Origin of the sequence: Oceanipulchritudo coccoides (genome assembly GCF_010500615.1) — a bacterium.
GTDB lineage: Bacteria > Verrucomicrobiota > Verrucomicrobiia > Opitutales > Oceanipulchritudinaceae > Oceanipulchritudo > Oceanipulchritudo coccoides.
Genome location: NZ_JAAGNX010000001.1, coordinates 1 through 697,495, shown reverse-complemented (window position 1 = coordinate 697,495; position 697,495 = coordinate 1). Strand labels below are relative to the sequence as shown.

At 54.4% G+C, this 697,495-nt stretch carries 543 protein-coding genes, 9 tRNA genes, 1 other RNA gene, 1 pseudogene and 1 riboswitch; of the genes and pseudogenes, 235 read left to right on the top strand and 319 right to left on the bottom strand.

Translation table 11 applies throughout. The features are described 5' to 3' along the window. Nucleotides 1-24: 24 nt before the first annotated feature. Entirely contained in the window at nucleotides 25-819 is a 795-nt protein-coding gene (locus G0Q06_RS02770; RefSeq protein WP_163962236.1) for a lysophospholipid acyltransferase family protein, read from the bottom strand. A 95-nt stretch (nucleotides 820-914) separates the two neighbouring features. Here G0Q06_RS02770 and G0Q06_RS02765 point away from each other — a divergent pair, with 95 nt between their 5' ends. Together G0Q06_RS02765 and G0Q06_RS02760 are read left to right on the top strand one after the other, a co-directional pair. Then, nucleotides 915-1,844 carry a lysophospholipid acyltransferase family protein gene (locus G0Q06_RS02765; protein ID WP_163962234.1) on the top strand — a complete coding sequence of 310 codons (930 nt, stop codon included), beginning with the start codon at nucleotides 915-917 and terminating at the stop codon, nucleotides 1,842-1,844. A 45-nt stretch (nucleotides 1,845-1,889) separates the two neighbouring features. Continuing rightward, nucleotides 1,890-3,650, top strand: coding sequence for an ABC transporter ATP-binding protein (locus G0Q06_RS02760; protein WP_163962232.1), 1,761 nt, complete (start codon nucleotides 1,890-1,892; stop codon nucleotides 3,648-3,650). Here the strand turns inward: G0Q06_RS02760 and G0Q06_RS02755 are convergent. The 5 genes from G0Q06_RS02755 to G0Q06_RS02730 all read right to left on the bottom strand — a co-directional run bounded on the left by G0Q06_RS02755 (nucleotide 3,614) and on the right by G0Q06_RS02730 (nucleotide 7,807). Continuing rightward, nucleotides 3,614-4,663: an agmatinase family protein gene (locus G0Q06_RS02755; RefSeq protein WP_163962231.1), complete on the bottom strand. Its 1,050-nt coding sequence runs from the start codon at nucleotides 4,661-4,663 to the stop codon at nucleotides 3,614-3,616. The two genes, G0Q06_RS02760 and G0Q06_RS02755, sit on opposite strands and share 37 nt — an antisense overlap. A 46-nt stretch (nucleotides 4,664-4,709) precedes the next feature. Then, the gene (locus G0Q06_RS14745; protein ID WP_343203181.1) at nucleotides 4,710-4,805 is read right to left on the bottom strand and encodes a hypothetical protein; all 96 of its coding nucleotides are present in this window, start codon (nucleotides 4,803-4,805) and stop codon (nucleotides 4,710-4,712) included. A gap of 227 nt (nucleotides 4,806-5,032) precedes the next feature. Further along, nucleotides 5,033-5,109: transfer RNA gene (locus tag G0Q06_RS02740), tRNA-Arg, on the bottom strand. Nucleotides 5,110-5,282: 173 nt separating this feature from the next. Then, a complete protein-coding gene (locus tag G0Q06_RS02735) occupies nucleotides 5,283-6,443 on the bottom strand; it encodes an ATP-binding protein (RefSeq protein ID WP_163962227.1) in 1,161 nt (386 codons plus the stop codon). Between the two features lie 269 nt (nucleotides 6,444-6,712). After that, on the bottom strand, nucleotides 6,713-7,807 hold the full coding sequence (locus tag G0Q06_RS02730; protein ID WP_163962225.1) for a TolB family protein: 1,095 nt from the start codon (nucleotides 7,805-7,807) through the stop codon (nucleotides 6,713-6,715). Between the two features lie 68 nt (nucleotides 7,808-7,875). Here G0Q06_RS02730 and G0Q06_RS02725 point away from each other — a divergent pair, with 68 nt between their 5' ends. Together G0Q06_RS02725 and G0Q06_RS02720 are read left to right on the top strand one after the other, a co-directional pair. Next, nucleotides 7,876-8,745, top strand: coding sequence for a hypothetical protein (locus G0Q06_RS02725; protein ID WP_163962223.1), 870 nt, complete (start codon nucleotides 7,876-7,878; stop codon nucleotides 8,743-8,745). A gap of 59 nt (nucleotides 8,746-8,804) precedes the next feature. Further along, nucleotides 8,805-9,728 (top strand): acetamidase/formamidase family protein, encoded by a 924-nt coding sequence (locus G0Q06_RS02720; RefSeq protein WP_163962221.1) that lies wholly within the window; start codon nucleotides 8,805-8,807, stop codon nucleotides 9,726-9,728. A gap of 68 nt (nucleotides 9,729-9,796) precedes the next feature. Here the strand turns inward: G0Q06_RS02720 and G0Q06_RS02715 are convergent, their stop codons facing one another. From G0Q06_RS02715 to G0Q06_RS02705, 3 genes are all read right to left on the bottom strand, one after another. Further along, nucleotides 9,797-12,286 carry a chondroitinase-B domain-containing protein gene (locus G0Q06_RS02715; protein WP_163962219.1) on the bottom strand — a complete coding sequence of 830 codons (2,490 nt, stop codon included), beginning with the start codon at nucleotides 12,284-12,286 and terminating at the stop codon, nucleotides 9,797-9,799. A 52-nt stretch (nucleotides 12,287-12,338) separates the two neighbouring features. Continuing rightward, nucleotides 12,339-13,265, bottom strand: a complete 927-nt coding sequence (locus tag G0Q06_RS02710) for a cation diffusion facilitator family transporter (RefSeq protein ID WP_163962217.1) — start codon at nucleotides 13,263-13,265, stop codon at nucleotides 12,339-12,341. Nucleotides 13,266-13,351: 86 nt separating this feature from the next. Next, the gene (locus G0Q06_RS02705; protein ID WP_163962216.1) at nucleotides 13,352-14,887 is read right to left on the bottom strand and encodes a phospholipase D-like domain-containing protein; all 1,536 of its coding nucleotides are present in this window, start codon (nucleotides 14,885-14,887) and stop codon (nucleotides 13,352-13,354) included. 204 nt (nucleotides 14,888-15,091) lie between these two features. Between G0Q06_RS02705 and G0Q06_RS02700 the strand changes: the two genes are divergently transcribed. The 7 genes from G0Q06_RS02700 (at nucleotide 15,092) to G0Q06_RS14430 (ending at nucleotide 23,405) form a co-directional block, all read left to right on the top strand. Then, nucleotides 15,092-16,216 carry a porin gene (locus G0Q06_RS02700; protein WP_163962213.1) on the top strand — a complete coding sequence of 375 codons (1,125 nt, stop codon included), beginning with the start codon at nucleotides 15,092-15,094 and terminating at the stop codon, nucleotides 16,214-16,216. A 22-nt stretch (nucleotides 16,217-16,238) separates the two neighbouring features. Continuing rightward, nucleotides 16,239-17,201, top strand: coding sequence for a PstS family phosphate ABC transporter substrate-binding protein (locus G0Q06_RS02695; protein ID WP_163962211.1), 963 nt, complete (start codon nucleotides 16,239-16,241; stop codon nucleotides 17,199-17,201). A gap of 62 nt (nucleotides 17,202-17,263) precedes the next feature. Then, on the top strand, nucleotides 17,264-19,573 hold the full coding sequence (locus tag G0Q06_RS02690; RefSeq protein ID WP_163962209.1) for an ABC transporter permease subunit: 2,310 nt from the start codon (nucleotides 17,264-17,266) through the stop codon (nucleotides 19,571-19,573). A 2-nt stretch (nucleotides 19,574-19,575) separates the two neighbouring features. Beyond that, entirely contained in the window at nucleotides 19,576-21,246 is a 1,671-nt protein-coding gene (gene pstA / locus G0Q06_RS02685; RefSeq protein WP_163962207.1) for a phosphate ABC transporter permease PstA, read from the top strand. A 33-nt stretch (nucleotides 21,247-21,279) separates the two neighbouring features. After that, on the top strand, nucleotides 21,280-22,095 hold the full coding sequence (gene pstB, locus G0Q06_RS02680) for a phosphate ABC transporter ATP-binding protein PstB (protein ID WP_163962205.1): 816 nt from the start codon (nucleotides 21,280-21,282) through the stop codon (nucleotides 22,093-22,095). Nucleotides 22,096-22,134: 39 nt separating this feature from the next. Then, nucleotides 22,135-22,794: a phosphate signaling complex protein PhoU gene (gene phoU, locus G0Q06_RS02675; RefSeq protein ID WP_163962203.1), complete on the top strand. Its 660-nt coding sequence runs from the start codon at nucleotides 22,135-22,137 to the stop codon at nucleotides 22,792-22,794. A gap of 107 nt (nucleotides 22,795-22,901) precedes the next feature. Beyond that, a complete protein-coding gene (locus G0Q06_RS14430; RefSeq protein ID WP_238710220.1) occupies nucleotides 22,902-23,405 on the top strand; it encodes a hypothetical protein in 504 nt (167 codons plus the stop codon). Between the two features lie 30 nt (nucleotides 23,406-23,435). Here G0Q06_RS14430 and G0Q06_RS02665 read toward each other — a convergent pair whose 3' ends face one another. After that, entirely contained in the window at nucleotides 23,436-24,125 is a 690-nt protein-coding gene (locus tag G0Q06_RS02665; protein WP_163962201.1) for a lysophospholipid acyltransferase family protein, read from the bottom strand. A gap of 23 nt (nucleotides 24,126-24,148) precedes the next feature. Here G0Q06_RS02665 and G0Q06_RS02660 point away from each other — a divergent pair, with 23 nt between their 5' ends. After that, nucleotides 24,149-24,784, top strand: coding sequence for a hypothetical protein (locus tag G0Q06_RS02660; RefSeq protein WP_163962199.1), 636 nt, complete (start codon nucleotides 24,149-24,151; stop codon nucleotides 24,782-24,784). On the opposite strand, the gene G0Q06_RS02655 is transcribed toward G0Q06_RS02660, so the two are convergent. The 4 genes from G0Q06_RS02655 to G0Q06_RS02640 all read right to left on the bottom strand — a co-directional run bounded on the left by G0Q06_RS02655 (nucleotide 24,715) and on the right by G0Q06_RS02640 (nucleotide 28,221). Further along, nucleotides 24,715-25,905: a S1C family serine protease gene (locus G0Q06_RS02655; protein WP_163962197.1), complete on the bottom strand. Its 1,191-nt coding sequence runs from the start codon at nucleotides 25,903-25,905 to the stop codon at nucleotides 24,715-24,717. The two genes, G0Q06_RS02660 and G0Q06_RS02655, sit on opposite strands and share 70 nt — an antisense overlap. A gap of 10 nt (nucleotides 25,906-25,915) precedes the next feature. Next, on the bottom strand, nucleotides 25,916-26,485 hold the full coding sequence (locus G0Q06_RS02650; RefSeq protein WP_163962195.1) for a hypothetical protein: 570 nt from the start codon (nucleotides 26,483-26,485) through the stop codon (nucleotides 25,916-25,918). Between the two features lie 10 nt (nucleotides 26,486-26,495). Continuing rightward, on the bottom strand, nucleotides 26,496-27,131 hold the full coding sequence (locus tag G0Q06_RS02645; RefSeq protein WP_163962193.1) for a sigma-70 family RNA polymerase sigma factor: 636 nt from the start codon (nucleotides 27,129-27,131) through the stop codon (nucleotides 26,496-26,498). A 64-nt stretch (nucleotides 27,132-27,195) separates the two neighbouring features. Further along, nucleotides 27,196-28,221 (bottom strand): polyprenyl synthetase family protein, encoded by a 1,026-nt coding sequence (locus G0Q06_RS02640; RefSeq protein ID WP_163962191.1) that lies wholly within the window; start codon nucleotides 28,219-28,221, stop codon nucleotides 27,196-27,198. 108 nt (nucleotides 28,222-28,329) lie between these two features. Here G0Q06_RS02640 and G0Q06_RS02635 point away from each other — a divergent pair, with 108 nt between their 5' ends. Beyond that, nucleotides 28,330-28,956, top strand: a complete 627-nt coding sequence (locus G0Q06_RS02635; protein ID WP_163962189.1) for a CPBP family intramembrane glutamic endopeptidase — start codon at nucleotides 28,330-28,332, stop codon at nucleotides 28,954-28,956. Between the two features lie 65 nt (nucleotides 28,957-29,021). On the opposite strand, the gene tsf is transcribed toward G0Q06_RS02635, so the two are convergent. The 7 genes from tsf to G0Q06_RS14425 all read right to left on the bottom strand — a co-directional run bounded on the left by tsf (nucleotide 29,022) and on the right by G0Q06_RS14425 (nucleotide 35,072). After that, on the bottom strand, nucleotides 29,022-29,624 hold the full coding sequence (tsf, locus tag G0Q06_RS02630; protein ID WP_338045111.1) for a translation elongation factor Ts: 603 nt from the start codon (nucleotides 29,622-29,624) through the stop codon (nucleotides 29,022-29,024). Between the two features lie 12 nt (nucleotides 29,625-29,636). After that, nucleotides 29,637-30,476, bottom strand: coding sequence for a 30S ribosomal protein S2 (gene rpsB / locus G0Q06_RS02625; RefSeq protein WP_163962185.1), 840 nt, complete (start codon nucleotides 30,474-30,476; stop codon nucleotides 29,637-29,639). 206 nt (nucleotides 30,477-30,682) lie between these two features. After that, nucleotides 30,683-31,282: a crossover junction endodeoxyribonuclease RuvC gene (gene ruvC, locus G0Q06_RS02620; protein ID WP_163962183.1), complete on the bottom strand. Its 600-nt coding sequence runs from the start codon at nucleotides 31,280-31,282 to the stop codon at nucleotides 30,683-30,685. Nucleotides 31,283-31,287: 5 nt separating this feature from the next. Further along, nucleotides 31,288-32,043, bottom strand: a complete 756-nt coding sequence (locus tag G0Q06_RS02615) for a sulfite exporter TauE/SafE family protein (protein WP_163962181.1) — start codon at nucleotides 32,041-32,043, stop codon at nucleotides 31,288-31,290. Beyond that, nucleotides 32,040-33,134, bottom strand: a complete 1,095-nt coding sequence (gene recF, locus G0Q06_RS02610; RefSeq protein WP_163962179.1) for a DNA replication/repair protein RecF — start codon at nucleotides 33,132-33,134, stop codon at nucleotides 32,040-32,042. Before recF ends, G0Q06_RS02615 begins: the two co-directional genes overlap by 4 nt. A 4-nt stretch (nucleotides 33,135-33,138) precedes the next feature. Beyond that, nucleotides 33,139-34,299 (bottom strand): cysteine desulfurase family protein, encoded by a 1,161-nt coding sequence (locus G0Q06_RS02605; protein WP_163962177.1) that lies wholly within the window; start codon nucleotides 34,297-34,299, stop codon nucleotides 33,139-33,141. Next, nucleotides 34,299-35,072 (bottom strand): LysM peptidoglycan-binding domain-containing protein, encoded by a 774-nt coding sequence (locus G0Q06_RS14425; protein ID WP_338045102.1) that lies wholly within the window; start codon nucleotides 35,070-35,072, stop codon nucleotides 34,299-34,301. Before G0Q06_RS14425 ends, G0Q06_RS02605 begins: the two co-directional genes overlap by 1 nt. Before the next feature lie 91 nt (nucleotides 35,073-35,163). On the opposite strand from G0Q06_RS14425, the gene G0Q06_RS02595 reads away from it, so the two are divergent. The 4 genes from G0Q06_RS02595 (at nucleotide 35,164) to G0Q06_RS02580 (ending at nucleotide 40,071) form a co-directional block, all read left to right on the top strand. Continuing rightward, nucleotides 35,164-36,153, top strand: coding sequence for a KpsF/GutQ family sugar-phosphate isomerase (locus tag G0Q06_RS02595; protein ID WP_163962175.1), 990 nt, complete (start codon nucleotides 35,164-35,166; stop codon nucleotides 36,151-36,153). 52 nt (nucleotides 36,154-36,205) lie between these two features. After that, a complete protein-coding gene (locus tag G0Q06_RS02590; RefSeq protein ID WP_163962173.1) occupies nucleotides 36,206-36,685 on the top strand; it encodes a Dps family protein in 480 nt (159 codons plus the stop codon). A gap of 121 nt (nucleotides 36,686-36,806) precedes the next feature. After that, a complete protein-coding gene (locus G0Q06_RS02585; RefSeq protein WP_163962171.1) occupies nucleotides 36,807-37,601 on the top strand; it encodes an ABC transporter ATP-binding protein in 795 nt (264 codons plus the stop codon). Between the two features lies 1 nt (nucleotide 37,602). Further along, on the top strand, nucleotides 37,603-40,071 hold the full coding sequence (locus G0Q06_RS02580; RefSeq protein ID WP_163962169.1) for a DEAD/DEAH box helicase: 2,469 nt from the start codon (nucleotides 37,603-37,605) through the stop codon (nucleotides 40,069-40,071). Between the two features lie 13 nt (nucleotides 40,072-40,084). On the opposite strand, the gene G0Q06_RS02575 is transcribed toward G0Q06_RS02580, so the two are convergent. Then, complete coding sequence (locus G0Q06_RS02575; RefSeq protein WP_163962167.1) at nucleotides 40,085-41,575, bottom strand: glutamate synthase subunit beta; 1,491 nt, start codon at nucleotides 41,573-41,575, stop codon at nucleotides 40,085-40,087. Nucleotides 41,576-41,600: 25 nt separating this feature from the next. Beyond that, nucleotides 41,601-46,271 (bottom strand): glutamate synthase large subunit, encoded by a 4,671-nt coding sequence (gltB, locus tag G0Q06_RS02570; protein WP_163962166.1) that lies wholly within the window; start codon nucleotides 46,269-46,271, stop codon nucleotides 41,601-41,603. A gap of 183 nt (nucleotides 46,272-46,454) precedes the next feature. On the opposite strand from gltB, the gene G0Q06_RS02565 reads away from it, so the two are divergent. Continuing rightward, nucleotides 46,455-47,198 (top strand): hypothetical protein, encoded by a 744-nt coding sequence (locus tag G0Q06_RS02565; protein WP_163962164.1) that lies wholly within the window; start codon nucleotides 46,455-46,457, stop codon nucleotides 47,196-47,198. A 4-nt stretch (nucleotides 47,199-47,202) separates the two neighbouring features. On the opposite strand, the gene G0Q06_RS02560 is transcribed toward G0Q06_RS02565, so the two are convergent. The 6 genes from G0Q06_RS02560 to obgE are packed head-to-tail and all read right to left on the bottom strand — an operon-like array spanning nucleotide 47,203 to nucleotide 54,691. Further along, on the bottom strand, nucleotides 47,203-48,636 hold the full coding sequence (locus tag G0Q06_RS02560) for a UDP-N-acetylmuramoyl-L-alanyl-D-glutamate--2,6-diaminopimelate ligase (protein ID WP_238710218.1): 1,434 nt from the start codon (nucleotides 48,634-48,636) through the stop codon (nucleotides 47,203-47,205). Nucleotides 48,637-48,677: 41 nt separating this feature from the next. Further along, complete coding sequence (locus G0Q06_RS02555; RefSeq protein WP_163962162.1) at nucleotides 48,678-50,489, bottom strand: GspE/PulE family protein; 1,812 nt, start codon at nucleotides 50,487-50,489, stop codon at nucleotides 48,678-48,680. Nucleotides 50,490-50,492: 3 nt separating this feature from the next. Next, nucleotides 50,493-51,083: a GspE/PulE family protein gene (locus G0Q06_RS02550; protein WP_163962160.1), complete on the bottom strand. Its 591-nt coding sequence runs from the start codon at nucleotides 51,081-51,083 to the stop codon at nucleotides 50,493-50,495. A gap of 9 nt (nucleotides 51,084-51,092) precedes the next feature. After that, the gene (locus G0Q06_RS02545) at nucleotides 51,093-52,445 is read right to left on the bottom strand and encodes a response regulator (RefSeq protein WP_163962158.1); all 1,353 of its coding nucleotides are present in this window, start codon (nucleotides 52,443-52,445) and stop codon (nucleotides 51,093-51,095) included. Between the two features lie 22 nt (nucleotides 52,446-52,467). After that, nucleotides 52,468-53,670: a response regulator gene (locus G0Q06_RS02540; RefSeq protein WP_163962156.1), complete on the bottom strand. Its 1,203-nt coding sequence runs from the start codon at nucleotides 53,668-53,670 to the stop codon at nucleotides 52,468-52,470. Nucleotides 53,671-53,686: 16 nt separating this feature from the next. Beyond that, a complete protein-coding gene (obgE, locus tag G0Q06_RS02535) occupies nucleotides 53,687-54,691 on the bottom strand; it encodes a GTPase ObgE (protein ID WP_163962154.1) in 1,005 nt (334 codons plus the stop codon). Nucleotides 54,692-54,778: 87 nt separating this feature from the next. On the opposite strand from obgE, the gene G0Q06_RS02530 reads away from it, so the two are divergent. Together G0Q06_RS02530 and G0Q06_RS02525 are read left to right on the top strand one after the other, a co-directional pair. Next, entirely contained in the window at nucleotides 54,779-55,450 is a 672-nt protein-coding gene (locus G0Q06_RS02530; protein WP_163962152.1) for a response regulator, read from the top strand. Between the two features lie 54 nt (nucleotides 55,451-55,504). Continuing rightward, complete coding sequence (locus G0Q06_RS02525; protein ID WP_163962150.1) at nucleotides 55,505-56,095, top strand: OmpA family protein; 591 nt, start codon at nucleotides 55,505-55,507, stop codon at nucleotides 56,093-56,095. A 15-nt stretch (nucleotides 56,096-56,110) separates the two neighbouring features. On the opposite strand, the gene G0Q06_RS02520 is transcribed toward G0Q06_RS02525, so the two are convergent. The 5 genes from G0Q06_RS02520 to G0Q06_RS02500 form a co-directional block, all read right to left on the bottom strand. Further along, nucleotides 56,111-57,838 (bottom strand): sugar phosphorylase, encoded by a 1,728-nt coding sequence (locus G0Q06_RS02520; protein WP_163962148.1) that lies wholly within the window; start codon nucleotides 57,836-57,838, stop codon nucleotides 56,111-56,113. A 1-nt stretch (nucleotide 57,839) separates the two neighbouring features. Then, nucleotides 57,840-59,126, bottom strand: coding sequence for a glycosyltransferase family 4 protein (locus tag G0Q06_RS02515; protein WP_163962146.1), 1,287 nt, complete (start codon nucleotides 59,124-59,126; stop codon nucleotides 57,840-57,842). A gap of 113 nt (nucleotides 59,127-59,239) precedes the next feature. Next, complete coding sequence (locus tag G0Q06_RS02510) at nucleotides 59,240-59,683, bottom strand: thioredoxin family protein (protein WP_163962144.1); 444 nt, start codon at nucleotides 59,681-59,683, stop codon at nucleotides 59,240-59,242. A 73-nt stretch (nucleotides 59,684-59,756) separates the two neighbouring features. Then, nucleotides 59,757-60,317: a YqgE/AlgH family protein gene (locus tag G0Q06_RS02505; protein ID WP_163962142.1), complete on the bottom strand. Its 561-nt coding sequence runs from the start codon at nucleotides 60,315-60,317 to the stop codon at nucleotides 59,757-59,759. A gap of 27 nt (nucleotides 60,318-60,344) precedes the next feature. Beyond that, a complete protein-coding gene (locus G0Q06_RS02500) occupies nucleotides 60,345-60,848 on the bottom strand; it encodes a deoxycytidylate deaminase (protein WP_163962141.1) in 504 nt (167 codons plus the stop codon). Nucleotides 60,849-60,949: 101 nt separating this feature from the next. Between G0Q06_RS02500 and G0Q06_RS02495 the strand changes: the two genes are divergently transcribed. Then, complete coding sequence (locus G0Q06_RS02495) at nucleotides 60,950-61,534, top strand: rhomboid family intramembrane serine protease (RefSeq protein WP_163962139.1); 585 nt, start codon at nucleotides 60,950-60,952, stop codon at nucleotides 61,532-61,534. On the opposite strand, the gene G0Q06_RS02490 is transcribed toward G0Q06_RS02495, so the two are convergent. Further along, on the bottom strand, nucleotides 61,535-62,284 hold the full coding sequence (locus G0Q06_RS02490) for an HAD family hydrolase (protein ID WP_163962137.1): 750 nt from the start codon (nucleotides 62,282-62,284) through the stop codon (nucleotides 61,535-61,537). Between the two features lie 21 nt (nucleotides 62,285-62,305). After that, nucleotides 62,306-62,427: riboswitch (TPP riboswitch) on the top strand. Between the two features lie 50 nt (nucleotides 62,428-62,477). Between G0Q06_RS02490 and G0Q06_RS02485 the strand changes: the two genes are divergently transcribed. Further along, nucleotides 62,478-64,574: a TonB-dependent receptor gene (locus tag G0Q06_RS02485; RefSeq protein WP_163962135.1), complete on the top strand. Its 2,097-nt coding sequence runs from the start codon at nucleotides 62,478-62,480 to the stop codon at nucleotides 64,572-64,574. Here the strand turns inward: G0Q06_RS02485 and G0Q06_RS02480 are convergent. Continuing rightward, entirely contained in the window at nucleotides 64,571-65,959 is a 1,389-nt protein-coding gene (locus tag G0Q06_RS02480; protein ID WP_163962132.1) for a sodium:solute symporter family protein, read from the bottom strand. The genes G0Q06_RS02485 and G0Q06_RS02480 overlap by 4 nt on opposite strands. A gap of 117 nt (nucleotides 65,960-66,076) precedes the next feature. Here G0Q06_RS02480 and G0Q06_RS02475 point away from each other — a divergent pair, with 117 nt between their 5' ends. After that, nucleotides 66,077-66,700 carry a thiamine diphosphokinase gene (locus tag G0Q06_RS02475; RefSeq protein ID WP_163962130.1) on the top strand — a complete coding sequence of 208 codons (624 nt, stop codon included), beginning with the start codon at nucleotides 66,077-66,079 and terminating at the stop codon, nucleotides 66,698-66,700. A gap of 7 nt (nucleotides 66,701-66,707) precedes the next feature. Here the strand turns inward: G0Q06_RS02475 and G0Q06_RS02470 are convergent, their stop codons facing one another. After that, nucleotides 66,708-67,898, bottom strand: a complete 1,191-nt coding sequence (locus G0Q06_RS02470) for a KamA family radical SAM protein (protein ID WP_163962128.1) — start codon at nucleotides 67,896-67,898, stop codon at nucleotides 66,708-66,710. A 120-nt stretch (nucleotides 67,899-68,018) separates the two neighbouring features. Here G0Q06_RS02470 and G0Q06_RS02465 point away from each other — a divergent pair, with 120 nt between their 5' ends. From G0Q06_RS02465 to G0Q06_RS02450, 4 genes are all read left to right on the top strand, one after another. Continuing rightward, the gene (locus tag G0Q06_RS02465; RefSeq protein WP_163962126.1) at nucleotides 68,019-68,324 is read left to right on the top strand and encodes an ArsR/SmtB family transcription factor; all 306 of its coding nucleotides are present in this window, start codon (nucleotides 68,019-68,021) and stop codon (nucleotides 68,322-68,324) included. Between the two features lie 131 nt (nucleotides 68,325-68,455). Then, nucleotides 68,456-70,882, top strand: coding sequence for a cellulase family glycosylhydrolase (locus G0Q06_RS02460; RefSeq protein WP_163962124.1), 2,427 nt, complete (start codon nucleotides 68,456-68,458; stop codon nucleotides 70,880-70,882). 103 nt (nucleotides 70,883-70,985) lie between these two features. Further along, nucleotides 70,986-72,140, top strand: coding sequence for a glutamine-hydrolyzing carbamoyl-phosphate synthase small subunit (gene carA, locus G0Q06_RS02455; RefSeq protein WP_163962121.1), 1,155 nt, complete (start codon nucleotides 70,986-70,988; stop codon nucleotides 72,138-72,140). Between the two features lie 131 nt (nucleotides 72,141-72,271). Then, a complete protein-coding gene (locus G0Q06_RS02450) occupies nucleotides 72,272-73,261 on the top strand; it encodes a malate dehydrogenase (RefSeq protein WP_163962119.1) in 990 nt (329 codons plus the stop codon). Between the two features lie 84 nt (nucleotides 73,262-73,345). Here the strand turns inward: G0Q06_RS02450 and G0Q06_RS02445 are convergent, their stop codons facing one another. After that, complete coding sequence (locus G0Q06_RS02445) at nucleotides 73,346-75,502, bottom strand: O-antigen ligase family protein (protein WP_163962117.1); 2,157 nt, start codon at nucleotides 75,500-75,502, stop codon at nucleotides 73,346-73,348. A gap of 166 nt (nucleotides 75,503-75,668) precedes the next feature. On the opposite strand from G0Q06_RS02445, the gene G0Q06_RS02440 reads away from it, so the two are divergent. The 16 genes from G0Q06_RS02440 to G0Q06_RS02365 all read left to right on the top strand — a co-directional run bounded on the left by G0Q06_RS02440 (nucleotide 75,669) and on the right by G0Q06_RS02365 (nucleotide 93,310). Beyond that, complete coding sequence (locus G0Q06_RS02440; RefSeq protein WP_163962115.1) at nucleotides 75,669-76,667, top strand: AAA family ATPase; 999 nt, start codon at nucleotides 75,669-75,671, stop codon at nucleotides 76,665-76,667. 38 nt (nucleotides 76,668-76,705) lie between these two features. Further along, complete coding sequence (locus G0Q06_RS02435) at nucleotides 76,706-77,638, top strand: DUF58 domain-containing protein (protein ID WP_163962113.1); 933 nt, start codon at nucleotides 76,706-76,708, stop codon at nucleotides 77,636-77,638. Continuing rightward, nucleotides 77,638-78,180 (top strand): DUF4381 family protein, encoded by a 543-nt coding sequence (locus tag G0Q06_RS02430; protein WP_163962111.1) that lies wholly within the window; start codon nucleotides 77,638-77,640, stop codon nucleotides 78,178-78,180. The genes G0Q06_RS02435 and G0Q06_RS02430 overlap by 1 nt, the downstream gene beginning before the upstream one ends. Beyond that, nucleotides 78,177-79,205: a vWA domain-containing protein gene (locus G0Q06_RS02425; protein WP_163962109.1), complete on the top strand. Its 1,029-nt coding sequence runs from the start codon at nucleotides 78,177-78,179 to the stop codon at nucleotides 79,203-79,205. The genes G0Q06_RS02430 and G0Q06_RS02425 overlap by 4 nt, the downstream gene beginning before the upstream one ends. Further along, nucleotides 79,205-81,961, top strand: coding sequence for an InlB B-repeat-containing protein (locus tag G0Q06_RS02420; protein ID WP_163962107.1), 2,757 nt, complete (start codon nucleotides 79,205-79,207; stop codon nucleotides 81,959-81,961). The genes G0Q06_RS02425 and G0Q06_RS02420 overlap by 1 nt, the downstream gene beginning before the upstream one ends. Beyond that, on the top strand, nucleotides 81,962-83,740 hold the full coding sequence (locus G0Q06_RS02415) for a BatD family protein (protein ID WP_163962105.1): 1,779 nt from the start codon (nucleotides 81,962-81,964) through the stop codon (nucleotides 83,738-83,740). It abuts the gene before it with no gap. Continuing rightward, nucleotides 83,737-84,483, top strand: coding sequence for a tetratricopeptide repeat protein (locus tag G0Q06_RS02410; protein WP_163962103.1), 747 nt, complete (start codon nucleotides 83,737-83,739; stop codon nucleotides 84,481-84,483). The genes G0Q06_RS02415 and G0Q06_RS02410 overlap by 4 nt, the downstream gene beginning before the upstream one ends. Before the next feature lie 34 nt (nucleotides 84,484-84,517). Then, nucleotides 84,518-84,832 carry a phasin family protein gene (locus tag G0Q06_RS02405; protein ID WP_163962101.1) on the top strand — a complete coding sequence of 105 codons (315 nt, stop codon included), beginning with the start codon at nucleotides 84,518-84,520 and terminating at the stop codon, nucleotides 84,830-84,832. 7 nt (nucleotides 84,833-84,839) lie between these two features. Continuing rightward, a complete protein-coding gene (locus G0Q06_RS02400) occupies nucleotides 84,840-86,510 on the top strand; it encodes an AarF/UbiB family protein (RefSeq protein ID WP_163962099.1) in 1,671 nt (556 codons plus the stop codon). A 191-nt stretch (nucleotides 86,511-86,701) separates the two neighbouring features. Next, the gene (locus G0Q06_RS02395) at nucleotides 86,702-87,478 is read left to right on the top strand and encodes a DUF3450 family protein (RefSeq protein WP_163962097.1); all 777 of its coding nucleotides are present in this window, start codon (nucleotides 86,702-86,704) and stop codon (nucleotides 87,476-87,478) included. Between the two features lie 22 nt (nucleotides 87,479-87,500). Then, nucleotides 87,501-88,901: a MotA/TolQ/ExbB proton channel family protein gene (locus G0Q06_RS02390; RefSeq protein ID WP_163962095.1), complete on the top strand. Its 1,401-nt coding sequence runs from the start codon at nucleotides 87,501-87,503 to the stop codon at nucleotides 88,899-88,901. A gap of 46 nt (nucleotides 88,902-88,947) precedes the next feature. Next, nucleotides 88,948-89,610, top strand: a complete 663-nt coding sequence (locus G0Q06_RS02385; protein WP_163962093.1) for a MotA/TolQ/ExbB proton channel family protein — start codon at nucleotides 88,948-88,950, stop codon at nucleotides 89,608-89,610. Then, a complete protein-coding gene (locus tag G0Q06_RS02380) occupies nucleotides 89,607-90,020 on the top strand; it encodes an ExbD/TolR family protein (RefSeq protein WP_163962091.1) in 414 nt (137 codons plus the stop codon). The genes G0Q06_RS02385 and G0Q06_RS02380 overlap by 4 nt, the downstream gene beginning before the upstream one ends. Before the next feature lie 12 nt (nucleotides 90,021-90,032). Beyond that, complete coding sequence (locus tag G0Q06_RS02375) at nucleotides 90,033-90,689, top strand: energy transducer TonB (RefSeq protein WP_163962089.1); 657 nt, start codon at nucleotides 90,033-90,035, stop codon at nucleotides 90,687-90,689. 26 nt (nucleotides 90,690-90,715) lie between these two features. Next, nucleotides 90,716-92,221 carry a tetratricopeptide repeat protein gene (locus G0Q06_RS02370; RefSeq protein WP_163962087.1) on the top strand — a complete coding sequence of 502 codons (1,506 nt, stop codon included), beginning with the start codon at nucleotides 90,716-90,718 and terminating at the stop codon, nucleotides 92,219-92,221. A 75-nt stretch (nucleotides 92,222-92,296) separates the two neighbouring features. Next, nucleotides 92,297-93,310 (top strand): ABC transporter substrate-binding protein, encoded by a 1,014-nt coding sequence (locus tag G0Q06_RS02365; RefSeq protein WP_163962085.1) that lies wholly within the window; start codon nucleotides 92,297-92,299, stop codon nucleotides 93,308-93,310. On the opposite strand, the gene G0Q06_RS02360 is transcribed toward G0Q06_RS02365, so the two are convergent. The 9 genes from G0Q06_RS02360 to infA form a co-directional block, all read right to left on the bottom strand. Continuing rightward, nucleotides 93,307-94,242 (bottom strand): tyrosine-type recombinase/integrase, encoded by a 936-nt coding sequence (locus G0Q06_RS02360; protein ID WP_163962083.1) that lies wholly within the window; start codon nucleotides 94,240-94,242, stop codon nucleotides 93,307-93,309. The genes G0Q06_RS02365 and G0Q06_RS02360 overlap by 4 nt on opposite strands. A gap of 8 nt (nucleotides 94,243-94,250) precedes the next feature. Beyond that, the gene (locus tag G0Q06_RS02355) at nucleotides 94,251-94,808 is read right to left on the bottom strand and encodes an iron-sulfur cluster assembly protein (protein WP_163962081.1); all 558 of its coding nucleotides are present in this window, start codon (nucleotides 94,806-94,808) and stop codon (nucleotides 94,251-94,253) included. 21 nt (nucleotides 94,809-94,829) lie between these two features. Beyond that, the gene (gene sppA / locus G0Q06_RS02350; RefSeq protein WP_163962079.1) at nucleotides 94,830-96,653 is read right to left on the bottom strand and encodes a signal peptide peptidase SppA; all 1,824 of its coding nucleotides are present in this window, start codon (nucleotides 96,651-96,653) and stop codon (nucleotides 94,830-94,832) included. Between the two features lie 27 nt (nucleotides 96,654-96,680). After that, complete coding sequence (locus G0Q06_RS02345) at nucleotides 96,681-97,580, bottom strand: DMT family transporter (RefSeq protein WP_163962077.1); 900 nt, start codon at nucleotides 97,578-97,580, stop codon at nucleotides 96,681-96,683. A 16-nt stretch (nucleotides 97,581-97,596) separates the two neighbouring features. Next, a complete protein-coding gene (locus G0Q06_RS02340; protein WP_163962075.1) occupies nucleotides 97,597-98,943 on the bottom strand; it encodes a TIGR01777 family oxidoreductase in 1,347 nt (448 codons plus the stop codon). Between the two features lie 29 nt (nucleotides 98,944-98,972). Then, complete coding sequence (locus tag G0Q06_RS02335; protein WP_163962073.1) at nucleotides 98,973-100,520, bottom strand: cryptochrome/photolyase family protein; 1,548 nt, start codon at nucleotides 100,518-100,520, stop codon at nucleotides 98,973-98,975. Between the two features lie 14 nt (nucleotides 100,521-100,534). After that, nucleotides 100,535-101,959, bottom strand: coding sequence for an FAD-binding domain-containing protein (locus G0Q06_RS14665; RefSeq protein ID WP_163962071.1), 1,425 nt, complete (start codon nucleotides 101,957-101,959; stop codon nucleotides 100,535-100,537). Between the two features lie 107 nt (nucleotides 101,960-102,066). Next, complete coding sequence (gene cysK / locus G0Q06_RS02325) at nucleotides 102,067-103,035, bottom strand: cysteine synthase A (protein WP_163962069.1); 969 nt, start codon at nucleotides 103,033-103,035, stop codon at nucleotides 102,067-102,069. A gap of 139 nt (nucleotides 103,036-103,174) precedes the next feature. Beyond that, on the bottom strand, nucleotides 103,175-103,447 hold the full coding sequence (gene infA, locus G0Q06_RS02320) for a translation initiation factor IF-1 (RefSeq protein ID WP_163962068.1): 273 nt from the start codon (nucleotides 103,445-103,447) through the stop codon (nucleotides 103,175-103,177). A 173-nt stretch (nucleotides 103,448-103,620) separates the two neighbouring features. On the opposite strand from infA, the gene G0Q06_RS02315 reads away from it, so the two are divergent. Continuing rightward, the gene (locus G0Q06_RS02315; RefSeq protein WP_163962067.1) at nucleotides 103,621-104,136 is read left to right on the top strand and encodes a nucleoside deaminase; all 516 of its coding nucleotides are present in this window, start codon (nucleotides 103,621-103,623) and stop codon (nucleotides 104,134-104,136) included. 57 nt (nucleotides 104,137-104,193) lie between these two features. Continuing rightward, on the top strand, nucleotides 104,194-104,826 hold the full coding sequence (locus tag G0Q06_RS02310; RefSeq protein ID WP_163962065.1) for a superoxide dismutase: 633 nt from the start codon (nucleotides 104,194-104,196) through the stop codon (nucleotides 104,824-104,826). A 228-nt stretch (nucleotides 104,827-105,054) separates the two neighbouring features. On the opposite strand, the gene groL is transcribed toward G0Q06_RS02310, so the two are convergent. The 3 genes from groL to dnaK all read right to left on the bottom strand — a co-directional run bounded on the left by groL (nucleotide 105,055) and on the right by dnaK (nucleotide 109,109). Continuing rightward, nucleotides 105,055-106,710: a chaperonin GroEL gene (gene groL / locus G0Q06_RS02305; RefSeq protein WP_163963302.1), complete on the bottom strand. Its 1,656-nt coding sequence runs from the start codon at nucleotides 106,708-106,710 to the stop codon at nucleotides 105,055-105,057. Between the two features lie 46 nt (nucleotides 106,711-106,756). Then, nucleotides 106,757-107,053 (bottom strand): co-chaperone GroES, encoded by a 297-nt coding sequence (locus G0Q06_RS02300; RefSeq protein ID WP_163962063.1) that lies wholly within the window; start codon nucleotides 107,051-107,053, stop codon nucleotides 106,757-106,759. Nucleotides 107,054-107,150: 97 nt separating this feature from the next. After that, the gene (dnaK, locus tag G0Q06_RS02295) at nucleotides 107,151-109,109 is read right to left on the bottom strand and encodes a molecular chaperone DnaK (RefSeq protein ID WP_163962061.1); all 1,959 of its coding nucleotides are present in this window, start codon (nucleotides 109,107-109,109) and stop codon (nucleotides 107,151-107,153) included. 244 nt (nucleotides 109,110-109,353) lie between these two features. On the opposite strand from dnaK, the gene G0Q06_RS02290 reads away from it, so the two are divergent. The 5 genes and pseudogenes from G0Q06_RS02290 to G0Q06_RS02270 all read left to right on the top strand — a co-directional run bounded on the left by G0Q06_RS02290 (nucleotide 109,354) and on the right by G0Q06_RS02270 (nucleotide 112,653). Continuing rightward, complete coding sequence (locus G0Q06_RS02290) at nucleotides 109,354-109,686, top strand: helix-hairpin-helix domain-containing protein (protein ID WP_238710212.1); 333 nt, start codon at nucleotides 109,354-109,356, stop codon at nucleotides 109,684-109,686. A gap of 34 nt (nucleotides 109,687-109,720) precedes the next feature. After that, a complete protein-coding gene (locus G0Q06_RS02285; RefSeq protein ID WP_163962057.1) occupies nucleotides 109,721-110,410 on the top strand; it encodes an LON peptidase substrate-binding domain-containing protein in 690 nt (229 codons plus the stop codon). Nucleotides 110,411-110,484: 74 nt separating this feature from the next. Next, nucleotides 110,485-110,590, top strand: a pseudogene (locus G0Q06_RS14895) (type IV pilin protein); the annotation flags it as partial. Between the two features lie 396 nt (nucleotides 110,591-110,986). Beyond that, nucleotides 110,987-111,808 carry an Hsp33 family molecular chaperone HslO gene (locus G0Q06_RS02275; RefSeq protein WP_163962053.1) on the top strand — a complete coding sequence of 274 codons (822 nt, stop codon included), beginning with the start codon at nucleotides 110,987-110,989 and terminating at the stop codon, nucleotides 111,806-111,808. Between the two features lie 80 nt (nucleotides 111,809-111,888). Next, a complete protein-coding gene (locus tag G0Q06_RS02270) occupies nucleotides 111,889-112,653 on the top strand; it encodes a hypothetical protein (RefSeq protein WP_163962051.1) in 765 nt (254 codons plus the stop codon). A 328-nt stretch (nucleotides 112,654-112,981) separates the two neighbouring features. Here G0Q06_RS02270 and mtaB read toward each other — a convergent pair whose 3' ends face one another. Beyond that, nucleotides 112,982-114,307, bottom strand: a complete 1,326-nt coding sequence (gene mtaB / locus G0Q06_RS02265) for a tRNA (N(6)-L-threonylcarbamoyladenosine(37)-C(2))-methylthiotransferase MtaB (protein WP_238710211.1) — start codon at nucleotides 114,305-114,307, stop codon at nucleotides 112,982-112,984. Nucleotides 114,308-114,357: 50 nt separating this feature from the next. Here mtaB and G0Q06_RS02260 point away from each other — a divergent pair, with 50 nt between their 5' ends. After that, complete coding sequence (locus G0Q06_RS02260; protein WP_163962049.1) at nucleotides 114,358-115,422, top strand: hypothetical protein; 1,065 nt, start codon at nucleotides 114,358-114,360, stop codon at nucleotides 115,420-115,422. On the opposite strand, the gene G0Q06_RS02255 is transcribed toward G0Q06_RS02260, so the two are convergent. The 6 genes from G0Q06_RS02255 to G0Q06_RS02230 form a co-directional block, all read right to left on the bottom strand. Beyond that, entirely contained in the window at nucleotides 115,416-116,996 is a 1,581-nt protein-coding gene (locus G0Q06_RS02255; RefSeq protein ID WP_163962047.1) for a sialate O-acetylesterase, read from the bottom strand. The two genes, G0Q06_RS02260 and G0Q06_RS02255, sit on opposite strands and share 7 nt — an antisense overlap. Nucleotides 116,997-117,107: 111 nt before the next feature. Continuing rightward, the gene (locus G0Q06_RS02250) at nucleotides 117,108-117,536 is read right to left on the bottom strand and encodes an RrF2 family transcriptional regulator (protein ID WP_163962044.1); all 429 of its coding nucleotides are present in this window, start codon (nucleotides 117,534-117,536) and stop codon (nucleotides 117,108-117,110) included. An 89-nt stretch (nucleotides 117,537-117,625) separates the two neighbouring features. Further along, nucleotides 117,626-119,260, bottom strand: a complete 1,635-nt coding sequence (locus G0Q06_RS02245; protein WP_163962043.1) for an ammonia-forming cytochrome c nitrite reductase subunit c552 — start codon at nucleotides 119,258-119,260, stop codon at nucleotides 117,626-117,628. Nucleotides 119,261-119,312: 52 nt separating this feature from the next. Further along, on the bottom strand, nucleotides 119,313-119,825 hold the full coding sequence (gene nrfH, locus G0Q06_RS02240; protein ID WP_163962041.1) for a cytochrome c nitrite reductase small subunit: 513 nt from the start codon (nucleotides 119,823-119,825) through the stop codon (nucleotides 119,313-119,315). Nucleotides 119,826-119,831: 6 nt separating this feature from the next. Next, nucleotides 119,832-121,043 (bottom strand): alginate export family protein, encoded by a 1,212-nt coding sequence (locus G0Q06_RS02235; RefSeq protein ID WP_163962039.1) that lies wholly within the window; start codon nucleotides 121,041-121,043, stop codon nucleotides 119,832-119,834. A 17-nt stretch (nucleotides 121,044-121,060) separates the two neighbouring features. Continuing rightward, entirely contained in the window at nucleotides 121,061-121,318 is a 258-nt protein-coding gene (locus tag G0Q06_RS02230; protein ID WP_163962037.1) for a YecH family metal-binding protein, read from the bottom strand. A gap of 116 nt (nucleotides 121,319-121,434) precedes the next feature. On the opposite strand from G0Q06_RS02230, the gene G0Q06_RS02225 reads away from it, so the two are divergent. Both G0Q06_RS02225 and G0Q06_RS02220 read left to right on the top strand, forming a co-directional pair. After that, nucleotides 121,435-122,439, top strand: a complete 1,005-nt coding sequence (locus G0Q06_RS02225; protein WP_163962036.1) for a 2-hydroxyacid dehydrogenase — start codon at nucleotides 121,435-121,437, stop codon at nucleotides 122,437-122,439. Between the two features lie 115 nt (nucleotides 122,440-122,554). After that, nucleotides 122,555-122,631 (top strand) — tRNA-Met (locus G0Q06_RS02220). Between the two features lie 755 nt (nucleotides 122,632-123,386). Here the strand turns inward: G0Q06_RS02220 and G0Q06_RS02215 are convergent. The 9 genes from G0Q06_RS02215 to G0Q06_RS02175 form a co-directional block, all read right to left on the bottom strand. Further along, nucleotides 123,387-123,782, bottom strand: coding sequence for a phage terminase small subunit P27 family (locus tag G0Q06_RS02215; RefSeq protein WP_275106688.1), 396 nt, complete (start codon nucleotides 123,780-123,782; stop codon nucleotides 123,387-123,389). A gap of 2 nt (nucleotides 123,783-123,784) precedes the next feature. Beyond that, nucleotides 123,785-124,105 carry a hypothetical protein gene (locus G0Q06_RS02210; protein WP_163962032.1) on the bottom strand — a complete coding sequence of 107 codons (321 nt, stop codon included), beginning with the start codon at nucleotides 124,103-124,105 and terminating at the stop codon, nucleotides 123,785-123,787. Nucleotides 124,106-124,108: 3 nt separating this feature from the next. Further along, nucleotides 124,109-124,441: a hypothetical protein gene (locus tag G0Q06_RS02205; RefSeq protein WP_163962030.1), complete on the bottom strand. Its 333-nt coding sequence runs from the start codon at nucleotides 124,439-124,441 to the stop codon at nucleotides 124,109-124,111. Nucleotides 124,442-124,447: 6 nt separating this feature from the next. Beyond that, nucleotides 124,448-125,050, bottom strand: a complete 603-nt coding sequence (locus tag G0Q06_RS02200) for a hypothetical protein (protein ID WP_163962028.1) — start codon at nucleotides 125,048-125,050, stop codon at nucleotides 124,448-124,450. Between the two features lie 19 nt (nucleotides 125,051-125,069). Then, entirely contained in the window at nucleotides 125,070-126,167 is a 1,098-nt protein-coding gene (locus G0Q06_RS02195; RefSeq protein WP_163962026.1) for a hypothetical protein, read from the bottom strand. Between the two features lie 146 nt (nucleotides 126,168-126,313). Next, nucleotides 126,314-127,405, bottom strand: coding sequence for an AAA family ATPase (locus tag G0Q06_RS02190; protein WP_163962024.1), 1,092 nt, complete (start codon nucleotides 127,403-127,405; stop codon nucleotides 126,314-126,316). A gap of 114 nt (nucleotides 127,406-127,519) precedes the next feature. Next, entirely contained in the window at nucleotides 127,520-127,795 is a 276-nt protein-coding gene (locus tag G0Q06_RS02185; RefSeq protein WP_163962022.1) for a hypothetical protein, read from the bottom strand. A 54-nt stretch (nucleotides 127,796-127,849) separates the two neighbouring features. Continuing rightward, nucleotides 127,850-128,410: a hypothetical protein gene (locus G0Q06_RS02180; protein WP_163962020.1), complete on the bottom strand. Its 561-nt coding sequence runs from the start codon at nucleotides 128,408-128,410 to the stop codon at nucleotides 127,850-127,852. Nucleotides 128,411-128,413: 3 nt separating this feature from the next. Continuing rightward, complete coding sequence (locus G0Q06_RS02175; RefSeq protein WP_163962018.1) at nucleotides 128,414-129,352, bottom strand: tyrosine-type recombinase/integrase; 939 nt, start codon at nucleotides 129,350-129,352, stop codon at nucleotides 128,414-128,416. Between the two features lie 18 nt (nucleotides 129,353-129,370). Between G0Q06_RS02175 and G0Q06_RS02170 the strand changes: the two genes are divergently transcribed. Next, nucleotides 129,371-129,616, top strand: a complete 246-nt coding sequence (locus G0Q06_RS02170) for a hypothetical protein (RefSeq protein WP_163962016.1) — start codon at nucleotides 129,371-129,373, stop codon at nucleotides 129,614-129,616. A gap of 330 nt (nucleotides 129,617-129,946) precedes the next feature. On the opposite strand, the gene G0Q06_RS02165 is transcribed toward G0Q06_RS02170, so the two are convergent. Continuing rightward, nucleotides 129,947-131,131 (bottom strand): ATP-binding protein, encoded by a 1,185-nt coding sequence (locus G0Q06_RS02165; protein WP_163962014.1) that lies wholly within the window; start codon nucleotides 131,129-131,131, stop codon nucleotides 129,947-129,949. 258 nt (nucleotides 131,132-131,389) lie between these two features. Here G0Q06_RS02165 and G0Q06_RS02160 point away from each other — a divergent pair, with 258 nt between their 5' ends. From G0Q06_RS02160 to G0Q06_RS02145, 4 genes are all read left to right on the top strand, one after another. Then, nucleotides 131,390-131,602, top strand: coding sequence for a hypothetical protein (locus G0Q06_RS02160; protein WP_163962012.1), 213 nt, complete (start codon nucleotides 131,390-131,392; stop codon nucleotides 131,600-131,602). 21 nt (nucleotides 131,603-131,623) lie between these two features. Then, entirely contained in the window at nucleotides 131,624-131,875 is a 252-nt protein-coding gene (locus G0Q06_RS02155) for a hypothetical protein (RefSeq protein WP_163962010.1), read from the top strand. Between the two features lie 229 nt (nucleotides 131,876-132,104). After that, nucleotides 132,105-133,382, top strand: coding sequence for a hypothetical protein (locus G0Q06_RS02150; protein ID WP_163962008.1), 1,278 nt, complete (start codon nucleotides 132,105-132,107; stop codon nucleotides 133,380-133,382). Beyond that, entirely contained in the window at nucleotides 133,364-136,864 is a 3,501-nt protein-coding gene (locus tag G0Q06_RS02145) for an IPT/TIG domain-containing protein (RefSeq protein ID WP_163962006.1), read from the top strand. Before G0Q06_RS02150 ends, G0Q06_RS02145 begins: the two co-directional genes overlap by 19 nt. A gap of 61 nt (nucleotides 136,865-136,925) precedes the next feature. Here the strand turns inward: G0Q06_RS02145 and G0Q06_RS02140 are convergent, their stop codons facing one another. After that, nucleotides 136,926-138,257: a purple acid phosphatase family protein gene (locus G0Q06_RS02140; RefSeq protein ID WP_163962005.1), complete on the bottom strand. Its 1,332-nt coding sequence runs from the start codon at nucleotides 138,255-138,257 to the stop codon at nucleotides 136,926-136,928. Between the two features lie 146 nt (nucleotides 138,258-138,403). Here G0Q06_RS02140 and G0Q06_RS02135 point away from each other — a divergent pair, with 146 nt between their 5' ends. Continuing rightward, nucleotides 138,404-140,164 carry an Ig-like domain-containing protein gene (locus G0Q06_RS02135; RefSeq protein WP_163962003.1) on the top strand — a complete coding sequence of 587 codons (1,761 nt, stop codon included), beginning with the start codon at nucleotides 138,404-138,406 and terminating at the stop codon, nucleotides 140,162-140,164. A 97-nt stretch (nucleotides 140,165-140,261) separates the two neighbouring features. On the opposite strand, the gene G0Q06_RS02130 is transcribed toward G0Q06_RS02135, so the two are convergent. The 7 genes from G0Q06_RS02130 to G0Q06_RS02100 form a co-directional block, all read right to left on the bottom strand. After that, nucleotides 140,262-141,797: an MFS transporter gene (locus G0Q06_RS02130; protein ID WP_163962001.1), complete on the bottom strand. Its 1,536-nt coding sequence runs from the start codon at nucleotides 141,795-141,797 to the stop codon at nucleotides 140,262-140,264. A gap of 11 nt (nucleotides 141,798-141,808) precedes the next feature. Continuing rightward, nucleotides 141,809-143,863 carry a beta-galactosidase gene (locus tag G0Q06_RS02125; protein ID WP_163961999.1) on the bottom strand — a complete coding sequence of 685 codons (2,055 nt, stop codon included), beginning with the start codon at nucleotides 143,861-143,863 and terminating at the stop codon, nucleotides 141,809-141,811. Between the two features lie 52 nt (nucleotides 143,864-143,915). Beyond that, on the bottom strand, nucleotides 143,916-145,301 hold the full coding sequence (locus tag G0Q06_RS02120) for a sulfatase-like hydrolase/transferase (RefSeq protein ID WP_163961997.1): 1,386 nt from the start codon (nucleotides 145,299-145,301) through the stop codon (nucleotides 143,916-143,918). Nucleotides 145,302-145,319: 18 nt separating this feature from the next. After that, the gene (locus G0Q06_RS02115) at nucleotides 145,320-145,784 is read right to left on the bottom strand and encodes an energy transducer TonB (protein WP_163961994.1); all 465 of its coding nucleotides are present in this window, start codon (nucleotides 145,782-145,784) and stop codon (nucleotides 145,320-145,322) included. Nucleotides 145,785-145,853: 69 nt separating this feature from the next. After that, nucleotides 145,854-146,738 carry a hypothetical protein gene (locus G0Q06_RS02110; RefSeq protein WP_163961992.1) on the bottom strand — a complete coding sequence of 295 codons (885 nt, stop codon included), beginning with the start codon at nucleotides 146,736-146,738 and terminating at the stop codon, nucleotides 145,854-145,856. A gap of 154 nt (nucleotides 146,739-146,892) precedes the next feature. Continuing rightward, complete coding sequence (locus G0Q06_RS02105; protein ID WP_163961990.1) at nucleotides 146,893-147,924, bottom strand: glycoside hydrolase family 16 protein; 1,032 nt, start codon at nucleotides 147,922-147,924, stop codon at nucleotides 146,893-146,895. 132 nt (nucleotides 147,925-148,056) lie between these two features. Beyond that, nucleotides 148,057-152,025 (bottom strand): ATP-binding protein, encoded by a 3,969-nt coding sequence (locus G0Q06_RS02100; RefSeq protein WP_163961988.1) that lies wholly within the window; start codon nucleotides 152,023-152,025, stop codon nucleotides 148,057-148,059. Between the two features lie 318 nt (nucleotides 152,026-152,343). Between G0Q06_RS02100 and G0Q06_RS02095 the strand changes: the two genes are divergently transcribed. Together G0Q06_RS02095 and G0Q06_RS02090 are read left to right on the top strand one after the other, a co-directional pair. Beyond that, nucleotides 152,344-155,181 carry a sulfatase-like hydrolase/transferase gene (locus G0Q06_RS02095; protein ID WP_163961986.1) on the top strand — a complete coding sequence of 946 codons (2,838 nt, stop codon included), beginning with the start codon at nucleotides 152,344-152,346 and terminating at the stop codon, nucleotides 155,179-155,181. A 13-nt stretch (nucleotides 155,182-155,194) separates the two neighbouring features. Continuing rightward, the gene (locus G0Q06_RS02090) at nucleotides 155,195-156,556 is read left to right on the top strand and encodes a recombinase family protein (RefSeq protein ID WP_163961984.1); all 1,362 of its coding nucleotides are present in this window, start codon (nucleotides 155,195-155,197) and stop codon (nucleotides 156,554-156,556) included. Between the two features lie 86 nt (nucleotides 156,557-156,642). On the opposite strand, the gene G0Q06_RS02085 is transcribed toward G0Q06_RS02090, so the two are convergent. Next, complete coding sequence (locus tag G0Q06_RS02085; protein ID WP_163961981.1) at nucleotides 156,643-157,182, bottom strand: PH domain-containing protein; 540 nt, start codon at nucleotides 157,180-157,182, stop codon at nucleotides 156,643-156,645. 52 nt (nucleotides 157,183-157,234) lie between these two features. Between G0Q06_RS02085 and mtnA the strand changes: the two genes are divergently transcribed. Then, nucleotides 157,235-158,350: an S-methyl-5-thioribose-1-phosphate isomerase gene (gene mtnA / locus G0Q06_RS02080; RefSeq protein WP_163961979.1), complete on the top strand. Its 1,116-nt coding sequence runs from the start codon at nucleotides 157,235-157,237 to the stop codon at nucleotides 158,348-158,350. An 11-nt stretch (nucleotides 158,351-158,361) separates the two neighbouring features. Here mtnA and G0Q06_RS02075 read toward each other — a convergent pair whose 3' ends face one another. Continuing rightward, nucleotides 158,362-160,806, bottom strand: a complete 2,445-nt coding sequence (locus G0Q06_RS02075; protein ID WP_163961977.1) for an ABC transporter permease — start codon at nucleotides 160,804-160,806, stop codon at nucleotides 158,362-158,364. Nucleotides 160,807-160,942: 136 nt separating this feature from the next. On the opposite strand from G0Q06_RS02075, the gene G0Q06_RS02070 reads away from it, so the two are divergent. The 3 genes from G0Q06_RS02070 to G0Q06_RS02060 are packed head-to-tail and all read left to right on the top strand — an operon-like array spanning nucleotide 160,943 to nucleotide 164,086. Beyond that, nucleotides 160,943-161,983 (top strand): Gfo/Idh/MocA family protein, encoded by a 1,041-nt coding sequence (locus G0Q06_RS02070; protein WP_163961975.1) that lies wholly within the window; start codon nucleotides 160,943-160,945, stop codon nucleotides 161,981-161,983. Between the two features lie 41 nt (nucleotides 161,984-162,024). Further along, nucleotides 162,025-162,270, top strand: coding sequence for a DUF6868 family protein (locus G0Q06_RS02065; RefSeq protein WP_238710208.1), 246 nt, complete (start codon nucleotides 162,025-162,027; stop codon nucleotides 162,268-162,270). A 31-nt stretch (nucleotides 162,271-162,301) separates the two neighbouring features. Further along, nucleotides 162,302-164,086, top strand: coding sequence for a phospholipase D family protein (locus G0Q06_RS02060; protein WP_163961974.1), 1,785 nt, complete (start codon nucleotides 162,302-162,304; stop codon nucleotides 164,084-164,086). Nucleotides 164,087-164,103: 17 nt separating this feature from the next. Here G0Q06_RS02060 and G0Q06_RS02055 read toward each other — a convergent pair whose 3' ends face one another. Continuing rightward, nucleotides 164,104-164,763, bottom strand: coding sequence for a GOLPH3/VPS74 family protein (locus G0Q06_RS02055; protein WP_163961971.1), 660 nt, complete (start codon nucleotides 164,761-164,763; stop codon nucleotides 164,104-164,106). A gap of 17 nt (nucleotides 164,764-164,780) precedes the next feature. Further along, nucleotides 164,781-167,171, bottom strand: coding sequence for a cation:proton antiporter (locus G0Q06_RS02050; RefSeq protein ID WP_163961970.1), 2,391 nt, complete (start codon nucleotides 167,169-167,171; stop codon nucleotides 164,781-164,783). 172 nt (nucleotides 167,172-167,343) lie between these two features. On the opposite strand from G0Q06_RS02050, the gene G0Q06_RS02045 reads away from it, so the two are divergent. From G0Q06_RS02045 to mrdA, 4 genes are read left to right on the top strand one after another with little or no spacing between them, the layout of a single operon-like run. Continuing rightward, nucleotides 167,344-168,363 carry a rod shape-determining protein gene (locus G0Q06_RS02045; RefSeq protein WP_163961968.1) on the top strand — a complete coding sequence of 340 codons (1,020 nt, stop codon included), beginning with the start codon at nucleotides 167,344-167,346 and terminating at the stop codon, nucleotides 168,361-168,363. A gap of 4 nt (nucleotides 168,364-168,367) precedes the next feature. Further along, on the top strand, nucleotides 168,368-169,213 hold the full coding sequence (mreC, locus tag G0Q06_RS02040; protein WP_163961966.1) for a rod shape-determining protein MreC: 846 nt from the start codon (nucleotides 168,368-168,370) through the stop codon (nucleotides 169,211-169,213). After that, nucleotides 169,210-169,737, top strand: a complete 528-nt coding sequence (locus G0Q06_RS02035) for a hypothetical protein (RefSeq protein WP_163961964.1) — start codon at nucleotides 169,210-169,212, stop codon at nucleotides 169,735-169,737. The genes mreC and G0Q06_RS02035 overlap by 4 nt, the downstream gene beginning before the upstream one ends. A 12-nt stretch (nucleotides 169,738-169,749) precedes the next feature. After that, on the top strand, nucleotides 169,750-171,636 hold the full coding sequence (mrdA, locus tag G0Q06_RS02030; protein ID WP_163961962.1) for a penicillin-binding protein 2: 1,887 nt from the start codon (nucleotides 169,750-169,752) through the stop codon (nucleotides 171,634-171,636). Here the strand turns inward: mrdA and dnaE are convergent. Then, nucleotides 171,617-174,757, bottom strand: coding sequence for a DNA polymerase III subunit alpha (gene dnaE / locus G0Q06_RS02025; protein WP_163961960.1), 3,141 nt, complete (start codon nucleotides 174,755-174,757; stop codon nucleotides 171,617-171,619). The two genes, mrdA and dnaE, sit on opposite strands and share 20 nt — an antisense overlap. Nucleotides 174,758-174,831: 74 nt before the next feature. Then, complete coding sequence (gene nadB / locus G0Q06_RS02020; RefSeq protein ID WP_163961958.1) at nucleotides 174,832-176,427, bottom strand: L-aspartate oxidase; 1,596 nt, start codon at nucleotides 176,425-176,427, stop codon at nucleotides 174,832-174,834. A 163-nt stretch (nucleotides 176,428-176,590) separates the two neighbouring features. On the opposite strand from nadB, the gene G0Q06_RS02015 reads away from it, so the two are divergent. Together G0Q06_RS02015 and G0Q06_RS02010 are read left to right on the top strand one after the other, a co-directional pair. Further along, a complete protein-coding gene (locus G0Q06_RS02015) occupies nucleotides 176,591-176,833 on the top strand; it encodes a hypothetical protein (RefSeq protein ID WP_163961956.1) in 243 nt (80 codons plus the stop codon). 3 nt (nucleotides 176,834-176,836) lie between these two features. Beyond that, nucleotides 176,837-177,508 carry a methyltransferase domain-containing protein gene (locus G0Q06_RS02010; protein ID WP_163961955.1) on the top strand — a complete coding sequence of 224 codons (672 nt, stop codon included), beginning with the start codon at nucleotides 176,837-176,839 and terminating at the stop codon, nucleotides 177,506-177,508. Nucleotides 177,509-177,719: 211 nt separating this feature from the next. Here the strand turns inward: G0Q06_RS02010 and G0Q06_RS02005 are convergent, their stop codons facing one another. Together G0Q06_RS02005 and G0Q06_RS02000 are read right to left on the bottom strand one after the other, a co-directional pair. Further along, entirely contained in the window at nucleotides 177,720-179,462 is a 1,743-nt protein-coding gene (locus G0Q06_RS02005) for an Rne/Rng family ribonuclease (RefSeq protein WP_163961953.1), read from the bottom strand. 105 nt (nucleotides 179,463-179,567) lie between these two features. Then, nucleotides 179,568-180,785, bottom strand: coding sequence for an FtsW/RodA/SpoVE family cell cycle protein (locus tag G0Q06_RS02000; RefSeq protein WP_238710205.1), 1,218 nt, complete (start codon nucleotides 180,783-180,785; stop codon nucleotides 179,568-179,570). A 125-nt stretch (nucleotides 180,786-180,910) separates the two neighbouring features. Between G0Q06_RS02000 and G0Q06_RS01995 the strand changes: the two genes are divergently transcribed. The 8 genes from G0Q06_RS01995 (at nucleotide 180,911) to G0Q06_RS01960 (ending at nucleotide 192,338) form a co-directional block, all read left to right on the top strand. Next, nucleotides 180,911-181,630, top strand: a complete 720-nt coding sequence (locus G0Q06_RS01995) for a uracil-DNA glycosylase family protein (RefSeq protein WP_163961951.1) — start codon at nucleotides 180,911-180,913, stop codon at nucleotides 181,628-181,630. A 107-nt stretch (nucleotides 181,631-181,737) separates the two neighbouring features. Continuing rightward, nucleotides 181,738-183,210: an alkaline phosphatase D family protein gene (locus G0Q06_RS01990; RefSeq protein WP_163961949.1), complete on the top strand. Its 1,473-nt coding sequence runs from the start codon at nucleotides 181,738-181,740 to the stop codon at nucleotides 183,208-183,210. A 12-nt stretch (nucleotides 183,211-183,222) separates the two neighbouring features. Then, nucleotides 183,223-184,425 (top strand): glycerate kinase, encoded by a 1,203-nt coding sequence (locus G0Q06_RS01985; RefSeq protein WP_163961947.1) that lies wholly within the window; start codon nucleotides 183,223-183,225, stop codon nucleotides 184,423-184,425. Then, entirely contained in the window at nucleotides 184,422-185,096 is a 675-nt protein-coding gene (locus tag G0Q06_RS01980; protein WP_163961945.1) for a DUF2062 domain-containing protein, read from the top strand. Before G0Q06_RS01985 ends, G0Q06_RS01980 begins: the two co-directional genes overlap by 4 nt. Continuing rightward, complete coding sequence (locus G0Q06_RS01975; RefSeq protein WP_238710202.1) at nucleotides 185,096-186,385, top strand: DUF1343 domain-containing protein; 1,290 nt, start codon at nucleotides 185,096-185,098, stop codon at nucleotides 186,383-186,385. The genes G0Q06_RS01980 and G0Q06_RS01975 overlap by 1 nt, the downstream gene beginning before the upstream one ends. 73 nt (nucleotides 186,386-186,458) lie before the next feature. After that, nucleotides 186,459-187,454 (top strand): glycoside hydrolase family 16 protein, encoded by a 996-nt coding sequence (locus G0Q06_RS01970; RefSeq protein WP_163961943.1) that lies wholly within the window; start codon nucleotides 186,459-186,461, stop codon nucleotides 187,452-187,454. 20 nt (nucleotides 187,455-187,474) lie between these two features. Beyond that, complete coding sequence (locus tag G0Q06_RS01965; RefSeq protein WP_238710200.1) at nucleotides 187,475-188,908, top strand: family 16 glycosylhydrolase; 1,434 nt, start codon at nucleotides 187,475-187,477, stop codon at nucleotides 188,906-188,908. A gap of 58 nt (nucleotides 188,909-188,966) precedes the next feature. Beyond that, nucleotides 188,967-192,338, top strand: a complete 3,372-nt coding sequence (locus G0Q06_RS01960) for a DUF7507 domain-containing protein (protein WP_163961939.1) — start codon at nucleotides 188,967-188,969, stop codon at nucleotides 192,336-192,338. On the opposite strand, the gene G0Q06_RS14740 is transcribed toward G0Q06_RS01960, so the two are convergent. From G0Q06_RS14740 to typA, 3 genes are all read right to left on the bottom strand, one after another. Then, on the bottom strand, nucleotides 192,335-192,604 hold the full coding sequence (locus G0Q06_RS14740; protein WP_343203180.1) for a type II toxin-antitoxin system HicA family toxin: 270 nt from the start codon (nucleotides 192,602-192,604) through the stop codon (nucleotides 192,335-192,337). The genes G0Q06_RS01960 and G0Q06_RS14740 overlap by 4 nt on opposite strands. Beyond that, on the bottom strand, nucleotides 192,579-192,806 hold the full coding sequence (locus G0Q06_RS01950; RefSeq protein ID WP_163961937.1) for a type II toxin-antitoxin system HicB family antitoxin: 228 nt from the start codon (nucleotides 192,804-192,806) through the stop codon (nucleotides 192,579-192,581). Before G0Q06_RS01950 ends, G0Q06_RS14740 begins: the two co-directional genes overlap by 26 nt. Nucleotides 192,807-192,901: 95 nt before the next feature. Beyond that, nucleotides 192,902-194,716, bottom strand: coding sequence for a translational GTPase TypA (gene typA / locus G0Q06_RS01945; protein ID WP_163961935.1), 1,815 nt, complete (start codon nucleotides 194,714-194,716; stop codon nucleotides 192,902-192,904). A 195-nt stretch (nucleotides 194,717-194,911) separates the two neighbouring features. On the opposite strand from typA, the gene G0Q06_RS01940 reads away from it, so the two are divergent. Next, nucleotides 194,912-195,814: a pseudouridine-5'-phosphate glycosidase gene (locus G0Q06_RS01940; protein ID WP_163961933.1), complete on the top strand. Its 903-nt coding sequence runs from the start codon at nucleotides 194,912-194,914 to the stop codon at nucleotides 195,812-195,814. Between the two features lie 6 nt (nucleotides 195,815-195,820). On the opposite strand, the gene G0Q06_RS01935 is transcribed toward G0Q06_RS01940, so the two are convergent. Beyond that, on the bottom strand, nucleotides 195,821-199,561 hold the full coding sequence (locus G0Q06_RS01935) for a phosphoribosylformylglycinamidine synthase (protein ID WP_163961931.1): 3,741 nt from the start codon (nucleotides 199,559-199,561) through the stop codon (nucleotides 195,821-195,823). A 119-nt stretch (nucleotides 199,562-199,680) separates the two neighbouring features. On the opposite strand from G0Q06_RS01935, the gene G0Q06_RS01930 reads away from it, so the two are divergent. Genes G0Q06_RS01930 through G0Q06_RS01920 form a run of 3 tightly spaced genes read left to right on the top strand, consistent with a single transcriptional unit; the run spans nucleotide 199,681 to nucleotide 203,422 of the window. After that, nucleotides 199,681-201,603 carry an amidophosphoribosyltransferase gene (locus G0Q06_RS01930; protein WP_163961929.1) on the top strand — a complete coding sequence of 641 codons (1,923 nt, stop codon included), beginning with the start codon at nucleotides 199,681-199,683 and terminating at the stop codon, nucleotides 201,601-201,603. Continuing rightward, a complete protein-coding gene (purM, locus tag G0Q06_RS01925) occupies nucleotides 201,596-202,678 on the top strand; it encodes a phosphoribosylformylglycinamidine cyclo-ligase (RefSeq protein WP_163961927.1) in 1,083 nt (360 codons plus the stop codon). Before G0Q06_RS01930 ends, purM begins: the two co-directional genes overlap by 8 nt. 12 nt (nucleotides 202,679-202,690) lie before the next feature. Beyond that, nucleotides 202,691-203,422 carry a TrmH family RNA methyltransferase gene (locus G0Q06_RS01920; RefSeq protein ID WP_163961925.1) on the top strand — a complete coding sequence of 244 codons (732 nt, stop codon included), beginning with the start codon at nucleotides 202,691-202,693 and terminating at the stop codon, nucleotides 203,420-203,422. On the opposite strand, the gene hrpA is transcribed toward G0Q06_RS01920, so the two are convergent. From hrpA to G0Q06_RS01880, 8 genes are all read right to left on the bottom strand, one after another. Further along, nucleotides 203,401-207,168: an ATP-dependent RNA helicase HrpA gene (hrpA, locus tag G0Q06_RS01915; protein ID WP_163961923.1), complete on the bottom strand. Its 3,768-nt coding sequence runs from the start codon at nucleotides 207,166-207,168 to the stop codon at nucleotides 203,401-203,403. The genes G0Q06_RS01920 and hrpA overlap by 22 nt on opposite strands. Then, nucleotides 207,168-209,369, bottom strand: a complete 2,202-nt coding sequence (locus tag G0Q06_RS01910) for a transglutaminase TgpA family protein (RefSeq protein ID WP_163961921.1) — start codon at nucleotides 209,367-209,369, stop codon at nucleotides 207,168-207,170. Before G0Q06_RS01910 ends, hrpA begins: the two co-directional genes overlap by 1 nt. After that, entirely contained in the window at nucleotides 209,353-210,507 is a 1,155-nt protein-coding gene (locus G0Q06_RS01905) for a DUF58 domain-containing protein (RefSeq protein ID WP_163961920.1), read from the bottom strand. The genes G0Q06_RS01910 and G0Q06_RS01905 overlap by 17 nt, the downstream gene beginning before the upstream one ends. Next, entirely contained in the window at nucleotides 210,458-210,904 is a 447-nt protein-coding gene (locus G0Q06_RS01900) for a phosphoribosyl-AMP cyclohydrolase (protein WP_163961918.1), read from the bottom strand. The genes G0Q06_RS01905 and G0Q06_RS01900 overlap by 50 nt, the downstream gene beginning before the upstream one ends. Nucleotides 210,905-210,935: 31 nt before the next feature. Next, on the bottom strand, nucleotides 210,936-211,958 hold the full coding sequence (tsaD, locus tag G0Q06_RS01895; RefSeq protein WP_163961916.1) for a tRNA (adenosine(37)-N6)-threonylcarbamoyltransferase complex transferase subunit TsaD: 1,023 nt from the start codon (nucleotides 211,956-211,958) through the stop codon (nucleotides 210,936-210,938). After that, nucleotides 211,955-212,194 carry a hypothetical protein gene (locus tag G0Q06_RS01890; RefSeq protein ID WP_163961914.1) on the bottom strand — a complete coding sequence of 80 codons (240 nt, stop codon included), beginning with the start codon at nucleotides 212,192-212,194 and terminating at the stop codon, nucleotides 211,955-211,957. Before G0Q06_RS01890 ends, tsaD begins: the two co-directional genes overlap by 4 nt. Nucleotides 212,195-212,284: 90 nt before the next feature. Continuing rightward, the gene (locus tag G0Q06_RS14890) at nucleotides 212,285-212,425 is read right to left on the bottom strand and encodes an ORF6N domain-containing protein (protein WP_425496118.1); all 141 of its coding nucleotides are present in this window, start codon (nucleotides 212,423-212,425) and stop codon (nucleotides 212,285-212,287) included. An 89-nt stretch (nucleotides 212,426-212,514) separates the two neighbouring features. Then, entirely contained in the window at nucleotides 212,515-213,306 is a 792-nt protein-coding gene (locus G0Q06_RS01880; RefSeq protein ID WP_163961909.1) for an alpha/beta fold hydrolase, read from the bottom strand. 189 nt (nucleotides 213,307-213,495) lie between these two features. Here G0Q06_RS01880 and G0Q06_RS01875 point away from each other — a divergent pair, with 189 nt between their 5' ends. The 5 genes from G0Q06_RS01875 to G0Q06_RS01855 all read left to right on the top strand — a co-directional run bounded on the left by G0Q06_RS01875 (nucleotide 213,496) and on the right by G0Q06_RS01855 (nucleotide 221,973). Then, on the top strand, nucleotides 213,496-214,023 hold the full coding sequence (locus tag G0Q06_RS01875) for an ORF6N domain-containing protein (protein WP_163961907.1): 528 nt from the start codon (nucleotides 213,496-213,498) through the stop codon (nucleotides 214,021-214,023). A gap of 76 nt (nucleotides 214,024-214,099) precedes the next feature. Next, the gene (gene mutS / locus G0Q06_RS01870; protein WP_163961906.1) at nucleotides 214,100-216,655 is read left to right on the top strand and encodes a DNA mismatch repair protein MutS; all 2,556 of its coding nucleotides are present in this window, start codon (nucleotides 214,100-214,102) and stop codon (nucleotides 216,653-216,655) included. A 63-nt stretch (nucleotides 216,656-216,718) separates the two neighbouring features. Then, complete coding sequence (locus tag G0Q06_RS01865) at nucleotides 216,719-217,159, top strand: Minf_1886 family protein (RefSeq protein WP_163961904.1); 441 nt, start codon at nucleotides 216,719-216,721, stop codon at nucleotides 217,157-217,159. A gap of 1 nt (nucleotide 217,160) precedes the next feature. After that, nucleotides 217,161-219,725, top strand: a complete 2,565-nt coding sequence (locus tag G0Q06_RS01860; protein ID WP_163961902.1) for a M16 family metallopeptidase — start codon at nucleotides 217,161-217,163, stop codon at nucleotides 219,723-219,725. Nucleotides 219,726-219,774: 49 nt separating this feature from the next. Next, nucleotides 219,775-221,973, top strand: coding sequence for a hypothetical protein (locus G0Q06_RS01855; protein WP_163961900.1), 2,199 nt, complete (start codon nucleotides 219,775-219,777; stop codon nucleotides 221,971-221,973). Here G0Q06_RS01855 and dinB read toward each other — a convergent pair. Together dinB and G0Q06_RS01845 are read right to left on the bottom strand one after the other, a co-directional pair. Beyond that, nucleotides 221,966-223,009 (bottom strand): DNA polymerase IV, encoded by a 1,044-nt coding sequence (dinB, locus tag G0Q06_RS01850; RefSeq protein ID WP_238710198.1) that lies wholly within the window; start codon nucleotides 223,007-223,009, stop codon nucleotides 221,966-221,968. The genes G0Q06_RS01855 and dinB overlap by 8 nt on opposite strands. Nucleotides 223,010-223,038: 29 nt before the next feature. After that, the gene (locus G0Q06_RS01845) at nucleotides 223,039-224,319 is read right to left on the bottom strand and encodes a glucose-1-phosphate adenylyltransferase (protein ID WP_163961896.1); all 1,281 of its coding nucleotides are present in this window, start codon (nucleotides 224,317-224,319) and stop codon (nucleotides 223,039-223,041) included. 76 nt (nucleotides 224,320-224,395) lie between these two features. On the opposite strand from G0Q06_RS01845, the gene glmS reads away from it, so the two are divergent. Both glmS and trpE read left to right on the top strand, forming a co-directional pair. Continuing rightward, nucleotides 224,396-226,255, top strand: coding sequence for a glutamine--fructose-6-phosphate transaminase (isomerizing) (glmS, locus tag G0Q06_RS01840; RefSeq protein WP_163961888.1), 1,860 nt, complete (start codon nucleotides 224,396-224,398; stop codon nucleotides 226,253-226,255). Nucleotides 226,256-226,272: 17 nt separating this feature from the next. After that, nucleotides 226,273-227,766 carry an anthranilate synthase component I gene (trpE, locus tag G0Q06_RS01835; protein WP_163961885.1) on the top strand — a complete coding sequence of 498 codons (1,494 nt, stop codon included), beginning with the start codon at nucleotides 226,273-226,275 and terminating at the stop codon, nucleotides 227,764-227,766. Between the two features lie 52 nt (nucleotides 227,767-227,818). Here trpE and G0Q06_RS01830 read toward each other — a convergent pair whose 3' ends face one another. Continuing rightward, nucleotides 227,819-229,159 carry a thymidine phosphorylase gene (locus G0Q06_RS01830; RefSeq protein ID WP_163961883.1) on the bottom strand — a complete coding sequence of 447 codons (1,341 nt, stop codon included), beginning with the start codon at nucleotides 229,157-229,159 and terminating at the stop codon, nucleotides 227,819-227,821. 103 nt (nucleotides 229,160-229,262) lie between these two features. Here G0Q06_RS01830 and G0Q06_RS01825 point away from each other — a divergent pair, with 103 nt between their 5' ends. From G0Q06_RS01825 to G0Q06_RS01795, 7 genes are all read left to right on the top strand, one after another. Further along, nucleotides 229,263-230,066 (top strand): fumarylacetoacetate hydrolase family protein, encoded by an 804-nt coding sequence (locus G0Q06_RS01825; RefSeq protein ID WP_163961881.1) that lies wholly within the window; start codon nucleotides 229,263-229,265, stop codon nucleotides 230,064-230,066. Nucleotides 230,067-230,179: 113 nt separating this feature from the next. Beyond that, nucleotides 230,180-232,249 (top strand): elongation factor G, encoded by a 2,070-nt coding sequence (fusA, locus tag G0Q06_RS01820; protein ID WP_163961878.1) that lies wholly within the window; start codon nucleotides 230,180-230,182, stop codon nucleotides 232,247-232,249. Between the two features lie 124 nt (nucleotides 232,250-232,373). Next, on the top strand, nucleotides 232,374-234,941 hold the full coding sequence (locus G0Q06_RS01815; RefSeq protein ID WP_163961876.1) for a circularly permuted type 2 ATP-grasp protein: 2,568 nt from the start codon (nucleotides 232,374-232,376) through the stop codon (nucleotides 234,939-234,941). Then, nucleotides 234,941-235,813, top strand: a complete 873-nt coding sequence (locus G0Q06_RS01810) for a transglutaminase family protein (protein WP_163961875.1) — start codon at nucleotides 234,941-234,943, stop codon at nucleotides 235,811-235,813. The genes G0Q06_RS01815 and G0Q06_RS01810 overlap by 1 nt, the downstream gene beginning before the upstream one ends. 46 nt (nucleotides 235,814-235,859) lie before the next feature. Further along, nucleotides 235,860-236,762 (top strand): transglutaminase family protein, encoded by a 903-nt coding sequence (locus tag G0Q06_RS01805; protein ID WP_163961873.1) that lies wholly within the window; start codon nucleotides 235,860-235,862, stop codon nucleotides 236,760-236,762. A gap of 105 nt (nucleotides 236,763-236,867) precedes the next feature. Continuing rightward, on the top strand, nucleotides 236,868-238,265 hold the full coding sequence (locus G0Q06_RS01800) for a circularly permuted type 2 ATP-grasp protein (protein ID WP_163963292.1): 1,398 nt from the start codon (nucleotides 236,868-236,870) through the stop codon (nucleotides 238,263-238,265). 25 nt (nucleotides 238,266-238,290) lie between these two features. Then, complete coding sequence (locus G0Q06_RS01795; protein ID WP_163961871.1) at nucleotides 238,291-239,298, top strand: alpha-E domain-containing protein; 1,008 nt, start codon at nucleotides 238,291-238,293, stop codon at nucleotides 239,296-239,298. A gap of 142 nt (nucleotides 239,299-239,440) precedes the next feature. On the opposite strand, the gene G0Q06_RS01790 is transcribed toward G0Q06_RS01795, so the two are convergent. From G0Q06_RS01790 to G0Q06_RS01725, 14 genes are all read right to left on the bottom strand, one after another. Continuing rightward, nucleotides 239,441-239,860: a hypothetical protein gene (locus G0Q06_RS01790; protein ID WP_163961869.1), complete on the bottom strand. Its 420-nt coding sequence runs from the start codon at nucleotides 239,858-239,860 to the stop codon at nucleotides 239,441-239,443. A 74-nt stretch (nucleotides 239,861-239,934) separates the two neighbouring features. Then, entirely contained in the window at nucleotides 239,935-242,424 is a 2,490-nt protein-coding gene (locus G0Q06_RS01785; RefSeq protein WP_163961867.1) for an AAA family ATPase, read from the bottom strand. 1 nt (nucleotide 242,425) lies between these two features. Continuing rightward, a complete protein-coding gene (locus G0Q06_RS01780; protein ID WP_163961865.1) occupies nucleotides 242,426-243,532 on the bottom strand; it encodes a protein arginine kinase in 1,107 nt (368 codons plus the stop codon). Between the two features lie 4 nt (nucleotides 243,533-243,536). Continuing rightward, nucleotides 243,537-244,031: a UvrB/UvrC motif-containing protein gene (locus tag G0Q06_RS01775; RefSeq protein WP_163961863.1), complete on the bottom strand. Its 495-nt coding sequence runs from the start codon at nucleotides 244,029-244,031 to the stop codon at nucleotides 243,537-243,539. 49 nt (nucleotides 244,032-244,080) lie between these two features. Further along, complete coding sequence (gene ilvE / locus G0Q06_RS01770; protein ID WP_163961861.1) at nucleotides 244,081-244,950, bottom strand: branched-chain-amino-acid transaminase; 870 nt, start codon at nucleotides 244,948-244,950, stop codon at nucleotides 244,081-244,083. A 55-nt stretch (nucleotides 244,951-245,005) separates the two neighbouring features. Beyond that, complete coding sequence (locus G0Q06_RS01765; protein ID WP_163961859.1) at nucleotides 245,006-245,800, bottom strand: inositol monophosphatase family protein; 795 nt, start codon at nucleotides 245,798-245,800, stop codon at nucleotides 245,006-245,008. Between the two features lie 5 nt (nucleotides 245,801-245,805). Then, on the bottom strand, nucleotides 245,806-247,008 hold the full coding sequence (locus tag G0Q06_RS01760) for a hypothetical protein (protein WP_163961857.1): 1,203 nt from the start codon (nucleotides 247,006-247,008) through the stop codon (nucleotides 245,806-245,808). 56 nt (nucleotides 247,009-247,064) lie between these two features. Then, nucleotides 247,065-248,066, bottom strand: a complete 1,002-nt coding sequence (ribF, locus tag G0Q06_RS01755) for a riboflavin biosynthesis protein RibF (protein ID WP_163961855.1) — start codon at nucleotides 248,064-248,066, stop codon at nucleotides 247,065-247,067. Between the two features lies 1 nt (nucleotide 248,067). Then, nucleotides 248,068-248,790 carry a tRNA pseudouridine(55) synthase TruB gene (gene truB / locus G0Q06_RS01750; protein ID WP_163961853.1) on the bottom strand — a complete coding sequence of 241 codons (723 nt, stop codon included), beginning with the start codon at nucleotides 248,788-248,790 and terminating at the stop codon, nucleotides 248,068-248,070. Continuing rightward, nucleotides 248,787-249,788 (bottom strand): DHH family phosphoesterase, encoded by a 1,002-nt coding sequence (locus G0Q06_RS01745; protein ID WP_163961851.1) that lies wholly within the window; start codon nucleotides 249,786-249,788, stop codon nucleotides 248,787-248,789. Before G0Q06_RS01745 ends, truB begins: the two co-directional genes overlap by 4 nt. A gap of 16 nt (nucleotides 249,789-249,804) precedes the next feature. Next, nucleotides 249,805-250,170: a 30S ribosome-binding factor RbfA gene (rbfA, locus tag G0Q06_RS01740; protein ID WP_163961849.1), complete on the bottom strand. Its 366-nt coding sequence runs from the start codon at nucleotides 250,168-250,170 to the stop codon at nucleotides 249,805-249,807. 7 nt (nucleotides 250,171-250,177) lie between these two features. Further along, nucleotides 250,178-252,658 carry a translation initiation factor IF-2 gene (gene infB, locus G0Q06_RS01735; protein WP_163961848.1) on the bottom strand — a complete coding sequence of 827 codons (2,481 nt, stop codon included), beginning with the start codon at nucleotides 252,656-252,658 and terminating at the stop codon, nucleotides 250,178-250,180. 54 nt (nucleotides 252,659-252,712) lie between these two features. Continuing rightward, nucleotides 252,713-253,975, bottom strand: coding sequence for a transcription termination factor NusA (gene nusA, locus G0Q06_RS01730; RefSeq protein WP_163961845.1), 1,263 nt, complete (start codon nucleotides 253,973-253,975; stop codon nucleotides 252,713-252,715). A gap of 108 nt (nucleotides 253,976-254,083) precedes the next feature. Then, nucleotides 254,084-255,364, bottom strand: a complete 1,281-nt coding sequence (locus G0Q06_RS01725; protein WP_163961843.1) for a DUF2851 family protein — start codon at nucleotides 255,362-255,364, stop codon at nucleotides 254,084-254,086. A gap of 155 nt (nucleotides 255,365-255,519) precedes the next feature. On the opposite strand from G0Q06_RS01725, the gene G0Q06_RS01720 reads away from it, so the two are divergent. From G0Q06_RS01720 to G0Q06_RS01695, 6 genes are all read left to right on the top strand, one after another. Then, on the top strand, nucleotides 255,520-257,196 hold the full coding sequence (locus G0Q06_RS01720; RefSeq protein WP_163961841.1) for a putative manganese-dependent inorganic diphosphatase: 1,677 nt from the start codon (nucleotides 255,520-255,522) through the stop codon (nucleotides 257,194-257,196). Nucleotides 257,197-257,200: 4 nt separating this feature from the next. After that, nucleotides 257,201-259,462: a ribonuclease R family protein gene (locus tag G0Q06_RS01715; protein ID WP_163961839.1), complete on the top strand. Its 2,262-nt coding sequence runs from the start codon at nucleotides 257,201-257,203 to the stop codon at nucleotides 259,460-259,462. Nucleotides 259,463-259,615: 153 nt separating this feature from the next. Further along, the gene (locus G0Q06_RS01710) at nucleotides 259,616-262,357 is read left to right on the top strand and encodes a 2-oxoglutarate dehydrogenase E1 component (protein WP_163961837.1); all 2,742 of its coding nucleotides are present in this window, start codon (nucleotides 259,616-259,618) and stop codon (nucleotides 262,355-262,357) included. A 15-nt stretch (nucleotides 262,358-262,372) separates the two neighbouring features. After that, on the top strand, nucleotides 262,373-263,605 hold the full coding sequence (odhB, locus tag G0Q06_RS01705; RefSeq protein WP_163961835.1) for a 2-oxoglutarate dehydrogenase complex dihydrolipoyllysine-residue succinyltransferase: 1,233 nt from the start codon (nucleotides 262,373-262,375) through the stop codon (nucleotides 263,603-263,605). A gap of 9 nt (nucleotides 263,606-263,614) precedes the next feature. Continuing rightward, the gene (gene lpdA, locus G0Q06_RS01700; protein ID WP_163961834.1) at nucleotides 263,615-265,015 is read left to right on the top strand and encodes a dihydrolipoyl dehydrogenase; all 1,401 of its coding nucleotides are present in this window, start codon (nucleotides 263,615-263,617) and stop codon (nucleotides 265,013-265,015) included. Nucleotides 265,016-265,024: 9 nt separating this feature from the next. Beyond that, a complete protein-coding gene (locus G0Q06_RS01695) occupies nucleotides 265,025-265,402 on the top strand; it encodes a DciA family protein (protein WP_163961832.1) in 378 nt (125 codons plus the stop codon). Between the two features lie 7 nt (nucleotides 265,403-265,409). Here G0Q06_RS01695 and G0Q06_RS01690 read toward each other — a convergent pair whose 3' ends face one another. From G0Q06_RS01690 to G0Q06_RS01670, 5 genes are read right to left on the bottom strand one after another with little or no spacing between them, the layout of a single operon-like run. Beyond that, nucleotides 265,410-266,147, bottom strand: a complete 738-nt coding sequence (locus tag G0Q06_RS01690; RefSeq protein WP_238710196.1) for an MBL fold metallo-hydrolase — start codon at nucleotides 266,145-266,147, stop codon at nucleotides 265,410-265,412. Between the two features lie 53 nt (nucleotides 266,148-266,200). Beyond that, a complete protein-coding gene (lpxK, locus tag G0Q06_RS01685) occupies nucleotides 266,201-267,448 on the bottom strand; it encodes a tetraacyldisaccharide 4'-kinase (protein WP_163961828.1) in 1,248 nt (415 codons plus the stop codon). Between the two features lie 43 nt (nucleotides 267,449-267,491). Further along, nucleotides 267,492-269,228: an ATPase, T2SS/T4P/T4SS family gene (locus G0Q06_RS01680; protein ID WP_163961826.1), complete on the bottom strand. Its 1,737-nt coding sequence runs from the start codon at nucleotides 269,226-269,228 to the stop codon at nucleotides 267,492-267,494. Next, nucleotides 269,209-269,409 carry a hypothetical protein gene (locus G0Q06_RS01675; protein ID WP_163961824.1) on the bottom strand — a complete coding sequence of 67 codons (201 nt, stop codon included), beginning with the start codon at nucleotides 269,407-269,409 and terminating at the stop codon, nucleotides 269,209-269,211. Before G0Q06_RS01675 ends, G0Q06_RS01680 begins: the two co-directional genes overlap by 20 nt. Before the next feature lie 3 nt (nucleotides 269,410-269,412). Continuing rightward, nucleotides 269,413-269,799 carry a response regulator transcription factor gene (locus tag G0Q06_RS01670; RefSeq protein WP_163961822.1) on the bottom strand — a complete coding sequence of 129 codons (387 nt, stop codon included), beginning with the start codon at nucleotides 269,797-269,799 and terminating at the stop codon, nucleotides 269,413-269,415. 170 nt (nucleotides 269,800-269,969) lie between these two features. Here G0Q06_RS01670 and G0Q06_RS01665 point away from each other — a divergent pair, with 170 nt between their 5' ends. Next, nucleotides 269,970-270,128 carry a small basic protein gene (locus G0Q06_RS01665; protein WP_163961820.1) on the top strand — a complete coding sequence of 53 codons (159 nt, stop codon included), beginning with the start codon at nucleotides 269,970-269,972 and terminating at the stop codon, nucleotides 270,126-270,128. Between the two features lie 98 nt (nucleotides 270,129-270,226). Here G0Q06_RS01665 and G0Q06_RS01660 read toward each other — a convergent pair whose 3' ends face one another. The 7 genes from G0Q06_RS01660 to G0Q06_RS01630 form a co-directional block, all read right to left on the bottom strand. After that, nucleotides 270,227-270,613 carry an Hpt domain-containing protein gene (locus tag G0Q06_RS01660; protein WP_163961818.1) on the bottom strand — a complete coding sequence of 129 codons (387 nt, stop codon included), beginning with the start codon at nucleotides 270,611-270,613 and terminating at the stop codon, nucleotides 270,227-270,229. A gap of 36 nt (nucleotides 270,614-270,649) precedes the next feature. Continuing rightward, complete coding sequence (locus G0Q06_RS01655) at nucleotides 270,650-271,744, bottom strand: S1C family serine protease (protein WP_163961816.1); 1,095 nt, start codon at nucleotides 271,742-271,744, stop codon at nucleotides 270,650-270,652. A 43-nt stretch (nucleotides 271,745-271,787) separates the two neighbouring features. Further along, nucleotides 271,788-272,297, bottom strand: a complete 510-nt coding sequence (locus G0Q06_RS01650; protein ID WP_163961814.1) for a hypothetical protein — start codon at nucleotides 272,295-272,297, stop codon at nucleotides 271,788-271,790. Then, nucleotides 272,294-272,794: an RNA polymerase sigma factor gene (locus G0Q06_RS01645; RefSeq protein WP_238710195.1), complete on the bottom strand. Its 501-nt coding sequence runs from the start codon at nucleotides 272,792-272,794 to the stop codon at nucleotides 272,294-272,296. The genes G0Q06_RS01650 and G0Q06_RS01645 overlap by 4 nt, the downstream gene beginning before the upstream one ends. An 85-nt stretch (nucleotides 272,795-272,879) precedes the next feature. Continuing rightward, complete coding sequence (locus G0Q06_RS01640) at nucleotides 272,880-275,147, bottom strand: GumC family protein (RefSeq protein WP_163961811.1); 2,268 nt, start codon at nucleotides 275,145-275,147, stop codon at nucleotides 272,880-272,882. Between the two features lie 33 nt (nucleotides 275,148-275,180). Then, complete coding sequence (locus tag G0Q06_RS01635) at nucleotides 275,181-275,807, bottom strand: polysaccharide biosynthesis/export family protein (protein ID WP_163961809.1); 627 nt, start codon at nucleotides 275,805-275,807, stop codon at nucleotides 275,181-275,183. A gap of 86 nt (nucleotides 275,808-275,893) precedes the next feature. Then, a complete protein-coding gene (locus G0Q06_RS01630; protein ID WP_163961807.1) occupies nucleotides 275,894-276,955 on the bottom strand; it encodes an outer membrane beta-barrel protein in 1,062 nt (353 codons plus the stop codon). A 229-nt stretch (nucleotides 276,956-277,184) separates the two neighbouring features. Between G0Q06_RS01630 and G0Q06_RS01625 the strand changes: the two genes are divergently transcribed. After that, nucleotides 277,185-278,882 (top strand): tetratricopeptide repeat protein, encoded by a 1,698-nt coding sequence (locus tag G0Q06_RS01625; protein ID WP_163961805.1) that lies wholly within the window; start codon nucleotides 277,185-277,187, stop codon nucleotides 278,880-278,882. A gap of 3 nt (nucleotides 278,883-278,885) precedes the next feature. Here the strand turns inward: G0Q06_RS01625 and G0Q06_RS01620 are convergent, their stop codons facing one another. Beyond that, on the bottom strand, nucleotides 278,886-280,232 hold the full coding sequence (locus G0Q06_RS01620; RefSeq protein WP_163961804.1) for a transporter associated domain-containing protein: 1,347 nt from the start codon (nucleotides 280,230-280,232) through the stop codon (nucleotides 278,886-278,888). A gap of 30 nt (nucleotides 280,233-280,262) precedes the next feature. After that, nucleotides 280,263-281,354, bottom strand: a complete 1,092-nt coding sequence (gene hisC / locus G0Q06_RS01615) for a histidinol-phosphate transaminase (RefSeq protein WP_163961802.1) — start codon at nucleotides 281,352-281,354, stop codon at nucleotides 280,263-280,265. A gap of 49 nt (nucleotides 281,355-281,403) precedes the next feature. Here hisC and G0Q06_RS01610 point away from each other — a divergent pair, with 49 nt between their 5' ends. Then, nucleotides 281,404-282,114: a lipoate--protein ligase family protein gene (locus G0Q06_RS01610; RefSeq protein ID WP_163961800.1), complete on the top strand. Its 711-nt coding sequence runs from the start codon at nucleotides 281,404-281,406 to the stop codon at nucleotides 282,112-282,114. Here G0Q06_RS01610 and G0Q06_RS01605 read toward each other — a convergent pair. Beyond that, a complete protein-coding gene (locus tag G0Q06_RS01605; RefSeq protein ID WP_163961798.1) occupies nucleotides 282,104-283,336 on the bottom strand; it encodes a class I SAM-dependent RNA methyltransferase in 1,233 nt (410 codons plus the stop codon). The two genes, G0Q06_RS01610 and G0Q06_RS01605, sit on opposite strands and share 11 nt — an antisense overlap. A gap of 97 nt (nucleotides 283,337-283,433) precedes the next feature. Here G0Q06_RS01605 and G0Q06_RS01600 point away from each other — a divergent pair, with 97 nt between their 5' ends. Next, nucleotides 283,434-284,237: a TrmH family RNA methyltransferase gene (locus G0Q06_RS01600; protein WP_163961796.1), complete on the top strand. Its 804-nt coding sequence runs from the start codon at nucleotides 283,434-283,436 to the stop codon at nucleotides 284,235-284,237. Here the strand turns inward: G0Q06_RS01600 and G0Q06_RS01595 are convergent. Beyond that, nucleotides 284,228-285,868, bottom strand: coding sequence for an AMP-binding protein (locus tag G0Q06_RS01595; RefSeq protein ID WP_338045100.1), 1,641 nt, complete (start codon nucleotides 285,866-285,868; stop codon nucleotides 284,228-284,230). The genes G0Q06_RS01600 and G0Q06_RS01595 overlap by 10 nt on opposite strands. Before the next feature lie 83 nt (nucleotides 285,869-285,951). After that, complete coding sequence (locus G0Q06_RS01590; RefSeq protein WP_163961794.1) at nucleotides 285,952-287,010, bottom strand: DUF481 domain-containing protein; 1,059 nt, start codon at nucleotides 287,008-287,010, stop codon at nucleotides 285,952-285,954. Nucleotides 287,011-287,054: 44 nt separating this feature from the next. Between G0Q06_RS01590 and G0Q06_RS01585 the strand changes: the two genes are divergently transcribed. Beyond that, nucleotides 287,055-288,251: an amino acid aminotransferase gene (locus tag G0Q06_RS01585; protein ID WP_163961792.1), complete on the top strand. Its 1,197-nt coding sequence runs from the start codon at nucleotides 287,055-287,057 to the stop codon at nucleotides 288,249-288,251. Between the two features lie 12 nt (nucleotides 288,252-288,263). Here G0Q06_RS01585 and G0Q06_RS01580 read toward each other — a convergent pair whose 3' ends face one another. Continuing rightward, nucleotides 288,264-289,502: a cysteine desulfurase gene (locus G0Q06_RS01580; RefSeq protein WP_238710194.1), complete on the bottom strand. Its 1,239-nt coding sequence runs from the start codon at nucleotides 289,500-289,502 to the stop codon at nucleotides 288,264-288,266. An 83-nt stretch (nucleotides 289,503-289,585) separates the two neighbouring features. On the opposite strand from G0Q06_RS01580, the gene G0Q06_RS01575 reads away from it, so the two are divergent. Further along, on the top strand, nucleotides 289,586-290,854 hold the full coding sequence (locus G0Q06_RS01575) for a hypothetical protein (RefSeq protein ID WP_163961788.1): 1,269 nt from the start codon (nucleotides 289,586-289,588) through the stop codon (nucleotides 290,852-290,854). Here the strand turns inward: G0Q06_RS01575 and G0Q06_RS01570 are convergent. Then, the gene (locus G0Q06_RS01570; RefSeq protein ID WP_163961786.1) at nucleotides 290,840-292,645 is read right to left on the bottom strand and encodes a chloride channel protein; all 1,806 of its coding nucleotides are present in this window, start codon (nucleotides 292,643-292,645) and stop codon (nucleotides 290,840-290,842) included. The genes G0Q06_RS01575 and G0Q06_RS01570 overlap by 15 nt on opposite strands. Before the next feature lie 117 nt (nucleotides 292,646-292,762). Between G0Q06_RS01570 and G0Q06_RS01565 the strand changes: the two genes are divergently transcribed. After that, complete coding sequence (locus G0Q06_RS01565) at nucleotides 292,763-293,539, top strand: hypothetical protein (RefSeq protein ID WP_163961783.1); 777 nt, start codon at nucleotides 292,763-292,765, stop codon at nucleotides 293,537-293,539. 42 nt (nucleotides 293,540-293,581) lie between these two features. Beyond that, nucleotides 293,582-295,588, top strand: a complete 2,007-nt coding sequence (locus tag G0Q06_RS01560; protein ID WP_163961781.1) for a sodium-translocating pyrophosphatase — start codon at nucleotides 293,582-293,584, stop codon at nucleotides 295,586-295,588. Nucleotide 295,589: 1 nt separating this feature from the next. Here the strand turns inward: G0Q06_RS01560 and G0Q06_RS01555 are convergent, their stop codons facing one another. Genes G0Q06_RS01555 through G0Q06_RS01540 form a run of 4 tightly spaced genes read right to left on the bottom strand, consistent with a single transcriptional unit; the run spans nucleotide 295,590 to nucleotide 299,035 of the window. Then, nucleotides 295,590-296,465 (bottom strand): ABC transporter permease, encoded by an 876-nt coding sequence (locus tag G0Q06_RS01555; protein ID WP_238710192.1) that lies wholly within the window; start codon nucleotides 296,463-296,465, stop codon nucleotides 295,590-295,592. Beyond that, complete coding sequence (locus G0Q06_RS01550; RefSeq protein ID WP_163961779.1) at nucleotides 296,458-297,444, bottom strand: ABC transporter ATP-binding protein; 987 nt, start codon at nucleotides 297,442-297,444, stop codon at nucleotides 296,458-296,460. The genes G0Q06_RS01555 and G0Q06_RS01550 overlap by 8 nt, the downstream gene beginning before the upstream one ends. 41 nt (nucleotides 297,445-297,485) lie before the next feature. Continuing rightward, nucleotides 297,486-298,613 carry a THUMP domain-containing class I SAM-dependent RNA methyltransferase gene (locus tag G0Q06_RS01545; RefSeq protein ID WP_238710189.1) on the bottom strand — a complete coding sequence of 376 codons (1,128 nt, stop codon included), beginning with the start codon at nucleotides 298,611-298,613 and terminating at the stop codon, nucleotides 297,486-297,488. A 20-nt stretch (nucleotides 298,614-298,633) separates the two neighbouring features. Continuing rightward, nucleotides 298,634-299,035 (bottom strand): DUF3127 domain-containing protein, encoded by a 402-nt coding sequence (locus tag G0Q06_RS01540; RefSeq protein WP_238710188.1) that lies wholly within the window; start codon nucleotides 299,033-299,035, stop codon nucleotides 298,634-298,636. Nucleotides 299,036-299,169: 134 nt separating this feature from the next. Between G0Q06_RS01540 and G0Q06_RS01535 the strand changes: the two genes are divergently transcribed. Beyond that, nucleotides 299,170-300,939, top strand: a complete 1,770-nt coding sequence (locus G0Q06_RS01535) for a PAS domain-containing hybrid sensor histidine kinase/response regulator (protein WP_163961776.1) — start codon at nucleotides 299,170-299,172, stop codon at nucleotides 300,937-300,939. A 69-nt stretch (nucleotides 300,940-301,008) separates the two neighbouring features. On the opposite strand, the gene G0Q06_RS01530 is transcribed toward G0Q06_RS01535, so the two are convergent. Both G0Q06_RS01530 and G0Q06_RS01525 read right to left on the bottom strand, forming a co-directional pair. Next, nucleotides 301,009-301,728 carry a hypothetical protein gene (locus tag G0Q06_RS01530; protein ID WP_163961774.1) on the bottom strand — a complete coding sequence of 240 codons (720 nt, stop codon included), beginning with the start codon at nucleotides 301,726-301,728 and terminating at the stop codon, nucleotides 301,009-301,011. A gap of 333 nt (nucleotides 301,729-302,061) precedes the next feature. Next, the gene (locus G0Q06_RS01525) at nucleotides 302,062-302,598 is read right to left on the bottom strand and encodes a BPSL1445 family SYLF domain-containing lipoprotein (RefSeq protein WP_163961772.1); all 537 of its coding nucleotides are present in this window, start codon (nucleotides 302,596-302,598) and stop codon (nucleotides 302,062-302,064) included. 129 nt (nucleotides 302,599-302,727) lie between these two features. On the opposite strand from G0Q06_RS01525, the gene G0Q06_RS01520 reads away from it, so the two are divergent. Continuing rightward, nucleotides 302,728-303,663, top strand: a complete 936-nt coding sequence (locus G0Q06_RS01520; protein ID WP_163961771.1) for an aldo/keto reductase — start codon at nucleotides 302,728-302,730, stop codon at nucleotides 303,661-303,663. 205 nt (nucleotides 303,664-303,868) lie between these two features. Further along, nucleotides 303,869-305,302 (top strand): alpha/beta hydrolase-fold protein, encoded by a 1,434-nt coding sequence (locus G0Q06_RS01515; protein ID WP_163961769.1) that lies wholly within the window; start codon nucleotides 303,869-303,871, stop codon nucleotides 305,300-305,302. A gap of 193 nt (nucleotides 305,303-305,495) precedes the next feature. Here G0Q06_RS01515 and G0Q06_RS01510 read toward each other — a convergent pair whose 3' ends face one another. The 6 genes from G0Q06_RS01510 to G0Q06_RS01485 all read right to left on the bottom strand — a co-directional run bounded on the left by G0Q06_RS01510 (nucleotide 305,496) and on the right by G0Q06_RS01485 (nucleotide 310,814). After that, nucleotides 305,496-305,771: a helix-turn-helix domain-containing protein gene (locus G0Q06_RS01510; protein ID WP_163961767.1), complete on the bottom strand. Its 276-nt coding sequence runs from the start codon at nucleotides 305,769-305,771 to the stop codon at nucleotides 305,496-305,498. Continuing rightward, on the bottom strand, nucleotides 305,768-306,118 hold the full coding sequence (locus G0Q06_RS01505; RefSeq protein ID WP_163961765.1) for a type II toxin-antitoxin system RelE/ParE family toxin: 351 nt from the start codon (nucleotides 306,116-306,118) through the stop codon (nucleotides 305,768-305,770). The genes G0Q06_RS01510 and G0Q06_RS01505 overlap by 4 nt, the downstream gene beginning before the upstream one ends. Before the next feature lie 492 nt (nucleotides 306,119-306,610). After that, entirely contained in the window at nucleotides 306,611-307,705 is a 1,095-nt protein-coding gene (locus G0Q06_RS01500) for a Fic family protein (RefSeq protein WP_163961763.1), read from the bottom strand. Nucleotides 307,706-308,299: 594 nt separating this feature from the next. Further along, nucleotides 308,300-308,617 carry an antitoxin Xre/MbcA/ParS toxin-binding domain-containing protein gene (locus G0Q06_RS01495; protein WP_163961761.1) on the bottom strand — a complete coding sequence of 106 codons (318 nt, stop codon included), beginning with the start codon at nucleotides 308,615-308,617 and terminating at the stop codon, nucleotides 308,300-308,302. A 126-nt stretch (nucleotides 308,618-308,743) separates the two neighbouring features. Then, entirely contained in the window at nucleotides 308,744-309,358 is a 615-nt protein-coding gene (locus tag G0Q06_RS01490; protein ID WP_163961758.1) for an RES family NAD+ phosphorylase, read from the bottom strand. 451 nt (nucleotides 309,359-309,809) lie between these two features. Beyond that, nucleotides 309,810-310,814 carry a transposase gene (locus G0Q06_RS01485; protein ID WP_163961757.1) on the bottom strand — a complete coding sequence of 335 codons (1,005 nt, stop codon included), beginning with the start codon at nucleotides 310,812-310,814 and terminating at the stop codon, nucleotides 309,810-309,812. 215 nt (nucleotides 310,815-311,029) lie between these two features. Here G0Q06_RS01485 and G0Q06_RS01480 point away from each other — a divergent pair, with 215 nt between their 5' ends. Beyond that, a complete protein-coding gene (locus G0Q06_RS01480; RefSeq protein ID WP_163961755.1) occupies nucleotides 311,030-313,723 on the top strand; it encodes a glycosyl hydrolase family 28 protein in 2,694 nt (897 codons plus the stop codon). A 189-nt stretch (nucleotides 313,724-313,912) separates the two neighbouring features. Here G0Q06_RS01480 and G0Q06_RS01475 read toward each other — a convergent pair whose 3' ends face one another. Beyond that, complete coding sequence (locus tag G0Q06_RS01475; RefSeq protein WP_163961753.1) at nucleotides 313,913-314,164, bottom strand: hypothetical protein; 252 nt, start codon at nucleotides 314,162-314,164, stop codon at nucleotides 313,913-313,915. Between the two features lie 151 nt (nucleotides 314,165-314,315). Here G0Q06_RS01475 and G0Q06_RS01470 point away from each other — a divergent pair, with 151 nt between their 5' ends. Next, a complete protein-coding gene (locus tag G0Q06_RS01470; RefSeq protein ID WP_163961751.1) occupies nucleotides 314,316-314,738 on the top strand; it encodes a GxxExxY protein in 423 nt (140 codons plus the stop codon). Nucleotides 314,739-315,101: 363 nt separating this feature from the next. On the opposite strand, the gene G0Q06_RS01465 is transcribed toward G0Q06_RS01470, so the two are convergent. From G0Q06_RS01465 to G0Q06_RS01440, 6 genes are all read right to left on the bottom strand, one after another. After that, entirely contained in the window at nucleotides 315,102-315,899 is a 798-nt protein-coding gene (locus G0Q06_RS01465; RefSeq protein WP_163961749.1) for a hypothetical protein, read from the bottom strand. Continuing rightward, nucleotides 315,892-316,593, bottom strand: a complete 702-nt coding sequence (locus tag G0Q06_RS01460) for an ABC transporter ATP-binding protein (RefSeq protein ID WP_163961747.1) — start codon at nucleotides 316,591-316,593, stop codon at nucleotides 315,892-315,894. Before G0Q06_RS01460 ends, G0Q06_RS01465 begins: the two co-directional genes overlap by 8 nt. Continuing rightward, entirely contained in the window at nucleotides 316,586-317,830 is a 1,245-nt protein-coding gene (locus G0Q06_RS01455) for a NosD domain-containing protein (protein WP_163961745.1), read from the bottom strand. Before G0Q06_RS01455 ends, G0Q06_RS01460 begins: the two co-directional genes overlap by 8 nt. A gap of 50 nt (nucleotides 317,831-317,880) precedes the next feature. Then, nucleotides 317,881-318,534: a hypothetical protein gene (locus G0Q06_RS01450; protein WP_163961743.1), complete on the bottom strand. Its 654-nt coding sequence runs from the start codon at nucleotides 318,532-318,534 to the stop codon at nucleotides 317,881-317,883. 90 nt (nucleotides 318,535-318,624) lie between these two features. Then, a complete protein-coding gene (nosZ, locus tag G0Q06_RS01445; protein ID WP_163961741.1) occupies nucleotides 318,625-320,514 on the bottom strand; it encodes a Sec-dependent nitrous-oxide reductase in 1,890 nt (629 codons plus the stop codon). Between the two features lie 18 nt (nucleotides 320,515-320,532). Continuing rightward, nucleotides 320,533-321,045, bottom strand: a complete 513-nt coding sequence (locus G0Q06_RS01440; RefSeq protein WP_163961739.1) for a plastocyanin/azurin family copper-binding protein — start codon at nucleotides 321,043-321,045, stop codon at nucleotides 320,533-320,535. 103 nt (nucleotides 321,046-321,148) lie between these two features. On the opposite strand from G0Q06_RS01440, the gene G0Q06_RS01435 reads away from it, so the two are divergent. Then, complete coding sequence (locus G0Q06_RS01435) at nucleotides 321,149-321,724, top strand: SCO family protein (protein WP_163961737.1); 576 nt, start codon at nucleotides 321,149-321,151, stop codon at nucleotides 321,722-321,724. A 62-nt stretch (nucleotides 321,725-321,786) separates the two neighbouring features. Here G0Q06_RS01435 and G0Q06_RS01430 read toward each other — a convergent pair whose 3' ends face one another. Genes G0Q06_RS01430 through G0Q06_RS01420 form a run of 3 tightly spaced genes read right to left on the bottom strand, consistent with a single transcriptional unit; the run spans nucleotide 321,787 to nucleotide 323,848 of the window. Next, nucleotides 321,787-322,086, bottom strand: a complete 300-nt coding sequence (locus G0Q06_RS01430) for a metal-sulfur cluster assembly factor (protein ID WP_163961735.1) — start codon at nucleotides 322,084-322,086, stop codon at nucleotides 321,787-321,789. Next, entirely contained in the window at nucleotides 322,083-323,390 is a 1,308-nt protein-coding gene (locus tag G0Q06_RS01425; protein ID WP_163961733.1) for a hypothetical protein, read from the bottom strand. The genes G0Q06_RS01430 and G0Q06_RS01425 overlap by 4 nt, the downstream gene beginning before the upstream one ends. Further along, entirely contained in the window at nucleotides 323,387-323,848 is a 462-nt protein-coding gene (locus G0Q06_RS01420; protein ID WP_163961731.1) for a DUF2249 domain-containing protein, read from the bottom strand. Before G0Q06_RS01420 ends, G0Q06_RS01425 begins: the two co-directional genes overlap by 4 nt. A gap of 87 nt (nucleotides 323,849-323,935) precedes the next feature. Between G0Q06_RS01420 and G0Q06_RS01415 the strand changes: the two genes are divergently transcribed. The 13 genes from G0Q06_RS01415 (at nucleotide 323,936) to G0Q06_RS01355 (ending at nucleotide 334,964) form a co-directional block, all read left to right on the top strand. Then, nucleotides 323,936-324,634 carry a Crp/Fnr family transcriptional regulator gene (locus tag G0Q06_RS01415; protein WP_238710187.1) on the top strand — a complete coding sequence of 233 codons (699 nt, stop codon included), beginning with the start codon at nucleotides 323,936-323,938 and terminating at the stop codon, nucleotides 324,632-324,634. A gap of 62 nt (nucleotides 324,635-324,696) precedes the next feature. Beyond that, a complete protein-coding gene (locus G0Q06_RS01410; protein WP_163961727.1) occupies nucleotides 324,697-325,896 on the top strand; it encodes an NnrS family protein in 1,200 nt (399 codons plus the stop codon). 89 nt (nucleotides 325,897-325,985) lie between these two features. Then, nucleotides 325,986-326,483, top strand: a complete 498-nt coding sequence (locus tag G0Q06_RS01405; RefSeq protein ID WP_163961725.1) for a hypothetical protein — start codon at nucleotides 325,986-325,988, stop codon at nucleotides 326,481-326,483. A gap of 1,013 nt (nucleotides 326,484-327,496) precedes the next feature. After that, nucleotides 327,497-328,648, top strand: a complete 1,152-nt coding sequence (locus tag G0Q06_RS01400; protein WP_163961723.1) for a hypothetical protein — start codon at nucleotides 327,497-327,499, stop codon at nucleotides 328,646-328,648. Between the two features lie 304 nt (nucleotides 328,649-328,952). Then, complete coding sequence (locus G0Q06_RS01395) at nucleotides 328,953-329,465, top strand: hypothetical protein (RefSeq protein ID WP_163961721.1); 513 nt, start codon at nucleotides 328,953-328,955, stop codon at nucleotides 329,463-329,465. Continuing rightward, entirely contained in the window at nucleotides 329,465-330,283 is an 819-nt protein-coding gene (locus tag G0Q06_RS01390) for a RecB family exonuclease (protein WP_163961719.1), read from the top strand. The genes G0Q06_RS01395 and G0Q06_RS01390 overlap by 1 nt, the downstream gene beginning before the upstream one ends. A gap of 3 nt (nucleotides 330,284-330,286) precedes the next feature. Next, entirely contained in the window at nucleotides 330,287-330,721 is a 435-nt protein-coding gene (locus G0Q06_RS01385; protein ID WP_163961717.1) for a C39 family peptidase, read from the top strand. A 308-nt stretch (nucleotides 330,722-331,029) separates the two neighbouring features. Next, complete coding sequence (locus G0Q06_RS01380) at nucleotides 331,030-331,233, top strand: hypothetical protein (RefSeq protein ID WP_163961715.1); 204 nt, start codon at nucleotides 331,030-331,032, stop codon at nucleotides 331,231-331,233. Then, a complete protein-coding gene (locus G0Q06_RS01375; protein ID WP_163961713.1) occupies nucleotides 331,230-331,430 on the top strand; it encodes a hypothetical protein in 201 nt (66 codons plus the stop codon). The genes G0Q06_RS01380 and G0Q06_RS01375 overlap by 4 nt, the downstream gene beginning before the upstream one ends. Beyond that, nucleotides 331,418-331,879 (top strand): JAB domain-containing protein, encoded by a 462-nt coding sequence (locus tag G0Q06_RS01370; protein ID WP_163961711.1) that lies wholly within the window; start codon nucleotides 331,418-331,420, stop codon nucleotides 331,877-331,879. Before G0Q06_RS01375 ends, G0Q06_RS01370 begins: the two co-directional genes overlap by 13 nt. Nucleotides 331,880-331,975: 96 nt before the next feature. Next, the gene (locus G0Q06_RS01365) at nucleotides 331,976-333,376 is read left to right on the top strand and encodes a beta clamp domain-containing protein (RefSeq protein ID WP_163961709.1); all 1,401 of its coding nucleotides are present in this window, start codon (nucleotides 331,976-331,978) and stop codon (nucleotides 333,374-333,376) included. Nucleotides 333,377-333,395: 19 nt separating this feature from the next. After that, nucleotides 333,396-334,181 carry a DUF932 domain-containing protein gene (locus G0Q06_RS01360; protein WP_163961707.1) on the top strand — a complete coding sequence of 262 codons (786 nt, stop codon included), beginning with the start codon at nucleotides 333,396-333,398 and terminating at the stop codon, nucleotides 334,179-334,181. Between the two features lie 336 nt (nucleotides 334,182-334,517). After that, complete coding sequence (locus tag G0Q06_RS01355) at nucleotides 334,518-334,964, top strand: hypothetical protein (protein WP_163961706.1); 447 nt, start codon at nucleotides 334,518-334,520, stop codon at nucleotides 334,962-334,964. 213 nt (nucleotides 334,965-335,177) lie between these two features. Here the strand turns inward: G0Q06_RS01355 and G0Q06_RS01350 are convergent, their stop codons facing one another. The 7 genes from G0Q06_RS01350 to G0Q06_RS01320 all read right to left on the bottom strand — a co-directional run bounded on the left by G0Q06_RS01350 (nucleotide 335,178) and on the right by G0Q06_RS01320 (nucleotide 344,928). Continuing rightward, nucleotides 335,178-336,311, bottom strand: a complete 1,134-nt coding sequence (locus G0Q06_RS01350) for a hypothetical protein (RefSeq protein WP_163961704.1) — start codon at nucleotides 336,309-336,311, stop codon at nucleotides 335,178-335,180. Then, nucleotides 336,268-337,299: a hypothetical protein gene (locus tag G0Q06_RS01345; protein WP_163961701.1), complete on the bottom strand. Its 1,032-nt coding sequence runs from the start codon at nucleotides 337,297-337,299 to the stop codon at nucleotides 336,268-336,270. Before G0Q06_RS01345 ends, G0Q06_RS01350 begins: the two co-directional genes overlap by 44 nt. Nucleotides 337,300-337,613: 314 nt before the next feature. Then, entirely contained in the window at nucleotides 337,614-338,357 is a 744-nt protein-coding gene (locus tag G0Q06_RS01340) for a M48 family metallopeptidase (RefSeq protein WP_163961699.1), read from the bottom strand. Then, on the bottom strand, nucleotides 338,347-341,544 hold the full coding sequence (locus G0Q06_RS01335) for a type I restriction endonuclease subunit R (protein ID WP_163961697.1): 3,198 nt from the start codon (nucleotides 341,542-341,544) through the stop codon (nucleotides 338,347-338,349). Before G0Q06_RS01335 ends, G0Q06_RS01340 begins: the two co-directional genes overlap by 11 nt. Before the next feature lie 13 nt (nucleotides 341,545-341,557). Next, nucleotides 341,558-342,826: a restriction endonuclease subunit S gene (locus G0Q06_RS01330; protein ID WP_163961695.1), complete on the bottom strand. Its 1,269-nt coding sequence runs from the start codon at nucleotides 342,824-342,826 to the stop codon at nucleotides 341,558-341,560. Continuing rightward, complete coding sequence (locus tag G0Q06_RS01325; RefSeq protein ID WP_163961693.1) at nucleotides 342,823-344,331, bottom strand: type I restriction-modification system subunit M; 1,509 nt, start codon at nucleotides 344,329-344,331, stop codon at nucleotides 342,823-342,825. Before G0Q06_RS01325 ends, G0Q06_RS01330 begins: the two co-directional genes overlap by 4 nt. A 21-nt stretch (nucleotides 344,332-344,352) precedes the next feature. After that, the gene (locus tag G0Q06_RS01320; RefSeq protein WP_163961691.1) at nucleotides 344,353-344,928 is read right to left on the bottom strand and encodes a restriction endonuclease subunit S; all 576 of its coding nucleotides are present in this window, start codon (nucleotides 344,926-344,928) and stop codon (nucleotides 344,353-344,355) included. Between the two features lie 93 nt (nucleotides 344,929-345,021). Here G0Q06_RS01320 and G0Q06_RS01315 point away from each other — a divergent pair, with 93 nt between their 5' ends. Together G0Q06_RS01315 and G0Q06_RS01310 are read left to right on the top strand one after the other, a co-directional pair. Continuing rightward, nucleotides 345,022-346,242: an HNH endonuclease gene (locus tag G0Q06_RS01315; RefSeq protein ID WP_163961689.1), complete on the top strand. Its 1,221-nt coding sequence runs from the start codon at nucleotides 345,022-345,024 to the stop codon at nucleotides 346,240-346,242. A gap of 4 nt (nucleotides 346,243-346,246) precedes the next feature. Next, nucleotides 346,247-347,407 (top strand): nucleotidyltransferase domain-containing protein, encoded by a 1,161-nt coding sequence (locus G0Q06_RS01310; protein ID WP_163961687.1) that lies wholly within the window; start codon nucleotides 346,247-346,249, stop codon nucleotides 347,405-347,407. 883 nt (nucleotides 347,408-348,290) lie between these two features. Here the strand turns inward: G0Q06_RS01310 and G0Q06_RS01305 are convergent. From G0Q06_RS01305 to G0Q06_RS01295, 3 genes are all read right to left on the bottom strand, one after another. Continuing rightward, nucleotides 348,291-351,089 carry an SUMF1/EgtB/PvdO family nonheme iron enzyme gene (locus tag G0Q06_RS01305; protein WP_163961685.1) on the bottom strand — a complete coding sequence of 933 codons (2,799 nt, stop codon included), beginning with the start codon at nucleotides 351,087-351,089 and terminating at the stop codon, nucleotides 348,291-348,293. A 102-nt stretch (nucleotides 351,090-351,191) separates the two neighbouring features. Further along, nucleotides 351,192-353,543: a leucine-rich repeat protein gene (locus G0Q06_RS01300; protein ID WP_163961684.1), complete on the bottom strand. Its 2,352-nt coding sequence runs from the start codon at nucleotides 353,541-353,543 to the stop codon at nucleotides 351,192-351,194. Nucleotides 353,544-353,580: 37 nt separating this feature from the next. Further along, nucleotides 353,581-357,675 (bottom strand): SUMF1/EgtB/PvdO family nonheme iron enzyme, encoded by a 4,095-nt coding sequence (locus G0Q06_RS01295; RefSeq protein WP_163961682.1) that lies wholly within the window; start codon nucleotides 357,673-357,675, stop codon nucleotides 353,581-353,583. Nucleotides 357,676-357,935: 260 nt separating this feature from the next. On the opposite strand from G0Q06_RS01295, the gene G0Q06_RS14885 reads away from it, so the two are divergent. Then, on the top strand, nucleotides 357,936-358,070 hold the full coding sequence (locus G0Q06_RS14885; protein ID WP_163961673.1) for an HNH endonuclease: 135 nt from the start codon (nucleotides 357,936-357,938) through the stop codon (nucleotides 358,068-358,070). A gap of 19 nt (nucleotides 358,071-358,089) precedes the next feature. Here the strand turns inward: G0Q06_RS14885 and G0Q06_RS01285 are convergent, their stop codons facing one another. The 6 genes from G0Q06_RS01285 to G0Q06_RS01260 all read right to left on the bottom strand — a co-directional run bounded on the left by G0Q06_RS01285 (nucleotide 358,090) and on the right by G0Q06_RS01260 (nucleotide 363,719). After that, nucleotides 358,090-359,451 carry a hypothetical protein gene (locus G0Q06_RS01285; RefSeq protein ID WP_163961671.1) on the bottom strand — a complete coding sequence of 454 codons (1,362 nt, stop codon included), beginning with the start codon at nucleotides 359,449-359,451 and terminating at the stop codon, nucleotides 358,090-358,092. Between the two features lie 161 nt (nucleotides 359,452-359,612). Beyond that, nucleotides 359,613-361,049: a formylglycine-generating enzyme family protein gene (locus G0Q06_RS01280; protein WP_163961669.1), complete on the bottom strand. Its 1,437-nt coding sequence runs from the start codon at nucleotides 361,047-361,049 to the stop codon at nucleotides 359,613-359,615. Nucleotides 361,050-361,094: 45 nt separating this feature from the next. Beyond that, on the bottom strand, nucleotides 361,095-361,703 hold the full coding sequence (locus G0Q06_RS01275) for a hypothetical protein (RefSeq protein ID WP_163961667.1): 609 nt from the start codon (nucleotides 361,701-361,703) through the stop codon (nucleotides 361,095-361,097). Between the two features lie 191 nt (nucleotides 361,704-361,894). Beyond that, nucleotides 361,895-362,347 carry a hypothetical protein gene (locus G0Q06_RS01270; protein WP_163961666.1) on the bottom strand — a complete coding sequence of 151 codons (453 nt, stop codon included), beginning with the start codon at nucleotides 362,345-362,347 and terminating at the stop codon, nucleotides 361,895-361,897. Then, complete coding sequence (locus G0Q06_RS01265; RefSeq protein WP_163961664.1) at nucleotides 362,344-363,477, bottom strand: tyrosine-type recombinase/integrase; 1,134 nt, start codon at nucleotides 363,475-363,477, stop codon at nucleotides 362,344-362,346. Before G0Q06_RS01265 ends, G0Q06_RS01270 begins: the two co-directional genes overlap by 4 nt. 151 nt (nucleotides 363,478-363,628) lie before the next feature. Continuing rightward, a tRNA-Ser gene (locus G0Q06_RS01260) sits at nucleotides 363,629-363,719 on the bottom strand. Between the two features lie 319 nt (nucleotides 363,720-364,038). Between G0Q06_RS01260 and G0Q06_RS01255 the strand changes: the two genes are divergently transcribed. Beyond that, the gene (locus G0Q06_RS01255; protein ID WP_163961661.1) at nucleotides 364,039-364,893 is read left to right on the top strand and encodes a PIG-L deacetylase family protein; all 855 of its coding nucleotides are present in this window, start codon (nucleotides 364,039-364,041) and stop codon (nucleotides 364,891-364,893) included. 132 nt (nucleotides 364,894-365,025) lie between these two features. On the opposite strand, the gene G0Q06_RS01250 is transcribed toward G0Q06_RS01255, so the two are convergent. From G0Q06_RS01250 to nadD, 3 genes are all read right to left on the bottom strand, one after another. After that, nucleotides 365,026-368,346, bottom strand: a complete 3,321-nt coding sequence (locus G0Q06_RS01250) for a response regulator (RefSeq protein ID WP_163961659.1) — start codon at nucleotides 368,344-368,346, stop codon at nucleotides 365,026-365,028. Between the two features lie 94 nt (nucleotides 368,347-368,440). Then, nucleotides 368,441-368,821: a ribosome silencing factor gene (gene rsfS / locus G0Q06_RS01245; protein WP_163961657.1), complete on the bottom strand. Its 381-nt coding sequence runs from the start codon at nucleotides 368,819-368,821 to the stop codon at nucleotides 368,441-368,443. A 59-nt stretch (nucleotides 368,822-368,880) separates the two neighbouring features. Then, complete coding sequence (gene nadD / locus G0Q06_RS01240; RefSeq protein WP_163961655.1) at nucleotides 368,881-369,477, bottom strand: nicotinate (nicotinamide) nucleotide adenylyltransferase; 597 nt, start codon at nucleotides 369,475-369,477, stop codon at nucleotides 368,881-368,883. 89 nt (nucleotides 369,478-369,566) lie between these two features. On the opposite strand from nadD, the gene G0Q06_RS01235 reads away from it, so the two are divergent. Continuing rightward, nucleotides 369,567-370,196 carry an exopolysaccharide biosynthesis protein gene (locus tag G0Q06_RS01235; RefSeq protein WP_163961653.1) on the top strand — a complete coding sequence of 210 codons (630 nt, stop codon included), beginning with the start codon at nucleotides 369,567-369,569 and terminating at the stop codon, nucleotides 370,194-370,196. Nucleotides 370,197-370,204: 8 nt separating this feature from the next. Here G0Q06_RS01235 and G0Q06_RS01230 read toward each other — a convergent pair whose 3' ends face one another. Continuing rightward, nucleotides 370,205-372,631, bottom strand: coding sequence for an alpha-amylase family glycosyl hydrolase (locus tag G0Q06_RS01230; RefSeq protein WP_163961651.1), 2,427 nt, complete (start codon nucleotides 372,629-372,631; stop codon nucleotides 370,205-370,207). Nucleotides 372,632-372,743: 112 nt separating this feature from the next. Between G0Q06_RS01230 and mnmA the strand changes: the two genes are divergently transcribed. Beyond that, nucleotides 372,744-373,832, top strand: a complete 1,089-nt coding sequence (gene mnmA / locus G0Q06_RS01225; RefSeq protein WP_163961650.1) for a tRNA 2-thiouridine(34) synthase MnmA — start codon at nucleotides 372,744-372,746, stop codon at nucleotides 373,830-373,832. Here mnmA and nusG read toward each other — a convergent pair. Then, nucleotides 373,829-374,383 carry a transcription termination/antitermination protein NusG gene (gene nusG / locus G0Q06_RS01220; protein ID WP_163961647.1) on the bottom strand — a complete coding sequence of 185 codons (555 nt, stop codon included), beginning with the start codon at nucleotides 374,381-374,383 and terminating at the stop codon, nucleotides 373,829-373,831. The two genes, mnmA and nusG, sit on opposite strands and share 4 nt — an antisense overlap. Before the next feature lie 16 nt (nucleotides 374,384-374,399). Beyond that, on the bottom strand, nucleotides 374,400-375,791 hold the full coding sequence (locus G0Q06_RS01215; RefSeq protein WP_163961646.1) for a PDZ domain-containing protein: 1,392 nt from the start codon (nucleotides 375,789-375,791) through the stop codon (nucleotides 374,400-374,402). Between the two features lie 75 nt (nucleotides 375,792-375,866). Here G0Q06_RS01215 and G0Q06_RS01210 point away from each other — a divergent pair, with 75 nt between their 5' ends. The 3 genes from G0Q06_RS01210 to hemG are packed head-to-tail and all read left to right on the top strand — an operon-like array spanning nucleotide 375,867 to nucleotide 379,366. Then, the gene (locus tag G0Q06_RS01210; protein ID WP_163961643.1) at nucleotides 375,867-376,604 is read left to right on the top strand and encodes a ZIP family metal transporter; all 738 of its coding nucleotides are present in this window, start codon (nucleotides 375,867-375,869) and stop codon (nucleotides 376,602-376,604) included. A 12-nt stretch (nucleotides 376,605-376,616) separates the two neighbouring features. Continuing rightward, nucleotides 376,617-377,978 (top strand): oxygen-independent coproporphyrinogen III oxidase, encoded by a 1,362-nt coding sequence (gene hemN, locus G0Q06_RS01205; RefSeq protein ID WP_163961642.1) that lies wholly within the window; start codon nucleotides 376,617-376,619, stop codon nucleotides 377,976-377,978. Nucleotides 377,979-377,983: 5 nt separating this feature from the next. Beyond that, on the top strand, nucleotides 377,984-379,366 hold the full coding sequence (gene hemG / locus G0Q06_RS01200) for a protoporphyrinogen oxidase (protein ID WP_163961638.1): 1,383 nt from the start codon (nucleotides 377,984-377,986) through the stop codon (nucleotides 379,364-379,366). A gap of 50 nt (nucleotides 379,367-379,416) precedes the next feature. On the opposite strand, the gene hemW is transcribed toward hemG, so the two are convergent. Then, nucleotides 379,417-380,577, bottom strand: a complete 1,161-nt coding sequence (hemW, locus tag G0Q06_RS01195) for a radical SAM family heme chaperone HemW (RefSeq protein ID WP_163961635.1) — start codon at nucleotides 380,575-380,577, stop codon at nucleotides 379,417-379,419. 30 nt (nucleotides 380,578-380,607) lie between these two features. Between hemW and G0Q06_RS01190 the strand changes: the two genes are divergently transcribed. After that, complete coding sequence (locus G0Q06_RS01190; protein WP_163961633.1) at nucleotides 380,608-381,522, top strand: IPT/TIG domain-containing protein; 915 nt, start codon at nucleotides 380,608-380,610, stop codon at nucleotides 381,520-381,522. An 18-nt stretch (nucleotides 381,523-381,540) separates the two neighbouring features. On the opposite strand, the gene G0Q06_RS01185 is transcribed toward G0Q06_RS01190, so the two are convergent. Genes G0Q06_RS01185 through G0Q06_RS01175 form a run of 3 tightly spaced genes read right to left on the bottom strand, consistent with a single transcriptional unit; the run spans nucleotide 381,541 to nucleotide 394,104 of the window. Beyond that, nucleotides 381,541-385,197: a thrombospondin type 3 repeat-containing protein gene (locus G0Q06_RS01185; protein ID WP_163961632.1), complete on the bottom strand. Its 3,657-nt coding sequence runs from the start codon at nucleotides 385,195-385,197 to the stop codon at nucleotides 381,541-381,543. A gap of 32 nt (nucleotides 385,198-385,229) precedes the next feature. After that, nucleotides 385,230-388,523, bottom strand: a complete 3,294-nt coding sequence (locus G0Q06_RS01180) for a hypothetical protein (protein WP_163961630.1) — start codon at nucleotides 388,521-388,523, stop codon at nucleotides 385,230-385,232. 34 nt (nucleotides 388,524-388,557) lie between these two features. Beyond that, nucleotides 388,558-394,104, bottom strand: coding sequence for a hypothetical protein (locus G0Q06_RS01175; RefSeq protein ID WP_163961628.1), 5,547 nt, complete (start codon nucleotides 394,102-394,104; stop codon nucleotides 388,558-388,560). 268 nt (nucleotides 394,105-394,372) lie between these two features. Between G0Q06_RS01175 and G0Q06_RS01170 the strand changes: the two genes are divergently transcribed. From G0Q06_RS01170 to G0Q06_RS01130, 9 genes are all read left to right on the top strand, one after another. Next, nucleotides 394,373-394,588, top strand: coding sequence for a DNA-directed RNA polymerase subunit omega (locus tag G0Q06_RS01170; RefSeq protein ID WP_163961626.1), 216 nt, complete (start codon nucleotides 394,373-394,375; stop codon nucleotides 394,586-394,588). 72 nt (nucleotides 394,589-394,660) lie between these two features. Continuing rightward, nucleotides 394,661-395,131, top strand: coding sequence for an SsrA-binding protein SmpB (smpB, locus tag G0Q06_RS01165; RefSeq protein WP_163961624.1), 471 nt, complete (start codon nucleotides 394,661-394,663; stop codon nucleotides 395,129-395,131). Nucleotides 395,132-395,137: 6 nt separating this feature from the next. Further along, nucleotides 395,138-395,620: a tRNA (cytidine(34)-2'-O)-methyltransferase gene (locus G0Q06_RS01160; RefSeq protein WP_163961622.1), complete on the top strand. Its 483-nt coding sequence runs from the start codon at nucleotides 395,138-395,140 to the stop codon at nucleotides 395,618-395,620. A 51-nt stretch (nucleotides 395,621-395,671) separates the two neighbouring features. Further along, the gene (nrdR, locus tag G0Q06_RS01155) at nucleotides 395,672-396,127 is read left to right on the top strand and encodes a transcriptional regulator NrdR (protein WP_163961620.1); all 456 of its coding nucleotides are present in this window, start codon (nucleotides 395,672-395,674) and stop codon (nucleotides 396,125-396,127) included. Further along, a complete protein-coding gene (locus tag G0Q06_RS01150) occupies nucleotides 396,084-396,602 on the top strand; it encodes a hypothetical protein (RefSeq protein WP_163961618.1) in 519 nt (172 codons plus the stop codon). The genes nrdR and G0Q06_RS01150 overlap by 44 nt, the downstream gene beginning before the upstream one ends. 57 nt (nucleotides 396,603-396,659) lie before the next feature. After that, nucleotides 396,660-397,151 (top strand): Fur family transcriptional regulator, encoded by a 492-nt coding sequence (locus G0Q06_RS01145; protein WP_163961616.1) that lies wholly within the window; start codon nucleotides 396,660-396,662, stop codon nucleotides 397,149-397,151. Nucleotides 397,152-397,261: 110 nt separating this feature from the next. Next, entirely contained in the window at nucleotides 397,262-397,624 is a 363-nt protein-coding gene (locus G0Q06_RS01140) for a TPR end-of-group domain-containing protein (RefSeq protein ID WP_163961614.1), read from the top strand. Nucleotides 397,625-397,643: 19 nt separating this feature from the next. Beyond that, a complete protein-coding gene (nadA, locus tag G0Q06_RS01135; protein WP_163961612.1) occupies nucleotides 397,644-398,630 on the top strand; it encodes a quinolinate synthase NadA in 987 nt (328 codons plus the stop codon). Beyond that, the gene (locus G0Q06_RS01130) at nucleotides 398,615-399,874 is read left to right on the top strand and encodes an MFS transporter (RefSeq protein WP_163961610.1); all 1,260 of its coding nucleotides are present in this window, start codon (nucleotides 398,615-398,617) and stop codon (nucleotides 399,872-399,874) included. The genes nadA and G0Q06_RS01130 overlap by 16 nt, the downstream gene beginning before the upstream one ends. On the opposite strand, the gene G0Q06_RS01125 is transcribed toward G0Q06_RS01130, so the two are convergent. From G0Q06_RS01125 to G0Q06_RS01110, 4 genes are read right to left on the bottom strand one after another with little or no spacing between them, the layout of a single operon-like run. Further along, nucleotides 399,861-400,886, bottom strand: coding sequence for a M23 family metallopeptidase (locus G0Q06_RS01125; RefSeq protein ID WP_163961608.1), 1,026 nt, complete (start codon nucleotides 400,884-400,886; stop codon nucleotides 399,861-399,863). The genes G0Q06_RS01130 and G0Q06_RS01125 overlap by 14 nt on opposite strands. Before the next feature lies 1 nt (nucleotide 400,887). Next, complete coding sequence (locus tag G0Q06_RS01120; protein ID WP_163961607.1) at nucleotides 400,888-401,751, bottom strand: prepilin peptidase; 864 nt, start codon at nucleotides 401,749-401,751, stop codon at nucleotides 400,888-400,890. Next, a complete protein-coding gene (locus G0Q06_RS01115) occupies nucleotides 401,744-402,658 on the bottom strand; it encodes a shikimate dehydrogenase family protein (protein ID WP_163961605.1) in 915 nt (304 codons plus the stop codon). Before G0Q06_RS01115 ends, G0Q06_RS01120 begins: the two co-directional genes overlap by 8 nt. A gap of 9 nt (nucleotides 402,659-402,667) precedes the next feature. Continuing rightward, nucleotides 402,668-403,537, bottom strand: a complete 870-nt coding sequence (locus G0Q06_RS01110; RefSeq protein WP_163961603.1) for a transglutaminase-like domain-containing protein — start codon at nucleotides 403,535-403,537, stop codon at nucleotides 402,668-402,670. 137 nt (nucleotides 403,538-403,674) lie between these two features. On the opposite strand from G0Q06_RS01110, the gene rplU reads away from it, so the two are divergent. Together rplU and rpmA are read left to right on the top strand one after the other, a co-directional pair. Next, nucleotides 403,675-403,989 (top strand): 50S ribosomal protein L21, encoded by a 315-nt coding sequence (gene rplU, locus G0Q06_RS01105; RefSeq protein WP_163961601.1) that lies wholly within the window; start codon nucleotides 403,675-403,677, stop codon nucleotides 403,987-403,989. A 20-nt stretch (nucleotides 403,990-404,009) separates the two neighbouring features. Then, nucleotides 404,010-404,258 (top strand): 50S ribosomal protein L27, encoded by a 249-nt coding sequence (gene rpmA, locus G0Q06_RS01100; RefSeq protein WP_163961599.1) that lies wholly within the window; start codon nucleotides 404,010-404,012, stop codon nucleotides 404,256-404,258. Nucleotides 404,259-404,323: 65 nt separating this feature from the next. On the opposite strand, the gene G0Q06_RS01095 is transcribed toward rpmA, so the two are convergent. Next, on the bottom strand, nucleotides 404,324-407,359 hold the full coding sequence (locus tag G0Q06_RS01095) for an ATP-binding protein (protein WP_163961598.1): 3,036 nt from the start codon (nucleotides 407,357-407,359) through the stop codon (nucleotides 404,324-404,326). 80 nt (nucleotides 407,360-407,439) lie between these two features. On the opposite strand from G0Q06_RS01095, the gene G0Q06_RS01090 reads away from it, so the two are divergent. Then, the gene (locus G0Q06_RS01090; protein ID WP_163961596.1) at nucleotides 407,440-407,742 is read left to right on the top strand and encodes an FmdB family zinc ribbon protein; all 303 of its coding nucleotides are present in this window, start codon (nucleotides 407,440-407,442) and stop codon (nucleotides 407,740-407,742) included. A 13-nt stretch (nucleotides 407,743-407,755) separates the two neighbouring features. On the opposite strand, the gene G0Q06_RS01085 is transcribed toward G0Q06_RS01090, so the two are convergent. Genes G0Q06_RS01085 through G0Q06_RS01070 form a run of 4 tightly spaced genes read right to left on the bottom strand, consistent with a single transcriptional unit; the run spans nucleotide 407,756 to nucleotide 411,525 of the window. Further along, complete coding sequence (locus G0Q06_RS01085) at nucleotides 407,756-408,136, bottom strand: YdbL family probable chaperone protein (protein ID WP_163961593.1); 381 nt, start codon at nucleotides 408,134-408,136, stop codon at nucleotides 407,756-407,758. Nucleotides 408,137-408,142: 6 nt separating this feature from the next. Beyond that, the gene (locus G0Q06_RS01080) at nucleotides 408,143-408,373 is read right to left on the bottom strand and encodes a hypothetical protein (protein WP_163961592.1); all 231 of its coding nucleotides are present in this window, start codon (nucleotides 408,371-408,373) and stop codon (nucleotides 408,143-408,145) included. A 45-nt stretch (nucleotides 408,374-408,418) separates the two neighbouring features. Then, nucleotides 408,419-410,731, bottom strand: a complete 2,313-nt coding sequence (locus tag G0Q06_RS01075; protein ID WP_163961590.1) for an intermembrane phospholipid transport protein YdbH family protein — start codon at nucleotides 410,729-410,731, stop codon at nucleotides 408,419-408,421. Between the two features lie 20 nt (nucleotides 410,732-410,751). Next, nucleotides 410,752-411,525, bottom strand: a complete 774-nt coding sequence (locus G0Q06_RS01070; RefSeq protein ID WP_163961588.1) for a hypothetical protein — start codon at nucleotides 411,523-411,525, stop codon at nucleotides 410,752-410,754. A gap of 82 nt (nucleotides 411,526-411,607) precedes the next feature. Here G0Q06_RS01070 and aroC point away from each other — a divergent pair, with 82 nt between their 5' ends. The 8 genes from aroC to rpe all read left to right on the top strand — a co-directional run bounded on the left by aroC (nucleotide 411,608) and on the right by rpe (nucleotide 418,282). Continuing rightward, on the top strand, nucleotides 411,608-412,720 hold the full coding sequence (gene aroC / locus G0Q06_RS01065; RefSeq protein WP_163961586.1) for a chorismate synthase: 1,113 nt from the start codon (nucleotides 411,608-411,610) through the stop codon (nucleotides 412,718-412,720). After that, complete coding sequence (locus G0Q06_RS01060; protein WP_163961584.1) at nucleotides 412,717-413,454, top strand: hypothetical protein; 738 nt, start codon at nucleotides 412,717-412,719, stop codon at nucleotides 413,452-413,454. The genes aroC and G0Q06_RS01060 overlap by 4 nt, the downstream gene beginning before the upstream one ends. Before the next feature lie 108 nt (nucleotides 413,455-413,562). After that, nucleotides 413,563-413,742 carry a 50S ribosomal protein L32 gene (gene rpmF, locus G0Q06_RS01055; RefSeq protein ID WP_163961582.1) on the top strand — a complete coding sequence of 60 codons (180 nt, stop codon included), beginning with the start codon at nucleotides 413,563-413,565 and terminating at the stop codon, nucleotides 413,740-413,742. 66 nt (nucleotides 413,743-413,808) lie between these two features. After that, nucleotides 413,809-414,870: a phosphate acyltransferase PlsX gene (plsX, locus tag G0Q06_RS01050; protein WP_163961580.1), complete on the top strand. Its 1,062-nt coding sequence runs from the start codon at nucleotides 413,809-413,811 to the stop codon at nucleotides 414,868-414,870. Between the two features lie 96 nt (nucleotides 414,871-414,966). Continuing rightward, nucleotides 414,967-415,968, top strand: coding sequence for a beta-ketoacyl-ACP synthase III (locus G0Q06_RS01045; RefSeq protein WP_163961578.1), 1,002 nt, complete (start codon nucleotides 414,967-414,969; stop codon nucleotides 415,966-415,968). 76 nt (nucleotides 415,969-416,044) lie between these two features. Beyond that, nucleotides 416,045-417,079: a tetratricopeptide repeat protein gene (locus tag G0Q06_RS01040; protein WP_163961576.1), complete on the top strand. Its 1,035-nt coding sequence runs from the start codon at nucleotides 416,045-416,047 to the stop codon at nucleotides 417,077-417,079. 40 nt (nucleotides 417,080-417,119) lie between these two features. Continuing rightward, nucleotides 417,120-417,605 (top strand): LPS assembly lipoprotein LptE, encoded by a 486-nt coding sequence (locus G0Q06_RS01035; protein ID WP_163961574.1) that lies wholly within the window; start codon nucleotides 417,120-417,122, stop codon nucleotides 417,603-417,605. Further along, nucleotides 417,605-418,282: a ribulose-phosphate 3-epimerase gene (rpe, locus tag G0Q06_RS01030; RefSeq protein WP_163961572.1), complete on the top strand. Its 678-nt coding sequence runs from the start codon at nucleotides 417,605-417,607 to the stop codon at nucleotides 418,280-418,282. Before G0Q06_RS01035 ends, rpe begins: the two co-directional genes overlap by 1 nt. A 2-nt stretch (nucleotides 418,283-418,284) precedes the next feature. Here rpe and G0Q06_RS01025 read toward each other — a convergent pair whose 3' ends face one another. Next, nucleotides 418,285-419,079 carry a TIGR00282 family metallophosphoesterase gene (locus G0Q06_RS01025; RefSeq protein WP_163961570.1) on the bottom strand — a complete coding sequence of 265 codons (795 nt, stop codon included), beginning with the start codon at nucleotides 419,077-419,079 and terminating at the stop codon, nucleotides 418,285-418,287. A gap of 285 nt (nucleotides 419,080-419,364) precedes the next feature. Here G0Q06_RS01025 and ilvB point away from each other — a divergent pair, with 285 nt between their 5' ends. Continuing rightward, complete coding sequence (gene ilvB / locus G0Q06_RS01020) at nucleotides 419,365-421,173, top strand: biosynthetic-type acetolactate synthase large subunit (protein WP_163961568.1); 1,809 nt, start codon at nucleotides 419,365-419,367, stop codon at nucleotides 421,171-421,173. A 2-nt stretch (nucleotides 421,174-421,175) separates the two neighbouring features. On the opposite strand, the gene G0Q06_RS01015 is transcribed toward ilvB, so the two are convergent. Then, nucleotides 421,176-421,913: an energy transducer TonB gene (locus G0Q06_RS01015; RefSeq protein WP_163961566.1), complete on the bottom strand. Its 738-nt coding sequence runs from the start codon at nucleotides 421,911-421,913 to the stop codon at nucleotides 421,176-421,178. Nucleotides 421,914-422,028: 115 nt separating this feature from the next. Here G0Q06_RS01015 and G0Q06_RS01010 point away from each other — a divergent pair. Continuing rightward, nucleotides 422,029-422,115, top strand: a tRNA-Leu gene (locus tag G0Q06_RS01010). 111 nt (nucleotides 422,116-422,226) lie between these two features. Here G0Q06_RS01010 and G0Q06_RS01005 read toward each other — a convergent pair. From G0Q06_RS01005 to G0Q06_RS00835, 35 genes are all read right to left on the bottom strand, one after another. Further along, complete coding sequence (locus G0Q06_RS01005; RefSeq protein ID WP_163961564.1) at nucleotides 422,227-425,739, bottom strand: right-handed parallel beta-helix repeat-containing protein; 3,513 nt, start codon at nucleotides 425,737-425,739, stop codon at nucleotides 422,227-422,229. 696 nt (nucleotides 425,740-426,435) lie between these two features. Next, nucleotides 426,436-429,963 (bottom strand): hypothetical protein, encoded by a 3,528-nt coding sequence (locus G0Q06_RS01000; RefSeq protein WP_163961562.1) that lies wholly within the window; start codon nucleotides 429,961-429,963, stop codon nucleotides 426,436-426,438. Nucleotides 429,964-430,082: 119 nt separating this feature from the next. Further along, nucleotides 430,083-431,642, bottom strand: coding sequence for a sulfatase family protein (locus G0Q06_RS00995; RefSeq protein WP_163961560.1), 1,560 nt, complete (start codon nucleotides 431,640-431,642; stop codon nucleotides 430,083-430,085). Between the two features lie 11 nt (nucleotides 431,643-431,653). Continuing rightward, the gene (locus G0Q06_RS00990; protein WP_238710186.1) at nucleotides 431,654-432,799 is read right to left on the bottom strand and encodes an aldose epimerase family protein; all 1,146 of its coding nucleotides are present in this window, start codon (nucleotides 432,797-432,799) and stop codon (nucleotides 431,654-431,656) included. 16 nt (nucleotides 432,800-432,815) lie between these two features. Further along, nucleotides 432,816-434,357: a sulfatase family protein gene (locus G0Q06_RS00985; protein WP_238710185.1), complete on the bottom strand. Its 1,542-nt coding sequence runs from the start codon at nucleotides 434,355-434,357 to the stop codon at nucleotides 432,816-432,818. A 25-nt stretch (nucleotides 434,358-434,382) separates the two neighbouring features. Continuing rightward, nucleotides 434,383-435,927: an arylsulfatase gene (locus tag G0Q06_RS00980; RefSeq protein ID WP_238710184.1), complete on the bottom strand. Its 1,545-nt coding sequence runs from the start codon at nucleotides 435,925-435,927 to the stop codon at nucleotides 434,383-434,385. A gap of 80 nt (nucleotides 435,928-436,007) precedes the next feature. Continuing rightward, nucleotides 436,008-437,870, bottom strand: coding sequence for a glycoside hydrolase family 36 protein (locus G0Q06_RS00975; protein WP_163961556.1), 1,863 nt, complete (start codon nucleotides 437,868-437,870; stop codon nucleotides 436,008-436,010). Then, nucleotides 437,860-439,305, bottom strand: a complete 1,446-nt coding sequence (locus G0Q06_RS00970; protein WP_163961554.1) for an arylsulfatase — start codon at nucleotides 439,303-439,305, stop codon at nucleotides 437,860-437,862. The genes G0Q06_RS00975 and G0Q06_RS00970 overlap by 11 nt, the downstream gene beginning before the upstream one ends. A gap of 17 nt (nucleotides 439,306-439,322) precedes the next feature. Further along, nucleotides 439,323-440,912 (bottom strand): sulfatase, encoded by a 1,590-nt coding sequence (locus G0Q06_RS00965; RefSeq protein ID WP_238710182.1) that lies wholly within the window; start codon nucleotides 440,910-440,912, stop codon nucleotides 439,323-439,325. Between the two features lie 216 nt (nucleotides 440,913-441,128). After that, a complete protein-coding gene (locus tag G0Q06_RS00960; protein WP_163961551.1) occupies nucleotides 441,129-444,191 on the bottom strand; it encodes an InlB B-repeat-containing protein in 3,063 nt (1,020 codons plus the stop codon). Then, the gene (locus tag G0Q06_RS00955) at nucleotides 444,188-445,201 is read right to left on the bottom strand and encodes a carboxylesterase family protein (RefSeq protein WP_163961549.1); all 1,014 of its coding nucleotides are present in this window, start codon (nucleotides 445,199-445,201) and stop codon (nucleotides 444,188-444,190) included. The genes G0Q06_RS00960 and G0Q06_RS00955 overlap by 4 nt, the downstream gene beginning before the upstream one ends. A 16-nt stretch (nucleotides 445,202-445,217) precedes the next feature. Beyond that, a complete protein-coding gene (locus G0Q06_RS00950; RefSeq protein WP_163961547.1) occupies nucleotides 445,218-448,304 on the bottom strand; it encodes an InlB B-repeat-containing protein in 3,087 nt (1,028 codons plus the stop codon). A 9-nt stretch (nucleotides 448,305-448,313) separates the two neighbouring features. Further along, a complete protein-coding gene (locus tag G0Q06_RS00945) occupies nucleotides 448,314-450,437 on the bottom strand; it encodes an InlB B-repeat-containing protein (protein ID WP_163961545.1) in 2,124 nt (707 codons plus the stop codon). 2 nt (nucleotides 450,438-450,439) lie between these two features. Continuing rightward, nucleotides 450,440-451,417, bottom strand: a complete 978-nt coding sequence (locus G0Q06_RS00940) for a hypothetical protein (protein ID WP_163961543.1) — start codon at nucleotides 451,415-451,417, stop codon at nucleotides 450,440-450,442. Between the two features lie 269 nt (nucleotides 451,418-451,686). Continuing rightward, nucleotides 451,687-452,685, bottom strand: coding sequence for a hypothetical protein (locus tag G0Q06_RS00935; RefSeq protein ID WP_163961541.1), 999 nt, complete (start codon nucleotides 452,683-452,685; stop codon nucleotides 451,687-451,689). Nucleotides 452,686-452,879: 194 nt separating this feature from the next. Further along, nucleotides 452,880-453,755 carry a PEP-CTERM sorting domain-containing protein gene (locus tag G0Q06_RS00930; protein ID WP_163961539.1) on the bottom strand — a complete coding sequence of 292 codons (876 nt, stop codon included), beginning with the start codon at nucleotides 453,753-453,755 and terminating at the stop codon, nucleotides 452,880-452,882. Nucleotides 453,756-453,934: 179 nt separating this feature from the next. Further along, nucleotides 453,935-455,395 (bottom strand): arylsulfatase, encoded by a 1,461-nt coding sequence (locus G0Q06_RS00925; protein ID WP_163961537.1) that lies wholly within the window; start codon nucleotides 455,393-455,395, stop codon nucleotides 453,935-453,937. A gap of 76 nt (nucleotides 455,396-455,471) precedes the next feature. Further along, nucleotides 455,472-455,780, bottom strand: a complete 309-nt coding sequence (locus G0Q06_RS00920) for an EF-hand domain-containing protein (RefSeq protein WP_163961535.1) — start codon at nucleotides 455,778-455,780, stop codon at nucleotides 455,472-455,474. 154 nt (nucleotides 455,781-455,934) lie between these two features. Continuing rightward, nucleotides 455,935-458,352, bottom strand: a complete 2,418-nt coding sequence (locus tag G0Q06_RS00915; RefSeq protein ID WP_163961533.1) for a hypothetical protein — start codon at nucleotides 458,350-458,352, stop codon at nucleotides 455,935-455,937. Between the two features lie 30 nt (nucleotides 458,353-458,382). Next, a complete protein-coding gene (locus G0Q06_RS00910; protein ID WP_163961531.1) occupies nucleotides 458,383-460,248 on the bottom strand; it encodes a sulfatase-like hydrolase/transferase in 1,866 nt (621 codons plus the stop codon). A 17-nt stretch (nucleotides 460,249-460,265) separates the two neighbouring features. Beyond that, nucleotides 460,266-461,531 (bottom strand): MGH1-like glycoside hydrolase domain-containing protein, encoded by a 1,266-nt coding sequence (locus G0Q06_RS00905; RefSeq protein ID WP_163961529.1) that lies wholly within the window; start codon nucleotides 461,529-461,531, stop codon nucleotides 460,266-460,268. 143 nt (nucleotides 461,532-461,674) lie between these two features. Further along, nucleotides 461,675-463,129: a sulfatase family protein gene (locus tag G0Q06_RS00900; protein WP_238710180.1), complete on the bottom strand. Its 1,455-nt coding sequence runs from the start codon at nucleotides 463,127-463,129 to the stop codon at nucleotides 461,675-461,677. Between the two features lie 76 nt (nucleotides 463,130-463,205). Further along, nucleotides 463,206-464,630, bottom strand: a complete 1,425-nt coding sequence (locus tag G0Q06_RS00895; protein WP_163961525.1) for a glycoside hydrolase family 27 protein — start codon at nucleotides 464,628-464,630, stop codon at nucleotides 463,206-463,208. Between the two features lie 63 nt (nucleotides 464,631-464,693). Then, complete coding sequence (locus G0Q06_RS00890) at nucleotides 464,694-466,412, bottom strand: beta-galactosidase (protein ID WP_163961523.1); 1,719 nt, start codon at nucleotides 466,410-466,412, stop codon at nucleotides 464,694-464,696. Between the two features lie 34 nt (nucleotides 466,413-466,446). Beyond that, nucleotides 466,447-467,934, bottom strand: a complete 1,488-nt coding sequence (locus G0Q06_RS00885) for a sulfatase family protein (protein WP_163961520.1) — start codon at nucleotides 467,932-467,934, stop codon at nucleotides 466,447-466,449. A gap of 7 nt (nucleotides 467,935-467,941) precedes the next feature. Further along, nucleotides 467,942-471,358 (bottom strand): sulfatase-like hydrolase/transferase, encoded by a 3,417-nt coding sequence (locus tag G0Q06_RS00880; RefSeq protein ID WP_163961519.1) that lies wholly within the window; start codon nucleotides 471,356-471,358, stop codon nucleotides 467,942-467,944. Further along, a complete protein-coding gene (locus G0Q06_RS00875; RefSeq protein WP_163961517.1) occupies nucleotides 471,327-474,809 on the bottom strand; it encodes a glycoside hydrolase family protein in 3,483 nt (1,160 codons plus the stop codon). The genes G0Q06_RS00880 and G0Q06_RS00875 overlap by 32 nt, the downstream gene beginning before the upstream one ends. 34 nt (nucleotides 474,810-474,843) lie before the next feature. After that, nucleotides 474,844-476,304: an MGH1-like glycoside hydrolase domain-containing protein gene (locus G0Q06_RS00870; protein ID WP_163961515.1), complete on the bottom strand. Its 1,461-nt coding sequence runs from the start codon at nucleotides 476,302-476,304 to the stop codon at nucleotides 474,844-474,846. An 89-nt stretch (nucleotides 476,305-476,393) separates the two neighbouring features. Continuing rightward, on the bottom strand, nucleotides 476,394-478,475 hold the full coding sequence (locus G0Q06_RS00865; RefSeq protein ID WP_163961513.1) for an alpha-galactosidase: 2,082 nt from the start codon (nucleotides 478,473-478,475) through the stop codon (nucleotides 476,394-476,396). Nucleotides 478,476-478,489: 14 nt separating this feature from the next. Further along, a complete protein-coding gene (locus G0Q06_RS00860) occupies nucleotides 478,490-481,285 on the bottom strand; it encodes a sulfatase-like hydrolase/transferase (RefSeq protein WP_163961511.1) in 2,796 nt (931 codons plus the stop codon). A 32-nt stretch (nucleotides 481,286-481,317) separates the two neighbouring features. Beyond that, on the bottom strand, nucleotides 481,318-481,986 hold the full coding sequence (locus tag G0Q06_RS00855; RefSeq protein ID WP_163961509.1) for a carboxylesterase family protein: 669 nt from the start codon (nucleotides 481,984-481,986) through the stop codon (nucleotides 481,318-481,320). Between the two features lie 217 nt (nucleotides 481,987-482,203). Then, complete coding sequence (locus G0Q06_RS00850) at nucleotides 482,204-486,121, bottom strand: hybrid sensor histidine kinase/response regulator transcription factor (RefSeq protein WP_163961508.1); 3,918 nt, start codon at nucleotides 486,119-486,121, stop codon at nucleotides 482,204-482,206. A 49-nt stretch (nucleotides 486,122-486,170) separates the two neighbouring features. Beyond that, nucleotides 486,171-487,907, bottom strand: a complete 1,737-nt coding sequence (locus G0Q06_RS00845; RefSeq protein ID WP_163961506.1) for a sodium:solute symporter family transporter — start codon at nucleotides 487,905-487,907, stop codon at nucleotides 486,171-486,173. Nucleotides 487,908-488,112: 205 nt separating this feature from the next. Continuing rightward, a complete protein-coding gene (locus tag G0Q06_RS00840; protein WP_163961504.1) occupies nucleotides 488,113-489,192 on the bottom strand; it encodes an alpha/beta hydrolase in 1,080 nt (359 codons plus the stop codon). Nucleotides 489,193-489,255: 63 nt separating this feature from the next. Beyond that, nucleotides 489,256-490,140: a hypothetical protein gene (locus tag G0Q06_RS00835; RefSeq protein ID WP_163961502.1), complete on the bottom strand. Its 885-nt coding sequence runs from the start codon at nucleotides 490,138-490,140 to the stop codon at nucleotides 489,256-489,258. 187 nt (nucleotides 490,141-490,327) lie between these two features. On the opposite strand from G0Q06_RS00835, the gene G0Q06_RS00830 reads away from it, so the two are divergent. Next, on the top strand, nucleotides 490,328-491,155 hold the full coding sequence (locus tag G0Q06_RS00830) for a hypothetical protein (RefSeq protein WP_238710178.1): 828 nt from the start codon (nucleotides 490,328-490,330) through the stop codon (nucleotides 491,153-491,155). Here the strand turns inward: G0Q06_RS00830 and G0Q06_RS00825 are convergent. The 4 genes from G0Q06_RS00825 to G0Q06_RS00810 all read right to left on the bottom strand — a co-directional run bounded on the left by G0Q06_RS00825 (nucleotide 491,119) and on the right by G0Q06_RS00810 (nucleotide 497,411). Next, a complete protein-coding gene (locus G0Q06_RS00825) occupies nucleotides 491,119-492,693 on the bottom strand; it encodes a PQQ-dependent sugar dehydrogenase (RefSeq protein WP_163961498.1) in 1,575 nt (524 codons plus the stop codon). The two genes, G0Q06_RS00830 and G0Q06_RS00825, sit on opposite strands and share 37 nt — an antisense overlap. Before the next feature lie 104 nt (nucleotides 492,694-492,797). Further along, nucleotides 492,798-494,276 carry a DEAD/DEAH box helicase gene (locus G0Q06_RS00820; protein ID WP_163961496.1) on the bottom strand — a complete coding sequence of 493 codons (1,479 nt, stop codon included), beginning with the start codon at nucleotides 494,274-494,276 and terminating at the stop codon, nucleotides 492,798-492,800. 56 nt (nucleotides 494,277-494,332) lie between these two features. Next, complete coding sequence (locus G0Q06_RS00815; RefSeq protein WP_163961494.1) at nucleotides 494,333-495,949, bottom strand: ABC-F family ATP-binding cassette domain-containing protein; 1,617 nt, start codon at nucleotides 495,947-495,949, stop codon at nucleotides 494,333-494,335. A gap of 52 nt (nucleotides 495,950-496,001) precedes the next feature. Further along, a complete protein-coding gene (locus G0Q06_RS00810; protein WP_163961492.1) occupies nucleotides 496,002-497,411 on the bottom strand; it encodes an MFS transporter in 1,410 nt (469 codons plus the stop codon). Nucleotides 497,412-497,470: 59 nt separating this feature from the next. On the opposite strand from G0Q06_RS00810, the gene G0Q06_RS00805 reads away from it, so the two are divergent. Then, a complete protein-coding gene (locus G0Q06_RS00805; protein ID WP_163961490.1) occupies nucleotides 497,471-497,791 on the top strand; it encodes a hypothetical protein in 321 nt (106 codons plus the stop codon). A gap of 9 nt (nucleotides 497,792-497,800) precedes the next feature. Here the strand turns inward: G0Q06_RS00805 and G0Q06_RS00800 are convergent, their stop codons facing one another. After that, nucleotides 497,801-499,144: an MATE family efflux transporter gene (locus G0Q06_RS00800; protein ID WP_163961488.1), complete on the bottom strand. Its 1,344-nt coding sequence runs from the start codon at nucleotides 499,142-499,144 to the stop codon at nucleotides 497,801-497,803. 87 nt (nucleotides 499,145-499,231) lie between these two features. Between G0Q06_RS00800 and sixA the strand changes: the two genes are divergently transcribed. After that, nucleotides 499,232-499,708: a phosphohistidine phosphatase SixA gene (gene sixA / locus G0Q06_RS00795; RefSeq protein ID WP_163961486.1), complete on the top strand. Its 477-nt coding sequence runs from the start codon at nucleotides 499,232-499,234 to the stop codon at nucleotides 499,706-499,708. Here the strand turns inward: sixA and G0Q06_RS00790 are convergent. After that, complete coding sequence (locus tag G0Q06_RS00790) at nucleotides 499,678-500,265, bottom strand: NUDIX hydrolase (protein WP_163961484.1); 588 nt, start codon at nucleotides 500,263-500,265, stop codon at nucleotides 499,678-499,680. The two genes, sixA and G0Q06_RS00790, sit on opposite strands and share 31 nt — an antisense overlap. Nucleotides 500,266-500,291: 26 nt before the next feature. Further along, nucleotides 500,292-500,924 carry a LysM peptidoglycan-binding domain-containing protein gene (locus G0Q06_RS00785; protein ID WP_163961482.1) on the bottom strand — a complete coding sequence of 211 codons (633 nt, stop codon included), beginning with the start codon at nucleotides 500,922-500,924 and terminating at the stop codon, nucleotides 500,292-500,294. Nucleotides 500,925-501,071: 147 nt separating this feature from the next. Here G0Q06_RS00785 and G0Q06_RS00780 point away from each other — a divergent pair. The 4 genes from G0Q06_RS00780 (at nucleotide 501,072) to G0Q06_RS00765 (ending at nucleotide 502,995) form a co-directional block, all read left to right on the top strand. Beyond that, nucleotides 501,072-501,147: transfer RNA gene (locus tag G0Q06_RS00780), tRNA-Lys, on the top strand. 3 nt (nucleotides 501,148-501,150) lie between these two features. Then, nucleotides 501,151-501,226: transfer RNA gene (locus G0Q06_RS00775), tRNA-Thr, on the top strand. A 219-nt stretch (nucleotides 501,227-501,445) separates the two neighbouring features. Continuing rightward, nucleotides 501,446-502,222, top strand: coding sequence for a TIGR04255 family protein (locus G0Q06_RS00770; RefSeq protein ID WP_163961479.1), 777 nt, complete (start codon nucleotides 501,446-501,448; stop codon nucleotides 502,220-502,222). A gap of 167 nt (nucleotides 502,223-502,389) precedes the next feature. Next, nucleotides 502,390-502,995: a hypothetical protein gene (locus tag G0Q06_RS00765; protein WP_163961477.1), complete on the top strand. Its 606-nt coding sequence runs from the start codon at nucleotides 502,390-502,392 to the stop codon at nucleotides 502,993-502,995. 51 nt (nucleotides 502,996-503,046) lie between these two features. Here the strand turns inward: G0Q06_RS00765 and G0Q06_RS00760 are convergent, their stop codons facing one another. From G0Q06_RS00760 to G0Q06_RS00730, 7 genes are all read right to left on the bottom strand, one after another. After that, nucleotides 503,047-504,768, bottom strand: coding sequence for a hypothetical protein (locus G0Q06_RS00760; RefSeq protein WP_163961475.1), 1,722 nt, complete (start codon nucleotides 504,766-504,768; stop codon nucleotides 503,047-503,049). A gap of 119 nt (nucleotides 504,769-504,887) precedes the next feature. Next, a complete protein-coding gene (locus tag G0Q06_RS00755; protein WP_163961473.1) occupies nucleotides 504,888-505,700 on the bottom strand; it encodes a hypothetical protein in 813 nt (270 codons plus the stop codon). Between the two features lie 2 nt (nucleotides 505,701-505,702). Beyond that, the gene (locus G0Q06_RS00750; RefSeq protein WP_163961471.1) at nucleotides 505,703-506,134 is read right to left on the bottom strand and encodes a hypothetical protein; all 432 of its coding nucleotides are present in this window, start codon (nucleotides 506,132-506,134) and stop codon (nucleotides 505,703-505,705) included. Nucleotides 506,135-506,353: 219 nt separating this feature from the next. Continuing rightward, entirely contained in the window at nucleotides 506,354-506,569 is a 216-nt protein-coding gene (locus G0Q06_RS00745; RefSeq protein WP_163961469.1) for a helix-turn-helix domain-containing protein, read from the bottom strand. A 398-nt stretch (nucleotides 506,570-506,967) separates the two neighbouring features. Beyond that, complete coding sequence (locus G0Q06_RS00740; protein WP_163961467.1) at nucleotides 506,968-507,783, bottom strand: DNA adenine methylase; 816 nt, start codon at nucleotides 507,781-507,783, stop codon at nucleotides 506,968-506,970. After that, nucleotides 507,776-510,103 carry a DGQHR domain-containing protein gene (locus G0Q06_RS00735; protein ID WP_163961466.1) on the bottom strand — a complete coding sequence of 776 codons (2,328 nt, stop codon included), beginning with the start codon at nucleotides 510,101-510,103 and terminating at the stop codon, nucleotides 507,776-507,778. The genes G0Q06_RS00740 and G0Q06_RS00735 overlap by 8 nt, the downstream gene beginning before the upstream one ends. A gap of 144 nt (nucleotides 510,104-510,247) precedes the next feature. Then, a complete protein-coding gene (locus tag G0Q06_RS00730; protein WP_163961463.1) occupies nucleotides 510,248-511,690 on the bottom strand; it encodes a tyrosine-type recombinase/integrase in 1,443 nt (480 codons plus the stop codon). A 263-nt stretch (nucleotides 511,691-511,953) separates the two neighbouring features. Between G0Q06_RS00730 and G0Q06_RS00725 the strand changes: the two genes are divergently transcribed. After that, a complete protein-coding gene (locus tag G0Q06_RS00725) occupies nucleotides 511,954-515,775 on the top strand; it encodes an FG-GAP-like repeat-containing protein (RefSeq protein WP_163961461.1) in 3,822 nt (1,273 codons plus the stop codon). Between the two features lies 1 nt (nucleotide 515,776). Here the strand turns inward: G0Q06_RS00725 and G0Q06_RS00720 are convergent, their stop codons facing one another. After that, entirely contained in the window at nucleotides 515,777-517,798 is a 2,022-nt protein-coding gene (locus tag G0Q06_RS00720; protein ID WP_163961459.1) for a S8 family serine peptidase, read from the bottom strand. A 92-nt stretch (nucleotides 517,799-517,890) separates the two neighbouring features. Here G0Q06_RS00720 and G0Q06_RS00715 point away from each other — a divergent pair. Further along, nucleotides 517,891-517,967: transfer RNA gene (locus G0Q06_RS00715), tRNA-Pro, on the top strand. A 123-nt stretch (nucleotides 517,968-518,090) separates the two neighbouring features. Further along, on the top strand, nucleotides 518,091-519,230 hold the full coding sequence (locus tag G0Q06_RS00710) for a 6-phosphofructokinase (protein WP_163961457.1): 1,140 nt from the start codon (nucleotides 518,091-518,093) through the stop codon (nucleotides 519,228-519,230). 146 nt (nucleotides 519,231-519,376) lie between these two features. Here G0Q06_RS00710 and G0Q06_RS00705 read toward each other — a convergent pair whose 3' ends face one another. The 3 genes from G0Q06_RS00705 to G0Q06_RS00695 all read right to left on the bottom strand — a co-directional run bounded on the left by G0Q06_RS00705 (nucleotide 519,377) and on the right by G0Q06_RS00695 (nucleotide 527,316). Next, nucleotides 519,377-524,047, bottom strand: coding sequence for an RCC1 domain-containing protein (locus tag G0Q06_RS00705; protein WP_163961455.1), 4,671 nt, complete (start codon nucleotides 524,045-524,047; stop codon nucleotides 519,377-519,379). 43 nt (nucleotides 524,048-524,090) lie between these two features. Continuing rightward, nucleotides 524,091-526,046 (bottom strand): hypothetical protein, encoded by a 1,956-nt coding sequence (locus tag G0Q06_RS00700; RefSeq protein WP_163961453.1) that lies wholly within the window; start codon nucleotides 526,044-526,046, stop codon nucleotides 524,091-524,093. 262 nt (nucleotides 526,047-526,308) lie between these two features. Next, entirely contained in the window at nucleotides 526,309-527,316 is a 1,008-nt protein-coding gene (locus G0Q06_RS00695; protein ID WP_163961451.1) for an aspartate-semialdehyde dehydrogenase, read from the bottom strand. A gap of 5 nt (nucleotides 527,317-527,321) precedes the next feature. Between G0Q06_RS00695 and G0Q06_RS00690 the strand changes: the two genes are divergently transcribed. Both G0Q06_RS00690 and G0Q06_RS00685 read left to right on the top strand, forming a co-directional pair. Next, nucleotides 527,322-527,861, top strand: a complete 540-nt coding sequence (locus G0Q06_RS00690) for a L,D-transpeptidase family protein (RefSeq protein WP_163961449.1) — start codon at nucleotides 527,322-527,324, stop codon at nucleotides 527,859-527,861. Nucleotides 527,862-527,879: 18 nt separating this feature from the next. Next, complete coding sequence (locus tag G0Q06_RS00685) at nucleotides 527,880-529,241, top strand: L-serine ammonia-lyase (protein WP_163961447.1); 1,362 nt, start codon at nucleotides 527,880-527,882, stop codon at nucleotides 529,239-529,241. A 148-nt stretch (nucleotides 529,242-529,389) separates the two neighbouring features. Here G0Q06_RS00685 and G0Q06_RS00680 read toward each other — a convergent pair whose 3' ends face one another. The 5 genes from G0Q06_RS00680 to G0Q06_RS00660 form a co-directional block, all read right to left on the bottom strand. Beyond that, on the bottom strand, nucleotides 529,390-531,954 hold the full coding sequence (locus tag G0Q06_RS00680; protein WP_163961445.1) for a TonB-dependent siderophore receptor: 2,565 nt from the start codon (nucleotides 531,952-531,954) through the stop codon (nucleotides 529,390-529,392). 84 nt (nucleotides 531,955-532,038) lie between these two features. Then, nucleotides 532,039-533,067, bottom strand: coding sequence for an SAM-dependent methyltransferase (locus tag G0Q06_RS00675; protein WP_163961443.1), 1,029 nt, complete (start codon nucleotides 533,065-533,067; stop codon nucleotides 532,039-532,041). 14 nt (nucleotides 533,068-533,081) lie between these two features. Next, complete coding sequence (locus tag G0Q06_RS00670) at nucleotides 533,082-533,882, bottom strand: DUF1295 domain-containing protein (RefSeq protein ID WP_238710177.1); 801 nt, start codon at nucleotides 533,880-533,882, stop codon at nucleotides 533,082-533,084. Continuing rightward, nucleotides 533,879-535,267, bottom strand: a complete 1,389-nt coding sequence (locus tag G0Q06_RS00665; RefSeq protein ID WP_163961441.1) for an MFS transporter — start codon at nucleotides 535,265-535,267, stop codon at nucleotides 533,879-533,881. Before G0Q06_RS00665 ends, G0Q06_RS00670 begins: the two co-directional genes overlap by 4 nt. 1 nt (nucleotide 535,268) lies before the next feature. Continuing rightward, entirely contained in the window at nucleotides 535,269-536,030 is a 762-nt protein-coding gene (locus G0Q06_RS00660) for an SDR family NAD(P)-dependent oxidoreductase (RefSeq protein WP_163961439.1), read from the bottom strand. An 87-nt stretch (nucleotides 536,031-536,117) separates the two neighbouring features. Here G0Q06_RS00660 and G0Q06_RS00655 point away from each other — a divergent pair, with 87 nt between their 5' ends. Genes G0Q06_RS00655 through G0Q06_RS00640 form a run of 4 tightly spaced genes read left to right on the top strand, consistent with a single transcriptional unit; the run spans nucleotide 536,118 to nucleotide 539,740 of the window. Beyond that, nucleotides 536,118-536,660: a chalcone isomerase family protein gene (locus G0Q06_RS00655; protein ID WP_163961437.1), complete on the top strand. Its 543-nt coding sequence runs from the start codon at nucleotides 536,118-536,120 to the stop codon at nucleotides 536,658-536,660. Nucleotides 536,661-536,711: 51 nt separating this feature from the next. Continuing rightward, complete coding sequence (locus tag G0Q06_RS00650; RefSeq protein ID WP_163961435.1) at nucleotides 536,712-538,652, top strand: ABC-F family ATP-binding cassette domain-containing protein; 1,941 nt, start codon at nucleotides 536,712-536,714, stop codon at nucleotides 538,650-538,652. Between the two features lie 48 nt (nucleotides 538,653-538,700). Next, nucleotides 538,701-539,393 (top strand): cytidylate kinase-like family protein, encoded by a 693-nt coding sequence (locus G0Q06_RS00645; RefSeq protein ID WP_163961432.1) that lies wholly within the window; start codon nucleotides 538,701-538,703, stop codon nucleotides 539,391-539,393. Nucleotides 539,394-539,428: 35 nt separating this feature from the next. Then, nucleotides 539,429-539,740, top strand: coding sequence for a gamma-butyrobetaine hydroxylase-like domain-containing protein (locus G0Q06_RS00640; RefSeq protein ID WP_163961430.1), 312 nt, complete (start codon nucleotides 539,429-539,431; stop codon nucleotides 539,738-539,740). A gap of 57 nt (nucleotides 539,741-539,797) precedes the next feature. Here the strand turns inward: G0Q06_RS00640 and G0Q06_RS00635 are convergent, their stop codons facing one another. The 5 genes from G0Q06_RS00635 to G0Q06_RS00615 are packed head-to-tail and all read right to left on the bottom strand — an operon-like array spanning nucleotide 539,798 to nucleotide 545,259. After that, complete coding sequence (locus tag G0Q06_RS00635; protein WP_163961429.1) at nucleotides 539,798-540,769, bottom strand: ABC transporter ATP-binding protein; 972 nt, start codon at nucleotides 540,767-540,769, stop codon at nucleotides 539,798-539,800. Next, nucleotides 540,759-541,760, bottom strand: coding sequence for an ABC transporter ATP-binding protein (locus G0Q06_RS00630; protein WP_163961427.1), 1,002 nt, complete (start codon nucleotides 541,758-541,760; stop codon nucleotides 540,759-540,761). The genes G0Q06_RS00635 and G0Q06_RS00630 overlap by 11 nt, the downstream gene beginning before the upstream one ends. Before the next feature lie 8 nt (nucleotides 541,761-541,768). Then, a complete protein-coding gene (locus tag G0Q06_RS00625; protein ID WP_163961425.1) occupies nucleotides 541,769-542,686 on the bottom strand; it encodes an ABC transporter permease in 918 nt (305 codons plus the stop codon). 5 nt (nucleotides 542,687-542,691) lie between these two features. Next, on the bottom strand, nucleotides 542,692-543,612 hold the full coding sequence (locus tag G0Q06_RS00620; RefSeq protein ID WP_163961423.1) for an ABC transporter permease: 921 nt from the start codon (nucleotides 543,610-543,612) through the stop codon (nucleotides 542,692-542,694). A gap of 6 nt (nucleotides 543,613-543,618) precedes the next feature. Then, complete coding sequence (locus G0Q06_RS00615; protein ID WP_163961420.1) at nucleotides 543,619-545,259, bottom strand: peptide ABC transporter substrate-binding protein; 1,641 nt, start codon at nucleotides 545,257-545,259, stop codon at nucleotides 543,619-543,621. Between the two features lie 103 nt (nucleotides 545,260-545,362). Here G0Q06_RS00615 and G0Q06_RS00610 point away from each other — a divergent pair, with 103 nt between their 5' ends. The 6 genes from G0Q06_RS00610 (at nucleotide 545,363) to G0Q06_RS00585 (ending at nucleotide 552,363) form a co-directional block, all read left to right on the top strand. Next, on the top strand, nucleotides 545,363-546,196 hold the full coding sequence (locus G0Q06_RS00610; protein WP_163961418.1) for a histidinol-phosphatase: 834 nt from the start codon (nucleotides 545,363-545,365) through the stop codon (nucleotides 546,194-546,196). A gap of 57 nt (nucleotides 546,197-546,253) precedes the next feature. Further along, nucleotides 546,254-548,017 carry an SLC5/6 family protein gene (locus tag G0Q06_RS00605; RefSeq protein WP_163961416.1) on the top strand — a complete coding sequence of 588 codons (1,764 nt, stop codon included), beginning with the start codon at nucleotides 546,254-546,256 and terminating at the stop codon, nucleotides 548,015-548,017. Continuing rightward, nucleotides 548,014-548,178, top strand: coding sequence for a hypothetical protein (locus G0Q06_RS00600; RefSeq protein WP_163961198.1), 165 nt, complete (start codon nucleotides 548,014-548,016; stop codon nucleotides 548,176-548,178). The genes G0Q06_RS00605 and G0Q06_RS00600 overlap by 4 nt, the downstream gene beginning before the upstream one ends. Nucleotides 548,179-548,242: 64 nt before the next feature. Further along, nucleotides 548,243-549,268 carry a transporter substrate-binding domain-containing protein gene (locus G0Q06_RS00595; RefSeq protein ID WP_163961414.1) on the top strand — a complete coding sequence of 342 codons (1,026 nt, stop codon included), beginning with the start codon at nucleotides 548,243-548,245 and terminating at the stop codon, nucleotides 549,266-549,268. A gap of 63 nt (nucleotides 549,269-549,331) precedes the next feature. After that, nucleotides 549,332-550,831 carry a carboxypeptidase M32 gene (locus G0Q06_RS00590; RefSeq protein ID WP_163961412.1) on the top strand — a complete coding sequence of 500 codons (1,500 nt, stop codon included), beginning with the start codon at nucleotides 549,332-549,334 and terminating at the stop codon, nucleotides 550,829-550,831. A gap of 26 nt (nucleotides 550,832-550,857) precedes the next feature. Beyond that, on the top strand, nucleotides 550,858-552,363 hold the full coding sequence (locus G0Q06_RS00585) for a peptidylprolyl isomerase (protein WP_163961411.1): 1,506 nt from the start codon (nucleotides 550,858-550,860) through the stop codon (nucleotides 552,361-552,363). A gap of 256 nt (nucleotides 552,364-552,619) precedes the next feature. Here the strand turns inward: G0Q06_RS00585 and G0Q06_RS00580 are convergent, their stop codons facing one another. The 6 genes from G0Q06_RS00580 to G0Q06_RS00555 all read right to left on the bottom strand — a co-directional run bounded on the left by G0Q06_RS00580 (nucleotide 552,620) and on the right by G0Q06_RS00555 (nucleotide 556,321). After that, nucleotides 552,620-552,931, bottom strand: a complete 312-nt coding sequence (locus tag G0Q06_RS00580) for a hypothetical protein (protein WP_163961409.1) — start codon at nucleotides 552,929-552,931, stop codon at nucleotides 552,620-552,622. 20 nt (nucleotides 552,932-552,951) lie between these two features. Beyond that, a complete protein-coding gene (gene dnaX, locus G0Q06_RS00575; RefSeq protein WP_163961407.1) occupies nucleotides 552,952-554,085 on the bottom strand; it encodes a DNA polymerase III subunit gamma/tau in 1,134 nt (377 codons plus the stop codon). Between the two features lie 42 nt (nucleotides 554,086-554,127). Beyond that, nucleotides 554,128-554,226, bottom strand: an RNA gene (gene ffs / locus G0Q06_RS00570) — signal recognition particle sRNA small type. Between the two features lie 33 nt (nucleotides 554,227-554,259). Continuing rightward, nucleotides 554,260-554,790 (bottom strand): glycine cleavage system transcriptional repressor, encoded by a 531-nt coding sequence (locus tag G0Q06_RS00565; protein WP_163961405.1) that lies wholly within the window; start codon nucleotides 554,788-554,790, stop codon nucleotides 554,260-554,262. 99 nt (nucleotides 554,791-554,889) lie between these two features. Then, nucleotides 554,890-554,966 (bottom strand) — tRNA-Val (locus G0Q06_RS00560). A 140-nt stretch (nucleotides 554,967-555,106) separates the two neighbouring features. Next, entirely contained in the window at nucleotides 555,107-556,321 is a 1,215-nt protein-coding gene (locus G0Q06_RS00555) for an aldo/keto reductase (protein ID WP_163961403.1), read from the bottom strand. 146 nt (nucleotides 556,322-556,467) lie between these two features. Here G0Q06_RS00555 and recN point away from each other — a divergent pair, with 146 nt between their 5' ends. Next, nucleotides 556,468-558,135, top strand: coding sequence for a DNA repair protein RecN (recN, locus tag G0Q06_RS00550; protein WP_163961401.1), 1,668 nt, complete (start codon nucleotides 556,468-556,470; stop codon nucleotides 558,133-558,135). On the opposite strand, the gene G0Q06_RS00545 is transcribed toward recN, so the two are convergent. Further along, nucleotides 558,123-559,658 carry an ABC transporter substrate-binding protein gene (locus G0Q06_RS00545; RefSeq protein ID WP_163961399.1) on the bottom strand — a complete coding sequence of 512 codons (1,536 nt, stop codon included), beginning with the start codon at nucleotides 559,656-559,658 and terminating at the stop codon, nucleotides 558,123-558,125. The genes recN and G0Q06_RS00545 overlap by 13 nt on opposite strands. A 10-nt stretch (nucleotides 559,659-559,668) precedes the next feature. On the opposite strand from G0Q06_RS00545, the gene lipB reads away from it, so the two are divergent. Both lipB and lipA read left to right on the top strand, forming a co-directional pair. After that, complete coding sequence (gene lipB / locus G0Q06_RS00540; RefSeq protein WP_238710176.1) at nucleotides 559,669-560,499, top strand: lipoyl(octanoyl) transferase LipB; 831 nt, start codon at nucleotides 559,669-559,671, stop codon at nucleotides 560,497-560,499. Nucleotides 560,500-560,501: 2 nt separating this feature from the next. Then, a complete protein-coding gene (gene lipA / locus G0Q06_RS00535; protein WP_163961397.1) occupies nucleotides 560,502-561,383 on the top strand; it encodes a lipoyl synthase in 882 nt (293 codons plus the stop codon). Nucleotides 561,384-561,399: 16 nt separating this feature from the next. On the opposite strand, the gene corA is transcribed toward lipA, so the two are convergent. After that, on the bottom strand, nucleotides 561,400-562,647 hold the full coding sequence (gene corA / locus G0Q06_RS00530) for a magnesium/cobalt transporter CorA (RefSeq protein ID WP_163961395.1): 1,248 nt from the start codon (nucleotides 562,645-562,647) through the stop codon (nucleotides 561,400-561,402). 123 nt (nucleotides 562,648-562,770) lie between these two features. Between corA and G0Q06_RS00525 the strand changes: the two genes are divergently transcribed. Next, nucleotides 562,771-563,829, top strand: a complete 1,059-nt coding sequence (locus G0Q06_RS00525) for a Gfo/Idh/MocA family protein (protein WP_163961393.1) — start codon at nucleotides 562,771-562,773, stop codon at nucleotides 563,827-563,829. A gap of 44 nt (nucleotides 563,830-563,873) precedes the next feature. Here the strand turns inward: G0Q06_RS00525 and G0Q06_RS00520 are convergent, their stop codons facing one another. Both G0Q06_RS00520 and G0Q06_RS00515 read right to left on the bottom strand, forming a co-directional pair. Next, nucleotides 563,874-565,190: an ammonium transporter gene (locus tag G0Q06_RS00520; RefSeq protein WP_163961391.1), complete on the bottom strand. Its 1,317-nt coding sequence runs from the start codon at nucleotides 565,188-565,190 to the stop codon at nucleotides 563,874-563,876. A 70-nt stretch (nucleotides 565,191-565,260) separates the two neighbouring features. Beyond that, entirely contained in the window at nucleotides 565,261-566,247 is a 987-nt protein-coding gene (locus G0Q06_RS00515) for a beta/alpha barrel domain-containing protein (protein WP_163961389.1), read from the bottom strand. Between the two features lie 97 nt (nucleotides 566,248-566,344). Between G0Q06_RS00515 and G0Q06_RS00510 the strand changes: the two genes are divergently transcribed. Together G0Q06_RS00510 and G0Q06_RS00505 are read left to right on the top strand one after the other, a co-directional pair. After that, complete coding sequence (locus tag G0Q06_RS00510; RefSeq protein ID WP_163961388.1) at nucleotides 566,345-566,743, top strand: acyl-CoA thioesterase; 399 nt, start codon at nucleotides 566,345-566,347, stop codon at nucleotides 566,741-566,743. 177 nt (nucleotides 566,744-566,920) lie between these two features. Next, nucleotides 566,921-567,562 (top strand): hypothetical protein, encoded by a 642-nt coding sequence (locus G0Q06_RS00505; RefSeq protein ID WP_163961386.1) that lies wholly within the window; start codon nucleotides 566,921-566,923, stop codon nucleotides 567,560-567,562. 20 nt (nucleotides 567,563-567,582) lie between these two features. On the opposite strand, the gene G0Q06_RS00500 is transcribed toward G0Q06_RS00505, so the two are convergent. Further along, complete coding sequence (locus G0Q06_RS00500; RefSeq protein ID WP_163961383.1) at nucleotides 567,583-568,107, bottom strand: hypothetical protein; 525 nt, start codon at nucleotides 568,105-568,107, stop codon at nucleotides 567,583-567,585. A 151-nt stretch (nucleotides 568,108-568,258) separates the two neighbouring features. Between G0Q06_RS00500 and G0Q06_RS00495 the strand changes: the two genes are divergently transcribed. Then, nucleotides 568,259-569,026 (top strand): hypothetical protein, encoded by a 768-nt coding sequence (locus G0Q06_RS00495; protein WP_163961381.1) that lies wholly within the window; start codon nucleotides 568,259-568,261, stop codon nucleotides 569,024-569,026. Nucleotides 569,027-569,065: 39 nt separating this feature from the next. Here the strand turns inward: G0Q06_RS00495 and G0Q06_RS00490 are convergent, their stop codons facing one another. After that, on the bottom strand, nucleotides 569,066-569,413 hold the full coding sequence (locus G0Q06_RS00490; protein ID WP_163961379.1) for a hypothetical protein: 348 nt from the start codon (nucleotides 569,411-569,413) through the stop codon (nucleotides 569,066-569,068). A 71-nt stretch (nucleotides 569,414-569,484) separates the two neighbouring features. Further along, a complete protein-coding gene (locus G0Q06_RS00485; RefSeq protein ID WP_163961378.1) occupies nucleotides 569,485-570,618 on the bottom strand; it encodes a helix-turn-helix transcriptional regulator in 1,134 nt (377 codons plus the stop codon). A 139-nt stretch (nucleotides 570,619-570,757) separates the two neighbouring features. Here G0Q06_RS00485 and G0Q06_RS00480 point away from each other — a divergent pair, with 139 nt between their 5' ends. The 5 genes from G0Q06_RS00480 to sufT are packed head-to-tail and all read left to right on the top strand — an operon-like array spanning nucleotide 570,758 to nucleotide 575,383. Further along, complete coding sequence (locus G0Q06_RS00480; protein ID WP_163961376.1) at nucleotides 570,758-571,198, top strand: Fur family transcriptional regulator; 441 nt, start codon at nucleotides 570,758-570,760, stop codon at nucleotides 571,196-571,198. Nucleotides 571,199-571,246: 48 nt separating this feature from the next. Beyond that, nucleotides 571,247-572,005 (top strand): Fe-S cluster assembly ATPase SufC, encoded by a 759-nt coding sequence (gene sufC, locus G0Q06_RS00475; protein ID WP_163961374.1) that lies wholly within the window; start codon nucleotides 571,247-571,249, stop codon nucleotides 572,003-572,005. A 25-nt stretch (nucleotides 572,006-572,030) separates the two neighbouring features. After that, a complete protein-coding gene (sufB, locus tag G0Q06_RS00470; protein ID WP_163961372.1) occupies nucleotides 572,031-573,437 on the top strand; it encodes a Fe-S cluster assembly protein SufB in 1,407 nt (468 codons plus the stop codon). Nucleotides 573,438-573,488: 51 nt separating this feature from the next. Then, a complete protein-coding gene (gene sufD, locus G0Q06_RS00465; RefSeq protein WP_163961370.1) occupies nucleotides 573,489-574,799 on the top strand; it encodes a Fe-S cluster assembly protein SufD in 1,311 nt (436 codons plus the stop codon). Nucleotides 574,800-574,828: 29 nt separating this feature from the next. Then, the gene (sufT, locus tag G0Q06_RS00460) at nucleotides 574,829-575,383 is read left to right on the top strand and encodes a putative Fe-S cluster assembly protein SufT (protein WP_163961368.1); all 555 of its coding nucleotides are present in this window, start codon (nucleotides 574,829-574,831) and stop codon (nucleotides 575,381-575,383) included. Here sufT and G0Q06_RS00455 read toward each other — a convergent pair. The 3 genes from G0Q06_RS00455 to ppdK all read right to left on the bottom strand — a co-directional run bounded on the left by G0Q06_RS00455 (nucleotide 575,380) and on the right by ppdK (nucleotide 579,738). Continuing rightward, nucleotides 575,380-575,610 (bottom strand): ferredoxin, encoded by a 231-nt coding sequence (locus tag G0Q06_RS00455; protein WP_163961366.1) that lies wholly within the window; start codon nucleotides 575,608-575,610, stop codon nucleotides 575,380-575,382. The genes sufT and G0Q06_RS00455 overlap by 4 nt on opposite strands. Next, on the bottom strand, nucleotides 575,607-576,881 hold the full coding sequence (locus tag G0Q06_RS00450) for a peptidase U32 family protein (RefSeq protein ID WP_163961364.1): 1,275 nt from the start codon (nucleotides 576,879-576,881) through the stop codon (nucleotides 575,607-575,609). Before G0Q06_RS00450 ends, G0Q06_RS00455 begins: the two co-directional genes overlap by 4 nt. 106 nt (nucleotides 576,882-576,987) lie before the next feature. After that, nucleotides 576,988-579,738: a pyruvate, phosphate dikinase gene (gene ppdK / locus G0Q06_RS00445; protein ID WP_163961362.1), complete on the bottom strand. Its 2,751-nt coding sequence runs from the start codon at nucleotides 579,736-579,738 to the stop codon at nucleotides 576,988-576,990. 112 nt (nucleotides 579,739-579,850) lie between these two features. On the opposite strand from ppdK, the gene tatC reads away from it, so the two are divergent. Next, nucleotides 579,851-580,696 (top strand): twin-arginine translocase subunit TatC, encoded by an 846-nt coding sequence (gene tatC, locus G0Q06_RS00440; RefSeq protein ID WP_163961360.1) that lies wholly within the window; start codon nucleotides 579,851-579,853, stop codon nucleotides 580,694-580,696. Nucleotides 580,697-580,763: 67 nt separating this feature from the next. Here tatC and G0Q06_RS00435 read toward each other — a convergent pair whose 3' ends face one another. Beyond that, a complete protein-coding gene (locus G0Q06_RS00435) occupies nucleotides 580,764-580,928 on the bottom strand; it encodes a YqaE/Pmp3 family membrane protein (protein WP_163961358.1) in 165 nt (54 codons plus the stop codon). Nucleotides 580,929-581,063: 135 nt separating this feature from the next. After that, nucleotides 581,064-582,599 (bottom strand): class I tRNA ligase family protein, encoded by a 1,536-nt coding sequence (locus tag G0Q06_RS00430; RefSeq protein WP_163961356.1) that lies wholly within the window; start codon nucleotides 582,597-582,599, stop codon nucleotides 581,064-581,066. A 179-nt stretch (nucleotides 582,600-582,778) separates the two neighbouring features. Between G0Q06_RS00430 and argH the strand changes: the two genes are divergently transcribed. Then, complete coding sequence (gene argH, locus G0Q06_RS00425; protein WP_163961354.1) at nucleotides 582,779-584,182, top strand: argininosuccinate lyase; 1,404 nt, start codon at nucleotides 582,779-582,781, stop codon at nucleotides 584,180-584,182. Nucleotides 584,183-584,204: 22 nt separating this feature from the next. After that, nucleotides 584,205-585,605, top strand: a complete 1,401-nt coding sequence (locus tag G0Q06_RS00420) for an MFS transporter (RefSeq protein WP_163961352.1) — start codon at nucleotides 584,205-584,207, stop codon at nucleotides 585,603-585,605. Between the two features lie 25 nt (nucleotides 585,606-585,630). Here the strand turns inward: G0Q06_RS00420 and gndA are convergent, their stop codons facing one another. The 4 genes from gndA to G0Q06_RS00400 all read right to left on the bottom strand — a co-directional run bounded on the left by gndA (nucleotide 585,631) and on the right by G0Q06_RS00400 (nucleotide 593,025). After that, nucleotides 585,631-587,139 (bottom strand): NADP-dependent phosphogluconate dehydrogenase, encoded by a 1,509-nt coding sequence (gene gndA, locus G0Q06_RS00415; RefSeq protein WP_163961350.1) that lies wholly within the window; start codon nucleotides 587,137-587,139, stop codon nucleotides 585,631-585,633. A 68-nt stretch (nucleotides 587,140-587,207) separates the two neighbouring features. Next, a complete protein-coding gene (locus tag G0Q06_RS00410) occupies nucleotides 587,208-590,348 on the bottom strand; it encodes an efflux RND transporter permease subunit (protein WP_163961349.1) in 3,141 nt (1,046 codons plus the stop codon). Nucleotides 590,349-590,369: 21 nt separating this feature from the next. After that, nucleotides 590,370-591,608: an efflux RND transporter periplasmic adaptor subunit gene (locus tag G0Q06_RS00405; RefSeq protein ID WP_163961347.1), complete on the bottom strand. Its 1,239-nt coding sequence runs from the start codon at nucleotides 591,606-591,608 to the stop codon at nucleotides 590,370-590,372. Between the two features lie 37 nt (nucleotides 591,609-591,645). Beyond that, nucleotides 591,646-593,025 carry an efflux transporter outer membrane subunit gene (locus G0Q06_RS00400; protein WP_163961345.1) on the bottom strand — a complete coding sequence of 460 codons (1,380 nt, stop codon included), beginning with the start codon at nucleotides 593,023-593,025 and terminating at the stop codon, nucleotides 591,646-591,648. 251 nt (nucleotides 593,026-593,276) lie between these two features. On the opposite strand from G0Q06_RS00400, the gene G0Q06_RS00395 reads away from it, so the two are divergent. The 3 genes from G0Q06_RS00395 to G0Q06_RS00385 all read left to right on the top strand — a co-directional run bounded on the left by G0Q06_RS00395 (nucleotide 593,277) and on the right by G0Q06_RS00385 (nucleotide 594,311). Then, nucleotides 593,277-593,349, top strand: a tRNA-Ala gene (locus tag G0Q06_RS00395). Nucleotides 593,350-593,389: 40 nt separating this feature from the next. Continuing rightward, complete coding sequence (locus G0Q06_RS14735; RefSeq protein ID WP_343203179.1) at nucleotides 593,390-593,797, top strand: GIY-YIG nuclease family protein; 408 nt, start codon at nucleotides 593,390-593,392, stop codon at nucleotides 593,795-593,797. Nucleotides 593,798-593,960: 163 nt separating this feature from the next. After that, entirely contained in the window at nucleotides 593,961-594,311 is a 351-nt protein-coding gene (locus tag G0Q06_RS00385; protein WP_163961343.1) for a DUF4870 domain-containing protein, read from the top strand. 52 nt (nucleotides 594,312-594,363) lie between these two features. Here the strand turns inward: G0Q06_RS00385 and G0Q06_RS00380 are convergent, their stop codons facing one another. Then, nucleotides 594,364-622,794, bottom strand: a complete 28,431-nt coding sequence (locus G0Q06_RS00380) for an LEPR-XLL domain-containing protein (protein ID WP_163961341.1) — start codon at nucleotides 622,792-622,794, stop codon at nucleotides 594,364-594,366. A gap of 311 nt (nucleotides 622,795-623,105) precedes the next feature. On the opposite strand from G0Q06_RS00380, the gene G0Q06_RS00375 reads away from it, so the two are divergent. Then, the gene (locus tag G0Q06_RS00375) at nucleotides 623,106-626,042 is read left to right on the top strand and encodes a sulfatase-like hydrolase/transferase (RefSeq protein WP_163961339.1); all 2,937 of its coding nucleotides are present in this window, start codon (nucleotides 623,106-623,108) and stop codon (nucleotides 626,040-626,042) included. 93 nt (nucleotides 626,043-626,135) lie between these two features. On the opposite strand, the gene G0Q06_RS00370 is transcribed toward G0Q06_RS00375, so the two are convergent. Further along, on the bottom strand, nucleotides 626,136-627,281 hold the full coding sequence (locus G0Q06_RS00370) for a formylglycine-generating enzyme family protein (RefSeq protein WP_163961337.1): 1,146 nt from the start codon (nucleotides 627,279-627,281) through the stop codon (nucleotides 626,136-626,138). Nucleotides 627,282-627,538: 257 nt separating this feature from the next. On the opposite strand from G0Q06_RS00370, the gene G0Q06_RS00365 reads away from it, so the two are divergent. The 4 genes from G0Q06_RS00365 to G0Q06_RS00350 all read left to right on the top strand — a co-directional run bounded on the left by G0Q06_RS00365 (nucleotide 627,539) and on the right by G0Q06_RS00350 (nucleotide 631,010). After that, on the top strand, nucleotides 627,539-627,826 hold the full coding sequence (locus G0Q06_RS00365; RefSeq protein ID WP_163961335.1) for a PIN domain-containing protein: 288 nt from the start codon (nucleotides 627,539-627,541) through the stop codon (nucleotides 627,824-627,826). Nucleotides 627,827-627,961: 135 nt separating this feature from the next. Continuing rightward, the gene (locus tag G0Q06_RS00360; protein ID WP_163961333.1) at nucleotides 627,962-629,503 is read left to right on the top strand and encodes a YifB family Mg chelatase-like AAA ATPase; all 1,542 of its coding nucleotides are present in this window, start codon (nucleotides 627,962-627,964) and stop codon (nucleotides 629,501-629,503) included. After that, entirely contained in the window at nucleotides 629,427-630,182 is a 756-nt protein-coding gene (gene pyrE / locus G0Q06_RS00355; RefSeq protein WP_238710175.1) for an orotate phosphoribosyltransferase, read from the top strand. The genes G0Q06_RS00360 and pyrE overlap by 77 nt, the downstream gene beginning before the upstream one ends. Nucleotides 630,183-630,335: 153 nt before the next feature. Continuing rightward, the gene (locus G0Q06_RS00350; protein ID WP_163961329.1) at nucleotides 630,336-631,010 is read left to right on the top strand and encodes a zinc metallopeptidase; all 675 of its coding nucleotides are present in this window, start codon (nucleotides 630,336-630,338) and stop codon (nucleotides 631,008-631,010) included. Between the two features lie 48 nt (nucleotides 631,011-631,058). Here G0Q06_RS00350 and G0Q06_RS00345 read toward each other — a convergent pair whose 3' ends face one another. The 13 genes from G0Q06_RS00345 to G0Q06_RS00285 form a co-directional block, all read right to left on the bottom strand. Further along, on the bottom strand, nucleotides 631,059-631,871 hold the full coding sequence (locus tag G0Q06_RS00345; protein WP_163961327.1) for a c-type cytochrome: 813 nt from the start codon (nucleotides 631,869-631,871) through the stop codon (nucleotides 631,059-631,061). Nucleotides 631,872-631,883: 12 nt separating this feature from the next. Continuing rightward, nucleotides 631,884-632,585: a cbb3-type cytochrome c oxidase subunit II gene (locus tag G0Q06_RS00340; protein WP_163961325.1), complete on the bottom strand. Its 702-nt coding sequence runs from the start codon at nucleotides 632,583-632,585 to the stop codon at nucleotides 631,884-631,886. Between the two features lie 4 nt (nucleotides 632,586-632,589). After that, nucleotides 632,590-634,077: a cbb3-type cytochrome c oxidase subunit I gene (locus tag G0Q06_RS00335; RefSeq protein ID WP_163961323.1), complete on the bottom strand. Its 1,488-nt coding sequence runs from the start codon at nucleotides 634,075-634,077 to the stop codon at nucleotides 632,590-632,592. A gap of 21 nt (nucleotides 634,078-634,098) precedes the next feature. Continuing rightward, complete coding sequence (locus tag G0Q06_RS00330; protein WP_163961321.1) at nucleotides 634,099-634,308, bottom strand: hypothetical protein; 210 nt, start codon at nucleotides 634,306-634,308, stop codon at nucleotides 634,099-634,101. Next, a complete protein-coding gene (locus tag G0Q06_RS00325; protein ID WP_163961320.1) occupies nucleotides 634,308-634,634 on the bottom strand; it encodes a hypothetical protein in 327 nt (108 codons plus the stop codon). The genes G0Q06_RS00330 and G0Q06_RS00325 overlap by 1 nt, the downstream gene beginning before the upstream one ends. Beyond that, on the bottom strand, nucleotides 634,627-635,931 hold the full coding sequence (locus tag G0Q06_RS00320; protein WP_163961318.1) for a hypothetical protein: 1,305 nt from the start codon (nucleotides 635,929-635,931) through the stop codon (nucleotides 634,627-634,629). The genes G0Q06_RS00325 and G0Q06_RS00320 overlap by 8 nt, the downstream gene beginning before the upstream one ends. Then, nucleotides 635,928-636,587: a c-type cytochrome gene (locus G0Q06_RS00315; RefSeq protein WP_163961316.1), complete on the bottom strand. Its 660-nt coding sequence runs from the start codon at nucleotides 636,585-636,587 to the stop codon at nucleotides 635,928-635,930. The genes G0Q06_RS00320 and G0Q06_RS00315 overlap by 4 nt, the downstream gene beginning before the upstream one ends. A gap of 2 nt (nucleotides 636,588-636,589) precedes the next feature. After that, nucleotides 636,590-637,132: a DUF3341 domain-containing protein gene (locus G0Q06_RS00310; protein ID WP_163961314.1), complete on the bottom strand. Its 543-nt coding sequence runs from the start codon at nucleotides 637,130-637,132 to the stop codon at nucleotides 636,590-636,592. An 18-nt stretch (nucleotides 637,133-637,150) separates the two neighbouring features. Further along, nucleotides 637,151-638,605 (bottom strand): NrfD/PsrC family molybdoenzyme membrane anchor subunit, encoded by a 1,455-nt coding sequence (nrfD, locus tag G0Q06_RS00305; protein ID WP_163961312.1) that lies wholly within the window; start codon nucleotides 638,603-638,605, stop codon nucleotides 637,151-637,153. 75 nt (nucleotides 638,606-638,680) lie between these two features. Then, nucleotides 638,681-642,064, bottom strand: a complete 3,384-nt coding sequence (locus G0Q06_RS00300) for a TAT-variant-translocated molybdopterin oxidoreductase (RefSeq protein ID WP_238710174.1) — start codon at nucleotides 642,062-642,064, stop codon at nucleotides 638,681-638,683. Then, nucleotides 642,061-642,714: a cytochrome c3 family protein gene (locus tag G0Q06_RS00295; protein WP_163961309.1), complete on the bottom strand. Its 654-nt coding sequence runs from the start codon at nucleotides 642,712-642,714 to the stop codon at nucleotides 642,061-642,063. The genes G0Q06_RS00300 and G0Q06_RS00295 overlap by 4 nt, the downstream gene beginning before the upstream one ends. 24 nt (nucleotides 642,715-642,738) lie before the next feature. Then, nucleotides 642,739-642,924 (bottom strand): hypothetical protein, encoded by a 186-nt coding sequence (locus tag G0Q06_RS00290; RefSeq protein WP_163961308.1) that lies wholly within the window; start codon nucleotides 642,922-642,924, stop codon nucleotides 642,739-642,741. Nucleotides 642,925-643,106: 182 nt separating this feature from the next. Further along, the gene (locus G0Q06_RS00285; RefSeq protein WP_163961306.1) at nucleotides 643,107-645,053 is read right to left on the bottom strand and encodes a heavy metal translocating P-type ATPase; all 1,947 of its coding nucleotides are present in this window, start codon (nucleotides 645,051-645,053) and stop codon (nucleotides 643,107-643,109) included. Between the two features lie 72 nt (nucleotides 645,054-645,125). Here G0Q06_RS00285 and G0Q06_RS00280 point away from each other — a divergent pair, with 72 nt between their 5' ends. Beyond that, nucleotides 645,126-645,569: a hypothetical protein gene (locus G0Q06_RS00280; RefSeq protein ID WP_163961304.1), complete on the top strand. Its 444-nt coding sequence runs from the start codon at nucleotides 645,126-645,128 to the stop codon at nucleotides 645,567-645,569. A 37-nt stretch (nucleotides 645,570-645,606) separates the two neighbouring features. On the opposite strand, the gene G0Q06_RS00275 is transcribed toward G0Q06_RS00280, so the two are convergent. Beyond that, nucleotides 645,607-646,044, bottom strand: coding sequence for a DoxX family protein (locus tag G0Q06_RS00275; RefSeq protein ID WP_163961302.1), 438 nt, complete (start codon nucleotides 646,042-646,044; stop codon nucleotides 645,607-645,609). 51 nt (nucleotides 646,045-646,095) lie between these two features. Between G0Q06_RS00275 and G0Q06_RS00270 the strand changes: the two genes are divergently transcribed. Then, nucleotides 646,096-647,154 (top strand): NAD(P)/FAD-dependent oxidoreductase, encoded by a 1,059-nt coding sequence (locus tag G0Q06_RS00270; RefSeq protein WP_163961300.1) that lies wholly within the window; start codon nucleotides 646,096-646,098, stop codon nucleotides 647,152-647,154. Between the two features lie 2 nt (nucleotides 647,155-647,156). Here the strand turns inward: G0Q06_RS00270 and G0Q06_RS00265 are convergent, their stop codons facing one another. Both G0Q06_RS00265 and pyrF read right to left on the bottom strand, forming a co-directional pair. Beyond that, a complete protein-coding gene (locus G0Q06_RS00265) occupies nucleotides 647,157-647,408 on the bottom strand; it encodes a hypothetical protein (RefSeq protein WP_163961297.1) in 252 nt (83 codons plus the stop codon). After that, a complete protein-coding gene (gene pyrF / locus G0Q06_RS00260; RefSeq protein ID WP_163961296.1) occupies nucleotides 647,405-648,247 on the bottom strand; it encodes an orotidine-5'-phosphate decarboxylase in 843 nt (280 codons plus the stop codon). Before pyrF ends, G0Q06_RS00265 begins: the two co-directional genes overlap by 4 nt. 126 nt (nucleotides 648,248-648,373) lie before the next feature. Here pyrF and G0Q06_RS00255 point away from each other — a divergent pair, with 126 nt between their 5' ends. Continuing rightward, nucleotides 648,374-649,681, top strand: coding sequence for a TolC family protein (locus G0Q06_RS00255; protein WP_163961294.1), 1,308 nt, complete (start codon nucleotides 648,374-648,376; stop codon nucleotides 649,679-649,681). A 74-nt stretch (nucleotides 649,682-649,755) separates the two neighbouring features. Then, on the top strand, nucleotides 649,756-651,396 hold the full coding sequence (locus G0Q06_RS00250) for an NAD+ synthase (protein WP_163961292.1): 1,641 nt from the start codon (nucleotides 649,756-649,758) through the stop codon (nucleotides 651,394-651,396). On the opposite strand, the gene G0Q06_RS00245 is transcribed toward G0Q06_RS00250, so the two are convergent. The 6 genes from G0Q06_RS00245 to coaE all read right to left on the bottom strand — a co-directional run bounded on the left by G0Q06_RS00245 (nucleotide 651,393) and on the right by coaE (nucleotide 658,502). After that, on the bottom strand, nucleotides 651,393-652,787 hold the full coding sequence (locus G0Q06_RS00245) for an OmpP1/FadL family transporter (protein WP_163961290.1): 1,395 nt from the start codon (nucleotides 652,785-652,787) through the stop codon (nucleotides 651,393-651,395). The two genes, G0Q06_RS00250 and G0Q06_RS00245, sit on opposite strands and share 4 nt — an antisense overlap. Before the next feature lie 118 nt (nucleotides 652,788-652,905). Continuing rightward, nucleotides 652,906-653,523, bottom strand: coding sequence for a uracil phosphoribosyltransferase (gene upp, locus G0Q06_RS00240; RefSeq protein WP_163961288.1), 618 nt, complete (start codon nucleotides 653,521-653,523; stop codon nucleotides 652,906-652,908). A 5-nt stretch (nucleotides 653,524-653,528) separates the two neighbouring features. Beyond that, nucleotides 653,529-654,371 (bottom strand): purine-nucleoside phosphorylase, encoded by an 843-nt coding sequence (locus G0Q06_RS00235; RefSeq protein WP_163961286.1) that lies wholly within the window; start codon nucleotides 654,369-654,371, stop codon nucleotides 653,529-653,531. Between the two features lie 4 nt (nucleotides 654,372-654,375). Then, on the bottom strand, nucleotides 654,376-655,686 hold the full coding sequence (locus tag G0Q06_RS00230; RefSeq protein WP_163961284.1) for a thymidine phosphorylase: 1,311 nt from the start codon (nucleotides 655,684-655,686) through the stop codon (nucleotides 654,376-654,378). A 117-nt stretch (nucleotides 655,687-655,803) separates the two neighbouring features. Then, entirely contained in the window at nucleotides 655,804-657,891 is a 2,088-nt protein-coding gene (rho, locus tag G0Q06_RS00225; RefSeq protein ID WP_163961282.1) for a transcription termination factor Rho, read from the bottom strand. A 32-nt stretch (nucleotides 657,892-657,923) separates the two neighbouring features. Then, nucleotides 657,924-658,502 (bottom strand): dephospho-CoA kinase, encoded by a 579-nt coding sequence (gene coaE, locus G0Q06_RS00220; RefSeq protein WP_163961280.1) that lies wholly within the window; start codon nucleotides 658,500-658,502, stop codon nucleotides 657,924-657,926. Here coaE and G0Q06_RS14405 point away from each other — a divergent pair. The 19 genes from G0Q06_RS14405 (at nucleotide 658,501) to G0Q06_RS00130 (ending at nucleotide 675,710) form a co-directional block, all read left to right on the top strand. Then, complete coding sequence (locus G0Q06_RS14405; protein WP_238710173.1) at nucleotides 658,501-658,653, top strand: hypothetical protein; 153 nt, start codon at nucleotides 658,501-658,503, stop codon at nucleotides 658,651-658,653. The genes coaE and G0Q06_RS14405 overlap by 2 nt on opposite strands. Continuing rightward, nucleotides 658,650-659,513, top strand: coding sequence for an HD domain-containing protein (locus G0Q06_RS00215; RefSeq protein ID WP_163961278.1), 864 nt, complete (start codon nucleotides 658,650-658,652; stop codon nucleotides 659,511-659,513). The genes G0Q06_RS14405 and G0Q06_RS00215 overlap by 4 nt, the downstream gene beginning before the upstream one ends. Nucleotides 659,514-659,519: 6 nt before the next feature. Next, a complete protein-coding gene (locus G0Q06_RS00210) occupies nucleotides 659,520-660,272 on the top strand; it encodes a M48 family metallopeptidase (RefSeq protein ID WP_163961276.1) in 753 nt (250 codons plus the stop codon). Nucleotides 660,273-660,351: 79 nt separating this feature from the next. Next, entirely contained in the window at nucleotides 660,352-660,507 is a 156-nt protein-coding gene (locus G0Q06_RS00205; protein WP_163961275.1) for a hypothetical protein, read from the top strand. A 17-nt stretch (nucleotides 660,508-660,524) separates the two neighbouring features. Beyond that, the gene (ccoN, locus tag G0Q06_RS00200) at nucleotides 660,525-662,858 is read left to right on the top strand and encodes a cytochrome-c oxidase, cbb3-type subunit I (protein WP_163961273.1); all 2,334 of its coding nucleotides are present in this window, start codon (nucleotides 660,525-660,527) and stop codon (nucleotides 662,856-662,858) included. A gap of 19 nt (nucleotides 662,859-662,877) precedes the next feature. Further along, a complete protein-coding gene (locus G0Q06_RS00195) occupies nucleotides 662,878-663,084 on the top strand; it encodes a hypothetical protein (protein WP_163961271.1) in 207 nt (68 codons plus the stop codon). Beyond that, nucleotides 663,053-663,628 (top strand): cbb3-type cytochrome c oxidase N-terminal domain-containing protein, encoded by a 576-nt coding sequence (locus G0Q06_RS00190; protein ID WP_163961269.1) that lies wholly within the window; start codon nucleotides 663,053-663,055, stop codon nucleotides 663,626-663,628. The genes G0Q06_RS00195 and G0Q06_RS00190 overlap by 32 nt, the downstream gene beginning before the upstream one ends. A gap of 7 nt (nucleotides 663,629-663,635) precedes the next feature. Further along, a complete protein-coding gene (gene ccoG, locus G0Q06_RS00185) occupies nucleotides 663,636-665,051 on the top strand; it encodes a cytochrome c oxidase accessory protein CcoG (protein WP_163961267.1) in 1,416 nt (471 codons plus the stop codon). A gap of 16 nt (nucleotides 665,052-665,067) precedes the next feature. Beyond that, nucleotides 665,068-665,217, top strand: a complete 150-nt coding sequence (locus tag G0Q06_RS00180) for a hypothetical protein (protein ID WP_163961265.1) — start codon at nucleotides 665,068-665,070, stop codon at nucleotides 665,215-665,217. A gap of 15 nt (nucleotides 665,218-665,232) precedes the next feature. Further along, nucleotides 665,233-665,565, top strand: coding sequence for a hypothetical protein (locus tag G0Q06_RS00175; protein WP_163961263.1), 333 nt, complete (start codon nucleotides 665,233-665,235; stop codon nucleotides 665,563-665,565). Beyond that, a complete protein-coding gene (locus tag G0Q06_RS00170) occupies nucleotides 665,562-666,266 on the top strand; it encodes a sulfite exporter TauE/SafE family protein (RefSeq protein WP_238710172.1) in 705 nt (234 codons plus the stop codon). The genes G0Q06_RS00175 and G0Q06_RS00170 overlap by 4 nt, the downstream gene beginning before the upstream one ends. Continuing rightward, nucleotides 666,263-668,650 (top strand): heavy metal translocating P-type ATPase metal-binding domain-containing protein, encoded by a 2,388-nt coding sequence (locus G0Q06_RS00165; RefSeq protein WP_163961262.1) that lies wholly within the window; start codon nucleotides 666,263-666,265, stop codon nucleotides 668,648-668,650. The genes G0Q06_RS00170 and G0Q06_RS00165 overlap by 4 nt, the downstream gene beginning before the upstream one ends. Before the next feature lie 33 nt (nucleotides 668,651-668,683). Beyond that, nucleotides 668,684-670,225, top strand: coding sequence for an O-antigen ligase family protein (locus G0Q06_RS14660; RefSeq protein WP_163961259.1), 1,542 nt, complete (start codon nucleotides 668,684-668,686; stop codon nucleotides 670,223-670,225). 6 nt (nucleotides 670,226-670,231) lie between these two features. Further along, entirely contained in the window at nucleotides 670,232-672,265 is a 2,034-nt protein-coding gene (locus G0Q06_RS00155) for an ATP-dependent helicase (RefSeq protein WP_163961257.1), read from the top strand. 46 nt (nucleotides 672,266-672,311) lie between these two features. Next, nucleotides 672,312-672,776 (top strand): hypothetical protein, encoded by a 465-nt coding sequence (locus G0Q06_RS00150; RefSeq protein ID WP_163961255.1) that lies wholly within the window; start codon nucleotides 672,312-672,314, stop codon nucleotides 672,774-672,776. Further along, nucleotides 672,746-673,636 carry a DNA-3-methyladenine glycosylase family protein gene (locus G0Q06_RS00145; protein WP_163961254.1) on the top strand — a complete coding sequence of 297 codons (891 nt, stop codon included), beginning with the start codon at nucleotides 672,746-672,748 and terminating at the stop codon, nucleotides 673,634-673,636. Before G0Q06_RS00150 ends, G0Q06_RS00145 begins: the two co-directional genes overlap by 31 nt. An 86-nt stretch (nucleotides 673,637-673,722) precedes the next feature. Further along, nucleotides 673,723-674,352: an SGNH/GDSL hydrolase family protein gene (locus G0Q06_RS00140; protein WP_163961252.1), complete on the top strand. Its 630-nt coding sequence runs from the start codon at nucleotides 673,723-673,725 to the stop codon at nucleotides 674,350-674,352. A 71-nt stretch (nucleotides 674,353-674,423) separates the two neighbouring features. Then, nucleotides 674,424-674,675: a hypothetical protein gene (locus G0Q06_RS00135; protein WP_163961250.1), complete on the top strand. Its 252-nt coding sequence runs from the start codon at nucleotides 674,424-674,426 to the stop codon at nucleotides 674,673-674,675. Between the two features lie 78 nt (nucleotides 674,676-674,753). Continuing rightward, nucleotides 674,754-675,710: a nucleotidyl cyclase domain-containing protein gene (locus G0Q06_RS00130; RefSeq protein WP_163961248.1), complete on the top strand. Its 957-nt coding sequence runs from the start codon at nucleotides 674,754-674,756 to the stop codon at nucleotides 675,708-675,710. 26 nt (nucleotides 675,711-675,736) lie between these two features. On the opposite strand, the gene G0Q06_RS00125 is transcribed toward G0Q06_RS00130, so the two are convergent. The 6 genes from G0Q06_RS00125 to G0Q06_RS00100 all read right to left on the bottom strand — a co-directional run bounded on the left by G0Q06_RS00125 (nucleotide 675,737) and on the right by G0Q06_RS00100 (nucleotide 682,317). Beyond that, nucleotides 675,737-677,245, bottom strand: a complete 1,509-nt coding sequence (locus tag G0Q06_RS00125) for a pyruvate carboxylase subunit B (RefSeq protein WP_163961246.1) — start codon at nucleotides 677,243-677,245, stop codon at nucleotides 675,737-675,739. A 103-nt stretch (nucleotides 677,246-677,348) separates the two neighbouring features. After that, a complete protein-coding gene (locus tag G0Q06_RS00120) occupies nucleotides 677,349-678,077 on the bottom strand; it encodes an RsmE family RNA methyltransferase (protein ID WP_163961244.1) in 729 nt (242 codons plus the stop codon). Between the two features lie 259 nt (nucleotides 678,078-678,336). Next, nucleotides 678,337-679,320 carry an MlaD family protein gene (locus tag G0Q06_RS00115; RefSeq protein WP_163961242.1) on the bottom strand — a complete coding sequence of 328 codons (984 nt, stop codon included), beginning with the start codon at nucleotides 679,318-679,320 and terminating at the stop codon, nucleotides 678,337-678,339. A gap of 2 nt (nucleotides 679,321-679,322) precedes the next feature. Then, complete coding sequence (locus G0Q06_RS00110) at nucleotides 679,323-680,102, bottom strand: ABC transporter ATP-binding protein (protein ID WP_163961240.1); 780 nt, start codon at nucleotides 680,100-680,102, stop codon at nucleotides 679,323-679,325. Between the two features lie 7 nt (nucleotides 680,103-680,109). Continuing rightward, complete coding sequence (locus G0Q06_RS00105; protein WP_163961238.1) at nucleotides 680,110-680,862, bottom strand: MlaE family ABC transporter permease; 753 nt, start codon at nucleotides 680,860-680,862, stop codon at nucleotides 680,110-680,112. Between the two features lie 51 nt (nucleotides 680,863-680,913). Next, nucleotides 680,914-682,317, bottom strand: a complete 1,404-nt coding sequence (locus G0Q06_RS00100) for a hypothetical protein (RefSeq protein WP_163961237.1) — start codon at nucleotides 682,315-682,317, stop codon at nucleotides 680,914-680,916. Nucleotides 682,318-682,442: 125 nt separating this feature from the next. Here G0Q06_RS00100 and G0Q06_RS00095 point away from each other — a divergent pair, with 125 nt between their 5' ends. Beyond that, entirely contained in the window at nucleotides 682,443-683,009 is a 567-nt protein-coding gene (locus G0Q06_RS00095) for an RsmD family RNA methyltransferase (RefSeq protein ID WP_163961235.1), read from the top strand. A gap of 30 nt (nucleotides 683,010-683,039) precedes the next feature. On the opposite strand, the gene G0Q06_RS00090 is transcribed toward G0Q06_RS00095, so the two are convergent. From G0Q06_RS00090 to G0Q06_RS00075, 4 genes are all read right to left on the bottom strand, one after another. Continuing rightward, a complete protein-coding gene (locus G0Q06_RS00090; RefSeq protein ID WP_163961233.1) occupies nucleotides 683,040-683,264 on the bottom strand; it encodes a type II toxin-antitoxin system HicA family toxin in 225 nt (74 codons plus the stop codon). A gap of 7 nt (nucleotides 683,265-683,271) precedes the next feature. Further along, nucleotides 683,272-683,478: a type II toxin-antitoxin system HicB family antitoxin gene (locus tag G0Q06_RS00085; protein WP_163961231.1), complete on the bottom strand. Its 207-nt coding sequence runs from the start codon at nucleotides 683,476-683,478 to the stop codon at nucleotides 683,272-683,274. 99 nt (nucleotides 683,479-683,577) lie between these two features. Further along, on the bottom strand, nucleotides 683,578-684,297 hold the full coding sequence (locus G0Q06_RS00080; protein ID WP_163961229.1) for a 16S rRNA (uracil(1498)-N(3))-methyltransferase: 720 nt from the start codon (nucleotides 684,295-684,297) through the stop codon (nucleotides 683,578-683,580). Nucleotides 684,298-684,323: 26 nt separating this feature from the next. After that, nucleotides 684,324-684,578 (bottom strand): 2Fe-2S iron-sulfur cluster-binding protein, encoded by a 255-nt coding sequence (locus G0Q06_RS00075; protein ID WP_163961226.1) that lies wholly within the window; start codon nucleotides 684,576-684,578, stop codon nucleotides 684,324-684,326. A gap of 124 nt (nucleotides 684,579-684,702) precedes the next feature. On the opposite strand from G0Q06_RS00075, the gene G0Q06_RS00070 reads away from it, so the two are divergent. Beyond that, nucleotides 684,703-685,188 (top strand): low molecular weight protein-tyrosine-phosphatase, encoded by a 486-nt coding sequence (locus G0Q06_RS00070; RefSeq protein ID WP_163961224.1) that lies wholly within the window; start codon nucleotides 684,703-684,705, stop codon nucleotides 685,186-685,188. A gap of 6 nt (nucleotides 685,189-685,194) precedes the next feature. Here the strand turns inward: G0Q06_RS00070 and G0Q06_RS00065 are convergent, their stop codons facing one another. Next, nucleotides 685,195-686,676 carry an endonuclease/exonuclease/phosphatase family protein gene (locus tag G0Q06_RS00065; protein WP_163961222.1) on the bottom strand — a complete coding sequence of 494 codons (1,482 nt, stop codon included), beginning with the start codon at nucleotides 686,674-686,676 and terminating at the stop codon, nucleotides 685,195-685,197. Nucleotides 686,677-686,736: 60 nt separating this feature from the next. Between G0Q06_RS00065 and G0Q06_RS00060 the strand changes: the two genes are divergently transcribed. Further along, nucleotides 686,737-687,609, top strand: coding sequence for a fructosamine kinase family protein (locus G0Q06_RS00060; RefSeq protein WP_163961220.1), 873 nt, complete (start codon nucleotides 686,737-686,739; stop codon nucleotides 687,607-687,609). 86 nt (nucleotides 687,610-687,695) lie between these two features. Here the strand turns inward: G0Q06_RS00060 and G0Q06_RS00055 are convergent, their stop codons facing one another. From G0Q06_RS00055 to ribH, 5 genes are all read right to left on the bottom strand, one after another. Continuing rightward, nucleotides 687,696-687,836 carry a hypothetical protein gene (locus tag G0Q06_RS00055; RefSeq protein ID WP_163961218.1) on the bottom strand — a complete coding sequence of 47 codons (141 nt, stop codon included), beginning with the start codon at nucleotides 687,834-687,836 and terminating at the stop codon, nucleotides 687,696-687,698. Nucleotides 687,837-688,055: 219 nt separating this feature from the next. Next, the gene (gene aroB / locus G0Q06_RS00050) at nucleotides 688,056-689,150 is read right to left on the bottom strand and encodes a 3-dehydroquinate synthase (protein WP_238710170.1); all 1,095 of its coding nucleotides are present in this window, start codon (nucleotides 689,148-689,150) and stop codon (nucleotides 688,056-688,058) included. A 2-nt stretch (nucleotides 689,151-689,152) separates the two neighbouring features. Further along, the gene (gene ftsY / locus G0Q06_RS00045) at nucleotides 689,153-690,082 is read right to left on the bottom strand and encodes a signal recognition particle-docking protein FtsY (protein WP_163961216.1); all 930 of its coding nucleotides are present in this window, start codon (nucleotides 690,080-690,082) and stop codon (nucleotides 689,153-689,155) included. Next, nucleotides 690,082-690,516 carry a transcription antitermination factor NusB gene (gene nusB, locus G0Q06_RS00040; protein WP_163961214.1) on the bottom strand — a complete coding sequence of 145 codons (435 nt, stop codon included), beginning with the start codon at nucleotides 690,514-690,516 and terminating at the stop codon, nucleotides 690,082-690,084. The genes ftsY and nusB overlap by 1 nt, the downstream gene beginning before the upstream one ends. Further along, nucleotides 690,513-691,091, bottom strand: a complete 579-nt coding sequence (gene ribH / locus G0Q06_RS00035) for a 6,7-dimethyl-8-ribityllumazine synthase (RefSeq protein ID WP_163961212.1) — start codon at nucleotides 691,089-691,091, stop codon at nucleotides 690,513-690,515. The genes nusB and ribH overlap by 4 nt, the downstream gene beginning before the upstream one ends. A 114-nt stretch (nucleotides 691,092-691,205) precedes the next feature. Here ribH and G0Q06_RS00030 point away from each other — a divergent pair, with 114 nt between their 5' ends. Next, entirely contained in the window at nucleotides 691,206-692,195 is a 990-nt protein-coding gene (locus G0Q06_RS00030; RefSeq protein ID WP_163961210.1) for a metallophosphoesterase, read from the top strand. Between the two features lie 9 nt (nucleotides 692,196-692,204). Here G0Q06_RS00030 and G0Q06_RS00025 read toward each other — a convergent pair whose 3' ends face one another. The 4 genes from G0Q06_RS00025 to G0Q06_RS00010 form a co-directional block, all read right to left on the bottom strand. After that, nucleotides 692,205-692,990, bottom strand: a complete 786-nt coding sequence (locus tag G0Q06_RS00025) for an ABC transporter permease (RefSeq protein ID WP_163961208.1) — start codon at nucleotides 692,988-692,990, stop codon at nucleotides 692,205-692,207. Then, entirely contained in the window at nucleotides 692,987-694,042 is a 1,056-nt protein-coding gene (locus tag G0Q06_RS00020; protein WP_163961206.1) for an ABC transporter permease, read from the bottom strand. The genes G0Q06_RS00025 and G0Q06_RS00020 overlap by 4 nt, the downstream gene beginning before the upstream one ends. After that, nucleotides 694,039-695,652, bottom strand: a complete 1,614-nt coding sequence (locus tag G0Q06_RS00015; RefSeq protein ID WP_163961204.1) for an ABC transporter substrate-binding protein — start codon at nucleotides 695,650-695,652, stop codon at nucleotides 694,039-694,041. Before G0Q06_RS00015 ends, G0Q06_RS00020 begins: the two co-directional genes overlap by 4 nt. Before the next feature lie 65 nt (nucleotides 695,653-695,717). Next, nucleotides 695,718-697,040: an integron integrase gene (locus tag G0Q06_RS00010; RefSeq protein WP_163961202.1), complete on the bottom strand. Its 1,323-nt coding sequence runs from the start codon at nucleotides 697,038-697,040 to the stop codon at nucleotides 695,718-695,720. A 190-nt stretch (nucleotides 697,041-697,230) separates the two neighbouring features. Here G0Q06_RS00010 and G0Q06_RS00005 point away from each other — a divergent pair, with 190 nt between their 5' ends. Next, nucleotides 697,231-697,467, top strand: coding sequence for a hypothetical protein (locus tag G0Q06_RS00005; protein ID WP_163961200.1), 237 nt, complete (start codon nucleotides 697,231-697,233; stop codon nucleotides 697,465-697,467). Nucleotides 697,468-697,495: the final 28 nt, after the last annotated feature.

Sequence of the window (697,495 nt, the reverse complement as noted above, 5' to 3'; positions counted from 1 at the left end):
GAAGCGCCGACTCATTAAGGCCGATCAGGCGCTATTCCATTGTTTGAGACGGACTTGAATGAAATCAATCACCGCTTCATGGACCTCACGGTCGTTGTTTTCAACGGGCAAGGGAGCCCCGAATTCCAGATGGACCGGACGATCGGGATAGAACCTGCCATAATCCTTGAGCCGCTTCCCATTGGTCCAGGCATCTGTCTTCAGGGCAAGCGGGATCACGGGAACCCCGGCCCGCTTGGCCAGCTTGACCCCGATCGTGTTGAAGGAGGCCGGGTCAAAAATGGGTGACCTCGTCCGCTGGGGAAAGATGACCAGGGAGATGTTGTTGGCCAACCGTTCCTTGCCTCCGTCTAAGACCGCTTTCAGATCCTCGCGGGCGTTCACCCGGCCGACAACGATTGGATCACGCGAACGCATCACATGCTTGAAGATCGGGTATTCCACCAGTCCCTGTTTGACGACAAAGGTGACACGGCGAAATGGAGTGATAATGGCCGGGAGGAGAAATGTCTCCGCTGTACTCATATGGTTGCCGATGATCACGCATGGACTATCCAACTTCGCCAGATGCTCTGTCCCCTTGATGGAAACCTGCGTTCCGGCTTTCTCAAAGGCTTTGTGCACCATCATGCTGGAGCGATACCACTCAAAATCATCATAAACCCCTTTGCGGGCCATCCAGCTCGCCTTGAGCACTGTCCGGGCAACGCGGGTGTAGAAAGTGGCCGTCGGGAATGACTTGGAAAAGAAGCCCGGTTTGAAGGGCCCGATTTCGCAATCACCATACGGGGGGGATTCTGGCTTGGGAATTGTGTTCATGGGCAAATTCGACAATCATCAGTGGAGCAGGTCCGTTCTTGATCTCACTTCAAGCAGCGTCAATACTTCACCACTTTAATTTACACAGCCAAGGCATGCCCCACAACACTTCAACCTCGCTCTGGCGGCCGGGAAACCTGCTTGCCGCGTTCGGTGTCCTTCTGATGAAGGGCAGCGCACGCCTGCCTTTGTCGTGGAGCCGGGGCATCGGCAAATTCATCGGAAGCGTGGTGGCGATCATTTTTCCCTACCGTCGGCATGTTGCCCTGACAAATCTGCGCTTGTGCCTCCCGGAGCTGACCGAAAAGGAGCGGAAAGACCTGCTATTCCGGCATTATCAGTCGATGGGAATAGGACTTTTCGAGTTGGCCGCAGCCTGGTACAAACCGGTGGAAAAGCTCGAGGAATGGTCCACCGTGACCGGATTGGAGCACTTGGAGGCGGTGGCCGAGTCCGGACGAGGGGCCCTGCTCCTGACTGCTCATTTTACAACGCTCGAAATTAGCGGGAGGCTCCTGCTCAACAAACGCCCGTTCAGCTGCCTTTACCGGAGGCCTGATCAGCCGGTAATCGCCAAGGCGATGACCGAGGCGCGCAAAAGCCGCATGAACCGGGTCATCCACTGGAATGAAACCAACGACCTGATCCGGGCCTTGCGAGACGGGGAATTCATCTGGTATGCGCCCGATCAGGGCAAGCGCATGAAATACAGTGCCATTCTGCCATTCTTCGGCGTACCGGCAGTGACAAATACGGCCACTGGACGGCTGGCCCGGCTCGGGAAGGCGGCGATTGTGCCTTTCCTAGGCTATCGCGACGCGAAGGGCCATTACCACGTGGAGATCTATCCGGAATTAAAAGACATCCCTTCCGAGGATCCGGATGCCGATGCGGTGAAGATTAATCAATTGATCGAATCCTTTATCCGAAAGGCCCCCGACCAGTATTTCTGGCTACACAGGCGTTTCAAGAAGCGCGGGGCGGGATTTGAGGACGTGTACGCCAAGTCAGGCCGCGGAAAATGAAGATTTGTCAAATACCGGCCACCACGCCTTAATCCGTGACATCCAATGCAGTATTCACGCTACTTTGCCATCGCCCGTAATCATCGGCGGCTCCTCGTCATCGGACTCTGTGCAGGACTTGTCGCGGGTATTGCCAGCGGTTTCGGAGTCCCGTTCTTTGTCCAGCGAGTCTTCAAGAACATCTTTGAGGATGTGGAAACAACCTACTCCCTGGGATACCTGATTTTTGTCTCCAGCTTGTTACCCGGCGTCTTTCTCGTGCGTGGGATTGCCGGTTACATCAACCAGTACTTTCTCCAGTGGACGGTCCAGAATGTCCTTCTTGAAGTGCGTCAGAAGCTTTTTGAGAAGCTGCAAATTCTCCCTATCGCCTACTTTGAGCGGCGCCAGTCGGGTGATCTCATGGCTAAACTGGTCGGTGATACGCTGCAGGTACAGCACGCGATTCTGCTGGTTGCGCGGGATGCCTTTGTCCAGCCGTTCACCTTTCTCGCAGGTCTGGGGTATCTTGTATACCTGGCCTTTGAGCAAAAGCAGATGGGGTTCCTCATCGCCATGGTGGTGGTGGCACCGCTCATGGTGGCACCGGTAAGTTATGTCGGCCGCAAGCTGCGCAGGCGTTCCCGTTCCCTCCAGAACACGCTCGGCGAGCTCACCGACGTGATGGCGGAAAATCTACGCGGCGTTGTCGAGGTAAGGTCGTTCAATCTTCAGGAGCGGGAACGGACTCGCTTCACGGAGAAGCTGAAAGACTACAACCGCTTTGCCATGAAGATGGCCAAGTACTATCACATGACGCAGCCGTTCATGGAATTGCTGGCGGTCTGCATGGTCTCGATCGCCTTTATTTATTCCTATCAGAAAGGAATTGGATTCTCGTCCTTCGCGGCCATGGGTGCCGCCCTGTTCTTCACCGTGGACGCCATCAAGCGCGTCATCAAGATGCTGAACGGCCTGCAGAAAACGAGCGGGTCCTTCAGTCGTATCGAGACAGTCCTTGCCGAGGAGGAAACGGTACGCGATGTCGAGGAACCGACAGATCTGCTCAACCCGGTCGGCAACCTGCAGTTCGAAAACGTGCACTTCAGTTATCACGACTCGGCCGAATCCCCGGACTTGCACATTGATCAACTGGAGATTCCCCACGGCACGATCTGCGCCCTTGTCGGGCCAAGCGGCGCCGGCAAGTCGACCTTTGCCAAGTTGATCCCACGCTTTTACGACCCGCAGTCCGGACATATCCGCTTTGACGGGACGGACATCCGGACACTGCGCAAGCAGGACTTGAGAAGCTGTATCGCCTTTGTGCCCCAGGCGCCCGTCCTTTTCAACGGAACTGTACGCGACAATATCCATCTCGCGCGGCCATCGGCCACTGCTGATGAGGTCGTCGATGCCGCCCGGCAAGCCCATGCGGAAGAATTCATTTTGTCATTACCAAATGGATACGATTCTGTTGTGGGGGAAAACGCGGTTCGCCTCAGCGGTGGACAACGGCAAAGGCTCGCACTGGCCCGCGCTTTCCTGAAGAATGCCCCGGTCCTCATTCTAGACGAGGCCACCTCGGCCCTCGACGCGGAAAGCGAGATCAAGATTCAGGACGCCCTGAAGAAATTGGCCAAGAACCGGACCATCCTGATCATTGCCCATCGCTTTGCCACGATCAGCCTTGCCGATACCGTGTTGCTGTTCGAAAAAGGAAAGATCCGTTGTAGGGGCGATTTCGATACAGTCATGAAGGATGACCTGTTCCGCCGGCTCTACGAGATTCAGCTCGGCGATCCCGCCCAGCAGGCAAGCCGGTAAAGGGCGCGCGCTCCGACGTTGCCGTCCCACTCGTCCTGCCCGGGGCCGACTTCGCACAGGTCAAAACCGATTATTTTCCTGCCGCTTTTCACAACCTGTTTGATCAGGTAAAGCGCTTCCTCCAATTCAAATCCACCGGCGACCGGCGTTCCCGTATGCGGGCACAATTTCGGATCGAGCCCGTCAATATCAAAACTGACGTAGACCTTGTCGGGAAGCGCCTCGATAATCCTTGCGCACTGGTCATGCCAGGTTGCTCCAGCAAATTGCTCTTCCTTCAGGGCTTGATCGTGAAAGGAGACAATACGCCCGCCGGAGTTGACGACCTTTCCGTGCTCCGCTTCACAATAATCCCGCACGCCCACCTGCACGAGGCGTTGGACCTGCGGCAATTCCAGCGCGTTGGTCATGATCGAGGCATGCGAGTAGCGAAAGCCTTCATAGGCCTCCCGCAGATCCGCATGCGCGTCGATCTGCAAGATGCCAAACTCCTGATGGCGCACAGCCAAGGCACTCATCAGCCCCAGCGGTGTGCTGTGGTCGCCGCCGAGAACGCCGACCACCTTGCCGGCATCCAAATACTTGCCAGATTGGTGGGCCAGCCAATCACGCAGCTGCTCACTGGCCAGCTCCACTTCATTCAGCATCGCGGCATGCTCCTTCGCCAGCTCAGCCGTATCCGCCCCCGCCTCCAGCGCTTCAATATAAGGTTCCACCTTGTCGCGTAGCATGGCCCCACGTTCCGCCCACGAGGTCGAGATGTCCTCCATCGCGATTCCAATCTTCCACGCCTCCGCAATATCGGGTAAAAAGTAATCAATCTGCGGGCTAGCCTCCAGTACCCCCATCGGCCCACCGGCCGTGCCAGCCGCATAGGAGACCGTCACGTCCCACGGCACCGGAATGATGACCACTTCCGCCGTCTCAGGAGTGAACGGCAGACCAAAGAGGGATCCCTGCCGCCCTACCCCGTTGGGATCAAACTGCTCAATTTGCTCTTCTTTTGAAGACATGGGAAACAGACTACGCCTTTGATACGACCCGACAAGCGCCATCTAATCAGTGCTGTCCATGCCAGCGCCGGGCTCTACGGATGCGGTACAACCGCTCCGTGAAGCCTCCTTCATCCAGAAAGGCCTTCGCCTGTGCAAGCACCTGCCGGTCCAGCAGGCTGCAGGCGACCCCCAACAAAACAAGGACGGCATTGGCGGCATCGCTCAGTGCGGTTAACCCTCTAAAATAAAAGAACAGGCCAAAGGCCTGTTACACATCATGAACCATCAAAATAATACGCACTCCCCACTTTTTGTTGTAGACCCGCTTCGCTACGCTTCGCAGGGTGCCCATTCTGCCAAGCCCCTCGCTTCGCTCGCGGGGCAGAATGGCAGGGGCGGCGGGATTCGAACCCACGACCTACGGTTTAGAAGACCGTTGCTCTATCCGACTGAGCTACGCCCCCGAATGTTGTTAATCAATAACTTATGATAAAATCCGAGGTGCCCAAAAATCATTTTCGTAACCCATTTCTTGTAACTGGATGGCCAAAATTCTCTCTGAAACACCTGGAAATACATTGATGAGATTGCTGGCGAATCGATTCTTCGCAAGGCGGAAAAAACATCCCTGACAGCTTCATAATATGGATTCGACCGAGGTGAAGTGGACGGCGGATATGTTGTCACTGAGCGAATGGGCATCACCCGTGTAGATTAGGTAGCTGGATTCGACCTTGTCCGTAATCGAGTTGAAACGCCGGATCCCGCGAAGTTGGTTCATGGAAAATGTTGAAGCAGACTTGATCTCGATCGCCTTGAGGGCCCTCCCGGACTGTGCCACCAAATCCACTTCGTTGCCTTTGTTGTCGCGGAAGAAATACAGATCAGGCAAGGTCCCTTTGTTGTATCGGGATTTTAAGCACTCGATGACAACCAGGTTTTCAAAGATCTGGCCGACCAATGGATCCCGACTGATTTGATCGCTCTCACGAATGCCCAGAAGAAAACACAATAAGCCAACATCGGTAAAATAATACTTTGGACTCTTGATAACCCGCTTCCCGAAATTTTCAAAATAGGGAGATAATTTAAACACAATGAAGGATGCCTCGAGGATCGATATCCAGTGCCTTACCGTCTTGGCGTCTACTCCGACATCGTTAGCCAGGGAACTGTAATCCAACACCTGGCCGGTCCTTCCAGCCAATAGCTTGATCAATTTCTCGAACAAGCTGGCATCCTTCAATTGAATCAACTGGCGGACATCCCGTTCTATATAAGTCTGGTAATAGTTTGAATACGCTGTTGTCGGTCTTTGGCTTTCTTCATAGATCCTCGGAAGAAATCCGGTGAAACAATAATCCTCAAACCGGTCGAATTGGATGTCCGCGGCTTTGAGTTCGCTTATGCTGAAGGGAAGCAGGTTCAGAATCGCGGTCCGACCGGCAAGGGATTGGGAAATCGCTTCCCGCAGGCTCAGCTGATGGGATCCTGTCAGAACATATTGCCCATTTCCTTTCACCTCGTCCACCCTTACCTGGATGTGACTGAGTAATTCCGGTACACGCTGCACCTCATCCACAACCACCCTGTCTCCATGCCGGGCAAGAAATGCCTTGGGATCCTCTTGCGCGATTTCCCGTGTCTCCGGATCCTCCAGGTTGGCATAGCTATACTCCTTCAACGACTCTTTTGCCAATGTCGTCTTCCCCGCCTGCCGGGGCCCCAGAATCGTCACCACCGGGTACTCCTTCAACAGTTCTTGCAGTTCAGCTCCTATGGCCCTCCTTATAAACATATCACCACATTAATGGTGCAATTCAGGAGTTCAAGTCTTTAATTGCACTATAAATAACGATAGAATCAGGTGTTTGAACCCCTCGCTTGGTCCTGCATGGGATGCATACCGTTGCTCGCTTGCGTAACCCATTTGTGCAACCCGGCCGAATAATTTGAGCCCACTCCAGCTCACTCCAGCCAATCATCGAACTCCCCGAATCGCGCATTGTAAGGTGCCTTGCCTACTCCAGCCCACTACCCACGGAGTATGCTGGGAAATCAAGGACGTTACTCAGCCTTTGGATCGGCGGGTGACTGAGGCAATACACCGACCTCGATGCCGCCGGCAGCGAAGTCGAAGAGGTAGATGCCGAAGCCTGCCCCGGGCTGATCGTTGGTGTTGGAGCGTCCCTCACCGAAGAGCATATACTTTCCGTCTTCGCTGATCACGCCCTGGTTGGCTTTGAAGGTGACGTCGCTTCCCGGCATTTTGTAGTCTCCAAAGTGGGTCAGGCGGAGCATATCCCTACCCGATCCATCAATCTTCATCCGATAGAGATCGAGAATCTGGGCGTGCTGGCTGACCGGCAGGAACATGTCGCACTCCACAAGCGTGTATTCGCCATCGGGAAAGATGCCCTCCGGTTCATCGTAGTAGGCATGGCGATTGGACAGGTTGGTAACCGCATCGGTGTCCATATTCCACATCCACGTCTCGCTCGAATAGTGGCCGGTTGTCGAGGTACCATAACGACTGAAGATGAGCTCCCGGTCATGGGGAGGACGCCAGTTCTGGGGTTCGTGATAGTCGAGGTAGACGGTGGCCCCGGCGCCTTCTCCAGGGATGGACTCATCCCGGGTCTTGAGCTCGTCGACGTTGAGGATGACGCGCTGCTTTTCCAAGGTCGGAACATTTCCGTCTCCGTAAATCAATTCACCATAGTAAATATTTGGGCCGTCCGACCAAGCCAGTTGGAAGCTGTGGCGGGAGACTGCGACGCCTTCATGGGCAACGACTCCCATGTCCCAGGCGGGCGTTTCGAGACCCTTATCGACAATGTGAATCGTCGCCTGGTCGCGAGCAGGTCCGATCGTCATCAGGTAGTCGCGATTGGGCAAGTAATAGGCACGCCACACTCGGCAGTTGTCACAGTCGGGAGGGAGGATCGAACGCAGCTCACCAGTGATCCGGTTTTTCTCAAACGGCTTGCCCCCGGGCGCATCGAGAAAGATGTAGGTATCGCTTCCGGTCGGGGCCCAGTCGGGCCGTTCGCCATGGGGAAGGTCGAGGGTAATGTGGGGCGGTAATGCCTCGAGCGGAAACTCGGCGGCGACGAGGCTAAGGGGAAGGGCGATGAAGGGCAGAATGCTGAACAGTTTCATGGGGTATTCCGTGATCGGGATTGGGGAAAGTCTCGACCGCGAGACCATACCATGCAAGAAGGTTGGCAGTGAGACAAAGATATTTTCCCCCTTTCCTCGAAAGCGCTGCGCTGCTCTCTCTGCTGGTTTTGTTGGTGGGCTGTCAATCGGGCACACCCGCGCCCGCCCCACAATCGCTGGGACGCTTTAACGTCGAGAAAGACCTTTTCCTCGCTCAATTCGATAGCAAGACCGACGTCGATGACATCCAGTCGGTCGCTGCGGTCGCTACAATGCTGGCCGATCCCCGCTTCTCCAGAGTCCGGTATCACGCGGTAGCGGGTGCCTATGGAATTCAGGATGGGCTCTATGTGCCCGCGAACGAACTTTTCGAACTGGCCTTCGGTTCGAATTGGTCGGACGCCCATACTGATTACGAGCGTGCGTTGGGCGAAGTGAGCGCGCTGGTCACCGAGACGTTGAAGAAGGGCGGCACCGTCTGGATCGCGGACGCAGGGCAGTCCGACTTCACGGCGGACATTGTCCGGCAGATGGAGAAAAATCTGCAGGGAATCGACCTGAAAGAGCGGATTCATGTGGTCCAACACGCTGACTGGAATGAAAAAGTCACGGCTCCGGAGAAACTGGCATACGTGAAGGTAGCCGCATCCTACCATAAGATTCCGGACGGCAACGCGGTGGGCAATGGCACGCCCGGTTTTAGGACCGACGAGCCCGTCGCCTGGCGCGAGTACGTAACAAGTTCAAAGGGACAACAGATTTGGGAACTGGCCATCACGATCGCCAACCGCTACAACGCGAAGGACGGTCGCTATGACAACACCGCGATTGGTGGAGGCGGCATGGATTTCTCCGATGTCTCGGAAACTTGCTGGATCTTCGGATTTGCCGGTTTGACGGATGCCGAAGCATTTTTTCGGGAATTTGCGACCCGCTGAAGTGCAGAACCCGACAGGCAAGATTTAAACCGTATAAAACCACTGAAGAAAGCATATCAATGAAAGAACATTTTCTGGACGACAGCATTACCCAGCCCTTCTGGGACAATTCAATAGCGCCGCGATTGGAAATAAATTTGGGTGATGTAGTCACTTTTGAGTGTCCTGAACCAACCGGACAGGTAACACCAGAATGGACGGCAGACAACCTGAAGCAGTGGGATCCCTCCTTGGCGCATGCGCTGATAGGCAGCGTTTACGTGAAGGGAGCAGAGCCTGGCGATGCACTGGAAGTGGAGGTTCTCGATTTTCAACATAAAGGATGGGGCTGGAGCGGCCATATTCCGGAGTTCGGATTGCTGTCTGAAGATTTTGATTACCCATACATACACCATTGGCGCCTTGAAGGGGATACCTGCCATTTTGGTGTCCAGGGGATTACCCTGCCGTTTCAGCCTTTCTGCGGCGTGATGGGCGTGGCCCCAGCCGAAAAGGGCCGATTGGATACGATTCCCCCGCGGTCCAACGGCGGCAATATTGATATCCGGCATCTCGGGCGCGGTGCTAAAGTATGGCTTCCAACCATGGTTCCCGGTGCTCTGTTTGCTTGTGGTGACTGCCACGGTGCCCAAGGGGACGGAGAGGTCTGCGGAACCGCCGTTGAATCACCGATGACAGTAACGCTGCGTTTCAATGTGCGCAAAGGAGCAAATATCCCGGAGCTACAGTTTGAAACGCCTGCTCCCCTCGATAAGCTCGCAGGGAGATATTTCGCCACCACTGCGCACGGACCCGATCTAATGGAAAACGCGAAGAATGCCGGGCGCTACATGATTGACTGGTTAGTCAAAACCAAAGGGCTGACGCCAAGTCAGGCCTATGTTTTGTGCAGCACTGCAGTTGACTTGAAGATCAGTGAAGTTGTGGACCTACCAAACTTTATTGTCTCCGCCTATTTACCGTTGCAGATTTTTGCAGATTAGAGGTCTAAATCTTAGAATCTACAGATTCGGAATTTCCCTTCTCTCCTGCAACGCGAGGCCCGCAAACCTCACTTCATCAGTTTGGACAATAGTGCGTCATGCGGGGCAGGAATGCATTCGAGAATTCGATCATAGCGGGAATCCTGGAAAAACCCGCTCAAAATCGAAGTGGTGGCGTAGAGATATTCTGTTTGCCACTCGGTGACCTGTTCATGGGGCCAACTAACAGCGGGGTCACAAGCGTGGGATGCCAGAAAATCAAAAGCGGTGAGCAAGCTGGCTCCTTCGGCGGACTTGTAGGCAAAAAGGTTTTCCCCGTAGTTTCGCCCAATGGCCGCAATCCGCGCAAAATGCTCAAGGTTCTCGGTGCAGTAACTCCAGGAGCGGCTGCGCTGGAGCTCAAGCGGTTGCAACCCTTCCATGGTGATCTGATTGGGAATTCTCTTCTCCTTGACGCGCTTCAGGATGTTTGCACTGAGATTTGATTTACCAAGAAAGTGGGCAATTGCCAATTGTTGAAGATCGTAGGCCGTCCCATGGTTGTTTTTTGCGTTACGCTCGGCAATCCCGTTCGGATGATAGCTCAACCATTCCAGAAACGTCCCAAACCATTCGCGAATCTGCGTCTGCCCGGAGAGCGTCCCCGTGCAAGACAATTCGAGCAACTTGATGGCATCGACGAGTTCCACAAAGACGAGCGTGTCGATAATTCCTGTGCCCCGGCCATCAGTCACTCCCGGGATTGCTTGCGCATGATTCAAATCAGGAAGCATTCCCGTTTTCGTATCCAAAAACCAGATACGGAGCAGTTTCTGAGCGTAAAGGGCATACGGCTCCTCGCCCGTGGCAAGGTAGGCGATAACCAAATTCCAAACGTCGTCGACCATCGCATGCAAGGCCGGGCGATCCGAGACGATGTCCCGCTCAGGATTAAACTCCCCGTCTCTCCTCACATAAGGAAGCCCGTCCGCTGTGTCTGGATTACGCCACCAATACGGTCCCGTGCTGTAGTAGGAGCGAATGTCCCCACTCGGAGGAATCCGTTCATTCGAAGTCACCGTGTATGAGCGCTGCTCCTTGAGAATTAAACTCGCCTTGTTAATTACGGCTTCAACAAGTCCATCGCCCTCATTAAAATCCCCACGGATGAGCCGGCCGACTTGATCAGCATTGAGGGCTCCCAATACTGGAAGAGCCACATGCCATGACGGACCCACTTCGCTCCGTTTCAAGAGGCGTGGATTGTCACCATTCCATGCAAAGACAGGTTTACCAGCTTCATTATTCGGCTGGAGCAATCCATGTGTGTCCCGGGGAATTGTTAACCTCATTTTCTCAAGGCCTTGAAAATCACTCCGCCCCGCCTCATTCCCCGAGGACAGGACATTATCGGAAAACTCAACATCAGGCAGGGATCCAACAATCTGGGCACTCCCATTCTTGCCCAGATCAATCAAATTTCCGGTAATAGTCACTCCGCTTGGAAGTATACTTCTCCCACGTTCGCCGTATCCACCATTCAAATACAATCCGATTCCCCCACAATCAACAATCAGGTTGTTCTTGATCGTCGCCCGGTCAGCCGCGAAATAGCCATTCAGGGGCGAACCGGGGATTCCGGAGTACAATACGATCACTCCCCCGGTCAGTCCGGAAAGGCCCTCAAAGTAATTATTCCGCACAGTGTGGCCGCTCCCAATCACCCGGACCCCTCCAGTACGGTGTTTCCCCTTCCCGATGAAAATATTTTCTTCAACAAGGCACTTGTCCCCGTGCCGCAGAGTCAGGCTTCCTGATGATTCAAGGAAGACATTCGATCGAAAGGTATTCGAATCCGTCTTGCTTGAGATAATCTCGGTCTCTCCATCACAGCGCTCAAATAAGTTTGAATCGACCAGGCAATTCCCTGCCTTTTCAGAATCCTGACTCTGCCCGATCTGGATGCATTCAAACCCGTTTCCATCACCCTGTTCACGATCCAAAAAATGATTATGGTCGATGCGGTGCCGGGCGTCAGCCAACTTCATCCTTACCTGAACCGTAACCCCGCTATGCTTTTGATTCGAAAACAGATTGTGATCCACGCGGTTCTCTTGCCCATAGAGGCGAACCCAGGCATATCGCCGCTCCGGATCATCCGGGTTACAGGAATCAAAGATGCAATTGCTCAAGCGACTCCCATAGGCCATCGACTTTTCCGAGTCTCGAAAAGAGACAATCGCCTCAGCTCCCTCAGGTGGCTCAACTCCCTCAAAGCGCAAATCACTCACTGTGATATGACTCCCTCCAATCTCAATCGATGAGCGGCCCGTGATAATCGTGCTTCCATCCTCAGCCCCTTTCAGGACAATTGGGGCATCAGGTGTTCCGGACACATCAAGGGTCAGTTCGAGGGAATCCCACACCCCCGAATCAAGCTGCAGGATATCTCCGGCCTCGAGGCTCCCCAAGGTGGCCGTCAACTCAGCTGGTGTCCTCACTAACTGGATATCTGCACCATTACCTGCTGTCAGCAGGTTAAGCGATGTGACTAAAAATAGGATTCGGAGGGTTATCATCAAACTCATCCTTCGTTGAATATCGAAAGTCCCGCAATTGGCCGCTTTGTCTCTAGGCTTGTCCAACAGGAGGCTTCGCTCTTGCTTCAGCTTCGATAAAGACTCGTTGCACTGCGGGAAGCGACTGCTTCAGCTCACGATCAATGGCGGAAATGACTCGTTCAATATCTCCTGCGGGAATGCCGTTCACAAAATCCACACTCAAGTTGACGAGAATATCCTCCGGACCCATGTGCATCGTGAGGACCTTGTTGACGTGCTCCACTTCCGAATGGCGTCCAACAATTTTGCGAATCTTGGCGACGGCTTCTGAGCCAGCGCTCTCCCCCATCAGGAGGCTCTTGGTCTCAAAGGCAAGCCAGGCGGCAGTCACACCGAGAATCAGGCCAATGACGATTGAGGCCGCACCGTCGAAGTACGGAATGCCCGTTATGTCGGTGAGGAGAATACCGACGAAGGCCACGAAAAGGCCCAGCATGGCGGCTGAGTCTTCAAACAGGACAACAAACATGGTAGGATCCTTGCCCTCGTGCACGGCTTGGAAGTAGCCCTTCTTCCCCCGGTGGACATTGAAAGCCTTGAACGCGAAAAGCCAGGCCGCTCCCTCGAAGATCATGGCCAACCCGAGAACAATGTAATTCACGTGGGGGCTTCCGATTTCCTTCGGATGAATAAGATGCCGAATGCCCTCATATGTGGAAACCCCGGCCCCGACGGCAAAGATCAGGATGGCCACGACAAAGCTCCAAAAATAAAGTTCCTGGCCATGGCCGAAGGGGAAGCGCGGATCCGCCGGGCGCTTGGACCGCTTGAGGCCATAAAGGAGGAGGACCTGGTTGCCGGTATCGACCAGCGAGTGGATAGCCTCGGAAAGCATTGCCGAGCTCAGGGTGATCCCCGCGGCAATAAACTTGGTGATGGCGATCAGGCCATTCCCGATCAGTGCCGCGACGATAACTTTTTTCGATGAACCAGCCATACATCCTACTTTAATAAAAGCAGAGATTCGGATGGCCAGTTTAAAGCCTCATGCCCTGCAGCATAAGGCCCTACCTTGCGACAAGGTTACATTTCCCCTTCAATCGGGAGGAGACCGAGAAACCAATCTTCCAAGGCCTGCAAGGTTGATCCAGAAGGCTGCTTCTCAAGCTTTACATCATCGGACACCCAGTGAATGGAACCATCATCCTGCTCCTGCAAGTGCCATGCGTTTCGCAAATGAAAATCCACCTGAATGAGCTCCCGAAGCTTCTGGTTGAGCTCCTTGCTTCGAATCAGCAGGGCCATCTCGGTATTGAGACGGAGGGACCGGGGATCGAGATTAGCGCTTCCAATCATCGAAAGATAATCGTCGATCAGGATGAATTTGGCATGCAGTCCAAGGTGCTTGGTGTCCACGGGCATCTGCATGTACACATGCCGATCCTTCGCGAGCGCGCGGACCTCATGCAAATCGGCACCATGCTGAATCAGCCGGTGGATATGCTTCCGGTAGACACTGTGTGCCGCGAGATGGTTATTGGATCGGATAGAGTTGGTGAGGATCCGGACCTGTACCCCGCGCTTCTCAGCTCGTTCAATGGCCGCTTCCATTTCCTGCGTGGGGACAAAGTATGCGGATATGAGGATAAGTTCCTCCCTGGCCTGATCGAATAGCTTCATCAATTCCGTGGATAATTGCACGGGAAGCTCGTCTGCCAACTTCGGATTATCGGGCGCAGGTTCATCTGCCAGAAGCACGACCTCCCCAGTGAAAGCGTTCTCCGCGATTTCCCTCCAGGCGAGGATGCGCTGACCGGCGTCCTCATCCAATATCCGCTTCGCAGTCACCTTGACCCATTGGGCGTATTCGTCAGGTGAAAGGCCGCCGCGCCGTTCCTCGATCAACAAGTCTTCCGGGAAGCTCCAATTGTTGTTCCAGAAATTGTCAAAAGTGTCACTCAGGGTGGTCACATGAGGTCCCCCGAGAAGCAGCTCCAAATCCCTGAAATTGGCCTTCTCATGCGCCCCGAAATACTCGTTGGCCAGATTGCGCCCTCCCATGATAGCAACGCGGTTGTCTACAATGAGGGCCTTGTTGTGCATGCGGTGATCAAGGCGGCCAAACTCGCCCAGATTCATGAGCTGGCGCACAACGACGCTGTCGTAACGACGCCGAAAGGGATTATAAATGCGATATTCAATATTTGGATGATGATCGATATTCCAGATTTCCTCCGCATGCGAGCTCGTGAATGTATCGTCGAGCAAAAGGCGCACCCGCACACCCCGGTCAGCCGCATCAAACAGATGCCGCAGGACAGACAATCCAACCGAATCGTCATCCCACAGGAATGTTTGGAGATCAATCGACTCCATCGCGCTATCAATTGCCCGCAACCGCCACTCGATTGCCTCATCCCCTTCATTTAACAAGTGAATCCAGTCATCGGCACGGATTTGCTCAATGGACGTCCACAAAGCGGCACTGGAAGGTGGTGTTGCATAGGATTCAGGCAATTCCACTGGTTTCAGCGTAGCACAACCGGCGAGAAACAGGCTGAGAAAGGTCCCTGTAGAAATACGGAGAGAGGCACGGCATTTCTTGGTTTGAGCAGGCATGATGAACCGTTGGATAGAGAATGTTAAGGAAAAGGCAAAGCCGAATGTTACAGCCAGGTTACGATTATGGCGGACTCGTTAAATGTGCCCGGGGAATGGATATTGCGGTTGCCTTGATTCCGTTCAGCCGGATTTTGGGCGGCGATTGATCTAAACCCGGGACTGCACTCGAACTCCTGACTTTCAAACCAAATGAATACACACATGCTCAAACTGACATCAACCCTGCTCGCGGCCAGCTTCCTCAGCCTGTCGCTCAACGCCGCGGAAGAAACTTCCGCTTCCAGTATGGAAGAAACCTACGATAACATTTGGGGCTATTCCAAACTGTACTCAAACGAGGACAATGAGTTCATTCAGAAGATCGCCTTCACAGGCCGTCTGCAGTATGATTACGCCTATTATGACGAGGATGATACAGGCTCCTGGGACGATACGGTGTGGCGCCGCGCCCGGGCCGGCTTCAAGGCAACGGTCCTGAACAACTTTACGGTACATGTCGAAGGCAACTTTGACTTGGAAAACACAGACCCTGCCTACGATGGCCTGACCGACGCCTACCTCGGCTTCAAACTGCCGAACGGCTTGTCGATCAAGCTGGGCAAGCAGAGTGCAGGATTCACGATGGATGGCGCCACCTCCTCGAAGCGGTTGATCACCACCGAGCGCAGCGGCCTCAGCAACAACCTGTGGTTCACCCGTGAATACTTCGTAGGCGCCAGCCTCTCCGGAAAAAAGGACAAGTTGTCCTACAAGGCCGGGGTCTTCTCCAACGATGCCAGCAAGGAATTCGAGAACTTCGCCGAGGAACGATTCTTCCTCCTCTTTTCGATCGGATATGATTTCGGGGATAAGCTGGATGTGGATACTGCCCTGCTGCGGTTGGATTACGTCTACAATGACGAATCGGACAGCGTTGGCACAAAGTCCCTCAAGCAGGTCATCTCGCTGAATGGCCAATACGACAACGGTCGCTATCACATGCGGGCAGACATGACCAACGGCAAGGACTTTAACGGCAACAGCATCTGGGGCTTCCAGATCATGCCTTTCGTCGATCTGAACGACACCTTCCAGGTCGTCGCAAGCTACAATTATCTCTCCAGCACAAACGATAATGGACTTTCCTTGAACCGCTACGAGAAGAAGCTTGTGGGCGGCAAAGCCGACCGGATCAAGGAGTTCTACCTCGGCTTGAATACCTACTTCTACGGGCACAAGCTCAAGTGGCAGAACGGTATCCAATTCACAGACGCCGAAGACGGCGCAAATGATGGCGGCGAATACAGCGGCATCGGATTTACATCGGCCATCCGCATCTCCTGGTAACCAACCTGAACGAAGCAAAAATATGAAAAATACAAAACGCCTTCTTGCCCTGTCCATTGCCAGCATTGGGTTGCTGACCACGGCCAAGGCCGACCTCGATCCCAATCTGCCGGTCTACCAACCTGTTTCAGGCGTATCCGGCAACCTGAACTCAATCGGTTCGGACACCCTGAACAACTTGATGACTCTCTGGGCGGAATCCTTCCAAGCCATCTATCCGAATGTGCATATTCAGATCGAGGGAAAGGGCTCCTCTACCGCCCCACCCGCCCTGATTGAAGGAACGGGACAGCTAGGCCCGATGAGCCGCGCCATGAAGCAGACTGAAATCGACAAGTTCGAGGCTCGCTTTGGCTACAAGCCATTCCAGATCGGGGTTTCCCTGGACGCCCTCGCGGTCTACGTCCACAAGGACAACCCGATCAAGGGCATGAGCCTGAAGCAACTGGACTCGATCTTCTCAAGCACCCTCAAGTTCGGCGGCGATCCGATCGAGACATGGGGCCAGCTTGGAATGGAAGACTCATGGGCACCGCGGAGTATCTCCATTTATGGCCGTAACAGCGCCTCCGGCACTTATGGGTTTTTCAAGTCAGTCGCGCTCGGAAAGGGCGATTTCAAGTCCAGTGTCAAGGAACAGCCCGGCTCATCAGCCGTTGTCCAAGGCGTCTCCAGCGATATCTACGGGATCGGCTACTCGGGAATCGGATACCGGACTTCCGGGGTACGCGTCCTTCCCATTTCCTCGGATGACGGAGATCTCTATGAACCCACCGCGGAAAATTGTATTTCGGGCGACTATCCTCTGGCCCGTCTGCTCTACATCTACATCAATCGCAACCCGGTGGAGGATCTGGACACCCTGACGAAGGAATTCCTTAAGTTTGTCCTTTCCAAGCAGGGACAGGAAATCGTCGTCAAGGACGGCTACTACCCGCTTCCGGCGGAGATTGCCGAGCAATATATTGACGCGCTGGAAAATTAAGGTCTCCCTTTTGCCCATCGGCAGACAAACCTGCCAGCTTTTCGACTGATTCATTGATTTCAATGGGCAAGGAACTCTCAAACACTTCACACGGCCGGTCCCGGGCTCCAGACCCGGGCCGGTTTCGTGTCTCCAAGGCGACCCTTCGTCTGGACAGCTTTATGACCCGGTTCATCTTCTTCGGCGGATTATCGGTCATTTTCGCGATCTTCGGGATTTTCTTCTTCATCCTCGCGGAAATTATCCCGCTCTTCAAAGGCGCAGAGGTCGAGGCCGAACGGGAAATCTCCACCGGTGTCGAAAACGTCATCCTCGCAGGAATGGATGAATGGGCCGAGCTACCCTTTGTCGCGGATGCCAGCGGAAACCTGACCTTCATCGACACCACCGGCGCCGGACGCTCCAAGACTGCAGAGGCGGAGCTTCCCGAGGATGTGTCTATCACCAGCTCGGTCTACCAGCAGTCCCTGCAAAGCATCGCTTTCGGCCTGTCCAACGGCCAATACGTCCTTGCCGACATCAAGTACCGGCCGCAATTTGCCGATGACGGAAGCCGCACAATTGCCGCCTCTGTTGAATGGGACAAGCCCCAGAAACTGGGAGACAGCGATGGCAGCATCATCGACTTGGATGTTTTTCTCAGTGAAACCCGAAAAACAATTGCCGGGATTGTTCAGTCAAAAGATGGGTCATTGGAAGTATCTGTCGTCTCCCTGAAGCAGAAGCGCAGTCTTTTCGGGGCATCCGGATTCAAACTCGACAAGAAATCCAGCCTTGCCGCGGAAATCCCCGGCACGCCCGTTCAAATCCTTGTTGGCGCTGGTGCCGAATCGCTCGTCGTCCGCACGGCTGAGGACGGCATTCATTATTTGAAGGCAAACGGCAGCCAATGGGAACTCCGGCAGAGCTTTTCCCCCTTTCAATCGTCCGGGGCCCGGATCCGCTCCATGGATTACATCCAGGGCAAGGTATCCCTGTCCTTTACTTCGAAAAACGGGGATCACTTGATTTACAGCCTCTATCGTTCCGCTGACACCGGAGAGCGCCTCTACGCGCAGACCAAGGAATTCGAACCCTTCCCCGGTGGCGCCTCCGAATACGCCGCCAGCATGCGTAACAAGGCTTTCCTGATCGGGAATAATACCCGGCTCTCCCTTCGCTATTCCACGACGGAGGAAATCCGTTGGGAAGCCGAGCTTGAGCAACCCCTGAAGCATGTGCTGATCGGGAGTAAATTCGACAAAATCGTTGGGGTGGATCCACAGGGAACGCTCCACTTTTACACGCTTTCCGATCCACACCCTGAAGCTGGGTTCAAGGCCTTCTTCGGGAAAATCTGGTATGAAGGACAAGACGAGCCACAATACATCTGGCAATCCACCGGCGGTACTGACGATTTTGAACCAAAGCTTTCCCTGATTCCCCTCATTGTCGGTTCTTTGAAGGGCACCTTTTATGCGATGATCTTCGCGATTCCCATCGCCATCCTCGCCGCCATTTACACCTCCCAGTTTCTCAATCCGGGCCTCAAGCGCGTTATCAAGCCGAGTATTGAAATCATGGCCTCCCTCCCCTCCGTGGTCTTGGGCTTCCTTGCCGCTCTCTGGCTCGCCCCACTGATCGAGGATCGAGTTCCTTCGGTCTTACTGATCATGAGCCTGATTCCACTTTCAGCGGTCTTGGTCGGATACGTGTGGAATCTCTTCCCCATCCGGATTCGTGTTCTTATTCCCATGGGCTGGGAGTTTGTCATTTTCGTTCCCCTGATTGTCATCGTTGGCGTTCTTGCCTGGCACTTGGGGCCCTTGTTTGAATCTCTCGCCTTCCGTTACACCGATCCGGCCACCGGCCAGACCGTGGGTGACTTCCGCCTCTGGTGGGAGGCTTGGACCGGCAACCAGTTCCAGCAGCGCAATTCCCTCGTCGTCGGCTTCATCATGGGATTTGCCGTCATTCCGATCATTTACACGATTGCTGAAGACGCCATATCGGCCGTGCCGCCTTCCCTCGTCTCGGGATCCCTTGCCCTCGGGGCCAGCCGCTGGCAGACCACCGCACGAATCATCCTCCCAACCGCCTCGGCCGGTATTTTCTCCGCGTTCATGATCGGCCTCGGCCGCGCCGTCGGGGAAACCATGATTGTTGTCATGGCCACCGGAAACACCCCCATCCTCGACTTTGATATCTTCTCCGGGATGCGCACCCTTTCCGCCAACATCGCTGTCGAGCTACCCGAGGCACCCCACGGTGGCACCCTTTATCGCACCCTTTTTCTTGGAGCTTTCGTGCTCTTTATCCTGACCTTTGCCGTTAACACAATCGCCGAGATCATGCGGACGCGTCTGCGCAACCGCTACAAGGTCATCAGCTAACCATGGAAGAGACAAATCCAGCAAAGACTCGCCCGGTCGACGACCGGCCCAAGGGGGAGGCCCTGGTCTGGCTCAGCTCGGCTGGCCTGGCGATGGGTGTCCTCATGGTCGTCTGCCTGATGGGGCTTATTTTCTGGGAGGGGATCACCGTCTTCTGGCCGAAAAAAGTAGCGGAAATTACACTACGTGAGGATTCTGCGTTCCGCATTGGCGACTCGAACAAGATTGCCGGGCCCATCATCAAGAAGCAGACCAGCCTGAAACGCGAGGTGGAGGAATGGCAGCTCTTCACGGGCAACAAGGATGTCTACGGTGGCATGTTCAAGTATATTGACGCGGGGGATATTGAAAAGATCGAGTATCCCGCCTCTGTCGTCGTTGCTGAGCGCATGGAATACGGCAATGCCATCTTTTATCCAGTCGCCCTGAAAACGGTTGCAGGCGAAGAGATCCGGGCCGATGAGGACATCTTCTGGCAGGCATTCGAAATGGAAATTTCCAATGTGCGGGAACGATTCAAGGAAATCAATCAGCTGGAAAAGAAGGAAATTGGTAGCATCAACCAGAAGGTAAACCGCCTGAAACTGCAGCGCCGGCACCTTGAGCGCCAGGAGGCGGATGGAGGCGATGTTGATCCAGCTCAATATTCTAAGATCGAAACCCAGCTGAAAACCCTGGAAGAGGAATTCCAGGTACTCGCCGCTGAGGCCCGCGAGCTGCGCAACCTGCAGGAAGCCGGGCAAGTGGAGTACCGGTTGCCAACGGGACAACTCCGATCGCAAGCCATTGGCAATATCCTCGGGGCTTACCGGCCCAACGAAATGACTTTCGCGGCAAAGGTCTCCTACTTCTTTAAACATATCTGGGCCTTCCTCAGTGAACGCCCCCGCGAGGCAAATACCGAGGGCGGGATTTTTCCCGCCATCTTCGGAACCTTTGTCATGACTGTGCTCATGAGCGCGGCTGTCATGCCCTTCGGCGTCATTGCCGCCATTTACCTGCGGGAGTATGCCAAGCAGGGCCCATTTGTTCAAAGCGTGCGCATCGCCGTCAACAACCTCGCCGGTGTTCCTTCCATCGTCTATGGCGTCTTCGGGCTTGGGTTCTTCGTATATTTTGTCGGCGGATCCATAGATCAGCTTTTCTTCTCGGATCGGCTCCCAACCGCAACCTTCGGCACCGGTGGAATCCTCTGGGCCTCCCTCACCCTTGCCCTGATGACCGTGCCGGTCGTGGTTGTCTCCACCGAGGAAGCCCTTGCTGCGGTGCCGCGGGGAGCCCGTGAGGCCAGCCTCGCCTGCGGGGCCTCAAAATGGCAGACGATCCAACGGATTGTTCTTCCGGCCTCCGCCCCGGGAATCCTGACAGGCCTGATCCTCGCCATGGCGCGTGGTGCCGGTGAGGTCGCCCCGCTGATGATTGTCGGCGTCGTAAAGCTCGCTCCCAGTCTCCCCATCGACGGGCAATTCCCGTTCTTCCACTTTGAACGAAAATTCATGCACCTCGGGTTTCACATATACGATCTCGGTTTCCAATCGCCCGACTCTGAAGCCGCAAGGCCCATGGTCTTCGCCACCACCTTCCTTTTGATCCTTCTCGTGATCGTCCTTAACCTCGGTGCAGTCCTGATTCGCAACCACTTGCGCAAAAAATTCAAGACGAGCACCTTTTAATCTTCCAGCAATTCAACCTGACAGAATTTGCCCATGAGCACAGCACCAGCAGTCGATTCCCCCAAAGCCAACCAGGCGAACGGAGCATTAGCAGACGAATCCTACATTCAGATTCGGGACTTTAACTTTTTCTACGGAGCAAGCCAGGCCCTGCACAATCTGCAGTTTGATATCCCGAAGGAACAGGTCACGGCCTTCATTGGTCCTTCCGGTTGCGGGAAATCCACCTTGCTGCGGAGCATCAACCGTATGAATGACCTCATCGATGGTGTCCGCCATGAGGGCGATATCCTGGTCAATGGACACAGCGTTTTCGATCCCCTCACGGAAGTCATTTCCCTGCGCAAGCGCATCGGTATGGTCTTCCAGAAATCCAATCCGTTCCCAAAATCCATTTACGAGAATGTGATCTACAGCCTCCGGGTTTCGGGAAGAAACAAAAAGTCCGAGCTGGATGAAATTGTCGAGACTAGCCTCAAGGGAGCGGCCCTGTGGGATGAGGTGAAGGACAGGCTCAATGAAAGCGCCCTCGGTCTCTCAGGCGGCCAGATGCAACGGCTCTGTATCGCCCGGGCCATTGCCAACCAGCCCGAGGTCATCCTCATGGATGAACCGTGTTCCGCTCTCGACCCGATTGCCACCGGGAAAATCGAGGAACTCATTAACGAGTTAAAAAATCACTACACAATTGTTATCGTGACCCATAACATGCAGCAAGCCGCCCGTGTCTCGGACAATACGGCCTTCTTCTATCTTGGGAAGTTGATTGAGTACGGCACCACTGAAGACATTTTCTTCAAACCTAAGAATTCCCAGACCGAGGCCTACATCACCGGACGATTCGGTTAATATCGTGACAATTCATCACTCAGATCATTCAATATCATTATGAAGAGGTTCTTTCACAGCGAATTGGAAACAATGAGGTCCCATCTCCTCCTGATGGGCGAGAAGGCAAATGCCGCCCTGGAGAAAGGGGTCCAGTCTCTCACCGAGAAGGACCTCGAACTGGCCAAAACGGTCATCCGCGAAGATGATGACATCGATGCCCTCGAGATCGAGATTGATCACGAGGCGACACGGTACCTGACTCTCCGTTCTCCCGTTGCCTCAGACTTGCGGCTCATTACGGTCGCCATCAAGGCCAGCCATGACCTCGAGAGGGTCGGCGATGAAGCCCGCAACATCGCCAAGCGATCGAAAAAGCTCATGACCAAGGGTGCTGTTGTTTCCGATCTTCTCAACATCCCCGACATGGCCCAAATGGCCGGGGGCATGCTGCAGGATGCCCTCCAATGCTTCATCGCCGAGGACCCTGAGAAGGCCTACGCGGTGTTGGCAAAGGACAGCGAGGTCGATGCCCTCAACAAGGAAAATTTCAAGGGCCTGATCAAACAGGCCAAGCTCGATCCAGAGGAAATTAACAAATACCTGGACCTGATTTTCATCTCAAAATCACTCGAGCGGATTGCCGATCATGCCACCAACCTGGCCGAGGAAGTCATCTTCCTCACGACCGGTAAGGAAACCCGCCATCAGGGCTTATAGAGTTCCTTCCTCAGGGAGTAATTTTGCTATTGTGGTTTGGCATTAAACATGCATTCCAAACTGTGCTTTTTAAATAAAGCATCTGATCTATAAACCTGAAAATAAACATGGCAAAAGCACCAACCAAGAAAACGGCCCGCAAGACAACCAAGTCTGCCACCGTTAAGAAAACCGCCGTCAAGAAGACAGCCGCCAAAAAGGCTGTGAAAAAGGCTGCGGCTCCAAAGAAAACCGCCACAAAGAAAGTGGCTCCAAAGAAAACCGCCGTCAAGAAGACCGCCGTCAAGAAGGTAGTCGCCAAGAAGGCACCCGCCAAGAAGGCCGTACGGAAAAAGGCTCCTGTGAAGCGTAAGCCCGTCGTTACCACCGTCATCGCGAAATTCGATGCCGGATACGGCAATGAGCTCTACATTCGTGGGGGTAGCTCCGGACTGACCTGGACCGCCGGTGAAGTGATGACGAACAAGGGCGCCGACGAGTGGGTATGGAAGAGCACTTCCGTGACCAACGAAATCGAGTTCAAAGTCCTCATCAACGACGAGATCTGGAGCGAAGGCTCAAACGGAGTTGTCTTCCCAGGCGCTACCGTGGTCTTCGAACCGGTATTCTAATCCCCCCGGTTTTCTGGAGTTAAACGCCGGTCAGGCGTTCCGGTGAAGATCACTGGTCAGCCCTGACAGCTGTTTCTGAATTAATTGCTGGATCACTTTGCGTTGTTCTTTTCCCGTTTCGCGGGAATCCAGCGCGAGGTGGTCCATTTTTATTTTCACGCGGCTGAAAGGGCGCGGAATGATGAAGCGATCCCAGCTGCGAAGGCTGCGGCAGGATTCGCATTCAGCCCCGAGGAGCACGACAGGAGCACCTGTCAGCTGCACCAGCAACGAGGCCCCCAGCTGCGCCTCGTAGCAGGGCCCTCTTGGCCCGTCTATCGTGATGGCGATGTGATGACCCTTGTTCAGGACCTTAAGCAGCTCACGGGCGGCTACAGCTCCTCGCCGACTGCTGCTGCCACGGATCGGCTTCACCCCGATGCTTTCCATGAAATAGCTCAACTGGCCGCCATCGCGGCTGGCACTGACCAGTCCGTGGAATTCCCGTCCCTCAACACCGACGCGAACAAGGGCTGACATCAACGGAAAGAGCCGGTTGTGCCAGAGCAGGAAAATCGTGCCAGTCGGGGCTTTATTGACCACCCGGTTCAGGGAAACGAGGTCTTCAAATTCCAGGGTCTTCATCCATTTCCGCAGACACCAGGCAAAGGCGGCAAGGAGGACACGCTGAAGCCCGCTGACTGAATGGATTTTCGGGGATGAATTTGCAGTTTCACTCATTTAAAGCCTATTGAATGTGTAGCATGGCTGATCCAACCTCAACGGAAAAGAATCCCGCAAGAGCGACACCTCCCTGCCCGCTACTCCCTGCCCCGGAAGAAAAAATGTCCTTTCGCAATCTTCGGGTTGAGCACGAGACCGGGGAGCATCGTGAAAAAGCTGTGTTTCAGGCTGCCTGTACCTATGCGAATTATCTCTGGACGATCAAGTTGCCAGCCCGGGCAATTCTGGCGCTCTGCCGGGCCATTTATCTGGATCCGGACAAACTCGGCGAACCTTTCCGACAGCCATACCGCGCTCTTGCCTGGTTTTTGCGTCATTACGCAGGCGACGGATTTCTCGGCAACCCCCGGGTCAGTTTTATTCATCAAGCCACTCGAATGCCTTGCGACCAATTCTTGGAGCGCCAACGAGCATGGGCCATGTGGTACATCAGCAAGACAGCAATTCCTTCCCTTCCGCCGGATCCAATGGTTGCAGAAAATCCGCCCGAACGGAATGCGCTGCGCATCTACCTCGATCAATACGGCTTGCCTGAAGAGGGACGGGAATGGGAGGCCGCCATGGAGCTTGCCCGGCCTACAATCGATCAGGAAGCGGGCTCGGGATTCCCGGAAACAGAATCTTCCGCACCAGCAGATTCCTCTTCAGGGGATTGATTAAAATCCTTTTCGAACGGCATGGGCTGTTCATTCGCTGATTCAGGTTTTTCCTTCAAGGGATCAACTGCCGGATCCATTTCCACGGATTCAATGATTTCCATCGGCTCATCCTTGGGACGCGCGTCCATTTTAACGCTCATCCGTCTCGGTTCACCATCACGCACGATGCGGATGTCCACATATTGGCCAACGCGTGTGTAGAACATCGCATTTCTCAAGTCATCAAGAGAATGAATCTGGTAGTCACCGATCTGCTCAAGAATATCTCCCTCGATCAACCCTGCTTTCATGGCTGGGGAATCCTCGAAAATCTCGTTCAGGACAATTTGTTTTCCGTTCTCGATGCTGGTTTCGATATCCACCTCAAATCCGATCCACCCGTAAGTGACCTGTCCGGAAAACAGGATATCATCGCGTATGCGAAGGGCCGCCCGGGCAGGGAGAATATAACTGGAAGCAACATCCGGGAGCGAGCCAACCTGGATTCCGAGAAGCCGTCCAGTGAGGTCGACATAGGCCGAACCGCCATCTCCAGGACCAGCGGGAATTGTCGTCCGTACGTAAGTACACGGAAAAAAGCGCTCTCCAAACCGACTCTCAAATCCGGAAACCATCCCAAAGCTTGGACTGGCGGAAAACTCGAGCGGCATGCTCAGACGAAGGATAAAACTTCCCACAGGTGGCAAGTCAGGCCGATCCGTCAGATGAAAAAAGCTGAAGTTGCTTGGCAAGGAGTGCGTTCGCAGAAATGCAATATTGGTTCGCTCATCCACTCCAAGGACCTCTGCACTGTAGGCAATCTGGTCATGCTCGATCCAGACACGTAGCGGTTGATAAACAATGCTGGCGTTCGTGATGATCAGTCCTTCGCGGCTGATGAAAAAGCCCGTCCCAATCACCACTTGGGGAACTTCCTCGCCCTCCGCTTTGTTCTTCGACGGATAGACAGCCTTCACCCGGACCATGGCTGACTGGTTTTCGGCAAAGAGGGAGACAAGTCTTTCCTCCAGCCCACGCAGTTCATCGTTTCCAAGTAGCGGTGTTCCAAGACTTCCAACCAGGAAAATGAATGGAAGTAGAAAACGGCCAAACCGAGATCCGGATAAAGCTCGCAACATGACCGGGTTACTAGAAGTTGCGACCGAGTTTCAGGTCCGCTGTGGTCACACCATAATTGCGGGTAGAGAAACTGTCCCGGACATAGGATGATCCAGTCGGAGCTGACAAATGCAAAGCAGGCGTGTAGAGCACCTTCTGGAAATTAACACGACGTGAGGAATTGGTTTCAATTGCATCAACAACAAATTGACTGGAAACCTTGTCGCTCTCCAATGGAAGTGCTGTATCCGCAAATCCAACCGGGCTAATGTCATTTTGACTCACCGTCAGGGAATTGACCTGCAGGGGCTCCACTTGCTCCTCAGTGACACCCTGCCCAAAGGTAAAGCGATCGTTGCTCTGCACCCATGAAACGCTGACAGCAATTATCAGGAGAGCCGGGAGGCCAAACATCGCAGCCTTCAAGGACGGATTCCAAAATGAATGCCGCAAAGTGTCCCGCTCGAGGAGGGCATGGAGACGTCGACGCTCGAAATCGTTCTCAAAATCGTTCCAGAAGTCTTCCGACGGACGTTCGTCGCGCTTGATTCGCAAGAGCGCTTCTACGGTAACTGTATCTTTGTTTTTATTTTTCCCCATGGGATTCCAATCAATCAAGGAAATGCTTTAAATCCGCTTGCAGTTGCTGCTTTGCATAGTGCAGGCGGGACCGGACGGTTCCAACTGAGCAACCGACAACATCCGCAATTTCCTGATGACTCAGGCCCTCTATTTCAAAAAGCACCACAACTGTCCTATGCTTAGGAGACAACTTTTGCATCGCTTCGTTCAATTTTTCCTGAAGCTCGCTTAACAAAGCGCCCTTCTCGGATTTGTGCTTCGCGGCAAGAGTTTCCAAAACCTGGGCGTGGCTGCCTTCCTCTTGGATCGTCTCCAAACTGAAAAAGCGTCTGAACCGGTTTCGTTTAAGATGGCTTAAAGCTGTATTGACCCCGATCCGGTAAAGCCAGGTAAAGAAGGCGGATTTTCCCTTGAACCGGTTGATCGAACTGAACGCCTTAATGAAGGCTTCCTGTGTCAGGTCAGCCGCGTCTTCGCGATTTGAAGTCAAATTATAGATAATGCCGTAGAGCCGTTCGCGGTATTTACGCACCAGCACGTCAAAGGCCGCCACATCACCTTCCTGAACCCGGCTGACCAATAGCTGGTCGGCATTGGCTGCAGACTCAGGTGCAGAATCCGCTTCCACTGGGAGCGAACCGTCAACTGACTTGGACAAAGACATCTATTAGCAATCTAGTTGGGTTTGATATGGATTCAAGGATTATCTGGAGCACTGGAAATAGGAATCACCGGATGGAGAATTTATTCCAAGCGGACTCAACAAAATCGATCAGGTTGAGCAAAACCCCTTTCCGATACTCGCCCGGGATCTTTCCAGCCATCGTTTTAGCGAGATTCAGCTGCTCGCGGAAGGCTGCCTCGACCATCTCCAGCACGCCTTCCCCGAGAAGCGAAGCCTGGTCAGCCCCTTTTGCTGCGCTTTCCTGCAGGGATTTCAATGCAGATGACCGTTCATCTTCCGGCAACGATTCCAGCCAGACCAGAACCGGCAGAGTGAGTTTGCCGGTGGCGAGATCGGTCCCAAGTGTCTTCCCCGCCTGGGATTCCCGCCCAAAGATATCTGCCGCGTCGTCGTAGATCTGGTAGGCAATGCCCAAATGCCGGGCAAATTGGCTTGCGGACTCACTGGTGGTTTCCGGAAGCCCCGAAAGAAAACTCCCAAGGTAAGCCGAAACGGCGAAAAGCTCAGCGGTCTTCAAGTCGATCATCCGGTAATAAGCTGAGAGGCTCGGTGCCTCTCCACCGCGGGAAAAGGTTTGCGCGATCTCCCCCGAACAGACCTGCCGAGTCGCCATGGACACGGCACGGCAGACTTCCACGTCTGGAAATGTAGCGGCGAGGTGCAAAGCATGGGAAAAAAGGGCATCCCCGAGGAGAACCGCAATGTGTGCCCCATAACGGGAAACGACAGTTTCTGTCCGGTGGCGAATGTCCGCCTCGTCCAGGATGTCGTCGTGGACCAGCGTAGCCAAATGGACCAGCTCGACAATTGCCGCCGCCTTGATAACGGATTCCCGGGGAAATTCATCCGCTGAATCCATGGCTGTTGAGAACACAAGAATCGGCCGAAGCTTCTTCCCGCTATGTCCAAAACAATATTCAACGAGCGGTTGGACTTCCGGCTCAAAAGACATGACCTGCCCCGAAAGAAATGCTTCCAGCTCGTCAAAGGCGGGTTGCAGCGGTCCCAAGATCGCCTGAAAGCGGTCTGAGTTGGAAATCGATGGGACAGATGATGCCGGAGGTTCCATAAAACATCGGAAGATATGAGCAGGATTCATCAAAATCAAGCCAGCCAAGCCTAAACCTGTGGGAAATTTGCTTGCCGCGAATCATAGAACAGCCACTTAAAAGGGGAAATGACCGATTCTCCCCTTATCATTTTAATCCTTTTTGTTGGAGCTGCTTATCTCTTCAAATTGTGGCGTGATGACATGCTGGCATGGAAAGCCGGTAAACCCCATGAAAAGGGGATTCCCGGTGCAACCAGCGCGCCTGGGGCCGCCCTGTGGATTGGCGCGATTGGTGCCCTTGCCCTGGTCGGGCTTGAGACCGGAGGGGAAATTGCTCTGGGTGTCTCCTCTGAACAGACCGACATTACGGTGATTTTCCTTTTGGCCATGATCGGGGCAGGCGTCCTTGAGGAGGTTCTTTTCCGGGGCTATTTTGTTATTCAGAATAAAGGACGGAACATTCTCATCCTGAGCATCGTCGGGTTTTCCCTGCTTTTTGCGCTGGCTCACTACCAATATTACACCGAAATCCCGGAAGAAGGCACCTGGCGTGACCTCAGCTTTGTCATCGATCCGAAGTCAGGCTGGTCGCTGCTTCTGCTCTTTCTGAATTCGCTCTGGTTCTACTGGATGCGCTTCAGCAAATGGAATCCCCACCATTCGCTCCTGCCCTGCTTTGTGGCGCATATTGCCAGCAATATGGGCGTGTTCGCCGTCAAACTTCTGCAAGGCCACGTGCACGGCCTCTATTGACTAAAAAAAAAACGGCCCCGGAGTGAACCGGGACCGCTTGATTAAAAATCTCGATCAGACTGGATTTAAGCACCGATCTGGAAACGCGCGAAGCGGTTCACGACGATGTTTTCACCCATCTTTGTAATCTGCGCCTTGAGAAGGTCCTGAATGGTGACATCCGGATTCTTCACGAAAGGTTGCTCAAGCAGGACAATCTCCTGGTAGACCTTTTCCAGCTTACCGCTGACGATCTTCTCGACAATGTTCTCGGGCTTGCCCTGAACCTGACCAGCGGCAATTTCCTTCTCCTTCTCGATGACCTCGGCAGGAACGTCCTCCCGGTTCACGCAAGTCGGGCTCGCGGCAGCGATGTGCATCGCAATATCGCGGACAAGGGCTTTGAAATCGTCGGTCTTGGCAACGAAGTCCGTTTCACAATTAACCTCAACCATCACACCGATCTTGCCACCCATGTGGATGTAGCAGTCGACGAGACCATCGGAGGCATCGCGGTCGGCCTTCTTGGCGGCACTGGCGATCCCCTTCTTCCGAAGGAGATCAATTGCTTCGTCTTCGTTTCCGTTGGTTTCCTTGAGAGCCTTTTTGCAGTCCATCAGACCGGCACCTGTCTTGGCGCGAAGCTCTCCTACCATTTTTGCTGTAATTTCACTCATTGCTTTGGTGATCTCTTTTAAAAATTAACTTTCTTTGGATTCGTCGTCCGTGCTGAAGGATTCCGGCACAACATCTGATTCCTCATCATCGGAACGGACTGCTGTGACAGGCACTTGGTCCTCCACCGCAGGAGCGGCAATCGCCGGCTTGACCGTACGGGTTGGGATCGCATCGGGCTGGGCACGACGGGCAAGACCTGCCTGGATCGCGTCCATGATGACTTCCACGATGATCCGAATCGCCTTGATCGAATCGTCATTGCCGGGGATCGGGTAAGCGAGTTTTGACGGATCGCTGTTGGTGTCGACCAAAGCAACCACCGGAATCTTCAGGCGATTGGCCTCTGCAACGGCAATGTCTTCTGTCCGGGTATCCACCACAAAGAGGGCACCAGGCATTTTTTCGAGATCGACGATCCCTTCAAAGTTGCGGTTCATCCGGGACATTTCACGACGGATGGCAGCACTTTCCTTGTTGTGCATCTTTTCCAGCGTTCCGTCTCCGTCCCACTGCATGTACTGCTTGTACTTTTCGATGGAGCGACGAACCGTGACAAAATTCGTCATGGTTCCACCAAGCCAGCGGGAAGTGGCGTACGGCATATTGGTCGCAATAGCTGCTTCCTTGAGCAGATCGCGCGACTGGCGCTTGGTCCCGACGAGGAGAATATCTTTCCCGCTCGCGACGGTTTCCTCGACAAATTTCGCGGCCTCTTCAAGGCGGGCGAAGGTCTTTTCAAGATCGATGACGCTGATGCCGTGACGATTGGCAAAAACGAACTTTTTCGACTTCGGGTTAAAACGGCGAAGCTGGTGGCCAAAATGGACACCGGCATCAAGGAGATCCTTAATCGTAATATTCATAATCTGATTTTGTGCGGCATCCCGATCTCTCGGAACAAACTGGCTGGCCGCACCGCCAGCTTTCATTAGCTTTTGGAATTAATCCGTTGCCAGCTTCGTGCTGACAATTGAACGGAAAGAGAAGGAACAAAGCGTCCTGAGAAGCCAGTGCAAGCCTATTCCGCGATTGGTATGAAATCCGTAGCGCGCGGGTTTAACCCGCGGTTTCACGTCCCCCCGCCCGACCGGCCCTTCGTGAAAGCGTGGCACAGGGCGGCGGCAGCGGCATCGGCCTCATCAAAGGGAAGGATCCGGTCAAGTTTGAGGAGCCCGGAAACCTGCCGGGTCACCTGTTCCTTGCTGGCCCGGCCATAGCCGACAACCGCCTGTTTGATCCGCAGGGGTGGATACTCGAAAACCGGAATGCCCAGCAGGGCGGCTTGGCCAATCGCCGCGCCCCTTGCCGCTCCAAGCTTCTGCGCAGTCTGGAAATTCTGCACGTAAATCGTTTCCTCAACGGCGACGGCAACCGGGGAATGTTCCTTGATGAGTCGGGCCACCGCATTGGCAATTTCACCGAGACAATCGGGAAAGCTTGCCTTTCGCAGGGGAGAGACAGTTTCGCTGGCGATGTAAGACCCTGTGTCTGGAGGTGTGAAACGGACGACGGCCAGGCCCGTCCCGCGCAGACTCGGATCGATTCCAAGGATGATTCCCTTGAACGGTGTCATGACCGCGGAACGAACCTCAGGGGCCATCTTCTGCTTTCCGACGGTCCCGGCTTTGATTTGGGCGGCCCACTGGGCTCTGGCAGATTGCTTTGGCATATCGATCAGAAAAACATCAACTTGCCACCAGCAAGGACAATGAAAAACCAGACGGCAAAGGTAAAGAGCTGCTGTGGGATGAACTGGACCACTCGGGGAGCCACCCAGGCGCCGAGCATTGCCACCGGGGCAAGGGTGAGGCTGATCTGGAGCGAGTCCATGTTTATGATGCCAAGATGCGCCTGCAAGGGCACTTTGACCACGTTGACGATGAAGAAACACCACGCTGCTGTACCGATAAATACCATCTTGGGGAGGCCGACACTGATGAAGTACAACTGCCCGACCGGGCCAGCCGCATTGGCCACCATGGTCGCAAATCCACCGAGCACACCGAGGATCGAGCGAAATCCAAGGGAGTGTGGGAGGTTTTCTGCAAAATCCGCTTTGCCAAACCGTTTTGCCAGAAGGCGGGCAATCTGGATCAGCGTCATCGCAAGGACAATCCCTCCGATGAAGCGCTTGACGACCAAGTCGCTGAGGACGCCAAACAGGAAATAACCGATCAGGATTCCAATCCCCATCCAGGGAAGCAGGCGCCATAAATAGCCCCAGTGGGCATGCCGCCGATAGACGGTGATGGCCACAATATCCGCGGCAATGAGAACGGGAAGCAAAAGCCCGACAGAGGCCTTGGCGGGAAAAACCATGGCAAACAATATCACTGTGAGATTACCAACACCGACCAGTCCGCCCTTTCCGAGCCCCACCAAAAGAGCGCCTGTGCAGATCAGCATCCAATCAAGTGGACTCAGGCTCATGCATCCCTTTCTTCCCGATACACCCGCGCATCGTCCATCTTCCAATGTGTCCAGCTATGAAATTCATCCTCGCGAGGAAAATGCGTCCCCGTGGCGATAAGCTGGCTTTCAGAACCGAGCATTCTCCAGAAACCCTTGCGTCGGGTGGCATCCAGCTCCCCGACAATATCATCAGCCAGAATCACGGGTCTTGTTCCACCGCGTTTGCGATACCAGTCCACCAGCCCCATGCGCAGGGCAAGCACCAACCCGCGCTGCTGGCCTTCGCTGGCAAACTCCTTGGCGGTGTGTCCTTGAAGGGTTATTTTCAAATCATCCCGGTGCGGACCACGGTTGCTCGTCCCCGTATCCACATCCCGTTGCAGGATGGAAAAGAACTGCTCCTTGTAGCCCTCCTCACAGGATGCTTCAAGCGAAGCCTCATAGAACAAATCGGGTTGTTCCTCGACTCCGCTAATCCCCGCATAGGCTGTCTGAAAATGCGGACGAAACTCGTTCAGCAGTTGGCCACGCTGCCGGTAGAGCTCCCATCCGGAACGGATTACCAGTTCCTCGAACGGGGCTCGCTGGGAAGCCGGGGCACGTTGCTTCAACAAGGCATTGCGCGACTTCAGGCTCTTGAAATAGCGGGTCAGGTGGTCGAAATATCCGGGATCCATGACGACAAACATCATGTCCATCAGGCGGCGCCGGAGCGACGGGGCCCCACGCAGAATCTGGATGTCGTGGGAGGAAAAAGTAATTGTTGGGAACCTTCCAAGGATATCGCCCATTCGTCGCACGGGTTCCCCGTCCATCAGGACCTGCTTGGAGCCGGGCTTTAAGACCAGCTCAAGAGTCGTCTCGCCCATCTGGTCATGGTGCATCTCATAGACAAGGGTCGTTTCCCGTGGCCGGGCCTCCCAACGTATTAGCGCGGGAATTTCCGTAGTCCGGAACGAGCGCAGACTGGTCACCAGGCCGAGGGCCTCCAAAAGATTGGTTTTGCCCTGTCCATTGGCCCCACAGATGAATTGAGCCCCGTCCGGAAAGCCGACTTCCAAATGCGGGAAATTCCTGAAATCCCGGACTCTGACTTCCCTGAACCGCATTGCTTCAAATCTCGATAACGGTCCCCGGACCGCTGGATGCGGGCTCAGAATCAAGAACCAGTCGCACTTGCTTGATCGCTTCCAGAAGCTCATTCCAATCTGCACAGCTTGTTTCCCAGCCACTACTGATCCGGACCGTGCGGGCCGCAGCTTCCTCCTCGACGCCCATCACCTCAAGAATCGACGAGGGCCCCGATTTACTGGAAGAGCAGGCTGATCCTGATGAAATCTCCATGTCAAACCGGTCCAACTGGGCAATCCAGCGATTGGCCCGATGGCTGGGCAGGCTGATAAAGGAGGTGTTCCAAAGACGGTCGGCCTTCTTTCCATGAATGCAGAATTCCCCACCCCATTCAGCTTCCAGAGCGGCTTCGAAGGTGTCGCGCGCATTCAGTTGCTCCGCTGGCAAAGGGGAATTCAACCGTGCTTTCAGAGCGGCCACCATGCCAAGGATGGATGGTATATTTTCCGTTCCCGCACGTGAACCCATCTCTTGGGCACCTCCGGTCTGAACTTTTAAACCCGTCCACTCTTCCCCGAGGATCAGGCAACCGATTCCCTTGGGCCCGCCAAACTTGTGCCCGCTTAAACTAATTGCGGCGCAGCCCTGCCCCATCGGTGCGGCATATTTCCCGATCCACTGGACGGCATCGCAGTGAAAGGGAATACCCGCCTCCCGGCACAAACCGCGGATTTGTGGCCAGGGCTGGATGACCCCTGTTTCGTTGTTGGCCGCCATTACCGAAACCAACCCTGGAGCGGAAATCTGGAGCTGATCTTCAAACCAATCCAGATCAACTTGGCCATTTGCATCAACAGGAATGCGGCGGGCCCGGCTCTGGCCGGCGAGGCCGAGCGCCGCCTCCCGGATCGAAGGGTGTTCCACCGAGGAAATCCAAATTTCCTTCTCTGGAGACACGCGGGCAATTTCACGAATTACGGCATTGTTTGCCTCGGTAGCCCCTGAGGTAAAAACAACCTGCTCGGGCCGGAAGCCCAGCATTTGTGCCATCTCCTCGCGGGCTTCATCCAACCGGGACCGGGCGCGCACGCCACTGCGATAAGCGGTGGAGGGGTTTGCCCATGCGGTTTCAGACGCCTCCAACCATGCCTCTCGGGCGAGGGGATGAAGGGGCGCGGTGGCGTTCCAGTCAAAATAGGGCATCAGGGAATCCTCAGGACTTGTCCCGGTTTCAAGGCATTGGGACTTGGAAGCTGGTCGCGGTTTGCTTGAAAAATATCCATCCATCGTCCGGATTCACCGTAAACCCTTGAGCTGATCCGACTCAGTGTGTCGCCGGCCTGGACAGTGTAGGTGGTCGGTGTGGAATCCGCAGTGGAATCCTGTGGCTGTGCCGGGGCAATGACAATGGGGGCCACTTGCCTACCCTCACCACCAGCCTGCTGTTGTTGATTCAAAGCCTCACGGTACCGGAGAATCTCGCTTTCCTGTTCGGTCATGTCCCGCTGGAATTGCAGGATCTGCTCCTTCAATCCCTGGTTTTCCGCCTGCAAGGTCTTCACCGTTTCCATGAGGTTGACTCGCTCAACAGTCTCCCCAAAGGGATTTCCCGGAAGCGTTTTGGCAAAATCCTTCTGCGCCGTGAGAATCAGCTCCTTGACAAAGTCCGCGTATTCACCCTCCGGGCTTGCCGCCAGATAGCCACGGAAATGATAAATGGCGGCCAACGGATCCTTGATATGGTTTAGATAAATCAATCCGGCCTCCAAATGCGACTCGCCGGCATCCGCCCGTGTGCTCACAACCGATAAAAAGGCCTGCAGGGCCTCTTCATTACGGCCTTCGCGGAGAAGGCTCTTCCCCCGACGGTAGGCACGCTCATCCGTCTCCTTTGTCACCGTGTCCGTACCGCTGCAGCCAATCATGCCAACCGCCAGCACCATCACGGCAAGAATCGAACAAATCAGGCGCTTCACGCTTTTAACTTTTCTCCCAGTCTCCATATGTTATCCAGATATAGGGTTTTACAGAGGAACCCTGTTCAAACCCAATCTTTAATTTTATCCAATGACACTTTCTTCTGAAAATATACTCTCCAGCGCGCAGAATTGCCTGCGGCTTGAACAGGCGGCCATTGAGGCAACCAGCAATAAACTGGACGAGTCTTTTGTCCAGTCTGTCCATTTGATCGAGAAAACCATTCTTGATGGCAAAAAACTGGTCTTTACCGGGGTGGGAAAAAATGTGCCGATCTGCCTCAAACTGGCAGGTACCTTTAACTCCACAGGCGTCCCGACGACTTTCCTCGATCCCAACCAGGCCCTTCACGGGGATCTCGGTCTCTGCCAGAAAGGCGACCTCTGCGTCCTCTTCAGCAACAGCGGGGAAACAGAAGACCTGCTCCGTTTGCTCCCTTCGTTGAAACGATTGGGCCTGACCACCATCGCCGTCACGGCAATCGCCGATTCCTCGCTTTCGAAATTTTCAGACCATCTGTTACTCTACCATTACGATCAGGAAGCATGTCCCCTCAACCTTGCCCCGACCGCCAGTACCACCGCAGCGCTCGCTATCGGGGATGCCCTCGCCATGGTCTACCTGGAAATTCGCGGCTTTTCCAAGGAGGATTTTGCCCGGTATCATCCAGCCGGCAGCCTCGGCAAGGCACTGCTTCTTAAAGTCGACGAGATCATGCGGACCGGAGATCGCTTTGCCAGTGCGCCGGACACGATCACCGTTCAAGAGGCAATCCTCTGTATCACCAAGGCACGGTGTGGTTCAATCGCCCTGGTCGATGCACAATCAGGTGCCCTCACGGGGGTCTTCAGCGACGGGGATTTCCGTCGTGCCGCACTGGACGATAAGGATATCCTCTTGAAGCCTGTTTCGGAGCACATGACGCGCAATCCCAAAACCATCCCTTCGGGTTCCCTCGCAGGCACTGCCCTCCGCATTTTTGAAGCAGTATCCATCGATGACCTTGTTGTCGTTGATGAAGCAGGAAAACCCCTCGGTCTGATCGATGGGCAGGACATGCCAAAGCTGCGCATTGTTTGATCTTCCTGGTACGCGACTTTACAATTACGGCTGATCGGGTTATCTTGGGAGCATGGCCAAGATTAAAAAAACAACAAAGAAAACCACACGAGACGGCTCCAAGGTCGTCGCCGCATTACGACAAGTTCTTGCCGATAGTTATGCCTTGATGGGGCAGACCCATATCTGTCACTGGAATGTTGAAGGACCCACCTTCTTCGCCCTGCACACGGCATTCGAAAATCAGTACACGGAGCTCTTCACCGCAGTTGATGAACTAGCCGAGCGAATTCGTGCCTTGGATGCATATGCGCCCGGTGGCCTTGCCAACCTCGCCAAGCTCGCAGCAATGAAGGAAATTCCGGAAAAAACGTCCTCCGCGACGATGGTGAAGCATCTGGCAGGGCTTCACGCAAAACTGATCAAGGACGCTGTCGCGGCAAGGGACACAGCCGCTGAGGCAAATGACAAGGAAACCGAGGACATGATGATAGCTCGCATCGAGGTACACCAGAAGACGGTCTGGATGCTGAAGGCTTACCTGAAGGGCTGATTTATAAACGATCCGTCTACTGGCGGACACATTCAAATTTCCAATGGCGGGTTCCAGTGACCCGCCATTTTTCTTTTACGGGCTTGCGGGAAATCCGTTCAGGGATTCCCCTTTATAACAGATGTTTGAGAATATACCGGAGGTTAAAGACGGCGAAGTGCGTCCTCTTTTGGAATGCCAGGAAATACAACTGGGTTATTCCACTCCTTCGGGCTGGAAGCCTGTTGTCAATCGGGTTGATTTTGAAGTTCGTAAAGGCGAGACGGTCGCCCTTGTCGGTGAAAGCGGATCGGGCAAGAGCACCATTGCCAAAGCACTCGTCAAACTCATCCCGCTCAGGGGTGGGTCCATCCGCTTCGATGGTAAAGAAGTGGGGAATCTAAGCCCCGTTGAATTCCAGCCTTACCGAAAGAAAATCCAGATGATTTTCCAGGACCCGTTAAAGGCCCTCAACCCGCGCCTCAAGGTTTCCCAATTAATCGAAGAGCCTCTCCGGCTGCATTTTCCAAAGCTCGACCGTGCCAAGCGTGTCGATGAGCTACTGCAAGCGGTGCAGCTCCCTGTCTCCAGCAAGGACCGTTTCCCCTCAGAGTTCAGTGGTGGCCAGCGTCAACGAATCCTCATTGCCCGCGCACTCGCTGTGGAACCGGAACTGCTTGTTTGCGATGAACCTGTGAGCGCCCTTGATGTCACCATTCAGGCAAGGCTGTTGGAGTTGCTCGAAAGTTTGAAGTCATCCCATGGGCTGACCCTCCTCTTCATCTCGCATGACCTTGCTGTTGTGCAACAGATCGCCGACCGCGTCCTCGTGCTTCAAAACGGGCGCCGTGTTGAATGGAAGGAAACCGGTCAATTATTCAAAAACCCCGAGCATCCGTACACCCGGATGCTCATCGACGCGTGCCCGACCTGGTAAGATGGACAGTCTGGAAACCCAGTTAAAGATCCCCGACCTCTGGCAGCAAAAGGCCATCCGCGCATTGCAGGGTGGCAAGGATGTCATCGTGGCTTCGCCGACAGGCGCGGGCAAGACCTACATTTTCGAGCTCCTGATGGAAACCGGATTTCAGGGGAAAGCCGTCTACACGGTCCCGACCCGGGCCCTGGCCAACGACAAGCGTCTCGAGTGGAAGCGGCGTGGCTGGGATGTCGGGATCACTACCGGCGACAGGAATGAGAATCCTGATGCCCGGGTTGTTGTAGCGACTTTGGAAACACAAAAGGGACGCCTCGTGCGTGGAGAAGGACCCGACCTGCTCGTGGTTGATGAATACCAGATGCTTGGAGATGAACAAAGGGGTCTCAATTACGAGCTTTCAATCGCAAGCGCACCGGCGAAAACGCAACTGCTCCTACTGAGCGGTTCTGTCGGAAACCCGAAAAATGTAGCGGATTGGTTGATACGGCTGGGGCGTAAGGTTGAGCTGGTTCAACATTCCAAACGACCCGTACCGCTCGAGGAAATCCAGATTGAAGGGCTCCCAAACCGAATCCCAACCAGCGTTCGCGGACTCTGGCCAAGGGCGATTGCCAAGGTGCTGAAAGCGGGCATGGCCCCCCTGCTTGCCTTCGCTCCAAGGAGAAAGGCAGCCGAGGATCTCGCCTTTGAGATTGCCCGCATGCTTCCCGAGGAAGATCCGATCGTCCTGACCCCTGAGCAGGAGCGCCTCGCTGGGGACGGCCTGAAGGGCCTCCTTCGGGCACGGGTGGCTTTTCATCACAGCGGATTGGATTATGCCCAGCGTGCCGGCTTGATTGAACCACTTGCCAAAGCCGGGCAACTGCGGGTGGTGGTGGCCACAATGGGACTGGCGGCCGGCATTAATTTTTCCATGCGTTCCGTCCTCGTCACCGACAGGGAATACCGGTCCGGTGACCGGGTTCATGAAGTACGGCCCGATGAACTTTTGCAGATGTTTGGGCGGGCGGGGCGCAGGGGGATGGATAAGGTCGGTTATATCGCGGTTGCGCCCGGCAAACCGAGGTTGCAGGAAGCCCGTCCCCTTCGTTTGAAGCGTTCCAACCAGATTGACTGGCCCAGCATCACTGGCCTGATGCAGACCGCCATCGAAAAGAACCAGAACCCGATGGAAGCCGCGCATCAGTTGACGCGACGCCTTTTCAGCGTCCAACGCATTCCCCTGGGACTGGCTGACTTCCATGCAGGCGGGCCAAGTGCTTCGCCGGTCCAGCAAAATATTGTGACCCAGACAGTGACCGAGTTTCAGACTCCGGACAATGACTGGGAGCGCAAAAGAGCACCGCGAAGAGCCGAGCTTGGAATTGCCCTTTATTGGTTCAAGGACGAATGGCGCCCTGCCCTTTCGGTTCCGGAAATGCTCACCAGCTTACCCTTGGGCACGCTTTGCCGGTTGAATTCCCAAAAGCCCCCGGAATATGGCCGACAGGTCCCCATCGCCCGTTTTGGCACCTCTGACACGGAGGGAGAACTTGTCCTGAATCGTTGGATACTTCGGGCCATCCGGGAGCAACCCAATTCAAAGGGCCGGAAGCATCATTGGCGACGCATGCGCTGGACCCTCGACCGGATTGAGAAGCAGATCATTCCCCTCCTTCCTGCGATCACCATGGGCGGCACCTTCGTCGACTGGCGCGAGAGCAAGGGCATGTTGTATGCACGCCTTCACTACAGGAAGGCAATCACTCACGCGCAGGTCGACTCAGCAAACCGCCCCCTGATCAGTCCGCCAGAGAGGTTGGTCAGCCACGAGACGGATTTGACCCTGCCCGGAGATGAGGGAACCGGTTCTTCAGGCAAAACCCGCACCGCCGCGGATATTTGGTTCAGTCTCGGGCTGATTGACAAATACGGTGCGCCGACACAACGCGGCATACTCTTCAGCTTTTTCAATTATGGCGAGGGGTTAGCTATCGCCGCCGCCCTCGAGGACCGCTCCTACGCCCTTGAGGATCTCATGTACGACCTTGCCAACCTTCGCGCAGGACATCGCTTCAGCTTCCACGAGGCAGGTTCTGGAAGGCTGGGAGCCGCCTGCCGTGCGGCCTACGGTCTGGTCTCACACACCGGGTACCTGATCCGGGGTTTGCCGACCACTTATGGTGAGGGTGCCTCGGAAGTCCTATTTCAGCCGGGCGCTTTACATGCTCTCAACAAGGGCGACATGGAATTGCGTACCGGGGATATCGAGCGAGCGCGCCTTGAGTGGAAAAGTATCCTTCGGCACATCGCCCATTGTCCAAAACTGAATTGGGACCGATGGCTCGATTTGCGTGCACTCGCAAAAAGCACAGTCAAGAATTTCCCGAAGGAAGCCACGCTTGAATCACTCCCCGGGCTGACGTCAAAACAACAACAGCGCCACAAGAGCTTTCTCACTTTCGAGCACAGTCCTCTTCAGGACTAGGAAACCGGATGTCTCAAGGAAGCTGGGTCACACCCATGAGGTAACGATCCACTTCGCGCGCGGCACCGCGACCCTCATTAATCGCCCAGACGACGAGGCTTTGCCCACGACGGCAGTCACCGGCAGCAAAGACACCTTCAACGTTGGTCGTGTACTTCTCATGCTCGGCCTTGATATTGGAGCGTGGATCCGTTTCGAGGGAAAGCTCTTCGACAACCTCCTGGTCCGGGCCCAGAAAGCCCATCGCCAAAGTCACCAACTGTGCCGGAATCGTCCGACGGGTATCTTCCTTCTTGTTCGGAACAAAGCGGCCCTGCTCATCCTTGCCCCACTCGATCTCAATGATTTCCAAACCGGTCAGGTTTCCATTTCCATCATCAAGAAAGCGTTCGGTCATGACGAGATATTGGCGGGGATCTTCACCCTGCAAGGCGGCCGCCTCTTCCTGCCCGTAATCCATACGGTAGATCTTGGGCCATTCCGGCCACGGGTTGCCCTCTTCGCGACTGGCAGGAGGGCGAGGAAGGATTTCCAGCTGGGTCACGCTCTTGCAACCCTGCCGGATCGAAGTGCCAACGCAGTCCGTTCCGGTGTCACCACCGCCGATGACCACGACATCCTTGCCCTTGGCATTGAGCTCAGGGAGAGATCCGTCGAATTCCGTATCCAGTACATGACGCGTGTTGGTCGTCAGGAAATCCATCGCGAAGTGTACCCCGTTCAACTCACGGCCCGGAATTGGCAGGTCACGCGGTTTGGTCGCACCCGTGCAAAAGACGACTGCATCAAACTCGTCCTTGAGCTCGCTAGCCGTCGTATCTTTTCCAATTTCGCATCCGGTGACAAACTTGATCCCCTCAGCCTCCATCAGGTCAACACGACGCTGGACGACTTTGCCTTTATCCAGCTTCATGTTTGGAATCCCGTACATCAGGAGACCGCCAATGCGGTCAGCCCGCTCGTAAACAGTGACGAGATGCCCGGCCTGGTTCAACTGGTCAGCACAGGAAAGCCCGGCCGGACCGGAACCGATCACGGCAACTTTCTTGCCGGTCCGCTCAGTCGGTGGCTGAGGCTTCACCCAGCCTTCATCCCATCCGCGGTCGATGATTGAGCATTCGATGTTCTTGATCGTCACCGGCGGCTCAATTACGCCCAGCACACAGGAACCTTCGCAGGGAGCAGGACATACACGCCCTGTGAACTCGGGGAAGTTATTCGTCTTGTGCAGACGTTCCAAGGCTTCCTTCCAGCGACCACGGTAGACCAGGTCGTTGAACTCCGGGATAAGATTGTTGATAGGGCACCCGCTTGCCATGCCGGAGACCATGTGGCCCGTGTGGCAGAACGGTGTCCCGCAGTCCATACAGCGGGAACCCTGGTTCTTCAGGTGCTCCTCCTTGGGATGAACCTTGAACTCGTTCCAGCCCTTGATCCGCTCCTTAGGATCCATCTCACCGATGGTCTTTCTATCAACTTCAAGAAATCCGGTTGCTTTACCCATAATATTCAGTCTTTCGCAATTGTAATTAGTTTCCAGCTACACGAGCCAGGTCTTTCTGGTTATCCTCGAAGGCAGCCATTGCCGCCTCGTCGCCGGTCAAGCCCTGCTCTTCAACCTTCTTGAAGGCATTCAGCATGCGCTCGTAGTCGCGCGGCAGGACCTTGACGAATTTGGGCAACATTTCATCCCAGTTATCAAGCACTTCCTGACCCCGTTCAGACCCGGTGTACTTGACATGTTCGGCAACGCGCTGGCGCACATTCTCCATTTCCTCCTCATCGCATTCGATAAGGCGGTAAACATTGACCATGTCAGCATTGAGGCGCGTCTGGAATTTTCCATCCAAATCCAGAATATACGCGACTCCACCCGACATCCCGGCAGCAAAGTTGCGCCCGGTCAAACCAAGGACAATCACCTCTCCACCGGTCATGTATTCACAGCCGTGGTCTCCAACGCCCTCGACAACAGTTCGCACCCCGGAATTGCGGACGCAGAAACGTTCGCCGGCGATTCCGTTGATAAAGGCATTGCCCAGGGTCGCTCCGTAAAAGGCCACATTCCCGATAAGGGTCTGCTCATGCGCCTTGAACTTGGAACCACGGGGAGGATAGACCACCAACTTGGCTCCGGAAAGGCCTTTGCCAAAATAATCGTTGGCATCGCCTTCCAGCTCGAAACTCATTCCCGGAGGCGTGAAAGCCCCGAAGGACTGGCCCGCACTTCCTGTGAACTTCAGTTGTACCGTGTCCTCGGGAAGGCCCTTCCCGCCATGCCGGCGTGTCAGTTCACTCCCGGTGATGGTTCCCACCACGCGGTTCACATTGACGATGGGCAACTCCACCTTGACAGGCTCCCCTCGCTCGATCGCAGGCTTGCACAGCTTGAGCAGGTGCGTGACATCGAGGGATTCCTCGAGGCCATGGTCCTGCAGCTTCTGGCAATAAGTTCCAACTTCGTCTCCAACGTCCGGCTTGTGGAAAATACTGGTCAGGTCGACCCCACTGGCCTTCCAATGGTTGATCGCCTCGATCGTGTCGAGCTCCTCAACGTGGCCCACCATTTCGTTAATCGTCCGGAAGCCCAGCTCGGCCATGATCTCACGCATTTCCATGGCGATGAAGCGCATGAAATTGACCACGTGCTCGGGTTCACCTGTGAAGTTCTTCCGGAGGCGCGGATCCTGTGTGGCCACACCAACCGGGCAGGTGTTCTTCTGGCAGACACGCATCATCAGGCAGCCCATCGTGACCAGCGGTGCGGTTGCAAATCCGTATTCCTCGGCACCAAGGAGCGTTGCGATGGCAACGTCCCGACCGGTCTTCAATTGTCCGTCTGTTTCCAGAACCACACGGCTGCGCAAGTCGTTCAGGAGAAGGATCTGGTTTGTTTCGGCCAGTCCAAGTTCCCATGGAGCCCCTGCGTTGTAGATCGAGGAAGACGGCGACGCGCCGGTTCCTCCATCGTGTCCGGAGATAAGAATCACATCGGCGTGACCCTTTGCGACCCCGGCGGCAATTGTCCCGACCCCGACTTCCGCGACCAGCTTCACGTTGACGCGGGCATGGCGATTGGCGTTCTTCAGGTCATGGATCAATTCCGCCAGATCCTCGATTGAGTAGATGTCGTGGTGCGGGGGAGGAGAAACCAGTCCCACTCCAGGAGTTGAATGCCGGACCTTGGCCACCCACGGATAGACCTTGGAACCGGGCAATTCACCGCCCTCGCCGGGCTTGGCGCCTTGGGAAATCTTAATCTGGATCTCGTCCGAGTTGACAAGGTATTCGCTCGTCACTCCGAAACGGCCCGATGCCACCTGCTTGATGGCTGAGCGCTTGCTGTCGCCATTGGGCATTGGAGTAAACCGCTCTGGATCTTCCCCTCCCTCACCCGTGTTGGACTTGCCCCCAACGCGGTTCATGGCGATGGCTAGCGTCTCGTGCGCCTCCTTTGAAATGGAACCGTAAGACATGGCGCCCGTCTTGAAGCGCTTCATGATCGCCTCGATTGGCTCGACTTCGTCGATATCGAGTGCCTTGCGCTTGTGCTTGAAGCGCATCAAGCCACGAAGGGTACAAAAACTTTCGCTGTGGTCGTTGACCATGGCGGAATACTCCTTGTAAGCCCCGTAGTCCCCGGTACGGACCGCCTTCTGGAGCAGGTGGATCGTCTTGGGGTTGAAGAGGTGATATTCCCCGTTGCGACGCCACTGGTACATGCCGCCGGGCTCAAGGGCCGCCTCTTCGTCGGAAATCCGGCGCTCGGCAAAGGCCTTGTTGTGTCGCAGGAGGCTCTCCTCCGCGATCTGCTTGAGCCCAACACCTTCGACACGACCTGCGGTCCCGGTGAAGTACTTGTTCACCACGCGGGTGCTCAAGCCAATTGCTTCAAAGATCTGGGCCCCGCGATAGGAAGCCACCGTCGAAATCCCCATCTTGGCCATCGTCTTCACAACGCCCTTGATGGAGCCCTTCAGGTAATTGTAGACCGCCGTCTGCAGATCCATTCCAAGCATCTGTTCGGTGATCATTTCCTGAAGCGTCTCAAAGGCCATGTACGGATTGATGGCATCCGCCCCATAGCCGATGAGCACCGCAAAATGATGCACTTCGCGGGCCTCGCCTGTCTCAAGGACAATGGAGACGCGTGTCCGCGTTCCGGCACGGACAAGATGATGGTGCAGGCCGCCCATGGCGAGAAGTGTCGGAATGGCCGCCTTGTCGGCACTCAAAGCCTTGTCGGAAATGATCAGAATATTCACTCCGTCAGCGATTGCCTTGTCGGCAGCGGCAAAGAGGTCGTCCAGGGCATTTTGCAATCCCTTTTCAGTATCAGAGACTGGAAAGAGTGCATCCAATGTGGCGGACTTGAACCCGTCTATCTCGATTTCACGAAACTGGGCCAGCTGGCGATTATCAATCAGCGGACTGTCCAAGCGGATCATCCGGCAACTTTCCGGATTTGGGTCGAGGAGATTGCCCTCGGAGCCGATGAAGGTCTCCGTTCCTGTCACAAGTTCCTCCCGGATACAGTCCAGGGCGGGATTTGTGACCTGTGCGAAGATCTGCTTGAAGTACTGGTAAAGGTGCTTCGATTTATTCGATAAAACCGCCAATGGCGTATCATTGCCCATCGAGGCAATCGGCTGGACACCTTTCTCCGCCGTTGGGCCGAGCAGGAAGCGCAAGTCCTCGTAAGTGTAACCAAAGGCAATCTGACGTTCCTTGAGCTGGCTTATGGGTCCCTCGGGCAAGTTCTTTGGATCCGGAAGATCCTTCGATGCGAGGCGACGATCCTGAAGCCACTTTTCATAAGGTTGAGCAGAATAGATGCGCTCTTTCACCTCTTCATCCGGAATGATACGACCCTCGTTCATATCGACGAGGAACATCCGGCCGGGCTTGAGGCGGCCTTTTTCGATGACCGTCAGGGGATCAAGATCGGGGACAACACCAACCTCGGAAGCCATGATGACCAAGTCATCCTCAGTCACGTAATAGCGGCTTGGGCGCAGGCCATTACGGTCAAGAACGGCGCCGATCTGGTAGCCGTCGGAGAATGTGATCGAGGCAGGACCGTCCCACGGTTCCATCATGCAGGCATGGAACTCATAAAAGGCCCGCTTCTGGGCGTTCATGGATTCGTGACGTTCCCAAGGCTCGGGAATCATCATCATGACGGCATGGGTCAGGTCGTATCCTCCCAGATGCAGGAATTCGAGGACATTGTCGAAACGGGCTGAGTCCGAACCATCCTCATTGATGACCGGGGAAATCTTCTCAATATCGGAACCGAAGGTATCCGACTGGCACAGGGACTCCCGCGCCTTCATGAAATTCTCATTTCCCATCACGGTATTGATCTCGCCATTGTGGGCGATGAACCGGTTCGGGTGCGCACGCGGCCAGCTCGGGAAGGTGTTCGTCGAGAAACGCGTGTGCATCAAGGCCAGCGCAGATTCGAAATCCGGATCGTGGAAATCCGGGAAGTATTCCGCCAACTGGCAGGGGGTGAGCATTCCCTTGTAGATCATCGTGCGGGCGGAAAGGCCGGTCACATAGAAATATTCTCCACCTGGGAACGTGTTCTTGGCTGTACGGTGAACATCGTAGAACTGGGAAGGCACCTCATTGAAGCGGACCGCGTTGACCATCCGCTTGCGGATGACATACAGTTTGCGCTCAAAATCCATGATATCGGTGAGGTCCGAGGCACGCTCGATGAACACCTGCTTGATAACAGGTTCATACTGGCCGGAAGTCTTGCCGAGGATTTCACTCTTCACCGGAACCGTGCGCCATCCGAGGAACTTCTGTCCCTCCTCGCGGATGACATGTTCGAATAACTGCATGCAAGCTTCGCGTTCACTCTGGTTGGGCGACATGAAGACCAGACCGGCCCCATATTGGCCCTCAGGCGGCAGATCAACGCCCTTGTCGAGCATGACCTTGCGGAGAAACTTGTCCGGTGTCTGGATAAAGATACCTGCTCCGTCGCCCGTGTCAGGATCCGACCCGCTGGCCCCGCGGTGAATCATCTGGGTATTCATCGTGAGGGTTTTCTGGATAATGGCATGGGAGCGCTTCCCCTTCAGGTGGGCAATAAATCCCACACCGCAGGAATCCTTCTCGCGGGAAGGTTCCCAAAGCCCTTGGGCTTCTGGCCATCCGATTGGAGTCTTCTTCTTATCTGGCATATGCAAAGTTATGTTTGATGTTCACGGAAATTGTTCCGGACAAGAAGATGCTGGGGGCAAATCCCTATCCGTTGCGGGGATATTTAGGAAGCTTTCGAGGTATTCAAGAACCAAAATTCAATGAATTTAAAAAGAGAACTTTCAATTGATCCGTTGAAGCCAGCCACCTAGGTTACAAAAAGCATGTCAACGCGCCGATTCAAGTCCGAGGGTCCAGTCCTCTACAACCGCTACCAGTTTGGCTATTGCGAGTGGCTGGAGTCCACTACCGGTCAAAATCTGAAGGAAGCCTACGAGGGCGGCTTTCTCCCCTATTCTGCTGACTTGAGCGATCCGAGGCACCTGTTTTACATGGCCCGCAGCCTCCGGGTCGACCTGGGCGAATTCAAGGTCGAGAAGAATCGACGCTACGACCACCGCGAATGGCAGGCCTGCCATCTGGTGCGGAAACATGTTCCCAAGGACCAATTCCTTGCTCAATACGGCGATCATGCCGTGCAAAAGGCCGGGCTCTGGATGGAGCAGCGCTTCGGAAAGCCCTATTTATCAGAGAACCGGCTCGAATACATCCTGCGAAAACCCTTTCTGAGAGATATCCTGACATGGGAGGACGGGACCGGGCTTCGGGCATTCGCTTTGATAGTCCTTGAGGATTGGGGGGCTCATTACTGGTACATCTTTTACGCCAACGACGCTGGAAAGAACGATCCCCCCGGCCAAGGTTATCTCGTCGATTTTCTCAATTGGGCCTCCGGGAAACAACTTCCGTGCGCCTACCTTGGAACCGCCTATGGACAGAAAAGTCTCTATAAATCACGGGGCATCCAGGGAATTGAGTTCTGGGACGGGAACGAGTGGTCATCTGACAAGGGCAAGCTCATGCGCTATCAGGAAGCGGATGAACAGTCCCAGGATCAGCCTTGCTAATTCCCTAACTGAAGGACCGTAGAATCGCCTGGTCTGAAAAGGGATGCTTTGTCAGCCCAATGATCTGGTAATCCTCATGTCCCTTGCCTGCGACAACCAACAAATCGCCCTCTTTTGTATGGTTGTAGGCTGTGCGTAGCGCTTCTTCCCGGTCAGGCACCTGATGGACTTCAGGGCTGCCGGAGGCCAAACTTAAGGAGGACTGTACTCCCTCCATAATATCATTGATAATCGCTTCCGGATCCTCCGTGCGGGGATTGTCCGAAGTGACCCAGCAAACATCCGCCAGCTCAGCCGCGATACTACCCATGATCGACCGTTTGCCGCGGTCACGATCTCCACCACACCCGAAGGCCACATGAAGCTTACGCTCACAAAAAGGCCGGCAAGCTTTCAATACATGCTGCAATCCGTCTGGATTATGGGCGTAATCGACAATCGCGGTACACCCGTTTGGAAGAAAAATCTGTTCCATGCGACCGCACACGGGCGGGAAGTCCTTCAAGGCATCTGCAAGAGCCTCAAGGGAATGCCCCATGGCGTGCATGAGGGCCACCGCAGCAGCCACATTTTCAACCTGAAAATCTCCCACAAGGTGGCTTTCAAAGGGACAGGTTTCATTGCCTACTGCCATGCTGAAACGCGACCTTTGGGGAGTCAGGATCAGGTTGCGAACTTCATAATCCGCCCCGCTATTTTCCATTCCAAAACTCACCACCCTGCCACCCGCGGCCTCGGCAAATTGATTATAGAACGCGGAGGCGCGATTAAGCACGGATACCCCACCCGGTTTGAGCAGGTTAAAGAGGCCCTGCTTGGCCATGGCATAAGCCTCCTGGGTCCCGTGGAAATCCAGATGGTCCCGTTCCACATTTGTGAGGACAGCTCCGTCGAAGAGAAGTCCTTCCACTCGATCGAGGGTAAGCGCATGGGATGAAACTTCCATCGAAACAGCCCGGGCCCCGGATTCGCGAAAAGTGAGGAGATGGCGGTAGAGCTCGGGGGAAAGTGGAGTTGTGTAGGTTCCCGCCGCATTGAGGCTGTCTCCCAGGGCAATTCCAAGCGTCCCGATGCTGCCACAGGGAATGCCCAGCTTGTTGTTCAGGTGAGCCAACAGACGGGTTGTTGTGGTTTTGCCATTGGTCCCGGTCACTCCAAGAAATTGCACGCCCTCATCGGGATTGCCCAGGAAAAGGCGTGCGGCCTGTCCCAATGCTTTACGCGGAAAGGGGGTGATCAACTGGGGAACGCTCAATCCTTCAACCGGACTGGGAGAAACCACTCCTGCCAGCTCCATGGAGGGGAGCTTTTCCAGAAATGCTCTCCAGGTAAACCAACGATTGTACTCAAGGTACTCGTCCATGCAGACAAAGAGATAGCCGGGTCCCTGTACCTCGTCTGGATGGCAGGCCACACCCCGGATTTCCGTATCGATCAATCCGAGGACATTGGCCGGCTGAACCGCTTCAATGACGTCCTTTAGTCTGATTGGTCAACCCCCATCAAGGGCCCCTTCGTCAAATCCATCAATGCCTGCTCAAGGGTTGGGGCCTCCTTGATCGCCCTCAGGTCCTCCATGTCCGGCGGGACATTGGCAATCGCTTCCTCGATGGTCGTGGTCCCATCCTGGACTTTGAGCATACTATCCTGGTGGAGCGTTCTCATGCGATTGCGGACGGCAATCCGCTTCAATTTTGCCACATCCATGCCGGCATTGATGCCTTTTATCAATTCGTTGCTCGTCGGCATGAGTTCATGAATACCCACCCGTCCCTTGTATCCAATTCCTCCACATGCCGGACAGCCGCCTTCCTTGTGATGGGGGATATCTCCCGACCAGTCGATGGCTCTTTCCAGGATATCCCGTTCCCGGTTCTCTGCCTCCGAGACAATGCCACATGTCTTGCACACCCGGCGCAGAAGCCGCTGGGCACAAACGCAGACCAGGGATGCTGAAATCATGAATGGCTCAATCTTCATCTCCGTTAATCGGCTGATTGTGCTTGGTGCATCATTCGTATGAAGCGTGCTGAAAAGCATGTGCCCGGTCAACGCAGCCTCGACCGCGATCTGAGCCGTTTCCTGGTCACGGATTTCCCCGACTAGAATGATGTCCGGATCCTGTCGCAGGAAAGCCCGAAGCGCCTTGGCAAAGGTCAACCCGATCTGCCGGTGCATCTGCATCTGCAAAAGTCCATTCAGGGTATATTCAATGGGATCCTCGGCAGTCCGGATACACTTGCCGGGATCATTGATCTCGTTCAGCGCACTGTACAGTGTCATCGATTTACCGGAACCGGTCGGCCCGCAGTGCAGGACCATCCCATAGGGCCTGGTGATCAAGTCCTTGTACATGGACAGATTGTCCTCGCTGAAGCCAAGAGCAGTCAGCGGCAAAGTGGACTTCTGCTTGTCAAGCAATCGCATGACAGCCCCTTCGCCATGGTTAAGTGGCGCTGTGGCCACACGCAGGTCGACATCAATGCCCTTCCGGTTGAACTGCTTGTAGATAATTCGCCCGTCTTGGGGAAGGCGCTTCTCGGCAATATCCAGATTGGCCATGATCTTCAAGCGGGCCATCAGGGAGATCGCCGCCTTGGCCGGTATGCGCAATTTGTCCTGGCAAACCCCGTCCACGCGAACACGGATCCGGGCTTCGTTCTCGAACGGCTCGACGTGAATATCAGAACCTCCGGAAAAATACGCATCCTCAATGATCCGGCTGGCCAGCTGGACAATCGGGGAATTCTCATTTTCGAGATCCTCCTCACTGATGTCACCATCCTCATTGACCTCGTCAAAATCGATATTGAGGGACTCCATGACATCCCCGAATCCTTCAGGGCGCTGGACCTCATTTTCCTTCTGCAGGAACTGGAGAATTTCCTCCTCCAGACCGAGCATCGGATAAACCGAGCAACGTTGCTGGTTCTGCATTGTCTCGAGGAGCTCCGTGTTGAACGGGTCCGCAATGACAACGACAAGATTTGTCCCGAATGTGCCGATGGGCAAAACCTTGTTCTCGCGGCAGAAATCCTTGTCAAGGCGCTCAAATGTGCGCTCGTTGACCGTGAAATTTTTCGCGTTGAAGGGGGGGATGGAAAATGCAGAAGCCTGCGCAAGGAGAATGCTGAATGCAGGTACTTCGTATTTCTCGTGAAGAATGGTCTCCAACTCGTCACCGGAAAGGTCCTCGTTTTCGGAGGTGATCTCCTGGACGGCATCCTTGTCTAATTTCTTGTCAAGGACCAGCTCACGCAAGACCGACCGCAATACTCTGGGAATCGCCATTTATTATTCCTCCAACAAACTGGGTTTATCCTCAACCATCAAGGCAGGGCCGCCTCCCTCATCGATTACGGATTCAGGTTCGGGCTCGGGCTCGGGTTCGGGCTCAGGAGCTTGCTTTGCTTCAAGTTCGTTAAAGGTTGTTTCAAATTGATTCAACGTGCTCACATACCAGGAAATCCGCCCATTTAACCGTTCCTCCCAGAACTTCCTCACTGTGTCACTGAGGTAATACGCTGACGCGACAAACCAACGGTCATTGACAAAATCGATTGGCATGGTCCACGAAGCCCGCATGAATTCAAGAGGTTGTTGCAGGAGCAGAACCTCATCGATATTGTAATTCTCCAACATGACTGCGCCCACAGGGTGATGCTCAATCTGGTAATCCAGAAGGCTCTCCTCCTTCAGCGTCTGCTTGTCGAATATCAGGATGCGCAGCAGGCTGGCTCGCTTGATATCCTTTTCACGGGCCAGGCTGATGAATTGCTCATTGGCCGCGTCCATGTCCTCAAGGGTTGTCAGGCCTGCCTCCACAAGACGAGTCCCCAGAACTCGGTTTGATTTTATGAGAAGGCTACTGGTTTCTCGCTCCATGGTGTTTTCCTATTCGGCTGATTGATTGACAATTTCCGGATAAATCAAGGCTTCGTCAGCAAGGATTGCATCCGGATCGACTGGGCTATCCCCAATGCCCAACCGCAACAGGGTGTCTTTGAGATCCTCTCCCGGTTGGCGATGCAAAGTAAGGTATTCGCGCTGACGTCGCTTCAGGTATGCCTCAAGGTCGCTTGGGCCTTTCAACTGGGAAGGATCCTCCAACCCTTCTTCAATGACGGCATTGAACGAATCAACGGAAAGTTGCCCTTCCGATTCGATAAGACTTCTCAACTTGCCAAGAAACGGGAGCAACTCGGCGTATCCCCCCGGCCAAGGGTAATGAAGGAGTCGGGTCAGGTTCTCCAATCCGGCAAGGCCCCGTTCCTCATCTGAAAAATATCGCTTGATGTAGAAAGCGGTATCAGGAACCCGCTCCCTTAATGACAGCATGACCGGACATTCCGTGGCCAGAAGGTTCTTGACGTCCTTCGGGACGATGAGCGAATCCGGGTCAAAATTGGCCCCGATGGGGAGGACGTACAGGAGCCTTGAGCTGGACAGGTTTTTTCCCGACGACTCGACAAAGGAAATCCAGTCAGAGAGGATTTGAACGGCTTCCCCGTCCCATTCACAATCCCTTATGTCCACCACGAGAACTCCGGGAAATGGCTCGTTCTCAAGTACCCAGCTCCGCGTGAAGTCGGTCTTTGTATCGACAAGATCAATACGGACTACCTCTTCCTCCGGATCCTGCTCGGTCCAATACATGACCTCCTTCGCGACAAGGCGGATTTCAGCCCCTCGCTGGGCAAAAAACGGCAAATGGCGGCTGGTGCTCGCGTTGTTCCAGAAGGTTTCCAGGAAGCGCTTGTTTTCCCGGCTGGAATCCGAAAGATACTTTGCCGGCGAGGGATAGGAGACGGATATACTGCCTTCGTTGAAATCGATTTCGGAGGCCTCCATGTCCATTGCTTCGACAGTTGAGGCATCCTCCGCGCTGATCCCGACAAAACGGGAAACATGTTCAAGGAGTTCTTCCGTCTTGAAGGGTTTTTCCAGGACCAGTGTTACCCCGATATTGGCCACTTTGATGAGCTCCGGCATGTTCATCAGGCCGGAAATCATGATAACGGGCAAATCAGGATTGATTTTCCGGGCCTCTACCAGGAATTCGGCGCCGTCCATTTGGGGCATCTTGTAGTCAGTAATGACAAGATCGAAGTCCTCCTGACGCATGCGCTGGACAGCTTCCTCGGGATTGAGGGAAAACTCCGCCTCAAACCCATTCAGCCGGAGAAGCTCCTTCAGCATCTCGGCAAATTTTTCTTCGTCGTCTATAATTAAAATCGGTTTAGCCATGGGAAATTAACGGGATTGAAATTCAGGCATCGCCAATAATATTCAGTGCAGTCTGGTACTTCTTGCTCTCTTGAACAAGAAAACGCTCCAACGAAGACCGGGAATCATTAAGCCTGTCGGTTCCCTTGTCAGAATTCAAGGCCGCCGCAAAATGTTTCAACTGGGGCGGGCGCGGCTGGGACAGGCTGATCGCCTTGACGATGGTTGCGCGCAATTCCAACATATTATCCGGCCAGGCATAATCCAGAAGGAAGGAGCGAAGCTTGGCATCAAAAGGGGCCTCCTCGGATCGCTCGGAAATTTCCTGTTTGGCAATCGCCAGAAGATCTTCCGGCATATCCTTGATCGCCGGCACGACCAGTTCGTTCGTACCAAGGAAAAGATACATCTCATCATCAATTTTCTCAGCATCGTAGAGTTCCTCGACCGATCGGCTGAGACAGAAAATCATTCTCAAGCTGCTTGAAGCGCCGCCCCGCGCGTCCACAAGATCCATCAACAAAGTGCCTTCCTCCGCAGAGAGTTGCTCAGCATCAAGAATAACCATCGTAATTGGCTGGTCCGCATTGTCGCCGCCAAACGGTTTCTCCAGGCTTTCCTTTGTCACTTCACCCGGTTTGAAGGCGATACAGCGTTCACCGGAGCTACTGATATTAACAATGTCCCGGCTGATTTCCTCAAAAAGGGTACCTTGAGGACCAATAAGGAGAAGATTGCGCTTGAATGCGGATGCGGCAATGGCCCGGCTGAGAAATTGTTTACCCTTCTCGGAATGACCTTGAATATGGCCGATTGACCGCCCTCCTGCAGCCGCCTCACTCTCACTTGAGTTATCTACATCCGATCCGGACCGCTTGTTCTGGGACTCCAGAATCTGGGAAGCTTTCTTAAGCAGGGAAAAGATATTCAGTGGTTTGATAAAAACGCCGTCCACCCCGTCTGCGATAAGGTCCCGGATGGCACCGTCATTTAAATAGCCTGAAACCATGATCACGGGGACCTTACGATCCAACTCCCGCAACTTGTGAATCAAGTCGCTTCCGGACATCTCGGTGGGCAAACGTTCATCCGTGACAATTAACTCAATTGGCTCCTTCTGCAGAAGCTCAAACCCATGGTCTGCCGTGTCTGCCGTGTGGACAGTGTATCCAGCCTGCTCAAAGATCCCTCTCAAGAGGGAACTGAACTCGTGGTCATCGTCGACAATAAGTACGCATTTATTCATGAAATCCTGTTTTTGCCTAGGGCTGTGTCATTTCGTTGGCGAACGAAAAAAGAGCCTTCCGGAGTTCCGGAAGCCCTTCACCCAGCAAACAGGATACGGGAACGGGCTTTGTTCCAGTTTTTTTCTGAAATGTCTCGAGATGATCCGCTGCTGCTGGTTCGTCCACTTTATTTACCACAATGATTCGAGGCTTGGCGGCAAGCCCTTGTCCATAGTAATCCAATTCTTTCAAAAGATTTTGATAATCAGCCCATGGTTCTCGCCCGTCCACGCCGGAAAGATCAATTAATATAACAAGCCCTTTACATCGTTCGATATGCCGCAGAAAGGCGTGGCCAAGTCCCTTGTTGGAGTGAGCGCCCTCAATAAGGCCCGGAATATCGGCCAACTGGATGCGGATTCCACCCGGCTCCTCCGGCTCCATCACGCCGACCACCGGGTTCAGGGTGGTAAAGGGATAGCTGGCTGTCTTCGGATTGGCAGCTGTCATGGCAGCGATCAGGGTCGATTTGCCGGCATTTGGATATCCGACCAGCCCGATGTCAGCAATGGTCTTCAGGACAAAACGATAGGTGCCATGCTGGCCCGGCGTTCCCTCCTTGAATTGACGGGGAGCCTGATTGACCGAACTCTTGAAGTGGATATTACCCCAACCGCCGCTCCCCCCTTTCAGAAGGACATGGCGTTCGCCCGATTCCAGCAATTCAAGGACAACCTCTCCAGTTGAAGCGTCATGAACGACCGTCCCCGGGGGGACTTTCAGGACACAATCCGCGCCGCCGCGGCCATTTCGGGTGCTACCCATTCCCGGGGCGCCGTTTTTGGCATTCCAATGGGGTTTGAAATAGTACTGGCGCAAATCCGCTGAATTTACATCCGCCTCGAGGATGACGTTGCCCCCGTTGCCCCCGTCTCCCCCGTCGGGTCCGCCCTTCGGAACAAATTTTTCCCTACGAAAACTGGCACAACCGTTCCCACCATCGCCCGCTCGTAGCTTGACTTCCACCTCATCGACAAACATTAAGATTACTAGGGTTGTTCACACTTGCCTTGGCAAAGGAAAAATGAGCAACATGACTCTCATTCATACCACTCTGACTTTACCAAAATGAAAAAGGTAGCCATAATTGAAGATCATACGGCGGTACGGGACATGATCGCCCAAATTGTCCACACCATGGAGGACTGGGAAATTGTCACCTCCTCTGGCGACGGGCGGAAGGCCCTCGACGAATGCCTCGAGACCAAGCCTGATTTTATCATCCTGGACATCATGCTCCCGGGTTTGAACGGGGCCGAGATCCTGCGCCGCCTTAAAAGACAGCTGCCGGATGTCCACGTCCTCGTCTTTTCCGGCTATCAGGATGCAATGTTGCTGCGTGAGCTGGTGGAAGCCGGTGCCCACGGCTTCATCGGGAAGACCGCGCCGCTCGTCGAGTTGCAGAAGGGCCTCGAAATTGTTGCCACTGGGGGAACTTACTTCAGCCCGGAAGTGGCGGAAATCCTGCGACATTCCATGTTTAATCCCGCTTTCAGTGGAACTCCTCCCCTGCAACGCCTGACCGCGCGGGAACGCGAGATCCTGCAACTGATTGCCGAAAGCAACAGCACCAAGGAAATTGCCAACATCCTCAGTATCAGCGTAAAAACAGCTGAAAACCACCGTACCAACCTGATGCGCAAACTCGACCTCCATGATGTCGCCAGCCTGACCCGCTTCGCCATTGAACACCGGATAATCGAACCGCCCACACGCCCCCAAAGCGAGGGTGATTCCTGACCCTCAATTTCTACCTGCCAGAGTTTTTCCTTGATTCACTCAATTCCCGCTAAAATGCTTTCATACAAGATGCTCAAATCCGCACACACCTTCCGCTTTGGTTTTATTCTCCTGGCCCTCCTCACCGGCCTTGTCTTTGCCGGATGCCGTGGCCCGCAAACCCCGGATCCTTCCATGACAGCCGTTCGCGGACAGGGAACCGGAACCGGTCCTGGTTCCGCTGACTGGATCAGCCCAGAGGATATCGCCCGGGCTGGCGCGCTGGGCCTGGAAACCCGCGACCCGGATATGATGGACGACGGTAATCGCCTCGAAAACCTCTTTTCTCCCATCTACTTTGAATTCGACCAGTCCTTCATTCGTCCCGCGGACCGGGCAACGCTACAGGAAGCGGCCCAGTATCTGGAAACGAATCCAAATGCCAAACTCCTTGCTGAAGGGCATTGCGACTGGCGCGGAACGACTGAATACAATATGGCCCTCGGCGATCGCCGGGCGGGCAGTGTAGTCGCCTATCTGGAACAGGTGGGGATTTCCCCTGACCGACTGGAAACCGTCTCCAAGGGAGATTTGGATGCCATTACCGAGGGATCCGACGACCAGATGCGTATGGACCGCCGTGCGGACCTGATCATTATTCCCTGAGAAATAGAGACTCGCTCAAGCCTTGACCATCAGCCAGGAGGCATGGAACGGCGGCAAGGTGATTTTGCCCTTTTTTGCTCCGACCCGCTTGTTGGACAGTAACTCGCGCACCTGATCCCGGGGTTTGATTCCCGGAAAACAATCGGCCCAGAAGACCTCGCGGGGCTTGGATGTCATGTTAAACAGGCAGAGAATCTTTTCCGCCTTGGTACGGGAAGTCCGCAAAAAGGCAAAAATGCCGGCATCCAGGTCAAGAACCTGCATCTGGCTTCCCGGATGAAAGGCCGGATGCTGGTTCCTCACGGCCAACCACTGGGCCAACTTCCGGAATACGAGGGCGTTAGGTGAATCCGGATCATCGAGAAGCTCATCCAATTCATCAGCATCCCACTTTTTCCGGTTGATGGAACGGTTTTCACCGGTTGCCTCCATTCCCTCGTAATCGTTGCCGGAGCCCAACAGGCTGTGGATGTAGAGGGCGGGCACACCTTTGAAGGCGAGGACAATTGCCTGCGACAGGAGAAAACGGGTCAGGCTGAGCGCATGGTCATCAATCACCCTCAGTGCTTCCATGTAGCTGATATTCAGCTCGTAGGGGCTCTGGGAACCGTCGCTGTTGGCCTTCATCGAAACACGACCGCCCCGCTTTACCACCTCGTCGGCCAGCCATTGGATGTCCTTGTCTGGAATGATCCCCTGAAGCGGACGTACCCCGATACCATCATGGGAAGCGGTGAAATTGAAGAAGGTTTGTCCGGGCGAGAGCTGAGGAAGCAACTTCGCCCAATTGCTCAAGACAGTTCCGTCCTCCATGAGGAGCGCGTGCAAAATCAGCGGTGGCAGGCTGAAATTGTAGACCATGTGAGCCTCATCATTGTCGCCGAAGTATGAGATATTCTCCTCGTGGGGAACATTCGTTTCAGTGAGCAGGATTGCGTCGGGAGCAACCAGATCGAGGACATCACGGAAGAATTTCACGATCTCATGCGTCTCGGGCAGATGCAGGCAATTCGTCCCCACCTGTTTCCAAATGAAGGCGACTGCATCCAGCCGGAAGATCCGGCAACCTTTGGAGAGGTAGAGGAACAGAATATCAAGAAACTCAAAAAGGACATCCGGATTCTGCCAGTTCAGGTCAACTTGATCGGCACTAAAGGTGGTCCAAACATGGGCCGGGCCATCCCGGGTGGCAGTCTTTGTGAGCAGGGGCCAGGGACGCGGACGGACCACTGACGAGAGGTCGGTTTTCGGATCCATGGGCAGGAAATACCAACGGGCCGGGGCAATTCCAGTGACATAATCCCTGAACCACTGGCTCTTTCGAGAACAGTGATTGAGGACGAGGTCGAACATCAGCTCAAAATCACTCCCCAACTGCTCCACATCGTCCCATTTTCCGTAGTCTTTTTGTACCTCCCGAAAATCAATTACAGAAAATCCGTCGTCCGAGCTCCATGGAAAAAAGGGAAGGATATGAATTGTTGAAAGCGTTCCCTTGAGGCGGGTCTTGCAGAATGCGTGCAGGGTCTGCAACGGACGCTCTCCCTGTCGGCGAATGGAGTCTGCATAGGTGATGACAACCGCCGTCCGGTGATCCCAGAACTCCGTCTGGAGAGGCGGATCCAGTCCCACGCCGTAACGTCCGAGCAGTGCTTCAAAACGCCTGATCAGCTGGGATGCGCGATCGCCGTAAAGCCGGTGCAGGCGCTTGTGCAAGTGGTGCTTCTGTGTTCGCGATAACATGCTACCGTCCGTTTGACCGCGAGACTGAAGGTCCCCACCCGGTCAGTGAATTGATCATCATGCGCAAGTGGCGGCGCAAAGTGGCATAGCTGTAGTAGCGGCGAGCGACCACGAAATTGTGGTCCACGACACTTTTTAAATAATCCGGTTCATTCAGGAGTCGTTGTACTTTCCTGACTGCCTCCCGTGTTATGAATCCATCGATGACAGCCAAGTCAAAGCCCTTGGGCTCGATATCCTCAATGAAAATATTGTAGCGGTTAATCACGACAGGTTTCTTGAAGTAAATCGCCTCGAGGAGGGCATTCCCAAATCCCTCATAAGTGCTCGGGTAAGTCACAATATCGGCATACGGATACAGGTCCCACAGCGTGTAGAGCTTCCGGCCCTCGGCGTCGAGCTGACGCACTTCCGAGACTCGGTCCCCGATAAAGCGGATATCGACTTCTTCCTCCCGGGCCAACTCCTCGATCATGTGCTTGTACTCATACCCCTCGTCACCCGCATCATGCGAAATGACCAGTTTGCAACGCGGGTTGCGCAGCATGCTGACCAGCTTCACGGCATGCTCTATCCCCTTGCGGGGAACAATCCTCGTTGGCTGCAATATGAAGATGTCATCCGGCTCGAGGCCAATCTCTTCACGGACATCCGCCGCATATTTATCAGGCTCGGGAGCGCTTTTTTCAAAATCAAAGACATTGGGAATAAGGAGGCTTCCGACTCCCTTCCGGAGAGATAATTGCTCCTGGGCGGCGGCGTTGATGACGGCATGGGCCATATGTGGCAGACGCGGAGGAAAAGCCATGTCGAGATAGTCCTGAACCGCATTGATGGAAAAACGCACCCGTTCCCAATAGAAATCGTGATGATGGGCGATTGCCGGCATCCCGCTTTCAATGAGGAATTCCGTAATGGCGACGGCAAGCGGGACGTGCATCGGTATGGTCAGGGCGTTCTCAGGCACCAGCACATCGAGTTGGTAGCGATCCGCAAACTCGTACAAGGTCTCCTTCAGGTAAGCTGCCATTTCGCGGATACGCCTTGATACCAGCGGGTCGCGATGCCTTTGGCCCCAGATCCGCTTGTTGATCCACTGGACCTCCGGGTGACCAAAATAGGCCTCGGGCACACACAGGGAGGATCCCGGATCCCGGTCACTCAATCCACTATACCAGAAGCTTGTGTGACGATCGTTCCAGAGCACGTGGGCCCACTTGGCACTCTCAAGCGAGACGCCATCCGTTCCCGCAAAGCGAGTGGAGACAAATCCAAATCGTTTTCCCATGAAAAATTCCTAAACCCTAAACCTAGCAGAGACCATGCCTGCTTTACAAAAAGAAAAAGCCGATGGAAAGAATCCACCGGCTTTTGCGTGAAAATGGTTAAAGAAGCGGGTAATCAACCGGCCTTGGCCTTGATGAATGAAAGGAAGCCATCGAGACCGCCCTTTGGAAAGCCAACCATCTTGTCGAGAACCTCTCCCTCGGTACTGATCAGGAGCACCGTTGGGAAGTATTGTACACCGTACTTTTTGGCCAGTGCATCATTATGAGCTTGCTGAGCTTCCGGCAACTTGGACTTGCGCGGGAAATCCGCGTCGACAAGGACGAGCGAATCGTCTGCCAGGTCCTTGAAAGCCTTCGTACTCAGGACTTCGTTATTGAGCTTGATACAGGGAGGGCACCAATCGGATCCATGAAATTCCACAAGGATGACTTTATTTTTTTCCTTGGCCTGTGACATCGCCTTGTCGAAGTCGGTAAGCCAGCCCTCGCCAGAGGCGTGGACAGTAATGGCGGCCAGTAGAAGGCCAATAAGCGGGAGGATTGATTTGATTTTCATATGATTCATAGAGTTGTGTTGTGAAATTAGGATAGCCCAGACAGGAATTTATTCCAGAAAACCGATGAATTATTCAATTCACGGACGGATCATCCGGAAAGTCGGCGAGGACTCCCCACTCCGGGCGGATCTTTTCGAGAAGCTGGCGCCAGAGATTCTGGGGCGGCATTTTGCCGAATGGATGGACGAACGGGCTGATAGCCCAGTCAAAACGACTCACCTCCGTCTCAAGCTGGCCGGCGCTCCAACCGGAATAGCCGAGAAAGGCTCGCGCCTCAATGGTCGGATCCGCATCAACCAACTCCTGCAGCTTGTCCGGTTCAAGACCGAAGAAGAGACGAAAGTGCTGGCGGGAAAGATTCCATTTCCATGCGACAAGGAGTATCTCCTCCGGCGAAACGGGACCCCCTTCGTACACGGGAAGATTCTCCAGCAAGGGCGTATTCATGTCTTCACGCAGTGCACCAAGACTTTTCCCCGTGGGCCGGTTGATGATCACGCCGAGGGCCCCATCCTCGTTTGAATGAGCCGAGAGCAGGACAACGCTCCGATTAAAATTCGGGTCAATCAAGTTGGGATGGGCTCCGAGCAGAAACCCCGCGAGGCTCTGGACCGGTGTGGGTGTTTCATCCATTGGAATATTTCCTTTCAAGTGGCTTCATTAATATTGTTCGATCGCGATTCCAACTTCATCCAGCAATTCGCTGACTAAAGGGTCGTTATTGTAGTCCCAATGGTATTTTATGGCAACAACCCCTGAGGAGGCCAGCATTTTGGCGCAATTAATACAGGGAAAGTGCGAGATATAGGCTGTTGAGTCCTGTAGGGAAACACCTCGCCGGGCGGCATCTGCGATGGCATTCTGCTCCGCATGGACCGTTGCCATCTCATGACCTTCCCGGATATGACTTGAATGCGGTGCTCCAGGTAAAAACCCGTTGTAGCCAGCCGCCACAATCCGATTGCTCTGCTTGCCTCCGGAGACGAGCACGCAGCCCACATGGAGGCGTTCACAGGCTGAGCGCAGGCTGAACAGCAGCGCCGCACTCATGAAGTATTCGTCCCAGCTTGGCCGCTCCTCACGCCCTTCAACCAAAGCCGCCACCCGTTGCAACAGCTCACTACGGGGATTGCCATCAGGATTTAAATCTTTGGAAGCGGTCATTCGAGGAGCTAAAGGCAAACTACACTTCCGGTGCAATACAACAATACCCCCAGCCCCAAAGCTTTCTTGCATGAGGACAACCGGGCCTCTAGAAAAGCTCCATGAAAAGCCGGCTGAAGATTGATTACAATGCGCCTTACTGCCTGTCCTTTGCTATTCTGGCAATGGTCGTTTACGTGGCCAACACATTGAGCGGGGGTTGGGCGCTCGGGCATTGGTTCTCCATTCCGGGCTCAGCCAGCCTGGGCGATTGGACGACCTATCCGCGTTTATTCCTCCACGTCCTTGGTCACGGTTCCGCCCAGCACTTGTTCTCAAACATAATTGTTTTCCTTTTGGTGGGCCCGATGCTTGAGGAAATGTACGGGCCCACGATGCTCATTGTCCTCAGCCTGATCACCGCACTCATCACCGGCCTGATCATGATATTCTTCTTTTCAGGAGCCCTCGCCGGGGCCAGTGGCATTGTCTTTGCCCTGATCATTCTTTCGAGCTTTGCCAATGCCAAATCGGGGACGATCCCGCTCACCTTTGTATTGATCTCCCTGATCTTTCTGGGGGGTGAAGTTATCCGTGCCCTCAGCGGAGTCGACCAGATTGCCCAGTTTGCACATATCGCCGGTGGCGTGCTGGGTGGATTTGCCGGATTCCTGATTGCCAAACGCGTCGAGACGCCAAGATGGTGATCAGGAAAGGACCTGTATTTCGCCCCGCTCCAAAGCGGCCTTAACATCGTCCAGACTCCTGAAGACACAATCCGTCCGGACCTGCCAATCCAGTGAAACCGGGCCGATGTCCGGGATATGCGCCACCTGGCAACCCGCCGAGAGAGCTGCACGAATGCCGTTTTCACTATCTTCCAGGACAAGCAGGCTGGATGGCACTTCGCCAATCCGTGAAGCTGCCTCCAGATAAATATCCGGGGCAGGTTTGCTGTGCTTCACATCATCCCCGCAGACTCGCAAAGGAATCAGGGATGCAAGTCCAGTGGAAGCCAGTTTCTGTTCGCACAATTCGCGGTGCGTCGATGTGGCCAGGCATCGCGGCACATTCATCTGACAAAGATACTCAAGGAAATCAACCGTACCCGGCTTGAGTGGGATCGGCGCATCCTTTAATAAAGACCTGTATATGCGCTCAGCGACTTTCAGGAACGCCTCCACATCACACCGGGGATCCATGACCTGCCGAAGCCGGGTACCGATGGCCACCATGGATTGACCAATCAAGCTCCCATGAAATCCGGCGGGCATTTGGAAACCCGTCTCCTGTTCGGCCTCCAGCCATGAACGGTGGGAAACCTTCTCCGTATCGAGAAGCAACCCGTCCATATCGAGCAGGAATCCCCTGATCTGCAAAATCGCATCCATGAAGGGGCAAGCAATTGGCTGATTGACGAGAGCGCAAACGCAAAGATCGATTTCCTCTTGACTCATCTGCACATCGGGGAATCTTCGCCCTTGTCCTGGGGGTGACTTGAATGAGTCTGAGACATGGCCCTCCGCTTCGGCGGATTAGCGGTGAACCCTTAGAACCTGATCCGGCTCATACCGGCGTAGGAAAGGAAGTCTGTGTCACTCGCAAACCGGCTCCGCTCCAGCGTTGGAAGCCTCAAACAAAGCAGTGACCATGACTTCCAAAAACTTATTTCCACACTTACTGGCCATGACGGGCTTGTTTCTAAGTCCCGCCTTGTACGCGCAGGACGACACCATCCATGAACTGGAACCGGTCATCGTCCGGGGCGACCTTCTTCAAAGCCCGATTGAACGGCTTCCCGCCAGCGTGACTATCCTCAGCTCGGCAGAAGCCAGCTCCAATGGTGCGGCCCATCTGGAAAACCTCCTCGGGCAAATTCCTAACCTGAACTGGGCCGGTGGAACAGCACGACCCCGCTTCTTCCAGATCCGGGGTGTCGGGGAAAACAGCCAGTTCGGCAATGAGCTGCCCGCCTCCTCAGTCGGCTTCATCATCGATGGGATAGACTTCACTGGAATCGGATCCGTGGCTGGCCTGTTTGATGTCGAGCAGGTTGAGGTTCTCCGTGGCCCACAGGCCGCCGCCTTCGGGGCCAATGCGCTGGCAGGAATGATCCTCATCGAAACGGTTTCCCCAACCAGCTTCCAGGAAGGAAGCATTGAGGCGACAGTCGGTGAATATGACCTGTTTTCCTTCGGCTTTGCTGCCGGAGGCCCGGTTGGAAACCAGGATTCAAGTGAGGCAGCCTACCGGATCTCCTTTCACAAGTATCAAGACAATGGATACAGGGAAAACCGGTTCCTCGGCAAGGACAGCACAAACGCCCGGGACGAGACGAGCGCACGCCTTAAGCTGGCATGGAATCCCGCACGAAACCTCGATATCTCGATGACCTTCCTGTATTTCGACTTTGACAACGGGTACGACGCCTGGTCGCTCACCAACAACAGCTTCATCACGACAACCGACGAGCCGGGCCGTGACGAACAGGAAACCGTGGCCGCGGGATTCAAGGCCGTCATGCATGTCAACGAAGGAATGGACATTACCTACCAGGTCTCGGGTTCTGACACCGATATCCTGTACAGTTACGACTGGGATTGGAGCAACCCGGATGAGCTTGAATCCATCTACGGCCCGGAAGTCTACGGGGGAACAGATGTGACGGACCGCGACCGCAGGGTGCTCACCAATGACCTGCGTGCTTCCTCGCCCACGGGCCAGTCCGGTGAGAACGCCTGGATTGCCGGTCTCTACCATCGCGACTTCAAGGAGGAACAACTCTACTTTGGAACCGAGAGCACCTACCGGTCGGAAACGGCGGCCATCTACGGGCAGGCCCGCCTTAGGATGGGAAAAACCCTTTTGTTGACCCTCGCCGGGCGCATTGAGGATGTCCGTATAGAATATTCCGATACACTTGGAATCGACCTCGGGAACAGTGAGACACCATGGGGTGGAAAGCTCGCCCTTGAGTTCAAACCGTCCGAAGATAATGTCCTTTATGCCTCAATTGACCGGGGCTTCAAGGCTGGCGGGGTGAACCTCGACAACGACATTCCAGCCGAATCCCGGGTCTACGACTCGGAAACGATGTGGAACTATGAATTGGGATGGCGCGCCATCTTCCTTGAAAACCGCCTTCGCCTGCACGTCACCGCCTTTTACATGGACCGCAAGGACATTCAGGTCGATTCCTCCATCCAGCTGGGTGATGGAAATACGTTTGCCCTGTTCAAGGACAATGCGGCATCCGGGCACAACTACGGACTGGAGTTGGAACTGGATTGGCAGGCAGCGGAGTGGATTCGCTTTTTTGCCAGCACCGGGCTCCTCAATGCCGCTTTTGATTCATATCAATACATCGATCCGAATGACGGGTTTACGCAAGTAGTCCTTGATGACCGTGAGCAGGGTTACTCACCTGACTACACGTATTCCGCAGGTGCTGCCCTTGAATTTAACTCGGGCTTTTTTGCCGAAGCTTCAGTAGAAGGGAAAGACGGGTACACGTTCGACGTAGCCAACCAGCAATCCCTGGCCGCCTACACGCTTGTCAGCCTGAGTGCCGGTTGGCGCACGGATACATGGAGCCTCACCCTCTGGGCCAACAACCTCCTTGATGAGCGCTACGATACCCGTGGTTTCTACTTCGCCAACGAACCACCGGCCTATGACAATCCGCGCAAGTGGGTCAGCCAGGGATCACCCAGACAGCTTGGTCTCTCCTTCAAGAAAACCTTTTAAGCTTTGCCTGAACGGCCCACCAGCAAACCGGCTGACCAAATCAGGATACTGGCGGCACATCCCGGATAAAAGGCTTCTATGGCCGGGAGGGTGTCCGGAATGGCCCGGCCGGCAATATACCAAGTCGCCGCAACCAGCGGCACGACAACCAGATGGGCCACCGCAAAACGCGGAGGAACACTTGGAAAAGCGCCCGCACTGCTGAGCACCGGCAAGAGCAGGCCCGGGACAGCAAGGGTCCCAATCGTGTAGTAGATATCCACGACACTTGGGACGAAGATCGCAAACCCTATGGAAACAAGGGCTACCAGCGCCATTCCAATCCGCGTCAGAACACTTTTGCGCAGGCGCTTGACACCCGGCATCCGTCCAAGAATATCCGGGCCCAAGGTCACCCCCGAGACGAACAGCTCACTGTCAAGAGTCGACATCACGACGCTCAATATCCCGGTTATGAACAATCCATAGGCTCCGATTGGCAAAATTGCCTCGCCGAGGGCAAGGTGCGAGATGCGGGGATCCGACAGGTCCGGAAGATGGACGAAGGCATAGAGGCCGACAAAGGTAGTCAGAAAATCGAACACGGTCCACATGAGCACCGCGAAGACAATCCCCCGCCGGGCATTGCGTTCATCCTTCAATGCGTAGACGCGCTGGTGAAACATTGGCGAGACCAGTGTCCAGCTTGCCATGAAGAACCAGACAAGGATGTAGGAGACGGGGCTTCCCCCTGTCACGGAAACATGATCCGGCGAGCGTTCGCGCACTGCCTCCCAAAGCTGGACCGGACTTTCCCATGTCCACCAGGCAAAGAGAAAGAGAACGATGTAGCCACCGTACATGAGGATGCATTGGAACAAGTCCGTCCGGACAACGACAGCCAACCCGTCGCGGTACACATAGATAAACGAAAATAGTGCCCCGGCAATAATCCCCGGGACCAAGGGTACGCCAAAGAGAAAATGCAGCAGCACGCCAATCGTCAAAACGTAAGGGGCAGGCGTGGCCAGGATCAGGACAAGAATTCCGGACAGCACGCGTCCGGCCGGACCGTAATTCTCACCGATCAGGTGTGGAATGGAAACGACATACTTCCTTCGGGCCCGTCGGGCGAGGACAATGGCGAAGAGGATGGCGAAGACATAGTAAGGGACCCCGAAGACAATCCAGTTGCTGAAACCGTATGAGTAAGAGTATTCGCTCGATCCAAGAATGCCGCCATACCAGGTCGAGACGAGGGAGAGCAAAAACCCCGGCAAGGTGAGTTGCCGACCCATCAGAAGATAATCCTCATCCTTGGGCTGGGCCTTCTTGATCCAGCCAAGCACAACCACTACCACAAAATAAGCGGCGACTATCGCAAAATCTAATGGATGGAAGGACATGGAAAGGCTTTGAGCACGTTACCGTGATGAAGAATTTTTCGAATCCTTGCCAAGCCACCGATCAAGGCAATAGGATTTCCGTATTAACCCTTCCAGCCGGTTTCCCGGCATTCCTCAATGAGAACCTTGATCTTTCTGGGTGGCGAAAAGCCGTCTCCCCCACTCTCCCGCGCAGCCGCCGGACGGGCTGACTTTATCATCGCCGCGGACAGCGGTTACTTGCCAGCTCTGGAATGCGGCATCACGCCCGATATTGTCACCGGGGATTTTGATTCCATAGGCGAACCCCCAAGCAATGAATCGATTAAGGTGATTCCCGCTCCGGAGCAGGATGCCACCGATTTCCAGAAGGCTCTCCGCCATATTCCAGCCGGCAGCTCAATAGTCGAGATTCTCGGCGGCACGGGCCTCCGGTCCGATCATTTCCTGACAAATCTCCTCATTGCCGCAGGGCTTCCCGCAGGGCAATTTGTGATTTTTGAGGATGATACCCAGACTATTTTCCGGGTGACACCGGAATGCCCGCTGAGCGCATCTTTGCAGGAAGAAAGCGTGGTCAGCCTGATTCCTTTCACAGACTGTTCGGGCGTCACCACTCAGGGACTACACTGGAATCTTCAGTCATCACGAATGGGTCCCCGGCATCAACTGGGACAAAGCAATCGCGTGACGGACTCCACCGTCAAAATCCAACTCGAGGAGGGAATTCTCTACGTCGTGGTCAACGATACCGTAGCCTGATTGCCAACTAAACGAGGACTTCTTCCTGCTGGGGAAGGCCTTCCCCTACCGGAGCGAGCAAGTTCCCGTCCTGGAGCGGATAGCGGAATTCTTTCCCCTCGAAGTTCCGCATCACGATTTCATTCTCGTTCATCTCCGTCACGTACTCCGGATTGATCGGGATCTTCCCCCCGCCTCCAGGGGCGTCGATTACAAATTGAGGCACGGCGTAGCCGGTCGAGTGTCCGCGCAGGGCCTTGATGATCTCAATCCCCTTGCTCACGTCGGCCCGCAAATGGCGGCTACCCGTAATCAGATCGCACTGGTACAAGTAGTAGGGCCGCACGCGCATCATCAGGAGTCGATGAACGAGCGATGTCATCGTATCCACATCGTCATTCACGCCCTTCAGAAGCACACTCTGGTTACCAAGCGGAACGCCCGCCATGGTCAGCTTTTCAGTAGCCTCATACAATTCCTCAGTACATTCACGAGGGTGATTCACATGAATACTCATCCACACCGGACCATGCTTGCGGAAGATATCCTGCAGCTCAGGTGTCACCCGCTGCGGCATGAAAACCGGTATCCGTGAGCCAATCCGGATAAACTCAACGTGCTTGATCGCCCGCAGTCGCCCAAGCAGGAAATCCAGCTTCTTGTCCGAAAGCAGCAGCGGATCTCCACCACTCAACAGGACATCACGGATCTCCGTGTGTTCCTCAATGTACTTCAGCGCGTTTTCAAAATTCGGATGAAAATCGTAGCCCTGCGCGTTCGAGACCAGCCGGCTCCGTGTGCAATAACGGCAATACGCCGCGCACACGTTTGTCACCAGAAAGAGACACCGGTCCGGATACCGGTGCACCAATCCGTCCACCCCCATCGAGCTTTCCTCGCCAACCGGGTCCAGCAGTTCCTCAGGCGAAACCTGCATCTCCTCACTGCGCGGTACAATCTGGCGCCGGATCGGACAGCCCGGATCCTCCAGATTCATCAAATTGAAAAAATATGGCGTGATCGCCAGCGAAAGCTTGCTCCGCGCAAAGAGACATCCTTCGCGCTCCTCAGGCGTCAGCTCCATCCGCTCCTCCAGCTCCTCCAGCCGCGTGATCCGGTTCCTCATCTGCCAGCGCCAGTCCCCCCACTGCTCTGCCGGTACCCCGGACCAGTGCCCCTGTCCCCTAAACCATCGTTCTCTACTGTCTTCCGGATACATCGTTCTAAAATTCCCTCTCTCCCAGACGGACTCCCCCAGCCCGCTTTTCCTTAAAATATTGTTGCCTTTATAAGTACATATATTGAAATCTGTCAATATAAGAGCGGATTTAAGGCACGGATGGAACATTTAACGATAGACGAGGAGGATTTGGCGCGTTGCCTGTGGACGATCGGGGACGTGACCCGGCTTCGCATCCTCGAGCTGCTGCCGGGCAGTCCGGACTGCAGCGAGGGAAAGAACGTCTCCCAGATTGCCGATGAGCTGGATTTGAAGCAATCGACGGTCTCAAATCACCTGGCCCGGATGCGGACGCTGGGAATCGTGAGGCATACGAAGCAATGCCGGGACGTGTACTACTGGATCGACCCCGAGCGGGCTGAGCAGATCGAGGCGCAACTGCGCAAGGCGCTGAAGCTGGGCTAATGCCATTGAATGCAATTCCTTATTGACCACCCGTCCGAAACGGGGTCATTTAAATCATCCACCCAATCATTTAAAGGCTTGAAAGGGGCATCTTGCCTGCCCTTGGCCTCATACAAAACTAAGGAAACTCCATGTCTGCCAAATCTCTTCTTCCGATTCTGTTAATCGCTGCGCCTTTCGCCCTCCAGGCTGTTCAAGTCCCCGTCCCGAATGCCTCCTTTGAGCAACCCGCCATTGCCGAAGCGCAGGCAACTGGCTGGACATCCAACGGTGGTTCCATCTCCGGGGGAGTAAACAGTTACAGTCTTGGCGGTACCTTCAGCACCCCGGCCTACGGTGAATGGTTTCATTACTTGAATCTGCCGGGCTTTCTGGGTCCAAATCCGAGCGTTACGGAGAGCAACAGCGGCTTGATCGGGTCAGCAGCCACAGGCACGTACACACTGACCGTGGCCGGCGGAAACCGAATCAACGGGGCCACAACCGATGGCAGCTACAAGATTGAATTGCTGGCTGGAGGGAACGTGATTGCGTCACAAACCCTTAACAACCCGAAAGCGAACATTCCTGTGGACTCGTGGCAGGATATCACGGCAGTCGGGACCGTGGAGCTGGGCGATCCGACAGACGGTCAGGACCTCACCATTCGCCTGAGTGCCTTCGAGGGCACGGGAGGCATCGCCAGCCAGGGTCAATTCGACAATGTACGGCTGGATTACGAGCCGGGGAATGTATTCACGGTTTCCGGACGCCAAATCCTGCTCGACGGTACACCATTTGAAGTGGAGGGAATTTGCTACCAGCCGGCAGCAATCGGCGAGAACCCCTCGGCTGGATACCCATTCGGAGATTATTACTGGATCAGCTCCGATTACCAGGCTCGTTGGGCACGGGACTTCGAGAATTTCCGCAAGATGGGGATTAACGTCATTCGAATCTACGGATGGGATCCCGCTCGAAATCACGATGCTTTTCTCCAACTGGCTGCTGACAACGGCATCTATGTATTGATTAATCGTTACGTGAATCCTCTCTCGGATTTCAGCAATACCATAGTGGTCAACGACCTCATTGATGAGTGGACAAGTATTGCCACCCCGCTTGCTGATAATCCGGCCGTGATGGGCTTCCTGATTGGCAATGAGGCTAACCCCGGACAGGGGATAACCTTCTGGAATGCCATGAACACAGTTGCCGGCGCGGTAAAAGCCGCTGCACCCAAAAAGCTGGTCTCTGTGGCGATCACAAACGATTTGGGCCAGGTCAACACATGGAATGCCTCCATGACGAATTTTGATTTCTGGGCGGTCCAGGTCTACAACGGATTCAGCTTTGGCAGCTTTCTCTCAGATTATGCGGTCCGCTCCAGCAAGCCATTGATCATAACCGAGTTCGGATATGATGCGCTGGATGGAAGAGTCGATACGGAATGGCCAAACAATGTGGAATTGCCGGCCAACGCCCTGGAAAACCTCTGGAACGAGCTTCGGGCAGATGAGGCCGGAGCAGACATTGCTTCCGGAGGTTGCGTCTTCGAGTACGCCGACGAGTGGTGGAAGGACAGCGGAGGAATCAGCGCATTCACTCAAGACTTTGGACCACGTTGGTCAGGACCGTTTGAAGACGGACAAGGCAATGAGGAATGGTGGGGAATTTTCAGGACCATTGATAACGGTTCGAGCATCGACAACCTGGACCCACGTGCAGCATTCTACCGGCTTGCGGCCATGTGGAATGAGCCGTTCGAGTCAATTCTTCAGGCCAGTGCAATTGGCCAGGACTTGCAGGTCGACTTTAGCTTCCCGGCCCACCTTCGTGAACAAAGTATGATCGTGGAATCATCCAATGATCTGCTCAACTGGACGCTGGTAGCGACAAATAACGGGGGCTCATCGGAGCTTTCCTCCACCGCGGGCTCGCTCACGGTCACCAGCAGCGAAACCAGCGAGGAAGTGAATATCACTCTAACCCACGATGCGGACGCACCATCAGCCCTCCAGAATCTATTGATAAACGGCGATTTCGAAACAGGAGATGCTTCCGGATGGATTACTGACAGGGGCACCACGGATTCGGTCGCACAGTCGGGAACCTATTCACTGGAGCTGACGGCGACTGGAACATTCACCGTCCCGACCGCATTCCAGTCCCGACCAGCCTCTCCAGGTGATGAATTCTATCTGAGCGGATACCTGCGCACACCAGCCGCACTGCCAGCGGACATCACTAATGGCCTACTGAAAATTGTTTATCTCAACTCCAGCGGTACGCCCCTGACTCCCACCCTGTCGGGTCCCGGAGTGATTATTACCGGAGAGTTCGCTGGTGCCGAGTCGCAACCCTACCTCGATGATTCACAGCCAGCCAACACATGGATTCTGTCTGAAGTTCAGGCTATTGCTCCGGCAGGCACTGCTGAAGTCCAATTCTTTGCCATTAATGTGGACCAATCGGCCAACACAATGTACTTCGATGCCATCGAGGCCCAGGATGTGAACGCAGACCCGGTACCCTTTGGACCGAACATCTTTTTCCGCGTCACCAACAACGGGCGCTGAGTCGGCATTCAGCAGCACTTGAAAAGCTTCAGCGTAATTTTCCGAAGAAAGTTTCGAAAGGAATTGATTTCCCCCGAACGGACCCGTTAATTCCCTGCCTTTAATGGTTGAGTCTATTAAATCGGGAGTATTGGCCTTGGAGGACGGATCGGTTTTCCGCGGGGTTGGATTTGGAGCAAATAAAACAGTGGTCGGCGAGGCGGTTTTCAATACCTCGATGACCGGGTATCAGGAGATCCTCACGGATCCCAGCTACTTCGGGCAGATTGTCACCATGACGACCCCACAAATCGGGAACTATGGGGTCACCAAGGAGGACGAGGAATCCGATGGGCCGAAGGTTCAAGGCTTCGTCGTCCGGGACATCAGCCCGGTTGTTTCCAACTGGCGCAGCCAGCAAAGCCTGCCGGATTATTTGCGTGAAAACGACATCCCTGGCCTGAGCGGGATCGATACCCGGGCCCTGACCAAGAAAATCCGGGTCCATGGCGCCCTCAAGGCCTGCTTGAGTACCGAGGACATAACCGATGAGGAAGCGGTCCAGCGCGCACGCGACTGGAAGGGGCTCGTCGGGGTGGATTACGTCAAGGAAGTGACGACCAAGGAAGTTTTTGAATGGAAGGACGGGCCCGAGCCGTTCACGGTTCCGGGCACCAACCTTCACCCGCCTGCCCTGAAGCGGAAGCGGTACAAGGTCGTTGCCTTCGATATGGGAGCCAAGCGCAACATCTTTCGCAAGCTGACCCTCCACGGCTTTGATGTTACCGTTGTTCCGGCTGACACGGATGCGCAGACCGTGCGTGACCTGAATCCGGCGGGTGTCTTCGTCTCCAACGGACCCGGAGATCCAGCCGCTGTCACCTACGCACACGAGACAATCCGGGAATTGATTCCGGAGTACCCGATGTTCGGCATTTGCATGGGCCACCAGATCATCGCCCACGCGATGGGTGCTTCCACCATGAAGTTGAAGTTTGGACACCGCGGTGGTAACCAGCCGGTCAAGAACATCGAAACGGGTGTCGTCTCCATCACCGCCCAGAACCATGGCTTTGCCGCCACCAAGGAAAACCTCGAAGCCTGTGGCGCCGTTGTCACCGAATACAACCTGAACGATCAGACGGTCGCCGGCCTGCGCCACAAGGACCTCCCGGTCTTCAGCGTCCAGTACCACCCGGAGGCGGCCCCAGGCCCGCATGACAGCGATCCGTTGTTTGATCATTTCTATGATCTGGTCGCCCAAAAAGCAGCCGAATAGGCGTGCCATTTTTAGCGCTCCACCATATACTGTATCATAATTGATTCAGTCTGGTCGTTTGGACTTGCCAAGCACCGGAAGCCTATTAGCAATCGTTTTATAAAACATTAACCCAAATTAGAAAAATTAATATGAAAAACCCAATACGCGTCGCCGTAACCGGGGCTGCCGGCCACATTGGCTACAGCCTTCTCTTCCGCATTGCCTCCGGGGCAATGTTCGGACCCGACCAACCCGTGGCTCTTAACCTGATTGAGATCGAGCCTGCCATGAAAGCCCTCAAGGGAGTCTGCATGGAGCTGGATGATTGCGCTTTTCCCCTGCTGAAGGACATTGTCGCGACAAGTGACCTCGAAGAAGGATTCAAAGACGTCAACTGGGCCCTCCTCGTCGGTTCAGTCCCGCGCAAGGCGGGCATGGAACGGGCGGACCTGCTCGGAATCAACGGCAAGATCTTTGTCGGCCAAGGTAAAGCCATCGCGGCCAACGCCGCACCGGACGTGCGCGTCCTGGTGGTAGGCAACCCCTGCAACACGAATTGCCTGATCGCCATGAAGAGTGCTCCAGAGCTTCCGGCCAACCGCTGGTTTGCGATGACCCGGCTCGACGAAAACCGCGCCAAGACACAGCTCGCACAAAAGGCTGGTGTCGATGTCACGGAGGTCAGTAACGTAGCCATCTGGGGAAACCATTCCCCCACCATGTTCCCCGATTTCTACAATGCCAAAATTGGTGGCAAAGCGGCCAATAAAGTCATTGCCGATGAAGCTTGGCTGAAGGAAACCTTTGTCCCGACTGTGGGCAAGCGCGGGGCGGCGATTATTGAAGCACGCGGAGCATCATCCGCCGCCAGCGCGGCCAATGCCGTCGTGGATACCGTTGTTTCCCTGACCAACCCCACGGCTGACGGTGATTGGTACAGCGTCTGTATCCCGAGCCAGGGTGAGTATGGAACTGAAGCTGGCATCATGTGCAGCTTCCCGATCCGTACCAAGGCCGATGGAAGCTATGAAGTCGTGCAAGGCCTTGAGCTCAACGATTACAGCAAGGGCATGGTCCAGAAGAGTGTTGATGAGCTCGTTGGAGAGCGCTCCACGGTTCAGGAACTCAATATTATCTGAGCGACCAGCATTTGATTTATGCAAAGCCCTTCGCAATAACGGCGGAGGGCTTTTTCTATCTTTAAAAATGATCCCGCCTGACAACTACTCTTCAGGTGTTGTGAGGATTTCCGCCGGTGCGGGCATGATGCCCGCCCCAAGTATGCGTTCAGGTCCCGGATCCCTGAGGACAAAAGACTCGGCGAGAAGGGCTTCGCTGAGCGCCCCGGACTGACTCTGGCGACCTTCCCCCGCCTGCATGCTCCCCATCCGACGATAGGCCTTAACCGCGGGCTCGTACAAAGGATCCATCTCGAGGGCAACCTCAAGGAGCCGTAGACCCTCCGCCGGATCCGATCCGCGGAGCAGGAACAAAGTCCCAAGAAATGCGGGAGCCTCCGGGCGGCGGGGAGCAAGACGATAAGCGCTTTGCAAGTGCCCGTCGATTTGATCCGTGTTCTCTCCGAGAATGGCAAGAGAGCGGGCCATTTGAAAGTGGGCCTCCCAGAGGTCCGGGGATATTGAAAGCGCATTTACCAAGGATTCCCTTGCCTGCGCCGCGAGCTCCTCCGAGGGCCAAACATCTGCATAAATCCGCGCCAGCTGGGCCCGGCCAAGACCCAACCAGGCAAGGGCGTTACGAGGATTCAACTCCACTGCTTCCTTGTAGGACCCCGCAACAAATGTGAGGGATCCCGGATCCAGGAATATCCTGTCAGGATCGGACAAAAGATAAGCCAATTCCTCGTCGGCTGTATAAACCGAGTATTGGCTGTAGAACTTGGGCGCCCCGAAGGCAAGAGCCCATGCGGACAAGAGAACCGGAATCAAGCCGGTTGCAATGCCAACGCGGGAGGAGACGGTATTGCGATGCCCCCGGCGAGAAAGGGCGGCAAGAATGGCCACAATCGAGACAAATAAAAATAACAAGATTGGTAAATTCAGGGAGTAGTCCCAACCCATGGAGAGAAGAAAAGCGAAAATGCCCAGCAAGAGACCTCCAAGAATAACTTTCACTGAAGGCGTGCGCCCATTCGCCCGCTCCAGTTTGGCTCGAGCCGGATGGTTTTTCGGATATCGAGCCATCCGGCTTTGCGTATCCTTGTTCACAGTGAGGAATGAAATCGCCTTCCAGAACCCTGCGGCGCGATAGAGCAGAAGGAGAACAGGGGCTCCAGCCAGTAAAGCCCCAACAAGTCCCAGCTCAGCCAGAAAGCCGGCGTAGCCGGAAACGGAATACAGGGAGGAACCGGCAAGACCCACCGGACGAGTCAACTCCCAGAAGAAAGCAAAACTTCCAAGGCCGCAGCCAAAAACAGGATTCTGCAGGAACAGTTGCCAAGCTGAGGAAATCCCCGCCTCCGTCAGGAGATTTGAAGGAACTTCCAGCAGGTAAACAATTCTCGACTGAAGCATATCGGTGCCAAACCAGAACAGCGGAAGACAGGCAATCAGGAGCATGGATCCAATCATCCATATCTTGCGACGAACCGCCCAGAATTTGCTCATGAAAAACGGGAGCAAAGCGCAGATCAGGAGCATGATCCACAATCCTTGACGCTCTGTGGTCAGGAGGATGCCCACAAACATGGCCAGCGCATAAAAGCCGTTGAGCATTCTTACCGGACCGGAAAACCGCTGTGCCCAGGCCATCAAGACACAGACTGGCCAGAACATAAGAAGCAGGCTGGCCATGTTGGCCGGTTCCATCAGGAATCCGCCTGCACCGTGCAGGTAGGCTGGATTGCGATCCCGCGCCAGGGAGACCATCCAATCGGGAAAAAGGTAGTACTGGAAAAACGCACCCATCAAGGCCGCTACCGCGACCAACTGGCAAATGGTGAAAATCCACATGCCGGAACGTGTTCCCCGTATGCTGTTGAAGATGACAAAGTAGAGCGCGTACGCCTGCACATAGACCGTAAGAAAAAGGGCTGAGCTCCAAGGTGCCGGACTGAGGAACTGATAGCTCAGCAAGGCGTATAGGATGAACGGCAATGGCAGAAGGAGCTCCCAATCCAGACCCTTTTTCTCACGTCTCAGGGTCGTAATGATGGCGTGCAGGGCTGTCAGGATAAACAGACCGAGGGAAACCCCGCTCATCGGTTCACCATAGGCAAGAAATCCGCCAAATCCTATCAGGGTCATTATCAGTATCCAACCAAGGAGCAAATGCTGCACCGCCTCCAACATCCTCAGAGGGGATTCGGTAGCCTTGTGCAGCCAGCGCTTAATGGGATTCCGATGTCTATGGGATGGCATAACAAGCGGGAGTTTTCCGCCATATCGATGGGTCGCAATCACAAAATCAGGCCGGGAAACTGAGGAATCCGGGCTTGAGACTTGATGTATTCCCAATCACTGGCCAAATTTTGAATCTTTGTGAACTTAGGAAGTCTCATACCTGATCCTTTAAAAGAACTAAAACATGTCTGAAGAATTCAATCTTGAAGAAATCAATACCAAGGTCCGCGCACAGGCCGAATGGATAACCGCCTTGCGGGCCGAAATGGCCAAGGTGATTGTGGGCCAGCAATATCTGATCGACCGCCTCCTCGTAGGCCTTCTGGCCAACGGGCACGTCCTCCTGGAAGGGGTTCCCGGATTGGCCAAAACGCTTTCGGTGAGGACCCTGGCCGACTCCATTCACGCTGATTTTGCCCGTGTGCAATTCACCCCGGACCTGCTCCCTGCCGATATCATCGGTACACTGATTTACAACCCCAAGTCCGGTGAATTCTCGACCAAGAAGGGACCCGTCTTTGCCAATATCGTTCTGGCGGATGAAATCAACCGTGCACCGGCAAAGGTCCAGAGTGCCCTGCTCGAAGCGATGCAGGAAGGCCAAGTGACAATCGGGGACAATACCTTCGAGTTGCCCCACCCTTTCCTTGTCCTGGCAACAGAGAACCCGATCGACCAGGAAGGCACCTACCCGTTGCCTGAGGCACAGGTCGACCGCTTCATGCTGAAATTGCAGATTGGATATCCATCCAAGTCAGAGGAAATGAAAATCCTCGAGAGCATGGCTACTACAGGTGCGAAACCAAAAGCTTCGGCGGTCGTGACCCCGGAGCAAATTCTTTCGGCAAGAAAAACGGTCAACGAGATCTACCTGGATGCCAAGATCCGGGACTACATCATCGAGCTGGTCTTCTGCACCCGCGAACCGGAAGCGCACGGCCTTGAGGACCTCAAGCCGATGATCCAGTTTGGCGGGAGCCCTCGGGCGACGATTTCCCTCACCCTCGCCGCCAAGGCATGGGCATTCATTTCGGGGCGTGGCTATGTCACGCCGCAGGATGTGAAGTCAATCGCTGCGGACATCCTTCGGCACCGGATTATCCTCACCTACGAGGCCGAAGCCGAGGAATTGTCGACGGAAGCAGTCATTAAACGCATTCTTGAAACAGTCCCTGTTCCTTGATCGGGGATTGAAGAAAACGCATGGATTCTTCAGGGAGCATGTCCCCATCTGAGCGCACTCGCGAAATCCTGCGCAAGGTCCGCCAAGTCGAGATCCGCAGCAGGAAGTTTGTCGATGAGTCCCTTGTCGGCGCTTACCACAGCGTGTTCAAAGGACAGGGAATGGATTTTGCCGAGGTGCGCGAATACCAACCCGGCGACGATGTCCGCTCCATTGACTGGAATGTGACCGCCAAGATGGACCGGCCCTTCATCAAGGTCTACGAGGAGGAACGTGAGCTGACCATCATGCTGATGGTTGACATCTCCGCTTCCGGGGATTTTGGCAGCGTCAAGCAGACCAAGCGCGAGCTGGCTGCAGAGCTGGCCAGTGTCCTCGCATTCAGTGCCACGCGCAACAACGACAAGGTCGGCTTGATCCTGTTTTCCGACACGGTCGAAAAAATTATCATGCCTAAAAAGGGACGATCCCATGTCCTCCGGGTCATTCGGGAAATCCTCTTTTATGAGCCGCAGCACAAGGGCACCAACCTGAGCGAGGCCATGAAAACCCTGAACCACCTGATTCGGCGCAAGGCTGTGTGTTTTCTTGTCAGCGACTTTCTGACTGAGGAATCGCAGGCATGGCTCCGCCCGTCGACAAAGGAGAAACCGGGAGAGCTTCAAAAAATGCTGACCTTGACCGGAAAGCGACACGACTTGATCTGCATTCACCTGCATGACCCTCGGGAAACACAGCTTCCTTCTGTCGGTTGGATCGTTCTTGAAGATGCTGAGACCGGACATCAGGTGGAGGTCAATACCTCGGATGCGCGCCTGCAGGGCATGTATCAGCATCAGAACCGGCAGCGTCTGGAGCGGATTGAAGACACATTCAAGCGATCGGGAATCGACCATTTTCAAGTACAAACCCAGGAACCGTACATAACCGCCTTGAGGGCATTTTTCAAAAAGCGGGGGAAGCGTCGGTGATGGAACAGTTCGCAGACATAGAAGGTCCTCTTCCCATTGGACTGTGGCCGGCCATCTTACTGATTGCCGGGAGCATCCTCCTAATCCTCCTCTCCGTGATCTTTATTTACTGGTTGCTCAAGCGTCCGAGAAAAGAAAATACAGCCAGTCTTGAGCCGACACGCAGCCCGCTCGAGATTGCCCTTGAGCGGTTGCAAAAGTTGCGCTCCGGGAAGTCGCAAATCCAACCCGAACCTTTCACGGTGGAGGTCTCAGACATCGTCCGGGATTATCTTGAGGAGGCGCTGGCCGTCCCCGCCCGTGAGCAGACTTCCGAGGAATTTCTCAACACCCTTGCGACAAGGGACGGTCTCCCGGAAATCCTTCACCGGCAAATGCCCGCCTTCCTCGAGTCTTGTGACATGGTGAAGTTCGCCCGGCAAAGCCTCGATATGGAGCAGCAGGATGCCCTCCTCGAAACGGCAAAGGGAGTTGTCGAATCCACCGATAAAGAACTCGCGGCCCGCCACCCTGACGGGGAAAACCTTGCCCAAGCCATATGATTTTCCAATTTGCAGAAGCCCATTGGCTGTTTTTGTTGATTGCCGTTCCCCTCTTGCTCTGGCTCCAGGGACGCGTTGGGCGATCCGCCTCAATCCGCTTTCCCTCAACCCTGCTCGCCTCCCAGGTGGCCGCCTTTGTCAGGCAGCGTCCGGGACGCTGGCGGGCCGCCTTGCGCTGGCTGGCGATCGTCTTCTTCATTGTCGCCCTCGCCCGACCACAGACCGGCGAAGAATTGACCAGCTCGGAAAGCAGCGGAGTGGACCTCGTCATCGCGGTTGACCTGTCGACCTCCATGTGGGCCCACGACTTTGAGATTAGTGGTGTCCGGCAAGACCGCCTGACTGTCGTTCGCTCAGTAATCGAAGACTTCATCGAGGCCCGCAAAAGTGATCGAATCGGCCTGATTGCCTTTGCCGCGCAACCGTATCTGGTAAGCCCGCTGACCTTGAACCATGATTGGCTCAAACGCCGTCTGGCACAATTGAGAATCGGCCAGGTAGAGGACGGGACCGCTATCGGATCGGCCATCGGATCGGCGACCAATCGCCTGCGGGATGTGCCTGCTGAGTCAAAGAGCATCATCCTGGTTACTGATGGGGCCAACAACCGGGGTCAACTTGAGCCGTCGGCCGCCGCTGAAGCAGCCAAGGCCTATGGGATTAAAATTTATACGATCGGGGTCGGCAAACCGGGAATGGTGCCCTTCCCCGCTCGCTTCGACCGCGATGGTCAGCCAGCGAGGACACGCGACGGGCGCATCTTCCTTCGAGAAGCCCGTTCCGACATCGATTTGGAAACATTACAAGCAGTCGCGGAAACCACCAATGGGCGCTACTTTCACGCCACGAATTCAGAAGCTTTGCGCGATATTTATGAGGAGATTGATCGCATGGAAAAACGCGAGGTGGAGATCAATGTTCGCCGTCTCTTTACCGAAGTCTACGCCATCCCCCTTTACATTGGACTAGCCCTGCTTGCTATTGATGTCCTCTTGAAACAAACCCGCCACAGGAGGCTGCCCTGATGATGCCACAATTTGCTGAACCGATCTGGCTCCTTGCCGGAATGGCCGCTGTTCTGGTCCTGTTCCTTCTCTTCCTGCTCTCGGAACGGAGGGCCTGGCGGCGGTTGCGGGAATTCGCCGCTCCCAGCCTCTTGGAACCATTGACGGCATCGCACAGCCGGACCCGGTTGTGGGTCAAGAACGGATTGCTTCTGCTCTGTATCCTCCTCCTTTGTTTCAGCCTTGCCCGGCCGCAGTGGGGAGCCAATTGGGAAAAGGCCGAGACCCGCGGGATCGACGTCATGATCGCCCTCGATACATCACGCAGCATGATGGCAGAGGACATCAAACCCAACCGGTTGGAACGCTCCAAGCTGGCCATCCTCGATTTGCTTGAAACCGTCAAGGGAGACCGCGTCGGCTTGATCGCCTTTGCTGGAAATGCTTTCCTGCAGTGCCCCCTGACTCTGGATTACCAAGCCTTCCGGCAGACCCTCTTTTCCATTTCCACCGAGACAATCCCAGTCGGCGGAACCGATGTCGCCACAGCCATCGACGAAGCGGAGGCATACTTCGAGGAAACGGGAAATGAACGTATTCTAATTCTCATTACAGATGGAGAGGACCTCGAGGCCAGCGGTATCCAAAAGGCCCGCGATGCCGGGCAAAACGGAACCCGCATCCTCGCCGTAGGCGTAGGTTCCACTTCGGGTGAATTGATCCCGATAAGCACTCCCGGAGGGCAACAGGATTTTCTCAGGGATGCTTCTGGCAAGCCGGTTTCGACCGCCCTTGATGAAGGTACGCTGCGACGGATTGCTGAGGTTAGCAACGGCCTTTACGCACCGCTTGGCCCAACCGGGGAAGGCCTCAGGCGGGTCTATGAATTCAGTCTGGCACAGTCGGAAAGCACCGAACAGGAGGAAATGCTCCAGCGTATCCCAATTGAACGGTTCCAGTGGCCGCTGGCTGGTGCCATCTTTGTTATAATCCTGGAGAGCCTCCTCTCAACCCGCCGCCGCAATAAGGGAAACGGCCAAGGCCCGGGATTGGGACTTGCCGTTCTTTTTCTCGGTTCACTTGTAGTCGCACCGGGTGAATCCGTGGCAGGCACGGCCAAGGATGCCGAGAAGGCGTATCAGGATGGTCGCTACGAGGAGTCCCTCACCTTGTACAAGGATGCCTTGCTGGATGAGCCGGATGAGCCGAAGTTGATCTACAACACGGGTGTTTCAGCGTATCGATCGGGTGAATACGAAGAGGCGATCACGCGCTTTGAACAAACGCTCAAGGAAGGTTCTCCCAAGCTCCAGACGAAGGCCTTTTACAACACCGGGAACAGCCGTGTTGCCTACGGATTTGACCAGCTTGAGGACCAGCCTGCCCTGGCCCGCGACCAATGGCAGTTTGCGCTCAAGGATTACGAGAGCGCCCTCGCCCTGGATCCCGGGCACTCGGCCTCGCAGCAAAACATTGAAGCGCTCCGGGAAACCATCGCCAACCACACTTATTCCCTTGATGTCCAAGCTGAACCAGCCGATGCAGGATCGGTTTCCCCCGGTGGTGAAGTCTTTCACAAGGTGCCCGTACCCCTCGAGGCGAAGGCCAATGAGGGCTGGCTCTTTACTGAATGGACCGGCGAGGACATTGAAGATTCGACTAAAGCCCGCACAACGATACGCCCGACAGAGAACCGTTCGGTCATTGCGCGGTTCGTCAAGACCTGGCAGCTGGAAGTGGCGACAGAAGACCCCTCAATGGGTTCTGCGGGTGAGTCCGGAACATACCGCGAAGATGAACCCGTCACCATCAAGGCGGAAGGGGAAGACTATTTTGCCTTTTCAAAATGGATCCCGGAAGGCTGCGAGGTGGCAAACGAAGCCGCACCGGAAACAGAAGTTACTTTAACCGCGGATGCGAAAGTCACCGCTACTTTTGTCCCGGCCTTCAAACTCTCCGTCAATCTGGATCCTGAAATCGGCGGCAAGGCCGGACCATCCGGTTTCTTCGAGGAATATTCTGTGGTTCCGATCAAGGCGGAGCCACGGCCGGGCTTCGAATGGGTTGGTTGGGTCGGTGATGGGATCAAGGATCCAAATGCACCAGAATCTTCCATCAGCCTGACCGCGGACCGCATTGCCATCGCGGAAATGAAGCGGATATGGAATCTGGTCATCATCCCGACTCCCGAGGAGGGGGGAACCGTAGAAGGGGCCGGCAACCATCCAATCGGCAGCACCGTCGAAATTTCAGCAACACCGGCGGAAGGCTTTAAATTTGACGGGTGGGAAGGTCCCGGCGTCGAGGATCCAGAGGCTCCCTCCACACGCGTCACTGTTCAGTCCACAGAACATAATCTCTTTGCACGCTTCTCCCAGGATGACAGCGATCAGGACCAGGAAGATCAAGATCAGCAAGACCAGGAGCAAGAGGATCAACAAGACCAACAGCAGGATCAGCAGGATCAGCAGGACCAACAGGAAGAAGATTCCCAATCTGACCAGCAGGAGGAGCAGGACAACGAGGACCAGCAAGAGGACACCGGGGAGCCCGAGGACAACGAGGGGGAAGAGCAGGAGGAGCAGCCATCTGAGCAAGAGTCGCCCGGAGAGCCGCAACAGGAAGATAGCGGGGAGCCTGTCCCAATGGAAATGTCCCGCGAGGAAGCACGACAACTGCTCAACGCACTGAGCGAAGACGAAAGATTTTTACCTGCCAGCGAGTTGTCGCAGGAAAAGGAATCCGACCAAAGTCAACCCAGCGGGAGAGACTGGTAAATGGAATATTTTGATATAAAAAATCACTACAAATTCGTCCCGTTGTTATTCGGGATGCTCACTTGCCTGTTGGCGAACGCACAGGAAATTTCCGTCCGCGCGGAGGTAAGCCCGTCGGTCGTCATGGTCGGCGAAAGGGCGGAATATACGCTGCGCTTTATCAACACGACACAGATCCCGAACATGGGCACCCCTCGTGTCGACGGATTGGCCTTCTCGAGTGGCATGAGTACTTCCTCCTTCAGGCAGATCATAAATGGGGCGGTCACAGTGGAGACGCGAGGGAGCTGGTCATTCACCGCGACCCGTACCGGCACATTCATCATACCGGGTCGAACTACCCGAATCAGTGGACAGACAGTCGAGATCCAGCCCGTCACCTTCGAGGTTGTTCCGATGGACGAGGCAACCCGCAGCCGGGCCTTCCTCCAACTTGAATTACCCGACGGGCCCTATTATGTCGGACAAGCCCTGACCGCCAAGCTCGGTCTCTTTGTCCGGGATGATCTCACCCTCTCCAATATCGCCTTCCCGGAGCGCGAGGGGGAAGGTTTCCTTAATACGGAATTCGATGATAATCCAAACCGCACAAGGACTCGCGTGAGTGGGCGGATCTACGAGGCCTTTGTCTGGGAATTCATCCTGACGCCAATCAAGTCCGGACCTACCAGCCTGCGCTTCATTCAAAACATCGCCATTCAGGAATCCTCTTCTGACAACCGCTTCCCGAGATTCTTTAACCTGGATAGAACCCAGACCAAGCCGCTGGCACTCTTTACCGATACGCTGGAAGTCGATGTGCTTCCTCTGCCGGAAGACAACCGGCCCGCTTCATTCAGCGACGCCGTTGGTGAATTTAACCTGACGGCGACACTCTCCACGCGCGAACTGGTTGTCGGCGAGCCCATCACTCTGACACTGACCCTGTCCGGCACCGGCAATTTTGACCGGATTGCCCCACCCCGGATTCCTGAATGGGAGAACTGGCGGCTCTATCCCCCAAAGGTTGAATTTAAACCGGGGGGAGACTTGGGAATTTCAGGCTCAAAAAGCTTCGAGTACATCCTGATCCCACAATCTGAGACAATCGAGGAAGTCCCGTCCCTGGAATACGCCTATTTCAACCCTGAAAACAGTGATTACACTACTGTTCAAATTGATGCCCAGCCCGTGACTGTCGCGCCGTCCAGCAAGCCGGTAGACTCCGGAGTATTCCTCGGGTCGGATTTCAATGAACAGGAAGAAGAGGAGCGAATCCCCGAGGCCCTTCTGCCAATCCGGCCAGAAACCGGCGCACTCATCCAAACAGGCCCTCCGTGGGAGAATTACCGGTTCTGGATGGTGAATGGATCATTCGCTATCATCCTGCTGGGAGTAGCCCTTGTCCTGCATCGCAAACGGCGTTTGCGGGATGACAACCAGTTGGCCAGACGCCATGCCGGTAGCCGAAAAGTCCGCAAATCCCTTCAACGGGCAGGTAAGGCGGCCAGCTCGGAGGATGCAGAGGCCTTTTTCATTGAAGCACGCAGTGCTATCCAGGAACGGGTGAGCCATTTGTCAAAAACCCCACTGGAAGCCAAAACGCTTGTCACCTCCGACTGCCTTGACATATTGAAAGATTCCGATTTACCGGATTCAGTTGTTCAAAAATGCTCACAAATCCTTCACGCGGCGGATGCCTCCCAATTCGCCGGATCCCCTGCATCCACCAAGAATCTTCTTTCCCACGCGGATGAACTCAGAGAATTGATCTCCGACTTAAACCGTTTTCAGAAATGATACGCCCTAAACCACACACTCTGCTCTTCGTCCTGACCCTCTGGATGGTCTTGATAAGCTCTCTTTCAGCGGAACAGAGCGCCAACGAACTTTTCATAAGCGGTAACATTGCCTACGGAAACGGTTCATTTGTGGAAGCGGAGCAGGCCTACCGCCAGGTTCTCGAAGTCGGTCGCTCCGCGGAAGTGCATTTCAATCTCGGCAACGCCCTTGCCCAGCAGGGAAAGTGGAGCGAGGCGTCATTTCACTACATGAAGGCCTATTCGCTGAACCCGAATTTTGAGCCGGCCAGAGCCAACCTCCTGCTAGCCGCATCCAAAATGAACCTGGCAAATGAGTTTCCCCAGCTTTCCAACCCGGCAAGGTTATTGTCACAGTCCGGCTGGACCTTGGTGGCGGCAATTGCTTTCTGGGCCGCCTTGATCTTGTTCTTCTACCGCGATTTTGTCTCCTTCACCATTCCCCTTGCCCGCTCCATCGGGGTTATCAGCCTAATTTGCCTGCTGGTTTCGGCCGTTGCCATCGTTCAGCACCAGCTCTTCAAGGACTGGTCGGTCGTTTCCTCCCCGATAGTTTCCCTCCGCGTAGCCCCAACCGATGCCAGTCCGGGAGATTCTATCCTGATTGAGGGCGATCCGATCCGGGTCCTTGGCGAACAGGCAGGCTTCTACCATGTCATGACTTCCGCCGGTGACGAAGGATATATTCTCCTCGATGAGATTCATCCGATCGGCAATGATTGATTTTTTATAAATCCTTTCGTAGTATGACAATACTATGCTGGATGCACTAAAACACACACTCTATGCCGGACTCGGGGCAACCGTGGTCACGGTCGAGAAAATTGAAGCCGGTCTTCAGGACCTTGTCTCACGGGGAAAGATCTCTGCCGATGAGGCTCGCGAAACCGCCCGGAAGATATCCGAGGAGAGCAAAAAGGAATTCACAGAGGCTCGTAGCTCCTTGGAATCCATGTTCGAGGACTTGCTTAAAAAGGCGCCCGTCGCCCGCAGCAAGGATGTCGAGGAGATCAACAAGCGGCTCGATTCAATCCAGAAGGAATTGAAAAAGCTAAAATCCTCCGATTCCTGATTAGCGAGTGAACCTCCACTTGATAAGGGACGCTGTCCGGGCAAAGGAAATCGTCACCATCCTCCTGCGGTATCGCTTTGACCAGATACTCGAGAAGACCGATACCCCGGCCAGCTGGCTGACAAAGATTGTTCCCCCGGTTAACGAAAACCTCCCCATTTGGAGGCGTGTCCGCTTGGCCATTGAGGAACTCGGTCCGACTTTTATCAAGATCGGGCAAGTCCTGAGCACACGCCCGGATATCCTGCCGCGGGAACTCATCGAGGAACTGGAGGAATTGCAGGATCGGATCACCCCGCTCGGATTTGAAAAAATCCGCCCGGTCCTTGAAAAGGAGCTTGGCACCTCCATCAAAGAGGTTTTTTCGGAATTTGATGAGCAGCCAAAGGCCTCTGCATCGCTTGGACAAATCTACAAGGCGCAACTGCGGGACTCCGGCCAGGAGGTGGCTGTCAAAATCCAGAAACCGGGCCTTCGGAAGCCCATCAACACGGATCTGGAAATTCTCACTTGGCTGGTCAACCAAATCCACGAAAACGTCCCCACACTACAGCCTTTTGATCTGCCCCTGGTCCTTGAGGAGTTGAAAACAGGCCTGCTCAATGAACTGGATTTCACCGTGGAAGCCCGAAACGCCTCCGTTTTCAACTCGCTAAACCAGTTTCCTGAAAAGGTCTTCGCTCCGGACGTCCTCGAGGCATACTCAACTTCGCGACTCCTGGTCTGCGAGTGGATCGAGGGCGAAGCCCCCTCCCGGGCACAATTGAATGACGAGGAACGGCGCCAGATCGCCGAGACCGGGGGTCACTCCTTCTTTTCACAAATTGTCCTGACTGGTTTTTTCCACGGTGATCCCCATCCGGGCAATATTCTTGTTACCCCCGGGAAGCGCCTCTGCCTGCTTGACTGGGGTCTGGCAGGACAACTGACAACACGGATGCGATACGCTCTCATCGATCTGTTTTCAGCTTGCGGGAAACGGGATGCGGCCATGGTCACCCGGATCGCCCTGCGATTGGGCCGTCCTCCACGACGCATGCAGAGAACGCAGCTGGAAAAGGCTATCACAACTATTCTTTTCAAATATGATGCGGACCTGAAGCAGATGGAGAATATCGGCAAGGTCATCTTTGAGCTGATCTTTGTGTTTGGATCACACGGAATTCATGTGGCCCGCGATTACACCCTTCTCGCCAAGGCCATCATCTCCATCGAGCGCACCTCCACCGAGCTGGATCCGGACTTCAGCCTGGCCACGGTCGGGGAGCCCTACATCCGGAAATTGAATTGGGAACGATGGAATCCCAAGAACCTTTCCCGCCACCTCATCGGTGAATGGCGCGAAAAACTGACCCAGCTCAGCGAATTGCCACAGGACCTGCAGCGGATCCTTCACCAAGTCGAGGACGGGGATTTGGTCATTCCGTTGGAACACAAAGGCGTCAACCGGGCCACAAACACCATCCACCACGCTTTTAGCCGGCTTTCCCTCGCCGTCATTATCGGTTCCCTGATCATCGGGAGCTCCTTGGTCATCAATACCGGAACAAAGCCCCTCCTCTGGGGATATCCGGCTATCGGTATTGTCGGATACCTGCTCTCCGCGGCCATTGGGGCCTATGTGGCCTTTGATATCCTCCGAAGTGGAAGAAAGCATAAGCCTCATCACAATGAGTGAATTGGGTGCAATTATCAGTTCAGATTCAGTCTGGTGTTGACACCCAATTGCCCTAGTCTTCAAAACTTTAAGTGCATCCCATAAAAACCCTAAGTTACATTATTTGCCCCCAGAGATAGGAAAATTATCCCTCATCCGCCTATACTGTGACTTCGTCCTCATTTTAAATTAATATCTACCCAGAGAATCTCATGAACAAAAAAATCCTCTATGGACTGGCTGCCCTGGTATTGGGCTCCCCCCTGCAGGCACAGGACGAATCGGCTGTGCAGAAGGAAATCGAGAAAACACGGGAGGTTATTTCCCAGTATGTGAAGACACGTCAGGAAATAGCTCGCGTCAAAAACGAGTGGAAGTCCTACCAGGAGCTCACTCAGCGACGCATTGACCTCTACGAGCGCGAAATCCGCCAACTGACCGAAACGATTGACGCTGCGGAAAGCCAGACCACCCAGGCAGAGCGCGCGATCGCTGAAATCAAGGATGAAATCGCCACTTTGCGGGAAGCCAATGACATTGTCGGCAAGTCCCTTCCTGGTCTGGAAGACAAGATGCGTGAACTCTATCAATATTTTCCCCGGCCCTTGAAGAGCAAGGTCCAGCCGCTCGTGCAGCGCCTCGGCAAAAGCCGTCAGGCCTCAGACGGGATGGCAATCGTCATCGGCATCCTCAATGAGGTCGATAAGTTCAACTCGGAATTCAATTTTGATACCGACGAGAAGTCGCTCGACGGCGAAACCAAGCTTGTCGATGTCATCTACATCGGTTTGGCACAGGCCTACTACGCCGACAAGGAAGGCAAAATCGGAGGAATTGGTGTTCCTGCCGAGGGCGATTGGAAATGGACCGAGCGCAATGACTTGGCTCCACAAATCCGCAAGTCAGTCCAGTTTTACAACGGGGACATCAAGCCCGCCGAGCTGGTCGACCTCCCGGTCGAAATCCAAAAACTGACCATTGGTAACTAATTCCTCGAAGGAGACTTTAAAAATGAAAAAGATTGTAACACTTCTTTTGGTATTGGGTTCCTTGGGCCTCAATGCACAAAACACCCAGTCCTTCACCGCCGCCGCCAACGAGGCTGAGCAGCGCTTGGAAAAGGCTCTTGCTGAACTCGACCTGATCCAGGAGGAAATCAACACCACGCGCCCGAAACTGGGAGCTAAACTGGATGACGTGGAGTCAGAGGCTCTTCGCCTGCGCAGTGAGGCATCCAATGTGGCCCGTATCAAGGCAGGTTTTGACGTTGAAGTGAGCCAGCTCGGAAACGAACGGCAAAGTGTCATTGATAATAACAATTATATTCAATCGACTTTGCTCAATGAGTACATACGGCGCCTCGAGCTGACTATTGATCCATCCGAAATCCCACAGTACTCGGATGTCATCCGCCAGACACTGGCATTTCTGGAAACGGAAGAAGAGGTCGACGACACGACAATTTTCAAGAATCAACTCGAGATTGTCAGCATGTCCCTCGATCGCGTGGAAGACATCATCGGTGGAAACACATTTGAAGGGAACGCCATCGTCGATGGCACCCTCAAGGATGGTCAGTTTGCCCTCCTCGGCCCGGTATCCTACTTCACCGACGGAGCCGGCACGGTTGGAATCACCAATGGAATGATTGAGAACAAGGCCAACATCTATACCCTTAAGGGATATGGTGACAGCATTTCCGGTACAATCAGCAGTGGTTCCGGCAACCTCCCAATCGACACGACTGACGGTGAGGCCCTGGAAGGTATCACTCACGATATTACCCTCCTGCAGGAATTTGCCCTGGGCGGTTTTGTCATGTTCCCGATTCTCGGTCTCTTTATCCTCGCTATCCTGATCGCCATTTTCAAAGCCATTGAACTCTTCCGGGTCAAGGCAGCCAAGGCCAAGGATATCGATGTCATCCTTGACCATCTGCGAGCCGACAACTCCGATGCAGCCCTTGCCCACGCAAAGTCAGTGGGTGGTCCTGTTGGAGAAATGCTTTGTACAGCTGTTGAGAATGCTTCCGAAGACCGCGAGGTCATTGAGGAAGTCCTCTACGAAACGATCATCAAAACCCAGCCAAAACTGGAACGCTTGCTGGCTTTCATCGCCGTGGTAGCTGCCACAGCCCCTCTTTTGGGTCTGCTCGGTACGGTTACCGGTATGATCAAGACCTTCAAGTTGATCACGATTGTCGGCACGGGTGATGCGAGGAATCTCTCCTCCGGTATTTCCGAAGCCCTGATCACCACCAAATGGGGTCTGATCGTGGCTATCCCGACTCTTATCATGCACGCCCTCCTCAACCGCAAGGCGAAGGGTGTTGTTGGGAGCATGGAGCAATCCGCTGTCGGATTCATCAATGGCGTAGTCGAGATTCGTGGAGAATCCAAGGAGCAGGCCTAAGGAGTTTCCAATTGGATATAATCCAACCTAACCCGGAAACACTCTGATGGAAGATACCGCAACACTGGAACAGGCCGCTGCCGCCACACAAGGCGGTGGTATGTCAATCGGCGAGTTTATCTCATTCGTCTGGCAAACATGGGTCGAAGGAGGATGGCTGATGGTCCCTCTGGCGGGCCTTGCCCTGCTGATTTATTTCGAAGCAATGTCCCTCATTCTCCGTTTGGGCAAGGCGAAGGTCAAAAAGACCCCCCGCTCAATCTGGTCGGAGTGGTTGGATGATCCCTCCAAGGGATCCGGACATATTGGTGAAGTCATCCGCTTCGTTGTGGGTGATGGCATCGGATCGAGCAATGCCCTACTCAGGGTTGAAGCGGTCAAGTCCAAGCTTCTCCCGGATGTCAATTCCCGGATTGTCGTACTCAGTATCCTCGTCACCATCGCCCCCCTCATGGGTCTGCTGGGGACCGTCATCGGGATGCTGACCACTTTCCGTGGTCTTGCCACGGCCTCGGGACAAGCGGTTGATCTTGTGGCGGAGGGCATTCGTGTCGCTCTGATCACGACTCAGACCGGCCTCATGATTGCCATCCCAGGCTACATTTTTATCTCCATGGTGATTCGCAGCCGAAACACTTACCTGGCATTTCTGGCTGAGCTGGAAACAACAGTCGTGCAGCGCATCCACAAACTGGAGGACGCCAAATGAGTAAACGAGGAAGCATTCTTTCCGATGAAGCGGAAATGAGCGATATCAACATCTCCCCGATGATTGATATGGTCTTCATTCTCCTGATTTTCTTCATCGTGACCACGGTCTTTGTCCAGGAACCGGGTGTGGAGGTCCAACGCGAGTTTGCCATGTCCGCCCTCGATCTGGAAAAGAACTCTATCCTTATCGCAATCACCGATGATGGCGAAGTGGTCTATGGTGGATCGACAATCGGTATTGTTGGGGTTCGAGGCGTGGTAAAGCGTCTCACGGCCGACAACGAATCAATGCCCGTCATTCTTCAGGTAGACCGCGCCGCTCCAGCCGGAACAGTGATCAGAGTCATCGACGAAGCCAAATTGGCAAACCCTCCTTCCGTGGTCAGTATTTCCACTGAAGGCCAATAAGATTTCCCCAGCATGTCAGACAAAAAGAATAACCAGCCCCCGGATCTCAAGCAGGAGTTTCCTCGCTCTTTCCTGGTCGGCTTTCTCTTTATGGCTGCGGTCTTGCTAGCGCTTCCCATTAGTCAGCTCATTACAGAGTTCTCCTCGGGAAACCGCACTGAGATCAATGTCATCGACTACAAGCCGCCGCCCGTCATGGAGGAGCAGCAACCGCCGGATGACGATCAGGAGGAAGAGGAAATTGAAGAGATTGAACAAAACCGTGAGCCTCCGACCCTCGAACAGCTTGAGCTCTCCATGAGTGCCGATTTGTCCGGGTTCACCAGTTCGGACTTCACGGTTCCGACAATCAATATCGGTGACCAGCTGAGCGACATTATTTACGAGCTTGAAGACTTGACCCGCGCTCCGCGGCCAATCTCCCAGCGCGCCCCGACCTACCCGCCAGAGCTTCGGCGAGCTGGTATTTCCGGCACGGTCGTCCTCATGTTTATTGTGCGTGATGACGGCTCAACGAGTAACATCTCCGTCGAGCGCTCAGATAACCCCGCCTTTGAGGAGCCGGCCGTACGGGCCGTCCGCAAATGGCGTTTTGAACCTGGAGAAAAGGACGGAAAAGCTGTGAACACACGCGTCCGTATCCCCATTCCATTTAAATTTAACCGCTAAACCCTGGCATCAACCATCATTTGCCCATGAAACGAATCATCACACTTATCACCCTTGCAGCAGCGAGCCTTCCGGCAACTGCTCAGCAGCAAGTCATTTCAGTCGACACATCCCCGGCGAAGGCCTTTTACGCCACTGACGCCTGGAACAAGGCCTTTATGGGCTATTATGGCGTCGATTCCGGCACCGAACCCGGTGTCACCGAAGACACCGATGAACGGGAAGTCCTCGGTCAGATCCGTGAATTCCTGCAGAGTGGCTCCGATTCCGGTATCCGTTCGGCCACACAGGCCATCGCTACGCTAGTTCAGCAACAGCAGGCAAAGGGCGTCGCAACAAGCCCCATGATGCTGCAGATCGCCGGCACGCTGGAAATGCGCAATGCTGAAATTACAAATAATTACACCGAGAAGGCTCAGATCCTGCGCCGCTCGGAGGATTACCTGAGACGCGCAATCGAGGCCTTTCCAAATTTCCTCCGTGCGCACAAGAATCTCGCTAATCTCCTGTTCCGGAATGACCGCGCCGCTGAAGCGAAGAAGCACTTCATTAAGGCAGTTGAACTGGGCGACAAGGACGCCGTCACATACGGCTTGCTGGGCGCGATCTTCATGGAGGAGGGGAAGCTAATTTCCTCAGAGACAAGTCTGCGCAACAGCCTCATGATCAATCCGACCATTCTTGAGTTCAAGCAGTTGCTCGGAAATGTGCTTCTCCAGCAGGAGCGCTATGGCGAGGCCAAGGAAGTCTTTGCAGAACTGCTCCTGAAGCGCCCCAACGAAGTCAACTTCTGGATGGCGCAGTCCAATTGTTATATCGCTCTTGACCAGATTGATGAAGCAACGCGGAACTTGGAAATCGTCCGGTTCATGGGCAAGGCCAATGTGCCGTCCCTCATGCTGCTGGGTGATGTCTACATCAATAAGGAAATGATTGATGAAGCCACGGAAGTGTACCTCGAGGCGATCGCCCTTGATCCATCAGATGCAAACTTGAGCAATTTTATCCGCGCCTCCGAAACCCTTGGCAATTTTGCCGCCTACAGCCAGGCCATGTCGGTCATCACCAAGATCGACGGTAATTACAAGGATCGCCTTAGTGATGAGCAGGAAATCGAACTCCTGTCCCTGAAGTCGGAGATCAATATTTCCCTCGGCAAGGGCAAGGAAGCCGCAGGCAATCTTGAGGCCCTCCTCAAGAAGGATCCTTTCAATGCGCGGGCGCTCCTCAGCCTTGCTCGCTACTACAGCGACGCAGATATTGATGAAAGTCTCGAGGTTGAGCAACAGGACCTGCAACGGTCGCGCTACCAGCAGCAGGCGATTATCTACTATGAACGTGCGCAAAACCTTGACGACCAGACCTCTCAGGTCCGGGCCTTCATCGGTGAAGCCCAATTGCGGGTTCAACGCGATGAGCTCGAACTGGCCGCCGATCTGCTGGCTGATGCGCAGTCTATCCAATACCAGGACAACGTTCAGGCCTATCTGGACCAGATCCGCGCAGCACTTAAAAATCGCCGTCGTAGTTAATACGCGGACAAGCTTTTTTCAATCAGGCCGGATGGGGACTTCCCCATCCGGTCTTTTTTTGCCTGAATAAGCACAATGAAACTGCCCGCATACAGATGCAGTCGAATCCGCCTGCCGATAAGGGTTCTGCTGCTGGTTGCTGTCCTCATCTCGAGTGGATGCGGGCGAAAGGATGTGAAGACCGACGATGAGCCAGCCTTGACGGAGGTAATCCTGCAAACGGACTGGTTTCCCCAACCTGAGCACGGAGGCTTCTATCAGGCATTGGCCAAGGGATTCTATCTCGAGGAAGGTCTGGACGTGACGATTCTCCCAGGCGGCCCGAATGCCATGTCCACACAAAAGGTCCTCAAGGGAGATGCGCACTTTGCAATGAACCGGGCGGATACGATCTACAGCCTCGCCGCACGGGATGTCCCTGTTCTCATGGTCATGGCGACTCTGCAGCATGACCCGCAGGCACTCCTCATGCACGCCAGCAATCCAATCAATTCCTTTCATGACCTCAACGGCCGGCAGGTCATGGCAATCCCCGGGCTGACGTGGGTCAATTGGATCGAGGCAAAGTACGATATCAAGCTGGATATTATTCCGCATGATTTCGGGCTGGAGCGCTTCCTCAATGACGAGGAATTTGTCCAGCAGTGCCTCCTCACAAACGAACCGTACTACGTCAGGCGCGCTGGTGCGGAAGTGAAGGTCATGCCACTTAGGGAATCAGGGTTTGATCCCTATCATGGCATTTACTGCCTGCAGGCACTTGCCAAATCCCAGCCAGACTTGGTGAGACGATTTGTCCGTGCCTCCATTCGGGGCTGGGAAGATTACATTCTCAACGATCCTTCACCGGCCTTTGCCCTGATTTCCCGAAAAAACCCGAAAATGACACCAGACTTCATGGCTTATAGCTATACCACAATGAAGGAGCAGAATTTGGTCACGGGGACGGAATCTGACCCATTCACGATCGGGCAACTCGATCCCCTGCGCTTAAAGAGCCTTGCCGATGAGCTGGTCAGACTGGGTGTTATCGACCCGGAGAAGCGCTTGAAGACTGAAGACTGGGTAACCACCCGGTTTCTTCGCTAAGCCCGCGGATGCGCCTGCTGGTGGGCTTCCTTGAGACGTTTGAGCCCAACGTGTGTGTAGATCTGGGTTGTCGAAAGGCTGGCATGCCCAAGAAGTTCCTGGACCACCCGCATATCCGCGCCTGCATTCAGAAGATGAGTGGCAAAAGAATGCCGGATCTTATGCGGTGTGAGGTCGTCCGGTAACTCGGCATGCCGCAAGTACACCTTCATTCGCTTCTGAATCCAGTAGGCCGAGAGGCGCTGCCCGGCCAGATTGTGCAGGAGTGGATCAGCCCTGCCTTTCACGACCGCATGGGTTGTCTTGAATTCCTGCAGGAGCTTGGCCGCGTGCTCACCAATCGGGCAAATCCGCTCCTTGTTGCCTTTGCCAAGGACCTTGAGGCATTGGGATCGGCTGTCATAATTGCCCCAATTGGCCTGCACAGCCTCGCTGATGCGCAAGCCTGCACCGTAGAACAGTTCAAAAATCAAGGTGTCTCGATGGGCCGAAAAGGCATCTGTCTCGCCGGCCTTGAGCAAGGCCATTGGGCTATCAAGGAACCGGGCCATTTCCGTCTCAGTAAGAAACTTGGGGAGCGGTCGCCTGTACTTGGGAACGCTGATCCCGGCAACCGGGTTATGCTCGATTTCCCCGTGTTTGCGAAGATACCGAAAAAATGACCGGAAAGCCGACACGCGTAGGTGCAGGGTCCGCTTGGACGCACCGGACCGCTGGGCTTCAATAATGTAGGACCGCAGGGTCAGGGGGCCAACCAGCTGAAAAACATCCTTGGTCGCGTTTCCACTCGAACAAATGTAATGCAGAAGGCCCTCAAGAGCCTGCCGGTAGTTGCGGATCGTATAAAGGGAGTACCGGCGCTCTGACTCGAGAAATCTCAGAAAGCGATCAATCAGTGCCCTCTCGGCCTTTGGCAACTCCCCGGCTTCCACACGCGTTCCTAATCCAGCCCGAGAATCTTCCGACCCTCATCTGAAATCATATGGGGCGTCCACTGGGGGTCCCAGACAATATCAACTGTAGCTGATTCAACTGCCCCGAGAGCTTGGATTTTTGACTGTGCATCGGCGGCAATTGTCGGCCCCATCCCACACCCGGTGGCGGTAAGGGTCATCTTCACATCAATGTGGTAGCTCCCCGATTCGAGTTCATTCAGCTGTAGATCGTAAATGAGACCCAGGTCGACAATGTTGACCGGAATTTCCGGATCAAAACACTGGCGAAGGGCATCCCAGACGAGCTCTTCGGAAAAGGGGCCGTCGGTGTCACTCGGCGTTGCCTCCTTGAGAATATCGGAAACGAGTTCCGCCCCAAGGGCCTCGACATCTTCAAGGCCGATCCGGTAAAGGCCACCAGAATCCCTGAGGGTGACACTTCCACCAAGGGCCTGGCTAATAGTGTACGATTCACCAGCCAAGAGGTTGATCGGCTCCCCCGAAGGGATCCGGGTTGCCGGACAATCCCTCTCAAGGACAATTTCAGTTCCGTGTAATGCCATGGTTAAAGATGTAGCGATGGGTTAGTGAATTTTCAAGGAGTAAGGAAGAATGGCATACTGTCCGTAGGGATCATTCAGATTGCTCAGGTTCTGGACCTCGGTCTCGACATCGCGCCAGAGTGATTGCAGCGTGCCCGGTTTAGGGGCAACCGCCTTGGCCATCCCCGATTCCATCAATAACTCGGTGATTTTTTCTTCAAGCGTCAGCGCACGGGGACGCTCAATCACGGTGAAATCATCCCCGATACCGGCAAGGTCAGCGGCACGCTGGACAGCCGTTGTCAGGCCACCCAAATCATCGATAAGCCCGAGATCAATAGCTTGGGCTCCGGACCAGACACGCCCCTTGGCACGGGAGCGGACGTCCTCAACACTCATCTCCCGTCCGTTGGCGACGACATTGAGGAAATCCGTGTAGAAGCCTTTCGAAAGAGCACGAACTTGCCGCATTTCCTCCTCAGTCTTGGCACGACCAAGGGAGTAGGTCCCGGCGAAGGGATGAGTCTCAACTCCTTCAAAATTGACGGATAGCTTTTCTGCAAGCCCCTCGATATTCGGCAGCATGGTCACAACGCCGATTGAGCCAGTTATGGTTGAGGGAGAGGCATAAATATGCTCGCAGGGCGCCGAGATCATATAACCGGCGCTCGTCGCGATTCCACCCATTGAGGCCACAACCGGCTTCTTGTCATTTGTCAGCTCAATCTCCCGGACGAGTTTAAAGGAGGCCGTAGCGCTTCCTCCCGGGCTATTAACCCGCAGGACAACCGCCCTGACCGACTCGTCTTTCCGGACCTCCCTGAGATAGCGGATGAGCGGCTCCACGCCGAGCATTCCCTGGACACCTTCCCCGTCGACGAGGATTCCCTCGGCATAAATCACAGCGACCTTGTTTCCCGAGCCCATGATCAGGTCAAGATCCGGCAATGCCGATTGCGTATTTCTGATGTAATCCGTAAAAGCAAATTGGCGGAATGACTCCCGCTTCTTGTCGTAGGCGCTTTTTCCGGAAAGGTAATCAATAAATTCGTCTGAGCTCATCTGCTCATCGGCCAACCCGGAGGCGGGAATTTCCGGCCCAAAGAGAAGCAATTCACTCGAGACCAGATTATTGATAGCTTTCAATTCAAGTCCCCGGGATTCAGCAATATCTCCCGCGATAACAGTCCAGATATCATCAATCAATTCGCCCAGCTGTTCACGCTCAATATCCGACATTTCTCCCCGCTGAAAAGATTCAGCTGCCGACTTGTATTCCTCGAAGGCAACGACCTGAAGCCCGATCCCCAATCGCTCAAAGGCGTCGCCGAGATAAAGCCGCTCCGCACGCAAACCTCTGAAATCAAGCCCTCCGTAAGGGTTGCTGAAAATCTCAGTGGCCACCGACTTGATGTAGATGTCGCGCAAGGAATCCGTATTCAGGTAAGCCCAGACAGGCTTTTTGGAGGCAAAGGCCTGGATGGCCTGACGCAGCTCCCGCAAAGCAGCAAAACTGCCTCCATATCCATCACTGATGACATTGCCTTTGAGCAGGAGGCCGGAGATATCCGGATCATTCTGGGCGGTCTTCAATCCGTCCAACGCCTTGCGCAGGGAAATGCTGTGCAGGAGATCTCCCTCAATCGCTGCCCGGAGAATCTCTCCCGGATCCTCGTCCCTTGGCTTGTCGGTCAGGTTGAATCCGAGATCGAGGACAAGGACAGAATCTGCCTCGACAACTTTCGGGGCTGGCTGGAAGGCCACCCCGAGGATAGCAATGATCAGGAAAAGACCAAGGAACAGGATAAAGTAAGCGGTGACCAAGGCGGCCAGCCACTTCAAGACGCGTATGATGAAATCTGCCATAATGAAATAATTTCAGGACTAAAGTAATCAGAGAGAACCCACATTTTCAAATACGACGAGACAAATGGCAGCAAAAAGGAGAATAGCTCCAAGACTTCTGCGCCACAGGACCGGCCAGCCATGCCCGCGCTCCTGGTTTCCAAAATAGGGCCCGACCACAAGGACCAGGAAAACAGACCAGATTCCCCGGGAACTGTAGAAAATATTAATGGCAGTCGGATCCTTATATGTCGAAATGGTCCAGTTCAGGATATAAAACTGCACCACGATGAGCAGACTGCCGGCAATTAACCAGGGCCAGCAACGGCTCGACATCTTGAATAGGGAGTCCTTGAAGAATGGAATCAGGCCCATGCTGAGTCCGAATGTAATCACCTGCTGGAGCACGACAAAGCGTTGAAAACCAAAACGCTGCCCCCATCCGGCAATCAGGATATCCATCATCGCAAAGCTGGCGACGCTGAGTACGGAGAGGAAAATGGTCAGTCCAAGACGGTTTGTCGTTTTTCCCATGCCTGGATTCTGGCCCAGAAAAAAGACGCCGGTCCCGGCAAGGATTGCTCCGATCCACCACGTGAACGGGAGGACATTTCCCAGGATCAAGGTGGAAAAGAGGGCCACAAAAAGAACTTTACCCCCGAGAAGAGGAGTCGCGACCGAGACATCCCCCACCTTCAGGGCAGTCATTTGAAAGAGCCCGCCAAGAAATGCCACAACCCCTGCCGCGGCTGGCGCCCAGAGCAGGGAACGCTCAATGGGGGATGGGAAGAACCACCAAAGCGGCAACAAGGCGAAGAAGAAACAGGCGTTTGTGACGAAAGCGCTTCGCGTGATACCCGCTCCCTCGACTAGCCCACGCTTCAAGGATAGGCTGGCCAAGGCAAAGATAAAGGCGCAGATGAGAGGATTAAGATAATGAAATGGCATTTATGTTGCCCGGTTTTCAGCTGGTTGTCTTCCCGAGCATGAAGGATAAGGCATCCTCAAGGCCTTTAAATCGGAAATTGTGCCCAAGGTCCATCAGCTTTGTCGGCTGTACGGTCAAGTCAGCGAGCAGGGTCTCCTCCCCCATCTGGCCAAAGAGCGCCTTGACCACGATTGCAGGGAGAGGGAAAACGGTTGGGCGATGAAGAACAGATCCCAGGACCTTCCTGAATTGTCGCTGGCTCACTTGCTGCGGATGAACCGCGTTGACCCGGCCCTCCAATTGAGGATCCCGTAATGCCGCTGCGTACAAATCGAGCAGATCATCCATGGCAATCCATGAAAATCCCTGTGTCCCGTCTCCTACGGGGCCGCCCAATCCAATTTGAAATGCGGGTAGCATCTTTCCCAACGCACCGCCAAGCGGATCAAGGACAATGCCAGTCCGCATGCAAACGACGCGAATACCAGTAGTCTGGGCCTTAAGAGCTTCGGACTCCCACGCTTCGCAGACTTCCGAAAGAAAACCGTCGCCCCGGGAAGAATCCTCGGAGCGGGCCGAAGAACCAGTCTTGTAGTAATTGATACCCGATGCGGAAACCAGCACGGAAGGGGGATCGGAACAGGCAGCCATCCCTTCAACAAGGGTCCGTGTGCCATCAATCCGACTCTGGAGGATTCTTTCGCGTCTCTCCTTGGTCCAGCGTCCTCCAGCAATGTTTTCTCCCGCAAGATGAATGACTGCATGGCACCCTTCGAGCGCCTTTGGATCCACAAATCCCGCCGAGGGATCCCAACGAAAATTTCCCTCCCCTTCCGGGGTCCGGCTCAACCCACGGACTGTGTAGCCAAGCGTGCGAAGAAAGGGAACCAATCGCCTGCCAATCAATCCGCTGCTACCCGTCACAAGGACGACTTTCCCGCATCCTGGCAGCTCGTCCGGAAAGCGTTCGAGATCCTCACACATGCGTCGATGGCGGAATTTGAAAAGTTTCACGAGCTCGCCCCGGGCTAGATTGCGGAAAACCGGTATTGAACCAAGACCGAACGGAAGAGAATACGTCACATCGTCAACGAGCGTGGAAGCCCCGGGGCCGGACTCTTCAATACGGTGCTCATGTTGCCAATAAGCGAAGGGACCCGTTTCCTGTGTATCGACAAATCGATACGGCGGATCCACAGGGCCAAGCCGCGCAACCCATTTTAGCTTAATAAGACCTGCCTTCAGGAAAAACTCCGCCTTGGCCCCGTCCCGTGGTGAATCAGGAATGCCCACCGGGATAAGGTTTTGCCACGCTGGTGCCAGCCGTTCAAAAGCTCCCGGGGACATATGCCAGTCCCAGAGGCGCTGGCAGGATACGGACACGCTTACGGACTTTTTAAATTGTAGCTTCCTCACGAGAATAGCCCCTTTCCGGATGGATCTGCACGGACTTCTTTGGCCCGCTTGGAAATAGCGGCCTTCTTGCCTGAATTGAGCCGGTCCGCATTCCTGAATTGTAAGGAAAGGCGACGATTATCACCGAGGGACTCGCGTTTTTGTATCAGGAAATCCCAATACAAAGTCGTGAAGGGACATGCGCACTGGCCTGTCGATTCTGAGGGGTTGGCCGGGCAACTGTCACAGTAGTTGCTCATTCGCTGGATATACTTTCCCGAAGCGATATAGGGTTTTGAAGCCATGATGCCGCCGTCCCCATATTGAGACATGCCAAGTGTGTTCGGCAATTCAACCCATTCTACGGCATCCACGTAGGCGGCCAGATACCATTCATGCATGGCCTTCGGTTGCACACCGAGCAACAAGCCGTACAAGCCAGTCACCATCAATCGCTGGATATGGTGGGCATATCCAAATTCAAGTGTCTGCCCGATACTTTCCCTGAGGCAGGTGTAGGGTGTTTCAGCGGTCCAATAGAATTCGGGAAGGGACTCACCCGCTGCAAGGCCGTTCAATTCAAGATACTCGGGCATTTTCCACCAGTAAACTCCGCGTACATATTCACGCCATCCGAGGACTTGACGCACAAATCCCTCAACCGCATTCAATGGAGCCGCACCCGTTTCATAGGCTTTGACCGCTGCCCCGACAACTTCTCGTGGATTGAGCAGCTTGACGTTCAGGGAGGAGGAAATCAGCGAATGGTAAAGAAAGGGCTCGCCTGTCCACATTGCATCCTGAAACTTGCCGAACAGGGGAAGGCGATCCGAAATGAAGTCCTGCAGGACCTTGCGGGCATCCCGCGCTGTGACAGGCCAGGCAAATGAATCGAGCTTGCCCGGGTGCCTTGGAAAACGCTTTTCTACCAATTCCAAAACTCCCTGGGTGGTCTTGTCGGGCGGAAAACTCGTTGGGCCCGGCCGTTCCGGATCGGGCCCTGCCTTACCGAAGGCACCCCGGTTCTCCTTGTCGAAATTCCACTCTCCGCCGATCGGTTTTAAATCATCTGTCACCAGAATGCCATGACGCTTGCGCAACTCACGGTAATAATACTCAAGACGAATTGATTTCTTCCCTTCCGCCCATTCGCGAAAATTCTCAGGCGAGTCGAGAAAGTGACGGTCCTTGCGCACGTCAAGAGGGACGTCGGCCCTGTCACAGGTTTGCCGCAGCTCTTCAAGAATTCTCCATTCACCAGGTAATGTGCAAACCACTGCCTCAGGCGAAAGGCTTTCCAAATCCTTCGCCAGAAGACCGGCAAGGGATTCATCATCTTTCCCCAATTCATGGTAGATGAGGTTCCTCCCGGAGGCCTTTAAATCCTCAGAAAAGTGGCGCATTGAGGCAAAGAAAAAGGCGATCCGGTTCTTGTTCGACCAGACATGGCTGGCTTCCTTGAATGACTCAGCCATCCATACCCGGTCCTTCTTCGCATCAAAGCCATCAAAGGCCGAGGCGTCATGGTCCAGCTGGTCTCCAAAAACGACGACAAGATTTCTCACTGATTTTCCGGAGCTCAAGAATCCGCCTCTTTCAATTTTTGCAATGCCTCAAGAGCCCGCTCGCGCCCAGCCTTGTGATCAATGACCGGTGCCGGATAATCCTGTCCAATACGGCAATTGGCACGGATCTGTTCACCCTCCGACATCTCCCATGGACAATTGATATACTTGTCGGAGACCTGCGCTAACTCAGGAACATACTCGCGAATAAAATCCCCTTCCCCGTCAAATTTCTCCCCTTGGGTAATTGGATTGAAAATCCTGAAGTAGGGAGCAGCATCTGCTCCACATCCTCCGGCCCATTGCCAGCCAAGGGTGTTGCTGGCAAGATCCGCATCCACGAGTGTGTCCCAGAACCATTCTGCACCGTGCTCCCATGAGTGCAGCAGATGCTTCACAAGGAGTGAACCAACAATCATCCGCACCCGGTTATGCATCCAGCCAACTTTCCAGAGTTGTCGCATGCCAGCATCCACAATTGGATATCCCGTCATTCCTTTTTGCCATGCCTCCAGATGTGCCGGCTCATCAACCCAGGGAAATCGTTTATACTTGGGCTGCAAGGGTTTCTCCGGTGTATCAGGAAAATGATACAGAACATGATACGCAAATTCCCGCCAGATTAATTCCCTGTAGAAGGTCTTGAGCCCGGAACTCTCGGTCTGCTTGCGTACCGTCGCGGCAACTTCCCGCGGGCCGATTTGCCCGAAATGCAAATAAGGGGAAAGACGTGACGTACCGTCTTCGGAAGGGAAATCCCTGCCGGTATCGTAATGCTTCACAGGTGCCTTCAGGAAGGCCCCGAGTCTCCCCATCCCGCCTTTGCGGGTGGGATTCCAGAATTCATGGAAGCCTTTATCCCATGAAATCTCAGGAAGAAGTGAAAGGTCCTCAAGGCTCACTCCCTTGGGCCAGTCCTTTGGCACTTTCGGGCTCTTGGTGGTGCTCAAGGGTTCATGGTCAGGCATTTTGGCACAGGTCCGGGAGTACGGTGTGTAGACCTTGTAGGGATTGCCGGTCTGCGTCGAAACTTCCCATGGTTCCCGCAAGAGGCTCGCATTGCCGCTCCAGACCTCACAACCCTCTTCCTTCAAGCGACTCTTGATGCGGCCATCAATGCGCATCCTGTGTGGCTCGTAACAACGATTCCACAGAACCGATCTGGATCCAGTCTCCTTGAGCAACGCAAATAGTTCCGCTTCACTCTCACCCTGACGGTAGATCATACGCAAGCCGAACCGGGCCAACTGCTTTTCAACATCCTTCAACGCGTGGTGTAACCACCATTTTGAAGCGGCTCCAAGGCTCCACTTGCCAGCTTCTTTTTGCGCATGAATGTAGACAGGAATCACACCCTTTCCACTCTCCACAGCCCGAATCCAAGCAGGATTGTCTTCCAGGCGCAAATCCTGCCGGAACCATGCAATTACCTTTTCCACTCGAAAACTCTACCCGCACAGAGGCTTCACGACAAGTGCGGGATAAAAAAAGACCGCCTGCAGGTTACAGGCGGTCTCTCCAGATTCTTTGCGGTTAAATTTCCGCCTTAAAGGGGGCTGGTCTCCAGCTTGGCCGCCTTTTCCCGTGAAACCTCGGCCAGCGGTGTGCTCAGATAGCGCTCACTCGGACTTGCCGCCATGACGACAATCGTCTTCCCCTTGTTCTCCGGGCGCTTTCCTACTTGAATCGCCGCCCAGATAGTTGCTCCTGAGGAAATGCCCAGTGGAAGACCATCTGACAAAGAAACCGACCGCGCTGTCTCAAAAGCGTCCTCGTTCGACACTTGGATCACTTCGTCTATGATTTCCGTGTTTAAATTCTTTGGAATGAAGCCTGCCCCAATCCCCTGGATCTTGTGTGGGCCTGGCTTGCCCCCGCTGATTACAGGACTTGCCTCCGGCTCAATGGCAATCGAGACCAATTCAGGTTTGTGCTTCTTGAGTGATTCCGAAACGCCCGTGATCGTTCCTCCAGTCCCGACTCCGGCCATGAAAATGTCCACTGCCCCTTCCGTCGCTTCCCAGATTTCCGGTCCGGTCGTCTGGCGATGCACTTCCGGATTGGCCGGATTTTCAAACTGCCCCGGTCCATAGGCGGCCTCGCCGTGCTCAGCCATCAACTCCTGCGCCTTCGCAATTGCCCCCGGCATCCCCTTCGGACCGGGTGTCAGAACCAGCTCGGCTCCGAGCAGGTCCAACAGCACGCGTCGTTCCATCGACATCGTCTCAGGCATGGTTAAAATACAACGGTAGCCCTTCGAACGGCAGACAAAGGCCAGCCCAATCCCCGTGTTCCCGCTCGTCGGCTCAATCACGACTCCACCGGGCTTCAACGCACCCGATGCTTCGCCCGCCTCGATCATCGATTTCGCAATGCGGTCCTTCACACTCGAAAGCGGATTGAACCACTCGCACTTGACGTAAATGTCCGCCACACACCCTTCGGCTGACGCGTTTAACTTGATCAGCGGGGTCCCCCCGATCGTTCCCAATACCGATTCTGCTCTAATACTCATAGTCTTTTCCTTCTACAGATGTTTTTTAAATTATACTCAGCAACCTAGCATACATTTTTGATGCCTTCCAGAGTAAATTGGGAAAAAAACCAAAGATACCGGTGGGGGAGACCGAAAATCCCCGTAATCCGGGACAATATCAGCGTCTACGAGGACCGAAACTGCGAATCGGGGCGTTCCGGTTTACATTCGCGTTGCGAAGCCGGTAAATAATGCGGGCCTTGTCGATGTCCTTCGGGGTCATTTCCATCTTCACGGTGTCTCCCACAGTGATCTTGATGAAATGCTTCCGGAGCTTGCCGGAAATATGGGCAAGGACTTGGTGGCCATTCTTGAGTTCAACCCGGAACATGGTACCGGGAAGGACCGCGGCCACTTTCCCCTCAACTTCTACAACTTCAGATTCGGTCATATATTCGTGTGTGTGTCTATTTCGTTAAACGAAAGGGCATTCACGCTCAGTAACGGCCTTTAAGTCAAGAGTTAAAGGGCTCACGAATCGGGCATAAAAGGGGAATTCACTTGCCTGTAACCGAAAACCGGAATCCTAATCAAAACGACCGACTGGAACCGCACCCAACCGAGATGAAATCGACTGAACCGCCGCCCTGCCCCTTCGAGCCAATCCGGCCTTCTGAGCTCAACCGGGATGCCACATATTACATGGCGCACGCTTATAATGAGGCCTTGAAAGCATGGAAGGCCAATGAAGTTCCGGTCGGGGCCATTATTGAATTTGAAGGAGCCATCATCGCGCGGGCCTACAACCAGGTTGAATCGCTCAATGATCCGACCGCTCACGCCGAGGTCTTGGCAATCACCCAAGCCACCCAAATCATCAGTGACTGGAGGCTGAACGGCGCGACTTTGTATGTCACCAAGGAACCATGCCCGATGTGCTCGGGGGCGACAATCATGGCGCGCCTGTCCAAAGTGGTCTTCGCCGTTCCAGACCCCAAAATGGGATGCATGGGCGGGGCAGCTTCCGTCCATGAGCTGCCAAGGCTGAATCATCAGGTTGAGGTCAGCAGCGGAATCCTTGAAGCCGAGTGTAAAGCCGTTCTCCAAGCTTATTTTCAAAGAAAACGTTCGGGCAGTTGACGATGTTGTTGTGCTGGGGTTACTTAATTCTCATACTAATCTCAACCACAACACATTATGGCATACACATTACCTGAACTGGAATACGCTTACAACGCGCTTGAGCCGCACATTGATGCGCGGACGATGGAAATCCATCACTCAAAGCACCACAACGCCTACATCACAAATGTGAACAAGGCCCTGGCAGATGCGGGAATTGACGCACCGGAGTGCATTTCCGACCTGATCAGCAATATTGGCAAGCTCCCCGAGGCAGTGCAGACAGCCGTGCGCAACAATGGCGGAGGCCACGCTAACCACAGCCTCTTCTGGACGGTCATTTCACCAAACGGTGGCGGGGATCCTACAGGTGCCCTTAAGGACAAGATCGAATCAACCTTTGGTAGCTTCGATGAGTTCAAGAAGGCATTCGCTGCAGCAGCCGCGACCCGTTTCGGTTCAGGCTGGGCTTGGCTCATTGCCTATCCTGACGGTAGCCTGAAAGTGGCCAGCACGCCAAACCAGGACAACCCGGAAATGGGTGAAATCTACGGCTACTGCGGTGGAACACCCATCCTCGGACTGGACGTCTGGGAACACGCCTACTACTTGAATTACCAGAACCGTCGCCCAGACTACATCTCCGCTTTCTGGAATGTCGTCAACTGGGACAAGGTAAGTGATTACTACGGAAAAGTCACTGCCTGAGCAGAGCATCCCTGAGCTTTAGATACGAAAGCGCCCGTCCTCAATGGCCGGGCGCTTTTTTGTGTCACAGGCCTCTGGCCTGTTAATCATATCCTCAGCTGATTCGAGAGCTAACCACAGGCCGGAGGCCTGTGACACAAAAAAAGCCCCGGTACCGTTTTCACGATACCGGGGCTTGCCTTAAATCAGTCTAGTCTGGTTTGGTAAAGAGACCTGGACAGGCAAAGATTACATCATGCCGCCCATGCCGCCCATGCCACCCATACCGCCCATGCCACCCATGTCAGGGGCACCACCGCCGGACTTTTCTTCCGGCAGGTCGGTAATGATTGCTTCCGTGGTGAGCAGGAGACCGGAAATTGAGGCCGCGTACTGAAGCGCACTGCGGGTCACCTTGGCCGGATCAACAACGCCAGCCTTGATGAGGTCTTCGTACTTCTCGGTCGCGACGTTGTAGCCCATGTTACCCTTTAGATCGAGCACGTGCTGGACAACGAGGCTGCCTTCAACACCAGCATTCTGGCACAGCTGACGCAGCGGGTACTCAAGCGACTTGAAGACGATGGAAGCACCAATTGCTTCGTCACCTTCGAGCTTGAGGTCTTCCACGATGCTGCGGATCCGGAGTAGCGCAACGCCACCTCCAGGAACAATTCCTTCTTCCACGGCGGCGCGGGTCGCATGCAAAGCGTCTTCCACACGAGCCTTCTTTTCCTTCATTTCCGGCTCGGTTGAGGCACCGACATTGATCACGGCAACACCACCAGCCAACTTGGCGAGGCGCTCCTGCAGCTTTTCGCGGTCGTAATCGGAAGAAGTCTCTTCGATCTGACGGCGAATCTGCTTAACGCGGCCCTGAATATCGGAAGCAGTACCAGCACCTTCGACGATGGTGGTGTTCTCCTTGTCAACAGTCACGCGCTTGGCACGGCCGAGATCGGTCAACTCAAGGTTTTCAAGCTTGATTCCAAGATCATCAGTGATGCAACGGCCACCAGTCAGGACGGCAATGTCTTCCAACATGGCCTTGCGACGGTCACCGAATCCGGGAGCCTTCACAGCACACACGTTCAACATGCCACGGAGCTTGTTGACCACGAGGGTCGCCAGCGCTTCACCTTCTACATCCTCAGCGATAAGGAGGAAAGGCTTGCCGCTCTGGGCAATCTTCTGGAGAAGCGGGAGAAGGTCATTCAAATTGGTGATCTTCTTCTCATGAATAAGGATGTAGGCATCCTCGAGAATGGCTTCCATTGCTTCCTGGTCGGTCGCGAAGTAAGGGCTGAGGTAGCCCTTGTCGAACTGCATACCTTCGACAACGTCGAGGGTTGTTTCGATGCCCTTGGCTTCCTCGACGGTGATTGTTCCGTCCTTGCCGACCTTGTCCATCGCGTCTGCGATAATGGAACCAATTTCCTCTTCCCAGTTGGCGGATACAGTCGCCACGTTCTTGACCGCTTCACGGTCGGTCACAGGAATACTCATCGCACCAATGGCCTTCACGGCGGCAGCGACAGCCTTGTCGATACCGCGCTTCAGGTAAACCGGATTGGCTCCGGCGGAAACGTTCTTCAAGCCTTCGCGGTAGATCGCTTCAGCCAGGACTGTGGCAGTCGTCGTGCCATCACCAGCGATGTCGCTGGTCTTGGTGGCGACTTCCTTCACCATCTGGGCACCCATGTTTTCATAGGGATCAGGAAGCTCGATTTCCTTGGCCACGGACACACCGTCCTTGGTCACGGTCGGGCTACCGAACTTCTTGTCGATAACCACATTGCGGCCCTTGGGGCCGAGTGTTACTTTAACGGCGCGGGCAAGTGTTTCCACTCCCTTGAGGAGCTTTCTGCGCGCGGCTTCGTCGAATAGGATTTGTTTAGCCATAATAATTAAATTGTTGAATCGTTAATAATTGAATGAGACGGCAACCGCCTTAGGCAATGACTCCGAGGATATCATCTTCACGCAGGATGGTGTATTCCACATCGTCATACTTGACCTGTGTCCCGCCGTACTTGCTGATGATGACCGTGTCACCTACTTTGACGGAGAATTCGTACTTCTCGCCATCCTTCTTCCCGTTACCCAGGGCAAGGACTTCGGCCGTGGTCGGCTTTTCCTTGGCTGAATCAGGGATGATGATCCCGCCTTTGACTTCTTCCTCAACGGAAACGGTCTTTACAAGAACGCGATCTCCGAGAGGTGTGATTTTGACTTTGTTTTTTGCCATTTTGTATCGATTTTTTGATGTTTAAATAAGAGTCAGTTTGTTCACATAAACAATCCGGACACCTGCACTGGAGCGCGAGTGGACGGATCGAAAGAGTTTATTTTTTGCCGTCCTCGACATCCTCAACTTCAGCATCAACGACATTGTCGTCGCTTGCCGGGGAAGAAGCCTCCGAAGAAGAGCCCGCGTCAGCTCCCGGCTGAGGACCCGCCGCTCCGGCATCAGCACCACCGGCTGCGGCCTGCTCCTGGTAGAGCTTGGCAACCGCCTGCTGCATTTCCTCACTGTTGTTGATTTTATCCAAGGCAGCTTTCATGCGTTCGGCCTCACCAGACTCGAGTGCTTTCTTGCCCTCATCAACAAGCTCCTGGATCAGTTTCTTGTCGCTGTCGGCAAACTTGTCACCACTTTCCTTGATGAGTTTCTCCGTTGAGAAGACAACGGTATCGAGCTGGTTACGCGTCTCCGCGATTTCCTTGGCCTTGCGATCCGTCTCGGCATTCTTCTCAGCATCCTCCTTCATCTTGTTGACCTCATCTTCACTGAGGCCGGAAGCGTTTGTAATGGAAATCTTCTGCTCCTTGCCAGTCCCCTTGTCGGTTGCCGAGACGTGAAGGATGCCGTTGGCATCAATATCGAAGGTCACCTCGATTTGCGGAACGCCACGAGGTGCCCCGGGAATACCATCAAGCCGGAAATTACCAAGCAGCTTGTTGTCATTGGCCATCGGGCGCTCGCCTTGGAGCACCTTGATGTCAACAGCCGTCTGCTGGTCGGCGTAAGTTGAAAAGATCTGCGACTTTTTGGTCGGGATGGTCGTGTTACGCTCAATCATCGCCGTGGCCACCCCGCCTGCAGTTTCAATGGCAAGGGTCAGCGGCGTCACATCAAGGAGGAGAACATCCTTCACGTCGCCAGCGAGCACCGCTCCCTGAATGGCCGCGCCAATGGCAACCACCTCATCCGGGTTCACACCCTTGTTGGGTTCCTTGCCGGCGAGTGTGCGAGAGGTCTCGATGACCTTCGGCATACGGGTCATGCCACCGACCAGAACCAGATTATTGATATCACCAGCACTCAGGCCTGCATCCTTCAAACAAGCTTTGAAGGGTCCGACAGTACGCTCGAACAAGTGATCGGTGATCTGCTCGATCTTGCTCCGGGTCAGCTGCACGTTCAGGTGCTTTGGACCGGAGGAGTCAGCTGTGATAAAGGGAAGATTAATATCAGTCGACTGGGAGGAGCTGAGGGCAATCTTAGCCTTTTCCGCTTCTTCCTTCAGGCGCTGCAGGGCCATTTTATCCTGACGCAGGTCAACTCCGTTCTCCTTCGCGAAATCGTCAACCAACCACTGAATGATGGCGTTGTCCCAATTGTCTCCACCAAGATGGGTGTCACCGTTGGTCGCCTTGACCTCAAAAACCCCATCACCAATTTCAAGAATGGAAATATCAAATGTACCACCACCGAGGTCATACACAGCAATTGTTTCCTCATTCTTCTTGTCCAAGCCGAAAGCCAAAGATGCGGCAGTCGGCTCATTGATGATTCGAAGCACTTCCAGACCGGCAATTGTTCCGGCGTCCTTGGTTGCCTGGCGCTCGGAGTCATTAAAATAAGCAGGAACAGTAATTACCGCCTGGGTCACCGGCTCTCCAAGGTACGCTTCCGCGTCAGCCTTGAGCTTAGCGAGCACCATCGAGCTGATCTGCTCGGGCGGGTAAGACTTTTTCTCACCACCTTCAATAACCTCGATCCACGCGTCCCCGTTCTTTCCTTCGATCACTTTAAACGGCATGTTCGCCGCTTCTTCTGATATCTCAGTAAACTTACGCCCAATCAGACGCTTAGCCGAGAAAATCGTGTTTTCCGGATTGGTGACTGCCTGCCGTTTAGCGGCTTGCCCCACGAGGCGCTCACCATTCTTGGCGAAAGCCACCACAGAGGGAGTTGTCCGGGCTCCTTCACTGTTTGGGATCACCGTTGGCTCACCGCCCTCCATGATCGCCATGCAGGAGTTTGTCGTTCCTAAATCAATTCCTAAAATTTTACCCATATCGGCTAACCCAATCGCACCTATTGTGCCAGATCTGTTATTTAAACCCTAACCATCTATTTATCAGTATTTTATGGATTATTAGGTACATTTTAGAGATGCACTCCAGCCCGTATCCTGTCCCGCCTTGTCACACCTTCTGTCACACTTTGGGCTTCCGATGTCCCACCTGTGACAGGCATCCGGAGCCCCGCCCGGCACACCTGAATTTAAGGTGCCTGCCGACTTGCCAAGCTGGCGACCCTTGCCTTCCTTGAAGCTCATGGAGGACAACATTTTCCCGAGGAAGAAAAAGAAAAAGGTCGATATGGAAGCCCTGAATTCGCCCCTCAAGCGGATTCCGGGGATGGACCTGCCCAGTGTGCGTGACCTCCTTGATCTCGGTATACAGGAAATAGAGGAGCTCAACGGGCGTTCCCCGGAGGCTCTTTTCGAGGACATCCTGAACCTCCGTGAGCAAACCCCTGCCGACCGCCTCCATTATTTACGTCTGGCGGTCTATTTCGCTGAATCGGACGATCCCGATCCGAAGCTGTTACAAGCATGGAAATGGGCCGACGAAGGTTCCATACTCTAGTTGCACGATCCACAATCGTCGTTTAAACTGCCGCATGGAGCTTTCCGAAGACATCGATATTCCCGAAATCATTCCGGTCATGACCCTGCGTGACACGGTTTTGTTTCCGCACGCCGTCATGCCACTCTTCATTTTTGAACAGCGCTACCGGGAGATGATTGCCGATATCCTGAAGTCGCACCGTCTCTTCGCGATATTCAATGAAGACACCGACTCCGAGACCGAAGGACAGGAAGAGCCACCTGCAAAAATGGGAACCGTGGGAGTCGTCCGGGCGGCACACCAAAATCCGGACGGCACCTCAAACCTGGCCCTTCAGGGCATCATCCGGGTCCGGCTACTGGAAGTCGTGCAGGAGTCTCCTTACCGGTTGGTCCGGATTGAAACCTGCCCATGCGAGGAAAGCGACGAAGACAATGATTCCTATTCCATAAACAGGAACCAGATCCTTTCACATCTTGAAAAGCAACCGGAGCTGACACGCGGACTTCCCGAGGAGTATGTCCAGTTTCTTCAGTCACTGGAACAAACGGGGCCGTTTATCGATGTCGCTATACACTCGATCTGCCATGATCCTGCAATCAAGCAGCGACTTCTGGAGACCCTTTCCCTCGGCCATCGGTATGAAATTTTTGAACAGTTCCTCATCAAGGAGGAAGCTCGCCTCGACCTCTTTGACAAGCTTCAGGGATCGACGCGGGACGACGAGATTGAGCTGAATTAATGGCCGGATTTTAGCAATTTCTTCATCAAGTGGAAAATTGACTCACTCGAATCCGTTAGCTAGATTTTGTGTTCATGGTAAGGACCAGAGAGCGAGTTCGGGGCTTCACCCTTGTCGAGATTATGATTGTCGTGACCATTATCGGTCTACTGGCGGCCATCGCCATCCCGGCATTTCTTTCCTACCAGACCCGATCGCAGGCCACTTCGCTGGCCAACAACTACCGGATTTATGCGGCCGCTTTCGAGATGTATGCCACGGAACACGGGCATTGGCCGGAAGATGTCAATGAGGGATTGATTCCTCCGGAAATGAAGGGACGTCTGCCAAGATTTCGCGACCTGAGTGTGGTTGGCGGAAAATGGGACTGGGAAAAGGAAATTTTGGGCGTTACCGCAGGGATCAGCCTTGTCGGGTCGGACGGCACGGAAGCCGTATTTCAAAAGGTCGACGAAATTCTTGATGACGGGAACCTGACAACCGGGCTGTTTTTTGGAAATAACGATCGTTACACTTACGCCCTGCAACCTTGAGCTGAGTACTTGATTTCTGCCAGATCCATGGCACCGTGCAGGCATGTCATCCGAAAAAGGAAACCAGCCCGCCTCTGAACCAGAAGGGTGCCTGATCGAAAACCGCTTTGTCCGCGGCCGCAACGTGCTTGTCGCCAGCGCTGACTTCAGCGGGCTCTTTGTTGATTACTTTCTTCATCTGCAACACCACGGCATCCAGGTGACCCGTGAAAACGCCGAGTACTTCAAGGACTTCTTTGCCGGTTTTACATTGCACGCAGCTTCCCATCCACGAAACGAGGTGCTCGCCTGGACAGTCCATTTTCAAGATCCACATCTTAATATCTTCCTCGCCGGAGACACCGAGTTGTCGACCGTCACCGGTCGGATTTTTACCGATGGGCTGAAGGAAGAAGAAACAAACATGTTTTATCAGGACCTTGTTGTCCGGGGAAAACCGCCACACCGGAGCATCGTCCCGTTTGAGGGGGCAGATCCCAAGGCGACCATTGAGTTCTATTACAGCCAGTCGGAGCAGCGACCGGGACGCTTTTTTCATCTGGGAGAGGATCGCTATGCCCTCGTCACGGCCCACCCGGACTGGGATGAAAGCTGGTTTAAGAATCTTGACCAGAAAACTGTCCAGTCCCTTCAGGACACGGAAACGGTGAGTCTGCTCGAGACGCGGCGCTACGGCTGGTCCTGCGGATGCAATTACGACAGGATCCTGGAGATTTTAAAGTCCCCGATGCAGGCTGATCCAGAGGGGCTCTTCGGGGAAGAGGAAGCTATCACTATTAATTGTCCGCGCTGTGCAGGCCGTTACCGGATCAGCAGGGAGGCAATGGAGGCTTATCTTGCGGACACAAGTGAAAAGACTACCTGAATTCCGGCAAATCATTCGGTTCATAATGTCTATAAAGTGAATTTGCATGCGGATACGGACGGCCAAAAGCTGTCCGTGTAATGAAAAAACAACTTCACTTAAAAAAACTTCAGCTAATTCCAATCGCCCTTCCGCTATGCCTTCTATGCACCCGGAACATTGAGGCGAGCGTCCTGATGTTCGAGACCTTCGAGACAGAAGGACTCGGGACACGATTTCTCGCCACCAACAGTTTCTCGGATGGGGCCGATGACTACTTCATTCGCACGGATGGGAATGCGGGGGCGACCGGAATTCCAGAGTACACCCACTACGGGGACACTTGGTACTGGGCAGCGGAAGACATTGATTCAACCGATAACCCTTCCGGGGAGGCCATCCTGGACTTTGCCAATATCGACCTTACAGGATTTGATAGCTTCACGATCTCCATCGACATCGGAGCTGGATCGATCGTCACCTTCGACAGCGTGGACGACTTTGTTTTTGTCCAATACCGTATTGATGCAGGCAGCTGGCAGACTGCCCTCGCCTTCCAGAATGACGGTCAGACATTCAATTCCAACATGCGTCAGGATCTGAATTTCGATGGGATTGGCGAAGGCACCATGCTCGGGTTCGCCATGCAAACCTTCACCTCGGCCGCATTCCCCATTACCGGCAGCCTGCTCGATGTACGAATCGACACGGTGGTCAATGGAGGTGGCGAGGCGGTGGCCTTTGATAATATTCAAGTAGTGGGAGTTCCTGAACCGGCGGCCATGGCTCTTGTCTTCGGCCTGGTCGCCGGGCTCTTCACTTTCAAACGCTTTCTCCCGCAGAGGGAGATTGAGAGCCGAGCCTAAAACGTATCCCCGAAATACGTGCCCGCGATCCCACTGCCGAAACGGGGTCGCGGGCTAACTATTTCCTCTGGTACCAATTGTCGTTAGCCAACAGGAGGGCCAAGGGCCCGCAGATATACCAGCCCCGCCCAAAGGGCGGGGTTAATTGATACCCAATCGTAAAGGGCTGAAAGCTGGTCACATGTTTGTGCACGATCTGGCCTTCAGCCCTTAATTTGTTTTCACTCTATTTACCCCGCCCGTTGGGCGGGGCTGGTATGTAATCCGGCCTTCGGCCGTTAGCAGGGTACAAGGTAAACGGACTCGAAAGGAGCTTCTTGTATTCTTGCTAATTGATAAATTCAAGAATCTCCGCCTCCATCCAGTCGGCCCGAATCTTCCCAAGACGCACCCGCACAAGTTGATTCCGGATGTCATGCCCGGGGTTGCCCACCCGGACACGGATGTAATTGGCAGTATAGCCGGGAAATCCACCATCACGGGGGTCTTCCAGTAGCACGAGCGCTTCTTTGCCTGAATGCGCCTCCATGAAATCATGTCGCTTCATCGAGCTTAATCGACGCAACCGCGTGCACCGACGGCTCCGCTCCTCCATTGGTACCCATCCGTCCTCCCGCTTCATGACGAGCGTTCCCTCGCGCTCGGAAAAGGGAAACACGTGGGTGTAGGCGAAAGGCAGCTCAAGGAACTGTTTGCAGGTCTCTTCAAAGTCGGCCTCGGACTCTCCTGTGAAACCCACCATGATGTCAGTTCCAAGGCACAATCCTGGAACACGACGAATTGCCTCTTCAACAAAGGCCTTGTATTCATTCATTGAATACTTTCTTCGCATAAGGGCAAGGACAGGATCACTCCCTGACTGGAGCGGCAGGTGCAGGAAAGGCAAAAGGTTGTGCTTGGGATCGGCCATCCGGTCGAGCAGATCAATCGGCACGGTTGTCGGCTCAATACTGGAAATACGGACATGCAGAAGACCCGGGATATCATTCAGGGCATCCACGAGGTCGACAATTCCGTGGCCAGAATTGTTGTAGGTGCCGACATTGACTCCGGTCAGGACAAGTTCCTTGATACCGCGGGCGACAGCCGTCCGTGCCTCATCCAGCGTATTCTCCCATTCACGGGAACGCGCCTGCCCGCGGGCAAATGGAATGATACAGAAGCTGCACATGAAATCACAGCCGTCCTGGACTTTCAGGTTGGCTCGCTTGTCGAAGGGAATGTCCCCGACATGGCTCAGGGTGAAGTCCGCCCGGCTGATGCGTTCGCGTAATATGACCGGCCGCTCGTTCTTCCCCTGGTCAATATGCTCAAGCACAGCAAACTTGTCCTGGTTTCCGACAATCAAATCGACCCCGGGGATCCCGGCAATTTCCGCTGTCCCCATCTGCGAATAGCAGCCAATCACGGCCGTGTAGGCCTCAGGGTTCTGGGCAATGAACTGGCGAATGGACTTCCGGCATTTTGAATCCGCTTCCCGCGTGACTGTGCAGGTGTTGATGATGCCAAGGTCGGCAGGCTGGCCAAAAGGAACCACGAGATAGCCCGCCGAGGCCAGACGATCCCGCAGCATCTGCGATTCAGACTGGTTCAGCCGGCACCCGAGGGTATGCACCATGGCCCGCTTCGGCGGGGACTGACCGTTGGAAACCATGGCAATATTCACAAAAGTGACAGGCTGCTCGTCAATAGGATTGTCGAATCATGTCAGTATGTTTAAACACTGGCATGGTTTATAAGCTGCGGCATGGATTATTGGATTGGGGCCCCATTCTGGCCTTGTCCGTGTGTTTTCTCTCAGTCTCCCCCGCAAGGGCCGTGAGCGAGAGTCCGGAGCGGGATGTGGATGAAAAGCGAATTTTCAAGAGGGGGATTTCCTCGCGGGCCTACGATGAGGTCTTTGATACCGAACTGCCTGTCCGATACCAGGAAGGAGCATGGAGCCTCCATTTCAAGCCGAGGTTGGGCGGATGGCTGGATGACGATTATATGCGGCTCCTTGTGGGAGCCAGATACATCTTTAGCCGGCACTTTGACGCCTACACAAATCTCGGAAGCTATTTTCCGAATCCGATAAATGATGGTGACGAGGCGGGGCTTTACATCTGGGAGCTGGGGGCACGCTACAGTTGGCTGGAAAGAAAGGAAGGCCGGCTCAGCTTTGCCGCAGGGCTCAAAGCCAAAATGCCGATTTTTGATGCTCCGTACGAGCTGATCGATGGGTATGCCCGCTACTCCCCGTATGTGACTGTCAGCCACAAACTCAGGGGCAAACCAAACTGGCTCTATTACCTCAATGCCAGTTTTGAGTTTGTCGATGACTCCCCTTTCCAGGACCACCCGATTGATCCGCAACCCAAGGATCGCTTTTTCCTCCGACCCGGACTGGTGTATTACGCAGGGGGGCCGTTTCGCTATTCAGTTGAACTGGAATACATCACCAATGCGCTGGATTTCCGGGATGTGGAGCCTCCGCTTCCCGATGGCGTCAACGAGCCGCCACCCACCCTCCGCCGGAGTAATTGGATACTCGCTCACCGGGATGTGCATGAGCTGCTGGTCTATCCAGCTATTACCTGGTTTCCTTCAAGACAAACACGGGACAAGGTCGGCATCCCGGGAAACTGGGACCTCGGGCTTCGTGTCAAGATCCCAGTGGTTGAGGAAACCGGCCGGGATTTTGGCCTTACCGTCCGCTTCCGCTGGTACTTCGACCACCGGAAATTCATCCAGGATAATTTGCCGGCAATCCTGAAGGGGGATTACTGAGAGCGATCCGTGATCCAGGGGAAGTCGTCCGTGCGGAAGGGCGTGACCGGTAGGCCGTCAGTCGAGATAAGGTTACAGACAGGATTATCCGCCCAGGCGTAACGAACCGCCACCGGCTCGGGCACGGCCTCGCTCGAGACCTCGACCGTATCCTTCCCAGTAAGACGGGCATCCGCCCAGTGCCAGACGCGATCTTCGCCACAGATGGCAAAGCCTTTCAGCTCATTCAGGTCATATAGCTTCAAGGCACTGCCGAAGGTGTTGAATTTGATCGTCACCGTCGCCCCTTCAACAGTCATTCCGGCATACTCCGGGCTGCGGTAAGGAAGCTTGAACCCGTAATCCTTGACCAGGGCCCACCGGGCCAACCGTGAGGCCACATCGTACTTGTTGCGCGGGTGGATATCGTTGCCTTCACCAATGTCGATAATGACCGCCTGCCCTGTGTTGGGCAGCGATAGCGTTGAAGTCTGGGCAGCTCGCAGCTCTGCCCAACCACTTTCGCCCGGCATTTCCTGTTCGTTTTTGAAGTCAGCCAACTGGACCCAGTAGAACGGAAAGTCGCCTTGCCCCCACTCCGACCGCCAATGCTTGATCATAAAGGGGAACAGCTCACGATACTCATGAGAGCGACCAGAGTTGCCTTCTCCCTGATACCAGATCACTCCCTTGATTCCGTATCCAATTGTTGGATACAGGACGCCGGCATACAGGTTGCCCGCGCGATGCTGTCCGCTCAGCCACCGCCATGGCTCCCTCGGCTTGGGCATCCAATTGCCCCCGGCAGCCTGGTTTTGTTTCCAGGTTTCCAACCTCCTCTCATATTGTTCCCATGCGTCTGCAGCCTGCATCCATTCCTCGTTCCCCCTTGTCAGTTCCATTGCAGCCGTGAAGCGTGGATCGTTTTCAAGCAAATCACGGCGCACCCATGCATCCGCATTCGACCCGCCCCAAGCGTTGTCGATGAGGCCCACCGGGACCCCGAGGATTTGGTGCAGGTAACGGCCAAAGTAAAAGCCGACCGCACTGAAATCAGCGGCTGTTTCCGGACTGGATACGCTCCACTCGCCGACGAAATTATCCTGCAACTCCTGCGTACCGACCTGAGGGACAGAGATCAGGCGCAACCCCGTAAGATTGGCGGCCAGTCCATTCAAATCGCCCGTCCAGTCCTTCTGCAGCGGCCATTGCATGTTGGATTGCCCGGAACAAATCCATACCTCGCCAACGAGGACGTCCAGAACCTCGACCGTGCTCGTCCCTTCAACTGCCAGCACTTCTGGCTCTGAATTTACCGGGCTTGAGTCCAGAAAGAGGCTCCACTTACCGTCCTCACCCGCCTGGGCCGAATAGGACTTACCGCCAAATGATACCGTAACCTCTGTTCCTGGTTCATCCCAGCCCCAGACCTTGTTTGGTTGGTCACGCTGCAGGACCATGTGGTCGGTGAACAAAGAGGGCAGTTCAAGGGCGGCCTGTGCAGCGGTGGCAACAACCAGTACTGAAAGCACCGAGAAAAACCACCCGAGGGGCAAATGTAGAGAATTACGGCTGGATCGGATTTTGAATAGCATAAGACCGTAAGAACTAACGGCCTTGGTTCACAAAATGAAGTCTTTTTCTTTCAAGATGAGTTATTTTCCTCTGATGGCTTTGGCTGACCGGCGGCAAATCAGCCATGCTCCTCAAACTAGATCTGACGATTTATTCTTCACAAAGACCTCAAGGCTGGTCTCATCGAGAAACGTTCTCCCCGACTCCCGCAAGGCGACAATCTGGTCGTGCAACGGGCAGGGATCATTGTGACCACACCAATGCGGTCCAAAAGGACAGCGATCTGCCTCTTCCGTCTTTTCAAAAAGCCGCACAATATCGATCAGGAAAATCTCACTGGCGGGTTTTGCCAGATAATATCCCCCGCCCGGTCCGGGAGCACCCCCGACTAGACCGGCCTGAGAGAGTATCGTAAGGACCTTTGCAACCAAGGGTTTCGAAATATTCCGCCCTTTGGAAATCGAAACTGAACTAGCCCGGAAATAAGGGTCGCCAGAGCCCTCAGCGAGATAGCTCATCGCCGCCACCGCATTTGATGCCGTTTTGCCGTAAGGAAACATGATCCTTTGAGTTAGGAATGAAAAGAGTTGGGTTTCAACTATTCCCGAAAGATTTCTATATCCTCAATCTGAAAAATTCTCCAGGGTACTCAACGGCTAGGGGTGACGCCCTTGACGGGCTCGCGCGGAAGCCCGGAAATATCTTCTGGTGGTGGTGCGCGAAGGTTGAGAGCGGCTGCTTGGGCCTTGCGCGAATAATCAATGGACTCACCAAGGATCCGGGCTGACTCCTGATCTGCGTGAAATCCACGGGAATTTTCGCTGCTGATGAAATCAAGACGCCACATCGCAGCACGCTGCAGGCTGTAAATTTCCTCGAGCTCTTCGTCTGTCTTCCCTGCAGCCTTTGCCGCGAGAATCGCATCCAGCATATCCGTCATCGCCACTGCTGCCCGTTGCTTGAGTCCCTCAGTCCGTTCTTGGATATGGAGGACCCGGTTTCGCAGTTCCTGCTCGGGAACCTTATGACAGGTCTGGCAGGCATTGTTGATATTTTCCATCGGGCTGCGGACATTGTGGTTGCTGAGTTTCATTGCTCCAGTCCTCTCGTAGGCCATGTGGCAATCAGCACAACTCACGCCGGAGCGGGCATGAATTCCCTGACTCCACAGTTCAAACTCGGGATGCTGGGCCTTGAACAATTTGGCTCCTGTCTCCCCGTGTTTGTAATCATAAAAATCCGACCCGTCGGGAAATTGACGATTCTCCCAATCCGCCTCGAGGTCTTCAGCTCTCAGACCCTGTGTCCAGGGAAATGTAAGGGTATCCTTGCTGGCACAGTAATATTCAACGTGACACTGGGCACACGAAAAGCTGCGCATTTCCTGCCGGCTTGCCAATTGATTTGGGTCGTAACTCTCGGACCGGTCTCCCTTGCGCCATTTCTCGATACTGGGAAAAATACTAGCCTCGCCTTTGCTCTCCGCAAAATCGGCAATTCCGAGCAGGAATCCCGGACGGGAAATTCGCAGGGCCATGGTCTTCGGATCGTGGCAGTCGATACAGCTGACTGGATGGACCTCACCGAGGGAGAAATGCCCTTCCGGAATTTCCTTCCCACTGAATCCACCTAAAGGCGGGTCTTCAAACGCCTTTTGAGTGGTGTCGGGGTTGCCATCAGGCACCTCGGCAAGCATTGCAAGGACCTTGTGGTATGGTTCCCGGCTCAGTTGCTTGAATCCTTCGATGATTGCCTCTTGGTTGAATTCCGCGGCAAGGGTTTCATCGTCAGAAGGAAGGCCCATCGCTTCAAGTCCCACCTTCCGGTAAAGCACGTTTGGCGAGGAATGGCAGTGCAGGCAGGCCCCGGACTGCTGCCGCTGATTGACCCGCTCGGTAACTACCTGATCGTAGAGCATGTAGGCGTGGCCGCGGGCCTCCCGGTAATCAAGACTAAATGCATAGCCCGAATAAAGCCGCTTCAGCCAGGGATCCGTTTCAAGTTTACTCGCCGGCATGGCACTGCTGCCTCCGTAAAATTTATCACCTGCCGTTTCCAGGTATTGATCGTGATGGACAGGCCAGTTTTGGCCCCAGAGTGCCGGATCAACACTGGCTTCATCCAGCTCGACAATCCGCAAATACGGACTGCGGGCTTCCGTCTTGTGCTCGAGAATGGTCATCAGGATGTATACCACCAAAATTGTTGCGACCGCTGTGATCCCAGTGAGAAGGCCCAGCAGGACTGGACGGGATAAGAATCCGGACTTGGTATTGTATTTCATAACAGGATGTGTTCTTGGCTTATGATGATTCGTTGGTTCGTTGAATGTCTGTTTATCGTTGGGCATGTCCGACGGCCGTGTGGCAGTGGGCACAATCCAGCATGTCCCCGTCTTTCTTCACCGGGAGCATGGCATGGACAAAATCTGAATGGCACTTCAAGCAGGCAGTCTGAGTGACTTTTTGATTACGCGGTTTGATCCGGATGGGGTCCGGATAATTCCCTGTCGTGAAGGCAAGTGAGTGAAAGAATCCGTTGTCCGCCTTCGTCATCCACTTTCCAACCGGATGAGGGCTCAAGTGGCAATCGTTGCAGGTCGCCACTGCGTGATGACTCGAATTCTGCCATGAATTGTAGTGATCGTTCATGACATGACAGTTGGCACAGGAAGCCGGGTCATTGCTCAGATAGGATGCCCCTTTCCCATAACCGAAGGTAAAGACTCCCAGCCCCGAGAATATTCCGAGAAGAACCGCCGTCAGGAGATAGGCTCCTCCCACGGACAGCAGTTGCTGCCGTTTTCCCACAGCCCCCAGAATTTTCGGATTTTTCCCGTTTGCTTGCATGAAGTCTTAATATACAAAATTCAGTTCCACAGTGAGCAGGGTCTTGTCGCTTCCTCCCACGCCACCCGATCCGCCATCACTATTGTAATCACCATATTTACCAAGGACCGAGAAGCGCTCGTTGATCTGGTAACTGGCGACAAGGTCGAGTTCCTCACCATAGTCACCTGATCCTGTCCATGGCTTGAACCAATGATGGATCAAACGTGTCTTGATGCCGTTCCCGACCCTGAAGGTATAACCGGCATACAGCTGGTAATCCTCAAGTCCGTTCACGAGTCCGCCCGATCCGCTTGCCCCAAGGAAGACATCCGCGAAGCCGTTGAACTTGTGCAGGGTCGCCAGAGGCGTACTGAATCCGTGAATACCATTTCCTCCCAGCAATTCCACGCCGCCGCCAATTGTCACCCCTTCTAAATCAACCGAAAGGTCAGCCGAGAGGTAGTCGTGTCCGAAATCAACTCCCGGGAACCCCGAGTTCTCCCACTGACGGGCTGCTGACAACGCATAGGCCCATGTCAGTTCGTTTTGTATTAACTTCCCGGTCAACCGTACTCCAAGGGTGTCGCTTGAGGAGCCAGCCGCATCGGGGCTTCCGTCAATTGCGTAATAAAACAGAACCAGGTCGGCATTCTGGTTTAGGGCATATCCCGCATTCAAGCCGAACGCCTCAATGTCATTGTGCATGTCCGTCACGGTGTTCACGGCATCAATGAAAAAGGCCTTCAAGCTCAAACCCTCGATCAGGTCGATGGATCCTGTTACTGCGTCAAAGGTCTGGATATTCTGGCGCCACCCGACATGTCCGACAAAGCGATGGTCATCCAGCGTGTAGAGCTGACGGCCCAACTTGACTGAACCAAGGTCCTCGTTGCGGTAAGCCAGCCAGAGCTGGTTCAGATCCGTTCCGTCCCCGGCATTGTCCGCCGGATGCAGGTCACGTCCATGGCCCCATGCATACAGGGTCTCGCCCTCGATCATCCCTTGGAATCCGCCGGACTCCGGCGTTGTGTAACCAACCCGGATCCGGTGCGATACCCCGTCCACATCCAATCCGCCCGCCTGGTCGAAAACTTCATACCGTAGGCGGCTCTCCAGATTAAAATTCCCAGGCACTTCATCCAGCCTGCTTTCCATGTCTTCCGCGATTGTTCCAAGAGCGGTTGTCGCTACGACCAGCCCAAGGGTCATCCGTTTGCATAGTTGCGCGGTCTTCATGAGATTCTCTTCCCCTCTTAATGGCCCGAACACATCCGACCGTGGTCGAAAACAAAGTCATCCTCCGGACCGCTGAACTTTCCCTTCCCGTCCAGAAATTCAATCAGCTCAGTCGCACTCATCCCGTCTGCTGAACAGGCATAGAATTTTGTCCCCTCGCCAAACTTTCCGTCGATCGCTGCCAGCAGGCTCCCGCGGCTCCATCGCTTCCCGCTGCTCACCATCATTTCCATCACTTCATGCGCATGCACTTCTTCCGTCTGTGTCTCGTTCATATTCCATAAAAAAAGACCCTTTATTCCTTAAATCAAGAATAAAGTACTGTTTATTCTTTATTTATGGGCGGGTCTATCCGGTTGCGAAGGGACCATGGCTCGCGTATAGTGGAATCATGAGAATCGCATTTTTCAATACGAAGGCGTATGACCGGCGCTCCTTTGAGGAAGTGAACAAGGCATTCGGGGCGACGATTGAATTCCTCGAACCTCGGCTCGACCGGAGGACGACCGCCCTGGCGCAGGGATTTGAGGCGGTCTGTGTCTTCGTGAACGACACTGTGGATGAGGCGGTGCTGGAAGAGCTCTCCAAGATAGGGGTAAGGCTTGTGGCCCTGCGTTGTGCGGGCTTCAACAATGTCGACCTGAAAGCGGCCGAGCGCTTGGGGATCACCATCGTCCGGGTCCCGGCTTATTCACCGCATGCCGTGGCGGAGCATACGGTGGCTCTGATCCTTGCCCTGAACCGCAAGGTCCACCGGGCCTACACACGGGTCCGCGAAAACAACTTCAGCATCGACGGACTGCTCGGCTTCGACATCCACGGGCTGACAGCGGGGATTGTCGGGACCGGGAAGATCGGGCTCAATGTCATCCGGATTATGCGCGGATTCGGGTGCGATGTACTTGCCCACGACCCCTATCCAAATCCAGAGGCGGAGGCCCTCGGTGCCCGTTACGTGGATAAGGATGAACTGTTCTCCTCCTCCGACATCATCAGCCTGCATTGCCCGCTGACTCCGGAAAGCCATCACTTGATTGATGAGATAGCGCTTAATAAAATGAAGGATGGTGTGATGATCATCAACACCAGCCGCGGGGCCCTAGTCGACACGCGCGCGGTTATCAACGGCCTTAAGAAGGGAAAAATCGGTTATCTCGGGCTGGATGTTTACGAGGAAGAGGGGGATCTTTTCTTTGAAGACCTCTCCGACAAGGTCATGCAGGATGACGTCTTTGCCCGTCTCACGACCTTCCCGAATGTGATGGTCACGGGCCACCAGGCCTTCTTCACAAGGAATGCCCTGGAAGCCATTGCCCGCACGACCCTCAACAGCATCACCGAGTTCCAGAAATCCGGCTCCTGCCTCAATGCGGTCCCCTGCAAACCCGCCTCCTGAGAGGCCTGCCCAATTTTTTCTAAGAAAATCCTTGATCCATCCAATTTCCCGTCCATCTTAACCAACTTTCCTCCTCACAGAGGATGGAGGCCCACCACCTCCCATTTAACTTTATTGCAGGGTGGAGCAGCCCGGTAGCTCGTCAGGCTCATAACCTGAAGGTCGGAGGTTCAAATCCTTCCCCTGCACCCAATTTAAACCCCTAAGAATCAACACCTTAGGGGTTTTTTGTTGCCTGAATTTTTCCTACCTTATTCCCCGATAGGAAGCCCAATATACGCTCAAAATGAACCAAAATGAACGGAATTGGATAGGAAACGGATAGGAAACTTAGCTGGCGGTTCAATGCTCCCGCCTGTCAACAACTCTATTGCCCTATTTCTGGGTGTTTTCCTACCTTGTTCCTACCCCTTCCCCTGCCAGCCTCGGCCCCTATGGTGCGCCTGTATCCAACGCCTGAAGGCATTTGCGTCGAAAGTTCAAAAGGGGTGCAGCTGTTCCCGTCTGACGCGTGGGAAGTTGCCCAGAAGGTTGCCCTGCGCCTGCTGAGGGAAGAGACAAGGGCGGCAGCCATAAAAAAGCCCCGGCGGCTAAATGGCGGGGCTGGGGATAAAAACGCGGCTGGCTAAACTGCCCGCCTTAGCTTTTCGCACAATTCCAGGATAACGGCCTGCGCAAATTCTTCGCGGGTTTGCCCTGTTATTCTGGCTGCCGCGTCTATCTGCCTGAGTTCTGCGGCGCTAAAACTTGCGCTTAGGGTTTTGGTTTTGGGTTTCGTGTCTTTCATGGCCTGCCAGCATTAGGAAGCGCGGTCAAAACTTCAAGCCCTTTTTGTAGTTAATTTTTCGTTACACTTTTTATTTACTTTGTGACACTATGACGAAAAACAGAAGGGGCCGCCCCACGCGCAAGGAAGACGGCCCCTCGTGTGTTTAACCCGCAGGAAATTACAAGTCTGGAATCTGCGCGTTAATCTCTTCGTCTGTCAGGAAGCGCCAGCCGTCGTCAATTCCAATGCGTTTGCGGGCGCGTGGGTCCAGCCCCAGCCTTTCGCTAGCCTTCTGCATTCGGCCTGCTGCGGTTGTTTGTCCGGCGTGAAGCGGATTCATATAAAATCCCCCGCGTTCAGACTTCAGAACTGCTGGCGCGCTGGTTGCCTTGATTTCCTCAGTCAAGGCGGCGAAGTCGGCCCATGCTGTGCAATAGTCACAGAGGCAGCCAACGTCTAGGGCCGTCAGGGTTTCGGTGAGGATTTCGCCAACGCGAACGTATTCTAGCTGTGCCATGTCGGGCAACCAGTCAGGCGCAGGCGGCAACGGATATTTGCGTTCTTCAATTTCCATTGTTAAGCCCCCGCCCCTGAATTGGTTCTGCGCGTAAGCCCACCTACGATGACGTGTGCGCGGCGGGTTGGGGACTTCACTTTGCCCCCCCCTATCTTGGCGGCCCACAAGTCGCGCTTGGGTGCGTTGCCTGTGCTGCGCTTCCTCATTCCAAGACGGGCCGCCCATGCTTCACGCTTTGCAGCCTTTTCGGTTGTAGTCATTCGGCCCCTGTTAAAGCGAACAATCTTGCCCGCTTTCAGGTGCGGCAATGCCAGCGCAAAATGTTCTTCTGCGGTGTTGGCGCTGCGTTTGTTGTTTCTGTTCTTGTCGGTAGTTTCCATTTGTTACCTTGTTTCGTATGGCTGCTTTAGTGCGGCCTTTGGTTTGGTTTGAATCCGTGGCCCTGGCGCTTCGTATACTTCGCGAACGGCAACGGGCGTTGAGAATGTTATCAAGCCTGCAGGAACAACCTTGCCCCTGAAGGTTTCGGGCTGGGTTGAAACAGTAACCAGATTGCAACCGGCAACCAATTCCTTTAAGGTTTCCCATTCAGAACCGTTCAACTTTTCCAGCGTTGCTGTCTGGCCTTCTGTAATTCCGTCAACGGTTATTATTTCGCCACCGGAAAAAGAGAAGGTTTCCGTCAGGCCCGTTTCGCTATCAGTCTGGAATTGCATTATTCCTTAAACGGTTGCGCCAACGCGTTGCGCGCGTTCGTCGAGCATTTCAGCAAATTCCAAAGCGCGTTTGGCCCATGCCAGAATTTCGCCTGTTCCTGTTCCCTGCCTCAGCGCCTGAACGCTTCCCTTGCGTTCAAACACGAAAGACAGCGTTGGCGGGTTCTGCCCTGTCCAAAATTCCCGAATAGCCCGCACCTCTGGCACAAATCGGGAAATGAAGTTGCCCGCGTCAGTCAGGGTTGCGCCAAAAGCCTCATTGAATTTAGCAATGGCCCCGCCTTCAGCTTGCGCCAGTTCCTGTTCCCGAATATCGCGGGCGCGGTTTGATAGCTTTTCAATAATGCCAAGGGCAATGCGGCCTGTTTCAAATCGCAGGGCTTCACGCTCGCGCTGAATTTGTTCACTGCTCAATTCAAAGTCGCGCTTCCACTTTTCCCAAGCAAACTTTTCTGGGGAATAGTCGGCTGCTTCCTTGAATATGGGTTCAAGTTCAGGCTCTTTTTTATTTAACGCAATGCGCTCGCGTTCCTTGTCGTGCAGGCGTTCGGCTGCGGCTTTCAGGCTGAGGATATTCTGCACCTCGGTTGTGTCTAGTGTTGGTTTCATGTTTCCTTTTCGTTTGTCGTTAATCGCCTGCCCTTCGTGGGCCGTGGCAAAAGTCTTCGTGGTTTGCGGGCCAGGTTTCGGGCCAGCCTTTGAAAGTGTGCTTGCAAGTCGGGCCGCCAACGGGTGCGACAACGGAACGCAACCAGCACAAGGGGCAAAGCCCTTCAGGTGTATTCGGAAAGCCTGCCAGAAGTTCTAAGGCCATGCCCCGCGTCCAACCTTCAGCAACGGCGTCTGCGGCGTCCCAGCCCTGCGGCAATCCAAAGGGCAACGCTATAACCTTAACGAATTTCGCGCCCAGCCCCAGCAAGTGTTCCTGAACGTCTGCGGCAACTGTCTGTCCGGGCCTGTCATTGTCGGGCCAGAAGATAACGGCCCGCCCCTTCAATGGCTGCCAGTCTGTTTTATGCCATGCTTTGCAACCGCCTGCCCAAGTTGCAGCAACGCCTTCGGGAAATAACCCCTGCGCGGCGTCGGCTGCCTTTTCCCCTTCGGCAATAATGACAACGGCCTGAGGTTTATTCAGAACGCGCGGCAAGTTGTATAGCGGTCGCGGTTCTGGCATTGCTCGCCATTCCCATTTTTCGCCCGTCCATGAAAAGGGCAGAACCTGTTTCCCGTTTTCGTCTTCGTATCGGCAAGCGTATCCCGTCGCCTGGCCTGCTTCGTTTCGATATTCCCATGCAAAAGCGGGAGCGCCTAATTTGTAGTGCCTAATTTCGGGCGCGGGCTTGGGTTCTGTTTTCGCTTTCAAGGGTGCTGTGTGGGCCTGTGGGGCGTTTTGTTTTGCGGGTTGATACTTGGGCCGCCTTTCCCGTTTTCGTATCGGGTTTGTCATTCTCAATTCGTCGGCAACGGCCCTTGCAGCCTGTCCCTGTTCGCAGTCATTCAGGAAGGCATAAAGGGCAATTAAGTCGCCCCCTCCTTCCCCTGTGGCAAAGTCTGCCCAGACGCCAGAATGCAGGTTGACTGAAAAAGAGCCTGCGCGGTTGTCGGCTCGCTTCGGGTTGCGGCAAACCCATTCGCGCCCGTTGCGTTTTCCGTCTGGCAACCAGTTCTGTAATATGCCTTCAGCGTTTCCAAGGGCAGCGGCGTTTATTCCTTCAAAGTCTATCATTTCAAAAGTTCCCCTGTGGTGAAAATTGACGGTGGGGAAGTTGGGGAAGGGAATTACCGTTTATATATACGGTAATTTCCCTTTTCCCCTGCCTATTCCCCGCAAGGGAAGTTTCCCCTAAGTTTCCCTTAAAGTTCCCCTGTTCCCTATTCACAGTTTCCCCCTTTTGTATAAAACCCGGTTGCGGGAACAATTTGCAGAAAGCCTTCCTTCCTCATTGTGCTAATTCGCTTTTTGGCGGCGTCCGTTTTAATGTGTTCCAGTTCGGCAATACGGGCCGTTAATTCTGTGTGCGATAGGCTGCAGTCATTCCGCAGGGCGTCTTTAACTAACTGCGCCCGTTCAACGGTTTTCTGTTCGCTTTGAATTTTCCCTTTGTTGGCAACCGACAGAAACATTTTGGCGTCTTCGTCCCATGCAAAGCGGGAACCTTCCCGTTCAGGAATAGGGCGGCCCCGCGTCTTCGTTGCGTAAACGGTTACGGCGTCGGCATTGTCACGCTTCAGGGCAAGAACTGTCTGCGCCTTGCGTTCAAGTTCGCTTCCAAAATGCCCCCGCATTTTAATTCCGTCAGCCTGGGCGTTGTAATGCTGAACGCCGAAAATGCCCGTTGCGTGTTTGCGGGCCAGCGCCATTAGCCAGCGAACGGTTTCCTTGCTTTCCGTTTCGTCATTCGGGCCGTTGCGTAGCAAGTCGGCATACCCGTCCAACAAAGCAAGCTGAACGCCTGCGCCCTTCATTCCGTAGAAGTCTGTCAGGTCTTGAATGGCCGCCTTTATGGCTTCGGGTTCTTCGCCCGTCATATTGTAGGCGTGTAGCCATTCGGGAAGTTTTCGCGCGCCTGCCCGTCGCATTGCATTATCAAGCAATGAATGGAAGTCTTCTTCAGACTGTTCCGCGTCGATATATAAAACCAGTTTGCCTTCAGGGTTTCGGCAATGCCAGCCAAGGAAGTCGCCCTTGCTGGGATCCTCGGCCATTGTGCAGGCCATTATCGCTGCCAGTTGGTGCGACTTTGCTGTGCCTGCCTGCCCGCCTTCGCCACAAATGTTCCCTTCGGTTAAAACCTTGTGTCCATTTAGGGTTAGAATGGCTGGCTTTGGTTTCGGCGGTTTGTTCGGGTCGAACCGTTTTTCTTTTAACAGTTCAAGTCTGCTCTCAATTTCCTGCAGGCGCTTGCTTTCTGCTGTTTCGCCAGTTGCGGCAAGGGCTTCGAGTGTGAGTTCAGCGGCATTCATGCTTCACCCCCTTTGCCCGCAACTGTAACTGGCGACGTTTCGACGTTTTCACTTCGCGCCCTTCGGCAATGCGGTCAATAAGGCGCTGTGTTGACTTTGGCAGCTGGCTGCGCTTCATGCGTCTGCCTCCCAGCGAGCGTTCACGCGCATTCTGTCGTTCAATGCTTCCTGCGCTTCGGCTACGTCGAAATAGACAAGGCGGCCAATTTTATAGAACGGTATCAGTCGCCTAGCTTGAAGACTGCGCAAAAACCGCAGCGTCGGGCGGCTGGCCTCGTCGGGGAACAGAATTTCCAGAAGGCGTTGCCCTGATACTTTTCCCCACTTGTCGGGAACGGTTTCCAGCTGGGGCAAACTCGCCCCGTTAGGTTCGCGGTTTTTGACTTTCATGCACCCTAAAATAACGGGGTGCATTTAGACGTAAATTTTATGACTTTTGCATTTTCAACTGTCAGAAAGGCTTTCCCAGTCTCCAGTTTCCCTAGCGTCGTCCAGCTTTAAACCAAGCTGTTCAATTGCCTTCCTTCTGAAATGTGCAACCGGGTCGCGGCCCCTGTATTCAGGGTTTACCAATATCAATTCCTTCGTGGTTAAAACTGTGGGGTTCGGTTCAATTTCCAGTCCTTGCCTTGCCAGTTCGTCAAAGGGAAATTGGAAGTCTTCGGCAATGTCTTTCAGTATGGCTAAAGACGCGTCGTCGCCCTTCGCCAACAATTCCTTACAGGCTGCGTAAACGAGTATTCGCTTGTCCTGCTCTTTAACCTTCTGCTTCGCGTTTTGTCCTTCTCTATCGAATGCCTCAACGGCTTTCCAGGCGTTAAACTCTTTGTGTGACTTAGCGGCGGCTATTGCTGCGCTTCCTATCGCTTCAAGGGTTTCTTTTGACGGTTCGTCTGTTCTAACTGAGTTTGCCAACAGGTTCTGGAAGATAAGCATTTCCTCGTTTAGTTCGGGCTGCCCTTTAGCCCGCATTTCGTTAAGTTTATCAATTGGTTTCTTCTTCATGGCTTAGTTTCCTGCTGCTTGTTTGAAGTCAACAACCTTGTTCTCTACGGCTGGCGGCTCAATCTTGAAGAAGGCCAACCCCTGCCGCTTGGAAACGTGTTCAAGGTAGTGTTTTTTGATAATGTGTTCCGTGTTTCCAGACTCAAGGGCAGTTCGGCCTACGCTTCCAAATTTGGCGACGTGGTGACTAATGAACGTATGCCGCAGAATATCCCGCCCCCTTGCGTTGTTTATATCAAACTTTTCCCGAATGGTTGAAATGTCCCTGTCTGCGTTGACTGGAAGAATGGGGAACGGGTAAGCCTTCAGCCACTTTGCCAAGACGGGCTGAATGGTTATTTTCCTCTGGCTGTTCGTCTTGGAAATTTCGGGCGTGACAAGAATTTTCTTCGTTCGGTGGTTTATCAGGCTGCCAAGGTTCGGGTGATTGGCCAGCTTCACAATTTCGTCACCCGTCCTAATGCCAGTAAACAGCGCAAGGGCAAAGTATGGGACAAGACGCCCTTCCTTAAACTCGGCAACATACTTCATTAAGTCTGCGGCCTGTTTAGCGGTTATGGTTTCGGGCGTATTATTCTTTTTAATTATGAACCGCTTTATGTTTTCGCAGGGGTTCGCCATTATCCAGCGCTTCTTCAGGTTGTCTTCGTCGTGCTTGTCCGTTCCCCCAGACTCGCAGCAATAGTCGAAAAACTGGTTTAGGTCGGAATGGTAGTTGTTCCACGTCTTCTTCGTGGCTGCTGTTGTTCCGTCTTTGGCCTTTAATGACTTCAGGAAGGCTTCCACGTCTGGCGTTCCAATTTCGGAAAGGTTCGGGTTTTGCGGGAAGTATGCCTTAAACAGTCCCAAAGTTGACTTAATTTGCTTCAGGGTTCTTGGCCTAACGCTTCCGTCCTGCTCCCTTATCTCCGTATAGCGGAAAACGGCCTCGTTCAGCGGCATTTCCTTGTCGGCTTTCCTGTGAAACTTCAAGAAGTAGTCCACGGCTTCCGTCAGGGTGTATGCCTTCCCCAGCCTGTTGAATGCGTCCTGCGCTTCCTGAACCTGCGCCTTCGTCAATTCTGTCACGATATTTCGCAGGCGAACGTCCTTGTTCTTGGCATTGATAACCTCAAGGTCGGCAAAGTCCTTCGCCTCTTTCTCGGTCTTGAACTGGCGCAGCTTCTTGCGGCCCTTCTTGTCTTCATAGCGCACGCGCCAGGCTGAATACTTGGTTCCGTTTTTTGTGTAGCTGAACTGGTAGGTTTGGGGTTTGAATGCTTCCTGTGACATGGCAAAGAAGCATAGTGAATTAAGGTGAACGGGCAAGCTCAAAAGGTAGGAAACGTATAGGAACGCCTATATACCGCTATTTATAAGCATTCCTATCAGGCTCATAACCTGAAGGTCGGAGGTTCAAATCCTTCCCCTGCACCCAATTTATTAGACTCCGGTCCTGCAAGGCCGGGGTCTTTCTGTTCAGGCTTACACGCTCGCAGGAAAGGGTTGGCACGCTTTGAAATATCGCTACAAATGTGCGGGTCGAATCCCTGGCGATTAACGGTTCTCTTCCAGTTCTCTGATCTCCTGCACCATCATGCCCAGAGGAATTACCGTCCCGCCTGTTCGGCGCTGGCCCTGTTTGCCTCCGTAAACGATCAAACCGGGAGGACCCTTGTCGGTGCGTACTTTCCTGAAGGTCTTCAATCCCCGGAGCCAGTCCTGGCTCACGGTCTGTCCGGCCTTGATCTCCACCGGAAGGAAATCAGGTCCGAGAGGATACAGCAGATCCACTTCATTGCCCGTGCTGTCCCGGAAAAAGCAGAGCCGGTTGTCCCGCCCACGATTAAACCGCTGCTTAAGCAGATCGGCGATCACCATGTTTTCAAACAGGTTTCCGCGCAAGGGGTGGTTTTTTAGATGTCGGGCTTCCTCGATCCCACATAAAAAGGCAGCAAGGCCCACGTCGTGGAAGTAGAGTTTGGGAGACTTGATCAGCCGCTTGCTGATGTTCGCATGGTACGGCATCAATCTGAACAGGATAAAACTCGTTTCCAGCAACCCTATCCAGTCCCGCGCAGTTGTCGGTGAAATGCCTGCGTCATTGGCCAGTGAGGTCAAATTCAGCAACTGCCCCACCCTGCCCGCACACAATCGCACGAAGGTCTCAAATGTCTGCAAATCGTGCACCCGCAAGAGGCTTCGCACATCGCGTTCCACATAGGTTTGAAAATAATCCCGTAAAACCGGATACGGGTCCAGTTGCTGTTCATGTAGCCGGGGATAAAAACCCCGTTGAATCACTCCGTCCAGATTCTCCAGACCGGAATCTTCCTGAATCTCGCCCAGACTTAGCGGCAGCAGCGACAGGATTGCTGTCCTCCCGGCGAGGGATTGTGATACATCCCGCATCATCAGGAAATGTTGCGAGCCTGTCAGAACAAACCGGCCCGCCCGACGATCCGTATCCACCATCTCCTGCAGATATGACAACAGGTCTGGGACCCGTTGCACCTCGTCCAGAATCGCTCCCTCCTTGTGTTCCGCCAGAAATCCACGCGGGTCCTCAACCGCGTAAGCCCGAATATCCGGATTCTCCAGGGAAACATAGGCCTTCTCCGCAAATACCGCACGTACCAAGGTGGTCTTGCCCGATTGACGCGGCCCCACCACACTCACCACCGGATACATCCCTGCCGCCTTCCGCAGCTCGCCTTCCAATTCGCGCTTGATCTGCTTCATACAGCGCACTCTAGGCAACTTATTTGCAAATCCAAGATAATTTATTGGATATGCAAATTATTTGCCGCCTTCTCATCGGACGGATTATCCGGGAAGCCGACATCTAGTCCCACTTTCGCACAAATTGTCCCACCTCAAAGACTTCCTTAAATTTCGCTACCCTAATTTCCCTAACCCCTTCCCTCACAACACATAACTCATTCCTCCCGTCCCCCTCATAACCTGAAGGTCGAGGTTCTACCGAGCCCGAAAGGCGACATGACCACAAGAGCCCAATCCTTCCCCTGCACCCATCTTCACTTCCTTCGGAAGCTACGCTGGGCACGGCCCACTTTCTCGAAGCTCCGCTTCGCAAGAAATTGGAGTGTCCCGTCGAAGCTCGCAGAACGAAGCGGGGCAACCATCTTCGCCTTCTTTCCGGAGCATCGCCCCTCTCTTAAATCCCTTGAAGAGCTTGGGCTGCGCCGCTAAATTTATCCCATGGCCAAAATAATGAGCAGCGCCGATCTGGATCTGGTCCCGAAAGAGACACCTGACGCTATGCTTGGGGAGCGTTTGTCCAATACATTGTCTGCAAACCATTTACTATTCATCCCGTCCCAGACCATCTCGATGACTGTGGCCGTCGAATTCCAGTCGGTGGTCACCCATATCTATCCGCTCGCGGAAATTGTCGAAGCCTTCAACGAACGGGATGCCAGCCCCGCAGACAGTATCCATATCCTGATTGACTGCAGCAAATGACAAGTTGCCGTGCGGTCGATCGCCTTAGTTCCTGCAGGCACAAACGCCTTCAACTCACTAGAACGCACGGATAGCCCACTCCGAGGCTTTTCAGGTCAAAGTCGTGATCACGCCTTGACCATTAAAATTCAGCTGCTTAAACGAAGCGGTGATGACCGGGATTACGGCATGTGTCGTTGTGAATCGTGGTCGCGATCCAGTTTAACCAAGGCCCTAAATCGAGCGACCAATGAGATTAAAGTTACTTCTTGTATGCCTTTTGACAGTGCCCGGCGGCCAGTTCCTCTCAGCTGCAGAGTGGCGGACCCTGCCGGAAACAGAGGCAGCCCAGTCAGTTGATCTTGTCTTTGACAGGGCTGGCAATCCCAGGTTGGCGTATCGCGCCGGCCTCGTCAACGGGGTCCTTCGCGAGGCAAGGTGGACCGGTTCCAAGTGGCAGATGACAACGGTTGATGCCACGCCGGATACCGGGGAATATGCTTCGATCGTCGTGGATGATTCCAACAATTCACGAATCGCCTATTTTGACTGGACCCAGACCGGACTCCGCATGGCCGTTGAGGAATCCGGCAACTGGAACCTTCAGGATGTCGCTATCTGGAATTATAACGGCGAATACGCCCACCAGTTGCAGGACAGCTCCGGGAAGTCTCATTTGTTCTGGTTTGATCGCTACAATGAGATGCTTGCCTATGCGAAAAAGAGCAACCTCAGCTGGCAGAATGAGCCGGTTGATTTCAGCCGTGTTAACGGGATCTACATTGCCGCGGTCGAGACCCCTGATGGGAAGCCAACGGTTCTCTATTCCGCCCCCTCAGCCGGAGAGATTCGACTCGCCAAGCCGGGGACCGGGGACTGGGTTATCGAAACAATTGCGGAATCCGGCCGATTTATTCAACTGGGGATTGATAGTGCAGGAACACTTAAAGCGGCATGGATTTCTTCGGAAACCGGTCGTGTCCGCATTGCGCAAAAGACTCACGCTGGCTGGGAGATCGAGGACCTTCCACAATCGCCGGCAGTATCGGGCTCGCTTGCCATGCTCGTTAGGCCAGATGGCTTCCGCGTTTTAATCGTTCAGGATCTGGAGACTGCCGCCTTTCACGTATTCCGGGAGGAGTCAGCCGGGTGGATATCCGAGACGCTTTTCCAGGGAGATCCACAACCACGGCATTTTCCAGCAATCGAGCTGGCACCGAATGGTGAGGAAGCAATGGCCATTATCACTCATCAGGGGCTACGATATTTTGGAAACCTGGGTGCAGGCGGATTCTGGGAAGAAGCGAAAGAGATTTCGGATGGCTGGAAGGCACACCCTACGATCGGCATCATTCATGCGGAACCGGAGAACCGCACCTACTCGGAAAGGCTGGGATGGCAGTTCCTCTTCCCCTTTGAAGAGGGGACATGGTTTTATGATCCCAACGGGACATGGTGGTGGACCCGTTCCGACATCTTTCCCCACATCTACAGCATGGAGATTGAAGGATGGAAACAATTCGATTAATTACACTTTGCACGGCCCTGACCATCGGCCATGCGGCCTTCCCGGCAGGCCCTGAGCTCAGCCACGGCGGGAACTTGGACTTCGGGCTCTCAGCCTCGGGTAGCACACGGATGACACGTTACCCGATCACAAACACAGGGGATGCGCTTCTAAAGGTCGAGAACGTGACCATGGGCGGAACCAATCCGTGGGATTTCCAATTTATCCTTCGTGATGAGGATAAGTGGATTCTTCCCAGGGAAACTGTCTATGCAACGGTCACATCCACAGTGTATGGGGCGGCCAACTACAATGCTTCAGTCCTGTTTGAATCCAATGCGGTCAACTCCCCGCCAGCTATTTCCCTGCACAGCAGCACTTCCTGGAATGGACAAAATTTTCCCTCAGTCAGCTTTGCTTATCCGGAATTGGTTGAGGCGGGAGGAATACTGTCCCTCTCCGGATTTGGATTTGGGGAAGACTCGGCCAGCACACTGATCTCCTACTGGGATGGAGCAAACTTCGAAAATCTGGAACCACTCTCCGTCAGCGAAACAAACATCCGGGCCCCCGCTCCAGAGGCATGGCCTAGCTGGGATACGGAAATTGAGTTAACTCTTACTGTACGGGTAAATGGCAATGATTCAAATGAAGTGGATCTCATCCTGACAAACAATCCACCCATGCAGCCGGTCATAACGTTTATTGACAACACATCGGGGAGCCCTGGAGATCTCCTCAAAATCTGGGGAGACGGCTTTGCCCCCAACCCGAGCCAGAACATGGTATTCTTTGGTGGTGGTTCACAGTTGGCTCAGTCCTACACATTCAACGGTGGCGACCACGGCGGGATCATTGAAGTAGTGGTCCCGCAGGGTACTGGTACAGAGACGCTCTCGGTCAGACGGACGGACGGTCAGCCAGGTTCTTCAGTCCCGGTCAATTTCCAGCGGAGGCCCGCTTCAGTCATGACCTTATCGGCAGGTGACGAATCCGGCGGGATTCGGATTTCGGGACCGGGAGGGGACGCTCATGATCATTGGGTACTGTCCGGCACTGGATTCGATCAATTCCGACTACGGCCCTACTCCGGGTTTGATCCAGGCATCATTGAACTTGAGGTTACAGGTCCTGATGACGTCTGGCCGGCGCCTCTTAAGGCTGTCATGCTCGATGACGGGCGCTTGATGGTCAACCTATACTCGCCGTGGCCCAACGATCTTCCGCCGGATCACTCCGAGGGCATTAATTTTCTCCGAGACGGCGATACAGTTTCCGTACGGGCAATGGGCTACGAGCTCGACAATGATTATATCCGCTGGAGCGAACCGCTCATTCTCACCGCCCGGGAGATCGCGGCAGGTTCGCAAACGAATATAACACTCTGGGACGATGGCTCAAATAGCATACCTATCTCCCGCAATACCTGGCTGAATATCTCAGGATATGGACACTACACTGCTCCCGGTTTGTGGACAGGCAGCCTTCACCTCAACCCCGAATGGTTCGATGAATCTAAAAAGCCTCGCACGGCCTACGGATTTCCTGCCTTCCAGATTCCCGGACCGGATTCCGGGATCTTTACCATTCAAAACCAGGATACTGGGGATCAGTTTGAGCTGGTTGTTGTTCCTTCCGGAGTGCCAGGGCTTGTCACGGGCACCTTCCCCGAAGCGGTGACAAAGGGCGCGGAAATTCATGCCGGCGGGGCCCGGTTGATCATTCCGCCAAACGCATTACCCTACTACAATGGATCAGAGCAGTCCTACACGATCCAACTTGCCCATATGCAAGTGGACGAAAGCGAGGAGCTGTTTGACTCCGCGGAAACAAGCTTCGGCAGGCAATTTCAAGTCCAGTTTGATCCGGAACCGGACGAGCTTCGCCGTACCATCCAACTGATCATTCCATATGATCCAAACGATTACGAGAGCAGTCCGGAATTCGGTATCCGGGATCCTGAATCACATATCTTCCAACGCTTTCCGATGGATGTGAATGCCTCCGATGGAACCATGATCCTGAACATACCCGCGGGACCATATGGAGAAGCAGCCGCTGCCAGTGGCGGCTTCCGTCAATTGTCTTATATTCCCGACGCCGTGAGCAATTGGTTTTCTGACAAGAAAGCCAGTCTCAATGTAGCGTTCCAGTATGTGGCCCCGGTTTCCTGGGCAAATACAATGGGGGAAAAGAAAAACGCGGAAAAGGGAATTTACCTTAAATATGTTTCGGGTTCAGGAAGCAGCCATACAATACCCGATTCATATGCCAATACAGCCTTTGCGACAGCTGAATCCACATACGACTATCTGGTCGGCGCCGGTTGGGATAAGCCCAGCGGATTGAATCTTCACTTCCGCAGCCTTGGCGCGGACATCGATGGCTCAACAACCAAAGGGGTCTTTGGCAACCCCTGGGTCTTCATTGCCACCGGCTTGGAGAGTGGAAAATTGAATACAACCGTAAGCCATGAGATTGGACATGCTTTCCAGCGTGAATACACCACCAATTTATCAACATACTGGATCGACGAGGCCACCGCGAACTGGATCGCCTGGCGCATGCACGGGATGACCTCCGACCTGCAGGAGGTATTTGAAGCAGGGTCCGATTTTCCAACTGTCAGCTTTCCCGCCTCACGCAATTCTGGATTTACTCAGGAGCAGCAATACGCAGCAGCGGTATTTTTCATATGGCTGAGCCAAACCTACGGGGACGCTGTCATTCAACAACTGTACAACAACCTGTGGCTCAGTCCATCCTACTGGTTGAACATGCGAACACTGATTTCCGACTCCGCCTCAAGCGGCAGCTTCAAGAGCCTTGTGCAGCAGTTTGCCGATGATTACTGGAGCAGGAACTTCGTACCAGTCGACAGTATGTCTCTACCATATGCCGGTAGCCCGATTTTTGGCTCCGGCGAAGTGCGCAGGACAATAACCGTCCCGGCTTATGCCAGCAAGGCCCATCGTTTCACACACAAGGTGGCCAGCCAACCTGAGCATGAGGGTGTCCCCGTTGTCATCCGGGCAAGTGGAATCGGGACCGATCAGCATGTTACTGTCTATGCTTCATCCGATCCTAGTGCGACTCCCTCATGGACCCGTATTGGTCGACTCACGACAAGCAAGACGGGTATCGACGGCGGAATTTATGCAAGTCCCAACCGCTCATGGATGGGGGTCGTCAATAATTATTCTGAAGAGGAGTGCACAGTTGAACTTGTCTGGGGATTTCCTCAGATACAGGCACTCTCCGGCAGCTCCTTTCCTCAAAGCGGCGGCCTCAACCTCGGGATCACCGGATTGTCCTTCGGCGATCAGACCGGAAAGGTTTATGTCGGCGGATATGAGGCAGAAATCGATTCATGGAATGACTCCTACATCAGCGTCTTGACTCCCCAATTTGCCTCCGGGAACTTTTCTGCCTCTGTAACCGCTGAGACAGCTGAAGGCGTGGAGATAGATAGCGGTTTCTCTGTCTGGATTTCAGGTGATTAAGCAATCCATCCAGAACCGCTGAGAATGTCATTCGTCAGTGAATGCGTGGGTAGTGCGCAAACTACCTGCCCGTCGAAGGAAGCCGCTCCTCAAGGAGATTAGGGGCACCGTCGCGCTTGTGCAGCTTGAAGCTGTCGAACAATTGATTGTCTGCTGAGCGGGCTTCGTAAATCAGGGTATCCCCTTCAATCCGGATGACCTGGTAAAGCTGGGTATCCTGGATGGAGCGCACCATCCAGTCGGCCTCTCCAACCTTGTACATCTTTGGGCCGCTGACCGAGACGACATAGACCGTTCCATTTTCCACATCCTGAGTTGCGGGATACCCAACGGGGACATTCTCAATACCGCTACGGGCATAGGTGTGATCATGCCCGGTAAGGACCAGATCCACATTGAATTCATCCAGGATCGGCTTCCATAAAATCTGGCGGCGGTTGGCCCTTTGGCCCTCGTTCTTGAGTCGGTTTTTTGAAGGATAAAACACGGGATGATGAAAGGCGAGCAGGGTCCACTTCTGCGGATCTACGGAAAGTACCTCCCGCAACCATTCCGCTTGTTTCTCAAGCTGTTCATTCGAGTTCAAGATGACGAAACGGGCACCTTGATAATCAAAATAGTAGGAGGATTCTTCAAGTCCCTCTGGACCGTTTTCGGGGAAGGCAAACTGCGGTTGCCAATGGCGGCTCAACAGGCGGACTTTATTTCCGGCTTCATCAATCCGGGTCTCTGCGTTGTACTCGTGATTTCCCGGCGTCGCCACAACAGGAATGGATGCGTTGACCCATCCCGGGGCGGCAAACCATTCCCCCCACTGGATATCGTTGTTGGCGTTGTTGACCAGATCACCCGCATGCAGCGTGAAGGCCGCCCGCGGTGCTTCGCGAATGGCCTCACGGATCAGGCGGGACCAATGTTTCCGGATATTGTTCTGCGCATCCCCGACGTATATGAATGAAAAAGGCTTCGCTTCGGAGCTGGCGGTCTTGAAGTGATGCCACTCGCTCCAGTTGATCCCGTCGCCGACACGGTAAGCATACAGGGTGTCCGCGCTCAGTCCGGCAAACTCAACGGTGTGATAGTCCGATTTTCCCGTCTCCGCCTCAAGGCTCCGGGTCGTCGCAGGGATCCTGTCCTTCACATCAGGCAGAGGACCTGGTGTCGCTTCCTGGATTTGTGCAACAGCCTTGCGTTCCATTGGCGCGCTCCGCCAGGTCACGGCCTGAGTGGTCGCAGGGTCTCCCGTCCACGTCAGTACGATCCGGTCCGGTATAGGGGTCGGCGCATAAGCCAGAACGCCGGGATAGGGCTGGTTAACTTCAACCGGTGAGGGTGAATGCCCAAACAAACAAACAACCGGCAAAAATGGGAGCAGGGTAATGAAACTCTTCATAACGGGAAGATCCAGAATCTCTGCCTACTGTCCGAGGAGTCAATGATCTATCGATATAACCTCAACTCCCTCCCCGCGAGGAATTGTAAAAATCCGGGCGTCTGCAAGAATTGACAGGTAACTTGAATCTATCCCATAATTGGCGCATGAGCGCTCTACTCCGTAATCTTTTCGCGTGTGTTGCAATTGGCGGATTGGCAAGCACCGGGCTCTGGGCCCAACTGACCGTCGATGATTTTGAGGATAACCTGAAGGACCCGGCCCTGTGGGGAACTGACGAAGGGAGCGGATCCGCCCAATTGACCGAAACCAATGGACGGCTGGAATTCACTAATTCTGATTTCATTGGAGAGGTTGAGGTCAGCCGACCCTCCCAATTGGCTCTGCCCGTGGACAGTGGCTGGATTGTCACGGTGGAGGTGGCGAATTTTGTCGTGACCGCCTTCAATCCGCAAATAGCCTCGCTGGGGATTGCTGTATTCCCCGCCGGTGATCAGGTCCGGGAAGTCTGGATCGAGCTCTACTCCAGCTGGACTGCAGGCGGGGATGCGGTCTGGGGATACAACACCCAACTGGTCAAAGCCAGTGATCCGGATGGCTACTACGGGGCGGATAGCGGAAACCAGATTCCGGTAAGTGAGGGCCAGCTGCGTCTGATCTACGATTCTGCGACGCGAATCATCACGGCCGAATTCTGGCCCAATGGCGAGCCGGGCTGGATCGAACTGGCGACATTCGGTGTCAGTGGCAGCGGAGGCAATGAGGGCAACAGCAACTGGGGCCTGGGAGCCGCAGATACCTTCGACCTCACCCTTTGGGGGTATGCCGATGCCAAATCCGTGTCTGCTGGGAGCATCTATTTTGAAAGCTTCTCCGTTGAAGGGACTGGCTCAGGAGGACCCGAACTGGTGGCAAACAACGACACCGCGACGATCCAGAAGAACACCGAGGCTTATGAAATTCACGCTAAGGTAAATGACCGGAGCCTCGCCTCTGCACTGGAGTCGGTAACGATCACGGGGGTAAGTGACTCAAACGTTGGATCAGCCGTTTCCACCAATGGACAAGTTGTTCTCTACACCCCTCCGGCTGAATTTCTCGGAACCGACAACCTGACATACACTATCGAGGACGGCGCAGGAAATACAGATTCGGCGGAAATTGAAGTGCGTGTGGTGGACGTTGCCTACCCGGGTTCGGATTCAGATTCGGGCCTGATCTCCGCTATGGAGCTGGCAGCGCTTCGGTATCCGGAATGGGCACCTTACCTCGCTCTCTACGAAAGGCACATCGCCGAAATCCTTTCCCTCACTTTGGCTTCGGACAGCTTCTCGAGCGCGAAAGGCATTGTGGAAAAATCGGGCGGTTTCCCGGTTCAAACTCGTAGTGGAAATTCAAGTACACAGGCGCAACTTGAGACAGTGTTCCAGCTGCTGGCCGAACCTGCTGTGGCTATCTTGACCGGGGAGACGGAAGACGTCCTGGTTTCACAGGAACTTGTGGATGAAATCATCAACCTGCGGGTCTACCTTCAGGACGTCGGCAGTGACAGCCTCAAGGCGGACTTACAGGACCTCGTGGATGGCGCGGAGGACCGGAATGCCATAATTGGTCGCACCGTTGCCGAACAGGCCGTCGTTGCACCCGGTTCCAGCCTTCTCGAAGCAGTTGATCCCACCCTGCTCCCTGGCGCCTTTTTCGCGGTCTCCAGCCAGAATGTCACAGGGCTTATTCTCAACCTCTGGCGCTATAATCTTGAAACTTCGGATGGCTGGGTCCAGCTGCCCACCACGGTTCGCGATCCAAACGGTGAGAAGGTGGTTCTCAGGGACCCGGATCCGGTTAGTGATCCGGTCCTTTACCACGTGCGCGGAGAGCGGGATTCGTCAGGTGCATTGTCGAGGTGAAATCGAGGATGCCTTTAGCCCGATGGAAGTACCGGTTCCTTCATCCAAGCGCTTTTTCCGGTCGGAGTATTAAATGAAGTAAACTTCCTGCGGACGCTCACACCTCTCCCCGCAGGGAAATGAGGCGTCTTCGGTTTTCCTCGGACTTCTCCTTGGTCAGGGGATAAAGCGCGAGAAGGACAAAGCAGAGAAGTGCCGGAGTTGCTGCTCCAAGGCACATGGCAACCCGCATGTTGAAATAGGTGCTTTCGGTTTGGGCAGGGAGGCTCGGATCAAATCCAATAAAACTCAGGAAGAAACCAACCATGACAAAGCTCACCGCAAAGGAAGCTTTCGTGGCCCAACCGAAGATGGCCCCGAAGATGGCCTCACGGCGGCTGCCGTTTTTCAGTTCATCATCATCGCACACATCAGCAATCATTGACTGCATGAGGACGCCGACCCCAATCCAGAACAGGCCCCCGGTCATCGGGTCGAGCCAGATCAGCGACTGGAAGACCGCTCCGAGGGAGCCCATGATTTCAGCTAAACCTGTCCACTGGAGAGGATCATCAAAGCGTCCAGGCCGGTAGACAATCCAACGCAACACTGCGTTGAGCATCATCATCCCATAAATGAACCGAAGCCCCTGGATCTTGCTCATCTTGCCTGTCAGCCAGACAATAAGCGGTATCCCAATGATGCCTGTGGTGGCATACCCGATGGTCACAATCAGTTTCCATTGCGTCCCGAGGGCGATGTCACCGTCAGACAGGTAATAAATGAGCAGATACCAATCCATGTTGCTGGCGAAGACACCCGCGACGATGGTACAAACGGAGAGGATGCAAAGCAGGCGGCAAGCCTTGTTCTGAAGGGCGGACTTAGCCGTCTGCCAGAAGCGCGGGCGGGGGCCCTTCGCCTCCTTGAGATTTAATTGATAATTGCGCTCCTTGCCGATCAGGGCGGGCACCATTCCGAAGAGCGTCATGCCAATGCCGCCGTACACCGCGGCAGAAATACGGATCCCTTCCATCTTCTCGGCAATCGTCAAGTCAGTGGTTGTTTCGTATCCATATTTCCATGCAATAAAGACAAGGGAAAGCGGGATAAGCCCCATGTAGGACATCTCACCCAGCCTGTTCCAGAAAGTGACATAGCCCTGCACAGCCGTGCGCTCGTCATAATCCGGCGTCATCTCATAAGTCAGTCCGATGAACGGAACCGAGAAGATTGTGTAGGACGTATAAAAGCAGAGACTGGTGATGAGAAACCATGCCAGCTTTCCGCCATCGCTCCATCCGAGCGGGATCATCCAAATGCTGGCGAAGGTCAGCCCCATCAAGATCGCCCCGCCAAAGATGAAGGGCCGGCGGCGGCCGTACTTGGAACGAAAATTGTCGGAAATGTGCCCCATGATGGGGTCCGTGATGGCATCCCATAAAAGTGGAATTGCGAGCACCAGACCGACCCATTTGGCATTGATCCCAAGGATCATGTTCAAAACGCCCATGCCCGTGGTTCGCACGCTCTGGTTGCCAAGCGAAACTGTCAGGCCGCCTGTACCGACGCCCAGCTTCTCAGCGAGCGGAAGGCGGTCATGCCGTGGTGTTGATGTCTCCGTTGTCCCCTTGTTCTCGCTCTCTGCGTCCATAGTGTTCCCTGTTAATCCGCCTTGTCGTACATTTCACGAGCAAACCCGGCAGCTGCCCGGATCAAATCTGCTTTGGGCAAATCTGTCACATCAAAAAAGCCTACATCATAATTTTCACCATCGTACCGCCCGCCGATATTCTGGTCGCGCCATTGGAACCAGTGGACACCGATTATTTCCGGATGATTCACGGCCTCCCCAAGATAGGATTTCAAGAGGCGTGCCTGTTGCGTCCGATCCTGCGCGCTTCTTAAGCCGCTTCCGAGGTTGTTGCCGGAAAGGTTCCCGAAGTGGAATTCGCTGATCAGCACAGGCTTGTCACGACCACCATAGTTTAATGGCGAGGCCGTGAACTGGTAGATGTTCGCGCTGATGACATCGGCATGGCGGGCAATCGCGTCGACGACTTCCTTCCCGCCGGAATTGCAGCGTGAGCCAAGAAACAGCACTCCCGGGGCGAAACGCTCCAGTTCCTCATCCACCATTCGGTAGAAAGCGTCGGCCAAGAGTGTTGCGAGTGCCGAGCAATCCGCCTCATCAGCCTTCTTAAAAGAATCCTCTGGCACACCGTCCAACAAATCCGACCAGTTCGTGAGATTCATTCCCCAGGCTGTATTGAAGCTATCCACGGAATCATACCGGTCCTGCAGCCAATTCTTGAAGACCTCCTTGGCCGAGGTGGACTTCTTTCCATAACTAAAAACGGCGGCCACAAGGCGGCGGGCATCATTTTTCCAGTGGAGCTCATTATTCACGAATGCGCCCAGACAGCGGGGATCATCCTGAAAGGGCACCGGGTATGCTTCCAAAGCTTTCCGGACCCCCTCGCGGGTCTCTGGGTTGAACGGGTCCGGCAGCTTCTTTGCCGCAAACTCGTATTCGTAATGAAGCATCACCGTGTACGGGATGTCGGTATTGAGAACGACTTCATTATCCGACCAGGCCCCCACAGTATTGAGACCAACATAATGCAAACGCTCCAGTTCCTGCTCAAGGGCCTTTTCCCTCCACTCATCACCATATTTCAGGTACAAGTTTGCCCGGGTAAAATCGTAGTGTGGGGCGTCCTCGCGCAGGACATAATTGTCCTCAACATCGATCTTGGTGTGGAACTGGCCAAACTCCGGATCATCCGCCACCGGCAGATTCCTGAAGACCGCTGGATTGCGTTCGGTGGAAACCTGCCCTGCATACTCAAACCCGACACAGGTCACCCCGAATGACCAGAACAAGTAGCCATCCGGATCGACAAACCACCAGCGTCCCTTGTGTTGCGTGACACGGAAATGACCCGTTCCATCAAGCTGGGGTCCTGCTTTCCAGCCACCGTAGCGTCCCCACTCAGGGGGAGTGCCAAGTTCGCTGATCAAGTCTGTTTCCAATTGAATACCGGCCTGCAGATCCTCGATCGAATGAACTTTCCCGGGCCAGTCATTGAAAATGTACTGTCCGAATTCATCGATGAAGGGAAATTTTCCCATCCGCTCCGGCATGAGCTTTTGCAGCGGGTAGAGTGCTCCCAACTCAAAGGCGTGTTCGCCCACGGCAGATCCCTGGATTTCGAGGTGGCTGACTCGGTCGGGCTGGATATGATGCCAGTGGCGGAACGTTCCATCCGGACGACCGGACATACGGCTGTAATCCGGATGCGTGACAGTCCGGTCCCCCTTCCTGGGCAAACCGACAGCGAGCGGGATTGTCTCACCCGGTTGGACAATTGTCCGTCCGACAAAGGAATTGGACCAAGCCGTGGCATTCCGGTTGCACAACATCAGGTCGAGTACCAGCTCGGACGGTCCGGTGTTCTTGAACTCGACTCCAAGCGTCCTGACGCTTTCCATGTTCCACAGGTCTCCGGACGCCGGCAGGAGCTTGACACGGAAATTTCCAGTGCCCATTCCAGCGTGACCAAAGTTGCTGGCTTCAAGCGAAGTTCCGGAGACAGTCCCGACTTTGTATGGGAACACACCGTCGTTCGGTGATGTGATTGTCTCCATTTTTTCATTACCTCGCACTGTCAGGAATTGACCGAGGATGAGAAGAGTCACGAGGATTTTGTATTTCATTCTAACAGGCATTTTTTGCGGTTATAAGATGATGCGAAAGACCCATTCAGCATCAGTTCTTCTTCTTTTCCATCTGCTTCTTCCACCATTCACTGTGGATAAGTCCAAGGAATTGGGGCTCCATCAATTCGGCATCCCATTGCAGGCGCAACTGATCAAGCTCCTCAAGTTTCCTGGCGTTCCAGTCGGCAATGTTCTTCTTTTCACCAATGTCCTTGCTCAGGTTAAACAAGCGGGTCGGAATTTCCGGATCGGGAATCACCAGTTTGAAATCACCTTTGCGCACCGCATAGCGCTTCTGGTCAAACTTCCTCAGGTAAATAACCTCGTGCGGACTGCCAGACTGCTCACCCTTCAGGAATGGGATGAGGTTAACCCCGTCAAGCGGGCGTTCCTCAGCTATGGGAACACCGGTCAGGCCAGCCATCGTGCCAAGGATATCCATCGAGGAGACTGGCTCATCAAACTCTGAGCCCGGCTCAACTTCACCGGTCCAGCGCAGGACAAACGGTACCCGCCATCCGCCTTCCCAGACGTCGCTCTTGGCTCCGCGTAAAGGCTTGTTATTGGATCCGTTGGCGTAAATCGGGCCGCCATTGTCAGAAAGGAAGAAGACAAGTGTTTCCTTGTCCAGATCCAGCTCCTTCAGCTTGTCCATGACTTGTCCAACGCCCCTGTCGACGATGCTGACCATCGCTGCATAAGTCCGGCGTTTTGGATCCTTGATCTCCACAAAGCGGGCAATTTCCTCCTCCGGGGCCTGCATGGGTGTATGGGGCGCATTATACGAAAGGAAGAGGAAAAATGGATCATCCTTGTGCCGTTCAATGAAAGTAACCGCCTCGTCGGAAAACACATCGGTGAGGTACTTATCGATCTTGACCGGTTCGTGGTTGCGCAAAATCCAGGTCTTGTAGCTTTCCCCTTCGTCCTTCGCATCCTCGCGAATGGGCAGCAATTCCTGAAAATAATTATGACCACCACCCAAGTGCCCATAAAAGTAATCAAAGCCGCGCTCAAGCGGATGCAGCGTCTCATGCGCACCCAAATGCCACTTGCCGATAATGCCCGACGTATAACCTGCTTTGCCGAGGATTGTCGCAATAGTCTCCTCGCTGCGCGGAAGGCCCATGTTCGGATCTCCCGACTTGTACTGCGGGTTGCGCTCAAAGCCGAATCGCTGCTGGTAGCGCCCAGTTATAAAACCCGCCCGGCTTGGACCGCAAACGGGATAGGTCACGTAGGCGTTGGTGAAATTAGCCCCTTCCTGCGCAAGTGTGTCGATGTTCGGAGTCGGGATGTCCTTGCATCCGTTGAATCCGACATCCGCATACCCGAGATCATCCGCCATGATGACGATGACATTAGGCTTTTCTGCATGGAGTGCCAGCGCCGCAAGGCCCAGCCCAACGGATAGAAGCAGTTTCAATTGTGACATGATGCGATCCCCCAGCGTCTACTTTTTTCCAAAGTCAGGATCTTCTGAACACTTCAGCTTGATCTTCTGGCTCAAGTAAACGGGTTCCCCGTTGATTTTCGGAACCTGGAAACGGAGACCGGCAACGTGCAGAATCGCTGGGATTGCCAATTCCTTGTTTTGGAGGTCTTCAATCTTCGGATTAATCGCATTCCCTTCAGGGGTAATAATCAGCCTGACAGTTACCATCTCGCTGATCCCGGTTCCTTTCAAGCTCTCCGGGTAAGACATTCTCAGGGGATCCTTCCCACGGGCAGGATACCACTTTTTCACGTCCTTCCACGTGTGTATCTTGCCTGGAATATCAGCAGGGTCTACGTAGAGCTTGCGCCCAACCATCTCATTCAACTTCTCTGTCATCGAAGTTTCACCCGCGAAGGCAGAGGATGGGTTGAGCAAAGCCAAAGTCAGCAAAAAGAGGGATATCGTTCGTATAAGTTTCATGATATAGGATTCCTGGGTAGCCAGAGTGTACCGGCAGGTTAATTGAGGTTTAAACTGAGGGGAGAGGGGTTAGCGCGGTACGTATGCCCATGAGCCCACCTGGGGATCAACAATCTCCTCGGGGAGAAACAGGAAACTATCCAGGTCGTATGAAAAGACCCAGTCTCCGAAAGTGCCTTCACCAACATTGAGCCAGCCAAGGAAGTCTCCCGTGTCAACAAGGCCCCCTTCGGCAATATCGTATCCAGCCCAGGTCGGTGATGAACCACCTTCTGAAGTTATGCTCATGTCGCCACCAATTGTGAAACCAACTTGGGCAAATTCACCGGCGGAATCCCTTTTGCGGCCCCAAATGTGAATGACGACATCGCCAGAGCCCGAATACTCAAAGGTAAAGGAGAAGGCATCCCATTGCTTGTTAACGACATCGCCTCCTTCAAGATCCCTTTTGTGAATTTTGCGGCCTTTTAATGCAATGGTTGATGTCCCATTTGAAGTGACCGATAAATCCGTGTAGGCGGGCCCTGCATTATTGATGTTATAGCTGTTTTCCACTTCGGCGCCACCAGTTGCTTCCCAAATGCTCACTGACAAGTCTGTGGGTGTATAAATGGCCCAGATCTCATAATTGAAGGTGTAGGTTCCAGCTCCGGAAAAGAACGAGCTATCCAGAACATAGCTTGTTCCTCGTGAGGCGCCATTTGTCTGTTCCTGGAAAATCCCACCTTTGCCTGAAGAGGCGATATTCGGGTTTACAGCGCCATTGGAATTATACCACGCATCGGTGCCGCCAGCGACATCTGCCGGGGTATTCGCGGTGGCTTCGAAATAGTAGTCCGTGTTAAAGTCCGCGACACCTTGGACGGTCGCCCAGTTGGCTGCCCAGTGGGTCGTTTGTGCAGTCGCAGTGGCAACAAGGCCGAGAAGGGGTACAATAAACAATAATTTTTTCATGGGGATAACTTTATTTTAATTAGAGGTTAGAATAAGTAGACTATGCGAAATACGTCCGCTTTAAAAGAGAAGAATTTAGAATAAATCAGGAAATACTGTTAGAACACATGTAACCAACCCGTGTGCTAATTTGATCAAAACCCCTAACTTCATGTTATTGGCTGGTTCCGGCCGTTTCACTCCGCCAGACCCGCACATAATCGACATAGGCATAGGACGGGTAAGTGCCATTCTGGAAATCCCCATCCCCGAAACTGGCTCCCACGGATAGCCAAAGCCATTCACGGACCTGAGGGATCCCCACCCCTTCATAACGCCACTTGAATACGCCATCGTAAAAAATATCGATGAACGACTCCGTCCAATGCATCGAAAAAGTGTGATATCCAGTATGGAGCCCGGGCGCTGACCAGCGGTTGGTCTTTGATTTCTTGTTCGCTCCATAGCCGTCCCAGTGAATGACCGTCTGCCCGCGTTCATCCGCCCAGGGCGTTTCCACAATGTCGACTTCTGCCCCGTCAGCCCCGCTGTTATCCACATTATTCATATTTTGGCCCTGCGTCCAAAACGCGGTATGGATGGCGTTGACCACGGGCGCGATCTGGATACGCGCCTCCATGAATCCATACAGCGGCTCATAAATTCCCCGCGAATCGACGGATCCGCAATACATGGTTGTGCTATTTGGCTTGGTCACCTTGAAGACGAGCTCGCCGTTCTCAACGGAGACGTTCTCCTCCTTCCAGAACCACCTTTGGATCCCTTTGTCCCATCGGGGGCTGCGCGTTTTCGTACTGACCGTCACATTCCACTTGGAGGGATCCAGGAAGTTGAATTCATCACTGAACTCGAGAACCCAATCATCGCCCGTCGGAACATTCAGGACTGGCTGGGCATCGGCCGGTGTGGCCGGATCGACAAAGGCATCCTCAAGGACCCGGTAAAAGACAGGAAAGGAGGATTCCTCAGGAAGTGACCTTTCAAGAGAAGCACTTTCCGCCAGGATTCCGCTTTCCAGAAGCGTCCACGCCTGAAGATCATGCGTCTTTTCAACAGCGTAATAAAGACCGGGCGTACTATTCCAGTGGATATTCCAACCGGGAGCCGAAGGGTCCCAGGCCAGGCCGGTGTTTATCTGCGCACCAACGCTGGGAACAAGTGAAAAAAGCAGACAAAGGCTTTTCAAGAGGAGAACTTTTACAATGGAGGATTGCATTAGATTGAAAAAACAAGAATAGCGGAAATGCTTCCATGCAGGTAGTCAAGGAATCCCAATTCCATGGCAGAATGGTAACAATAGCACGATCTGTAAGGGAATTCACTCCTCAGAGGTTATTTTCTCCTCGGTTGTCACAGAACCTGCACTGTAGCGCTCAATATACTGCGTGGGGGTACAACCATATTCCTTTTTGAAGGATCTTGAAAAATGGCTCATGTCGAGAAAGCCAACCTTTTCAATGACCTGGCTTACCATCCAGGATCCAGTCTCCAGATACTGCGCGGCCTTCTTCAAGCGGACGGTCCGGATGATGTTACCCGGGGACTCCCCGGTGAGAGCCTTCACCTTCCGGTACAGGGTCATCCGGCTCATGAACATCAGTTTGGCGAGACCCTCCACATCAAAGGTTTCGCTGGTCAGGTTTTCCTCGATCGTCTCCATGAATTTGACCATGAACTCCTGGTCAATCTTGTTGACCGGCAATTCATCCTTATTGATCGCGATGGATCGGGTGTGGCTACTGATAAATTCCCGGACCTTGCGGCGGTTCAGGAGGATGTTTTCCAAGCGCCTGCCCATGAGGGCCAGATTGACCGGCTTGGTGATATAATCATCAGCACCGGTTTCCAGACCCGCCAGCTCGTTGACCTCGGATTTCTGAGCCGTGAGCAGAATTACCGGAATATGCGAAGTAAGGGGATCCGCCTTCAAATTCCGGCAGAGGTCGCGCCCGTTCATAATCGGCATGAGGACATCCGAGACAATCAGGTCCGGGATACGCTCCCGGGCAATTTCGAGGCCCTCCTTCCCGTTTGGCGCAAGGATGACATTGTATGTCTCGCTCAACTCGCTTTCCAGAAACTCACGTATGTCATCATTATCCTCGACGATGAGCATGAGCGGTTTCTTCTCGGTCGAATAGGTCGCTTCGTCCGAATCCGTGTCTTCTTCGTCTGCGAGCGGAGGTTGCGCTTTCGAAACCGGTGTCGATTCCGCCTGCAAGGCAAGTTTCAACTCAACAACAAAGCGCGTCCCGGGACTATCCACAGAAGCCGGATTGACAGGGCTCTCGGCATAAATACGCCCACCGATTGCTTCAATAAGGCTCTTTGTATGGGCAAGGCCAATCCCCGTGCTGTGGGTCTTCTGGTAATCTTCACCACCAATCTGGTAGAAAGGATCGAAGACCTTGTCCAATTCCTTTCGCGGAATTCCAGGACCCGTGTCGACAACCTGTATTTTCACAGTGGCCTGCCCCTCTTCCTCACGGACAAGATCCAGGTGAACGCCGATTTTTCCGCCACGTGGCGTGTATTTGATGGCGTTTGTCAGTAGGTTATCCAGGACAATCTCCACGTGCTTTGGATCAAATGCCACGGACAAGTGATCGCTTGATGGGTGGAAGCCCAACTGTTGCCCTTTTTGATCAGCCAGGGGTTGCAACGTATCCATTTCCTGCCGGACAAATACCACAAGATCCAAGGTCTGCGGATTGGACATGATCTTGCCCAGCTCGGCCTTCCGAAAGTCCAGGAGACGGTCAAGAAGACCGACTAGTTTGCGCGCGTTGCGCTGTGCAATGAGAAGATGCTTTTTCCCTTTTTCGTCGACATGCTTGAAGAGGCTTTCAAGTGGTCCGAGAATCACCATCAGTGGCGTCCGCAGCTCATGCGAAATATTGGTGAAGAACTGCATTTTGTATTCTTCAAGGGCCAGGAGGTGATGGATGCGCTGGCGGACAATGATCACAACAAGGATGACCAGAACGCACACAACAAGAAGCATGGTTAGAATGAACCACGGCTGTTTCCAGAGAACAGGAATAACCTCAAATTCAATACGCGCCGGAGTCGGATCAATCAATCCGTAGGGAGTCCGGGCGCGTACCTCAAAAGTGTGCGCTCCATTGGACTGAGTCTCCAAAACCACTTCAGTGCGCTTGGAAAAGGGCGTCCACTCACCGTCGTCAATCCGGTAGGAGTAATACAAATCATTTGTCTGGGCAAGTGACCAGTGCGTGCTACCCGTCCACTCGAAGTGACTCAGGCCCGGCTCGTAGACCCTCGCCTCAAATTCAACGATCCGGGTATCAGGAACAATATCATAGCGCTTGAAGGATGTTGTCTTGAAGGATGCCTCGAAGCGCTCGCTTCCCGGCATGATGCCGGTATCCCTGAAATGCCAGTTGCGACTGGATGCATTGAGCCAGATAGCCCCATCGGCGGATTGGAAAAGCGTCCCTCCCTCACGGAGAATCTTCAGGTCAGCATTGAGGGGTTCGTTCACCCAATTGTGGGTGTCGAGATTGAAAAGTCCCTCGGAAGTAGCGGCCCACATCTGGCCCGGAAAATAGCGATCCTCGTGTAAGGCAACGAGGCCCCTAGTCAGGGACGGGTTGAATTCCCCTGAGTAAAACCAGTTGTCGCCCTCATTGATGAGCAGGCCTACTCCCCACTGGGCAATCCACAAATCGCCCGTTTCGGACACGATGAAATCGTCCACCCAACTGTTGCCGAATTCCCCGAGGGAATCCAGCGGGATTGCCTTGAAGTCATCCAGACGGCTCAGGCGCATTCCACCCGTCCAGATGGTCCCGTCCGGCCCTTCCTCAATCCCGACAACGCGAAAGGGCACCCTCGGCGGAGCGTAGTGCGTGACCGTAAACTGGTCCCCATTGACCTCGTATTTCAATATGCCCCCCTGTCCGGGCGTCATCTCCGGATCCGTATCACCACTGCCGAAAAGGACAGCCCCGTCACGAGTTTCAAGGACTGATTGATGGCTGATCCGCCTTCCCAGCTCCGGGTGCACGCGGAGGGTCCACTCGCCATTGCTGAAAATACTGATGGCCGCATCATTATCATGCCGTCCAGCCGCCCAGACCTTCCCGTCCCGTGTGCTGATGAGCGTCAATGGCGTATTGATGACACCTTCGTAACTATCATGAATTGTCCATTCGTCGGTCCCCGTATTGCGTGATACAACCGCACCATCGTAGGTAATGAACCATTGCCGGTCTTCCTTGTCCGTGCAAAAATAATTCAATCCCCTGAAACTTTGCCACCAGTTCGTGGAGCAATCGACAAGGTAGATAGTCTCGCGCATGCCCCCAATGATCATTGATCCCGAACTCAGGGTGGCTGCGAAGGGTGAACTCAGGGGGAACCGGAAATTCTCGATGGTCAGTTGTTCGGTCTTCCCGTTCTTGTTGAGAAGGATCCGTTTGTCTCCAAAGATAACAGAAGTCCCATCCGGGGAAACAAGGATTCGCTTGTGGACCAGTTCCTCGGCCCCGGAATCAATGAGTGTGGGATACCATTCGTTTGAGCCTGCATCAAACGCGTAGATGCCAATTGTCGGATTATCATTGGCACACCAAATCGTCCCGTCAGGAAGCTCGGCCAACGTCAAATGCGCGCCAACATCCGGCATGATGCGAAAGGATTCCCAAGTTGTGTCATCGAGCGGACCATCAGTGGAAAGCCCTTGATACCGCAGGACAACCCCGGTGTTCACCTGGTTCGTCCAAAGGTCCCCGCGACTATCAATGAGGAGGAAAGAAGCTCGCCGATTGCGCTGTGAAACAATTCGGGCCTCGCCATCCTTGATTGAAACAATTCCCTCGGGTGTACCGAACAGTGCAGTGTCATCCTGAGTCAGTACTGCACTTCCAAAGAGCATGTCGTATCGACCCTCGTAGGTAAAAACATCACGGTAATTGCCATTTTTGAATTCCACGATTTGCCCCGGAAGAAGCATGTAAATAATCCCCTGCCTTGTGAATACTCCAGCACGATACGGCATCAGGGAAAGATCCTTTGGTGCCGGATACCGGCGAATCTCGGCCCCGTCGTAATTGATCAAACCGGTGTCGGAAACAAACCAGACCGAGCCGTCGTCCCCCTCGAAACAGCCGAGGAGCGTCAGACCCTCAAGGGCCTCCTGGGCGTGCCAGCGCCAACTCTCGGACAGGGGCGACGGGCGCTCAGGCTGGTACGGAAAGGATGCTTCAGATTGCAGGCAAAGACCACCAAGGATGAAAACAAGAAGACAGGGATAAAGTCTCATTAAAGCCAAACTACGATGCGGAATGACCAGCGCAAATATTATTCATGGATAACGCTCCTGCGAAGAAAGAAGCGGGCCAGACCCCCTTTTTGTATCAATGAAAAGGTCCTGTATGGGAGAAACGTCCCAAAGTCCTGTGCAAAACATCTCAATGGCTGGATTAGGATTGATCGCGATGTCCGCATCAACTGTATGTTAGAATATAGTAGCTCTTCGCCACCAGCTGGAAACAGCCCTACCCCACAATCCATGAATCGATTGCCTCAAATCAGCAGAAAACTTTTCTCAATAGCGTGCCTCCTAATTGGGATCTTTCATTTGGTAGACGCCCAAACGCATGACAAGAAACCGCCAAACTTGATTGTCATTGTCGTGGACGACCTCGGATGGGCTGACCTGGGCTGCTATGGAAGCAATTTTTACGACACCCCAGCTTTGGATGCGATGGCCTTGGAAGGAATTCGCTTTGATAACGCCTATGCCGCCTCTCCGGTTTGCTCGCCGACGCGAGCCGCCCTAATGACCGGGCGCCATCCCGTCCGGGTCGATATCACTGACTGGATTCGCGGATATGAACAAAAAAATCCCCTGCTCCAGACACCTGAGGACCGGGATAATCTTCCCCTGGAGGAGGTCACCCTCGCTGAGGTGCTCAAGGAGCATGGTTACTCCACCGGTTACTTCGGTAAATGGCACCTCGGGGAAACCCCGGAATTCTGGCCGGAAAACCAAGGCTTTGATGTCAATAAAGGTGGCTTCAGCAAAGGCTCCCCTCCCGGCGGCTATTACAGTCCCTATAAAAATCCCCGACTTGATGACGGGCCGGAGGCTGAATACCTGACCGACCGCCTCACCGATGAAGCCATTGCCTACGTGCGGGAAAATAAGGACGACCCGTTCATGGTGTATCTGGCTTATTACTCAGTACACACGCCCATCCAAGGGGCCAAAGACTGGGATGACCACTACAAGGCCAAACGGGACGCTCTTGATCTTGAGGACCCGGACGCATTCGCGGTTGAGGGTAAGGCCAAAACGCGCCTCCATCAATCGAATCCAAAATACGCAGCCATGGTCCGTTCTGTGGACGAAAATGTCGGGCGCTTGCTCGATGAGCTCGATGCGCTTGGCTTGGAAGAGGAGACCGTAATCGTTTTCACTTCTGACAACGGCGGCCTGTCAACCCAGGGAGGCGGCCTCGCCCCGACTGCCAACCTTCCCCTGCGTTCCGGCAAGGGTTGGTGCTACGAAGGTGGAATTCGCGTCCCTCTCATTGTCCGCGCCCCAGACAAGACCAAACCGGGCTCGGTCTCAAGTCAGGCCGCCATTAGCATGGATTTGATGCCTACGGTTCTCGATCTTCTCGATCTCCCGGCCCGCCCCGATCTGCATTTGGACGGTATTTCCCTGGCCCCGGCAATTTCAGAACCGGCACAATCCACTCCCCGCACACTCGTCTGGCACTACCCGCATTATCATGGATCCACCTGGGCTCCCGGCTCGGCCATCCGGTCAGGCGACTGGAAATTGATCCAGCATTACGAAACCGGAACCCGCGAGTTGTACAATCTTGCTGAGGACTTGGGCGAGTCGAGCGACTTGTCAGAATGTAATCCGGAAAAGTTTGAAGAAATGGTCGCGGCCCAGGAGGGATGGCTCAACCGCATGGGTGCCAAGCTCCCGATCCCGAAGGCCCCAAAAGCAAAGAAGCCGAACTTCATCATCATTTATGCGGACGACCTTGGATACGGGGACCTCAACAGCTATGGAGCCACGGGCATACTCACCCCGAATCTCGACCAGATGGCTGCCGAGGGCATCCGCTTCACTTCAGCCTATGCCACTGCGGCAACGTGTACACCTTCCCGCTACAGCCTGCTCACTGGTTCCTATCCGTGGCGCAACAAGGATGCCAAAATCCTTTCAGGGAATGCCGGGATGATTATCGGGGAGGATGAGCGAACCGTCCCATCCACCTTGAAGGAAGCCGGATACACGACCGGCGTTGTCGGCAAATGGCACATTGGTCTTGGAAACGGGAAGGTTGACTGGAACGGCGAGATCCGCCCCACCCCTTTGGATGTCGGTTTTGACCACTCCTATATCATGGCCGCCACCAATGACCGCGTTCCCTGCGTTTATGTGGATGGCCGCCGCGTGGAGAATCTGGATCCCGATGACCCGATCACAGTTGTGTATGGTGGAGACAATCCCTTCCCGGAAATCCCCACAGGAAAGGAGCATCCGGAGCTCCTGAGAATGACACACAGCGACACGCAACACTGGGATACCATCGTCGATGGCGTGGGACGCATCGGATTCTCTAAAGGCGGCAAAAATGCCGAATGGGATGATGAAACCATGGCCGAGAACTTTCTCAATAAAGCGAAAGCCTTCATTTCAGAAAACAAGGATGAGCCGTTTTTCCTCTACTACGCATTGCACCAGCCACATGTACCGCGTCTGCCAAGCCCGCGCTTCGCCGGAGCCACGGACCACGGCCCACGGGGGGACGTCATTGTCGAGCTTGATTGGTGCGTGGGTGAGTTCATGGACCATCTCAAAAAGGAAGGAATCGACGAAGATACCATTGTTGTCTTTTCCAGCGATAATGGACCCATCCTTGATGACGGGTATCTTGATGAATCCCCCGAACGAATCGGCAATCACAAGCCGGCCGGGCCGCTTCGCGGCGGAAAATACAGCCAGTTTGATGGCGGTTCACGTGTCCCGATGATCTTGCGCGCACCCGGTCGGGCCACCCCGGGTGTCAGCGACGCACTGTTAAGTCACGCCGACTTCCTCGCCAGCTTCGCCAAAATTGCCGGGGTCTGCATCCCCGAGGCGGAAATGGCAGACAGCGTGGACATGACGGCAGCTCTTCTCGGAGCAACCCGCTCGGGACGCGATCAGCTCGTCGCTGAAGGCTTTGGAGCCAGGATGGTCCTCCGCTCGGGCGATTGGGTTTTAATCCCGCCGTACGAAGGCCCACGGCTCTTTTATGACAAGGATATCGAGACCGGAAATTCCAAACAGCCACAGTTGTACAATTTAAATCAGGACATTGGCCAGCGAGACAACCTGGCCGGCAAGTATCCGGAGAAGGTTGCTGAAATGATGGCAATTCTCGACTCCATCCAGCACAAAGGATCCTGACAGGTAAACCACCATGCGATCTTTTTATCACCAGTTCCTCATTGGAATGGCGGTAATCCTACCCATCAGTGCTTCAGGGAAGGATTCATCCGCGATTGATCCAAACATCATCGAGCTGCAACCCTTTGTCGTGTATTCCGGGATTATTGATGTCGTGGATGGATTTACCGGTAAGCCATACCACGAAAGCAATCCGGTCGTAGATGGATTCCGCGAGGAATTTAATGATATCCTTCTGGGATACCATCGCAGAATCTTGAAGGAAGAATATTCCTATATGCTGGTTCAGGCCAAATTCGGAACGGAGTTTGTCCAGGAACTGAACACGCTCGCGCAGGCCTTCGGAATTGGGACAATCGGCATTTACCGGGATCGCTTTCTGAATATCGAGAGACAGATTTTGCGAAGGCTTATTGACGATCCGTTTTTCCGGATTGATGCACTCGTCGTATGGGATCTGGATCGTCTCGAACGCACCAAGAGGCGGCCCAAATCAAAATACGGAAGGGATATCCGCTACAACGAGGAGTCCGGCAGATGGGAACGTCGCGTGACGACCAGTTGGAAGGTTGACTTTTCGATACCGCACAAGGACGGGTGGCGTCAATACATCGATATTCTCAAGGAACAAGGCCTCAACCTGGAGACAAACAAGGGATACCACTTCATCAACCGTGGACTGACCCAACACGTTCTTCCGGGCGACTTTGAGCACGTCAGACTGACCTATCCCATCTTTATCAGTTCAAAACAGCCCGCGCAGGAACAAGTTCAGGAGCTCAAGGAAAAATTTCTCGAAAACCTCACCCACATCTACGATCCGTTCAGTTGGGCATGGCGGCGTAACCAGCGGTTCCGGGCCGAGACCGTCTTCATGCCGCGATTCCGGCGGCAGGTGAAGTTGGTGCGGTTTCCAGTGGTCGACACCGACTGGTTTGAGCCCGTGATCATGCGTTTTCTCTTCGACGTCGCGATCATCAAGGTTCAGGGAGTCGATGAAATCTATCAATGGGAAATGTTGAGAAAGGTCCCCGTAAACAGGAATATGCTCGGATACGGGCTCGACCTCCTCAACTGGAATGAGGATGAAGATCGTTCGGTTCCCTATGACCCGAAACATCAGGATGGCGTCAATGTGAATTTCGACAACCCTCAGGGGGCCCGTTTTATCCTTCTGGACGCCTACCGGCGCTACACGGACACCTTCTTTGACGCCTTGCAGGCAAAATTGGCAACGGCTAAAAAGAAGTCCTCCGGCAAGGAACTGATCAAGGAAGTCATCGAGGAAGTCAGTGGATTGGAGGCAGAGGCCTACATCAAGAAAGCATCGGAAATCCAAAAAGCCGAATTGGAAAAATACAGGTTCAAGCTGTAAGGCCGCTCGGGACTTAATGATTCTTCCGAGCCTCCAAAAAGGATTTTTGCTGTAGCGGTGTTATCGCTACGCTGGCAGATTGCTGGTCAATCCTGCTTTTCGAGCAGTTTTTCAATCCGGACCAGTGTCGCACTGATATCCCGGAGAAGCCCTGAATCACCCTGTACGGACTGCTCAGGAGGGGAGACGGATGGCCCTGGCTTATCGCGAATCCGGTCACGCTGATTCAGGACTGCCTCCCGGAAGTCCTCGACATCAACAATCCCAGTTAGTGAAACCAATGAACCCTCCAATGATTGCCCGGCAGTTTCGACACTCAGCCGGTGAATACCAAAATACCGCATGAGAGGCCCTTGAACCATCCCCATGTCAGTGATTTTTTCCAAAGGAATGGTCTTCTCGACGCGAACAAAGAGGCCCTTGTTCACCTTGAGATCGCGCTCTGTCAGGATGCACTCCATCCGGTCAAGATACCGCTTTGTGAAGTATAAACTGAGGGGTATCCAGAGAAGGAGAAATGGAATCCCGACAACAATCACGGTCAGAACAATTGTGAAACTCAAAATCCAATAAGTGCAGACCTTGGGATTGAAAGTAGCCCTACGAATAATATTTTCAGAACTCATAAAATACCTTAAACCGAATCACACCACGTTTTCAACACAAAGCGCGACCACGATGAAAGTAAACGGCAAACCAACACGAACAATCTGGATTCATTCGGAATGTCCGGAAATCGTTCAGATAATCGATCAGCGTTGGCTGCCCCACCAGTATATCGTGGAAGACATCGGCACAGTTGAATCGATGGCTATCGCCATCCGTGATATGCATGTTCGGGGAGCCGGGTTGATTGGAGCGGCCGCCGGTTACGGAATGTACCTTGCCGCCCTGGAGGCCAAAGCCGCCACAGACTTTGATTCGCATCTGGATTCCTGTTATGCCTTGCTCGAGTCAACCCGCCCGACGGCAGTCAACCTCGCATGGGCACTCGACCGGCAATTACAGGCAATTTCCAAGGGTCGAGAAGCAGATGAAAAGATCCGGATTGCGATGAATACCGCTTGCGCCATCGCCGACGAGGATGCGGACTTCTGCCGGCGCATTGGCCAACATGGATTATCAATCATTCGTGAAATCAGCACCGCCAAGAACGGGGATACGGTCAACATCCTCACTCACTGCAATGCGGGATGGCTGGCCTTTGTCGATTATGGTTCCGCAACCGCTCCAATCTATGCAGCGCATGATGCGGGGATTATGGTACATGTCTACGTCGATGAAACGCGCCCGCGCAATCAAGGGGCCGCCCTCACCGCATGGGAGCTTGGTCAGCACGGTGTCCCGCACACGCTCATTGTAGATAACGCCGGGGGCCACCTCATGCAGCATGGTATGATTGATTTAGTCATTACAGGAACCGACAGGACAACCGTCACAGGCGATGTCGCCAACAAAATCGGCACCTATCTCAAGGCACTCGCCGCAAAGGATAACACTATCCCGTTTTATGTCGCCCTGCCCTCTTCCACTTTCGATTGGAAAATGAAGAACGGCCTATCTGAAATTCCTATCGAGCAAAGAAATCCCGAGGAGATTACCCACGTGGAGGGATTGTGTGATGGCAAAATCAAATCTGTCCGCATTTCCCCCACTGGTTCACCTGCCGCCAACTACGCATTTGATGTCACTCCTGCCCGGTTGGTGACCGGCTTGATCACCGAACGTGGAATCTGCCGGGCTGATCGTGAGTCGATCCTCCAACTGTTCCCTGAGGGCAGGCACAAAACTTAAGACTCATCGGGTCACTGAGTCCTGAGTGCTGACATGGCATCAAGGCGCGCTGCCCGGCGGGCGGGAATGCTGTTGGCCACAAGGGCAACCATCAGAAGGATGAAAATCGCCGCCCCGAGGCTGAGGTACTCGACTTCGAGTCCCTGGAAGGCAATCATAAGCCCCTTTGTCAGGAAAAACGAGAGAATTGTCCCGACAAACAACCCGATGACGGCATTGACCATGCCCTTTCGGATAATCATCCACTTGATGTCGGATGGTTTTGCCCCAATGGCCATGCGGATTCCAATTTCGGTCACACGCTGGTTCACGGAGAACTGGATGATCCCGTAAATGCCTGCGGAACACAGGACCAGTGCCATCGCGCCAAAGGTGGAAAACAGCCCGATGAAAAATCGAAAATAGAAGAAAGTGTCATGGACATGGTTCTCAAAGGTCTTGGCCTGAGTCAGCGCGATATTCGGGTCAAGCGTGTTGATGGCACGCTGGATTTGAGGAATCAAGGAGCCGGGTTCCATCTCACTGCGGACAAAGATCTTTTGGTCGCCCCAGAGGGACTGACCTTGCGACCGGTAGAAGCCCGCGCCGTCATCCTCTTCGTTGAAAAGTCCATCCATCTTCAGATCCGGGGCAACCCCGATGACGCGATGCGCCCGGTTTGCTTCATCCAGAATTGAACTTCCCTGCACATAGAAGATCTTTCCAAGCGGGCTTTCATCCGGCCAGAATTTCTCCGCCATGACCGTATTGACGATGGCGACGGGTTCATTGCCACGCTTGTCAGCTTCTTCGAAATCCCGTCCTTGAAGCAGGGATACACCGAGTGTCTCAAAGTATCCAGGAGTCACTACATTAAAACGGACAAATGGGTAATCGTCCTCACTGGCATAGGATTCCCCTTCAATGCGAATCGGATCGGTCATCCCAAAAACAGCAGGCATGTTGAAGCCGATACTGACGCTGCTGGCCCCCGGAATCGTTTTTAGGTTCCGGTGCAATTCTTCCCAGAACTTCACCTGGTCTTCGTCCTCGGGATACGTCTGGCTGTCGACTGAAAGGCTTCCGACAAGCAGGTTCTTGCCATCAAACGGATACTCGATGGTACCCGCTTCAATGATGGCCACAATCAGGCGACCGGCCGCCACCAGGAGGGCCAGCGACATGGCCAGTTGTGTGATCGTGCTCAATGAACTGAAGCGGCTCAGGCGTAGACTGGATCCGGTGCGGGTACTGTCATTAAGCAGCACCCCAATGTTCGGTCGTGAAGCCCGCAGGGCCGGAAAGAAACCAGCAAAGAAAACAGCGACTATCATGAGCCCGACAGCGACAAGTACGGAAACCGGGTCCATGCGGAACTCCATGAAGGATGGCGGGGAAAAAACCTGTTGGGAAACAAAGTTCCAGAGAAACCGGAGGGCAAAGAACGAACAAACAAGACCGATACACGTGCCTATCAAGGCCCAGACGAAGGTCTCCCCGAGAACTTGTGAAATGATCCGCTTGCGGTTCGCTCCAAGTGCGCTGCGGATCGCCAGTTCATTGGTCCGCGCCACAAGCCTTGCCTGGAGAAGACTGGAAACATTCGAACAGGCGATCAAAAGGACAAGAAAAGTCGCACCGAACATCGTCCACATCAGGATCTTCACTTCCTTCCCTATAAATAACTCGTTCATCGGGCGCAAATTCGGGACAACATGAGCCTGGTCTGTCTCTCCCTTCATTTCGTCAATTTGGAGAAAGAGCACATCCGCCTCCGACCGGGCATCCTCGAGTGAACGATCTTCATTCAAGCGCCCGATCAGCGTCACGGTATTGATCCATCCAGTCTGGGCAACCAGGGTTTCGGGAATGAGAGGCATCCAGACTTCCGTGCCTCCAAACGGATAATCATATTCCGGCGGAAGGACCCCGACAATTGTGTAGGGCTGGCCTTCGCAAACGCACGCCTTGCCAATGATATCTGGCGCGGCGGCAAACTGGTCCCGCCAGACCCGGTCACTCAAGATAAGGACGGACTCAGCTGAGGGCATTCCGTCCTCTGGGGAAAAAAGGCGGCCCATGGCAGCCTGCGTTGGCAGCACTTCAAAAAAGTTAGGTGTGACATAGGCGGCGCTGCGAAAACGGGGGTGTCCGGCCAAGCCCACAGTTATGCCGTCCGGGGCGATGGCAGTGAGGTTTTCAAAACTGGTCTGGTGTTCTCTTAGATACCGGAAGTCATCGAGGTAAATCGGTGTGGTAGGGGAAGATTGCTGCGTGATGTCCCGTCTCATCACATGGATGATCCGTTCCTGATCTTCAAACGGGAGGCCGCGCCCAATGATCGAATAGGTCAGGCTGAACATCGCCGTGCTCAGCCCGATCCCGGCTGATAGGCAGAAAATGGCCACGGCTGCCACGTAGGGTCGACGCCGGATTAAGCGGATACCAAAGAGAAAATCGTCAAGAAGTGATTGCATAAGATCGCATTAAATTAGGCGGCAGGCTTTTCGACAGCGAGATTAAAAAATGCATAATCTCTGCATAGAGATCGCATCAACTCTACTTCTAATTCAAATGACTGGCTTATTCAGATCATTAACAATTAAATAGCCGATGATGAAACAACTCCGATGGGGAATCCTTGGCACCGGGGCAATTGCAGAAGCCTTTGCCTTTGGATTGGAAGCATCCGAAACAGGCAAGCTGGTCGCTGTCGGTTCACGCACCATGGAAAGTGCGCAGAAATTTGCCAAACCACGCGGAGTGGATGCCTGCCATGGAAGCTATGAGGACCTGCTGGCGGACAAATCCGTCGAGATAGTCTACATTGCCAACCCACATCCCTTTCATGCTGAATGGGCAATCAAGGCGGCACTAGCGGGCAAGCATGTCCTGTGTGAAAAGCCACTTGCCATGACAACAGGACAAGGAAGTACAATGATCGAAGCCGCCCGGGCAAACCATGTCTATCTCTCAGAGGCATTCATGTACCGGTTCCATCCACAAATCGCCAAACTGGTTGAATTAATCCGGGATGAAGTCATCGGCGAAATTCGCATGATCCAGGCACATTTTGGGTTTAACGTGGGAGACGGATTCAATCCTCAAAACCGGCTGTTCAACAAGGAGCTCGGAGGGGGCAGCATTATGGATGTTGGTTGCTACGCCGTTTCCGCAGTCCGCCTGGTTGCCGGGGCAGCTATCGGGAAACCGTTTGATAACCCTGCAAGCATTGTTGGTTCCGGACATGTCGGGGAGACCGGTGTCGACGAATGGGCAGCCGCCATTCTCCAGTTCCACTCGGGTATCACGGCACAGGTCTCGGCAGCAAGCCGGGTTGGATTGGGCGATTTGCTGGAAGTCCAGGGTTCCCGCGGAAAAATTTCCCTGCCAAATCCCTTTGCATACAATCGAACCCGTTCCGACACTGGTAAGATTGTCGTGAAAACTCACGACAGTGAAATCATTTACGAGATTCCCGCTTCCTCAACCAGCTTCACCCTTGAAGCAGACGGAGTCGCTAGAGCCATCACATCATCAAGGCAAGAACCAGACCCGCCCGCCATGACGTGGGCCGACTCGATGGGCAATCTGGCTGTCCTCGAAGAGTGGCGCCGCCAAGTCGGAGTGGCTTACAAGGAAGACGAACAATAATTTAATTGGCTAAGTATTAACCTCAAGAATCAGGAAAAAAAATGATGACACTAGAAATTATCCGGGACGCACTGGGTTGGTGCACTTTGATCAACTTTGCCGTTCTGCTGGCATGGGGACTCGGTTTCCTTCTGGCACACGACTGGATTTTCCGCATTCATTCAAAGCTGTTCAAGCTCTCGGTCGGCCAGTTTGATGCGATACATTATGCGGGAATGGCGTTATTCAAACTGTTTCTGCTAACATTCAATCTCGTCCCCTACCTCGCCCTGCGCATAGTGGGTTAACGTGAACAAGAAGTTTCGATTTTATAGTCCGATGCTCCTGTGTTCAGCAGGAGTACTCACTTTACTCGTTATTAGCGGGTGCTTTCTCCCTCCCGATATCGTACAAAGCTACGAACCGGGTCCGGGTCCATCAGTCTTGCGTGATGAGAGCCTCTCGGGCAATAAGCCGATCGAATCAGGTTTCCTCTCCCGTGCGGCAGCTTCCCCCACCCACGAGGCGATCCTCCTTGAACGCGGAGATGACGCTCTTCTTGCGAGGATACACCTGATCCGTGCGGCAAGAAAATCCATCGATATCCAGACCTTCATCTATGTCTTTGATGACACGGGTCTCTGGGTGTTCAAGGAGCTTCTTGAAGCGGCCCGTAGAGGGGTCAAAGTCCGCCTGTTGATTGACCAGTTTGTCTCACCCAAAATAGATGCAGCCGAGTATGCCGCCATTGTTACGGCACACAGCAATTTTGAGGTAAGACTTTTTCGACCCCTTGCAAACAAGGCCATCAACTCTCCATGGATAGTCACCCAGAACACCTTCTCCCGGTTCACGACATTGAATCGACGAATGCACAACAAGGTCTTTCTCGTTGATGGAACCGCTGCCATTGTCGGTGGGCGCAATTACCAGAATGCCTACTACGATCGGGATCCTGAGCTGTGCTTTCGCGATCGGGATATTCTGGTTTCCGGACCGGTCACAGGAGAGATTCAATCCTATTTCAAAGATTTCTGGGATGATCCGGAATCAATTGAAGCGAGCCGGATGGATGACTTGAAATCTGCGATCCTGTCCGGGAACGCATCAATGCCTGATTATTTAGCGAATCCCGTTTCTCAGATTTTCGAAGAACTGGATAAACTGGCTGACCTAACAGAACTGTCTTCAGCAAGGCCCGTACTGAAGAGCTGGTTTATCCGAAATATCAGGTTTTTTTCGGATGGTCCCGGACAAGTCAAAAGGACAAGCCACCACTGGAGCCAAAGTCCGTTTGCCCCGCTCATGGAACTCCTTCATGAAACACAGTCAGAATTACTGATAGAGACCCCCTACCCCATTCTAGGAAAACGAAGTGCCCGTCTGGCCAAGGATATCAAGAAGAAAAACCCCAACGTGCGCATACGGGTTTCCACCAATAGCCTGGGATCCGCAGACCATGCGGCGGTCAGTGGCATCGCCTTTAAGCAACGCCGAATGCAAATCCAGGAACTCAAACTTGAAATACATATTGCCCGCCCTGTGCCAGCGGACATTTATGAGATGGTTCCTCGCTATAACTTGCTCCTTGAACAGCCTGAGACCTACTCCGGCCCGAATTGGGAAAAGGATTCCGATGTGATCCATCTGGATCTTGAAGGTCCACGCTTTTGCGTCCATGCAAAGAGCCTCGTTGTCGACAGGAGGGTGGCCTTCATTGGCTCCCACAATTTTGATCCGCGATCCTTCAACCTCAACACCGAATGCGGCTTGCTCATCGAGGATGAGGCCTTCTCCGTGCATCTTGCCTCCCTGATCGAGCGTTCCATGCACCCGCGCAACAGTTGGGTACTTGCCAAACGCAGGCTTCCCTTGGGCGTGAAGGAGGTCAATACGCTCATTTCCGGCATCTCCTCAAAACTGCCTGTTTTCGATGTCTGGCCACTGGAAAATGTCGCAGCATACAAATTAAGGGAAGGTTGCCGGCCACTTTCCCCTTACCATCCCGACTTTCACGAGAACCACGTCAGCGCAGGCATATTCCCCGGCATCGACCTCGAACTGACCGGAGTCAAAGTTCAATTGATCAAGGCCTTTGGTGGGATTACAACTCCACTGATGTAGTGGTTTCCCAATACTTTCTACATTCCCGAGTAGGTCCGGATCTCAAGAATGGCTTTCTGGATTTCCTCGAGGCATTCCATCACGGCGTGTCCGATCCGGTCATGCTTTGAGATGTCCTGAATCCGGTCAGCATACGTCTTCCGCTCATCCTCGGAAAAGAGAAGAAACTCGAGCTGGCAGACATGAACAAGAGATATGAGGACATGATCCTTCTCATTCATCGGAATGTCCTTCATCCGGATACGATTCCGAAGGCGTTGCTTGACCGCGTTTTCAGACGTTGGATCAGCCAACGGATAACGGCTCAAATGGAAGACCCAGAGGAACTCCTTGTTTTCTTCGCGGAGCACGCCTTTTTCTACCAATTGCTCTGTCAGCCGCATTCGCAATCCGTGGGCATCCCCTGCAAGATGGGTCAGAGCGCCCCGAAGGTTGGATACGTCCGCCTGGATCAAGTCGAGCAAACCGAAATCTTCCGGTTTGGATTCCACGGGAGTCGTATCGGAAATCTCAATATTGTCGCGGGAGACGCTGACCCGGCCGACACGTGTCAAGTCAGCGAGTACTGCGCCTGCAAGAGCGTAATCCAACGCCCGGTCAGGAAGCGGGAGCAGCTTTCCCGTTTCATCATCGAGTGCGAGTAGTAATAACTGTTCTGCTAAGGTTAATGGTACCATGCCTGTATTATGAGCGCTCAGTCCGCTTCTGGCAATGGTTTTTCACAGCAACTCTCGGCAAACGCTTCGATCTTATCGGGTAGCCCGGCAATCATGAGAACATCACCCGCGTCCAGGAGAAAGTCCGGTGGCGGATTAGTGATGCGTTCGTCTTCCCGCTGAATTCCAATCACCGTGACGCCGAAGCGTTGCCGTACTCGGGCCCCGGCAAGGGTCTCTCCGTCCAGCTCGGTATTCGGAGCCACATAGACCTGCTGCAGGCGAAACTGCGATGGTCCGGGTGCGGGCCGGTCCTCCGGCTTGACTTGGGCCTGCATCTCCACGCGAACCCGTTCAAGGTTGTCACGCGACCCTGTCAGGACAAGGCGATCCCCGGAAAAAACAGCGGCCTCCGGAGCCGGATCATAAACAACCGAGTAGCCACGCCCGAGAGCGAGCACATTCACCCCGTAAGTCGGTCTCAGGGCAAGATCCTTGATCCGCTTGCCAGCCCAGGCTGCATGCTGCGGCAAGGTCAGGTCGACAATTTCGACCGGCCACGGCGCCTGGTTTTTGATCATACTCAGGATTTCCTCGCGGCGTTGCTCTTCCTTGCTCTCCACCTCAGCCTTGAATGACTCGATGAAGAGAACCTCCATTTGTGAATTCACAAGGATAAGCCGACTCCGCAGAATGACCACGACTGCCGTGACAATCAGGAAGGCAACCCCGGCAACAGCTGTGTTCGGCAAGTAAGGCGCCGCGACAATCAGGAAGACCAAACCCACAAAAAACAGGAACAGGCCGAGGATGGCCGCACTCATCATTTGCCGGATACGGTTCTGGTAAATTGGACGGCTCGACCGCCCGTTGAAAAGCGCATCGGACAGGATAAAAGCCATTGCGTTGAGATTGCGGATAACCGCAATCAGGAATGGCGACACAAGGAGCGCCACGACAACCCAGTAAATGAACTTCCAGGCCCATTCAATCGGCCAGTTCATGGAGAGCTCAAAGAAGTACCTTGAGCCGAAGGAGGCGGATATAAAAATACCGTTGATGACAAAAAAGTACGTCGTGATCTGGATGACCGGACGGCGGACCAGTTTTAAAATGATGCTGCGGCCCATACCATGACTCAGGCCTTCCATGAATTTCTGGTAGGTATCGAAGAATGTTTGCACACTTTCCGGGATCAATCGCAGAAAGACCTTGTAGACACCGCCCGAGGAGGCGGTCCCGAGGGGCGTCAGGAGAATGGTCACCAAGGCAACCCCGAAGGCGATGCCTGTCAGTTGTGGATCCATGACACCAAGGCTGCTCCCAAGGCCCGCGATAATAAAACTGAATTCCCCGATCTGCGCCTTCGGGACAGCCGCATCAAAGGAGGTCTTCCCACTCTGCCCGGACAGGCAGAGTCCAAGCCAACAGGCAGAAACTTTCCCGAGGATGACCAAAACGGAGATAAGGGCGATCCACGGAAGGTTTTCCAACAGAAGGATTGGATCCATCTGCAGTCCCACTGAGACAAAGAAAACGGCGGAAAAGACATCGTGAAGACTCCGGTTGATATGCTCGACCTTGCGGGCCACCTGAGTCTGTGACAGCAAAGTCCCGGCAATGAAAGCTCCCAGAGCGGGTGAGAAATTCAGTTTCAAGGCGAGCATACTGACACCCATGACCAAGCCGACACTGACCAGCGTGATCACTTCCGGGTCGGAATCATCCCCCGAAACGGCCAACAGGAATCGTGGTACAAGGGCGCGCCCGATGACGAAGACCATCACGACAAAAATCCCCATCAGGAATGTCACCAGCCAGGCAGCATCCCAGTCAAATGACTGTGTCAGGGCCACACCAGTCAGGATGACGAGGAGGATGACCGCCAGGACATCCTCAAGAATCAGGATCCCGACAGTAAACTGGGCACTGGCATCCTGCAAGCGGTTGGAGGTCCTGAGAACGCGTACCGTGACCATGGACGAGCTGATCGCCAGCAAACTGCCAAAGAAGACCGTGCTGGTAGGATTCCATCCAAGGAACGAGGCCAGCATCTGGGCCAGATAAAGCATGAAGACGGTCTGCAACAGAAGCGCCACAAAGGCCGGGCCCAGAACGCGTTGCAAGCGCTTCAAATCAAACTCCATTCCAATGAAGAAGAGCAGAAAAATCACGCCCAGCTCACTGATTTGCTGGATGGCGGCGGCATCCTGAACCAAGGGAGACTTGAAAAGGTTCGGGCCGATCAGCACTCCGGCCAGAATATACCCGAAAATGACAGGAAGCCGTAAGCGGTAAAAAATAGCCACAGCCACCCCGGCGGCAGCAAGGACGATCCCGAAATCATCAATCCATCCAGCTTCTCCATGCCCGGCTGCCGCCAAAGCATGAAGATCGATCTGACCAAAGACTGACTGCATCCACCCCATCTACAAATTTCCTACTCAATATCACTCCCGGGTCAAGGATCGCCCTGAAGTTGGCCCAAATGCATAAAGTAATCCTCCAATTCCCGTCAGCTAGCCCTTTTCCGTTTTGACATCTCCTTAATTATCACAAAATTACGAGTGATTAGATCACGCCCAAAAAGAAAGCGCTTACATGTTTGGCAAGGCACTAGGAATTTTTTCAAATGATATCGGTATCGACCTCGGGACCGCCAATACCTTGGTGTATGTCCGGGACAAGGGGGTGGTTCTCCAGGAACCCTCCGTCGTGGCCATCAATAATGAGACCCGCGAAGTGGTTGCTGTGGGTTCGGAAGCCAAGCGTATGCTTGGCCGTACCCCAATGAATATCAACGCCTTACGGCCAATGAAGGATGGGGTTATCGCCGATTTTGAAATTACCGAGGCCATGCTTCGCTACTTCATTCAAAAGGTGAATAACTCAATGCGCTTTGTCCCGCCGCGGGTCGTTGTCGCCGTTCCCTCGGGTATCACTGAGGTGGAGCGACGCGCCGTCAAGGAAAGCGCCATCCATGCTGGTGCCCGCGAGGTGCGGCTTCTCCAGGAACCGGTGGCTGCGGCTATTGGCGTGGGCCTCCCAATTGACGAGCCCACTTCGAATATGATTGTCGATATCGGTGGCGGAACCACGGAAGTCGCCATTATTTCCCTTTCAGGAGTCGTCTTTTCCAAATCCATCCGCGTCGGTGGGGATGAGCTCGACGCCGCCATAGTCAATTACATGAAACGGGCCTACAACCTCATGATCGGTGAGAGAACCGCTGAAGAGATCAAGGTGCGGATCGGGTCGGCAGCGCCGCTTGATGAAGAGTTGACCATGGAGGTCAAGGGCCGTGACTCGGTGGCCGGACTTCCGAAAACACTACATATTTCCTCCCAGGAAATTCGCGAAGCCCTCGCGGATACCGTTAATTCCATTACTGAGCTAGTCCGCAACGCCTTGGAGCGCTGCCCGCCCGAGCTTTCAGCTGATCTCGTCGACCGGGGCTTCATCCTCGCCGGCGGCGGTGCGATGATCCGCGATCTAGACCGGCTATTGAGCGATGCCACCGGCCTGCCGGTTTTTGTCGCCGATGATCCCCTTTCCGCCGTAGCCAACGGAACCGGTGTTGTCCTCCAGAACCTGCATTGGCTCATGAAGACTCGCGCCTAAGGGAATGCCGCGTAACCTCACTTATCAGGCAAAATCCCTCCTGCTGGCCCTCCTGGTCCTCCTGCTATGGTGGTTTACGCCCGCACTTTTCAAGCGCTGGACGGGTGTTATCTTTCAGGAATTTCAAGCCCCCGCCTGGACAGCCTTGAGCTATCTGGGTGATCTTCAATCCTACTGGGCGGCACGCTCACGCAGCAAAAGCGAGCTGATTGAAGCGGGTGTCGACCTCTCCCGGCTTAACGCCGCCTATGCTCTGCGTAACCAGCGAGCCGATACATTTGAGCGAGAGGTCCGCCGTATGGAGTCTTTCTTCAATTTGCCTTCGTATACAGATTATCGCTACGAAGTGGCCCGCGTCGTCAAGCGCGACTTGACCGGTTGGTGGCAGAACCTTGTCATCCGAAAAGGCCTGAACTACGACATTGAACCGGGTCAGGCGGTCGTTTTCTCCGGCGGGGTTGTTGGCCGCGTATCCTCCGTCAGCGCCTATACGGCCACCGTCGAATTGATCAGCAGTCCGCGCTTTCGCTCGGCCGCGCACATCGAGGGGGATGATCGCCCGGTGGAATTCCGGGGAGGCATAAACCCCGGCCTGATGGCTGCCTCAGGCAGCGTAGCCACTGTCCCGGCGGACATGGTCGCCACTTTGAAAAACCCTCTCCGGCTGACCTCCTCGCGACTGGGGGGAGTCTTTCCCGACGGGCTCACACTGGGTTGGGTATACCGCCTGGACCCCTCTCCTGACGGGCTGTTCCAAAGCGGTGTGGTCCGATTGGATCCGCGCCTGCAAACGCTCCGTGAAGTAGCCGTGATGATTCCTTTACGTGCACGAGAGGAGGAAGAGCAATGAGTGACAACGGCCGCATCAGCCTGCTCTTTCTCATCAATATCCTCCTCTACTTTTTCATCGGGATGATCAACAACATGGCGAGTGGATTCTCCATCCACCTGCATTTGGATGTTCTCCTGCTGATCTTTTCAGGCCTCTACCTGACAAGGCTTTCCGGGCTCTTCCTCGCCGCGCTGCTTGGATTGCTGGCCGATGCGGCGAATCCCGTGCCAACAGGCACTTTCCTTGTCGGCTATCTCGCAATCTGGCTTTTCTTCGTCTGGTGCCAGCGCCGGATCAGACGGCAGAACAAAATCCATGTCAGGACTGTCGCCGTGGTCGCACAATTGAGCTGGATTATCTTTCTCGGTCTTTTCCTCGGGAAAGGCGCCCTCAGTGAGTGGCCCTATTGGCAACGCATCCTCAGCGATGTGCTGGTGAGTTGTGTTTGCCTGTACCTGGTCGTCTGGCCTTGGTGCCGCACTCAAAACAGTCTTCTATATTCACTTGGCTGGGATCTTGAAGCCCAGATTTCGCACCGGTAGACCCACAGGATTATGCGCCCATCGATCCGGAAAACATCCGAGGCTCCCAATCCGCAGGTCAATCCCCGCCTCTACCTGCTGTATCTCGTAATCGTGATTTGCATGCTCATGCTCATGGGCGGCCTCGGGTATCGACAGCTCGTGCAGGAGGAGGCTTTTTCTGCCGCCGCTGAACGGCAGAATTACCGCCGGATCTTGATGCCCGGTCCACGGGGGATCATCTACGACCGTCATGGTCGTGTCCTCGTCGGCAACCGGCCGCTCTTTTCTGCAGTTGTTTACCTGAATGAGCTCCGGCGCGAATTCCGTGCGGAATATTACAATCTTGTTCGCTGGAACCGTGAACGCGGACTCAATCCCGACCGCTTCCAGCTCAATACGGAAGCGCGCAGGCGCGTTGTCCAGCGCTACATGAGCCGGATCAATTCTCTCATCGGGACCGACAAGGATGTGGACTCCAAGGATATCGAAAGACACTTCTCCCAATCGTTGCTTCTCCCCTTTCCCCTGATCAAGGATCTGCCCTCAGAGGCTTATGCGAAGCTGATCGAGCAGATCTCCATCGATTCACCCATCCAGATTATTTCCGGCACCGCACGTTGGTATCCATATGGCGAGGCGGCCGCCCATTCGCTCGGTTTTGTTTCTGACAGTACCGAGTTCCCCGAGGGAACACTCCCGGGCGACACGCTTCTGACATTCCGAAATGAGGGTCAAATCGGGCGCAGTGGCCTGGAAAAACAATTTAATAGCGAATTGCAGGGACTCACCGGCGGGGAAATCTGGACGGTCGATCCAAGCGGGTTTCAATACGAGCGCGTCGTGCATGAACAGCCCCGCAAGGGCACGGACTTGACGACTTCCCTCGATATAGATGTCCAACTGGCTGCGGAAGCGGCGCTTGGCGACAAGACCGGGGCCGTTGTCGCCATTGAAATCGAGACGGGCGAGGTTCTTGCCATTGTGAGCAAGCCGGCCTACGACCTGAACGATCTCTCTCCCTTCATCAGCTTTAAAGTCGACAAGGAAATCCGTGAGAAAGGCGCATGGCTGAACCGGGCCACTCAGGGCCTCTACCCGCCCGGTTCAACTTTCAAGTTGATCACTGCGATAGCTGGATTGCGGACCGGTACCATCAACCCCGAAACGGTTATTGACTGCCAGGGATTCCACATGGTCGGGAGACGGATTTTCCATTGCCACCGGCGATCCGGTCATGGCGAGGAAAGCCTTGTCGAGGCAATCCGTGACAGCTGCAATGTCTTCTTCTACAATCGCGGGACTGAAACAGGCATCTGGGGCATTGCCAACGAGGCAAGGCGGTTTCATCTCGATCAGCGAACCGGGATTGAGCTGCCCGGCGAGACCGGTCGCATGCTGGTCCCTGACCCGGAATGGAAAGCGGCCCGTTTTTATGGCGAAGGTTGGTTTGAAGGTGATACCGCCAATGTCTCTATCGGACAGGGATTCCTGCTCCTCACCCCCATGCAGATGGCAACTTTCGCCGCATCCCTCGCCCGGGAGACCACTTTCCTGCACCCGACCCTTCTCCATGCAAAGCGGGAGGCCATCACTGATGGCCCCATTGGCCTTCCCGCCGACCGCTTGGCACTGATCAAGGAAGGCATGCGTCAGGCCGGGGAACGCGGGACCGCCCGCCTCGCTGGAAATCCCATGCTTCCCGTCGCAGGCAAGACCGGCACAGCCCAGGTTCGCAAGGATGGAAAGCCGACCACCTTGGCATGGTTCGTCGGGTATGCGCCCGTCCAGAATCCGCGCATCGCTGTGGCTGTCCTCGTCGAGGGTGTTCCCAACCAGGAGACGGAATACGGCGGAGGCTCAACCGCCGCCCCTATTGCCAAGGAAGTTTTCCAACAGTTCATTCACGAGGGCCAGTAAGCGCTTCCGTGACGGTCAGGCTCAAGCCACTGCCGGTCTCATCCCGTTCGATATTCACACGCAGGCGAGCTGCGTGGGAATGCGATAATGGCCAGCCGAATTCCCGGTAGACATCGGGAAAGAGAACCGTTTCCGCAATGCCGCTCTCATCCGCAAGGGAGACAAACTTCATCAGCTCGCCCTTGAGCGTCCGGTGCAGACGGTGACAAACCTGAATACCTGCGATTTCCATCTCCCGGCCAACATAATTCTCCAACTCGCAAATCGGGATTGTCCCGTTTCTCTCCAGATCCTCCATCCAGAACTCAAACGGATCCATACTGACCGGATACCCCAGCAGTTCGACCTCGGCGATTGCCCGGTCCCGCCGGCTCATTTCCTCAAGCGCCTCCGTCGATACCTCCGGAACAACCGTAAAGAGGTCATCACCTGCCGGCACTGCCCGGCCGCGGTGGCTCTGCCTCCGGATTTGGCCCGCCTTCCAGAAGGCTTCATGGCGGTTCTTGAAAAAACCGCGCAGGGCTCCTGTCCGCGCAAGCAACCCGGCGTCAGCCGGCTCAGGCTGGATACGCCTTGCGAAATCTTCCCAATCCGCAAAAGGGCCCTTTTTGCGTTCCCTGGTCCATTTATCCAGAAACCGCTCACCCAATCCCTTTATCTGCCAGAGCGGTATTTGTACCCATTCATCCACTACACAATAGGCATTCCCCGGATCCTGCACATCGGGCAAGCGGAAGCGGCCCTTGTGTCGCAGGATTTCCATGACATACACGAGGGGACGATAAAACCCGCGCTGGTTATTCAGGACTGCCGAGAGGAAATGAACCGGATAACTGAGCTTGAGCCAACATCCCTGAAAAGCCTCCACCGCATAAGCTGCACCGTGCGCCTTGTTGAACATGAATCCGGAAAAGTCCCGCAGTTCCTTCCAGACTGTGGTGATCTCGTTCTCGCTACGCCCCTTGTGCAGGGCGGAGCTCCTGAAAACGGATTCCAGCTCTTCCATCGACTTGCTGTCCGACTTCTTGATCAGGATACGCCTGAGCAAATCCGCTGTTCCAAGGTCCATCCCGGCGAAGCGGTTGGCCACGAGGAGAATGTGCTCCTCGTAGATCATGAGCCCGTAGCTGTCGCCAAGCACCTCTTCAAGCACCGGGTGCGCGTAGACCGGCTCCTCCATTCCAAGATAGCGCCGGGCAAACTTTGACTTCTTGTCTTCATTGGCCGCTCCGGGCCGGATGACTGAGACCGTGGCCACAAGGCAATCAATATCCGCACACCGGCACAGTTTCAGGAGACTTGTCATCGCCGGTGACTCAATATGGAAGACCCCCCTCGCCTCCCCGTCGCGTATCATTTCATAGATTCGCTCATCCGCGTAATCAATCCTCTCAAAGATATCGATCGTCTCCCCGGTGTTCTCCAGGCAATCCCGGATCACACTCAAGCCCGCCTGCCCGAGGAGGTCCATCTTCAGAAGGCCCAGGTCTTCAATCGGGTCCATCGACATCTGGGTCATGGAAAAGCCCTTGGCACTGCCTCCAACCGGGGTGAAATCCGTCAATGGACGATCAGCGATCACCATTCCACAGGGATGCATCATGGGATGGCGCGGTAAGTCATGCAGATCAACCGCGCGAGCCACCGCCTCCTGAAAGCGCTGGTCCGCCCACGCCCCCTTGGCCTCCACGTAGCCCTCCCGATCATCAAGAAACTTGCGCAGGGATCCGTGGGGCAGGCGCTTGCTCCACGCGTGGGCATCATGCGCCGGTACGCCCATCGCCTTGGCCACTTCCGCGACCGAGGCGCGGCCCTTGAAATGAGCAAAGCCGCCGATCATGGCTACTTTCTCGACCCCATGCCGCTCATACAACCAAGTCATGATCTCCTCCCGTCGGTCCCATGGCAGGTCAAGGTCGATATCCGGCAACTTGCTGTGCCGCATCCGTTCGCGATTGAGGAAGCGTTCGAAGCAAAGCCCAAAACGGAAAGGACAGACATTGGCCACACCAAGGGCATAGCAGATCAGGCTCCCGGCGGCACTTCCCCGCGCCAGCAATGGAATTCCCCGGCGGCCGCACTCGTCCACCACTTCTGCAAAAATAAGGAAATAACCCGCATAACCGGTTTCCGAGACCACGCCAAGTTCCCGTCGCAAACGCTCCAGAAGCTCCGGCCTTCCCGGTTTGTCCCGCCAGGGATAAGCCGACCCGTAGCGCTGCACGATTCCCCGGAGGCAGCGCCAGGCCAACACGCGATCCTGCCGGGTCCGGCCCGAGGAAACCTCCGTCGCATCCGCCCCGGTACGGATCAACGGGTTTGGCAGATGCATGCGACCAAAACGAAAATCAAAGGTACAGGCATCCGCAAATACCTGTGTTTGCCGCAGGACCTGAGGGACTTTGGCAAAGCGCCGGCGAATCTCTCCAGCCGGAAGAAGCCCGTACTCAGCCCGGACCAGCTTGTCTGGATGAGCCTGCCCGATCCGCGTCAGGGTCCCCATCGATTGCATCAATTCAAGCAACTCACTACCCACGGGGCTTCCATCATGCCGCGCCCCGGAAACGAGGACCCAGCGATCCCAGCCGAGCCGGCTCCACTCACTGAAGACCCGTCTCTGCAACAGCCGCCCGGCCGCACTTTGCCAGCCCAGCTCCAGCCAGAGGTTGTCCCAGCCATATTCAGCGAGGGATTCCCACGCGCTCCGCCAGCGCGGGTAATCCCCGATACGGGTCCGGTAGACATGCTCCACCCGGATTGGACAGGAAATCCAAATATGCCCGGAGGCTTCCGCCTGCAGGCGCTCCAAGGCTTCCCAATCCGTCTCTCCCGCGTGGTTTTCGCTCAACAAACGGCACGTTGCCGCATAACCCGTCTGGTCCCGCACCGTCACCTGCAACCAGCCGGGAACAAAATCGCGAATCCGCAATCGACAACCAAGAATCATCCGCAAGCCCGCGCGGTCACAGGCCTGCGAAAATTCAACTGCCCCGTGGAAACCGCTCATATCGGCCAGCCCCGCGCCGGTGTAGCCGGAAGCCCGGATCCGCTCAACCAGCGTTTCCACTGTCCATGCGGCCCCGTAAAAGCTGTAGGCGCTGAAATTTCCCAGGCTTATCATTATTGGCTCATTAATGTGAACGCATGTTCACCTTAATAGCAACTGGTAAGCTTGGAGAAAACGGAAAACAGGACCTAGACCCGCGTCTCGGTGGCCGTAGGATTTTTGTCCGGGAAATCGAGGGTGAAATGAAGGCCACGGCTCTCCTGGCGCTGGAGGGCGCACTGGATAATCATCTCGGCCACTTCAACAAGATTGCGGAGCTCCAGCAAGCCCGGCTCCACCTTGAAGTTCCAATAGTAATCGTGGATTTCCCGCTTGAGATTCTGGATGCGTGTACGGGCGCGTTCAAGGCGCTTGGTCGTACGGACAATGCCAACATAGTCCCAGAGTGTGCGCTTCAACTCATCAAGATTGTGGCTGAGGATCACGCGCTCGTCACTATCCTGAAGGTCACCGTCAAGCCAGTCCGGCAGTCGCAAATCAGGATACTTCTGTGTAGCGATAAACTCATGCACAGCCAATGCACCGCGATGGGCCATGACAACCGCCTCCAGCAGGCTGTTACTGGCAAGGCGGTTTGCCCCGTGCAGGCCCGTGCAAGCCACCTCGCCACAGGCATAGAGTCCGGTCACGCCTGTTTCAGCATGGAGGTTTGTTTTCACTCCCCCACAAAGATAGTGCATGGCAGGCACGACGGGGATGGCTTCCCGGGCCATATCGATCCCGTATTCAAGGCAATGGGCATGAATGTGCGGAAAGCGTTCCTTGAGGAAGTCTTCGGATTGATGGCTGATATCCAGCCAGACATGACGCGCTCCCGACTTTTTCATTTCACTGTCGATGGCCCGGGCGACAATATCCCTCGGAGCCAGTTCGCGCCGCTCATCATAACGCGGCATGAATTCTTCCCCACGAAGATTGCGCAGGATGCCACCTTCCCCACGAACCGCCTCACTGATAAGAAAGCGGTCATCTGCTTTGGCATAGAAAGCTGTCGGATGAAACTGAATACATTCCATGTTGCGGATTTCCGCACCGGCCCGGTACGCCATGGCAATCCCGTCACCCGTGGCAATTCCCGGGTTTGTCGTGTATAAATAGACCTGCCCCACACCGCCCGTGCAAAGCATCACCACCGGGGCCGAATAGGTTGCCACCTTCCCCTGACGGGTATCGTATCCATACAGCCCGAGGACCCGGTTCTCCTTGGCATCCACAGGATGGTCCGGTTGAGCCAGTTTCTGCCTCGTGATCAAGTCGATCGCATGGACATGCTCCAGCAATGTGATGCGTTCATGTGTCTCAACAGCGTGCAATAGCGCATCCTCAATCGCCTTTCCCGTCAGGTCCTTGACGTGAAGAATGCGGCGCTTGGAATGCCCACCCTCGCGATGCAGGGAGACCCGGCCATCCTCCAGTTGGGAGAATTTGACCCCGAGATCGACCAGTTCCTGTATTCGCTCCGGCGCTTCTCGGACAATCGTCCGCACGACTTGCTCGTCGCACAGGCCATCCCCCGCCGTCAGGGTGTCCTGGATGTGCAGCTCAAAATCATCGCTGTCGGAGGTTACAGCGGCAATCCCCCCCTGGGCATAGTTGGTATTGCTCTCAGCGCGCTCCTTCTTGGTCAGGATACAGACACGGCTGCCAAGGTCCGCGACTTTCCGTGCAAAGCTTAATCCGGCAATGCCACTCCCCACGATGATCACGTCAAATGAACGCTCCATGTTCGAAAGCTACGCAAGGAGCTGTTTCCCCACAATCAAAAAGCGGAGGCGTAATCTTCCACGGGAATTAGTCTTGATTAAACTGAATCCAGAGGTCTACTTCATTGGCTCAGCTGGATTCTGGCTGAAACAACCCTACAACCTAACAACCTGATTATTCTTCATGAGTCCTTTCGGCGTCGCTAAATCCATTTTCGATGCAGCCCTCCTTGTCCTTTCGATTTTCTTCGCCTTCCGGCTGCTCTTTGCACACGAGGCGCGGCGAGACGAATGGCGCTCGGTCGTCAAAAGGCGTGTCTACATCGGGCGGCCCAATTTCAAGCGCTTGTCCATTCTTTTGGGTTGGATCTTTCTTTTTATTGCCATTTTCCTTACCTACCGGCAGATTGACAAGCTGGTCGGGTAAAGGATGACGAGCATCAAGGACAACTGGCAAAAGGGGCTTCCAAAGGAATTGGAAATCTGGGGCGACTGGCTTTCCGGGGAAACCGGGGATGCCGAGGATCGTGCCTTGCGCCTGAGTAGCAACCGTCCCTTTCCGTGGTGGGCAAAACCGCTGATCCCGGGACAACCCGGACGAATCCGTGTTCTCGATGTTGGTGCCGGACCCCTGACAGTCCTTGGTAATGTCTGGGATGACAAGACTGTGACAATCGTCCCGATTGATCCCCTCGCAACGGAATATGACGAGCTCCTCCGCAAGAACGGGCTCACACCCCCGGTAAGAACAATTTATGGCATGGCGGAAAGCCTGAGTGAACAGTTTGAGGCCGCCTCATTTGATTTTGCGTATGCCGGTAACTGCCTCGACCAGACGATCGATCCAATTGCTGCACACCGTGAGATTTTCAAGGTTTTGAGACCCAACAGTTCCCTCATTTCAATCCACCTGGCCAACCAGGGGGAGGAGGAAAACTACGAGGGCGTCTACCAGTGGAATTTCAGCCTCAAGGAAAGCCGTCTGATTGTTTGGAATCACAGCGCACAATACGACCTCCTCGATGAATGTCCGGAAATCGGACACCATCATTTCGAAAAGGACGGCCAATACATCAAAATGACGCTGACCAAGGGGGCCTGACGAACCGAAGTGAGTCGGCGCTTCAGCGCCGGTACAACCCTCGGACCAACCGGACCTGACGAACCGAAACGAGTCGGCGCTTCAGCGCCGGTACACCCTCGGACCAACCGGGCATGACGAACCAAAGTGAGTCGGCGCTTCAGCGCCGGTACACCCTCGGACCAACCGGGCATGGAAGGCCCGACTCATTGCCTTAGCAGGATCGGATCTCCTAGCGCAATTCCTGGCCTGTCCGGGCGTCGATTATCTTGAAATTCTCAACGTGGTATGCCGGATCCGCGCGGAAACTGAGCTTCACGTTATAGGATTCCTCGATCTCCAACAGGATGCGCTCGTCCTCATGACGCAAACGCTCAAGGGCATGCGGATGACAGAAGACGCGCAACCAGATATCCTCGCCTTCATCGTCCAGATGCGTCCGGAGACGCCGGATCACATTGGTCAAGCGGCGCTGGATTTCCACGCTCATGGTCCGCGCACTCTTGACGGTCCCACGGCCAGTGCAATATGGGCAGGTACTGTAGAGTCCGCTGGAGACAGATTCCTTGTGGCGCTGGCGGGTCATCTGCATGATCCCGAGCTGGGAAATCTGGAGGACATGGCATTTCGCCTTATCCTTTTCCATCTCCGTCTTCATCTTCTTGTAGACAGCCATCCGGTCTTTCCGGTTCTTCATGTCAATGAAGTCGAGAATGATCAGGCCACCGATATTGCGCAGCCGGATCTGACGGGCGGCCTCCAGGGCAGCCTCCAGATTCACCTGAAGGATAAAATTGTTGTTGTTGTCTTTCTGCTGCTTGTGGGAACCGGTGTTCACATCGATTGCGACAAGCGCTTCGGTTTCCTCAATGACGATCTCGCCTCCACTCGAAAGGGGAACCCTCCGCAGGAATGTCTGCTCGATCTGCTTCTCAATGTTGAAACGCTCGAAGATGGGAATGTTTTCTTCAAAGACGGCAATTTTCCCCGCACTGCGCTTACTCACCCGGCTGACCAGGTCAAGGATGCGCTGCCCGTCGTCCTTGTTGTCAATCAGAACGCGGTCGACATTTTCCGTCAGGAAATCGCGGACAGTCCGCTCAAGAATGTCCGGTTCCTTGTAGAGGCAGGTGGGCTGTTTAGCCGCATCAAGGCGTGCCTGAATCTCATTCCATTGGTTTAGCAGGATGGACAGGTCACGGACGAAATAGGTCCAGCGCTTGCCTTCACCGGCAGTCCGGATGATGACACCCATTCCTTCCGGGATTGATAACCTGCGAAGGATTTCCTTCAGGCGTTTGCGCTCCTTGTCGGATTCAATCTTGCGTGAGACTCCGCACTGACCCCCGAACGGCATCAAGACGAGGAACCGTCCCGGCAGCGCGATATTCGTGGTGGTACGAGGCCCTTTCGAGCCGATCGTACTCTTCGTGATCTGGACGAGAATCTCGGCACCAATCGGAAACAGTCCCGGGATGTCCTTGACCGTGATTTTATCCTTTTTCTGCCTCTGCGCATCGGTGCGTGTGTCACGCACAACCTCCACCGAGCTATCTGCCTGAGGCAGGATATCCCAATAGTGGAGAAAAGCGTTCTTGGGCATGCCAATGTCGACAAAGGCGGCCTTCAAGCCCGGCTCCAGATTCTGGATCTTTCCCTTGAAAATGGCCCCGACAAGGCGATCATCGCCTGCCCGTTCCAATTCGAACTTTTCCAGAATCCCTTCACTCATCACCGCGACCCGCTTTTCGAGGGACTCGGAGTTGATGATGATTTCCCGGTAGGGCGCGTCTTCCTTGCGGATTTTGGCGGCGATTTTCTGCAGAATTGGCCGCTGGCGGGCCCGTTCCTCAACATCTTCCTTGAGCTTTTCCGGATCAACGGGTTCAACCGCTTCTTCCACCGGGGGATGCTTTAATTCAGATTCTTGTTCTGCTGATAATTTTTGTTCTTCAATAGCGTCTGATGGTTTCATGTTGTCTTGTGGACTCCTTTGCTGGGTGCGTTTTGGGCTCGTTCTTGAGGGGTCCGCAAGACTGATACATTAGCCAAATTGAACAAAGATTACGGGTTCGGGGGCTCATGAAAAGGCCCTCCTGTAACGGTAAACGCTTTGTACGATTCCTTGTAGAATGCAACAGCTCAAAATGAACGAGCCACCATAACTGAGAAATGGGAGTGGAAGCCCGGTGATCGGTGTTAGACCGATTGTCATGCCGATATTGATGAATACGTGAATGATAAAGATCACGGTAACACCAACTGAAAGCAACATGCCAAAACGATCCCTCGCCATTCCTGCAATGCGGACCCCGTTTGCAAGTAGTAGCGAGAAGAGCCCGATCACGAGCAGTCCCCCTATGAATCCTTTTTCCTCTGCCAGAACGGCAAAGATAAAATCATTATGCGCAACCGAACGCGGCAGGTATCCCAGGCGGGCCTGCAAGCCGGATTGCCATCCCTTGCCCGTCAGGCCGCCGGTACCGACAGCCTGCTGGGCCTGGTTGGAATTCCAGGCTGACCCCGTTCCCCGGGGATCCACCACTTCCGGTGCGATAAAAGTCATTATACGTTCCCGCTGATAATCCCGCAGCGGGACCCAAGACTGCTTCTGGTAAGCGCCACGCGCCTCATGGGCAGTCAGGTTGTTCTCCTCGAGAAACCCGGAATACTTGTACAGATCAACGCTGATCAATGTTCCAAGGCACAGCACCAGGCCGAAAACGGCTAGGAAGAATCGCTGTGAGAGCTTGGAAACGTAGAGTAATGCGAGCATCGTTGGAGGGATTATGAGGCAAGAGCCTAGATCAGGTTGAGCAAAAATCAAGATCATTGGTATGGCCGTGACAAGGAACACTTTAGACAATGTCCAAACGCTCTGACGAATAGTCCCGACTTCCGACCGGGCAAGGATGCTGGCCATCATGATGGCGCTGCAGACCTTGGCCGCCTCGGCGGGCTGGTAGGCCATGAACTTGAAGTCCAGCCAGCGCCGGGCCCCCTCCCTTTCAACTCCGAGAGGGGTATAGATCAAGAGCAACAGCAGGACCGCGGCGGCATAAAACCAAAAGGCATTCTCCAGATAGAACTTATAATCAATCCGGGAAACAACGAAGTAGACCCCGCTACCAAGGACAATCCAGACCATCTGCCTGATCCAATAGCCTCCCCCGACAAAGGCCTGGGCGCTGTATATGAAAAATATCCCGATGATCGAGAGAAGCAACATGCAGACCGGGCTGATCCAGTCGGTTCGTGTCGAATCTGCATTCGAAATCAACCGCCGGGTCGTGTACAAAACTCGATGTGTGTCCAGCTGCTTCAATGAACCGGTACTGTGTGGGCGAGGCCCCTCTCAAGGCAATCACTTTGTCGGGCAAGTCGGGCTTGTCAGACGAGTCAATCGGGTCAGTCTCATAATCGATGAAACAACAAGCCCTTTTGGATGCAGCGCGGGAGCTCTCCACGACCCTCTCGCGGCTCAGTTTTTCGGCCCCGGTCTCCATGGTCTACAATGCCTACGACTATGCCTGGGCAGGGCATGAGGCCTACATCAAACGATTTGGCGGAGGTGGCCGGAAACGAGTCGTCTACCTGGGCATGAATCCCGGCCCTTGGGGCATGGCCCAGACCGGTGTTCCTTTTGGCGAGATAGCCGCGGTTCGGGACTGGCTGGGAATCGAGGTGCCCATTGCCAAACCAGCCCATGAGCATCCCAAACGCCCCATAGAGGGATTTGCCTGTTCCCGGTCCGAAGTCAGCGGGAGGAGGCTCTGGGGACTGTTCGCGGAACTGTACGAATCAGCGGACGAGTTTTTTCAGGAGGCCTTCATTCTCAATTACTGCCCCCTCTCCTTCCTGAGTGAAAGTGGCGCCAACATCACTCCGGACAAAATAGCGGTTGCGGAAAGGAAGCCCCTTGAGGCCGCCTGCGATCAACACCTCCGGACCGTGATTGAATTGCTCCAGCCGGAAATCGCTGTTGGTGTTGGCGGGTTTGCGACGAAATGCCTGCAACGGCTTTCCCTGAAAGGTCCGCGGATTGGAACCCTCCTGCACCCCAGCCCCGCCAGCCCGATCGCCAATCGCGAGTGGCCTGGGCGGCCCCGTCATCAATTGCGAGAGCTCGGAATCGTCGGCTGATCAAGAGGAGTGCGTGCTACGGGCTCTCTTCCCAAAACGCGTCCTGACGCAACAACCGCCCTGCAAGGATTGACCCCATCCGAATTAGGCACATCCTCAATAAGGTTATGTCACGGTTGTTTCTAGTCGTTGCGATGTGTTGTCAGGTGCCCTTTCTCAGCGCTGCAAAGCTGCAGAGTGGACCCATGATCGGATATGCCACAATGGCCGAGGTCCTGGTCTGGGTGCAGACTGATGCCGCAGCGGAGGTCAAGGTGGCTTACTGGCCGGAAGATGACCCGGATAGTATCCGTTTTACGGATACAATCCAGACCCGGAAGCAGGACGGATTCATTGCAAAGTGTATCGCCGACACAGTCGCGGAAGGAACTCAATATGGATATGCCCTCTACATAGACGGGGATAAGGTTGAGCCCCGGTTCCGCGAGGAATACCGCGAGGGAACCATCCCTCTGACATTTTCCACCCCGCCCAACTGGCGCTTCCGGAAGGATGGCCACACTCCTTTTGACTTCACCATCGGATTTGGCAGTTGTGCCTACATCAATGAGCGTGAAGGCGGCTACGACCGCATGAATTCCAAACCGTACGGGGATGGCTACGAGATCTTTGAATCAATCTATGAAGTAAATCCGGACGCCTTCGTCTGGCTGGGTGACAACATCTATTATCGTGAACCCGACTGGACATCCCGGACCGGAATGATTCACCGCTGGACTCACGACCGTTCGATTCCGCACCTCCGGCCAATGCTGGCGACCATCCCCCAGTACGCCACATGGGACGACCACGATTATGGACCCAATGATGCCGGTCGTGAATTCTGGAACAAGGGCATGGCGAAGGAAATCTTCAGCTTGTTTAACGGCAATCCGAGCGCCGGGGTTCCCGGCATTCCCGGTATTTTCACCTACTTCGCCTGGGGAGACGTTCATTTCTATCTTCTCGACAACCGCACCCACCGGACCACCCCCGGACTGGCTCTCGGGCAATTTGGATATCCTCCGCAGCAACTCGGCAAGGCTCAGATTGATTGGCTCATTGAATCGATGAAATATAACCGGATGCAGTCCCGCAGCAGCTACCCCTCAACCTTCAATATTATCGGCATCGGCTCGCAGATTTTCTCGCCTCATTCAAAAGACGGCCTGCAGCGTTATCCGGAAGAATGGCAATACCTCATCGATCGCCTCATTGCAGAGGAGCTCCATAACACGATCTTCATTTCAGGAGACGTCCACTTTTCCGAGGCAAGTCGGCTGGTTGTCGAGGAAAGCAATTTCACTGTGACCGAATTCACCTCTTCGCCACTGACCGCCGGTCCATGGCCGGGGTCGCCCGCGAAAAACAATCCCTACCGGCTTGATATCTTTCCCGGGGAAGCCGACCGCTACGGCGAAAGGAACTTTGCCACCCTCACCTTCGAGGGCCCGCTATGGGAGCGGCGAGTCGTTGTCCGCTATTACGATACAAACGGGGAGCTCATCAACCAGGACCCGGACAAGGCACCCGGTGAACCGACCGGGGAAAGCATTATTGAAGTCCATAATCCAAACCTGGATCCGCGCTTGCGCCGCTGATTCACCATTTCCATGAACACACTGATAGCATTCGATAAATACAAAGGGGCCCTTGATGCCCGGTCTGCCTGTGAACTGGCTCGCGAAGCGCTCTCTGTCAAATTGCCAAAGGCCAAGATCCATTCTGCTCCGCTCACGGATGGAGGGGAAGGGTTTGCCAGCATTCTTGCCGAAGCACTCGGTGGGGAGCTACGGACAGTCGCCGTTCCGGGGCCGCTCTTTGAACCAGTTGATGCCCATTTTGCCCTTGTTGAGGCAGAATCCCTGCCCAAATCAGCGTGGCAACGGCTCAACCTGCCGGACGAATTGATTAATGGAAAAATCGGCATCGTCGAGATGGCTTCAGCCAGCGGCTTTGAATGCCTGTCCGATGATCAGCGCAATCCATGGCAGACAACGACCTACGGAACCGGTCTCCTGATGAAGGAAGCTATCCGGGCTGGTGCGGAGGCTTTGATTCTGGGAATCGGCGGCAGCGCCACCAACGACTGCGGGGCAGGCGCGCTTGAAGCCCTCGGGGTTTGCTACTACGACCGGGAATTGCAACCCGTTACCAAAGTCGTCCCGGGCACCTTTCGCCAGATTAACACGTTGGGCTCCACATCCCATTTACTGGACAAGTTTCCTCCGGTCAGGATTGCCTGCGATGTCACGAATCCACTTCTCGGGGAGAATGGCGCGACGCGGGTATTCGGCCCGCAAAAGGGGCTCCTGCCCGAGGATGCCGACCGCATGGAGCGGACTATCCAGAAAATGGGCCGTCGGGTTCTTGGCCTGTTTGGCAAGCATCCGACGGATTGGGACAAGCTGATGACCGAACCGGGATCTGGTGCCGCGGGAGGAATCGGTTTTGCCCTCAGGCATGCCTTGCCAGACAGCGAGTTTGTGGAAGGATTTCCACTTGTTGCCGACCTTCTGGACCTGCCCCACAAGGTGAAGGAATCCGGATTGATTATCTCAGGTGAGGGCCGGCTGGATCAAAGCTCCCTCGCGGGAAAAGGACCTGTAGCCCTTCTGAGGCTCGCAGGGCCGGCGCAAAAGGTTGTCCTGCTAGTCGGTAGTGCCGATGCCACTACAGTGAAGCAGCTCGCTTCCGCGCATCCAAATCTTGAGACCCTCGTCTTGTCGGATCCGGATTGGCCCATTGAAAAGGCCCTATCCGAAACACCCGCATCCCTGCGCAACGCTTTGGAAAAGGTGGCCCTTCCCGGATGACGCAAGAAGAGCATCGCCTCAACAGGCGCCGCCTTGAGCGGATTGCCCGAGTGAAGCGTGTCCTGCGCTGGATGCCACGGCGTGCCAATGTGCACCGCTATCCCGTCCTGAGGTGGTTTGCCTCCGCTACCCGGAAGCGGTCTTACCTGTGGTGTTTTCGAGTCAAGAATGCGATCCCGGCCCTCTACGCGGGTTGCATTCTCGCCCTTCTCCCACTTTACGGGATACAGCTGCCGATTGCCGTTGGCCTCGCCTTCCTGCTCCGCGCCAACCTGCCCATTCTCACCAGCACGATCTTCATCACCAATCCGTTCACAATCCTGCCCGCTTACTTCGCCTGTTTTCAAATTGGGCGCGTTCTCCTGAATATCTTTGGCGTCGACACTCCCCAGATCAACATGGCGGAAATGAAGTTGCTCATTGACGCCCTGCAAAGTGGCAACTGGGCCATGAACCTGCTTTATCTGGCCAACATCTGGTGGGTGACCGCACTCGGCGGAATAATTCTTGGAACATCCCTCGCGACCATTGCCGCAGGCATTTACAAGCTCGCAGCCTACGAGGTGATGGTCTCCGTCAAGCGCCTCAAGGAATTGCAGAAAAAGCGTCAGGAGCAGGTTGCACAACCTCCTGAACAGTCTCCCAATCCCAAACAAGCAGAAACTCCCTGATGGAAAGCCTTCCCGCATTAATCAATCGTCGCCGCTTCCTCTCACGCCTCACAATGGCCACGACCAGTTGGGCCTTTCTTGGGAACTCCGCAGTCGAAGCCGCCCAACCCAGCCAGTTCCTTCTCGGAATCGATGTGCTCGCGCGGGGCGGTTTCCGCGAGCTGCGTGGCAAACGGATCGGGCTGCTCACGCACCCGGCCGGCGTCAACCGGGCAGGACAATCCACGATCCATGTACTCAAGCAGGCACCCGAAGTGCGTCTTGTCGCGCTCTTTGGTCCGGAGCATGGTATCTACGGTGATGAAAAGGCCAATGTTCCGGTTGATGACAAAATTGATGCCCGAACCGGCCTCCCGGTATTTTCCCTCTACGGCAAATTCCGACGCCCGACTCCCGAAATGCTGGCCCGCATCGACACGATGGTCATCGACCTCCAGGACATCGGGTCACGCAGCTACACTTATGTCAGTTGCATGCGGTATGTCATTGAGGAATGCTTCAAGGCCGGCAAGGAAGTGATTGTGCTCGACCGCCCCAACCCGCTCGGCGGGCTGAAAGTGGATGGGCCCCCTCTGGAGGAAAAGTGGATGAGCTATGTCGGGGCGTTCCAGGTCCCCTACGTTCACGGTCTCACAATCGGGGAGCTTGCCAATATGGCCCTTAAAAAACCAGGTGTGCTCAAAATCCCGGATGCCGTGCGTCGCCGGGGCCGCCTCAAGATCATTTCCATGCAGGGATGGAGGCGCTCCATGATGTGGACGCAGACCGGGCTCAAGTGGATTCCCACATCACCCGCCATTCCGGATCTGTCCGCCGTCCTCGGTTACCCCATGACCGGACTTGGCGCACAACTTGGCAGTTTCTCGCACGGCTACGGCACACATCTCCCGTTCCGACTCATTCAATTCACCGGTACTCCGCCCGAGACGATTTCAAAAGCCCTCACCTCCCGTGGAATCCGCGGCCTCTCATTCCCCGTCATTCCCTTCGAGGTCAAGGGCAAGCTGCGCCGCGCCACCTACGCCCAGGTCACCAACTGGAACGCCCTCCGGCCGACTGAGCTCAGCCTTCACATGATGGCCCTTGCCTGCGAGTGGAGCTCCCAAAACCCCTTCGCAACCGCCTCCTCTTCAAGACAGGGCCTCTTTAACAAACATGTCGGCGATGAACGGGTCCTCAATTTCCTCATCGAAAAAGGTAGCGCTCTTCCCGTCCGCACCCTCCTCGCCGATTGGGAGAACTACTGCCGCCAATTCGCTGCCCAGTCGCGGGCCTATCACCTCTATTGATCCGTCCAGGGTCCCAGATATTTTTGATTTTGGGTTGCGGAAGGCAATTGGTGAAATATGGTGCAATTATATTATGAAACAGATCCCCTCTGCCCTCCTTTCAGTAAAGAAGCTTCCCGCCTTGCTGAGCCTGTTAACCCTGATTCCTCTCTCTGCATTCGCACAATACTCCCTTGTCTGGTCAGATGAGTTTGACCAGCCAGACGGTAGCGCACCCGACCCGGCCAATTGGGGCTACGACATCGGTGGTGGCGGATGGGGTAACTCAGAGCTTCAATGGTACACCGACCGCAGGGATAATTCCCGGATTGAGAATGGCGAATTGGTTATTGAGGCCAAGGAGGAAGCCTTCGAATGGCGGGACTACACCTCAGCCCGCCTTCTCACCAAGGGAAAGCAGGAGTTCCTCTACGGGCGTATTGAAGCCCGCATTAAAGTGCCAGCGGGCCCGGCAGGATTTTGGCCGGCATTCTGGACTCTCGGAGCCGACATTGATACCGTCGGATGGCCACAATGCGGGGAAATCGACATCATGGAATATGTCAGCCGGGAGCCCAACGAGATTTTCGGGACCATTCATGGCCCACTCTACAATGCCGGGGCATCTATAGGGGATATCTATACCTTCGATGAACTTGTATCGGATAATTACCACACCTTCACGGTGGACTGGCAGCCCAACCTGATTCGCTGGTATGTTGACGGAATTCTCTATCACACAGCCACGCCAGACACGATCGGTTCAACACGGGGCGGGCCAAAGGAATGGGTCTTCGATAAACCGCATTTCCTCATCCTGAATGTCGCCATTGGTGGGACATTCGGCGGTGAACTCGATCCCACGCTGGAATTTCCCCTTGAGATGCAGGTCGATTATGTACGGGTCTACGAATTTGATTACGGAATCTTCAATGGGTACCCGCAGGACGGTGACTGGATCAACACCGGAGCCTTCATGGGCTTGGTAAATATTGCCGCATACCCGTGGGTCTACGTGGATTCCCTCGGGGACTACATTTACGCCGCCCCTTCTGACTCGAATAGCGGTTGGGCCTATCTACCTAAGTGATCACTTCCGAAGCCCTCCTCATGAAAAAGTCCTCTTCCCCCTATCGGGTGCTCCTGCGCCTGCTGTCACTGCTTGCCCTTGTTCAGGCACCCCTTGCCGCCCCGGCTGAATACCTCCTCGTATGGAGCGATGAATTCAATCTGCCTGACGGCAGCGCACCCGACCCGGCCAACTGGAACTACGACATCGGTGGCTGGGGCTGGGGAAACCAGGAATCGCAATACTACACGACCAGTACCGACAATGCCCGGATCGAGAACGGGGAGCTGGTCATCGAACTGCGCGATGATACCGGCCTCAACGGGGCTCCGGATCTGTATCCGAATAATGACTATACGTCCGCGCGGCTGCTGACAAAGGATAAGCACGACTGGAGATATGGGCGCATTGAAGCGCGGATCAAAGTTCCTGATGGTGGAGCTGGCCTCTGGCCCGCTTTCTGGATGCTCGGCAATGATATCGATGCCGTTGGCTGGCCCCAATGCGGCGAAATCGACATCATGGAGTATGTCAGCCGTTTACCGGATGAAATTTTCGGGACAATTCATGGTCCCGGCTATTCGGGGGGAGCAGCCTACGGAAACATTTACTACTTTGGTCAACCCGTCGCAAACGATTACCACACCTATGCTGTTGAATGGGAGCCCAACCAGATCCGCTGGTATGTGGACGACATTCTATACCACATCGCCAGCCCGGCTGATATCGCCCCGAACCAGTGGGTCTTCGATCACAACCACTTCATCATCCTCAATGTGGCCATTGGGGGGACTTTTGGCGGAGGAATAGCCCGCAACATCACCTTTCCTCAAAGGATGCTGGTTGATTATGTCCGTGTTTACCAGAATGATGAAATCGCCCTCCCGACCGTGGATATTCCGGGAGTTGTCCAGGCTGAGGATTACTCAAACCAGTCCGGGGCCCGGTTTGAAACCACAACCGACTCAGGGGGCGGCCTCAACGCCGGCTTCCTCGCCGATGGCGATTACCTTGAATACCTGCTCAACTCGCCCGTCGCCGGCACTTACTCCCTCGAGGCCCGGGTCGCCAGTGGGACAGATGTCACGGGCCGACTCATCTTCTCCACGGAGAGCGATTCAGTCTCCTCTCCCGATATCACCAATACCGGCGGCTGGCAGGCCTGGTCCACCCTCGCTGTCGGAGAAATTGACCTTCCAGCTGGCCTCGTCACCCTCCGTATGACCGTAGAGTCTCCCGGACCCGGCATTGATGCCATGAACATCAATTGGATGGATGTCCAATTGGTCAACATCTCCACCGACTATGGCATGTTCAACGGCTTTGACTGGGTCAATGGCTGGGTCGACACCGGCGCCTTCATGGGCTGGGTCAATCTCGAAAACTACCCGTGGACTTACGTCGAGGATCTCGATTCCTACATCTACGCAGCCCCTTCCACCAGTCCCGGGGGATGGATCTATCTGCCCAAATAGCTGGCTAATCCCTTTTTTCTTGCAGAGGGGCGAATTGTGCAATTTGGTGCAATTCCATATGAAGGCACCCCCCCCCTCCCTCTTCTTCAGGCTACTCGCTGGTCTGGGACTGTTCCTTATCGCCCAATCGCCCCTGATGGTCTCGGCCGGCTGGACCCTCGTCTGGCAAGATGAGTTCACGCAAGCTAACGGGAGTCCACCTGACCCCTCCAAGTGGGGATACGACATCGGCGGCTGGGGCTGGGGAAACGGGGAAGAGCAATACTATACCGACAGCACAGATAATGCCCGAATCGAGAATAACCAGCTGGTCATCGAAATGCGTGATGATACCGGCACCAATGGCAACCCGGATGATTACTTCGGCAATGACTATACTTCGGCCCGCTTGCTGACCAAAGGTAAGTTTGACCAGCTGTATGGGAAATTTGAGGCGCGAATAAAGGTTCCAGAGGGGGGAGATGGTCTTTGGCCAGCTTTCTGGATGCTCGGGGCGGACTTTCCTAACACCGCTTGGCCATTTTGCGGGGAGATTGACATCATGGAATACGTCAGCCGCCAACCGAATGAAATTTTTGGAACAATCCACGGCCCCGGCTACTCGGGTGGATCGGCCTATGGGCAAATCGTTAACATCGGTGAAGCGGTAGTGAACGACTATCACATTTTCGCTGTTGAGTGGGAACCCGACGAGATTCGCTGGTATTTTGATGGGGTTCTCTATCACACCGCCAATCCTGCTGATGTGGCACCGAACGATTGGGTCTTCAATGAGTCTAACCCGCCCCAGGCGACCGATGGATTCTTCATGATTCTGAATATGGCCATCGGTGGCAATTTCGGAGGAGCAATTGATGCGAACAACATTAATTTTCCGACCCAGATGCTCGTCGATTATGTCCGGGTATACGAACAGACGGTCACCAATCCACAGTTGGTCTTGACCAAGACCGGCACCTTCAATGACGAGAGCGGCGACGGCTTCGCCGATCCGGGCGAGACCATCGACTATACTTTCACGATTGAAAATACAGGTGATGTGGAGTTGACCAATGTGACGGTTACCGACCCGCTGGTGACGGTCTCTGGAGGAACCGCCCCTTCGCCAAACCTGCTGCTCAATCCAGGCTTCGAAGTTACTCAAGCCGGCTCAGGTCTGAACCTTTGGGATATGGTTCCAAGTGGCGGAAATGTTGTCGTTACGGATGCCTATGCCTACCCGAACACCGGCCTCAAGTCTCTCCTGATTGACAGCACTGGTGCGGGCGACTGGGCCTCCCCGAATGCTTCCCAATCCTTCACAGCAACCGCCGGCGAGGAGTTTAATTTCAAGGGCTACATGTATTCACACACCGGCGTTTCAGGCGCATCCTTCGGCCTTCTCAAGATCGAATTCAGGAATAGCCTGGGTGATCTTCTCGATCCCGGAGTCAGCGGAGTTTCCATTGGATCAGCGGCTGCCAGCCCCTTCTTTGGCGCAGAATCGAATGTCTTCCTCAACAATGCCTCCCCCGCCGCAACATGGATCTTGACCGAAGTCCAGGCTGTGGCCCCTCCAGGAACCGCCACGGTCGGCTTTTACCTGCTGAATGTGAATGAGCCCGGAGCGACCCAACTCATGTATTTCGATGACATCAAGGCCACAGACGTGACTGCTGGAACAGGGCCTACCCTTCCAGTAGGCGCAACGGACAGCAGCACCTACACGGCGACCTACACGATCACTCAGGCCGACATCGACGCTGGCCAGTTTGTCAATACAGCCACCGCCAACAGTGCGGAAGGCGCATCCGACGATGACACCGAGACAACGATCTTGCCCACTGTGCCACCATTGCAGGAACTCACCCTCACCAAGACCGGTACCTTCAATGACGAGAGTGGCGACGGTTTTGCCGATCCTGGCGAGACCATCAGTTATGCCTTCAGTATCGAGAATACCGGCAGCGTGCCCCTGACCAACATCGTCGTCACCGATCCATTGGTGACTGTTCTCGGTACCCCGACTGGCCCGACCAACCTCCTGACAAACGGAAGTTTTAATACGGCCATTGGTGCTGAATGGACTCAGAACCTGAGCGGCGGATCAGCCGGAAATTCCTCTGCTTACGTAAGAACCGGTGCGAATTCCCTGGTCATTGACAGTACTGGTGCAGGTGATTGGGCGTCCCCGAATTTGTCCCAGACCTTTCCAGCAAGCCCCGGACAGGAATTCAATCTCCAAGGTTATATGTTAGCGCCCGCAGGCAGCATTCCCGGGACGTCATTCGGCCTGCTTAAGATAGAATTCACAAATGCCCTTGGTGAGGCTCTCGATCCAGCCTCTGTTTCGATTGGTGGAAGCGCCGACGCCCCGTTCTTCGGAGCTGAATCGACTCCTTTCCTGAACAGCGTTTCAGCTATTGGGGACTGGATCCCTACTGAGACCCAGGCGGTTGCTCCAGCTGGTACGGTATCGGTCAGGTTCGTCGCTCTGAATGTCAACCAACCGGGTAATCCTGGGCCAATGTACTTCGATGACATTGTGGCCACTGACGTAGCCGCCGGCGGCGGTCAGGTTGATCTGCTTGTTGGTGCAACAGACAGCACGACATACACCGGAACCTACACCATCACCCAGGCCGATATTGATGCAGGGGGGGTCACCAACACTGCCACCGCAAGCAGTGATGAGGGCGTGTCTGATGATGACGTTGAAGTCACCCTGCTTCCCCAGAATTTCCAGTTCACAATCTCAACCACTCCGGTCTTCAACGACGAAAGTGGGGATGGATTTGCAGAAGTGGGAGAAACTGTCAGCTATCCTTTCACCGTGGAGAACACAGGGAACGTAACCCTGAACGACTTCGAGATTGTCATGATATCACTCACCGGTGGCCCGACAACGCTTGATGTCGGGGAAGTGGATACAACTACCTTCGAGGGGACCTACAGTCTTACTGAAAGTGACATTCAGGCGGGCGCAGTCGCAGGCCTGACCGCAATCGGCTATGGTTCCAACGTGGGAACAATGGAGCAGCCTTTGCCCTCAGTTCCCCTTACCGAGGACCCCAACGGCGACTTCGATGGCGATGGTATCCTGAACATTTTAGAACGGGCTTTTGTCCTGAATATGTTCAGCCCGGACCCGATCGCATTACCTGCTGTGGGCACTTATGATGAAGACGGCCAGAAATACATGACCATCAGCTACACGCGCCAGAATATTACAGTTATCGGTGACAGCAATGGAACCTTCACCTCATCGGATTTCATTTACACTGTGGAGGTGAGCGACGATTTGACCACATGGAACTCGGATATTCCAGAGCTGGAGCTTGTTAACGAATTTGATTCCGGAGTCAGTGAATCAGCCATCGTCCGCTCCACGGATCCAATGGTCCCCGGGACGACAAAATTCATGCGCCTGAAGGTGGAACCGAGGCCCTAGGCTTCACCACCCTCAGGCCTTCCCGGCTTTCTCTGCCCGCTTGCCAGAAAGCGGCCTCGGCCGCTCTGGCGAATGATCGATGCCAACGTACCGGGCTTTAAATCCTTGTGCAATGGGATAGGGATTGTCCGTGAGCCATCTGGAGTGGTTTTGCGCATAATCCTGTGACTGCCTTTCTGCCGGACGGGGATGAATCCGTGCAGTTCTAAAAGTCTACAAATTTGTGCCCCGGAGAATCGCCTACGCGGGGGCGTAATCTGCCTCAAACTGGGTGATCCAGGATTCCTCGGAGAGCCGACCCTGAACCTCCTGAGGGGAAGCAGTTTCAAGAAAAAGGGTCACCGCCTCGCGCAGATTTTCCACGGCTTCCTTTTGGGAAGAGCCTTGACTGGCGATGTCCAGTTCCGGGGAAAAGGCAACATACTGGTCCTCTTCCCGACGGACGATGGCAGTGAACTTTGCTTTCATCTGCCTGAATATAGATGATGGAGGATTCATACCGCAAGCGTGCAGTCAGTTCCTGAATCCGGGAACAAGGAAAACCAGTCAAATTCAGGCAGTCTTTAAGCCTTCCCGGCCTTTTCCGCCCGCTTGCGCAAGTTTGGATCAAGGATCCGCTTGCGCATGCGGAGGACCTTCGGGGTCGCCTCGACATACTCGTCGGATTCAATGTATTCAAGCGCCCGCTCGAGGGAATGCTTGATCGGCGGAGCCAGCTGGATGTTCTTGTCGCTACCTGAGGCGCGGACATTCGTCAGCTGCTTGCCCTTGGTCGGGTTGACCGGGAGGTCGATCCGTTTCGGGGATTCGCCGACAATCATACCGACATAGACTTCGTCACCCGGTGCCACGAAGAGCTTACCGCGTTCCTCAAGGGCCATCAGCGTATAACCGGTTGCGGCACCCTGCTCCATGGAAACAAGCGTACCGGTCTGGCGACTGACAATCTCGCCCGCCCAGGGCTTGTAGGCATCAAAAATATGGCTCATCACCCCATGACCGCTGGTCATGTTGACGAGGTCGGACTCAAAGCCGATGAGGCCTCGGGTAGGGATATTGGCTTCAATGGTCGTCCGTCCCATGTGGGCGTGCATGCCAGTCATCTTCCCCTTGCGCCCGGCAAGGTTCTTCATGATGCCACCGACGGCGTCTTCCGGCACGTCAATCCAGACATTCTCAAAGGGTTCGCAACGCTTGCCATCCACTTCCTGAGTGATCACCTGCGGACGGGAAACGAGTACCTCGAATCCCTCGCGGCGCATGGTCTCGACAAGAACTGCAATCTGCATCGCTCCGCGTGCGGAAACCATGAACCGGGCACCATCAGCGGCCTCATCCATCTGGATGGAAATGTTGGATTTCATCTCGCGGACAAGGCGCTCGCGGATCTGCCGGGAAGTGACCTTCTTGCCATCCTTACCAGCGAAGGGACCGTCGTTGACGGCAAATTCCATCTGGATTGTCGGCGGGTCGATCTCCATGAAGGTCAGGGGTTCCTGTTCGGATTTGGCAACAATCGTCTCCCCGATATCCAATTCCTCAAACCCGGCGACGCCGATGATGTTACCGGCAACGCCCAGATGGGAATCTGAGGTCTGCATTCCGGAATATTCAAAGAGCTTGGTAATCTTGGCCGTCTCGCGTTTGCCGTCCTTGTGAATGATCTGCATCCGGTCACCATCCTTGACTTCCCCACTCAGGATACGCCCGATCGCAACACGACCCACATAGTCATTCCAGTCGATGTTGCTGACGAGCATCCGGAAGTCACCCTCCTCTACCACGGGTGGATCAATGTGCTTCATGATGGTCTCGAAGAGCGCGGACATGTCCTTGCGCGGACCATCCAGATCAAAATCTGCCCAGCCATTCTTTGCGCTGGCATAAACAAACGGGGCATTGAATTGCTCATCCGTTGCCTCAAGGTCAAGAAACAGCTCGAGGACCTTATCATGCACCGCAACCGGGTTGGCATGCTCACGGTCCACCTTGTTGATCACGACGATCGGTTTCAGGTTGTGCTTGAGGGCCTTCATCAGGACAAAGCGGGTTTGCGCCTGCGGGCCGTCGTGTGCGTCCACCAGCAGCAACACGCCATCGACCATTTTCATTACACGCTCCACTTCAGCGCCAAAATCGGCGTGTCCGGGGGTGTCAACGATGTTGATCAAATCGTCCTTCCAGTGGACGGAGGTGTTCTTCGCCTTGATGGTGATCCCCTTCTCCCGTTCGAGGTCCATGGAGTCCATCATGCGGTCGGCGACCACCTGATTCTCACGGAAAAGCCCACCAGCCTTGAGCATTTCATCGACAAGGGTGGTCTTGCCGTGGTCGACGTGCGCGATAATCGCGATATTACGGATGTTCTTCGGGTTCATTGGAAAAACCGGACACAGAATCGGGTTTTCCCCTGCATTGCACGATTATTCGGCGAAATACTTCACTCTGGAGGCAAATATTGGCTGCCGTCTTTTTCACCATGGCTATCTGCCGGGCAGGGTTCCCACGGGTAAGCTCGGGCAACCTGAACTTGAGTGTCCTTGCTGAATCTGCTGTGGTCGTGGCCAATGCCTATGACCTCATCCTTACATATCCGGCCAGACATCAAGGAAGCCCTCCGTGAAGGTCGGGCCGTCGTTGCTCTAGAGTCGACTGTCATCACTCACGGGCTGCCCTATCCTGACAACCTTGAAACAGCCATGGCCATGGAATCCGCAGTGCGTGAATCCGGGGCCCTGCCAGCAACCATCGGGATCGTGGACGGCCGGGTCACGGTCGGGTTAACCGGGGAGGAAATTGAGCTCCTGGCAAAACAAGCTCCCGGGACCGTGCGCAAGTGCAGCCGGCGGGATTTTGCGATTGCCATAGCGGCCAAGGAGCATGCCGGGACGACCGTTGCGGGCACCATGCTCGTCGCATACCGGGCAGGGATCCGCGTATTCGCAACCGGTGGGATCGGCGGCGTCCATCGGGGTCATCCTTACGATGTGTCGGCTGACCTCGAGGAGCTGGGGCGGACACCGGTTGCCGTGGTCTGCTCCGGGGCAAAGGCCATTCTGGATCTTCCCCTGACCATTGAATACCTTGAGACCAAGGGTGTCCCTGTCATCGGATTGGGGACGGAGGCCTTTCCGGCTTTTTATTATTCCGACAGTGGATTGGGCGTCGATCATTGTGTCGCCGACGCGCAAGAGGCTGCTCGCATCATCAAGGCGTCGCTGGAATTTGAAACAGGAGGGGGAATGCTCGTCACGGTGCCTGTCCCCGCTGCTGCGGAATTGCCGCGTGAACAATGTGAGGAAGCCATCGAACTAGCGCTTGCTGAAGCCGAGGCCAAGGGCATCCGCGGGAAGGACATCACGCCCTTTATGCTGGCCCGCATCTCGGAGCTGACCGAGGGAAAATCCCGCGATGCGAATCTCGCCCTGCTGATCAACAATGCCTCGGAAGCGGGCCGGATCGCGGTGCAGCTTTAGGCACGATCAGCCGCTGAAGTACTTCACCCCGGAGGCAAATATCGGTTGCACCTTGTTTCCCGGAATGTTGATCCCGACGTAAGAGCCCACCCGCTCGCTGTGTCCCATCTTGCCAAAAATCCGGCCGCAGGGACTGGTGATGCCTTCAATGGCTTCCATGGAGCCGTTTGGATTATCCGGTAGCTGCAGGGTCGGTTTGCCATTTGCATCGACATACTGTGTCGCCACCTGGTCATTGCGGAAGAGTGAGGCCAGGACTTCCGAGGAGCCGACAAAGCGCCCCTCGCCGTGCGAAACCGGTGTCAAGGTCTCCTGACCAAGCGGACATTCCGAGAGCCAAGGCGATAGCCGCGAAACGACCTTTGTGCGAACGTAGCAGGAAACGTGGCGCCCGAGATGGTTCACCGTGAGGCTCGGATGGTCCGCCGCCATGGGTTGGATTTTGCCGTACGGCAAAAGCCCGAGTTTCACCAGCGCCTGAAATCCATTGCAAATTCCGAGAATCAGCCCGTCCCGCTCCTTGTAAAGGCGGCGTGTCGCCTCCGCGACGCGCTCATTGCGGAAAACCGAGGCAATGAACTTGCCCGACCCGCCGGGCTCGTCGCCCGCACTGAACCCTCCGGAAAGCATGAGAATCTGGGCCTGGTCGATCTTCTTTTCGAGGGCTTGCAGGCTTTCCTCGATCTCAGAATGCGTCCGGTTGCGGATAACAAGGATTTCCGCCTCGGCCCCGGCGGCCTCGAAGGCCCGCGCAGAATCATATTCACAGTTTGTCCCTGGGAAAACCGGGATCAGGACGCGTGGCCGGGCGGCCCTGGATTTGGAGCCACGGATACTGTGCGGCTCAAACATCTGCAGATTGACGGATTTCTTCTCCACCTCCACATGTGTCGGGAAAACGCTCTCGAGGGGCGCTTCCCAGACCTTGCGGAGTCGATCAAGCGAAAGTGATTCGCCATTCACTGTAATGAAAGGTTCACTACAAGTCCTTCCGACATATTCCCCGTTCAGGGAGGAGGCTTCCACGCCAGGCTTCAGCTCAAGCAGGATTGCTCCAAAGTCGCGCCCGAAGAGCTCGGAGCGGCTCACTTCCCCTTCAAAATTCATCCCGATCTTGTTGCCGAATGACATCTTGCTCACCGCCGCGGCCATGCCGCCTTCACGGACAACCGAAGCCGAGAGGACATCCCCGCGGGCAATGGCATTCGTTATTGATTCGTAGTTACGTTTCAGTACATCCCAATCGGGCATCCCGGAACCGTCGTTCGGGATACTCACCCGGGCAACAGGATGGTCCGCACCCTTGAACTCCGGCGATATGACCCGGGAGACTTCAACCGGGCAGACAGCAAAGGAGACCAGCGTTGGCGGCACGTCCATGTCCTTGAATGAACCGGACATGGAATCCTTTCCGCCGATGGCGGCAATCCCCAGCTCCTTCTGGACGAGCCATGCCCCAAGCAGTGCGGCAAACGGCTTGCCCCAGCGCGCTGGATCATTGCGAAGCTTTTCGAAGTATTCCTGAAAGGTCAGGTAGGTGTCCTCAAGACGACCTCCTGTTGCAACCAGGCGCGAAACCGACTCGATAACCGCATAAAGCGCCCCGTGGAAGGGACTCCAGGCAGCAACTTCCGGATGGAAGCCGAAACTCATAAGAGTGCCCATCCGTGTGTCACCTTCAAGGAGAGGAATTTTGGCCGCCATGGCCTCAGTCGGAGTGATGCGTTCAGCCCCGCCAAACGGGTGAAGGACCGAGCCCGCCCCGATTGTGCTGTCAAAGCGCTCGACGAGGCCCTTTTGCGAACAGACATTCAGTTCGGAAAGCCTTTCCTCCCACTGCGTCTTCAGCGGGATCGTTTCTTCCTCAAGGAGCAAGGGATTTTGGCCCGTTGGATGGGTGACCTTAACCGCCGCCTGCTGACGCACTCCGTTGGTATCTAGGAACTTACGCGAGATGTCGACGATAGTCTGCCCCCGCCAGGTCATCTTCAGTCTGGCTTCTTCCGTCACATCAGCCACCTTGACCGCTTGCAGGTTTTCAGCAGCGGAATGATCCAGAAATGCTTGAAGATCCTTCGGATCGAGCACCACGGCCATGCGCTCCTGTGATTCGGAAAGGGCGATTTCTGTTCCATCGAGCCCGTCGTATTTCAACGGGACAGCATCCAGATCAATTTCAAGCCCATCGGCCAGCTCGCCAATGGCGACGGAAACGCCTCCCGCGCCAAAGTCATTGCAGCGCTTGATCATACCGCTGACCTCCGGATCACGAAAGAGCCGCTGCAACTTGCGCTCCATGGGCGGATCGCCCTTCTGGACTTCCGCCGCATTCTCAAGGGCGGTATCGGTGTGCTCCTTTGAGGATCCCGTTGCCCCGCCAATGCCGTCCCGGCCCGTGCTGCCCCCCACCAGGACAATGACATCTCCCGGCTCAGGGGTCCCGCGGACCACCTGCGAGCGCGGGGCGGCTGCGATGACCGCCCCGATTTCCATTCGCTTGGCCACGTAACCCGGATGATACACTTCATTCACCATCCCGGTTGCCAGACCGATCTGGTTACCGTAGCTGCTATAGCCATGCGCCGCTTCCAAAGTAATTTTCTTTTGCGGCAGTTTCCCGGGCAGGGTCTGAGAGACTTCCTGACGTGGATCGGCACAGCCGGTCACCCGCATTGCCTGGTAAACATAACTCCGGCCCGACAGGGGATCGCGGATGGCCCCGCCAAGGCAGGTCGCCGCACCACCGAAAGGCTCGATCTCAGTCGGGTGGTTGTGTGTCTCGTTCTTGAACATGACCAGCCATTCCTCCGTCGCGCCATCGCGCTCAACAGGAACAACAATACTGGCTGCGTTGACTTCTTCCGAGACTTCCAGCTCCGGCAGCTTTCCTGCCTTACGGAGTGATTTCATCCCCATCAGGGCGATATCCATCAGGCAGACAGGTCGACCTGAAGGATCCTTCCCATACACGTCCTCGCGGGCGGCCTTGTAACTTGCCCATGCCGACTCAATGCCTCCGCTCAGGGGACCGGACTCGATTTCCACTGAGGTAATCTCCGTGAGAAAAGTTGTGTGGCGGCAATGATCCGACCAGTAGGTGTCGAGGAGCTTGATTTCGGTCAGGCTGGGATCGCGCCCCGCCTCTTCCTTGAACCACTGCTGGCAGAAGGCCAGATCCTCCAGTGACATGGCCAGCCCGAGCTCCTTGTGCAGGGCATTGAGGAAAAAGCTGTCACCCGAACGGAAGCCCTCCAATGTCGCCACCGATTCCGGCTCAGGAACAGGATGACGCAAGGTTTCCGGACGCTCAAGCGCCGCCTCCCGGGAATCGACCGGATTGATCCGGTAGGCCTTGATGCGGGCAACCTCCTCATCCGGGAGCTGGCCTTCGAGAATATATACCTCGGCGCAGCGCACCACCGGATCGCAATCTGCCAGAATTTTCAGGCATTGCTGGGCGGAATCAGCGCGCTGGTCAAATTGGCCCGGCAGGTATTCCACGGCGAAGACCGTCGAATCGGGTTCCCAGGGAGCCTTTTCGAAAATGACCTCGATTGCCGGCTCTGAGAAGAGCGATTGCTTGCTGGTCTCCCACACCTCTTCAGAAATCCCCTCGACATCGTAGCGAAGGAGATGCCTGACCGCGCCGAGCCCCTCTATTCTCAGGTCGCGACAGATGTCGTCGCGCAGGGCCCTGGCTTCTTGACGGAATTCCTCCCGCTTTTCCACGTAAACTCGCCTGATCATGCAATTTGAGATGACCCAGCATTCGGTGAACTGCAACCCTCAATCCCGACTAAAAGCCGACAAAAGATTTGCCCTATGAGAATGAGTCCTACACCGTGCAGTCGATTTTCCGGCACCCGATGAGTGAACTGATAAAACACGAATGTGGAATCGCCCTGATACGGCTTAAAAAGCCTCTAGGCTATTACCAGGAAAAGTACGGATCACCCCTGTACGGATTCAGCAAGCTGTTCCTCCTCATGGAGAAACAACATAACCGTGGCCAGGACGGGGCAGGAATCGGCTGCGTGAAGCTCAACATGCCCCACGGGCAAAGCTACATGCACCGTGAACGGGTCCTGAAGGAAAACTCACTCGGGAGGCTCTTTAAAAAACCGCTCAAAAAGTATGACAAACTGGTCCGGAAAGGAATTATTCTCCCGGAATATACCGATTCGGTGAAGGCGCATTTTGACTTCGGCGGCGAAGTGCTGGTCGGGCACTTGCGGTACGGGACTTCCGGGAATTTCACGGAGAGCTCCTGTCACCCGTATTTCCGGCGCAGCAATTGGCCCACCCGTAACCTGATGGTCTGCGGGAACTTCAACATGACCAATACGGCCGAGCTCAACCGGATTCTCATCAATCGCGGCCAGCATCCGATTTTCGACACGGATACGCAAACCATCCTCGAGGAAATCGGGTTCCATCTCGATGAGGCCCACGATGCCATCTACCACAAGATGCGGGATAACTCGAATTTGCCGGGTTCAAAGATCCCGGAGGTCATTTCCGATGAGCTGGACCTTGTTCGGATTCTCCGCAAAAGCGCCAGCGTCTGGGATGGCGGATACGCGCTGGCTGGCCTGGTTGGCAACGGAGATGCCTTTGTCATGCGGGATCCACACGGGATTCGCCCGGTCCATTATTTTGAGGATGACGAGGTGATCGCATTCGCCTCTGAGCGCGTGCCACTCATGACTGCCTTTGACAAGGAAAAGGATGCCATCCAGGAAGTCCCGCCGGGCCACGTTGTTTCCATGAAGAATGATGGGGAGGTACGCGTCGATTCCTTCGCTAATCCCGCACCACGGAGCTCATGCACTTTCGAACGGATCTATTTTTCCCGCGGAAATGACCCTGATATCTACACTGAACGGAAACGCCTTGGCGGCGCCCTCTGTCCACAGATTCTGGAGGAGATTGATTACAATCTTGAGGACGCGGTATTCTCCTATATCCCGAATACGGCGGAAACGGCAAGTTATGGCCTGCTTCATGCCCTGCGCATGTATCGCCGCACAACCGTGAAGGAAAAAATCCTCGAGGCTCACGCCGATGGTTCCCTGGACGAGTCCATGCTTGACGATTTAATCCTCAATAATTGGCCGAGGGCGGAAAAAATCGCTCATAAGGATATTAAATTGCGGACCTTTATCTCGCAGGAAAAGGGCCGGAGCAAGATGGTCTCACACGTTTACGATATCACCTATGATGTTGTGGAGCCCAAGGACAACCTGGTCGTTCTGGATGATTCTATCGTTCGCGGGACAACCCTGCGCCAGTCCATTATCAAGATTCTTTCCCGGACAAATCCCAAAGCAATCATTGTCGCTTCCACTGCTCCCCAGATCCGTTATCCCGATTGTTACGGGATCGACATGAGCGAGCTGGGTAAATTCATCGCCTTCCAAGCCGCAATTGCCCTTTTGAAAGACCGGGGGGCCGGTAAGCGCATTGAAGAAGTCTACCAGGCCTGTCTCGAGGAGTTGAAGAAACCGAAGGAGGAACAGGTAAACCGGGTGAAGGAAATCTACGCTTCCTTTTCCCCTGAGGATATCTCCACCAAGATCGCGGAACTGCTTTACCCACAGGATATCCCGTGGAAGGGACGGTTGGTCATTCTCTACCAGACGATTGAGAACCTGCACGCTTCCACACCCGGAAACACGGGAGACTGGTACTTCTCCGGCAATTACCCGACGGCCGGCGGCATCCAGATCGCCAATCAAGCCTTCATTCAATACTACGAAAACCGCTCCGGTCGCAGTTACGATGTCTAAGAAACAGAGCAAAAAGAAAGCCTACGCCGAGGCCGGCGTGGACATCGCATTGGCTGACAAACTCCTGGGAAGCGTCAAACCATGGCTCAAGCAAGCAAGCCGTCCGGAGTCCTTGGGTTCCATCGGGGGCTTTGGTGGGTTTTTTGATATTTCGAAGACGCGTTGCAAGCACCCTGTGTTGGTCAGCAGCACGGACAGCGTTGGCACGAAAGTGACCGCGGCCCGGATTGTCGGCAACTACAGCAACCTCGGCGCGGACATCGTCAACCATTGCGCCAACGACATTGCCGTGTGTGGCGCGGAACCCCTTTACTTTCTCGATTACTACGCCACCGGCCAGCTTGACAGGAATTATGTCACCCTGATGAAGGGATTGGCCAAGGCCTGCAAGGCTTCCAACATTGCCCTCGTGGGGGGAGAAACCGCCGAGCTGCCGGGCGTCTACAACAACGGTGAGTGCGACCTCGTCGGGACCATTGTTGGTGTCGTTGACAAGCCGAGGATCCTCACCGGCAAGGCAATCCGCCCGGGAGACGTGCTCGTCGGCCTTGCCTCCAGCGGCCTGCACACAAACGGCTTTTCCCTTGCCCGGAAAATCCTCTTCAAGGACATGAAGCTGAAGCCGGAGGATACCTTGCCCGGTTTTCGCTCGAAAGTGGGCAATGCCTTGATGCAGGCCCATGTCAATTACAGTGGCTTCCTGTTGGAGGCGTTCAAGAAGTACAACAAGGGATCACAGGCCTCGAAAAGGCGTGGTAACGCCATTTTCGGCGCGGCTCACATCACCGGTGGAGGCTTCACGGGAAATGTCCCGCGGATTCTCCCGGAAAATTGTAGTGCCATTATCAATACCAAATCATGGAAGCCCTTACCGGTTTTCCAGACCATGGTTTCCGGGGGGAAAGTCGATTTTGAGGAAGCCTACGAGGTTTTCAACATGGGCATCGGCATGGTGCTGGCGGTTTCGCCGGATGTCGCGGCAAACATTGTCAAGCTGGCCGGTAAGCACAAACACAAGGCTGTGATCGTTGGGGAAGTCATCAAGGGTGATGGTTCCGTTGAATTGAACCGCTAATTGAAAGAAGCTGTGCAAAAATCCTCCTCGACTGAATATCTCTACGGCCTGAATCCGGCCTTTGAATGCCTGCGCGCCGGACGGCGCAAAGTACACGAGGCCTTCATCAATGAGCTAACGGCCAATAGCGCGAGGCTGAAGACACTGCGTCGGCTACTGGATGAGCGGGACATTCGCGTCAACCTGACCGACAAGGGCCGGCTACACCAGTTGAGTGCTTCCACCGAACACCAGAACGTGGTCATGAAAGTGGATCGCTATCCGTACGTGACCCACACGGAATGTCTGGCAGCGGAGCGCGTCCTTCTCCTGGATAATGTTGAAGACCCCCACAATGTGGGTGCCATCCTCCGGTCAGCAGAAGTCTTTGGGTTCCATCACATTCTTCTACCCACAAAAGGTGTTCCCGAGGTTTATCCATCCGTGGCCAAGGTCTCGGCGGGTTCAGTTGAATTCCTGAACATTGCCCGGGACTGCAATTCGGTCACTTACGTCCAGAAGGCACTTGATGCCGGTTACTGCGTGGCTGCTTTGGATGCAAAAGGCTCCGTTCAGCTGGAGGAGTTTGCCAAGGATACGCACAATCCCCTGCTGGTGGTGATCGGCGGCGAAGATAAGGGCGTCGGCCAGTTCATCCTCAACCATGCAACGGCAACGCTGGCCATTCCCCAGAGCGGGAAGATCAATTCCCTCAATGCGTCGGTCGCGGCGTCAATTACCCTCTACGCCTTGCGCCCCGCCTGATCCTCGAGAGCCCGAAATGCGCTCTCGATAATCTTGCTTGAGACCTTGTCGGATGTCCCAAGCTCCTGGGCGAAAACCTGTACCTTGAATTCCTCAAGAAGCCAACGCAGGTGGCGTTTCTCCAACGCTGGAGCCTTCAAGGTTTGATAACGCTGGATAAAGCGGATCAGGGGCTTGGCTTTTTCCGCATCCTTGGCGGGATTCTGGCGGGCCCGTTGAATCCTCAGCGTAAGCGCTTCCAGATAGCGCGGGTACTGATGTAGCCGAGCCAGATTGAGTTCACGGAGAAACTTTGGATGAACAAGCGCATTCAGTTCAATTTCCCACGGTGAAGACGTCTGCAATAGCCGGAGAACCTTATCGCGCTTCCCGATTATGGTTTCGAGCAAATCGACATATCGCGGGACGAGACCCTTCATCTTTCCACGGGCCTGGGCAATGACTCTTTCAACCTTGTCCCGTTGCAGGGGAAGCGGCTCGGCAAAGGCCAGCAAGTCCCGGGTAATCAATGACAAGGAATCGGCAGCGAGGGCTTTTGAATCCATCAGGAAAGAAAAGCCAAGGGCGACACGTTTGACCTCCTTTTGCAAATCACGCTCCAGCCAGCCAAGGTCGCGGCCAAGTCCTTCAGCACATAATTCCGGAAATCCCTTTCGAGTTGCTCGTGATGCTGTAGCCAAATCCGGATACAGTTTCAGGGCCACTCCGTTCTTTCCGGATTCAAGCCCGGGAAAGGCTTTCACCGGCAGCCCGGCAATGTCCCCAAGAACAATTTCCAGCGGCAAGTCGGGGAACGAATCAGGATGAACGCGATCTGCTTCAAATTTTGCCTGACCGTCTTTCCATATCTGGAGCTGCTCCCTTCCCTCGCCTTTTTCAAAACTGCTGCGGACAGCCTGCTCGTATTGCTGGCTCACTTCCTGCCAGTTGCGTCCGGAAGCAACAGTTTTCTTCTTCCTGTCAATCACCTCAACGCGCGGCCGCAGGTATTCTGGCACAGCCTCATCCGACCAATCATCCTTGCGGACACGGACTTTCCGGGACTCCCACAACAACTCCGTCAACTGCTCCACGAGCGATCCCTTCTCCGCGGAAACCTTCAGGGCCAGCTCCTGAGACACGTCCGCCATCGGGAATAGCTGCTTCCGCATTTCTTTTGGAAGGCTGCGCAAAAGGTATTCAACCCGCTTGCAGATGTATCCGGGAACCGCCCAGTCAATCAGGCCCGGTTCGACCGATTCAAATTCCTCCACGGGGATCTTGAGAGTTGCCCCGTCCTCGTCTTCACCGGGTTTGTAGGCGTATTCCAGATCAAGACGAAGCCCCTTCAAGTCCGCTACATCCGGAAACGCATTCAATTCCTTCTCCAGTTCACTTTCCTGAAGAAGATCATTCTCGGTAATCCGCAACGCGTCATCTTTCCCGCCATGCTGATCGCGTAAAAAGGCCCTCAGGTCTCCATACGATCCAACCCGCTCCAATCGACGGGCATAGAACTCATACAATTTCTCATCAAGGGCCCAACCGGTTCCTTTCCGCAGGCGCGTTTGCTGATCCCGAACAGATTCGAGCAGGCGCTGATTTGCTTCATGGAAGGGAACCTTGGACAAAAGACGCCCTTCAACAAGGGCTTCCCTGATGAAGATCTCCGTCGCGGCCCGCGCATCCACCTGCAGGTAGGCGGTCTTCTTCGTTGCCACCTCCAGTCCATACAAGAGGATTCGCTCACGGACGAGGACGCGTTCGTTCTTTTCCTCGTAGAATGGTTCCGTGTATTTGTGAGTCAGTACATGTGATCCAATTCGTAGAATCCAATTGGGGTCGATGCGGGCCACCGTCCGCGCATAGAGACGGTTTGTTTCCATGAACTCCGCGCAGAGAATCCACTTGAACGAAATCTTCTTTTCCTCCGCAGCATCAGGCTTCTTCTTTTTGGCAGACTTGCGGGCAGTCTTCTTGAAAAGTCCTGAGCCCGGGAAAATCATGACCTTCCGGTTTCTTGTGGCACGGTAATGATTGGCTTCCTCAAGTTGCCCGATCCCGGACAATAGGCCACTCAACAAAGCGCGGTGAATCTGGTCATACTCGGCAGGCTCCGCGTTTTCACGGAATGATCGGACCTCCTTCAAGGTCCGTTCCAGTTGATGATGTATGTCCCGCCATTCGCGCATCCGCAAATAGGACAGAAAATGCGATTTGCAGAATTTGCGCAGCTGGTTCTGGCTCAGGCGATCCATCTCCTCGTGGTAACTGTTCCAGATATTCAAGAGAGTCAGGAAATCAGATTCTGGATGCTGGAACTTCCTGTGCATGGCGTCTGCATCCTTGGCAAGGTCCATAGGTCGTTCCCGTGGATCCTGGATACTCAGCCCGGCCGCAATGACAAGCAGCTCACTGACACAGCCCTCCCTGTTTGCCTCCAAGAGCATTCTCCCAACAGTTGGATCTGCGGGGAGATGAGCCAACTTGCGACCGAGCGGAGTCAGCTGATGTTCCTTGTCCAGGGCGCCCAGCTGCACGAGCAATTCGAAGCCCGAGCGTATGGACCGCTCCGCCGGCGGTTCAATGAACGGAAATGTCCTGATATCTCCAATACGAAAGGCGATCATCCGGAGTATGACATCGGCAAGGTTACTTCGCAGGATTTCCGGGGTTCCAAATTCAGGACGGGACAGGAAATCCTGTTCACTGTACAGGCGCAGGCAAACCCCTTCACTGAGACGGCCGGCCCGCCCCTTCCGCTGGTTGGCCGAACTCTGGGCAACCTTCTCGATTGGAAGGCGACGCGTATGCGTATGCGTGCTGTAACGGCTCACCCGGGCGAGACCGCTGTCCACTACAAAACGGATTCCCGGAATGGTGATGGAAGTTTCGGCAATGTTAGTGGATAGAATGACTTTGCGAAAACGGGAACTCTTGAAAATCCTGTCCTGATCCTGACCAGACAGGCGACCAAACAAGGGCAAAATCTCAAGGTGGTTAAAGCCGCGTTTCTCAAGCATGTCCCGCACTTCTCGAATGTCCTTTTCCCCGGGAAGGAAGACGAGGACATCCCCGGGCCGGTTCCAGTCGAGTATCAATTCAATTCCCCGGACAACCCCGTCGACATAAGTCATCTCCCCCGCTTCTTCCAGCAACTCATCGATTGGGGCATAGATTGTCTCGACGGGATACAAGCGCCCGCTGACTTCGAGGATCGGTGCACCGTCAAACGCCTCCGAGAAGGCCTTGGTATCAATTGTCGCCGAGGTGATCACGATCTTCAAGTCCCGCCGACGCTTCAACAGTTCCTTCAGGTAACCGAGCAGGAAATCAATGTTCAGGCTGCGCTCGTGTGCCTCATCGACAATGATCACGCTGTATTCGCGCAAATCGGAATCGCCCTGAATTTCCGTCAGGAGCATCCCGTCGGTCATGACTTTAATTAGCGTGTCCCGCCGGGTCTTGTCAGTGAAACGGATTTTTGCTCCGACTTCGGCACCCCAATCGACACCCAGTTCCTCGGCAATTCGTCGGGAGATGGACAAGGCGGCAACGCGACGCGGCTGTGTACAGGCAATTTTACCCTTCTCAGCCAAGCCGGCATCAAGGCACATCTTGGGAATCTGCGTTGTCTTGCCGGATCCGGTCTCGCCGGCTATGACAACCACCTGGTTCGATTGAATCAGCTCGATGATCTCCTTCCGGTGAATCGCAATCGGAAGTTCCTCGGGATACCGAACCTGCAATGGAGGGCGCCCTTTCATCAAGGATTGCTCACCCCGGTAAACCGTTTGGGATGACGGCCAAGCTGTTTCAAATAGCTTTCCGTGTTATCCGGCCATGCATCAACCGGGCCGTAGCGAATGACCAGAAGGCTTTGATACCCTTGAGTTGAGGGTGTAAGAATCCCGGAAAGCGATCCAAGCAATCTCCCTGCTTTTTTCCGCATGAAGGTCTCGTAGTGATCGCGCTTCCGGATTTGTCGTATCAGAAATACAAATACAAGAATTATCACGACCACCCCCGTCGGCATGGAAAGGTCCCGGACCAGCGCTGACCATTTTCCACTCCGTATCCCCTGCTGCCAATCCCTGTTCAGACTTGAGCGCAAGGCTTTTGCTTTTTCCTTCAACCAGTCAAAGCTCACCAACCCGACCCCCTTGACAGAGTCGGCCATCTCCAACTGATCCGTGCTGTCGAATTGAATGACCCTTCTGAACCAGAGCACCTTCAGACTGTCCAGATAAGCCCTCCAGGTGTCGTCAAGGCGCAAACCGCCAACAGCCAGGGCATTGTCGACAGAACCCGGGTCAACAAGGTATCCAGGCGTCGGGTCGACGCGGATCCAACCTTTTGTTGAATCGAAGACTTCCACCCATGCATGCGCATTACGGTGCCTGACCATGAAATAATTTTCATAACCGTTCCAATCCCCGCCGGCGTACCCAGTCACGAGGCGGGCCGGAACTCCCGCGTAGCGGGAAATCAGGACAAATGCACCTGCATAAAGTTCGCAATGACCATCAATGCCCGAATCCACCCAGCGCAGGACACTTTCAGCATCCCCCGACGGGATTTTCGTATCGAGGCTGTATCCGCGACCACTTTGGAGATACGCCACAACTCGATTGGAAAATTCCTCCACGCTCCGGTTTCCCAATCTTCCTGTCTTTCTTAAAGCAGCGTTAAGAATGCTTAAATTCTCCCTTCCAGATGGGACTACCAGTGTTGTGGCAGGATAGGAAATATCCTTCAGATAAGTGGGATCCGAGGTGTCGAGCAGGATTGGTTTCAATCCCGTCAGCTCGAGATCGCTTTTATCGATGGGAAGTGTTCCCCCGAAATCCAAGCCCTCGTAGCGCAGGGAAAGAGTCGTAGCATTGGTCTCGTTGGTTTTCAGGACCCGCGTCAGGTCGTGCACCTGAAGCTCGATCCGATTCTTGAATCGCAGCGTATTAAAGCTGTCTCCTGCCGGAAGATAGGCACTGATGCCGCCTTCCAGGTAAAGGGTCCAGATCGCATTTTCGTCTGTCCCGCTTGTAGAATTATCAAAATCAAAGCGATAATTATTAAGGGTACGCCTTTCCCGGGCAACTTTGGGGGAGACCATGAAGCCGCCGTCATAATAGGCATCCAGTGTCACCATCCTCCAATAGGGACGTGCCGGGATGGACTCCATTTCCACATCCACACGCATGGCGATGGCATCATCATTCAAGATATCGACCACATCCCCATATTTAACATGATCCGAAAAACCGGTCAGGCTTTGTGCTGTTTGAAGCCGTGGGAAGGGTAAGGCCGCCCCAATATCAAACCGTGGCATGAACAGAAATAGCGCCAGGGCCATCGAGGTCGTGAGAAAAAACAATCCCGTGCCCGCAAGAAGAGTGCGTCGATCCACGCGAATCAAGAGGCGCCTGAACAGGGTAATCCATCCGTCACAATAGAACACCTGCAATGCCTCCTTTTGGATTCCGGCCATGTTCCTGGAATGGGATAAGTTTGCCGTGAAGAGCAGCCCCATCGCCAACGGGGCGTAGATCAGCATCTGCAGGCCAAAGGTAATTTCGAGACTGAGCACCCCTGTGATCAGAATCAGGAACAGCGTCAAAAGAAGCAGTTGCATATCCTCGCGCGGGGAGCGGGCCTGGATAGCCCGGTAAAGCGTGAGGATCACGATCATCCGGAAAAGCGGTGGCAGGACATCGCCTCGGCTCATGACAAAATCCGCCACAATCAACGCAAGAAGACCCACCGGGGCGATCCGCCAGAATAGGGCTGGAAGAAGTGGGATAAGTCGCGGAAAGGCCAATACGAAGAGAATGGCGACAATCGCGGCTGACAAAAGCCCGGAGGCCCCAAGGTCAATGGAGAAGGCACCAACAAGGCTTACCAGGGCCATTGTCTGGCCAATGATCCAGCGGATCCCGGACAACTCATATATGTCAAGCCTGCCCGACATGCTGTCCCTCCATGTTAGCGTTTACGGTTTTATCCGGACCGGGTGTAAAGGTGACGGCATCCGGGGGAGCCGCAGCGGGTTCGTCACCCGGATTGTGGGATTCCCTTTGAAGAGTGGATAACGTATCCAGAAATAAGTACAAATCATCAATTGAGCCAATCTTCTGACGGGACCCCGCCACCTGGACGCTCCTAAGCTGATCGTGCTGAAAGAGGTCTTCAGCAAGGCTGGCCGCAAAGGAACACATGGTCTCAAACTGTGCCGGATCCGTCCAGAGATGGGGAGAGGGATCCACAAACAGGGCAAAGGCCTGATGATGTTCCTGTTCGGTCTCGCGCACCTGCAGGGAGCCCAGCTTGGCCGATGCCTTCCAGTGGATTCGACGCAAGGGATCGCCACTCCTGTAGCCACGGACATGGATCAGTTCAACGCCCTCCCCTTTTTGCCTGTGGTGGCCATAAAGCCAGCGCCGGCCAGCTTTGCTTGCCGAGAACTGGTAGGGAATACGGGCCGGCCAGACAGTAACCTTCCTCTCATAGCTGTCCCGGATGGTCTTTTTCAGGAAGCCAAACGGGTACCGTGAAAGCAGTCCCTCAAGGCGGATCGTTTCCTCGCCGCGTTGACGAGGGACAAACTCCCACAGGAGACGCGTTTTCTCATGGCTATCCAAACGGCTGTTAAGAAAGAGCTCCTGTTTAACCTGACTGAGAACTGCCGAAAGGGTAAACATCAGGTCGTAGGATGGAAGCCAGCGCTTGGTATTCTCGATTTCCAGATAAACCGGGCTCTCTTCGTCGACCCGGTAATGGCGGCCTGCTTCCACACGCCAACGACAGCCTTTGAAATTAATCCAACTGAGAAGACCACTGACCAACAAAGTGCTGAGCATCATCGAGAGTCCCAGATAGAGAATGTTCTGCCCGGTATTGAAGGCAGCCGTCCCCACCCCGATCGTGATAACAATGAGCATTGTCCCCGTTTTGGTGGGAACAGTCCGGTGACCACGCGGCGGGCTGATCAGTTGGACCAGCACGCGCACGGTATTGCCGACAACGGAGGACCCGGCGAAATATCCGGGATCCGCCCAATCAACCTTGGGTGCTGTCGTGTCCCTGCCAGATTGGCTGATAAGGGGCATGTCTCAATTCTCCTTCATCGATGACCCGGTAGTAACAACTGATGCGGCTAATTCCGTCGGGTGACTGCGTGTGGCAAGCGCCCTCCCCTTTTGGACGCACCAGATAGAGGATTGAATTCTGTTCGCAATTCACCCGGGCCTCAATCAATTCAAGCGTGTCACCACTCGTTGCCCCTTTGATCCAAAGTTCGTCGCGACTGGTGCTCCAGAAGACAGCAACTTTCTTTTCAAGCGCTGTTCGCAAGGCCTGCTCATTCACATAACCAACCATCAGGACAAGACCCGTTTCAATATCCTGTGCAACGGCGGGAATGACCCCCGGCACAGATTCCGCAACCTTCCCGATCTTGGTGAAATCAAGCTTCAACGGTGTCCCTTCTTCAATTTCGCGCGACATGACTAACAAAATGAATATGCAGAAGCGCCGATCAAGCAAGTTCCCATGACGGATCGAAAGTGGATGGCTCTTCCTGGCATCCCGCCCGGTCAGCAAAGGCCGCGAAGGCAATCATGGCAGCATTGTCCCCGGTATGTGCCGGATCGGCGATCAATACCGGCAATTTTTGCTGGTTACCCACTTTCTGGATTGCTTCACGAAGGTCCTGGTTATTGGCGACACCGCCGGAAAGTCCGAGGCTTCTGAATTCTCCAGCTTCCAAAAACTGGCGGGTCTTGCGCTGCAAGGCATCCACGACTGCCGCCTGGTAACTTGCACAAAGATCGGCCATGCCCGCCTCCAAATCGGCATCGCTCATTTTCTCAAGCTGGTATCGCAGGCTTGTCTTGAGCCCTGAAAAGGAGAACCGCGGCACATCCGCTTGGGGAAAGGCCCGCGGAAATGAATAAGCCTTGGAGTTTCCATTAGCGGCCTGCTTTTCAATCAACGGTCCACCCGGGTACGGCATGCCCAGCAACTTGGCTCCCTTGTCCAGCGCCTCGCCCGCCGCATCGTCCACTGTGTTGGCCAGCACCTCAAGGTTGCCATTCAGGTCGATGCGAAAGAGGATCGTGTTACCGCCAGAGACAATTAAGCCCAGATGTGGCAAACAGTCGCGAAACTGCCCGGAAAACCCATCCGGATCCTTTTCATGCAACTGAATAAAAGGAGAAAAAGCATGCCCGCGCAGATGATTCACCCCGACAAGGGGAAGTTTGGATGCGAGCGAAAGCGCATGGCCCACGGCCATCCCCAGCGCAAGGCACCCCGCCAAGCCCGGCCCGGTGGTGACGGCAATCAGGTCGCCAGCCACGGGCCTATGCGCCGCGAGGACTTCCTTCAACAGCGGCGGAAAATTGTCGAGATGCTCCCGGCTGGCCAGATCCGGAACAATCCCCCCATACGCTTGATGCTTTAAAATCTGCGAATGCACCCATTCCCCGCGCAGGCCCTTCCCCGGATCGAAGAGCGCCATCGCTGACTCGTCACATGAACTCTCAATGCCGATGATCATGGGTGGAAACCTGCCCGACGCCTTGATAGAGACGGCGGCGGGGCCAACAACGGTTGAAGTTCCTGCCAGATAAAATTCAAGGCCTCATCGTGCTTCAACAGTTTGGCATCAACTTCAGCAAGCCTCTTGAAGATATGGGCGTTGGCCATCAGCAATTCCCGCTGTTTGATAAATGCCCGGACAACATAAACGCTCATCTTCTCAGCCTTTTCACTCCTCAGAATATTAGCAATCATTATAGCTCCGTGCTCGGTAAAAGCGTATGGCAAGGTTCGGCGACCACCATGAAGTCTTGAGGTCACAGTTTGTGACTTCAAGTCATCCCATTAGTTCCTGCTCAATTTAATCAGGAAATCTTTCGGGAACTTTTTGATATTCCTTTTCAACGCTTGGTTAAGGACCTTCGTTTGAACGCCGTACAATTCAGCGAGATCCGAATCAAGAACCACCCTGAATCCACGGACCATGAAAATGACGGATTCAATGGGATCATGAATATTTCTAACAGCTGATTTTGGCATACTCAAAACTGCCTCAAGGAAACTTTGAAAGTCAATTACCTAACGTCACTTAAATTATCCACAACCACTTTGATAAATCGCTCCGTTTGGTCAAAGTGCACGTTGTGGCCAGCACCATCGACCGTCACCAATTGGGCCCGTGGAAAGAAGCCCTTGATCATCTGCAGATCGGAATCCGCGACAAACTTGGACTCGCCGCCACGGAGAAACAGGACCGGACCATCGTAGCCCTGACCCGGTTCGGGAATCTGTCGAAACAAGTTTGGCAAGGCGCTCTCGAGAATTCCCAGATTCACGATCCAGCGAAAGCCACCCGAGGGATCACGCTCAAGATTGCTTACAAGGAATTTCCGGAAGGCCCAATCACTGATGTCCTTTTCAAGCCATTCCTCCGCCTCCTGGCGCTTCGTGAAGTGATGAACCGGCATGCGCCGCATTGTGGCAAACTCTCGCTCCCATCTGGGCGGATAGGCACGCGGAGCAATATCGACCACTGTCAGCGACTGAATCCGTTCCGGGTAGCGACAAGTCAGATACATCGCCACCTTACCGCCCATGCTGTGCCCGAGCACGTGCAGACGCTTCAACCCCTTCCGGTCCATCCAGGCAAGGACATCGGCTGCCATTGTCGGGTAATCCATATGCGGATCATGCGGGCTACTGCCATGATTACGCAGGTCCAGTGCGAACACCTTGAAGGACTCGGACAACTTCTTCCCCGCAGTCTGCCAATTGCGTGAAGATCCCAGCAGACCGTGCAGCAACAACAGCGCTGGAGCGTCTTCCGCTCCGCCATATGCCCGTTCTGCAAGGTCCAACGTCTCCATAACGGTATTCCGCATCAGCTCGGGGAAATGCTCAAACAAAAAGCAGCATTCCAAGGGTATAATCCAGGTGAGCTGACTACCTGATCATGACTGTTCTACCTACTTGTAGAGACTGTTCCCGAAGCAAAAGGTAAACTCAGAATATGTGACCCTGCTCAGTTGTGACCTGAATATCCCTGCCCAAAAAACATGAACAAACCCATCCCGATCTTTTTGCTTCGTGGACGCCCGGTAATCCTGGATACTGACCTCGCGACCCTTTACGGAGTGACTACCAAGCGACTAAACGAACAGGTCCGGCGCAATCAGGAACGCTTTCCTGATGATTTTGTATTTATCTTAACCAAAGAAGAAACTGGATTTTTGAAGTCGCAATTTGCGACTTCAAAAATCAACTCATTATTTATCAAGGACTTACAATCCACAGGAAGTGGCGGACGCCGTAATTTGCCCTACGCCTTCACCGAGCATGGAGCCCTGATGGCAGCGAATGTTTTAAAAAGCCCGGAAGCGGTAAAAATGAGCGTGTTCATCATCCGGGCATTTGTGAAACAGCGGGTGGCTCTGAGCGCGAACGAGGCAATCCTCAAGCGCCTCGCGGAAATCGATAAATCCCTGCTGGTCCACGATACCGCATTGCGCGACCTGTATCAAAAGCTGCTTCCGCTATTGGAACCACCACCGACCAAGCCAAAACGTCCCCTAGGATTTGGATAGGAGATCAAAGGATCCAAATTCAGTCAGGAAAATGGATTGATTCCCCTTCGTCATCCTGAACACTCGTGTATTCCGAATGACGAGTCCTGCCAAAAAGTTGACCCCGATGATGCAGCAGTATCTTGAGGTGAAGTCCAAGCTTCCTCCAAACACGCTGCTCCTTTTTCGTCTGGGCGACTTTTATGAGATGTTTGATGATGATGCCCGCGTTGGGGCGGATGTCCTCGGGATCACACTCACCCAGCGCAACGGCCAGCCAATGGCCGGAATCCCCTACCACGCCGCCGACGGCTACATCCAGAAAACCCTCAAGGCGGGCATGAAGGTGGCCATTTGCGAGCAAATGGAAACCCCGAAACCCGGGCAGCTCGTCAAACGTTCCCTGAGCCGAATACTGACACCGGGGACAACCCTTGAGGACCAGCACCTCGATGCCGGACGCAACCAATACCTCCTGGCCTGTAACTGGACCAAGCGCGGCCTTTCTGCAGCATGGCTTGACCTGACAACAGGCGATTTCCAGATTGCCGCCAGTCCAGCCATCAACGGGCTCATCAATGTATTTCACGCCCTGGATCCGCGGGAAATCATCCTCCCTGAGGAAGCACTGGAAAAGTGGCGCGCCGAGGACGATACCGCGGAATGGTCCGAGGAAATTGAACGGCTTCTGCAGGGGCGGACTGATTCCACCATGATGCCGTGGCAATTTGATCCACGCGACGGAGCCCGTTTGGTCATGGAAACCCTCGGTGTGATGAACCTCGATGGCTTCGGGATTGCCCTCGATCATCCCGGGCTGGGCCCAGCTGGTGCCTTGCTCGCCTATGCTGCCGAAAACCTTTGTTCAAAGCCCGAAAACATCCGGCGTATCCGTGAATATCGTTCAAGCGACACGCTGCAGATGGATCCCTCCACTCTGCGCAACCTCGAGATTTTCCGCGCCAGCCAAGGCACCCGCAAGGGTTCCCTGATCGAGGCCATGGATGCCACAACGACAGCCCCCGGGGCACGCCTGCTTGAGCAAGTGCTCATGGAACCGCCTCTGGACATCGCTGAACTCAAACGCCGCCAAAGCTGTGTCGGCGAATTCCTGAGCGCTCCGGGACTCGCTTCCGAGTTGCAGGAATATCTGCGTGGAGTGCGGGACCTGCCGCGCATCGTCGGGCGCCTGCGAAATGGCCTGCGCAACCCACGCGAACCGGGTGCCATCCGGCAGACCCTGCACCAGCTGCCCCACATCAAGGCAGTCATCGAACAATTTGACAGCCCGGAACTGACCAAGCTCGCAGCTGACCTGAACCTCTTTCCCGAACTGCTCGAGCTGCTCGACAGCGCCCTCAATGACTCCCTTCCCAACCAGATTCAGGATGGCGGATTTATCGCGGACGGGTTCGATGCCGAGCTGGACCGGCTCCGCGACCTCAACCGCAACTCTCGCCAATGGATTGCCGATTTCGAAGCAGCCGAAATCAAGCGCACGGGCATCAAGTCCCTGAAGGTCAAATTCAACAATGCCTTCGGATACTTCATCGAAGTGCGGAAGAGCAATCTTGAGCTAGTCCCGGACGATTATATCCGCAAGCAAACCGTCACCAACGCCGAGCGCTTCTACACGCCCGACCTGAAGGAAAAGGAACGCGAGATTCTCCATGCCGATGAAAAGGCCATTGCCCGGGAGGAATCGCTCTTTGCCGATATCTTGGCCGCTGTCCTGGAAAATGCCGATTCCCTCGAGCAAACCGCCCACTGCCTCTCGGAAATCGACCTCTTTGTCGGCTGGGCGCAGATCGCCCGCGAATGGAACTACAGCCGTCCTGAAATTGATGAATCAAGCGCCACCGAAATCGAGGGTGGACGCCATCCCGTCGTCGAGCAGATGATGCGCGAGCAGAGGCAAAAAGGGATTCCGGGCGAGCACGACTTTGTTCCGAACGACACCTTTCTCAGTGCGGACGAGGCACAGATCTCCATTATCACCGGGCCAAACATGGCCGGAAAGAGTACCTACATCCGCCAGGTCGCCCTGATCACCCTGATGGCGCAGGTCGGTTCATGGGTCCCTGCTGCCCAATGCCGCATCGGGCTGGTCGACCGGATTTTTTCGCGCGTAGGCGCCAGCGATGAGCTTTCACAGGGCAATTCCACCTTTATGGTCGAGATGAACGAGACGGCCAACATCCTCAACAACGCCACCGACCGAAGCCTGATCATTCTCGACGAAATCGGACGCGGCACCAGCACGTATGACGGCCTCAGTATTGCCTGGGCCGTTGTCGAGCATCTCCATGGCCACGGCGCCCAGGGCCCACGCACGCTCTTTGCCACCCATTACCACGAACTGACCCAGATCGAGGGAGAACTTGTGCGCACCCGTAACTACTGCGTCGCCGTCAAGGAATGGAACGACCAGATCATTTTTGTCCGCCAAGTCCAGCGCGGGGCCGCCGACCGCAGCTACGGAATCCAGGTCGCCCGGCTCGCGGGCCTGCCCGATACTGTCATCAACCGCGCCAAGGTCATCCTTAGCCGCCTGGAGGACGATGATTCCTCCCACAACATCCTCCGCAAGCGCATGCGGGCCCGCAAGGATGGAACCCCTGAAAAGGATATTCCGCAACTGGAGTTGTTTTGAACTGAAATAGCGGATTGGACGATCAGTTTGCATCTTTTTTGGTTCCGATATTCATTATTCTCAATGCTCTCCAAGAATTTTCATGAAATCATTCAGCTGATCCAGAAGGATGACACGCGCTACGCATCGGGCGCGTATACCTTCATGCGGCAGGCACTGGATTTTACACTGGCCCGCATCCGCGAGGAGGAAAAAGAAACCCAGCATCGGCATGTGACCGGTCAGGAGCTTTGCCACGGTATCCGAGATTACGCCATCGAACAATATGGCCCAATGGCCATGACCCTCCTTGAGCACTGGGGAATCCATCGCACGGAAGACTTCGGACAAATTGTTTTCAATCTCGTTGAGTTTGGAATTTTCGGCAAAACAGAGACAGACTGCCTGGAGGACTTCAATCACGTGTACGACTTCAAGACCGCTTTTGTTGAGCCTTTTCAGCCCTCCAAGGCTTTTCTGGAGGACCATATGCCGTCCATGAGTAAGCCATCCCTCCAAAAGTGACATGAACCCCTCCGACGCCTCTGAGCTTCCCAAGTCTCTCGAAACCCTCTTTCAGGATCACCCCGAGTTCATTATTCTCGAAAACGGGCTGTCGGTCATTTTCCAGCAAAACCCCTCCCACCCGCTGATCAGCGTGCAAGCGTGGATCAAGACGGGCAGCATTCACGAAGGGGAACACCTTGGTTCCGGACTGTCCCACTTCCTTGAGCACATGCTCTTCAAGGGGACAGAGCGCCGGGGTCCCGGGGAGATTGCCAGCGCTGTGCAGGAATTCGGCGGGCAGATCAATGCCTACACAGCCTTTGACCGGACCGTCTATTACATTGATGGACCTGCCGAGGCTCTGGACGAGACCCTCGACCTGCTCTGCGACATGACGCTCCACTCGACGCTGCCGCATCCGGAGGTCCAGAAGGAGAAGGAGGTGATCCTCAGGGAGATTGACATGACCCTTGATGACCCGGACCGCATTGTCGCTCGAGCCATGTTCTCGACCACTTTCCGCGAACATCCCTTTCGCTACCCCGTGATCGGGTTGCGACCACTGTTTGAGAAAGTCGACCGGACAATCCTCGAGTCTTACTATCGCGATCGGTACCAGCCCAATAACATGGTCCTCTCGATTGTCGGGGATTTCAAGCGGAGCAGTCTTCTGAAAGCCATTGAAAAGACTTTCGGAAGCGTCTCCCGCGGAACGCTGAAACCTGTCCTTGTCCCGGGTGAGCCCAAGCAGCTCGCGATGCGGGAAACTCGTCTGAGTGGCGACTATCAAACCGCTCGGGGACTGGTTGCCTATAAGATCCCTTCAATGCGTCATCCGGATGCACCGACATTGGACATCCTGGCCTCCATTATCGGTTCCGGATACAGCGGCCGCCTACGCCAGAAGCTGCGGGAGGAGATGAATCTCGTTCACAGCATCGGCGCCTCCACATGGAATCCCGGCAACCCGGGTTTGTTTTATGTGCAATATCAATGTGCTCCGGAGAAGGCCGCAAAAGTGGAGGAGGCCATCCGCTCCGAAATGGAGCAGCTCGCAAAAACAGGATTCACCGAGCAGGAAATCGAGAAGGCCCGGCGATTCGCCATGGTCAGCGAGGTCCAATCGCGCCAGACCACATCAGGTCTTGCCTCGCGGCTCGGTTTGGTCACCGCCCTCGTCGGCGATGTCCATTACCCGCGGCGCTACTTTCAGAAAATCCATGCCCTCGGGCCGGATGACTTGGGGGAATTGGCGGAAAAAACCTTCATCGACGACCACCTGTCCCTGACAAGCCTTCTACCGACTTCAACGGAGGCGCAGGTTCGTCCGGACTGCGCGCCCAAAAAACTTGAACCCTTCAAGGAAAAAGTCCTTCCAAATGGCGCGCGGATTCTATGGCAATGCGATCCCCGCCTGCCACGCACCTTCATGCGCTTTGCCGGCCTCGGTGGTCCGCTTTATGAAGACGATGGCCAACAGGGCGCCACTTCGCTGCTCACCACGGTGATGGCCCGCGATACCGGGGAGCGCTCAGCCCGTGAGGTCGCCATTGAACTGGAATCAAACGGAGGCTTTCTTACCGATTCCTCAGGGAACAATACTTTTGCCCTCGCTGTGGAGGTGATTCCAGAATTTGCCGGGCAGGGCTTTCAGGCGTTGTCCGACGCCGTGCTCAAACCGGCATTCAAGGCCGCAACGATAAAGCGCGAAAGGGAGGCACAGCTTGCCCACATCCGCATGTCGGATGATGAAATTCTTGACCGGGGCAGGAACGCCATGCGCCGGGAATTTTTCGGAACACATCCATTTGCTTCTGATCCCTGCGGAAACCTCGACTCTGTCGCCAACCTGGACGAGTCCTCTTTAAAAGAGCTCTATGAACGTCTGATTGTGGCCAAGAATGCCGTCCTTGTCCTGACCGGCAACTTCGACGCTGGGACGCTCCTTCCAATGGCCGAGGAATTTCTGGCTAAGCTCCCAGACCAGCCCTTTGAAGTCCGTAGCCTACCCTTCAAGGAACCCGCCCGGACTGGCGAGCTTTCGGAAATTTTTCCGCGGGAACAAGCCGTTGTCTTCGACGCATTTCCCGATGTCGGATTCCAACCAGAAACGGAAATTATCGGGGAGGTGCTCGACGAGCTGCTCTCAGACATGTCGGGACCGCTTTTCCGCTCTGTCCGGGAAGATCAATCCCTTGCCTATTACGTGGGTGCCTCACGCTTGCTGGGCTACGACTACGGATCTTTCTATCTCTATGCCGGAACGCATCCCTCCTCGACACAGGCGGTCTTCAATTGTTTTGACATCGAGCTTGAGCGCATCCGCAGCGGTAATCTCACCGAGAAGGAACTGGCGGATGCACGAACCCGCCTGAAGGTCCATAACCGGTTTTCCCTGCAAAGTCCGGCAACCCGGGCTGCGCGGGCCGCCCTCAACGCCCTGTATCGCAAGCCAATCATGGATTGGAAAAACTACGAGCAGCGCCTGGATGCGTTGACCCTGAGGCATTTGACCGATTTTGCCGGGGAACACCTTGTGCCGGAGAAGCGCCTGCGGTTTACCATAGGCCCTAAAAATGACTAGACGCAGGGCTTGATCCCACCGCTGTTGCCAGCGGAAGCTTTGCCGTGTCATGCGACGCCTAAGCCAGTCTGGGTTCATATTGCCCCAAGCCCTTCTGTTCGCTGCCAGCATTCTTGTCATTGCAACTTTCCAGTTGAAAGAGGAGATCCGCTTTTCAGAGCTAGGACAAATCCGCGCCTTGCATGATCGTGCGGCCCTGACTCTCCGGCTGAATGCCAATAGCCTTGTTCCAAAGCTTGAAAGGGACCTGCTCGAAGCTCCAGTGGCCAGCGCCTTGCTCGGTCACAAATCGGGCCCGGAGGAGGTCTTTGAAGCAGTCAGGATTCTCAACAATCCAAAAAATATCCTCCCCCTTCACAGCCCCGTTGGGGCTGGCGAACCCACAGTGAGATTTCAGGCCGGCTCCAATCCCTCAAGGCACTTGGTCGCAGGATGGATGAAGCTCTCCGAAGCAGATTCCCCGGTCGCGTTGTCCCTGGCATGGGCCGCTGAGGATTGCTCCCTTGTCTCTGGAGATTCAAAACCGCCGAAATCCTGGCCTCTTCCATCATGGGAACTGACTCCCTACTCCGCGGATCAGTCCCTCCACGGTTTCCTGGACCAGAAAACACACGGTAACTGGATCGCTGGACCGTGGATTCCCGCCTCAGATCCAATCCCGTTCCTTCCGGAAGCCAGTCCCGCCTTTGTTCCAGTTGTCAAACGGATGTCCCTCAAATTCGGCATCTTTGCCAGCGGTCCGCTCAGGAATCGGGAGAAAACCGTCCGTCTCCGTTTCTATGTCGAAGGTGAGCTCTGGAATCCCTACAACCGGCCCCTGCAATTTCATGGCGGCACCGGCGACAGGGCCGTTTTTCAAGTGCTCTTTTTTAACCTGCCAGTGGTACGCCTGATAAATCAGTCAAACGGATTTTCCTCCGGATGGATAAGCCTGGATGAGGCAAGGAACTCCGCCTCAGGTAAGGATGGGCTCTCCGCATGGATTGAATTGCCCAATTCCCTTCAACCAGGTGAACACCATCCTTTCTTTGAGCCCGATCCGTCATGGCAACCGGAAGGATTGGCCAGAACACTCCACCCCGGATTCCTCATCGGGCCCGGAGACCGGGTCAGGATTGAATTCAAACCATCGGAGGGAGGCGTTCATGCCGCTTGCATGTCAACGAACAGCGACACCAGTCCCGAAGCGGCCCTTGCCGGAGAAGGTTGGTTCCGTCTGGAAGCCATGTCAGCAGATTGGCCCGTGCTGGAATTTGACCGGGCCGATTCAGGCGAGCGCCCGTTCTTCCTTGAGGAGGGAAGCCTCTCGTTCCAACCGGAAAACACCCACCTCAAAGTCGAAGCCGCTTTAAGAGCCGAAACCTTGACCCTTCTGGACCCACGGCGGCGGCGGATTCAACTTGATCAGGAATATCCGCTCGGCAATGGAAACGGGCTCATGGGGCACGAGTGGTTTAATTACGAGGTAATGCCCCTTGTCGGGGACTTACCAGCGCCTTCTGTCGCTTCTGATCCACCCGATGCCCAGGCACTCTTCTCCTGGCCAGTTGAGGAACCGGGAACCCTGCTGGAGGCCTCAGATTTGCCGCAATGGCCAAACGGGTACCTGCTGGGGAGCCCGGGAGCATCAGAAATAAATGCCGTGCTGGATCGTTTTTGGATAGACGGGCCAGACTCCAGGGAAGATCTCGTTGAATTAGCGCTGGTTGACGGGACCGTCCAAAAGTACCACAACACCTTCCATATCAATCAATTAGGCTCAAAATCCTGGTCGCATTCGATTGCCTTGGAGGGGACGGCAAGCGCTGTGCGAGGCGCTCTTGCCTATCCGGCCTTTGCAACCCCGAATCCGAATTGGGAGGGTGACCAAATTGTGCTGGAAGAGGCGACCCTTGAGGAAGCGGCTGACAAACTGGTCATCGATATCAAGAAGAATCCCTATGGATCCATTTCCGAGTTCTTCAACCGTGGCAGACTGGTGGAGCTTCTTCAAATGGAGGGAAATAACTCCATTTTCCCATCCCTTTTGGCCCTACGGGCATGGCTGAGGAAGGCACCGCCCCCAAGCCCACGCGGATCCGCCTGGATCCTGCACCTTGCTATCCGTGCAAGGCAGGAGCAAAAAAGTATCCTGAAAACAGCTCGACTCTGGCTACTGGAAGTCCAGCCGGAAGCTGGGAACCCCGGATTTGAGATAATCCGCTTCGAGTGGACCAACCCGGATTCGGTGGTTGCTGAATTCAGGTGAAGGAGAGCTCCAGCTGGCTGCCATCATCCGGCTCGGGAAAACGAACCCCGACCCCAATCAGCCGGACGGCATGCGGGCTCCTTTCAAAGGCCTCTTCCATCAACTCCTGAAAGGCCTCCGAATCGAGAGATATGCCAGCCCGTTCGCGAGTGGTTTGTTGGAAATTTGAGAACTTCAACTTTACAAAAATCTTGTTGAAGGGGCGAGGTGACTTCTGCCGCGTGAGATCCCCCTCAAGTTCCTCTAAAAGGACGGGAAGTTGCTGAAAACAGCCATCCAGCGTTGGAATATCCTGCGAATAAGTCCGCTCAACACTGGTGCTCTTTCTATCCCGATGCGGCTCCACTGGGCGGTTGTCCTGCCCCCGGCAGCGCCCATATAGCTCGGCGGCCCGACTGGGTCCCAGCCACTTTTCCAACTCATTGATGGCGATTTCCTGTAGCTGTCCGCACGTATCAATCCCCTTCTGATGGAATAGCTCCTCCGCGCGTGGTCCAACACCGGGAATCCGGCGCACCGGAAGATCTTGCATGAAGGCCTCCACCTGCTCAGGCAACACAGCAAACTGCCCGTTGGGCTTGCGCCAGTCGCTGGCGATCTTGGCCAGCATTTTGTTGGGCGCAATTCCCGCGCTGGCGGTGAGTCTTGTTTCCCTGAAAATCTCCTCCCGGATTGTCCGGGCCAGATCATAGGCGTAGCCCTTCCGGTGGCTGACATCCAGATAGGCCTCATCAAGTGAAAGCGGCTCGATCAGGTCAGTGTAACGCGCAAATATTGCCCGGATTTTGCGTGACTCACGCCGGTAAACATCAAATCGGACTGGTTTAATGACCAAGTGCGGGCAAAGCTCCAGAGCCTTGAAGACGGGCATCGCTGAACGACAACCAAACTTCCGGGCGACATAATTGCAGGTTGTCAGGACACCGCGATTCGATCGCCCGCCAACTCCGACCGGCTTATCCGCCACAGCCGGGTCGTCACGGCACTCAATGGCCGCGTAAAAGCAGTCCATGTCGATGTGGATAATCTTCCTCATCACGGCTGCCATCAGCCCGAGTGGATCAACTAGATAACCGTTCCGTCGGGAACCACACCATTCTTGACAACCAGAAGCACGCCATCACGGACAATCACATCCCCTTTTTCAAACATGTCAGGCTTCCCTTCGGGACTTAGCCTGACGTTGTTTCCAATGCGGGCCCCCTTGTCGATAATGGCATTTTCAATGTGGCAATTCTCACCCACGCCAACGTTTGGCCGCTGCAGGTCAATGTTCGCCTTGCGGTCTTCATCATCCTCAAACTCATCGGCCCCCATCATGACAACGTTGCGGAAGGTTGTGCCCTTGTTGACGACTGAGCGCACGCCGACGACTACCCGGTCGAAGCTGCAATTGCTGATGATGCATCCGCCAGCCAGAATTCCCTGCTTCATATCCAAGCCATTGATCTTGGAGGCCGGGAGGAACCGCGCACGCGTGTAGACTCCTTTGTTCTTGTCGAAGAAATTGAAGGGAGGCACGTGGTTAGTGAGGCTGAGATTGGCCTCAAAAAAGGAATGCACCGTCCCGATATCTTCCCAATATCCCTCAAAGACAAAGCCCATCAGGTTTACCTTCCCCAACAAATGGGGAATGACTTCCTTGCCAAAGTCCGTGTAGGAATTGTCCAGGCTTTCCCGGAGGACGCGCATGTCAAAGCAGTAGATTCCCATGTTTGCCAGAACGTACTTCTCGCCCTTTTCACCAGCCAACTGGCCCGTCACGGCATCGCTGAGGGCAAGACTTTCAATGACTTTCGGATCCGTCGGCTTTTCGACAAATTCCTGGATGGAAAGGTCGTCCTGCACGCGCATCAGCCCCAGTCCAAGAACCTCCGTCGTCCGCATGGCTTTGGCGGCAATCGTGACAGCCGCTTCAGAGCGCCGATGCTGCTCAATGAGCGCGTCAAAATCCATCTGGTAAAGTTGGTCTCCGGAAAGGATCAAGACCAGGTCGTCATCTGCGACATCGAGATGGTGCAGGTTCTGGCGAACCGCATCTGCAGTTCCTTGATACCAAGTATCGCCTTTCTGGGTCTGCTCAGCCGAGAGAATATCCACAAAGCCACCCCCGAACGGGTCAAATTTATAGGATTCCTGGATATGCCGGTGCAAGGATGCCGTGTTGAACTGTGTCAGCACAAAAATCTGGTTCAGGCCGGAATTCAGGCAATTGCTGATCGGGATATCTACCAACCGGTACTTGCCGGCAAGGGGCACAGCCGGCTTGCAGCGTTCAGAGGTGAGAGGGTGTAGACGGGTGCCGCGACCACCGCCCATAATGACACATACAACTTTAGATTTCATGGATAAATACTCGCGTTGGAGGTTAAGGTTCTGTGCTTGCTATATGACCCTCCTCCTCTTGTGATGCAAACCAATTATGTGTGGTATAGTAGGCTATATTGGCAAACAGGACGCGGCTCCCATCCTCCTCGATGGACTCCGCCGCCTTGAATATCGTGGCTATGATTCGGCCGGCATTTCCATTCGAAACGCCGAAGGATTCAAGACAACCAAACGCACCGGGCGGGTCGAAAATCTGCGCAAGGCAGTGCTAGGCTCGGATCATGGGGGCGACATCGGAATTTCCCATACCCGTTGGGCCACCCACGGTGGAGTCAACGACATGAATGCCCATCCACATGTCTCGTGGAATGGCAAAATGACGATGGTCCACAACGGGGTGATTGAGAATTTCGCCTTCATTCGCCGTGAGCTTGAGGCAAAGGGCATCGATTTCAGCAGCGAGACTGACTCTGAGGTGCTCGTGAACCTGATCGCTTTTCTCTACGAAGCTGAACGGGACTCAAACGGAACCAGTGATCTGGAAGCCCTCATGAAGTCGCTCCGCGGGGCCTTGTCGCAGGTTGAAGGAACCTACGGCATCGTCCTCCTATGTTCGGATCTTCCAGACACCATGCTCGGGGCACGCAAGGGAAGTCCCCTGCTCATCGGTGTCGGCAACGGGGAGAATTTCCTCGCCTCCGACGTGACCGCATTTGCCGGGCGCACACAGAACGTGGTCTATCTGGACGACGGCCAGATCGCCACCGTGGCCCGTGGAGACTTTTCCATCACGACGATGGATGAAGTCGCGATTTCCCCGATCATCAACACGATCAGCTGGGATATTGAAGACTCGGAGATCGGGAACTACCCGCACTTCATGCTCAAGGAAATCTTTGAGCAGCCAATGGCAGTAGAAAATGCCATGCGGGGCCGCTTTTCACAGGACAACAGTACAGCCCAGTTTGGCGGTTTGAATATTGAGCCGCGCGAGCTTCGCCAGATCGACCGTATCCTTTTCCTTGGATGTGGCACCGCGTGGCACGCCTGTCTGGTTGCTGAGTACCTCATTGAGAAGTACGCCCGCATCCCCGTCGAGGTGGAATACGCGAGCGAGTTTCGCTACCGCAATGCGCCGTTGGATAAAAACACCCTCGTCTTTACAATCAGCCAGAGCGGTGAGACGATCGATACACTCGAAGCACAGCGGGAGGCCCAGAGAAAAGGTTACCGCGTTCTGGGGATCAACAATGTCGTCGGCTCGACGATCGCCCGCGAAAATGATGGCGGGATTTATCAGCACAGCGGACCGGAAATCGGTGTGGCCTCGACGAAGGCCTTCACCTCGCAATGTCACATTGTCGCCATGCTCAGCCTCTACTTTGGCCGCATGCGTGACATGAGCTTTTCCGAGGGAACGGAAATCGCCAAGGCGCTGAAGAAGGCACCTGGCTTGATTGCCCAGGCACTCAACCATGCCGGGGAAATTGAGTCCATCGCCAAAAAGTATGCCCACCACAACGACTTCCTCTTCCTCGGACGACAACTGATGTTCCCCATTTCATTAGAGGGAGCACTGAAGCTAAAGGAGATCTCCTACATTCATGCCGAAGGTTATCCCGCCGCAGAAATGAAGCACGGCCCGATCGCCCTTGTCAGTCCGGATTGCCCGACCGTGGCAATCGCCTTGAAGGGGGAGATCTACAAGAAGTCCCTCGCCAATATTCAGGAAATCAAGGCCCGTAACGGACCAGTCATCGCGATCACTGATGCTGGCAAGGAATTCCCTGAAGGTCTCGCAGACGATGTCATCCATCTTCCGGAAACACACGAGATCAACCACGCCACCCTGATGTCGATCCCGATGCAGCTGCTTTCCTACTACATCGCGGTGGAGCGCGGGTGCGATGTCGACAAGCCACGCAACCTGGCCAAGAGCGTCACGGTCGAGTAATCCATTTCCATCGGACCATGCAGATATTCCCCAGTCGTTCGGAATTCCAGAAACATGCCGGCAAGGGCAATTTGATTCCGGTGTATTGTGACCTTATGGCCGACTTTGAGACGCCGGTCTCCGTCTATTCAAAGCTCAAGGCCTCCGGCGGTCCAGCCTACCTTCTCGAATCGATTGAAGGCGGCGCCACCCTGAACCGGTATTCGTTTATCGGATTCCAGCCACGGAAAACCTTTGAAATGCACCTCGGCGGCGAGGTAAAGGTCCGTTACCGCGATGGAAAAGAGGAGTCCTTTCCCTGTCCGGATGATCCGCTTTCCGTCATTGAAGAGGAGATGGCTCAGTACAATCCGGTTCGGCTCCCCGATATGCCGCGCTTCATTGGCGGAGCAGTTGGATATCTAAGTTATGAATACATCCATTGCGTGGAAGCATCTGTTCCAATCGCTGATAAGGATGTCCTGAAAATGCCCGTGGCCCACTTTCTGGTCACCGATACACTTGTTATTTTTGATCGGGCCAGGCAAACGATTCGCCTGCTCGTGAATGCCCACGTGAGCTCACCCGAAGAGGCGGAAGCCAGTTATGATAAAGCCGTGGAGGCCCTTCAGGAGCTTGCTGACCTGCTCCGGAAAGGCCGGGCCATCCCTACCCTGCCAGTTCCCTCGAGCGGCACAGTCGAAGTGCCCGATGGCAACTTCACGAAGGATCGCTTTGAGTCCATGGTGGAAACCTGCAAAGAATACATCCGATCTGGAGACGTTATTCAAGTTGTTGGCAGCCAACGCTTTGAAAAAAGGTATACCAAGAGCCCGCTCGATCTTTACCGGGTCCTCAGGATCGTTAATCCATCCCCCTACATGGTCCTGTTTGATGCCGGCCCGTATGCGCTTGTGGGTGCCTCCCCGGAGGTTCATGTCCGCCTGACTGATGGGTTGGCAGAAGTCCGCCCGATCGCTGGGACGCGGCCCCGCGGCAAGAATACTGAAACGGATATTGCTTACGAAAAGGAATTGCTCGCCGACGAAAAGGAACGGGCTGAGCACCTCATGCTGGTCGACCTTGCCCGCAATGATCTCGGCCGGGTCTGCGAATACGGATCGGTCAAGGTTCCCGAATACATGGTGGTCGAGCGCTACTCACACGTCATGCACATCGTCTCGCAAGTGGAAGGGGACATTGCCGGCAACCGTAATGCCTACGACCTGATGCGCGCCACCTTTCCTGCGGGAACAGTCAGCGGAGCACCAAAAATCCGCGCCATGCAAATCATTGCTGAGCAGGAAAAGGAACAGCGCGGTCCCTACGCCGGGGCAGTCTGCTATTTTTCCTATGACGGAAATCTTGATTCCTGCATTGCCATCCGCACGGCCACCATCAAGGACGAAACGATCTACGTCCAGAGTGGTGCCGGCTTGGTCGCTGACTCAAAACCCGATGCCGAATACCAGGAAACCGTCAATAAGGCATCCGGTATGCTCAAGGCCATCGACCTGGCAGAAAAACTGTAGGGCCTGGCAAGACAGCAACGGTTTGCCGCAGTTGCCGCACGCCGAAATAGCTTTACGCTACCCGCTCGACGATCAGGTCAGGCGTGTTCGGGCGCTTCGGAGCAAGACGATAGGCCGCCTTGAGATACTCGAGGGCACTCTCCATTTTTGATTCATCATTGTAATGAATCATCATGAGGGGCTCACCCTGCTTGACCTGCGTACCGACCTTCTTGATTTCAGACACGCCGATTGCCGGGTCGAGTTTCTTGCTCTTGCCTGATCCAAGCGCCAGCATCTGAACACCACGGGCAATCATCCCAGCGTTGATCGTATGCACGTACCCACGTTTTGGAGCAGGCAACTTGCGGACGTATTTCGCTTTCGGGAATTTCTCCGGGTCATCCAAGTAGGCGGTCTTGCCACCCTGGGCTTCAACCATTTCCTTGAATTTTTCAAAGGCTGTCCCCTCCTTGAGGGCGCGCTGCACGGTTTGCTTGGCGGAAAGGGTCGATCCTGCCACACCCGCCAACCGGACAATTTCCATCCCCAGCTTGAGCACGAGCTCCTGCAAATCTTCCGGGCCTTCGCCCTTCAGGAGCTGAATCGCTTCCTGGATCTCAAGCCCCGTCCCAACGGTGTCACCGAGCGGCTGATTCATGTCTGTCACGAGAGCCACACAGCGGCGTTTCATCGAACGGCCGACCCGGGTGATCGAGCGGGCAAGCTGACGAGCTTGCTCCACATCCTTGATGAAGGAACCATTGCCCCATTTGACGTCCACAACAAGCCCTTCGGCTCCCTGTGCCAGTTTGCGGCTCAGGACGGATCCGGTGATCAGCGGCAGGCTCGGGATTGTCGCCGTTTGCTGGCGCATCTCGTAGATGATCTCATCGACCGGGGCGATTTCCGAGGACTGCTCGGAAATTACACAGCCGACGTCGCTCAATTGCTTGATAAATGCCTTCAAGTCCATTTTCGGGTTGAATCCCGGAATCGAACTGAGCTTGTCCAGATTGCTGATCACAAACTCCTCATCAACTCCGTTCATGGAGGGCATGACTACCCCGCAGGCTGCTGCAAGCGGGATCAGGACGAGGGAAGTCTTGTCGCCAACCCCACCTGTGGAATACTTGCCAATTTTCGGGCGGGTGATCTTCGAAAGGTCAACTACTTCCCCGGAGAGCATCATCTCCTCGGAGAGAACAGCCGTCTCCTGGGCACTCATTCCCTGGAAATAAATGACTGAACAAAGAGCCGCCAGCTGGTGCGAGGGCATTTCCTTATCGATTATAGAGTCAACAATGTAGCGGATTTCGTCCTGGCTGAATTCCCCACCGTCCCGTTTCTTCTCGATCAGGTAGGCAAAGGATGGCTTGACGAATTTCCGTGGTGATATGATTTTTTTTCTCATGCGTTAAGATAAAGTGGTCCGGGACTTTGTTTTGTCCGTAAACCGCTACGCAATAGATCATTATAAATTTAATTGTCGAGGACATTTTACAACTCTTTACCTCATGAAGATCCTGAGAACACGCAATGAATCCGGCTGCATCGTCTATTTAAAGGAGATCAGCCCAACTGAGGGATTCCTGATTGAAGGGGATATTTTCGGTTCTTTTTCGGTGAGTGAGCAGAGGCTTCCAATCCGGGAGAGGTTGGCCCCGGTCCACCCGCCGCTGATTATTGGAATTGCCCAGAATTACCGTGCCCATGCCCTCGAAATGGGGGGAGACCTTCCCCGGAAGCCGGTTTTCTTCCTCAAGATGCCCCACTCCCTGCAGGATCCGGGTAAACCGATCCTCCTCCCGAGAAATCTCCGGAGCGACAAGGTTGATTTTGAATCTGAGCTCGCCGTCATTATCGGGAAAACCTGCCGGAACGTTTCCGAACCGGAAGCCCTTGAGCATGTGCTCGGCTACGCGGCGGCCAATGACGTCAGTGCACGAGACTGGCAAAAGGAATGGGGTGGCGGCCAATTCTGCCGGGGGAAGGGCTTTGATACATTTTGTCCAATTGGCCCACACATCGTTACCCGGGAGGACATTCCCGACCCCGGAAAACTCGCGATCCGGGGCTACCTCAATGACGAATTGATGCAGGATGGGCACACTTCTGACCTGATTTTTTCCGTTCCCCAATTGATCGCCTTCCTGAGCGGAAGCACCACCCTGCCAGCGGGGACTGTGATCCTCACCGGGACGCCATCAGGCGTCGGAGCGGCCCGCACGCCTCCGCTCTACCTCAAGGCAGGTGACCGGTACACGGTGGAGATTGAAAGCATTGGGAAACTGGAGAATCCAGTCGCTGAAGAGGCATGACTTTAAAGTTCTTGGCTTCACCCAGTTTTGAACTTGGCAACGGCATTCCCGTTCCTATGGTTCGCACCAATGCCAGACACGTTGGCTGCATGCTCTTTAAAAAATAGTTTAAAATGAAAACATATACCCCCGAAAACATAAGGAACTTTGCTGTTGTCGGCCATCAGGCCTCAGGCAAAACAATGTTAACGGAAGCCATGTTGCGGTGCGCGGGCGCCATTCAACGACTTGGCTCAGTCGAGGCCGGAACGACCGTTTCCGACTATCACGATAGCGAGAAAGAACGGCAGATTTCAGTTCATGCCTCCCTGCTCCATTGTGACTGGACGGACAAGAAGTTCAATATCATCGATACTCCCGGATACCTCGACTTCATCAGTGAGGGCCTTGGGGCGCTGCGAGTCGGGGATTTTGCCCTTGTTGTTGCAAATGCCGCCAACGGGGCCGAGCTGGGCACAGATCAGGTCTGGGAATACGCCACTGGATACGGTATTCCGAAAATGATCGTCGTGAACGGCGCGGATCGAGAAAACATTGATTTTGATGCCATCCTTGAAGACCTGCGCGCGCACTTTGGGAGCAATGTCTTCCCAATGACCCTCCCCATCAATCCAGGACCGGGATTCAATCAGGTGCTCGATGTCATGCGTAGTGAGGAAATCGACTATGCAACCGATGCCAGCGGCGCTTACACGGAAAAAAAGGCGGAAGGCCAATGGGCTGATCGCGTAAAGGAATTGCACCGCGAGCTGATTGAATTTGTGGCTGAAGCGGATGATAGCCTGCTGGAGATCTTCTTCGAGCAAGGAAGTCTGAGCGAGGAACAATTTCGCAAGGGCGTCCATGCAGCGATCCAGGCACAGAGCTTTATTCCCGTATTCGTCACATCCGCGACCCACAATGTCGGTGTCGCCCGCTTGATGGACTTCATCGCGAAGTATGGAAGCAGCCCGCTGGACCGAAAAACGGTCCCTGCCATGAATGAGAATGATGAACCGCTTGAGATTTCTCTCAGCGACAAGGAAGCGGCCTGCTATATCTTCAAGACAATCAGTGAGGCCCATGTGGGTGAGTTGTCATTCTGTCGCCTGTATTCCGGAGAAATACGCCAAGGCATGGAGATGTTCAACACTGACAGGAACTGCACCGAGAAAATCGGGCAGATCTACACCTTGATGGGACATAACCGCGAGAATATCGACAGGATTGGCCCGGGCGACATCGGGGTGATGGTCAAGCTCAAGGACACCCACACTGGCAACACGCTCAGCAGCCCCGGAAGGAAGGTTAAACTTCCCGCGGTCGAGTATCCCAAGCCCAATATCCACGGCGCTCTTGAGGTCGCGGTCAAGGGCGATGAAGACAAACTGGCCGAAGGTCTTGCCACACTCCACGAAGAGGACCCAACCTTCCTGTACGTGAACAACAAGGAAACGGCGGAATTGGTCCTCTCCGGGCAGGGAGAGCTGCATCTGGAAGTCATCAAGGGTCGCCTCAAGCGCCGCTTCAATGTGGAGATTCTCCTCAAAGAGCCGAAGGTGCCATTTCGTGAAACCATCCGCAAAAAAGCTGAATCAAAGTACCGCCACAAGAAACAAAGTGGTGGCGCTGGCCAGTTTGCCGAGGTCTGGATGCGAATTGAGCCGCTCAGTCGCGATGCGGGAATTGATTTTGGACACTCACTGGTTGGGCAGAACGTGGATCGCGTGTTTGTCCCTTCGGTCGAGAAAGGGGTCCAGTCCGCCTGTCAGGAGGGCATTCTGGCTCATTGCCATGTGAGCGACATCAAGATTGATTTCTACGATGGTAAGATGCACCCGGTTGACTCAAAGGACATCGCCTTCCAGATCGCTGGAAAAGAAGCATTCAAGCAGGCTTTCAAGGAAGCCTCACCCTGTCTCCTTGAGCCCATCATGAATGTCCAGATCAAGATTCCGGAAGATTTCATGGGGGACGTCATGGGGGACATCTCAAGCCGGCGAGGACGTATCCAGGGAATGGATACAGATGGCAAATTCCAAGTCATCAACGCCAGCGTCCCGATGATGGAACTGTATCGCTACAGCACCTCACTGCGCTCCCTGACCGGTGGTCGCGGCTTCCATTCGGAATCCTTCTCACACTACGAGGAGATGCCAAGGGATCTCGAAAAGAAGACCATCGAACGTCTGAATGCAGACTAAGGGACACCCCGGTTTTCAAGACCTTATTGAATCCAGTCGGGCCCTGCCTTTCATCAAGAGAGGCAGGGCCCTTTATATTGACGGACCGGGAAAAAGGCCCTGATATCAAACAGAATTATGCGCCATGGGGAAGAATGACAGGACAATAGCCGGATCGGTTTTTGATCACCTGCCCTCCGCTGGCAACGAGGTCTTTTCACCAGCCGGGCGAAAGGAGTCGCATTACCGGAAATGTCTGGATGGGCTTGCCCGTCTCTCGGACGAACAACTTCTGGACCGCCAAAGATTTGCCGACCGGGCGACCAACGAATTGGGACTCCATGCGGACCGCATGAGGGAGGGGCGGCAAACCCTTGGCGCCTTCCAAATGGATATTTTTCCAAGAATTCTCCGACCCCGTGAGTGGAAGCAGATCGAGGCAGGTGTTTTACAGCGTGTCAGTGCCTTCGGAAGTTTTATCTCTGACATCCATGCCGAAAAGAAAATCCTGATTGACGGAATCATTCCTCCCGAGTTGGTCTTCGAGGACCCCTCTTTTCACCCGGAGTTACATAACATCCCGGTAGACGAGAATTGCCCGATTACGGTGGGCGCCATGGATCTTCTGCGAACGCCTTCGGGTGAGTGGAAAGTTCTGGAAAACCGCTTTTCCACACCCACTGGCATTTCCTATGTCATTCAGGCCCGGCGCATCCAGGCACAGGCCCTGCCCGAGCTCTTTGAAGCATTGCCCGTCTACCCGGTTGCTTCCTTTGCAACAAGACTGTCGGAAGCCCTTGCCGAAATGGCCGGCCCGGTGGAAAACGGCCAAGCCCTTGCTGTGCTTCTCTCTGAGGGTGAAAAAGGCAGACATTTCTTCGAGGAAAGTTTTCTGGCCCGGCATATGGGAATTCCCCTCACTCTGCCTGAAGACATGGTTGTCCGCGATGGCTATGTATTTCTGAAAACCATCAATGGCCTTATGCGGGTGCATTGTATATACCGCAGGTTGGAACCCCGATCGATTGATCCAGTCGCATTTGCCTCAACCAATGAAAGTGGCATCCCGGGACTGGTCCAATGTGTCAGGAAAGGATCCATCAAGATCCTCAACGCCCTCGGATGTGCCGTCGCTGATAACCGCAGCCTGCTCAGGCACTCCAATGACATCATCCGATACTACACGGGAAAACAGGCTATCCTGCAGACTGTCCCCACCTTTCATGGCTATGACCCTGACCAAGTGGAATGGATTCGGGATAACCTTGACCAGGTGAGCCTTAAAACCGTGAGCCATCCGGAAACCCTTGTCCGGACCAGGCCCGAAACCCGGGAACTAGTCCTTAATGGAAAACTGAAAGAACTGCTCATGATGGACCCACGACTTGTCGTGGCCCAGCAACTACCGGAATCGAGTAAGTTACCCGTCTACCGTGAAGGAAAGGTAACCCTTGAGGAGACGGTCCTTCGCGTCTTTTTCATTACTGGAAAACGCCCATATGTCCTGCCGGGCGGATTGACCCGGTTGGCAAGACCCGGCAGCGAATTACTGGCCTCGGGGGAGAAACACCACTCCCTGAAGGACACATGGGCCCTGCAGCCTGAAAAGAATGTTTCAACAAGGCCGGGCACCCGCCTTGAAAGAGGGATAGGCGGGACAGAATATCCCCTGCCTAGCCGGGCAGCAGAGGCCTTCTACTGGATGGGCCGCTATCTTGAGAGGGCAAGCTCTACAGCGCGGATGCTCAAGACCCTTGAGGAGCTCAGGTGGAGCGAGCTCACGCCCAAGGAACGGGAATTGTATGCGCCACTCTGGAAAGGGATCATCGAGGCCACGGGCGCGGAAAAATCCCGCAGAAAAATGGGATCCATCAATTCGGACAATCTGGTCGAGCAGCTCCTGACCGATGAAAGGAACCCAGCCTCAGCGAAATCGTGCATGCTTTCCGTCCATCTGAATGCCAGCCGGATTCGTTCTTTGATTACTCCTGAAGTTTGGAATGGCATCAGGAATACCTGCGACTTGTTTTCCAATGCCGAGGATGATTCATCCGGTAATTTCCATCTTGGCGAACTGATGCAGTCCGTCGTCGATTCCGGGGACATCATCCATGGAGCGGCCAGTCGTACACTCTTGCGTGATGCCGGCTGGTACTTTCTGGAAAGCGGTATGCTCATTGAAAGAGGTTTGAACAACACCGTGATTCTTTCGGTTGTCCTTCCATACATCGCCAAGCGGCAATGGGAGCATTTGCGCGATGATACCGACCTGACCGCCCTTCTTCGCTTGCTGGGCGCACTGGATGCCTATCACCGGAAGTATCGCTCCCGGGCTTATCTTGACCGGGTTGTGGCTCTTTTATGGAGGGCACGGGACTTTACCGGTTCCGCTAAATTCACAACAAGCACCCTGAGGGATAACCTTTCCCGGATCAGGCACTATGTTTCCAGTGACCAGACGCAGGATGCGCTTGATTCACAGACAGAGGTCTTCCTCAGTTGGCTGGACGGACTCTCCCTTGAGGAAATGTTTCCGGCCAGAACACTTGAACTGGACAAGGGATTGACTCGAACAAATCTCCCTACCGACAAAACAATCGATCTGGCACGTAAGTCCCTGAAGAAAATGATGAAGTTCTATGAATCATTTCACATGGGCCTTGAGGATCGCTATTTTTCACATCACCTGCCAGGCAAGGCAGACCCACGCTGATGCGATTCCTGATTTCACACGAAACCATTTACGCATACGCAAATCCCGCTTCTGAATCGGTTGGGGAATTGCGTATTTGTCCAGTGGATACAAAATTCCAGAAAATCCAGAACCGGAAACTGATCCTTGAACCAGACATTCCGGTGGAAAGCTATCAAGACTATTTTGGAAATACGGTCGAGTGCTTCGCCGTGCCTTTTCGACACAAGCAATTGCGAGTCCGGATGGAGGCGGAAGTCACAACAATACCGCGACCGGCCCCGGCTTCTATTGCCGAAATTCCCTTCGGTCAGGCCAGACGATTATCAAGAAACGCCCGGATAAGCCTCTATCTTTACAGGTTGCCCACACCTGCTGTTCCTCTCGGAGTGGCACCTGCAGAACTGGGCAAACGGTTCTTTCGTGAATCCAAACCGCTTCGCGATTGCCTGCTCGATCTCAACAGCTGGATTTACAATGAGTTTGAGTATTGCCCGGGGGTCACTGATGTGAGCACTCCCTTGGAAACCATCATTCAGGATAGTCGAGGCGTATGCCAGGACTTTGCCCATCTCATGCTGAGCATTCTAAGGACCAATGGACTGGTCGCCCGCTATGTGAGTGGATATATTGAGCCAACGGATCCCACCATACAGGATGGCGCAGAGCTCATTGGAGCAGCAGCCTCACACGCATGGGTTGAGGTCCATCTTGCAGATGGCACCTGGTGGGGGCTGGATCCGACAAACAACCAGTCAGTCGGGGAGCGCCATGTAAAGATATCCGTTGGGCGCGACTATCATGATGTGGCCCCTCTACGCGGTTCCTACAAGGGCGCGACCAGCCAGAAACTCCAGGTCATTGTCTCCATGCAGCGTACCGGGAGATCTTGAAGTGCCCCTTGATCTTTGGTTCAAGTTCGCACATTGTGGGAATTGAATGATATTATCGATCAAGCATCGGACCTGCTACCGCTACCCGGAAGCAGTCCAATTCACCCCTCACCGCATTTTATTGCGCCCCCGCGAAAAACACCATTTGAGGATTGAATCCTTTGAATTGCACATCCAACCGGAGGCAAACCTGCGCTGGATGGTCGACTCATACGAAAACCACCTCGCGGTCGCCCATTTCTCTGAACCATCCGATGAGATCCGTGTTGAGGCGGTCCTGACAGTCCATCTGCAAACCCAAAACCCGTTTGACTTCATTATTGAGTCCTACGCCGAAAGATACCCCTTTTCCTATAATCCACATGAGAGAAAGGCCCTTCTCCCCTATCTCGAAGTTGGGTCACCGTCAAACTGCGCAAATGTGCTGCCGTGGATATGGAAGGAATTTCCAGTTATGCCAAATTCCACTCTTGAAATCCTGACTCAAATTAATCGCAGGTTCCGGGAGCGGTTTCAATATGTGCGCCGCGAAGAGGAGGGCGTGCAGACTCCTGACCAGACACTTGCCCAAGGTTCGGGCTCCTGCCGCGACTTCAGTGTGCTGTTTATTGAAATTTGCCGGCAGCTTGGGTTTGCGGCGCGTTTTGTCAGTGGCTATCTGTATGATCCACCGTCCGGCGCAGACCATATTGAGAACGTTGCACAGGGGTCAATGCATGCCTGGACGCAGGTTTATATCCCTGGAGCAGGCTGGAAGGGCTTTGACCCCACCAATGGTGTTCTTGAAAACACGTGTTTCATACCCTGTGCCGTGGCGAATGAACCCAAGTTGACAAGCCCCATTCAAGGATCGTATTCCCACGTACATACCGGAATTTCTTCGACAATGGAAGTGGAATTGGAAATCAACAGGCTCGATGCTGTGCCACCAAAGCCTCAAGCTTCTTAATTGGGAACACAACCTGCTGTAAAACCTGCAATCACTTTACTCACACCCATCTGAAAGGAGACTACCTTGTTCGAAAATTACCAAACGGAGGGATTTTACGATGAAATGTTCGAAGCCCCGGGAAAGCCCAGACCGCATTACCAACGGTTGATGGAGCGCTTCCTGCAGCTGAACCCGGAGGAATTTGAACGCAAGCGGACTGCAGTTGATTTTTCTTTCATGCGTCAGGGAATCACCTTCACGGTGTATGATGACAACCAGGGAACCGAGCGAATTTTCCCATTTGACCTCATGCCACGCATTATTCCCCAGTCGGAGTGGCAGTTCCTTGTCAAGGGTCTCGAGCAGCGGATCACTGCGCTCAACCTATTCCTGAAGGACATCTACGGAGAGCAACGAATTCTCAAGGAGGGAGTGATCCCGGCACCCTATATTCTCGGAGCTAAACACTTCCGGAGGGAATTCATGGGCTCGAAGGTGCCAAAAGACATTTACATACACATTTGCGGCACTGACTTGATCCGGGGAAAGAACGGTGAATACCTTGTCCTTGAGGACAATGCCCGCTGCCCTTCTGGCGTTTCCTATATGCTGGAAAACCGACAGGCACTCAAACGGGCCTTTCCGAACTTTTTCTCACGAATGGGGGTGCTTCCTGTGAAGGACTATTCCAGTGAGCTTCTTAAAGTATTGCGCCACATTGCTCCGGAGGGAAAAGAAAAACCAACTGTCGCGATTCTGACACCCGGCGTATTCAACAGCGCATACTTTGAACACTGCTTCCTCGCGCGTCAGATGGGTGTGGAAATTGTCGAGGGCCGCGACCTGATAGTCCGCGACTCGAAGGTGTTCATGCGGACTACCAAGGGCCTTCATCAGGTGGATGTCATCTATCGCCGCATTGATGACGATTTTCTCGATCCAAGTGTGTTCCGCCCGGACTCACTTCTCGGGGTGCCCGGCATTGTCAATGCCTACAAGGCTGGCAACCTCAGTCTTGCCAACTCCATCGGGACCGGCATCGCCGACGACAAGGTGATCTATTATTTTGTTCCGCGGATGATTAAATTCTACCTCGATCAGGAACCAATCCTCAATAATGTGGAAACCTACCTTGCCTCAGAGGAAGCGGATATGACTTACATCATGGAAAACCTCGAGAAGCTGGTCGTGAAGTCTGCCAACGAGGCCGGTGGCTATGGCATGTTAATCGGTCCGTCCGCCACAAAGGAAGAGATTGAAAAATTCAGGGGTATGATCCGGGAGGATCCGCGCAATTTCATTGCCCAACCAACAATCAGCCTTTCGCGTCATCCCACTTGGGCTGGAGAAGCCTTTGAGGGAAGGCACATCGACTTCCGTCCTTATGTCTTGTACGGGGAGAAGATCTCCATTGTCCCTGGTGGGCTGACCCGGGTCGCCCTGCGCAAGGGATCTCTTGTTGTCAATTCCTCCCAGGGCGGAGGAAGCAAGGACACATGGGTTCTTGCCGGAGACGAGTAAAAGAACATCAAACCGGAATCTATTTATGCTATCAAGAGTCGCCGATTCACTTTACTGGATGAGCCGCTATGTAGAGCGCGCCGAAAACATTTCCCGCCTTCTCGATGTAAACCTGCAACTCATGCTGGATTTTGAGGGCCTTGATGATGAGTCCCTCACTGGTCACTGGGAACCAATCCTCAGCAGCAGCGGGGAAACAGAGCAGTTTCAAAAACTTTACACTTCGGCAAACAGCCGTGCCGTTACCGAATTTCTGACCTTCAACCCGGAAAACCCCAATTCCATCCTCTCCTGCATCATAGGCGCTCGCGAAAATGCCCGCATGGTGCGGGACCAAATCTCCGCTGAAATGTGGGAAGTCATCAACGACATCTATCACAAGCTGAGGAAACGAAACGCCGAAAGTATCTGGGAACAAGGGGCATATGAATTCTACGAGGAATTAAAAAGCGATTCACTGCTATTCCAGGGATTGACCGACGCCACCTTCACTCACGATCAGGGATACAAATTCATACAGGTTGGAAAATACATTGAACGTGCTGACCAGACCTCCCGTATAATCGATATAAAATACAACATGCTCCTTCCGGAAAACGACTCGATAGGAGGAACCGTCGATATTGCCCAATGGATGGCTGTCCTCCGGGCTTGCAGCGCCTTTGAGGCATATCATCACCGGTATGTTGATGAAGTGCAGCCATGGAATGTCGCGGAATTCTTGATACTTTCCCCTAACTTTCCCCGTTCCATCCGCTTTTGCTTGAGCACGCTTGATTACCACATGCGGAGCATCTCCCTGACAGCGGAAAGCCAGTTTTCAAACCAGGCTGAGCAACTCAGTGGCAGGCTCCGGTCAGAAATGATCTACACAAGTATCGAGGAAATCATTTCGGAGGGTCTTCACGAGTATATCGACCGTGTCCAGAGCAGGCTGATCGATCTTCACAAGGCGATTCTTGAATGCTATGTCTACCAGCCCGAGATTGATATCGGGAAGGAAATTGAACAGCAGCAACAGCAACAGCAATAAGCCCGCAGCTCCCCCTACTTCGAGGTTAAAACAATTTTGAGGGCAGTCCAAAAAGAGGAGCAAATGCCTGCAAGAAAGGCCGGTTGTTTAAGCCGGCCTGTTTGCATATAAAAGAGCACCGGACGAGCGGCGCTGATTCCTCTCAGGCATACTCTGGGACAAACTCGCTCAGGGCGATCAACGCCTTGGCATCGTTTGTCGTATGCATCACGATCAGGCAATCAGTATCCTTGTCACTGACAGATGCGTAAAGTCGACGAATATCCACTCCTTCCGCACCCAACCTGTTTGCCAGTTTCTTGAGCATCCCCGGCTTGTGAAGGACATCCATCAGGACGACAGATTCCTCCACCGGTTTATAGGCATGCTCATGCAGAATATCGCACGTTCTCAAGTTGTCATCCGTAACAATTCGCAACGTGCAAATGCCTTCCTCAACTGACCCCGCGACAGCCTTAACGCTAATACCGCGCTCAGAAACAAGCCTGCAGACTTCACCAAGAATACCGATATCATTTGTGACACGGAGAACGACCTCCTTGCCATGTGTGACACTGTGCATACAAACCTCCTTTCCTCCGTCAATGGTAGGAAAAGAGGCTCTAAAAGGCAATCCAATTCAAGTTTGTGGGAGACCTAGACCCCTGCAGCAGGTGACTTTTGCGTAAAATGCAGATCCTTGCCCGTCTCCGAGACAGAGACGTAAACCGTCTCGCCTTCCTTGAGTTCCCCGCGCAACAGTGATTCAGCCAGCGGATCCTCAAGGAATTGCTCCACAGCGCGGCGCAGCGGGCGGGCCCCGAACTTCTCATCGTATCCTTGTTCAATCAGAAAATCCTTCGCGTCGTCTGAAATGACCATCGGGAGATTGCGGTCATTCAAACGCCCTATGATTCCGCGTGTCTCAATATCGACAATTTTGCGCAGATGCGGGCGAAGAAGCTGATGGAAAACGATGATCGAATTGATCCGGTTAAGGAACTCCGGTTTGAAGACGCGCTTTGCCTCTTCCATGATCTTGGATTTTGTCTTCTCAAAGTTATCTTCAACATCATCCATTCCGAAGCCAAGGCCTTGGTTTTTCTGGAGGATATGGGCCCCGACATTGGAAGTCATGATGATGATCGTATTCCGGAAATCGACAGTGCGTCCCAGGCTGTCAGTCAGACGGCCCTCCTCAAGGACTTGGAGGAGAATCTGTACGACATCCGGATGGGCCTTTTCAATCTCGTCAAAAAGGACGACGCAATAAGGCTTCCGACGAACTGTTTCCGTGAGCTGCCCGCCTTCATCATATCCGACATATCCCGGTGGCGATCCAATCAGGCGGCTGACCGAAAACTTCTCCATGTATTCGGACATGTCGATTTGCACGATCGCATCCTGATCACCGAAGATTGATTCTGCCAGTGTCTTGGCCAGATGGGTTTTTCCGACACCTGTTGGCCCCATAAAGAGGAACGAGCCGATCGGGCGCCGCGGGTCCTTCAAGTCGGCACGGCTTCGGCGCAGGGCCTTGGCAATGGCCACCGTTGCCTCGTCTTGCCCAACGACAATCTTCTGCAGTTCCTTTTCCAGATTGAGAAGCTTTTCAGATTCCTTTTGTTCCATGCGCCGGAGAGGAATGCCGGTCCAGTCACTGACAACCTGGAGCATATCTTCCGCATCAACAGTGATTTTGGTCTCCGCACGGGATTTTTTCCACTCGTCGATCATTTCCTCACGCTGATTTCTCAGCTGCTTCTCCTGATCGCGGAACTTAGCGGCATCTTCAAATTGCTGCTTGCTGATCGACTCTTCCTTAAGCGCGCAGACTTCCTCCACCTTTTTGGCCATCTCCTCAATTTCGGGAGGCCGGTTGAGCGAATTAATCCGGGCTCTGGCACCCGATTCGTCAAGGACATCAATCGCCTTGTCAGGTAGAAACCGCGACGTGATGTAGCGTTCAGAAAGGTGCACGGCTGAATCAAGTGCCTCATCGGTGTATTCAACCTTGTGGTGCTCCTCATACTTGGGAGCAATCCCCTTCAATATCGCCAACGAGTCCTCGATGCTTGGCGCATCTACCATGACGCTCTGGAAACGCCTATCGAGAGCGCTATCCTTTTCGATGTATTTCCTGTACTCGGCCAGAGTCGTCGCCCCGATGCACTGCAACTCGCCGCGACTGAGAGACGGCTTGAAAATATTGGAAGCATCCATTGCTCCCTCGGCTGCGCCCGCACCGACAATGGTATGCAACTCGTCGATGAAAATGATCACATTCTTGGCCCGGCGAATCTCGTCCATGACGGCCTTGATCCGTTCCTCAAACTGCCCACGGTACTTTGTTCCTGCAACCATCAGGGCAAGATCCAGCGTGATAAGGCGCTTTTCAGCCAGAATTTCCGGCACGATGCCATTTGCAATCTCAAGGGCGAGGCCCTCGACAATGGCTGTCTTGCCAACTCCCGCCTCACCGATGAGGACAGGATTATTCTTCGTCCGACGGCAAAGGACCTGCACAACTCGGCGAATTTCCTTCTTTCGCCCGATAACAGGATCCAGATCACCGTTGCGGGCCAGTTCCGTTAAATCACGGCCAAAAGCCTTCAGAGCAGGTGTTTTAAGCTCCCGTTTGTCCTCGGGACCGCCCGGAATGGCCGGGCCCGCAGCCGATGGCTCGCCAGGCTCACCAGAAAAATTGGGATCCAGCTCGCTGAGGATTTCGTCACGGCAGCGCTCAATGTCGATTTCCAGGCTTTTCAGGACTCTGGCCGCTACGCCGTCCCCTTCCCGCAGGAGGCCGAGAAGAATATGCTCGGTTCCTACATAGCTGTGATTCAAGGACTTCGCTTCCTTGCCTGCGAGGGCCAGGACCTTTTTGACACGCGGTGTGTAAGAAATATTGCCAATCGGCTTGGCCGCTGGGCCCTTGCCAACCTGCTTTTCGACGGCAGTCCTGACTGTGTCGAGATCCAAGCCCATCTTCTGCAAAACATTAACAGCGACGCCTTGGCCCAGATTGATCAGGCCGAGAAGCAGGTGTTCGGTGCCGACATAGTTATGATGAAAGCGGTCAGCTTCCTTCCGTGCGAGCGCCAGCACTTGCTGGGCTCTTGGTGTAAAATTGTTCATGGGTTCCATGTTAATCCTCTTGATTCAGGTTGGGGGATATTTGAATCCTACTAAAGTCCAGAGTCGGGAAAGACGCAAATTGTTCCCTAATTCTTGTTGCCCGAATTTGATCCCGTAATTCCGGCTCAATGTCGGCATTGGCCGAACACTGCACATGACCGGGCTGAATTTCCATTGAAAGGCGATCGATGTGTGCGCGTTTTTCTTCTGGAAAAATGCCCAAATCGACAGCCAGACGCATTAAACTCAACAAATTCACCGCTTCCTGGGAGCTTAAAAGGTGCCCATTTCGCAAAATCCCGTAGGCTCGGCCAATCTTGTCCATCAGCATGGTCGATTGATTCTCCAACAAGACCCCTCTGGCATTGGTTTCCTGCTCAATGATCGCATGCAGGATCGTGATCAGGCGCTTGATGATCTGATCTTCCGATTCGCCAAGGGTCTGCTGATTGCTGATCTGGAAAATGCTCCCTGTCGCCTCGCTTCCCTCCCCGAGGCTGCCCCGCACAGCAAGGCCCAGTTGATTGACCATCCGAACCACTTTTTCCATGTGCTGACACATCACCAGACCGGGCAAATGCAACATGGCGGAAGCCCGCAAACCCGTCCCGACATTGGTCGGGCAGGCGGTCAGGTACCCGTACTCATCGGAAAACGCATAATCGAGTTGGTCCTCCATTTCCGAGTCGGTGGCGTCGGCCTCCTCCCAAGCCTTTCGGAAGTTGAAACCGCTGCGCATGCACTGCAACCGGAGGTGATCCTCCTCGTTGATCATGACTGCCAGTTGCTGGCTCGGAGCGATAAAAACTCCTGTGGCGTCCTCCGACTCAATCAGCTCGCGGCTCACCAGGTGGCGCTCCACGAGCACCTGCTTTTCGAGCTCGGTAAGGTCGGAAATTTGCAGAAAGGTTCCATCCTTGAAGGCGGGCAAGCGTGACAATTTGTCCAGACACCGTTCCAAAATGTCCACCCGCTGAGACGAATCGCCCCAACCGGGAAAAGCTTCCCCGGAAAGATTACGGGCCAACCGGATACGCGTGGACAGAACGATCGGCTCAGGGGCCAATCCTCCATCGGTCAATTCCGCTTTGGCTTCGATTAAGGGGGTGATAAGCATGGCTTCAGGTAGTTTCCAGGGCTGTACGGGCCTCGGCAATGAGGTCTCTCAGCCGCGCTGAATCCTCGTAGTTCTCCGACTTGATGGATTCCTCAAGATCGCGCTCAAGTTGATCCAGGCGCCGCTTGCGGCTCATCCGGGCAAGGGCGCGCTCCGGCACCTTGCCGCGATGAACGACGTCCTTGTGCATGTTTGATAACATCGGCTCAAGGATCTCGTGGAAAGTATCATAGCACTGAGGGCATCCAAAACGACCAGTCTTCTTGAAATCGGCCGGACTGAATCCGCAGGCCTCACACTTGAGGGATTTGTCCGAAATCAGGGAGGCTGGTGACTGGACAAGAAAATCGGCCAGCGAAAAGCCCTCCGGATCCGTTACCCCTTTCTTGAAAGGACAATCCTCACACAAGTCCACTTTGTGGATTTTGTTGTTGATGATCTGGGTCAGGTGAATGGTTGCCGGTTTTGTACAGTTACCGCACTGCTCAGGTTTAGCCATATATATAAGATAGGGTGGATTCGTCGAAATTTCCAGTCGAATAAGGGGTTCAACGAATCATTACACCATCTTTACTGACAAGGTCATGAAAGGCTTCCAGAAGCTGATGGGTCTGCTTTCCGGGAATCCCTTCCCCGATTGTCCGGCTATCCACCTCGACAACCGGAATCACTTCCGCGGCTGTGCCGGTGAGAAACATCTCGTCTGCGGTCCAGATATCGTAACGGGTCAGATTCATCTCTTCACAGGAATACCCCAGCTTTTCCATTATTTCCAAGACGGCACCGCGGGTAATTCCCTTGAGGGCGCCTGCGGCTGTCGGCGGGGTGAACCATTTGTCTTTATGGCGGATGAAAATATTGTCTCCGGTGCACTCTGCAACATAGCCCTGGTCGTTCAACATGATTGCCTCAAGACAACCCGCCTGGTTGGCATCGGCCTTGGCGAGAATATTGTTCAGGTAGTTAAGTGACTTCACCATTGGTGCGAGGGCGGCCGGATTGATGCGGCGCGTGGGGGATGTGATGATTTTCAGCCCCTGCGTATAATGCTCCTCCGGATAAAGAGTGATCTTGTCGGCAATGATGATCAGCTGCGGATCCTTGCAGCTCAAGTGGCTCAGGCCCAGCGAGCCCACTCCACGGGTCACCACCAGGCGGATGTATCCGTCCTCCAGATTGTTCACCCGGCAGGATTCACAAACGGCCTCCGCCAACTGTTCACGGCTCCACGGCATCCTCAGGAGGATTGCCTTGGCTGATTTTTCCAGCCTGTCCAGATGTTCGTCCAGCTTGAAGACACATCCCTTGTAAAGGCGGATACCTTCAAAAATGCCATCTCCATAAAGGAGACCATGGTCAAACACTGAAACCGTGGCTTCAGCGGAATCTACGAATTGTCCATTTAAATATACCTTCATAATAAAACCTCTCCTGTTCAGAAATTGATGCTCCCAGCGTGGCAGGGTCCGCCAATCAGCCAAGCCAATTTTGCACGGCTGTCAAAAAGCCCTCGCTCCCAGCTGCGTAGCGGATGAAAGCGCCGTTTGATTCAAACGCTTTCATGGGAAACGGATTCTCATCCATGTAGATAATTTTTCGCCCACTGGCCTCAATTAGTGCGCAAGCGGCAGCGACGTCCCAAATCCTGACCCGTTCATCAATAACCCCGTCAATGCGTCCCAGGGCGACATATGCCAGATGGAGCGAGGCACTGCCGAGGCTGCGGACCCGATAGGTCTCAAGAAGAGCTTCGAATTGGCGCGGACGGCCGGCCGGGAGCGGGAAATGGAGGGCAATGATGCTGGTCCGCTTCTCAAAAGGCCGGTTTGCCGGGGTAAATTTCTTACCATCAACAAGGATTGGCCTGCCCGAGCCTCCTTCCAGTAATTCTCCGGTACTCCCATCGTAGATCAATCCATAGACCGGATGGCCCTGTTTCATAAGGGCCAGGGAAATAGCACAAGCGGACATGCCCAAGGCGTAGTTGTTGGTTCCGTCGATCGGATCAAGCACCCATGAATATCGTGATTCCACTGGAACGACCTCATCCAGCAAACCGGATTCCTCGGACAGGAACTGGTCATCCGGGAAGGAGCGACGCAGCTCTTCACAGATCTTCTCAGAAATGGCAAAATCAGCAAAAGTGACCCGGGTTTCATCGGGCTTCCATTCAGAGGAAACACGCCCTCTCTGTTGATTGAAAAAACCGGTCTGATTGCGAATCGCGACCCGTGCCGCATTCACTCGATGTCTGAAGGCCGTATCCATGGCCGTTAGCGGAATTTCCGCGGTCCAAATCGTGACCGGCGCTCGCTTTCCCGTGGAGGCTTGGTGGTTGGGGGAAGAGATGTCTCCACGGGTTCTGTCGGCATGACAACCGGTTTTTCAATCACCATCGGCTGCTCATAAACGGTGATGGTTCCTGTTCCTGTGCCTTCTGGCGACTGAATCTCTCCCTGCATTGCTTCAGCTGAGGGATCCGGGGCCTTGCTCGCCAGCTCCAGATCTTCCAGCTGAGCCAAAAGGCGCCTGCGTTCCCGTTCAGACTCACCCAGAGTCTCTGCAAGGGCCAGATTACGATCCTGCAAATCCTCAAGATTTTGTTCTGCCAGTGCCTTTTCGGCTGTCAGGTTGGCCAACTTTTCCTCAATCTCCGCATTATCCGGCTGGGCCTTTTCCGCGAGTAGCGCGTTTTCCTTCTGCAGGCTTGCGCGCTCTTCAACGAGCAGATCCACCATTCTCCGGAGACTGTCCAACCTTGCCCGGGTCTCTTCCAACTCATTTTGCAGGCCCTCAATACGGGCATCCCGTTTTACCAGTTGGTTGCCAAGGTCGGCGACAATGGTATCCCAGAGTTTCTCTTCTTCGTCGTCTTCCAATGCCGTTTCGGGAGAGAAAAATTCCAGACTTCCTTCAACAAAAGCCTCTTCTCCATCCTCGTTTACAAGGATCAACCGAAACCAACTGCCTCGCCATTGAAATCCTGCTGGAGGAATGGGGGGCGGTGTCGTCCTGATCATTTTACCTTCTGAATCAAGAAGCCAGATCTGCAGCCAGCGGAGCGACCAGTCGGTTTCCTTCAAATTCCCGCGCATGGGGAAAAACCATCCGATCAAGTCTCTTCCATTTTCTTCGGGATCGTCGTTTTGATAATCAAATCCGGCAATGCCCGGCACCTGCAACCCCTGAAAGTGTACTTGGTAATATAAATCTATTGTCAGCTCAGCATTGGAAACCCCTTCAGTGAGGCGCCCCGCACGCTCAGTTGCGAGAGCCGTATCTTCCTCCATGGCAAGCGGATCCAGGAGAAAACTTCCGGAAAGAACCCAGCCGCTCTTCAGGTCAGGTGCAAGGACTGGATCCGCTTTTGTCACCAATCCTTCAAAGATCCAGGTGACCTCCTCGCCCATCATCACCGGGGAAACCCCGATCAGGGCAAGTGCCAGAGAGGCCATGGACTGGAAGGATCTGAACATGGGTCTATTGAGCCAAAAATGCCTTTCCACCGCAACGAGAATCAAGCGTTTCCCGATCATCCGGGGTTTGTGTCGGCGTCCTTTGCCTTGACCGCCTCAACATCCCGCCGGATCTGTTCCTGGAGGGCTTCCATTGAGGAAAATTTCATCTCCGGACGGATAAATTCGAGAAGAGAAACCTCGAGTTTGTCTCCAGTTGTCGGAAATTCCGATCCATCCAGGAAGTGCACCTCAAGCAAAGGCGATGCGGCCTCGGACACAGTCGGGTGCAAGCCATAGTTGGCGATGCCACAAAACTTATCCCCGGATGCCATATCTGAAGCCTCCACCCGATAGACGCCCAAACGTGGAAGGGCCTCCGGATTCCATGAAATATTAACGGTCGGAAAACCAAGCCCGCGTCCAACCTTCTTGCCTGCAATAATGGTGCCACTGATCCTGTAGGGAGATCCGAGCATGGAATTTACAGCTGACATTTCCCCTTGGGCAAGGGATGCGCGAATGGCACTGCTGCTAATCGGCTCACCTTGATAGCTTTTGCGTCTTAGCACACCCACCCGTATGTCCAACGGGCCAGCTGTTTCAGTAAGCGTATCGACATTTCCACTACGCATTGCTCCAAAGCGGAAGTTTTCGCCAACATAGAGACTTTTCAGCATGGGAAACCATGACCGAAGGGTCGGAACAAACTCTGAAGCTTCCCCCGCGGCAAACTCACGCGTGAAAGGAAAAACAAACACTTTGTCGATCCCCACTTCAAGCATCCGCTCGACACGTTGTTCAAGCGGCATCAACAAGGCGGTTGCTTGATCGGGGCGCAGAACCTGGCTCGGATGGGGATCAAAGGTCAAAACACCCGACAAGGAACCCGGTTGAGCCTGCGAGGCCTTAATGGCTTCATGAATGACTGCCTGATGCCCGACATGAACTCCGTCGAACATGCCGATGGCCAGATGGACTGGTTGTTCAAGTGTTCCACCTTCCAGAATTCGTTTCCCCAGGTAAGCGGTCAATCCCGGGGACCGGTCCTTCTCGGAACTGGAGGAGTGAGTGGACACACTAAATGGCGTTGCTGGGAACAGCCTGGTAGGAAGGAATGAGCCAACCTTTAATTTCCTCAACAGGGAGGTCCTGGAATGTCTCAAGCTCAATGGAGTCCTCGATATGGAAGCGCTCGATGTCTGTTCGGCGAAGCTCCTTCAAATAGCCGCCACAACCGAGTTTCTCGCCCAAATCGTTGGCCACTGTACGAACATAGGTCCCCTTGCTGCAAGAGAGGGTGAATTCCATGTCCGGAGTTTCCCATTTATCCAAAGTAAAGGAGGAAATATGGATGAATCTTGGCTCACGCTCAACCGTCTTGCCTTTGCGGGCCAGTTTATAGAGGGCCACCCCATCGATTTTCTTCGCTGAGAACATGGGGGGCGTCTGGTACTGGTCACCGACGAACGTTTGCATCGCCTCCTTGAGTTGGTCTTCACTCAACTCCGGAACGGGCTGCTCGGAGACAACCTCCCCTTCCACATCCTGAGTCGTCGTCGCGACGCCGAATGTAATGACCCCCTCGTAGGTCTTGTCCAGCCCCATGAGGAACTGGGAAAGCTTGGTGGCCTTCCCGACAAGAATGATCAACAAACCGGTAGCGTTCGGATCAAGCGTCCCGGCATGTCCGACACGTTTCATCTTAAGTTTATGGCGAACCTTGTCGACGACGTCATGGGACGTCATTCCATCGGGCTTATCGATCAACAAAACGCCTTCATATGAATTGGCTGAACTCATTGGGATGTCTCCTTCAGTGAAGCAAAATGGGTTTCAAGGGCGTCAACAAGACGCGGGTAAAATTCATCAAGTGTGGACTCCGGATTAAAGCCGGCAGCGCAGGCATGCCCGCCGCCATTGAACTGTATCGCCAATTGGTCCACGCGGTGTACGGGATCCTTGGCACGGAAACTCCCTTTCATTGTGCCATCCATTTCCTCCAGAAGCACACCAATTTCAACACCTTCGATAGACCGGGCGTAATCGACCAACCCTTCTGTATCTTCCTTGGTCGCTCCAGTGGCTGCCCATGCTTCCTTGTCGATGATTCCAACGCAGGCACGCCCGTCGCAGAGGTAGCGGAAACTGGCAAGAAAACGCTGCAGCAAGGCCAGTTTGGCCGGGCTTTCACGCTCGTAGAGTTCCATGGCAGCAGCAGCCGGATCGGCTCCCCGCTCCATCAGATGACAGCAGATCTCGAAAGTGTCCCGTGTTGTCGAGGCAAACCGGAACTGCCCTGTGTCTGTAGCGATTCCTACATACAATGCCTGCGCCGTTACCTCGTCGACGGTCAGATCATTATCTAGAAAAATCCCGCCAAGAATTTCGCCCGTGGCGGAAGCTGTTCCCTCAATGATATTATGCTCTGCATAGAGGGAATTGGAAATGTGGTGGTCAATGTTCAGGTAGACTTCAGGGTACGCTTCCTGCAATACTGGCCCGAGCCGCTTGCGGTCTGCACAGTCCACGGAGATGGCCACACGGGAAGAATCAACACCGTCCTCATCAACAAAGAACGGTGTATCCCCGACAAAGGAGGCGCAGTTTGAAGGAACCCTGTGATGGTTGTAACAAACTGCATCAAATCCCAGCTCGCGAAGAACACGGGCGACTGCGACCTGCGACCCGATGCAGTCCCCGTCAGGCCGGACATGGCCCAGAACGGCAACCGGACGTCCCCGGATTGCCTCTATCGCCTTTGTGAATGCGGCGGAATGTTTTGGAAAATATAGTGCCATAAAAGTTCAGGTTTTTTTAATCCTCAGGCTCGGGGAAGGTCTCTCCCTCAAGTCCAAGATCATCCAGTAATTGATTCAATTTCTCCCCGTAATCCGCCCCCTTGTCATAAATGAATTCAAGGTGCGGGAGGAATTTCAAGGTAACTGCCTTGGCCATCTCCCGGCGGATTGATTCATGATGGCGTGAGAAAAACCGCTCTGCGCGTTCGCGAATGGCAGGGTCACCATGTGTAGCGAAAAACACCTTCGCCGAACGCAGGTTCGGAGACACATCAACGGAGAGAATCGAAACCTCCACAGTCTCCGCCTGATAGCGGGTGTGGAGAATGTGGCTAATCTCCCGTTTGAGCAATTCGTTGACTCGAACAACGCGCTGACCCATCCGTCTCCTATAAGTCCGGTTTGATTTTCAGGATTTCAAAGACTTCGATGATGTCTTTCTCCTCATAGGCATTGTATCCATCAATCTGGATACCACACTCGTAGCCCGCGCGCACTTCAGTGACGTCATCCTTGAAGCGCTTGAGGGTTGAAATCTTCGATTCCGCAACAACTTCTCCACCGCGCACAAGGCGAGCAATGGAGTCCCGCTGGATCCGGCCTTCAGTGACCATACAACCAGCGACGACGCCTTTCCCGACCGGGAAGACCTGACGGATTTCAGCTGCACCAATCTTGTTCTCTCGCAGCTCGGGATCAAGCATGTCAGTCATTGCGTCCTTAACCTGCGTGATCAGCTCATAAATGATATTGTGCTGGATCAGGTTCACCCCGTGGTGCTTTGCCACACTGGTCACGCCATTTTCAATGCCGACATTGAAGCCGATGATTGTGGCCTTCGCAGCGCTCGACATGAGGACATCGTTACGCGTGATATCGCCAACGCCCATATCAACAACTTCGAGGTCGATCTTTTCGCTCTTGATACTCTGCAGGCTTGTCGCCAAAGCTTCCGCGGTTCCGTAGACATCCGCTTTCACTAGTACAGTAAAACTCTTCTTCTGGGTCTTTTCAATAGCCGCAAAAAGATCATCCACTGATGTCGATCCACGCTCCTGCAATTGAGTTGCCTCAAGTTTCTTGCGATCCAGTTCGTTTGCTTCGGCATGCTTCTTCGCTTCGCGCTCATTTTTGACAACCTTGAAGAAGTCACCGGCATCCGGAGGACCCGACCAGCCGACAATCTTCACTGGCGAAGAAGGCCCCGCCTCCTTGATTTGCTCGCCCTTGTCATTTATCAACTGGCGAACGCGACAGTAGTTTTCACCACAAACAAGCGCCATGCCAGGCTTCAAAGTTCCCTGCTGGATAATGGCAGAAGCGGTGGACCCGCGGCCGAGCTCTTTTTGAGCCTCAACGATGACCCCTTCGACTTCCCCCTTTGGATCCGCGACGATTGTCTCGGTCACATCCGCCTGGAGCACAATTGCTTCAAGAATATCCTCGATCCCCTCGCCCTTGAGCGCGGAGACCTTTGCGTAAAGCGTTTCTCCGCCCCAATCCTCAGGTGCAAGATCACGTTCCTGCATCTGGCGCAGAACCTTGTCCACATTGGCACCCGGGGCATCCATCTTGTTAATGGCGACGACCACTGGAACTTTGGAGACACGGGCATGCCCGAGAGCTTCATCAGTCTGTGGCATAAAGCCGTCATCAGCCGCAACGACAAGGACCGCAATATCGGTCGTTCTGGCTCCACGGGCACGCATGTTGCTGAATGCCGCGTGTCCGGGTGTATCGATAAAAGTGATTAACTTGTCTTTGTGCGTGACTTGATAAGCACCGATATGCTGGGTAATTCCACCTGCCTCGGAAGAGACAACATTGGCCTTCCGAATCGTGTCCAGGAGAGTGGTTTTTCCATGGTCAACGTGTCCCAGGATACAAACGACTGGCGGGCGCGGAACCATTTCCCGTGCCGGCTTCTTCTCCTCCACAACCTTTTCAGCCTCGCCTGCTGCACCGCCTTCACCGCGGTGGCGAACCTCAAGGGCAAATCCGTGGATCTTGGCCAGGCGCTGGGCAACGTCTTCCTCAATGGAGGAATTCATGGAGGCAAAAATGCTCATTTCCATGAGCTCGGAAATCAGCTGGAAGGGCTTGCGGCCAATTTGCAGTGCGAAGTCCCTTACGACAATGGGCGAGCGCACCTGAAGTGGTATCAAATTGTCAGCCGGTTCAGATTCAACCTCCTCGACCGGTGCTTCCTCGGAGGGAGTTTCATCGACCGCAGCTTCGGGCTCTGGCTTGGAGAAACTTGGCGGGGCAATCGGCGGGGGTCCCTTTTTAGCTGGAGGGACAATAGGAGGAGGGCTTTTCGTGGTAGGTGCCGAGGCGGCAATAGTGGGTTTTTCCTCCGCAACTTCCTTTGCCGAAACCTCTTGCTTTGGCAAATCCGTACGCAAAATAGGAGCCTTGGGGGCAACCTTCGGAGTCGTTCCACCGCTTAGCGGCGAAGGGGTCACGGTGCGTCGGATGACGCCAGGAGAACGCGGCAATGGCGGCGGGGTTTTTCCGGGGTTCGGAGCCGGCACGGGTGGCGCAGGAGCTTCAGCCTTGCGCTTGGCCTCTTCCTCTTCCTCCCGTTCGCGACGCTCACGCTCAATGTCTTCCTTGGAGCGGACAATGGCACCGGAGGGAGGGACAATCTTGACCTCCACAGGAGGCGCTTCCGCTTTCTCCTCTTCAGGCGCTGCGCCCTCAGATTCTTCCGGCTTGGGCCCAAACTCCTCGCGAAGGCTTTCCGCGGAAATATTGTCAACGGTACTGGAGGCGCTTTTTACCTCGTAACCCCGCTCTTTCAAAAGCGCGATTAGCTCGGCATTCTCCATCCCGATTTCCTTAGATAGCTGATATATCCGAACACTCATAAATTACTAAATCTCCTGTTTGCCTGCCTCGCTGCCAAAACCGATGGATGATCCTCAACCAGCCTCACTGCTGGAGGCACTTCGATGCGCATCAACCAACTTGACAACCTGACCGGCATCTTCTTCCGAGAACCCGAGTTTGACAAGGTCCTTTGCCTCGACCCCCTCAAAGGCCTCAGGACTGACCAGACCATGCTGAACAAGGAATGCCGCCAGTTCGTCAGAAATACCCTGGACACCTTCCCAACCCTTGATGGCGTTCTTCATCCGCTCATCAAAGCCGACTTCAGTCACCTCTTCCTTCGAAATGTCCAACTTCCAGCCGAGAAGGCGGGATGTCAGGCGGGCATTCTGGCCGCGACGCCCAATGGCAATGCTCAGGTTATCCTCACTGACTTCAAAATAAATGCGCTTATTGAGCTCGTCCACCTTGATATTGAGCGGAACGGCTGGCTTGATCGCTTCGTGAAGGAGTTCCAGCGGATCGCTGCTGAACTTCACAATATCAATCTTCTCACCCCCAAGCTCGCGGACAATACTCTTCACACGGGCACCGCGGGCACCCACGCAGGCACCGACTGGATCCACTTTGGGGTCCTTGCTGCTGACAGCGATCTTTGTCCGGTACCCGGGCTCACGGGCAATTGCCTCGATGATAACCGTACCGTCCTGGATTTCCGCCACTTCCAACTCAAAAAGGCGACGAACAAAACGAACCGCTGCACGGGAAAGAATCAATTCCGGACCACGGTTTGTCGGCTCGATTGCCAGAAGCAGGCAGCGCATGCGCTCCCCCGGGGAATAGTCTTCTCCGGGAACGCGCTCGCGCGGCGGAAGCATTGCCTCAGCCTTGCCAAGATCGACAATCAGGTCACCCCGTTCACGGCGACGCACAATACCGGTCACAATATCGCCGACATTGTCCTTGTAGTCGTCATAAATGCGTTCCTTCTCGAACTGCCGCAAGCGCTGCATGATTGTCTGCCGGGCAGTCTGAGCGGCAATTCGGCCAAGCCTCTCGGGATCAACTTCCTTCTCGATGAAGAGCCCAACTTCCGCTTCAGGATTCAATTGCCGGGCCTTCTCAATATGGATTTGAGTACGCGGATCTCCCACAGAATCAACAACTTCCAGAATTGACCAAGCTTTCAGCGCCCCACTTTTGGGGTTGATCTCAATGCGCAGCTCCTGGCCTGCGTTGACACCTTTCGTGGCAGCACTCCGGATAGCATTGGAGATCGCGGATATCATGTCTTCCCGCGGAATCCCCTTTTCCTTTTCCATGAATTCAAGAACGGATAAAATTTCCTGGCTCATCGTAGTATATAATGTCGTTGCGATTGTCCTAAGACAAAAAAGAGCGGGTAGGACACCCACTCTTCTGCCTTTAGAAGAATTAAAAAGGAAGAACCTGATCCTGCCTTCTCAGCTTGTCAAGCACCGCTTAGCAGGCACCGTTTCTCCGATTGAGCTACGAATCCGCTCAAGGCGTAACTGGTCATCTGCCCAGACAAGACCCTGCAACCAGCCGTTGCAGAGCGGGTAGCCTGAGCTGAGCTGAATTCCAGCTAACTTGAGCAAGGATCTGTATGAATCCGGGAACATTCCCGGGCGGGCGTGAAACCAAAACCCGCCCCCAGCAGCGCTTGAAATATGGCCGTTTGCAACCTGCATCGGCAGGCAGACATCGACCAGAAGTCGATCGACCAGGCTTTGGCTGAAAAGGCCACCGAATACCCCGTCTCTGAGCCATGCGCCGTATTCGCGCAGTTTCCAATGCTTCCGAATCCATCCAGTTGGCCAATCGGCCACCGCCGCCTCCGGCTGGAATTCAGACCCCGGCTGAAATTCCAGTGGGAGGCGGGACAGCCTGTTGAACCAGTCCGGAACCGACTGATTCAGGGCCATATACGCCTCCAGGCGGCCCAGAGCGCGATTTGCCGGACGTCCGACATTCCAACGAACTTCAGTCTCCCATTCCCTTTGCAGGACTTCAGTCAACCCGGGTTCGCGCCAACACTCCGGCGGCAAGGCTTCACCCATGGCGTAGAATGCGCGCCGATTGAATGGATATCCCAGATAGAACAAGGTCATGAGATGAAGTCCTTTGGTCCAGCCATGTTCCCGGATCAGGCAGCGGGCCATGGATTCCTTGTCCTGCCAGCGACGGTCTGCACCAATACCAAGGCGGTTCCGGATCTGTTGCGGAGTTTCGGATTCAATCCACTCACGCAACTCCGGAGCCAGTTCCCCGTACAATCCGGGCTCACCGCCAGCAACTGACTCAAGGTCTTCCCGCAGCCAGGGACCCATGACCCATTCCTCCAACAGCTTTCCGGAGGATGTCCGGATATCGCGATCCAGCCCACCGGCAAAGAGAACCGCATGCAATACCACCGTGTCATAAGCCGGGTCCAAATGATGGCCATGCCTCCACCAGTCCTCTCGATACAGATGAAATTCAACATCCCCAACCCGTCTCTCCCCATCCAGTTCAATGACAGCTTCCAGAAAGTCCGGCCCTGCCCCATGGTTCCACTTGCCCGGATGGCAAACCTTCAACCGGGCGCCGGATCGTGTCTGCCATGCCCCACGCTGGATCTGCTGAAGGGCCCAGATTTGCTGAACCTTGCCTTCCAGAATCTGCAGGGGTCCATACAAACCTTGGATTTCCGAAACTGAGGATTGACCAGGGATTGTTTTCATTCCCAAAACCTAACGGTTTTTAAATTATCCCTCAAGAAATTTCCTGTGGAAGATCATTGTGTTAAAAGATGGGGACCAGCTTGTAAAATAGTAGACTTGCCGAAAGATAGGTGCTTGCTTGTGGGAAAAGTGAACAGGGAAAAATTATCAAAGCCATGAGAGAAACGACCTATGTAATTGGGCACCGGAACCCGGATGCAGATGCGATCTGCTCGGCTATCGGCTACGCGGCATTCAAGTCCTCTGTGGCTGAGGGAAATTTCCAACCTGCGCGTTGTGGAAATTCAAATGCGCGGATCGAGACCATCCTGAGCACGATGAACGTACCATTGCCGGAATTCGTTGGCGATGTGACCCCGCGCGTGCGGGACATCATGGTGACCGAAGTGATCCAAGTCGATCCGGAGGCCATATGCGCAAAAGCGCTGGACCTGATTGACCAGCATGATGTGCGCGTCCTCCCTGTCGTGGGGAAGGACGGACGACTTGAGGGCAGTATTTCCATTTTTGACCTGGGCGACCACTTTGTTCCAAAGCCCCGGGAAGAACGGAAGATGCGGCACGTGTTCGCCAGCCTTGAGGACATAACCGGCGCCCTTGGCGCGGACCCCATACACATTGTTGATCCCGGGAAGATCGAGGACCTCTTTGTCCGCATTGGCGCAATGGATATTCGTTCCTTCGGACGCTACTACAAGGAGGATGAGAGCCTGGCCAAATCTAGCATAATTATTGTTGGAGATCGCTACGACATCCAGCAGAGATCGATCCATTCGGGTGTGCGAATGCTGGTCATCAGCGGAGGCCTTCCGGTTGAACCGGATGTCGTGGAATTGGCCAAGGAACGTGGCGTGAGTATCATTGTCAGCCCGCATGATTCAGCGACCACCTCATGGATCATTCGTAGCGCCGGCAGGATCGACAGCCTTGTCCGCAAGCAGACGATCAAATTTGGACCGGACGAGAAACTTTCAGCGGTACGACGCAAACTGAGCTCCAAAAACGCGGCGGCTTATATGGTAACTGATGAGGAAGACCGTTTGATCGGGGTTTTCACGAAAACAGACTTATTGAAGCCTGTCCGGAAAAACCTGATCCTTGTTGACCACAATGAATTGAGCCAGGCAGTGCCGGGAGCGGAGCAGGTCGATATTCTTGAAGTGGTGGACCATCACCGGCTTGGAAATCCCCCTACCCAGCAACCAATCACCTTCATTAATCTCCCAGTCGGTTCGACTTCAACAATTGTGGCCGACCTCTTCCGCAAGCATCAGCTTGAACCGGAGGCAAAAATCGCCGGAGTACTGATGGGCGGAATTGTCTCCGACACCTTGAATCTAAAGGGGCCGACAACCACGCAGACCGACCGGGACATGCTGACCTGGCTGGAAGGTATTTCGGGTGTCAAGGCAGAGGTATTGGCTGAAGCTATTTTCAATGCCGGTTCCATCATCAAGTCGGAAACGCCGGAAAATGTCATCCGCTCGGACATGAAGATTTACGATGAGGGTAATTTCCGTTTCTCGGTCTCCCAGGTCGAGGAGCTCGGTTTTGACAATTTATGGAGCTGTCGGGAAGAATTGGATCAAACCCTCGACAAAATACAACGGGCTGAGGGACTCCTCTTTGCAGCCCTCCTGGTCACCGACGTAAACTCGCAAAATTCACTTCTCCTGATTCGAGGGGAAGATGTGGTGATCGAAAACATCACTTATCCACATCAGGCAGCTAACGACACCTTCGAGCTCAACGGCATCGTCAGCCGGAAAAAACAATTGATCCCCTACCTGACAACAATTGTTCGCCAGGTAGCTCCGGAATTGATTCATTAAGAATATGTACCTGCCTCAACTCCTGGAGATCCTCAAGGATCCCGAATATATTCCCCTCTCGATTGACCGATTGGCGGCCAAAATGGAGGTCAGTGAGGCGGATTTCACCGGGTTCAAACGGGAAGTCTCGCAACACCTTCGCCAGGGCACCTTGGTCAAGCTCAAGAAAAACCGTGTCTGCCTACCGCGGGACGCTGATCTGATCACGGGCAAAATCCGCTTTCGTCAAAGCGGCTCAGCCACTCTCTTCCCCGACCTTGTCGAAGGAAGTGAGACCAGGCAGCCTTATCATATCAATGCAGAGGATACCGCCGTTTCGATGCACGGCGACCGCGTTGTTTGCCGGATTCACCATGACCGGCGCCAGTTCAGAAGTCGCCCGAAGAACAAGAAAGTCCCCGGCGCCAATCAACCGGAAACGGTCCGGGTAATCCGTATTCTGGAACGCAAGAACCAGACCCTCACCGGGACGCTTAAACGGAGCAAAATGTTTTACTATGTGATCCCGGATGATCCGCGGATCATTCAGGATATTCTGGTCCCGGATCCTAAGAAGCAGTCGCACAAGCCGAAGCCGCGAGTGGACGACAAGGTTATTGTAAAACTGGCAGTCTGGGAACAGCGGCACTTGAATCCGGAGGGGACCATTATCAAAGTGTTGGGCAAGACCCACACACCCGGCGCTGAATACGAGGCCCTGCTCCATCAATATGACCTCAATCCAGAGTTTCCCAATGCGGTTCTCAAGGAGGTCGAGAACTATTCCGAAAAGGTCCAGAAAAAGGATCTGGAGGACCGCGAGGACCTGCGGGATCAGTACACCCTCACCATCGATCCACAAGATGCAAAGGACTTTGACGATGCACTGACTTTTGAACAGGTGGATGACGACAACTTCGAAGTGGGCGTCCACATCGCCGATGTCAGCCACTATGTCCGCCCGGGTACTGCCCTTGATCGGGAAGCCCGTAAACGCGGTAATTCAACTTACCTTGTCGGCACGGTCATCCCGATGCTGCCGCACGCCCTGTCCAATGGGCTCTGCAGTCTGGTCGAGGATGAGGACCGGCTGACAAAGTCGGCCTTCATCACTTACAACTCAGCTGGGAAAGTCATCAAGAGCCGTTTTGCCAATACCGTCATTCGAAGCAACAAGCGCCTCACCTACGAGCAGGCCTATGCCTTCCTTTTCGAGGACAACATTGACAAGATTGTCGCGCGTCCTGATCCCCCGGCCCACCAGACGGGAAGCACCGGCAGGTCACTGAAGGAGTTGAAAAGAAAGGAGCTGGGGCAAATCCAGGAATCCATCCGCCAACTTTGGAAACTGGCCAAAACAGTCCGTCAGAAGCGCATGGCCACCGGTAGTCTTGAGCTCGATATGCCCGAGACAAAAATCTACGTCAACAAGGAGGGCTACGCGGACACCATCGTTAAGGTGGAACAGGACGAAAGTCATCAGCTGATCGAGGAATTCATGCTCGCTGCCAATGAAGCGGTCGCCCGGTCGCTCAACCACCGCAACTTGCCAGGAATTCATCGGGTCCATGATGACCCTGATCCGGACAAGCTGGATGAGTTTGGCGAATACCTCGACACTTTTGGAATCAAGACGGGAGATCTCAGCAATCGCAACAATCTCAATCGGATCCTTCGTAAGGTGAAGAACCATCCACAAGGACACACCATGCGCATCAGCTTTCTGAGAAGTCTGAAGCAGGCATGCTATCGCGCCTCTGCTGATGGGCATTTCGGTCTTGCGAAGCAACATTACACACATTTCACCTCACCTATCCGGCGTTATTCGGATCTCGTCATTCACCGGATCTTTTCCCGGCATCTCGTTCCGGGTGGGGCCAAGTTCTACAAGAAGAAGTACAGCTTTTCGGAGTTGGCGACAATCGCGCAGCATCTCTCCCTCACGGAGCAAAACAGCACCGAGGCCGAGCGGGAATCCGTCAAGATCAAGCTGCTGGAGTTCTTTGAACGTGAATTGACAAAAACAAAAAAGAGCTCATTCGAAGCGATTATCATGGATGTCCGGAACCATGGCATGTTCGTCGAGCTGACTGAGTCCATGGCCTACGGGCTGGTCCACATCTCCACCTTGCGGGACGACCTGTACAAGATTGATCAAACCCACACAGCCCTGGTGGGCCGCAAACGCCGGAATCGGTATGCCATCGGGGACAAGATCCAGATCGAGGTGGCTCGGGTCGATCGTTTCAAGCGACAGATTGACTTCGCCGTTGCTGGCAGCTCTTGAGTTCCACTGGTAACATGCCTTCAGTTCATCTAATGATTACAGCGTTCCGGATTCGATTGATTAATGACCTCTCGAAGAAGGATGCATCTAATTGTCAAGTCCTTGAAAATGCGTAAATTACGCCACTTTGAGATAATGAGTATCTGAAGAAAGATGAATCATCCCACATTTGCCAACCGCTGGAATGCGGACCTGATTGATGAGAAGTACGCCCAATGGCGCGATGCTCCTGATTCATTGGAACCTGCATGGAGGGCTTTCTTCGAAGGCTTTGAACTGGGGAGCGACTCCTCCACGGGAGGAACCGCCCCAACAGGTGACGATGACGCCTTGATCAAACAGGCTAATTTCACCGGTACAATTTACGCTTACCGTTCAATCGGTCATACCGAGGCGGAAGTGAATCCCCTCCTGAAGGCTGCCCCAAGTAATCCCCGCCTGTCATTGGACAGACTCGGTTTTTCAGAGGAAGACTTGGATAAGGTTTTCTGGAGTGGAAATTTTCTTGGTAACCGGAAGATGAGCGTCCGGGAACTCATCGACCGCCTACGCCAAATTTATTGTGGCACCATTGGCGTTGAATATCTGCACATTCAGGAAACCCCTCAACGCCGCTGGCTCCAATCCAGAATCGAGCCGCAGGAGGAAGAAAAGCCATACTCCCGGGACCGGAAACACCGGATCCTCGACCGCCTTATCAAGGCGGAGGAGTTTGAGCACTTTCTGCACAAAAATTATGTCGGACAGAAGCGTTTCGGACTAGAGGGAGCGGAGACCTTGATCCCGGCCATCGATACCCTGATCGAAAACGGCCCGTCGCTTGGTGTGCAGGAGATTGTCATGGGAATGGCCCATCGCGGCCGGCTCAATGTCCTGGCCAATGTATTCCGAAAAAGCTACGACTACATCTTTCACGAGTTTTCTGAAAACTATCTTCCCGACACCCTTCACGGTGACGGGGATGTGAAATACCATCTTGGATTTGAAGCAACCGTCGAAAATACACGCAAGGAGCCCATGCGGGTTTTTCTCGCGGCCAATCCGAGCCATCTGGAGGCCGTTAATCCGGTTGTCGAAGGAAGGACACGGGCACGACAAAGAATCCTTGGCGATACCGAGGAGCGAAAGAAAGTAGTCCCAGTCCTTATTCATGGGGATGCGGCATTCGCCGGGCAGGGAATCGTCGCCGAGGTGCTTAACTTCTCGCAGCTACCCGGGTACCAGACGGGCGGGACCATCCATTTTGTCATCAACAACCAGATCGGCTTTACCACGGATCCCTCAGAGGCTCGCTCGACACTTTATTGTACGGATGTCGCGAAGATGATCGAGGCACCCATCTTCCATGTTAATGGTGACGATCCGGAAGCTGTTGTGAGGGTCATGGACCTGGCCCTTGCGTACAGGCAGGAATTCGGGAAAGACATTGTCATCGACATGTACTGTTACCGCAGGCTTGGGCACAACGAGTCTGACGAACCAGCTTTCACCCAGCCGACTTTGTATCAAAAAATCAAGGACCACCCAACTGTCACGGAAATCTACAGCAAAAGACTCCTCGACTCGAAGGTTCTGAACAAGGAAGAGGTAAAGAAAATCCGCGACCTGCGCCGTGGGGATCTGGAACACTTCTACGAAAAGCAAAAGAGGGAGGCCAATAGCGGAAAAAAGAGGAAACAGCCCGAAGTGGATGAAGCCGTCCGTGAATACCAGCCAAGTTATGCCTTCAAGGATGTTAACACAGAAGTACCGGGTGACCGGCTGGAAACTGTAGCCAAAGCCCTCACCCGCTTCCCCGATTCCTTCAACCTCAACAGTAAGATTCGTCGCCAGTTACAGACCAAGCTTCGGAATTTCAAGGAGGACAAAGGTATCGACTGGGCATTTGCTGAATCACTTGCTTGGGGAACACTCATGATGGAGGGATACCATGTCCGTCTTTCCGGACAGGACAGCGTGCGGGGAACTTTCTCACAACGTCATGCCATTTTCTTCGATTCGGAAACCAAGGAAAAGTATATCCCACTGATGGAAATGGACCACCGGGAAGGAATGCTTTGCGTCCACAACTCTCTTCTCAGCGAAGCTGCTGTACTTGGATTTGACTACGGTTACTCACTTGATTTCCAGGGCATGCTCTGCATGTGGGAAGCGCAGTTCGGCGATTTCGTGAACGGGGCGCAGGTCATCATTGATCAATTCATCTCCAGCTCGGAATCGAAGTGGCAACGGGTTTCGGGACTGGTCATGTTGCTTCCACACGGCTACGAGGGACAAGGCCCCGAACACTCCTCGGCCCGTCTGGAAAGATTTCTTCAACTCTGTGCCGAAGACAATATCCAAGTCGCCAACCTGACTACGCCAGCACAGTATTTCCACATTCTGCGACGCCAGATGCACCGTTCGTTCAGGAAGCCACTTATTATCATGGCTCCGAAAAGCCTTCTTCGGCACAAGGAAGCCGTTTCCTCGGTTGCAGACTTCACCGACAAGTGTTTCCATTCAATCCTGCCAGATGAGGACAAGGCCATTAAAAAGCCTGTGCGCGTCATCCTTTGCTCGGGTAAAGTCTATTACGATCTCTTGAGCTACCGGAGGGAAAACGATATCAAGGACACAGCTATCGTACGGATTGAACAATACTACCCGTTTAATTATGATCGTCTTTCAAGAATCCTGAAAGAACTTGGCAAATTCAAGACGCTCGTCTGGTGCCAGGAAGAACCTGAAAATATGGGGGCATGGCGATTTATAGAACCCCGTATTGAGGAAGCTACAGGAATAAGGCCCCAATACGCCGGACGCGACAGCGCAGCCAGCACGGCCGTGGGTTCGCTTGTCCTGCATAAAATGGAACAGGCAAACCTGGTCGAAAAGGCATTCAACCTCAAATAGGATCGTATAGAACTTATGGCTACAGAAGTTATTATCCCCGCACTGGGCGAATCAATCTCCAGCGGAATTCTCGCAACGTGGCATGTCAAGACCGGTGACTATGTCGAGGAAGGTCAGGCCATCTTTGAGCTGGAAACCGACAAGATCACCTCGGAAGGAATGGCTGAGACCTCTGGCACAATTGACCTGAAGGTTTCGGAGGGAGATGAAGTTGAGGTGGGGAGTGTCATTGCCATTATTGATGAAAGCGCAAAGGCTGAGACAACGGAGCAGGAACCTGATAGCAGTTCACAGGAAGACTCCAGCGAGGAGGAGGAAGGCGAAGCCGAATCTGCCAATGCTAAACCAAAAGGGCAGCACCCCGCCTCTGTCCGCCGCATTGCTGAAGAATCCGGCATTGATCCGGACTCGGTGGATGGAACGGGGAAAGCCGGGCGAGTAACGAAAGCCGACATGCTGGCAGCAGTCGAAAAGGCTGATCCGGTTGATCCGGCTGGCTCTACTCCCGAGTCTGAACCGGCAAAGCCGGCACAAACTGTCCAGGCTACAGGTCGAGTCACGCGGAAAAAGATGACCCCGCTCAGGAGGACAATTGCCAAGCGTCTTGTGCAGGCCCAGCAAACGACCGCCATGCTCACGACTTTCAACGAGGTCGACATGAGTGCGGTCATGGCCTGCAGGAAATCACATCAGGAAGCATTTGTTAAAAAACATGGAGTCAAACTTGGATTCATGAGCTTCTTCACAAAAGCCGTTGTACATGCGCTGAAGGAATATCCCGCCGTGAATGCGCAGATTGATGAAGATGAAATTGTCACCAATAATTACTACGATGTCGGCATTGCTGTGAGTACCCCGAAGGGCCTGATGGTCCCGGTGGTCCGCGATTGTGAGTCCAAATCCTTCGCTGAGATTGAGCAGGACATAATCGCCTACGCCAACAAGGCAAAGGAAGGGAAGATCTCGATTGAGGATTTGCAGGGTGGCGTTTTCACCATAACGAATGGTGGCATTTTTGGCTCAATGCTCTCCACGCCCATCTTGAACGCACCACAATCCGCCATATTGGGCATGCATACCATCCAGGACCGCCCTGTCGCATTGGATGGGGAAGTCGTCATTCGTCCAATCATGTATCTCGCCCTAAGCTATGATCACCGGCTTGTCGACGGACGGGAAGCCGTGGGGTTCCTCGTCAGCATTAAGAAAGCGCTCGAGGATCCAATGCGTTTGATGTTTGAAATTTGAAGAATACCCATGAGTAAAAATTCATTTGATGTTGTCATAGTCGGGTCGGGACCGGGCGGATATGTTTGCGCCATTCGCTGTGCACAGTTGGGCCTTTCCACGGCCATTGTTGAAAAAGATCCACACTTGGGTGGGACCTGCCTGAATGTGGGATGCATTCCAAGCAAGGCACTCCTCCATTCAACGGAGCTTTATCATCAGGCCGCACACGGGGAAGCCCACGGACTTGTCATTGATAAATTGGCGATCAATGTCGCTAAGCTGATGGAGCGGAAAGGGAAGGTTGTCGATCAGCTCCGCAAGGGCGTGGAAACACTCGTCAAGAAGCGGGAGATAACTGTTCACAAAGGGACGGGGTCATTTGTCTCGAAGAACGAAATCAATGTACATCCAGACGACGGAACGCCCACCCGGGTCATGGGAAAGAACATCGTCATCGCCACAGGCTCAGTCCCCGTTAGCCTGCCATTCATGCAGCCCGACGGTAAGCAGATAGTGACCAGTACGGAAGCCATTGCCTTTGAGTCCGTACCAAAATCTTTGCTGGTCATTGGTGCTGGAGCCATCGGTCTTGAACTGGGTTCAGTGTGGTCAAGGCTCGGGTCCGAGGTCACTTTTCTGGAATTCCTTCCAACTATAGCTGCCGGCTCCGATACCGATATCAGCAAACTTGCTGAGCGGGCTTTCAAGAAGCAGGGTATGAAATTTCATACGGGCACCAAGGTGACCGGTTGCAAGCAACTCAAAACCAAGGTTGTTGTCACGGCTGAGAAAAAGGGGAAGGAGATCAAGTTCGAGGCGGAAAAAGTCCTCCTTTCCGTCGGGCGAAAACCTCACACGCAGGGACTCGGTTTGGAAAAAATCGGGCTTTCAACCGATGAAAAGGGCCGCATCCCAGTGGATTCGTTCCGGACAGGGATCAACAACATTTGGGCCATCGGTGATGTCATCGAAGGACCCATGTTGGCTCACAAGGCCGAGGAAGACGGTGTTGCCGTCGCAGAGGCAATTGCGGGAAGAAAAGCCCATGTGGATTATTCCCGCGTCCCAAACGTGATCTACACTGAGCCCGAAGTTGCCTCAGTCGGGCTAACCGAACAGCAGGCCAGTGACAGAGGGATTGATTTCAAGACCGGTAAGTTCCCTCTTCTCGCGAATGGCCGCGCGATTGCACAGGATGCGACAGACGGAGTTGCGAAAATCATCACCGATGCCAAAACTGACCGCATCATTGGTGCGGCAATCATGGCTTCCGGGGCTTCAGAAATAATAGCCTCCATTGTTGCCCACATGGAGTACGGGGGAAGCGCCGAGGATCTGGCTGGAACCGTGCATGCACATCCGACAATCAGTGAATCATTGAAAGAAGCGGCGCTTGCGGTTCAAGGGCGAGCTATCCATTCTCTATGAGGGCAAGTGATGGTCAGGAAATTCAGTCCGCGTGAAGAACGATTGATTGCCAACTTCCGGAATGTACCGGAAGACACAACCTTGCCGGCTGACTATCGCTCGACCTCATTCGGAAGCCTCATCGAGACTTTGACGGAGAAGTACCACATCGGGAAAAGCACTCCGGAGGAAGCAATCCTGAAAAACTGGCCCCGTATCGTTGGCCCGGCCTTCGCAAAGCGGTGTCGCCCGGAGCGTATTGATTATTCCGGAGCCCTGATCGTCCAGGTTCCCAATGCCACAGTCCGTCGGGAATTGATTTTTGCAGAGGGGCGAATCCTGACCGCTCTTGGGAGTATCCCTGGCTGTAGTCATATAAACCGGGTCGTCCTCAAGGCAGGACAATAACAGGCGCTCACACCTGAACAGAGAGGCCGTCGTGAGCAAATGCCATTCCCTTGGGAAGACGCCGGCTATCGCGAGCGTGATCAATCATGTAGGTCATATGGGTGAAGTAAGTTTCCCGCGCGCCCAGCTCTTCAGCGGCCTCAATTGCCTCATGCAATGTCATGTGAGTGGGATGCGGCATTGGCCTTAGGGCATCGAGCACGACAACATCCGCACCTTGTGCGAGTTCCTTTGCTTTCGGGGTCAGCCGCTTGCAGTCCGTGTAATAAGCAAGCTTCTTTCCCGTCTCGGCTTCTTCAAACACAAGCCCCATGACCTCCACCCGGCCGTGCGGCAGATACGTCATGGAAACGGTTCCAGCAGAAGTGGTCAACTGCTCCGGCATCAATTCCAATGCGAAAGCTGGATATCCCTTGAACTCAGGCTTAGGTCGAATGGCATAGGGAAATACTTCTGATACTCGTTTCAATCCTTCCGGTGTGCTGTAAACCGGCAGAGCCTCCCCTCCCCTCAAGTCGATAAATCGACGGAGGTCATCCATTCCCATGACATGATCGGAGTGACCATGAGTGAGGAGGAAAATATCAATCCACTCGATCTTGTTCTCGATACACTGCAATCGGAATTCAGGGGCCGCATCAATTTGAAAAGCCATCCCGCCCATACGGACATGTGCGCTTGTCCGGCTGCGCCAATTGCGCTTGTCACCAAGATCGCAGGAATCTTTTGCGTTGTGTGCGATCATGGGAACTCCTTGGGACGTTCCCGTTCCTAGAAAGGTGATATCCATCTTGAAGATTACTTTGGAAAAAGTGGCTGTGTCTGCCCGCTCTTCCAGCGGTCAGCATCCGCGGACTCTCTGGGAAAACAGATTCGGCGGACAGCTTCTTCGAAATTTGAGGTTCCGGCGAGCATGTGAATCTCAACCCGTAAAAAATAAAAGGGAATGGGTGGCATAAAATCAGGCTTGATCCGGACAGCATCCTTCTCGGTCGTCACCAACAGTTGCAAATCATTCTCCTCAATCTCCCTCGTGATGCGATCCAGTTCGTGATGCGTGAAACGGTGGTGGTCAAGAAAACGGAAAGGAACAATCTCCACCGCACCGAGATCCATTATAAACTGCTCGAAGCTTTCCGGCATGGCGATGCCACTCAAGGCACCGACACGTTTGCCTTCAAGCCAATTGAGCGGGCGTTGCTCATCTCCAAAGACGGACTGCAGATACTGGGGCCGATGGGTGCACTCGATCCATTCCCGCTCAGGGCGGTGCTTTTCCAATGTGTCAACAAGTGCCTCATCCGGTTGCTTCTCCGACTTTGTAAGGAATATATACGAAGCGCGTCGCATCTGCGAAATGGGCTCGCGTAATATTCCCCGCGGAAGGAGGTTGCCGTTGCCAAACGGGTTGGTCTTGTCCACGAGAAGCAATTGCAAGTGATCCTGCAGCTGGTAATACTGGAATCCGTCATCCAGAATCAAGGTGTCCACACCGTATTTCCGTATGGCAAACAGCCCCGCCTTGACCCGGTCCTTATCCGTCACGACAACGACTCCCGGAAGATTCCTGGCAAGCATGTATGGCTCATCACCCGCAACTTCCGAATCAAAGAAAATCGTTTCCCCGTCACTTACCACACGGGGTGGAACTGGTGGCTGGTGGAGTATCCAGCGTATCCATTTTTTATATACCGGTTCTTTCTTGCTCTTGTATCCCCGACTGAGGATTGCCACTTTTCTGCCCTTTGCATGAAGTGTTTTGGCAAGCCTTTCCACTACAGGTGTCTTGCCAGTCCCGCCAACTGTCAGGTTCCCAACAACCACGACAAGGCAGCCGAGATGCTGGGCACGAAGAATTCGATGCTTGTACAGCTGAAACCGGACAAAAACAACACCCCGGTAAATAATACTGAGCCCAAAAAGAAACAGGGCCCATAGACGGGCGCAACGCCCCGTCTCGCGCCCGTAAATCACATTTACCGTGAAAGTTGCAAAGTCGGACGAATGACGCCGGATACGATCAATGACTTTTTCCACTCCTTTCATCCCAAAAAGAGTGCCTGTTCTGTTTCCCTTCTTCCGGTAAAAATCAGGAACCAGCTTGTTCCTCCAATTCAGGACCCCACTCAAGTACCGTATGCTTTTCGATCTCCTCGATAGTTGTCAGTCCCAGTAAAACCTTTTTCATCCCATCGTATCGCAGACTGCGGTATCCCAACTTTGTCGCGTACCGCAGAAGCTCGTCCTGACCGACCCGTTGTCCGATCATACTGCGCATGACATCGTCGACGAGAAGGAGCTCGTGGAAGGCAATTCTCCCGGAATAACCGGTCTGCCGACAATTGGTGCACCCGACTCCCTGCGAAAAGGCAATCTCCTCTCCCTCAGGAATATCATAGAAGTAGCGATCAAGGACTTCCCGTCCCGGAAAATAGGCCCGCTTACAGCTTTCGCATATTCTTGCCCCGAGTCGCTGACCAAGAACACCCATGATGGAAGGAGCAACCATGTAAGGTTCGATCCCAATCTCCATCATTCGCAAAATTGCCTGGATGGCATTGTTCGTGTGAAGGGTACTCAAGACCATGTGTCCGGTCAGGGCTGCTTCTGTAGCAATCTTGGCCGTGTCATAATCCCGGATTTCCCCGACGAGGATAATGTCCGGGTCTTGGCGTAGAATAGACCGCAAAAGCAAGCTGAAGCTGAGGTCGATATGGGAATTAACCTGGCTCTGGGTGACGCCCGGAATCTGGACTTCAACCGGATCCTCAATCGTCGTGATATTGACGTCAGCTGAATTCAACTCCTCCAAGGAGGCATACAAAGTGGTTGTCTTACCACTTCCGGTGGGTCCGGTAACAAATACAATCCCGTTGGGAGACTTGATGACCCGCCTGAAGGATTCAAGGATCGGGGTCGATATCATCATCTGGTCAAGGCCAATCACCCCTCTGCGGTTGACTCCCGGCAGAATCCGGAGAACCGCCTTCATTCCGTGGACTGTTGGAATCAGGCTCACCCGGAAATCAGCCTTACCCATTCCGAAGGGCATGGAGAAACGCCCGTCCTGGGGGAAACGGGACTCAGCCACGTTCAGTTTACAAAGCACCTTCAGACGAGTTGAAAAAGCCCGGTGGATGGCCTTTCCGTAGGAATAATAGTGGATCAGTTTGCCATCTATACGGAACCGCACGACAGCCTGGTCCTCCCCAGCCTCCATATGGATGTCCGATGCCCTCTCCCGGACGGCAAGATAGATCATTCCGTCGAGAAGTCGGCTCAGGCTGTTCGAGGAAGCCAGATCCTTCAAGTCTTCGTCGGTCAGGGATTGAAGCAGCTCTTCCTGCTCTTTCTCAAACTGTTCAATATCCTCGAGGACATTTTCCTGGCTACGATAATAGAGCTCGATGGCATGACTGATTTCCCTCGGCGGAGCAAATACGGGGGAAATCTCAATATTCGCAATGGCCTGGATCTGTTTCACCAGACGGGTGTCTGTCGGCGTGGCCATCGCCACCGTCAGGACATTGTTGATCACATAAAGACCGAGCACTTGGCCTTTTCGGGCTATTTCAACTGGTATTCGTTGGACAGCATCAGGTGTGACAACGGCTATGAGCGGATTGACATAGGCAAGGCCCAATCCGTCAGCCCAAAGCTTACAAGCCCGGTTTTTACTGAGGTATTCCCGCTCTATTACAGCTTCCAGGAAGCTGATGGTCACCCCTCCGCACTTTTGCAAAAGAGGCTCGAGATCCTCAGATAAAAAATTGGCCTCGCGTTCGCGAAGCGTATCCAAAAAGAGTTTATTCTCCTGAGTTTCCACGATTGGCCTTCTTTTTTCTGCTTTTGAATAATTTGCCGATCTCTGTCTGATCAACCATTTCCTGGCCGATTGAAGAGCCTTCGCGCTCCTCGGCCACTTCCGCTAGCAACTCGCGTAAAGAATAACGAACTTCCTTGAGAAGGGATTTGTTTTCTATCTTGTGTGAGTCGGAATCTTTCATGACTTATTCACCTCCGTCGAGTTCATCAAAAAGAGTTTTCAGCATACTTGAAATCTCCTGTTGTGGTGTGTCCTTGCGAATATAGTGAATTGCCCCGGCCTGGGCGGCGTGCTCGACCAGATGACGCGAAGCATGCCCGGTGAGCATGATGACAACCGCGTCTTCATCAATTTCCATAATCTTAGGCAACACTTCCAATCCGGTCATCCCGGGCATGTTGATGTCTAAAAAGACAATATCCGGATTTTTCTCCTGGAAAGTGACCAGAGCCTCATCCCCGGTCCTGGCTTCGAAGACCTCCTCAACGCCCAGATGGGTCAGGATAATACGGACATATGAACGAATGTGATTCTCATCGTCAGCGACAAGAGCAGTACGCGGTATAGACATGCTGAGGAATTATCGCCAGAGCGCGGATTCTCGCAAGCCATAATAGATTGGCACTTAAAAAAATCCGCAGCCCCGAATTATTCCCTGAAATTTCTCTCGTTTTACCCAAAAAATCTTGCACTCGTCCACAAAGGTGCTTCTTTAAACCGCTTTAATCAAAGGAACGTATTATGTCACAACATCCCAGTTTTAAAGTAGGCGCTGCCACCGGCAAGAAGCGTCGCAATGTTCTCAAGCGCTTTGAACGCGTCTCACTCCTCCAGAAAAGGGGCGAGTGGAAAGACGGCGACCGGGTGACCGGTTTGGTTAAAACCAAAGCCGACGATTAAACATCTTTTGGAAAATTGCCCTTCCAAAGCCGTTCAGCACATGCTGAGCGGCTTTTTCATGCCCGAATCCAAGGCTTGGAGAGAACCTGTCGAGTTAATCAAACCGGCTTTCCGGACAGCTTTTTCAGGGCAAGAATAGTATCTCGATAGGTGATCTCCAGCGAATCTACCAAAGTGGCAGCCTCCTCGCCATTCTGGCTCTTGCAAAGGTCCTCGATTTGCTTTGCCTGACGAGCCAACTCCCGTCCGCCGATATTCGCACTGCTGCCAGCAAGGGCATGGGCAGCCTTGCCTAACTTCTCATAATCAGCCTGAGCCTTGTAATTCTGGAGCTCCTCCAGTTTCTCACGGCTTTCCGACTCAAAAAGACCAAATATTTCATCCAGCAGGGATGTGGAGTCATCTCCTCCCGCTTCTATGAGCATGTCCAATTGCTCACGGTCGAGCAGATGGGCATATGAATCCAAGTGGTCAGGTTGAAGCATAACAGACTCTCAGGAGAATCAGATCCCCAGATAGAGTCAAAATAATTTGCCTGCCATTGGGGCCTCGCCGGAGTCCAGAACAAGGGTCAGGGGTTCAATCTCCGTGTCATTAATTTCAATTTCCACGGTCTTCCCGTCTGATTCCAACTGGAGTTTTTCCCGTGACCCCATGTAGGCGTCGATCAATTCGACCGCTTTCTCGGGTAATGTTCTGGCATAATCCTCAGGAACAGGACCCTCGTAGACAAGGCTGCCTTGGGCGTCCCGAACTTCCGCCTGTTGGCCGGATTCTGATGAAGAAAGGACCAGAAACCCCTCGGGGCTGGTATAATTCACCCTGCGGTCCTGAACCCGGACAACTTTTGTCCGCGCGCCCAAGTCGCCGTATTCCTTTCGAATATCAGAGGGCGCACCGTTGGATTCCCTCAACTCAATCACCTTCAGGCGAAGATCGTGCAAGTCCTCTTTCAAATCCTGCAAATCAACATGGACCTGTTCATTTTCATCCACGAACACTTTCACTGAACCGGGAATCCACTCCTCGATTTTCTCCATGAACAGGCCGACCCCATCGGCATCAGGGCTTTCGGGTAGCTCCGGGATATCCGGTGCGTCAGGGACAACAATTGACCCGTTTCGCCGGACCCGTTCCTCAAGAGTAACTGTCAGGTCGATTTCTTCACCCTTCCGAAGGATCTTCATGGGAACCTCGGCTCCTGGCCCCCTTAGGTCGATCAAGGTGGACAGCTGGTTGAAATTTATGATCAATTGGCCGTCGAAGGAAACTATAATGTCGTTGTCCATGAGTCCGGCTTTCTCGGCCGGACTATCCTTGGCGATCCGGGTAAAAAGCAACCCGACACCATCTGGAAGATCGATATAATCTCGCAGGACCTTAGGCACGGACTCAATGACCACTCCAAGATAGGTGGTATTTTTCTCACTGCCTTCACTCCAACCGCGAATTCGTTGTGCCCACTCCTGGGCCATGCGCTGGGCTTCCGTGACGATAGCTTGTATGGATTCCCCATCGGTGGCTTGGGAATCCTCGGATGCCAGCAGCGGCGAACAGGACAGCATCACCAATATCCCTGCCAAAGCAGGGAATGAACGCTTTGTGTTACTCTTCATTTTGATTTCCTTTCATAAGGGGGTGAATTTTGAATATTTCCGTTCAATATGTCTGAACGGGGACTAAAATAACTTCGTCTCGAGGAATCTCCATTTCCACTACCGCTCCGTTGGAGGGATTCTTCCAGACAACACGATCAAGGAATTCGTACCGGTAACGACGGGCAGTCAGGCCATTACGCAGAAAAACAATACCCTCATCGACGCGACTTTGGAGATTGTTTTCAGCGAGGACAGGTTGGAAAGTATCCAGCGTCTCTTCAGGAGCTGGAGGTTCGGCTTGTAAAGCAATTGGCTCCGCGCCAGTCGGAACGGGCTCACCGGGACTCAAGGTGAGCCGTCCGTTGAAAAGGAGAAAGCCAAAAGTGATCAGGATTGAAGCGGCCATGGCCACACTGCCCCAAGTCAGGATTGAGGCAAACTTGCGCCTGCGCTCAACGCGGTTGCTTTTTTCAAGACCCCGGCTGATCTGCAATTCAATCTGAGGGCTAGCCTTGGAGGGCTTGAACTGCCTTAACTGATCTTCAAAACTGTTTTTTTCATCAAGGTTCATTTCAATTCCCGGATCTGAAAGTTACTTCTCAGGTGCTCCAGACCGTATCTGTAACGCGAAGCAGCCGTATTCGGCGAAATGTCGAGAGTCCGCCCGATTGCCTCGAAACTCTGTCCGCCCCAGATTTTCAAGACCAGTACCTCCTGTTGTTCATTCGGCAGGGCGCGAAGAGCCTGCTCCAGATCAAGGGCATCGCCCGGTTTCCTGGATTCAAAAAAACCGCCATCATCGGCGTTTGCATATTCCTGCTCACGTTGTTCCCGGCGCTTCTCCCGCCTCGCCCGATCAATGGCGACGCGGCGAATCTGCATGAAAAGCAGGCCTGAATCAATCCGCGGGAACACTTCCCTTTTTCCCCATATCTGTACCATGGCCTCCTGCAGAATATCCTCTGCATCGGCAAGGGACCGGCTCTGCTGTCTCGCGAAAAGAAGCAGGCGGTCGCTCCATTCCCTGAAAAAACTGTGCCATTCATCTGCATTGATCTGGGTGCCCATTGTTCGAATCATTTGGGTAAGCGTCGCCAACCGGGTGAATTTGTCTGATTAAAATAAAAAAAGCCGGATCAACCGGCTTTTGTTATTAAGAAGTCTTGGTTTCTTGAGGACCATCGGATGGGCCAGAAGCGGCAACTTCCTCATCCAGATCTTCCATGCCCTTGTTCTGCAAGTAATAGTGTTTATAGGACTTGTAGGACTTATCGTAGTAGTGGGAATAGTAATAGCCCGCCACGTGGGTATTCAAATTATTCAGGACAGCCCCGAAGATAGGGACATTCGACTCACGTAACCGCCGGATATTCACCGAGGCCGTCTTGCGTTTGACCATATTGAACCGGATGACCATAAGCACCCCATCCACCAGCGGGAGAATGTTCATGGCATCGCTCACCGTGGCAATCGGGGGGGTGTCGATGATGACGCGGTCGTAACGCAGCCGCAACTCATGGATTAAATTTGCAAATTCTTCACTACCAAGGATCTGGGTAGGTTTCTTGGTATTCCCACCTGCCGGCAACAGGTCAAGGTTCGGGAGAAAATCCTTGTAGATGTAAGAGTCCAAATCTCCCTTATCAGCAATCAGCTGGATAATCCCGCGCTTCCCATCAATATTAAGCTCCTTGGAGACATTCGGCATCCGCAAGTCGGCATCTACAACAATTGTCCGCTCACCATGCGCAGCAAAAGTGATGGACAAATTCGTGCTGATGAAGGTTTTACCTTCGCTGGGAATCGTGCTGGTAGAAAGGATGACCTTTGCATTTCGGCTCTCCTCGTTGAGCTTCAAGGTCGAATGAATCGATCTAAAGGCCTCAACAGCATGCTTATCGTGTTCATCCGCCGCGATACGGGCTTTCTCCTGGGAATCAATGCTGAAAATATGCGGGACGATCCCGACAAGTGGAACGCCGAGAGTTGATTCAATGTCGAAGGCGGACTTTACCTTATCATCAAGGAAAGCCAAAAGGAAAACCAATCCAAGGCCAACACCCGTCCCCATAACAAGACCAATCGCCAGATTCATCGTGATGTTCGGCTTGAAGGGCCGGACAGGCTCAACAGCGCGATCAATAATGCGGGCTGTCTGCCCTTCTGTGGTCACCTTCACCGCCGCTTGTTGCAGCCGATTGTAGTAGTGATTATACAGCTCCTGGCTGATCGCCAGATCCCGGGCCAAAGCATTGTATTCAGGGCGGATACGGTCCAACTCGATCAATTTCTGCTGATTTAAAGCCAGACGGTCTTCGGAGTTTCTTAGGTTTGCTTCAGTCCGCTCAAAATCCTTCTCGAAACGTGACGCAGCCGTATTGACCGCTTTGTCGAGCTCGGACTGGGTCTGGTCCAACTGTTCCTGGGCAGCAATCATTGTCGGGTGCATGGCCCTGAACTTCTTGGAAAGTGTCGCAATCTGGATCTTGTTGACTGTCAGCTTGTTGAGCAGATCAGAAACTTCCGCGTTATTGGCGATAAATCCAAGCTCCCAAAGCGGATCTCCACTGTCGCGAGCCTCGTTGATCTGGGCCATCACGGTGCTGGCTTCGTCATAGAGTTGCTTATCCTGCTCAAGACGCGTATTCAGGCTGATCAGCTGCTGATTATCGATATCCTGGGAGCGATCGACCGAGAGCGTATCGTACTTCTCCTTGAAGTCGGCCAGCCGCATTTCCATTTCCTTGATTTTGGCGAGCTGCTGATCGGCTTGGCTGCGCAGATCATCCACCGCGCGCAAGGATCCTTCAATCTGCTGATTACGATTAAAATCAATATATTCCTCCGCAAAGTAATTGGCCACTACAGCTGCAACTTCTTTATCCGGATGCGTGAAGATAATATTTACGACAAGGGACAGCCGGACGGGGGAGATGGCACGGTTTGAGTATAGAATTTGCCCGACACTGCGTGTCCCACGCAGAGTGGCGTCCAAACCCTTCTCGTAGGGGGCTAGAAAGCGGTTACGCAGATTTCCTTTCAGGCGCTCATCCACTGCCTGAACAATATTCAAACTTTCCAGAATCTTAATCTGGGTATTGAAATCCTCCGCATTGGCAACTTCCTGCCGGACGATGTCCTGAATTTGGAAGACTTGGTCTTTCTGCCTCAGGATTTCCACGGAGGCTGCGGCCCGGTAAAGCTTAGGGGCATTAAAAGTGTAGAGGGCAAAACCAAGAAAGACGACAAAGATAGATACCACGAGCCACCAGATGCGTTCACGGAGAATGAGCAAGTAATCCGTCAGTGAGCGGGAAGGAGCGTTTCCCGAGTCAGCATAACCGGAGTAGCCCTCCCCGTAATAATATCCACCATAATATCCACCTTGGGAACCACCTGACTGGTACTGATTGTTGCTCATCTCTTTAGCTTTAAAATTGTTAATCTGAAAAAATTACCAGAGGCGCTCAGGAACATTGACTAAATCGCCTTCCTGAAGCGGATATTCCTGGGTTGTGATATTCCGGGCGTCTACCTTGATGACAAACTTTTCCCCATCATCACTTGTTCGCGTGATGGTGACGTTCCGCTTGTCTGACAAACGGTCTCCACTCCAACCCCCTGCCAAGGCAATGGCCTCGAGAAGAGTCAGTCCCTCTTCACTTGGAAACGGGACAAGCCCCTGCCGGTTGACTTTGCCAATGACCGTCACACTGCGCTCGGCGTAGGAGAGCACCACGACATCAATGTGGGGTTCGACATAGAAGTCCCGATTGTAGGGCTCATAGAGTTTTTCCCGCATTTCCTCAACCGTTAGGTCCGCCACTTTGACAAGACCCAGATGGGGAACGGTGATCATCCCACTCTGGGAAACCCGCACTTCCGTCTGAAATTGAACCTCGTCAGCCACATAAAGGGCTATTTTAAGGTAATCCAGTGGAGAAATCGTATACGCGAGAGAGGCTTGGGAATCGATGGAAAACTCGTTTGGGCCACCTTCATTTTGGGCCAAAACGGTAATCCCCGAGCCGAAAAGGAGCGGAAACAACAAAAACAGACGAGTGAATAAAGGGGACTTCATAATCAGAAAGAGGCGAAAACTGCAAAAAGGAAGAGGTCAACACAAATTGACCTCTTCAAAATAGCATTGTTCAATATGAACGTGAATTAGTAGCGAACTGAAGCCGACACCCGGAAGGTGTTCGTCTGATAATCCGATGAAAAAACAGGATCTTTTCCGCTTACGTCCTGGGACCTGTAGCCCGCTTGGATGGTCAGGAAATCGTTCGGGTTATAAGTGACGCCCGCATCGAATGTTGTCAGGTCTTCAGCACGAGGGCTCTGCTCGTAATCACTCTCGCCGACAACGATACTCGCATTAAATCCGAAGACTTCATTCAGGCTGTAGCGCGCGCCAAGGGTGGCACTGGTATATGTGTAAGCACCACCACCGATGGCACTGGTACGATAATCGCGCGAAATTCCTGCGTAAACTGTGGTTTTTACATCACCTGTGTAGATGAAAGTGATATCGTAGGTGGCAGAAGAGGTATCGAAATCCGCTCCGTCAAACTCCCGATCCTGAAAACCGATCCTGATATCGGCAAACAACATGGGGCTGAAGAACTCTCCCACGGCACCAATAAAGTAGTAAGTGTCGTCGTAATCGACAGTACCAGATGTGTCCACTTCACGGAGACGCACACCCGCTGTCAGGTCAATCTTTGGGCGAACCCTGTAGAAAAGCGTAATTGGGATCGAAAAACTGTCGTAATCGGTAAATTGGGCCAAATCATAGTCTACTTCAGAATAATCGACCCCCACCTCGATCGCGGTCAGCTCGGAAACATCGTACTTGATGCGGCCGCCGGCATCAAACTCATCGCGTTCGATGAGAACACCTTCAAGATTCACATCAGCTGAATTTGAAGCAAGTTCCTCATACTGGACATAACCGCTGGTCAGCATTCGTCCGGAATTGTAGCGGATCTGCCCACTGAGATCACTGTAATCGCCGTCTAATTCGGAATATTTGCTGAAGCTGGTGAACCGGTGCTGGTACCGGAAGGAGACGGTCGTCGCCGCATCGCGGGACAGTTTGATCTCAAAACCGGGAGAAAACTCCATGTAGTCATCTTTCGTCTCAGTTCTGCGATGGAAAAGATTGTCCGTGTAGACATAATCCGCGTCAGCGAGAAGATGAACAGTCGAATTGTCACCGAACTGCATAAATGCCCCGCTGAGGGAACTTGCAGCTCCAGAAACAAGCAACGCCAAAGGTAAAAAAGTGTTAAAAGCCTTCATATTATAATGCGATAGGATAGAGAATATGGGAATATGCGTTTGATAAATCAATCAGTAAATTCAACTAATCAAAGGAAAGGTGAATTGGGCTGAAACCATTGACAAGAGCGAATTTCCCTTTGCCAATACAAAGTGTTTAATGGAAAACAAGATTATGAGTGAAGAAACCCCGAATCCAACCGAAAACACTGAATCTCAAGCCTCTTCCCGTTCGTACTCGATCTGGCTTGGATTTGCCAGCCGCGAGCAGACCCCTCGAGGCAGCGTTCGCATAAATATCAAATGGGGCCGGGTGATTATTTTAATGGTCCTGCTGGGCGTGTTTGGCTGGATGGGGAAATCGGTCGGTCTCTACTATTTCTTTAAAAATGTCCGGGATTTTGAAGATGTCAGCTTCACGGACATGGTTCTGTTCCCGGCAAACCGTTCCAATGTCCGCATACAGCAAGGCAACTACCAGATTGACCAAGGCAAGGCAGCCCTTGAGCGGGAAGACTACCGACGCGCCTTCTCCCTTCTGCGGGAGGGTGTTGCCAGGTCCCCGGCAAACATTGAGGGTCGTATGCTCCTGGCTCAGGTTTACGCCGGTTGGAGGCCGGATTTGGCCACAGACATTCTTGTTGGTGGTGTGCAGTATGGCCTTGAGGACCCGGATTTCATTAAATTGATGAGCACCCTTCTCCTGATGAGCAAGGAGGATGACCGCATACTCGAACTGACGGACAAATTACTGGAAGAAGATCCACCCCTGGAAGTCCAGCGAATCTTGAATGTCATGCGGATGCAGTCTGCAATGTTCAAAGGCAAGTATGACATCGTGAGGCAAATCTTTGAAAGCACCGATATCAAACAGACAATGGATGGCGTTATCATTGGGACGAGCCTCTATATAAAAACAGGCAAGGCAGATACAGCTGCGCAAGTCCTGGCTTCGGTCATCAATTCAAGCCCGGGAGGAAATCTGGATCCTGTCTACACGAGGCTGGTCAATATCTACAAAACCGAGAAGGAGTATAACAAGGCGAGGGAAGCTGCCTTGGAACTTGTCATTCAAAAGCCTCTGGAGTGGCAGCCCCGTATCATGCTGATTGATGTTCTTTCAGCTTCAGGCATGACCGATCGCCGGGACCGGGAGATTGATGCCCTACTGCAGGAGCATCGCAATAACGAACAGGCAATGACAGCTCTGGCGCAACTGGCGGCGGAATATGGCAATGTCCGAGCATCCAGCCGACTCTATGATCTTGCTTTGGAAAATGGCTATAATCTGGGACTGTTCAGCCTAAGCCTTGCTGAAGCATACGTCAGCAACGGGGAGCCTGCCAAGGCCATCGAGCTCTGTAACGAATTGGTCCGGGAAGACCCCTCATGGCTTCTGAACTCTGAAAGCACCTTTAACGCGATCAGGGCGCTTGCGTACTATACGCAAGGGGATTCCGAGCTCGGAAATCTCTACCTTAAGAATTTCCTTGAATCCACCCGGACCAACGTCAACCAGCTTTTTCAAGCCTCGAGAAGTTACAAAAAATATGACCTGACGGAACAAGCATTGAAGATTTTGGAAGAAGCCTATGCGCGGGAGGAAGGTAATGAAGCCGTTCTGGTATCATTGATTGATGTGGAAATGGAAGTTGGGGCCTACTTTGCCATCAGTCAGCACCTGAAAAAACTTTTCGAGCTGCGCAGGCCTGATTACGCGATCATTGAAGATATTCACCAGCGGCTGCAAAGTGACCGGTTTCTTTTTACCGAGGACCGTGTAACGCTGCTTGAAGAGCTGGAGAAAATCCTCGAGGAACGGGATTCAGTCGATTGGGAAATCTGGCAGCGCGTTGAGCAGGAAAATTCCTAGGATCTAGTCTTCATCCGGCCCTTTGCCCGGCACATCTGATTCCTCTTCCGATTCATCACTGGCGGAGATGGAGCGTATGCGCACTTCAAGGACGCGGGTATCGTCGACGTCGGTCACCTCAATGGCAAGATTCTCGATTTCAACACTTTCGCCAGCCTCCGGGATGCGCCCGAGCTCACTTGTGACAAGTCCCCCAATGGTTGAGACTTCTTCCGTGTCCAGCTGAGTCCCGAAAATGGACTCAATCTCATGCAGTGGGGTCAACCCCGACACAATGGCCTCGTCGTTCTTCAGATCCGACTTGATAAGCACCTCTTCGTCGGCATCAAATTCATCCCGAATTTCCCCGACCAGTTGCTCGAGGATACGCTCGAGGGTAAGAAGTCCCTCCGTGCCATGGAATTCATCGATCACCAAAGCCATATGCATCCGGTGAGAGAGGAGCTTCGTCAGCGCCGATTCAAGAGGCTCCTCACTGTCAATCCGGATCATATTTCGCTTAAGGCGTCGCAGGTCCATCCGGGTCAAGTCACCGGGATAGCGAAAAATGTCCTTGATATGAATCAGCCCGAGGCACCGATCCAGATCACCGTAACAAAGGGGAAAGCGGGTATGTCCCGATTCACGGGCCATCTGGAGGTTTTCCTCAAGGGTAAGGTTGAGGTCAAAATACTTGACCTGGTTTCTGGGAAGAAGCACATCGGCGACGACAAGCTCCCTCATCATGAGCGTGTTCTTGAGAATGAGCTGAGCCACCATTGACATCTCCGGGGACTCCTTGCGTAGGAGCTCAATCTGCGTTTCCAAATCCAGCGAGTCGAGATCCGGAAGGGATTCACCGCGCCAGACCCGCCAGACAAAGCGGACCGCACCGAGCACCAGTAGCCGGATCGGTCGTGTCAGCCACCCAAGGAAGATAACCAGCGGTGCGCCTGTTTTCAGGCTTTGCAAGGGATAAGCCAATCCCACTGCCCGGGGAAACATCTCACCCACAAGCTGATGGACGGTAACGGCCACAATAAAAGCAAGGAGAGCAGCCCCGGCAGTTGCCAAGCTTCCCGGCAAAGGTACCAGTCCAAAAAGCGCGATCAAAAGCGGGTAACTGAAAAGGGCGTACAGGATGAGGCAGCCAGTCAAGCCAAGCCGGATGACTCGAATCGAGCGATCGCCTGACTGGAGAAGAGGCCGCAGAAGCCTGTGGGCATCTACCTGATCCTTCAAATCCGTGTTGAAATGGCTGAACCGGATCTTAATGAGGCTGAATTCACATGCAACAAGCAGGGCATTGAAAAACAGCGTGAGTGGGATGCCGATAATCTCGACAAGGTGGTTTGAAATGTGGGAACTCACAAATTAAAGGTCGTGGACTTCGACATCTCCTTAAGAGGTTACTTTGGACAAGGCTTCCAGGAAGTATGCGTTTTGGGATTCCGAACCAATTGAGACACGTAGAAGGTCCGGAAGTCCATATCCCGCAAGTGGCCGCACGATAATTCCCATTTCCTGCAGAGAGTGGGCAATGGTGGTGGCTTTATCCACCTTAAAGAGAAGAAAATTCCCATTTTCCCCGATTGGATCAAATCCGGCCTCGGAAATGCCCTTGAAGAGCTGCTGTCGGCCGGCGTTATTGACCTCCCGGCTCATCTTGATCCAAGAGTCGTTGCTCAAAGCTGCAATGGCGGCGGCCTGGGCAATGTTGGCTGTGTTGAATGGAGGCCGTACCCGGTTCAGCAGTTCAGCCAAGTCTGGATCCGAGTAGCCATAGCCAATCCTCAGTCCGGCCAAGCCGTAAATCTTGGAGAAAGTCCGCGTCCCGATAATCTTGATGCCGTCATCAATGAGCGACTGCACATCCAGGGACTCATCCTGGTATTCCATGTAGGCCTCATCGTAGCAAAAGATGACCCATTCCGGCAGGGAGCGGGCAAAAGCGGCGACTTCACTGACAGGAAGGGCTGAACCAGTCGGGTTATTTGGATTGGGAAGGAAAACAAGCCGTGTTTGAGGAGTCACGGCCTCCAGCATCGCATCCAAGTCATGTATCAGGTCCGGCATGGGAACCGGGACAAGTTTGGCACCCGCCAAGAGAGCGGCTATGCGGTAGGAGATAAACGCATATTCCCCCACCACAACCTCTGCCCCGGGCTCTGCGAAGAGATCGCACAACCGATAAAATATCTCGTTCGATCCGGCAGCCAAAGTAATCTGCTCCGGTGAAAACCCGTATTTAGCAGAGATGGCATGCACCAGTTCATAGCCACTGTTGTCAGGATAAAAGGCCACTCCGGCTGCTGTCGATTGAATCGCCTCAATGGATTCCGGCGGCGGACCCAGAGGATTTTCGTTGGATGCCAGCTTGATAATGGTGTCTAGGCTCAGCCCATATTCACGCGCCAGCAACTCGGTCGGTTTGCCGGGTTGGTACACGGGTAGGGATGATATTTCCCGGCGGGTCAGATCAGTAAACTTCATCAATTTATGATTGTGGATTTAACACCTTCCTGCCGAATATCAATCCCTTGTGACACAATTACGCGACTTTCCCTATGCGAGCACCACGGCGGCAGGCAACATGGCCTTCGATTCCGCGATGCTCTCTGCCTGCCTTCCCCGGGATCAAATCCTGTGGCGTTTTTACGGATGGGATGAGCCGGCGATCACTTTTGGCTACAGTCAGAAATGGGAATGGGTACGCCAGCAGACAGGGAACTTTGAGGGGACTTGTATCCGACGATTGACCGGCGGAGGCATTGTCGATCACCGGGATGATTTGACCTATTCATTGGCAATCCCGGCAACCCATCGCTTTCATCGCTCAGCGGCTCAAGAGATCTACAGGGAACTCCATCAAGGCATTGCGGACGTTCTCTGCTCCGCTGGCTTACGAGCAGAGCTCGCCCCTTGTCCAGGCCCATGCGCAGAGGCGGAATCACAAAATTCCGGGGTGTGTTTTCAGTCACCGGAACCGTTTGATGTAATTGCCCCCGACTCAGGCCTCAAGATTGCCGGAGCAGCGATGAAAAGGAATAAGGAGGGAATCCTGATTCAGGGGAGCCTGTCCCGCGCAGCAGAGAGCCTTCCGCAAAAAGATATGTTTATCGCGGGATTCGGGCGCTTTCTGGAAAAATGGTTGGAAGCCGGCCCGACTAACGACGCGGACCCCATTTCAAGGGATGCCATTGCCGGTGAGGAATCCCGGTTTGCCTCTTCGGAGTGGAATTTTAAACGCTGAGATCGGTAGCCAGCTCAAGCGTCGCAATATTTTCGATGTGCCGGGTCTGGGGAAAGAGATCCACCGGTTGGACATCGGTTATCCGGTACAAGTTGCTGTCCAGGAATAGTTTGAGATCCCGTGCCTGGGTATCAGGACCACAGCTGACGTAGACAATTCTTGCCGGCCGGAAGGCAATCAGCTGGGCAATAAAACCGGGGTCGCATCCTTTCCTCGGAGGGTCCAGGAGGACCGTTGTTTCAGAAGGCTCAAACTGTAGCTCACTGAAAATCGCCTCCGCTTTTCCCAGGTGAAAGGTCACATTTTCCACTCCATTGAGGGTCGCGTTTTCACGGGCGAGCTGGATGGCCGGTTCGCTGACCTCAATTCCCTCAACCTTCTCAAATAGCTCATGTCCACAAATCCCGAAAACGCCCACTCCACAATAAGCGTCGACCAGGAACCGGATTCCCGGCCGTGCCGCCTGTTGCAAGGCGTAAGAGACCATCCGCGGAAGGACATGCGGGTTGTTCTGAAAAAACTCCCCCGCGACAAACCTGAAGGTTAAGTCGTCAATTTTCTCACTGACCACGGCTTTCATGTCGTGGACAACACCCTCACGGCAATCGCGCAATAGAAGGGTCCCTCCCCTCCTGTAAAGGCCGTCCTCCGCCTTCAAGCGCTTGCGCTGGACCGGAAGCGCTTCATTGATTCCGGGACTGGCGATCGGGCATTGCTGGACATCAACAATGGCACGGCTCGCCGCTTTCTGGAATCCAATTGGAGTATCCGGCAAATGGGGTGGACGACGAAAATGCGGGGTGATCTTGGAGCGGTAGCCATAGGTGTGTCCGGTATCTCCAAGGCAGGCGTTCACCGGCACCTTGCAGTCCGTCATTTTCAGGATCAACTGCTCGATTTGTTTCCGCTTCCAATCCAGCTGGCCCGCGTAGCTGTAATGTTGATACTGACATCCGCCACACACGCCGAACAATCCGCAGACAGGGTCCACGCGGTCAGGGCTCGCTTCAATGATGCGGACGAGATCAGAATCGGAATACTGCTTTTTGTTTCGCCAAATGCGGGCCACAACCCGCTCCCCGGGCAGCACGAAAGGAACAAATACCACCCAACCGTCAATTCGGCCCACGCCTTGACCAAGATTGGTCACGTCGTCGATCAAGAGCTCGACCTCCTCGTGGTAGGCAAATGGGTCGGGAACAAAGTTTTTCGGGGGTTTCATATCGCCAAGGATTAGAAGAAGATATCCTTTGCCCTCTGGACAAGAGGCAAATTTCCTTCTTTAAACAATTGCTCTCCTGTTAACGGAGAAATCACCCATGTTTGAAACGATCTCCAGTGTACAAAACCCCCGAGTGAAGAACCTCGTTCGCCTGCGCGAAGGCAGCCATCGCCGGAGACAGGGCAAATTTCTGATCGAGGGATACCGTGAGATCAAGCGTGCCCTGGCGACCCGCTGGCCAATGGAAACCCTCTTTTTCAGCGAGGACCTGTTCAAGGAGGCAGAATCATTCCAGCTCATTGAAGCAGCGGAGGACGCCGGGCTTGAAATGGTCAAACTGTCACCGGAGGCATTCGCCAAGAGCGCTTACCGACAAGGTCCCGACGGCCTTCTGGCCACAGGTTTGCAAAAGGAGACAACTCTCAAGGAGCTCAAACTTTCCAAGGTTCCTCTTCTCCTTGCACTTGAGGCACTGGAAAAACCCGGGAACATCGGAGCCGTTTTCCGCACGGCCAGTGCCGCCGGGGTGGATGCCCTCATCCTGACCAACCCGGTCACAGATCCCTACAATCCCAATGTCATTCGGGCATCCCAAGGCGCTTTCTTTGATGTTCCATTCTGCCAGGTCGAAAATGCCGACCTCATGGTATTTCTGGAGGAGCATGAAATTCGTCCTGTCCTCACCTCCCCCGATGGCGAGAACCTTCTCTGGGACGAAGATTTGAAAAGCCCCTCAATGATCCTCCTTGGATCGGAGGAGAAGGGGCTCAGTCCGGACTGGCTTGAGACCTATCCGGCCTGCCGCATCCCAATGAAGGGGGTCACGGACAGCCTCAATGTTGCTGCCATGGCGGCCATCGCCACATTCGAGGCGGTTCGACAGCGCCAAACTCAGCCCTGATCGGGATTCATCTTCCGCATGGCCAGGGAATTCAAGGCCTGCAGGTCCAGCTTTCCTGAAGCCAGGCTCGGGATGGAATCTACCCGGTGAATTATCTTGGGAATCCAAAGATTGGGCACACCTTCCCGCAGGAGCCGCTCACGAAGAGTCGATGATTTAATCTCCACAGCGGTCAGGAGAACCAGCGCCTCGCCCTTTAACTCATCGGAGATGCCTGTTACCGCAACCAGAGGCGACTCGGCATCCTCAAGATGGAAGCACTCAGCAATAATCTGTTCGAGTCGGCCATGCGGGACCATCTCTCCGCCCAGTTTCGAAAACCGGCTGATTCGTCCCTCGATAAACAGAAAGTCATCCTCATCAATGCGGGCAAGGTCTCCGGTGACAAACCACTTGTCGTGAAAGACCTTTTCAGTGGCGTCCCGATCCCGGAAGTAACCCTTGAAGACATTGCCACCCTGTACTTCCAGAATCCCGCGTTTGTTCTTGGGGAGGACAGCCCCCGTCGTGGGATGAGTGACACGCGCACGCATGCCGTTCATCAATCTTCCGACCGAACCCTCCCGCTTGCCAGTGGGCTGGCCCTTGATGGAGGGAAGATTCACACTCACCACGGGCGATGTTTCCGTGAGGCCATAGCCCTCCAGATACTCGCTCCCAAAATGCTTCTCCCAGCGCTCCGCAAATCCGGGCGGGGTCTTTTCCGCACCCCCAACTACAAACTTGAGCGACTTCAACTGCTTTGCCTCAACCCGCTTGAAATATGGCCTGAGAAAGGTCGGAGTCCCCATCATGACTGTTACGTTTTCCTGCTCAATGGCCTCTGCGATCTTCCGCGTTTCAAGGGGGGATGGCAGGGTCACACACTTGAGTCCCTCAAATAGCGGATACCAGAGTGTCGCCGTAAACCCGAAACTATGAAATGTCGGCAGGCAGGCCAGGAGGATTTGATCACGATGGAGCAACTGGCAGTTGCGAATCTGGATGCAATTGGAAATGATGTTTCGGTGCGTGAGGGGAATTCCCTTGGGAAGCCCCGTGCTTCCGCTGGAGAAAAGAAGCCCGCCCTCGCGATCGCCACCTTTGGTCGGCACATTGAATTTCCGCAGAAGCACTCCTGCTGGAAGAAGGCCTATCAGGGCAAGGCGCTTGAGCACCACTTTCTTATCAATGAAGGCCCGCTCGCGGACCAGATCAATGAAGTTTTCCGGCCACGGAAAATCCGGAACCTTCTCCTTGACCGGGCCAGCGGAAATAACGGTGCGAATCTCCCCGATCTCGAGCGCCCGCTCTATGGCGTGGCGTCCGGAGGTGAAGTTCAGGTTGACCGGGACTTTATCGAGCAGGGCCAGCGCCAAATTTGTCAGGATTCCACCAAGACCAGCCGGGAAAACAACGCCCACCCGCTTGTCCGGAATGGTTTCTTTCCAGCGATCAGCCATCGTCAAGGCAACCGCCAGGATCATGCCGCCGCTCAATTCCTTTCGTTCCTGCGAAAGGTCGACTATGCGCTTTTTAAACGGCCTGTGGACCAAGCCCTTGACGGCGAGGGCGGCTATGTGCTCATCGAGCTCTGGCTGCTGGTTGAACTCAGCATACCCACGTTCCAGAATGTAACCTTCTTCACTCACACTTGAACGAAGACGATAGCCATGAAATTCCTTTGGTGAAAGAAAAATCGTCCCAAGGGATTTGGCTCTGCCAGAACACCCCTTCAGTTCCAGGAGGCGATCAGCCGGGCATAATAGCGGGTGTCCACCTTTTCCCGGCCAAAATCAGGCTGGTTGTTGTACTGGCTGGAGATACCAAAACGCAGTTTCCATTGCTCAGTCTGATTCAAAGGTAGATTGAAGCCGCTATCCTGTTCGAAGATGAAATCCTCAAAATCCCGGATTGAGGGAAGGAAGGAGTATGTCCCCTTGAAGCGCGCCCACTGGATAAACTGCCAGTTCACATCCAGTCCGAAGTCCATTCCCGGGAAGTCATCCGCCCCGTCATCGGTGTAGTCCTCAAATCGGTAACTCAAGCCGGTGCGGGCCTCCACGCGGAGCCGTTTCTCGTTGCTAAACTCGAAGATGAGTCCTGCTGCGGATGTCGAGCGGATATAAATGCCTTCAAAGTCATCCTGCTCAAATTCTTCCCGGAGGAAAAATCCCACGCGGTCAAAAACATAGTTGTTGTAGCGGGCACCCCCGATGATCTCGTTGGCCGATCGCACCCCGCGATTCGTTCCGTAGGCATACCGGCCATACAGCTTCAGGCGGTCGAATTCGCGTTCCAATTCGGCCTGAAGGGTAAGGGTCAGGTTAAAGCGGTCGGTATTCCCGGTGTTCCCATTGAGGTCCATCCCGCCTTCCACCTTCCACCCGGGTAGCCGGCCCGGCTCGGAATGGGACTTTCTAGCGGGAGTTACCGGCGCGGCTCGGGCCGCCAAAGGAGCGGGTTTATCTGCAAGGTGCTCCGGCAACTCAATCTCGCGCGTTGTCCCAAGAACAAGCCGCTCAACTTGATCCAAATCCACCGTAACCAAGCCCGCGTAGCCTGTCTGCAGATTCAGTTCACGCTCGCCAACGGATTCAATATGCCCCAAGAGGACGGCTCCCCCGCGTATCTCGATCCTGTCCGGCAAGGACGTATCCGCCGCGAAGGACTGAGTCGCTGTTAGCCCCGCAATTCCAAAAAGAAGTAAAAACCTGCCCGTCATACCTGAAGTCAAAGTGCCAAACTGCTTGTTCCAATCAATCCGGAAATCAATTTTTTCGGAATTAGCCAAATCCTGCCTTGATGTTGAGCGAAGCATCCTCTTGAAATTCGGGCATGAATCTATTCGAACTGGTCCAGACCGCTCCACCAGATCCGATTCTCGGCTTGAGTGAGGCTTTCAAGAACGATCCCAATCCTGACAAGATCAACCTGACGGTTGGCGTCTATCAGGATGAAAGCGGCAAGTCCCCTCTGCTTGAATCGGTAAGGCGAGCCGAAGAGATCCTGGCCAGGGGCGCAGGCAGCAAGGGCTACCTTCCGATCAACGGGCACCCGGATTATCTGGGACATTGCCAGGCCTTGGTCTTCGGGGAAGGCAATGAAATGATTCTCACAAAGCGTCTGGCCTCGGTTCATACCCCGGGTGGCACCGGTGGTCTTCGCTTGGCGGGAGACTTTATCAGGCGTTCACTGGGCCAGCGGACCATCTGGGTCAGCAATCCCACCTGGGCCAACCATCAGGGCATCTTTACCGCCGCCGGCCTCGATATTAAGACTTACCCCTATTACAATCCGGAAACGCATGGCTTGAACCTTGAGGGCATGATCACTGTCCTTGAGACCATCCCGGAGAATGACATCGTCCTCCTTCACGCCTGCTGTCATAACCCGACGGGGGTTGATCCAACTGAAGAAGACTGGGAAACCATTGCCAAGGTCTGCAAGGAGCGGAAGTTGCTCCCACTACTCGATTTTGCGTACCAGGGGTTCTCGAAAGGCTGGATTGACGACGCCGTCGCCATCCGGGCCTTTTCTGAGTATGGGCTGGAGTTCATTGTCTGTTCATCTTTCTCAAAGAATTTCGGACTCTATCAGGATCGAGTGGGTGCCATGCACGTCGTGGCAAAGAATGCTGATGAGGCAGCACGCATCCTCAGCCAGTTGAAGGTCATTGTGCGGACAAACTATTCCAATCCTCCCGCCCATGGCAGCGCGATTGTCTCGACCATTCTCAATGACACTGAGTTGCGTCAGCTCTGGGAAGAGGAATTGAAAACCATGCGCTCCCGCATCAACACTGTCCGAAGTGAATTTGTCGATGGCCTTGAAAAAGCCGGTGTTCCCGGCGATTTCTCCTTCATTCGCGAGCAGAAGGGCATGTTCTCCTTCAGTGGCTTGTCGGAGGAAAGCGTACAGAAGCTGCGGCAGGACCACGCCATCTACATCGTCAAGAGTGGCCGCATCAATGTAGCGGGAATTAATGACAAAAACCGCGACACACTCTGCCGGGCAATCGCCCAATGCATCTAGGGGCGAGGTGATTCAGGCGAAGAATTTCTGAATCCTGACCAGTTCCTCGACCAGCGCGTCTACCTCATCGAGCGTGTTGTAGATAGAAAAGCTGGCCCGTGCGGTGCCGGGAAGGCCAAGCCGGATCATCAAGGGCTGTGTACAATGATGCCCCGAACGGATGGCAATTCCCGCTGCGTCAAGGAAGGAGGCGACATCATGCGGATGGGCCGCATCCATGACAAAGGAGATCACAGAGGCCTTGTTATCACTTTCCCCGATAATGCGCAGTCCCGGGACGGTTTGAAGGCCTTTCGTGGCGGCTTCCAATAACCGTGTTTCGTGGGCCAGTAGCGCCTCTCGGTCCATGGATTCCAAAAACTCGATCGCAGCAGCCAGTCCGATTGCGCCAGCAATGTGAGGCGTCCCCGCTTCAAAACGCTCTGGAGCATTCTTGTAGACCGTCTTTTCAAAACTGACGGACTCGATCATATCTCCCCCACCCTGATAAGGAGGCATGCTGTTCAAAATATCTTTCTTGCCATAAAGAACACCAATCCCTGTTGGCCCGAACAATTTATGACCGCTGAAAACAAGCCAGTCGCAATCAAGCTCCTGCACATCGACCGGAAAATGCGGAATCGACTGGCAGGCATCGAGCAGGACGGGAATCCCTTCACAATGGGCCGCCGAGATGAGCTTTTTGGCCGGATTGATGACCCCTAATGAATTCGAGACATGGACAAAACTGACCAGTTTTGGCTTTTCAGACTCCAGCTTGAGATAAAAATCCTCTTCGTCCAGCTCGCCTGAATCACTGACTCGGACCGTTGCCAGCTTGATTCCGATTCGATCCCGGAGCAACTGCCAGGGAACGATATTGGCATGGTGCTCCATCTCCGTGACAAGCACCGTATCACCGGCCTGCAGTGTCGATTGGGCAAGACTGCTGGCAACCAGGTTGATGGATTCGGTCGCCCCACGCGTGAAGACTATCTCGCCCGGGTCCTTGGCCCCGATGAATGAGGCCACCTTGGCACGGGAAGCCTCATAGTCGTCTGTAGCCCTCTGGGACAAGGCATGCACCCCACGATGAATGTTCGCGTTGTCCTCCAGGTAATACCGCTTGAGCCGCTCAATCACTGCCTTGGGTTTTTGCGAAGTCGCTGCATTGTCCAGGTACACAAGCGGCTTCCCATTCACTTCCTGTTGAAGAATGGGAAATTGCTCGCGCAGAGCACTCAGCTCTTGCTTCGTCAGTTCCTTTGGCATTGCCATAGGATTAATTTAGTTCCCATATCGAATCGCGCAAGTGCGCCCTTCGTCTAATTCTTAATTCAAAGCTATTTAGTATTATGAAATCCCTCCCGATCCTCGTTGCTGGAACCTGCCTGTTGCCTTTTGCTGCCATGTCCTCGCCTTTTTCAGGTGCGCTGGAAAGGCTTTCTGTTGAAAATCCCGAATTTGTCGCCTACGCGGACTTTCGAGGGGATGTCCAGGCAGCTGGCTCATTTTTTACAGACGCCTACCTCGCATACCTGATGACAGGTCCGGAAGTCCCCCCGATCCCGGTCGACTTCCAGCGCCTTTTTGAGAACATGGGCTTGACCTCCCTGGAGTCAGCCGTGGCCGTTTCCGAAGCACGATCAGGCGGCGGGTTTACCAACCAGATGCTGATGGAATTCTCGGAAGCACCCAAGGGCCTGTTTGTCCTCTTTGGAGACTCCAACCAGCCGTTTTCCATCCAGAAAACAGCTCCTGCTGATGCAGACATCGTCCTGGAGATGAATTTAAACGGGGTCGCTCTCTACACGATGATCCGAAATGTGGTCATCGACATCATGGGACCCATGGGAGAAGGCATCATTGATGCCCAGATGAACAAGCCCATTCTCCCCGAAGGACCCACGGTAGCCGAGATCATTTCCCGACTGACTACCCGTATCCAAATTGCTGCCAAGCCCGACGGCGGAATGGAAGTAGCCGGACCTCCTGCCCTGGCCATGCTCCAGGGGAAGGCCGCTATCAGGATTGCCAACGTGGCTGACCTGCTGGATACCTTCGCCCCGATCCTCCAGCAGGCGGGTTTCACTGCCAACGAGTCAGCAGGCACGACTGAATACAAGCTCACGGTCCCCGTTGAAACTCAATCCCTGGCCATTTTCCTGAGCCCGGTCAAAGGATCCAACGACCTCATGGTCTCCTTCAATGAAGGTTCCAAGGAATGGTTTCTGCAAAGCCCCGAGTCCATTTCCTCCAGTGCAGATTTCCAGAAAGAGACGGCAGGTCTCCCCGGAAACGGGCTTTCCTTCTGGTACACAAGCGCTGCTTTTGCTGAGATGCAGATTGCCCAACTCGATGCACAAGTTGTCGGTAACGAGAAGTTGTTGCCCATTATCACGGCTTTGAAGTCATTGCTCATGAACTACACGGGACCGCAGGCAGGAGTCTCTTTTCTGGAAGACAAGGCCTACCGGGTCATCAACTTCCAGCCCACTTCGTACAAGACCAACCTCGCCCTTGCCGGGGCCATCATTCCCATCACCTTTGCCTCCTCTTTTGCGGCGATTGCCGAAGCAAGAGCCGGGACAGAGCAAACTCCCGCCCCCTCACCGGCCGAGTGAGTCGTCTATGGCGTTTTGCTGGCGGGCAATGTCATGTAAAGTGACAATCCCGATCAGCTTTGTGTCATCTTTGGAGCTCACAACAGGGGCCTGTAGCACATCCTCCATCACAAGGACTTGAGCAACGTCGCGAATTGAGGTTTCGGGGCGCAGGCGAACCAAGGTCTGTCCGGTAATCAACTCGCCCAAGGGAATCTCTTTCCCTGCCCGATGGTGTTCCTCAAGCTCGTGGTGAGTAATCATCCCCGTCAGCTTGCCGGAGGGATCGATGATCGGATATGCGTGATGCCTGAGTCCTTCCGTTTCGATTTTTGAAAGGGAATTCGCCGGGAAAAGATCTGACCCGAGAGAGACCGGATCAAAGGTCATGATGGTGCTGACTGGCAAATTGCGCCAGTCCTGGTCGCCGACGTAGTGTGGCATCTTTTTCAAGTTGATCTTGTCCTGCAGAAGGAGGGCATCATATAGCGGTACAGGCTGTAGCTTGGAAGCAATCAGCCAGGCCAGCATGTTTCCGACCATCAGGGGAAGGATTAATCCATACTGGCCAGTCATCTCCCAGATAATGACAATGGAGGTCATTGGACATCGTATCACTGCCGCGAAAAAGGCCCCCATCCCCAAAAGGGCCATGGCTCCAACGATTTCATTCTCAAAATTCAAGATGGGCTGGGCAAATAATCCGAGAAGAGCCCCGAGCATCCCGCCGATAAATAGTGTCGGGGCAAAAAGCCCTCCACTGCCCCCGCTCCCGTAGGCCAGCACGCTGGCGATGATCTTTCCAAAGAAGAGCATTGCGATGATGGTGATCACCGTCATGCGCCCGTTCAGGGCGGCATCCAGATCTGTGTATCCAATCCCGAAAATACCCAGATTTCCGTCGGAAAAGAACGCCACCGCGACCCCGACAACCCCGACACCGAGTCCGCCGATCCCAGGACGCACCCACTCTGGCAAGTGAGCCTGGTCACGGAAGAATTGCCGGCTGTAAAGAATCCCTTCCACAAATGCATGACCGAACAGCGCACTCAACAATCCCAAGGGAATGGCCAACAGCATCCACCAGTCGGTTGAAATAATTCCCAGCTCAATATCAAAGGCTGGATGCTCTCCGATCAGGATTCGCTGGACCGCCGCCGCGATGACCACACAGACGAAAATCCCGAAGAAGGACTTGCTGCTGAAATCCCCCAACAGCTCTTCAAAGACAAAAAAGACTGCCGCCATGGGTGTATTGAAGGCGGCGGAAATTCCGGCTCCCATGCCGAGGGGGACCATCGCCTGGACTCGCTTCTTGGCCAGTCCAAAGACCTGACCAATCTTCGACGCGATCGCCGAGCAGATGTGCACGGTCGGTCCTTCACGGCCAAGGCTCATCCCAAATCCGACCGAGATGGTCCCCACTATGAATCGGTAAAACGCCTCCCGGAGCCGGATCACCCCGAAATTGCGATAATACTGGGCTTTCGTTCGCGGTATCCCCGATCCACCGGCAGCCGGTTCCCCGTAAACAAGGATGAGGCCGGTTAACAGGCCCCCGATCACGGGCCCCACACCCAGAAGAATGTAAACAAGAAATGTGTTTCCCTCGCCCAACCAGGACGCCCCGGCACTCACAAGATGGAACACCAGATCAATTGACTTGTGGAAGGCCACGGCGGCAAGCCCGCAAGCCAGTCCAGTGATGATCCAGATGATTAGATAGCGCTGGGTATCTGTAAAGTGATGCCTCAGGTATTCCGGCAGGGAACGCCGGACAGTGTTGGTTTCTCCAAGGTTGGCATCACTCATGTGCGGGTATTTATTCGCCCTGAATCAATCGACTCAAGGGATTTCTTGATTTGATAGGTCTCTGAAGCACTTGATTTTCTTCCGCTTTTGCCCATTCTACCTGCAAAATCTTACCCTATGGAAACATATCTATACCTCTCCCTCATCCCCGAAGCACTTATCTATTCGCAACTTCCGCCCGACCGGTTCGGCAAGTATCTGGCTATCGGGGATAAAAAACTAACCCGCGGACCCGCCATCTTTTTCTCCATTGATCCGGCATTCACGTCGGATGCGTTCAAGATGAAAACCGCCCTGGATAAATGTCATCCTCATCCCGATGGCTCACCAAGACGGTCCTCCTATGTCTCTGTCTACAATGTGCTCGCCCAAGTTCCCGTCAGCGCGATCGGGGCGCTCTACCTGACGACTAAAGACGGCCTGACCCTGCAGCTTGACCCGTCCAGTGAGTCGCCTCCCGAAAGAAAAGGCTACCACCTGTACCAGGAGATCTGCCCGGTCTACCCTAAAGTTGCCAGCCCGCTCGGCCCGGAAGAATTTGCCCGCTATGTCACTAATCCGGACAACCCGGTCTTCCTGCCAAAACTCGCCTTCTGTGAATTGCGCCTCAATGGCATGGCCACCGATCCGGAAAAGAGCTCGGCATCCAACTTGCCGTACAAGGATTTGAACCACCTTCGCGAATGCCTCACCTCCCTCGACTACAAGCAGGATAAAATGACGAAGATTGTCCATCGTGACCTCAACAAGGACCTCATTTATCCAGTTGTTGATACGGGCTTCTTTGTCGGTGACCAGAACGACTTTAAATATTACCCTTTCCCCTCCGAGGACGATCTGGAAGGCAAGCATCACCTCTGGTGGGGTTCCGCCACTTCGGTATCCAGATTCTAATTACACCCTTACCCTACCCTCAACACTTTACCGGGTTTACCTATGAATGATTCCCTTCGATTTATTGCACCTGCCCTTGGTGCGTTCGGGCTGTTCTGCGCCTTTCTTATCTATCGCCGGATTCGCGCCCTGCCATCAGGTACAGGAGAAATCGAGGATATAGCAGAACAGATCCACAACGGGGCCATGGTCTTCATGAAGCGGGAATTCAAGCTCCTCGCCATGTTCGGGTCCGTGGTGATCGTTGTCCTCTGGTTCAAGGATCCCTATGAATCCCTCGCTTTCACTTTGGGAGCCTTGTCTTCCGCTGTGGCAGGTTTCATTGGAATGTACACGGCGACCAAAGCCAACTCGCGCACTACGGTGGCCGCTTATGAAAAGGGGCCTCAGGAAGCCCTCCGGACGGCATTCTTTGGTGGTACCATCATGGGTTTGACCGTTGCCTCTATGGGTCTTCTCGGAGTCGGCGGCTTGTTTGTCTTCTTTGGCAACACGGCCGGTGACATCCATATCATTCATGGATTCGCCATGGGCGCATCCCTCGTGGCCATTTTCTTCCGCGTTGGCGGTGGCATTTTCACCAAGGCCGCCGATGTCGGCGCCGACCTTGTTGGCAAGGTGGAATCCGGGATTCCTGAAGACGACCCCCGCAACCCGGGCGTGATTGCGGACAACGTTGGTGACAATGTGGGGGATGTCGCAGGCATGGGTTCCGACCTCTTTGAGTCATACTGTAATGCCCAGATTGCCACCATGGCCATCGCGGCAACCATGACCGCATCATCATGGCAGGCGATTGCCATATCCCCAGCCAGCCTGATGTTTCTTCCTCTTGGGTTGGCCTCAGTCGGTTTGCTCTGCTCCCTCTCCGGAATGCTTGTCGTGCGTCTCTTCGCCCATAAGGAACCAGCCCGTGCGTTGCGTATGGGGACCTTGTCCGCTTCCATCTTATTCATCGCTGCAGCCTACCTTGTGATGCTGTTCCTCGGGGTCTCGAATTCAGTCTGGCTATGCGTCCTTTGCGGCTCTGCTGGCGGAGTCATCATCGGTCTTGCCACGGAATATTACACCGGCGGACGGCCCATGCGGGAAATTGCCAAGTCTTCCCAGACCGGGGTCGCCACCGTCATGATTTCCGGATTGGCAGCCGGCCTGCAGTCGGTCGTTATTCCCCTCCTGACCATCGCCGGAATCCTCCTTTTGACCAGTGAACTGGCAGGGCTTTACGGAGTCGGGATTGCCGCGGTCGGCATGCTGGCGACAATCGGTATCACAATGAGTATCGACGCCTATGGGCCTGTGGCTGACAACGCCGGAGGGATCGCTGAAATGGCTGGCCTGGGGAAGAAAACCCGGGATATCACAGATTCTCTTGATGAGGTTGGCAATACGACAGCCGCCATCGGGAAAGGATTTGCCATTGGTGCTGCCGCTCTTGCCGGCTTGGCAATCATCGCGGCATACGTGAACGTTGTCCGGTCACATCACGACGATTTTATGCTCCAGCTTTCAGATCCGGCCGTGCTCACCGGGGTTTTCATCGGTGGGCTCCTGCCGTTCCTGGTGAGCTCCATCACGATGAATGCCGTCGGCTTGGCTGCCGGGGAGATGATTGAGGAAATCCGGCGTCAATTCCGGGAAATCCCCGGCTTGCTGGATGGCAACGCCAAACCGGACTCCGCACGCTGTGTGGATATCGCGACCGAAGCGGCCCTCAAGCGCATGTTCCTTCCGGCTGCCATAGCGGTTCTGAGCCCGGTCGTGGTCGGGTTTGGATTTGGACCCTCAACGCTGGGCGGAATGCTTGTCGGTGCCCTGCTTGGATGCGTCCTCCTTGCCCTGATGATGGCCAACTCAGGCGGTGCTTGGGACAATGCCAAGAAATTCATCGAAAAAGGGAATTACGGGGGCAAGAATTCAGATGCTCACCATGCCTGTGTCGTGGGAGACACCGTTGGTGATCCTCTGAAGGATACTTCCGGGCCATCAATGAATATCCTGATCAACGTGATGGCGATTGTTTCCCTGGTCATTGCCCCGTTGCTTTAAATCAGGGTTTCAGACCCGTTCCCGAACCCAGGAGACGAAGGGTGATGGCTAATCCAGCCAGCACGCTCAAAAATACGATACCAAACCCCGGCAGGACAGGCACATCGCTGATACCTGTCATGCCAAACCTGAGTCCGTTGACCATGTACACGATCGGGTTCAACAGGGAGATCTGCTCCCATGGGCTCGGGAGAAGACGAATGGAGTAGAAGACGCCGCCGAGAAAAGTCAGTGGCAGCAACAGGAAATTGGGGACGAAATTGATGTGATCAAAATCCTTGGCAAGTATCCCCGCCAGAAGGCCAAACAGGGCGAAGGCAAAACTTGTCAGAAGCATGAAAATGAGCGTCCAGCCAACGTTGTGGAAGGTCTCCGCCCCCATGAAGGCGGCGACGCCCCAGATGACCATCCCCACCAGCATGGCCCGCACAACACTGGCCCCGGTGTAAGCGGCCATGATCTGCCATGGGCGGAGCGGTGTGACAAGCAGGTCCACCACCGTCCCGTGTACCTTGCCTATGAAAAAGGAGAAGGCGCTGTTCAGGAAAGCGTTGGAAATAATCGCCATCATGACCAATCCCGGGACAAGAAAATCCGTGTAGGGAATCCCTTGAATCTCATTCAGGCGATCCCCCAGGGAGTATCCAAAAACCAGATACCAGAGCATGGTCGTCAGGACAGGGCTGATGATAGTCTGTCCGGCGATGGAAAGAAAGCGCTGCATCTCTTTGCGGAAAAGAACCCATGTTCCCCAAAGGCCAGTTTCGCCCTTTGCACGGAGCAGGACATCATCAAAATGGCGGGCGGCCGAAGCTTGCCATTGAGGATCCAGCTCAGGGTAAGCAGGGGATTTCATCTTATCAATGTGCTTACTCATTTTCACCTCCGCCGTTGTCCGCGCCGTCTTCGCCGATGACCTTACGGAAGATATCCTCCAGGCGGCTGCGCCCTCCCTCGATCCGAAGGGGCATCAGTCCCATTTCCTCAAACTGTTTGAGCAGGCGCGGGACTATTTCCGGTGTTTCCCCTTCGTCCAGGGTCGAATCCCTGAAGTAAAAACGGCAGGTCCGGGGCTTGATGGATTCCACCCGGTTACAGCCGCTGTCTGCAAAAGCTCCTTTCTCCACTCTGCGATGAAAGGTCACTTGCAGCCAGCGCTCGCCATAGTGATTGAGCAACTCGTTCCGGCGCTCAACCAGGAGAAGGCGGCCGTTGTTGATGACACCGATCCGGTCGGCCAGCTGCTCCGCTTCCTCAAGGTAGTGTGTCGTCAGGACAATGGTCGTCCCGGATTCACGCAGGCGACGGACATACGCCCAGAGCTCATCCCTCAATTCAACATCCACCCCGGCAGTCGGTTCATCAAGAAAGAGCAAGGCCGGGTTATGGACGAGGGCCTTGCAGATCATGAGGCGGCGCTTCATCCCTCCCGAAAGCCAGCGACTGTTCGCCTCCGCTTTTGACGTTAGGGAAAATGCCTCGAGAAGCTGGGCCGCCCGTTCCCGATAGTTCCTGACACCGAAAAAGCCTCCCTGATATTCGAGAATCTGCCGGGCCTTGAAAAAGCCGTCAAAGTTCAGTTCCTGTGGAACCAGGCCGACCAGTTGCCGGACAGTTGGATAATCCTCTCGCACATCAAGTCCACCGACATGGATACTACCGGAAAAGCGCTGGATCAGCCCACTGATGCAGCCAATCAAGGTTGTTTTCCCGGCACCGTTTGGTCCAAGAAGGGCAAAAATCTCCCCGGGATAAACCTTAAGGGAGACCGAATCGACAGCCGTCAGGGAGCCAAACTGCTTGCTGACGTCGGATACATTGAGAAGCGGTTCCACACCTTCAAGATGTGTCGGCATCGATGGATTGCCAAGTCGGGAGGTGAAATAAAGCTTAGTTCTCAGGCGCCCCGGACGGAATATTCGTACAGAAGCCCCTCCAAGGCACCGTTGAAAAGGGTGCACGAACGATCCTGAGTCAGCCGGATTTGGCGAGCTGCCTTACGGTTTGTCGTGAAAACCGCCAGCCGGCCACCCATGACTGCCTTTTTCGCCGCGGTGCCAATATCCCGGTAAAGGGCTGGAAGCTCGGACTCCTCGCCGAGCCGCTTTCCGTAGGGAGGATTTGTCACCATGAGGCAGTTGGGCAAGTCCAGTTCAACCTCCTGAAAAGCACTGTGATGAAGCGTTAACGGAATATCGGGGAAATGTGTCGCGGCAATTCTCTTCACCAGATCAATGGATTCCTCATCAATGTCGCAACCGACGATGGGAATGTCCTTTTTAATACTGCCTGCCTTTTCCAATGATGCCTGTTCCGCGAGGAAGGCTTCCTCATCGTAATCCAACCAATGCTGAAAGGCGAAAGAGCGCTTCAGGTTCGGGGCCATGTCATGCATTAGCATCATGCCCTCAAAGAGAAAAGTCCCCGATCCGCACATCGGATCAACGATACCGGCATGCTCCTTGGCATTACTGAGCTGCAGAATGCCAGCCGCCAGATCCTCCTTGATTGGCGCTTCCCCGTGCTCCAGCCGGTAACCGCGTTTGAAAAGTGGAATTCCTGAGCTGTCCAGACAAAGGGTGATCTTGCTCCCATGCATGTGCACGACGACATGAATTTCCGGTTCTGCCTTGTCGATGGAGGGGCGGATTCCTCCCGTCATCTTGCGAAAGGTGTCGACAATGCCATCCTTCACCCGGTGGACCACATACTGGGTGTTCTGAAGTGTCGGGGAGTGGCCATTGACGTCGATGCGTAACGTTTTGTCCGCGGTAAAATACTGGTGCCAGTTGGTGCGCCGCGATTGGAAATATAGCAGTTTATAATCCCTGGCATTGAAGGTCCGGATTGGAACAAGGACCTGGATCGCTGCACGCAGGGCCATATTCATCCGGTAAAGCCCGGGATGATTCGTCGAGAAAGCAACCGATCGCTTTCCGGGTTTAATCGACCGCCCCCCCAGTTTCTCGATTTCTGCTGCCAGCACTCCTTCGAGTCCGGGACGGCACGTTGCCACGCAATCCATTTCAGGAATTCCCGGGGCGATCAAAAGGGAATATCCTCGTCATCGACTGTGTAATCCCCGGGATCCTCAGCCGGCACGACTTGTTCGTTGACTGGAGGACCTTGTGGAGCCGCCGCACCGGCAGCCTCAATTTTCCATGCCGTCAAATCCACGAAATACTTCTCGTTCCATTCACGCCCGTTGACGTTGAAACTCACTTGGACGGTATCTCCTTCCTTGAAATTATCCAAGGCGGCGACCTTGTCCTTCAAGCAGCTTAACTTCACTTCCTGAGGGAATTTTTCATCCGTTGTGACAACAAATTCCCGCTTGTAGAAGCCGCTGGGAAAATCCTGCTGGTCGAAAATCTTCTTAATTTTACCTGTCATTTCATATGCCATGTTGCCCAGCGAAAGAAAGTGATGAGTGGATGTCCACCGCAATCGTTACCCTATTTTGAGCAAGCACGATAACAGGAATCGGGCAGGCTGGATCCGTCGGCTTATCCTGGTCCATTTACGAATTTGACTGACAAGTGCACCCCAAGGCGGCAACCTGCCTTCGTCCGACGAAAAATATGCCTTCCCGCAAATTCCTTCTGATTCTCCTGCCCTTCCTCAGCCTGGTCGCTATCGGCCTCTACCTGTATGCTGGCAGGGATTCAGAGTTTGTCATCTATGGCGGTCTGATTTTAGGGGGGATATTTGGAATTACAGGGTGCTACGCGGGCTATTTTGTGAGCAACCGGATTCCAGAGGCAGAGGCCGAGCTGGACAGGAGTGGTTCCTCTCTTCGCCATTCGCGCCAGCACCTGATGTTCATCCTGAGAGAGACTCCGCTCGCCTACATTGAATGGAATCTGGAATTCCGGGTCGTCACATGGAACAAGGCCGCAGAGAAAATTTTTGGATACACCGCCAAGGAGGCGATCGGCCGCCATGCCATGGAACTCATTGTGCCGGAATCAATCAAGGAACATGTGGATGAAATCTGGCAAAGAAACCTCCGGGACGAAGGTGGACAAAAAAGCCTGAATGAGAATATCCGCAAGGACGGCAGTCTGATCACTTGCCAGTGGAACAATACCATAATCAAGAATCCCAAGGGTCGTATCCTCGCGGTGGCCTCACTTGTCAACGATGTGACAGCCAGCATCAAGACTCAGGAAACCATGCGTATCGCCATGGAAGAAGCGCAAAAGGCAACGCGGGCAAAAACTGAATTCCTGGCCAACATGAGTCATGAAATCCGCACCCCGATGAATGGGGTGATCGGGCTCACTGAATTGCTTCTCGAGTCGGAACTGGATGCACAACAGCGTTCGTACCTCGAAGTCATTCGCTCGAGCGGTGAGATGCTCCTGACAATTATCAACGACATCCTCGATCTCTCGAAGATTGAGTCCGGCAAATTGATTTTGTCCGATCGGAGCTTTAATATCGCCGAGTGCCTGCAGAGCTCATTCGCCCTTTTCAGCCACAATATGAAAAAGAAGGGACTGACCGGTCGGATTGAACTGGATGACTCCCTACCCGAAACTGTCTCCGGCGATCCTGTGCGCTTGCGGCAGATCATTTACAATCTGGTCAATAACGCCGTCAAATTTACTGAATCAGGAACGGTATCACTAAAGGCATGGACCGAACCCGTGACCTCCGTACGCCTGAAACTGTTTGTCTCCGTTGAAGATACTGGCATGGGCATCGCTCCTGATCGCCTCGATTCGATTTTTGATCCATTCAGCCAGGAAGACACCTCCCCCACTCGCCTTCACGGTGGAACAGGTCTGGGCCTGACCATATGCAAGCGCCTTTGCAGCCTCATGAGAGGAAAAATACAGATCGATACAACTTCCCCGTCAGGGTCCCGCTTTACCTTTTATGTGGAGCTCCAGAAGGCCCCGAATGTGCGCGTAAAGGAGCGTGAGGAGCAGAACGCAACAGACAGCGAAAATCCGGCCTTGGTGAACAGTCGGAGCATCCTCATTGTCGAGGACAATTCCGTCAATCGCCTCGTTACCAAGCGGATCCTGCGCAGCCTAGGATATGAAAGCGCCACCGTCACAAATGGACTTGAAGCACTGGACTATTTGGAATCCCATCCGTGTGAATTGATTTTTATGGACCTGCAAATGCCGGTCATGGACGGTTTTACGGCTACCCAGCGCATCCGCGATAAATACGGGACTGAGCCCCAAATCATTGCCCTGACTGCTTCCGCGGTTGAGGGCGACCGGGAGCGCTGCCTTGCCGCAGGGATGGATGATTACCTTCCCAAACCCATCAACCGGAAGGCTATAGAGAGCGTTCTGGCCAAGTACGCTGACCTGCTTCAGGAGCAGAAATAAAAAATCCGGCCCCAAGTCGAAATAACGACAAGGGACCGGACAAAAGGAAAACTTGAATGAATAGAAAGACTAGGCCTTCTTACCCTTGCGGGTAAGGCGACGGCGAGCCATGAGCAGTCCACCAAGGCCAAGTACGGCCAGAGGAGCGATCAAGCGAGGCTCCGGAACAGGCGGAACAGTTCCTCCCGTGTCCAGCCAGCCGTAACCGGCAGTGCTGCCATCGCGGTCGTTGTAGCCCACTTCCTGCCAGCGAATGACAATGGTTGGAGTGGAAGGATCACCGTAACCCAGCCAGTTGACTGCGTCGGTTGATGAGGCCATCGTAAACGTGAAAGTGGCTGAATTGCCCTCGTCAATGCGAGCAGAGGAACTATCCGCAGCAGCCCCAAAATAATCGGCATTATTCCAGTCCACATAGGAACTCAAAATAGTGCCAGGCTTGCCATTGCTAGCAGGATCAGCGAGTGAATTGTAGGCACTCCAGTCAGCGACGCCGGATACTCCGGTTGTGTCGATGTTGGATCCACCGACGACTGGCTTCAAGAGATACACCTTGCTGATCGAGGAATTCATCGCGTTGCCGTTCTCGATGAACAGGGTTACGGTCGTTCCGTCGAAAGTGACTGTACCGGAAGCAGCGACATCGGAGTAGTCCTTAACAAAACCGGTCACTCCAGGAATTGATCCGGGTACCGAGAAGTTGAAGGTCTCCGCTCCGCTGGCAACTTGGATGCCGACGAAGATGCCCGTTAAACTGAGGGCGCAGCGCAGAAGATTGTGTGATTTCATGATTATTGCTGGATTGAGAATTTATTATGCGACAATCGATAATCTGGGCTAAAGTCCCTAGTGAAGCAAGCATTTTTTCCTTAGTTTATAGCAAAAACACCTGAATCTAATCCGGAAATCTATTTAGCTTCTGCTAAATTTTCCCTAAGTTTCTGTTAATCAGATAGCTGTGAAAGCGACCAACAGAGAATCCGCCGCTGGGAAACCGACCACAAACTCTGTTTATTTACAGTTTCAGAGGCTTTTTTAAAGCCAGCTCGGTCCAAAGCTCCCGCAACTTCAACTAATAACCACCATTAGTCGCCCGCATAGACAGGCTCAAACAGGCCGCAACTATTTCTCTATTTTGGAAATCTTGGTCCCCTCGAGACTCAAGTTATACATGAGCCCCTTGTTGCCGAAGATAAATCCGACCACCGGCTGGTTCAAAACTTTTGTTTCAATCTCGCCTCCGGCTCCGAGCGTAGCGATGGCGACACTACCATCGACACCGATTTCCCAACCCTCGCTGTTCCGGAATTGCTTGAGGGCGCTTTTCTCCATGAAAAGGATAATCTGGCTCTTGACCTGAACTCCCATCTGGAAACCGATGGAAGCCGCAGCTGTATTATAGTACTGGACAATTTTGCCATCAATGAGGAGGGCACCTTCGCCGTACTCACCACCAACACCGAGACCGGCCTTCTTCACGCTCGGGAAGACAAGCATGCCCTTCGCCTTGTTGGCCAGTTTCTTGCCGGCTGAAGTGAGCTCATAGAAGTCTTCGACGGCCTGCTCAATCTGGGCATCGAGGACGACCTTCTTGGCAGCCTGGAGAGGTTGAAAAAGAGTGAGAATCAAAGCGGCGATTAAGATGGATCGTAATTTCATGATGCTTGGAAGATAAGGCCACCTCCAGCGATTGTCAAACAGGCCTGCGAGAGGAGATTGGACAAATCCTGACAGGCAAGCATCCTATAAGTCATGAATTACCGCAAATTAGGAAACTCAGAGATTAAAGTGAGCGAAATCAGTCTGGGCTGCTGGACCATGGGCGGTCTGAACTGGGTCAATGGCAATCCGAATGGCTGGGCAAATGTGGACGAGGACGAAATCGCCGTAGCAATCAAACAGGCGGTTGATGGCGGAGTAAACCACTTCGACAATGCCGATGTCTACGGAAACGGGAAAGCCGAGCGCATGCTGGCCCGCGTCCTCAAGAAGTTGGGCCTGAAGAGTGAGGACTTTGTCATTGCGACGAAGATCGGCCACTTCCCGGGAACGGCGGAACACGCCTACGAGCCCGCCCACATCCGCCACCAGTGCGAGCAGTCCCTGATCAATCTACAGCGGGACTATATCGACATCTACTATTTCCACCATGGAGACTTCGGGCCGCATCTTGAGGAAGCCGCTGCGACCATGGATGCTCTCGTCAAGGAGGGAAAGGTCCGCGTAAAGGGCCAGAGCGCCTACAGTAATGAGGACTTTGAAAGAGCAGTCCCGTTGGTCCGACCCACGGTTCTGCAGAGCTGGGCCAACATCGCCGAACGTCCACACATTGATGCCGGGTGTCCGGTACAAAAGCTCCTCGAGAAATACGAGATGTCCTTCGTGGCCTTCAGTCCCCTCGCCCAGGGCCGGCTCCTCAACAAGTACAGTCCAGACAATCCGCCCAAATTTGATGAGGGGGATTTCCGCCGGAACAACAAGGCCTTTTCACGCGAGGGGCTGCTCGAGATCAAGCCGCGCATTGACGCCTTGGTGGCTCGCTTCGGTTCAGATGTCGAGACCCTCTCCTCGGTGGCCCAGCGGTTTGTCCTGAACCATCCGCGCGTCGCCTGCACCATCCCCGGCTTCCGCAACGAAAGGCAGGTCGCCTGCAATCTCGCCGCCCAGTCATTCAAGCTCAGCGACGAGGATATGGAATTCCTCAGGAAGACCTTTCCGCAATAGCGGCGAGAAACAAGCCTGTAGGTTGAAAGCTTGAATTTGCCTCTGTAGCATAATTCCTGAGGAAGCCTGAATCCAAGCCCCTGCTTGGCCAAGCCCTAGGCTATTGACGAGGGGCCGCAAATCGCTTCAAGTTTTACCACGAGAGCGGCGCGGTCAGCAACGGCGTCGGGACCATCTCCCCATTTCGGTCTCCGTATCCGTGCCCATGAACACCCTGAACGCAATTGAAACCATCGACACCAAACGACCGGGCTTTGCTGCCGCTCAATACTCGTTGCCCTACTCACTCATGCTGCTCATAAACCGCCTGATTTTCGCCATTGGAGTTTTCTTCATCGCACTGACGGAATCCTTCGCCCTTCCGGTAATTGCTTTTCATCCACAAGACACGAGCGTTGAGCTGGGTGGTACGGCAACACTCTTCATCCGCTATCCCCGGACTACGACCCCATCAATACAATGGCAATTCAACGGGATTGAGATCCCGGGGGCAACCAGCCGGGACCTGATCATAAGCGAAGCGGGATTTTCCGACGTCGGAACCTACCGCGCAGTGCTGACGGACGGTGACGGATCAATCACTAGTGAGGGTGCGATTCTCAATATCCTGGGGCCGATTGACCCGCCTTTTGATCCGGGCTTACGCCTCGAGTTCCTCGATGGGACAGTAACGGGGAGTTGGACCGGAGAAGGCATCCTCGAAGCAGCGACCACAGTCTCTGGACCATGGGAAACGGTGGGCGCGGCCGATCCCGGCGTCGTGCTCCCTTGGCCCGATACCTCAGTCTTTTATCGACTGCAGAATCCACATCCCAGACCGACCAGGGTGTTCATTCCCACCTCGTACGACCCTGAGGTATCGATGCCATTGCTCATCGGCCTCCATGGATATACTGGAAGTCCGACGGGGATCACGAACTACTTCGGAATCAATGCCCTGGCTGAGTCGCGAGGCTTTCTATATTGCGCCCCGCCTGGAATACAGGAGGCGAGCGAAGATCAAGACACGTTCTGGAACGCTACCACAGCCTGTTGTAACTTTTACGACTCGCAGGTTGATGACGTCGCCTACCTGACCAGTTTGATTAGCGAAATCTGCGAGCAGTACAACGTGGATCCAAAACGTATCCATATAATCGGACAATCAAATGGAGGGTTCATGGCCTACCGCATGGCGAGCGAACGGGCGTCAATGATCGCATCCATCGCAAGCCTCGCCGGGGTAACCGAGTGGGACCCGAGCCTGCACGTCCCAACTGAACCCGTCCACATCCTGCAAATCCATGGCACCGAGGACGAGCTCATCACTTATGGGGGCGGACTCGTGAAGGATCCCACCGGCGCAATCCCCGTCGCGCAGCTTCAACATCCCGGCGCGGTTGGGACGATTGAGATCTGGGCCGCCTACAATGGGTGCGAAGGACAAGAGACCGAAACCAACGCGTCTCTGGATCTCGATCTCACCATCCCGGGCCTGGACACCAAAGTCACGCGCTACGCCACAAACCCACCGGGCGGCACAGTGGAGTTATGGACAATCGAAGGTGGACGGCATTCCCCGACCTTTGCCTCAGGTGGTTCCTGGAGTCAGTTTCCCGAGAAAACCGTGGATTGGCTCCTCGCGCACCCCAAGCCGTAGATCATGCCCGACTCGTCGCGCTCGCTTGGCCTGCCATGAGCTTCTCGAATGGCGGAGAGGGGGGACTTGTACGTGAATCTCTTAAGTATTTATAATCAAGAACTCAGCAAAACGAGAAGAATTTTGGTTTAGGTATAATCAATACACTGGAGTCGTGTTGAGTTGCATCCAGTGGAATTGCAGATGGAAACCCTCAGGCAATCTTGATTTCAATCCGTTTGCCAAGTGCTTTAACATACTTCTCGACCGTCGATAGCTTCACGTCCTGCACATGATTCTCCAGCCTGGAAATTGCAGTCTTCCGGGTTCCAATTGCACTGGCGACCTCATCCTGCGTTAGTCCCGCATCCAGTCGGGCCTGCTTGAGCATGATCCCAATTCGGAAGTTCTCATACCCCTCGTCAAAGCCCTCGGCAAATTCGGGATTGGTGGCCTTTCTTTTCTCAATGTATTTCTTTAAGTCGCTCATTTCTTGTTCTCCTTCAGATAGTGCTTTCTTCTTTGCTCAGCCAGGGCAATTTCACTGCGGGGAGTCTTCTGCGTCTTCTTGGCGAAGGCATTTGTGAGCACCACAAAATTGCCTCCATTCTCGAATCCGAGAATCCAGAAGATGTCGCCCCCGAACTGAATTCTGGCCTCCCAAATATCATCTGTGTTTTTCAGTTTCTTCCAATATTGTGAAGGGATGATGTCCATGTCCTCAATCAGTCCAAGCACCCAGGCGACCTTTCTGGCCTGCTTATCGGTCAGGGCGTCGATAAACTCCTCCACCGGACTGCTGCCATCCGCTCTCCTGAAAAACAGGACTTCCCTCATTTTTCATAAAGTTAACATGTGCGTTAACTTCGTCAAGTCAGTAATAGCATCATAATAACCGATAAACTTCATCACATCCCCTACCCCGCGGGTTCAACTTGACCTTCAAGGTTCTAAACATCAGCTATGGCCCCTCCATAGCGTGAACAGTCGCGCGATTACCGAGTTCTCCGGAAGGATTGGATTGAAACATGTCGTCTCCCTTCCCAGGTTCACCGGGACAACACCACCAGGCGGGCTAGGTGTTTCGTTGTTTAGTCAGAGTAGGCGATATTTACTTCCACAAGTTGAAGGGTTAGTAGCCGAGAAGCTGTTCATTGCGTTCATTCTCCAAACGCCCAGCGTGATCTGGTACGCCCTTGGCTATGGTTGGCCTGTAGGTTCTTTACACCCCCGGCGCCATCGGTCTTGGAGTCGACTTTGCCCCCTACATCAACCGGCACGTGCGCGGCGACTGGGGAGACGTGGATTCCGAGGGAGTACTGAGCCTTATCAATTCTGTGGAAGAGCAAGCCAATAACGGGTGCCCTTCAATTGGCCGGATTTCTCCAGTGCCCCCATTGATACCAAATCAGTAAGATCGCGGGTTGTGGTCGCCCTCGAGCACTTCGCAATGGAAGTGTACTTTTCGGCGCTCAAGCCGCCTTTGAATCCTTCAGGCCCTTCCCGGAACATCCGCTCCAGAACTTTCTGCTGACGTTCATTGAGGCGACCCCTGAGCCGGTCGTAGAGCTTGGTCTTTTCAACCAGAAAGCGGATCTGTCCAAGCGTCCATTTCTGAGCAGCCAGAACCTCCCCGCAAAAGTACTCCAGCCATGCCGTCACCTCCAGGTCCTTGTTGGCCAGCTCCAGTTGCTTGTAGTATTCTTTTCGCTCACTCTCGATCTGGTAGGACAATGCCGTCAGGGTTGGCTCACCGATTGCCTGGGCCAACACCTTCTCCGACAAGGCCCGCGCAATACGGCCATTCCCATCCTCAAAGGGGTGGACACTGACAAAGTACAAATGTGCCAAGCCACTGCGCACCAGTGCGGGCAGGTCCCGGGTCTTGTTGAACCACTTGATGAAACCATCCATTTCCAAACCAACCCGTCCAGAAGGCGGTGCTTCAAAATGGATCCGGCGATGCTCGATGGGTCCCGACACCACCTGCATCGCTTCATCATGGGTGCGGTATCTTCCAATATCCCGAACATCGCGACTTCCAGCCATCACCATCCGGTGCCAGGAAAATAACACCTCATGTGTGAGCGGCTTTTCGGCGCTGGTGTACAAATCCACCATCAATTCCGCGATGCCGGATTCCCGTTCAGGGATCTGTTTGCGATCGGATTGCAGTCCAAAGTGCCGCTTCAGCGAAGACTGGACACTGTCCCGGTCCAGCACCTCTCCCTCAATCGCGGAGGTCTTGATCGCCTCCGTGCTAATCAGTTCGATTTTGAGCCGCTGCGCATCCTCTGACTCCAGATGTTCGCAGGTGCCCAAGACTACGCCGACACCCTTCAGAAAAGCCGTTTCCGCTTTGGTGAATTTCCCACTTTCATACCTGAAGTGTGGCCAGTCGGTTTGCTGCCAGTTCCAACGCATGAGGCATAAATCGCACACTTATGCCTCAATTAAAAGCAAATTGTGAGCTATATTTACTGGAATTACGCCTCAGGAGCCATTTCCTGCCAATGGGACATGCCCAGGGGATCGACGAGGTTCAAGTGGGAAATTTCCCTACTGATTTCCCATATTTTCGACCCCCTGATCGCCCCCCGAAGCCGATTTTTCCTCAGAATTTGCCCATTTCTGGCCCATAACTTTGTGGGAAATGAAAAAATCGGGATGTCTCTCGGAGGGACCGGTCTGCTGAGGGACCCCGCCCTGTTGTTCTTCCATAATAGATTCCTTAAATGCCCCTGGGTGTCAGGCGGCCCTCTTTTGATAGAAGTTAAGCATGTCCCCCTGGTCAGTTGAGACTAACCCTCAACATGAACCAAAAAAATGCGCAGTCCCCACTTTTTGTTGTAGACCCCTTAGTTCCAACAAGCTTGTCGAATGGCGGAGAGGGGGGGACTCGAACTGGGTTTTACAAAGCGTTTATTTGCAATAACTTACGAAAGCGCTAAATATTTGGTAGAGGCATAATCGAGGCACGGAAGTAGTCTTTTGTCGTATTGAGGGGTATTTAAGGGATTAAACCGCTTCTCCGGTCTCAAGCCGATAGATCATTCGCCAGATGCGATCAACCTCACCACGCTCAATCACCTGCAAGGGAGTGGAACCCTCAAATGCCTCATTTGGTGTCTTAATCCACTCCCCCACATAATCGGTTTCCATAAGATCCGCCAAGGCGTCAAACAGTCGGACAATTTCTTTCAGGTGCTTCTTGGCAGCTGGTCCCGGCTTGTCGCCTGCCGCCCATTTATCGACCGCACGTTGGGAATACCCGGTTAGCCGGGTCAAGTCGGGACGCACCACTTTATAACGTCGGCAAAATGCCTTAACATCCATATCCTGGCTGACAGTACTCCTACTTATTTTCTTTTTCGTGGTTCTCCTGCGAGAGCTCTTTATCGTTTGTGTGGCCATAGCGTAAATTACATCTATTTCTTTTTGCGGTCAATACTATGCATGTACTTATGCATGTTTTCTTACAAGCCATTTTTTTAATTCGGAGGAGCCCACGATCTCAACCTGGGAGCTGGAATCTAGGTAATCGGGAAACCAGACGATATTTCTGCCACGGCGATCCTGGGAGGAGTTACAAACCAGCCCCTCAAATCCACATTCAACCAAGGCGCGCCCAAGGGCTTGGGAAAGGGTTTCATAACCCCGCTCATTGATTTTGCTCCAATCCTCGTTGAGCAGGTCATCTTTGCCTGGCCATGAGAGGTGATCCTCGATTGAGGTGAGATCTGCGATGCGCGAAAAGGACGTATCTATCTGTACCAGCAGGCGGGGATTTTGTCGGGGTTTCTTAACACCGTAATACTGGAAAGCCCTCAGAGACTCTTTCAAAGCAATTTGTGCGGATGAAGCACCATAGACAACCCGGTATCGCCCCGGACGCATCCAGCGGCTACCATGATCAAGACTGCCCCTTCCGGAAATCAGGTTATCGGGGTGAGCCCACTTTAGTTCCACACTCCGGTAACAGGAACCACTCCAGGTAATCTGGATTCCTTTCGCTACCGCCCGCAGGTTTTTCAGGATTTCCCGGTGACGGGGGTGGTCTTGTATGGTAACCGACATGGTGATCTAGCAGCAATTTCTATCGGTTTCCACCGTTACATCCGTTCCAGAAATTACGAGTCAAATAGATCTGGGATGAATAGGCACCCTACCCCGTCAAATACGCTTCCATACGATCAGAAATGACTCATTGCCTGGCACACGAACCATTGCCCTTAGCTCAATGAAGTTGCTATAATCGGACCGCCTCTACTGATCCAAGCCCTATGACATTAGCAAAACAAGCATCAATGGAGTGTGTCGAGCATCCCACACTCGAGAAGTTGGTTAAGGATCACCTACTCTGACTGGAAACCCATAATTATGCGGAGAAGACAGTTCTGATTCGCACCATCTACCTGGGAGACTTCGTAGAGTGGTGTCGACATCGGGAATTGTTGGAAGTCGATGAAATCAGTCGATCCGTTCTTGAGGCATACCAAGGTGAAAAAGGGGTCAGGTAAAAAAGGGGTCATGTCGTTATGTTTGCAATCAGCTCTTGGAATGAAGCCTCCTCGTTTTTTCTGCTCTGCCTAAAAATACCGACATAGCGGCTGACTGCGTGGGGGACTCCCATCTTCAGCTGATCTGCAATCCACACATTCGTGGCGCTGGTTTTACATTTCAAGACAGCAGCGATCAGAATCTTCCAATCCGCTGACTTCATTTCATTTGTCGAATCATCAGGCGTTTTATTGAGCGCCTCCATACATTGTTCGAGCACCAGTTCCCACCTGAGCTCATTCGCTTCTTGAAGTGTGGCTCCGTCGTAGCGAGGGACTTTCTTGGTTGGCTCGTCTTCATCTTCACTCGTGTCCGCGGCTTCTGCGATGAGCGCTTTTTTGAAATCTTTAGTTCCCAATGCCCAGCCACGGCACATCTTATCAAATGCCATTTCGTCCTGAGCCGCTTTGTCGCTCGTGAGCCAATTGAGATAGTCCGCATACTTACAGCGGCCATAGCTCGTGTCAGCCAATCCACCGGCGGCGAGCAGCGCCCCTGAACAATCCATGAACACAGGTTGCTTCGCAGGGTGGTTCAGATACCAATAGCTCGACCAGCGGTAATCGCGCAGCCCCGCGACATCGGCCATGCCTGCTCGGACAGGATTCAAGTGTGTGTAGTGGAGCAGGGCGCCCAGATAGCCGTCTTCTTCGACGATCAAGCTCTTGTAGCGCCCCTGGAATAACTTCCCGTGGACTTTTCGAAACTTATGGTAGCGATTCGCAAAGGTCGATTGCAGCCACTTCATGCCATAGATCAAATTTCCCTTCGGCGTGCGTACGACTAAGTGGAAGTGATTAGTCATGACACAAAACCCTTCGAGTATCCACCCGCACTTTTCGCAGGTTTCAAACAAACACTCCTCGAAGGATTGGTGGGCGCCTTCGTTGATAAACACATCTTGGCGGTAGTTCCCACGGTTGATGATGTGATAGACCCCATTCTTTTTCTCAATACGTAGACTGCGTGGCATCGTATAATTGATACATCAAATCCGGATATTTGCAAACATAACGACATGACCCCTTTTTTGTGCCTGACCGGAAAAAGCAAATTCCTATCAGTAAATCCATTATATGACCTAATAACTCTGTTTAATGAGCCAAATTCACTAATCTAATAAAGATCAAATGTGATAAACTTTCGAATCCAAAGCTACCTATTTCACTCACCCTAAATTATTACCTCATGTTAAAACGATCTATACCTCATTTCGGTTGCTTTCTTGCAATCCTTTATACCCTCGTTTCCGCCGTCTTTGTGTCGGCGCAAAGTTACACAGTGTATCCTCAGCCGGCAGGAATAAGTCCTTCGGATAAGTATCAAGTTGAACTCTCTGCTGACGGACAGAATTGGACGCACTCTTTCACTTATATGACAACTGCTAAAGACAACAGTGATCCCGACCTTCAAGGCTATTATTTGAGTCTCGCGGGATGGACTGCCTCCTACACTAATTTTGAATTTTCGGGCACTATTCAGATCCGGGTTACAAAATTAACAGGACCCATCAGTAGCGCTATCGTGCGCCCAACGGCTTATAATATTCCGGTGACGATCAACAACAATACCGCCACTTTTTCCCTGTCGAAACCTGCAAATTTAGCGATAGAAATCGACGGCAAACCCAATGCGAATCCATTCGATCATAGCTTAAGCATATTTGCAAATTCCTATGAGCAGGACGTACCTGTTGAAAATGATCCCAACGTCCTTGTTGTTAATCCCGGAGACCTTATACCTGCGGCTACGGGTTCAGAGACTTGGACCACTTTGCATTTTAAACCGGGAGTCCACAACTTAGGGCCAGGCTATCAAATCGCATCCAATAAAAGATATTACCTGGAAGGAGGTTCCTTTGTTTATGGGGGAATGGTTGTTTTAGATACTAATTATGCGACTCAGACTGTTGATAATGTCAAAATATGGGGCTATGGAGTCCTCTCAGGTGAGCAAGTTAATTGGCCTCCAAAAGAATGGCCTCAAGCTCAACGAAATTGGTATCGCATGATTAACATACAAGGCCTTAACAGCAACATCGTATTGGAAGGGTTAACTATTGTAGATCCTCCTTTTCACTCTGTATCTATGGGCAATATAAACGGGGCAACTACTCCCAATATTATCCGCAATATAAAAACCCAAAACTGGCGAAATAATTCCGATGGAATAGGCGTTCAGAAATATGCGATTGTTGAAGATTGTTTTCTTAGAACACAAGACGACAGCATTTACATCGCAAATGGACAGCAGGATGTCGTTATTAGGAACATAACCACTTGGAACGACGCCAACGGATCTTCTTTTATCTTTACAGCAGGAGCTGGAGGATCTGGTACAAGTGTGAGTGATTCGAGTGTCATATATAACCATCGAGCTGAGTTACTAGGTGGGCAAGGCGGTTCCGTTTTTAATCTAAGAGGAATCAACACTGGGGAAACAGTGGAAAATATCTACATTTCGAATATTCATGTGGAAGATCCTAATTACGGACTTAGCAATAATGGGACACGATACAGACCTATTTTTTTCATGCAGATGACCAATAGCAATGCTGTCTTTAGAAATGTGAAATTTTCTAACATCATCGTCGATGCCCCAATGGCGCCGGAAAGTCTGGATAACCTGCTAACAGGGTTGAATTCGACCGATTCCTTCATGGAAGATATATCCTTTACAAATTTATACATCGATGGGACACCTGTCAAGTCGGCGGCGGAGGGTCGTTTCACGGTCAATCATGTTCAAGGATTAAGCTTTCAACATTACTCCTTCTTTGATGACTTCGATCATCGTACAAGCATCGGTTGGATAGCTCTCTCTGGAGGAGGTCAAACTGTTGCCGATGGATTGGACTATGCATTGGAAACTGAAGGACTCTCAAATATGAATCGGCTTTATGCAGAGGAGACTTGGGGATCTGATTACTCTGTGGTATCGACTGTGCGGGTAGATACTTGGGACCCTGCTACATTACCCGGCAAAGCTCAAGCTGGGTTGCTTGGCCGGCTAACTGATGTCGATAACCATTACGCATTTTTTTATGATGATTACCTGAAGAAATTTCGAATTATAATGAGAGCAGGAACTGGAAATCCAATTACCGTGTTGGCTAACTCAGCTAGTTCCTACACTTTAAATCCGGGCCAGGAATATCAATTGGAATTCCGACTTAACGGAAGCGCTCTTGAAGGATTTTTGGATGGAGTCTTAGTCACTGCAGCGACAGATAGCACTCTCACTCAAGGCTACACCGGTGTTTTCTCAGGCGCTCCTCAAATGGCTATTTTTGACGACTTTATCACAGATAATTCTTCGGCACCACCACCGCCTGCTGATGATTTATCGGATGATTTTTCTGATGGGATTAGCGATGGCTGGACCGAAGCTGAAGGAAATTGGGCAGTTGTCGCAGACGGGGTAGATTATACCTACGAAACTTCAGCCGGAAACAGTTCCGATCTTAGCTTTAACACTGCTTCAGATCATACCAATGTGGAAGTGAGCGCTGAGTTGAAGGTCGATTCATGGTCCAAAAAAAATAAACCAGGTGAAGTTCAAGTCGGTATCGTCGCTCGCTATCAAGATGCATCTAACTATTATGCTTTCATCTTCGATAAGAGTTCAGCCACTTACCAATTAATTAAAATAGTTGGAGACAATGCATCGATTATTGCTCAATCTGGAAGCACTCCGCTCCCTTCAACAGGTATCTATAATGAATACAGATTTGAATTGAACGGAACTTCCTTGCTTGGTTTAGTCGATGGGTTGGAAGTTATCTCGGGAAGTGACAGTTCTTTGTCATCCGGGAAGGCTGGATTTTACACCAGTAAGTCGCAGGAGGCTAAGTTCGATAACTTTGTGATGAATAATCTGTGAGAAACTTAGGCTAATCGATTTTAATAGCTCAATAGAGAGAAGGAGTGATTCAACACTGTTTGGCTCACTCCATCCGCTCCACGCAGTGCCCGTACGGAAATATCTCCCCAGAAGATGCTGCCATCTTTTCGCTGGAATTTGCGTTCCACGCGATAGGCAGTCACATCCCCCGTGGAATCACTCTATCACTCAGAACTTGAAGACTTCGACCGGATCCGCCTCTGGCGCAATCGCCATGGCCTGATGCCAGCGGATCAGCTTGTGTGGCTCGATGGTCGGAAAGGCAGGGTCGGCACGCTGGGCGGTCTGCTTGAACTGGGCGATGAACTCGTCCCTGGCCGCCTCCGAGGCGAAGAACTTGTTTCGCTGGCCTTTGCCCTCATACCACCGGGCGGCGTAGGGCTTCTTGCGGTAGGGTTGGTGATCGGCGTGTATTTTCATGGCCATTACACTCTACCAGAGCGATTGGCCAATCATAGGTCTAATTGCTCGGATTTATCTCTCACGGCGGCACGGCGAACACGGCGTCAATGCCTGATTTTGAGTGTTTTTATGGGTAGTTTGAAATCGGGAAGCAGGAGATGATGTGGGGATGTCTTCACTACATGAAAATGAAATTGCTGATCGGATGTTGGATGTCGCCTTTTCGCTGCATCGGGATCTGGGCCCGGGACTGCTGGAATCCGTTTATGAGGTGTTATTGGCACATGCTCTGGAGGAAGCTGGATTGAGCGCGCAACGCCAAGTCGTCGTTCCTATTCGTTACAAAGGCATTCAACTGGATGAGGGATTCCGGGCAGACCTGATCGTTGAGGAGAAAGTAATCCTGGAACTCAAGTCTGTAGAACGCACGAACCCAGCCCACAAAAAACAACTTCTCACCTACCTCAAATTATCCAATCTCAAACTCGGCTACCTTCTGAACTTTGGCGAAGCCCTCATGAAAGACGGGATCACCAGAATCATCAATGGACAACTCCCTCCGTGCTCGCCGTGCCGCCGTGAGAGAAAATAACCCGTCCCCAGTCAAGATCCAGTCAAGGTCAGTTGAGGCATAATCAAGGCAAAAAGGCCCACGAAAGTCGTGATTTGTTGTGATTTGTCGTGCCTGCGGCGGCCTGTTAAGGCATTTGTGATTCGCAAGTTACTGGTATTCAACACACTTGCGACAGTTTAATGGCGGAGAGGGGGGGATTCAAGACAGAAACCCGGAAAGGCGCATCAATAGAGGGATGCAGGGCGGTCAAGATTTCCGGTTGCAGAATGGTTACAAGCACCACTCCTTATCAAAGTTTTGAGATAATTCGGTTTCTTTGCCGTCTTGCGCTATACGATCGTCATCACGATCCGATCGCCAATCGGCTTATGGTGACATTTATTACGGTTTTCCGGGTTTGAACCGGGTCACGAGCAGGGCCACAAATGACCAGGTCAAGGATAAGCCGAGATACCACAATCCGGAATTCTGCAACCAGAATGAAGTAATGGGAGGAAGAGTACGTGCGTCAAAGGGAAGATTCTCGACTGAATAAACGAGGCACACACGAAGGGACTCGACGGGATGCAGCATAAGAATCAAGGTCCAGAGATCCGGAAACCGCTGAATCATCGGCTGCCACGCGGCAACGTAAGCAACCAGCCCGCCTCCGGCTACCATTAAAAATCCGATAATCAAGGAGCTTGAATACGCCAACAGGGGATCCTTGCAAAAGCGGCCAATGACGAGACCGAATGCCACAAATACCGAGATTTCTCCTCCGGCGAACAGCCAGATTCTCAGGAGAGCAGAAGGATCAACAGCACTTGGCAGAAGCGGAATCAGCATACACAAAGTGGCCAATTCAAGAAGCAAAGTCCATGTGACCCACTTTGCGAGAAGCCGGGTCAAAGGCGAGGGCAGGCGCGTCTGGATGAGTTCCTCCTCTCCAGCATCGCCCTGCCAGGCGACAACTCCCGAAAGCAATGCTACCGGTGGAACGGCGTAAAGGAGTACGGGAAGGAGAAACCAGACAACGGTATCTGCTCTGCCGATACCAAAAAGAGGGCTACCGGCCAATCCCCACAACAGGCAGCCGATCCCGAAGGACCATGATACACGACTCGCCATGACGGCCTGCCTCTCCCGGCAAACCAGTGCAACGAGAAACCTCCAGCCAACTACGATCCGGTCAGTCATTGGCCACCTTCCTTTCTCTCTGGTCCAAGGGAGCCGGAAAAGCCTGTCGGAGATATTCCGGATTCAATTGACCGACAATGCGGCCGTCGTCGCAAAGAAAACAGCGATCGGCCTTACCTTCCCATTCAGCGAGAAGATGGGTCGCGACAATGAGTGTCCTGCCGGATGCGGCCTCCTCCCTGAGCCATTCCTGCAGCCGTTCCCGCCAGAATGGATCCAGACTCAAGCCGGGCTCATCAAGGAGGAGCACTGGTGCCTTTGAAAGGGATAACACGGCAAGACCAAGCCGTTGACGGAATCCTCCTGACAGGTTTCCGGTCCTTTTTCCGGAGCAGGCATCCATGCCGAAGCATTCCAATGCGTACTCGACTTCATCCGGGGAGCATCGCTCGATTCGAGCATAAAATTCAGCCACTTGTGCAACGGTTAATCGGGGATGAAAAGAAGGAGACTGCGGAAGGTAGGCAACGTACTTGCGGTACTCGCGGGGACAATCGGTGATATCCCTTCCATCCACAAGCACCGCTCCGGAAGACGGCCTCCAGAGGCCACATGCCACCTTAAGTGAGCTGGATTTTCCGGCTCCGTTCGGGCCCACTACCAAGGAAACGCAAGCACTCTCCGCATCGAGGTCGAATCCCTTCAAAACGGATTGCCGGTCCAGCTTCAGGCGAATGTCACTAAGATTAATCATGTTCGTTAGTCAATGGGTGAGGATCCTCTACGGTGCGGAGACCGGGGATCGGACTGCGCTCATTAATGAAGCGGATCAGCTCGAGGCCCGGGCTGCCCGAAAGCAGGCCTGCGATGGGAAACTGCTGCCTGAGACCTCCAAGGAGATCCGATTCACGGTGGGGAAACTCTCCTACCCCATCGCCATCCAGATCAGGAACGCTGGACAGGCCCCAGCGGTTTCCCCGCCCCTCAACAGCCCACTCATTGTATTTTCCTTCACCAGCCAGTTCGACATTGTGGATGTTCTGCTGAAAGTGGTTCAGGAAATGCCGGTTCCCCCTGGAGCTGCCGCCAATCCGGTACCCAATGTAGTTTTTTCCAACTACATTATCCTCGAGTTCGTTGTCCTGCGCGTTTTCACTGTAGAGTCCAACCGTGTTATTAATGAACCGGTTGTCTTTCAGGACTGAGGCATCCACGGACTGGAGCAAAGCCCCGTAGGCACGTTTCCCGCGGTTGCCTGAAAACTCGTTCCCTTCAACAAGGAGCCTCCCGGAATACATCAAGGCCGCACCGGCCGCATTTCTTGAAAAACGGTTGCGGGCAAACGTGTTTCCGTCGCTGTACATGTAGTGAAGGCCGTAACGACAATCGGTGACCCGGTTTCCGAGAACCTCCGACTCATCAGTGAAGGAAAAGTATATTCCGTCCCTTGTGTGCGAGATGACGTTTTCTTCCAGAAGGACATTCCGTGAGTTCCATGCATGGATACCGTTGCCACGACGATTGACGTCCAACTCACCGACAGCGCAGAGCAGGTCACCACCATCGAAATCCAGACCGGTACTGAGGACGTCGGAAGTCCTGGCGAGCTCGGTCGCAGCTCCGACAATGGTGTTTCCGCGCACCTCGGCGATGGTAACCTTCTTCAGGTAGATTCCGTGCAGGCAACTCTCAATGCGGTTCCCCTCCAGCACTGCCCTGTCGGCCCGCACAAGTATCCCCGCATCATCCTCCTCCAGGCTGAGCCCGGAATTGCGCACGTAGAGGTTGCGGATACGTACGCCGGGAGCATTCACGGTAATGACGGAACCGGAACGCTTTCCGTCGATAACAGCCTTACTCTTTCCGTCAATTGTCATGGCTTTGTCGATACGCAAGGGCCCTTCATAGGTTCCGCTGTCCAAAACAAGTGTGCCTCCTTCAGGTACTGCATCAACGCGCGCCTGCAGGCTGCCTACTACTGTGGATGCCATCAGATCCACGGTGCATCCTATTAATAAGAGACTGACCACAACCGCCCTTATCATGCTCTCCTCCCCTTCCGGGAAAACCAGACCGCGAGGACAAGAACGACAGGAATGAGCAGCATAAGCCAACCGCCAACAGACGGGTAACTCCACTGGACAAAATTCGCGATTTTGTTTTTCCCGATGATAACTGGTGTAAAGGGCTCAATCGTCATCGGCGCTTTTGGATCCAGGTCATGCCCGTAAGTGTACAGACGATGGTAAAACAAGCCCAAGGAAAACAGGCCCAGATAGGTAAACAACACCAGGATATCAATAACCTGGCTGATTCGACCAAGAACGGCCGCCCGCAGAGAAAGAATCACGAAAATCCCCAGCACGAAAGGGAGCCATGTGATCTCGACAAAGTCGGACTCCTCAATCGGTTTCATTCCAATGTAGTGATTGAGGTTGTTGATCTCGACAAGATCCTGCCCACCGTTTCCACCCACAAGCTGATAGGCGTAAATGGTCAAGCGAAGGCCCTCCTGGTACTGGGGGGCCACCAAGGTGATGCGCCAGAGCGGAAACAGGACAACAAGGGCAAACAATACTGCTGCCACGAGCATTAGGCCTCTTGACAGCGGATTGAGTGCACGGTCAAGGAATCGCAATTCACGCCGCCACCAGGGAAGATTTGTCTCGGATGATGATTTCAGCGGGTTCTTCATTTCTTACCTTCAAAGCTGGCCCGCAAACGGAACCGCCGAATATGACGGTTCCGTTGCCAGGCTGCTTAATTCATTAATCAGAGCATCCGGCTATTGGGACATTGCCGTTTCACCCGCTGGTTCCACTACAAGATACCCCTGCATTTCCTGGTGCAGTGCGGAACAGAAGTTGGTGCAGTAGAATGGAAACACACCCGGTTTCTTAAGGTCCAGGGTGATGGTTTTGGTTTCCCCGGGATCAATGACCACATTGATGTTATGCTCCGAAATCCCTAATCCATGAATCATGTCGGAGGTTTGCTCAATATTGGTGACGTGAATGACGAGCTTGTCGCCAACTTTAGCTTCAATCTTTTCCGGTCCGAAGCGGCTGCGCACGGCAACTATCTTTGCATGGACCGTATCCCCTTCACGCCAGGTCGTTCCCTCATCAAGGCTCCAGACTGCATGCGGATGATGATTCTCTGCCTTAGGATATACCTCGATAGGTTCAATGGCATCCACTTTGAGAATCTGTGCGAAGTGCGGCTCCGGTTCCGTGTAGGCTTCAAAGACCATTTCCATCTTCTCGCCGCTGATATCAATGAGCTGACTGGATTCGGGCTGTGAGGGCCCGACATTTGCATGGCGTCCCTTCGACAGCTTGTTCATGGCGACCAGCCATTTCCCATAGGGCTCACGGGTGTCACTGCCCCCGACAACAAGGTGTCCGATATTAAAGTGTACGGGCATCTTGTCGGTAACGATACTTTCCATGTCCGCACGCTGCTCCTCTGTCCAGGGAGGCAGCTTCCACTTTGCCACAGCTGACTCAATGTAAAGCGATGTGTAGGCATTCCCTTCACCATCGTACTGTGTATGCAGAGGTCCAAGGCCCACCGGAACCTCTCCCTCCGCTATCGCATCATAATTGAGTACGGGGATGCCCCGGAAAGTATCCTGAAAATCTTCCGCTTCAATGGCCGCCAGAACCTTCTCGAAATCATAAACCGTTGTCGTTGGCTGCAGCTTCCCGGAGGCAACAATCCATCGGCCGGAGGGATCGGTATCAACGCCATGCGGGGATTTCCCGACGGGAACGAAGTACATGACTCCGGGCACGGCCGACGGATCCAAGACCGGCACGCCGTCAATCATTTCGGCTTTGCCATCCGCTACGGCTTGTTCAGCGGATTTCCAGTTCACAAAGGCAGCATAGTCACGGTCCCGCTGACTGGCATTCACTTCCAGAGTTTCATGGGCCATTTCCGTGTTATAGGATGTCCAGAATGCCCATCCGCTGCTTGGGCCTTTTCCTGTGGATCCCAAGTCCCAGTTGAACGGCGGCGTCAGTATCTGCCAACCCAGACTCATCTCACCAGTTTCCTGATCCACCTTGATACCGCTTACCATGCCGTTGAACTCATCTGCATACGATTCCATTGGAGCCACACGTCCTTTAGGGAGAGGAACGGAGAACCGCGTTGCGACAAGAATGTATTCCGTGTTTTCGGTGACAAATGACGACCCATGATTGCCGCTTGAATTCGGAATCGGCCCAAGGATCTGCTTGGTCTTGAAGTCCCGGAGATCAATCCGGGCGACGCGGTTGTTTGCATTGTCATTCACAAAAAGCCAGCGTCCGTCATACAGACTGTCTGTCTGGGAAAGTCCGGGGTGGTGGACATCTCCCCATGTGTATTCCCCCAACATGGCACGGGATTCATCATCAAATCCGTATCCAGTTCCTGGATACGGGGAAAAGACAGGGATGGTCACTATGTGCCGCATGGAGGGAATACCAGCGACAAAAACCTGTCCAGAATGTCCACCCGAATAGAAGAGGTAGAATTCATCCTTTTCTCCCGGAGCAACAAAGCTCTTTTCGGCAAGTGAATCCCCCGAGGTGTTCGCTGTTTCAGGATCCCCTGCGGAGCACCCCCCAAGGAGTGCGGCAAGAATGGATCCGAGAATTATCGAGCTACTGAATTTGTATTTCATTGGTAATCTTTCCTTTGCTTAATTCACGTGCATGACACCCTTCATCGAGACCTGAAAGTGGCCCGGAAAGGAGCAGATGAAGGGGTATTCCCCTTTTGAGGATGGCGCGACAAAGACGATGGTGTCCTCCTCGCCGCCACCCAGGAGTTTTGTGTGAGCGACAATCTCTCCGGTCTTCGTGGCGGGTATGTAATCGCTGGCGGCGCTGTTCATCGCGGCCTCCGCAAATTCCTTCCCGCTTGATCCCTTCTCGAGAATGACAACATTATGCCCCATCGAGAACTTTGGCATCGTCCCGACATTCTTTAATGTCAGTTGGACCGTATCGCCGCTTCCCACAGTGAAGCTCTCCTTGTTGAACTTCATCTTGTCGTTAGCCTCGATGATAATGAACGTGTCAGGTGTTGCCTTGGGCTCGGCAGCAGCTTTTGCACTGGAGGCAGAACCCGATGAATCGGACTTTCCGCAACCAGAGAGGATCACACCCAGCAAAAGGGCGGTGGTTATGGTAATTAGTTTGTTTTTTATCATATGAGAGCAGTTTAACTCACCTGCCTTCACCTTTCCTTGACATGCATCAAGGCTTGAGTCCCAAACCGGCCTTATACTCGGAAACATGAATTCAATCCATATAATGAAAATCCTCCACAGGAGTTCCACATGCATTCCTCAGGCTTTGTTGTGTGCCCTTCTTCTCGCTGCTCCCGGTATAACAAGCGGCGAAATAGTCCGCGAAGGGGACCGTTCGCCCACCCCCTCGCTGATCAGCGAAAGAAACCAGCCGATCACCCTTGTCGGCGAGCGCCAAACGCTCATCACCTTCATTTTCACGCGCTGCGCAGCAATGGAATTCTGTCCCCGAATGGCCAAACAGTTTGAGGACGTACAGGAAGCCATTCAGGAAAAGGGGTATACCGGATTGCGATTACTCAGCATCTCGCTGGATCCCGAGTTTGATCGTCCTGAATTGCTGAAGGAATATGCAAAAGCGGTTGGTGCCGATCCCGCGACCTGGAACTTCGCTACCGCCGACACTGCCACGATCGACTCCCTTACCCGTGACTTTCGTGTTCACCGCAACAAAGACGGCGGGATACTCAATCACACCCTTTGCACCGCTTTGATATCGCCCGACGGAACCATCAAGCGGATCTGGCGAGGCAATGCCTGGACAACGGAAGAGGTATTGGAGGCAGTCGGGATCGAATAAATACCTCGAGCATTGCTGCTGACTCATCTTAAAGCCCCGACCATGTCGGGGCTTTTTTATTATTACTCGCCCCAGAGTATCCGCCTCGCCTCGGGCGTGAGTCGTTTGGGCCCCCATTGAATGTCTGGAGGAAATTCCACCATGACTGTTTCCACTCCTGGCAGGGTCCGAAGTGTCACATCAACCGCATCGGCTATACTGCCGCTTAACGGGCAACCCGGAGAAGTCAGGACAATCTGCACCCGCAGGTGCCCTTCACGCTGGTCGACTTGCTCAACCATTCCCAGATCAACAATATTCAGCCCGAGTTCCGGATCGGGAACAAGGCGCAGGCATTCAATGATATCGTTTTCAGGAATCATGACAGAGACCTTTGCAAAGTTTCGAGACGAGGTTTCCAGAAATGCTTCAAGGCCATCGCATAATTGACCATAACGGCGAGTAAGCCCACCGCGAAGGAAAAGGCTGTCCAGCGTAGGACATCGGAAGATTGCAGGGCCAGGGCGACAACAAGACCAACCGTTCCTCCATTCGTGAAGATGACCGAAACCCGGAAAAGAATCGGGGAAACAAGGTCACTCAACATCGGTGTCCGCCTCCGCCCCAAATGCCGGGCATAGGCACCCTGCCAGACCAGAAAGGGAACAATCTTAAAGCTCATCCCGAGAATGGCCGTTGTCAGGCATCCGGCAAGGAAGACGGCCACGACGAGGACGGCTCCCTGTGCCGGATCAAGGTTGATGAAATTCCATGGAAGCCTTACCAGCAGAAGGAGAAGCCCGGCAAGGGCTGCCGGCAACCACGCAACGGACAGAACAAACCACTTCAATGGAGCATCGAGCTTGCGGTGACGGCGTAAAAGCTGAGCGACAATCTCCCAGACAAAAAGGGACTGCCCGACGAAGAGCAGCAGGGCAGCTGTCCAATTGAAAATACTGTTCATCGATAACACTCCTGGGGTAACGATTTGCAGGCCTATCTGGGTCACTATCAGCGAACCCCAGATTCGGCCCTTGGATTGAACCTCAGTCACCGCAAACATCGGAACAAGCCGCAGGCTGACAGCGTTGAAAACCGTTAGAAAGAACCCGATCAGGCCGACGATGGCATGGGCACGCAGCCACGGTGAAGGCGCCATCCCGACACCCTGGACCCGGCTCCAGGCCATGTACAAACCTATAGCAAGGGTAATCGCCAACCAGAACCAGGCAATGACGAGGCTGCATCCAACAGCATCAGCCCGCCACCGGGAACTGGCTGTTCCCACCTGTGCCACGATAAAGAGCAGGAACCCGGCACTCACACAGGATCCTCCGATGAGCACCCAATGGTAATCACCACTCCCGAAGCCGTGGACCATGATCGGAAAACCGCCGAGGTGCAACCCGAGGTTCACCCATCCGAGACATGGCCAGCGAAGAGAACGCTCGGCAATGACCGGCCCGAGCTGGTAAGCCGCCCCGATGAAAATGGACCCGAGCCAGCCAAGGACCACCGCGTGCACCAGCGCCAGCAAGGCTGGCTGGTAATAGCTCCCCATGAGCGTTTCCGGACGGATTCCAATCCAGCAAAGAACAAGGAAGAGGGAAACAAACCCCGTGGCAAAAAAGCTGAGTGTCAACGCGGGGCGCGCCACTACACCGGAGGACGGAGTGGCTGGCTTCATGCCTGATGGATGGTTATGCGGCAACTTTGCCCGCGGTCCCGTTCGATTTCCCACTGGAACCCGCGTTCTTTCAGCAGGGGCAACAGGTTTTCCGGATAAAAGGGTGTAAGCGCGACCAGCTTTTTTTCGCTCTCCATCACTTCCAGGGCTTCAAGAATGCGCACCATCGGTTCAGGCGGAGCCAGCTCCCTCAGGTCGAGTTCTACGGCAGCGCCTGAAGTTTCTTCGCTTCCACGACGGATCTGCACTTCCCAATCATCTCCTTCCAGCTTGCGCTCCTCGGTTTTCCAACCCTGCTGCTTCAGCATCTCCACCAGGGGCTTCGGGTAAAACGGCGCGGTCAGCCGTAAACCCTGACCACTTTCCAAGGCATCCAGGGAATTCATGATGAGCGCAAAAGGCTCGCGTCCTGCAGCCAGTGTAGGCCGCACATCCAGTTCTATCCAATCCGGCTTCATGGCTTCACCTTAAAGACTTAATGCCTGATCTTCCTTGATTTGCATCAATTCCAGTGCGACTTTTGAAAGATGAGCAACTATTCGGCAATGGATGAGGCTAGAATGACGGTGCTCCTTGGAACCCTGCGTCAGTGTCCCCTCTTCGCTGACATGTCCCCACCTGATCTGGAAAATATCGCAGCGACCTGTGACACCATCCGCTTGAACAAGGGTGAAACACTCTTCCGGGAAAATGAGAAAGCCCAGGGCTTTTTCATCGTACAGCAGGGCGCTATTCATGTGAACCGGGTCACGCCCGACGGACGGGAGCAGGTCATCGCCATATTCCGCCCCTACAATTGCTTCGCGGAAATCTGCCTGACCACCTTTCAAAGCTATCCGGCGAATGCGGTCGCCCTCGAATCCAGTATCGTCGTACTGGTCCGCAGAACCGATTTTCGCGCCCTCATCATGCGAACACCGGAGCTGGCCCTGCGCATGCTTACCTCAATGAGTTTTCACCTGAAGCATCTGGTTCAGACAATGGAGGACCAGAAATTCAAGCGCATCGAGAGTCGCCTTGCCCATTACCTCCTCCGTCTCTGTCCGATGATTGAGAGGGATGAGGGCGCCGTTGTTCGTTTAACCTCAAGCAAGAAGGTGCTTGCCGGACAACTCGGCGTTTCGAGCGAGACCCTTTCCCGTGCTCTGGCCCGTTTTCGCAAGGAAAACCTGATTGAGGTGGATGGACCGGTCATTCGCATCCTCGATCTTGATGGGCTCCGTCAATACCTTGTCGAACAATAGTTACCAGCCTGACTTTGACCAAGATCAAGGCGGGAGTCCCATTTGTGCGGTAGGATATTCGGATGTCAGCGATCAAACAACGCGCCTCGTTCATTGACTTGGTCAATGAAGGCGAACCTTTCCGTTTGCTGTTTCCCGCCGGCCTTATCCTGGGGGTGTTGGGAATCGCCTTATGGCCGGCATGGAGTAGCGGTCTTCTGGAAGCCTATCCCGGACTATCCCATTCGCGCATCATGATCCAGGGGCACATGACTGCGTTCGTGCTTGGGTTCCTCGGGACCGCCATGCCGAGGATGCTGGAAGTAAGGGGGTTTCGATTCAGTCACACAGTCTCAGCGGCAACAGGATTGGCATTGCTGAGCACCATGCACCTCGTGCACAGGCACATTACCGGGGATATCATTCACTTCCTGTTACTGGGGAGCTTTGTCATGCTCTTAATGACACGTTTCCGTGACCGCCGGGATCTTCCCCCACCCGCCTTTGTTCTTGTTTTTCTCGGACTGCTCTGCGCACTGATTGGAACCCTTCTGCAGATCGGGATTCAGACAATTCCCGACGCCTTGCCAGGCTTGGCCTTTCCTCTATCCCGCTTACTCCTCAACCAAGGGTTTCTTCTCCTTCCCGTAATGGGGGTCGGCGCCTTTTTTATTCCGCGCTTCTTTGGGATGTCGCACCGTCAGAACTTTCCGGAAAGCCGGAGCTTCACGCTCCCCTGGTTGAGACGGGCTGCTTTTGCGGGGAGCTGTGGCCTTCTCGTTATCGCCAGTTTTGTCTTTGAATCCATGGGTTGGATAAGGACGGGCTGGTTCCTTCGGGGCAGTATTCTTGTTCTTTTCCTTGTCGTCGAATCTCCGGCAATCCGTTCAAATGGATCAACCGGAACGTTGGCAAAAGCCGTCCGGATTGTCCTGGTTTCCCTGCCAGTCGGCTATTTTCTCATGGTCCTCTCACCGCTTCACCAGACCGGCCTGGCCCATGTCATATTCATCACCGGATTCAACCTCCTTACCTTCTCGGTGGCTACCTGGGTGATGCTCGGACACGGTGGGCAATCCCACCTTTTCAAGTCTTCCTTCTGGTCGTTCCGGGTACTTGCTGCCGCTCTGGTTCTGGCGATGCTGATACGTGTATCGGCTGACTGGATACCCGGCATGCCCTACACCCAATACACCCTTGCCGCTCTTGTCTGGTTGGGCGGTGTCCTCATTTGGACAAGGCGATTTCTGCCTTTGCTCTGGACCCCCGATACGACTCCCTGATTTTAAATTTCATCTGATAGCCGTTAAACCGAAAACTAATACCACCCTCCCCTGTTTGAGTTATCAGCCATCTTCGAAACTTTTCAGTCATGACCCCCGATGTACTTGATCAACGCATTATCCGCATAATGAAGGATTTCTACCCGACCGCTATCCGGCTGTCCTTTGCGGTTATATTCATCTGGTTTGGGATCCTTAAGCCGCTGGGACTGTCCGCGGCCGAGCCGTTGGTCCTCAAAACAGTGGCGTGGATGCCCTTTCTGAGTCCTCATGGCTGGCTCTCGGTAATCGGCTGGTGGGAGGTGGCCATCGGCCTCCTCTTCTTCTCGCACCGGACTACCCGTCTGGCCATCCTTCTACTCTTTCTTCAAATGGGTGGCACCTTTTTGCCCCTGTTCATCTTGTCGGAAGTCACTTTTCAAAAAGGCGGCATCCCCTTTCTCCCGACCATGGAAGGCCAGTACATAATAAAGAACTTGATGATTCTCTCTGGCGCACTCGTCCTCGGCAGCCATGTCCGAACCAAGACCAAAGAGGTCAACCACGGCCTAAAGAGTTCCTCGGCCTCACAGGACGAGCACAAATAAATGGCGGAGAGGGAGGGATTCAAGACAGAAAACCCTCAAGGCGCATCAATAAAAGGCTGCCGGGCGGTCAGAAATCCTGGTTGCAAAGTGGTTGCAGGGGCGGCCTAGAACAAACGCCCCGTGTCTTTGATGACCTTCGCCTGCCCAAGCCAGCCCAGCAACCGAAACCCGGGAAGTTTTGCTGAGTGCTTGTCATTGTTTAGGGTCTAGCCGCCTGAGCTCAGGTGGTCTTCAGGAACCAATCTATTCATTTGGATTCTTGTATAGAATTATTCCAGGTCCACCCATGTCCTCGGCCAGCGGGCTCTGCTGACACTGCCTCAATTCCTGAGATAGTCTCTTATCAGACACCTCAAGAATGGGGGCAAAAATCTTCAAAATGACCCAGTTTTTTGAGGCTAGAAGATGCTATAACTAAAAGCGACATGCTAAAACATTCTGGTACAAAATCAGTCGTAGAGATCTGTCGGTTTAAGTTGAAGCCTAAGCTTAGCTGCAAAGAGGTCGCCGAGTTGTTGGAGGTCCATCCAAGGACTGTTGCACGCAGACTTAAAGCATACGGAATTTCCAAAATGCGAGATGGGAAAATCCGAGCAGTTGATGCCCGAAGGCTCATAGAGGAATAGCAGTCACACGATAATGAGAATATATTCAAGGTACAGGAGATGAGGGATAACTACCTCTAGGGATGCATCAAACCAATTCAAATTGCAGAGCACATGAGATATGACAAAAACACCCCTGATCAAGACCATCTATTGGTGCAAGAGGTTGTTGAGAGGTTATTGGACTTCCAGGTCGATTCATGGAAATCAAACTTGGCTTCCAAGGTGGATGGGACCGTACCTGACCAGTTGGAGAAAGCTATAATGAAATCTCTTCGCGACAACGCAGACTTTTACGAAGAACTAGAGAGAGCAACTATTGAGAGCTTGGTTAAACAGTGCCTGGCCCAAGAATTTGGATTGGGCATGAGGAAGTAGAGGCGGCACAAAACGAGTGGAGTCGTGAGAATGCAGAAGCACAAGAACACCCTATGTAAGGAAAAGACACACCGGGATAGAGTGTCTGGGAAAGAAATCCCCACCAAGGAAAGGTTCCTTCTGGAGAACTCAACCTTCAACCTAGAGCCTAAGCAAAAGTTCCACGACCCAGAGGAAGAACGGGTCAAAAAAATAATTCTTGAACACTGTGAAGTACCAACCAAATCGGAACAGGTGTCTCTATATGACCCTGTAGACGGTTCCGTTGAGTTAATTGAACCCAAAATAAAGTCCCCTCTCCTTAAATCATCGAATGCATCAAGGAGAAAACAAGAATGCATGGAGATCGACTATTACTGCAAGAACCAAGACTTAAGGTGCTGTTCAGCTTACGTGAGTTCTGGAACCGCCTGCCCCATTGAAGAACTTCAGAGTCACATCGACCTGCTTTTAGCGAGAACACGAAGAATCAACGAGCTAGATAGTTTCAAAATTGGTCCATTCGATTGTATTTACCGCGCTGTAGAAGCTACTGCCAAACGAGACAGGGAAATGAGACTATTGTTTAACGTGCATCTCCACCTCATACTATCCATACATCCGGAAAAACTAGATAAATTAGAAGTAGAAACACAAGATGGCTTGATACCGATGCCTGATGAATTCTTCGCCACTCCAAGGAAAGAATTATTTCAATTGTATAAGACACGCATTGGGAATATTATCCCAATTGAACCTTCCACAGAGCAACGGTTCGTCAGGTACCTGCATAAAGGTATACCAACACATGAACTTTCCGATGAAGAGGTTATCACTCTCCATGGGATCGTTAAGAACAGGAAGCTCGTTTCAAAGATGGGAAACTTAAGGAAGGATATTCCTGAACTAGTTGGTCCCGGAAACCGTTTAATGGCCAACAAATCCGGAGTCGCTTGTGTCGTTCAGAAATCTATAAGGTCACAAGGGACTCATGGTACTGGAAACGAGACTCCAAAGAATCCGAACCGGCAAATGTTTCTCGGATTGACGTCGCTAATGCGTTCTCAGGACGGGACCAGAATCACCCCGAGACTTATCATTAAGAACTACGTTGGAATTGGTCCTGATTTTCTTCCCTTCCCAATTGAAGAACTCATCCGGGACCTCCAAAAGAAGGCGCAAACAAACAACATTTCCAAGTAATACCCGCTTCAGCGGCTTCACTCAAATCGCTGTGGCTGCGCGTACCCAGTTGCCTTCATTTGAGGCAAAAAAATTGGGCCAATAAGTTTTCAATGAAGGTCACAATGACCTTCAAAGGTATGATCTCTATTACCTTGTTAAAGGAACCAGTACTGACAGCGGAAACTGGTGAGCATTAAGGCTTCTGCATGCAATTAACAACCGGGTTGTGTCATAAATACTTGTTGGAGCACCCCTGCTTCGACAGTCCCGGAAAGATCATCTTCCGGGGCTTATTGTTTAAACATATAAAAGAGGAATAATAATGAGTCTTAAACTTGAGGCATGCTATGCCAAGAAGATAGGATTGCCCGGCTATAGTAGCCATGGCCTGACACTTACCCTGACACAAGAGATTGCAGACATCCAGGACATCCCGGGTGAGGTACACGCAACTTACATGGCCTTGCAAGAGGCTATCGACCGGGAACTGCAAGTGGTTGGGTGGCTTCCACATCAGGAAGATATTAAACCATTACATCAAAACAGCGGTGCCAACGGTTCACCCCGGAACCGATTAGCAACGGTGCCGGGATATACAGGGTGGAAATGTTCTGAGAAACAGCGCCAACTCATCGAGCGTGTTGCCCAAGAGAACGGCCTCTCCGAGGATGATCTCAATGCCCTTGGTAAAGCACGCTACGGGAAGTCCGTCAGGGACTTAAACAGGCTCGAAGCCAGCGGCCTAATCGACGAGTTGCTGGACAACCAACGCCAGCCTGCCTTCAACGGAGGCAATCGTAGCGGCAAGACCCACCACATCGGAAGGAACCAATAATGATAACGGCAACACTACAACCTCCGGTACCTGCCTACAGGACGGAGATTGCAATAGAACACTTGAGTCCTAGCTCGCTTAAGACCTACCTGACCTGTCCCCGGCAATTCTACTTCACCCGTATCGAAAAGCTACCTTACCCGGTCTCGCCTGCTCTCCATTTGGGGAAGGCAGTCCATGCAGGTATCGAAGTTGTAAACCGTAAACTCTTCCGGGATGAACCCGTTGAGAAGGACAACATCCTACAGGCTTATCGGTACCACTTCGGGGAACTTGAAGAAGCTGAAGGACCGGTTAAGTGGAAGGAGGAAGGACAACGGGATAAACTTCTCAATCATGGGGAGCATATCCTGGAGACCTACCTCGAATCCTCCGTATTCGCCGAAGCGGGCAAACCACTTGCCGTGGAAGTACGTTTGTCCCAGGAGATACAGGGTACAGGACTGGAGCTGTTGGGCTTTCTCGATAGGGTTAACCGCGACGGTACGCCCGTTGATTACAAAACGGCTGCGAGCAGCCCGGATATCGAAAACGAGGTATGGCAGCACCAGCTACAGCTGACCGCCTACAGCGAGCTTATTGTGACGGCAACGGGGCAGGCATGTCCCGGCAGTGAACTGGTGTTCTTGATAAAAACCAAGACCCCAAAAATTATCCGGGTACGGGTGCCCGCACCGGATAAAGTTCAGCGCCAACGCTTTTGGTCATTGATCAATGTCGTGGTCGAAGGGATCCGTTCGGAACGTTTCCATCCTATACCCTCGATGGCATGCGGTTGGTGTCCATTCCGGACTGAATGTTCACGCTGGTGTGGATAACCCATGGGCACAACATTACAAATCACACGGTACCATCAGTTCTTAAACCACACATGCGGCGTTGTGGCATCTGAGGTGTTGCTAGCGACCTTGGGCTATCCTGTCCCGCGCGATCTTAAGAAGCAACTGGGCACCACCTGGTATGGAACTCACGTTGAGGACATACTCCGTGTACTCAACCGCCTAGGTCTCCGCTACCGGTGCATTGGACAGAGTATACCAAAACTTAAACGTGCACTCGATACCTGTTGTCCCGTCTTAGTCAGCTACGAACCCGGAAAGTGGGGACATGTGGCCGTGATCTACGGCTTTGACGACGAAGGTGTGCACATCTGGAACCATCGCTGGTTCCGAGAAGGACATCTATCGTTTGATGACCTGGCTGAGATGTTAGCTTGGTCGGAGGATGGTTGCATGTTCATGTTCTGGGGAACGTAAGCGTACCAACAAGGTTTGAATCAGGGGACAGCGGGAACATCATGTTCCCTTGTCTCCTTTTTAAGAATAAAGTTGGGGTGTGACCGCCTATATAGTGGCGTCGCGTCCATCACAGTCGTGCACCTTACATCAAGGAGCATTCACAAATAGGGCCACCGGTTACTCAGGACCCGGTGGCTTTTGTTTTATACCCTCCTGACAAGTCCCGGGAAGAGCGGGCTTTATTATTCAATGGAAAACAAAACAGCCGGTTACCGGTATGATTCTTCGGGCCAACCCCGGGGAACTGATTCAAGGAAAGGATCTGCATGAGCAACCTGATCCTGATCGCAATAGGTGTCATTGGGACAACTGCTGCACTCACCCTGGGGACGCCACCACCGTCCCCTGATCTCTGGCCGCTTACTGTCGGCTTGCTTGGCGCCGGACTGTGTGGGCTGATGTCCACATTAGCTTGGTGCTTTGTACAACTCAAAAAACTAAAAACAGAAAGCAAAGAAATTACATCATGAATATCACGATCAAAATTCTAATTACCGCCTTGGCCCTGCTGGGACTGGGGGCTATCACTGGACCCATTCTGGCTGCCGTCGCTGGCGCCGGTGCATGGATATTAATCCCGTTCACCATAGCCTCAGGAGCTGCATTGCTCTTTACCGGAGCTATGTTCCTGAAGCATTTTAATGAATTCAGGAGATGCCCGCGGTGAAAATCTACTCAGCCCGCGTAACGTTCACGCAGGTCGCTGAAGGCCCGGTTGAGGCGGTGGACAGCCCGGAGCGCATTACCCGCTACATGGCCGACGCCTTCAATGACGATCCGATTGTTGAGAGCTTCTGGGTCGTTTGCCTGAATCGCAAAAACAAGCCACTGGCTCGGTCCATGGTGACCAAGGGCACCGCCACCGCCAGTCTCGTGCATCCGCGTGAAGTCTTCCGCCCGGTCATTTTGACAGGGGCGAGCGCCTGCGTGGTCGTCCACAATCATCCATCGGGAGACCCGTCGCCCAGCCAGGCGGACATCCGGGCCACCCGGCAATTACGGGAGGCTGCGAAGGTCGTTCAGATCGACCTGCTCGACCATGTCATTGTCGGCGACAAGGTCGATGACCCAATTGGGCGAGGCTACTACTCGTTCGCCGAGGCTGGCCTCCTGTAGCCGACAAACAACTACCAAAACATCAATCCGTACCGAGGCCCGGTTCCGCAAGGACCGGGCCTCGGTACATTCACAACACATGAAAGGAAATGAATTATGTTAACACTGTCCATCAAACATTGGCGCGAAATCCTTCGTGGATTCCGCTGTTTGAAGATCTCAAAAACAACCTTGCCGGTTTTGACCTACGTCCGGGTTTTGATCAACATCGACACAGTCACGGTGACCGGCACCGACTTGGGCCAGACGGTCACCTACCAACTCCCTCGCACCGGTGAGATGGGCATAGGAGAGTTTCTGGTTCCGATAAAGGACCTGCAGGCCGCCCTGTCCAGGCGATCCGCCAAGGGGATTCTCGGCATCGAGGCGGGACCGGAAAAGGGGACCTTCCACATCGAGGAGGACGGATCCGTGAGTCGCATCCCGTTCGCGACCATTGATGCCGTTGAGTTCCCCGAACCCTCACCACTGGGTGAGCAGGTGGGCGGCTTGGTGGTTCACGCGGTTCAGCAGCTCGCTCCGGCCCTCGCCTGTGCCTCGCAGGATCCCACACGGGAAATCCTCAATGCTGTCCGGGTCGAACCGGAAGCGGTTGTGGCAACCGATGGCTGGCGGCTCTTCCATGCGGAGGGGCGCACTGGAATCGTCGAAGCCTTCTCGCTTCCCGCCTCCGTGTTCCTTCAGGAATTCGATACCACTAAACCGGTAGCGGTGTATCGGAATGACGAGCACGTACAATCCATGGCCTGTGTTCAGGGACCGTGGACGTATCGCTGGCAAGTGCCGGTCGGTCAGTTTCCAAACTGGAGCGCGGTCGTGCCGAAGCACACTGACGCCTGGCAGGCGGTGACCTTCTCGAAGGACGATCTGCATCAGCTGACCGTCAATCTGGCCAAGCTGCCTTCGTTATCCGGGAAGAACGCGCCTGCCGGATTGCTCCTGCGCAACGGTGAGGTGGCGCTCTGGAGTGGGGACGGCGAGGAACGCCAGTTCCATCCGCTTGCGCCCTTGAGCAGGCCGGAACACGGGCAGTTCTGGACGGCCTTCAACTTCGGGTACGTTCACCAGGCCCTGAACTGGGGAGCAACCCGGCTGTGCCTGAAAGACGCGCTTAGCCCGTTGGTGTTGCGTGGCGAAAACCGGGAATGGGTTGTCATGCCGCTTCGAATGGAGGAACCGCAGTGGCCGGCAACGTTGGAGAAGCCGCGTCTGGTGACCCGGGAAGCCCCGACGCATCCCCGCCCGGTCAGGCACGTGGCACGGGTGGCGAAGCCCGTTGTGGCCAACGTCGCTGTAAGTGAGGAGGAGCCGCAGCAGGCTGCCGAGGAACTGGTTGCTGAAGCGAGCCGGGTGAGGGAAGCGCTGAAGGGTATTGTCCGAGACCTCAGTGCTCTCATGAAACTCGGAAAGGACGTCCTGCGTGAACGCGCCGGCCTTAAAAAGGAGCACGCGGCCCTGAAGCGGTCGCTCAAGCAGCTCCGTGAAATCAACATCTAAAACAGAAAGGAATATACAAATGGTACTCGACTTAATCGAACCACCGGTCGCAGCCCCGGCACCCTCACGCTGCAACCTCTGCCTCCATTGCGGAGCCGACCTTGTCAAATGGGATCGGGTGGTTTCCACCCCGGTCCCGCATGCAACGCGCTCATGGCAGCCTGTCCCTCATCACTATCTAGTCGACATGGTACGCGATGCCTGTGGTCGCTTTCTTCTGGATATTACAGGAGAGGCCCACGCAATGACTCATGACGGAAATCGATATTTCGGTTTGTTTGAAATACAGGAGCAATCCCCGGACGCGGAATATCACCGGGTAATCGGCGTTAGGAATTCTCACGATAAATGCCTACCCGCCGGGCTAGTAGCTGGTTCGCAAGTGCTCGTTTGTGACAATCTCTGTTTCTCAGGTGAGATCAAGATAGCCAGGAAGCACACAACCAGGATACTCAATGATCTGGATGAGATGATCGATGATGCCATGCTCCGCTTGCAGGATTCCTGGTGCATCCAGCATCGCAGGGTCGAGCGGTATAAGGAGTTCGCGCTCAACGATGTCTTGGCCCATGACCTCATGATCCGGTCGGTCGACCGGGGAGTCATCCCGGCCAGCAAGATTCCTGTCGTCGTTGATCATTGGAGAGAGCCTTCTCACCGGGAGTTTGAACCTCGCAATGTGTGGAGCCTGGAAAACGCCTTCACTGAGGCGCTGAAAGGCCATCTAGCCCTGCTGCCGGCCCGTACAGGGGCCTTGCACAGGCTGCTGGATGAGCGCACAGGGTTCCGTTCTGAATATAACTAAAAGGGATCCCGGTCGCCGCATGGCGGCCGGGGTGCCTTTTTTAGCTACGAATACTTATCGTCGGCCGCAGGCCGGTCCCCCCGGCGAGGGACCTAACTCGTTTTTTTCCGAGGTGGGTTGAGCCAAGCGCAGCTTGGGAGACCCATGGAAGGGAAAAAGCGTAGTTAGGTCGAAATCCGCCGCTAAGTGTTTGTTTGCGTATTGGGAGAGAGATCCGGTAAGCAACTGCCTAAGGCGATCACCATTGACAATGGACCCGAGTTCAGCGGCCTGCACACATGGACCGCAGCCCGAGGACTCTCTCATTGGAAACCGTCCAGTAAAGGGGGGCAGGTCATGATCCAGACCGCCGCCGGCATCCGGGGGCAGACCGTGGAGGAATACGTTACAGCCATGACCGTGGAGCGGGCGCGTAAAATTGCCCAGCAAGGCACCGGAGCGGGCGCTGAAGGCGTTTTGATTTCAGGGAGGCAAGGGCCCGCTTCTCCCTTTTTGCTGGCACACAAAGGAGCTAAAGCATATAGGACAGTGATGCTAAAAAGGTTTATCAATGTCCTGACTATAATCGTTTGGGTAATATTTGGCCCCAGCGCATGTTTGACTATGGCGGATTTTCTTTTTGGAACTGGTAATAATTTTGCGAACAGCATGCCAACCTTTTCTTTCCGGGCGACCGCAGTTGGTTTATTGGTCGGAAACTCAATTGTTGCCGCTTTGAGCTATATATTTCTCGGGAAGCCATATATTTGGTGGAAGGACATTGGCTCACTTGGGGACAAGTAGTTATACTAATCCAATCAACTTTGCTTTGAACCTCAACTGGTAAAGTGTCCTTTTGTCGGAGGTGTCGATAAGCAGTCGGTTGAATATCTCCCGCTTGTCTATGGCATCATACTTCACATTGCCAGTCCCTGGAGCCGGTAACCATTCCGGAACCTCCTGAAAAGTTCTGCGTGGTTTCCGGGACAAGGCTCCTTGAATTGTTGCTGGTTGAATTCAATCGTTGAGTTCTAACAAGGAGTTTCCGTTCCAGATGGTTTTGCCACGGAACCGGGTAAGTACCACACCGAGTCCGGGAACAGAGGGACAGTAAACGTTGCCATGGAAGAATTCTTTAAAGTACGCAGTGTTCCAGTTCTTGCTGGTACCAACGGTAGCATACCCCAGCTTGTGAGCCTCATGAAGGACATATTTGGAGTTAATAGGCCTGCCTTCACAGAAGCGTTTTTCCTTGCGCCTGTCGCGTTGACGAAGCGTTACCGCATGACCGGTGAGAATTAACAGTCGCTCTATATCATCCCGTAGCCTTGGCGATATCGTATAATAATTAGGGCCACCATTTCGGTCACCGTCACACTTCCAGATTGTGTCCAAAAACAATCTCATGACCTGTGTGGAGGCTTGCAGGATCTCCCTGGGGACAAACTTGTTAAAAGCCTTCCCGAAGGACCTCAGATAGCGTGACAGGGGCTTATTGGGACCAATGATGTACTGGTCGTTTACCCGGGTAAACGGGAGTCCCATCTCATCGAGTGTGTCTGAAATAAACTTCTCTGGTATCTTCCGGGTAATCACGATTGTGTGGCTTACTTTATTGCTGTGCTGGACGTTTCCATCCGCCAGATAAAAGGCCATGAACTTCACCCAACTGTTAAAAGGGAAAGAGCAAACATGATCCATGGCCTTACCTGACCTTGCATTGTGAGCCTCTGGAAGCTCGAACGTGGGAGGGTCCTCAACTTCCCTGTCAAAGTTGGCAGCAATCATGAAGCGTTGGTTAGTGCCATGAACGGACTGTGCATCCCGGCAGTACCATTCCCTGCAGGCTTTAGAGTTACCTTTCCTCCATATCCTGTGGTTTGGAGTTACCAGGTAGGCAGAATGGCTGGCATCCAGCCCGTAGAGTTGTCCAGAGTAGGGATAACTGACAACCGCAGAGGGTTGAACCATCCGGGCAACAATTTCCTCTGTAGGTGGACCTCCGGATCTTAATCGGTTCTCCGGATCACCGACGTCAAACAAGGCAGCCACGTGGCTGTCAGTAGTAATCTTAGATATGGGTATCCATCCTCGGTCTGTGAAAATCTCAGTGTCTGGATGATAACAATTGTAAGCTGTGGAAAGGTACATTCATTATAATATTTTGAGGTTTTAGGGTAGATTCCAACCGCACCTTTCTGTAACTATACTTCACCAATTTCGCGCACGCTTCAAGGGGCTTTTGAGAAAGAATAATAAAATTATCCACCTTCACCCCATTGCGGGTACGGGTGACATTGATCACTTTCCCGGGCGATTCGTGGTCCCATACTTCGGACGCATCTGCGCGTGAGTTCTGCATGAAGCGGGAGAGCCCGCCAAGGTCCAGGTTCTGGCTGGATATCATCCTTGGCTTGGATGCCAGGATGATCGGATCCCCCTGCTCCAGCACCTGGCCGACTTGGACGACACCATCCTTGTCCAGCTTGTCCAGTTGCCTGTTCTCAAACTTGTCCCGGAACAGCCCCTGGTAGTGTCCCTTGCCGCCCTTGATGCCGTTCTTGTAGTCCATTGACCGGGCGTAGGCGGCCTGGGACTTGAGCCGCTTGGCGAAGCGTTCGCTGATAACGATCGCATCATCCATGGAGGCGCCCTTGTAGGGGATCACGGCGATCCGGGCGTTGAGGCCCATCGCCTGGTTGCCCTGGTCATCGGTGTAGTTGCTCTTGGCGAGAATCTGTCCGGGCTTTACGGTGTCGCCCTTCTTCACCAGCGGGGTGTTGGAGATGGCGCTTTTGCGGTTAAAGAGGAAGTTCCTGTAGAGGTCCTTGATGATCTTCTCGCCGTTGGGGGTCTGGAGCTCGATCTCATCGTCTGTGATATTGCTGACAACCAGGGGCTGGTCCGAATCATTGAAGACCGCTCCCAGATGCTTTCCCATCACCTTGTCAAAGGAATCCCCTGTCTCGCCGTCTGCCAGGTTCTGCACGAGCGGTGCCTCACCGCCCTCGATCGGCATCGCCTGGTTGAAGAACCGGGCCCCGTAGAAGGTGCGTGTGCCATGCACGGCACTGGGCAGTGGCTGCAGGTTGGTGTGGCTGCCCAGCAGGCGGGTGGGCGACTCCAGGATGAAATCCACCTCGCTGTCGGGGGTATTGATGAACCCGGTTAAGGACCCGGAGTAAAATTAACTTTGAGGTGATTGGCGGGGTTAGGGAAGCCTCACAAAGCCGGACTCCAAGATCTATATCAGGGCGCAGGTCCTCCTGCGCCCTGATATAGAATCCATGGAGTGTTTTCTTTTTGGGGGTTGCAGAAGCATGGCAATCGCCGCTTCCCCCTACCCTGAATTGATTGGTCAGGCAATGCCCACTGCTGTCCTACGATTCACATCATTAGCCCAGGAGAACAGCAGTACCTCCTAACCAGCTTAAACCTGGAGCATGCGACATATTAGAGTCGCAAGGGCTCTGCTTTCAGAAAGACTACTTGCGACAGGACCTTGCGCCGTTTCTCCCAATCGGGCATACAGCGCGTCAGTAGCCGATAAAACCTTGGCGAGTGGTCATGGTGTGCGAGATGGCAAAGTTCGTGCATGATGACGTATTCGATACAGTGGACCGGGGCATAGATCAGCTTCAGGTTGAGGGTGATCCTACCGGCGGAGCTGCAGCTTCCCCAGCGTGTCCGCATATTCCGGATAGAGAGTTCCGGTTCGCTGATTCCGTGGCGACCAGCGACTTCCATACAAGCCTCAAGGTAGCGACGGAAGACTTCTTCCGCACGGACGCGATACCAAGCATCGACTGCCGCCTTCACTTTCGTCGAGTCAGTCCTGTCGGGCACAGTAACAAACAAATACCGACCGCGAAGCTTGGCAGGGGTCCTGTCTCCTGTCTCAACCTTCAGCCGATATTGCCTCCCAAGATAAACAAAGGTTTCGCCGCTAATATACTTGTGGGGCATCGGCAGCGGATGGAACTCTTGAAACGAAGCCAACTGGCGAAGGATCCAGCGGGCCTTCGAACGCACGGCTTCCCTGGCCTCCTCCTCGCTGTAATGGCTAGGAGCATTAGCCACAACATTGAGATCCGGCTTCACGGTGATTCGCAACCGTTTCCGATCTGAGAACTGGAGACGATAAGGGATGCGTCGCTCGCCGTAAACGAGGATTTGCTCCGAAGGCTCAATCTTCATTGGCAATCGTAATCTCGATGCACTTGTCGATCAGCATGTCCTGCACCTCGAGAGGAATCTCAAGACCCATGTCATCGATTACCTCGAAGAAGATATCATCGATCTCGTTTCGCATCCGATTGAGCGCATCCGGATTATCCCGAAAGTCCCGGATCTTATGCTCTCCAAGGCGTTCCTGAATTTCCAAGGCGATCCGGATAGCAGCTTTCGGCTCAGCTTTGTATTCCTTCATCTCCTCCCTCACGACGCCGTAGTAGCGTCGGGCCATGTCGCGGGCAGCCAGTTCCTCCGGCACGTTGTCATCCGTATGGGTAGTAACCTTGGTGGCGATGTCCTTGATCTTCTCAAGCGCCTCGATGGCCTCCATGCGCTTCTTGTGCAGTGCTTCCAGTACATCACTGAGCATTTTTGAGAATTTGGCGTAGAAGGCCGGATCCTTCTCCATTTCCTGCTCGATCGTCCTCTGCGTCGCCGATGCAATCATGTCCGCTTTGGCCTCGGTACTCTTCCCTTGGTCCTCAAGGACCTCTTGTCGTTCATTAGCGTCGAAAAGATTAATAGGATCACAAAGCTGCATGATCTCGCCGGCGCTGACGTGAGTATCGATGAGTTTCCGTATCTTCGGTTCGTATTCGGAGAAGTCTATACGCTCCTGGAAGCGGATGGAGGCTTCCGCCCGAAGGTTGGCGAAGAACTTCAGGTCTTGTTTATAGCGCTGAATCGTATTGTCCGGTGTTTTTTCGAGGAAGTTCGTCGAAGCCAGAGCCATCGCGAGCGTCCGCGAGAACAAATTAAAGCGGTCGTAGAATCGGTTCCGCTTCTCTTCGTCACGCAGGCTCTCGGCAAAAGCCTCCGCGTCTGTAGTTCCCTTCATGCCGGGAAACAGCTCCCAAAGATCTGAGTGATACTGTGGCAACTTGGCAGTAACCTCCTCAAGGTAGTGGACCGTCTCCGCGAGATCCGACTCGTCGAAGTCTGCCAGCTGAGCATAGAAGTCGATCGCGTCGTCCAGCTCCTTAATCACCCCACTGTAGTCAAGAATCAGCCCATATTCCTTACCATCGAAGAGCCGGTTCACCCGGGCGATCGCCTGAAGGAGTGTGTGCCCCTTCAAGCTCCGGGCCAGGTAAAGCACCGTGTTGCAAGGCGCATCGAATCCGGTCAGCAGCTTGTCAACCACGATGATGACTTCCGGATCCTCCCCCTTCTTGAAAGCATTGATCAGTTGCTTGTTGTATTTCTCCTCGGTCCCGTAGCGGTCCATCATCCGCTCCCAGAAGGCTTTCTCCTGTGCAGAAGGACCCTTTTTGTCACTCTCATCGCCCTCTCTGGCATTCGGACCCGAAATCAGAACCTCCGTTCTGATCTGTCCAAATTCATCGAAGCATTCCTTATACAGCAATGCAGTTGCCTTGTCCGGGGCGACCAACTGCCCTTTCATGCCAGTACCCTGGTAGTTCATCGCGTAATGCAGGGAGACATCCCACGCGATCATCCGCACCTTCTGCTCAGCCTTGTTGAGTTGCCGCTCTGAAGAAAATTTCCGCTTCAGGTCGGCCTGTTGATTCTCGCTCAAGCCAAGTGTGAGCTTCTCAAACCAGCTGTCGATGGGGCCCTGATCAACGTCCTGCGGCACATGCCGGGCTTCGTAGAGAAGCGGTGTCACTGCCCCATCTGCGACCGCCCGTGAAATCGTGTAGGGCGGTGTATAAAGCGCACCAAATTTGGCGAAGGTATTTTTCTTCGCGTTTTTAGCCAGCGGGGTCCCGGTGAACGCAATAAAGCAGGCACCTTTGAGCGCCAGTTTCATCCGGGCATGGTGTTCCGAGTAGTTGCTCCGGTGTCCCTCATCGACGAGGACGAAGGTGTCGCGAGTGGCTTCCTTTAGGTTCCGGTTCTTCGCCGCCGCCTCGAATTTGTGGATCAGGGTCGTAACGACGTGTGCTTTGTCGTCACTCAGGAGCTGAACGAGGTGTTCCCCGGTGCTCGCTTGTTCGGGCTCCAGACCGCAGGCACGGAAGGTGCCCAGGATCTGGTTGTCGAGGTCGATCCGGTCGGTCACCAGGATCACCTTCGGGGTCAGGATGTCCGGGGCCAGAGCGAGGGCCTTGGCTAGCATCACCATGGTCAATGACTTGCCGCTGCCCTGGGTGTGCCAGACCACCCCGCCAGCGCGGGGTTCGGACACATCGCCGCCCCGGATCCGCTTCAGGATGTCCTGCACCGCAAAGAACTGCTGGTAGCGGGCGATCTTCTTCACCCCGTTGTCGAAGACGATGTATTGGTAGGTCAGCTGCAGCAGGCGCTCCGGACGGCACAGGGCGTAGATGGCTCGGTCTTGCTCGTAGACTTGCCGTCCCTCGTTCTGGAGCTTCAGGAAGGCCCCGGCCTCCTTCTCGAAGGGCGTCTCCAACAGTGGGGAGTCCTCCGGCAGCGGACGGCTGATCAGCTCGCCGATGGACTCATCCAATCCATGCTCCCGCCAAACGGTCCAGAACTTTCGGGGCGTCCCGGTTGTCCCGTATTCGGCCTTGTCCCGCGCGAGGGCGAAAAGGAGTTCGGAATATAGGAACAACTGTGGTATTCCGTCCTTCTGCTGGTAAGCCTGAAGCTGTGCAATGGCCATCTCGATAGGCTGCTTCTTCAAGTCGCTATAGGCGCTGCGCTTGCACTCGATCACGCCCACCGGGATCCCGTTGATGAAGAGTACGATGTCCGGGATGTAGTGCTTCTGCAGGCCGACCCGCTCCACCTTGAACTCGGCGGTGCAGTGGTAGCGGTTGTTCTCCGGGTTCTTCCAGTCGATGTAGGCGATGGAAAAGCTCTTGGTGTCGCCGTCCACCGTCTGGGGTACTGCGGTGCCGAGGCAGAGCAGGTCGTAGACCTCCTCATTCTGGTGAATCGCTCCGGTGGCCCGGAACGCCTTGAGCGCCTGCACCGCGTTGGCGATGGCGTTCTCGGTGAATACGTGCTCTCGCCCCTTAAAGGTGTAGCGGCCGTTCTTCCGGATGAACTCGGTGAGGATCGGTTCGAGGATGGCGGCCCCCATCCGCCCGCCACGCAGGTCATTGCATCTCTCGGGAGGAAGGTATTCCCAGCCCATCTCGATGAGGAGCTGCAGGGCCGGAAGCTGGCTCTGCACCTTCTCGAGGTAGCTCGGGGTTTGGTAAGGAGTCTGCTCTTCCATGATTAGATTAAGTTCAGACCTTCACGCGGACTTGGCCGGTGAGGAGCTTTTGCATGAGAGCTTTTTTCTGCTGCTTGAGGGCGTTCAGCTTTTCACCAAGCGTCTTGATCTCAGTGTCCGCCTCGCAGAGGACACGCCCAATAGCCTTCTGTTCAGGAAGTGGCGGCAGGTCAATCGACAGCTTGAAGAAGTCGGAAGCGTTCAGATTCAGCAATCCGTTGTTCCTTACCCCGGAGTTGATCCAGCGGTAGAGATTCTTGTTGTGCAACCCGGCGAGGAAATACTGCTTGATGAAGTCAGGGTCCGCCTGCTCCTCATCCAGCCGGAAGGAGTAGAACACATTGGGAACCAACCCCTCGTCGTATTCCGAGAGTTGATAGACGCAGCCCTGCGGGTAGCGGTAGGAGTTCCCTTTGTTGTAAGCAAACTCTCCACGTTTCAGCACGACGTAGTTCTCGACCTGCTTGCCGGCGATTACACGGCTGAACTTGTCTTGTTGAGATACGAACCCGGTTCCAGCAGTGATGCTGAGGACGGGATAGCCTTCAGGATCGTCTGCGACGTCCTTCAGTCGCGTACAGAGGTCGTCCAAAATAGTCTCAGTCCACTCCCCCTCAAACCCCGGCAGGCGTTTCTTGCCGGTGAGGAGCTGCTGCATGAGGGCCTTCTTCTGCCGCTGCTTGGCTTTGATCAGATCGTCCGTCACCTCAATCGCCTCGTCGCAGGTGGAGAGGATAGTGGAAATCCTTGCTTGCTCGTTGATAGGTGGGAGTGGAATTGAAAAATCTCGAAGATCTCTAAGGGAAATGTTTGGTCGAGCGGCATCAACCTGCATTTCAAGAATGCGATGAATTGTGTCAGGTGCTTGGAAGTAGAGAGCTGTGAAGGCAACTCGGTCAGCTTCTTTCATTCGGAAAACAGCGACAGCTTGATTCACATTAGATATTCCCAAATCATCGGCAACCTTGCAAGATCTGCCAATAGAAGCGCCAACCAGGTTGATTAGAATATCATTCACTCTGAGCTGAGTTCGCTTCAACTTCTTGTTGAACTCAACCGGAAGAAACTTCGGCCTTGAAATATCCAGGAATCCGTCTCTGACATTTTCGCTGGTAATGAAAAGCATCCCAGAGTCGCAATAATCAAAACCTTGCCACTTTGGGGATGCCCCTTTGCTAATGAGGGTCGTAAGGCTATCACCTGTCGCAACTTTCCACTCTGCTGGAATCCACCCAACCTTTGTCTCCTTGTAGCCGGTTCTGTTGGCATTGGGATCACTCATGATTTGAATCCCAGCTCCTTCAGGTAGCCGTCCATCTTCGCCTCAACCTCGGCCAGTTCGCTATTGATGCGCTCGATATCCTTCTGCACCTCTTCCATATCAATCTCGGGCTCCGGCTCAAAGGTATCGACGTAGCGGGGGATGTTCAGGTTGAAATCGTTCTCCTCGATTTCCTCGAAGCTCGCGAGGTGGGAGTATTTGTCGATGACGGTTCGGTTGTGGAAGGTCTCGACGATCTTGTCCATGTCCTCCTTGCGGAGCCGGTTTTGGTTGGTGCCCTGCGCGAACTCGCGAGAGGCGTCGATGAAGAATACGTCCTCCTTCGCCCCGGGCGTGCGTCCCTTGTCGAAGATCATGAGCGCGGCCGGGATACCGGCACCATAGAACAGGTTGGCAGGTAAGCCCACAACCCCGGCGAGGGTGTTCTGCTCGATCATGTATTGACGGATTTTGCCCTCCTGGCCGCCCCGGAAGAGTACCCCGTGGGGCACGACCACGCCGACCCGGCCCTTGCCCTCCACCGCAGTGGCGACCATGTGGCTGATGAAGGCCCAATCCCCCTTGCTCTTCGGGGGTACACCTGCGTGGAAACGGTTGTATTGATCAGTGGCGGCGATCTCCTGCCCCCACTTGTCCAGACTGAAGGGCGGATTGGCGACTACGACGTCGAACTTCATCAGGGCGTCGTTCTCGACCAGTTGCGGGTGGCGGATGGTGTCCTCCCACTCGATGCGAGCGGCATCGACCTCGTGGAGGAACATGTTCATCTTGCACAGCGCCCAGGTACTTCCGTTCATCTCCTGCCCATAAAGCGAGAAGTTTCTCGCACCGACCTGCTGGGCGGCCTTGATGAGGAGCGAACCCGAACCGCAGGTGGGGTCGCAGATGCGGTCGCCATCCTCCGGCGCCACGAGGCGGGCAAGCGTCTCCGAGACCTCGGAGGGGGTGTAGAACTCGCCGGCCTTCTTCCCGGCCTGGGCGGCGAAGCGCGCGATCAGGTATTCGTAAACGTCGCCGACGATGTCCATGTGGCCGACCCGCTCGGGCCGCAGGTCGAGTTTCTTGTTGGCGAAGTCCTCGAGCACCGTCTTGAGCCGTTGGTTGCGCTGGCGGGTCTTGCCGAGGTTGGCCTCACTGTTGAAGTCGATGTTCCGGAACACGTTGTGGAGCTTGGCCTTGTTAGCATCCTCGATCTTCTCCAAGACCGTGTTGATGTGCTGGCCGATCTCGCTGTCGTCCCGGTGGGCGTAGAGGTGCTCGAAGGTGCAGTCCTCCGGGACCACGAAGCGCTCCCGCGACATGGCGCGGTCGATGCGGGTCTGGTCGCCTTTGTATTTCTTTTCGTATTCCTCGAGCTTCGACTTCCGCACGTCGCTCAGGTATTTCACGAACAGCAGGGTCAGGATGTAGTCCTTGTAGAAGCCCGGATCGATCACCCCGCGGAAGGTGTCGCAGGCGCTCCAGATCACGTTGAAGATCTCGTCTTTGGTTTGTTGGTCGTTCATGGGATGTGATGGTTTAGGATTCTAGAGATGCGTTGCGTGCATGCAGGCGGCATTGGCTAGGGAATGCTTCTTCTTGGCAAGTTGGGCAAGGAGTTGGGCTTGCTCATCGGCCAGAGCACTCAGCTTGATAATCTTCTGCTGGATCTCCATAGAGGGTATAGGGAGCTTCAGGCTCTCCACCACGTCCCGGGTCACGATAGGCATATGGGCGCCTACAGTGGACAATCGCTTAAAGTGATACTGAGCTGCCGGTTGGTTTAGATACCACGCGAGATAAGTGCCGGTGACCTCCTGTTTCGGCCGGAGGACAAAAAAATAAGAACCAGCCAGGGTGGGCTCCGGGAATTCTGGAACTGCAAATGCAAAATTCTTCTGACCCCGTGATAGAAAAACAACGTCGCCTGACCGTAGGGATTCGTCTCGGTTGGAAGAAGTCGGAGTTAAGCGAATCATGTCAGACGGGTCGATGTGCGTGCGCTCTGGATTAAAGTCGCGGATCTGGAGGAGACAGTGACTCCCGTCGGGGTCATTTTTGATGGCTTTGCGGGACTGGTAGCCCGCGCTGATCGTGGCGATTTCTGAGATTTTATAGTCCATTATATCCCTTAATTACTAGCAGTATGCATGAAACTGATTCTAAATCAACAAAAAACCTTGACAATTTGATGCGGTATGCCTTATACTGCGTTTATGAATTCAGAAACCTGCATTGCAAAAGAAGTCCCGAGTGAGGATACCGAGCTCAAGGATGTCACGAAGAGTAGACACATCAAAGACGTTGACCGGCACATGCTTTGGGGCCGCTCGGGCGGCCGATGCCAGTTCCGCGGCTGCAATAAGCCCCTATGGAAGAACCCACACACGCATGAGCCTGTGAACATAGCAGAAGCTGCACACATCTATTCCTTCAGCGATAACGGCCCAAGAGGAAATGAAGGAATTGATGAGGACCACCTGAACACCTTCAAAAATCTCCTGCTTGCCTGCCACGACTGTCACAAAACAATCGACAACGAGCAAGCTTCGGGAACGCGCTATTCTGTCCAACTCCTCCAAGACTGGAAAGCCGCCCATGAAGAACGCGTGGAACTAGTAACCGGCATTGATCCGGACCACAAGAGCCACGTGATTCTGTATGGCCGTGCAATCGGTGGAGTGCACTCCCCCCTCAGTTTTGATCGAGCTGCCAAGGCAATGTTTCCCGATCGCTACCCGGCGGAGAGCATCCCGATTGAACTTTCAACGTTGGGAAGCGACTCGACAGAAAGAGATGCTGACTTCTGGCAGTCTGAGGTGAGAGACCTACAGCGTAAGTTCGGACGCAAGGTGCATGATAGACTCGAAAGCAGGGAGATTGAGCACCTATCGGTATTCGCAATAGCGCCAATGCCGCTGCTCATCAGTCTAGGTACGCTTCTTACCGAGATTAGGGATGTGGCGGTTTACGAGCCTCACAGGGAACCCAAGGGCTGGGCTTGGCCTAATGAGAAGAAGACCGTTGAGATAAAGGTGGAGAAACCACAAGAAACTAGCGGCCCGCCCGCTCTGGTTTTCTCGCTGAGTGCCACCATCGACGACTCGAGAATCCACCGGGTGCTGGGTGATGATGCCGCGATCTGGCGAGTGACAATTCCTCAGCCTATACAAGGGTGCATACGCTCGCGCCAGGACCTAGCAGTTTTCCGTCGAGTCGTCCGAAAACTCCTCGACGAAATCAAGACCGCGCACGGGGACGATACCACTCTATCAATATTCCCAGCGGCACCCGCATCAACAATGGTAGAGCTCGGACGTATACGTCAGCCGAAGGCCGACATGGACTGGCTGATCTACGATCAAAACAGGGATCTTGGCGGGTTTAACAAGACGATCCAAATCGTGGGCGCGGACCTGCAAGCAGCGGGGAGCTGAATTTATGAAAAATAAAGATCAAATAACAAAAACGCTCCGGGAGCTTATTGAGCTTCTGGATATTCCACCGAGTTACTACGACAAGGCAGTGGCTCGCTACAAGTCGATGGCGGATCACTTTCATCGACCTCAATCCGCGATCAGGCATCTTGACCCGCTAGTTCATCCCCAAGGATCCTTCCGCCTCGGAACAGTTACACGGCCTATATTTCCGGACGAGGGCTACGACCTGGATCTCGTGTGCCGGGTCCTGGCGAACAAGGAAAACCTGACCCAAAAAGACCTGAAGGAACTTATCGGCGAGGAGGTGATTTCCTATTCGAAAGCTCAGGGGTTCAAACAGCCACCCAAGGAAAAAAGGCGCTGCTGGACCCAGCAGTATCAGGACGATGTGAACTTCCATATGGATGTCCTTCCCGGCATTCCTGCAGGTGAGCGGTATCGCCAGCTGCTTCTGGAAGCCAGGGTTGATAAGCGACAAGTGGATGAGGCAATCAACATCACCGACAAGGAGGAAAGCAACTACGCGCAAATCAGCCCCGACTGGCCACGTAGTAATCCTCGTGGATTCGCTCTCTGGTTCGAAGAGCGCATGGACGTCGGTGGTCATGCCACCTCATCCCGCAAGATACTCCTTGAGAGCAAGTCCTATGGTTCGACCGATAAAATTCCAGCCTACGCGCTCAAGACTCCCTTACAGCGCGTCGTGCAGTTGCTAAAACGCCATAGGGACCAGATGTTCAAGGATGACCCCGACGGAAAGCCGATCTCGATCATCCTAACAACCCTTGCGGCCAGAGCCTACCAAGGTGAAGCTGACATCGCCGAGGCAATCGCGGGAGTATTGAGTCGAATGGGTGACTTCGTTTCGGCTTCGAAGCCAAGGATACCCAATCCAGTCGACCCGACCGAAGACTTCACTGATCGCTGGGATGCCACTAAGGAGAATAACTTCTGGAACTGGCTGCGTCAGGCGCGTGAGGCCTTCGCCTATCTCGGACGGGCAACCACCGAAGCCGAACTCATCGAGGCATGTAAAAATGACTTTCGGTTAACTCTGAGCTCTGATGCGGCCAGGAAGGTGCTCGGAAGTGCTGTGGGTGCACCTTCGATTGTTGGGGTAACCAAGGTTTCTGATTCGGCACCGTCATCTTGGGCACCGTAATGAGAGATCCGTGCGAAAAGCGTCATGCTGCTTTGGGCCTGGCGGAGTTCCAGGAGCGTTTTCCGGGGCTCCGGCTCACCCACCTCTCGGACTGCGGTCTGCAGTTCGAGGGGCAGATGCTTTTCCGCGCAACCAAAGCTGGCTTCGATGAGATAACCGATCAATACCAGCTTCGAATAGTCGTTCCGGGCAGTTTCCCGGAAGGGCAGCCCTCGGTTTACGAGACCAACGGCCGAATAGCAGCTGACTATCATAAAATGTCCGACAACAGCCTGTGCTTGGGAAGCCCGATAGGAATTCAGGTAGAGATAACTCAGCAGCCTACATTGGAAGGGCTGGTCGACCGGCTCATAATCCCCTACCTCTATAATCACAGCTACCAGCAACAAGAAGGTCAACTACCCGTCGGTGAACTAGAGCATGGAGTGTCTGGACTGATCCTCGACTACGAGCGACGCTTTCGCCTTAAAGGTGCGAAGCAGTGTATTGAAGCACTCAAGCTGTTAGCGATTAAGAAGAATAAAGCGAACAAGAGGCCATGCCCCTGCTGTAGTGGTCGCCGCCTAGGACAGTGTCATAGCAAACACCTCACTCCACTTCGGTGGTATGGCTCCCGGAAATTTTATAGGAAACAAATTGAATACATAACCGAACTTATCGACAGGTCACAGTAACCAAAGAAAACAGAAAGGTAGAAAAACTTCTATACTTCTCATCAAGCCCAGGTCAGCTTTTGGGGAGCACGTCAAAGGGGTCAGGTCACTACCGCTTGCGGCGCTTTACAATGACTAGGCCAATCGCGGCACGTCACGAGGATTGCGGCCTAGTGGAAGCTACATTCGTTATCCTTTGAGCACAAAAGCACTCCGGTTCACTGCGCACCTTAGGGCGACGCGGAGCGGGCGGGTCGGAAGCCTTGGTCGTGGTAGACGATGCCTGGGATGCGGTTGAAGCGGGCGGCAGATCGGCAGTCCCGTGCGTAGCTGCCTAAGTTGGTGCCGAAGTTGCTGCCGAAGTTGCCACCCCGGATCGCCCGGCGCGCGCCCGAGGCGGTGCCAGTGGGATCCGTCACGGTGCCCGGATAGGTGGCAGCCCAATCCCAGCACCATTCAAACACATTGCCCGACATATCGTACAGGCCCCAAGCATTTGCCTGCTTGCGACCCACTGGATGCGTGTTGATTCCGCTATTGCCTCTATACCAGCCGATCTCGTCCAGAATCGGATCGACAGGTGATTCGCCAGTGTAGGTGATCGGACCGTTGTAAAAGGCGGTGCTGGTCCCCGCGCGGCAGGCATATTCCCACTCCGACTCCGTGGGCAGTCGGTAACCATTGGCATCAAAGTCGCAATCTGGGATAGATGTTCCAGTCTTCATAACCACTCCACCAACGGTGTAGCAGGGCGTCAGCCCTTCCAGCTCGCTCTTCAGGTTCAGCCACTTGACCACATCGTACCACGACACCTCCGTCACCGGGTGTGTCAGGCTGGCATCCCCATTGTAGCCATTGCGCCCGGCAGGTAAATCCGTGTAGTCCCGCGCCGGTCCCTCTGCTGCTACTTCGTCCCATTGCGCCTTGGTAACTTCGGTTGTCTGTAGGTAGAACGCCTTCGTCAACGTCACCGTGTGTTGGGTCTCGTCATCTTGACGCCCAATCTCGTCGTCCGGGCTGCCCATAGTAAAGGTGCCAACAGAGATGAGGGACATGGAGGCATCTGGCTCCGGATATGTTTCTGGCTCGGCCCGCAGAAAACGCTTCTCTTGCCCGATCATGGAATAGAGGCGGTGAATAGCCGCGCCAGTTCCTTCAATGCCGCTCTCAATGACCTCCCAGTTATCAAGATCGGTAGAGGCCTCGATCCGGTAAGTGGTGCCCAACTCTGCATTAAAGAAAAACTCTACAGCCGTCAGGATGCCTGAACTGGTTGGAGGAACGCTTAAGGCAGTGGTGGGATCGTATCCTGTTTCAATCTCGAACTTGTCGTTAAAGCCGTCCATGTCTGAGTCGATCAACATGGGATCGGTAAGGTAGGTCAAAACCTCCTGGCCATCCGTCAGCCCGTCTCCATCGGTGTCTCCGGCAATAGGATCTGTAGGATAAACGGTAACCTCCTCAAAATCATTCAATCCGTCAAAATCTGTATCTGGCAGTAGAGGATTTGTTGGAAGTGAAATTACCTCTCCATAATCACCTAGACCATCGCCGTCTGTATCTGACTTCAAAGGATCAGTTAAGTAAGTGAATAATTCATCGGAGTCAGTCAGTCCGTCCGAATCTGTGTCTGGCAGGTTTGGATTTGTACCATAGACAACACTCTCCTCATAATTTGATAAGCCATCCTCGTCATCATCATTAATATCATATAAAAAATTCGCTAAAAGGTACTTGTCCGAATCCATTGAGAAATTTAAGGGATTTGCAGATCCTGAGAAATCCCCACCCCAACTAGAGAAAACATAGCCTGGATTGGCCTGCACCGTAACTGATACTTCTTCGCCCTCTTGATATATCCCTGACCCGCTTTGAGAAATCACACCAGCGCCAAGGGGATCCACTTCGGTGGTGAGTGAAAAGGTGACCAAGTTTGTTACAGTAGAGGCCAAATCAATATCGAAACTTTTTGTTTGACCTGAGGAGGTTCCGTAAACTCGGATTTTTCCAGTTCCCGCACTCGTGCTTGAAATGTTCAAAGAAGAACCTGCAAGTTCAATTGAAAATGATTCACTGGCTTCATGTCCCTCAACCCATTCCCAGCTGTAGCTGATTCCTTCTGGGTTTCCATTACTTACACTGACACCTGTAAAACGAATATAGCTTGTCTTTTCATTCCAATTTGGAGTATACAGAGGTATTGAGCTAAACGGAAGTCCAGCAAAGACATTTGGTTGGCCGGATGGCTTGGGCGTTGAAAGATCGTAGACATCAGTATTAGCAAAATCGTCCAAGATCGGTTGGTCTCCTTCAGGATCTAAGAGTTCACCAAAGACAGAATAAGCCGAACCCCACGCTTGGGAGTTATCTTCAAGGTTAATAAAAAACTGGGAAGTCGCTGAATCCAACGCTGCAGTCCGCGCCATGGCAATCGTCCCCTTGGTACTTTGCCGGGTTTCCTCAAAAATGATAGGAGGGCGAGCATCTACCCACTCTAGCAAGTAATCATCTGTGTCATAAAGCCGGAATCCTCCGGATTGAATGATCGGTAAGGGTGAGAACGTCTCGAGTCCATCTACACCAAAAAGCTGGCCTGTAGATTCATTGCGGTGGACTATAGTGTTGTTGTAGTATCCGTCATCAGCATAAGTCTTAAAATTGGCAACAGTTACAGGGGCTTCATCCGCGAAAAGCTGGTACTCGACAGTGTGTTCAGTCCACTCAAATTCACTTGCACTGACTGCATACGGGTCATTGTAATCACCGCCGCTAGCAAGCTGGTATTTCATCATTTCTACGTCGTTTCCGTTAATACTGAAAACCGTCCAACCCAGCTGGATTGGTTTCCGGATGGTCATGGTTGCGACCGGGCCAGGAGCCTCATACATCTGGAAGAAGTCACGCAGTTCCAGTTGCAAAACAGAGCTATCTTCAAAGGAAGCAGAAGGGTGGAGGCGCGTGTTGACCAGAACCAACCCAAAGACCTGGGTGGGAATGATACTCCATAGCACTAATTGTATCCACCTCATCCTCCAGCTAGGGCTGTTAGATAATTGAACGGACTTCGATAAGCTTAATATTTTCACAGCAAATTTTTTAGGTGGGAGGTATTCCGGTATAATTTTCAAAACTCAATCACCCACACTTATGGCAATGCGTAGCCCTCCGTACGATCCAGAGTTCGCGGGCGGGTTTGGAAACCGTGCAGAAGACTGACAACTCTCTGCATTGTTATTGTGGCTACCTCCCCGCATGATCCGGTTTGATCCTGTATCCGGGCCGATCGGATCAATTTGGGAAGCCGTTGTAAACTCTTCATGGTGGTCCCAGGTCCACTCCCAGATATTTCCATGCACATCATACAGTCCCCATGGATTGGGCAACTTTTCTCCTACCGGATGAGTATTGATCCCACTGTTCCCACCATACCAGCCGGCTGCATCCAGATTTGGACAGAAGGCGAAGCCGGTTGCCGTAATGGTGCCCGTAAAGAAGGATGTGGTCGTTCCTGCCCGGCAGGCATACTCCCATTCAGCTTCTGTGGGGAGTCGGTATCCATCAGCTTGCCAATCTACCCATGAATTTAGTAAATCCACTTCACCACTCCGGTAAACCGTACTGTGGGTAGCATCCAAATAATACACCGGCGTGCGCCCTTCCATTTCACTCTTGGCATTGCACCAAAGGATAGCGTCATACCAATCCACCCGCGTTACGGGATGGCTTCCGGTTGATTCGGAGGTTTTTGCCCCCATGCCACCAGTCGGTAAAGCATATCCCAATCCGATGTTTTCAGGTAATAGAGACCAGTCATAAACAGCCTTCCATTCGTCATATGTGACTGGAGTATCCTTCATGTAGAAGGTCCTTGATAGGCTCACTGCGTGCTGCGTATCGCCAGCCCACGAACCGATTCCACCCGAGGGAAGCCCCATAAGGAAGTCGTCCGCAGGAATGAACTCAAAGCCCACTACATCACGCCGTTCTGAAGTCGGTGAATTCTTTATTCGTAGAAACTGTTTCTGACCAGTCTTGATAGTCATCAGAAGGAGACTTTCTGGTTCAGGTGGAGGAAATACGTTTGTCCAGTTCAGCAGATCCTCGCTCTCTTGCAGTGTTCCTCCGGCAAACTGAAAACTCACCGAGTCGCCAGAGTTTCTTATTCCTACAAAGGGAGTAAAGGGTTGGGTTGGCCTTCCACAAAATACAGTTCCCCATCCCGCAGAACCTTCCTGGTATTTAACCGTAAGATCTGGATTTGAATTCGGAAAAATCCCAGAATCGTAGTATGGAGGCTCTCCGAGAAAATAAACCTTTGACAGGTTGGTAGCATCAAGAAAGGCAAAGTTGCCGATAGTGGACACACTGCTCCCAATTGTTACACTGCTTAGACTTGAGCAACCCCAGAATGCAAGAGTTCCAATGGCTTTTAAGTCGTTCCCAAATGTAACATTCTCCAAGCTGAGACAATCACTGAAAGCCAGGTCACCTACTGAAATTAGGGTGTCTGGGAAATAAACATTTGTGAGATTCACACAATCGGCAAAGGAGAAGTCACCGATATGGAGAAGACCTTCACCAAAAACAATAGTATCAAGACTGGTGCAATGAAAGAAGGCATAATCACCAATGGAGGTCACACTATCAGGAATAGTTAGATGTGCGAGGTTCTCACAAAATTGAAAGGCTGAGTTACCGATAGATGTTACCGGTACGCCGTCAATCTCGTTTGGTATAGTTGTTTCTGCGGCGCCACAGGTGTAACCCGTAATGGCAACTTCCTGGTTAGTCACTGAGAAATCGTAGGAATCCTTGGTGAAAGGAACATTTGGGACTCCACTTACATGCCCAATCATAAAGGCATTAAGCGAAATTGACTCTATTGGATAGTCCCCTAGCCAAGGATACCTTATTGAGGAAACAGAATATACTGGAACAACAGAAATATATATCGTCTCTCCTGCTAATAAGGCAGTGACAATTCGTTCACTGAGATTAACGGGCTCGTAAATGTGGTTATTGTGCTCCCAGTCCAAAGTACCTGAGCCCCAGTCCCACAATTCACCTAAATCAAACCAAACATCGGAGTAAGTAACTCCACCGATAGTAATTTCTAATCCTGCTTGAAAGTAAGGTTCGTCAAAGACAATATTTACCAAAAATTGGATATCGTCCTCCATAACAAGAGTTTTAGAAGGATCGATATAAATCGGATCCAGTACTCTTTCTTGATCAACGATGGCGAAGTCGGCTGTCCAAGTTTCGAGGTTTGTGATTCTTGCTGGCGGATAGTCCCCATACACAGGATCAATGGGGAGAAGGTCATAATAAATCCCAAAGCTTGGCAATGGTTCAGGCAGGGAATAGGTAAAGCTATACTCAATGACAGCTCCCTGAAAAAAATCGTCGTAGTAAATTGATAGTGCGGAAGTAACGTTTGAGAGTGATATTAAGGCCAACGAAATGATTGAAAACTTAGACATTATCCTGAGTCCTTTTGTAATTTAAGTGTTGAGCGATTCAGTTGGCATTCCGCGCTAACCTAAACCCAGTATATGGGAAATTCGTTCCAGGAAGGGTCCAGCGAACACTGTTCCTGCAACTGTACGCAGATGCTCCGTTATTACCTCCACGAAGAACTCGGGTGGAGCCACCGATAGGGCCAGTTGGATTCGTGCTAGTTGCTACGGAGTAATAACTGGAACTATACCAATCCCAGCACCATTCCCACATATTTCCCGTCATATCATACAAGCCGTACCCATTCGTTCCGAATACTCCTCTCACACTGGTGAATGGAACAGGACCATCGTCCCAGTCAGGGTGATCTCCTAGAGTTGTGCTTATATCGTATGAATATGAGGTTGAGGCCGTGTAATTAGCATTGCTGTGGGATATCGTATCGCCCCATGGAAAGCGAACTCCTTCAACACCTCCTCTGGCAGAATATTCCCACTCGGCTTCCGTGGGTAATCGATAGCCATTAGCAGTCTGATTGAAGACTACATCAACAGGTGCACTGTAAGATCCACCAGCCCTGTAAACTTCGCCAGAAACAGTATAGACCGGGCTTAATCCATCTTTTTCGCTCTTGGCATTGGCGAACTTCACAGCTTCAAACCACGTTACTTCATAAACTGGGTGGTCTGGTCCCTTGCCACTACCTCCAGAAGGCAAAATGTCATAACCGTTGTTCTGCGCCCAGGTGGCTACGTCATCCCATTGTGCTTTTGTTACCTCTGTTGCTTGCATGTGATAAGAAGACAAGGACACCTGATGGACTGGCAACTCGTCATTTCGACCCTCACTGTAGGAGTCCCCCATCATAAAGCTTCCTGATGGAATTAAATTAAACTCAATTGCATCCAAATCAGACTCGAGCTTTGCCCTGAAGAATCTTTTATCCTTTTCTCTGGTTGAATAGAAACGAGAGATCATCTCTCCATTTCCCAGAATATTGATTTCCTCTACAGACCAAATCTGAAGATCCCCCGAAGATTCAATCCTGTAAAGGGCTCCGAAACCCGCATTAAACCGGAACTCCAATGCTAAATGAATTTCAGAGTAAGTGTCTGGGACGCTTTCCGATAAATTCGGATCAAATCCAGTTTCTATCTCAAACTTGTCGAAGAAGCCGTCACCATCCGAGTCTTGGAGGGCTGGATTTGTCCCATAGGTCACCACCTCTTGATAATCCGTAAGTCCGTCGTCATCAGAATCCAGAAGCAAGGGATCAGAACCATGGTCGTTAACCTCTGCTCCGTCTGCCAATCCATCCCCGTCCGAGTCGGGGACAAGAGGATCAGTACCATAGACATTCAATTCTGCATTGTCATCCAGCCCATCCCCATCTGTGTCTGGGGAATTCGGATTAAGGCCAACGAACTCAAAGATATATCCATCTGCGATAAACTGCTCATCTGCGTCTGCCCATGACTGCGTGCCATCAAAAATAACAACATGGTTCTCCGACAGCCCTCCGTCAGGCTGTCCTCCATACCAACGGTCATAGGCGAGACTTGATCCATCGCTCCAAAGCCAGACTCCCTCGGAAGCTTCATCTCCGAGACCAATCCATATATTACCGGTTGTTTGCTGACGAATCTGGAAACTGAAGTCAGAATAAATGGCCTCATCAGAAAAAGCAGCAACCCTACCATTCATAGAGTCTGCATGCGCTGCCGCTTGAGACCACGTATAGGCCCAGGCGACCAATTGAAAGAAACTCCCTACATAGGCCACTTCAAAATCATCGTTCAGGCCATCGGCATCAGTATCAGCAAGAAGTGGGTTTGATCGGTAGAGGGTTACCTCGTCCAGATTCGTTAACGTGTCCCCATCAAAATCCTCCAGGTCATCATTGGTTCCATTCCCATCACTATCTGCAACAAGTGGGTTTGTCAGGGTCAGGTTTACCTCAACACCATCATTCAGGTTGTCGCCATCCGTATCGGCATTTTGTGGGTCTGTACCGGCGGTGCGTTCTTCACCATCGTCCAATCCATCGCCATCGGTATCGGCTAAATTCGGATCAGTCTGCGTGCCTGGAATCTCAAGAATATAAGCCTCTCGTACAACAGATGTCCCTGTATCATACCACATCCCTAGGGATGCCCCAAACCCCCCACTCACTTCCGCCACATCTGAGTTACTGAAATCGTCAGGTTGTCCAACCGCCCATAAGTTGAAAGCAAAAGGTTCCCCGGTGACCCATGTCCAGACTCCCTCTACATCAATGTCATTAGCCCCAATCCACGCACCAGTAATTGAGTCAAGGGCTCCGGCACCTAGACTTGCAATGGCGGTGTCCCACTCCTCCTGGCTTGTGAAGGTCGCCAAGTGCCCTCCCCTCGTCTCGGCATCCGCCTTTGCTTGGGACCAAGTTAGAAAAGAAAAGATTAACGCATACTCAGGATTTCCCATCTCCCCCGAATCTGAGATGCCGTCACCATCAGAGTCAGCCAACAGTGGATCGGTAAGGTAAACAACAACCTCATCGTAATCCGATAACCCATCAAAGTCGGTATCGGGATTATTGATATCTGTCCCATACAAAGTCTCCTCAATATCTGATAAGCCATCACCGTCGGTATCCAGGCCACCTGTATTACCAACAGCAAAATAGTGGATCCTGTCGGTGGCAGCTTCACCGCTACCGATTCCAGATGAGGTATACCGAATGGCAATATATATGGTCTGCCCGTCGTAGGCGGAAAGATCTACCATACCAGAGTCAGTTAATTCAAAGGTGCTGTCTCCAGCAAGGGTTACGGTCAAGTCTGTCCATGTGGCCGATGTGGGAATACTGGCGCCATCCCAGTCTGTTGAAAGCTTCACCTCAAGCGGAGGTCCACTGAAGCCACGCTCGTGGCCCACAACAAAAAAACTATTGCTCACAGTTGTGAGATCAATGGCAGGTGTAATGAGCCAGTCATCGGAGGCCACGTCCGCTCCAAATCCAACAATATCCATGGAGAAAGAATCTTCGAAAGCCCCAGGCGTCCAATTGGCTGTTGATGCTATACTGACTGCCTGAAAATCCCCAAGGCCGCTGCTGAAGTCTTCCGCAAACACTAGGGAATCGGTATCAATAACAACCACGAAGCCAACCGAATCATCTATACCATCCGGATTGGTAACTATTATATCACCTGTCATAGCACCTCCGGGCACGGCAACAACGAGACCCTCACCCTCGACATAAAAACTGGCACTGACCCCGCCAATCGTCACCTCACTTACAGTGGAGAGATTTGTTCCTGAAATTGTGACCGAGTTACCAACTGAAGCAAATGTAGGATAGAAAGCCTCAATACTTGGTGGAAACGTTGGAGGGGGTGCGGTCGGATTAATAAGACCCGGCGTATCTGTGGCTTCCGGATACAAGCCAATCACGGTACCATTAGCATCCTCCTCAAAGAGAATGTACGAACCGATAAGCCATTCACCCGTATCACTTGCTCGATATGCATGGGGAGGGACAAAACCTCCGCCCCAAGGGCCGAGATCCGTACCACCAAACGTTTCGCCGTAATAAAATTCACCGGGATCACTGGGTACCGTCTTAATAGATTCCACGAGACTGAGAGCATCTATTGTGCTTGTCCAAGGAAGAACCGCATTTGGGGTACCGTCGTCGTTATCGTCGATATCAATGGCGAGGTCGCCGAGTTGGTCTTCGAAAGTAAGCACTTCACCTTGTGTCCATCCTCGGACGAGGAGGGCTGTCACATTATCCGAGTTTTCCATGGCATTGCCGAACACACTGGAAACAAAGTCGATCTGAGCCAAATCAATGCCAACAGAAGCTGTGTCAAATGCAGGACCAGCCAAAAGGAATATGCCATCAGAAGGAATAACATTACCTGTGAGGTCTATAGCTCTTTCAACCACGCCGGAGCCCTTGTATGCACCATCACCGGAGTGATCGCCGATGTAGATGAACCAGACATCGTCAAGGCTCTCCCCGGGAATGCCCTTGATTTCGACATACTCCTCGTCATCCGGGTTGTTGGGTTGGTCCGTTCGTATTTCGTTGAGCTGAAGGGCATAACTTAACTGGTTTGCCGAAAGTGAAACAACAAGGAGAGGTATAAAGAGCAGATTCCGTTTCATCGGGTATCCGTCTAATTTTTTTATAGGCTATTTACAATTAAAATAACCGATAAAGGGCAAAAGATTGGCAGGCGGGATTAGTTTATTCCCTTTTGCTCTTATTTCAGCAGGAGAACTTCTCATCAAGCCCCGTTCAGTTTTTGGGGAGCAGGTCACCACCCCATCCTCATGAAGATCATCGATACCTACACCGGGCCTACCCTCCAAGGCTGTGAACTGCCATTCTCAGACGACACAGCCACACCCGTGCCCACTGCGGGGTGGATCTGCTACTGACCGGACATCATATCGACCACAAAAAGCCATTTTCAAAAGGTGGCCTACCCGTCGAGGTGAATCTCCAGGCCCTCTGGCCTGAGTGTAACTTGAGGAAGGGTTGTCAGGTCACAAGTTGAACCTGTACTCCTATAAACATCACCCTCGTTTCAGGCGAAACACACTAGCTTCCCTCCATTCATGCCATATCCAGATGACGGAATCACTTGAGTTTAAAATCCTATAGAATACAGGTCGACCCATGTGGACAGCTTCCACACCTATACTTCCTCCACTATCGATCGTCATTACCAATGAATTATTTGAATTGATGATAATTGCAGTGCCATTTGAGAGCGACAGGAACTGACTCCGATCATAAAGATTATCATCATTCTCAAATCCCTTATATTGGATCCAATTGACGACGCCCGATAGGCCAACCTTAGCCCAAAAGGGATCAGCGGCGTGATCTTTTCCGTCTGTGCTTGAGGTCGTACTCTGACTTCCCTGACATCCCAATCCAGAACCTAGCATAAATAGTAGATCAATCTTTTCCCTGTCATTGCCATTGTCTAGCACCGTGAATGTATCAATTGAATTATTTGATAAGTTGAGGCGCAATATTACCGCCCCTGACTCGGAGGAAGTGGGATGATTAAAGTTATAGGCAAGGCCCCCTCCCACGTATAGGTAACTTCCCAAGAGTACTACTCGATCAAAGGTATTATAGTACGTGTTAAAGTCGAAGTACTGGCCAGAGTGATCCAGGACTGGGATCGTCAAAATCCGGATAAGGGCACCTGTCCAATCAAAAACGGCAAAGGCATATTCAGCGGGATCTGTAGATAGACCAACCGGCTCCAACGGCACAACAATACCGTCCGGGAAACTAACAGCTTCACCGGTCAGAAGGTCCCACTTGGTGGGGATAATGGATGATAGATCCTTCTCGATCACAGTACCACTCGATTGAATGATAATAATTTTATCTGGATTAGTTTCAAAAGCTGCAAAACGATCACTGCTCGGAGTTTTGATATAGCATATATCAAGGGAGCCCACGGCTTTGGAGAGGACAACTGACTGGGTGGTACCAGTCGGGGAAGTTCTATTGAGTTTACTGTTAGACTCCGTAAGGTAATAGAAGGCGTCCTGGCCACTCAAGCAGCCTAGTGCCAAATAATCTGCCGGCATAGGAACTTCGGATACGGTTCCCGCAAAGAATCTTGGCAGACTGGCAGCAGCCTCCACTACCTGAAAGAACTCCTTAGACTGTCCTGTGCGCGTCGCCACCACAGTTTCCTCAGAGGCATCCGTTACAAAAGACCCAATGGTCTCCCATGTTTGGAGGCTTTCAGATGCATTCAGGTCGTATGCCTTGCCAGGATCAACGGCCACATGCATTTCAACCGTGGATTGATCAAACAAGATCCGGTTGACGACAGGTTGCTCAGCAGAAACCAAAACAGCGACGCTTAAGCTAAGCAGAGGATATCGGAGGAGATTTTTAGTATTCATGAGGTAAACTGTAGTGCTGCTTAAAGAATCCCAGCAAGTTGTCGACCGAGGCTCCCAGCTTCTGAACTGCCCCCTCGATCACCAGCAACCGGTGAACCACCGAGTTCAGGCTTCGCTACGATTCTTTTTCCTTGTGCATGGCTTGGCTTGAGTTCCGGAACTTACCGCCCCGGACTGCGGGCAAGGCGGAAGCCAATTCTGTTGGACGTGAAGTCCGGGCTGTTTTGCCACCGGTACGAGACAGTGCATTCGGAGGCGGCGTCATTCCAGTTGCCGCCGCGGCGGCGGCGACTGGAGCCGTTGGCATCCCAGCACCACTCCAGCACGTTGCCGCTCATTTCGTGCAGGCCTAGCTCGTTGGCCGCCTTTTGCCCCACCGGCCAAGTGCCGCGGTCTTCAAGCAAGTTACACGCCGCACCGCCGGAGTTGTCATAGTACCACCCCACCGCGATCAAGTCATTGCTGCCGCTGTAGGTGTACCCGTTGCTCTGGTTGCCGCCGCGCGCGGCGAATTCCCATTCCGCTTCCAAAGGCAGGCGGTAGCCGCTCGCCGTCAGGTCCTGCACAATTGTGGTAGGAAAGGGCCAGCCGCTCTTGTAAGTCGCTCCGCTCACCGTATACACTGGCGTCAAACCCTCCTGCTCGCTCTTCGCATTGCACCACTTCACTACATCGTACCACGACACCGAATGCACCGGGTGGTCTTCCGCGCAGCCGGCACCAACGCTGTAGCTGTCGTAGCCGTTCGCAGTAGCCCACACGCGCACCTCCTGCCACTCGCCCCAGGTCACCTCGTGCTTGCCGATGTAGAAGGTATCGACAACCGTGCCGTTCAACTCATTACTGGACACTAGGGTGCCACCCTCGACTATGACAAAGTTCGCAGGGGCAATCAGATTGTTTGCCCGCAATTCAGATAGAAGGGATTCCATCTTCGCCGCCAGCACCTGGGCATCGGCGCTCTCCCGCGCTTTCATCGCATAGGGCACCGCCAGCAGGCGGGTGCGTATGTCCGCCTCCAGCCCGTCGACCATCAGCGCCAGCCAGTGCTCCGAGGCGGTCATGCTGGCGAAGATCTCCGAGATGTCGATAAAGTCGTAGGTGGCGGTCAGGTCCAGGCCCGCTTCCGGAATACCGGCCAAATAAGTGACTTGCACGGCCTTGGTGGCGTGGGTGTAGCTCACGCTGAAATCTGTGCTACTGGAGCCACCCGATTGGGACCAGTTGTAGACCCCGTCGCTCACCGCCACAGTCCCGTCGATCGGCGAGACGTTGAGCGTGCCGGCGAAGAACTGGTTCACCCCGTTAGTGGTGAGAATCACCTCCGAACCGCTGGTAGTGCGCGTCCCCGCCTCGCCGAAGCTGAAACTATAGACCCCGTCCGCCAATTCAACGCTGCCAATGACCTCCTCGTACAGCAGTGTACCTCCACTGGCTGCATCGTACATCCGTACCGTCATGGAGACGGTCGCGTTGACCGGATCCCCTTGAGCATCTGTCAGCCGCCCCTGATAATGGATCTGGCTGGGTACAGCCGCATTCAGTTGTGCAGTGGCTGAAAAGCAGGCGAAGAGGAGGGCGTAGAGGATTGGTTTCATGGTCATATAAGGCTAATTTTAAAGACACACTTTAGGAAAAGAGGTTCAGGGCAGGACAATCTCCACCAGCAGGAAGTACGGCAGGTCCGCCGGGTCACCGATTGGGTAGCTCCACTCCACCAGCGTTTCGTCGCCAACGAGGGTGTCGAGAAGTGTCCAGTCGGATAGGTCATGACTGCCCCAGATGATGTAATTGCGTTCAGTCTGCGTCTGTACGGGGAGAATCAGATCTGTTCCATCGAGGTAGACTGCTGGACGGAAAACCGAAGCGGGGTCATTGGGATCGGTCTTGGCCAGCATCTCCATCTTATTGGTTGCCCTGTCTTTATCCGGGTCGTCATCCGGATCCACCCCGATGTGGCCGAAGTTCTCCAGCTCCCACCAGTCCGGCAGCCCGTTGCCATCCAGGTCCGCGTTGGGATCCAGCGGTAGTGACGGATACATTACCTCGATCAGCCCGACAAGAATCCTGTATCCGCCAGCCGTTCCCGGTGCCGTCTCAAAGGGCGATCCGATGGAGACATGGTTTTGACTGGTCCCGATTGCCGACTTGCCTCCGCCCGAGTCGATCCCGGAATGCCCGGACAACGGACCGGACAGTCCGACTATGAGTAAAACGGTAAAGCAGCGGCAGAGCAGAAGGGCGGTCTTCATGAGCGACGGTTCTGATTTAGTCGTCGAAATCAGAAACAACAAGAGTTTAAAACGTAAAAATCACCCTGATCCCCTTCCATCTGGAGAGAGCAACTTTCGACTCGTCTTCATCCCGGGCCAGCGGAAGGAGATGCAAGGAACTTGCGAGACATTGTCAGCAGCAACGGCAAAAATAATAAAAAATCACGAACTTAGGTCTTTTTCTTTCTCGGTCTTCCTGGTTTTCCCTCCCAATCCGGAAAAATTGCCTTAACCAGTTTCCTGAGGTCAGAATATTCCTCTGGGCATTTCACACCAGATCCCGTTATGAGGTGATACAAGTCAGGAATATTGTCACAGAGTTGCGCAAAAACACCTATTGCCTCAACAAGTTTCATCAGTTCGGTTGGATTATCAGAGTCTAATGTCTGGTATTCCAAGGACTCTCCAAACTGAATAAAAAACTCATGGTTACCATCTTTGATAGCTTCCAAAAATTTCTGACAAACCCGTTTCTGAAATTCCTCCCCTTCTATCTCTCCATTCAGCTCTTTTTTAATGAACTCAATTTCAATGTATGTCATCAAGTCCCCACCAGCAACAATTTGTGCATATGCCTCCGGACCTAATTTAGAGATCTTCTTATAGCTCAGTTGTTTCTTCATTTTACGCCAACAGGTTGAATGTTAAAGTACTTAACAGCGTCCTTTCTGGTCGCCAGCCCCTTGTAAGCAGTCCAAATCTCTCTAGGGTTCTGATGCCCTAAAATGTAGCTGGCCTTCTCGGCACTACCATCCAATGCACAACGGTAGGTGGCGAAGGAATGCCTCAAGGCGTTCTTGGGTGGAGTGATCTTCGCGTTTTTGAATGCCTGAGACTTCCGCCAGTTATAGTTCCGGGCAGTCCACCCGCAAAAGTCCTCAGTGGATGAGAGTGACAACCACTTCCAAAGGTTCTCCCCGGCGTCCTCTATGAGGTGCCTTGAGCCGGTTTTGAACTTTGCTGCTGGGATGAGGATGGTTTTGTTGGTTAGGTCGATCTCCGAGGGTTCCAATCGGGTGATATTTGCATTTCTAAGCCCAGCAAACAGTTGCAAAGCCATAAGGCCCGCAAGCTCTGGGGAAATCCCCCGCGCGGCCTTCAGGACTGCCCTAGTCTCCTCAACCGACAATATACCGGCCTCTTGCTTCTTGGGGATTTCGATCTTCAATCGACTTGCTGGAGACTTATCGAGCCATTCTTCAGCTATCGCATAGTTGAATAAGGCTACTGTATAGGCCCTGTAATTCCGCTTTGTGACAGCTCCTACCTCCTGTGCATCAAAGAAATCTTGAATCTCCTTTTTGGTAATTTCCAGCAAGAGCGTGTCCGGCCCCAGTGAGGCCTCCAACCGCCCGTAGAAGCTTTTGAGGTGTTTTCGGTACTCTTCGCTGCGCCCAGCGCGTGTGACATGCTTTTGATAGGCCTCTGTTAGGTCATGGAGGGATTTCTCTGTAGCAATGGAAAGGTTGGCTCCACGGGCTATGTTAACAGCCTGTTCCGGCTCGATACCTAACTCTTCACAGTCTCTTTTGAGAGACTGCCATCTCAGCCACTCTGTCAGGGAAAAGTCTTCGACCTCCCCGGCTAGATGAGTCGATCTAAAGAACTTGTCTCGCTCGTCTGAGGTAGAGAAAAATTGAAAGCGCCTTTTCCCATCCTCCCTCCACTCTACACCCCAACGGTTCTTACGGTCCTTGCGTTCAACCTTGCGCAGGGTATGGCGTTCTCTGGTTGCAAGTTCCCTCTCATGCATGGTTGCGGATGGTTGCAGATCCTGTACAATCTTGTCAAATTCTGTCTTATCATGTCCATCCGAAAGCAATCGGCGATCAAGCGTTGAGCCCTTTATTTAAGGAGGATCCCGGCAATCCAGAGGGCTTGCAATCGAGTCGTTGGATTAAAAATGGCGGAGAGGGGGGGATTCGAACCCCCGGTACCCTTGTGGGGCACACTCACTTTCCAGGCGAGCACGATCGGCCACTCTGTCACCTCTCCAAAAGGGAAAGCGGAAGATTTGGGGGATGAGGGAATTGGGTGCAACAAGAAATCGCAAAAAAGATGTGTTTTGGTGGGAGACCAGAGGCTTCACTGGCCTGCTGGTGATCGGTTGTGGGGCAGCGGCCATTCTCAACAACCAACCGATCAACAATACAAAGCCCCCGCAAAAAACAAATGCCAATCGTCCATCGGTTTGTTGAATCCCGGAGAATTATTCCTAGCGAAAACAGCGTAAAGCAGTACCATGCCACACATCCTGTCAGCACGCCAACTGCAGTAAAAACCATCAAGGCATAATTTAGAAGGGGAAACAGCTATGAAACTGAAAAACGCAAATTCGGATATTTACATCCCAGACGATGGAAGATTGCCGGACAGCATCACCCGAACCACTCACCTCGGGATTGGGGCTCATCAGGACGACCTGGAATTCATGGCCATGCATGGTATCCTGGAATGTTACCAGAGGGATAGCAGATGGTTTGGAGGGATTACTTGCACCGATGGCGCTGGGAGCGCCAGGAGTGGACCATACGCGGATTACTCGGATGAGCAAATGAAGGCGGTGCGCGTCGAGGAACAGCGGGCGGCGGCCAAGCTTGGGGAATACGCCTTCATGGCACAATTGGGCTATCCCAGTTCGTGCACAAAACAAGCAAGCAAGCGACAAGACTTGGTTCAGGAGATCCATAACCTGATTCTGGAGGCGCAGCCCATTTATATTTATACCCACAACCCATTCGATAAGCATGCCTCACACATTGGAGTGTGCCTCGCTGTCCTGGAAGCCATACGGATTCTGCCTGCAGACAAACGGCCTCGAACGGTCTTCGGTTGCGAGGTCTGGCGGGCATTGGATTGGATACCGGATTCCATGAAGGTCATCCAGCCAGTTGATACGCATCCTAGCCTTGCCCCCGAGTTGAATGGAGTCTTCAAGTCGCAGATAGCAGGCGGAAAGCGATACGACCTCGCGGTTGAAGGCAGGCGGTTGGCCAACGCTACATTTCTTGATTCCTACTCGGTGGACCAATGCAATCGGGCGGCCTATGCAATCGATCTGACCCCGTTGACAGCGGACAGTGGTCCCAGCATTGAGCAATTTACATCAGGTATCCTTGATTCATTTGCTGAAGAGTGCCACCGAATGCTTAAAGATTTAAAAACGTAGGATCTTTGCTTTCAGAGTTTGTTGGGAAGCCTTCAGGTGGCCGATGCTGCCGAACACGACAGCGGCTTAGCGCAAACTTGTGGGCAGGGCGAATCGCAAAAAGATGCGTTTGGGTGGGAGACCTGTTGTGAGCTAGTCCGCCTTCAATTGATGGTAGAAGGTCCACAAGGCCCGGGTGAGGTCACTCTCCTTGATTGGCTTGGCAACAAAATCCCGCATGCCGGCGGCCTCACTGGCCTGCCGGTCATCGGTGGTGGCGGCAGCGGTCATCGCAATAATGTAGGGATGCGGGGACTTTTGCAGGATCCGGCGGGCCGTTTCGAATCCGTCCATATCGGGCATTTGCAGATCCAGGAAAACAACATCCGGGAGCTTCTTTTCGACAGACTGAAGGGCCTCCTGTCCGCTCCTGACAATTTCGACATCGAGGCCGTGTCGTTTCAGGAGCAACTTGGCAACTTGGAGGTTTGTCTTGTTGTCATCCACGACAAGAATTCTCCGGTTGCGCATGAGCACGCTGAGTTCCTGCCCCGGGGTTTTTTGACGAGCCCTGTTGGGAAAGGGTAAAGGCGTATTACGGGCATTGGGATAAAGAATCTGCACGAGGGCGAGCGAGCGAAGCGGCTTCATGAGAAAGGCAACCGATTCCACCCCGGCAATCTCCCAATTGCGGGATTCCCCCGGTGAAGCGAGGATTATGGCATCGGGGTATTTTCCGTTTTCCTTCGGCAGATCAAGCTCAATGACGCTTCCCTCAGTTGTCGGGAACAATTCCGGATGGTTCAGGATGAGGAGCGCGTTTTCCGGAATGGTCGCATCCGCCTCGGGCTTCCCGTCAAAGGAAATCACGTCTGCCCCAAGGGAGGAAATCCTGTCCCTGTAGAAACTCCGGGTGGCAGGGTTCGGATCAAAGAGGAGAACGGTGTGCGGAGGGTCCCCTGCCGCTGGAAGATGGGGTTCCAGCCAACCCCCGGAGAGGGTTGTTCCAAGGACATTGAAACTGAACGTGGATCCCTTGGAACTGCTGCTGTCAAGGGCGAGGTCCCCACCCATGCGCTGGGTCAGCTTCTGGCTGATGGTCAAGCCCAGGCCGGTGCCTCCGTATTTGCGGGCAGTTGAGGAGTCGAGCTGGTTGAAGGCTTCGAACAAATGGTCCTGCATGAGCGGATCCACCCCCGGACCGGAATCCGTGAGCGTGAAGATGAGCCTCACCCTGCCCTCTTCCAGGCCCTCCGAAGTCACCCGGAGCATGATCTGCCCCTTCTTCGTGAATTTGACGGCATTGCCGAGGATGTTCACGAGGATCTGGCGCAAGCGCGTCGGATCAACATAGACCCTCTCGGGGACATCCGGGGTAATGTGATGGAGCAAGTCGATACCCTTTTCGCTGACCGCAAGGGCGAACAAGTCCAAGGCGTCCTCGACTAGATTGATGACATTGGTCTCGACTTCATCCAGCTCAAGTTTGCCCGCTTCAATCTTCGAGAAGTCGAGGATATCCTCAATGATCCCCAACAAGCCTTCTGCACTCTTGCGGATCACGGTCAGGTATTCCACCTGCTCGTCTGAAAGTTCCGTCCCGCCCAGCACCGTGCACATTCCCAGAACCCCGTTCATCGGGGTACGAATCTCATGACTCATGTTGGCGAGGAAGCGGCTCTTGGTCTCATTTGCCTCGGCCGCCTCTGTCGCAAGCAGATTGGCACGGTCAATTTCCGTGGACAGCTTCTGATTGAGCATTTCGGCACGATCTTTGGCGGCCAGGAGGGAGGCCTCAGACCGCTCGCGCTGGACCGCAATGCCAAAGCCCTTCCCGGCGGCCCGTAGAATGGATATTTCCGTGTCACTCCACCGATGGACCTTGGTACAATCATCAAATCCGACAAATCCCCACATCTGGTTCTCGACAAAAATCGGGACCAGCAGGATTGAGACAATATCCTGTCCCTTCAGTACTTCCTGCTCCTCGGCTTCCATGTCCGCCACGACTCCATGAACCACCTGATTGCGGTGCAGGATCTCCTTCCACCTGTCCAACCCGGACTCCCATTCCAGGCTTTGCATCACAGGATTGTGTAACTGGGCGGTAATATTGGGTGCCACCCACTCAAAGCGCATGCTGATGACATCGCCATCGGTCGCCTCGTCGTAGTGCTCTTCAAAAATATAGACCCGGTCGACATTGGCAGCCCAACCAATCGTGGAGAGGGCCTCCGGCATGGCCGAGCCCAAGCCCTCGCGGAATTCAAGCAGCTTCGCAAGGGCGTCAGCGAGCCCGGTCAAGAGTCGGTCACGATGCAGGAGGGATTCCTCCACTTCCTTTCGGCCGGAAATGTCGAGAATCAGGGAGGCAATCCCCTTGAGCTGGCCATCCGCTCCACGCAGTGCCCGTACGGAAATATCTCCCCAGAAGATGCTGCCATCTTTTCGCTGGAATTTGCGTTCCACGCGATAGGCAGTCACATCCCCCGTGGACAGGGAACGAGCCATACGGCGAGTATCTGCCCGGTCCTCTTCCGCCGACAAGTCGATGGGGGTTGGGACGTCATCCAGGGTGTAGCCAAAAAGCTCCGTCCAACGGTCATTGACCCGCTCAAATTTCCCATTCGCGTCCATCACCGAGATGGCTGCGGCACTATTGTCAAAAATGCTTCGGAAGAGCTTTTCACGATCCAGAATTTCCGAAGCGAGCCGCTTTTGCCGATCAAGAGCGCTCCGGAGGCGGTTTGCCGTGATCATCAGCACCGTGGCAATCGCGATCATGAGGATTGTCAGGCGTATGGAGTCCTCCTGTGCCGCGCGGATTTCCCCGATTAATCCAATCCGTGGCACCCCGACTGAAACCACATAGCCCGGAGATTCGAGGCCAATGGAGGCCGTCCTGGAGTAAGCAAAAATGCCGTTTCCCACATCAACACTCGTTTCGTCACTGGTGATGGTTGTCCGGCTCTGGAAGGCCGCCAGCAGGTGCAGCGAGGGTTCAATCTGTCTCGGCCTGTCCGGAACATTGATTGTCGACATTGTGCTGTTGGCTTCCACAAGGCAACGGATGCTGCCGTTAAGATCCTGTCCGTAGACGCGGACCAGCACAGGATAGCGACGGAGCGGATAGCTGGCCTCGACAAAGCGCTCAAACCGACCGGTGGCCCGATTCAGGGCAGCCTCCCCACGATACCGGAAAGCATAGATATCTTCCACCGACATCGTTTCCGAGAGAATCTTCGATTGCCGGGCGTTTTCTTTTTCTATCTCCGTCAGGCGGAGGCTCCCCTCAAGATAAAGCAAGGTCCCTCCAGTCACGAGGATAACAATTGGTAACCTCAGTAATTCTCCCCCACCGAGGGACCAGACCCGCCGGCGGGACAACCCGTACAGCAACAGGTGGAAGGCCATTACCAGTGCGGCAATCAGGAAAAAAAGCTCATTCAAGAGGATTTCAGGACTCAGTTGCATCTCGACTCTGGGGGAGAACCTAAAAATTCCCTGAAGATTTGCACTCTAAAAAACCCGCCCCGAAACCGAAGGTTCTCCCAGCAGGCTTGTTTACTCAAGTTAAGTAGCCTTCGATGTCGATGGATTCCCCATCTCGCCAAAGCCCTTCAAGATTAAAAAATTCACGCGTCTCGCCGGTGAAGATATGGACCATGAAGTCAAAGGCATCTATGACAACCCATCCAGACTGGTCTCCGGACCCCGTGACCTGAGCCTCCTGGCCCAATTTATCCAGCTCCTCCTCAACCACTTTTCCGAGAGCCTTCAGGTGCGGATTACTGGTGCCCGTCGCAATCAAAAGATAATCGGTGATTGAAGAGACCTCCCCCACGTCGATCAATCGAAGCGATTCGGCTTTTTTCTGGTCCAGCGCGATCAGGCAGCGCTGCAAGGTTTGCGGAAGGGTCGAGGTGTCTTTCGTTGCGGTTACTGGCATAAATGAGGGTTATGAAGCATAGATTACGGACCAAACATATGAAAGGTGGCAGGCCATTGTCAATCGGCGTTGTAGAGCCTGTTCTCGCGGATGTACGAATCCACAGCGGGCGGGACAAGCCCTTCGATGGGAAGGCCCGCGCCTGCGCGGGTACGCACCTCAGTGGCACTGACCGGATTGAGCCTGTTGTTCACGAGGAACAGGCTGAGTCCCGGAATCCCGGGCCAGTCGAGCTGATAGCCCGGTCGCATCACAAGAATGAAGCCAATCTTGTGGACGAGTTTTTCGATTCCGCGCCAGTATTTCAAGCCCGGGAGCTGGTCGGAACCAATGATCCAGAACAGATGGGAATTCGGGTAGACGCGCTCGAGATGTTCAATGGATTGCAAGGTGTAGCTGGGCCCGTCGCGTCCAAGCTCACCCTCCCAGATACTAAAGAGCCGCTCAGTATGGATGGCCGTGCGCAACATTTCCAGACGGTGCGACGGCGTGGCCTGCGGGGCCGCATCCTTGAGCGGGTTTTGCGCGGCAGGAACAAAGTATACCCGGTGCAGTCGCAGTTGCTCAGCGGCAGCCTGTGCCATTTGCAGATGTCCGGAATGCACGGGATCAAAACTTCCCCCGAAAAAGGCAATCCTCCGTTTCTCTCGCAACATGCCTGATACTGTGGGAGAATCCGGCCCGCTGGCAATGTCAGGATTGAAAATGTTGCAAGAGCGGAAGGGGCCCGCCAACTTGCCTCCAGATGGAACACAGGAAATTATCGGATGAGCTGGGTGCGCTTCTCCAAACTGATGGCGATGCCCTGACAGTCGAACAACTTGTCGATCGTGTTGGTGATCGAGGCTTCGGATTGCTTCTGCTGGTTCTGTCCCTTCCCAGTGCACTTCCCGTCCCGGCCGCCGGTTATAGTATTCCCTTCGGACTGCTCTTGCTGGTCCTTTCCGTGCAGATGCTCATCGGGAAAAGCCATCCGGTCTTCCCCGCGCGCCTGAAGAGAGTCCGTATCAGCAGCGGCTTTGCGGAGAAACTCATCAAGGGGGCGGCCTGGATCTTCAAGCGGCTGGAGTGGGTCATCCGCCCGCGCATGCGCTGGGTGGGTCTTCGTGGCGGGCGTATGCTCATGGGCTTCCTTGTTCTTGCCATGGCCATCCTGATGATGATCCCAATCCCGATGACCAACACCTTTCCCGCCTTCGTCATATTCCTGATCGGCATCGGATTGACAGAGGATGACGGGCTTTTCGCAATCGGGGCATGCGTGGTCGGGATACTGGCAGTCCTCCTGTATGCCGCCCTGATTTGGGCCATCATCGTGCATGGACCGGAGGTCGCGACCACCATCAAGGACTCAATCAAATCAATGCTGCCCTGAGCGACGGGTTATAGTCGTTCTATAAACAGGCCGCAGGACAATGGCGGGATGACAATCCTCTCCCCAGCCCTTTCAAAGTGAGGGCCGGCCAGCATTGGATCACCCCAGCGTTCCGAGTCAGCCAGTTGCTCAAAGCGATCAAGATCCTGCTCAGGAAATCTCAATTCCTCGAATTCGTATCCGGGATTGACGACATAGAGCAGCCGTTCTCGACCGTGTGTGCGCAGGGCATTGTAGATCATCCCAAAGAGATGCTCATGCTGGCTTGTCATGAAATAGTCACTACCCGGGAATTCGTCCAGCCGGAGATAGCGTCCGAGCGGACCCATCCTGAAAGCAATCCACTTGCGGAAATAATCAACTGTTCCGGAATACTCAGTCATGCGGGTATATGGAATGGCATTCAAGTCGCCCCGGAGGTAGGTGTTATTGGTTCCTCCCTTGGATTTGAGCATATCCATTCCGCTGGACAACATTGGAATACCAAGCGACATCATCTGCATCCCGATCATCAGGTGGGTGCGGCGGCGGTCATTGGCTGTCGGACGATGGCCGTCGTGGCCGCCGTTTTCCGTGATTTTGTCAATCCAGCAGCGATCGTCGTGTGACTCGACATAATTGACAGTCTGTGCCGGGAAGCGGCTCCAGTCGGGAGAGGATCCCTGCATGAAATACCCCAGGCGATCGGCATTGGCATGAAGGGTAAGGTACTCGCGCATGTATTCCCTGTATCCATCATTCCACGACGCAAATCCTGTCTCCCGCAATTCCCCCGCGATATGCCCACGGAAGCTCCAGGGTTCCGCAATGAGGATTACCTCCGGCTTGACTGCTTTGAGCTCAGTTTCGAGCCAGGCAAGGGTTTCCTTCCCAAGCAGTTCCCCGAGATCAAAGCGAAATCCGTCGACCCCAAATGCTTCCATCCAGTGAATCAGGCTGTCGCGCATCAGGCGGCGCACCATCGGCGTGTTGGCGTCAAGCGTGTTGCCGCAACCGCTGTAGTTTTCATAATGGCCATCCTCCGTCAGCAGAAAGTAGTATTCGCGGTCCAGATACTGGAGGAAATTAGGCTCGCCAAAGTGATTGTAGACGACGTCAAGAATGACCGCCATCCCCTTCCCGTGGAAGCTCTTCACAAGCTCGCGAAACTCACCGATCTGGTCGAGACTGGAAGCGTCCTTACAATACTGGCTGGCGGGCGCGAAATAATTCACGGGCATGTAGCCCCATGCGTATTGTTCCTTATCCAAGGTGTCGAATTCGTGCACGGGCTGCAACTCAACGGCATTCACGCCGAGCTCGCTGAGGTAAAAGCTCTTGTCATCAATCCATTTTTTCAGGCCGCGGAAACCAAGTCGTTCCTCATCGGACATCTCAACCGGGGCAGTGGCCGTGAGGTCACGTACATGGGCTTCCGCAATGACAAGATCATGCCAGTGCGCTGCCTTGAATCCATCGTCTTCACGCTCAAAGAATGAATCATCCACAACAATCCCCGGGCCCATTGGGCCGCAGACCGCCTTGGCATACGGATCCGGAATACGAAATTCAGGGTCGAAGAATCCGACTTCATCCGTCTCCTTGGCTTCTACAGTGTAATGATAAAACCATCCATGCAGGTTGCCTTCAACATGCGCTTCCCAGACGAGGTCATCGGTCAACTTGAGCGGAATGGGATCGCCTTCGGGCCCGTCGAGGTCCTGAAAGAGAAAGAGGTTCACCTTGATTGCGCGGGGAGCAAATATCCGGAAGCTCGTTGTGTTGTCGTTGACAATCGCGCCCAGCGGGCCTTTCGCCTCAAGGCTTTTGAGAAAGACGCCCGGACTGAGGCGGATCGAATCCACCACGCCGTCCACCTTGAAATAAAGCAGGCGGCCCTCACTCTGGTTGAGCGGAAGAGGCGTTTCAAAACGAAAGAGGTGCCGGCCACTGCGATGTGAGGAAAAGAGGTAATTCTTGATTCCAAACCCGTCGACGTGCGCATTCGCGGTGTCCTCGGGCACCTCAAGCCAGTGCTTTTTGCCGGTTACGAACTTGAAGGTCGCCGCCTCTTCCTGGTCCAGGCTGGCCTGCGGGACCGACAGGACGTGGCAAGGCTTTCCCCTTACCGTTCCATTGGACATCTTCCAATTGGAATCGCCAATGGCTTCCTCCCATCCGTTGAAACTTCCGGCAACAAACAAACCGCCCTTGATGTCCAATTCCTTGGTCAATTCGCGTGGGAGAACAAAATGAATCTTGCCCCCCTTTCCATAATACCCGCCGTGAATCCCGAAATGTTCCGGATCAAGCCGCTTGAGGCCCTCGAGTTTCAACTGGTCCTCCCCAAACCACAATTGCGGGAGTTTCCGGCTTGTCCAATCCCGTGTGAAGCTGACCACAGCCGTGTCCATGGAGGTCCACGCTGCCCAGTTCAGGTGTACTAACTCTTTCAAATCCAAATCCATTCACCCGACAGTTTGAGTCCATCCCGATGCTTAGCAACATTTCATTGCCATTCGGCGGGGCCCTTGACTTCACCCATTTCCCCGACTCACTTATTTCAGCATGTCGAACCCATCCAGTAAACCGCGTCTGCTAGTTGCCCTCTCCGGTGGAGTGGACAGTGCGGTCGCGGCGTGGAAAGCAATTGAAGATGGCTATGAGGTCGAGGCGGCCTACATGAAGAACTGGATCAACGAGGAGGAGGTCTTCGGCAACTGTCCCTGGATGCAGGACATTGAAGATGGACGCGCCGTGGCCGATCATCTGGGGATCCCCTTTCGCGTGCTCAATTTCATGGAGGCGTACCGCGAACGGATCGTCGCCTATCTGGTTGATGGCTATGCCAAGGGCCTCACGCCGAATCCCGATGTCATGTGCAACCGCGAGATGAAATTCGGGGTACTTCTCGACTGGGCCCTGGACAATGGATTCGATGCTGTAGCGACGGGTCACTACTGCCGCAGGAAAATGGGTCCCGACGGACCACAGCTGCACGAGGGCGTCGATGAGAACAAGGACCAGAGCTACTTCCTCTGCATGATCCGGCCGGATCAGCTTGAGCAAGCACGCTTTCCCGTTGGTGAATTTAAAAAACCGGAGCTGCGCGAGCTGGCGAAGAAGATCGGCCTGCCCAATGCCGAGAAAAAAGACAGCCAGGGAATTTGTTTCATCGGCGAAGTGAAGATCAATGACTTCCTGGAAAAGTTCATTCCGGAAAAGCCGGGAGCGATCGTGAACCTCGAGGGCAAGGTCCTTGGTGAACACAAGGGCCTGCATCGCTACACGATTGGTCAGCGCCGGGGAATTGGCATTCCCTCGAATACCGACAACGAGTTTTTTGTCGTGGCATCCAAAAATACCAAGACCAACGAACTTGTTGTCGCTTTTGAAAGTGAACGCCCCGACGCGATGTGGCATGCCTCGGTCACGCTACACCAGATTTCTTGGCTGACACCCCAACCGCTAACGGAGAAGTGTCGCATTGAGGCAAAAGTCCGGTATCGCGATCCGCGTGTTCATGCCACTTTTGAGCCGAATGGAACGGGCGGAGGCATCGTCACTTTCGACGAGCCCCAACGCGCTCTCGCGGCCGGGCAAGTCTGCGCACTCTATGACGGCGAGCGTGTCCTCGGCGGCGGGGTCTATCTTTAATCCTCCCAGACCCGGCCCTGCGGGGTTTCCGAATCGACAATCACATCCTCAACGGGGACCCGGATCTCCATCTGGCGCCCGAGGAAGTCCAACAAAAGGCCTATCCTCTGTTGTCCATCGAGCTCTCCGGTGACAATGGCGTTCCATTCCTTGAAGGGGCCTTCCAGAATCGTGACCTCGTGCCCTTTCTTTACCACCGGATCGGGAATGGCCTTGAGGTTTTCCGAATCAAGTCGTGAGCGTAATTCCTCGATAAAGGCATCCGGAATTTGCGGGCAACGCCCACCAAAGGCGACCACATCGCGAATTCCCTGGGTTGACCGGATGCGCCGGTAGGATTCTGTCAGGTCCGCCCGGATGAAGACGTAGCCCGGAAAAAGGCATTCCACAAAACGGACCTTTCCGCGCTTGGTCTTTTTCTGGTAAGCAATCCGTGGGCACAGGGTCTCAAGCTCAGCCTCCCGCCTCAGGAGCTCCGAGGCGATGTGTTCCTTCTTCGGCAAGGCCTTGAAGCAATACCATCCGGGAGGTGATTTACTGAAATCCGGCATGTCTGAATCCGTTGGGCTAGTTCTTGCGCAGGCGCAGAACGGCTGTTTCGTTCGACCGCTCGACAAGCAGCACGACCTCCTCAAGCGAGTCGTCATCCAGATTGGCCTGAAGCTGGGCAACTGCTTCCTCAAAGGTCTCAACCGGCACCCCGCCGATTTCCTGCACCCAGTCGCCCGGGGAAAGGTTGCCCGCCGCGGCAGGACTGTTGGGGCGAATAAAATTCACAATGGCCCCCTTTTTATCCCGGTGGTCCTCGCGGCGCTGGAGCGCATCAAGGGTGATGAACTCTCTCAGTGTCACCCCAAGTGTCTCAAAGTACTCGCGCTTGGCCTCCTTCATGACGGTTGGCGAAAGGCGCGGAAGGACCTCCAAGTCCAGTTTCTCATCGCCCCTCAGCACCGTCAGGGTCAAGGGTTCCCCGATTTCCGAAAGAAGGATCTCCCGCTCGAAATAAGCCTGTAAGACAGAATCCGGCTTGAGGCGGGGAATCACTTTCCCGTTGATCGCAAGGATCAAGTCCCGGTCCTTGAGACCGGCCAGATCTGCGGGGGTCTCCGGAAGGACTTCGCTTACAATGACCACGCCCTGGTCTGTCAGGCCCATGAAACGGGCCGTCTCCTTGTCCAGGGGTTGGGTCCCGGAAATCCCGATCCAGGGACGCTTGTGTTCCAATGGATTCCCTGGAATCCGGGCTCCCAGTTCATTCAGGAAAAAGTCCGCGAGCACATACATATGGCTCTCGTCGGGATTACGGATATTGGCCCGGAAGAATTCGCTCCCGATCCACATGTCCCGCTCCATCGGAAGGGCACGCCCGGCCCAGCCGGTAAAACGCCCGTCCTCCAGAAAGACCGGCCCCCCGGGAACGGCCACCTCATCAGTGACAAAGGCCGTATCCATCGGCAGTGGCTGGACCGTGGACAGCTTTCCTTCCCGATAATAGGTGATGTAATCAAGGTCCCCCGGAGTCATGCAAATCCCCCACACAGGCTCCCCGATTGAGGCGGTTCCCACCTCATAATCGGTAATCGGTTTCAAGTAATCACCAGCGAGGGCCATGTCGTCGATTTTCAGATAGTGCCATCCGTTGACCCAGTCCTGTCCGAGATAGGTGACTTCAAAGCCCTCCCCGAGCGGGTTTTCGGCCGGATAGGCCTTGATATCCCGATACTTCTCCGGTGGGACCCAGTCAGGGAAAACGTTGGGCAGGCAGATCAGGAGCCCGTCGGCGGAGGCCACAAGGGCCACACCATCGCTGTTCTGACGGTCCACCTCCCTCTGGATGTAATATTCCACGAAAACAACGCTCTTGGAGCGCTCAAGGAAGAGTTCCTCCCGGGTGACCGCATCCGCTGGAGACAGGGCCAAACAGGCAAGAAACAGGAATAGAAAGCTTCTTATAGGCATGGTCCGGATTTACACCTTCTTTTTGTTCCAAGGCAATACTTGACCCAGTCAATTGAGCCAACTAACCAAGAGGTAATGCCGGAATCAGTCCTGACCGTTTTTCTATATGCCTCCATAACCGCCATTGCGACGGGCTTTGGTGCCCTGCCCTTCCTGTTCTTCAAGAAAATTTCCCAACGCTGGCTCGGGTACAGCAACGCCGTGGCTGCCGGGCTCATGTTAACCGCCAGCTTTACCCTGATCTTCGAGGGCAACCATTACGGGGTATGGAAAACGGTTATCGGTGTCTTTGTCGGCTTGGTATTCATCCTGCTCACCCACAACTGGCTGGATGGCAGGGAAGACCTCTCCATCTCCCACCTCAGGGGATCGGATGCCCGCAAAGTCATCCTGATTATCGGGGTCATGACCCTCCATTCATTCACGGAGGGCGTTGGGGTCGGGGTCTCTTTTGGCGGAGACGAGGGCCTTGGCATTTTCATCACCGCGGCCATCGCCCTGCACAACATTCCCGAGGGCCTGGCCATCAGTTTGGTCATGATCCCGCGTGGCATGCGAGTCTGGACGACCGCCCTTTATTGTATCTTTACCAGCCTGCCCCAGCCGCTGATGGCGGTCCCATCCTACGTTTTTGTGGAGGCCTTTGAACCATTTCTTCCTTTTGGGCTCGGATTTGCCGGCGGAGCTATGATATGGATGGTCTTTTCCGAAATCATCCCCGAGGCCAATGAAGGAAATTCGTCCAAGCACATCGGTGCTATAATCACGGTTTCCATCATCCTGATGGTCCTCTTCCAAGAATACCTGCGATAACCCCCCAGTTATATGTCAATTGAATCAACCCGCGAACTGATTACTAAATACAACCGGCCCGGTCCCCGGTATACCTCCTATCCGACGGCCCTTCAGTTTGAGCCGCTTGAGGATCCGGTCCCGCACTTCGAGGAAACGAGCCAGTCAACTGCCCCGCTTTCCCTGTATTTTCACCTGCCTTTCTGTGAATCCCTGTGCTGGTTTTGCGCCTGTACCACGGTCATCACCTGTAACCGCGACCATGCGGATCGCTACATTGATGCCCTTGAGAAGGAGATGGACCTCACGCTTCCCTACCTGAATCTCAAGAACCGGGAAGCGATCCAGCTACATTTTGGTGGGGGCTCCCCGAGCTTTCTCACCGAAGAGCAGCTCGATCGCCTTTGCACCTCCATTTACAAGCGCTTTCCCATCGCCAAGGATGCGGAGATCTCGGCTGAGCTTGATCCGCGAACCCTGAGCGAGGGAAAAGTGAAGGTCCTCGCGAAGCATGGATTCAACCGCGCCTCCTTCGGGGTGCAGGATGTGAACCCAGTCGTGCAGAAGGCTGTCCATCGCATCCAGCCGGATGAAATGAACCGCCAGTGTGCCGAGTGGGTCCGCGCCTCGGGATTCAAGGGACTCAACGTCGACTTGATCTACGGCTTGCCTCACCAGACGGTCGAGTCGTTCCGCGAGACGCTCCAGAAAATCCTTGCCTACGATCCGGACCGCCTCGCGGTCTTCAGCTACGCCCACGTGCCATGGGTGGCACCGGCCCAGAAAATCCTCGAGCGGGCTACCCTTCCTGATCCTGAGACTAAATTCTCCATGCTCCTCGAGACGATCGACACGCTGACCAAGAGCGGGTATGTCTACATCGGGATGGATCACTTTGCAAAGGCCGATGATGAGCTTTCAATCGCCTTGGCCAATGGTGGGCTGCATCGCAATTTTCAAGGCTACACGACCAAGGCCGGCTCGGAGCTGTGCGGTTTTGGCATGTCCTCCATATCGATGAGCGACATCGCCTACCGGCAAAACTTGAAGGACCTTGAGGAATGGCACGCTGCCATCGCGGACAACCGCCTCCCGGCGACCAAGGGTTACCGCATGACCCAGGAGGACAGGCTGCGGCGCGACCTCATCATGAACATCATGTGTTCCGGCGAAATTGTGTATCAGGAATACAATGACAGTTTCGGCATAAATTTCAGCGAGCACTTCAGCGATGCCATTGCCGCCCTTGAGGAACCCGCCAAGGACGGGCTGGTCGAGTTCAATGAAAAGGGATTTCTTGTCACATCAAAAGGCCGGTTGCTTCTGCGGAACATTGCCATGCCATTTGACGACTACCTGCAAGCCGGTCCCAAAAGGCACGCCAAGACCATTTAAAAACCATGGAACCAGAAGCCACACATCCCCAACCTGCCGAAAGTTTTGACACAATCATCATCGGTGGTGGCATCACCGGCCTCGCAACGGCAAACGCCCTCGCCAAAAAAGGCAAGCGAGTCCATGTCATCGAGAAGTCATCCCGTCTGGGTGGGGCTGTCCAGACAACCAACATGGAGGGCTTCCTTGTTGAGGCGGGACCCAACTCGATGCTGGTGAAGTCCGAGGCCGTATGGAATTTCATCCATGAGCTCGGACTCGACGATGAACGGGTGGATGCAAACGAGATTTCCAACAAGCGCTACCTGATCAAGAAGGGCGGAATGGTCCCACTGCCCATGTCCCTGGTCGGTGGGGTGACAACGCCACTCTACAACCCGCTCGAGAAAGTGCGCCTCCTGGCCGAGCCCTTTATTGGAAAATCAAAACTGGCCGACGAATCCGTCACCTCATTCGTTTCGCGGCGCATGGGTCCGGCATTTCTTGAATACGGCATTTCCGCGTTGGTCTCGGGTATCTTTGCCGGCGACCCGGACTGCCTTTCAATCCGTCATGCCTTCCCGAAGGTGTGGAACCTTGAACAGGGCTATGGCTCATTGATCGGAGGAGCCTTGAAGCTGAAGAGGGAGCGTAAGCGCACGGGGAAAACCGCCTTCAAGAGCCGCATGATTTCCTTTCGCAAGGGACTGAAGGAATTGGTCGAGGCCTTGTGTCGTGAAGATTGCATGACAACCCGGACCGGTGCCAACATTGAATCTGTGCGCCGATCAGACGACGGCCAATGGACGGTCAATGTATCCGGGGAGGCACTACAGGCCAAGCAATTGATCGTGACAACGCCTCTCCATGCCCACGAGGAGCTTTCGTTTGAGAGACCTGTCGAGGAGCGACTGCTCGACATCCCCCGCATAGACCATCCACCACTTTCCACCCTCGTCCTTGGATTTGACCGTGAGCAGATTGCCCATCCGCTGGACGGCTTTGGCGTGCTTTTTCCCCGCATGGAAAAGCGCTTCACACTCGGATGCATTTTCTCTTCAACTATTTTCCCGGAGCGGGCCCCCGAGGGGAAGGTCGCCCTGATGTGCTTTATCGGCGGTGTCCAGCAACCGGAAAACGGTTGCCTCCCGACAGAGGAATTAATCAAGGAAACGGTCAAGGACCTGGCCCCGCTTCTGGGGATTACCGGGGACCCGTGTTTTCATTCACACAGTTTCTGGCCCTTGGCGATTCCCCAATATAACGTGGGCCACTCTGTCTTCCTGAATGCCCTTGAGGAAATTGAGTTTGATTTTCCCGGACTTCACATCCGAGGAAACTTCCGCGGCGGTCCCGGGCTGAGCGATTGTATCGACAATGCCCTGCAGTTCGCGGAAAAACAGGCCTGACGACCGGACGTAGTTGGTCCTGCCGACACATCCATCCCTATCGGATGGAACTATTCCAGCTCGAGGATTTCCTGTGCAATCCGGTCCGCAAGCAGCCTGCCCTTTTCAGTGAGGAGCAGGACAGATTCCTTCCGGCATGCCAGATTCTCCTCAATGAGTGAATGGCAAAAGTCCGGCCACTCCTCCGGCAAGGCTTCTGGAAAGCGTTTTTCCAGACCCTCAAGATCGACTCCTTCGTTCATGCGAAGTCCGAAAATCAAGAGGTCCTGCGCAAGGATCTCCGCATTCAGGGTTGTCTCATCGGCATATCGCGGCTTCCCGGACTTCAACCCATCCAGCCACTCTTCGAGGGAATGCGGTTCAGTCCAGCGGCGCCCGTCCATCTGGCTTGAGGCGGAAGGGCCGATCCCCAGCCATTCCTGCATGCGCCAGGTATTCAGGTTGTGCATGCAGGCCTGTCCCTGGCGGGCAAAGTTGGAGACCTCGTATTGGGCGTACCCGCCTTTTGCCAGCTTCTCCCAAGCCAGTTCAAAATAAGCCGCTTCCTCGTCATCACTCGTCTTCCTGACCTGCCCACGCTGGAGTCTTAACCAAAGAGCCGTGTCTTCCTCGAATGTCAGGCAATAGGTGGAAATATGAGCCGGGTCAGCGGCAATCGCCTGCTCCAAGTCTGCTTCCCACATTTGGAGACTTTGCCCGGGAATGGCGAAAATCAGGTCCAGGTTGAAATTTTTCATACCCGAGCCGTGAAGAAGGTCCACCGCGCGCTTAACCTGTTCCAGCGAATGAATCCGCCCGAGGGCCTCGAGGAGCGGGCCCTGAAAACTCTGTACGCCCACCGAGACACGGGAAACCCCGAGATCCTTGAAAACCTTGAGTTTGTCGGCCTTCACCGTTGCCGGGGCCATTTCGACACTCCATTCGGCCGGGACAAGGCCCCCATTTGCTTTCAAGACCGCCTTTCCGAGGCGCTCCAGGTCAACAGCCGCGAGCAATCCCGGCGTTCCCCCGCCCCAGAAGACCGTATCGAGCGGCCTCGGGAGCTCGGTACGCTCAAGCGCCAGCTCCATTCCTTCAAGATATGCCTCAAGGTCAGCACGCTTGGGCGGTTCCTGGTAAAAGTGGCAAAAATCGCATGAGCGGGCACAGAAGGGCACGTGAACATAGAGCCCCAACTTGAGTGAATCGGCTTTTTCTTGCAGTTTTTCCAATTGCCCGGCTAATTTAACCCTTTTCCTATCATGAAGATCAAAGCGATACGCAATTCCCTTTTACTCCTCGGCACGCTTGTAGCTTTTGCTGGCTGCAACACCACCTTCCAGGATTACACGCCGGACAGGATTCCACAGAACCCGTCGGGCATCTATACCTTCAGCTTTACGGCTGACCTCCCGGTCAGCAATCGCGTCGAGGGATCTGAACGGGCGCAGATTGTCATCAACAACGAGACATTCGATATGGTCCCTACCGGGAGCGACGATATGAGCTTCTCTTTCGACTACAAGATGCCACCAGGGGTCACGGAAGCACGTTACTATTACATTGTTTCATGGGAATACCGTAGCGCTGGAGGAAAAATCAAGACAGCCAGCCGTTACAGCACGATTGAGCACGAAAAAGTGTATCAAGCACGCTTGATCAACCGTTACCCGATCCAGCTGGTCAATGACCGTGGTCCTTCCGGGGCCAGTATTCCGATTGTCGGGAACGGCTTCACTTCCCAGGATGTTGTCGTTGTTGGCGGTGCAGAAGCCCTCACCACCGTGCATTCTGCGAATTCGCTGGAATTCATTGTCCCTGCCCTCCCGGCCGGCAAGACCTACAGCGTCTCCCTGCGTACCGGACGCGGCGACCTTTCCGCCGGCCATTTCAAGATTGATGAAGCAAACCTTCGCATCCAGCCAACCTCAATCTACCTGAACAGCGGCGATACGGATTTCCTGATTATCGAAACCGAAAATATCGCACCGTTGGGAGGCCTCTATGTCGATGCCCAGACGGACATCCCGCAGTCCATCGTCATGCCGGAAATCATCATTCCGGAAGGGGCCCGCTCGGTGAATGTGAATGTCACCGGTGGCGCGCCGGGATCAGGCGTCCTTGTCCTGACAGTTCCCGGTTACGGACCCATTGAGGTCCCAGTGACGGTCAACTGATTGTTACCGCCCCCTGGCTCAGTCCAATAACATTTTGAAGCGGTAGAAGACCGGATACTCGGCTGGCTTGGCGATAGTGAGTTGGAAGGTGCCCCCGCCCAGATGCGGAGCGTCAAAACCCGTATCGGTAGACATTGTATTCAGGTCCGGCCCGGAAAAGAGACGGAAGGCAAAGTTGTCCGCGTAAATGCCGGGAAATTCAAAGCTGAAGGTAAACTGTGTCGGACTACTTTCGTTAATGGCAATCACCGGGGGACTCAAATCCGCCGGAGAGCCCCCGGGAAACGAATTGATGTCAAAGGGGTTGGTTCCCTCAACAGATTCCTGTAAATCTGAAAAGCCATCGTTGTCAGAATCAGCAAATGGATTCATGACCCCGGCATACAAGTCCTCCAGATCGTCGGGGATCAGGTTGTCGTTTGCATCTACTGTCCCGGCAACGGGCAAGGAGACCAGCTGGATGGGCGGGATTACTTCAAGCGTCACATCCGCCAGACAATCCGAGGTCACATCTGCATAGCCCTCAACGATAATGACAGTGTCTTCAGGAAGCTCGAAGGCATCCGGGAAGGGAAACGAATTCCCCTGAAAATCAATCAGGCTGACGGACTCGAGGGAGGCAGTATCCTCAAGGATGATGCATTCGGCACCTCCGGATCCCTGAATGCCTCCGGCGGCAATCCGCAACTGACGGAATTCCACGGGACGGCTCGCGTCCTTGCCAAGAACATAGGCAACACCCGCTGAGGCTGAGGCCAGCGTTGCGGAATCCAACGGCGCTAACTCGGGATCATCAAGATAACCTGTATTGAGGAGCGAACCAGTCCGGATGAATTGTCTCAAGGCATCCAGCGGGGCAACAAGGGAGCCCGGAGTATTGTTGGCCGTGGCTGCGCTGATGCGGTAAATCTCCTCGGCAACCTCCCTTAAGGCAAGGACGCCGGCATCCGTATCGCTCTCAACACACGCCTCAATCACTTCGCAAATGGTGTCCAGCCGATATCCAGTGTCGATCCCCGGCGCCTTGTTGCGCAGGGCTGATAAACCGGATGCGGGGACCGTCACCGGGCGTGAGCCATCACCCGGGGATGCTGCAAGCTCCACGGCCGCCTCATTGCTCCGGAAGCCAGTGAGGGTGAAAGGATCCGCGCCGATGATGCTTCGATCGCGGAGAACCGTTTCGATTTTTAATTCCGCAAGAAGCAGGGCAAGCGTATCGAAAAGGTCGAGTTCCTTTATCACCAATTCCCGATTGATACTCAGGACATGACTTTGTGCTGCACTGACCCATGCTGCCGCTTCCAGGGCAAGGACTTCTCCGGCCCCGCCATAGCTGTAGGGAACCGGTGGAAAGGCACTCGCCGGCTTCTTTATAAGGCCGGCAATCTGTCTTCCGATGAGCTGGTCAGGCGCAGCTGTATCCACGTTGAAGTTTCGCTCCGTCGCGGCAACGTAAAGCAACTCAGACGAGCCAAGCACAACTTCAGGAATATAGGCTGCAGGATCTGCCACCCCGCCCAATCCCTGCAATGCCGTACGGTCAAACCCCAGAAGAGAAGAATCTGCGTTGTAGAGCCGGACAGTTGTTGCAAGCGGATCTCCGCCGGGGACCTCAAGGGATTCATCAAGGGAAGGAACAAAGGGATCCGGTGCGCCGGATCCGTTGTGGGACGAGGGGACCACAAGGAGGTCGAACACGTTCAGGAAATTCAAGACACCAGGGTTGGTTGGAAAACTGGCAGGTAAATTTGGATCTGTACCGGCGACCGCCTCCTCAAGGTCAGAAAAACCATCCCCGTCTGTGTCGATCTCACGCGATGGTGGAAGGGAAGAGGCATCGCCAGGATCACTCCCTGCCAGCAGCTCAACCAAATCGGAATACCCATCTCCGTCAGCATCATCCCCGGAATTCACAGGATCAATTCCTGCAGCTATCTCAACGTAATCAGGGACTCCGTCATCATCTGAATCCAGCTCAGATGGGGGAATGGAAATGGTGTAGACCGCCGTACGAATAGGCGTACGGGTACCGTCACCAGCAAGGCCGTAGTACTGCAACGAAACAGATTCAAAGAACGGACCTGCGGGGCCCGTACTGTTGATCCATGATCCATCAGGAAGTACCCGGTAGAAGACATCCAATGCAGGATCAGAGGGGACAAAATCAATGGTGACAGATTCCGCATAAGTTCCGGGATCCGGAACCGGCAAGACCGTGCCGGGGACAAGCCCAATGGCTGGATTGGGGTTGTTGAGCGAAATGTCAGAATCAATTGTATTGACCAAGGCATCGACGGTGCCAGCGGGCGTTGAACCAAGATTGATTACTTCGGGATTCCCCAAACCGTCCAGTGATCCCTGAAAACTTTCTGCATCCACGACCACATCCGTTCCCACAGAGACAGCCGATGTCCACACACCCGCCCCAAGCTGGCCCGTGAGAGATGCATTTTCATTGATGAAGGGAGTCTCAGAAAACAAAAGGACATTGCTACCGCCTAAGGAAGGGTTGCTGGCCGGGAGTCCGGTGTCGCCGAGGGAGAGAAAGGTCGAACCACTTAAGCCAAAAAGTTCGGCAAGCGCGTTTGGATTGGATCCGGGTGTGCCGGAGAAAAGAAGCATATTCCCATCGGGCAGGGTCATCGCAGCATTGACTTCCAATCCGGAGGCTGGACTGAAGGTCTGCTCCTCGACGGGCGAACTGAGCCCGTCAAACGCGTAGTAGGTCAGGCTGAGTCCGTCCATGGATCGGGCCAGCAAACCGCCTGCACCGTTGTCCGAAAAGGGAAAGATCTGGCTCGCGGGACTGTTGAGGGCAAATGTGCCGACAAGATCAAACTCGGATCCTGTCCAGGCATGACACAGGATGTTCGCGTCTCCCGCGACGTGGAAAACAAACTGGAACCCACCCGAACCGTCAAAGGAGGCATGGATCACCCGCGCGCCACTGGGTACGGGAAGTTGATCAATGATGTCAAAGCTCCCATCGAGGAGGAAAGCCAGCGTGAAGGCGTCCACGCCCGGATCCGCCTCGTTCATGAAGAAGCCCATTACAGGCAATCCTTCCTCCAGAAGAAAATGATTGTAGTCGCGCTCCAAAAGCGTCGGTTGGTCAAAGGGAGTTCCATAGGAGATGAGTTCAGTCCCATCAAGAGTGATGTAATCGCGGATTCCTGGACCGGACGGATCGAAGAGACTGGAATACCCGACCAGCTCAAGCGTAGCCGGATTCCCGCTACTGGCTTCCTCCATTGCCACCAGCTCAGAAAGAGCGAAAACATCATTGAAGACCGGTCTTGGAGCAAGATTGAGGGTATCACCCGTGTAGGAAAAAACATTGATCCGGTTTGCCGGTCCTGAAACAAGCGCAATAGAGTCGGGATTAACGGCCTCGAAATTTCCTGCGGCCAAAGCGGAGACATTCTCAATCCCTCCACCGACTGGCTTTAGCCAGTTGACGGACCCGTCAAAAAGCGCGGGTTTGATCAATCCCGTCTTGCGGTCGACAACAACGATATCCGGCGTACCATCGCCATCCAGGTCAGGCTGTGCGACAAGGGTCTCCGGGGTCTTGATGACAAAATCCTCGTTGATGAATTGCCCCGGTAACTCAAGAACCGGAACGACAAGCCCCAGGCAGGCCAACAAGCTGGTACTTTGTAGTGAAACTTTCATGATTGAATGGGTCCTTTAAGGGAAAACTGAATTCACGGAATGGTTACGGTATTGGTCGGAATAACCTCGACAATCTCCTTGCTCACCGGATCAAAACGGACAATCAGGTAGCGATAGGAGGCTCCGGAAATGACAGGCTGCGTATCCTTCATGAGGAGATCGTAAATGAAGCTGGAAGCGCCCGGAATATCCTCGTTTTGCGCAACAAAGATAAATGGGTCATAATTCCTGTGGGTGGACGCGCCAAATGATGGGTTCACTTCAATTACAGTCGGGATCGATTCCATCATGGGAGAGACCTGGTACACGTCACCGGATACAACAGGATACTCGCTGTTTTCGACTTGGAACCGGTAAAGGACAAATGGAAAGAGGGCCTCCCCTTTGTCGTTCTTGTAAAATGCGCTTAGTGGATCCAATACGTTTGGCGGGAAGAAGAAATCCGATGGATTTTCACCATTCGGAGAAAAATCAAATCCAGCATAGTTCAATAAGCCCACACGGACCGCCCCTCCATCAAAGAGCCACTCGGGAACGGTCCTTGCGAGGATACCATCATTGAAATTGTTCTGGATAAAGGGCAGGCCCAAGGCCGGCCATGGAACGTCAGGTCCCGAAACCACCGATGAGGAATCCGGATTCCATGTGAATTCTTCCACATTGCTGAAAGGACCGGTACTGCCGCTGGGTCCGATTGCCCGGACCTTGAAGGTGTAGGTCTCACCAAGGACAATCCCGTTGATCTGGGTTCCAAATTCAGGACTGTTTCCAGTGAAGGTGGCTGGGACACGTTTGGTCAGGAATGGACGCCAGGTCCGGTCTGCCTCGACCACATCCGTCCCGGCCGACTGGAAATCGTCACCCATTGCGGTGGGAAGATCGCCTTCCTCGACGGAAACATAGAGTTCGAAGAATTCAATTCCGTATGGCGGGCAGAACCATCCCAGGACTGCTTCCGGCGCTGATTCGTCACCAACGGAAAATGGTGGTGCCAACATGGGTGCAGGCAAGGGCTCCTTGCCCTGCACATCAATACAGGCAATGCGGACAATCGGACTGGGATTGCCGTGCTGGTCGAACAATTGGACAAAGTAACAGACACGGGCGTCCTTGGCCGGCATGTTCAAGTCCTCGACAATGGCCGTCAGGGAATCCAGCGCTGAATCAAGTCCCTGCTGGATCAGGGTGAGCTTACCGTCATCAATCCTTCGATACACTTTCCACTCTTCGGTCGACGGAGTCAGGTCGAATTCAAGGGTAATCCCGTTCAGCGTCTGCCCGGGCCCGAAGGGGACGTGGACATCACAGACCTGATTGGGAATGCCGATATTTTCAATACTTTCCCCTTCCCAATCAATGCGGTATGCGGAAAATTCATTGGGAACAATCGGCACTTCAAGACTGTTCCATGCAGAGACCTTGCCAAACTGATTGCCCATTCGGCAGGCGATATACAATGGGTCATTGTCTGTCGGTTGAGGCAATTTCAATTGGATGGTGTACACGTTTTCACTCGCCGAATATATGTGGCGTGTTTCCAGAAGTGTATACGTGCCTGCCTGTGGCTCATAAATGGAGAACTCAACCCACTTGATGTAATTGTCGAGGCGTGTCCCCTGGAGCGTGAGGTAGACAATGCCGAGTTCGGGCTCCGGTTCGAAAGGTGAATCAACCACCACCTCGCGTGGTGCAATCACTCGGATATCATAGCAGGTCAGCTCGACAAACCCCGTTGGCTTTGGCGGGCCTATACGGTCGCGCAAAACTCCAAATACCGGAGTACTGTTACCGGAGAGGTTTCCACCACAGGCACTGCTGTCCATGGCCCGTACGGTGTACCAGAAGGTCTTGTTTGCGTAGCCTTGATCGACGTTTGTCGTTCCGTCAGGAAGACGTTCAACAGCTAGGAACGGCGCATTCACACCATCATCCACAAACACGGTCTGGGAGGCAGGCAGGGTGGCGACAAGTCCGCCCTCAGTGGCCGTGGCTGAATCAAAAGGAAAACTTGCATTCTGCTGCATCTCCTCGATCGACCACCACCGGTACACTTGATACCCCGAAATAGTTTCTGGGGTTTCCGTATTGGAGGTATCCGGGGCCGACCATTCAACTTTGAAATGCTGCGTATTCCTGCTTGTCCCGGCATCGAAGGAATAATGATTTGTTACCTTGAGATTGCGCGGTTGTGGAGGCGGCTGGAAATCGCAGATCTGGACAGGTGTTCCTTCCGAAACCTCCCCGTCGCGACCAAGAATGTCCCGGGCAGTGAGGAAGTAGTAATATTCATCACCGCTCACAAAGGGAACTCCGCCAAGATCGTAGCGGTCATTATCGTCAATGATGAAATAGGTTTCAGGATCCAGGACGACATTAGCTGCTTCAGCTTCACTCAGGAAACTGTCGACAAGAATCGGGACAGAATTAACCCGTGTTGTGGAGTGACCGGAATTACTGGCGAGGTCAAACAACATGGTGGGCGTGGGCGGGACTGAATCAAAGTTTGCGTCAATGGCATCCTGGGCATCCATCCGGTACAGGTTGTACCCAAATTGCAGAAGTGACCGGAGCCTCAAGTCATCCGGAGTTGACCACCTGAGAGGAATATTCAAATGGGCACGAGGGTCGGGGTTTCCACTGTTGTCGACAAAGGGAATGTAGACTGGCCGGCCTGGAGCGGGAAGCGGGATATAGTCCCCCACCCGCAAGGTTATCCGGCCCACCACGGAATCACAGTCGTCATCCACATTGTCATACCCAACCGGACATTCCCGGATTTCCCAGGTCCGGATTTCGCCGTCAGTGTGCTTCACGGCAAATCCTGTTCCAAGGACAAGGCTCAAGGCTGGATGAGTGCGGGAAAGAAAAATCAGGTTTTCAAAAAGTTCAGGATCAAGCAGGCAGCTCTCCACCACCACGGATATCTTCTCCGCAAGCGGAAGTGTGCCATCCGGGACGATCTTTTCAAAAAGTGCGTCAATGTCACTTTCAAGGGAAGCCACCTCGTCCCCAAGCTCAATCCCTCGATTAATCAGGGTCACGATGGCCGCCGGGTCCAGCCGGGTCCGGGCGGTGCCTTCATAGACGTAGGTGTTCAGCGATGAGGGCTCACCCAATTTGGAATAAATGGCAAAGCTCCGATCCTTCAGTGTCTCCAGATCCTCGGATTGCCAGAGCAGATATACCCAGGCCGCACCATCCTCGTCCGTGTCTTCGAGGGTTGTCCCGACTGTAAACAGCGATTCATCCAGTCCCTGCGAATGGGCAAAGGGGGCCAAGACAAGAATGACAAATGTTGATAATGTAGTGAAAATTTGATGACGCATTGTAAAACGTGTTTTAAAATTCGGATTGACCGGCTTAGATATCCACATCCCAGCTTCCTCCCTGATACGTAATGGTCGCGGATTTGCCGAACTTGATACAGAACGGGCAGGCCCCCACTTTTCCGCTGAGGCGTCCTTTACCGCGGAAGCTCAATTCACCGTTGGAAGTAAGGCCTATCATGGTCACTTCGCCCTTGATGGAGACAATACAGAGTGCTTCACCGCTGACGGACGCGTATATCTTTCCACCGAGGGTATTTCCTTCCGTGAAGTAGAAGGCCCCTGCGCCCACTCCCGCACTGATACGGAAAAAGCAGGAGGCGGGAATCCCGAGCACCGCTTCGGAAATCGGGATATGGCATTCACCATAAACATAAATCCCGGTGAAGGTCGGGTTCGGCGTCCCAAGCACATCAGCCACTTCCTCATCGACAAGAAGGAGCGGATCAATTGAGCAGGTGCGACCAAAGAAGACGCCCCCGTAAGCCTCGTAACTGTTGAAGGCTAGCCCGAGCTCGGCGGCGAGGTAGTTTTCCGTAGCCCCAAACATAAGGGAGGCCCCCATGTCGGTTATCTTGAAGGTCTCAAAGCTGACTTCCCCACTTGCCAGGTTAAACCAGCCACCAAGGCCAAGAAGTTTAAAATTCGGTGATGTCTGGAAGTTGAATTTTCCACCAACATCAATCCGCAGGTCGGGGGAGATCCATCCGGCAGGCACATCCGTGGCCCCAAGGGTCACCTCGGTTACCGGTTCGCCCGGCGTGCCGGGACTGCATGAGTCGTCGCCTTCCGAATCAAGCTGCTCAATAGTGAGGAATCCATTGAATTCCAGTTCATCGGGAACCATCAACTGGAGATACAGGTCGATATGGAGTCGCCGCAGGGCATCGCCGTTGAATTCAGCATTGCCTGTCACTTTACCAGCACCCATGACGGAATCAATATCGCCGAGGAATCCGGCAATTGAATCATCCACCTCCGAAAGGGCATCCGAAACAAGATCCCGAATGACCGAGTTGACTTGAGCAAATACTTCGTTCAGCGCCCCATTGATGGCGGCGTCAGCATCGTAGAGATATTGCTTCAGGGTCACTTGGATTTCCGCTACAAAATCCGCACTGAAGAAGATATCCTCGATTTCGTTACGGATGAGGGACTTGATCTCTGCCTCGGTGTAGGAAAGAAAATCCTGTGGATCAGGGATCGTGTTGAAAAAGGCGGTTAACTCGTTGTGAATCTGGTTGGTCAGGGTGTCGATTTCCGAGCTGGCATTGGCAAGGATTGTCTCAATCTCGACCAACATCTGGCCCGCCGGTTGAATGGCCAGGCGCACTTCACCGACCAGGGACCTCAAGTCAGTCAGGACAACGATCAATTGATCAATCGTCGGCTTGGCATCTTCCAGGAGAAGGTTGATGCGCGCGTTGAGGTCATCAACAGCCCCGGCAAGGAGCGCATTCAGTTCGTCACTGATTTCTGGAGCAAGCTCCTGCAGGAGTCGGTCAACAAGGGGGGCGATCACCTGGAAGTCCCCGTTCTGCTTGGCCAGCAGGGCCTGGAAAAACTCATCCGTGGGCAAGTCCTGCTGGGGAATGATATCGCCCTGTGTGTTTTTGTAGACCCCGTCAATTACGGCGGTAATTCCCAGTTCGATATCCTCCAATCGCCCATCAATCTCATCGAAGAGGTAGTTGGCGTTATCAACTTCGGTCGCGAGCGTTGAAATCAAATCCTGAAGGTTGTCCGTGATGGCCGGGTTCGCATTATCCTTCAAGAACCGGTCGAGCTTACTTTGAACCACTCCGACATTGTAGGTACTGTTGGCAGCGGCCATGGCCAACTCATCAAAGATGGGACAAACCACTTGGTCCTCGATGGTCGTGGCAAGGAAGTTCCCATACAAGACACGCATTTGGTTATCGAGCAGGTCGGCCATCCGGTCGAGACCCTCTTCGATGGAATCGACAATCGGCTTCTTGGCCTCAAGGAGAATAGCCTGATAAGCTCCTGTTGCCTCATCCACTTCGTTGATGACGAAATTCGTCAGGCTGATTTGCGGCATCCCCTCGTAGGTAATGCCAACCGTGAGCTTGGCTGTTTCCGCACTGAGATAGTCCAGCTTGTGTTCCGCGGAAATGACAAGCAGGTCATTTGTTTTCGGCTCGTAGGATTCAAAGGACCGCGTGCTGGTCGACCACTTCAGGGGATAATCAAAGTTGATGACGCCCAGCCAGTCCTGCCGGGCATGAATCAAGTAGTCGCTTGGGTCCCCATTGTTTCCTGTGTCGTTGCGATAAACATCTTCCGTGACTCCAACGGGAAATCCCTTGTTGCGATTGTCAAATTCGGAGCTGTTGAAGAAAGTGGAGACGCCGTCGACCCAGCCGCCCATCAGCGAGATGGGAACAGACTGAGTGGGCAGAACATTCCGGGCGCTGGTCTGCATGTGCACCTCAAGATCCTCAAAGAAGGCAACATCCATCGTTCCGGCAAAATTGATTTTGCCATCGCCCGGAGTCTGCTCGGAGGTGAGCGTGTAATTGTTGTAGTAAGCAAGGGATACAGGAACAAGCTCGTAGACTTCCGTTGAGGTGGCAGCCGGATTATCGGGATCAGTAAACTTCGTCGGCCCGTCAAAGCGGACAACGGAAGGCAAATGCAGTCGCGAATCCTCTTGGAGCGTGGATGACGAGGGGATCATGAGACTTCCCGACGGAAGGTATCCAAGGGTCCCATACAAAGGCACATCAATGTAGGCCGCCTCAGCTGAAACTCCCGCCAGAAAGAATGTGGAAGCGGTTGGGTCACAGGCATTCTCGGAAGCAAAGTCAATGGAGAGAATATCGATGTTCGCCAGCCAGTAGCTCATGATCTGGGAGCCACTTCCAGCAGGCACCTTCGCATGGTCAAGCCCACCGAGACAGGTAAAGAGCAACTCCTCGAAATCCTGTGTAAAGTCGCTTGGATAAGGCAGGAAAAGGGATCCCTCAGTCCGCGATTCGTCCGGGTAATTTGCCCGGTAGTTGAGGCCGTACTGGGTAAAGGTGAAGGCGTAACCATACAGTGATAACGAGCCGGGGAATGTTCCCGGTACTGCCTCATGAATGCCTGTCACACCCGCCTCCCGTATGTAATACTTGCTACGGCCAGTCAGGTCGAAAGTGACGGCCTGCCCGCCAATTGTGGAGGCGGACTGGAAGGCACTGTCCGAGACCGTTCGAAAATTGAAACCGGCATAATCGGCAAGGCCATCCTTGTAGACGGCCGTCGCCGGACGCTCAACGATCTGTGGATCTGTGGCGAGAAACCCGCTGTAAAGGATGACCCCCGGACCGTAAACACGCGCCGGTCCAGTATCCAAATCACCCCGGATAAAGTGGCCGGGCATATGAAAACTCGTTTCGAGAAAGGGGCTCGTTTCATGATGATATTGCCCCATGGAATCGATATATCCCCATGCTAATGACCCGGGAGTGACCGAATCATCCACCAAGCCGGCTGTGACAAGTCCGCCATCCGGCGTGAAAAGAAGGTTGCCGGTGGCTGAACCCATTCGCATCGTCTGCATCAGCGTTCCGGCCGCACAGGCATCATCCGTACAGGCCTGGTTGTATCGAATATCGAGCAGGTCAAAAGTCGACAGGTAGCTGGTGCTCACGTCGTAGACATCATCGATAATGGCAGCGTATCCCGCGAAATAGGTGACGTCCACGTCGTAGGGAAAGTGTGTCGTGAAAGAAGCACTACCAAAAGACACGTCCGCGGTGAGCTGCGACTCGCCGGAAGGTCCAGGCACGACTTGGATGATGTTTGAACTGAAGAGATTCCCCACCCCGCGGTAATATTGTTCGTTGGAGCGCTTGAATTTCTCCGAAGCAGGAATGGGAGCGCTTTCAAGCTTACTCAGCTCGTCCTCGCGCAGATAGCCGACAATCCCCGTTCCATTAGTCTGGAATAGCCCGGTCGAAACAGTCCAGTCAATGGCGGTTGCTTCAAAAGCGAGAGGTTTTGATTCTTCCACGACAAAGAAGTTTCCACCCGTGGAAAAGGTGTAATTTGCCACGGTCGGCTGCAGGTTTTGATCAAGGGGTTGCCCCGAGAAGACAAGGGTCCCGTCAAATTTGTTCTGCAGGGCAGTCGGCGCCCATCCCATGCCGGTTGGCATGTACACTGTCAGCGTGCCAAGGAGACCTGTGGTTGAGCCGTGGTCGAGGGTCAGGTTGCTGCGCTTGAAATTAACTCCAGCCACGGAATCCAGATCGGGGCTGGCGGGTGGACTCAAGGGGGTTGAAAAACTCGGTGTCACGACCTGCGCCGATCCGTCTGCATTCAGGCGGATACTCGGGCTTGTCGGTCCCCATGTGTAGCCCGGATAACCTGCCAAAACCCCCTCGGCATCCGTGAGGCTCGAACTGATAAAACTGGCGGACCATGTTCCGCTACTTGCCGGATCGTTGGTGAAGTCGTTCAGGCTGGTCTCAATCGAATTCCAGAACAGGCTCCCGTTGAAATGCATGAGGCGCGTGTCTGGGGTGTCCACCGAATTGCCGGTCCATTCCGTCCCGAGCGAAGGCACCTCAATGTGCGATACGGTCACTCGCGCATAATATTCCTCATTCACCGAATCCAGCTGCACCCCATCCGGGACAATCCCGAAAGTATGGTTCACCGTAGCCTCATTGGGAATCGAATTGAATAGAAAGTCGTAATTGTAGTTGTAGAGAAACTGAAAAAAAGTGAACCGGTCCTGCACGAGCGGTACCTGCTGATCGCCATTGACGGTGTCCCGACGCCACAGCTCCACATCGTAAAGAACCGTGGTCAGCGTCAGGAAACGAGAGGAGTTCCAATCGTCAAAACGGTGAAGGGTCGTATTCGCGGTGACTTCAAAATCGTACGCCGTCGCGCTTGGGGCGGCCCCAGCCAACGCGCTACGATCGGTAAAGGTCGCCGAGTTCACGACCGACAGAACATTCAATGCAGAATCCCCACTCAAGGTGCCGACAAAATGGATTATGTTCTGGAGAGGTGAGTCGAGACTGTCGTCTGTTCTCCAAAGATCAAAAAATCCGGAAGTATCCCACCAATAGACGATCGCCCGGATGCTGTACTCTTTCACCGGATCCAATTGCACCGAGGGGAAAAGCGTCCCGGAAAAGAATTCCTGCCGGCTCGTCGCAAGGGCCGCGATCGTGATGGGAAAGCCAGCGTCTGCATTCCCTTCCCAATCATCGTCGTATACCACCGTGCCTCCCGTGGTCAAAGGCACGGCAATCCCATCTCCGTCAACAAGCTGAAAGCCAACTCGGAACTCTCTGGTCACTTCCTGGCCAAAGTAAAAGGTCGTGTTCTTGGTGAAGGTGATCGTCGTTGAAGCCGAAATCCCGTTAAAAAAATATCCCGCGTTGGCAAACTTCGTCGGCGGATTATTGACGCTGTCCACCGATGCCGTAATGCCACGAATAACAAATTGCCCTTGCGCCTGCCATGGCAGGAAAAAGAGAAAAAACATCAGCAGATGGCACGGAATCAACGAAAAGGTCTTCATCAAGGGGTTGGCAACGTCTCGGAAACGGAACATCGGTCTGGATTTAGCGTTTTTACAAAATGGGATTCCATGCGCATCAAGGAGACCCCGAGGTCGGAACTTTATGGGAAAGCTAAGATGAACAATAACAGCTGCTTCTAGCATTAATGAGTTACCCTTATGCCAGTCAAGGGAACATTTGTAAAAATTCCCTGCCAGAGGAGGAAGGAACGCTCCAAAATTTCCTTGCCAAGGCAGATAGGGCGACCCACTTTGGGACGTTTAACCACATTTTTTACGCCGTACAAAGGAGTCTTAACCAGTGAGAGACGAATACATCAAAGCCGCCCAGAAAGTCATTCCCGATCCGAATATCCTGATCAACGTGGTCTCGCGCCGTGTGAAGCAGCTGAAATTCGGGCAAAAACCGCTTGTCGAGTCGCTTGAGCGCTTGACGCCCGAGGACACCGCCCTGCGGGAAATCATTGAAGGGAAGATCACCTACGAATTATTTGATCCTGAGAAGGAAGAGGCCTGAGGCTTTTCACTCTTTTCCAAAGACTGCGGCGGCTTTTCCTGAAAGCCGTCTTTTTTTCTCCCGATACCTGCCATGAGCCGCAAGAAGAAACAGGAGCGCTTCAAGGAGGTCCGCAATTCCCGCGCCCACAAGGATTTCTTTGTCGATGAGACCCTCGAGGCTGGAATTGTCCTCGACGGGAATGAGGTGAAGTCGATTCGCCAGGGCACGGTCCAGATTGGCGAAGGTTTTGTGAGGATCGACAAGGGTATCCCCATTTTGTACCACGCCCACATCGCGGCCTACGCATTTGGCTCGCAGGCCAGTCATAATCCCTACCGGCCTCGCAGGCTCCTCCTCAACAAGCGGGAAATCCGCAAGTGGGAGCAGGCCATACAAAGCGGCGGGCGCACCATTATCCCTCTGAGAATGTACTTCAAGAAGGGGCTGATTAAGCTGGAAATCGGGCTTGCTCGTACCAAAAAACAGTACGACAAGCGGGAAGACATGAAGAAGGCGGTCGACATCCGCGAAACCCAACGGACGGTCAAGCACCACCTTTAGAGCGGAATGGAGCCAAAGCTGCAGATCATCCTGTTCCAGCCGGAGATCCCCCAGAATACCGGCAACGTTGGTCGGCTTTGCGCTTTCACCGGAGCACGACTCCATTTGGTCGGACCCTTGGGGTTCTCGCTCGACGACCGCTACCTGCGGCGCAGCGGGATGGATTACTGGAAGCACCTCGACGTGAAGGTACATGAATCCTGGGAGGCCTTCCGGGACGGCCCGGATTTTCCGGAACGCATCTGGCTCTTCACCACGCATGCCAGACAGAGCTATTGGTCAGCCACTTTCCAGCAAGGAGATGCCCTTCTCTTTGGCAACGAGGGCCATGGATGCCCTGGATGGCTTCATGAGGAGATTGGCGACACTCACCGGATCACCCTACCCCGTTTCAACGAACAACCCCTCCGTTCCCTCAATCTGGCCACTTCGGTCGGCATTGCCGCCTACGAGGCAATGCGGCAAATTGCCCTGCCGGGAGCGCCCTAAGGGTTTGACCTCTGCGCTTCCGTCAGCCATAACCCGTTAACCTATATCACCATGCAGTGCCCCAAGTGTGGAACAAAAGATACCCGCGTGATTGATTCACGTGTCTCAAGTAGTGGTTTGGCGATCCGTCGAAGACGGTCCTGCCAGAACTGCGGCTACCGCTTTTCCACTACCGAGGAAATTGTCACCGAAGACCTGTACGTCATCAAGAATGACGGCCGCCGGGAACCATTCGACCGCAACAAAGTCGCCGCAGGGGTTCGACGGGCCACCGAGAAACGCCCCGTCGATGGGGAACAAATTGAAATGCTGATTGCGGATGTCCTCGCTGACCTGGAGGTTGAATTTGATTCGGAAATTCCTGCCCGCGCCATCGGGGAACGCATCATGACGCGCCTCAAGGGAATCGACCAGATCGCCTACGTCCGCTTCGCCAGCGTCTACAAGCAATTCCGGGATATTGATGAGCTCGCCAAGGAAATCGACGGACTCCAAAAACAGTCCTGAGCGCGATCTTGGCGAGGACCTGGCGCGCCTGCATTGCCTGCAGGCCTTGTTTCCAGACTGGACTGGCGACGACGTCTTCCTGCTTCGCCAGATGAAAGATTCCATTGAGGAGTCGATCCGCCAACAACCCGACACTCCTGATACCTACGAGGTCTTCTCCGAATTAGCCACCTGCCTCCGGGGGAGTTCAGGGACATCCGTCCCGGCATCCTATGCCTTCATCCGCATTGATTTCTCCAACCGGACATGGGATCCTTTGTTCGCACAGCAGGAAATTGCCCGGGAACTGAAGAAACACGCTGGAACCGAGCAGATTTTCCTGCTCGTCAAGAATCTCCGGCAAGCACTGTTTCCGGCAGCCAAATACAAGACGCGCCTCCGCGAATCTGCCTACCTCGAGGCAACACGCTTTATTGATGAGTTAACCCGTCATTGGTCCACCTCTTCATCGCGGATTCATCTGCTCTATCTCTGAGATTCCCGTTACTTTTCTTCTTGCGATATCTGTCTCAATAGCACCAATTGGAGGGCAATGGAACACCCTTCTCCACCAATTGATCAAGGTGCGCAATGCATTGAGTCAGCCTGCGAAACCTTCAAGGCATACCTCGCCAAAAAAGGCCTCCGGGTGACTTCGCAACGGTTGGCAATTTTTGAGGCCGCGTTCAACCAGGAGGATCACTTCACGGCGGAGGAATTGCTGGAGCACGCCCGCAAGATCGACCTGTCCGTTTCCCGGGCAACCATTTACCGGACCCTTCCCATTCTCACCGAAAGCCTTCTCGTCCGGGAAATTGATGTGGGCCGCGACTATAAGTTCTACCTGGCCTGCCATGGCAAGAGCATCGATCAGGCACAGGTCGTCGATATTGAAAACGACAAGATCTACGAGATCGATGCACCCTTTCTTGAATGGTACGCCCGGTCGATCGCCGAAAAAATCGGGCTTGAAGCGGTCAGCCAGCGCTTGCAAGTGCAGGCGCGGCCAATGCGGAAGAAGGAACCTTCAAAAAAACCTGAATAATTACCGGAATCCGAAAATGTGGTTGGAATAGTGACCTCAGCATAAATTAGAGTGGACTGAATAATTCACCTGCACGTTTGCACCAACCATCCTAATCAGTAATTTTTAACATGACCAGCGACTTTGAATTCGAAATGGAATTCTGCCGGAGCATCCTCAAGCGCGACGCGGAAAATGCGGCGACAATTGAAATGCTTGCCGGCTACTGCACCAAAGCAGGAAACATCGACGAAGGCCTCGAGTTGGACCAGCGCTTTGTGCAGCTTCAACCTGACAATGCCGTTGGTCACTACAATCTCGCCTGTAGTCTCGCCCTCAAGAACCGGTCGGAGGATGCCATCTCGACGCTCCGGACAGCCTTTGAAAAAGGCTATCGCGACTTTGGCTGGATGATGGAGGACGCCGACCTCAAAGGCCTCCATGACAATCCGGCCTTCAGCGCCCTTCTGGCGGAATTTCGCGTACAGCAATAACTCTTACCTGTTTCAAGCCATGCCAACGGAACTACTTGATTTTGAGCCCAAAGTCTTCCCACCGATAAAAGGGGAACAACCATTGAGTGATCTCCAAAAAGAGATTGTCGCGCTCAAGAAGGAACGCAATGCGGTCATTCTGGCCCATAATTACCAAATTGAGCCCATTCAGAAAATCGCAGACTATCTCGGCGATTCCTTGGGGCTCGCCTACGCGGCAAAGGAAACAGCCGCTGATGTAATTCTCTTTTGCGGTGTCCACTTCATGGCGGAAACCGCCAAGATAATCAACCCGGACAAGACTGTCCTGCTCCCCGATGAGGACGCCGGATGCTCACTTTCCGACTCCTGCCCGGCCGACAAACTGGCCGCATGGCAGGATGCCCATCCCGGCATCTATACAGTCGCCTACATCAATTGCTCGGCAGCCGTCAAGGCACGCAGTGATCTCATTTGCACAAGCGGAAATGCCGTCAAGATGATCGAAAAGGTCCCTAAGGACCGCGAAATTCTTTTTGTTCCCGACCAGAATCTCGGTTCATGGGTGGCCCGCCAGACCGGCCGGCCGATGCAGCTCTGGCCGGGTAGCTGCTATGCACATGTGCTTTTCACCGCCCGGGCCCTCGAAAAGGTCCGCAACCAATTCCCCGGTGCCCCGGTAGTGGCCCATCCGGAATGCACGGAAGCTGTTCGCGACCTTGCCGATGAAGTCTGCAGTACTGAAAAAATGGTGACATTCTGCCGCGAAACTCCTGCGGATAAAATCATTGTGGTTACAGAAACGGGAATGATCCATCGACTGCAAAAGGAAATCCCCGACAAGACATTCATCGCCGGACCAACCGAGACCTGCGCCTGCAATGACTGTCGCTTCATGAAAATGAACACACTTGAGAAGGTCCGTGACGCGCTTCGCAACATGACTCCGGAAATCTCAATGGATGAGGAACTTCGCCGAAAAGCTGCAGTACCAATTGAGCGGATGCTCGAATGGAGCCGGGCGTGAACCCGGAGGAAATTGCCAGGAGAACTTATTTCTGGGATCGCTTCCGCGGATCCGGACAGGGAATTGTTGAAACTTGCTGGCGTGTCTTTGCACTCCTGGTGGCTATTCGCGTCTTTTCTGCGGATGAATCCCTCAAGCAGTTTATTCCTGCCGGTCTTGGGATTGGATTCCTTCTCTCCCCGGTTGGCTTGAGCCTTGCCAACCGGCTGCCCCTGAAAATTTCGACAATTGTCGCCTTGTTGTGGGTCGGTGTGGCAGGCGGGCTTGCTGGGATGATACTGAGTCCTTCGATAATACCCTTTGTCATCTTTGTTGCCTGTGCCCAGATAGCGGCAAGCCAGGGAGTTGCCATGCAAACGCATCTGTACTCGGTGAATTATCCCGCAAACAAGCGAGGTAGTTGGCTTTCCACGACATTCCTCCTGGCAAGTTTCATGGGCATCGGGTTCGGATATGTTGGAGGAGAGCTTCTTGACTGGGATGTCCACTATTATCCGGTTATTTTCGGCGTGGGGATTATCGCCGCACTCTGCTCCGCCTTTTCCGCATGGCGTATCCCGTCTGAATCAGCGCATTCACTGCAAACCCAAAACCCCATCAAGAGCCTTGCCATCGCCTGGCATGACCGGCTCTTCGGGATGATGTTATTCGCCTGGATGCTTATGGGTCTTGGAAACCTGATGATGATTCCGATCCGGGTCGAATACCTCGCCAATCCCCTTTATGGTATCAATGCTTCAAATACACAGATCAGTGCCCTGCTGATATCGACCGTCCTCACCTTTCGCCTCATCTCAACAAAGATATGGGGATATCTTTTCGACCGGATCAACGTGGTGATCCTGCGTGTTTCCCTCAACATGGTCTTTGGTGCCAGCATCTTCTTCTTCTTTTTCACCGACCGGATCTGGGTCATGGGTATTGGTTGCGCCCTGCTAGGGACAGCCTTTGGCGGCGGCGGCATTCTCTGGTCCCTTTATGTCACCAAGATTGCCCCGCCAGACAAGGTTGCGACCTACATGAGTGTGCACAGTTTCATGACAGGTCTGCGGATGGCTTTTGCCCCACTGATCGGCTACAGCGTCATGGAGTTTACCCACCCGGCCTTTGCGGCTTGGATTGCCTTGCTTCTGATTGGCATCTCCACCCTGATTTTCCTGCCGCTCAAGCCACTGATCGATGCCAAGGCAAAGACCTTGGACAGTCCGCCTGAGCCAAGGTTGAATTCCTCTAATCCGGCTTGAACAGGAGCTCCAATACTTGCCGGCCACCTCGCCCGATTGACCAGGTCCCGTTTTCCTCGAATACGATTCGCCTGCAGGCAAAGCGTTCCAGTTCGTTCCTGTTCACCGCAACCACACTGATGTCTCCGGGATTGCTCACGCCCCGCAGGGCCTCCTCGGGCAGCGCTTCCAGGGAAAGCGGCAAACCCCAGGCGCTCAACAGAACCTGCCAGCCCTTGCGCTCCGTCCCAGAGACACCGGATAGCTTGAGTTGTGGGTATCGTTCAAGAAAATCCGGATAGCGGCGGCTCCTGATATGCAAGGCAACCGCTGGTGGAATTTGCTCAACATATTCAAGGACTGACCCGACCCGGCCATCGCGAAAGGCCTCAAAAAAATCCAGAGGATCCCAGCCGACAAGATTCATTCCATTGTAGTCACCATGCTGGTTTTTGGAACTGAACCGCTGCCGCTGATACCACCCTTCAAAGTCATCACTCAGACGAAGTCCTGTTTCCAGATGCAAGTGCGCCCTTGAGCGCGGAATGGAATAGCCGCCCGCGCTGCGTCCCATGATTCCGATCAGGTCACCCGCTTCGATCCGGTCGCCAATGGCAAGTGAATCCACAACGGAAGCAAGATGCGCATATAGCGTGTACATGGCTGGCTCGATTCCAGGGTGCTCGATGACCACGTACCGTCCGTAACTGCTGTTGCCCGCGACCCGGCTAATGTGCATGACGAGACCATCAAACACCGCAGTCACGGGATCTGTCGCTTCCCCTTTCCGCCTTTCCAAGACAGGGGCGATATCTATCGCTTCATGAAAGCGCCTTCCATTGTTTCGCGTGCAACCAAACAGTGCACTCTCGGGCGTTCCTGCCGCTGTCGGCTGGACAAAACTGCTGTATGGTTTGCCCTCTGAAAATGCCTTGCCCGGAACAGGCCACTGTGGTGCCGCGGCATTGAGAATGCACGAACCGAAGAGTAGCACCCAAAGCCAGGATGCTCGGAATTGTGGCAATCCCGTCATGTTAAAAGGACTGGAGGATATCAGTAATCCCGCTGAAATACGCTGTGACAAAGGGCTTGGCGACGAGCAGGTAGAGAACAGCTCCCGCGGCAAGAGCCGGCCCGAATGGGATACGGTGGCCCTCATCCTCTTCCCCCTCCTTCTTTTTCTTCATGAAAGGCCAGAGAAACAGGAGAAGAAGGCACCCAAGGACCGAGCCGCCAAAAAAGGCGAAGATGGACCCTTGCCAGCCACAGAAAGCGCCGATGGCCCCCATCAACTTGACGTCCCCGAAACCCATTGCCTCCTTCTTGAGCAATGCCTCCGCAACAAGGGCAACCCAGAGAATCAAACCGGACCCAACAAAGGCCCCAAGGAGGGCGGCAATGGCCCCGTGGGTTCCGTCAATGACGAAAAATCCGCTGGGATCAACTCCATGTATCGATGGGACCACTACACTCAGGATGACCCCAATGATAAAGCCGCCAATCGAAAAAGTGTCCGGAATCTCCATCGTATCCAAATCTATCAAGGCCGCCGGAATCATCATTCCGGCAAAAATCATCCAGACAATTCCTATGGGCCACCCGCCGGCGATCCAGAGGCCGAGAAAAACCAATGCCGTTCCGAGTTCAACCATCGGATAGCGGATACTGAAATGCTCCCCACAATGGCGGCATTTACCGCCCAGAATGAACCAGCTGAGAATTGGTATATTGTCGTACCAGGCAATAAAGGCCCCGCATTTGCATTGGGAACGCGGGCTCACCACCGACTTTCCAGCTGGCATGCGATAAATGACCACGTTGAGAAAACTTCCGACGCAGGCACCGATGGCAAATACCAGTGTCCCAAAATACAGGGTCATAAAGAGCGTCTCATCCATTTTGTGTTCTTTCCATTAATTGGGCCTCTGCAGCCTTTCGCATTGTTTCCGCCGGCACAGGATGCCCTGTCCAGATTTCAAGACTTCGCGCACCCTGCCAGACCAGCATGGACAGACCGTCAGCGTAGGGAATCCCTTCCCGGGAGGAGAGTGCGGCCAATTTGTTCCGGACCCCGTACGTCGTGTCGTAAACGCAGGCACCACGACGCAGGTAAGTCTCTGCAATCGGGCAGGGATCGGAGTCCTTCAGTCCCAGTGAAGTTGCATTGATCAGAATGCTTTGTTCCGCCTGGTCATCCGGGGCACTGGCAGACAGGCAAAATCTCAGCTCAACCGTGCCACAATCAAATCCATACAGTTGTTCCTCCAACTCACCCAAGCGCTCCTCGCTTCGGTTAACCACCGTCAGGCGGTGGCATCCGGCTTGAAGACAGGCCACAACAATTCCCCGGGCCGCCCCACCCGCTCCAAAAAGCCAAATGTCCTGCCCCTTGAGCGGCTTTCCGAAGGCTTCCAGAATCGCTTTCCCAATTCCATACCCATCTGTATTGGTTGCCCGATAAGCATTATCGGTGCGAATGAGCGTGTTCACGGCACCCATGGCCCGAACGGACGGATCAATCTCCTCGACCAGCTCCAAGGCACGCACTTTGTGGGGGAGGGTCAGGTTAATACCGAAGACGCCCGCCGCGTGAAGAGTCTCCAGCGCCTCTTTCAACCGGTCCGCAGGCACATGGACGGCGGAGTAGGCCCATCCGTCAAGATCGGGATGGGATCGGGCCATCTCCCGCAAGGCGGCATTGTGCATGGCCGGGCTGAGTGAATGCGAGATGGGATCCCCAAGAACGACCAGTCGCTTACCAGGAGGCGCTTTAAAAGAGAGGTTTTCGAGACTTTGAGCGCGCATGACCGATATTTAAGCCTCGCTGCGCCGGCGATAGGTCTCCTCAAATTCACGAACAAATGTCCGGAAGCGATTTGCCCAGCGGGGTTGTTGGCGGGCCTCGAAATGCAGGACCAGGTTCCGGCAAACCCGGCAAAGGACTTCGCCCACGGGCATGGGCACAAGATGGTGGAATTCAGGTGAAACGTGATGCTGGGCAAGAAGCTCTCTCAGCTCGTCAACCCTCCGGAATCTTCCCCGTTCATAGGGATCGATATAAAACGGTTCAGGTCCCTGGAAACAGCCAACAAGGAAGTGACCGGGCAGCCCAATCGGTTCAAGATCCATCCCAAGTCGCTGACCCAGAAGGATATAAATCGATGACAAGAGGATCGGGAGTCCTTTCCGGCGACGGAAGACCGCCTCAATACAGCTATTCAGGGGATCATCGTAATCCTCCGTATTTCCACGGAAACCGGCCTCATGGAAGAGGACACGGTTGATCAGCTTGCATTGCTCGCCCGGATTCATTGGCGCGGTCGAAATTTCACGGCAGCGGTTTGCCAGCGCGTCCAGACCGCTCTGCAGGGGCTGTATCTTGAGATTGGGGAAAATGACCCGGTTGATCATGAAAAGGCCGGTTTCCAGCTCGTAATGGAGGCTGCGGATGAAGTCCAAAAACATCTGGGAGGGATCAGGTTCGGCAATTGTCCCGAGAATCCGGGTCGCAGGAGCTTTCAAATCAGCCGATTCCTCGCGGATAACCCGGTCAAGGATTGTCACCCCCGCTCTGCCCAGCCGCTGGAATTCCTCCTTCAAGGCCTTCTGCACCAAGGGGGAAGGATCATCCAGCAGCTTGACTAATGCTGCTTCCTTTTCGTAACTGACGACACGTTCCGCCATGGACCCAACTGAAGCGTTTTTCGAATCACGATCAATAGAATTCCAATCAAGAGAAATCATGAGCGGGCGGGGCAGCCTGAAAATATAAAAGTGCTTGCTATTTCGACAGGGGCTTCTTTAGTTGCCCGTTTTTTCCAATGAAAGCGACAATTAAGACCCAAGGCAGACAATTTACTGTTCAGGAAGGCGATGTTCTCTTCGTCAACCGCTATCCGGAAACGGAAACAGGTGACTCTGTAACCCTCGACAACGTCCTCGCTGTAGGCGATGGCGAATCCATGAAATTCGGCACGCCACTCGTTGACGGGGCCTCAGTTCAAGCGAAGATTCTTGAAAATAAGCGAGGCAAGAAAGTCCTCGTTTTCAAGAAGAAGCGCCGGAAGGGCTACCGCAACAAGCGGGGCCACCGACAGGAGCTTTCCGTTATCAAAATTGAATCCATCACGGCTTAACCCAATAACCACTTTTCAACATGGCACACAAAAAAGGTCAGGGAACCAGTAAGAACGGACGCGACAGCAACCCAAAGATGCTTGGCGTCAAGCGTTACGACGGTGAAGCCGTAACCGCGGGGACAATCCTCATTCGCCAGCGTGGAACTCGTTTCCATCCGGGCGCTAATGTCGGTCAGGGCCGCGATCACACGCTCTTCGCCCTCACGGACGGACGCGTCAAATGGGAAGCTGCCAAGCGCAAGGTCAACATCCTTGCTGAGGCCTGAGAACCCGTTTCAACGCAAACACTTTCACGCCGGACAGCCCGATGGGCTTCCGGCGTTTTTTATACTCAATTTGCGGGGTCGCCGGAGACATCCATCAGGATCTTCTTGAGGCTGGGCAGGTGGATGGGTTTGGAAAGATAGTGATCCACCCCGCTCTCAAGAATGCGGGCGCGCTCCTCCTCCAGAGCCAAGGCTGTCAGGGCAATAATCGGAATATTCTTCACAAGAGCCCCGCACTCACCCGAGCGAATGCGGCTGGTGGCCTCCAGGCCATCCATGCGGGACATCTGCATGTCCATAATGACAAGGTCATGGCGCCCTTCCGTGATCACTGCGAGGGCCTTGTATCCGTCCGTCACGGCATCCGCCTCATATCCCAAACGACTGAGAACCTCGCAAATCAACCGCGTGTTGACCAAGTCATCCTCCACCACAAGGATTCTAAACGGGTAATCCTCTGAAAATGACTTGCTCAAGGTGTCCTCGGGCTTCTTTGCCGACGGCTCGACAGCCTCCTGCAGGTCCTTTTCAAATCTGAGGACGACGGAAAAAGTGGAGCCCTCGCCCTCAGTGCTTTCGAGTGAGACACGCCCTCCCATCTTGTCCACCAACCGCTGCACAATCGTCAGGCCAAGCCCCGTGCCCCCGTATTCACGGGTTGTCGACGAATCGACCTGCTGGAATGCCTTGAACAGCTCACCACGATGCTCTTCGGGAATGCCGATCCCGGTATCGATCACCCGCATCTCAAAAGTCATCCATGGGGAATCCTTCTCAACGGTTAGAACTTCCAGTGTCACCGAACCCTTCTGGGTGAACTTGATCGCATTCGTTAGCAGGTTCAACAGGACTTGGCGCAGGCGCAGGGGGTCGCCCCAGAACAATGCCCGAAGGTCGTCATTGCCCTCGAAATCCAGCGTGATCCCCTTTTCCTTGGCCCGAAAGAGGACCATCTCAAGCACCTCGATGAGCGTTGTTTCCAGATTAAAGCGGGTATGCTCCAGCTGCACGCTATTGGACTCAAGCTTGGAGAAATCGAGAATGTTATTTATCAGCTCCAGGAGATCCTTGCCGCTACGGGTGATGATATCGACATATTCCCCCTGCTGTTCCGAGACTTCCGTCTGACGGAGCAAATCCGAAAACCCGATAATGGCATTCATCGGGGTACGGATCTCGTGACTCATGATAGCAAGGAACTCACTTTTGGCGTGGTCGGCGGAGACCGCGGCTTCCTTGGCCTCCCGCAGTTGATCCTGAATAATCTGGGTCTCCATGTACGCGCGTAAGCTTTCCGTGATCGCCTGAAGAACGGCAGCCGTGTTGGCATCCTTTTCGGACCGTTCGAGGGTGCTTCCATAGACAATGTACCCGGCCACACCGCCATCCGGACGAAATCCAAAAATTGTCAGTGACCGCATGCCCAACTGGCTCAAAAAGGACCGGGTAGGTTCATTGGCTGAGGAATAGTGCATATTCCAAGGTTCCCCGTCTTCAATCAGGGTCTGCCAATTGGAGGTGATTTTCCTGAGCTCAGCGCCGGAAATCGTCGGGGAACCGAAAATAAAGGGACTCTCCCGGAGCCATTCGTGTGTGCATTCCCAGCCATCGGCTGAATCCTCACCGGGGCGGACTTGGTAGACCTGGACAATATCAAGGGACAATCCCTTTCCAACGCACTCAATAGCTTTTCGAACACCCCGGTGAAACACCTTTTCCTTCAGGAGGATGGATTCCGCACGGGTCAGTGCATTGAGCAGGAAATCGCGCTTTTGGAGATCCTGTCTCGCGTGCTGACTTTCGGTGAGGTCATAAGACACCACCATGACCGATGGGGGCTGGCCTTCGAATGATTCAATCGGGGCAAAACGGCCTTCGTAAGTCCGGTCGTCTCCGTCGATGGAAATCGCATACCGGACCACTTCGAGGTTTCGGTCACGGATAACTGAATCGATGGTGTCGGCAAATTTCCGCGCAAGATCCCTGGGGTAGATTTCCTCCAAAGTCTTCCCCCGGAAGGAATGCATCCGCGCCCGAAAGTGGCTGTTCAAGGGAGCAAAGATTTCCGAGCAAATTCCATCCTGCCCAAAGACGAGGGCAAGGTCGGGCAAGGCGTGGACAAAAGCCCGCAAGCGCTCTTCATTCGTCCGCAGTTCCTCTTCGCGCTCGCGCAATTCAGTCCAGGTTGCGGCAAGGTACAGGCCGGTCGTCGCAAGGACTCCGACAAAAACCCAGAGGTAACCGGGAGGCTGGCTGATTGTCTTGGTGGCATCCGGGCCAATCACGTCCTTGAGCTCCCAGACCGCCATCATGGAAATGACGAGGATCCCGATGGTCACACCGCGCTGGCCAAACCGGATCGCCGCCCAAGCCATGATTGGGAACATGGCCAGCTCCATGGGGTACCGCAGGGTGTCTGAAGGGGCCCAGTTGCGGAATACCAGCGCGCCAAGGAAGATCAGGATTGCCAGCCAGCCCAGCACTTCCACCGTTTGCTCATTACGCCAGTTAATCCGGGTCCGGGAATACCAGACAAGGAGGAAGGGGGCGAGGACAAGGACACCCAACGCATCGCTCAACCAGCGGACCGAGAACAGGGAGAAGAAGTCAGGACAAAAATCCGGCGTGAACTGCCATATAGATGCTGTGCTTATAAGGGCGCTGATAACGGGAAACAGCAGGACGCCGAATAACATGAATGAGCTGACATCCTTGAGGCTTTCCAAACCGGTCTTGAAATTTAAAAACCGGTTCAGCACATAAACCGTCAGGTAAGCAGCCAGGGAATAGCCAGTCCCGAACAGAAGGGCATCCCCCAAGCCCCCCGATTCAAAAAACCGGATGACGGTGGCCCCAATGAATATAACAGGCAGTTTGTTGAGCCCTCCCAGAAGGAGAAGGACGAGCCCAAACCCGGCAGGTGGCCAGATGAGTGGCGCAAATTGTTGCCAGAGGGCCATCTCCAGACCAAGACCCGCAGATCCAAGATATATGAGGAAGGCGACGATTGGATTCAGGATGACCGCCTGGCGGATTCCTGCGGATGAAAGTTTGGATCCCATATGGATGAACCCTAGGTTGAGGATCTTTCGTAATTTCATCAAGCCTTGACTCCGCTGATAAAGGCAAAGAACGACTCTTCTGACTGGAATTTGTGCGAGGAATGCCTAACTTGAAGATTATGCCGATCTACGTATACGAAGTTGTTCAAGCCGATGGCACCCCGGGCCCGCGTTTTGAAATTCAGCAATCCATGTCTGAGGCCCCATTGGAAAAACATCCGGAAACAGGAGAACCTGTCCGACGGGTCTTCCTTCCCCCGAATCTTGCTTCAAAGTACACGCCTGCCCAAACGAATAAACGCCTCGAGAACAAAAACCTCGAAAAGGCCGGATTTACCAAATACGAGAAGGACAAATTGACCGGACGGTACCATCGCACCGCCGGTAAAGAGGGTCCCGATGTGATTCAGCGGCCCGGTTGAGCAGCTCCAGTAATCAGGGCTTCCTGATCCATTCCCCATCCGGTTTCAATAACCAGACACCGGGACGGGCAAGCTTGATAATCCGGATGGCCCGCTGGCGCCCCACTTCCTCGATGCTCTGCCCAGTCGATTGCGCGATCGACTGGTAAATGACCCGTCGGTCAGCATTCTCCCCTTCCACGAGAGAGGTTTGACGCGGGCCAAGGGTGGTTCTGATCGAGAGATATCCGTTGGAATTCTCCCCCACTTTGCCTTCGGACTTCATTTGATCAATCTGGACAAGCCGTTCCTTCATACGAACCTTGGCCTCTTCAAAGTCCCCGGCGCTCAAGGGCCCTGCCAGGATGCTTAAAAGAATAATCAGGAAGAAAAGGCGACTGCTGAAAGATTTCATTTCGGTTCAGTTGTTGGGGCTTATTGTTTCGTCAGGAAGCGGCAGGTAATCAGTCGTTTCCGAGGCCTTGTCCAGATCAGCGAAAACATCATCCAATTCCTTCTGGACACGATGATTGATCGTGATCTCAACATAGATTGGCTCAATCTTGATTGGATCAGTCTTTACCCGGACACATCCGGAGGCAACCACGATGAGGGCCGCCCCAATCCACAAAAGCCTGCTAAAAAAAGCCATGGGAACTTTATGAATCCGACTGGTCGTCAGGTCAACCCTTCCCCGTCAGGGATTGGCGAGAAATCTAACCGGGCCGAGAAACCCGAGAACATGCCCAAGATCCTCGTCCGAGATAACGTTATTAATGATAAGGCTTTCAATCGGGACTTCCATGCTCTCGCTGCGGGTTTCACCGCTGACGCGTAACCGCAGGACAACCTCCCCATTCGCCAGGTCCGGGGCAAGGTCCAATCCCATGTCACGGATGCGGATGCCATCGGAAAGCAGTGTTGCCAGAAAGGGTTCCTTCAATTCGGCCGGCACGCCGTTGATGACGGCAAATTGCTGCTTAAGGAACTGGCTGTCGGTAAATAGGAAACGGTTCTCTGTAGTGGTGGAATCCATACGCAAGTTGGCTGCGCCCACATAGAGGACACCCTCAATCCACTGAAGCGGGATGTGACCGGAAACCGTTCCCTGCAGGGAAAAGCGCTTCTCCCCGATCCAGTCGAGTAGCTCCTGGGCCGGTATTTCCTCAAAGCGTAGGGATGTCTTGATTGCGGGATCGAATGGATCGCAAGTAAACGGATCCAGATTCACCAAGCCGCTCCCGATATTTCCCGAGGACCGGATGAGCCGGAAATTCCGCATGGTTGGGAGGGACCACTCGAGGAGCAGGTTACGGATGCGGATGTTTCCACTGGCAAGTGACTTGACCCGGAAACTTTGTGGTCCGTCCGATGAGGGAAGCCCGTTTAGCCTGAACTGGGACGATCCAACGATATCATTCAGGATGGCTCCATTTGAAAGGACCACATTGAGCGAGTCCATCTCCATGCGGACATCGCCCTTCAGTAGATAGCCGGTTCGATCAAGCTTTGCATGGATTGAAGGGTTCGTCCCGGAAAACATGATGCGCCTGCCCCACCACCAATCACCAAGAGCGTTCAGCCATTGATGGGGCAATTCACCGTCAATGGTCAGGGTCGCGCCTGCCGCCGACTGGTCGACCCCACTTGTGAGAAATACTTGATCATCTGGATAAGCCAGACGGATCCTGGCAGACAAGTCTCCGGCGCCATTGGACCGGCCATTAAAAAGGACATCGCCCATGTGCGTGCCCGCCCCGTTATACCAGGTGAAGGCCGAACCAAATGATTGATCGGGCATGGAATACATCGCCGTAAGGTCTTCCAACCAAAGCGTGGATTTCCGCTTTATCCCAATGGGCTCAGCACGCAGAGTCAGCTCGGAGAGATTGCCTGAATACTGCCACCCAAATGGCTCCACCGAAAAGTCCCTGCAGGCATAATTGGCAAACCTTCCGGCTCCCTCAAGATTGACTAACCCCGCTTGGGAGGTTGCCAAAAGAAGCGTGTCCAAAATGGTCAAGGGCGGATACCCTTCAAGAGGCGGCTGCCAATCGATGGACTCTGTCGACATACGCGCACTCATCCGGGGAAGGGCTCCCCGGTTTGATTCAAAAAGTATTTCCCCTCTGATGGGGTGCTGTATGGAAAAACTGTTGGCAAGTGCTGGTTCAAACCCGAATTCCGGGCCAAGCCGATGGAACAGCTTCATCAGTGGACCCGGCTTCATGTTCATGTCACCCAAAAGGCGCAGGCTTGATGAAGGATTATGGCTCGTCAGGGTGAAGGCAGAGGAAAGCATGTCGGAATCAATTCGCAACTCACCTGAAAACTGCTCAGGATCGTTTGTGAATTGCCCCTCCCAAGCCGCCTGTAGCAGGGATACATCACGCCACTCAATATTAATCAATCCATGCTCAAGCAACCCGCTGGCAACCGGCAAGTCGGCAAACACTTTTCCCAAATCCAATGAATCAGGCGGGGATTGTAGCGGCATTGCCATGACAGATTGACCAGGATCTGCCGGACTTTTTTCAGGGCCTTGAATTCCGTCAGTTGGCTGCGTGTAATGCTCTTCCAAGGCTGCTTCCTCCTGTTGGGAGGGCACCTCTTCAAGGGAATAGTCCGGCGCGCTTGTCTGCTCGGGGAGACTCGCCGTTGTGAAAAGGTCTGGAATTCGCAAGCGGAGGGATGGCTTGCCGACCGTGACATGGTCAATCTGTCCATCCAGAAGGCCGGCGGGCCGGTAGCCCGCGTGGACTGATTCCCAACCGAAGGACTGGCCGTGCAACCGCAATGTCCCGGAGCCAAACCGGCTACTGGTCAGGCCGACTTGTTTGACCTCAAGCTGCTCAACCTCGATCCCCTCTTCGGAGAGAAGGACTTTTATGTGTCGCTCAAGCAGTCCGGGGGCCAGAAAATACAAAACCAGGGCAATAACTGCCAGCAGGACGATTGGAAGGCTGAGAAGAACCAGCCAACGAGGAGGAGTATTCCAGAGCGCTCGCAACGAAAAGAGGTCAGAGAGGATTATTCAATACCCGACCATTGCTTGGGCATGGCAAAGGCACGGTCAAGAATGCCCGGATTGATCTCTATATCGATGATTGTAATTTCCTCAACCGTTCCATCCGAGGAAGTCCGGGTCACGTTTTCAGCAAACCAGATCGTCCCGTATTTGCGGTATTTGGAGAAGATGGTCTCAATCGTATCTGTGACTTCGCCATTATCATCGAGAATTTCCCGGATGGTTTTCCATTCACGGAAAGTGCGGGAATCGACGTAGTGAGATGTGCGCTTGTTCCCTTCTTGATGAAGAACGATAAAATAATCCGTACGATCAATCCGCTCAATCCGCTCAAAAGTCCGGGTCACGAGTGGATTGTCCGCCGCCGTCAAGGAACCATCGAAACTGGTCTCAACCCCACTGCTCCGCAACTCCTCCTTGGACATCTTGCGCACCGTGTCAGTGCCTGCGCTCCAGACACGTTGCCATGCATCTATGCCATTAAATCCTGTTTCCACGGAACGACCTTTATACATCAAATGCATGCGGAGCTTGTTTGGACGCTTCTTCAAAAGCAGAAAATCATAGGTCAGGTCGCTTGTCCTGACAAAGCCCCTCATGCGCAGGTCCGAAACTGCCTGGAGGGCATCTCGACCTCCGTTTGCCTCAGCCAGCCTGTCGAGGATCTTCTCAGTGGTCCAATCCTCTGCGTCCAGCGCAAACCCGCTTGAAGTAACCAATAACGCCAAACCCACAAAAACCAGCCCTTTTACTCCAGAAAAACTCATCTTGCTCATTGGGATGTATTTTTACCGTATCCGGCCGTTTGGCAATGATCTTCTTGCTTGCAGGGTGCGCGGTGGCAGTGATTATCAGACTATGGGAAGCAGCTTCGGCACTCTTTTTCGGATCTCCACATGGGGTGAAAGCCATGGCGGCAGTGTGGGCGTTGTCATCGACGGATGCCCGCCCGGCCTGCCTCTAAGTGCAGAGGATATTCAGGCTGAGCTGGACAGGCGGAAGCCCGGACAGAGCGATATCACAACGCCCCGAAAGGAGCCTGACTCAGTGGAGATCTTGTCCGGTGTACACGACGGAAAAACCCTCGGGACACCCATCGCCATGAATGTCAGGAACAAGGACCACCGTCCATCCGCCTACAGTGAAATGAAGACGGCATACCGTCCGTCCCACGCTGATTTTACCTACGATCAGAAATACGGCCGGCGGATGGCGGAAGGCGGCGGACGGTCCTCCGCCCGGGAAACAATCGGCCGGGTGGCAGCCGGGGCCGTTGCCTCGAAAATCCTCAAACTCGGTGGAGGGGTTCAGATTGTAGCTTATGTGGAATCGATTGAAGATATCCAGATGCCCGCCAGCGAGGGACCAATCCAGCGGGAACAGGTCGAGGCCACACCGGTACGCTGCCCCGATCTGGCAACGGCAGAGCGCATGATCAGCAGGATCAAGGAGGTCCGTTCCGAAGGCGACAGCATCGGCGGCCTCGTCACTTGTGAAGTTTACGGGTTGCCCACCGGGCTCGGCGAGCCGGTCTTTGATCGTCTGGAAGCTGACCTTGCCAAAGCGATGCTCTCCCTGCCAGCGACAAAGGGCTTTGAGGTGGGTAGCGGCTTTGCCGGAACCCGGCTCAAGGGAAGCGAACACAATGACATTTTCGAGGCAAGGGAAGGGGAAATTCGCACCCGTACAAATAATGCCGGGGGTGTCCTTGGGGGCATCTCCAACGGCGAAACCTTGCGCTTCCGGGTCGCTTTCAAGCCGACAGCCACGATCATCCAGGAACAGGACACCGTCACCCAGGCGGGCGAACCGACCAAACTAATGGGTAAGGGGCGGCACGATCCATGTGTCCTGCCACGTGCGGTGCCGATTGTGGAGGCCATGACAGCGCTGGTCCTGATGGATCACTGGATGCGCGACCACGCCCAGAATCATCTTTTTGACTTCAATCCGGAATCCAGCAATTCATGAACGTCTACCTCTTGATGGGGACTCATTTGCCTGAGCTCGGGACATGCCTTGATGCCTTGGCCCGCCAGTGCCCACCAGGCGCACCGGTCCAGTGGCACATCCCGGATGGGATCAGCTGGCAAAGCACCGGACCCGAGGGCACGGAGGTCAATTTCTACTCAGCTGATGAGGTTCAATGGGTCTTCAATCCCGATGAAGAGGCATCGATTTTCATCCTGCTTGACCCGCGTGTTCCCCAGATCCCCCAATTGGAGACAATTGCCGGAGATCTCCAGAAATGCTTGATCGAGCCCCTGAAGGTCATCACCTGCGTGGACTGCGAGGCGGCTGAGACCAGTGTCCATCTGAGGGCATGGCTGGAGGCAAATGTCTATTACTCGGATATCGTTTTGCTCGGAAACCGTTCCAAGGCCTCGAAATCCTTTGTCCGTGACTTCCAGAAGACCTACGAGAAAAACTGCTACCCGTGCCTGTTCCTTTTCCTGAAAGGCAAGGGAATCCCCAGCCAGCCACTTGAAATTCTCACCCCGGATACACGCCGGCTGTCGCAGCTGTTTGACCTAAAGGAAAACGGCGGGGAGGAAATTCCCGGGCTGATCATTGAGGCCTCGTGCGACCTCGATATGGAGGAACCCGAGCGGGATCCCTACAGGGCACCAGATGAAGAGGCAGGACGGACCAAGGCACCGGTCCCTGACATCAACGAATTCATCGTCCAACTGCCCGGGCAATAACAAGCCTGGAACAACAATTAATCCCCTTTTCGGTCTTGACCTGCGTGATTCGCGGTGTTGTTTTCGTCGGTTTTCCATTAATTAGATCAATTTCAACCCGCACACATCATGGGACAGCCAAAACGCAAACAATCCAAGCAACGTTCACGCAAGCGCCGTGGAGCCAACCAGTTCTCGGCTCCCCAGCTGGCCAAGGACCCGACTGACGGGACTGCCTTCCGCCCGCACCATGTAAATCCTGCAAATGGCATGTACCGCGGACGCCAAGTTGTTGATGTTGAGGTATAAAACCTCCTTCAAAGCAGATTTTTTCCCCTTGCACGGCCTCTTATGAGGCCGTTTTTATTTACCTAGATGGAAGAGAAGAATTCAACCAAGGCAATTGCCGTTGATGCAATGGGCTCGGACATGGGACCGGCTGAAGTCGTGGCCGGTGTGGCTATGGCTATTGAAAAGGGCTGGGCCCCCGGGAACATCGTTGTCGTCGGCAAGGAGGAAGTCCTCGAAGGCGTCTTGGAAGAACAAGGGCTGTCCTCCCATCCGCGGATCGAACTTTTCGCCGCCTCGGAAGTCATTGCAATGCAGGACAAGCCGATCCAGAGCCTGCGCTCAAAAAAGGATGCTTCCCTGGTCCGTGCGGTGGAGCTGGTCAAGCTCGGCACCTGTGGAGCGGCCGTCAGCTGTGGCAACACGGGAAGCCTCATGGCCTGTGCCACCCTGAAGCTACGGCCGGTCGAAGGGGTCTCCAAGCCGGCCCTGGCCTCTGTCTGGCCCAGTCTGGAAAACCGCTTTGTTGTGCTTGATGTCGGAGCTAATCCACAATGCCGTCCGGAAAACCTCCTCCATTATGCGATTCTCGGACACCAGTACGCACAGGATGCACTCGATATTTCCAAACCCCGCATCGGGCTCCTTTCCATCGGCACCGAAGAGGGCAAAGGAACGGATCTGACCGATCAAGCCCACAACCTGCTCAAGGGCCTGGGAGATCAGATCAATTATATCGGACTGATCGAAGGGTTTCAGTTGTTCAACAACGAGGTGGATGTCGTGGTAACCGATGGTTTCACCGGCAATGTGATCCTCAAGACTTGCGAATCCCTATGGAAAATGCTCAAGGGCTTGGTCACGGAAGAAGTGCGTAAAAGCCCGATCCGCATGGCCGGGGCGCTGCTGATGAAAGGCGGCCTCAAAGCAGCCAAGAACCGACTGGATCCCAAGAAACACGGAGGAGCCCCGCTTCTCGGTCTTCGGGGCACGGTTCTCAAGGCACACGGCTCCAGCGACCGGGAGGCCATCGCCAATGCCATTCGAATTGCTGGCACAGCCATCGAGCACGACCTTGGAGCCCATACCTTGGCCGCTATTTCCAATGCGAATGAGACCCTGAAGGATCAGCTCGCAAGCGGGAATTGACGGGGCGGACAAAGGCCTTCCAAGGGCGTCATGAGCACTGCCTTGACACGCCTTAACCATTCGTGAGACTCCCCTGCAACAGTCTCTTATACGATCATGACTCAACTTTCAGGGAACTCAGTAATCATCTCCGGCACTGGCTCATACGCCCCGCCAAGAATCCTTTCCAACGACGACCTTTCAAAGGTTGTGGACACTTCGGACGAGTGGATTCGGACGAGAACAGGAATTCGTGAACGCCGCATTGCTTCCGACGATGAAACAACTTCCGACATGGCCGCACATGCAGCCCGGGAAGCGATCAAAAACGCCGGCTTGGAGGTGGACGACATCGGGCTGATTGTCGTTGGTACGGTCACTCCGGATATGCCCTTCCCGAACACCGCCTGTTTTGTGCAGCACAAACTGGGACTGGGAAAAGTTCCGGCCTTCGATCTTGAGGCCGCCTGCTCCGGATTTATCTATTCCATGGATGTGGCGCGCAGCCTCATGCTGGTCAAGGGAACCAAGCATGCCCTGGTCATCGGGGCGGAAAAACTTTCGAGCATCACAAACTGGGAAGACCGCACGACATGTGTGCTCTTCGGGGATGGTGCTGGTGCCGTGGTACTGAGCCTCGTGGACAAACCTAATGTCGGGGTTCTTGATGCCTTGCTGGGGGCAGATGGACGCGAAACCGGCATTCTCTGTGTTCCGGGCGGCGGAAGTGCCAGTCCATACACTGTCGAGACCATTGAGCGCTCCCTCCACACAATCCAGATGCAGGGCAACCAGGTTTTCAAAATCGCCGTGCGGGTCATGTGCCAAAGCGCACTCGATATCCTGGAAAAGAGCGGGCTGACTGCGGAAGATGTCTCCCTTGTCGTACCGCACCAAGCCAATAACCGCATTATTGAAGCGCTGTCACAACGTCTCAACATCGGCATCGACCGCTTCAAGGTGAACCTTGACCGCTATGGCAATACCTCCGCGGCCTCAATCCCAATTGCCCTCGATGAAGCTTATCGCAACGGGCGTATCAAATCCGGAGACAATATCCTGATGGTCGCCTTCGGCGGGGGGCTCACTTGGGCTGCCTGTCTGGTTCGCTGGCAATAACTTAACCGCTTAATCGATCACTCGTTTGTCGAAATTGATTTGCTCTCAAATGGATTTACCCTGCAATAAACAACATATGATCCGGACCGTTTTCACTTTCATCTGCCTGGTCACGGCATTCTCAACCGCGCACGGGTTTCTTTGGTTTGGCGAAGACCCGATTGACACCAGTCCCGTGCTGCAGACTGAGAAGGCCCGACCGATTTACGAAAAGGCCCTCACTGCCCAGCGCGAGGGCAAAACAGGCCGGGCCCTCAGAGCCTACAAGAAAGTTTACAGGAACTATCCGGCTGCTGATTTTGCTGCACAGTCACTTTACAATTCAGGCATCATCTACTTTGAGAAGAAAAAGTGGAAAAAGGCCTTTGGAATGTTTCAAACCATTCTCATTTACCATCCGGACTTCCCCCAATTCAATGAGCTCATAGACTACCAGTTCCGGATCGCATTGGCCACCGCGGAAGGCGAAAGCATCCGCTTGCTTTATGTCATTCCTTACAGGGCCCTCAACCGGGCAGTGGGCTATTTTGAAATTGTCATTTCCAATGCCCCATACTCCGAATACGCCCCGTTGGCCCTGATCAATGTCGCGCTGATCCACCAGTACAAGGGGCAGACTGCCGAGGCAATTGACGCCCTCGACCGGTTGATCAACAATTACCCGTCCAGCCTGCTGGCCGACGATGCCTACCTCTCCCTTGCGGAAACGTTTGCCACGCTAGTCCAAGGACCCGATTACGATCAGGGTGCCACACGGGAAGCTATTTCCTACTTCGAGGATTTCCTCATTCTCTTCTCAAATAACCAGGATGTTGCCCGCGCCGAGAAGGGGCTCGCCGACATGGAAGATGTCTACGCCAGAAGCAAGCTGGTCATCGGCGAATATTATTTCAAATACCGTCGCTGGTTCCAGGCCGCGGAGATCTTCTTCAATGAAGCGATCACCATCGCGCCTGAATCCGCTGCAGCAGAATCTGCCCGTGCATACATCAGCCGTATTCAGGCGATTCGGGCCAACCGGCCCATGACCAAGCAGGAGGAAGCTTCTCCTGAACGCCAGAAAGAGAAGTCGTTCATTCGTCGCTGGCTAGACCGGATAATCCCAGGATGACCAGATGACTTGTCGCTCAGCTCTTAACTATTTCCTATTGGTGCTGGTTCTCCTTGCTGCGGGGTGCAGCAGCTATGCGCCGGTCCGTCCAGTTGAAACGCGTACCATCGCGCTGGCTCCGGTCCTGAATGAATCAGAAGTGCCGCAAATCATTGCGCCCCTCTCCCGAAACCTGCGCGAAGCATTGAACCACTCAGCTGCCTGGCAACTTGTCGAACCGGAAGAAGCGGAAGTCCTGCTACGGCTCACGGTCCTCCAGCTTGACCGGAATGCCATTTCACGGGATCCGGATGACACCGGGCGACCGCTTTCCTATTACGAGGAATTAATGGTCTCCATTCTCTGGGAAAGCGACCTCCCTCCACCATGGGGCGTCCAGCCCGTTAGCATGGTCTCGGCCAGTACGGTCCTTTATTCTCAACCCAGCCTGACGGCTGCGGAGGCTGCCGCTATCGGCGAGCTGGCAGAGGAGATTTCCCGTAAAATCATCTCGAGGATCAATTGGCCAGCAGGCTCCGGGCAGTAATGAGTGCAAACGACAGTCCGCTCCCCTTCCGTCTGGCACCGTCCATTCTCGCGGCTGATCATTCATCCCTCAAGAACGGACTGGAAATTGTCGAAAGCCTTCCCATCGAATGGCTTCATCTGGATATCATGGACGGCCATTTTGTCCCGAACCTGAGCTTTGGGCCTCAAACCGTGGCTGACCTGCGCAAGCGTAACAGTAGTCTATTTTTCGATACACACTTGATGCTTGATAATCCGGACAAGCATGTGGATGCGTTCATCGATGCCGGGGCGGACTTGATTTCCATACATGTGGAACCGGACTACGATGTCGCCCAGACCCTCGACCGGATCAAGTCAGCCGGACGCTCCTGCGGAGTCGTCCTCAATCCAGCCACGCCGGCCGAAGCCGCCCTCCCCTTCATCAAGGATGTGGACTTGATTCTGGTCATGACCGTTTGGCCCGGATTTGGCGGACAAAGCTTTATCGAGGACACCCTTCCAAAATTGAATTTGCTTCATTCGTGGAGAATGGAACGAGGGCTTGCCTACCGGCTTGAAGTCGACGGTGGCATTAACCTTGAAACGGCAGCGCTCTGCCGCGATCAGGGCGTTGATACTTTTGTTGCCGGGACAGCCTTCTTCAAGGCGCCCGATCGCGCGGCCTTCCTCAAGGCAATCGAGGGCGCCGGCTGAGATTAACCACCCTGAGGCACGACAAACTTGTACGGGGTGAAGCTCTGGCAACCGCGCTTACCCTTTTCCGCCTCAAAAATCACGCCACAGAGCTGTACATTGGCTTCCGCGACCGTGAACTTGCGCGGCAAACCATCGAGGAAACGCCCGAGAATCGGGGCAATATCCCGGCCGAGAATGCTATCGTACGGACCCGACATGCCCGCATCCGTAAGGTAACCGGTCCCTCTCGGCAGGATTCGCGCATCGGCCGTTGGAATGTGTGTATGGGTCCCGATGACCGCAGCTACACGCCCGTCAAGATACCAGCCCATCGCCATTTTTTCAGAGGTCGTCTCAGCATGCATCTCCACGAGGACGGCATCGCACTGCTTGCGCAACTCCTCAAGGCGCGGAAGTATCCGGGGGAAACCGGCATCCGCGCTGATTTTCATCATCTGGGTGCCAAGAACCGTGACGACCCCGAGCCGGAACCCGTCTGTCTCAAGAATAAGGTGGTCTGCGCCCGGGCTTCCCCCGAGCAGGTTGAAGGGCCGCGACATGTAGGGAATTGAGCCAATCTCCTTGTCAAACCCGCGCTGGTCCCAGCAATGGTCGCCCAAAGTGATACCGTCGACTCCTGCGGCATGCAGCTCTTCAGCGATGGTCACAGTGATTCCTGAGCCGCCGGCAGCGTTCTCCCCGTTAACGACAACGAGGTCGAGCTGCTCCGCCTCACGGATCTCCGCAAGGTGGGTTTGGACAGCGGTCCGGCCGGCGCGGCCGACAATGTCGCCAAGAAATAAAATTCGAGCCATGCCGACATTGAGGCCATGCGGGATGCTTCCTGCAATGCCGGAATCCCCCGAAGGGCATTTTTAGGGGAAATGCGCTTGCATTTTCCAAAGGGTCCAACTTTCCTCTGCAACAACTATTTAGACGAATCCTCACCCATTATTATTGTGAAATACCGGACGCCCATCGCTCAGCTTTTAGTAGTCGTCGAGCTCGTCGTCCCCGTCGTCGCTTGAGGCGGGCCGCTAACTGTTGGTGCCTGCCTTTACCGCTTTCAAGGAAACCGGAATCCATAAGCTTGTGCAAAAATGAAAAAAACATCCGAAAAGAGCCCTAAGAAGAAATCCTCCACCAAGGCCGCCAAACCGATGGCGGCAGTCCGTGGAGCCGACCTGTTTGTCCAGTGTCTCGAGCGCGAGGGTGTGGATGTCATTTTCGCCTATCCCGGTGGAGCCTCCATGGAAATCCATCAGGGGCTGACCCGCTCCGGCAAGATTCGCACAATTCTCCCCCGCCACGAGCAGGGTTGTGGCTTCATGGCGCACGGATACGCCCGCACGACCGGCAAGGCCGGCGTCTGCATGGCGACCAGTGGCCCAGGGGCGACCAACCTTGTTACCTGTGTGGCCGATGCCCAGATGGATTCGATCCCGCTGATCGCGATCACAGGCCAGGTGCATCAGAGCTTTATCGGAAAGAACGCATTCCAGGAGACGGATGTCTTCGGCATGACCCTTCCGATCGTCAAGCACTCCTATCTCGTCCTGAATATCAAAGACATCCCACGGGTTGTGAAAGAGGCCTTCTATATTGCCCAGACCGGGCGACCGGGACCCGTGGTCATCGATATTGCCAAGGATGTCCAGCAGGCATACATCGAAGGTGAAGAGCTCAAGGAAGCCCTTGAAGCGGAAATGGCCATCCCCGGCTACTCGCACAGCCCCAAGGCCACTGATGAGGAACTGAACGCAATTCTCGACGCCTGTGCCGAGGCCAAGCGTCCGGTCATCTACACTGGGGGCGGTATCGTCAGCGGTAACGCCGAGGAGGAATTGAAGGAATTTGCTGAGATCACCGGTTTTCCGATGACTTCCACCCTGATGGGACTCGGCGGCTTCGATGAAAACCATCCCCAGAGCCTGCGCTGGTTTGGCATGCATGGCGGCGTGGCCGGTAACTGGGCGGTTTGCGAAAGCTCACTTTTGCTCGCCCTCGGGGCGCGTTTTGATGACCGGATCACTGGTGCCATTGCCAAGTTTGCCCCGGAAGCAAAGGTCGCGCACATCGATATCGACAAGTCCGAACACCATAAGAACAAGATTGTCGATTTCCCGGTCCATAGCGAAATCAAGTATGCCCTCAAGCGGCTTTGTGAACTCGCCAAGAAGCGCAAATTCAAGAAGCCGGACATCAAGGATTGGACAAAGAAGGTCAACGGCTGGAAAGAGGAATTTCCCTTCCAGTTCGAGGAGTCGCCGCACATCATTCCGCAGTTGGCCATCCAGACCCTGTACGAGGAAACCGAAGGCGAGGCCATTATTTCCACCGGCGTCGGTCAGCACCAGATGTGGGCCGCCCAGTTCTACAAGTTCCACAAGACCCGGAGCTATATTTCCTCCCTCGGTCTCGGGACAATGGGATTTGGCCTCCCGGCAGCACTCGGTGCCAAGGTCGCCTGCCCGGATCGGACGGTTGTTGATATTGATGGCGACGGCTCCTTCATGATGAATGTCCAGGAGCTGGCCACCGCCATCATGGAAAAGATCCCGGTCAAGATCATGCTCATGAACAACCAGCACCTTGGCATGGTGGTTCAGTGGGAAGATATCCTTTACGAGGGTACCCGTGGACAGACTGTCCTCGGTCACCCGGATAACATCGGTGGACCCGAAAATCTCGACGCCCTCTATCCGGATTGGCCAGCCATCTGCAAGGGCTTCGGTGTCAAGTCACGCCGCGTGGTCAAGAAGAAGGACCTCCGTGCCGCCATCCGTGAGATGATCGACCACGACGGGCCATTCCTTCTCGATGTCGTCGTCCCTTACACTGAGCACGTCATGCCCTTCATCCCGGCTGGGGCGTCCGCGAAGGATATCCTCATCCGGACCAACCGGTAAGCTTAATCAAAGTTAAACGGCTGGCGAACCCGCACATAGGTCGGACGGCCGCCATTGGTCGGTTCGACAAATCGGGTTTCCCGCAAGGACATGATTACGCTCATACTGAGGTATTCATTGTCACTCTTTATGATTTCGGGAAGTCGCACCTGCCCATGGTGATCGATGAAATACTCGGCAATCACCGCTCCGGAGGGAGGCTCAGCATCGGGTGCGTGCAGGCGGTAGAGTTTTGTCTCAGCCAGGGTAAGCGGAGAATCGAGTTCCGTTGGCTTGGATTCCTGGAAGGCAACCGCGTCGGGATCAGCGCGATACAGCTTTCGTGCCACTGCATCGGAAACGTTGCCTCCCATCGGGGCACCGGCAAATCCCTGCTTCCATGCGCGCTGCTCGGGGTCGAAGAAAGTGATGATGACCGTGATTTTTCCTGTGGTGGGGACGCCATCCAGGGTGGCCGCTTTGAAACGCGCCTTGGAGAGCTTTTCCTCCGCTTTTGGAAGCAGTCCCACATGCGTGGCCGAAACCGCCAGATAATCGACCATTTCCCCTTTTGGCCCCACGATCACCTGAAAACTCGCACGTGGATTCACCATCCCCAGTTCCTTCAACTCATGGGGAATAATTGTCTCCAGGGGACGGATCAGCTTGACCGGCTCATAATCAGCCGATTCAGCAGCAGCCTGGCCTACAACAGGAAGCAACAGAACAATGAGCAACAGCAACTTTGAACTTGGTTTCACATACCAAATATAGACCTATTCCCCTGTTTAGCCAAGGCGTATCCAAAAGATTTTTTCAGGCCGAGAATTGGCGTTGACCCCAAATTCGGCCCCATACACTCTCCTTCCATTCTTTGCCCGGGTGGTGGAATCGGTAGACACTGCAGACTTAAAATCTGTTGCCCGCAAGGGCGTGCGGGTTCAAGTCCCGCCCCGGGCACCACTGTTTATCGACAGCTTACAAAAATAAGGCCGGGCTAATCGGCGGCCAAATTTGTCACAAAAAAACGGCCCGGGGAAATTATCCCCGGACCGTCTAAGCATTAGAATTGGATTACTCCCATTCCACGCGGGTGCGGAAGAAGGAGGTAGCGTCAGGATCCACGACCTGGAAGAGGATGTCCAATCCGGGGGCATCACTGCCGCTGACGGCATCCACAGCTGTCCATCCACCCAATGTGGTGGATTGCTCGAGGATATAGACCCGTCCGTTCAGGACACTGCTACCGGGCACGAGCAGGTCCGCCAAGGTGGGGCTGGCGGTGAGTGCCGGGCTGAGGAAATCTGCGGGATCATTCAATCCTGTACCGGTCAGGTATTCGTCGTGGTTGGAGAAGCTGTCACCGTCGAGATCCTCTGCTCCATCATCCGGGTTGTTGGGATCAAGACCCAAGCCGGGCTCATCGGTATCATCAATACCATCCCCGTCGCGGTCGATGGTCCCTGTGAGGCGTAGATTATCCACGATATATACGTCGTTGGATCCGGCCGCCTGGGTACCGAGCGTGCCCTCATCGTCGTGCTGGAGGAACACACCAACGCGGTTGGAACTGCTCACGCCAGCAGTGGCCAACTCGGTCGATGTCACGGACAGGTTGAAGGAGCCGGTCTGGCCGACAACGGGTGTCACCAGCTCGCCGGTCGTCACTTCCTTCACGCGTTGTATCAAGGCGCCCGTTGACGGATCAAATTCCCCGATACCGACAATGAGGCCAAGCGTGTTGGCGAGAACGGATTTAATCTCCCAGTCGCCAGTGAAGCGGTAGTCGCGTGCCAGGTCCCATGTGAGGGAGGAATACCAGTAGATCAAGGTCTCATCGTAACCGTACCCCGTTTGCAATCCGCCATTAAACGTGAATACCGAGAAATTATCGACTTCTTTTGTCGCATCATTCGTGGCCGGCAGGAACCATGTTTCTTCAGGCCATGGCAACGAAGTGTTGATCGGGTTGGGCTCGGAGGAAAAACCCTCATCCAGGACAACCGGGCTGTCGAATGGCGTGACCACTGGCGTGGTGACGGACTCCGCGGCGCTGGGTGCCCCTGCAGCGTCCAGCACGTCACGAAGGGTTACCGTGTAGGAATACGTCGTATTCGGAAGGAGCCCGTCGTCAACGTAGACCGGGGAGCTTTGCCAGCCGGAATCGTCGCCGCCGAAGTTGCCCGAAGTTTCCACGAAGTAGTATTCCGTGTTAAGCGGCCCTTCAACCGAGGTCATGGTGACTGAGTTCGCATTCACGGCAGCGGGATTCGAGGCAAAGGCGGCAGCGGGGATCGGGAACGGCGTGCCGCCAATCTCGATCGCCCCCATATCCGGCAAGCCAATGACTGGATTACCAAAATAATCCGTGGCGACTTCCAGACCGATGAGCAGGCCGACCGTGTCGCCGGTTATCAACGGAATGGCGATCCCCTGGTCCTCAACAAAGGTGGTTGAAGAAGGAATGTAATCCGCGGCAGTGAGCCCGCCAGTATTGGCGAAGAGCGGGTCACCGATGACTTCGCCAGTTTCTCCGAAGAGATCAAGATTGAAGGTCGGTACGATACCCGTCGTCTGGTAGAGATTGTTGTTCCAGACAACCCGGTCGGCCATGGCCACCGTGTAATCATCAAGCCCCGCAGGTGTGACATCGGCAGTCGGATCGACCACGTAGAAGATATTGTTGGCGATGAGCAGTCCGTCGGTTGATTCATGAATGTTGAAGTTACCGGTAATGCCCGTGCCCACATAGATTGTATTGTTATAAAGGTAGCTGTTGGTGGGCCCTTCGTCGGCTGCAAAATTATACCCACTGGTCCAGATAATCTGCCCGGGCTGTACGTTGTTCAATGTGCCCGGTCCGTTGGACGGCTGGCCCACCACGCGAGCACCGTCATTGATGCTGATATTGTAGCGGTAGGCGCAATTCACGTTCTTGCCGAGGATCTCAATAAAGCCACCAGCATTGTTGATGCTGAGGTTGTACTGGACGACCACATCGTTGTTGAGGGAATCGATGTGAATGCCACAGGAGTCGGCCTTGCCGAGGGCATTCTGGACCGTGTTCTTTTCGATCAGCACGCGATCGCTTCCGTAAGGCCAGATACCGCTGCCGCGGCCATGCATGCGGGAATCAACAAACGATCCCGAGCTGTCGATCGAGTTCCCCCGCACCACGAGGTCGCTGACAGTCGTGACCTGGATGCCGGGTCCTCCGATATCCTGCAGTTGGTTGTCAATGACCTCAATGTTACCGAGCTTTTTCAGTTCAATTCCCTTGAAACCGACAGTGTCAATCACGCAGTTGCTGATTTGAATATTCTGGGAAAGTGTGGCGTCTCCCCCGTCCATGGAAATCCCGAAACCCTGGTGAGTTGTAGCGGTGGCACCATCACTTGCCGTACCGACATTGGGGTAAATATCGTGAATGAAAAGATTGTCCAAGATGATGTTATTGAGCGCTCCGCAACTGCTGTTCTTCGCGTAGACCCCGTAACGGTTTGTTTCCGGCGACCCGTCAACCATGGCGCCGCCATCACCGGTAATTTCAATGTCGCGCACCTCGATGTATTCCGAGTCGCGGATCACCACCCCGGCGAGGTAGCCGGAGGCGTCAATGATCGGGGCCGCACCCGCACCATAGGAGGCTACAACAATGGGATTTCCCGCTGCCCCGTTATCCTCGGAGAGGACGATTTTTCCCATGAAGGTGGCACCGGCCTTGAGGAGGATCTGGTCACCGGGACCGAAGTTCCAGTTATTGACCTTGCCCAGCGTCTGCCAGGCCGACCCGGCGGATGTTCCCGAATTCAAGTCACTCCCGGAGACCGGATCGACGTAGTATGTGCTCGCCACAAGATCGTCCGGAGGGGCCAGGTCAAACGGCACACCGACAATCTGGATCCCGCCGATTCCGGCGTTGTTCGCCACAACACTCCCCGTAGGGATGGTAAACGTGATCGTGTCCGAAGTGAGCGGCGTGCCACTGCTGCCGAACTTGGCGTAGTTTCCGACGTCATAGCCGTCTCCCGAATTCGTGTCGGTGATCAGTATCGGCGTCGTGTTTTGCGGATTGGAAGTCTGGAAATAATAGGTAGTTGTGCCATCGGTGATGGCCGCGCCCGGGTTGGCTGCCGCTCCATTAACATAGACAATGGCGACATAACCGGTCGGAAAGGCCGTGTTCAGGTTGTCAAGGGTCACCTCGACGGGGTTTGGTGTCGCTACATAGTGTGCGATCCCGTAGTTCCAAGGGGTTTGGATATAGGAAGCACCCCAGAAAGCCTGACCCGCCGCATTGAGGATCGTTGCGGAAATGCCGGTTCCGACCCCCTGGTCATTGACCAAATTGGCAGTCGGGTTTAACGCGCCAAAAGAACTGGTATTATTCCAGTTACCGACGACTGTTCCCTCGGTGGCAATGCCGAAGGGACTGCTGACCGATGTATTGTTACAGGTCGCGGCGGAGGCAACATTCAGGCTGACAATATTCGCCAGCGCGGACGAGCTGGGGAGAGCCAAGGCCATCAGGGGGAGCGCGACAAGGCCAAGAAAGCGCTTCAGGGGTCTTTCAGATTTCTGCTTCATATAGTGGGTATCTTCAAGGGTTAGGGGATTTCAGATATGGGATGCCAGTATGTACCGACACCAAACCGTCCGTCCTATATCGGGGCGATTCGACTTGATCCTAGCCTAAAGTGAATAGGAATTGAGCGGTGATTTTGTGCCTTTCACCTGCATAATTTGTCTCAAACCCCTTTAATGCACCATAATTTGGAGGATTAACCCCCTCCAAAAGCGAATTTCTAGTTTTCCATTCCTACTTGTAATGTTTTTAGAGTAAAAATACCCAGATAATCCGAAATATATGTTTTGATCACCTGCAGCTGCGTACTGTCGCCAAATCTGGGGATAACGGGCTGGCTGGATACGGTCTTGGGCCTCTTCAAAACGGCCGAGGCGACCGAATCAGCAACCCCGAAAGCCAAGGCCCTATTTATGGAAGCAATCAGCGAGATGATATTAAACGGATCTTTGATGACATTACAGGCAAATACAAGGTCCTCCCCTTTGTCCCGGAGATCGACGCGGACCTTGACGGTGATGTCATGGGAAGACCCTTGACGGAAATTTGCTGTACCTCGCCAAGGAAGAGGCTGCCAACCTGAAAAATATGCTGCACCCCTCGGAGGGGGTGCAGCATACCTAACCTTTACTCGGAACCTGCAAAACTACCAGCAGGCTCCTTTCCCTATTTGAGTGAATTACTTAAACTCAGGCTGATTACATCTTCAGCTCAAAGGAGACCACAAACTGTCGGCCGTTCGTTCGAATCGCGGTGAGGGTCTCGCCGGTGAAGGAATCAATTGCCGCTGGGACAATGTTGTCACCCGGAAAGAGGTTACGCGCGATCAAACGGACAGTGTATCGGGAATTACTGATTGGTCTAAACCTCCCGCTGTGCGACAAGGTCAAATCAATAGACTTCTCAGCCTTGCCCTTGATGAACTTGGACGTGTCGGGCTTGAATCCTACCTGAACCCCGTCGTCGATAAAGGGCACCGCAAGGACGCCGATCGTCGGGGCTTCACGCCAGCGATACGCGAGTCCAACGCTGGTTCCCCTGAGGGCGCCATCACGGAAGCGGTACATCGCATTGATATTGAAGCGCTTTTGGCGTACAAAATCATTGGGTCGCCCTTCAAGGCTCTGGACAAAGTTGACGCCTTGATTGGAATTCACGGCCTGTTCGATGAAGCGCTCCCTCAAGGTTGTTCTGGTCCAACCGCCTGTGGTACTCAGGTCATCTTGGCCCCACGGGGTATTTGGATCAGTGAGGGCACGCGAGTTTTCCGAACCTCCATTGGGAATCTGGTCCCATCGGAAGTAATCGATTCCCGGAGCAAGGCCGTCGTTCGGATCCAAATCCAAACCGTCCATGTCGAATCCATTGGGATCCGTGTATTGTGCCTGATTGTCCGCCGGGTTGTACCCCTCGACGAAGAGGGTGTTGGGCGAATTGTCCATGAAAGCGGTGAATTTATCAATGAACCGCATCCAGTTTCCAGCGATGTCAGTCTGAATGACCTCCTGTTCAGTGTAGGTGAAGCGGATATCAAGATTATCAATCGGACTGACCCGAATCGTGATTTCCGTCCCCGTTGCTTCAGCACTGGCGATTGTCGTGTAGGGATCCAATTCATTCCCGAAATCACCTGTATTGAAGTTATCGCTTGCCCAGAATGGGTAGATCTTCCTCGCGTCAGCCGAGGGATCATCGAGGAATGGCCAATCCGGGAAAAGCAGGGTCGTGAACTCCTCATAGTCCTGGAAGGCTGGTGTCCCGTCCCCGTTGGGATCCGCGGCACCAAAGCCATAAAGCAAATTGCGGACCGTTGGCCGAATTCTCCCACGAATGCCATTAAAGGCACCGATAGAGGGAGATGAGGTAACCTTGAAACGATTAAACCGCATGGAGAATTTATTCTTAAAGAGGCTCAGGCTGAATCCATAATCCTCACCCTCACCTTGCTCACCCGGAACAGTTATCCCATTCGCATCAACTCGCGGGGTATTCGCCTGGAAGGTATCGGATTTACTGTAATGGAGTGACAGATCAGCACCTAAAGGCAGCTTCCAGCGCCAACCCCTGAACGGATGCAGAACAACACCGTGGTATCGCGTAATGCCTGAATCCCTATCCGTATCTTCACTGCCGAATTTCTCATAGCCATAGAGGGAACGGTGGGCGATGAATCCGCCCGACTGGGTGGTCCCAGTTTCCCGGTTCAGCCATGTCCATTCGGGTGCTATCTCATCGGCGGACTCCAACTCGTCCTCACGGTATCCGAAAGTATAGACAAGCCGGTCATCAAAGAAGTATCCGGTATAGGCAAATTGTGCCGTGGTGATTTTATCTTTTACTCCGACTGTGTTCCGGCCCGTTGTCAGGCGTTCGCCATTGGTGCCGACGGCGGCATTTTCCGGATCCAGAATCCATTCCTCCCCGTTGGCGTCTAAAAAGCTGATGGGTTGGCCGTTCAACAGATCAAATGGAGGTTGGATGATCGAATAATTTCCATTGAGGGTTACGTAATTCCGCACATGGAAAGTTCGGTCTGTGCCCTGACTCAAATTCAGGGGATCGACTGAATCAATCAGTGGTCGAGCGGCATCAAAATATGGGAAATTCGGAATCTGCGGATCATAATAGAGCCCGGTTGCCTCGTTGAACTTCGGTACGATCCTCGGCTTGTATTCCTGATTGATGGATTCTGACTGGCGGTTGTTGTATAAACCCGCAAGACGGTGACGGCCTAGGTTGCGCAGGATCACGTTGTCAAAGTGATCCTTGAAATCGAAGTCGTAGGACAATGCTAAACGATATTCATCACGGTCTCGTTCACCGCGTTCGTATTTCCCATCTCCCTCGAAGTAGAGCTCGCCAACATAAGGATTCGGAGTGACGCCATCCGGAAGGAATTGATTGGGGTCCACAGTAAGCTGCGTGGAACTATTGAAGGTCATCCAGGTTCCCAGACTATCACCATAATCTTCACGCTGCCAGGCTGCTTCAAGGTAGAGGTTCTCAAGAATTTCCTGATTAAGGAAGATATTATAAACCTTGTTATGGTCACGCTCAGACTCGTTGTAATAAAGCTGGTTCAAAGTGGTTGGATAGTAAGACCCATCAACGAAGGTGGTTCCCCGGTTGTCTACGTTAACAGGATCGACCAATGGATCGTTGACCCCGCCATAATTGGTCCTTAATCCCGGAACTACAGTATTGTTGTAACTTTGAACAGATGGCACGCCGGCTGGATTCGGCCCGATCAGGAGCGTAGGCCGGGCATCATGTTGGCTGAAAACATTTCCGTCAGCAATCCCAGTGCCCCCAGTAATCCATGCGGTATCATTGGGGAAAATATACTCGTTCGGGTAAACGGATCCGAGGTCTCCGGCGTTGGCCCATACCGATACGCGATCGTAGGGAAGGTTTCTTACAGGACGGCGACTCTCAATCTCAACATCCTCAATATGGAATGAAATGCTGGTCTTCTTAAATGGCTTGTACATCGCTGTTCCATAGAAACGCCTGGAAATTTCCCCGGAGGGCTTAAGTTCAAATTGACGGTCGTCGTAAACGGCAGCCACTTTCACCGCGAGCACATCCTCAATAATTTCCCGGTTTGCCATGAACTGATAGCGTTTGCTGTTCCAGCTATCAAACTGAACCTTGAATTGAAAGGAATCATCGAACCGGGCACGGGCAATGGTCGTGTTCACGACACCCCCCGGGCTTCCCGTGCCAAACAAGATGGCATTGGGTCCGGATGAAAGGGTGACCCGCTCCAGATTGTAATTATCGGGCTTCATGTAGGCCGCGAAAAATTCCCTGCCCCGGGTGGCGTTGGATATTCCGCGAATCCGGAGACTGCCAGAGAGGCTCTGTCGGCCATCATCGGTAGCCAGGTATTCCTCACTGTTTTCAGCGTTGAGTGAGTAGATGGATGCTTCCTCGATACTGTTCACTCCGAAATCATCCATGAATTCCATGGTCAACACTTCAACTTGTGAGGCAACGTCGTCGAATTTGGTGCGGAGGCGGCTGCCTGAAAGGGTCTCAGTCGCATACCATCCCGTCTCCTGCGTGGATACCACGAACGGTGACAATTCAAAGATATCTTCCTCACCTTCCTCGGTTTCCTGGGCAAAGGATATGTGGGTAGCACAGATTAAGGATAAAACCAGGGACAACCGGCCAATCGGCGTCACCCATGATTTAGCGTTAAATGTAGTTTTTGGATTCATAGTGTGGAGTATTTTAGTGGTTATTGTTTGTTTAAGAACTGACTTTTTGGAATGATATTGAATGAAATTTGTACGGGCATTCACCCTGTGGCGGTTTAGAGAAATGTATCAAAATTTTGCTACTTATTAACCGCACCTCCCAATTGATCACGGGTGGATGCGCGGGCAGACTTAGCACCCACTTCCTTGTCGAGAAGCGCTTTCAGCTCCTCAACCTTGGCCGGATACAGATGGGCCAAATTATTCTCCTCACCAGGATCCTCAGGCAAGTAGAACAGTGCGCCCGGCGCTGCAATGGTATCCGTATAAAATTTCCCGATCTTGCCCCTGTTGGTGACTTCGCCCTCCGGCACGTACTTCCACGGGCCCTTCCGGATGGCCTCCATCTTGACCGCTTGCTCAATAAGGTACTCGCGACCCACTTCTGTTTTGCCGAGCAAGGCATCCAGGAGGTTCTGGCTGTCAGTGGCTCTTTCTTCAGGGACTTCCACTCCCGTCAGGGCGGCAAGGCTGGCCAGCAGATCCACCTGACTGATCAGGGCATCCGAAATCGAGGACTCAACTGTTCCGGGCCAGTAAGTGATAAAAGGCATGCGGGTACCGCCTTCCCATGCACTATACTTTCCACCGCGCCAGGGACCGGAGGGCCGGTGTTCCTTGTTCAATTGCATGGCGCCATCATAGTAACCGTCGTACAGGACCGGACCATTGTCACTGGTGAATATGATCAGGGTATTTTCGTCCAGACCGTTTACCTTCAAGACCTCGAGGAGATGGCCGATACTCCAATCCATCTGGACAAGGGCATCACCTCGAACGCCCAGGCTGCTGGCTCCACGGAAGCGCGGATGAGGTAGACGGGGAACGTGATTTTCATGCATTGCATAATAGAGGAAAAACGGTTCCTCCACGTTTGATTCAATAAACTCAACGGCCTTTCCGAGGAATATATCCGGCATCTCGGTATCGGTCCAGCGGGCAGAGTTGCCCCCGTTCATGTAGCCAATACGGCTCGTGCCATCGACAATGGTCTTCGCGTGCTGTTCATCCGCCTGAGTGCGGAGCAACTGTGGATGGGATATTCCAGTCGGATCATTTCCGACGGGCTCCTGATAATTCACTTCCATCGGATCACCGGAATCCAGACCGATAACGCGACCGTTTTCAATGTAGACTGAAGGGACACGGTCGCCCGTAGCCGCCATGTGAAATGAGTAATCGAAACCCACTTCCCTCGGGCCGGGGGCAATTTCCCCATTCCAATCAAGCGGCTCACTGGGACTTCCCAATCCGATATGCCACTTGCCGACCAATCCCGTGGCGTAACCATTGGATTTAAGCAGCGAGGCAATCGTCGGTTTGGCGGGGTCAATGATCAAGGGTGCATTCCCCGGAAGGATGACCGCATCATCATTGCGGAACGCGTATTCACCTGTCAGGAGGGAATACCGTGACGGCGTGCAGGTAGCGGCTGTCGCATAGGCGGAAGTGAAGCGCACACCGCTTTCAGCCAGCATGTCCAAGTTGGGTGTATCAACACCGGTGGCACCATAACAACCCAGATCGCCGTATCCGACATCATCGGCATAGATGATAATGATGTTGGGTGTCTCTGCGAAGGAGGCAGAAAGACCAGCCATGGAGCCAAGAAGAAGGAGGGTTTTATGTATATTTTTCATGGAGGTAAGGGTTAAAGATTATTAGTGGAAAACTTGTAGACGGTCCGTGTCTCGTACACTTTGCCGGGGCGTAAAATTGTATTGGGAAAATCACTCTTATTAGGGCTGTCAGGAAAATGCTGGGTTTCGAGACAGAGCGCACTCCGTCTCATGTAGGGTTTTCCTGATTTGCCAACCAAGGTGCCGTTCAAGAAGTTGGCCGTGTAGAGCTGCATCCCCGGCTCCTCCGTGAAAACTTCCAATACCCGTCCGCTGATCGGCTCGTAGAGGGATGCTGCCAGCACCTGCTTCTCACTCCCGTATCCGTTCAGGACAAATGTGTGATCGTAACCGCTGCCATTGGCCAATTGAACATTTTCCGTATCGATTTCGAGGCCAACTTTTTTGGGCAGGCGAAAATCAAATGGCGTACCGGCAACACTGGCAAATTCACCGGTTGGAACAGACGTCTCACCGATGGGTAGCATGGCATCCGCATTGATCATGAGGAGGTGATCCATGACCGTGTCTGCCCCCTCGCCCGCCAGATTGAAATACGTGTGGTTTGACAGATTGACCGGTGTCGCCTTGTCGGTCGTTGCCCGGTAATCGATCATGAGCTCATTCTCATCCGTGAGGGTGTAGGTCACGCTCACGTCGAGTGAACCCGGGTACCCTTCCTCTCCATCGGGAGAAAGATAACTGAACCGGATACCGTCAGGGATTCTTTCCGCTGACCAGAGAACCTTATCAAACCCGATTAAACCGCCATGGTTGTGGTTGGGTCCATTGTTCTTCTGTAGAACATACTCAACCCCATCCAGGGTAAAACGCCCGTTGGCAATCCGTCCTGCATAGCGGCCAAGGGTCACTCCAAAATAGGGCTTTTTCGCGGCGGTCTTGTAGGAATCAATATCGTCATAGCCAAGCACAACATCCGCCATGTTGCCTTCACGGTCAGGAGCCATAATCGAAGTGACCCGCGCCCCATAAGGAGCAAGCCGAACTTCCATACCATTGCTGTTCGTCAACACGAATTGCTGTTCGCTTGACGCATCAGCCTGCTCAGAGGATATGCATCCGGTCAGTATGATAGCCGCCAAAACAGACGGGAAGACCATCGGGCAGGATAACTTGCTGATAAGACCCCTAGGGATGGTTGTGATTGAGTGAATCATTTAAAAATCTCTCTGCCTAAGGCCGTGATGGATGTTTGAAGCCTTCCATTTTGCCTGTGTCGTAATTGAAAATCTTTCCCTCGTGAGGATATTTGTCGAAGATGTCTCCTTGACCCAGCATACGCGGATCGCCCTGTTCGGTCAGCTCGGCGACCATCTGGTCATGAAGACGCTCCTTGACGCATGTGTATATCGGGTTGTCGGCCAGGTTTACGAGGCAGTCGGGATCCTCCTTAATCCGGTAGAGTTCCTCTCCAGACCGTTTTCCAAAATTCAATGAATAGTACCTGTAGTCCGCCGAATCCGGATCCAGTTGAGTGATAAAATCCTTTGTCGGCGAGCCATCGCAATTACGCCAACCGTATTCCGGGTTGCCGACAGGCCAACGCTCAGGCTTGAAGTTTTTCACATAGAGGTATTCGTCAGTTCGTATGGCGCGGACAGGATACCCTAGATCTGTTCCGTCCTCGTTGGCCCGCCCCGTATCGTGCCGCTCCTTTCCGAGAAGGACATGGTCACGGCTTGCATCAAACCGCCCTGAATCTTCCGCCTTCAGCATCGAGAGGAAACTGCTACCCGTCATTTGAGGATGCGCCTCGAACCCAGCCGCCTCCATCAGTGTAGGGGCGACATCCGCAAAACTGATATAGTCACTCAGGATACGCCCGGGCGTGACGACGCCATTCCAGTAAACAATGAAGGGGACACGAAAAGCCTCCTCATAGATTTGTCCTTTGACCCGCGGAAAGGGCATCCCGTGATCGGATGTGACGATGATCAGGGTATTGTCCAGCAAGCCGCGCTCTTCGAGCAATTCGACCGCCAACCCGACATGCCTGTCGTACCATTCCACTTCAAGTCCGTAATCCAGGAGGTCTCCACGGATTGTCTCATTGTCCGGATAAAAGCCGGGGACTGTTGCGTCATTGAGATTCCGGTTTGCTTTTTTCCAGGAATCCTCCTCGTACGCACGATGGGGTTCCTTCACACCAAGCCAGAAACAGAAGGGCTGACGATCTTCCTTTTCATCAAGAAAAGCGGCAAAGTTACCCGCATAATCAATCTTGTTGATTCCCTTGTAAGGCGGTTTCGTCTTGATTGAATTGTATGCCGGGCCAGCCGGGTTATGCTCTGTTTTATAAACGCCAGGTCCCCACCCTTTCCCTGTAAACCCAACATGGTATCCTTTCTCCATCAGGATGTGCGGATAGAATGCAAACTCCTCAGGGAAGAGGGGCCAGTGATTGGCAGCCTCCTTCAGTTGCCAACTGTACATTCCAGCAACCAGACTGGCACGTGCGGGAGCGCATTTGGGGTTGCCGTTGAAGGCGTTCTCGAAGACAAGCCCCTCCCGGGCCAGTTTATCAATTGCCGGCGTTTCAATAAAAGTGTCCCCGTATGCACCAAAGCTCTTCATGGAGGCATCATCAGCGATGCAGAAAAGAATGTTGGGCTTCGAAGATTCAGCAACACCGACCAATGGCAAAAAAACAAGAATTGAAAACGCCACGACGCGAAGGTGCTTCTGCATACCGGTCCCCGGAAAAATTCCGGTCATAAACTTTGATCCAAATTCCATCCCTCTAATTGTAGTCCTTCCGCTTTGCGTAATCGTATCTCATGCCCGTGCATTCCGTCCACCAGCGGTGCCAACTGGCTGCCATGGACTCGACAATCCCAGGGTGCTCCTGAGCGAGGTTGTTTGTTTCCGTCATATCCACTTTCATGTCATACAACTCCCACTCAAGCCCAAGACGGACTAGCTTCCACTTCCCATCGAGAATGGCTGCGCCTTTGTTGAATTCAAAATACAAAGGTTCCCCGCGTTGCAACGGCTGACCCTGAAAAGCGGGTAAAAGGCTGAGACCATCGGGCGCCGGGATACGCGATCCACCGGATTGGCGTGGATAATCCGCACCGGCAACGGATAGGACAGTCGGCATGATGTCGATCAGATGAACGGGATCACGGTTCCAACCGTCCTGCGGCTTAATGGCTGCCGGCCAATGAACGACCATTGGCGTGCGGATGCCTCCCTCATGGCTGCTAGTCTTCCACTTGCGCAGAGGCGTGTTGCTGACCGTGGCCCAGTTGGTCCCATAGCTCGGATAGCTGGCGACGGAACCGATTGGTGCCTCCGGATCGACTACTTGTACTTTCGGATACTCTGCACAGGCTCCGTTGTCCGAGAGGAAAAGAATCATCGTGTTATTCAACTTGCCCTGCTTTTCCAAACGGTTGATAAGACGACCGATATTCTGGTCGACCCGGTCAATCATCGCGGCATACAGCTGCATGAGCATTATCTGATTCCGGCGCTCGTCCGGGGAGAGGTCGCCCCACTTTAAAGATTTCTTCGCCAGCTCCATGGGCGGCAACGGAGATGTTTCCGGGTCGATGAGGCCCAGCTCGATCTGTCGCTGGTAGCGTGCATTTCGAATTATTTCATAGCCCTCGTCATAAACGCCTTCATATTTGGCAACATCTTCAGGCCATGCCTGAAGCGGCCAGTGTGGGGCTGTGTAAGACATATAGAGCAGGAAGGGCTTTTCCTCTTCATTGTATTCGTCCAACCACTTCAAGGCCTCATCCGTGAAGGCATCAGTGTCATAAAACTTTGGATCCGTTGGGATAAAGTCCCTAACTTCATTCCCGTTGATCACCCATCGGTTGCCATCACCTTTACCGGCTGGTGCTGGCTGTCCCGGAGCTGCTTTCGAGCCCGGATTAAAATGGTTTTGAGCACCGCCGAGGAGGCCATAAAAGCGATCAAATCCGCGGTCCATCGGATTGAATCGCGCATGATGCTTTCCAGACCAAAGCGTGCGATACCCAGCGGGCCGCAGCACTTCCCCGAGAGTAGCGGTATTTGAGAAGTCCCTGTCGGTCCGTTGGAAATAGACCCCTGTGAGCAAACTTGCCCGGGTCGGATAACATTTGGCGGTGTTATACATCTGGGAAAACTTCAGCCCGTTTTCCGCCAACCGGTCGATGTTCGGGGTTTGCACCTCTCCACCAAAGCACCCGATGTCGGAGTACCCCATGTCGTCCACCAGGATGATCAAGATGTTGGGTTGTCCTGTCAGGACAGGCGCTTCAGGCGAGGAACACGCAACCAGCGGTGCCATTGCAAAAATGATGGCAAGTAACCTGATGTAATGATGCCTCATTACACTTTGATATAACATGAAATGCCCCGTTCCCTGCACTATTTCCTCTGGAGCTTTCTTCGCAGTTGGTTGAATGTGTCAGTTCCTTGATACGTCAGTACTGTCGAGTGGCGACCCTCCAAAATGAGGGCGGGATTCTTGCCGAAGGCGGCCAGATCGTAGGTTCTCGGGGAATCACCCCAGTTGAAGACACCGAGAAAAATGTCATCCCCCTGCTGGGCAAGAATCAGTTCAAATCCATCCTGCTTGTTTGCCGCGTGATTCCAGATATCAAGAGGCACCGATTCGTCCATGGCAGGCCACTCGAAGACTTCACGGACCAGTTCCTTCCGCTCGGCCCGGAGGGACATCAAATTGTCGCTCTGCAAACGGCAATTACCGTAGATCTTGTTATAGTCCGCCCACATTGCAGCCTCGTGCATTTCCAGGCTGCCTCCCGACTTGTGGTTGTCCCGGGATACGCGTTCATCCTCATCAGCAGCTTCCCGGAAAACAAGGTAATCGGCATCACCGTTAAAAACAGTGCCGTCGAGGTAGAAGTTTCCACTGTTAGCGAGGCAACGCTCCGAGAAGGCCTCAAACTTTGGATGGACGTCACCGCCCGTTCGCATACCGTCGACAAAACCAATGCAGGGCCCAAAGACAGCAGAGCATCCAAGAAAATAGTTCTCCTCACCAATAGCCTCGCGAATTGCCTGCATGCCCAGGCGAAAACGCTCCACCCCGGATATCGAAGGATCGTAAGCCATCACTTTGGTGACGGAGGGATGGGCTTGTTTAATTTCGGACTCCAGACCATAGCGCATGAAATCAACCTTGAAATACGTGATGCCCCATTCCCGCATCTGCTGGACACAGGCGGCGATGTGGGCACGGGCCCCGGGATGTGAATAATCAAAGTAGATGTAATTCATCACCCGGTCGAACAATTGCTTTTTTTCCACGATGACATTCCCGTGCTGGTCGTGGAGGAAATAGTCCGGGTGTGACTTGTAGACCTCCGAGGCAAGATCCGCCCGGAATCCGTCGAAATGCAATCCAGCGGTTTTTCCATCCGTCTTTATCTGGTCAGCCATGGCCTTTATGCCGCCCTGCAGATCCGGACGAACGCTGGTATAATCGCCGCGCTCAGTCCACCATCCACCATCGATCTGGATCAGATTGGCAGCCGGGTATAATTTGTTCAACGCATCCAGGTTTCCAATCACATCATCCACTTCAAAAAGTCTGCCATAGTAGTCCCAAGTCGCCCAGCCCTTAAAACCGGTCTTCTTGATTGCCTTGATGCCGTTTTCCAGGGCGATGGCTTTCCCGAACTCATTGAGTAATTCAATCCAGTCGGGTGCTTGCCTAATGATAATTGGTTCGTAGGAAATGGATTCGCCGGGGAGGAGCTGTTTGCCTTCCCCATCGGAATATACCAAAACGGCACTTTCTGAAACGGTCAGTACCGGAAGGAATATCCGCCAACTCAGGGACCCGGCGAGCAGGTACTCGCCTTCGGATGATCTGATCATCTCATACATGTAACTGTAGCTCAATTTCCCATCGTCTTCAACAGTTTCCCGCAACATGGGGCGCCTGCCCATACAACTGCTTCCATAGATTACTTCAAGGTCTTCGGATAATGTCTTCCTAAACGGTATGGAAATATCGATTTCCTTAATGGTCAGCAGGGCGTCACCAGGATTGGATAAAATGATTTCCAGACGCTGAAAGCCGTTCTTATCAGGAACCATTTGATGTTCAACGGCAACCCGATGAGTGGCTTCAACATCAATCGTGATGCCTTTCCAGTCAACCGACTGACCAAAGGAAACGGGCGCTTGCAACAAACACAATGAGCAGGTGACAAGCACCGGTAGGAATTTTGAGTTGGAGGTCATAAAGTTATTTTTCATGAGCCATGGCCCCGGATGGGGCGTTACGCTTAAGAGGAAAATTGAAGTCTGTAACCGGCGAAGTCGTGCGGGCTGATCCAATCAATCCATCCAATTCCGCAACAATCTCCGGGTATTGATCCGCGATATTCTTTTGTTCAGACGGATCCTGACAAAGGTCGTAGAGCTCCAATGGGGAATCCGGATCTACAGCGACATTGTATCGGACTGCTTTCCAATTGCCTTTGCGCAGTGCTATCCTGCCTTTTTTTTCATGAAATTCCCAATACATCGGACTGCTCGCCTGGGACTCCGCGCCGAGAAGGGTTGGCAAAAAGGAAACTCCATCCACTTCAACGGAGAGTTTTTGGCCGAGGACGTCTGCCATCGTGGGTAGGACATCCCAAAAAGCCGAAACATGATCAGTTTGTGTGCCAGGCTCGATTTTTCCGGGCCAGCTGGCAATCATCGGTACGCGAATGCCGCCTTCGTAAAGATCGCGCTTGAATCCGCGCAAGCTCCCTGAGGAATTGAAATACTCCGGATCATGCCCGCCCTCCTGATGCGGCCCGTTGTCGGAAGTGAAAATCACGAGGGTATTATCGGCGATCCCCAACTCCTCCAGCTTGGCCATAATCTCGCCGACATCGTCATCCATCACTGAGACCATGGCGGCAAAAGCAGCATGGGCCTCCGGTTGTGACCCATAGGCGTATTTGCGGAAATCTGGCCCACTGTCCGTCCCCTCGTAGGAACTCTCAGGAAGGAATTTTCCACGATACTTTTCCATGTAAGGCTCGGGAGCGAACATTTCAGCGTGCGGTTGAACCAATGCGTAGTAACAGAAGAAAGGCTTGTCCTTGTTGGCCTCGATAAACCCAAGGACTTCGTCCTGGATAAGGTCCGGGGCATATTCCCCGCGCTCGTAGCCGAAATTTTCCCAGAGCATGACACGCTGGTCGTCATCCCAAAGGTAATAGGGATAATAGTGGTGTGCCTGTCTTTGGCAGTTGTATCCATAAAATCGCTCAAACCCCATTTTCAAGGGTTCACTGGCGCTTTCAGGGTCGCCCAATCCCCACTTTCCAAAAAGTCCTGTTGAATAACCGGCCTGCTGGAAAAGGTGCCCGACCGTGTACGTGTCCGCTGGCATCGGCATCTGCCCTTCAGGATCGACAAATCCATTTCCCCGAATCGGGGCATGGCCTGTATGCAGGCCTGTCATCAAAGTGCTCCGCGAAGGCGCACATACAGGCGCTCCGGAGTAGTGCTGGCTGAATTTTATCCCGTTGTCAGCGATGGAATCAATATTGGGCGTTTTGAAATGTGTCTGCCCGTAGGTGCTCAAGTCGCCATACCCCAAATCATCGGCCAGAATATAGATGACGTTTGGCGGGGTCCCCCCAAAGGCGGTCTGCATGAGACCCAGTAGGCTAATTATCAGAAATCGTTTCATCGTTTTCCTTCCAATTATTACTTGGTCTCGTTGAAAATGCTTTTGACGAACTCCGGATCCAGTTCACCGCGATTTGCCATGTCCCTGTACTTCGGATCCATTTTGAAAATTTTGCCCAAAGTTCTTCTCAACCGCTTTTTGTCTATGTCGTTGTCGGGGCTTCTTGGCTCGTCATGCTTGGGGAGGTATGCCCTCATCTGCTTCACAACCGGTTTCATTTCGGGATCTGTGATCAGGTTCCGGCGCTCCATGGGATCCTTCAAGTGATCGTAGAGCTCCTCGGTCCCGTCGTCGTAGCGGGTGTATCGATACCGGTCACCGCGGACCGAATGGTTCTTGTACCCCATTGTGGTCAAGGTCGGGCGCTCATCCTCGGGTGCAAGGCTCTTCAGGTCGGCGAAGCTAACACCTTCGAGACCTTCCTTGGTGGGAAGCCCGCACCATTCCGCCAGCGTCGGATACAGATCCAACAGATTGACAATGCGGTTGGACCGTGAGCCGGGCTGCGTCAATTCAGGAACACGAATGATCAAGGGTACCCGCGTTGATTCCTCCCAAAGATGGGTTTTGCGGTACCTGAGCTTTTCCCCGAGGAACCAGCCATGGTCGCCCCAGATGACGACAATCGTGTTGTCCGCGTAGGGACTCTTCTCCAGTTTATCCAGAACCACGCCAACGCAGTAATCGGCATAGGAGACCGCGGCCAGATAGGCCTGGGTAACCTCCTTGAACATGTTGGCATTCTGTACGCGCTGGAAATCATCCGACGGCTTAAACTTGTTTTTTCCTTTCGGGTTTTTTATGTCGTCCAGATCATCCGGGACGATTTCTGGGATCTGGACATCCTCGAGCGGGTGCATGTTGAAGAATTCCTGGGGAACATAAAAAGGCAGGTGCGGTTTTGATACGCCTACTGCCATAAAAAAGGGCTTTCCGTCAAAATCCCGATCCAACTGCTCGGCCGCCCATGCACAGGTCTTGTAATCTCCCGTTTCTTCAACCGGGACACCGGTTGGTCCCCAATCAAATTCCAGGCCCCTACCCTTTCTTCCTCCGCCACCTTTAAGCATGGGCAATTTATTGAGCGGGCCCTTGGAAGTATCCACTCCGGTCTTTCCGCCGTTGGAGGCCCACTCATCAAAGGCCCATTGCCCCTCATCCATTCCTTCCCAGACCGGATGCTTGTGAAATATCTTCCCACTTGAAAGAGTATGATAGCCGTGCTCGGAAAAATACTGTGGCAGCGTCGTGGCATCTTTTGCCACCGGTGAAGCCTTGAGGTTATTCCCGTTCCCGTAAACACCTGTGGTCGAGGGACGCAGGCCCGTTAGAATTGAAGACCGCGAAGGGCCGCATACCGTAGCTGGGCAATAGGCTCTGTTAAAGACCATTGCCCCGGTCAACTCGACCAAACGGTCCATATTGGGCGTTTTGGCCTGTGGATGGCCTCCGACCACGCCAACCCAGTCATTCATATCGTCAACCGCGATAAAGATGACGTTCAGGGGCTTATCGGCCGAGGCCATAGAGATGCACAGCCCACCGAACAAAAGGAGTGTCCCCGCCAGAGGCTTAAGACGGTTTGAAAAGGCATTCAAAAAGTTCATCGATCAGGGTAAGGTTTAAGGGGATTTTTGTGCGGGGATTTTCGTTCGATCTCTGCTTCGTTAGTCATATAATATACGAGGATTCCTGAAAAGGCATTTGTCACTGAGTGCCAATTGATCGGCCATATCCGCCAAATACATTTTATGGCAGAGAAAAGGCAGAGACAACGGTGGCCAGAAGGAGGGAAAGGGGCATTTTCGTGTATCTGTCGAGGTTCAGTATTCTTCAACGATCAGGCGAATGAACACAGGGGAATCCGCGGGTAGATCGATCCGGTTGGTGATCAGGTTAAAATATCCATTAAGGGGGTCGCTTCCCGTCTCCGTATAACCATTTCCCGACCAGCTTCCCGGAGCCAGGCTGGAAGAGAATTCCAGCTGATAATTCAGGCAGCTGCCGCGCTTGGCATAGGCGTATTCAAACCATGTTGATCCACCATCCCTTTTGATTTCAAAAGCCGGACGATGGCCCCTGTCGAAAGGATTGACCGGGCTCCCGCCGTTGGCGAATTCCATTAAATTCAATTCAGTGTCCCCATCGTCATCCCCCTCCTGTGCTTGATTAAGCCGGTAAAGGCTCGACCAATCGGCATAGCTCAAAGCGGGTGTTCCATCCGGCTCGACATAAAGCAGTAAATTAGCCTTATCAGGAGCCCCATATTCATTAGTGACCTCGACGATCCAGTGGTTCAGGCCAACATCCGTAGGAGTTGGCATGCCCGAGAGGGTCCCGTCGGGTGCCACGCTCAGCCAACCCGGCCCTGAACCCATGGAGAAGGTCATCGGATCACCGTTGGCATGATTGACCGAACCAGCCAGCGTTCCCGAGAAAGGTACGCCCTCGACTGCAGGACCCATTTCCACGGGATCAAAGGCAAACAATGGAAGTGAGTGAGTTCCTCCCTCACTGTCCCCGGTGAGTGTGATATTATCGATCCAGAACCGGTCCGCACCGCCTCCGGCATTCACCGTGAAACGGATTTTTGAGATGTCTCCATATGCCGCAAGGTCGATGGTCTCTGTGACCAAGGCATCGGGTTCAACGCCCCGATCGCCGCCGTTATCGCTCTCTGTCGCGACCCAAACAACATGCCAGGACCCATCAAAGACTTCCGCCGTTGCAGTCTCACCCGTATCAAGGCTGTCGATATCATGATCAATGGTAAGCGACGCATTGGCCAGCGCACTAATGAGGTCACGGGTAATCTGTCCGTTGCTGTTCAGCAGGATGGTAATTCCCCCTCCATAACTTGTCAGGGTGATGCCTCCAGAGCTACTCCATCCACCACTCCAGCCTGTGCCGCCAGTCCAGGAATTTGAGTCAAAGTCATCGGATGCCACAGAGGTGCCACCGTAAGCAAAGTGTGCTGTGATCCGGGTGTCTTCCGCAGTGAAGAGAATCTGGCGTGTGTTTGTCCCGTCAAGATCGCCGCTCCAACCCACAAATTCCCATCCGGATTCGGGTGTTACTGTCAATTCCAGTCGCTGGCCCTCATTAACGGGACCGACCACTGGATCATAAACGGTGGCATCGGCGCGTCCGCTCACGCTACCTTTTCCGACAGTGCCAATGGTGACCTGCGACAACTTGACGAGCTCTACCAAGTGGAAGATGTCGTCTTCTGAATCGACATTGAGCAGCATGAGATCGGCTCCGTTCGGACCCTTGTTTTGAAATGCCCAATCATCGACCACCACGGATTCCGTCTTCCATTTATTGGAATTGGTCTTGGTGACAACGAATGCGGACTTCCGGCTGTCTGAATCCGCATCATATTGCAGCTCGAACTGGCCGGTGCCCGTGTCGAGATAGATCACCGAGAGCCGCACGCGCTGGCTGCGCGAAGGCAGCAGCTTGTCATGAACATCAAAATACAAGGTGTCCTTGCCGTTCCCGTGATCAAACCCGCGTCCAAAGCGACCGTATATGGAATCATCAATATTCCACCATCCGACATCCTCTGTCCCCGAATTCAGCTGATACAGGAAACGCTCATAATTGGAGGGAAGAATCGCCCAGCCAACGTCGTTGGGCCCGCTTCGTTTGCGATTCAGCATGCCACCCCCCATCGCACTCTCGACATCATCCATCCGTGCCCCACGGGACTCATAAGCTTGTGCGATATTCAGGTAGCGCTCAGGCACTTTTTTCTGCCCCGGTGCTCCTCCAAACACTTCTGCTGGGAAACGCTCGAAATCGGAGGCATCCAGTCCATCCCGCAAGGCGCAGAAGGCCCCTGGCGCAAGAGCGGGATTCCAATGACCAGCATACTTGTTGAAAAATTCGAGAGCTGGAGCATTCGCCTCATCTTTCAAGGCATTATTCGGTACATTCCAAATATCCAATTCGCAATGCATCGCGAAGATGCCGGACCAATAGAGCGCTCGCGGGATATTACTGCTCGACCAGCCCATCACAAAGAGCTCTCCATCCATCTCTCCGCGGTTGATCACCGGTTTTCCAAGGCTCCGGGCTCTATTGGAAAGGGTTTTAAAATTGGCCAATCGCTCTTTGTTCCCACTGACATGATAACCGTGACTGAACATGCCGTTCTTGACGGCGAGAATATCCAGATTATCAAGTACCCAATCGCTCTGTTCCGGACTCTTGCTGCTTGAGTTTACCATGAGGGGAATGTCCACCAAACTCTGCAGGTAGTGACTCCATATCTCTTTGCGGAAGAGATACCACTCCTCATCAGTAATCTCATATTGTGGATCAAGTGGTTTGCCCTTGTAGGGAGCCGGATCACCAGTCGATCCCTCGGCGCTTTGCACAAAAACAATTCGCTGCTGTAGATCCTCCGGAAGATTATTGAGGTAAGTGCCAAAGGCATCGATGAGGGCAATGAATCGCTCCATATAAATCGTCGAAAAGGGATAAGGGTAAGGTTTAGCTGATATTGGTTGGCCAAGCGCATTTACCGTTCTATCCGTAAATACCTCAGGGACCCCCAGCCCGTAGATCCATTCCGGGCAGGCCGGGCCCACCCAGATCATTGCCGTTGCATACAAGCCATCGTCCGCGGCAACCTGTAACGGCGCTCCGACAAGGCTTTCGAATTGGTAATCCCCTTCGCTTGGTTCGAGCTGATTCCACTTCAGAATAAGGGGAACGCCTCGCAATTCGGGGCAGTCCACACGAGAGACATTCCCTGGCTTCCATGAGGCCCAGCTATGGATACCTGCCGCCGGAATACTTTGGCCCATGCCCGATAATGCAAATGCGAGCAAAGGAACACTGATCGAGAGGCAGAATTGAAAATTGAAAAATTTCATTCGCCAAAAACGAAGAACCATGACCTCGCTTCTGATGATGGTCCAGTGGCATACATCCAACTTTCAAGACGGTGTGAATAGACATACGGATCGTTCTGGACATTCACCCATCCCAGCCAGCTTCCGGTATCCGCGTATCCGTCGATAACCTCGAACCCAAACCAAAGCGGATCAACGGGCTCCGCCGTGCGTGATTTGGAAAAGAGCCACTTCATGGAGAACGTTTCCGGATCGCACAGGTCGCTGGAAAGCTGGGTCATCCACTCCCGCGTGGCCGGGACCCAAACGTAATTGTCCTTGTCCCAGTCGAAAAACTCATACCCGCTTCCAGCGGCCACCATCAACTCACTGGACCCATGAGCCTCATTGATCCATGTCGTAAACTTCATGTTTCCGCCGATTTGCTGCATTTTTGCGAACAATGCCTGATTGCCGGCAATGTTGATGGTCCCGTCCTTATCACCATGGAATGTCCAGACGGGCAGATCCTTGAAGGCCTCAGGATTGTCCACCTTGTTCCCGTTGGCTGAAGAGGAAAACACTGCGGCGAAATACTCCGGTTCCGACTGAATGAAGGTATAGACGCCCTGCCCACCCATTGAATGGCCAATGGCATAGATGCGGTCCGTGTCGACCGACGGAAGCTCAGCAATCACATCCTTGATGGCCCGGAACTGCGCGAGTCTCCAGGCACCAGGTGAATGCGGGCAAATGATGTAGCAGTTGAACTGATCGCGGAAGTCCTCCCGGACAAGGTGCTCTATCCAATTGCGAACATTCTTTTCATTTTTGGGATAACTTGAGGTGGCGCTCCCCCCGTGCAGAGAAATCATTACTGGATATTTTTCATCCGGGTCAAAATTCTCTGGTCGGAGGAGGCGATACGGAAGGTATTCCCCTGTATCAATCTCCTCAAACAGGGCGATTGTCGCAGGGCTGGCCACTGCGGAAAAGGCAGAGCATGGAAGGGAGGCGAGAGTGATCAGGGCAATGGATTGGAGGAGTTTCATGGGTTGCCTTCCGGGATCAGTTTTCCTCAACTCTCAGCCGGATAAAGACGGGGGAATCCGTGGGAATTTCGATCCGGTTGGTGATCAGGTTAAAATATCCATTGAGGGGATCGTTGCCTGTCTCGGTATATCCGGTCCCCGACCAGCTTCCCGGAGCCAGGCTGGAAGACACTTCCATCTGGTAACTCAGGCCGCTGCCACGCTTGGCGTAAGCGTATTCAAACCAAGTCGAACCGCTACCACTCATCAATTCAAAGGTGGACTGATGGCCATTGTCCAAGCGGTTGACCGGGCTCCCACCATTGGAAAATTCAATGATATTCGGTTCAGCGTCACCATCGTCATCACCATCCTGCGGTTGGTCCAACCGGAAGAGGCTCGACCACTCGGCATAGCTCAACGCGGGCGCTCCATCCGGTTCTACCGTAATCAGCAAATACGCCTCATCCGGCACCCCGGATCCATCGGTGACCTCGACGGTCCACCGATTAAGGCCAATGTCGGCAGCGGTCGGTGTACCCCAAAGTGTGCCATTGGAATCCACATTCAGCCAGGCAGGTCCGGAAGCCGGGACCTTGGAGAAGGTCATTGGGTCACCGTTTGCATCCAACGCTGAACCAACGAGTGTGCCCGCGTAGGGACTTCCTTCGACACCTGGACCTTTTTCAACGGGATCGGATGTGAACAAGGGTTGTTCATAGGTGCCTCCTCCACCGTCTGAGCCAAGAATAACTACATCATCAATCCAGAAGCGGTCGGTACTCGAGTTACCGTTCAGCTTAAAGCGGATCCCAGACACCGTGCCAAAGGAACTGAGATTGACCGTGGCAGGGGCCAGCTCGGGGCTGCTTCCCGAATCGTCGCCCTTCACGCCCTCGCTCCACACCGGATCCGGGAGCCAGATGCTGCCAACCTTGATGTAAACTTCTCCTGGTTGGCCGGTCGTGATCCGGTCAACATCCCACATGAAAGACAAAGTGGCGTTGCTCAGTGGGGTCCCAAGGTTGCGGGTGATCTCCCCGGTGTTGTTCAGTTGAACAATGGCGCCCGGCGTTGCCTCACCTGAGGGAATCCAGTTGCCACTCCAACCGGTCCCCCCGGTCCAGTCAGCTGAATTAAAGTTGTCTTCAGTCAGGTCTGCACCCAGATAGATGAAATTCGCAGTCACCCGGGCATCTTCCGTGGCATACAGGAAGGGGCGGGTCTCAGTCCCGTCTAGGTCACCGCTCCAACCCACAAACTCCCAGCCTGGTTCGGGCGTCACGGTCAATTCAAACCGCTGGCCCTCATCAAAGGTCCCGACCATCGGATCATAAACGATGGCATCGGTGCGCCCGCTGACGCTTCCCTTGCCGACAGTGCCAAGGGTGACCTCGGAAATCTTTACGAGCTCCACCATGTGGAAGATGTCGTCTTCCGAATCGACATTAAGGAGCATCAGGTCGGCTCCGTTGGGACCATTGTTTTGGAGCGCCCAATCATCGACAATTATCGTTTCGGTCTTCCAGGTATTGGAATTGGTCTTGGTGACAACAAAGGCTGTCTTCTGGCTATCGGAATCCGCATCGTATTGCAGCTCGAACTGGCCGGTTCCCGCGTCGAGATAGATCACTGAAAGCCGCACGCTCTGGCTGCGTGAAGGAAGCAGGTTGTCATGGATATCAAAATACATCGTGTTCTTACCCGTTGCGCTGTCGAAACTCCGGGCATAACGGTCATACGGATGAGAGGCTGTTGTTAACGGCCCATTGATCCGGAAAAGGCCCTTGCTGGTGTTATCCGGGTCCATCTGGGTGATGAAACGTTCATAGTTGCCGGGAACAATGAGCCAGCTGGAGTCGTTGAAACCCGTCTGTGCATCGCGCTGGTAAACCTGGCCCTTAGTCGCGGCGAACGAATCATTCATCAAAGCGCCCCGGCTCGCATAGGCAGCACAGATATCAATATATCTCTGCTCATTGTTAATATTGGCCGGCCCGTAAATTGACTCCGGGAATTTGACCGTGTCAGATGAATCCAGGCCTTCGTGAAGGATGCTGAATCCACCCCTCGCGGTAGGGGGATCCAACTCGGCTGCCCATGTGTTGAAGAACTCGAAGGCGAATGTGTAATCATCTATATAGGTGTTTCCTAGGCAGGATTGGGTCACGTCCCAGACACTCAACCCCGGATGCAGCTGTTCGACGGCAGTCCAATACATGTTCAGGCGGATGTTGAGCTGGAAAAATGTCTTTTGCCATGTCTGGTCCATTTCATTACGCGAGAACAGTCCGAAGTCCGAATCTACCGCTTTATCCTTGAAGTCGGTGGTCGCAGTATTGGATTTTGTTAGATGGTGTCCACGGACGATCCCGCCAAACTTTGCCCCGAAGCCGGCAGTCACATTCCCAGTCACCCAGGCCCATTCAACCGGGTCCTGTGATGGATCAATGTCCTGAAACAATAGCGGAATTTTTCTTGCGGGACCTTCCTGAAAGGCCTGCCGGTAAACTTCAAAAGCCCACAGGCGGAAGTCTTCCCATTCCTGATTCGTAATCCCGTAGAGTTCAGGGAAATCGATGTTGCCGGCATTTTCATAAGGTTCCTCATCGCCTGTCGCCCCTGTATCCACGCGGACAAAGGCGACCCGGTCGAGAAGGTGGGCCGGTACATTGTTGCGCATGTGATCCCCCATTGCTTGCACCATCTCGCTGAAGTAGAGCTTGTACTCAGGATCCAGATAAAAGCCGTAGTCGAAGACATCGCCGGTTACTCGAGGCACATCGCCCCCCTGATCTTCGTAGATCCATGAAGGTGGCCCGCCCTGCCCTCCGACCGGCGAGACCTTGGCGAATAGCTTCTGGTTCTGATCGTAGGCAAATTGCAGCAAGGCATCCAGTTCGGACCAATCAAAGACATGGCGGGCGGGATTAATATGCTCCCATGCAGTGGTCCATTCCTGACCACGCGTGAAAGGATACGTTTCCACGGATAACCCGCCGGTGCGGTCCCAAACGCCATAGGCTTCACGGTCCAGCCCCAGTTTGGCTTCAGAAATCAAACCACCTGCAAGGAGGAGGCATGAGGCAAGAATTATTCTTAAGGGTAAAGGGGGTGTCTTCATAATTGATGATTAGTAACTCAAGTGAAACCAGGCGCCAAACGCACCGGATTGTTCGGGGGCATACATCCAGCTTCCCAGGTTCTCAGAATAGACCCATGGATCGTTTGCGACATGCACCCAACCCAACCAGGCTCCTGTATCCACATAGTCATTTAGTATTTTAAATCCGAACCAGGTGGAGGTCTCGCCCACCCGGGTGAAATGGGCGGTTACCTGCGTATCTTCAGTCGGATAAAGAATAGGACGCGGATTCGTTCCGTCCAAATCACCACTCCACCCGGAAAATTCCCATCCGGGGGCAGGTGTCACAGTTAATTCGAGCCGTTGACCCTCGGCAAAGGTGCCAATCACAGGATCGTAAATGGTGGCATCGGTGCGCCCGGTGACGGTCCCCTGCCCCTCTGTAACAACAACAACTTCGGCTAGCTTGACCAACTCCACCATATGGAAGATGTCGTCTTCCGAATCGATATTCAGCAGCATCAGGTCGGCACCATTCGGACCATTGTTTGCCATGACCCAATCGTCGACCACCACGGTTTCCGTCTTCCAGGTATTGGAATTGGTTTTGGTGACAACAAACGCACTTTTTTGGCTGTTGTCCGTGGCATCGTATTCCAGTTCAAACTGCCCGGTTCCCTTATCGAGATAGATCACGGAAAGCTGCACCCGTTGGCTGCGCGATGGCAGCAAGTTGTCATGAACATCAAAGTACATCGTATTCTTACCCGTCGTGCTGTCGAAACTCCGGGCAAAGCGATCGTAGGGATGGGAAGACGGGGTCAGGGGACCATTAACTCGAAAGAGTCCCTTGCTGGTGTTGTCTGGATCAATCTGCCTGATGAAGCGTTCATAGTTACCCGCCCAGAGACTTCTTGCGCAGTCATTGAAGCCCGTCATGTTGGCGCGCTGATAGACTTGACCGCGCGGAGCCGAATCGACGTCATCCATCTGTGCACCCTGGTCGGCATAGGCTTCACAAATGGCCAAATAACGGTCAAGGTTTTCAGGAGACTTCTCCCCATATATCGATTCGGGGAATTTTTCCTTATCATCGAAATCCAATCCTTCGTGGAGAATCGAAAATCCTCCACGCGCCGTTGGCGGATCCAATTCTGCCGCCCAGGTATTGAAAAATTCAAAGGCGAAAGCGTATCCGTCGATATAGGTATTCTGAAGGCAGGATTTTGTGACGTCCCAGACACTCATGCCGGGTTGCAGCTGCTCAACCGCTGTCCAGTACATGTTCAGCCGGATATTAAGCTGGAAGAAGGTCTTGGACCAGGTCTGGTCCATTTCATTCCGCGAAAAGAGCCCGAAGTCTGAATCAACCGCCTTGTCCTTAAAGTCGATGGTCACGGTATTGGAATTTGTCATGTGATGGCCCCGAACCAGCCCACCAAATTTGGCTCCAAAGCCGGCCGTCACGTTCTGGCTTACCCAGTTCCATTCATCCGTATCCTTGGTCGGATCAATGGCTTGGAAGAGAAGGGGAATCTTGGCCCCGGGACCCTCCTGAAAGGCCTGACGGTAAAGCTCGAAGACCCAAAGTCGGTAATCCTGCCAATCCGCATCTGAAATCTTGTACGCCGAAGGGATTCGGTTTTGGTACTCGTAGGGTTCCTCGTCTCCGGTTGCGCCCGTATCAACCCTCACGAAAGCGACCAATTCCAAAAGGTGGTCTGGAACATTGTTGCGGACATGGTCGCCCATGGCTTGCACCATCTCGCTAAAATAGAGCTTAAATTCCGGATCAAGATAATAGCCATAGGTGTATTTCCGGTCGGACAACTTTGGCACACCTGCACCGTAAATCCACGCCGGGGGCTCACCTAGTCCACTGACGGGTTGCACCTTGATAAACACTTTCTGGTTTTGCTGGTGTGCAAACTCCAGTAGCTCATCAAGTTCCGACCAGTCATAAACCCCGCGGGCCGGGTGCACGTGCTCCCACCCCGTCGACCATTCCTGACCGCGAGTGAAGGGATATTGCTCAACAGGCTGGAAACCCGACCGGTCCCAGACGCCGTAAGCTTCGCGGTCCAGACCGAGTTTTGCATCCAAAGCCAGCCCCCCTCCAAGAAGAAGGGAGGCGGCAAGAAGGATTCGAGGAGGGAAAGGGGGGGGAATCATATTTAACGGGCGATAAAGAACCAGGCGCCGTTATCTGAGGGTTGCGCCGGCGCGTACATCCAGCCGTCGAGGTTCCACGAAAATACCCATGGGTCATTAACCACGTCGACCGGGCCGATCCAACCGCCTGTATCCACCGCTCCGTCGACGATATCATATCCGAACCAGGTCGAAACCTGCCCGGGGATAACCGAAATTTCCAGAGTCGTACCATCAAGCACCTTGGAGAATGAGTGCGGCGATTCCGCTTCGGCTACACCGTCGATGGTGAAAGATCCACTGGCAATCAGCGTATCCAGATCGTTAACGGTTACGGCTGAGTTAAGAGAGAATGTAGACCCGCCGTTGGAACTGAAGTTGATGATACCACCAACCGGATTATCCAGTGTCCCGACCGTGAGATTTCCACCATCCAAGTTGACGATGCCTGCCTCGTTATAAACAAGTGCTCCCAGGTTAATTCCTCCGGAATTCACGTTAATGACAGCCCCTATGCGGAAGACTTCATTAACCAGGCCGCTTGCCCGCCAGATCCGCAATTCGCCCTCGAAGGAATCCGAAATTGCCGCGCTGTTGTAATTCAGGACAAAGTCATACCCGACTTTGCTGAGATCAACGACAAGATAGCGGGAATTGTCCTCAAAGTTTATAGTCATACTGATGCCCTGTTTGTTTCCCTCAAATGAGGCACTGGAAGTTCCCAGGACATTGATGATCGCGCCCGCGCCACTCAGGTTGGAGCCCGTGACGGCTATGGTGTCAAAAACCCCGCCGGCATCGGCCGAGTCGCCCACCACAAACGGTTCCTCGGGAGCGGGACTGGTGCCCACAAAATTAACTCCGTCCCAATTGGCGGGATCTCTCCAGTCTCCTGTTCCGCCTCCGTTCGTAAAGGCAATGTCAGCCAGCGCAGTCCCCGTGAGGAATGCGCCTAAAGTAAGGGTCAGCAGCAGGTTTGTTTTTGTAGGGTATAATTTCATTATTCGATCTTATTTTGGTAGTTTTTGGTGCGTGTAAAACCTCACAATATCGGCGCTGATCGGTCAGGGTCACAGCAGGGGTATTAATGAGGCAGGTTGTGTCATAACAGCTCTATTAAAACACATTGTCTCGGAATCCGATTGCTCCTGTTGGTCAATTAATTGCTTTTCCCCGCCAATGTGAGGAAATAGCGCTCTGCAGAAGAAAAAGGCCGGTCCCGGATGAACTCCAGAACCGGCCGTGCAAAATCAGCTAAAGACTTTATAGATCAGGGAACCGGTACGACAACGGCGCGGAAAAAGCGCGGAGTCGTGGTGATCTGAAAATCTCCAGGATCTACCGGGTTCCAGTTCTGCAGGTCCGTGCTCATTTCAAGCGACGCCGTAACAAATTGCAGGGCATTGGCCGTCATGGTCAGGTCTCCAATTGGTACAATTGTCTCTTCCAAAGTTATCGGGTCTACCACAGTAATCGTCCCGGTCTGAGTCCAACTGAGGTTATAAGCGCTAAGCGAAGTCACGGGAACGCCTTGGATGGCAAATAACCCGTTCGCAATATACTCATCGAGGTAATCGACCCCGGTAGCTTCCGTAATCGTGAGTACCGAAGGAGCCCCCACTGGATCGGCGAAGTTGATCTGCGCGTTCACCGGCAGGTCAGGGGTATCACCATCGTTCAGCGTTGCAAATGTGAAGTCACCGCCATTCAGGTTGATTTGACCCTTGTCGCTGACTTCACCAAACCTGAGTGGGCCTACGGTCAATGAGCCGCTGTTGAGATTGAAAGATGTGAACTTTTCGGCCGCGGCTTGGTCGAGCAAGCGAAGACTCCCGCTGCTGACAGAGTCGGCACTGCTATCATAATTTAGGACGAACTGGTTACGAAACTCGAGTTCTACCCCGACGAGGAACTCAGCCGTATCGGAAATATTGACAGTCAATTTCTCCATCGCCATGTCCTCGGGATCACCTCCATAGCCGACGCCACTAGCCGTCAAAGTCGAACTCCCATAAACGCTGACAATGGGATAAGGAGTTCCGCCACCAACAACATCAGTCATCGTGGTATCAAATCGGCCACCCACATCACCAGTGGTCCCGATATCTAAGGTCTCACCGGCCGCGCCAGTAAAACCATTGCCGTCGAGGACAATGTCGGGATCGTTCCCGATATAGGTGTACTGCGCGGAGGTGCTGGAAGCCAGGAGGCACATTCCAAGACCAAAACTTGCAATGATGGAGGTTTTATGGAGTATTGTATTTTTCATATGGGTTAGCTTTAGGATGTTCATGTGAAGAGCCACTATAGGGGATAAACGCGTATACCGGGTTGTTTTTTCAGGCCAATTGCTTGTCCGGAATCGCCAATCTGCCTTTGAATCCTTCCTGTCTGTATAAAACAAGAGGCCCTTCCACCCTAAGGAAGGACCTCTTTAATTTTCCGCACCCTTAGTATATAACGTTAACAACCCCTATGAGAGCGGCGGTGGAAAGTGAGAAAGCCAAATGCCGCAAGGCCCAGCAACAGGGCATAGGTCGACGGCTCCGGGACCGGCGTCGGCGTGAGCGTCAGTGTTGTGCCATCCAGGACCCGACTCCAAGAAGCTATGCTTGTTTGGGAGACTCCATCAATCTGGAACATGCCAAACCCAATATTGACGTCCAGATCAGTCAGTGCGCTTGCACCGGTGAATGTAAGCACAGAGCCAGCTGCTGAATTGAAATCGATAAAACCAGGAGCGGAGGCGGTCAGGGTGTTAATTGCAGCAAATGACAAGTCACCCCCATTCAAGTTGAACTCGCCTGCCTTGGCCAAACTAATTTCACCAAAGATTAAGGAACCACTGTTCAAATTGATGGTGGTGGATTGCGTAGTACTGGACTGGAAAGTCAATTTGCCAGCAGAGCTGGATGCCGCGCTACTATCATAATTTAAAACGAGATCAGCCCGCACTTTGTGATCCGAATCCAATAAATACTGCGCCGAATCTTTTATATTAATTGTAACTGTTTGAGTCCGGTCAGCGTTATTGTTACCGATAGCCGTAAGTGTGGAGGAGCCGTCCACATTGATGATGGTGTCAGTCGAATCAACGCCGTTGAATCCCTGCATCGTCGCAGCGAAGCCGGTGGGGATTACCACTGTAGTACCTGACGGCATTGTGCCAGCGTTGGCTGTAATGGCATCCGCTAAAGTAGTAGTTCCGTCGCTGGCGCTGAGAATATCGCCAGACGCAGCCAATGTGTAGATTGCGCCAGATGACTGGGTGGCAAGCAGGCAAAAACCCAGCAAGTAGCCTGCAAGGCCGAGGGTAGAGGTGAGTCGTTTAATTTTCATGTGGATTAGTATGTGTGTGAAGCGGGTTTTAGGGGAAATTCCCTGGACTGAGAAAAGAGGGATAGGATCCTCCCAGATTCGACGGCAGTTTACTGGAATCTGTGGAAAGGCGGTTGATTTTAAACGCCAATTGCTTGCACAAATCCGCCAACAGTCGTTTTTCCTGCTATTTATCGCGCTTAGCGGAAGCTTTGGTCCAATTCGTCCCAGCGATTCTTCAGTGACTGGAACAGCTCAGGACGCTCCGCGCGCAGGTCATTCGCCTCGATGCGGTCGTCTTCCAAGTTGAAAAGGTATTGCTGATCGACGACTTTCCATCGGCCCTGGGTGAGGGCCGAAAACTTGTTAAAGGAATAGAACAGCTCCTCGTGCAGGGGACGGGGTTGGCCGGCAAAGGCGGCTGCCAGGCTCAGTCCGGGCGGCTGGCCGAGCAGATGTCCCCTATATTGATCCGGGCAATCAAGCCCGAGGAGGTGGCGGAAGGTGGCGTGAAAATCCACGATATGACCACGACCCCGGTCAAGGCGACCCGGGTTGGCGATTCCATTTGGCCAGTGGGCGATCAAAGGTGTTGAAATGCCCCCTTCGTGCTGGTTCTGCTTGTATTTGCTCCAGGGAGTGTTGCAGGCATTGGCCCAAGGCTCGGAATATGTATAAAAGGAGCGTGCGTCCCATGGCATGTAGTTGTTTTCCAATGTTTCCAGCTCGGTGCGCTCAAACGGGCAGGCCCCGTTGTCGCTCAGAAAAAGAATCAACGTGTCTTCAAAAAGACCTTCAGCCTGAAGCGTTTCCACAAGCTGCCCCACCCCGCAGTCCAGGCCGTCGATCATCGCCGCATACGTCGCCATCACGAGATCCTGACGGTCGCGCTCCGCATCGGTCAGGGAATCCCATGAAGCGACATCGGTCGGGGAAAGCTGCTGACCTTGCGGTACGATACCGAGGGCCTTCATCTTCTCAAGCCGCGATTCCCTCAGGGCACCCCAGCCATCCTGGTAGCGGCCGCGGTATTTCATCACATCGGCCTCGGGGGCATGAAGCGGATAATGTGGCGCATTGTAGGCCAAATACAGGAAAAACGGTTTCTCCGGATCCCGTTCCCGGATGAAGCGTTCCGCAAATTCCGTGTAGGCCTGCGTCGTGGTGAGTCCCTCCGGCAAGCGATGTGGCTTTCCATCGAGCTTCTGCACCTGCTCACCCTTCCACTCACCGGTGAGGGAGTTGCACCACCCTTCCATGAACCCGTACATCCGGTCAAAGCCGCGCTCCAGCGGCGTGTCGAAAATATGCCACTTTCCAAGCATGAAGCTTTGGTAGCCTCCTTGCCCAAGGATCTCGGGAATCGTGATGACCGATCCAAAACCTGCTCCCTTGACTTGGGAGTGGAAGCGCCCGGACATCAGGGAGGTGCGGCTGGGTCCGCATTTGGCATCATTGGTAAAATTGGTGAAGCGAATCCCATTGTCGGCAAGCCGGTCCAGGTTGGGCGTCTCAATTTCACTGCCGTAACAACCGAGGTCCGAGTACCCCATATCGTCGACCAGGATGAGGACTATGTTGGGCTGGCCGGTCGCCCCAAAGCTTGAAACCAGACCGAGAAATGCCGAAATGAGAAAAAACTTCATGGCAGTCGCTTTCATGTGTTTCTGAGCTTTGTAAAAAAGAAAGGCGAGGAGGAAAGAATCCCCCTCACCTTTTGAAATGCAAGAAAGAGGGTCAATCCTTCTTCTTTTTCTTGGCCTTGTCGCCGGAGTCCATCGACTTCCTTGCGGCGATAAATTCATCGGCGGAAATCATATTGTCGCCGTTAGCGTCTTTGCGGCCCATGCGCTTCATCGATTGTTTTTCGTTGTATTTTTTGCCAGCGTCTTCGGCCTTCTTTTTTTCTGCCGTCATCCATTCCTGAACATCGACTTGGCCATTGTTGTCGGCATCCATTTCCGTAAACATCTTCGGTGTTTTGGCGGCAAGGGCTGTGCTGGCGGAAAGAACTAAAAGGGAGGCAAGGATAAGTAGTTTTTTCATATGGATTTGAATTAGCGTTATTTTATTTTGATCGGGTACGAAATATAATCCGACGCCGACAGTATGGCATATTTCAGGAAAGATGGGTTGTCCGGGGAAGCCAATTAGTTGCTCGAAGCCGCCAAAAAGAATCCCGCAATCGTCGGACTGCCCCCTAACGAATCCGAATCACGCGGGTCATGTTTGTTTCCAGTGGCACAGTCAGCTTCCAGCCCTTGGGGCTTGGGGTGACCGTCATTGCCACGCCGCTGACAATCTCCTCGAAGATCGGATTACTCTTGAGACCGAGGGCAGCGGCATCGATTTCGATCTCGACGGACGCGGGCGGCGTTGGCCCCCAGACGGTGAGATAGATTTCATCACCACGACCAAAGCGCTGAAGCTGGACCGCACTGGAGTTTACCCAGGCATGGGTCACCGGCTCCCAGCCGGCGAGGCGGATCGCGAGGTTAGCGGGTTCATATTGATCCCACAACGCTTTATGATCCGGCAGGTTGTACCAGGAGTAATTCGGGAGGTAGCCGGGACGATCCTCCGAGAAGAAGTACTGCACCTGCACGGGGCAGGCAAAGCCATAGGCCGTGGTTTGCGCCAAAGCGCGTTTCACAAGAGCCAACGTCGGGGCCTCCCTTCTTGCTACGATATTTCCGGAAGAGACCCGATAGGATTTGCGTCCCACTGACATGCGCTCGAAATCAAAACCACCGAGTTCCTGCGCCTTGAAACTGCCCTCTTGCCACCCGCCAGCCACCACCGCGGCGAGAAAGAACATACCATTTCGGCTTTGACCAGCTGGCGGATTATCCTGGATTTTTCCAGCACCATAGTCCTTCATGCCGGCCGCCTCGTGAAACAGGCCGCCTTGGCTGGCCCGTAACCGGAATTCATCAAACATCTCGTAGTTGGTAAGCTGGGTGTAGATGCAGACTTGACCATTCTGATCGAAGGTAAGGGGGTGATCAATATAGGCAAAATGCTCCCGCCGGTAGTTGAGAAAGAGGCTCCATCCTCCGAGGCGATCCCAGTGGATGCTGGCAAAATCGGGGAAGAGCGTCTGGATCTCTTCGGCCTTGCGCAGATACATATCGGCGTAAACCGGATAATCCGGATGGGCGGCATCCTTGAAAAGGTCTGGATCACAATTATGAGGAAAATCGATTCCGTCTGTGTCATATACGCCAAAATCCCCAAACGTTCCATCCGATTTGTACGCGACGGAATTGATAAGCGCGGCTCGTCCCTCAACCAGCAGCGGAGAGTTTGGGGCACCATTTTTCTCATAATGCTGAATCGTCGGGGCAATCGCAATCGCACCAAGATATCCCTGTTGCGCGATCACCTGAGCCGCGTTCGACAGCCCCTGAATACGCGCAGAGGTTTTGGTGTAGCCCATATACTCTTTCGAGTCAGGATCAACCAGATCGTCGACTTTAATCGAATCGGGCACATAATTCACCCCCAGCCAGTCGTGGTGATGGTCCATCGCCGACATGGCCGCCGAATCGATGGTGTAGTATTCTGGATACCAGTCGTAGTATTTTGCCAGGGCATCGCGAAACCCCCACGTGCCATCGATCGAATAGATACGGAACCGGAAGGACGCCTTCGAAGGAAACTTGGTCGTGTCCCCCGATAGCCCATATGCCATCTGGATGCGAAGGCCATCGGCATCCGAAGCCAGCTGGAATACGCACGGATCGGACGGGGGAATACACAGCGCGATTCCGCCGTTGGTTGTCCATACGGCAGGAATCGGAACCAAACTGTTGTCCCAGCTACTTTCATAGCCTGTATCCTGACTCGTGATAACCGGGCTGGTGCTGAGCGTTTGGCCCCATTTCCAGCCTACTGTATTGACCGGTACATTAAAACCCAGCCAGAGGCCACGGTCCTCACCGGTTAAATCTTCCAGTTCGCCCCTTACTTCGATAAACCCGTCGCCCTGCGTGAACACGGCCCTCACCGTTGCCTGCAAGGCTGGGGTCGCTGTGAAATAGACCTGATCATTTATCACGACCGTTTTTCCGACCAGTGGAACACGATTGCCTTTGTCAGCGGGTTCACACAAGTAAAACCCTCCGGTTCCGCCGATGGGCAGTGCGTTCTCAGACAAGCTGACTGCCTGAACACCACCGTCTTCTTCCATAGACAGTGAAAGGCCCGCGCCATCCGATAACAGAATCGCTCCAGGACTTGCTTCAGCGACCATCCGAAAGAAACGGCTTGGGGAGTCTGTATTGATTGGCTCAGAATCATGAACGGTAATCTTGTCAAGACCGGCAGCCACGGATGTCACAGAGATGATTTCGGTCAGGGACTCCAATGTCTCTGGATTCTTGTCCACCCATGCAATCATATCGGGCGAACGTTCGACCCGATAGCTCAACGCCTCAGCGGTCTCGACCAGCGTAACCGTGAAATGAAGAAAACGCTCACCCAGGCCATTGGGTTCGGTCAACTCCGCAGTCATACCCCTGAAATAGTGTGTCGAATCATCCGACAGCGTATTCATCCCCCAGCTAGCGGCAGCGATCAATACACAACCTGTTATTCCTGAAATTACTTTTTTCATTTTATTGGTAAATTTATGAAAGGGTATCGCTTAATGGCTCGCTGTTGCGCTGTTTGAGGAACTGACATCAATGTACCATTCCTCCCATGCGCTGGCCATGGCCTGCGCCGTTTCTGGGTATTGCGAGGCGAGGTCATTCATTTCCGTTCGATCGAGAGACAAGTCGTAAAGTTGCCAGATAGCGTCCTTTATTTCGCTGCTAGTGGATTTGCGTAGCGCCTTCCACTTTTCTATGCGGATAGCAGAATACTTTTCGTAGTCCCAGAAAAGGGTTCGTTCGGTCTCTTTGCCCGTCAGAATGTGCGGCCACAAGCTTTCGCCATCAAGCGGGTTTAGCGTCCGCCCACTGAATTCGGATGGGTAGTACAGTGCGGCAAGGTCGAGAATTGTCGGGAACAAATCCCAGAATTGACCCACCTGCCTGGAAACGATTCCGGGCGTTCCAATTCCGTCCGGCCAATGAAAAATCATGGGTGTGCTGACACCGCCTTCGTAGAGGGTCGACTTGTGCCCGCGCATGGGGGTGTTACAGACAGATGCCCCGACGTCGTTGAGACGCGATTCCGTTCCACGGTCACCCATGATCCGATCGGGCGGAATAACGGTCGTGCCGCTCTCGGCGCTGGCACCGTTATCGCTCATGAAAAAGATAACCGTGTTGTCGAAAAGATCCTTTTCTTTCAGATAGTCGAAGAGCCGGCCGAGCTCCTGATCCATCCGGTAGACCATCGCCGAGTGAATGGCGAGGGCGAGGCGGTAGTACGCCTTCTCTTCCTCGCTCAGCGACTCCCACAACGGTGTATTTGCATTCAAGGAACCCAGGCTACTTGTGTCGGGATCCATAAGACCGCGTTCGAGCAAACGTTGGTAACGGCGTTGACGAGCGACCTCGGTCCCTTCCGCATAAGTTTCGAGAAAGCGCTCCACATCGGCGCGAGGTGCCTGCAAAGGCCAATGCGGCGCATGGGAGGCATAGTACATGAAAAACGGTTTATCCTTTCCTACCACATCCTCTTCCATGAACTGAATGGCATAATCGGTATCCTTGACTGTCAGGTACCAATCTTCAACAGGCTCGGTCATGTCGGCTTCGGTGTATGTCCTGTCATCGAGGCGCATTTTGCCCGCGGTTTTTTCATCGGTCGGCCACCAGAACACCGGACTCAAGGCCGAACCAAAGTACCGTTCAAAACCGAGCTCGAGGGGTTTTGGTTTAATATGCCATTTATCGATCATGAGGTTGGTGTATTTTCCCTTCAGCGCCTCCGCGATGGTCATGCCGCCTTGCGTGACATCGCCTGCTCCGTGCAGGGCACCGGTTCGAATATTACTCTGCCCGGTCATCAGGGAAGCGCGGCTCGGCGCACACTTGGCATTGTTGTAGAAGTTTGGAAAGAGAATCCCGTTTTCCGCGAGCGTATCGAGATGCGGCGTTTCAATATCGCCCCCCATGCAGCCCAGATCCGAATACCCCATGTCATCAGCCAGGATGATCAGGACATTGGGCACCTCTGGGCTCTTTGCCGCAATCATCCTGAGAAAACGGCTTGGGTCGCCTGAATCGATCGGCTGACGATCCTGAACGGTAATTTCCTCAAGACGGGTACCAACGGGTGTCGCAGAGATGATTTCAGTAAGGGGCTCTGATGTCTCCGAATCCTTTTCCGCCCATTCAATCATATTGGGAGAGGCTTCGATTCGATAGCTCAACACCTCGCTCGTCTTTACCCGTGTAGCGATTAAACGCAGAAAGCTCTCACCCAGGCCATTGGGCTCGGTCACCTCTGTATGGACGTCATGAAAATACAGTCCAGCATCATCCGGTGGTGTGGTCGTTTCCCAGCTCGCTGCCGCAATCAATGACCCAGCCAAAATTCCAAAAAATGCTTTGCTCATTTTCTTCACCATACGGGTTACTCGACTCCCAAGATGGCTCTGCGGCATACGTCAATAAAGGCAGCCGCGCTCCATAACTGACTGCCTGATCCAAACGGTTCCTTCGTTTGCATATTCACCACTTCATGGAAGGTTCCCTTCACGCAAGTGCGGGCCAAGAGGGCGGCATTTTCAGCTGTCCGGTCTTCGCCAAAGGCCTGTTCCCGGGCCGCGAGGAAAATTGCATCTGCAAACGGCCATGAAGCATTGTTATGGTAAACTTCATCATTGTCCGCGTGGTCGAAGAAGGGATAAAAGAGGGGTACTCCGGCATCCGTAATCGGATAACCCTCCAGTGCTTTGCGGGCGTTACTCCCTTCGACAATCCCGAACCGTACAACGAGAGCCTCCCCCAACCCATGGCGCTCGTTCATCAATTGCCCATCCCAGGTTTTTAAATAGCCAAAGGTGCCGTCAGGATGACGCAACTCCTGGAGCATTGCCCTTTTCAGTTGCAGAGCCTGTTCTTTCCATCGCTTGGCATCCTCGGCCTTCCCGAGCCGTTGCGCGGTTCTGGCCATGGCCTGCATGCCTTCATAGTAGAGCGCATTGGTGGAGGTTGCCTTGCTCATGATGCATTCGCGCAACTTCCAATCCATCGGATAGCCGGTCTCCTTGTGTGTATCGCTCATGTGCGCATCGACAAAGGTTGCCTGTCCGCGATAAAGCCCGTCGGACGAATCATGGAAATAGTGGTAGATGTATTCAAAAAACCACTCCCCCTCCTCGTAAAGCCATTCCCATTCGGGATTATCCAATTTCGTCAACAAATCTTCGGCCGCCCAAAGCCATATCACATCATCGGTCCGGCGCGTGATTTCGTTTGTGTGATAGGTTAGAAAGAATTCCCGGCGGGCAATATTGAGTGTTTCCCACGGGGCCGGAATGTCTTCGATGGTATGATCACGCGAAGTTTTGAAGCCGAGTCGCTTACGCAGAACCCTTGTATGCTTGAGCGAACTGAGCATGACCTCGGGATAAAGATCGTTGCAGCCCAGGATACCGGCGAAGGAAATGTCCCGCGTGTAGACCTTGAAACCGAACGACGCGCCGGCACCAAAGTAGGTCACCCCTTCATGCGTCACGATATTCTTTTCAATATCGGCCAAGGCCGCACGCCAAAGGCGCTCGGTCATCGGTGTCACGCCCGACAGACGAACCGGACAGGCGGGCTGTACATCGGGCAAGTCAGTCAGTTTGATTGTGCGCAGCGCGTCGGTGACCGAATCAGATCGAAGTGCCAACGGGTCGGATTGAAACAGGAAGGGCTGCGATTCGACATCCTGACTGGAAAGGTAACTGGCTAACAACAGTAAAACCCAAGCACCTATCCCTACCAATTTTTTGTTTCGTCTCTTCACAAGCTTCTCTCGTTACAGAAAAATATTCATCTAAAATTCGCCCGATGCCCATCTCTGTTATTCCTCTGGACCTTCCCGACTTTTTCATCGGGGACATCATAGTAATCGCGGAGCCGGAACAATTCGGCCTTCAATTCCGCAACTTTACCGGTCATATCAGGGTTGTCGTAAAGATTGTTCAATTCCGCAGAATCTGTTTCCAGATCGAACAACTCCCATTGATCAGTGCCCCCGGTCTTTTCCCCGTAGAAGCGGATTAATTTGAAGTCGCCCTTGCTCACCCCTTCGTGGGGGGTCGTTCCGTGCTGAGTCATGTAGTAGTGATAGTAGAGGCTCTTCCGCCAATCAGTGGGCGTCTGGCCTTTAAACAGCGGGACGAGGCTTTCGCCTTGCATCTCCCCAGGAGCATCTACGCCAGCAATATCGAGAAAAGTCGGCGCAAAGTCGATATTCTGGACAAGATCGCTGTTTGAACTACCGGGAGTTGTAACGCCACTCCACTTGACGAGAAAGGGTGTGCGAAAGGATTCCTCGTACATCCAACGCTTATCGAACCAACCATGCTCACCGAGATAGAATCCCTGATCGGAGGAAAACATGACAATGGTATTGTCGTAGATACCGTCGGCTTTGAGTTGGGCAAGCAGGCGTCCAACACTTGCATCGACCCCGGCAACGCAGGCAAAGTAATCCTGCAAATACGCCTGATATTTGGCATGGACCAGCGCCTCACCGGTTAAGCTTTCATCCAACAGAAACTTCCGGTGCTGCCAGCGGTCGGCCTTAAGGTCCTTCTCCACTTTCATATGCTTGCCAATACCCATGGCATGGGTGGCCGCCAGCTTTCGAGTTTCATAGTCGTCAAACAAGGTTTTGGGTTCGGGAAAGATCTTGTCCTTGAATGCCCCGACAAATCTTGAAGCGGGTATCCATTTCCGGTGGGGTGCCTTGTAGTGCACCATGAGGATGAAGGGCTTGTCCGGATCACGCCGGGTACAGTACCAATTCAGGGCATGGTCGGTTATCACGTCGGACGAATGGCCTGTTGTTTGGATTGTTCCGTTAGCCGTGTTCAGACTTGGATTTTCATATTTGCCATGTCCCGGCAAAGTTTCCCAATGGTCAAAGCCCTGGACATCGCCACGCAGGTGTGTCTTTCCGAAAATAGCGGACTGATATCCTGCCTGGCCGATCATCTTCTGAAACTGCATCTGATCATGGTCAAAGTCCTCCAGGTTGCCACGCAGTCCGTTCTTATGACTGTGCTTGCCGGTCAGTAATGTAGCGCGGCTAGGGGCGCAGACTGAGTTAGCGACATAGCATTTGTCGAACCGTATGCCTTCCCAGGCCAGGCGGTCTATATTCGGCGTGGGATTCATGTCCGCAAAACGGCTTTCGTAAGCGCCAATGGCGTTCACTGCCATATCGTCACAAAACAGCCAGAGTATATTGGGTTTATCTGCCTGAGCAGATGATGCCATGCCCAGAACGGCTACGATTAATTTAATTATCCTGATCATTTCCTAGTTACTATTCCACTTTCCCAGTGCAGGTGAATTACAGCTCCTCATACTTCAGGAAGACCACACCGTTGGCTTCGATTTCAAAGGTGGTGGGCTTTCCCTTTTTCCTGAACTCAATGGTTCTATTATTCCAAATGTCGTGGAGCGTATAGTCCTTGGAACTGAAACAACTCGCGAACTTACCAGAAAGAGGGACCGACCGCTTTTCTTCTGACCGATTAAAAAGGGCGATCCATCCGCCTTGTGGGTAATCGTAGGAGATAAATCCATATTCCGCTTCATTCCTGAGCGGTGTGATCCACGCCTCGATGGCACCCTCCATATGTAGCAGCTTTCCCGATACGCCATTGCAGACGCAGGCGAGCATCTCCGCACTGGTCAACAACTCCATCGAGTGGGAATCCATGCTAACCATCGAACCGCCGATAATAATCGGCGAAGCAGCAATGGCACGCTGCGTGATAAAGGTCTCTTTCTGCGGTTCCGTGAAAAAGCACCAGTGATGCAGGTAGCCTGCAAACTGGGCATCGCTCTTGCCCGGCTTCTTCTTCTTGACCGATTTACGGTTCAGGATGCACAGCTCACCAAAGGGGATCATGTCGAGATCCGGCCATGTGCCGGGTTGCTCCAACCCTTGCCACTTGCGCATCGAGGCAAACGAATGATCGATACTGTCCTTCCGGTCCCAAATATCGGGCGTTGTGCGCACCATATTGGCCTGCCGGTAGGAGCTGAGGTATTTGACATTGGAAGTGCCCCCAGCGGAGAGACTCAGAACCATCGGCCTGCCACACTGGGCGATCGCCCTCGCATAGGCTTCGATATCTGCGGGTTTATGAGTGACGTGGTCGACCTTGATAAAATCAACGCCCCACGAGGCCATTTCGTTGACCACGCTGTTGTAGAACTCCTGCGCTCCCGGCTTGGTCGTATCAATGCCGTGCATATATTCGCACCAACCGCAGTCCCCTTCGGTCGTGTAGATATCCCGGGCAGTATATGGGGTTCCCTTGATCGGCAAATCCCGCTCGACCGCCACTCGCGGAATGCCGCGCATGAGGTGGAGACCGAACTTCAAGTTGTTCGCGTGCAGTTTGTCGGCCAGCGCCTTGAATCCATTTGGGAAAAAGAGCTTGGACGGTTGCACAATGCCGTACTCATTCACGGCCACATCTTTTGGGTCGGCATGCGTCGTGACGGCCAGCAGCAGCCCGTCTTGTTCAACAGACTCGGGCGACGAGAACCAGCCGTTATCGATGACAAAGTATTCGTATCCGTGCGGCGCGAATTTTTCGATAAAGGCATCCGCCTCCATCATCGCTCGTTCTTCGTAGATATTGCAGCCATAGCTATCAAAGCTGTTCCACCCAAGCGGGGGCGTCAGCGCGAGCTCTGCTTGGGCAAGGGAGGCTGAAAATACCGCGGCCATCAGCCATCGAATGAATTTTCGATTGATCATCAAAATAGGCTCCTGATTTTTTTGAGGTTCATACTTTCTTCTCTCCCAGCTGCCCTGCGGCAATCAATTCACCTGTTGTGGCGGCCGGCCGATTTCCACAATGTGAAAGATGTCGTCCTCGTCATCGGTGTTGATTAGCGATAGGTCCGCGCCGTTCGGTCCGCGATTGCCGAATTGAGCGTCCTTCAGAAGGAGAACTATCTCCTTCCACTCTCTGGAATCGGTATTGGTTATCGTGGCGGCCCGCTTGTCGGAATTGTCTGTGGCATCATAATTGAGCGCCCACTGGCCATGTCCCTTGTCGTAATAGACAATCCTGACCTTGATGGGATAAGCGCCCGCCAAGGGCTGACCAGAGAAAAAAGTGTCCTTGATATCGAAACCCATACGGTCCTTCCCGGACGCGTGCTCAAAGCCACGGGCAAAGCGGCCATAGATGGGACTGTCGGGTGTGATTGCACCCCCCACGCGCCACCAGCCGACGCTGGTCTTGTCGGCATCGATCTGGTGCAGGAAACGCTCATAGTTCCCGCGGAAGATTCCCCACCCGGCATCATTCAAGCCTTCCTGCCCGCGTCGCTGTTTCATCATCCCGGCAAGCACACCGCTGACGTCATCCATCTTCGCCCCATAGGCGGAACGGGATACGCAAATAGCAAGGTACCGATCCGCATTTTTAATGGAGGCGTTTCCAAATTCAGCTTCCGGGAACTTCTCCGTGTCGCTCGAATCCAGACCCTCACGCAATGCGCAAAACGCGCCGGTGGCCTCAGTGGAATGTGTCTGGCCGGCGTATTCGTTAAAGAACAGGGCATCCACCCAGAAATTGTTTTCCTGGTGCCAATCGAGCGCCGACTGGGCCATGTTCCACATCGACAGCCCGCTGTGCAGGGCCGAAAGGCTCGTCCAGTAAAAGGCCTGCTTGATATTCTTCTTATAAATCCCCTCTTTCCAACCCTGGTCCATCTCACAGCGGGTGAACAATTCCCAAGTATCGGGCGCGGGATCAATGGTATGCGGTAAAATGGCAGCCGTCCGGTTTACCTCATCGTTGATCTGGTAACCTTGTCCGGTCCCACCCATTTTGGTTCCCCATCCGCCCTTGACGTTGTCCGAAATCCAATCGATCAGGGATGGGTCAAACTTCTCACCGACCACACTGGTGAACATCAGGGGAATCACCGGGCCTGCTCCCTCCTGAAAGGCGTGTTGAAACTTTTTGAAGGCTGCCAGTCGGAAATCCGTCCAGGCTTTATTTGAAATTTCAAATTTGTCATCCAGCAGGTCGCCTTTGTGAGGTGACTCGTCACCGGTCGCCCCGGTCTTCACCTGAACGGACGAGATCCGTTTGACCTGCCCAGCGGGAAGGCTGCGTACATGGCGGCCAAATTCCTCGATAAGCCGGTAATAATGCTGAATATGGACCGGCTTTGTATATTCCGGGTAAGGACCGGAATGCCGGTGGCCTTCTGTCATGACCTTCTCGACATCTTTTTCGTAGAGCCAATTCGGAGCATCCGGGCCGACGTTTATACTCAGCAGAACATACAATCCAAGCTTTTCGGCTTCTTCCAGTTTTTCATCCACTTCACTCCAGTTAAACTCCCCCTCATTTGGTTCGATGTCGGACCAAGCCGGACTCGCCTCGATGCCCTTGAACGGGAACTTGATTTGCTCGTACCGGTTTCCACGGGCCCAGATCCCGTAATCATCGCGGTCTTGAGCCTGTAAGCCGGTAAAGAAAGCTGCGAGAAGGATAGCAATGAGGAGTGTGTTTTTCATGATAAAAATATTTGTGATTATTCAATATGGCAGATTAGTGCTCACTACTGGTAGCAAGAGAATGGGATGGAAGCGGAAGATAGTCACCTTCACGAATCATCCAGCGGTCCAGTTGCTCGCGCAGGTATTTTTCGACATCCTTGACGGCTTCCTTCCCCACCAGATTGTGCAGCTCAAACGGGTCGCTCTCCAGGTCGTAAAGTTCGAACATGGGGCGGGGATTCTGGAAGTAGATCTTCTCGTGCAAATTGGAAAGACAACCCTTTTCATGGGCCGCCTTGAGAGCCTCCCAAGCCACATTTCCTCCAGCCATGTCGACGGGAATATAGCCACGATCAGGCAAGGCATTGTAGATGTAATTGTATCGATCAGTCACGACAGAACGAGAAAGATCAAACCCGTCGGTGCGGGTGATTGGCCCATGATGCCAACCCCGCTCGCCGAACAGCTGTGTCCGTCCGGTGAAAAGTTGACCGAGCAATTCCCCAAGGAAACTGACGCCAGTCATCCCCTCCCCTTTATCCAGACCGGCCGCGGCCAGCATAGTCGGTGCGAGGTCGACCCCGCTGATCAAAGCATCACTCACGGTTGCCGCCGCCACTTTACCGGGCCAGCGAACAATAAGCGGGACATTCAGTCCGCGTGAGAACAGCGTGCCTTTGCCACGCAGCAATGCCTCGCCATTATCGCCCATGAAGATGACGATCGTATTTTTCTCCAGCCCACGTTCCTTGAGAAGCTCCATCGCCATTCCGAATCCGCGATCGAGATCGCGCACCTCCGCGAGATAACGTGCATAGTCGAGTCGGACTTCCGGTAAATCGGGCCAGTCTGGCGGCAGGACAAGTTTTTCCGGATCAATGCCCACGTGGTCTTTTCCCCACTTCCGGTGAGGCTGGTTAAAACCAAAGTAAAGAAAGAATGGGGTTCCCCCAGGCACTTTATCCAATGCTGCCGAGATTTTTTCGGGAACTTTTTCCAAGGCGGCACGCTTCGTGGAGTTGCCCCCGTGTACATGATCGAAGCGCTCTTCGAAAGGGGCTCCACGCATCCCCGCGCCAACCAGCGCTTCCTCGACATGCGGTAGCTCCTTGTTTTTACCGTCGAGGTGATGGTTTCGGCCATCCAGCCCGACCCAATAGCCCGCGGCCCGCAACTGATCCGTCACGAACGGTGTATCCGGCCGGGCTGGTTGTGCAAAACGGGTGGCGGCAACCCCGACTGGGGAACGTCCGGCAAATATCGAGATGCGCGATGGGGCACACTGGGGAGAACTCGTGTAGGCGCGATTGAAGCGCATACCTTGTTTGGCAAAGGCATCCAGGTTAGGGGATATTTCAAAGCGCTGGCAGTTTGGGTCGCCATAAGCTCCCAGGTGCGGCAGACTGTGGTCGTCGGAGAGAATCAGAAGGATATTCGGCCGCTGATCCTCTGCCGCCAATGGTAGTGCGCCTAACAGTACAAAGGCGAGGATTCCCAACGTCCGCCTGTTTAGTGTGTATCGCTGTGTGCTACTTATCATTTTTCCCTCAGTTTCCACCTTGCTTATGCAAGTCATCTGCTTTGACCAGATGCGCTGGCCGTGCCAAGGCGTAGCGGTTTAATTCCTCTTGGAGAAGTGAATGGACAGCCATGACTCCATCGGATTGTTCCCTGATTCGAAGTGGTTTCTTTTCGAGTGAATCGTTTTGAAGGTCATAAAATGACCCATTGCGATACAACTTGTAGCGTTGGTTTCTTGCCCACTCCTTGGCGGGATCCGTTCCATCTCTGGAATACCAGCAATGTACGGTTGTTCGCGGACTGCCAGACAGCGCATTTAGCAGCGGGTAAAAGCTTTTCCCATCGATCTTCAAATCAGCGGGAAGCGTTGCTCCAGCCACATCGCACAGGGTTGGCAGGAAATCACTGAACTCAATCAGTTCCTTGCCGACACTCGCTTCACGGATCACCGCGGGCCAGTTGGCAATGAACGGGACGCGCGTGCCCGCATCCGTCATTTTTCCTTTGCCGCCCTTTAGCTCCTGTCCGTTGAATCGGGAAGTGATGCTTCCATGTGTTCCATTATCGCTCGTGAAAAGGATGAGCGTGTTGTCGCGAAGCCCAAGCTTCTCCAGATGTTCAGCCACCTGCCCCACCATCTTGTCCATGTAGGCAACCATGTCCTTGAAGTTGGACTTTTTGTCAGCGTCACGCGTCAGGCTGTCGGGCGTCGGTTCAAACGGTGCATGCGGCAGCAACATCGGGTAGTAACAGAAAAAGGGCTCATCTTTGTGACGCGTGATGAAATCGCGCACAAACGCATTCACCTTGTCCGGACCATATCCGCCGGATAGCTTCTCGCCCGTGTTTAGCTGAAGGCAAGCTAAGTCGTTATATCGACTCCCCTTCATCTCCAACTGCCACAGGCAATACTCATCAAAACCAAATTTCTCCAGCTGGGCAGGATCCGTTCCCAACTGCCATTTGCCGGCAATGGCGGTGGCATATCCTGCCTCCTTCATCAGCGAGCCAAAAGTTGTCGCCTGCGGATCCATAATTCCAAAATCGATGTAGTTGCGCACATTGGAAATTCCGGTCATCAGCTTGACGCGCGAGGGCGTGCATAGCGGTTGGGAATAGCAGTGCTCAAAGCGCATCCCCGTCTCGGCCAGACGATCGAGAGCGGGCGTCGAATACTCGGATTCACCATTCGCCCCAACACACTCATATCCGAGATCATCCGCCATGATCAGGATGATGTTGGGCTTAGTCGGATTGAGGTCCGCATTCCAATCCGTACCATCCGCCATGATGCTGGCATTGATTTCCAGCAGCTGTTTTTTCATCCGTTCCACCCGCTCCGGCAATTCGGCGGACAGATCATGCTCCTGGGAGGGATCGGTCTTCAGATTGAACAACTGATAGTTTTTGTAGCCACCATTTCTGATCGCTGGAATCCACGCCTCGTTGAATTTATTATCGGTGGGCAGCTCGTAATCCGGCTCAGCGAGCAGGGACCAGTCTCCGTCCCGCATCGCGACAATCGGAACGGATTTCTGAAGATGCCAGAAAAGCGGCTGGTGGCGGACAAAGGATTCGGGATTGCCCGTCAGCACGGCCGAAAGGTCGGCGCCATCCAGATGAACAGTCGGGGGATCAATTTCAAGCAACCCGCACACCGTCGGAAGCAAATCCACCAATCCGGCGGGTGTCGTTTCCACTTTGGCAGTGGAGATATGCCCCGGCCACGAGAAGATTCCGGGAACGCGGATACCGCCTTCCCAGTTCTGCCCTTTCTTGCCGCGCAGGTCACCGACCCGGTCCCTCCGCAGGCTTCCGTTGTCCGAAGCGTATATAATCAGGGTGTCTTCCGGGGCGCCGATGGTCTTCAGCTTCTCCAGAAGCCGCGCGATTGCCCGGTCGGTGTTGTCAATGGTTGCCGAATACAATGCCCCGTCCATCTCCGGGCCTCCGTAAACGGTGGTCAGCTCGTCCGGCGCGCCAAGTGGGTTATGCGGTTCATGGAACCAGATGTTCAGGAAAAAGGGTTTGTCCTGACTACGTTCATTATCCAGCCAGTGTATCGCCTCATCCACTACAAGCTGGCAGGAGTAGCCTTCCAGCTCGCCAACCTCCTCGCCATTGCGGATAAAGTTGACGGGATTCCGATGGCTTGGCTGGGCATTGTTTTCCGTCGCGAACCAATCGTCGAATCCGTGATTCGAAGGCGTCGGCTTGGCCATGGTTGAGGTAGGCTGGCCAAGATGCCATTTCCCGAAATGCGCCGTGGCATAGCCAGCCGCTTTCAACACTTCCGCCAGCGTGATTTCGCGTTCCAGCAGATGCGAGCGGTTGCTTTTGTTATCGATCCAACTGTAGACGCCCGCCCTGATATGCTGGCGCCCAGTCAAAAGGGTCGCGCGCGAAGGTGAGCAGACCGCGGCGCCTGAATAAAAATCGGTAAAGCGAATACCAGCGGCAGCCAGCCCGTCGATTGCGGGTGTCTTCACCGGTCCGCCGTAGCACTCAAGATCGGCGTAGCCGAGGTCGTCAGACAATAAAACTACCACATTGGGTTTGCTTTTTGACTTTGTCCTCTTCGTCGCAGGAAGGGTTTTTTTCAACCAGGCGACAACCTTCACGGCGTAATTGGAGCCCATTTTGCTCCATCCTCGGATGCCATGCTTTCCGCCTTTGATCGTGATGAATTCCGATGGCACTCCCGCCGATTGGAGATGCTTGAACAAAATGACTGATTGCTCATAAGGCACGCGAGAATCTTCATCGCCGTGAAGAAGCAGGAAGGGAGGCAGACCCGGGCGGACATAGGTTACGGGGGAAGCTTCGATCAACCGTTCGCGTGTTGCTGGAGTATCCTCGGAAACGCCAAAGTAATTCTTGAAGCTCGAGGACGGGTTTCCACGAGTTGCATCAAAACGGGTCATCAAATCCGATGGCCCGTAAAAGGAAACAACTGCTGCGACACGGGTGTCCCCGAGGTTGCGCGCGCCGACCTGGGAAACCAGATAGCCGCCAGCGGATTCACCGATCAAGGCAATTCGTTTGGAATCAAAGCTGTATTCGGATGCATGAGCCTTCACCCAACGGATTGCCGTCTCGACATCTTCAACGCTTCCCGGGTACTTGTGTTGCGGGGCAAGCCGGTAGTTGATGCTCACCCAGGCAAAGCCTGCCTTGTTCAGCGGTTCAAACAGAGGCTTGACCTGAATTCCCTTATCTCCCCGTTCAAATCCGCCTCCATGTACAATGATGCAAACGGGGAACGGTCCCTCCCCTTCCGGCACGGATAAATCCAATTTGAGCTCCTCCCCTGCGGCTGTGCCGTAAATCAGGTCAGATACGAATTCTGCCCGCCCGGAAGAGCTGAAAAGCAGAAGGATCAGAATGAAGGAAGGCCAATTTATCCAGACCTTATTCAATGGTAACCTCCAGATTACGGCCATTGCTGCGCACCCTTGCAAAATCATCAAATTCGGTGATCTTCTTGCCCTTGATCATCAAGTCCCTGATGACAATTCCACGCATCACATCATCGGGAGCTTGTGTCCGTCCCCCGAAGATACTCTTCCAGTTCTGGCCCATCGGCACATGTATGTTATCAAAGGTGATGTCCTCAGCGCCAATCATCTTGTTATAAACCGTTCCAGTCATTGGTGCGAACTGGAAGAGCGGATTAACAATGGTCTCAAAATAGATGTCCTTCATGACAATGTCGGCGATGTAGCCGAAACTGGCGCCCTTCCTGTCATGATTGATGCCGAGCCAGAATCCGCCACGCATCGGGTTGTATTGCACACCGGCTAAATTGCTCACCGAATACGCGCCATAGCGCCCGTCAATGACGGTGACGTTTCGAACGATCGCATGCCCGAGAGTATTGCCGTCCGAGGGCATGGAGCGGGCGAAGCAGAATGCGTTGGCATTGTTCTGCTGCCAAGCCAGCCAGCCATCGATGTCCAAGCCATTCTTAATGTAGGTCCCATCGTCCTGCTCGATACTGAAGAGGTTCCGGCGCACCATTCCCCACTGTGAGGCATCGGTGTTGCCGTGAAAACCGTACAAGGTCTTGACGTTGCGAAGCAAGGCAGGGGTACCAAAGAAATTCGCCGAGTGGAAGTGCCGACCAGTGAAGGTCAACCCCTCCAGCACACCATTGCGCCCACTCCGGTCCACAAGGATAATATAGCCGGGAATGGTTTCCTGCCCCTTGAACCAGTCCATGTTTTCGCCGGATAGAATGCCGCGACCGCGGATCGTGAAGTCTTTAATCGAACCAAGAAACTCCTTCCTGCCGCGGTTAGAAGAATCCATAAGAACAAAATCGTCGGGTTGCCGGTAACCATGCTTAAAGGCGGGAAACTCGAAAATTTCCTTGTTCATCGTGATCAGCTTGGTTCCGTAAGCATGATTTCGGGCCTTCTTCCGGTCAACTCCGAGTATCGTTCCTGCCACAAATGCATCCCCCGGAATATAAATTGTCTGCTTGCTGAAGACGGGAAAGAACAGGCCTATGTCGTGATAACCCGGCGCGAAATTGATCACCCGGTAATCAGCAAGTTTCATGCGGTTTTCCAATGTCTTGTAGTCGTCGCCGGTTTGAATTGTCAGTACTGCCGGATCGGCCGGATCGGGCACCGGATCTTCCGGGGGATTGCCAAATACAAAGAGCGGTCGGAGCCAGTCGCCATTGACGATGATGACCAGATATTGCGGATCAGACATCGTGAACGAGAAGCTTCGCCCGTTGGGCGCATAGCTCGGCTCGATCTTCAAGTGCGAGGGCATGATCAGTGCGTCTTTGACGGAAGGTGCCCGTGATTTCATCGTGACCGTTACCTCAACAGGCCCGCGATGCGTGAAATTTGCGAAATGCTCTGTCAGCATTGGTGGCGGGTTGACAAGGCGGTTTCCGGTGGTCAAAAGCGTGCCAATGTTTTCATAGACGGGCACGCTCGCCGCTGCAGTACCACTGCTTGGTTGGGCAATAGTCATCTCATAGTCCGGCGAGTGCAGTACATACATACGCGGGTCATTGACGGCCGCGTAGGTCTGCAGGAAATTCCCTTCCGGAGAGGCAATGGTCTTGATCCCCTTCAGGCTCGCGCCGGTGGCAGTGTTGCCAAATGCAGCGGATAAGGTCTTTGGAAAATTCGGATCGGCTTTTTGTTTTGCATTGGGATAAGCCACCTCGTGGGCAATTTTCCAACCCAACTTGTCACCGTCCATGTCCCGGCGCTTGTAAGTTTTCTCAGGATTGTCCACGGCTGGAACGGGCGGGTATTCACGACCGGGGGTTTTGGCCACAGGCCGGATGCCTTCTATTATGGTTCGGTCATCCAGGGAAATATTAAAAGCAGCCTGCGCAATCTTCGGCAGGAGCTTGGCAGGTTCCCCGTTGACGCGGATGTTATTAACACTGACGTCCCGAACCGCACACTCCTCACTAAACCCGAATGCGGAGACAATCAGATCAGGCGCTGAGTTCGAGGCAGTAATATTTATCTCACTGACCGTTAAATCGCTGATACTCCCAAAATAATCATCGCGCCGGTATGGCGAGAAAGCCACCGCCAGACTCAACAGGGTTGTCCGTGGTTGCTTACCCGTGTACCAGGCCTTGAAATTTCTGAACGTCAAATTGCTCAAGTTACCAAAATGCGCTTGATGCACGCCAATCAAAGTTTTCCAGTTACCTATGACGGTTAGATTCTCCACAGTGATATGGCTGAGATCGTCGAGGATGCGGTCGCCGAGATAAAACGGCGTGTCGAGTTTAAGACCGACAACCATGTTTCGATCAAAGGTTGTGTCTGAGCCAAAGGTGGTGAGGACCCGGGTATCAGACGAAACATAGCAATCCCTGACCATCGACTCCGAACCCACGCAAATACCACCAAATCCCTTCTGGAAATTGATGACTTTCACATTCTCAATCAGCGTTTTACGACCGTTGCCCATGATTGGCTGCTGCGTGGGATAAATAATCGTGATCCCCTTCACCGTTTGATTTTCAGCGGGCTCGCGATTAAAGCCGCCAAGGTAAATCGAGTTGCTCCAGAATCCAATCGGCCGGGGCAGGAAATTGTAGTTGGGTCCCTCGGCTATTTGATTGTATTCACTCGAGAGTATACCCCGTCCAAAGATCTTCACCTCTGATGCACCCTCCGTACCGGCACCTGGCGGGCAGGTAAAATAGCCGCGCACATAGGCCCCCGGTGCCAGATAAATCTGGAGGCTGGGCTTCAATGGAAAGGCATCGCCCATTTCATGCAGTCCGGGTGCAAAGTAGAGCGTTTTCTTTGATGTTGTCTCGTAGTCGTTACGCGGTGTGCAAGGCTGGATTAGAAAGGTGTCCGCGCCTTTAATGTCCGGCACATCCATCTCGGGATGCTCCGCAAATAGTGTGAGTCGGCGCGAAAGGTCATTGTTGAGAACCAACAGGTATTTGTTCCCCGCAACTGCGCTGAAACGGATTTTCTCACCCTCAACTTTGTGATCAACTGCATTGCCAAGTTCATCAATCAGAAGAATATCCTGCAGCGGCAATGGATCAGTCAGTTGTTCGAGGCTTATTAGGGCGCTTTTTTCAGTCTCAAAGGAAACCCATGATTCGCGGGCCTTGTGAATCTTCACGTTTCCAGGATCATGTACCACATTCCTGACAATAACCTTCTTTTCCCCGAGAAATTCAAAATCCGCACCGGGGAGGTATTGTTGTCTATGCTTATTCTCTGCCACAAAGAACACAAAGGCCTCCCGCCCATCCACTGTGACGACAAAGTCGCTACTGCGATCAATGCCCTCTGGCGCAGAGTAGATCTTCGTCGCAGAGGATGCGGAAGCGCTAAACAGAAAAACTGCAAGCAGACTCAAAATGGTGTTAAGGTTATTCATATAGTTCCTAAAGGAATTCATTCCCTGATGTGTTTTAGTGTTGAATTAAAAAGGTCTGATTCGAGCCTTTTTCGACCCCGAATTCCTTGATAGTATAACCAGTATCCACAACCAACGTGAATGGCGTGTTGCTGGATATTATAAGGCTGACGGGACTATCCGTCGATGTTCGCGACTCCGCGACAAGGTCAACCTCTCTCATATAGTTCGGTCCCCATTTCAAATCTCTGGCCCCGTGCTCCTCGGTCATCCGAAGGGTCCATTCAATCCGGTTTTCCGGTGCATTGGTTTGAATGCCAATGATTGTTTCGATCAAGGTGGCGATGGGCTGAACCCCGCTCCAACCAACAAAGTCAGGCCGACTTCTTTCGCCGCGTTTCCCTGGATTCTCCTGATCATAATTCTCCCATAAGGTGCCGGTCTCACGCCAGGTGGCGACCATGCCTTCCAAGCCGTTGATCGCAATCTCACGGGCGGCATCCGTGTAGCCATATTTCTGCAATCCTTTTATAACCATCGTGTTGGTGGGAACCCAAACGGCTCCTCTCCAGTAGAGACCGCCGTCGGCATCGTAACCGGGACTCTTCCGCCCGAGGGTCGGAACCATGAAGGGTGTCTTGAAGTTGGCTTCGTCAAATAAATGCGCATTCATGCTGCTGGCCTGTTCGACATCGGCGACGCCTGAAAGCAAGGCCCAGTAGGAAGCGACGGACCATGCATTGAAAGGTGTCCGGTCAGCATTGAGATCGGTGTAAAACTGATCCTGTTCTGACCACATGGTTTCATTGATGCGTGTCTTCAGGGCTAAATATTCCTTATCGAATTTTGCAGCACGTGCGTCATCACCCACCAACTTGGCGATTTGTTTCAGATGTCCCGCTACCATCGCCTGTTCGCAGGTCGAATCGATGGAAAGATCAGCCACCGGGCGATTATCCATTCCGTTATGCCAGTCAAAATTCCGATAGAGGCCGTCGGGTTCGCCGTATTGCTGCTTCAAGTAGAAGTAGAAGCGGTCAAGCTTTGGCAACACTACAGCCAGCCTGCTTTTGTCCCCGGTGTGCCGATAGTAATTGAGCTCTCCCAGCGTGAAAATTGGATTATGCACTTTGTAGCTGTGGTCGCCGGTCGTCTTCCAGACATGCGGAATACAACCGTCCGCACGCTGCTGCGCATAAAACATATCATACGCATACATCGGATCGCGAATGTCGGGATTCGCATCCTGCACATAAATCCCAAAATGGGAAATCCAGACGGTGTCCCACAACCAAACCTTGCCGGGCTTAAAGGCGGTGTCGAAAATCGTATGCCCCTCGTAGGTCATCTTTTTCAGTTCCGCAAAACGCCAGGCCTCGTAATAGAAATCCACCCATTCCGGATGGTCTTCTACGATCGGTTGCGGTAGATCTGCGCGCCAATCTTCCGGAACAGCAGCATCCACCACAGCCCAGCAACCCAGCAGCAATAGAGTTACAAAAATTGTTTTTTTCATTTGATTTTTAAAACAAAGCAACCGGTTCTGGCAAAAGCGATTTCGAGAGTACGGGTTGTTTCATTATGTTGGTAGAGTGGCGAACGACTCTATTTTTGGAACTCAATCAAACGAACAGTATGAGCCGGCATGGACAGGTGTATTCCGTCAGTTATTATCGGCACGGCTTCACCGCTCCAGAGGTCCGTTAAACGGTAGTCACCAGCAGCCAGTTCCAATTCTACCAACGACCAGGTAGTATCCACGTCTTCATCCATCCAGTTGAAGAAGCCAAAGACAATGCGATCCTCCAGCTCAAGTTTCCAAATCCGCGGGATATCTACACCGGTAAACAGGTCGAGGGGAACGGCATGCTTATGATTGGCCCACACATCGAGAACGGCTTGTTTCTTGTATAGCGCCAGTCGCTCCTTTGGAAGCGCCTCGATCCGGTCGCCGCCAAAGAGGAATCCACCCATCAGGGCCTGCAGGGTGATGTGCATACGGGACTCCTCAAAGGTGTATTGGGGCGAGGCAAAGAAGGCATCCGGATCACAGATGGCGATATGATTGTGGATGTAGTAATTCTGGGCAACGGAACGGGCGAAACGGATCAACCCTTTGTATTCACGTCCTACAAGAACGTCCCGGATTGTTCCGCTTGTCTTGCCATAGGTGATGTTGGCATAGGGTTCGTCCTTGCTGCGGACGCCCGGATGATTGATATCGTTTCCGATCCGGACGGCGTCATAGCATTCAATCGCTCCATAAAGCCAGCCCATGCTGCGGGTCACGACAAGGTCCTCCGGCAAGGCGGCTCGGATCATGCGGACGGCTTTGTTGTGTGCCTGCAGGCCGGTCATGGTCGGATCAAAACGATCAGCTTCTTCCAAACTTCCGTAGTGATGATCCCACTTCATGAAGGTCGGCTTGTAGTCTTCGACCATCTGCTTGAACTGGCCCGCCAGATACGGTGGCACATCCGGATGACTGCCGTCCAGATACATCATGCCAAGGGTCGTCATCATTTCGTCGTCATGCGGATCAATGGTTTTTTTACCGTATGGCGAGACCAGCCAGTCCGCGTGTTCTTTCCAGTAAGGATCCGTCGGATTCACCCGCAATGGGCTGATGTGCAGGCCGAACTTCAAGCCCATGTCAGTAATCTGATTGGCCACGTCTCGTATGCCGCGCAAAAATTCATCGTTTACCACATATGAACCGGGAACGGTCCACCATCCCCCGTCGAGTTGGATGTAACGGTAACCGAAATCGTAAAGCTCGTCCTTCATGGTATGCGCGGCTGTTAACATGGCGTCTGCAGAGATTGTCCGGGCGTAGGAGTGCCAGGTACTCCATCCAGGTTCTATCATTCGCATGGGTCTCCCCTGACGGACGCTTTCGCCCATGATACGGCCTACTTCAGCCAATGCCTGGGTTGGTCGCCGGTTGTCCCAGTAGCCAATCAGGATGGGATCGGTTTCCACTTTTGCTCCCGCGCGGACGAGGATTTTTTCAAGGCCCTTGGGGCTTCCACTGCGGATTGAGACATGCAGGTCGCCCAGTTTTACGTTGCGCCATTCGATGGAGGTCGGCCAAAAATCTCCCATCAGGGCGGCAATGGCAAATGTCTGGTTTGTGGCATCGTTCTGAAAGGTCGAGATCCAGGTCGCGTCACGGGGGTCCTCCCCTTTCTTGTTCGCTTTGAGCGGCTCCATCTGGTCCAGCCAGTAAATGCTTCCAGTTTTGGGAGCTTCGAGATGTTCGAGAAAGGCATTCCATTGCGTATGGGTTTCCCCGACTGAAAGATTGTGTGCCTCTCCTTTCCGGGTCAGCACGCGCACGCCACCCAGTTTGAACTCATTCGATGCCTTGAGGGATGCTGTAATGACAGCATAAGGACCCTCGGTTGCTGTCTCAATACTCAGCTCAAAGGACTCAACGGGAGCCAGACCGGAGCAAGTCAGGGTAAGTTTCCCTCCCTCCTTCGACCAGGTGTGCTGTGGAAAGGCATCCCCGTATATCCACTCCCCATTGATCTCCACGGCAAAGGTCGAGGAATCTATACGGAAATCATCACCCCACTCCAGGGAATAGGCGGCACCATCCGGTGAAACAACTGGAGGTCCCGCCCATGCGGAAAGGGTCGTGCAAATTACCAGAAGGCCAAATTGTAGTGGTTTTCTTTTCATAATTTAAAATTCTGTTAGTTGAAGGCTTTGTCGGAATCGAAAATAATACCGGCGCGGATACACACATTGAGAAAGGCGGCTGCCGACCATAGTTGATGTCCTGATCCATCGATCAGGCCGGAAGGCAGTTGGATCTTTTCGTGGAATGACCCCAAACCGGCATCCCAATCCTCTTCGTTGGCGGCTATTTTTTTGCTTTTCTCGGCCATCTTCGTGCCAAGCGAGCGCCCCAGCAGGGCTGCATTGTAGTCCACTAATGACTTGCCCGTCGCGACTTCCTTGCCCCAGAGAAAGAAGGTGCTGCAGAAAGGCCAAGTGGCTGCATTGTGCGGCCCCTTATTATCCGGTAGGAAGGGATGGATCAATGGCACGCCGCGGTCGTGGGTCGGATAGTTTGCATAGGCTCTTTTCGCGTCAGGCCCTTCGAGGATTCCAAACATCACGGCAAAGGCTGTTCCAAGGTTGTGTTGATGCGGGCTCAACTCACCATAACGGTCCTTGTAGTAAGTGACTTCCCCTCCCTCAAGCAGGAATTCATTCTGGAAAGCCGCCTTGAGGGCCTCCGCCCGCTTAAGCCACTTCACCTTTTGTTCCGGTTCCTGACTGGACATGGTGGCGGCATGGGCCATGGCCAGCATTCCTCGGTAGTACAACGCGTTCGTTGAAGCGGCCTTCATCAACACGCAATCCGCTATCGTCAGGTGCTTTGGATAGGCGGAGCTGGTAAGATCCTGAAAGATCGGCTGGCCACGGTACAGTCCGTCCGATGAATCAAACCAGGGATCGTAGAAATCCTTGAAAAACTCCTCGCCGACTGTGTAGAGCCAATTCCAATCGGCCAGTTCGGGATGTTTGGTGAATAAATCATCAGCCGCCCAGAGCCAGACAACATCGTCCGTGCGCCGCGTGTAACTGTTGGTCCGGTATTTTGCCATGATTTCCTTGTCACTCTCGGCGATTACTTCCCACGGAACTTTGATCTCTTCAACAACATGATCCTTGTCTTTGTTCTGCGATACTTTGTACCCAAGCTCCCGGCGTATTTTCCGGGTCAGCACCAGTGAATCCTTCATGATCTTCGGATAGAAAAAATTTGCGCCGAGGACTCCGGTAAGCGCGATGTCACGGGTATAGACGCGGTTCCCATAACGGCTGCCCGCACCAAAGTAGCGGATGTCGTCGGTGAGCACGATGTTGCGTTCAATATCATCCAATGCGATGGCCCACATACGCTGGGTGAAGGGCGTTGTCGCTGGCTTCAACTTCACTCCAATCTGTGGCTTAGGTGTTGGCAACTGGTCCAGGCTAATGCTCCCGACAGCATCGTGGATGGCGTCCGCGGAAAGTTTGAGAGGTCCCTTTCGATAAAGGAACAGCGCATCCTTGGCGTCGTCCCCGGGGAGGAAATTAAATTTCGCGTAGAGAGGCTTGGCATGCGCTTCCTGCATGACTTGACGAGCCTGTTCGACAAGCTCCGGATACTCTGCTGCCAGATCAATGCTTTCCTCCGGATCGGTGGGCAAGTCAAACAACTGGATTGGCCCGTCGGGATTTTTGGATACACCGAGTTGAACCGCCTTCCAATTGCCCATGCGAACCGCCAGCTTGCCTCCCCCGCCGAGAAATTCCCAGTAGAGATACTGGTGCGAGGATTGGTTTCCATTCTGCAAAAGGATTGGCGCAAATGAGAGCCCGTCGATATCATCCGGAACCGGTGCCCCGGCCAGCTCTGCCAGAGTCGGCAAAACATCCCAGAAAGCCGAGACATGGTCGGTCTCGGAGCCCGCGTCGACGCGGTCTGGAGCCCACGCAACCATCGGGACGCGGATGCCTCCCTCGTAAAGATCACGTTTGATTCCCCGGAAGGGCCCGTTGGAATCAAAATACTCAGGATCCGCCCCACCCGCGTCGTGTGGACCATTGTCAGAAGTGAAGATGATGATTGTGCGCTCCGCGATTCCCAGCTCTTCCACGAGGGCACGGATTTCCCCGACCTGTTCGTCGAGAATCTGGACCATGGCAGCAAAGGCCGCCTTGGGATCCGCTTGGGATCCATAGCCTGTTTTGCGTGAGCCCTTCTTCGCGTCGTAAGGCGTCTCTTCACCAAAATTCCCGCGAAAGCGCGCAATGTAGGCTTCGGGAGCGACCAATTCGGCATGAGGCAGGACCGAGGGAACGTAGCAAAAGAAGGGGCGGTCCTTGTTCTCACGGATAAATTTGAGCGTCTCCTCCTGGATGCGGAACGGAGCGTACACTTCCTGTTTCCCTTTCGAGTTCAATTGAACTTTTGTATTATTGTCCCAAAGGATCTGCGGATAGTAATGATGGGCATTTACCTGGTCCTTGTAGCCATAAAACACATCAAATCCCTGACGCGATGGATCGCCTTCACTGCCAGTGTAGCCAAGTCCCCACTTGCCAAACGCGCCTGTCACATACCCGGCCTCCTGCAGAACCTTCGCCACGGTCACGGTGCCCGCAGGCAGAGGCAGCTGGCCACCGGCAGGACCCTTGGAATTGTGCCGGATCGGCGTCCGGCCCGTATGCTGGCCCGTCATCAAGGTGGATCGTGAAGGCGCACAAACCGTGCTCCCTGAATAGTGCTGGTTAAAGACCATCCCATCGTTGGCAAGACGATCCAGGTGAGGTGTAGTGAATTTTTCCTGACCATTAAAACTGACGTCGGCATATCCGAGGTCGTCGGCGAGGATATAAATGATGTTCAGCTTCTCTGGGGGTTCTCCGTGGACGACGATCTGTGCCACGAAGACAAGGCAAAGGGAGAGGTATAGAGAGATTCTTGTTTTCATAAATAGAGTAGTTGCGGGCATGTTTATAAGATCTATCGGTAGGTAAGGGATTGAGCGAACAGCCACTTCATGAATTCCGGTTCCGGATCACACCGTTCGCTGCTCATCAGGGTTCTGCCATTGTCGCTTCCAGTAATCATTTTCTCGGCCACGGGGCCGCCATGCTTATCGCCTGCCCAAGTCGTAAATTTCAGGTTTCCGCCCGCCTTCACCATTTGGGTGAACAGTTTCAGTCCACCCTCATATGGACACCGTGGATCCTGATCCCCATGAAAGGCCCAGATCGGGATGTCCTTGATCAGGGAGACATCGATAAACTCATCGGTGGTCGATAATCCCGTTCCTGCAGAGGAACCAGCCGCGGCAAAATACCCGGGATCTAGTTGAAGCAGGGAATAGGTTCCATGTCCCCCCATCGAATGACCCAGGATATAGATCCGGTTGCGATCCACGGAAGGTAGTTTTGCAATGATCTCCTTGATGGCTGCCAGATGATCGGCATCCCAATGTCGTTCCGTCTGCAGCGCGAGGACATAGCAGGGATACTCGGCCCTTCGGTTCGCCTCCGCGAGCCGTTGGTTCCATCCGCGCAACTGCCTCATATTGTCCGTCCCGCGACCCCCACCGCCATGCAGGGAAACAATAACCGGATAGCGGGTTTCCGCATCGATCTTCACGGGGGACATCAGCCGGAAGGGCATCCCTTTAAACGCGCCTGGCTCATAGGATTCCATCCAACTTTCGCCAGTTTCCGCAATAGCGCTGAGACCACCAACCAGAAGAAGCCCGGCGCAAAAAATTCTGCTAAGACACATCACCATAATACCCGCCAGTATACAGTTGAAGCCAGCCATTGGTTTGCGCGGGGATGACAATTAGTTGGCTCCGCTCGCCAATCGCCAGAAAGGACAGGGGGAATCAATCCTCCCCTTCAGAATCAGCAACATACTGGCGCGGCGACTTGCCAAATTCCTTTTTGAAGGTCCGACTAAAATGGGAGGCATCCAGGATGCCGACTCGCACCATGACATCGGAGACATTGGTGATGCCTCCCTGGAAGAATTGGGCCGCCCGCTTCAACCGGATTGACCGAATAAACTGGGAGGGGGAAATCCCTGTTATTGCCCGGAGCTTACGGTAGAGCGTACGGGAGCTCATGGCCATCTGATGGGAAAACTCGTCCACGTTGAAAGTGTCGTCCTGAATGTTCTTTTCAACCACTTCAATCGCTTTGCCCAGCAACTTTTCGTCCGTCGAGGTCACGGCAATTTCTGCAGGCTCAATCTTCAACTGTTTTGTAAAACGTTCCCGCAAACGACGCCTAGTCTCCAGAACCGCATCTAGACGGGCACTCAGCAACTCGATACTAACCGGCTTGTGCAGGAATTCGTCGGCAAAGCTTTTAACCGCGACGAGTTCCGTTTCAGGCGACAGGTCTGATGTCAGGAGGATGATCGGGATGTGGCAGGTCTCGAGTTCGCCCTTGATCGCCCGGCACAGGCCCTCTCCACTCATGCCAGGCATGTGAAAGTCCGAGACAATGACTCCGGGCATGTGCTTCCCGGCCAGCTTCACCCCTTCCGCTCCGTCCTTGGCGCAAATTACCTGAAACTGTGTCTGCAACTCGGATTTTACGAAGCTGCGGAAGTCAGCATCGTCATCAACCAGAAGGACCACATCCTGTCCTCTCCCTTGATCATCATTTGCCGTGGCCTCCTCTACCTGGATCGCCAAATCCTCCTGCCGATCCTCTTTTTGAACGGGCAGACTGACTTGAAACCGCGTGCCTTCTTCACCCTTGCAGGGACTCTCAATGGCGATGGTGCCTCCCCAAGCGTTCACCAGGTCCTTTACGAGGGCGAGGCCCAATCCAGCGCCCTTCCCCCGGCTGCTATCGCGCTTGATTCGATAAAATGGCGCAAAAATCAACTTCTGGTCATCCGGGGTAATCCCGGGCCCTTCATCTGCCACTGAGAGCATCAGCACCGGTGACTCCTCCGGATCTGCTGGACTGAGGAGTTCAGCCTCCACAGTCACGGCACTTCCTTCTGGAGAGTACTTGATGGCATTGCTGATCAGGTTGTTGCAGATTTTCTGCAGCATATCGCCATCGAACAGGAAATACCCTGGACTGAGGGAGGACTGATACTCAATGCGCTGGTTTTTATCATCGCTCAGGGAGCGAATCGATTCAACTGAATCTCGCAGGAAAACGCACAGGTCTGAGGCCTCCGGATTGAAGGTCTTCTTGGAATACTCGAATTTCCTGAAATCCAGCAACTGGTCGACCAGCGAAAGGACCCGGTTGGCATTCTTCCTGGCCAAGGCCAGGTTTTGCAGGACGGCCGTGTTTTCGACCTGTTTCATGGCACTCTCGATCGGGCCGAGGACAACCGCGAGAGGCGTCCGCAACTCATGCGAAAGGTAGGTAAAAAACTGGATTTTCAACTCCTCGATCTCAAGGATGTGACGAACCCGGTTGCGAATGATCAGGGTGATCAGGAAGGCAATCAGTCCAACCGTGAAGACCATTGTGGCGATAAACCACGGCCGTTTCCAAAGGGGTGAAACGACCGCAAAGGTGTAACTGGCTGGACTGGCTGAGACATTCCAGTCCCTGTCGCGGGCACGCACATCAAAGGTATAGTCGCCCGGTTTCAAGTCGGACAGGTTGATCTGGTTTCCTGTGGCAAACGGGCTCCAGTCCGCCCCGTTGACACGGTAGGAATACTCGAGGGCATCAGCTGGTGTTTCCGACCAGAAATCAAAGCCTTCCCATTGGAAATACTGGTTGCCGTCAATGACCCTGGCTCGCGGTGTCTCTACAAGTGACACAACGGGTGGATTTCTTTCCGGAACATACCGGATGGAATAGTAGGATCCGGACTTTACCGGATCAGGGGTAGACCTGAAGAACCATGCACGCGAGGCGATATTAATCCAAAGTTCGCCATCGTCTGTCTCCTGCAGGGTGCTGGATTCACGGGTCATCTGGTCAGGGAAGGGAAAAACGGAGGTCCAGGCGGTGCCATCAAAACGAACAATTCCCTTTTGCGTGGTAACCCAGACACCGTCCCAGAAGCGGCTTGGCAGGGAATAGATGGCGCGGTTGCTCAATAAACCGTCTGACTCGGTATATACCTGCCATTCACCGGCAAGGTATCTGTAAACGCCCTTGCCCCAGGCACATAACCAAAGGGTGTTATCCGTTCCGACAGCCATATGGTCAATCCACCAACTGGGGCGCTCCAAGCCGGGCACCGGGACAATCGAAACCGCAGAATCTGTGATTTTGTTTAATCCAGGACCGGAAATGAACAGGGCCCCGTCCGGGCCCTCCCCAATGCAGGAGACACGGTAAGGCACCTCGGGAGGGAGTTGGCGTGAATAGGTGTATCCACCCTGGGCAGGCGAGTAGCGAACCAGACCACCCTCCCACTTGCTGGGAGGTGTGTGTTCGGATCCATTGCCGAAGAGGACATCGCCGCCGCTGGTTTCAAAAGCGCTCAAGTGCCCGATCCGGTAACCCATTTCATTGAAGCTGTCCCGGGTCCAGGTCTCCCCGTCAAACCGGGAGACGCAAGCTGCCATTTCATGACTTCCGGCAACCCAGATTGTCCCATCACTGGAAAAGAAGATCAAGCTGGGCGATTCCGGAATCCCGTCATCAGCGGAAAACCAGGTCCAGAGTGCCCCATCCTCGGAATTTCGCCCAACCCTGCCATCCTCCGAAATAAACCATTGCCCACCAAACCGGTCCTCCCCCTCGAAGTGCAGCCCCTTGAAACCGGAAAAGCGGCCCGAATCCAAGTTGAGGATCACGACTTTTTCACGGGGACCGCTAATCAAGAGGGATCCATCGTTGAGGGTATAAAGGAGCGGGGCCGAAGTCGGGATATCAAGAAATTCGCTATCGAGCACTTCCCAGTTATCGTTAACGTAACGATGAAGAAAGCGCCGCGCGGATATCCAGATGGACCCGTCATGACTCTCGGTTATGCCAAAACATACGTTGGATCCACCCAAACCCCTCAAATCATCAAGAATGACTTCGGAGTAGTCCCGGGTAAAATAGACTGGGGGCACCTCCGGATCCTCCGAGACAATCCATACCTTGCCTTTGGCATCCGGGAACAACTTGAATGGATATTCCGCAATCGGAATCGAAGGGCTAATGAGCTTTACGAGGTCAACATTGGCCGATCCGTCCGTGGACGTCCTGTAGACAGCCAGCCGGCCTGAATTAGATTCGGAGAGCCAAATCTCTCCAGCGGATGAAAAAGTGACGTTATCAATCCGCTCAAACAAGACTTCCACCGGCTCAATACTATTGTGACTGAACCGTAATAGGCCACCGGAGGTTCCAAGAAAAACATTTCCGTTATCATCGGTCGCAAGTTCGCTTGTTGCCACATCGGGAGCTTCAAGCGACATCAGGATTTCCATGCTGCCGTTTTTTATTCTGCCCCAATGAGATTTGGTCAGATAGTGGATATGCCCCTCATCCAGCACCGCGATAGAACGGATTTCTTCATCCTCCACATCCAGCGGGACACGCCGGGTCTTGTATCCATCATATGCATACAGACTATCTCCTCCTCCGATCCAGAGAATTCCATCGATCGACTCATCGATACTCCGTATTTGGATATCGCTCAATTGTTTCAACTCACGCCAGCGCCATTTATCGTACGCAAGATACTCCAGTTTGGGTCCCGAATCGACGACTGCCCAGGCATGGCTCCCGAGAAGTAGCAGCCATGTAAGGAGCTTGAGAATCCGGGAGCTGGAACGGAATACTTTCAGCCAATCTGGATCGAAGGCACTAGGAAACATACAAGCCGATTGAAGAGGGTTCAGGTTACCAGGGCAAGGCTAACCCAATTTACCAGAACACCACATAAAGGATTCCCGTCAAAATGACGACGCCGATGCCGGCAATCTTGGCGGTCCGTGAAGAGGTGACATCAATCGTGTCATTGACCGGCATTTTCACCGGTTCCTTCATTGGATTGATTATTGTAATGAAGACACCGGTAAACAGGACAATGAACAAGCAGATGGCCATCCGGTCCAGAAAAGCGATCTGGTCAGCGTACCAAAGACCATTTTGAACCAGTAACGGGCCGATCAGCCACTTGAAAGCGCCATAGGAGACAACATTGATGGCAATGCCAAGGGCCCCGAAATATCGGGGAGTTCTGGGCGAGAAGAAACCAAAAATGAATACGGCCAGAATTCCAGGGGAAATAAAGCCTTGGAATTCCTGAATATAGGCAAAAATACTTGTGAAATTATCCAGCTTCGGGGCGACCAATGCCGAAAGAAGAACGAATACAATCACGAGGAACCGCCCAACCTTGACCAATTTGGCCTCATTCTTTTCTCCAGTGATTTTCGCATACAGGTCCATCGTGGCCAGGGTTGAGGCGGAATTCAACATGGAGGCCAGCGAACTGATAACAGCACCACAGAGGGCCGCCAGTACGAACCAGGAAATCAATGGATAGGGCTTGATGAGATTCCTTACCAGAACCGGGAAGGCCCGGTCATAATCATATTCCCCAGTGACGGAATTAAGCAGGTCGCCACTGAATAAATTGAATGCCAGGATACCCGGGATGACGACGATAAAGGGAATGATCAATTTCAGAAAGGCAGCAAAAACAATCCCCTTCTGACCCTCCGCCAATGACTTTGACCCCAGAGTCCGCTGGACAATGTATTGATTCAGTCCCCAGTAAAAGAAATTGGGTATCCACAGACCAAGCAGGAGGGCTGTCCATGGGATATCAGGATCCTCCATAGGCCGGACCATGTGCACTTTTCCTCCAGATCCATTAGGACCATTTCGAACTTCAGCCTCCCCGTTGACTCCGTCATTAAGCAACATGAATCGCTCCCATGCACCCGCGTTCTCAATGTCTGCCAAAGTTGCTTCCGAATTGGAAACCTTGGTCAGCAGGAGCTCTTCAGCGGGCTTGTCGGCCAAGGTTGAGAAGGCCATCCACATGACAATCATCCCGCCCATAATCAAGGCTGCCCCCCAGATCAGGTCTGTCCAGGCACAGGCCTTCAAACCGCCAATAAAGACATAAACCGCCGCAAACAGGGCGATTAGCCAGCACATTGCCGTCAGGCTGTTCAAGATCGGAACCGTGTGGTAATACTCCGAGACAAATTTAGCGCCGGAATAAATGACTGAGGAGGTGGTCACGAAGACCAGCGTGACAACCGCTGGAATGGACATGGTCATCCGCGCGACCGGATCAAAACGGTATTCCAGGAACTCGGGAATCGTATATAGGCCCGCTTTCAGGAATTTCGGCAGAAACCAGAAGGCGACAAAGATAAGCGTGACTGCGGCCATCCATTCATAGGAAGCAATGGCCATCCCAAGCCAGTTAGCCGAAGCCCCCGACATCCCCACAAATTGCTCAGTCGAGATGTTAGCCGCGATCAGCGAGAATCCAACAAGCCACCAGGTCAGGCCACGACCGGCCAGAAAGTAATCTGATGCGCCATGATCGCTATCAAGCGCTTCATCGCGACTTTTCCAGATTCCAAGACCAATGACGCCGATCACGGCAGTGAGAAAAAGAATAACCTCTAAATAGTGCATATTAGTTGTAGTGGGTAGCCTGAACCACAGGCTGGGTTGGATTAGGATCAGGAGAATGCCACAAATCTCACAATTTTAATTAGAAAAATTCAGCCACTTAGTTGAGAAAACCCGCCAACTGCCACGAATAGAGACTCCTTTGAACACTTATTGCATTCTCAAAGAATCTGAGTGCCCGCTCTCGGCACCCCCTCCAAATCTCATTTCACATGACCGGCTGGAGTCGCCAGTAGGGTCCCTCATCGGTCTCGACCTGAATCAGTCCCGGCCGTTCATGGGCCGGTTTATTCTCACGGATGAGAAAGTATAGATCCTCGATGGTGGCACGGTTTGCTTCATAGTAGCCATGGCCGTTGAAAACGTTGATGGCGTCGGAGACATCAATGGTTTCCACTCCCTTGATGATGGGAGGAAGCTCACGCGAATCCCCCAGACGGGGATACTGGAAGACCTTCCCGGAGGCCATCAATGGAAAGTCCTCGGAGGAGACATAAAGCGTTTTGCGAAACGGTAATCGATGAAGTTCGGGTGCAACGTCCCGCATGAAGATGTCGCGATCGAAGTCTGGAGCGATCAGGACGAGTTGCCCGATGGGAAGACGATCCGCTTCCTGATCATTTTGAAGAAGTTCCGCCAGCAACTGCAGAAGGGCACGATTGCCCAGACTGTGGGCAACAAGATGCAAGCGCGTGTGCGGGAATCGCTCCCCCATTCCTTCAATCAGGTCGCGCAAGGCTGGCACCGACCAGTCGAGGTTTTCGACGTCGGCGAGGTAGCCGGAGACCGAATCCGTCGAGGGCCATGAAAAGGCAATGGCCGGTCCGGGGAAGGCAAGCTGGTATCGTAAGCGGGCGGCGTTTTCCACTGAATCGGCAAAGCTGCGCTTGTAGCCATGAATGAAGATCAGAATGTCTTCGGGCACTTCGCGATCCATGGAATACCGGCCAATAGCTTCCATGAAGGCATCCTTCTGAAGCGGCTGGATCTTCTGTAGCGCTTGCCGCCGTGGAAGTTGAGGGCGTTGCATCAGCCGGTTTGTTTGAGCAACCGAAAAGGCTGACAAGACCGGCTCCGGATCGATTGCCACCATCGCGGCACCGTAACGGGTCTTCCCCCGTTCTCCTGCAAAACGCTCACCGGGATCTGATTTACCTGTGTCCTCACGTGTAGTCAGGTAGAGCACCTCTTGATAAATCTTATCCTGCCGGGAAGCATTGAAGCTTGCACAACCGGAAACGAGCAAAAGCCCCAGCAACAAGGGTCCCGTTAATTTAGCCGCAAACATGGCGGGCCATATTTGATGGTGCCACGGCAAGCGTCAAGGCAAGCACTTGGAAGGAGTGGGAAATTAATCCCTGCAAAGTCGACGGCGGCCTGTCAGGATGAGGGCGGAAAGGCCAAGCAGGACAGCATAGGTAGCCGGCTCGGGAATGGGTGTGCCATCGGCGGTCAGCTCGGGACTCAATGCTCCGAGGATCTCCCAGGTCGTTGTGCTGTCGCGGCCCGCCTCGACCCCATTCAAATCGGCATTGAGCGAATTGCCCTGGGTTGAGGTGGCGGCAACATAGGCGATGGCTTTTGTGTCATCAAAATCCGTTCCCGGAACAAGCGTATTGATAGCGCTGACCAAATCCGCGAAGGGAAGTTTGAAACTGATGAAATAGTCTGTTTCGCCTCCCCCATCGAGATCGAAGTTGGTGGCACTTGGATCGTTGGTCGAAGTGACTGGAGCCCAATCAAATGTCCCGGCGATTGAGTTGTAGGAAAACTCGGGGGTTGTCGAAATGCTGGTTGTGCTTGGGGAGATGTTCGCCCCGGTCCCAGCATCGTGAATCGAAATGGTCCAAGTGGCGGCTTTTGGATTTTCAACACCGGCAAACAGGTCAAGCACCCCATCGCCGTTCACATCCATTCCAACCCATGCCAAGCCTTCAAAGTAGGCAGGGTTTTTATTACCGCCGACCCGAAATCGAAAGGCAAGCTCCCCATCAGTCCGGCTAAGGTCATCGCCGCCATTGTCGAATTGCGTGTAGATACCGGGATGGCTTCCGTCAGCCGATCCGACAATATCAAATTCGTAGATTCCGGTCTGTTGGTCAGTGAGATAATCAGACTGCACCCCCGGGTAGATAATCTCCACCCATTCGGTGGTGGGTCCTCCCACGCTGATAATGGCACTCGCCGAGTGAACTGAATACAGGAATAGACAGGCTATAATTGTTCGCAACTTCATGATAAATAAATGATACAGTAGACTGTTTGTTCTAGAGCAATTGTGGCCGTCGGGGCCGGATTAAATAACGCTTTTTCAAAAATTACAAAACAATTTACATATGCCCCCTGTTTCCTTGCCGTTTAATGACTGCATTTGATTTAATTCACATATGCAGGTTTCACCTCCTACAGCCGGAACAAAACTGATGCGCAGATCCGGTCTCCCGGCTTATGCGCTGTTGGGCTTGATCATGCTCCTGCTGTCATGGGCTTTCAGCTGGGGACTCTCCGGGCTGCGAACCCATCTGTTATTTTTCCCGCAATGGGTCGGTTACTGCCTTCTAGTTAGTGGCATTGTGCAACGCCGGACGGGCAGCTGTCTACTGGTCCGCAAGCCCTCGGCTTACCTCTTACTGTTCCTTGTCTCAATGCCAGTCTGGTGGCTCTTTGAAGGGCTCAATCTTTTCACGCAGAATTGGATCTACCTCGGCCGGGAAGCCTTCTCAGGGACCGAGTATTTCCTTTATTCGTCGCTTTCGTTCTCAACAGTTATCCCAGCCGTTTTCAGCACGGCAGAACTGATCGCGACATTCTCATGGCCGAAGAAGTTGGGCAAGTGGCCGGGCTTTTCACTCAATTCGCGGTTGCTCTGGATCTTGCACGGGTCCGGTTGGGGAATGCTCATCCTGATGCTTTTCTTCCCGTCCACATTCTTCCCCTTCATGTGGCTTTCCATGTTTTTTATTATTGATCCATTGAATGCCCGGTTCCGGCGCCCTTCCTTGATCAAGCAACTTTCCGAAGGCAACGGACAAGCCCTTCTGGTCTTTGGAGCAGCCGCCCTTATGTGTGGCTTTTTCTGGGAATTATGGAATGTCTACGCTTATCCAAAATGGATCTACTCCATTCCTTATTTGGATTTTCTTCATGTATTCGAAATGCCACTCGCCGGATACGGTGGCTATATCCCGTTTGGTTGGGAGCTCTATGCCGTTTATCACTTGCTCAGTACCCGCAGGAACTGGCTTTCCTGAGGTGGGGCAATTGTCCACGGAGAAAGCGGTTGTGGCTTCACGGTTTCCCATTCCATAAGATTGCTACTCTGCTCCAATGAGCCTGAAAAAATCACCTCCAGCTCACCGGATAGTGCCTGTGAAATCGAGATTTCAGGATTCGCGGTCGGGAGAATGCGGCGCACGATTCCATCCTGTTTGTTGGTCAAATACAAGCGGCCTGGCGTATTGACGGAAAACCGCAGGTCGGTTCGCGTGGAAGAGGACAGCCCCCTTGCTGCCCTGGCGGTGTTGATCAAGTCGATGAAGCTACGGGGAGCGCCTTCCGCATCGAGAAGCGTCAAGGTCGACAATCCGTCCTGGCCTCCGTCAAAGGGATCGTCCGAAACATCCAGAAGGAAAATGAGACCGGTTGGGAAATCTGCGAGAAGCAGCTTGCCTTCCAGTTCCGGTATGCAGGCGCCACGCACCACTTCACCGACCGTCACAGCCCGGTTGTTAATAGCAGTCGGCATGTCCACAACAGGATTTGTATGGTCATATTCAGCAATCGGACCCGTCAAGCTTGCGGAATCCGCCCCCTCAAAGGTGAAGCTCCCTTCGCGCACATCCCAGCCAAAATTGGCCCCGTTGGAGGCAAGGTTAATCTCCTCGACCGCGTTCTGGCCAATGTCGGCGATAAAACAATTCCCGGTAACGGCATCCCATCCAAAGCGTTGGGGATTGCGCAAGCCGTAGACATAAATTTCACCAAGCGTATTGGAATCTCCATCCGCGGCCAGGGCGTTGGCAGCGACAATCCCGTACGCTCCGTTTGCGGAATTTGTACCCAAAGGATCGATACGCAAGATGGCACCAAAAGGATTGGAGGCATCCTCGCCATTTTCCTGTGGATCGCCCCCGGATCCGCCATCGCCGATCGCGATGTAAAGGTTACCATAATCCGGATCATCTGAGGGGACCGAGGAATTGAAAGCCACCAGTCCGGCATTGTGGTTTCCAAAAGGCTGTTTCAGCCGCATCAATTCACGATAAGGATTGAGCGGTTGCGCGGGAATGAAAGTGGCCGCACCGGGATTAGCTGCCCGCCACTCAAGCAGAAGAGTGTGAAGGCTCGTACTGCCGCCAGGATCAAAATCCGGCGAGGTGGATGTATCATTGCTACTGTGAATGGTGTACAAACGTCCGTAACCCGCGGCTCCTTCTTTCAGAAAATCAGGATGAAAGGCGAAACTTTGAAAACCGGCTTCGAAGGTCGCCAGGATATCCAGTTCAGAGTAATCGCGAATGTCCAAGTATTCAGTGACCGTCCCGGTGGGCTCATCAACCAGGTAAAGCGGTCCGCGCTGGTCGTTGACAAAGAGCCGGCCTGCGGGGTCCTCGGTCAGGACGCTGAGCCGCGGCGGTTGCCCGGGACTCGAATCGGGAACCACAGCAACTTCACTCACTTTCAGGGCAATCCCACTCGGGGGTATTGGATCAGGGAAATAATCCTGCGCGGATAATAAGCTGGGTGTGAGGAGGGCAATGAGGACTGCGCTGGAAATACCAAAATTCATAATATAACAATCGCCAGATTCCCTTCCTTGTCAAAATCGACAGGGAGGTTGGAAACCAGACTCGGTCATTATTCCGCAGTATCCATCGCACGGATCAGGACCCGTTACCCCTTCTTTTTCTTCTTCTTGGGAAAATCTCCGGGATGGCCACCCTTGCGGTGCGAGGACCCCTTTTTATTGAAGGGGCGCTTCCCCCCACCCTTTTTCCACGGGGGAGCTTTGCGCCTCGGTTGGTCGTCGGGATTAAAGCGGGATTTCTCGATGATCGGGATGTCCTCACCGGACGACTTCGGATTCTCCTGCTCACGCAAATGCATCAATGCCGAAATAATATCCGTCGGGGAATAGCCCTGATCGAGCAAGCGGTCGGTATGGTTATCGTAGCGCTTGTAGGAACCGCCCTCGAGCGTTGAACGCAATGTATCGAAAAAGATATTTGTCCGGCGCTCCTCCACCTGCTCAAGAGAAGGAACGCGCTCACGGCGGATTTTCCCTTTTGTGAAGCGTATGATATTCTGCAGCTTGTAGACCTCGCGGCCACTGACAAAGGTGATGGCCTTTCCCTTGCTGCCGGCACGGCCGGTGCGGCCGATCCGGTGGACATAATCCTCCCCGTCGTTCGGCAGGTCGTAGTTGAAAACCACTTCAATATCCTTCACATCGAGTCCGCGCGCCGCCACGTCAGTCGCCACAAGAAACTCAATCGAGCGTCGACGAAATCGATCCATGACGCGTTCGCGCATCATCTGGGACATGTCCCCGTGGAGCTTGTCGGCCATGTAGCCACGGGCAATGAGGTGCTCCACCAAATCGTCGACCATGATTTTGGTTGCGCAGAAGATAATTGCGAAGCGGATGTCCTCCAGATCGATGAGGCGACAAAGGACTTCCACTTTGGTTCGTCCGTGCACCTCATACCAGACTTGGTCAATCGCCGGGACAGTGATGGACGGCGACTCAATCTTGATCCAGGTTGGATCGTTGGTAAAGGACTTGATCAATCCGGCAATCGGCCTCGGGACAGTGGCTGAAAAAAGCACGGTCTGCCGTGATTCCGGGGTCTGTGAAAGAATGGTTTTTATATCATCGAGGAAGCCCATATCGAGCATCCGGTCGGCCTCGTCCATGATGATCGTCTTGAGGTTTTGAAGTTGCAGGGTTCCCTTTTCCAAGTGATCCAGAATCCGGCCGGGCGTCCCGATAACGATGTGTGCCCCCTTCTTTAATCCACGGAACTGGCGCTCGTAGGATGCCCCCCCGTAGATTGGCAGCTCTCGCACCCCCTTCTTGAACGCCGCCAGCTTGGAGGTCTCCTCGGCGACCTGAACGGCCAGCTCCCGGGTCGGGCAGAGGATCAGGACCTGTGTCTCGGCAAGCGAGGGATCCACCTGTTCGATGGCCGGAATGGCGAATGCCGCTGTCTTCCCGGAACCTGTCATGGACTGGCCAACCAGGTCCCCGCCCGCCATTAATGGGGGAATCGACTCTGATTGGATCGGGGACGCCTCTTCAAAGCCCATTTTCGCAACGGCCTTGAGTATCTCAGGGGAAAGTTCGAGCTCCGTGAATAATTTCTTCTGCATGCCCTCAAACAGATCACGAAAGCGGCCGCCTCACCACCACTAAATAAGACCTTAACCTAGACGCCAGCTTCCTTCTCAATCCGATCGATGTATTCGGAAACGTTACAAGTGAGCATGCGCATGCCGTCCGGGCGGACTTCAAGAACCTTGTTCACCACCGGGTCAAGGAAGGAGCGATCGTGGCTGACGAGGATGACGGTGCCCTTGAAGAGGGTAATCGCCTCCTGGAGGACCTGCTTGCTGCGGATGTCCAAATGATTGGTCGGCTCATCCAGAATGATGCAGTTGGCCGGGCGCATGAGCATCTTGGCGAGGGCAATGCGGTTGCGCTCACCTCCTGAAAGGACGGAGACGGATTTCTTCTGGTCTTCCCCACTGAACAGCAGCGCCCCAAGCGCTGCCCGGGGATTTGCCTGTTCAAACCCGACCGAGGCGGACTCCACTTCCTCAAGGACGGTCTTGTTTGGATTGAGCTCCTCCGCCTGATGCTGGGCAAAGTATCCGATGACCGTGTTGACGCCTGTTTCGCGCTCACCGGCATCCGGCTTTTCGACGCCTGCAATGAGGCGCGCCAGCGTGGACTTCCCCGCGCCATTGACTCCCACCACGGCAATACGGTCGCCGCTGTCGAGTTCCAGGTTGAGCCCGGTAAAGACCTTGATGTCACCGTAGGCCTTGTGAATCCCTTTCAGGTTCACCACCTTGTGGCTCGCCGGCGGTGGCTCCGGAAAGCGGAAGAAAATCTTCTTCTCCTCCCGCTCTGGCTCGACAATTTCAATCTTGTCCAACTGCTTCATGCGGCTCTGCACCATACTCGCCTTCTTCTGGTTCGAGCGGAAGCGGTTGATAAATTCCTTCTGCCGGGCGATTTCCTTTTTCTGCGTGGTCGCGGCCTTTCGCTGCGTCGCGAGTCGCTCGGCACTGGCCTTTTCAAAATGGCTGTAATTGCCCTGATAGACGTTCAGGTTGCCCATCTTGAGCTCGTAGGTCTTGTTGGTAATCGCATCCAGGAAGGCCCGGTCGTGCGATATGACCATCAGGGAACCATGGTAGTTCGAAAGGTAGCCTTCCAGCCAATGCTGGGAAATAATATCCAAGTGATTAGTGGGTTCATCCAGCAGGAGCAGGAGCGGTGTCCGCAGGAGTAGCTTGGCGAGGGCAATGCGCATTTGCCAACCACCCGAAAATTCACCGGTGTCGCGCTGGAAATCCTTCGTCTCAAAGCCGAGCCCCATGAGGATGCGTTCAATCCGCGACTTCATCTTCTCCGGCTCATGATCTTCGAGTTGCAATTCCCATTCCCCGATCATGTCGATGAGCTCGTAGTACGCCTCATCCTCCGGATCGAGGTCGTACATTTCCTCGCTCGCCTTGTCGATTTTCGCCTGCAGTGAAAGGACATCCTCAAAGGCCGATTCCACCTCTTCATAAAGGCTGCGGCCATGGCTCGAAATACCATCCTGCGGAAGATACCCAACCGTCACATAGTCCGGCTTCTCGATTTCCCCCGAATCAAATTCCACCTGTCCCGTCAGCACCTTCAGGAAGGTTGATTTGCCTGACCCATTCACGCCCACCAAACCCATGCGGTCGTGCGGACCGATCATGGTGGAGATGTTGTTGAAAAGCGCTCGCTCCCCGTGCCGAAGTAGTAAATCCCTGATCGTGATCATAAGCGCGGGGAGGTTTACACACTTGCGCGCGGGCGCAAGGGAATAAGCTCAACTATTGGGGTTGAATCGCACCTTCGCCGGATTCCCGCGCTTCACGGCGAGCGTTCAGTTCCTCTTCCATCTCAAGGACTTGTTCCTCGGTGATCGGATAAAGGAAAAGCACAAGCCCGTTGGCGATGGCGAAGGCCCCCGGAATAAAACAAAACATGACCCGGATTCCCATCAGGGATCCTGGAGTCTGTTCAGCATTGGCCACAAAGCCGACCCAGCCGAGGATCCAACCGGAAAGCACTCCCCCAATCATCAGTCCCATCTTCTGGGCGAATATCGCCGAGGAAAACACCAGTCCGGTTGTGCGGCGGCCATACTTCAGCTCACCGTAATCCGCCACATCTGTATACATCGCCCAGACAAGCGCGGGCGTCGGGCCGGCAAAGAAAGACCCCAACAAATTGGCAATCAACATCACCGCAATGTTGTCCGGCGATATGAAAAAGAAAAGTATCGTTACCAAGGCATTCAGGAGAGTCATCCCGATCAGGGAGTTCCGTTTGCCGAATTTCTTCCGCAATATGTTGGTGAAGAGGATACCGACGATGAACGCTATGGAGCCGGTGGAAAGGAAGAAGGAGGTCAAATCCATCCACCAGAAATACCGTTCACCCGTGTCCCCAACGTAGTACTTGAAATAGTGAAATGTCACCGCGGCACGGATCGCTACATTGGAAAGGGTCAGGAACCCGGCGAACGCCATGATAATCCAGGGTGTGTTCTTGAGGAGAATCTTCAAGTCCCGCCCGACACGGGTATCGGCCCCCGCCTTTTCCGGGGCAAGGCGTTCCTTGGTCGTCAGGAAGGTGAAGATAAAGAGCAACGAAGCGAGCCCGCCAAGAAGGGCAAAGGTCAATCGGTAACCCAAAACCTCGTCACCGCCGCCCAGGGCATTGGCCAACGGACGAACTGTTGCCCCGATTATCAAGGCCGCACTGAAGGCTCCGACAAAGCGATAGCTGGCCAGGATGGTTCTCTCTTCCGTATCCGGGGTCATGACTCCCATCAGGGCCGAATAGGGAACATTGATCGCCGTGTAGATCATCCCCAACACGGTGTAGGTTGAAGCAGCGTAAATGATCTTCAAGCTGCCCTCCAGGCCAGGGCTGGCGAAGGTCAGGAATCCGATCAGCCCGAATGGGATGGCAAGCCAGAGGAGATAAGGGCGATAGCGTCCCATGCGGGTCTGGGTCCGGTCAGCAATGATTCCCATCAGCGGATCATTGATGGCATCCCATAAACGCGCCCCAAGGTAGATCCATCCAACGACGATTGGTGAGATCCCCCACACGTCCGTATAATAGTAAAACAGGACTATATTAAATGCCTGGTAGAAAATGTTCGAGGCCGTATCCCCGGCCCCGTAGCCCACCTTCTCAAGGATGCTCAGTTTTCCGTTTTGGGGGTTCATATCCTTCGTATTCACGGTTTTACTGCAATGTAGTGCAATAATAAACTGGCTGATATAGGATGGACGCCCATCTGCTTCTTCCCTTGCCTGATCACATGCCACCCCGCGGCCGACATCAAAGCACCTCCAAGGAATGCCAGAAGACGATTGATCGCATCAATGCGCTCGACGGCGTGACGGCGGTCATTATCGGGCGCTCCTACGGCGGAAAATCGCTTGGGAAAGTTGGTAAAACGGGCGCTGTAAAGGTTCAGCGTCAGGTGCCCGGTGGCTGGAAAGCGGTCACCCAGACTGCCAAGGGCCTGCAGGAACTTTTCATTCAGGTGGAAGCGGGCAAGGAAAAGCGGGTGGAATTCATTATTACGGGCTGGAGTCTTTAGCGAGCCACTTCAGGCCATGTGTGAACCCCGCGTGATCAGGGCAAATCGGGCCAGCAGGCCGATCGCGGCTGCCCCAAGTCCGGATGCCAGGCCAATCCAGATTCCCGTTGCTCCGAAGTCCATGGGGAAGGCCAGCAGTGACCCGACGGGAATTCCAATAACCCAGTACGCCATGAAGATGATGTAGGTGGGGACTTTCACATCCTTGCACCCCCGCAAGGCACCCGCAGACAGGACCTGCACGCCGTCGAACAACTGGAAAAAGCCGGCAATAATGATGAGGACCGAGGCCACGGCAACGGTTGCAGGATCCTTGGTGAAGAAGCCGACCAAGGTCACATTGAGGACAATGAAAAAGGTCGCGAACACACCACTCAACAACACGCCAAACCCGATCGACCCGAATCCAATGGTTCTCGCCCGATGCGGCTCCCCTCCCCCGATGACATGCCCCACGCGGATGGCTACCGCGAGGGAAATTCCGAGGGGAATCATGAAGGTGGTGGCAGCATAGGTAATAGCGATATGGTGCGCGGCAATCTCAATGACTCCGATCCATCCCATGAGCAATGTGCATGCTCCAAAGGCCCCAATTTCCATGATCAGTTGGAGGGCGACAGGGAAACCAAGGCGCAGCATGCCGAGAACTGGCTTCCAAGCTAGGGAGCCAAACCACTCCATCGGCCAGCTCTCGCGACAGCGAGCATCACGCTTGAGCCAAGCAACGAGAAAGAACAGGTTGGCAAATCGGCTGATGAGAGTCGCAATCCCCGCTCCCTCCAGACCCATCGCTGGCATACCCAGGTTGCCGTAAATCAGGACCCAGTTCAGGAAAATGTTGAGAAAGACCGCGCCCAAGCCCGTCCAGAAGCCCGGCCATGGGGCATTCTGCGCCTCGGAGAAATTCTTGAAACAAATGTTTGTCAAGGCGACGGGAATGGAGAGTCCAATGTAGAAGAGATACGGCTTTGCCGCCTCGATCACATCCTCTGGCTGGCCAAGCATGTGAAGAAAAGGAAAGCTTCCCCGGATCAGCCCGAAGATCAGGATCCCGCAGGAAAGGGCGATTATCAGCCCGCGCCTGAGCACCTGTCCGGCTTCTTTCCTGTCTCCGGCCCCGTAAGCATGCGAGACAAACACGGATACGGCCGTGAGCAGGCCAATCCCACCGATAAAGAGGATATTGCTCACGGCATTGGAAAACGCCGCCCCGGCCAACGGGACCACCCCCACCCGGCCAATCATCAGGGTGTCGACAAAGCCAAGGATCATCTGGCTCAAATGGCCAGCCATGATCGGCGTCGCCAACAACAACGTCTTCCTCAACTCACTGATGTACCCTGTCCCGGACATGAATGTAACTACGAATCACACGAAGGACATAAAAGAACAAATTAATATTCGCGTGATTTGTGTGATTCGTTGTTTATCTAAGTTCACATGAAACTGTTCCTCATGCGACATGCCCACGCCGATTACGGCCCTCCGGATCCGGAACGCACGCTTTCCGGGCGCGGGCAGGAGTGCGCACAACAGATGGCAAGCTTCGCCATGGAAAGGGGCTTTTTCGATTTTGAGGAAATCTGGTGCAGTCCCTATGAACGGGCACGCCAGACCGCTGAGCCCTTTTTAAACAACAGCAAGGGAACATTAAAAATTCACTACATGGACAAGCTTGTCCCGCATGGTGACCCCGCCGATCTCTATAAAAGGCTGAAGAAGCAGGAAAGTTCGGTCCTCATTGTCGGCCACAACCCGCACCTCTCGATTCTCGCAAGTGCCCTGATAGGCATCGACCGTGAGCGCTCTTACCTGCCTTTCAAGAAAGGTGCCCTGATGGTCCTCAAGCGCGAGGAATTTACCCAGAGCGGATTTTGCCTGCAGGCTTACCTGACACCCAGCTCGCTCGGCTTGTAACCGCTCTCCAAGAGGTGGTCGCGCAGGAAGAACAGCGCGGCATGCACAATTCCATGGGTGATCGTCCCGTCACGCGCCCAGTCAAACAGGGTGTTCAGCGGCACTTCCTCCACGTCAAAAAACTCATGCGGTCCGGGGTCGCCGCCATCCACGCGCTCAGCCCCCTCAACAAGGACAAAGTGACAGCAGTTTCGTTGAATCGCCGGATTGGGATGTACCATCCCAAGGAGCTTGGTTGATTTTCCCTTGTATCCACTTTCCTCGTACAATTCACGCAAACCACCTTCGACCGGATCCTCTCCGGGATCAACCACGCCGGCGGGCAGCTCCCATGAAAAACCGGCGGTCCCAAAACGAAACTGCCGTACAAGGACAATCGTATCGCGTTCCGTCAAGGCCATCGCAACGGCCCAGTCGCCCACGTCCATGACAAAAAAGTCTCCATGGGAAGACTCGCGCTCATTGGTCCAGCGTTCCTTCAGGATCTTGTAAACCGAACAATCCGCATGGAGGGAAGTCTCCTTCCGTTCCCAGGCACTGATACGCTTGTCAGGCATTCGTCAAAAATCCTGGAAGGTGGGGCTTAATTTCCGGGAATGACAATTTTCTGGCCGATCTGCAGGGCCCGGGGATTCACACGCGGATTCGCCGCCTGAATTTCGGAAAGTGTCACCCCGTACTCGACCGCGATCTTGCTCAGCGTGTCGCCGCTACGGACAATGTGTACGCCTCCCTCAGCCACCGCTGCCTCGGCACCGTCCCCAGCCGTCTCAGCCGGTGTAGCAACCCTCCGGGCTGCTGTGGTCGATGGCTTCCAGTTTTCCAGTTTGTCCACCAATTCCGTCATCTTCTCCGTGACGTCATTAATCCCTTCACGGTTGGTCTTCACATCGCCCAATACCGCATCAAAGGCCTTTTGCGTGTTTTCCTGGAGCTGACGGTCAGCCCGCCCCAGTTTTACAAATTCCCCTCCAAGCTTGACCAGCCGCTCCTCCATGCTCTCCAAAGCCTTTTCCATCTCGGGCGTCTTGTCCGGTCGCGCCTGCAGGTTGGCCTCCAGGGTCTTGAGACTTTTCTGTGCCTGATTGGCCATCATGATGCCCGTAATGCCCAGAACAATCCCGGCTATCCCAATCATCAAAACACCCAGACCCAGCTTCGATCCACGGCTTTCCGCAGCCTCTTCCCCGACACTTTCGTCAAACTCGTCCATCATGACGCCAGAGCCTAGGAATGGCCCCGATTCTGGCAAGCGAACAATGCCAGTCCGGCCAACCCGCAATTGCCCGCTGCCACACCTTAAAAAACCAGATTTTTAACTTGCCCAAGCCCGCCTTCCCTTCCTTATTCGTAGCCTTTCCGGGCCGGACTAGCTCAATTGGTAGAGCAGTTGACTCTTAATCAATTGGTTCGGGGTTCAAGTCCCCGGTCCGGTACCATAGGCCAGCTTAGCTCAGTTGGTAGAGCAGCTGATTTGTAATCAGCAGGTCGTCAGTTCGAGTCTGACAGCTGGCTCCATTGGTAATCAACGGGTTACCAATTCCAGGCCATAGAAAGAAATTTGCAGCTGTACGGGATTTTACCGGGTTAATGGATTCCGATCCCCCTTCTCTCAACAAGATTTCTAACTGAGGATGAAAACACCAGAAAGGAAATTAACTGAGAGTAAGCCTGTGAAAAACTTGTTCATAGCTTTTGCTTCTCCAGTTGCACAAAATATGCAAGTGTCGGGTCTCTATGAATTCCCGTTATGCCAGGAACTATCTTACAGAGGTTATCGCTCGTGTAGATTTCTTATCTGAAGTGCCAAAATTTCAGGATAGTATTCCGGATGTCGTCTACAAAGCAGCCCGTGAGTACTTCCCGATAATCGAACCCCAAATGGAACAAGGGCACGAGATTGAACTAGGTCCAGAAAAAGGTACCGTGCGAAAGAAAGAAAGGATCAAATGGACTTTTTTCAATAAGGAGAAAACTAGTTCCCTTGTTATAACCGATGAATTCCTTTATGTCAGCCACAAGAAACATGAGAGTTTTGAAATGCTAGAACCAGAATTCTACAACGCGCTAAAGGCGGTTTCAGAGGTTTTCGAGGAAAACAAGATTAAAAGAATTGGCCTCAGATACATTAACAATTTCACGATCAATAGTCGTCCTGTTCTGGATTGGTCGGGCCTCTTTAATCCGACGCTATTAGATATTCCCGACATAACTATCAAGGGAAGCAAGGTGACGGGAACAAATTTAACACGTGCATTCAAGACAGCCACTTATAATTTTGAGGATTTCCAACTAACATTTAGGTATGGAATTCATAATCCAGACTTTCCTGCGAAAATAAAGCGGAGATCATTTATTCTAGACTATGACTGCTTCTCAACAGGGGCGTATTTCATCAATGAAATTGAGAACTACCTCAGTAAATTTCACACAGTGATTCACGATGCATTTGAAAGTAGTATCGAAGAACCCCTCAGAGAAGATTTAAGTCATGAACCCGCAATATCCGAGTGAAGAGGATGATCCTCTGAAACTATTTGAGGATTTGGATTCGACTCCATTAGAACGCGAAACTCAAAGTGAGGTGTCTGATAGTTTTCCTCTGAGTGGTTCTGGAGAGGATTACTCAGAATATGGCGACGGCAAACCATTTAGGATAATAATTAAGGCAAAGATCACTAATGATTAATGTCACTACCAGCACCAATCAAAGGGTCCTCCAAGGGGATATCGTCGAAAACGTCGAATTCATCGAGGAGGTGGTTGAAGACCAAGGAAGGTTATTAATTTCAAAGATTGTTTTTCCTTTTTGCGTGATTCTCACCCAAGATTGTGATTTACAGCAGGATTATACATTTCGCCAAGCCGACAAAGGATCCCAGGATAAATATCTAATTTCTGTTTTAGTAGCTCCGCTATATAATGTGGAACACTTTCGAACTGGTGATCATCTTTCTAACCTAAAATATAGAATGAATCCCAAAAGATGGAAAAACACCGAGGGCACTTTCATTAAGAACAACCAAAACCCTAGGTATCACTATTTAGAGTTTCCTGACACAGTTCAGATTCCTAACTCAGTAGTTGATTTCAAACACTACTTTTCATCCAAAATAACTCATCTGGAAAAAATCAAGTCTCATGGATCATCGTGGAGCATGCCTGAACTTTTTCGAGAGGATTTATCCCAAAGATTCGCTTCCTTTATGTCCAGAATTGGTTTGCCCGATTTAAACAAAAATCAATCCACTCCTCAACCACCATCAAGCGTTTCGAAAAGTCAATAATGGGTGATTCCGATCTGCAAATTCTGTCGACCTAAGGTAGATTAATCCTGTTCACTGATTCGGGAAAATTCCTTTCAGTAGAGATTGATTTGATCTGCTTAAAGCAGGTTGCAAGAGCACAGAGATTTGGTGACCGTAACATGGTGAATTGAAATTCAGAAAAACACTTCCAAAAACCAGTATTATTGCAATCACCCGTCCTTCTAGATGCTTAACTAAGTTATTCCTTCTTTCTGATGCGAATTTGAAAAGCATATCACTGGCAACTGCTTCGGGGCTTTTATCTTTAATCTCATAAAACAAAAATTCTGGGTTTAAGAGTTTTGTACAGTTCAGAGCGATCAAACCCCGACAATTCGCCGGAACAAGCTCCTGTTTAATTCGCTTCATTATCTGCTTTTTGGCATTGTTTGTGTTTCTCCCAATCCTTTGGAGACTACCCAAGTTCTTTGCTTCCACAAATATAGATAGTCCAATGTGGCGCAAAGTTACATCTGACTCTGAATCCAGAGTCAGATTGATTCCCTGCTTTGCGAATATGGACGCAACAAATAGTTCGAAGCTGAAGTCTCTTCCTTCAGTTTTGGCTCCATCATCCGAATAGAAGCTGTTACCTGAAATTACCCTCTCTAATCGTGAAATTAATCCTAAATCATTCCTATCGCCTAAACCCTCATAAATAAAAATTAAATCGTAAATTTCCTGAAGAAAGCAGAGGCAAATCCCTGGCTTCCACCTAGAAAAAAAAGCATCTAGGCTATCGTTTTCCAAAGAAGTAGTGTAGTCCTCCAAGAAGCGTGAATATTCGGCAATTCTGCCTTTAGAGGTGCGTATTCCGAGGGAATCTATCCAATTCCTTAAGGCAGCAAAAGAAGACTTTAAGTACTGTGCTGATGTTGAAGCCATCAAAGTTGTATTAACTCCCTTGAGTCCAGTGTCCAATGATAATGCTTTTCCACCATGGTCTTTCAAAGTTTTAGTGGAAATTTCATAGTGGCCAGAGTCGCTAATTCTGACACAAGGGCCAGCGGGTGAATCTTCCGATTTCTCACTGGCCCTTTTCATGCCCATGAGCCGGGCTAACTCCACCCGGAAACGTCCTTCCGTTTCAGCCTGCCACCATTGCCAGAAGTCAGGATCTCCCCACCGCTCGAACACCGGGCCAGCATCCCAGCCAAGGCACACGAAAGAGCGAATCGCCTTCTTCCGACCCTGTGGAGTATTCTCCATGCCCACCGGGGCAAGGGCCTGTGCTCTCCCTGTCAACTGGTTCCACTTCGGACCGAATGCGGTTGCAAGGTCGATTCCTCCGAGTGCCTGTGAGACAAGAGCCCGCTCCGCTTGCGTCTGTGCGCTTGCCTGTGCCCTTGGAACACCTTGCGAGAAGGCAACCCGCCTCCCGGTCAGTCCTTCACCGTAAAGGTTCTTCAGCATGTAGGAAACCACCTTCTCCGGGGTTCTTGTGATCTCCTGTGCATCCGTCCGGCCTGTCTTCCTTCCGATCTCCAGTAACTCCCGGCAGGTCAAGCCAGTGACAACCGAATGAACGTGCAACCTCTCCGGCGAATCCCCTCCACCCTCGAACACCCTTCCCCACGTTCCACCCCGGCGCGTGATTTTCGCGAATATGGCCTTGAACGTGTCCGGGGCGGGTGAAGTGTCACCCCTTGCCGTGAAAGTGGCGAATACTGGGCAAAGCTCTTCATCCTGACCTCTTTCTGACAGGGCAAGCAATCGCCTTAGGTGTTCCTGATACCTTTGCCGGGTCGCCATACGGAAAGTCTATGTGTGGAATTTACGGAGTCTCTATTTCTGACTTACGGTTCTAATAAAAAACAAGAGGGGGCAGGATCTCCCCACCCCCTCCGGCTCAGTTTAACTTATCCTCGAATCTACTGAAAATCCTGCATTTTACGGGCGGCTTCCTCGGCCGCATTACGGGCTTTTTCGGCCTCGTTCCATGCCTTCGTTTTCTGTGCCTCTAGCAATTCCATTTCTTGAGTGGCCTCCGCTTCAAGAAGCTTGGCAAGCTCCGGATCCTTCCCCGCGATGTATCCAGCGCGGGTCAGGTTGAGGGATGCCTTGCGCCATGGGTTCCCATGTGGGCCGTTCTTGTTGTTCTGGTCCTGAATCAATTTTGCCTCATCCTGAAGCATCCGAGCCAGTAAAGGATACCTTCGAGCCATTGCTTGCCCTTCGATGTCCCAGGAGTCTTTAGCGAAGGGGTTTGATTGGCCTTCATCATACCCGTACTGGATCAGCTCACGTTTTTCCCGTTCTGTGAGAAGGGCGAAAGGATCAGCCTCCAACAAACCCTTGTATCCAGATTCCGCGATAGACTCGATTTCCAGTTGTCGGGCGAGATCCGGGCGGGTCTTTCTAAGGAAGGCGACTTCCTCAAGATCCCCGCTCTTGAATGGATTGGGGGGACTTACCCGGATTCCGTTTACAAGGACGGAGGCGTCAACCTTCAATTCCTTTGCCGGGTTTGGCCTGAACCAGTGGGGAAATTGATCCTCCAACTGTCGGACAAATGCGAGGACGCTTTCCTCCGTGAATCCGTTTGTGTCTCCGAGTTGCGGCGTGATCTCGATTGCGGCAGACTCATAAACCCGTGAATGGGGAATGAGCCGGGCATCCTTCGCGGCCTTGGCAACGTGCTTTGTGATCCGCTTGAAGCGGTTGAAGTCTGGTTTTTGTTTCATGTTTATTGTGGTCTTTGTTCAACGGATGGGAGCCATAACTGCTTGTGGCCCTTTTTTATCGGCTTCACGGGTGCCCCTGTTTTGGGATTGAACTCGACAACCTGAATGCGAGGGAGAGCCTCGAAAGTGACTGCCACTTGTGCAGCCTCACTTCCGAATCGCTCTTTTCCCAGCGTGCCCAAAACGTAGCGCACTGCCCACGGGCAACCGATTTTGACAGCCTTCGCAAGGTGATGCTCTGCAATGTCCAGCAACTCCGCTCGTGCGCTGTCAACGTGCGCTGTGAGGCCATTTTTCGCGATGAATCGGTGTAGCGAGCTGCGAGCACAACCGAGGCGGCGTGCGGCATCGTAAACCACGCCATGCGAATCCTCGATTGCCTCCAGCACTCTCTTTTTGCTGAGACGTTTCCTACTCTTTTTTTGCCTACTCATGGGAGTGTCGCCTTTGTCGCCTCAGATCCGGCCCTTGATGTTCTTTTTTGCAGCAGGTTTTTTCAATTCCCGGCGTGCTCCCTCCAGAGCTTCTTTATCGTGCTTAAAGCCCGGTGTTGAACTGGGGCTGATTCCCGCCTTTTGTGTCTTACCCTTTGGGGCGGGTCCTCCCTTGTTATACCGTGATGACATGATCTTTCTCCTTTTGTTGGATAGTAATTAAACGGCGACAGCTTCACGCTCTGGCATGGCTTGTGCGCGTCCTCGCTCGATGAGGTCTTGAATGGATGCAGCATCAATTTGGGTCTTGCCTCCAATATAGACCTTCTGCACCTCTCCGGCATTCGCGAGCCTGTCGAGAGTTCGAATGCTTATCCCGAGAATTGAGGCAGCATCCTTGCGTGCCAAAAGGCGGGTTTCGATGGTTGTTTCCATGTTTTCAATCTCCTATCATAATACCCTTTTCGGGCCTGAGATTGAAACTGGGCAAACTTCAAACTCAGGCAGCATTTGAGCTTGAGCTTGAAAACCCTCCGTCGAACGGATCGCCTCGATGCTGGTTGCTGAGTCCAGCGCGAAAACCTATGAACGGTCGGCAGGTCAATCAGTGCCACAGGTTCACAGTTGTAGGCAAGTGGAAAATTCCTGGCAGATATGGGAATACTATTTAATCAAAATATACCTTAACAAGGAGGTTCCCTAATTCATTATCCACCAATGTTTTATAAATGCAAAAAAGGCGTTTTTAGAGAGGTCGTAAAAGAATTTTTTTTGGCCTTCTGTAAAATTGGGTCAGAAAATAAATCCTCCCAAGATGGGTCCAGCCCCCCTGATCATATCACTTCGTAATTGGAAATCACAACTTCACTGGTATCCCTTCGATGTTGAGCATTCCCAGCCAAACGACTGTGACGGTAAACCCTTGTTACTGACCAATCGTCACCTGCATACAATTCATGAATACAATTGTGATCGGCATTTGATATAAGAATATAAGCCCCCCTCTGCGAAGCATCTTGCAGGGAAGCCGCCAAACGAATTTGGTCATCCCAAGAAAAGATCTTCTCGTTGTACTTAATAAAATTATTTGTGTTATGATGTACTGTGTAAGGAGGATCTACATAGATAAAATCCCCCTCCCGAGCTTGATTAATAGTCTCCTCAAAATCACAGTGATTGATCTCAACATTCTGCAGGACTCTTGAAGTTTCACCAAAATTGTCTGTGGGTAAAACTACCGATTCCTTAGTTCCTTTAGGAACATTAAACAAACCTTGTTGGTTAACCCTGTACAGCCCATTGAAACATGTTCTATTCAGATAAAGGAATCGTGCAGCTCGGGAAACGATAGTCACAGGATTTTCTGCGCGTATAGCATAGTAGTAATCTTTGGAATGCCCTTTTTGGTGGGTTTGAAGAGCCCTTTGCACAAGATTGGGGAAATCGCGAAGCGCTATGTAAGTATCAATTAAATCTGAGTTAAGATCGCTGATAATCGCATTCTGAGGTTGCAAGTGAAAGAACACTGCTCCACTTCCAAGAAATGGCTCAAAGTATCTTCTGGCCTCGAAATCGAAGAGGTCAGATCTTTTAGAAACGAGCCACCGCTTTCCGCCAGCCCATTTTAAAAATGGAATAACTTCAGGCATCGATAGAAGGTAAGGACTCAATATCAACAGATTTCAAGCGACCCATAAATTCCTCATAGATGAAATCTATATACTCAAAGTCACTGGTCTTATAGCTTCGCTTCTCAGTGGCGTGCGCAGGAATTCGCCTTAACTCGTTGAGCCGCTCCATCCATCTTACATTCTTCGAGTAACCCTTCTCTCCGGGTTCCGGAATATCAAATAGAGGCTGAAAAATGGGCCAATGAATTTTATTTTCAACAATCTTTTTATATTCAATAAAATCCAAGTAATTTTCTAATGGAAGTCGCTCCTCATCCTCATCATCAAGGGACTTTTGATAGGCATTCAACTTAATCTTTTTATCCGTAATGCCCTTGTTCCAATAAGCCTCACCAGCTGTTCCATATTTGAGCTTTAGAAGATCAAAAATAGTTTTTTGAACATGGATATTCAGCTCTTTAAGTTTTCTATCTGCTTCGAAGATCAACTCATCAGATTGCTCTTCGGTCCATTCCTCAATGCCTTCAGGAGAAAAGTCGGAAATAGTCTCCCGTATCATCTGACAAAGCTTGAAATAATATTCCCTTGGCCCCCCAGAGCCAAACACAACCTTAAAAGTCTTCTCCATTTGAAGCAGTGAAGCGGAGGACAACCAACTAAGAATGGGGTCCATGTATTCCTCAACCTCTGAGATAAGGTCATTGGGCTCAAGTTCTCTTGCAGAAAGCCCTTTATCCGATTCCATATAGCTAATGATTGAGCCAAGCAGCTGCAAATATGCCTGCAAAGCCACATTAGTACAAAGATAGCCTTGTCGCCCGGATTCCCAATGCTTCACATTCGAGCTACTCAGAAGTGTAAAGTAGCTATTCAATACCTCTCTGGCTCTTTCTAATGTATCAAAGTCAGATGTTCCGGAAAGAGGACCTGGCTTGTATTCCTTTTTCTTTAAAATTGCCTCCCCCACGAGGCCAGACTTACGAATTCCATCTTTCAGGGCAGGTACTGTTAAGCACGTCTTCTCTGTTGGCGCTATCCCCTGTTGAGTTACTCGGCCATAAAGGGGTTCGCCAATATCGTTATTCAAATAGCCAATTAACCGAGCACTAATAGCACCAATTCTTTCAGTGGGCTTGTCTGAACCCCACTTGAGCTCCCCTTCAAGATCATCGAGCAAGGTTTTTGGCACTGATTTTTGTTCATGATTGATTGTCACAAACAAGTTAGCTTCCTCCTCTTTTTTCAATCCCTCGAAAGCTACGACCATAATGTTCTGATTGAGGTGTTTTTCCGAGAGAGGAGCGAAACCATACAACCTATGCTGTCCATCAATAATCCAAGCGGATCTATACTTGCAAGGAAGATAGAGCTTCCCAAAAGCTACATTTGTATCCTCATCTTTAGCAATCTGCTCAAATCTGGATTTAGCCGTAAAATTAACTAGGATATTTGTTGGGAAAAAACCACCCCCATGAATAAACTTGGAAATTTGCCTTAGCCTCGTTCGACTCACTAATCTCTGGTATGAAGGAGCTCCTGCTGGGTCATTTAAGGATCTATGATTCACAAATGCTATTTTGAGCATTTGCTTAGGCGTAGAAACGAAGGAGTAAAAGGTTTTCCCGCCAAGCTTACCTTTAACAGCAGGGACTTTGACATCGTCCATTTCTGGAATTTTCTGATTCTTCAAGAATTCAGCTAAAAATTGGAACCTTGCTGCAGACCTAAGGTGATCCGCAATCTGCAAGTAGTACCTAAGTTCCTTTTCAGTTATGATGTTGATGTTGGAGCCTGCAGCCCTCTCTCTATCCGGCTTTGACCAAGCAATATTATGGGTGATAAACAACCAAATAATCTTTGGCTTGAAGCCATTTCCGTAGTGCTTTTTAATCGCATTAGAAATCGGCTTTTGCAGACTGGCAAATTCTTCGATATCTTTCTGAAGGCTCTTTTTCGTTATCCGTGCAGATGACTTACACTCAGTAACAATCACTGTCTCCTCATCCTTCGCGAGAACGTCGATTTGCTTGTTGAATGGTTCAGCGCCTTTCCTCTGAATTTTTACCTGAAAATTTCTGCCTGAGCTAATTTCAGGATATCCAAGAAGATACATTAAATACCATGAGAAGTTCTCCAGTTTCTCATCGTGCGTCCAAGGCTTCTTGATTCGCACTTTTATTTTTAACGGAATGTCTTCTTCCCAACCTTCATCCAGATATGCCTGAAGTACAGATTTGGCGACTGAATCTTGCTGATGAGGTTTTCTCCTTCGGGCAGCTTCTCGTTTCAGTTTATTCGAGTCACTAACAATCGGTTTGAGCCATTCTGCATCGGGCATAAGAATATTTCCCTTCCTTAATAAAAACTGAGCTTGTGTGTTTGGTTTAAAGACATGCTGGGACAGGTCTGTAAAAGTGGGTAAAGACGCTTATATAAATTTGCAAGGTTTTGACCACGGAAAGCTGTAAAAAAACAAACAATCCTACCCTGCTTGTTTAGAGGCCCGCACTTTAGTGCCTCCGAGGAGCTTCCCGATTCCTGGAGGTGTCTTCCGTGATACGTCGAGGTAATACTTTTCCGTTACAGCAACCCCGGAGTGTCCGAGAATAACTGAGGCAGCATGAATGCCTGTGTTCTCACAGACAAAGCTCCCGAATTCTCTCCGCAAGTCATGGATTGGGGCCTTTGAATCCATGCCCTTTTTCCTGAGCCATGCAGTCAGGGCCTTGAAGTGACGGTTGCACCTGTAACCCCTATCCGTCCGGCTCCCCTCCGGTTTGGCTTCAGCCTCTAAAAAGAAAGCTCCCGCTGCGAAAGGAAGGTAACTCCGGATCATGTCCACCGTTTGCGGATCAAGGGGGACATCCCGGCAGGAAGTGTCAGACTTCGGCTTATGGAAGCGAGTTTCCTCTATCCGGATGAATCCTTCAGCAAGGTGAATCTGTCCCCATGTCAGGAAGTCAATTTCTCCCCTCCGGAGGCCACAAAATAGAGCCAGCAGGAACACCTTGAATTGCTCGTTTTTGTCCCGTTTCGCCTTAGCTTCGAGGGTCCTTTCTTCCGGATCCGGCATGGCAACTTTCAGTTCCCGGATTGCCTGTTGAACCAGCACCTCCCGCGAAATGGAAGAACGGTAACGGTGATCCCCCTCCTTGATCGGAGTGATTTCTGCAAATGGTGATTGATTCAGCTCGATTCCCTTCCTTTGCAACCGTTCAAGGACATTTGAAGAGAATAAGGCTCGGCAGGATCTCAGGTAGGAATTGCAGGTTGCTCTTGCAGCCTTTAGCTTCAGCGGATCGGTTCCGGCTTTCTTGAGCCGCTTCGATCTCCATCCCTCCACGGCCTCTTTCGTGATCTTCGAGAGAGGAAGAGCATTCACTCGTTTCCGGTATACCTCAGATCCCTTTCCATGGAATCGCTTTGCGGTCTTACGAACTCCTCCCACGTCTCCGGCAACCTTACGAAAAGCAATTGCGTATTGCCTCACTGTGTCAGGGTTCGGGATCTTCCCACCTCGGCCCGGATGGGTCAGGGCCTCTTCTGCGGCCTCAATGAATTCCCCCACGGTGACAGATGCTGCCTTCTTTGGCCTAATGAGAGAGAAAGCGGCCTCCCATCCTTCAAACTTCAGTCTCCCGTAAAAAGCTGCGGCCCTATCTGCGGCAATTCGCTTATTACTTGATCCAAAGCTCACCCATCTATCCCGGTTATCCCAATAGATCCGGGCGTAATATTCTGTGCTTTTCCCCCTCTGAACGAGGCGGTTTTTATCGAGCCAGTATCCAGCTTGATCCTTTCCCTTCGTCCGGTGCTTGCGGGAGCCTGCCGACCTTGTCTTTTTCGCTGGCTCTTTTAACCCGGTAACTTTACCGGGATTTGACCGGGTTAACTCGTCCACACCTGTCTTTACTTGATCATCCATGACAACGCTTCAATCCTCTTTCTTACTGAGTATTCAAGCGTCACGGGAAGACACAACAGGAAAATTATCGACAGGTGAAATTTAGATTTGTAATCAGCAGGTCGTCAGTTCGAGTCTGACAGCTGGCTCCACTTTAAAAAATATAAGTTGGAGTCCGGCCTTGGGGCGGTCATAAGCGCCTTCCTGTGCGCGGTCCACACATCCGGATTCCCTAATTTCCGTTTGCAGATGGAAAATAATGGAGCAAATTAACGTGCATCTTGATGAAAGTGTCCATGTTTCGCTGCCACCCTATTTCAGGTATTTTCCTACTCGCCTCGACCAGCGTGGCATTCTCTGCCATGCAGTTCACGGATGTCACGACCGAGGCAAATATCCTGCACACGCACGCCTACGAACCGATTGAAAGCATCGCTCTTGAGGATTACGCGCAGATATCCGGCGGGGCGGTCGCCGAGGATTTCAACGGGGATGGCTGGATTGATCTCTATGTCCTCCAGGGTGGAGATTCCCCCAACCTGTTGTATATCAACCAGAAGGACGGCACTTTCTCGGACGAGGCCTCCGCGCGCGGGGCTGGCTTAACCGGTCCTTACATGGGGGCCTGCGCGGCGGATTACGACGCTGATGGCGATATTGACATCTTTATTTCCGGTGCGGAGCCGCCCCACTCATTGCTGATCAATGACGGCACGGGCTCCTTTACTGTGGACCAACAGCAAATCGATCAGCCACTCGCCACTGTGACCAGTCCCAGCTGGGGCGATATCGACAATGACGGCCTGCTTGAGCTGTCCCTTGGCTCATGGAGATTTTCGCGCACCCCTATTCCTGAGGACTTCCTCCAGATTTACCGAAATGTCGGCGATGGCCAACTGGAGCCTTACATCACTCTCCGGAATGACTGGGACTATATTCCCCGCTTTCTTGATATTGATAATGACCGCTTGCAGGATCTCCTCCTCGTAGCCGACTTCGGAAGCACCCGCTGGTTTCGCAATTTTGGCAATGGAATCTTTCTTCAGGCGGGCACCAGCGATATCGAGAACGGCATGGGATCGGCGGTCGGCGACATCGACAATGACGGCGACCTCGATGTATTCATGACCTCCATCCGCTTGTTCGACAGCGCCCAAGAGGTCTGGCTGACCACCGGGAACCGTCTTCTCCTGAACAATGGTACAGGTGGATTCACCGATATCACCGAGGAATCGGGGGTTCGTGACGGCGGATGGGGTTGGGGCGCCGAAATGGCCGACTTCGACAACGATGGCGACCTCGACATTTTCCATGTCAACGGCTGGGGACTGAATAATCCCCCGGGAACCTTCAACCAGCTTGGCACGACACCCTCCCGGCTGTTCGAAAACACGGGCGACAATGTCTTCGAGGAGATTGCGGAGCTCTCCGGGGATGCCGCAGATACCGGACAGGGCCGCTGCGCCATTGCCTTCGATTATGACAACGATGGTGACATGGATATCTTCATTGCCAACAACTCGATACCCGTCGGTGGCGAAGCCAACTTAAGCCATGAGCCTGCTCCGCCCGTGCTCCTGCGTAATGATACGGTCAATACGAATAATTTCATCAACATACGCCTTGAGGGGACGAACGCCCCCCACCACACGGACGGCATCGGTGCACGCGTCTACATACAAACTGGAGAGACCGAGCAGATGCGCGAGCTGCATGCCTCCAGCGGATTCAATGGCCACGGACCGGGCCGTATTGCCCACTTCGGGCTGGGCACAAGCACAACAGTCGACCAAATCCGCGCGCGCTGGACAACCGGTGACGAGACTGAGATCCGAAATGTCGATGCTGGGCAAAACATTGTCTTGAAAAGTCCGCAGGCCACCCTGTCAAAGCGGGAAATCCTGCCCGGCGAGGAATTCACCGCGGCCTTTCCAGCCGAGGCATTGCCGGAGGGCGCAACCGCCATGTGGACAATCAATGGCGTGGAATATACCAACCCTGCCACGCTTGCCCTGGCGGAGCCCGGCGAATACTTGCTGAAGGTCAGCATCTTTACCGGGGATCAAGCTGATGGGCTTGAATGGTCTGAATCACTTTTACTTGTCGTGGCCTCAACAGAAGTGGACGAGAGAAGCGTCGCCCGCAAATGGAATGAACAAAACCTTGCCGCCATCCGGATCGATTTCCCGGATCCGACCAAACATGCGCGCAACCTTTTTGCTTCCTCAGTCGCCATGTGGGACACCTGGGCCGCCTACGATAGCAAAGCCACCGGGCTCCTGCACAACGAAAGTGCCACTGCCGAAGATATCGATACGGCACGGAACGAGGCCATCAGTCATGCCGCCTATCGTGTATTGGTGGATCGCTACAAAGACTCGGTCAACGCCAGTACGACATTGATCTCCCTCAACAACCAGATGCTTGAACTGGGCTACGATCCCCTCAACACGGGGACTGCCGGCAGCACACCTGCCGCTCTTGGCAACCGGGTAGCCGCCTCGGTGATCGCCTACACTTCCTCCGATGGATGGGATGACGTATCGGGTTTCCTTGGAGAGGCATACACCGCCGTCAATGATCCCCTCCCCGTCGCCGAGTCGGGTACAACGATGGACTTTCCAAACCGCTGGCAGCCCCTTCTCTTTGAGGAGGCCTTCACCCAGAACCAGCAAACAACCGACCTCGTCCAATCCTTCCTCGGTCCCAATTGGGGAGCTGTCCGGCCTTTTGCCTTCACTTCCTTCCAGCCCGATCAAATCCTGCACCTCGACCCGGGACCGCCGCCCCAGTTGGGAACTGCCACCGATTCCGAGTTCAAGGACGGCAACCTTGAAGTCATCTACCGCAGCAGCCTGCTCGGTCCGGATACCAATGAGATGATCGACATTTCCCCGGGGGCTATCGGCAACAATACACTGGGACTGAATGATGGCACCGGGTATCCATTAAATCCCTACACGGGAGAACCGTATGCGCCAAATATGGTCAATCACGCTGACTTCGGCCGGGTCCTTGCGGAATTCTGGGCCGACGGACCCGATTCCGAAACACCACCCGGCCATTGGAACACTCTCGCCAACGAACTTTACGATCATCCGGAATTCATCCGACAGTTTGAAGGCACCGGCCCCGAGCTCGATCCCCTTGAGTGGGATGTGAAAGTCTACTTTGCCATGAATGGGGCCTTGCACGATGCCGCCATCGCCGCATGGGGATGCAAGCGCGTGTATGACTATGTCCGCCCGATCAGCAGTATCCGCTACATGGGCCAGCTGGGGCAGTCCTCGGAGCCACAGGGTCCGGCCTACGACCCGATGGGTCTGCCATTGGTTCCCGGCCTTGTTGAAGTGATCACGGAAGAATCATCCGCATCCGGACAACGGCACGATCACCTCGCCGCCCACGTTGGCAAGGTTGCCATCAAGAGCTGGTCGGCGGGCGAAAATGAAACCCTCGGGGTGGTTGACTGGATGCTACCCGCAGACTGGCTTCCCTACCAGCGCGACACCTTTGTCACCCCCGCCTTCCCGGGCTATGTCTCCGGTCACAGCACCTTCAGCCGGGCCGCCGCGGAAGTCCTCGCCCGCATGACCGGAAGTGAATTCTTTCCCGGCGGTATGGAGACCTTCACTGCCCACGAGAATGAGTTTCTTGAGTTTGAACCGGGACCAACAATGGACGTGGTTCTCCAGTGGGCCACCTATTTTGATGCCGCCGACCAGGCCGGCCTCTCACGGCTTTATGGTGGTATCCATGTTCCCGCCGACGATGGACCCGGGCGCATCATGGGCTCAATCGCCGGGATCCAGGCATGGGAACTCGCCACCCAATACTTCGATGGCAGCATTACCGGCCAACCCATGGAGACCCAACTAAGCTTCGTTGATCCAAACAGTATCCAGCTCGACTGGACGACTATCCGTGGCGCCTTCTACAAGCTCCAAGAATCCAGCAACCTGGAATCCGGCATTTTTACCGACTCCAGTGATTGGATCTGGGCCGGCGAGACCATTGAATCAAATTTGCTCCCTGTCCCGCCAGCGCTTGAGCCACGCAAGTTCTACCGGGTCATCCGGACGCATCAGTCGCCGGCGGCGGAGTGAATTACTCAACTCCGCCATGCGCCCGCCCCCATCCCAGTGGATGCTTCTGCGGCCCGGGTTCAAGGCGGAGCCGCATGAACGCAGGGCTGTGCGGGAAGAGAAACTCTGCCTCATAAGTACGCAGGCCGGTGGCCGGGTCGTCTTCGATAAACTTGTGGCTCACGGGGATGGCCGGCCTCCAGGGTCCGCGCACGCCCGGATTGGATTCAAAATCGAGAGAAACGAGCCCATCTGCCAGAGGACTCCAGAAATAGCGCAGGTTGACGCGGAAGCCCTTTACATGGCTCATTCCTCGCTGGAAAGTCGCCTCCTCAACGGAAAACGCTGACCGGGAATCGGCCATGCGGGGATTGCCACCAAAGACCAGTTCCTCGAGGTTCGACCAAGCATCGGAGTCGGCGTTGTCGTCCCATGAAAAGGTCATCGCAGCCAATTCTTCTTCCGTCCAGTACAGTTGCTTCCATGCCTCATCCAAGGCCAGCGAGGCCAGATTGAGCAGTGCGGCGACATCCAGGCTGCCACCAGTTGTTAGCTTCCCATCAAGCGAGGGATGCGGCGCCGCCGTCCCGAGAATCAGGGCGCGCATCCAGGAAGTGTTGAGATCCGGCTTCAGCGAAGCGAGCAGGGCTGCCGCCCCACTGACATGGGGAGCTGCCATTGATGTCCCGCTGTAGAGGCGGTAACCGCCATCGTTGTAGGTCGTCAGCACGCCAAGGCCCGGAGCCGCTATGTCGACCGATTCAATCCCGTAATTCGAGCCCCTCCAGAGGGCACCCGATTGCTCAAGCGCATTGACCGAAATGACATTGTGCTGGATCGCATCCGAGGGGAAAAAGTGCCGCACATATTGGCTGTCGTTGTTCTGCCCACCGTTGCCGGAAGCAGTGATGACCATGATGCCCGCTTGCCGGGCGCGCTCAATCGCCTGTCCGAGCACTTCCGTTGCTGACCACTCCTCCGGGGAAGGCTTCTCATACGGATAGTAACCATAGGAATTACTGGTCGCGACAATAGGATAGCCTCGCAGGCGCAAATCGGTGACATAGTCCATGGCCTGTGCGAGCACGGAATTCGGCAGGGAAACCGCGCCAGCGCGCATCGGAAGGATCTTCATGTTCCATGCTACCCCGGAAACCCCAATGCCATTGTTCCCACGCGCTCCAAGAAGTCCTGAGACCATCGTGCCATGGCCATGTGTGTCTTCCATCGAAGTGCCGGTCTCATTGACGAAATCCCAGCCGTACGCGTCGTCCACAAAGCCGTTGTCGTCGTTGTCGATCCCGTCAATTGGATCCTCTGGATTGCTCCACAAATTGGAGGCGATTCCGTCAAAGAAATCCTCGTGCGAGTCATGAAGACCCGTGTCAAGGACGGCGACAATAACCTCGTCCGAACCAGTCGTCAGGTCCCATCCATCCGGGGCGCGAATCTGCTCAAGCGCCCACTGCTCAGGGAAACGTGGATCATCCGGCGTAGTGGAAACCGGATACAGAATATGATCCCGGCTGACCGTGATTCCACTTTCCCTAAAAAGGGTGTTTAATTTTCCCTTCCACTGCCCCACCGCATCAAGGCTCATTACGGGAAGTGAATACACACGTACGGGAGAAAATGGAACTGACCGCTGGAGGGTCAACCCGAGGGCCAGCAGCTGTTTCTCGATTTCCGGCCCGATCGGCATCCCCGTGGACGATGTCGAGATAACAAGCCGGTCAGCGCACCAGGCATCGCGGTTCACCAGATTATCCGGGCTGATCGAGCCGCTGTATTCCTCCCGGACGTGCAGGTATAGCATGGCCGCATCCCCTGTTTCCTCCAGTGATTCCACGACCCAGCCATCCTCTAGAGGTGTTATTCGCTGATTGATGAAGTTTTTTCCGGTAACCTGGCCCTGTCCACAAACGGACAAGACGGGGATTGAGCCGGGATACTGCGCTGAAACACTTCCAGGCCCATTCATCTCAATCCCGGCTGGAGGGTAGACCACCACCAGAAGACAAATCAATGAGCTGGGCGCTTTCACGACACAATAAACTAGCGCACAATTGCTCCGCTGCAAATCCGTATTTGACATTCCCGCCGAAATCCACGGAATCCACAGTTTCCCATGTATTGCGGGGCGTAGCTCAGTCTGGTAGAGCGCTGCGTTTGGGACGCAGAAGTCGTCGGTTCGAATCCGGCCGCCCCGACCATTCTTCGCCCTCACTTCGTTCGGGCTTCGGCTGGCAAGCCAAGTGAAGAGAGGCTAGAGCTTCTCACAGCAGGCCATCAGGAGGCTTGTCAAGCCGCCGGCAAGCCGCATAAGCTCACCCATCATGGCAAAGTCACGGGGAACAATAGGGATTTTGACAGCCGGCGGGGATTGCCCGGGGCTCAATGCAGTCATTCGCGGGGTCAGCAAGGCCGCCATGCACTACGGCTGGAAAGTCATGGGTGTGCGGGACGGTTTCCGCGGGCTCGTGGAAAACCGCATGGAGCGCATTGAAAGTATCAATGTGAGCGGCATCCTGACGCAGGGCGGTACCTTCCTCGGGAGTAGCCGCGACAAGCCACACAAGATACGCATGGGCGACAAGGTCATGGACATGACCGACGTGGCCGTGGCGAACTATAAAAAACAGCGGCTGGACTGCCTGGTCTGCCTCGGTGGCAACGGCACCCAGAAGAATGCTTTCCGGCTACAGAAGGCGGGCATGAATGTCCTGACGCTCCCAAAGACCATTGATAACGACGTCGCCGGGACCGACATCACCTTTGGATTTGATTCTGCCATGTCGATCGCCACCGAGGCCATCGACCGGCTTCACTCAACCGCGACCAGCCACCACCGGATCATTGTCTGTGAGATCATGGGGCATGATGCAGGATGGCTGGCCCTCGGTGCAGGAATTGCCGGCGGGGCGGATGTCATTCTCATTCCCGAGATTCCTTATAACCTGGAGGCAGTTGCCGAAAGCATTCTTAATCGCCGCCGTACCGGGAAGCGCTTTTCCATCATGGCCGTAGCCGAAGGCGTTAAGTCGATAAAGGAGGCTGCCAACGGGAAGACGGGAAAGAAAGCGGCAAAGAAGCTACAGACCCCCGAGGAGGAGGAATTGCGCCGTCGGGCCAAGGCACAGGGCGTCCATCTGGTTGAGGAACCCGTGGCCAACAAGATTGCCCGCGAGCTTCAGGCCATGACCGGCGTCGAGGCCCGCGTTACATCGCTCGGGCATGTCCAGCGTGGCGGATCCCCCACCCCGTTCGACCGGCTCCTCTGCACGCGCCTCGGGACGAAGGCCGGCGAGCTGCTCAAGGAAAACCACTTCAATGCGCTGGTCGCCGTCAAGGGCAACACCTGCGTTCCCATTCCCCTTGAAGAAATCGCCGGCAAAAAGCGCATTGTCCCCACCGACCACCCGTGGCTCCAGACCGCCCGCCTGGTTGAGACCTGCCTCGGTGACGAGGTGGTGTAAGCAACGTATCACAGGCGAGGACGCCTGTGACACATCCCTGTCCGTGTAACAGGCCTCTGGCCTGTGTTTCATCCTATCCGTGTAACAGGCCTCCGGCCTGTGGTTCATCGCAAACAGGCAGGAACGCCTGTGGCACACTTGTTTGCTTACGGCGTAATTGAGAGGTTGGTCACTTCAATAAGGAATGAAGTATTAGAACTGGTCCCATCCCCAAGCTGGCCTGAATCGCCGAGCCCGGTTCCCCAGACGGTAGCGTTATCCTCGAGGAGCATCGTATGGTTAAGACCACCGGCAACGATATTTCCGTTCCCCAGAATCAGGACCGGGACCAGTTTATCAACATTTGTCCCATCACCCAACTGGCCCTGGTTGTTGCGTCCGGCGGCCCAGACCCAACCATCGCTGGTAATGAGGAAGGTGGTATTGGAGCCAGCGTCCACCCATTCAACGCCAGTCATGACAGTGAAGGGGTTCACTTCCTGTGCATTCAGCGATCCACCCAGCTGGCCGAAAGTATTACTACCGGCTGTCTGGGCCGTCCCGTCATTGAAGAGGAAAACACTGTGATTATCGCCTCCTGTCGCCATCGCAACGTTGGTCTGGATCTGCGTAATGGTGGCAGTGTCGCCAGCGACGCCCGTGCCAAACTGCCCATTTCCGTTCCTTCCCGAAGCCCATAGCGTGTCGTCGTCCTTGATGAAGAAGCTGGTATTACTGTGCGCGGAAATGTCGCGGACATTTGTCAGGACCTGGGCGGCCGTTGAATTGAAATCTGGAGTGGCTATCGTTCCATCTCCTTGTTGGCCCGAATTATCCCTGCCAGCGGCCCACGCTGTGAAGTCGTCCTTCAAGAACAGGCTGTGGTCAGCACCCGCATCAATAGCGATGACGTTGGTCTGGACCTGGACCGGCGTCAGGACATCCGGATCAACTGTTCCATCCCCAAATTGCCCATACAGATTTGAACCACATGCCCAAACCGTTCCGTCATCCTTAAGGAAAAGGCTGAAGGAGGAACCGGCGGCGATCTCGACCACACCGCTCATGACCTGAATTGGTGTGGAGCTGGGAGCAACCGTCCCGTCTCCGAGTTGGCCATTTAAGTTTCGGCCGACCGCCCATGCCGTGCCATCGGCTTTCAGGAAAAGTGTGTGGAAGGCCCCCACATCAATATCCACCACGGCCGGCTGGGTGGCGAGGGATTCAGTATTAAGCCTGAAGAATTCCTTGTCCGGATGTGGAGCTTGCTGGACTACCTGAATGGTTGTCTGCGTGATTCCTCCGTTTGTGACTTCGTTGACAATATTGAAGGGCACCTGTGTCCAGCCGGGCACGGACTCGGAAGGATTAAAGGATCGCTCAAGGAAATACGTAGCATCCGACATCCCGTCGCGCCAGGGGAAGGTGAATTCAGCAGTACGGGCCGTCGCGGGTGTTCCGAAGCTGACAAATGCAAGCTCAAGCGGATCCGCATCCCCCGTGAAGGGATCACGACCGTGCACATACTCCTGGAAGTTGATCAGGTCGTCTCCTTCAATGTCTGCGCCCGGACCACTGACGAGCAAGTCAATCTGTTCAGCAGGCGTGAAGGTGTCCGCAACAAATTCCTCGTAGGTATTGATGAGGTCCTCCTGGACAAAGACCAGCAGCTCCTCCTCGTAAGTGTTGGCACGGCTGTCCGTCACTTCGACACGGATGTTCAGGATCGGGTCGGTTGCAAAATCAAAGACATCGTTGGTCACGAGCAGGTCGCCATCAATCGTGAAGCGGCCATTGTCGTCCGAGCCTGTGCCAGCCACAAAGGCGTAGGTGAAGGTGTCGCTCGGATTATTCGCGGTCGTCACGAACGACCCCACGACCGTGCCATACGGTCGGCCCTCGAAGACAAGGTTGTTGTCCAGGCTGATGCCCGAAGGCGCGCTCAGCAGGTTGACCGACTTCAGGATCGACATGCGTGCAGCAACACCGCCCGCACGGATAGTGTCCTTACCAACTTCACTGTAGCCAGCAGCCTGTTCCTCGGCGACCGTGAAGCCATCTAGGTCAAGGTCACTTGAAGGCGAGATGGTTGTCAGGTCATTGGCAAGCCGAAGCTCAAAGTAATCCAAGATGCCGTCCCCGGTGCCACCATTGTCCTCGTCATCCGTTGCCAGAGTGAAATGGGCCACCAGTTCGGTGTCCGAATCCAAATTGAAGATCACTTGTTCGCGGGAAACTCCATTCGGGTCTTCGATACGGGTGCCGTTGACGGTCCAATGGGTGAAGCGATGGCTATTGTAATTCGAGGCATACAGGTAACGTGTCGAGGTGATCTCGGTACCCGAATCGTAATAAACCTGTGTCTCGGGCACAATCCCAAGCGGCTCGCTTCGAGTCGTCAGGAGGAACTTGTTGCTATTGAGTTCAAAGGTGATGTTGCCCGACTGCCTTGCCGCCACACCGCCGGCACGAATCGCATCATCCACCGTCAGGGAATAGCCACTGTCCAGCTCCTTGCCGATGCTAAAGGAATCCGCATCAGGGTCATCATTCCGGTCGTTTGAAAGATTTCCGAAGAAACGCCACTCATCGACATCGATAATCCCGTCACCGTCACTGTCCAAGGTTGGTGAAAAGAAATGCGCCCGAACGTCAGTATTTGCGTTAATAGTATTGGTCACCTGCCGTTCAGCAACCCCCGAGGGATCGCGTACCTGCGTTCCGTTGACGGACCAGTAGGCAAACTCGAGGCCACTTACGAGGCTGGTACTATAGTAGGCGGTTGTCCGCTCCGTTCCAAGGTCCACGTATTCGGAAACCGAAGGAATAATTCCCAGCGGGAGACTGTCCTCCGTATAAAGGGACTTCCCGACGACAAACGTGACAAGTGTAGATTGCCGGGCAGCGACTCCGCCCGCACGAATGGTATCAGCGGTGTTCGTGCTGTAACCGCTCGCCTGTTCCTCAGCCAGGGTAAATCCATCAAGATCAAGATCGCTGCTCGAGGAAACAAGGCCAAGATTGTCGGCTATCCGAAGTTCAAGGTAATCGAGAATGCCGTCCTCATCCAAATCCTCCGTGGTCGGTGTAAAGTGAGCGACCAGCTCAATATCATCCGACATAAGGAAGCTGACCTCGCGGACGGACAAGCCCGCAGGATCGGCAATGCGAACCCCGTCAATGCTCCAATGGGTAAAGAAGTGGCCGTTGTAGTTCGAGGTAAACTCATACCGTGCTGACGTGATAGGCGTATCCAGATCGTAATACACCTTTGTCGTCGGGATCAGGCCAAGTGGCTCGCTGCGGGTTGTCAGCAGAACCTTACTGCTTGTATTGAAGGTGATGGTCGTTGATTGGCGGGCTGCCCTGCCGCCAGCTACAGCCGTGTCCGTGACCGTCGCGTCGTATCCACTGGTAAACTCCGTCTCGTGGTCGAAACCGTCCCCATCATCGTCGTCCTGCGGGCCGCGTGAGCGGTCGCCGAACATCCAGAATTCCCACCAGTCATTAAGGCGATCCCCGTCACCGTCGAGGTTGACGTCGTAGTACTGGGCAACCGCGTCCGTGTCCTCGGTTACATTGAAAGTCGGCTGGAAGAGGCCGCGTCCGGATGGGGAAGCCTGCCGGACGCCATTCAGGCTCCAGAACCCAAGACGGAAGTTGCCTTGGACAATGTTTGGGTTGGAAACGGTGTAGGGGCGGTTTTCAATGACAGAAACGGATGAAGGGGTCACGTAGCCCGACGGATCAGAGGCCTCTGTCACCGTGTAGGAGACGGGAGCTGCCGGGACGTGAGCCAACCCGAGGGCGGTGGTCACCGCTGTCCCCGTGTCCGCCGTGTAGTCCCCTGCCGCTACAATCAGCGTACTTGTAGCCAAGGGATTCGCCGGGTCGACCCGGTAAACGGTCCCGTCCAGCGCCATCAGGTAAAGCCGGCCGCTTGTATCCAAGGTGAGAGAGGGTGCCAAGGTCACCGGGCCGCCGAAAATTGTGTCGAGACCTGTCTGGTCGACAACCACGGAGACGGTCCCCGCGGCATCGATGGCCATGATCGATGTTGAGCCGGCAAGATCCTGCTTCACATAGGTGGTGCCGGGAACCGTCAGAACCATGGCCTGCCAGTCCGCATCAATCGCGCTCACAGCAAATTCCACAAGCGGTTGGCCGTCTGTGTCTGTTTTATATAGCACGGAACGGGTGTTGGCAGCGTTGTCCAGACCGTTGCCGCCGCTGAGAAGACGATACTCACCGGCCCCGGAGTTGTAAACAAGGGCAGTGAAATCAAGCTCGGTCATGCCAATGCCGACCGCACTGGAGAAGGTCAGGTAATCCTGTTCCGTGGACTGGAGAAACCTGTTCCCGCTGATAAGGTTGATCCGGTAGATCGATCCCTCCGACACTCCGCGGTCGGCGACAAGGATTTCATTATCCAGTGGGGTTGCTTTGCCCGTGAGGTCGACAGAAGCCTCAGGGACCGTCTGCAGGGCCAGGAGTTGGGACTGGGAAGCGAGGGAAACAATACCTGTCCCGATATCGCCTTGGTAGAGGCGGTTGTTCCCGCTGGTTCCCGAAATATAGAGGTAGGATTGGTGGCTTTCGTAGAACACCTCACCGGAAAGGCCCGGTGAAGTGGAGCCATTCACGGCCGAGAGGACCGCCTGGCTAAACACCTCCGAAACTGCTCCTGCCGAAGCATCAAACTGCAGTACGCGATCATTGCCTGCATCGACGATCAGGAGGTCGTCCGCCTCCAGCTGGGCAAGCACAGCATGCCCGGATAGCGAAAGAACCACCGCCAGGGAAAGACCCTGAAAAAGTTGCCTGTAGTGTTTATTCATTACACTCTGCTTATGTTAAGCTACTGAAGTGAATGAACTTTGATCAGGGAAGGGGAACGACGTGAAAGAGGGTTGTACCGGTTCCCAGGACGGCCCCCGGGGAAAAATTGTACTGCTCGCCGCCAGAGCCTCCCAAATTGCTGAGGTAGCTTTCAATCCCGTACTCGTTGATTACAATCGGCAGTGAGGAAGACGTCGAGCGCTTGGCCGTGTAGAGCCTTTTAGGTGGTGAAAGCTGAACGATAAAGCCTTCTGTTGCGCCCTCTTTCGCTCGCTGAAGCTCCGCCTGCGTGGCCACACGAAGGCCATCTAGTGCCAAAAGGAAGTCACGTCCCAGATTAGTTGACTTACCGCTACCGTCGGTAAACTGCTGTCCGTCGTAAACCCCTGTTGTGCCCAAAAACAAGTCAGCATCAGCCGTTCCACTAATGATCCCGCCCGCGAAGGAGATCCGGCTGTCCCCGGAGGCAATCAGCCACAACCACTCCATAGTGAGGTCATATTCCTGCAGCGGGTTTCGGCTGATGGTCACCGCCGGGCGGTCTCCATCGGCAGGAATCTCCACGAGATGGACATCGAAGATATTCGGACGGCTGTCCTTCGCAAGGACCAGAACTGAGATGTCGCCGAAATCAACGTTCCAATCGGTTGCTGTATTCCAGGTGAAGGAACGGCGGGTGTTTGTCGGAACAGCTGTACCCAGAATGTCGCTGGTAACGGCAGGCTGAAAGTCAGTCATCGGAAGGGCGTTGAGGATGCTCAGGGTGCCGTCAGGCAGGGCCACCGCATGGGCCTCAACAGTGGCATCATCCGGATCCTCCACCCGGAAATCCACATCGACAAAGGTCAGGCCGGCCTGCTGTTCGATCTTTGACACGACCACATTCGGGACTGCGTTCTGGTCACGCGGGTCGAAGGTCCGGAAGGCATGACTGTTGTAAATTTTAATATTGGTTGCGCTGGTTGTGCTGCTCGCATAAACAATTCGATTGAGGCTGTCCCGGCCAAGGATAAGCTCAAGATTTACTGTAGATGAACTTGGCAGGAATCCCGTGTATTCGCTGACGCTGTCCGCTGTGATCGGAACCATCGTATTGCTTTGAGTAAGGACGAAATCTTCCCGGACCTGTGCATAAGTGCCTGATCCCATGTCGAAAAGGCGCTGGAAGGTCAGAGTGGCCTCATCAAAGATCTTGAACCATTGGCTGTAGCTTCCAGTACCACCGACCCCTCCAACGCTGCCGCGGATCCACAGCTCACCCGTACCATCATGTCCGGGCACCGGGAAAATATCGAGCAAGTCTGCCTCAAGCGTCGAGGCAAGGATGCCATTAATGTTGAGCGGAGACGCTGGATCGGGATTCCCTGCCGCATCAAATATGGAAATGTCCCCGTCTGTGTCATAGAACCCTATCAAGGTGCCCTCCTTCACATATACCTTGCCTGTGACCGGAGACACTTTGATGAGGCCGTAATTTGTTATTCCTGCGCTGAACGGTGTCGAGTCTGACACTCCACCAATTCCCCATACGCCCGATTGAGAGTAATTCGGGCTAGCTGGAGGCGTGCTCGGAGGGGGAACGTCCGGCGTGTAGACGTAGAGAAAGTAATTACTCCCACCCTGGCGCTCAAACGCGTAGATTGTGCCGTCCGCGGCAACATCGAATTTGTAGATGTCGTAGGCGGAATATCCGGGAGACAACATCTCATACACCAGATTGCCATCCAGGTCACGTGCCCGGATTCCCCTGCGGGTGTTCGTGCCATCAACGAATTCATAATAAATAAGATCCACACCCGACACGGTCTGCAGGACCGGATTACTAAAGAATGTCCCATCGCTCGCCTCCGGCAACAAGGTAACTTCCGGAATGTTGATGAAGCTGTCCTGCGGGGCGATTGACTGCGCCGGAAGCGCCAGCGGGATAAATAAGGCCGTCATGGCCCCAAGGGTGCGGTTCAGGTGGACATTTGTGAGGTTTTGGAATCCCTTTTTCATGCGCATTATTTCAGTTGAGAATTTGAGCCAGCCCCATTTTGGGCGGCGTGCGCCAATGGATATGCAGGTCTTTCCCCCAGTGGCTCAACGAAAAAATTGCATCTGATTCACCTTATTAGGGCGACTAATTTTACGAAAGGGCGGACCTGAATTTTCGTAAATCCCCGAAAATCAACAAGAAAGGGCCAATGGGCCGAGGCCTTACCTCTATTATTACAGGGGCAATTCGGATAGAGAGGAGGGCTTAACTGAAGCGAACCACTCAGGCCTGCAACCGGACCACTTCCTCGGCGATCTGGACCGCGTTGAGGGCGGCGCCCTTGAGGAGCTGGTCGCCGACGACGAAGAAGGCGAGGCCGTTATCGAGGGCAGAATCGATACGGATACGCCCCACTCCGCACTTGTTCTTTCCAGAGAACTGAAGCGGCGTCGGGTAGACATTGTTGGCCGTGTCATCACAGAGCTCTGCACCGGAAAAGGCGGCAATGGCCTCGCGGGCTGCCTCGAGACTGACCGGTTGTTCAAACTCCGCATGGATAGCAATTGAGTGAGCCCGCATGACAGGCACGCGGACGCAAGTGGTCGTGGCTGGCAAGTCCGGCATGGACATGATCTTGCGGCTCTCGTTGAGCATCTTGTGCTCCTCCTTGGTGTAGCCATCATCGAAAAAGACATCCACGTGTGGAAAGAGATTAAAGGCGATCGGATGCGGATAAGTTTCCGGCGGGCAATCCTTGCCCTCGCTCCATGCCTTGATCTGATTCTCCAATTCCTGCATGCCAGCGACTCCGCTGCCGGAGACGGCCTGGTAAGTACAGGCAACAAAGCGCTTCAGCCCGAAGGCTTGATGCAGCGGGGCGAGGCCCATCAGGGCAATTGCCGTGGAGCAATTTGGATTGGCAATGATGCCTTTGTGGTCACGGACCGCCTCCGGATTGATCTCCGGCACAACCAGCGGTACGTCCGGATCCATGCGGAAGGCGGAGCTGTTGTCGACAACCACACAGCCGCGCTTTGCCGCCTCGGGGGCAAGCGTCTTGGTAATGGTCGCCCCGGCGCTGAAAAGAGCGATGTCCATCCTGTCGAAGGACTCGGGGGTCGCTTCCTCGATAATAAAGGTCTCGTCTTTATAGCGGATTTCCTTGCCTGCGGAACGCCCGGAGGCCAGAACCTTCAAAGAGGAAAAGGGGAAATTCCGCTCGTGCAACAGGCGGATAAGTTCCTGGCCGACCGCTCCGGTCGCCCCGACGATGCCAACTGATACTGCCATTTTTCGTGAAAGAATTTGAGGTCTATTTAAAGTGCCTGAAAAGACACGGCTTAAAACGAACGGACGATGTCCTCATCGCTGTTCTTGGCGAGCAAATTCTCCAGCGCTGGCAGGCCGATCAACTTGTTGAGAGCCTCCCTTTTTCCCGTAGCAAAAAGCTGCTTTCCTGCGAGCAGGATTCCCTTGGAACGCCTTGGGGACTGCATGAAGTCGCGGCCAAGCACGGGGATGGCCAACCAGCCGGAATGGTCATGGTCGGGCGCGAGCCGATTGGCGAGCGCTGGCAGGACCGCCCGGATGCCGGGCCGGACCAGCCTTGCCTCGTGACCACCCGCATCCTCCGCTTGCGCGGATTGGAGCCCGGACTCAACGCCGGGCCTGGGGTCGATTCATTCGAGCGCTACATTTACATCCACGGGACGAACAAACCTGAGCGCTTCCCCGAAAACATCTCCGCCGGATGCCTCCTGATGCTGGATGAACCCCTGACCAAGCTGTATGAAAGGATTGCCGTGGGGACACATGTTTTTATATTCAAGACTTAAGGACAGGGAAGAAGAATCATGCGACTGAGCACACTGGATTTATACACCATCGGTATCGGGCCGTCCTCGTCACATACCGTCGGGCCGATGCGTGCCGCTCGGCGATTCGCAGAAGAAGCGAGCGACCTGAAAGCCGAGAAGATCCAGGTCGAGCTATACGGTTCCCTTGCGATGACTGGGAAAGGCCACGGCACGCACTTTGCCATTGTTGCCGGTCTTCGGGGCAGCGCCCCGGAAACGGTTGATCCGGTCAGCCTCCCGACTGAATTTGAGAAAGCCGTGAAAGATAAATCCCTGGCGCTTTGCGGAAAGCAGACAATAGCCTTTGACCCGGGAACAGACCTCCTTTTCAACCGGAAAACCTCCCTGCCCTATCACCCCAACGGGATGAAATTCACGGCCCGTTCGGCAGATGGCAAAAGCCTCCTTGAATCCGTGTTCTACTCCGTCGGCGGAGGGTTTGTTGTAACCGAAGCGGAAACCAAGAAAGCTTCACAGGATGCTCCGGAAACCTCCTTTCCTTTCAGCACGGCTGAGGAGCTCATCAGATGGGCGGAGACTGAGGGCAAGGCCGTCTCAAAAATTGTCCTGCAAAACGAATCGGCATGGCGTGAGAAGACGAAAACCCAGGCCCGGCTCGACAAGGTTTGGCAGGCCATGCAGGCCTGCGTCGAACAAGGACTGAATCAGGATGGCGTGCTTCCCGGCGGGATGAAAGTACCCAGGCGCGCCCCAGCCATGTATCGAAATCTTCGCGACAGGCCGGAATCCGCATTGAAGGACAGCCTGACCATCCTTGACTGGGTGGATCTCTATGCGATTGCCGTGAACGAGGAAAACGCCGCTGGCGGACGGGTGGTCACCGCACCGACCAACGGGGCCGCCGGGATCATCCCCGCCGTCATGCACTACTGTGACCGCTTCCTCTCAAACAAGGATCAGAAATGGCATCGGAATTTCCTCTTGACCGCCGGAGCGATCGGCGTGCTCTTCAAGGAGAATGCCTCCATCAGCGGAGCCGATGTGGGCTGCCAGGGGGAAGTCGGGGTCGCCTGCTCAATGGCGGCCGGTGCACTGGCTGAATTCATGGGCGGTACACCAAGGCAGGTGGAGAACGCGGCTGAAATCGGCATGGAACACAACCTTGGACTTACCTGCGACCCAATCGGCGGGCTGGTGCAGATTCCCTGTATCGAGCGCAACGCCATGGGAGCTGTCAAGGCCATCAACGCCGCCCGTATTGCCCTGCGCGGCGACGGACGCCACACGGTCAGTCTCGATGCGGTCATCAAGACCATGCGTGACACCGGAAAGGACATGCGCCGCAAGTACAAGGAAACCTCCCGCGGCGGACTTGCCGTGAATGTGGTCGAGTGCTGAGTATCTTACAGGCCTCTCCGTGTTACAGGCCTCCGGCCTGTGTTGCTATCCACAGGCGGGGACGCCTGTGACACCTGACACCTGCTCCACGGTGTTACAGGCCTCCGGCCTGTCGTTCCCGCAGAAAGGCAGGAACGCGTCTGGGCACCTAGAAGCGCATTCCCGCACTGAGGTTGACCTGGCGCTCCTGTCCCTGGAGGATGAGTGTCCCGGCTGAGAAGACCGGTTCCTGCCCGATCAGGTAATCCTTGTCGAAAAGGTTCTCCACATTCAGGCGTACCCACCAGTCTCCTGCATCATAGGACAGTTGGGCCGACCAGAGGACGTAACCTGGGATCTTCAGGGCGCGCTGCATGTCGTGATAATACCCGTCACGCCAAATCGGCCCACCAGAAATCTGGAATCCACCGGGTAATTCCAACGCGGCATACACGTGTGCTGAAATTTCCGGTACACCGGCAAAGATCATGTCGGGATTATCGGGAGCCGGACGCCCACCAGTCGCATTCAGGATACCACCGTTCAGCGCCCATCCTGCCTCGTCCTGAGGGATCGCGCCAAAGCCGAGTGTATTTGTTCTTAAATACACGCGCTGGGCAGTGACCGCACCAAGGATAGTCAATGAGTCAATTGGTGACCAGGTCATTTCCCATTCCGCGCCCTTGGCCCGCAGTGGGCGTGCGGAGGCATCGCGGGTGGAGAAAGTCGCCTGATCCCAATGGTACAGGCTCAACGTGGTAAACAACTGGCCTTCAAGCAGGCTGGCCTTGATCCCCGCTTCGTAAAGTTCCACATCGGTGAAGCTGTCCTCACCGGAGACGGTGCCACCATCGCCCGGCGCGAGGGCCTTGCCAAATTGAACAGCGCCAAAGACAACCACACCGGGCACAACTTCCCATTGCGGGTTCAAGTGAATGCTCCAAAGGGTCGTGTCACCGTCATCGGCAAAAGCTGGACGGTCAGCATCGGGCACCTGTTCAACCTCTGACGGTAGAGAGATTTCCCATGCCGCATTTTCAATCCGTGCCCCGTAGTGCCAATCGATCTTGTCCAGCATCCTCCAGACTCCACCGGCAAAAAGAGCGGTCTGGAACAGATCCGAGGAGATGCTGGCCGTGCCGAAGGAAGACCAGTTGTTCAATCCATCCGGGCCGCGTTGCGCGCCGGCGTAGACAATCGAGTTCCCACTGATCGTGTCCAGTGACAGGTCACGCCGGGCAAAGGGTTCCGCATCGAAATCCTGAAGGACATCAGCCCGCGTGAAGCGGACATCCAGTCCCAGATTGAAGTAATGAGACGGATCATCAAATGACCGCTGCCACTCCGTCCGGCCATTCAGGATGACCTGGTCCGAGTTGAAAGCAAAGCCGTAGGTCGAGGCCTTCCGTGTGGCGAGATTTTCAAAGAAGAACCGCGTCATCAGGCGGCTATCCCCGTCGAGCCGCGTCTCCAGATCGGCAAAGAAAATGTAGTCGCGGGAGTCCGCCTTGTCGTTGGGATCAGCAAGGACGCGATCCGAGGGAAGGGTCGTTGTGAGCGCTGTTCCCCCGGCAGCAAAATACTCGGGCGTATAGACGTATGCATCCTGCGTGGACTTGTCGACTTGTGCGAGAAAGTCGTTCACCGGCCCGATGGCAAACGTGGCAAACGGTGGCACTTCAGAAACCGGGCGACTCGTGTAAAGTGCATCGATGACCGATTGCTCGTTCAAATTAAGCATGTTCACGAGAAGAGCCGGATCAATCTGCGCCCGGGCCACATCACCTGGCACAGCGAGGGCGAAGAGCTGGGGATTGACGGCAAGGGAAAACGGAAACTGCAAAAGCGGGCGCACAACCGTCCCGCCCCACTGGGAGGAGGTCAGGTCAGCGGGCTCACCAATCACATATTGGCGGTTTTTTATCAGCTCCTTTGTCGGTCGATTGATTCCAGGAATTTCACTGCTGCGAAAGTCGTAGACTTCACCCCCGAAGGTCAGGCGGTTCCTCTCCGACAGCTTCATTTTGACCGACCCGTAGAAGGAATCGTAGTCGTGCGGCACATTCTTGTAGAATCGATCCGAGCGGTGGCCGGTGTAGGACAAACGATAAGCAGCGGGCTTGCCAAAGAGTGTCATGGGTGCCCCGTAATCCAGCTTCAGGGAATACTCATCCCATGAGCCAACGCCGACCTCAACCGAGCCGCGGGCCTTGTCGAAATAGGGACCCTTCGGCCGCTGGTTGACGGCACCGCCCACCAGTGTGGGACTGAAGCCCGCCGGGACTGGGCCCTTGATGACTTCAAGCCCTTCGAGAGCTCCAAAACCCATCGGCATTTCATTGCGCTGGTAGGCCCGCAGCATGCCGTTGAAATAAGTACCGGCGCGCGCACCCCGGACAAAGGCAGAACCGGCGAGCCCGAAGTAGTTGGCCCGCTGGGTCCCGGCGCCGAACTTGTCGAGGGCGGAATACGAGTCAATTTTCAGGAGGTCCATCAATTCCGGCGACAAGACGGTCACGGACCTCGGAACCTCGAGGACCGTGCGGTCCCCGCCGAAGAGCGAGTCCATCCGCATCGAGAGCGGAGAGAGGGTTTCGAGTTGTGTCCGGGCGGTCTCCTCGACGATAAATGCTTCAAGCTCAATTACTTCCTGGCTTTCCACACTATCCCCTTGAAGGCTGGTTGCTGCTAACAGCCCCATGGCCCAGACAGGCCACAGTTTATCTAATTTCATGCAGTTTTGATTTCGGGAATGAACAATTCCAATGACCGGGTTGGCCAATGGAAGGTCAGGACTGTGGGAATTTCCTTTCCGAAATCAATCAGGTTTTCGGAAAAGATAGTGGGAGACCATCCATTCCTTCCCGTCCTTGTAACCAAACAGCTCGCTGCAGGCCATGTAGAAGATGCGCCAGCGCTGAATCCAAATCGAGGCCGCCTCGGGAGAGCCGTAGGTCTCCTCGAAAATTGGCCGAATCTCCTTTTCCCGCTGGTCCTGCAGCTTCAGCCAAGCCTCGAGGGTCTTGCTGTAATGCTTCCCGTTCACCCGCCAATGGCGTTCAATTCTCAAGTAGTCCTGAAACCGGAGGAGCAGGTCATCGCTGGGCATTGTCCCGCCGGTGAAAAAGGTGTTCGCCATCCAGTCATCCGGTCGCCCGCTGTCCTCGAAATGGTACGCGTAATGTCGATGCGTGAAGATGTGCACGAAGAGCTTCCCCTCGGGCAGGAGCCAGTCACTGATGTTCTCAAGCAGACGATGATAGTTCTTCATGTGCTCGAACATCTCGATGGAGACAATTCGGTCATACTGTCGATCCGCCTTGAACGTATTCATGTCCGAGGTGACAACGGCCACGTTGTTCAGTCCACGTTCCTTGGCGCGACTCAGAATAAACTCCCGTTGCGGGCGTGAATTGGAAACCGCCGTGATTGAGCTTTCAGGATAGTGTTCCGCCATCCACAAAGTCAGGCTTCCCCAACCGCATCCCAGCTCGAGTATGTGCTGGCCGGATTCAAGCTCCGCCCGGCTACAGGTCAAACGAAGCATTGCCTCCTCGCTTTCCGCAAGGGTTTGAGCGGTATCTGACCACCAGCCACAGCTGTATTTCAGGCGCGGACCCAGCACCTTCTCAAAGTAAGGCGGCGGCAACTCATAATGCTGCTCGTTCGCCTTGTCCGTCTCCGTCGCAATCGGGCTCCGCTTTAATTCACCGACAAAGGCGTCGATGCTCTCGTTCTTTCCAATACGTTCTTCATTGGCAAGGCGAGCCGCCAACAGACGACGAATCCCGTAACGGATGACAAAATCCGGCAAGAGCCGTTTTTCAGCTAAAGTGATAACACTCATTCAATTGACCTATACTAAGATTTGGGGAACCAGGGGAAGAAGGCAGATACCTCCTTCTGATATTTCCGGTAATCATCTCCCCTGCTTTTAATCGCTTGTTTTTCTGTGTAAGGGATTCCCGTGAACTGTACAAGCAGTAAGAACATGACTGCCGGACCTAGCAACGTCAGGGGCCACCATGTCCCAATGCTTGTTCCGAGAAGAGCCAACCCCAGGACTGGATATCCGGCCCAGTGCAGCCATTCAAAAAAGTAGTTGGGATGTCGTGACAAACCCCAGAGGCCAGTGCGACAGGTTTTGCCCTTGTTTTTCGGGTTTGCTCTCCATGCAGCCAGCTGCCGGTCAGCCACTGATTCGCCAAAGACAGAAAACAATATCAGTGCAGTCCCAAGAAAATCAAAAACCGACAAATCCGCACGCGGCAAATGCATCAAGAGAAGAATTGGCGCGGTAAGGAGAAGATTGGCAATTCCCTGCGCCTGAAAGAATAAAAAGAAGTTCCGGTCAGCGATTTCACCCCAGTGCTTGCGCAGGTAAGCGTAGCGCGGATCCTCGTGATCATCGCGAAGAAGTCTGCGCAGAATATGCAGCCCGAGACGAATTCCCCAGAAGCCCGCAATCAGCAAGTATAGACCCTTCCGCCACAACACACCATCCACCCAGGCGGCATACCATCCTACTAGAAGGACGAGCGTCAGGCTCCAGCCAACATCAACCCAGCCCGCGTTGGCCTCCCGGACCGATCGGCTCCACAACAGATAAAAACAGCAGGCCACCAGAATCCAGCCCGTTAAAACAATCATCGCAATACTCATGATTTACCTCGCTCAGCTAATATACGTGATTTTTCTGTTTGAATCCACTCTTGTCTTTCCCGATCGATCGGCGTCTTGAGAAAAACGAAACTGGCCGCGAGAAACAAGCTCCCCACGCCCAATCCAAAAAGCCAGGCAAGGGCGCGATCGGTATCTTCCGATTGTGCGGCAAGGGATTCCTCATACCCGATTACGGAGAGCATGAGACCGGTCAAGCCGAGTGTGATTGAGCGGGCCACTTTCTGTCCCATGCGCCAGAACCCAAAATAGATTCCCTCCCGGTCCTCCCCGTTGCGGACAAAATCCTCGTCGGCAATATCCGTCACCAGCGATTCCACAAGGATGATTGCGCCAACGGCAAAACCTCCAATCACGGCGGCTATGACTGGACCAACAACTGAACCCTCCGGGAAAAGCGGATAGGCGACCATCGACATGACACCAAGGACAAACATGCCAATGAAGGCGGGTTGTTTCTTCCCGTAACGGCGCCCCAACCAGACCCATGCCGGAACGGAGAGCACAATGACCAGCGTGAAAACACTCAGTATGGGTCCCTGGATCGCCGACTCGGACAGGTTCAGGCTGTCCTTGTAATAAGGAAGCGCCAGCGTCGAGTTCATCGAGCGCCCCATGGCCACAAGGATAAATGCCAGGAAGAACGGGAGAAAAACCGGGTTTCGCAGGATCCGGCCCAGGTTGGCAAGGAAGTCCTTCCAGTGAAAAGAGTCTGTTGGCGCGGGCAAATTGACCGAGCGGCGCCAGGTTGCCACAATCGTGATGAGGGCCGTGAGGACAACTGCCGCGCCCATGTAAATACTGCCCAATCCCCTGCTCTCCTCCAGACCCGCAACCGTGGCCACGTCAACCTGCAGGGCCTTCGCCGCAATCAGCGGTGACAATATCCCGGCAAAGAGCCCGAAGGTCCCGAAGATCAGGCGCCACCCATAGAGCTCTGTTCGCTCGTGAGTGTTTGGTGAGAGCACGCCCCCCATGGCGATGTGCGGCACCCCGATGATTGTAAGCCCCGTATTCACAATCATGTAGCTGATTAATAGATACAAAAATAATATGAACTGGCTGTCGGCGCCGGGCGGGTTGAAGAGCAGCGCAAGCCCGCCGCCAAAAATCAGCCCTCCAAGAAAAAGGTAGGGAACAAACCGGCCCAGACGGGTGGAAGTACGGTCAACAAGGCCGCCCATCAGCGGATCCGTCACGGCATCCCAGAAAATTGCCACTGCGAGAGCGATCCCAGCGAGCATTGGGGAGAGCCCCACCCCACGGATGTAGTACTCGAGCAGATACAGCTGCAGCAGAAGCTCGCCGCCAGCCAGCCCGAACTCGGCGGCCCCATAGCCCGCCTTCATCCGCTTGTTCAGGGCCATATCAAGCCCTTGGCTTGGGAACGATTGTCCCCATGCCGCCATCCAGCGCAATGACCTGGCCGGTCATCCATGAACCCTTGTCGGAAACCAGCCACGCGGCAAGCGAAGCCACTTCATCGGCATTGCCGATCCGGCCCACCGGATGCATGCGCTCGGAAATACGTCGGGCCTGTTCGTTGGATGTCAGCGCACTCGTCGCTGGTGTCTCGACCAGTCCGGGAGCAATGGCATTGGCGCGGATTCCGTTGGAGGAATAGGTTGCACTGATTGAGCGGACAAGGCCCTCAACACCACCCTTGGCAGCGGCAATCGCCTCGTGGTTGGACAAGCCCGCCTGCGCCGCTACCGAGCTGAACAATACAATCACGCCGTGCTTTTGTTTCCGCATTATATTGACGGCCGCCTTGGAAGCGTAGAAGGCGCTGTGCAGGTTTGTGGACAGGACAGCTTCCCAGTCGCTCGTCGAAAGCATATGCAAGGGTTTCAGGGAGACACTCCCGATCGCGTGGATGTAGGCGTCAACGCCACCGACTTCCCCGGAGAACTCTTTGAAAGCCTGCTCAACGGCCTCCGAATCCGTGGCATCCGCCGAATACAGTTTGAGATGCGGATGATTTTCCGTAAATTCCGACCACTTGTCCGAAGGCCTGCCAAAGCCGCCAACGGTCCAATTTTCGGATGAAAGGACATTTGCCACGGCTGAACCGATTCCGCCGGATATTCCGCCAATGAAAACGCGCTTAGTTTCTGATGGTGAAGTCATTATGTACATTACTCAACCTTGGAAAATATGCCAGTAAGACTTGGTACTTTAGTTGAAAAAGCCGCCAAAGTGGCAATATTGCCCCTAATGAAAAGACGCCAGATCTCCCTGCTTCTCCTCGCCATGCTCCCCTTTGTGGCGGAAGCAAAGACTTTCCAGTTCCCGCAAAACATTTCCGAGGCCTCAGTTGAGCTGCAAAAAGTCGGCCAAGGCTCTTTCCGATGGATGTTTTTTAAAGTCTACGAGGGCGCTTTTTATCAGGATTCGGGAAATCTTGAAGCGAGTGCTCTGGACGATGTGGCGAAATGCCTTGAGCTGCAATACAACGTTCGCATCACCGCCGACCAGTTTAGGGAGAGCGGTGATTCCATCCTCAAGCGGAATCTGGATGACACAACGTGGCAGAACATCCGGGATCGCCTTGCACGGCTGAATGAGGCCTATCAGGATGTGGAAAAAGGCGATCGCTACGCTCTGGTGTACACTCCCGGGAACGGGACCACCCTCAAGCTGAATGGAGAACCGCTGGTCACGGTCGAGGGTGCTGATTTTGCCAAGGCCTATTTTTCTATCTGGCTGGGGGAAGATGCCGTGAAGGCATCCTTTCGGAAGGCACTGCTCTCAAATTAGCGAAAGCCATTGCCTGAGTTGCGATAAGTTCCACACTCTCCGGTCTGCATCATGTTGCTGACCGTCCGAAACCTCAGTCTTGCCTACGGCCCGAAGACCCTCTTCCGGGATGCCTCCTTCAGTGTCCAACCCAAGGCGCGTACCGGCTTGGTGGGCCCCAACGGCAGCGGCAAGTCCACGCTTCTGAAGATCCTTAACAAGTTGCATGAAGCGGATTCGGTGGAGATCGAAATGCGGTCGGATATCGTCTTTGGTTACCTTCCGCAGGAGGGCATTGTCCTGCAGGACCGCTGCGTGATCGAGGAAGTGGAAGCGGCCGCCAATGACATCCAGACTCTTCAGCAACACCTCAAGACCGTCGAGGACGAGCTCCAGCAACTTTCGCACGATTCCGAGGAATACGCGGAATGTCTCGATCGCCTCGGGCATTACACAAACCAGTTACAGGATCTTGAAGCCCACAAGCTACGCTCAAAGGCGGAGAAAATCCTTTTTGGGCTCGGCTTCAACAAGGCCGACCTGACCCGCTCCTGTGGCGAGTTCTCCGGTGGTTGGCAAATGCGGATTGCCCTGGCCCGGCTACTCCTCGAGGAACCGGATCTCCTCATGATGGACGAACCGACCAATCATCTGGATCTTGATTCACTGCGCTGGCTTGAATCATTCCTGAAATCCTATCCGGGTGCCCTCCTCCTTATTTCGCACGACCGGGCCCTGCTTGACCAGCTCTGCAAATCCACCCTTTCCATCGAGATGGCGGATCTGGTTCCCTACACGGGCAATTATACCTCCTTCCTCCAACAACGCGCGGAACGTCAGGAACAGCTCGAGACCACCCGTAAAAGCCAGGAGCGCAAGATTGCCCAGACAGAGCGCTTCATCGAGCGCTTCCGCTACAAGGCCTCGAAGGCTTCCCAAGTACAGAGCCGGATCAAACAACTCGACAAAATCGACCGTATTGAGACGGAATCCGCAGACCGGACAATTCATTTTGAGTTTCCCCTTTCCCGGAAGAGCGGCCACACCGTTGTTACTGCCGAGGGTATCCACAAAGCCTATGGCCCAACCCGTGTCTTCAAGGACTTTTCCCTTGAAATTGAAAAGGGCGACCGCGTCGGCGTGGTCGGTCTCAACGGGGCTGGCAAGTCCACCCTGGCACGGATCCTTGCCGGGCGCGAGCCAGCCGATGCGGGCAAAATTGAGCTGGGCCACCAAGTCGATGTCGGCTACTTCGCCCAGGACCAGAGCGAGGAACTCGACAAGAAACAATCCGTCTTTGAAGTCGCCGCAGGTCCGCCGGTACGGGCAAACAATACGCATATCCGATCAATTCTCGGGGCCTTCCTCTTTTCCGGTGATGACATGGACAAGCCGGTCAGCGTCCTCTCTGGAGGCGAGAAGAACCGCCTTGCCCTCGCCCGCCTGCTCCTCTGCCCCGCCAATTTCCTCATTTTGGACGAACCCACCAATCACCTCGATATGGCCAGTAAGGCAGTCCTGCAGGAGGCCCTTCAGACTTTTCCCGGGACGACGTTTGTTGTTTCCCACGATCGACATTTTCTCAATCCCGTGGTCAACAAGATCCTTGAGATCCAACCGGGTAGCGTGCGCACCTTTCCCGGCAATCTTGAGGACTACATGTGGAAAATGGATCAGGAACGATCCCGCGAGAACAAGGGACAGGTAACTTATCAGTCGCAAAAATCCGCCGAGAACCCCAAGGAACGACGACGGCGCCTCGCCCAGCAACAACAAGCGCTGGCCCCGTTGAAAAAGTCATTTGACCGGTTGGAAGCCGAGATCCTGGACCTTGAGGAGAAGATTGCCCAGCGGGAGGTTGAAATGGCCGAGAAATCCTACTTTGAACAAGGGGAAGCGACGGCAACAGGGGTGAAGGAATACGATACATGGAAGGCTGACCTGACCCGCAAAATGGATCAGTGGGAAAAGACAGGCGCGGAGCTGGAGCAACTGCAGAAGGATCCGGAGTAAGCCACCCATTTTCCTTGAGGCTAGCCGCCATTCTGCTAAACTCCACACATGAGCCTACAGAGCCATTCCTATGAGCGCTGTCGTGCCTTCATCGACAGCAACTTTGTCCAACCCCAACCGGAGAGTCCGCGCGCCCCGCTTGCCCTGACGATATCCCGTGAAGCTTACAGCGGGTGCCATGAGATTGCGGAGGAATTGATCCGTCTCCTGCAAAAGGACAAGCGCCTGGGTGAGCACAGCTGGGCCCTGTTTGACCGTGATCTTGTACACAAGGTTCTCGAGGATCACCACCTTCCCAAGGCAATGGCCAAATACATGCCGGAGGACAGGGACCACAACTTCACCGGACTGATCAATGAAATCCTTGGGCTGCATCCATCCCAGTGGGAATTATTTCATCATACCTGTGACAGCATCCTCAAACTCGCCAATATCGGGAATGTCATCGTTATCGGAAGAGGCGCCCACATCATCACGAGGCACTTGAGGCACGTCGTCCATGTTCGGGTTATCTGTCCGCTCGAAAAACGCGCCAGCCGGGCGAGTTTGCGGATGGATATTTCCTACGAGGAGGCCTTGAAAACAATCAAGCTGGACGATGCCGCGCGGGCGGCCTTTGTGAAATCGCACTTTGATGAGGCCGTCAACGATCCGATGGCCTATCATCTCATTCTAAACACTGGAAAACTGGATCATCTCGAGGCAGCACAGATTCTTTACCAGACATTGCGTACGCGCTGATTGACAAATCTTCCTTCAGCAGGTCCTTTGACCACATGGCAGCCATCCCTCCACCCGAAGCAATTTCACTCATCGGTGATACCGTTGCCATCAAGTGGCCAGACGGACAGGAAGATTACTTTCCCATGGAGCGCCTGCGCGCCCTCTCCCCCAGCGCCGACAATATCGGCGAGCCGGATATCTTCGGCAATATTCACGGGGCCGATCCCCGGACGGAATTCCCTGGCGTCACGGTGACCGACTTCGAACTGGTCGGGCGCTATGCCGTCCGCTTCATCTTCAGCGACGGCCACCAGACAGGGCTCTTTTCCTTCGAGTATCTCCTGGAACTCAGCAAGGAAATGTAGGGGACAGGTTTATCCTGCGGCTTCGTGGTATCGCGGCAAAAATTCGCCCGCTACGGTTCAGCCAATTGCTTCGTCCATCTTCCGTTCTTGAAGGAACGGTGCAGGATCCGAGGCAAAGTGCCCGGGCGAGACCTCCGTCATCTCAGCGCGGTCACGTTCACCGGCGCCTGTCATGAAAAGTGGTGACGGCGGATCACCTTCAAGGACAATTCGTTTGCGGGACCGTTCCACCTCGGGATCGGGAACCGGAATGGCACTGATCAAGGCCTTCGTGTACGGATGATAAGCGTTGTCCATGATCTCCATCGCTTCACCCAACTCAACCAGACGACCCAAATACATGACGGCAATCCGGTCGGAAATATATTTCACCACGGAGAGATCATGTGAGATAAAGATCATCGTGAGTCCCATCTCGGCGGTCAGGTTCTTCAACAGGTTGAGAATCTGGGACTGGATGGACACATCAAGCGCGGACACCGGCTCATCAGCGATGATGAGTTTTGGTTCCGGGGCAAGGGCACGGGCGATGGCAATTCGCTGACGCTGGCCACCGGAAAACTCGTGCGGGTATTTCTTCATCTGGGCCGGATTAAGGCCGACGGTCTTCATGAGCGAGCCAACCGCATTGACCAACTCGCGGCCCTTGTAGTCATGGCGCGTGCGGATGGCTTCCGAAAGTGTGTCGTATACCGTCATCCGCGGATTGAGCGATGCATAGGGATCCTGGAAGATCATCTGGAAGTTCAGACGTTCCTGGCGCACTTCGTCCGCGGAAAGACTAGTCAGCTCTTTCCCCTCAAGCGTGATGCGACCGCCGGTCGCCTGCTGCAACTGCATGATGGTCCGCGACAGGGTTGTCTTGCCGCAACCGGATTCACCGACAAGGCCGAGAATCTCACCTTTTTGTAGTGATAAACTAATACCATCAACAGCCCGCACATGACCGATAGTCCTTTTGCGGATCATGCCCTTGGTAATGGGAAACCAGGTCTTGACGCCCTCAAGTGTCAGGAAATCAGCGGCCATCGAGCACCTCCTCAAGCGGTGGAAGGATGACATCGGACTCGCGCACCCAATGGGTTTCCGAAACCTGTCTCAAAGGCGGTGGCGTGTTATCCCACTTGCCCCCGCTGCTGATACCCTCGCGCAGGGCAAACGCATCACCGGGAATCGGCCTCGACAAGTCCGGGGGCAGACCCGGAATCGTGTAGAGCGGCTTCCCCTTGCTGCCAAGCGAGGGAATGCTCCGTTGCAGAGCAACCGTGTAGGGATGCTGGGCATTGTGAAATACATCATCCGCTGTCCCCGACTCGACAATTTTTCCGGCGTACATGACATTGACGCGGTCGCACATTCCCGCGACAACCCCGAGGTCGTGCGTGATCAAGATGACCGCACTGTTGTTGGCCTTCTGCCGCTCACGGATCAGCTCGAGAATCTGCGCTTGCACAGTCACGTCCAGAGCGGTTGTTGGCTCGTCAGCAATGAGAATGTCGGGATGTGTGATCATCGCCATCGCAATCATCACGCGTTGACGCATGCCTCCTGAAAATTCGTGTGGATAGAAATGGATCCGGGTTGAGGCCTCCGTGATGCCGACTTCTTCAAGTGCCTGAATAGACCGGGCCAGGGCCTCTTTCTTGTTGATGTCCTCGTGGAGCCGAAGGGCCTCAATGAGCTGCGTCGAGACACGCAGGTACGGATTGAGGGAAGTCATCGGATCCTGAAAAATCATGGAGACCCGCTTGCCGCGAATGGCCTGCAAATCCTTGTTGCGGCAAGCGAGCAAATCGGTCTTGCCGTCGAAAATGGCCTGCCCACCCTCAATACGACCGGGCGGTTGAGGCACCAGCCCCATCAAGGAATAACAACTGACCGATTTACCGGAACCCGATTCACCCACAATCCCGAGAGTCTCCCCACGGTTTACGGAAAAGGAGACACCATCAACGGCCCGCACGGTTCCGTTGCGCGTGTGGAAGTAAGTCTTGAGGTCCTTGACGTCGAGTATCGGCATTTCAGGAATCAGTCTTTGCTTGATTTGGGATCGAGCGCGTCACGCAGCCCGTCTCCAAGAAAATTCAGGGAAAAGAGAGTCAGGGAGAAGAAGAAGGCGGGGATAATCAGCAGGTACGGATACAACTGGATGTTGTCGGCCCCAAGCTTGATCAGGCTTCCCCAAGAAGGCATGGGCGGTTGCACACCAAGTCCAAGAAAGCTCAGGAAGCTCTCCAGCAGCATGACTGCCGGGACCGTCAATGTGGCATACACGACAACCACCCCGAGAACATTGGGAATGATGTGCCGCAGAATGATCCTGCGCGTCGAATAGCCAAGGGAAACGGCCGCCTCGACAAACTCCTGCTTTTTCAGGCTGAGGACTTGTCCACGCACAATTCGCGCCATGGTCAACCATTCGACCGCGCCAATGACCACAAACAGAAGCACAATACTTCGCTCAAAAATGGTCATCAGGAGAATGACGAAAATCGTGAACGGAAGTGCGTAAAGGACATCGACAATCCGCATCATGCCGGCATCCACTTTCCCACCGATGTAGGCGGCTGTAGCGCCATAGGTCACCCCGATCAGAAGCGAGACCGTGGTGGCGATGATTCCCACCCCGAGCGAGACACGCCCGCCCACCATGACACGCGTCAGTTGGTCACGCCCGAGATCGTCCGTCCCGAAAAGGTGCGCCAGACCCGGTCCGACCAAGGTCTTGTCGAGATCATTGCTCCGGTAGTCATGAGGCGAAAGGAACGGCCCGATAAAACAAAAGGCGACCATGAACACGAGCACCCAGAAAGAGGCGAGCGCGAGATGGTTTTTGCGAAGGCGATGCCAGGCATCCTGCCAGAGGGACGTTCCCGACTCAAGGGCATCCAGATCGACCGCGACTTCCGGAAGGCGTTTTTCCGAGGGACTGAGATTTGTATTCATCGACATCAGGAATCTTCAAACCGCAGACGGGGATTAAGGATGACTTGCACAATATCCACGAGGAGATTGGCAGCGGTTATGAGAACCGCGTAAAGAATGACAGTTCCCAGCACGAGCGTGTAGTCGCGGTCAAAAGCGGAGCTGACAAACTCGCGGCCCATACCCGGGATTTGGAAGATGGTCTCGACGACAAAGCTTCCCGAAATAATTCCGGCAAGTGCAGGCCCCAAAAAGGTGACAACCGGCAAGAGCCCGCCTTTGAGCGTGTGAAAAACAATTACCCGCCAGAAGGGAACGCCCTTGGCCACCGCCGTCCGGATGAAATCCTGGGAAAGCACTTCAAGCATGCCGCCACGGGTGATACGGGCGATGACGGCCGCATAGACCAACCCGATTGTCAGGGCCGGCAGCACGCGGTCTGCCGGGACAAACCAGCCCGAGACGTTGAACCAGCCCAGCCAGACCCCGAAGACAAGGGCCAGAATCGGTCCAAGGACAAAGGTGGGCAGACATATACCAATCATCGCGAGCGACATCGGCACATAATCAGCGAGGGTGTTTCGATAAACGGCTGCGACAATTCCAATCGGCAAACCAATTCCCAGGGAAATGAGCAAGGCCCATGCACCCAGTTCAAAACTCACAGGAAAACTTGCGGCAAGGATCTGGTTGACTGAGCGGGTTTCCGTAAAGGAAGGACCGAGGTCGCCCTTGACCAGCTGGCCAAGATAATTCGCGTATTGCACCATTACAGGCTGATCAAGTCCGTAGTGGGCCATCAGGCGCTGCTTGATATGTTCAGGCATCTTCCGCTCCGCGCTGAAAGGATCGCCGGGAGCAAACCGCACCATGAAAAAGGTGACGGTGATGATCACAAAAAGGACGACGACAGCTTGTACGAGGCGTTTGGCGATGAACTTGAACATGAATCCCTACTCGCTGAGATAAAGGTATTTGAAGGGACGGTTGTCCAGTAGTTTCGGGGACCAGCCTTTGAGCCGCGGATCCATCAGGTAAATCCGGGTGTAGGAATAAAGGGGGACAATCGGGAGTTCCTCGAGCAGGATGGCTTCCGCTTCCATAAGGCTGGTGAAGTGCTCCTCCTCTGTCTTGGAACGGAAGGCCGCATTGATCAAGGAGTCATAGCGGTCATTACCCCACCCTGTATCGTTGTTGCCATTGCCTGTGGTGAACATTTCCAGAAAAGTGATCGGATCCATGTAATCCCCGATCCATCCGGAACGGGAAATGTCATAATCCAGATGACTCTGCGCATCCAGGTAGACCTTCCACTCCTTGTTCTCCAGTTGCATGTTGATGCCGAGGTTCTTGTTCCACATGGCAACAACCGCCTCGGCGATCTTGCGGTGGCCCTCTGATGTATTGAAAAGTAAATACAAATCCGGGAAGCCCTCCCCGCCCGGGTAGCCCGCCTCGGCAAGGTAGCCGCGTGCACGCTCGGGATCGTAGGAAAGGACATCCGGTGCCGAGAACCCCTTGAATCCAGCGGGCACATAGGCTTTTGAAGGCTTTTGATCACCAAGTGAGACCTTGTCGACAATGGCCTGCCGGTCGATGGCGTAGTTCAGCGCCTTCCGCACAAGCGGATTATCCAGCGGCTCACGCTCAACATTGAGCCGGTAAAAATATGTCCCAAGGTAATCGTCAATGTGGATCAGATCCGGCTTGGTCTTGCGTAGGATCGGTATGTCGTTGGTCGGGACCGTGCCGGTGACATGCAGCAACCCGGAATCAAACATACGCTTTTCCGTGTTATCGTCCTCGACCGGGAAGAAATAGACCTCGTTCAGCTGCATGCGCTCGCGATCCCAGTAAGTCGGGCTCTTGACGACCCGGAGGTATTGGTTGGGCAACCAGGTATCCAGAACAAAAGCCCCGTTCCCGACATAGTTGCCCGGAAGGGTCCATGTCCCGCTCATGTCGAAGGGACCGCCATGGGCCTCAATTGTTGCCGGGTGGACAGGGAACCAACTGTAGTGCTTGAGCATGCTGAGGAAATAAGGCGTGGGACCAACCAGCTCGATCCGGAGGGTTTTATCATCCACGGCGACAACGCCCACCTCGTTGAAATCCGACACTTCGCCATTTTTGTAGGCTTCCCCGTTCTTCAGGACATAGAGCATCTGGGAATACTCCCCGGGAAAGTCCGGATTGAGCATGCGCTCATAGGAAAAGACAAAATCCTGGGCTGTGACAGGGTCGCCGTTGCTCCACAAGGCGTCTTCACGGAGAAAAAAGGTCCACGTGCTGGCGTCCTCGTTGGCTTCCCATCGTTCCGCCACACCCGGCTCAGGCAGGTTGTCATCGGTCGGATGGTAGGCAATCAAGCCCTCCAGAAGGACCGAGATTATCTTATTTTCGGTCACTCCGGTGGCACGCTGGGGATCGAGGGTCTTGGGCTCCGCTCCATTCCCAAAGAGCAGAATGCCTTGTTCGACGCCCTCATCGGCATTCGGGATGCCCGCACCGCATCCAGCAAGGAAAACCCCTCCGAGACCAATACAGGCCAGTTGACCCAGCCGGTTAATGATTAAAGCAAAGGATGACTGCATCGCCCCAAGGTCAGTATTTCCAAAGAAATTGCAAATCCGATTGAGTTTCTCACGGGACTCGCGACATTGCCCCCATCAACCAGCTCGCCAAGAAAGAATTTTAATGCCTGACCTACCAAACCACAAGCGCTTCGATTGCCACATGCACACGCCTCTCTGCGGACACGCAGAGGGCGATACGATCGAATATGTGGATGCCGCTTCCGAAAACGGAATCTCCCTGATTACATTTACCTGTCACATCCCGATGCGGGAGGACCGCTTTGCCCAGGAGGGTATCCGGATGCGCCTGAATGACATGCCGCGCTACAGGAAAATGGTTGAAGAAGCGCGCGTGCACGGTGAATCGAAAGGGGTTGAAGTCCTTTACGGAATTGAGGCCGAGATTCACCCGGATGAAGAGGCCATGGTGGAAATGGAGGCTCTCATCCAGTCGGAACCATTCGATTTTGTCCTTGGCTCGCTTCATCACATGCTCCCGGCCTTCCGCGATTGGCTGGCGGCCAACAACTGCACATCCGACGCGGAGAAGATTCGAGAATACTTTAAATGCCTCGGCCAAGGCGCTGCCAGCGGGCGCTATCACAGCCTCTCCCACCCCGACGTGATCCGTGTATATTCAACGCTGGAAGGGCAGTTCGATCCGGTCGCTTATGAGCCTGAGATCCAAGCCTTTCTCGATGTCGTGGCGCAAAGCGATGTCTGCCTGGAAATCAACACCAGCGGTCTCATCAAGGGAGATTTTGTCGTGCACCCGGACCCGCTCATCATGCAATGGGCGCTCGATCGGAAAATCCCGTTTACCATCGGGTCTGACTCCCACACTCCAGCCCGCGTTGGCATGCACTTTGAGGAAGTTATCGAGGAATACCGGGAACTGGGCTTGAAAGAGCTCCATTACTTCCGCGGCGGCCAAAGACAGACGGTCGGGATTTGAGCGGGAATTATTTCTTCTCGCAATGGGGATTTACCTTTTGCAATCTCTGGCCCCAACATGGGTACAGCAGTTAAGGAATCATGGAATTCGCGACTGGGCGTCATCCTTGCGGTGTCGGGTAGCGCGGTTGGACTGGGAAATTTTCTCCGCTTTCCGGGACAAGTGGCACAATACGGCGGAGGGGCCTTCATGGTGGCCTACTTTATCTCCTTTCTCCTCATCGGGCTTCCCATTTGCTGGGCTGAGTGGTCGATGGGGCGCTACGGTGGACAGCGGGGATTCCATACCACCGTGGGCATCCTGAACGCCGTCACCAAGCATCCGGCAGGCAAATACCTCGGAATCATCGGGATCATCATCCCAATTATCATCTACATGTACTACGTCTTGATCGAGGCATGGTGCCTTGGTTATGCGGTCAACTTCATGGCCGGGCGGATGAACTTCAGCGATGCCTCGCAGGTCAGCGATTTCTTTGTCGCCTTCACGGGGGCCGCTGCGGACGGCAGCGGGCTCGGGTTCAAGGGTATTTCGCAGGTCGGTATCTTCCTGCTCCTCTGTTTTGCGCTGAATTTCTACCTCATATATCGCGGCCTTTCCAAGGGGATCGAGTTTTTCTGCAAATACGCGATGCCGGCATTGATTGTTCTCGCCGTCATAATTCTCGTGCGGGTCCTGACTCTCGGGACTCCCGATCCAGCAACCCCGCAGAATTCGATCAATGCGGGCCTCGGCTTCATGTGGAACCCGACCAAGGTGATGGTCGTCGAGACAAGCGTCGACGGTGAATCCGGAGAGCTGGTGAGTACCGAGACCCCCGTTTTCGGAAAGCGCTTCATCGCTGAGGCGGAGGAACGGGCAGCCATTGAACCAGGTGTTGAAATTCGCCACATCGGCATTTTGGAACAGCTGAAGAATCCACAAATCTGGCTTGCTGCCGCCGGACAGATTTTCTTTTCCCTCTCGGTTGGTTTCGGGATCATCATGACCTACGCCAGTTATCTAAGCGAAAAGGACGATGTCGTCTTGAGCGGGCTGGCGGCAACCAGCGCCAACGAATTCTGTGAAGTTGCCCTTGGGGGATTAATCACCATCCCGGCATCGGTGGCCTTTCTTGGGGCGGCCGGAGCAGTCGGCAGCACCTTTGCCTTGGGATTCAATGTCCTGCCGAATGTTTTCAGTGTTATGCCGGCGGGGAGCTTTTTCGGATTCCTGTTTTTCTTCCTGCTTTTCCTTGCCGCAGTGACCAGCTCCCTGTCCATGCTTCAGCCGGGCATTGCCTTCCTGGAAAATGCGCTGGATATCAACCGGCGCCAATCGGTTGCAATCCTCGGCTTCATCACGGGCCTCGGCACCCTCTTCGTGGTCTATTTCTCAGGCGACCTGAAGGCCCTTGATACGATGGACTTCTGGATCGGCACCTTCCTGATCTTCATTCTGGCAACTCTGCAAATCATCGTCTTCGCCTGGGTCTTCGGCATTCCCAAGGGATTCAATGAGGCCTCAAAGGGCGCCAGCATCATGATCCCCCGCATATTTGGCCCGATCATGAAATATGTGACTCCGGTCTTTCTCCTGACTATTTTCTTTTTCTGGGTCTCTGAGAATCTCTTCGGCTACAACCTGATCACCGGTGAAGCCCGACCGTCGGCCTATGTGACTGACCTGTTCGGGGAAATCCCCAACCAGGTCGCATGGCTCTCCGTCGCAGTTATCCTGATGCTCTTCGGCTTTGTTTTCCTGATCGTCAACTCAAGCGCCTATTTCCAGAAGATTTCCCATGCGATCAAAACAACCACTAAACAGGAGGAAGAAGCATGAATACAGGTGGATGGATTATAATGGCCCTTTCCGTAGGAACCGTTTCAACCCTCTTTTGCTGGTGCATCTGGAAAGTCCTGACCACGCCCGGCGAGACCGAACACATTCACGGGTTTGAAATAGAGACCCCGGATGAAAAGGCGGACCGCGGAAACTCTTGAGTCGCCAGAACAGCACTTGATCGACTCCCTTTGATTCATGTCCAGGTTTTTGCTGATCCTTCTAATGCTTACGCCCTTGGTGGGCCTCGCCGAACTCGATCGCACCCTGAAAGTTGGCGTGCGTGATGTCCCTCCCTTCTCCGTCAAAACAAGCTCGGGAACATGGGAAGGCATTTCGGTTGAGCTCTGGGACCAACTCGCCGCCGATCTCGGCTGGGAATATGAGTGGGTGGAATTTAATTCCGTAACCTCCCTCCTTGATTCATTGGAATCCGGCTCAATCGACATAATCGCCTCCAGCATCAGCATCACCGCTGGCAGGGAGGAACGCTTCGATTTTGCACATCCATTCCTCAGCTCCAACCTGGCCATTCTCGCCCAACAGAAAAATGAAAACCGTTGGATCCGGGTCGCCCGAAGTTTTATATCCCTTCCGTTTATGGCCGCCTTGGGAAGCCTTGCCCTTGTCCTTCTCTTGGCAGGAGCGACCCTCTACTTCTTTGAACGAAAAGCCAACCCGGAGCAATTCAGTGACAAACCGGTCGAGGGCCTCGGGGACGCGTTCTGGTGGGCCGCGGTCACGATGACAACAGTCGGCTACGGGGATAAGTCACCGGTATCTCTTGGCGGTCGCCTGATCGCCCTGCTCTGGATGTTCATCTCCGTGATTATCCTGTCCACTTTCACAGCTTCCATTGTTTCCTCCCTTGCCCTTCCGGACACCGCCCAGCCGATTGAAGGCATTGAAGACCTCCGCTCGGAAAGAGTAGCCACCGTGGAGGGTTCAACCGCGGACATCCTGCTTGGAGCCAACCAGTTGCGCCCTGTTTACGTCGATAATTTCAGGGAATTTGCGGAAATTTTCGAATCGTCTCAAATTGAAGCCGCGGTGTATGACAAGCCCACCCTGCAATTCCTGACCAAACAGATGGGACGCGGTTTTTACCTGATCGACCTGCTCAATAATCAGGAAGACTATGGGTTTGTCCTGCCTGAAAACAGTCCCCTCCGGGAGGCCATCAATCGGGAACTGCTCATGCTGCTGCAACAGCCGCGCTGGCATGCGCTCAAGGCAAGGTATCTGCAGTAGGGAACGTCGGGCTTTTGGATTGCCTCTGGCAATTCATGCGCTCACCAATTGAGGCATACTTTTATGAAAACTTCAGCAGCTTATCAGGAACTCCTCACCACCTTGAAACGCCTTGATCGGCTCGGATCGATTGGCGGGCTCCTCTCGTGGGATGAATCGGTCAATATGCCACCCGAAGGTTCCGGCCTGCGCGGCGAACAACAGGGGCTTTTTACCGAGATTTTTCATCGCGAAGCATCAAGCCCACGGATCGGTGAGTTACTGAATACCCTCGAGAGTGACGCCACAAATCTCGATGAGGCGCAAAAGGCCGTCATCCGGGACGCCCGCAAGGATTTTGACCGCCTGACGCGCATCCCTGCAGAATTTGCCGCCCGCAAGGCGGAAGCCCGCACCGCTTCATTCAAGGCCTGGATCGAAGCAAGGGAGAAGGACGATTACGCACACTTTCAGCCGTATCTTCAGGAACAACTGGAGTTTGCCAAAGAGGAAGCGGGCTTTCTCGAGGCACCGAACATCTACGACTACTGGGTAGACCAGTTCGATCCGGGCATGACCAGCGCCATCATTGAACCGGTTTTCGCCAAGCTCCTGCCTGAACTGAAATCGATTGTGGAAACAATTCTCGCCTGCCCGGATCAGCCGGACAGCTCCATTTTCAAAGGGTTTCCCATTCCCGCACAGGAGGCCTTCCTGCGTGAGGTCGTCGGCACCCTCGGCTTCGAATTCAAGCGGGGCCGCATTGATACTGCCGTGCACCCGTTCTGCGGGGGCCATCCACAGGACACGCGCATGACAACGCGCTTCGATGAGAACAATCCACTCGATTCCATCACCAGCTCGATCCATGAAACCGGGCACGCTCTCTATGAACAGGGCCTGTTGGATGAATTTGCCGGGACCGCCCTTGGTGACTCGGTTGGCATGGCCTTCCATGAATCCCAATCGCGGATGTGGGAAAACCAGGTCGGGCGTAGCCGCGAATTCTGGAAATACTGGGAGCCGCGTTACCGGGAGGCCTTCCCCAGCCAATTGGAAAAGATCGGGTCGGAACAATTCTACCGGGCGATCAACAAAGTTGGCCTGACTCCGATCCGGGTTGATGCGGATGAGGTGACCTACAATTTACATATCATGCTCCGTTTTGAGCTTGAAAAGGGGCTTTTCGATGGGTCAATCGACACGAAATCCCTGCCGGAAGCATGGGCCGATGCCTCACAAAGGATCCTCGGGTTCACTCCGGAAAGCAACCGCGAGGGCTGCCTGCAGGATATTCACTGGTCAGACGGCCTCTTTGGCTATTTCCCGTCCTACTGCCTTGGAAACCTCCTCGCCGCCCAGCTCTGGTACCACATTCTCGGGCAAATCCCGGATTTGGAGAGCCACTTCGAAAAAGGTGAGTTTCAGCCCCTTCTCGATTGGCTGCGCCGGAACATCCACTCGAAAGGCCGGCGCAAGTTTACCCTTGAATTTATCAACGAGTTGACTGGAAAGGAACTTTCCCACGAGTTCCTTGTCCGGTATCTTAAGGAACGCTATTTGCCACTTTACACAGCTTCCTAATCTTTCAAATGTCTCCGAAAACCATTATGCGCCCGCTTTTAACTATTCTCCTCATTCTCACTGCCACGTCGGCCTTTGGACAAACCGTCCTGCTGAACACGCGCCTGTATCCGTTTGAGAACCTCACTCAGGATCAAGACACGCTGCAGCTCGACCTTCAGGACTTCTTCCAGACCTACCCAGCGCCGGGTCCGGTAGCCACCCTGAATATCCGCAAGCCGGTCTCGGAGGGGTTGAAAATCTTTTCTGTCGACTCAAATTCAGTCGAACTGATGTCCTACAAGCTGGCCTCCGGAGGTTCCTACGACGATCCTTACAGCGTCAGCGCAAATGATTTTGAATGGACTGAGCATCAGGTGCAATTCCAGCTGCTTGGTGACGAGGCTCCACTTACGGTGGCCAATTTCAAAACCTATGCCGACGACGGGGCTCTCTCGAACACCATTGTTCACCGCAACGAATCCACCGGGCGTCGCATCGGTGTGAATGGCTTGGAAACTTTCAACCCGTTGCCAATAATCCAATCTGGAGGATTTCGGTTATACGATACCGATGATTACCTTCTCGAATGGGTAGACACTCGTCCAGCAATCACCTTTGAGGAAACACGGGACAACACCAAGGGAACCATTGCCATGGCGCGTACCTCCGCCCTGAATTCCGCCACTTCCCAGTTTTTTATTAACCTGGAAAACAATTCGAATGCGTTCGGCAGCGCTTACACCGTGTTTGGGGAATTGATCGAGCCAGAGACCAGCCAGCCGATCCTCGATGATTTCGCCAATACGGACACGTATGACCTCTCATCGGTCAAGTCGAACGGACAACCAAACATCTTCGGTGGCCTGCCCTTTGCGGCCCTTCCGATGTACACGCCCGCATGGAATGAGAAAGCCAGCTATGTTCGCTTTACCTCCATCTCCGTCTCGGACGGTGATCCTTCGGGCCTCACATACAGCTGGGCATTTGTCGATGACGATGGGGAGGTGACTGATGAGGAGGCCGCCAACCGCGCCAGCTTTGATATTCAGATCAACGGATCAGAATTGGTCGTGAAGCGACTCGACAGCGGGGAAGCTCAAGTCGAGGTCACCGCAACCAACGGGTCCGGCGAAAGTGCCAGTTTTGAGGTTAGCCTGATCTCCTTCAATCTTGCCGCGCTCAGCGAATTCCCGACTGCCACCATCCAACAAGGTGGTATTCTTGCAAGCCCGTGGTATGGATCCTTCTACGCTGAAACTTTCCCATGGATTGTCCATGAAAACCACGGGCACCAGTATGTGGAACTCTACCAGTACCGCAGCAATCCGGATAACCCGAATAGCCAGCTCCTGAATGGCACCATGTACTACGATTACAATTTGGAATCGTATCTCTACACCTTTAGCGGGCTCTACCCGAAAATGTACGTATTCTCCCTCGGAAAGTGGGTCGAGTATATTGAAGACACAGGCAACGGCGATGGTACCTCACGCTGGTTCTATGTCTTTGATGGTGACAACTCCGGGTTCGTAATCGAGTCGGACTTGTAATATTTCCGTGCCCTGACGGGGCGCCCGTTTTTAGCCCCAGGCATCCGTTCCCGCGTTGCGGGTCCGTCAGCATCGGCTACATATTCCGGCCCGTTGGGCCATTGCTCGAGCCAGCAAACTATTTCCCTGTTTCCCCCCGCGGCCCGAAGGGCTGGCGGATCTAGCCCAGGTTGAGGGACCCGCAACGCGGGGACCGATGCCTGGGTTTTGTGCGCGGAAACGACATGGCGCCCTGACGGGGCGCCGGAACGAGGCCCTACTTCGGCTCTTGCCAGTGGATCACTTCACGGAACTCCGCCCGAAGAAGATCTTCCATTTCCTTGCGCAAGGAGGCAGGAACTTTTTCGATTGCACTTTCCAGATCAAGGAGCGGTTCCCGCACATCAAAGATCTCCTCGCCGGGAAGCTCGGATTCATTTGCTTCCTCTTCGAAATCAGCAGGGTCCTCAACGTCGTCCAGCGCGGGTGTTTCGAGCTCATCGGGAAGCGCTTGGGCTTCATCGGGGACATCCGCGCTCTCTACTGCGGCCACGGATACCGGCTCATCCGGCAGGAAAATGGGCGTCAAGCCCCGCTTGTTCTCAGGAATCAGGCGTTTTTTTTTACGCTCTCACCGGAATCCTGAAGGCCCTTGAGCTCACGGACGAGATTATCGATGGCCCGCACCTGGCTGGCCTCGACTGCGCGAAGGAGCGCCACCTCAAAGTTCACCTTTTCGGAAAGGCCTTTTTGCAGGCCAGTTTCACTCTGTTGAAGCGCGTCGAGCATGCGCAGGAGCGACTCCGAGGAGAGGCTCGCTCCCAGCTTCGAGGATTTACCGCCACCCTGAATTGCTTCCATAAGCGATTCACGGACAAGGGTTTCCAGATCAAGAAGAACCCGATATAGGTCGCGGCCTTCGGCACTGAAAGTCTCAACGAGCTGGACGATAGTCGGGAAATCCGCCTTGCCCATGGCTTCGCCCAGCTGCTCGATCCGGGATGATCCGACCAACCCGTAGACATCGAGCACATCCTGCTCGGAAATCTCTGTCCCGCAGAAGGAAATCATCTGGTCGAGAATGGACTGGGCATCGCGCATGCCACCGCTGGCCAGCCGGGCAATCGACCAGAGCGCTTTCTCATCCACTTTCACCTTCTCGGACTTGGCAATTTGGGTCAGCCGCTCAACGAGAACCTCCTCGGAAATCGGACGAAATTCAAAGCGCTGACAGCGCGAAACAATTGTCGCCAGGACCTTTTGCGCTTCCGTGGTCGCGAAGATGAATTTCACATGTGCCGGTGGCTCCTCAAGCGTCTTCAGAAGCGCATTAAAGGCGGAGGTCGACAACATGTGCACCTCATCGATTATATAGATTTTGAAAGTGCACTGGGCTGGAGCGTACTGGCACTCCTCACGCAGGGCACGGATCTGGTCAACGGAATTGTTGGAGGCCCCGTCAATCTCGATCACGTCCATGCAGCTGCCATTCATGATGGCCTGGCTGATCTCCGTCTCGTCGGAGGGATTGCTCTTGGGCCCGCCTTCTGCATTCAAGGCCTTTGCGAAGACCCGCGCCGTGGAGGTCTTGCCGGTCCCGCGTGGGCCGACAAACAGGTAGGCGTGGGCAATGCGCTCATTCTCAATGGCATTGCGAAGCGTCCGGACAATGTGATCCTGCCCCACGATATCTTCAAATCGCTGGGGCCGCCATCTGCGGGCGATCACTTGGTATTCCGCCATTCTACTCTGTTTCCGGGGTGATAATTGAAAAAAGTTAAAAAAGAGGGCCAGGCACCCTACGGCACACCCGGGTGCAGGCTACCGTTGCTGCCTTCCGGCCCTGGCGGAATTCACCAACCCGACGTTGCATAGGACCCGGCCCAACCTTCACGTTCCCGCATCCCCATCCGGATTTCAACCCTTTTTTCCGAAGTTTTGCGTAATCTCCACCATCAGGTCGCTGGCCAGCTCCTCCAGATCGTCTTGTAGTGATTCCGGCGATACCGATTTGGGCAGACGCAATCGGGCCTTGGCCTCGAAAATCGGGGTTCCTGACCAGGGTGCCGCCTGCAAACCGGTACTCAATTCCTCGACATTCACGCCTGCCTTCCGGAACGCCTCAAAGATCCGATAGACAATCCCGGGATGGTCCTGGCCGGAAAGCTGCAAGTTGGCAAGTGTCCCTTCAACCGGGCCATCCTCGCTGTCTGCCACTTCAACCGAACACTGGAAACCGTTTTCTTCAAGGAACCCAGTAGCTTCGGCGGAAAAGGCCTCCATGGTGTCACCGGGCAAGTTGATTCGGAGAATTCCTGAAAAGGATCCTCCAAGCCGCATCATCCGGCTGTCCAGCCAGTTTCCTCCATGCTCTGTGGCAATCCTCGCCAGGGTGGCCACTATCCCGGTCTTGTCCGGGCCGATCAGGGTGAGAAGTACTTCGTTCATATCGCCCAGAATAGAATCGGGGAGATGCATTCTGCAACACGGAATAACGTATCCAGTTGCTTGCCATCCGAAGCCCTGAGCGAAGCGAGGGGCGAAGGATGGTGGGAGATACTGGAGTTGAACCAGCGACCTCTTGCGTGTCATGCAAGCGCTCTAACCAACTGAGCTAATCCCCCGTTATCCAAGGGCGATAATCGCCACAAAGGAGGAGAAGTTGAGGATGCCAGCGTGTCTGTCAAGACTTGGATTCAAAGTCTTGAGGTGCAGAAACACGTTGCTGACATCCAAAGCTACGACATATCGCAGCCCTTCAAAATCACGACTCGCTCAGCCGCTTGGCTTCCTTTTCGAAGAGCAGCTCGTGCGTTTCCTCAATGATGGAAAGGAGTTTTTTGCCCGTTGGAAGGCTTGAACAGAGTGCCTCAAGCTCGGAGCGGACAGGATCGATATTCTCCGGGCTGGCTTTCTGCCCTGGGAACCAGTCAGCGGCATTTCCGAGCAGATTATAACGGAACTTGCCATAGTCGGTCATGTCATAGGCGCGGGCTAGATTCCGCAACTGGACAATCCGGCCAATATTGATCTGGCCGGGAATATCCTTGATTGGAGGCAGACCGAGAGCCCACGGATCACGTAATTCCGGTTCGACCTTCTCCTCGTAGCGCGTTTGCAGCCGCTTGAGGATCGGCCGGAGGAGAGCGGGCGCATCGGCGTTCAAATGGGGTAAAACATCGAGATGCTCCTCAAAATCAGAGGGCCGGGCCGCCCCGATACTGAGCGTATGGATCTCTTTGTTAATGAGGCAGAAAAGATCATTAAAAGTCATCGGATGGAGCGGCTCACAGAGCTCATGCAGCAGCGGTGGCGCCTTGTATAGCTGACCGCCCTTGTCACTCGGGCTGATGATGAAGATCCCCATGTCCCGCGCAGTGGCCGCCTCGATGCAGGACCGCGTCTCCTGGTAAATGTAGTACCAGTGGAGATTGATGTAATCGAGGCTTTCGCCGCTCTTTGGCTCCGTGTAGGCAATTGCCTTGTTAATCACCTCGACAGACCCGTGAGTCGAAAATCCGATAAAGCGGCACTTGCCCTCCCTGCGGAGCCGCTGAGCCGCCTCAAAGCAACCGCCGGGGCGGATCGCCCAACCGAGCTTTTCCTCATTGTTGATTCCGTGAAGGCCCAACAGGTCGACATATTCCAATTGAAGGCGATCGAGTGAATCGAGGACATTGGCATAGAACACATCCGAATCAGCATCCAGCCCGACCTTCGTCTGGATGATGAGCTTGTCGCGCTCCAGCTTTGGAAAATACTGCCCAAGCTGGCGTTCTGAACACCCATACCCACGGGCAGTTTCAATGTGGTTGATCCCCACTTCAAGGGAACGATTGATTGTCGCCTCCAGGTTCACCTGGGTCTTGGGATCAATCTCGGACAGCGGCTTATCCTCCCAGCCGTCCTGATAGCGCATTCCACCACAGGAAAAAACCGGCATGGAGAGACCCGTCCGACCAAAACGTCGATATTGCATGGAACGATTGTCAGATGCCATGGCATTAGCATTTACGAGGATCGCGGAATTGGTCAAACCTTGTGCAGGAATAATCTCTCACCCCTTGTTTTTGACTAAAAAAATCCGTTGCGTCTCAGCGTCTTTACGAGAGGATTTTGACATCCATGTTGCACACCCTTCGAATTGAAAACCTCGCCCTGATGGATGCAGTGTCCCTCGAGTTCGAAAAGGGATACACCGCCGTCACTGGCGAAACAGGGGCGGGCAAATCGGTGCTGCTGGGTGCCCTTTCCCTTTTATCCGGGGCACGGGCTGACAAGACGCTGATCCGGCAGGGAACCGATACCTGCACCCTCGAGGCGGCTTTTCATTTCACGGAATCCGCCCAGTTGGACTCCCTTCTAGAACAGATGGGGCTGCCGCTTTGCGAAGAAGGCCAGTTTCTCCTCCGTCGAATTGTCTCCAAATCGAAGCCGTCGCGCATCCAGATCAACGGCGCTATGGCCACCCAGACCCAGCTTCAGGAAATTGGAAAGCAATGGATTGATTTCCATGGACCGGGCGAGCCCCAGAAGCTGTTTCATGAGACGGAACAACTTGCCCTGTTGGACCTCTTTGCAGGCCTGAAAAAGGATTTGGCCGCCTACCGGAAAGAATACCGCGACTGGCGTGGTCAGCTGGAACGGATTGAGGACCTGAGGAAGGAAACGCGCCTTTCGCCCGAGGAGGCCGCCTTTCTTAACTCGCAGATCAAGGAAATCGATGAGCTCAAGCTGACGGATGAGCGCATCAGCCAGCTGGAACAGGATTTCCGGCGTATTTCGAGTTCCCAGGAATTGAAGGAGGCCTGCTCACAGATTGACGGACGCTTTCTTGGTTCCAAGGGCATCTGCAGCCAACTGCAGTCTGTTCTCCCCTTGGCCCGCAAGCTTGCTGAGCTCGACCCCTCAGCCGCTCAATTGGCCGACCGGGTGGAATCACTCGTTATTGAAGCAAACGATTTGTCCGGTGAATGGGCGGAACTGGCCAATGATGCCGACTTTGACCCGCGCCAGATCAAGCAGATTGAGGCGGACATGGACAAATGGCTCAATATCAGGCGGCGCTATGGCGCCTCGGTTGAGACCATTATCGCTAAACGGGAACAAATGGCGGAGCGGCTTTCCTTGCAGGGCAATATCGAGGAAACAATTGAAAAGCTTCAGCAGGAAGCGGACGAGAAACGGTCCGAACTGGCCAAGCTGGCGGCGGCCATGCGCTCGATCCGGCTCAAGGCTGCCCATAAACTGGGCAAGCAGAGCCAGTCCCTTCTGCAGGAACTCGGATTCAAGAACCCGAAACTTTCCATTGAAATTGTCGCCCGTGAAAAGCTCGGTCCATCCGGCGACTGTGAATGCCGAATGACCTTTTCCCCGAACCCCGGGAGCGATCAGCTTCCACTCAACAAGATTGCCTCAAGCGGTGAAATGGCCCGTGTGATGCTCGCCCTGAAGTCGGTCCTTGCGGCCGTCGACGCTACCCCGCTTCTCGTTTTTGATGAAGTGGATTCGAATATCGGCGGAGAGGTCGCAACCTCAGTGGCCGGATTACTGGCCGACCTTGGGCAGGACCACCAGGTTTTCTGTATCACCCACCTCCCACAAGTTGCTGCTGTAGCGAAAAATCACTACCTTGTGGAAAAGGACCAGTCCGACAAGGCGACTACTGTTTCCATCCGATGCCTCAACGACGACAAGACCCGCCGCTTGGATGAATTTGCGCGCATGCTGGGTGATCGCACCTCCAAGTCCGCAAGAAAACACGCGGAAGCCTTGCTCGGTCAATCCTCCTGATCCTCGAGATAGACCAGCTTCATGGGGCGCTGATTGACAAGTTTCGAGACCCAGTTGCGTACCCGTGGATCAATGAGAAACACATTCGTATACCAAAAAACCGGAATGATCGGCTCGGCCTCGAGCATGATCTCCTCGGCTTGCCGGACCATCTCAAGGCGGGAAGCCCGGTCCATCACATGTGTGGAGGCGGATAGGATCCGGTCATATTCAGGATTGGAAAAACCGGTATCATTGTTCGGGCTGTAGGAAAGCAGGGTGCGCAGGAAGGAATACGGATACAGGTTCCCGATCCAGCCCGCCCGGGCAATGTCGTAATCCATTTCCTTTGTCGTATTCAGGTAGACCTTCCACTCTTTGTTTGTCAGTGAAATATCGATACCTAGCTCATTCCGCCACATATTCTGGATAGCCTCAGCAATCTTCCGGTGGTTATCACTCGTATTGAAGAGCAACTCAATTTCAGGGAAGCCCTCCCCGCCCGGATAACCCGCCTCGGCGAGCAACTGCCGTGCCCTGTCGGGATCATACACATCCCGCACCGGCGATTCATAGCCGCCCAGCCCCGAGGGAACCATCGCCGTTGCCACCCGCTCATTTCCCTGCAAAAGGCGGCGGATGATCTGCTCCCGATTAATGGTCAGGGAAAGTGCCTTGCGGACCCGGACGTCATTCATCGGCGGGCGTGTCGTGTTCACGCGATAAAAATAAACCCCGGCAAAGGGATCGAAGCGAATCTTCTCCGGGAATCTCTCCTTGTACACCTGACGCATGTTAACCGGCACAGCATTTGTCACATGGAGCTGCCCGCTCTCGAACGCGCGGAGTTCCGTGTTCACATCACTGATCGGATAGTATTCCACGCCGTCCAGGCGGACCGTTTCGGCATCCCAGTAATAGGGGTTTCTCTCAAGCCGGATGACTGAATCGGGACTCCATTCAACCAGTTTAAAAGGTCCATTGCCCACAAAACTCTCCGGCGCAGTCCAACCACTGGAACGAACCCCTGCTCCGCCGTGGGCCTCGATCGTTGGCGGGTGCACGGGCAGGAATGTGTGATTGAGCAGCATCTTCAAAAAATCCGCCACCGGCTCATTTAATGTAACCCGGAAAACCCGTTCCGACTCAGCGGCGATCCCGACGGTTGAGATGTCCTCTATTTCACCACGGTGGTAGGCTTCCGCTCCCTCAATCATATACATCCAGTCGGCATATTCATTGCCCAGTCCCGGATTCAAAACCCGGCGCCAGGAGTAGACGAAGTTCTCCGCCAGCACGGGATCGCCATTGCTCCAGCGCGCGCCTTCCCTCAGGAAAAAGCGCCAGATTCGGCCGTCTTCGGAAACCTCCCAGCGCTCCGCCACTCCGGGATGCGGAATCTCGTCATTGGTTGGGTGGTAGGCAACCAGTCCCTCCATGAGGCACTGGATAATATTCACCTCGGGAGAGCCTGTCACAGTGTGGGGATCCAAATCACGCGGCTCACCGCCGTTACCCACTCGCAAAATATTCCCCTCCGTCACAGTGCCCACCTTGGAACACCCGGCCAACAGACATAATCCCAACAATATCACGCCCCGCACGACACACTTCATAAAGAACAGGCAATTAAATTCCATCCTGACTGCAACTGTGAAGGTCAATCTGGCCGAAACGCCAAAAGTGCCTCTCCCCAAAAAAGTCCCGACAAAAGTGGACAAAAGCGCCTCTCCCCAAGACAGTGTGGGCATGCAACAAACCGTGGATTGGGGCCGTACCGCCTACCGCGAGGCGTGGGACCGGCAACTGGAGCTTGTTGAAAACCGGAAAGCCGGAGGCTGTGCGGACACCTTGGTCCTGACCGAGCATGAGCCGGTCTTCACCATCGGGGCGCGGCAGGGGGCAGGCGATCATCTGGTCTGGACGCAATCCATGCTGGAAAGCCAGGGAATTGAGGTCGTGAAAACCAACCGGGGAGGCGACATCACCTACCACGGACCAGGCCAAATCGTGGGCTATCCCATCATGAGCCTTCGCGAACGGAAGGACCTGCATGCCTACTTGCGCGAGCTGGAGGAAGTCCTGATCCGGACGGTGGGTCACTTTGGTATCAACGCGACCCGCCGGGAGGGCAAAACGGGGATCTGGATCAAGGATCGGAAAATCGCAGCCATCGGAGTGGCCGTCAAAAGCTGGATTACCTACCATGGGTTTGCCCTGAATGTGAATCCTGATCTGGCCCATTACGCGGGAATTGTCCCCTGTGGAATCACCGATGGGTCCGTGACTTCGCTGGAGCAGGAATGCGAGGCCCCGCCTTTAATCGGACAGGTAAAATCTCGATTGATTCTTGAATTTTGGAACCTTTTCGGAAACCGTACCTGAATATGGATGGTCGCAAACCCAACTGGCTTCGAGCCAAGCTTCCGACAAGCCCGGAATACCGGAAAACGCGTGAGATCGTTGACGACAACACGCTGCATACAGTCTGCCAAAGCGCCCAGTGCCCGAACATGGGCGAATGCTGGAGCCGCCGGACCGCAACGGTAATGATCCTCGGCAATACCTGCACGCGCGCCTGCACCTTCTGCGCGATCAACACTGGACGGCCCACCGAGCTCGACTTGGCTGAACCGGCACGTGTGGCCATGGGCATCCAGAAGATGAATCTGAAGCATGCCGTGGTCACCTCCGTTGCACGGGATGATTTGAAAGACGGTGGGGCTTCCGTCTGGGCGGCGACCATTCGGGCCATCCGCTACCGCAATCCGGAGACCGCCATTGAGGTCCTCATTCCCGATTTCAGGGGACGGCTTGACCAGTTGGACATTGTTTTGGATGCCAAGCCGGACATCCTGAACCACAACATGGAAACGGTGAAGCGGCTTCAACGGCCCGTTCGCAAGACCGCTTCCTGGGAAATCACTTCCAAGGTCCTTTCACATGCCAAGTCGCGTGGCTTCACGACCAAGTCCGGGATCATGCTGGGCATTGGCGAGGAAGAGCACGAAATTGAGGAAACCCTGCGTCATTTGCACGATATCGGGGTCGATATCCTGACGATTGGTCAATATCTCCAGCCTTCCAAGGAGCACCGGAAAATGTTCCGCTGGGTCACGCCCGATGAATTTGACCACTGGAAGGAATTTGGCCTGAAGCTCGGTATCGGAGTGATCGAATCAGGTCCCTTGGTCCGCTCAAGCTACCATGCGGATGAACAATCCGATCGATATAGCCGTTCAAACGAAGAAGCTGCTGTCAGCGCCTGATCGGGAAACCGATAAATTACCGGTCCCTGCCAATCCAACCCTTGCGCCAGAAATAAACCGCCAGGCTGGTTGTTACAGTCAGGCACACTCCCCAGAAGACAAAGTACGAGTACATCCACCCCAATTCGGGAATGTACTCAAAATTCATTCCATAGACACCGGCAATGAAAGTGATTGGGATGAAGAAACTGGCCATGATGGTCAGGACTTTCATGATCTCGTTCATCCGGTTGCCCACGGATGATTGGTACAAGTCATTCAGGCTGGAGGCCGTTTCCCGATAACCCTCAAGAAGATCGATCACCTGCATGGCGTGGTCCTGGACATCCCGAAGAAAGGTCTTGAGGGGATCGGCAATCAGCCCGGAGTCATCCCGATAAAGTCCGTCAACAACTTCACGAATCGGCCAGACGGCCCGGCGCAGAAGGGAAAGATCCCGTTTCATGGAAAAGAGGCGACGCTGGGATGATGGACGCGGACTCTGGGAGATCTCCTCCTCCAGATCCTCCAAGGCGGCCCCATAACCTTCCAGAAGGGGAAACAGGTGGTCCACAATGCTGTCGACAAGGGCATAAAGCAGATAGTCAGCCAGGTTCGAGCGGAACCGGGAGGCGGGCTTTTCAATTCGTTTCCTCACGGAATCGAAAACATCCCCCTCCTCTTCCTGGAAGGAAATCAAGACATCCCTGAAACAGAAGAGACTGACTTGCTCATTTCTCAGCCGGTCATCCTGAACGCGTATTTGTCGGGCCACTACAAGAAGATGGTCCTCAAAGGTCTCGATTTTCGGGCGTTGGCTGGTATTCAAAACGTCCTCGGCAGACAGGGTATGAACACCCATCTGCTTGCAGATTTGATCAACATCGACCGGATTCAGCCCGTCTACATTAATCCATCGAACTGTTCCCTCGGGAGTCCGGGGCGTCGAGAGCAATTCATCGACTGTCTCAAAGTGAACGACCCTGTGATGGTCCGGCCCATAGTCGGTGCAGGTTATCCGCGACTTGCCCTGCGCTGGCCCGCCTTTTGCAAGGTAATGTTCAATTCCCGGTGCGGCCCCAGGTTCCGGCACGGGCGTTGAAAGCGGGTTCGTCGATTTTTTAAAGGGATGAAAAACATCCTTCCCCAAGCCGATTATCCGGGAGGTGAAAAAGCCAGCGGTCTTGGCTATTGCACCTGTCGTTACTTGTCCGACCGTTTTTGTTGAATCTTCCACATGCCGTTTCACGCTACAACCCATGTAGGCTTTTGAGGTCGAAGGCAACGTGGTATTTTGGGGATGTCCGGGAACCTGAAAGGGCTTGCTTGACTTGGAGCGCTCGGCGGGCCCAATTAATAAAGGTCTATTTATCCAGTTACTCTAGTACAAACACGACAGATCTTTTTCATGAGAAATTCCTCCATTCAATTCGGTCTTATTGGGGCCGGTCAGATTGCCCAATTCAGTGCCAAGGCGATTAACAGCCATCCAAAGGCAAAGGTTATCGCTGTACAGGACCTGAATCAGGAGCGAGTGGAAGAACTGCGCCGCAAATTCTCCATCCCACGGGCCCATGAAACAGCTGGTGAGTTGTTTGCGGACCCGGAAGTGGATGCGGTCTATATTGCAGTGCCCAATAAGTTTCATGCACCGCTTGCCAAGCAGGCTCTTGAAGCAGGCAAGCATGTCATTCTTGAAAAGCCGTTTGCCCTGAATTACAGCGAGGCGAAGGAAGTGGTGGAGGTGGCGGAAAAAACCGGCAAGGTCTTTACGCTTGGCATGAACCAGCGCTTTAACAAGGACAGCCTGAAGATCCACCAGCTTGTACAAGACGGGGTCCTGGGAGAAATCTACCACGCAAAGGCATTCTGGTTCAGGCGTTCCGGTATTCCCAAGCTGGGAACATGGTTTGGGAACAAAGCGCTTTCCGGAGGAGGCAGCCTTTACGATATCGGTGTCCACCTTCTTGACCTCGCCCTCTTTACCAGCAGCAACTTTGAACCTGTCAGCGTGACCGGATCCACTTACACCAAATTCGGCAATCGAGGCCTTGGTGAGGGCGACTGGGGCCATTCAGAACGGGAACATCCCGAATTTAATGTGGACGATTTTGCCAGTGCCCTTGTCCGTTTCAAGAACGGTGCAACCGTCACACTGGATGTTTCATGGGCCTGTCATGCCGAAGAGGATAACCGCAACGATGTGCACTTGTACGGCACCGAAGCCGGCGCGCGATGCTTCCCGGCAAAGCTTTTCAAATACGCGGATAAACCCGGGCAATATGAGGTAATTGAAAACCCGGAGGCGCAGCTCCCCTACTCGCCTGATCGATTTCACAATTTCGTCAATCACCTGCTCGGTCAGGAGGCACTCTGCGTGAAGCCGGAGGAAGCCCTCGTCGTGCAGCGCATTCTCGACGCTATCGCCGAATCTTCAGCTACAGGACGGGAAGTCCGGCTCGATTGACCGAACCGGTTTCCGCGTACCAGGAAGGGGTCGTCTGAGCCGACCTAGATCTCGTAGCCTTGTTCGTCGTGAAGACGAAGGTCGAGACCTGCCACTTCGATGTCCTCACTGACCCGTAAGCCAACGGTCAGGTCGACAACTTTGAGTACCACGAAAGAGACAACTCCACTCCAGACGATGGTCACAAGGACACTCAAGGTCTGTGACCAGACTTGTGCACCAACGCTCACACCGTCATCGAGTCCAATTCCGCCCATGAAGGACGCGGCACACAGGCCGGTCAGGATGGCCCCGATGATCCCGCCAACACCATGGACGCCAAAGACATCCAGGCTGTCATCATAACCGAGCTTCTTCTTGACCCGGGTTGCAAAATAGAAGCAGACCGCGCTGGAACAGAAACCAATCAGGAGCGCTCCTGCAGGCCCGGCTGTTCCCGAGGCTGGCGTAATTGCCACCAATCCGGCAACTGCGCCCGTGATCACACCAAGGACACTTGGCTTACCGTGACGGAACCACTCAATGAACATCCATGTCAAGGCGGCCATCGCAGTGGCGAGGTGCGTTACAAGGACAGCCATCCCGGCCACGCCGTCGGCCGCCAGTTGGCTCCCGCCATTAAATCCAAACCATCCGACCCAGAGCATGCTGCCACCCACTACCGCCAGTGGCAGGTTGTGCGGCTTGATCGGATCATTGGGATAGCCCGTCCGCTTGCCCAGCATGATACAGGAAACAAGACCGGCAATCCCGGCATTGATGTGGACAACCGTCCCGCCGGCAAAGTCAAGAACGCCCCAGTCCGCAAAAAGGCCACCGCCCCAGGCCATGTGGCAGATCGGCAAATAGGAGAAAATAGTCCAGAAGGTGAGGAAAAGGAGCATCGCGCTGAACTTCATTCGCTCAGCAAAAGCACCCACAATCAGCGCCGGGGTAATGATGATGAAGGTCATCTGGAACATGATAAAGACCGGCTCCGGAATCGACCCGTTGACGGTATTCACGTCCATGTGGCGCAAAAAAGTGAAATCCAGCCCGCCAATGAATTTGTTCAAGCCGCCGGCACCTTCTGAAAATGCCAGGCTGTAGCCAAAAACCATCCACAAGATGGACATCAGGCCCGCCATGGCCATGCAGTGCATCAATACGCTGAGCACGTTCTTCGCCCGAACAAGGCCTCCGTAGAAAAGGGCTAGGCCCGGCAGTGTCATGAACAGGACCAGCGCACAGGCGACAATCATCCAGGCGGTGTCGCCGGTATTGATTGTTGCCACCTCGGGCAGCTCCTGCGCCTGCAAAAGGGCCGGGAAAAGCGTGAATACAGAAAGAAACGGAGTCGATTTCCAGAGTGTCTTTATCATTGATTTGTGGGGTTGAGTGAAAGCTAAAAAGCAAGCAAAAACCGGGCCAATTCAGGCAATCTGGCAAAGGTTATACATCCGCAATTGTCTGGTCATAAAAGGCCAGGTAATCATCGGGCGCATCTCCAGCGCGGCAGGCCATGGCGCTGCGCGGGTGGCGATTCATCTGCCCGGTGATATTGTAGGGAATGGAAGGTCCCCAGTCGAATTCCTTGCGGATGGGAAGAATGGTATTCTGGATGCACTCGAGGACCGGTCGCAGCTTGAACTTGGGATTGCGGAGGAACCCCAGCAACAGCTCCATTGGACAATTGCCAGCCCCGCGGCCGAGCCCCATCATCGTGGCATCGACCCGGTTACAGCCAAGAATGATCGCTTCAATCGTGTTCGCGAAAGCCAACTGGAGATTATTATGCGCATGCATGCCAACCTCCATTTTTGCCCCCTCAACCGCTTTCATGTACTTCTTCACGAGGTAATCCACCTGCTCGCGATAGAGATTGCCAAAGCTGTCCACGACAACGACCACCCCGGCGGAAGTTTGCGCGCCAATTTCAAGGGCTTTGCTGATCTCCGCCTCGGAAGCCACGGAAACGGCCATGATGTTGAGCGTGGTTTCGTAGCCGAGGGAATGGCAATGCTCGATCATCTCGCGAGCCTCGGAGATCTGGTGCACGTAACACGCCACGCGGATCATGTCCAAAACGCTGTCCTTGCAGGGAAGAATCTGCTTGTTCCAGTCGCTTTTGCCACCGGCGTCCGCCATCGCACAAAGCTTGAGACCCGTCTTCTTCGCAGTGTGGTCGCCCACGACCCGGCGCAGGTCCTTCTCGTCACAATGCCGCCAGGGACCATACTTTTCCTTTGGAAAAACCTTGGGCGAGTTCTTGTAACCGATCTCCATGTAATCGATACCCGCCTCGACACAGGCCGTGTAAACCGCTTTCACCTGATCATCGGTGAAGTTGGAATCGTTAATCAGTCCACCGTCACGGATTGTGCAATCCAGAACCCGAAGTTCAGGCCGGTAGGTTATCCAGGGAGCTTTTTCACTCACGAATTGATATATTTGGGGTTATAGAGGCTGGTTGGAAAATCCAACGATGGAAGCCGGTTCGCTTGCCGCAAGCAGGAAATAGTGTCACGGTGACATAATGGAAGAGGCCCAATACAGCTGTGATATGGAGGTCCGCGATTACGAGTGCGACCTCCAGGGGATTGTCAATAATGCCAATTACCAGCACTATCTGGAACACGCCCGCCACAAGTTCCTGCAGGAACAAGGGGTCGATTTTGCCGAAGTGACCGCCCGCGGTATCTTCCTGATCGTGACGCGGATTGAGATCGACTACAAATATCCCCTCAAGAGCGGTGACCGCTTCCGGGTCAGTCTCCAGCTGGAACGCGTTTCACGGATCCGCTTTGCCTTCATCCAGGAAATTGTCCGCCTCGATGATGAGAAGCTGATCGTTCAGGCAAAGGTCCTCACGGCCGCCATGAATGACAAGGGCCGTCCCATGCTCCCAAAGGAGCTGGAACACCTGCTTAAATAAAGTTTATCAAGGGGCGTTATAGAATCTCGATACGGGCCACAGGCCCGCTTCCAAACCAAGCAACTCTGCTCTGCGGAAATCATGGAAGAATTATTAACGGATAAACCTGCCTGGGGACTCTCCCCCACTCCTCCACTTTTGCATCGCTTCAGCTCGCGATTTTCGTAGGGTAATCGCATGCTTCGTTTCACCCGTGCCATCGTTCCAACCCTTCTCACCGTGGCCATTGTCCTCGGCGGGTACTTCTGGATGCGCGAGGAAATCACCAGCCGGATTTACCGCGAAAAGCTGGATTTCCTTGCCAGCCAGTACTCGGCCCTCGCTGAACAATATAATGCCGCCGTCCGGCAATCCGCCATAACGGAACTCGAGGTGACTGCTGACGCCGTCGCGGTCCTTGTCCGCACTGTGGACGGCTCCATCAGGCGGGTGCCCACCCCCTTCAGTCCGAAGGAGGAACTCTATGTGGATTATGTTGTCGGTAACGGGCGTATCTGGATTCGCCGGGTCTTCGATGCCTCTACTCCCCCAGGGAGAGCCCTTGTGATTGACCCGATCTGGAAGACGGTTGACTGGGAATCCCCGGAATTGAGCTACGGCAAAGCCATCTACCGGACCCTCCAGCCCGGTATCTGGTCAATTCAGGTAAACGGGAGCGGTGCCCTCTCGCTTGAACGCGTCGACAGCTCCCGTGTTGCCGTTCTCCAGGCAAGCCCGGAGATCCGCACCTACGAGGAGATGCAAATTGCGCTTGATGCGGAGGTGAAAAGCATCGGAACCGAGGATTTCTGGAAATTGTTCCTCGGGCTCTTCAAATAGACTAAAGCGTTACTGCGGAATTATTTTCCCAGGAAAGAGCTGGCCTGCTCCTCAAAGGTCATCCACGCACTAACCAGGGCTCCGCGAGCCAGTTCGTAAGTTTCCGGGGAGGATTCACGGACCGCATTGATGGATTCCACGACTTTTGCGAGGGCCCCTTGCCAGCCGCTGTCACCCATTTTGCTGAGCATGTTCAAACCCTGTCCTGCTGCGGCTTCCGTCAGCTTGCCTTTCCATGAATCCGCTTGTCCCGTTGCCCAGCTGGCCAGCTTCATCTTGTCCTCGAAGGAAACAGTCGAAACGTCGTCCCAGCTAAGATTGGTAAAGTCGACCTCGGCAACCTTCGCCGCGGCAACTTCAACGGCCTTTTCAACTGCTTCAGTTCCACTGGCCATCAAAGAGTTGGCGGTCTCAGTCATGGCCTTTTCCACTGTTTCTTCTGCGGGCGCTTCAGAAGCGGCGGCCTCCATGGCTGGATCTTCCTTTTTGCCGCAGCCGGTAAATGCTATCGAAAATGCAATGAGATATAAGAATGGTTTTTTCATAATGTTCCTTGTTAGATGTTACTGCGAACAATCATCCTAATCTCGGCGGGGGCGGCTTGACAAGCCTTCTATGGCAGACAAAACCCAACAAAGGCGCCATAAAGTGAATCCACTCTGGCGCTGAGCTTCAAAAGTCTCCTAATAGAGAAAGATGTCCGATCAACCAACACCACCCAATCCGGGACAACCTCGTGAATTGAACCTGCAACAAATGGCCAATCAGTTCATGGCCGGGGTCCAGCGGCACTTCGACATGCTGGCCTTCAATCTCGCTACACGCGGGCTTGGCAGCGAAAACACCTACAACGAACTCATTTCTCGGGCGGGCGTCATGCCGGTCCCCCAGCTGCATCAGAACTTTGAGCAAATGCAGGCGCACGCGCGTGATCTTCTCCTGCGCCAAGTGATCAATGATGCGCTGAATCTCACCGTGACCTGCCTCAACAACACCCACCTGTTCCTCGCCCTGATCAAGGAAAAGCGGGAATCCGGTGGAAATGAGCTGACCCAGGAACAGCAAAAGGCTGCACAACAGGCCCAACAGGAATTCATCAAGGTGCGTCTTGAGGATAAATTCGATCGCATCGAGACGACCTACAAGGTCATGTGCGAACTGGAGGATTCCATTATCTCTCTCGCCTTCTGCCTACAGGCCCTCGTCACGCAAGGCGGTGTTGTCAGGAAGGCACAGCTCGGGGCCAACCAGCAGCTTGAGCTGGAACTTGTCCATGCCGCGCCTTCCCTCAAGAGCCCGCACAATCTCCAGCCTGCGAATATTCGGACCTACACGAAATCCTTCAGCGAAGAGGAGCGGATCATATTTTCCGATACCGACCTGCAATCGGTCATCCTCACGGTCGGGGTATTTGCCCGGCAGCTCTTTGAATCCGTGGCCAAATACGCCAGCCCGGAAGCCTGACCGAGGAAATTGTCCCACCAGCTCGTTCCCGAGCGGCCATTAACGCCTTGCGGCCTTGCTCTCGTCCTTCTGGAGCTGGGCCAGAATGTGCCAGATCTCATGGAAAGCTGACAGCTTTTCCCGTTGATCGGGCGTTTCTGCAATCCGTGACTTGAAATTGGGGTAATCGAGGAAAATGGCCAAGCTGGCCATGGCCGCGAGGAATTCTTTCCGGTTAGCGATGATCCGATAGCGATAGTCCGCCTGCTCCCAGCAATGCACCTCCAGCCGGAGACCGCAGAGCTGGAGCAGGTTGTCCAGGTCATTGCGGAAACGGGCGCGGATATGATACTCCTGCGGGGCCTTTTGTACGATGCTGTAGAATCCATGTTGAGTTGCGAGCCACATAAGGACGCCACTCTAGCATTCAGCCTCAGACACAGGTTGTCCGAGACCGGGACGAATAACCAAAATCCGGATCACTTTCCAGCTGGACGACCCAGCAATGCGCGGAATTGCATTTGCGCCGGATGCTCCGGCGGACGATCCATGGCCATGATCAGCTGCAGCATTCGCTCCGGTTGGCGCGCCTGAGCGGCTTCATGCAACTCTCCCATCCAACGCGGCATTTCCGAATAGGCTTCCTGCATCCCCTTCAAGGCCTCTTTGACGCGGGCTCGCAATGCCGGGGGCCCAATGACCCGGGCATGGCTCCCCCAACTCAGAATCCAACGTTCGATTTCCTCGAGCGAGTCCAGGCGCAAGCCAAGCTCCACACAGCCGCCATCGCGCTCGCGCAAGGTCTGGCTGGAATGCCATTGGCGTTCCCTCACCAGTTGCGCCGCAAAGGCATCAAATTCAATTTTCACCGCGTGGTCTCCCTCGCCCGAATAGACCCCAAACGATCCCATCAGGCGGTCTGTAATGGAAAAGTCCTCCGGCTTATCAAAGGGCTTTCCCACTTCGAGCACCCCCTCAATCCGCCCAAGGACAAAAGTCCGGATGTCTTTCCGTCCAAGGTCGTTCGCAAACAAGTACCACTGCCCGTCGATGCTCGCCAGATGGTAGGGTTGTACCCGGCGGCGCTCAGGCCGGCTCGCGTTCAGTTTGCGGTAAGAGATGGTCAGCTCCCGCCCTTTCTGCAGACCTTCCGTCACCTGCTTGAAAACCTCCATGTCCGTCAGCGCAACTCCCGTATGGTGAAAGGAGAGCGCTTTTGATAATTCCCCGGGATCGACCGTGATCTCTCGCTCCATCGTTGAGGCCAGCTTTTCAAAGGCTGCCGCCAGAGGCTCCTCAAAAGGCGTCCCGCGATATTGCGAGAGCGCTTTCTGAGCCACAAACAAGGCCAGCACTTCCCCCTCCGTCGCCGAGAGTGTCGGGAAACTGACCACCGATTCGGTGTAAAAATACCCGTGCTCCCCGGGATCATATTCAATCGGCATGCCCAGCTGGTCACGCATGTATTCGAGATCCCGCTGGATCGTCTTGGTTGAGACCTCCAAGTCCTTGGCAAGGCTTGTGCAATTGGGCAACTTGTTATCCAACAACTTCTTATGGATTTCCATCATCCGCCTCAGGGGCGGCCGGCTGCTCTGTTCCTTCTTCGTCATCGGTCACCCATGTCTGAGGCCTTTGGCGCCTGTTGTCCAGCTTCCTCGCACGCTCTCCCGTGTCCGTTTTTCCTTTTTTCCAGAATTTTTGTCCTCGCTTGTTGAAAATTGGAATTATTCTAATTAAGTTTATCCCCTCATGCTGAAAAACCTTCCAACCGAAGCCCAGGAAGCCTTGGACAAAGCGCTCACCGATCATGGTCTGCGCTCAACAAGGCAGCGCGAGCATGTCTTCAAGATCCTCCTGACGAAACGGGACCATCCCACTGCTGACGAAGTATATGCCCGGGCCAAAAAGAGCATGACTACCATTTCGCTGGCCACAGTCTACAACTGCCTTGAGACACTTGTTGGTTGTGGACTGGTCCGTGCCGTGAATTACGAGCGGGAACCCACTCGATTCTGCCCAAACCTATCGGAGCATGCCCATTTCCAGGATCGCAAAACCGGACGCGTCTATGATGTTGACCTTCCGACCGACCTGATGGACCGCCTGAAGAAGGTCCTTCCAGAAGGATATGAAGCCGACAGCATGGAGCTCTACTTTCACGGGAAAGCAAATAACCAGTCCTCGGACTAAAGAGCCAGAACACTTTAATAACACACACCAATTCTTACAGAACACGATATGAACGCACTCGAGATCAAAAAACTTAATGTCAGCATTAACGAAACGCAGATCCTGAAGGATTTTTCCCTCACGGTTCCGCAAGGCGAGATACACGCCATCATGGGTCCCAACGGGACTGGCAAAAGTACCTTGGCCAAGGCACTTGCCGGCCATGAAGACTATGAAATCACGAGTGGCGAGGTCTTCCTCAACGGTGAGCAAATTGTCGGCATGGAAGCCGATGAAATTTCCCGCGCCGGCCTCTTCATGGCTTTTCAGTATCCCAGTGAGATACCGGGCGTGAGCATCGCCAATTTTATTCGCGCGGCCCGTTCAGCTCGGCTGGAAGATGGCCAAAAGCTCAGCGCACCCGACTTCTACAAGGAATTATACGAAGAAATGGATCTCCTGAAAATCGACCGGGCCTTCACCAGCCGCTCGGTCAACGAGGGATTTTCCGGCGGGGAAAAGAAACGCTGTGAAATTCTCCAAATGGCAATGCTGAAGCCAAAGTATGCGGTCCTCGATGAAACAGACAGCGGTCTCGACATCGATGCCCTGAAGATTGTCGCCGAAGGAGTGAACGCCATGCGCGGCCCGGAATTGGGTGTCCTTCTCATCACACACTACCAGCGCCTCCTCAACTACATCGTGCCGGACAAGGTGCACGTCATGTTCGACGGGCGGATTGTGGAAAGCGGTGGGCCCGAGCTGGCCGAGAAGCTGGAATCGCAGGGGTATGACTGGGTCAAGGACTTTGATGCTGTCACAGCTTAACACCATTTAAAGGAAAGATAACACCATGAGTACCACACCCGACCTGAACGTCGAAAGAGACGTAGGGGATTTTCACTACGATACAACATACGAATTTGATGCCGGAGTCGGCCTGAATGAATCCACCATTGATTACATCTGTAAAGTCAAGGGGGAGGGAGACTGGGTGAAGGAATTCCGCATGAAGGCGTTGAAGATTTTTCAGGACAAGCCGGTGCCGACCCATTGGGCATCCGATGACCTGAACTCAATCGATTACGACAAGATCCGTTACTACCTTTCCAAAGGGCAACGCCCGTCCCGCACCTGGGATGAGGTTCCGGACGATATCAAGAAGACTTTCGAGCGCCTCGGCATTCCGGAAAAAGAGCGTGCCTATCTTGCCGGCGTCGAGGCCCAGTTTGATTCGGAAGCCTCCTACTCCAACATGAAGGAGGACCTCTCCGAGCAGGGCGTAATCTTCACCGGGCCGACCGAAGCGCTCAGGGACCACCCGGAAATATTCCGCAAGTGGTTCGGGAAGGTCATTCCCATCGGCGACAACAAGTTCAGTGCGCTCAACAGCGCAGTCTTCTCCGGCGGATCATTTATCTATATCCCTCCGGGGGTGAAGGTGAAGCAACCGCTTCAAGCGTATTTTCGAATCAATGCGGAAAACTTCGGACAGTTTGAGCGAACACTGATTATTGCCGATGAAGGCGCCGAGGTCACTTACATGGAGGGCTGTACCGCTCCCAAATTCGAGACTTCCACCCTGCACTCAGCCGTGGTCGAATTGGTTGCCCTCAAGGGTGCGAAAATCCAATACATCACGGTGCAGAATTGGTCTGCCAATGTCTTCAACCTTGTCACCAAGCGCGGCATGGCAATGGACGATGCCGAAATCAAATGGATCGACTGTAACATCGGCAGCCGCCTGACGATGAAGTACCCGGGTGTGGTCATGCGCGGTCCAGGAGCGCGCGGGGAGGTCCTTTCGATCGCCCTTGCCCACGACGGCCAACACCAGGATACGGGTGCGAAGATGATTCACGCCGCGGACAACACGACCTCAAACATCATTTCCAAGTCGATCTCAATTGGCGAGGGCAGGTCAACCTACCGGGGCGTGGTCAACATTCCGCGCAACTTGAAGAACTGTAAGAACAACACGGAGTGCGATGCCTTATTGATTAACTCAAATTCGCGCACGGACACCTACCCCGCCATCACCGTTCGGGGCAACCAGAGCACGGTCCAGCACGAGGCAAGCGTTTCAAAGGTCAGCGCCGAACAGATCTTCTACATGATGCAACGGGGGATCCCCGAGGACGAAGCCATGAGCCTGGCCGTGAACGGATTTGTCAATGACCTGATTCGGGAATTCCCGATGGAGTACTCCGTCGAGTTGAAGCGCCTTATCGATCTCGAGATGGAAGGCTCGGTCGGTTAATAGAATTTTGTAACCAATTTATAACGACACATCATGTCTGAAACACTCACTATGCCAAATCCAACACTGGACGATCCGGAAGTATTCAAAATCCATCAGGAGCTTTCCGGAATAGATGTCGACTGGTTCCGCGATCGCCAGCGGGCGGAATGGTCGCGCTATCTTGAACTTCCCATGCCTGTCCGCACCAACGAGAAGTGGCGCTTTGCCAACCTCAAGCGGATCCGCGAGATGGACCGCTTTGAGGCTGTCACGGGCGGCGCTCCCGATGCGGCGGATATTGTTGATAAGTCGAAACGCTTCCAGAATGTTTCCGGAAGAATTATTCTGGTCGACGATTCACAAGTCAGCCCGGTTTATCTTGAGGAAAGCCTTGCCGGGAAAGGAGTGATCTTCACGACTCTCGTTGACGCCATTGTGAAACACCCGGAGCTGGTGCAGAAATACTTCATGCAGCAATCCCCGGAACTGGGCTCGGAGAAATTCGAGGCTCTGCACGTGGCCCTTCTGCGAAACGGGGTCTTTCTCTATGTGCCGGACGATGTCGAGATCAAGGATCCGTTCGTCGTCTACAACTGGGCCTTGAAGGACAAGGGAACAATTTTCCCGCACACCCTCTTTATCACAGGCCGCAATTCCAAGGCGAACCTGATTGAATTCCAGGAGTGTGCAAATGAGGATTCCAGTCACCTCGTGGTCGCAAATGCCCACCTCTACGCGGAGGACGGAGCCAAGCCAAGCCACACTATTGTTCAAAATTGGAATTTGAATACGCTCAGTTTCCAACTGAATACAAACAATGCGCAAGGAAACACCGAGGCCAAGAGTACGCTGATTAATGTCGGCAGTGCGCAGGCCCGACAGGAAATCCACGGCAAGATCTTTGGCTCTGGAAGCAATGTCGAAATGCACGCCCTGAATGTCCCCAATGGATCACAGGAATTCGATCAACGGACCCTCCAGACGCACATTGCGCCAAACAGCCGCAGTGACCTGCTTTTCAAGAACGCCCTCATGGACAAATCCAGGACCATTTTCTCTGGCTTGATCATTGTCGAGGAGGATGCCCAGCAGACAGATGCCTACCAGACCAACAACAATCTCATGATGAGTGAGGACGTTGAGGCAAATTCACTTCCGGGGCTCGAGATCAAGGCCAATGACGTCAAGTGCTCGCATGGCGCGACAACTGGCAGGATTGATGAGTCGGAATTGTTCTACTTTCTCGCCAGGGGAATCCCACGGATGAAAGCACAGGAGTTGATGCTCTTTGGTTATTTCGAGGAGATTATTGTCAAGCTGGATAACCCCGAGCTTGTCAGTTATGCACGGGAACTCGTACAAATGAAATTCGCCGGTTAAACCAGACTCTTTCTGATTACCCAGACATTATGGATTCACAACGTACCGTCAGTCGCGATATTACCGCTACAATTGTTCCTTACGGGGACCAGGTGACCATCCCTTCGGGGACGGTTGTCTCCATTACCCATCGGCTGGGTGGGAATTTCACCGTCACTTGGGAGGGTGGAATGGCACAGATCCGCGGAAGCGAAGCGGATGCTATCGGTGAGGAATTGCCGGAAGAGCCTGAAGCAACGACCGATGATGCGGAAGCCCACGCCCGTCCACCGAGTGACGAGCGCGTCTGGGAAGCGCTGAAAAAGGTCTATGACCCGGAAATTCCGGTGAATATTGTGGACCTCGGCCTGGTCTACTCAATGGAGATCCGCCAGGATCCCGGCACAAGCCTCTATTTTGTCGAAGTCAACATGACCTTGACGGCCCCCGGTTGTGGCATGGGTCCAGCCATTGCGCAGGACGCCAAATACAAGGTTGAGCAGGTCCCGGGTGTTGCCGAGGCAAAGGTGGATATCGTCTGGGATCCCCCGTGGCACCAGGATATGATTTCCGAAGAAGGCAAAATGGAATTGGGGCTGATTTAGCAATCAACCCGGATAATGTCCACCGGACACCCGTCCGCCGCCTGTTTCAGGATATCCCGGTCTTCCTCAAATCCAGTCCCGTACTGAAAGGTCGCGTCCTGGTGCACAATCTGGACGAGCTGGGCTTCGCCTTCCTCATCCATTTTGAAGTAAGCTGGCGCTACCTCCGCGCACAGGGCGCAGCCGATACACTCCTGCTTTTTGTGGGCGATCCGGATACGCTTCATGATTGACCGGCGCCAGGTGTTTCGACGGGAGAGAGTACGTAGAAGGCGTCATTTTCCCGGACCCGCTGGGCCACCTTGATTGAAAACACTTCACCGGCCTGGGCCGTTTGCGTTTCGCCCTCGTCCGTCTGCATCATCTCGATGACACCCTCGACGGCACCACTGGTCTCCCCGATTATCACATACTCCTCACCCACCGAAACCGGATTGATGGGCCTCACTTCCGCCACCCCGAGCTTGGAGTAGTAATGGCTGACCTTTCCCCGCTGAATTTTTTGCCGGGTCGCCTTCGAGCCATAGACGCCCGACCAGCCTTGTTCGCGCCCGAGATAATACCCGTCTGACAAGCCCCGGTTGTAGACTTTCTTCAAGTCATCCAGAACGGAGGCAACAAAGTCTTCCCCGTAGGTTCCACCCCGGATGGCCTCCACGGCCTCGCGATAGGCACGCGTAACCAGTTTGACATATTCCGGCGGGCGACCGCGCCCCTCAATTTTCAAGGTATGGACACCTGCCTCAACCAGCTTGTCGAGGAACTCGATTGTCGAGATGTCGTTCGGCGACATGACAAAATTATTGTCAATTTGCAGCTCCTTCCCGGTGTCCTTGTCCTTGACGATGTATTCCTTGCGGCAGTTCTGGATGCAGGCTCCCCGGTTGGCGGATGCGTTATCGGTATAAAGCGACATCCCGCAGCGCCCGGAAACCGCGATGCACAGAGCCCCGTGGGCAAACGCCTCAATTTCCATTGGTCGGCCGCCTGGCCCGGTCAAACCAGCTTCACGGATTTGCTCATGCAAGCGCTTGATCATGGAAAGGTTCAGCTCCCGGGCCAGCACGATGCGGTCGCAATATTGGGAGTAGAACTTGAAGGACTTAAAATTGGATACCGACAACTGCGTCGAAAGATGCACTTCCAGTCCGAGCTCACGCGCCCTCAGGATACAGGCCATGTCCGAGGCAATGACCGCGTTTACCCCGTGGGCCTTGGCCGCCTCAAGCAACTTGTAACACAGTTTCAGGTCATGATCATAAAGAAGCGTGTTCAAGGTCAGGTAGCCGCGAATCCCTCCTGCACGGCAACGCTCCATGATCTCCCCCAGATCCTTTAAATGAAAGGAACGGCGCGAGCGTGCCCGCATATTCAACTGGGCTAAGCCGAAGTAGACCGCATGCGCCCCCGCATCAATTGCCGCCTGCAGCGAGGCATAGCAACCAGCAGGGGCAAGGACTTCCACAACAGGACTTTCATTCTTTTGAATCACTTCCATCACAGTGGAGCCGAAATCATTCCTGAGTAAATCATAAAAAAAGCCCCGACCTCGCAGATGCGGGATCGGGGCTGGAAAATAATCGGTTTACCCGTTTGGCGATGCCTTAGAGCGCAGCCTGTGCGGCGGCAAGGCGGGCAACCGGAACACGGGGAGGTGAACAACTGACGTAGTTCAGGCCAACCGAATTGAAGAACTTGATGGAAGCCGGATCACCACCGTGCTCACCACAAATTCCAAGCTTCAGGTTCTTCTTAACCGAACGTCCCTTTTCAGCGGCCATCTCAACAAGCTTGCCGACACCATCCTGATCGAGGCTGGCAAACGGATTCTGGTTGAAGATTTCCTTGTTCCGGTAGTCGTCGAAGAAACCGCCCATGTCGTCTCGGCTGAGGCCGAGGGTTGTCTGGGTCAGGTCATTCGTACCGAAGCTGAAGAACTCAGCGACTTCGGCAATCTCGTCAGCGGTAATCGCCGCGCGCGGGATTTCAATCATGGTACCCACCGTGTAGGCGATCTTCACCTTCTTGGCAGCCATGACTTCCTTGGCAACGCGATGGACAATCTCCACCTGATCCTTGAGTTCCGCCTGGAAACCAACGAGCGGAATCATGATTTCCGGGCTCACCTTGATCGGCTTCTTCAGCTTCATGACGGAAGCGGCCGCTTCAAAGATCGCGCGCGCCTGCATTTCGGTGATCTCCGGGTAGGAGACTCCGAGACGACAGCCACGATGACCAAGCATCGGGTTTTCCTCATGGAGGGCCTTCATGCGCTCATTGATTGTTTCCCGGGAAACGCCCAGCTTGGTAGCCAACTGATGACGGGTTGTGTCGTCGTGCGGCAGGAACTCATGCAACGGGGGATCCAGCAAGCGGATCGTTACTGGCAGACCCTTCATGGCCTTGAAGAGGCCACTGAAGTCCTTGCGCTGGAACGGAAGCAACTTCTTCAGGGCAGAGCGCCGTTCCTTCTCATCTCCTGCGAGAATCATCTGGCGCATGTAATCGATGCGGTCGCCTTCGAAGAACATATGCTCCGTACGGCAGAGGCCAATCCCTTCGGCACCGAAGGCAATCGCCGAAACAGCCATTTCAGGCGTGTCGGCATTGGTCCGGACCTTCATCTTGCGGTACTTGTCAGCCCAACCCATGACAGTTGAGAACAACCTGTAAGTGTAGCTCTTGGAGGGCTTCAAATTGCCTTCCAGGACGCGCTTGACCTCGCTGTCCGTCGTGTCAATTGCGCCAGCGAAGATTTCCCCACTGGTTCCGTTGATGGAAATGAAATCCCCTTCCTTGAGGAGGGTCTTTCCAGCAATCAGGGTCTTCTTCTCGTAGTCGATCTTCACCGTGGATGCTCCACAGATACAGACCTTACCCAACTGACGGGCAACGAGCGCCGCGTGCGAGCTGACTCCACCACGTGAAGTGAGGATACCTTCCGAAGCCAACATGCCCTTCAAGTCTTCCGGGGAAGTCTCGACACGGCAGAGGATGACCTTGCGGCCAGCCTTCACTTCGCGCTCAGCAGTGCTGGCGGAGAAGACAATGTGACCGCTGGCGGCACCCGGACCAGCCGGGAGACCGGCGGCGATCGCCTTGGAAGCGGCTTCCGCCTTTGGATCGAAAATCGGCACCAAAAGTGAATCAATTGATTCAGCCGGAATCTTCGACAAGGCGACTTTCTCAGTCATCAAGCGCTCCTTGTTCATCTCAACGGCGATGCGGACAGCGGCGAGGCCGGTACGCTTACCGTTACGGGTCTGAAGCATGTAGAGGGTGTTGCTTTCGACCGTGAACTCAAAGTCCTGCATGTCACGGAAGTGCTTCTCCAGCTTCTTGCGGACAACTTCCAGTTCCTTGTGAGCGTGAGGCATTTCATCCGCCAGCTGGGCAATTGGCTTTGGTGTACGAACACCGGCCACCACGTCTTCACCCTGCGCGTTGATGAGGTACTCACCATAAAAGACCTTTTCGCCATTGGCAGGGTCACGTGTGAAAGCCACACCCGTGGCACAATCGTCACCCATGTTACCAAAGACCATCGCCTGCACATTCACCGCTGTACCCCACTCCGAAGGAATGTTGTATTTCTGGCGGTAGATGACGGCGCGCTCGTTGTTCCATGAACCAAAGACGGCACTGACGGCTCCCCAAAGCTGGTCGTAGGCATCCTGCGGGAAACTCTTCTTCGTGCGCTGCTTGATCAGGGCCTTGTAGCGCTTGACCAGTTCCTGAAGGTTCTTCGCGCTCAGGTCAGCATCGTTTTCAATCTTCAGCTCCTTCTTGAGCTTGTCCATGACGACGTCAAACGGCTCATGTTCCGTGTCATTACGGGGCTGGACACCCATGACAACGTCACCGTACATCTGGATGAAACGGCGGTAGCAGTCCCATGCAAAACGCTCGTTGCCGGACTTCTTGGCGAGGGCAACAACTGTCTTGTCGTTGAGGCCAAGGTTCAAAATGGTGTCCATCATACCCGGCATTGATTCGCGGGCACCCGAACGGACAGAGAAAAGCAGCGGATCGGTCTTGCTGCCGAATAGCTTGCCCTGCTCCTTCTCGACTTGCTTAACAGCGGCCTTCACCTGCGCATCCAGGCCTGCAGGATACTTGCCCTTGGTCTGCGAGAAATGTGTACACACTTCCGTCGTGATGGTGAATCCGGGAGGAACAGGAAGCCCGATGGCCGCCATTTCCGCAAGGTTGGCACCCTTGCCTCCGAGGAGCGTCTTCATCTTGGAATTGCCGTCCGTCTTCTTTCCGAAGGCGTAGACATGTTTAACCGCTTTGGAGGAAGCCTTACGTTTAACGGCTCCCGTCTTCTTCTTTTTGCTGGCTTTAGCTGGCATGCTTGATACTTGATTCGAGTTATATGGTTTACTTAACCGTGGTTGGTCTATTACTGAGAAAAACTGGCGAAATTAGGCCGAATACCTTCCATGTCAACGAGTAACCACCGCAATGACCGAACCGGATAACACACCCCCCGAAAACTGGCCTCCAGCAATCGATCAACCACAGCCCGACACGGTGGATGAAGCGGAACCTGAGGGCCAAATGACCTTTCTCGACCACCTCGAGGACCTGCGCTGGACGCTCTTCAAGAGTTTTATCGCATTTGGGGCTGCCTGTATCCTGATCGGGATCTTCCTTGCCCAGTTTTCAGAACTGCTCCGCTGGCCCTACCTGTTTGCGGTGAGCGGCCGCGATATTGAGATGAGCGGACTGATCAACACCTCTATTCTTGGGGTTTTCTCGGTCATTTTCTACCTGCTCCTGGGGGGAGGATTTGCCCTTTCCCTGCCCTTCATGCTCTATTTTGTCGGCCAGTTTGTCTCCCCTGGCCTGAACGAGCGCGAGCTCAAGCTGCTCCGTCCGGCTTGCCTGGGGGCCTTCGTGTTGTTTTTTCTCGGGGCCACCTTCAGCTTTTTCATTCTCGTCCCGGCAGCCTTGCGGGCCTCCATCATCTTCAACCAGATGCTGGGATTTGCCCCGCTCTGGACCGCCGCCAGCTATTACGGGCTGCTCACATGGATGGTTCTCGGCGTTGGACTGGCTTTCCAGTTTCCGCTGGTCCTCTTGATCCTGGTTTTCCTGGAAATCCTTTCAAAGGCCCAGTTGCTGGCCTTTCGAAAGTACTCAATTGTCCTTTTTCTCTGTATCGGGGCGGTTGTCACGCCCACCACGGATCCCGTCACCTTCATCCTGCTGGCCGCCCCGATGTCCTTGCTCTACGAGATTGCCATCGTCGGTGCAGGGCGGCTGGAACGGCGCCGGGAGGATGCCGAGGAGGAGGAAATTGATTAAAAAAAGCCCCGACACCGTTCATACGGAATCGGGGCTTCAAAGGGATTTTCAGGTTCCCGAAGGAATTTTACTTCTTCGTCACCAGCCAAAGGGCATGGATGATACCGCCAATCCAGAAGAGGAGCAGCGAGAGAACGAGGTTGATGACAAATTGTTTGCCAGCTCCTTCCTTCAAGAAAACCGCCAGTGGCGGAATGAAGATGGCGAGGATGATGAGTACTATAGGATTCATGTTTAGTCCCTTTCGTTATGGTTAGTATGCAAGGCGCATATTGCTCGATGAACTCAGGGGCGTCAAGCAGACGATGTTCTGCAGAAAATCAAGCCATATCAGGCTCAATCAGCCGGAAATCGTCCGGGAAAAGGTTCAGCTATCCGTGGAAGGCCGGGGAAAGAGAATCGCCTTTTCCCCAAGGACTTGGCCAACCAAGCGGGTCGACCATTCCAGCTGGCCTTCCCAAAGGGTCACCGGCTCCTGACCAAGCAGGCCGCTGATCCGGTCCGAGATGTCCGGCATGACCGGCTTCAGGAAGACATTCCCGAGACGCAAGCCCTCCGCCATTGTGCTGAGAGTTGTCGCCAGGAGGGCCTTGTCCTTTTCATCATCAGACTTGGCCAGTTTCCATGGGGCGCGAATCTCCGCATAGCGATTCAGCGCGGTGATGAAATTGAATGTTTTTTCCAATGCCAGGTGGAATTGGAACTGGGCATACGCCTGCATTACTTCCTCGTGTGTCTCCTTCCACAAGGCGTGCAGGGTGGATTCCGGCTCTTCGACTACGCTCGCCGGGGCAAGCCCACCGGGGAAATTGCGCCCAGCCATGTTCAGCAGGCGGCTGACGAGATTTCCGAGTGTATTGGCCAAATCCGCACTGTAACGCCCGAGAAAGAGCTCGATGGTGAAGTCGCTGTCCTGTCCAACGCTCATTTCCCGGGTCAGGAAGTAGCGGAGGGCGTCGGCCCCGTAAGTCTCGGCAAATTCGAGTGGATCAATTTTTGCCCCGGTACTCTTGGACATTTTCTGCCCGCCAACATGCCACCAGCCATGAACCAGAAGGGCCTTGGGGGGCTCCACTCCCATGGCTTTCAACATGGCCGGCCAGTAGACTGAGTGTGAAGGAACAAGGATGTCCTTCCCGATGACATGGTAATCAGCGGGCCAGTTTTCAGAAAAGGCCTCTGTGCCGTAGCCAATTGCCGAGATATAGTTGATCAAGGCATCAAACCAGACGTAGGTCACGTATTCCGAATCAAAAGGTAGCTCAATCCCCCATGAAAGGCGGCTTTTCGGACGAGAAATACAGAGGTCGTTGATCGGCTCCTTCAGGAAGCCAAGCACCTGCTTCTGGCGGAAGGCCGGCACGACAAAGGCGTTTTCCTCAAGGTACTGGATCAACCAGTCCTGGTAGGCGCCCAGCTTGAAAAAGTAGTTCTCTTCCTCAATCTCCACCACTTCGCCATACAGTTCAGGCCAGTTGCCGTCCTCATCACGCTCCTTTTCGAGGACAAACTGTTCCTGCCGGACGGAATAGTATCCCTTGTAGGGACCCTTGTAAATTTCTCCACGATCAAACAGGTCCTGCAGAATCGATTGCACCACCGTCTTGTGGCGCGGTTCCGTGGTCCGGATAAAATCGTCATTGGAGATATTGAGGCGCTTGCAGAGCTCAACAAAAAGGGGCGCCACTTCATTCGTCAGTTCCTCCGCTGTCTTACCCTGCTCCTGTGCCGTCTGCGTGACTTTCTGGCCATGCTCGTCAATCCCGGTCAGAAAGTGGACCTCCGTTCCCATCAAGCGCTGGTAGCGGGCGACAACGTCCGTCAGGACCTTCTCGTACGCGTGGCCCAGGTGCGGCGCACCGTTGGCATAATCAATTGCGGTGGTGATGTAGAATTTCTTCATTGTCGGTCGTAAGTTGGAGTCCCGCCTTCAGGTGGTCCACGCTCGAAAGGAAAAAGTCTAAGGATAAGGCACTATGTTCAAGCTAAACCTGCGCAACCAATGAGTCGGTGCCTTCGAGTCCGGTCGAAAGGACAAAACAAAACATTGCCTGATTCCCTCCCATTCAAATGCTAATTCCCATGTCAGAGAAAAAGCAGGCAACCTGGGGCGGACGGTTCAGCGAGGGTCCGGCCGACCAAATGGTGCGGTTCAGCGAGTCGGTCTCCTTCGACCAGCGACTCGCCCCCTATGACATCCAGGGCAGCATGGCACATGCCCGCATGCTCGCCAGCGTCGGTTTGGTCTCGGAGGAAGAGGCAGCCGCCATCTGTTCGGGTCTTGAGCGCATTGGTGAAGAAATCCGTTCCGGGAATTTTACCTGGGATCCCGCCTTTGAAGATGTCCACATGAACATCGAGCAGGCCTTGACCAAGGCTGTACCAGAGGCGGCAAAGCTCCACACTGCACGCAGCCGCAATGACCAGGTTGCCACCGACATGCGACTCTTTTTCATGGATGCCGGCGAGCAACTGGCATCGGTACTGAAGGGGCTCATGCGGGCTTTGCTGAACCAGGCTGAAGCAGTACGCGAGATTGCTATTCCTGGATACACACATTTGCAACGCGCTCAGCCAGTCTCGATGGCGCATCACCTGCTCGCCTACATGGAAATGTTCTCGCGTGACCTTGAGCGGGTCCAGGAGTTTGATAAGCGAGCCCGGGTCTGTCCCTTGGGATCGGGTGCCATCGCCGGGACAACCCTGCCCATCGATCGGGAATTTGTCGCCCGCGAACTCGGCTTTGTCGATGAACAAGGTAACCCGCAAGTGACCCGCAACTCAATGGACGCTGTTGCTGACCGGGATCTTTTCATCGAGTTTGCCGGTGTCTGCTCACTGGTTGCGACGCACCTTTCACGGGTTGCCGAAGATATCATCCTCTGGAGCAGCCAGGAGTTTGGCTTTGTCCGCCTGCCGGATGCCTATACCACGGGCTCCAGCCTGATGCCGCAGAAAAAGAACCCGGATTCACTGGAACTGATCCGCGGCAAATCAGCAAGGATCATGGGCCAGCTCACCACGCTGCTCACCCTCGTGAAAGGCCTTCCGTTGACCTACAACCGCGACCTGCAGGAAGACAAACCACCGGTCTTCGACTGCCTCGACATGACCTTGGATTGCCTCCTCGTTCTTGAGGGCACAATCGCTGGCATGGCAGTCAATCCAGAGCCTTGCAAAAAAGCGGTTTCTGATCCGCTGCTTCTGGCCACTGATCTGGTTGACTATCTGGTCTTGAAAGGGGTCCCCTTCCGCGACGCGCACCACATTGTCGGTGCTCTGGTCGGCCTGTCCGAAAAGTCCGCCTGCTCCTTGAACGATATTCCCTTGGATGAAGCCCAGAAGATCTGCCCGCAGATCGAGGCAGACTGGACGGAGTGTTTCTCCGTGAAAAAAGCCCTCTCCTTGCGGGAACGCCCGGGAATGCCCGGACCACAACAAATTGGTGTGGAATTGAAACGCTGGAAGACAGTTCTGAATTCCTGAGCGATAGCAGACTCGAAATTCCATGAAAAAGTCCCCGCAAGCTGACCCCGCCGCGGATGGACCCGTGTCGCTCGCCCCGTATTCAAACCTGCTCAAGTTCGGGTTTTTCAATGCGACCACATGGATGATAGGGTTGGGAACACCGCTGGTTCTCCTGGCGGGACAATTGGGGGCGAGTTCCTTCGAAGTCGGCATGGCCTACGCCTTTGTTTTCCTGCTCCTTCCTGTGCAGATAATCGCCACTGCCACCCTGCCCCGCTTTGGCTACAAGCGACAGGTCATCTTCGGATGGGCGAGTCGTGGAATCTTCCTCCTTATTCCGCTGGGAATTGTCTGGATGGCCCCCGCCGCGCCACAGCGCTGGATGGTCTACGCCCTCATTGCCTCAGCCTTCTTTTTCAGCCTGTTCCGGGCAATGGGCAGTTGCGGAGTCATGCCGCTTATATACGCCACGCTTCCGGAATCCGTCCGTGGCCGCTACTTCAGCACCGACCAGGCGGTCACTGGCATCTCCGGCATCCTCACCCTGCTCTTCTGCTCACTGCTTTTCCGATATCTTCCCATCTATCAGGCCTTTTTCTGGCAATACCTCTATGCGATTGCCGGCGTCTTCTTCACGATCTACTTTCTGTCCAAGGTCAAGGATCCACCAAAGCCGAAGGAAACCAGCTTGCGGAGGATCTTTTCAGAGACACCGAAAATCTGCCTTCGCTCCTCCCCGTTTCGCCAATACCTGGTCTTCATGATTGCCTCCGCTGTCATGGGAACAGCTTTTGTCCCGCTTAAGGCCTACTACCTGAAAGTTGATGCGGGCGTCGGGGTCGACTTGATTCTCACCTACACCGCCATCCAGTATGCCGGCGCTATCATCGGGACACTGTTCATGCGCGGCAGGATCGATCAGATCGGGGTCAAGCCGGTCTTCCGGGTCTCCCTCGTCCTGAGCCTGGGCATCAGCGCCTTCTGGTACTTTCTCGTCACCGGTCACCAACTGCTGCTCCTGTTTCTCCCGCTCGCCTACTTTTGTTTCGGAATCGCCGCCAGCCTCTGGATCACCGCCCACCTGAAATATCTCCCACGGGTTTGCGATGACGAACAACAAGCCCTGCATGTCTCCGTCCACAGTGCGGTCGTTGGCCTCATTGGTGGACTTGCTCCCATCGCATGGGGCTTCCTTGTGAAAATACCAGGTGGCCTGCCCGGGGTGCAACCCGACCGCTTTGGCCTCTATTTTCTTGGCCTTCTCGGTGTCCAGCTCGGATTGCTTTTCTACGTCCCATGGCTCACCTCAGAGCACAGGGAACGACCATCCATCCAGACTGGTGCCAATCTGTTACGCCCGTTCCGCTATATCGGCCAGTTGATCAACTTCCTGCCCAGCGGGCCAACAAAAGGTACTAAAGAAACGACGCTGCCAAAATAGCGCGGCTGGACTCCAGCGAGGAAGCCTACGCCTTGATCTGTGGGCGCTTGGGATCCGGCCAGTCGATGTGAAAGAATTCCCCGCGGGGCTTGTCGAGGCGCTCGTAGGTATGCGCACCAAAAAAGTCCCGCTGACCCTGCAGCAGGTTTTGCGGCAGGCGTGCCGTGCGGTAGCCATCGTAGTAGCTAAGCGCACTGCTGAAAGTTGGGATACTGATGCCTGCCTGGGCGGCAATTCCCACCACTTTCCGCCAGTTGGCCTGCGCGTCCTGGATGGTCTTGTTGAAATACGGGTCCAAAAGAAGGTTGGCCAGGTCGGGATCACGCTCGTAGGCCTCCGTGATCTTTTGCAGGAAAGCGGCACGGATGATACAACCGCCGCGCCAGATCTGCGCAATCTCGCCAAAATTCAATGTCCAATCATATTCCTTCTGCGCCTCACGCATGAGCTGGAAACCCTGCGCATAGGAACAGATCTTGGAACAATACAACGCGTCGTGGATTGCCTGGATGAAGGCTTCCTTGTCGCCTTCAAAGCTGAACCCTTCCGGGCCCTTCAGGATTTTCTCGGCCGCAACGCGCTCCTCTTTCACCGCGCTCAGGCAGCGGGCAAAGACCGCTTCCGCCACGGTCGGGGCAGGCACGCCCATGTCGAGCGCGTTGACGCTGGTCCACTTGCCGGTGCCTTTTTGCCCGGCCGTATCAAGTACCACATCGACAAAAGGTTTACCCGTTTCCGGATCGGTCTGCTTTAAAATGTCCGCGGTAATCTCAATCAGGAAACTGTCGAGCATGCCGCTGTTCCATTTCGTGAAGACTTCGCCCATCTCCGGGGCACTCAGGCCAAGCACGCCCTGCATCAGGTCGTATGCTTCACAGATCATCTGCATGTCACCATACTCGATGCCGTTGTGCACCATTTTCACATAATGCCCGGCGCCGTTTTCACCAATATAGGCGGAGCAGGAAAAGCCCCCTTCAACCGGTTTGCCAGGCTTTGCCCCTTCAAGCGGACGGCCGGTCTTCGGGTCCACCTTGGCGGCAATCGCCGACCAGACTGGTTCCAGATGCTTCCATGCTTCCTTGGTGCCTCCGGGCATCAGGCTTGGGCCAAAGCGCGCGCCTTCCTCTCCCCCGGAAACCCCGCTTCCTATGAAGCGCAGTCCCTTGGCTGTCAGCTCCTTCTCGCGGCGGATGGTATCGGTCCACTTGGCATTCCCTCCGTCAATAATGATGTCGCCCTCCTCCATCAGCGGAACAAGTCCTTCAATCACTTTGTCCGTCGCCCAGCCCGCCTGCACCAGAATGATCACTTTGCGCGGGCGTTTCAACGAGGCCACAAAACCTTCCAGCGTCGCTTCCCCCACCAGCCCGCCGGGCGTGTCCGGATGCTTCGCCACAAATTCCTCCATCTTGCTCGTCGTCCGGTTGTACACCGAGATGCGGAACCCGTGGTCCGCCACGTTCAAGGCAAGGTTCTGCCCCATCACTGCCAGGCCAATTAGCCCGATTTCAGATTTTGTCTCTTCGCTCATTTACCAGATTGCTTAATGGAAGGGCTCCCGCCTTGTCAATCCAACACGTGTGTGAATTTTTACGCGGGCTACCCCCGCCACCAATTCCAGGCGCGGCGGGCGCCCTTGGCGATATCCTCAAAGATGAGATAAACGATGGGGACGAGGAAGAGCGTAATAAAGGTGGCAAAAGCGATTCCGCCGGCGAGGGAGACGGCCATGGGGATAAGCCACTGGGCCTGGCGGCTTTTTTCGAGAAGAAGCGGCGTGAGGCCCCCGATGGTGGTGAGGGAGGTCAAGAGGATGGGCCGGAAGCGGGCGATGCCGGCATAGGAGACGGCCCGCAGGAGGGAAAAACCCTGTTTGCGGTGTCGATTGACGTAATCGACAAGGACCAGGCTGTCATTCACGACCACGCCAATGAGGGCGAGAATCCCCAGAATGGACATGATGCTGAGGGTATCCCCACGAACGAGGTGAAAGGCAATTGCCCCGACGATGCTGAAGGGAATGATCAGCATGACGATAAAGGGTTGCAGATAGGACCGGAAGACAATGGCCAGCATCATGTAGATACCGAAGAGGACCAAGAGGATGCCGTAGCGTAGACTTTCGAAGCTCTCCCGTTGTTCACGCGCCTCACCTTCAAGGGAGAAAGAGACTTCCGGGTGGGAAGCCAGCAGCGCTGGCAGAAAACCCTGAACAAGGTCTGCCTTGACCGCTTCCACATCACCCTTCCCTTCCTCAATATCGGCTGTAATATTGAGGGTGCGATTGCGGTCAACGCGGCGGATTGACGGGAGGCTTTTTCCCATCTCGGCAATTGCCACTTCTGAAAAGGGAACCTCGTAGCCGTCCGGTGTGCGGATGCGCATGTTCTCGAGATTCTCAAGACTGCGCCGCTCATCCTGCGGATAGCGTACCATGACGCGGACATCATCCCGTCCGCGCTGAATGCGTTGTGCCTCAAGACCGAAGAATGCCTGCCTTACCTGGCGCGCAAGATCCTGTGAAGTCAGTCCGAGATTGGTCGCGGCGGGCTTCAGCTTGAGCTTGATCTCGTCCTTGCCGGATTCAAAAGAATCGACGATATCCACCACGCCCGGATAAGTTGTCAGCTGTTCCTTGATGTCAGCGGCAAGGAGATCGAGCTGCTCAAAATCCGGCCCGGATAACTGGACATCAATAGGCGCACCGCCACTGGCTCTGGAAAAGATATAACTGACCTCACCACCGGGAACAACCCCGACATTTTTCCGCCATGCCTGGGATACCGTAAAGGCCGAAACCGCGGGGTTTCGTATTTCTCCGGGCGCCAGCTCAAGAATCATCTCACCCAGATGACTCTGGCCGGATGCCCCACCACTCCGCCTACTGCCAAAGGGTTGCCCCCCGACCGTCATCAGCATGTTGCGGACGGTGCCATCCCCGTATTGCGAGTTAAAATCATCCTTCACCTTCTGCGCACCGTCAGCGATCGCCATGACATAGCGTTCCGTCACTTCCACAGGTGTGCCAATGGGCATTTCCAATCTCACGGTCACCCAATCGTTTTCCACACGCGGAAAGAAAAAGAACTTGAGCCGCCCGGTCGAAAGCATGGCGATCATGATCATGAAGATGACGATAAAGAAGGCAGCTGTGCTATACCGGTGCTTGATCGCAACATGCAGGAGCTTCCGGTAGATGTTGCGGATAAACCATTCAAGCCCGTCGGAAAAAATCCGTTGGAAACGCTGGAGAAAATTCAGTTTCTCATCCCGTTTTCCGATATTCACGAGGTAGCTCATGTGGGCGGGCAAAACGAGCTTTGATTGCACGAGGGAGAAGGCCAGGACGATGATGACAATCACCGCGATGACCGAGAAAAATTCACCTCGACGACCTGGCAGGAGCATCAGGGGAACAAAGGCGATCATGGTCGTGATGACCCCGAAAGTGACTGGGACACTGACCTCTTTGGTCCCGGCAATAGCAGCGTCGGTCGCACTTCCCTTGCGCCGACGAAGATGGTTGAAAATATTCTCCCCGGTCACGATGGCGTCATCCACAACAATCCCCAACACCATGATAAACGCGAACATGGACAACAGGTTCAGAGTGATATCGAACAAGGGCATCAGCGCCAATCCACCGAGAAAACTTACCGGCACCCCGATCGCGACAAAGATGGCCACGGAAAACCGCAGGAACATGGCGAGAATCAGGAATACCAGAAGACCTCCCCAGAGGAGGCTGCCGCTGAGGGTATCCAAGCGATCCCGGATGGTCTCTGACCAGTCGTTCCAGATGTTCAAGCTGACCCCCTCGGGCAAAGTTGATTGGGATCGCTCAAGATAATCCTTCACCGTCCGGGCAATCTCGATCACGTCCTGGTCCCCTACACGGAAAACATCAACCATGACAGCACGATTACCGTTGAATTCAGAATACATGACGTTCTCGTCAAAGCCGTCCCGGACTTCCGAAATATCAGCCAGGGTGATTCGCGTCCCGTTGGGATCTGTCCGGACGACAATTTCCTCAAACTCCTCCTGCACATACGCCTGGGCATCCGTCCTCAACAGGATATCCCCTCCGGCGGTTCGGATACGGCCAGCAGAGAGATCCACCGAGGACCGACGGATGGCCGTGGCCACATCGGCAAAGGTGAGATTGTAGGCCTGTAGTGTTTTTTCCGATACTTCGATGGCTATCTCGTATGGCCGTGCGCCGCGCAGGCCCACCTGCGTGACTCCCGGAAGGTTGGTGATTTCCTCGCGGATGCGCTCACCAAGCTTCTTCAAATCCGTCTCGGTCAATGGACCCGAAAGAACAATGTTCAGGACCCGCTCGGAAATGGCCGGCTGCTCAATGACGGGACGCTCAGCGTCCTCCGGAAATGTACTGATCGAATCAACCCGGTTCTTGATATCGTCAAGCAACTCGCGGGGATCATATCCGCGAATAACCTCAGCGGTGACGGTGACTAGGCCTTCCGTGGCGTTTGTATAGAGCCTGTCGATACCTTCCAGGTCCTGAATGGCCTCTTCAATGCGGATCCCGATGGCCTCCTCCGATTCTGTCGGCGTCGACCCGGGATAGAAGACGCGGACGTTGACCACATCCGCCTCGACACTTGGAAAGACCTCAAGCGTAAGGCGGTTGAAGGCTGAGACTAGGCCCAGCACACAGACAGAGGCCATAAGCAGGTTGGCAGCAACCCGGTTTCGTGCAAAATATTCGATCATGGCGAGAGACAGGAAATGAATCTATGGACTCGGGACGGGTGACTTTGAGGCCAGGGTTTCCGGATCAATCTCCATCTCCGCCGGTCCGGATTCATCGGTCACAACTGATGGCTGAACATGCATTCCATCGATCGCCAAGGCCATCTGTGTTAATGAAACCAAAGTTCCGGGTGCGATAGATTCCTCGAAGAAGATAATTTCTTCCGAATCGGCCCAGAGAGGAGTGACAGGAACACGTTTGAGACGCTTCTCGCTGTCAATTGTCAGGACAAACTTGGATTCCCTGAGGGCGGTCCTTGGCAGGACAAAAACATCCTCAAGCGTTTTTCCCCCAATCTCGGCTTCGACGAATAGCCCGACCTTGAGCGGCCTTGAATGCACTGACCCATAGGGATCGTCAACTTGAGCGACGACATAAACCTGACGGTTTCGGGTGTCGATTGCCCCTTCAACCCGGGTGATCCGGCCGGTCCAGGAAATTGTTTCCTGTCCAAATTGAGCGAACAAGCGCACCGGAATATCTACTTGTTCATCTTGCTCAGCCCCACGGGCCACCGGGGCCATGTCGAGCATGGCGTATTGGTCAGTTGTCAAGGGTAGGCGGATCTCGGCGTAATCCACTGCATAAATTTCAGCGAGCAAGTTGCCGGGGCTGACGACTTGCCCGACATCCACACGCTTTGTCAGCACTCGACCGTCGTATGGGGCCGATACACGTGTCCGGTCGAGGTCGCGACGAGCCTGCTGGACCCGTGCCTCCGCCGCGGCCACATTGGCGCGGGCAAGGGCGAGCTGCGGACTCCGCAAAACCAGATCTGAAGGTGTCTCACCTGAGCCCAGACGTTCCCAGTCACGCCGGGCCTGGCCAGATTGGGCTTCCTCCTCAGCCATGCGGACTCGCGCCTCGGCAAGATTGGCCTCCGCCACCGTGAGTGCTGTCAGATAGTCACTTGAATCAATCTCCAGCAGGATATCTCCCTTGGAGAAAAATCCCCCTTCCCGGAAATTGGAGGAAATCGACAGGATCCGCCCGGAAACCTCGGGAATCAGCGTGCTTTCCGTGCGCGCCCGGACAGAGCCTTGGGAGCGAATGGTAATGGTGTAGGTCTCGGGTTGCAGACGTACCGCATCCACCTGGACGATGGGCTCGGGCGGCTTGCGGCGCTCGGTAACCGGCTTGGTCAGGTTCAGGTAGACAATAAAGAGAATACCCCCGCCCAGGATCAACACAGGCAGGAAAAGACGTAAAAGCTTCTTCATAATAATACTAAACAGTGGATTCGGAAATCAGGGAAAATCAACGAATGTTACCGCCAAGGGCCAGATACAGGGCCAGACGGTTCTGGAGGAGCTCATTCTGCAGGGAAATGTATGCGCTCCTCGCGTTGAAGGCGCGACGCTGGGACTCCAATACGGTGATAATGTCGACCAGTCCGCGCTCGTACCGTTCCTCGGCCAGCTCCTGGGCTCCTGTTGATTCCTCAACGGACACCTGCAGGGCCTCCAGTTGCTGCTGCAGATAGGCTTCGCCGGCAAGGGCTGATTCCACTTCCCGGAAAGCAGTCAATACCGTGTCCCGGTAATTTGCGACACTCTCATTGAGTCGCGCATCCGAGCGGTCCACATTGGCGCGCAGGCGGCCACCCTGGAAAAGCGGGGCAGTGATATTTCCCAGCAAGCTCCAGACGTCGAAGGAATCCTTCAATATGTTATCCAGGTCGTTGCTGGCCCGGCCATAGCTTCCAGTGAGGCGGATTGCTGGTAGAAGCGCCCGCTTGCTTTCCTTCAGGCGCGCATCCGCGGCCATCAGGCGGTTGGCTGATCCCAGGATGTCGGGTCGCCGCAGGAGCAGCTCGGACGGCAGACCAGCGGGAACAGGTTCCAGTAATACCGGCAATTCATCTGAAACGCTCACGGTGGCTGAAGGATACCTGCCAAGAAGCACTTCAAGTTGCCGCGCTGAACTGTCGGCAAGACGCTTCTGCAAGGCTTGTGTCGCCCGTGCGTTGGCAACATTGGCCCGCGTCAGGCGAAGGTCCAGAGCAGGACTTAATCCGCGCTCAAAGCGCTCCTGCACGGTTGTCAGGTTTGCTTCAAAAGAGGTCACTGTTTCCAGGGCCAAAGCCTCCTGCCGGCGGGCCGCAATCGTCGCAAACCAGGCATTGGCAACGCGGCTGGCGATTGACAAGCGAAGCGCCGCGTAATCCGCCTGTGCCGCTTCAGCATCAGCGTTAGCGGCCAGCGCCCGTGCACGGACCCGACCCCAGAGATCAAGTTCCCAGCTGACTACGGCATCCAGCCCGAAGCGGTCGCTGCGTGTCCGCACGGGCGGATCAATCAAATTGTTGCTCATCTGCCGGCTGGCGCTTCCAGAAAGGGATAGATCCGGCCAGCGGTCTGCTCCCTCAATACGGGCAAGGGCCTCCGCTTGCTCCAAGCGGGAGAGGGCTGCCTGCAATTGTAAATTACCGGATAGCGCTTCAGCCATCACGGCTGACAATCCCTCATCGCCAAAAGACTCAATCCAGCCGTCTGCTGGTGATCCCGAAACAGACCCCGTGCCCCACCCTTGCGGCACCGTGACACTCAGCGTTTCCTCACCCGGCGGCGTTACCTGAACGCAGCCCGCAGACAGCATGGCTACCGCAACGATTAAAATAATTTTCCTAAAATTCATCCCCTGAATTGGTTTAAACCAAACGCTAATTCTATACGCAACTTCTTCCAGCGCAATCCCGTCAGGAGAAATATCTCCTTTGACAGCCAAGGGACATGTAGAATTGCAGATAATCGATCTCGGTTTTTACAAATTCCATATCCAATCCAGTCCGTAACCAGCCTTGCCATCAAACTGCTCAACGCCCGTCAGGCGCTTGATTAGACATTGACGAATCCGGCCAATATTTCCACGCTTCGAGCTTCACACAAGGGGCTGTAGCTCAGTTGGGAGAGCGCGTCGTTCGCAATGACGAGGTCGTCGGTTCAATCCCGATCAGCTCCAGCCTTCGCTCTCCGAGCTTCGGCTGGCAAGCCAGCCAGAAGTGAGGATTAGAGCGAAGGCTGCCCGCCGAAGCTCCGCGACAGCGGGCGAAGGAGGGCTCACTACTGTGACCTTACCCCCCCATCAATTCCAAGTATTCCATCTGGTCCAAATAGAGCGAATTAATGCTGTGCCAAGCAAGGCATGGGGTCATCAAGTTCCCTGCGTGCGCACCGTCTACCTGATCCAAAGTATTCCGTATCCAAACCAACGATATGTCGGATTTACCCGCAATCTCCGGAAGCGCTTGAAGAAACACAACAAGGGGGGATCGCCGCACACTTCGAAATACAAGCCATGGGGGTTGGTAACCTATATATCGTTCTCCTCGGAATCCTCGGCCACGGCTTTTGAAGCATATTTGAAAAGCGGTTCCGGGCGTGCATTTGCGAGGAAAAGGTTGTGGTGATCCGCCTTCGCTCTCCAAGCTTCGGCGGACAAGCCCTTCGCTCTCCGAGCTTCGGCGGAACAAGCCCTTCGCCAAGGCTTCCTGCTTCGCGTGCGCTTCGCAGGACACGTCGGCTGGCATGCCGGGTCTTGACCTTGAGTCTGTGTTTGCTTCAATTGGACGCATGACCGAAACACAACCGATCATCTCAAACACGAACGACAAACTCTGGAACGTGCTCTGCCACCTTTCGGCCTTTCTGGGAGTTGCGCTGATCCTTCCGCTGATTGTTTATCTGGTGACCAAGGATGATGCCAATTCAACGATTCCGGCGCACGCCAAGGAAACGCTGAATTTCCATATTTCGCTGTTCATCTACGCCATCATCAGCTCAATCCTGATAGTGGTTGTCATTGGAATTTTCCTGCTGATTGCGGTCGGTATTGCGGGCATTGTCCTGGCAATTGTCGGTGCGATCAAGGCGTCCAACAACGAGCTTTACCGCTACCCGCTGACGATCCGCTTGATCAAGTAAGGGATCCGGGCAGCTCGGAATCGCGGGTTGATCGGCTCAGGAAAGCCGTTTCTCAGTACAGGGACAGGATTCTCGCGAAGTAATCCTGAAGCGACTCTCCGTCAGTCTCAGTCAGGAACAGGTCAACTTCCGGGACAAAACTGGCTGTGCTGGAGCTTGCGGATGAAAGTTCCCCCATGAAGGTCCCTTCCACGGCCCTGATTTGAATAACCGGCCAGGCATTGATGACCAGGGAGGTGTCAGTGCTTGCCGAAGTGGGAGCGATCAAGCCCCTCGTGGGATTGGAAGTGGGGGCAATCTGGTTGCTCAGGCGCGTCGCAGCTTCCTGGACTACGGGCCATGCATAAAGGGTCAATGTGGCGGTGCCCGTTTTGTGGGGGGCTATCAAGCCGGCCTGAGGCGCTCCGGAAATTACCGGGAGGCCGAGAGGAATTGTATTATTGCCGGACTCGACAATTTCCACTTCCGGCTCAATCACAGAGATGTCGTCCTCGATGTCGGGCAGGACAAGAATCGGGACTGGTGCACCCGGATCACCCGAGCCGGACCCTTCTTCCGGGGTAAGTGCCGGATCATCCGTCTGGAAGATCACCTCATTGAAGTCAGTCTGGCCACTAGCACCGATAAGTCCGTAGTTACCATCCGTGACAAGGGCGTTAAAGGCGTGACTGAGGACCAACGACCCGTTCAGGGTCACGCTGATGGTGCTTCCCTTGAGGAGGACGTTCAGGTCTTGGCTACCGGAGAGATCCAGGCCCTGGAAAGTGTAAGTGGCATCCACGACAAGACCTCTCTTTGTCTTGTGGCCGATGATCACTTCATTCGTCTCGCTGGAGATCGTGACGAACTTGTAATCCCGGGAATCGTAGTAGTCGAAGACAAAGCCGGCCTCCCCTGCTGTCTGCATATTTGACTCAAGGCGGATGACCGAGTTTGGGGAGACGCCAACCCCGATCAGGCTGATCGCGGTCTCCGTGTTGGCCACGCCACGATAAAGGCCGCTTCCTGCAGACCATGTGCCACCTGCAGGAGTCAGGAAGAGATTATTGACCGCGCCATCAAAATTATCACTGAGCGTCAAAGTAGTCTCGGGCGTAAGGCGCTGAACGATGACATTATCAATGGAGGCACGGGAGTTGTCACCCCCGAGGCCGACCATTCCGTCGTTAAGCCCAAGCAATACACCGTCTTCATCATACACTGCCTCGAACTCGTACGACATCGAGACCTTGTTATCAACGATCAGATCTACTGAGTTCCCATTGATGGCGAGGAAGATAGAATACTCTATGTCGGATTTGAAAGGTCCTTGAATGGAGCTGGACTTGTCGATGACCCAGCCGTTTCCGGAAGAATGGCCCACTTCGAGCCGGTTGGTGGATACGTTGATTCCGGCAAATTTAAAGTCGCTGGCATTCTGGTAATCAAAGACCAGATAGGCGTTGCTCTTGAAACCGGCTGTCGGCTTGACCGGGACAACGGTGGCCATGATTTCAAAGTAATTCGGGAGGTAGGCATTGACGTTGAAGACGCTCAGGGCATCTCCTCCAATCGCTTCAGGCCCGACTGTGTAATTGCCGTTCTGGGCGGTCCAGTTGCCGCTATCGATGAAAAATCCATCCGGTTGGCCATTGTTGAAACCGACTGTGCGGAGGACATCACGCTTGCCGCCCGGGATATTGCCCGCCTGCGGATCGGTGGGAGCACCGGTCTGATCCTGCCACGCATAATCCTTCTGACGGATGAGGCCCAGCTCGCCTTCGGGCTCACCGTTGCGGAAGGCCTGGCTCGGCTGGCCATTGGTGTCAAGGAAGCGTGTTGGATCGGCACCATCGCTGGCGCTGAGTGTGTAAAGGAATTCGGCGAGCTGCGGTTGCAGGGTGCGGCTCACCGTGGCCATGCCAAACGGAGCGAACGGCACGAGGTAGCTGTTGAACTCGCCAACCCAGTCGATGAGACGGTCACCACCGGTATTGCCGATGAGAATGTCACGTCCAGCACCGCCGTAGGCGCGGTCCTCGTAGCTCACCTGTGTATCGGGTTCATCATTACGCAGCTGGTTGGTGTCGTGATTATCGTCGGCATTGAGCAAATCATTTCCAAAGCCACCATAGATTGTGTCGCGTCCACTACCCCCGACGAGCCAGTCGTTGCCGGTATCACCAAAGATACGGTCATTGCCGTCGCTCCACGCCTGTGGGTAGGTCGTTGCCTGCTGACCATGTGCATCGGCATTAACGCCGGCCGGCACGTAGGTGCCTTCCGTAGTTGAGAAATTGAGGAACCAGGCAAGCCCCCCGGCATCGTCCTTGTTGGCGGTGCCGTCGTTGTTGAGGGTAATCTTCCTCAGCGGGTCATACTCATCGTAAAGGGCAAACTCACCCGCCCGCCGGGTGCGGTCGAAGTGCCAGCCATCAACATCCACCGGATTGTAACGCAGGGCGTCTACCGGGTTGAACGGACGGTTGTAATCGCTTCGGGCAACCCCGATGAGCGCGCCGGTTTCGTCATAAACTTGTGTATAGGCTTCCGCGAGGGCTTCGCCACCCATGATTGCGTCGTCACCAGAACCTCCGTGCAGCCAGTCGCCACCAAGGCCACCAAAGATGATATCATCTGCGTTGCGCGGGAACGGGTTATCAGGTGTGGCGCCACGCTTCTTCGGCACGCCCTCGGTAAATTCATCCCAGTTTCCGATAAAGTCATTGTCGAAGCTGAATGGTGTCAGGTTGACAGCCTTCTTGAGGGCTCCGCCGATATTCACCACGGCCTCCTGGATTGTACCCGGAGTGGCAATCTCTTCGTTGATCATGTTGCCGTTGAAAGTCTTGGTGTCGCCGTTGTCGGGCAAGAGGGCAACTACTCCGTGGAGCGGTTCGCCGTAGGTCGTCGCATTGCGGCTCACAATGATGCGCCCGTCGTCCCCGATGACCCCGTCGTCGCCTGTGCCACCGCTGATCCAGTCGTTACCGTAGCCGCCGACAAGGTCATCGTCCTGGCCTTCGCCAAAGAGTATGTCAGCGCCAGTCATGCCATAGATTGTGTCGTCGCCGGATTCACCGTGCAGTTCGTCACCCATGCCGCGGTCAATCACGTCATCTCCCCAGACATCGTTGCCACCCTCGTGGTAGTCAAGAAACTCGACCGCGCGGACAACAATGAAGTCGTAGGTTTCGGAATTGTTATCGCTGCCGTAACCCTGCGCGGCCGGACCTTCATAATCGTAGTTGAAATTCAAGTACCCGCCAGTGCTGCGTACGCCGTTTGCATAGACGTCATTCAAGGCCGGATTGTAGGCAGCCACCGGATATCCGCCGAGGGCGCTGTTGAAGGCATCTTCGCCAATGGAGCGCTGTACGCTGTTGACTCCAACCAGGCGGAAGATCTGGCCGTTGTCACCGATCATCACATCGGCGTCATGGGCATGACCGCCCGGAGTGGTGATAATCAGGTCATCCGGCGCACCGATCGGTAAAGCTGGGCTGCGAGCGGTAATGGCATCACCGATGTTGTTCCGTGAAATATCCGTCCCAGCCCCACCGAAGATCAAGTCACTGTCATCGGGACGCATTTCAAATGTAACCAATCCGTACAAGTCGGAGCTGCCACCGATGATGTCGTCCTGTCCGAGGTTGCCGAAGATCACGTCCTTGCCACCGTTGCCTTCAATGTAGTCGTCGCCATCGCTGGCCGACTCAAAGGAAGCATAGACCGTGAGGTCGCCGACGCCGTCAAGCCCGGTGGGCGTGTTGCGGAATGCGTCAAAGGCAGTCGGGGTAGCGCTTTGCTGGAACTGGTCGCCAGCGAAGAGCAACTTGCTCAGGTCGGTGCGAGGATCAATCCCGATCGCGCCGTCGCCCTGGATAATGTCGTCGCCGAGCTGGCCAAAGATTTCATCTTCGTCTGCACCGCCGGCAATGTAGTCATCGCCCCAAACCCGGATGAACGGGTCGTCAGCCTGTTGCTCAATGACATCGTCGTGGTCGAGCAGCTTGATCAGGTACTGGCGATGAATCGGCTGGCCGTAGCTGTTGCCCGGGAGGGCACCGCGCGGATCGACATAGGATGGGTAAAGAATGCTTCCCACACCTTCGACAAGGGCGCGACCATCGTCGATACCGGGAGTAACACCGTAGATATTGGTGCCGGTTAGAGCGCGCATGCGTGGATCAAGATTGTCCGGACGATAGCAAATCTCTGCATTGTCGCCGGCGATGGCATCATTGCCACGTCCACCGTCAAGGCGGTCATCCCCATCCAGCGCACCGGATACATTGCTGCCACCAATCAGGATATCGTCGCCGTCTCCACCGTAGAGGACATCATCGCCCTGCTGACCCATGATAAGGTCCATACCATCCTGACCGTAGACCAAGTCGTTGCCGGTACCCGTGTTGGTATCAAAGTTAATGGCCTCAATGCTAATGGTTCGCAGGCCCGTGTGGAGCTCGAGGAAATCATCACAAACGACCGGAAGGCTGATCTTCGGGATAAAGGATCCTCCCTTGCAGGTGATTTTACCATGATCGCCAAAGACCAGATCATCGCCACCGCCGGCATAGATAATGTCATCACCCGCTCCGCCGAAGAGGACATCATTGAGGTCGCCTGCTATAAGCGTGTCAGCCCCGCCGTCCTCGTCTTCGAAGCCGATGGTCGTGATTTCACAAATAGTGAATTCATGGACTGCAAAAGGAACATCGATTTCGTCTATGAGGTATGCCGTCAGGAGCGCATTGTCGCCGATCAGGATGTCAGCACCCTCGCCTGTGACTACGTTGCCAAAGCCTCCGAAGATTGTGTCGTCTCCGGTGCCGCCAATGACGATGTCGTTGCGGTCGCCGCCGGTAATGATGTCATCCCCGCCAAGGTGCGTGACCGCTTCCAGCGACCAGATCCGGTCGATGTCGCCCGCACGGATCGGGTTGGTGGCGATTCCGGTGGCGAGGGAGTCGGGATTCGGAGCAAGGACAAAGTCGAGGAGACTGACGTCCGGATCAGTGCTCTGGAGAAGTTCCTCTGAGAGGTAATCGACCAGACCGTAATCACCGATGACAATATTGTTGCTGTCCGTTGCAGCTGTGCCCTGAAGGGTCCCGAGGCTGTTGCTGCTGAAAGTGTTGATCACGTCGCTGCCATCGCCGCCAATCAGGATGTCGCGGCCAATACCGCCGGTCATTGTATCGTCACCGTCGATACCGATATCCGGCACAAGGGAAGTGATCAGGGCGTAAGTCAGAGGATGGTCACCTGTTGGACGGGCGGGAGGACCGACGACAAGGTTGAAGTCCGGCTGGCCTCCAATCGTGTGATTCGTCAGCATCAGGATCTGGACCGCGTCGCCAAAGGCGACATTGTCACCGTGGCCGGAGTCGATCATGTCACCGGCTGTACCACCGATCAGAATGTCATCATGGTCGCCTGAATAAATGCTGTCTGCGCCACCGTCAGCGAATGCGATGCTGACAATCTCACCGATCGTAAATTCATGAACGGAGATCTGAACGGCCGGATCGTCAGTTGTCGCGGCTGTGATCTGGCCTGCATCACCAAAGACAATATTCTTGCCGTGGCCGGCATGGATGGCGTCGCCTTCAAGGCCGCCGAGGATGATGTCATTGGCATTACCGGTCGTGATTGTATCAACACCGCCCATATCAGTGGCAATGGACCAGACGCGGTCAATGTCGGTTGGCCGGACTGGATTTGCACCGCTGTTCTGTGCGATTTCCTCAGCGAGATAATCGATCAGGCCGTGGTCACCAAAGACGATGTTGTTGCCGTCAAGAGCGGCTGTTCCGCTGTCACTGGCAAACGTGTTGATTGCGTCATCGCCACCGCCCCCGAATATCATGTCACGGCCAATGCCGGTCGTGATCGTGTCATTACCATTTCCAAATTCGTTAGCCACACCATTGAATGTGCCCCAGTCGATCGAGGTGACGAGGCCAAGTACCTGGACCTGGTAATCGTCGTCGGGTTTCGCTGCGTCCGGATCACCGATCGGCTGGTTAACACCGTTATCGACTCCGAGGATGCGACCGTGGTCGCCAAAGACAATATTCTGTCCGGTGCCGGCGTCGATCGTATCGTCACCCTGCCCGCCGAAAATGATGTCGTCACTCGCGTCGTCGGTAATGCTGTCTGCAGCACCGAGAGCGGCTGCCGTATCAATGCTCTCAACAAGGTCAAGGGTCGTGAGATCAGTATCGGCCAAGTCAAAGTAATCGGCTGCGACGTAGCTCATGTGGCCGTGGTCACCGAAGATCACATCGGAGTCGACCCCACCGTCGATCGTGTCGCTGCCGTTGCCACCAAAGATGCGATCGCGGCCATCGTTGCCGTAAATTGTATCGTCATCACCGTTGGCTGGCTCGACGGTCCGGGCCTCCATGATCTCGCTAACCGTGAGGAGTTTCTCACTGGCCGGGAATTCAACAATGACCGGATTTTCCGTGACGCGGTCAATCGCACCAAAGCGGACACCGCGGGTGAACAGCTCAGCGAGGGAACCCGTACTTGGCGGCACGCGCTGGCCAACAGAACCGTGATCACCGAAGATAATGTCATCACCGGCATCGCCGTAAAGGGTATCCATGCCCGCAACAAGGTCATCCCTTGGCGGGAAAACCGACATGTCCGCGCCGGGGTCGCTGGTGGCAACCAGCAGGGTGCGGGTTATGTGGTCAACATTGAAGCCGGAGTCACCGTAAATGTGGTCAACACCTTCCTGACCATGGATCTCATCGTCGCCTGTGCCACCTGCCAGATGGTCGCCGGCTTGAGAGCCCCAGATCGTGTCGTTACCAGCACCGCCGTAAGCCGTGATGCCAACGGTTACTTGCCCGTTGAGCGGCACCATGTCGGCCACATCAAGGTTGCGGGCATCAATCAAATCATTACCAGCGAAAGCGAACGGGTTGGCACGGCCAAAGAGGAAGAAGTCGTCTGCGGTACCGACCTGGTCAAACCACTTCGGGCCTAGGTCAAGGGAGTCACTGCGGTCTGCCACGCTGGGAATGCCGCCGTACCAGAGGCCTTCCTGTGAAGTATCCCCATAGACGACCAACGGTGATCCGGGACCGCCGCCGCCGTTGATCAGAATTGTGTCTCCACCAATGGGACCGCCAGCCAGCGGGAGATTACCGCCACCGTGGATCACCGTGAGGGAACCATGACGTGCCGGTCCAAGGTTCTGACCGTCAAGGATTTCGTCAGCCTGCAGGAGCGTGCCATCAACCGTGATGTGGTCATTGCCGCTTCCGAGCATGATATTCACCACTTCAATGGAGCTGCGGGTCGCGTTGGTGGACCAATCGCCCGTTGTGGGGTCAATGGATACCTGGCCAAAGCTGATTCCGCCCGGGAAGAGGTTGGGCTCGCCAAAGGCGGTCGCACCGGAGAACTGGAGATCGCCAGCCATGCCAAGACCCGTGAGGCCTGTGGAGGTCAAGCGACCGACCTTGTCCATCTGGCTGGAGTCATCGTAAATGTTCAGGGTATCGACTTGGTCAATCTCCGGTGGCTGGACGCCAATTTCGAGGAGATCCGCGTTCAACTCCTTCGGCAAGAGGATCGCGCTGGTCAGCGAACGATCTGCACCGGTTACCCCACCCTCGACTGCCAGCGGACCGCGTAGTCCAGTGAGCAGATGTGGCCGGGCTGAGAAAATCTTGATGTTCTCGGTTCCTGGAGCCGGCACGTAGCCGGGAACACCGGTTAAGGTGACAAACTGGAATGTCTTCCAGGTCGAGGTGTTGAAAGTGACGGGATCCGGGCTTGCGGCTGTCTGGCCATCGGTCACCACCGAAATGATCACGTCGGCTATCGGGGCGCGAGTCAGGCGGATGGCATAGTTGTCCGTGACGAGCCCATCCTTTGTGACGACCGTATCGCCACCCGATTCAATAACGATGACATTGGATGTCTCGTCATCATACACCTCAACATCAAGATCGCGCTTGACCGAATCATAGCTCGCATCCCGGCCGGCAATCGTGTCAACGATCGCATGTCCAATGATCGAGGTTGCCGGATCCTGACGAATGCCATCGTTGACTGCACCCACCGTCAGGCGCACAGGCGTGTTCCAGTTACCAGAGTCGAAGGTGACCGTTCCAGTGAGTGCATCAAAGCGACTGTCGCCGCTAATGACCAAGCGGCTGTCGAGGGTCAATTGCACCGTGACGGTTCCCGTTGGCATCGTGGCCAACTGGAGATCGTAGGCGTCGGAGAAACCGTCTATTCCCTCAAGGACGATTGTCTGCTCATCGGTTGGTTCTCCAAAAATCGAGTCGACCTCGGTGATGATCAGGCCGGGTTGGTCGTTATCAATGATGGTGACTTCAACATTCCGTACCTTGGCGCGATCGAAGAACAAAATTGTATCGGCCTGGGCGGCGGCAATTGCCGCGTCAGGCGTTTCAATAACAGCGGACACGCTGTGGTTAACAGTGACAACGCGGTCTCCTTCAGCCAACCCGTCATCGGGCGCGTTTATCGAAACTTCCTGGTCAACATCCCAATTGGTTGAGTCGAAGACCAGTACAACAGCCCGGTCGGGAACGGAGGGATCCAGAACGCCGTTGGTCCAGACAGGGCGCGTGAAAGACGGCCCGTCGATAAGTTTATCATCGGAAAGCCAGATGGTGTCACCATTAGGGATCTGGATCTGCTCGTCGCTACTGGAAAGCGCAGCGGAAACGGTGACATAGACGCGTGTACCAACGGCAGGGGCCGTCGCCAGACGGACTGAGTAAGAGTCGAGCAGGCCGTCCTCGCGGACAGTTGTCCCGCTTCCCGATTCAGTGATCACGATGGCACCCTTTGCACCCGAGGCGACGTTGAGGTCAACGCCCGGCGCCAGCAGGGCGGCGTAGACTGGATCAAGCGAGCTGATGTCATGGTTGACGACAGCGCTGCGACCTTCGAGCTCCTGGGTCTGGATGGTGTCTGCTACGTCACCGGCGACGTTGATTGAATCACTGCCCAGTCCTCCGATGATACGGGTAGCAACACCGTATGGCGTGCTCAGGACATAGAAGTCATCGTCGCCCTCAAGGCCATCAATCTCCAGCACCTCGATATTCTCGAAGCGGACATTGACCCCACCACCGAAGACACCGTCTTTGGTGATGACAAAGTTATCGGCAAATTCCGTCCCGAGAACGACGACCTTGTCGAACCCGGATCCACCATCGATCGAGACCGGAGCATTGATATTGTACTGAATGGTATCGTCGTCATCACCCGGCAGGATGTTTGTCAACTCGGTGGTCGAAAGATCGCCGGTTGTCTTCGGGATGGCGACTCCAGTCACAGGATCGACCTGGATGTCACCGTTGGCATCCGTTTCAGCGAGGGCAAAGGCACGAACGATAAACAGGTCGTTGCCAGCATCACCCTCAAGCCGCAGCTCGGCCTTGTTGCCGTAGACGATAAACGTATCGTTACCGTCACCGCCGGTGGCCACAAGCGGAGCGCTCGGTCCGGTGCTCAGGTAACCGCGGGTCGTCCCGATAGTTTCGAACTCATCAGCGGGACCGACATTCGGATCGGTCCGGTTGGAGCCGTAAATCTGTGCAATCTGGAATTTGTCATGGCCCTGTCCCCCGTCGAGGGTGGTGATCACCGTCGCATCATCGACCGCGAACTGGTCGTTACCGCCCTGGCCGTAGACGGTCATGCGCCCGTTCAGGTTGGCATCGTAGTTGATGCGCTGGACACTTTGTGGCCGGTCACCGACGTTCGCGCTCGGAGTGCGGGTCTCAGCGAGTGTGCCGTGCAGGAGGGCGACAAAGGCAGGCGCCTCTGGCGTTCCCGGCAAGGTATGGTCGATGTAGGCGACTGAGCGCAAGAGGAAGATGTCATCGGTGGCATCCGTCTCGTTATTGGCGCTGCTGTCCAAGCCATAAATTTCCAATGTATCGACACCGTCATCCTTGGCGCCGCTGTCGAGAACATTGATCACGTAGTTGCGCTCGGTCCCGTTGGTCCCGGTTGTCCAGACCACATAGCGGTCCGTGTCAGCTTGGCCATCAAGGGTTAGGGTGTGGTCGCTGTCCACCGCCATGGTGAGCAGGTTGTTGATCACGAAATTGTCCTCGCCGTCGTCAACGTAGGTCGTCGGGCGAGTCAGATCACCGGTAGCATACTGGCTACCGTAGGCTATTGTCCGTGCCCCAAGGGCTGAACCGTCAAAGAGGAAGGTATCGACATCGCTGTGGCCGAAGAATTCGGAGTAGTCGGTGGGATCATCACTACCGGTCATCGGCGGTTGATAAAGGCCGCCAACGCGACCAAGGATCGTCACATTTGTCCCATAATTCGGGTCGGCATTGACCGGGTTCGGCTTGTCCAAACCACTTTCGCGCAGACGATCAACATCTCCCCGGATCTGGATCATGCCACCGGCGATGATCTGGCTGTTCAGCACAGTGGAAATGTTATCACCAATCCAAAGGTTGATCGAACCGGCGGCAAGGATCTCACCGATTGTTACAGGTGTACGCCCACCCTCTGAAAGGAGTTTGCTGCCGGCGGGTTGACCGGGAAGCAAATTCAAATTCTCAACCGGCACCGCGGAGGTGTCGGGGACCGTCAAACGCAGGTCACCCAGGCTGTTATCCTTACCGAAGGCCTTGAGTCCGAGAACATCGATATGCAGGTGGGATTCGGTCAAGTAGAGGTTGTAGTCCGCCTCAGCGTAGACACGGCCACCTGAGACCGGACCAGCAGCGGAAGTTGAAGAGTCGATATCAAGATCGTCACCAGGCGTTCCGATGCTGCCGCCGTTGGCATCCAGATCAATATCCCTTGCGCTGATGTTTGGCGTATCGCGAAGAACGCTGTCAATGTCCGGCGCGGTTAGCGGATTCGCATCAAGGATCGAACCATTGCTAGTGGTGATGTGCGCGTTGCCGGTTTTGGAGACGATCGTATTTACACGAAGATCACCGGCGGTCTCATTGATGAAGATGCTGCCGACCGCATCGGCTGTGAGGGCCCCGAGAGCGCCGCCATCAAGGAGGTTTGTCTCGAGGAAATTCGGTTCGGTCCCAATCGTTCCACCCAGGGCATGCAATGTGATGTTGATGCCCGTGACATCGACTGTGGCCAGTGCATTCGCGTCGATGATGCTAGCAGGCGAAGTCAGCGTCACATTGTTCGCAGTGGACTGGATATGCCCCACCCGCATGTCATCGTTCTGCTCGGTCAGGATTACAAAGCCGTTGGTCAGGACGTTGATGTGACCCGTATCGAGTATCTCGGTGATACCAGTGACATTTACCTGAACAGCAGCAGGTGATGAATTCTGTGTAGTGACATTTACATTACCTGTAGCCCCATCGGCGACCAAGCCGGCACTGCCGTCAACCGGATTCACAAAATTGTAGGTGGCGTTGATTGGTACGGATGAATTCAAAAAGAGGAAGAACCCAACACCGTAAGGAATCTGCGGTAGCGGATTCGGATCGGGCCAGAAGCGGTTGCTATAGGGGTTGTTGCCTGTCGGCGCCGGCCCCGAAGAAGCATTCACCCGGACGCTGCCAGCGGTTCCGTTGGATACGTCGAGCGTTGCCGACTGAAGAATGAGGTCACTGCTGCCAAGCCCTGTCAGCCCGGCACGGATCAAGTCGATGTTAAAGACGTGCGGATTGGGCGTCCCGGCAGCCGGATCACGCAAGCGGCCCATCAAATCGATGTAGTTATCGAGGCCAGCCTGTGCAGCCAGACGAATACCATCCGTAATTGGCAAGGAGATGGATCCGCGGGTTATGGAGTGGCCTCCTGTCGTCAGATTTGCGGGATTAATCGCGATGGCTGTTCCATTGAAGGCGTCCGAAACCGAAGATGCCAAGCCGATGCGCAGGTTATCGAGGCGGATCACATAGTAAGTTGCATTGGGGACCAGGTTGCCCAAGGCGGTTGCTCCGCTCCCTACGCGGTAAACAACGGCATCCCCTGTCTCAAGCTGATGAGCACTATCAAAGACGACGAGCGGCCCTTGAACGATATCAACCGGAAGGTGATTCATAGCACCGGGAGCCTGCGTGTTGTAACCAATTGTCCCAAGAGGCGCATCGAGCTGCAGGTTGGCGGTGCGGATCAAGGTCATACCTCCGCGTACAGAACCGGCAATAATATCACCCGTGGCCGCACTGATACGGGTTGTTCCAATCGGATTCTCGATCTTCCCGGCGAGGAGAATGTCCGGTGCTCCACTTGTCGTGGTATTCTCGATCACAATGGAGGTCGGACTCACGACACGGCGCAGGTTGAAGGTCAGGTCAACTTTGTCACCCTGCAAGTCGACTAGCGGATCGCTGGCGATACCAACAGAGATATTGTTTATAACCAAGTCGAGGGTCGACTTGTTGATGATCGTAATTCCGGCAAATGTGTCGGCAAACTGCATCAGCGAGCGCAGGTTGGTGCCGTCGGGGCTGTCCGCGATGTCGTTGGTAATCGTATCGGAGATGAAGCGCACGATTCCACCAATAATGTCATTGATATTGGTCAGGTTACTGTTGTCGCCGATATCACCGATGATTACCTTGCCCGCCTGGCTGAAATCCACGGATGCTCCAATGGCCTTTTCGATTGACCCGTCAGCAGCTATGATCACTTCGGGGCCCGGACCAGCAAACACTTCGACATCCGCATCCCATTCGATGGATCGCGTATGGGATTTGATGTTATTAATCGTCGCGGTGGTTGTCTGGACAAGTAGTGCGGGACCTCCATTGGAGGGGGGTGCTGTTTCAAGACGCGCACCGTCCTTGGATTCCACAAGCTCGGTCAGCTCCGTGTTGTTGCCACCCCTAAAGATCGGGATTGGAATAAAGGCAATGGGGACAGGACTTCTATCGTAAGCGACGGTGACATTGTTGTGGAATGCCCCGATGTCGATGCCACGCTTTGCCTTCACCCGCACATCCGGGGCGATTTTAACCTCAACGGTCGACGGGGCATCAATGTTGGAATTGGTAATCGCCACCGCGACAAAACCTGCTGCCAGGGCACGGGTCCGCGCGCTGAGGTCCATTTTGGAGACTTGTGCGTTCAGGTTGACCGTGTCCGCCTCGATGCGGGCGCTTTGTTCCAGAAGGGTGAATGTTCCGAAGCCGTCTGCGCTGTCGCTGTTGACCGTAAGGAAAGCCTTCGAGTTGGAACCTGCGCCCAATCCGCCGCCTTCCGTATTGGTATAGACATCCAGATCAAAAGCCGAATCGGAGAGGATGGAAACATTGCCGCCGGATATCAAAGTCACACCGTCATCAGTCAGATAGGCCTTGCTTGTGTTGTTCACGTTGATACTGGCCTGCGCATCAATGGCTGAAATGGCACCGCCACCGACATCACTCATGTAGGCGGAACCGTTACTGAAAGTCTTAGAGCGAACGGTAATATTGCCACCGGCTTCAACAAGTGTCCCGGCAATCCATGCCTGCGCGTCGTTGGTGATGTTGAGCACCGACCTTGGCACGGAAACATTCAAGAGGAGGCCGACTCCAACAATGTCTGTTGTCGAGCTGGACTGGCCATCGCCTGGAGGTGGGGAAAGTGAACGCAAGGAAATGCCACCTGGCCCAAGCAACTTGTGCTGGTCCCCTGCCGGTAACGGCCCGCTGAAGTCAAGCCATAGCTGCTGACTGCCGCTGGATGGAGTGAGCTCAATGCCAGCCAATTCAAATCCATGCTGACCACTGCGACTGATGTCGCTCACGTTCAGCACGGTGGTGCTACCTTGAGAGGCTGCCAACTGAAATTTACTCCCATCGCTGTTGATGACGTAGTAGGTACGTCCAGAAGTGAGATTGCCGAGGGGACCGCGAATCAGGCTGTGCTGTACGGTTTGACCATTTGCCGACTTGTCAGGAGACAGGGCAATTGCGGCGCCCCTGAGCACAGCGGCCTTGTTGGCTTCGTCTGCCAGGACATCACCCGCAAAGAAGAGAGTGCTTCCCGAGACAGCCTGAATGGTGAGGGTCTTGTTGTTATTGGCTGTTTTCGTAATGACGATCTGCTGGCCCGGAGCGAATCCGGCACTGGACCAGCTGCCGCCATCATTGCGGACAATCCTGTCTGGGGCATCGTCAATCTGGTTGAAGGTCACGTCACCGAGAGATACATAGCTTGGCAGCAACTGGATCTTGTTTCCGTCAACCTGCAGGCTGTAGTAGGTGCTTCCACTGGATAAGCCGCCGATTGAGCCCTGGGATGAAAGATAAGTAAGCCGGGTTCCCGTGGTGATACTTTCGTCCAGGTAAATGCTGTTGTTGTCAACGGGCTTTAGCGGGAGTGCTTTGTTATTGATAATATTGTCTTCGGATTCCTCATCCCCGTCGGTATCAACTTGGACGGTACCAAAAATAATCGGTTCCGGAGCATAGTAGGTGACGGCCTGTCCGTTGGTAAAGTCGCCGATATTGATGAAATTGTCGTCGGTGACGACTCCCTCGGATTCTGGAGTTGACGGGTCAAAGCTGCTGGGATTTTCTATGGCCTGCGCCCTGCTGGTGAAGAGCTTGATGGTATTCTCATCAACGACCCGCACGTAGTAAGTCCCGGAAGTAGACAATGTCGCCGGGTTCAAGCTGTCCGTGCTGCCATTTGAATACTTGACGGCGTCGCCTGTCTGGAAGAGATGCGATGAATTGAAACGGATTGAGTCAGTCAGGGGATTTACTGCGGTGTCGGCAGCAAATGAGGCTCCCAGCTTGATCCTGTTACCATCGACAACAAGAACCCGATAGGTGCGGTCCTCAAGAGGCAGGGAGCCGGATACGCTATCATCACTCTCATAAGTCACACGGTTGCCCGTGAGGAGGCCATGCGAAGTGAAAGTAATTGTGTCCGCATTCACATCGACATCAGTCAACGGAGTAAAGAAGTCGTCAAGGTCCCCGACCGAGGCTTCTGTCTCCGCGAGGATTTCAGCAACGACGGAAATATTCCCCTCTGCCGAGACCGTCGTATTGTCTCCAATAAAACTGTGGACAGTCGGACTAACGGTGGAAGTAGGCTTGATATCCCCGATGCTGATACCGCCCACTGAGACAGCCTGCGTGGAGGCGTTGCCCGTAGCGCGGGTTGATTCAGCGATAATCGAAATATTTCCGCCGGCATCGACGGAAGAGTTGTTCCCAACTGTCGCAGTGATCCGAGGTTGGACCGTGACCTCTGAATTAAGTATCGTACCCGAGATAAGTCCCCCGGCGCCCAGAACTGAGTTGGAAGTGCCTTCGTCCGTTTCTGAGGCGGACAACTCAAGATTGTTCAGCATGTCCACATCGGCACCCGACCCGATACTGGCATCCGTGAGCCCGCTGATAAGCGATTCGATCCCAACAGAAGTGAATCCAAGTCCGATGCCTGCCCCGACACCCGTTGAGTCACTGTAAAGGTATTTATTGGCAAAAGCGGAAACGGTCAGGCTGCCTCCATCGACATCCGTTGAGTTACCCAAGTAAGCGCGTGTGTTACCGCTGATGGTTGATGAAACAGAAATAGTCGACACCGCACCACCAATGCCCACCGCGACTCCAAGGGCACGTCCGGAAGCCTGGGAATCACTCCTTGCTGAAATAGAAAGCGGGGTGCTGCCTCCTGAAATACCTCCGCTTGTCGCCACATAGGCTTCCGTGCTCCGGCTAATCGTAGTGTCTGCATTAATGCTGGCTATACCGATCAACCCGACCGAAGCCACATTTGTTGTGGGTGTGGCCGTATTAGTGGCATCGGCAACAAGGAAGAATCCGTTGCCGTTCTCATTTGAGGCCGAAATTGTTGAATCGCCGGATACATAGGCCCGTGTAACCCCTTGGATAGTTGCGTAGGAGGCCATCGCGGAGACACCGAGGAATGATCCGGCGAGGGCCGTCGTGTTGGGATCAGCCGTAGCGATGGAATCGCTTCTTACGGTAATTGAGTTTGAAGGTGCTGCGAGGGTTACCCGGTTAAGATACGCTTCAGTAGTTCCACCAATGGTCAGCCTGGATTCCGAACCGGCGGCTGCCACCCCTGCCCCAACAGCAACAGCAGCGTTCACACTGACAGTATTGACGCTGGGTTGGTAGTCGGAAGTGACCCTAATATCACCGCCATTAGCGGTCACCGAGGATTTGGGAATGGAGGAGGGATTCGTATCCGCGGAACTGCGGATGGAAGAGGAAACGGTATCCGTAATATTATTCTGCGCGAGGGAAATCCCGAGGGCCATGGCGGAGAATCCTCCCGAAAGGGCGACTGACACGATTACCGCGGAAATTGTTGCTGTGTCGTCGGCTTCGACAAAGACGGCACCGGATGACAGCACCCTGGTTGAATCCAGGATGAAGGCGGCGACCGTGTTCGAGATGTTGTTGGTGGAGTTGACGGCCGAGGCACTTGCAGCCCCGCCAAAACCGATTGCTCCTGCGGCAGCGGCCGCAACGGCAACTGAGGAGATAGTGGACACCTCGTTGGCGGCGATGCGGATATTCCCTGAACGTGATTCAACTGATCCCGCATTGGAGATGGATGCCTCAACGGTGTTGCCGATGGAATTATTGGAAATGGTCACGCCGATTGCCACGGAGATGCTGACAAATCCAAATGAGAAGGATACGGCGACGGCAGCTGCTGTTGCCCGGATGGTTGAGTTGTCGTCAGCGGTGATTGAAATGCTGTCCGCGATGATACCGGTTGTTCCGGAACCATCTATGAAACTCAAAGCCTCGAAGCTGATATGGTTTTCCGCAAGGACCCCTGCCCCGCTGGCAGCAAGTCCAAAGCCGGCACCGGCACCGACAGCAACAGCGGCTGCCACAACCACCGAGGCAATTGTCTGGTCTGCATCGGCATCGATGATCAGGTCACCAGTGGCATTCACGCTGGTATTCAAAAGATAAGCAAAGACCCCGCTGTCCGGGATGTCCGTCCCGTCTATATTTTCTCCAATGTAATTTGTGGCGATGGCCACGCCGATTGCCGCGCCCACACCGGAGGAAGCACCCACCCCAACGCCAACCGCAGCACCAACAACGACAGAGCTGATTTCAGCTGTGCTGGAGGCCGCAATCTGAACGTCATTTGCACTAGTGATGGAGCTGCCTTCCGCAAAGGCGCTGGTCGTGCTTGAAATTAGGTTTTGCGCAACGGCGCCCGCTCCGGCGATCCCTATGCCAGCGCCCACACCGGCAATACCAAGGGCCAGGGACGCGGCGGCGGACACCGCATTGATCGAGACCGTGGTGACCGTAAAGTCGCCGGAAAGTGGATCCAGACTGATAATAAAGCTGTTACCATCAGGGGCCAGGAGGACCCAGCTCTGTCCTTCGATGAGGGTCGCAAGGCGGAGGTTATCAACCAGGCGCCATTTTGTCGTATCAAAATAATCCTGAGCCGAAATATCGGTCGTCTGACCACTGCCTTGGTCAGGGCCTACATACCGGTAAATCCGACCTTTCTCACCATTCCGACCGTTGACATTATCATATCCGAAAGCGATTTCGACCGTGTCACCGTTCTTCAGCCGATTGTTGAAGGTGCCGTTGGCATTCTTCTGGTCTGTCCGGTACATGGCCGGCGTCGCAACACTGTCATACAGGGCCAGGAAGGCACTGTTATTCTCAAAGATGTCGCGGAGCTTTTGTTGGATACCGGTACGGCGAATCAAATCCGTTTCGACTTGTGCCGGATCACGGCCCGACTCAGTCGCGTCACTTTCTGCGGCAAAGTCAAGATCGTCAGCGGTCAGGCCAAGAAGGTTGGCAGACTCCTCAGTAAACACTTCGCGCCCGGAGGTCTGCGCAGTGACGACCACGTCGCCCGTGGTGCTCGTCACATTGCTGCCGCGGATAAAGGCGTTGACGTCATTATCAACAGCATTGTAGCCGATGGCGATGCCGATCGAGACAGCGCCGGAAGAATTGATCCCAATGGCTGCGGCCACGGCGATGCCACCTGCGATGGCATTGATCCCGGATGCATCATTTGCGGTAACGGTCACGCTGGCTGCGGAGATTCCGGTTTCACCCACTCCGGAAATGTAGGCATTGACCAGGATCTTGATCAGGTTGATGCTGCCGGAACCGGCTCCGCTGCCGGCCAGGCCGACTGCTCCCCCGCCCACGGCAGCTGCGGCTGCAATGACCAGCGCGTCGATGGTGGCCCGGGATTGGGCGATGACGGAAAGATCGCCAACGGCGGTCACACCTGAATCTAAAATATAGGCTTGGACTTCGGCAGTGCCCGTATCCACAACCTGTTTCCATTGGGTAATGTCGCTGAAATCTTCTTCGGAAAGATCATTGGAATTGATCAGTATCCAATTGTCGTTCGTGGCATATCGCTGAGCTAGGTCAGACAGGGGTCCCGAGACTGTCGGATTGTCACCAACATACTTGTAGATTCCCGGTGCTGTTGTCTTCAGGGCATTGGCTCCCGTGCTCCAATCCACATCGACAAGATTCACAACAGTTGCCCCGGTGGCATCTCGTAGTTGAATCGTGACGGGATTAATGACGACCACTTTGTAGTAGGTATTCTCTACCAATCCGCCTTGATTACCTTCAGTGCTCTCGTAGGTGACAAATTCTCCACCTGAGAATCCGTGTTCCTTTTCAAATTCCAGCGTGTTCGCTGTGGCATTAACAGTCGTTCCAAAATCCAGTTCCTGCAGGATGAAGGAGCCCTCTACCTTGACCAGGTCACCCGTGGAGACGGATGCTGTGTTTGAAGTGGTATAATCCCAGCGGACACGACTTTGTGCGGTCCCGTTTTCATCCAGCCCGATGTATTCATAGAGATCGCCCTTGCGCACGCCTTCAAGCACACGGACGGTATCGCCCGGAGTCAGGACGCGCTGCTCATCTGTGGACTGGAAGGTTTCATCAAAGGAGGAGGCTCCGGGATCCCAACCGATAAAGTTGCGCGCGATGGCCACCCCGATGGAAAAGCCCACACCAGCCAGGCCCGCACCGACCGAAAGGGCAACGCCGATGACCTTCGCCGTGATCTCGCTGTCCATGTCGGAGGTAATCGATACGATCCCGTTACTGAACAGTTCACTGTTCTTAGCATAGGCCTTGGTAGTCGTGAGGATCACGTTGGAAGCACCTGCACCAGCACCGGTCGCGGCAATGCCAAAGACACCAATTCCGACAGCAACCGCGGCCGCAAAAGTGACTGAATTAATTTCCGCGGTTTCCGTTGCCGCGACGATGATTCCCCCTGCCGACTCCGCAGTCACACCGGGCAGGTCAACATTGAGGATAACCGCCTCGACTGAGCTGGTAATTGTGTTGAGGGAAATCGCGATGCCGACTGAGACGGCTACTCCGGCAGCGTTGCCAAATGCGAAGGAAACGGCAGCCGCTCCGGCGAGAGAATTAATGAAAGAGGTATCGTCCGCAGTGACTGTGATGCTGGCCGCTTCAATGCCGGTTGAACCAGTGCCTTCGATACTGCTTTTAACATCCGCACCAATCTTGTTTTCAGCAAAGACGCCCGCACCGGCAACACCCACACCAACAGCGGAAGAGAGTCCAACGGCGACCGCACCGGCGAAGACAATTGAATCAATCTGCTGGCTGGCAAGGGACTTCAGGATGAGATCGCGCGCTGCATCGACGCTGGAATCAACCAACCGGGCACGGACTTGAGCAGCATCCTGTTGTCCCGCAGGGGTCCAGCCGATGAAGTTGCGCGCGACCGAGATACCGATTGAGACCCCGATTCCCGCACCGCTGCCGCCACCAATGGCAACGGCCACGGAAACAACTGTGGAGGAAATAGTCGAGGTGCTGGAGGCGTCGATGATGACATCGCGTGCGCTGACAATGATACTGTCCTGGACGGTTGCATTTACCTTGCTGAGCACAACATTCTGTGAAACAGCCCCGGCGCCCGCAACCGCCACCCCGACTCCGCCAACGCCGACACCAACAGCCAACGAAGCTGCCACGGAAACGGAATTGATGGTGCTGCGGGAGACCCCGATCTTACCGGTGGCCTCATCCAGCTCGAGGACGTAGCTTGTTCCATCCGGAGCAACGACCATCCAGCTCTTGCCCTCCGCAATGATTGAGACTTTAAGGCTTTCGGCTTCTATCCAGCTCGAGGACGAGTAATTTTCCGTGGAAAGGTTCACGTTATCACGGTCATCGCCGAGTGTGTTACCAACGAAAATGTAGACCTTGTCAGAGGAGCTGTCCCCTCCCCCGTTCGCGTAGCCCTCGGGAACTTTCACCGTTGTGCCGAGGACAATGTCCCAAAGTTTGCGGAAGCTGTGATCCTCAAGGCCGCCGGACGGGTTTAGAGGGGTAATGGAAATGACGGTGCCGTTTTCTGCGTCCAGCTCAGATGTGGTCAACTGGATACTTGTGGCATCGACGGCGACGACATAGTAAGTGCCTCCGTTCGTCAGTTCAGGGACAGCTGTTCCGGTGTAGATGACGGCATCTCCTGTTGACAGCCCGTGATCAACAAGGAACTGAATCGTGTTGTTCGTTCCCACACTCGAAAAGTCGACAAGCCCGGAATCCGCTGTCAGGACTGCATCCGTTGCAACCGTTTCCTGTGTAGCGAGATTTTCACTATTGGGGAAAGCATCACGCAGGAGTGCGAGAATCCTCTGGTCATCAATGATGTCTTCACGCTTTTCGTTTATGGCGTCGTCGGAGGGATCGTCGACTGTGTCAGAGGGGTTGAGCGGATCGTTGGGATTATCCTCATCCGCGGTGGAAGCATCGTTGAGATCGTCCTTTGTGACAAAGCCATCCTTGAGGTCAAACAGGCGCCCGCCCTTGGAGGCGGCAAGAACCGTGACATCGCCGGAGGTCGTGGTGACCCCGTTATCGGCGTTCAGGATCCCGGCATCCACGGTGTTGCTGATTTCGTTGAAAGCGAGGGAAAGACCGATTGAGATGGCGACGCCTGCGTTGGAGCCCAGTCCGGCCGAGAGGGCTGCTGCGCCTGCAACGGCGTCAATGACGGATGAATCACCTGCAATGACGCTCACACTGTCCGCGGTTATTCCGGATGCCCCATCGCCATTGATGATCGCATCGACATCCACATTGATTTTGTTCTCCGAGTATACGCCCGCGCCACTGACCCCGACTCCGACGCTGCCAATTCCACCGCCGACACCAACAGCCGCCGCAATCACAACAGCGTTGATCGTTTCGCGGGCATCTGCCGTAATATTCAGTGCGCCCTGGGCAGAGACACTCGAGTCCGTCATTGTCGCCCTCACCTCTGCGGCCTCTGGCGCGACATTCACATGCTTCCATGCACTTGCATCCCGGTATTGCTGAATACTCAGGTCGATCGGCTGGTCACCGGCCGCGCTTGGATCACTGTCGGTAATGGTGGTGTCGCCAATATATTCGTAAACATCACCTGCAAGAGCTCCCTCAGCGATCCGGACAGTCGTACCCGGTGCCAGGGAAGGCAAAAGTGTGGCAACCCGTGTCGCTCCGTTGTCATTCGGATCGTTCGGATCGGGCTCCCTGAAAGTGACATTGTCGTGGGTGGCATCAACCGGATTGCCGTTGGGATCCCATCCAATAAAATTGCGGGCAACCGCGATACCGATGGCCACGCCAACACCCGGTCCGTTTGTTCCGACTCCAACAGCGACCGCGACTCCGGCAACAACCGCATTGATACTGGCTGTGCTGGTGGCCGACAAATCAACATCACCAACCTTGTTGTTGGCGGTGCCAATGTTGCTGTTCTCGATGGTCGCGTTTGTCTGCGAAAGAATAATGTTCGTCGACTCGGATGCCCCGCCGGCAACACCGACGGACTTGCCACCGATGGCAACGGAAACCGCAGCGGCCACAGAGAGAACATCAATCCGGGCATTGTCAGCCGCAAGGACGGCGACATCCCCACTGGTAATGATAGAGGGCACATTCAGAATGCTCGCCGTGGTATTGTTGGAAATCGTGTTGTGTGCGAGTGAAACGCCGATGCTCACGGCAAGACTATTCGCCGAGGAATTACCGGAAACACTGGCTGATCCAGCAATCGACTGGGCCTTGATAGCGGAGGCATCCCGTGCCATCACACTCACCGAAGAGGCAATGACCGGACTGTTTACAATCGACGCCCCAATGGTATTCCGGATTTCGTTGAAACTCAGGGCACCGGTTCCAGTCGCAGCAATCGTCCGGGCGCTTCCACTGATCGCGACGCCCACCGCAAACCCGAAGGCGAGGGAATTGATCTGAGCTTCACTATCCGCTGAAACCTCAAGCGCGCCACCTGATGTAGCGGTTGAATTTCCAATACTGGCAAGTGTTCCGGTCTCAATGTCATTGATGGTGAGCGAGAATCCAAGGGCGGCAGCCGTTGATTCATTCTGGGAATAACTGATGGAAGCGGCCGCTGCACCGGAAACTGCGTCAATGGTCGAATTGTCGGCCGCCTGAACGGTCAGTAGTTGTGGGACAACTACAGTACTGTTTTCGATCGTCGCGGAAGTGTCGCCCGTAATCTCGTTGATCGAGGCTGTTCCGGCACCAGAGCCCGCCGCGCCCTTGCCTTGTGAACCGGAGGCGGCACTGAACGCACCACCGACTGCGTAGGCGCCGATTTCGCGCGCGTTGTCAGCATCGACAAGGAGATCGCCAGTCGTTGCGAGGGCGTCCCATGTTAAGTTTGTGCTCTCGATGAGCGAGGTGGCGCTGGTATCAATCCGGTTGACGGAAATGGCGACACCGGCCGAAGCAGCCGTGGAATTCCCTGAACTGCCCCGTGCAAATGAACCTGATACGCTGCCCGCAATGGCAAAAATCCCGGCAGCGTCCTTAGCGCTGATCCGCACATTGCCCGTATCCAGAGTGGAGGGACTGTTGCGCAAGGTGGCGCTTGTCCCGCCACTGATCGTATTGAGTGAAACCGACCCTGCAACGGCAACGGCTGTTGTATTGCCACTTCCGCTACCTCCAGAAGCCTTGCTGCCAGCACCGCCAGCAGCCAGGGAGAAAATTTTGCCTGAAGATACTGCATCAATGGCGAGAAGCACTTCACCAGTTCCCGTGAGAGACATTGTTGTGTCCTGCACTTCCGCATCGGTGGTTGCCGAAATCTTGTTGTAGCTGAAGGCACCCGCGATGGCAGCTGATGAGTCGCCGCTGTCCACCGACGCCAAAGCCAAGCCACCGGTTGCGGCCACCAGGCCAAGGTCGTTACTTGCCGTGACGCTCACAAAACCCGCCTGCAGCGTGCCAGCGTCTGCAATGAGTGCCAGCGTGGTATCAGTGATCAAATTGACTGAAGCGGCTCCGGCAAGGGCCACACCGGTCTGTGCGCTGTCCGATGCCTGTTGTGTTCCACCAGCCACATCACTCGCTCCTCCAACTGCTTCCGGGGGACCCAGATCGCCAGTCGGATTGACCGTATCGCCCTTATCAGTCTTGCCCGAGCTGTCTCCGTCATCCGGCGAAACCACTGCACCTGCAATGGTGAAGGCCCAGACGTCACCCGCCACGGTTGCCTTTACCTGTACCCCGCCAGTGACATCAATGTTGTTTGTGCCTGAAATGGCAGTGCCAGCGACGGCATCCTCGGTGCCGATGATCGCGCGCGTCTGCCGGTTAATGTTATTAATGGCGACCGAAATGCCAATCCCGAGGGACTCCCCTGCAGCAATGCCTCCTGCCCATGTGGCGGTGGTGCTGAGACCCACCGCGGTAACCCGGGCATCACGGCCCGTGACATTTACACCGCTTCCCAGCATGGCCAAGGTATCGCTATTCTGACCGGAATAAAGAACCGTACCACCAATGGCGAAGGTCTTCCCTTTGGCAAAGGACTGGGCCAGATTGACGTTCAACAGGGCTTCCTTCGCGGTCATGTTAAACCCGCCATCGGCGCCACTGTAGACACTCGCGCCGTCCTTGATGATCGCGTGGGTCGTGTTGGTCTGCGTGCTTATGAAAATTGAGCCACCGGCTCCGCCTTTGCCGCCGTTGACCCCAGTCGGGTCAAGACTGAGTTTTTTCTTTGCCCGGTACTTTTCCTTGAGTTTGGCGTCCTTTGCGCTCGGGCCGATGATCGGTGCCGCATCGATGCTGAATGAGGGCAGCGAGAAGATGCCCGTCATGTTGATCATCTGTTGGATGTTCTTGGCCACGATCGATACGACCTGCTCACCCTTATTGTTGTCCTGCTGCTCCGCCTGGTTGATGTGCGGGTTGCTGCTGTTGGTGCGCCAAGCCAGATCCTGATTGATCTCCACATTGCTCTGGACCACGGCCTCGGAACGGTTTGTGAAAACAAGCACCGAAACGGAACCGGCGATGCCGACTTCTTCAGCAGAGGAAGTGGCCGAGGTCCAAGTGTTGAAGAAAGAGCCCTGCGTCCCGAGATTCAGATTCAGGTACTTGGTAATCGCACCAGCCCCCTCGTCGCGCATGGCGTCCGTCAACTCGCCCCAGGAAAGTGGGACGAAGGTATCCAACCGTTGCTTGATCGGATAATTGACAACGGAAACCACGCGCAAAGCTCGCAGGGCATCCAGTTCGGCGCCATTGTGTACAGTGGCCAGGGCGGTGTTATTGAAAATCGCTACCGCAACCGCAATGCTGGCATTGTTGTCCGCGCTGGAGGTGGCGTTACCGCCGCCCGCCTGCTGCTGTGGCTCGGTGCTGCTCTGTGCACCGACATTGAATTTCTGGGAAATGGTCGCCGTAATCTCAAGGTCTTCGTTCGACTTGAGGACGGCATTGCTGCCAACATCAGCCGTGACCACATGGTCCGTAAAGGTGAAGGACAGCCCGCCTGCAACCGCTAGCGAGTTGCTGGATCCCGACTGGGTCTTGCTCGCATTGTCACGATAGCTCTTGGTCAGGTTCTGGAAAAGTTTATCACCCAAATTCGGAGTGAGATCGTCTATCTTTTCCTTGGCCCCCGCGATCACGCCCTTGGGGTCCTGATCCTCACTCTTTAGCCCTGCCTCAGCAGTGGACTTGTTGTCGGCACCGAGCTGTGCGGAAATACCCAGGCCAGTGGAGAACCCGGAATCAAGGACATGCTTGGCAATCAGTTGATGGCCATCCCCGACTGCTGCACCGATGTCAATGACGACCCCGCCGCCAGCTTCGTTTTCACTTTCGGCAAGCTGAACCACCTGGGTGTCGGCGAAGCGCGAGTCGCCTTGCAGGTTCTGCTCGTCGGTGCTGGTCTTTATATAGTAGGTGCCACCGTCAACCAGTCCGGGAATGGCTCCGCCGGGACCCGCTTTGTAGATGACGGCCTGTCCGTATTCAAAGGTATTGAAAACCGTGGCGCCGTTGCGCTGAAGGGAAATCGTGTTCAGGGCTGCATCGACATCAGCACTGCCAAACGTCAGGGAATTGTTTTCGGCAGCCGGTCCCAATGCGGGATCCAGGTCGATGATATTTCCAGACTCGACACCGGCTGCCGCCCTGAGGACCTGTGTCTCCGTGTCAGCCAACTTGATCCAGCCATCCCCGCTGGTCAGGATGAAATATTCGCGCCCATCGACGAGCCCGCCAATGCTGGTACCACGACGGTTGGTGTACGTAATGGTGTCCTCGGTGGCGAGTGCGTTCGGTCCGACATAAATCCGGTCATTGTCGTAGTCGACAAATCCAATTGGCGGCTCACCGCTGCCATCCCATGTGACCAGCGGATCAATCTCGATCTTAACCGTATAACCCAGATCCGGGTCTGCCCGGGAGATAACGGTGCCGTCAACGAAGGTGCGAATCTCGGCAAAGGAAAAATCAAATCCAAAGGCAAGGCCGGCTGAGCCATCGGCATAAATGGCGGAAGTACCTGTTGCTTCCGAGGAGCTGCTGCCCGCGGCACCAATGTTGGCTGTCAGGGCTGCGTCAATGTATGATCCCGTCGCTACATTGACCAGTGAGGTGGTGTTTGCGTCACTCACCGCCAACGCAATGGCGATTTGTGCATTGCCTGGATTTGGAGTTCCCTCCGACTTGCGCTCAGTTCCCGCACTCATCGAGGCAGTGGAGTTGGCGGTAGAGGCGATAACAACTGCAGCACCGGAGACAATCCTCGTGTTGCCCTCAATGTTTATTCGCGCATCAGCTACCGACCGGGAATAACCAATGCTGAAAATACTTCCGCTGGCGCTTCCTGAGGCATCAGCCGTCGCAATGGCATAAAGTCCGACCGTGGAAGTGCCCTCAATGATGGCACCATCCCGAATAGTGATGGCAGCGGTGGAGTTCTTGACCAGCACCGAGACCGGGAGAGAGACGACTCCATCCAGCTTGCTAACCAGAGGACCGATGACAAAGCTACCGACTTCCTTCGGTGCGCCCAAAGTGTCTGGAAGACTGTTGTCTTCAGCTTGGGCAACCAGATAGATTCCGGCACCCCTCAGTTCAGCCCGCGCCCCAATCTCAATATCAACCGCGCGATTGGTGCCGAAGCCCGGGAGGAGATTCTCCAAATCGGAAATCCCGGTAATCCGCGCACGCAGGACCAGATCACCCGCACCCGTATTGACGACCACATCCGGATTGACCTGGATCATGTCTGCCCAGATGTCCAGGAGACCGCCTTGGGTATTGATACTGCCACTGATTGTGACACTATCAACAAACACATCGTCCACTGGCACTTGAGCCGGTGCTGGATCAAGTGGGTTGACGGCTACGGGCATCTGACTGCCGTAAATCCGCAGGTCGGCACTGAAAGCCGGATCGAGGGACTTCACTTCAATAGTGTCGCTGCCGCCCATGCCGTAGATGGAAAGTGAGTCGGCCGGGTTGGTGAAAGTGATGCCGGGTAAGTAAATCGAGCTGAGAAGGTCGTAGAATCGGGCCCCGAGGAAACGCACCTGCATCTCGCCAGCGGTTGGGGCATTTTCAAGGATGATGCGGTCTGTAAACGCAGTGCCGTAGATAATCTTGTTCAGAGGATCGCCGCCCACCGCCAGATCGACTGGATCAATGCCGGCAAAGTTGACAGTCGTTCCATGGAGCGTGACCGATCCGCTCGAATCAACACTGCCGGGAAGCAGGACGCTGTAGTCGCTAGTGAACGGATCAAATATTTTCACGCTGTCGAAAGTACCCATTCCGCCGTCCACGGTCCCGCTGAGGCTGCCGCCCGTCTCAAAGACAAATTCGTCATTGGCGGTATTGTCGGCACCAGTCAGGTTTTCGAAGTCGAAAAAGGTCAGGCCAGAGAGATTGCCAGTACCAATTCCAAAAACGGTCCAGGTGAAGCTGCCATTATCAGGACCCAGCAGGGTGTCGGTGCCACTACCGCCGACAAATCCCTCAATGCCGACAAAGCTGGCCACGTCGGTCGCGCTGGAACTGGCGAGGTCCACGTTGACGGATGAGGTGCGGGCGGCGAAGGTCAGGAGATCCACTCCCGGCAAAGCAGGCTCGGCATCATCGACGCCGCCATCAATCAGTCCCGAGAGGGAGCCACCATCAGAAAGCTCAAACGCATCATTAGCGCTTCCACCGATCAGGGTGCCGATGTTCGAAAAGGCCACCGTGGTGTTGAGCGTACCGGCATCTGCACCACTCACAACCCAGGTATTGTCCTCATCTGCTCCAAGAAGGGCATTGGTGCCGGCCCCACCGTCGATGCCATTCGCGATCGATCCGGTTGTTCCCAAAACGAAGGCGTCGGCTTCTGTCCCACCCTGTAACTGGGCGATGCCGGTGAAGGAAATTACGAGTCCGTTAAATTCGAGGCTACCCGAATTGGGGCCATCCAATTGCCACTTGGTGTCCAGATCGGGACCCACCAAAATCATGTTCGATCCGGTACCGGTGATCGTGGTCACCGCTTCCGCGGAGGTTCCATTGTCATTGCTGTCGGTGGCTCCCGTGACGGTGACAAGGCCATCGGAATTCACCGTGATTGTGATCGTCGCTCCGCTTGCCGATGACAGGTCGACTACCGACCCGGAGAATGCAATTTGAGCGATCGGGGATTCCGCTAAAACGCCACCCGTGGAGGCTTTTAAGTTCGAGTAACTGGCGAATTGGGGCCGATTTGATTTGGATACGACGAATCCGGAACCGCCTGTTGGATCGGATCCGGAATTGGATAATTCGGCTGAAAGCCACTGGTCAAGCAGGTTCGCGGTGGCTGGGGGGCCGTTTGCTGCCTTGAGGGTGGTCACCAGTTCCTCCGAAAGCCGGTCTTGCTGACCGGTCACGGAGGTGGATTCAAAATTGGTCGGGGATTCGCTGGCCAAGGCAAATTTGTCGATCAAAAGGACCGCTTTTGCGGTGGATTCTTCCTCACCTGAAAGGGAATCATCGTCATCAGTCTGGGCCGGTATGAGGGCTGAATCCTCAACGTCAAACAGCTCGTCTGAGCCATCTGAATCCGTGCTCACAACCTCCATGTCATGCTCGACCTGGATGGCTGAAATCAATTCATCACCATCCCCCAGAAAATCAGTTGCCGCGATGCCAATGCCATCACCGGAAAGCAGGAGCCGGGGCTCCAGCGCTTCCAAACTGAATTCGTTAGACTTTTCTGATCGGTTAATAAGCCAGGAAACCGGACAAGCAAATTAATATGCCTGTCGAGTGAAGGTCAGGATATTCCTCAAACAAAAGTAGGGTCAATGCTTTAATATTAGTGTAGATACTAGTATTAATTAAATTTGCTGAAAAACATCACCAGAATAAGCGGAATGAGACGGAATCCCATTCTAATGGAACAACATTACCGGACGAAAAGGGCGGAACATCTGGCAAAATAGCAACTGAACTCCCAGATTTCCTTAAATACCCGGATTTAGACGGATTACCTCCCCCCTCCAAAATGAGAAACCTTTATTATTTAACCGCCTTGTTCCTGCTGAACACCACCGTGCATGCCCAGTGGAGCACCGTCTGGAGCGAAGACTTCAGCGCGGCAGTACTGAATGATCCGGTGGCTAATCCAGTGCCGATAACAAGCGCCGAATACGATTTCTGGCAATCGGGCGGCCCGGCCAGCATCAATTCCGGGCAATTGCGGGTGGATACCCAATCCTCGGGCAACAACCGCGGCGTGGCCATAGCGCTTACAGGGATGGATTCCGGGAATTACCGCTTGAGCTTCGATATCGTGTCGATGTATGCCAATTGTACATTCCAGGTGAGTCTCTTTGATGGAACCTCGGACGGTGGAGCGGCCAACACATATAAACTGGACTTGTTAAGCGGGAACAGCGCTCCGCTGGTCCACGAGGGGAGCATCAGCCCGTTGACCTCGCAGACCTATGTACAGGCAGATGCCGGGCCCGGAAAGGAAATCACATTCACTTTCGATGGAACGGGTGAAATCGTCCTCGTAATGGATATGCCAGCATCCGCAGGCTTCACCCAGCGGGCGATTGTGGACAACCTGATCCTCGAAACGGACGGAATTGCCGTTCCCATCGCACCGGTTTTTGCGATGGACACCATCTACCGGGCCAGCGCATTTGTCGGCGAGGATTATGCCAACTCCATTGCCTTCACGGCCTACCACGAAAACGGCGAAGCGCTGACCTACACAAAGCTTTCAAACCCATCGTGGCTGATAGTGGATGCCGACGGCAGCCTATCCGGCACGCCGACAGCTGGTGATATCGGCGAAAACACCTTTTCAGTGCAAGTGACCAGTGCAGGCGGGACAGACACGGCAACGCTGAGCCTGTATGTCGTGGAGGCGCCCCAACCCACTGTTCGTCCCAACATCCTCTACATTCTGGCGGATGACCTCGGGTACATGGATGTGAGTGCTCACAACCACCCGGATCTGGAATTTGAAACCCCGAATATCGATTCAATATTCGACAGCGGGGTTCTGTTTACTGCGGGCTTTGTGAGTAATTCCGTCTGTGCCCCGTCACGGGCTGGCCTGATGACTGGCCGCTACGGCAGCCGCTTTGGCTACGAGAGCAACTTCAGTACCACGATCGCCGGCGGAGCGGGATCCACCATTGGCCTCGACGCAAACCAGGACACGATTGCTAGTGTGCTGAAGGCCGTCGGCTACCGCACATTTTGTGTCGGCAAGTGGCACCTTGGGGAGAATGAGACCTTGTTCCATCCCAATGTGCGTGGTTTCGACGAGTTTTTCGGCATCATCGGTGGCAGCCGTAACTATGTGAAGACAACAGGGCTTTCCGATGAGAAAGTGCTCAAGAACAACTACACGGTCGTTGCCGAACCATCGGACATGTACCTCACGGATTTCTTCACCGATCAGGCCCTCACTTACATTACCGATGAGGCAACCAGCAATCCGGATCAGCCGTGGTTTCTGTACATGTCCTACACGGCACCGCATGGCCCGATGGATGCCAGGGAAGAGGATGTCCTTCGCGTGCCGCTTGCCGGCCTGTTCGGAGGCAACTACAGCAGAAGCATTCCCACCAATATCCTGAGAATGGACGGGATTGTCCAAACGGGATCAACGGCCAACAATGATGAATTGCGGCGGATCTACGGGGCCATGGTTCTTTCCATGGACGACAACATTGGGCGCCTGATGCACCGCCTCGGCGAGCTGGGCATTGCCGACAAGACCCTGGTCGTTTTTCACAGCGACAACGGCGGCCCCGGGAAGGGCTCCAACTGGTCCCTCAACCGGACCCTTCGCGGAACCAAGGGGAGCCTCTGGGAGGGTGGCATCCGGGTACCCTTTGCCATCCAATGGCCGGGAACCATTCCCTCCGGCCAGGTCATCGGTTACGATGTCCCGGTCAGCGCCATCGATATGCTGCCAACATTTGCAGCCATCAGCTCCGCGGACCAGATCATGGATATCCGGACCGACGGAGCCAACCTGATGCCCCTGCTGCGCGGAAGGGTTTCCACACTCGGCGACCGCCAGCTTTTCTGGCGCAGGGGCACCACCCTGCAAATTGCGATTCGGTCAGGAGATTGGAAGTATTACAAGAATCGCAACACTGGAGATGAGTACCTCTTCGACCATTCGGCTGGCTCGGGTGAATACAGCGGAAACCAGGCTGTTTCCAACCCGTCCAAGCTGGCAGAGCTCCAGGCAGAGTACGCCGATCTGGAAGCAGCCATGCCGTATCCTCATTGGAACGCCGACGGCGAGTTGCTTGCCATCACCAGCTATGACCTTGAGGATGCCGTTGCAGGAACCCCATACACCATGCCCCTGACCTGTAGTTTGCCCTCCGGGGCATCCCCTCCCGTCTGGAGCATTATTGACGGTAAACCCGGCTGGTTGAGCATTCATCCAACGACCGGTGAACTGACTGGAACACCCGCCGCGGGGGATTCCAAGTTCAACCTCATCACCCTGCAGATTGAATCGGATGGAAACACGTCCGCGTATCAGGTACCTCTGCTTGTACAAGGCGGGTTTGATCCGGAGAATGTCGACCGTGACATGCTGCCGGATTCATGGGAAGTGGCTAAGTTCGGTAACCTAACAACCACAGCCGGCGCACCAAATGAAAACCAGGATGGTGATGCAAATTCCGATTATGATGAGTATCTTTTCGGCACCAACCCGACCGATCCCTCATCTTTCTTGAAACCCCTTCTCCAAGTTGCTCCAGGGAGTTTGACAGTCTCCGTGGACGGCATTGCCGGACGCCGCTACCTGCTGCAGGGATCCTCCACCATGGCAAATGGCGAGTGGTTCTACAGTGACAGTATTGAGTGGCTTGAAAGCGACGGCCCCATTAGCCTGCAGGCAGATTATCCCGATGGCACGAAACGCTTCTTTGCGCGTGTGGTCACTGCAGAATAGTGCATTAGGGGAGAGGCAAGTTGTCGCTGCCTTAAAGCCCGCACAACTCGATTAGATGGGCTGGATTACGCCTGCTGCTCGAACTTGGGGTAGCTAACGCGGCACGTAAACCCAGCCACCAGTTTCGGAAACCCCATCGGCCGGGCTGTAGAGCCAGCCTCCAAGCCTGGGCGACCAGAGCCAAGGATCGTTGCCAATCCAGAGCCAACCCAGCCAGGAACCGGTATCGGCGTACCCGTCGACAATCGTCCAGCCACGCCAGCTGGACACGGATCCGTCGATAGGCTGCGTGCTGGTGACACGGAATCCGCGCTGGGAAAACTGGCCGCCTCCACTGGAAACAACGGACTTTGTTGAAGTCGCTCCCGTAAATACAGGATTGTCAAAAAAGGACCCACCCGAAGCGAGAACCCTTTCATCAAAGCCGCCTTCGGGAATGGTATCGTTCCACTCGTCAGCGTTTCCTGCCATATCAAAAGCACCGGAAGGCGAAATCGCGAGGGTGTAGGCACCGACATCAGTGGGGAAACCATTGAGATTTCCCGACTTCACCACCCCATTCATGTTGGCGCTGTTGGAGCTGTCACTGTTGGGCTGGACCCATGCCGGCTCAAGATTACTGCGGGTCGGGTACTTCCAGTAGTCGCTTGCAGGACCCTCCGGACCCGGCTCGTAGTAAGCCGCCTTATACCACTCGTTCTCACTGGCGACCGCTACCCCGCCATTCGCAAAGGCAACCGCGTCGCGGACAACTGTTGCATCAATGACCCCCGATGGCTTTGTCAACTGGTAGGTACCGGAGTTGATGTCGCCGGCTCCCTGGCCATTGGTCAACCAGTTGCAAAATGCCATAGCCTGAAAAAGCGACACAAAGGTCACTGGCTTGTTGGCCATCCCCTCTTTGATTTCGTAGGAATAGACCCCGTCGGCCTCGTTGCTGATGATGCCCCCACGCGGATCAAATTCCATATTGAAGGAATGTAACCAGGCGGTGGCCCGGACCGTTGCGGCCGCATTGAGGAATTCGGCATACTGGGCATTGGTCACCTCATACTTTCCAATGTAGTAATCGTACGGGACTGCTCCGCGCCGCGCCGACTCAAGATCTCCATCATCCGGATTGGGTGGGTTGTTAGCGCCCCCGACAAAGACGGTCTCAACGACCACGTTGGCGGCAAGGAAAGGCACACCCAACAGGAATAAAGGAAGCAGGAAAAACGCGTTGGAAACGGATTTCATATTTAGACGGGTTGAAGATGAACGATAGCTGTTCTAATAGCACCTATTAGTAACCCAGCAGTCTCAGCTTGCTCATTCAATTCTCCCGGGTCAAGTGAAATACCGGTTGGCAGTTGGGCCTACAGGCCCGGAAAGCCAGCGGGAGGCGCTACGCAGGCGAGCCAAGGCGATGAAATCGAGTGAATCCGCATGGGTTGGCACATCATTGAGAAGGACCTGCAGGCCAGCACGCTGCAGGAGCAGTCATCACCGAATGCATGTTCTTTGTTCAGGACCTCAAAGATGGCCCGAAGCAACTGGCCACCTTTCTGAACACCCCATGCGTCGAGTGTGTGGACGTATTTGCCCCGCCCGCCATGGAAACCTGCTCCCGGCTGATGCGCACTTATTCTGACACGCCGATGGATTTTGCTGACGCGACCCTCGTCCTTGCGGCTACCATTCTCAAGCTCCCTGATATCCTTACCTTGGATGTACGTGGATTTCGTACTTACCGCTTTGCCAAGCGCCGCGCGTTCCGGATGTTTCTGCAGGACGGGGCCTGAGGGACGGATCAGATCCCTTCGCGAATCAGCCCAACTCCTTTAGGTTCACTACCTGTATCCAATTATCGCTACCGATTGATTTCAGGCGAATTGGCGGCTGGTACGATCAGCCTGCCCACGGCAAAGCTTACGGTCATGCTATCCACCGTTCATTCCGGGGCCCTTATGGGCATTGAGGCCTGGCCCATTGCCGTGGAGGTCAATACCGGGGAGTGCGGTGAGCCGACCCCGGTGGTCGTGGGAATGGCTACCACGGCGGTGAAGGAGAGCAAGGACCGGGTCTGGGCGGCGATTGCCAATTCGCGCTACACCCTGCCGATCAAGCGGACGACCATCAACTTGGCACCGGGACATTTAAGGAAGGAGGGGGCGTTGTATGATTTACCGATGGCAATCGGTGTCCTCCATGCAACCGGGCAGATCCAGCCACAGGCACTCGAGGATTATCTGGTCGCTGGTGAGCTGAGCCTTTCAGGAGAGCTGCGTCCAGTGAAAGGCGGGCTGGCTCTGGCAGTGTGTGCTTTGCAGGATGGAAAGACAGGCCTGCTCTTGCCGCCCAAGACGGCGATGGAGGCAGCTCTGCTGACTGACATCACGGTCTACGAAGTAGAGAGCATGGATGCGGCCTGTGCATTCCTTGAAGGCCGGCAAAAGCTCGAACCGGTGATCAACCGTTTCACCTCGACTGACTGTACAAGCAATTTCAATGGACTGGATTTTTCCGATGTGAAGGGCCAGTACACGGTCAGGCGGGCAGTGGAAGTCGCGGCGGCCGGTGGGCACAACCTCCTCATGCTCGGCCCACCTGGATCCGGCAAGTCCATGATTTCCAAACGTATCCCGACGATCCTGCCGCCGCTGCAGGAATCCGAATACCTGGATATTCTTCGAATTTATTCGGCCTCGGGAAAGACCCTTAGCGGGGAATCGCTGTCCGCGGCCCGGCCGTTTCGCAGTCCCCACCACACGATCTCCGACGTCGGCCTGATTGGAGGCGGTGCGATTCCGGGACCAGGGGAAATATCATTGGCCCATCACGGAGTCTTGTTTCTGGATGAATTGCCGGAATTCAAACGCGGCGCGCTGGAGGTGCTGCGCCAGCCGCTTGAGGATGGTGAGGTGACCATTTCCCGGAGCGCCGGGCGGATCACCCTGCCCTCCTCTTTCATGCTCGTCTCGGCCATGAACCCGTGTCCGTGTGGCTATCTCAGCGATCCCAGGCAGACCTGCCAATGTTCGCCCCTTCAAGTCCAGCGCTATCGTTCACGCATCAGTGGACCGCTTCTTGACCGGATCGATATTCATGTCGAGGCGCCCGCCCTTTCGATAGAGGAGTTGCGACAAAAGGAACCGGGAGAAAGTTCGAATTCGATGCGGGAGCGCGTGGCGACGGCACGCAGGCGTCAATCAATCCGCTTCAGGAACAATCGGCCCAACATCCCGATGCTGAATGCCCGCATGGCCCACCGGGAGATTCGGAGCCATTGCCGGTTGGATTCGGAGCTGGGCGACCGCCTCCAGCAGGCCATGAAAAAGCTCCATCTTTCCGCACGCGCATACGACCGGATACTGAAAGTTGCCCGGACAGTTGCGGATCTCGATGACAGCGCAGACATCCGGTCGGCCCATCTCATGGAGGCGATCAATTACCGGACGCTGGACCGGAGCCACTATTGACTGGGAATGCTTCGCAGGTCACCGCATTCCAAAGCACACGATCTGGAGGACCCTCCAGCCGCGCATCAATCGATTCCGCTTGAACCACTCCGGCTCCTCTCCACGATACCTGAACATGCAGTCGGAAATTCTGGACATCTTTAAAAAGACGGGCGCTCTTCTCGAGGGGCACTTCATCCTTCGGTCCGGGCTCCGCTCGGGACACTTTTTTCAATGCGCCCGGGTCTGCGAGCATCTGGATCAGGTCACGCGGCTGGCAGAGTTGTTGATCGAGAAGCTCCCCGACATGAGCGAAGTGAAGACGGTGATTGCTCCGGCGATGGGCGGTCTCGTGATCGGACAGGAAGTTGCCCGCCAGCTTGGAAAACGCTTTATTTTTGCCGAGAAGATCGACGACCGCCTGGCGCTGCGTCGCAATTTCCAGATCAAGTCGGGCGAGCGTGTCCTGCTGGTCGAGGATGTCATCACCCGTGGGGGCCGCGTCCATGAGACTCTCGACCTGATAGATTCACGCGGGGGAGTTGTTGAGGCCATCGCGGTGCTCGTTGATCGCTCCGAAAGAAAAGTTAAATTCCCGGCCCCTCTGGTCTCGCTGCTTGAAATGAATTTTCCAACCTACGAGGCCGAAAAAGTCCCGCCGGAACTGCGCAACATCCCGGCGGTGAAGCCCGGCTCGTGAGGCGAAGCTGAACGACGGATTACACGGATCTTTGGGATTCACAGAAAGAGCACCCGGATTCTTGAAATCCGTGCAATCTGTGGTTAATTCCGATAGATTCTTCTCTCTAACACAATTTTGCGAATTCACCTGAATTAAAATACTCTTACCAATATGAGCAGCATGCAATTATTCCTCTTCCTGATCATCCCGACGGCCATCCTCGGCATGTTTGCCCAGGCGAAAGTCCAGGGCGCCTACAAGAAATGGTCCCGTGTCGGCTCACGCAGCCGGATCACCGGACGTGAGGCAGCGGCCTACGTTATGCAGAAAGCGGGTGTCACCGATGTCGAGATCACCTCAACGCGTGGTCACCTGACCGACCATTACGATCCGACCCACAAGCGACTCGTCCTGAGTGAGGAGAATTACCGCGGATCAAGTTTGGCAGCTCTTGGTGTGGCGGCCCACGAAGCCGGTCACGCAATCCAGCACGCGACTGGCTATTCCATGCTGAAATTTCGCATGAGCTTGGTGCCGATCACCATGTTTGCTTCAAAACTGCTCCCTTTTGTCATTATCGGTGGGTTTTTCTTTGGCATGCTCGGACTCATCAAGTTGGGCGTCCTCGTCTATCTTGTCCTGACGGTTTTCCAATTGGTCACCCTGCCGGTTGAGTTTGACGCCAGTCGCCGGGCCAAGGTTGAGCTGGTCGCGACAGGAATTCTGCAAAACGATGAAATGGTCGGGGTGAACAAGACCCTTGATGCAGCGGCGCTGACCTACGTGGCAGCATTCGTCTCCTCGCTCGCCAATTTGCTCTACCTGTTCGCTCTCAGCCGCGACTGATCGTAGTCCCGGAAGTTGACGCCGGGTGAAACCGTGTCAGTTGGATGATTAAATTCCAGTCGGAGCGGGCAATTGCCCCTCGGCTGGCTGGTCTTCCAGGATCTCTTCCACTGCCTCGGTCACCTCTTCAATGACCTCTTCCACAACGGGAACGACTGCAGGGGCCCAACCTCCGACCGCCGGGCCGTGGATTGCTTCAAGCTCAGCCTGTGACCATGGCTCCGTTCGGGCGCCGTAGGCGGTGCGCACCTCAGCCACCAGCTCCTCGGAAACCTCGTAGGAATTATTCTGGTAATCGGGATCGGTACGGATGTAGGTGAGGACTGCGGCAATCTGTTGATCGCTGAGGCGTCCAAATGCGGTCATGGCGTTATTGTACTCGTTGCCTTTGACAACGACTGGACCGGCCAGACCAGCAAGGATCACTTTCACAAGCCGTTGCGGATTGTCACTGACCCACTCGGAAGCAACCAAGGGAGGATAGACACCCGGCAGGCCGAGTCCGGAGGACTGGTGACAGGCCACACAGTTTTGATTATAAATGCGTTTGCCTAAGGCCATCATATCGACTTCGCGTGGCCCGGTATCCTCACCTGCGCCAGCCTTGACGGTCTCATCGTAATGGAATGGACCAAAGTCTCCGGAATAATGAACGATGTAGACCCCTGCCCAGAAAGCCAGAACCATGAATACCGCGACGAGAAAGAGCGGCATCGGGGAAAAGTTTTCGGTTGGCTCTTCCTTCTCGCGAATCAGTTGGGTATGGACCTTCTGCAGGTCGCTATCATCAAACCGGGTCCCTTCAAAAGTGGGCCGTGATTTGCCATCAGGCGGAAACTTGTCTTTTTGCGAATCACTCATGACAGGACAGCTCTATTGGGTGAATTTCATTTCCGGCAGTTCGTAATCCTGCTGGAGGCTCATCATGTAGGCGACAAGATCGCGGGCACGCTGTGTCGGGATAAGCTCCAACCCTTCTCCGGGATGATAATCATCCGGCAGTTCAATCGCATCAGGCGAGGGGCCGCGGGTCTCACTGACCGGTTGAACCTCGAAGAGAAAAGGAAACGGTGGCATAGTCGATCCGGGCGATGTGATCTGCGGGTTATACAAATGCTGATACTGCCACAATTCGGAGTAGCGCAGCCCCACATTAGCCAGATCCGGGCCAGTACGCATGGTGCCGAGCATGATCCGTTCGGACTCGATGTAATCGCGGGCCACCGATTGCCGGTTGCCCCATCCACGTTCAAAGTCGGATCCAAAACCTTCGCGGCGCACTTGCTGGGAGTGGCAATAAAGGCATCCCATTTCCTGGTAGACCAGCTTGCCGCGTTGGGCTTCACCGACAAGCGCCTGCGGATAAGCGGTCATGCCCGGCGTGTTTTCGCCCATGAAAATTTGTCCGTCAGCCTTGTAGGTCGGACCGCCAATCGGCTCGCCCTTGTCATTCACCAGCTCTGAAGTGGCTGGTGTGAGGTCCTTCATTTGTATGTGCGTCGTCAATACAATTCCCGTCCACGAAAACGCGAGGGTGAAGAATACGCCGAGAAAAATAAGTGGTAGGCTTTTCATGGCTTCAGGCTTGTTCAGTCGTTGGGGCCAGAAGGGTTGGCTCGGTTACACGGTCCTGGGTCTTCGGGCTGAAAACCATCCAGAACACGTTGACGGCGAAGGCAAGGTGCCCGACGAGTAACAATAGTCCGGAAAGCGAACGCGCCCACAACCACGGCTTGGTGTTTTCAACAACCTCCAGGAAGGTGTAGACAGGTGTTCCATCTTCAGTGAGAGCATTCATCTGCATCCCTTGGAGCCACCCACCCACTTGGAGGGCAACCACCATCAAGACAATTCCCATGGCGCACATCCACCAGTGGGCCTTGATGAGAAAAGCGTTGGGCCATTCACGGTCGAGCAGGCGCGGCATCATGTAATAGACCGCGCCGAACATGATCATCGTAAAGAAGGCGTAGACCCCGTGGTGGGCGTGGCCCACCGTGAAATGTGTGAAGTGCGTTGTCTCATTGACATGGCGCAGGGCCATCATACTTCCAAAGAGGGAGACCACGGTGTAGTTGATCGCCCCGAAAACGACAAAGCGGATTGTCGGACTGGCCCATCCCTGCTTATGCAGACCAACAACCGTGAGGTGATGATTTACAGCCACCACAATCACGGGAATCACCATCATGACACTGGCCACGGTTCCGGCGGAAATGACCCATGCCGGGACCGGACCGCCGATCAAGTGGTGGACGCCAGCCCAATTATAGAAAAGGGCAAGGGCCCAGAAACCGACCACCGAAAGATAATAACTGTGTATCGGCCGGCCCAATACTTTTGGAATCAGGTAATACGCCGCCGCAAGGGCACACGGTGTCAACCAGAGGCCAAGGACATTGTGGGCAAACCACCAATTAGTCAGTGACTGCACAACTCCGGTCGCCGGTTCAAAGACGAGCATCACCTGAGCCACAATGTAAAGCCATGGCAGCCAGAAGAAAGCCGCCAGCAAATACCACTGGGAAACATAGACGTGTTCAGACTGGCGCCAGCGAAAGGCAATGATCACCCAGACGCCGACCAGTGCGTAGGAAATCGCAACCAACGGAGTAATGTAGGCCGGCATCTCTAACCACTCAACGGCGATCATGTCACCCTTCAAAATTCCGATAATCCCGATAGTGATGGCAATATTCCAGAAGACCCCGGCGACAAGCAGGATGTTGGTATGGCGAATGCGCGCCCGCGAGAGACGGCCCATGATCCAGGGCGCCACCGCAAAGATGACATTATTTCCCCATCCATAGATCATGGCGTTCAAATGCGCCGTGCGCACCCGGCCAAAGGTCAGCCACTCAGTCGCACCAAGAAACTCAGGGTTCGTTGCCTTGATGGCGGCGATGATCGCCAGGAAGGTGCCAGCCAAGAGCCAGAGGACAGCCGAGATCAGAAAGAGCATGGCTGGCTGGCGCATCGAGTCGTCGACCTCGCCAAGGCGGACCTTGAGTTCGAGATTCGCATCACCCGTCGGTGCGATTGATTGAATTATGGATGGGCTACTCATCTGTATGAATGACTATTAACGTTACGACTTCGCCACTTTGCGAGATTTCTTGCGGGGGAACTTGTCGGTGACTTCACCCACTGGTTCATCCTCGTCAAAGATCGAAGTGGATCCCTTCTCAAGGTTGGACAACTGCCCGTTTTTGTGGGCCCAGTACAGGGCCAAAGCAGCCGCCAGAAAAAACAAGCAGGCAAACCCAAAGCCAATGAGAATGTATTGGCTCCAGTCCATTAGAGCGCGGGTTCCCCGGACGCCTGCTGCTCGCTGCGGAGCTCCTCGACGGCCAGTTTCATGGCACGGTCAACAGGTATACGGACAACACCTTCACCTTGATTGACCCATTCATAAGACCCCACAAGCCGCGCCTGCTCGCCACGGACCTCGTTGCGGATCTCGTAGCGGATCTCCGCGTTTTTCTCCTCCTGGGAGACAGCGCGGTTGGGAAGGTAGGCCGCTGCAACGACGAGGAAAAAGCAGAAAATGACGCCAATCCAGCCAAGGGCGGAAATGAGGACCTTGCGGTCGGATGGTTCGGATTCCATTGGTGCGTTACTCATGGCAGTTAATTGATTCTTCTATTCGCGGATCGCGGACCGGGATGGGCCGTTCCTTTGAGGCAGACCTCAGGAAGGCCCAAACAACAATGGCACCAACCCCGAGGAACATCGTTACGTCAACCCAGCTCACTCCGAATTGCCGGACGGTGTATCCGCCGTGGGAATCCGTGGTCAGCTTTTGTGGGACAATGTTCCAGTAAAGATCGAGCAGGTGGAAAACAAGAATCCAGACTGCGATTGTCTTCAGCTTGGTCCCGAATTTGTTCTTGTACCAGAGCAGGTAAATGAACGGCACAAAAAAGTGGAAGAAGACCAGCCCGAGGCTTACCCACCACCAGCTGTTCTTCAAACCGTCGTTGCCCATCTCACGCATGTTGTACCAGAAGGTTTCCTCCGGGATGTTGGCGTTGTAGATGAGGAAGTACTGGCAAAAGCTGATGTAGGCCCAGAAAATCGTGAAGGCCAGCATGAGGCAGCCCATCAGGTAGAAATGCGTCGGCTTGATGATATTCTTCAACCCGTCTCCGCGACTGGCCATGTAGAACATGGTAAGGACCGTGGCCGAGAGCGCGGCGCGCATGCTGGCGGCAAAGAACCAGACGCCGTACATTGTCGAAAACCAATGGTAATTGAGGGACTTAAACCAATCGATCGCCGCAAAGGTGGTTGCAAAAGCGCAGATAAACAATCCCACCGCGGCCAGTTTGCGTGAGCGGTGGACATTGGCATGATCACCTGTCCGGTCCATGTTGAAGGACCACTTGCGGAACATCAGGGCGAGGACCGTCCAGACGCCGAAGTAAATAAAGTAACGGGCGACGAAGAACATCTTGTCGAGGAAGGGGGACTTCGCGACATACAGGACATCTCCAGAGACAGTCCCATGACCACCCGGTACCAGGGCATCCCCGTTCATCCAGATCCACGGCACTTCGCCAGATCCTGCTGAGAGAAAGCTCAGGACAACCAAAGGAAGGAAGATTAGTCCGAGATAAGGAAATGCGCTAATGGCGTGCTCCATCTGGCGCCGGATAATAACCGACCATCCGGAATCAAACATCCACCAGATCATCATGAGGAAAAGCATCCCGATCAGAATGGACAGCCAGAAGGAAATCCCGACTAACCAACCGACAAAGGGGCGGGAGGGATCGGCTTCGGATCCGGTGAAAAGGCCGATGGCCGACAAGGCGATGAAGACCAATCCGGCAATCAGGAATTGCATGGACCGGTTTCCCGGTGTGCGGATCCCGACGTCCGATACTGGCGTTGAAATAACGTCACTGCTCGTGCTCATAATCCAAGCTCTCCCCTGTTTTCGGCGGGCACGTCTTCAATCGTCGCCGAGGCGGCGCGTTGCAGGGCCCGGACATACATCAAGACCTTCCAACGATCTTCCACGCGGATTTTGCTCCCGTATGGCCCCATCGTGTTTTTACCGTGTGTGATGGTGTTGAAAATATCCCCATCCGGCAAATCGATGAGACGGGTTTGCAGGAGGCTGACGATCGTCGGGTAACCGTAGCGTTCGGCAGCGACAACGCCTTTGCCGTTTCCGGAATCACCGTGGCAGATCGCACAATAGATGCTGTAAATCTCCTGGCCTTCCTGCATGGCTTCATAGCTGACTTCCACCGGCACGCCATCGCCAAATGTCCCATCCTCCAGCTTGCCTGTAGCGAGATAGTCATTCTCACGGAAGCGATTATCCGGAACAAGATTAGCGTAAGGGGCTTGCTCGTCCGTAACCGTGGGAACCGTTCCGGCAATTGGTGTCCGGTCCATGCGATCGTCACTGAAGAAGCCTGTCTTGCCCTGCTCGGAGAATCTCATCTGCCGGTCCATGTCCGGGAAGATCTCAAGCGGCGGCTTGGTGGATTTGCATCCACGAAAACCGAGCACGGTCAGCGCGAGCACAATCAAGAAAAAGTATATGAGAAAAAACTGTCGCATCCTTATTCTTCCTCCTCGTCGGAAATAGCCGCGACTTCCGCCGGGCCAAGATTCTCAAGGAATTCACGGGTCCCCGTTTCCGAGAACAACTCGTCCTCCGCCTCAATGAAGACGGCAAACTTGTCATCGGTCAGGTGGCGGAACTTGTCGTAGTTCATCACCGGATGGTAATGCATCGGCAATTGGTTGGTAATGAACATCCCCCCGAGTGTGCCGAAGGCGGCCAGCAGAATGGTCAGCTCGTAAGCGACCGGGAACGGGAAGATCGGACTGAAGAAGGGCTTGCCGCCGACAATCAGCGGATAGTCAAACTGTCCCATGTACCAGGCTGTCAGCATACCGGTGATAAACCCGATGACGCCTCCACAGAGGGTAAAGACCGGCACCTTGGAGCGCTTGAGCCCCATCGCACCGTCCAGTCCGTGAACCGGAAACGGCGTGAGAACATCCCACCGCTTGTAACCGGCCTCGCGAACACTCTGGGCAGCGTGGTAGATGGCCGGCGCTGACTCAAAGAGAGCAATATATCCGTATGGTTTACTCATGTTAAAAAATTCCCGGCATTAGTGGTGACCGTGCACATCCGCCTGCTTGGAAACAGACTTGATTTCCGCAAAGGCCAGGAGCGGCAGGAAGCGGATAAAGAGCAGGAAGAGAACCCCGAAGAGCCCGAAGGTCCCGAAGAAAGTGAAGACATCCACAATGGTCGGGCTGAAGTAGTCCCAGCTCGACGGAAGGAAATCATTGGCCAGCGAAGTGACTGTAATGACAAATCGCTCAAACCACATTCCAACGTTGATGAAACAGGAAAGAATCCAGACCAGCCAGAGATTCTCGCGCGCCCAGCGGAACCAGAAGAACTGCGGGGTGATCACATTGCAGGAAATCATGATCCAGTAGGCCCATGCATACGGGCCAAAGGCACGGTTAATGAAGGCAAATCCCTCGTACGGGTTGGAGCCATACCACGCGATGAAAAACTCCATCCCGTAGGCGTAACCGACCATGGAACCGGTCGCGAGACAGATCTTGCACATGCAATCAATATGGAACTGCGTGATCAAATCCTGCAGTCCGAAGATCGCCCGGAGTGGCAACATCAAGGTCAGTACCATTCCAAAACCGGAGAAAATGGCCCCGGCGACAAAGTATGGCGGGAAGATGGTAGTGTGCCATCCGGGAAGGTTGGCCACCGCAAAGTCAAAGGAAACGACGGTGTGCACGGAAAGCACGAGCGGCGTGCTCAAGCCGGCGAGGAGCAGGTAAGCCATTTCGTAGTTGCTCCAGTGGCGGTTGGATCCGCGCCAGCCCATGGCGAGGATGCCATAGAAATATTTCCGGAACCCGAAGTACAACTTCTCAAAGGTTTTTTGCAGGGCTGTCTTGGCACCCGCAAGGCGCTCCTCGAAAATCATCGGGACACGGTCGCGGATCGTCGCGAGGTCCGGGATCATTCCCATGTACCAGAAAAGGACCGAGACTGTTCCGTAAGTCGAGACCGCGAATACGTCCCACTCAAGCGGCGAACGAAAATTCGGCCAGATGGCATTGGAATTGGGAAGCGGGAAAAGCCACCAACCAAACCAGACGCGACCCACGTGGAAGAGCGGGAAGATTCCCGCGCAAATAACCGCGAAGATGGTCATGGCCTCGGCCGCCCGGTTAATCGATGTACGCCACTTCTGCTTGAGAAGACACAAAATGGCGGAGATCAATGTACCAGCGTGGCCAATACCAATCCAGAACACGAAGTTCACGATGGCCCAGCCCCAGAAGGTCGGATTCCGCAAGCCCCAGACACCGGTACCGGTGGAGACCAGATAAATCAGCCCCATGAGGGTGAAACTGGCGATCAGGGCACAGATGATAAAGGCCACCCACCACCATGTCGGGGTGCGCCCTTCAACAATGCCACACACCTTCTGTGTAATCCAGCTGAAGGAACGGTCGTTCTCGATGATTTGCCGCCGTGGAATGTCCGCCGGCCGCACCTCTTCGAGGACGCTCGGCCGAAACATTGCTTCGGTAGCCTGAGAGGGTTGATCTGTTGTCGTACTCAAGACGTCTTCCCGTTTAAAGGTTTATTCATCAAATTAATGGCCGCCGTCATGGCTCTCCGTTGTTGTCTTAGCCCCGTGGTCGGTCACCGGTTGGGCACTCTTGTATTCCTTGCGGCTGAGGGCTTTCCGGTAATCGGGCATGAGCGGGTTCGGGTTGCGCAGACGGGCCAGGTAAGTGGTCCGCGGGCGTGTGTTCAGGTATCCCAGAAGGGCATAATCGCGATCATTGGCCTTCTCCATGGCAACCGCGCTCTTTTCGTCGGTGATGTCACCAAAGACAATTGCCTCGGAGGGACAAGCTGCTTGGCAAGCAGTGCGGATCACGCCATCCGGGACACGAATATCGTTTGAATCCTTTGCTTTCACGCGCTGGGCAATCTTGCCCTGCTCAATCCGCTGCACACAATACGTGCACTTTTCCATCACCCCGCGCATGCGCACCGTGACGTCCGGATTCTTCTGCATGGACTTCAGGACACCCCCCTCGGTCTTGTATTGATTAGTCCCTACAGGACCCTTGTAGAAATCCTCCGAACTCCGCTTGTTGTAATCAAAGAAATTAAAGCGGCGCACCTTGTACGGGCAATTATTCGCGCAATAGCGCGTACCCACACAACGGTTGTAGGCCATCACATTGAGGCCCTGGCGATCGTGCACGGTGGCATTGACCGGACAAACCTGCTCACAGGGAGCCATCTCACAATGGAGACATCCGACTGGCATGATAGAGGCTTGCGGATCTGAAGGAAGCGAGTGGCGATTGGCTTCCAGATCGCCTGTGCTGTAATAGCGGTCGAGGCGGATCCAGTGCATTTCGCGCCCGCGCATGATCTGGTCCTTGCCAACAATCGGAATATTATTCTCGCTCTGGCAGGCGACGACACAGGCGTTACAGCCCGTGCAGGAATTCAGGTCGATCGTCATCCCCCACTGCTGTTCGGGAATAAATTTCTCGCGGGCATCCTCGTCGCTCCAGACATCGACATTTGGTGGAGGGGCGCCGAAATCAGGGGTTTCGTAAGCGGAACCACCACGAGGAGTTGTCAGGGCCTTTTCGGCCAGCGGCATGTCCTTGTCCGTGCCATAAATCGGCGGACTGTGGCTTTCCATGCCCATCTCGCTGACAAACTTGCTGTTTTCAAGGTAGGTCTTGACGTTGCCTTCGCGCAGGATGGCCCGGCCTTCCATTGACCAGTGCTCCTGCGTGTTTGCGAGGCGGAACCCTTCATCCGTCAAAGTAATCTTGGCACCGGTGCGGACTGCGCCGGAGCCGGAATGGCTGAGCGGATAGGCGCTGAAACCGGATCCCTTGCCCACGCGACCGACCTGCGTGCGGCCATATCCGAGTGGAAGGACAACCGTCCAGTCATCCAGACCGGGCTGAATGTGAACCGGGCCACGGACAGTCACGCCATCGACCGTCAACTCAGCAATGCGCGATTCCTCGCGGCCCCGCTTGAAATTGGAGGACTTCTTGGCGACCCCGCCAATCAGGAAATCGCCTGCCTTGGTATCAAAACCCAGCTCGAGGGCGAGGGCCGGGCTGATCAAAATGGCATTGTCCCAGGTCAACTTGGTGATTGGGTCAGGACATTCCTGCAACCAGCCATTGTTGTTGTAGAAGCCATTCCCAACTGATGCATCAGCGACCAAACGAACCTCGAGGTTCGAAGCGCTGGTGCCCTTGGCACCGATTGAGGTGCCGTTGAGGTTTTCGCGGAGGGTCGCGGGCTTCAGGGAAAGCTTCAGTTTGCGATAACCCGACTCGGGCAGGAAGCCCGTGCTCAGTAGGCGCTGGAAATCCTTGTCCGATCCGGCGTATTCAGCCGAAAACGTGGAGAGAACCATGCCGTACGGGTCAGTCAGGGCCTCACCGGCGAGCCGCCCGAGGAGCTCCAGCTCCTGCATGCTGTCAAACAGCGGCATGATCATCGGTTGAACCGGCACATAAGTTCCGTCAAGGGTGCGGCCATCGCTCCAGGATTCCAGAAAATGGGTTGCGGCAATATTGATCCCGGCCTCAAGGCTGGTCTCGTCAAAATAGTAACCGAAGCGAATCACTTCCGGGACCGACTTTTGCAGGGCTTTCCAGTCCAAGTCAGCCGGTGCGTCATAGACGGGATTTCCTCCCATGACCAGCAGGCTCTCGATTGAGCCGCTCTTGATCTGTCCGGCAAGCTCACTCAGGCTGAGGGAACTGTCTTCCGGCAGTTCAAGGAAGGAGACGGTCTTGTCCAGTGCACCGAGTAGCTGGTTTGCATAAATCGCGAGTTGCTGGGCTTCCACGCTCAGGTGGGTACCGGGGACAACAACGCTCTTTCCCGGATGATCCACGAGGTCGCGGGCACATTCGTGGATCCACTTGGCCTCAATGGGTAAGCCGGACGAACGCTCACGGAGGAATGTTGCCATGCGCGGATCCCCGTTCGTGAGTTCGAGCAGTTCCGCAACAAGCGCTGCCATGAAGGCGGTCATATTGCCAGTTGAGAGGCGCAGGCGATGATCGCCCATGGTCCCGGTCAGTGTGAAAGCGGATTCCGCCACGTAGAGGCGCGCCATCTTCTTGGCATCCGCCTGGTCCTTGACCTTGCGGGTACGGCTGAAGGAGCGGGCCAAGCCGACGCTTCCCGGTTCGTCATTCAGGAAATCCGCATCCACACTGAGAATGCGCTTGGCCTTCTCCAGATCATAAAGCGGTCGGGCTGGCCTTCCAAGAAGGCGGGCGGCCGCACGCTCAGGATTGTCCTGGTCCACCGCACTGTATTCCGCCCAGACAAGGCGGGGATACTTCTTCAAAATGGCTTTTTTGAGGCGCAGGCGGGTCGGTGAAGTGGATGGCTCGGCTAGAATAGCCATGCCCTGTCCGTTGGTTGGTCCAAACTTTGCGCTGAGACCGGCAAGGATATCCTTCACACGCTCGGAGCTGATCCGGCGTGTTCCCTCGTAGGCCGAGGTCATGCGGTCGGGATCATACAAATTCAGGACCGATGCGGAGGCAAAGCGGCTGATCCCGCCACCGTAGGGAAGAAAATCACGATTTCCTTCAATATGCGTGGGGCGGTGTTGATGCGTCTCCACAACCAGCGGGAGGTTGTCTTTTCCGTCGGGAAAGGAGGTCGTAAAATAGACCGGGATTCCGGGAATAGTCCCTTCCGGCTGCTTGCTGTACGGAAGAATATACTGCTCAGGACGACGACACCCGGCAGCTCCCATACCGGCTACGGCAAAGGAAGCGGCCATGATCTTGAGGAAATTCCGGCGATTGACGCCCTCCGCTTCGGAAGCTCCTTCCGGAAATTCACGATGCAGCCATTCCTTGAAGGCTGGTTTGTCTGCCAGCTCATCGAGACTGCGCCAATAGTGAGGACCAGTCATGTCCGCGTTTTCAGGTTCAGGTTGGTTGGATTTGCGATTCATCGGTGACAGCCTGAGCAGCTTTGCGGAGGGTTAACATTCCAGTTGATGACGGCTTCCTTGGCCCATTCGGCATGAGCCGCCTCGTTTTCCGGTGTCCAGTTCAAGTTGTAGACCTCGTCCAGCGGGCGGATCTTGTCTTCAGGATTCCGGTGACAATCGAGGCAAAAGGCCATTGATAGCGGCTCGGAGTGATGGACCACTTCCATTTTGTTGATCTCGCCATGGCACTCCACACAGCTGACACCCCGGTTCACGTGGACAGCGTGATTGAAATACACGTAGTCCGGCACCTTGTGGATGCGGACCCATTCCACCGGTTCACCCGTCTCGTAGCTTGTCCGGATCGGCTCAAGCAGCGGGCTGTCCTTCTTGACCTGGCTGTGGCAATTCATGCAGGTTCCGGCATCGGGGACATTGGCATGTCCGGATTCGTCCACGTAGGAGTGGCAGTACCGGCAATCAATCCCCAATTGCTCGGCATGAAGATAGTGATTGTAGGCAACAGGTTGCTTGGGCGCATAGCCCACACGCGAGTACTTCGGTGTAAGATAGTATGTCACGCCGGCAACCGCGGTCACGCCTAGCACCATTACGGCAAGGACGAGTCGCAAGGGGACCGTGTTAGACCATTTGGGAAAAAGATTCGCCATTGATTAAGCCCTTTAAATCGGTTGTCAGAGTGTTCGCCCGGCACAGGGAACTGCGCGTGGCTCCTTGGTGGCACGGCCCTCGGCTCCGGAAGTGGAGGCCTTCAAGGCGTGATTTTCCGGACGCGTGTCCGCCCGGAGACCGACCCAACCCAAGGCAGCAGCCCCGATGGTCGTAATAAAAGTTTTTCGACGGATTTTTTGATCTGGCATAGTCTGATTAAGCAGAATTCGACCCCCGGTGAGAACAAGCGACAAAATCGCCTGACATGAGGAATACTGTCCTTGTGGTCGATAACGATGCGGAGGCAACAGAAAATTCCGGATCAAACCAATTTTTTAGAATCAATCTTCCCTGAGCCATAGCCCGCTAATAAATTCTAATAGGCGGTCGCTCAGGAGACCCGGCTGGCGACGCTCAAGGCGCGGAAGGAAACAACAGCCGAAGAGCCCACCATCAAGAGTGCGGCCACAACAGGATGCAGCACGCCACCTGCGGCGAGCCCCATGCCAATCAAATTATAACAGAGCGCAAAGAGGAGGTTCCCCTGCAGGGCAGCCTTCAATTTCCGGGCGTGGCGAATAGCCCCCGGCAAGGCCGAGATCTGGCCCTCCACCAGCAATCCATCCGCAAACTCAGTTGCCAGAGCTGCCCCAAGATCAATGGCCAGAGCCGAATGGCTTGCCTGCATCGCGAGGACATCGTTGACCCCGTCCCCGACAAACAGCACTTCGCCCCCCTCCTCAGTGGCCATCAGAACCCTCTCAGCCTTGGCTTCCGGGCTCAGCCCTCCCTCAACCGGCACATCGCCGATAGCGGCATGCTCGGATCCCGGATCACCGCTTAAGATCATACACCGGCAGCCCAATTCGCGAAGGGCCTGCAAAGTCGCGCCCGCCTCTTCCCGCAGGACCTCATTGAGGAAAAGCGCACCGGCATAAACTCCCGAGCGTGCCACATGCACCGGCTTGCCATGGCCAGAGGGCAGTTCGTCCGGAAGGCGGATTCCTTTTTCCTCCAGCAGGCCCAGCTCGCCGATGACCAGTGAATCACCCCCGACGTTTCCCCCGATGCCAGCGCCCGGGTAAACCTGGACCGCGCTGACGGCCAGGCGCATCTCCGACAATTCCGCCAAGGCCTGACTCACAGGGTGGTGGCTGGCCGCGCCTAGACTGGCCACTTCATCAATGACCCGGAAGCGCTCCATATCACCATGCCCGAGCTGGGACGTGTCCGCCTTCAAGTCAAAATGGCTCAAGGTCCCCGTTTTGTCGAAGATGACGGTCTGGCATTCGGCCAGCGTATCCAGCAAATGCCCGTGTCGGCCGACCACTCCACGTTGGCTCATGTAGAAAAGCCCCGCCCAGATGCCGGCCGGCATGGCCAACCCGAGCGCACAAGGACAAGCCACCAGCAGAACCGCCATGGAATTGAAAAGGGCGTCCCACCAGGGCTCGCAGGAAACGAAAAACCAGCCCAAAAAGGTCGCCAGGGAGGTCAGGCTGACCACGGGAACAAAGACCTGCATCAGTCGGTCAGCTGTCTTCTGTAATTTGGATGGGGCAGCTGGGGCAGCTTCGAGCAGTTCGAGGATCTGGTCAATTGTGCGCGGCTGGCCGAGCTTCGGGACCAACTTCAAATTGCCGTCAACCGACCAGGTCCCTGCCAGGACCTCATCGCCCGCCTTTTTGGAGACAGGCGCCGGCTCTCCCGTCAGGGAAGTTTCCCGGATGTAACCACTGCCCTCGCTGATAACTGCATCGATCGGAATTGGATCCCCCGGGGAGACGAGGACCACGTGTGAATTGTTTAACCGGGACACCGGAAGGCGCTCACGTTGACCGTCCGGCATTTGGATAGTCGCTACATCAAAGGCATTTCTAAAGGAGGAGACTGCTGCCCCGAGTTGCCCTTTCTGGACCGCCCCGACCTGTTTCCCGATGGCGTACACGCAGAGAACCAAAGAAACGACCTCGTAATAGACACTCCCTTCCCCAGTGATCGTGGAAATAAGAGACCCTCCCAGCGCACCCACCGTACTGAGGACAAACAGGGCCTCGACACTGAAGCGCAGATCGCGGAGGGCCTTCACACTTTCCTTCAGGAGTGGTCCCCCCAGAAGACCGATGACCACTATCGAGGAGAGGATGAGCGACCCATGCAACACCCAGTAAAGGGTACTTTCAGGTGAGGGAGCTTCACCGGAGGCCAGTGCATTATTGTATCCAAGGCCGAAAACCATGGCCTGCCCGGAGAGTGCAAGGGAAATACCAATACGAAACCCAAATCCGGATATACCGGGCGCCTCGCAAGGCAGACAGCGTTCCTTACCCTTATTCATTGACCACAGAGATACAGCGAGGATCATGGCCGTTTCGGAAATAGCAAATATTCTTTCCTTCCGGGACCCCGTATGAATCCATCTGATCTCATCGAAAAGTTCGCCTTGAAGAAGGCTCATGGAGCCGAATCCCTGCGCATTTCATGGTTGCAGGCCCTGGCTGCGTTGCCGGATCTGCCCCGGGGAGTACTCGAGCGGGTTGTTGTTGCCCTGCCCTCTCCCGGCGCTACCCGACAGTTGGCCCTCTTTCTCTCGAGGGAACCGGATGAGGCAGCTGCCCTGGAAGGCTTCCTTTCCGATATCGATGAATCCGGCGAATCGCTCAACGATTGGCTTGCGGCATTCGAGGTATTCGCCGATCACCTGCGGGGCACCGCGCACCGGCCCAGTTTGACGGATGCAGCAGGCTATCTGCATTGCTGCGAAGAAGCCATCGACTCAGGGAGCCGCTACGAGACTTTTCCCATGGCTGTTCAAACCATGCTCGAGACCTACGGGTACGAGGGAAATTCCTGAGAGCCCCAGACCAAATTCCAGTTTCTTCGAAGTGGTCCTAATCCCGCTGCAAGCTGAATTTACCGGGGCCAATCAGCAGGAGACCGAGGAGGACAAAGAAGAAGATCATCGGGTATCCAAACTGGGTCAGATCGCCGGCCGTTGTTTGGTATTTGAAGAGCGTAGCGATAAACATGGTCCCCATGAGCGGCACGGTAGCGGTGCGAAAGAGCCAACCAGCAATCAGGAGAAGGCCGCCGAGAAGCTCAGTTCCAGCTGCAAGGACACCATAGAACAATGCTGCCAGCGTGTCGGTTCCCACATCCATCCCGATATATTTCATATTGGAGCCGACCCATTGGAGTTGGGCCTCACCCGCCATGAACTTGTTCCATCCGGCAAGCATGAGAATAATCCCCAGTGCGGCACGGATGATCATCAACCCGAGATCCGGGTGTCGAAACATGGACTTGATCCCTTGAATAGTGCTCTTCATCAAAATATCCTTTGTTAAATTTAAGACTTAGGGTAGAAGAGGCCGATCAAAATGCAAGCACCAGTCAAGCCAGTCGAAATCGTCTCAAACGCCGACCGGATCCGCATAATCGGGCAAGGTCTGACGGGTAGCCTTCTCGCTTTGGCGCTTCATGAAAAGGGGATCCCGTTCGTTGTTCAGGATGTCAGCCTTCCCGGCACAGCCTCCCCGGTAGCCCCGGGAATCGTGAATCCGCTCGCCGGCCGGCATTTTCGCCCCCCTGAACGAATCGATGAGTTGCTGGCGGAGATTGGTCAAAGCATGGCCCTCGTCAGGAAACATCTGGGGACGGATATCTGGAATCCCTGCCCGATCCTGCGCATGTTCGCGGAGCCAACCCAGATTGACCGCTTTGAGCGGACCCTGAGTTCTCATGAGAGCAAAGCCTTCGTCGAGGAACGGTTTTTGGAAAACACTTTTCCGCACCTAAACGACGTCTTTGGCAGCTTCCTCACCAAGCAGGGCGGATGGGCTAATCTGCCGCTACTCTGTTCGGCAATGCGCGACTGGCTGAAAAAGGATGGACGCCTGATTGAGCAACAGTGGGACCCCAATGAAGCGGAAGAAGCAGGTTTAAATGAAGTGCTGTGTTTCTGCGAAGGCTGGCAAGTGGCGAACAATTCCCATTGGTCATTCATCCCACACAATCCGGCAAAGGGGGAAATGCTCATTGTCCGCTTTGAGGAAGAGTTGCCTCGAGATCGCATCTACAACCAGGGTTGCTGGGTTCAACCGATCGAGGAGGATCTCTGGCGTGTCGGAGCCACCTACAGCTGGTCCAATTTTGAAGGGGGGCCTTCCCTTGACGGAGCCGAAGATCTGCAGGAACGGCTTCATCTATTGACGCAAATTCCTTTCCATGTGCAAGACCAAGTAGCCGGGGTAAGACCGATCGTCGAGGATTACAATCCGGTCATCGGACAGCATCCCGAGAAGGCGAACTGGTTTATCCTGAATGCGATGGGATCCAAGGGAGTTCTGCAGGCACCGATGGCAGTGAACCTGCTTGCGCGCATTCTTCTGGAAGGGAAAAGTCCACCATCCGAGTGGGCTGTCTCGCGGTTTACCTGAGCCTACTCAAGCGCTCGTTCCTTGAGCCGCTGAACAATCTCCAAATCCTTTGGATAGACCTTTCCCCGGTTGAGCTGGCGGGCCATGAAATCGAGCAAATCGTCCCAATCCTGTTCATCGGGCTCATACACTTCACGCGGCTCATGCCGCTCTCGATGAATTTTCCATTCAGGCTTCTCGCGGATCAGTTTGAACTCAATCTGCTGGCGCTTGCCGAATTCATTGCGTCGATACCATTTGAGGGAACAGGTCATTGCGCGGCCTCCTGAAGGATGTTTTTTTGGAAGGACAGGCAGGCCTCTTGTAATTCCCTGGCAGCGGCCCCGGCAGCCTCGGCAAAATCATCGCCAGAGGAGGCATAAAGAATTCCCCGGGAACTGTTGATAAGGAGTCCCCACCCATCCGCACGCAAACCGGCCCGGAGGGTTGCTTCAAGATCACCGCCCTGGGCACCAATTCCAGGAACCAGCAAAGGCATCTCGCCGACTGATTCCCGAATTCGGGCAAGCTCCTTCGGATAGGTTGCTCCAACGACCAGGCAAAGATTGCGATTTGCGTTCCAGTCCCGTGCTGCCCTTTTGGCCACCTCCAGATAAAGCGGATCCCCATTTTCAAGAATGAGATCCTGCAGCTCCGCCGAGCCGGGATTGGATGTCTTGCAGAGCACGACAACACCTTTCTCAGCAAAGCGGGTGAAAGGAAGCAAGGTGTCTCCACCCATGTAGGGATTCACCGTGACAGCGTGTGCCTTATAGAATTCAAACGCTTCCCGCGCATACTGGTCAGCGGTACTGCCAATGTCCCCGCGCTTGGCATCGAGGATGACAATCCGTCCCGGAGCCACCTCCCGCAGGTAATCCATTGTTTGCAGCAATTCATCAAGCCGGTTCTCGGCCGCAAAATAGGCAAACTGGGGCTTGTAAGCACAGGCGTAGGGGAGCGTCGCGTCGATGATGCGTTTGTTGAATTCAAGGAACGGCTTGCCTGCTGTCCGTATCGATGCCGGCAACCGATCCATCTGAGGATCCAGACCAACACAAACCATGGAGGCCGTCGATTCCCAGGAGGACTGAAGTTGTGTAATAAAAGTCATCTAATGTATTGAACGAGGACCCTGCACAAGCTGCGCACTGTTTTCAAGCACGGCTTCCACGGGAAATGGATTCGGGAAGGTCCCTCAGCTGTTGCAAACAGCGATTTGCTGGTCACAAATACAATCATGCTCAAGAAACATTTGTTCTTATTGTTCATCTTGTGTGGAAACAGCCTTATCCTCGCAGCAACCGTGGATCTGAACTTGAAGGGTGCCCTCGACCGGGCCCCGGAAGCAAACTTCCAGATTCTCTTGTCGGAACAGGGACTTGTCGTGCAGGAAGAGGCCACTCGCAGTGCCCGCAGCGGGCTCCTTCCACAGGTCAGTCTCCAAGCCTCACAGGGGCGATCCATGAATCCAACCGTCGATGCTTTCAGCGCAGCCCTGCCGGGCGCAAAAAAGCGTTACTTCAATGACCGCTTTGATGCCTTGTTGCGCGCAAGGCTCTCGCTTGTGAACACCCGAACCTGGGATGACTGGAAAATTTCCAAACTGACCCTTCAAGCGACCAGGCTTCAGCTGGATAACACCGTCCAGGAGGTGCTTCGCTCCATCGGCTTGGCCTACTTCGCGCATTGGCGAAACCAGCGCCGGCTTGATGTGATCGATGCAAACCTCGAGCGCGACCGCCTGCTCCTGCGGATTGCCAGGGACCAGCAGGATGCCGGGGTCGCCACGGATCTTGACGTGACCCGCGCGGAAGTACGCCTTGCGACAAATGAGCTGGCACGCCTCCAACAGGAGACAACCCTCATGGATAGCTCGCTGCGCCTGAAGCGCATCCTCAATATTTCACTGGATAACCAGTTGAACCTCGTCCGGGAAGCCTTCGATATCGAACTCGCTGAACTGGATTATGACAGGTCCGGGCTAGCGGACGTCTTGGAAAAACGACCCGATTACCGCCGTTTGCAGACGGAGCTTGAGCGGGAAAGCCTGGCCCTCCGCGCCAGCAAGCGGGACCGGCTCCCATCCCTCGACCTGACCGGGGAATGGGGACTCGCCTCGGAGTCATGGAGCGATTCGATGGAGGAACAGTGGGCTGTCGGTATCGGGCTCTCGATGCCCATTTTTGAGGGATTCCGGCTGGATGCCCAAAAGCGCGCCGCCGCCGCCGCCCTGCGGCAAAAGGAGCTCGAGCTCGAGGATTTGACGGCCCAGATCGAGGCGGATTACCGCTTGGCCTTGCAAACCATGGAATCCGGGTTTCGCCGGGTCGAGGTGGCTCGCCGGGCCGTCGCCCTCAATGAGCGGGAATTTGAACTTTCCCGGATCCGATTTGAGGAAGGGGTGGCTGACAATAGCGATGTGGTCGATGCCCAAGCCAATCTGGCTGATGCGGAGGATGCCTTGGTCGAGGCCGAATACCAGTATGCGCAGGCCCGGATCAACCTGGCCTATGTCGAGGGGGATGTACGGGCAATCCTGCAATAGCGGGATTAAAAACTTCCTATAAGTTAAACTTTTCGGTTTGCAAATGTCGATTAGTAAACATTATAGCAGACCTAATGAAAATTGGCCTGGCACAAATCAACACGATTGTCGGTGACTTCGAGGGGAACAAGGCCCGGATCATCGAGAGCTACGACAAACTTGTTGAAGCAGGTGCTGAGCTGGTCTTGTTTCCGGAGCTGGTGCTGACCGGCTACCCTCCCCGTGACCTCTTGTTCAAATCCTGTTTTGTCTCGGACAACATCCGTTACCTGAAGGAGATTGCCGAGACAGTGGGATCCGTCCCCGCCCTGATCGGATATGTAGAGGTGAATAAATCAGAGAAAGGCCGCCGGTTCTTCAATGCGGCGGCATGGTGTGAGCGGGGAAAGGTGCGCCACGTGGCGAAAAAGTGCCTGTTGCCCACCTACGATGTCTTCGACGAAGACCGTTACTTTGAGTCGGATAGCGAGCCGACAATCATCAGCTGGAAAGGTTGGCGCCTTGGGGTCACCATTTGTGAGGACATCTGGACCGGACCGATCATCGAGACAAGCCGCCACTACGATTGCGACCCGGTCGGCTTCTTTGAGAAGGCCGACATCGACATGATCCTGAACTTATCGGCCAGCCCCTGGCACTATGGAAAGGATCCCACCCGACAGGCCATCGTCCGGACAGCGGCCCTCCGCTCAGGAAAACCGGTTGTCTACGTGAATGCCGTGGGAGGAAATGATGAACTGGTCTTCGACGGCCACTCGATGGTGATGAGCGAACAGGGTGAATTGCTCTGTGGCCTGGCCCCTTTTGAAGAGGAACTGAAAGTCTATGACCTGAAGGCTGAGAACAAGGAGGTCCACGGAGAATTCCAGCGGGATTCCCTTGCCGACATCCACGATGCGCTGGTCCTCGGGTTGCGCGATTACGCCCATAAAAGCGGCTTTAAAAAAGGCCTTATCGGATTGAGTGGCGGGATTGATTCAGCTCTCACGGCAGCGCTCGCGGCAAAAGCTCTCGGCCCGGAGAATGTCATCGGAATCAGCCTGCCTTCGGCCATTTCAAGTGATCACAGTAAGGACGATGCAAAACAGTTGGCAGAAAATCTCGGCATCCAGTACCAAACCTTGCCCATAGAAAAGGTTGTCGACGGGGCAATGGCCACATTGGAACCCTTGTTCACCGGCATGGCTGCCGATGTCACGGAGGAAAATGTCCAGGCCCGTGCGCGCGGCCTGCTACTCATGGCCGTTTCCAATAAATTTGGGGCCCTTCTCCTGACAACCGGGAACAAGAGCGAGATTGCGGTCGGATATTGTACGCTTTACGGCGACATGGCGGGTGGACTGGCCGTTATTTCTGATCTGCCCAAGACGCGCGTGTACGCGCTCTCGCACTGGATCAACCGTGACGAGGAGTTGATTCCTTGGAACACCATCAAGAAGGAGCCTTCGGCCGAGCTGCGACCCGACCAAAAGGACCAGGATTCACTCCCGCCTTATCACATTCTCGATGCAATTCTGAAGCGCTATATTGAACAAGGGGAATCCTCCGCCGAAATAATTGAGGCAGGATTTATCCCGGAAGTTGTCCACGATGTCATCCGAAAGGTTGACCTCAACGAATACAAGCGGAAGCAGGCCGCTCCCGGCCTGAAAATCACTCCGCTCGCATTCGGCGTGGGACGCCGGATTCCGATTGTCCAGAAGTACGTGAGTTAGAACTTCCAGGTGCCACTGACGCTCAGAATGTCGACCGTGGCATCCATGGTGCCCTTCAAGTATTCGCCGGGCGTATGGGTCGGATTGTCAATGACCGGGTCGTCGACAAAAATGTGCACGAAGCCGACATCGACCTTGAGCGTGTCGCTGACCTTGTAACCCATCCCGAGGGAAATCCAGACCCGGTTTTCATCCGGGATACGGGGTGAACGGTAGGTGTCGGATGTCACGCCTGATTCATCATAAACCAGACCGGCGCGAAGCTCCACCTTGTCATTCATCTGGTAGGTCGTGCCCACGCTGTAACGGAAGGTGTCGTCCCAGTTCTCGGGAATGACCGAATCGCTTGGGAAGCCCGTTTCATACTGGATGACCAACTGGTCGAACTTGCTCCACCATGTAAAGAAGATATCCGCCATGACCGCCCACTCCGGTGAGACCTGATGGAAGATACTTGCCTGGAAGGTATCCGGCAAATCGATGTCAACCTTGCCACCCTGTGAGACGAAGAGGCTTCCGAAGAACGGATCCAAGGCGGAGGGGATAACAAACTTGGCTTTCCCATCAAGGGTAAGCTTCACCTTTGATCGATAATGCACCCCGATCCGGGTTGCCTCGCTCGGAGTGAACAGCATTCCAAAATTAAACCCGTATCCAATGTCATCCCCCTCAAGCTTGAGTTTTCCGTCATAGGCTTCCGAGCCGAGTTTGGATTGCACATCAGCCGCCAGGGCAAGCGTCTGGTCGGTGGCAGGAATTGTTCCCGAGTTGAGGGAATTCAGATAAATCAATCCGAAGTTAAGGGCATTGCTCAGGAGCGCATCGCCGTACATCAGGCTGAAGCCAAACCCGTAGGCAAACTTCTCGGAAACCTTGTGTGAAAGGGCGAGGTTTGTGTTCACTGTCAGGAGATCCGTATCCAAGGCAATGTACCGGCCAACCCAGCCATCGTCATATTCAGTGGCGAGGCCATACGGAGAGGAGACGCTGAGACCGATCGCCCATCCTTCATTGAGCGGACGGGAATAGAAAAAATTGGGAACTATCGCCGGCGTATCGGAAGTGGCGTTCGGGCCTTGGGTTGGTACGCCCGGGGAGACTCCCGGAATAAAGCCGCTCACCGAACCGGTGTTCTTGAATTTTGCATTGGGCAAAATGAAGTGCAGCCCGGAAGTGATTTCCGGTTCGCTGTACAGGGAGAGCGTTGCCGGATTGAAAAACATGGAGGAATTGTCCGAGCCACCGGCAGCACCACTGGCAAACCCGACGCCAAGACCGGAAATGCTGTGTTCCTGGAGGGCGAAGCCTGCCGAATAGAGGTTGTAGGAGCCAAGAAAGAGCGTGGCCAGAGTTGCCGTGCAGACGGTCAGTTTATTCAATTTGGGGTACATTGAGATATCCTTTTGTGTGTAGTTGTAGTAACGATTTGGTGTCTTTGCTACGCGCGAGTATTTTGAACCCAAATTGAAATGGCAAGGGAAACCTTCCTCCCGGCTATTACGGGATGGATCAGGTGCCATAGAGGCGATCGCCAAAATCGCCCAATCCTGGCCGGATGTACTTGTTTTCGTCCAGTTCCCGGTCGAGTGCGCCGGCAAATATGCGTAAATCCGGAAAGCGGGATTCCAGAAGCTGAACCCCCTCCGGGGCAGCCACAATACAAAGAAAATCCACACTGGAAGCACCGGCCTCATAGACGGCTTCAATCGCCTGCTCGGCTGATCCGCCTGTGGCCAGCATGGGATCCACGACGAGTACCCGGTTCCCCCGAACCGGGGGAAACTTGCAGTAGTAGCGCCTCGCCTCAGCAGTTTCCTCATTCCTTTCCAAGCCGATGTATCCGACCGACACCTCCGGAAGCAGCCGGACCACGCTGTCGATCATGCCAGCCCCGGCCCGGAGGATCGCCACGACAACAATGGGTTCGTCAACAACCCGGGCCTGCATCTGTTCCATGGGGGTTTCCATGGAAACTTCCTTCATTTGCAGGTCCCGTGTCGCCGCGATTGCCAGATAAGTGGTCACCTGGTCACACGATCGGCGGAAGGATTGCGGTGTGGTCTCCCGGTCCCGAAGGCGGTTTATTCCGTGAATGGCAAGTGGATGCTGGATAATTTCAAGGGACATAATATCTACTCTCCGAGTTGTGCATGCATGGACGGGATGGATCCCCGCAAAAGTCCGATGACATGTGCGTGTGAGTCGCGGGCAGATTCCGCAACTTCCTCGTGAGTCAGCGGAGCGCCGCCCAGATGCGCGGCAAGGTTTGTGATGCAGCTGAGACCGGTTACGCGCAGGCCGCAATGCCTTGCCACGATACACTCCGGAACGGTGGACATGCCGACTGCATTGGCACCCATTCCACTAAATGCCCGGACCTCCGCCGGGGTCTCAAAGCTGGGACCGCTGACGGCCAGATATACACCGGAGTGGAGGGGAATTCCCTCGGCGCTTGCTGTCTCCATCAGGATATTCCTGAGCCGCGGATCCCAGGCCGCTGTCATGTCTGGAAAACGCGGACCGGAAGCATTGTCATTGGGGCCGCGAAGAGGATGATCACCCATGAAATTGATATGATCTTCAATCGCCATCAGCTGGCCGGGACGGAAGGCCGGATCAATCCCGCCGGCGGCATTTGTCAGGAATACTCCACGAACACCCAAATGTGCAAAGACCCGAATTGGAAAAGTAATTTCCTGCATGGAATAGCCTTCGTAGTAATGAAAGCGGCCCTGCATGACGTAAAGCGGAACATCCCCCATTCGGGCAAGAAGGAGCGTTCCGTGGTGTCCCTCAACTGTACTGACCGGGAATCCGGGAATATCACTGTAGGCAATACTTTTCTCGATCACCATGAGGTCCTCAACAACAGGCCCCCAGCCCGATCCGAGAATGAGCAGGATGCGTGGTGGTTCCGGAGTGGAAAGCCGGCTGCTGATCCAGTCGGCTGATTTCTTCGTAGTGACTTTTTCCATACAATTACATAATTTGCTTGATAATCAGGGAGGCGGGTTCCACCGGCTCGTCCGAAAAGGAAACTGCAGAAGCAAGTTGTGTGCTCCACGCCTCCAACTGCTCGCTGTTCTCGGCATGAATCCGGGCGAGCAGATCCCCAGGCTCGATGCGTTCACCAATACAGACAAGTCCTGAAATTCCTGAACCATGCTGGATATCATCATCCGCGTTTCGCCGTCCGGCGCCCGTCTCAAGTACAATTTCAGCGACCTTGCGCGCATCAACATCCCTCACCCAGGCCGGTTTCGACTCCTCATAGAGCACTTCATGAATGACCCGCGCCTGAGGCAGCTTCTCCGGGCTTTCAATAATCGCCACATCCCCTCCCTGCATGGCAACCATGGAGCGGAAGCGATCGAGAGCTGAACCATCAGCCAACCGGGCCCGCGCATGCTCCAGAGCAGACTCCAGTGAGGAGTCTTTTCCGGCGAGAAAAAGCATTCCTGCAACGAGCTCGCAGATGAAGTCCGCCAATTGATCGGGGCCCTCCCCTTTCATAATGGAGATGCACTCCTCCACCTCCACGGCGTTCCCCACAGCACGGCCGAGCGGGGCATCCATGCAGGTCAACCAAGCTCCTACGCGGCAACCCGCAGCCTTGCCAAGATCCACCATCAGCTGGGCAAGAAACTCAGCATCCTCAAATTTCTCGAAGAAGGCCCCTCTTCCGAATTTCACATCCAACAGGAGCGCATCCAAGCCTTCCGCGAGCTTCTTTGAAAGAATGCTGGCGGCAACGAGGGACGGGTGCTCCACGGTGCTTGTCTCATCGCGCATGGCGTACAGGATTTTGTCTGCCGGAACGATGCTCTCCGTCTGTCCGGCAATGACACACCCGATCGTTTCCACTTGTTTGCGCAACTCGCGGGAATTCAGGAAAACCTTGAAACCGGGAATTGATTCGAGCTTGTCGAGTGTCCCGCCGGTGTGCCCCAGTCCACGGCCACTTAACATCGGAACCGCCAATCCGCAGGCGGCGGCAAGTGGTGCAAGGACGAGGGATATCTTGTCCCCGACTCCACCCGTCGAGTGCTTGTCTGCGACAGGCGTGTCAATACCCTCCATGTCGAGCACCTCTCCAGAGTGCAGCATCTGCTCAAGCAGGACGCGGGTTTCCTCAAGTGAAAGTCCCTTCTGGAACAAGGCCATCAGCATTGCTCCAATTTGTCCGCGGCTCCAGGAGCCATCTACCGCTCCGGAAACAAATTCCTTGATGGCGGCCTCGGGTAATTCCCCGCCATCCCGCTTAAGGCGAATAACTGATTGTGGAGTCATCCCAACCAGACTGGGGCCTTATGTCCGGTTCGACAATGAGAAAGTCAATTCATGGATACGGGGAGTCCCGCCATCAGGCGGTCTGGCCCGCCCGAAGGCGGGGCTCCAATCTGGCACCTAGGTATTGACGCCGACGAGGAACTGGATGTTCGTCGTGGTTTTCTTGATACGGGTGATGAGCATTTCCATGGCATCGGTTGGCGGGACACCCTTCATGGCCCGGCGCAGGCCGTAGACCTTGGCCATTTCCTCGGGATGGTAGAGCAATTCCTCCTTACGGGTACCACTCTTGGCCATTTCGATGGCTGGGAAAATACGTTTATCGGAAAGCGCCCGGTCAAGGTGCAGTTCCATGTTACCCGTGCCCTTGAACTCCTCGAAAATGACTTCATCCATTCGGCTTCCGGTTTCCACCAGGGCCGTTCCCAGGATTGTCAGGGAGCCACCGCCCTCGATATTTCGGGCACTGCCGAAGAAACGCTTTGGCTTTTGCAGGGCATTGGCCTCCACCCCTCCGGAAAGAATCTTGCCGCTGTTGGAGGCAAGCGCGTTGTAGGCGCGGGCCAGACGGGTGATCGAGTCGAGCAGGATGATCACATGCTGTCCGTCCTCAACCATGCGGCGGGACTTCTCGATGACCATCTCAGCGCAATGGACATGGTTCTCCGGGCTTTCATCAAAAGTGGATGCAATGACTTCGCCTGTTGTGATCTGGCGACGGAAATCCGTCACTTCCTCAGGACGTTCATCGATCAAAAGGATGATCAAATGGGCTTCAGGCTTGTTGATGGCCACGGCGTTGGCGATCGCCTGCTGAAGGACCGTTTTCCCCGTGCGCGGCGGGGCGACGATCAATCCACGCTGTCCCAAGCCGACTGGTGTAAGGAGATCAACCACCCGCATGGCGGTGTTGTCCCACTTCACCTTGGGCTCGGTCTCAAGGATGATCCGCTCGGTCGGATAATAAGGGATCAAGTCCTCAAAGGGCGTCACCTCGATATTCTTCTCGGGAGCGCGCCCCATGAGGGAAAGGATTTTCACGACGTATGGACAGGTTTCCTCTTCGGCTTCCGCATCCTGCATGTAATCATTCTGCGGGAAAAGGGCAGCGAGGGCTTCCGCGGCAAGATCCTCTTCAACCCCATCTGGAATAGCGTCGATTTCCTCGTTACCACGCCCGGCCTTTTTCAGTTTGTCGATGGCGTCATCAGGTAACGCTTTCCGGCGTGGATGAAATTGAGCCTCGATGATCGTTCCCTTCTTGACCGCGTACTTGCGAACAAGCGCCTTGGGCAGGAACGCACTCGCTGGACGAATCTGGTAGTTGTCGTTTTCATAGACAACGAGGGCCGTCCCGTCTTCAAGAATCTCAACAATTCCCCGGCAATGAAGGGGTTGTTTCTTTTCAAAGGCTGCATCAAGAATGGCCTCCACAAGGGACTGACGCACGGAAAATGTGCGGTCGCCCAAATCGTATTCCTTCTGGGCCCATTCGCGAAGTTCGAGGAAAGGCTGCGTCCAGATGTCATCGAGAAAAATCGGCTCCTTGGAAGTATCCGTGATTTCGGTGGCAAGGACCTCAATGGTTTCGAGCTTCTGCAGGGCTTCCAGTGACGGCAACTCGCCCCATTCCGCGCGGATGGCAGGTCCCTCGCGCTTCTTCCGCGGGCGGCGATCCCCGTCGCGCTGACGGCGCTTGTCCCGGCGCTTGCCCTTAGGCTGATTGCCAGGCCCTGGCCCCTTTTTCTGGTTACCCGGAGTGTAGGGCTTTTGTCGATACCCTTTATTGCCCCGGTTATCCCCGCGCCGTCCACGGCCATCCGAATCCTTGTCCCTTGAGGAATTCTGTCCCTGTCTGGAGGGTCGGGAGGGACCGTCATTCTGCTTCCGGTCGGTCTCCTCGTGGGCCGATGTTTCCTTGGCGCGCTCAACTGGCTTGGGTGGGGGCGTATCAAGATCTGAAGAGTAAACTTCCGGTACATCCTTGTCCTTCACGACAGGAGGTGGGGATAACGCCGGCTCGCGGGAGGAAGAGCTCTTGTCCTCCGCCGTACTTGAGTTCCCATCGGATTCCACCTTCTTGCGGGCAGTCTTTTTCGTTGCCGTCTTACGGGCGGCCCGCTTGCGGGTCACTTTCTTGGCAGCGGTTTTCTTCTTGGCTGGAGGCTGTGCCTCGAACTCGAGGTCTGATTGATCGGAGCTCATGAATGGTGATTGAATGATGTGGTATTGTGTCGTTACCGCTGAAGCAGCCGCATGGTGTGCTCCACCTGTTCTCGCAAATGCTCAGGTGACCCATTATTATGGAGGATAATGTCCGCCCTGCTCATCTTTTCGTCCAGGCTGAGTTGGCTGTCTTTACGGTATTGGATTTGTGATTCACTCATTCCTCTGGCTTTCAGCCGTGCAAATTGAAGTTCCGGATAGCTACTCACGCAAAGGGTTGTGGAAAAATAACCTTGGAGGTCCTTTTCAAACAAAAGAGGGATCTCAACGATCAGGACCGGATGGTTTTTCGCCAGCTCCCGCATCCACTGTTGGCGGACCCGGGGATGCACGAGAGATTCCAGAATGGCTAAGGCCTTGGAATTACGAAAGACCTTAGCTCCAAGCCTTGACCTGTCAACTCTTCCTTCCTTGTCGATCACCCCGGAACCAAAGGACTGTTCGATTTCAGCGATCAACCCGGCGTCCGAGGCGAGCAGCTGGCGGACGATGGCATCCGTCTCAACAACGGTTGCTCCCGCCTCCTTGAAAAAGGCCAATGCAGTCGACTTACCGCATCCGATTCCACCTGTCAGCCCGATATTCATCATGTCAAAAACCCGGCTCAAAATGAGCCGTGCCCTGCACAAACAGGTGGCGAGCGAACCCCGCACCTTCAAGCAAAATGCAATTCATGGCGTAAATGATTTGCCCCACAAAGGGAAAATTCTCATCTTCATCGACACTTCTGCTCCACCATGACTCCTGAATTTTCCCTAGATTCCATTCCCACGCATGATCCTAAAGCTGTCGAGGCAGCTATTCTGGATATCGCGCGGGATTGTTTTCCGGGGCAGGATCTCGAGCGGATCAGCAAGCTCATGGATGCGGTTTCGGAGCTTTACAAGGGAAACATCCATCCGTACCAGGCCAGTGACATGGCCTACCATGACTTTGAGCACACCCTGCAGGTAACGCTCTGCTGGGCGCGCATGTTTGCCTCCCTGAAGATGCACAAGCCGGATCTGCCGGTGGTGTATGCGGATTTTCTGTTGGGGATCGCCTCCTGCCTTCTTCACGACACGGGCTATTTGAAGGAAACGGATGATCCAAGTGGAACCGGAGCCAAGTATGTGCTCATCCATGAACATCGCAGTTGCCACATTGCCCGCCGGTTCCTGATGAGCCTGCAGTGGCCGGAAGAAGCCATTTCAGTCATCCAGCGGCTGATTGCCTCAACGGGGCCACGGGCCATCGTTGAAGGAATTCCCTACACAACTCCGACCGAGAAGACACTGGCCCAGATGCTCGCCACAGCGGACTTTCTGGCGCAAATGTCCGATCCGCAGTACCTCGACAAGCTGCCCTCCCTCTACAAGGAATTTGAAGAATTCGACCGCCTCCGCGGATTGAGCCAGACTGAGCGGCCATTTCCCAATCTGGACAGCCTTGTCTCAAGCACACCCGGCTTCTGGTTTCAGTTTGTCCTTCCAAGGCTGAAGATTGATTACGGCGGGGTTTATCGATTCCTCAACAATCCCTACCCGGACGGTCCCAATGTCTATGTCATCCACGCGGAGGCCAATATCGAGGCCCTCCAGCCCAACGAATCCGAGGAATAAACGACCATGAAGCGCCTTCTTTACCTGTTCCTGCTCGTCGCATTTTGTGGCTGTGCCTCCGGCCCGACTTTCTTTTCAGAGGATTATCTGGCCGGCATGGCGGCGACCGAGTTCTCCAAAATCAAGGAGCAATTTCCGATTTCAAATGATCCTGCGGGCACGGCCATGGTAAACCGCGTGAGCAGCCGTATCGCCCAGACACTTGGCGATGAAATGCCGGATGCCGATTGGGAATACGTCCTGCTTGAGGATGAAGCCGCCAATGCCTTTGCCATGCCGGGCGGGAAAATAGCTGTATTCACGGGACTCCTCGAGCTGGTTGACTCGGATGACGAGCTGGCGGCCGTTGTCGGTCACGAGATTGCCCACGTCCTCCTCAAGCACGCCAACCAGCGTATGTCCGCGGAATTGATCCGGGGCGGCATCGGGGTGCTGGTGGCCGTCGGAACCAGCGAGATGGAGGATGAAAACCGGGCCCTCGCCCTGGCCGCCTACGGCATCGGCTCGCAAGTCGGCATCATGCTTCCCTACAGCCGCTCGCACGAAACCCAATCCGACCGCATGGGGCTCATAATCGCAGCCCGTTCGGGGTTTGATCCACGGGCCGCAATCACGTTCTGGAAGAAGATGGCGGAAGCAAGCAGCTCCTCTCTCCCCGAGTTCCTTTCAACACACCCCGGTTACGAAACGCGCATCGAGACATTGACCGAAGCCATGCCCGAGGCGTTGCGCTATTACCAGGCGAGCAAGAGGCCCTGATCACAAATTCCCTTAAAGTCCCTTTCAAAGGACATTTTGCGTTGACGCAGGGCCCTCCAAACCGACAGATAAAAAGCGCATGAGCGCCCTCCTGCTCACGATATTCCTTAGCCTCGTTCTGGTGACCTTGTTCATTCTGCTCTTTGTCAAGGAGCGCCGGAACGGAAAATTCAGGAGTTCTGAACAGGATGCGCTTCTTCCTTTCGAAGATGAGGATCCACGATCCGATTCTTAACCCAAAGTGTGTGAATTATGAGTTCTTCTGTTAGTACCAGACGGGTCATCGAATACGATGACCACCACGTGCGACTATTTGTCCTTGCAGGAATTTTCTGGGGTTTGATCGGCATGGTGGTCGGCGTCCTGATTGCCTTCCAGCTCAACTTCTCGTTCCTGAACCTGAACATGTCGTGGCTGAGCTTCGGTCGCCTGCGGCCCCTGCACACCAACGGGGCGATCTTCGCTTTTGTGGGGAACATGCTCTTTGCAGGCATCTATCACTCGACCCAGCGACTTTGCAAAGTCAGGACCGCCAACGACTTGCTCACAAAGATCCATTTCTGGGGCTGGCAGGTGATTATTGTCGGAGCGGCCATCACGCTCCCGCTGGGACTGACCCAAGGCAAGGAATACGCTGAGTTAATCTGGCCCCTCGATATCCTCGTGGCCGTGATCTGGGTCATTTTCGGAATCAACTTCTTCTGGACGCTTGCCAAACGGAATGAGCCGACCCTCTACGTGGCCATCTGGTTCTACATCGCGACAATCATCACGGTGGCGATGCTGTACGTGGTCAACAACCTCGCCCTGCCCACTTCGCTGGTCCACAGCTACCCGATTTTTGGCGGCGTGAAGGATGCGTTGATCCAGTGGTGGTACGGTCACAACGCGGTGGCCTTCTTCCTCACGACACCGATCCTCGGTATCATGTATTACTACATTCCGAAGGCAGCCAACCGGCCGGTGTACAGTTACCGGCTGAGCGTGGTCCACTTCTGGTCGCTGGTCTTTATTTATATCTGGGCTGGCCCGCATCACCTGCTCAACACGTCGCTCCCGCATTGGCTGCAAGCCCTTGGAATGCTCTTTTCCCTCATGCTTTGGGCACCCAGCTGGGGTGGCATGCTCAATGGCCTCCTGACCCTGCGTGGCGCATGGGACCAGCTCCGGCGGGACCCCGTACTGAAGTTTTTTGCCGCCGGGGTGACATTTTATGGCATGGCCACTTTTGAAGGTCCGCTCCTTTCGATCCGCGCGGTCAACTATCTGAGCCACTACACGGATTGGACCATCGGGCATGTTCACAGCGGGACCCTTGGCTGGAACGGCTTCATGGCAGCGGGTATGTTCTACTACCTGGCGCCACGGCTCTGGAAGACCAAGCTCTATTCGGTGAGTCTGGCCAATATGCATTTCTGGATCGGCACGGTGGGAATCCTCCTCTACGTCGCATCCATGTGGGCCAGCGGTATCACTCAGGGCCTGATGCTCAACGGCGCGGTTGAGAATGGTACCGTTCTCGCCTACCCGAACTTCCTCGACACCCTGAATTCGATCCGCCCGCTGATGCTCACCCGGGCCATTGGGGGAACGCTCTATCTGGTTGGCTGGGTCATGCTGATGTATAACATCTACAAGACCGTCGCCGGGAAGGAACCGGTCAATGGCACGATCACGGTTGAAGTCGAGGAGCAGGAAGAGACCCGCGAGCTCGAGGGCTCAATTGGCCTGCTCGGGACAATCTTCAACTGGCCCGTTTTCTATTCCTCCGCCGTCATTGTTGGCATGTGCCTGTGGTTCTTCGGGAACGACCTTCTTTTGCTCCTGGGGATAATCACCACGATCCTGTTCTGCCTCATTGGCATTGTTCACTTTCAGGCGACCTCCGCCAAGTGGAGTGACTGGTACGAGCGCCTTCTTGGCAACTGGGCCCCATTTTCCATATTGGTTCTGGTCGCCGTGGCGATTGGCGGGATGATCCAGATCATTCCGACAATTGTCGTGCAGAATGCCGCCAACCTCGAGGACCGGGTGCAGGTGCCCTACACGCCACTTGAGCTGGCCGGGCGCAATATATATATTTCCGAAGGGTGCTACAATTGCCACAGCCAGCAAATCCGGATGATGATGCCGGATGTCCTGCGCTACGGAGATTATTCACGGCTTGGAGAGTCCATTTATGACCATCCTTTCCAATGGGGTTCCAAGCGGACCGGTCCGGACCTGGCACGGGAGGGCGGAAAGCGGCCAAATGTGTGGCATTACGACCACATGAACAAACCAACCGACATTTCCCCGGGTTCAAACATGCCACCTTATCCAGCCATGCTGGAAAAGTCTGTCGACTGGAGCCGTATTCCGGGGAAAGTCGCCGCGATGCGGACCCTCGGAGTCCCCTACCCCGACTGGAGCGACGAGGAAGTCCTCGCGCTGGTCAGCGAGCAAGCCAACGAGATTGTGGCCGATCTTGAGGCAAACTTCCGGAGCACCGAGCCGGACCGGCAGATTGTCGCTTTGATCGCCTATCTGCAAAAGCTGGGCACCTACGAGGACGCATCCCTTGCCGCCGCACGACTGGATCAATAATTGAATGCTGATTTAGGACATGTTTAAACGCGTACAGTTTGAGGAATGGCAGGCCATCATCACCCTGATTGCTTTTGTCCTCTTCTTCATCGCATTTCTTTACTTCTGCTGGCGTGCCCTGCGCATGAGCAAGGCTGACCGGGAGCACATGTCGAACCTTCCACTTGAATCCGGAAACCCGGAAAAACCGAGCAATGAGCAAGAAAGAGAATCCACAAGACGATAAACTGAGACCGCACGTCTACGACGGTATTCAGGAATATGACAACCGCCTCCCAAACTGGTGGCTCTGGACCTTTTATGGCGCCGTTATCCTGACTGTGATGTATTGGTTTTCCTGGTACAATGCGGATGTCATGGAGACCGACGCCGCCATTGTTGAAGCGCAGATGGCGAAGGTCGAGGAAGTGCGACTCGCCGCCATGGGTGAAATTTCCAATGACACTCTCTGGCAGATGAGCCGCAATGCAGGCTTTGTCAGTGCGGGCTCCGAGATTTTCAAGGACAAGTGCGTTGCCTGCCATGGCGCTGACCTCAAGGGCGGCATCGGAGTGAACCTTGTCGACGATGAGTGGAAGTGGGGCAACCAACCCATCAGCCTTTACTCGATTGTCGTGAATGGCTCCCCGGACAAGAAAGCGGGCATGCAGGCATGGATCAACGAGCTGGGCGCACAAAAGGTGAGCCAGGTCGTGGCCTATGTCCTGAGCTACCATACCGAGCAGGAAATGGCGGATGCCCCGACCCTGAATCCGCCATTGGAGTTATGAGGATTTAATGAAGCCCAAGAGCAAGAAGCCCAGCTTGGACGCAGTCACCTCGATCAATGAGGACGGCTCGCGTTTCATCATCCACCCTGCTGATGTTAAGGGACAATTCACCCGGTGGCGGCGCATCTCGGCTTTGTTTCTGATCGGTATCTACATCCTCCTCCCATGGATTCCAATCAATGGCTATCCGGCGATTTTTTTGGATGTCCTGAACAGGCGCTTCCATCTTTTCGGGATCACGTTGGCTGCCCAGGACATGTGGCTGCTCTTCTTTTTCGTTTCCGGACTGGCCTTTCTCCTCTTTTTTATAACAGCCTTTCTCGGGCGTGTCTGGTGCGGCTGGGCCTGCCCACAGACCATATTCCTTGAGCACGTCTTCCGCCGCGTGGAGCGGTGGATTGAAGGGGATGCACCCAAGCGCAAGGCCTTGGACAATGCCCCTTTCGACGGGGTGAAGCTCTTCAAGCGCGGTCTCAAACACGGCCTTTTCCTCCTGTTGGCGTCTGCCATCGCCCACATCTTCCTCTCCTACTTCATCTCCATTCCGCAGCTCTGGCAATGGATGACCACCTCCCCACTTGAGCATTGGGGCGCCTTTGTTTTCGTCTTCGTCGCCACAGGGCTCATGTACGTCAATTTTGCCTTTTTCCGCGAACAGCTCTGTATTGTCATCTGCCCGTACGGCCGACTCCAGTCAGCGCTGATTGATGACGACACCTATAATGTCGCCTACGACTTTGAGCGCGGAAATCCACCGGGACCGGTCAAGGACGAATCAGCTGGCGACTGCATCGGCTGTCGTCGCTGTATCCAGGTCTGTCCGACCGGGATTGATATCCGCCACGGACTCCAACTTGAGTGCATCGGTTGTTCCGCCTGCATGGATGCCTGTGATGAAATCATGGACAAGGTCAAGAGGCCCCGCGGGCTGATCCGCTACGCTTCGGATCGCAACCTGCAGGGCTTTAAAACCCGCTGGATTCGCCCGCGCACCATTCTTTACACAGCCCTGCTTTTCATGGGAATCGGCGTGGCGGGATTTGCCTTCACCTCTGTGGAGCAAGCTTCGGCAACGGCCACGCGGATGCCAGGATCACCGTTTTATGTGACGGATACCCACATCCGCAACCAATACCAGATCCGCCTGATCAACAAGGATACGGGCAACTTGTCATTTTCCGCAGCCGTACAGGCAAGCGGACTTGAAGTGCCGGTTCAAACGTCGGGCTTTGAAGAAAATCTGGTTCTCACGCCGATGGAAGAAAGGAACGCGACATTCGTGGTGCAAGTTCCACGGGAGACCTTCATTGGCCCCTTTCCCTTGCAGATTGTCATAGAAGCGGAGCCCGGCGGCATGGAAATTATCCGCGAGGTGGAATTCCTGGGGCCGGATCCGGCCCTGCTACGGAAAGCAACCCCTTGAGGGGAGACTCCAAGCCATGCAAGAAGCGCATAAAAAGAAGGCGGGCAGCCGCTCATTGTGGGTCTGGGTCATCCTCGCTTTTGTTATACTCATCTCCGCCTGGACCTGTTTGATCATCGTTGCCTCAAAGAACCAGCCAGAGGTGATTGAAATTCAGGAACCATAGGGCATAGTCGGTGAAATGTCTTTTCATCTAATCTTCCTCTTTCTCTTCCAGAGCGGTCTGGCTTTTGCCTTCAGTTACTTCATCGCCAAGATTGTCCTGACCGGTTGTGACGAGGAATCGCTTCCCAAGCTGAGAAGGGGCCTGCGATGGATCGCCCTCCTCACACTTGCCTGCTCAATCGCCCTGCCGCCAGTCATGTTTTTTGCCTACTACAAGGCATTGCCCGAGGGCAAACCGGCCAATATTGCCCTTTGGCCGGCTGTATGGATTTTCATGATTCTGGGAGCGGTCGTGCTGGCCTTGTCCCTTGTCATTTGGAAATCGGGAAGACAGCATTCCGCTCAATGATCGAGGTCTCCTCCATAACCGGCCCATGGCCCGCTTTCATCGCGGGCATGGTAACGAGCCTGCACTGCGCTGGCATGTGCGGTCCCCTTGCCTGCTACATAGCACCAAAGCCCGGCTCGGCCAGCTCTTTTGCCACGGTGGCCAGCCTCTACCAGATTGGACGTTTGATTTCCTACACCTTGATTGGAGGACTGGCGGGCGGTCTCGGAATGGTAGCTCTTGGCTGGGTCGATATCTATCAGCATTCGTTATCCCGCTTTCTTCCGTGGTTGCTGGTCATGTTCTTTCTTCTGGTTGCCTTCCGGATCGACAAATATTTCCCCAAACCAGCTTTCCTGACCCCGTTGCTGATGCGGCTTCAACAACGTGCACAAGCCCTTCCGCGCCCGCTATCAGGACTTCTTGTCGGAATCCTGACACCACTTCTTCCCTGCGGTCCCCTGTACGCGGTCTTTGGACTTGCCCTGATGACGCAGTCGCCGATTCGCGGGGCTGAATTCCTGCTCCTCTTCGGATTGGGCACACTACCGCTCCTCTGGGTTGTGCAAGCCGCGTTTTCCCGCTGGCAGGGGGCAATTTCCCCTGTAGCGATTTCCCGGATACAGCGAGGACTGGCCCTGATCGTGGCCGTGATACTGGGGCTTCGACTGTACTTCTTTGAGACCGGCCAAGGCGGCCTCTTTTGCGGCACTGCAATGTGAACGCGCAAAGCTACAAGACCTGTATCCACTGCGGCACCCCATTTTCAGTGGCGGGAAGACGCGACAGCGAATTCTGCTGCAACGGATGCGAGTATGTCTCCAACCTGATCCGCAAGGAGGGCTTTGATCATTATTATGATCTGCGCGACCGCCGGATCGCGCCCGTGGCACCGGCTGCCATGCAACCAAGGGATTATTCATGGCTGGAGACCCGTGCAGCTGACTGTGAAAAGGCCTCTCCAAAGCTGGCCGAAATGGTCCTCGATCTGGAAGGGATATCCTGTGTTGGCTGCGTGTGGCTGATTGAAAAGATTTTCCGGCAGCATCCGGGATCGGTCCGTATTGAAATCAACACGCAGTATGGACAAGTTCGCCTGCAGTGGCGACCGGGCGTGTTCCGGTTGGTTGATTTTGCCCGGGAAATCCAGCAGTTCGGTTACCTCTTCGGGCCTCCGGGAAAGCGTCCACAAGATGAAAGCAAACGCCTTCTGGGAAGAGTTGGAGTCTGCGGGGCCTTTGCCCTGAATGCCATGCTCTTCACCCTGCCCCGTTACCTCGGGATGGATCCTGAATTCAGCCTTGCCCCCTTGTTCGAGCTCCTGAGCCTGCTCTTCGCAACCTTGAGCCTGCTTGCTGGGGGAAGCTATTTCATCAAGCGAGGTTTCCTCGGCCTGATGCAGGGCGTGCTCCACATCGACTTTCCAATTGCCGTCGGGGTGCTGGTTGCCTGGGCCGGCTCAATCCTGGGTTGGCTCATTGCCGATACCCGCTTTCTCTACTTCGACTTTGTCGCGATCTTCATTTTTCTCATGCTGGCCGGACGCTGGGCCCAGGAGCGCACGCTTGAACGAAACCGCCACCGCCTGCTGAGTCAGAACAAGGCCCCGCGTGAGGTCCACGTGGTCAACGAAGACCTTTCCGGAGAGGAAATTAAATCCCTTGATCTGCTCAAGGCGGGTGAACGAATCCGTACCCTGCCGGGCGAGGTGGTTCCAGTCCTGTGTGAACTCGAATCAAACAAGGCGGCCCTTTCCCTTGAGTGGATCAATGGTGAATCAGCGATGCGGACGATGAAGCAAGGCCACTGGGTCCCATCGGGTGCCCAGAACATCGGAATGGAACCGATTCTCCTGAAGGCCCGCCAATCGTACGCGGATTCACTGCTCTCCCGTCTGCTTAGCTCGCAAGCCTCCGAGCAGCGCAATCCGCTCATGGAGAAGATCCTGCGCTCCTATATCGGAATTGTCCTGCTGCTTGCCATCGTGGGGGCACTTTTATGGGCCCTTGTCGGAGATGAGCCACTCACGGGCCTTCAAGTCGCGCTTTCGATCCTGGTCGTCTCCTGCCCGTGCGCCCTTGGGGTGGCCTACCCGCTCGCCCAGGAATGGGCAGTCCTGCATTTGAGGCCCTTCGGCATATTTGTCCGATCAGCCGAGCTATTCGGCAAGCTCGGGCAGATCCGGCAAATTGTCTTCGACAAGACAGGCACCCTGACCCTCGAGGCCCCCGAGCTGGAAAATCCGGAGCGCCTTGAAAGACTCGGGAGCCAAGACCGGGCCATTCTCCGGGAAATGGTGAAGAGCTCGCTACATCCGGTAAGCCGTGCCCTGCGTGAGGCTTTTCTGAATTTGCCTGCCGAGGAGGCAACCGTCCCCGAAGACCTGAAAACAGCGGAAGAAGTCGGGATGGGCTTGCTGGGTAAATCGGAAACCACTGGCAAGACATGGAGCCTTGGACGCCCGGGATGGAAGACCGACCAAGCGGGGCCGGCATCCTTGCCAGATGTTGGCTGCGAGTTTCGTCTCAACGGGAAACTTGTCGCGTCCTTTTCCTTCAAGGAAGCCCTGCGTGAAGATGCGATTGAATCCGTCAAGGCACTTCGCGCGCGCTGCCCGATTACCATCCTCTCGGGTGACCGGGTGGACAAAGTCCGTGCCATGGCGCGGCAACTGAATCTTCCGGAGAGTGCGGCAATCGGAGAGCAAACCCCGGACGAGAAGGCGGCCTTCATGGAATCGATCGGAGATGCCAAAGCCCTCTATGTAGGAGACGGTGCCAATGACGCCCTTGCCTTTTCCAAAGCCGCGGTTCGCGGCACGCCCGCCACTCCACACGGGCTTCTCCAGGACAAGGCGGATTTTTACTTCACAGGGCGCAGCCTGTCTGGACTGCTCCATCTCTTCCGGATCCAGCGATTGCGGAAGCGAGCGATACAGATGGCCTTTGTCTTTGCCGTCAGCTACAACGTGATCGTTGTTGCCGTTGCCCTTGCGGCCCGGATGCATCCCCTTCTGGCGGCGATACTCATGCCTCTGAGCTCACTGGCAACATTGAGCATTGTGGCGCTGGTCTACCGGAAAAATTCCGGCAAGCTTCAGGCTTGATCCCCACAAAGCCATTCCCGAGAGTGATCACTTGTGCCCGATGCTGTAGAGAGATTCCGCAAATTGACCGGGAAGCCCAAACGCTCCCGGCGCGAGGAAGGACGACCCCCTGTCCCGCCCCGGGAATGGGCATTGGTCACGCTGCTGCTCATAAACATCCTCTGGCTATCCTTTGCTCTTGGCGGAGTGCGGCTCTGGGGTGAGATCACCGCCTTGTTCCTCTCGCTGGCGACATTGTTCCTGCTTCCCCGTTGGAACCGTGGGGAAATTCAAGGCCAACCCAGCCCCGTCTTCACCCTGTTGAAGCTGCCGCTGTTCTGGTTTGGCCTGGGCCTTTTTGTCTATTTCTGGATCCAATCGTGGAACCTCGCCTGGGAATGGACGCTCGTCCCTGATGCCAAGCCCAAGCTGGTCTCACAGACGCCGATTGTGCCATGGCTGCCATCCGGGCTGTTCTCCCCTTTTGAGGAAAGCAATCCAGTCCGGTCGATGATATATTACACAATCCCGTGGATTGCCTGTTGCTCGGCCTGGGCTGGCTTGATGACCCGGCGCTCGGTGGGACTTCTCCTTCACGGGTTGGCAATCAGCGGGCTGCTCTTTGCGATTGTTGCCCTCCGCCAGCATTTTCTCGATCTGGACCGGATTCTCGGGATCTTCCCCACTGTTCCCTCAAAAGTACGGGCGGATATTCCATTCTGGGGGACACTGGTTAATGAAAACCATGCCGCCTTCTACCTGATCCTTGTGAATGGATTATGCCTCGGGCTGTTTCTCTCAGGCTGGCATCGCGATATTCGCCTGTTCAAGAAAGGTGGCGGGGCATGGATGCTCTATCTCGGATTTGGCATCGTTGCCAGTTTCGCGGCGCTCATGGCCCAGGCCCGTGGAGCAATCGGATTTCTTGTCCTGCAATGGATTCTCTTCCTGATTATCTGCAGCGTCTTCCTGGTTCGCAGTTTCGGAAAACGCGGCATTGCCTTTCCCATTACCGTTGTCGCTCTCATGGCAACCCTGCTCCTGACATTTGTCGTCAACCCGGCCATTTTCGAGCGGCAGAAAAAGGAATGGATAGAGACTTTCAATCTGGTGGAAAATCCCGAGCTGGAGGCACGGTACTTCATGACCCGGATTGGCTGGGACATGATCAAGGACAAACCCTGGTACGGGCACGGGGCCGGCGGCTGGAGATACATACACTTTCCCTACAAGGCGAAATACCCCGAGTTTATCACGGAGCACAACCAATGGAAGCCCAACCCCTACACGGGTAAGCGTGAGCGCCGCAAGGTGACCACATGGTTTCAGAATGCCCATGTGGATTTGCTTGAATATGTCATTGAATGGGGAATTGTCGGATGCCTGTTTCCGCTCATGGCCGCTGGCTGGCTGGTCTCCCGGGCAATCCGATCGTATCGTGGCTGGGATGCTGGCGGCCTGACTATCCTGATGACGGTTCTTGTGGTCTGGCTGGGCGCAGCGGTGGAGTTTCATTTCCGTATTCCCCTTGTTCTGCTTGCATGGTGCCTTGCCTTCACCACGATCACCAAACTCTCGGATTTGCAGGCACCCTGAGCTGAAATGAATTGGTCCCCCATAGATTTTGAAGCTGACCTGAACAAGGATCAGTACGCCGCCGTCACGGCCAAGGATGGCCCGGCCCTCGTCCTGGCCGGGGCCGGATCCGGCAAGACGCGTACACTCACCTATCGCGTGGCATGGTTGCTTCTTGAAAAGAATATCTCCCCCAACCAGCTACTGTTGCTGACCTTCACGAACAAGGCCGCCAAGGAAATGATCGAGCGTGTCCAATCGCTGACCGGGCTTGGCCAGACACCTCGCTGGAGCGGCACCTTCCACTCCATCGGGGGCCGGCTCCTGCGGCAATATGGAAGCCTGATCGGGCTCTCCCAGAGTTACACCATCATGGACCAGTCGGATTCCGAGGGACTGATGACGGCTGTCATCAAGGATTCCGACAAGGCCTTCCTGAAGAACAAGGACCACCCGAAGGCGAAGGTCATTCAGAACCTGCTCTCGTATGCCCGCAACACGCGGCAGCCTTTCGTTGACTTGCTCCGGGAGCGCTATCCATGGCATGAGAACATTTCCGCACAGATCAACGGCTTCGTGAAGCTCTACGACACGGCCAAGCGCGAGCAACAAGTTGTCGACTATGATGACCTTCTTGTCCTCTGGCTTCGGCTACTGCAGGAATTTCAAGACGTGCAGGCGGCCTGCCAAGAGCACTTTCCCTACATCCTCGTCGATGAGTACCAGGATACCAATATCATCCAGGCCGAAATCATCGACCTCATCGGGGCACATCACAACATCATGGCCGTGGGCGATGATGCCCAGTGTATTTATACTTGGCGCGGCGCGCTTTTCGAGAACATCCGCAGCTTTCCGGAGCGTCACCCCGGCACGAGTATCTATAAAATCCTGACAAATTACCGCAGCATCCCGCCAATCCTGAAGTTGGCCAACAACGTTCTGGCGATGCAGCCGGGCGACTCCGGATACCCGAAGGAATTGGTGGCGGAGCGGAAGGGAAACATGCGGCCGTATGTTGTTCCGCTCATCGACACCCGCCAGCAGGCGCAATTTCTCGTCTCGCGGATTGAGGCGCTCTACGAGGAGGGAATTCCCCTTTCAAACATAGCCATCCTCTACCGCGCCCATTACCAGGCCCTTGACGCGCAACTGGAGTTTACCCGCCGGGGTATTCCTTTTATCATTACAAGCGGGCTGAGGTTTTTCGAACAAGCGCACGTGAAAGACTTTGTGGCGCAGTTGAGGGTTCTTTCCAACCCGGATGATTCGCCCGCCTTCGAGCGGCTGCTCTGCCTGCTTCCCAAGGTTGGACCCGCCACCGTCAAGAAGGTTCGCATGGCGGCGGACAAGGTCCTCAAGAAGCAACTGGACGGGCATGAGTCGGCCCACGGCGACCTCTTCGACAAGGCCCATCCGCGCGATCCTGATTTTTTCACCGCCCTCGCCGCGGATGAAGTGAGCAACAAGATCCCGGTCGACGCCCGGGACGACTTCAAAAGCATGGTGGCGACTTTTCTTGAGGTGCGTCCCCTTCTACAAGGGAAGGAAGCACTCTCCCCGAACCAGGCGGTTGAGCAGATGCTTGAGGGCTGGTACGGGGACTACATCCGGAATGTCTATCCAGATTGGGAAAACCGTGAAGAGGATCTCCAGTCGATCATCAGCTTTGCCTCACGCTTTGAAACCATGGCCGAGCTACTGGCCCAGCTGGTCCTCATGAATTCGGAAACCTCGGACAAACATATTGAACCGGATGATGAAGCGGTCCGCATGACGACCATTCATCAGGCCAAGGGCCTTGAGTTTCCGGTCGTCTTCCTGATCAGCTGCGCCGATGAGTGGTTGCCGTTGAAAAGAGCCATTGAGGAGGGAGACGTTGATGAGGAGCGGCGGCTTTTCTACGTGGCGGTCACCCGTGCCATGAACGAGCTCTATCTCTCCTTTCCGATGATGCACGCCACCCGCGGGGGAGGCGTGCAGCGGATGATGCCAAGCCGTTTTCTCTCTGAAATTCCCAGCGAACACTATGAGAAACTCTCATATGGATCACGCTGGTGAGCGCTCCGTCTTGACGGCAGGACCAGATTTGGGAAAGCTTTGACCCATGCAGCGACTATCCAGCCTTCTGACTCTCCTCGCCTTGTTTGCATCCTCACTTGCCCAAGGCCTGGAAATTGGGACTGCCTACACCCGGACCTATGCCGCCGAAGAGATACGCACGCTCAGCAATCATCTGGGAGCACCCCTTTCCGAGCAGGGATTCCGGACTGTCGTTGCCAGCCAGCCGGATCAACCAGGCGGACAGTATTTCATTTTGCATCTGGAGAAAATGTCATCCGGCTCCCCGGCAGTCGCCCGATTGACCCTGTATACCACGGCTGACAAGAAATCCTCAGTCCACAACTGGGACCTTTCTGGAGGAGACTTGGAGAACTGGCTTTATCTCGGCCTGACTGGCAAAGACTGGCCCGGCGAAGATGTTCAGCCCCTTGCCTGGAAAATTGAGTTACTGGATTCCAGTGGAACCATCCTGACAGAATGGAAAAGTTTTCTCTGGGAAATGCCGTAAGCCTCCCGGCATGGGAGACCCTGTGTCCAGAGCCCTTCTTTACCGGGGAAACACTCAAGGAAACCCTGATCGGCGGGCAGGCTTTCCGCTGGTTTTGGGATTGCACCAATGAATGCTGGATCGGTGGGTGGGCGTCGCATGTTGTTGCCCTGAGACTGAATGATCAACGACTTGAATCGGCTCGCCTGACCTCGCAAACCACGCCTGATGATATTCTCCATTACCTCGGGATCGACCGCGTCCAGCCATGGATTGACCAACTCCCCTGCAACGCCGATCCCGTGCTGGAAAGCCTGCGCCAACGCTGGAGCAGTTTAAGCCTGCTACGGCAACCGGCGGAAGAAACCCTGCTCGCCTTCATTTGTAGCTCCAACAAGCAGATTCTCCAGATCCGGACAATGCTGCACAATCTCAGTATCCGGTTCGGGACAAAAATCCCCGGAACGCCGCTCAGTACCCTGCCCGACTGGAAGTCGCTGGCTAATGTTTCTGAAGCAGACCTGCGCGCCTGCGCCCTTGGTTACCGTGCCGCCCACATTGCCGGGACAGCTGCCTTCCTCCGCGAATCACCGGATTTCCTCCGGACAATAAATCAGCTCCCCCTGGCAGACGCCAGCGACGCCTTGCAGCGACTCCCCGGAGTCGGCCCAAAGGTCGCCGATTGCCTTCTGTTGTTTGGATACGGATTTGCCGAGGCCTTTCCGGTAGACACTTGGATTGAGAAAATTCTCAAGGAGAAGTATCCGGACCTGGCCAAGTGGAATCGCGTACAGCTGGCCACCTTTGCCCGAATCCATTTTGGAAAAGCGGGTGGCTTAGCTCAGCAATGGATGTTCGCAGAGGCACGGACGAACAAGTGAGGAACAGTTTGTATCTGAAATTCAGTTGAAGTCATCAACCGGTTGGGTCTAAATTTTTCAAAAGCGAAGCTCCTCGACACCTCATCATGATCATCAAAGCAAATAGCCGCATCCTCTTTCAAGGGGACAGCATCACTGACGCCGGGCGTGACCGGGCAAATTCATTCGATCTGGGACATGGCTACGTCAATATGGCGACCGGATTTCTGTCCGCCCTGCATCCCGGCCTTGGGGCCACCTGCCTCAATCGAGGCATTTCCGGTAATCGAACCGGGGATCTGGTCAACCGCTGGAAAGAAGACTGCATCGCCCTTGAGCCGGATATTCTATCCATTTTTATCGGCATCAACGATGTCTGGCGTCGCTACGATCGCAATCTACCGACCACCGCCGCAACGTATGAAGCGAACTATCGTATCCTTCTGGAAAAAACGCGTGAAGCCCTTCCAGAGACCCGGCTGGTCCTCATGGAGCCGTTTGTTCTTCCGGTACCTGCCGACCGGATCGGTTGGCGTGAGGATCTTGATCCAAAAATCGATGTAGTCCGGCACCTGGCGAGGGAATTCAACGCCCTGTATGTCCCGCTGGACGGCATTTTCGCCTCCGCCTCGATGCATCAGCCACCCGCCTACTGGGCTGGCGACGGCGTGCACCCAAGCCCGGCTGGCCACGGCCTCATCGCGAAAAGCTGGCTGCATGCAGTTGGCGCGCTTTGATGTTGGCTTCAGGATTGGGCTTTCTTCCTCGTCCTTGACAAGCGATTAGGAATTCACACCTTTCGAAAACCATGGCGCAGGATCATTACAACGAATACATCGGGAAGAAATACGTGGGCTTCAGCATTGTCCTGGCACTCGTCTTCTGGGCATGCTTCACACGTCTGCTCCTTCCTTTTGTCCCGACGGATGATCCCTCGTGGGGATACTTTTTTGCCGGCTTCACGGCCCTGTGCCTGACAGGCGTATTCTACATCGCGTCGCACATGTTCCGCCTGGTCCTGCAGGAGCACCGGAAGGCTCAACAGGAACGCGGTTCCTGAAATCGAAGCAAGCCGCCTGTTCTTCTCGCTTGCCCTTCGGGCAAGGATTCGTGAATCTGCCATTGGAAAAGAACGCCAATGGCCCTTATTCACCGTCATTATACCATTCCCAAGCTCGATTTCCGGGACTTCTGGGATATCTGCAGTCATTACCTGCGCATCCATCCGAAGTACCGGAACATCATTTACTCAATTGACGGCTTCAGCGGTCCCATTTGCGAGAACGAGAGCGATGTTTCGAAGGTCCTGCGCTTGATCGCCCTGCATCAGGGGGAAGTGCGCCGATATGTGGCCCGGTATTATCTTTCCCCGGCAAGTGAGCCCGGTGATTACGGTAACGCCAAGATGGAATACCTGCCGGAAGCACACGACTTCCAGCCGGTCGGGCTCCACTTTTACGCGGACACGGACAACAAGCTGCTGATTTACCAGTTTGAGGATTTTATCTACAACGGCTACTCATTCGAGGAGCAGGACACGACCGAGATCGAGTATGGCCTTCCGTGCGAAGTGCTGGCATCCGTCATCGATATCCGCAGCTTCTCCTCCTTTTGCGAACAACCGGACATTGAGTCGCCCTACACCTGTGGGCTGATGACCGCCTTCTATAACATGGTCCGGAACGGGTTCAAACGCTACCCGCCGGATCTGGTCAAGTTCCTTGGGGACGGTGTTCTCGCGGTGTGGCAAACCACTTCCAAGGACCGCAAAGTGGCCATCGAAACCTGCCTCGACGGGCTGAAGCAGATGCCCATGACCTGGCGACATCTGGTCCAGGGCCCGGAATTCACGCACGGGGCGCCGGAGGGCATTGGTTCCGGGGTCAGCTTTGGACTGGCGAGTAAGATTTCCATCGATAACGACTACATTGGCCGGCCGATCAATCTGGCCAGCCGTCTTTGTAGCGTTTGCCCGCCCGCCAAGACATATATCGCCCGGAATGTTCCTGACGTAGAGGAATACGGTGTAAAGCCACTCGCTATTCGCCTGAAGAGCTACGGCGAACAGAAGGTCTGGTTGATGGACGTGATCTAATCCCCGGACAAGCCCAAGGGACCCGGCTACTCGCTTACAACTTCTTCAACAATGGCGGTATAGTCGTGTCCATTGATGGAGAGCTGGACCTTGCGGGAACCGGCGGGCACTGGAGCAGACTCAGCCATTGGCGCAGCAGGTGCTGCTGGCGCGGCCTTGACCTCCTGCTTGGGTGCGGGTGCTGCAGCAGGCTTTGATTTGTTCTCGTAATGCTTTTTAAGCTCCTGCGGGAACATGGCCCAAATCACGCAATGCTCGTCATCGCTGGGCAGGCCTTCCTTTTTGAGCTCTTCACGGAGCTTGTCCATGCGGGGCTCAATTAAATCGGCTGGACGGCAATCAATGGGATCCTTGCCACTCTTTTCAGCGGCGATTTTCCGGACCTCCGGATCGACCGGAGCGGGTGTCTGGCCATAGTAGCCGAGGGCGATGTCCATCGCCTGGGGACTGAAGTTCTTCCAGCGGCCGAACTTGACATTCAGCATGGCCTGCACGCCGACAATCTGTGAAGTCGGGGTAACCAGCGGAATCCAGCCTAAAGCCTTCCGGACCACTGGAATCTCCGCAAAAACATCTTCGAAGCGGTCTTCCATCTTCTGCTCCTTGAGCTGATTGCGGAAGTTACTGAGCATCCCGCCCGGAACCTGATAAATGAGTGCCTCGGAATCGACGACCTCGTTCTTGTGGGCCGTGAACTTGTCGAGCTCAGCATAGACCTTCTTGAAATGAACACTCAAATCCTGAAGCGTCTTGATATCGTATTCAGGCTTGCGCGGGTGGTCCTCGAGAAGGCTTAGCATGCGGACGGTGTCGGGCTGGCCGGTCCCATTGGCGAAAGGTGTGATTGACGTATCCACCATGTCAGCCCCGGCCTCGATGGCGGCGTAGTAGGTGCTTGCACCAAGGCCGGCCGTTTCGTGGGTATGCACATTCACAGGGATCTTACAGCGATCCTTGAGCCCCTTGACCAGTTTGTAGGCGAAGACTGGTGGAATCAGGCCGGCCATGTCCTTCACACAAATGGAATCGCATCCCATTGCCTCAAGTTCCTCTCCCATTTTCAGGAAGGATTCAATAGAATGGACGGGGCTGGTGGTATAACACATGACCCCTTGGGCATGCTTCCCGGCAGCTTTCACCGCCTTGACGGCTGTCTTGATATTTCGGGTGTCATTGAGGGCGTCGAAAATCCTGAAAATATCCATGCCATGCTTGGCGGACATTTTCACAAAGGCCTCCACCACATCATCCGGGAAATTGGCATACTGGACAATGTTCTGTCCACGCAGGAGCATCATATGGGGCGTGTTGGGCGTTCCGGCCTTGAGCTTGTCGAGCCGGTCGAAAGGAAACTCATCGAGAAAGCGCAATCCGGCATCGATGGTTGCCCCACCCCATGTTTCCAGGGCACCAAACCCAAGGGAATCAAGCTGCTTGAGAACAGGCAGCATTTGCTCGGTGGACATGCGGGTCGCCGCGAGCGACTGATGTCCGTCGCGGAGAACCATATTATTGAAAATTACTTGCTTAGCCATCGTACCTGCGGAGGTTAGAAATCCGAAATTGACATGACAAGTAAAAGCGGTGGCAAGTCCGCGATTTCCCTGAATCCCTTTTGTGGACGGGGCCGGAAGGTCATCAAGCGCCCTGTGACCAGAGCTGCAAAGCACCCATAACGAGGGAGGCGGCGGTCTCAACTTTCAAGACAAGAGGACCGAGGGAAACAAAGTGGCAACCGGCTCCGCGCAACTGTTTGTACTCAGCATCTGAAAAATCCCCTTCCGGGCCCACAAAGACCTGGATCACCCCCACGGGCTTGAGCGGATTTCCCAAGAGCTGCCAAAGTGGGCTTGCATCGGGTTGGAGGGCGGCGCAAATCCGGGCGGCGTCTGCTGGTCCCTGTAGTTCCTTATCAAGACTGGAGGGAGCATCGAGTCGTGGCATCCAGGGATTCCCGGATTGCTTCAAGGCCTCGATCAGGACTGATTCCCATCGATCCTGTTTTTTCCCAGCGCGCTCGGGAGGCACTTCGACATTTTCCGTGGCCAAGGGCGTGATCCGGGAAACCCCGAGCTCGACTGCCTTGTGAAGAAGGCCGGGAAAGGTTTTTCCCTTTGGAAGAGCCACCAGCAAATGGACCTGCAGGCGAGATTCCGGGATCTCACGGATCGCCCGGAGGTTCAGGCCAAGCTTTGTGCCATCCACTGAGAGGACCTCGGCTGAGCCGACATGGCCCTTTCCGTTGAGGATTTCCACTATTTCCCCAATTCGCACACGGCGCACCCGCACAAGGTGGTGGACTTCCTCCCGGTCGAGCTTTGGCAGGACATTGCCCCCGTCCCAACTGCTACTGTATGCCCTCAACATTCCCTTCAGAAAGGTGCTGGGAGCTGATTTGGCAATCCGAAAGGGGGCTCTTGGGGCTTTCAATCCGCATAAAAAGCAACCCCGGCTTCTTGAAGGAAACCGGGGCTTAAGTGCTTAACCAAACTACAAACTAGACTGAAAACGACGACTGTTTAAGTGCGTCTGTAGATTAAGACGGGGGTGTTCCGGTTTTCGTTCAAAAAGTTTTCTCTTTTTCCCGAAAAAACCCCTTTTGTCAGGATTCGCCGGCCGAAACTGCTTAGAACAAGGCCCCGGAAACCGCACCGGCAGCGGTGATCGGGCCGGAATCCCCAAGACTGTCAAGGGCCTGGTCGGCCTTATTGAGCATTCCGCGGAGCTCGACGTAGAGGGAATCGTCGGTCACGAGCTTGCCAAGGGTCCCTTCGCCCGAATTGAGCTTTTCGGAGAAGGACTTCATGTTGGCGATGGTCGCCTCGAGCTCGACGGCGATGGTGTCATCAACCAGCAGGCGGCCGAGGGTGCCTTCGCCAGCTTCCACCTTGGCGAAAAGGTCCTTTGCGCTGGCCAGGGTGTCCTTCATATCGGCTGAAGCGCTTCGAAAATCATCCACAACAGACATGAGCTCGGTGTACATACCGTCTTCATTAATCAACTTACCGAGGGTTCCCTCGCTCGAATTGAGCTTGGTGGTGAGTTCCTCGAGATTGACCATGACCGTGTCAAAGCGGTTGCGGTTGTCGGTCACGAGCTCATTGAGATTGGTGAAGAGCTCACCCATGCCTCCACCTTCCAGCCCGGAAAAGCTTTCGGCCATTGAATTCAGACGCTCCCCGAGCTTTTTGACCTCTCCGAGGATTTCATTGAAGTCAGCTCCCTCGTCGGTGAGGATCTGGTCACCCCCGCTGAGCAAAGCCGAGTCTGCGCCGTAATCAACCGAGACATAGTTCTGTCCGAGCAGGCTGGACATGGCGATACTGGCCACGGAATCGGCAGGGATCTGGACCTCAGGATCAACCCGGAGGGTGACAAGCCCACGGCCATCGGCCAGCTCGGTCGACGTGACCTGGCCAATGAAGACACCCGCCATGCGGACATCGGAGCCCGGGGTCAAGGTGCGGATATTGTCAAACTCAGCGGTGATCGTGTAGCCCGTATCGCTCTTGATGGCACCCGAGCCAATAACGGTGTAGACCGCATAGATAAGGATGACTCCGAGGACAAAGAAAATGCCCACACGAATGGATTGGAAGGTTTGGTTCATAATTATTTCTCCTGTTTGCGAAAGCGTGGATTATCTGGATCAATTTTTGGATTCATGAATTCCCGGACAGCCGGGTCGGTGCTGTTGCGAAGCTCCTCGGGTGTACCGCCGAAGACCAGCTCGCCCTCCATGAGAAGGGCGACATGATCCCCGATGGCCAAGGCCAGCTCGCGGTCATGGGTGACAACCATGCTGGTTGCGCCGGTTTCGCGGGAAATTGTGGCGATCAGCTCGGTCGTGGTTGCGGCGAGGATCGGATCAAGCTCGGAAGTGGGCTCATCGTAGAGGATAAGCTGGGGCTCCATGATAATGGCCCGGGCGACAGCGACCCGTTTTTTCATCCCGCCGGACAACTGGGCTGGAATTTTGTCGCCAGCGGCCTCGATGGAGAGCGCCTTCATGACAGACTCCACCTTGGTCCGAATCGTTGCCTCGTCGTAGAGCCGGTGCTCGCGCAGATAGAGGGCGAGGTTGTCATAGACCTTCATCGAATTGAAAAGGGCCCCAGCCTGAAAGACCATGGATGTGCGAATCCGCTCGTGGGTTTCAGCCTGTTGGGCATCGCCGTCGCCGACCAGGGTTTGCCCGCTGTCGCTCTTCTCAAGACCAATCAAGTGCCGCATGAGGACGGACTTGCCCGAGCCGCTTGGCCCCATGAGGACAAAAATCTCACCCGGCTTCACCTCAAAGGAGACATCCCTCAGGACCTGTTGCGTCCCGAAGGACTTTGAAAGATTCTTCACCGATACGGAAACCGGCTCGACTTGTACTGTGGATTCCATGCGTGCCCTATATGAGAATATTGGTGATGAAGTAGTCAAAAATCAGGATAAAAATGATGCAGACAACAACCGCCCGCGTCACCGCCGCCCCGATTTCGCGAGGTCCGCCGGAAGTACGGAGGCCGAGATGGCTGGAAATCAGAAGAATCCCGATCCCGAAAAGCTCCGCCTTGATGAGGCCGTCGGTGACATCATCAAGGGTCATCATGGCCTTCAGCGAATTGTAGTAGGTGTCGGGAGTGATGGCCAACCACGGCACAAACTGGCAGACAATCTGGCCGCCCATCCATCCGGTGACGACAGAGACCATGAGAAGAATCGGCATGACGAGGAGAATCGCCGCCAGCCTTGGCATGACGAGGAAGCGCTCCGGTGGAATGTTCATCGTCTTCAACGCATCAACCTCCTGGTAGACCCGCATCGAGGCGAGCTCGGCAGTCACAGCGGAGCCGACACGTCCGGTAACCATGACAGCCGTCATGACGGGCGACAACTCGCGCACCATGGAAAGGCCAACGATCGGCCCGATGTACTGCTTGGCCCCGAAATCCATGATACTGTAGCCGATCTGCAGGGCCAGCACAGCACCGATAAAGACGCTCAGAATCGCCACCAGTGGCACGGTCGCGTAGCCCATGAATAGGCATTGCTCGACCAGTTGCTTCCACTGGCGGGGAAGGTTTGGAAAAAACCCGATCGTCTTCAGGGACATTTGCACCCCTGAACCAATCCATTCAAAAAGATCCATTACCGCTTTCATCGTACCCGTTCCTTTATGATCAAACTTACTAAACTCTCCGCAATCATTGAATCAATCCCTCCAGAATGTTGTCGTGCGGGTTTCCCCATTCTCGCGCCGGGACCCAACGAGTCCCTTCAAAAGTTCCCAGTGGCTGCCTTCAACCCATTCAAAGAGCGGCCCGGCGTAAATAGCCTTCAGCCCCTCCGGATCCTTTTCCCAGACGACCATGTCCCAAAGAACGGAATGCCGGGCGTTACCCGAGCGTTCGTCAAAGCGGTAGAGCGCAAAGAGCGGTGTCCAGTTCTCCTTGACCTTGCGATTTGAAGGGAAGAACACGCTCAACGGGTCGAGGACTTGAAGCTGCCGGCGGTCATACCCATCGTTCCAGTATCCGAAAAACGGCCAGAGAAAAGTCAGACGGGCGCTTGTGTCGGCGAAGTACTGGCGTTCATCGCGATAGAGGAAATAAAGGAAGGAAGTCCGTTCGCGGGTGAGGCCGGGTTGTTCAAAGCGCTCTGTCTCGAGCAACGGCCAAAGGTACCAATGCTTCTGGTATCCGGGTTTGCGCTCATCCGTGTAGAACGGCATCCAGCGATTAACGTAGCGTTCCTCGCCCCGGCCCTGGACAAAAAGCGGCCAAAAGTAGCGATTTTCCGAATACATTGTGCGCGGCTCATTCTCAAGCGTGTAGCCAAAGAAGGGCCAGACAAAGGTCTCGCTTTTCAATCCCTCGGCAGTTTCCCGGGAATAGAATGGAAGCACGCCAAAGCGGGCGTAGGGAACCGCCTCATCCAGCTTGTCCTTGTAGTCGTAATAGAACGGCCAGAGGGCCCATGTGTGATCGTAGTCGTTGTCGCGCTGGAAGTGCCCGTAGAGCGGCCAGAGCCCGAACCCGCGACTCCGGGGACCATTGAGAAACTGCAAAAACGGATACGGGACATGGGTGCGGGTCTCGTCATCACGTTGAGTCCGGACAAAGAGAGGCCATGCGGCAAAGGTGATCCGGTCACGCGATAAGCGGTTCTTAAGGACACCCCCAACCGGCCAGAGGGCAAAATAGGATTCCTCCGGATCGGGAGTCTTCCGGCTAAAAATAAACGGGACAAACTGGAAAAACGTATCCTCGCGGGGAGCGTTGTGGCGGTATTGGAGGATATTGAAGGCATGGCCGTACTGAACATCGCCCTTGTCGAACCAGTTGAGCAACGGATAAAGGATGTGGCGGCTCGAGTTGCCGGTCTGCGCGTTGGTGAAGGACGTCCACAACGGGCGAATACTGAGAATCCGGGTATCGCCTTGATCGGTGACGGAAAAGATCGGGCCGAGGCTGCCCGCGTGGTCGAGACGCGCCTGCGGGGAATCCCACTGCTTCACAAAGGCTGGCCAGAGATTAAGTTCCTTGGCGGTGAGTTGTGGAAGCAGGGCAAGCAGAATGAACCCGGAAAGGGTCCCTATCAGTCTTCGAAATCCCATTTACAGTTTGGTTTAAGCAATAACGGGTTTACGGAATTCCAGACAGAAGGAAACACAAAAGAGAAATTTCCCGGAATCCCTCTCTTCACTTGCCTGAACGGCCCTTGCCCGCATCCTCAAGACAAATGCGTATCACCGGAGGAAAGGCAGGCGGAATTCCGATCACAACCGGACGGGCGGAGCATGTCCGGCCGGCGACTGATCGCATGCGCGAGGCAGTCTTTTCGAGTCTGGGAGAACAGGTCGAAAAGGCGCGTTTTGTGGACCTCTTTGCCGGATCGGGCAGCTATGGACTGGAAGCCCTCTCCCGCGGAGCGACAGGTGGGATCTTCGTGGAGAAACATCCCCGGGCGGTGGAGGCGATCACCCGGAACATTCAGGCGGTGATGAAAAGCCTGGGAAACCCGGAAGGGGTATCGACGAAAGTAATTCGCCGGGATGTCCTGCGCTTCAATTCCAATGAGCGCTTTAATCTCATTTTCATGGATCCTCCTTATGATCTAGCGCGCAGTCACGGGCCCGAATTGATGAAACTCACCCGTGCGTTACTGAATCCCGAAGGTCCGGCACTGCTCATCTACGAATTGCCCGGGGACTTGTCCATTCCCGCAGCTGGCTGGAGCTGCCGTCGACGGATCGGCAAGAGCGGCACGAATGAACCGAGTATCGCGATTCTCGAGGCCGTGGACTAACCGGACAAATCCGGAGATTCCCTGCTGCTTTCAAGCTGTCATCTTTAGAAAAGCCTCAACAGTGAGCCCGGAGGCGCGGATCAGACTACGCAGTGTGCCTTTTGCCACCTCCTTGTGGTCAGGGACTGAAAGGGTTGCCATGGAACCGTCTTTTATCAGGACCATGTGGCTGCCTTTCTGACGGGCAAGCACCCACCCATCTTTTTGGAAAGTCTTGACGACCTCCTGACCACTGATGTTGGGCAACTTAGGCATATGACCGCTAGACGGTAACTTGAACCTGCCTTGTTTCGACTGTCAGGGGCATCCCCTGCTCCGCACGCACTTCCAAGCAGGCGGCAATGGCCTCGCGAATGCCGGCCAGAGCTTCCTCGCGATTTTTACCTTGGCTGACGCAGCCTGGAATTGCCGGACATTCGGAAATCCAGACTCCATCTTCATCACGGTCCAAAGTCACAGTAAACTTCATGAAATTCATAATGGAGCATTCGGTTAGGTTGGCAATCCTGTCATGCAAAGAACGGCCGCCAATTCAGTTCTCTAGTCAATTTTGACTATGGGTGGGTAATCAAAGCACCCCCAGCCTGCCCATGAGTAGGGCCAGGCCAGTGACGACGGCAGTCTCCACGCGCAGGACGCGTTCATTCAAGGAGACCAGTTGAAAGCCGGCATCCACGAGCAGGGATCGATCATTGGCATTCCAACCGCGTTCCGGACCGATAGCCAGGCAAACGGGCGTGTCCGGCGGTAGGCAAACGGCACTGAGTCGCTCCGACCCTTCATAGACATCCAGGGCGAGTTTGGAAGTCTCCCGCGGAAGCAATGCGCCCGCTTCTTCAAGTGATGCGGGAAGCCGAAGCGGCGGCACATAGGTGTCGAAGGCCTGTTCCACGCCCTCGATGATTTTTGCGCGCCATTCCTGACCTTCCCAGAGGCTGGAGCGGGCATAAGCGGGGTCCGACCGACCACAGGGGCTGAAGATCAGCTCCCGCACACCCAGGGTTGGGGCGGTTGTGAGAATCTTGCGGGCAGTCGCTGGGCGGCACATCCCAACGAGAAGATGAATGGGTGGCGGCAAAGGCGGCCGGTCGCCCCACTCCACTTCGACCTCCATCATCGTGCTGGAGAGTTTGCCAATGCGCGCCCGGCCGGCGGGACCATTGACAACCCCGATATCGAACACATCGCCTGCCTTCATTCGCAGGACGCCGCGCACATGTTCAAAGCGCGGGTCCTTCGGATCAAGCGAGTAAGAAGAGGCCTGATCCTCAAAAAGGATTCGGTTCATAAAAGGAATCGGGCTTGGCCCGCTGCTCAGGCATCGATGACGACATCACCCTTTGGCTGGCTGCAGCACATGAGGATGTTGCCGTCTTCCGGCGTTCCTTGATGCCCGGCGGGATAATCAACCTCACCGGAAACCAACGGCTGCTGGCAGGCGGTACAGCGCCCCATCCGACAACCAAAGTTCAACTCCATGCCCTTGGCTTCAGCCAGTTCAAGCAGGCTCCCCTGCCCGCCGGTCCACTCTGCTTCAACTCCACTTTTCTTGAATGTAACTTTACTCATAACTTATTGATTAATTGGCCCAACGACTGCTTGCGTATAAGTTCACTATTCGCAAAAACAACCGGCTTTCAACTCCTAAGCGTTCCCGGATCACTCCGGAGGCGCTGCAAAACCCCACACTATCATGCCAAAATCCGTTTTATTCGTCTGCATGGGCAACATCTGCCGCTCGCCCTCAGCAGAGGCCATCTTTCATGCAAAAGTGGAAGATGCCGGCCTCGCGCAAAGTATCCTCTGCGACTCAGCAGGGACCATTGGCTACCACAGCGGCAATCGCGCCGATGCCCGCATGCGCAAGAGCGCGGCTAAACGTGGCTACTCACTGGATAGCATTTCCCGCCAGGTACGGCCGGATGATTTTGACCACTTCGACCACATCATCGCGATGGATCGTGAGAACCTTAATGACCTGAAGGCGATGCAAGCCATTCATGCCGGGAAGGCCCGGTTATCGATGATGTGCGACTACAGCCGCCATCATTCGGAAACGGAAGTGCCCGATCCCTATTACGGAGGTGACCAGGGCTTTGAGCGCGTGCTCGACATTCTCGAGGACGCCTGTGCGGGATTGCTGGAAAAGGTGAAGGAAGAACTGCAGGACCCCGCGTAGAGCGGATCAGTCGCGATATATCCAGGAAGGATCCCGGACGACAACCTGCAGGCGACCGCGAAAGACATCGAGGTCGGCAAAGCAACGCAATCGATCCCCCGGCTGCATGCTATTGATCTGATCACGCAAGTCACGAATCGGGCTGTAGACTTCCAACTCAAGATCCCCGATGCGGATACGGGCCGGACGATTGGAGACCAACTCCGCATCGACCTGAAAGAGCTCCCCCACTTCGCGGACTCGCTCTTCCGGGGACATGGCGACGAGGACACCCACCCGGGGCACCGCCATCCGGTTCATACGGGCAAAATCCATCTTGGGCCGGTTGGCAGAAAGTGGTTCATCGGAAGGATTGTCCAATTCCACAAACCCGTCGCTTCCCTCGCCGGGAATGGAACGGAAGCGCGCGTAGATCGGCAAGTGGTCCGAGAAGCCGGCCCCGCCTCCGTAGTTACTCCATGAGATCGGCCGGCCCCATCGGGTATCGACATTCTCACCCGGAATGGCAAGACGATCGAAACTGTTGTCCAGATACTGGATGCCCCGGTTATCATAGAGACCCGGCGTGATCACCATCTGCATGAGCGTTCCCCAATAACCTCGCCAGACCTCCGAGCCACGTTCAGCGGGATCACTTTCAAACCAGAGGTTATACAGGTTCTTCGAGCCTTGCTGGACCATCCGGACCTCATGCCCGTTTGCTCCAAGGACATCATTCACAGCTGTTTCCTCAAGATCCTGAAAGACTGCCGAATGGTTGTAGTAGCAATTAAAGTCACCGGCGATGATGACATCGGCGGACGGGTTCCGGAGGAGGATTGCTTCCAGCTCCGCCCTGACAACGCGGGCATTCTGCACGCGGATCGGTTCCGTACGGGCATTGGATGCGCCGGATTTCCAATGGTTGTTGAGGACAATCAATTCATGTCCATCCACATCGATTCCAGCGATGACGAGGTCGCGGGCATTATATGAATCACGTTGACGAACAAAGTTGAGTGGGAACTTGCTGAAGACGACATTCTTGTGCGGGGGATGGCTCTCCGACTTAACAGGATCCGGCTGGCCGATGTGGTACGGGCCCATCCCGTGATCATCGAGATACTTCAACAGAAGCAGCTCCGAGGGAAGGTTGCTCCTTTGGTCAAGGATCGCCGCCAGATCCTGACCCTTGGTTTCCTTGAGAAAGGCCTCCGCAGACGGTGTATCATACGGGGTCCGGTCGAGCTCAAACTCCTGGAAAAGGATAATTTCGGGTCCGTCGCCATTGTTGAGGGCGGCGAGCGCGATACGGATCCCCTCCAGTTTATTGAGCAACGGGCCCTCGCCATACTCACCCTCATCCCCCTGCCGGTAGTCGCCGTAAAGCGCAACTCCATCGACATCAAAGAGGTTCTCCACGTTATAAACCATTACGGTGAAATCGCGGGCGGAGAGCGAGCCTGTGAGAAAAATAACCAAGGCCAGAATAGAAAAAGAAAATCTCATACCTTTTTTCTTAACCCGAATGGAGGTTCCTGCAACACTTAGAATTGATTCATGGAGGCAATGAACAAGGAAATCGAGGCAGCCATCTTGAAAGCCACCGGCTCGGACTTTCGCATCAAGGGCACAAGTTCGCTCGGCGGCGGCTGTATTCATAATGCCCAGTGTCTCACCGGGACGGATGGACGGCGTTTTTTCATCAAGCAGAACAGGCCCTCATTCCGTTCCTCCTTCGAGGCGGAGGCAGCAGCTTTACGAGCCATAGGGAAAACAAAGACCATCCGCGTGCCGGAACCTGTTGCCGTTTGCAGCTCCAATGACATGACAGCCCTCGTTCTCGAATTTCTTCCGATTGGCAGGGCGCATCCTGGAAGCTGGGAAAACATGGGCAAAGAGCTTGCCCGCCTTCATCATGTACAGCAGGCAAATTTCGGATGGGAGGAGGACAATTGGATCGGATCGACCCGGCAAATCAACACATGGAAAAATGACTGGATAGGGTTCTATGCGGAATGCCGTCTGCAGCCACAGGTCCAATGGGCTCGCGAGAAGGGTCTCCGGTTGAGTGATGCGGACGTATTGATCGGGCAACTACATTTATTTTTTGATACGTACTCCCCGACGGCGTCGCTCCTGCATGGCGATCCCTGGGCGGGCAACGCCGGTTTTCTTGAAGACGGGACACCCGTTGTATTTGATCCCGCAAGCTACTTCGGGGACCGGGAGACGGACCTCGCCATGACCGAGCTCTTTGGCGGATTTCCAAAACCCTTTTATGACGGCTACGGATCTGTCTGGCCCATCGATCCCGGATATGAGCGGCGGCGGGACCTGTACCAGCTCTACCATGTCCTCAACCACTTCAATATTTTCGGAGGTGGCTATGGGGATCAGGCAGCCAGCATGATCCGGCACCTGCTCAGGGGAATTGGATGAGTTTGGCTGTTGGCGGACAATTCAGAAACTGAAAAGGGCGGGAACCCTTTCGGATTCCCGCCCCATGTTATTTTCTATTGAAGCACCTATCGGAGGATACCTGTCAGTGCCGAGGATCCGAAGCTCGGGTATGAGCGAACGGTTGCCAGCTTCTCCGAAAGCGGAGCGAGCGTGCGAGCCCGGCGAGGTTTAACTCCCTTAGGTGTGTTTTTAGTCGTGTTGTTCATGGTTATGTTTTCAGTTTGAGATGACTCCGAGCGGAGCCACCGCGTTAGAAAGCGGAAAGTGATGAACAACGATTCTTAAAGAACTGGGGGAAAATTGCTCCAGATCGGGCAATTCGTCAAGCGCATGGGGACGTTTTTACAATTATTTTAAAACCCAGATCTATACGGCAGGCGGTTACGGACAAAAGGTCCGGTCCCGATTATTTGGGGGCAAACCTGCTATTGTGCCGCTCCAACGCCAACAAAGAGCTCCTCGAGCAGACCCGGCTCAATTCCTACGACGGTGACGGCCTTGCCGATTTTCTCCAAAGCGACAAAGCGGAGGCTGCCGGCCCGGGACTTCTTATCCTTGCGGACGGCAGCGAGCAGGGAATCGAGCGGCAGGGGCTTCCGCAGGCGGACTGGCAAATCGTATTTCTGCAGAAGGGGGACAGCCCGATCAACAGTGGCTGAATCAATATTGCCAAGCCGTTCAGAAAACTGGCAGGCAAGGACCAAACCGATGGCGATTGCCTCACCGTGCAAGTAGGTCCCGTATCCGGCAACTGCCTCAATGGCGTGACCAAAGGTGTGTCCAAGGTTGAGGAGGGCGCGGCCACCCTGACCGGATTCCTCACGTTCATCCGCACTCACGACACCCGCCTTGATGCCGCAATTCCGCCGGATGATGGCGGGGAGATCCTCGCTGGAGGCCTCCAGCCGCGGGCCGGATTCGAGAAGGGTGAAAAGCTCTTCATCGGCCAGAAGCCCGTGTTTGATCACCTCGGCCATCCCGGCGTTGAATTCGCGCTTGGGAAGAGAAAGGAGGGTATCCAAATCAGCAAAGACGCAGAGTGGCTGGTGAAATGCCCCGACGAGGTTCTTGCCAGCAGTCAAATTGATACCCGTCTTGCCACCGACAGAGCTGTCGACCATGGCGAGGAGCGTAGTCGGAATCTGGTAAAAACCGATTCCGCGGTAAAACGAGGCGGCGGCGAAGCCGGCAAGGTCCCCTATGACGCCACCCCCAAGGGCGAAGATGCGACCACCCCGATCGAGCCCGACTTCAGCGAGAAAATTGGCGCAATGCTCAAGATGGTGAAAGGCCTTGGTCGATTCGCCTGACGGAAGAACCAGGACCGGCAGGTCGCCGAAGGCATGTTCAACAAAGGCGGCCTGCTCACGCGCCACGCTGGCGTCAGTGATCACAGCAAGCTTACGTCCGTCAGCCAGGTCAGCAGCGACACACCGCCGCAGGGACGTGCCAAGGTCGCGACCGATGTGGATCGGATAAGACCGCTCGGCAAGGGATACTTCAAGAGACTCCAGAATCATGATTAATCCTCCACTCCAAAAAGTGCATGCGTGTAGTGATGAATTGAGAACGGTTGAAAATCCTCCGGTTGTTCACCAAGTCCAACAAAGTAAATGGGCAGCTTGAGCTCGCGGTAAATCCCGACAAGTGCCCCGCCCCGGCTTGTCCCGTCGAGCTTGGTGACGATGATCCCGGTAAGTCCAAAGGCCTCATGGAAAACCCGGGCCTGCTCGATTGAATTGCTGCCAATGCTGCCATCAATGACCAACCACGAGTGGTGTGGAGCCGCCTCATCATGCTTTTGGAGGACACGGCGAATCTTCTGCAGCTCCTTCATCAAGTTTGCCTTATTGTGAAGACGGCCAGCGGTATCAAGGATCAGGACATCCGCTCCGCGGCTTTTTGCGGCAGCGTAAGCGTCGTAGGCGACAGCTGCGGAGTCGGCACCGTGCTGGCTGGCAACCAGCTCGACATCGAGCCGCTCGCACCATGTGCGGACCTGTTCATTGGCGGCGGCGCGAAACGTATCGCAGGCCCCGACCAACGGCTTGAGCCCATCCTCCTTGAAGAGATGGGCCAATTTAGCGGTTGTCGTGGTTTTTCCACTACCATTGACTCCGATAAGGGCAATGACCTCGGGCTTGTGCGCGCCCGGCTCAATGCGCCCCTCGGAACCCTCCAGGACAGATTCAAGGACATGTGTCCCGATTTGGGCCGCCTCCTGCCCGCGCAATTCCTTGTTCTCACGATAGGCCTCACGGATTGCGCCAAGAATCTCCTCAGTGGTCTCAACGCCGAAGTCGGCCATGTAGAGGGCCTCCTCGAGCTCATCGAGGGTATCGGCATCGATTGTCTTGCCGCTGAAGAGCCCGCCGACCTTGCCAAATGCCTTGTAGAAAGTCGGGGTGGATTTTTTAAGCCCCTCCTTGAACTTGCTGAAAAACGATTTCATCAATCCCGGGCCGCGGACCTCAGGGGCCGGTCCAAGGTCAGTTTGTATTGATCAAGGATACCATTGATAAAGCGTTTGGCATCGGGAATGGAATAATCCTTTGAAAGATCGATGGCCTCGTTGATGGAAACGACCGGCGGAATGTCGCGTCGCTTGAGCATCTCGTAGATGGCGAGGCGCAGGATGGCCAGATCTATCCGTGCGATCCGGTCAAAGTCCCAGTTGCGGAGGTAGCTTTTGATGATGGTGTCAATCTCATCCAGATGAGTGATGGCACCGTGAATAAGCTCTTCGGCAAAGCCATAATAATCGCGTGGCTTGGGCATCTCCTTGAAGAACAAGATTAACTCTGCCCCCAGATCATCGGCGGAATTCAAGGACCACTGATACAGGAACTGCATGGCCGCAACTCGATTATCCCGTCGGGTACTCATTTCTTCCAGTCCTCCGATTCATCATCATCATCAGCAGCTTGGTCAAGGTCGTCGAGCCAATCAAGGTCATCAAGGACGAGATTGGCATCCTCGTCAAAAATCCGCTTTTGGAGAAGGTTATTCAGCTGAGCCATTTCGAGTGCGGCATAGGCAAATTCGCTTCCGCGGTCGAGCTCGCCGCTAATCCGGTCGGCGGCCTGCTTTTCATTGGAGACGGAGATGATCCCGTTGATCACCGGAACCTCAAAACGGACCCCGACTGACTGGAGCGCACTGGCGGTGGCATGGGTAATGATGGTGTGGTGGTCGGTTTCTCCGGCAATGACCAGACCGAGGCCGATGATGACATCAAAGGCACCCGTCTTGGCGATCATGGAAGCGGCGTGGGGAATCTCATTGGATCCCGGGACCCGGAAGGTCTCCACATCCTCTTGGCGCACCCCGCAGGTATCGAGCGTCTGCAACACCGACTCAAGGAGCGTGTTCACCATTTGGAAATTGTAACGTGCGGCGATAATCGCCACCCGGCAGCCCTCTCCATCAATGGCCAGACGATCTGGTTTATCCTTACTCATGAGATTGGCCAAATTGAAGGGACCGGGTCACAAGTCAAGGGAGCAGTGCGGGCGAATTGTTCTGGCGGCTCCAGCCTTGCGCGGAAGCGGTTAGGGGCAGTAAGCTGGAGATGAATGAAATTGCCCGTGCCAGAGGATGATGAACAGGCGGGACGCCTGTTACACGATATGGATCGTTCTGAATTTCCCGGTCATTGGGACCCGGAATGGGTGGAAAAGCGGTGGCAGCTTGAGCACAGGCGGCGGGAGAAGATGATCGGCTCAGCGGATGAGGATGGCATCCACCTCCCGTTTCATTACCGCTTCCTGCGCTGGGGGTTAAAGGCGGTGGGCTTGTACGCCCGCGGCCACCGGAACTTTCTTGATGTCCGGATCCGGGAACTTGAGCATCATCCAGCCAGATGGCCAGCGGCCTTGGACGGATTCCGGATTCTCCAGATCACCGACCTGCATATTGATCTGGATCCCGCGCTCCAGCCGGTATTGCGGAGATTAATCCCCTCAGTGGAATGCGATCTCGCGGTGATCACTGGTGACTACTGGGAAGGCGCTGGGCAGCATCCCTCGGGGGCGTTGGAAAAACTGGAGGAAATCCTCAAGCTGGTAGGCAATCCCACCCACGGGATCTACGGGGTTCTGGGGAATCATGACACCCTGCCCCTCGCGGCTTCCCTTGAGAAAATGGGCCTGCCGATTTTGATCAATGAGGCGGTGCAGATTGGGAATGGTCCGGCAGAATTTTCCCTGGCGGGCGTGGATGACCCCTTCTTCTTCCGCACCGACGATGTGAATAAGGCCGCCTCTGGTTGTCGGGCTGGCATTCCGCGGATTCTTCTCAGCCACAGCCCACAGGTGGCCCCGGAAGCGGATGAAAACGGATTTTGCCTTGTCCTGAGCGGGCACACCCATGGCGGACAAATCTGCCTGCCGGGCGGACACGCCCTGCTTTCCATGGAACGGATTCCGACACCCCTGTTCAGGGGACTCTGGCGGCGCGGATCAATGATCGGCTACACCTCGACCGGCACTGGCTCCTGCCATGTCCCCGTGCGCTATAATTGCCCGCCGGAAATTGTCATCCACACGCTGCGGTCATCCTCATGATTTGCCCCGTCAGCGGTGAAACCGGGAGAGGTGGACGCTGAGGAGAATAAGGCTGAGGATGGCACCGGGGAGGATGGCAAGCGCGGGCGCCTGATAGAGATAAGGCTGATTCTGTTTTAAAATGGCTCCGAGCTCGGCAAAATCCGGGTCACCGATCAAGCCGAGGAAGGCAAGCCCGCTAAGCTCGAGGGCGCTCATGGCAAAGAGAAGCCGGGCAAGGGCGAAGATATCCGGGACCAGATTGGGCCAAATAGCCCAGCGGAAAAGCGCCCAGCCACGGGAGCCCAGCACCTCGCTGGACTGGACATAAAGGGCATTCCGGGTGGCCATCCAGAAAACCCTGAGTTGGCGGAAAGCAAAGGCCAGGTTACCGAAGCCGACGGCAAGCACCAGCGTGAAGGGGGATGGATTGAGAAAGACAAGGAGGAGCAACCCGATAAAGATAACCGGAAACGCGACCCAGAGCCCCACACCCATCCGGACAAAGCGTCCGATCGAATTGGGAAAAATCCGCTCAATGGAGACAAGCAGGGCGGCGACCCCGAGAGTGATCAGCAAGGCGATGACGGCGAGGGCAACAGTGTGCCCGGACCCTTCCCAGAGCCGGCTGAAAAAGTCGCGTCCGAGCCCGTCGATCCCGAGCGGATGAGCCCAGGAAGGCCCTTCGAGGGCACGATCCCGGAAGGCCTGCTCGCGCGACGGATAGGGAGTGAACAGAAGACCCGAAAGGGCGAAGACGAGGATGAAGCTGGCCCATGCATCGGGAAGCCGTCTCAGTGAAATGAGTGCCTTCACGAATCCTCCCGGTTCTGGAGTTGGTGATCAAGGCGCGTTGCGATCAGATCGGAAACCGTGACAATGCAGAGGGCGAGGACAACCACCAGAAGGAGCCCGTGCTGGATGACAAAGAGATCGCGATTGAGCACGCCATCGACGAGGAAGCGCCCCATCCCGGGCCATGAATAGACTGTCTCAGTCAGAACAGCGCCACCGAGCAAAGCACCGGCCTGCGTGCCGATGACCGTGACGACCGGACCGCTGACCAGGCGCAGGACATGGCGCCCCCAGACCCTCGCCGGGGAAAACCCGCGCGACTTGAGGGCCGTGACCAGCCGTTCAAGAAAGCTTTCCCCGAGCCGGGCCTCTAGCGTCCCGGCAACGACGGCGGCCGGATAGAGCCCCAGGGTGAGGACGGGGAGAACCAGATGACGGCAGGCGATCCAGAAGGCGTGTAAGTCCCAGACAAGGAGACTATCAAGAAGGAGAAAGCCCGTGATCCGCGGTGCCTCGTAGGCAAAATCAAACCTCCCCCCGACCGGGAGCCATCCCAGCTGTACTGAGAAAACAAGCACAAAGAGGATGCCAATCCAGAAAATGGGAACCGTGAGCCCGAGGGCGCCCATGCCCCGGACTGGCTGGAGGAGCCATGTCCAGCCGGTGGCGTGAGCGGAAAGGACCAGCGCCAGCCCAAAGGAGACCCCGAAGAGGATACCGAGGACGGCGAGCTCAAGGGTTGCAGGAAGATAGCGGGCCACCTCCCCGGCAACCGGACGCCCGCTGATCAGGCTCTCGCCCCAATCGAGTGTGAGGAAGTCCCCCACCCCGCGGACATAGCGGGTGAGCCACGGGTCGTTGAGTCCGAGGCTGTCGCGTATTTCCGCAATGCGCTCCGGGTCGGGATTCTTGACCCTCAGGCTTACCGGATCCTCCGGCATGGACTCGAGGGCGAGGAAGAGGAAGAAACTTGCCGCGAGAAAAATAAGGACGAAGCGCCGGATTTCCACAAGCAGGAGGCGCGCCCGGGATTGCTTCACGGCCTGGGCCGGCTCTTGAACAGCGTCACTCATTGAGCATTTGCGGGCATGTCACCAGAATTCCAATACACGGGCCCGAAAAAGTGATTACCGGTGGGCGACAGGGCATAGCCCCCGATGTTGCGGTCAAGGACAGTAATCTGGTCTCCCTGGACGAGCGGGACAAGCGGCAGGTCGCGGGCCCAGAGCTCGAGCACCCGCGCATAGAGGGCCTCGCGCTCGGCGCGATTTGAGACGGCAAGCGCCGCGTCGAGGAGCTGATCCATTTCAGGATTGCGGTAGAAGGAAATGTTGGTGGCCGAGCCCGGGACGGCGGCACGGCTGTGGAAAAAAGTGGAGAGAAAGTTATCCGGATCGGGCGTATCGGCGATCCAGCCAAGGAGAGCCATCTCGAAGTCGCCCTTGCGGGTCGTGTGGAGGTGGCTCTTGAATTCGCGGTTGATAATTTCGACTTTGAAACCGGCCTTTTCGAGGTCGTTGCGGATCAGGGAAGCGATGCGCTGCGGATCAGGGAAATACATCCGCGGCTGGCCGAAGGTGGCCAGCGTGAGCGGCGACTCTGTCCATTCCGGATGTGCCTCGACCAGGGCCTTGGCGGCAGAGGGATCGTGATTGATGGGACCATCATCATCGGGAATGCCGAGAAAGCTGGCTGGTGCGGGATAGGCGGCGACCGAGCCAAAGTTATCGAGGGCAAGGCGCACGATGTTGGCGCGGTCGATGGCCATGGCAATGGCACGCCGCAAGTCGGGATCCTTGACCCGGTCGGAAAGCTCACTGAAGGCCAGGTAACCGACGTTCATTCCCGGAGCATGAAGGATCTGGAAGCGCGTGTCGGATTCCAGATCAGCCAATTCCGAGGGCTGGATTCCATCGAGGCCATGGATGTTACCGGCCAACAGCTCGGAAAGACGGGACGAGTTGAGGGGGATCGAGCGCATGACCATGCGGTCAAAGCCGGCGGCCGGTTCCCGCCAATAATCGGGATTGGCCTCAAAGATGATGGCTTCGTTGGGACGCCATGAAACAAAGCGGTAAGGGCCCGTGCCAACCGGATGAAAGACCATCTGGTCGCCGTATTCCTCAAAGCCTCCCGGGCTGACCAACCATGCCGGGAAGCTGGCGAAAGCCGTGAGAAGACCAGCGTTGGGACGCGAAAGATGAAACCGGAGCGTCATCTCATCAACCGATTCAAGCCGCTCGATATCCGAATAGAGATTCTGCCAGTATTGGAAACTGGCACCGGGAAAATGCGCCGGGTGGTCCGGATCCATCTGCCGATCGAAACTGAAGCGGGCGGACTCGGCGGTGAGTGGCGTGCCATCGTGAAAGCGGACGCCCTCGCGCAGGACAAAGGTGTAGCTCAGGCCATCGTCGGAAATTACGTAGCTCTTGGCGAGCCGTGGCTCGACCTCGAGCGAGCCCGGCTTGAAGCCGATCAGGCCCTCGAAGATCTGGGCCATCGTATTGACCGATTCGCCGTCGTCCACATCGGCTGGGTCCAACTTCTGGGCATCGGCCCCGCGGGCGAAGATGAAGGTGGCCGGCCCTTCGCTGGTGGTTGTATCCGTTTGCCGGCTACAACCTGTTGAAAGCAGCAGCGCTCCCGTAAAGAAGAGCCCGAAAAAGGAAAGAAATCGCATTCCCCATCATTTAAGGCAAGGGGGCTGGTTGGCAAGAAGAGACCCGGCTTGCCGGGCAGGAGCCCTCATCCATCAAGAGGGCTGCGGACGCCAAGGCCCGGCTTCTGCATCACATGCAGGTAGATCTGGGTTGTCTCAACCGACGCGTGGCCGAGTAAATCCTGGACTGTGCGGATGTCAGTTCCCGACTCGAGCAGATGCGTGGCAAAGGAGTGCCGCAGGGCATGCGGGGTGACTCGCTTGTTCAGCGAGGCAGCGCTTGTCGCGCGGGAAATGGCCTTCTGGAAGGCCCCGGGTGTAACATGGTGCCGCCGCATCAGCCCCGAACGGGGATCCCGCTGCAGGTTGGTGGTCGGGAAGAGCCACTGCCACTGGATTTGGCTGCCTGCCGACGGATATTTCCGCTCAAGGGCTCCGGGCAGGAAGACGCCCGGTATTCGGGCCTCCTGATCCTCCTTGTGCAGGAAGACCAACCGGTCCAAATGTTGTCGCAGGAACGGAAGGATCTGTTCGGAAAGCGTGGTCACCCGATCCTTGTCGCCCTTTCCTGAGCGGACATGGATTTGCAAGCGGTCAAGATCCATATCCTTGACCCGCAGGCGCACGAGCTCGGAGACCCTCAGCCCCCCTCCGTAGGCGAGCTGTGCCATGAGCAGCGGGGTTCCGCTCATATGGCCCAAAAGCCGGGAAATTTCCTCCCGGCTGAGGACCACGGGGAGTCTACGACGCCGTGGCGACCGCACAAACTCCAGCTCCCCAAGGTCGAGCTGAAGGACTTTCTTGTAGAAATAAACCAAGGCGTTCAACGCCTGGCGCTGCGTGCTGTGGGCGACCATCTCCCTCACCGCCAGATGCTCAAGGAAGCCTGACGCAAAAACACTCGGTTGTCCGGTTGGGTCCCGCTCGCCAAGCCAGGCCAGATAACGCTTCAACCAAGCACGGTAAGCCTGCTCCGTCCGCAGCATGCGATCCTCCCGGCGCAGTGTCTCGGCAAGCCGGCGCTCCCACGGATTTTCGATGGAATCCACCGGATCATGACTTTCCGGAGCCTCCCCGGAGACCCTTTCCCTCGGGACCTGCGCGCGAGCCACTTCCACGGAAGCCTGCCCACGCGCCCTGCTGAAAAACCACCGCAGGCCCCGTTTCCAGCCCGAAAGCACCCACTCCTCCGGACGCCGCTCCTCGATGATCTCCTCCAGGAACAGGGCGGCCGTCTCGATCGAGGCGAAACGCCCGTTCCGTTTACACCAGCCCAGATACCAGTTCAGGATGATCTCCACACTCCTTCGCTCACGCTCGTCCTTGATCACCCGGAGCGCTGATTTCCAATCTGGAAAATGCACCCGCTGTTCCGCGCTCCTAACAACCTCTGTTTTTGCTGACTTCATGGGAGCATAACAAAAAATCAAACACCCGCTCGGGCCAAGCGTCACCTTTGATAAAAAATAAGCACACAAACTAGTAAAAAACAGTTGCCCCTCATGTTATAAGGACTTAATCCTCCTCGAAGATATCCTGACAGGCCGTCGGGACATTTATACTGTTGTGCAGAATATCGAGATAACAGGTGCGAAATAAATGAAGAAAGCAAAAAGTTTTACTTTTCCGGTTCTGGTTATTCTTCTCCTGGCCACGCCAGGATTTATACTTGTTTCCCTGCAAGATGAAGATTTCTCCTACGGAAAACTTTTCGGTGCAGTAATTTTGTTTCTGCTGCTTCTTGTTATGCCGTTTTTTGTAATCGAGAAAATGAACAAGAACCGAGAGAAAGTGAAAGGGGCACAACCAGTCGCTGGTGGCAACGCCGCTCGCTAGCGCTCGCAGGCGTGCCACAGCTTTAACG

Bases quoted from the DNA above. Each gene is read 5' to 3' on its own strand.
- G0Q06_RS02770 (WP_163962236.1), bottom strand. From the start codon at position 819: ATGAACACAATTCCCAAGCCAGAATCCCCCCCGTATGGTGATTGCGAA.
- G0Q06_RS02765 (WP_163962234.1), top strand. From the start codon at position 915: ATGCCCCACAACACTTCAACCTCGCTCTGGCGGCCGGGAAACCTGCTT.
- G0Q06_RS02760 (WP_163962232.1), top strand. From the start codon at position 1,890: ATGCAGTATTCACGCTACTTTGCCATCGCCCGTAATCATCGGCGGCTC.
- G0Q06_RS02755 (WP_163962231.1), bottom strand. From the start codon at position 4,663: ATGTCTTCAAAAGAAGAGCAAATTGAGCAGTTTGATCCCAACGGGGTA.
- G0Q06_RS02735 (WP_163962227.1), bottom strand. From the start codon at position 6,443: ATGTTTATAAGGAGGGCCATAGGAGCTGAACTGCAAGAACTGTTGAAG.
- G0Q06_RS02730 (WP_163962225.1), bottom strand. From the start codon at position 7,807: ATGAAACTGTTCAGCATTCTGCCCTTCATCGCCCTTCCCCTTAGCCTC.
- G0Q06_RS02720 (WP_163962221.1), top strand. From the start codon at position 8,805: ATGAAAGAACATTTTCTGGACGACAGCATTACCCAGCCCTTCTGGGAC.
- G0Q06_RS02715 (WP_163962219.1), bottom strand. From the start codon at position 12,286: ATGATAACCCTCCGAATCCTATTTTTAGTCACATCGCTTAACCTGCTG.
- G0Q06_RS02710 (WP_163962217.1), bottom strand. From the start codon at position 13,265: ATGGCTGGTTCATCGAAAAAAGTTATCGTCGCGGCACTGATCGGGAAT.
- G0Q06_RS02705 (WP_163962216.1), bottom strand. From the start codon at position 14,887: ATGCCTGCTCAAACCAAGAAATGCCGTGCCTCTCTCCGTATTTCTACA.
- G0Q06_RS02700 (WP_163962213.1), top strand. From the start codon at position 15,092: ATGCTCAAACTGACATCAACCCTGCTCGCGGCCAGCTTCCTCAGCCTG.
- G0Q06_RS02695 (WP_163962211.1), top strand. From the start codon at position 16,239: ATGAAAAATACAAAACGCCTTCTTGCCCTGTCCATTGCCAGCATTGGG.
- G0Q06_RS02690 (WP_163962209.1), top strand. From the start codon at position 17,264: ATGGGCAAGGAACTCTCAAACACTTCACACGGCCGGTCCCGGGCTCCA.
- pstA (WP_163962207.1), top strand. From the start codon at position 19,576: ATGGAAGAGACAAATCCAGCAAAGACTCGCCCGGTCGACGACCGGCCC.
- pstB (WP_163962205.1), top strand. From the start codon at position 21,280: ATGAGCACAGCACCAGCAGTCGATTCCCCCAAAGCCAACCAGGCGAAC.
- phoU (WP_163962203.1), top strand. From the start codon at position 22,135: ATGAAGAGGTTCTTTCACAGCGAATTGGAAACAATGAGGTCCCATCTC.
- G0Q06_RS14430 (WP_238710220.1), top strand. From the start codon at position 22,902: ATGGCAAAAGCACCAACCAAGAAAACGGCCCGCAAGACAACCAAGTCT.
- G0Q06_RS02665 (WP_163962201.1), bottom strand. From the start codon at position 24,125: ATGAGTGAAACTGCAAATTCATCCCCGAAAATCCATTCAGTCAGCGGG.
- G0Q06_RS02660 (WP_163962199.1), top strand. From the start codon at position 24,149: ATGGCTGATCCAACCTCAACGGAAAAGAATCCCGCAAGAGCGACACCT.
- G0Q06_RS02655 (WP_163962197.1), bottom strand. From the start codon at position 25,905: ATGTTGCGAGCTTTATCCGGATCTCGGTTTGGCCGTTTTCTACTTCCA.
- G0Q06_RS02650 (WP_163962195.1), bottom strand. From the start codon at position 26,485: ATGGGGAAAAATAAAAACAAAGATACAGTTACCGTAGAAGCGCTCTTG.
- G0Q06_RS02645 (WP_163962193.1), bottom strand. From the start codon at position 27,131: ATGTCTTTGTCCAAGTCAGTTGACGGTTCGCTCCCAGTGGAAGCGGAT.
- G0Q06_RS02640 (WP_163962191.1), bottom strand. From the start codon at position 28,221: ATGGAACCTCCGGCATCATCTGTCCCATCGATTTCCAACTCAGACCGC.
- G0Q06_RS02635 (WP_163962189.1), top strand. From the start codon at position 28,330: ATGACCGATTCTCCCCTTATCATTTTAATCCTTTTTGTTGGAGCTGCT.
- rpsB (WP_163962185.1), bottom strand. From the start codon at position 30,476: ATGAATATTACGATTAAGGATCTCCTTGATGCCGGTGTCCATTTTGGC.
- ruvC (WP_163962183.1), bottom strand. From the start codon at position 31,282: ATGCCAAAGCAATCTGCCAGAGCCCAGTGGGCCGCCCAAATCAAAGCC.
- G0Q06_RS02615 (WP_163962181.1), bottom strand. From the start codon at position 32,043: ATGAGCCTGAGTCCACTTGATTGGATGCTGATCTGCACAGGCGCTCTT.
- recF (WP_163962179.1), bottom strand. From the start codon at position 33,134: ATGCGGTTCAGGGAAGTCAGAGTCCGGGATTTCAGGAATTTCCCGCAT.
- G0Q06_RS02605 (WP_163962177.1), bottom strand. From the start codon at position 34,299: ATGCCCTATTTTGACTGGAACGCCACCGCGCCCCTTCATCCCCTCGCC.
- G0Q06_RS02595 (WP_163962175.1), top strand. From the start codon at position 35,164: ATGACACTTTCTTCTGAAAATATACTCTCCAGCGCGCAGAATTGCCTG.
- G0Q06_RS02590 (WP_163962173.1), top strand. From the start codon at position 36,206: ATGGCCAAGATTAAAAAAACAACAAAGAAAACCACACGAGACGGCTCC.
- G0Q06_RS02585 (WP_163962171.1), top strand. From the start codon at position 36,807: ATGTTTGAGAATATACCGGAGGTTAAAGACGGCGAAGTGCGTCCTCTT.
- G0Q06_RS02580 (WP_163962169.1), top strand. From the start codon at position 37,603: ATGGACAGTCTGGAAACCCAGTTAAAGATCCCCGACCTCTGGCAGCAA.
- G0Q06_RS02575 (WP_163962167.1), bottom strand. From the start codon at position 41,575: ATGGGTAAAGCAACCGGATTTCTTGAAGTTGATAGAAAGACCATCGGT.
- gltB (WP_163962166.1), bottom strand. From the start codon at position 46,271: ATGCCAGATAAGAAGAAGACTCCAATCGGATGGCCAGAAGCCCAAGGG.
- G0Q06_RS02565 (WP_163962164.1), top strand. From the start codon at position 46,455: ATGTCAACGCGCCGATTCAAGTCCGAGGGTCCAGTCCTCTACAACCGC.
- G0Q06_RS02555 (WP_163962162.1), bottom strand. From the start codon at position 50,489: ATGGCGATTCCCAGAGTATTGCGGTCGGTCTTGCGTGAGCTGGTCCTT.
- G0Q06_RS02550 (WP_163962160.1), bottom strand. From the start codon at position 51,083: ATGGAGCGAGAAACCAGTAGCCTTCTCATAAAATCAAACCGAGTTCTG.
- G0Q06_RS02545 (WP_163962158.1), bottom strand. From the start codon at position 52,445: ATGGCTAAACCGATTTTAATTATAGACGACGAAGAAAAATTTGCCGAG.
- G0Q06_RS02540 (WP_163962156.1), bottom strand. From the start codon at position 53,670: ATGAATAAATGCGTACTTATTGTCGACGATGACCACGAGTTCAGTTCC.
- obgE (WP_163962154.1), bottom strand. From the start codon at position 54,691: ATGTTTGTCGATGAGGTGGAAGTCAAGCTACGAGCGGGCGATGGTGGG.
- G0Q06_RS02530 (WP_163962152.1), top strand. From the start codon at position 54,779: ATGAAAAAGGTAGCCATAATTGAAGATCATACGGCGGTACGGGACATG.
- G0Q06_RS02525 (WP_163962150.1), top strand. From the start codon at position 55,505: ATGCTTTCATACAAGATGCTCAAATCCGCACACACCTTCCGCTTTGGT.
- G0Q06_RS02520 (WP_163962148.1), bottom strand. From the start codon at position 57,838: ATGTTATCGCGAACACAGAAGCACCACTTGCACAAGCGCCTGCACCGG.
- G0Q06_RS02515 (WP_163962146.1), bottom strand. From the start codon at position 59,126: ATGGGAAAACGATTTGGATTTGTCTCCACTCGCTTTGCGGGAACGGAT.
- G0Q06_RS02510 (WP_163962144.1), bottom strand. From the start codon at position 59,683: ATGAAAATCAAATCAATCCTCCCGCTTATTGGCCTTCTACTGGCCGCC.
- G0Q06_RS02505 (WP_163962142.1), bottom strand. From the start codon at position 60,317: ATGGATGAAACACCCACACCGGTCCAGAGCCTCGCGGGGTTTCTGCTC.
- G0Q06_RS02500 (WP_163962141.1), bottom strand. From the start codon at position 60,848: ATGACCGCTTCCAAAGATTTAAATCCTGATGGCAATCCCCGTAGTGAG.
- G0Q06_RS02495 (WP_163962139.1), top strand. From the start codon at position 60,950: ATGAAAAGCCGGCTGAAGATTGATTACAATGCGCCTTACTGCCTGTCC.
- G0Q06_RS02490 (WP_163962137.1), bottom strand. From the start codon at position 62,284: ATGAGTCAAGAGGAAATCGATCTTTGCGTTTGCGCTCTCGTCAATCAG.
- G0Q06_RS02485 (WP_163962135.1), top strand. From the start codon at position 62,478: ATGACTTCCAAAAACTTATTTCCACACTTACTGGCCATGACGGGCTTG.
- G0Q06_RS02480 (WP_163962132.1), bottom strand. From the start codon at position 65,959: ATGTCCTTCCATCCATTAGATTTTGCGATAGTCGCCGCTTATTTTGTG.
- G0Q06_RS02475 (WP_163962130.1), top strand. From the start codon at position 66,077: ATGAGAACCTTGATCTTTCTGGGTGGCGAAAAGCCGTCTCCCCCACTC.
- G0Q06_RS02470 (WP_163962128.1), bottom strand. From the start codon at position 67,898: ATGTATCCGGAAGACAGTAGAGAACGATGGTTTAGGGGACAGGGGCAC.
- G0Q06_RS02465 (WP_163962126.1), top strand. From the start codon at position 68,019: ATGGAACATTTAACGATAGACGAGGAGGATTTGGCGCGTTGCCTGTGG.
- G0Q06_RS02460 (WP_163962124.1), top strand. From the start codon at position 68,456: ATGTCTGCCAAATCTCTTCTTCCGATTCTGTTAATCGCTGCGCCTTTC.
- carA (WP_163962121.1), top strand. From the start codon at position 70,986: ATGGTTGAGTCTATTAAATCGGGAGTATTGGCCTTGGAGGACGGATCG.
- G0Q06_RS02450 (WP_163962119.1), top strand. From the start codon at position 72,272: ATGAAAAACCCAATACGCGTCGCCGTAACCGGGGCTGCCGGCCACATT.
- G0Q06_RS02445 (WP_163962117.1), bottom strand. From the start codon at position 75,502: ATGCCATCCCATAGACATCGGAATCCCATTAAGCGCTGGCTGCACAAG.
- G0Q06_RS02440 (WP_163962115.1), top strand. From the start codon at position 75,669: ATGTCTGAAGAATTCAATCTTGAAGAAATCAATACCAAGGTCCGCGCA.
- G0Q06_RS02435 (WP_163962113.1), top strand. From the start codon at position 76,706: ATGTCCCCATCTGAGCGCACTCGCGAAATCCTGCGCAAGGTCCGCCAA.
- G0Q06_RS02430 (WP_163962111.1), top strand. From the start codon at position 77,638: ATGGAACAGTTCGCAGACATAGAAGGTCCTCTTCCCATTGGACTGTGG.
- G0Q06_RS02425 (WP_163962109.1), top strand. From the start codon at position 78,177: ATGATTTTCCAATTTGCAGAAGCCCATTGGCTGTTTTTGTTGATTGCC.
- G0Q06_RS02420 (WP_163962107.1), top strand. From the start codon at position 79,205: ATGATGCCACAATTTGCTGAACCGATCTGGCTCCTTGCCGGAATGGCC.
- G0Q06_RS02415 (WP_163962105.1), top strand. From the start codon at position 81,962: ATGGAATATTTTGATATAAAAAATCACTACAAATTCGTCCCGTTGTTA.
- G0Q06_RS02410 (WP_163962103.1), top strand. From the start codon at position 83,737: ATGATACGCCCTAAACCACACACTCTGCTCTTCGTCCTGACCCTCTGG.
- G0Q06_RS02405 (WP_163962101.1), top strand. From the start codon at position 84,518: ATGCTGGATGCACTAAAACACACACTCTATGCCGGACTCGGGGCAACC.
- G0Q06_RS02395 (WP_163962097.1), top strand. From the start codon at position 86,702: ATGAACAAAAAAATCCTCTATGGACTGGCTGCCCTGGTATTGGGCTCC.
- G0Q06_RS02390 (WP_163962095.1), top strand. From the start codon at position 87,501: ATGAAAAAGATTGTAACACTTCTTTTGGTATTGGGTTCCTTGGGCCTC.
- G0Q06_RS02385 (WP_163962093.1), top strand. From the start codon at position 88,948: ATGGAAGATACCGCAACACTGGAACAGGCCGCTGCCGCCACACAAGGC.
- G0Q06_RS02380 (WP_163962091.1), top strand. From the start codon at position 89,607: ATGAGTAAACGAGGAAGCATTCTTTCCGATGAAGCGGAAATGAGCGAT.
- G0Q06_RS02375 (WP_163962089.1), top strand. From the start codon at position 90,033: ATGTCAGACAAAAAGAATAACCAGCCCCCGGATCTCAAGCAGGAGTTT.
- G0Q06_RS02370 (WP_163962087.1), top strand. From the start codon at position 90,716: ATGAAACGAATCATCACACTTATCACCCTTGCAGCAGCGAGCCTTCCG.
- G0Q06_RS02365 (WP_163962085.1), top strand. From the start codon at position 92,297: ATGAAACTGCCCGCATACAGATGCAGTCGAATCCGCCTGCCGATAAGG.
- G0Q06_RS02355 (WP_163962081.1), bottom strand. From the start codon at position 94,808: ATGGCATTACACGGAACTGAAATTGTCCTTGAGAGGGATTGTCCGGCA.
- sppA (WP_163962079.1), bottom strand. From the start codon at position 96,653: ATGGCAGATTTCATCATACGCGTCTTGAAGTGGCTGGCCGCCTTGGTC.
- G0Q06_RS02345 (WP_163962077.1), bottom strand. From the start codon at position 97,580: ATGCCATTTCATTATCTTAATCCTCTCATCTGCGCCTTTATCTTTGCC.
- cysK (WP_163962069.1), bottom strand. From the start codon at position 103,035: ATGAGTATTAGAGCAGAATCGGTATTGGGAACGATCGGGGGGACCCCG.
- infA (WP_163962068.1), bottom strand. From the start codon at position 103,447: ATGACCGAATCTGAAGTTGTAGAAGTTGAGGGGAAAGTGGCCGCGGTC.
- G0Q06_RS02315 (WP_163962067.1), top strand. From the start codon at position 103,621: ATGAAATCGACTGAACCGCCGCCCTGCCCCTTCGAGCCAATCCGGCCT.
- G0Q06_RS02310 (WP_163962065.1), top strand. From the start codon at position 104,194: ATGGCATACACATTACCTGAACTGGAATACGCTTACAACGCGCTTGAG.
- G0Q06_RS02300 (WP_163962063.1), bottom strand. From the start codon at position 107,053: ATGGCAAAAAACAAAGTCAAAATCACACCTCTCGGAGATCGCGTTCTT.
- dnaK (WP_163962061.1), bottom strand. From the start codon at position 109,109: ATGGGTAAAATTTTAGGAATTGATTTAGGAACGACAAACTCCTGCATG.
- G0Q06_RS02285 (WP_163962057.1), top strand. From the start codon at position 109,721: ATGGAGCTTTCCGAAGACATCGATATTCCCGAAATCATTCCGGTCATG.
- G0Q06_RS02275 (WP_163962053.1), top strand. From the start codon at position 110,987: ATGTCATCCGAAAAAGGAAACCAGCCCGCCTCTGAACCAGAAGGGTGC.
- G0Q06_RS02270 (WP_163962051.1), top strand. From the start codon at position 111,889: ATGAAAAAACAACTTCACTTAAAAAAACTTCAGCTAATTCCAATCGCC.
- mtaB (WP_238710211.1), bottom strand. From the start codon at position 114,307: ATGGTTTCCAACGGTCAGTCCCCGCCGAAGCGGGCCATGGTGCATACC.
- G0Q06_RS02260 (WP_163962049.1), top strand. From the start codon at position 114,358: ATGTCAGTATGTTTAAACACTGGCATGGTTTATAAGCTGCGGCATGGA.
- G0Q06_RS02255 (WP_163962047.1), bottom strand. From the start codon at position 116,996: ATGCTATTCAAAATCCGATCCAGCCGTAATTCTCTACATTTGCCCCTC.
- G0Q06_RS02250 (WP_163962044.1), bottom strand. From the start codon at position 117,536: ATGTTTCCTTACGGCAAAACGGCATCAAATGCGGTGGCGGCGATGAGC.
- G0Q06_RS02245 (WP_163962043.1), bottom strand. From the start codon at position 119,260: ATGAAATACAATACCAAGTCCGGATTCTTATCCCGTCCAGTCCTGCTG.
- nrfH (WP_163962041.1), bottom strand. From the start codon at position 119,825: ATGCAAGCAAACGGGAAAAATCCGAAAATTCTGGGGGCTGTGGGAAAA.
- G0Q06_RS02235 (WP_163962039.1), bottom strand. From the start codon at position 121,043: ATGAAGACCGCGCAACTATGCAAACGGATGACCCTTGGGCTGGTCGTA.
- G0Q06_RS02230 (WP_163962037.1), bottom strand. From the start codon at position 121,318: ATGAACGAGACACAGACGGAAGAAGTGCATGCGCATGAAGTGATGGAA.
- G0Q06_RS02225 (WP_163962036.1), top strand. From the start codon at position 121,435: ATGAGAATCGCATTTTTCAATACGAAGGCGTATGACCGGCGCTCCTTT.
- G0Q06_RS02215 (WP_275106688.1), bottom strand. From the start codon at position 123,782: ATGGAAATTGAAGAACGCAAATATCCGTTGCCGCCTGCGCCTGACTGG.
- G0Q06_RS02210 (WP_163962032.1), bottom strand. From the start codon at position 124,105: ATGGAAACTACCGACAAGAACAGAAACAACAAACGCAGCGCCAACACC.
- G0Q06_RS02205 (WP_163962030.1), bottom strand. From the start codon at position 124,441: ATGCAATTCCAGACTGATAGCGAAACGGGCCTGACGGAAACCTTCTCT.
- G0Q06_RS02200 (WP_163962028.1), bottom strand. From the start codon at position 125,050: ATGAAACCAACACTAGACACAACCGAGGTGCAGAATATCCTCAGCCTG.
- G0Q06_RS02195 (WP_163962026.1), bottom strand. From the start codon at position 126,167: ATGATAGACTTTGAAGGAATAAACGCCGCTGCCCTTGGAAACGCTGAA.
- G0Q06_RS02190 (WP_163962024.1), bottom strand. From the start codon at position 127,405: ATGAATGCCGCTGAACTCACACTCGAAGCCCTTGCCGCAACTGGCGAA.
- G0Q06_RS02185 (WP_163962022.1), bottom strand. From the start codon at position 127,795: ATGAAAGTCAAAAACCGCGAACCTAACGGGGCGAGTTTGCCCCAGCTG.
- G0Q06_RS02180 (WP_163962020.1), bottom strand. From the start codon at position 128,410: ATGAAGAAGAAACCAATTGATAAACTTAACGAAATGCGGGCTAAAGGG.
- G0Q06_RS02175 (WP_163962018.1), bottom strand. From the start codon at position 129,352: ATGCCGCTGAACGAGGCCGTTTTCCGCTATACGGAGATAAGGGAGCAG.
- G0Q06_RS02165 (WP_163962014.1), bottom strand. From the start codon at position 131,131: ATGAAGCAGATCAAGCGCGAATTGGAAGGCGAGCTGCGGAAGGCGGCA.
- G0Q06_RS02160 (WP_163962012.1), top strand. From the start codon at position 131,390: ATGACCACAAGAGCCCAATCCTTCCCCTGCACCCATCTTCACTTCCTT.
- G0Q06_RS02155 (WP_163962010.1), top strand. From the start codon at position 131,624: ATGAGCAGCGCCGATCTGGATCTGGTCCCGAAAGAGACACCTGACGCT.
- G0Q06_RS02150 (WP_163962008.1), top strand. From the start codon at position 132,105: ATGAGATTAAAGTTACTTCTTGTATGCCTTTTGACAGTGCCCGGCGGC.
- G0Q06_RS02145 (WP_163962006.1), top strand. From the start codon at position 133,364: ATGGAAACAATTCGATTAATTACACTTTGCACGGCCCTGACCATCGGC.
- G0Q06_RS02140 (WP_163962005.1), bottom strand. From the start codon at position 138,257: ATGAAGAGTTTCATTACCCTGCTCCCATTTTTGCCGGTTGTTTGTTTG.
- G0Q06_RS02135 (WP_163962003.1), top strand. From the start codon at position 138,404: ATGAGCGCTCTACTCCGTAATCTTTTCGCGTGTGTTGCAATTGGCGGA.
- G0Q06_RS02130 (WP_163962001.1), bottom strand. From the start codon at position 141,797: ATGGACGCAGAGAGCGAGAACAAGGGGACAACGGAGACATCAACACCA.
- G0Q06_RS02125 (WP_163961999.1), bottom strand. From the start codon at position 143,863: ATGAAATACAAAATCCTCGTGACTCTTCTCATCCTCGGTCAATTCCTG.
- G0Q06_RS02120 (WP_163961997.1), bottom strand. From the start codon at position 145,301: ATGTCACAATTGAAACTGCTTCTATCCGTTGGGCTGGGCCTTGCGGCG.
- G0Q06_RS02115 (WP_163961994.1), bottom strand. From the start codon at position 145,784: ATGAAACTTATACGAACGATATCCCTCTTTTTGCTGACTTTGGCTTTG.
- G0Q06_RS02110 (WP_163961992.1), bottom strand. From the start codon at position 146,738: ATGAAAAAATTATTGTTTATTGTACCCCTTCTCGGCCTTGTTGCCACT.
- G0Q06_RS02100 (WP_163961988.1), bottom strand. From the start codon at position 152,025: ATGAGACTTTATCCCTGTCTTCTTGTTTTCATCCTTGGTGGTCTTTGC.
- G0Q06_RS02090 (WP_163961984.1), top strand. From the start codon at position 155,195: ATGCGATCTTTTTATCACCAGTTCCTCATTGGAATGGCGGTAATCCTA.
- G0Q06_RS02085 (WP_163961981.1), bottom strand. From the start codon at position 157,182: ATGAGTTCTGAAAATATTATTCGTAGGGCTACTTTCAATCCCAAGGTC.
- mtnA (WP_163961979.1), top strand. From the start codon at position 157,235: ATGAAAGTAAACGGCAAACCAACACGAACAATCTGGATTCATTCGGAA.
- G0Q06_RS02075 (WP_163961977.1), bottom strand. From the start codon at position 160,806: ATGCAATCACTTCTTGACGATTTTCTCTTTGGTATCCGCTTAATCCGG.
- G0Q06_RS02070 (WP_163961975.1), top strand. From the start codon at position 160,943: ATGATGAAACAACTCCGATGGGGAATCCTTGGCACCGGGGCAATTGCA.
- G0Q06_RS02065 (WP_238710208.1), top strand. From the start codon at position 162,025: ATGATGACACTAGAAATTATCCGGGACGCACTGGGTTGGTGCACTTTG.
- G0Q06_RS02060 (WP_163961974.1), top strand. From the start codon at position 162,302: ATGCTCCTGTGTTCAGCAGGAGTACTCACTTTACTCGTTATTAGCGGG.
- G0Q06_RS02055 (WP_163961971.1), bottom strand. From the start codon at position 164,763: ATGGTACCATTAACCTTAGCAGAACAGTTATTACTACTCGCACTCGAT.
- G0Q06_RS02050 (WP_163961970.1), bottom strand. From the start codon at position 167,171: ATGGGGTGGATGCAGTCAGTCTTTGGTCAGATCGATCTTCATGCTTTG.
- G0Q06_RS02045 (WP_163961968.1), top strand. From the start codon at position 167,344: ATGTTTGGCAAGGCACTAGGAATTTTTTCAAATGATATCGGTATCGAC.
- mreC (WP_163961966.1), top strand. From the start codon at position 168,368: ATGCCGCGTAACCTCACTTATCAGGCAAAATCCCTCCTGCTGGCCCTC.
- G0Q06_RS02035 (WP_163961964.1), top strand. From the start codon at position 169,210: ATGAGTGACAACGGCCGCATCAGCCTGCTCTTTCTCATCAATATCCTC.
- mrdA (WP_163961962.1), top strand. From the start codon at position 169,750: ATGCGCCCATCGATCCGGAAAACATCCGAGGCTCCCAATCCGCAGGTC.
- dnaE (WP_163961960.1), bottom strand. From the start codon at position 174,757: ATGATAAGCCTGGGAAATTTCAGCGCCTACAGCTTTTACGGGGCCGCA.
- nadB (WP_163961958.1), bottom strand. From the start codon at position 176,427: ATGGAGCGTTCATTTGACGTGATCATCGTGGGGAGTGGCATTGCCGGA.
- G0Q06_RS02015 (WP_163961956.1), top strand. From the start codon at position 176,591: ATGAGTCCTTTCGGCGTCGCTAAATCCATTTTCGATGCAGCCCTCCTT.
- G0Q06_RS02010 (WP_163961955.1), top strand. From the start codon at position 176,837: ATGACGAGCATCAAGGACAACTGGCAAAAGGGGCTTCCAAAGGAATTG.
- G0Q06_RS02005 (WP_163961953.1), bottom strand. From the start codon at position 179,462: ATGAAACCATCAGACGCTATTGAAGAACAAAAATTATCAGCAGAACAA.
- G0Q06_RS01995 (WP_163961951.1), top strand. From the start codon at position 180,911: ATGAAACAACAAGCCCTTTTGGATGCAGCGCGGGAGCTCTCCACGACC.
- G0Q06_RS01990 (WP_163961949.1), top strand. From the start codon at position 181,738: ATGTCACGGTTGTTTCTAGTCGTTGCGATGTGTTGTCAGGTGCCCTTT.
- G0Q06_RS01985 (WP_163961947.1), top strand. From the start codon at position 183,223: ATGAACACACTGATAGCATTCGATAAATACAAAGGGGCCCTTGATGCC.
- G0Q06_RS01980 (WP_163961945.1), top strand. From the start codon at position 184,422: ATGACGCAAGAAGAGCATCGCCTCAACAGGCGCCGCCTTGAGCGGATT.
- G0Q06_RS01975 (WP_238710202.1), top strand. From the start codon at position 185,096: ATGGAAAGCCTTCCCGCATTAATCAATCGTCGCCGCTTCCTCTCACGC.
- G0Q06_RS01970 (WP_163961943.1), top strand. From the start codon at position 186,459: ATGAAACAGATCCCCTCTGCCCTCCTTTCAGTAAAGAAGCTTCCCGCC.
- G0Q06_RS01965 (WP_238710200.1), top strand. From the start codon at position 187,475: ATGAAAAAGTCCTCTTCCCCCTATCGGGTGCTCCTGCGCCTGCTGTCA.
- G0Q06_RS01960 (WP_163961939.1), top strand. From the start codon at position 188,967: ATGAAGGCACCCCCCCCCTCCCTCTTCTTCAGGCTACTCGCTGGTCTG.
- G0Q06_RS01950 (WP_163961937.1), bottom strand. From the start codon at position 192,806: ATGAAAGCAAAGTTCACTGCCATCGTCCGTCGGGAAGAGGACCAGTAT.
- typA (WP_163961935.1), bottom strand. From the start codon at position 194,716: ATGAACCCGAAGAACATCCGTAATATCGCGATTATCGCGCACGTCGAC.
- G0Q06_RS01940 (WP_163961933.1), top strand. From the start codon at position 194,912: ATGACCTCATCCTTACATATCCGGCCAGACATCAAGGAAGCCCTCCGT.
- G0Q06_RS01935 (WP_163961931.1), bottom strand. From the start codon at position 199,561: ATGATCAGGCGAGTTTACGTGGAAAAGCGGGAGGAATTCCGTCAAGAA.
- G0Q06_RS01930 (WP_163961929.1), top strand. From the start codon at position 199,681: ATGAGTGAACTGATAAAACACGAATGTGGAATCGCCCTGATACGGCTT.
- purM (WP_163961927.1), top strand. From the start codon at position 201,596: ATGTCTAAGAAACAGAGCAAAAAGAAAGCCTACGCCGAGGCCGGCGTG.
- hrpA (WP_163961923.1), bottom strand. From the start codon at position 207,168: ATGAAAGGGCGCCCTCCATTGCAGGTTCGGTATCCCGAGGAACTTCCG.
- G0Q06_RS01910 (WP_163961921.1), bottom strand. From the start codon at position 209,369: ATGTCGGGCAGGCTTGACATATATGAGTTGTCCGGGATCCGCTGGATC.
- G0Q06_RS01905 (WP_163961920.1), bottom strand. From the start codon at position 210,507: ATGCCCCTTATCAGCCAATCTGGCAGGGACACGACAGCACCCAAGGTT.
- G0Q06_RS01900 (WP_163961918.1), bottom strand. From the start codon at position 210,904: ATGTCGCGCGAAATTGAAGAAGGGACACCGTTGAAGCTTGATTTCACC.
- tsaD (WP_163961916.1), bottom strand. From the start codon at position 211,958: ATGATCATCGGCATTGAGAGTTCATGTGACGAGTCAGCGATGGCGCTC.
- G0Q06_RS01890 (WP_163961914.1), bottom strand. From the start codon at position 212,194: ATGATTGCTAATATTCTGAGGAGTGAAAAGGCTGAGAAGATGAGCGTT.
- G0Q06_RS14890 (WP_425496118.1), bottom strand. From the start codon at position 212,425: ATGGTCCGTGGATTCAGGGTGGTTCTTGATTCGGATCTCGCTGAATTG.
- G0Q06_RS01880 (WP_163961909.1), bottom strand. From the start codon at position 213,306: ATGGAGACGTTGGACCTTGCAGAACGGGCATATGGCGGAGCGGAAGAC.
- G0Q06_RS01875 (WP_163961907.1), top strand. From the start codon at position 213,496: ATGAACAAACCCATCCCGATCTTTTTGCTTCGTGGACGCCCGGTAATC.
- mutS (WP_163961906.1), top strand. From the start codon at position 214,100: ATGACGAGTCCTGCCAAAAAGTTGACCCCGATGATGCAGCAGTATCTT.
- G0Q06_RS01865 (WP_163961904.1), top strand. From the start codon at position 216,719: ATGCTCTCCAAGAATTTTCATGAAATCATTCAGCTGATCCAGAAGGAT.
- G0Q06_RS01860 (WP_163961902.1), top strand. From the start codon at position 217,161: ATGAACCCCTCCGACGCCTCTGAGCTTCCCAAGTCTCTCGAAACCCTC.
- G0Q06_RS01855 (WP_163961900.1), top strand. From the start codon at position 219,775: ATGCGACGCCTAAGCCAGTCTGGGTTCATATTGCCCCAAGCCCTTCTG.
- dinB (WP_238710198.1), bottom strand. From the start codon at position 223,009: ATGAGGAAGATTATCCACATCGACATGGACTGCTTTTACGCGGCCATT.
- G0Q06_RS01845 (WP_163961896.1), bottom strand. From the start codon at position 224,319: ATGAAATCTAAAGTTGTATGTGTCATTATGGGCGGTGGTCGCGGCACC.
- glmS (WP_163961888.1), top strand. From the start codon at position 224,396: ATGTGTGGTATAGTAGGCTATATTGGCAAACAGGACGCGGCTCCCATC.
- trpE (WP_163961885.1), top strand. From the start codon at position 226,273: ATGCAGATATTCCCCAGTCGTTCGGAATTCCAGAAACATGCCGGCAAG.
- G0Q06_RS01830 (WP_163961883.1), bottom strand. From the start codon at position 229,159: ATGAGAAAAAAAATCATATCACCACGGAAATTCGTCAAGCCATCCTTT.
- G0Q06_RS01825 (WP_163961881.1), top strand. From the start codon at position 229,263: ATGAAGATCCTGAGAACACGCAATGAATCCGGCTGCATCGTCTATTTA.
- fusA (WP_163961878.1), top strand. From the start codon at position 230,180: ATGAAAACATATACCCCCGAAAACATAAGGAACTTTGCTGTTGTCGGC.
- G0Q06_RS01815 (WP_163961876.1), top strand. From the start codon at position 232,374: ATGGGGAAGAATGACAGGACAATAGCCGGATCGGTTTTTGATCACCTG.
- G0Q06_RS01810 (WP_163961875.1), top strand. From the start codon at position 234,941: ATGCGATTCCTGATTTCACACGAAACCATTTACGCATACGCAAATCCC.
- G0Q06_RS01805 (WP_163961873.1), top strand. From the start codon at position 235,860: ATGATATTATCGATCAAGCATCGGACCTGCTACCGCTACCCGGAAGCA.
- G0Q06_RS01800 (WP_163963292.1), top strand. From the start codon at position 236,868: ATGTTCGAAGCCCCGGGAAAGCCCAGACCGCATTACCAACGGTTGATG.
- G0Q06_RS01795 (WP_163961871.1), top strand. From the start codon at position 238,291: ATGCTATCAAGAGTCGCCGATTCACTTTACTGGATGAGCCGCTATGTA.
- G0Q06_RS01790 (WP_163961869.1), bottom strand. From the start codon at position 239,860: ATGCACAGTGTCACACATGGCAAGGAGGTCGTTCTCCGTGTCACAAAT.
- G0Q06_RS01785 (WP_163961867.1), bottom strand. From the start codon at position 242,424: ATGGAACCCATGAACAATTTTACACCAAGAGCCCAGCAAGTGCTGGCG.
- G0Q06_RS01780 (WP_163961865.1), bottom strand. From the start codon at position 243,532: ATGCTTATCACCCCCTTAATCGAAGCCAAAGCGGAATTGACCGATGGA.
- G0Q06_RS01775 (WP_163961863.1), bottom strand. From the start codon at position 244,031: ATGGCTAAACCTGAGCAGTGCGGTAACTGTACAAAACCGGCAACCATT.
- ilvE (WP_163961861.1), bottom strand. From the start codon at position 244,950: ATGAAGGTATATTTAAATGGACAATTCGTAGATTCCGCTGAAGCCACG.
- G0Q06_RS01765 (WP_163961859.1), bottom strand. From the start codon at position 245,800: ATGGATACGGCCTTCAGACATCGAGTGAATGCGGCACGGGTCGCGATT.
- G0Q06_RS01760 (WP_163961857.1), bottom strand. From the start codon at position 247,008: ATGTTCAGATCCTTCCAGTCCATGGCCTCTCTGGCACTTGCCCTGATC.
- truB (WP_163961853.1), bottom strand. From the start codon at position 248,790: ATGAGTTCAGCCAATTCATATGAAGGCGTTTTGTTGATCGATAAGCCC.
- G0Q06_RS01745 (WP_163961851.1), bottom strand. From the start codon at position 249,788: ATGGCACTATATTTTCCAAAACATTCCGCCGCATTCACAAAGGCGATA.
- rbfA (WP_163961849.1), bottom strand. From the start codon at position 250,170: ATGGGTCAGCGCGTTGTTCGAGTCAACGAATTGCTCAAACGGGAGATT.
- infB (WP_163961848.1), bottom strand. From the start codon at position 252,658: ATGAGTGTTCGGATATATCAGCTATCTAAGGAAATCGGGATGGAGAAT.
- nusA (WP_163961845.1), bottom strand. From the start codon at position 253,975: ATGAGCCAGGAAATTTTATCCGTTCTTGAATTCATGGAAAAGGAAAAG.
- G0Q06_RS01725 (WP_163961843.1), bottom strand. From the start codon at position 255,364: ATGAAAACAATCCCTGGTCAATCCTCAGTTTCGGAAATCCAAGGTTTG.
- G0Q06_RS01720 (WP_163961841.1), top strand. From the start codon at position 255,520: ATGAGAGAAACGACCTATGTAATTGGGCACCGGAACCCGGATGCAGAT.
- G0Q06_RS01715 (WP_163961839.1), top strand. From the start codon at position 257,201: ATGTACCTGCCTCAACTCCTGGAGATCCTCAAGGATCCCGAATATATT.
- G0Q06_RS01710 (WP_163961837.1), top strand. From the start codon at position 259,616: ATGAATCATCCCACATTTGCCAACCGCTGGAATGCGGACCTGATTGAT.
- odhB (WP_163961835.1), top strand. From the start codon at position 262,373: ATGGCTACAGAAGTTATTATCCCCGCACTGGGCGAATCAATCTCCAGC.
- lpdA (WP_163961834.1), top strand. From the start codon at position 263,615: ATGAGTAAAAATTCATTTGATGTTGTCATAGTCGGGTCGGGACCGGGC.
- G0Q06_RS01695 (WP_163961832.1), top strand. From the start codon at position 265,025: ATGGTCAGGAAATTCAGTCCGCGTGAAGAACGATTGATTGCCAACTTC.
- G0Q06_RS01690 (WP_238710196.1), bottom strand. From the start codon at position 266,147: ATGATCGCACACAACGCAAAAGATTCCTGCGATCTTGGTGACAAGCGC.
- lpxK (WP_163961828.1), bottom strand. From the start codon at position 267,448: ATGAAAGGAGTGGAAAAAGTCATTGATCGTATCCGGCGTCATTCGTCC.
- G0Q06_RS01675 (WP_163961824.1), bottom strand. From the start codon at position 269,409: ATGAAAGATTCCGACTCACACAAGATAGAAAACAAATCCCTTCTCAAG.
- G0Q06_RS01670 (WP_163961822.1), bottom strand. From the start codon at position 269,799: ATGTCTATACCGCGTACTGCTCTTGTCGCTGACGATGAGAATCACATT.
- G0Q06_RS01665 (WP_163961820.1), top strand. From the start codon at position 269,970: ATGTCACAACATCCCAGTTTTAAAGTAGGCGCTGCCACCGGCAAGAAG.
- G0Q06_RS01660 (WP_163961818.1), bottom strand. From the start codon at position 270,613: ATGCTTCAACCTGACCACTTGGATTCATATGCCCATCTGCTCGACCGT.
- G0Q06_RS01655 (WP_163961816.1), bottom strand. From the start codon at position 271,744: ATGAAGAGTAACACAAAGCGTTCATTCCCTGCTTTGGCAGGGATATTG.
- G0Q06_RS01650 (WP_163961814.1), bottom strand. From the start codon at position 272,297: ATGAACCTTGATGAAAAAAACAGTTTTGAAGATCAGTTAAGGCAGTTC.
- G0Q06_RS01645 (WP_238710195.1), bottom strand. From the start codon at position 272,794: ATGGGCACCCAGATCAATGCAGATGAATGGCACAGTTTTTTCAGGGAA.
- G0Q06_RS01640 (WP_163961811.1), bottom strand. From the start codon at position 275,147: ATGAGCAACAATCAGTACCAGTCAGGTGGTTCCCAAGGTGGATATTAT.
- G0Q06_RS01635 (WP_163961809.1), bottom strand. From the start codon at position 275,807: ATGAAGTCCCCTTTATTCACTCGTCTGTTTTTGTTGTTTCCGCTCCTT.
- G0Q06_RS01630 (WP_163961807.1), bottom strand. From the start codon at position 276,955: ATGCAGTTCGGTGACAATTCGACTGTTCATCTTCTCGCTGACGCGGAT.
- G0Q06_RS01625 (WP_163961805.1), top strand. From the start codon at position 277,185: ATGAGTGAAGAAACCCCGAATCCAACCGAAAACACTGAATCTCAAGCC.
- hisC (WP_163961802.1), bottom strand. From the start codon at position 281,354: ATGAAGTTTACTGATCTGACCCGCCGGGAAATATCATCCCTACCCGTG.
- G0Q06_RS01605 (WP_163961798.1), bottom strand. From the start codon at position 283,336: ATGAAACCCCCGAAAAACTTTGTTCCCGACCCATTTGCCTACCACGAG.
- G0Q06_RS01600 (WP_163961796.1), top strand. From the start codon at position 283,434: ATGTTTGAAACGATCTCCAGTGTACAAAACCCCCGAGTGAAGAACCTC.
- G0Q06_RS01585 (WP_163961792.1), top strand. From the start codon at position 287,055: ATGAATCTATTCGAACTGGTCCAGACCGCTCCACCAGATCCGATTCTC.
- G0Q06_RS01580 (WP_238710194.1), bottom strand. From the start codon at position 289,502: ATGCCAAAGGAACTGACGAAGCAAGAGCTGAGTGCTCTGCGCGAGCAA.
- G0Q06_RS01575 (WP_163961788.1), top strand. From the start codon at position 289,586: ATGAAATCCCTCCCGATCCTCGTTGCTGGAACCTGCCTGTTGCCTTTT.
- G0Q06_RS01570 (WP_163961786.1), bottom strand. From the start codon at position 292,645: ATGAGTGATGCCAACCTTGGAGAAACCAACACTGTCCGGCGTTCCCTG.
- G0Q06_RS01565 (WP_163961783.1), top strand. From the start codon at position 292,763: ATGGAAACATATCTATACCTCTCCCTCATCCCCGAAGCACTTATCTAT.
- G0Q06_RS01560 (WP_163961781.1), top strand. From the start codon at position 293,582: ATGAATGATTCCCTTCGATTTATTGCACCTGCCCTTGGTGCGTTCGGG.
- G0Q06_RS01555 (WP_238710192.1), bottom strand. From the start codon at position 296,465: ATGAGTAAGCACATTGATAAGATGAAATCCCCTGCTTACCCTGAGCTG.
- G0Q06_RS01550 (WP_163961779.1), bottom strand. From the start codon at position 297,444: ATGCCGACACATCTTGAAGGTGTGGAACCGCTTCTCAATGTATCCGAC.
- G0Q06_RS01545 (WP_238710189.1), bottom strand. From the start codon at position 298,613: ATGGATTGCGTGGCAACGTGCCGTCCCGGACTCGAAGGAGTGCTGGCA.
- G0Q06_RS01535 (WP_163961776.1), top strand. From the start codon at position 299,170: ATGCCTTCCCGCAAATTCCTTCTGATTCTCCTGCCCTTCCTCAGCCTG.
- G0Q06_RS01530 (WP_163961774.1), bottom strand. From the start codon at position 301,728: ATGAAATCACACAATCTTCTGCGCTGCGCCCTCAGTTTAACGGGCATC.
- G0Q06_RS01525 (WP_163961772.1), bottom strand. From the start codon at position 302,598: ATGAAATTACGATCCATCTTAATCGCCGCTTTGATTCTCACTCTTTTT.
- G0Q06_RS01515 (WP_163961769.1), top strand. From the start codon at position 303,869: ATGAACACCCTGAACGCAATTGAAACCATCGACACCAAACGACCGGGC.
- G0Q06_RS01510 (WP_163961767.1), bottom strand. From the start codon at position 305,771: ATGAGCGACTTAAAGAAATACATTGAGAAAAGAAAGGCCACCAATCCC.
- G0Q06_RS01505 (WP_163961765.1), bottom strand. From the start codon at position 306,118: ATGAGGGAAGTCCTGTTTTTCAGGAGAGCGGATGGCAGCAGTCCGGTG.
- G0Q06_RS01500 (WP_163961763.1), bottom strand. From the start codon at position 307,705: ATGCGTTGGAACTGGCAGCAAACCGACTGGCCACACTTCAGGTATGAA.
- G0Q06_RS01495 (WP_163961761.1), bottom strand. From the start codon at position 308,617: ATGGATGTTAAGGCATTTTGCCGACGTTATAAAGTGGTGCGTCCCGAC.
- G0Q06_RS01490 (WP_163961758.1), bottom strand. From the start codon at position 309,358: ATGTCGGTTACCATACAAGACCACCCCCGTCACCGGGAAATCCTGAAA.
- G0Q06_RS01485 (WP_163961757.1), bottom strand. From the start codon at position 310,814: ATGCCACGCAGTCTACGTATTGAGAAAAAGAATGGGGTCTATCACATC.
- G0Q06_RS01480 (WP_163961755.1), top strand. From the start codon at position 311,030: ATGTTAAAACGATCTATACCTCATTTCGGTTGCTTTCTTGCAATCCTT.
- G0Q06_RS01475 (WP_163961753.1), bottom strand. From the start codon at position 314,164: ATGAAAATACACGCCGATCACCAACCCTACCGCAAGAAGCCCTACGCC.
- G0Q06_RS01470 (WP_163961751.1), top strand. From the start codon at position 314,316: ATGTCTTCACTACATGAAAATGAAATTGCTGATCGGATGTTGGATGTC.
- G0Q06_RS01465 (WP_163961749.1), bottom strand. From the start codon at position 315,899: ATGACTGACCGGATCGTAGTTGGCTGGAGGTTTCTCGTTGCACTGGTT.
- G0Q06_RS01460 (WP_163961747.1), bottom strand. From the start codon at position 316,593: ATGATTAATCTTAGTGACATTCGCCTGAAGCTGGACCGGCAATCCGTT.
- G0Q06_RS01455 (WP_163961745.1), bottom strand. From the start codon at position 317,830: ATGGCATCCACAGTAGTAGGCAGCCTGCAGGCGCGCGTTGATGCAGTA.
- G0Q06_RS01450 (WP_163961743.1), bottom strand. From the start codon at position 318,534: ATGAAGAACCCGCTGAAATCATCATCCGAGACAAATCTTCCCTGGTGG.
- nosZ (WP_163961741.1), bottom strand. From the start codon at position 320,514: ATGAAATACAAATTCAGTAGCTCGATAATTCTCGGATCCATTCTTGCC.
- G0Q06_RS01440 (WP_163961739.1), bottom strand. From the start codon at position 321,045: ATGATAAAAAACAAACTAATTACCATAACCACCGCCCTTTTGCTGGGT.
- G0Q06_RS01435 (WP_163961737.1), top strand. From the start codon at position 321,149: ATGAAAATCCTCCACAGGAGTTCCACATGCATTCCTCAGGCTTTGTTG.
- G0Q06_RS01430 (WP_163961735.1), bottom strand. From the start codon at position 322,086: ATGATTCCTGAAAACGATATCATTGAATGCCTGCGCCTTGTTCCCGAT.
- G0Q06_RS01425 (WP_163961733.1), bottom strand. From the start codon at position 323,390: ATGAAGCCAGCCACTCCGTCCTCCGGTGTAGTGGCGCGCCCCGCGTTG.
- G0Q06_RS01420 (WP_163961731.1), bottom strand. From the start codon at position 323,848: ATGAAGCCGGATTGGATAGAACTGGATGTGCGGCCTACACTGGCTGCA.
- G0Q06_RS01415 (WP_238710187.1), top strand. From the start codon at position 323,936: ATGGATGAGGCTAGAATGACGGTGCTCCTTGGAACCCTGCGTCAGTGT.
- G0Q06_RS01410 (WP_163961727.1), top strand. From the start codon at position 324,697: ATGTCAGCGATCAAACAACGCGCCTCGTTCATTGACTTGGTCAATGAA.
- G0Q06_RS01405 (WP_163961725.1), top strand. From the start codon at position 325,986: ATGACCCCCGATGTACTTGATCAACGCATTATCCGCATAATGAAGGAT.
- G0Q06_RS01400 (WP_163961723.1), top strand. From the start codon at position 327,497: ATGCAGAAGCACAAGAACACCCTATGTAAGGAAAAGACACACCGGGAT.
- G0Q06_RS01395 (WP_163961721.1), top strand. From the start codon at position 328,953: ATGAGTCTTAAACTTGAGGCATGCTATGCCAAGAAGATAGGATTGCCC.
- G0Q06_RS01390 (WP_163961719.1), top strand. From the start codon at position 329,465: ATGATAACGGCAACACTACAACCTCCGGTACCTGCCTACAGGACGGAG.
- G0Q06_RS01385 (WP_163961717.1), top strand. From the start codon at position 330,287: ATGGGCACAACATTACAAATCACACGGTACCATCAGTTCTTAAACCAC.
- G0Q06_RS01380 (WP_163961715.1), top strand. From the start codon at position 331,030: ATGAGCAACCTGATCCTGATCGCAATAGGTGTCATTGGGACAACTGCT.
- G0Q06_RS01375 (WP_163961713.1), top strand. From the start codon at position 331,230: ATGAATATCACGATCAAAATTCTAATTACCGCCTTGGCCCTGCTGGGA.
- G0Q06_RS01370 (WP_163961711.1), top strand. From the start codon at position 331,418: ATGCCCGCGGTGAAAATCTACTCAGCCCGCGTAACGTTCACGCAGGTC.
- G0Q06_RS01365 (WP_163961709.1), top strand. From the start codon at position 331,976: ATGTTAACACTGTCCATCAAACATTGGCGCGAAATCCTTCGTGGATTC.
- G0Q06_RS01360 (WP_163961707.1), top strand. From the start codon at position 333,396: ATGGTACTCGACTTAATCGAACCACCGGTCGCAGCCCCGGCACCCTCA.
- G0Q06_RS01355 (WP_163961706.1), top strand. From the start codon at position 334,518: ATGATCCAGACCGCCGCCGGCATCCGGGGGCAGACCGTGGAGGAATAC.
- G0Q06_RS01350 (WP_163961704.1), bottom strand. From the start codon at position 336,311: ATGTACCTTTCCACAGCTTACAATTGTTATCATCCAGACACTGAGATT.
- G0Q06_RS01340 (WP_163961699.1), bottom strand. From the start codon at position 338,357: ATGAAGATTGAGCCTTCGGAGCAAATCCTCGTTTACGGCGAGCGACGC.
- G0Q06_RS01335 (WP_163961697.1), bottom strand. From the start codon at position 341,544: ATGGAAGAGCAGACTCCTTACCAAACCCCGAGCTACCTCGAGAAGGTG.
- G0Q06_RS01330 (WP_163961695.1), bottom strand. From the start codon at position 342,826: ATGAGTGATCCCAATGCCAACAGAACCGGCTACAAGGAGACAAAGGTT.
- G0Q06_RS01325 (WP_163961693.1), bottom strand. From the start codon at position 344,331: ATGAACGACCAACAAACCAAAGACGAGATCTTCAACGTGATCTGGAGC.
- G0Q06_RS01320 (WP_163961691.1), bottom strand. From the start codon at position 344,928: ATGGACTATAAAATCTCAGAAATCGCCACGATCAGCGCGGGCTACCAG.
- G0Q06_RS01315 (WP_163961689.1), top strand. From the start codon at position 345,022: ATGAATTCAGAAACCTGCATTGCAAAAGAAGTCCCGAGTGAGGATACC.
- G0Q06_RS01310 (WP_163961687.1), top strand. From the start codon at position 346,247: ATGAAAAATAAAGATCAAATAACAAAAACGCTCCGGGAGCTTATTGAG.
- G0Q06_RS01305 (WP_163961685.1), bottom strand. From the start codon at position 351,089: ATGAGGTGGATACAATTAGTGCTATGGAGTATCATTCCCACCCAGGTC.
- G0Q06_RS01300 (WP_163961684.1), bottom strand. From the start codon at position 353,543: ATGTCTAAGTTTTCAATCATTTCGTTGGCCTTAATATCACTCTCAAAC.
- G0Q06_RS01295 (WP_163961682.1), bottom strand. From the start codon at position 357,675: ATGAAACGGAATCTGCTCTTTATACCTCTCCTTGTTGTTTCACTTTCG.
- G0Q06_RS01285 (WP_163961671.1), bottom strand. From the start codon at position 359,451: ATGAATACTAAAAATCTCCTCCGATATCCTCTGCTTAGCTTAAGCGTC.
- G0Q06_RS01280 (WP_163961669.1), bottom strand. From the start codon at position 361,049: ATGAAACCAATCCTCTACGCCCTCCTCTTCGCCTGCTTTTCAGCCACT.
- G0Q06_RS01275 (WP_163961667.1), bottom strand. From the start codon at position 361,703: ATGAAGACCGCCCTTCTGCTCTGCCGCTGCTTTACCGTTTTACTCATA.
- G0Q06_RS01270 (WP_163961666.1), bottom strand. From the start codon at position 362,347: ATGAAGAAACAACTGAGCTATAAGAAGATCTCTAAATTAGGTCCGGAG.
- G0Q06_RS01265 (WP_163961664.1), bottom strand. From the start codon at position 363,477: ATGCATGAGAGGGAACTTGCAACCAGAGAACGCCATACCCTGCGCAAG.
- G0Q06_RS01255 (WP_163961661.1), top strand. From the start codon at position 364,039: ATGAAACTGAAAAACGCAAATTCGGATATTTACATCCCAGACGATGGA.
- G0Q06_RS01250 (WP_163961659.1), bottom strand. From the start codon at position 368,346: ATGCAACTGAGTCCTGAAATCCTCTTGAATGAGCTTTTTTTCCTGATT.
- rsfS (WP_163961657.1), bottom strand. From the start codon at position 368,821: ATGCCAGTAACCGCAACGAAAGACACCTCGACCCTTCCGCAAACCTTG.
- nadD (WP_163961655.1), bottom strand. From the start codon at position 369,477: ATGTTGCGAGAGAAACGGAGGATTGCCTTTTTCGGGGGAAGTTTTGAT.
- G0Q06_RS01235 (WP_163961653.1), top strand. From the start codon at position 369,567: ATGGAACACAGGAAATTATCGGATGAGCTGGGTGCGCTTCTCCAAACT.
- mnmA (WP_163961650.1), top strand. From the start codon at position 372,744: ATGTCGAACCCATCCAGTAAACCGCGTCTGCTAGTTGCCCTCTCCGGT.
- nusG (WP_163961647.1), bottom strand. From the start codon at position 374,383: ATGCCGGATTTCAGTAAATCACCTCCCGGATGGTATTGCTTCAAGGCC.
- G0Q06_RS01215 (WP_163961646.1), bottom strand. From the start codon at position 375,791: ATGCCTATAAGAAGCTTTCTATTCCTGTTTCTTGCCTGTTTGGCCCTG.
- G0Q06_RS01210 (WP_163961643.1), top strand. From the start codon at position 375,867: ATGCCGGAATCAGTCCTGACCGTTTTTCTATATGCCTCCATAACCGCC.
- hemN (WP_163961642.1), top strand. From the start codon at position 376,617: ATGTCAATTGAATCAACCCGCGAACTGATTACTAAATACAACCGGCCC.
- hemG (WP_163961638.1), top strand. From the start codon at position 377,984: ATGGAACCAGAAGCCACACATCCCCAACCTGCCGAAAGTTTTGACACA.
- G0Q06_RS01190 (WP_163961633.1), top strand. From the start codon at position 380,608: ATGAAGATCAAAGCGATACGCAATTCCCTTTTACTCCTCGGCACGCTT.
- G0Q06_RS01185 (WP_163961632.1), bottom strand. From the start codon at position 385,197: ATGAAAGTTTCACTACAAAGTACCAGCTTGTTGGCCTGCCTGGGGCTT.
- G0Q06_RS01180 (WP_163961630.1), bottom strand. From the start codon at position 388,523: ATGCGTCATCAAATTTTCACTACATTATCAACATTTGTCATTCTTGTC.
- G0Q06_RS01175 (WP_163961628.1), bottom strand. From the start codon at position 394,104: ATGTTCCGTTTCCGAGACGTTGCCAACCCCTTGATGAAGACCTTTTCG.
- smpB (WP_163961624.1), top strand. From the start codon at position 394,661: ATGAGCCGCAAGAAGAAACAGGAGCGCTTCAAGGAGGTCCGCAATTCC.
- G0Q06_RS01160 (WP_163961622.1), top strand. From the start codon at position 395,138: ATGGAGCCAAAGCTGCAGATCATCCTGTTCCAGCCGGAGATCCCCCAG.
- nrdR (WP_163961620.1), top strand. From the start codon at position 395,672: ATGCAGTGCCCCAAGTGTGGAACAAAAGATACCCGCGTGATTGATTCA.
- G0Q06_RS01150 (WP_163961618.1), top strand. From the start codon at position 396,084: ATGAGCTCGCCAAGGAAATCGACGGACTCCAAAAACAGTCCTGAGCGC.
- G0Q06_RS01145 (WP_163961616.1), top strand. From the start codon at position 396,660: ATGGAACACCCTTCTCCACCAATTGATCAAGGTGCGCAATGCATTGAG.
- G0Q06_RS01140 (WP_163961614.1), top strand. From the start codon at position 397,262: ATGACCAGCGACTTTGAATTCGAAATGGAATTCTGCCGGAGCATCCTC.
- nadA (WP_163961612.1), top strand. From the start codon at position 397,644: ATGCCAACGGAACTACTTGATTTTGAGCCCAAAGTCTTCCCACCGATA.
- G0Q06_RS01130 (WP_163961610.1), top strand. From the start codon at position 398,615: ATGGAGCCGGGCGTGAACCCGGAGGAAATTGCCAGGAGAACTTATTTC.
- G0Q06_RS01125 (WP_163961608.1), bottom strand. From the start codon at position 400,886: ATGACGGGATTGCCACAATTCCGAGCATCCTGGCTTTGGGTGCTACTC.
- G0Q06_RS01120 (WP_163961607.1), bottom strand. From the start codon at position 401,751: ATGGATGAGACGCTCTTTATGACCCTGTATTTTGGGACACTGGTATTT.
- G0Q06_RS01115 (WP_163961605.1), bottom strand. From the start codon at position 402,658: ATGCGCGCTCAAAGTCTCGAAAACCTCTCTTTTAAAGCGCCTCCTGGT.
- G0Q06_RS01110 (WP_163961603.1), bottom strand. From the start codon at position 403,537: ATGGCGGAACGTGTCGTCAGTTACGAAAAGGAAGCAGCATTAGTCAAG.
- rplU (WP_163961601.1), top strand. From the start codon at position 403,675: ATGAAAGCGACAATTAAGACCCAAGGCAGACAATTTACTGTTCAGGAA.
- rpmA (WP_163961599.1), top strand. From the start codon at position 404,010: ATGGCACACAAAAAAGGTCAGGGAACCAGTAAGAACGGACGCGACAGC.
- G0Q06_RS01095 (WP_163961598.1), bottom strand. From the start codon at position 407,359: ATGAAATTACGAAAGATCCTCAACCTAGGGTTCATCCATATGGGATCC.
- G0Q06_RS01090 (WP_163961596.1), top strand. From the start codon at position 407,440: ATGCCGATCTACGTATACGAAGTTGTTCAAGCCGATGGCACCCCGGGC.
- G0Q06_RS01085 (WP_163961593.1), bottom strand. From the start codon at position 408,136: ATGAAATCTTTCAGCAGTCGCCTTTTCTTCCTGATTATTCTTTTAAGC.
- G0Q06_RS01080 (WP_163961592.1), bottom strand. From the start codon at position 408,373: ATGGCTTTTTTTAGCAGGCTTTTGTGGATTGGGGCGGCCCTCATCGTG.
- G0Q06_RS01070 (WP_163961588.1), bottom strand. From the start codon at position 411,525: ATGAGCAAGATGAGTTTTTCTGGAGTAAAAGGGCTGGTTTTTGTGGGT.
- aroC (WP_163961586.1), top strand. From the start codon at position 411,608: ATGGGAAGCAGCTTCGGCACTCTTTTTCGGATCTCCACATGGGGTGAA.
- G0Q06_RS01060 (WP_163961584.1), top strand. From the start codon at position 412,717: ATGAACGTCTACCTCTTGATGGGGACTCATTTGCCTGAGCTCGGGACA.
- rpmF (WP_163961582.1), top strand. From the start codon at position 413,563: ATGGGACAGCCAAAACGCAAACAATCCAAGCAACGTTCACGCAAGCGC.
- plsX (WP_163961580.1), top strand. From the start codon at position 413,809: ATGGAAGAGAAGAATTCAACCAAGGCAATTGCCGTTGATGCAATGGGC.
- G0Q06_RS01045 (WP_163961578.1), top strand. From the start codon at position 414,967: ATGACTCAACTTTCAGGGAACTCAGTAATCATCTCCGGCACTGGCTCA.
- G0Q06_RS01040 (WP_163961576.1), top strand. From the start codon at position 416,045: ATGATCCGGACCGTTTTCACTTTCATCTGCCTGGTCACGGCATTCTCA.
- rpe (WP_163961572.1), top strand. From the start codon at position 417,605: ATGAGTGCAAACGACAGTCCGCTCCCCTTCCGTCTGGCACCGTCCATT.
- G0Q06_RS01025 (WP_163961570.1), bottom strand. From the start codon at position 419,079: ATGGCTCGAATTTTATTTCTTGGCGACATTGTCGGCCGCGCCGGCCGG.
- ilvB (WP_163961568.1), top strand. From the start codon at position 419,365: ATGAAAAAAACATCCGAAAAGAGCCCTAAGAAGAAATCCTCCACCAAG.
- G0Q06_RS01005 (WP_163961564.1), bottom strand. From the start codon at position 425,739: ATGAAGCAGAAATCTGAAAGACCCCTGAAGCGCTTTCTTGGCCTTGTC.
- G0Q06_RS01000 (WP_163961562.1), bottom strand. From the start codon at position 429,963: ATGAATCCAAAAACTACATTTAACGCTAAATCATGGGTGACGCCGATT.
- G0Q06_RS00995 (WP_163961560.1), bottom strand. From the start codon at position 431,642: ATGAAAAATATACATAAAACCCTCCTTCTTCTTGGCTCCATGGCTGGT.
- G0Q06_RS00990 (WP_238710186.1), bottom strand. From the start codon at position 432,799: ATGATTCACTCAATCACAACCATCCCTAGGGGTCTTATCAGCAAGTTA.
- G0Q06_RS00985 (WP_238710185.1), bottom strand. From the start codon at position 434,357: ATGACCGGAATTTTTCCGGGGACCGGTATGCAGAAGCACCTTCGCGTC.
- G0Q06_RS00980 (WP_238710184.1), bottom strand. From the start codon at position 435,927: ATGGCACCGCTGGTTGCGTGTTCCTCGCCTGAAGCGCCTGTCCTGACA.
- G0Q06_RS00975 (WP_163961556.1), bottom strand. From the start codon at position 437,870: ATGAAAAATAACTTTATGACCTCCAACTCAAAATTCCTACCGGTGCTT.
- G0Q06_RS00970 (WP_163961554.1), bottom strand. From the start codon at position 439,305: ATGAAACGATTTCTGATAATTAGCCTACTGGGTCTCATGCAGACCGCC.
- G0Q06_RS00965 (WP_238710182.1), bottom strand. From the start codon at position 440,912: ATGAACTTTTTGAATGCCTTTTCAAACCGTCTTAAGCCTCTGGCGGGG.
- G0Q06_RS00960 (WP_163961551.1), bottom strand. From the start codon at position 444,191: ATGAAATTTTTCAATTTTCAATTCTGCCTCTCGATCAGTGTTCCTTTG.
- G0Q06_RS00955 (WP_163961549.1), bottom strand. From the start codon at position 445,201: ATGAAACTCCTCCAATCCATTGCCCTGATCACTCTCGCCTCCCTTCCA.
- G0Q06_RS00950 (WP_163961547.1), bottom strand. From the start codon at position 448,304: ATGAAGACACCCCCTTTACCCTTAAGAATAATTCTTGCCTCATGCCTC.
- G0Q06_RS00945 (WP_163961545.1), bottom strand. From the start codon at position 450,437: ATGATTCCCCCCCCTTTCCCTCCTCGAATCCTTCTTGCCGCCTCCCTT.
- G0Q06_RS00940 (WP_163961543.1), bottom strand. From the start codon at position 451,417: ATGAAATTATACCCTACAAAAACAAACCTGCTGCTGACCCTTACTTTA.
- G0Q06_RS00935 (WP_163961541.1), bottom strand. From the start codon at position 452,685: ATGAAAAATACAATACTCCATAAAACCTCCATCATTGCAAGTTTTGGT.
- G0Q06_RS00930 (WP_163961539.1), bottom strand. From the start codon at position 453,755: ATGAAAATTAAACGACTCACCTCTACCCTCGGCCTTGCAGGCTACTTG.
- G0Q06_RS00925 (WP_163961537.1), bottom strand. From the start codon at position 455,395: ATGAAAGCGACTGCCATGAAGTTTTTTCTCATTTCGGCATTTCTCGGT.
- G0Q06_RS00920 (WP_163961535.1), bottom strand. From the start codon at position 455,780: ATGAAAAAACTACTTATCCTTGCCTCCCTTTTAGTTCTTTCCGCCAGC.
- G0Q06_RS00915 (WP_163961533.1), bottom strand. From the start codon at position 458,352: ATGAAAAAAGTAATTTCAGGAATAACAGGTTGTGTATTGATCGCTGCC.
- G0Q06_RS00910 (WP_163961531.1), bottom strand. From the start codon at position 460,248: ATGAGCAAAGCATTTTTTGGAATTTTGGCTGGGTCATTGATTGCGGCA.
- G0Q06_RS00900 (WP_238710180.1), bottom strand. From the start codon at position 463,129: ATGGCATCATCTGCTCAGGCAGATAAACCCAATATACTCTGGCTGTTT.
- G0Q06_RS00895 (WP_163961525.1), bottom strand. From the start codon at position 464,630: ATGATCAATCGAAAATTCATTCGATGGCTGATGGCCGCGGTATTTTCA.
- G0Q06_RS00890 (WP_163961523.1), bottom strand. From the start codon at position 466,412: ATGAAAAACACACTCCTCATTGCTATCCTTCTCGCAGCTTTCTTTACC.
- G0Q06_RS00885 (WP_163961520.1), bottom strand. From the start codon at position 467,934: ATGATAAGTAGCACACAGCGATACACACTAAACAGGCGGACGTTGGGA.
- G0Q06_RS00880 (WP_163961519.1), bottom strand. From the start codon at position 471,358: ATGGCCGTAATCTGGAGGTTACCATTGAATAAGGTCTGGATAAATTGG.
- G0Q06_RS00875 (WP_163961517.1), bottom strand. From the start codon at position 474,809: ATGAATAACCTTAACACCATTTTGAGTCTGCTTGCAGTTTTTCTGTTT.
- G0Q06_RS00870 (WP_163961515.1), bottom strand. From the start codon at position 476,304: ATGAAAAAAACAATTTTTGTAACTCTATTGCTGCTGGGTTGCTGGGCT.
- G0Q06_RS00865 (WP_163961513.1), bottom strand. From the start codon at position 478,475: ATGAAAAGAAAACCACTACAATTTGGCCTTCTGGTAATTTGCACGACC.
- G0Q06_RS00860 (WP_163961511.1), bottom strand. From the start codon at position 481,285: ATGAAAACAAGAATCTCTCTATACCTCTCCCTTTGCCTTGTCTTCGTG.
- G0Q06_RS00855 (WP_163961509.1), bottom strand. From the start codon at position 481,986: ATGCCCTTCCGGCTGATGTCCCCCGTGAAGATCGATGCGGAAACCCGC.
- G0Q06_RS00850 (WP_163961508.1), bottom strand. From the start codon at position 486,121: ATGTTTCCTAGTGCCTTCGATCCAGATTGGCTGAAAGTATTCCGTTCC.
- G0Q06_RS00845 (WP_163961506.1), bottom strand. From the start codon at position 487,907: ATGCACTATTTAGAGGTTATTCTTTTTCTCACTGCCGTGATCGGCGTC.
- G0Q06_RS00840 (WP_163961504.1), bottom strand. From the start codon at position 489,192: ATGTTTGCGGCTAAATTAACGGGACCCTTGTTGCTGGGGCTTTTGCTC.
- G0Q06_RS00835 (WP_163961502.1), bottom strand. From the start codon at position 490,140: ATGAAGTTGCGAACAATTATAGCCTGTCTATTCCTGTATTCAGTTCAC.
- G0Q06_RS00830 (WP_238710178.1), top strand. From the start codon at position 490,328: ATGCGCAGATCCGGTCTCCCGGCTTATGCGCTGTTGGGCTTGATCATG.
- G0Q06_RS00825 (WP_163961498.1), bottom strand. From the start codon at position 492,693: ATGAATTTTGGTATTTCCAGCGCAGTCCTCATTGCCCTCCTCACACCC.
- G0Q06_RS00820 (WP_163961496.1), bottom strand. From the start codon at position 494,276: ATGCAGAAGAAATTATTCACGGAGCTCGAACTTTCCCCTGAGATACTC.
- G0Q06_RS00815 (WP_163961494.1), bottom strand. From the start codon at position 495,949: ATGATCACGATCAGGGATTTACTACTTCGGCACGGGGAGCGAGCGCTT.
- G0Q06_RS00810 (WP_163961492.1), bottom strand. From the start codon at position 497,411: ATGAACCCCCAAAACGGAAAACTGAGCATCCTTGAGAAGGTGGGCTAC.
- G0Q06_RS00805 (WP_163961490.1), top strand. From the start codon at position 497,471: ATGGACGCCCATCTGCTTCTTCCCTTGCCTGATCACATGCCACCCCGC.
- G0Q06_RS00800 (WP_163961488.1), bottom strand. From the start codon at position 499,144: ATGTCCGGGACAGGGTACATCAGTGAGTTGAGGAAGACGTTGTTGTTG.
- sixA (WP_163961486.1), top strand. From the start codon at position 499,232: ATGAAACTGTTCCTCATGCGACATGCCCACGCCGATTACGGCCCTCCG.
- G0Q06_RS00790 (WP_163961484.1), bottom strand. From the start codon at position 500,265: ATGCCTGACAAGCGTATCAGTGCCTGGGAACGGAAGGAGACTTCCCTC.
- G0Q06_RS00785 (WP_163961482.1), bottom strand. From the start codon at position 500,924: ATGATGGACGAGTTTGACGAAAGTGTCGGGGAAGAGGCTGCGGAAAGC.
- G0Q06_RS00770 (WP_163961479.1), top strand. From the start codon at position 501,446: ATGAATTCCCGTTATGCCAGGAACTATCTTACAGAGGTTATCGCTCGT.
- G0Q06_RS00765 (WP_163961477.1), top strand. From the start codon at position 502,390: ATGATTAATGTCACTACCAGCACCAATCAAAGGGTCCTCCAAGGGGAT.
- G0Q06_RS00760 (WP_163961475.1), bottom strand. From the start codon at position 504,768: ATGGCGACCCGGCAAAGGTATCAGGAACACCTAAGGCGATTGCTTGCC.
- G0Q06_RS00755 (WP_163961473.1), bottom strand. From the start codon at position 505,700: ATGAAACAAAAACCAGACTTCAACCGCTTCAAGCGGATCACAAAGCAC.
- G0Q06_RS00750 (WP_163961471.1), bottom strand. From the start codon at position 506,134: ATGAGTAGGCAAAAAAAGAGTAGGAAACGTCTCAGCAAAAAGAGAGTG.
- G0Q06_RS00745 (WP_163961469.1), bottom strand. From the start codon at position 506,569: ATGGAAACAACCATCGAAACCCGCCTTTTGGCACGCAAGGATGCTGCC.
- G0Q06_RS00740 (WP_163961467.1), bottom strand. From the start codon at position 507,783: ATGCCTGAAGTTATTCCATTTTTAAAATGGGCTGGCGGAAAGCGGTGG.
- G0Q06_RS00735 (WP_163961466.1), bottom strand. From the start codon at position 510,103: ATGCCCGATGCAGAATGGCTCAAACCGATTGTTAGTGACTCGAATAAA.
- G0Q06_RS00730 (WP_163961463.1), bottom strand. From the start codon at position 511,690: ATGGATGATCAAGTAAAGACAGGTGTGGACGAGTTAACCCGGTCAAAT.
- G0Q06_RS00725 (WP_163961461.1), top strand. From the start codon at position 511,954: ATGAAAGTGTCCATGTTTCGCTGCCACCCTATTTCAGGTATTTTCCTA.
- G0Q06_RS00710 (WP_163961457.1), top strand. From the start codon at position 518,091: ATGGCAAAGTCACGGGGAACAATAGGGATTTTGACAGCCGGCGGGGAT.
- G0Q06_RS00705 (WP_163961455.1), bottom strand. From the start codon at position 524,047: ATGAATAAACACTACAGGCAACTTTTTCAGGGTCTTTCCCTGGCGGTG.
- G0Q06_RS00700 (WP_163961453.1), bottom strand. From the start codon at position 526,046: ATGAAAAAGGGATTCCAAAACCTCACAAATGTCCACCTGAACCGCACC.
- G0Q06_RS00695 (WP_163961451.1), bottom strand. From the start codon at position 527,316: ATGGCAGTATCAGTTGGCATCGTCGGGGCGACCGGAGCGGTCGGCCAG.
- G0Q06_RS00685 (WP_163961447.1), top strand. From the start codon at position 527,880: ATGCGACTGAGCACACTGGATTTATACACCATCGGTATCGGGCCGTCC.
- G0Q06_RS00680 (WP_163961445.1), bottom strand. From the start codon at position 531,954: ATGAAATTAGATAAACTGTGGCCTGTCTGGGCCATGGGGCTGTTAGCA.
- G0Q06_RS00675 (WP_163961443.1), bottom strand. From the start codon at position 533,067: ATGAGTGTTATCACTTTAGCTGAAAAACGGCTCTTGCCGGATTTTGTC.
- G0Q06_RS00670 (WP_238710177.1), bottom strand. From the start codon at position 533,882: ATGAGTATTGCGATGATTGTTTTAACGGGCTGGATTCTGGTGGCCTGC.
- G0Q06_RS00665 (WP_163961441.1), bottom strand. From the start codon at position 535,267: ATGGCCCTGAACAAGCGGATGAAGGCGGGCTATGGGGCCGCCGAGTTC.
- G0Q06_RS00660 (WP_163961439.1), bottom strand. From the start codon at position 536,030: ATGACTTCACCATCAGAAACTAAGCGCGTTTTCATTGGCGGAATATCC.
- G0Q06_RS00655 (WP_163961437.1), top strand. From the start codon at position 536,118: ATGAAAAGACGCCAGATCTCCCTGCTTCTCCTCGCCATGCTCCCCTTT.
- G0Q06_RS00650 (WP_163961435.1), top strand. From the start codon at position 536,712: ATGTTGCTGACCGTCCGAAACCTCAGTCTTGCCTACGGCCCGAAGACC.
- G0Q06_RS00645 (WP_163961432.1), top strand. From the start codon at position 538,701: ATGAGCCTACAGAGCCATTCCTATGAGCGCTGTCGTGCCTTCATCGAC.
- G0Q06_RS00640 (WP_163961430.1), top strand. From the start codon at position 539,429: ATGGCAGCCATCCCTCCACCCGAAGCAATTTCACTCATCGGTGATACC.
- G0Q06_RS00635 (WP_163961429.1), bottom strand. From the start codon at position 540,769: ATGGCCGCTGATTTCCTGACACTTGAGGGCGTCAAGACCTGGTTTCCC.
- G0Q06_RS00630 (WP_163961427.1), bottom strand. From the start codon at position 541,760: ATGCCGATACTCGACGTCAAGGACCTCAAGACTTACTTCCACACGCGC.
- G0Q06_RS00625 (WP_163961425.1), bottom strand. From the start codon at position 542,686: ATGAATACAAATCTCAGTCCCTCGGAAAAACGCCTTCCGGAAGTCGCG.
- G0Q06_RS00620 (WP_163961423.1), bottom strand. From the start codon at position 543,612: ATGTTCAAGTTCATCGCCAAACGCCTCGTACAAGCTGTCGTCGTCCTT.
- G0Q06_RS00615 (WP_163961420.1), bottom strand. From the start codon at position 545,259: ATGCAGTCATCCTTTGCTTTAATCATTAACCGGCTGGGTCAACTGGCC.
- G0Q06_RS00610 (WP_163961418.1), top strand. From the start codon at position 545,363: ATGCCTGACCTACCAAACCACAAGCGCTTCGATTGCCACATGCACACG.
- G0Q06_RS00605 (WP_163961416.1), top strand. From the start codon at position 546,254: ATGGGTACAGCAGTTAAGGAATCATGGAATTCGCGACTGGGCGTCATC.
- G0Q06_RS00600 (WP_163961198.1), top strand. From the start codon at position 548,014: ATGAATACAGGTGGATGGATTATAATGGCCCTTTCCGTAGGAACCGTT.
- G0Q06_RS00595 (WP_163961414.1), top strand. From the start codon at position 548,243: ATGCTTACGCCCTTGGTGGGCCTCGCCGAACTCGATCGCACCCTGAAA.
- G0Q06_RS00590 (WP_163961412.1), top strand. From the start codon at position 549,332: ATGAAAACTTCAGCAGCTTATCAGGAACTCCTCACCACCTTGAAACGC.
- G0Q06_RS00585 (WP_163961411.1), top strand. From the start codon at position 550,858: ATGCGCCCGCTTTTAACTATTCTCCTCATTCTCACTGCCACGTCGGCC.
- dnaX (WP_163961407.1), bottom strand. From the start codon at position 554,085: ATGGCGGAATACCAAGTGATCGCCCGCAGATGGCGGCCCCAGCGATTT.
- G0Q06_RS00565 (WP_163961405.1), bottom strand. From the start codon at position 554,790: ATGAACGAAGTACTTCTCACCCTGATCGGCCCGGACAAGACCGGGATA.
- G0Q06_RS00555 (WP_163961403.1), bottom strand. From the start codon at position 556,321: ATGCAATATCGACGTTTTGGTCGGACGGGTCTCTCCATGCCGGTTTTT.
- recN (WP_163961401.1), top strand. From the start codon at position 556,468: ATGTTGCACACCCTTCGAATTGAAAACCTCGCCCTGATGGATGCAGTG.
- lipA (WP_163961397.1), top strand. From the start codon at position 560,502: ATGGATGGTCGCAAACCCAACTGGCTTCGAGCCAAGCTTCCGACAAGC.
- G0Q06_RS00525 (WP_163961393.1), top strand. From the start codon at position 562,771: ATGAGAAATTCCTCCATTCAATTCGGTCTTATTGGGGCCGGTCAGATT.
- G0Q06_RS00520 (WP_163961391.1), bottom strand. From the start codon at position 565,190: ATGATAAAGACACTCTGGAAATCGACTCCGTTTCTTTCTGTATTCACG.
- G0Q06_RS00510 (WP_163961388.1), top strand. From the start codon at position 566,345: ATGGAAGAGGCCCAATACAGCTGTGATATGGAGGTCCGCGATTACGAG.
- G0Q06_RS00505 (WP_163961386.1), top strand. From the start codon at position 566,921: ATGCTTCGTTTCACCCGTGCCATCGTTCCAACCCTTCTCACCGTGGCC.
- G0Q06_RS00500 (WP_163961383.1), bottom strand. From the start codon at position 568,107: ATGAAAAAACCATTCTTATATCTCATTGCATTTTCGATAGCATTTACC.
- G0Q06_RS00495 (WP_163961381.1), top strand. From the start codon at position 568,259: ATGTCCGATCAACCAACACCACCCAATCCGGGACAACCTCGTGAATTG.
- G0Q06_RS00490 (WP_163961379.1), bottom strand. From the start codon at position 569,413: ATGTGGCTCGCAACTCAACATGGATTCTACAGCATCGTACAAAAGGCC.
- G0Q06_RS00485 (WP_163961378.1), bottom strand. From the start codon at position 570,618: ATGACGAAGAAGGAACAGAGCAGCCGGCCGCCCCTGAGGCGGATGATG.
- G0Q06_RS00480 (WP_163961376.1), top strand. From the start codon at position 570,758: ATGCTGAAAAACCTTCCAACCGAAGCCCAGGAAGCCTTGGACAAAGCG.
- sufC (WP_163961374.1), top strand. From the start codon at position 571,247: ATGAACGCACTCGAGATCAAAAAACTTAATGTCAGCATTAACGAAACG.
- sufB (WP_163961372.1), top strand. From the start codon at position 572,031: ATGAGTACCACACCCGACCTGAACGTCGAAAGAGACGTAGGGGATTTT.
- sufD (WP_163961370.1), top strand. From the start codon at position 573,489: ATGCCAAATCCAACACTGGACGATCCGGAAGTATTCAAAATCCATCAG.
- sufT (WP_163961368.1), top strand. From the start codon at position 574,829: ATGGATTCACAACGTACCGTCAGTCGCGATATTACCGCTACAATTGTT.
- G0Q06_RS00455 (WP_163961366.1), bottom strand. From the start codon at position 575,610: ATGAAGCGTATCCGGATCGCCCACAAAAAGCAGGAGTGTATCGGCTGC.
- G0Q06_RS00450 (WP_163961364.1), bottom strand. From the start codon at position 576,881: ATGGAAGTGATTCAAAAGAATGAAAGTCCTGTTGTGGAAGTCCTTGCC.
- ppdK (WP_163961362.1), bottom strand. From the start codon at position 579,738: ATGCCAGCTAAAGCCAGCAAAAAGAAGAAGACGGGAGCCGTTAAACGT.
- tatC (WP_163961360.1), top strand. From the start codon at position 579,851: ATGACCGAACCGGATAACACACCCCCCGAAAACTGGCCTCCAGCAATC.
- G0Q06_RS00435 (WP_163961358.1), bottom strand. From the start codon at position 580,928: ATGAATCCTATAGTACTCATCATCCTCGCCATCTTCATTCCGCCACTG.
- G0Q06_RS00430 (WP_163961356.1), bottom strand. From the start codon at position 582,599: ATGAAGAAATTCTACATCACCACCGCAATTGATTATGCCAACGGTGCG.
- argH (WP_163961354.1), top strand. From the start codon at position 582,779: ATGTCAGAGAAAAAGCAGGCAACCTGGGGCGGACGGTTCAGCGAGGGT.
- G0Q06_RS00420 (WP_163961352.1), top strand. From the start codon at position 584,205: ATGAAAAAGTCCCCGCAAGCTGACCCCGCCGCGGATGGACCCGTGTCG.
- gndA (WP_163961350.1), bottom strand. From the start codon at position 587,139: ATGAGCGAAGAGACAAAATCTGAAATCGGGCTAATTGGCCTGGCAGTG.
- G0Q06_RS00410 (WP_163961349.1), bottom strand. From the start codon at position 590,348: ATGATCGAATATTTTGCACGAAACCGGGTTGCTGCCAACCTGCTTATG.
- G0Q06_RS00405 (WP_163961347.1), bottom strand. From the start codon at position 591,608: ATGAAGAAGCTTTTACGTCTTTTCCTGCCTGTGTTGATCCTGGGCGGG.
- G0Q06_RS00400 (WP_163961345.1), bottom strand. From the start codon at position 593,025: ATGAATTTTAGGAAAATTATTTTAATCGTTGCGGTAGCCATGCTGTCT.
- G0Q06_RS00385 (WP_163961343.1), top strand. From the start codon at position 593,961: ATGACCGAAACACAACCGATCATCTCAAACACGAACGACAAACTCTGG.
- G0Q06_RS00375 (WP_163961339.1), top strand. From the start codon at position 623,106: ATGAGAAACCTTTATTATTTAACCGCCTTGTTCCTGCTGAACACCACC.
- G0Q06_RS00370 (WP_163961337.1), bottom strand. From the start codon at position 627,281: ATGAAATCCGTTTCCAACGCGTTTTTCCTGCTTCCTTTATTCCTGTTG.
- G0Q06_RS00365 (WP_163961335.1), top strand. From the start codon at position 627,539: ATGTTCTTTGTTCAGGACCTCAAAGATGGCCCGAAGCAACTGGCCACC.
- G0Q06_RS00360 (WP_163961333.1), top strand. From the start codon at position 627,962: ATGCTATCCACCGTTCATTCCGGGGCCCTTATGGGCATTGAGGCCTGG.
- pyrE (WP_238710175.1), top strand. From the start codon at position 629,427: ATGACAGCGCAGACATCCGGTCGGCCCATCTCATGGAGGCGATCAATT.
- G0Q06_RS00350 (WP_163961329.1), top strand. From the start codon at position 630,336: ATGAGCAGCATGCAATTATTCCTCTTCCTGATCATCCCGACGGCCATC.
- G0Q06_RS00345 (WP_163961327.1), bottom strand. From the start codon at position 631,871: ATGAGTGATTCGCAAAAAGACAAGTTTCCGCCTGATGGCAAATCACGG.
- G0Q06_RS00340 (WP_163961325.1), bottom strand. From the start codon at position 632,585: ATGAAAAGCCTACCACTTATTTTTCTCGGCGTATTCTTCACCCTCGCG.
- G0Q06_RS00335 (WP_163961323.1), bottom strand. From the start codon at position 634,077: ATGAGTAGCCCATCCATAATTCAATCAATCGCACCGACGGGTGATGCG.
- G0Q06_RS00330 (WP_163961321.1), bottom strand. From the start codon at position 634,308: ATGGACTGGAGCCAATACATTCTCATTGGCTTTGGGTTTGCCTGCTTG.
- G0Q06_RS00325 (WP_163961320.1), bottom strand. From the start codon at position 634,634: ATGAGTAACGCACCAATGGAATCCGAACCATCCGACCGCAAGGTCCTC.
- G0Q06_RS00320 (WP_163961318.1), bottom strand. From the start codon at position 635,931: ATGAGCACGAGCAGTGACGTTATTTCAACGCCAGTATCGGACGTCGGG.
- G0Q06_RS00315 (WP_163961316.1), bottom strand. From the start codon at position 636,587: ATGCGACAGTTTTTTCTCATATACTTTTTCTTGATTGTGCTCGCGCTG.
- G0Q06_RS00310 (WP_163961314.1), bottom strand. From the start codon at position 637,132: ATGAGTAAACCATACGGATATATTGCTCTCTTTGAGTCAGCGCCGGCC.
- nrfD (WP_163961312.1), bottom strand. From the start codon at position 638,605: ATGTTTCGGCCGAGCGTCCTCGAAGAGGTGCGGCCGGCGGACATTCCA.
- G0Q06_RS00300 (WP_238710174.1), bottom strand. From the start codon at position 642,064: ATGAATCGCAAATCCAACCAACCTGAACCTGAAAACGCGGACATGACT.
- G0Q06_RS00295 (WP_163961309.1), bottom strand. From the start codon at position 642,714: ATGGCGAATCTTTTTCCCAAATGGTCTAACACGGTCCCCTTGCGACTC.
- G0Q06_RS00290 (WP_163961308.1), bottom strand. From the start codon at position 642,924: ATGCCAGATCAAAAAATCCGTCGAAAAACTTTTATTACGACCATCGGG.
- G0Q06_RS00285 (WP_163961306.1), bottom strand. From the start codon at position 645,053: ATGAATAAGGGTAAGGAACGCTGTCTGCCTTGCGAGGCGCCCGGTATA.
- G0Q06_RS00280 (WP_163961304.1), top strand. From the start codon at position 645,126: ATGAATCCATCTGATCTCATCGAAAAGTTCGCCTTGAAGAAGGCTCAT.
- G0Q06_RS00275 (WP_163961302.1), bottom strand. From the start codon at position 646,044: ATGAAGAGCACTATTCAAGGGATCAAGTCCATGTTTCGACACCCGGAT.
- G0Q06_RS00270 (WP_163961300.1), top strand. From the start codon at position 646,096: ATGCAAGCACCAGTCAAGCCAGTCGAAATCGTCTCAAACGCCGACCGG.
- G0Q06_RS00265 (WP_163961297.1), bottom strand. From the start codon at position 647,408: ATGACCTGTTCCCTCAAATGGTATCGACGCAATGAATTCGGCAAGCGC.
- pyrF (WP_163961296.1), bottom strand. From the start codon at position 648,247: ATGACTTTTATTACACAACTTCAGTCCTCCTGGGAATCGACGGCCTCC.
- G0Q06_RS00255 (WP_163961294.1), top strand. From the start codon at position 648,374: ATGCTCAAGAAACATTTGTTCTTATTGTTCATCTTGTGTGGAAACAGC.
- G0Q06_RS00250 (WP_163961292.1), top strand. From the start codon at position 649,756: ATGAAAATTGGCCTGGCACAAATCAACACGATTGTCGGTGACTTCGAG.
- G0Q06_RS00245 (WP_163961290.1), bottom strand. From the start codon at position 652,787: ATGTACCCCAAATTGAATAAACTGACCGTCTGCACGGCAACTCTGGCC.
- upp (WP_163961288.1), bottom strand. From the start codon at position 653,523: ATGTCCCTTGAAATTATCCAGCATCCACTTGCCATTCACGGAATAAAC.
- G0Q06_RS00235 (WP_163961286.1), bottom strand. From the start codon at position 654,371: ATGGAAAAAGTCACTACGAAGAAATCAGCCGACTGGATCAGCAGCCGG.
- G0Q06_RS00230 (WP_163961284.1), bottom strand. From the start codon at position 655,686: ATGACTCCACAATCAGTTATTCGCCTTAAGCGGGATGGCGGGGAATTA.
- rho (WP_163961282.1), bottom strand. From the start codon at position 657,891: ATGAGCTCCGATCAATCAGACCTCGAGTTCGAGGCACAGCCTCCAGCC.
- G0Q06_RS14405 (WP_238710173.1), top strand. From the start codon at position 658,501: ATGTCAAAAACCCGGCTCAAAATGAGCCGTGCCCTGCACAAACAGGTG.
- coaE (WP_163961280.1), bottom strand. From the start codon at position 658,502: ATGATGAATATCGGGCTGACAGGTGGAATCGGATGCGGTAAGTCGACT.
- G0Q06_RS00215 (WP_163961278.1), top strand. From the start codon at position 658,650: ATGACTCCTGAATTTTCCCTAGATTCCATTCCCACGCATGATCCTAAA.
- G0Q06_RS00210 (WP_163961276.1), top strand. From the start codon at position 659,520: ATGAAGCGCCTTCTTTACCTGTTCCTGCTCGTCGCATTTTGTGGCTGT.
- G0Q06_RS00205 (WP_163961275.1), top strand. From the start codon at position 660,352: ATGAGCGCCCTCCTGCTCACGATATTCCTTAGCCTCGTTCTGGTGACC.
- ccoN (WP_163961273.1), top strand. From the start codon at position 660,525: ATGAGTTCTTCTGTTAGTACCAGACGGGTCATCGAATACGATGACCAC.
- G0Q06_RS00195 (WP_163961271.1), top strand. From the start codon at position 662,878: ATGTTTAAACGCGTACAGTTTGAGGAATGGCAGGCCATCATCACCCTG.
- G0Q06_RS00190 (WP_163961269.1), top strand. From the start codon at position 663,053: ATGAGCAAGAAAGAGAATCCACAAGACGATAAACTGAGACCGCACGTC.
- ccoG (WP_163961267.1), top strand. From the start codon at position 663,636: ATGAAGCCCAAGAGCAAGAAGCCCAGCTTGGACGCAGTCACCTCGATC.
- G0Q06_RS00180 (WP_163961265.1), top strand. From the start codon at position 665,068: ATGCAAGAAGCGCATAAAAAGAAGGCGGGCAGCCGCTCATTGTGGGTC.
- G0Q06_RS00175 (WP_163961263.1), top strand. From the start codon at position 665,233: ATGTCTTTTCATCTAATCTTCCTCTTTCTCTTCCAGAGCGGTCTGGCT.
- G0Q06_RS00170 (WP_238710172.1), top strand. From the start codon at position 665,562: ATGATCGAGGTCTCCTCCATAACCGGCCCATGGCCCGCTTTCATCGCG.
- G0Q06_RS00155 (WP_163961257.1), top strand. From the start codon at position 670,232: ATGAATTGGTCCCCCATAGATTTTGAAGCTGACCTGAACAAGGATCAG.
- G0Q06_RS00150 (WP_163961255.1), top strand. From the start codon at position 672,312: ATGCAGCGACTATCCAGCCTTCTGACTCTCCTCGCCTTGTTTGCATCC.
- G0Q06_RS00145 (WP_163961254.1), top strand. From the start codon at position 672,746: ATGGAAAAGTTTTCTCTGGGAAATGCCGTAAGCCTCCCGGCATGGGAG.
- G0Q06_RS00140 (WP_163961252.1), top strand. From the start codon at position 673,723: ATGATCATCAAAGCAAATAGCCGCATCCTCTTTCAAGGGGACAGCATC.
- G0Q06_RS00135 (WP_163961250.1), top strand. From the start codon at position 674,424: ATGGCGCAGGATCATTACAACGAATACATCGGGAAGAAATACGTGGGC.
- G0Q06_RS00130 (WP_163961248.1), top strand. From the start codon at position 674,754: ATGGCCCTTATTCACCGTCATTATACCATTCCCAAGCTCGATTTCCGG.
- G0Q06_RS00125 (WP_163961246.1), bottom strand. From the start codon at position 677,245: ATGGCTAAGCAAGTAATTTTCAATAATATGGTTCTCCGCGACGGACAT.
- G0Q06_RS00120 (WP_163961244.1), bottom strand. From the start codon at position 678,077: ATGTTGAGGGCATACAGTAGCAGTTGGGACGGGGGCAATGTCCTGCCA.
- G0Q06_RS00115 (WP_163961242.1), bottom strand. From the start codon at position 679,320: ATGAACCAAACCTTCCAATCCATTCGTGTGGGCATTTTCTTTGTCCTC.
- G0Q06_RS00110 (WP_163961240.1), bottom strand. From the start codon at position 680,102: ATGGAATCCACAGTACAAGTCGAGCCGGTTTCCGTATCGGTGAAGAAT.
- G0Q06_RS00105 (WP_163961238.1), bottom strand. From the start codon at position 680,862: ATGAAAGCGGTAATGGATCTTTTTGAATGGATTGGTTCAGGGGTGCAA.
- G0Q06_RS00100 (WP_163961237.1), bottom strand. From the start codon at position 682,317: ATGGGATTTCGAAGACTGATAGGGACCCTTTCCGGGTTCATTCTGCTT.
- G0Q06_RS00095 (WP_163961235.1), top strand. From the start codon at position 682,443: ATGCGTATCACCGGAGGAAAGGCAGGCGGAATTCCGATCACAACCGGA.
- G0Q06_RS00090 (WP_163961233.1), bottom strand. From the start codon at position 683,264: ATGCCTAAGTTGCCCAACATCAGTGGTCAGGAGGTCGTCAAGACTTTC.
- G0Q06_RS00085 (WP_163961231.1), bottom strand. From the start codon at position 683,478: ATGAAGTTTACTGTGACTTTGGACCGTGATGAAGATGGAGTCTGGATT.
- G0Q06_RS00080 (WP_163961229.1), bottom strand. From the start codon at position 684,297: ATGAACCGAATCCTTTTTGAGGATCAGGCCTCTTCTTACTCGCTTGAT.
- G0Q06_RS00075 (WP_163961226.1), bottom strand. From the start codon at position 684,578: ATGAGTAAAGTTACATTCAAGAAAAGTGGAGTTGAAGCAGAGTGGACC.
- G0Q06_RS00070 (WP_163961224.1), top strand. From the start codon at position 684,703: ATGCCAAAATCCGTTTTATTCGTCTGCATGGGCAACATCTGCCGCTCG.
- G0Q06_RS00065 (WP_163961222.1), bottom strand. From the start codon at position 686,676: ATGAGATTTTCTTTTTCTATTCTGGCCTTGGTTATTTTTCTCACAGGC.
- G0Q06_RS00060 (WP_163961220.1), top strand. From the start codon at position 686,737: ATGAACAAGGAAATCGAGGCAGCCATCTTGAAAGCCACCGGCTCGGAC.
- G0Q06_RS00055 (WP_163961218.1), bottom strand. From the start codon at position 687,836: ATGAACAACACGACTAAAAACACACCTAAGGGAGTTAAACCTCGCCGG.
- aroB (WP_238710170.1), bottom strand. From the start codon at position 689,150: ATGATTCTGGAGTCTCTTGAAGTATCCCTTGCCGAGCGGTCTTATCCG.
- ftsY (WP_163961216.1), bottom strand. From the start codon at position 690,082: ATGAAATCGTTTTTCAGCAAGTTCAAGGAGGGGCTTAAAAAATCCACC.
- nusB (WP_163961214.1), bottom strand. From the start codon at position 690,516: ATGAGTACCCGACGGGATAATCGAGTTGCGGCCATGCAGTTCCTGTAT.
- ribH (WP_163961212.1), bottom strand. From the start codon at position 691,091: ATGAGTAAGGATAAACCAGATCGTCTGGCCATTGATGGAGAGGGCTGC.
- G0Q06_RS00030 (WP_163961210.1), top strand. From the start codon at position 691,206: ATGAAATTGCCCGTGCCAGAGGATGATGAACAGGCGGGACGCCTGTTA.
- G0Q06_RS00020 (WP_163961206.1), bottom strand. From the start codon at position 694,042: ATGAGTGACGCTGTTCAAGAGCCGGCCCAGGCCGTGAAGCAATCCCGG.
- G0Q06_RS00015 (WP_163961204.1), bottom strand. From the start codon at position 695,652: ATGCGATTTCTTTCCTTTTTCGGGCTCTTCTTTACGGGAGCGCTGCTG.
- G0Q06_RS00010 (WP_163961202.1), bottom strand. From the start codon at position 697,040: ATGAAGTCAGCAAAAACAGAGGTTGTTAGGAGCGCGGAACAGCGGGTG.
- G0Q06_RS00005 (WP_163961200.1), top strand. From the start codon at position 697,231: ATGAAGAAAGCAAAAAGTTTTACTTTTCCGGTTCTGGTTATTCTTCTC.